This window comes from Microbulbifer sp. MCCC 1A16149 (assembly GCF_050368945.1).
Lineage (GTDB): Bacteria > Pseudomonadota > Gammaproteobacteria > Pseudomonadales > Cellvibrionaceae > Microbulbifer.
Genome location: NZ_CP185959.1, coordinates 1,897,123 through 2,780,000 on the forward strand (window position 1 = coordinate 1,897,123; position 882,878 = coordinate 2,780,000).

An 882,878-nucleotide genomic window follows, 5' to 3' on the forward strand; every position below is an offset into this window, starting at 1 on the left:
AATACCCGGACTGGCCGCACAGATTGTCAATAACCGTCGAGAAGTGGTACGGGGATCACGGGAGCTGGTTTAAATACGCGCAAGACGGGCAAAAAAATGGGCCGCATGATGCGGCCCGAAGTGAGTGAAGCGATTTCTCAGGGACACTCGTTGAAAACGATCAGCCGAACTGGTTCATGGTGTTGTCTTTACCAGCAGCTTTCAGCGCGGCTTCACCGGCGAAGTACTCTTTGTGGTCGTCGCCCATGTCGGAGCCGGCCATGTTCTGGTGCTTCACGCAGGCGATTCCCTGACGGATTTCCTTGCGCTGTACGCCTTCGACGTAACCCAGCATACCTTTCTCGCCGAAGTACTCCTTGGCCAGGTTGTCCGTAGACAGCGCCGCGGTGTGGTAGGTCGGCAGGGTGATGAGGTGGTGGAAGATACCGGCCTCGCGAGCAGCGTCTGCCTGGAAGGTACGGATTTTGTTATCCGCCTCTTTGGACAGTTCGGTCTCGTCGTATTCTGCACTCATCAGGTTGTCGCGATCGTAAGCGGAAACATCCTTGCCTTCTTCTTTCCAGGCGTCGAATACCTGCTGGCGGAAGTTCAAGGTCCAGTTGAAGGACGGGCTGTTGTTGTACACCAGTTTCGCGTCCGGCACCTGCTTGCGAATCTCATCCATCATGCCGCCGATCTGGCGAACGTGGGGCTTCTCGGTCTCGATCCAGATCAGGTCAGCACCGTTTTGCAGGGAGGTCACGCTGTCCAGTATGCAGCGGGCTTCACCGGTACCTTTCTTGAACTGGAACAGGTTGGATGCCAGGCGTTTCGGACGCAGCAGCTTGCCGTTGCGATTGATGATCACATCGCCATTTTTCAGATCGGCTTCGGAAACTTCTTCGCAATCCAGGAAGGCGTTGTACTGGTCACCCAGATCGCCCGGCTCTTTGGTCACCGCGATCTGTTTGGTTAGGCCGGCACCCAGGGAGTCGGTACGTGCGACGATCACACCGTTGTCGACACCCAGCTCGAGGAAGGCGTAACGTACGGCGCGGATCTTGGCCAGGAAGTCCTCGTGGGGAACAGTCACTTTGCCGTCCTGGTGGCCGCACTGTTTCTCGTCGGAAACCTGGTTTTCGATCTGGATACAGCAGGCACCGGCTTCGATCATTTTCTTGGCCAGCAGGTAAGTAGCTTCTGCGTTACCAAAGCCCGCATCGATATCCGCGATGATCGGCACTACGTGGGTGACATGATTGTCGATTTTGTTCTGTATTGCTTTGGCAGCAACTTCGTCGCCAGCTTCGCGGGCCGCATCCAGTTCGCGGAACAGACCACCCAGTTCGCGGGCGTCGGCCTGGCGTAGGAAGGTGTACAGCTCTTCGATCAGCGCAGCAACCGAAGTCTTTTCGTGCATGGACTGGTCGGGCAGGGGGCCAAACTCACTGCGCAGGGCGGCAACCATCCAGCCGGACAGGTACAGGTAGCGGCGGTCGGTCTTGCCTTCGAAGTGTTTCTTGATGGAAATCATTTTCTGCTGGCCGATGAATCCATGCCAGCAACCCAGGGACTGGGTGTACTTGGAGGAGTCCTTGTCGTAGGCCGCCATGTCCTTGCGCATGATATCGGCAGTGTACTTGGCGATGTCCAGGCCGTTTTTGAACTTGTTCTGCAGACGCATACGCGCAACAGATTCCGGGCTGATGGCATCCCAGCTGCTGCCGTTCTTGTCACAGAGCTTTGCTGCCGCTTCGATTTCTTGAGAGTAAGTGGACATGCTGTGTTTCCTCAAATTTCCTCGAATTTCTTCGAAAAGGTGACTGCGGTTAGGTTGTACGTATCGTAGGAGTGCTGGCATAATTTGGCTAATTTATTGTTCTGATTCTCGCTATCCAAATAGTGAATATTTGCCTGAACCCCTTGGTAACGCTGAACTGACAACAACCTGATCCCGGCCAGTAGTGCCGGCCGAGAGCCCCCGCCCATGAATCTGGAAAGAGCTGATCTGAACCTGCTGGTCTACCTCGATGTCCTGCTACGCGAGCGCAACGTCACCCGCGCCGCCAACCAGCTGGGACTGTCCCAGCCCGCTATGAGTAACGGCCTGAAACGCCTGCGCGAACTGTTCGGCGACCCGCTCCTGGTGCGCACCCGGGAGGGCATGATGCCCACCGAGCGCGCCATGGAGCTGCAGCCGATGGTGCGCGAGGCGCTTGCCGCGATTGACCAGGTGATCCAGCCCAATCGGGATTTCGCGCCGGCAGATGCCCGTCGCACCTTCCGAATCATGGCGAGTGACTATGCGGAATCCACACTGATACCGCCGCTACTGAAACAATTACGCGTCAGTGCCCCTGGTATCAGTCTAGACATCATGACGCCCAGTGACGTGAGCTTTGTGGATGTGGAGCAGGGCAAGGTGGATATGGTCATCAACCGCTTTGACTCCATGCCGCAGAGCTTCCACCAGGCGACCATATGGAGCGACACCTTCTCCTGCGTAATGCGTACGGATAACCCGATACTGCAGGACTACAATCTGGAGAGTTATCTGAAGGCACAACACATCTGGGTCAGTAAAACCGGTATGGGCGTGGGCGTGGGCGTGAATCCGGAAGATGTGCAGCGCTTGGGCTGGGTGGATGAAGCCATTGGCCGCCTGGGGCAGAAGCGAGATATTTCGGTATTTACCCGCCACTACCAAGTGGCCATGCTGCTGGCCGAGCAGAGCGACCTTATCGTTACTGTGCCGACCCGCCTGGCCCAGCTTGCCACCAGTAATCCCCGGGTGGCACTCAGGGAGCCACCACTGAAGATTCCCCCGCTGGAGCTGAAAATGGCCTGGAGCCCGTTGTTGCAGCAGAGCGCACCACATCGCTGGATGCGCCGTCTAATTCTCGATGTGGGACGCCAATTATAACCGGGATTGGCGGCTAAAATTCATTTTGAGAATATCGAAGATAGTGCCTATAAATTAGCGATATGTAACTTTCCCTGTTTAGAATGCCGCAACTCACCAGTCCCTAGCACCAGTACCAAGAGGTCAGACATGACGGAAAGAATCCGTATTGGCGGTCTGCAGATCGCCTCAGAGCTTCACGCATTGATTGCACAGGAAGTGATCCCCGGAACCGGGGTCGACGCCGATGTGTTCTGGGCGGAATTCGAAAAAATCGTCAATGACCTCGCACCGGTAAACCGTGCGTTGCTGACCAAGCGCGATGATATCCAGGCCCGTATGGACCAGTGGTACAGCGACAACCCCGAGGGTTACAAGGATCTCGAGGCCTACAAGGCGTTCCTGAAAGAGATCGGATATCTGGTCGATGAACCGGCGGACTTCACCGCAACCACCGAAAATGTGGATGCCGAAATCGCCACCATGGCCGGTCCCCAGCTGGTGGTGCCGGTAATGAATGCCCGCTATGCGCTGAATGCCGCCAATGCTCGCTGGGGTAGCCTGTACGATGCGCTGTACGGTACCGACGTGATCAGCGAGGAGGGTGGCGCGGAAAAAACTGGCGAGTACAACCCGGTGCGCGGTGACAAGGTTATTGCGTATGGTCGCGAGTTTCTCGACCAGGCTGCGCCGCTGAATGGGGCGAGCCACACAGACGTGCGCGAGTACCGGATCAATGGCTCCCTGTTCGAAGTTTCCCTACGCAATGGCAAGGTTGCCGTGTTGCAGAACAGTCGCCAGTTTATCGGTTACCGCGGCCCTCAGGAGGCACCGGAGGCGCTGTTGCTGGCCCACAACGGTCTGCATTTTGAAATCCAGATCGACCGTGAAAGCCCCATCGGCAAAACCGACAAGGCCGGTGTAAAAGACATACTTGTGGAATCCGCACTCACCACCATCATGGATTGCGAAGACTCTGTGGCCGCGGTCGATGCCGAGGACAAGGTTGTGGTTTACCGCAACTGGCTCGGCCTTATGAAGGGCGATCTTCAGGAAAAAGTCAGCAAGGGCGGCAAGGAAATCCTGCGCACGCTCAATCCGGACCGCGAATACGCCGGTGTGGAAGGCGGCACCGTGACCCTGCCGGGTCGCAGTCTGATGTTCGTGCGCAATGTCGGTCATCTGATGACCAACGATGCAGTGCTCGACAAAGACGGCAACGAAGTGCCCGAGGGCATCCTCGACGGCATGATCACCAGTTTGATCGCCATGCACGACCTGCGCGGCAACGGCCCGCTGCGAAACTCCCGCAGTGGCAGCGTGTATATCGTTAAGCCGAAAATGCACGGTCCCGAGGAAGTGGCCTTTGCTAACACGCTGTTCGATCGCATCGAAGACGCGCTGGGGCTAGCCCGCAATACGGTGAAAATGGGCATCATGGATGAGGAGCGCCGCACCACGGTAAACCTCAAAGCCTGTATTGCCGCCGCCAAGGCCCGCGTCGTGTTCATCAACACCGGTTTCCTGGATCGCACCGGTGATGAAATTCATACCTCCATGCTGGCCGGCCCGATGATTCGCAAGGGCGACATGAAGCAGTCCAAATGGATTTCTGCCTACGAGGACTGGAATGTGGACACGGGGCTGGCAACAGGCCTTAAAGGACGCGCTCAGATCGGTAAAGGCATGTGGCCGATCCCGGATCAGATGTCGGCCATGATGCAGGCGAAAATTGCCCATCCCCTGGCCGGTGCCAATACCGCGTGGGTGCCTTCACCGACGGCGGCGACCCTGCATGCGCTGCATTACCACAAGGTGGACGTGGCTGAAGTTCAGCAAGAACTGGCGACGCGTAAACCGGCGAGCCTGGATGACATCCTTACCGTGCCGGTCGCATCGGATCCGCATTGGAGCGGGGATGAAATCCAGCGTGAGCTGGATAACAACGCACAGGGCATTCTCGGCTACGTAGTGCGCTGGATCGATCAGGGGGTTGGTTGCTCCAAGGTTCCGGACATCAACGATGTGGGGTTGATGGAAGACCGCGCCACACTGCGTATTTCGTCCCAGCATATTGCTAACTGGCTGAAGCAGGGCATCTGTACCCGGGCACAGGTTGAGGAAACCATGCAGCGTATGGCGGCCGTGGTGGATCGACAGAATGCCGGTGATGCCGCCTACCGCGATATGGCGCCAAACTTTGACCAGAGTATCGCCTTCAAGGCCGCCTGCGAGCTGGTGTTTGAGGGCTGTGCACAGCCTAACGGGTATACCGAGCCGGTTCTGCATCGCCGTCGCCGCGAATTCAAGGCCAGTCAGCGTTGATCCTTTAGCGGATTCTCTGTGAAAAGCAGACTGACATGAAATAAAATGCCCCGCCGCGCGCGGGGCTTTTTATTTTGTGTAAGCTGGCTGTAGCCGACAATACGATCCAGCAACTACGGAAGGAATCAGCATGCTCAAAACCACCACTCCCACTGTTGAAGGTCGCCAGATCGAGGACTATCTCGGCGTTGTCGTTGGTGAGGCCATCCTCGGCGCCAATATTTTCAAGGATATCTTCGGCTCCATTACCGACATCATTGGCGGGCGCTCCGGTTCCTACGAGCGGGAAATGGCCAAGGCGCGCAAAATAGCCTTTGCGGAAATCGAGGCCCAGACCCGCTCCCTGGGGGGTAATGCCATCGTCGGTATCGATCTGGATTACGAGGTGGTGGGTGAAAAGGGCGGTATGATGATGGTCAGCGTCAGTGGCACCGCGGTACGAATTCGCTAAAAGCCCCGCGTGACGAGTTTTGCTGATCGACTGAGCTGACCGGTGGTATTGATAGGTGGTTATGATTGATAGCAGCAAGCAGAGCGAACAGCAGTACCTGCTGGTGGAGGCCGCCGGGGCACCGGTTGCGGCCCGGCAACCGCTGGCTCAGGAAGTTGCGGTTGCTTTTTGCTACAACGGCATCAGCCACGCAGTGATGATGGCTTCCCCCGGTGCACTGGAAGATTTTGCGGTGGGGTTCAGTCTTACCAGTGGTGTCATCTCGCACCGCAACCAGCTTCTGGATCTCGATATCGGTCTGCAGGAAGATAGTGTCGTCCTGGATATGACACTCAATCAGCGCACCCTGAATCAACTCAAAGCTTCGCGCAGAACCATGGCCGGCACCAGCAGTTGCGGCCTGTGTGGTGTGGACGCGCTTGCCGAGGCGCTTAAGCCTGTCCCCAATTCCTCTCGCAGTAACTTCAACCAGCTACCGCCTGCAGTGCACTTTTCCGATTTGCGTGGGCGTTTTCAGAATGCTCAGAAACATCTGCATTCCAGTGGCGCAATGCACGCAGCGATTTACGTGGACGAGCGTGGCGAAACGCGATTCTGTCGCGAGGATATCGGCCGCCACAACGCACTGGATAAATTGATCGGCGCCTGCGTGCGTGAGGGATGCGACCTGCAAAATGGCTTCGTGGCCATCACCAGTCGCTGCAGTCTGGAGCTGATACAGAAATCGGTGAGTAGTGGCGTGGGCACCCTGGTCAGCCTCGCGTCTCCTTCAGATATGGCAGTACGCTGGGCGCGAAAATACTATCTTAATTTGTTGCACCAACCTGTTCGAGGCCCGGCGCGACTTTACAGTGGCCGCGGAACGGACCGCGGCCCAGAGCCTTATTCACCCGCCGGGGTATCTCAATGAAAACACCTGTTGATCGATTCCGCTTTCGTCCTTACAAGAAGCCCGCGGCGGGTTGGGGTGCATTGCGCAGTGTTGCCCATGCCTGGCTCGACAGCCGTCAGCCGTTCAAAAATCTGCGCGCCATGCTGCAGACCAATCAAAACGGCGGCTTTGACTGTCCCGGCTGTGCCTGGGGAGAGGCGCCAAAGGAAGGGCACATCCGCTTCTGCGAAAACGGCGCCAAAGCAGTGAACTGGGAAGCCTCCGGGCGCGGAGTGGACCATGAATTTTTTGCTCGCCACAGCCTGGAAGACCTGCTCGCCGAAGATGATTACTGGCTCGAGTATCAGGGGCGCCTGACCGAGCCCATGTTTTACGACGGCGAGGGCTCGCATTACCAACCCATATCCTGGGATGAGGCGTTTGCCCTGATCGCCAGTCACCTGAAAGCGCTGGAGACACCCGACCATGCAGCCTTCTATACCTCCGGTCGCGCCAGTAACGAAGCGGCATTCCTGTACCAGCTGTTTGCTCGCGCGTTTGGTACCAACAACCTGCCTGACTGCTCGAACATGTGTCACGAGGCCAGCGGTGTAGCACTCAAGCAGAGTATCGGCACCGGCAAGGGCACGGTGACCTATGAAGATTTTGAAAAGGCGGAGGCGATATTCGTTATCGGCCAGAACCCGGGCACCAATCACCCGCGTATGCTCGAGCCTTTGAGTGAGGCGGTAGAGCGCGGGGCCCAGGTGGTGGTATTGAATCCCCTGCGCGAACGGGGCCTGGAGCGGTTCCAGGCGCCTCAGGATCCGGTACAGATGTTGACCGGTGGCGAAATGGCTCTCAACACCGCGTATTTGCGCCCGTCACTCGGTGGAGATATGGCCGCGATCCGCGGTATTGCCAAGTTTCTGTTTCAGTGGCAGGACGAGGCCGAGCAGGGCGAATCCACCGGTCCGCTCGACCTTGAATTTATTCACGAGCACTGTGTGGGCTTCGAAGACTACCGCGCCCAGGTTGAGGCCACATCATGGGACGAAATCCAGTCATTTAGCGGGCTGGAGAAAGACGAGATTGAACGGGCTGCACATATTTATTGTCGCAGTAACGCGACCATCATCTGCTGGGCCATGGGCGTTACCCAGCACCGTCACTCGGTAGCCACGATTCAGGAAATCACCAACCTGCAATTGTTGCGCGGGCAGGTCGGTCGCCCGGGTGCCGGGCTCTGCCCGGTGCGTGGGCACAGTAATGTGCAGGGCGATCGCACCATGGGCATCGACGAGTGTCCATCGGCAGCGTTTCTCGATGCACTGGAAACCAGGTTTGATTTTTCTGTGCCCCGGTCCCACGGCTACAACGTGGTGAAAACTATCGAGGCGATGCTCGCCGAGAAAGTGAAGGTGTTTATCGGGCTCGGTGGTAACTTCGCCCAGGCGACACCGGATAGCGCTCGCACCCACAGCGCTTTGCGTAATTGTGATCTCACTGTGCAGATCAGTACCAAGCTCAATCGCAGCCATCTGGTCACCGGCAAGAAGGCACTGATCCTGCCGTGCCTGGGCCGCTCCGATATCGATATGCAGCACAGTGGACCGCAAGCGGTGACCGTTGAGGATTCCTTCAGCATGGTCCACGCGTCTTATGGACAGCTCAAGCCGCTGTCCCGGGAAATGCGCTCGGAGCCTGCGATTATTGCGGGGATTGCACAGGCCGCGCTGGGTAGCCGGCCGGTGCCCTGGATTGAACTCGCGGAGGATTATCGCCGCATCCGCGAGTTGATTGCGGACGTCATACCGGGTTTTGCAAACTTTGAAGAAAAACTGCAGGTGCCGGGTGGGTTTTACCTGCAAAACCCCGCTGGCAAACGACAGTGGAATACTGCAAACGAAAAAGCCAATTTTTACAGCCACTCGCTGCCAGCACCGCTGCCGCAAGAGGTCCTGACAAAAATAGGTAAGCGCGGTGCGCGCAATGCTGATCTGGTACTGCAGACATTGCGCTCACACGATCAATACAACACGACCGTATACGGCCTGAACGACCGTTATCGGGGGGTGAAAGGGGAGCGCCATGTGCTGTTTGCGCACTTGGACGATATTCACCGCCTCGGATTTGCCGACCGCCAGAAGGTGGATATCGTATCCCTGTGGAGTGACGATGTGGAGCGCCGGGTATCGGGCTTTACCCTGATCGCGTTCGATATCCCGAAAGGACAGGCGGCCGCGTATTACCCGGAGGCTAACCCGCTGGTTCCCCTCGAGAGCTACGGCGTGGGCAGTTATACGCCCACGTCAAAATATATTGCTATCAGGCTGGAACCGAGTACCGCACCGGAACGGATCATTTGACCGGCAGTTTACTGTCGCTGTTCAGGCGGGCTTTCCCATTGCAGGAAAAATACAAACGAAGCAGGCACCGGTGGTATCTGGTGCCTGCTGCAGTTCTACCGAGGCTCCGTGGGCAAACGCGATTTCTTTCACAATGGCCAGCCCGAGGCCACAGCCTTCGCCGGAAATCTTTGAGCGAAAAAACCGCTCGAAAATCTGTGGCCAGTGCTCGCGCGGAATACCCAAACCATCATCCTTTACCGTGAGTCGAATACTGCCGCTTGCTCGCTTGAGCTCCACCCACACGTTACCGCCTTCCGGTACATAAAGAATTCCATTCTCCATCAGGTTCCATACCAGTTCCCGCAGCAGGAAGTGTTCGCCGGTAACCGTGAAAGTCTCAGGGGATTCGCCACTGAAATTCTGGTGTACTTTTACGTTGCGGCCGCGGGCCAGCTCACGCAGGCTTTCTGCCGCTTCGCGCACCACGTTATCCAGCGCGACCGGTTCATTGCGCAGCCCGCGACCGGATGCGGTTTCCGCACGCGCCAGCTTCAGCAGCTGGTTGTTCAGGTGGGTCATGGCGTCGGTGGTCTGACAAATGCGCTCCAGTGCCTGATGGGCGGCATCGAGATTCTGTTCCCGCAAAGCCAGTTGCGCCTGTAGCTTGATCCCCGCAAGCGGTGTTTTCAGTTGGTGGGAAATGTTGCCGATAAACTGTTCTCGGGCACTGAACGCGTCGTCCAGTCGTTCCAGCAAGTGGTTGGTGTTGTCGATTACGGTACGGACTTCTTTCGGTGCGGGCGGTGTACTGATGGGGGTCAGATCCCGCGGGGAGCGGCTTGCGAGTTCCTGACTGAGCCTCAGCAGTGGGCGAATGCCTCGCCCAAGGGCGAACGCCACAACCAGCAGCGCGACCACGATCATTGCCGCCTTGGAGAGAACCACTTCCAGCATCAGTGTGCGGGATGGTGGGATGCGTTTATGCAGGGTTTCCGCGACGCTAACCACGGCGCTGTCGCCGGGGGATTCAGCATTGGCGAGCAAGGTGACACTGCGCACCCATTCGCCTCCCAATTTCACGTTGGTGAATACAGGTCCACGTTCCAGAGTGGCGATTTTCAGGTTTACCCAGGCTTCATTTTCCCCCCCGAGTACGCGGCCCTCGAGGGTGGAGACTCGGTAGAAAACCTCGTCCAGCTCATCCCATTTGAATACTTCGATGGCGGCCTCGTCCGCATGCAGCACGAGTTCCCCATTTTCCCGTCGGACTTCCTGGGCAAGAGAGTAGGCCGAGTCCAACAGCCAGCGGTCGAATACCTGGTTCGTGACATGCAAACCGATACCGAAGGTAATCAGCATTTCGATCACTAGCAGGACGAACAGTGGCCCACCGACCAGTAGCAGCAGCAGAGAACGGAGGTCGAGTCGCGTGTTCAACCGGCGTTCTCCAGCACATAGCCCGCGCCGCGTTGGGTGCGGATCGCAAGTCCCGATTCTCTGAGGCGACGTCGCAGGCGGTGGACGTACACTTCCACGGCATTATCGCCCACCTCATCGCCTTCACGGCTGAGCCTGTGCGCCAAGCGTGCTTTGGTTACCACCTTGCCAGCGCTCAACGCGAGGACTTCCAGGATTTCAAATTCCCGCGCGGGCAATTCAAGCCGTTCACCGTTCAAGGTCGCGGTGCGCTGGAAAGGGCTTAATTGCAACGCACCCAGGCTCACTTCATCGGTCGAGAGGTTGTGGCTGCGTCGCAGTAGTGCTCTGAGGCGAGCCTCCAGTTCCCGAAGATCGAACGGCTTTTCCATATAGTCATCGGCCCCCTGATCCAGGGCCAGGACCTGTTGTTCCACCCCATCGCGAGCGGTCAGTACCAGCACGGGAACGCGACTCTGGCGCGCGCGGACCCAGCGGAGCAACTCCAGACCATCCATATCCGGCAGTCCGAGATCGAGAATGATCAGGTCAATATCGTTGGCCCTGAGCAGGCCTTGCGCTCGCATGCCATCGGGTGCATGCAGCACCGTATAGGTATTTTGTTGTAGCGCCTGCAACAGCCCCATGGCGATCAGCGGGTCATCTTCTACCAGCAATACGTTCATGTGTTCGGAATTAAGTAAGACTTCAGTTGTGCGAAAGATACACGATTCGGCCGACGTGTTCCTGACTCACGAGACACTCTGTTATCTGTCACCGTGAAAGGTTGCTGAAAGCACCGACCCCTATTCTCCCGCTCCCTGCGCCCATAGGCGAATTCCCGCTCGGGCCCGCAGTTTTCGTCGATCACATTGACTGTTTCGTTGTACAGGAGTTGCTGGTGTGGATTTGCAGAATCTGAAAAAGGACATTCCCGCGAGTGTCGTAGTATTTTTTGTGGCGCTGCCCCTATGCCTCGGCGTGGCGCTGGCTTCCGGCGCGCCACTGTTTTCCGGGCTGATCGCCGGTATTGTCGGCGGCATTGTGGTGGGATCGGTCAGCGGTTCGCGCCTCGGTGTATCCGGTCCGGCGGCTGGGCTCACGGTCATCGTGCTGAGTGCGATTGAGACCCTGGGGTCATTCGAAATATTTTTGCTGGCGGTGGTGCTGGGTGGCCTGATGCAGATTCTGCTGGGGCTGTTGCGAGCCGGAATTTTCGGCTACTTCTTTCCGTCGTCCGTGATCAACGGCATGCTCACGGGTATCGGTCTTATCATCCTGCTGAAGCAAATTCCCTACGCGTTTGGCCTGCCGGAAGGTACTTCCATAAGTGACGGCGTCTTGCCTCTACTGAGTGCGGTGCATCCGGGCGTGCTGGCCATCTTTGCAGTATCCCTGGGATTGCTGGTTGCGTGGGAGACGCCAGTGATAAAGCGGTCGCGCTGGCTGGCGATGGTGCCTGGCCCGGTGGTCGCGGTACTCTCGGCGGTGCTGTTGTCCCTGGCGTTTGCCAGTTCCACTGGCATGAGTCTGGAAAAATCGCATCTGGTAAGCGTACCGGTCGCTTCAAGTTTCAATGAATTCGTCGGTCTGTTTACGCTGCCTGATTTCTCGCAACTGGGGAATCCGCTGGTATGGACCGTGGCGGTGACCATCGCGGTAGTGGCGAGCCTGGAAACGTTGCTCAGCGTTGAAGCTATCGACAAAATGGATCCCCTGAAACGTACCACCCCGACTAACAGGGAGCTGGTGGCGCAGGGCGTGGGTAATTCCTTCTCCGGCCTGATTGGTGGCCTGCCGGTAACCCAGGTGATCGTGCGTAGCTCGGTCAACCTGCAGACCGGTGCGCGCTCCAAGGCTTCCACTATCTGTCACGGCGCTTTGTTGCTGGTATGTGTGGCGACCCTGCCAAGTTGGTTGAATATGATTCCGCTGGGCGTGCTGGCTGCGGTGCTGATCCTCACAGGCTACAAGCTCGCGAAGCCCGCACTTTTCCGCAAGATGTGGGATAACGGTATGGAGCAGTTCCTACCGTTTGTGATCACCGTACTCGGTGTGTTGTTGACCGATCTGCTGACTGGTGTCGGTGTTGGTATGGTCGCGGCGATTTTCGCCCTACTGCGGCGCAACTACCTCAACTCCCATTTCCTACACAAAAAGCAGGATACGGAAGAGGGCGACCGCATTCGCATCAACATGCAGCTGGCCGAAGAGGTCACCTTCCTGAACAAGGGTGCTATTCGTAAGGAGCTGAGTGAAATTCCGGATAACGCCCACGTGATTCTCGACAAGCGAAACTGTGTCTACATCAATCACGATGTGGCAGAAGCCATTGCGGACTTTATCGATACCGCATCTGCCCGCGGGATCGATGTGGACGTGATTGAACGTCAAAACGTCGTGCCGATCTGGGACGAGCGCAGGTTAAAAGAGGTTGCGTAAGGTAAGACGGCAGGGTGCCCGTCGAATCGGCACTGCCGTGGCCATGGAAGGCTATTGTTACAGTAGCAGGCGCTTGATCTCAGGGTCTGGGCGCGCGTGAAGCCAGGCCTGGTCAAAGATATCCTGTAGCTGCCTGACCCTTACCGGGTTTTCCGCGTGGTAGGAGCCAACCCACTTCTCCAGGTCGGTTTTCTGCAGCACCTGGTCGCGATCAGCGAGGGCGAATTCCCAGTCGGTGGGTTCGCTGGTGGGCTGAATTTTCTTCAGTTCGATACGGCTGCTTAATCTCTGTACCAGCGGCAAAACCCTATGAGGGTGAAGTAGGAGCGGGGCGCTGTCGGTAATCAGAATCTGAATTCGTGCATAGCGGCTGCTGCGGGCAAATTCCGACAATCCCTGTACGGTAATCGGGTCGTTGTACAGGGCTCTCGACAGGCTCTGGGAGTAGATGCGCAGGTGGCGACGACCTGTGCCGATGAGCTGCTGGAGCGCTTCGCGGAAACTATCCTCATCCGCCAGTTGAAGCGCCTCAGAATTCGCCGCGTGCCGCTTACCGGTTGCAGTCGTCGGCATTCTCGCAAGGTTCCTTTTCGCTCAGGGTCAGATCCATGCGCACGTGCGGAATATCCGCCTCCATGAACTCCTCCCCCGTTACCGCAAATCCGGCCTTTTCGTAAAAGGGAATCGCCTGTACCTGGGCGTTCAGGTAGACGTTTTTCTGACCGGAAACCCTGGCAAACTTGCAGATTCGCTTGAGCAGTTCCAGTCCGGCGCCCAGGCCGCGTGCGTCCTTCAAAATGGCCATGCGCCCGATCTTGCCACCGCCGGTAAGGCGGCCAGTGCCGATGGCCTTGTTGTGGTGGTAGACGAGGAAATGTTGCGCACTTTCCTCGTGTTCGTCCCACTCCAGATCTTCAGGGACGTTCTGTTCTTCGACGAATACCTTTTGGCGAATACCGCGAATGGCTTCCCGATCCGTCTGCCAGTCGGCGAGGCGTACAAACAGACTCATCAAACATTCTCCTAGTCATCTGCATCCGTGTCGTCGGACTCCAGCGCTTCAGGGTAAATGAGACTGCCCTGAGAAACCAGCTGGTCGAGCAATCCGTTACTGGCAGCCAACTCGGGATAGGCATCTACGTCGCTCTGGTCCAGTGCATGCGTATTGCAGAAACCCTCGGCAAACAGCAGTGGAGCGGGGAAGGTCTCGCCGTCGATGAACAGGCTGGCGGGTTCGCGACAGAATGCGCAGCGGGAGCCAGGGTTGAGTATCAGGCTGCCGCCATCGGCCAGTTGCTCGCGCCAGTCTTCCGCGGAGCCGGCATCCAGGGCGATGGTGTCAGGATATTTCGCTTCGGTCATGATAGCGCCGAACCACTGGGCGATATTCTGTGGCTGCTGCAGCCACTCTGCCAGGTGGCGTTGTACCCGGGCAACGGTCTGCTGATCGATTTCCGATGGGTTGAACGGCAGTTCCAGATCCGGGTCGGTGTAGCGGTAGTGATCTGGCAAGCCCGCACCCAGCTCTGCGGCCAGGTCCTCGAGCATGGTGCGCGCGGAGGGTGCGCGGAAACCGACAGAAATAGTGGTGCAACCGCCTTCGGCAATTCCCCAGTGGCTGAACTGGGGCGGCAGGTACAGCATGTCACCGGGCTCGAGTAACCAGCTGGCCTCGGCATCGAACTCCTTGAGGATGTTCAGGGGCGTCCCCTCGACACGTGGGCTGCTAGCGTCGGCTTTGGGACCCAGGTGCCAACGGCGGTTGCCTTCGGCCTGGAGCAGGAATACATCGTAGAAGTCGTAATGTGGACCGACGCTGCCCTGGTCAGCGGCATAGCTGATCATGATGTCGTCGAGGCGCCAGTCGGGAATAAAGCGGAAGTGATCCTTCAAATCGGCCACTTCCGGAATCCATTGGTCCACAGCCTGGATCAGCAGGGTCCAGTGGGTTTTGGGCAGGCTGAAGAAATCTTGCTCGGTGAAGGGGCCGGTGCGCAATTGCCAGGGGCCCTCAAGACCGTTTTCCTCGATCAGGCGAGACTCGATTTCTTCTTCCAGTGCCATCCCCGCCAGTTCCTCTCCTGAAATGGGAGAAACGAAATCGGGAAAGGCGTTGCGGATCAGCAATGGCTTTTTCTGCCAGTACTCCCGCAGGAATGTTTCCACCGGGATGTCGCCAAGGTGGGTCAGAGGTTCAACGGAATGGCGCTGGCCTGACTCGGTCATGGCGATATCTCCCGGAATGTTGATCTTGGACTGACGCGAGGTCAGATGTTTTTCGCTTGTGCTACCGCGTTGCCGATATAGCTCGCCGGTGTCATCTCACGCAGGGCCTGCTTGGCTTCTTCCGGCATCTCGAGACCATCGATAAACACCGCCAGGGTTTCCTTGGTGATGCCCTGGCCGCGGGTGAGCGCCTTGAGCTTTTCGTAGGGCTCTTCGATGTTGTAGCGGCGCATAACGGTCTGGATCGGCTCGGCGAGCACTTCCCAGGCGTTGTTCAGGTCTTCCTCGAGGCGCGCGCGGTTGATTTCCAGCTTGCCCAGACCTTTCTGGGTGGCGGCGTAGGCGATTACCGAGTAGCCGGCACCGACGCCCATATTGCGCAATACGGTGGAGTCTGTGAGATCGCGCTGCCAGCGGGAAACGGGCAGTTTTGCCGCGAGGTGCTGGAATACCGCGTTGGCGATGCCCAGGTTGCCTTCGGAGTTCTCGAAGTCGATGGGGTTCACCTTGTGCGGCATGGTGGAAGAGCCCACTTCGCCGGCCACCACTTTCTGTTTGAAGTAGCCCAGGGAGATGTAGCCCCAGATGTCGCGGTCAAAGTCGATCAGGATGGTATTGAAGCGCGCAATCGCATCGAACAGTTCGGCGATATAGTCGTGTGGTTCGATCTGGGTGGTGTAGGGGTTCCAGGACAGGCCGAGGGAGGTCACGAACTCTTCCGCATTCGCCTGCCAGTCCACATCCGGGTACGCAGACAGGTGGGCGTTGTAGTTGCCCACGGCACCATTGATTTTGCCCAGCAGCTCGACTTCGTGGATCTGCTTGATCTGACGACGCAGGCGCGCCACAACATTGGCCAGTTCTTTACCGACGGTGGTCGGGCTCGCAGTCTGGCCATGGGTGCGGGACAGCATCGGAACGTCGGCGAATTCCTGTGCCAGTCGGGCGATTTCACTCACGATCTGATTCATTGCTGGCAGCAGCACCTGATCGCGACCTGCGCGCAGCATCAGCGCATGGGACAGGTTATTGATATCTTCGGAAGTACACGCAAAGTGGATGAATTCGCTTACCGCGAGCAGTTGCTCATCGCTCTTCACTTTTTCCTTGAGGAAGTATTCGACCGCTTTCACGTCGTGGTTGGTGGTGCGCTCGATTTCCTTAATACGCTCGGCATCTTCAATACTGAACTGGGCAACGATGTCGTCGAGGATCTGGTTGCTGTTGCCGGTAAAGGGTTGCACTTCGGCAATCTTTTCGTGGCGGGCAAGCTGCTGCAGCCAGCGAACTTCCACTTCTACGCGGGCACGAATCAGGCCGTACTCACTGAAAATGTCTCGCAGTGGGGCAGTCTTGCTTTCGTAGCGTCCATCAATGGGGGAAACCGCGGTAAGTGCGGATAGCTCGACAGTCATTGTGTCTCTCCGGTATTGAAATCCAGCCGCTGAAACGAACATAAGTAGGAAGCGGCGGCAATCTTTGAAAATCAGTCTTTAAGGAATCAGTGTTCCAGTGATTCGTACTTGGACACCAGGGCGTCCATTGCTGCAATCAGTTTTTTACGCTGGAACAGCAGGTGCAATCTGCGCCCGCCTAGCTGTCGCCACAGGGTGGCGGAGCGTACGCCGGCGAACAGCATGGTCCGAATCTGGTTGGCGATGCGCTGCTGTTGCAGGAAATTAAAGTCACCCAGTACCTGAATACGAAAGCGGAAGGTGCTCAGGGTATCGCTATAAATGCTCGCCAGGTTGGCGTAGACATTTTCGTGGCCGATGCCGAAGTGGTCCGACTGCAATTGTGCCTTTTCCAGTCGGTTGCCAATGATCGACAGCAGGTCCGGTTTTTTCGCCAGTTGGCGTTGCAGGTAAAGGATGGAAAGCACGTAGCGCAGGCAGTCGGTGTATTCCGGATGGCTGCGGGTGGCGAGTAGTTGCCGCGCGCCGCGCAGGCCGGGCAGCAATTTCTCCACGCCGCCGAAAACGTCTTCGGTGGTTTCCGGGTTTTGCTGGAACAGGCTGTAAACAGCGGTCTCCATCTGCTCGGCAGGCGCTGTACCGGTTTTGGCCAGCCGCTCTACCAGAATTGCCGCCTGAAATACCCCGGCCAGTGCCAGTGCCTGGTCTCGCCAATTACTCAAGAGTTGCTCCCTGCAGCCTGTTTCTTTCTGGTTTGGTGCGGGTCGACTTCACCCACGCCGGTGGCTTGATCGATAACTGCGCCACCGAGGCAGTAATCGCCGCGATAGATCACCACCGATTGTCCGGGGGTAACTGCGCGTTGCGGCTGGTCAAACGCGATTTTGATACGGCCCCCATCTTCCACAGTAATCAGGCAATCCTGATCTTCCTGGCGATAGCGGGTTTTGGCCGCCGCGCGGAATTCCTGTGCTGGCGCGGTGCCATTGATCCAGTGGGTCTGAGTGGCGGTAAGGCCGGTCGAGTAGAGCAGGGGGTGGTGCTTGCCCTGGGCCACGAGCAGTACGTTACGGTCTAGGTCTTTGCCCACCACATACCAGGGCTGGTCTCCAGCACCTTTCACGCCACCGATCCCGAGCCCCTGGCGCTGGCCGATGGTGTGGTACATCAGGCCACTGTGCTGGCCCATTACTTCGCCTTCCGGGGTCTGCATTTCACCGGGCTGGGCGGGCAGGTACTGTTCCAGGAAGTCTTTGAAGCGGCGCTCGCCGATAAAGCAGATGCCGGTGCTGTCCTTCTTGGTGGAGGTGATAAAACCGTTCTCTTCTGCAATGCGGCGGACTTCCGGTTTTTCCAGCTCGCCGAGCGGGAACAGGGAGCGGGCAAACTCGGCCTCGCCAACGGCGTGCAGGAAGTAGCTCTGGTCTTTGTTGTTGTCCAGGCCTTTTAGCAGATACGTGTGTCCGTTCTCATCCCGGCGGCGCGCGTAGTGGCCGGTGGCGATGGCGTCCGCGCCCAGCATCTGCGCGTATTCGAGGAACACTTTGAACTTGATTTCACGGTTGCACAGGATGTCCGGATTGGGTGTGCGGCCAGCCTTGTATTCCGCGAGGAAGTACTCGAACACGTTGTCCCAGTACTCGGCCGCAAAGTTCGCTGTATGTAGTTTGATACCCAGACGCTTGCAGACCGATTCCGCATCGGCCAGATCCTGGCGTGCGGTACAGTATTCGGTGCCGTCGTCCTCATCCCAGTTCTTCATGAACAGACCTTCCACCGCGTATCCCTGCTGCATCAGCAGCAGCGCGGCCACGGACGAATCCACACCGCCGGACATGCCGACGATCACGCGTTTGCCCGCGCCGCTGGCGTCGGGGCTGGAATCCGTAGAGTTGGGGGACACAGACAAATCCGAAACTGTCATGAAATACCGGTTGTTACAGTGAGGGGTGCCGGAAGGATTTCAACCCTGTGGGCACCGTGGTCATTGCCACTGGGCTGGAAAATGGGGGCGCATTTTACCTGTGAAAGCGTTAACTGACCAATTTGCAGTGATGGTCCCATTGTCCCCTGGTCCGGGAGAGTGCGAAAAACGCCGCCAGACTCCTACTTCAGCCTAGCTGCCCGACCCCAAAATTACCGGAAATGGACCGATTCAAAAGCCGATTTGGTTCTGGCGGGGCGGTCAGTTGGTAACTCCCTGGTCATTAACGCCTGTTGCGCGGCTTTCCCGCCGTTCTGCCCGAGGGGCGGCCGCGTTGCTTCCTTGAGGATTCGTTCGGTCGTGTGCGTGTGCCTTTGCTCGCCGGCCCCTGTTGCGGGAGGTGTACGGTCTCCGCCCGTTGTTCTCCCAGTCCCAGTCCCTGCAAGGTCCAGTTGCCGATGGCCCAGCGCACCAGTCGCAGCGTGGGGTGGCCAACGGCGGCAGTCATCCGCCGAACCTGGCGATTGCGCCCCTCACTGATGGTGAGCTCGATCCACGAGGTCGGGATAGACTTGCGCTCCCGAATGGGCGGAACCCGGGGCCAGAGATCGGGCTCCGGGATCAGGCGCGCCTTGGCTGGTGCCGTACGTCCATCTTTCAGCGTTACACCGCGGCGCAATTGCACCAGGGCCTCTTCCGCCACTTCACCTTCGACCTGGGCCAAGTACACCTTTGGCAGCTTGTTGTCCGGATGTGCAATCTGGTGCTGCAGTTGGCCATCGTCGGTCAGCAGTAGCAGCCCCTCCGAGTCGAAATCGAGACGGCCGGCTGCGTAGACGCCCGTCTTCTTTATGTAGTCCGAGAGGGTAGGCCGCCCGTCGGGGTCGGTGAACTGACACAGGACGCCGAAGGGTTTGTTAAACAGGATCAATTGGCTCATGTCGCAAGTGTTGTCATGCCGGAGTCGTGTTTTCGTTGTAATCAAACTACAAAATTGGGTGGATGCTGATATAATCCCGCCGATTTTTAGCTGGCTCGGCGTATACAACGGCGTAAACAATGAGCAGCAACCAAGACCGGCAGTGGAGATTCGGCGCATTATGCCGGTTTTCCGCCTATAAAGCCGGACGTTTAGTCAAAGAGTTACGGGAGTCAACTTAATGGGTCATATCCAAGTGCCGGCGAACGGCGAAAAAGTTACAGTCAACGCAGATGGTTCTCTGAACGTACCGAACACCCCGATCATTCCGTTCATCGAAGGTGACGGCATCGGCGTGGATATCACCCCGGTAATGCGCAAAGTGATCGACGCTGCCGTCAGCAAGGCGTACAGCGACGAGAAATCCATCGCCTGGATGGAAATCTTCTGTGGCGAGAAAGCAGCAGAAACTTACAGCGGCGACTGGTTCCCGGCGGAAACCCTGGAAGCCATCAAGGAATACGTTGTCAGCATCAAAGGCCCGCTGACCACTCCGGTAGGCGGCGGCTTCCGCTCCCTGAACGTTGCTCTGCGCCAGGAGCTGGACCTGTACGTATGTCAGCGCCCGGTGCGCTGGTTCAGCGGTGTACCTTCTCCGGTTAAAGAGCCGAACAAGGTAGACATGGTGATCTTCCGCGAAAACTCTGAAGACATCTACGCTGGCATCGAGTGGAAAGCCGGTACTGACGAAGCCAACAAGGTCGTCAAGTTCCTGCAGGACGAGATGGGTGTTAAGAAGATCCGCTTCCCGCAAAACGTTGGTATCGGTGTTAAGCCGGTTTCCGAAGAAGGTACCAAGCGACTGGTGCGTAAAGCGCTGCAGTACACCATCGATCAGGATCGCGACTCCCTGACCCTGGTGCACAAAGGCAACATCATGAAGTTCACCGAAGGTGCTTTCGCGGACTGGGGTTACGAGCTGGCCCGCGAAGAGTTCGGCGCGCAGCCGATCGACGGTGGCCCTTGGTGCAGCTTCAAAAACCCGAACACCGGCAAGGAAATCGTGGTTAAGGACGTGATCGCCGACGCCATGCTGCAGCAGATCCTGCTGCGTCCGGCCGAGTACGACGTAATCGCCACTCTGAACCTGAACGGTGACTACCTGTCCGACGCACTGGCCGCTCAGGTCGGTGGTATCGGTATCGCTCCGGGTGCCAACCTGTCTGACGATGTTGCTCTGTTCGAGGCGACTCACGGCACTGCACCCAAGTACGCCGGTCAGGACAAAGTGAACCCGGGTTCCCTGATCCTGTCTGCAGAGATGATGCTGCGTCACCTGGGCTGGAACGAAGCCGCTGAGCTGGTTGTTAAGGGTATGGAAGGCGCTATCGAAGCCAAGACCGTAACCTACGACTTCGAGCGTCTGATGGACGGTGCAGACCTGAAGTCCTGCTCCGAGTTCGGCGAGGAAGTTATCAAGCACATGGCTTGATAATCGACGAATGAAAAAGCCCCGCATCGCATCGATGCGGGGCTTTTTTTTGCCTGAATATCCCGGAAATGGCTATGTCGACGGAATATTAGCGCTGGACCGATAGAGTATCTCGCGATTTTGGGACGGCGGGAGAGGTGGCACGCAGGTGCCAGTGCTCAGGCGAGCAAAATTCGCTGAAGAGAGTAATCAGCTGGTGTTGGCCGCGAGCTTTCTCGGACGTGACAGAGCGTCAGTTCTAAATCACGCTTGCGGCGGATACTCTTGGCTGCGGCGGTCTGCCCGGCATACACCCTGGGGCGTGCCGGCAGAGTCGCTTAATCGAGCGCTTCCTCGGTCTCTTTTTCTCTTACCGATTGCGCTGGAGACGCAGAAACAGGTGTCGGTGAGCGACTGCCCTCAGCGGTAGCAATGCTGATATTGGCTGCGTGGTAGCCTTTGTCGCCTTGGATGATATCGAAATTAACCTGCTGGCCAGCCTTCAGGGTGCGGTACCCCTCCATCTGGATGGCAGAGTAGTGCGCGAAAAGATCTTCTCCACCCTCGTCAGCAAGAATGAATCCATATCCCTTGGCGTTATTGAACCACTTAACAGTACCGGTAGGCATGGCGAAATCCCTCTAATATTGCCGGGGCGACTGCTGGCCGCCTTACATGTATCGTTATTGTTATCGCGCTTCATGCGCTTCTTTGTGTGTACAAAATCATTTGTACGACTATTAGCTAGTGCCTCATCACCGCGTTGGCGCGGTTAATACCTCTTGTAGCCAAGACACCGCCCCTTGTCAAGGAGGGCGGTTGCCCTGGACTGTGCTGATACCTGAATGAGGTTACAATGTGCGCTTGCCAAATTCACCGCGGTGGCCGGCGTGAGCCCTTTCGAGAGGCTTATTCCTCGACGATAGGGGCGGGGGCGTCAGCACTGTGAACCGTTTCCGGAACTCTGATTGACTAGCGCTATGGGAAAATCACAAATCATTAAACTACACTCGAACGAAGATGACGGCGGAGATGATTTCTACCTTCACGGGGCAGACGGGGACACCGCACTTGCGGAGGCCAAACCAAGGCTGAAACGACCGCCCATGTACAAGGTGGTCATGCTCAATGATGACTACACCCCGATGGAATTTGTTGTCGAAGCCCTGGAGCTTTTCTTTTATGTGAATCGCGAGCGCGCCACTCAACTTATGTTGCAGGTACACACTAAGGGAAAAGCGATCTGTGGTGTCTATACTCGAGATATAGCGGAAACAAAGGCCGCGCAGGTTAATCAGTTCGCTCGGGATAACGAACATCCCTTGCTTTGCGAAATTGAGGCAGATGAGGACGACGAAAACGGCGAGGAGGAGGGAAGTTAAGGACTACCGTCGCCTGGAGCAGTCAGGCGTGACTTTTCCGGCCGGGTATCCGGCAAAAAATCAGGAATGCCGGGTGTTTTTCACTACAACCCGGATGACATTGGCCAGTAAGGTTTGAGGTTTAGATGCTCAGCAAGGATTTAGAGGTAACGCTCAATCTAGCGTTCAAAGGTGCACGGGCGAAACGCCACGAGTTTATGACCGTTGAGCACCTGTTGCTGGCGCTGCTGGACAATGAATCCGCGGCAGATGTTCTGCATGCCTGCGGCGCTGACCTCAGTGCGCTGCGCCGAGAGCTGCTCGAGTTCGTCGACTCTACCACGCCATTAATCCCCGAAAATGACAGCGAGCGGGAAACCCAGCCCACGCTGGGGTTCCAGCGCGTACTGCAGCGCGCGGTGTTCCACGTGCAGTCCTCTGGCAAGAAAGAAGTGACTGGTGCCAACGTTCTGGTTGCGATTTTCTGTGAGCAGGAAAGTCAGGCCGTCTACTACCTCAAGCAGCAGAGTGTCGCGCGTATTGATGTGGTGAATTACATTACCCACGGTATTTCCCGCGTCAGTTCCGGCGGCAACAATGCGCACAACAGCAGTCCCGATCCATCGCCCGAGCAGGTGGATGAAGATCTCGGCAGCACTGCCGAGCCAGGCGGCTCCGACCCTCTCGAAAGTTACGCCACAAACCTCAACCAGGAAGCGATACTCGGCCGGATTGACCCTCTGGTTGGCCGCGCCCCGGAGGTAGAGCGGGTAACCCAGGTACTGGCGCGCCGTCGCAAGAATAACCCGCTGTTGGTCGGTGAATCCGGTGTGGGCAAGACCGCGATCGCCGAGGGCCTCGCCCGCCGAATCGTGGACGGAGAGGTTCCGGAACCGCTGAAAGACAGCACCATTTATTCCCTGGATCTCGGCTCCCTGCTGGCCGGCACCAAGTACCGCGGCGATTTTGAGAAGCGCTTCAAGGCACTGCTGGCCGAGCTGAAAAAGCGCGAACACGCGGTGCTGTTTATCGATGAAATTCACACCATTATCGGCGCCGGTGCGGCTTCCGGTGGTGTAATGGATGCGTCCAACCTGCTTAAGCCGCTACTGTCCAGTGGACAGCTGCGCTGCATTGGTTCCACGACGTTTAATGAATACCGCGGTATTTTTGAGAAAGATCGCGCACTTTCACGTCGATTCCAGAAGATTGACGTGCACGAGCCTTCCGTCGAGGAAACTGTGCAGATCCTGCAGGGGCTTAAAACGTGCTTTGAAGATCACCACAAGGTGCGCTTTACCGATTCGGCCCTGGAGGCTGCTGCGCACCTCGCAAACCGGCATATCACCGAGCGTTTTTTGCCGGACAAGGCCATCGATGTGATCGATGAGGCCGGCGCCTACCAGGCGCTACTGCCGGCGGACCAGCGTACCGACACGATCTCCGTGACCGAAATTGAAAACGTCGTGGCGAAAATGGCCCGCATTCCCGCTAAAAGCGTTTCCGCCTCCGATAAGGCGGCGCTGGCCAAGCTGGATGAGAACCTCAAGATGGTGGTGTTCGGCCAGGATCAGGGTATCGAGGCGCTCAGCACCTCGATCAAGCTGGCCCGCGCTGGCCTGGGTGCGGAAGAGAAGCCTATTGGCTCCTTCCTGTTCGCCGGCCCTACGGGTGTCGGTAAAACCGAGCTCTGTCGTCAGTTGGCTCAGGTAATGGGTATCGAGCTGATTCGTTTCGACATGTCCGAGTACATGGAGCGGCATACGGTTTCGCGCCTGATCGGTGCCCCTCCGGGTTATGTCGGGTTTGATCAGGGTGGCCTGCTGACCGATGCCGTGACCAAGCACCCCCACAGCGTGGTGTTGCTCGACGAGATCGAAAAAGCCCATCCGGAAGTCTTCAACCTGCTGCTGCAGGTGATGGATCACGGCACCCTGACCGACAACAATGGCCGCAAGGCGGACTTCCGCAATGTGATTCTGATCATGACCACCAATGCGGGTGCTGAAGTCATGAGCCGCCGCTCTATCGGCTTTGCCAACCAGGATCACAGCAGTGATGGAATGGAGGAGATCAAAAAGATGTTTACTCCCGAATTCCGCAATCGACTGGACAGTATCATTCAGTTCGGTTCGCTGGATATGGAGGTGGTCAAAACCGTGGTGGACAAGTTTATTGTCGAGCTGCAGGCGCAGCTGGATGAGTCCAGGGTGACCCTCGAGGTGGACGATGAGGCCCGCGAGTGGCTCGCGGTTAACGGGTATGATGAGAAAATGGGCGCGCGCCCCATGGCCCGCCTGATTCGCGAGAAGTTGCGCAAACCGCTGGCCGAGGCTGTGCTGTTCGGGGATCTGTCGGAAGAGGGCGGCAAGGTCGAGGTGACCGTGGAGAACGATCAACTCAAGATCTGCACGGCGATGCCGGTGCATTGAGTACCTGCATCCGGTAAAAGCCGGATCCCACGCAAACGAAAAAAGCCACCTTATGGGTGGCTTTTTTATATCTCGCTCAACCTGGGCGGGTTGACCGGGAACCGCTGCCGGCAGACTGCCGGGAGGGATTAGCGCGCGCGATAGGTGATACGGCCTTTGCTCAGGTCGTACGGGGTCAGTTCTACCTTGACCTTGTCACCGGTGAGGATGCGGATGTAGTTTTTGCGCATCTTGCCGGAAATGTGCGCGATTACCACATGTCCATTTTCCAGTTTCACGCGGAATGTGGTGTTGGGCAGGGTGTCGATCACCTCACCTTCCATTTCAATGTAATCGTCTTTTGCCATGCGGCAGCAACCTTTGATAAATGTGTACTAGCTTTTCCGCCACGATTTTATGGCCCTGCGTCGTCAGATTCTGGGGCCCGGCGGTACGACGGGCGTGCATTTTGCACGAAAAGTGCGTGCAGGCCAAGTGGAAGCCTGCGTCTCGCTTAAATCCCGTGGAATTGTGGATTCCGGGCCCTTCAGAGTAATTGCCCAGCCTAGTGCTGAGTCTAGTCGGTACTCAGGGTCCAGCGGTTGTTCTGGAGGGTTTCGAGGGGTTTGAACTGGCTTTTGTAGGCCATTTTCTGGCTCTGGCGGATCCAGTAGCCGAGATAAAGGCTGGGAAGCCCGAGGCGACGGGTCCACTCGATTTGATAGAGGATCGAGTAACTGCCGAGGCTGCGCTTGGTCTGCTCTGGATCGTAAAAGGTGTAGATGGCGGAAACGCCGCCGGCCAGCACGTCGGTAACGGCGGTCGCAACCAACTGGTCCCTGGCCCGGAACTCGATATAACGGGTGGTGCCCCAGGCATTGTTGAGGAAGCTGCGAAATTGCTCCCGGCTGGGTGGGTACATCTCGCCATCGTGATGCCGCTGCTCGATGTAACGAGCGTAGAGCGCGTAATGTTCGTCTGTATCGATGTCGTGACGATGAAACACGTCCAGATCACGATTGCGTCGCCAGCAGCGTCGCTGGTTGCGGTTGGGCGCAAACAGTTCCACCGGCACCCGGGCGGGGATGCAGGCCTGGCAGTGGGTGCACTGAGGACGATACAGGTAATTTCCACTGCGCCGGAAGCCCAGTTCTGAAAGGCGGCTGTAGAGTCTCGGGTCTACCGGGGTCTGTGGATCAACGAATACGGTGGTGGCTTCCCGGTTTTCCAGGTAACCGCAGGGGTGGGGCATGGTGGCCAGCAGGCGGACCGAGTCGAGCTGAGAATACTGACTCATGCAGGCATCTCACGGTGTCGATCAGAATTGCTGGTCATTTTTATCTTTGCCAAATGCGCTCTCAATGGGATTTCGCTGCAATCCCGGTTCGGTTACAGACTCGAGGGTAATTTGCGGTCAGCAAAAACACAAACCAAGCCGCCCAAGTATCGCTTCAAAAGCGCTCAAAAAGAGTGTTCGCGGGTCGCGGTGGCCAGGTGGCAGGGAAGCCGGTGCTCGCAACTTCGCGGGCCAGAAGGTCCTCAAAATCCGCCCTGGATACCTCGGTGGCCCCGAGACTCTGTAGATGTGGATTCGTCACCTGACAATCAATCAATCGGCAGCCCCACTGGTCAAGCTGGCGCACCAGATGCGCAAAAGCGACTTTCGAGGCATCGGTTGCGCGGTGAAACATCGACTCACCGAAAAATACTCGCCCGATGGCGAGGCCGTACAGGCCGCCGACCAGATCGTCATCCAGCCAGGCTTCTACCGAGTGTGCGTGACCGAGCTGGTGCATTTCGAGATATGCATCGCGCATATCCTCGGTGATCCATGTGCCGCTTTCCTGCGCGCGGGGCGCGGCGCAGCCATCCAGAACCTGGGCGAATGCCTGATCGAAAGTGACCGTATAGCGCCCCTGGCGTATTACCTTGCGCAGGCTGCGGCTGAATGTGGTGGATTCGGGGCGAACTATGCAGCGTGGGGAAGGGGACCACCAGAGGATTGGCTGGTCATCTGAAAACCAGGGGAAGATACCTCGGCGATACGCTGCCAGTAGCCACTCCGGACTCAGGTCCCCGCCCACTGCGAGTAACCCGTTGGGGTCGTGCAGCGCCGCGGAGGTATCCGGGAAACCGACCTGCTCAGGATCCAGTAGTGAAAGAATTTCATTTGCGTTGTCGGTCAAGAGTCTCTGTCCCCGGTTGTCTGGACTGCTGCGCATAAAAAAGGCGGCCCGAAGGCCGCCTTTTCGTTGGGCCGGTCAAGCCCGTTATTGTGCATCCAGGAAGCGCTCGGCATCCAGTGCAGCCATACAACCAGTACCTGCAGAGGTTACTGCCTGACGGTAGATATGATCGGACACGTCGCCCGCGGCAAACACGCCGGGTACGGACGTCTGGGTGGCATTGCCGTTCAGTCCGCTCTCAACAATGATATAGCCACCATTCATTTCCAGCTGGCCTTCAAAGATGTCCGTGTTCGGCTTGTGGCCGATGGCGATGAACACGCCGGATACGTCGACTTCCTTGGTGTTGCCGTCCTGTACGTTCTTCAGGCGGACGCCGGTTACGCCGTTATCGTCGCCGAGGACTTCGTCCAGGGTGTGGTGCCAGCACAGATTGATGTTGCCGTTTTCCACTTTGTCCAGCAGGCGATCCTGCAGGATTTTCTCCGCACGCAGCTCGTCGCGGCGGTGTACCAGGGTAACTTCGCTGGCGATGTTGGACAGGTACAGTGCTTCTTCGACCGCGGTGTTACCGCCGCCGACAACAACGACTTTCTGGTCGCGGTAGAAGAAACCATCACAGGTGGCGCAGGCGCTGACGCCGCGGCCCTGGAATGCCTCTTCAGACGGCAGGCCCAGGTACTGGGCGGAGGCACCGGTAGCGATAATCAGCGCATCACAGGTGTAGGTTTCATTGCCCTTGAGGGTGAACGGGCGCTGTTTTACATCAACTTCATGGATGTGATCGAAGATGATGTTGGTGTCAAAACGCTCCGCGTGCTGCTGCATCTGGACCATCAGGTCCGGGCCCTGGAGGTCGTGTACACCGCCCGGCCAGTTCTCCACTTCTGTGGTTGTGGTCAGCTGTCCACCTTGCTGCATGCCGGTAATAACAACCGGGTTCAGGTTGGCGCGAGCGGCGTAAATGGCCGCGGTATAACCGGCAGGGCCGGAGCCGAGGATGATCAGACGGTGATGATTGCTCATGACTGGACTCACAATACTTCGATGTTGGATTGGTGATTCTGTATGTCTTGCAGCACTGGTTAAGGCGCCCGACAAATTTTTGCCTGCGCGGATCATGGCGCCCCCGCGCGCATTGTTCAAGGGCGGGCTGGGGCTGATCGATGTCGCTCGAAGAGCGGGGCGGATGGCCAGTGAAAAAATTGCCGCCATGATAGAAGAAGGGGGATAGTCGACCAAATAGTTTGGTCTTATCTATCTCATTGCGCGTCTTTATAGATAGCTCAAATCGCCATGCCGTCCCAGATACCGAATGGGTGTCGGACAATCATTGTGCAAATAACCCTGTGGACTGGTTTAGGCAATTTCTAGCTTTGTGTCATACATTGCGTGAACAAGTACCTGTAACCATTTGATTTTAAATGTAAAGTTAAGACTTTAAGTGGTTTCTAGGTTAACCCTCCGGTAGCAATTACCCCGAGGCTGTAGTACACAGAAACCCTGACGCCGCCGCTATACCAACAAGAAGGCGAGCAACCCTGAACACTGTGACCGAGGTAAGCCATTGAAGGCTGAAAGTGAAACCGAATCTGCGGCCGCGATTCCTGACTCCCTGATTGCGCGCATCGTCCGTGAGGGCGCCCTGATTGCCCTGTTGGCGGGTGCGTTGCTGGTGGGCATCAGCCTGCTCAGCTACAACCCCGGTGATCCGGGTTGGTCGCATACCGGCAGCGGTGCCGGGATCGAAAATGCCATTGGCCCCACGGGAGCCTGGCTCGCCGACGTGTGCCTGTCTTTACTGGGTTGGATGGCGTATCTGTTCCCCGTGCTGATCGGCTGGCGCGCCTATCGAATCCTGCGTGACAAAAACGCACGCTTCCATGCGCCGCTGTTTGCGCTGCGTGTCGCTGGGCTGTTGGTGCTGCTGGTCTCCGGTGCGGCGATTGCCACGCTGTGTTTTGCGGAGTCGGCCAATCCACTACCATTTTCCAATGGCGGCATCATCGGTGCCGCGGTCTCTACTTTCATGGAGCTGGGGCTTGGCTACGTGGGAGCAACAATCCTGCTGCTCGCCACTTTTGCCATTGGCGTTACGGTGTTTACCGGCATGTCATGGCTGAAACTGTTCGAAGATATCGGTCGCAGCGTGCTCGCAGCGTTCGGCTGGATCGGCAGTCGTTTGGCGCGCGCGCGCCAGGAGCGGGAAGAGCAGCGTGTCGCGCGTGAAGCGGTGGTTGTACGCAAAGCTGCCGTGGAAGAGGAAAAGCAGCGCACCGCGAAACGCCTGCCACCGCAAATTGCGCCCTCTGCGCCCCCGGTAAAGCAAAGCCCGCGGGCGGTGAAAGAGAAGCAGGGAGAGCTGTTCAAAGGCCCGGTCACCGGAACTTTGCCGCCACTATCCCTGCTTGATGTGCCCGATGCCAACAAGAAAGCCGGCTTCAGCCGCGAGGCGCTGGAAGCGCTGTCGCGTCTGCTGGAATTGAAACTCAAGGACTTTGGGGTAGTGGCGGAAGTGGTTTCGGTACTGCCTGGCCCCGTGGTTACGCGGTTTGAGATTCAGCCTGCACCGGGCGTGAAGGTCAGCCGGATCACCAATCTCGCCAAAGACCTGGCCCGCTCCCTGGCGGTCATCAGCGTGCGGGTGGTTGAAGTGATCCCCGGCAAATCCGTCGTCGGGATCGAAATTCCGAACGAGAATCGCCAGATGGTGCGCCTCTCGGAAGTGCTCGGAGCGGAGGTCTACGACAAGGCCAATTCCGCACTCACACTGGCACTGGGGCACGATATCGCCGGCCAGCCGGTCGTTGCTGACCTGGCCAAGATGCCGCACCTGCTGGTGGCGGGTACCACGGGTTCCGGTAAGTCCGTGGGCATCAATGTGATGCTGCTGAGCCTGCTGTACAAATCCACGCCCGATGAAGTGCGATTGATCCTGGTGGATCCGAAGATGCTCGAGCTCTCGGTCTACGAAGGTATCCCGCATTTGCTGACCCCGGTCATCACCGACATGAACGATGCGGCCAATGGCCTGCGCTGGTGTGTCGGCGAGATGGAGCGCCGTTACAAGTTGATGGCCGCCATGGGTGTGCGCAACCTGGCGGGCTTTAACCGCAAGGTGAAAGACGCGGTCGCTGCGGGAGAGCCGCTGATCGATCCGATCTGGCAGCCGGACCCCATGTCGAGCGTCCCGGAGGCAGAACAGACGGCGCCCCACCTGAAACCGCTTCCAGCGATTGTGGTGGTGATCGATGAATTTGCCGACATGATGATGATCGTCGGTAAAAAGGTAGAGCAGCTGATCGCGCGTATCGCGCAGAAAGCCCGTGCCGCCGGCATCCACTTGCTTCTCGCTACCCAGCGCCCGTCGGTGGACGTGATTACCGGCCTGATCAAGGCGAACGTACCGACCCGTATGGCGTTCCAAGTTTCTTCAAAAGTCGACTCGCGCACCATTCTGGATCAAGGGGGTGCTGAACAGCTCCTCGGCCATGGCGATATGCTATACCTTCCGCCGGGTACAGCAGTGCCCATAAGGGTGCACGGGGCCTTCGTGGATGATCATGAAGTGCACCAAGTTGTGGCGGACTGGGCCCGTCGCGGCGAGCCTGAATACATCGACGGCATCATCGACGACTCCAATAACAGCATTCCAGTGCCCGGGATGACCACCGAAGGGGGAGAGGACGATCCGGAGACTGACGCCCTCTACGACGAGGCCGTGGCATTCGTGACCAAGTCGCGCAAAGCGTCCATATCATCGGTGCAGCGCCAGCTGCGTATCGGCTACAATCGCGCCGCGCGCATGATTGAGGCGATGGAGGCGGCCGGGGTGGTTTCAGCCCAGCAGCCCAATGGCAACCGGGAAGTGTTGGCACCGCCACCCGCGTGATGCGGGTAAATCGTGACCCGGTTCAGGCCGGGTTCACTTGGCGCCGTCTAGGCTTTAAGGACACTCTCGGAATAGCAGACTGGAAGGCATTATGAGACGCAAGCTGAGCATTTTCCTCGCCTCACTGGGCATGAGTTTGGGCCTGGGCATGAGCGCTGTCGGCGCACAGGCCGATGCCAGTGAAGATCTGAGCCGGCTGTTGCAGCCGCTGGGCTCCATCTCCGGCAATTTCCGCCAGACCCTCAAGGATCAGAAAGGCAAAACCCTGCAAAAGAGCAGCGGCAATTTCTCCGTGCAGCGCCCGGGTAAACTGCGCTGGCAGACCGGCGAGCCTTTCCCGCAACTGCTGGTGACCAACAACAAGAAGCTGTGGCTGTATGATCCCGACCTGGAGCAGGTCACCGTGCGCCCGGTAGACAATCGTATGAAGGAAACACCGGCATTGCTGCTCGGCGGCAAAGTGGAGGATATCCGCGGTTCCTTCAGTGTCGAGAGCAAGAAGGGTGCCTATTACCTGACCCCGAAGCGCGCTTCTGCGCCGTTCAAGTCCATGGTAATCCGTTTCGACAAGCAGGGCTTGCCAGAGACCATGACCGTGCGCGACGGCATGGGGCAGACCACTGATATCCGATTCAACGGCCTGCAGGCCAACCCCCGGCTGTCTTCGCACATGTTCAATTTCAAGCCGCCCAAAGGGACCGACGTTATTCGCGATGAGTGATCTGTTTCAATCGCCACCCCGGCATCAGCCTCTGGCCGCGCGCATGCGGCCGCAAACTCTGGCCCACTATGTGGGCCAGTCGCATTTATTGGGGCCGGGGAAACCCCTACGCGAAGCGGTAGAGCGGGGCCAGCTCCACTCCATGGTGCTGTGGGGGCCGCCCGGCGTGGGCAAAACCACCTTTGCCCGCCTGCTGGCGGAAGAGTGCGATGTGCGTTTTGCCACGCTGTCTGCGGTTCTGGCCGGAGTAAAGGAAATCCGCCAGGCAGTAGCGGAGGCTGAACAACACGCGGCCCAGTTTGGTCGTGGCACCATCCTGTTTGTGGACGAAGTGCACCGCTTCAACAAAGCGCAGCAGGATGCCTTCCTGCCCTATGTGGAAGAGGGCACCGTGACGTTTGTCGGCGCCACGACCGAGAACCCATCCTTCGAACTCAACAACGCATTGCTTTCCCGATGCCGGGTGTATTTGTTGCGCAGCCTCAGTCAGGACGAGCTTAGCGGCCTGCTGCGGCGCGCCCTGGCCGAGGATGACGAGCTCAAGGCCCGCAATGTGGAAATGGCCCCCGAAGTACTCGACAAGATCACCCTGAGTGCCGACGGTGATGCCCGCAGCGCACTCAATCTGTTGGAAATCGCCTGCGACCTGTCGCGGGAAGAGGGCGGGCGGCAGGTCATTGACGAGGCGGTGCTCGCTGAAGTGCTCACCGCAGATGTACGGCGCTTCGACAAGGGTGGGGACTACTTTTACGACCAGATTTCCGCACTGCACAAATCCGTGCGCGGCTCGGATCCGGACGCCGCGCTCTACTGGTTTGCGCGCATGATCGACGGTGGCTGCGATCCGCTGTATGTGGCGCGGCGGGTGGTGCGCATGGCCAGTGAGGATATCGGCAACGCCGATCCACGCGCCCTTGAAATAGCACTCAATGCCTGGGATGTGCAGGAACGCCTGGGCAGCCCGGAAGGGGAGCTGGCCATTGCCCAGGCAGTGGCCTACCTCGCCGTCGCCGCCAAAAGTAACGCGGTCTACAGTGCCTACAAGCGGGTGCTGGCTGATATCCGGCGCGAGCCCAGTTACGAGGTTCCGGTGCACCTGCGCAATGCGCCCACCAAGCTGGCCAAGGAGATGGCGCACGGTGCGGAGTATCGTTACGCCCACGATGAGCCAGATGGCTTTGCCGCGGGCGAGAATTATTTCCCCGAGGCCATTGCCGACCGTCGCTATTACTATCCGGTAAACCGGGGGCTGGAGCTCAGGATCGAAGAAAAGCTTGAGCGCCTGCGGGCACTCAATCAGGCCAGTGACCAGCAACGCTATTCGCCCGCGCAACACTCGGAAGCAGAAAAGCGCTAAAATCCTCCCGCAATTGGCAGTTCACCACACCTTTCCGGGAGTTTCCCATGCAATGGATAGCAATCGCACTTGGCGGCGCCGTCGGCGCAATCCTTCGTCACCTGGTCGGTGTCTGGGCCTTTCCGGTTTTCGAAAACCGGATTCCGCTCGGCACCTTTATCGTCAATGTGGTTGGCTCCCTGCTGATCGGTATTGCCTATGTTGTGATCGTGGAGCGGGGCATGCTCGGCCATGAGTGGCGCCTGATGATCATGACCGGCCTGTTTGGGGCTCTCACCACCTTTTCTACCTTCTCGCTGGAAACAGTGATGTTGTGGCACAATGGCCAGCCTTTGACGGCGCTGGCCTATGTTGTGGCCAGCCTCCTGGTGTGCTTGGCTGCAACCGCAACGGCCATCTCCCTGGGAATGAAATATCTGTAACGCGGTAATCAATACACCATGCTCGATCCTAAACTGATTCGTAACCAACTCGACGAAGTTGCAGCGGCGCTGACCAAGCGCGGCGTGCAGCTGGACAAAGCCAAGCTGGAGCAGCTCGAAGAGCAGCGTAAAGAGCTGCAGGTACGCACAGAGTCCCTGCAGAATGAGCGCAACAGCAAATCCAAAAACATCGGCCGGGCCAAGGCCAGCGGCGAGGATATCGCCCCGCTGTTGAAAGAGGTTGAGTCCCTGGGTGGTCAGCTGTCGGAAGCCAAGCAGGCGCTCAGCGAACTGCAGCAGCAGCTCGACGATGTACTGCTGGCGATCCCGAATATCCCGGACGAATCTGTGCCCGAGGGTAAAGATGAAGACGATAACGTGGAAGTGCGCCAGTGGGGCGAGCCGCGCAGCTTTGATTTTGAAGTGCGTGACCATGTGGATCTCGGGGGCAGCCTGGGTGGTCTCGATTTCGAAGTGGCGAGCAAAATTACCGGATCCCGCTTTGCGGTAATGACTGGCAAGGTGGCCAAGCTGCACCGTGCATTGGCACAGTTCATGCTAGATCAACATGTAGAAGAGCACGGCTATCAAGAAGCCAATGTGCCGGTAATAGTAAATAGCGATTCCCTGTACGGAACCTCACAGCTGCCCAAGTTTGCTGAGGATCTGTTCAAGCTGGAGGATGAGCGTGGTTTCTACCTCATTCCTACCGCAGAAGTACCGCTCACGAACCTGTACCGCGATGAAATCGTCGAAGACGCCGCTTCACTGCCGCACAAGTTTGTCAGCCACACCAACTGCTTTCGCTCCGAAGCCGGCTCACACGGGCGCGATACCCGCGGCATGATCCGTCAGCATCAGTTCGAAAAAGTCGAGCTGGTATGGTTTGCCCGCCCGGATCAATCCAAAGACGCGCTCGAACAGCTCACCAGTCACGCAGAAAACATTCTGCAGAAACTGAACCTGCCATACCGCACCGTGGTGCTGTGTGGTGGCGATATGGGTTTCGGTGCAACCAAAACCTATGACCTGGAAGTTTGGATTCCATCTCAGGACAAGTACCGTGAGATTTCTTCCTGCTCCCTGATGGGGGATTTCCAGGCCCGGCGTATGAAGGCCCGCTGGCGCAATCCGGAAACCGGCAAGCCAGAATTGCTGCACACCCTGAACGGATCCGGGTTGGCGGTGGGTCGCACGCTGATCGCGGTGCTGGAAAACTACCAACAAGCCGATGGTAGTGTCGAGGTGCCGGAAGTACTGCGCCCCTACATGGGTGGTGCATCAAAGATCGGCTAAGCAGTATGGATTAGAGCCTTGCGTTACCTGCCTCTCGCTTTTGATTTGAAAAACCGTCCTTGTCTTATTGTCGGGGGCGGTGCCATTGCCACGCGCAAAGCGCGTTTACTCAGCAAAGCGGAGGCTCGACTGATTGTCGTTGCTCCCGATATTACCGACGAGCTGCGCCAACTGGTGATGGCGAGCGGCGGTGAATATATCGTCGGAACCTATCGCAAGGAGCTACTCGACCGCGCCGAAATGATCGTCGCCGCCACCGCAGACGGCGACGTCAACGCCCAGGTATCTAAGGATGCCCGGGCCCGTCGTCTGCCTGTCAATGTGGTGGACTCACCGGAACACTGCACCTTTACATTCCCCTCCATTGTCGAACGCGGACCGCTTTCCATCGGCATTTCCAGTGGCGGCTCTGCACCAGTGCTCACGCGCATGCTGCGCGCCCAGATAGAAACCCTGCTTTCTCCCGGCCTGGGCCTGATTGCCGAGCTGGCTGGACGTATGCGCGATAAGGTCAAGGCTGCACTGCCAGAACCCCAGAGAAAAGATTTCTGGCACTGGGTCTTCAATGGTCCCATCGTTGGCCAGATCGAACGCGGCCACAAGGCGGAAGCCGAGCAGGCTTTGCTGGAAGAATTGGGTCGCTGGGAAGAGAAGCCCGCGCCGAGCGGCGAGGTGTATCTGGTCGGTGGAGGCCCCGGTGATCCAGACCTGCTCACCTTCCGCGCCCTGCGTCTGATGCAGCAGGCGGATGTTGTGCTTTACGACCGGCTGGTATCTACCGAGGTACTGGAACTGGTGCGCCGCGACGCCGAGCGTATCTATGTGGGCAAGATGAAGCAGTTCCACTCGGTACCGCAAGACGACATCAATCAGCTACTGGTGGACCTGGCGAAAGAGGGCAAGAAGGTCCTGCGCCTGAAGGGCGGTGATCCGTTTGTATTCGGCCGCGGAGGCGAAGAAATCGACAAGCTCGCCGAAGCTGGCGTGCCGTTTCAGGTAGTCCCCGGTATTACCGCCGCCATCGGCTGCTCTGCCTATTCCGGCATCCCACTGACCCACAGGGATCACGCCCAGTCGGTTCGGTTCATTACCGGGCACCTCAAGCAGGGCGATCTGGTGCTGCCCTGGGAAGAGCTGATCACCAGAAACCAGACCCTTGTTTTCTACATGGGCCTCACCGGACTTCCGACCATCTCTGAAAAGCTGATCGCCAATGGCATGGAGGCAGATACGCCTGCAGCGCTGGTAGAGAAGGGTACCACCCGGGATCAGCGCGTAATTGTAGGCACCATTGCCACGCTGCCGGAATTGGCCGAAGCCCACAAGGTGGAGGCGCCGGCGTTAACCATCATCGGTGGTGTAGTGACATTGCGTGAAAGCCTGGGTTGGTATCAGTAACCCGGTGTCTGCCAGGGAATTTTAACGCCCGGCATCCCTAACCCCATACATTGGCAAACCCCTATCTATACTGAGAGAGGTGTTTGCCAGTGGTGGTTCTATGTTGTGGATGTTGCTTCGTTTTTATTGCACTCTTCTGGTGCGCAGCTTTCTGCCCCAGGAAAACGAGATCGCGTTGCCAGATGAAAACGACAGCCATTTGCGTCGCTATACCCGCGCCTATCGTATCAAGCGCACCTGGGTGAAAAACCTCTGGATCTGCGCATCCCTGCTGATGATCTGTTTTCCCCTGTTGCCGTTTGTCCTGGGGCTGGGGCTTTTCACATCCTTCCTTTCTTTCGCCATCCTCGACGAAACCGCCTGAGCTGCGCCCTTGTGTGGGCGTCAGCTCAATGCAGGGTTAATACGTAAGCCGCGGATTTTTCTGTAAAGCTGGAGGGATTACCTTCCACCCAATCCCGGTGTCCATTGCCAAAGAATGGGGACAGGGGATGAGCGCTTTGCCCAGTTGCCATATGGAAGATGCCGCGCTCCTCGTGTCCCGGTGCCACGACCATACGTTCAGAGGCGCCGTTGGTGGAAGACTGGAAGCGCGGCATATGCGAGTCGCCAGGCAGCGGATCTGCTGGCATCGCAGTAAACCAGTTGACGGCTCCTATGGCGCGTCCCAGCGGATGGCGAATCTTGGCAGAATTTTGTACGCCCCACGTCTGTTCTGCCAGCGGCAGCCCATCTTTCGCCATATCTTCCAGTACCCGATCCAGAGCGGCGAACTTGAGCGCCTGCCAGGATTCAAATTCCGGGTTTAACAGGTGCTCAGGCTCTGCTGACAGCATTTCCCACGCGGGATACTCGACCTGGCGGTTGACGCGTCCAAACTTGAAATCCGGTGCGTAGCGCTGCATGAAGGTCAGTACCGGTGCGGTGGAAAGATCGATAAAGCGCAAGCGGAAATTACGCACGATGCGGTAACCAACAGAGTCGGCGCTGGCGCGACCGCCCCAGTCTTTTACCTGTTCGTACACTTCCTGATACTCGTCGGCACCTTCAAGTAATCCAGCGAGTTGTTTTTGCCACCGCTCAAGGAAGACCGCGCGATCGTCCAGTTGGATGTCGAGCAGATCCTGCTCCGTGAAGCGTTCCCGGGCAAACAGGTCATCGCGAATTTGCTGCTGGCGCGCACCCAGCGCGTAGCCGCCATCGCCCATCACACGAAGGAATTCCCCATCCATGGTGCGCGCGTTGGCAGTCCAGATGCGGTGCGAGGGCGGGTTGTACACCTGCGGCTGCTCTTGCAGAGAGAGATAGCCATCCCAGTACGCAGTACCGTCCGCCCAGCTCACCGAGCGGCTGCCATCCAGCCCAACACGGCGGGGGATTGGGCCTGCCACCGTCCAACCGATATTGCCTTCACTGTCACCCAGCACGAGATTCTGGTGGGGAATGCCAAGCTCGGGGGCGAGATCCATCGCTGCGCGGGTGGTCGCCGCTGTCTCCAGCTTCAGCAGATTCAGGTTCGCACCGCGTACATCGTGGGCTACCCAGCGGTAGGCGAGGGGCCTTTCATTGTGGTCCTTGCCGACAACCGGTCCCCAGATGGTCTTGCGCACCTCCAACATAGCCGGGGGCTTGCCGCTGATAGCAATCTTCTCTTTGGCGATTTCGAAGTCTTTCCAGCCATCGGGCGTACGGTACTGGTCGCCACTTTCCGAGAGTTCAAGGGGAATCAGGTCGCCCCAGTCCGCGGTGGTATTGGTGAATCCCCACGCGACTTTACTGTTGCTGCCGGCCACGATGATCGGACCGCCCGGCAGGGAGGCGCCGCGCATGTCAAATTCTGTACCCGGCACATTCCAGCCCGCGCGGTACCAGATATTGGGCACCGTGATCTTGAGGTGCATATCGTCGGCGACTATCGCGGCACCGTGTTCAGTCAGGGCGCCGCCCACTACCCAGTTGTTGCTGCCGAAGATCATGTCTTCGCTTTCCATTTCCTGGTGCGCCATGGGTGTGCCGTCTTCTACCAGCGCAGCAATATCTGTCTGCGGGAGTGACAGTGGGCCACGGGCATCCCCGATCAGCGGCGCGTCCCAGATTCCGCCCTTGGGCACGAAGAACGCATACAGGTCTCCGGGCAGCAATTCGGCCAAGGCATTGTCGCGACGCTCGAAGTTGCCGGTGTGGCTCTGCAGGGTCATATACATACTGAAAATAGTGAGCAGGCTATCTGCTGGAACCCAATTGCGGGGCTTCTGCCGGAGCAGGGCGTACTCCCAGGGCGCCGCGCCCAGTTGCGACAGACCGAAGTTCACGCCATCGGCATAGTGCTGCAGGATTTTCCGGTCCTCTGCGGGCATGGCGGCGATATTGCGTTCAGCACGAGCGCGGAACTGATGTACCCGCACTTCCTGATCGTGATCGAGAGCCGCTTCGCCTACGAGCTCTGACAGCTCGCCGGAGGAGTTGCGGCGCAGCAGATCCATCTGGAAGAAACGCTCTTGCGCGTGCAGGAAGCCCAATGCAAAGGCGGAGTCGCTGCGGGACTCTGCGGTAATGAAGGGTATGCCCTGGGCATCGCGCTCGATAGTCACTGGGTTTTCCAGTTGGCCCGTGGCGAGGTCGCCATCCAGTAGAGGCAGGCTCTGACGCAACCATAGCCAGGCGGCCAGGCCAACCAGTAATAAGAGGACAGACAGGGCAAGCAGGCCGCGCAGCACGCGTCTTGGCCAGGGAGTGGGAGCCATCATCACAAGGTCTCTCGTGTCAGAATCAAAGTCGTTATTTTGGGACCCGCGCCGCTCATTCGGAATCGCGGGAGGATGTCAGTCTATCAGTCTTATCGGGATCTTAAACGGTTACCAGCAGACTTATTCCAGTCACAAACTAGTGGTTTGTGTTGAGAATAATGCCAAAATGGCGCATTACGTCACATTATCTTGCGCCGAAACTGACCGGTCACGGCAAAAAGGTCATAACAAGCTTTTCTTGGGACAGCTGTACCCTTAAGATGGCCGAACTTGACTATCAATAAAGATAACTTTCCATCACGCTTTTCATATAACTAAAACGCGAGGACGCGATGATGTACGACGCCAATCAGTCCGGTAAAAACCGATCTTTCACCATTTCTTCTCTCTCCGCAGCCATCGCCGTAACCACAGCGCTGAGCGGCACTGCATCTGCTGCCGAGATCGAAGAAGTTGTGGTTACCGCGCAGAAGCGCGCGGAAAACCTGCAAGATGTACCAATTGCCATCTCCGCTTTCACTGGCGACAGCATGAAGGCAATGGGTGTAAAAAATCTGACAGACCTGGGTAAATTCACGCCCGGTGTCGAAATGAACAACGATACGCCGCTGCAGCCTACCTATAGTGTGCGCGGTATCGAAACCGGCGACTTCACCGTGGGCTCCGACCCGGCGGTAGCGGTTTACGTGGACGGCGTATACACCGGCCGCGGCGCTGGTGCAGAGGTTCCGCTCGCCGATATCGAGCGTGTGGAAGTACTGAAAGGCCCGCAGGGCACGCTGTTTGGCCGTAACGCCACCGGCGGTGCGATCCACATTATCAGCAAAAAGCCCCAGGCCGACGACACTACCGAGCTGAACCTGACTGCCGGTAACTATGGTCGCCAGTCATCAGATTTGCTGGTTAACCGCCAGTTGAGCGACAACCTGTACGGCCGCTTTACCGCGTCCACCAACCGTCGCGATTCCTTCGCCGATAACCTGGCGAATGATTTTGAAGTGGGTAATGTCGACACCCAGACCTATCGCGCATCCCTGCTGTGGGAGCCGACCCCGGATACCGAAGTTCTGTGGCGTGCCGAGTACGGCATCATGGACCAGGGTAGTGCACTGCGTACTTCCATCGTTCCATCACTTCAGGCAGAAGCCGGTGGTACCGACGTGTTCGGCGATTACGCACTGGATACACCGACCATCGAAGATCGTGATTCCTGGGGCACTTCTGTGTCTGTGATTCACGACTTTGAAAATGTCACCCTGACATCCATTACCGCATACCGCGGTTTTGAAGCACACCTGCAGCAGGACGAAGACGGCACCGCCAACCCGGATTACATGTTCGGTTCCGCCAACTTCGACGATCAGACCCAGTTCTCCCAGGAGTTCCGTCTGAACGGCATGACTGACAACCTGAAGTGGACCCTGGGTGCTTCCTACTCTCGTGAAGAGCTGGAGCACACCACCGATGCCTACTTCACTGCGGGCTCGCTGGAATCCTTCGCGGTATACGAGGGCGTCAAAGCCGCATACCAAGGTGCTGGCTTCACCACCACCGAACTGGAAGACCTGTCCTATCAGCAGCGCCAGCTGATGATTGCCGGTGGTCTCGAAGGCGCTGCGGTATCTACGTTCATTTACGATCTGATGCTGCAATCCGGACAGGCTGACGCGCTGCTGCAAGCACTGGGTGCACCTGCAGGCATTACTGCCAGCATGTTGAATCGCGACCAGATGATCGGTCAGCTGATGGCTGGTATCACCCCGTGGGTGATGGCGGACACGCCGTGGAACGAATCCGTACTGAACAAAGGTGACTACCGCTCAGCGGCCATCTACGGTGATGCAACCTGGAGCCTCACCGATAAGATGGACCTGACTGTTGGTGCGCGTTATACCGCGGACGAGAAAGACTTCTCCATCATAAGCAGCTACCAGAACACCTTGCCGATCGCATTCGTCGGTGGTGATGTCGCCCTGATGGGTCCAGATGGCAGCGTTCTTGGCTCCATCACACTGCCTCCGGGCCAGGTTGCTGAAATTCCGTTCGGTATGGCGTTCAACAACAACGGCGTCGCGAACCTGAACCAGAAACTGGACGACTCCTGGAGCGACCTGTCTGGCCGTCTGGTTCTGGACTACCGCTGGAACGACGATGTGATGACGTTCATCTCCCTGGCAGATGGCTTTAAAGCGGGTGGTTTCAACAGCTTCAGCGCAGCCCCGGGCATCGACCCGTCGTTCGATCAGGAAAGCGTCACCAACCTGGAAATCGGCCTGAAGAGCAGCCTGTTCGACAACGCTGTGCGCTTCAATGCTTCTGTATTCGCGTACAACTACGACAACCTGCAACAGCTGGACCTGGTTGGCGCGCCGATTCCGAACTACTACCTGCGTAACGCCGATGCTGAAGGTCGCGGTGCAGAATTCGAAGTCCAGTGGGCAGCTAGCGACAACCTGTTTATTGCGGGTAACTACTCCTTCCTGGATACCGAGTACACCCGCTACCAGATCATCGAGTCTATCGGTGAGACCGAAGAGGAAAACTCTCGCGTAGGTCAGCCCCGCGTGGGAACCCCGGAGAACAAGTTCAACCTGATGGCTGAATACTCCTGGGATCTGGCAAGTGGTGCGAATGTTGTGCTGCGCGGTGATTACAACTGGACCGATGAGCGTGTTGGCTCCATCAGCGATCCGGCTCGTGTGATCCCGGACTACCAGCTGATGAACCTGCGTGCAGGCTGGAACAGCGCCTCCGACCGTTACTCTGCAGCCCTTTGGGTGCAGAACGTCACCGACGAAGAGATCGCTGGTGGCTATGGCGGCACCGGTGCTGCGATTGGTGCCAGCCCCGCGTGGCGCTTCATGCCCCGTATGTACGGTGCGGATTTCACCGTTCGCTTCTGATCACATCTGATGTGAAGCAGGAAAAGGGTCGGCCTTGCCGGCCCTTTTTTGTGCCCGAAGATAAATGGGAAAGACGAAATTCCTGGCGCCAATTGCCGCGAGAATCACGGCATCCACATGGGAAAACGCCACAATGGATGTATGATCAATAGCAACCAGTGCAGTTGACGGCTCAAAGAATGATTCTGATTTCAGAAGCGGGTTCGGAGGTAACTGACAATTCGGCACACCTGTATTGGCACGAGCCCGAAAGAGAACTATCTCTGGATGAGCGGGCCGCCTTACTGGGACGGTATCAAAAGGTCCGCAGTGAAACCGAAAGTCTCACCGACCCGCTGACGTCGGAAGACATGCAATTGCAGTCGATGCCGGATGCCAGCCCCAGTAAATGGCACCTGGCCCATACCAGCTGGTTCTTCGAGACATTTATCCTGCGGTCGCTGCTGCCGGGTTATTGCTCCTTCGATTCCGCCTATCACCACCTGTTCAATTCCTATTACAACGCACTCGGCCAACCGTTTTCGCGGCCCCAGCGCGGATTATTGTCACGCCCCTCCATAGAAGAAGTTTTCGCCTACCGTCGCAGTATTGATCGCGCCATTGAGCAGTGGCTGACGGAGGAAGATGTCTCCACGGAACACGCCAATTTACTGGTGCTGGGCCTCAACCACGAACAGCAACACCAGGAATTGCTGCTTACCGATATCAAGCATGCGTTTTCATTAAACCCCATATTGCCCGCCTACCGGGATGATCTCGAGAGCGATCCCAGAGGGCGGGGCAGTCTGCCGAGCGAATGGCTCAAGGTGCCCGAAGATAATTACACCGTGGGTTGTGACGGCGAAGACTTCTGTTTCGATAACGAAGGTCCGGCGCACCTGCGCTATCAGCAGGCATTTCGCTTGCAGTCGCGATTGATCACCAATGGCGAGTATCTGGAATTTCTACAGGACGGGAGTTATCAGGAGCCGCGCTTGTGGCTTTCGGATGGGTGGGCACACGTGCAACAGGGCGGGTTGCAGGCGCCACTGTACTGGCGGGAAATTGATGGCGACTGGTATCAGTTCACCCTTGGTGGGCTGCAACCTCTGGACCTGACGGCGCCCGTGTGCCACGTGAGTTTTTACGAGGCGGATGCGTTTGCGAGCTGGGCTGGACATCGACTGCCGACGGAATTCGAGTGGGAAATTGCAGCCTGGCTACACTGCCGCAAGGATGCTGCTGGCCGCGCCAACATGCTGGAAGCCGGCCGTTTTCAGCCCCACCCGGAGACCCCGGCTTCCCCAGAGCCTCAGCTATTGGGGAACCTCTGGCAATGGACCTCGAGCGCGTATCAACCCTATCCGGGTTTCAGGGCAAGTGCCGACGCCGTGGGCGAATATAACGGGAAGTTCATGTGCAACCAGATGGTTCTGCGCGGTGGTTCCTGTATCACACCGCGCAATCATATCCGGATCAGCTATCGTAATTTCTTCTATCCCCATCAAGCTTGGCAATTTACCGGTATTCGACTGGCAGGAGATTTTTAGTGGACATGGCCGTTCAGAATTCAGTGCTGACAGAGCAGGGGGCTGCAGTGCAATGCGGCTATCTCCAGGAGTTTGAAGCTGATGTTTTGGCGGGCCTCACCAGGCAACAAAAGACACTCCCGTGTAAGTATCTCTACGATGAAGCCGGATCAAAGCTCTTTGAAGAAATCTGCGAGCTGGAGGATTACTATCTCACTCGCACTGAGGCCAATATTTTTTGCGAAAGCCTGCCCGAAATGGCGGACCTCCTTGGCGAGTCAGTGGTGCTGGTAGAGCCCGGTGCGGGCAATTGTGAGAAGGCCGAGCCCCTGCTGGCTTGTATGGAATCCCCCCAGGCCTACTATCCGCTGGATATATCCCCGGAGATTCTCCTCACTGCCCAGCAGCGGATCCAGGCCAGATTACCCGGGCTAGAGGTTGCTCCGGTAATCGGTGATTTCACTGCGCCTGAAGCCTGGGCGGATCTACCGGAAACCACGCACAAAAACGTTATTTTTTTCCCGGGATCGACCATTGGTAATTTCACGCCGGAACAGGCTACTGCGCTATTGCGGCAGTTTTCCCAATTCCTGAAAGCCGGGGATGGCCTGCTGTTAGGGGCGGACCTGGTAAAAGATTCCGTCGTCTTGGAGCGCGCTTATCACGATAGCGAGCACGTGACTGAGCTGTTCAACAAGAACCTGTTGTCGCGCATCAATTGCGAATTGAACGGCAATTTCGACACCAGCGCCTTTGCCCACCGGGCCTTTTACCACGCCCATCGCCAGCGTGTAGAAATGCACCTTGTGAGTCTGAAGGATCAGACGGTGGCGGTTGCAGGGCGGGACTTCGAATTTCGGGAAGGGGAGACCATTCACACTGAAAACAGCCATAAATATACGCTCCCGGGCCTGAAAGCACTGCTTCAGAAAACCGGTTTTAGTCCCAAGCACTACTGGACAGATAATAAGCAACACTATGCAATTTACTATGCCGAAGTACTCTAATCGCAGTACCTTTTTCATTCGCACGATTCGCAACATAGCGTTATTGCTATCGGTCAGTTTTATCAGTGCATGCAGCACCAATCAAAGCGTGGCAGAGCAGGGCGCTAACACCGATATTGTGGTCTACAAGTCCCCGTTCTGCCTGTGTTGTAAAGAGTGGATGAAGCATCTCGAGCAAAATCAATTCAGCGTAAGCAGTGAAAACGGGCTGGACACTGCTGAGTTCAAACGGCAATGGGGTGTGCCCGCAACCATGCAGGGTTGCCATACCGGGGTCTGGAATAATAAATACGTGTTCGAAGGACATGTGCCGGCGCGCCTGATTAGGAAATTTCTCGCCAACCCGCCTAAAGACAGCATCGGTCTGTCGGTGCCGGGAATGCCACAGGGGAGCCCCGGTATGTACCGAGGAGGGGATTTCGAACCTTATGTGGTCTATTCCATTCTGTCGGATGGCGGCTACCGTTTTTACGAAAAAGTCACCGCGCCTGAGGCATCTTGAACTGGCAAAGCATTCGGTCCGGCGGTAGTCTTGCAGCCCTTCCTAATGTACGAAGGGCTAAAGTACTTTGAGCGTCAAGCCATTTGAGCCCGCGGTCGGGCTCGGCAACTGTCATCTGCAGACCATATTCCCACGCTTCCATCGGCCCAAGCCCTGGATTAGAACCCAGTGCCAGTGGCTTACCACCCCAGACAGCGACCGGCTGGCGCTCCATACACCCGCTCAGCTTGAAGATAATCCCAATCGACCCATCGTACTGGTACTTCACGGTCTTGAGGGATCCGTGGAATCGCCGTACGTGCAGGGATTGATGCAGTCGCTGCTGGAAAAACGTTTTCAGGTCGCCGTCATGCATTTTCGAGGATGCGGCGGCGTGCCCAATCTATTGCCGCGTGCTTATCACAGTGGCGATAGCGAAGATCCCCGCTGGCTGGCTAGACACCTCAGGGAAAAGTTTCCCGGTACACCACTGATGGCCGTAGGCTATTCACTGGGTGGCAACGTGCTGTTGAAGTGGTTGGGTGAAGATGGCAACCAGACGCTATTGTCTGCTGCCGTTTCTGTGTCAGCGCCGTTGGACCTGCACGCTTCCAGCCGCCGTATGGGGCAGGGGTTCTCCAAGGTGTACCAGCGCCACTTGTTGCAAAGTCTGAAACAGAGTCTGCGCAACAAGGCGCGAGATCCGGAACTTGCGCAGCAGATGCCTGTATTGAATGAATCGAGGTTCTTTAGTGATTTCAGGAGCTTCGATGATCAATTTACCGCGCCACTGCACGGGTTTAGCGGCGTAGATGACTACTACACGCGCGCGTCGAGCAAACCGTTTATCAAAAATATTCGCACACCAACGCTGATTGTTCATGCGCAGGACGACCCATTTGTCTGTCCCACCGCAATTCCCACCAGCGACGAAATCAGTAGTGAAGTCACCCTGGAAGTCAGCAAGCGCGGCGGACATGTCGGCTTTATCAGTGGCAGCCTATGGCAACCGCGGTATTGGCTGGAATCCCGCATTCCCGACTTTCTCAAGCAGATGAGAGCCGAATACACTGATAATACTGGCACACCTTAATGGTGGACGGCGTACGCCGGTTCCGGAATAGACGCATCTACATAGAACGACATGTACTGACGGAATGCACTCGTCACCGCGGTATTCTGAAGAAGCGGCTGTTCGGGGTCATGTTGCTTAGTAATCAACCGCACCAGACTCAAGTGATAGTCGCCGCTATAATTAGCTTTCAGATGCTCATCGATAATACCGACAAGTTGCTCCGCCAGACTGTACTCCGTGCCCTCATTCAAAAAGGCATCCTTTAACGTCGTTTTGAATTCCTCCCAGCTGGAAAGTGCAACAGAAAGGCGTTCAATGGCGTGAAAAATTTGTTCTCCTGTAGTCATAAAGTCCCCCTCGAAAAAGAGGGCGAATCCTACTGGAGAACCCCGGTTTTCCCCAGCGTTTCAGGCGCCAGAAACGGGGTTTTCGTGACAGTTTTTAGGGCACCTCACGACGTGTATTCACAAGGCGCGTAAACCTTTGATAATCCACATCTCGATCCTAATCTCTGTCCAAATATACAATTTAACATAATCTATATTATGCGAACCACATGCTGTTATGTGGGGGGGTAAAGTTCGGCGTGTGCGTGCCCCGCCTGCTGTGTCTGTGTTCGATATCCGAGGCCGCCGATCGACCGCTGAAGACTGAGCTGAGCCAATCACTCCCCATTCTGGTCGCCTACGTATATACCTACTGGATCTATTCTGATTCTGAAACCTAGGCCAGAACGATTAAATCGGCTCTCGGTGTGTGCAGTTTTACAGGTATGGATAAACAGTACACACCGGGAGCCGCTCTTTTTAGGGGGTGAAGCCGACTTATGCCGGTTTCACGTCTTCGTGAGCAAGGCCTTCGGCACGCTCTGAACCCGCCACCTGACTGTGATCCCTTGCCAATAAGCTGTAAACGGTCGGCAACACGAACAGTGTAAACAGCGTTCCTATCAGCATACCAGTCACCACCACAACACCAATGGAGTAGCGACTAGCTGCGCCGGCGCCGCTGGAAAACATATGAGTCATATAGCTTGAATATTCAGGCCGTCTGGCTCATCAGATAACATCCGATGAGTACCGCGTTTTCGCCCGCCACATCGTCGATAGAGCCCACGAAGATATTCTGCGTAAGCCAGTTGTGCTTACCTGAGGGAGTTTTGAATTTTGGTGAGGTCAGGCAATAGAAATCGTCGGGCAGCAGTTTTTCCCCCGCCTTCATCTTACTTAATCCGCTACTGTTGGGGCGCCAGATACCTGCGTTGTCAATAATGATGCTTGCTCCATCGTCTGTCCGTAGCCGGTAGAGCGCATTGATCATGGTAACGCCATCAGAACGTTCCACTGACATGTCAGCACCGCCGGGAATCACTTTCCCCTTGAGTCCGCGGCCGCTGAAATGGCCCCCAATAATCGGGTAATTGATGCGGTGGCCCTCAGCGGTTTGTCCCATATCCTCGGTTTCGCCGAGAGCCACATGGATTTGCAGCACCAGCTCTGCAGAGAGTTGCCGCTCCTCTGGAATATTGCCCAGTGACTGTGCCCTGCTCGCGGTAGAACCGGCAAGGCCGAAGCCACCTATGCCCGCAGCGCCGATGACACCAGCCATGCCCCGTAAAGTCGCTCTCTTTGTAATGTCAGTGGCCACGCTAATCACTCCTGTATTGATCTAGTTTCGGTTAAATTGTGTGTTAATTTTTCTGTTCAACCTGCGATGCCGCGGAGGTGTACACGTAGTCTCCCGCCAGCATGGTCCGATACACAGCGACCTGATGAATCCGATATGTATCCAGGGAAAAAACGTCGTCCTGCATAATCACCAGGTCTGCGGATTTACCTGCGGTTATCGAGCCCCGGGATGCGGATCTCCTGAGCTGGTAAGCCCCGTTTATGGTGTATCCACGGATAAGCTGTGCCAGAGTCAATCTCTCGGACACCGGTTGCATGATTTTTGCCTGTTCACCCCCCTCGAGATCCTGACGATTAAGACCGATCTGCATACCGAGAAATGGCGTTGCACGATCCATTTCTTCTGGCACTACCACATCACTGGAAAAACTCACGGTCGCACCCGCGTCAAAGAATGACTTCGCACGCATTTTCTGCTCATTGCGCGATCCCAGGCTGGACGCCGCTCCCTGGAAAAGGTCGCCAAACCAATGCGGGGTAAAGTTCGCCACTACGCCAAGTTGTTCAAACCGCGGGATATCCTCCTCACTCACAAGCTCCAGGTGACACAGGGTAAGACGCGGGTAGTTCCATCCACTTTGCTTCGCACGTTCATAGGCATCCAGCGCTACCCGTGTTGCCCTGTCACCTACGACGTGCATATGCAGATCAAGCTTTGCCCGATGCAGTTCGCCGATAAATTCGACCAGTCGATCTTCGTCAAAGAGCGTGCCGCCGTGGTTTCCGGCATCGTCGGTAAAATCCTGTAGCAGCGCGGATGTCCGGATTTCGTGCACACCGTCGAAATGAATCTTTACGGTATTGAATTGCAGGTTGCTGCCGCCGTACGTTTTGTGCAGTCGCTTGATTTCCGCGACAGCGCGATCAACCTGGTCCGGGAGATGCACGTGGTAGCTACCCTCGTAACGAAGTGGCAGGCGCCCTTCCCTGTCCAGCTTCGCCAGCACGCTATAGACCTTGTCGTGCAGTCCGAGGTTACCGCCGTCGTACAGGCTGGTGACTCCCTGGCTGGAAAGATAACGAAGAAAGTGTTCGAGGTTGGCTGTGAGATCGGCCGTGGTTGCCTCGGACAACACCCGCTCCTGGATCGGCGCGGAGCTGAATTCCTTGATCCAGCCGGTGGGCTCGTTGTGTTTACCCCGCTGGTAGTAGGCAAGTCCCGGTGCAGGGTCCGGGGTATCCGGCCCGATTTTCATCACCTCCAGGGCCTTGCTATTCAGCCACATACTGTGGCCAGAATCGTCCATCAGCGCTACCGGACGATCGCTGATTACTGCGTCCAGGCGCGCTTTGTGCGGGCCCTTAATGCCAAAGTCGGCGGTGCGCCAGAAACCGGCAATAATGAATGGTATCTGCGGATTTTCGCTCGCATAGCTATCCAGCCACTCCAGTAACGCCGCCGGTTCCGGGTCTGGCGCTGCCACCATATCTGTAGAGGCAAACAGGGACAGAATTCCCGGGTGAGTGTGGCCGTCAATGAGCCCTGGCAACACCAGCCGGCCGTTTAGCGTCTCTACGACGGTCTCTGGCCCGATCCACGATTTGGCGCCATCGGTGTCTCCCACAAAGACAAACGTTCCATTTCGAATCGCGATTGCGCTCGCTTCTGGCCTGGCCGGATCAACCGTGTAGACCCGGGCATCGAGTAAAACGCGATCCGCATACCTGCTGTCCGCAGCTACCCCCGTGGTAAACAGAATGGATACCAGCACGCTGAGGACGCGGTGGCGCAAGACAGGAATTAGTTTTACAGGCATGGTACCTCCGCGACGACATCTCTCCCTGAAAAAAGCCGGATTGCGTCGCGACAATCCGGCAAAGGGAGTAGCCATTAGGGTCAAGATTTTTTTTCGTTAGAAAGCGATACTCAGACGCAGTCCGTATTCCCGAGGCGCGCCGTAGAATTCAGTGATGCCAAACTGGCCGGAGACGTATTGCTGATCGGTCAGGTTGCTGCCATAGGCGGACACTTTCCACTGGTCGTCCGTGAGGGATATGCTGGCATTGAGCAGGTTGCGGCTGGCCAGGACATCAGACTCTGGTGAGTACGCGAGGTAGGAGTACTGTCGGTCTATATGGGAATAGCTGATCTGAGGCGTAAGGTAGAGACCGCCATCGAGCGTATATTCGTAACTTACCGAGAGGTTGTATGTTAGTTCCGGTGCGTACAGCGCATCACCACCCGCGGTTGTCTCCATAAAGGGCCCGTAATCGAAACACACTGGCGGTATGGATGGCATACCTTCGGGGCACTGAGGACCGAGTGAACTGCCGGGGAGCGCCCGCGCGTTGATAAAGGTCTGGGCTGGCAGGTTCGACTGGGTGTAACCGAGATTACCGATGATTGACCAGTTCCCAAGCTGCGCCTGAACCTGCGCTTCCAGCCCCTTGATGGTCATGTCTGCGATATTCTCCGACCCCTCTACACCGGTAGAAGGCTCCAGTACCGCAAACTGGAAGTCTTGGTAATCGTTGTAGAACGCGGTCAACTGGGTGCGTATGTGATCGTCAAATGCGCTGAACTTCCAGCCAAACTCATAACTGGTTACGGTTTCTGCATCGAACTCTGACGAAATAGAGTTGAATCCGCCCGGCTTGTAGCCCGTGGACACCTGCGCATACACCAAGCCACTATCCAGGTAGCGGTTTAATGCGAGCTTCCCGGTAATCTGGTCGTCCTTGTATTCGCCGCCGAGATCGCCCACCTGCAGGCCTTCTGCTGGGAATCCGGGGATACCGCGGCCCACGAAAATGCCACCGTGCCCTTCGACCGCATATGTGGATCGGCGCAGTCCGGTCTGCAGTTCCCAGGAGGGCAGGAATTCATAATTACCCTGGGCGAATAGCCCGGTGACTTTTCGACGGTTGCCTCCGGGTATATCGGTTGGAAAGCCGGCCTGTGTATCGACAATCATGATGTCAATATCAGTTTCCTGATAGTAGGCACCCAGTACCCAGTCAAACGGGCCGTCGACTGGTGAGATGAGGTTGATCTCCTGGCTCAGCTGTTTTTCGTTGGCGAAATAATCTTCGACGATATCGCCGTTTGCCATGACCGGTGCGGTCGACCCATCCAGGTCTGAGATATTCGAGATGGCCTTGTCCTGATAGCCGGACACCGACCGAAGCTGCAGCCCATTTGCCAATGCGTAGTCCAGCTTCAGGCTATACATGTCCCCGCTGTCTTCGTAGGCCACATCTTCATCAAAGGCGTAGGTGAATGGATCATCAATGCGGAACGCTCCGTAGGTGGTTCCGGAGATCGGCTGCGCAGGATAGCCTCCCGTCTTGCGCTTGTTGGTTTGCGCCTTGAATAGCATTTCGAGGTTTTCCGGGTTCCACAGTATGCCAACTCGGCCACTGTATTCTTCCAGCTTTCCTGCCTCGTTCTCGAGCGGCCCGATATCCTCGTAGTAGCTTTCGCGATTTCGGGACAGGCCCGCGAAGCGCACGGCCAGGTCTTCAGTAATGGGAATATTGACCGCGCCCTCGAATCCGAGGCTGTCGTAGTTACCGAACGATGTTTCTGCGTAACCCCCAAATTCTCCAAGTGCGGGAGACCGGGTGTTGATAAAGATAGCCCCACCGGTAGAGTTGTTACCGACAAAGGTGCCCTGTGGGCCGCGCAGTACTTCTACAGATCCGATATCGTAGAAACTGTTTGACTGCACAATGGGAGGCTGAAAGAGTCCATCGATATAGGTGGCAACACCTGCGGTGACATTCGGCGTATTGGTGGCAATGCCGATACCGCGAATATTTACACTCAGGGTCGGGCCGGTATCCGTAATGGAGAGTGACGGAGAAGCGGACTGGAGATCCTGGACCTTGCTCACGCCGAGGTTTTTCAACATTTCGCCATTGAATGCCGTGGCGGACATCGGGATATCTTCCAGGCTCTCTTCACGCCGTTGCGCGGTCACCACCACTTCTTCGACGGTGGATGCGGCTACTCTTGGTGCCTCGGCCGCGGGATCACTAGTCTGAGCGAGTACATAGCTGCTGGCAGAGCCCAGTAGCGTAGCAAGTAGGATCTTGTTCTGCTTCATGGTCATTTCCTTATTTGGCGATACTTATTCTTTTCAAATGGATGGATCGCATGGTTTCTGGTTCTCGTATTCCATATAGGTTGGAGCGTCCCTGCTCCAGCGCCGCCGGTTAACCCCTGCCCTTTCCCGGCTCCCACTTCGATGCGGCCTCAAAGAAGCTGAACGTCTCACGCATGGCCGCCTCGTCCTTGTCTTCCGGCGGGAAATAGCTGAGCTTGACGATGACCGTATCGGTGGATGGATCGACGAAAATGAATTGCCCCTGCAAGCCGATTGCGGAGTACGCGGGCGTTTTGGATACTGTCCACCACTGGTAGCCGTAATCCATCGGTCCTTCTTCCGGGCCCGCGGGCTTTACCGATTCCCTGACCCAATCACGAGAAACAATTCGACGACCATTAATCTCTCCTTCGTTCAGCATCAGTTCGCCTATCCTCGCGTAATCACGCAGGGTGGCATTGAAGCCAGCGCCACTGAACTCGCGGCCAACACCGGGCTCCCCATCCATAATGAAGAAGCCATCTGACTCCGCGCCCAGAGGCTCCCAGAGCCTGTTTGCCATATATGAGGCCAGCGTGCCGCCGTCGCTCACCCGCTCAACCAGCAGCCCCAGTACAGCGGTATCAATGGTCTTGTACTGAAATACTTTGCCGGGCGGATGCGCGCGTTCGATGTCACGTGCGGCGTCGACAAAGCGCACAACATTCTTCACCAGCGCCTGGATATGGTTGCGCGCAGCGATCCCCGGGCTGTCGAAGTCATAGCTCTCCTCGTAATCAACCCCTGAGCGCATTTGCAAAACCTGACGGATGGTGACCCCCTTGTAGGCGCCACTCTTCAGCTCGGGCAGGTAATCGGTAATATCATCGTCCAGTGAGCGGATACGGCCCTCTTCAACAGCAATACCGACTAACAGCGAAGTCAGGGATTTGGTCATCGACCAGCCCATAAAATGCGTGTCCGCCTTACTGTTGTTGAGATAGTTCTCGTAGACGATCTTTCCGTTTTTCATCACCAGCATGGCATTGGTGTAGGTTCGATCGAGGAACTCCTCCGGCTTGTAAGTCCTGCCCTCGAACTGGTAGTTGAAGTCGAGCGCGCTATCCTCGCGAGGCAGTGTGGACACATTGCCCGAGCGGGCCACGGTCCGGGTGGTAAACAGGGTTTCCATACTGCGGAACGTGAGCACGTTGATATCGGCATCATTCATATGCCAGCGGGCATTCTGGATAGCTACCGGCACATCGGACTCCGGCCCGACCTCGGCAATATGGGGGTCAACAGCAAGCTGTGCGCTCGCCATTACCGGTATTAGACCCGCAGTAGCGATGCAGGCAAGGTTGATTAGAAAGCGTTTTTTATGGGTTTTGGTCATCGTCCATTTACTCCTGGAAAGCCCGGACAGCGTTCTGTCTCAGTCGCTGTAAGATGCTAGGGAGCCGTGGACGGGGTGTCATATCCAATATGAGATATGAGGGTGTAAATATGGGAAGGCGGAGAGGCAGATACGGGGATAGGAATGAACACCGGCCAGATGGCCCGGCCGGAAAATGTTCACCGGGAAGGAGTGAGGTCAGTTAACGCTGTGCAGGGTCTTCGCGGAAATCGAGGCGCCCAGCAGCCGCACCAGTTCGGGCTGACGATGGACACCGAGTTTGGAGAAGATACTTTTCAACTGTATCCGCGCAGTGCCCGAGGAAATTCCCTGCTTCGCTGCGTACTCGTTCACTGCGCACCCTTCGTAGAGCGCAACCGCGAGCCTGGCCTCGGCGGGCGTCAGCCCGAACAAGCGCACGATTTCAAGCGCCGAAAGATCGGTTTTGACTCCACTTTCTGAAATGTAGAGCACAATTCCTGGGGACGTGCCGGCCCGGATCGGCACAGCCAATAATTGTAGCGGAGCATTCCATTCGGGCCCGATCTTTCCCACAAATCGCCCGCAGGGCTCCTTTCTCGCGTGCTCTATCAGTTCATCAAGCAGTTGTTGGTCTTCGCGGGAACTGCAGCGCAACCGGCTTCCGGCCTGGGATACATGTTGGCTCCGCCCAAGCACCTGGCGGGCAAGGGTATTGGCCCAGCGCAACTCTCCAGCGCCATCGAGGACCAGCACGCCGGTATTGAACTGGTCAAGGGAATGACTCAGGAATTGGCTCTGCTCCTGCAGCTGGCCGATTTTATCCTGAAGGGAAACCGTTTGTTTGAGATGGGGGGTCAGTAAATGCAGGAACCTTTCCTGGCCCTCACTGAACTCTCTGGCATCGTCGTAGCGCCGGTGAAGAATCATACACAGGTTGCGATCCTCCCCGTAGCGGACGCCGAGGATCGCGGGTCGGCCCAATCCCAGTAACTGCATACGTTCCCGGAGGGCTTTGAAGCGTGGGCTGTCTGCCGTCTTCTGGCATTCGTCGCGAATGACGGTGCTGTCCGCCACTGGCGGTTGCACGTCACTCAGGTCAAGACGGGGGTTTTCATCGTTGTTGACCAGGCAATCGTGAGATTCGGCGTGCGTCGTGGATATTGAATCACGCGCGACCCACTCCTGGGTCAGGCGATCGCCATCCCGTCGCAGCATCTGTACCACGACACTGCCCAATTGCATCTCATCGCGAATCAGATCCAGCGCGTGACACCAGTTGCCGGGCTGTTCGGCAGATCTGTAAAAACTGGGCAACAGCTGTTGCAGGAATTCACCCCGCATAAACACCTCACAAATCTAGGCTAGCGTCCCTGCAGCTAACATCGCTCCCGCAGGACCAAATGGTCACGCTTGCGGAGGAAATCATGTCGGCGGCGTAGCCAAAAGTAACAGGCTCCGGCCCGACTTGAATTTGATGCAAACTGTGGGCCAGTTCTCAGATGCTCAGATAAAGCGACGGTCCGACGAGCTAGCAAATTCTGGGCAACTGCTCACCGGGTAGACGGTACAGTAGCCGTTCACAGCCTATTGGATTCCGCAGGGTGACATCCGCACTGGTCAGGCTACGGACCTGACCAATGACACAACTGCCTGTGGAGACCGGAATCGCTGCCAGGATCTCAAGCGCTTGCTGTTGCTGTTGCGCCGGCACAAACAGGATGAAGCGTCCTTCGTTGGCGACATACATGGGATCGAGCCCGAGCAGCTCGCAGGCGCCCTGCACTGGTTCACTGACCGGAATACAATCTTCCTCGACCTGTATGCCCATACCTGAAGTCTCCGCCAGTTCCACCAGCGCGGTAGCAAGCCCACCCCGTGTGAGATCCCGTAAACAGTGAACCTCGACTCCGGCCGCCAACAGCGCCGCGACGGGATCGCACAGTGACGCACAGTCGCTGAGCAGCGGGCTTTCAAACTCGAGGCCTTCACGCTGAGCCATGACCGCCATCCCGTGCCGGCCAATATCGCCGGAGAGGATGATCACATCGGAAGCAGCGATCTGCTGCGGAGAGATTTCCCGAGTAGCCTGGAGCACGCCAATGCCAGAGGTGTTGATATAGATCCCGTCACCCTTGCCCCTCTCCACTACTTTTGTATCGCCAGTTACCAGCTGTACCCCGACTTCTGCAGCGGCATTGCCCATGGAATACATGATGCGTACCAGGGTCTTGATCGGTAGCCCCTCTTCCAGAATCAGCCCGCAACTCAGGTACTTGGGACGGGCGCCACTCATGGCCAGATCGTTGACCGTGCCGTAGACGGCGAGCTTTCCAATATCGCCACCGGGGAAGAACAGCGGAGACACTACGAAAGAGTCGGTGGTGAAGACCAGGCTCCCCTTGTCTACCGGCAAGCTTGCGCTGTCATGCCCCTGTTGAATCCAACGATTGTCGATATAGGGAAAAATAAAATCCCGCAGTAAACGCTGGGTAAGTTCCCCGCCGCTGCCATGGCCCAGCCGAATCACTTCTTCGGATTCAGTGGCCAATTGATCCAGCGGAAGCGGACACTCAATGTTCATGGCGGGGTTCCTCGTGATGATGTGGGCGAGTGCCGTATCGATAATAGGCCGCGCAGGGACCTTCGGTAGATACCATCGGCGCGCCCAGAGGGCTTTGCGGACGGCACCTGTTACCGAAGTGCGGACAGTCATCGGGTTTGCTCAGGCCTTGCATGATCCGCCCACTGATACAGCCACTGGTGTCCTCCCGACTCTGGAAATCCATCGGGAATCGTTGGCCGGCATCAAAGGCAGCGAACTTCTGGCGCAACCGCAATCCGCTGCTGTTGATCTCCCCCACCCCGCGCCAGCTCTGGGTAGATATTTCAAATACCCGCTGCAACATCTCCCGCGCGGGGATATTACCTTCGCTGGAAACCGCGCGTGCGTACTGGTTCTGAACTTCATACTTGCCCTGCTCCAGCTGACGCACACACATCAGGACACCTTCGAGAATATCCAGAGGTTCAAACCCGGTAACCACGATGGGACGCCGTATTTTGTTCGCGAGTGGCAGGTAATCTTCAAAGCCCGTAATTGCACAGACATGCCCGGCGGCAAGAAACCCCTGAACCCGCGAGTCCGCATCGGCGCAGATGGTGTCTATGGCCGGGGGGACCAGGAACTGCGATACCAACAGGGAAAAATTGGTTACGCCTTGCCGTTGGGCTTGGTACACCGCCATGGCATTCGCGGGTGCCGTCGTTTCAAAGCCGATTGCAAAAAACACAACCTGGCGATCGGGGTGTGTCCGCGCGAGCTCCAGTGCATTCATTGGTGAATAAACCGTTCGCACATCCCCACCAGCGGCCTTTACCGCCAACAGGTCCCGATCCGTTCCGGGAACCCGCAGCATATCGCCGAAAGAACAGAAGATCACATCAGGTCGCGAGGCAATGGCAATTGCCTGATCGATGATATCCAATGATGTCACACACACCGGACAGCCAGGGCCATGTAACAGCTCTATCTGCGGCGGAAGTAACTGCTGTAATCCATATTTGGCGATCGCATGTGTTTGACCGCCGCAGACTTCCATCAATGTCCAGGCGCGGGTGGTGGTACGATGCAACTCAGCAACAATCTTCTGTATGCTTTCTCGCCCGCGATATTCATTCAGATATTTCATCGGATATTCCCCTGGTGACATCACTCGAGATCTTCCAGATCTCCGATTTCCTCTAGATAGCGAAATACCCGCTTTGCTTCGCTTTCATTAATGACACTAATCGCAAACCCCACATGCACGATTACATAGTCACCAATCGCGGCTGTCGGCACAAAGGCGATATTGATTTCCTTGCTGATACCGCCGAACCGAACCCGCGCACTGCGTTCGAGGGGTTCACTATTCAGTATTTCTTCTACAAGACCGGGAATCCCAAGACACACGGGTGACTACCCTCCTCTGGTACCTTGTTGATTACTGGGTTTCACGCTCGGCTTTTCCATTTGCCATGGATGGGCCGGTGTTATTACCAATACAACGGGTGTAGTAAATCTGTCCAACAGCGATACCACCGTCATTCGGGGGAACCTTGCTATGGCTGTGCACCCGAAACCCGGCGTCGCGCAACAGTTTTGAGGTTGTTTCCAGTAGCCGCTTGTTCTGGAACGCACCTCCGGACAGGAAGACTTTGTTCTCTGCAAAGCGTATGGCTACGGAAAGCGCCATCTGCGCAAGCGTGTTGTGGAATGCGATGGTCATGTAGGGGATCGTTGCTCCGCTTGCCTGGTCCTCGATCAGGGCCGCAAGCATTGGACCCCAGTCAAGCTTCCAGACAGCGCCCTCCTGATGCAACGCAAACGGGTAGCAGGTGCCGTGCTCTGATTGTTGTGCCGCAAACTCCAGGGCCATTGCCGCCTGGCCTTCGAACGTGGTGGCTTCCACGAGGCCAAGCAGTACGGATACGGCATCGAACAGCCGACCGACACTGGAGCAAGTGGGAGTATTGAGTTTTCCAGCCAGAATGCGTGCGAGATTTGACAGTTCTTGCGCACTGAATTTTTGCCGCAGTAGCGCGCCAGATTCGCTCGCAGGATGTAGTGCATTTGGGCCGAGATGCTCCATTAACAGCCCGGCCAGGGTACGGCGAGGATCGTGTATCGCCCGTTCCCCCCCGGGCAGAGGAAATTCCCGCAGGCTCGCCAGCCTTTGCACCTTGTCGGCACCGTTCCAGTAGAGAAACTCGCTGCCGCGCAGTGTCCCGTCCTCGCCGAAACCCGTCCCGTCCCAACAGATACCCAGTGCCGGTCCAGGGTCAGCATGCTCTGCGAGGCATGAAAAGAAATGGGCCACGTGATGCTGTACGTGCATTAACTGGCCAGCACGCCCCTGGCACCATCGGGTAGAGAGGAAGCCCGGGTGCAGATCACAGGTCACACGGGTCGCTTCCAAGTCGGCACGCTTGTCGCCGTACAATTGCGTAAGGTCATCAACGGTAGCTGCGAAGTGTGCCATGGCGATACGATTCTCAAGGTCGCCGATATGCTGGCTGGCAAATACGGTATTGCCGCGCGCAACAGCAACCGTGTTTTTAAGATCGGCACCCGCGGCCAGTATCTCGGCGCCCTGTGCCGGCCTGTCCGGCAGCCCGAGCGGACGAGGTACGTACCCTCGCGCGCGACGCAATATCACAGGTTGGCCATCCATCACACGAACAATGGAATCGTCCAGCGGGCGCAGTATCTGCCGATTGTGCACCAGAAACCCGTCTGCAATCGGGGCCAGTCTCTGCAATGCCTCTTGGTTGTCGATGCAGATTGGCTCTCCGGCGAGGTTGCCACTGGTTGCAACCAACGGTCGCGGCAGATCGTGCATCAGCAGGTAATGCAGCGGTGAGCTGGGCAACATCACGCCGAGATTGGGATTGCCCGGCGCAACCTGCTCGCACAGGTTTTCCCGCGCAACTGACCTGGCCCGCAGTATTAGGATCGGTCGCTCAGGTGCAAGGAGCTGCTGTTCTTCCTGCGCGCTAACGTAGCAGTCTCTGTGTACGCTGTTTATGTGCGGGTACAGCAAGGCAAACGGCTTGTGGGGACGCCGTTTCCTGTGGCGGAGACCTGCAACGACATCGCTCCGGGCGGCATCGGCGATTAACTGGAACCCGCCGACGTTCTTGATGGCAACAATATGGCCGGTTCGGATCGCTTCTGCCGCCTGCCGAAAGGCCGCTTCACCGGTGGCAAGCGGCGTTCCATCCGCGGCGCAGTACGCCAACTGTGGCCCACACACCGCACAGGCATTGGGTTCGGCATGAAAGCGGCGGTTTCCGGGGTCTGCGTACTCCGCGCGACAGTCTCGACAAAGAGGGAAGCGCTCCATTGCGGTATTTGCCCGATCGTATGGCAGGCGCTCGACAATACTGAAACGTGGGCCGCAGTGGGTACAGTTAAGGAAGGGATAGCGGAATCGGCGGTTTTGCTTATCGAACAGTTCCTGCAGACAGGCATCACAGGGCGCCAGATCCGGCAATATGAGTGCTGCGAGAGCGGCGCGAGTATTGCTCTCCCGGATGGTGAATCCCGTATCTTCTTGCAGCGGTATCTGTTCGCTGGTCAGGGAGTGGATTTCTGCATGGGGCGGCAGTTCCCGCGGCAGGCACTGAGTAAACCTGCGCAGACGAAGTTTGCTCCCCTGTACTTCGAGGCTAACGCCCGCGGTATCGTTGGCGACCCATCCGCACAGGCCGTAACGCCCTGCCAGGCGATAGATATACGGCCGGAATCCAACCCCCTGAACAATACCGGTGAGTTGTAAGCGGCGTCGCTCACGGGTTTTGTTGTTCATCGTCCGCTTGAAACTCGAGACTTTCCAGAATGATGTCCTGGGCTTCGGGATGATGGATATCCGACTGCTCGACAATGTCCAACCGCAAGTTTTGCAGGGTTGTTCCGTCGGTTTCCCGCTCAAAGTGTTCACGCAGATGATCAGCCGAGATATGCGCGAGCGCGCCCAGCCGCAGTTTAGCGGCCAACACGCGGGCGTTTTCTTCCGCTGCGAGCCCCTGAATCGTATTCACCAGATTCCTGATGAGTGACTGTTCGTGCATTACAGACCTCCTGTCTGTAGCTGTATTTTTTCAATAATTTCCCGCATCACCTGTTGCGCCGCTGCCTTCACCTGCGCCGACAGACCTGCGCTGAATGAAAAATCCCGTCCACAGATTGCATAGATATCGAGGTGTGCCGGCATGGCCTCCAATGCCTTTGCCAATTCCAGCGCTTCGCCAATATTCAGGCCGTGGCTGGAGGTACGACAGAGGCTCGCTGGAATATCCTGTTTGAGACCATTGAGACGCACCACTTCCCCAGGCGGATAGGCTGCAGTCTGTACTGCGTCGACAAGGCAGACGTGCCGATCTCTCCAGTCCTCAATCAGATTGGTCATGTCGCCATTGTTCTCTATGCAGGGAATGGATGGCGTCAGCTGGCTGCGCAGGCGATGCACAACGTAGGGTCCGACGGAATCATCCCCTCGAAACCGGTTCCCGACGCCGATGATGGCCCAGTCACTCACGATCCTGGCCTCACCGGATCCAGATGCAGCTTGAGGAAGTGGGTGGAACAGGAAATGCAGGGATCATAGTTGCGAATGGCCTGTTCACAGCGGGCCTGGAGGTCAGCCTCTGCGAGATGCATGTACTGGGGTAGCATCAGTCGCAGGTCATCTTCGATGGTTTTCTGGTTCTGGGATGTGGGGGCGACGATTTTTGCATCATTTATTTCGCCGGATGCGTCGATACCATAGCGATGGAAAAGCAGGCCTCGCGGCGCTTCCGTTGCGGCACACCCCGTGGATGGCCTCGGTGCTGTGTCAATATACGGGGCTTGTGGCGCCCGGTAGTTGTCGATGATCCGCACTGCCTCGTCGAACGCATAGAGTACTTCCAGGCTGCGTACCACAATGCTGGCAAAGGGATTTGAACAAAAAGACGGGAAGCCCACCTCACCCGCGATTTGCTTTACCAGCGGTGACAGCCGCTCGTAATTCAGGTTATACCGGGCCATAGGGCCGACGAAGTAAGCTCCCCGCCCCACCCGCTCACTGTGCAGGGCATTACTGTATTCGACATGTGTCTCGTAAAAGTGATCATCGTAGTCGCGCGCGGCAATATCGAGCCCGTGCGTAGATACGATACGTCCGCGATTCATCGGGTATTCTTGCGGGTCTGATAGCGCGACAAACTCATAGGTATTTTCAGGTGCCCGTGCAAAGTCCGGAATAGGCAGTGAAGCCGCCCAGCGTACGGTTTCAATGGCCAGTTCTCTAGCACGCAGCAACTTGCCCCGTAACTCAGCCAGCTCGGGGTTCGTAGGTAGTCGGTAGAATCCGCCCACCCGCACATTGATCGGGTGGACCTCACGCCCTCCTAGCAAACGCACTATCTCGTTACCTGCCTTTTTCATCTTCAAACCGTCCTGCACGGTTTTTGGATGATCTTTGGCCATAGCGACGCCACTGGGATACCCGAGGAAATCTGGCGCATGCAACATATAGATATGCAGCGTATGGCTCTCGATCCACTCCCCGCAATACATCAAGCGTCGCAGGGCGTGCAACTCCGGAGAGAGACTGAGCCCAAGTGCATTCTCGATCGCATGGACTGCGCTCATCTGGTAGGCAACGGGACAGATTCCGCAAATGCGTGCGGTAATATCCGGCGCCTCCCGGTAGTCGCGTCCGCGCATGAAACCTTCAAAAAACCGGGGCGGCTCGAAAATCTTGAGTTTTACCTCGTGCACACCATCTTCGTCGTAGCTGATATACAGCGCCCCCTCCCCTTCGACACGGGCGAGATAATCGACCTTGACGGTCTTACTCCTGGTCATCCTGGCCTTCCCGATTGCGGCTGGCAGCATCGAATACCGGTGCCGCCGCGTTGAAATTGCGCAGGTTCTGGATCACCGTGGCCTTGTCCGCACCCAGCTCCTGTTCCCACCAGTGGCACAGGGATGCGGTATTACTGTTTTCCTTTGGGCCGTAGCAACCGTAGCAACCACGGTGGTAGCTGGGGCAGATAGCGCCACAGCCCGCCTGGGTTACCGGTCCCATACACGGGGTTCCATGGGCTACCCACACGCAGATATTGCCGCGTTGTTTGCACTCGATACATACAGAGTGTGCTGGCACCTGCGGTGGGCGCCGATGCAAAAATGCGCTGATCACTTCCAGCAGCTGATATTTATTGATCGGACACCCATTCAACTCGAAATCGACCGCCACGTGGCTGCTCACAGGGGTTGAGGTTTTGAGAGTAGCGATATATTCCGGATGGGCATACACCGCAGCGATGAATCCATCTACGTCCGCAAAATTCCTGAGTGCCTGTATCCCGCCCGCTGTGGCGCAGGCACCGATTGCGACGAGGGCTCGGGACTGGGCGCGAATGTCGCGGATGCGCTGTTGCTCTTCAGCGGTGGTGATGGAACCCTCAACCAGGGAAAGGTCATAGGGTCCGGGGAGTTGGGTGCTGGACGCTTCCATGAAGTAGGCAATCTCAATATTGTCCGCCAGCGCCAATAATTCGTCTTCGCAGTCCAGCAGGCTCAACTGACAGCCGTCACAGGAAGTGAACTTCCACACGGCAAGCTTCGGCTTGGGTGGCGCGGCGCCTAGAGCGCGCGAATGTTGAACCATTGCTTCACGCTCCCGTAATCGAATACCGGCCCATCCTTACACACGAACTGCGGTCCCCACTGGCAGTGTCCGCAATGCCCGGTGGCACATTTCATATTCCGTTCCATGGACAGATAGATTGCAGAATCCGAAATACCTTTGCCCGTCAGTGTCTGGATACAAAACCGCATCATCACTTCGGGACCACAGAGGAAGACAATGGTGTTATCACAATCAATCTCGGTGCCTGCAAGTGGCCCGGTAATAACGCCAATCGCGCCACTCCAGGCGTCATCCGCATGATCTACAGAGAGAACCTGCTGGATTTGTGCGCCCCAACTGCGGAGTTCATCTGTATACAGCATTTCCTGAGGACGCCGGGCACCGTAAAACAGTCGCAGGCTGCGACAAGTCTGGGCGCCCGAGAGCAGGCTGTATATCACCGGCCGCAGTGGCGCCAGCCCCAACCCGCCGGCCACGATCAACACGTCTTTGCCATCGGCTTTATGCATCGGCCAGCCTTGGCCGAATGGACCTCGCACCCCGAGTAAATCTCCTTCGCGCAAGCGCTCCAGGGATTGGGTGACGAGTCCGTGGGTCCGGATTGTGTGCACGTATCCGCCGCTGTCCTCGGCTTTCCCACTCATGGAAATCGGGACCTCACCACAGCCAAATGCGTACAGCATATTGAATTGACCGGGCTCGAAGCGCGGAAGTGGAGTGCCTTCCTTATGTTGGATATCCAGCGTGAAGGTACCCGCGTACTCTTCACTGCGACGCCGCACCCGGAACAGTGCCGGTGTCATTTTTCGCCTTCTAACGGCGGACGTTGCTGGCCGTAAACATCCATGAGTTGCACGCGGGTAGCCTTTACCCGGTCGCTGATAATGCGGGCGAATCGCTTCATCAGCTGGTAGCCCATTTGCGGGTCACTTTCGCACTTTTCCCGCAGGCACTTGCCGTCAAGGCGAATTGCATGCACCTCATCCATGGCCTTCGCATCGAAGGTCCACAGATAAGGGGGGAATAACCAGGACCAGCCGAAGATATCACCGCTGTGTAAGGTCTGCAGGCAGAGCGCCCCGTGATTTGGCACGTAGCACTCTACCGCAACCTGGCCATCCCTGATCAGGAAGAAGTGATCTGCCGGGGCATTTTCTCGGGCAATATACTCCCCGGCATTGTAAATATGGTTTTCGCCGCAATTAGCAATGAAGTCGAGATGCTCCGCTTCCATTTCACTAAAAAACGGGTGCTCATGTAATAGCTGGGACATGCTCTTCATGATTGTTCCATCTCGCGCATCTTGTGTATTTCTTCCGTGAAATCGATACCGACCGGGCACCAGGTAATACAGCGACCGCAGCCGACACAGCCCGAACTTCCGAATTGATCGTGCCAAGTGGCAAGCTTGTGGGTCATCCACTGACGATACCGGCTTTTCGTATCCGGACGTACGGAACCGCCAGTGATATAGCTGAACTCTCCTGTGAAACAGGAATCCCAGCGCTCCCAGCGCTCTGCAATGTCACCACTCAGGTCCGTGGTGTCCTCTACTGTAGAACAGAAACAGGTGGGACACGCCATGGTGCAATTGGCACAGGAAAGGCAGCGATCCGCAACCTGGTCCCACAGCGGGCTCTCGTAGTTTCGATACAGTAAATCCTTCACGTCTGAGTTATCGAACTGCCGAGGCCCGGTTTCCATTTGTTGAACAGCGTCGTGTAAAGCCCCCTCTTCAGCTTTCCGCTCTCTCTCGGTGGCGGGCATTAGCGGCAGTTCTCCGAGTATTTCACTGCCTTGTTGGGAGCCGCTTTTGATCAGGAAGTAGTGTTCCTCACTGCTGATCACTTCTGTCATCGTGAGATCTGCTGGCGAGGTCACTTCTGGTCCGGTTTTCATCGCCGTACAGAAACAGGTTGCAGCGGGGGTTGTGCAATTGACTGCGATCACGAACGCATTGCCCCGCCGCTCGGTGTAGCTTTCGTTTTGGAATTGCACGCCGGAGAACACCCGGTCCTGAATCTCCATAGCGTGTAGCTCACAGCTACGTACACCCAGAAATGCGACACGTGGAGCTACGTCGACGACTTCTACGAAGTTCAGACCGCCATCGGATTTGCGCGCCTGCCAGACCTGGCGTCTGGGCAGCTGCAGAAACTGTTTCCAGGATCCTGCCCCCACGGCGTAGGCAAAATAGGCTTGAGAATTATTCGACGCTAGTCGGTAGAAGCCTTTTTCCTGCTGATCCGACCAGCCCTGCGGTAAATCCACACTGCTGTGAATTTCTCCGTAGGTGATAGCCCCGTTTTTTACTGTTGGGCCTATTACCTGGTGACCTCGCACCCGGATGGCCTGGATAAGCAGCTCCAGATCCTCAGCGCGTAGTACATAATCCTGTGTCGTCACGAGGTCCCCACCGTAAAACTCTGCGCGTATTTACAGCTGTGTGGTTGGCTGTACTAACGCATACACAACTATTATTTAGACTGAGTGTAGGAACCATCGGTCAGGCTTGAGAGGAGACAGATGACAATTGCCGTAATACACGCAGATAGCAGGAAATAAACGATGAGAATCGGCATCAATGGACTGGGCCGTATCGGCCGACAAGTACTCCGAATTGCGCTTGAATCACATCACGGCGGTTTGGAGGTTGTCCACGTAAATGACCTGGCCAGTGAAAAGGAGCTGGCGTATCTGCTGGAACTTGATACCACCTACCACACCCGGGGCCTGAAGGTGCACGGTGAAGATGGCGTCCTGTCAATTGATGGACAGACGATTTCGGTGACCGGGGAAAGCGATCCGACGAAGCTTCCCTGGGGGGAGAAAGGTGTCGATATTGTTTTTGATGCGACCGGGATGTTCCGCACCAGAGCAGGAGCCGCAAAACACATCACCGCGGGCGCGAAAAAGGTTCTGATTTCGGCGCCCGGTCAAAGCATGATCGACGGTCACTTCGTGGTGGGCGTCAATGACCACCGCTACGACCGCCATCGGCATAACATCATCTCCACTGCGAGTTGTACGACGAACTGTCTGGCGCCGGTGGCCAAGGTCCTGAACGACGAATTCGGGATAGAGCATGGCATGATCAACACTATCCATGCTTATACGTCCTCGCAGAATCTGGTTGATGGTCACAACAGCAAGCTCCGGCGAGGTCGGGCGGCAGCGGCAAACCTGGTGCCCACCACCACGGGGGCCGCGACCACCATCGGTCTGATTCTGCCGACGCTGGCTGGCAAGCTACACGGCTGCGCGGTAAGAGCACCGATCAAATGCGGTTCCCTGTTGGATCTGACCTGTACGCTGCATAAAGGCACTAATGTCGACGAGGTCAACAATACGTTCCGACACTGGGCGGAAGGCCCGCTAAAGGACATCCTGGCGGTGGATGACCGCGAATTGGTATCCAGCGACATTGTCGGTAAACCCTACAGCGCCATTATCACCACCAAAGACACCTATATGGTGGGCGACAAGTTCCTTAAAGTACTCGCCTGGTACGACAACGAATGGGCTTTCTCACAACGTTGCGTCGATATGATCACGCGAATGCTCTAGTCAAAAGGCGCGAGCGGGTCCCCTGCTTCCACGCCGGTCGGGAAAGTCGATGACAATTGTCACCATTACCCTCAACCCCTGTATAGACAGGACTGTCTCCGTCGAACAAATCCTTCCCGATTGCAAACTCTCCTGCTCGAACGTGCGAGATTATCCGGGCGGCGGTGGCATCAATGTGGCGCGGGTGGCGAGCCGACTGGGCTCTAACGTGTGCGCTTACTGGAGCTGCGGTGGGGAAAATGGTCAGCGACTCGCGCGGTTCCTTGATGAAGAAAGTGTCTCCCACAAGCCGATTCCCATTGATGCCCCGACACGGGAAAACCTGATTGTAAGGGAGGAGACCAGCGGTAATCTGTTCCGCTTCGGGATGCCGGGCCCCCTGCTCGCAGACACCGAGCGCCAACGCTGGATACAGCAGATACGAGGAATTCCAAGTTCCGTGCGCTATGTGGTGTTTAGTGGAAGCCTGCCGGAGGGCACAGCCGCGGTTTGGTTCGAGGATTTACTGCGCGCAGTGCCGCACGGAATACGGATTATCGTGGATACCAAAAAGGAAGCGCTGCGCCGTGCGCTCGATGTAGGGGTCTACCTGATCAAACCCAATGTACGTGAGATGGAGGAGCTTGTGGGTGCCGAGCTGTCCGATTATGCCTCTATCGAGCGCGCCACCCGCGAAATCATCGCGCAACACGGGACCGAGGTTGTGATCCTGTCCCTGGGCCGTGGCGGTATTCTACTGGCCACCGCAGACCGACTGGAGAGGATCGCAGCACCCTCGGTGCGCCTGCGCAGTAAAGTGGGTGCCGGCGATGCCGTAGTGGGCGGGCTGATTTCCGGGCTGTGCCAGGACATGACTCTGCCTGAGGCAGCGAGGTTTGGTGTCGCCGCCGGAGCGGCCGCGGTGATGACCGAAGGCACCGAGCTTTGCCAAAAGCCCGACGTCGAGCGGCTGTTTAAAGCCATGTGACACGCTTGATCACCACGTACCGAGTCAGACTTCCTCGGTGTCCGTGACCGCGACTGGGACCACCTCGAACACCCAGCGCACCTTGTGATGCTGTCCGTCATCTTTCAGTGGAATATAAGTCCCACCTACCCGTTCGCCATCCAATGTGAGCTCGGCAATCTCCCGGGGAGACCCGCCGCAGTTCACCACCTCGACATCGTAACGACTGCGCTTGAAGGCAAGTGACATCTTAAAAGTCTGCCAGGATTCCGGCAGACAGGGTTCTATTTCCAGTCGATCGCCATTGAGAATTTTCGCTCCCAGCAATACTTCCATGGCGCCGCGATAGAGCCAGCCGGAAGCGCCGGAATACCAGGTCCAACCGCCCCGCCCCACATGTGGCGGCACACCGTAAACATCGCCCGCGAGCACATAGGGCTCGGTGCGGTAGCGCTGTACACCCTCCGGGGTATCGGTATGAGTAATCGGGTTGATCAGACTGAACAGATGGTGGGCGCGCGCGCTGTGCTCAAGCCCAGCTGCGGCCCACACCGACCAGGTAGCAGCATGGGTGTACTGGCCTCCGTTTTCACGGATTCCAGGGGGGTAGCCTTTGATATATCCCGGATCTTTCTTGGTTTTATCGAACGCCGGCTTCAGCAACAGGACCTGCCGTGCATCTTCCTGTACCAGGTGCTCGTAGGCAGAGGCCATGGCTTGTCGGGCGCGATCGGTGGGGGCTTCCTGCGCGAGGACCGACCACGCCTGTGCAATCAGGTCGATCTTGCACTCATCGCTTTCCTTGGAACCGACGGGCGTGCCGTCATCGTAGTAGGCCCGTCTGTACCAGGCGCCGTCCCAGCCGCTTTCCTCTACCTGGTCGCGGAAATTTTCCCCCAGCGCGCGGTAATATTCTGCCAGGCCGGCATCGCCGATGTACTCGCACAAGGGCGACATGTCGCGACACACACGCAGCAGGAACCAGCCCATCCACACGGACTCCCCGCGACCAGTGGTACTGATGCGGCTGAAGCCGTCATTCCAGTCCCCGTTACCGATGACCGGCAGGCCGTGCGGTCCTACGGCACTCGCTCTCTCGATAGCGCGACAACAGTGTTCGTACAGAGAGCCGGATTCGTCACTGGTATGGAATTCGGCGTATCGCTCGTGCTCGTCCTTTTGCAGTGGCGCACCCCGCAGATAGGACACCGGTTCATGGAGGATGTCGTAGTCTCCGGTGGTACGGATATATTGGGCGGTGACGAACGGCAGCCACAGTAAGTCGTCAGAGCACCGGGTGCGCACGCCGCGCAACGGGTTTTCATGCCACCAGTGCAGAACATCACCATCCTGGAACTGGCGCGAAGCGGCCCGCAGGATATGCTCCCGGGTCCACTCCGGTTGGGTCCACAACAGCGCCTGCACATCCTGCAATTGATCGCGAAATCCGAAGGCTCCACTGGACTGGTAAAAGCCGCTGCGTCCCCACAATCTGCAGGCCAGTGTCTGGTACGGCAACCAGCGATTTACCATCAGTTCCGTGGCTTTGTCCGGGACCTCGACCTGTACACGGCCGAGATACTCCTCCCAGAATGCCTCGAAGTCTGCCCGCGCGGACTCGGCGCGCTCCGGGGTGCGAAATTCTCCGGCCAGCGCAAGCGCCTGCGCCCTGTCTTCCCCCTCACCCATCACGAAATAGACGTGTTGGGTTTCGCCGGCGCCAAGATCAATATGCACCTGATACGCCGCACAAGGGTCGCCTCCGCACTGTACCCGCCCCGACAGACCGATTCGGAACAGTGCCTCCGGCGCTTCAAGGCTCACTGCGTTGCCGAGGAATTCGTGACGATCTGTGGTCAACCCGTGGGGCGGCAAGCTGGCCGTCAGGAACGCGATGCCGGGTTTCGCATCCGGTACGAACGCATTGCGGGCCAGTAGCGCGCTGTGCTCGGAATCAAATTCATTTACCAAATACGGCCAGCTTGCTGCCCGCACCAGGCCCTGGATCCACTCCACGTAATAGGTGGCGGTCAGCCGTCGCGGATTTTCTGAGCAATTGCGCAAGGTAAGACGGGCGAATTTAACCGGTGCTTCACGATCGGTGTAAAACCGCAAGGCCTGTTCAAGACCGTGGCTATTGTGGCGGAATTCACTGTATCCGGCGCCGTGGCGCACCTGGTAGGGAGCGTCTGCCGGCCGGGGCGCGGGCGTTGGCGTCCAGACCTCCGCAGTTTCCTCATCCCGCAGGTAGAGCACTTCTCCGCTGGGGTCCCGTACCGGGTCGTTATTCCACGCGCTCAAGCGGTGCTCGCCACTATTACCACTCCAGGTACAACAGGAACCTCCCTCCGAAACCAGGCAACCGAACGTCGGGTTGGCAATGACATTCACCCACGGCGCCGGGGGTCGCTGGCCCGGCTGCAGATGCAATACATATTCCCGACCATCTGCCGAGAAACCACCCAGCCCATTGTCGAACAACAGATCATCAGGACGTTCCAGTGCGGGTGTCTGGTGCGGAGATCCATCACCATGGGGAACGGGAACAAACGGCGGCAACGTCTGTTGCTGAGTCTGTAGCGTGGCTGCGCCCTGTAATTGTTGCGCTACGGTGCCCGCGGAAGAGCTGAGAATGGCGCGTGCGGCTGACAACAGGCGCATCCGCTCTTCTCCTGGCAGTTCCTGGCCCGGCACCATCACCACAGACCCCGATAATTTGCGCAAAGTGCGACCGCGAATATCGATAATCATTTCCTGCAGGCGGTCTCGGGTCTGTTGTTCATAGCCCGCGGACTCTTCGTCAATGATGACGAGATCGACGGCAATGCCCCGTCCACACCAGTAGGTATGTGCCTGTAAAATTGACTGCGCGAAATCGATTTCCTGTTCGCTGGTGATATGCACCAGCAGGATCGGGTTATCACCGGAAATCCCCCGGCTCCACAAGCCGGGCTGAATATGATGACTTTGCGCCAGCACCCTTGACGGCGCCCGCAGGCCTCCAAGCGGCGCCAGTACTACAGACAACAGTTCCATCATCCAGCGCATCGCGCCGGCGGTGATATGCAGATTGTGCAGCTCCTGCTCCGTCTGCATACGGGCGAGATCAAATACCCAGCGTGCTTTGGGGCGAGAGCGGTAGGCACGCAACGTTGCCAGCAGTTCCTGACGGGACTTGCTGACACCGGTGAGATATACCACCTCAATTTCCGATTGGGGCGGCACCCTCACTTCCTGCGCTGCGGCAATCACCGGATCCAGTACCGGGCCCGTCATACCGGTAAAACCGGACAGGCCTGCGGCGATTGCCTGTGGCCGTACCGGCGATCCGCCACGGCCGAGGAAGCGTGTGCGATCCGTCTCCCAGCCGAGGCGGTGACGTACGTCGGCCTGGACCAACACACTCACTGCCATGTATATGGGTTTCTCGTTACTACCGCGAGGCCGCCGACGGTAAATCATTACCTGCTCTTCTGGCAGGTATTGGCTCTCAACAAACAGCTTGGCGAATGCGGGATGTCGCAGGTCTTCGCGCTCCGGCGCCAGCACGACTTCGGCAAAGTCTGCCAACAGGAGGCGTCGTTCGCGGTTGCTCTCATTCTTGATGACCAGGCGCCGCGCTTCGACATCGTGCTGGGAGCTGACGGCGATATGCAGACGACAGAATAGTTCGGCCTCGCGACGCTGCAATTCGACGCCCTGGGGCGAAAATGACGCGGTACAACGGTTCGCGTCTCCGCCGCAGGGAGCCAGCCCCACAGAAAACAGCACATCGTCGTCGAGATCACGCACGTAACAGTAGCGCCCCCACTGATGGTGGGTTGGATCTGGTTGCCAACGGGTCAGGGCGATATTGTCCCAATAGCTTCCACCGGCGCCATCGGCAGCCACTACCAGTGAATAGTGCCCGTTGGCGAGCAGGTTGTACTGTGGGTAGTTTCGGGCGGGTTCGGTGCTCCACGTATCCAGTACCACTTCAGCATGGAAGGTGCGCACAACGCCCGGGCGTTTCCAGGGTTTCAGCGCCGGTGGCGCAGCGGGCAGACGCTCATGTAATAGCGGCGTCAGGCCGGCAATACGCACATCACTGTGGAAACGCTGCAACATGACGTCATCGTGCAGGAAATTATTGATCGCTAGCAGGATCATGCCCTGGTGGTGGCTCATATAGGAGCGCACCGTGCGCGCGCGGCGCGGTGCCGGTTTGGCGGTACGCCCAAAGTCGATGGCCTCGTGCAAACCGAACTGGCCGTAGCCACCATGGCTGCGAATCTGGCCGAGGTTCTCCATGACCTTGTCGGCACAGAACGGCAGCGCCATCATCGAGGCATACGGGGCGATTACCAGTCGTTCGCCGAGATCCCGGCGGAAACCGATACCCGGCACACCAAATGCCCGGTATTGATAGTGGAGATGGCTGTCCAATTCGTAAAACCCGGATTCCGCAATCCCCCACGGTACCCCAAAGCGATCGGCGAACTCCCTGTGCACCTCAATCGCACTGCGACAGGCTCGGCCCATCAGACTGTGGTCCGGCGTCTCCATCATCAACCGCGGCATCAGGTATTCAAACAGGGTGGCGCTCCAGGACATCAACACCACACGGCCACGGATACGTCGGAAAGGACGTTCCAGGTGCTGCCAGTGCCGTGCCGGTACATCGCCCTTCGCTACAGAGATAAATCCAGTAAGACGGGATTCCGATGCCAGCAGGTCGTAGTAGTTTGCATCGAGACATGCGTCGTTGACGTTATAACCGATATGGAACAAATGCCGCTGCTTGTCATAGAGAAAGGCGAAATCCATTTCATGGACCCATCCCCGCGCGCGTGCCGCCAGCCGGTGCAGATCGTTACGGTAGATCCCCGCATTCTCCTGGGCAATCATCAGTGCAGTGCGCAGCCTGCTACTCCAGGCTTCTGCGCTGCTTCGCTGCTCGTCACTGACGGCGGCAAGGTCCTGATCTAAACCGTGCAGCTGTTGTACGGCACGCGCACATGTCTGCTCGAGGTTTTTCAGAGCGATCGGGCCATCAAGGACCTGCGCCAGCGCACGAAAGCTTTCTGCGGCCTGGCTACCCTGCTCCCGACAAGCCACCGGCGGCGCTTTCATCAGCCGTAGCCAGGGCTCCAGGTTTTCCTGATAGCGCCGCGCGGCCACCGCATGCTGGTGCAGTTCGTCAAGCCAGTGACGCAGTCGACCGAGGGATTCCGCACTGAAACTCTCATCTCGCTCAATCAGCGCGAGTACCCGCTCGTGTAATGCCGGCACCTCGCGCTCGTAAATATCGTCGATGACTTCCCACCATAAATCCTCCTCCACCCTGATCTCGAGTCTTTCGCGCAATAGCGTAATCTGGGCAGTGATTTCGCGGACTTCCGTGGACGTCGCTTCGGGATTTGTCGACTGAAGTGTTTCACCGACCACACCCAGCGTATCGGCGATCCCCCGCACCAGCTGACGGCCGCTGAGGGGAACGGTGTCCAGATTTTCGAGTCCACTCGCCAGCGTCAGCAGACTGCCCGCCAGGTTGCCGCTGTCCACCGTCGACACATAGCGCGGATTCAACGGGTGGAGTTCACGGGTTTCATACCAGTTGAGGAAGTGGCCGCGATAGCGCTCGAGGCCCCGCATTCTATCGAAGGTATTATTCAGCCGAGCGAGAAGCTGGGTCAGGTCGAGATACCCGAAATCATAGGCACTGAGGTTGGACAAAATTCCCAGCCCGATATTGGTCGGCGACGTACGACGGGCAAGAACAGCAACCGGTTCTTCCTGATAGTTGTCCGGTGGTAGCCAGTGGTCATCCGGGCCCATGAAATGCTCGAAGAAGTACCAGGTGCGCCGCGCAAGCAGGCGCAAGTCTCCCTTGTCGCCCTCCCCGAGTTGCTGGTTCTCGAAGGTGCGTAGCTGATCGATGTGGTGAATTAACTTTGGCAATAACAACCAGGCGATAAGAAACGGTGCGGCCGCAAGCAGGCTTCCCGGTTGTGACCAAATTAGCCAGGCGATAAGTCCAATCGCGAGGGCTGGCGCGATCCATAACGCACGCCAGCGTCGACTACCCAGAAGGCCCGTACTGACGGAACGATTAACCTGTGCCGCAGCGGTCCACTGCAGCAGATGGCGACGTGAAATACCCATTCTGAACAGGGTGCGAAGGATTGCATCCAGCGCGTTGAGCGCCTGTACTGGCAAAATGGCCAGAGACATCAGCCAGTGCATAACGCGCTGTCGCAATATTGCGGGGGCGCTGCGTAACCGCAGGGGTGCTCGCCGCAGATTCGCAAGCGTCTGCCACAATATCGAAAGCAGCTCCGACCAGACAGGCACTGCGGAAACCAGCAGCAATCCGACTGTCCATATCAGTGAACTACCGGGCAGCGAGCCGCACCAGGCCAGCACAAAAAGTGCCAGTAATACGGGGGCTTCCAGACTGCGGCGCAAGTTGTCGAGGATTTTCCAGCGTTGGATGACGGGTAAAGGGTTGGCTACCTTTTCGCCACTATCCAATGTGACCCGTTTACGCAGCCAGGGAAGTAGCTGCCAATCCCCACGCATCCAGCGATGGGATCGCTTCAGCAGTGCAACGAGATTGGGGGGATACTGCTCGTAAAATACAGCATCGGAAATCAGCGCCGCACCGCCCACTGCCCCTTCCAGCAAGTCGTGGCTCAGAATGGTGTTTTCCGGAAGGTGCCCAGCGAGTGTTTGTGAAAATACATTCGGATCGTAAATACCCTTGCCGGCAAAGATACCCTCTCCAAACAGATCCTGATACGCATCGGAAACCGCATGGGTATAGAGGTCCACCGTTCGATCACCAGAGAAGATCTCACTGAACACGGTTTCTTCTGCGCCGGCTGGGTCAATCTCGAGCCGGGGCTGTAAAAATCCGTGGCCGGCGATGACCCGCCGACCTTCGCTGTCGATCACCAGCCGATTCAGGGGGTGCGCCATGGTAGCGATCAGCCGCGCCGCCGTTGCTGGCGGCATATGGCTATCCGCATCGAGGGTAATAACAAAGTGAACGCCCTTCAGTTGATCAAAATCACCAACCTGGGTGGTAAAGCTATGATCCTCGTGTCCTTTCAGCAGGCGGTTGAATTCAACCAGTTTTCCGCGCTTGCGCTCCCACCCCATCCAGCACTTTTCCGCGGCATTCCAGTTCCTTTCCCGGTGCAACAACAGAAATGGCCGCCGTCCGCCGTCCCCGCTGTAACGCTGATTCAGTGCGTCGACGCCGTCCTTCAGAAACTGCAATAGCGCCTCATCAGCGGGTATCGTTTGGCTCCCGGCGTCGGCAAAGTCACTGAGTACCACGTAAGCCAATTGCTGGTCATCATTGTTCAGATAGTTCATCTCCAGGCATTGGAGAATACGCTCAACGTCATCGCAATCTGCAAACAGCACCGGCATAACCACCGCGGTTCGGCATGCGTCCGGTATTCCGTGTTGGAAGTCCATTTTGGGCAGTTTGTGTGGATGCAGACTGTGCGTAATCAGCCCGTTGACCAATGACAGTGCAATACCCACGACTGGCACAGCGGCGATGGCAACCGCGAGCAACGTCAGTACGATAGATACATCACTGACGAGCAGGAAGACCGCCAGCGCGATCAGCAGCGGGATAGAAAAAACGGCCAGGGTGGAGAAGTAGACGGTGGAAGCGTTGTGCAATACCTTCTGCTGTACCCGTCTTTGAAAACCCGGTTTGAAATCGACCGCTGCATCGAGCGATGGCCGCCCCTCGCCGATCAGATAATAACCGATATGTCGCCGCCTGCTGTCATCCGTCTCCTGATCACTGAGCTCTATCACACGTTGGGCAATACGGTGTTCGGCGGTATCACTGCCGCGCGCCAGCTGTTCGATCACACCCCGGTACTGGTCACGGGTGGCGAAGTCCATATCGATATAAGCACCCGCCGGATCCGTTTCCAGAATTCGCTCAACGCGGCTCAGGGATTCGACAAAATGGCGCCAGTCATAGGTACGTAACTCACGCAGGCTGATAATGGCACTGGCGATGCCGACGCTTTCCGGTTCCCTCTGCTGGGCGATTGTCTTCAGGGATTCTTCCGCGAAGTCTGCCAACTTCTGCAGCAGGCTCAGGCGCAGTGCTGCCGGCAGCGCCCATAACTCACCGGTGGTCAGGATGGTGTCTTCCTGGTACCGATCTACCAGATGGTGAACAGACTCCAGATCCAGTGGCTGCCTGACATCCCCCACCAGTGCCGTAGCCAGGGACCAGACCCGCAGTTCCGTATTTTCGTTTTCACCAGCGATCTTCGGCAGCTGCTTGAGGTATTTCGGCGGTACAGACTCCCGCACCACCTCCAGTGCCTCCTGGACTACATGACGGTTGTCCAGCAGCCACTCTTCACTGCGGGTCCCCTTTTCTCCCGCTTCTACACGCGCGGCCAGCTGGCGGTATACCGCCTGAAAGTCGGCTTCCAGGTGCCGCAGATAGGATTTCAGCGGGAACTTCTCTCGCTCGCTGATCAGGTGGCGATGGCGCTTCGCAAGGGTCGCAATTTCTTCCGTGCGATCCTCGAGATGCTCATTTGAGTTTTCCGGGACCGGTGTTGGCTTATGCTTCGAAGACTTTTGGGATGGTGCTCGGCGCGAAAAAAACTTGCGCGCACGACCGATTCGATCGGTATTTCCGCGTCGCAGTTTCATTGTTGGGCTGAGCTGTCGTTAGAAAGTGTTGGATGACGAATTTCACAAATATGGGCACCGGTTCGCAATGCCTGTAGCTGGGCTTCCGGGAGATCCTGAAAGACCAGTACCGGCAGATCGCTTTGGCACATCACGGTGTGACAGACCGTGCCAGTGACCTGCTGGGCACCACTTTGCCAGTCGTGGGCACTCATGGCGATCAGGTCCACCTTCTCCCGGGCCGCAGTCGCATAGATATGTTCTGCGATATTCTGCGCAATCTGCAGCTGCGGCGTCACCTTGATGCCATTCCTCAGCTGTCGCGCGATTTCCTCCAGATAAGCTTCAGCGGCGCGCCGGTTACATTCCACGAACTTTTCCCGCGTGGCATGCTCTTCCTTGGTAATGGGCATACGGCGGGGCATCTCCGGTATCGCGATTACCTGTAACAGGATTATCTCCACTTTTTGCCCGCGCATCAGCGTGGCAATCTGACAGGCAACCCACTCTGACCGCGGAGACCCATCCATGGAAATCAGAATCCGCTGATAGTCGGTCTCCCCTTCTCCCAGCGGCGTTCCCACCGGGCGTACCACCATAAACGAGCGTCCGGAGCCACTGAGTACCTTCTGTGCAGTGCTGCCGAAGTCGAAGCGACTGATACCCCCCTTGCCGAACGCAGTGATTACGATCAGGTCGATATCGTGCTCTTCACAGTATTCGACAATCTGCTCCGCCGGGCGGCCTTCAACGATGGAAAGCGTCACCTCTATTTTTTGCTCGGCAATCCGATCGGAGAGCCCCTTGAGATAACTGCGCAATTCCGCCCTGCGCAAACGCCACTCCACCGGGTCGGTACAGTGTTCATCGGAATGGGAGGGCGATTTCTGTACATGTAGCAGGTGAATGTCCGCCCCGCTGCTGCGGGCCAGGGTGATGGCATGTGCGACAGCTTCTTCGGCAAGTGAAGAGCTATCGAGTGGCAATAGGATATGTTTAAACGGCATAGCTGTTCCCCCGACAGGCGCGGCTTACTGACGTTATGGACAAGCGTTTACAGAAAAAGGGGCCGTGACCGGCCGTATTATTTGAATCTGGGTGACTCAATGACTTCGGGGCACTGATAGCGAGAAAAGCGGGAAATCAGCACGCGCATTCAGCTTAGCTCGGCTATGGTCAGAACGAGAGACGATCATCGCAATCCAGGTTGAAAACAGAGACAAGTTCAGAAGGTCGAATTCATATGCAAGCGCATCACTACATTCGCTGGTTCCAGGATATTGGGCTCGATGATATCGCTGATGTGGGCGGCAAAACGGCCTCGCTCGGGGAAATGTATCGGGCGCTAACCCCGCACGGGATTCGCGTACCCAATGGGTTTGCGATCAATGCCAGTGCTTACCGCGCGGTACTCGACAATGCCCACGCCTGGAGGCCGTTGCGCGAGCTACTGACAGGGCTTTCCGATGCCGACAATAACGAACTGGACAGGATCGCCAGCAAAGCTCGCAAAATCGTGTATGCGGCAGGCCTACCCGATCCCCTTATCCGGGAAATCCGCGATGCCTACACAAAGTTGCGTGAGGAATATGGCGATAGCCTGCGTCTCGCCGTGCGTAGTTCCGCCACCGCGGAAGACTTACCGGATGCGAGCTTTGCGGGACAGCACGACAGCTTCCTGAATATCGGTGACTGCGATGGCCTGCTCGAGTCCTGCCGACGTTGCTTCGCATCCCTGTTTACCGCCCGCGCGATCAGCTACCGCGAGCGCAACGGTTACGATCACTTCAAGGTATCGCTCGCGATCGCTGTGATGAAAATGGCACGGGCGGATATGGCGGCCAGTGGCGTTATGTTTTCTCTGGATACCGACAGCGGCTTCCGCGATGTGGTGTTTGTCACGTCTGCCTATGGTCTCGGGGAAAATATCGTACAGGGCACGGTCGATCCGGATGAATTTTATGTACACAAACCCACCTACGAGGCCGGATACCGCTGTGTGCTGCGCAGGCAACTGGGTGCCAAACAGCAGACCATGATCTGTGACCAGGATCTGAATAACCAAGCCGTACACAACATTGAAACACCGGAAGCCGATCGCACGCGCTTCAGTCTTAGCGACGACGAAATTCTCACCCTCGCACACTACGCGATTACCGCGGAGAAACACTACAGCGAAAAGCGTGGCGCTCCCTGCCCCATGGATCTGGAGTGGGCGAAAGACGGCGACGACGGCCAGCTTTACCTGTTGCAGGCACGGCCGGAGACCGTCGCCTCACAAAAGCCACACAACCAGCTAAAGCGCTACCACTTTCCGCAGAAACCTGACAAGAGCACCCTGCTTGCCAGCGGGCGCGCTATCGGCACCGGTATAGGTACGGGTAAGATGCGGCGGGTCAGCGATGCCACCCAATTGGCGTCATTCCAGCAAGGCGAGATACTGTTCGCTGAAAGTACCAGCCCCGACTGGGGGCCGGCGATGCGCCGCGCCGCGGCACTGGTCACCGAGCGCGGTGGACGCACCTGTCATGCTGCCATCGTGGCCCGGGAGTTCGGAATTCCCGCTGTAGTCGGTATTGGTGACGAGCACGCACTATCCGACGGTGAAAAAGTGACCATCAGTTGCGCGGAGGGGGATGTCGGGCGGATTTACCAGGGTGAAATACCCTTTGAGGTGAACACTGTAGAGCTCGATCAGGTACCGCAGACAGCGACAAAAATGATGATCAATCTCGGTAGCCCCGAGCAGGCCTTCCGCCTGAGTGCACTGCCCTGTGACGGGGTCGGACTTGCGCGCATGGAGTTTATCGTCAACGAGCACATCAAGGTTCACCCCATGGCACTGGCCTGCCCGGAGAGGGTCGAAGATGAAGAAGCGCGTAAAGCTATCGAATCGCTCACCGCTAACAACGCAAGTGGCGCGGAGTATTTTATCGAGAAGCTATCTGAAGGCATCGGTACCATCGCCGCAGCCTTCTATCCACGCCCTGTCATCGTACGTACCTCGGATTTCAAGACTAACGAATATGCGCGCCTGATTGGCGGCAGTGCCTTCGAACCTCACGAAGAAAATCCCATGCTGGGTTTCCGTGGCGCGTCCCGCTATGCGCACAAGGCATACGCGGATGGATTCGCGCTGGAATGCGCCGCTCTCAAACGTGCCAGGGAAACCATGGGGTTCACCAATATCAAGGTGATGATCCCATTCTGTCGCCGCATCCCTGAGGGAGAGCAGGTTCTGGAAGCCATGGCACAACACGGCCTTAAACAAGGATCAGATGACCTGCAGGTTTATGTGATGTGCGAAATTCCGAACAACGTCGTGCAGATTGATGCATTTAGTCAGCTGTTTGATGGAATTTCCATTGGCTCCAATGACCTGACCCAGCTGGTTCTCGGTGTCGACCGCGACTCGGACATCGTCGCGTTTGATTTCGATGAGCGGGATCCCGGCGTGTACGAGATGATACGTCAGGCAGTCGAAGGCGCGAAACGTAACGGCATTCCTGCGGGTATCTGTGGTGAAGCGCCTTCCAACTACCCCGAGGTTGCCGAGTATCTGGTGCACCTGGGTATCGACTCCATCAGCCTCAGCCCGGATGCGCTGCTGCGGACTATTGAGAAGGTCGCAGCGATCGAACGGCAAAACAGATAGTCACGGTGACGCTTTCCAACGGTTAAAACGCAGCAAAAGCTCCATTGCTACTACCTGCACAAGGGCAATCGACAGCAATACGCCCCACTGACTTAAACTTACCGGAGATACTCCAAGTACCTCCTGCATTAGCGGTGAATACAGACACAGGATGTGAATACCCTGCGCGACCAGGGTGCCCAGCAGCAAAATCGGGTTGGAAAAAAATGGCTGGCGAAAGATGGATCGGCTCTCTGAGCGGCTATTGAATACCTGTACATTTTCAAACAACACCATCAACAACAGGACACTGTTACGCGCTGTTTCCACTTCCCAGCCTTGCTGCAGTAGCCAGTAAAAACTGATGAACGCGAGCCCGCCCATCACCACGCCCGATACCAGCACGCGGCGCAACATCACCGGGTTGAACAGCGATTCCTGCGGCGGTCGCGGTGGTCTGCGCATCTCATCGCCTTCACCCGGCTCCAGCGCGAGCCCCACACTCTGGATGCTGTTGGTGACCAGGTTCAGCCAAAGTAGCTGCACCGCTGTCAGCGGCAGGGGCATCGCGAAGGTCGTGCTGAGAACAAACAGCACCACTTCGGCAGCACCAGTGGAAATAAGGAAAAAGATCACCTTGCGGATATTCTGGTACGCAATCCGCCCCTCCTCGACACCCGCCACCACCGAAGTGAAATTATCATCGGTCAACAACAGGTCGGCAGATTCTTTTGCGACTTCTGTGCCCTGCTCCCCCATGGCCACGCCCACGTGCGCGCTACTCAGTGCCGGTGCGTCATTCACGCCGTCACCGGTCACGGCAACAAACTGTCCCTGACGCTGCAGCGACTGGACGATGGTGAGCTTCTGTTCAGGTGATACCCGCGCGTAAACCCGGGTATCCGCGGTAAGTGCATCCAGCGTCGATGGCCCCTGCGCTTCCGCACTGGCAAGATCAACTCCGCTCACCGGTTTGTCACCGCTGTCCGTGAGCTTCAGTTCCTGCGCTATAGCAAGCGCCGTGCGCGGATGATCTCCGGTAAGCATGCACACGTGAATTCCCGCCGCCCGACACTCGGCCACCGCGGCCGCGGCTCCCGGGCGCAGTGGATCAAACATCCCAACCAGGCCGAGCAGACAAAGCCCGTGGAGGCTCTCCGGTACAAACTGATCTGACGCGCTGCCCTCACCATCGGCAAAAGCCAGGACGCGCGCGCCCTGCTCGGCAAGACGCGCCATCGCAGACAGCGCCTGCTCCGCGTCCAGCGGCATGTCGCCATCAACAGTGGCCATGCGGTTGCACATTGGCAGCAGTTTTTCCAACGCGCCTTTCACGCAAATCAATGTACCTTGATTCTGCGCGTTTACGTGGAGCGTGGCAGCAAAACCGAGTGCGGGCTCATAGTGTATCTGTGCCTGCTCCGGCCAGTGCGTTTCCAACCCTCGGCGCGTCAATCCGACTTTGTGCGCCATCACCAGCAGGGCCTGATCCACGGCATCGCCACTGCTGTGCCATTCGCCATTCTCCAGAGGGCGCAATTCAGCCTCGTTGCACAGCGCGGCCACTGTGGCGAGACGTGTCACACGGGCATCGCCGTGCTGAGGAAATTCAAGAGCGGATGGCAATTTGCCCCCGTCAATGGTGACACTAACGTCGTCACAGAAAACCACTTTACGAGCGGTCAGATGGTTCTCGGTCAAGGTGCCGGTCTTGTCGGTGGCGATCACGGTGCAGGAACCCAAACTCTCTACCGCTACCAGTTTGCGCACAATAACGTGACGCTTGACCATGCGCCGAGTGCCGACGGAAAGCACCAGGGTCAGCGCCATCGGCAGTCCCTCGGGAATCGCAGACACGGCGAGGGCCACCGCCGTCATAAATATCACCAACGGATCCGTGTGGCGGGCAAGCTCGATCGCCGCCAGTAACGCGACAGCTACCAGCAATGCAATGGTCAGCTTTTTGCTGAAACGCTCGATGCGCTGAAACAGAGGGGGCTTGGCCGAGTGCGCCGCCTCCATGGTCTGGCTCAACTTGCCCATTTCGGTCTGCAACCCCGTGGCCGTCACCAGGGCGCGGCCGCGCCCGGCGGCCACGAGAGTACCCGCAAAGCAAAGATTGCCCCGCTCTGCGATCGGCGAGGCCGGATCGCAAATCAATTCGCTATTTTTGAGCACCGGCAGAGATTCTCCGGTGAGTACCGACTCGTCCACCTCCAGGCCAGCCGCTTCCAGCAGCCGCATATCTGCGGGAACCCGATCGCCGGAACTTAACAATACCTGGTCACCCGGTACCAGATTCTCCGCGGAGACCTCTGACACCTTACCGTCACGCACGACCCGTGCACGAATGATCATTAAGTTACGCAGGGCCTGCGCACTGCGATTGGCATGGTTTTCCTGCAGAGCTCCGATCAGCGCATTCAGCAACAGGATTAAACCGATAAAAGATGCGTCAGCGAGTTTGCCGGCAATAAGGGATACCACCATCGCCGCGAGTAATACATAGATCAGTGGACTGATAAACTGACGAATGAATAGGCGCGCGAATCCAGTGAGCTGCGGTTGCGGCAGGGTATTGGCACCGTATTGGTCAAGGCGGCGGGAAGCTTCGGTATTCTTCAATCCCGCCCGCCCGCTGTCGAGGCGTGTCGAGACTTCCGCTGCAGTCAGGTTATGCCATGGGGCCAAATGGTCGGAATCGGGATTGGTCATTCTGATTTTGCTATACGAGTAAAAGACAGCAGAAGGCATCCAGTACTTGCAAAAATAGCACCACGCCGAACATATACTTCCCCTTATGACTCGAAGTTCTTCTGCCGAACAATACTCTTCGGACCGGCCCAGCTCGCCGGCTACTGACACCGCGTTCATGGAAAACCTGAAGCGCTATTTTCATATGGCACTGGTGTTGGTGATCGCCCTGCTGCTCGCGACCGGTGGCGTGGCCTGGATGCTTGGCGCCGATCCGGCCCTGCCATGGATTGCCGCCGTGGTGCTGATGCTGGCGGTCGCCACGGTGGACACGCTACGTGCCATCGCCCAGCGACAGGCGGGAGTGGACCTGCTGGCGCTGCTGACCATGATCGCCGCCCTGGCACTATCTGAACATCTGGCCGGGGCGGTCATCGCCTTTATGTTTGCCAGCGGCCGGGCCCTGGAGGAGTATTCCGCCGGACGTGCGCGGCGGGAGCTTTCGGCGCTGGTAGAGCGCACCCCGCGTGTTGCGCACCGTCGCATCCAGTCTGAAGCAAAATCAGGTGCCTATCCTGAGGAAGGTTCCACTCTCGAAGAAATTCCAGCAAACGCCGTCCAGGTAGGGGATCTACTGATTGTAAAACCGGGGGAAGTGGTGCCGGTGGATGGACTGTTGATCTCCGATACCGCAGATCTGGACGAGTCCGCGGTCACCGGGGAGTCGAAACCCCGTCGCCGATCCCGTGGCGACCAGCTTTTGAGCGGGGTCATCAACGCCGGTAGTCCACTGGAACTACAGGCATTGAAAACCGCCGAGCACAGTACCTATGCCGGCATCGTCCGTATGGTCGCTGAAGCCCAGGCCAGCAAAGCGCCCTTTACCCGCCTCGCGGATCGCTATGCGCTCTGGTTTATCCCGCCGGTTCTGGTTCTGGCTGGCGCGGCCTGGTGGATTTCGGGCGACCCGGTACGCGCGCTTGCCGTGCTGGTGGTGGCGACACCCTGCCCGCTTATTCTCGCAGCACCGGTGGCCATCATCGCTGCCATATCCCAGGCCGCCAAGCGCGGCATCCTGATCAAGAATGGCACCGCGCTGGAGCAGCTGGCGGATATTCAGAACCTGCTGTTCGACAAAACCGGCACACTTACCACGGGACGCCCCCAGCTGGTCGGTATAGATGCCACTGAGGGCTTTCCTCCCGACGAAGTATTGCGCCTGGCCGCCTCACTGGACCAGGTATCCCAGCACAGCACGGCACAGTCCCTGGTGGCGGAGGCCCGGCGCAGGAATCTCACCCTCAGTATTCCGGACAAGGTCAAGGAAGAGCCTGGCGAAGGTCTTACCGGAGAAGTCGAAGGGCACTCCGTTGCAGTGGGTAGTCTGGCGCTGATTCTGGAGGGAGGCACTAGCGACAGTTGGACCAAGGCTCGTCTGCGACACATGGCCCAGCGCGGTCTATCCGGTGCTTTCGTCCGTATCGACGAGCGCATGGCCGGGCTACTGTTGCTTGCGGATCAGATCCGCCTCGATACCCCGCGGGCATTGCGGGCACTGCATCGCGCGGGTATTCGGCGCACCGTGATGCTAAGCGGTGATCGCCAGGACGTGGCAGAGACCGTGGCACTGTCCCTGGGATTTGATGCTGTGCTCGCCGAGCGATCGCCCGCCGATAAAGTGGCGGCGGTCAAATCCGAGTGCCGGCGCGGCAACACCGGCATGGTGGGCGATGGGGTCAATGATGCGCCCGCTTTGGCGGCCGCCGATGTGGGTATTGCCATGGGGGCCCGCGGTGCTGGCGCATCCGCGGAAGCCGCCGATGTGGTGCTGCTGGTGGACCGACTCGATTGTCTGCCAAGAGGTTTGGGTATTGCCCGTCGTGGCCGTCAAATTGCCGTGCAAAGTGTCGTGGCCGGCATGGCATTATCGGTGTTGGCAATGATCGTGGCCGCATTCGGGTATTTACCACCGGTACTCGGCGCTCTGGTACAGGAAGGGATTGACGTCGCCGTCATCCTCAACGCCTTGCGCGCCCTGCGCCCGCCACCAGACAACGAACCGGAGGCCCGGCTGCCCACGGGGCTCGCCGCGCACCTGCAACGCCAGCACAGTGAACTGCAACCGGTCCTTGATCGCCTTGAAGCCGCGGGCCACTTTTTTAACGGCAGCGCCAGCAACAATAACGACAACCACAAGGCGCTCAATACGGAAATTCAGACCGCGGCCTCGGTAATCCGTGAGCAACTGTTACCCCACGAGCGCGAGGATGAGGAGAAACTGTACCCCGCACTGGCAAAGATGGTCCGCGGATTTGATCCGATGGGGGCAATGAGTCACACCCATCGCGAGATCTTCCGTCTCGCCCACCGCTACGAACAGCTGGCGGCAGACTTCGCTGAAGAACCGCCGGATGAACTACAGGTACAGGAGCTGCGGCGCATTCTACTGAGCCTGATCGCCATCGTACGCCTGCACTTTGCCCAGGAAGAGGAACTCTATTTTACCCTCAGTGACACACAGCAATGACTATGGTTTTTATTTAGCACTGTATGCTCCGACATAAGCAAAAGACTATTGATGAATACCGCAACAATACGATGGCTGTGGATACTGACAATATTTCTGCCGCCTCTGTTCACAGTATCGCTGTCACCGACAGCTGCACTGGCGGATGCGCCCTCAAGCCCCTCAAAGACACTTGAGGTCTTCGTCCGCGACGGCTGTCCCCATTGCGCGGATGCCAAACAATATCTGCCGCGCCTTAAAAAGCGGTATCCAAACCTGCGGATCGTCTACCGCTCCCTGGATACAGACCCGCGAGCGGCAGAGGATCTTGAAAGACACTCCCGCCGTGTCGACGAGTGGCCCCCGGGCGTGCCGACCTTCGTCGTCGAGGGGCGCGTTTTGGTGGGGTTTGTCAGCGCGGGAGACACCGGGCCTAAACTGGAACGACTGATCGAGGGAGGCACCGCACCGCCGGGAAAGACTGAAGAGGTCGAGTTTGGCGGCCTGAGTGCCGACCGGCTCGGCCTCCCACTGTTCACCATTGCGCTCGGACTGGTGGATGGGTTCAATCCCTGCGCCATGTGGGTACTGCTGTTCCTGTTGTCTATTCTGGTGCGGTTACAGGACCGGCGCCGAATGGCACTGATCGCTGGGACGTTTGTATTCGTCAGCGGTGCCATCTACTACGCCTTTATGGCGGCCTGGCTCAATCTGTTTTTGCTGGTGGGGTTTTCCCAGTGGCTGCGGTGGCTGCTGGCAGGCATTGCCATCGCCATCGGACTCGTGAACCTGCGAGACTTTTTCGACGGTCACCGCAGGTACACCCTGGCCATTCCTGAATCCGCCAAACCGGGGGTTTATGCGCGGGTACGCAATGTACTGCGCGCGGACAGGCTTCTCGCTTCGATGATTGGCGTCGCGCTACTCGCCGTGCTGGTTAACTTTATCGAGCTGCTATGTACCGCCGGCCTACCGGCGATCTATACCGCGGTCCTCGCACAACATGATCTGAGTGGCCCCGCCTATTACGGTTACCTGGGGCTATATATCCTTGCCTATATCGCGGATGACGCGCTGATGGTAACCCTTGCGGTAATGGCCCTCGGCAGCCGGAAATTATCCGAGCGTAGCGGACGCTGGCTTAAATGTGTCAGCGGGTTAGTGATGCTCTTACTCGGCATTTCCATGCTGTTCTTTCCGCAACTGCTGCTTTAAAAGGTTTACCGCACTTCATCCGGGCGGGTTACTTGTCATCCGGGATTCCCACAGTTAGTCAGCTTCTCTATCCACCTTCGGTGGCTCGACACTGGTCGCACTGAGCAATATGACTTCGATTTCCTCGATAATCTCTTCCTGCCGCAGCTGGTTGCCCCGGCGTCCGAGAAAATCGAGGTTTTGATCGAGATAGCGCACCGCGCCTTCCAGATGTTGCATGCGCTGCAGGTTCTCCGCCATCAGTGAGACGTAGAGTATCTCGTGTAGCGTGGCAAACAGGTACTGATCGACAAGCGCCAGCAAAAATTGTGTGGGAGAGAGATTCAATTGGGGCGGTCCGTTCAATTTCTTATTGCGGCGCGTCAATTGCTGGAACGGGGGCAGCAGGTCGCGAACGACCACGGATTCCTGTTCCGGGTCGTGATAAAGCACCGTTAAAGTGAGCGCGCTTTCGCCGCGCTGAAGCTCGTTCAGCGTATCCACCAGTCTGTTCAAGGCCCCGGCGACCTCGTCGAGTACTGCAGCACCTTCGACGCCGGTGATCAACTGTGGATGCCCTTCCAGTCTGCCGTGGAGCTTTTGTCCGCAGGCGATCACGCCGATATCTTCGTGTTTCTCACGCTTCTCAATAACAGTGCCATTCAGCGCGTCTACAAGGCTTTCGTTAAAGTTGCCACAAAAGCCGCGCTCGGACCCCAGGACCAGGAACAGGTGCCGGGGTGGCATACCGGATGCGTCGGTACTTTGCAGCGTTTGCGGCAGCGTTTGCGGGTGGAACTGCAGAAAGTCCGCGGCGGCCGATTCCATTGTCTGCACCACCTGCCGCTGTATGCCCAGAAAATTGTCCAGACGGCGGCTTTCCATAAACGCCAGGGATTTCATCGAGGAGACAATCTCCCGCGCCTCCCCCAGTTTTTTGCACTGATGTAATAGTTCCCGGCGCCGGCTCATACACTTTCCTGGCTGCCAGCCTCTGTCCCGAGGCAACGCTGCACCTGGCTGTGCCACTGGCCGCGCTCATCTTCCAGACTCAACCCGGATCTCGCCACAAGCCGCTGTAATTTCTGCATGTGTTTGGCCACCTGCTCCGGGGCCAGTGTGTCCAGTAGGCCATCGTTAAACGCCACCATCCACGCGAGCTGGAACTCGATCGGCAACGGTGATAGCCGTTCCTGCTTCAAAAGCTCACGCAGTATGCGTCCGCGATGAATCGCCTTCTCCATGCTTTCTTCCAGTTTGGCGCCAAAGCGGGTGAACATTTCCAGCTCCAGAAACTGCAGGTAGTCGAGCTTCATTCTTCCCGCCTCCTTTTTGATCGCCGGATGCTGTGCGCGACCGCCAATACGGGAGACGGACTTGCCGATATCGATCGCCGGGCGGAAACCGCCGGCAAAAAGCTCGCGGTCCAGGTACACCTGGCCATCGGTTATGGAGATCAGGTTGGTGGGTATGTAGGCGGCAATTTCGCCCTGCTGGGTCTCGATAATGGGCAGCGCCGTCATGCTACCGCCACCATTGGCCGAATTGAGACAGGTGGCCCGTTCCAGCAGGCTCGCATGCACGGAAAAAATATCGCCGGGATAGGCCTCTCGCCCCGGTGGCCGCCGCAATAGCAGCGAAAGCTGGCGGTAATTCTTCGCATGGGTGGAAAGGTCATCGTACACCACCAGGGTATGTAATCCCTTTCGCATCCAGTATTCGGCAATACTGCACCCGGCAAACGGTGCCAGATGCTGCAGACCGGGCAGCGCGCTCGCCTCCGCCACCACCAGCGTTGTGTAATCCAATGCACCATAGTCCCGAAGCAGTTCAATGGCATTCACCACCGCTGAGCGCTTCTGCCCAATCAGCACATAGACACAATGCACTCTTTGTCCACGCTGGTTGATCACCGTATCCAAAGCGAGCGAACTGCGCCCCAGTCCCTCGTCGCCCACCAGTAACTGCCGCTGACCGCGGCCGATAGGAATCAGGGTGTCCAATACCTTGCTGCCGGTGTAAAGCGGCTGACTGACAAAATCCCGCGCAACAATACCGGGGGAGCCCTGATCCATTGGCCGCCAGCCACTGCACTCAGGCACGCCACCGTCGTCCAGGGGATTGCCGAGGGGATCAACGATCCGCCCGAGCAGTGCGTCGCCGACGGCAATCCCCAGCGGTTTCCCCCGCAGACGCGCGGTGGTTCCGGCGGTGAGATCCGGCGTTTCCTCCAGTAAAATCGCCCCTACAAGATCACCGGTCAGGTCGAACACCAGTCCCCGGCTACCGTCATCAAAGTCCAGCAGATCGTCCATGGCCGCAGTAGGCAAACCCGCAACCCAGGCGATCCCGTCCCCTACGGATACCACACGCCCCTGCTCGTGCATGCGCAGCTGCGGCCGATAGTTTTCAAGCCAGTCTTCCCGGCGGTCCAGCAGACTGTCACTCATTGGAAACCGCCGTTTCCAGGCGGGCAAACGCCTCCAGCTCATCATGCAGGTTGGCGCCCAGTACCCAGGGACCAATGGCAATACGCAACCCCGCCATCAACTCGGAATCTTCCAGAAAGTGACTGGGCACCTCACTTTCAAATAATTCGTTGAGGGTGTCGTTAACCCGCCCACGATCCTCCGCGGACAAGGGAAAGGCGCTTACCACATCCACGGAGCCGTGCTGCTCGGAAATGTATTGCTGCAGTGACGCACGCCGCTCGGGTGGTAACTTGCGCAGTTCATCGAGCAACAGTTCCAGCAAGCGCGATTCGAGCTCCGGCCCCGCGCCCGCCTGAAGCAGACGCGTGGCAAAGCGGCTTCCCTGCTCCAGCGCCTGCTGCTCCTGCTGCCGCTGCTGCTCCCGCAGCTGACGCCGGTCGACCACTTCGGCCTTCTGCCGTTGGTGTTGTAGCAAGTCTGCCAGTTGCTTTTCCTGTTTCTCCCGCTCGTCATTGAGCTCACGCTGTAATTTTTCCCGCGCCTCTTCTCGCCGTTGTTCGATTGCCGCAAGATCCTTTTTATAGGCTTGCTGCAATTGTTGCGCATCCGCCTTCATTGTTTGTGCTTCGTTTAGCTGATGCTGTATCGCTGACTGGCGGCGTGCAATCGCAGCCTGTAGCGGCTTGTAGAAAAAGCGCTTGAGCAGCCACAGCAATACCAGGAAATTGAGAATTTCGAGCAGAAAAGTCGTCCAGTTGAGTTCCATGGGGCGCGTCCCTCCCCTACCCTTTGGCGATGTATTCCAGTAACGGGTTGCGGAACAACACGATGAGAATGATGACCAGTACGTATATGGCCAGAGACTCGATCATCGCCAGGCCGATAAACAGGGTCCGCATAATGGACTTTTCCGCTTCAGGTTGTCGCGCCATGGCCTCCAGAGCGCTGCTGATGGCACGTCCCATGGCAAAGGCCGGACCGAGTACGCCGATGGCAATACCGATGACGGCAGCGACCGTGGAAAGTCCTGAAAACCAGGTCATATCACTCACGCTTCTCTCCTATTTTAATCTTGCCCTTGCGATGCCTGTTTGAGCTGCTGCAATTGCAGGCCGCCGGCCACATAGATCAGCGCAAGCATGCCGAAAATGTACGCCTGCACCAGGGCCTCAATGATGTGCAACATGAGTATCGGGATTGGAGCGAGAAAGCCCGCCACCAGCAGGACGAGCAAAGCCGCCATTTCCAGGCTCATCATGTTGCCGAACAAACGCACCGCCAACGCAACAGTACGGGTAATCTCACTGAGTACATGGAACGGTAGCAGTATAGGATTTGGCGTAACGTAGTGACGCAGATAGCGGCGCAGGCCCTGATCGCGAATACCGAACCAGTGCACCGAGAGAAATACCAGTATTGCCAGCGCCGCAGTGGCGGAAAGGTCCCGCGTGGGAGAATGCAGTCCGGGAATCAGCCCGGTGAGGTTGGCCACCACCAAGAAAATCCATAAGGTGCCAATAAATGGCAGCAGCAGCTTTACGTGATCAGGAGCCACCGCGCGCACTGCATCTTCCATCGCCACATACACGGCTTCTGCAGTCGTTTGCAGCGCACCGGGCTGATCCTGCAAATGCTTGCTGAGCAGCCATGCCAATAGCCCGAGTACTGCGACAATACCCAGTGTGGTCAGCGCCGTAGCGGTGAAATGCAACGGACCGATATGAAAAACGACTGCTGGAGACAGTTCACCGCCATTCACCGGATTTAGCCTCACTCCCTGATCAGCAGATAGACATTGACGCCACCTACCACCACACCGAGAAAAATCAGGCTGAGGGTCCAGCGGGTGGAGTAGCCCTCGGCAAGTTCGTCGATCCAGCGCCCCAGGTAGGCCCCCGCCACCACCGGTAACACGAATACCAGCCCCAGGGTGCCGATATAAATTGTTTGCGCCAGCAGAGTACGGCGGTCGTGCTCGGCCTGCTTCATTCTTTTGGCCTGGCGCGTCACCTGTTCCCGCAGCTCTTCGTCTCGATTCCTTCTATCACCGGCCATAGCATTCCATTGTGTGTGGTTTATTCCCCACCTGGTCGGCCTAGTTCCCAAAGTCGACGCAGTACCGATTCCTCCATGCGACGCAGCCCTTCCTTTATCTTGTGCAACTCGCGCTCCTCGGCGAGCAACTGCTGTTGCAGGGTCATGGAGATTCGTTCGTAGTCGCTATCGATCAGATAGTGCCGGGTACATATTTGCAGGTGGCTATCGACAAAATAGAGTAGCCCTCCGGGGAGCGCCAGATACTGCCACCCGTTGTCTACACGGCGAAAGCGCGCCAGACCAAATAGCAACACCGTCAGTGACCGCTCGTGCCCGGCCATAAGACCGAAGCTGCCGGATGCATCTTCGCCTACGAAGGACACCACGCCATCGATCCGCTGCTGCTCGGTAGCCGCGAGCAATTCCAAAGTGAATGTATTCACCGCGGTTTGTCTCCCATACCGCCCCGCATATAGCAGCCCTCTTCAGAGACGTCGTCGTAGTCGCCGCGAAGAAAGCCCTCGCAATCATCGAGGGTAGTTTCCAGCGGCACAGATACGCCGGACATCCCGGTCTGCGAGGTGATGACCTGAAAAGGTTGGGTAAGGTAACGCTGCAGCTTGCGCGCGCGCTGCACGATCAGGCGATCATGGGAGGAAAGCTCTTCGATTCCCAGCATCGCGATAATGTCTTCCAGCTCACGGTAGCGGGCCAGGTGTTCACGCACGCCCTCCGCCACCGCATAGTGGCGGTCCCCGAGGGTATGACGGTCCATCATCCGGCTGCTGGAAAGTAGCGGTTCCACCGCCGGGTAGATTCCCTTTCCGGCCTGTGCCCGCGACAACACAACCGAGGAATCCAGATGGCTGAAAATGGCACTCACTGCCGGGTCCGTCATGTCGTCCGCAGGTACATATACCGCCTGCACCGCGGTGACAGCGCCCTCGCGGGTGGAGAGAATCCGCTCCTGCAACTCTGCCACTTCACTGATCAGTGTGGGCTGGTAGCCCACGGTGGCGGGCATTCGGCCGAGCAAGCTGGATATCTCACTGCCCGCCTGCACAAAGCGGAAGATATTGTCCATCACGAACAGTACTTCCTTCTGCATGGTGTCGCGCAGGTATTCCGCGTAGGCAAGCGCGGAAAGACCGATGCGAAAGCGCACGCCAGGGGATTCATCCATCTGCCCGAAGCACATCAGCGTCTGTTCCATCACGCCGGCTTCGCGCATTTCGTGCCACAGCTCATGGCCCTCGCGGATGCGCTCCCCAACACCGGCAAACACCGATACGCCTCTGTGCAATGACGCCACCGCGTGCATGAACTCCATTACCAGTACCGTTTTGCCCACTCCGGCGCCACCGAACAGGCCAGTTTTACCGCCGCGTACAAAGGGACATAGCAGGTCGATGACCTTGATCCCGGTCTGCAGGATCTCTCCGGTGCCCACCACATCCCAGAGCGGTACCGGGGCGGTGTGAATATTGCGGAATTCCCGCGCATTCAGGGGCGCACCGCCGTCCAGAGGCTCGCCAAAAATGTTCAGCAGACGCCCCAGGCAGTCCGGCGTCGCCGGAATATGCAGTGGCGCGCCGGTATCGAAAACCGGCAGCCCCCGTCTTAATCCCGCAGTCCGGTGCAGGGTTATGGCGCGTACGTGGTGCTGATCCACGTGCTGATGCACTTCAAACAGGTAGGTTTCGTGATCGACGGCTGCACTCAGCGCCTGACGCAATGCCGGTAGCGTGTCACAGCGAATAACCACCACAGGCCCGTGGACCTCGGAAATTAGGCCGATCGGATCCCCGCTGGCAATGACATCAGCCATATCCAGTGCCCGTACTGTTCAACGCGACAGGTTTCATTGCCGTTTATTTCGTGCTGAGAGTTTCCCTCTAGAATAGAGGCAGAGACGTGTTCCCGAGTGCCTGCAGATGATCTGACGGTCTTTTATCCGCCACGCCACAACGAGCGCAGTACCCCGCTTAGGCAGCGTACCGTCAAACGGTATCGCGAACTGGAATATTCAGAAAATCGGAGCCCCTTGATGAGTGAAGACAAGTATCCCGCGATTCGGGCAGAGGGCCTCACCAAAACCTATGGCAGTGGAGAGTCCACCGTATATGCGCTCCGGGGGGTGAGTCTTTCGGTGCTGCGCGGTGAAATGGTCGTGCTACTCGGCCCCTCCGGCAGTGGCAAGTCCACCCTTCTGAATATACTGGGAGGCCTTGATTCGCCTTCTGCGGGCGAGGTGTTTTTCGATCAGGACGAATTGACCGGATTCGATGACCGTCACCTGACACAGTTCCGTCGCGAATTTGTGGGTTTTGTCTTCCAGTTTTACAACCTCATCCCGAGCCTAACCGCGCGTGAGAATGTGGCACTGGTGACGGAGATCGCCCGGCACCCGATGACGCCTGAACAGGCGCTGGAGCTGGTGGGGCTGGGCAAGCGAATGGATCACTTTCCCGCCCAACTCTCTGGGGGGGAACAACAGCGAGTGGCTATCGCCCGCGCGATCGCCAAACAACCGCGAGTACTGCTGTGCGACGAGCCAACCGGGGCATTGGACAGTAAAACCGGCATCGTTGTACTCGAAGCCATTGCGCGGGTAAATCGTGAACTGGGCACCACCACCATGGTGATCACCCATAACGCCGCCATCGCCAGAATGGCCGACCGTATCCTGACGATGGCAGACGGTCAGATACAACACACCGAAACCAATTCGCATCCATGCGCACCGGCAGAGCTGAGCTGGTAGTCGCCCTGTGATTGAGTTTCTGAGGCCACTGGACCGCAAACTCGCGCGGGATCTCTGGGCCATCAAAGGCCAGGCACTGGCCATCGCCGTTGTAATTGGCTGCGGTATCGGCATGTACCTGATGTCGAAAGGCATGCTGGCATCACTGGCAGATACCCGCGCGGCGTATTACGAACGCTACCGGTTTGCCGATGTCTGGGCACCGGTGAAACGTGCGCCCAACGCACAGCTTGCACATATCACCGAGCTCCCCGGTGTACGCCGTGCGGAAACCCGCATTCGCGCGGGTGTCATTCTCGACGTCGAGCGCGCCGCAGCGCCGATTACCGGCGAAATACAGTCCCTGCCCTTTATTCGCGGGCCACATATCAACGACTTTGTCTTGCGTCGAGGGCGCTATCCGGACCCTGTACGAGAAGAAGAAGTCCTTGCACTGGAGGCCTTTGCGGAAGCCCACGGCCTGCAACCCGGAGATCATCTCTATGCAATTCTCAACGGCACTAAAAAACAGCTGACAATTAGCGGCATAGCGCTATCCCCGGAATATGTGTACGCGATTTCTCCCGGGGAAATTGTGCCCGACAAGAAGCGCTTTGGCGTGCTGTGGATGAACCGCGACGCCCTGGCCAATGCGTTCGATCTGGACGGCGCCTTCAATGAAGTGGTGTTGCTCACCTCCACCGGTGATCGCGAAGAGGCACTGCTCGACCAGCTGGACCTTTTATTGAAACGTTACGGTGCCACCGGCGCGTACGGACGCGACCAGCAAATCTCCGATCAATTCCTGACCAATGAAATCGACCAGCTCGAAACCATGGGGCGCCTGTTACCCCCTATCTTTCTACTGGTGGCTGCCTTTCTTCTGAATGTCGTCATTGGAAGACTGGTGGATACGGAACGGGAGCAGATCGGCTTGCTTAAGGCCTTCGGCTACAGCAACCGTTCGGTAGCCATGCATTACCTGAAAATGGTCGGGGTAATCACGCTCCTGGGCATTGTGATCGGTATCGCCCTCGGCTTGTGGCTCGGGCATGGCCTGGCGCGCATGTACATGGACTATTTCAAATTCCCGTTTCTACTGTTTCGCGCGCCGCCTGACGTCTACCTTGTAGGCATAGGTTTCAGCTTGCTGGTATCCGCCGCAGGTACATTTACCGCGGTGCGCAAAGTGGTGCGACTGGATCCAGCGGTAGCAATGGTTCCGCCACCACCCCCGGATTACAGCCGGTCGGGACGCTGGTTTGGGACACTCACGCGTGGTCTTGAGCATATTACACGCGGTATTGACCAGCCCTCGCGGATGATCCTGCGCCACCTCTACCGCTGGCCAAAACGAGCAGCCATGACCTGTATCGGCATCGCGATGTCGATGGGGCTGTTGATTGGCTCGAGCTTTTCTCTGGACGCGATGATGGTGATGGTAGATATCAGCTTTAACGTGATTGACCGCCAGGATGTGACGGTCAATTTTGTCGAGCCGCGAAATATTCGCGCTTTGCAGGATGTGCTGCACGCACCGGGTGCCCTGAGTGCTGAACCGTTTCGCGCCATTCCGGCGGTTTTACGCAATGGTCCCCGCAATCGCCGCGAAGCCGTTATCGGTCTCATCCCGCGTGCAGATTTAAGCCGCGTGGTGGATACGGACATGAACCCGGTTCCCTTGCCCGACTCGGGCATCGTGCTGTCCGACAAGCTGGCGGAGCTACTGGATATCCAGACCGGGGAAAGCCTGCGACTGGAGGTGCGCACCGGACGCCGCCCTGAAGTCGATGTCATGGTCAGTGGAATCGTGAAAACCTATATGGGCACCGCAGCCTATATGGATCTTGCCGCAATGAATCGGATGTTACGGGATGACATGGTAATCTCGGGAACCTACCTGTTGATCGATCCCGAGCAAACTGATGCGTTTTATCGCGCACTCAAGAACACCCCTGTGGTCGCCGGCGTCAGCTTGCAGGAGCAGGCCCAGGATGCGTTTTACGAGACCATACAGGAGAGTCTCGGCACCTTTGTTTTTTTCAATACCCTGTTTGCCGGATTGATCGCGCTTGGGGTGGTGTACAACAGCGCCCGGATATCCCTTTCGGAGCGCGGGCGCGAGCTCGCCAGTCTGCGGGTGCTCGGGCTTACCCGCGGAGAGGTTTCGTACATCCTACTGGGAGAACTCGCGTTGCTGACGGTATTCGCCTTGCCTTTGGGTGCCCTGCTCGGCTATTTACTCGCCTGGACTCTGGTACAGTCATTCGATACGGAATTGTTCCGCATTCCTCTGATCATCAGTCCCTCCACTTATGGATACGCCGCATTGGTGGTACTGCTTTCGGCGATATTCTCCGGCATGTTGGTAAACCGGCGTATTCACAAGCTTGACTTGATCTCGGTACTGAAAACTCGCGAGTGAGCCAAGGATATGGGACTCAGGAGCGCCATGGGCCGCAAGCTGTTCAAACGTATCACCGGTCTCGGGATAATTCTCGGCCTGGTGGCGTTTTTTATCTACGCATTTTCCCCCAAGCCGGTGCCCGTCGATATGACCGAAGTGACCCGCGGTCCCATGCAGGTAGCGGTCACCGATGAGGGGTATACCCGGGTACACGATGTGTTCGTGGTTTCCGCACCGGTCACGGGCTACCTGCTTCGTATACAAAGTGAAGTGGGCGATAAAGTGAAAACGGGGACCACGCCGCTCGTGGAATTGCTACCTACCCACCCGCAGTTTCTCGATGAACGCGGGCGCAGCCAGGCACAGGCTGCCATCCGCAGCGCGGAAGCCGGGCTCAAGCTTTCCAGTGCAGAACGTCGGGATGCGGAAGCCCGGCTTAATTTCGCCCGGGCCGATGCCAAGCGCGCGCGTAAGCTGGCCGTGAAGGGACATATCTCCAAGGTTGAGGTTGAGCGCATCGAGCTTGCGCTGGATAGCGCCGAGGCCGCACTGGATACCGCCCGCGCTGCGGAACGGGTAAGTGAGGGAGAACTGGAGAATGCCCGCGCGGCATTGATCGAGCCCCAACCGGGCGAGCCGGTATTGGATAAGGAAAAAATCGTGCAGGTCACCGCACCGGTTTCCGGTCGCGTACTCAGGTTGCTACAGGAAAGCGAGCGAGTTGTGCCGGTTGGCACCCCACTTCTGGAAATCGGCAATCCCGGAGAGCTGGAGATTGTAATCGATCTGCTCTCCCGAGATGCCGTCAGGGTACAACCCGGTGCACCGGTCAATATCACCAACTGGGGCGGCGACTCACCACTGAATGGCCGAGTGCGGCTGATAGAGCCCTACGGCTTTACCAAAATCTCCGCCCTGGGGATCGAAGAACAGCGGGTCAATGTGATCGTGGATTTTGTCGATCCCAGGGAAACCTGGTCTCGACTCGGTCATGGCTATCGGGTGGATGCAGCAATCGAAACCTGGCGCGCGCAGAACGTAGTTCAGGTACCCACCGGCACCCTCTTCCGACATCAGAAATCCTGGGCGCTGTTTCGGGTCATTGGAGATCGTGCGGTGCGCACGGAAATTGAAGTCGGCCATAATAACGGGCAGGTGGCCGAGGTACTGTCTGGGGTTGAGCCTGGAGAGATTGTCGTACTTCACCCCAGCGAGCGGATTGCCGACGGAGTGGAAGTTATCCGGCGGGAACAGTAGCTTTCGAGTGTGTCTGATCAGCCTATGTACGAGAGACCAACTGCTTGAAACCTGGCAACTCGGGCTCCGCGCTAACCACCGCGGGTTGGGCCACTTTTCGTGCGAGCTCGAGTTGATATGCCGACGCGGGCGTCACCGGCAGCTGTTGCAGAATCTGGGCACCGCGGTAGGAATCACTGCCGATAAGAAAATAGTGGTCATGGGTGTCACACACTTCGGTCATGACCAGATCCCCGGGTGGGTTCACTTCTCCTTCCGATTCCGGTCCCATCGCGCTACAAATGCACGCATCCCTTGCGGGCGCGCAATTGACAGAAACCGAGAAAAAGTCTCGATTCAAGGGCGCGGAACGCCCCTCACGATGCGGTACCTTTCCCAGCCCGCAATCCGACCCGGTAATCGCGTGTAGCTCGCAGCTGCGTATCCCGAGAATTGCCAGCGGCTGCGAATCCTCAATGATTTTTGTGATTGGAAGACACCCCTCACCAGCATCCGTATGGGCAAGCCTCCGCCAGGGGAATTGCAAGGACTTGTTCCAAGCCTGAAGACCGGCTGCGTGGTCGAAATAAGTGAATCTACCAGAGCGAGGCCGCAAATCCGGCCCAGTATTCAGGTCGGAACTGGTCTCGATTTCACCGCAGGTGACCGAATTGTTTCGTACAACCGGGCCCAGTAACCGATACCCTTCGGCGCGAATTGTTTGGATCAGTATCCCAAGGTCACTAGCTTGTAACACAAAGTCTTGCATGATCTGGGCTCCCCACCCGGTGAATCACCGTGCATTAGTGAGTGTGCTCTGCCATCGTCATCAGCAGCGCTTTTATTGACGGAGATTTTAGGAACTCTTGGAACACCTTGAGTGGAGAACGATGACAATTCCCCTATCCGCGATTATTCGCTGACCTCAAACTGAAATCCCCGTACTTTTTCTTTGATAGCCTCGTGGGCCGCTTCCTGTTCGTGCAGCAGTTTGCGGCGCAGCATGGCCGCCTCAAAGCGCTGTTTTTCTACCAGGGTTTGTGGCTTGAACGGTGGTACCTTTACCGGCTTACCGTCATCATCCAATGCCACCATGGTCAAATAGCAACTGTTGGTATGTCGGACCACGCGGGTGCGAATGTCTTCGGTCACCACTTTAATACCCACCTCTAACGAGGTGTTGCCGGTGTAATTTACCGAAGCAAGAAAAGTCACCAGCTCGCCGACATTGATTGATTGACGAAACATGACCCGGTCTACTGAAAGTGTCACAACATATCGGCCCGCGTAGCGACTGGCGCAAGCGTAGGCCACTTTGTCCAGATATGACAGTAACTCTCCACCGTGAACCTTGCCGGTAAAGTTGGCCATGTCTGGCGTCATCAGGACACTCATGCTGAGCTGATGGTCACGAGGCTTTTCCATAACTGCTTTCCCTTTATTACTGTGGAATGGAATCTTCGAATCGAATCAGGCCTATTCTACGTTGGCCCCCGCAAGGGATTGTTGCAGCTGTACAAATTGCCCCTGAAGAATGGCCTTATCCTGTAATACCTGCCGATTCTCTGCCTCTACCGCAGCAAGCTGTTTCTTTACCGCCAGCATTTCCTGCTCGTACCGGTCGAATACATTGCCGCGTAATTCTATTTCTTTTACATAGGCTTCATTGCGTGCGCGCTCCGAAGCCAGTTCGCCTTGTAGCACTTCTGCTTCGCGGGACCTGTTGCCCAATTGTGACCGCAACTCATCAAGCGCCTGTGCCTGCCTTTGCTGCCCGGCTTCAAATTCTGACTCCCGACGCATCCACTGTGCGCGCTCTGATTCCAGTTCGAGTTTGTGTACCCGCAACGCTTCAGCATTGGCCTGGCTACTCTCCAGCTTGGCAACGCTTGTGTTCAGCTGTTCATTCGCTTCTGCAAGCTGCTGCCTGAGCTGGTCGCTGGTTAATCGGAACTGATCCCGCTCCAATTGTCGGTCATCCGCAATCTGTTGCTGAAAATGCTCAAAATGCTGGCGAACATCGCGATTCTCTTGCTTCAGATCCCCGATAGTGCCCTGAAGCTCTGCAATTCGCGTATCTCCCTGCTCCCTCAGAAACTCACTTTTTGCCAGCGCAGCCTGCGTCTCGGCCAAACTTTCCTCCAGTTGCTGACAGTGACCACTGGACTCCTGCAACTTTTGCTCCAACTTTTCCAGCTCTGTGTTTCGACTGGCCAATTGGGCCCGTACAGCGGCCAGCTCTTCCCCGAGTGCCGTGGTCTCTGCCTTACAGGACTCACTGATCTGCTGGATCTTCGTTTCGGCTTCCTGATGTACCCGCTGGTGTAATGCCTTCACCGCATCCACTAGATCAACAGGCAGCCCGTGATTGTCCGAAATGCCTTTCCCGGTTTCCTGTCGCCAGCGCTTCAACAGAGGGGCAATCGTGCTTTTGCTGCCGGTACCCAGCTCATTTCGCACCCGATCCACCGTCGGTTCATCCCCCCTCTCCCTGAGGGATTCCGCCGCCTTTACCACATCGATATAGCCAACGCCTGCCCGCGCCATATGCCCACCCTTTAATTATTTCGTAGCGAGAATTTAATACCGTATTACGTGGTACGTAATATTACATACTTTTTACCTTTAAGGGCGACCTTGAGAAAAACTTTCTAACTCACGATAATCAAACTTATCGTGAGTTATGAATGTAACAATCGAACAACTGAGCCAGCGGTCCGGTACAGCGCCCGGCTCAAGGGGCCCTCCGCTCCAGCAACCCGCCCTTGGAAAAACAGGCAGTACAAGTGAGAACAACATGGATGACCTGGACGCAGACCTGCCAGAACACCTTGCCCCCTCTCCCACACACCGCGACACAAGAAGCAGTCAGGATCTCGGCAATCCAACCGAATTCTCCCCTTCGGCTTATCGCAGTAGATTGCAGGCGTATCTACAGGCAGCCACGTCGGATCGCACTCGCACGGCCTACCGCTCCGCAATCCGGCAGTTCGAGAAATGGGGTGGGAGACTACCCACAGATAGCCAGGTGCTGGTGCGCTACCTGATAGAGCGCAGCAACTCGGTGAATCCGCGGACCCTGGAGATGCACCTCACTGCAATCGGTCAATGGCACCTGTACCAGGGGATGGCGAACCCGGCGGCAGATCCTGTGGTGCGCAAGACGATGAACGGCATCCGGCGACTTCAAGGACGCCCCAAGCAGAAAGCCAAAGCACTGCGTCCCGAGCACATTGCCGCGATTGCGCAATCCATTCGCGCCCTGCCCGACTCTAAAAAGTCCCGCCGCGACCTGGCACTGGTGCTGATGGGGTACTTCGGCGCATTTCGCCGCAGCGAACTGGTGGCGATTCAGGTCGAAGATCTGCACTGGGAAGATGAGGGAGTGATCGTGCGGATTCCGCGCTCCAAGACCGACCAGCAGGGTCAAGGATTGAGCCGAGCACTGCCCTTCGGGCCTGACAGCGTATGCCCGCCCACCGCGCTTCGAGCCTGGCTTCAGTGTGCTGCTATAGAGGAAGGACCCGTGTTCCGCAGCATCAACCGCTGGGATCAGGTTCAGAACACCCAGCTCGGCGCGGGATCTGTAAACACCCTGCTGAAGAAGCTGGGCACCGACTGCGGTTTCGACTTTGTGGAAACCCTCAGTAGCCACAGCTTCCGCCGCGGGATGTCCACTTCGGCGGCGCGGGAGAAGGTGGAATTTGAACTGATCAAAAAACAGGGCGGCTGGAAGAGTGACGCCACCGTGCGGGAATATATCGATGAAGGACGCCGGTTTACCGATAATGCGGCGCATATTTTGATGGAGAAAATGGCGACACTACTGGACTAGGAAGCCTGCTCAGCCGCGAGCCTTCAACTGATCCGCAAAATGGACGAATCCCGGTTGCGGCAATTTCATCGACTCGGATACACTCCCGCCAAGTTTTGCCCGGGCTTCAGCCCGGCACGCCATACTTTCAAGAGTTCCCGCCACCGCGGGACATCTTCGCCCTTCCCTGCACAGCATTGCCGAGCCCTTGATGAACACTGAAGTCCTGCGCCAATTCCTCGAAAACAAACTGGCCTGGAGCCTGCTGCTGATTGCTGCAGTGCTGCTGTGTCGCTACCTGCTGGTAGTGCTGTTTCGACGGTCTAGCTGGCAGCGCCAGGACATCCGTCGCCGGGTACATATGGTGCATAACTTCGCCAACCTGATAATTGTCATCGGGCTATTTGCCATCTGGGTCTCGGAGCTGCGCGATTTTGCCCTGTCCATCGCCGCTTTTTCTGTGGCGATCGTGATCGCTTTACGCGACGTAGTGGCGTGCCTGGTGGGCGGCATTTACCAGGCGAGCATGCGGTCTTTTACCATCGGCGACTGGGTGCGGATTGGAGACCAGTTCGGGGAAGTCATCGACAACAATTGGCTGAGCACCACGCTGCTGGAGATCGATCCCCACGGGCTCGGTAACGGCTATACCGGCACCACCCTGTATGTACCCAACAACGTGTTCTTCACCCAACCGGTTAGAAACCTTAACTTTATGCGCCGCTATATCGAGCACTCGTTTTCCATCGTGCGCGAGAGCAAGGGCAAGAACCCGTTCGACATCAAGCCGTTCATTACCGAGCGGGTGCTGGAGCACTGTGAATCGTTCAAGGAAGTGGCAGAACGCTACTGCAAGTTGATCGAGAGCCGCATGGGTGTTGATCTGGCGGGCACCGAACCGAAAATCAAGGTCAGCACCAGCGAGCTGGGCCACGACGTGCTCACCATTACCCTGTTCTGTCCGCGGGAAGATGCTTCGGAGATCGAGCAGAAAGTGACCGAGGATTATTACCGTTTCTGGTATGGCGATTCCGACCGCAGTCTGGAATCCGCAGATCTTTCCCATGCCGGGTGAACAGCCGGTTAGCGTTTCCAGTTACTTGGATTCGCTTTCGTCTGACGATGGAGGCTGGCCCTTGGCGTAGCCTCTGGAGATCGCGCGCAGGGAGTCAACCTGCGCTGCGAAGTTCCTGCACCCCTTACACAGCATAAGATGAAACTGCAGGCTGAATTTTTCACGGCGATTCAGGGGACGCTCCTGTCGCAGTGACAGCAACTGGGTGGCCTGTTTACATTGCATCACTGGCGATCTCCTTCTTTCGTTGCTGCCGTGTGGTCAGATTCCCCGCTTGTCGAGGCGTTGAACCAGCTGTTCTCCAGACATTCCCGCAAACGCAGTCTCGCCCGGTACAGCAATACGTGAAGATTGCTGGTGGAAAGGCCCAGTTGATCGCAGATTTCGCGGGATTCCAATTCGATGAACTCGCGCATCATGAATACCCTTGCCTGTTTCTCGGGCAGTCCGTTAAGACACGCATCAAACACTCGCCAGAAATGCTCGCTCTGGACGCCGCCCTGAGGACCGCTCCAGCTCGTGGGTCTCTCCGCGCGATGCCAGTGTCCATTGGCCTTGAACAGGCCATCGATAAATACCTGATCCTGACGCTCTGCATCTCCCAGCTCGCTGGTGGCGATCACCCGCTGTCGGTAGCGCAAGATATCGGCAATCTTGTATTTGAGAATGGAGAACACCCAGGTGCGCAGCGCGGACTGCCGGGCAAATGAATCCGCATTCTTGAGCGCGCCGGCCAATGCTTCCTGCACAGCATCTTCCGCCTGATGCTCGTCGCGCAGCTGCAGCCGGGCAAACCGGATCATCTGGCTGCGCAGCGCCTCGAGAAACCGGGGATCGGAAAGCGATTCTGCTTCCCCGGCAGCCCCCTTGGCGTCCTCGGTTGAGGAACTTGCGGGCTTTTCGGGGGCGGTATTGTTGTTGGACATCTATCGTGGCTCAGGCAATTCGCGCCGCTATGGGCAACGAATGTGGTGGCGGCAGTGGGGATAGGTCGATGTTAACGCGACTTTCTTACACCCGGTTTTTCACGACCTGATCCAAGGGTATCCGGAGCATTAAAACCCAGCCCATTTCCAACTGTAAACCGGCCTTGCGGCGTGTCGCGACCTTGTATACACGGGCCCGAGTCGCGCAGAGCTTGCGGAATCCCGACGTATCGCCAACCATATAGCGAATACTGGGTGGTGCGACACCCGATTGTGGTCAATTGGTACACAGATGCATATGCAATTCCACGGCCTTCGCCGGCACCTGCTTCGGTACAGGCACAGCTTGAGAATCGGAGTTATGGCGCTGCTCACCAGCGCGACAGCGACGCTGACTGCGGCGACGGCCGTTGCAGACGAGGTGACCATTGCGGTCGCCTCTAACTTCACCGCCCCGATGCAGGCAATCGCCGCCCGATACGAGGCGACCAGCAACCACAAGATAAAGATGGCCTTTGGCTCTTCAGGGAAGATCTACGCGCAAATCCGCCATGGCGCCCCATTCGATGCATTTTTCTCCGCCGACCAGGAGAAGACCGCACGCCTGATCAGCGAGGGTCTGGCAGAGACAGACTCTCTGATCACCTACGCGGAGGGGAAGCTGGTGTTGTGGTCCACACATAGCGATCTGGTAGACAACAGCGGCACAATTCTGAAAACCACGCGATTCAACAAGCTCGCCCTCGCGAATCCGAAACTCGCGCCCTATGGTGCGGCGGCACAACAGGTGCTGCACAACATGCACCTGGATGCGGACACCCGGTCCCGCTGGGTACAGGGCGAGAATATCTCCCAGACCTATCAGTTCGCGGCCAGTGGTAATGCCGATCTCGGGTTTGTCGCGCTGTCCCAGGTGATGCGCAATGGTGAAATTGTGGAGGGCTCCGCCTGGATTGTTCCGCAATCCCTGTACACACCGATCAAGCAGGATGCCGTCGTACTTAAACGCGCAGCCGATAACCCGGCGCTCGCGGAATTCTGGGCATTTATCCAGGGCCCGCAGGCGCGAGCGATCATGGCCGCTTACGGTTACTCAGCAGTCCAGGGGGAACACAGCCATGCTGAGTGAATCCGACCTCGGCGCCATCTGGTTAACCTTACGGCTCGCTACCACGGTGACCATTCTGCTGCTGATTCTGGGTACACCTCTGGCACTGTGGCTAGCAAGGACCCGCTCGATAATCAAAGGACCGGTGAGCGCACTGGTGGCACTGCCGCTGGTACTCCCTCCCACGGTACTGGGCTTTTATCTGCTGGTATTTATGGGCCCCAGTGGTCCCATGGGAAAGTTTACCGAAGCCCTGGGACTCGGCACCTTGCCGTTCACTTTCTGGGGGCTCGTTTTCGCGTCGTTGCTCTACTCACTACCGTTTGTGGTACAGCCCATTCAAAACGCCATAGAGGCACAAGGTGCTCGCCACGCTGAAGTGGCGGCCACACTGCGTGCCAGCCCGTGGGACACCTTCTGGCATGTGACACTGCCGCTAGCCAAGCCGGGAATGCTTACCGCGGCAGTACTGGGTTTTGCGCACACCGTCGGGGAATTTGGGGTTGTACTGATGATCGGTGGGAATATTCCCGGTGAGACCCGGGTGGTTTCCGTGCAAATTTACGACCATGTGGAAGCACTGGAATATACCCAGGCGCACTGGCTGTCGGCGGCAATGATCGGCTTTTCGTTTGCCGTGTTACTCCTGCTCTACCTGCTGCAACACCGCAATTCGTCGCGGGGTATGCGCTATGGGATATAAGCCGACATCCGGACAGGGCATTCAGGGCCATTTCTATTTGCCACGAAGTGATGGTCGCGCGCCTTTCGCCCTGGACGTGCAACTGGATCTACCCGGACGCGGGGTAACCGGAATCTTCGGTCCTTCCGGTTGCGGCAAAACCACCCTGCTCCGCTGTATTGCCGGCCTGCAACCCTGCGAGAACGGCAGCCTGGCGGTAAATGGTGACACCTGGCAGTCCTCGGGAAATCAACGAAATTCACGGCCTGTTCACCGTCGGCCGCTGGGGCTTGTTTTTCAGCAGCCGAGTCTGTTCCCACACCTGAGCGCGGGAGAAAACCTGCTGTTTGCACGCAAGCGTGCCTGGCAAAAGGTATCTGACGATGAGTACCGGGAAATCACAGAGTTGATGGGTATTACCCGACTGTTATCCCAGAAACCGGAAGCGCTATCCGGTGGCGAACAGCAAAGGGTGGCCATTGCCCGCGCTCTATTGATCAAACCGCGCCTGCTGTTAATGGATGAGCCGCTGGCCTCCCTCGACCAGATGCGCAAACGGGAGATTCTTCCCTACCTTGAAAAACTGCACCGCTCCCTGGAAATCCCGATCCTGTACGTAAGCCACTCCGTAGAGGAAGTGGCGCGGCTCGCAGATCACCTGCTGTTGATGGACGAAGGAAAGATCATTAATGAGGGGCCGGCAACCGCACTGCTCTCCCGCGCGGACTTTCCGGTACAGCTGGGAGACGACCTGGGCGTACTGCTTGAAGCAGAGATCGCGCAGCGGGACCGCCAGTGGAACCTGCTCAGTGCCAACTTTGACGGTGGCAGCCTGTGGTTGCGGGATACCGGAGAACAAGTCGGGGATTCGATTCGCGTTCGGGTGCTCGCGCGAGACATAAGTCTGACGCGGGAGGAGGACATGCAATCCAGTATCCTGAACCGATTGCCAGTTCAGGTGGAGGAGATCTGTCCGGATCGCGATCCAGCCATGCTGCTGATCCGCCTGAAGCCACATTCAGAATCCGCAACACCCGGCGATGCCAGCGTATCGCGCCTGATCGCACGCATCACCCGTCGCTCCGCGCATCAGTTATCACTCGATACTGGCAGCACCCTGTGGGCACAGATCAAATCCGTGGCCATCGTCCGTTGACCAGACAAAAAAAGGCCGGGCTGCTTGCGCTAGGCCCGGCCAAGGTTTACAGACTGGTCGACTGATTACGCGGGGTCTGTAGTCGTTTCCCGCTTTTCCTGGACCTCTTTTTCAAGAGCCAGCGAATCGGTGAAGCGGCTTTCTGTCTCGATTGCCTTGCGGCCACCGAATAGCTTCTGTACCACCACGAAGAACAGCGGAATAAAGAAAATACCCAGTAGCGTACCTACGATCATGCCACCCAGTACGCCGGTACCAATCGCCTGCTGTGCACCGGAGCCAGCGCCGGTGGCGAGTGCCAGCGGCAGCACACCCAGGCCAAAGGCCAGCGAGGTCATGATGATCGGGCGCAGGCGGTCGCGTACCGCGTGCATGGTGGCCTCTATCAGCTCCATACCCGCTTCCAGATTCTGCTTGGCAAACTCCACAATCAGGATCGCGTTTTTACTGGTCAAGCCCACAGTGGTCAGCATCGCCACCTGGAAGTAGATGTCCCGGTCGAAGCCGCGCAGGTAGCTGGCGAGGACAGCACCGAGAATACCCAGCGGCGCAACCAGCAGTACGGCGGTCGGCACGGTCCAGCTTTCGTACAGCGCAGCCAGACACAGGAACACGATCAGAATCGACAGCGCATACAGCAGCGTGGTCTGCGAACCCGCCTGCTGTTCCTGATAGGAAAGCGCAGTCCACTCCAGACCAAAGCCTTCCGGCAGCTGGCTCACCAGACGTTCCATTTCCGCCATGGCTTCACCGGAGCTCACGCCTGCGGCGCCCTGCCCCTGGATCTGCAGCGCGGGAACACCGTTGTAGCGTTCGAGCCGCGGGGAACCGTACTCCCAGTCAAAACTGGCAAAGGAAGATACAGGCACCATCTCGCCGTTGTTGTTACGCACAGACCACAGGCGGAAGTCTTCGGGATCCATCCGGAACGGTGCATCAGCCTGCATGTAGACACGCTTGATGCGGCCGCGGTCGATAAAGTCATCGATGTACTGACCGCCCCAGGCTACGCCCAGCGTACTGTTGATATCACCAATCGAAACACCCAGCGAAGCCGCTTTGGCATTGTTCACCTTCAGGCGGAACTGCGGCGTATCCTCCTGGCCATTGGGACGCACGCCGGTTAACAGCGGGCTCTGCGCCGCCATACCGAGCAGCTGGTTGCGCGCCGCAATCAAGGCTTCGTGCCCCTGGTTGGCATTGTCCTTCAGGTACATGGCAAAGCCAGCAGAGGTGCCCAGCTCCGGCAGTGCCGGCGGCGAAAACGCGTAGGCGATCGCATCCTTGATCTGGCTGAGGGCTCCCATGCCGCGCATGGCAACCGACTGAGCCTGCTCGGAATCTTCCTCGCGCTCGTCCCAGTCTTTCAGCTTGATAAAGGCCATCGCATTGTTCTGGCCGCTACCCGCAAAGCTGAAGCCCTGCACCGAGAACACGGACTCCACCAGATCGCTCTCGTTGTTTAGGAAGTGATCTTCCACCTTGCTCACGGATTCCATGGTGCGCTCCTGGGTCGCGCCAACCGGAGTCTGGATCAGCGAAAAAAGTACGCCCTGGTCTTCTTCCGGCAGGAAGGAGCTTGGGGAGCGCATAAACAGGAACACCATGACACCAGCGAGGAGCGCGAAGATCAGCATAAAGCGGCCACTGCGCGCGAGAATGCCGCGCACACCGCGCTGGTAAGATTTCGCACCGCGATCAAACTTGCGGTTAAACCAGCCAAAGAACCCTTTGTCAGTTGCGTGAGAGCCCGGCTTAAGCATGGTCGCGCACAATGCCGGGGTCAGCACGATCGCCACCAATACAGAGAACGCCATAGCGGCAACGATGGTCGCCGAGAACTGGCGGTAAATAACCCCGGTGGAACCGTCCATAAACGCCATGGGTACGAATACCGCAGAAAGCACCACACCGATACCAACGAGGGCGCCGGTAATCTGCTTCATGGATTTTTTGGTGGCTTCCTTGGGCGACAGATTCTCTTCGTGCATCACCCGCTCGACGTTCTCCACCACAACGATGGCGTCATCCACCAGCAGGCCGATCGCCAGCACCATGGCAAACATGGTCAGCATATTGACGGAGAAACCCATCAGCGAGAGCACGCCGAAGGTACCGAGCAATACAACCGGGACGGCGATCGTCGGGATGATGGTTGCCCGCAAATTCTGCAGGAACAGCAGCATTACCAGGAATACCAGCACAACGGCTTCGATCAGAGTATGCATCACACCCTCGATCGACACCTTTACAAATGGCGTGGTGTCGAACGGAATCACGGTTTTCAGGCCCGCCGGGAAATTGGGTTTCAGTTCCTCGAGCTTCGCCTTGACCGCCTCCGCAGTGTCCAGCGCATTCGCGCCTGTAGCCAGGGAAACCGCGATGCCCGTTGCCGGCGCACGGTTATAGCGGGTGATGTTGCCGTAGCTTTCCGCACCCAGTTCAACACGCGCCACGTCACCCAGCCTGAGCAGGGAGCCGTCGGTATTCGCGCGGATCACCACATTGCGGAATTCTTCCGGGGTTTGCATACGGCTCTGCGCCGTAATGCTCGCGGTCAGCTGCTGCCCCTGCACCGCCGGAGTACCGCCCAGACTGCCGATGGCAACCTGCTGGTTCTGGTTGCGAACCGCGGCAATGATGTCGGTGGGGGCCAGTTTATAGGCATCCAGCTTGTTCGGATCCAGCCAGATACGCATAGCGTATTTAGAACCAAACACCTGAATGCTACCGACGCCGGGTACACGGCTCAGTGGATCGACCACGTTGGAGACAACAAAGTCAGCGATGTCGGCCTTTTCCATACTGCCGTCAGAAGAGACAAAACCGGCCACCAGCAGGAAACCACTGCGGCCCTTGCCGACGGTAATACCCTGGCGTTGCACCTCTTCCGGCAGTAACGGCATGGCCAGCTGCAGTTTGTTCTGCACCTGAACCTGGGCGATATCCGGATCGGTGCCGTTTTCAAACGTCAGCGTGATACCGACGGTACCAATGGATTCACTGGTGGCCGACATATAGATCAGGCCGTCCAGCCCTTTCATATTCTGCTCGATCACCTGGGTGACCGTATCCTCAATCACTTTCGCCGAAGCACCGGGATATGCCGCCGAGATGGAAACCACGGGCGGTGCGATATCCGGGTAGCGTTCTACAGGCAATTTGGTGATCGCGAGGCTGCCGAACAGCATCACCACGATCGCCATCACCCACGCAAAAATCGGGCGATCAATAAAGAAACCTGCCATCGCTGTTACCCCTTGCGCGCTTCGCCGGCTTTTTCTGGATTCTCGGAAGCATTGGACTGTGAGGTAGTCGCTTCCACAGCACTATTGCCAGGTGCCGGCAAATCTACCGGTGCTGGCGTTACTGCCTCGCCGGGATTCACCACGACGCCCGGGCGAATCTTCTGCAGGCCTTCGACGATCACCCGATCACCGGCGTTCAGGCCACTTTCTACCAGCCAGTTGCTGCCGACGGTCTGGGAAACCTTTACCGGGCGCACCTCAACGGCATTCCCCTCGCCCAGTACCATTGCAGAGGTATTGCCTTTCGGGTCGCGGGCAATTCCCTGTTGCGGCACAAGAATCGCATTCTGGCGCTGGCCACTACCTACCGAGGCGCGTACATACATGCCCGGCAAAAGAAGGTGGTCTGGATTGGGAACAACCACGCGCAGTCGCACGCTTCCGGTAGTCGGGTCCACGCTCACTTCAGAGAATTCGAGTTTTCCAGCGTGGGGATATTGACTGCCGTCTTCGAGCAGAATGGTCACGGGCAAGTTTTGTGCGCTCTGCATATTGCCGGAAGCCACCGCCTGACGCAGGGACAGGAGTTCGCTGACCGACTGGGTCAGATCCACATAAATCGGGTCCAATTGCTGCACTGTCGCGAGTGCAGTCGACTGATTGGCCGTTACCAGCGCACCCTGGGTGACCGAGGAGATCCCGATCCGACCGCTGATCGGCGCACTGATACGGGCAAAATCCAGCATTACCCTGCTGCGCTGCAGTGCCGCCTTGGCCGCTGCCACGTCCGCCCGCGCCTGCTGCAGTGAGGCAATCGCGGTATCGTTGTCCTGCTTGCTCACTGCTCCGGTCTTTACCAGGTCTTTGGTACGGCCTGCGTTCAGGCTGGCGATATTCAATGCAGCCTGTGCGCGTTCCAGAGAAGCCCTGGCACTGTCGTAGTCCGCCTGATACCGCGCGTCATCCAGCTGATACAGGGCCTCACCGGCTTTCACCAGGCCACCCTCATGAAACAGCTGTTCTTTCACAAGACCATCAACCTGTGGACGCACTTCAGCCACCTTGTAGGGGTTGGTGCGGCCCGGCAGTTCGCGGGTGAGCGTTACCGGTTCACTGGAGAGTGTGACGACGGTGACCTGCGGCGTGTGTCCCTGCATTGCCTGCTGCTTTTCCCCGCAAGCAGACAACAATACCGCTGCCAGCAGCAGGCTGCCGGAGATCAACGACTTCTTTTTGTGCAACATGGAAACCTCGTTATTGCATCCATACCGGTATCGAACCGCTGACACCCGGTTGGCTGAACTCAAGTACAAAGGCATCGCAGCCGGCAAATCCCCGGCATCACAATGCGTAATAAACGTGACGGGCTGACTGACCCGGTCATAAAAAAGACAAAAGCCCCAGACTAACGTGACTTATCTGGCCTAATGCATGCAATTTAAATACATGCATGAATGAATATCAACTATTTATTCACGCATGACTATGAATTAAACTAAACCTTATAACGTGCCGTTTGGTACATAGATTTTGATGCCGGTCAATGGCACGCAAGAGAGATACCCAGGAACCGATTCATGGCGAAACGCAGAAAAGAAGACGCTCTGGAGACCCGCGAACGCATACTCGACGCGGCCATCGATGTTTTCGACCGGCGCGGCGTTTCACGCCCGTCCCTTACCGAAGTGGCGGAACTGGCCGGCGTGACCCGCGGTGCGGTTTATGGTCACTTCCAGAACAAGGCCGACCTGTTCAGCGCCCTCGCCGACCGCATCCAGCTACCCGATGAATCGCTCTGTCAGGCGCCGCTCGAAGGCTGCAAAGATCCGCTCGGCGAGCTCACCAACCGCTGGCTGTATATGTACCGGGAAGTGATGCTCAACGAGCAGTGGCGGAGAATCTTTTCCATCATTCTTTTGCGCTGCGAGTGGGTCGCCGAAAATGGCGAGATTCACCAACGCTGCTCCGAAGGTCACGAAGAAGGCACCCGACGCCTGAGAAGCCTGGTCACCGCCGCGGTTGAGGTGGGCCAGCTGCCCGAAGACCTCGATATCGAGATGGCGGTGCCTATTCTTCACGCCGGGGTGCTCGGTTTACTGCAGGACTGGCTGATGAACCCGGATGCATATAACCTGCTAGAGGTCGGTGAAAAGCAGATACCTGCAATGCTGGAGATGCTGCAATCGTCGCTACACCTGCGCAAAACGACAGCCCCGATTGCGGTCAATATCTGAGCTTCACGGATAGCACAGCTAAGATACCGATATGCCCTCGGATAATCGCTCAGCTCATCGCAGATGGGATTCAGTCCGGCGAAATTGCCGGTCCGAGTCGGCAATTGAACGATATTTATACGTGTCGCACTGAGCGCAGGCGAATATTTGTGCAACTTCCTGCCCTGAAACACTTGATGGCGGGGAAAGCTTTCTCCAGGCTGTCTCACTTAAGGCACCTTTCGCCTCGATGAGGAAGCAATTCATGCCTTTCGGAGCTTTCAGCCTTTATACTTGTCCTAAGCTATAAGTCGCCACTGCTCCGGAAGACCGCTTCCGGCCCTACTTTGCAGTGGGGCGCCTTGAAGTAGGACGTATAAAGAGACTCCTTATGCTTAGCAATCGAATAGCCGCACTGATTTCCGGCCTTTCCTTTTCCTTCCTGGTTCTCACCTCGCCGGTGTCACTGGCGGAAGTCGAAGATCTCAAACCGCACGAAGATCAGGGTGGTACCGCCCGCGAGATCGTCAGCAAACTCGAAATGCTGCACTACAACAAGCTGAAAGTGGGTGACGAAATGTCCACCGGGCTGTGGGATGAGTACATCGACAGCCTGGATCCCACCAAAAGCTATTTCCTGTCATCTGACATCAGCGAGTTCCGCCAGTGGCGCAGCAAGCTGGACGACGACCTCAAGGCCGGAAATGTCGATCGCGGATTCGAAATCTACAACCGCTATCGCCTGCGAGTATCCGACCGCCTGAACAATATCGTTTCCCAGCTGGATAACGGCCTGCCGAAGTTCGACTTCACCAAGGACGAGTCCCTGGAGCTGGACCGCGAAAAGAGCGACTGGCCCCAGTCCATCGGTGCTGCCGACGACCTCTGGCGCAAGCGCCTCAAGTCCAGCGTCCTCAACCTGCGTTTGACCGGCAAGACCGACGAAGAAATCGCCGACCTGCTGAAGCGCCGCTATAAAGGGCAGCTCAAGCGTCTCGGTCAGCAGAACTCGGACGATGTATTCGAGCTCTACATGAACTCCCTCACCCGCCTATACGACCCGCACAGCAACTACCTGTCGCCGCGCTCGCTGGAGAACTTCAACATGAGCATGTCCCTCTCGCTGGAGGGAATTGGTGCGGTGTTGCAGATGGAAGATGAATACACCAAGGTCGCGCGCCTGGTTGCCGGTGGTCCGGCAGACCGCACCGGCAAGATCAAGCCGAACGACAAGATCGTGGCAGTCGGCCAGGACAAAGACGGTGAAATGGTGGATGTCGTTGGCTGGCGCCTCGACGACGTGGTGGATCTGATCCGCGGCTCAGCCGGCACCTTTGTGCGTCTTGAAACCATTCCCACCGGCAGTGACGGTACCCATCGCACCATCACCATCAAGCGCAGCAAAGTGAAGCTCGAGGACCAGGCCGCGAAAAAAGCCACCTTCGAGTTCTCCGATGGCGAACAGAACTACAAGGTGGGGGTGATTAACCTGCCTACTTTCTATATCGACTTCGAGGCCTACCGCCGTCGCGACCCGAACTACAAGAGCACTACTCGCGATGTGGCCCGCCTGCTGGATGAACTGCAGAAAGAAGGCGTGGATGGCATCATCCTCGACCTGCGCAACAATGGTGGCGGCTCCCTGCAGGAAGCCACGATGCTCACCGACCTGTTTATCGACCAGGGCCCGGTAGTACAGATCCGCCATGCCAATGAGCAGATTTCCCGTCACAACCGCTCGCGCTCCCGCGCCATGTATCGCGGTCCACTGGTAGTACTGATCAACCGCCTGTCCGCATCCGCATCGGAGATTTTTGCCGGTGCAATTCAGGACTACAACCGCGGTCTGGTTGTCGGTAACCAGTCTTTCGGTAAAGGCACCGTGCAAACCATGGCGCCTCTGAAAGAGGGTCAGCTCAAGATTACCCAGTCGAAGTTCTACCGGGTTTCCGGTGACAGCACTCAGCATGCCGGCGTATCCCCGGATATCAGCATGCCGCAGCTTATCGACAGCGAAAGCGTGGGCGAAAGCGCGTACGATACCGCCCTGCCGTGGGACCGTATTCACGCAGTGCGCCATGCCAAGTACTTCAACCTGAAAGAAATGGTTCCGGACCTGACCCGCAAGCACGACAAGCGCACCCAGGTCGATCCGGACTTCGTATTCCTGCGTGCGCAGTTCGACTACCAGACCGAACGGGCAAACCGCAAAAGCGTTTCCCTGAACGAGGAAGCACGCATCCAGGAGCGGGAGGAAATGAACCAGGAACTGCTCGCCATGGAAAACAAGCGTCGTGAAGCGAAAGGTCTCGAGCCTTACGAGAGCTTCGAAGCCATGGAGAAGAGCGAATCCGAAGACACCGAGCCCGTGGGTGGCCCGGTCGAGATCACCTTGGAAGATGATCCGGTGTTGAATGAAGCGGGCTACATCATGGCGGACTTTATCGGCCTAAAAAAGCACGCTAGCTCGCCGCAAGTTGCCAACTTCGACTGAGACATTGCGCTGAGCGAATAAACAAGCAGGCCGGTTTATTCACCGGCCCTTTATTGATTGCACACCTGGCCCGGTATTCTTGCGAATAGCGGGCTTTGGTTTTTATGAATTCCGGGGGAGGGAAAATGAAAGTCGTATCGTTCAACGTCAACAGCATCCGTGCGCGGCTGCATCAGATGGAAGCACTGGTAGAAAGCCAGTCACCCGACATTATTGGCCTGCAGGAAACCAAGGTTACCGACGAAGACTTTCCCGTCGACGTGATCCGCGACCTCGGCTACGAGGTAATCTATTTTGGCCAGAAGACCCATTACGGCGTCGCCCTGCTCTCCCGTTACCCGTTCATCAAAAAGCAGTATGGCTTTCCCACCGATGCGGACGATGCCCAACGCCGCCTGGTAGCCGGTCAGTTCGATATTGGCGCCGACCAGCCACTAACGGTCATCAATGGTTATTTCCCGCAGGGTGAAAACCGCGAACACCCGATCAAGTTTCCGGCCAAGCAGAAATATTATGCGGACCTCGACAGCTACCTGAACAAGGAGTGCGACAGTAATGCGCCTGTTCTGGTGATTGGCGATATGAATATTTCCCCTACCGATCTGGATATCGGTATCGGCGAACCCAACCGCAAGCGCTGGCTGCGGGACGGCAAGTGCAGCTTCCTGCCGGAGGAGCGGGAGTGGCTGGAGAAGCTACAGGGCTGGGGTCTCGTGGACACCTTCCGCGCCCAGAACCCGGAGACCAACGATCTGTTCAGCTGGTTTGACTATCGCAGTCGCGGATTCGACCGCGAGCCACGCCGCGGTTTGCGGATCGACCTGATCCTCGCCAGCCAGTCCCTCGCCGAAAAATGTGTCGATACCGGTATCGACTACGATATCCGCGGGATGGAACGCCCATCGGATCACGCGCCCGTGTGGGCCGAATTCAAGATCTGAGCCTCCGCCAGATAACCTTGTCGCCGGCGGTGGACACCGTCCATCGCCGGTCTGAGTCGCTCCCCTTCGCCCACCTCGATACCCTGCCCCCTTATCCACAACTGTGCTTATCTGGAACCCGGCATATTCGGTATTCCATATATACATAAAATCACATATGCTTCGCCCACATCGTCTGGAGCACATGCATGAACCCGGTAAATTTTTACAAATGCCTGGCGGATGACGTTCGTTTACGCAGCCTCTTACTCATCACCCGCGAGGGAGAACTCTGCGTATGCGAGCTGATGGCAGCTCTGGATCAGAGCCAGCCCAAGATCTCGCGACATCTCGCACAACTGCGTCAATGCGGACTGCTGAGTGATCGACGCCAGGGACAATGGGTGTTCTACAGCCTGAGCAGTACCCTCCCCGCTTGGGTAAAACAGGTACTGCAAACCACCCTGGAAACGAACCTCGACTTTATCGCGGAAAATGCGAATGCCCTCGCCCGGATGCAATCTCGCCCTGCCCGACAGGGGCAATGCGGCTGACTGCGGCGAAACCCCGACATCACGAAAGGAAGTCCATGAAGCTACTGTATATCTGCACCCACAATCGCTGCCGCAGCATTTTGAGCGAAGCCATTACCAATCAGTTCGGACAGGGTCGCCTCGAAGCGCGCAGTGCGGGCAGCCAGCCGTCCGGCGTCGTTCACCCGCTGTCATTGAAGTATCTGGATGCCCAGGGCATTGCCATCGACGGCCTGCACAGCAAGTCCTGGAACAACCTGGATGGCTGGCAACCGGATGTCGTGGTTACCGTGTGTGACAGCGCCGCGGGGGAAGCCTGCCCGATCTGGCTCGATGACACCATTAAAGTGCACTGGGGCCTTGCCGATCCGTCAAAACTGGAGGGCAGCGACGAAGAAAAAGCCGCGGCCTTCAATCAGACCATCGACATCATCAGGCAACGGGTAAGCACCATGCTCGAGCTGCAGCTCGACCAACTGCGCGGCAGCGCACTGCAGGATGCCCTCACCAAACTCGCTTCAGAGGAGCAGTAAACATGGGCATTTTTGAGCGATACCTCTCGGTCTGGGTTGGCCTGTGTATTCTGGCCGGTCTGTTCTTCGGCAATTTTGCACCCGACCTGTTCCAGGCAATTGCCGCCATGGAAGTAGCCCATGTCAATCTGCCAGTCGCGCTGTTTATCTGGGTGATGATCTACCCCATGATGGTGCAGGTCGATTTCTCTTCCATCCGCCATGTTGGCGACAAGCCCAAAGGTCTCGCCCTGACCCTGGTGGTTAACTGGCTGATCAAGCCGTTTACCATGGCCGCGCTGGGCTGGCTGTTCTTCCGCGTTATCTTCGCCGATCTTGTCGATCCGCAGACCGCATCCGAATATATCGCCGGCATGATTTTGCTCGGCGTTGCGCCCTGCACCGCCATGGTGTTCGTGTGGAGCCAGCTCACCCGCGGCGATGCCAACTACACCCTGGTTCAGGTTTCCGTGAATGACGTCATCATGGTCTTCGCATTTGCCCCGATTGCGGCACTGCTGCTCGGTGTCAGTGATATCACGGTGCCTTGGGAAACCCTGATTCTCTCGGTTGTCATGTACGTCCTGTTACCACTGGTTGCCGGCATCCTTACCCGTCGCAAGCTCGATTCCGCCAATGACCATAGCCGGTTGAATAATTTTCTCGCCCGAGTGAAGCCGATTTCCATAGCCGGCCTGCTGGCCACGGTTGTGCTGCTGTTCGGATTCCAGGCGCAAACCATTATCGAGAACCCGCTGGCCATCGTGCTGATCGCCATTCCACTGCTGATACAGACCTACGGTATTTTTGCCATCAGCTATGCGGCAGCGCGCAGCATGCAGCTGCCGCACAACATCGCCGCCCCCGCGTGCATGATCGGCACTTCCAACTTCTTTGAGCTGGCGGTAGCGGTGGCCATTTCCGTGTTTGGCCTGCACTCCGGCGCCGCACTGGCCACGGTTGTCGGCGTTCTGGTAGAAGTGCCCGTTATGTTATCGCTGGTGGCATTTGCCAACAGAACCCGTCATTGGTTTGGAGCCGAGTCATGAAGTCTCAAGATCTACCGCCGAACACCGAGGACATGCCCAATATGGAAGCGGATTGTTTTCAGGCTACCGACTTCGGACAGTTACAGGCCTCCATTACCAGCGAGCGCCCGAAAATTCTTTTGCTCTATGGATCACTTCGGAAACGTTCGTTCAGCCGACTGGCAGCACAGGAAGCGCAACGTATCCTCGAAGCCCTCGGTGCGGAGACCCGGATTTTCAATCCGTCCGGGCTGCCCCTGCCCGATGACGCTGATGCAACGCATCCGAAAGTCCAGGAACTGCGCGACCTGTCCACGTGGTGTGACGGTATGGTGTGGTCATCTCCCGAGCGTCACGGCGCCATGACCGGGATTATGAAAGCACAGATTGACTGGATTCCCCTCGCACTCGAGGGCGTCCGTCCCACTCAGGGAAAGACTCTGGCGGTGATGCAGGTCTGCGGAGGCTCCCAGTCATTCAATGCGGTAAATCAGATGCGCATACTGGGGCGCTGGATGCGGATGGTCACCATTCCGAACCAGTCCTCGGTGGCCAAGGCCTGGCTGGAATTTGACGACGATGACCGGATGAAACCATCTTCCTACTACGACCGAATCGTCGATGTAATGGAAGAGCTGATGAAGTTCACCTACTTACTGAAAGACAAGCGGGATTACTTCACCGATCGCTACTCCGAACGCAAGGAAACCAGCGCCGAGTTTCGCAAGAGAATCGATCAACGGTCCATGTGATCCGGCGCATTGAGAGCTTGCGCCATCTGGTTTTGAGCCCCCAAAACGAAAAAGGCCTGTCGTCGTGACAGGCCTTTTTTTTTCATTCACCGAGCCAGCGCTCGAGCGTCTCCGCAAGACTATCCTTGCTCAGTGGCTTGGTGAGATAGTCATCCATGCCCGCCGCTAGGCAGCGACCCTCAAACTGCTCCTCAGTGGTACTGGTGAGAGCAACGATTGGCAGACGGTCATCTGGGGAAAATTCATTTTCCCACAGTCGCAACTGCTCAATGATCTCCGCACTGTGCGCAGTATTCTGCTGACAATCCACCAGGACCAAATCGTAGTTGTTGTCCGGCAGACGGGCCAATGCATCTTCCACTGCCGCGACAACCTCGACCTGATAGCCCAGCGCCTGCAGCATCTCTTCAGTAACCCCCAGATGCTGGCGGGACTCTTCTATCAGCAACAGCTTGCGCTTGCGATTGACCTCAGCATTGGCACACACAACCCGGCGGCTGGCTTTTTTGCTGCCGCCGAACAAACGCAGCACCACCGCATCGTGGAACTCCTTGCGTGTCACTGGCCGCGCCAGATACTGGGCTTCCGGCTCCGCCGCCGCCAACGGCGTGAACTCCAGTTTATGGCCATAGCCGCCCATACACAGCAGCGGGAACTTCTTGGGTGCGGCCTGGGATGAGGTAATCACCTGGGTGATACCGCTTAACATTCGCGCATCTCCCATGGCTGGCGCCAGCACCACCAGCTGGCCACGATCCATAGCTTGCATCAACTGATCCATCGGCTCGGTGCTGCCGTCGTCCCAGTTTTTGCTGGTCACATTCATGCCGAATGACTGGAGCATCTGCACGATACCGCTGACGAACAGTCCTTTTTGATGCAGCAGTAGCACATCGGTATCCTGAAGACGACGATCGGCCTGCAGGTAAATTCGCTGGTTGGGTTCGATCGTAAACTTAACCACCGCCATGTATCGGTTACCGTCGTCGGACGAATGCAGTTGCAGGTAGCCGCCCATCGCCTCCGCAAGTCCCTTGGCAATATTGAGGCCGAGGCCTGTGGTGACCTGGGTGGTATCCATACGCGAGAAAGCACCGAACAATTCAGATTCGTCCGGCAGGATCTCTCCGCGGCCATTGTCGACGAGCTTGAGGGTCAACTGTCCCTCATCGGTACTCAGTTGTTCAAAAGAGGCCTCTCCCCAGAGCTCACCGCTCTGGGCAATCACTGTTGCGGCGTCCACCAGGTTGCGAATCAACTGGGCTGTTTTGCGGTTATCTCCGGTGACCATCACCGGCAGATCTTCACTAATCTGGAAGTTGAACTCCAGGCGCTGCCGCTGTGCAGAACGCGCGGCAAATTTGAACGCCTTCTCCATGGTCCGCACGAGGTTAAATGGCGCCTGTCGCAGGTGAATGTCCTTGCGGGCAACACGGGTAAACATCCCCACGTTGTCGACCAGCTTCAGCTGCTGGCTATTGGAGTTTTTCGCCAGCCGTACCCACTCCCGCTGACGGTCCGACAAGCGGTCGCCATCCAGTAACGCCAAGGCGCCGAGAGAGTCGGATAGCTGACTGCGGAACTCCTGACCCACGTTGGCAAGGAACTCGTTGGTAACTTCAACGGCTGCTTCTGAGTGCTTGCGGGCTGCGGCGAGATTGCTCGCTTTTTGCTGCAACGCCTGCATGGCGGCCACCCGATCCCAGTAGTTTTCCGATTCACGTCGGGCCTGATGTGCCATCAACCAGACAAAGGCCAGTGTCAGCGCGCCGTAAATCGCGCCGAGAATGTCCGCCGTCAGGAACCCCTGCAACGCAGCAGGCACCAGTGAACCGGCGAGAAACCAGGTGAGGAAGCGGTGGTATGGAGAAAATACCGAGGCGACACTCGCGCAAAAAACCACGGTATACAGCCAGAGGAATTGGGTAGCGGGCGAGAACCCGAGAAGGAAGACGTGACTGAGGAGAATCACACCCCACCAAACGGCAGCAATGGTGGATGCGAGAAAATAACGATGTCGCCAGCGTTTCGGGCCGGTGGCATAGATATGGCCAAAGCGGAACACATAGTAGCCGCGAATCAGCGTTACCAATACCAGGCCGATGGCCAGCACCAGCACCAGTTTCGGCGCGATAGAGCGAAGCTCACCAATGGCAACAGCGATGGCAAACGCCACCAGCGTGAACAGCATACCCCTGCGAGAGTACTTGGCGATGCGGGTATCCGTGTTACGGCATACCTTGCGATCTTTCTGAACTTTCAGTTCGGGGTGATCAAATAATGGCATAAGACAATTCCGGCGAACGCTCCCTGTGTCCGAAAGGGGGGAAGGAGCTGGCGAGGCGCTACTGCCCCAACCCCATGACTTCGACCAGTACGGTTTTCACCACAAAGCCCAGCAAGCCAAGCCCAAGGGCGGTAAATAGGATGAAAGTACCGAAACGCCCGGCTTTGGACTCCTTGGCGAGGTTCCACACAATAAAGATCATAAACAGGATTAACCCGCCGATCCCGAGGAACAGGGAGTACTCTTCAAACAACTCAAAGCTCATGGCTCACAACTTCCGCTTCAGCTTTCCGGGTTTCCAGCAAACAGTTGCACCAAGAATGAGCAGCTTGCGCCGCTACCCCATCCTGCAATCCAATCTGCCGGAGAAAAATTGGCGCGTATTGTATAGGAGGAAATGGTACGAAACCACGAAATAGCGGCCGAGATTCTCATATCTCTGCGCTTTAAAAATCTGAAGGTATCGAGCTGCTGGTAGATCAGAGCCAACTCAAACGCATTGGATCCCGGGCATGATCACACAGCCACAGGATCGCATTCAGTCAATCACTTCAATCCCAGTCGACATCAGGCGCCCTGATAGTAGTCACTGTCATCGATACGGGTGCCGCACTTGATACGACGGACCTCTCGATCCCGATAGCGGCTGTCGTGCCAGCAACGCGGCAGGGACTCGCCGGAAAGGAACTGCAACTGAGCCTTATCGAACACCTCCGGATCCTGGATTTCTTCTCCCCAGAGGTATCGCCCTACCACAGTCAATTCGTAGGGATTGGCAAGCGTGACGATATCGGCCACGTCAATCAGATGGTTGGTCCCGGAGTCACGAAGCAGCATGGTCTCGCCCCTGTATCTTCTCAATACCCTTGAGTATAGGGAGAAAATAGCGCCATTTGTGGAGGAAATATGCCCTACCGAACGACAACCCAAGCAGGAATATCAGCTCACAACGACCCAAACCAACCGCTATAAGCGAACGAAATCCGCAAAATATTCCCAATTCGACAACAATAAATGGAAAGGTTGCCCAAAAACCACACCGCACTAAAAGGAAAGCTGGCGCACCGAAAGAAATTTCAATGAATCAGGCAGCCCCGAACAATCGAAAGCGTTTTCAGCGCTCCAGCGTCAAGCGGGCTGATACCATACCCTCTTCCGCCAGCGCATCCACACTGACAGAGCGGATCACAAAGCGCTGTTGCAGCAGCGTATTGAGCCACGGCTGCAGATCCTGATAACGGGCCTCATCAATCCACAACCGGATACGCCCACTACCTTCCGGCTCAAATCGCTTGATGGTGACCTTGTGGTTGTTCGCCGCTGCGGTGACGCGCTGCAGCAGGGTTCCCTGGGCCTGCGACTGCCCGCCACTACTGCGCTCAATGCGCTCCAACTGCGGGCGCTGCTTCTCGATCCATGCGAGAAGCTCTCGGGACTGCTCCGCTTCCGTGCGGGCACCGTCGAAAAAGGATTGAGCGGGCTGAAAGAGCCCGAACACAATAAACATGCTGCCCAGAAAAAGCCCCAGCAGACCCAGCGCCCGCTGGTCACTTGCAGGCAACGCGACCCACTTCTGGCGCCACTGTTCGATGGTTTGTTTCATAGTGATGGATAGTCTTGTTCTGATTGTTCCGTCAGCGGTTACCGGAGGCGAATTCGCCCGGACACACCCTCTTCCAGCTCGTTTGCGGCCAGCAGTTCGGCCTTGAACTGGCCGCTACTCAAGGTGCCAACCACCGAGTCCAGCTGCCCCAGGTTGGCCGCGCGCAACTGCAGTACCAGCTCACCACGGTTGCCATCGAAACGCAGGGACTGCAATTTCAGCTCACCAGGCTTGCCAGTTGCCCAGACCTTACTCAATTGCTGCAGCTGACCGGCAAACTCGCCGCCACCGCCGGAGGACTGATTCAGGTAGCCGGTGATTTGGCGACGAAGGTCGGCGCTGGGACTGTCGCCGGGAAAGATCTTCGTAAACAGAGCCTTGGCAGCCTCATCAGCCTTGCCTGCCTGTACCTTGTAATAGATACCCGCACCCACAAAAAATACCAGCTGCAGGACAAAGCAGGCGGCCACGGCAATCGCCGGCTTCTTCCACCAGGGGCCAGCATCGGACTTGAGCGCAATCTGGAACTCGCCGCTCAGCAGGTTGCCGGGCACCACAGCGCCAACTGACGCCAGAAAAGCCGTTTCCGGGGGCTCCGAAACAACATCCACCGCCGCGAGTTGCTGAAAGGTGGCAAGCTCAAGCTCGCTGGCATCGCCCACTACTCGCAGGCCTGATTCATCGCCAGCTTCAGCAGAGGCTGCACCTTCCGCTACGGTTTCCTCTACTGGCGCAAACAGACTCTCTGCAATCACACCCGCCAGCGGACGGGCTACCGACAATCCTTTACCGCAGGACTGCCAGAAATGGGCGCGTTCGGTATCCAGCCATATTGCGGAGCGCTTATCCGTATCGGCGAGGATTCGATATTCCGGGATCGCCGCAATGACCGGCCACCCCAGACGCTCAATCTGCCCTTTCAGCGCTGCCAACTTGTCGCTGGCCACTGCCATCACACTGCAGAGGTCTCCGGATACCGGCTCACATACGAAGTGCAGGTCCTCGACATCTTCCGCAAGCTGCTCTTCCACCATGTACCCAACGGCACTGCTCTGGCGGCGGGCCGCACGCGGTATGGTTTCCAGGCCGTTCCAGACCCAGCTACCCGGAACAAGGATGATCGCCCGCTCGTCTGCCTCGAACGTCAATGCGCCGGACTGGTCCCCGGACTCCATGGCATCGGTCTCAGGCTCACCAATTTGATAACCGGAGTCTGGCGCGCCCACTGCAAAGGCGAGCTGGAATGCGGCATCGGTAGCGACATCCTGCCACTCGCCCTGCTGCCAGTGCTGTAGCAGAACACTGCCCGCTGCGAGCACCTGTTCACCACTGTGCGAACCGGCAACCGGCTCGCGCAGCCTTAGTAATTTCACTTCCTGGCTCAATTAGTCCCCCAGTAACTCCTGCAACAATTGCCCGGAAAATTCGCGTCTTTGGCGTTGTATGACTTTGACTGCACCGGTAGTGGTGTCGACCTTCAAGGTCGACTCCCAGTACTGCCGGTGTTCCGGGCCCAGTTGCACAGCAATATGCGCGACATAATACGCGCTGTTGAAATCCAGTTCGCCCCCGCTGGTAATGCTAAATGGCGTCAGATCCGCCATTTGGGTAAAAAACATTCCACCCTCACGCTGGTTGATCAGCCCGGCAATATTTGCCGAGGGATACATCGCCGACAGCAGCGCTTCCGACGCGGTGTTTACATTGACCTTGGTGGAGGACTCGGGCAGAGCGCATAGTTCCGGCTCGATCGCACGCCATTCTTCAGGCTCAATACCCTGCCCTGCACTCAGCTCGGAAACGTCCGTGATAAAAGTGTCCGGGGTGCGGTATGCCAGTTCCAGGCCGAGGTAGCCGGTGTCTTCGGTACCGGATGCGAGTGGCGTGTCACCGGGATCGATCCAGTCGACGATGGCCAGAGCGGTTTCATTGCGTCCGCCGAGATTGCGTACCAGGCGCTGCAGCACATTGCTGTGCCCGGTGCCAGCAGCGCCGCCCCCACCGCTAGCACCGGCGCTCCCAGCTCGACTCTCTGTTAAATTATTTACGTTAAAACAAGACTGTAAGTCCTTGATTCGTATACGTATCTTGCCGTTTCCAGGATTGAATTCGAGCATCTTCTGAGCCCAGGGCTCCTGAAGATTGTCGCTGGCTGTCGCTGCAGTGAGATCATCGGCGAAATCTTTCTCCAGCGCGATAATGGCCCAGGCCTCGGCACCGTGCACAAACTCCGCCAGTTGAGTGTTGGCAAGGATGGCGCTGGTACGGGAAATCGCCAGGCGATTCCGGGTTACGGCATGGGTGACCGCCGCCACTGCAATGACCATCACCAGTAGCACCGTGATCAACGCCACACCGCGCTGCTGCGTGAATGTACGTACGATCATTGCCCCTCCCCGCGGTCACTGTCGGAATCGCGCTCCCCACCGCCGGAGCCGCCGCTGGAACCGGTGCTTCCACTACTGCCGGTACCGCCGGAACTGCCAGTGCTACCGCCGCCAGAACTGGTACTCCCCCCCGAGCTGGCGGTACCGCCGGACGAGCCGCTACCACCCGCAGAAACGGTGTATTCAGGCAGAGAAAACACCCTCCGCATCTCGCCGCCTGTGCGAGTTTGCAGGGTTACCTCGATTGCCAGCGGAAGACGTAAATCCACCGCACCCGGAGTGGTGGTGGAGGAAGCCGGCGGCCATTGGGCCAGCCAGGCGCGGGTATCGCGGTCGAAGTAGCGCACATTCAGGTCGACGATGCCGTCCAGAATCGGCTCGGCGATGGGCTCCGAATCCGGGCCCCGGTCAAGAATCTGCCAGCGGCTGCGCAACAGTAGCGCGGTGTCGTCATCCGGGTCGCGCTCGAATCGACTCACCGCATCCTCGTCCGGGTAGCCAAGCCCATAGTGCAAACGCTGAACATTGCCGCGCGGCTCGCGCGTGAGATTGGCGGCCCCCAGACGGGTAAATTCAAATTCGTTGGTAACCCCCTGAAAAGCCGGCTCATAGCCGCTATAGGCGTTTTTCACTGGCCTCACCGTGAGTTGCCGCAGATCATCGTCCAGACGATACATGGCCATAGACAAGCGACGCATCTCATCGGCGCGCGCAGTCAAAACACGGTCGGTAGTGAAGAATGTTTCCAGCAGGGAATAGGAGCCAATACCGATGATCGATACGATCACCAGCACCACCATGATCTCGATCAGGGTGAAGCCGCGGGCCGGCGCCTTGTGAAGATGGCTCATGGGGACCGCCCTCCCCCAGTGCCCGGTCCGGAACCAGAAGCCGCCGCACTACCGACAGATTGCGCCACCCAGGAATCGATGGTGAGAATCGGTGGCTGCTCCGGCATCCCGACCTGGACGATAATCTGCCGCATTTTCGGCTCATTGGTGGTTTTGACTTCTGCGGAGACCTCCCAATCCCGATCCGCCAGGGTCACCTTCTCGGTCTTTTTACCCAGCGGCGGCCAGTCTGTACGGAGGCGGATTTCCGCAAGCGCCTGCTGCGCAACCCAGTTGGCAGTGAGCCGCTGTTCGAGTGCCGCTTGCTGACGCACGCTGTCCTGCAGGGTTTTCAGCACACTGGCTGCAATCACCCCGAAGATAACCAGTGCTACCAGCACCTCTACCAGGGTAAATCCCCGCTGGCTGCAGCAGGCCGTTCGCCGTGTCTGCCCTGGGCGGCGCTCAGTATTCATCGCTCTGCCACTCCAGCTGCATCCCGTAGAGGCTGCTGTAAGAAATAACGGCGGCGCGCCCTACATCACCGTCCTTGAGGAGCAGGAAGGCGATTTCCACCGGCAGCACCTCGCCACTGGAAAGCGCGGCGAACTGGGGCAGGATTTCTTCCTCTTTGCCCTTTTTGCCCGACTTGTCATCTTTGCGGGAAGCGCTGCTCGATGCCCGGCTGCCGCCGAAACTGGAATCGGCATCCTTGGCACCGGGCAACTCCGTCTGAGAAAGGATTTCCAGACGCATATTGGGCGTAAGCTGGTGGGCGGTAAAGCGACGCGCGTTGGCGGATGCGCCGGGTTGCCCGGAGAAATCGATCGTCTGCCACTTCATGGTGGCGGTGTCGTAGCGCACCACCTGGTAGCTATCCTCTTCGAACACCACCCCGTAGTGCATCTTGTCGATCAAGGCGCGATCTGAAACCAGCTGCAACAGGTTTGCCAGCCGCTGGACCTCGCCGGTCCAGTTGCGACTGTCACTATTGCTCAGGGAAAGCGTCGCCATACCCGCCAGCGAAGCGATGATGACAATCACCACCAGCAGTTCGATCAGGGTAAAACCCCGTTGGCGGCAGGCTGCGACGCGCATAGCCAAGGCCCTGCCAGGCCTCAGAGCTCGGAAGCGAACAGATCGGCCGCTTCGCCCTCACCACCGGGCTTGCCATCCGCACCCAGTGAAAACAGGTCGTAAGGACCCGAGCTGCCGGGGCTGATGTACTGGTACTGGTTGCCCCAGGGGTCCTTCGGCGCTTTCTTCAGGTAGGGCTCGGTCCAGTTTTTGGCCTCCGGGAAGCCGGACGGCTTGCTGACCAGTGCTTCCAGGCCCTGATCGGAACTGGGGTATACAAAGTTGTCCATACGGTACATATCCAGCGCGGTGGAAATGGCCCGCAGGTCGACCGTGGCAGCCTTCATACGTGCTTCACCGGTACGGCCCATGATATTGGGTACCACCAGGGCGCCCAGCACCCCGAGGATCACGATTACTACCATGATCTCAATGAGGGTAAAGCCCCCGTGTTTGCGCAGATTTTTCATATCTCACCTCGCGAGTACAGATCTCAGGCAACTGACCTCAAGCCGGCGCCACCAGATTTTCGAAATATTCCAAACGTTAAGGGACCGCAAAGCGCGGTCCCGGTTCTTCAAGCCCGATCGCTCAACCCGGGGTCAAACGACTAGCTGGTTCATATTCATAATCGGCATCATGATTGCCATTACGATAAACAGCACGATACCCGCCATCACCAGCAACATGATCGGCTCAAACAGGCTCACAAACGCGGTTACTGCACCCTGCAGGTCCCGCTCCTGATTTTCCGCCGCACGCACCAGCATCTGGTCGAGGGTGCCCGAGGACTCACCGCTGGCGACCATATAAGTCATCATCGGCGGGAAATACTCCACGTCTTCAAGGGCCTTGCGCAGGCTACCGCCCTCGCGCACAAACTTCTGCGCTATCTGCAGCCGCTCCTTCAGGAAATCATTGCTCATTACCCCGCTGGCAATACCCATGGCCTGCACCAGCGGCACACTGCTGCCGGTCAGGATCGCCAGGGTGCCCACATAACGCGAGCTCTGGCCACCGCGCACCAGCCAGCCGATCGCCGGCATATCCAGCAGCCGGTGGTGAAAGCGATAGCGGAATCCCGGACGCCTCAACAACAGTGTCCAGCACACCACCAGGGCAATGATTACCGGGGGAATCAGCCAGCCCCAGGCGGAAATGAAATCGCTGATCGAAACCAGTATTCGGGTCGCCAGCGGGAGTTGCTGGCCGGTGCCGGTGAATACCTCGATCACGTCCGGCACTACATAAACCATGAGGCCGGTAACCACCAGAACACAGATAACCACCAGTACCAGCGGATAGATCAACGCCAGCTGCACCTTCTGCCGGAACTGCTGCTGGCTCTCCGTGTAATCGGCGAGGCGCTCCAGCACGTCGTCCAGATGCCCGGAATGCTCCCCCGCCTCTACCGTTGCCCGGTAAAGCTTGGGGAAAGCGCGCGGAAAGCTCGCCAGCGCCTGTGCAAAGCTGTGACCTTCAAGCACTTTGGCGCGCACTGCAAGCACGATACGCCGAACTTTCTGGTTGCGGGACTGATTGGCAATGGCGCCGAGAGTTTCTTCGAGGGGAATACCGGCGCGCAATAGCGTGGCTATCTGGCGCGTGAGCAACGCCAGTGCTTTTACGCTAAGCCCCGGACTACCAGACAGGATACTGGCGCCTGCGGCACCGGAAGACTCGGAGGCAGCCGTCACCTCCAGGGGGATCAGGCCCTTGGCGCGCAGTTGCTGCCGCGCTGCCTTGGCGCTATCGGCCTCCAGAGTGCCGCGGTTCTTGCGGCCACCACTGTTGAGGGCGGTGTACTCGAATGCACCCATCTCAGGACTCCTGGGTTACCCGAAGTACTTCTTCCAATGAAGTGGTTCCGGCTAGCACCTTGGCCATGCCGTCATCGCGGATACTCGGCCCCAGTGTTCGGGCCTCCTGGACCAGCGCACTCTCGGAGTCGCGGTCGTGAATCATCTGCCGAAGTTTCTCATTCACCGGCACCAGTTCATAGATACCGATGCGACCGAGATACCCAGTGTGGTTGCATTTTTCACAGCCACCTGGGCGGTAGATGGTCGCACCAACACTCTCATCTACACCCAGCACCTTGCATTCGAAGCTGTCCGCCGGGTGGGGCTGGCGACATTCGGGGCACAGCACCCGCACCAGCCGCTGGGCGAGAACGCCGATCACGCTGGAAGACAGCAAAAAGGGTTCAATCCCCATATCGACCAGACGCGTCACCGCGCCCAGTGCGGTATTGGTATGCAGGGTCGAGAGTACCAGGTGTCCGGTCAAACTCGCCTGAATGGCGATCTGCATGGTTTCCAGGTCGCGAATCTCACCCACCATCACCACATCCGGGTCCTGTCGCAGAATCGCGCGCAGGCCGCGGGCGAAGGTCATATCCGCCTTGGTGTTAACCTGGGTCTGCCCTACCCCTTCCAGGTTGTATTCCACCGGGTCTTCCACGGTAAGAATGTTCTTTTCCCGGTGATTGATACTGGCGAGACCCGCGTACAGGGTGGTGGTTTTACCGGAGCCCGTGGGGCCGGTTACCAGCAGGATACCGTGGGGACGGCCGAGCAGGTCCATCATGACCTTGAGGTCCCGCTCCGCCATACCCAGCTGGCGCATGTCCATTTTTCCCGCCTGCTTGTCCAGCAGTCGCATTACCACGCGCTCGCCGGCGGAAGACGGCATGGTGGAAACACGCACATCCACTTCGCGGCCGCCCATCAACAGCGAGATACGACCGTCCTGGGGGACGCGCTTCTCGGCGATATCCAGCTTCGCCATTACCTTGATACGGGAAACCAGCAGTGGTGCCAGCGCGCGCCGCGGCTGCAGCACCTCTCGCAAGACACCGTCAACACGGAAGCGCACTACCAGGCGTTTTTCGAATGTTTCAATATGGATATCCGAGGCGCCCTGCTTGAGCGACTCGGCAAAAATGGCATTGATCAGTTTGACGATCGGCGCGTCGTCTTCCTGTTCGAGCAGGTCTTCGGTTTCCGGCAGCGAATCGGCCACTGCGGCCAAATCCAGATCGTCGCCCAGGCCCTCGACATCCGAGAGGTTGCCCCCTTCCCGATTCTCGTACTGGCGTTGCAAGGCCTCCTGGAACACCTCTGCCTCAACCGCGGCTATCCCGAGCGGGGTCTCGCACAGGCGCTGGACTTCGGCCAGTACACTGGGATTCAGCGGCGCCACATACTGACAGACCGGGGTTCCTTCGACTTCCGCCAGCAACACCTGATGGCGCTTGGCGAAAGCATAAGGCAGTCGTTTTAACGCGAGATCCGTCATCACTTGACGTCCTCAGGCTCCACCGGGAGTACATCTCCCTCTGTCGCATTGGCTGCGCCAGGCGGCAGCAGGTCCGGCAATACTTCGCCGTGGTTCCAGTCCCAGATGCGGCTGGTGTCGCCACGCAACTGCAGCTGCTTCTCCTGCATATCGCGATAGCGCCTGCGGGTCTCTTCGTACCCAGCAATCTGGGTGCTCAGAATTTTCGGCCGCAGGAACACCATCAGGTTGGTTTTAGCAACTTCCTTGTCCGAGTTGCGGAACAGGCGACCGATTCCTGGGATGTCACCCAGCAGCGGCACCTTCTGGTTGATTTCGGTGACCTTGTCTTCAATCAGACCGCCCAGCACCAGAATCGCGCCATCGTCGATCAGCACCTTGGTACGGATTTCACGCTTGCTGGTGACGATATCCGAGGCTGCCGAACTGGCCACCGGCAGAACGTTTTCAACTTTCTGCTCGATTTCCAGGGTGACGGAATTGTTGTTATTCACCCGCGGCGTGACCTTGAGCGTGGTACCCACGTCCTGGCGCTGAATAGTGGTAAACGGGTCGTTGTTGCTACCGGACAGCAGCTGCTCGCCGGTGATAAACGGAACATTCTGGCCCACCAGGATTTCCGCTTCCTCGTTATCCAGCGCCATGATGGTCGGCGTGGACAGGATATTCGCGTTGTTCTCACTGGCCATGGCATTGACCGCCACGCGCACATCGGTACCGCTGAGGAAGCCCAGGTTCAGGCCGGAGCGGGCCAGGTTCGCGGGCGCAAGGGAGAATGGATTGAACTCAGAGAGAACATTGCCATCGGCATCGATAATCGGTGTTTCCGCAAAGTCGTTTTCAAAACCGGCGAACACATCGTCGTCATCGCCCGCAATCCATTTCACACCGAGTTTGTTGCCGGTACCCTCGGTTACCTCGACGATAATCGCCTCAATCAACACCTGAGCCCGGCGCACGTCGAGCTTGGCAATCACCCCTTTCATGGTCTCCAGCAGAGACGGCGGTGCGGTGAGGACCAAGGCGTTCAACTCCTCGTTGACCTGGATGCTCACCTCGACGTCAGCCACCTGCTGGTCTTTCTCGGTCTTCTGGATACTGCCGCTCATCCCCTCGAGGATTGGCTTCAGGTCCGCGGCGCTGGCGTACTGTACGTATACCACCGCGGTATTCCCTTCACCGGCCAGGGGCTGATCGAGACGCTCGATTACTTTCTTGAGCTGCTGGCGGGTGACCGGATCACCGGTCAGTAGAATACTGTTGGAACGCTCATCCACGGCGATGCGCAGGGGCTGGACGTCGTTACCGGCCTGTTTGCCGCCGCCCTGAAGAAGCTCGTTGATGACCTGCTTGACCTCCTTGGCGGAGGCGAATGCGAGGGGGACCAGCTCGATGTCGATGGCGCCAGCCCTATCCAGCTGCTTGATCAGACGCACGATCTGGTCGATGTTTGCCGCCCGATCGGCGACGATCAGTGTGTTGGTATCGGCGTAGGCGGCCAGGTGGCCGGTCTGGGGAATTAGAGGGCGCAGCATGGCGATCAGCTGCGCGGCAGAAATGTTCTCAACCCGCACCGTACGCACCACCAGGGCTTCGCCGGGCGCGCGGGTCTGGTCATCGATCACCGGTATGGCCTGTTGCTTGGCAAGCGCATCGGGCACCACTTTCCAAGCATCGCCCTGCTCTACCAGGCTGAAGCCATTGACCTGCAGTACCGACATAAACACATCAAAGGCCTGCGGATGGGTCATAGGATCACCCGCGACCACCGTCACCTTACCTTTGACATTGGGATGAACAATGATGTTCTTGCCGGTGAAGTCCGCGGCCCAGTTGATCAGGTCGCGAATATCGGCGTTATCCAGTGAAAGAGTAACCCTCTCCGGGGAAGACTGAGCCAGCACCGAAAACGACAACAAAAAACCCAGGGCGGCTGCAATCAGCCGTCGGTGAAACACGCTCATCATTATAAGTCTGACTCTAATTCTTATTTGGTCGGTAAATTTATGGTCTTGTAAAACGCGCCGTACCCCCCGGCGCGTATTCGAATTTAGCGTTGCTGCGCCCCTTGCCGCTGGCGGGCCATTTCCCGGAGCTTCTCCAGGCGATCACGGATGGATTGCTGCTTGTCCGCGCGATTGGAGGAGGCGTTGGCACTGATCACCCGGGATGCCTCGCGGGCGTAGTTCGCATACTGCTTGGGAACAGTAGGTCGGCCATCTGCATCCGGATAGGTCAGTTTTTCCATCTGACCGTTCCTGCGAAGGATAATATGATCGACCTCGACGGAATAGACCTCGGCGCCACCGGGCAGACTCTGCCCCACGTAAAAACGCTCTGCGGGCTTGCCGCGCTCCGCTACCAGCGCGCTGGCGTGGTCGTTGACACTACTACTGAGGACCCCGGAAAGCACCAGGTTCAGCTGGGTAATCGGAATATTGGCCAGGTCCAGCTCGGGTTCCGCCTCGTTCTTGACGGGGGCAACCCCGAAAAAGGGAGTGGTAGGAAGAGAAGCTGCGGCATTCGACTGGGTTGACCGAATACTGCGCTCGGCCAGCAGGCCGCCATCTGCCTCAGAGGGGACCGCCAGATGCCCATACGCCATCACATTGACCGCGAGCCAGCCGCCTACGACGGCCGCCGTAGCCAACAGACTGCGTCGGGCTGTATTTCGACCGGACGCCGCAGGATTCTGCAGTGCGGACGATATAGTGCGCTTTACCAAAGACATGTTCAAAACCCGTCTCGGCTGTATTACAGACAGCATAGTTCTACTTATTGGGGCGCCTATTCTCGGGGCTAGCACCGAGAAAGGCAACGTTACCGGCCAAACAGATTAATAAATAATCAATCAGGGCGCAAAGCCCGATAACTCAACCCAATACCTGCACCACTAAAAAAGGCGGCTTTCGCCGCCCTTTCCGATCGATGTCAGTATATGACCCCGAAGTTACAGCTTTGTTTCAAGCTCGGGGACCGCATCGAACAGGTCGGCCACGAGGCCGTAATCGGCTACCGAGAAGATCGGCGCTTCTTCATCTTTGTTGATGGCCACAATCACCTTGGAGTCCTTCATACCCGCCAGGTGCTGGATAGCGCCAGAGATACCAACCGCTACGTACAGGTCAGGGGCAACAATCTTGCCGGTCTGGCCAACCTGCATGTCGTTCGGTACAAAGCCGGCATCAACGGCGGCGCGAGATGCACCCACGGCAGCGCCCAGCTTGTCAGCTACCTTGTACAGCAGCTCGAAGTTCTCGCCGTTCTGCATGCCGCGGCCACCAGAAATGACCACACGTGCGGCAGTCAGTTCCGGACGGTCGGATTCAGCCAGCTCTTCACCAACAAACTTGGAGACCGCTGCATCTTCAGCGATGTCCAAGCTCTCGACCGCTGCACTGCCACCTTCTGCGGCAACCGGGTCAAACGCAGTGGTACGCACGGAGGCCACTTTGATGGCATCGGAGCTCTGCACGGTAGCAATCACGTTACCGGCATAGATCGGACGCTTGAAGGTATCCGGACCCTCGACCGCGATGATGTCGGAGATCGGCTGGACGTCCAGCAAAGCGGCTGCGCGCGGCAGCATGTTCTTGCCCGTGGTAGTGGCCGGAGCCAGTACGTGGCTGTAGTTCTTGCCCAGGTCCGCCACCAGTTTGGCGACATTTTCAGCCAGCTGGTGCTCGTAAGCGGCGTTGTCCGCCACCAGAACCTTACTTACACCCTCTGCTTTTGCAGCTGCTTCAGCTGCAGCGCCACAACCGCTACCGGCAACCAGCACGTCAATATCGCCGCCGATGGCCTTGGCCGCAGCGATGGTGTTGAGGGTTGCGCCTTTCAGTTCGGCGTTATCGTGCTCCGCAATTACAAGAATGCTCATCAGATTACTTTCGCCTCGCTTTTCAGTTTTTCCACCAGTTCCGCTACATCGGCAACCTTGATGCCCGCTTGGCGCTCAGCCGGCGGCTCGACCTTCAGGGTCTTGGTGCGCGGGGCGATATCGACACCCAGCTCATCCGGGGTGGTGGTATCGAGGGGCTTTTTCTTCGCCTTCATGATATTGGGAAGAGAAGCGTAACGGGGCTCATTCAGGCGCAGGTCGGTGGTAACCACTGCCGGCAGAGTCAGCTCAACGGTCTGCAGACCGCCATCGACTTCACGGGTAACCTTTACAGAGCCTTCTTCTACATTCACTTCGGAAGCGAAGGTGCCCTGCCCCATGCCAGTCAGCGCGGCCAGCATCTGGCCGGTCTGGTTGTTATCACCATCGATGGACTGCTTGCCGAGGATAACCAGTTGCGGCTCTTCTTTTTCCACGATGGCCTTGAGGCACTTGGCAACCGCCAGCGGTTGCAGCTCAGCATCGGTTTCAACCTGGATACCGCGGTCAGCGCCCAGCGCCAGCGCAGTACGAATCTGTTCCTGGCACTGCTTGGGGCCCATGGATACAGCGATGATTTCGCTGACCACACCCTTTTCTTTCAGGCGTACCGCCTCTTCTACCGCAATCTCGCAGAAGGGGTTAATGGACATCTTTACGTTGGCAGTGTCCACATCTGAACCGTCCGCCTTCGGGCGAACTTTCACGTTGTAATCGACAACGCGTTTCACAGCTACAAGAACTTTCATGAAAATCCCGTCTCAGTAGTCTACTTAGAAGTTGCGACCCGGCGGCCAATACAGCGCCAGGGCAACGTGGGTAACTCGGGCAGCCTCCCGGCCGAGTACTGTGGCGGCCCTGCCAGATCCGCGCAAAGCGGGCGATCTATGGCACCTGCGAGCTCACCTCAAGTTCAAACAGTTGTTTGAGCGGCGTGTATGGTGGCCCTTTCACTGGCCAAAATCAATAGTTGAATACTAAGCCTAGCAGTCATTCATAAGATCAATTTCAGGCCATAATTGCCCTATATTTTACTCCCGGGAAATTGGCATTTTGCGCCGCTTTTGCCAGCAGAAATGAAAACTCCTGCAATTGGTAGGGTGGCCCCGGGGCCGATATAATGCGCCAGCTTATAGATCGCCTACCGTAATTCGGCGACTGAATAATGAAACCTGCTGAGGAGTGACCTGTGGAACGCGAGTCAATGGAATACGACGTAGTCATCGTGGGAGCCGGCCCCGCCGGGCTTGCCGCCGCGTGCAAACTGCGTCAGATCAATGAAGACATCTCCGTCTGCGTCGTGGAAAAAGGCTCCGAAGTGGGCGCCCATATCCTTTCCGGTGCGGTTTTCGAACCTACCGCCATCAACGAGCTGTTTCCGGACTGGAAAGAGCGCGGCGCACCGCTGGAAACCGCAGTCAAGGGTGATGACATCTATGTACTGCGCGGCCCGGAAAAGGCACTCAAGGTTCCGAATATGCTGGTACCCAGTACCATGCACAACGATGGCAATTACATCATCAGCCTCGGCAATCTGTGCCGCTGGCTTGCGGAACAGGCCGAAGCCCTGGGCGTGGAAATTTTCCCCGGCTTTGCCGCTTCAGAAGTACTGTATAACGAAGACGGCTCCGTAAAAGGTATCGCCACTGGCGATATGGGCGTTGGCGCCGATGGCGAACACAAAGACAGCTACATGCAGGGCATGGAGCTGCACGCCAAATACACCCTGTTTGCCGAGGGCTGTCGCGGACACCTGGGCAAGCAGCTGATCGCCAAATTCGGCCTGGACGCCGATCGTGACCCGCAGCACTACGGTATCGGCATCAAGGAGATCTGGAAGGTCGACAGTGCCAAGCACCAGCAGGGCCTGGTAGTACACACCGCTGGCTGGCCGCTGGATGAATCCGGTTCTGCGGGTGGTGGCTTCCTCTATCACCTGGAAGACGACCAGGTAGTGGTTGGCCTGATCACCGACCTGTCGTACAGCAACCCGCATGTCAGTCCGTTTGACGAATTCCAGCGCTACAAGCATCACCCCGTGATCAAGCAGTACCTGGAAGGCGGTCAACGCGTTGCATACGGCGCGCGCGCCATTGTAAAAGGTGGCCTGCAGTCCCAGCCCAAGATGACCTTCCCCGGCGGCCTGCTGATCGGCGATGACGCCGGCACCCTGAACTTTGCCAAGATCAAGGGCAATCACACCGCGATGAAGTCCGGCATGCTGGCCGCGGAGTCCGTGGCAGAAGCACTGGCTGCAGAGCGCACCAGCGATGAAGTCACCGACTACAGTGAGCGCTACAAAAACAGCTGGGCGTGGAAAGAACTGCATATGCAGCGCAACTTCGGTCCGGCACAGCACAAGTGGGGCAACATCCTTGGCTCGGCTTATGCGTTCCTCGATATCAATGTGTTCAAGGGCAAGCTGCCCTGGACCCTGAGCGACAGCAAAGCAGATCACGCACAGCTGAAACCCGCAGCGGACTGCAAGAAAATCAACTATCCCAAGCCGGATGGTGTGCTGAGCTTTGACAAGCTCTCCTCGGTGTTTATCTCCAACACCAACCACGAGGAAGATCAGCCATGCCACCTGACCCTGAAGGACAGTGATATCCCGCTGAACCACAACCTCCCCATCTATGACGAACCCGCTCAGCGCTACTGCCCTGCCGGTGTCTATGAAGTCATTGAGGAAGGTGACAGCAAACGCTTCCAGATCAATGCGCAGAACTGCGTGCACTGCAAGACCTGCGATATCAAGGATCCCACCCAGAATATCGTATGGATAACGCCCGAAGGTGGCGGCGGCCCCAACTATCCCAATATGTAATCGGTCAGTCGATTTTTCAAAGGGCACCTCTGGTGCCCTTTTTTCGTTCCGCCTTCAGCGCTCCGTCCCAACCTTTCCTCACATAAAAAAACCGGACACTGTTGCCAGCGTCCGGTTCATCAAGGCATCCCTGTTGCGTTTTAACTTCCAGGTATTTTTTCTACTTACCGCGCAATACCGCTAATCAGAACTGGTATTGGGCACTCAGGGAAAAGGACTGACCCGGCTTCTGCTCGAACACAATCACATCTGCGCGCTCGATCTCAATGGCTTCATCCAGCATATTCTGCATCTTCGCCTTGATTGTGATCTCTTCGGTCGGGTACCAGGAGTAAGTCAGGTCCAGGGAGTGGAACGGCTGCTCGTAGGCATCGGGCGCGCCGTTGCGGCCGGCCAGGTACAGGCGATCACCAAAAACGTTGTAGCCCAGGGTTGCGGAGTGATTGCCATCCGGGGAATCAAAGCCGATCAGCATATTCACAACGTACTCAGAGGCACCGGTCATTTCGCGAATCGGTGTAGTGGGCGCATCCGCTTCCGCACCCGCGACCAGCTCGGTTTCCTGCACGGTCAGGTTGCCCTGCAGGAAGAAGCTGTCCATGAATTCACCCATAAAACCGAGACTCTTGAGACCCTCGATTTCGACTCCGGTAATCTCTCCGGACTCCGCATTGATAATCTCGCGGGCCACATTGGTATCACTGGACGCCAGCTCGAAGAACTCAATCGGGTCGAGAATATCTTTGTAGTACGCCGAAATGGTCAGGTTATCGCCATTGTCGAAGAACCATTCGCCGCGAATATCAAAGTTGGTGATCTCAGACGGACGCGCGTTCGGGTTACCCTTGATCTGCTCATCGGTAATCGGGTCGATATAGATGGCATCGGTAATTTCACGCAGGTCAGGACGGACCGCCGTCTTACTGGCACCAAAGCGTAACTGGAAGGTATCGGCCCACAGATTGCCCATGTAAGTCAGGGACACAGACGGGTATACCGCATCTTCCACATAAGTCGCATCGCGCAGCTCATCCGGGTCATTGGTGATTTGCGGATCCTCGAGGGTGTAGCCGTAGGGGTTCCAGTCGAGCGCTACCTGGTTGTATTCCTCCCAGCGAGCACCGGCGGCAAGACGCCATGTCTCATTCAGAGTCCAGTCGACCTTACCAAACGCCGCGTCTGTCAGGGTCGCCGCAATGTAACTCTGGTTATTGGAACCGGCGCGATCAAATACATAGTTGTTGTCGGTATCCGTGATCTGATCATCGCCAAACACGTCGTTCAGGCTACCACCCAGAGAGCTCGGATCATCCACGCTCAGCACGCCAATACGAAATTCGCTCTGCTTGTAGGTACGGCCTTTTTCGGTACGGGCATAACCACCGCTCAGTTCCAGACTCGAACTGGAGAAGTACAAAGGCAGGGTCGCGCTCCAACCATAGTTAATTACTTCGTCATCCAGCTCGGTAAAGCGGAAACCTGAGCTGTTCACGCCGACACTCACGGAAGAGGAAACCACCTCACCGCTCGCATTGGTAATCGCGTCAGAACTGATGCTGACTTCGTTGGGGATATCGGTGCGCGCGGACGAGTCGGAGTAGAACCAGTCTACAGTTGTCTCTTCAGGCACCCAGTCCAACAGGCCGCCCGGCACCAGAGATTTACTCATCGGTCCAAACTGGTGGCTACCTTTCACCTGGTTTACCAGCATGTCGCGCTCTTCATACTTGATCGTGTATTCGCGGAAACCACGGCCATCAGAGACCTGGCGGTTTTCGTTGAAGTAATCGCGGATGGAGGCATCGTCGTCGGTATTGCGCAGATACAGACTGGTCAGGATAACTTCCTGCTCATCCGCGTAGCGAATACCCAGATTGACGTTCCCGCTGATATCTACCGAGTAGGTCGAGGTGTTTTCGGTATCAGTACGCTCCTCCGGGAAACCGTAACTGCGCTTGAGGGTTTCCTGCTCGCGCCACTTGTTCTTGTAGGAGCCACCCGCCAGGAAACCTACTTCCCAGTCGTCACTCAAGTAGAAACGATTGCCAACGCTGCCTTTCAGGTCCATATCCGGATTGCTGGTTTCTTCCGTCAGCTCTACGTCGCGATTCAGACTCAGTGCAAGATTGCGATTCAAGCGCTGTGCAGCGGCAATGGCTTGCGATGCGGAGGCAAACTCCCGGCCCTCACGCTCGAGCCCCTTACGAATATCCTGGACACCCAAACGGCCCTGGAAACGCTGAAGCGCGGCCTGTAGCTGGTAAGGCAGTGCACGGGTACCATCATCAGCACCAAACTGGTCGTCGTCGCCACCGCTGTAAGACAGCACATCGCCATCGGTTTCGCTGTTCGTACCACTACCGATCTCGATCGAATAAGTCAGATCATCGGGAATACCCTTGGTACGGATATCCACGTTACCGCCACCAAAGGTTGCCGCCTGGTCGGCGGAATAAGATTTCTGTACCGCCAGGGACTCGACCACCGAGGTCGGAAAAATGTCCAGCGGAATCACATTGCGGGTCAAATCCGGCGAAGGCACAGTGGCCCCGTTCAGCGTGGTACTGGAGTAACGCTCACCGAGACCGCGAACGTAAACAAACTTGTCGTTTACCAGGGAGAGACCGGAGACACGGCGCAGCGCTGCAGCAACGGTGGAGTCCCCTACCCGGCCAATCATTTCTGAACCGAGAATATCGGTTACCACTTCCTCGTCCAGACGCTCGCTTACCAGCATTTCTGCGGAATCTTTCAGGCGCCCCTGAACCATAACTTCTTCAATTTGCGGGGCCTGAGGGCCCTCGACAGTATCCAGTTCTGCCTGCGCAAAAGCATTAGGAGCAATGATGGAGGCCGTGGCGATAGCCAATACCAGCGGCGCTCGTTGAAACTTTTCGTTCTTTACCATTTCCCAGGCCTCTTATCGTTCCTGCGTATTGTTCTATTGGTCTATATCGATCGGCGGTAATCGTCCGCCACGACATCTCAGAATCAAATAGGGCGCCGGCTCCAGGTCTTGAAGGCGGCGCCCTTCATGGCCGGGGCATCACACCCCGACCACACTCAGCTTTTATTGCTCGAACCAGAGAGCCTGAGCACGACTGCCTTCGTGCAGACCGTAGGTCCAGCCAGACGTCCAATCAGTATCACCGGCACTCAGTGCACCCAGGTAAGCGCGCTCAACCGGAGTGATAGTTACCGCAGCGTCGTTCACCATCATGCTGCCAGTGTCGATAGAGAAGACAGACAGCGGGCCTTCCAGTACCTGGAAGCCGGTATCGGCCGCGGCGGTCGGGTTCAGAGCGGCGGAGGCCGGAACGTTGGCAAATACGTTGCCGTTGGCAACCGCCCAGGTTTCCAAATCGTCAGCACCGATGGGGCCGCCTTTGGTTTTGTCTGCACAGGCAAAGATGTTGGAAGTGATCGCAGCATCAACCCCGGCTTCCAGTGCAGCGGCGGTTTCGTCACTTTCTACACGCAGGCAGTAGTTGCTACCTTCAACGCCGTTCTCATCCGCAGCGAAGGAGCCGATCACCATGGAGTTGGTAATCATCGGGAAGATGCCTTCGCGGAAACGCCAGCCAGCGCCCGGATCGTGGGTGCCTTCAGACTGGGTGGAGATGATGCAGGTCAGACCATCGATGACAGGACGGCTGTTCAGGCCAGCCGCAACAATGTTGCTGTTGCGCTCGAGGTCGCTGGCATTTTCGGTGGAGTAAGAACCGATACCGTCGGACTCGATACAGTGGTTACCGTCGGTCGCACTCTGAATAACTAGGGCGTTAGTGATGGAGCCGCTCCAGCCTTCATCGATATCGATGGAGTCATCACGAACGTACATGGCCAGATAGTTTTCAAAGCTGACTGCACCACCAAACATTTCGATGCCGTCATCGTAAGTGGAGTAAACCTGCAGGTTTTTAACCATGGTACCGGAACCGACTGCACTGAAGGTGATGCCGTTCAGCTCGTCACCGTTGGCCACTTCCGCACCGGTGTGCTTCACACGCACGTATTCCATCTGGCCGGAGCTATCGCTGTTGTTGTCACCACCATAGTTGGACTGGTCCTTACCGGCAGCGCCTTCAGCCAGTACGTGACATTCGGAAGTTTGCAGGTCAGCGTCATAGGCACATTTGTTGGTGATGCCGAAGCCATTGATCACCATGCCGCCCCACTGCTGTACATCTTCAGGACCTACAGTGCCTTCTACGTCAGACAGAGAAGTAAAAGTGATCGGATCCTGAGCGGTACCCACCGCGAACAGCTGGGAGCCGCGGTTGATGACCATAAATTTGGTGCTGTTCGGGAAAGCTACGGTGGCACCGGCCTGAACAGTCAGTTTGGCGCCATCACCGCCTTCGGCGATACCCGCTGCAGCCATAGTGGTGTCGTCATCGTAGTTGTTGCCGACAAACAGGCTGCCTTCAAAGATGTGCGAACCGCCGTTTTCCAGAGCCGGGATAACCAGATCGACAGTAAGCGGATTGCCTGAGTCAACAAACGCAGCGCTATAAGTACAGTTACCAGTAGCGGAATCAAATTCGCCCTGCTTCACGCTGCCAGCTTTCTCGTAAGAAGCACACGGATTGTTTTCGACACCACCGTTGTCGCCGCCGCCGGTAGAGTTATCTACAGAGTTATCTTCGTTAACCGGAGCAATGTTGATGCCGCCGCTGTCACAGCCAGCCAGCAGACCAGTGATAGCAGCCGCAAGCAGCAGCTTCTTGGTTACAAGTTTCATGTATCCCCCTAACAAGGATGAAGTGAATTAATCCGTGAATATTTTTTTAATGCCAAAGCAATTTGGACGAGGGGGAGTCTAGGAATGGAGTGTTGCGAAAATGTTACGAATGAAAGACGCAGACAAGAAATTTAGCGAATTAATTCAAAAATATTTCATTGTGAATTTTTTATGTCGATTGCGTTTCTATATTGCTTCAACAATATTTCAGGGAGATCCCTAAACCGGGAAAATAACAAAGCGAGAACAGAAATTTAGGGAGGGGAACAAGAACATAATGGACAGGAAAAATCAGTCGCTGGTTAATTATTGAACCGATCTCCGCGGCGGTCAATAATCAACCAGATCAGTACTCGCCGAGTAAAAATTCTTCACCATTACTTTTCAACCAGAGCTGACACAACCTGGCTGGCGGCTCTTGAGGCTCACGTGGCTCAGCCCAATCAATGAGCTGGTAGTAGACATCGCGAGACATCCGGCCTTCAAGCCCTGCGCGCACCTCAATATAGGGGATAGGCAGCGGTGGATCGCCGAATGGCTTGAGTATTAAAGGGTGGGATTTATCGAGGGGAACGACATCGCCGGTATTGGTGGTCAGCAAAACCTGATCCCCTTCCCGCGCCGCCTGGGTCACAAGGAAAGGGACATCTTCTACACGGATACGCCATTTTTCCACCGGTGTTACCAGATAGTAATGACGCCCCTCTCGCTTGAGAATACTGGCAAAGAGTTTCACCAGCGGATGGCGCTTGATTTCTGAGCCCTCGTGAATCCAGTGGCCATCGGCCTGGATCACGAGGTCCATATCGCCGCACAAATCAGGGTTCCATTGCGCCACGGGCGGGTGGCCACGGAACTCCTGCTGCAGCTTTTCAAGTTGCTGGAAAAGCGGTTCAGCCAAAGCTACTACCCGGTGTTGCAGAAGGTGTCTGGGCCTGTGGCTCGGCCTGGGACTGACCAACGCCGCGGCGTCCAGAGATGTCGCCAATGTGCACACCGACATCCATGATGAACTCCATCAGGCCTTCGCGATCCTCGATCACGTCGGCGAAAGACTTGGAGTGGTACAGCTCAACAGCGCCCTGAACCAATGCCCAGTAGGTGGAGTAGTAATAGTAGGCGGGCACTTTTTTCAGTACCCCCTGCTCCATACGGCGCTCGAACACGCGGTTAAGCGCGGAAGCGTTGGAGTTACGCAGGGCGTGTAGCTCGGCGATCATTTCCGGCGCCAGGTTGAGCGCAATAATCTTCTCTTCCAGTCGCTGGAACAGTCGATCCCGGGCGGGGTCCGCCATACGGGACTCAAAGTAGGCTCGAGCCGGCGCCGTAATATCGCCCTGCTCTGCGGTCGCGACGGCGCTTTTCAGGCGCTCAGTCAGAGATTTCTCATAGTCCATCAGCAGGCGCATGTAGATCTCCGTCTTGGAGATGAAATGCTTGTAAATGGTCCCCTTGCCGATGTCTACCCGCTCGGCGATCTGCTCAACGGTGACCTTCTCTTCACCGTGTTCCAAGAGCAGCTCCAGTGCCGCATCCAGGATACGCTGCTCCCGCGCGCGAAATCGCTGAACCTTCTCTTTTGCCTTATCCATACTTCCGACCTTAGCTGTCCGTGAATTTGGAGACTGAAATTGACTATCCATTCATGAATGATAGGCAATTCCCCTAGCTTGGAAAAGTAATTCCACAGCTTGCGGCAGGACTTTGCGTCCAATCACACCCGATGAATGACTAAAACCGTGCGTTTATTCACATTGCATCGAGTCTCCGGGACCGGGCGCTCTCACCCGACACACAATATTACGCACTCCCGCCTCATACATTGACTCTAGTCGGTCACCCCCTGATTGGTCACTTTTCAACCTCGGTTTGCGCCACAGTTCGAGTTTTCCTCTCAAAAGAGCATTTGGGCGACGCCAAATTGTCACAGCGTGACGCACTACCATAAATTTATTGCGTGCAATATTATGTTTTTGCACTCAATAAAACATAGGAGGCAACCCACAACATAACCACAACGGGCAATGTGAGCCATCGGCCCGACATCAGCCGGATGGGTGACCTGCTACGCCCACCATCCTGACCTGAACACATGCAAAGAATAAAGAAGAGACAACAATGATCACGAACCTAAAGAAGGTATCGGTAAACTCGATAGTTACCGGCCTAACCGGTTTACTACTGGTAACCGCATCGCAAGTGCACGCCGCACCGCAACCTGCAACTCCGACACTACAAAGCACAAATAGCGCACAGCAACACAGTACGCCAATAAGCAATTCACCGGTAACCGCGCCGGTGGAACCCCGCTATCAACCCCCTACTTCCACTGCGACACCACAGCAGTTGAGTACCCAAACGCTCTCCATAAGCACCATGGCCGAACCACTCGCCACCTGTGATGTAACCGGCTATGCGCAAAACAGCGGTCAGGGGCTGGTGGATCATATCCTCAACTCAGAAACCAGCTGTATCAACGATCTGTATGACGGTGACAGCAATAGTTTCGCGAGTTTCACTCCGCAAAAAATGATCACCGTGGCCAATGCCGCCTCACAAATGGCCGGAGATTACGTCGCCTCAGCCGGGGACAGCAGTGTCAACAAGCTGTTCTATTTTCTGCGCACCGGCTATTACATCGAGTACTACTACCCGGACAATGTGAGCTTCGACTCCGCCGTGCAGAGCTCGGTTGTGGGCGCACTGGACAGTTTTACCGGAAATCCGGATTTTTACAGTGTATCCAGTAGTCATGGGGAAGCGATCCGCGATGCCATCGTACTGATCGACAGTGCAGGCGAAAATACGCGGTATCTCCCGGTGGTAAAAAACTGGCTACAGAGCTGGAATCAGAATGCCGGTTCCTTCAGCAGTATGCGTGCGGCAGTCAATGGCATTTTCACGGTTCTGTTTCGCGGTCACTACATCCAGGAATTTGTCGATACCGCGGGCAGCGACACCCAGCTGATGCAGTCGCTGGGCGTATTCGCCCGCACTGACTGGATGCTGGATTCCTCGGCCCTGTTCATGCAGGAAAACGCCGGGCGAGAACTGGCGAGATTTCTGCAACATGAAACGGCGCCTGCGTACTCCACGGTTCAAAACCAGGTACAGCAGGTACTGGACCGCTACAGTATGACCGGCACTGGAAAAAGTGTGTGGATTGCGACGGCCGGAAATGCCGAATACTACGGCGACTGTAATGATTTCGGTATCTGCGGATTTGCCGAAGACCTGGAACAACAGGTACTGGCTGACCGACACACGTGCAGCAGTAGCCTGCGTATCCACGCGCAGGATATGAGCAGCACCGAAATGTCGGACTCCTGCTCACAGCTGGCAGATCAGGAAACCTACTTCCACCAACTGCTCGCGACCAACTACAACCCGGTCGCGGATGACCTGAATACCGATCTGGAAGTGGTCGTATTCGACGATTGGGACGAGTACAACACCTACGCGTCATTGTTCTATGGTATCGACACCAATAATGGCGGTATGTACCTGGAAGGTGATCCATCAAGTGCTGATAATCAGGCGCGATTCATTGCCCATGAAGCGGATTGGTTACGTCCGGATTTTGAAGTCTGGAACCTGACCCACGAGTATGTGCACTACCTGGATGGCCGCTTTAACCTGTACGGTGGTTTCGGCGATGCGCGTACCGGCACCCACAAGACCGTGTGGTGGATTGAGGGACTTGCAGAATATGTTTCCAAGCAGGATTTCAACGATACCGCGATAGATCTCGCCCGCACCGGGGAATTCAACCTGAGCGAAATCTTTGCCAACACCTACAGCAGTGGCCAGGATCGCGTATACCGCTGGGGCTACCTGGCGGTGCGCTTCATGTTCGAAAAGCACCACAGCGAAGTCGTCCAGCTGTTGGCATACCTGCGCGCAGGTGACTACGACGCCTACCTCAACTACGTCAACAATATCGGCACCACTTACGACACCGAGTGGCAGAGCTGGCTGCAACAGGTGGAAAGTACCACAGACGGCGGTGGCGACGACGGCGGCGATAACGGCGGTGACGGTACACCTACTGCCCTTTCCAATAATGTGGAAGTGAGCGGAATCTCCATTGCAACCGCCGGAGATGACCTGCACTACTACATTGATGTCCCGGCAAATACAGAGAGCCTGAGTGTAGCCATCAGTGGCGGCATTGGCGATGCGGACCTGTACCTGCGCTACGGTAGTGAAGCCACCGACACCGAGTACGCATGTCGTCCCTATATCGGTGGCAATACGGAAGTTTGTGACATCGAAAACCCGCAACAGGGTCGCTGGTACGTCAGAGTGAAAGCCTACCAGGCATTTAGCGGCGTCAGCCTGCTGCCGAGTTTCATCACTGGCAGTACCCTTTCCTGCAGTGGCACGCCGGTATCCTACGGAAGCCTGGAACTGGGAAGCAGCACTTGCCTGTCCGACAGCAGCAGCCTCAACTATTACTACACCTACATTCCGGAAGGAACCAGCAGCCTCACCGTGAAACTCTTCGGCGGCCAGGGTAATGCTGACCTGTATCTGAACGATGCTACCTGGGCCACCGAGTCCGATTACGATCAGCGCGCTACCAATACTGGTAACGAAGAAACACTGACCGTGAACGCACCGGACTCCGGCTGGTACTACATATCGGTCGTTGCCACTGAGCCATACAGCAACGTCGGCATCCAGCTGATCGCCAATTAACCACTCGCAAACAGGTAGTCAATCCCGGCCAGGTGCCGGGATTGCCGCCTTTAATTCTTCGACAAGAAATTATTAAAAGAGCTTGGAGAATCGCGCTTGATGTATTCCTTAAATTCTCTACCTACAAGGTTCACTTTACTCTCCGCCATCGTGGCGGTAATCATCAGTGCCTGCAGCCTCAAGCAGGGCACGAATGACGAAGTTGCCCAGATACTCTCCCCCGACAGTCAACTGTGGCAAACGGGTAATATCCATACGCCCGAACATTTTCACAGATCCATTGAACAACTCGGCCAATTACTCTCCACATCGAATCCCGACCTCGGCGAGGTGGACCGGCTGTTGTATTTTTTGCGCGCCTATAGCTACTTCGGGCCATACGAACCCATTGACCATATACAGTGGCTGACCCTGGATACGGTAATTACCAGACTCCGTGAACACCGGGCCTTCAGCGCAGACAACGACCAAGCGGCACGCTTGCAGGAGCACTTCGCCGTCACCCTCTTCCGCTTTTACGACAGGGATCCTCTGGCCGCCCGATTACAACCCCATATGGATACGCTTCTCGCGGTTCTTGAGCGATACCAGAGCGGCGATCTATCCGCACCCAAACAATATGCCCTTTGGGAGAGTCTCCGTGCAGTTGGTTTTCTTGGCTACCAAGCACGCAGCAACCAAATGATTGCGGACACCCTTTTAGATCACAAGCGCCTGGAAAGCACGCTGCTCGAGTTTTCTCGCAGTGATAATGGATTCACCGATGAGCGCAGCTGGCCGCTCCATCACACTTTGTGGGCACTGGGTAATCTGCAGCTACTGATGGACGAAGAACAGGGCAAACTTCTGGACGAAACTGTGTGGCGGTTACTTTCCAGAGACCTCACTGGCTTGAGCCAGGCACAGCAACAAGCACTGTATACCCGGCCATTTCTGGTCACATCGTTTCGCGGAAAAAGTGCCTGTGAGGAGGAATTTCCCGGGCGCTGTGCCTTGCCGGATGAATCTATCGCGCTGCCGATTACCCACGATTGCTCGGAATCTTTGGCAATCAGAGCCAACAGCATGGGCGATGCCGCGCTGCTCAGCGCCTGTGAAAAGATGCTCGCACAGGAACAGGACTTCCACTTCAAGCTGGCGAGTGACGGGCAACCCGTAGCCGAGGATCACAATAACAAGCTCGAGGTGGTAGTGTTCGACAATTACAGTCAATACAACCAGTACGCCTCGCTGCTATTCGATATCAACACCAACAATGGCGGTATGTATCTGGAAGGCACGCCGGAGGAGCCGGGTAATCAGGCGCGCTTCATCGCGTTCGAGGCCTTCTGGAAGGACCCGGATTTCACCATCTGGAATCTGGAGCATGAGTACGTGCACTACCTGGATGGCCGATTCAACAAACGGGGCGGCTTCGGGCATTTCCCCAGTCACATGGTCTGGTGGTCGGAGGGACTGGCAAACTATATTGCACAGGGAGAGGACTACGACAGCGCCCAGCGGGACCTGAACAAGAGCCGTCCATCGGAATACCCGAGCCTCGCCGATATCTTTGCCACTACCTATGATGACGGTTCTACCCGGGTTTACTCCTGGAGCTACCTCGCCATCCAGTTCCTGTACCAACAGGACCGAAGCCACTTGTCACGCCTGGCCGACCACCTGCGCGCTGACGATTTCGAAGGCTATACGGCGGAGCTCGAAAAACTCGCAGATACCCTGCAACCGGCCTTTGCCGACTGGCTAACACAAAGAGCGAGTACAGAAACAACGGCCGCTGAGCCGGAGAAGTTACCGCGCCGGCTATACCGCTACCTGTATCGCGACTATCTCCAGCCGCTGGAGCTCTCCGCCGGAGAACAACACCGCCACCTCGGATGAGATCACAGCAAGTTCACGCCGCAGGCAACCGCCTGCGGCAGTCTCCCTCCACCCGTCCACCCGCCAAATTTTCCGCAGCATCTACTCAACGATAAGCCTCGCTCCAGCCCTACTGTCACACTGCCAGCTGCACGCCGCAGATAAAAACCTATTGCACACAAAAGCACATTTAGTTAGTGTTAATGTGCTCTTGCACACAAAATAAAACATAACACTACAAGGGGAACAGCAAATGCAGACCTCCAAGAAACTGCTGGCCATCGCCATTGCGGCGACCGCCAGTCATTCCGCCCTGTCGCAATCCGCCGCGAACGACAATGCCGACAACAATGTCGGGGATGCAGCGCTGGTCGAGGAACTGGTGGTGACTGGATCGAGAATTCAGCGCTCCACTTTTGATACGCCATCGCCTACATCGGTGATCGATAAAGAAGCCATTCAGATGACCGGTGAGCTGAACCTGAACGAGGTGCTCTCGACCATGCCTCAGTTTGGTTCCGGTTACGATGCCACCAGTGGCAGTTATTCCTTTGGTAACTCCGGCCTCAATGCGCTGGATATGCGGGACCTCGGCGTAAAACGAACCCTGTCGCTGGTAAACGGCCATCGTCCGGTGCAGATCACCAGTGACAACAACACCATGGTCACCGAAATTGGCATGATTCCCGCGGAACTGGTGGAGCGAATCGAGGTGCTGACCGGTGGCGCATCCGCTGTTTACGGGGCCGATGCGGTCGCGGGTGTGGTGAACTTCATCCTCAAAGACAACTATGAGGGTGTTTCCGTGCGGACCCAGCTGGGCACCACCGAAGAAGGTGGCGCGGACAACGGATCCCTCACTTTCACCTTCGGCGAAAACTTTGCAGACAACCGCGGTAATTTCGCGTTATCCCTGGACTACTTCGAACAGAAGCCCCTCTACTATCGCGATCGCGAAAGTGCTGCCGGCCGCACACGCTATATTCCCAACCCGGAAAACACGGGCCCGGAAGATGGTATCCCGGATTTCATCATCCACAACAACATCACCTACCCGGACTTCAATATCACCGGAAATGCTTTTGGTGTATGGAATCCGGAATACGGCGAAAGCGACTGGTACCAGCTGAATGGTGATCAGGCGCAACTGAGGACACCAGCGTCTGCCCTTTCCCAGGGATGGATGGCAACCGACGGCAGTGGTTACGATCCCAACGCGTACAACTTTGCCCGCAGCCCGTTCGAGCGCTTGAATGGCTACAGTCGCGTCACCTATGACCTGACCGACACTACGCGCTTCTCAGCGGATCTTATGTACTCGAAGACCGAGTCTTACGATGAAATCGATCCCGATTTTATCTGGGGTACCTGGACCACAGTTGAAGATCTTGAGTCAAACGGCATCGCCATCCCCACCGGTGTGCAGCAGGTATTGTCCGACTACGGCGACAACTGGCTTTTACTGCCTTATACCTTCTCCAATGCCGGCCCCCGCTGGCATACCACCGAGCGGGAATATGTCGCGGTCAGCGCAACCCTCGAAGGCGAGTTTAAAAATGGCTGGAAATGGGACACCTACTTCAATACCGGCATGACGGACTCCCAGCTCACCCAGGGTAATAGCCTGCGTTACGACCGTTTAGACAGCAGTAATTTCACCCTGATCGGGCCCTGTGTAGAGGACGGAACTTGCCCGGACTTCTCACCATTTACGCCTTCGTCTGACGCTGTACATGACTACGTCATGGCCACCCATACCACCAATACGGATGTGGCGCAGCATGCATTCGCTGCAAACCTGACGGGGGATCTGCTCGAATTGCCGGCGGGGTTTGCGAAATTCGGTGCAGGCTTTGAATCTCGCTACGAAAGCCTCGACTACCAGCCTTCCGAGCTGTGGAAATCCGGCGTACTGAGCTCCCAGCAAACCGCCATTGATGACGTGAGCCGCACGGTTCATGAAGCCTACGGGGAACTGCTGGTTCCGCTACTCGCCGATTTGCCACTCATGCAGAGCCTGGAGTTTGAAGCCGCAGTTCGCGGTGCAGAGTACTCCACCGAAGCCGCCAACTTTACCAGCTGGAAAACCGGGCTTAACTGGGCGATCAACGACAGCCTGCGTTTCCGTACTGTGTACTCCAAAGCCGTGCGCGCCCCGCAACTAGGCGAAATGTACCTCGGTACCAGTATCGGCTATACCGACCTGACCGACCCTTGTGATGCCGATGAAATTGATGGCGGCCCCGCCGACGGTCGCCGCGCCGCCAACTGCGCCGCATTGGGTATCGATGCCGGCTGGGACTCCAACCTCAAGGGCCAGCGTGGCCGGGTAATTTCTGAGGGCAACCAGGATCTCAAGGAAGAAGATGCGACGACCTTTACCGCGGGCTTTGTATTCACGCCGTCGTCCATCGACGGCCTCAATATTTCAATCGACTACTACGATATCGATCTGACCGACATGATCGTGCGCTTTGGAGCGAGCAACACCCTGGCGCTGTGCGTGGATTCGGAAAGTGTTAACAACGATTTCTGTACCCAGGTTGTGCGCGCCGCAAGCGGCGATGTCGAGTCCGTACGCGATACCTATATCAATGCGGATGGCTCACGCCGCACCGGTGTGGATATTGAAGCGGATTACCAGTTCAGCCTGGTGGACGCGTTCAATCTGCCCGGCGATATGCGGTTTAACCTCGTCACTACGCGACAGCTGGAGAGTTCCTATTCTGCCACCAACAACCTTACCGGGGAGCTGGAAACCACGGACTATCTCGGCGAGTTTGGCGTGCCCAAATGGAAAGCGGATCTTCGCACCAGCTACTACCTGAATGATCTGTCGGTGAGCCTGACCACCAAGTTTACCCAGGGTGGGCCTATTGACCTGGATGGCCGCGCAGAGCGCTACGAAAGCAGTGAAGTAAAAGACTCCCTCTACTTCAATCTGTGGGCGGGATACCAGATTGTGGAATCGACGCAGCTGTACCTGGGCGTCAACAACCTGAGCGATGAGCGTTGGACCGACCATCCCTACACATCCTATGGTTCAGCCAACTATTCGCTGCTGGGACGCACCTTGTATGCGGGGGCCCAGCTCAAGTTCTGAGGCATTAAACGTATTCACCACGGCCCGTCGTCTTACTAAGTAGTACTCGATCGTACTCACAGGTACTTGCCCCGAGGGGCTTTCTTACAGAGAACGTTGGACCTCTCTGCTTATGCGCCGCTCTGCGGCGCTTTTTTTTGCCCGCTGATTGTCACTCCCTGCTTGGTGACACAAACCGCGGGCATAAAAAATCCCGGCTTGTGGCCGGGATTTTGTGTTTTCTGCGGCCCTACCTTTTGAGTGGGCCAGGTCAATGGCTTAATCAGAAATCATAGCGGGCCACCAGACTGAAGTAGCGCGCGCGGCTTCTCATTTCAGTCAGTCCATAGTCCGGATTGGTTTCCAGCCCATTGGTGCCCTGTACCGAGCGGATCTCGTTGACATCCAACGGTGCATCGTCATTCAGCGCATTGTAGATGGTGCCCTTGAGCAAGAGGTCTCCATCAAACAATGGCATACGATAGGCAAGGGACAGATCCAGTTGCTTGCTCCAGGGCAGGTTACCGGCCGAGCCACGCGGTGCCGGGTTTCCATTTTCGTCATAGAATGAAGCTTCCCCGTAGTACTGACTGATGCAGTCGCTCCAGGGACTGCCCTCAGCACAGCTATCCACGCCTGCTGGATGAATACTGAAATAGTTCTGCGGCCGCCCGGAAACCAGTGAGGTAACAAAGCCAAAGGTCAGGTCATCACTGAGATCGTAGTAGCCATTCAGTTTGAAAGCGTGGCGATGGTCATTGGGAAGATCGCCGTATCCGTGGTCCATCAGGTCCGCGTAATCATAAGATGTGGTCCAACCCGGATCCGCCTGGTTGTTGTCAGTCCGTACCAGTCCTTCCGTATTGCCGTAACTGTGCGACCACGTATAGGAGGCATCCAGGAACAGCTGGTCGGTAACCTGGCCACGCAGGGATGTCTCGAGAGCCAGGTACCGTCGCGACGCCTTGGGCAGTGCCAGCTCTTCGGCAGAAAGGCTCACGCTGTCTGGCTGTCCATCACCGTCAAAGTCATAGCGGATATTGACGTCTTCACCGGGATTGAGCAGTACGTAATAGCTGCTCTGGCCAACATTATCCTCGATACCATTGGCTTCCAGGTAATTGCTCAGTACCGGGCCAATATCCGAGTCTTCCACCGATCGCTTGAGATCCCGGTATACACCGCGAACACCAAGCACCATACCGTCCAGCACCAGTGTTTCCATACCGAGGGTGAACTCGTCAGAGTACATACCTTCGAGATTACCGCTGGCAATCAGTTCCGGCTCCACAATACCCTGCTGACGCACGTAGCTATGCAGCAGCTCACCACGGCTAGGTGAGCCGTCTTCGTTCAACGCGACCCGGCCGCCGGTGTCTGTGGTACCCGGTTCGTAATAATCAAACGTCTCGCGGGAGTATGAACCCTGAGTGATGTTCATGTTGGCGGAAACGGGCTGGTAGTAGCGCCCGTAAGTGGCAAACGCCTTGCTGTTACCGTCCCCGTTAAAGTCCCAGATTGCCTGGATTCGCGGCGAGATACCTTCATTTTTCACGAAGGCCTCACCACCGGTTACGGTATTTTCAAATTGCTCGTAGCGGGCACCGAGGTTCAGGGTGAAATCATCGGTGACCGTCCACGAATCCTGCAGGTAGAGCGCTGTTGCACTTACCGTTGAGTCGGTACCGCGTACGCGAATCCGGCGCTGAACGAGACTCGTGCCCTGCGGCTGTAGAGAGGGATCGTTGTCCGTGGCGAGACGCTGTTGCCACCAGCCGCGGGCGTCGCCCTCGCCGTTCTGGTTTTCCTGATAGAACACATCCACGGTACTGTGATCCACGCCCACCTTGATGGCGTGATCCAGCAGGTCATAACTCAAATCCAGACGTACCTGATCGCGGATATAGTCCTCGTCGTAAATCGTGGAATCACTGTGGTTACTGAAACTGACACAGGTGGCGCGACAATCGTACACGGAAGGCAAGTTGTTCAGGGCAGAGTTGTATACCGTCTCCTGGGTGCGGCCAGCGGTCAGGTCCACGGTAAGTGCATCGGTCAGGCGACCGTTGTAGTGCATCCCGTATACCTGGCCACCCTCTCGACTTTTGGTTTCACCGAGATAATCGCCGACCTGATTTTGGTCCGGAGTATAGGAAAAGCTTTGGTATTCACCATTTTCTTCATTATTGATAGCGGTGAAGTCCACTGCATGGTCTTCGTTGATAAACCAGTCCAGCTTTACCAACCAACGGTCTTCCTCCCGAGTGCGATCGTAAAAGCTGGAGCCGCTCGCCCATTGATCGTCCGTTTTGCGCGGGCTGTACAAGGCATAGAAGAACGCTTTATCGGGAACAATCGGGCCACTTGCCCACACCTGCGCCTCGTGGAAATCCATCTCGCTCTGCTCGGTATTGAGGGTGTACTCCCCGGCCGCATTGCGCACCGAACTGTGCTGGCTGCGCAATCCATCCGGGTCCATACGCAGCTGTGAGCCGAAATTGAATTCGTTGTTACCAGACTTCGAGACCGCATTGATGATCCCTCCCAGGGCACCGCCGAATTCCGGGTCGATCGCCCCGGTCTTGACCTGGGTCTGGCTGATGGCCTCCCACGGCAGGGCAATGGAACCAAGCCCGGTTTTTATATTGGATACATTCAATCCATTCAGGTAATAGCCATTCTCCGCAGAGGACGCACCGCCGAAGCTGGAAGCACCGTTGAAACTGCTACCACCGGCACTCACAACACCCGGTGCAAGCTGCGCCATCGCTTCAAATCCGGTATTGACCGGTAGCAGTTCCAGCTTCTCCTGGGTGATGACGACACCCGCGGTGGAGGAGCCGGTATCGACCGGACGCCGCATGCTGCCGGTCACTTCAACGATTTCCAGCACTTCCCCGGGTTCGGCCAGTGTCCCGTCGTAGACAACGGCCTGCCCCACCCGCACCAGCACCTCTGGCGTGCTCGCTGTGTCGTAACCCTCTTTTTCAAAACGCAGGGTGTACTCGCCCACTGGCAAATTGCGCAGGTTGTATTCACCCTTTGCGTTACTGGTGACCGTGCGTGTAAATCCCTTGCCGATGTGCGTCACAGTAATTTCAGCGCCGGCCAATACCTCACCGCGCGCACTGATTACCTGCCCCTTCAGGGTCCCCCCTGAAGTATCCGCCGCCAATACGGCGGTACTGCCCAAGGTGGCGCTAATGGCGAGCGCCAGTAGTCCTTTTTTGATTTCCATAGTCTCTATAACCCTCGGTTTATTCTCGATATTTATTATTGCGCCCAAAATATTTTTGTACGCAATATCAACTTAAACATATCTTGTGTACAATGACAACAAACGAGAATAACGAGTCAGCGACAGACAGGGGGCACCAGCATGGGCCGATCGACACTGGTACAGTTAGACACCGCAAGACCGACAGCATCAGCAACAGAGGTGTCGGAGACACTCGAGGATAGCCGCAGCCGATGCGCCGGTTTCGGTCGCAGTTTCTACGTGGCGAATGCCATGGAGATTTTTGAGCGGCTCGCCTGGTATGGTTTCTTCACCCTTTCCTCGCTGTATATGAGCTCTGGCGTAGAGTCTGGTGGGCTTGGGTTTTCTGATATCCAGCGGGGCACCATTCAGGGCATCATTCCATTCCTGCTGTATCTGTTACCGGTATTCACCGGGGCGCTGGGGGACCGCTACGGGTACAGGAAGATGTTCTTTATCGCCTTTGCCATCATGACACCGAGCTACTACCTGCTTGGCCAGGTCAGTAGTTACGGCGCCTTCTTTACGGTACTGCTGTTAGTGGCCATCGGTGCGGCAATATTCAAACCTCTGGTGGTGGCGACAGTGAGCCGAACCACCAATGATCAGAACCGGGGAATAGGCTTCGGTATTTTCTATACCATGGTGAATGTGGGGGGCTTTGTGGGCCCTTTAATTGCCGGGGTGATCAAGGCCATCAGCTGGGACTGGGTGTTTACCCTTGCCTCCGCCTGGATCGCGGTCAATTTCCTATTACTTCTTGCCTATAGGGAGCCGGTAGCCACTACCCCCGGATCGAGCGCTAAAAATCCCGTCTCGATCGTGACGGATATCGCCCGGGTAATGAAAAACCGGCCGTTTGTAATTTACCTGTTGATTATGGCCGGCTTCTGGGCCTGCTATAACCAGCTATTTCTGACACTGCCCCTGTATATACGCGACTTTGTCGATACTGCTCCCTTACTCGAAACCGTAGCCAGTTTCAGCCCCAATGTCGCCGGTGCGATTGCATCGGAAGACGGCACACAAGTGAGCCCGGAATTCATTACCGCATTTAACTTTGGCAGCATACTCCTGTTACAGATCGCGGTGAGCACCTGGTGCCAGAGCTTGCCCGCTCTCAGAGTGCTGGTCATGGGAACCATTACCGTAGCCGCCAGCTTTCTGTGGATTGGCTTTGGTCCCATCTGGGGTGGATTGGGTGTAGTCACCGCGGTGGTGGCCTTTTCCGTCGGCGAAATGCTCGCATCACCGAAAAGCCAGGAGTATGTCGCAGAGTCCATGCCCAGCGCCCAGGCCGCGCTGTTTATGGGCTACTACTTTCTATCCATGGCACTGGGCTTTCTGCTCGCCGGATTGATGTCCGGGTGGGGTTACGGGACTCTTGCCAAGACCATGGGAAGACCTGACCTGATGTGGGGATGTTTTGCAGTCCTTGCGTCGATAACCGCAGTCGGCCTGCTCTGCTACCACCGCCAGTTTTCCATTCAACGCCAAAACCAAGACAGACGCGAAGAAACCCCATGACTCGTACAGATATCGCCAGAAAATCCATCCACCAACGCGGCCTGGACGGCCTGCTTGTAGCCAGCATGCCCAATATCCGCTATTTAAGTGGCTTTGCCAGCGACGAACAGAATGTCGCCCTGCTGCTAATCACGCGCGAGCAACAATTCCTGATCACCGATTACCGGTTCGGTGAACAGGCCTCTGAGCAATGCACCCCGGATACCGAAGTCATCGTGCGCGACCGGGCGCGTGAGTCACTTGGCCAAACCATCTGTCGACTCGCCGGTAAAGGGGGCGTCCACAAGCTTGGGTACGAGCAGGATCACTTTACCTGCAGTGCCTGGCAATTGATCGCAGACGCCCTCTCACGAACCCTCCAGTGCACTACTGCCGTTTCCGGACTGGTCGAGCAGCTGCGCCGTATCAAAGAAAACGTAGAAATCGAATCCATGCGCCGCGCCGCGCAAGTAGGTGACCAGGCTCTTGAGCGGCTGCTCACGATACTGCAGCCCGGAATGAGCGAGCGGGAAGCGGCCATCGAACTCGAGTATGCATTGTTAAGGCAGGGATCAGAGGGGCTCGCCTTCCCAACCATTTTTGCCTCGGGGCCCCGCAGTTCGCGTCCTCACGGTATGCCCAGCGAGAGGATTATCGAACGTGGAGACCTGATCACCATCGATTTTGGCGCGGTCATCGATGGTTATCGCTCGGATATGACCCGCAGTATCGTAATGGGTAGTGCCGACCCGGAGCAGCGCAAGGTCTATGCGCTGGTACGCGAAGCCCAGCAGATCGGCCTTGATCACCTCTCGACCGGGCAACCCTGCTCGCACCCCGCGCAAGCGGTAAGTGAATTTCTGTCGCAATCGGAATATGCCCGCTTCGCCGGTGAGGGACTTGGTCACGCACTGGGTCTTGAGACCCATGAAAAACCTTATCTCGCGGCGGGCGAAGATACATTGATGGAAGCGGGATTTGTGGTGACGGTAGAACCTGGCATCTACATTCCAGGCTGGGGCGGTGTGCGCATTGAAGATGACGTACTGATCGGCGATGACGGCATCGAAATTCTCAATAACTTCAGTAAGGAACTTATTGAGGTTTGATCGGAAAGTGTCGGGCTACTTCGAGATCACGATAATCCGGTGGAGGACACCTCTTCCACCGGATTTTCTGTTCAGAAGCGTGTAATGGAAAATGGCGTGAGGTCCAGTTCCGGGCGCTTTCCTTCCAGCTGGTCTGCAAGCAACTCTGCAGTAATCGCGGCTTGCGTCAGCCCCAGGTGCTGATGCCCGAAGGCAAACAGCTGGTTGGGGTTTTTCGGGGACGCACCAATCACCGGCAGTGAATCCGGTAGCGATGGCCGGAATCCCATCCAGCGCTGCGCCCCCTGACTTTGCAGGCCAGGCAAAATTGATTGTGCATGCTGGAACAGGATATCCGCCCGTCGATTGTCGGCCGGGGCCTCTAATCCCGCCAGCTCCACCGTACCAGCCAGACGCACCCCCTCCTCCATCGGCGTCATCACAAACGAGCGCTCGAAGGACACCATCGGCCGGGACAGAGTACAACCTGGCTCTGGCAGCATCAGGTGATAGCCGCGCTCGGTGTCCAGAGGCACAGAAAAGCCCAGCTGCCTGGCCAGGGGACGGGACCAAGCCCCGGCAGCGAGAATGACTTTTTGTGCACGCAGCGCACTGCCATCGGCCAGTACGACCCGTGTCGTACCATCCGACAGAGTGTGCGCATCGGTCACATTCTGTTGCAGGAAAACGCCACCCTGATCGCAGAAGCGGGAAACCAGAGACTGCACCAGCCGGAACGGATTGACGGTATGCGCGGTTTTCGGAAAGAAGAGCCCACCCGCAATATTTTCACCGAGTGCGGGTTCCAGATCCCTTATCTCTGCGCGATCCAGAGACTCGATTTCCACCCCGAATCCCCTGAGTTGCTCGACGGTTGCCCGATTCTTTTTTTCTGATTGCTGGGACTCATAAATGGTGAGCGCGCCCTTTCTGGTCATCAGATCCTGTAGCTCGAGACGCGTCAGCAATCGGTTGTAACTATCAATAGACCGGCTGTTCAGCGCGCGCAGATTGTCGCAGGAGCGACGCACATTACCGGGAAGCGCGGCCAGCGCAAACCGCATTAACCAGGGCAACATCTTCGGCAGATACTGCCACCGAATGGACAGAGGCCCCAGGGGATCTGCAAGCATTTTAGGGAGAGCGAGGATGGTCTGCATGTTAGCCAGGGGGAACACGACATCTGTCGCAAAATGTCCCGCATTGCCATAGGAGCAACCATTTCCGGGCGTGTCGCGATCCACCAGAAACACCCGGTGTCCGCGGCTCTGCAACTGCTCGGCAATGGCCGCACCGACAATGCCGCCTCCGATCACAACAACTTCATGTTCTGCGTTACTGTCTTTCACTCTGGTCACTATTCTTTTATCCAGCCATTTGAGCGCGTCGTTTTACTAGTGATCCAGCTCAATCACATTACTGCATTGCTATCTGCATCAACATGCAGAAGGTCAACCGCCTTCTCCTTCGCCAGCGCCTTGAACGCATCCCGGCTCTGGTTTTCTACGCGGTCCTCGTGGATAAACAGGCAGTCCTCTACCCTGACACCACCATATTTTCGGAATTCGTCGATCTTTGCCCAATTCACTTTACGGCTGTGTTTGTTGTGTGCCAGCTCGCCAAGCAGCATATCCATGAAGTAGATACCCGGTTCGATGGTCAGGGCCTGGCCAGCCTCGATGGTGCGCGCCAAACGCAAATAAGGTGCGCGCGGGTCGCGCAGGCTGGCCCGCATTCTCGGCGCCATCTGGTAGCCGCCGACATCGTGTACCTGCAGCCCGATAAAGTGCCCCAGGCCACAGGGGAAAAATACGTTGGTAATCCCCTCGGCCACCATGTCTTCCGGATCCATGGCGACGAAGTTGAATCGCTGCAGGATTTCGGCAATTTTGAAATGCGCGCGCCAGTGCAGGTCGGCAAAACTTTCACCGAGCTTTACCTCCCCAACCAGTGCCTGCTGTGCCTGGTCCACTGCCTGTAAAAGCACAGCGTACTCGCCATCGCGAAACGCATAGCTACGGGTTATATCACTGGCATAGCCTGCATAATCTGCACCCGCATCAATCACCAGGGAGTGTATGTCGCTTGCCGCCATCTTGTCCCTGTCAGCACCGTGATAATGTAACACCGAGCTGTGTCCATTCATGGCAATAATGTTGGTATAGGGCAACTCGACTTCCAACACCCCGGCGCCTCGCAAATAGGCGTGGTGGATTTCCAGCTCGGTACCACCCGCCATAAACGCATCCCCCGCCGCCATATGCCCGGCTGCGCTGATGCGATTGGCGCGGCGCAGGCACTCCGCTTCATAAGCGGTTTTGTAGGCCCGGTAGTAGTGCAGCTCATCGACAAGTGCACGGGGATTCACCTGGGACTTTGCCAACCCAGACATGCAGGACGCATCTTCGCCGATAAATGCACAGCGACTCATATCTCCCTCAAGCGCCGCCGCCACATCCTCCACGGCCGTCACCAGCTCGATATCAAAGAAGTCCGCCCAGTAGCCCGCCGGGTCAGACGGTGGCTTGTGCCAGTAGTCCTCGGGCTGGAAGTAAATCAGACGCGGCTTGCTACCGATCCGGTAATCGATTGCGCAATGTGGATGCGCCAACAGCGGCAGCCAGTGTTTGAAATGCGGATTGACCTTGAACGGGTAATGGTTGTCGTCGAGAAACGGGACCAGCGAACCTCCCGAATGAATAACCACCCGAGAGTACCCTGCCGCCTCCAATGCCTTTGTGTGACGGTGGATGAGTGTATCTATATGCGCTGGGTACAAAGCGGCCAATGTAGTCATCTGCGATCTCTCCGGTACGAATGCGTATCAATTCTATAAAGAAGGCTGCTACCTGGTGCTCGAGGCCTGCGAAATGTGGCCCGCGAGATATTTATCGGTTGACAGCCATCGAAAACTTTATTTATTGTACACAAAAACACATACGGGCAAAGCGCTTTTTACCACTGCCAGCGCAATCCCACCCCATTCGCACAACAAACATGCAGTAACCATGATGAGGAAGTCCCATGCAGATTAATTGGAGCGGCGTATTCCCGGCAGCCACCACTCAGTTCAACGCCGATGAAACGGTGAATATTCCGGCAACCCTGGCCCACCTGGAAGTGATGCTTGAAGCGGGTATTAATGGATTGGTCATGCTTGGCACCGTGGGAGAAAACTGCTCCCTGAGCCAGGAGGAAAAGGCGGAAGTGCTGTCGGCCACGGTCAAGCATGTCAACGGCCGCGTGCCGGTACTGACCGGGGTATCCGAGTACACCACCACCCAGGCAAAGGAATTCGCTCGCGCCGCACAGCGGGCGGGTGTAGACGGCCTGATGGTTCTGCCACCCATGTCCTACAAGGCGGACGCCACGGAAATCGTGACCCATATCCGCGGCGTCGCTGCGGCCACGGACTTGCCGGTGATGGTGTACAACAACCCCGCCTGTTACGGCGTGGACGTATCGGCGGAAGCGGTAGCCGACCTCGCACAGGTGCCCAATATTGTTGCGGTAAAAGAGGCATCCGATGACCCGCGCCGCCTCACCGATATCGCCAATCTCGTGAGCGATGATTTTGTACTCTTCTGCGGCGTTGACGACCTGGCCCTTGAGAGTATCGCGCTCGGTGCCCACGGATGGATTTCGGGACTGGTCAATGCGTTTCCACAGGAGAATCGCCTGATGTGGGATCTGGCCACCAGCGGCAACTTTGAGGAAGCACGCAAAGTGTATCGCTGGTACACCCCACTGCTGCACCTCGATACCAAACCCAAGCTGGTGCAATACATCAAGCTGGCAGTGCAGGAATGCGGCTACGGTAGCGAACTCTGCCGCAATCCACGCCTGAACCTGGCCGGTGAAGAACGCGAACAAGTGCTGAAGATCATTCGCACCGCAATCGCCACCCGTCCGAACATTCAGTAAGACCAGTGAGTGGAGAATTTGCGATGTACTCAGCCCCCGTTCTGATAGCGGGCGAGTGGCGTCAAGCGGCCGAATCCGGCCGCTTTCAGCCCGCCAACCCGTCTACCCGCGCTCCAATAGAACACCAGTATCCCGTGTCCAGCTGGTCCGATTGCGACGCTGCACTGGACGCTGCGGAGCAAGCCGCACAAGAGTTGAAATCCCTCCCGGCACAGGCAAGGGCCCGATTCCTCGAGCGATTTGCCGAGCTTATTGAAGCTGAAGCAGAGTCCATTTGCGCTCGGGCACACGAGGAAACCGGCCTGCCGGTAAAACCACGCCTGCTTGAGGTAGAGCTGCCGCGCACCACCAACCAACTGCGCCAGGCGGCAAGCGCTGCCGCAGATGGCTCATGGGCACGGGCCACGATCGATACCGCAGCTAATATCCGCAGCCTGCACGGTCCCATAGGACCGGTTATCGTTTTTGGCCCGAACAATTTCCCCCTGGCGTTCAATGGCCTGGCCGGTGGTGATTTTGCCGCAGCAGTAGCCGCTGGCAACCCGGTGATCGCCAAGGCGCACTCGGCACACCCCGGTACCTGCCTGATGCTGGCAAAACTGGCGCTGCAGGCAATCAAAGAAACCGGACTTCCCCTGGCTACCGTACAGATGCTGTACGCGACCAGCCGCGCGGACGGTTTGAAAATGGTCGGCGATAGCCGCACCGGGGCAGCCGCATTTACCGGGTCCCGCGCCGCAGGCCTCGCCCTGAAACAGGCTGCGGATGCGGTGGGCACCCCTATTTATCTCGAACTATCCAGCATCAACCCGGTGGTTGTTCTGCCGGGAGCACTGCGCGAGCGCGGCAATGAGCTCGCCGAAGAATTCACCAGTAGCTGCTTAATGGGAACCGGACAATTCTGCACCAATCCCGGTCTGGTCATCCTGCCGGCGGGGAAGGACGCGGAGCAGTTTGTGAATCTCTGCGTGGAACGATTCAACAGCAGCCCGGTAGGCACCCTGCTGAGCGCCGGTGTCGAAACCAACCTGAGCCGCGCCGTAGAAGAATTGCAAACCGCCGGGGCAACATGCCTCACAGACAACACCACTGCGGATCCAACCCGAGTCTCACGGCCAAATACGCTATTGCGCGTTACCGGTCAGGGGTTTCTCCAGCAGCCAGAGCGCTGCCAGACTGAGGCATTTGGCAATACCGCGCTGATCGTAGAGAGCGATAGTATTGACGAGACCCGCCAGATTCTCGGCGCCCTCGAAGGCAACCTCACCGGCTGTATCTACTCTGCGCGGGATGACAGCGACGATTCCGATTACAATCAGATCGAACCGGTAATGCGGACCAAGGTTGGCCGGCTGCTGAATGACAAGATGCCCACGGGTGTCGCGGTCTCCCCGGCGATGAATCACGGTGGCCCCTTCCCTGCATCCGGGCATCCCGGCTTTACCGCGGTAGGAATCCCGGCCTCGCTGATCCGTTTTAGCAAGCTCGATTGCTATGACAACGTGCGTGCCCATCGACTGCCCCCAGCACTGCAGGATGAGAATCCGACAGGAGCCTGGCGCCTGGTGGACGGTGAATGGACCAAAGCGCCACTTTGACCACTTTGAATCCATTCAGCTAACGGCGACAATAAGAATAATCCGGAGAGTTATCGTGTTCGGCGACAAGAATCAAACCGTAAATCACAGTATCGAAGTCGTGGACTCCCATACCGGCGGGGAGCCCACTCGCGTCATCGTGGAGGGCGGCCCCGACCTGGGTGACGGAAGCATGGCTGAACGACTGGTGCAGTTTCGCGAGCACTTCGATCACCTGCGTGCTGCGCTAATCCGCGAACCTCGCGGATCCGATGTGTTGGTCGGTGCCCTGCTTTGCCAACCTCAGGACCCGGAGTGCGCTGCCGGGGTTATCTTTTTCAACAATGTCGGCTATCTCGGTATGTGCGGCCACGGCACCATCGGCCTGGCTGTCACCCTTGCCCGCAAGGGATTGATCGCACCGGGTGAACACCAGCTGGAAACCCCGGTCGGTAAAGTATCGTTTGTCCTGCACAACAACCACCGGGTGAGCCTGGATAACGTTGCCAGCTACCGTTATCGGAAATCTGTCGCTCTGGATGTTGAAGGTCTGGGAACGGTCACCGGGGATATCGCCTGGGGAGGAAACTGGTTCTTTCTGATCGGCGAACACGGCCTGCGTGTCGATGTAGACAATACAGATCAGCTCTCAGACTACTGCCATCGTGTGCGAATCGCATTGGCGGAAAACCAAATTGCCGGGGAAGACGGTAGCGAGATCGATCACATCGAACTGTTCGCGCCGCCGTCTGATCCCGCGAAAGCGGACAGCAAGAATTTTGTGCTGTGCCCCGGTAACGCGTATGACCGCTCACCCTGCGGCACCGGAACCAGTGCAAAACTGGCTTGTTTGTATGCGGACGGGATCATCCAGGAAGGTGACGTGTGGCGTCAGGAAAGCGTCATTGGTAGTGTTTTTGAAGGCAGGGTTAAAGCACTACCCGCTTCTCGGGATGGCAGGATAGAAGTGATTCCCACCATAACCGGCAGCGCTTATATCAGTGCCGAATGCCGTATTATCCTGGACCCTGAAGATCCGTTCGCCCACGGCATCGGCTGATCTGATCAGGCGGACTGCTTTTCGTTCAGGAACGCGATCATTCTGGATACCGCTTCCCGCTGCTCACGGATATGGGCGCTCAACGCTTTACGAGCGCCCTTCCAGTCTTTCGCCAACAGGCACTCCACGATATCGCAGTGCTCGCGCGCCATTTCCCGCTTCACTTTTTCATCAATAACCGCGTAGTTGAACAGGGCATTGTAGAAAGGGCTGTAGCGCTCAAAGAACTCTTCAATGTAACGATTACCGCAGCGTTTTATCCAGTAGTCGTGCAGATCAAAATCCAGCTCAGACTGCGCGGCGCCAGTGGCCGGGCGGTTTGCCTTGAGTAACTGTTGCAGTTCTTCGTCGGTAAAATGCCCGCGCGCGAGATCCAGCGCCTTCAATTCCAGCATTTCCCGTATATCGAGATAATTGTGCATGTCCTGTTCGCTGAACGGGTGCACCCGCCAGCCGCAGCGCGGCACATGTTCGATCAATCCCGCCCCGGCCAGGCGCGAAAAAATCTGCCGCACCACGGTACGGCCAGCGCCGTATTGCTCTGCGGTGGCCTGCTCGCGCAGGTATTCGGTATCCTGCTTCAAGCTTCTCGCAATGACATCCTCGCGGATTTCATCGTACAGCTTGTGCTCAGTGGCATCGGCTTTAGGGGTCTCCAGTTTCACCCCTTTCAATACTTCGGGCTGCGCTTCCAGACGGCCGTTGTCTTTGCGACGGATTACGCCCTCTTCTACCAATTCATCGACGGCATGACGTACCGGTGTCAAACTGACCTTGTAATGCTCCGACATAGCGCCCAGGGTCAGCTTGTACGGCAACTGGCCTTCCGCCTGGAGAACGGCTTTTACATCAGATTTGATAAATTCAGTAATGGTCATTGAGCCAACACTTGCTATTATTTTCAGCCCTGCCCTCACGGCCTGATTCGCTGGTGGGCCGGGAAAGAGGTAATAAATTTACAGAAGACAGGCAGTATCGCCCATGTTGGAAAAGCTGAGCAAGCTCCTTGACGTAGAAGAACTTGACACGAATCTGTTCCGCAGCCGGGAACACGTGGAAAACTACCGCAAGGTACTCTTTGGTGGCCAGGTATTGGGCCAGGCACTGATGGCCGCCGCGCGCACCGTCGAAGACCGCCTCCCCCACTCCCTCCACGCTTACTTCCTGCGCCCCGGCAGCAGCGAGAAACCGGTGATCTACGATGTAGATCCCATTCGCGATGGTGGAAGTTTCACCACCCGCCGCGTGGTTGCCAAACAGAACGGCAAAGCCATCTTCAATATGTCCGCCTCCTTCCAGATCGAGGAGCCGGGCTTTGATCACCAGTCAGAAATGCCCACTGAAGGGGTAATACCGCCCGAGAAGCTGAAAAACACCCAGCAGCTGGCTGAAGAAGCGGGCATGAATGGCGCGGCTCAGAACCAGCGCCGCTACATGGTGGATTTCCGCCCGATCGACCCGATGAGCTACTTTGACCGCGAGATCCGTGAGCCACGCTGTATGTTCTGGTTCAAGGTGGACAGCGAGCTATCTGACGACCCGGTCGAACACCGCAGCGCCCTGTGCTATGCGTCGGATATGGCCCTACTGGGCACCAGCCTGCAGCCACACCCGATCAGCCTGTTCGATCCCAACCTGATGCCCGCCAGCCTCGACCATGCGATGTGGTTCCACCGCCCGTTCCGCGCGGACGAGTGGCTGCTGTACGTGACCGACAGCCCGTCTGCCAGTGGCGCCAGAGGCTACTGCCGTGGCCAGATCTTTGCCCGCGATGGCCGCCTGGTCGCTTCCACGACCCAGGAAGGTTTAATCCGCCAAATCAAGGGCTGACGCGGCCTCCGGGGCCCTGACCGGCCCCGGCGTTAAATTTAATGAAATCAGTGGTTTACAGAAGCGAAACGCTTGCTATAATGCCGCCCGCTTCACAAGGAAGCCCGAGCAGGTCCCGTTGCGGGATCACAGCTCAAACAAATCGGTGAGTAGCGCAGCCTGGTAGCGCACTTCGTTCGGGACGAAGGGGTCGGAGGTTCGAATCCTCTCTCACCGACCATATTTTAAAAACCCGCTTTCAAGCGGGTTTTTTTATGTCAGTCTTTCGGCCAATTGTCCCTGATACCCACACCTCATATCCCGAGCTGGCCAGCCAGAACCCTTATTCCGCCTCCAACCTCTGACGCCTGACCGCCACATAAAATACTTTCCTGAGCGTAACGCCCCTGTTGCCGCGCTAGAATTCGCAATGCCAGAAACAGGTATATAGCCAGCACAAAATTCAGTACAACTGCGCCCGCAAGGAACCCCTCAAATGCTGATCAACGCAGATTTTTCTCGCCGCGCCACTGTGAGTGGCGACGAGTATCAGTGGATTGCCTCCCCCCAAGCAGGAGTCGAGCGCGTGATGCTGGATCGTATCGGGGAAGAAAAAGCCCGAGCCACCAGCATCGTACGGTATGCGCCCAACTCCCACTTCCCCCAACACCAGCATCCGGGGGGCGAGGAGATTCTGGTGCTATCCGGTACCTTTTCAGACGAGATGGGCGACTATCCGGCAGGCTGGTATCTTCGCAACCCACCAGGTTCCAAGCATCAGCCGTTTAGCGATCCGGGTGCGACTATTTTCGTGAAACTGAGGCAAATGCCAGCGGAAGAAAATCAGACTGTGCGCGTAAACACCAACGATACGAATTGTTGGCAACAGATGACTGATCGCGAAGTCTGCCCTCTTTTTTCCGGAGGCTATGAGCAGGTTAGCCTTCAGCGATTACAGGCCGGCATACCCTTATTCCCGGCATCCATCCAGAGTGCTGAACTGCTCATACTTTCCGGCACCCTGCGCGTCCGTGAACAGCGTTTCTCAAAAGGCAGCTGGATACGCCTCCCAGCTGGGGAATACCCTGAATTTCTCGCCGGTAGCGATGGCATCACCTACTTTGAAAAGAAAAACCATCTTGGTGGCGTGATGGATCATTCACCTTGAAACAACGATGCTTTACGCCGCGCCTCTACCCCGAACTTCAGACTAATTGATTCTACAAGCCGGTATTGTTATTGTGCTCGATATAATATTTCTGGCAGATTCATATGGCACGGGAAAGCGCGTTCGAATTAATCAAAAAAAGTGTCCACCGGTGCGTTCCGCCCATGGCAGGCGCTATGCAGGCGATCGACACTATCGACATGCACACCGGCGGCGAGCCGTTACGAGTGATTCTTGCGGGTTTTCCTGAGCTGGAGGGCGAAGATGTGTTGGCTCGCAGAAAGCACGCTCGCGAACACTTCGATTACCTGCGCACTGCCCTAATGTGGGAGCCGCGCGGACACCGGGATATGTATGGCGCGATACTGGTACCGCCCAATGACGATGGCGCGGACTTCGGAGCCATCTTTATTCACAATGAAGGCTTCAGCACCATGTGTGGTCATGCTGTGATAGCACTGGCCAAGCTGGCAGTGGAAATGGGCTGGGTCGAGGCCCGCCCGCCAGGCAGTGAAACACCCGTGGTTATTGATGCTCCCTGTGGGCGTATTCGTGCATTCGCGAGAACAGACGCCGACGGACATGTGGTTTCCTCGCGATTTATCTGTGTTCCATCCTTCAGTCTCGCCCAGAATCAGCAAGTCACCGTGCCGGACCTCGGCGACATTCGTTACGACATTGCCTACGGCGGTGCGTTTTACGCGTACGTGGATGCCAACCAGCTCCCCTTCCCGCTCCTCCCCGAAAATACGCAGCAATTGATCGCTGCCGGACGCGCCATCAAAAAAGCCGTGATCGCGCAGGGTATCTCAATCCAACATCCTGACCAGCCGGATCTCGGTTTCTTGTACGGCACCATATTTATGGATATGCGAGCGCTTTCCAGGAACCCAGCGTCTAGCTCCGCTGGCGACAGCATCTGCAGTCGCAACGTGTGCATTTTTGCCGATGGTGAGCTGGATAGATCCCCAACCGGATCTGGCGTGGCAGGAAGACTCGCGCTGCACCTGGCCCAGGGAAAATTATCAGCTGGCCAGACGCTGACCGTAGAGAGCATCACCGGTAGTAGTTTTCAGGGAAGTATCGTAGAAACACTCGACTATGCTGGCCACAAGGCGGTTGTTCCCGAAATCAGCGGCACCGCACATATGACCGGTCAACACCGTTTCTATATCGATCCACTGGATCCGCTTAAAAACGGTTTTTTGCTCGATTGAATACCGCCTCTAAAAATCAGAAAGATTCGAATCATGCAGTACATTGATGCCAACACTGTCCACCAGTCGCTAGAGTATCCGGAACTCATCTCGGCGCTGCGAAAGGCATTTCGCGAACAAAGGGTGCAGGTACCACAACGGCACCACCACCACTACCGATACTCCGCAGGCCATGACCGCGAAAATACACTGCTGCTGATGCCCGCATGGCAGGCGGACGGCTATCTGGGAATAAAGACCGTAGTGGTCGCACCGGACAATCAGAATGAACCGACCATACAGGGGCAGTACACCCTTATTGATGCGGCAACTGGGACCCCCAGGGTGGTCATGGATGCGGCCAGTATCACTGCGCGACGAACCGCAGCGGCCTCAGCCCTGGCAGCAGATTATCTGGCACCGGTCGATGCAAACACCCTGTTGATGGTCGGCACGGGAACACTCGCCCCCGAGCTTGTGCGCGCGCATGCCAGTATACGCCCGATAAAAGAAGTGCTGATTTGGGGGCGTTCGGCAGATAAAGCCCGGGCGGTAGCAGCCACTTTGCAGGGCGAATCTTTCGACGTCTCGCTGTGCAATGATATTCAATCCGGCATGCAACGGGCTGACATCGTCAGCTGCGCCACCATGAGCAAAACGCCGCTGATCTACGGTAAGTGGCTGAGAGAGGAGCAGCATATTGACCTGGTAGGCGCCTACCGGCCGGATATGCGGGAAGCGGATGATCTGCTAATCCGGCGCGTGGCCCTTTATGCTGATGTAATGCCCCACGCCCTGAACGAGACCGGCGATCTGGCGATTCCCATTGCTGAAGGTGTAATTACCCCGCAATCGGTCCTCGGCGACCTCCCCTCCCTGTGCAAATCCCCAGCACCCGCGGAGCGCGCTGGGGTTACCTGCTTCAAGTCCGTAGGGCACGCCCTTGAGGACCTGGTCGCTGCCAGCCTGGTTCACGCACGCGTCGAATCAGGCAGCGGTGCGGGTTAATTTTTAACCACCCAAGCTCCGATAAGTCTTTGAAAAGCCTGTCATGGCACTGTTAACCTTGCCTGCGGTCATAAGATGTACCTGCCGCCCATTGGTAACGGAGCCAAACAGAATTCATGTTCCATACGTTGCGCATTATATTTTCCTGCCGTGCCGTCATAGCCACCGCCCTGTTCGTGTTAACCAGTATTTTCGCTGGGGCGGCGGCAGCTGCCGAGAAGCAGTACTACGACATTGTCTACAAGGCGCAACTGGACCCAGACAGCGGCTTGGCGAATGTGGAAATCACACTCTCCGGAAAAGAACTACCTAGCAAACTTACCCTCCACCTTGATCCGGAGCGACACACGGCTCTGGAAGGCGAACATCTGACAGTAGAAGGCGATAAGGCCATCTGGAAACCCAGCGGAGCGCGCGATGGCATCCGCTATCAGTTTGTAATAGATGCCAAAAAGTCTTCCGGTAGATATGACTCCCGAATCACCGACAAGTGGGCCATCCTGCGCAGCGACAAGCTTATTCCACCGATCGCAGCTCGAGCACCGAAGCACCTCCACTCCAAAGCAACCCTTAAAATAGAAGCACCGGACCGATGGAATGTGCTCTTGCCCTATGAAAAGAAAGAGCCCGACACCTTTACGCTGAAGGACCCGGGCCGCCGCTTCATCCGCCCTAAAGGCTGGATGATCGCGGGAAGAATTGGCAGCCGCCAAGACGTCATCGACGGCACTGACACAGTTGTTGCAGGCCCCCTGGGAAAAGGCCTGCGCAGGCAGGACACCCTGGCTTTCCTCAGCTGGACCCTGCCTGAACTGAAAAAGGTGTTCCCACAATTCCCGGACAAACTTCTCATCGTCATGGCCGGAGACCCCATGTGGCGTGGCGGCCTGTCGGGTACTCGCTCGCTGTTCATGCACGCAGACCGGCCGCTGATCTCCGGAAATCGCACCAGCAGCATGTTGCACGAGCTGGTTCATGTCGCGACAGGGATTCGGGGAGACAAGGAGAGCGACTGGATTGTGGAGGGCATCGCGGAATACTACTCCCTCAAAACTCTGCGCCGCACCGGCGGCATCAGCCAGAAGCGTTACCTACAGGCATTGGACGACCTGGCCAAGTGGGGCAAAGAGTCGCCCAATCTTCTGGTCAAGCGCTCATCCGGCCCAACCACCGCCAGGGCTGCGGTCGTGTTGTCCGAGATTGACGAGGCAATTCAGAAATCCAGCAATGGAGAGAAAAGTTTGGACGATGTGGTGCGCACTATCGCCGTGGACCGCGGAGAAATCACCCTGGAGAAGTTTCGCACACTCGCGGAACACGCGGCCGGAACGAAGATTCCACAGCTAGAGCGCACATTTCTTGCGGGCAAAAAAAAGCCCTGACGACGGGGGGGGAGAGCGTCAGGGCCAAGACCATTAGGAGTGAAACTTGGAGGATTTCATCCTTACAACACACTGGATACCCGTATGGAGGAAGGCATCCGGCCGGCACTACTAAACACGACGTGGGGGGAGATGTGTGCAAGCCAGCTACATTCAGTATTGGCTAGACCCCGGGTTTTGCCAGCTGGATACCGGAAAACTTTAGAACATTTGGCAATAGAAAATTTAGAGAAATTGCCATCAGTTATTAGACGCGGGAACCGGCTGAATATTGGTCAAATATCCACCGCCTCATAACTCATCTACACTTCCGCTTGACTAATCCCCGACAACCCATAGAATAGCGCCCTCTTACACGCCCAGCGGCACGTAAGTATCAGAAAATGCTAGGATTTTTGGATTATATCCGCTAGAATCCGCGGCGTTTTCATCGCTGAAATGCGATATTTAGGCTAGGTGGCAGAGTGGTCATGCAGCGGACTGCAACTCCGTGTACGCCGGTTCGATTCCGACCCTAGCCTCCATATTCTCCTGGCGAGCTCTCCCGAGCTGGCCTTTCTCACTGGCACCACAGGGTGCCAGCTGAACACCTCCTGGCCCGGGTGGTGGAATTGGTAGACACAAGGGATTTAAAATCCCTCGGCTTCTGGCCGTGCGGGTTCAAGTCCCGCCCCGGGCACCACCTCCCTTTCTCTCCTAAGCTTTCCCAAGATCAACAGATCTTCACCTATACCTGTTTCCGCAGCTTGCGTGAGCGCCCCCATCGGGATGGACAGCAACACACTGATCAAACTCGTCTCGCTCAGCCTTATAGCCCTGCTACTGGCCTATAGCTACGCGCGCGCAAAAACTTTGCTCTCCCGATGGGAGCCTCTATGTATGCTGGCAAATATGAGCGCAAAGTTTGCCTGCTCAGCGCGCCATATCTCCGGCTTCAGTAATGAAAAAATATACCGGGATCTTCACAATTATTCCCCCCTGTTTTCACTGGTGCGAGTGAGTCATACAGGCAACGTGACCAAGGCGCAGTTGGGAAAACTTGTGTCCGCGCAGGTACGGTTCGATCCAGCTATGGGAACGCAGCTGGGTCCACAATTGGAGCCACGCAATCAGACAATCTCGCACGCTCCCAGCCCCTCGATCGAATTTCAGCATCGCCGCAGTGAACCCCATCACCAGAACGGTGCGCACACCCCCCTTCAGCAGCTACTTGAGCGGCAGCTACAGGAAGACTTCTGTACAGGCCTGGACACTCGTGCGCTAGTGGTAGCCTGCGGGGATCGGGTGATCGCGGAAGCCTACGGGAATGGCATCACAGCGCACACACGGCTTCTCGGCTGGTCGATGACAAAGAGTGTTATTGCAATGCTGTTTGGCAGGATGGAAGCGCTGGGGCTGGCAAGCGCACAAGAACGAGATCTTTTTACGGAGTGGAGCCAGGATGCACGCTCTTGCATCTCCCTGGAAAACCTACTGCAGATGTGTGACGGACTGGCGTTTGACGAACGCTACTACCCCGGAACCGATGCCACCCGCATGTTGTTTGGCGACCAACCGGCGTCGCGCTATGCACTGCAGCGCCCCCTGAAATACTCCCCGGGTTCACGTTTTTCCTACTCCTCAGGATCCACCAATCTGATTGCCCGCTGGATGCACAAACAGCTGGGGGGCACCGAGAAATCAATAAAGTTCCTGCAGAGAGAATTCCTTGAGCCAATGGCGCTACACAGTCTGCTACTTGAGACTGACGCCGACGGTGTATTTGTCGGCAGTTCCTATGGCTTTGCCACCGCAGGGGACTGGGCAAAACTCGGCATTTTATTGCTCAATAATGGGATGACCAGGGGCGCACAAGTGCTGGATAGCAAATGGATACAGCGGGCCGTAACCAGCAACATCAGCACTAATGACTCCTGCTACGGCTACCAGCTGTGGCTGAATCACAGCTGTAGGGACGAATTACCGCTGCATCCGAAGCTGCCGCGCGACAGCTACTTTATGCTCGGAAATCGCGAGCAAAAGCTGATGGTATGCCCGAGCCATAACGCCGTCATCGTGCGCCTTGGCTGGTCAGCCTCGCCCTACCCCGCAGAATCGCGCTTTGGAGAAATCCTGGACGCTCTTCCCCGCTGACGCAGGAAGCCCCTACGCAAGACCATCAACCGTGACGATTTTCTAGGAGAGCGAGAAAAATCCGCCCCTCTTCCTCGCTGGACACCAGCCCGTACTTTTTCACCACCGCCAAAAAGCGCTGGATATAGTGACGGCGCACCGGGCCATATGGCGGCATCCACTGGTCTGGCCCGCGGTGCCCCTTGCTCTGGTTGCGACCATCATCCACCAGCCAGAGGTTGTCCGGGTCTTCCGCGAATGCGCGCTTTCTCTCACGAGACCAGTGCGCGCCACCGCGTTCGTGGGCCCACTTCAGCGGCACGATATGCTCCACATCCAAGTCTGAAGCCAGCTCAAAAAAACTGCCCGTATAAGGGTCCATCCACAGGCCCGTGGCGACTTTACAGTTGCCGACATCGGTGTAGGCAATCGGGGCCAGGGAGTAGCGGATCAGTAGTTCATGGCGGGTATCCTGGCAGTCACCATCGGCATCGGACCATCGGGGCAACCATTCACCGCGACGATACTTTTCATCCGCAACGGCGAGCGATGGGGAAATCGGAGTCCCCAGAAACAGGAAAGCGAATACAAAATAAATACCGAAACGGGAGGAAGCTTGAGAACGCAGCACGACAACTCCATTGGCGCATAATAGCTCGAGTGGAGCTATCGTACCGGAACGCGATTGACGTGCAAATCCTCAATTTTGTGAAATCGCGGAAGGTTCCGCAGCTGTTAACGCAGAAAATACCCCCCTTGTTGATGGCACTATCCAGACAAGATTCCAATTTCTCCGCGCAATTATTCCCCGTAGCGATAAAGCATGTGCCACCCGTGCACAGATTTCGTGGAAATTACCCCTATCGGCAAAAGAGATTGCTTTTGCTGGCGGCCCCTTTACTCCGCCAGGTAGTCGGCGTTTATATTGTCCCCTCGCCAGGGTTGGCGAACACAATAACCAGCAACCGGACGCGCAGCCCTTCGTGGGATTCATTGCGCGGTCGAGTGGCTTTCGCTTCCCAGATTAGCCGTAGGGAAATTGGCATTTAAAACCAAGGGGGCAATTCATGCTTCTACGCTGTATTCGTAACTTCGTCGCGGTCAGTGCCGCAGTATTCTGTTTTTCTGCCGGCGCCATCGCCGAGTCCTGGGTACTGGTGGTACACGGTAATAAAATTCACCAGAAAACATTCGATGATATTGCCGCTGCGGGGGGGGAAATTACCCGCACCGTGCCCGAAATCGGCGTATTGCTGGTCGAGGGCAATAGCGCGTTCGGCAAGACCGTCAACACCCTTTCCGGAGTCAAACACGCAGGCGTTAACGCCTCTTTCCAGTTCTTCGACCCCGTTGTCGCTGAGGGCATAACGCTCGATGCGGCAGCGAACCCACCAGCGAGTGGCGACGACGATTTCTACTTCGACCTCCAGTGGGGGCATGCAGCCGTGAACGCGGTGGAAGCTTGGAATGCGGGGAATACCGGTTCCGGAGTACGGGTAGCCATTATCGATGGTGGCTATGACCTGGATCATCCGGATCTGGCACCCAACATCGACTACAGCGCCAGTAAGGATTTTACCGGTGAAGGGCTGGCATACACCCTGCCGGACACGTTCAGCCACGGCACCCATGTTGCCGGTACAGTTGCGGCGGCCAATAACGGCTTTGGCACAATCGGTGTGGCTCCGGATGCTACCCTGATCTTGCTGAAAGCACTTGGCGACGAAGGCTCAGGCTCATTTGGTGCTGTGGCTGCAGCCATTGTGCACGCGGCCAACCAGGATGCCGATGTCATCAACATGAGCCTTGGCGCAGCCTTCCCCGCGAGCGATCCCGGCGCGGCGGCACTACGCACCATGATGTCCCGGGCGACCAACTACGCCTATCAGGCGGGGGCAACCATCATCACTTCCGCCGGCAACGATTCGGTCGATGGTGATAAAGATGGCAACAACCTGACCCTGCCGGCGGACTCGCCCCATACCATTTCCATTTCAGCGACAGGCCCACAGGGCTGGGCCGCAGGTAACGGTAACCTCGACTACCTCGCGATCTACTCCAACTATGGGCAGTCCCTGATCGACTTTGCGGCACCGGGTGGCGACTACACCTACTACCTGAGCAACAACGATGTGTGCACCGTTGGCCCGATCACCAACCTCTGCGGTGTATTCGACTTTGTGTTCAGCACCGGTAACGGAGGCTGGTACTGGTCTGTCGGTACCAGCATGGCATCGCCACATGCGGCGGGTGTTGCGGCGCTGATCATCGGCGCGAATGGTGGTGACATGCATCCCGCCCAGGTAGAGGCGGCCTTTGCGCAGGGATCTCTGGATCTTGGAAAACCAGGCAACGACGACGTGTATGGAGCGGGTCTGGTTCAGTCTCCCAAATAGGGAGGAAGCGCAAGTTTCCTTGCAGCAAAACGAAAAAAGCCCCCTACTGGGGGCTTTTTTATTGGGCCGGCGACCGGTGAGTTGGATCCGTGCAGGTGACGCTGCTTCTCGATCAGTCACCGGACTCCTCGGCGGGGTCAGCTGTCAGCGCCGGCCAGGCCGCGCGAAGATAGATAACCATGGTCCAGAGTGTCAGTGCCGCCGCCACATATAGCAGGATATAGCCAATCGTCTCCATTAATGGAAACTCCTGAACGTCGAACGCCAGTAATACAATGATGGCCGCCATCTGCGCAGTAGTTTTGATCTTGCCGATATAGCTGACCGCCACGCTGCTGCGCAAGCCCAGCTCCGCCATCCACTCTCGCAGCGCGGATACGGCGATCTCGCGGCCGATAATGATCGCCGCTGCGATCGTAAAAAAGAGGTAATCGTGGAGGTCAACCAGCAGTACAAGCGCCGTTGCCACCATCAGCTTGTCCGCCACAGGGTCCAGAAAGGCGCCGAACGGCGTACTCTGATCCAGCTTGCGGGCAATATAGCCATCCAGCCAGTCGGTGGCGGCGGCAATAGAGAAAATGAGGGCTGAGGCGATATAGCTCCACTTGTAGGGAAGGTAAAATACCAGCACAAACACAGGAATCAGCGCAACGCGCAACAGGGTCAATTGGTTAGCGAGAGTCATGCTGGTCCTTCTTCAGTCGCTGAACACACATCGTCGGCAGTGCGTAACTTAGCAATCTGGAATACAAAAATAAACGCCAGCGGGCGATTCCTTTGCCAACGACTATTCGTTGTGCAAGGTCGAGTATATATCTTGAGCAAGTTTGCGGCTTACTCCCTCGACGCTGGACAGTTCGTTGACCGAGGCTCGCAGGATCTCCTGCAAGCCACCAAAGTGATGTAACAGCGCTCGCCGTCTCGCCGGACCGACGCCCGGAATGCCCTCCAGTGGCGACTCGCGGCGCTTTTTATCGCGCCGCTGGCGATGACCGGTAATGGCAAATCGATGTGCTTCATCCCGCACCTGCTGGATCAGGTGCAGCGCCGCCGAATCAGATTCCAGCACCAGCTCGCGCCCCTCCGCCACAATGTGCAGGGTCTCGAACCCCGCTTTACGGGTGGTGCCTTTGGCAACGCCGATGATCTGTACACCGGTGATACCCAACTCGTTGAGTGTATCCACCGCCTGTGTCACCTGCCCTTTGCCGCCGTCAATCAGCAGAATATTGGGGAAGCGGCCCTCACCATTAGACAAACGGGTGTAACGGCGCTTGAGCGCCTGCCCCATAGCCGCGTAATCATCACCTGCGGTAATCCCTTCGATATTGAAACGACGATAATCCGATTTCACAGGGCCGCCGGTATCAAAAACCACACAGGAGGCAACGGTCGCTTCACCGCTGGAATGACTGATATCAAAACACTCCAGCCTCTCAGGCAAATCTCCCAGGCGAAGCACCTCCTGAAGATTTTCGAAGCGATCCTGCAGTTTCTGCTGGGAAGCGGTACGACTCTGCAGGTTTTGGCGCGCGGCCTGCTGGGCCATCTCGACCCAGGTGGCGCGATTCCCCCGCAGACGATTGACCACCTGGATATCTTTGCCAGCCTGCTCGGTCAGTGCCTGCTGTAACGCCTCAATATCTTCGAGCGGCTCAGACACGAGAATCTGACGCGGCAGCTCGCGATTGTTGCCCAAGTAGAACTGAGGGATAAAAGCGGACAGCAGGGCTGCATCGTCCAAACCCAGCTTTTCACTGGGATAGTAACTACGACTCCCGAGAATGCGCCCCTGCCGGATAAACAGCACGTGCACACAGCAGATGCCGCCAGACGTCGCCACACCGAGGACATCCACGTCAGCACCACCGCTTTCGGCGACCTGATCCGATTGCAGTCGGCGCAGTGCAATAATCTGGTCGCGCAGGCGCGCGGCCTTTTCAAATTCCAGCGTTACCGAAGCGCGCTCCATGTCCTCCGCCAATTCGCGGATGATACTGTCGCTCTTACCCGCGAGGAACATCTGCGCGTGGCGTACATCCGCCTGGTAGTCTTCCGGGCTGATGAAATCGACACAGGGCGCGGTACAGCGCTCAATCTGGTATTGCAGGCATGGCCGTGAACGATTGGCGAAAACACTGTCTTCGCAGGAGCGGATTCGAAATGTCTTCTGCAGGAAATTCAGGCTATCGCGCACCGATGAAGCATTGGGAAATGGACCGAAATAATCGCCCTTCTTTCTCTTGGCACCACGGTGAAATGCTATGCGGGGAAAAGTGTCCTTGCTGGAAAGGAAGATATACGGATAGCCCTTGTCATCTTTCAACATGACATTGTAAGGCGGCCGCTGGGATTTGATCAGGCTCTGCTCCAGTACCAGAGCTTCGGTTTCACTGCGAGTGACAGTCACCTCAATGTCCGCGATCTTTTCCACCAGAGCCATGGTTTTGGCGGTAAGACCGCTGGCCCGAAAATAGCTACCCAAGCGGTTGCGCAGGTTTTTCGCTTTACCTACGTACAGGACCTTACCTTGGGCGTCAAACATCTGGTAAACGCCGGGCTTGCGGGTCACCGTTGTGAGAAAGCGCTTGCTGTCGAACATAGCCGTTTCTTGTGCCAACAACAAAACAGGGGCCTATGGCCCCTGTTTCTTAAATTCTTTGTAGAGGAGATCGGATTTTACACCGATAAGGGCGTGCGCGCCCTAAACCGCCTCCTCCGGATCCAGCACGTTATGCTTCACCGCCAGCAATGTCAGCTCTACATCCGAGTGCAGGCCAAGCTTCTCGAAAATCCGGTAACGATAGGTGTTCACGGTTTTCGGGCTGACGGATAGCGTCTCGGCAATTTCCGACACCTTGTTGCCATTGACGATCATTACCGCTGTCTGAAGCTCCCGCTCGGAGAGGTCCTCGAACGGCGAAGAACCGCCACTTACACTGCGCAGTGCCAACTTGGTCGCCATGGAGCTACTGATGTATGTTTCACCAGCTACTACAGCGCGGATAGCACGCACCATTTCCTCGAGGTCGGCCCCTTTGGTGACATATCCTTTAGCGCCAGCCTGAATCAGGCGGCTCGGAAAAAGGTCGTCGTCCAGCGCGCTGACGGCGATCACCTTTGCCTGCGGAAACCGGGAAATGAGTTTACGGGTGGCCTCCAGACCTCCCATGCCGGGCATTCTCACATCCATGAGAATGACGTCGACCTCAGCTTGCCGAACAAAGGCGATCGCGTCTTCACCACTCTTGGCTTCGCCTACCACCTGGACATCTTCGACGTCACCCAACATGCGCGATATTCCCATGCGCACCAAATCGTGATCGTCTACCACTAAGACTTTTATCAATTTAGCCCCAACCACGGATTTTCAGTTGACCTTGTGCAAGAATTTCCTATTAAACCTCCCCTGCACAAAATCACGTTTTTTGTTATTGCTCAGCGGGTTATACCCGCAAAGATCCATCCACAGAGCCCTGACTCAACATACCAGACAAATGTCATGGTGCAAAGCGAGATAGCACCAAGTAGCGGCAGATAAAAGGCGGCATGTTTACGGTTATTTCAGGTCAATATAACGGAAAGATTGCAGTCGCTGGTGATTCATGCCGCATGCTTTTAAGCACGATTTCCGACATGCCGCATACATGCGGGCACTGCCGCTTTCGAGCTAACGATCGATGTAAAAATCCCCAAAATAAGGAATGTGGCCAGCAATCACTTTTTCCGTTTTAGGGGAAAAATGTTCTATCCGGCTTGTGTTGTGAGGGGTTCTATTATGCCGTTTCAACACAAAGCTGGCAGACTCCGGCTAACTTATGGGTAGAAGCGCGGCTCTGGTTCCAGTGTCACCCCAAATTTCTTTTGAATATCACTGGCTATTTCGCGGGCCAGGTTCACCACCTCGCTGCCGCACCGATGTCCCGGATTCACCAGAACCAACGCCTGTCGGTCATGAACCCCTACGCCATTTTTAACGTAACCACGCCACCCCGCCTGGTCGATAAGCCAACCCGCCGCCAGCTTCCACTGCGTGCCGAATTCAAACGCCACCAGTCCCGGATGGCTGGTTTTTAGCGCGGTATACAGGGGCTCATCCACGACCGGGTTTTTAAAAAAACTACCCGCGTTCGGTATTTCAACGGGGTTCGGCAGCTTGCTGTTGCGGATATCGATGACCGCATTGGCCACCACGGCTGGAGTCAGCTCGTCCAGCGGTTGCCCGTGGTCGGCAAAGTGCTGTTGTAATGCTGGATAAGAGACGTGCGGCTGCCAGATTCGGGGCAGCTTCAGCACCACGTCACAGATCAGGTAGCGGTCCTTGGCGCCCCTTTTGAAGATGCTGTCGCGGTAACCAAACTGACAGTCCTCGGCAGAGAAGGTAACAAGGTCTCCGCTAGCGATTTCCATCGCGGTCAACTGCTCGAAGGTGTCTTTAAGCTCTACACCGTAGGCGCCGATATTCTGGATGGGTGCCGCGCCGATATTTCCAGGGATTAGGGCCAGGTTTTCGAGCCCACCGTACCCGAGCTCGACGCTGCGCATAACCAGCTGATGCCAGTTCTCACCCGCAGCGGCATGTATACGAATACCATCATCCAGCGGATCGAACTCCAATCCATGCATCCCCACATGTACCGCGAGCCCGGGGAAGTCACCGGTAAGTACGATATTACTGCCGCCCCCGAGAGGAAGAATAGGAAGCTGTTTTGTGCGGGCAAATTCGAGCGCTTCGCGCAGCTCATCCAGCGTGGTTGCCGCGCAAAAATACCGTGCCCGCGCGGCAATGGTCATGGTATTGAAAGGCTGTAGATCTACGTCTGACTGAATCATCTGGTACCGCTCTCTGTCCCGGCACATTTGAGTTCCGTACCGAGGCGCCCTTCCCGGGCACGTCACAAATTATGCAAAAAGAGCGCGCATACGCTCGAGGTCCTGCTGGGTATCCACACCGCCGGGCACTTCTTCGCAAGCATCATCCACGTGGATTGCGTGACCGTGATACAGGAAACGCAACTGCTCGAGCGCCTCGAATTTCTCGATCGGCGCCATGGGCCAACTGACAAAATGATTCAACAGCCCTGCCCGGTAAGCATAGATGCCAATATGGCGCCGCGGCTGGAGCCCCTCCGGCAGCGCCTGCTGCTCCAAAGCAAAGGCGTCCCGCGGCCAGGGAATAGGCGCGCGGGAAAAATAACGTGCCAGACCCGACTCCTCAGCCACTACCTTCACGATATTCGGGTTGAGGAAGTCCTCAACTGTCGGGATCGGCTCCGCCAGAGTGGCGACGCCGGCTGTACGGTTCCGCGCCAGGTTCGCAGCCACCTGATTGATCACCGCTGGCGGAATCAGGGGTTCATCTCCCTGCACATTCACCAGGATTCGGTCTTCAGTCAGCTCCAGATTCGCCGCAACCTCCTGCAGGCGATCGGTTCCGGAAGCGTGGTCAGCACTGGTCATACACACCTCGCCGCCAAAGCCCTGCACCACTTGCGCAACACGCATGTCGTCCGTTGCGACAATCACCCGTTGCGCGGCACTCTCACAAGCACGCTCGTACACCCGCTGCACCATGGGCTTGCCAGCAATATCCGCCAGTGGCTTGCCCGGGAGGCGGCTTGAAGCGAAACGTGCAGGGATAATGACATCGAATTCAAAGGAACTGGTATCACTCATGCGGGTTCAAAACTCTGCAGATGCTGGTGAATGCGCTGATAAAAAAGATCCGGCAGCTGGGCCTGAGCTTCCATGGCCCACCAGTGGCTTTGCCAGAAGTCACGGCATTTGACTGCGTCTTTCATGGTCATGATTACCGGAGTCACCCCATCTAGCTGCAACTCCTGCTGGCTGAACTGGTGGTGGTCGGGAAAGGCCATTTCCATCACGGTAAAACCGATATCCCGCAGCGCGTTAAAAAAACGCTGGGGATTGCCGATCGCTGCCACCCCGTGACACGGCCCTACTTCCGGGCCCGATTCGATCTTTAAAGTCGATGTTTGATCCAGATTGAACTGATGCCAGCGCGATGGCTGCAGCTCCATGGTGAAATCGAGTTCTTCACCCACCTGGGATTCCACCAGAGCACTGGGTTGACCGTTGACCACCACCATATCCACGCTTCGCAGTCGATCCGCGGATTCCCGCAGCGGGCCGCGGGGCAACAAGTGTTCGTTGCCGAGACCGCGCTGACCGTCGACGACACAGATTTCCATACTGCGCCACAGACCATAGTGCTGGAGACCATCGTCAGAGAGGATCACATCACAACCGTGTTCGGAAATCAGGGCAGACGCCGCTTCCGCACGTTTTGGGGAAACCATTACCGGCAGGCCCGTCATGAGGTGCAACATGAGCGGTTCATCGCCGGATTCCAGGGGATGGGATTCGGCGGTGACATTGTAGGGATAGTGCTTGGCGCGGCCACCATAACCGCGGCTGATAATACCGGGTTTACGTCCACGCTCTTTCAGCCAACGGCCAAGCTCGGCGACCAGGGGCGTTTTGCCTGCACCGCCGACGGTAATATTGCCAACCACAATCACCGGCACCGACAGCGGCTCTGGTTGATTGCGCTGCTTGCGCCAGCGACTGCCGTGTCGGAACGCCAGCTCCAGCGGCGCCAACAAAGGCAGCTGTGTACCGCTTACTTCACCGCTTTCGGTGGCCGGATACCAGCGTTTGTTCAACCAGTCTTCAAGCGACATTGCGCGATGCGCTCCTATCCCCGTTTCGAATTTTCTATCCGCCGATGGCACCGCCGGACTGCTGCTGAAGTAACAGCGCGTAGCGACCGCCGCGCTCCAGCAACTCACTGTGGGTGCCACTTTCAACGATACGCCCCTGATCCATGACCAGGATGCAATCTGCATTCTCAATGGTACTCAGGCGATGCGCGATCACAAACGTAGTACGATTTTTCATCACCTCCGCAAGCGCCGCCTGAATGTGACGTTCGGAGGCATTATCCAGAGCGGAGGTCGCCTCATCCAGCACCAGTACCGGCGAATCCTTTAACAGCGCCCGCGCGATAGCCAGTCGCTGACGCTGGCCGCCGGAAAGAATCTGCGCGTTATCCCCGAGCACAGTGTTGAGCCCCTCTGGCAACTCTTCGATAAAGTCGCGCGCGTGCGCCAGATCTACCGCCCGCTCGACTTCCGCCTCCGGCTTGCCCTCGAGCTCGCCGTAAGCGATGTTGCGATACACCGTATCGTTGAACAGCACAATGTTCTGGGAGACCAGGCTGATCTGCTCGCGCAACTCCGCCACTGGAACCTCGGTAATATCCACCCCATCCAGCAGAATTCGCCCAGAGGTGGGATCGTAAAATCGGGACAGCAGGCTTACCAGTGTGGTCTTGCCCGAACCGGAAGCCCCTACCAGGGCAACCGTCTGCCCCGCACGCACCGAGAAATCGATGTCACTCAATACATCCGGGCCGTCTTCCGAATAGCGGAAACCCAGATGCTCGAAAGTGACTTCCCCAGTCACCGGGCTTGGCAGATGCAGGTTGCCACCAGTGGGCTCCTTGGGCGCGTCGAATACTTCGAAAATACTTTCCGCCGCCGCGATCCCTTTCTGAATTTCGGCATAGACCTCGGAGAGGTTTCTGATCGGCTTGGCCAGTGAGGCAGCGGCACCGATATAGGAAGCAAACACGCCTGCAGTCATGGATTCCACCATACCGGGCGCCAGTGCAAACCACACGAGCACGGCAGTTGCCAGCCCTACCAGTGTCTGAATGACGGATACACTGGCGTTATCCGCCACAACCAGTTTCATGAACTGCTGTCGGTTGGCATTACTCGCTGCTGCGAAACGGGCATTTTCATAAGTCCGGCCACCGTACATGCGGACGACTTCGTAGCCGTTGATTGCTTCCTGGGTCACGTGGGTCACGTCCCCCATGGTGTTCTGGATCCGATGGCTGAGCTTGCGGAAACGGCGGCCCACAATACTGACAATACCCGCGATAACCGGCACAAACAGGAAGAATGTGAGGGTCAGCTGCCAGTTCACCAGCAACAGATAGGTCAGTAGGCCAATGGCCGTAAACGAGGAACGAATCAGCGTCCGCAAGGCCTTGGTAATGGAGTTGGTCACCTGCTCCACGTTGTAGGCGACCTTTGAAATCAGGAAGGCACCGGTGTAGCGATCAAAATAGCTGCTAGGCAGCTGCCCGATATGTTCGAACAGCTCGGTGCGCAACTGATGAATCACTGCTCGGGCAACGTAAGACAGACCGTAGCTGCCAACGAAATTGCCCACGGCGCGCAGCATGATGATGATCAGCATCGCCGACGGCACCAACCAGCGGGCGGTCTCCTGGGGCATGTTCCCACCAGGGAAAAAACCGGCGACATACTTCGACAGGAACCCTCGTCCCTGCTCGATACCGGCACCGACGGCGTCCAGCAACAGCTCGGTGACGGCAATCAGCACCACTTCCATGCTGGAAAACAGCAGGAATCCGAGCACCGCGACGACAAACAGCGGCCACTGAGGTACAGCGTAGGAAAGTAGGCGGCGATAGGTTCTGGCGCCGTCCCGGGGCTTCAGCACCGGCTGGGGGGATTTATCCATAAATATCTTGGCAGCGTGCTCTCCGCAAGAGACCACCCGCAACAGCAAGGCAACTGCGGGCATATCGTGGATACGGCACGCGCCGTATCCAGCGGTTCAACACTTTATAGATTACTGTTCGTCCGGCTGCCGGGTGGTGATGCTGAGATGAACAAATCCCAGCTGCCCCGCGGCATCCATGGCACGAACCACCGCTTGATGTTGCGCGGTGGCGTCTGCGGTAATGATCAGCGGGCGATTGTACTCGCCACCGGACACTTCCGACAGTGCAGATTTGAGCGTAGCGAGCTTCTTGTTGATCAGCGCTCGGCCATCCACCGAATATGAGCCATCGGCATTGATCAGTACCTCAATGGTTGAGGGGGGACTCTCTGCCTGTGGGCCCGAAGCCTCCGGCAGATTGAGTTCAAGGTGGCTCTCTTTGGTGAAGGTGGTGGAAACCATAAAAAAGATCAGCAGCAGAAACACCACATCGATCAATGGCGTGAGGTTCACCCCATCCTGCTCTGTATTCTGGCGACGGAATTGCATCAAGCGCTCCTGAATCTGTGATTGAGCGCTCAGGCTGCTGCTTCTATACGGCGGTCACTATGCAGGGCATCCACCAGTTTGACGGCCTCCTGCTCCATGGTCACCACAATGGAATCCACGCGGCGCTGGAAGTATCGATGTGCCATCAGCGCCGGGATAGCCACGCTCAGGCCCGCGGCGGTGGTGATCAGAGCCTGGGAGATCCCCCCGGCCAGTACACCCGCATTGCCGGTGCCTTCCAACATAATGGCAGTAAATACCTGAATCATGCCCACCACGGTGCCAAGCAGGCCGATCAACGGCGCCACAGCGGCAATGGTACCTAATACATTCAGGAAGCGTTCCAGCTCGTGCACCACCTGACTGGCAGCCTCTTCGATACTGTCCTTCATCACCTCACGGCCATGCTTGGAATTGGCGAGACCCGCGGCAAAAATGCGTCCCAGCTGGCTGGAGTCGCGCAGGGCCTTGATCTTTTCCGTGGTCAGCTGGTTGTTCTTTAGCGAACTCCAGACTTCACCCAGCAGCGCACGCGGGGCGATTTTGCGCTCGTTGAGCGTCCACAAACGCTCGATGAAAATCGCAATAACAGCTACGGAACAGAGCAGGATAGGCAGCATCAGCCAGCCGCCAGACTTGATAATCTCTAACACTTTTTATACGCCCCAGACTGCGGAAGGGTTTTGTTATGGGTTGAAGCTAAGTCGGAGACTCTACCACAGCTCAACCGGATGGCTAAGTGCTTGAGTGGTATGAATTTTATCTCTGTGAACGGAGTTGCACGCTGCCCTAATCGGGCCAGCTTTCCGGCGCTGAATGCCAGATCCTGCACGAATGGCTAAGCGGTCATTGCACACAGCCCCTCCGGCACTGCAATAAAAAAGCCGCCCGAAGGCGGCTTTTTCTGCAGACCCCTCATAAAAAGAGGCCCATCAGCTTGCGACTGACTGCCGCTTAGCGTCCGGGACGCTCAGGACGCGCCGGCTTTTCCGGGCGCTCAGGCTTCTCGGCCTTTTCCGGGCGAACCGGTCTTTCCGGACGGTCCAGCTTCGCAACACGCTCCGCCTTTTCGACCTTGGCCACCTTGTCTGCACGCGCCAGTTCACGCTCAGCACGCGCCTCGGAGCGCGCTGCCGCACGCTCGTCGCGACGGGCCAGCTTTTCGGTCATATCCGGACGATTGGAGCGAATACCGCTGACTACTTCGCCAAGGTTGACGCCCAGCTCGCGGGCAATTTGCCCCCAACCCATGCCGTCTACCTGGCGCATACGCAGGATTTCGTTCAGGGATTCGTGGGCGGTCATGCCCTCCTCGCCCTCAAGCGCTTCAGCAGCGGACAGTCCAGCCAACTGTTCGGCCAGCGCCATGGTGATCAGCACGTTGCCGTAACCCATGCCGTTGCCGGGCTCGCCGCCATCTTCTACTTCGGGGGCATCGACTTCCGTTCCATCGGTTTCGGTGGTGTCCGTATCCGTATCGGTCGCAACTTCCTCACCTTCCGGCAGCGGCTCGACATACTGGATGCTGCCGTCGCGCAGCCCAGCCACCACACTGGATGATTCCTCACCAAAAAACTCACTGAAATAGCCGGCAATGCGCTCGCCGGGAACTGTTTCCGCTATTTCAACGACTTCGGTGGTATCCGTCTCCGGCATGTCTTCGTCGGCCCATACCAGAGGGACGCTGACCAGGCCAGCCAGAGCTGCAGCCATCGCAGTAGACTTAAATGGAATCTTCATCGCTGTTTTCTCCTGAGTGTTTCTGGTTCCCGCCGTTTCAACAGCCAAGCGGAAATCGCAGAGGGAAAAGTGTTAATCAGTTCGCCGGTCGATAGTTGACCTGTATCCCGACCCCCTGGTCGGGACTGCCGTCTGCCAGTCCGATATAGCCGTAGAGCATGCCGCTCCACTGTGCGCTGAGCTTGTGACTGTAATAGCCGAAAATTTCAGTCTGCGGATCGTTACCCGCAACGGCGGCCTGCTGGTAGTCGAGAGAGGCGCCGATACTGGACACCTCATCCAACCGATAGCCACTGCCGACAGAGGCATACCAGACATTACGCAGTTCAACCTCCGGGAGATCGCCCTTGAATTTCTTGGCCAGGGTGACAAATGGCGTGAAGTTGTCCACCACTGTGAACACTTCTGTCTGCAGGGTGAAATCGGCTTCACCGGTGCCAAGACCCTTGGCCTCGTCGGCCACCGGCACCTTGTACTTGGCAGACAGGTCCACAAAGTAACGCTGGACTACAGGCTCAAGGCTGTAGGTGCCGGTCAACCAGAGATCGCCGATGCCAGATTCGCTGGTAATTACGGTATCTGGCTCGCTGCCGGGGTTGTTGCCATTGCCCTGGCCATTGCCATTTCCGGGCCCCACGACGAATCCACCGTCGCCACCCGGCACAACCCCGCCGGGGCCTTCGATCTGCGTCCACGGCAGGGACGCCTTGAACGTCCAGCTGGTATTGGGTGAATAGCTGACGGTAAACGGGGTCGAAACAATCTCGGTTTCCTGACTGTTGCCGTAGTCACCGCTGCTGATATCGGTACCCAGAGAGTACTTCCACTGCTCTGCCAGGAGCCCGGTAGAAGTGAATAAGCCGGCAGCGAACACAACCGCGCCAGCAATCGGTTTAATCTTCATGCAATTAACCAGTACATCATCTTGCTGAAACTGGCCTGCACGGTAACACCACGCCCCACCCCAAAACTGCGACCAAGCTCTCATCCCGCTACCAATTGGTACGCCGATGGCCGCAATATGGAACCGCGCGCCTCCGCGTTGCCTGATAGTGCTCAGGGGGCATGTGCCTCAACGCACACTGGCTTCACCGCCAGTACACAAAGGGACCTCTGCAAGCCAGAATCGGGGCGCATTTCGCGCGCAAACTACCCGTGGCTCGGCGTCTGCGCCGCTCCAGGACAGTGTGACCGCACCAGTCATTGCGGTATTGAACAGGCTGGCGCCAGCTTTGCCATAGCGTGCAACCACATCCGGATGGGGATGGCCGAAGTGATGCCGATATCCGGCGCTAAACACCACCGCGCCCGGGCGCGCCCACCGAATGAGGGCACTAGAAGAAGAGGAGCGCGACCCGTGGTGGGGTGCGACCAACAGGTCTACCTGCTCGAACTCAGGATAGGCGACCTTCAGCCGGCGCTCGACTTTATCGGATATATCCCCGGTCAGCAGAACCCGTATCCCCCGCCATGCAAGCAACGCCACGCAGCTGTGGTCGTTTTCTTCGCCATCCACACCGTCCGACTCCGGCCACAGCCACTGCACCTTCAGTTCTCCCAAAACATCCTCCCTCCCGGCAAGACAGGGAAAATGGCGTGCAGGCGCCGGCAGTCCGCCGTCCGTGCCGACACCTCCCCTTCCAAGCCGCTCGCCAAGGCGCCCCGGAGCTGCAAGTGCACCGACTTCCATCTGCGCAAGCACGCCGCCCACGCCGCCGGCGTGGTCGCGGTCGCCATGACTCACCGCCAGTAAATCAAGCGGCGTCCCATATTCAGCCATCAGATATGGGGCCACGATACTGCTCCCCGCATCCCAGCCGCTGTCGCTGCCGGCCCCAGTATCAAACAAAATTCGGTGGCCATCGGTGGCAGCAACCACGGAAAGCCCCTGCCCCACATCCAGTACAGTGACCTCGAGAAACGGCTCTCCCGGTCTCTGCCAGGCGCCGGGCAACAAGCTCGCGAATACCACCGGCACAAGACACCATCCCAACCCACGCCCGGGAAACCCGCGCGGTAAAAGCAATATGAAACAAGAGATGGCGGCGAAAGAAAGCACTGCAATCGGGGGAAGCGGTAACGGCTGCCACCCAGGCAAACGACCATCTGCATAGGCCAGAAAGCCCAACAGCCATGACAGCTGCATATCCGCGAGCCACCAAAGAAGCTGGCCTACCGCCCCGGGAAATACCGCCCCCAGAAACACCAGAGGCAAGATAAGAAGACCGACCCACGGAATCGCCACCAGATTCAACAGCAGGCCGCTGGCGCTCACCCCAGAGAAAATCAGTACTGAAGGCAATAACAGGCCGATAAGGATGGCCCACTGACTCTGTATCGCAGTACCGCACGCTATCGTGAGGCTACGCAGGCGGTGGCCCCATCGATTGCCGGGTATCGCGTTACCCACAGGCCCCTCCTCGGACCCACTCTCCACACGCGCAGTCCGCCCGCGAAAACGCAATAACAAAGCTCCCACTGCGACAAATGACAGCCAGAATCCCGCGTCGAGCACGGCTAACGGCTGCAAAAGTAGAACAGACGCCAGAGCCAGCCCGAGTGCCAGGCCACCTCCGAACCTTCTGCGGTGAACCAGGGCGATGATCACCACAAACGTCATCATCAGAGCCCGCTGTGCAGACAACGGAGCACCGCTCAACAGCGTATATGCCAACGCCGCAATCAAGGCGGCTCCGCCTGGCCAAAATAACGGATTGCCCTTTTTGAACAACCCAAAGAGGCGACCCAGTAGCCCGCCCAATAGCAGGAATATCCCCGATACCATCCCCACATGCAGTCCGGAGATAGCCAGCAAATGGGCGGTGCCCGTTCTGCGCAGCAAATCCCGAGTGCGCGCATCTACATCGCCCTTATCCCCCAGCAGCAGTGCGCGAATCAGTGCCTGCTGGTGCAACCCAGAGTTCTCGGGTGTTACGCGAGAGATCCGGTCCCGGACACGCTCCCGCAACGCATCCATGCCGTCACCGGCAGCAATAAACTGAGGCACGTCATCCCTGTCACGCACGTAGCCAGTCGCGTAGATACCGCGCTGTAACAACCAGGTTTCATAGTCAAAAGTGTGGGGATTGAGACTACCGCGGGGTTGTTTAAGGCGGACGACCAATTTCCAACGGCTTCCCGCAGTCAGATTCTGGGCCAATTCGGGGCCAATGCGATACCAGCGCAGGCGAATAACCTGTCCGAGAAATACAGGATTTTCCCCGTCGATCACCCTTGCGGTAAACCGGCCATCTTTATGGCCTGTCGAGAGGTGGAAATTGGATCCGAAACGAGAGACCGCCGGTGACAACTGCGGCAGGGAACTCACCTCCATTGTGATGCGATGATCGGTTCCATGGAGCACATCTGGCAGGCGCTGTTTCAGGACTTCATGGTTACTGTGCAGGGCCCAACAGGCGCCGAACACGAAAGGCAATATCACCGACCAGACAAGCCAGCGCGCATTGCCACTGGCTGGACGGGAAAATACCAGCAGTAGAGCAGTCAGCGCGATGACGCCCATCAATAACAAGCCCGCACTCTCCACGCTACCCGGCAACTCGGGCCACAACGCCACCTGACCAATACCCGCCGCCAGCGACCAGATTCCAGTCACCAGTGACGGCGTCCTCGCCAGGGTAATTTCCCCCCACCCCATAACAGCTTTCCTTAGCCATCCGCATCTGGTTCGCGCCACATATGCCTATCACGCGCCCCAAACACAACTTCGTCCCTTAACCCCGATTAGATAGCACCAGACTACCGAGCTCAAGTCACGAAACCCACCGGCTCAGCCCACCGACCGCATCCCATTACTTCCATTCTTGACACCCTGCCCCACCTGAAACCGACAGGTCATAAAACATTAAGAAAACATTCACGTTTCACACGGTTGTAACAAATGGGTAGCAAAATGCGCAGCATCAAACAACGGCACTCTCTTTTTACATTCAGAGACCAACCATGAAAAAGACTGCAATCACCCTCGCACTGGCGGCAGCACTGCCTACTTTTGCAAACGCTGAAGTACTGACCTTTTACGGCAAGGCGAACACTTCATTCCAATCCAATGACGAAGGCGAAGGCGCCACAACGGATGTAAAAAGTAACGCGTCCCGTGTCGGTGTAAAAGGCGACCTGCCGCTGGATAGCGGTATCAAGGGCATTTACAAAATGGAGTATCAGGTAAATATCGACGGTGAAGGTGACACCTTTACCCAGCGAAATATTTACGCTGGACTTGAGGGCGGGTTTGGTCAGGTGATCGGCGGCAAATTCGATACCCCGCTAAAAGTTGCCCAGAAGAAAGTCGACCTGTTTAATGACCTCGAGGGTGATATCAAAAGCATTCTCACCAAAAGCGACAACCGCGAATCCAACAACCTGCAGTACACCACCCCCTCTTTCGCAGGCTTTAAGGTTGCCGCCGCCTATATCAGCAACAAGGAAGCGGAAATCTTCGATGACGCGGGCAATCAGATCGATACCCGCGATAATGGCACTTCCGTATCACTCGCCTACGATCAAAACGGTGTTTACCTGGCCTACGCTTTCGACCAGAGTGTTGAGGCGAATGACTGGCAAGTGAATCGCCTGGTTGCCCAGTACAACTTTGGCAACCTGCAAGTTGGCGGCCTGTTCGAAGAACAGGAAAAGGCAGACAACACCAAGCAGGACGGCTGGATGACCTCCGTGGCCTACAAGATCAACCAGTGGACCGCAAAGGCGCAATACGGCCAGTCTGACATTGTCAAAACCGATGGTGAAACCTTCAGTCTCGGCCTGGACTACAAACTGTCCAAAACCGCCAAGGTATTTACCTTCTACACCGATGAGACTGCAGCGAACGACTACGAGCGCAGCTACTTCGGCATCGGTACTGAATTCAAGTTCTAAGCCGAGCTCCAACCAAAAATGGGCGCGACCTGGGTTGCGCCCGCTTTGCGCTTCGGCCCTCAGCGACGCACTCCCCTCCCCCTCTGTTTCTACATCTACCCTACCCATCGGGCGGCATCAAACTTTACAAAGAACCGCACCCACTGGAATAATAAGAGATTCTGCGCCACCTCAAAGGAACTGAACTCAATGTCAGAATGGAAGTACGCTTCTCTTTTATCTCTTGTAATTGCCACCCTCAGCGGAAACGCCGCAGCCGGGGATTTTTACTTTCGCCTCGGATATGGCGAAGCCCAGATTCCCGATGCGGGTGAGTTTCAATATGAGCTCTACCGGTACGATCGTCCCCCAAAATCCAATGTTTACAACCTGGATTTAGGCTATGAAATCAATAGACATATATCCGTGGACTTTCGTTATGCCAACCTCTCAGACTTCAAAGGAAAGAAGTCTGCGGATGATAACTACGGTGACGGATATCTATTATGGATTGGCACGATAGACCAAACCTCTGAGCTCGAGCTTAAGTCTGCAGGAATATCAGTATCCGTCACAACAGATTCAACACGCCCTTATTTTGCAGGCCTGAAGCTTGGTTACCAGTACTGGGATGCACAATGGGATCATCAAGTTCACTCTTACGGAACTGATTATGATATCGAGTTTTTCTCTGGAGACATCATAGGCGAAACCGATTATGACGTTACCTGGGAAAATACAGGAAGCGATTCAGGCTTTCAGGAAAATTACGGCGCGATTGTGGGGCTCAATATTGCCAGTTGGCAAATCGGCCTGGAGCATATGCTCTATGCAATCGACGAAGGGGATTCCGGGGTTACCTCGCTGTTTGTCGGTAAACGCTTCTGAAGCGAGCAGGATATAGAGATCGTCCATTCCAGTGCCCGCTCGGGCAGACAATGTTTCTGTCCCGAGCAATCGTCCTGACAGTCCGCCTGCCCGAAAAACAACCACTTTCGGGCAAACACCGAGCTCCCACCCCACCCACTGATGCACGCCGCCAACAGCCCTTGCCCCATCGTAATGCAGAGTTAAAAGCTACCAAGAACGAACCCCAAAGAAATATACCCCGCTAAAACCAAGCGGCCAGCATCTTTCACTGGCTCGCGATGAAATGCTCCAATCGCGGGACAAGCTGGCGCGCATTGGCGTCCAGTGGCGTGCTATAAGACTCGACTTTCTGCGCCCGCGCGCAGAAATCTTTTCCCAAGAACTCGAATGCCAAGTAGCTCTAAGAACAATGGGGTACCCATGACCAAGACCGGAAAATTCGCCCTGGGCGTGCTGTGCAGCAGCATTCTCGCGGCCTGTAGCCTGGAACCTAATCAGCTGCAGTCCACCACCACCGCTCACGCGCTCGCAAAGCCGGCCGTTGCCCGCAGTGATGCGCCCGGGCTGTCCGCGCGATACGCCAAGCTGCGCAAGCAACAGATTGCCCAGGTGGACTACAAACTGTCTGTCACCATCGACAAATCCGGCGATGCCTTTTCCGGTCGCGTGGTTGCCGACACCCAGTTCCGCCGCAACCTGCTGCAACCGCTGACCATCGACTTCGCCGTTGGTGAAGTAGAGGGCGTTCAGGTAGATGGTAAATCTGTACCTTTCGCCTACAACGGCCAGTTCATTACCATCGAACCGGCCCACCTGAAAGGTCGCAAGCACGCGATCGCGGTGGACTACAAACACGCATACTCCAACAACGGATCCGGCCTACACCGCTTCGTCGATCCAGTGGACGGAGAGGTGTACATGTACACCGACTTCGAGCCCTACGATGCCAACCGTCTGTTCCCGCACTTCGACCAGCCGAACCTGAAAGCGCACTACACCCTGGATGTGACCGCGCCGAAAGACTGGAGCGTGATCACCTCGGTACGCGAGAAGAATATCGAGAAGAACGGTGAGGTGAATCACTGGGTATTCCCGCAATCCAAGAAGTTCTCTTCCTACATTTTCTCCCTGCACGCCGGTCCTTTCACCGTTTGGGAAGACGATGCCGATGGTATCCCGCTGCGCCTGTTTGCACGCAAAACCCTGGCGGAATACGTGAAGCCGGATGACTGGTTCACCTTTACCAAGCAATCTTTCGAATTCTTCCAGAAGTATTTCGAAGTGGATTACCCCTTCGTTAAGTACGATCAGGTCATCGTGCCCGACTTCAACGCCGGCGCCATGGAAAACGTGGCCGCTGTTACCTTCAACGAAGCCTACGTTTCCCGCGGTGAAAAAACCCAGGCCCAGCGTATGCGCCTGGCCAATGTAATCGCCCATGAAATGGCGCACATGTGGTTTGGCGACCTGGTCACCATGAACTGGTGGGACGATCTGTGGCTGAACGAAAGCTTTGCCACCTATATGGCCAACCTGTCCCTGGCAGAGAACAGCGAGTTCGACAACGCCTGGGAAAACTTCTACCAGGGCACTAAACAGTGGGCCTACGGTTCCGACCAGCTGCCGACCACCCACGCGATTCAGCTGCCGGTGAAGAATACCGACGAGGCCTTCGCCAATTTCGATGGCATTACCTACGGTAAGGGCGGCTCGATCCTGAAACAGCTGCCCTACTACCTCGGCAAGGAAGAATTCCGCAAGGGTGTGTCCAACTACCTGAAGGACCTCTCTTACAAGAACTCCACCCTGAACGATTTCATGGGACACCTGGGCAAAGCGGCGGGTAAAAACCTGGACGCGTGGCAGCAGCAATGGCTGTACCAGGCCGGCCTCAATACCATCCAGGCCAACTTCCAGTGCGATGGCGACAAGATTGCCAGCCTGACCATTAGCCAGACGGCACCGGCCGAATACCCGACCCTGCGCGAGCAGCGTACCCAGGTGGGCTTGTACAATATGGAAGGCGGCAAGATGGTGCTGAGCAAGGCCATCCCGGTGATCTACAAAGGTGCTTCCACCGAAGTCACCGCAGCCAAAGGCGAAGCCTGTCCGCAGATCGTTTACCCGAACGAAGGCGATTGGGCATTTGCCAAGGTCAACCTGGACAAGGTTTCAGTGGCCAATATGTCCAAGCACATCAATGACATCGAGAGTCCGTTCACCCGCCTGATGATGTGGCAGAGCCTGTTCGACTCCGTTACCGATGCCAAACTGCCGCTGGATCAGTATGTGAGCTTTGCCGTCAGCAATGCTGGCAGTGAGGAGAACATCAACGTGATCCGCCTGGTTTCCAGCCACCTGGGCACCGCTTATGCCTATCTGAACCAGGTAGCCATGGACGACACCAAGCGCACACAGCTGCAACTGGCCATCGAATCCTTCGCCTGGCAGCAACTGCAGAGTGCGCCCGCAGGCAGCGACGCGCAGAAAACCTGGTTCGGCACCTTTACCGGCGTAGCCCATACCGATAAAGCACTGGCGAATGCCCAGAACCTGCTGCGTGGCGAGCTGGGCATCGAAGGGCTGGTACTGGACCCGGATATGCGCTGGAACCTCATCGCCCTGCTGAACCGCCACCTCTATGGCGACTACGCTCAGGCAATCAAATCTGAGCTGGAAAAAGACGGCTCCGACCGCTCCCAGCTGAACGCCATCGCCGCGGAAGCCATTCGTCCACAGCAGGAAGCCAAAACCCTGTGGCTGAACAACCTGCTGGAAAACCGTGATGCGTTCAAACTGGCGCAGCTGAAGTACGCCGCCAGCGCGCTCTTCCCCACCGAACAACGGGGTCTTTACGAGGCAAATGTCGAGCGCATTGTCGGAGCACTGGACGAGGTCAATGCCAGCGATGCTTCCGAGTTTGTCGGCACCTATACCCGCCTGTTCCCGCTGAATTGCAGCGAGCAAGGCGTTAAGCAGGTAAGCGATATTCTGGATAGCGGAAAGCAGCTGAACCCGCTGCTGGAAAAAGCACTTAAAAACCGCCGTTACAAAAACCAGCAGTGCCTGAATATGGCAGCTGCGATCGGTAACTCAGCGGGTTAATCCACTGGACATCAGTCAAACAAAAAGGGCCCTTCGGGGCCCTTTTTCGTAGAGAGCCTCGACGTTAATTTTTCGCGGAGGCCAACTAACAGTGGACGTCCGTTTCATTAACAACTTTCAAAGCTTCCAGATTTCATCATCTCCACAGATGACAGACACCCGAACTGGCAAGAATTCCATTTTCCCCTAAACACACCGTGTGACTGTGATAGCATCGACGAGTCTCTAATAAAAAGGAACTTCAACCACCATGCAACGCACTAAAATCGCTATGATTTTCGCTGCGGCGCTGCTCGCAGCCTGTAGCAAGGGGCCGGAGGAATCGGCCAAGCAACCGACACAGGATAATGTGTCCTCTGAGGCGCAAACTGCCCTCCCCGCCGGTATCACCGAGGTCGAGACCTTCGACGGCGACGGCGCCGAAATTGCTATCCCATATACCAAATACAAACTCGCTAACGGACTCACCGTCGTCCTTCACGAAGACGATTCCGATCCGCTGGTGCACGTGGACGTGACCTATCACGTGGGTTCCAACCGTGAAGACCCGGGTCGCTCCGGTTTTGCCCACTTCTTCGAGCACATGATGTTCCAGGGCTCGGTCAACGTGGGCGATGAGGAGCATTTCCGCATCATCCAGGAAGCCGGTGGCACCCTGAACGGCACCACCAATACCGACCGTACCAATTATTACGAAACCGTCCCGGCCAATCAGCTGGAAACCGTACTGTGGCTCGAAGCCGACCGTATGGGCGTGTTCCTGGATGCGGTGACCGAGGAGAAATTCGAAGTCCAGCGCGAGACGGTGAAAAACGAACGCGGGCAGCGCGTAGACAACCGTCCCTACGGACGCGCCCTCGAGACCATGTACGCGGCCACCTATGCCGACGGCCACCCCTATTCCTGGCCCGTTATCGGCTGGATGGAAGACCTCAATCGCGCGGATCTCACCGACCTGAAGCGGTTCTTCCTGCGCTGGTACGGCCCCAATAACGCGGTGCTGACCATCGGCGGCGACATTGACAAGGCCAAGACCCTCGAATGGGTCGCCAAGTACTTCGGCCCGATTCCCGCTGGCCCCGAGGTGGAGAACCTTCCCAAGCAGCCGGCAACACTGGATAAAGACCGCTATGTCACCCTGGAGGACAATATCCACCTGCCGGCACTGGCGATGATGATTCCTACCGTGTACCGCGGCCACGAAGACGAACCGGCGCTGGATGCCGCAGCTGAAATTCTCGGCCACGGCCAGGACTCCATGCTCTACCAGAGCCTGGTACAGACCGGCCGCGCCGTTCAGGCCAGCGTCTCCCACTCCTGTAAGGAGCTGGCCTGTGAGATGTGGTTTATCGTGATCCAGAATCCTGCATCCGGCGAAAGCCTGGCGGAAATGGAACAGGCCGTGCGCGACACTCTGGTAGAGTTCGCCAAACGCGGTGTTAGCAAAGATGATCTGGTGAAGTTCAAGGCGGGCTACGAGTCCGGCCGTGTATTCGGCCTGCAGTCCGTTTCCGGCAAGGTCTCCACGCTGGCAGCGTTCGAAACCTTCACCGGCAGCCCCAAGGGCATTGATGACGAAATCAACGCCTACCTGTCAGTAGAAACCGGCGACGTCACCCGTGTATTCGACCAGTATATCGCTGCCAAGCCGGCGGTCCTGCTGAGCATTGTCCCCAACGGCAAGCCGGAACTGGCCGCCGCGGAACAGAACTATGAGTGGGAGCGCACCATCCCTGAAAGCTACGGCGATGATGACGAAGCCCTTGCCCTGCGTCCGGTACAGGACAGCTTCGATCGCAGCGTTCAACCGACACCCGGGGTCAACCCACAGGTCGAACTGCCGACGATTCAGGACGGCAAGCTGAAAAATGGCGTGCGTCTGCTGGCCGTACAGAATGAGGAAACCCCCACGGTTACCGTACAAGCGGTATTCGGTGTGGGTCAGCGGGATGAGCCGCGCGGCAAGGCCGGCCTGACCTCGCTGATGACCTCACTCATGAACGAAGCCACCACCGAGCGCAGTGCCGCAGAGTTCGCTGAGGAACTCAAACGACTGGGCGCCTCCATCAGCATCAATGCCGGCGACTACGACACCACGGTGTCCCTGAACGTACTCGCCAAGCACCTGGATAAAGCCGTCCCACTGATGCTGGAACGCATCCTGAAACCGGCCTTTACCGAAGAGGACTTCGCCCGGATCAAGCAACAGACCATCGAAGGCCTGCAGCAGGCACGCAAGACACCGCAAGGCCTTGCCACTCGTGCAGTGGGCGCAGTGATGCGTGGTCCCGAACACCCGCTGAGCTTCCCCAATGGCGGTCTGCCGGGCACCGTGGCTGAAATCACCCTGGATGACGTCACCAGCTACTACAAGGCGCATTTCCCCGAGCACTTCGGCGGCGTAACCGTAAGCACCAGCCTGCCCCACGACACCATCGTGAAGGCACTGAATGACCTGGCACAGCTCAAGGTTACCCAACCAGCGCGTCCCGCGATTGCGCTTCAGAAGCCTGAAATCGAAGGCCGCACCGTGTATCTGGTCAACAAGGAAGGCGCCGCCCAATCAAGCCTGCGGTTAAGCCAGCACGCCCTGCCCTACGACGCGCTGGGCGATTACTACCTCGCGTACCTGGGCAACTTCCCACTGGGCGGCAACTTCAACAGCCGGATCAACCTGAACCTGCGAGAAGACAAAGGCTACACCTACGGCGCCCGCACCTATCTGCTGGGCGAACCCGAGGAAGGCAGCTACATGTTCAGCTCTGAGGTGAAGAAGGACGCAACCGCAGACGCGTTGAACGAGGTCCTCAAGGAACTGGATACCTACGACGGCGAAGGCATGACCGAGACAGAGTTCAACTACCTGCGCTCTGCCATCGGTCAACAGGAAGCCCTCAGCTACGAAACCCCGTCGGCGAAACTGGGTCTGCTGAACCGCATCCTGCGTTACGACCTCCCGCTGGACTACCGCTCACAGCAGGGCACCATCCTGCAGGAGACGGACCGCAAAACCCTGAACAAGGCCATCACCGGGCTGCTCGAGCCTGAAAATATTGCAATTGTTGTGGTGGGCGACGCCGCCAGCATCCGCGCGGACGTGGAGGCGCTGGGTATGCCGATTGTCGAACTGGATGAAGATGGCTATGTGATTAAAGCCGAGGAAGCGGAGACCGCGCCGGACGCCGCAAGCCTCTAATTTCATATTGATGCAAATTGAAAGGCGGCTTCGGCCGCCTTTTTTTATGCGACCCGATAACTCCCCTTCTATTCAGACCACCCACTAAGTGGCACAGGAACTAACACAGACCCAGCACCAACAGTCCTACACTTAATTCGACAGGATGTGATTTCGAAAGGAGCTTCGCAGTATGAAAGTACCTTCGAGACGGTGTGCGCTACTGGTTTGCACACTGTTGGTTTCCAGCTACGGCTTCTGCGATGAAATTGCCCTCAAAAACCAGCCCTGGCTGCTGCCTTTCGATATCAACCACCCAGCCTACCCGGCAGATCCAGACAATTATCAGACCCCACCGGTACGTCAGCAGGACACTTACGATTTTGCCTGGCAATCATTTATTGCCCTGAACTGGCCATGGAAACAAGGCGGTCCAGGCGGGCAACCAGATGCTCGCGGAAAGCTCGCCGGTATCGCAAACAACACCGCTCCCCACCCCATTGTTGTGTGGGAATCCTACATGGATCCGCAAACGGCATTTACGCCCCCAAAATACTGGCCAGTCGAATGGGGAAACCCCGAATTTAGCGCGCTACAACGCTTGTCATCCCCTCCCTGCTATTCCGACAGTTACGTCTACGGACGCCCGTTTGCGCCGGGAATCAATCAGCCGTACACCAATTCGAATGTACCCACTGGTCCGCTGGTGGACCAGAACAAAGAATTTGTGCGCGTGGAGGTGACCCTCAGCCAGCCGTACTTTCGCTACATCAAGCAATTCAAATACTACGATGCCGACAACCAGGTGATTGCGGTCAACAATTTTATCGACCATGCCAACGAGTATGGACAAGCGCCTCCGCCTGCCCTGGGACCGAGCGATGACAGTGATAGTTTTCAGCCGCTACCCACAGGGCTGGAGTACTACTTGCGCGACCTCCCCCTGTATGCCCGTCAGGGTATTACCGAAGTCAAAGCTGCGTGGAAAGTATTGAAAACAGAAGGGCCAAACGCGGATATCCCCGGGCGCTACTTCCGCCGTATGCTGCAGTTCCCGCAGCCAGATGGCAGCCTCAGTGAGCCCACATTAATGGGATTGGTGGGTTTCCATATCCATCGGGTGACCCCCTTTGGACATTTGCCTTCGACCTTTGAACACGTGGACAATGTGCGTGTGGAAAAACGCTTCAATGACCCGCTGCCCAGCCCAATGCACCCCGCATTTAACCCGGGAAAAACCGAAAGCTATGCATTCAACCGCGCGCCGGATTATCCCAATGGATACGAAGTGGGAGGAAAATCGGGTGAAGCCGGTTTGATTCCCGCAACCTTCAAGCTGGGCGATCCGCTCCCTCTCAAGTCGGAAATCAAACAGGTTAATGTATCTCGTGTAACGCCCATTCCACTGGATGTGCAGATTGCCAACAGGAAATACCAGTGGCTGCTGCGCGACTCGGTGTGGTCCTACTACCAGTTAATAGGCACCCAGAACAAAAACCTGGAAGTGCCCAACCGGCACCTTGGCCCGGGTATCCCGGGCGCGCAGCACTCCAGCGTCCAGAATCTTGTCAATACAACGCTGGAAACCTATACGCAAAAAGGATTCAGCTGCGCGCGCTGTCACCTCAACGCCTTCCCACACGGGGTCACTTCGTACCCGCCGTATGAAAAGCGCTTTGAGGCACTACATGTGATGAGCTTCCTGCTCCTGAATGCCAAATCCGGCCAGGAGGAAAACCCGCAGATAGGCTGCTCAATGCCCTGACTGCGGCTTACAGCAAGCCGCTAATCAGTTACCTTGCGCGCACGCGGCACGGGTCGCGTGCAATTTCTTGTAGCTCTCGATCAGGCGCAGGTGTTTGTCCAGCCCTTCAAGCTGCATATTGGTGGGCGTGAGACCGTGGAAACGCACAGAACCCTCCACGGATCCGATTACGGCCTGCAACACTTCCTCACCATACATACGACCGAGATTGAAAGTGAAATCTTCCAACTCGAGCTCATCGTCCAGAGTGACTTCCAGCACCGCCTGTACCGCACGGTAGAAGAGCCCCCGCTCCACGGTGTTGTCGTTGTACTGCAGGAAGGCTTCAACCAGTTCCAGCGCTTCCTCGTGGCGTTGCAGGGCGAGATAAACCAGCAGCTTCAGTTCAAGAACGGTCAACTGGCCCCATACGGTGTTCTCATCGAACTCCACACCGATCAAAGTGATGATGGTTTCATAGTTGTCGATCTGGCTCTCTTCCAGGCGCTCGACAAGATCTTCCAGCTGCGCGTCGTCCAGGCGATGCAGGTTCAGAATATCCTCGCGGTAATCCAGTGCCTTGTTAGTATTGTCCCAGATCAGGTCCTCTACCGGATACACCTCGGAATAACCGGGCACCAGAATCCGACAGGCCGGCGCGCCCAGTTCTTCAAAGGTTGCCACATACACTTCCTTGCCCAGCTCTTCGAGAATCTTGAACAGACGCGCAGCTTCCGTGTCATTGGTGTCTGCGTGATTACCGGAGAAATCCCACTCTACGAATTCATACTCGGATTTCGAACTGAAGAAACGCCAGGAAACCACGCCAGTGGAGTCGATAAAATGCTCCACAAAATTTTGCGGCTCGGTGACTTCGAGGCTATTGAAGGTGGGCGGAGGCACATCGTTCAGGCCTTCAAAACTGCGCCCCTGCATCAGCTCGGTCAGGCTCCGTTCCAGAGCCACGTGGAAACTCGGGTGCGCGCCGAAGGAAGCAAATACCCCGCCGGTGCGAGGGTTCATCAGGGTCACACACATCACCGGGAACTGTCCGCCAAGAGATGCGTCCTTCACCAGGATCGGGAATCCCTGCTGTTCCAACGCCTCAATACCCTCGATAATATCCGGGTACTGCTCGAGTACCTCACGGGGCACATCCGGCAGCGCAATCTCCTGCTCCAGGATCTCCCGCTTCACAGCGCGCTCAAAGATCTCAGACAGGCATTGCACCTCGGCCTCGGCCAGGGTGTTGCCCGCACTCATGCCGTTACTGAGGAACAGGTTCTCGATCAGGTTGGATGGGAAGTACACCACCTCACCATCAGACTGACGCACAAATGGCAGCGAGCAGATGCCGCGATCAACGCGGCCAGAGTTGGTATCGACCAGGTTGGATCCGGCCAGCTCCCCTTCCGGGTTGTAAATGGCCAGAGTGTAATCATCCAGAATGCCTTCTGGCAGCGCGTCGTCTTCCTCCAGTGCAAACCACTTCTCGTTGGGGTAATGCACGAACTCCGCGTTCGCGACTTCTTCACCAAAATACTGGTCGTTGTAGAAGAAGTTGCAGTTCAGGCGCTCGATAAACTCGCCCAGCGCAGAACACAACGCGCTCTCTTTCGTGGCGCCCTTACCGTTGGTGAAGCACATAGGTGAAGCGGCATCGCGAATATGCAGCGACCACACATGCGGCACGATATTTCGCCAGGAGGAAATCTCGATCTTCATCCCCAGGTCCGCCAGGATCCGGGTCATATTCGCGATGGTCTGCTCAAGCGGCAGATCCTTGCCCTCGATCATGGTCTGGTGCGATGCATCAGGCTCCACCATCAACAATGCCTGCGCATCTCCCGCCAGATTCTCCACCGTTTCGATTTGGAAATCCGGTCCCGTCTGGATCACCTTCTTGACCGTGCAGCGATCAATAGAGCGCAGTATCCCCTGCCGATCCTTCTCCGAGATATCCTCCGGCAGCTCTACCTGGATCTTGAAGATCTGGTTGTAGCGGTTCTCCGGGTCGACAATATTGTTCTGCGACAAGCGAATATTGTGGGTCGGAATATCCCGCGCCAGACAGTACACCCGCACAAAGTACGCGGCACACAGCGCCGATGAGGCCAAAAAGTAATCAAACGGGCTCGGCGCCGAACCATCGCCCTTGTAGCGGATCGGCTGGTCGGTGATGACCGTGAAGTCGTCAAACTTGGCTTCAAGGCGCAGGTTTTCGAGGAAGTTGACGTTGATTTCCATGGGGAACTACCGGGATTTGAGAATTTGACAGCCGAAAGAGGCTGAGGCGCGGCATTATCCAGAATTTAGGGTAGCTCGTCTCGTTTAACTGAGCGTGTTTCTGCCGCGGCGCCTGGCCTCAGTCAACCTCAGATCCACGTCATTAGCGCCCTAAGGTTCCAACTACTGTGACCTGGGACAAAGTACAACGAGGACACAGGCTTATACTCTGCGCATTTCGCCCCCCCCAAATATCAAGAGGTACTTATGAAGATTCAATGGATCACTTTAGCCGTCCTGGCCGCCGCACTCAGCATGCCGACACACGCTAAAAGCAATTCCGGTTTCGGAATCGGCTTGGGGTATGACCTGGGCGTTGGTGTCACCGCCCAATTCCGCGGCACCTCGGTATTTGTGAACAGCGATGCGCTGGCGCTGGATGTACGCCTTCACAACTTCAGCAACGACCTGCGCACCGTTCACGCGTATATCGACGCGGGCGGCTTCTATGAAGATGGCGGCCGTTACAAGGACAATGACAAAGCCGGTGTCCGTTTACCGGTGGGCCTGAGCTTCGGTATTGCACCCAGCCTGCAGGCGTATATCCAGGCCGTGCCGAATTTCGCCTTTAGCGACAATGAAAACAAAGAAGGTTTTGGTGTAGACGGTGCGCTCGGTGTTCGCCTGCGCTTCTAATTTGCCAAAAATGCGCTGGAGTCTATCGATTGGCCCAGCGCGACAACTCCGCCGTTGAGCGTTTACGATACCAAATACGCCCCCGTGTGCGGATAGCCTGCGCCTACAAGCCATTGCCAGTGAGGCAAGGATGATCAGGGGCAAACCGCCAAACCGACCCCCAGTTTTCTCAGATCTATCCCGCTCAGCTCACGGCGATTTCCACTCTCGTCAATCGCAGACGCGGAGACCGCGGGAATAACGCTATCAAAGCCTTCGTCTACATGCATAGTTACCACAAGGCTCGGCTGAACCATCCGGAATGGAGGATCAGGACGAAATGTCAGAGTTTCCGTTTTTGACTCCGTATCTCTTATGACTTCGTAATCGGTGCCTTCGGGCTCCACAATGACGTCCAAGGATTTCCCACCAAATATGTTGACACTAAAAGAAGCCACTCCGCCGCTATCATTCGCACTTAGAATAAGGTTGGCGGGTAAATCACGGACTTTCGCACAAGTACCAAGATTATTTCCCGGCGCGAAAAATGTGGGGGAGCCAGGGCTATCCAAAACCTTGAGAGTCAATCGCGGCGCGTCTAAGTCATCCCCATCAGGCACGGGGACAGTCGGACACCCATCCAATAGAGGAATAAGTAAGAGCAGGAAGATTAACTTTCCGTTCTTCATTAAATTCTCCTAATCATTATTATCGCTTCGCGATTACACCGATAAATCCGTATAATCGATTCCCGCTAACTCCTTCAGGTATTGCCAGCACATACTGCTTACCATCGACCCGGTGAAAACGGTGGTCCAGCAACTCAAAAATGGCAGTATATTCCTCCCCATCTCCGCGCAGGTTCTGAAACTCCGCGACCCGTACGCCTCGCGCAAAATCACCGCCGGTTGTACGCAAATGCACACGTTGCACTCGCTCATGTGAACGATTGATAATTTCAACACGTACGTACTTAAAGTCTGCGTCGTATTTATGATTCGTTTTCAAATCGACGATAAGTCCAACGGCGAATGCCACGGGACTCATAGAGAGCAATAGTATAAAACTCGCTAGATATCGCATTACCTCCTCCCTGCCGGTATGTTTTCCCAACACTAGAAAAGGAGAGGCTACCAATTAAATGGGGGGGCGTCGTCAGAATTAGTAGGCGACCTTTAAATTGTCAGCAAACTCATTACTAAAATGAGTAACCATACAGTTTCACCACTCGATTACCCGCCAATTGATTCATCAAACCTTGTAGTTACTCGGCACCTACACCACATCCACGTGGCATCTTCGATACATCAACTTCAATCAATAAGTGGTCATTTTGTGCTCCACCCAGGGGAATCAACTTATATCGATCCCCCCGCATAAAGACGCTGAGGTCACCCCTCACACTCGTGATCTTCATGCTGCTATTTTTCACTAGCTCTTGCTGCGGGACTTCCAGTGCAGGGCCCATCCCATAGGGCTTCCCTTGCATGGAAAACTTTCCTTCATGTGTGAGATACAGGTCCCCGGACATCATATTTTCCAAGGCCTCGCGATGCTCCTCAGCAACATCATAGTCATCAAGCAATAACTGATCCCGCAAAAAAAAGACAGTCCAGCGCAAGCCACTGGTTACGGTGTTAATTTTTCGGGACTTGATGTATGCGAGTTTCCCTCCGGGCAATATGACTTCCCTAAACTCGTCGCTGCCTAACACCTCGCCCAAGTGCACACCTACCACATGGGCACTTATTGAAATCGACTTGATGTAATTGATGTAGTCCTCGGAACCCTTGAGATCTTTGTCCAGGTCCGCCAAACGGCGATACTCGAAGATATCTCCTGCGAAGAGTTCAGAAGACACCATCAGCGTGATCAAAAAAATGGCGAATTTATTGGTAATCGTCTTGATCCAACCCACGGCGCCTGCTCCCTCGCTCAAATTGAATGACCAATCTAGAGCAACAATTCCCACGCCGCAGGCATTTCAACGCCTTGGACACGGGCAATAGTTACCCGGTTGAGAAACAGAAAACCACGCAGCGGGTGGTCACTTTCCATAACCCGTCATTTCAAGATAGCCCTCCCCTTCTTGACTGCCACTGATTGTCACCGGGCCCTCCCAGTAGCGTAAATTTCCTGGATTCCAGTAATCACCAGACCAGGACCGTATTTTGAGATCTATAGCCTCAGACGGCACCTGCAGCTGCCAGACCACCGGCACCTCGCCATAACGCGTGTCGCGAGTTTCGATCGGCAGCAGGTTGAACTCAGCTGCCTCCAGCGTTCGGGCACTGCCATCGGGAGCGACCACAGTACCGAAGTAAAAGTCCTCTACACCCCGCACGCCGAACAGCATCAGGTGTCGATCATCATTAAGGTGCAGCGCCATCCAATCCCACCCCTCTTGATCTGAATTAAGGTACTGACTGCTCCACTCGCGATCGAACCATCCCTGCCCACTGACACTATATTTTTCTGGGCCTATTTGTACCTCACCGCCAACTACTTGCAGCGGGTAGCTGAAATACATCGAGCCACCACCTCCTGCCGATTTGGCGCTGAAGCCGCGGTCACCATTCAGCACAACAGATGCCTGTGGCTTTAGCTGCAGGCGATAGCGAAAGTCGCCACCATCTACACGCAGCTCCCAAGTGTCGCCTTCCAGGCTGACGAGCTGCCATTGATCAATCCAGGCTTTGAAGGGTTGCGCGTCTACGCCGGCCTGGCCACTACCTCCGCGCGCGGCACGATCAGCGAAGTGGTGATCTTCGGGACGGCTCAGAGCTGCGTGGGCAAACCAGACCTCGTTGCGATGCCAACCCGGCTCTTTGTCTTTGTAGGGGCCAGGGCGGATACCGGTGCGAAACAGTGTCCACTGGACGCCGAATGGCTCTCCGCGGGCAGTTTTCAGATTGGCAGTGAGATACCACCACTCCAGGCGGAACGCAGGATGCGGGCCCATATCATGCGGCAGCTCCACGGTCATCCCTGGCGCAGCCTGACGAAACCCCTCAGCCCCGGCTCTCAGGGCGTCGATAGAAGCATCCGACTCGGGATCATTAGTGCAGCTTGCGAGCAGTATTGGAATCAATAGCGAACGACAGAGATTATTCACCTTTTAACGTCTCCAATCGCACAGGGTTACCCACCAGCGTGCCGACGATCGCGCCGATTAACAGACAAAGCAACCACACCTGTAGCCAAAACCCGGGGTAGAAATGTAGCGGAAGCGCCCAGCCGAATGCCGCAGGATTGACCCGGGCGACAAGCACCCACCCAAGAAAGATTCCCAACGGTATCGCAAGCAACCCCAGCAAACCGGTCACCAAGATACTATGAGCAATCAGCCGACGGCGCAGGCTGTTACGCCGCACACCGGCGACGTGAAGCAGCGTAAAACTTCCCTGCCGCATACGGAAAATCACCAGCCCCATCAACGCAAGCGCGGTGCCTGCCAGCGTCAGAGTCAGCGCATTCATCAGCTGTGTCATCTGGAAAGTTCGGGCGAAAGCGGCGTTGGCAGCGCGCTTCAAACCGGCTTGATCACGCAGGCGGCTGCCACTCATCCACCCATACATTTCGGGCCAGTCCTGCCACGGGATTTGATCGATATCACTCACACCCAGCACAAAGGTGGAGTAACGATTGGGCGATGTGTCAGGAACCAGTGAGAGCGGCAGCATCACCTCGCCCTGGGGCCGTCCGTAATCGGCATATATGCCTATCACTTCCCGCGACAGCGCATTGGTACCTAAACGCACCTTTACCCGATCGCCCAGGGCCAGCGACTGCCTGCGCGCCAATTGCTCATTGATCAAGGCACCGCGCGCAGAAAGTTCCGACCACAACTTTGGCTTCGAAGCGAGGAACGGCCACTCCTGTAGCAGTGGCGAGGCGGGCTCGACTGCCAGTATATCGACGGATATTTCAGTCCCCTCAGGCCCCTGCTCCATTAACCCAGAACTACGCACCATTGGCAGTACAGCGGTCACTCCAGACAGGTTTCCAAGCTGTGAACGCCATTCACCAGTGGCTACCGGCTGCCCCGGATCGAGATAGAGATCGCCCTGCAGGCGCTGATCAAGCCAGCGGGCAAAAGTGGATTCGAAGCCGGTAACCATTGCCTGTACGCCGATTGCGGTTGCGATGGCAAACGCCAGCGCGATGAGCGGCAGACTCAAAAGCCGGCACAACGCCCGCATCTCAGAACAGGACCATTCCAGCAGCGGCCGTCGATTTTGCGGTGTTGAATAGTGGCGTTCCGCCCGCAACAGCAGCCAGTTCAACACCTCTGGTAGCACAAGACCAACACCGGCCAGACATCCAGTAGCAGCAGCAAATACCACCCAGAGTGTGTCCGTAGTGAACAAAATCGTCAGCGAAACGGTCGCTAATCCAAGCGAACCCAACCAGCGCGACCTTCTGGCCTGCCCCCTGCCCGCGCCCTGCCCGATTGCTTGTGGTCCACCCCATCTTGCCTGGCGCAGTGACAGCAAGTCCGCACAGGCCCAACCCACCACCAGCGCCAAAATCAAAATCATGCCGAGCCAGGTTGCCGTGGTCGGCTGGCTTTTCTCAAAAGTATCAACACTGAAAAGCCCACTCAGCGTACCCAGGAACCCGTCGGCCATCGCCGATGCCAGTCGCTCTCCCAGCCAGACACCTAGGGTACCGGCAATTATTGAGACGAGTAGCACTTCGATAATTAATGCGAGGCGCAGCCTGCGCGCAGAAACCCCCACCCGCACAAGAATTTCAAGACTGCGCCGCCGCTGTTCCAGTGCGAAGCTGTACACACTGCGTACCAGCAAAGCAGCAACAAGCAACGCCAGCCCCCCCAACGCGTCAAGGCTTAGCAGAAACGCCTCGACCAGAGGCTCCGGTTGTACTCCGTAGTCTTGTAGCTGGCCGCGGTAGCCATCGGGAAGCGGAGTTTTTTCAGTCTCCACGGCCGGCAACAAAATCAGCAGAGTGCTCCGCCCGGCGGACGCCAGCTGCGCAGCGACCGCAATATCCGTCAGCAGCTGTCCACGCGGCACACCGTCAACTTCCTCTAACTGGAAATGTTCTGCGCCCTCCAGGGACAATCCTCGCCAGCGCGCAAGATCCGCAGCACGGCCAAGCAGTACCGATCGATCCAGCTCAGAGAGTAGTTTCCCGCTAATTGGCAATTCATTATCAACAGCGTCCCCGTCATTCGACTGTCTGTACTGGCGCAGGCAGTCCGCAGTGAAAGGATCAATGCCAACTAAAGTCGGTACACCGCTGACAGGCAACCTGACTTCGAGCCGTGGTGAAGCGCAGAGGCCACTGCGGCGCAGACGCACAAAATCCTCTACAGACATGGCGCGGCCATCCTCTCGAACCACACTCAAGAGCGGTTCCAATGCCGCCCTGGACTCGGTTACCGCATGCTCGGCCGAGCCCGTCAACGAACGCACTCCGCTCCACAACATCGCGGCACATACCAGAATAAACAACAAGCCGGCGAGCTGACCCGGATGGCGCCGATAATGGCTCAGGAAGACACTGGTGAGTCCCATGGACGCAAGGCTCCTTCCCGCAGTTCAAGGATCCGGTCGCAGCGCTGGGCCAGGTCGGGGTTATGGGTAACGATCAGCGCGCCCAGTGCGCGCTCGCGAATGGCATCAAAAAACAGTGGTACGACCCGCTGGGCAGTCGCATAGTCGAGACTACCGGTGGGTTCATCCGCGAGGATCAACTCTGGCCGCATCGCGAACGCACAAGCCAGTGCCGCCCGCTGGCGCTGGCCGCCAGAGAGTTGATCGGGGTAACGGTGGGCTGTGTCGGCAATGCCCAGCTGATCCAGCAAGGTATCTCCGTCGTGCGTTTGCAGGCCCGCAAGCCCGGCGCGAAATGCAATATTGCGGGAAACGGTGAGCGTGGGAATCAGGTTGCCATCCTGAAACAGCGTGGCAATACGGGTGCGGCGCAGTTCGGCCCAGTCGCCTTCGGCAAGAGTGGTGTGCGACTTTCCGAACACCTGCAACTGACCACTGTCGGGCGTGAGCAGGCCGTTGAGCAGATTCAATAATGTGCTCTTGCCCGAACCCGACGGCCCGATCACCGCCACCGACTCCCCACGCCACAGTTCCAAAGATACTCCGTGCAGCACATGGATCTGCTCGCGACCGTTGCGATAGGTGCGGCAGAGGCGTTGAGCTTGGAGAAGAGCATCACTCATAGATCGGTCGGTGGTTTGGAGCGTAAACCTGAGTTTAACCTATCGATCGACAAGGTTATTAATCCCCGGAAATATGATGCAGCCCCTCACATTAGCTACAAATAGCTACCAAAAAGAACACTTTAGGGTAATTTTTTCTTATATAAGAAAAAATCAAAGAATTAAATTTGCATTCTCGGCGTAAATAATAATAAAGTCTTTGCGCGACACGCATCACACCTAAAACAAACAATAAGTCACACTTTTCAGAACTGTTCGCGCGCCTGGCCTGGGCGCCCCAGAAAGTTCGAGGGTCTCACCACGTGGATAACGCCGTAATGTTTAAACAAATATTGATCGTTACTTTGATTGCCACGCTTTCCGGCTGTACCTATTTGCGCGAAAAAACAATGCCAGAAGATCGGGATCTGCTTAGTGGACCCGGCAGCCTGTTCGATGAAGATAAACCAGTAGAGGCGTTGCTGAAGAAATACAAGTATCTCGATGCCAGCGGGAACTACACGCCAATTCAAGAAGATACAGTATTAGATAGCGATCAAGAATTACATCGTCGAAACTCCCTGCAAGACGAGTTGATCGCGCTTTCCAACGAACGCTGCAACCACTACAAGCGCGTACTTATGTCTTCAAAGAACCAAGCCAGCGTATTTTGGGGGGGAACCAGCCTGCTGATGTCTGGTGCTGGCGCCATTGTCTCCCATGGAGCGACCGCCAACGCGTTCTCTGGTGTCGCCGCTGCCGCGACGGGTATCAACTCGGAATACGATAAAGCATATTTTAATGAATTGAGCGTCAATATAATCGTGTCAGGTATCGACAAGAAACGCAGTGCAATTTTGGCCAATATCAGAAAAGAACGAGACGAAGGTCTGATTAAATATTCGGCGCAACGCGCTATATCTGAAGTGATTGAGTATCACGGCGCATGTAGCGCGATATCGGGCCTGTCTGCCGCCGACACGTCCCTACAAAAGAGTAACGGCGCCGACCTCCTTTAAAAGCTTTAACAATTATCTCTCATAAAAGCGAAAATCCGGACCAAAAAGCCAGATAACATATACCTAGAAATGAAATTCCTCATCCTAGCAACCGCAGTATTGAGCATCACAGTCTCCGGGCACAGCAATGCTGCGGACTTTGCACATTGCAAGGTTAACTTGGCACACGGGTGCCTCGATACAAGACGCCTTCCAGATTTTTGGCACATTCCACCAGAAGATGAAGCCACCCAGAAATATCTGGATCGAGAACGCGAATTTTCAAAATACTCTTGGAAGTTCGCAATAGCTTCATCCATTGTCTATGCAGCTAAAGACCATGAAGAGCCACTGCCTCAGCTCACGACATTAGGCTGGACTAATATTCGCTGCTCTACAAAAGAAAACACTTGTGTAGAGAACGAAGAATCAGACATCGGTTTCTATGCGAATGCTTGGATAACTGACAATCATGAACTTACGATTTCGTTCAGGGGAACGGATTCCATTTGGAAAGACTTCTTTAAAGGAAACCTAGTCGTTGCACCAAAAATATTTGGAAGAACCCAGTTCGACGCTGCCCTCGACTTTTCCAATTCCATTATCAATCAAGCGGAAACAGACGAACTGAGGTACGACTCAATCGTGTTTACTGGCCACTCCCTTGGCGGCGGTTTGGCGCAATATTCACAGAGGTTTTTCAAAAATTCCCAATCTATCGTTTTTGATCCCTCACCGAATAGAGGCCGACTCTTCACTCTTTTTTCAAAAGGCCCAAGGTATCCATACAATGCAACACGCGTATACGAAAAAGGGGAAATCCTTGAGCTATTAAGGAAAGGGATAGATCCTGACCTCAATTTCGATTGGTCGCCCGGGAAGAGTGGAAAGTCTACAATCTGGCTAGATTTTTATGCTGATGGTCCCCAAAGGGGCCACAGTATTCGCGATCTTGCCATGAGCTTAACAAAGGTATCGGCAATCGCTGGAAGTAATGACGCCTCCAGATACCTGAATAAGATCCAAACTTCACGGCGAGAAGCACAGAGCAATCAATAGCGGATTGAGCAGAATTTGCGCCCTGTGAATTTTCGTCTGGCGATTTTTCCCATAGCTTTCTTCGCCAATCAGGGCGCCAACCACGCCCCGGGAACTTTCTACTTTTTACCACCATTGGAAACGGCCACTGGGGAGCGCGGCCCCACGCACTCACCTGACCGCCCTACAGGAAACCCTTACAAAGAAAAAAGGGACTGAAATGTCAGTCCCTTTTTTGCTCTGCGTGGTAGTAATACCTTCGATCAAACCTACAGATTGGCGATCTCGATCATCATCCCCGTATACATTTCCAGGTTCAGGCGCAGCTGGTCAACGGTAATGAATTCATGCTCTGAGTGACCGGTGTAGGCCTTGCCCGGCATTGACGGGCCGAAGCTGACCGCATTGGGCAACAACTTGGCGTTGGTAGAACCACCGATGGATACCGGGCCCGCGTCCTCGATACCGGTGAAGTGACGAAACACCTCCAGCAGTGGTTGCACATGGGGTGCATCATCCGCGCGGTAGGGCTCCCCCAGGCTCACGCCCACATCGGCCATCTGGATGCCGGTCTCTTTCTGCCAGTTGTCGATGGCCTTGTTGATCTGCTTGTCCAGTAGTTCCGCGGACTTGCCGGTAGGGCGGCGCAGGTTCAGGTAGCTGGTAAGCCCGTTGTCGTCGGCCTTCACCATGGTCAGGGCGCCGGTCATCGGTCCCATAAAATCATCGCTGTAGGCGATATCACCAAACTGCTCGGCGACGATGCCGGTGCCAATCAAGTCGTTGATATAACGCACCGTGGCGCCGGGGGCATTGGCCGGCCAATCGTAGTTGCCCAGCACATCCGCCAGGAAGGCAATGGCGTTGATGCCGTGTTCCGGCTCGGAGCTATGGGTGGCCGCACCGCGCGCGGTGATTTCCAATACACCGTCGTTATTCGCGAATTCGAACTTCACTTTCGGGTGCGTCGCAGCGCGGGCGCGGATCGCTTTCTCCAGTGCGGGGGTTGGGTTGGCGATGCTGGCATGGGCCTCGTCAGGCACCTGACTGCGGAAGTAGCCACCATGGAAATCACTCAGGTAGGGCTTGCCCTGATCCTTTACCGCTGACTGGGCAAAGGTCGCGCGGACTTCGCTCCAGCCTTTCTCAGCAGTCACCACCGGGTAACTTGCGTCGATGGTGATATTGTATGCGGGCATATCGTAATCTTTCAGGAACGCCTTTAGGGGCTCCCAGTCCGATTCTTCTGCCAGGTAAACAATCAGCTCCACGCGCCGCTTCATCGGCACGCCTTGATCCTTGATGGCCTTCATCGCGTAGAGGGCAGTGGCAATGGGGCCCTTGTCGTCCTCACTGCCGCGGGCAATCAACTTGCCCGGCTCGCTGGTACGATCCAGCTCGAACGGGCTTTTTTTCCACTTGGCCGGATTGGCCGGCTGCACATCGCCGTGAGTGACGATACCGATCTTTTCTTCGCCCTGCCCCAGAGCCACGATTACCACATAGCCGTGGTCCTCACACTCCAGGCCAAGTGCCTCGGCGGTATCACACAGGGTGCGCTTGAAGCCGGAGAACTCCGGGTTCTTCTCGAGAGGGATGTCTTCCCGCGCCACGGTTTTGAATTGCACCAGCTCGGCGAGGGTGTCGGTCATTGCCGCTTCGTATTTGTCCACCGCGTAGTCCGCGGTCTTTTGCGCTACCGGTGAGACATCCGCAGCTGCGACTAGCGGGCACAACAGCAGCGGAGCCGCCATCCGTGCAATATGGGATCGGAAATTCACAGGTCACTCCGTAGGTCGAGAAAAGGCGGATTATACCTCTCGGCTGAAACCAATTCTCGCTGCCTACGATGCAACGACTACCAGCTGCGCTCTATTGAAACCCGCACCGCAAATACATCAAACACCAACAATGCGAGCGCGGAACTTGCGACCTTTCAGTTTGCCATTGGCGAGCTTGTTCAGGGCTTTTTTGGCAACCGGGCGCTCTACGGCAACAAAGGTAGAAAAATCGAACAGTTGAATCTTGCCGATCTGATTACCATCGATACCACCATCGCCGGTGAGTGCACCAACCACATCGCCCGCGCGCACTTTCTGCTTTTTGCCGCCGTCGATCTGCAGTGTCGCCATGACCGGCCGAGTTGGGGCAAAGCCGCGGGGCAGCTCCGGTACTTCCTGCAGGGTAATCTTCTGCTGCATTTGCTCTTCCAGCCGCTCCAGCTTGTAGATCTCCTTCTTGCTCACCAGGGAGAGTGCCACCCCCTTCTGCCCTGCCCGGCCGGTACGGCCCACGCGATGCACGTGCACTTCCGGGTCGCGGGAAAGGTGGTAGTTCACCACCACCGGCAACTCTTCAATATCCAGCCCGCGCGCAGCAACATCCGTTGCCACAAGGATGGAAGCGCTGCCGTTGGCAAACAGTGCCAGGGTACGGTCGCGATCCTTCTGCTCCATATCGCCGTGCAGTGCGAGCGCGGCAAAACCGGCTTGCTTCAGGGTCTGTGCCGCTTCGTCGGTTTCTTTCTTGGTATTGCAGAACACCAGCGCGGAAGACGCATCGTAATTTGCCAGCAGCTGATACAAGGCTGCGGGTCGCGCCTCGTTGTTTTCCACCCGGTAGTAATTCTGCTCGATGGTACTCTGGGTATGCGCCGCAGCTACTTCCACCTTCACCGGATTGCGCAGGACCCTGGTCGCCAGGGCATCGATGGTTTTCGGGTAAGTGGCGGAGAACAACAGTGTCTGCCGCTGCTGTGGCAGTTCCGCCAGAATCTGGTCCAGCACTGCCTGAAACCCCATGTCGAGCATGCGGTCCGCTTCGTCCAGCACCAGGGTCTCCACACGGCTCAGGTCCAGGTTGCCCTTGCGCAGGTGGTCTTCAATGCGACCGGGCGTACCTACCACGATATGGGCACCGTGCTTGAGGGAACCGATCTGCGGCCCGAAGGGCATGCCGCCACACAGGGTCAGGATCTTGATGTTGTGAATCGCCCGCGCCAGCTTGCGCAGCTCCCGCGCCACCTGGTCCGCCAGCTCGCGGGTGGGACACAGCACCAGCGACTGCACCCGGAACTGCTCTACCCGCAGCTTGTGCAGCAGCCCCAGACCAAACGCCACGGTCTTGCCCGAGCCGGTCTTGGCCTGGCCGATCACGTCCTTGCCATCCACGATCGCCGGCAGTGCCGCAGCCTGAATTTCCGTCAGACGCTCGTAACCGAGGTCCTCGAGGTTCTTGAGGAGGGACGGTTGCAGCGACAGGGACTGGAATTCGCGGGGGTGATTGGATTCGGAAGTGGTCACAGAATAGGCTCGATTGGGGAAAATAGCGGCGTATTGTAGGCAAGAACCGGGCTATTTCCCATCAGAAACGGCTGGCTATACAAGAAGAGCGGCACGCCCGCCGAAGCTATCCGGATCTGAAGCCTGCGCAGTCATTCCCTGTCTGGAGCAGGCGCTGCACACTCGGTCTGAAGCTCTATCATTCTGGCGAAGGGCCGCAACATTGCCTGGAAATCGCGGTCCGATTCGAGCTGCTGCATCGCCATCACGATGCTCTCTATGGTCGACAGGCTGTTTTCCATCGAGGAATGCCGGATTTGATAACCAGAACGCAAGTTCCCCTCAAAGCTGACCCGGGGTAACTGCTGCAACTTCGGGTGCAGATGAAGGATTTTTTTGGACTTTTTCCAATTCGCATCGATTACCACCAACTGCTCCAGTGACGCCGCGAGTGCTGAGCCCCGTGCCACCTGCTCCACTTCCGGCAGCCAGGCAAGGGACGGGTAGAGCAGCGCCGAATTGGGCCGTAACAACTGCGCCAACGCGTCGTCGGTCAGATGCTCGGCCACAATCAATTCACTATTATCCAGGCACTGCTGCGCCATGCGCCCGGTGTTGAACGGGTGCTTCTGCTCCAGGGGGTGCTGTATGATCAGCACCCTGATTCGATTGGGAATATGGACCAGCGCGCTGCAGTAGCAGACATTGAGTGGGCGTTGGCAGGTAGGACAGACTTGGCGCGGCATAGATAATGGCAAGTGATGCTTTGGGGACAGATTCTCTCTCAATGCAGTGGCTCTCGGATGCGGAGATGCCACTGGCCAACAAATTCTATCGTGCGTACAAGTTTCGCGGTAAGGCGAAGCGACACGATCCCTGCGCAGTGGTCAGGGATGGGCAGCATAGCATCATCGCCTGCGGATGCCTGCGACAGCTGACAGACAGCCAGTTACTGGCGGGCGTTGCCGTGGCGCCGGACTGGCAGGGTCGCGGCGTTGCACGGTTGCTGCTGAAGAGCATGGCCGAAAAGTACGACACACAGACCTATACCTTCCCCTACCGGCATCTGGTGCCATTCTATGCTTCCCTCGGGTTTAGCGAAGTCGCACCCGCGGGCCAGCCTTCCGCCATCGTGGATCGATTCCATACTTACGAGAAACAGGGGCGAGATATTGTGCTAATGCATTATCGACGGAAAAACTAACCGCTTCATGCTCCCACAATAGGACCTTTGACGAATCTATCGCACTGTATATGGTACGTGGTCATCGTATGGCAACGACACTACTCTGATGTAATTTAAAAGCCCTTACCAACCTATGCTACGGAGGCTCCATGGAAGCTTTTCCCCACCACTATCAGGTGACTGCCAGTGCGGGCTATGAGGGCGAAGTGTCCCTTACCGCAGACGGTGTCGAACCGATCGCTTCGGCAGCCCCGGTTCAGTTCGATGGCCCGGGAGACCGCTGGTCCCCTGAGGATTTGCTGGTGGCGGCGGTAGCGGACTGCTTCATCTTGACCTTTCGCGCCATCGCCAAGCACTCCAAGCTGGAGTGGACGACACTGGAATGTAATGCCACGGGAACGCTGGACAAGGACGGGCGCAAGACCTGCTTCACGGCGTTTACCATCAACGCCCGACTGGAAGTGCCCGAAGGCACAGATATGGAAAAGGCGCACAAGCTGCTGGAGAAATCCGAGGAAAGCTGCCTGGTGACCAACTCCCTAAATTCCGAGGTCACACTCAACGCTGAAGTCATAGGCACCTGAAGCCCGCGCAAATCCTGCTCAATAAACAACCAACACCAAAAGCGATTCGAATTTTCGCGCCACATGGTAATCTTGCTGTGCGTATTTAAACGACAAAAATAAGAGCACAGGAGTTCTCTGACATGGAAAACAATCCATATAGCGCGCCGACTTCCGACCTCACAGTGACTACGGAAGATATGATCTCGGGTAACTTCCAGCGTTTCAGTGCCTGGTGGGTATTTTTACTCACTATCATCACGCTGGGCATTTACCCCATCTACTGGACCTTTACCCGCGCCCAGACCGCCAACCGTATCCATGAAAATCAGATCGCGTCCGCCTGGCTTGTTGCAATGGTTTCACTCTACGCGCTCACCTTTTTGGCGGAGTACGCATTCCCGGAGATGGAAGGGATTTTCCTGCTGGCGAACATCGGGTATCTGGTGGCTTACCTTACCTGTCTGTTCAAGGTCAAAAATCGCCTGCAGGACCTAATGAGCAAAAGCACCGGCTCGACTTACACGCTGAGCCCGATCCTGACTTTCTTCTTCAACTCGATCTATCTACAGTACAAGATCAACGAGTTTATCGACCTGAACCAGCCGTCCGCCGATCATCAGACAGCAGCTTAATTGAAGAAGGACGGGAATCTCCGCCCTTTTTTATTGCCGGCGAACCGACGGCCATGCTCGTCGCTCACTCTAAACTGCCCGCATTCCCCCCTTATCCGCCCCACACCGCCCCCGCCGGGTTAGCCAATTAGCCGCCGATAATTTGATCTAGACTTGGACTGGCCACAACTCGGGCCGATCTCACCGTCGGAGGGGTCTTTTATGACGACCAGCACTGCGAGCCGGGCACGATGGGTCTTCGCGGCCATGGTGCTCGCGGGCGTCATCGCGGGTGCGATCTGGTACTACCAGACCGCCGGCCGCTTCACGACCTATCAGATCCTCACCGAAGACTCCGTATCCGGCCTGATTGCCGGTGCCCCGGTGGAGTTCCACGGGGTAGACGTGGGCAGAGTCACCGAGGTGGAACTCACCGGCCCCAGTTCCGTTCGTATCCTGCTGGATGTCGAAAACGACGCGCCTGTTTCAAAGGCAACCGTCGCCACCATTACCGCCCGCGGACTCGCGACCCGCGGATTCACCGGCTATGTCTATGTGCTGCTCGAGAACACGGGTACCGATAAGGGCCCACTTACCACTGCCCCTGGCGCACGCTATCCGCGCATACCCAACACCCCTTCCCGCTCGGTCAACCTGGATACCGCCATCAGCCAGGTCAACCAGAACGTACAATCGCTGACCGAACTGCTGCGCACCCTGTTGGATAAAGACACCATTGCTGCCTTCCAGCAGGCGGTCGGCAACCTGCAGCAAGTCACCCGGATGCTTGCAGAGAACCAGCAAAGGCTCAGTACAATCATCGCGAATACCGAGCACGCCAGTGGCCGGCTCGGCCCGCTGCTGGATTCAAGCAGCGATACCGTTCACGCGCTAAGGCAGGTCAGCCAGATGCTCGCTGGGAACCAGCAGCGGCTCAATACGATTATCACTAATACCGAACACGCAAGCGGCCAACTCGGCCCGCTGCTGGAGGCAAGCAACCAGTCCGTCAATGCACTCCAGCTGCAGGTGCTGCCCGAGGCCTACCGCACCATGGCGACCCTGAATCAGTTGACCAATTCCATGACGCGCCTTACAGACAAGATCAACCGCAATCCGGCCGTTCTCCTGCGCGGCAGCACGCCCCCGCCCCTTGGCCCAGGCGAAACCGAATGAGTGAACGGGGGTATGGGAGCGTGCTACCTCATGCCAGTACTGCCATACGCCTTGTGGTGCTGGCTTCCGCGTTATTGATCTCCGGCTGTACATTGTTCTCGCCGGTGGAAAGTGACATCCGGGTAGCCGTAATTGACAAGCTTCCCCGCGAAGTCCCCCTGCGGCAAAGCCATCCGGTAACGTTGTTGATACTACCCCCCGGCATCAATCCCGTTTACGACACCATCCGCATGGCGTATCGCACAGAGCCACATCAGGTTGGCTATTACCGCCACCACCAATGGGGAGCAACACCGGCACAGATGCTCCTTCCGTTACTGGCCCGGACATTGGAAAACACAAACTACTTTGAAGCGGTAGCAACACCACCCTACTTCGGCCCCCACAATTTCGCGCTGCATACAGAGATCGTAGAATTTGCGCAGGACTACACATCCACACCAGCGGAGTTCCATCTCTCCCTCCGGGTACAGCTTATTGAGGGCGCCTCAAATCGAATCATTGCGAGCAGAAGCATTTCACTACGGGAACCCATACTGCAGGAATCCCCAGATGTGGGCGTAGTGGCAGCCAACGACGCCGCTGCGAATGCGTTGCGACAGATAGCGCTGTTTGCTCTGGAACAAATGCCATAACCCCTGGCATTACCGATTAGGGCCGGGCAGGATTTTCTTCAGAGTGTTATCCCGGGAAATGAAGTGGTGCCGCAATGCAGCACCGGCGTGTAGCAGAATAAAGCCAATCAAGGCATACCCCAGCCATTTGTGCACCTCGATCAATAACTGGAAGCGATACTCGTTGTGCGGAATCAAATCCGGCAATCGGACACCAAAGAAATACACCGGAATACTCGCGGCGGAAGACATTAACCAACCGCTGATCGGTAAGGCAAACATCAAGGCGTAAAAGCACAGGTGCACAAACCGCGCCGTCACCTTCTGCCAATCGGGAAGTTCTTTTACCAGCGCCGGTAAGGCATTGGTCACCCGCCATGCCAGTCGCAACATCGCCAGCCCCAACGCCAATATACCGAACTCCTTGTGATACACGATCAGCGTCAGCTTTGTCTTGTCGAACCCGACATCCGGAAGGCCGCTCATATACACACCAAGGGCGGTGAGCGCGATAAGCAATACCGCCATCAGCCAGTGGAGCAGTATGGCGACGGCGCCATAATCCCGCTCCGTGTTCGTCAGTCTCGCCATGTTTTGCCACAGCCGGTCAGGTGCAACTCTCAACCCAACCGACCAGCCCTATCCATTGTTCCGGTCTACCTCTTTCACGTCAGGCAGGGTATACGAGCCATCAAGCACAGATTTTCCAGGCCGATATATACGAAACAGAAAATTCCAGCCATCGCTGGTATCGACACGATTGGCGACTTTTCCGCAGGCCGCTTCGGAACCGAAATAGGCTGTAAAAGTACCATCGTCATTCAGTTCGGTGTTCGCCGCATTGAAAACGTTGTTATCACTCTTCATGAAGCCGTCGTTGCCGTAGACGGTGATGGACCAAAACCCTTCGTTTTCAGGCACCTGATAGCGTGCGGAATAACACTTGTCGGCACTCGCTGAAGGAGGCAGATAGTTCAGGTATGTGGCTTCATACTCAGGAAGAAGCCCCCAGGCCGCTGCCGCCGCATAGTGGCGGGTTTCCTCGTTTACCTCCCCGCGCTTACCCATCATTCCGGCCCAGCTATCGAACTTTTTGCTGCCCTCTTCGTATTCACTGCGCAATGCATCAAGTGACTTCCGGTCCCATAGAAACCCGGGAAAGTCTCCACCGGTTTTGGAAGTCACCTTGAACTGGTCTTGCAGACTATTCACAAGTGCGACGTCCTGCTCGCTGGCAGGGTCTTTTAACTGAATCCGGACGATCACGTACAGGAAGCGGGTATCGCCCTTTACGGTATGCGTGCCGGGCTCATGGATGATGTCCACTACATAGTGATCATTATCGATAATGTAGACGGAGGCATACCGATCGTCCGGAAGCTGCGGAAAATTGATAGTGATACCATCCTTGGCATCGAATACACCACCAGAATAGAGCACATCGCGGTTCATACGCACCACCGTCTGTTTATCGAGCGGTGTAGGCTCCCGAAAATGAAAAAACGTGTTCGTCCCGCCGGCGTTCTCAATCATTGCCGCATACATGTTGTCCGTTTCCGCGCGGATGAAAGTATCCGGTGTTACCGCTTTGGAACCGACCGACTGCGCCTGTGCCGCAGATAAGGCCAATACCAGTAAGCCTGCAAAGGTCAGTGCTTTCACGTTCATCAGACGCTCCTGCTCAGGGACAAATACGCAGCTAAAAGTCTAGTGATACGTGTATGAGTAAGGTGCCAGTTCCTTATAACTATTCGAGCGTAAAGCCACCGCACATAGAACTACCTTCCCTAGAAAAAAGGCTGGCTCGCTTACATCCTCGGCAACCACATACCCATGGTGGCAGCAAAAATACCAATGGCCATAAACAGGGTGAGCGGCACCAGAGTGGATACAAAAGCAAGCTGCGTGCCCTGCCCAGCTTCGCGCCTCTGGCAATGGAAATACCATTGCAGCATGGCCAGAGGGAGCAGGTACTGCCCAGCGCCGAGCGCGTACACAAACGGCCCGGTGAAGGTCTCCCAGTCAATTCCCCAACCACCGGTCAGCGTCGCCCAACCCATCAAAGCCACACGAAAGAACCACACCGCGCTCGCCGCCATAAACAGGCGCAACGCCCAGCGGCGGTGTTCTGCCAAGCGGCGGGCCATGGCAGTACGCAGCGCCATGAACGCAAATACCAGAATCAGCACACCGTCAATCGAGATGGTGACCTGGGACACCATGTTCCCGAGGGAATGCCGGGTCCAGATCATATACAGCCCGCCCACGCTGCTAATCACGGCCGCCAGCAAGTAGCTGCGCCCCAACCACCGGTGAAACGTCGGGGCATGGTGGCGCACCGCAGGAATCAGCTGCAGTGGACCACCACCGATCACAATTGCCGCCAGTAGCACGTGCGCCACCGCCGCCAGGTTGCCAAGCATATCGCCCTCACGAAAACCCGCCGGAAGGTGCTCGAGGTCCTGTAGACCAGCCAGCCCGGACTGGGCAATCGGTGGAAAAAAGACGGCAAGAATATAGGCGAGGAATATCCCGTGGCCCACCGCCGCAATACCAAACCAGATTGTCGCCGTCAGCTGGACGGCCCGCCGTGTATCGAATGGGCGGCGCATTGTTGTGCTGAGTACAGCGTCATTCATCGTTATTCTCCCTGCGTTGATGGAACGGGGCCCGCGCCTCACTGGCTCACATTGCGCAGCGCGCGGCCCTCACGATCTTTGGCTGAAAGTGTCTGGCGGATATGCTCCGCCTTTTCCCCAGCCCACACATCGGCCACAGGCAGTAATCTGGCCTCCCCCAAAGGAGGGAGATGGCCGTGTTGTGTCCTCCCCCGCAAGACTCATGACAGCTGGTGGGGCCTGGTTTAGCATTCGGGAATGAAATCTCCGTCCCACATTCCGCAGGCTTCGCATGCCGCCGGTGCCAGCCCCGAGATACCGAAGCTGCCGGTGTGGCAGCCATTTCGCGGGCCTTTCGCGCGCTGGCCACAGCTGACCGACCTGCTCATCGCCCTGTGCGCCTTCGTCCTGACACTGCTGATGTGGTCGCACGATGGCGCAAACGAAGTGCTAGCCCTGCGAAACCTGTGGGATGTAGTGGCTTTTCAATGTGCCTTCATTGGCTGTTTCGCCCTGCTGTGGCGCCGCACCCACCCATGGCAGACGCACGCCGTGGTACTCGGAGCCACGCTGGCGCTAGAACTGGGCTTGCCTGCCGAGGGCATCGTGGCCCTGGCCTTTTCGCTCTATAGCCTTGGCCGATACGAAGCCAATGGCCGGGCCAGTGTGATCGGCGTACTGGGCGCGCTCGCTTACGTGGTGCTCGATGAGCGGTTACTGATTGAGCTGACCGCCGAAGGCACCATAGCGCTGGTGCTGGTATGGGCGCTGTGGCACATCGGTCGGCGGCTGCGCTTTCGCGGCGAATACCTGCGTTTATTGGAAGAGCGCGCCGAATACCTGGAGAGGGAACGCAATGCCGACTCTGAGCGCGCGGTAGCGGCCGAACGCACCCGCATCGCGCGCGAAATGCACGACGTGGTGGCGCATCAGGTGAGCCTGATGACCGTGCAGGCCGGCGCCGCCAGGACCATCTGCCGCAACAATCCCGAGGCAGCCAGTGAGGCCATGGCGGCGGTGGAATCCGCTGGCCGCCACGCCCTGTCAGAGATGCGGCATTTACTGGGCGTACTGCGCCCGGCCAGTGACGCGTCGCAACTTGCCCCACAACCCGATCTGAGCGATATCCCTGCCCTGATCGAAAAGGTGCGGCAGGTCGTAGCCAGGGTGGATTATGAAACCCACGGCGAGCTTGCGAACGTGCCTGCCCGTGTCGCCCTCGCGGCTTATCGCATCATTCAGGAATCATTAACCAACGTGATTAAACACGTCGGCGGCAAAGCCAGCGTGCAAGTGCGCGTGCGCGTTGCCCCGGAACAGCTTGCGATTTTTGTGCGCGACGACGGGGACAGCAGCGGCAAGCAACCTGGTGGTGAACAACTAGCTGATGAACAACCAGGCGGTGGACACGGCATTGCGGGTATGCGCGAACGAGCGGAACTGCTCGGCGGCCACCTTCACGCTGCCGCGACCGATGAGGGTGGCTTTGAAGTGTCTGCACAATTGCCGACGAAAGAAGGGAGAGCCCGATGATACGCATTATGGTGGTGGATGATCAGGCACTGGTGCGGCGCGGCTTTGCTCTGGTGCTGGACAACGAGCCCGATATTGAAGTGGTGGCCGAAGCCGGCACCGGCGTTGCCGCCATCGAAGCCGCACGCACGCACCTGCCGGACATCATCCTGATGGACATCCGCATGCCGGAGATGGACGGGCTGGAAGCCACCGCGCGCATCTTACAAACAGAGGAAGGAACGGAACCCGGCAACAAAACCTGCCGGGTGATCATCCTCACCACCTTCGATCCCGACGAATACGTATTCCGCGCCCTGCAGTCAGGTGCCAGTGGCTTTGTGCTCAAGGATATTCCCCCCGAGTCACTGGTCGAAGCGGTGCGCACCGTTGCCGATGGTGGCGCCATGCTCTCACCGGATATCACCCAGCGCCTGATCAGCCAGTTCGCGCAAAAACTGGGAACCGGCCACAACCTGGCGGAGCGTCTGGAGCGCCTGACCACGCGGGAGCGCGAAGTGCTGGCAGCGATTGCCGCAGGTAAGAGCAATGCGGAAATTGCCGCGGCCCTGTTTATTGGCCCGGCCACCGTAAAAACCCACGTTTCCAGTGTGCTGTCCAAGCTGGGGTTGCGCGATCGCGCCCAGGCCGTAGTGTTTGCCTATGAATGCGGTCTGGCCACCGCCGGAGGACACGATGTCGGCTTCTAGTTCTACAGAGGGTGTACAGCGCAACCCCCTGTACAATCTTGCCGCAGTCAGCGCGTTGCTTCTTGGTGCCCTGCTCACCCTCGGTGCCAACGGCCACTTCGTCGCCGTGTGGTCGCAGATAACGAGCGAGGATAATGACTTGATCCGACGCTTGCTGCTGATACTGCCCGGCGCGATGCTCGCCGGCACCGCCGTATTGAATATCCTGCTCAGCAAGCCGCTATGGCAAGCGCGAGGCTACGCGCTCAGCATCACCCTGGCCAGCAACCTGCTCGCCACGCTCTATTTGATCTACCTGCTGATACAAGGCGTACCCGACCACCCCATCGGCGTCTTCCTTGCACTGGAAATGTCGTTTGTCGTTCTACTGGTGGCGATACGCGCGGGCCTGGTGTGGCCCGCCGCTGCTGAAACCCCGACGGCTCCCCATACGAAGTAGCACCAGAAAAACAATTCAGCGCGTTTCGCTGCTGCCCCGCCTCAACGATGCGCCAACACCTGGCCCTATTCCTCCCAGGCCGGCGCCATACGCTCGACCTGTTCTTCGCGAACATCGTCGATGACGGCCATCAGGTCCGCGACGTCGACGCTGCTCGCGTCCTGCTCGAACACTCCGGTAAGAGTAATTTCCGGGTGCAGTTCACCCGCTTCATACCGCGCCCAGATTTCCCGGCCGTAATCGGTCGCCAATAGTTCAGGGGCGAAGCGGCCGAAGTAGGCGCGCATGTTGTCGACATCGCGCTGCAGCATCATGGCGGCGTTGTTGTTGCCGGCCGCATCCACCGCCTGGGGCAAATCGATGATCACCGGGCCATCGCGGTCCAGCAGCACGTTGAACTCGGACAGGTCGCCGTGTACCAGGCCCGCACATAACATCCGCACGACGTCGGCCATCACCTGGCCGTGATACTCGCGGGCCTGCTCCGCAGTCAGCGTGACGTCATCCAGCCGCGGGGCCGCATAGCCCTCGTCATCGGCCACCAGTTCCATCAGTAACACACCGTCGACGAAGCCGTAGGGCTCGGGAACACGCACGCCGGCCGCCGCCAGTCGATACAGCGCATCGACCTCGGCACTCAGCCAGGCCTGTTCCTGCTCTTTCTGGCCGTAGCGGGTCTTCTTCGACATCGCCCGCGCGCGGCGGCTGTTGCGCATCTTGCGGCCTTCCTGGTACTGCACCGCTTGTTTGAAGCTGCGCTGTTTGGCCTCCTTGAAGACCTTGGCGCAGCGCAAGCTATCGCCGCAGCGCACCACATACACCTGTGCTTCCTTACCACTCATCAACTGCGCCATGACCTCGTCGATCATGCCGTCGTCGACCAGCGGTTGTAATCTCTTGGGTACTTTCATAGATCTTCTTTTGATCGTCGGCGGAGGCGACCTGCCAGCCGCCTCGCCGACTTCATATTCCTGTTAGCCGTGCGCCAGCGCGTAATCGATCGCCGCACACACGGCAACCGCCTGAGCGGTATTGCACTGTTCGGGCGTGGCGCGGGGGCTATCGGGATAGACCTCGGTGGTGGTCTTGTAGGTTGCATTCGTGACGCTGGCGCAGAGGCCCAGCTTCTTGAGCGGGTACTCGATAACACCGCGGGCAACCACCGGCGAGCCGATAATTTCGTTGTTGTCATCGGCCGGGGCGATATGGGTAACCTTCTCTACTGCCGCGATGACGGCCTGCTGAAACTCCGGCTGCGGGTTCTCGCTGTCGTCCACTAGATAGAAGCCATCGGGAATGCCACCCGGCGTGAACGGCTTGCCGTCGCGGGCGGCAAGTGCGGGGCGGAACTCGGTTTCGTCGGTATCGGTGGTTTCGTGCAGGTCGATATGCATCACCACGCGATCAACCACCGGCGCTACTAGTCGCATCAGCGCGGCGGACTCTCCCGCCGGGCTGTTTTCGTAGAAAGAGCGGTTCGGATCGATGGCGTTCGGGTTCCAGCGGTGGATGCGCTCGTATCCCCAGGGGCTGATGCAGGGTGCCACCAGCAGGTTGACGCGACCGGCGTAGTCCGCGGCATGCTGATCAACAAACTCAAGCGCGCCGTGTACACCGCTGGTTTCATAGCCGTGTACCCCGCCCGTCACCAGCACCACCGGCAGATCGTCATTCCAGTCGCGGCTGCGGATCGCCAACAACGGAAAGCGCTCATCGCCGTATTCCAGACGGCCGTACTCTGCCACATCGAAGCGATCACGCAGACCCTCAATCTTGCTGACCACCTCAGACTCGTAGCTGCGCTGGCGGGTCTGTCGCGACAGCCATTCGGCCCGCTCCGCATCACCCCAGGGTGTGCCGGGGGTGCCGATTGGATAGAAGTCGAGGGAAGTGGTCATAGCGCGTGTTCTCCGGTGATGAGCGAGGGAGGCATTCTACACCGCGAACAGGCCCTGCTGACCATCCACCAGAGTGTCAAAATTCGGGTCTATGAAGGGCAATTTGGCATCGGCTAGAGTTTCCGGTCGAGTTGGTGCTGGTAGCGGGGTGCCAGCCCCTGCTGGCGGCGTTCATCGGGCATTCGCGCCACAGCTGGGTCGACCGCTCAGCCAGATCAATGCGCCAGCGCAATATACAGAGCGATCGCCCCTACCACGAGCAGCGCGATGGCCCAGATCAAATCGAAGTTAATCCACTGTCGCCGCAGCACCGCGAGCCCCACTTTGCGGTAGACGATCCAGGCCACAGCGCCCATGACCAGCAGCATCGCCAGTGTGTGTAATACGACCGCCAGCACAAGGTTACTGCTGCCGGACACGTCCATGTGATGGCCTGAATGGGCACCGCCGTGAGTGTCGGCCAGGCCCAGCAGCGCGGGCACCAGCATCAGGCCGGCACCGTGCGCGCTGGCCATCAGAAAAGACCAGAAAAACAGGTCGCGATTGCCGACTTTCATGCCCACCCAGCGCGGATGCCGGTAATAATTCCCCAGCTTGTACAGACCGAAGGCGAGCAGCAGCGCAGCGGTCAGCCAGCGCAGTGCGTCAAGCGAGATCCATTGCAGCCCGGCAAACACCAGAATAACCACGGCGGCGATTGCCGCGGCGTGACCCACAGCAATCGGCAGCAACGAAACCCAGATGACCTTTTCGCTATGCTGCTGCAGCCCCCGGGACAGCGCAAACAGCCAGCCCATGCCCGGATTCAGCCCGTGAAAGGCCCCCAGCGCGATAACGGCCAGCCAGGGTGCGACTGCCTCAGGAAGGGTAACAGTAGGAATCTGTAGAAGCGTCGCCACCCTCAAGCCTCACCTGATGCACGCGGGTAGTGCCGAAATCAATAAAAAAGTCCGGGTCCAGACTCATACCGCCATCGGGATCCGTGTTCACTTTCACCATCCAGCCAGTCATCCCCTCCGGATAAAACTGGTCGTCCCAGCTGCTGTAGAGCGAATTGGTGAAATACACCCGCCGACCGTCGCGGCTGATTTCCACCATCTGCGGCGCACCCAGTAGTGGTCCGCTTTTTTTCGGGTGTCCCTTTTTCGCCACGATGCCACCGATCTCTACCTTGCCGGTCAATTTCGGATTAAACGGATCCGATACATCGTACTGGTGCAGTTCGCCGATCCCCCAGCAGGCCACATAGAGAAAGCGATCGTCGAGGGACAGGTCGATATCCGACACCAGTGGCGGCACCGCCTTGAAGGGCTTTAGCGCCGGCGGCAGGTCCGCCTCGTCAGCAGGCACGGGCGGAATGGTGATGACCTTTTTCATCTGCCACTCGTCGTTTTCCCGGTACCAGGTCCACACAGACGCGGACAGGTCCTCGGTACTGACCACGACACCGGCAAAACCATAGTGCTTGGTGGGATCGTGGGCCGGGCGCAACTCCAGCAGCATCTGGTGCTCTGCACCGATATCGACGGACTGTTTCAGTTTTCGTTTTCGCAGGTCCCAGAAGTGAATGCGGTGCCCATACTTGTTTGCTAACAGGTCCTCCGGCACCAGGCCATTTTCAAATTGCGACGGCTTGGCCCACTCGCTGCTGATCAATACATCTTCCGCCAGATGCCACCAGAAATCGTAAGCCAGTTCCTGGTCACCGCGATCGAGTTCCCAGGGACCGACCACGTCAAAGCTGAAGTGATCCAAAAGAAAGATACCGCCGGGGCCGTCGTCACCATTGGCAGACCCCATGGCGGAAATGTAGATGGCGTCGGGGCCACAGTGCACCGTGTGTGGCCGACTGTAACCGGACTTGGCCATCACCGTTTCCGGTTCCAACGTTTTCACGATCTGCGGCTGGCGCGGATCCGGCTTGGTATCGATGATATAGATCCGCGAACTGCGCAGCCCCGGTACAACCAGGTAGCGACGTTCGAGGTGGGGATGGGGCGCATAGGGGCACAGTGCTGAACTGCAGGCATTCCAGCCAAAATGATGCAGTTCATCACCGATATTGGGCAGCTCCAAGGTGTGCACAACCTGGCTGTAGGTATCAGACCCCGGTTCCAGGTCCACAACGCAGATGGAGTCCGGCTTACCACCTCCGGGATTCAATGCGGCGACATAGGCGTGGCGTTCCGGTGGCGCCTGCATGGCCATTTTTGCCGAAGGGTAAAAAGACGGATCCGGTTTCCACAAAGCCATTGCGTCACTCCCGTTTTTAGCTCGCCGCTAACTGTTGAATCGGAGGGAGTATAGTGAGCAATCGTTCGGGGTTAACTTAACTCCGGCATCAGAAAACCAGACATGCGCCGAAATTCACTTGCAGGAAAATTCTGCGACGAACACCTCTCTCTCGCGGCACTCTGTTCAATGGCTTAGATGTCGACCCTTAGTCTATAGCGCCGAATAAGCCCAGCTGGCCATCCACCAGGCTGTCAAAATCCAGGTCGATGAAGGGCAGAATGGCATCGGCCACGGGCTTGAGCTGCTTGTCGATATAGTGCTGGTAATCGATCGGTGACTGACGGTAGTCCACTGGCTCGGGGCCGTTGAGGGTGATCACGTAGTGAATCCAGCCCTTGTTCTGGTAGCGGGGTTCCAGCCCCTGCTGGCGGCGGTGTTCATCGGCCATGCGCGCCGCGCGCACCTGGGGCGGCACGTTTTTTACGTATTGTTCCAGCTTGCGTCGGAGCCGCTTGCGATACACCAGCTGCTCGTCCTTCTTCCCTGCCCGGGTTTTCTCCACCATCTCGCGGATATAGTCGGTCGGATCTTCCCCGTGAAATACCATCTCATAGAGCTGGGTCTGGAACTGCTTGGCCAGGGGCGTCCAGTCGCTACGCACGGTTTCCAGGCCCTTGAATACCAGCTTTTCCTCATCACCGTTAACCACCAATCCCGCATAGCGCTTCTTGGAGCCCGCCTCCGAGCCGCGAATGGTGGGCATCAGAAAACGCTGGTAGTGGGTTTCGAATTCCAGCTCCAGTTCGCACGCCAACGCCAGCTCGTCTTTGAGCTTGTTCTGCCAGCGCGTGTTGATCTCACTCGCCAGGCCCTTGCCGATCGCATCCGCTTCCTCCGGGCTGGGTTGGCCGCTCAGCCAGACAAAGGTGGAATCGGTATCGCCGTAGATGACCTGGTGTTTCCCTCCATCAATCTCCTCAATCCAGCGGGCCGTCTGCTGCATGATCTCGTGACCGCGCAGGGTGATGGAGCTGGCGAGGCGCGTGTCGTAAAAACGACAACCGCCACTTCCGAGTACCCCGTAGAAGGAGTTCATGATGATCTTGATGGCTTGGGAGCGGGCGGCATCCTGCTCCTGCTTGGCGATGTCGCGCTCGGCCCAGAGGTTGGTGATGATGTCCGGCAGGAAGTGCTTGTCACGGGAAAAGCGCGCGCCGCGAAAACCGGGAATGGCATCGCCATCCGCCTGATCCTCGGCCAACCCCTCAATCAACCCCATAGGATCGATCTTGAAGGTGCGGATAATGCTTGGATACAGGCTCTTGAAATCCAGCACCAGCACGTTGTCGTACAGGCCCGGCCGGGAGTCCATTACATAACCGCCCGGGCTGGCGAGGCCGCCGTCGACCGGCAGGTTGGGCGCCACATAGCGGCTGCGGTGTAGTTTGGGCAGGTAGAGGTTGGTAAAGGCCGCCACCGAGCCACCACTGCGGTCAAGCTCGAGGCCGGTGAGCTGGGCCCGCAGGCGCAGGTAATCCAGCAAGCGGGTGTGTTGGAAGATATCCCAGACCAGGCGGCAGTCTTCCAGGTTGTAAGCGGCCAGCCTGGGTTTGTTATGGCGAAAGTCGTGTTCAATCGCGGCCAGGCGGTTGTCCACGTCTTCGGTATCCTTGCCCCTGCCCAGCAGCGTCTGGGCCACGAACTCCAGGCTGAAGCTTTCAAAGCTGTAGGTGGCGTTCTTCAGTCCATCGATGCCATCCAGTACTACCCGGCCCGGCAGTGTCACAAAGCCCTGGTTGCCCTCCCGGCCATCCCGCCAGCGCGCATCGGTGCCGCCGCGCCCCAGCTTAAGGCGCAGTCCGTAGCGCCCTGCCCTTTTCAGCAGCAGCCGAAAATCAAAGTCCACCACGGCCCAACCGATGATGATGTCCGGATCGAGGGATTGGATCCTGGACTCCAGCGCCTGGAGTAGCGCACGCTCGTCGTCCACCCAGTGGATGGTAGTATCGGCGGCCTCCGGCTTGCCCACCATCAACACCTCCTCCACGCCATGGCCGTAGAGACCGATGGAATACAGCTCTCCCTGGCCGGAGCACTCCACATCCAGGGAAAACACCGTGAAATCCGGCTGCACCTCGGCGCCCTTGAGGCGCACGTTGCGATATTCCGTATAGCCGTCTCTGGCCCGGGCCACGCCTTCAAAGTAGAGGCCACCGCGGGCAAAGCGCTCCATCAGGTACCGGTCGTGGAGACGAAAATCCGCCTCAAAAACCTCCAAGCCGCGATCAATCAACAGAGTCTGGGCGCGGCGGTGGGCGTCGATGGTGGGAAAATACAGCATGGCCGCTTCCTCGCGGCCAAAGGTCTGGAAGCCCAGCTGCTGCCAATCGTAAGGCACGCCGGCCAGCGCCTCGGTCACCTGGGGGCGGTCTACCACCCTCACCATAAAGACCGGGCGCTCGCCTTCAATAACCAGCTTGACCGGGCCCTCGGGCGTGGCCAGCCAGTAGTGGATGCAGGTGCTGCCGCGCTGGTCAAAGCCGTGGCGAGTGAGGAGGAATCCTTGAGGCAAGAGACTGTACTGAGTTGAGGCTTGAGTTGGTGATGGGCGCCATTCTACTGGATAAATACACAGATATCAGTAATTGCGAGAGCTGGCTCTGGCGATCAGTCTAAGCCGAAAGGAGACGGGAAAAACGTAGAAAAAGTAGCCATCACCAAGAAAGGCGGGCGGCTACACGCGTCTCATCGGCGTGCAATGAAAACAACCAGCCGTTGCGTTCGCACAGCCGTTGGACGATACCCAGACCCAGACCATACCCGTTGGGTGACGACGCCTCGGTCGGTGTTTGCCGCTCACCCGCTTCATTACTCACCTGGTTGGTAACAAAAAGCACGCGTTCTTTGATGTGAATCGTGACCGGCCCCTGCCCGTCCAGTGTATGCTCAAATGCATTTCGCACCAGATTATTGACCGCGATAGAAAAAGCCTGTGAATGCCCGCAGGCTATCGGGTTTGATAGACCAGCGATTTCAGCATCGTTTAAGTCGATTTCAACATCGACGCACTTGCCGCTTAACAGGTGACGCTGCTGATCTATCGCCTGGCTTACCAGCGGCATCACCAGAAACTGCTCGTTATACTGCCCAGCGTCGGTTTCGCGAGCGAGGCACAAGAACATTTCAATCGTGGCTTTCATTTCGAAAGTCGCGCGCTTCACTCGGTCTACCACCCTCCTATCGGTCGCAGACAGATCACTCTCTTCCAGCAGCTCAAGCGCGCCCATGATTACTGTGATCGGCGTACGCAATTCATGACTGGCGGAACCGGTAAAGTATCTCTCCCTCTCAACAAATGCGCTGATCCGCTCAAGCGTCTTCTCAATGGTCCTGGCGAGGACCCCGACCTCATCATCGCTGAACCGGCTGGATTCGATGAGCTTGAGGTCTTCGGCGGATAGTTTTTCTGGATCAATGTCCGCGACCACATTCGCGAGTTGCACCACAGGCGCGACCGCTCTGCGCATCACAAAAATTCCAAGCCCGAAACCCAGCGCACCGAGGGTACCCACGATCCCGGTAATTGCGAGCAGCCACCACCAATCCTCGGACGACGCAGCCTCAATCCCGGCAACGTCGAAAACCACAAATGCGTGTCCCTGTTCGTTGTCGGCAGGCACTACCGCCACATGTAACTCTTCGGTATCGAATTCGTACAACCCCTCCTCGGGGTTTGTCTGCGCCCATTCCCTGAGTGATTCCGGCAAGCTATCAATCTCATCGTATCCGCGAAGGGGCATCGTCAGAGAGGGATAACTTTCGGCGGCACGCTGTAGCTGAGTCGCCAGTACACGGTCCTCACTCAGCCTGATCGCCGAGAAGAAAGCCAGTCCCCAGACCACGCTGAGTACCGCAACACACAGCGCAAATGCTATTGCGACACGCTTGCGTAAACTGTACCGGTACATTACTGGGCATCCTCTGCAATTCGGTAGCCAATGCGATGCACCGTATGAATCAGCGGGCTACCAAACGGCCGGTCGATAGCCTGCCGCAGCTTGTACATATGCGAGCGAAGCGCATCGCCATCGGGGCGCTCGTCGGCCCACAGCAACGTTTCGAGATCATCGCGGGCCACAACGGAAGGAGCCTCCTCCATCAAACGCTGAAGTAGCCTCATGCTGGCAGGGGTGAGATCGATGCGCCGCCCGGCGCGATGCACTTGCAGCGTAGACCGATTCATCGTCAGATCAGCTACCGTTAACAGATTGGCGGTTTTTCCGTGACTACGCTTGTACAGTGCCTGCAGTCGCGCATGGAGCTCTTGTAATGCGAACGGCTTGATCAAATAGTCATCAGCGCCCGCCTCGAATCCCTTGAGTTTATCGTCGAGCGTGTCTCTCGCGGTTAGCATAAGTACGGGCGTTTCTACCTCGGCATCCGCCCGTAGCTTTTGGCAGAAACGCAGGCCATCCATCCCCGGAAGCATCAGGTCCAGAACAATCACGTCGAACGGGTTCGTCAACGCCAGGTGCATACCGCTGATACCGTCATAGGCAAAATCCAAAACATAGTTATGCTTTGCAAGATACGCGGCAATGTTCTCGCAAATATCGCGATTGTCTTCGACAATCAGCACCCTGATTGGCGCCGCACCTAGCGCATGTACCATCTACTGCCCCCCTTACAAGGCACGATTTAGCAGGCCTGATTTACCAAGCGTAATCCAGCCGCAAACCAATAAGCGGCTCGGCTTCGCTATCGTCCTTCACCTCAATGCCTCGACGGTAGTCAAAATCAGTGTCGTCGCTCGACGACGCTGCCGTTACGTTGATGATATCAAGAAAGGCTGTTGTATCTATGGGGCCAAATGCGCGCCGATAGTCAACGCGCACGTTCAATATGGCAGAACCGCTTTTGCGACCGACATTGCGCTCAGTGATCTCTTTCGAGTAGCGCAAAGGTTGCCCTGCTCCCAACACGTCTGAGTGAATAATAAACGCATCGTCTGGTCTGCCGGAAAGATACTTGTAGCGCCCGGCGACCTTCCAGCGGTCGCTGATTTCCCAGGTCAGGCCGAGCGTCGCGACATGCTCGCGACTGAATTCGGCGGCTACGTCACCGCGACCGTCTTTCCGATCGACTTTAGCATCGTTGTAGGAGTAAGTCGCGGTAGCGTAAATCCCCTCGCGAATCGTACTGTTAGCCACGATATCGACACCATAGGATGTGCCGTCACCAATGTTTGCAAAGGTGCCGCTCGCCCGATCAAGGTCGACCACCAGGTTATCAAGGTTCTGGTAATAGGCTTCCGTCAACACCGACCAGCGGTTGCTCGGGACGTATTCATAACCGATGCTAGCGTGCGTGATTTCTTCAGTCTCAAGGTCGTTCGATGCGTTCGCGGCAATGTCTAAAAACCGTGGTGACTGATGAAAGCGCCCTGCCGTCGCAAAGTATCTAATTGTGTTACCCGGTCGCCAATTGACGCTGAGCCTGGGCGACGCGAAGCTTTGGTCTGCAAAGCCGTCCCTCTCCAGCCGCACACCGGTGCGAACATCCCAATCGCCGCGTTTAAAGGCCTGCTCTACGTACCCTGCGTAATTCGTTTCGTTCTGGCTTAGTGAAGAGTTGATGTTCGCGGGCGTCAGCACAATAAACCGCTGGTCGGGCTCTGGCCTGAAGTCATCGTCGTCATAGACAAACCGGATCCAATCGCCGTCCAGGACGGTGTTATAGTCCAGATCAATTTGCGTTACTCGAACACCGGCACTGAATACGCCCCATTGATTCACCGTCTCGAAGTCGCCTCGCCAGCCGACCTCTGTCTCACCCTCACCGATGGTAATAATGTCTTCCCGCACTGGAAAACTGGACGCAGGTGATCCCTCAGGTACGAGATCGGGAAATGATTCACCCTCTGAACTGATCTTGTCGCTGGTGCGGTAGTAGACCTTGTTGGTCAAGACAGCCTCTTCGCCGATCAGTGATCGCAATGTCAGGCCATACAAATCACTATCTTGTTCAGAATCCTGAAGCGCAGCATCTTCGAAATTGGGCGATGCAAAAACGTGGGTCACGCCGCGGGTGTAATCTTCATGTGTATCGATCAGTAGAACTTCGAGGGTGTGGTTCTGGTTAACTGGTATGACCGACTTTACGATGAAGTCGCGCAGGACAGGATCTCCAATGTCGAGTTCTTCGATCGTTTCAAAAAACGAGCCGAAGTCCAATCGACGAGCGGAAACGAGCAAGGTAGCGCCTTCGGTAATACCGGCAGGACCATCGTAACCAACTTCATAGCCCGCAATATCAAAGCGCAGACTTGCCGAAGGGCTTGGATTGCCATCCGCAACTTCCAGGTTGAGTAACGATGCAGCCCGGCCGCCGTACGCCGCACTCCAGCCACCCGGTGAAAATTCTGCACCACTGATTACGTTTGGTGCGAAAATCGAGAAGCGGCCGCCACCACCGACATCTTCCTCTTCCCCCAGAGTTGCATCAAAGTGCACCGCTTTATCAAAAGGAAAATCATCAACGAATAACAGGTTATCTCGCGGGCCACGGCCACGTACGCTAAAGCTTGCGAATTCACTGGCGGATGCCAGGCCAGGCAAACCGTCCAGTGAGAGGAGCGGATCTGAGCCACCGCCAACGGCACTGCGCAAGGCTTCCCTATCCAGGTAGGTGCTGCTAGCGGATGCAAATGCATCAGGTTGCTGCGCCCTAACCTCCACCTCCTCAAGCGCCTGCTCCAGAAGCTCAAATTCAATTTTTACATTTTTGCGCGTCACCACGCGCACACTTGGCTCATAGGAGGTACTGAACCCGCCTTTGGCCACGTTTACCGAGTAGAGACCGGGGTCGAGCAGTTCAACGACAATGCGACCTTGCGCGTCGGTAACCACAGATCGCGTGGAATCGGTTTCCCGTTCCCTGATCATGATCTGCGCGGATGAGAGTGGCCGGTCCGTATTCTGATCCTTGACGACGATAGTCAGTGCACCGGGCGCCTCTGCTGCGAGGGTATAAAGTGGAGTTCCCATCAACAACGCCGATAGCGTCAACCACGATACCTGTCTCAATTGCCTGCTCATATTGCGATCCCTTTTGTTATCCCTGCAACAATCTGCCGCTTTTATTTGGTGAAACGCTGTGAGGTTAGCAACGTAAATGTGACTGAAATGTCGCTGAGATGTGAAAGCTACGTCAGAGCCCGGGTAGCTACCGCCGGTTCAACTCAGGAAAAACCCCTGAACCTTGCTATTTGGCACGTAAAGTGAGCTGTTTTTCCCTTAAGTCAAAAATCGGTGTATTACACTTTTGATTCCATGGGTATTTAAGGAGTTACCTTGAATGAAACGGATATTGAAATTTTCACCCATCCTGGCACCGCTGGCTTTGGCACTGAGTACTACCGCCTCGGCCAACCCCCTCGGCTTGACCGGACCACAGGACTTTATCGTCCGTGTTGGCGGATACTATATTTCCGCAGGCGATGACGAGGTTAGCTTTGTCGACGATACCTACCGGTATTTCGATGCATTTCGCTCTAACGTCGATCCCGGTTCCGAGTGGGGCTGGTATCTCAACTTCGAGTGGAAACCGGTAGAGCACTGGGGCATCGAACTTGGCTATATGGACGGCGACAAACATACTAGCAGTCACGGTGACGGCTTTTTCTCCCTCGGTTTCGACGATGTCGCTTATCGTGATGTTGTCAGTTTTGATGCCAACATCAGTACCGCAAGCCTGAAATTCTACCCCCTGGATGCGACCTGTATGGTCCAGCCTTATATAGGTGGCGGAATCAGCTATACCGACTTCGGTGACAGCGGCCTTAATCGCGCAGCGCGGAAAGACCTTGCCGAATTTGGCCTGCGCGGCAACTTCGATCTGGGTTCCTCCTGGGGCTATACCTGGCAAATGGGTATGGACTTCAATTTCGGGCGCGACAGCTCCTGGCTGGTCAATGTCGCCGCGATTTACGCGCGATCCACGACCGATATGCGGTTACAGCTGCTGGATGACGTTCCGCCGCCACCGGATGTAGAGCCAATTTTTGAATCCTATTCCGGGGACTACATCTACGACCCTTGGACGCTCAATCTGTCAGTGGGGTATAAGTTCTCCTTCTGACACTCTCAATTCGGCAGATCACATTGGGCGCTTCGGCGCCCTTTTTTATGGATGTGTCAGACTCGCCGCTCGCTCTGTGATCAGCCGCACCATAGGAAGGATTGCAGTGAGAAGCGGCCCTCAAATCGGGGAAAAAGCCCGGAACATAAATAGATCTCCAACCATGCCGGCATTAGCATGGCGGGCAAATTCTCTTACGACAGTATTCCCATGAAACTAAAAATCGCTCTGATCCTCTGCGCAACGGCTTTTCTTAACGGCTGCGCAGTGGTTGGCCCGAGCCTGGAAATGAAACCTGCCAAGATATTAGTCCCTGGCGTCATCGTCGGCGGTAGTCGGGGGCACTGCCCGCCGGGACAGGCCAAAAAAGGCAATTGCTAAAAGGCGCCCGCGGCTCCATCGCCGCGGAGTTCACAAGCCACGCTTGAATGATTGGACAGGCCGAGGGAGAATGCTCGCGCCCGAATAAGGAATATTCGCGCCGCCGAGTCAGCAGACATCGGCGACCTAATAAAAGCCAGGGAGGCAAGACAGTGACTCTCCATCTCCAAGCGACCAAGCAAACCTTCGCCAACAGCATGCGCGATGTCTGGAAAGACTGGCAACGCCCCGGCGGAAGCCGAAGAGTCCGTCGGCGGCAGTCGATCGAGCAGGCGATTCGGGTCGCGACGCCCTTCATGCCCACGCCGGCAATATTCCACAACAATCTGGGTCCGGACCTGTGCGGCTCCTTCAGCTGGGGCACCTGGCGCTTGACGCTGAACGCCACCTACACCAGAAACACCGACCTGATCTACAAGGACTTCGTTGAGCTGTGCGCGACGATCTACCACGAGACCCGTCACAGCGAGCAATTCTTCCGTATCTCACAGGGACTTGCGGGCGGCGAGATCGAGTTCCCCGACCAGAGCTCGAGCTCCAAGATCAACGCCCACACCAAAGACAATGGCATGGGCTCGGTCCAGGATCGGATCCGGATGTTCCAGGATGTCAGCCAGGGCAACGATGTGACTGCGACGCCCCAGATGATCTCCAGATGGCTCAACGTGCCACTGAACGTGTCCAATCAGGCCTCCCAGAACGCGCGCAACAACTTCCGGACTTTCTGTGGCACCGCCCGTCCGACCTGGTTTAGGCGTTCGAACATAAAGCTTGAGGTCGAAGAGTGGATGCGGGAGTGTTACAAGGCCACCCTCTCGGGGGTCGGCAACTTTGCTCAGAGCGATAACTCACCGTGGGACTTCTACACCAACCAGCCCACCGAGCGTGACGCGCACGGCATTGAAGACGATGTGACGGCACTGATCGAAAACGCCATCGGCGTGCGCGTCGCCCAGTACGGCAACCGGAACCGCAGCAGCAGCAAGTTCAACCACCTGTAGGACACCGCTGCTAGGGTTTCCAGGCCGAATAAATCGGGGCAGATCGACTTTATCGCGTTAGTTTTATTGAACGTATGCGATACCAAAATGTTGATCTGACCCCGATTATTAGACAGCATCAATCGATCCGGCGACGTGCTTCATTGGACCGGCGGGTTTGCGGCTCACGCACCCGGCGTATCTGATCACGCTTATCCGTTTTCTTTTTAGACTTCTTTTTTCCTTACCCTTCTTTTAATGCCATAATGCCGTCCTGATCCCATTTATCCGAAACGCCTCATCAGATACAAGAGTGACACTAATTCAAAGAACCACTGGAAACTGTTGAATACGAAAAAGGCTCTCGACGTCCGCAGGTAAGTATCTACGACACTATTGAAAATGAACAGCGACCCACCTGAGCCGACCCGCACACAGGCTACTTACTATCCGACACCAAGCGGATAAAAAGTGAACTACCCGCCAACCAAAATCTCTAGAGAAAAGACCACAATCGTACGAAGATAAATAGTGCGCCAGCTTAAAATCCGTCACCAGCTATCATTTCCATAAAGATACTTCGCTAACCTATTTATTTTACAGACAATTTTATAAGCAGAAAAAGTCACCGAGCACCCCACCCAGCTTATAAATTGTCGCAAAGGATAAAATGAGTTAATTTACTTTTCAGGCAGTCACCGCCCATCCACCGCGGGCGAGTAATGATTCGACTACAACCACGCTGCCCGAAACGATTATCGCAACTTAATAAGTTAGCAGCTCCTCCGCCTACATAGAGCCCGGGCAAAGAATGCGCGCCTTTCGATGTCTCGGCCTTTTCACGGAAATCATGCCATGATCACTATCAAGCAATCATTCGACATCGAAAAGATAGGTGAAGAACAATTTCCCAACGAAGTAATTATTGAGGTCGTGTTTCCTCAATATAGCTTCCGATTGTCCGGCGGAACAGTTGAGAGGTATGTATCGGAACACAAAAAGTACCTGATAGTCCACGACACTGATAACGAAGAATATCTCGTACACCTTCCACTAACTAGAGTCGTCGGCAAAAAAGTCGAAAGTATATATGGATTCTTTCTCTATCACCTTATTGAAATCCTAGGACCTGGCTCGAATATAAACGATTTTTCGATTCCTTTTACTGTATATATCCGAAGTACTACAGGCCAAGAGATAGGATCAAAGTCATTTGAGGGAATAATTTATAAAAAGAAATCCCTGTCGTCGGATTACGACCAGAGAAATTACCGTGAAGAAAAAATACAGTTTGAGTCCACATACGGTCTTGTAGGAAACCTTAACGAAGAGGGCCTAAATACCCTACCCCTAGATTATGACCGCTCTACCTACCTGATCAACAAAGAGACCTTTGAATTAGTAAAGTATGCTCTTAACACTACCACTCACGACCACACGGTTTCCGATCAGAAAGTACTCGAACTTATTGATGCAATGGTTGATTTGAGTGATGGTCATCCAAGACTCTTCCCCCGGGGCGATATTATTAGCTATACACAGCTGTCCGATTTATTCCAGGATCTCGAACTCACGATTACCGCCGAGATCTTCCGGTCGATACAGGAAATTTTCGAAAAGCTTTTTGACTTTCCCTTGTCACTTGAAAGCATTAAAACCATTGACGTTATCGGCCAGCTCGAAATCGTCGCCGATCGCCCACTTTCGCTTTCTGATTTTGATTACTACGAGCTTTCCATTGAATACCCACAGAAAAATGGTGAAATAAAGATTATTCGCTACAATTGGCATGAAAAAAATGTCACCCCTGAGAATAATCGCCTTGGATTCTCGTTCGATACAGACAAAACCATAATAGCGAATAATGTCGCTGGCCATATTTACGTTCGAGTGAAAGATTATCAGGGTATCAGTTTGTTGGCCCAACGTTTTGGGGTCCACGATGAAACCCTTCAGGACCTTGATATCCGAGTCCATATGGATCACCAGGTTATTTCTGCCCCCAGCCCCGCCACAGGGTCCACCAGAACCAAAAGGCTTCGAGGCCGGGTTATCCAGAGTGCTAAAAAGTATTCCTTAAATGATTTAACCATTATTCTGCAGGCTAAGCAGACCGCAACCGATGAAATATTCAGGATTATAGGAGCAACCCAGACAGACAAGTCTGGAAACTTCTCCATGGAATATCCATATGGGCAGTATGTTCAGGCACAGGCACTAGTCTCCATAATGCCGGAAAGCCCTGTCGAAATTGCTGTTGATCCCTACAACGCAAACGAGAGTATAGTTAACAATTTCATCTTTCTGCTGCTGTCCGATGATGCCGTTGTAGAAGAGAGTGAAACAGATGAAGAAACCATTGGAAGTGACGAAGATTGCGACTGCAATGAACCACGCAAAGCACACCGCCTGCCCGACCAAGAGGACCTGATAGCTTCTGGGGAATATACCCAGGATATTGGAGGCTCGTGCATCAATCTCTCCACACCGAACAGGACAATTCGCGAGTATCAATATAATGCCATCGTTCGAACCTCCGACCCAGACGTAGCGAACTATGTACTCGAAAAGCTTACGGACGGCGACAAGGTTATGTATAACCTGGTGGGAGGAACGGAGAAGATAGCGCGAGGCATTGTCGATCTAGACAACCCCATTCGCTGGGAAGATGCCCCTGACTCCAAGGAGAACCTCTCGATTTATCAAGCAGTCACAGTCGCCACAGGTCACATCATTCACTTTAAGTCAGTTTTCAAAGCCGATGGCTACTCTCTGGGTGACCTGGTTTACTCTCTGCCTCTAGCACCGGGACAGAAAAAACAGATTGTTGTCTTCGAGTCCTCACACACCCTACAGGGAGCCGAGTCACAGTCCCTAAGCCAGGGAGAGAGTCTATCTGCCGGTCTGGTCAGTGACCGGATCATCACCGATCAGCTCAGCGGTGGTATCAACGAGTCACTGGCCGGACGAAGTAACGCTCACACTTCTGGAATGTCGGCCGGGTTAGGTGCAAGCGGATCCTATGGTGGCATTGGTGCCTCTCTCGGCGTAGCGGGAGGATTTGCCAACTCTAATTCGTCGGCATCGCAAAACAGCGCTCGCAATATTTCACAATTCTTTGGTGAAAAGCTCCGACAATCCCTGATGCAGAACGCAGAAAGTTACCGGGAACTTAATGCCTCCGTTGTAACAACGGTAACCGAAGGGCAGAAATATGGCGTCACTTCAGAAGTCATTGCCAACCACAATCACTGCCACTCCTTAACGATGATGTACTTTGACGTACTGCGCCACTTTGCGATCTACCAGGAGGTCTCCCACGTTGAGGAATGCCTGTTTGTCCCTCTACTTTTGACGCATTTCTCCACCGAGAATATCCATAAGTGGAAGGATATCCTGGCTGACAATCTCCTGCCCATTCCATCCAGCACCTACCTGAAGTGGAACCGACTGGATTTTTTACGCTTCGGGCGGACGCACCCCCTGATCAAGGGTTTTGACGCCAACACCCGGATCAAAACCAACTATGAACGAGTGGACTTTCCAACCGGCACACATGCTGATGAGCCTATAAGGAATATCACCGGTGAATTTACCTTACGGGTAAAAATCGATCGCCCGAAAACCCGCTACGACAGAATCCTCTCCTTCCCTCGTGTTACCCGTACAATTGAGAATCAGGAGTTTGATCCAGTAGAGACCGCCAAGGCTTGGTTTAATCCCTTTGACTGGAACAAAACGAAGTATCGAACAACCCATGAAACTGTATTCGAAAATGCCCGCATTTTTGATAATTTCATGCAACTAGATGCAGACTTCCAGAATAAGAAGCCAGCTGAAGCCATCCGCGTTATAAATTTCGAACCAGTGGACGTAGCCACAGTCGACGACGAAGGCGCCGCTGAAACCATTACTGTTTCCGGGGTCGATTTTTTTGAAGGGGACATCATTGACAGACAAATTTGGGAAGCATACGCAGACATCCTTGGTCATAGTAACGTTTTTCAGATGCTCAACAACTATTTCCGGGGAGCCTTAATCTCTGAATGGGATCAAATTTTCAAAAATCAGATCCTTCCCGATATATTCGAAAAGATCCTCGATACCATTAGAATTCAACGACTTTCGTGGGATTTGAATAACACGACAGACTACCGTGGCGGTGAGCGCAAAGTAAGAATTCGGATTACCAGCGGTAGCTATTCCGGAACACGCCGCAGCCTGCCAGACAATTTGCGAATGTATGTAACCAGCTCAGCCGTAAGCACCCTTCGGGCCGGGTCTATTCGCCTAGATATCGAAAACGTTCGGATCAATTACACAACGGCTTACCACGACGGAACGATTTTCAAAGGCTATCTTGGTGATGATCTGATCGATGGAACCCGCTTGTATATTCCATTGAATGACGAAGATCTACGCAATCCGAGGAAAGAAGACACCTACATTGTTACTGAGCTTATCGAACATTTAAACTCCAACCTAGAGCACTACAATAAGATACTTTGGGCAAATCTGGATAAAGACCGGCGCCATCTCCTTCTCGATGGATTTAATATCCAGACCTTCACATCAAGTGGCGCTCGCTCAAGCATGCGAAGCCTTGCTTCCGTGGTTAAAAATGAGATCATCACTATTTCTGGAAACTCTCTGGTCTTTCCTGTTGCTGAGGGCTTCAAGGTAAACAGGAATGCCGTCGTTGAATTGACTATCGATGAAGCTCCAGTAACCGACGATACTAATCACGACCTGCTGGAAATGTACAAACCGTTAACTCCCCTCCCCCCCTACCGTATCAGCGTGCCAACCCGTGGCGTGTTTATGGAAGCGATCCAGGGTAACTGTGATGCCTGTGAAATGGTCAAGGAGAACTCTTCACAGGATTGGGATAAGTTCCGGACTGAAGAGCCCACACCCATACAGCCGATTGTAACTCCTACACCCGTTGTCACTGAATACAAACCAGAATATAAGGATTTCGCACAGCCTATTGTCAATATTCAAAATTCGCCAGACCAACCTGCCCCAGCCGCTGGACTTGCCAGTCTTGGAGAACAACTAACCAAAGCCGGTGTCTTTAATGATGTTACCGGGCTTGCAAAAAACCAGGACAATGCCATTCGCACTTACCTGTCGAACCAGGAGAATGCCAAGGCATTTGCTGAAATGTCCAAGAGCCTTGCAACTCAGCAGCATAACACCTCACATTCATCTGACATTGGGCAAGGTATCGAGAGAGCCCGGCGCTCTGGAGTCATCGATGCAGAAGACGCAAGGGACCTCACCCGGCAACATCTTCAGCAGCAAATCGATGGTGGCGAATATTTACGTGAGCAAGAACAGTTTGAACGAGAACAGAGCCGTCCCTCACTCACCTCCGTCGCTTCTGATGCGGTCAGCCGTGGACAGACTGTACAGGCCGAGCGTACCGATTCCGACGGCACCAGCGAATCTATCGATGTCCAGGGAACCTCTTCTGAAGGCTTCATGTCTGTCAGCTGGGACCTAGAGCCCATGCAACAACCAACCTCAAAGGTCTGCTGGGCAACAGCAGCAGCAATGTTGATGAACTGGAAGAATGGTATCTCCTCGCCCATTCAGGACACTCTTACTGACGCCGGCAATGGATTAACGCCGCCCGACGAGAGTTACTATTTAAGCCGCTTTGAGGCAAACGAGAGTTTACCGGCTACCGAAAAACTTCGATTTATCTCAGCCCTGAATATGCACGCGGAGGCGCCTGCCAGTTACCCACTCAGTCAGTATTTTGAGTGGTTGAGCAATTATGGTCCATTATGGGTAACCATCGATGCCGCCGCTGGAGAGGATTTTTCACCCCACGCGAAGATCCTAACGGCTATAGAGGGGGATACAATGACCTTTATAAATCCCGCCAGCGGCCGCCGGGAACACTTACTCTACGATGAGTTCGCAGAAAGCTTTGAAGAGATAATTACCGATTTACCTGAAGGTGAAACCATCTACCTTCAGGTTGTTCGATTTACAGATCTGGTAGAACGCGCCACTTCTTCCGAAGGGCAAGCCCGGGAGCTCTATCGAAATTCCAGTATCGGCGTGCGTTTACGCCCCGGTGACACCATACAGGGACACAGAGTTAATGTCGGCTCAATGAATATCCGCATAGGCGGTATTACCTACACTCTCCGTAAAGGCGGTAGCCACTGGGGGATAAAATACGGTGGCAGGAATATTGCGGCCTTTAGACCAACGCTAGAACAGCTGGCTACCGACTACCGGACCGAAACTGGCCCCGAGCGCGAATTCAAAGCCCTGGCTGCTCTTGGATTTGAAGTTGTCAGCGAACATGAAGGTAAGATTACCGCTATCAACAGTTGGGATAATCAGGATTTCACGTGGGGAGCAGGCTACGCAGCATCACGTCTTAACAGCATGCTGCAATACATTCCCAGTGCCAGTCCGTTGGTGGAACTAATGGACCGAATTCCCTGGCTTAGAGGTCGTCGTTTCAACCAAAGTCTATTTCAGAGTGGTCCTGAGCACCTTGACGTAGATAATTTCCACCTTCTCACCAACACCATCCATAACAACAGTGCGCTCTTTAGGGAATTAACTCGCGCACAGGCGCGACAGTTTGTCGAACACGAAGTAATGAATTTGGCAAATACGCCTGATCGGCAGGCAATGATGTCCACAATAGCCACCAGTACTGTGGCTCCAGTGATTGGAGTTGCAGGTTACCTCAATCATGGTCGTCCAGCATATGCTCCGATCCCTGTTGAAATGCTTAATGCTGCTATTACGGAAGGAGGCGGGGACTATTCCCGCCAGATTTCAGCTCTAATGCGTATATATCTACAAACTGTCAATCGCTACGCACTGCGTATGAACCGAGAGGACAGGCTTGAATTAATTTACCAAACACTTGCTTTTAGGGTACCCAATAAAATAAAGGCATTTAACGAGATAATGCGAAATAGTGTTTCCAGCAGCTTTGAGTTTGACTTCAGGGAGGCTCATACAATTCTTCCCTGTATAGATCCAGACCACACCATGGCGTTATTATCAGGTCCGGATTCCGTAAGGGTATCCCCTCTGAGGATGTGGTTGCATCAGAGCTCAGCTTATGAAGCCCCAAATATATCCATGAATTACGATACCTCTTCCAGGGGGGTTAGAGAATATCGGGGTTACTATAATTTGGGCGCCCCACTCGCTGTGCCGGAGTCATAACCGGCTTCCACAGCTTATTTGACAGAGCCCTCGGCGTGGCCAGCTAGTAGTGCGGGCAGTTACTGCCGCGCTGGTCAAAGCTGCGGCGGGTGAGGAGCGAAGATGGGGGCACCCATTTATTAGATCTACCCCCATTTTCAGAAAGACTCAATCGATCCGGCGGCGTGCTTCATTGGACCGGCGAGTAAGCGGCTCGCGCTCACGGCGTACCTGATCCCGCTTATCCGTTTTCTTTTTAGACTTCTTTTTTTCCTTACCCTTCTTTTTTGGCTGCTCGTTCTTTGGCTGCTCGTTCTTTGGCTGCTTGCGCTCCTGGCGCGGAGCTGGTTTCTCGGCAGCATTGCGCCGATCATTTTGCGCTTTACGCTGGCGCTGTGGCTGGCCGCGCTGGGTTTGTGGCTTGGGCCTGTCGCGTACCGTGCGGCGATCGATTGCCGGACGCTCTACTGCAGGAATAACTCGTGGGCCGCGACTGCTGGTCGGCTTGTCCGCAACTTTGACTACCCGCTCGTCCCGACTCGGAATCCGATGTGGCTTCCCGCGTTCATTACGGCGATCCCCGCCCCGGTTATCCATCCGAGACGCCTGCCGTTTTTGCTCGGCTTTGCCAGCAAACCCATGTTCGCCACCTCGGCCACGATCCTGGCCCTTCTCACGACGGTCCAGAACCAACTCGCGACGATCCCGAAGCTTCTCACGTTGATCCTGGCCCCTCTCACGACGTTCCCAGCCCTTCCCACGACGATCATCTCGATGCGCGTTACCGTCATGCCAATCCCGCCGGTTGTAACCGTCGTTATGTCCGTGCCGGCGCGGCGGTCTGTCGTGGTGTCCTCCGGCATAGCGATGGCCGTGACGGCGCAAGCGCGTATGCCAGCGATCATTGAAGTTTGCCGAGATATAGAAATTGGGGGCCGGATACCAACGGCCACCCCAATGACTGGCACTGATCCAATGGTCCTGATACCAACGGTAGTAACGCCCCTGCCGATAGAAAACGTCGCTCCGGTCGTAGAACACGTAAACGCCGAGGGTATCGTCGTAGTAGCGATAGCCGGGATCGGTGATCACTGAATAGGAGTAAACCGGCGGAGCCTTGCGGACATAGGTGCTCCCGCCGATCACCGGCGGGGCTGCCGGGTAGGTGACACAGCCACCGAGCGTCAAGGTAATGGTGAGAGCGGCGAGTAATCGGTATGGGATCTGGCGCATGGTGCGTTTTCCTTGGATTCACACCTGCTTTTTAACTCGGTGCAACTGAATCGCCCCTGAACTCACCCGAAACTGAACAGAAAACAACCAATATCGAGAAATGAGCACAACCACATGAAATCAGCTACCTTCCAGAAAGCTCAATTTTTACACGCTCATCTTCATTAGTAATAAATGGCAACATACGACTCGCCGTCATCCATGCCACACCAAATGCCATCAATCCTGTCGCCTCGACATAGTAAGTCACCCGCTGGGTAATACCGCTAAAATCTACCCCCAAAATATCGAGCAACTGCACCGCCATAGCGCCAACCATGGCTACAGCACAGATTCTATAAATCCGCCCCCTAACCTTCGCCTCTTTGGAATCTTTTTCTCTCGCTCTCAGGTAAAACAGCCAACAAAAAATTGCGAGGATAAGGAACATTAAAATCGCCGACGTCGTATGGAGAATCCCAGTCAACGTGGCTTCTCTAGCTGCTCCCTCAACACCCCGACCGGTAAAGCAATCGCACGGCAAAAATGCCACGGCTGCGACAGCGACTGCTGCGACTTTACTTAAGACAGCCTGAAACAACGAGTAGCCATTGTACGACCACAGAAAAGTCGATATTACGCAGAGAGAGCCAACGAATACGTTTCGGGCATTATCCGTCAAATGATATGACAGACTAATCGAGCTGATGCTGACCCCAGGCGTCAGCAAGTCGGTAAAAATCGCAAGTGACAAAGCGATAAATCCGACGATCAATTTAGCCGTGTGGTGATCTATTTCTGTGTCTAGTGGTTTCCCATCCATGAACCCAGCCTCATATGCCCGGAGTTACCAGTAGGTGGACGTGGTAGGCAATCAACACCTAGGTATGTGCCTGAATATCAAACTTCCCTTTCCCTTTTTGTTATGACTATAGACTAATTGATGGAAAACTCAGTGGGTGCTAATGAGTGTCATAATGTTCAGCTATCCCCTTACATTTTCTTAAAATCCTCCACGCCGTGTGAGTTAGGCAGGAAGCACAATTCCCACGGCAATCGAAGATTCCCGATAACTACTCTGTGGCTAATTTAGTTTAGAATCCACGTTTTCAACGAAGAAAAAATGGGACGTGGTACACCAGTCTCAAATCAGAGAGGCACAATACGCTCTTCAACGACTTTACGAGGATAAAAGGATATGTCTGTTAACGAACACGCGACCAAGGAACAGGTGAATCGACTGGTTAACACCGCTCTGGCAGCGATTAAAAACAAGGATAAAAATCCGAACTGGAATCAGACTCTGAATCAGTCCATGGATCAACTCGCCTTGATCAGCCGGAACCTGAATACCGCCAAACATGGCGTACAGCACTTTGGTAGAGTGATGGCGACCGACGCCCATGGACACAATGCCTACCGAGCCAATCAATCCGTAAAGTCAAAGCTAGGGACACTCTCATCGCTTGAAGCCTTCCTCGCCAAAGAATGGAAAAAAATTGGTGATGCGATTAAGGCGGATATGAGAAAGCTACCAACGGAAGGCAAGTCCGAATTGGAACTCCTGGATATGCTTGCGGGAGAAGTTGAGTCATTCGATAAATTACTCAAGCAAAACGTCAGCCAGATTTCAAAGCACCAGTCCAACCCACATCAAACGATGATCATTCAAAGAGAAATCACCCAATTAAAAGCAATGCCTGCTCTGACAGCACCAAGTATGCTAATCCTGATTTCTATAGGCATTCGGTTATTTGCAATGTTCGTTGGTGCTAAAAACGTGAACAGCAATAAATAGTCGTGATTTCCCATTTGGCAGCTAGTTAGGTGCCGTACGTTTTTTATCCGACAGGCTCGATGCCTGTCGGGAATAAATGGGTGACCCCATTTATTTTGAGTCCAATCATGCTATTCCTATATGTAGAATTTCATGCCGATCAACGTTTTGTGATGCTTGATTCACAACTGCGCCAGGTGAATGTGGCATAGTTCACCCTCTATCCGCGCCAGAAATAAGGGTTTTTATGGATATTTGGATTGTTTTGACAAAGTCAAAAATTCTTCCGGGCTGCCCGCTACCAAGTGACGGCTCTGAGTATATGTATGGACGCTCTGCGATCCCCGCAGAAAGTAAAGAACAGGCAATTGATGAGCTTACTGCCATCTTTAAAGACCAAGGGAAATTGGCCGTTGAAGAGGTCCAAAAGGCCGTTATATACAACCCTGATGACTGGACTGACGCTTCAGAGCAAAGCACTGCTGTAAATGACGCTTTTAGAGAGTGCGATAAAACAGGAAAAATCGCCTTCGGAATGTTTATTTCTTCTGAAATGGTAGATGGATAAAGGAATATAGGGATATGACGAGTGCGGCAATGACGCTGGCGGAAGGAAATCCTGACTTCCGAACTGATGCTACGTTAGTAATTAGCGGCTCAGCAGAAAGGGATTATATTCTAAGGACAACGTTAGATTCCTTATCCGTATGGAAAACTAAGTACACAGATACCATTTCTCCATTTCAAGGAAAATTAAAAGAAACCACAAAAGACGCTGCTTTTGTAGATGGTGAGATTTGGGTATACGGAGTTAACGCTACTAGTTTTTCCGATGTAATTTCCGCAGTTCAGATTGGGATGCTGTATTACAAGGTCACTGCAGAGGATTTAATTAGCAATGTTTATATCAAAAACCTTAATGCTGAACGTGAAAATGAGATGGAGGCCAAGGCTCTTATCCAGGCCAATAAAAACTTGTACCAGTTGGTCTGCGAAACATTAGATAAGGTAGCTGAACACCTAGGTGTGAAACAAAAAATCCACCTATTTGTGTACAGCTCAAATCTCAACCACAAAATCCCACAGCGTGATTTACATTACGCTCTGAAAAAAGGCGGCGCGTCTAGCGTTCAAACTGACCCTAAAACCTACCCGTTTGTCAGCGGCAGTAATTGTGGAAAATTCAAGGCCACCATTAAGTCAAACTTACATTTAGCGACCCTGAACAGTAACACCTGGTGATGGACAAGAACAGTTTGTTGTGACAGCACAGCTTGGGAAATATCCTCACTGCACAAACGAAGCAACAGAAATGGGGTGAGATCATAATTTTCGTCAAAGGAACTCAATTCTATTGACGCCAAAATTTTGATCTGACCCCATTTATTCTTGCGAGCAACTTGGCAAGCGCTGGGTGCACGGAGTTCGTGAGTGCGAACGGCTCTTGTCACCTCCTCCCGCAATACCTTAAACCCTATTCTTTTCCCCGCTTGAATTACATTGCAGATCAGCTGCGAGCGTACAACTGCGTGTGCGGCCCACCCAATCATACGGAATGCGTGATAAAAACCACACGGGCCTGCCCTTCCAACAATTACTTCTTGCGCGCAAGAAAAAATACTCGTGACGGACGCTTTGTGCTGTTAGGCACTATTTGTGGGTGTCCTTTTTATTCGGAACCAGTTCACCGGACTCATCTACTCCATATGGAATTTTGAAGCGTTCCATTTCTTCTCCTGACTTTATTTCTCACCTTGCAACCAACCAAGCAATCCATATAAGTAACCAGTTGGACTGGCACCTCTGTATTGAAGCTCAATGGAGTGTATGTCAGTCAACCTGAATCGCAGATTAACCACGCCAGAACAAATAATAGCCAAACCGACGTTTTAGCAGCCGTTTATCTCACTAAGATAAATACCGGAAAGCCGATTTCCCCCTTCTCTATCCGGAATTTTATCTATCAGCTCCTCGTATGGTACGTGGGGCAACCTACTGATAAAGTATCGGGCACAGTAGAAGGACACACCGAGAATGAGCGACATTAAGCTATTTTCCCTAAGCGCAGACGCAGCTATTGAATTACCTGGAACTGCTGCAGCACTCGAACGAGACCTGCAAAACCAGATTGAAGCTCACATGCTAGGATTTCTTGGTGTTCACTTTTTAGCCAGCGAGTATGGCACAGGCAAAACTCACAAGGGGCGTATCGATTCTCTGGGGCTTGATGAGAATGGCTGCCCGGTGATCATCGAATACAAGCGCAGTAAGAATGAGAACGTTATTAACCAGGGGCTCTTCTATTTAGACTGGCTTCTGGACCATCAGGCTGAATTTAAATGGCTGGTAATGGAAAAGCTAGGCAAAGACCAGGCCGAAAGTATTGAGTGGAGTGGAACCAGGCTTATCTGCATAGCCTCTGACTTCAATCGATTTGACGAGCATGCGGTGCAACAGATCAACCGCAATATCGAACTCATGCGTTATCGCTACTTCGGTAAAGACCTCTTGCTACTTGAATTAGTCAACGCCCATAGCGCAACTCAATCAGTCTCTACTACCCCACCAGTCCAAGCAGAATTGCCACCCAAAACACGTAGTAACGACAAGAGCCAAGCAGACCGCTTAGCAGAAGCACCACAGAGCCTGAAGAATCTGTACGATGAAATTTGCCAGTTTACAGAGCAATTGGGCGATGAAGTGCAACGAAAAGAGCTTAAGTTATATACCGCATTCAAGCGAATTAAGAACTTTGCATCGATTTTGATCGTCCATGGAAACAATGATCCGCGTCTGGTGATTTACCTCAAGCTACCTGGCGTGGAAGCAGAAAACTACCCGAATGCGCGTAACGTCACCGAAATTGGTCACTGGGGGACAGGGGATTTTGAGCTCGTCATCAGAGATCCATCCGATTTGGACATTGCACAAGAGCTCATTACGAAAAGTTATGAGCGTAGTTAATGCCCTCAAAAACGCCAGGATTTTTGAAATTTAGAGTCAGAGTAAATTTTTCGTCCAATCCAAAAGGTTTGGATAGTCACAAAATATACTCTGACTTCGACTATCTCGAAGCTATCTCTTGAGGAAACTTTACGCAATTAAAGCCTGGTTACATTTTTCCGGTATTAGGGTTCAATTTTGGACTGGCAATGCCGTTATTCGTTACAAACTCTGAATAATCCATCCCAACATACTCAACCGGCTCACCAAAAAGTACACGAAGATTTCCCCCGGTTACGGATCTAACCTTCTCACCCCATACATCATCCGCTTCCAAGTCCACGCCATCAACGATTCCCAGTACACGAAACCCGTGCTCCACTCGACGTTCCTTGTTTACCACATAGACAACGTCGTTAAGTCTTACCTTAAGGTAATCAATCCAGCCATGCTGCTTCGGTGAGAGATCAAAAAATGCACCAGTGGAAATATCGGAAAAGATACCTTGGTGGTCCCTATCGCCAATATTAGAAACTAGAAAATTCATAAAACCCTATTCCAATCTCAATCATCATTCTATTAGATTTATTAGCTGTCAAAATTTTACTCTGACCCCAATTATTATGTCGCGCTATTCGTGAACCAGCAACAGGCGAATGGCTAGGACCTGTTAGAGGTAGTGGCTCGATGGCACCGGCTGTGCAAAGGATCGGCCATATCGCAGCGTTTTTTACCGTGGGGAGGCGCTGGATCCTGCCGAACTGGAACGATTGTTTGAAATAGCCGAAACTTGGAAAACGCGGCTAACCGATATCAGCTGGTTTATGCGCTACTTGAACGAGGTCATTGCACGGGAATCCAATCGCGAAGACCAGTGTAGCGGGCGATTCTGGGAGGGCCGTTTTAAATCCCAAGCTTTACTGGACGAAAAGGCCCTGGCAGCCTTTATGGCTTATGTCGACCTTAATCCAATCCACGCGAAAATGGCCGAAACCCCAGAGACATCGGACCATACTTCAATCAAACAACGTATCCTCTCTGCAAAACAGGCACAGCAGCCCACCACGCTGCTGCCTTTTGTCGGGAATCCCAAAGAACCCATGCCTACAGGCCTACCGTTTCGGCTAGAGGACTATATTGACCTAGTGGACTGGAGCGGACGCTGCCTACGGAACGATAAGCGGGGAGCAATCAACGAAAAACTTCCTCCTATTCTGGATCGCCTGCAAATTGATCCAAAGCAATGGACCTATCTGAATAGAAATTTTGAAAGCCGGTTTAAATCCCTGGTAGGCACTGGCCATTCTGTACGTACCGCTTGCGAGCAGCTTGGTAAGAGCTGGGTGCACGGAGTTCGTGAGTGCGAACGTCTCTTGTCACCTCCTCCTGCAATACCTTAAACCCTATTCTTTTCCCCGCTTGAATTACATCGCAGGTCAGCTGCGAGCGTACACTGCGTCTGCGGCCCACCCAATCATACGGAATGCGTGATAAAAACCACACGGGCCTGCCCTTCCAACAATGACTTCTTGCGCGCAAGAAAAAATACTCGTGACGGGCGCTTTGTACTGTTAGGCACTATTTGTGGGTGTCCTTTTTATTGTCGGTGTCATAATGTTGATCTGACCCGATTTATTTCTCACCGAGACAAATACGCCAGATCTTTTTAATACGTTGCAGCAACTTATCACTTGCCTTACCAGAAACTTTTCGAAACAAAACTTTTAAGTTGACACTAAACCCCATTAGCCCGGGTTTCATTTCAATAAGTTCCTCATCCAAATATTTTGATTCCTTGATGTAAGGCAGTTGAGAGAAATTGTCACATTCAGTATAGTGTAGCGGCCTTATAGACATCCATTCGCACCGCCAATCTTCACCACCCCCTTCTCTCGACAATTTTTTAATCATAGCGCCACGATCAATTTCATCAACATACCGATGCATATAGGTTGCAAATAGCCCATAAAAATTGAAGCTAACCTCTGGGCAAAAGTTACTAACCGAGGCTAGCTTATTATCGGTATGAGTTACGCTTGGATCATGCTCTTCTATCAATGGAAGGAGACCACTTTCTTTCCAATAATCATCGAGCACTACCTGGATGTCACTGGGGATTTGTGTCGTAATACCTAGCTCACCCAATAGATAAATGCTTGAGTAGTATTTATTACACTTACGTGGATGCGCATAGGGGCACCTAGGTGTAACACCTTTCGATCTGCTTTCTTTTGAATACCATTCAAAATTTGGATTCATAACAATTAATCAAATTTTAATGCGGAAACGTAACGCGCACTTGATGGAACTCGGACCTGAAAAGCAGCGGAAAATACGCCCTAGCCCAAGGTGGTGGAAACAGCTGCATGCTTTAAACCTACTTGGACTCAGCACCAACAGCGCTCGCCCCACTCTCCCCTTCTAGCTGATATTTTCTGGGCATATCGCGATACACTGACTTAACTGCATTGACCGAAAGCACAGCTCCTGCAACCAGAACATATAGATTTAGATCAGAGACCAGCTCAGCTAGACTTTCGATGAATGTGCTTGCAACGAGAACTATTCCACAAACAAGCTGAAAAGATTGCAGGATGATATTTACAACTGCATTCTGCTCAAACTCTAGATTGTTTCTGAACACCTGCACGGTATAAACCAAAAATAGAATTCCCGCTATTAATGCTGAGGGTACAAAAAGTGCCTTATCCATTGTTGCCCTCCTTTTGATTATCGACCGCACTACCTAGTAGCCCACCTAAGACACTCCCAATTACTAGACCTATTGGGCCACCAAGAGAGGCACCTAAGATAGCCCCGCCAGTAGCAGCCCCGATAACTCGATCATTGGACCTAAAGCTATTAGCAGTAGCAGAATGGCCACATCTTCTGCATACCCGATCTCCCGTATCCCTCCCCTGAACCTTATCCTTGTAGGTTTCCTCTGATGAACAGTTTGGACACTTATACATTCTCTTGTATTTCCTTATTCGCTTCTCGCTGATAACGTTTCAATCAGTGATTATTGGCAGTCCGCCGCGTTGACCTATCATGAGTAATCTTCCAGTGACTAATGACAAACTGAAGCCTTTCAACTAAGTCATCATATGTAATTATATCAATTACGCTTTTGTATTTTCTCTTAATAACTTCAAAGTCCTGGACTTGCTCCGGAGTTAAACCCTTGGTACGACCCATTATAATGATACCGCTCGGATTTGTTATTTTTATCTTAAATCCCGGAGAGATTTCATCTTTAAAATACTCGCTTAGTTTATCCTCACCCTTCTTCCCCCATTTGTTCAGATAAAAGATATACTTCTCAATCTGCATAACTGTGCCGGACAGCTCTCTTAGCGGAATATAGTTGTCGCGATATGTTCTATTTGTCACAATACACTTATCAAACGGCTTTTTAATTTCGACGATGTCTGTGTTCCCGCTTGAATCAATCAATAAATAATCAATATTTCTATTTGTATTGCTATAGGTATCTCGAACAGGCGCCTCTTTAAAGACGTGAATATACTTTGGGTAAAGTAACAATAAAATTTGCAGAAGCTCTTCCTGCCACTGCCCCTCCGAGTAAGAGTTCTCATCTTCCAACATGTTATTGAGCTTTTCCAGAATACCCTGGTATTTCAACAATTCGATTTCAGAAAAGAGATAGTTTAGGTTGGAACCTTCCCTGGAGACTCGCTTATTTAAATATTTATGATACCTTTCCTCATAGTCATCTTTTGTTTTGACATATGAAGATAGAACACTAGAAATGCGTGCCGATGCGTATCTATTCAACTCATAGGTATTCGGGAAAGCTTTTAGCAACTCCCAAAATGTCGCCTCTGGTATTGCAGAATCCTCAATACCGCCAACATAAATTGGCTGACTAACAAGATCGTTAATTTTCCTAAAAACTGAAATCCCTCGCTCCGCAACAAATAGCTTTCTCTCAAGCTTTATGTCTTCATGTATGTAAAGATTGTGATCAATAGATAATATTTCCTTTGGAAAGCAAAAATACTCTCCTTGCTTCGTGGCAACTTGAAACTCTACTGGATCTTCTTCCTGATTTTGATCAAACTTAGTTAAAAGTTCTTTTTTCGTAAATGAAAATGCTTTTGCAATCCTGACCTTCCCAGACTTACGTATTTCGTGATAGACCCACTCCATGCTAGGCATATCGCTCGAATACGAAAGAGTTACTCCGGTATTCGATTTCTTAAATTCGATCATTATCAGCGCTCATTTTTCATGCATGATGCTCGGATTTGCGTCCGCTTTGGAGTGCAAGGCAAAAACAGTCCTGCGACATGCTTTAGCTAAATGCGATATTGATCGACATCCAGCTTCTCTCCATTTCGCTCTTTTTGTCTTAGTTCTGATGCTTCTAGCTCTGTAGTTTGCATAAAATGGATGAGGAACGAGACCCAGGCATCCTGATACACGTAATCGTTATGAGGCTCATCATAAAGGCAAAACTCGGCTTGTGTATCAAAGGGGTCGTCTGAACCATTAGACGGCCTGATTCCGAATAATTTATACAAAACAGTATGTAAATTCTGCGTAATAGACTTCCCGCTTAGACCTTCATTTACTTTTTTTACAACCTCGGATGGCTTTAACCTACCAACGTTCACAGCTTCTATTTTTACTGTCTTATCTTTGATAATTACATTAAGTTGTTCGTATGCAGCTTTATCTTCATCACTAAGCGAGTCCCACCTCACAAACTCTACCGCTGCATCAGCCCTGTTCGTGTTAGAAATCTTCGGAATTTGTATTAGCTTTATACTGTACTTTTGGGAGTTATAGGTATCATCATCCAGCGTGTTTCTGTATTTTTCTACGAAAGCCACTATTTCAGATAGGTCTTTTGATAGCGCCGACCTATTTGCCTGCTCCTGTTGCTGCGTTCGTATTTGAGAGAATTGAAGGCTATACACCAATGCTTCATTTATAGAATAGGCACTACCAAAAAAATCAATCAACTGACTTTCATAATTGAACAATAGAGATTGGCACTCACCAAAAATAAGAGTATCTACCTCTCTCTTCTCAATATGTCGATGCTCAATTTTATTTCTAAGCTTGATGAAAAAAAGTAGGTTTGACTCTACACTAGGATCGAGATTTCCATATTTTTTGACACATGTAGATAGTTCCCATGCTTTCCTCTCTCCATCCACAGTATCATATCGGCCATTCTTTTTTTTGTAATAGTATTTATCCCCTATTGTTGAATTAAAATACGCATGAAAAAGCCTAGTCCATGCCATTATCATCATCGTGATGAAACCCTCACTACGAAATGTAGTTCTTGGCTTATTATATATTTCAACCGCTAAAAGCGCCGAATCGATAGAAGCATCGAGAATAGATTTAGTCTTTCCTTTACGTAATTTCAATTTACTTCCTTAGTAGAGACAACAGTTCATTCAAAAGACGCGCCTATAGAACTCGACTGCCTTTCATTCAAAGCGTCTGGATAATTCTGAGCAGGCCGGCAGATGATGTTATTTCAACGATCCCTTAAGTCAATGACTTACCCTTACATCAATGAATTCATTGAAGAGCGCTGCTGATCTAGGGGTTTACCGCCTGCCTTTGTATAAATTTCATCTCGTACTTTAAGGCATAAAAAAAACGAGCCTCAATTGAAGCTCGCTTTTTCGACTTCCGAAGTCAGCTTAGACAGTTCTCACCACTAAAAGCAGGTTCTACTGTGAAGCGAATTAGAAGCAATCGCCGGGCACCCGCACCCAACCTTCCATCAAGATCCGCGCACTGCGGCTCATGATGGCCTTGGTCGCAGTCCACTGCCCGTTGGCGACTTCCGCTTCCGCACCAACCCGCAAGGTGCCGGACGGATGCCCGAAGGTCACCGCATTGCGCTCCCCTCCCCCGGCGGCCAGATTGACCAGGGTGCCGGGAATGGCGGCGGCGGTGCCGATGGCCACCGCGGCGGTGCCCATCATGGCGTGGTGCAGTTTGCCCATGGAGAGCGCGCGCACCAGCAGGTCGATATCACCTGCCGCCACTTCCTTGCCACTGGAGGCCGCATAGCCCTGCGGTTCCGCGACGAACGCGACCTTGGGGGTATGCTGGCGAGCGGCTGCCTCTTCCACGGTTGCGATCAGGCCCATTTTCACCGCGCCGTGGGCACGGATGGTCTCGAACATGGCCAGAGCCTTGTCGTCACCGTTGATGGCTTCCTGCAGTTCGGTGCCGGTGTAACCGATATCCGCCGCATTGACGAAGATGGTCGGGATGCCGGCGTTGATCATGGTGGCTTTCAGGGTGCCGACGCCGGGCACCTCTAAATCGTCCACCAGGTTGCCGGTGGGGAACATGGCCCCTTCCCCATCCGCCGGGTCCATGAATTCGACCTGCACTTCGGCCGCCGGGAAGGTGACGCCGTCCAGTTCGAAATCACCGGTCTCCTGCACTTCCCCATTGGTGATGGGGACGTGGGCGATGATGGTTTTCTTGATGTTGGCCTGCCAGATGCGCACGGTGCAGATGCCGTTCGCTGGAACGCGGGCTGCATCCACAAAACCGCTGTTGATGGCGAAGGCACCCACGGCGGCGGTGAGGTTGCCGCAGTTGCCGGACCAGTCCACGAACGGCTTGTCGATGGAGACCTGGCCGAACAGGTAATCCACGTCGTGCTCCGGCTGCTCACTCTTCGACAGGATGACGGTTTTGCTGGTGCTGGAAGTGGCCCCGCCCATGCCGTCGGTCTGCTTGCCGTAGGGATCGGGGCTGCCGATTACGCGGAGTAGCAGGTTGTCTCTTGCTTGGCCCGGGGCCTGGGCTGGCTCCGGGAGGTCCTGCAGGCGGAAGAACACGCCTTTGCTGGTGCCGCCGCGCATGTAGGTGGCGGGGACTTTTATTTGAGGTGCGAAGGTCATTTAAGAGTCTCGCGGAATTGGTTATGGGGTTGTAGGAGCCTGCCTTGCAGGCGAACAGTTTGGTGCTTCGTGGCTGTTCGCTTGCGGGGCAAGCTCCTACGGGGGCTCCGTAGGTGGGGTGTTCGCCTGCTGGGCAGGCTCCTACGGGGTGCCGTTGTTTAGGCGTTGGCTTCGGCTTCCAGGAAGTCGTTGGCAAAGCGTTGTAGGACGCCGCCGGCTTCGTAGATGGAGACTTCTTCCTGGGTGTCCAGGCGGCACTTGACCGGTACTTCTACGGTTTCGCCGTCTTTGCGGTGGACCAGTAGGGTCAGGGTTGCGCCCGGGGTCTGCTCGCCGAGTACGTCGAAGGTTTCGGTACCGTCGATGGCCAGGGTTTCGCGGGTGGTGCCCGGCAGGAACTCCAGCGGCAGTACGCCCATACCGATCAGGTTGGTGCGGTGAATGCGCTCGAAGCCTTCCGCTACAATCGCTTCCACACCGGCGAGGCGCACGCCCTTGGCGGCCCAGTCGCGGGAGGAGCCCTGGCCGTAGTCGGCGCCGGCGATAATGATCAGCGGCTGCTTGCGCTCCATGTAGGTTTCGATGGCTTCCCACATGCGGGTGACCTTGCCTTCCGGCTCGATACGCGCGAGAGAGCCCTGCTTCACTGCACCGTTTTCGTCACGCACCATTTCGTTCAACAGTTTCGGGTTGGCGAAGGTGGCGCGCTGGGCGGTGAGGTGGTCGCCCCTGTGGGTGGCGTACGAGTTGAAGTCCTCTTCCGGCAGGCCCATTTTCGCCAGGTATTCACCGGCGGCACTGCTGGCCAGGATCGCGTTGGAGGGCGACAGGTGGTCGGTGGTGATGTTGTCACCCAGTACCGCCAGCGGGCGCATGCCTTTCAGCGCGCGCTCACCTGCCAGCGCGCCTTCCCAGTACGGCGGGCGGCGGATGTAGGTGCTCTGCGGGCGCCAGTTGTACAGCGGCTCGCCCTTCTCTGCTTCCGCCTTGTTCAGGTCAAACATCGGGATGTAGACCTCGCGGAACTGCTCGGGCTTCACGCTCTGTTTGACGATCGCGTCGATCTCTTCGTCGCTCGGCCAGATATCTTTCAGGGTGACCGGGTTGCCGTCTTTGTCGTGGCCCAGTACATCTTTTTCGATATCGAAGCGGATGGTGCCGGCGATGGCGTAGGCAACGACCAAGGGCGGCGATGCCAGGAACGCCTGCTTGGCGTAGGGGTGGATACGGCCGTCGAAGTTGCGGTTGCCGGACAGTACGGCGGTGGCGTACAGGTCGCGGTCGATCACTTCTTTCTGGATTTTCGGGTCCAGCGCGCCGCTCATGCCGTTACAGGTAGTGCAGGCAAAGGCGACCACGTCGAAGCCCTGTTGCTGCAGTTCCGGCAGCAGGTTGGCTTCTTCCAGGTACATTTTTACGGTTTTGGAACCCGGTGCCAGGGAGGTTTTTACCCAGGGCTTGCGGGTCAGGCCGAGCTTGTTGGCGTTGCGCGCGATCAGGCCCGCGGCAATCATGTTGCGCGGGTTGCTGGTGTTGGTGCAGCTGGTGATCGCGGCGATGATCACGGCACCGTCCGGCATTTCGCCTTCTTTCTCTTCCCATTCCTTGGCAATGCCACGGTTGGCCAGTTCGGACACCGGCAGCAGTGCGTGCGGGTTGGACGGGCCGGCCAGATTGCGGGTAACGGAAGACAGGTCGAACTTGAGTACGCGCTCGTATTCGGCATTCTTCAGGCTATCTGCCCACAGGCCGGTTTCTTTCGCGAACTTCTCTACCAAAGCTACCTGCTCGTCGTCGCGGCCGGTGAGCTTCAGGTAGTCGATGGTCTGCTCGTCGATGGCGAACATGCCGGCGGTGGCACCGTATTCCGGGGTCATGTTGGCAATAGTGGCGCGGTCGCCCAGGCTCAGGCTGGAAGCGCCTTCGCCGAAGAATTCGAGATACGCACCCACCACGCGCTCGCGGCGCAGGAATTCGGTCAGGGCCAGCACCATGTCGGTACCGGTGATGCCGGGCTGCAGCTTGCCGGTCAGCTCGACGCCGACGATGTCGGGCAGGCGCATGTAGGAGGCGCGGCCGAGCATCACGCTTTCAGCCTCTAAACCACCCACGCCTACGGAGATTACGCCGAGCGCATCCACCATCGGGGTGTGGCTGTCGGTGCCGACGCAGGTATCCGGGAAGGCGACGCCGTCTTTTTGCTGCACCACCGGAGACATTTTCTCCAGGTTGATCTGGTGCATGATGCCGTTGCCGGGCGGGATGACGTCGACGTTTTCAAACGCGGTTTTGGTCCAGTTGATGAAGTGGAAGCGGTCTTCGTTGCGGCGCTCTTCCACGGCGCGGTTCTTTTCGAACGCGTCTTTCTCAAAACCGGGGTGTTCGACGGCCAGGGAGTGGTCGACGATCAGCTGGGTGGGCACCACCGGGTTTACTTTGGCGGGGTCACCGCCCTTCTCGGCGATGGCGTCGCGCAGGCCGGCGAGGTCCACCAGTGCGGTCTGGCCGAGAATATCGTGGCAGACGACGCGCGCAGGGAACCAGGGGAAGTCGAGGTCGCGCTTGCGTTCGATGAGCTGTTTGAGGGCGTCGGTGAGCATTTCTGGCTCGCAGCGACGCACGAGGTTATCTGCCAGGATACGGGAGGTATACGGCAGTTTTTCATAGCTGCCCGGCTGGATGTTTTCGACTGCCTCGCGGGTGTCGAAATAATCCAGGTCTGTGCCGGGGAGTTTTTTGCGGAATTCGGTGTTCATAAATTTCCACCAAAAGGAAGCTTTGCAAGGTTTGTAAGAGCCTGCCATGCAGGCGAACAGTTCCGGAGTGCGGTTCGGTTCGCCTGCAAGGCAGGCTCCTACAGGGTGTGTGCGCGATTAGCGGTTGGCGATCGGAGTCACTTTGCGCAGTTCCGGACCGGTGTACTCGGCGCTCGGGCGGATGATGCGGTTGTCGGCGCGCTGTTCGAATACGTGGGCGGCCCAGCCGGTTACGCGGGACATTACGAAGATTGGCGTAAACAGTTTGGTGGGAATGCCCATGAAGTGGTACGCGGAAGCGTGGAAGAAGTCGGCGTTACAGAACAGCTTCTTCTCGCGCCACATAACCTCTTCGCAGCGTACGGATACCGGGTATAGCACGTCGTCGCCAACGTCAGCGGCCAGCTTTTCGGACCACTGCTTGATGATGGCGTTGCGCGGGTCGGATTCGGTGTAGACCGCGTGGCCGAAGCCCATGATCTTTTCCTTGCGCTCCAGCATGCCCATCAGTTCTTTTTCTGCTTCGTCGGCAGAGGAGAAACGCTCGATCAGTTCCATCGCCGCTTCGTTGGCGCCGCCGTGCAGCGGGCCGCGCAGGGAGCCGATGGCGCCGGTGATGCAGCTGAACAGGTCAGACAGGGTGGAGGCACAAACGCGCGCGGTGAAGGTGGAGGCGTTGAACTCGTGCTCTGCGTACAGGATCAGGGATACGTTCATTACCTGTGCGTGCAGGTCGTTGGGCTTTTCGCCGCGCAGCATGTGCAGGAAGTGGCCGCCGATGGAGTCGTCATCGGTTTCAGTTTCGATGCGCACGCCGTCGTGGCTGAAGCGGTACCAGTAACAGATGATGGACGGGAATGCGGCCAGCAGGCGGTTGGCGCGGTCCTGTTGCTGGTCGAAAGACTCTTCGCCTTCCAGGTTGCCCAGCATGGAGCAGCCGGTGCGCATAACGTCCATCGGGTGTGCGTCGGCGGGGATGCGCTCGAGCACTTCGCGCAGGGCCTGCGGCAGGCCGCGCATGGTTTTGAGGATGCCTTTGTAGTCCGCCAGCTGTGCTGCGGTGGGCAGTTCGCCATTGAAGATCAGGTAGGCGACTTCTTCGAACTCGCAGTTTTCTGCCAGGTCTTTTACGTCGTAGCCGCAGTAGGTCAGGCCGGAGCCGGATACGCCTACGGTGGACAGTGCGGTTTTACCAGCTACCTGGCCACGCAGGCCTGCTCCGCCAACTTTTTTCTCTGCCATCGTTAAATCCCCTTTATCTCTTTGTTGATGGTGGATTCGCTTTGCTTGTCCACCCTACGGGTTTGGAATCTGTGGTTTTGTAGGAGCCTGCCCTGCAGGCGAAAGTTTTGTGGTGCGTCCGGTTCGCCAGCAGGGCTGGCTCCTACTTCTTGAGTTCTTACTTTTTAAACAAGGCGTCGAGCTTGTCTTCAAACTCGTGGTAGTTCAGGTAGTCGTACAGTTCCGCGCGGGTCTGCATGGTGTCGACAACGGCTTGCTGGTCGCCCTGCTTCAGGATGCTGCTGTAGACGTTTTCCGCGGCTTTGTTCATGGCGCGGAAGGCGGACAGTGGATACAGGACCATGTCGGCGCCGGACTCGCCCAGCTCGGCTTTGTTGTACAGCTTGGTTTTACCGAACTCGGTGATGTTGGCGAGGATCGGTACATTCAGTGCGTCCTTGAACGCGCGGTAGTGTTCCAGTTCGGTCACGGCTTCGGCGAAGATGCCGTCTGCGCCGGCTTCGATACACGCCTGGGCGCGGTCAATGGCGGCCTCTAACCCTTCTTGTGCGAAGGAGTCGGTACGGGCCATGATGAAGAAGTCGTCATCATCGCGCGCGTCTACCGCGGCCTTGATGCGGTCGACCATTTCCTCTTTGGAAACGATCTCTTTGTTCGGGCGGTGGCCACAGCGCTTCTGGGCTACCTGATCTTCGATATGTACTGCTGCGGCGCCGGCGCGGATCATTTCTTTAACGGTGCGCGCGATATTGAAGGCGCCACCCCAGCCGGTGTCGATATCGACCAGCAGCGGCAGATTGGTGGCAGCGGTGATGCGGCGTACGTCTTCCAGCACGTTGTCCAGGCTGGTCATACCCAGGTCCGGCAGGCCGTAAGAGGCATTGGCTACGCCGGCACCGGACAGGTAGATCGCCTGGTGGCCGATGCGCTCGGCCATGATCGCGGTGTACGCGTTGATGGTGCCGACTACCTGCAGCGGCTGGTTGTCTTTCAGGGCCTGGCGAAAGCGTGCGCCGGCGGATTCTGGTCTGCTCATAGACTGCCTCGTTTCTCTCGTTAATTCTGTTTGGTTCGTTAATTCTGTTTGGATAGCTTGTTTTCGATATTGCTACGCGACGCGCGGATGTGGCGACGCATAAGAATTTCTGCCAGTTCACCGTCGCCCGCTTCGATGGCTTCGATGATGTGGCTGTGTTCGCGGAATGCGCGGTGCGCGCGCGGGCTGGCCATACCGAGCTGGTAGCGGTACATGCGCACGCGGTAGTAGAGCTTGTTGCACAGGGTGTCGATCAGCAGGTCGTTGTGGGAGGCCTGCACGATGCGGAAGTGAAAGTCGAAATCCCCTTCCGGCTGGAAATACGCGGTGCCCTTTTGCAGCTCTTCCTGCTGCTCGTGGCGTTCGAGCATCTGGCGCAGTTCTACGAGGTCGTCTTCGGAGCGATTTTCCGCCGCGAGGCGACAGGCCATGCCTTCCAGCGCTTCGCGCACATCGTAGATTTCCAGCAGGCCGCGCTCGGTGAGATCCACGACCCGTGCGCCCACGTTGACGCGGCGCTCGATCAGGCTGAGGGACTCCAGCCGCATCAGGGCCTCGCGCAGGCTGCCGCGGCTGGCATCGAAGCGGCGCGCCAGTTCCGGCTCGCTGATCTTGCTGCCGGCGGCCAAACGCCCTTCGACGATTTCGCTGCGCAGGGTGAGGAACAGGCGATCGGCCAGGCTTTGCGAGCCGCGCACGGCCTTGCCCGAATCCGCAACGGCGGACGCAGCCTTGGCATCGGCGGCGGTTGTTTTACTGACCTGGCCTTCCATTCTCTCTCGCCTCGCAAGCAATTCAGCGACTGCTGATTTTGGTCTCGACTTCAGATTGTCGACACTTTATAGGGCTAGAGAGCTTAAATAGCCAGTTTTGTCGCGTCAACCGCATTTTCTGTCAACACATTGGCATTTTGCGACTGACCGGAAGGTCACAGATGGCACAGGAAGTGCAACGAAGATGAAAAGGTACCGGACGACTGCATTGAGCGGCGCCGAGTCGCCGGGAAAACCGCGCCACGGCTTGCCTTAAGAGTGAGGTGGTAACAATGGTAGTCTTGAAAAAGTGATATGGGCATAATAGCGCCCGCACTGACTGCTGCGGTCATCACCGATGGCCACACACAGCCCCTGCCACTCTATCCTTAATAGAGTATCCACGGGGCCATTTTGGTCAGATTCCGGAACCCCCAGTCGAGAGTATCGAGCAGATTTGAATCATGCCTAAGAGTATTATCAGGCGCTGGCTGCCAACTCCCGAACAAGTGCGTGCCAATAGCGGCCTGAAGATTCTCGGCACCCTGCTGCACGACCCCAACCTGTTCCACCTGAACCGCCACTCGGTTTCCGTCGCCTTTGCGGTGGGCATTTTCACCAGCTTTCTTCCCCTGCCCGGCCAGATGCTGATCGCCGCGGTGCTCGCACTGTGGTTTCGCTGTAATCTGCCGCTTTCCATGGCGCTGGTGTGGATCAGCAATCCGATCACCATGCCGGCCATTTTCTACAGCACCTACAAGCTGGGTGCGTGGATGCTGGGCACACCGCATATGCCGTTCAAGATCGAACTGTCGTGGGAGTGGTTAACGGAGGAAGTGGGAAGAATCTGGTTGCCGCTGTTTTCCGGCTCTCTGCTGTGCGGCATTTTCTTTGCCGCTGTAGCCTATTTTGCCATGCAGGCAATCTGGCGCTGGCATGTGGTGAAACGCTGGAAGGCCCGGCTGGCACAGCGCAAGGCCCAACTCAGCGAAACGAATTAAAGCCCGTTAGAAATCCTGGCGCAGCGCCGCTGCGGGCTGCACCCGGCTCGCCTGCAACGCGGGATACAGGGTAGCAATGAGACTCAGCAGGAACCCTGCGCCCACCACCAGCGCCACATCTCCCCACTGCAGTTCCGACGGCAGGTAGTCCACCGGATACACGTCTGATTTCAGGAACTGGATGCCGAACAGCGATTCCAGCCCGGATACCGCATCGGTCACCAGCAGCGAGCCGATCACCCCGAGTATTCCGCCCACCAGCACCCCGATAAGACCAACCAGCGCGCCCTGGCTGACGAACGTCAGCAGGATCTCGCGGGTACTGGCGCCCATGGTGCGCAGGATGGCGATATCGCCGTGCTTGTCGATCACCACCATGACCAGTGTGGAAACCACGTTGAAGGCGGCAATGGCGATGATCAGGAATACCAGCAGGCTCACCAGATTGCGCGACATCTGAATCGCCTGGTACAGGTTGCCGTGGGTTCCGGTCCAGTCGCTACCGTAATAGCCCTGCTCTGGCATCTGCCCCATGACCTGCCGGAATACCGCGAAGGATCCGAGCATATCCTGCATACGCATCTGTACCCCCGCACCGCCAGCGCCACCGGCCAGGGATTTGGCCTGCGCCCAATCCACCAGCGCCAGGGAATGGTCCAGCGCGGTACCCGAATGGAAAATATCGACTACGCGGAAACCGGCCAGCTGCGCAGAGGTGCGGCCAGCGGTTTCGCTGGTGCCGTTTTGCGGCACGATCACCGAGAGCTGCTCGCCCACGGCGATTTCCAGTTTGTCGGCAATGCCCTGCCCGAGAATGATACCGGGCTCGGCGGGATCACTGGTGAGCGCGGCAAAACTATCGGGCTGCAAGAACTCACCGATTGTCGACACATTCACGATGGTCTGCGGATTCACGCCCTGTACCAGCAGCGGGGTAACCTCCAGGCCGTTGCGCGCCAGGCCGTTGACCTGCCACACCTCTGCTGCCGCGGTAATGCCCGGAATCGCCGCTACGCGATCCCGCACCTGCGTCCAGTCCATGTCCGGGCTTGCGTTGTAGAGCGTCGCGTGCGGCATGATACCGAGAATGCGTTCGCGCAATTCGCGATCGAAACCGTTCATCACCGACATCACCACAATCATCAGGGCCACACCGAGGATCAGGCCGATCATGGAAAGTCCGGAGATAAACGACACCAGGCCCGCGGAGTTTTCTTCGTTACGCTGGGCGCCCGCGTAGCGCAGGCCGATAAAGGCAGGTAATGGTTTAAACATAATGCGACCTAGACACCATCGCCCTGTTGCCAATCGTCTACCAGCTGACCGTCCACCAGGTGCAGACAGCGATCCAGCGCGCCGGCGAGATCCGGGTCGTGGGTAACGATCACGAAACTGATACCGGTTTCGCGGTTCAGGCGATCCATCAGGTTGTGAATTTCCTTTGCCGTGGTGCGGTCGAGGTTACCGGTGGGTTCGTCCATCAATACACACGCCGGGCGCGCCACCAGAGCGCGAGCGATGGCAACGCGCTGGCGCTCACCACCGGACAGTTGCGCCGGCTTGTGCGTTAACCGCTGGCCCAGCCCGACGGCTTCGAGCATTTCCTGCGCGGCAGCGCGGGATTCAGACACCGAGCGCTTGCCAATCAGCAGCGGCATGGCGACGTTTTCCAGCGCGGTGAATTCATTGAGCAGATGATGGAACTGGTACACGAAACCGAGGCTACTGTTGCGCAGCCAGCCGCGCTCGTTGGCGTTCAGTGCGGCGAGATTTTTTCCTCCCACCCACACTTCACCACTGGTCGGCGTATCCAGCCCGCCGAGCAAATTGAGCAGGGTCGATTTACCGGAGCCGGAAGCGCCGACAATGGCAAGGCGCTCACCTTTCGGCACCTGCAATTCCACGCCGCGCAGCACGTCCAGTTGGTTGGCACCCTGACGATAGGTTTTGGTGAGCGTGTGACACGCCAACACCACGTCCGCTGCGGCTTGCGGGTGAGACTCTTCCGGGTGTATTTCCACTTGGCTATTCATCTTATGATTCATTTACCTTTTGGCTGGCGGGGCTGTGCCCCGCGCCGGTTTTGTCTTGTTTATTCGTAGCGGAGCGCTTCTGCCGGCGCGATCTGTGCGGCGCGCCAAGCGGGGAACAGTGTGGCCAGCAGGCTCATGATGACCGCGGCACTCAACACCATAACCGCATCCCCGATGCGGAATTCCGATGGCAGGAAGCTGACAAAGAAGACACGCGGATCAAAAATCTGCGCGCCCACCACACTCTCGATCCACGACACCAGGTCGGTCAGGTTCAGCGCAATCAACGTGCCGAGCAAACCGCCGATCAGCGCGCCGATAATGCCGATGGCACTGCCCTGCACCACGAACACCGCCATAATCTGCCGGGAGGTGAGACCGAGGGTGCGCAACACCGCAATATCTGAGCGCTTGTCTGCCACCATCAAAACCAGCGCAGACACAATATTGAACGCCGCCACGGCGACGATAATCATCAGCATCAGGGTGACAACGGTTTTCTCCATTTTCACCGCCTGGAACAGGCTGCCCTGGGAATGACTCCAGTCCTCGCCTTCAAAGCCTTCGCCCAGGGAGGCGGCATAGCCTTCTACCCGGCCGAGCGCGTTGTTCATGTCGTCGAATTTAAGCTGCAGGCCCTGCACCTTGCCGGGCATGCGCAACAGGCGCGCGGCATCGTCCAGATGCATCAGCGCCATATTCTGGTCCACCTGGGCACCCACGGAAAACACACCGGCCACGGTAAAACGCTTGGTGCGCGGGAAGATGCCCGCAGGGGTAATGGTGACTTCTGGCAGGGTGAGAATGACGGAATCGCCGGGAATAACCCCCAGCTGGCGGGCGAGAATACGCCCGAGGACGATGTTGTAGCTGCGCGATGCCAGGGCATCCAGGCTGCCCATCAGCATATGTTCGCCGACGGCGGACACCTCGCGCAGGGCGACCGGGTCCACGCCCTGGAACTCAACTCCGTGGGACTGGTTATTGGCGCCGACCAGCGCGAAACCGCGCACAAAGGGACTGGCGGCCACAACATGGGGTTGCTCGCGCACCGCCTGCGCGGCGGTTTGCCAATCGGAAAGTCCCTCGTCATTGATCACGAAACCATGCGGCACCACGGAAAGAATCCGGGTTTTCAGTTCCCGGTCAAAGCCGTTCATCACGGAGGTAACCACAATCAGCGCCAGCACACCCAGTGCCATGCCCAACAGGGAAAATCCGTTAATAAAGGAAATAAACTGCTGCCGACGGCGGGCGGCCACGTAGCGCAGGCCGATATAGAGGGGAACTGGTTTTATCATGGGTTGATTTAAGCGGAAAAACGCCAAGAAATCCAAGGATTTACGCACATCTCGCGCAGCTGCTGACAACTTGGACCGCAGCAATCATTTCGGATTCCATTTGAGCAACTTTTCATTCAGCTGCTTCAGCTTGCGCTCATCCCAACCCTCGACTTCGGTAAGCCGGTGCCAGGCCCGCACATAATCTGCCGGCGCGTAACTGTGCCCGAAGCCCATTGGGGCAATGCCGGCGTGCATATCCATTGCCAGCTGCAACATGGTTACCACCGGGTACCATTGCAGATCCGGCGACACATCCTGCGCCCGCGGTTGCTGCATCCAGGCCGGCCTGCGCCAGACTGCGGCGGGATCAAAGAACACGATGGGATCACTGCCATGTTGCAGGTACGCAAGGCGGAATCTGCCCCAGGAGCGCTGCCCCTTGTCATAGCCGCCAAAGTGGTTGCCAAAGCGCACCACGGCGCCGCCCTGAAACTCGGGCAACCAGGCCGGCGAGCCCTCGTCGCGCTTGGCGGTTACCTCGCGCCAGGTATCGCTGCGAAACGGTGGGCCGGTCCACAAGGCACCGTGAAACGGGTCGTCGATGATGTCGTAGAAATCAAACGAGCGATCGGAATTGAGCGCACCCAGGCTGAGCCCGAACAGGTAGAGGTCGGGCCGCGTATCGCGCGGCATCGCGCTCCAGTGCCCGTAGACAGCCCGGAACAGCGCCTCCGCGGACTCCCGGCCATAGGCATCCTCGGTCATCAGCGCGATCGGGCTAGGCAGATACGAGTACTGCGCTGCCACGCTGGCGATATCCCCGCCGAACAGGTATTCCACCGAGTTGATGGCACCTGGGTCCACCCATCCGGTACCCGTGGGCGTGATCAGGATCAGCACCGAGCGCTCAAAGCCCCCTACCCGCTTGAGCTCTTCCAGCGCGAGCCGCGCGCGCTCCTCGGGTGTATCTGCGGCATTGAGCCCGGCGTATACCCGGATGGGATCTTTGGCGCTCCCGGTAACTTCGGCAATGTCCTTGGCGGTTGGCCCGAGCGCCAGATAGCGCCGCCCCTGGTGCCCCATATCCTTCCAGGAAATCAGCGAAGCAGAGCTGCCGGCCTTAAGCGGATCCGTGGGGGCTTTCATACTGGGCTCGATTCCAGCGTCGAGTCGCTGGTAGATACCGTCCACCCGATGCAGTGCGGCGGTCAGCAGCACGTCGTTGATCGCCGCCCAGAACAGCCAGAAGGCGGCGAAAAGCCCGAGGATTCCGGCGATCCGTCGCGGCACGCGATGCGCCAGCTTGCCGGATACAAACCCGAACAGCCGCTTGAACAGCTTGCCGAGGCCGAGAAACAGCAGGAATACCAGCGCGGTGAACAGGGCAATAGTAATCGGCCGCACCCCGGAGACTTCCTCTAGCCCCATCAGCGCGCGCACCGAATTCTGCCAGTGCGTGGCCTGCCACAGGAAACCCAGCGCGAGAAAGATACACACGCCAGCGGCCAGCCATCGCAAAACACGGGTGGCTTGCGCGCCCACCGACGGCAGCTCAAAGTAACGCCACAGCCACACCAGCAGCACGCCGATACCGTAGCCCGCCGCCATGGAGACACCGGAAATCACACCCTGCACCATGCCCTCGCGGGGGATCAGCGAGGGCGTCAGGGAGAGCGCAAAGAAGAGAGTGCCGACCAGCAGGCCCGCTGTGGAGAAGAAGCGTCGCCATTGCATGTGTGACTGTCCAAAGAGTCAATCTCCTTGCAGCCTAGCACAGCGGTACTGCCCCACCCGGCGCGGCCGGCCCAGGGCCTGACCGGGCCGGGCATTCGCTCAAGGACCCACGCGGCGGGAAAAACGTGAAGAAATCCGCATGTTTGGGCACAATATCTGCTTTAATGACCGACATTCAGAACAACATAATTCGGAGAAGAACCCATGTTCAGCAGACTCCGCAAACAGATTCCCGCACTGGCTGGCGCTGCCTGCCTTGCCCTGTCTGCCACTGCCTCTACCAGCATCCACGCCGAGACCCTGGAAGTCCCGGTGGGATCGCAAAGCAGCGATACCTATGTCGAGAAAGTACGCGGACTCAAGAAAGACGAAGTGACCGCACGTCTGGGCGAACCGCTGGGCATTCAGGGCCCGGTGGGTGAACCGGCGATTACCCGCTGGGAGTACCCGGAGTTTTATGTGTATTTTGAATGGGATGTCGCCCTGCATACGGTGAAGAAACACCGGGGCTGAAGGATATCCGGGCGGGCCGTTACTGGCCCCGCCCTTCCCCGCCTCCCAATCCTGCTCAATACAGGAAAGTAGCGGTACCGGTAGCGATCAACTCTTCGCTCTCGTTGTGTAACTCCATCCGCGTGACCACCAGCTTGTTGCCTACGCGCAAAATCTTGCCGTCACACTCAAAGCGCTGACCGCGCCCCGGCTTCAGGTAATCCACCCGCATATCCACGGTACCCAGGCGAATCAGCCGCTGGATTTTCTCCTCCCACTCGATGGCACCCCCCATACGATGGTACGCCGCCACCATTGCTGTCAGACCGCCCACCGTATCCAGCGCCGTGGCAATCACGCCGCCATGTAGAATATTCTGAAAGTGGTTGCCGATCAGCTGCGGCTTCAACTCGAACGCCGCGGAAAGCGTCTGCTGCTCGAGGTCGAACTCCTGCAATCGCAGGCCAATTTCCCGGACAAAGGGGATATCGGAAAATATCCCCTCCACCATCGTGCGGAATTCCGCGGGTGACGGCTCACTCATAACCGGGTAATCCGATTAAGTCCGTCCAGCGCCGCACTGCGGTAGGCTTCCGCCATGGTCGGATAGTTGAAGGTGGTGTTCACGAAGAAATCGATCGAGTTGTTCGGCGCCGGCTGCTTCATGATTGCCTGGCCGATGTGCACGATCTCCGCCGCTTCTGCACCGAAGCAGTGAATGCCGAGAATCTCGCGGGTTTCGATGTGGAACAGTATCTTCAGCATGCCCACACGCTCGCCGGAAATCTGCGCGCGCGCGGTGTGCTTGAACAGCGCGCGGCCCACTTCGTAAGGCACCTTGGCGTTGGTCAGTTCGGTTTCGGTTTTACCCACGGACGAAATTTCCGGCAGGGTGTAAATACCGGTGGGGGCATCTTCGATCACCCGGTGACCGCGGCCGACGATAGCCGCTGCCACTGCCCTACCCTGGTCGTAAGACGCGCTGGCGAGGCTCGGCCAACCGATCACATCACCCACGGCGAAAACATTTTCCACGGCGGTGCAGTAGTGATCGTCCACCGCGAGCTGGCCGCGGTGGTTGGCTTCCAGGCCGATATTTTCCAGCCCCAGGGAGCCGGTATTACCGGAACGACCGTTACACCACAGCAACGCGTCGGCAGAAATCCGCTTGCCGGATTGCATTTCCATGGTCACGCCGCGATCGGTACCGATTACTTTCGCGTATTCCTCGCGGTGGCGAACCGTAACGCCCATATCCCGCAGGTGATAGCTCAGCGCATCGGAGATTTCGTCGTCGAGGAATTCCAGCAAGTGGTTACGGCTGTTGATCAGGTCCACTTTCATGCCGAGCGCGGCAAAGATGGAAGCATACTCACAGCCAATCACACCCGCACCGTAAATGATGATGGCCTGGGGCGTGTGCTCCATATCCAGAATGGTATCGCTGTCGTAAACGCGCGGATGATCGAAATCCACGTCCGCCGGACGATAAGGACGAGAGCCGGTCGCGACGATGAATTTTTCCGCGGTAATGATTTCCTTGGCGCCGTCAGCGAGCTGGACCTCGACGCTGCTCTCATCCCTGAAGCGGGCATCACCAACGATCAGGTCGACACGATTGCGCGCGTAGAAACTGGTGTGCATTTCCACCTGATAGGAAATGACCTTGTTCACCGTCTGCATGACCTGCGGGAAAGTCAGACGACGCGGTTCACCCAGGGCGCGGAACACGCTCTGGGTGTTGTAACGCATCAACTGCTTTACGGAATGACGCAGCGCCTTGGAGGGAATGGTGCCCTTGTGGGTGCAGTTGCCACCCACCGCCGAACTCCGTTCAATTACCGCTGCACGCAGGCCCTTTTTGGCCGCGCTCATGGCCGCAGCCTCCCCCGCCGGGCCAGAGCCGATTACCACCAGATCGTACTTGGAATCTGCCATTGAATTACTGTCTTTGCTTTTATGGTTGAATCAGGCTTGGTTAACTCAAGACTGTTTGTTCTGCTTGCTGGTCGCGTCGTAGGCAAGGTCTGAGCCGAGATCAGCTTTCGCTGTCGCTTTTGCCAGCGCCGCCTGGCGCTGACGCTCCTGCTCTTTTTCGCATTCGTCGTCGTCACCACCGCAAATATCGCAGTCTTTTTTCATACCGATCTTGTTCAGGCCACCGCAGGAGCCTTTCAGAGGCTTGTTCTGGACGATGGCACCGAGGGCCATACCGGCCACGATCAGAACCATAATAATGAACGCCAAAATGAAAATAGTCACGGTTACCTCCCCTGACTTTCAAGATAAGGCTGGAAAGCGCTACTGGCGCGCTCTTCAAACCCGGAATCGGTTTTTACCAGCAGAAACACCGCCAATTGCTGCTGCTCTGCCAATTTTAACGCTTCTTCGGCACCGATCACATTGAGCGCGGTGGCGTAGCCGTCGGCTTCAGCACAGGTATCGGCAATCACGGTGACCGAGGCCAACCGGTGCTCCACCGGACGCCCGGTGCGCGGATCGATGGTGTGCGCGTATCGCTTGCCGTCGCGCTCGTAGTAGTTGCGGTAATCGCCAGAGGTCGCCACCGCCTTGCCGCTGACCGCAATCGGCTTCTGCACGACCTGACCAGCCGAGGGACGCTCGACACCAATACGCCAGGGCTGCCCCTGGGGATTTACCCCCGCTGTACGCAGCTCGCCGCCAACTTCCACCAGATAATTGGCGATGCCCCGGGAGGCAAGCAGGTCTGCCACTCGATCCACGCCGTGGCCCTTGGCGATGGCAGAGAGATCGATCTGTACCGGACGGGTCCTGGTGAGATTCGGGCCATCGAGAACCAGCGCATCCGAACCGATTACCTCGAGCAACGCCGCAATCTCGGCATCCCCCGGGATGGTTTCCGGCTCTGGCTTGGGACCGAATCCCCACAGATTCACCAGCGGACCGACGGTAACATCAAAGGCGCCATCGCTGTGCTGGTAGATCTCCAAGGCACGCCCAACCACCTCGGCAAGATGCGGCGAAACCGCCACCGCCTCACCGACCGGAGCGCCGTTGAATCGCATCAACTCGGAGTCCGGGATGTAGGTGGACATTTCCTGGTTGACCGCGTCCAACTCGGCATCGATCGCTGCCTGCAATTCTGCCTGCACGACGGCGGTGGGCACATCCACCACGGTGATGTGGTAGGCGGTCCCCATGGTGGGGCCGGTCAGTTTCCAGGTCTGCTTTTCCGGTGCACAGGCAGTCAGACTGCCAGCCAGTAACAGTGCCAGGCTCAACCCAAGCAACCGGGCGCCGGCAGAAAAGCGGTTCTGCACAAACAAAAACAGGGCCGAAAGGAGCGGCCCTGTTTTTGTGGATGTATTGTCACGTCCAATCATGCGTGATCAGCCACCGAAGTCGTCGAGCAGGATGTTTTCATCCTCTACGCCCAGGTCTTTCAGCATGTTGATCACCGCCGCGTTCATCATGGGCGGCCCACACATGTAGTACTCACAGTCTTCCGGAGCCGGGTGGTCCTTCAGATAGTTCTCGTACACCACGTTGTGGATGAAGCCTGTGTAGCCTTCCCAGTTGTCTTCCGGCTGCGGATCCGACAGTGCGATATGCCACTTGAAGTTGTCGAACTCGTCCTGCAGACCGTTGTAGTCGTCCTCGTAGAACATCTCGCGCAGTGAGCGAGCGCCGTACCAGAAGCTGATCTTGCGCGTGGAGTGCAGACGCTTGAGCTGGTCGAAGATGTGCGAACGCATCGGCGCCATACCGGCACCACCACCGATGAAGACCATCTCGTTGTCGGTATCCTTGGCGAAGAACTCACCGAAGGGACCGTATACGCGCATCTTGTCGCCCGGCTTCAGGTTGAAGACGTAGGAGGACATCTGGCCCGGCGGAATACCTTCGGTACGCGGCGGCGGGGTCGCGATACGGATGTTGAACTTAACAACGCCCTTCTCTTCCGGGTAGTTCGCCATGGAGTAGGCGCGAACCACCGGCTCGGTTACCTTGGACTCCAGCTTGAAGAAGCCAAAGTGCTCCCAGTCACCGCGGTACTCTTCTTCGATATCGAAATCGGAGAATTTCACATGGTGGGGCGGCGCTTCCAGCTGAACGTAACCGCCAGCGCGGAAGTCGACGTTCTCACCTTCCGGCAGCTTCAAGGTCAGCTCTTTAATGAAGGTGGCCACGTTCGGGTTGGATTCCACAGTGCATTCCCACTGCTTCACACCAAACACTTCTTCCGGCACATCGATTTTCATGTCCTGCTTTACAGCAACCTGACAGGAAAGACGCTTGCCTTCTTTCGCTTCACGCGGGGTGAAGTGCGCTGCTTCGGTCGGCAGCATGTCGCCGCCACCTTCTTCAACCACACACACACACTGCGCACAGGAGCCACCGCCACCGCAAGCGGAGGCGAGGAACAGGTTATTGGCTGCCAGGGTTTGCAGCAGTTTGCCACCCGCCGGCACGGTGAGGGTTTTCTCACCGTTAACCACGATGTTGACGTCACCGGTGTTCACCAGACGTGAGCGGGCAACCAGAATAATGGCTACCAGCGCGATCACGATCACGGTGAACATGCCTACGCCAAAATAAATATCCGTTAATTCCATTCTATTCGACCTCCCCGCTTAGATATCGATGCCGCCGAAGGACATGAAGCCCAGCGACATGAGACCAACGGTAATGAAGGTGATACCCAGGCCTTTCAGACCATTCGGTACATCGCTGTACTTCATGCGTTCGCGAATGCCCGCCAGAGCGGTAATCGCCAGCGCCCAGCCGAGGCCGGCACCGAAGCCATAAGCAACACTTTCACCAAAATTGTATTCGCGCTCCACCATGAACAGAGACGCACCCATGATGGCGCAGTTCACGGTAATCAGCGGCAGGAATACACCCAGGGCGTTGTAGAGAGCCGGTACATATTTATCCAGGAACATCTCCAGGATCTGTACCAGTGCCGCAATAACGCCGATGTAAGACAGCAGGCCGAGGAAGCTCAGGTCCACGTCCGGGTAACCGGCCCAGGCCAGCGCGCCGTCTTTCAGCAGGTAGGTGTAAATCAGGTTGTTAACCGGAACGGTGATGGTCAGTACTACGACAACCGCAACACCGAGACCAACCGCCGCTTCGACCTTCTTGGATACCGCGAGGAAGGTACACATCCCGAGGAAGAAGGCCAGCGCCATGTTTTCAACGAAAACGGCGCGAATGATCAGAGAAATAAAATGTTCCATCTATCAGGCCTCCTGTTGTGCCAGCGGCATCTTAGAGTTGGACGCGATCTTGAACTCGTCCTCTTCCACTTGCGCAGGCTTCCAGGTACGGATTGCCCAGATGATCAGGCCAATCAGGAAGAAGGCGCTCGGCGGCAGCAGCAGCATACCGTTCGGCACATACCAGCCACCGTTGTTCACGGTAGACAGGATTTCGAAACCAAACAGTTTGCCTGCACCGAACAGTTCACGGATGACTGCCAGACAGATCAGGATGAAGCTGTAACCCAGACCGTTGCCGATACCGTCGAAGAAGCTGTCCTTGGGACCGTGCTTCATGGCAAAGGCTTCCGCGCGGCCCATTACGATACAGTTGGTGATAATCAGACCAACGAATACCGACAGCTGCTTGGAGATGTCGTAGGCATATGCCTTAAGGATCTGATCCACCACGATTACCAGCGACGCAATTACGGTCATCTGCACGATGATCCGAATGCTGTTGGGAATCTGTTTGCGGATCAGGGAGACCGACAAGTTCGAGAACGCCGTTACCGTGGTCAGTGCAATACACATCACCAGGGTAACCGCCAGCGAGCTGGTTACCGCCAGCGCGGAACAGATACCGAGGATCTGCAACGCGATGGGGTTGTTGTTGAAAATCGGCTCCAGCAGAGTGTCTTTCAATTTCATGCTCATGCTTACGCCTCCCCTGCTTTAAGGTTTTTCAGGAAGGGACCGTAACCCTGGCTGCCCAGCCAGAAGTTAACCAGGTTGTTAACGCCCTTGCTGGTGAGCGTGGCACCGGACAGGCCGTCTACCTTGTGCTCAGCATTCGGCGTATTGGCGTCAACGCTGCCCTTGATCACGGCGATGTCTACGTTGCCGTCGGCATCGTAAACCTCTTTACCTTCCCACTGGGCTTTCCAGCGGGGGTTGTCCACTTCACCGCCCAGTCCGGGAGTTTCCTTGTGCTCGTAGAAGCCCAGACCGGCAACGGTCTTCAGGTCGTTCTCAAGCGCCAGGAAGCCGTACAGCTGGCCCCACAGGCCGTAGCCGCGAACCGGCAGGATGATGCGCTGAAGTTCGCCGCCCTTCTCCACCAGATACACCTCTTTGGTGTTTTCACGGCGGATGATTTTGGCGGTGTCCTCTTCCGCTGGCAGCTTTTCACTGGCGCTGGCGATCTTGGCAGCGGCACGACCGCTGCCACCTGCCGGCGCTTCATCGGTGAATTTGCCAGTGTTCAGGTCAACGTACTTGATGGTGACATTGCCGAACGCTTCTTCGATCGCCTTGCGGCTGGTCTGGTCTGGAGAGATCAGGCCACCGGCGAGAAGTACGTTCTTTTTCATGTCCAGTTCGGCATTTGCTTCCTGCTTGGGCTTGAGCATCACTGCCGCGGTGGAAACCACCACGGAACAGACGATACACAGTACCAGAGCAACAATCAGCGTACCTTTTACGGAATCTTTATTAGCCACGTGCCAACCTCCGTTTGATATGGGACTGCACAACGAAGTGGTCAAACAGCGGCGCGAACAGGTTGGCGAACAGGATCGCCAGCATCATGCCTTCCGGGAACGCCGGGTTCACCACGCGGATCAATACACACATCACGCCGATGAGGATGCCGTACCACCAGCGACCTGCGTCGGTCATGGCGGCGGACACCGGGTCGGTAGTCATGAAGATCAGACCGAAGGCGAAGCCGCCCACAACCAGGTGCCAATACCAGGGCACACCGAACATCGCGTTGCTGTCGGAACCGATCATGTTGAACAGGGTCGCAGTCGCCATCATGCCCAGCAGAGTGCCGGCAACAATACGCCAGCTCGCAATCTTCATGCCGATCAGGATCACGCCGGCGATCAGCATGGCCAGGGTGGAAGTCTCACCGATGGAACCGTGCATGTTGCCCAGGAACGCGTCCATCCAGGTCAGCTGACCGGTGGGCACGCCAACGGCACCGTTCTGGATGCCTTCGCTGGCCAGCACGGACAGCGCGGTAGCACCGGTGTAACCGTCAACCGCGGTCCACACAGCGTCGCCAGACATGGCAGCCGGATAGGCGAAGAACAGGAAAGCACGACCGGTCAGTGCCGGGTTGAGGAAGTTTTTACCGGTACCACCGAATACTTCCTTACCGATCACCACACCGAAGCTGATACCCATGGCGACCATCCACAGCGGCAGATCCGGCGGACAGGTCAGCGCGAACAGGATGGAGGTTACGAAGAAACCTTCGTTTACTTCGTGGCCACGTACTGCAGCGAACAGCACTTCCCAGATACCACCGACGATGAAGGTCACCGCGTAAATAGGCAGGAAGTACATGGCGCCGTGCACCAGGTTATCCCACACGCTATTTGCATCGTAGCTGGACAGCGCGCCGATGATGGCGTGGCGCCATCCGGTCAGGTCCACGTTTTCCATGCCAGCGATGATGCTGTTGGCCTGGAAGCCTACGTTCCACATACCGTAGAACATCGGGATCATGGCACACGCCCACACGGTGATCATGATGCGCTTCAGGTCGATACCGTCGCGCACGTGAGCCGTGGTTTTGGTGCGGTCAGCGGGCTGGAAGAGACCAGTATCGATCGCTTCGTACAGCGCGTAGAACTTTTCGTATTTGCCGCCCTTGTGGAAATGCGGCTCCATGGAGTCGAGTAGTTTACGCAACATCCTTAACCCTCCTTCTCAATACGGGTCAGGTTGTCCCGCAAAATGGGGCCGAAATCGTACTTGCCCGGGCACACGAAGGTGCACAGCGCCAAGTCTTCTTCATCCAGCTCCAGGACACCCAACTGCTGGGCCACCTGGGTATCGCCAACAATCAGTGCGCGCAGCAGCTGGGTCGGCAGGATGTTCAGCGGTACCACGCGCTCGTAGGTGCCGATCGGCATCAGCGCACGTTCGGAACCGTTGGTGCTGGTGGTGAAGTTGAACAGCTTGCTCTTCATCAGACGGCTGATGTAGATCGGCAGTACGGAGAAACGGTTAGCACCCGGCGTGAAGTAATGCAGCATCGGACGCTCACGGCCTTCCTGCAGCACACTCACCTGATTGTGGTAACGGCCGAGGTACGCCAGCGGACCGGCAGCGGTACGACCGCCAAACACGGAACCGGACACAACGCGGTTGTCGTCGCCAGTGGTTTCGCCAGCAGTCAGCGCTGTCAGATCCGCACCGAGACGGGTGCGCAGCAGACGCGGCTTGGTGACCTGCGGGCCACCCAGGGCAACAACGCGATCGGTGAACAGCTTGCCGGTTTCGAACAGCTTGCCCACGGCGATCACGTCCTGGTAACCAATGGTCCATACCTGACGGCCCGGCTTGACCGGATGCAGGTAGTGGATATGGGTACCGGAGAGACCAGCGGGGTGCGGGCCGGCAAAGGCTTCGCGCTGTACGGTCGCAACGCTCGGAACCGGGATATCGGCGTCCGGGGCGGTACATACGAAGGTCTGCTCAGCGAGCTTGGACAGGATTTCAACGCCCTGGGAGAACGCTTCACGCTGCTCGGCGATGACCACAACCGGGTCACCCGCCAGCGGATTGGTATCCATGGCATTGATAAACAGTGCAGAGGGCTGGGCGTCGAGCGCCGGCACCTTGCTGTAAGGACGGGTGCGCAGCGCTGTCCACATGCCCGACTCAATCAGGTTCACGCGAACCTGTTCGGCAGTCAGACTGGCCAGTTTGTCAGCACTGTAGCTGGCGAATTGCTCAGCTTCATCACCATCCACCTCGATTACCACAGACTGCAGTACTCGACGGGCACCGCGGTTAACGGCAACCACGCGACCAGCGGCCGGTGCGGTGTAGCGAACCCCTTCGGTTTTCTTATCGGTGAACAGCAGCTGTCCGAGTTTGACGCTATCCCCTTCCGCAACCGCCATGGTGGGCTTCATCCCGTTGTAATCGGGACCAATCACCGCAACAGTCTTGGCTGCAGGGCCATCATGGATGACCTGCTCGGGCGCGCCGGATATGGGTAAATCCAATCCCCGACGGATCTTTCTCATACGCCTATGCCTAGTTCTAATGTTGATAGATTTAGTAGGTTTAAAAGTTTCTAGGTTAAAAACCCTGAAAATGAGGAACCCATACGCGGGGGCTTAGGCCGTAGTGAGCCTGATACATGCTGAGAGCGGGCTCATAAAGAGTAGCCACACAGAAGGCATGCAGAGGTAGTCGTCGTCGCTCAGTGCTCGGGAGGCGCATAGAACCGCCGTTGCCCTGGCAACTCGCATTCTTTGCGCAAATATTTCCCGGCACACAGCAGCCCCGCAAAATCGCGCGCATTATAAGGATGGGGCGGTGGGTTTACCAGAGGAGATGGAGCCAAATCGGCTCAAGATGAGTAAAATTTTGCTGAAAAAACAACGACTTTAGTTGGAGACACCATCCTGTCGTCACCCTCGCCCCGGGCGGGTCGAGGTGGCGCAGGAATGATCTGTCTGACCAAAGCCCTGCGCCGCGGAGCCGATGAGGGCGCACGCGCCCCCACCCGTCACTCGATCAGTCTTTCTTGGGGAAGACTTCGTAATGTACGCCAGCCATATCTTCCAGGCAGCGAACTACCTGACAGCTGTAGCCGAACTCGTTGTCGTACCAGCAGTAGAGCACCGCGTTGTCGCCCTCGACGATGGTGGCGATGGAGTCGAACACACAGGCGCGACGGGAGCCGACAAAGTCGCTGGAAACCACTTCCGGTGAATTGGTAAAGTCAATCTGCTGACGCAGCGGAGAGTGCAGCGCCACTTCGCGCATGTACTCGTTCAATTCGTCCTTGGTGGTCTCTTTGCCCAGGCGCAGGTTCAGGATCGCCATGGACACATTCGGGGTCGGAACACGGATCGCATTGCCGGTCAGCTTGCCCTTCAGCTCCGGCAGCGCCTTGGCTACTGCCTTGGCCGCACCAGTCTCGGTCAATACCATGTTCAGCGCTGCGGAACGGCCGCGACGCTCACCCTTGTGGTAGTTGTCGATCAGGTTCTGGTCGTTGGTGTAGGCGTGTACGGTTTCCACGTGGCCGTGGTTAACGCCGTACTTGTCCATCATCGCTTTCAGTACCGGCACGATGGCGTTGGTGGTACAGGAGGCAGCGGACAGGATCTGGTCTTCCGGCTTGATCTCGCCGTTGTTGATACCGTACACGATGTTCTTCAGGTCGCCCTTGCCCGGTGCCGTCAGCAGCACCTTGGCCGCGCCCTTGCTCTCCAGGTGCTGGGCCAGGCCTTCTTCATCACGCCATACGCCGGTGCTGTCTACGATCAGCGCATTGTTGATGCCGTACTGGGTGTAATCCACCTCCTGCGGGGAGTTGGCGTAGATCACCTTCACTTCATTACCGTTGCAGATCAGGGTGCTGGTCTCTTCATCCACACGGATGGTGCCGTTGAAGGCGCCGTGCACCGAGTCGCGGCGCAGCAGGGAGGCGCGCTTGACCAGGTCGTTGTCCGCCTTGCCCTTGCGCAGCACGATGGCGCGCAGACGCAGAACATCTCCACTGCCGGCCTTTTCGATCAGCAGGCGGGCTACCAGGCGGCCGATCCGGCCGAAACCGTAGATCACCACGTCCTGGGACTGCGGCAGGGGCTTGCCAGCGCCACTGGCGTCAGCCAGCTCTTCGCGCACGAACTCATCGATGGACAGACCGCGCTGGTCGCGCATGTATTTGTTGGTCAGGGTACCCAGATCGATATGGACCGGGCCCAGGTCCAGCTTGCAGATGGCTTCCAGCAGCGGATAGGTCTCGAACTCGGACAGCTCGTTCTCTTCCACCTGACGCACAAAGCGATGCGCCTTCATGATGCTGAGCACGGAGCGGTTAACCAGGTTTTGGCCGTACATGTAAATGCCGACGTTGCTTTCCCGGTTGAGCTTACCAATCATCGGAATCATGGATTCCGCCAACGCTTCACGCGCCTTCCAGTCCTTGAAAAAGTCAGCGGGCTTCGGTCGCTTCTGAGTCACAGTCGGACACCTCTGCAAAGTGAAAAAATAGGTCGAGCCTTACTCCACCCCGAGGCTCTATCCCAAGGATAAGAATGGTCCCAAAAACCACCTCTGGCGCGAAGGCCGGCGCATTATGTGTATTCACCTGAGGCCGCGCAACCGCGCAAAAAATGGCCGAAAAACTGTAGTTAAACTACATTTTTTCGAGTGTTTAAACGCTCCGCGGCAACGCCGGATTCACCGGTCAAAAACACCCCTTTCTGACCATTGCACGACCCAAACCTGCACTGGTCACCGTTCACCGCTACAATAGCTGCCCTCCCGGCCGCCAGTGGTCAGAAAGCACGGAATTATAAGGAAACATGAGTCAGTTCCCCCCTTTATCCCCCCCCGCTTTTCGTTCACAGAATGACCGGCAATTCTGGGGCCAGCTGCACGGCGCCAGCGCCGCGTTGGCCATTCTGCAGGCAGCAAAAGCCAGCAGCGCCCCGACGCTGCTGATAGCTCGGAATAGTCAGGAAGCACAGCAACTTGAGCTGCAGCTGAAATTTTTTAACAAGCCCCGTCGAGATGGCGCTGGAGAAAGTGACTCCAAAGACGCAGGCGGCGAGCTGGAAATTTCGCAGTTCCCCGACTGGGAAATCCTGCCCTACGACACCTTCTCCCCACACCAGGACATCATCTCTGATCGACTGGCCACCCTGTACCGGTTGCCGCAGATGGAACGCGGCATCGTCATTGCCCCGGTCAGCACCCTGCTGCATCGGCTCGCGCCCAAGGATTACGTGGCCGGCAATGCGCTGGTTCTGCAAGAGGGGCAAAAGTTCGACCTGAATGCCCAGCGTCGACTGCTGGAACAGGCGGGCTACCACTGTGTAGACACCGTGTACGAGCACGGGGAATTCGCGGTGCGCGGCGCCCTGATGGACATCTTCCCGATGGGCAGCAACCTGCCCTACCGCATCGACCTGTTCGATGATGAGATCGAATCCCTGCGCACATTCGACCCGGAAGACCAGCGCACCGTGGACAAGGTGGAGCAGATCCACCTGCTGCCCGCGCGGGAATTCCCGATGCACAAGCCGGCACTGGCTAAATTCCTGGAACGCTGGCACGAGCAGTTCGACTGCGATCCCGGCCCGGTGTCCATCTATCAGGACATCAGCGCAGGTATTGCCCCCGCGGGAATCGAGTACTACCTGCCATTGTTTTTCGATCGCTGTGCGACCCTGTTCGACTATTTGCCCGAGGGCAGCCAGGTATTTGTGCAGGGAGACCTGCAACAGCCGGTGGAATCTTTCTGGCGAGAAACCGAAAACCGCTACCAGAGCCGTCGCGGCGACCTTACCCGCCCCATTCTGGAGCCCCGTCAGGTGCTGCAGAATATCGACGAGTTTTTCGGTGCACTGAAGTCCCTGCCCCGCGCCTTCTTTTCTGCAGAGAGCCTCCCGGAAGCGGTGGGCAACTACAATTTCGCGAGCGTGCCACCGCCCAGCCTGCCGGTAGACGGCAAGGCAGAGCAGCCATTGAATACGCTCGAAGCCTACCTGATGGAATACGATGGCCGCGTACTGTTCTGCGCGGAGAGTGGCGGCCGCCGGGAAGCATTACTGGAGTTGTTGAGCGGCATCCGCCTCAAGCCGAACACTTTCGATAGCTGGCAGCAATTCCTCGCCAGCGACGAGCGCTACGGAATTACCGTTGCCCCCATTGATACCGGCCTTCTATTACTGGACCCATCGCTGAACCTGATCGCCGAACCACAACTGTTTGGCGAACGGGTGCTACAGCAGCGCCGCCGTAAAAAAGCTAAAGACGACGCCGACAACGCGGTTAAAAACCTCGCCGAGTTGCGTATCGGCGCGCCCGTGGTGCATATCGATCACGGTGTCGGCCGTTACAAGGGGCTACAGAGCCTGGATATCGACGGCCAGCAAGCGGAATTCCTGACCCTGGAATACGGCGATGGGGCCAAGCTCTACGTGCCGGTGGCCAGCCTGCACCTGATCAGCCGCTATTCCGGCGCCGACGAAGAACTGGCGCCGCTGCACAAACTGGGCAGCGAGACCTGGCAAAAGGCCAAGCGCAAGGCCGCGGAAAAAGTCCGCGATGCCGCCGCCGAACTGCTGGACATCTACGCCCGTCGCGAGGCCCGTGTGGGGCACGCGTTTGGCGATCCCGGCCTCGCCTACCGCGAGTTCACCGCCGGTTTCCCCTTCGAGGAAACACCAGACCAGCAACTGGCCATCGAGTCCGTGGTGGGAGACATGCTGTCAGACAAGCCCATGGATCGTCTGGTATGCGGCGACGTGGGCTTCGGCAAAACCGAAGTCGCCATGCGCGCGGCCTTCGTAGCGGCACACGGTGGTAAACAGGTCGCCATGCTGGTGCCCACCACGCTACTCGCACAGCAGCACTTTCAGTCCCTACAGGATCGCTTTGCAGACTGGCCGATTACCATCGAGGTGATTTCCCGCTTCCGCAGTAATAAAGAAGTGGAAGCCATCAAGGAACGGGTTACTTCCGGCAAAGTAGATATTCTTGTGGGCACCCACAAGCTGCTGCAGAGCGACCTGAAATTCAAAAATCTGGGGCTGCTGATTATCGATGAGGAGCACCGCTTCGGTGTCCGCCAGAAGGAAAAACTGAAGAGCCTGCGCTCCGAAGTGGACATCCTCAACCTCACCGCCACGCCCATTCCGCGCACCCTGAACATGGCCATGGCGGGTATCCGCGACCTCTCGGTGATCGCCACCCCGCCCGCCCGGCGGCTGTCGGTGAAAACCTTTGTGCGCGAACGCGACGATGCCTTGATCAAGGAAGCCATCCTGCGGGAAATCCTGCGCGGTGGTCAGGTATATTTCCTGCACAATGAGGTGAAGAGCATCGAGCGCCTGGCCCGCGAACTGCAGGAGCTGGTTCCGGAGGCCCGTATCGGTATCGGCCACGGCCAGATGCGCGAGCGCGAGCTGGAACAGGTGATGAGCGACTTCTACCACAAGCGCTTCAATGTGCTCGTGTGTACCACCATCATCGAAACCGGTATCGACATCCCCAACGCGAATACCATCCTGATCGAGCGCGCGGACAAATTCGGCCTCGCCCAGCTGCACCAGCTGCGCGGTCGCGTCGGCCGATCTCACCACCAGGCCTATGCCTACCTGCTGACGCCCAACAAGCGCGCCATGACAGGGGATGCGGTGAAGCGACTCGAAGCCATCAGCGAGGCGCAGGATCTGGGCGCCGGCTTTACCCTGGCCACCCACGATCTGGAAATTCGCGGCGCCGGCGAGCTGCTCGGCGAGGAACAGAGCGGCCAGATCCAGAGTGTGGGATTCAACCTGTATATGGAGATGCTGGACCACGCGGTAAAAGCGATCCGCGAGGGACGCACGCCCAACATCGACGAGCCGCTGGAATCCCCGGCGGTGGATGTAAACCTGCGGGTACCGGCACTGATTCCGGAAGACTACCTGCCGGACGTCCACAGTCGCCTGATCATGTACAAACGCATCGCCAACGCAGAAGACAAGGCTGCCCTGAAAGAGCTGCAGGTGGAGATGATCGACCGCTTCGGCCTGCTGCCGGAGCCGCTAAAACACCTGTTCCGCATCACTGAGATCAAGCTGAACGCCAACAAGATGGGCATCCGCAAGCTGGAAGCCTCGGCCACCGGCGGACGCATCGAATTTGCAGAGAACGCCAACGTCGACCCGCTCACCCTGGTCAAGCTGGTGCAGACCCGGCCTACCACTTACCGGTTACAGGGCGCCAACCAGCTGAATTTCGTCCTCGACGAAAGCGGCCCGGAACAGCGCCTGCAACAGGTGAACGACGTTCTGCAACAGCTGTCTCAGTAACGCACACGGGGCCGATCAGTCGGCACAATTGCTGATCAATCGGTGATAAGATGGAGGAATTCGTCGCCAAAGGGGGCGGCGAATCCGGCTAGCTTTCAAGGCGCTTCTGGCAGTGCGATTATGGAAGCACCAAGACAGGCACTGGTCAAAGACCCCAGGGCTGACTCCAATGAAAAGCCCCGGTATAGGCACAACGAATAAAGCGGTATCAAGATGACCCTCACCAACAAACAGGTCACAACTCGCCTGAAGCAGCTGACCGGCGCCGCATTGCTGGCACTCTGCGCTGCGGGCGCCCAGGCGGCCGGCTATGCAGGCACCCAGTTTGAAATTGAGATGGTGGTTTTCGCACGGGATAGCGGTATGGATCGCTCCCGGGAAACCTGGCCCACGGCACTGCGCCTGAACTATGACAACCAGTGGGTCGATTTCGACACCCCGTCACCGGCCGACCCGATGACCCCGGCCCTGCAACCCGCCCCGAACCAGCTGGACAATAAGGTCGCCGCCCTGAACCGCGCGCGCGGCTACAAGGTCCTGTTCCACAAGACCTGGCGGCAAGTTTTGCAGAACGAGCGCAATGCCCCGGCAATACTGATCAGTGGCGGCGCCCAGGAAGGCAACCACCATCAGCTGGAGGGTAGCGTAACCCTGAGCGTTTCCCGCTACCTGCACCTGAGCACCGACCTGTGGCTGAGTGAATGGCTGCCCCAGACCGGCGGCTTCGCCGATCAGACCCAGCTCAGCGGCATCCCCGTCCCTACTCGCCCCCGCGCGGCAAACCAAACCTCTGGCGATGAGCCCATGGATCTGGCAAGCTCCGCCGCCGGCAACAACGGGGACTTCGGCTACAGCACCAGCGCCAACTCCGCCGTTTTTCATGGCGATGGCGAATTCGCAAAAGCCGCCGAGCCAGCCCAGAAAATGGCTGCTCGCGTAGCTGTGCTAAACGAGGAGCGCCGCTTGCGCAGCGGCGAGCTGCACTATATCGACCACCCCAAGCTGGGGGTCCTGATAGAAGTGCGCACCGTCGCAAAAGGACCAGAGCCAGGTGACGAGGAAGAGCCAATGGAGTTCTCTCCCTGACCGCGTAAAATACTTTGCAAAACGGCCCTCCGCGGGCCGTTTTCCTTTTGGGCTAAGCATCCTCGACTTTTTTATCAGGAATTCATAAAAATAAGGCTATTTCCATGATTACCAACGATGCCATCATTCTCGGCATGCTCGCCGCGATTCTCGGCTTTGTGTTTTATACCGCGAGCAGCGAACAGCGTTTCTGGAAGCGCTTTTACCGCTTCGTACCCGCCCTGCTCCTGTGCTATTTCCTTCCATCGCTGCTGACCACCTTCCACATCATCGATGCGCACAATTCGAACCTCTACTTCGTAGCATCGCGCTACCTGCTGCCGGCCAGCCTGGTATTGTTGACATTGAGCATCGATCTGAAAGGCATCGTCAACCTCGGGCCAAAGGCGCTAATCCTGTTTTTAACCGGTACCGCGGGCATCGTTATCGGCGGCCCACTGGCGCTGCTGATCATGTCGGCCATTGATCCAAGCATGCTCAATGGCAACGGCCCAGATGCCATCTGGCGAGGAATGACCACCGTGGCGGGCAGCTGGATTGGTGGCGGTGCCAACCAGGCCGCGATGAAAGAAATCTTCGACGTGGGCGGGGATGTCTTTTCTGCGATGGTGGCCGTCGATGTGATCGTTGCCAACCTGTGGATGGCAGTGCTGCTGATCATGGCGGGCAATGCGAAAAAACTGGACGCAAAACGGGGAGCGGATACTTCTGCTATCGACACCCTGCGAGAGCGCGTAGAAAGTATGCAGCGCAAGCACGCGCGTATTCCTGCGCTGCAGGATCTGATGCTCATCGCGGCTGTCGGCTTTGGTGTGACGGCAATTGCCCACGCTTGCGCCGACTTCCTCGCGCCGTGGTTTCAGAATAATGCGCCGCAATTGGCCCGCTTCAGCTTCACCAGCTCGTTTTTCTGGCTAATCATCATTGCCACCACGCTCGGCATCGCCATGGCTTTTACCCCAGCCAAAAAACTGGAGGGTGCCGGTGCCGCCAAAGTTGGCTCCGTGTTTATCTATTTCCTGGTCGCCACCATCGGCACTCATATGGACATCACCGCCCTGAAGAACAGCCCGGAGCTGTTTGTGCTCGGCATGATCTGGATGGCGATACACGCGGGCCTGATGCTGTTAGTCGCAAAACTCATCAAGGCACCGACGTTCTTTATGGCTGTCGGCAGCCAGGCAAATGTCGGGGGCGCGGCCTCTGCGCCCGTGGTCGCAGCGGCATTCCATCCATCACTCGCCCCTGTAGGCGTATTGCTTGCGGTGATGGGGTACGCACTGGGCACATACGCCGCCTGGTTCTGCGGGCAGTTGTTGCGGGTAGTTGGGGCCGGCTAAGGGCCCCCACAGGGCGGCAAATTTTGCCGCCCCATCGCCCAATAAAAAAGCCCGGGATCCCCCAGTATTTACTGGAAGATCCCGGGCTTTTTTATTGGTGCCATCTGATTCCGCCGCCACTAAACTGACAGCGCGAACAGACACCTGCATTCGCGGCTATAGCGCTTTACGCCCAGCAAGCAGTACAAAACTACTTGCACAGACTACCGTTCGAGCCCTCTATCTTGGGCGAGACGATAGTCCCGGCACTGCAGCGCGGCAGCCTCGGCTGCCGAAGCAATGCTGTATTGAGCGTGCGTCTGGTCGGGTGTTATTCGCAGGGCACTACATCTTCTGCGAGCAGACCCTTATCACCCTGCTGCATTTCAAATTCAACAGCCTGTCCCTCGTTGAGGGTTTTGTACCCGTCACCACGAATGCTGCGGTAGTGTACAAAAATATCCTCGGAACCTTCGGCGCAGGTGATAAAGCCATAACCCCGGGCATTGTTAAACCACTTCACTGTACCCGTAACGCGATCACTCATTAAGCCAACCTCATTTATTGTTATTGCGCCTACCTCGGTTACGGGTAAAGCGCCTACCCCAATTGCCGCGGCCAGCTCTTATACGAAGCTGGTCCACTGTCTCGAAGTGCCTATCCAGTCATCCAGATAAGCCGTTACTGATTCTTAGATAAAACAGCGCCACTGTCTAGGTTTACACGTGAAATTAATGTTACTTCCCATGAACAATGCGCAATTTGTCACCAAATTAACGGCTACAGCACCACAATATCTGACATTTGATGCCATTGAGCCCTATATCGCTTACCGGTCATTCAGGTATCAGATGCATCACGCACCAATGGACTTCTCCCGGTCACGGGCAATCGCGAGCTCCGGTAGATCCGCGATATGCAGAGTCGAAGTCGGGAAGGCACAGGAAGCGCCGCGGTCTTCGATGATCTTTAGAATCTTCAGTAGAACATCCTGTTTGATCTCGTGATAACGCACCCAATTGGTGGTACGGGTAAAGGTGTAAATAAAGAAGTCCAGGGAAGACGGTGCAAAAGAATTGAAATTTACAATCAGGGTCTGATTGGTGTCGATCTCCGGGTGGTTTTGCAGCATGGCGCGCACGTCATTTACGATCGGCTCCATCAGGCTGGCATCGTCGTAACGGATACCGATGGTCTCGTAGATGCGGCGGTTCAGCATACGCGAGGGGTTCTCGACAGAAATCTGGGTAAACACCCCGTTGGGAATATACAGCGGACGCTTGTCGAAAGTGCGGATACGGGTAAGGCGCCAGCCGATATCTTCAACCGTCCCCTCGATTTCCTGATCCGGCGAGCGCACCCAGTCCCCAACTTTGAAAGGACGATCCAGATAGATCATCAGGCCACCGAAAAAGTTGGCCAGCAAATCCTTGGCGGCAAAGCCGATTGCCAGGCCACCGATACCGCCAAATGCCAGTACGCCACTGATGCTATAGCCAAAGTGCTGCATGATCACCATGGCTGAGGTAATCATGATGGATGCGCGAATCAGCTTGCCAATGGCGCGTACGGTGGTGGCATCCATCGGCTTGCCCATAAAGCGCGGATCCGCCAGGTTCTTCTCCACTGCCTTGGCAAATCGCAGTGCAAACCAGGTGATCAGTATGATGAAGCCAATCTCGCGGACGGTAATTGCAAGGGTAAATATCTCGGCGTCGGTAGCCTTCCCCGCCCTGGCAGCGGCGACAGAGAGCCCCACCAGCCACACCAGAATCGACGCCGGCGGATTGATCGCACCGCAAAGCGCGTCATCCCACGGATTCACAGTCCGTTCCGCCCGCGCCTGCAGGCGGCTAACCAGCAGCGCCAGAAGCCACGCCGCCAAGGCAGTAGCCAGTACAATCAGGAAAACTTCGGCAATCCAGAAACGATCTTCCCCCACCAGGGAGCGCAAAAACGCTTTAGCCTGCTCCACAAATCACTCCATTTAATACTTAAGGTTATTCGGCGTTGGCCTTAAAAGGTCGATTGAATACGCACATTTAAAAAGGGCGCTGGCCCCGGCTGGAGTAGCGCCTTGTGAAATTCGCCTATTGTGCCCAATTACATCCAGGATGCCAGCCACTCTCTGGTGGACTGCCAGCGGGAATTGGACTCGAGGGTACTCCAGCTATCAATGGCGGCACGACCGCGCATGCGCGCCAGACGTTCGCTCGAACGCGGGTCGGGCTCAAACCCTTCCAGCGCCTCCAGCACCTCCAATGCACCCTGGCGGTTATTGCACACCACGCCCATATCACAGCCAGCTTGCATAGCCGCCCTGATGCGCTCCGCATAGCCGCCTGCCGCACCTGCCCCTTCCATTGTCAGGTCATCACTGAAAATCACCCCGTCGAACCCCAGCCGCTTGCGCAGGATTTCCTGCAGCCAGAAGCGCGAGAAGCCCACCGGGTTTTCATCAACGTTGGCAAAGCGGATGTGCGCGGGCATTACCGCCTGTAGCTCGCCCGCGGCAATGCACTCGGTAAACGGCACACAGTCCGATGCGAGCACGGCGTCCAGGGTTCGCTGGTCCACCGGAAGCTCTTCATGGCTGTCCTCCAGCACCTGGCCGTGACCGGGGAAATGCTTGCCGGTGGTCGCCATTCCCGCTTCGTGCATCCCCGCCATAAACGGTCGCGCCTTTTGCGCGAGCACCAGGGGATCCTGGGCAAAACTGCGGTCACCCACAATGCGGCAGAAATCATCATCGGCATCCAGCACCGGGGCAAAACTGAAATCCACACCCACTGCCAGCAGTTCCGCGGCGAGCAGCCATCCGACATCTTTTAGCTGCTGGGTGTCGGCGCGGGCACTGAGCGCCTGCATGGAGGGGATACGAGTGAATGACTCGCGAAAGCGCTGTACGCGCCCGCCTTCCTGGTCCACCGCCAGCAGGATCTCTGGGCGCACCGACCGAATGTCTTTGATCAGGGCTTCGAGCTGTGGGCGGTCCCGGTAGTTGCGCGCAAAAAAGATAAGTCCGCCCACCTGAGGGTGCCGCAACAGCTCCCGATCTTCATCGGTGAGCTCGGCGCCCTCTACATCAATCATCACTGGACCAATCTGAACAGACATGGATCGCCGCTCCCACTGCAAGTCAATAAATCGGGCTGGCCGGGCCTCTGTGCCCACCCGGATGCGCGCTGGGCTTCAAGTCTCGCCGGATACCGGCGCAGTCAGCATCGCTGCGGCCGCCGGCGCCAACCGCGCCAGAGTCTCATCGAGATCGCTCTCGGCACCGAAATCTTCCCTCAGGATAGCTTCGATGGCGTCAAAGCTCGACAGGGAAAATATGGTGGCGCCAAGCATAAAATAAAGACGCCAGTAGAAGGTAACCGGATCCACCTGGGGCAGCGCGTTTGCCAACTGCCCCGCAAAACGCCGGTAGCTGGCGCCATAACGGGCGACAATAAAACGGCGCAAGTGGCCCTGGGACTGGGTGTAGGCAAGCCCTAGCAGGCCCATAAACCGCTTGGGATCCCGCCCCTCTTCCGCCAGCCCTGCGAGCGCTACCCGGTACAGGCTCTGCAGCAGGTCATCCAGCTGTAACTCCTCACCACTGGCCTGCGCCTGTTGCCGACGGCTCAGTTCTTCATCCAGGCTTTTCGTAAAAGGTGTAAGAAACCGCTCAAATACCGCCTGAATCAGTTCCTTTTTCGAACCAAAATGATAATTCACCGCGGCCAGATTCACGCCAGCGGTACTGGTGATCGTTCGCAGGGACGTTTCGGTAAAGCCGCGCTCGGCAAAAAGCACCTCCGCAGCGTCGAGGATTCGGTTTACGGTATCCAGCTGACTCATACCATGCTCACAGCAATTCAAACTATCAATTAAAACACTTGTTTAAGCGCTGAGATTAGCACAGTCGCCGTAGGACGGCACAGAATCACACCTTTCGGCAGTGAACACATTTTCACCAATTTGCGAGCCGAGCATGCACTTCATCGCAAAAATCACCCCACACTCACAAAACACCCCAACCGCGGCGAATCTCGCGACCACTCCGTTACCGAGGGCCCCCCGCGCACACTAGATTGAGAACAGAGGCATAGGCAATGCCAGCACTGATAAACATCAGGAGGGCTGCATCATGGCGAGAATCGCACCAGAAATTGGCAGCTGGTTTGAAAATTTCGACAGCGGTGACCTGTTTGAAGTGGTCGCTGTAGACCACCCGTCGCGCACAATTGAAATCCAGTACGTGGATGGCTCGGTGGATGAAATCGACTTTCACAGCTGGCCACGGCTGCCGGTGATTGGCGCCGCCGCGCCGGAAGATGCCAATGCAGGCTATGGCACCCTGGCCGAGGAGATGCAGGACGCGGAGGATTCCGGTTTCACCAGCCCCCTCTTCTCTCCCGCACAGAGCGCCATTGATCGGCTGGAGGGTGAATCTTTCCCGGGAACCGACGAGAGCCTCTGAGCCCCAAGGTAAGTAAATCAGGATGCCGGTTAAGCTAGATAACGGGCACCCTGCTTCCCTTGGGAACGGCTGAACCCGGATACCTGTATTCAAATTGCAAAATCAAATACGGCTAACAAACGGTATTAGCTCACCAATTCACAAGCTCGGAAATGGTTTCGTTTGCCCCCCTCAATCTTCGCGCCGGCGAATATACTCAACAATAATTTCTGCAGCCTCGTCGACGGTGTCCACCAGTTTGAACAATTCGAGATCGCTCTCATCGATGCAATTCCGGGCAAGCTGCGTGTCCACCATCCAATTTACCAGGCCCGACCAGTACTGTTTCCCTACCAGCACAATGGGAAAACGTCGGACTTTCTGTGTCTGCACCAGGGTTAACGCTTCGAATAATTCATCGAGCGTACCGTAACCACCCGGCATAGCGATAAAGCCCACCGCGTGCTTGACGAAAATAAACTTGCGCACGAAGAAATAGCGAAAGTTCAGGCTGATATCCAGATAGGGATTTGGGGTCTGCTCGAACGGCAATTCTATATTGAGGCCGATAGAAGCACCGGACTGGGTGAAAGCGCCGCGATTGCACGCTTCCATAATTCCGGGACCTCCGCCGGTAATCACGGGGATACCCTCACTCGCCAACAGCTCACCAAGACGCATGGCCTGCTGATACTCATGCGTGTCTTCGGGAAACCTTGCGCTGCCAAAAACCGTCACCGCGCCTTTGAGGGTAATCAGGCGTTCGATACCGTCGACGAGTTCCGATTGAATGCGCAGCACGCGCCACGCTTCCGGCATTTTTGCATCCAGCATATGCCTTCTCCATTATCACTATTCGCAGCCCTGTAGGACTTAATCTAAGCATTGAGGCCTGCGGCCTGGAACTGCAGATATAAAACGCCTCAGGGCCATCCAAGTCTAGCAGTAATCAGGCGCCGCCCCGGGAAGATTGCGCACCCGCCAAATCTGTATATAATCACAGCAACTGTATATAAATACAGACACCGGACTCCAGGAACAGATGCCGGGAATAACTCCGGAAACAACAGGAACGCGCCCATGACAAATCTCACCGCCCGCCAGGCACAGGTACTGGAGTTAATCAAAAGTTACCTGGACGATACCGGTTACCCACCAACCCGGGCTGAAATTGCCCAGGAACTGGGCTTCCGCTCCCCCAATGCTGCGGAAGAGCACCTCAAGGCACTCGCGCGCAAAGGGGCCATCGAGATGGTTGCCGGCGCCTCGCGCGGAATTCGTATTCCCGACTACCACAGCGGCCTGCCGATTGTCGGCCGGGTAGCCGCCGGTAATCCGATCCTGGCGGAGGAGAATATCGAGGAGTACTGCGAGATTCCGGCAGAGTTCTTCCACCCTCCCGCGGATTACCTGCTGCGGGTACACGGAATGAGCATGAAAGACGCCGGTATCCTCGACGGTGACCTGCTGGCCGTGCAGCGCACAGAGAACATCCGCAACGGTCAGATCGTGGTTGCGCGTATCGAAGATGAAGTGACGGTGAAACGCTTCAAGCGCCGCGGAAATCAGGCAACCGTACAGCTGCTGCCAGAGAACGAGGACTTCAACGTTATTGAGGTAGACATGCGCGACAGAAACTTCGCGATTGAGGGACTGGCTGTTGGCGTTATTCGCCAGAACCCCCTGTAATGGCAAATGATTCGCCATAAACAGTAAAACGCAGACATAAAAAAACAGGGCGATTGCCCTGTTTTTTTATGTCTGGCCAAAGTGCTGGCATCCACTACCCCGCACCTCCCGGAAACCGACAGACCGCCTCAGTGGATGGTGTGCTCGGTAATATCCACTTCCTCTTCTTCGAAGGGTTCCGGCTCCAGCTCGTTGATATCCTGTACCGCCTCGATGCCGGCCTCGAGCATGGCCCGCGCAATGGCAATCTTATGTTCGCGCAGAAACTCGAGACTCTCCTCAGAGAAATGGATACGCACCAGCGGGTCCTCCTTGTGACCAGCGCGTCGCAGCGCTACATCACCATTGGACAACTCGATGATTTCGTAGGTCTCAGAAGACATTCATTTCTCCAATTACTTCTCAATTACCTCACACCGGCCGCCCACATAACCGAGAGCGCGACCGGGTATCGGGCTCGGCGTGATTTGAAGCCAGTGTAACACAGCGGCAAATGATTAATCAGTGGGCGGGGCCGCCCAGGCTTGAACCTCAACCGGGCCGTTGATGGCGGGAGTTACCACTCCTGACCGTGGGCGCGCTGACGCAGGATCAGCTCATTCAGGGCGCGAAGCCACTTCCCGAGGGAATCCCGATTCAGAGCTTCGGGCGCCCGAGTATCCAGCTGACGCACAGGGATCAGGCTTTGCGCACCGGTAGAATCCGCCGCCGACGGGGCCGCGCCCCCGGCAGGGTGCCACAGGGAGCGCCAGGCTGCTTCCAGCCCCTGGAACCAGCTGTCGGGATTCTCCGCCAGGCTGACCAGCTCGTTGACCTCAGCACTGAACTTGCCACGCGAAGCCACCAGCTGTGCCAGCGCATGCGCAGTTTCCGGCTCGCCACCGGGCGCAAAGCCCAGCTGCAACTGATGCCCCTGCTCTGCCAGAAACGCCTTGTAGGCGCGCCACAATTGCAGCAGCGCGCCCTGGCACAGGGCACTCTCGTAGAGCGCCTCCGGCGACAGCGGGTTGGACTGTTCCGCCTCTGATGCGGGAGACTGAAGGATCAGCTGGCATCGACGCAGGGCCGATGCCACGGTACCCGTATACGGATTACTCACGGGGCAACCTACTTTGTCGGCGCTTTTTTGGCTGCAGCCTTCTTGGCCGGGGCCTTTTTCGCTGCGGCCTTTTTCTTAGCAGGTGCTTTTTTGGCGGCTGCTTTTTTCTTCGCGGGCGCCTTCTTGGCCGGTGCCTCTACCTGCCATTTACCGTCGCGATAGAACGCCTTCCAGCCGGTCGCCTTGCCCTCTTCCTCACTCTGGACGTACTGCTCCTGGGTCTTGCGACTGAAGCGGACCACTGTGTCGCGACCCTCGTTGTCCTCGGTGGGTGCCGAGAACAGGAAGCTGTACTTGGGGTCGATCTCGTCTTTGTGCGGCAGCAGTTCCTTGATCAGCGGTGCGCGAGTCTCCCGGTTTTTGGGGAACTGGCTCGCCGCCAGGAACAAACCCGAGGCGCCATCGCGCAGGATATACGTATCATCCACCTTTTCGCAGGGCAGCTCGGGCATGGGTACCGGATCCATTTTGGGCGGCGCCGGCTGGCCACTCTTGAGCAGCTTGCGGGTGTTCTTGCAGGTTTCGCTGGTACAGCCGAAGTACTTGCCAAAACGACCGGACTTCAACTGCATGTCCGCACCGCACTTGTCACATTCGATCACCGGACCATCGTAGCCCTTGATCTTGAAGGTGCCTTTTTCCACCTCAAAGCCGGGGCAGTCCGGGTTGTTACCGCAGATGTGCAGCTTGCGGTGTTCGTCCACCAGGTAGCTGTCCATGGCGGTGCCGCATTTGCTGCAGCGACGCTTGTCCCGCAACTGGCGGGTTTCCGCCTCTTCGTCCCTGTCCGCATCCACGGCTTCTTCACCGGACACCAGGTTCATGGTGTTGGTGCAGCGCTCCTTCGGCGGCAGCGCGTAACCGGAACAACCCAGGAATACACCGGTAGAGCCGGTGCGGATCTGCATGTGGCGACCGCAGCTACTGCATTCAATGTCGGTGTCGGTAGGCGCGTTGCGACGCATGCCGCCGTCTTTGTCCTGGGCGACTTCGAGACGCTTGCTGAAGTCGGAATAGAATTCATTCAGCAGGTCTTTCCAACCCTTTTTGCCTTCCGCCACCGTATCCAGGGACTCTTCCAGACTGGCAGTGAAGCCGTAATCCATCAGGTCGGTAAAGCTTTCGCTGAGGCGATCGGTAACAATGTCACCCATCTTTTCCGCATAGAAACGGCGGTTCTCCAGACGGACATAGCCGCGATCCTGGATGGTAGAAATAATCGACGCGTAGGTGGATGGACGGCCGATACCGCGCTTCTCAAGCTCTTTTACCAGTGCCGCTTCGCTGAAACGGGCCGGCGGCTTGGTGAAATGCTGTTTCGGGTCCAGCTTCTGCAGGTTGAGTTTTTCACCCACCTTGATATCCGGCAGCACCAGGTCTTCATCTTTCTTGCTCTGCGCCGGTGCGACCTTGAGGAAACCGTCAAAACGGATCACGCGGCCGCGCGTGCGCAATTCAAAATCGCCTGCGGTCACCACCACGGAGGTAGAAGTAAACTGGGCCGGGGTCATCTGACAGGCCACAAACTGTTGCCAGATCAGGGTGTACAGACGCTCGGCATCGCGCTCCATACCGGACAGCATGTTCGGTTTGACGCGAACGTCAGAGGGGCGAATCGCCTCGTGCGCTTCCTGGGCGCCCTCTTTGCTGCTGTAGCGGTTGGGGTTTTCCGGAAGGTACTTATCGCCGTAATTCTCGCCGATAAATTCGCGCACCGATGATACCGCCTCGGCACTGAGGTTGGTGGAGTCGGTTCGCATGTAGGTGATGTAACCCGCTTCATACAATCGCTGGGCCATCATCATGGTTTTCTTCACACTGAAGCCGAGCCGGTTACTGGCGGCCTGCTGCAGGGTTGAAGTGATAAACGGCGCACTGGGCTTGGAGCTGGTGGGCTTGTCGTCGCGAGCGGTAACTTCAAAGTCACTGGACTGAAGCGCTTTGACGGCCGACATGGCCTGCTCTTCATTGGTGGGACGGAAAGCCTCGCCCGCCTGTTTTTTGACTTCCAGACGCAGGGCATCGGACTTGGCGGTTTGCGTATCGGCAAACAGATTCCAGTATTCCTCGGGAATAAACGCGCGGATTTCGCGCTCGCGTTCGACCACAAGCCGCACCGCTACAGACTGCACACGCCCGGCAGACAGACCGCGGGCAACCTTTTCCCACAGCAAGGGCGACACCATATAACCCACGATGCGATCGAGGAATCGACGCGCCTGCTGCGCATTGACCCGATCGATATCCAGCGGCCCAGGATCCTTGAACGCTTCCTGGATCGCAGACTTGGTGATCTCGTTAAACACGACGCGACGGTAGCGGGTTTCGTCGCCGCCAATGGCTTCCCGCAGGTGCCAGGCAATGGCCTCCCCTTCGCGGTCCAAGTCCGTTGCGAGATAGACGTGGTCGGCATTCGCGGCGAGCTTGCGCAGCTCGTCCACGACTTTTTCCTTGCCGGGCAAAATTTCGTAGTGCGCTTCCCAGTTGTGATCGGGATCAATACCCATCCGCTTGATCAACTGCTCGCGGCCTTTCTTACGCTTGTAGATCTCTTTCTGTTCGGGAGACAGCTTGCGGGTTTCCGCTGCGCGACGAGCGCGCTCCTTGGCGTCGACCGGCTGCTTGTTGGAAGCGCCGGTGGGAAGATCCCGGATGTGACCGATACTGGACTTCACCACAAAGTCCTTTCCGAGATACTTGTTGATCGTTTTCGCCTTCGCCGGCGACTCGACGATGACCAGTGATTTACCCATAAGCTTTTGATTTTTAATAGAAAATTTACTGCTTTCGCACTTTAGGCAGCGGCCGTAATCGACTGTGCGCTGCGCGAATATATATGCTTCGCCCCCAGTGCGGTCAAGCGAGCATCTCAAATTGATGACCAAATTGTATGCTTCGTAACCGGTTGTGACCGATCAATCGACCAATGGTTCAGGCCAGCTGACAACCCGGAAAAACCCTCCGGACACCCGCATCAAGTGCCCACTCTGCCTATGCAGCAATACCAGGAGGAACGCTAGAAACAGTAGACCAGATCGCGACGCCGGCCACCCGATCACCAGTCAGCGGGTCTGATCGGCGCCCTCTTCCTGCCGCGGTGTGGACTGACGTATTGCTTCTTCTATTACCGGGCGCATGCTGGTGAGCGCCTCCTGAAGCTTTGACAGGCCACCATCACCGCTGCGCTCCCGCCACTGCACACCCAGGCCGCTGTCGTTTGCATAAACTGCGCTCACGTCTGCCGGCAACATACCGAGCAGCTCTTTCAGTGCCGAGCGAGCGGCCTCCGGGGCCTCGCGGCCGTTGCGCCAATCCCACACACCGTCAAAGTGCATCTCGTGCTCCATACGCTGTAACTCCAGCCCCCAACCCGTCTGCAGACGGCGCGGGTTGCGCCACTGGGAGAAATACACCGCGGCATTGCCCTGCCCCTGGGAGGCGGGCAACGGCTGCATCTGCACCTTCATGCCCGACGAGGCCGCACGCTGGCGCAGCTCTGCGAGCTTGCGGTCGCGGCTACTGGGTTTCAGCCACATGACGGGGCCGATCACCAGGGCGACGGCGAAAAAAATAACGACAATTGGCAACCAGCTGGCCATGATGAGTTTTCCCTGTCAATTGATGAACTTGTGTGCAACTCAGCGCGGTTAGCGCAGAATCCCTTTCGGGGCACGCATTTTTCTCCGCAAGCTGGCGGTTGTGTCAAGTCCGTTTTTTTAAAGTAGACTCAATAAAGTGACCGGGCTTGAGGTATCTGCCCGCACCCATACAGTTAACATACTCAAGAAACTTACCCAAACCGCGGGGGCCCCATGGCAGGCTACAACAACATTCTGGTTGGACTGGACCTCTCTGAAGAATCCTCTCAGGTATTGGATCGCGCAGCGGAGCTCGCCGCATGCAGCGGCGCGCAGATGAGTCTCGCGCACATCATCGAACCCCTGACCTTCGCCTATGGCGGCGATGTTCCCATGGACCTGTCAGAAGTCCAGGAACAGCTGCAAAACCAGGCCAAGGAACAACTGCGCAAAGCCGCAGCAAACCTGAATATCCCGGCAGACCGCCAGCATGTGCTGCTGGGACAGCCGGCAACGGAAATCCACCGGTTGGCAGAGGAGTCCGGCTGCGATCTGATTGTCATTGGTAGTCACGGCCGTCACGGGCTGGCCCTGCTGCTGGGCTCAACCGCGAATGGGGTGTTGCACGGTGCGGGGTGCGACGTACTCGCAGTGCGCGTGCACGCACCAAGCGAATAAAAACGGGGGCCAGCGCCCCCGAAATGATTTTATTACTCAAAGCGCTCATCGCCGCGAGCGGTTACATGCTGTCCAGTTCTGCCCAACGCTCGAACGCCTCTTCCAGCGCCAGCTGCACATCCGCCAGCGCTTGCAGGCGCTGCTGCACCGTGTCGCTGTCCTGCTGGTAAAAATCCGGTGCCGCCATTTCTTCCTCAAACGCCGCAATTTCATTTTCCAGCGACTCGATTTTTGCCGGCAAAGCATCCAGTTCGCGCTGCAGTTTGTAACTGAGCTTTTTACTCTTCTCCGGCTTGGGCTTGCTCTCCGCCTGCGGCTCAGGCTTTTCTGACACGGCTTCCGCCGCGCCCTGCTTGCGAGTCCTGAGCTGCTCTTCCGCACTGAGGAAGCGTCCTTCCTGGCGAACGAAGTCCTGGTAACCACCGACGTACTCGCGCACCACGCCGTCCCCTTCGAATGCCAGGCAGCTCTCCACCACATTGTCGAGGAAGGCACGGTCGTGGCTCACCAGTAACACGGTACCGGAGAAATCCATCAGCAGCTGCTCGAGCAGCTCCAGGGTCTCCACATCCAGGTCGTTGGTCGGTTCGTCCAGCACCAGGATATTTGCCGGCTGGCTAAAGAGCTTGGCCAGCAATGCTCGATTGCGCTCGCCGCCACTCAGGGAGCCCACTTTGGTACGCGCTTTCACGCCGGTGAACAGGAAATCACTGAGGTAAGACATCACGTGGCGACTGCTGCCGCCCACGTCGATGTTTTCACGGCCCTCGGCGATATTATCCACTACCGTGAGGTCCGGATTGAGCGTGTCGCGACGCTGGTCAAAGTACGCCACCTGCTGCTTGGTACCGAGGCGGATATTGCCGCTTTGCGGTTCGATATCCCCCAGCAAAAGGCGAATCAGGGTACTTTTACCAGCGCCATTGGGGCCGATCAGGCCGACCTTGTCGCCCCGCATCAGGGTGAAATCCAGATCGCGGATCAGCGGCGCAGCATCACCTTCGAAGCCGAAAGTAACGCCTTTCAGTTCCGCCACCAGCTTGCCAGAACGCTCGCCCGAGTCCAGCGCCATCTTCGCCACACCCTGGCGCTCGCGCCGCGCCTGACGTTCCCGGCGCAGGGCCTGCAGCGCCCTCACCCGCCCCTCGTTACGGGTGCGGCGCGCCTTGATACCCTGGCGGATCCAGGTTTCTTCCTGCGCCAGTTTTTTATCGAACAGCGCGTCGTTGCGCGCCTCTTCCTCCAGCAGCTTTTCCTTTTCCTGCTGGTAGCGATCAAATGGACAATTGAATACCCGCAGGCGGCCGCGATCCAGGTCCCACACGGAAGTCGCCAGTCTCTGCGCGAGGGCCCGGTCATGGCTCACAAACAACAGTGCGCCGCGATAAGTGGCGAGGAAATTCTCCAGCCACTCAACGGCCGCGATATCCAGATGGTTGGTAGGCTCATCGAGGATCAGCAGGTCAGGCTCGGTTACCAGGGCGCGGGCCAATGCCGCGCGGCGCTGCCATCCGCCCGAAAGGTCCATGACCCGTGCGCTTTCGTCCAGATCAAGCCGGTCAAGCACACTGTCGATCTTTGCCAGCAGCTCCCATCCGTGGGCGCTTTCGATTTTTGCCTGAAGGTCCGGGTCCAGATTCTCGCGGTATTGCGCCAGCCAGGTACCAACATCCCCCAGGCCCTCGGCCACGTAGCGGTATACGGTGTGTGTGCAATCCTCCGGCAACGCCTGTTCCAGAGTCGCCAGCACGGTACCACTCTGGCGGATGATCTCCCCTTCATCGGGATCTCCCCTGCCACCGATCAGGCTTAACAAGCTGGACTTGCCCTCGCCATTGCGCCCTACCAGACAGATCCGATCTCCACGCTCTATTTTCGCATCGACGTGATCCGCCAGCACCTGAACGCCATAGCGTAAACAAACGCCATCCAACTGAAGCAACATAAATAAGCACTACAATATTTCTGGGGCACCAGTATAAATCTACCGCGAGCGCGCTCGAAGGCGTCCGCCGTCACAGTTTTTACCGGTGCCGGGGTGAAAAAGGACATTTTACGCTTTATTCTGCTTCCTTCGAATAAGCGATTTCTCAATCGGGTTTTCAGTATGTCGATTGGCAGCACAGGACTCGCCATTCTTTTCATGGCACTGCTGGTTTCCAACCTCGCAGTTGGCGCCGAAGCACGTACGCAACAAGTAGCCAAAACCAGCCGTACCGCACCCTCGGTGGCGACTCCGCCCAAAGCGGAAAGCAAAGAGGTCAAGGCCGCCCAGGCCGCGGTCGCCAAAAGAGAGAAACTGCAGGAGGCGCGGCTTGCCATTGCCCGCAATGATCAGCGCCGCCTGAAACAGCTCAAGAAAGAGCTGAAAGACTACCCTTTGCTGCCGTATATCGACTACTGGAACATCAGCAAAAGGCTCTCACGCCTCCCTTATGACGACATCGACGCATTCCTCGAGAAATATGAGGGTACCGCCATCGGCGACTGGATGCGGGTGCGGGTGCTGCGTGAACTCGGCAGCCGCGAGCGCTTCCGCGCCTACCTGAAATACTACCGTCCTGACGAGATCCGCCGCACCCAGCTGCGCTGCTATTACGTCGATGCCCTGTCCCGCCACGGCGACAAGAAAGAGGCCTACGCGCTGATTGAAGAGCTGTGGACCGTGGGCGCCTCGCAACCGAAGGAGTGCGACCCCGCCTTCGCCCGCTGGATGAAAGATGGCGGCCTGACCCAGGATCGCGCCTGGCAACGCCACACCCTCTCGGTGCGGGCCGGCAACCTGGATCTGGCCAGTTTCATTGCACGCAGACTGGACAAAGACCGCGCAAAGCGCGCCGAACTGATGCGCTCTGTTTACCGCGATCCGGATCTCCTGCTCAATTACGAGCGCTTCACCGGGAAGGATCCCGATTACCGCGACATCGTTACCATCGGCCTGCGCCGTCTCGCCTCGCGGGATGCGCAAAAGACCAGTCAAGCCTGGCAACACTACAGCGCCAGCTACCTGTTCAATAACGAGGAGCGCGACCGCTTCCTGCGCTACCTCTCACTGCAGTTTGCCCGCCAGGATGACCAGAAGGGCCTGGAACAACTGATCAAATCAAATCCGGGATTTTTCGATCTGCGCACATCCGAGTGGTTGATCCGCCAGTCACTGCGCGAAATGGACTGGGCGCAGGTCGAGTTTTGGATCGATCAGCTGCCGGAAACCGACCAGAATTGGGACCGCTGGCTCTACTGGAAAGCCCGTGCGATCAACGAACAGCTCGGCTCACGCAACAAGAAGAAAGCCGAGCGCTCGGCACTGGCTCAGCAGCTATTGCAGAAAGCAGCGAAAGAGCGCAGCTACTACGGTTTTCTCGCCTCCGACACCCTCGGCAAGGACTACAGCTTTGTGGATCGCCCGGCGCCGATTACCCCCGAGCTGGTGAACAAGGTCGCGGCCCTGCCTGGAATGCAGCGTGCCGAGGAATTACAGGCGATCGGTGAGTTCTACCACGCCCGCCGGGAATGGGATTACGCCACCGACAAGATGACCACGGAAGAATTGATGACTGCGGGCAAGGTGGCGAGCTCCTGGGGCTGGTATCACAAGTCGATCCAATCGATCCTGGCAGCAGACTATTTGGATGACCTGGAGCTGCGATTCCCCCTCGCCTTTTCCGATATCGTCTCCGACGTGGCCGGTCGCATGGGCAAGAAAACCGCACTGGATTCCTATCTGGTGCTCGCGGTTGCCCGCCAGGAAAGCCATTTCAGCCACGATGCCAAATCCCATGCGGGCGCCATGGGCCTGATGCAACTGCTGCCCTCCACCGCCAGGGCCACGGCGCGCAAGGCCGGTGTTCCCTATCGCCGCAGTTGGGACCTGCTGAACCCCAGCACCAATATCAGCCTGGGCGCTTTCTACCTCAACTCGCTACTGAATCGTTTCGACAACAATCGCTTTCTCGCTGCCGCCGCATACAACGCGGGGCCGACGCGGGTTTCCCGCTGGCTCAAGGACACCGACAAGAAGCTGCCATTTGATATTTGGATCGAGACGATTCCCTACAGCGAGACCCGCAAGTACGTGCAGAACGTGCTGTCTTACTCGGTGATTTATGCCTACCGCAGCGGCGATAAGACGCAACTACTCAGGAAAAATGAGGCTGAGGCCAAACTGTAACCGGAACCGGAAGCCAGCAAGGCCCGTTTGAAGGCAGGAAAAGAAAAGAGAAAACGCGAAGAACTAGCTATCAGGCGCGGCCGAGCCGCGCCTGTAGCCACTGTGACAGCTCACTGGCGGTAAAGGGCCAGCAGAGTACATCCTCCACATCCCCCAGCCCCACCACCGGGATACTCCAGCCAAACAGCCTGGTCAGCTGCTCGTCGTCGGCGATATCCACCGACTCCAGACGCAGTTGATTAGCCTCCAGGACCGGCCAGATTTCTTCCTTGGCCTTCTCGCACAGGCTGCAGCCGAGCGTGGTGTACAGGATAAGCGCTCGGTCAGACACCGTTACACCAATCCCTGGCTCTGGGCCCAGAAGTAACCCGCTGCAGCCAGGCCTGCTGCCAGCGCGCAAATCCACAGCCAGCCGCGGCTGGCCGTTGCGGAATCTCCAGCCGAGGCGCTTGCATAGGTGCTGTTAGGGGCATCACCGTACCCTGAAGTATCAGGCTCCGATGTGGAGGCGGCGGCGTTGCGTGCCTGTCCGCGCTGCATCGCCTGATCCAGCGAGGCGCTTTGCCGCACGGACTCCGGCAAGGTGATCGCCTGGCGCACGGTGGTTTTGTCGATATCGTCCGCCGGACCCACCACACTGAAACTGAGGCTGTCGAAACGCAGCTCATCGCCACGGCGCACGCGACATTCCGTGACTCTCTGATTGTTCAGGTAGGTGCCATTGGCTGACCCTAGGTCGACCACAAACAGCAGTCCTTCGCGCACTTCCAGGCGGGCGTGGCGACGGGAAAGGTGGGACATGGCAAACGTGAGATCACACTCGTCAGATCGTCCCACAATGCTGGTTTCACGCACCGGAAACACACGGCCGACGATTGCCGGATGATTGGCGCGCAACGCCCAGGAAACATTGGCTGCGGCCCCGGCTGCCTTAAGGCGAGTCACCTTGGGGTCCACGACGGCGAGACTGCGCTCACCCAGCTGCACCCGGTCGTTGCGCGCCAGCCGACAGCTACCCTCCACCGGCTTGCCATTCACTGCCACCTGGCCGTTGCCGGCCAGGTTGTGCAGCTCAAGCTCTTCGCCATCTACCAGGATCTCCGCATGAAGCTTGGCGATCGAAGCATCGGATAGTGTCAGGTCACATTGACTGGCCCTTCCGATGGTCACCTTGGGAGCCACCAGCCATACGCTCTGGCTGGCATCTTTTACGTCACAAAGTTTCAACATTGTCCGGCTTCCTTAAAAGCACGCGAGGGTGTACAATTTTTAACCACCTCGTGACCACCCCTATCTTGTGTCGAGCCCAGTTGCTTAGAACACGCGATAGCCAGAGCCACAGGTATTGTCAGAGTATTCAGCCCAAACTTCTTTTTTCCGTCATCCAGACCAAATTGGTCCGGGTGAGTGGGATTTATGTCTGGCTAGTTTATCACGGCCAAATTCATTGGCCTGTGATTCCGTTTGCAGCTTACAATGCCCGTAGGCTCTAGTATGGAAGTGTAAAAACCGCATGGAATTGAGCGGTTTGGCGCTTTCGACAATAACGACAGGTAACAGGTAGTTGCATACCAGTGAGTGAAGCCAAAGTACGGGAACGCCCAAGTGGTGTGAGCCACCCCGCCATCAGCACAACGAAGCGCAGCGCGGGCGCCACTCATACCGGATACCGCCGCGAACAGAACGAGGACGCCTTCTGGGGCGACGAGGCCCGTGGCGTATGGGTAGTTGCAGATGGTCTTGGAGGCCACCAGGCCGGAGAGATCGCCAGCCAAACAGTGGTTGAAGAAATTCAACGGTCTTCCGCCACCGACCGCCATTACGAACAAGCCCTGCGGCGGGCCCACGCACTGCTGGTTGGTGACGAAAACACCGCAACCGCAATGGGCACTACCGCCGTGGTCGTGGCGGAAGATGGCGGTTACTTCCATATCTACTGGGTCGGCGACAGCCGCGCCTACCTCTGGACCCCGCCGGGAGAAAACACCGATCCCCACGGAAGCCTCAAACAGCTCACCGTCGATCACTCCTATGTGCAGATGCTGGTGGATTCCGGGGCGATCAACCAGGATGAAGCCGCCAGCCACCCGAACCGCCATGTCATTACCCGCTGCATTGGCGGCACCGCCAACCCCAGCCTTGAAATCGACCGCGCGTCATTTTCCTGGAATGCCGGACAAAAATTGCTGCTGTGTAGTGATGGCCTCAGTAATGATGTCAGCGAGGCCGAAATCTGCGAGGTACTCACCCGCAATCCGGACAACCAACGCGCCAGTGAATTTCTAATTGCCGCGGCACTGGATGCCGGCGGTCGCGACAATATCACCGTACAGGTGATCAGCTCTCCGCACAGCATTGCGCCAGATCGCGAAAATCAGAACTCCCGCACACCAACTGAGCAACCTGAGTCCCGCCAATTCTTTTCTGCCCGAGGCACAATAGTCGCCAGAGTCGCTACAATTGCGATTATTTTATCAATAAGTGCGTACGCGGCCTGGCAGCTGCTAAACGGATAAATTAGGAACGGGCTCGAATGGAAGTTGTCAGCAGCGGCACCGCCTCGCTGGAAATTCCCGGCTACCAGATCCTGAAGAAAATCAATCAGGGTGGCATGTCTACCGTCTATCTCGCCACCCAGCGCAGCATGGGACGGCAGGTAGCGCTTAAAGTCATGTCCCCGGTTTTGAACGCCGACCCCATTTTCAGTGAACGCTTCCAGCGCGAAGCCAATATCGTCGGCCAGCTTTCCCACCCCAATATCGTCGCCATTCACGACATCGGTCGCTACCGCAGCCTCAATTACATTGCCATGGACTACCTGCCAGGTGGTTCGGTTGCCGATGCATTGACCAAAGGCGCCCTCGAGCCCCTGGAAGCTCTGCACATCACCCGCCAGATTGCGATGGCACTGGATCACGCCAGCAACAAAGGCTATGTGCATCGAGACCTGAAACCGGAAAACATCCTGTTTCGCGAAGACGGCTCCGCGGTACTCACAGATTTCGGGGTGGCACGCGCCGTCGCCCGCACTACCCGCATGACCAATACTGGTATGGTGGTTGGCACACCGCACTATATGAGTCCCGAGCAGGCGCGCGGTGCCGCGGTAGATGGCCGCGCAGATCTCTATAGCCTCGGCGTCGTGTTTTACGAAATGCTCACCAGCGCGGTGCCCTTTCAGGCAGAAGAAGCGGTGGCCATTGCCATCAAGCACCTCACCGATCCGATTCCCCGCCTGCCAGCGCGCCACTCCCTGTACCAGGGGCTGATCGACGGCTTCCTGGCGAAAGATCCGGACCAGCGCTTCCAGCGCGGTCTCGACGTGGTGGATGCGATCGACCAGCTGCTGGCAGCGCTGGATGGCAAAACCCCGACGTCGACCACGAAGATGAGCAATACATCCGTGCGCGTCTCCAGCCTGCTGCGCGCGCTGCTGATGACGCTCTACGGAACCCTCAGCGACCGCGTCACCGCTGCCTGGGCACGATGGCGCGACAAGCCGATGCACCAGCAGAACCCGCGCGCGGAACAGCAGACAATCATGCGCATCCAGCAAGTGATGCAGCAGAGTGTGCCGATCAAACAGCGCTCGCGACATTTTGCGGGCCTGATCGTCGTCAGCCTGGTTCTGGTCTGGGTACTGTTCAGTCTGTTCAGCAACAAATTCCAGTGGCAGAGCGAGTCCGGCCTGGTAAACGATGCCGTGGACATCACCTCAGATATCCTGCTGCCGGCTCCTGCGCCAGGTAGTGACAGTGCGCAACCCACTGACAAGTCCATCCCCGGGCCACTGCAATCCGCTGACGCGGATGAGGCCCGCCAGCTGCGCCCGGTGATGCGCAGCGAACAAACGACCGCACCGCCCGCACAAGTGCCGACTGCAACAAGCTCGGGCGCTCAGTCCATTGTCGCGGATTCCCCCAGACAGCCACCCGCTGCAGATGCACTTTCAGCACAGCCCCAAGAGCAAGGCGTGGTGCAGGACGAGCCTCCAGTAGAGGAACAGGTTCCCACCTACTCCCTGAAGGTGTCGGTAAAACCCAAAGATGCACGCATTCGCATCATGAACATCGTGCCGCGCTACACGCCCGGCATTGCGCTGGAGCCGGGACGTTACGATATTGAAGTGAGCAAGGCCGGATACAGCAGCGTGCGCCGCTGGATAGAGATCGACAATGCAGATGTGAATCTGGCCGTACAACTGGAACGCAAGTTTTTCCCGGGCAGGAGCTTCCAGTCACCACTCGCCTCCGGCGGCAAAGGTCCTGAAATGGTGGTGGTCTCCCCCGGTAAATTCACCATGGGCAACAAGCGTCGTCCGTTTACCAGCCCGGAACATAAAATCACCATCGATCGTCCCTACGCCATTGGCGCCCACGAAGTGACGTTCAATGATTACGATCGCTACGCCAAAGCCACCGGCCACTCACTGCCTTCAGATGAAAACTGGGGCCGGGGCAATCGTCCGGTAATCAATGTGAGCTGGCAGGACGCCCGGGACTACGCCGAATGGGTGAGCGAGCAGACCGGGCAGAAATACCGTCTGGCCAGTGAAGCCGAGTGGGAATTTGCTGCCCGCGGCGGAACCGATTCTCCCTTCTGGTGGGGCGACGGCAGCGCCAAGGGCAAAGCCAACTGTCGCCGCGGGTGCGCCAGTGAATTCAATTCCCTGTTCAGTATTTCCAGTGCACCGGTGGGTAATTACAAGGCCAACCCCTACGGCCTGTACGATACCGCAGGCAATGTGGGGGAGTGGGTGCAGGACTGCTTCCTCGGTGACTTCACCAATCACCGCAATGACGCGCGACCGGTTCAGTTGAAAAACTGCGACCTGCGCGTGATCCGCGGCGGCTCCATGCGTGAGCCTCTGCGCAACATCACCTCGGATTACCGCACCGGTCTCAGCGAGCGGGCTGCCTCAAAAGAAGTGGGCTTCCGTTTGGTAATGGAGCTTTGAGCAAAGCTCCATCACCTTCCCTCAACAGTTAACGCGCTTTGATTTCCCACACGTTGTGTATCTTCGGATTGCGCTGAAAATCCTTGTCCAGCAGTCTGGATGACAGGTTCTCCACGGCAAATTCCTGCTGCACGTCACTGTCCATTTTGAAACTGCGCAGATTGTTCGAAAATAGCAGGGTGCCACCCGGGCGCAGCAAAGCCATACACTGGCGAACCAGATCAGCATGATCCCGCTGGATATCCAGCACCCCACGCATTTTCGCGGAGTTGGAAAAGGTGGGGGGATCGAGAAATATCACATCGTAGTGACCACGACGATTCTGCTGGGCCGCTTCCAGCCACTGCAGACAATCCGCCTCGATCAATTGATGCCGATACGGGTCCAGCCCGTTCTGGCGATAATTGCGCTGCGCCCAGGCCTGGTAGGTTTTGGACAGATCCACACTGGTACTTTCACTACTGCCACCCAGCGCGGCCTGCACCGTGGCAGTTGCCGTATAACAGAAGAGGTTAAGCAGTTTTTTGCCCGCCGCGAGCTTCTTCAGGTACTGGCGAACCGGGCGATGATCCAGAAACAGGCCGGTATCCAGGTAATCCCACAGATTGATTTCCAGCTGGGCCCCGTATTCGTCCACCCAGAAAGATTGCGCGGCCTCGCCCCGCTTCTGGTACTGGCTACCACTGTCTTTATGGCTGTGGCGACGACGCTCCTTGATGGAAACATTACGCCCCGGCAACTCCAGCACATGGCGGGTTGCCCGCACCAGTTCGGACAAACGCGCGCGGGCCTTTTGCTCGGGAATATTGGCGGGCGCGCGATATTCCTGAATATGCGCGTAAGTCTGCCCTTCTACAGATTCATAAATATCGATGGCAGCGGCGTACTCCGGCAGATCGGCATCGTAAAGACGATAGCAGGTTATACCGTTCTTCCGAGCCCATTTACCCGTATTGCGCAGGTTCTTCTGCAGCCGATTGGCCACCATTTGCGCCTCTTCGGAAAGTCGCGGCGCTGCCCGCCCGCTGCCGTCTCCGCCGTTGGCCGCGTCCGATTGCTGGTGGATATCAAACAACAGCAGCTGACTCGGGATACTGCCGTTAAACAACTTGTACTGTTTATGGGAGCGCAAGCCTGTGGAATGGCACAGTTCGGGGTTACCGGTAAAGATTCCAGCCTTCCAACCGCCAAATTCCTGCTTCAACTGACGCCCCAACTCCGCATAGGTTTCCCGCAGCTCTTCCTGCTCGCCGAGACGCTCACCGTAAGGCGGATTGGTGATTACCAGGCCCGGTTTTACCTGTCGATGACTGGGCACCTTGAATGCGGCAACGGGACGGCAACTTACACGCACATGTTTTTCAAGCCCGGCACGGGCGATATTCGACTCCGCCGCGAACAACACCTTGGCGTCCGCATCGTATCCGCGAATTTCGGGTAGAGGCTTTGCCAACCCCTCCGCGCGTCTTTGCAAGGCTTCTTCCCGCAAAGGCAGCCACAGATCATTCTGGTGGTTGAGCCAGCGCTCAAACCCAAACCCCTCGCGCATCAACCCGGGCGCGACGTCTGCGATCATCAGAGCCCCTTCCACGAGAAAGGTACCGGACCCGCACATGGGATCGAGCAGCGCACCGCCCTCTTCCGCAATACGCGGCCAACCCGCACGCATCAGCAATGCGGCGGCGAGGTTTTCCTTCAGCGGCGCAGCGCCGATATGGGTGCGATAACCGCGGCGGTGCAGACTGTCGCCACACAGGTCGATGGCGATCTCAAGGTTGTCGCGATGCAGACGCAGCATCACTGACAAATCCGGATCCCGCTTGTCGACATCCGGGCGCGCCCCGGTCGCCTGGCGCAAACGGTCGACAATCGCATCCTTGGCTTTCTGCCCACCAAACTGACTGTTGCGTATCTCGCGGTTGGTACCGGAGAAGTTCACCCACAACACACCGGTCGGACTGATGTGCTCTTCCCAGGGAACCGCCACCACCGCGCGATAGAGGTCTTCGGCGTTTTCAACACGCGCCTGTCCCACATTGAGCAGTACCCGGTTGGCAATCCGGCTCCACAGGCAGATGCGGTAAGCCATTGCCAGATCTGCAGAAAAGCGGACGGCGGCCGGCTGCTCGCGCTCGACGGCTGCGCCAAGGGAGCGCAGTTCGTCAGCCAGCACGTTTTCCAGCCCCTTGGGGCAGGTGGCGGTAAAGGGAAACTTGGCAGTCAAAAGATGAATCTCTATCGGTTAATGGCGATTTTGGCTATCTGGCCCCGGTCAATCTGGCCAAGGGGCTGTTCAGGTGGCGCAAGCATACCGGAAACCGGTACAGCATTCTCCCAATCCCGGCCGGGGCGAGAACAGTTGCCGCCGGCCTAGACGGATTGTTCCTAAAGCCGTGGGTTTTCAGAAAAAACTGTTCGTTCCGGCGCCGCTTGCGATCTGCTTTACTGCAACTCTTCTCGCCGGGCAGCTTCCACCATAAGCTGGAAAGTGCGCAGGGGGAAAAATGTTGATCCCGATCGCAGATACTGATCGTCAATACTGAAGATCGAAGTCAAAAAAAAGCTCGAGGTACCCTATCTATGAAACGCCAAAAACGTAATCCCAACGATAGAGCTTTCCACAAAGGTTACGTTGCCGCCATGGAAGGTAGAAACCACGACAGCTGTCCCCACGAAAACGGATCGCTACACCAGGAGTGGGTTAATGGCTGGCGCCAGGGCCGGCAAGACTATTGGAGCGGTTTCGGACCCGCCGCGCAGGCACAGCGAATGGTCAATATGTAACGCGTATTGGCAACTACAAGCGACCACCGGTTTCCCTTGAATCACGGGCAATACCCAGCTATCACTTAATTAAGTGGTAGGAAAGTTACCGATGGCTCAAAAGCCCTTCATGGTTTTGCTCAAATACCGTTTGTCACGTGCTTGTTGAGCAAAAAAATCCCGGGACAACCCGGGATTTTTTTTGCCGCTCTGACAGTCATATGCTTCCGGATTTCGGAAGGTATCCCTGAAGATCAATCCCGGGATACCACCCTGCCCTTGTGCAATTCGGCAATGGCCGCAGCCGCTTCACGAATGACCGCAGGTCCACGGTAAATAAACCCGGAATAAATCTGTACAGCGGTCGCGCCGGCACGGATCTTCTCCGCAGCGGACTCACCGTCAAAAATCCCGCCGACACCGATAATGGGAATCTCCCCATCCAGGGCCTTTGCCAGAATGCGGATGACTTCGGTGGAGCGCTCAGCCAGTGGACGTCCGCTCAGGCCGCCCTCCTCGGAGCCGAACTTCAGGTTTGCCACCGAGGATTTATCGATGGTGGTGTTGGTGGCAATTACGCCATCGATCTCGTGATCGCGCAGTGTTTTCGCCACCTGCTCAATCGCCTCTGCATTCATATCCGGAGCAATCTTCACGGCCAGCGGTACATAGCGATCGTGTTCAGCCGCCAGCGCCTGCTGCTTTTCTTTCAGCGCCTCGAGCAACTTGCTCAGGCTATCGCCGAACTGCAGGTCACGCAGGCCCTTGGTGTTCGGGGAAGATACGTTGGCTGTGATGTAGTCGGCGTGAGCGTAGACTTTTTCCATGCACAGGCAATAGTCATCGGCCGCGTTTTCTACGGGCGTGTCGAAGTTCTTGCCGACATTGATGCCCAGCACACCGGAGTAGCGTCGGCGCTTGACCCGTTCCAGCAGGTAGTCGACGCCCTCGTTATTGAAGCCCATCCGATTGATGATGGCTTCAGCTTCCGGCAAGCGGAACAGGCGCGGTAGCGGGTTACCCGGTTGCGGGCGCGGAGTCACCGTCCCCACTTCCACAAACCCGAAACCCAATGCACCAAGGCCATTAAATGCCTGCGCATTCTTGTCCAGACCGGCGGCGAGCCCCACGGGATTGGGCAGCGTCAGCCCCATCAGTTCAACCGGGTCGTCCGGAATCTGGCGGGCAAACAACGACATGAGACCGAGGCGCTCCGCTGCGCCGATGGCATCGAGTGAAAGGTGGTGTGACCGCTCCGGGTCAAGCGCAAACAGGGCTTTGCGCATATGCTGATACATGGGCTTCCCTTGGGTTCCAATAGGTTCCGTCCTTCACCCGCCCGGCGCACTTGACGGTGCACCGCGGGGGGAGAAGTCACTGCTGTACTGGTGCTGCACTTTGTCGGCAACTGCACGACAAGGTGACCGGTATCGAGACCGGCGCCCGCACACCTGGGTGCGGGCGCGCCTATTGTACGGCTTTCTCTGGCAGATTGCTGGCGGCAGGCACCGCCAGCTCTACTAGCCCGCTAGCGTCTCCTGGTCGGAGGTTGCGTTCGCCAGGTACATCAGCTCCCGCAATGCGACAGTGAACATGGCAAAGTCACCATGCGGGGAAGCCTTGAGCTCTTTGAGCAGGCTTTCCCAGCGCTGGATCGGCTGCGCCATGACTTCGACCCAGCGCTCCACTGCAGTTTCCACATCCAGGCCGTCATCTCCGGCAATACGCAGCAGGTGGATGGCAAGACGCGAAAGCTGGCTGTCGAGATCATCCATACTGGTTTCCCGTGCCTGGGACTCCCAGTAGCTCTCTGCGGGCAGGTCGATAATCTGGTTGCCAAACCAGTAAAGGCCCAGTCTGTCCGCCAGCGCAAAGTAGATTTTCGCCACCTCTTCCACCGGCCGGTCGCTTACCCGCGCGGATTCGGAAATTCCCAACGCAGAGAACAGGTAGGTGGGCGAGGCTGCCAGCAGTGCCAGTTTTTCCGGCACTTTGGATTCCAGCAGGAATTCATGACGAGCCTTCCACTCGCGCAGGGGTTCACCACTCAATACTTCCGGCAGTGCCCGAATAACCCGCTGTACCGGCTCCTGAAACAGCGCGCACTCCTGCGCTGGATCCAGTTCCCCGCGGCGATTGCGCACAAACCAGCGCGTCGCCCGACGCACCCGGCCGATCATGGAGTTCATCAGCTGCATCTGCAGCTCTGCGGGCACCTGGTAGTCCAGCTGGGAAACGCCTTCCTGGAACTCCGGCATCAGGTAAACATCGCGCGCGCTGATATAGGCCGCGGCGATATTATCGATACCGGCACCGGTGGCGCCGTGAATACGGTGGTAAAAAGTAATCCCCATGCTGTTGACCATTTCATTGGCCACCTGGGTAGACACGATTTCCCGACGCAGCTGGTGGTCGTAGACCAGCCCGCGATAGCGGGCCACGAGGGCCGGCGGGAAGGCAGATTCCACCGCTTCCTGCACCTGCTCGTTATCGATGATATTCGCGTGCAGCAATTCCTCTTTCAATTTCACTTTGACATAGGAAATCAGCACGGACAGCTCCGGACGGGTCAGGTACTGGCCCTTGTTCTGGCGCTCGTTCAGGATCTCGTTATCCGGAATGAACTCCAGCGCACGACGCAGACGTCCCTCGGATTCCAGTGCGTTGATCGTGCGGCGGTACTCGTCAAAGCGGTCGCCCACCTGATACGCCGCCACGCTCAGGGCGCGGGTCTGGTTGTAGTTGTTGTCCAGCACCAGCTCGGCTACGGATTCGGTCATTTCCTCCAATAGCTGGTTGCGCTGCTTGTCGGTGAGATCGCCGTTGGCAACCACCTTATCCAGCAGGATTTTGATATTTACCTCGTGGTCGGAACAGTCCACGCCACCGGCATTGTCGATAAAGTCGGTGTTACAGCGCCCGCCGTTCAGGGAGAACTCGATACGCCCGCGCTGGGTCATGCCCAGGTTGCCGCCTTCACCAAACACTTTACAGCGCAGCTGGTTGCCATTGACCCGCAGGTTGTCATTGGACTTGTCCCCTACCTGAGCGTGGCTCTCACCACTGCCCTTCACATAGGTGCCGATACCGCCGTTCCAGATCAGGTCAACCGGTGCCTTGAGCATCGCGCTGATCAGTTCATTGGGTGTCAACTGATCCTCGGTAATGGCAAATGCTTCCTGCATTTCCGGTGTGATTTTCACGGACTTGGCGCGGCGCTCGATAATGCCACCGCCTTTTGAGATCAGGCTCGGGTTGTAGTCTGCCCAACTGGAACGGGGCATTTCGAACAGTCGCTTGCGCTCGTGGAAGCTGCTGGATGCATCCGGGTTCGGGTCGACAAAAATGTGCAGGTGGTTAAAGGCACCCTTCAGGCAGATATGCTCGGACAACAACATGCCGTTGCCGAATACGTCGCCGCCCATATCACCCACACCGATGACCGAGAAATTCTCGGCCTGCACATTGATACCCATTTCGCGGAAATGGCGCTGCACGGAGACCCAGGCACCGCGCGCGGTGATACCCATTTTCTTGTGGTCATAACCGTTACTGCCGCCAGAGGCGAAGGCATCACCCAGCCAGAATCCGTATTCAGCGGCAATGCCGTTGGCGATATCCGAGAAGGTGGCGGTACCCTTGTCCGCAGCCACGACCAGGTAGGGGTCATCCTCGTCCCGGCGGATCACCCGCTCCGGTGCCACGACCTCTCCATCTACCAGGTTGTCGGTGATATCCAGCAAGCCGCGGATAAACGTCTTGTAACAGCGGATACCGGATTCGATAAACGCCTCACGGCTGTTGTCCGCCGGTGGCTTGCGCACCACGAAACCGCCCTTTGCACCGCTGGGCACGATGACCGCGTTCTTTACATTCTGGGCCTTCACCAGACCGAGCACTTCGGTACGGAAATCTTCCAGTCGGTCGGACCAGCGCAGACCACCGCGGGCGACCTTGCCGCCGCGCAGGTGCACACCCTCGACCTGCGGCGAATACACGAAGATCTCGAATTCGGGGCGCGGCTCCGGAATATTCGGAATATCCCGCGGGCTGAATTTGATGGCGATGTAATCCTTGGGCTGATCCTGATCATCCAGCTGGAAGAAGTTGGTGCGCAGGGTTGCCCGAATCAACTCGAGGTAGCGGCGGATCACCTGGTCTTCGTTGAGGTTGTCTACCCCATCGAGTCCATCGTGAATCTTTTTGATCAGGCGCTCTACCCGGGACTGGTCGTTGCGGTCCGCGGAATTGATACGCGGATCGAACATGGCCCGGAACAGGGCGACCAGGTTGCGGGTGATTTCCACATGGTTGGCCAGGGTCGCGGCGATGTACGACTGGCTGGCACTGAATTTGGTCTGCTTGAGGTAGCGCGCGTAGGCACGCAGCATGGTGACTTCGCGCCAGTTGAGACGCGCTGCCAGCACCAGTCGGTTGAACGAATCGCTCTCCGCCACGCCGTCCCAGATAGCGGCAAACGCATCCTGGAACAGGGAGCGCGAGGCCTGGGCATCAACACGGGTGGGCAGGCCGAATTCCAGGTGGAACTCGTGCATCCAGACATCCTGCTGCCCTTGCGGACGGATGGTATAGGGGAACTCACCCATGACACGCAGGCCCAGGTGCTCCAGCACCGGGATCACATCGGACAGGGTCAGGCCGCTACCGATATTGAATACCTTGAAGCGCAGGCTGCCGGGCTCTGCCCCCACCGGCTGGTAGAAGCTCATGGCGACGCGATTGTTCTCGCTGAGCTCCTGGATGGAAATCACATCCTGCACGGCGATACGCGGCTCAAAGTCCTCGCGGTAACCCGCCGGGAAGGCCTGTCCGAAGGTGCCGATCAGACGGCTGCCCTCTTCCTCGCCATGGGTTTCGATCAGGGATCTATGGAATACATCTTCCCAGCTGCGGGTTATATCCACGATTTGCGCCTCCAGTCGCGCTACGTCAAATTCCACGGGCTCGTTGGGGTCTACACGGAAAACGAGGTGTACCCGGGCAAGAATCGATTCAGAAAAATAGGTCGTAAAATCGGAGTCCAGTGCGTTGATCGCATGCGCGATGCGGTCGCTGATCTTTTCACGCACAGCACTGTTGAACTGGTCCCTGGGCACATACACCATGGCAGAGACGAACTTGCCAAACGGGTCCTTGCGCATAAACAGGCGCAAGCGGGCACGCTCATTCATCGCCAGCACGCCCAGGGTGGTCTCGTACAGCTCGCGGGTGCTGCTCTGGAAGAGCTCATCCCGCGGCAGGGTATCAAGGATCCGCTTCAGCGCCTTGCCATCGTGGCTGTTGGGCGCCAGGCCGCTCTGCTCGATCACCGAAGCCAGCTTGCGGCGGATAATCGGGATCTTTGACGGGCTTTCGGTATACACCGGTGAGGTGTAGAGGCCCATAAAGGCGGATTCGCCGATCACCTCACCGGCGGCATCGTAGCGCTTGATACTCACGTAGTCGGAGTAAGCCGCCCGATGCACCCGGGATTTCACTGAAGATTTTGCGAAAGTGAGAAAGTTCGGCCCTTGATAGAACCGCTGCTTGCCCTCGTTGAAGGCGTATTCCGGCGTCGGCTCCGCATGTTGCTGCAGGTTCTTGAAAATACCCTGGCGGCGGCTCTCCACCTCACACAGTACTTTCTTGTCCCCCTGCTGGCAGAACTCGTATTCCCGGTAGCCGAGGAAGGTAAAGTTTCCGTCGCGCATCCACTGCAGGAACGCGCCCGCCTCCTCCAGGTTGGCGTCGTTATCCGCGAGGCCCGCGTGCAGCTGGTCTTCCATCGCCGCGCAGGTATCCAGCATCGGCACATAGTCATCGACCACCAGCTCTACATCGCTGAGGATCTCTCTGAGGGAGCGGCTGAGTTCTGACGCGTGGGAGGCCGAGGTGTCGAGGTTGATTTCCAGGTATATCAGCGCTTCACTGGTCACCGAGGGATCGTCCTGGCGCGCCTCTTCGCTCTGGCATACCGGGGGAAGCAGCTGCTGCAGGCGTCCGTCATCGCCGCGCTGCATGTGCATCACGGTGCTTTTGATGGAGTGAATGACGGTATTGCGCCGGTTGATTTCCATACGCACCGAGTCGACCAGGAACGGCATATCGCGCTGAAGTACGCAAACTGCGGTGTGGGAACATTCCCAGCCGTGCTCTTCCAGCCGGGGATTGAACACCCGGATCTTCGGCTCTCCGGCAGCGCGCTGCTGGATGAAGTCCCAACAGGTGTAGATACACCCGTAAATATCCGCCAAGCGCCGTCCCGCCAGGTCTTCCAACGGGTACTGGTTCAGGAACTGTGCGGCAAAGGCCGCTACCGGGCCCGCCTTTTCGCCCAGTTTTTCACCTATGATCCCACTGACCTGCGCCAGCAGCTCCTCCCGGCTATCGGTTATGACCGTCGCCATATTCACGTGCTTCCTCCCATCGCCGCGCGACCGCATTCGCGCGTCAGAATGCTACATTTGCTGAATCAAGGTAGAACAAAACGTCAGAATAATTGTCTACTCTGCTGTCTTTTGGGTTGCCCGAACCGGCACAGCGGTTGCCTCACGGCGATTCGCCGCTAAAATCAACCTGCCCGCGAAATCCGGACGAGTAGCTATATATAAAGATGATAGATAGCCCCTCGTCTCGGGCAGCGTATTGAAACAGGAAATTGGCAAAAGAAGTGACGATATGGACACACGCCCACAGATAAAAATTCTGGGTGATTGGCTCGAGCAGCAGATTATTGGCCAGGAGGTTCTGGTCAACCGCATTCTCATAGGTTTGCTGGCCGATGGACACCTTCTGGTGGAGGGGGCGCCGGGCCTGGCAAAGACCAAGGCGATCAAAACCCTCGCCGATGCCATTGAGGGGGATTTCCACCGGGTACAGTTCACTCCCGACCTGTTGCCCGCGGACATTACCGGCACGGATATCTACCGCCCGGAAACCGGCGAATTCCATTTTCAGCCCGGCCCCGTGTTCCACAACCTGATTCTTGCGGATGAGATCAACCGCGCACCGGCCAAGGTGCAATCCGCACTGCTGGAAGCCATGGCCGAGCGCCAGATCAGCGTCGGGCGTAAAACCTACTCGCTGCCGGACCTGTTTCTGGTGATGGCCACCCAAAACCCCATCGAGCAGGAAGGCACCTATCCCCTGCCCGAGGCCCAGCTGGACCGCTTTTTGATGCAGGTGAACCTGCACTATCCGGGTGCCGAGGCAGAGACAAAAATTTTGCAGCTGGCACGTTCCGAAGCCAGCCACGGCGAAAGCCGCCCCGAGTCCATCATCAGCCAGGAAACCATCTTTGCCGCGCGCAAGGAGATTCTGGACATGACCATGGTGGAAGCAGTGGAAGCGTACATCGTGCAACTCGTCATCGCCACCCGCGAACCCCAGCGCTACGATGACGAGCTGGCAGCGTGGCTGGACTTTGGCGCCAGCCCTCGCGCCACCATCGCGCTGGACCGCTGCGCCCGCGCCCATGCCTGGCTCGCCGGGCGGGACTACGTCACACCAGACGACGTCATGGCCATCGCACCGGATGTGCTCCGTCACCGTCTGCTGCTGAGCTTTGAAGCAGAGGCCGCCGGCGCCAGCGCAGACCAGGTCATTCACCGCCTGCTGCAACAGGTCCCGGCCATTTAAGTCAGCGTTACAGATTTTCGAGCAGACGTGCAGAAAGCCATCAATCACAACGACCTGAACATTCGCGGCGCCTATCCTACGGTGGCGCCACTGGTGCGCCTGCGCCACATCGCCCGCCAACTGCGCCTGTTCAAGCCGCGGGTCAATCGCAGCGATCAGGCGGGCAACCTGCTCACCCGCTACCGCGGGCGCGGCATGAACTTCGAAGAAGTCCGCTACTACCAGCCCGGCGACGATGTACGCTCTATCGATTGGCGGGTAACAGCGCGCACCGGCAAGACCCACACCAAGTTGTTCCAGGAGGAGCGGGAACGGCCGGTGGTCATCCTGCTGGATCTGCGCTCGCCCATGTTTTTCGGCAGCCAGAATGCTTTCAAGTCAGTCGCGGCCTGCAGCATCGCCTCCGCACTCTGCTGGTCCGGACTGCAGCACGGAGACCGGATTGGCGCGCTGCTGTTTTCCGATAACGGCGTGGATACGGTGCGACCGCGCCGCAGCCATCACGCGGTACTGGCCGCCATTCACGGCATGGTGGAAACCGCCAACGCACTGCAAAGCCCCATACCGGCCAATGGCAGCCAGCCGTTGAGCGTCCTGCTGGAAGAAGCCCGACGCATTGCCCGCCCGGGGAGCGCACTGTTCCTGGTCAGTGATTGTCACGACCTCGACGAGAGCTGCGAACAGCCGCTGTATCTGCTTACCCGCCATGCGGACCTGCAGGTGCTGCGGATTACCGATCCACTCGAGCAACAGCTGCCGGAGCAGGCGCTGACCATCAGCGATGGCAAGCAGCGCACCTTTCTCGGCAAATCCAGCCGCGGGTTGCGACAACAATTTGCCGACCATCAGCACCAGGTGCGTGAGCAGACCGCGCAGCTCTGTCGTCGCCTGCATCTGCCACTGGTGGATTTTGACAATACCCGTCCGGTGGTACCGGTACTGCTGGGTACATACGGCGAACGGCAGCCGTCTCCAAGCCGGAGGACGGTGTGATGCCGCTGCCCGTGCCACTGGCCCAGGCATCGCCTGCGCCGCAGAACCCGCCACCCGGCAATCCGGTCTCGCCAGAAATGCAGGCGCTACTGAGCCAGCTCAAGGACATCCACGAGCCTGCCGCGATCGGTTGGTGGCCCCTGGCACCGGGCTGGTGGATACTCGCCGGGGTGATCATCGCACTACTCTTTGCTGCCGGTTGGCTGGCACTGCGCCTGCGTGAGAAAAAACGCCGTAATCTCTACCGCGCTGAAGGCGTGCGCTTGCTGCGCTCGGTCGCACTGGATGAACCGCGCGCGGTGGAGGAAATCAATACCCTGCTGAAACGGGTCGCGGTGGTAACCTTTGGCCGAGATAGCTGTGCGCCACTGACGGGGCAGCGCTGGATCGGGTTTCTCGAGTCCGCTGTCGAACAGCAGATGCCAGAGGCCGCACAACGCGCGCTACTGGAAAGCCTTTACAGCGCCTCTGCCGGTTCTCATACGGATCTGCAAGCACTGCGTGACTTCGCCATTCGCTGGGTGCGTGAACACCGACTGCCGCAGGCAGACATTTCCCAGCCCTCTTCCCCCTCTCTCGCGGAGGGCCAGCATGTTTGAGTTTGGCCTGCCCTGGCTATTCATATTGCTGCCGCTTCCGTTGCTGGCGCGAGCAGTTCTCCCCAAGAGTGAGCCACTCAGTAGTGCACTCAAAGTCCCCTACTACCGGGAATTGCGACATAAGGGAGGCAGCGCTGCGGGCAATCGCCTGAACCTATTTATGCTGTGGCTGCTGTGGATGCTGCTGGTAACTGCCGCAGCGCGCCCGCAGTGGTATGGCGAGCCAATTTCGCAAACCAGTAGCGCGCGCGACCTGCTGATCGCGGTGGATATTTCCGGCAGCATGGAAACCCCGGACATGATCCTCAATGGCAACCCCGCCATGCGGATTACCGCGGTGAAAAATGTTGTGGGGGATTTCGTCCTGCGCCGCAAAGGCGATCGCCTGGGGCTGGTACTGTTCGGCACCCGCGCCTACCTGCAGGCCCCACTCACCTTTGACCGGGAGACTGTCGACACACTGCTGGCCGAGGCCCAGATCGGGTTCGCCGGCCAGGGCACCGCGATTGGCGATGCGATCGGCCTGTCCGTAAAACGGCTTACCCAGCGTCCGGCAGATCAGCGTGTGCTGATCCTGCTTACGGATGGTGCCAACACCGCCGGTGAAGTCGCACCACTCAAGGCGGCCGAACTGGCAAAACAAGCGGATGTGAAGGTGTACACCATCGGTGTAGGCGCCGAAGAAATGGTGCAACCGGGACTGCTCGGCTCGCGCTTCGGCGCACGCCGTATCAACCCCTCGCGGGACCTGGACAGCAAAACCCTGAAGGCCATCGCCGATGAAACCGGCGGCCTGTATTTCCGCGCACACAACCCCCAGGAGCTCGCGCGTATCTATGCGGAACTGGATCGACTGGAGCCCGTGGAGCAGGAAGCCGAGACCTATCGCCCGCTCAAGTCGTTATACGTCTGGCCACTGGCTATCTGCCTGCTGCTGTCACTGCTCTGGGCAGCCGTGCCCCTGGTGAGCACGGGGGTAACACAACTGGAACGCCAGCGGCAACGCGGGAAAATGAACGGCACAAACACCAACGGAGGCCAGCAGGTATGAGCTTCCTCGCCGACTTAGACCAGTTTCATTTTCTGCGCCCCGCGCTCTTGTGGCTGATCCTGCCCGCCGCTCTTGCCTGCTGGGCGCTAGCGCGCATGGTTTTCGCCAGCGGCGGCCTGCAAAAACTGATCGACCCGGACTTGCTACCGCACCTGCTGATGCGCGGCGGCGAAAAACGGCCGTGGCTGTTTACCCTGATATTTGCGCTGCTCACCGTCGCCATCGTCGCCCTCGCAGGCCCCACCTGGCGCAAGCTGCCCACCCCAGTGTACAGCAATCAGGATGCCCTGGTGATCCTGCTCGACCTGTCACCCTCGATGATGGCGACAGATCTCTCTCCCAACCGGCTTACCCGTGCACGGCTTAAAATTCTCGATATCCTCCGGCAACGCAAAGACGGCCTCACCGCTCTGGTCGCCTACGCAGGCGAAGCGCATGTGGTCACACCACTGACCGACGACACCGCGACCATCGCCAATCTGGTACCGTCGTTGTCGCCGCGCATCATGCCGGTGCCCGGCAGCAATATCGAAATGGCTGTTCAGCAGGGACTCCGGCTGATCAAGGATGGCGCCAACGGCAAGGGTCGCCTGCTCGCCGTTACCGATGGTATTGCCAAGGCCGCCATCGGCACCATCAAGGAAGAAGTCAACGGCAGCAATACCTCGCTTTCAATCCTCGCCGTTGGCAGCGGGGATGGCAGTCCGATTCCGAAAAATACCGGTAGCGGTTTTATCACCGATGACAGCGGCGCGATCATCATTGCCAATTTCGATCGCCGCGAGCTCTCGCGCCTGGCACAAAGCACCGGCGGCGAATTTTCCCAGATCACCGTGGACGACCGGGATATCGCCCGGGTAGCCCCAAAAGAGACCGCGCCAGACCAGGCAGAACTGACCGAACGCGAGTTCGACCAGTGGTATGAGGAAGGCCCATGGCTGGTGCTGCTACTCCTGCCATTTGCATTACTGCTATTCCGCAGGGGCAGCCTGGCCTGTGCCCTGCCCGTCACATTGACCCTGGCCACTCTGACGTTCAGCAGCCCGAATACTGAGGCTGCAGAACTCAAGGACCTGTGGCAAACCCCGAACCAGCAAGGGCGAGATTTACTGGAGCAGGGAAATCCCAAAAGCGCCGCCGAAGTGTTTGAAAACTCCCAGTGGCGAGGCACCGCCCAGTATCGCGCCGGCGAATACGATTCCGCCGCCAAGAACTTTGCGCAAAGTAACGACCCGCAGGGGTTGTACAATCTCGGTAACAGCCTGACCCAGCAGGGCCGCTTCGATGAGGCCATCAAAGCCTATGATGAAGCCCTGCAGCAAAACCCGGAGCTCGCCGACGCAAAACACAATCGCGACATCGCAAAAAAGCTGAAGGAACTGCAACAAAAGCAGCAACAGAATCAGCAATCCGATCAGCAGCAAAGCCAGAACAGCGACCAACAGCAGCAGGATCAGGACCAGCAGCAAAACCAGCAGAACCAGGACTCTGGCGAACAATCTGAACAACAGCAAAACGCCGATCAGGATTCCGACAGCCAGCAATCGGATCAGCAACAATCCGCCGATCAGCAAAACCAGCAGCAACAGAACAACGAAGATCAGGCCGAGGAAGAACAGCAACAGCAGGCCGAAAGTGAGCAAGGCGAACAGGATGGCGATGAGCAGGAGCAATCCGCTAGCGCCCGCCCGCAGGATCAGGAGAGCCCGCTGGACCCTGAAACCCAGCAGGCTCTGGACCAGTGGCTACGCCAGATTCCAGACGATCCCGCCGGCCTGATGCGTGAAAAATTCAAGTACGAAAGCCTGCAGCGTCGCCGCGCCTACCGCAGCGGCGAATGGCAGCCCCCGGAAAACGGAGCCACCCAGAGATGGTAACCCCAGTGGAAACGTCCTCATTTCCCGCTCGCCAAAACCTACCTGCGGGCGGACCCTTCGCACTCATCATAAAAGCAGTGTGCACCCTAATCCTGCTCGCCCTGTCGGTAACCGCGACAGCCCAGGAGTTAACCGCATCCGTTGACCGCAACGAACTCGCCATCAACGAAACCTTCACCCTTACCCTCCGCTATAGCGGCGGACAGCGCGGTGGGCAGCCAGATTTCAACCTGCTGACACAGGACTTTGAGGTGCTCTCTCGCCAGCAGTCCAACCAGTACCGGGTAATCAACGGGCACGCAGAAAGCTTCGTGGAATGGACCGTAATCCTCGCGCCGCTCAAGGAAGGCAAACTGTTTGTCCCTTCCCTACACCTGCACGGCCAGATATCCGACGCCATCCCCATCACCGTCAACCAGGCCGGCCAGAGCCCCAGCGGCGACAAACGACAGGCTTTCCTGGAAGTAGAACTAGACAAAGACAAAGTCCACGTGCAGGAACAACTACTGGTCAAAGTCCGCCTCTACACCACCGTCGGACTGCACGATATCGCCACCGATCCACTGCAGATCCCCGGCGCGCATGTCGAAAAAGTAGATGAACAGCGCTATGAGCGCCGCATCGACGGCGTTGGACATGCAGTCTACGAACTCACTTACGCGGTATTCCCGGAAAGCTCTGGCGAACTCCAGATCCCCGCACTCAACTACGTCGCTGTCACCGGCCGTCGGGATCCCTTCTCCCTGTTCAACCGCAACGCCCAGCGGATGCGTCTCCGCTCGGAAGCCAAAACCGTACGGGTCGAACCAAAGCCTGACAGCTATAGCGGAAGCCACTGGCTACCTGCCGCGAGTCTGGGCCTGGTACAAAGCTGGAGCAAGGACCCCGAAGAGTTCAAGGTCGGAGAGCCGATAACCCGCATTATTACTCTGCGCGCCGAGGGCCTGCGCGCAGCACAGCTCCCTCCCCTGCCCAGGCTCGATATCGACGGGCTGAAAACCTATCCCGATCAGGCTCAACAGGAAGATCAACCCGGAAGTAACGGCATCAGTGGCAGCAGAATCGAAACCACCGCAATCGTCGCTACAAAACCTGGCAGCTATCAGTTGCCGGCTATTACTATCACGTGGTGGGATACCAAGACCGGGCGACAGCGGGCTACGCAGTTGCCGGCGTTCAGGTTTAATGTGTCTGGAACACCGGTGGTAGATTCAGCAACTCCCGGAACGGCAATCCCCAGTCAATCCACCCCGGTTACCACTAAAGTGGAGCCTGGTTTCTGGCAAAAGGTCGCGATTGCCGCAATTGCCTCACACCTTCTGTGGATACTGTACTTTTTCTATGCAAAAAATTACCAGGGAGCACGCCCCCAACAAAGCGCAAGGAAACAATCCAAGATGCTCGCTGACAACGACAGGCTTCTCGAGATCGTACAAACTGAAAGCCCACAAGCAATTCGATCAGCGCTTCAGCAGTGGATCAGCGATCGCTGGCCCAATGTACAATTGCTCAGCCTCGAAGGAGCCGCTCAGCATTTAGAGATTCATGAACTCAATCAGGCTGTAGAAATTCTGAACGATGCAGTCTTCAAACAACCTCCCAAGCCCCTGAATCGTTCGCAACTGCAGATTTTGGTCGGTAGAATTGCACGGATTGAAGACACTGCAGAACCTCAGCCCGGATCGCTGCCGGGCCTATTTAGCCAATGAATCACAACGAGACAATAGTAGATAATTCTCCACACAGAGTTTTCGTTTCCGTCGTTTCCCACGGCCACGAAAATCACATTATCAACACCCTTGAGCCTCATCGTTGGTTGAACGAAGCTCGCGGTATCATTCCCGCGATACTTTCCAACTTGCCTAGCCCGGAGCTTCGCAAATACTGCGAAAATTATGGAATAACTTATATTGAAAATAGCCAGCCACTGGGCTTCGGCGCCAACAATAATAAGGTCTTCCAAACCCTAAAGCCCAGTTACGGCGTATCTGACAGCGACTTTTTCTTCGTCATCAACCCCGACATACAAACTAGTGGGCGAGATATTGAGACCATTGCGGACCAGATGCATAAGGAGCAGCTTCCAATCGCTGCGCCAAATCTCGTCAGCTCAAATGGCGTACCTGAAGATAACATTCGGACATTTCCGACGCTCCTGGACTGCATTCTACGCTTTACCCTAAAAAGTAAACGTTCATGTATTAAAAAGACAGACACAACCAAAACCCAAAAAGTAGATTGGGCTGCGGGCGCATTTATGGCCTTCCGAGCAAGCTCCTATATGGCTGTAAACGGATTTAATGAAAAATACTTTATGTATTATGAAGATGCGGACATCTGCAGGAGAGCGCTAAAAAATGGGCTTGGGACCTATTACTTGCCGACAATAAGCGCAAAACACCTAGCAGCACGCAACAGTCGGAAAATATTTTCACGACACTTGATATGGCACGTAGAGAGCGCGGTAAGATTTACCTTGGCGCGGTAGTAGGACGACCAAATTAATTACATGAATAAAGAGCTGATCTTACATATTGGCCGTCATAAAACTGGCACCACAGCGATACAACGCTTTCTGGCAGCAAATCGAGGCTGGCTATCTTCACAGGGATACATCTACCCGAAAACCGGAATTCGAGGGTATGGCCACCACGAGATAGCGGAGAACCTTCCAAGGATCAAAGCCGGGATTCTAACAGCCAGAAAACTGAACTTGCTTGTCTCCGAACTAGAGAAGGAAATTGAAACTACCCCGGAGCTAACACCTATTTTGTCTTCTGAGGCATTTCAACAGCGACAACCCTGGATCACGAAGCATTACCTGAAAGACAGAAATGTAAAGGTTACGGTATATCTACGAGACCACCTCTCATACCTGGCGTCCGCATACACTCAGAAGATTCACGCGACGACTTACTCCGGTACGTTAACTGAATTCTTTCTTTACTATTACTCTAGAGTAAACTACGAGAAGTTCATCAGAAGGTGGGAACGAAATTTTCCGAGCCTCCTTGATGTGCGAATTTACGAAAAACAACAACTGGCACAACAAAATATCATTCTGGACTTTCTTGAAAAGTCCTTGGGAATAACCAGCGACATACCGGAAATTTCTAAATCCGAGAGAGATGCAAATCCTTCACTGAATACAAAAATCGTACAGTTCAAAAGGCATATAAACGAAAGTGGAGAAGTTAATCAGTATTCTGGAAAGCAGCTATACAAGGTTTTACCACAACTGAACAAGCACTTCCCGAGTGAAAAAACTCAAGTAACCCCAAGAGTTTTCAACTGGGTACAGCGACTGAATGCCAAACGAGACATGAAGATTGCAAAAAAATACTTCAACAAAAACAGTCTGTTTGATTACAAACCGTATTCGGCTATCGAAGAAAAACCTATAACCAAAAAAGAAATTTCATTAATCAGAGAGAAACTCAACGAACTACTACCTGCATCTTAAGAATTATTGACGTGCACCCTGGCATTAAAACCCATTGGACTGTGGACAACATACGGGATAGTTGACACATAACAATCAAGTTTCAAATCCGTTTTTGAGCTTCTTCGAACACTCTTTACAATTTTGCTCACATGTCGACTATCATCAGCGTCGACGCTTTCAATACCGTAAGAGTAGATCTGCCAGTCATAGTGCTTAACCGCCCCATACCGTGCCAAGTCATCAAGAATCCTTTCTGCCCCGCGCTTTGACACAAGATAACCATCCGCGCCAATTGCACGCACACTTGATGCGATACTGTCATAACGCTCGTTAACATCGATCATCCGAGGTGTATGGCGAGATTCCGACCACCAACCTGGTACAGCTCGATCATTCAGAAAACAGATATCAAACCCTTGCGGCGCAGCCTCCAATAGATCAGAAACACCAAAGCCAAAAGCAGGAAGGCCATCATCTTCAATGATTAACCCGCACTCATGGACAGACTCCACTATTCTCTCCAAGGTGCGCACCTGGGATGACCAACAACCGATCGAATTCGGTGGCAGATCACTTCTAAACAGTGCTGAACGCATCAGTTGTGGTACCGCACTACCGAGCACGCCAGGTTGACGCAGGACGCTACATCCTATTCTCTCGTAAAGGTTTTTGAGGCCTAAAAAGCGATGCTCATCCCGGTCCAGGTTGATACAGTAAATGGGAAAGTCACTGTTTTCTTCGTGGATACCACTATTATTTGCCAGAATGTGAAACTTGTTCGAGATCTCTTCAAAGGTACTCTTCCCTGTATGCTTTTGGATTGTACCAATAATGCCATCCAGATGCCCCCAATCGTGGTATGTCATCAATAAACTGCTTACAACAGAGGCAGACCAACTGCTATTTACCTCGATATCTCTTGCATGGGAAATCGCAGCATCGACATCTCCTCTACGGAACATGACCTGCGATCGATTTAAAGAAACAACTGCCAGGTCGAGCGCGTCATACCGAAACGCTATCGTGTGCGCGGCCTCAATATCCCCTCGGCTGATCAAATAGGCACACACCAAGTTAAACACTTTGCCGAAGGGTTGCCCTCCCTTTTTAAATGCGTGATCACAAACATCCATAAAAAAGCGCAAGCGATCCCGAGGCGCAGTAATCTGACTCGCCACCTCTTCGACAATTGGACGGGGCTGACTAGACAACCAAACTCGGCGACATAGTTCAGTAACCGGATCGTTTTTGAGTAAATCGAAAAACATAGTTTTACCAAGCAAAAAGAGGATGGCGGCACGCATGAAATACTCCGCGTGCCGACTTCGGATACATCACGCAGTCAAGGTTTCCTCATCTGAACGCGCTGCCACAGCATCTTCCCTCTGCTCGTTTGTCCAATAAGAAACACAAGGAATTTTTTCGCGATCACAGCGGGCTTCATACTTCCTGGCAATATCATTAACCTCTGACAATAGCCCACGAGAAAGTAATATTGGCTCTAAGCCCATCTGCAAGAAACAATCATTGGAAACAAACAGATCATTCTCAGGTGCTTCTTTACGGGGATTACTCATATAGTTGACTTCGGCTCCAGAAAGCTCTGCAACCAGGTTGGCGAGATCGCGCACTTTATGAGTTTCGGTCATCTGATTAAAAATCCGTACACGCTCATTGGCGACTGGCTCGTTCTCAACAGCAAGTCGAATACAGCGGACAGTATCTTGAATATGAATAAAGGCCCTGGTCTGACCGCCAGTTCCATGTACAGTAAGCGGGAAACCAATCGCCGCCTGCATGACAAACCTATTCAAGACAGTGCCGTAATCTCCATCGTAATCAAAACGGTTGACTAGCCTCTCATCAAGGTTCGTCTCCGCAGTGTTGGTACCCCAAACAATGCCCTGATGCAGATCAGTAATACGTAGATTGTCGTTTTTGTTGTAATAGGCGAAGAACAACTGATCCTGAGTTTTGGTCATATGATAAATACTGCCAGGATTGACCGGATACAGAATCTCCTGCTCTACCAAGCTCCCGGCGTCGGTCTGAATCCTGACATTCAGGTACCCCTCAGGAATCTTCATACCGGCACTGCCGTACCCATATACACCCATAGTCCCCAAGTGAACGAGATGTATATCTTGGCCGCTTTCCACCATCGCCGCCAAGACATTATGTGTGGCGTTCAGATTATTATTTACTGTGTAAATTTTATGCTTCGCAGACTTCATAGAATACGGCGCAGCACGTTGCTCAGCGAAGTGGATTATTGTGGAAGGTTCAAAATCGAGTATCAGGTCGAGTAATTCCCGGTACTCATGGGCAATATCAATATGCACAAACCGGATAGTTTTACCACTTACTTCGGCCCATGCTGACAACCTAGTCTCGACAGAGGAAATGGGTGTCAGCGACGTGATCCCAAGCTCATTATCAATGTTTCTGCGGGATAAATTATCTACTATTACCACTTCATGGCCATGTTCAGACAGATGAAGTGCCGTCGGCCAGCCGCAAAAACCGTCGCCGCCGAGAACCAATACTTTTTTCATGCCAGACTACCCTGCTTGAAATCGCCCTCACAGAGAACCTCCCTGTGAAACGACCAAAATCAAATTGAAATCAAAACACAGCAATCATATTTACCTTGCGTTACATAAATATGTATAAAGTGTTTCAGTCTGGTGACGGGTCAGGCAGAAGTGAGAACCCCCACTTGGCATGGGGGGGGAAGGAAAATGCTAAATATTCAGTGTAAATATCGACTAAAAACTAAAAGTCACTACGGATAGAAAGTTCAATACTTCCTATTTTCTGAGCGGAGCATCTCGATAGATAGAGTTTTCTTTTTGGAACTTCGACCAGTGCTCACTGGTTCCACGAGTGTTTGGCAAATCCAAATGTATTCCTTGGCGCCTGAAAAACGCGCGCTTGGTAAACACAGAGACTTGATCCGCAAACTGCGGCTTAACTCTGTAATGGCCGTCGATATCCGCCCCCATATCGCAAAGCAGAAAGCGCCACACTGCCGGCCCGGTAGTGTTAAACACGTTATTTGACCTTTTCGGGTCATTCAAATTTGCATAAATCTTATCAACCAACTCGGCGACCAGCGGATGCCTTTGAGGTGCATAAAATATTCCATTCACAATGCGCCTATCGTGCCATTCGCATATATGCAAATTATCCGGCTTACTTTTAATAAACGCGGGAACTGCTTTTACAGCAAACTTGGAGTCAAGATATAACCCACCCAAAACATAAGCCGCGAGAACTCGAAAGATATCTGATTTCATCGCCCAGGGAATACAGTTCTTGTACGCCCTCAGCCAAGAATCGCCAAACTCACGCTTGATAAACTTTTCTGCTCTCTTAGCATCAAATCCAATGAAGTTGAGATCCTTCTTTCCCTTATAAAATTCTCTATATAGATCAACATTTTTTCGAAATAAACCGGTTCGGCAATAGAGATCATGCTGAAAAACAATAACATTCATCTGGGCAAACCATTAAAAAGAGGGCTACAACACCTAGTAGCACTTAGCCGGCAAAGCTAACGCACTTTCCGACTCAGGGCAATCAAGCACAAAACACCGTTTGATCACTTCTTCTTGTACTCGCTCGCCCTGAACAATGGGTCAGGTGTGGGCCAGCTAGAGCCGTACCTGGATATAAGAAACTCTTCAATCTCGGCAGGAGCATCAAACGTATAATCTCCATAAACCCAATTCTGAACCGGGAGAAGCTGCCTTGCCGGAATTCGGGAATATCTTACTTTCGCCATCGGCAAATTTACAGATTCTTCCTGTAAAAAGCCAAAAAACAAATCCACATTGACCGGGTGACAATTCGAGAAAATTTGGAGCAATGGCGTTTTCGAAGAATCATTAGTGCTCGTCTCTTTGACTCTCAAACCTCGCGCACGCAGCGCTTGCTTTAGCCGGCTAATTAACGGCTCTACATTACCCCAGAGATTGGCATCCACGATTGCCAAAAGGTCGATATCATCGTCATGCTCAATAAAATCGCCATCCCGATAAAGCCCGAGCAGAGTCCCGTAGCAAATCATCGAATCAATGATTTCATCATCTTGCTTACATACTTCCAGAACATCAATTATCGTCCCAAACAAGACCGACTTAGGGTAGCTTCTCAAAGAACGGGTGAAGTCATGCGCGCCTACAATTAAAGGAATGCCATCTCGCTTCTGCCCTAAATAGCCAACCAAGTTTTCAAGTTCAGAAACATCATTCGCATCCCATTCGCGAATGGTATGTTTGAAATATCTAAATGCATGCCTGCCTTTATCAGACAGAATTAAAGAAGAAATCAAGCCCCTTCTTAGGGCCGAACTCGGCCTATCTACAATTTGCATCCAAATTGAACAAAGCTTCCAAATCTCTGCAGAGGCACTATGGTAAGAATCAAAATCTGCATGCAAGCTGTTTTCCAAAGCTACAGACGCACGTTCGATCATTTTAGAAATACGTGCTCGTAGAAGATGGTAAGACACCCCAGAATTCAGTGAAAAGCCAATCCAATAAAGGTCCCGCGCTGCCTGTAAACCGAGAATTGACTGTACTACCGACTGATCGACCTCGCCTAATCTCCGATAGAGAAACTTTCGAACCGACGTAAACGATGCGCCATCAAAAACACACCGGCTCGCGGAACGGCTGGACTCTAAAGAAACCTGAATGTTCCTGGACCGTTCCCAGAGTCCATCGCGGCGATTGAGAAGTCGAATCGACTGTACGAAACGCTCATCTTCGAGTACAAACCTGACACTAGGTTGGGATTCTTTTTTAGTAGAAAAAAAGGATGATTTTCCAGACAACCACGCTTCGAGTGAAAAACGGTCCTCATTTCGCATGACTGAGCTAGATGAAAAACTACTGCAAATACCGTCTCTCAACGAAACCCAACTACCATCGATTTGCAAGTCAATTTCTGACAAGTGTAGATGGTTAACATCTTCAAGGGACAACTCTATAGAACCCACAAAGTCATTTACGGGCAACTCAAATGCGAAAATGTCCAATCCGGACACCTCAATCTCCAGCTTCGGAGACATTGAAAAGAAGCTACTCAGCCCCCCCTTCCGTTGTGGTACAGCAAGCTCTCCCAAAATATCGCCTCAACTTTCTTCTATTTCTACTAACTATATGATTCTGAAAAAATTAAAAATTCTACAACCTGGTGGCGAGGGCCATCAGATGATCGCATACGTTTAGCAGCTCCTGCTTCTTGTCCTGCTTTACAGAAGCGACCAGCTCTTTAATTTCTGTTGTCGAGATATCCTGTGTTCTTGGCAAATAAATGACCTCGACAATATCGGAGAGCTCATCGAACTTTCCAACCCAATCATCTCCCATTGCGAATATACTTGCCTCTTCCCGAAGCACGTCTTCACGCTTTTGTTCCCAGTTCGACTCCGGGAAAACACCATCTACATAGCGGCATGATTCGAGAACCTCCTTGCGCTGCTCATAGCTCATGATTGTACGTTTCCCCTTCAGCTCGTTAAACTGATCAGTAGAGCAGCCCACCACTAAACGATCACCAAGCTTGGAAAGCCTCTTTAGAAGCCTTACGTGTCCAACATGAAAGAGATCGAAAGTCCCGTAAGTGATAACGGTCTTGGTCATATCAAATTCTCATTACTAAAACTTAGCGCTTTCCGTGCTCATTTGCGCGGAAGTGTTTGTCAGGAACATTCCATGTGGCACCGTAACGTGCTACCAAAAACGGCTCTATTTGCGCAGGCACGGGATACTCTCGCTCGAAAAACTCCCGCCGCGAAACCGGGAGCATTACATCTTTCGATACACTTGAATATTTAACGTTATTCATAGGCAGAAATATCTCATCCGCCTCCGCATATGCTATGAATATATCAACATGAACCTTGTGCGCCTTTGAGAAAACCTGCACAAAAGGCAAATTTTCCTTGCGATTATTAATGTTAATCTTCGCCCTGAAACCGGCCGAAGTCAGGCGCCCAACAATATCATTAGCCTGATTCATAACTTGAGACCGACCACCATTGGTAATACACAACAGATCGATATCGTCATCATGCGCGATAAAATCGTTATCACGATAGAAGCCAAGTAATGTGCCATAGCACAACATCAGAGAACTGGCTGGACTATTCAGCGCCGAAAAAACCGCATCAATTGTATCTAGCAGAGCGTCTCGCGGGTAGCTCGAAAGAGGACGAGCAAAAGTATGGGCCGCAGGTATCAGCGGATGATTGAACTTTTTCTGCCCAACGACTTCTATATCAGACTCAATTTGAGCTAGCTGCTCTGCAGACAGTGAACGGCTGGCGAGCGTATAGAGCTTGAATCCATCCCGCCGAAAACCGTGACAAACCAACATGTTGATCGAAAATCGAGCCGCATGAAGTCCGAATCCCGAGTCGAAAAAACAAATAATTTGCGCCAAGGAATAAGCCATATCTGAAGCAAAAAATTCAACGGCTTCTTGATCGGCGATGGGAAATTCAAATTGTGCAAAAAACTCATTTAGAGTGGAGCGAATCCCTACAGAGTCTACAGTCCCAGCTTGCACTGACGCCTTGAGCTGACGAATCAAACGGTTCACCGCAGACGGGAAATCTTCATATTCTTGGACGTTTTCTATGATGGCAGCCAACCACTTTATACGTGACTCACCATCGGAGCCGTCGTAAAAGCAGCGCCATTCAGCGCCAGAGCACTCACCAAAAACCCTTAAGCTTCGGGCTCTATGCCACAACCCATCGCGCCTATTGACTACGCGAATAGCCTCAACCCTTACAGGCTTGGGAAAGCGTATAATTACATATGGTTTACTTTCTTTGCGGGTAGAGAAGAAGGCACTTGATCCATTCGCGAGCGAGGTAATCTCAAAAGCTGTATCGTTATTTGCAACGGTACTTTGCTCAAACACTAAACCGTCATATTCCTGTAACGACAACCATTTACCATTAATTCTAAATGAGATGCTTGCCAGATGCAGATAGTTTACGTCGGCCAGATCAAGTTTGAAGGCAGTGAGCAAATTACAAACTGCCACCTCAAAAGGTATTTTGTCGACACCGAATAGCGGAGGGCCGATATAGCCCTCGCCCCACGGGTAGCCACTCGCGGGCTGATGCCGCCTAAATATTGACCGAACTAAATCTAAAACCATAATTCACTTTGCCAAATAGAATAACCCGGCCTTCCGAGCCAGGTTATTGATCGGACTTGATAAGCCCTCAACATGCGATACGAAAGGCATACCGCCGGCTATGTCATGTCAATTGGGTGCGATTTACTAAACACACCTTGAAGCACTAGGCTCTCTTTTTGCTTGCGCTCAACTGATCACAGCGATTGCGAAAGTCTTCCAGATGTACTTCGAACCCTTCGATATCAGAAATTTTCTGAACGAGCCCCTCTTTCGCCATTCGATATAGAGCAAGGTCGAAACTATTGTTTTCAACCAATAGTTCGAACACCTCGTCGCCTAGCTCACGTGCGAGATAATTCATATTTCTCTGTTCTGATCCAACAGACCGGGTGGTATTTTGGCGAACATAGCTCAAATCGATATTCGGAAAATGTTTTCCAAGCTCCTTTTCGAAAACGACTAGTGATCGATCGAAGTCTTCCACCACCCCAACCAAGGAACCATCTCCAAACCTTTCTGCGGCGGCAGAAAAATGCTTCAACCCGACACTTTGAGAATTCCGTAACTTGCACCCATAGGCAAGGTACGCAACTTGATAATCCCGTATGGTTCGCCCGACACTAGGCTCCATACGCCACTTTACATAGTCTTTCAGGTCATACTTTTTTGCAGCCTGAGCACCTGGCGTATCAGATTTCTGCTTTCTCTCGAAGCTATATACCGAAAGAACCCGCAATAAGGGGTGCCGGAGAAAAAAGACAGGTAAAGGCTTAATACCCAGCAACCCCCTGGTATCGCACATATGATGTGAAGAAAGGGCGTTTATTTCGGGGTGATCTGTCAAAAATTCCTGCAGGTAATCACGGCCTCGCTGTCTCATAGGCGCATCGTCACGATGATCACAGAAACCTTCGCCAAAATTGCGCCGCAGCGCCCAATCAAAGGTTGTTCCTGCATTCTTGAAAATATGCCCATGGGTGATCACTAAACGCATAAACCACTATCCACTAATCATTAGTTCGCCAGCCATAATCGCCGGCGTAATATATTCAATAAAACTAGAGCCGCTCCTACACACCCCTCTTACAATAGAGGGCGTGGTGTAACTAGACATCACACGGTAACCGCCTGAAGCTCGCCTCGATCCTCGGCCACCTCTGTCATATTCATGAGCTGCGTGACGACGTCAACGCCTTCGTATAAACGACCACTACGGCAGTGTTTTTCCAGCAGAGTCAGTAACGAGCACATTTGAATGCTAGACATCAGGGTGGATCTATCGAAATCTTCCCGCTCCGAGTCAGCGCAAGGAAGGCTGGCAAGCATGTCTTCCGCAGAGTCAGCTGGCCACATCGAAAACCCTATGGGTTCAATCCTCCATTCACCCAGGCCTAATAGATACTCTTGCTCGCCATCGTTAACGGTAAGCAGCTTCAAGAAGGGATCGGGGGGTAACAGAAGAAGTGGTAAATCCTTAATCCGACTTGAGATCTCCGGTAATCTTTCTTTAAATGAATCGAGAATATCAGTAACTTCATTGTCTGGAATCAGGTAAAGACGTGACAGCAGTGAAGCGGTCATCCGATCTACCAGAATTGGGTGTACTGAGCAGTACTCCTCAATCAGAGCATCATCAAATTGCAATGGCAAAAACTTGCGCCTTATACCCGCAATTACATCTTGATTTTTCGTAAACTCCCAGCTGCTAGACATTTGATGAACCTGAACCTGATATCCATCAACCTCCGTCATTCCGATAAATTTCGGAATAACACCCGCAGCTTCCAACTCCGGATAAACTTCCAGTTCATTCTTTGCAACTCTTGCTTTATTCGGCTCGTATACCTTAAGAACTAAAACCTTATCAGTCGTTGAATCCCCTGCTGGGAAAGCACACTGTACAATGTTCATCCACTGGATAGGTGACACTATCCATTCGCAACTCAGGTCAGACTCGGGCGCGAAACCGACATTTTCCAAAACGCGATTGGCAAATGTCGGCAAAGACGCCTTCGTGACATTGTCGATAAATGCCCGAGAATTCCCGCCTCCCTGTATCAGGGCCGTATGCCCCCGATAAAATAATTTTTGAATTGCCGCTTTCTGTTTATTGAACCACACCAGATTACCGGCCTTTTGGGAAACAGCACCCAGCAAGCGCCTGCTTAGAATTATTGACACAACCCCCTGAAGAAACTCGGGTCGACTTTCCGAGAGGATAAAAGCATAGACGAGGTAACAAAAGCAGGAGATAAATATCAGGTTAGAAATCTTTCCCAGCACATCTGGTGGACGCTTGATAAATGCCGCCCTGAATCCATCAAATATCGAAGCTAGCGAAATAGCTCCGATAATGGCCACGGACAAAGCAAGGAAGAAAAACAGTAAAAAATCTAGATATACAATACCCACAACGATACTTAGTGCCAAAAGCACCAGTGTCCCGGTACGGGTATCTACAATTCCACTATAGACTGACGTCAGGAAACCACTGTCAGCGAACCTACCCTTTTTGTGTAACGCGGAAAACTTATCCGTGTAGTTCCGAGCCGACCGCTTAAGGTACCAATCCAGTATGAGCACACAAATATGAAGGACAACAATAAGGCCAGTGAGAATACCCGCCCACTCTCCGCGAGTAACCCCCGGTATAAAGCGGTCAAACATGACGGGCATCTGCGGAGCTGCCAGGATGAGAACGATCTTAATTGGCAGGATAAAAACAAATAACTCAAGAATACTTTTAGCAAACCCGAACACAACGTCAAAAAAGAACCGTACGGGTGCAACCGCGACAAATTCGCGACAAACCTTTGCTCGATTCTTAAAAAGCGCCACAGTATTGCTGATCATAAAATACCACTTATTTTATTGGTTCCAACAGAACATCAATAAAATCTTAAACCTACCTTTCCTGCCATCTTCGTGGACTACTGCCACTTGAAATAAAGACTAAAAATACCCTTAACGATCTATTCAACAAACAATATGCTTCTCAATTGCTGCACGAACCACGCCAGGGCTGAAATGCGAGTCTACATATGAGGGCCGCTCAACAAGCTGCGCCCTACATTCAACTTCACTGGTATATAATTTGAGCAACTCGGAGGCAAATTCTTCGGCACCATCGGCGATTGCCATCACAGTATCGGCTGCAGGGATACCTTCCGCACCAATCGGCGTAGTAACGAGTGGCACCGCCGACTGAATAGCTTCGAGCACCTTCCCTTTCACACCGGCACCATACCGCAGTGGTACGACGCAAACCCGAATCGAGCGATACAGCGATTCCAGCTCTCCGTCGCTGACAAATCCGTGCACTACGACACTATCTGAAGCAAGCGAGCTGATAGCCTCTGGCACATTGGAACCCACCACATGAAGCCGAACGCCCTCAGCCTGGGAAAGGACTTTAGGCATCACTTCATTAACAAACCAGAGTACTGCATCGACGTTAGGCGCATGAGTAAAACCACCAACGAACAACAGATCCTTTCTCTCTGAGAAGTCAAAATTACCGATATTGGGCGCGTCTAAAACATACAGTGGAAGCTGAGCAACCTTAGTTCCCGGGGAACTCTCCTGAACCGCGCTTACCTCAACGTCAGAGGGATAAAGCACCGTATCCACTTGCTCGAAAATCCGATGCTCGCGCTTTTTCCAATCTTCAGCCGCCTTAAGCAGTTTGCTATTACCGGTAATTTCTGACTCACGCTCGGTCCGTAAATAGTGCAAGTCATGGCCAAAATAGACCAGGCGAGGACAATTTTTAAGCGACTTAATATCAGCAATAAAGTCTTCGGTAATATGCGGACGATGCAGATAGATGACATCGAGATACTCCGCATTTTCCTCGAGCCAAAGCTTCCAGTTTCGCGCAAAACGCTCTCCATAGAGAACTTCAACACCTAGCTGCTGCAACGTTTCTGTGTAGGGTTGATGTGGGAAGAAATTCGCCCCCAAGAACTTAACCCGGTAGCCCATCTCCACCATTGTCTTTACATAGAGAAAGGTAGACCGTGATCCTGCGTCCTTGTCATAGAACGGGACATAGTGGTCAATAAACAGTACTGTTTTCTGACTAGCAGCCCTTTCACGAGCATTAAATACATCTACACCGACGTGATGATTTTCCGAGTCCAGGACCTGCTTCCACTTATCACGGAAGACGCCCTGGTTAATACGCTGCTGCTTTTTAATACCAGAGTTGATGTCACTACCATGGCTAACCCCTTCAAAGTGCACAACTCTAGAAGCAGGCTGGTAGATTGTGCGCAAACCGCGGGCGCGAATCTGGAACGCAAGATCTGTATCTTCGTAATAGGCCGGGCAAAACAGTTCGTCAAAGCCGCCCAGATCGTCCCATAGTGACTTCTCCAACATCACACAGGCGCCGGAAATATAATCAACATCCTTCAGATAGTTATACTCCGGCGCATCCGGACTTTGACCGCGGCCAAAGTTCCAACCGCTACCGTCACGCCAGATAATTCCGCCCGCTTCCTGCAACACGCCATCTTCAAACAGCAGTTTTGGACCAACAAGGCCAACATTCTCTTGTTGTTCAAACACATCCAAGAGCGACTGCAACCATCCCGATTGAGGATTGGTATCGTTGTTGAGCAACAAAACATACTTGCCACGCGCTGATTTGGCAGCGTTATTACAGTTCTTTAGGAAACCGAGGTTTACTTCGTTGCGTACAACAAGCAGATTTTTTACCCGATCACCAATCGTTTCAGTAATATCGCTCGATTGATCGTCCGCGATGATGACTTCATATGAGACATCACTCGTATGTGCGAGAACAGCCTGTAGACAGGAGAGCGTAGTAGCGTACTGGTTATATACTGGGACGATAATACTGACGAACGGGTTTTCATACGCGGGAAAAACTAACTCTTCGGACTCACAGGACTCACTATCCACAGGGAAAATCACCGGATTCTCTGCAACATTCCCGTCGAGAGGAAACCGCTGCTCAATCCACGCAGCGCCATTCAACTGCTCCATACCCAGCAGTACACGGATTAGACGCTTGAAGCGGTGCCAGGTGAAAATACGTAGACTTGCATAGGGATTGGCAAGTGCATAGCGCACGACTTGGAGCAGATACTTTAAACGGCTAAAACCACGACCCTCGATTGCTGCTAGATCTCCAGCATGGTCGCTCTTGAAAGTTCTATTTTCAGACCAAAGACTATGAAGATGCCCGGTTTCACCGGAACCGGAAGTACATTTTTCCATAATCCAGTCCGCGGCCCTCATGAAGCGCCCCACTAACCCACTCAGCCCACTTCCGATTGTGGCTTGCTGCTCGACTAAACGCTGGTATAGAAGGGAGTTTATATCTTCCAGCGCCTGGAGATCCGTCTCATCAAGTTGCTCCACCTCAGAAGACAGACCATCCTCTATGAAACGAGCATATTGCGACGAAAAGTACTCTGACTGATGTATTGAGCAAACCTTCTGCGACATCATATGAGCGAACCTGCTCCGCTCTTCAGCAGGTAAGCGAGCTAACTCAAGAGCTTCGTCGAGATACCGTCGACTCCCAACAAATGGTATCCGACTCATAATACGCTCAAGAGCAAAGGCGGCTCGGCCTAACTTGCTCTGGGCAACCTGATCCATTCCAGTGGAAAAACGTACCACCTCACCGGCTAGATACGAATTTTTTTTAGTTTCAGCGTCATAACTATCGCTTATGTCACGCTGTCGAGCGTCGGATTGCTCACTACACATTTCATTCATTGGGTTTGAATACATCTAATGCTGACATCTCAGGCGTATTTGTCGTGTTCTTTCAACACGGCCTGGAAATCAATTCCACGCTCTTCTTGAAACAGTAGCGCAGCCTCATAAAGTTGCGTCAGCTCACTTTTTGACGATGCACGAAACGTCGCATAGCGAATACATCGTTCTATATGGCCAATGAGCCGTCCGAGTAGCGACCGGCGGAACATATAGACTTTTGCATAGGAAACACACAAACGGTGAAACAGATATTCACCTTTTTCTTTTTCTGATTTGTATTTGTCAAGCAGTAGCTGCTCTACAGAATCACTCATAAAATCACCGAGAATTAAAACTCAATTTTCTTTCGGAACTACAGCGTCAAAGCGCTCGCAAGCGTACTTGTAAAGCTGTATATCAAGCTTGTTGCGATCACACAGGTCACCGTAGAGTGCTTCGCCAAGTTCTTGCCGGACAGTCATCAGTTTTTCTTCCAATTGCACTGCAGCATCCTGAGAAGTGTTTACCTGCCTGTTTACAACTTTTAGCTCAGGGAAGTGGTACTGCAAGTAAAAATGCATACGTTGCAATGACTCGTGGAAACGCTCCACTAAGCCAAAGAAAGCCAGCTCATCGAGAAAACTCTTGGCCCGCTCCAATCGCTCTTCCGGAGCCGATCCGTGTCGCGGCTTTTCGCCTTCATAGGCCTCATTCGACAACTGGAAGACCTGGAAATTACTTATGGGCCCACTATTCTTCGGGTCAAGCTTTTCTCGAACATAGTCTGAAAAGCTCCCTTTAGGCTCAGTGAGTCCAAGTTGCTTTTTCCACTCAAATAGATATGCCGAACGCGCTCTATCGAGAGGGTGACGGAGAAAAACCAAAGGAAAGACTTCGAATTTACCCTGAGGCAGGGGCGGCATCACCTGATGCGAAGATATAGCCCTTGCCCCCGGGTGATCATTGATGAACACCTGCATATCCGCAGGTAAGATCTTCGCCGAGGATTTTTCCTTGTCAAATTTCAGCCAAGTATCATCGAAGCTCTGTTTGAGAATTTCATCAATCGAGGAACCCGCATTTTTAAACAGGTGGTAATGTAAAATCAGTTTTCTCACTCAAAGCCACCAAATGCTAGTCAGGCCGACTGCCCTTCCGTATCAGTCACTTGATAGCCGGTTACAGCAAGGCCCAATTTCCGCTGATCTTCACCCTTACCTAACTCCGCCGGACTCAATGTACGAACCAACTTCACTTCTATGCGTGTGGCCCGGGATCCCTCATTTGCCGGGATAAGACAAACCAACCCTCGAGTTTGGCCGTCAAAATTTAGATCTACCTGCTGAGCCGCCCCATCCACGAGGATTTGAGCTTCCTTCAGAAGTTCATCATCGTCCATCGCGGAAATAAAACCGAGGCGAAAGGTTTTGTCTACATTCCGCAGTACTGGTACGTCGAATACGATCTCCGGCGCTGGGCCTGTCCAGCTATACGCCAAGCCTTCAGGAGTGTATTCAACACCGTACATATTTTGGCTATCGCCAAATACCGCCGCTGAAACATCTAACTGTGCCTGCGGCGCATAGTTGTGCTCCGCGACTGGTTGAGACATCGCTGTACCTGACGTATTCAAGACAGTCTTACCAAGCAAGACCTGCTCTAGCACCTTGACCCGAGCAGATATCTGCGACTGATTTTCAACCAACACATCAGTGACTGCTTTCAAATGGTCGTATGGGTTCGCGCTAGCCTCAATGGCGTCGATGACTTTTGCCTGTAAGATCTGGACATCGTCTTTTACCAACGCTTCGAAATAGCGTAAGTCTTCGGCCAATGCCTCGACTCCATCACGCTCCGAACTGCTCATTTTCTGTACTCCAACTTTAAGTTCAAGCGACCCTGCCTAGCCTAGGCCAGTCAGTCTTGATATAGGAAACGGTTAATTATAGCGGTGAATGGGCAGCGAATCAGCTGGATACTGCAGAATTTCGAAGTGAATCACGCGTATTACACACCAAGCGGCATCACCGATACATTCTCGAAACCATCTCCGAGAATCCATACAGTTTACTAAAAACACGAATATGATTAATGCTAGCTATGACGTAGAGTCCCAAATACGTTCCAGTCGAGTATCAAGTAGCAACTAACAACCACGCCGCGTTGCTAGGCTCGCTGCGCCTGCCAACTATACGCCTTGAACTCATCAATCAGCAGTGAGAGCCTGCTTCAGTATCATGTTCAAGCTGCCCCGAGCCCTGCGGAGTTACAATACGGCATATTGGCCAGCCACCTTATACCGACATATTCACAATAAAGGGACCTTATACGGTAGGACCATAGGCTAAACCATTAAGCGGCACCAGCATTTGCGAAGCAAATCAGAAGCGCGAACATCGATACAGTACCAGCCCCGACTCCGCAAGGTCCTCCGAGTAAAAGGAACGATCTCTAGCGCAAATTAGCCCCGAGATCCCAGATCCGCCACTAGACAACAGTAGGGTAAAGCTTACTCTTCTTCAGTAACGAGCTGATAAGAAGTTTCGAGAGTGACTCATTACGATCTAAAGCATTGTACCGAGAAATAGCCAACATCAATCTATCAAAGTCCCCGAGCTCTACAGCTGAACGCAAAGCTAACGCAGCTATATCCTCATTACACCTAACTTCCGCTGCCTTGTTGAACTCCTCGAGTGCCGCGGAAAAATCACCTAGCAAGAATAGACACTTACCCTTAAGGCGATAATAAGAAAAGGAAGAGCCTGATTTCTCTATCGCACACTCAATAGCATCCAAAGCCGACATTACTTCCCCCTTATCAAACAACTCACGCGCGAGTACGTAGTAATGCTGTGGAGTCTCATTAATTAGAGAGGAAAAGTCTGACTCAAACTCATCTACTGATATTGAATTATCTAAAAATTGAGAAACTAACTGGCCCAGCATGCCGGCCTGCTGCAATGCAATACCAACGGGATGTCCGGCACCGGACAGCTTCATTTTAGTTACATTGGACTGCGCAGGAAATTTCGAGATATGTTTGGAGTCATCATCATTAGGATCATAGGCCAACAATATATTCGCACTATGACTCAACGCACGGCACATATCATCGAATATAAAGTTAATTCGCTCAGCTTCTTTCGCCCAGCGAGCCTCAAACTCCACCTTCTTTCGATCAATTGAAAACTGAGGGGATAGCGCGATTACCTTATTCAACTTAAGAGCCGAGCTAAACAATAGCGCTCCGTACGCTCCCATGCTAGACCCATACCCAACGCGCCAGGAAAATCTAGAAGCTATAATTTCGCCGATTTCCTTACAAATTGGTAAAAATTCTTTGTATTGCCACCAGTCATTTCCGACACAAGAAAAATGCAAATGAGAATAGCCGGCAGCAGAAACAAACTTCTCGGCGAAACGCGCTTTAGCTGGAGGCTTTGCCTCCCAGTTATCGAAAGTGACAAAAACAAGGTTTTCATCTCGTAAAATGAACTCAGCAGAAAATTCACCGGTACTTAAGAGCTCAACCCATCCACTTTTATCGCCTAATTGAATTAGAGCGTTTAAATTTGAAGCTATCACCAGACACTCACCATCTATGTCTCATTATTGGTTTAAATATAGAATTTAATAATTCCACTCTGGTATTTCTTCTCCCAAGAGCTTAAACAAGTCCTCATTTTTTTCTCTATAGTAGTCCGCGAGCAAAGCTTCAGATTTTCTATCAATAGGCTCCCGGTACTTATTAGAATGGACCCTTCTAGGTTTAATATCCAACGGAGTATCAATTACGAACTCCCCTATCTCCCTAAATTCAGCTGTAGGCTCCAGCTCCATTCGCTCTTGAATTTTAATTAAAATATTCTCCCGCGGAAATATTTTAAAATACGGTGCCAGCTGCTTGGAGTAACAACCATTTTCAGTGTAATGATGATTGTTTTTAATGCTATTGACCGCTGTTTCGTAAAAACTACTTTTTATTCTTTCCGGATTATCCGCCAAAATATCCTGATATCTAGAATAGGCCCGAGCTACAGGGTTTCTGAGCGAAACTATAATTTTCATTAGAGGGTTATATTTATAGATTCTACTCGCAGACTCTAAAACAGACATATATGATGGACTTTTCTCGATGACAACACTATGCTCAAATACAGATTTTTTTTCACCCGAGGATTTTTCATAATTTTTCTGCAATTGGTTGTGATACCATTCAACTCCCTTTTCATGGTGAACAGAGAAGAAGTGATGCTCTTTAATCCCCCCCCAGACATTATCCACCTCGGATAGGTGCCTAATGATTGCTGATGTGGCCGACTTCTGAGCCCCAATCACGACGACATTAACTAGATCCCTGCAATTCATTTTCCTCTCCATTTCTTCCAAAATCTATTAGATACGTACAATTCGGCAGGGCTGATATTATCCCTATTGAATTTAATTCAAATTAATACAAAGTAGCCGCCATAAAACTAGACCCAATCTCTTCGAGACTCACCACCAAATAACGATTGAGTTCTGAAATACAACCACAAACATTAAGCTGCGTAGTACGTTTTATACCAATTTACAAAACTTTCAATCCCCAGCTCAATACTAACGGAGGGCGAAAATCCGTAATCTCGATTTAAGCAAGAAATATCAGCATATGTAGAGACAACATCTCCATTTTGCATCGGCAAATACTCCTTTTCCGCTTTTTTCCCGAGCGATTGCTCGACACACGAAATAAAAACCTCCAACTCAACTGGAGTGTTATTTCCAATATTGTAGATTCTATGCTTGTCTTCACCTTGACACTCTAAGCTAGGAGAAGTTGCAACCCTAAAAACTCCCTCTACTATATCTTCAATATATGTGAAATCTCTTTGCATCTTTCCATTATTGAACACCTTAATTGGCCGACCATTAGAGATTGCATCTACAAAAAGGAAAGGTGCCATATCTGGCCTACCCCAGGGTCCATAGACAGTAAAAAAGCGCAAGCCTGTAGCGCGAATTCCATAAAGGTGACTGTACGCACTTACCATAAGTTCATTTGATTTTTTAGTTGCAGCATAAAGCGACGCAGGATCATCAACTCTATCAGACTCTGAAAAGGGTATCTTACTATTCAGCCCATAAACAGAACTTGATGATGCATAAACCAAATGAGAGATGCTAGAAAAACGACATCCCTCAAGAATATTCATAGTTCCAACAATATTAGAATCGATATAAGCATTCGGATTCTCCAATGAGTAGCGAACTCCCGCTTGAGCAGCCAAGTGAATCACCTTATCGAAGCGCATACTTACAAAAAGCTTTTTTACAGCAGCCCTATCCGCAATATCTAATATATGAAACTCAAAATTTTTATGGTGCTGAATTGAAGAAAGTCTATCATTCTTCAATCGCACACTATAATAATCATTAAGATTATCCACTCCTACTACATCATGGCCGAGTCTGCACAAGCGATCGCTCACTGCAGATCCAATAAAACCTGCCGCACCTGTAACTAGAAACTTCATATTTTATCCTAGAGCTAACCTCAACTATCCGAAAAACATTAGAGAAATCAAATAGTCATCAAGCCGAATACCCTTCTCCACGCAAAGTACGGAGCATTAAAATTAAACGTGATCAAAACGGTCAAACAACAAGTTTCTCGCGCTCCTCCAAAATACGGTTAAGGGACTTTCTGGATTTGAGGACCCTCTTTTGTATCGGATTTAAGGAAAAGCTCCTTTCAAGAATCGCATATATGTCCGAAGAGATGCGGTAATTTCGTCGATTAATAAACTCAGTTTCAGCCCCCAGAAATCGAAAGAAAATGTGATTTTCTAATGAGGAGCCATAAAACGACCTGACGACTTGCGATAGGTATGTGGGAAAAGAGGGGTTATCAACATATAAAAAACTGAATATGTTTTCGGCAAATTTTTTCCAACTTGCGTTGCGCACCTTATCCCGACTCGATGAGCACTCATAATCGCGATAAATGAGTTTTTTAATATCTTCAACCTCCGGGGAGACCGGCAACATATTTCCATACAGTGGGCCAGTTAATAGATCTCTGACAAAACCTGTATCGGTAGCAATCGGGATCAGGTCTAGGGCCATGGCCTCCATCAAACCGATCGGCCCCCCCTCAAAATCCGACAGCATCAGATATTTAGAGCTCCTAAGCATCAAGGATGGATACAGCTCATATTCTACTTCATAAAGATTGACATTGGAGTATTGCGATATTTTTTTTGCAAATTCAGATCGCGACCAAACAATCCCCAAGTTATCTACATCCTCAGCCCGTGGACCAATAATGTTAAATTCTATGTCCGGGCAAATCGATGCAAGCTCAAGTAAGAGATCAGGTCGCTTCCGTTCATAGCACGCGGAGACGAACGCAACACTATTTTGTGACCTTTCCCCCTCAAGCCCCAATAAATTTTCATCGTACCCGCCAAGCACAACAGTCACATTTTGATGGCTCAAACCCGCCGCCAACAGTTCATCTCTATTCTTTGAGCATGGACAAATCACCTTTGTACCATATTCATTACAGAGTCTTGTGAAATCTCTCAACTCAATTCCGTGTTTGGTATCAAAGTGTGTATACCAAACAACGCAATACGAGTTAACTCTACTACTCACTTTCTTTACCAAATGGTAGTAGTTCGAATAATGCATAAAAAACGCAACATCACTAGGAGGGAATGTATGATGCAATTTATTCCCGCCATATAAAAAATATTTCGTTGTTAGCAAACCCTTCGATTCCATCTCCGCCGCAATATGCGAAGCGATCTTATCGAGAATCCAACCCTCGTTATAAATCGTCATAACAAAGGTGACATCTATTCCCGAGCTGGTTAATGTCATACTAAAATCCCCGCAAACTCTAATATTTTTTTCTGCCTGTTACCCCAAGATTTATCAGATAAAATTAACTCATAGGCATCTTCATCTACAGAGTTTTTATTACCGAATTCTACTGCTGCCTTAAGTGAACCAACTAGGCTTGTGACGGAACTCGGTTGATATGAGTAAACTCCCTTTATACCTAGATATTGGAGAGTAACGCTTGTCTCCGCCGATACAATCGGTTTATTGTAATTAAAATATTCAAACAACTTTAAGGGCGAGCTATTTTCTGTGCTATAACCACTTGCTCTGCTATAGAGTAGAACATCGCACCGACTTGCAAGAATCCTTCTCATGTCCTGACTTTTCAAGTACCCCAAAAAGTCAATATTATAAATATCTAACTGGACTGCTTGCTCAATAAGTTTATCGATTAAAGCCTGGCGACCACCGATCAAAATAAACTTGTAATACGGAAGGAGCTTAGCCGCCTGAAAAATAGTTTCGATATCGCGCTCTGGCTGTAAGCCACCAGCATATCCGATAGTTGGAGGTCTACCTCTCCCGTCTCGCTTTAGACTTGAAAAAATAGAGTCGTCATTAGCGAAGTTTTGAACTCCACTATCCATACAAATTAATTTACTTTTTTTAACAGGGCCCAAGTAATATGCATCTCGAATTTTTTCCGTAATGCATACAATTGCTTTAAAATGCTCTGAGTGAGACAACTCCATAATTCTCTTACGAGCATTCACCTGAGCATCTTCATCGTGATCTTCAAAAATAACGCCCTTACCGGCCTCTATAGCACGCGCGGCTAGGATTGGATCCCGAGTATGGACATCGGTTAATTGCGGAAGAATAGATGTTTTCAACAAATAGTCATAAATAAACGACTCAGCACCTTTCTTATAGTATTTATTTGGGTTAAAAGTAGGCAGTATATTTGTCGTATCGACGCCATAGAACCGCGCAACTTCCTTTTGTACCCACTCGGGTTTTTTTTGATACGGTATTGGAGTTTCAGAAGCATTAGCAATTAAGAACGACTGGGCTCCCGCGGATACACATGCGCTGCATGTGTTCGCAGCCCAGATTGTCCTTGACCTAGCCTCCTGGATAAATGGGTCTGTAAGGAGAGCACTAACTCCGATCTTTCTATGTTTTAAACTCATTTTTTATTCACATTCAATTAGGCTATTTCCACATAATCTTTCAAATAATTCGAGGTACTTCCTAGCTTGACTAGCTATATCTAAATTTTTCTCAGCCCAATTTCTACAGGTGGAAGAATCAATTTTACCTCCCAACACATCTATAACTGACTCCGAAAGACTTTCAATGTTAAAAGGAATCGCAAGGCTTCCCGTCACCCCGGGAACTATAACATCAGGCATACCACCTATATCGAAGGCGGCAACAGGAGTCCCGCACGCTATACTCTCCAAACATTGGTTTGGTAAATTATCTTCGACATACGGTAATAGAGTAGCATCCGCCGCAGAATATGCTTTTGCCATCTGATTTCGATCGGCCAAGTGGCCCAGGGATATCGCTTCAATGGGCAGATGTGGAAGAACGGATGCATCACCTCCGGTTATTAAAAGTGTTAGCTCATCAGGTGAAAAATATCTTGGGACGAGAGCCTCAATTAATTTAGGGAGAAATTTGGCTCCCTTCCTACTATCGTTTACGGACGCCGCACCATACATGAGAATCTTTTTTCCCTGCGGCAGCCCCATTTCCTCCCGGACTTCCGATTTTATGTATGGCCGGAAAATATCTAACTCTACGCCAGTTTTGATAACTTTAATTTCAGCTTGTTTTGAAACCACGCTCTGCTCACAAATATTGGCGAGCCATTGACTAGGAGAAACGAAAACTATATTTCTCCAAAGGTTTTTTCTTCGCTGAAGCACCATTGCTGGAGAGTAAAAAAAATCGTCGTCAATCAAGGGGCACGGTGAGCAACTGTCCGTATAGTTACTGCACCCCATGGAGTAATGACAACCACCAGTTAACGGGGCCATGTCCGATAGGCACCAAACAATCGGTTTCCCCCTTTGTGACCACCGTCCTATTTGGAAGTCCGAAATCGCTATCGACGCCCACCTCAACAAGACTACGTCCACTTCCTCCCAAATACGATCTAAATATGTATTTGACTTGGAAGACAACCCTGTTGTTATTGGCACATCAGATACACTTGATCGATATTGTCCTAGCTCAAGCGAAATGCCTTGTTCGACTTCCCCATCGGGAATTTCAAAAACATTCTCACAGCTAGAGAACTTTCTATTTACATATAGTCTCGAGTCCAACCCTTCCGCTAAAAATGCCTTGTGTAGCTTTAATGCGGAAAGTCCCGCGCCCCACTTATCCGTTTCAGAAATTGATGCTATCGCAATTTTTTTTCGTTTCATTTCAATCTGAGAGCCACTAAGCATCTATAATTTTGCCGCACTTTCCTATCCAGGTTTTAATTGCGCTCAGCTAATATTCCGACGCCAAACCAAAAATCGTCATACATAATTGAACGCAACTCATAGTCTTCCTTCTTGATAAAGGATTGATGAAGATTTTCGGTGAGAGAAATTGACGCAACCGATGGAGCGACTCTTAACGGCACGCCAAGTCGCTTTAACTCACGCGATATCCAAGAACTACCAATAGTCGTTGAAGGGCATTTAAAATATCCTACAAGCCAAGCTATTCCGGAAGATTTATTCTCATAGTGAGCAGAGTCGTAAAGAAAAATATATTCAGACAGCTCTGATATCTGACACATTAAACTCTCACCAGACAGGAACTCGTCCACCAATACAACTCTCTGGTCATTTTCGGCAATATGCTTAATTTTATCTGCGGTATTATTTAAACTCAGATCACTGTTATTTAGGGTATACTGGATATAGATACGGTCTTCAGTGCTCAATTGCGGCAAAATGCTTTCTAATGCCCGCGGCAGTTCAAGAAAACCTTTCTCGCGCTTTGCATCACCATGATATAATCCTATCTTACGTTCGCCCCCTGAGGAGAATGACATTGAACGCCTGGATATTGATGAGAAGTCAAATAAATAGCAGGGATGTATTTTCAGTTTTCTTTGAAATACATCCTTATACTGAACCGACAGCTCATAATCTGAGACATAGAAAAACACATCCTCTCTTATACTCAGGTATTTTGCAGCTATTCTATATCCGAGAAACTCTTCAACAGAAAACAAATTCCCATCGAAATCAATACCAGGGTTGTACATCAGGCAAATTTTATGCTTTATTTCAATATTTTTCTTATCAAAGCTTTCCAGCTCGGAAATGGCAATTCCAATTGCGGCCAAATGCTCCCACTTTACTGCAGGGTAGAGAAAGGTGACCCTCCTCTCACCAATCGACTCATTCACTACCACTTCGCACAACATGGCTCGATAGTATTCTTCAGCTAGCTGAGAGGTATATCTATGGGCCTCTCCGACTGTCGGTCTTGACTGATAAAACTGATACAACTTAGAGTCGAAATGTTCGGCCACGAAAATATCTTCAAAAAAATCAAACTCACCAGCCGAATTTTTTCGAGCGTAGAATTTTATTTCGACATTGCCAAGATCTGACCCAACTCTTTTTTGCGCAGCCTCATAGAGCGCATAGTGATGCCCACTGCGCCCCTCTAAGCCCGGGTCCAATACGACAATTTTATTATGGGAAGAAACTTCAACCATCAGTTTTGAGCCGTTTCATTCAATTCTGTTGTTTTCTTGCAATTGAAACCAATCTTAGCACCACGGAATCAACTCTTTGACTACTGGCGTTCAAGTTGGCCTTCTTACTCAATTGATTCCCACTTTTGTGCACTTGCGAGCTATTTCTATTTTGGCTTTGAAACAACTCTAAGTATGCAGACTCCAATTCTTTTTGCATTTGGTCCAACTGAAGCAACGCATATTCCTGTTCGCGCCTTAAAAACTCCAATTTATCGACACTCCCTATTAAAGCTTTAGCAAAATTTACAGCCAAATCATTTTTCGCCAAATCAGCATCCTCTACCGATCTAACTTTATCCAAAAGCTCTGCATACTCTTCTGATAAATCGCCCAACTTAGATACGGCAGAAATAGTAGTTTCAATTAGTGAAGAAGTAGTTTCAAAATAATTTTTCATTTCAACTTATACGCTTTCTATCAATACTTAATCAATTTTTACTTTTAGATAATTTAACATGTTTACCATCAGCCAAGTAAAATATTGACACCCTCACTCACTCGGCAGGGTCGCTCATGTTGTCAATTAAATCTACGGTTTTAAAAGCACATGTACCCATTTTTCTCTCACGAACACTTTTTGAATCTCGAAGAAAACTTCCTTGCGGATCATGAACATAGGAAGCGGTAGTCATTTAAACTAAATCAGAATTCAAAACTTCTGCTTAGCAATAAGTATCTATTCCAACTTCACTTCAATCTAAATATATCTAAATTCGATTTTTGAAGTTTCTTTTCCATTGTTTGATCTACGCCATCTGCTCTTTTAGCTATTTTGCCAGTTCAACTTTGAACGACATGTTTCATAAAAATTATGGTCAATCGGATGGATCAGCGTAAGCCGATGTGGTTTCTTATGTATGCGGATCACATCCCCCGGCTCTGTAATCACCTGATCATGCCCATCACAAGTTACATAGGAATGTGTGGCGTTGTGCTCACTCACAATTATTTTGAACTCGCTACTCCCCTCAACCACGATAGGCCGACTACTTAGTGTGTGTGGGTTAAGGGGAACAACCACAATTGCATCTAACTTCGGATGCATGATCGGACCGCCGCCGGACAATGCGTACGCGGTAGAGCCTGTGGGGGTCGAAACGATCAAGCCGTCGGAACGCTGGGTGTAGACAAACTGACCATCAATATAGAGATCAAACTCAATCATCCGGATATATTCACCCGGGTGAATGACCACATCGTTCAGGGCGGATCCCTTGCCAATCGGCTTGTCATTTCGCGTAACTGACATATCGAGCAAAAAGCGGCTCTCGGCCATATACTTGCCAGAAAGCACTTCGCCTACTTTTTGCTCGATTTCGTCGGGGGTGATGTCGGTGAGGAAGCCGAGGCGGCCACGGTTGATACCGAGAAGGGGGACACTGAATTTTGCCAGCGCACGTGCGGCAGCCAGCAGGCTACCGTCACCGCCGACTACGATTACCAGATCACAAAGCTCGCCGAGCTTGTCTTTACTGGATACGCGTGCTTTGTGGTCGGCGACATCATTTGCCGTATTCTTTTCGAGGATTACGGAATAGCCTTCGCGCTCGAGGTACGCCATCAGGCGCCTGAGCGAGAGCACGGCACTATCGCTTTCTGTTCGGCCAATTAGGCCGATGTTCTGGAATTCTGACACCGCTCCCCCAAAGGTGCCCGAATCAAGGGCCCGCGTAGCTTGCTTTCTTTACCTATTGAACGCTTTTCCGCTGGAATCCCTCATGGTCGCATTTTAACCATTGGTACCATGTTGAGGGATTCGGTTCCACGCAATCGCCCGATTATGCCTTAGGAAAACAGGGGAGTCGAACCACGAGGAACGGGCGTACCGGGACGTACGGTCCCTGCACAAAAAGATTGTTTTTGCGCCAATCTCGTAGAGTCGTTCCGCGCATTAGCGGTCGCCGATCACGCCGCCAAAGATCACTTTTCGGCCAATGCTGTCCACCAGCCTTCATTCTCTAGGTACCAGATGACAGTTTTCTGGATACCCGATTCAAAACTCTCCACTGGCTCATAACCGAGCTCACTACGACTCTTCAGTGCATCAATCGCGTAGCGGCGGTCATGACCAGGACGATCGGTCACGTATGTAATGAGTGCTGTACTATTGCCCGCAGCAACCTGCCGAGCGGATGGATATTTTTTAACCAAGGCCGGTTCGCGCGCGAAGGTTTCATCCATCAATTGACACACGAGCCGAACGATGTCGATATTGTGCCATTCGTTGTGGCCACCGATGTTGTAGTTCTCACCAATGCGCCCTTTCCTCAGCACCAGCTCGATACCTCGTGCGTGGTCTTCCACATACAGCCAGTCACGCACTTGCTTTCCATCCCCGTAAACCGGCAGCGGCTTGTCATTGAGAATGTTGGTGATGATCAGGGGGATCAGTTTTTCCGGGAAATGGTAAGGACCGTAGTTGTTGGAGCAATTAGATGTAGTTACTTCTAACCCGTAAGTATGGTGGTAGGCACGCACCAGATGATCAGAGGCGGCTTTACTCGCAGAATACGGAGAGTTGGGGGCGTACGCAGTGGTCTCTGAAAACGGAGGATCGTTAGGCTCCAATGTACCGTACACTTCATCGGTACTAACATGGTGGAATCGGTGCTTTAGCGGCTCGAGTCCATCGGCTTTGGGCATGTCCAACCAGACTTTCTTTGCAGCCTTCAACAGGCTGTGCGTGCCAATAACGTTGGTTTCAATAAAGGCATCCGGCCCGGTTATCGAGCGATCCACATGGGACTCTGCTGCGAAGTGGACGATGGTGTCCAAACCGTGATCAAGCAATAGCTGCTCAACGAGCGGGGTATCGCAAATATCGCCATGGACAAAGGTATATTGCGGATTGTCTTCGACAGATGCCAAATTCGCACGATTACCGGCATAGGTAAGCGCATCCAGAACGACTACCTGATCTTTGGGATACTTATTCAGCCAGTAGTGTACAAAGTTGGCACCAATAAACCCGGCTCCGCCGGTAACCAGTAATTTTGCCGGCGTGTTTTCTAAGCTCATGTGTTACACCAAGTTCTTAATTTTTCGCTGCGGCCATTTGCTGCATCATGGATTCCAGCTGGCGTCGCCAGTGCCGTGTTTTTAGCCCGTAGTTATGCTCGAACACGGATTTGTCGAGCACGCTGAATGAAGGGCGTGTTGCCGGCGTAGGGTATTGGGATTGGGGGATGGGATTGATGGCGATTTCCCGGTCCAGCAGCCCATGGGCCAAACCCAGTTCCTGTATTGCTACCGCGAAGTCATACCAGGAGGCAACGCCTGCGTCAGTCCAGTGGAATACGCGCGCCCCTTCGCCAGGTGTTTGAAGCTCTCGCTCCCCGGCCTGCCAAAGTGCCTTTGCCAGTGAATGCGCCCATGTAGGAGAGCCAATCTGGTCCGCCACAATGCTTAACTGATCCCGATTTTCATCGGCCATCAATCGCAGCATGGTTTTGACAAAGTTGGCCCCGTGGGACGAATAGACCCACGAGGTTCGGACAATGAGGCTGCCAGGCAAATTGCGCTTCAATAATTCAGCTTCACCGGCGGCCTTGCTGGCCCCATATACGCTGAGCGGCCTGATGGCATCATCCACCAAGTACGGCGACGACTTTGTACCGTCAAAGACAAAATCAGTAGACACATGAATAAGGCGGGTGCCTTCGCGCTTGGCAACAGCATCGGCAATATGTGCCACTGCATGCTGGTTGAGCGCAAATGCGCCCTGCTCGTTCGTTTCCGCATTATCTACTGCGGTATAGGCAGCCGCATTAATCACAAGATCTGGCGAATACTCGTCAATCGCCTGCTCGACAGCGGTGCTATCCAACAAATCAATCTCCGCACTACCTAAAGCAAGCACATCGTAATTGCTGGGCGCGCTCTCCTGGAGCTCCCAAGACAATTGGCCGTTCTTGCCGAAAATCAGTGCTTTGCGCTGTTTACTTGCCATAGGAAAACTTGGGTATCTCTTTGAAGGACAATCCATCCCGATCTTTGCCGGATAACTGTGGCGCTGCCCCAGCAACTAGAGGCCACTCAATACCAACTTCAGGATCATCCCAGCGCAAGCTGACTTCACTCTGGGGATGGTAATAATCGGTGCATTTATAGACAAACTCTGCAGCTTCGGAAGTGACATAGAAACCGTGGGCAAATCCAGCAGGAACCCAGAACTGGCGATTATTTTGTGCAGACAGCATAGTGCCAGCCCACTGACCAAACGTTGGCGAGCCTTCCCGCAAATCAACCGCCACATCAAATACTTCACCGCTCACGACACGGACCAGCTTGCCCTGAGTCTGCTCGGTCTGGAAGTGCAGGCCCCGTAATATGCCGCGGGATGACTTGGAATGATTGTCTTGCACGAACGAAACATCCGCAATCTGCTCGCGAAACCAGGAGTCGCGGAAGGTTTCCATAAAGAAACCTCGCTCATCCCCGAACACTTTGGGCTGTAGGATTTTTACGTCCGGAATATTGGTATCGATGACTTCCACAATCAAAACACCCTGTCTTCTATAACCTGTAACAGGTACTCACCGTAGCCACTTTTCAATAGCGGCTGCGCGAGGTTTTGCAGCTGTTCCGCGTTTATGTAGCCCATGCGATAAGCTACCTCTTCGGGACAGGCAATCTTCAGCCCCTGACGCACTTCGATGGTTTGCACAAAGTGGTTCGCCGCGAGCAGGTTGTCGTGGGTACCGGTATCCAGCCACGCGGCTCCGCGGCCCATCACCTCGACGTTCAGTGTACCCGCCTCCAGATAGGCGCGGTTGACGTCCGTGATTTCCAACTCCCCTCTGGGAGAAGGAACTATGGACTTGGCGATATTAATGACCTGGTTGTCATAGAAGTACAAGCCGGTAACCGCATATTTCGATTTCGGATGGTGCGGCTTCTCCTCGATCGACAGAGCCTTGCCGTTCTCGTCGAACTCCACAACCCCATAAGCCCGGGGGTCGTTGACGTGGTATCCAAATACCGTAGCGCCCTGATCCTGTGCGCTAGCACGCTGCAGCAGGTTCATAAAATCGTGGGAGTGGAAGATGTTATCACCAAGCACCAGCGCGCAATCATCCTTGCCGATAAAGGACTCGCCAATGATAAAAGCCTGGGCGAGACCATCCGGGGATGGCTGCTCTGCATAGGACAGGTTAATACCCCACGATTCACCCGAGCCAAGGAGGTTCTGGAATGCGGGAAGGTCTTGCGGGGTTGAGATGATCAGGATGTCCTTGATCCCCGCCAGCATCAGCGTGGTCAGGGGGTAGTAGATCATCGGCTTGTCGTAGATCGGGATCAGCTGCTTACTTACCGCCTTTGTTAGCGGGTACAACCGACTGCCGGTCCCCCCGGCTAGAATGATTCCCTTACGCACAAAACCCCCTTTGTAGTGCGGTAGCACAAATAAATCAGTGCGCCATTATGCCCAACGTAGTTCAACTCGTCGAACCGGAATGGGCGATCAATTTTTAGCCAGGCAAACTCTTAACTAACTGAAATCCCACGATTTCCCTGAAGTCCTCCGGTATGGATCAACAGAGCTTTTACTCTCCCGCGCCCAAGGCTTGGGAAGATTTCGCGCGAAGCTGATTGTTTACTTGCCTCAAGAGCAGCCTTGGCTACGTATACCCAATCCAGTGGAATTTTTGCCTGTGCTTGTATGGCGCTGAAAAATTCGCTGAGCGCCAGATCAATTTTCGCGTAACCGCCGCAATGGCCTCGCGATAGGACCTCAAATGGGGCACTTTTGTTCGATTTTTGCTGTGACCAGGCTTCCGCTGTCCGACATATCCCCTGACCGGCCTTTAATACTGCAACCCCCCGTACGGTAACGCTGGACGGTGAGCTGCTAGCCAGCGCCCCGAGAGTCAACCCGGTACCACACGGTAGCCAGTACTCATCGAACTCAACAGGGGCTCCCTCACGGATGACATCGCCTAAAATTTGCACACCCTTTGCGCCCTGCGCATTCGCTCCGCCTTCTGGTACGTACCAGCTGTTCTCACCAGCTCCGAACTCACCCGAAAACCCCGGCTTATCCCGCTCCCGATAAACCGATCTAGACACAAACCGCAACTCCATCCCAAACCGCTCCGCATCCTGCAACATCGCGCTCAGCACCGGCGGTCGCTCACCGCGGATGATACCGATGGTTTTGAACCCGAAACGCTGGCCGGCTGCCGCGGTGGCGTGTATATGGTTTGACCAAGCACCGCCGCAGGTGACGATGGTATCTTTACCCTGCTCCCGGGCTTCGAGGAGGTTAAAGATTAGCTTGTAAGCTTTATTGCCGGAGATTAGCGGATCGATCAGGTCATCCCGGCGGACCCAGAGGTCGATGCCCGGGAACAGGTCAGAGTCAATCTGCTGGTAAGGCACATTGCGGGCCGCCTTAGTAAATGCTTCGAGGCTGAGCTCGGTGAGGTAACGGGTCATTGCTCTTTGTGGGCTCAGGCGGGCTGCGGTAGTTCTCCGGATTTGAGAAAGGCACCTTTTTCAAAGCTTTTCGACCGGACGCTGTTGCCAGATTTCACCAGAAAAGACACCCCTTCGGCGCTGGATTCTGCGGTCACTTCCGCCTCGATGGTGGGAGGGCGTCGCAGGAGGGCTTGCGGTGTAAACAGGGCAACGTTAATGCCTTCACTGTTTTCTGGTGGCAGCTGCGCAATTCCTGCACATAGTGCGCGGGCGGAAGGCGCCTCTATTCCGTGTATACCGCAGTCGCGCATCTGCGTGCCGAGATGCTGGCAGTACTGGTATGCCGTGGTATGCGTTAGTGCCGGCCAGTGAGGCTGCCATTCTTGCGCCTGTAACCGGACGCCGGGGTCTGCACAGTACTTGGCCGAAAAAACCTGGTGGTAACTGGTCACAGGCGCACTTGGGACGGGATCCATGTCATTCAGGAATAGCAGCCGATAGTAGGCCGCTTCCGCAAACACCGTATCGACAGTCTTGCTGCCGTAAAAAATGCCACTCTCCGCAATACCGCCAAAACGGGATCCCCAGGGCAACGGCGGATAACGAAACGGGGTGGCCAGCAAATAGTGAAGATGCTCACTGCCCGGCAATCTGGCCGGCTTGCTCTGCTCCAGGAGGTTTTCCAGTACTTCCTGCTTTTGCAAGCTGTCGACCAGACTTCTGGTGGCGACCTCTTCCTGGGATTCGATGATGCGATACAGGCGACCAATCAGGCGGGTCGAGGTCTGGCGGATTTTGTCGCGCAGCTCACTCACACCTTGCCTCGCATGGCATCCAGATAGGTGACTATCCGCACCAGCCCATCAATGCGGCAAGCAAGCTCCTTGGGAATACCATTCAGGGCGCGATTCGCGGTAGCGAACCAGGCTCTAGCGCCCTCTTCCCCACCCATCAGTACGAAGGCAGAGCGATAGGCGCGCACCAGTAACAGGGCCAATTGCCCTTCGGCGCTTTGCGGGGCCAAGCCGCTACGGCGGCGCAGGGTGCGGTCATCCAGGTGGATGATTTCGCTGAGCTCTTTCTTTTTCAGCCCCAAGTGGCTGGCGGTATTTAGGGTTGCCTCCAGAAGAACCTGATCTTCTGTTGCTTGTGGGGTATGGGCTGGATTGGCCATTTTGCCTCCGGATTGAGAGTAGAGGACATATGGCCAAAATATATGCCAGTTTTGGACAATTGGCAAGCCAGGTGGCAGCAACCGAAGAGCCAAGTGCCACATCTGAACGGGACTGATTCGCGGCTACGCCGTTCACCCTTCGGGCGCCCCTTGGGCGTCTTAAATTGCTGTGCAATTTGATCGGACAGGAGCTCTCGCACGCCGATCCAACAGATACAAAAAAGGCCCTGTTCTTTCGAACAGGGCCTTTTTTGTATATGGCGGACCGGACGGGACTCGAACCCGCGACCTCCGGCGTGACAGGCCGGCATTCTAACCAACTGAACTACCGGTCCGCGGTAGTGCACTTCCGCAGTGGAAGTGGTGGGTGGTACAGGGGTCGAACCTGTGACCTACGCCTTGTAAGGGCGCCGCTCTACCAACTGAGCTAACCACCCAATTCGGTAACTTCCTGAGAAGATTTCCGTTTTGTTCTGGGGTTCCCCCTGAGAACGAGGCGCATCATACCCGACAGCATTTTTGTGTCAACAAAAAAAGCGCCAAAAATTTCAAAAACTTTTCGCCCGATTTTTGCCGCCAAGTATCATGCGCTTTTGCGGCCGCTTGCCCATTTAGCAGCAGGTCACTCTTCATCCAACTCTGATTCGTCAACCGAAACAGGTGTGGGCTGAACCTCCTGCTCAACCCCATCTTGCTCCTGTGCAATTTCACCAGGCGACTGTCGATAATCAGCACCAACAGAATGCCCCGCAATCATAACCTCACCACCGTGAGGAAAAAGCGGCCCCTTGGGTCGACCAACATCCGGTGCGTTGTAATTGCATACGCCCTGCGGAAAAATTCTCCGCAAATCGTCGATGCGCTCAACGATCCCGGAAGTGGCGCTGCCGTAGATATCTTTTGCCACCGCCCGTTCAACCGGCTGCAGGGCACACTTGAAGACGTCACCGGTGATTGGCGCACCGGACATCTGGCGCGGCGTACTGTGAATGGGGTACTGGCGCATGCAGGCACCGGCAGGCTTGTGATTCCAATTACCGTCCCACACTGACGGGCCGGCGGCAAGCACATTACCGTCCCTGTCGAAACAGCGATCCGTAGCTTCAATTGGCTTGTTACCCGCCACACCACGCTCCGGATGCTCGATAATTCTTTGCATCCAGTGATCGATGACATCCAGCGCTTCATCCACCGGGTTGTATTTTTTGTGGCTCATCCAGATCAGCTGGTTATCCGCATGGCCCCGTGCACGACGAATGCGCTCCCTGCTCGAGAAAGAAGCCAGGCTGTGATGCATATCCAGCTCTCCATCGAGATAATGGCGCACATCCAGAATTGGGATCTCCACGTCGCCAAGAAAAACATGACCAGAGCGATAAATACCTTCAATTGCCTCGACACTGGCTACACTTCTCGGCGCAGGATTATCCAGGCTGCCCAGGTTCATGTTGTGCTCACTCCACACGGAGAGATCCATTGGGAAAACTTCCCCGTTCATAAACCAGAGCTTTTCACCACCCTGCTCGGTCGGATTTTTCCAGCCACCAATAGTCGCATTGAGACGGAGGAATTCGTCGACGCTAATCTTTCCCTGTTTCAACGCATTCAGGCCATATTGCACGCCCTGATTATCCCAAGCGCTATTGGCGTACCCGTCCCGACCAGCACCGTAGAACTCACGCAGGTCTTCCCAGTGGGTCCAATGGGTATTCTCCGCTACGGAATCAGCGAAACTTTTACTGAAATGAATGAAGTTGGGGTTGTTGACCAGAGGAACCAGGCCGCGCCAACCCTGAACGCACTCGGAAGCCCCCTCTGCGGTCGCCCGGTAACGGCCATCGAAAAGCGCCGCGGCATCCTCAAGAATTTTAAAACGGTGTTCAAATTCGGGATTGGTCGCCAGACCGATCACCGCCTCGCGCTCCTGCACATCGCGCCAGCGCGGATTTTCTGCGGCAACCACATCGAAGAAGTACTCCAGCGGCTCACAATCAAATACATAGATCGTCTGGCTCACCATATCCGGATAGGAATACAGCGGGAGCGCTGCATCCAAAACACCGGGGGCATTCTGCGCAAGAAGATATTGCTGAATAGCACCACCGGAGCCGCCGATGCCCACGGTATACATTGGTTCGGCATAAAGTGCAGAAAACTGCTTCTTCAGGCGCCGGGCGGTATCCTCAGCTAACCAGATGTTGTAGTGATTACTGGTCTGGTTTGCAGTGGAGTAGACAATCGCATAACCGCGAGCCAATTGATCCGCGCGACGATCGATAATTTGTCGATGTGAAATATCCCCCTGCTGACGCCCTACTCCAACACCGCCTCGAAATTGATAGATCAACCGCTTATTCCAGTTACTGGTATTTGGCGCTTCTGCGGTTTCCCCTTCGCCACGCAACGCCGCAATGGCATAGAAAAAGCGATTGATGGTTCCGGTTTCCAGTCGCACGATAAATTCCGTGGATTTTCCGTTAACCGTCACCTGATCAATATCACCGTTGGCATTTTCTAACGGGTAAAACTCACCATCCAAGGTGCTGCGATAGTAATAGGCAACGGAAGTCTTGTGACTGCAATCCCGGCTGTAGCCGATAACCTCTTCGGTTTGATTTCCCTCGACATCCAGGGAAAAGACCGGCACCCCTTCGCCGTCATGATTGTCCACCAGCGGCTGGGAGCCGGTAACTTTATTGGCGCCACACAGAAAGGGATAGGTGGACGGCCCCGCGAAAAGGGTTTCCACCGGCCCCGTTCCACCAATAGTAATCGGGAATGGATAGTATTCTGCGGGGCGACCACTTTTGCGCGGATGGTCACCGCGATATGCGGGGATGGGCGCATGATCCAGCGCCCCTTCGGGTACACCCACTACCGGCGCCTTAGGCACCCCGGGCAGGCGTGGCAGCTTCTCGTATACATACCACCCTCCCAGTCCCAGTAGGACAAAAAATGAAGCGATTACTCCAGTTACCACCCGGCGGGTAGTAAACCGCGCAGAGCGATTCCATGCGCTCCAAGCCATATGCGCCTCCGTACGCCATGTGTTCCATGTGCCAGCGAGTTTTTAAATTGAGGCTGGCACAGCAACAGTATATGTGGCGCCGGGAAAAGCGTCGGGGAGTTGGCGGATGAGTAAACTCGAAGAAAATTCAGCAAAAGCAAGCCGCTGATGACGCACGCTGAACGAGGAGAAAGCAAGGGAAATAAGGGAGGGAAATCCGGAGCAAAAAGGGATTTTTTTGCTCCGGTTACGGCGGATCACAGCACATTAAGCCCCGACAACCCATGCCGGCGACGTTTGCGCTGAGGTGGCGCATCAAACGATGATGCCGCGCTCCTGCAGAGACTGGATAACAGCGTCAACTTCCTGCTCCAGGGTCATCTGGTCAGTGCGCAGGTGCAGCTCTGCGTTAACGGGCGCTTCGTAGGGATCGTCGATTCCGGTAAAACCGCGGATTTCGCCTGCGCGTGCCTTTTTATACAGGCCTTTAGGGTCGCGCTCTTCCGCCGCTTCCAGGGAACAGTCGACAAACACTTCCATGAACGGCAGGTCACCTTCTTCGTGTACCTTGCGCACCAGAGCGCGGTCTTCCGCGTAGGGGCTGATAAAGCTGCTCAGCACCACAACTCCGGTATCCGCGAACAGCTTGGAAATCTCTCCCACGCGACGGATATTTTCCTGGCGATCTTCTGCAGAGAAGCCCAGGTTGGAGTTGATACCAAGACGGATATTGTCGCCATCCAGACGGTAGCTGAGCACACCGCGCGCGGTCAGCGCTTTTTCAACAGCAACGGCAACTGTACTCTTGCCGGAACCGGAAAGTCCGGTAAACCATAGAGTCACACCCTTGTGGCCCAGCATGGCCGCGCGGTCACCACGAGTTACTTCGCCGTCGTGCCAGTGAACATTGGTTGCCTTGCGCTCGACTACTTCTTCCGTCACATTCTTCCCCTAAGTACTTAAATGACAAGAGCCCGCCGCTACTGGCGGCCGGGATTAGAAAAACCTGGCGCGCATTATCCTAGATCGCGACCCCAGTGGTAAAGACACCCTATAGAACAATACCGTCCCAAAACCCGAAAAACCGGTATAACACCGGATTATCTAGGTCGTTAGCGTCAATTTCGGGATATTTTAACCAGATTAAGGCGCATATCCGCACTACTCAAAAACAAACTGGCGAGGGGTATATTCAGCAATATCCCCATGCGCAATCATTTTACCCAGGACTTCACAGAACTTGGCAGGGTTGTCGAAACCGATCTCGCAGAGCTGTCTTGGGTCGTACTTCCACCACTCAAGCTGCATCAACTCTCTGCCAACCTCCTCTTCTATTCGGTATTTCAAAATACGAGCGGGATTCCCACCAACAACAGCGTATGGCGGCACATCTTTCGTTACAACGGAGCCAGCAGCAATCACCGCTCCTGTTCCTATTGAAATCCCCATCGACAAGGTAACGTCTCGACCAATCCACACATCATGGAAAATCGCAGGGAACGCCTTCCCGTTGTGCGGACTCCATTTGTAGCGGTTGGTTTGCGCCCTGGACGTAAAGTCTTGCACCAATTCATTGCGCGGCCGAAAAGTAATGATGGAGGTAGTCACCAAATCCAGTGGGTGGTGAGAATCGAGAAAAATCAGCCCGTCAGAGATCGAACAGTAACGTCCGATCGACAACGGCTCAGGCAAAGGGGAGTAACTATATGAGAAGGAACCGATAGTGCAGAGCCCTGAATAGTATCGAACACCACCTTTACTGGGAGTGTAGCGCCCACCATAAAGAGCAGAATTCGACTCAATAGTCACCCGACTCTTCAGGGAAACGTCTGTATCCAGTGGGAGCCAGCCATAACTCTTCTCAGATGGTTCCGCAGAATTCCACTTGAAAAGCACTTTGTTACGCCAAAGCTCTTTTGCAATCTCTCTTGTAATCTTCACAACAATTTCCCGCCCAAGAAACGAAAAAGCCCCGCTCTAGGCGGGGCTTTTAAGGCCTTGAAAAACAAGGCTTATGTATGGGGTGGCCGACGGGGATCGAACCCGCGACCTCAGGAGCCACAATCCTGTGCTCTACCAACTGAGCTACGGCCACCATAGTAGCGCTTTACGTTGTGCCTTGTGGCAACACAACAATTCCCTCCCTGGCACAAAGCCCGGCAGGGTCGAAACACTTGCCTGCAAAACGAAGCTTTGCGAGTGTTTCGACGCCCATCAGCTATGCTGATGGGCCGGAATAGTCCTGCGACTTTAAGCTCTCTCCGGACTGTCACAAGTCCACCGAGCTCTCAGCCACCATAAGAATATGGCACGCCCGGCAGGACTCGAACCTGCGACCATCCGCTTAGAAGGCGGATGCTCTATCCAGCTGAGCTACGGGCGCAAGAAAACCCGGCATCTGGTCGGGGCAGAGGGATTCGAACCCCCGACATCCTGCTCCCAAAGCAGGCGCGCTACCAGACTGCGCTATGCCCCGATGTCCCTTCGCGGGGGTAGCCCCCGTTCGAGAGCGCGCATATTACTGCCGCCCCACGGGGGTGTCAACGCCGCTAAGCCATTCTTTTTTAAAGTAGTTTAGCCTTTCACCAACTTTTGAACTCTGAGAGTGACTGAATAGGGAAAATGTTCGCCGGTTGTGCGAAAATGCCGCCCCTAAATTAAGCTTCTAACTCCAACTCCCACGAGCCCCGGCGAACTCTCGCTGCAGTGCTCCCTGTTCAGGTTGAGAAATCACTATGTCTGCACTGGTTCTGGACGGCAAAGCCCTTGCCCAGAAAACCGAAGAAGAACTGTCTGCCCGTGTTGCCTCACTAAAAGAAAAGACCGGCGGCCAGACCCCTATCCTCGCCACCATTCTGGTCGGGGACGATCCCGCCTCCGCGACCTATGTAAAGATGAAGGGCAATGCCTGTCGTCGTATTGGCATGGACTCCTTGCAGGTCGAGCTGCCCTCCTCTACCACTACCGAGGAACTGCTGGCCAAGATCGAAGAGCTCAACGCCAACCCCAACGTACATGGCATCCTGTTGCAGCACCCGGTACCCGAGCAGATCGATGAGCGCGCCTGCTTCGACGCTATCGCCCTGGAGAAGGACGTGGACGGTGTTACCTGTCTCGGCTTTGGCCGCATGGCCATGGGCGAGGAAGCTTACGGCTGCGCCACGCCCAAAGGCATCATGCGCCTGCTGGAAGCCTACAATATAGAGCTCGCCGGTAAACACGCCGTAGTGGTGGGCCGCAGCCCGATTCTCGGCAAACCCATGGCCGCGATGCTGCTGAATGCCAACGCGACCGTGACCATCTGCCACTCTCGCACCAAAGAACTGGATGAACACATCCGTCGCGCGGACATCGTGGTGGGTGCCGTCGGCCGTCCGGAATTTATCAAGGCAGAGTGGATCAAGGATGGCGCGGTTGTAGTAGATGCCGGTTATCACCCCGGTGGTGTCGGCGATATCGAACTGGAACCGCTTAAAGAGCGCGCTGCTGCTTATACCCCGGTACCAGGCGGCGTTGGCCCCATGACCATCAACACCCTGATCTATCAGTCCGTTGACTCCGGTGAGAAGAAGATTGGCTGACAGTAAACCCATACGCCTGGACAAGGCCATCAGCCAGGTCACCGACCTGTCCCGGGCAGAGGTAAAGCGGGCGGCCAGGCAGGAGCGAATCACCGTTAACGGTGTCGCGGTAACCGACCCATCCAGCAAGATCTTCGAGTCCGATGAACTTTGCCTGGATGGGGAGCTTCTGAACGAAGCCGGCCCCCGCTACTTTATGCTCAACAAGCCACTCGGCTACGTCTGTGCAACCAAAGATGGAGAGCACCCTACGGTGCTCGACCTGCTGGACGAACCGAACAAGCACAAGCTGCATGTCGCCGGCCGCCTGGACATCGACACCACCGGCCTGGTCCTGATCACCGATGATGGACAGTGGTCTCACCGGATCACCTCACCGCGCCACCACTGTGCAAAAACCTACTACGCCCACCTGGCCGATCCCATTGAGGACAACGCCATCGACAAGTTCGAAAAAGGTGTTTGGCTCAACAATGAGAAGACCCGCACGAAGCCCGCGAAGCTGGAAATCCTCTATCGCAACGAAGTGCGCATCACCATCAGCGAAGGCCGCTACCACCAGGTAAAGCGCATGTTCGCCGCACTGGGCAATCGGGTTCTGGAGCTGCATCGCGAACGTATCGGGCAGATACAGTTGGACGAAGAGCTGACAGAAGGCGACTATCGCGCCCTGACCCCTGAAGAAATTGCCAACGTCAGCTCATAAGCCTGTCCGCAAAAAGTACTGAGCCACCAACGCCCTATGCAGACCACCCTGCTTTCCCAATTCCTCCGCGACGGCAATCCAGACACGCTCTGGATTGCCGACGAAAACAGTAAACCGCTGCTGGACACGGGCCTGCAATTTTCCGGTGTGGTATTCAGTAACCGCTGGGATATTGCACAGGCAGCAGAAGCCCGGGGAATCAGGAGCGAGTTCTGCGATTTCGAACTGGCCGCGGGCAAACGCCAGTACTCCCGCATCGTTTATCCAGTTTCCAAAGAAAAGGCGGCGGTCCACCACATCATCAATTGCGCTCCCGGGATATTGCGAGAAGGTGGCGAGCTCCTATTGCTCGGAGGAAAAACCAGCGGCATCAAAACCTATGCCCAGAAAGCCGCCCAACGGTTCGGTTGTGCCAAGCAACTGCAAAAACATGGCAGTGATTACCTGAGCAGAAGCCAGGCCCGCGATACCTCCCTCGGCCCTGAGCTGGATGATTCTGAATACCCCCAACTCCGTCAGCTGGACGCATTGGGCGGCCTCTATTCCAAACCGGGACTGTTTGGCTGGAACAAAATCGATACCGGCAGCGCACTACTCGCGAGCCATTTTGACGAACACCTGCCCGCGGGAGAGATTCGGATTGTTGACCTCGGCTGTGGCTACGGCTACCTCAGCACCCAGCTCGCGCGAGCCGCCGGACAGGATTGCCGGCCGTTTATAGAGGCAACCGACAACAATGCCGCCGCATTGCTCGCTTGCGAAAAAAACTTTCAGGCACGGGAAATAGCCGGACGGGTCATGGCCGGTGACGCGGGATCGGAACTGGAAAGCAAGAGCGCGGACTTACTGGTGTGTAACCCGCCCTTTCACCAGGGATTTCAGGTTGAAGGCGACCTTACCGACCGCTTCCTCGGGCAGGCCGCGCGCATTCTGAAAAAAGGCGGCACCGCGCTATTTGTGGTGAATGAATTTATCCCACTGGAAAAAAAATCACAGGCCTTGTTTCAGCAGGTAGTCCGGCTGAATAAAGAAAAGGGGTTCTGCGTTTATCGCCTGACCAGGTGATCCACACCATCTACAGGTGCTGATGCCCCGCTTGAGCCACCGCTACCGATCAATAATCCCTCAGGTTGAAGAGATTCATCGATAGCGTGTGCTCTTCCAGCTGCTCCAGCTCAAGTAATCGCTCCAGAGCATGCTTGGCAGATGGCGTATCCGCCACCAGCAGTAAGTCCCGGTATTGGTCCGCCAGGTACACCTCTATATCCATCGCCACCTTGCCTATGGCGTCCGGATCGGTGATATCGGTATGCCGCAAACGCTGCAACAGTTCTGGCTCACGGCCTTCCGGCGCAAACTGCACCCAGGTGTGCAGAGCACCGTCACTGATATCATTGCGAAAGTTCTCCAATGTATGGGTCATGGATAACTCCCGCCGCTTGAGCTGATCCAGCAACAGCCGGGCACGCTCATTGATCGACAGCAGCTCGAACTCCTCATACTGCCGACTCAACTTCAGGTGGAACTCCCTCCCCTCCTGTATCACATCTTCCAAGGTCTTGTACCGCATCTATAGGTCCCGGGAAAACAACCGCCTCAACCCAGTATAGACACAGGGATCATTAGTGCGCCAATCGCGTTTTAGGGTTTAAGCACGGCAGCGGAGGTTAACGCAACTGGGACAGGCGGACATTGAGCCTGCGGGCAGGGTTCGCGGGATTGATCGCAGCGGGCGCGCGCTCGTTCAACGAGGCTCGCTGCAAGGGCGCTCTACTGAAAATACCGATACTGTTTTCGTAGTCAGGCAACTCTGCACTCCAGGCGCCTTGCAGATTCGACTTGATGCCAGGGGCGCGCCAGCCACTGGCACGCAGCTCTGCCCGACTGCCGAAATTGCTGACCACCAATCCATTTGGGGACAATAGCGTTAACAGGCTCTGACACCAGGGGCGGTCCGCCTCGATGGCGCGCTCCGCGACTCCGTCACAGTGGCCAAACAGGTCGTCGACGATCAGCTCAAATGGCGCAGTTTCTTTGCCCGCCAACATCTCTTTGCAGCTGTCGGCGACAAACTTGCGCGCATCCGCACACACGAGCTCCACCCCGCGCACGCCGAAAAAACGACGGGCAACAGAAAGGTGATGGCGATCGATGTCCACACCAACGATTTGGTCTGGCCCGACAAACCGCTGTAACAGGCGGATCAGCGCACCGCCGCCAACCCCCAGAACCAGCACACGCTTTATCTGGAACTCGGGCATGAAGAACACAGGCAGGAGCAACAACTCCCACAGCGAGCCTTTCAGGGGATCATTTGGATTCCACTGGGAATGGAACACACCGTTGCTGTACAACCGGACTGTCGCGCCGTGGTTGCGCACCTCGTATCGGTTTCCCGCGACCTGCTTCTGCCAGACTAGCGCCATCCCTATCCCCGCCAATTGCCGAATTCAGTGAGATGGAGACTTTACTTGCCCGGCAAATCTGAGTGCTTCAGCAGGGTTTTTGCGAATGCTTCCACACCGGCCAAATCCTGCTCGGTAAAGCGGGCAACAAGCGGGCTATCGATATCCAATACGCCGATACACTGGTCGCCGCTGTACAGGGGCACCACAACTTCCGACGCGGACACCGCGTCGCAGGCGATATGCCCCGGGAACTGATGTACATCCTCCACCAGCTGGGACTGACCAGTCTTAACTGCGGTACCGCATACACCGGCACCTACAGCGATCCGGGTACAGGCCGGTTTGCCCTGAAACGGGCCGAGTCGCAACTCATCACCGTGCAGGAAATAAAATCCGGCCCAGTTGATATCCTCCAGCTCCAGAAACAGAAGCGCGCTGGCATTTGCCGTGTTGGCGAGCCAATCGCGCTCATCGGTCAGCAGACCCGCAAGCTGGCTACACAGGGATTCGTAAAAAGCCGTTACATTCATGATTGGCCCTGCCTTTTAACAAACTAAAAATCAAAAGCCCGCTGAAGAGCGGGCTTTAGTGCAAATTGACCGTCGGTTCGTGGACCGCAGTTTTACTGGTACGGATCTGCCACCGGAGCCTCTTGTGCGGCTTGCGCCTCGTGGGCTTCCGCATCCACAGAGGGTTTGGCCCACTCCCCGTCCTCGGCCTGCTCACCACGGGCGCGAATGGCCGGTGCTGCAGAGGTCACATCCCCCGCCACCAGGCCCCGCCGCTGCTGGTTTTGCGCCGGTTTGGGGGCCGGCGCTGCGGGCTCATTATGCAACACCCGGCTGGCGATACTGTTAAGGTTAGGGCGTCGACGCTCGGCAATTTTTACCGCTTCGAGTTCTGCATTCAGCCGATTGATCTCAGCCTGCATATCCCCCAATTTCGCCTGAAGGTCGGTAATCTGGGACAAAACCCCTTTTACCTTACGACTTTCCTGCTCATACAGCACCGCAGCGCCACCAAAGGCCACCACAAAGACCAACAAAATCGAAAACTGACGCATCCAAGCCTCCCCTGCTCACGCGCAAAATACTGAAATTACCCGGCGATACTACCGGATGCCGGGATATCTTCCGCGAACTGGCGCGTAAAACGCAAGCTCAAAAAGTGACCATGCTGGTCCTTCCAGTAGAAAAATAACACCGACTGCCGATATTTTAAGCCGTGGACTCTTCCAGCATATCCAGAAACTCCAGACTCGCCTGCTGCCGTATCGTGCGACGATGATTTGCCCAGAGCTTGGCGATCTTCTCCTGATTACAAACCTTGCGGTCTACATAGACGCGGGTATTCAGTTCGCCGACCGGCTTGGGACTGGGGCATTTACTGAACACAAACTGATTGGAGATCAGGTCCATAAACGGCCCGGACTTGCTGCTCGGCATAATGAACAGCAGCTGCAGCCCCAGGGTTTCGGTCAGGTAGCGGATCACTTCGCGAGAGCGGGATTCATCCATCTTCGAGAAGGCTTCATCCACCAGCACCATTTTCAGGTGACTATTGCCATCGTTGAAGCGGAACGCAGAGGTTACCGCCGCCGAGCGGATGATATAGGCCGGTGTTTCCAGCTGGCCGCCAGAACCGGTGCCGTACTGGCTGAGGGCGATCGGCTCCTTGCCCTGGGGTTCCTTGTAAATTTCATAGTTGCGGTAATTGCGGTAGTCGCTGATACGGTCAAGCTCGCGACGCGCCAGCTGCTCGTCGTCACTCAGCAGCATGTCCAGCAATTTGTCACGCACCTGCTGGTGCTTGGGGTCCAGATCTGCATCGAACAGACTCTGCTCTTCACCGAGGTTCGGCAATTCGATGACCGCCTTGAAGAAGTTCCAGTACTCCTTGAACTCCGGCACCCAGCGATAATCAAAACGAAAACGTTCGCGATCAGCACCAAAGCGATGATGCTCCAGCTCCCGGTTCAGATCGTCCAGCACCCGCTTACCATCATTGATCGACTGGTAGATCGCGTGACACAGGTGGGTCACGAAGGTGGTATTGAAAGACTTTTTAAGGCCCTGCAGCTGCTCGTGGCGATCCACCAGCAGATTGTTTTTCAGCCGGTTGCGCAGTGCGGTGACCTGCTCCACCAGCTGGCAAACCAGCTTGAACTGCGCCTCACTGTGACCGCCGGCGAAGTCCGGATCAAATGACAGGGTATCGCCAGTACTGCAATTGCTGTTGTAGTCCATCACCGCCTTCAGCAGCTGGTGGCTGTATTTCTGCAACAGTCCACGCCACTCGGCGACATCCTGGGAAAAATCGAACCCATCATCGGCCTGCGCGGCCTGGTCATCGGCGCGCTGCAGTACCGACTCCACATCGAAGTCCGGTGTAATCTGCCCGATACGCTGCACTGCCGCTTCACAGTCCGTGAGTGCGTCGTCCAGCTGGTCGAGTTGCGCGGAAAGCGCATTCAACTGCTTGCCAATATTATCGAGATTGGTCTCCAGCTTGCCCGCCAGCTTCTGCAAGCCAGCGCCCTGCTGACGCTCTGTTTCGAGCTTGTCGTGCAGCTCGTTGGCCTGCTGCTCCAGCTCCAGGCCGTCATCGAGATCAAGATTCGACAGCGCCTGCTCGGCAGTGCGTCCCTGACGCTGCGCATCCAGCGCGGCATCCACGGCGTCGAGCAGTCTCAAGGGCGACAGACTGCGCACCGCCTGGGCGAGATTGCGCAGCTGCTGCTGTTGCTCGTGCATCTGCCCGGCTTCTTTCAGCAGTTGCTGTAGCGCGCGCTCCTGAGCCGCCAATGCGCGGGCGCGGGCGCCCTGGCCAAACACCAGCTCACTGTCGTCAATGTCGCAACGCCACATACTGTAGTTGCCGCTGGCCAGCCCCTCCGGAGTAAGCCCCCGGCGGGTACCGCGCAGCTCCTGCGCATCACGCACCTGCAGCACCGTGCCGTAAGAAGCCCGCAGGTAATATTCCGCGGTTTTATGGCTGAAGCTCATCAAATCGATGATGGATTTCTGCGGTGATTCCATACGCTCTGCATCGCGCCGGGCCTTGTCCCCCTGGATCACCCGTGCACGATTGCTGCGACCGGGCATGGCACGCACGATGGCGATGGCTTCCGCCTCATGATCGGGATCTACAAGGATCGAAAAACGCGCACCACCGAGATAGCCCTCAACGGCCATCTGCCAGCGCTCGTCCAGCACTTCGACAAAGTCACACAGTACCTGTGGCTCAGCCTGAGGGCACTGCTCGCGAATAGCCGCCAGCGCCTGATCCACATATTGCGGGTAGCGCACCCGGTTTGACTGCAGATGGTGGATGCGGGATTCCTGGGCGTGCAGCTGCTTCTGCAGTTGCTGCACTTTGAGCTCACCGCGGGACACCAGATCGTTCATCTGGTCGCGCAGCGTGACCGCGCCCGGCTCGGATTCGGTCATCTGCCGCACCAGACGGTTTTGCGCGGCCTCCGCAGTCGCCACCTGCTCTCGCAGAGATTCCTGGGCACTGAGGTCGATCCAGTCCTTGCCCAGAAGCCCATCCAGCTGCGGCAATGCCTCTCCGCGCCCCACCGCCTTGAGCGACTTCAACAAACCGCCATCACTGAAGGCGGGTATTTCCAGGGAGACCGAGGTGGTACTCAGCAAAGTGAGCAACTCGCCGGTGGCCGCCTGGTTGGATGCGAAGAGTTGCTGTTGGGCTGCCAGTGGCGCGGCTAGCGAAGACAGTGTGCGATTGGCCTCAGTGATTTTCCGATCCAGCTCATCTTTACTGCGCAGGGCCGCAACGCCCTGCCGCTGGGCCTGAATCGCCACCAGCTGCTCACTCAGATGACGGGTACGACTCTCAGACTGTAGGATCTCCTGGGCTGTACGTTCCAGTTCTGCCTGGGTCTCTTTCTGGCGATTTTTGCCTTCCAAGTAGGTTTTCTGCACGCGCAGCTGCTGGTGCTTGGCCTGCAGGTATTCCTGAACCTGCAGCTGCAACCACTGCTCGGAGTACTGGTTCGCCGACCCGGAAATACGCTGCAGGGCATCGACCCGCTCAACGATCTCCCGCGCCTCCAGTTCCATCCCGTGGATGGTTTTCATCAACTCGGAGACCGAGCGGATAGCATCACCCAGATCGCGCTTCTCCAACACCTCTTGGGCAACGAAGTCGTTAATGCTTTTTACCGGCTTGTACGCCATAAAGTTGGCGAAAGTGCGCGCAGCGTGAGTTGCTTCACGGTCTGGTACCGCGTCTCTGCGGCCGCGCAACGCGCCGTAGAGACGGCGCAGATAGGCTTTCTTTTTATCGTACTGCTCGACGTGGGCAAACTGCTTGCTCACCACACTGTAAAACTTGTCCAGTGCCAGCAGGTGTTTGCCGTCTTTGTACTCCTTGATGAAGTCACACATGGCCAGCTGTTCGCCGGGAATGACGAAAAACTTCAGGGAATCCTGGCGCGCCTGGGCCGGCTTGGTACTGGAATCCAGATGGGCGCGGATGCCCATAATGGCGGTAAACGGCTCACCGTCTTCCCCCTCGGTGGGATAGAAGTTCCCCACGATATAGCAATCGGTGGGTTTCAAGCGGGCATAACTGCCGTCGTCGCAGCCGAGCACATAGGAGGCAAGCGTGCGCACCTGTTTTCCACCGCGGCCGCGCTGGGTGGTTTCATCCTGCCCCGGGTTGAAGGTAAACAGGGTGTCGTGCGCCGCTGTCATCAGGGTCTGAATCGCATCCGCCGCCGTCGTCTTGCCGGAGCCATTGCCGCCGGAAAACAGATTGATCGGCCCGAATTCATATTCCAGCTGGGGAATATTGCCCCAGTTGATCAGAATGAGTTTTTTCAGAAACATACGTTTCGAATGCTCGGTATGAAATTTATTCTTGAGGTTCGGCGAACAGACTGTGCTCTTCGCTGGTCGGGGTAATCCGCTCGATTTCCGTTTCGGTACTGGCAGCCTCCGCGGCCTGCGTTGTGGCCGCAATGTCAGACTCCGGTGCATCCAGCAACTGCTGTAATGCGGATTCGCTGACAAACTGGGCGATGGTCGGACGCACCCGCATCAGCGTATCCGCGGCCGCATCACTGTCATCGCCGTTGAACTGGATTAAACGCAGCTGACGGAGTTTTTTCAGCAGCTGCTTGCGCTCTGCCAGCTTATCCGGCAGAGACATCTTCAGCAGATTGCGCAGCCCCAATTCCAGCGCTTCCAGGGTGAGTGCCACACAGCCGTGGTCGTCCACCTGGCCTTCGCGAAGGGATTTATCGTACTCAACGCGCAGTACCAGGATCGCCGCCACTTCCTGCTGAGACAGACGCGCACGAAAGCCGCCGTGATGCGGTTCTTCCTGGTCCGGCATGCCCGGCACTTCCGAACCGGGCGGATAAACCCGGATAAACTGAAAACGGCTGTCGTGCTGCAGGCGCAGGCCGAGGGGCGAGATCCACTCGCGGATCACCTGTTCGCAACGCTGGAAACGATCGTACAGCACCGTTTCGATATTGCTTTCATCACGGCAGATAACGCCGTAGTCGAGCAAACGCACCAGCAGCTCGGAAAACTCGCTGCGGGTCAGCCGGCACTGCGCCAGCGCTTCGTCCAGGGCCTGTTCAATCACAGTTCTTGATCTCGAGGGTGTATTCGTCGAATTGCTGGAAGTAATCGTTACTGGCGACTTCGCCGGTAAATGTCACTTCCACGAAGGGGCCACTACCGTCTTGGGAGACTGCGGCGGCTTCCAGGGCATGGCTCATGGCCAGAAGATCCCGCGCGCCCGTCAATGGCAGGTCCCGGCTGTTGACCCGCTGTCCGCTGCCGAGCGCGCTGGAGAGATAGCTGCGCAGGTCGCTGCTATTGAAATTGAATGCCTGGTCCAGCAGCTGCTGCAAAAGGATGTCGCGCTGACTGTCGTCGGTCATGGGCGCATCGTCTTCCACCAGTGTGTTCACCGGCTGTCGGCGGCTCCGCTGCCACAACTGGGTCTGCTTCGGGTCGTACAGGCGCAACTGGAATGCGGCCAGCTCATCACCGAGCTGCGACAGCAACACATCGCGGTTCCCCGCCTTGCCCAGATCCTGACACAGATCGGTAAACGCGCCTTCCGTGTTGCTCTGCAGGTAGCTGAGCTGGCGAATGATAATTTCTGCGCGCTTGGTAAACCCTTGCAGGGCCTGGCGCAATGCCGGCAATTTGACGTCGCAAGCGCGGCGCATGCGGTCTTCGATGGTATCCAGCATCAACCAGAGCACGGATTGCCCGTCGGCATGCAGCTCCGGCAATTGCTGGCGCAAGCGGCGCTCCCACTCGGCTTTTTTCTCGTTGTCCTTGCGGCGGATCTGGCCGATTACGCGGCCGATGCTGTCGCGATGCTTTTCCACGCTGTCCGCGGAAAGTCGAATGGCGATATCCGGCTGGAAGCGGCTCTCCATAAAGGAGAAAAACTCGTCGGTGGCCTGTTGCACCAGGATCTGGGCCTCGACCTCACGCACCAGCTCCCGCTTGCGCTCCTCAAGCTCCGCGATCATGTCGGTGAAGTCGGCGACGATACGCTCGGAGTATTCCCAGGCATCGATCAGATCGTAGACCTCACCCCGGCTGGCAAACGCCTCCAGGGAGTTGAGCGTGTTGCGGGTATTGCGATGGCGGGTGCGCACGCGCGTACTGTTCAGCTCCACCATGGGCTGGGTAAACAGGCGACCGCGCCGGCTGAACGGATAGGAAACCGTGAGCGTGGCGCTGTCCACCAGTTTTTCCAGCCAGCCGAACTCGACCAGACTGTTCAGCACCCACACTGACTGCTCGCGCAGATTCCGAAACCGGCCTTCCGGCTCCGAACTGCCGTCGCTGTCCAGTTGCGGGGCACGGGTAAGCGCTTCGGAGAAGGTTTCCAGAATCTGCTCGCGCGTCAGCGACTCTCCGTAATCCGCCTTGGCGGTGTACAGGCGCTCGTATAACAGGCGCAGGCATTCGACCACCTGCTCGCGGTACTTACCCGTGAGCGGACGAAAAAAATGCTGGTGAGAATCTGCAAAGAACAACGCGCAGGTTTCCGTGAAGTCAGGGATTACTGGTCTTCTGGCTTCTGGTTCAGCACGCAGAATTTGGTGTAGTCGCCGGCATCGTTGAAGCTCCACTCACCCTTGGGAGTTTCATCCATTTTTTTACACCAGGCTTCGGAGCCGCGCTTGGGCTCGCAGGCGGTAAGCAGGAAAGCTGCGGAGAAGATGGCTGCGATGGTCAGAGTATTTTTCATGGTCATTTTCTCGTTTTTTGTTCTGTTTCCGTAGGAGCCTGCCCTGCAGGCGAACCGTTCGAAGTACCTGTCTGCTCGAAGCACCGGTCTGTTCGCCTGCAAGGCAGGCTTCTACGAGGAAAAGGTTGGAAATGTTCGGGGATCACTCCCTACGCCACTTGGTACCTTCGCGGCTGTCTTCCAGTACGACGCCCTTGGCCTTGAGTTCCTCACGAATTTCATCAGCACGGGCAAAATTCTTGTCCTTTTTGCTCTGCTGACGTTCAGCGATCAGGGCCTCGATGTCGGCCTCGCTGATCTCGTCGCCACCGCGCGACTGCTTGAACCAGGCCTCCGCATCCAACTGCAGGATGCCCAGCAGTTTGCCGGCCGCCAGCAGCTTGCCTTTGAGTGCGGGTTTATCCGCGTCTTCTGCCTTGTTCAGCTCCCGGGCCAGCTGGTGCAGCTCGCTGATCGCGATCGGCGTGTTCAGGTCGTCGTACAGTGCGGCCATAAACGCGGAATCGCTCAGGTCCGCCGGATCGGCCTCAACATTCTGGGTCTCACGCAGTGCGCCGTAGAGACCATCCAGGGTACGCCACGCCTGGTCCAGCAGGTCGGCACTGAAGTTCAGCTCGGAGCGGTAGTGCGCGGACAACAGCGCAAAGCGCAGTACTTCACCGGGATATTGCTGCAGCAGATCATTGACCATGCGGAAGTTGCCCAGGGACTTGGACATCTTCTCGCCATCAATATTCACGTAGCCGTTGTGCATCCAGTAGCGCACAAAGTCGACGCCGTTGGCGCAGCAGCTCTGGGCGCGTTCGTTTTCGTGGTGCGGGAATGTAAGGTCGCGACCGCCGCCGTGGATGTCGATGGTGTCCCCGAGATGCTTCTTGATCATCGCGGAGCACTCGAGGTGCCAGCCCGGGCGACCGCGCCCCCAGGGGCTGTCCCAACCGGGCTCATCGTCGGCAGAAGGCTTCCACAGGACAAAGTCACCCGCATATTTTTTGTACGGCGCCACTTCGACGCGGGCACCGGCCAGCATATCGTCCAGAGAGCGCTTGGAGAGCTTGCCGTAATCGTCCATGGACTGGACTGCAAACAGGACATGCCCTTCCGCAGCGTAAGCGTGCCCCTTCTCTACCAGGCTTTCGATCATCGCGATCATTTCCGGCAGATGCTCGGTAGCGTACGGGGTGACGTCCGGCTGCAGGGTATTCAGGGCCTGCATATCTTCGAAGTAAGCCTGGGCGTAACGCGCGCTTAATTCGCCGATCTCTTCGCCATTTTCCCGTGCGGTGTTCATGATCTTGTCGTCGATATCGGTGATGTTGCGTGCGTACACAACATCGTCGTACTGGGTTTTGAGAACCCGGTACAAGGTATCGAACACCACTGCCGGGCGCGCATTGCCGATATGCACCCGGTTGTAGACCGTGGGACCACAAACGTACATGCGTACGCGGTTTTCCTGCAGCGGTATGAAAGGTTCTTTCTTTCCGGAGAACGTATTGTGGAGTTGTAAAGACATTACTACTTACTTGTTTTGTTCTTTGGCCCAGGAATCCCGCAGACCTATGGTTCGGTTGAATACCGGCTTGTCGGCGCTGCCATATTTACTGTCGCGGCAGAAGTAGCCGTTGCGCTCGAACTGGTAGCCGGCCTCGGGCTCAGCTTTCGCCAGGCCGATCTCGGCCTTACAGCCGGAGAGCACCTTGAGGTTGTCCGGGTTCACGGATTCCAGGAAGTTCTTGTCGCCAACATCCGGGGATTCGTCGTTGAACAGACGATCGTAGAGGCGCACTTCACAATCGACATTGTTCTCCGCCGATACCCAGTGGATCACCCCTTTCGGCTTGACCCCGTCCGCGGGGTCTTTGCCCAGGGTCTCCAGGTCGACGGAACAGAGCACCTCGATGATTTCACCGGCATCGTTCTTGACCACTTCGTCCGCCTGAATCACATACGCGTTGCGCAGGCGCACTTTCTTGCCCAGAACCAGGCGCTTGTATTTCTTGTTCGCTTCCTCGCGGAAGTCTTCCTGCTCAATGTACACCGTGCGCGTGAATGGCAGTTCGCGGGCCGGCAGATCGTCGCGCACCGGGTGGCCGGGCGCACTCAGCATTTCCTGCTGACCTTCCGGGTAATTGGTAAGGGTCACCTTGAGCGGTTCCATCACACACATGGCTCGCGGCGCTTTCTTGTCCAGATCGTCGCGGATCGCGTATTCGAGCATACCGACATCCACGGTGGAGTCGGAGCGGGTTACGCCGATCATTTCACAGAACTGGCGGATCGCTGCCGGCGTCACACCGCGGCGACGCAGCCCGGAGATGGTGGGCATGCGCGGGTCGTCCCAGCCGTCAACAAAACCTTCGTCGACCAGCTGCTTCAGTTTGCGTTTGGACACCACGGTGTAGTTCAGGTGCAGGCGGGCAAACTCGTACTGGCGCGGGCGCGCCGGAACCGGCAGGTTCTCGATAAACCAGTCGTAAAGCGGTTTGTGGTCTTCAAACTCCAGGGTACAGATGGAGTGGCTGATACCTTCGAGGGCATCGGACTGACCGTGCGCGAAGTCATAGCTCGGGTAGACACACCATTTATCACCGGTCTGGTGGTGTGCCATTTTCTTGATGCGGTAGATGATCGGGTCGCGCAGGTTGATGTTCGGCGCGGACATATCGATCTTGGCGCGCAGGCTGCAGCTGCCCTCCTCGAATTCGCCCGCAGTCATGCGCGCGAACAGGTCCAGGTTTTCCTCAACCGAACGGTCGCGAAACGGGCTGTTGGTGCCCGGCTCTTTCAGCGTACCGCGGTGCGCCCGAGCTTCATCCGGGGACAGGTCACAGACATAAGCCTTGCCCTCTTTGATGAGGTGGATGGCCCACTGATGCAGCTGGTCGAAATAGTCCGAGGTGTACTTCACATCGCCGGCCCACTCGAAGCCCAGCCAGGATACATCGCGCTTGATCGCGTCTACGTATTCCTCTTCCTCTTTCGCCGGGTTGGTATCGTCAAAGCGCAGGTTGCACTGACCACCAAACTCCTTCGCCAGGCCAAAATTCAGGCAGATGGACTTGGCATGGCCGATATGCAGGTATCCGTTGGGCTCCGGCGGGAAACGGGTAGTCAGTTGACTGACCCGGCCTTCGGCCAGATCTTCGCGGATGATATTCTGTAAAAAGTGAGCGGGCTTGCTCTCGGATGTCATAGCTTTCTCTATTTATACAGCTGTACGATCGAAGCGGCGGATTATAACGCAGATAGCTGTCGCCGCATGGGTTTTCCTCGGGGTGAAACGCCCGGCCCCATTCAGTTTGCGTCGGCCTGTGAACAGAGTATCATGCCGCCCCAAACTGACCCTGGACAGGACATTTTATGATCACTCTGCACACCACATATGGCGACATCACCATTGAACTGGACTTTGACAAGGCGCCAAAGACTGCCGCGAACTTCCTGCAATACTGCCGCGAAGACTTCTACACCGGCACCATCTTTCACCGGGTGATCAACAACTTCATGATTCAGGGCGGCGGCATGACCCCGAATATGGATCAGAAAGCCACCCGCGACACCATCGAAAACGAAGCGGACAACGGCCTCAAGAACGACACCGGCACCCTCGCCATGGCGCGAACCATGGACCCGCACTCCGCGACTGCGCAATTTTTCATCAACGTGAATGACAACGACTTCCTCAACTTCCGCTCCAAAGACGCCCAGGGTTGGGGCTATTGCGTCTTCGGCAAAGTGACCGAGGGTATGGACGTAGTCAACAAGATCAAGGAAGTGGCGACCGGTAGCAGCGGCTTCCACCAGGACGTCCCCACCGAAACCATCGAAATCAATGGTGTCACCATCTCCGACGCTTACGCTGACAAGTAAGCGCCGCACAGGACACCAACACAATAGCGTCGGGCGGAGTAACCAGTGGCGACATACCTGATATCAGACCTGCACCTGGACGAATCCCGCCCGGACACCACCCGGGCCTTCTTCGACTTCCTCAAAGGCCCGGCAGCAGGTGCCGAAGCCCTGTACATCCTGGGTGACTTTTTCGAAGTATGGATCGGGGATGACGACGACGCACCGCTGGCCGCCGAGGTAGCGCAGCAGCTGCAGGAATACGCCGCCGCAGGTACAAAGGTATTCCTGATGCACGGCAATCGGGATTTCCTGCTGGGTGAAGCGTTTGCCCGCCGCTGCGGCGCCGCGCTGCTGGCTGACCCCAGCCTGGTGGAATTGGCCGGACAACCGGTACTCCTGATGCACGGGGACAGCCTGTGCACTCTCGACCAAGAATATATGGCATTCCGCGAACAGGCCCGCAACCCGCAGTGGCAACAGGCACTACTTGCCAAGCCTCTGCAGGAGCGTCGCCAGATCGCCGCCCAGATCCGGGCAGTCTCCAAGTCCATGAACAGCCGCAAGGCTGAAGACATCATGGATGTGACCCCCGAAGAAGTCGTGCGCGTGATGCAGGAGCATCAGGTTCACACACTGATCCACGGCCACACCCACCGCCCAGCCCGCCACCGCCTCGAATTAGACGGAGAGCCGGCGGAACGGATAGTCCTCGGTGACTGGGGCGACCTGGCCTGGTGTATCCGCGCTGACAAAGATTCTCTCGAACTGATTCACTGGCCCACTGCGTGACGGGCCAAACGACACACAGGCGTGCTGGCGGCCGCTGGCACGCCTGAATTCTGGGCAAGCATATCCCTTCTGAACCCATACTCCTTGAACGCGCTCCGCTACCCGCCCTTTCTAATTTCATGATCTGATTAAGAAAGCGCCCCACCCTACTGGCCGTCTCTCTCTATTACCTGAAGCCGTAGCACCACACGACACCCACGCTAGCACCATCGTCCCAGCTAACTACACTTCCATAAAATTTTGCGAAGTAAATCCAGCTCAGGGAAAGATAATCAGATGGTTCAGTTAACACCAACCCCGGCTCAACGGCAGTCCACCTGCTCCACAAAGAAAAGCCTTGTGGGATTAATAGCGCTTGTGGCGATGCTGTTTTTCTCATCCTCGCTTTTCGCCAGTGATGCAGCCGACTACGTCTTTAGCGGAGGCAAGGTCTATACCCTCGATGCGAAACAACCATGGGCGGAAGCCGTGGCCGTTCGGGACGGCAAAATCATCTATGTGGGCAATGCCGAAGGAGCGAAACCATTTATTGGCGACAAAACCGAGGTGATCGACACTACCGGCGACGTGGTCATGCCCGGTTTCATCAGTACGCACGACCACCTGATCGGCTCCGGGTGGACCAGCAAGGGGGTGCACCTGTTCGACGGCAAGAGCAAGGCTGACTATATCGCCATGGTTAAAAAATATGCCGAAGAGAATCCCGACCTGGAGCGCATCGTCGGTATAGGCTGGAGCACCGGCACCTATGGTGGCCGCCCCACCGCGAAAGACCTCGACGAGGCAGTGCCAGACCGCCCGGCAATCATCCTCGATTTCACCGCACACGATGCCTGGCTGAACTCCAAAGCGATGGAGATAGCGGGTGTTACCAAGGATTCACCAGACGACCAGCCGGGCGTTATTTACTGGGTACGGGACGAGGATGGCACACCGACCGGCACCGGTGTAGAAGGCCAGTGGATGGAAGCCTATGTCGCCATCGGCGCCTGGGATGCCGACAAAATCCTCAATGAGACAATCGACACACTCCATCCCCTCGCCGCGAAGAATGGCACCACCACCTACCTGAACCCCGGCATTGTCACGCCCAACATGAAAGACACCAACGGCAAGATGCAGGACGACCTGAAGACAGCGATGGCCCTGCTGCAGGAGCGCGAAAAGGCCGGAACACTGAAAATGCGCACCTTCGTACTGCCCTTCGTCAAGAATCCCAAGGCGGACACCGGGCAGTTAATGGAATTTATGGGCGAAATGAAAAAGCAGTACAACGGCGACAAGCTGTTTGTGCGACACGTGAAGATTCATCCCGAAGCCAACTGGAATGTCGAACTCAGCCCAATGCTGGAGCCCTACGAATCCGGTAAAAAGGGTACTTACGGTATTCCGCCCGAGAAGATCAAGGAAATCATGGTGGCGGGTGCCAAGTCAGGCCTAGACACTGTCATTCATACCGACAGCACCGGTACTTCCCATGCCGGCATCGATGCGATTCTGGCGGCGCGCAAGGTGGATCCCGACAATCGCAGCGCGCTGCACCACGCCACCTGGTTGACACCGGAAGATCAGAAGCGAGTCATCGACAACAAGATCCCGGTCAATTCAACGCCGAATTTCACCAATGACTGGAGCGATACAGACAAGGACGCGCTGCGCGTGATGGGCAAGAAACGCACCATGGCCTATTTCGGCCGCTATCCTGAGTTTGCTCGCGCCGGTGTACCGGTCAGCCTCTCCGCCGACGTGCCCAGCACGCCGTCAAGCATGCAGGCACCGCTGTTCGTCATCGAGGGCGCCGTGACGATGAAAGACCCGGCCAACCCGGATGCCAAGCCCTTCCCGCCCAGTGTCAAACCGATGACCATCGAGCAGGCGCTGCGGGCAATGACCATGGACGCCGCCTGGCAACTGCGCATGGAGGACAAGATCGGCAGCCTGGAAGTCGGCAAATACGCCGACATCGTGGTGCTCGACGGCAACCCCCTCGAAGTCGACCCGGACAAGATCGCGGATATCGGCGTCGAAATGACGATGATGGACGGGAAATTTACCTACAAGAAGGGCAGCAACGACTAGCAAGCAGTGGGCTTGCTCGTCATTCAATAGCTAGCAATTGAGAAAATACGCAATGGGTAACTTAGTTTTTTTCCGGAAAACCACTTATCTCGCCCTGTCGGTATTAGCGACCATCATTGCCGTAAACCCAGTAGCCCACGCGGAAGACAAATACGCCACGGCAAAAGAACTGGGACTGATGGAAGGTTTCCCGCCACCGCCCGATAAACGGGTCACCAAAGCCAACGCGCTCCAAACCCCACCGTATAACCGCTGGGCCTATCAGCATATGCGGATGTTCTACCCTACCGCGAATGTGCCCGCCGCCGATGTGCCGGTGCCGCTCCGCAAGGATATCGACCCGAATTTTGCCAAGGACGTAAAGATCAACGAGCCAGGTACCGGCAAGACGAAGAGCCTGGCCGAATTCCTGAAGGAGACCTGGACCGACGCCATTGTCGTGATCCACGACGACAAGATCGTCTACGAGAAATTTCTCAACGGTATGACCCCGAATACGCCGCATCAGATGATGTCCGCGACCAAATCCTTTGGTGGCTTACTGGGCTTGGTAGCAGTTGCCAATGGAAAATTGAAGGAGTCAGATCCGGTTACGAAGTACGTCCCCGAGCTCAACGTGACGGACGGGGCTTTCGCCAACGCCACCTTCGGCCAGGTCCTCGACATGACCAACTCCATGGACTTTAGCGAGGTTTACGACGATCCCAGGTCGGGCATCATGACCTATGCAGCTGTACTGGGGTGGGTGCCGAAATTGGAGGACGTCGAATACCCCGACAGCCTGTACGAATACCTCGTGACCCTCAAGACCGACAAAGAGCACAAGGATGGCGAAATCTTCCACTACCAGACGCCCAAGACCGACGTGGTCAACTGGGTTACCAACCGCGTGAACAACGCATCATTCCAACAGGCGCTCTACGACGAGGTATGGTCGAAGATAGGCACCGAGGGCGAGACGTATGTACTGCTCGACAACAACGCCACACTGGTTGCGGGGGGCGGTCTGAACGCCACGCCGTACAACCTGGCCCGATTCGCGAAGATGATGCTCAACAACGGCGAATTCAACGGCAAGCAGGTCATACCGAAATCGGTTGTCGATACGATCGCCAAGGGCGGCAGCATCGAGGCATTCGATGCGGGCCCCGATTCCGATGACATTGTCCACAAGAAGGGCGAATGGAGCTACCGCGGCCAGTGGTGGGTCAAGCATACGCCGGGCATGGAAGCGTTCATGGCCATCGGGGTTCACGGGCAGTGGATCTACATCGACAGGAATCACGATATCGCCATCGTCAAGGTCAGCTCCATGCCAGTATCCAAGGACACCTATCTGGATGGCTACAACCTGGAAGGCTTTTACGGCATCGTGAAATACCTGGCGAACAAGTAGAGCTTGAAAAACTGCGTGGAAAAATCTGTTCGACATTGAGCCGCATGCCACTCACAAAATGAGAGCTCTGCTATCGGTCGTCTATGGCAAGGTCCGGAACCGAAGCGGTTTCAGGCCTAACTTGAATAATCCGTTAACGGTTTATGAGGTAATCATGTTCCTGCAAAAGACCTTGTTCAGTCTGGCGGCCGTATTGGCCTTTGTTCTGGCCGGCTGTTCCGAAAAACCGGAATCCAAGGCTCCAGAGAAAACGCAGTCCGCCTCCGCCGCCCCGGCCGTAGAAACCGCCGATTTTGTTTTTACCAACGGCAAGGTCTACACCGTCGACAAGGAGAACTCCTGGGCGCAGGCCGTCGCCGTGCGCGGCGATGAGATCGTCTACGTCGGCGACGATAAGGGCGCTGAAGCCTTTACAGGAGAAGGGACTGAAAAAGTTGATCTCGGCGGCAAGCTGATGCTGCCGGGCTTCGTCGAAGGCCATTTCCACACGACCACGCAGGGGATCATCCTGCACGGCCCCGACTTGCAGACCGACTCGATGGATGAGCTGCTCGCCAAGCTGAAGGAGTATGCCGACGCCAACCCCGATCTCAAGTTTATCAACGGCTGGGGTGTGCGCCCCAATATTTATGGCCCCGGCGAGCCGAATGCGGCGATGCTCGACGCCGTTGTCCCCGATCGGCCGGTCTATCTGTGGCAGGTCGACGGCCACTCCGCATGGGTCAATACCAAGGCGATGGAAATGGCGGGACTCAACAAGGACACGCCGGACACCGTGCCCGGGGTGTCCTATTTTGTCCGCGACAACGAGGGCAATCCCACCGGCTATATCATCGAGGTCCCGGCGCAGGTCGAAATCCTGAACAAGTTTGTCACGGTCGATGAGGACTATATCCGCGGGGGTATGGCCAAGTGGTTCCCGGAATACTCGAAGGCCGGTATCACCGCCGTGCACGATTTCGGCTGGGCCGGCGTCGACCAGGACATGGCCATCGGTATCCTCAAGGATTTCGAAAAAGACGGCACGCTGGGGACGCGGATATACGGCAGTTATTACTGGAATGATGCCAGCATCGACCCGGTGCCGATTGCCAAGAAGATGCGCGACGAGAACCAGGAGGGCCTGGTGCAGGTCAGTGCGCTCAAGATCAACATGGACGGTGACGACGACAAGTACAGCGGCCTCTATGTCGACGGCTACGCCGACAAGCCCGACGCCAAGCCCGAGCCGATCATTCCGTTCGACGTGATCAACGATGCGGCCGTGCGCGCCGACAAGGAGCAACTGCACCTCATCTGTCACTGCTTCGGCGATCTTGCCGTGCGCAAGTTCCTCGATGCGGTCGAGCTGGCGAAGAAGTCCAATCCCGAATGGGACCGGCGGCCGGTCGCCTCGCACGCGCAGCTCGTGCATCCGGACGACCGGCCGCGCTTCAAGGAGTTGAACGCGACCTACGATACGACCGGACAGTGGTTCGCGTTCGATCCCTACACAGCCAATGTCAGCCCTGTACGACTGGGCGAGGCGCGGATGAAGCAGCTCTTTCCGATCAAGGCAATGCTCGAAGCCGGCGCCAATGTTTCGCTGGGCTCGGATTTTCCCGCAGCATCTTATATTGCAGACTATAAACCGCTCAACGCCATCACGGTGGCGGTGACCCGCCAGATGCTCGGCAAGCCGGACATGCCGATATTGGGTGGCGAAGACGCGCGTCTGACGGTGGCCGAAGCGATCCGCGCGAATACCTATGGCGCGGCCTACGGCATCGGCGTCGAGGACAAGATCGGGTCAATTGAAGTTGGCAAGAAGGCCGACCTCATTGTGCTCGACCAGAACCTGCTCGAGATCGACCCGCACGACATCTACAAGGCCAATGTAATTTTTACCATGATGGATGGCAAAGTCCGGCACGGCGACGACCTATAAGCCTAATTTGATATTGCAGCTTTAACTCAGGAGAGCAGTTATGGATCTGACTAAGACCTTGGGCTCCATACTGACTGTGCTGGCGTTAGCGCTGGCCGGGTGTTCCGAAAAGCCGGAATCCACCGCCCCAGCGACCAACCAGCCGGCACCTGGCGCTTCCACTTCCGCCGCTGAATCGGCCGATTTCGTCTTCACCAACGGCAAGGTCTACACCGTCGACAAGGAAAATTCCTGGGCCCAAGCCGTTGCCGTGCGCGGTGACGAAATCGTCTACGTCGGCGACGACGCCGGCGCGAAGGCAATGGTTGGAGAGAATACCAAGGAGATCGATCTCGACGGCAAGCTGATGCTGCCCGGTTTTGTCGAGGGCCATTTCCATTCCATCACCCCCGGCGTCATGTTGCGCGGAGTCAACCTGCAATCCGAGAGTATGGAAGAACTGCTGGGCAAGCTGAAAGAATATGCGGAAGCCAATCCGGATTTGGAGCAGATCCACGGTTGGGGAGTGCGTCCCAATCTCTATGGCGGTAAACAGCCCACTGCGGCCATGCTGGACAAGATTGAGTCCGAACGGCCGGTATTTCTGTGGCAGGTCGATGGCCACTCCGCCTGGGCCAACTCCAAGGCCCTGGAGATGGCTGGCATCACCAAGGACACAAAAGATCCCGTGCCCGATGTGGCCTATTTTGTCCGTGACGACGAGGGCAATCCTACCGGCTATATCGTCGAAGTGCCGGCGGTGCTCCAGGTACTCAATGCCCTGCAGGATATTGATTACGATTACGTCAAGGAAGGCGTGGCCCAATGGTATCCCGAATATTCCAAGGCCGGCATCACGGCTTATCATGATTATGGTCTCGGCTTTCTCAGTAATGATGATGCCGTCAGGCTCATGAAAGAGTTAGAAAAGGAAGGCACGCTGACGACACGGTTCTACGGCAGTTACTACTGGAACGATGCCAATATCGATCCCGTGCCGATCGCCAAGAAGTGGCGCGACGAGAACCGGACCGGGCTGGTGCAGTTCAACGCCCTGAAGATCAACATGGATGGTGACGACGACAAGTACAGTGCGCTGCTTGTTGGCGGCTATAGCGACAAGCCCGACGCCGACCCCAAGCCGATCATACCGTTCGATGTCATCAATGATGTGGCCGTACGCGCCGACAAGGAGCAATTGCATCTCATATGTCACTGCTTTGGCGATCTGGCGGTGCGCAAGTTCCTGGATACCGTTGAACTGGCGAAGGAGAAAAACCCCGAATGGGACCGGCGACCGGTCGCCTCGCATGCCATTCTTGTGCATCCCGACGACTATCCTCGCTTCAAGGAGCTGAATGCCACCTACGACACCAGCGGCCAGTGGATGGCACTCGATCCCTACACCGGCAATATCACGCCCGAGCGCATCGGGCCAGAACGGATGAACCGGCTCTTTCCCATCAAGGCGATACTCGAAGCCGAGGGCAATGTCTCCCTGGGTTCAGACTTCCCCGCGGCCGCCTATATCTCAGACTTCAGGCCACTTAATGCGATCACCCAGGCGGTGACGCGCCAGATGCTGGGCAAACCCGACATGCCCATATTGGGCGGCGAGGATATGCGGCTGACAGTGGGCCAGGCGATCCGCGCGAATACCTATGGCGCAGCCTACGGCATTGGAGTGGAAGACAAAATTGGCTCCATTGAAGTGGGCAAGAAAGCGGACCTGATCGTGCTCGACCAGAACCTGTTCGAGATCGACCCCCACGACATCTACAAGGCCAATGTAACTTTTACCATGATGGATGGCGAAGTCCGGTACCGCGGCGACCAGTGAGGCACTCGGAGCACATGAGAACCTGGCAAGAAAACACGGAAATGGACCAACAATGAAACATCCTCACCTCGGCAGCCTGCTCAGTTGTCTCATCACACCAGGGTTATTGATGCTGGCTGCCAGTGCTGCGCAGGCCAATGCGGATGCCGAGGCATTACGGAAAGCCCAGGATCCCCTCGCCGACGTGAAGGCTCTGATGACAGACAACACCATCGCGTATGGCACAGCCAACGACCAGAAATCTTATGGCATTTCGCTACAACCGGTGTACTCGATTGAAACAGAACGCAGTTTTAATTTTGTTCTCCGCGGCATCCTGCCTTACATCGGCGCACCCAAGGGAGCCGGCCTGCCCATTCTTGGCCCCGACCCTGTCGGGGGGACCGGGCGGACCTGGGGCCTGAGCGACTCGGTTGTGCAGGGGTTCTTCGTTCCCAAAACGGAAAGTGAAATCAAGTTTGGTTTTGGACCGCAAATCTCGTTGCGGACCCGCAGCGATGATGTACTGGCCGGTCCCGGCTGGGGCGGAGGCGTTGCCGGCATTGTGTTTGGCTCTGCCGGAAAAATTGCCTATGGCGGTATCCTTGGCCATCACTGGGGGCAGGACGACTTCAACCTGACCACCATTCGGCCGATCCTCATTTACAATGCCGATGCATTTGGTGGCTCTTATATCGGCTATATAAATTCAGTTAACTACGACTGGTCCGCACCGAATAGCAGCAGTGCCTGGCAAACACCACTTGGGCTTACCGTTGGCAAGACGTTCATCCTGAAAAGCGGCCATATGATTGATTTCAATCTCGGCGGATATAAAGTGGTCGACGCCCCCACAGGCGGCGCCGACAAGCAACTCAAAATCGGTTTCAGTTTTTACTGGCCGTAAAACCTGAAAACTAACAACGCCGAAAATAAAAAAAGGGGGAGCATATGCTCCCCCCTTTTCTACTTCCCAATTTCAGCTTAGGTCGATCGCCATATTATCCGGCGGCGCCCGGAATGGCCTGAACGCCAACACTTGGTGCTGCTTCACTCAGGGACTTCTCTGCGGCGCGCAAGGCTTCACTGCGATCTTTGAAGGTACCGGTAGCCGGTATACGGCCGTTCAGGCCCTTCAGCACACCTTCCACCTCTTCATTCATCCCCGCCAGATACAGTTGCTTACCACTGTCTTTGGCATCGCTGGCAATGGTTTCCACCGCCATGGCCGCCGAAAGATCAAGGAATGGCATGGACGAGAAATCCAGAATCAATATCTTGGAACCGGATGCACTCTCTTCACGCACGTGGTGGCCGAGATCCGCCGCGGCACCAAAGCTCAGCGGGCCGCTGAATTCAAACAGGGCGATACTGTCGCGATTGCGCTGCAGAATGGCTTTGTCATCATCGCTGTCGAGGTGCTCAGGCAAATTGCGCAGGCGCTCGATCTGCAGGCTCGCCACCTGCTTAACGTACGCCAGCGCCGCCAGAACAACACCAGCGCCGACAGCAGTGATCAGGTCGACAAATACAGTCATACCCAGAACCAGAACCATCAGAGCCAGATCCCAACGCGGCCCCTGGTGCGCGCGCTTGAGGTATTTCCAGTCGATAATGTCGAGACCGACCTTCACCAGAATACCCGCGAGCACGGCCTGCGGAATATTCTCGGCCAACGGACCCAGGCCGAGCGCAACCGCCAGCAGTACCATTGAGTGAGTCATGCCGGAGATTCGGGTCTGGCCACCGGAGCGCACATTGACCACGGTACGCATGGTGGCGCCGGCACCGGCGATACCGCCGATAAAGCCAGCCGCGGTGTTACCGATACCCTGACCGATCAGCTCTTTGTTGCTATGGTGACGGGTACGGGTCATGTTGTCCGCAACCAGGGAGGTCAGCAGACTATCCAGCGCGCCGAGAATGGCGAGGATAATCGCCGCCTCGATCACCAGGAACATCTTGTCTCCGCCAAATACCGGCATCTGCAGCTCAGGCAGGCCAGTGGGGATAGAGCCAAGGATCGGGACATCGAGTGCGAAGAAGGCGATCAGGGTACCGGCAATCAGCGCGGCCAAAGGTGCAGGCAGGAAGCGTCCCCACTTACCCGGCCACAGGTAAACCATCGCCAGAGTACCAAGGCCGAGAAGCAGGTTGGCCGGATGAATCGCCGATAGCGCTTCCGGCACATTACCCAATGCACCGAGGGTGCCACTGGGGGAATCGTGGCCAAGCAGCGGGTTGAGCTGCAGGATGATGATGATCACCCCGATACCGGTCATGAATCCGGAAATCACCGGATACGGAACCAGACGGATGTAGTGACCAACGCCGAGTATCCCCATTACCACCTGAAGTACACCGGCGAGAATCACTGCCGTAAAGATCAGGCTGGCATCACCGGACAGACTGGCAAACAGGCCTGCGAGCACCACCACCATTGGCCCGGTTGGACCGGAGATTTGCGGGCCGGTACCGCCGAAAAGAGCGGCAAAAAAGCCCACCGCGATCGCACCGTACATACCCGCCATCGGGCCAAGCCCCGAGGCAACACCCAGCGCCAGCGCCAGGGGCAACGCAACGACACCGGCCGTAATGCCGCCGGTGATATCGCCGCGCAAATTGGATAAATCAAACTTCATTCGCACTCTACCTCTTTTACTTCGATATCTTCCCTGGAATTAAAATCAGCTGCAGCAGGCGCCGCTCGCCGCGGTCTCGGGCAGATCACCGAAGATCGCGCGATAGCGCTCGTCCATCGGCTTGAAGTCGCGGGCCTCTTCGTCGAAGCAAAGCACTTCGCCACTGCCGATGTTGTATACCCAGCCATGCAGGGTCACGCGGCCGCTCGCCAGGCCGGTGGCTACAGACGGATGGGTACGCAGGTGCTGCAATTGCTGGACCACATTTTCACAGGTCACTTCATCGAGATTTTGAGTGCTGAGGGTTCCTTTACGGTCGCGCACAACCTCGGTCGCAGAACGGCAGTGGCTCAGCCACTCTTTTACGTGCGGCAGGCTATCCAGTTTCTCCGGCTCGATTGCGCCTTTCATTGCACCACAGTCGGTGTGACCGCAAACAACGATGTGGGAAACACCCAGCGCAGCGACTGCAAATTCAATGGAAGCGGTCATGCCGCCGGTCTGGCTGCTGTGCGGCGGCACCACGTTACCGGCGTTGCGGCAGATGAATAGTTCGCCCGGCTCGGTCTGGGTAACCAGGTTCGGATCGATGCGGGAATCCGCGCAGGTGATGAACAGAACTTCGGGGCTCTGCCCGTCCGCAAGCTCAGAAAAACGGGCCTTTTTGGCAGGGAAGACTTCCTTCTGAAACTTCGCTACACCAGAAATCACATGATCCATAAGAACTCCTTACAAATGAACAAGACTGGGCAAAAACGTTGGAATCCATTATTTTTTGATAGTTCAATAAGTTAAAATACTATTCGTTGATAACATTTAGTTATCACATGCTCCGTGGAGAACCCGTGCCAACCCAACCGCAAGCCCCAACATTCCGCCAGATCGAGTACTTCGTGACCATTGCGTCACGAGCCAGCTATCGCCGCGCAGCGGAAGATTTGGGCGTCAGCCAACCGGCACTGACAACCCAGATACGCGCACTGGAATCGCTCCTCGGCCTTCCCCTTTTCGAGCGCTCCAGATCCGGCACCCTGCTTACACCAGAGGGGCGTGAACTGCTCGAACAAGCACGCAAGATGCTGTTGGTCATGCGCGAATTTCGCGAAAATGCCGACACCATTGCACAGGGATTACAGACCACCTATAAGCTCGGGGTGCCCCCTACCCTGGGCCCTTACCTGCTGCCAAACGTACTCCCTGCCCTGCATGCGCTCCATCACCGGTTAAAGCTGTATGTGCGGGAGGGGCCACCCCGTAACCTGCTGCGTGGGCTCAGTGAGGGCAGCTATGACATTGCGATCGTGCCCCTTCCTGTAGACCGCGATGACCTATCGGTCGAACCCTTGTTTACCGAACCCCTGAAGTTTGTGGTTCCTGCCGATCACCGCCTGGCTGGTAAAAGCACTATCAGCCCCTCCCAATTGCGCGGGGAAAAAGTGCTGACACTTGAGGGACAACACCACTTCCACCATCAGGTGCAAGAAATCTGCGAACGTCTGGGTGCAGACCTCCAAAGAGACTACGAAGGCACCAGTCTCGACACTTTGCGACAAATGGTGGTGATGGGCCTGGGCGTAGCCTTCCTCCCGGGCCTTTACGTGCATTCAGAGATGCACAACCCGGAAGCACTGCATGTCAGTGAGCTGAGGTCGAAGCCGATCCGACGCCAACACGGCCTGGTATGGCGCGCGAGTGCACCGAGTCGCCGCCTGTATCGGGAGCTAGCCGCACAGATCCGGGAGATCGTGCAGGAGCGACTGGGCGATGTGGTGGAAGTTACCCGGGAGATCCGCTAGACGGGCAACGCCCGCTCAACGCCAAAGAATTGCAATCATTACCAGATGGCAAGCAATCACCAGGTAAGTGACTCGGCTGCGAGTGGAGAAATAGCCGGACAGGAACGAAACATTGGGCTTGAGCCGCGCCTCGGCGCGCTCCACAAACAGATACGCTGCAGCGAGCATGGGCAGGGCTAGCGGAGATTGATAAAGCAGCAATGCGACCCAACCGACCAGGGCAATCACATTGCTCAATATCATCAGCGGCAGGCGGTGCACGTGATCCGCACGGTTCAGGGCTCCGCCCCACCACACGCCGCACAGGAAACTGAGAATGACACTGCTATACGCGGTGAACCACAAGCGACCGTCCACACCGGCAACAGAGAATCCCGCCAAGACCATCGCGATACCGATAACAAACGGCACCACACCAAAATAGGCGAGCCAATTGAACAGGCGGGTATTGCCGTGACTCAGGGCCTCGTCGGAAACATTCATGTAGTCTACGCTGGATAGCTGGAAAGAATTCACGCCTCTAAGCTTAGCTCAACCAATAGCGGGACCACCCATGGAGCATGAACAGAAAATTGACGTCAAACAGGCGCTGCGCGTGTTCGACAAGATCACCAAGAACGGGGAAAAAACCGCGGAGGGATGGCGCTACCGAGGGCTCACCGCCGAGACTGACTTCGACGGTTACACAGTCTTCATCCGCTCACAAAATGTCGAACTGACGATCTTTTTTCACAACAAATTTACCGTGAACTACAGCCGCGCTTTAGATCTCGAAAACTTTATCGAGCTGATGAACAAAATCGACCGCAGTACCTAGTTGGCCCGAGGAATCAGGCCAACCCGGGCACGCCGCTGTGAAAGCGGAACTCGCCATCACCACCTTCAACCAGCGCGCGTTCCACTTCCAGAAGCGCCCTCACACGGGGCTGGATATCTTCATCACTGGCATTCTGGGCCAGCGTCAGATAATCACGAAAGTGACGCGCCTCGGACTTCAGCAGCGACAGGTAAAATTTTTGTAGCTCTTCATCCAGATGCGGGGCAATTCGGGCAAACCGCTCACAGGAGCGCGCCTCGATAATCGCGCCACAGATCAAGGTATCAATGAGACGACCAGGTTCCGCGCTGCGCACTTCACTGCGCAGCCCCGCCGCATAGCGCGAAGCTGAGAGATGCGGGTAGGCGATACCGCGCTTTTTCATGATCGCGATCACCTGCTCGAAGTGGCGCAACTCTTCCCGTGCCAAGCGCGACATTTTGTTGAGAAGGTCAAAATTGTCCAGGTAGCGGAACATCAGGTTAAGCGCCGTGCCCGCCGCTTTCTTCTCGCAGTTGGCATGATCCACCAGCATCAGCTCGGGCTCCGCCAGCGCGGCATCAATCCAGGCGTCGGGGGTGCGACAAAGCAGAAATTCGTGGATGGCTGAGAGGTCGGGTACTTCGATTGACATTGGCGCCTGGCAATTTTTACAGAGAAACGGGGTCGGACAACGACCTGTTCCAGGTACGGCTGCCCACGGGCCGCGAATTATACCGCCTCCCCCCTTCTTGGCTAACTTTGCTGTGAATTTACGCCCAAGGTCGCTACGAAGTGGCAGATTTATCGGATGCAAGATATGATAACGACTTATTAAGTGGGTACTTTAAACCCGAGCTAACCGAGGAAAGACAGCTTGCATTCCACAGCCCAATCAACCGCCCACAAGCTGTCAGCGATCTCCCGGCAGATACCCCAAGCCATGGGCGACTTGCACCGCTTTGCCGCAGAATTGAAAGAGGCGCTGGAAGCGCTCGAGAGTGGTGCCCAGCACTGGGAGAGCTATCTGTTACAGCCAGCATTCGCACAGGACGCAGCCGCACTCCTGAATGGCGATTTCGCGGCGCCATACCGACTGTCAGCTGCCCTGTTCGCTCAGCTGGATTACTGCGACGAAACCAGCACTGGCGATGCGCGCCACACCTTGCAAATACCGGGGTTACTGGCCGTGCCACAGCGCACTATCCCCCTCGCCCAACAGTTCAACGCGGCAAAACTCACCATCCAGCAACTCACCAGCGAATACAAAAGCCTGCTCTCTGATCGCCCTGCCCTAGAGCGCAATGAGCGACTGCGCGAGGCACTGGCAGATGCGGGCTATCCGCGCGCACACCTGCGCCAGTGCTACCGGCAAATACTGCTTTGTGCCGAGACCCCGGACGCGATTGCCCTGAGCTGGGTCAAAGCGCGCAAATCGATCCGCAAGGTATCGGTGCAATGGTGCGAAAAAAAGCTGGTGCAACTGGATCCACTGGGCGAAGACAGCGGCATCCAGTATCAGCGACAGATCCTCGCGGACCTGCCCCCCAACCAGCACAGCCTGCTGCGTCAGGTCCAGGTACAGAGTCGCCCGAATTTGCAGGCCGCTGAAATCTTCTACGATGAAGACAACTGGGATGGCGAGAACAGTGGGGAGATGAACGGCGAAAAAGGTGGCGAGCGCTACCGGCAGATCGGTTATTCGGCCATGCCGATACTGGTAAAAAGTGAGGACTCCGGGCGCCTGCCGGAATTTACCCGGGTTGAACACACTCCCCCGGCGAGCCGCAGGCGACAGCGCCGCGACCTGAAAATTGCACCGCAACCGCTATTGCCTGCATTGCGCGTGCACCTTTACGGCTCCTCTTGACGGCTTTCGATGAGGGCGCGGATCGACTCAGGGCTCGCCGAGAAATTCTAACAATCTGCTTATAGCGCCATCGACGGCGCCACGGCATTCCGTCAGTAAAGAGGAAGGCTCCTCTTCCAGCACGCTCAAATCCTCGTTGCGTAAAAACGCCTGCAGTCCCTTCTCGGCCTCGAGGCGATGCCCCATCACGCCCGCCACCTGATCTTCAGCAAATAAGGTTTCCAGGCGCTGCTGTAGCTCCTCAATGGCTTCCTTGTCCCTATCGGGCTCACTTGGAAGCTCACCTTCCGCTCTGATCTCCTGCTCCAGCTGTTCTGCAAGACGCAATCGCTCACTCGCGAGCGTGTTGCAGATTTCACTGGCCGCGGAATCCTGTAAAAACGCTGCAGTGCACTGGTAAAGATCTGCACTTTCCTGCATCGCCAGATGCAGATCACGGAGAGCCACCTGGCGGTCGCTGCGCATCAAGGTCATCGTAATATCACCTTCCCAGTAATGGGGATTCTTTCGGCACCATCATTTCCAGTGCGGCGGATTTTACCGAGAAGCTGGCCGGGGTTTCGGTAACCGGCTCGCCATCCGCGTGAATTTCCATCGCTGCAGGTTGCGTTTCCACATACAGCTCGCGCGCAGATACCGAAAACGTCCGACGCGCGAGATCGTGTCGCCCGCCGCGCAGCAGTGGCGCAAGCGTGAGCAGTTCCCACACCGTTTGCGGACGCAGACTGTAAATATGCAGAAGGTCGTCGTCGATCGTCGCGCGCTGATCAACCACATTGCCGCCACCATAAAAGCGACCATTGCCCACCGCCAGCTGAATAGAGCGCATGGCGTGCTCCTTGCCATCCACACGAATCCGGAGTTTAAACTGGCGATGCCCGGATAGCGCAGAAGCAAACGCCTTCAAATAGCTGAATACACCCCAGCGTTGCTTTACTTCTGGCGTCAACTCTTCAGTGACCTTCACACCCAGACCGAGATTGGCCACATTGAAAAAGTAGTGTGCATTGACCACACCCAGATCCACCTTTGCAGTATCGCCGCTGCAGATGGCGTCAAACGCCTGATCCAGGTTTTCTATTCCCAATGACCGCGCCAGGTCATTCGCAGTACCGAGCGGAAGAATGGCAACGGGGAGTCCACTGTCGAGCAGCGCGGGGATACAGGAGCTCACCGTCCCATCGCCCCCACCAACAATCACCAGGTCAACCGCGTTGCGCCGCTCCCGGATAGCTTCGCAGGATTCCTCGGGCGACCGGGACTCTACCGACTCCAGCGCCAGGCCAGACTCTCTTAGCCGTGCCAGGCCGGTGTCCAGGTCTGCACTACCACCCTGTCGGCTCCCCGGATTCAGAATCAGTAATGCGCGGCGGCGCGCTTCAGCATGCGGTTCGGATGGATGACTGATAAGGCAGCTCCCTGCGCGTAAAGTTCGAAATAAGGCCGCTCAGCAGCGTCAGGCCGTTTGCAGCCCTGGCGCGACAAAGCGCTGGTAATAGGCCAGTGACAGCGCATAGAAGTCTTCGTCTATACGCCGGCGCAGATCCACCAGCGATACACCCCGTGCCTCAGGGGTCGCTCGCAGCCCGTAAAGCGAAAGCTCAGATATCTGGCTGGCCCCGGCACGCAATAGTTCAAATACCCAGCAATAAGGGTTCTGGTCTTCATTGAAGCGGATTTGCTGGTGGCGCATCTGGCTCAGAAGCAGGTTTTGATCCACGATTTCGAGCTGACTTCGCACGGCATTTGCAAGGTAACCGTCACGGCGCTCGGCTATGATCCGGCGCTGTTCTTCAGAATAGGCATTCCAATCGATCACTTCATGGGCAAAGCGCTTGCAGCCGCGACAAACATTGTCGCCAATACCGGTAGAACAGACACCGATGCAGGGCGTGCGTACTTTTTTATAGATCGCCATGAAGCGGATTTACCTCGTCGTCCGGGCGGGCCAATAAAACCTGTGAAATGAGGTCGCAGAGGATAGCATTTTGCGTGACGTATTCGTCCCCCGATTTTGCGGCGAGCACCATTCACGCAATGGATATAGGACGCGACAAATGCGATTGATTCGCACTTGAGAAACGGTCAAAACGCGACCTTTATTTATTTTATGAATGCCGATGATTCGCGTAAGTTATTGATTTTTCAGCGAACTTAACAGGGATCTCTGTTTCATTGTAGAATTCGCCACCCGCTTCCAGCGGCCATCGATGTAAATCGGGGTTCGGTTGGCGAATTATCCGCATCCGGATTCCTGGAAAGCTGTTGGTTTTACCCCACACACAAGAGGGAATTATCCGTGCTTGAAGCCTATCGCAAACACGTCGCCGAGCGCGCCGAACAAGGTATCCCACCCAAGCCCCTGAACGCCGAGCAGGTTGCCGGCCTGGTTGAACTGCTGAAGAACCCGCCCGCCGGTGAAGAGCAGGAACTGCTGGACCTGATCACCAACCGCGTACCGCCGGGTGTGGACGAGGCCGCTTACGTAAAAGCCGGTTTCCTCACCGCCATCGTCAAGGGCGAAGCGGAATCTCCGCTGATCGACAAAGAACACGCCACCAAACTGCTGGGCATGATGCTGGGCGGCTACAACATTGCCACCCTGGTAGACCTGCTGGACGACAAAGACCTGGCCAAGCTGGCAGGCGAGCAGCTGAAAGGCACCCTGCTGATGTTTGACGCCTTCCACGATGTGGAAGAGAAAGCGAAAGCCGGCAACGAAGTCGCCAAGGACGTGATCAAGTCCTGGGCCGAAGGTGAGTGGTTCACCAAGCGCAATAAAGTGCCCGAGAGCATCAAGGTTGCGGTCTTCAAGGTGACTGGCGAAACCAACACCGACGACCTGTCCCCTGCCCCCGATGCCTGGTCCCGTCCGGACATCCCCCTGCACGCGCGCGCCATGTACAAAATGACCCGTGACGGCCTGGAGCCGGAAGAACACGGCGTTACCGGCCCGATGAAGCAGGTCGAAGAAATTCAGAATAAAGGCCTGCCGGTTGCCTTCGTCGGCGACGTGGTCGGTACTGGTTCTTCCCGTAAGTCAGCGACCAACTCTGTGCTGTGGTTCTTCGGCGACGACCTCCCGGGTGTCCCGAACAAGAAGGGCGGCGGCATCTGTATCGGCGGTAAAGTAGCCCCGATCTTCTACAACACCATGGAAGACGCCGGCGCACTGGTATTCGAAGCACCGGTCGACGACCTGAACATGGGCGACATCATCGAGATCCGTCCGTACGAAGGCAAAATCCTGTCCGAAGACGGCAAGGTTCTGTCCGAGTTTGAACTGAAGTCCGACGTACTGCTGGACGAAGTTCAGGCCGGTGGCCGTATCAACCTGATCGTCGGTCGCGGCCTGACCACCAAGGCCCGCGAATCCCTGGGCCTGGAGGCATCCGATCTGTTCCGCAAGCCGGAGCAGCCGAACGACACCGGCAAGGGTTTCACCCTGGCCCAGAAAATGGTCGGCAAAGCGTGTGGCGTTGAAGGCATCCGCCCGGGCACCTACTGCGAGCCGAAGATGACTACCGTCGGTTCCCAGGACACCACTGGCCCGATGACCCGTGACGAACTGAAAGACCTGGCGTGCCTCGGCTTCCAGGCTGACCTCACCATGCAGTCTTTCTGTCACACCGCGGCCTACCCGAAGCCCGTGGACATCGACACCCAGCACACCCTGCCGGACTTCATCATGAACCGCGGCGGCGTTTCCCTGCGCCCGGGTGACGGCATCATCCACAGCTGGCTGAACCGCATGCTGCTGCCGGACACCGTAGGTACCGGTGGTGACTCCCACACCCGTTTCCCGATGGGCATCTCCTTCCCGGCCGGTTCCGGTCTGGTGGCGTTTGCCGCTGCGACCGGCGTCATGCCGCTGGATATGCCGGAATCCGTACTGGTGCGCTTCAAGGGCGAAATGCAGCCGGGCATCACCCTGCGTGACCTGGTACATGCCATCCCTTACTACGCGATCCAGGAAGGCCTGCTGACCGTCGAGAAGAAAGGCAAGAAGAACATCTTCTCCGGCCGTATCCTCGAGATCGAAGGTCTGGACAACCTGACCGTAGAACAGGCATTCGAACTGTCTGACGCCTCTGCAGAGCGTTCCGCTGCCGGCTGTACCATCAAGCTGCCGGAAGACGCCATCTCCGAATACCTGCGCTCCAACATCACCCTGCTGCGCTGGATGATCGCCGAAGGTTATGGCTCCAAGCGCACCCTGGAGCGTCGTGCGCGCGCCATGGAGGAGTGGTTGGAGAAGCCGGAGCTGATGAGCGCCGACGCCGATGCCGAATACGCTGCCGTGATCGAAATCGACCTGGCGGAAGTAAAAGAGCCGATCGTTTGCTGCCCGAACGACCCGGACGACGCCAAACTGCTGTCCGACGTTGCCGGCGACAAGGTAGACGAAGTATTCATCGGTTCCTGTATGACCAACATCGGTCACTTCCGCGCAGCCGGTAAACTGCTCCAGCAGCACAAAGGTGGCATCTCCACCCGTATGTGGATCTCTCCGCCCACCAAGATGGACGAGCACCAGCTGATGGAAGAAGGCTACTACAACATCTACGGCGCATCCGGTGCACGCACCGAAATGCCGGGATGCTCACTGTGCATGGGTAACCAGGCACGAGTAGCCCCGAACAGCACCGTACTGTCCACCTCCACCCGTAACTTCCCGAACCGTCTGGGCGATGGTGCCAACGTGTACCTGACCAGCGCGGAACTGGCGTCTGTGGGTGCGATCCTGGGCAAGCTGCCGACTCCAGCCGAGTATCAGGAATACGCACAGAACCTGAACTCCATGTCTGCGGAAATCTACCGCTACCTGAACTTCGACCAGATTGAAGACTTCCAGAAATCTGCCGAAGAAGGCAAGCGTATCGCCGCTACCGAGATTCAGGATGTTGCTATTTAAGTAACAAACTGAAGCAAAACAAAAAGCCCCGCCCTTCCCGGCGGGGCTTTTTTTATGCCAACCGAAAATCGCCTTGCTACACTGTTGTCCGGTATGGCGAACACCATCGACAAGGAAAGGCTATGAACGACAAGGAACTCTACAAGCAGAAAAAAGAGGCTCAGCTGGATCAATGGAAAGCAGAGTTAGACAAGCTCAAGGCCAAGGCCTCGGAAGAAAGTGCCGACAGAAAACGGGAACTGAATAAAGAGATAGAAAAGCTGGACAGCAAGATTGATGAGGGAAAAGCCAAGCTAGCGGAAATAGAAGACGCCAGTGAAGACGCCTGGGACTCAATCAAACAGGGCATGGATTCCGCCTGGGACTCGCTGAAGCATGCGTTCAGTGATGCGGCATCCAAATTCAAGAAGTAGCAGCCATCTTAGAATCAAATAAAAGCAAAGGCGGGTAAATTCCGCCAGCGGCGCATCGTTCTATCAAATTACCTGACAAGTGACGATGCTGCCGCCAACGATGGCTTCATTGATCGATAACTACAAATCCGGTCTCGCAAACTGCTATACAGTGACTGATTTTCTGAATTCCCGCTGCACTGTGCCAACGCTACTATCCCAAGAATAACCGCGGTGCAGTGACCAATTACTGCTAGAGGTTTCGAAATGGGAAAAACCCTGACTACTGCGCTTGTTGTGGTAGCGATCATCCTCGCCGCACTATTCTTCCTGATACACAAACCTTCGATTGCTGAAGTTGATCCCGTAGCGCCCTCCTCTTTCAGTACTGACCAAATAGCGCACGGTGAGGTAATTGCCGGTATTGGTAACTGCGCCACGTGCCATACCACGGACGAAGATAAACCTTATGCCGGTGGCAGGGACTTCTCTACCGGGTTCGGCACGCTCTATTCCACCAATATCACGCCACATCCCCGGCACGGCATTGGGCGCTGGTCACGGGACGCGTTTGTGCGGGCAATGCGCAAGGGTGTTGCGCGTAATGGCAACTATCTGTATCCCGCGTTTCCCTATACACATTACAAAAACCTGTCGGATGAAGATCTGGATGCGCTATACGCGTACCTGATGTCCCGCGAGCCCGCTGCCTATACCCCACCTGAAAACGCGATGCGGTTTCCATTCAATCTGCGATTTTTGCAGTGGGGATGGCAACTGCTGTTTTTCGATGGCGAGCTGTTGAAGCCCGATCCACAACAGAGTGATACGTGGAACCGTGGCGCCTACCTTGCGGAAGGCGCCGGCCACTGTACTGCCTGTCACTCGCCGCGCAATGCCTTCGGAGCGGAACAAAAAGACCGTGCCTACGCCGGCGCGCTGATCGACAACTGGTATGCGCCAGCACTAAACGCCCAGCAGCCGGTGCCGGTGCACTGGGACACCGATTCACTCTACAGCTATCTGCGCGACGGGCAGGCGGACTACCAGGGTGTCGCTGTGGGGTCGATGGGTGAGGTGGTTCACAAGGGATTGCGAAAGGCGCCGGACGAAGATATCCGTGCACTCGCTGTGTATCTGGCTTCACTCGGCGGGCCGCAAGACGCCAATGCAGCCAGCCAGCAAGCGCGTCAAATGATGGATGCCGCGCAGCAGCGTAGCAACCGTTTGCGCAGCCACGGGGAGCATCTCTACATCACCGCGTGCGCCGGATGTCACTTCAATGCCGTGGGAGCACCGCTTGCGCTGCGTGCAGAGCTGAGCCTGAACAGCGCCGTCACTGCCAGCGATCCCACCAACCTACTGCGTGTGCTGCTGCAGGGTGTACCGGCCAGTGACGGCACTCCTGGCATCGTGATGCCGGATTTCGCGGTACTGAAGGATGAGGATATTGCGAGCCTTGCGGACTTCCTGCGCCAGCGCGCGGATTTGCCACCGTGGCAAGGTGTGGAGAAACGCCTGAAAGCGCTTCGCCAGCAATTGGGAGATAACAACAAGTCACAGCACGGAGGGAGCCAATGAGCATCAAGTTCCAGGTGAATGGCGAGGCGGTGGCCGTGGATGTTCCGGAGGATACGCCGCTACTGTGGGTCATCCGCGACGATATCGGCCATACCGGAACCAAGTTTGGCTGTGGCATCGGCTTGTGTGGCGCCTGTACCGTACACGTTAACGGTCGCGCGGTACGTTCGTGCATTACACCGGTAAGCAGCGTTGCAGGGACCAAGGTCACGACGATCGAGGGCCTTTCACAGGGCGCCGAGCACCCGCTGATCCAGGCCTGGGTAGAAACGCAGACGCCCCAATGTGGTTACTGCCAGCCCGGCCAGATTATGCAGGCAGCGGCCATGCTGAAAGACTTCCCCAATCCCACGGATGAGCAAATCGACCAGGTGATGAGTGGCAATCTGTGCCGCTGTATGGCCTATGTGCGTATTCGCAAGGCCATCAAACTGGCCGCCAGCCGCATGCGTGCCGATACCACTGAAAACATGTCGGGGGCGGATCATGCTTAAGTTTCTCCAACGCGACGCTACGGGAGAGGGAGTGCCCGATCTCGGGCGGCGCGGTTTTATTATCGGCATGGCGGGCGCCGGACTGACCTTTGCCTTCGCTCGCTCTCCACTTAGCCTCGCGGATCCCTCGAGCGCCATTGCCGCAGGCGCCTATGAGCCAACGGTGTGGTACCAGATACAGAAAGACGGCCATATTGTGGTAAATATCGCCAAGGCCGAAATGGGTCAGCACATCGGCACCGCCCTCGCCCGTATTGTTGCCGATGAGCTGGAAGCCGATTGGGCGCAGGTCTCACTCAACTACGTGGACAGCGACCCCAAGTGGGGATACATGGTCACGGGCGGCAGCTGGTCGGTGTGGCAGAGCTACATGCCGTTGAGCCAGGCCGGCGCGGCCGGCCGCACCGCATTGATCGAGGAAGGCGCGCGCCAACTCGGCGTGCCCACGGATCGGTGCCGCGCGCGCAACGGGCAGATAATCGCCGGCAATCGCTCGATCAGTTACGCCGAGCTGGTACAGAGTGGCAAGCTCAGCCGCAGCTTCAGCGAGGAAGAACTGAAGAAAATACCGGTGAAAGCTCCCGCCGAACGTCGATTGATCGGCGGCGCGACAAAGGCACTGGATATACCCGACAAGTCCGACGGCAAGGCAATTTACGGTCTCGATGCCCGCGTTGACGGCATGGTCTATGGGCGCCCACTGATTCCTCCGACCCGCTATGGCACCAGTGTCAAAAGTCTCGACGACAGTGCGGCGCGCGATATTCCCGGCTATCAAAAAACGATCGTGCTCGAAGATCCCTCCGATACGGTCCCCGGCTGGGCGATGGTGATTGCCGATAGCTTTCATGCGGCGAATCGGGCAGCGCAAAAGATCGCAGTGGAATGGGCGCTAGGCAAGACCGCGGATGTGGATGAACAGGCCATTCTCGATCGTGGTCGCGAATTGATTGACGCTGGCGACGCGGGCGTCGTAGTGGTGGACGACGACATTGAAACGGCATTTGCGCAGGCCGCGCAAACCATTGAAGCGGAATACATCACCCACAGTGTACTGCACTTCCAGATGGAACCAGTCAACGCACTGGCCCTGGAAAAAGACGGTATCTGGGAAATCCATACCGGCAATCAGTGGCAATCGCTGATCCTGCCCACACTGGCAAAGGCACTGGGCGTGAAAGAAAGCCAGGTGATAATGAAAACCTACATGCTGGGTGGCGGCTTTGGTCGCCGGCTCAATGGCGACTATGCGGTGCCCGCGGCACTCGCCGCCAAGGCGCTGGGTAAGCCGGTCAAAATGGTGCTGACCCGCGAGGACGACGTCCGCTTCGACTCCTTGCGTTCGCCCTCCGTACAGCGGATGCGAATGGCATTTGATGGCGACGGCAAGATCATCGGCATGGAGCACCACGCCACCGCCGGTTGGCCCACGGAGGTTATGGCACCCTCATTCCTCGCCGATGGCATCTCCGGCGGCAAGTACGATCCCTTCGCGATTCAGGGTGCGCTGCACTGGTATTCCGTGGGCGGCCATCGACTGCGGGCCATTTCCAACGACCTCGCCAAGGACACCTTCCGCCCGGGGTGGCTGCGCTCGGTGGGCTCTGGCTGGGTTAACTGGGCACTGGAAAGCTTTATGGACGAAGGCGCCCATAAAGCAAGACAGGATCCCATCGACTTCCGCCTGGAAAAGCTCAAGGCCGAAGGCAAAAACGCAGGGTCTGCGCCCAATGCAGTGGGTGGGGCGAGTCGGCAGGCGAATGTACTGCGTCGGGTGCGGGAAATTTCAGACTGGGGAACCGACATGCCTACCGACACCGGCCTCGGCGTGGCGACGACCTATGGCCAGGAGCGCAATATGCCCACCTGGACCGCCTGTGTAGCCCGCGTGCGCGTGGATCGCAGCACGGGACGTCCCACAGTGGAAAAACTCACCCTGGTGACCGATGCCGGAACGGTAGTACATCCGGATGGCGCCCGCGCGCAGGTCGAAGGTGCGGCGCTGTGGGGCGTCAGTCTCGCCCTGCACGAAGGCACCCGGTTTGACAAAGGCCAGGTGATCGACACCAATCTCAACAGTTACACACCGCTACGCATGCGCGACGTGCCCGAAATCGAAATGGAGTTTGTCGACAGTACCGAAAACCCGGTCGGTCTCGGTGAGCCGGCAACCACGGTGGTCGGCCCGGCTATTGCCAATGCGATCTTTGCCGCGGTTGGTGTACGCATGCGCACACTGCCGATGCGCGCAGAGGATATTTTACAGGTACTCAAGAGCGAGCTTGATCAATAACCAAATGAGGGTGGGTAATTACACGGTAGACAACATGCATGGGAGCACAGTAAATAGTCCCTGCCTGAAACCAGGTTAAATGGGCTTGGTTCATGATGCGAATCTCCGGATAATTGCGTCTGGCTTAACGGATTGAATATCCCATAAACGCAGTATTCAGGAGAGATCATGGACTTGAATTGGGCTGTAAGTGAAAGCAGTGATTCGCTAAGACCGGTAGCGGGCAATGACAGCAAGTATTTCGTCCACCACGGCAGCTGTGAAGGCAGTTCAGAACATGAGGTACAAAAGGCTGTCGAAGCCTGTATTGATAAGGCCTGCGACCTTCTGGAACAAAATATTCAGGACGATTCCAGATACCTGCTGTTTGAGTGGAATCCCAAGACCTCAACGCTAGCCATCGTGGTAACCGACGATGGGAAAGAGCGGGACTCACGCGATGTTGTGCAATGTCATTTTGTCGCAAATGATATAGCGCTGAACCCTGACGATATTCAGTTCTGGATCAGGGATTACCTGACCACCTGCACGCAATTCCTGCACTACTCACTGATTGCCGCGTTTCACTGCGATTCGCGCGCGGATTGCACGTTGCTGTAAAGTAGCAAACCAGCGCTTGAACCCTAAAACCTTAAACAGCCTCCGGACCTAACTGATGTCCAATCTGGACTACCTCGGCACTAGTACTCCGTCCATGGTGCTTTACCTTCCCCACCGTCCAAATGGCCTCGATCACTTGGTAAAGACGCCGGATGCCCGTCTGTTGATGGATGGCAATTCAAATCATTGGCGCAAGATCGTGACGTTACTGGCCAAGGTCGCATGCCCCGATGAGGACTGGAGGGGTTTCCGGGATGAGGCACTGTCTCAGCATACGGCGCTGTGCTTTGCACCGCGACTCGTAGACGTGACTACGTGGCACTGGATTGGCGGAAAGGAAAATTTACTGCGCTTTGGCCTCGAGGTCTCAAACGCCGAGGCTCTGCCCGACGCGCCGGACGTGGCCATCGATATTGAGAATCGGATACTGCTGACGCCCTACCCTGACTACCGCCAGCTCAGCAATGCAACGGTAAGCCAGATTCGCACGGCGCTGGACGCGGCGGGGTTCTATACAGCCGACTTGGGGGCTACTTTCAGCAGCAGCCCCTGAGGGAAAGATACATTTTTTGTATAGCGCCGGTTTAGCGACGGGAAAGCGTTGATCCACGGGCATCCAGTCCCGCCAGAATAACTTTCACGTCATGGGCCACTCTATAAGCCTTCTTGGCTTCAAATTCAATCCCCACAAAAGGCCCCACACTCTCTGGTGGGACTTTTACCTAATAGAACCTTTAAAGTAGCGAGGACCACCCTGATTCAAGTAGGATTGATATCAGGGACGTAAAATCTGAACTTTCTCAGACCGTAGGTACGTGACAAAAAGGACGTCATCGCCATGCTAAAACTTCCTCAACTGCTAAGTTTTTTTCTCACTATTGTTGTTAGTGTCTCAGCGACCAGCCAACCTCTCATCAGACAGAAAAGCCCCCCACCTGAAATGGGTGGGATTCTGATCCTGGGAAAGTCGCTCCAGAGAATGACCAACATATGTCGCAACGTATTTCCCTCACAAGCAGCCGTTTATGAAGGAATCTATCAGGCATCTTCTATCCCTCGCTATCTGGCGCTTTTCAAATTCGAAGCCAAGATACCACTGGTCACAGGTTCCCGAGATGAGCAGCTGCGTGCACTCGGCATGTCTGAAGAGGAAGCCAACAGCATGTGTAGTACGGAGCTAATGCAACATATCGACGGATTCGATCGAAAGTATGCTCACCGCCACGAAGAAATAGAAGCATCATTTTCTGAGCTAAAAAAGTCAATCTCCAAGGCAAAACAAGAGGCTCCAAAGCCCACTAAAGCCTCTACCAACGATCCTCGCTTCGACAGCCTCGTTTCCAAAATAAAGGAAACTTCTAAGCTAAGCTTCGATTCAGCAAACTGGGCGATATTTGCAGATTTATACGAACCTGGAACGTTTGATTGTTGGAAATCCGTACCCAATGCTTCAGATTTCGGGTTTCTCGCATTACATCCGATCCCAAATGACGCGACTTATAAAGTAGAGAAATTCACAGAGTTCATGTTGTCAAATGGCGTTTTTAGCAATCAAAAACCTACGCATTTGATGAGGATTTCATACCAACATTCTAGCAATGCGGAACGTTGCGGCCAGGGCGAGCGCAAACGATGGCCGTCACATTACTTCTTCTTAGTGAACCGTGATGATAACTATCACCTAACGCACTACTGCCCCCAAAACCCTAGCGAAATAGAATGGGGAGTTCCTGTATCTGCCGCGATGTTTTCTGACACAATCAATCATCTCGACGCAAGTGACTGGAAAATTGTCCCTAAGGAAGTAAAACTCGACCCCTCCAATGAACGTGGCGCCAGAGATTACCTTCGGGAAAAATACGGGTTTAACCCCAAACAGGCCACTGTCGCGATCGAACATATCTGCAACCCTGAAAATATATCCCCGCAGTAGCAGGCATCCTACTATTGGATGAAGCGGTAAATGCACTTGGATTGAATGATGAACCGCCATGGCTGTGAGTCGCGTCTAATAGGTCACGCCAAATACATTATGCGCCATGCCAGTTTTGAGAGTGTAGTAGACAGTGCCTGTGGGGCTACTTTCAGCAACAGCCCCACAGCAAAGATATTGACGCCGGTTTAGCGACGGGAAAGCGTTGATCCACGGGCATCCAGTCCCGCCAGAATGGCCTTCATCTCATCGGCCTCTTCCTGGGCTTTCCTGGCTTTAGCGGCAGCCATGGCCGCTTTTTCGGCTTCGATACCCGCCTTGATCGCCCGCTCTTTGGTGGCACTGCCGGTGCGGCCGGTTGCCAGCTTTTCTTTTACCGGTTTTTTCGGCTTCGTGGTCGTGCTGGCCGCGGGCTTCACGCGGCTCGCCCGCGGCTTAGGCTTGGGTGCCAGTGCAGATTTGGTGGTACCGGGCTTGACCGTCTTGATACCGACAAGGCTCTTGGCGTTGAAGGAGTCCAGCGCTTCCTCCACCAGCTCCTGCAACTCCAGGCGATCCTCTGCCACAGCGAACAGGCTTGGAGTGAAAGCGCTGGCACCGAATTTCTTTAGCTCTTCGTAGAATGGGTGATCGATACCCAATGTAAGCGCGGCCTGGATTTGCTGAAAGCGGGCTTCCGGGGATACCCCTTCGCGCGCTGTGCCCACCCATACTTGATCCGTGTCTTCATTAGTCAGGGTAAATACGATCATAGAGCCTCAGTCAACCTCTTCGAATTCAGTCCCGTGGATCAGCGGTGACTCACCCGTCCACCACATTCTGACCCACCAAAAGGCCGCGCATTCTAATGATTTAAAAGTAAATGTGCAGACTTGACTTGAGGAATACTGTCGTTACATTTGCTCCGGAATATTTATCACTGCAAAACCATGGATCTCCCCTATTTCCTCGGCTGCCCGCAATGGCAGCACCCGGCGTGGAACCCCCGTTTACCGGTGGGCGCAACACCGCTCGAACGCTACAGTCAGGTGCTGAATTGTGTTGAGGGTAATACTACGTTCTACGCCACACCGACTCAGGCGCAATGCGTGCAGTGGCGAGGACAGGTTTCGGGTGACTTTCGTTTCCTGCTCAAATTCCCGCGTAGTGTTTCCCACGATCACCTGCTTGCCCCGCCGGAGAAGGTGGTGCGGGATTTCCTGGAAATCATCTCCCCGCTGAACGACGTGCTGGGCCCCTTTTTGCTGCAATTGCCCGCCGCTTTCGGCCCTCAGCACCTGGACAACCTGTGGCGCTTTCTGGACAAGCTCCCTGCGCCATTGACCGGCGCGGTGGAAGTCCGCCACCCCGCGTTTTTTCAGAAAGGAGAGGCCGAGCGCGCACTGAACCGGGGCCTGCGTGCCCGTAATAGCGCCCGGGTGTGTCTGGATAGCCGCGGTCTGTTCTCGGCAAAAGCAGATAGCCCGTCGATGATTGACGCACAGCGCAAGAAGCCCAATGTGCCGGTGCATGTGCTACCCGTGGATGCGCCCCCGGTGATTCGCTATATCGGCCACCCGGAACTCGAGAGCAACCGCGAGTTCCTGGCCCCCTGGGTCGAGCGGGTCGCCGGCTGGATAGATCAGGGACTGCGCCCATTTGTGTTTATTCATATGCCGGACAACGGCGACGCGCTGAACCTGGTCACGCTCTGGAGTGAACTGCTGCACGCCCGCTTGCAGCAGGCGCCAATTCTGCACTTCAACGAAAAACAGCCCCAAATGGGGCTGTTCTGAGAAGCTTCCGCCGTGCGCTGCCCAGGCATTTGCTCGGGCGGCTTCTTGCCGAGTCAATCCTCGATGGCAATGCTTTCTAGATTGCCCCAGGGTTCCAGCGCAATCGCCTGGGGACCATTCCAGATAATGATTGGGAGCGGCTTGTCGGAAACGTAACCCTCAAATGTGGTATCGCGAATAATGTCCTGCGAAGTGGCTTCGAACACCAGAAGTTCGGCGAACATCACCCTGCTATCGTATTTCAGGATATCGGCTACCTCTCCCCAGTAAACGAAATCATTCGCTTCCATCCAGGTGGTCGTCGGCGCGGTGCGCAACATCTCCGACACAGGCGGTGTATCGATTGACACTTCAACCTCGATGCCCTCTGCCATATCCAGTACATCCAGCTGGATACCACTGGCGAGATCAGCACTGTAGGAGAACAGGTCCGAAGGTGGTTCTATCAGCTGCTGCAGTCCAGCGGGGGTACTCAGGTCCAGGTCCGGGGTATAGCGCTCGAGCGCACCCACCGCGTCGAAGCCACCAATATTGGTTTGCGCCTCAAGTACACTGAAGCGGGGTCTGGGATCCTCTTCCGCCGGGTTGATCACGTAGGTAGACCATTCCGCACGATAGCCACTGATGTTTTGCCCTACTGATTCATAGATATTCAACGAAACCGCATAGACCGGCCGATGTTGTTCGGGGTAAAAGCGCATTCTTGCCAGCTTGAAGTTTTCCGGCAGAAACTCGCCCTCAAACTCCTTGACCTTGTGCGGTGGAATCTCAAAGTTGATAAAAATTGTCTGGGGGTTCTCGCGCAGGCTGAAAAATAATTTCGGGCGCTCCTGGCCCTGAAGGATATTTAATCCCTGATAGAGATCCAGCAGCCCAAAATATAGGGTTGGGATCTCCTGGGGAGGGATGACTCCCGCATTCTGGAATAGCAGGGCAAAAACCAGCTGTGGATCAACGCCGCCGAGGACACACCCTACCAGATTGGAAAACAGCTGAGAGCTGTTGGTCGCTGGCCCATTGCAAGCGCCGGGCCCGCCCTGGGTTACCACCACGGGGGCAGTTACCGGCTGAACCAGAAATTCCGTCTTGGTATCTGTGATCAGCGCGCTGGCCTCGGGCTTTAGGTACTTGCTCCAGCTAAAGGTGTTGCCGATGAGGGACCGCGCGGGGTTCGCCAGCGACAACCCTCCACTGACGGAACTACCGTCATAAAAGTGCCTGGCGACGGCACCGCCTGGCGCGAACTGTAATTCAGTTGCATCCAGAAATGTTTCTGAGAGCCGCAACCTGTGTTGCCCACTGGGCCGATAAGTAGTATTCCACTCCAGGCTGCCCTCCGCCGTATAAAGGCTGCCTCGCCAGCTGCCGGATTCATGCTCAAGCATCAGACTGCTGGGAATGTTGGTCGACAGCTGCAACAACTCGACCCCGGGTTGGGCCTTGTGGCTGGAGAATCGGTACAGACGCGGGGTCGTATCGCCGGGCAGTGTGACAAAGGTCTTGAATTCAAGTTTTGCACCATTTTCTGCACGGGATGTGTTTCCTATATCGGCGATCACATAGAAGTGTTTCGGGTACAGAAGGTCCAACAACTGGCTCGGTGCGCGCTTGGCTATATTTTCCTTCAATATTGCGGCCAAGACTTGGTCGCCTTTCACCGTGAGCGGGTAGACGCTTGCCAGTTTGAAAGGCGGCGTCAGCCCGATTTCCTGGGCAAAACTTTCCGCGTACTTTTCCTGGATTTCCCATACGATCAAACCGCGCTGTTCGACCTCAAGGGGAAATACCGGCGGCTCCGCTCCGGATATTGTGGTTTGCTCAAAGGCCGCGGCGAGACGACTCCCTCCGAAGACATTACTTCTGATTTCGGTCAGTATCTGCTTCTCTTCCGCGGAAATCGCCGCCGCATGCAAGTGCGTAAGCAGTAACGATAAAGCGCCAACAGTAAGCAGCACCGCTTTTAGTGTCAGGTCCCGCATATCTCCTCCATGAAGTCATCAAGCCGACCGCGGCGGTTTAAATAGCCGCCTGGAACCGATCAGCCTTACTAAAAGGTATAGGTGATTGCGGCAAAGCCCTTGAGGACGTAGTCGTCACCGACGATGGGGCTGTCCGAAATATCGTCACCGAGGTATTCCGCATTGATATCCAGCACCAGCCGCCAGTGCTCGGTGATCTCCAGCATGCCGCCGATCCCCCCTTCCAGGGTCACGGTGCTGCCCACATCGTATACGGGGCGGCCGGGCAAAGCGGCCCAGGAAGGCACGCCGAAGTCGTAATTGGCGAGGTCGCTGCTCAACCAGTTCAGCCCGAGCGACGGTCCCCAGCTGACATTGCCGGTCTGGAATCCTTTTGACACCCGCAATTCCGCGGTGCCCCCGCCAAAGCGGTCGAGGACATCGTGCTGGTAGCGAAAATCCACATCGATTCTATTGGGGCCGTCATATACCAGCCCCACCCCGGCCATCAGCGTGCTGTCACGATCTCCCAGGCCCACTAGAACAGGGCTGTCGCTCTCTTCGTAGGCGCCGACCCGATAGGTGGCATTGATCGCGAAGCGAAAGGTGTCGCTCCCCCAGAGGCCATAGCGCAGGCTGGGGCCAACCCACTGCAAGCGCTCGCCAAAGTAGGTAATAGCCGGAATGACCTGGGTTACGTTGGAATCCGAGCCTACATAGGGGCTGCTGCGGCCTATGACACCGAGGCCGACGCCCCACTGCCCCGACTCGCCCAGCACTTCGTAAAGCTCGATGTCGACAGATTTGGTCTCGTTAGCTGCCAGGTAGAAACTGGCGCGCTGGAAGCTGGGTGGTCCCTTGGGACGATAACCGTTTGACAGGCCTATCGGCTCTTTCGGTATTCCGATAAAAGTTCGCCCCAATACGCGATCGTTATCGCGGTCGGCGTAGACCAACAGCGCGACCGTGCCCGAAGGCACGCCTGAAATCCTGTAAATCCCGTCAGCGTTGATCGGCAGCCGTGTTTCGCTGCGCGGACTGCGGAAATCGCCAAAAGCATCCGGATCGTCGTATACCTGAAATACCAAAGCCCCTTCAGCAGGTGCATTCCCTACTCGCACCTCCAAGTCTGCCCCACTGACATTGCCAATAAACAACAACAAGCAAATGCCACACAGCCTGACAGTCAGGTTTTTCATCTAAGCCTCACGCCTTTTTCGGATTTCAAGACAGCAGTACGCGACCAAACCAGGAATAGATCACCCCCAGATACAGAGACAGGCGACCCGAGGGCCGCCTGTCATTCAAACACTGCATTGATGTGCTCTGCGCATCAGAACTCAATCCGGTCGATCCAGATTCATGACCTTTGTCCACGCTTTAACAAAATCATTTACAAACGCCTGATCCGAATCTTCCATCGCGTAGTACTCAGCGACTGCGCGCAGCTCGGAATTTGACCCGAAGATGAGATCTACCGGCGTGGCAGTCCACTTGACCTTGCCGGTCTTGCGGTCCTTGCCCTCGTAGATACCGTCACCCTTGGAGGACTTGGACCATTCAGAATCCATGCTGAGCAGGTTTACGAAGAAGTCATTGGTCAGGGTTCCCGGTTTATCCGTCAGCACACCCAGCTTGGAGCCGCCCGTGTTCGCGCCCAATGCCCGCATGCCGCCCACAAGCACCGTCATTTCTGGCACCGTCAGGGTCAGGAGATCCGCCCGATCTACCAGCATCTCCGTGGGCGAGACAGAATTTCCTTTGCCGTAATAATTCCGGAAACCATCTGCCATCGGCTCCAGCCAGCTGAAAGATTCAACATCGGTCATTTCCACCGTTGCATCCGTGCGCCCCGGCTTGAAAGGTACATGCACATTGTGTCCGGCCTTTTTGGCAGCTTCTTCCACAGCCGCATTGCCCGCCAGTACGATGGTGTCAGCCAGCGAGACCTGTTTGCCACCGGACAGCGACTTGTTGAATCCCTGCTGGATGGATTCCAGCTTGCTCAGCACTTTGTTGAGCTCTTGCGGGTTATTGACTGGCCAATCTTTCTGCGGAGCCAGTCGTATGCGGGCACCATTGGCACCGCCGCGCATATCGGACCCGCGGAAAGTGGAAGCCGAGGCCCAGGCGGTCCGCACCAGCTCCGGCACTGTCAGCCCGGACGACAGAATCTCGCCTTTCAGCTTTAACACATCCCGCTCATCCAATGGCTGGTAATCTGCTGTCGGGAGCGGGTCTTGCCACAACAGGTCTTCTTTCGGTACTTCCGTGCCCAGATAACGGGCCTTCGGTCCCATATCCCGGTGGGTGAGTTTGAACCAGGCTCTGGCAAACGCATCTTCCAGCTCTTTCGGGTTGTCCTTGAAGCGCTCGGAAATTTTGCGGTAGGCAGGGTCTTCCTTCAGTGCCAGGTCCGTCGTCAGCATGATTGGCGCGTGGCGTTTGTCCTTGAGATGCGCGTCCGGCACCATGTTGGCGGCATTGGAATCGGTTGGAATCCACACGGTTCCGCCACCAGGTGACTCCGATTTCTTCCACTCGAACTTGAAAAGATTGTCGAGGAAGTTGTGGCTCCATTGCGCCGGCGTGATCGTCCATGCACCCTCGAGTCCACTGGTAAAGGTATCCTCGGCATTACCTTTGCCACATTTGTTTTTCCAGCCAAACCCCTGCTGCTCAACCGGCGCTGCGGCAGGCTCTTTACCGACACATTCGTGCTTGACCGCACCGTGGGTTTTACCAAACGCATGCCCTCCGGCTATCAGGGCAACTGTCTCCTCGTCGTTCATGGCCATGCGCCCGAATGACAGGCGAATCTTTTCTGCGGCCAGCTTCGGGTCAAGGCTGGCCCCCGGGCCCTCCGGGTTCACATAGATCAGGCCCATAACGGTGGCAGCCAGTTTCCGATCCAGCTGCTTGCCTTTAAAGCGTTTCTCATAGTCGAGCATCTGGGTTTCCGGTCCCCAGTAGACCAGCTCTGGTTCCCAGTCATCCTCGCGGCCGCCGGCAAAACCGAATGTCTTGAACCCCATGGACTCCAGAGACACGTTACCCGTGAGAATCATCAGGTCTGCCCAGGAAATCGACTTGCCGTATTTCTGCTTGATCGGCCACAACAGTCGACGGGCCTTGTCCAGACTGACGTTATCCGGCCAGCTATTGAGCGGATCAAAACGTTGTTGACCACCTCCGGCACCGCCACGGCCGTCACCAACGCGGTAAGTACCTGCGGAATGCCACGCCATACGGATCATCAGCGGCCCGTAGTGACCATAATCCGCCGGCCACCAATCCTGGGAGGTAGTGAGTACCTTCTCGATATCTTTTTTAACCGCATTCAGGTCCAGGCTGTTGAATGCTTTGGCGTAATCGAAATCGTCGGCCATTGGGCTGGAAGATTTCCCGTGATCCCGCAACGGCGAGAGATCCAGTTGATCTGGCCACCAGAAACTGTTGGGCTTGGGTTCTCCCGGCATCGGCTCGTCTTGCGCCTGAATCGATACACTTGCCGAGAGTGTCGCGATCGTCATGGCTATGGCGGTACAGAGTGGGATCGTCTTTTTGAGCATGTCAGTGCCTCCTGCGAGTTGCTCGCTGGTTCGTTCTGAATATTGTTGGCTTTGAATATAGGCACTGACACAGCCACTATCCGGGCAAAAGCAAGCTACACGCGCCAACGAACAGGAAAAGCCCAGGAATTTCGCAAACTGCCGCTCCATCAATAAAGCAAGCAAATCACCCCCATTGGTTTTGTTTATTTGAAGACAATGTCTGCGAGTGATGTCCGCGAGCGTGATTACTACACTAGCCAGATACCGTTAACGATATTGCTCCATGTGGTTCATCAGATTCCTTACATCCATCGTGCTGCTTTTCTATATTCAGCCCCCGGCAAGCGCGGCAGATGATTCCACCACTGCAGCGCCCATTACGGTTGAAGCCGTCATTGCGCGCAGTCAGCCACTGGTTGAGGAAGTACCTGTCACCGGTACCATCAATCCCCTGCGCCAGGCTCTGCTCTCCGCGGAAGTTTCCGGGTTGATTCAGGATATTCACGCTGACATCGGTGACCGCGTTGATAAAGGCGATTTGCTACTGAAGCTGGACCCGGAGCTCAGCAGTATCAGCCGCGACGCCGCCCTGGCAGAAGTGGCCCGGGTACGGGAAACCCTTGCAGACAGCCGCCGGCGTCTCGCGGAGCTGCAGAGCCTGCTGGGCGACAATCACGTAGCGGAGACAGAGGTGGAAAATCTCGGTTCCGAAGTGCGCGAGCGCACGGCATTGCTGCAGGCAGCCCAGGTGGAAACCGAGCGCCTGTCCGCCCTGCTTCGGCGACATCAGGTCAATGCGCCCTTCTCCGGCACCGTCAGCTTGCGCGAGGTGGATGTGGGCGAGTGGGTGGAGCCCGGATCGGCCCTGTTCGAACTGGTGGATACCGAATCCCTGCGTGCGGATTTCCAGGTACCCCAACGCTATTTCCCGCGCATTCAGCCAAACACCCGTATCCGGGTAACCATCGACAGTGGCAATGCGATCAATGCCCGAGTGGAACACAAGGTGCCTGTCAGTCGCAGCGGCAGCCGTACCTTCCTGTTGCGCACCATCATCGAGGGCGAAGATAAAAAGCGCGCAGCGTTGATTCCCGGTATGTCCGCCTCTGCCGTACTGCAATTGAAAGGTGACCGGCAAGGTATCGCCGTACCGCGCGACGCCGTACTGCGCTATCCCGACGGACGCATCACCGTGTGGGTCGCAGCCCCCGGCGCTGACTGGAACCAGGCGGTGGAAGTGAACGAGCAACAGGTAACCACCGGGCTCAGCTTCAATGGCATGATTGAAATCCAGTCCGGACTCACCGCGGGTCAACGTGTGATAGTGCGCGGCAATGAGAGCCTGCAGCCGGCGCAGAAAGTCCTTCTCAAACCCACACCAACGGCCACGCGCGCGGGCGACGGCTGATGTTCGAGCAGATCGTTAGGAACGGCATCCTGGTTACGGTGGCAGTGCTGATCATTGCCATCCTCGGCGTGGTGGCGGCCTTCCGCATCCCGGTGCAGATGATTCCCGATCTGGAAGTGCGCACCATTTCCATCCGCACCAGCTGGCCCGGCGCCACACCGCAGGATATCGAGAAAGAAATCCTGATCGAGCAGGAGGAGTACCTGCGCAATATTCCCTATCTGCAGGAGCTGCAGTCAACCGCCGATCTCGGCTCTGCAGAAATCGAACTGGAATTCCCCTTCGGCGTGGATATCCTCGAAACGCAGATCCGCGTCAACAACGCCCTCACCCAGGTGCCCTCCTACCCGGAAAACGTGGATGAGCCGAGGGTGTATGCCACTTCCTTTTCCTCCAACGCCTTCATGTACTACCGCGTGTCCCCACTAGCCGGCAACCCGCGCAACCTGGATATGGACATGTTGCGGGATTATGTGGAGGACAACGTGCGTCCGCGTATGTCCGGTGTGCCCGGCGTGGCCGAGGTGGGTGTGGGCGGAGGGGCCGAGCGCCAGATCCAGATCCGACTGAAACCGGAACTGCTGACCGAACGCAACCTTACCCTGACGGAAGTACGCGCCGTCATTCGCGCACGCAACCGCGATATTTCCGGCGGTGAGGTGGAGAGCGGCAAGCGCCGGTATCTGCTGCGCACCCTGGGGCGCTTCAAGGACCTGGAGGAGCTGCGCGCACTGATCCTGCGCCGCGACGGCGACAGTATCGTGCGTCTCGGCGATGTGGCCGACATCCAGCTGGACCACTTCAAGATCCGCAGCAGCGCCTACGTGAACGGCATGTCGGTCATCTTCCTGTCCATACGCCGGGAGAGCGGCTCCAATGTGATCGACATCAAGCGGGCGATGGAGAAGGAAGTCGAGCAGATCAATCGAGAACTGCTGATTCCCCAGGGTCTGCAGCTTTCGCTCACCGCCGATGACGTGGGCTACGTGGAGTCGTCGGTGTTCAATGTGTGGAAGAACCTGCTGCTGGGGGCGCTACTGGCCACAGCCATCATGTACTGGTTTCTGCGCTCATTGCGCGCAACCGCCCTGGGTGTAGTGGGCATCCCCATCTGTACCATCGCCGCGTTTATCGGCCTGTTGATTGCGGGGCGCACCATCAATGTGATCTCCCTCGCCGGTGTCGCTTTCTCCATTGGCATGACCCTGGATAACAGCATCGTGGTGCTGGAGAGTATCGAGCTGGAACGCCGCCGCGGCCTGGACCGTTTGCAGGCGGCCATCAGCGGGGTGAAAAAGGTATGGCCCGCGGTGCTGGCTTCTACCCTCACCACCGTGATGGTGTTTCTGCCGGTGGTGTTTATTGCCGAAGAGGCCGGGCAGCTCTATTCGGATATCGCCATCGCTATTTCCGCCTCCATTCTGGTGTCGATGCTGGTGGCGATTACCGTGATCCCCACCGCCAGCGCGCGTCTCAGGTTTGACGGCACCAGTGCGGACAACATTGAACACAGCCGACTGCGCCACACGGTCATCAGCCGGATTCAGTGGCTGCTGGCCTCCCCCGTCAGGCGTATTTACTGTATCGCCATCACTGTTATCACTAGCCTCGCCATCGTCCTGCTGTTGACCCCGCCCGCGGAATACCTTCCCGAGGGCGAGGAAGCGAAGACCTTTGCCAGCATGAATGCGCCACCGGGCTACAACCTGGCCACCATGAAGGAGATTGGCCTCGAGCTGCAGGCGTATTTCCTGCCGTTTGTGGACCATGATCCGGCGGCTTTCGACAGCGGGGAAGCGGAAGTGCCGGCAATGAAGTTCTTCATTCTCAGTGTGTCCCCGCAGCGCCTGCGCATCATTGCCGAAACCAAGGACCCGCGGCACATCGACGCGTTGATGCGCGCGATTGTGCGCAAGTACGAGCGCTATCCCGGCATGCGCGCATTTGCCACCCGCGGCTCCATCATCAGCAGCAATGACGGCGGCACCCGCAGCGTCAATCTGGATATTTCCGGGTCGAATCTCGCCGACCTGTACAAGGTTGCCCGCGCCGCTTACAGCCGCGCCCGGGAAATTTTCGACGACCCGAACATCCAGACCCAGCCCACCAGCCTGTCACTGGCGCAGCCATTGCTGGAGGTAAAGCCAAGATGGGAGCGCGCCGAGGAGGTGGGTATGAGTGCGGAGGATATCGGCTTTGCCGTCGCCGCCCTCACCGACGGCGCTTTCGTCAATGAGTTTTTCCTGGATGACGACAAGATCGATATCTACCTCTACAACCAGCAGGGGCCGGAAGCCACCGTGGAGACACTGGAGCAGATCTTTGTCTACACCCCGACCGGTGCAGTGCTGCCGCTGTCAGAGCTGGCGCGTATCGAAGAAACCGTGGACACGGCCACTGTGCGCCGAATCGACGGGCGTCGCACCGTCTCCCTGAATATCATTCCGCCCCGCTCCGTTGCCCTGGAAACCGGGGTGGAAAGGGTGCGCACGGAACTCGTTCAGCACCTGCGGGACACCGGCAAAGTACCACTTGGAGTCTCCATGGACATCTCAGGTGCCGCCGATCAGCTGGACGCCACCCGCGCATCACTGGGCAGCAACTATCTGGTGGCACTCGCCATCATTTACCTGCTGATGGTGGCAATCTTCTCGCACTGGGGATATCCGCTGCTCATCATGACCACCATACCGCTCGGTATTGCCGGCGGTATCGCGGGACTTGCGCTGTTGAATCTCGTGGGGGGAATGTTGCGCGGGCTCGGGTTTGAGGGTATCCACCAGCCCTTCGACATGATCTCCATGCTGGGTTTTCTCATCCTGATGGGTACCGTGGTCAACAACCCGATCCTGATCGTGCACCGGGCGATATCCAACCTGAAGGAGGACGGCATGCCCGCGGTGGAAGCCGTACAGGAAGCGGTGGATTCCCGCTTGCGGCCGATTGCCATTTCAACCATCACCACCATCTGCGGTCTGGCGCCGCTGGTTTTTTTACCGGGAGCCGGCACCGAGCTCTACCGGGGGGTAGGCGTGATTGTGATGGCCGGGATCATCGGTGCAATGCTGGTTACCCTGACCATGCTTCCGGCACTGACGGTATTCGTGCTGGAATGGCACCAGCGACACACAAAATCATCGGTACAGGCGGATAACCCCCCCGGGTCGGTTTAAGCTGTTATGACGCGACTTGTGGAACGGGGACCACTGAAGCTGAACCGCCATGCCTGAGGATATACAGAACCTGTCACAGCTCCTGCAGCAGCTGGCGCGCCTCAGCGAGGGGCGTGATCGAATCTACCTGCGTGAGATCCTGCAGGCGGTGGGCGACCGCTCCTTTGCGCCAATCCTGCTGCTGGTCGGCCTGATCCTCTTCTCTCCCCTATCCGGTATCCCGGGTATCCCTACCGTGATGGGCATTCTGACGCTGCTGGTCTCGGTGCAGATGCTGATGATGCGGCGCCACCTGTGGCTACCTGAGTGGCTGTTAAAGAAATCCTTTGCCGCGCCGAGTTTCCACCGGGCCCTGTACTGGCTGCAACGCCCGGCTGCACTTATCGATCGCTGGCTGCGTCCCCGTCTGCCGGTATTGGTTCAACGCGGGGGAACCTACCTGACAGCAATTCTTTGCACGGCCATCGCAGCAGCTTTGCCCGCCATGGAGATACTGCCCTTCTCCGCCACCATCGCCGGGCTGGCACTCACCGTGTTTGGACTCGCCCTGGTTGCCCAGGACGGGTTGATCGAACTATTCGCCCTTGCCTTGACGGCATTGATTGCCGGGCTCGCCACGCTGGCGTGGATCTGAGCCCCAAAGTCAGTGAGCCACTAACCTCAGGCACCCACGGTGACTTTCTGTTCCGGCACACTGACCAGACGCACATCCCGCTGCGGGAAGGGAATCTCGATACCGTGTTGCTGAAGTGTCTCGAGGATCATCAACAGCAGGTCGCCACCCACCCGGTTGCGTCCGTCATCGATGCCCTCCATCCAGAACTCAACAAACATGTTCACCCCATTGTCGCCAAAACTGTCGATTTCACAGTCGGGGCGCTCTTCAAAAGGAACCTCTTTCCCGCTCAACACCTGGGGATGCTTGGCAACTGTTTCCTTGATGATTTCCACCAGCTCACGGACATCGGTGTTATATCCAACACCAAAGTCCACCCGGTAGCGCTGCTTTTTATTTTTGTGGGTCCAGTTGATGAAAGAGTTGGAGACGAACTTTTCGTTCGGTACCACTATGTCCTTTCCATCATAGGTTTCTAACGTGGTGGAGCGCATATTGAGCTGGGTTACCAACCCCTTCCGGCCATCCTCCATTTCGATATAGTCGCCGACGGATACCGACCGATCGAGGATTATGATGATCCCCGAAATAAAGTTAGAGGCGATTGTCTGCAAGCCAAAACCAATACCCACACCAACTGCGCCACCGAAAACCGCGAGCGCCGTGAGATTGATACCCATCAACTGCAGGATCAGCACCGCAATAATGACGAACAAGCCAATTTCAAACAGCTTGGCAACGACTTCACGGGTGCGGAAATCCAGGGTTTCCTGCTTGCGAATGATGGTCTGCCCGGTTGAATTGGATATTCGGCCCAACCAGAATAACAGCGAGCCGAAGATGGCCGTGCGCGCAATACCGTAGGCTGTCAGGCGAATATTGCCCACCTGAATCGCCATCGAGTCCAGCACCTGCACCACGTCATCCAGGGCGCCGAGTACGTACAGGAACAGTATCGGCATCCCCACCCAGAGAAACAGTTTCGCGACCGTGCTATTGCTGATCACCGTGCGAACGAAGGAATGGAATAACAGGACAAGAGCCACCGCCAGCGCGAACTGCAACAACCAGTTGCCGCCACTGACGAGCGGCACAAACGCCGCAGAAATTTTCAGCAGTAAAATCGCCAGGAGGGGAAACAGCAACTTGCCGCAACGAAACAGCAACAAGCGCAACGGCTGGTTTTCCGGAGAGACCGGTGGGCTGGCCAGCACCGGTAGAAGTTTCAGAATGCGCTGAGACAGAACCCAGGCCAAAAAGTAGACCAGCAGGATAATGACGGCCTGACTGAAAGCTTCCGGGGAAGTGAGTGCAGCCTGCCACTGCTCCCACGCGTTTGCGAAATCGAATTCAGTGTCCATTGCTTATATCCAGATAACTGTCTTTGGATCAGCGTCAGCAAGATGCTCGCCGGCCAGTGTGATCGCGCCGGCCTCATTGGGGCAGACCGACGCTCCGGGTTACTTTGGATATTTAAACATGGGCAGAGCCGCCCTTATACCGAACAGTTGGCGCAAACGATTAGCCACCTAGCCCTCCTCACTACTCCACCGGCTCAATATCGGCTGCAGAATATGCATCAGCGGGCAGATCCGTGATATCTGGCTGACGTCTGCGGCGGGTCTTCGCGGGAACCATACCGCGCATGGCTTCCAGCTTGCCGAAGCACAGCAATTTATCGTAGGGCTCAAGTACTCTCTCTTGCTTGGGGTTTGGAATAATCTTGGCTCCCCGGTACAGCGTCAGCACATTGATATCGTGTTCGTCCAGCTGGGTTTCGGCAATGGTTTTTCCCACAAACTTGGATCCTTCAGGGATATAGATTTCGCTCACGCCGTATCCGCGACTGACCGTCAGCCGCTGGCGCACATCGATCTCGGGAAAGTCCACCTGGGCGGCAATATATTCGATAACCGCACCCGCCACATCGAGGCCGGTGCAGGTTTCAATGCCCTCGAGCCCCGGCGAAGAGTTCACCTCGAGTATCTGCGGTCCGCGACTTCCCTCCAGCATATCGACCCCGGCCACCTGCAATCCCATGATCTGGGTGGCACGCACGGCGGTATCGATATACTCCTGGGGCAAATCCACGGGCTCTGCGATACCGCCACGGTGGACATTACTGCGGAATTCCTGGCCCTGGGCCACCCTGCGCATTGCCGCCACTACGCGATCACCGACCACAAACGCACGGATATCCTTGCCCTTGCTCTCGGCAACGAATTTCTGGATCAGCACATTTTGTTTCTGGGCCTGAAGCAGCTCAATGATGGCTTCCGCCTGCTTGACCGTATCCGCCAACAGGACACCGATACCCTGGGTGCCTTCGATCAACTTGATCACAACCGGCGCCCCACCGACCCGCTCGATAGCAGGCAGCACGTCTTTCTTGTTGTGAACGAAGGTGGTCCGGGGAATACCGATGTGATGCCGACTGAGAAGTTGCAAGCTGCGCAGCTTGTCTCGGGAGTTGTTGATACCGTGGGCGGTATTTGCGCAAAAGACGTCCATTTCCTGAAACTGGCGGACGACGGCAGTACCGTAATAAGTAATGGAGGCACCAATGCGAGGCAGTACCGCATCGAAATCGGCAATCTGCTTTTGCCGATAGTAAAGATCCGGCGCACCGCGCTCCAGATCGATTGCAAATTTGATGGTATCCAGCACGCTGACATCGTGACCGCGGTTGACCGCGGCTTCCTTCAAACGACGGGTGCTATAGCAGGTTGGTCCTCGGGACAGGATGGCGAGTTTCATAGTGCTTTCCTTGGCCACATAGCGAGTAACGTGCGGTGATTTCTCGACGAGAGCAAGTAGGCCAGATTTTTTTGATTTAAATTTGCCGGGAGGTTCGTGCAGCACCTCGGCGATTGCAGTTATTTATGATTTTTATCTTACGGGACTCGTCCAGCGAGCAGCCACGTCTGACAAGGGTAGACCAATAGGCGCCGAACACCAAAGCGGGCAACGGGTGCATGGATATCCGGCCCGGCCTCTTCGCGCTGGGCATCAGTACCCGATTCCCCTAATCGCACCCACCTCAACTCAACCGACCCGATCCGACCGCGCCGAACAGGCTATCTAAGCGGCCTCCGTGATAGCAAAAACCAATCACAGCCATTTAAATCAATAATTTTTATTAAATATGGCAAGCCAATAGTATTTACCCCGTACCCGATAACCAACGCCCCAAAACACGGGGCAAAATTTCTCTCAGGAGATAAGGAAATACCATGGCTAACTACATCAACAGCGAAATCAAACCGTTCAACGCCAAGGCCTACCAGTCTGGTGATTTCTTCGACGTATCCGATGCGGACCTGAAAGGTAAGTGGTCTGTGGTCTTCTTCTACCCGGCGGACTTCACCTTCGTGTGCCCGACCGAGCTGGGCGACCTGGCCGACAACTACGCCGAGTTCCAGAAGCTGGGTGTTGAGATCTACTCCGTCTCTACCGACACCCACTTCACTCACAAGGCCTGGCACGACACTTCCGAGACCATCGGCAAGATCCAGTTCCCGATGATCGGCGACCCCACCGGCACCATCACCCGCAACTTCGGTGTGATGATTGAGGAAGAAGGCATCGCGGACCGCGGCACCTTCGTGATCGACCCGGAAGGCAAGATCCAGATCGTTGAAATCAACGCTGGCGGTATCGGCCGCGACGCCCAGGACCTGCTGCGCAAGATCAAGGCGGCCCAGTACGTTGCCGCCCACCCGGGTGAAGTGTGCCCGGCTAAGTGGAAGGAAGGTGAAGAAACCCTCGCGCCTTCTCTGGACCTCGTCGGCAAGATCTAAGAGCTAGTACTTCCCGACTAGATCAGAGCACTGAGCTAGCCGGGAAGGTGCTGATGACAGGGGCAGCCTTGCGAAACCTTCCGCGAGAGGGACCTCGCGGAAGAGCCCCCATGGATGGGTTCACGGCGTGTTTTGCAAGGCTGCACCTGTCAGCAGCACCGCCACAGGACTAGACAAAGAACCACAAACTACCGAATACCAGGACACACCGATGTTGGACGCAAACGTAAAGAAACAATTGGACACCTATCTGCAGAATATCGTCACTCCGATCGAGATCAGTGTGTCCGCCGACAGCAGCCCCAAAGCTGTTGAACTAAGCAACCTCGCGAGCGAAATTGCCGGCCTCTCCAGCAAGATCGAAATGAAGCAGGAGAACCGCAAGCGCACCCCGAGCATGGCCATTGCGCCAGCCGGAGAAACCCCGCGTGTAAGCTTCGCCGGCATTCCCATGGGACATGAATTCACCTCCCTGGTCCTTGCCTTACTGCAAGCCGGCGGCCACCCATCCAAGGCGGACCCGGAGCTGCAGGAGCAGATCCGCAATATCCAGGGTGAATTCCACTTTGAAACCTATATCTCGCTGTCCTGCCAGAACTGCCCGGACGTGGTGCAGGCGCTGAACCTGATGGCGAAACTGAACCCGAGCATCACCCACGAGATGATCGACGGTGCCCTGTTCCAGGAAGAAGTCGACGAGCGCCAGATCATGGCGGTACCGGCGGTCTACCTGAACGGCGAGCATTTCGGCCAGGGCCGCATGAGCCTGGAAGAAATCGTGGCCAAGATCGACACCGGCGCCGAAGCGCGCAAGGCGGAAGAATTGAACGAGCGCGAGCCCTACGACGTGCTGGTACTGGGCGGGGGCCCGGCCGGTGCGGCAGCAGCGATCTACGCGGCCCGCAAGGGCATCCGCACCGGTCTGGTGGCGGAACGCTTCGGTGGTCAGGTAATGGATACCGTGGGTATCGAGAACTTTATCTCTGTCCCATATACCGAAGGCCCCAAACTGGCGGCAAGCCTCGAACAGCACGTGAAAGAGTACGGTGTCGACATCATCACCGGGCAACGCGCTGCAGAGCTGAAACGCGACAAAATGATCGAGCTGCAAATGGAGAGCGGCGCCACCCTGGCAAGCAAATCCGTGGTGCTCGCCACCGGCGCACGCTGGCGCGAACTGGGTGTTCCCGGCGAGGCTGAATACCGCACCAAAGGTGTGGCCTACTGCCCGCACTGCGATGGCCCCTTCTTCAAGGGCAAGCACGTGGCCGTGATCGGCGGTGGCAACTCCGGTATCGAAGCCGCCATCGACCTGGCGGGCATCGTAAAGCACGTTACCGTGCTGGAGTTCGCAGATACCCTGCGCGCGGATGAGGTGCTGGTTCGCAAGGCGCGCTCTATGGCCAATATCGACATCATCACCAATGCGCAGACCACCGAGGTGCTCGGCGATGGCAGCAAGGTCAATGGCCTGCAGTACACCGACCGTGTCAGCGGCGCAAGCAAGCAACTCGATCTGGCGGGCGTTTTCGTGCAGATCGGGCTGGTGCCGAATACCGAGTTCCTGAAGGGCAGCGGCCTGGAAATGAACCGTATGGGCGAGATCGTGATCGACAGTCGCGGCGCCACCTCCATCCCTGGAGTGTTCGCCGCCGGTGACGCCACTACCGTGCCCTACAAGCAGATCGTGATCTCCATGGGTGCCGGCGCCACCGCCGCGCTGGGTGCCTTTGATCACCTGATCCGCACTTCGGTCAGCGACGAGCCGGCAGAAACCCTGTCGATGGCCAGTTGATCGCAATACAAGACCCAAACCCGGATGCCGGTTTCCCAGCGGCATCCGGTCCTCCCCGGCGGATACCCCAACCGCCACCACTGGGAAACATCCTCAATGATTGCAGCCGGCGCCAGCCGGCTTTTTTTTGTGTATTTCCCTGCCCGACGCCCCACCCGAGGTGGCGCCTAAATTCGTCTACGCTTTCTATAACTAACTTCTCTACGAACACCTTCGCCGACCGTTTTCGGCTAGAAAGCGAACGAGAAAGGGAATGCTCATGCAGATTCTTAGGCAAAGTGCATCCGCCGGTTTCACTTTCATGCTCCTGGGCGCCGTCCTCAGCGGACTCTGCCTGCCCGGTTGTAGCAATGACAACGGGGACAAAGCGGATTCCCAGCAAAGTCAGGGTGTGACCTCGGCGCCACAAGACGCGGACGCCGCAGGTACCGACGATCAGACCGATTCCGGCCGCGCAGGTGTGGCAATGAGCGATGAATTGCTGGAAGACCTGGTTACCCGGTCATACCAGTATGTGACGATGTACAACGTCAATAACAAGTTCGCCGCCACCATTGGCGGGTGGAATGCCTGCGATGCAGATACCGAACTCAAGGACCATACAACGCGCGAAATTGCTCGGCCCAACAATGACACTTTGTATATCAGTTGCCTGCTGGACCTGCGCACTGAACCCGTCATTCTCAGGATCCCTGCATTTGATACCGACTACGCGTCCCTGATGATCACCGCCTACGATCACTATGTGAACGTTCCGCTGTCCACCCGCATCGGCGACTTCGAGAAACCGCTGACCCTGCTCATCTACAGCGAGCGCACGCAAAACTATGATGGCGAGCCGGTGGAGGGGGTCGATAAGGTGTTTGAAGCCAGCGGCGACTTTGTCTCTGCGGTATTTCGCGTGATGCCCCACAGCCAGGTCAAAGACCGCTTTGCCAAGATCATCGAGCAGATGAAAAGCGTAACGCCGGTAACGCTCAGCACATTTATCGGCAAGCCGGCACTTCCCGCGGAGCCCGTTGACTTTCCGGCTGTCGGTGAAACCGATGTCGCAGTGTTCGGCGACAATCTGTTTGAAGTGATGCAGTTTGTGTTCAATCACACCACTTTCTCTCAGGACAACCCCGAGGACCAGTCCATATTGGCGCTGTACAAACACTTCGGTATTGAACCTGGGAACACCTTCGATGCCGATAAAGTCCCCAATGTCGATAAGCGTCGCATCCGGGATATAGCAGAACGCATCCAAAAAGAAACGCTTGTCTCAAGTGCAGATGAAGAAAAAATGGCCGGATTGCAGCCCAAAATGTTCCAGCCCAAAGGCCAGACTGATCTGGAAACTCTGTTGACGGTGTCGGTATTTGGTCCTATCGGCCTGCCCATGGAAGAAGCGGTCTACCCAAGCGTCAGCACTGCGGATGGCGAACCGATGAATGCCATGCACAATTATGTGCTGCACATGTCTGCAGATGAACTGCCTCCAGCAGGTGCCTTCTGGTCACTGACCCTGTACGACCTGAAGAACGGCTTCTTCATTCCCAACGAGCGAAAGAAGTACAGCGTCGGCGAAAATGCGGGGATGAAGCTGAATGATGACGGCGGCATCTCAATTTATATCGCCAAGGAGAAGCCGGACGGCGTGCCGGAAGAAAACTGGCTGCCGATCGAGCGCAAGGACCTCGACCTGAGCCTCACCATGCGGGTCTACGTACCGGACCTGGAAAAGCTCCCCGGCTGGTCTCCCCCGAAGGTAGAACGGGTTGCCGAGTAAAAAGACTCCAAATCCAGATCCAACGTAAAAGTGCGCACACTTTTACGTTGCTTTTTTACTTTACTGTTTTTACTTATCTTTACTGGTACCGCGGCCTGCCGCCTGATAATGTTTCCTATCTGAAACTGACAAGTCAAATTTGGTCAATAAATATCCGCGACCAGCTTTGACGATCAATCCAAATCCGGTTGAAACAGGAGAATCACCCTATGTCGCTCAAGTCCCTTGCGCTGCTGTCCCTACTGGCGCTGCCAGTTACTGCCCTGGCCGACTGGCAACTGGCCGGAGAAGACTCCAGTGTCAATTTTGTTTCCGTCAAGAAATCGACTATTGCGGAAACCCACCACTTTAAAAGCCTGAGCGGCACCATTGCCGATGACGGCAAAGCCAGCCTGACCATCGACCTGGCGAGCGTGGAAACCAATATCCCGATTCGCAACGAGCGCATGCAAAAATTGCTGTTCAATACCGCGCAATTTGCCAAGGCGACCGTTTCCGCACAGGTAGATACGGAGAAGCTGAGTGCCATGAAAGCCGGCCAAACCCAGACCGTATCCGCGGACGTCACCGTTGATATTCACGGTTCGCAACAGACTGAAAAGGCCCAGCTGCAGGTTACGGCGCTGGACGACAATCGCCTGCTGATCACCTCCACTGCACCGATTATGGTCAATGCCGGCAACTACAAGCTGCTCGAAGGTATCGAAAAACTGCGCGAAGTCGCCGGTCTGGACAGTATCAGCCCGATGGTGCCGGTTTCCGTCAGTCTGGTGTTTACCAAGCAGTAAGCAACCTGATTACTGACCAGAGTCCAGTTACTTCGCAGAAATGCCTTAGAGTCAGAGTCCATGCCCACAGTACATCATGACGGTCGCGACATTTACTACGAGTGCACCGGCAACGGCCCGGTTGTGGTGCTGCTGCACAGCTTTCTCTGCGATGGGGAAATGTGGAACCAGCAGCTTACCGCGCTGGCCGAGAAGTACCGGGTCATCAACGTAGACTTGCGTGGCCATGGGAAATCCGGTGTCGCGGATACGCCACTGGATATTTACGCGATGACAGGTGATGTTATCGCGGTGCTGGATAAAGAGCAGGTCACCAGCGCAACCTGGGCTGGGCTCTCGATTGGCGGCATGATCGCATTGCGTGCGGCCCTCACCCACCCCGACCGGGTGAGTGGCCTGATATTGCTGGACACCCACGCGGGTACCGAAACCCGCTTCAAGATCTTCAAGTACAAGACCATGGTGGCGATCGCCAAACTACTGGGTATCTCACCGCTGTTGCCCACGGTGGCCAAGTTGATGTTTGGCAAAGATACCCTGGAAACCCAACCGGGGTTGGTCGAATACTGGAAGAAAAAGTTCGCCGCCATGTCGCTGGTGTCGATCGAAAACGTGGCCAATGCCCTGTGTGCTCGGGATTCACTGAATCACCGCCTGTCTTCCATCACCCAGCCCGCGCTGGTACTGGTGGGCCATGACGATATCTCGTTGCCACCCGCCTGCTCTGAAGCACTGGCAGCCCGTCTGCCTCATGCCCAGATCAATATCATTCCTCGCGCCGGCCATCTCTCCACGCTGGAGCAGCCGCAAGCCGTTAACCGGGTCATGCTCGACTACCTGGCGGCCTACGCCCCGCGGGAAGACTCGGTAACCGCCTAGCCGGCACAGAGCGGGGCCCATCCCCCCCTAACCTGCCCGGCTCTTTCTCATCCCTTCCTGCAGGACAGAGCACGGCCAGCTGGTCGTGTACACTGCGGCGCGCTATACCTGAGACGCAACAAGGCTTGGCCAAGGACCTACGAGTTCCGTTAAAATGCCGCCAGTTATCCATTATCCGCTGAGACAGGTTCCCCCCATGGCTTCACTTCAGGACCAACTGCTTAAGGCCGGACTGGTCGACAAAAAGACGGCCAAGCAGATTGGCAAGGAAAAACGCAAACAGAGCAAAGTGGCCAAGAAGTCTGGTGAAGTCCAGGTGGATGCGGCCAAACAGGCCGCAGTGGCCGCTCGCGCAGCCAAGGTTACCCGGGACCGGGAACTGAATGCCCAGCGCGAAGCCGCTGCCCGGCAGAAGGCGATTGCCGCCCAGATCAAACAGCTGATCGAGCGCAACAAGCAATCCAAGGGCCCCAAAGGCCAGGACGATATCGCCTATCACTTCACTTTCGAGAAGAAGGTGAAAAAGATCTTTGTCTCCAGCGCGGTACAGGAACACCTCACCGCGGGCCGCCTGTTGATCGTCGGAGAGGGAGACCATTTCGAGCTGGTTCCGCGAGTCGTTGCGGACAAGATCGCCGAGCGCAACCCGGCCATGGTTGTGCAACCGCCGGAGAACAATACCGCGGTGGATGAAGACGATCCCTATGCGGACTACGAAATCCCCGATGACCTGATGTGGTAAGCGCGCAGAAATTCGATGACCGACAGTGATCCGGTAATTGCCCAGGTTGAGCGATGGCTGCAGGATGTGGTGGTCGGGCTCAATCTTTGCCCCTTCGCACGCAAACCCCTGCGCGCGGGACAAATCCGCTTTGTGGTGAGCGACGCTACCAGCGATGAGGTACTGCTAGAGGAACTGCAGGATGAGTTTCAGGTGCTGGATCGAACTTCCATGGAGGAAGTGGAAACCAGCCTGTTGATCCTCCCCACCCACCTGCAGGACTTCCACGATTACAACTACTTTCTCGAAGAGGCGGAATGGGTGCTGAAACGCCAGGGTTATGAAGGTATCTACCAGATTGCCAGCTTCCACCCCCACTACCAGTTCGCGGATACGGCACCCGAGGATACGGAAAACCTCACCAACCGCGCCCCCTACCCCATCCTGCACTTGCTGCGCGAAGAGAGCCTGGAGCGCGGCCTGAGAAACTACCCGGACCCGGACAGTATTCCGCGCAATAACATCCTGCGGGTAGAGTCACTCAGTGACGAGGAAAAGAAAGCACTTTTTCCCTATCTGTTTACCTGACCTGCTTACCTGACCTGTTTACCTGATATTCAAGATATACGTATCGGGTGCGTTTCTAACAGCCATCCAGGTTGTCACGCAAGGTGGTAAACGCCTGGAACTGGGTGAAAAAGATCTTTCCCGAAAGCATGTCCAGAAAGCCGCTCTTCGACAGCGAATCCATGACCGGCCCCTTGACTTCGGACAGATGGAAACAGATCCCGGAAGCGCGCAGCTGCTCGTTGATAGATTCCAGCGTTTCCAGGGCACTCCAGTCAATTTCATTGATGGCGCTACACATCAGGATCACATGCTTGACTTCGGGCGTTGTAGCGATGTCTCCGTAAATCCGCTCCTCGAGAAACGCCGCGTTGGAAAACATCAGGCTTTCATCCACACGTATTGTCAGAATCTGCGGCAGTGTGCGCACCTGGTGACGCTGGATATTGCGGAAATGCTCTGTGCCCTCCACTAGCCCAACTTCCGCAATATGCGGTTTGGACGTCCGGTACAGGAATAGCACGATGGATGCCAGCACCCCGCAGGACACGCCCATTTCGACCCCAAACAGCAGGGTCACAACAATCGTCACCAGTACGGCAAAGAAATCGCTGGGCGAGTAACGCCAGGTTTTTCGCAGAATGGAAAAATCCACCAGCGAAAGTACCGCAACAATGATCGTCGCCGCCAGTGTGGCCTTGGGCAGGTAATACAGAAACGGGGTGAGGAACATTGCTGCAAGGGCAATACCAAGTGCAGTAAACACACTGGCAAGCTGGGTCTCTGCGCCCGCATCAAAGTTTACTACCGAGCGGGAGAAACCGCCGGTTACCGGAAAGCCGCCGGAAAAACCCGAGGCCATATTGGCAGCCCCCAGCCCGATCAGCTCCTGGTTCATATCTATTTTCTGGCGACGTTTGGCCGCCAGGGTCTTGCCGACAGAGATCGATTCCACATAGCCAATAATGGAAATCATGATCGCCGGCACCAGCAATTGCTGCACCAGATCCAGAGAGAAATTCGGCCACATAAGCTGCGGCAGGCCGCTGGGAATTTCACCCACCAGCTTGACGCCCTTCCCCTCCAGGTCAAACCCGCTTGCGAGAAAAATGGTCGCGAGTACACCGACCACAGGCGCGGCCTTCACGATTAAGCCCGCGGTATTTTTTGACAGCGAGAGGCGCTGCAGAACACGCACTGCACTGCCCCGCGACCAGATCAGGAAGAGAACGACACCGGCACCCAGTGCAAGCGAATACAGATTGATCTGCCCGATACCGGCGAACATGGAATGTGCGAGTTCGGGCAGGTTATCCCCGTGCGCGGTGACGCCCATCAGATGTTTCAGCTGACTGAACGCAATCAGAATACCGGACGCAGTAATAAACCCGGAAATAACCGGATGGGAAAGAAAGTTGGCGAGAAACCCGAGGCGTAATATACCCAGCAGAAACAGGAACAGCCCCGATAGCAGCGCCAGCAGCATCGCCGCCAGCAGGTAGTCAGCGGTGTTCTGGGCCGCGACCTGTCCGAGTGCTGCCGCGCTCATCAGCGAGGCGACTGCCACCGGCCCCACCGACAGGGTTCTGCTACTGCCGAACAGCGCATAGGCGATCAGCGGTGTGATACTCGCGTAAAGGCCCACTTCCGCCGGCAATCCGGCCAGCAGTGCATAGGCCAGAGACTGCGGAATCAGCATGATGGTGACGATGACCGCCGCCAGCAGATCCTTTTGCAGGGTACTCAGGGAGTAACCCGGGAGCCAGGCAGCGGCGGGGAGAAAGCGGACCAGGGAGCGGCCCGCATCCCTACTGAGGAGTTCTTTCACACACAGAGCTCCTAATAGCTCACCAGTACGCCACTGATATCAAATCCGGCCTGCTGTGCGGCCTGGTGAAGTTCCTTTCTATCGGCACCACCCAGGCAGCGCGCCCCCGCCCAAAGGTTACAGGAGCGGTTTCCGGTACGGCAGAATGCGTGCACCTTTTTGCCGCTATCGAGTAATTCCGCAAAAGCCAGGCAATGCTGTGGCTGCATCTGACCGCGGGAAAATGGAATTGCCACAAAGGTCATTCCGCCCGCTTGTGCGGCCTTCTCGAGTTCGGCAAACGTCGGCTGCCCTTCCGCTTCCTGTTCCGGGCGGTTGCATACGACGACTTCGATACCTTGTTGGCCCAGGGCAGTAATCTGATCCAGTGTCGGCTCCGCGGATACGGACACCTGGGAATCCAGTTGCTTGCTATCCATCACTTACTCCAACTAATTTTTCCGCTGTGAAATATCTCTCGGTGGCATTGCCCTTGTGTAATACCCCGATCACAGCTTGTTGATCGGTACCTTGAGATACACGGTGCCATTGTCTTCTGCCGGCGGCATCTGGCCAGCGCGGATGTTCACCTGGATAGACGGCAAAATGAGTCGCGGCATGTCCAGGGTGGCATCGCGCTCTGTGCGCATTTTTACAAACTCATCCTCACTCACACCTTCGTGCAAATGGATGTTGCTGCGCTTCTGCTCACCAACGGTGGTTTCACACTGGTGCTCGCGGCTGCCATTTGGCGGGTAGTCGTGACACATGAACATGCGGGTTTCGGCGGGCATGGACAGCAACTTCTGCACGGACTGATACAGCGCGCGGGCATCGCCACCGGGGAAGTCGCAGCGCGCGCTGCCCACATCCGGCAGGAACAGGGTATCGCCCACAAACAGCGCATCACCGATTAGCCACGCCATATCCGCCGGGGTGTGCCCGGGCACATAGATAACCCGCCCTTCCAGGGCGCCGATCTTGAAGGTGTCGCCGTCGTGAAACAGGTGATCAAACTGCGAGCCGTCCACCAGAAACTCTTTTTCCAGGTTGAACACGTCGCGAAAAATGCCCTGAACCTGACGAATGTGGTCGCCAATGGCGATCTTGCCGCCGAGCTGCTCACGCACAAACGGCGCTGCCGACAGGTGATCCGCATGGGCGTGGGTTTCCAGTACCCACTCGACCGTGAGGTCGTTCTCCCGCACGAACTGCACGATCTTTTCCGCGCCTTCTGTGCTGGTGCGGCCCGAGGCCTGGTCAAAGTCGAGAACCGCATCGATCACCGCCGCGGAACCGCCTGCGCGATCGTAAACCACATAGCTCCAGGTCTCCGTGGCGGTGTCCAGAAACGGTTGAACAAGTGGGTGACGATCGGCTTCAGTCATAGTCTGCATCCTGGGTACCCCTTCAACAGGCCGCGTTCGGGCCATATAGAACAAATGGGAATATTTAAATAACCAGAACAAATATACTTGTGAACGATATACATTTCAATATAATGTTTTCAACTTAACTGTTCTGCAGGACTTCCTATGCCAGCCATGCCTGACAACGGCGACATCCAGCTAGACAAGATGCGGGCAGCGGCCGGGGAGGCCTCCCTGCTGCTGCGTTCGCTGGGCAATCAGGATCGCTTGCTACTTCTCTGCCAGCTGTGCGAGGAAGAGCTGTGTGTAGGCGACCTGGAGGAGCGACTGGATATCCGCCAGCCCAGCCTTTCGCAACAACTGGGTGTGTTGCGCCGGGAGGGCCTGGTGACCACCCGCAGGGAAGGCAAACGGGTGTATTACCGTGTCGCTGACCCGAAGGTTCTCACCCTGCTACAAACTTTGTATCAACTGTATTGCGCGGAGTAACTCGCCACCATGAACATCGACTGGAACGCATTTACCCCCCTGACCGCCCTCGCCGGCGGCATACTGATCGGACTTGCCAGCGCATGGCTCATCCTGATGAACGGCCGCATCGCCGGAATCTCCGGCATCCTGGGCGGCCTGCTGAATAACGAACGCGGCCAGCGCGGCTGGCAATTCGCCTTTATCCTGGGGCTGCTGGCCGGGCCCGCCATCTGGGGGATATTCCACGCCCTGCCAGCGATCGAGATCCGCGCCAGCTATCCAGTACTGATCGCTGCCGGCCTGCTGGTGGGTATCGGTACGCGTTACGCTGCCGGCTGCACCAGCGGGCACGGTGTTTGCGGTCTTTCGCGCCTGTCGCCCCGGTCACTGGCCGCCACCATGAGCTTTATGTTTGGTGGCTTCGCCACTGTGTATGTCGTCCGCCACCTGCTGGGAGCCTGAAGCAATGAATAAAGTCACTCTTTCCGCCTTTGTTTCCGGTTTGATTTTCAGCTTCGGCCTGCTGCTGTCCGGCATGGCCAACCCGGAAAAAGTCCTCGGTTTTCTCGACCTGTTCGGCGCCTGGGACCCATCCCTGGCCCTGGTCATGGGCGGCGCCATCGCCGTGGGGCTACCCGCTTTTACGCTGGCGAAAAAACGTCAGACTGCCGTTCTCGGAGGTGAAATCAACCTGCCTACCAAGCGTGAGCTCGACAAACGCCTGTTGCTTGGCAGCCTGGTTTTCGGCATTGGCTGGGGGCTCGCGGGCTTCTGTCCAGGCCCGGGCATTGTGGCAACCGGCGCCGCAGAAGCCGGTGCGCTGGTTTTCACTCTGGCGATGGTGACCGGCATGCTCGTATTCCGCGGGTTTGAAAATCGAAACCGGGCGGCCAGCTAAGCGGAGCGAACATACGGCACGGAATCCGCTGTCACTGGCGGGGCCCGCATTGCACCAGCTATCCTGTTGAGGTCCACCCTCCCCCGACCTCAAACAGCACAAGTAATGCGGGTTAAAAACTTCTTTCCCAACTGGCTGACAAGTTACCAGCGCCAGTGGCTGCCAGCCGACCTCACTGCAGCCCTGGTTTCCGGTATGTTACTGGTGCCTCAGGGGCTGGCCTATGCACTGCTCGCCGGCCTGCCGCCCCACGTGGGCCTTTACGCGAGCCTGCTCCCCCTGATTGCTTACGCTACCTTCGGCAGTAGCAGCGCCATGTCCGTGGGGCCTGCGGCCGTCCTGTCCCTGATGACCGTGTCAGCCCTGTCGTCACTGGCGGCCATCGGCAGCCCTGCCTATATCGCTGCTGCGATCATGCTCACCCTGCTCAGCGGCCTTTTCCTGTTCCTGATGGGGCTATTCAAGCTGGGCGCACTTTCCAATCTGTTGAGCCATCCCGTCATCAGTGGTTTTGTCTCTGGTGCCGCCGCACTGATCATCGTCGGCCAGCTGCCCGCCATCCTCGGCATTGAGGCTGAGGGCGACACCGCTTCGGTGAAACTGTTTCACGTGCTGGAGAACCTGCCGCAGGCGCACCTGCCGACAATGGCATTCGGTGTCGCCACGGCGGTGATATTGATCTTCAGTCGCCTGTGGCTGCCGATGCTGCTGTTTCGAATGGGCACACCGAAGCAGATCGCACGCCTCGCCGCGCGACTGATGCCTATGTTGCTGGTGCTCTGTGCAATTGCCCTGGTGCACTGGCTCAAGCTCGGCGACAAACTCGCCATCGTCGGTGAGATTCCCGCGGGACTGCCGAAGTTGTCGCTACCGGACTTCCGCTGGACCACGATCTACCAGCTGTTGTTGCCGGCACTGATCATTGCGCTGCTCGGGTTTGTAGAGAGCCACTCCATTGCCCAGGCACTGGCGGCCCGGCGCGGTGAACGCCTGAATGCGGATGGCGAATTGCTGGGACTGGGTGCGGCGAACATCACCAGCGCACTTTCCGGCGGCTTGCCCGTGGCCGGCAGTTTTTCCCGCACAGCGGTCAACGCCGAGGCCGGGGCCAAGTCGCCACTGGCCGGGGTGTTGTCCGCCCTGCTGATGATCCCGATCCTGCTGTACCTCACCGGCCTGTTCAGCGAACTGCCATTGACCGTGCTCGCAGCCATCATCATCGTCGCAGCCGCCAGCCTGTTCGACTTTAAGGGCTTCGTACACAACTGGCGTTACGACCGAACCGACGGCATCGCCATGCTGTGCACCTTTGCCGGCGTTCTGCTGTTTGGGGTGGAAGTGGGCATTGCACTGGGGATAGGTCTTTCCTTCGCCACCTTGATCTGGCGCAGCAGCCGCCCGCATATTGCGGTGGTGGGCCGTATGCCAGGCACCGAACACTTTCGCAATGTGGTGCGCTACGATGTGGAAACACAGAAGAACCTGCTGTTCCTGCGTATCGATGAAAGCCTGTTTTTCAGCAATATCAGCGCCGTGGAAGACCGCCTGCTGAGCGAGTTGAAGCGCCATCCGGACACCCGCGAGCTGGTGTTGATCCTCTCTTCCGTGAGTCGTATTGACGGCACCGCTCTGGAGCGTCTGCAACAGATCAACAAGGACCTCAGAAACCGCGATATTCGACTGCATCTGTCGGAAGTCAAAGGCCCGGTGCTGGATCGCCTGAGCCGCTCGAAGTTACTGGAGCACCTCACCGGTCGGGTATTTCTGTCCTCGTACATCGCAGAACTGGCCTTGCAACGGGAGGCCGAAGATCCCCCCGCAGCCACCGATAGCGTATAAAAAGACCTGTACCCGCCCCCTCAATACTGGCAATATATCCAGTATTTTTCAGGCAGTGCAGAGTTTTCATGTCAGGTGACGAGTCCCATCTCACGGATGAGCAAAAGGCCATCGCCAACCATCCCGGTGGTCACGCAAAAATCATTGCGGTAGCCGGGTCCGGCAAAACCACCGCCCTGCTCCACTACATCAAAAACCGCCTGGGAGCGGGCATTGCGCCGCAGGACATGCTGGTACTGATGTACAACCGCAGCGCCAAGGAAGACTTCAGCCAGCGCCTCAAGGCCCTGTGTGGAAACCGGGCCCCCGCGGTGAATACCTTTCACAGCATCGGCTACCGCCTTTATCAGCGCATGATTGCCCGCGGACACCTGTCCCCGGTCAACCTCAGCCCGTTGCCGCAATCACTGGTACAGCTGCAGATCTGGAAGGCGATTGAAGCCTGCGCGCCACCCGAGGAGCTCGAAGATATCCGCGCGCGCAAGCAGTCGGAAACCGAGGCCGCAGAGTTTTTTGTCGATTACACCAAAACCATTCTCACCGGAGACCTGAGCGCATTTCAGCAACTCAAGCTGGGCGACGAATATCTGTATTTTCTGAAGGTATTCCGTCATTTCGAGGACTGGCGGCGGGAACAGAAAGCGGTGACCTACGCGGACCTCATTTACGACCCGGCCATACTGTTTAGCATGCAGCCGGAAATTGCCGAAGAGTACGGCAGCGGTTATCAGGATATCCTGGTGGATGAATACCAGGATATCAATGCGGTGCAGCACTACCTGCTGCGCGTCCTGCACGGAAAATCCGGCAATGTGATCGCCATCGGTGACCCGGATCAGACCATCTACGAGTGGCGCGGGTCGCGCCCGGAATTTCTGTTGCGGCTGTTCGACGGGGACTTCCCGACCTCCAATACCTATCAACTGAGCCGCACTTTTCGCTACGGGCACAGCCTGTCCCTGGCTGCCAACCACTTCATTCACAACAATCGCGAGCGCGCAGATGTGTTCTGTCTGTCCGGCAAACCTGATGCAGAAACCCAGCTGCACCAGGTAAGCACCGGCAATGAGGGCAAGTGGCTGGTGGATCATGTACGGCGCTGCCAGAAGCAGGGGCTTCCCCTCGGCGAAATTGCCATACTGGTCCGCCTCTGGTCACTGGCAGCCCCTCTGGAGCTGGCGCTTCTGGCAAACAACATTCCCTACCGCTCCGGTAACCGCAATACGGTACTCTCCCGCCGCGAATTGCGCCCGCTGTTCTGGAGCCTGAATATTGCCGCGGGTCGATTTGCCGAGCAGACTGCAAAGCGTCGCGCACAGGGCCTCTATGAGTGGCTCACCGCCCCACATATTCGCATTGCCCGCGCGGTACTTGAGCCTGTGTGTGAACGACTCAGTCAGTACAGCAGCGGATGGGGCAAACAGTTGCTGAAACTGATTCCCGAATCCCTCAGCCAGCCGCAAATCAAGCGCCTGCGCCAGCGCGCGGAGCTGTTACAGCAGGTGGAAAAGTGGCGTGGCCATGGCGGTGAACTGGTGCGCCGCCAGCTGGGAGAGCTGGATTACCTGAGCGGTATTGGCGACGACGCATTCAATCGCCAGCAGGCGGAAGAAAAGCAACAGACCATCCTCGCGTTTTGCCAGTATCTGGATCAGCTGCGCCTGCCCCCGCGGGAAACCCTCGAACACCTGCAACAGCTGCAGCAACAACATCGCAGCCGGGATCAATCCTCGGGCCACGACGAGGATACCGAGCCTGCTGAAGCCATCCAGATCACCACCATGCACCAGGCCAAGGGACTGGAATGGGATCAGGTAATCATTCCGGCCCTGACCGTACATAACATGCCCTACCAACCGCAGCGCGACTTTTCCACGCCCGCGTCGACGGAGAGCGAACGCCGCCTGATGTACGTGGCAATGACCCGGGCGAAAAAGCAGCTGTACCTGCTGACCCCGGTACAGGAAGCCGATAAAGAAAAGGTAACGGGCAGCGATTCGGAACAGAAACCGTCGCTGTTTCTGGATGAAATGCACCTCTCACTCAGCAACCTGCTGGGCACGACACTGCGAACCCGCCCGGACAACCTCACCACTCGGGTGCCGATAACCCGACTTGCCCTAAGGTATCTGGCAGCCTGTGATTACAATCCGGATATCAATGCACCGCAGGCAGTGCAGAAAAAACCGCAGCTGGGAGAAAGTATTCGCCACCAGAAACTGGGCTATGGGCGGGTGGTCAAGTGGGAGGATGAGCGAGTGGAGATTCTGTTCAGCGATCGCAAAACTCGCCGCTTTGACTGGGAAAAACTCAGCCAATTCCTGATGTGAGGCGTGAAAGGCTAAAGAATGTAATCGCGCAGCCCTGGGGCTGCGCTAACCATCAGGAAGACTTACTCCCCCCCGGAGCCCCGGGCAAACTGCTGGCTTACATCAAAAAACAGCGGATATTCTTCACCGGACTCGGGATCACGCACCTGCATTTTGTCGTAGATTCCCTGCTTGTCATACACGATGGACTGATCGAGTACCTGCAGGCCTTTCAAGCGCACGAAGCCACGCAATTCAGAGGTGCTGATGGTGAGGAAAGCACTCTCCTGGGATTTTCCGTCACCGCTGTTTTCGATGGAGGTCATCAACCCCTCCACCATATAGCGGTGCTGATCTTCGCGCTCAAACTCGCCCGCCTGCCCGCTGCACACGACCCCAATCATGTGCGCTTCCAGACTCATGTAATTGGTCTTCAGCACTTTGTCGACGTTGTGCAGGCAATCGTCGAAGTCCGCCTGCTCCACTGAGCTGTAGGCTTCCGGTAAACCTTCCAGCTTCATCCCGCCATAGGGGTTATATTCCGGAGATTGCACATAGGCCTTGCGCAGCCGGTCGAAGTCCAGGGTAAAACTCAGCTGATAGGCTTCTCGCAGCAGTTGCCGGTATTCGCTCTGGTTTTGCTGGCGCAGAACCCCATCGCTGTCGGTATTCTGGGTAGTAGTGCCGCTACAGGCAGCGAGCGCCGCGCACAGACCAATCGCCAGCCCGCGCTGGATAGTTCCGCGGAGAGTAAAGTAGGTTTCAGGACGGAGTATTGCCATTGCTTGCTTCCGTTGCCGGTTTGACCCGGATTCCAAATAAACTTTTCTGTTGGGCTTCCACCAGCTGGGTCCGCGGACGGAGAAAATCACGCAATTTCTCCCGTTCCCACATGGCATCCTGATATCCCAACTCCATCAGTTCGCCCAAGTAAGGCTGTTCAAACAGGAGATAGCTAGCCGCAGAAGCACCGCCACCAGAAGTCGTGGCACCGGTGGAGCGGAACAGCCAGCGCAGTGCAGGTGGCAGGTAGCGTACCTTGCGTCCCGCGATTCGATCCAGGCTCTGGCTCGGCTCAATCACTGCAGACTCCACAGCCCGCAATGGCGCAAGCTCCGGCAGGAGTTTTTCGTCCACCGAGTCCAGTAGCAGATTCACCCTATCGAGGTGCTCGAGGTCGCCTTCAAGGCTGTCGATAAATGCTGCATTGAACAGCTGGCCGCCAATTTGCGCCAGCGATGGGGAATGCTTTGCCACCGTGCGCCGCTTCCCCCAGTGTACCGGGGAGCGGTTATCAGAGACACCCACCACAAACACCCGACTTGCGCCCAGGTGCAACGCCGGGCTGATCGGCGCCAGCTGTCGCACGGCACCGTCACCAAAATATTCGTCGCCAATTTTAACCGAAGGGAACAGCGTGGGAATGGCAGCAGATGCCATCAAATGCTCCACGGTAAGCTCGGTTCGCTCGCCGCATCGGCGGAAACGCCGCCACTCTTTCAGATCTTCACTACCCTGGAAGAAGCTGACCGACTCGCCCTGGTTGTATGACATGGCACTGATGCTGACCGCACGCAGGCGCCCCTCATCAATATTGCGCTGGATATTGCCAAACGGCACCACCTCCGTAACCAGCTCCCGTAGCGGAAGATTATCCAGAAGCGCCAGCGGTTTGCGGCGCGCCACACCGTGATTAAAAAAGGATCGCGAGATAGTAAAGATATTGCCGAGCAAGCTGCTCAAGTTGCTGCGATAGATCTGATCGACGGTAAGGCCCAACCACAGGTCGTAAAGGCGCGCTACCGCCTCCTTGAAGGTCCCGGGGTGCGTGGCCAGCACCAGCGCATTCACGGCACCTGCCGATGTGCCGCAAATGATCTTGAACGGATGAGGCTCGGAATCCGGCGTCAGCTCCGCCAGCGCTTTCAGCACACCCACCTGGTAAGCCGCACGGGCGCCACCACCGGAAAGCACGAGTGCGCCGGCGTTGTGAGTTTGGGGAGGGGGCGGGGTATTCACCGACAAAGTTTGCTACCAGATCGACAAAACCAGGGATACATTTTCTGATCTGCCCAAATTTCGAGCGATCTATCCCATGGAAAATTATTTTGGCTAGAGAGCACTGTGGTTCAGCATAGCAGGCAACAGACGCGCCTGACACCGAGGTCATGGCAAGGCTGCGTGCAATTTCACAGTTTTGACCACAATCGCGTTATCGGGTCATATCCACCACGTAACGCCCTATGCCGTGGCCCCGATGCAGTCGCGCGAGAAATTCCGGCGCCTGGTCCAGGGAGATGTCCTCGGCAATTTTCTGCAGTTGCTCGCCGATATACCAGTCTCCCGCGAGCTTCTCCCATACCTCAGTCTTCTTTGCCAAGGGCAGCTCCACGCTGTCCACACCCAAAAGGCTGATACCGCGAAGAATAAAGGGAAATACATTGGCCTGAAACTGCGCGCCCGACGCCATACCGCACGCGGCAACACCGCCGCCGTACTTGAGGCACTTGATGACGTTGAACAGGGTTTCCCCGCCCACCGAATCCACCGCCCATGCCCACAGAGGCTTGGCAATAGCCTTGTCCGCGAACGGTGCCAGAGTCTCCCGATCGAGAACCTTCCAGGCGCCCAGACTGGTGAGAAACTCCGCCGATTCGAGCTTGCCGGTCACCGCTGCCACCTTGAAACCGAGTTTCGCCAGCAGTGCCACGGCGATGGAACCTACGCCGCCAGTAGCGCCAGTGACCAGCACCTCGCCGTCCTCAGGCGCGGCGCCGGCTTCAAGCAGCTTCTCGACACACAGTCCTGCGGTCAGTCCCGCAGTCCCCAGGGTCATTGCCTCGCGCGCGGTGAGCCCTTCCGGCAGGCGCGCCACCCATTCGACTGGAGTGGCAATCCTCTCGGCAAGGCCGCCGGAAGTATTCATGCCAAGGTCGTAACCGGTTACCAGCACCCTGTCGCCGGGCGCAAAGGTACCGCTTTCATCGGAGATCACGGTACCCGCCGCATCGATACCCGGGGTATGCGGATACTCCCGGGTAACTGCGCGATTACCAAACGCCGACAGCGCATCCTTGTAATTCAAAGAGGAATGGGTGACCGAAATAGCAACCGGATAGTCCGGCAGTTGGGAAACAAGGCGATCAACGATTACCTGATCGTATTTCCCCGCAGCCACTTCCTCTACCAGCATCGCGCGAAAAGTATTGTCAGACATAGCAATTCCCTTAACCGGTCCGTACATACCGATACCAGTCTATCCGCGAGCCGCACCCCATAAAAGCCCGGCCCTGCTCCTGAATGAATTCCTGAAAGAGCCCCCCGAAAGATGCCCTATTTTCACTGTGCCTGATGACGCCAGGCGGCGAGACGGGAGAACAAGCGCGCCAGCGCCCCCTCTATTCCGGTCTGCGCAGCAAAACCGATTTTCTTGGCGATATTCTGGCGCTCTTTGTACTCGACCTGGAACAGGTCCGCGTTCTCCGCGCGCGCGGTGAGATACTCATCCGATGTTTTGATCTCGTCTATCAGCGCGAGGTCCAGGGCGCGCTGACCGAACCATACTTCCCCGGTAGCCACTTTGCCGATATCCAGCTGCGGACGATACTCCGACACAAAGTGCTGGAACAGCGTGTGGATTTCCTCCAGATCACTCTGGAACTTCTCTTTTCCTTCCTGGGTGTTTTCCCCAAACATGGTCACTGTGCGTTTATATTCACCGGCAGTAAACAGCTCGAAATCCACGTCATTTCTCTGCAACAAACGGTGGAAGTTGGGCAACTGTGCCACGACACCGATAGATCCCAGCATAGCAAACGGTGCTGCCAGAATACGATCCGCCACACAGGCCATCATATAACCGCCACTGGCAGCCACTTTATCTACGACAATGGTCAGTTTGACACCGGCACTGCGTACCCGCGCCAACTGACTGGCCGCGAGACCGTAATTTGCAACCATCCCCCCGGGGCTCTCCAGACACACAACAACTTCATCGCCTTTATCCGCGATCTGCAAAATTGCAGTGATTTCTTCGCGCAGGTTGGTCAGCGCACTGGCCTTGATATCCCCATCAAAATGCACAACAAACAGGCGCTTGCGCGCATCCGCTTGTGCTGCGGTTTCCACAGCAGGTTCATCTGTAGCTGTATCGCTCACTTCACCACTGACACCGGCCTCTGCATCTGCCTCGGCCTGCTCGGCCGCTTTCACTTCGCGGCTCTCGTCCGCGCCAGTTTTTTTCGCTTCTTCCTTGCGCGCCTTGGCTGCCGCTTTCAGCTCTGCCTTGCGCTTTTTCGCATTCGCCTTGGCTTCCGCTTTCTTGTCTTTTTCCTGCTGCTTTCTGCGCTCGTTGTAATCAGCGTGGTCCATCACCGCCTCGAGCAAGGTTTCTTTCATTTCCTCAAAGCGATCATTCAAACGGGTTACAGCAATATGGCCAGGCTGCCGATCCTTGGTATGTGCCCGATTGGCAACGATGATTCCGATTACCACCAACAGTGCCACCACAACAGTGACCACCTTCGCCAGAAACAGGCCGTACTCACTCAAAAATTCCACTCAACCCCCAATTACTATCGGTTCTTTTAACTGCTATCGGTTCTTGTAACTGCCTGCCTGGCTCTACTGCCACTCGTTCAACGCTGAACGCGCCTGCTGATTTAACGGGCGCGCAAGCAGCCCTGTATGACTGATCCGCACCTCGTATACAGCACCGTCTTCCATAGGCAAGAAAGTGGCACTGCCGTAGACCGCATCCACAATCGGCAGCCGGTTATCCATATTGCGCAAGGTGCTCCATACATCGACCACATGGCCGCTTTCATCCAGGGCGTATACGGAGCGCTCCTTGTTGCGCTCGTCCTGCAGGGTCAGGTAGCGCCCGCTCAGGCGATCCAGTCGATAGGCCGGCTCGATCCCCCAACGCGCAAGTGCACCTTTCCACTTCAACATCCTGGCATCCAGCTGCCACTGGTCTCCGTAGAGTTCAAACTCCTTGGAAATACCGTCGTCATCGGCAAATTTCACCATAAAGTGCTGGTCACCAAGGCGCTCGAATGAAACCGTGCCGACACTGTGCTCATCCGCCAGGTTCCGATAGCTGTAGACATCGAGTGCCACCAGCACGATCAGCAATGCTCCCGCCAATAGCAACAAGCCGACGGTGCCTCGCAGAAAACCCAACAACCAGCTGCCTTTAAGCAGTACCTTGCCGCCCCAAAACACCAATAACAGAGCGACAAAGGCAATCAGAAATGTAATCGCGATATACATTATCTTGTTCCTTGCCTAATAATCATTCAGCCAAGGGCGGTAGCGCCCTTCACCCTTTTTGTTCGATAAATGTTCGTATCAATTGTCCCGAGAGGGTTTCTGCGGGAGGAATGGTTGCCGGGACCTCGCTGCGATGGAACCAGCGCGCCTCGGAAATTTCCTCCTGATCAGGCGCCAGAGTGCCACCCACTGCCTCCGCCAGGAAGCCGATCATCAGCTGCCCGGGAAATGGCCAGGACTGGCTGCCCACATAATGCACCCTTCCCGTTTCAAGTCCGACTTCTTCACGCACTTCCCGCGCCAGTGCCTGTTCCGCGTTTTCGCCTGGTTCGATAAAACCTGCCAGCGCGGTGTGCAACGCCTGGCGATGCCTGGCATGTCGCGCCAGCAGACACTCATCTCCGCGCGTCACCAGCATGATGACACAGGGCGAGATACGGGGGTACACCGCCAGTGTGCAGTGGTCGCATACCCGTGCACGATCCCGCGAGTGGTACATGGTGCGGAGACCACAGCGCCCACAGAACTGATGGTCCAGATCCCAGTTCACAATCTGCATTGCACGGCCGACCAGGAAAAACACCGGCTCCTCTACAACGCCCAACAGGCTGCGCAGGCTGCGCCACTCGCAGCCGGGAATATCCAGGCGAATCGGCAGATAGTGCACGCCACAACTGTCGCCCCGCCACTCTCCCAGGTAGTGGCTGGCAACTTTGTCTTTAACCGCAGGGGGAAATTGTACGGGGAGGGAAGCGTGAATGGGCCCCTGGGCCGAGCAAAGCACTTCGCCATTGGACACAACGATGTGCTGCTGAAATTCCGGGTGCGGCAATACACACCCGGCGGGAGTGAAATCTGTCATAGAAAAATAAAGCTCGCCGGATCACAGGCCCAAGACTGCACCATGGGCCTGTATCAGGCAACCTCCACCGGATACCCAAGCGCCTCGAGGCTCTCGACAGCGAGGTCCAGAGATTGCTTGTCCGCATTCCGATGGAGCTTCACCTCACCAAGATAATATTCGAGGCTGATAATCGCATCGGCGAAAATTTCCAGCGATTGCTCTACGGCGGGCGCGACGTTTTTCTGATCGATCACCGCATCGACAAAATGTACCAGCCGCTCAACTACGGCGGCGGCGCGCGAAAGGCTCAGCACAACCAGCCCGCCGCGCACACTATTGAGAGTGGTGGATACATTGCGAATATGGCCATGATCAAAACCGGAATCCGCATAAGAGGCCAGCGCACGCTTGATCAAAGAGAGACCCGCCTCCGCTTCTTTCAGTACGGCGAGCTCAGCCTCAGCGAGCTGGCTGCGCTCCAGTGCGATATCCGCCTGTCCAGTTTCGTCCAGTTCGATACAGGAGCTCTGACGCAGGGCACGAATGGTGCTGTCGACAGTCAAGATCTGGTTGGTCAGCTGCTGCAACGCATTATCCGCTGCACGCCCACCGGCCAAGGCACAGCTCTGATAAGCGTTAAGGGAACCGGCCAGGTTTTCACCGATTCTGCGGAAATTGAGCATTACCAGGGTATTGGCGATTCGGCGCAGGGTTTCCACCATGCCACCCTCACCATCGAGGCCAGTCACACCGATCATTTCGGCATCATCCAGCATACGCCGGACCCCGGACAGCTCTTCATCAAGGGCATTGGCAACGGCCGCAATTGCGGTTGCACCAGGGCCACCCAGGCTGGCGCGATCGCGCTCCAGCTCGGGCTCCCGGTATGGCAAGGGCTTTACGCCGAACAGCTGGAGCATCTTTTCACCCTGCCCGGCCAGAGCCAGCCAGTACAGGCACTCTTTGACCAGCACCGGTGGCGCGGCCTGATCCAGCGCTGCATCACCTTCGCGCGCAATGTTGCGCAGTCGGCGATCCAGCATGCTGAACACCATAACCCGCTGACGGTTTACCAGCATTTCACTTGCCGCCATGGCCGAAATCGCAGCAGCGGCGACGGTCCAAAGCTTGCCGTTCGGCCGACCGGCGCAGACACTGGCAATTCGCTGCAGCGCACGGGCCATCATGGTGTACGCGGGTCCGCGCGGTTTGCCTTTAAGCAAAGCCAGTAGACCAACCTGATACATATGACGGAAGCGCCGCACAAAGGACTTGAGATCTTCCGACATCACAGCAGATGACACCGCACCCGGCACGTTGGCATCCAGTCGGCAACGCAAGAAATGGCTTTCGGGAACTGGCGCCTGGGCGCGAGCCAGCCGCAGGTTATTAATATAGGGAACCAGCAGTTCCGGACGCGGTGCGGCCCGGTTTTGAACAAAGTCCAGATAGCGGGTCAGCACATAAAATGCGGTGCCCACCCCTTCCAACAATTCCTGGGGGGATTGCTGCCGGTCCTGCAGCAGGTCGCCCATAGCCGTCAGCATTTCCTGAGCAAGGAGCTCTGCTGCGGTCAGCTGGACCATCTGCAGGACGCCAGTCACTTGCCTCAGTCCCTGAATACAATTTTCCAGAGCCGGCTTATCCGTGTAATCAGCTGCGAACTGATCCAGATAGCTAGTCGCTCCCTCGATACTCGTAACCAGCTCATCTTTTACCAGACTGACAGAAGTCAGGTTGATCTCGCGCAATTCACTCATTGCCTACACCACTGCAATCTTTATTGAATTATTCCTGCCCGGGGCCACTACCATTCCTCCATATAGTGACTTTCCTCCCCTGCCCGCGCTGTGCGTCGGGAAACAATCGGGGCAGAAAAGCAATTTATACCAAACCGCACGATAGTCCACCTTTAACGGCCCTATTTCCATCGAACAATCGACAAAACCGGGGCACAGGCTCGACAACCGGTAAAACCAATTGAATTTTTCACAGGAAATGGGTAGGTTTCCGAACGCCTCGTCCTGCCCAAGTACGGGGCCTACGGGGAAATAAGGAAGTAGTAATAACTATGAACGCGCTCAACGACACCATGCCAAGAGCAGATGGCGGCATCGGCCGGGCTTTTACCGATAACTTTCTCGGTGAAGCACCCGATTGGTACAAGCTTACCATTGCCGTATTTTTGATCATCAATCCGATCTTGCTTTACGCCACCTCGCCGTTTATTACTGGCTGGGTATTGATTGGCGAATTCATTTTCACCCTCGCCATGGCGCTCAAGTGCTACCCATTACAACCCGGCGGCCTGCTCGCGATTGAGGCAGTGCTATTGGGTATGACCAGCAGCGACTCGGTTTTCCGGGAAGTCACCGATAATATCCAGGTAATCCTGCTACTGATGTTCATGGTTGCGGGCATCTACTTCATGAAAAGCCTGCTGCTGTACGTGTTCACCAAATTGCTGATCATGGTGCGCTCCAAGACCACGCTATCCCTGCTGTTTTGTGGGGTATCTGCGATTCTTTCCGCATTCCTAGACGCGTTGACTGTAACTGCAGTACTGATCAGTGTCGCCGTTGGGTTTTACGCGGTTTATCACAAAGTGGCGTCCAACCGTCAGCCACATCATGAACATGACCATTCAAAAGATGACGAAGTGGTGGAATATCACCGCTCCGACCTCGATCAGTTCCGCGCATTTCTGCGCAGCCTGATTATGCACGGCGCTGTCGGCACAGCGCTGGGCGGTGTCTGCACCCTGGTGGGCGAGCCCCAGAACCTGCTTATTGCAGAAAAAGCTGGCTGGGACTTCGTTCAATTTTTCGTCAACATGGCGCCGGTCACCATGCCTGCATTTGCCGCAGGCCTGATTACCTGTGTCCTGCTGGAAAAAACCGGCATCTGCGGTTACGGAGCCAAACTCCCCGACGCGGTGCGCGGTGTACTGGCCAACTTCGCTCGCGAACAAGAAGAGAAACGCACCCAGCGGGATATTGTTGAACTGTGGGTTCAAGGTATTGTCGCAGCGCTACTGGTGCTGTCCCTCGCCTTCCACGTGGCGGAAGTCGGCATTATCGGCCTGATGGTTATCGTACTACTGACTTCTTTTAACGGCGTTATTCAAGAAGCGCGCATCGGCCACGCATTCGAAGAGGCGCTGCCGTTTACCGCACTACTGGTGGTATTTTTCGCCATCGTTGCCGTCATTCACGAACAGCATCTGTTTGAGCCGGTCACCCACTTTGTGCTCAGCCTCGAGCTAGAGCAACAACCGGGCATGCTGTTCCTGGCCAATGGCCTGCTGTCCATGATCAGCGACAATGTGTTTGTGGCAACGGTTTATATCAACGAGGTCAAAACGGCGCTGACCGCTGGAGATATTACCCGCGAGCACTTCGATAAGCTGGCCATCGCCATCAACACCGGCACCAACCTGCCGAGCGTCGCCACCCCGAATGGACAGGCTGCTTTTCTGTTCCTGCTCACCTCCGCGCTGGCACCGCTAATCCGATTGTCCTACGGCAAGATGGTTATCATGGCCCTGCCATATACCATCGTCCTCACTGCCGTTGCGCTGTTCTGTGTGGTGACAGCGCTCTGAAGTAGTTGGGCACGGTGATTATTACCAGTAAAAAAGGGGCCAAGTGGCCCCTTTTTTACTACGCGATTTAAGCGCTAAGTAGTGACAGCGCGGGCACTCGGCGCCCGCACTTCGCATTGTTACCAGAAGTGTTTTCCTGCCGATTTTTCCAGCAGCGCGAGGAACTCACCGTGAGATTGCTCCTCTTCTGCACTGGCTCGTACCACGGACAGGGGAGCTCGATCTACACTCAAACGGCGAATGGTACCCGCCTCCATCTGCTGATTTTCCTCAGCACTCCCCTCTTCCGAGCTGCTTCCAGCCCCGGCGAGCATCAGATCTGTCTGGCCGCCGGTCATCAGCAGGTAGACGTCGGCAAGAATCTCCGCATCAAGCAGTGCGCCGTGCAGGTCGCGCTGGGAGTTGTCGACAAAGTACCGCTTACACAAGGCATCCAGGTTGTTTTTTTGCCCCGGGTGCTTTTCCCGCGCCATGGTCAGCGTATCCAGCACACCACAGTGGACTGCAACGCTTTGCCAACGGGGGTTACCGAGTCGCTTTAGCTCAGCATCGATAAAGCCCACATCGAACGGCGCGTTGTGAATTACCAGTTCCGCACCATCACAGAACGTCATGAACTCATCGGCGACCTGGGAAAAAACCGGTTTGTCGGCGAGAAATTCGTTGGTAATCCCGTGCACTTCAATTGCCCCGTCGTCGACTTCGCGCTCGGGGTTGATGTACTGGTGATAGTGCTTGCCGGTAAGCTTGCGATTGATCAGCTCGACACAGCCGATCTCAATAATGCGATGCCCGGACTTGGGGTCGAGGCCGGTAGTTTCTGTATCGAGTACGATCTGGCGCATGGATTTATTCCCCCAGCTCATCAATGCCGCGGTTTGCCAGTGCATCCGCGCGCTCGTTTCCCGGATTTCCCGCGTGCCCTTTCACCCAGTGCCACTGCACTTCATGATTCGTGATCGCCGCATCCAGGGCCTGCCAGAGGTCGGCATTTTTCACCGGCTTTTTATTCGCGGTTTTCCAACCGTTGCGCTTCCAGTTGTGGATCCACCCGGTGATACCTTGCCGCACATATTGTGAATCTGTATGCAGGTCCACTTGGCAGCGCTGGTTGAGGGCATCCAGGGCCTTGATGGCCGCCATCAGCTCCATGCGATTGTTGGTGGTCATGGATTCACCACCACAAAGTTCTTTTTCGGCATCGCCGCTCATCAGCAATGCGCCCCAGCCACCCGGACCGGGGTTTCCCCGGCAGGCGCCATCGGTGTAAATCGTAACTTGTTTCAAGTCTGGCTCTTGTAATTAGAATCAGGTTCAGTGATAGCGCCCCTGGAGAGGGACGTATTGGTCAAATTCGGAGCTTGCGGCAAACACTAGCGTTTGTGGTGGCGCCCCCTGGCAGCAACCCGTGGGCTGCTCGGTACCGCGCTGAGCGCAGGCTTTTTATCGCCATGCCAATTGAGCTTGATGGCGCGCATCCGCGCCACTTCTTTGCGCGCGACTATGATGTAAAAGCCACCCCAGGGCAAGTGCCAGCGGGTGCCCATACGCTCCATCCAGGCCGTTTTGGCCAGCAAATCCGCGTGCTGCAATGGCAAGCGGAAAAATCCGCGCTCAACCGGCCCCGCCTGCATGTCCAACAGGTTCATCCAGTCGGCGACACGGGCAGCGCGCAACTGATTTCCCTTCTGGTAAGGAGAGGAAGAGAGAAAAATCCGAGAAAACCCCAGCAGGGAAAACGGATTGAAACCGATCAGAACCATGTGTCCGCCGGGAATCAGTACCCGTGCCGCTTCCCTTAGGACCTGGTGCGGCTGCGGGGAAAAATCCAGCATATGGTGCAGAACCGCCACATCAATGGATTCTGAGGGCAATGGCAATTGCTCGAACTCTACCAGGGCAGCTCCACCCCGCTCGGCACAAGGGCTTAGCTGGAAGCGGTGATTTATCCGGCTGCATGCCGCGAAATCCACCTGCCGGGCCACACTGGCCTGCATCAGGTGATAGCCAAACAGCCCTTCCACCAACGGCTGAGCCAGTGCCAGCTGCTGGGTAAGAATTTCCTGCCCCAGACTGCTTTCAAACCAATCACCCAACTCTCCACAGGTCTGCGCCAGCGGAAGCATCTGTTCCGTCCTGCGATTAAACAGGGATCTGCGCCCCGGTTCCCTACCCATCTGCAGCTCCTAAGCCCATGAAATACCCCTCGCGTGCCGGAATACCCCGACCCTCACGGCACGGATACCCGCTTTGATCTGACCTGCCGCGATCGGCGGGTCAACCGGCCCGGCGCCCTGTGTTAAGGTTGCCCGATCAATACTCGGTTTGAACACACTAGGTTAGCGGGGAGAGCCAATGATCACAATCCGCCCAATACCGGCATTCAACGACAACTATATCTGGCATCTGCGGAAAGGTGATGAACATTGGGTCGTGGATCCGGGCGACGCCACTCCGGTAAAAAAGGCGCTGAACGGAGCGAGTCTCAGTGGCATCCTGCTCACTCACCATCACCTCGACCACACCGGCGGCGTAGTGTCTCTTGTAGAAGAGTTTGACTGTCCAGTCTTGGGCCCAGGGAGTATCGCCGGTGTCACAACCCCCCTGGCGGATGGAGACCGGTTTACGCTGCTGCAGCGGGACTGGGAGGTTTTCGCCGTCCCGGGCCACACGCTGGACCATATCGCCCTGGTACTCCACGGCTCCGACGGCATTCACCTGTTCTGTGGAGACACCCTGTTTGCGGCAGGCTGCGGGCGATTGTTTGAGGGCACTCCCGCGCAAATGCACGAGTCCCTGACCAAGCTCGCTTCGCTTCCCAAGGACACCAAGGTCTATTGCGCCCACGAGTACACCTTGGCAAACCTGCAGTTTGCCCGTGCCGCGGAGCCTGGCAATGAAGATATCACCGTGCGCGAGGAATTGGACAGTGCCACCCGCGACCGCAACCAGCCCACCCTACCGAGTACCATCGGCCTGGAACTCGCCACCAACCCATTCCTTCGGACTGGATCGCAGGAGATCCGCATGCAGGCCGCGGCGCATGGCGCTACCCCCGACGCATCTGCTGTTGAAATATTCGCCACTTTACGCCACTGGAAGGACACTTTTTGAGCAATCTGCATTGACCGGAACCAATCACCCTCTTTAGAATCAGACAATTACAAATCAAAGCTCAAGCGTATTACTAGATAATTGAGGCGTCAGCGCCGACATGCACAGAGCGGACAAATAACAAGAGACTGCGGACACCAGAATGGTTTATAAGAAATTTGCTGTCGCGATACTGGCTGCGGCAGTAGGGGCCTGTGCACAAATTGACTCGGTGCCACAAACCGCGACTGCGGTACAGACGCCCGATACCGATGTCGACGTCACTGAGGCGAACGCCGTCAGCCAGAACATCCTGGCAGTATCCGAGCCCGCCCTGCCCCCCAAGGACATCTGGCAGCGGCTGCGCCGGGGGTTCACCCTGGATCGGGAACTCGAGCAGCCGAAAGTCAAAGATTACGTCAGCTATTTTTCCTCGAACCAGGGCTATATGGCCCGGGTCACCGAGCGCTCCCGTCGCTACATCTTCCATGTAGCGGAACAGCTGGAGCAGGCCAATGTCCCGATGGAATTCGCCCTTCTGCCCATCGTGGAAAGCGCCTACGATCCATTCGCCTACTCTCACGCCCAGGCCTCCGGCATGTGGCAGTTTATCCCGGCTACCGGCCGCTCCTTCGGGTTAAACCAGAACTGGTGGTACGACGGCCGTCGAGACGTGGTGGAGTCCACCCGCGCGGCCTCTGAATATTTCAACTACCTGTCTGCCAAGTTTGATGGTGACTGGCTGCTGGTGCTCGCCGCATACAATGCCGGAGAAGGCACCGTAAGACGTGCCATCGAGCGCAACCAACGGGCTGGCAAAGGCACCAGCTTCTGGGACCTCAAACTGCCCAGGGAGACACGTCGCTATGTGCCCCAGCTACTAGCGCTGGCAGAAGTAGTCGCGCGCCCCGACCACTACCGCGTTCCCCTGCACGATGTGGGCAACACACCCTATTACACAGCGGTCAATGTGGGCAGCCAGATAGACCTCGCTCAGGCGGCAGAGCTCGCTGGAGTGGAGATTGAAGAACTGTATCTGCTCAACCCGGGCTACAATCGCTGGGCTACCGACCCCAATGGTAGCCACCGCCTGCTGATTCCCAGCAACAAGAGCGCCAGGTTTGTCGAGGAACTGGAGAAACTGCCAGCAGATCAACGGGTGAGCTGGCAACGCTACAAAATCGCCAAGGGGGATTCCCTTTCTGTTATTGCCCGTCGCTATGAAACCACCGTGGCGGCCATCCAGCAGACCAACAAATTGCGCGGCAGCCGTATTCGCGCCGGGCAGACCCTACTGATTCCCAGCGCATCCGGCCCCAGTGCCCAGTACGCCTATTCAATTGACCAGCGGGTGCAGAAGCGCCAGTCATCGGGCAAGGGCAACAAATCCAATTACACCGTGCGCCCCGGAGACACCCTGTGGGGCATTGCACGCTCCCTCGACGTGAAAGTGCGCGAACTGGCAAGCTGGAACAATATGGCTCCAGGTGACACCCTGCGCCCCGGACGTCAGCTGGTGGCCTACTCATCTACGGGCAACAGCGACAGCAGCAACCGTACCACCCGCAAAGTATCCTACCGTGTGCGCAGCGGGGATTCCCTGTACCGCATCGCGCGCAAATTCCGCATCGATATCGGCGATATCGTGCGCTGGAACAAAATCAGCAAAGGCAGCTACTTACAGCCGGGCCAGCGCCTGACCCTGTTTGTAGACAGCGCTTCCAACGGCTAATCGCAAAGCGAACACGAAAGCCAGCTGTTAATCCCGGGCAACACCCGGGCACAAAAAAACCGGCGCATGCGCCGGTTTTTTTGTGCCTGTAGTCGGGCGAATATTTATTCAGCCGCAGACAACTCGATATCCGCCTGACTTGCGAGGAATTGCTGCACCGCAGCCAGCTCGGAAGTACCCTGCATGGAAGCGAGCTGCTGCATCAGTGCTTCGCGCTGCTCCTTGCTCTGACGGGACAGATCACCCTCTCGAACCGCACGCAGTTGCACCAGCACCACATCCCCGGAGGCCAACTTGAAGTCTTCAAGGTTTTTAGCACCCGGGCGCGGTGCGTCCATGCTAAACGCATGCTCAACCACTTCACCGCGCACACCAAAACCGCCACGACGGGTCTTGTCGCTGGTTTCAAGTGTGAGTTCTTCTGCCTTAGCGACATCCTCGAGAGATTCACCAGAACCCACTTGCTGCTCGATAGCGGAAGCTTTGCTCACAAGTTGCTCAGCCGCTTTATCACGCTTCAGGCGCTGGACAATGTCTTCCTGCACCTCTTCCAGCGGCTTCACGCCAGCAGGCTTGTGCTCGGTGACCTTGAGTACCACGGCGTGGTTTTCGGACAGGTTGAGCACATCTGATGAGTTGCCATCTTCCATAACTTCAGGTGCAAATGCCGCAGCAACTACCTTAGCATCAGCAGTGATACCAGCGCCGCCCCGACGGGAAAACAGCGGGGACTTCTGAACAGAAACACCAAGCTCTTCGGCCGGGCCAGCCAGGGTTTCCGCATTGTATGCCAGGTCGCCAAGACGACTGATCGCACCCACAAACTCACGTTCCGCTTCCGCATTGCGCAGGCGTGCGGCGATTGCGGACTTGCGCTCTTCGAAAGCTGGCGGCTCGGCATCGGCCACTTCAAGCAGTTTGATAAAGTGGACGCCCGCATCGGTTTTCACCGGGCCGGAAACCTGACCGACTTCCAGATTGGCCAGCGCATCCTCAAACGCCTCGGGGAACACGTCACCACTGGTAAAGCCAACATCACCACCTTCTTCGCTGGTAATGATGTCATCGGAGTACTCTTTAGCCAGCGCTTCAAACTCCGCGCCCTCATCCAGCTTGGCCTGCACCTCAGCTACTTTTGCCTGCGCAGCCTCATCTTCACCTTCAACAAGGATATGCGCGGCATGGCGGCGAATGTTGGCCTGGAAGTTCTTCACCTCCTGATCGTACTGTGCACGTACATCCTCATCGGACACATCGATATTCGCAGCAAACTGTTCAGGCGTAAGCTCGATGTACTCGATGGCTACCTGCTCGGGACGCTGGAAACTTTGCTGGTTTTCATCGTAAAACGACTGCACTTCGCTATCACTGACCTGGATACCTTCCAGTAGCGGTGTAGCGGAAAGCGTCAAATAGTCAAAGTCGCGCTCTTCCATGGATACGGATACGACTTCTTCCGCTTCTGCGCGGGTCGCAAAGGCGCTGCCGGAAACGCTATTGACGTACTGCTGCATGACCATTTCCTGCTCAAGCAGCTGACGGAAGCCCGCGGGGCTGTACCCCATACGGCGCAAGCCATCGCGGAACATCTGCTGGTCGAACTGGCCGTTGATCTGGAAACCGGGCATTTGCACGATTTCTCTGTCGACAACGGCGGAGCTCATCACCATTCCGCGCTTTTGTGCAGCCTGACGCATCACCGAGCTGTTCACCAATTGCTGCAGTACGGGGCCACGTAACTGCTCATCGGTCAACAGATCTGCCGGTACGTTCTCGCCATACTGGCTTTCGATCATGCTACGGCGATTCTGGATCGCCCGCTGCAGATCGAGGTTGGAGATTTTTTCTCCATTGACTTCGGCTACTCTATCCGCCGAACCGCCACTGGCCCCGGTGAAGAAATCGATCCCACCGATGACCATGATAAATCCGAAAAACGCCGCAACGATAATCGCAGCCGTTCCTTTCAGGTTGTCGCGCATGGACTGAAGCATATTCAGCTCCGAAATTTAACTCTTAACAATACAAATCTGGATCACTGTTTATTGTTATTGCAGTACCGCACTGGTTCTCACCTGACGACTACTGAATACGGCCTAAATCCGCTGATCCAAATAAAAATTCAAACATTCAGAAACAAAAAAGGCGCATCTATCTGATACGCCTCCTTGAAGCATTGTCGGTTACAAGGCTTCTTAATTCACCGCGTCTTTCAAAGCCTTACCAGCTTTGAAATTAGGGATTTTAGCCGCAGCGATTTCGATCGGGTCGCCGGTACGCGGGTTGCGACCAGTGCGCGCAGCGCGCTCTTTGACAGCAAAGGTGCCAAAGCCAACCAGAGCTACCTGATCACCCTGTTTCAGTGCATCGGTAATGCTGTCTACCATCGCGTCCAAAGCACGGCCAGCGGCTGCCTTAGGAATGTCGGCAGATGCGGCAATGGCTTCAATCAGTTCGGACTTATTCACGCTATATCCCTCTGTTCTTTATCTAGGTTTCTAGGTGTGTATGTTTGGTCTGATGCAGCCTCTTTTGAAGAGGTACATTCATGTATTTTTTGCAGTAAAAAAATTTGATCGCGTGCGGCCCCCCGCAGCGCAACAAGCCCCGTTTTATACCAACTGCCTGTTGGTGGGTCAAGGAACCATGCGGCTTTGCGGGGAGTTGAACGTTTTTAAATCACAGTTGATCAGGCAACGTCCGCCGAGATCATTTTTTAACCTGCGGATAAGCAGGCTGCGTACTCTACGCGACTTTAAGCGCTCTGTTCAACGCTTTTTTTGCTTACACAAAGTGCCCCACCAACAGGTAACCGCGTCAACGGCGTAACCGCCGAACAACACGCTCAAAAAGGCACCAGGTGCTCAATGATGAAAATGGGAGCCCGAAAGGAAAAGAGAGGGCTCGAACTAAGCCCTCTCCTCCATACACCCAAGTTGTCCCGATTCGATCAGTGGGTCTGGATTGACCGCTGCGAACGCTCTTCCGCCTGCTTCTGCAATGCCGAATACTCTTCATCACTCAGCGGACTGGGCGTTTTTTCCAGCGCATATTCAAATACCTGATCAATCCATTTGACCGGTTTGATCACCAGATCCTGCTGGATATTGTCGGGAATATCCTTGAGATCGCGCTCGTTATCCGCGGGAATCAGCACAGTTTTGATACCGCCGCGGTGGGCAGCCAACAGCTTCTCTTTGAGGCCGCCGATGCGCAATACTTCACCGCGCAGGGTAATTTCGCCGGTCATCGCCACATCCGAGCGCACCGGGATATTGGTCAACACAGAAGCGAGAACCGTGCACATGGCAATACCCGCTGACGGGCCGTCTTTCGGGGTCGCGCCCTCCGGAACATGGATATGGATATCCCGGGTCTCATGGAAATCCGGTGCGATACCGAGTGCCTGGGCCCGCGCGCGAACCACTGTCAGCGCAGCCTGAATCGACTCCTGCATCACATCGCCGAGAGAACCGGTTTTGATCACACGCCCTTTACCGGAGACTGCAGAGGACTCAATGGTAAGCAATTCGCCGCCCACTTCTGTCCAGGCCAAGCCGGTAACCTGACCGATCTTGTTTTCCTCTTCGGCGCGACCGAAATCAAATTTACGCACGCCCAGTAATTCACCCAGCTGTTCAGGCTCAACGACTACCTTGCTGGTTGTGGACTTGCGTACATGCTCGGTAACGATCTTGCGGCAAATTTTCGCCATTTCACGATCAAGCCCACGCACACCGGCTTCGCGCGTGTAATAACGCACCACATCGCGCACGGTTTGATCGGTAAGCTCCAACTCTTCGGGCTTCAGGCCAGCAGCCTTACGCTGTTTGGGAATCAGATAGCGCTGGGCAATATTTAGCTTCTCATCCTCGGTATAACCGGGGATACGGATGACCTCCATACGGTCCAACAGTGGGCCCGGAATATTCATGGAATTGGAGGTACATACAAACATCACATCGGACAGGTCGTAGTCCACTTCCAGGTAGTGATCGTTGAACGACTTGTTCTGCTCGGGATCGAGCACTTCCAGCAACGCAGATGCCGGATCACCGCGATGATCCATACCCATCTTGTCGACTTCGTCGAGCAGGAACAGTGGATTTTTAACGCCCACCTTGGAAATTTTCTGCACCAGCTTGCCCGGCAGAGAGCCGATATAGGTTCTGCGATGGCCGCGGATTTCCGCTTCATCGCGCACGCCGCCGAGCGCCATACGCACGTATTTGCGGTTGGTAGCGCGAGCGATGGACTCACCCAGGGAGGTTTTACCTACACCGGGAGGTCCTACCAAGCAGAGAATCGGCCCCTTCACTTTTTTAACGCGCTTCTGCACCGCCAGGTATTCGAGGATGCGCTCTTTCACCTCTTCCAGACCGTAGTGGTCTTTGTTGAGAATCTCCTCGGCCTTGATCAGGTCGTGGCGAACACGACTGGCTTTCTTCCAGGGAACACTCAGCATCCAGTCGATGTAGCTGCGCAGAACCGATGCCTCGGCAGACATTGGCGACATCATTTTCAGCTTGCCCAGTTCGGCGCGGGTTTTCTTTTCCGCTTCCGCAGACATGCCGGAGTCGGCAATTTTCTGCTCCAGCTCTTCGATTTCGTTGGGCTCTTCGGTGATTTCGCCCAACTCTTTCTGAATCGCCTTCATCTGTTCGTTGAGGTAGTACTCGCGCTGGCTTTTTTCCATCTGCTTTTTCACGCGGCCGCGAATACGCTTCTCCACCTGAATCAGGTCGATCTCGGAATCCATTAGCCCAAGCAAATGCTCCAGGCGCTCCTTAACACTGACAGTTTCCAGCAGCTCCTGCTTTTGTGGCAGATCCAGCGACATATGGGCGGCGATAGTATCGGCCAGGCGTCCTGGCTCATCGATACCCGACAACGAAGTCATCACTTCGTTGGGCACTTTCTTGCTGACGCTGACGTACTGTTCAAACTGGGACATGGCAGAGCGCACCAGGGCCTCGGATTCTGCCTCTGGTAATTCCTCAGACTCCAGCGGGGAAACCGTGGCACGGTAGTGTCCGTCGCCTTCCTGGATCTCTTCCACCTTTACCCGGTGTCCGCCCTCTACCAGCACCTTTACCGTGCCGTCGGGAAGCTTCAAAAGCTGCAACACACTTGCAACAGTACCTACGCGGTATACATCGTCGGCCCCAGGGTCATCTTCCGAAGCCTGACGCTGGGCTACCAGCAGCACTTGTTTATCGCTGCGCATGGCCTCTTCGAGCGCATCGATGGACTTTTCCCGGCCCACAAACAATGGAATGACCATATGGGGGTATACCACCACGTCTCGCAGTGGCAGCAAGGGGTATTCGTTCAAGGTCTCGGATGGCTGGTCCATATAACTCCTCTCGGCCTTCAGGTGGTCTGAACCACCAGGTTGGCGTCTTATTCGTCACGGAAGATCCGGATTCCGGTTCCCGGTTTGCGCCAGTTCAGAGTCTAAGTTGGGGGCGTGCTACAGAATAACAAGCCCACCTCGACCCGCGCAGCAAAATTAGTTTAATTCAGCTCGCTCGATCATAGTCATGGAACATGCAAATTCCGGTACACCAGCAAGCAGTAGCACCGAAATCTAAAGTGTGTGACGGTGCGGACAGGAAGCAAACCAATGGAGCACGAGTCGATCGCCCAATAAATGAACTATTCAGCGCGCACAAAAAAGCCCCGGAACGGGGCTTTCGGAAAGAACCCAGCAGCCACACTGGCGGCCACTGGATCTACAGTCAGAGCAGGAAGCTCACTCCTCGGGAGCGGCCTTCTGTGGTTGTTCGGCCTGCTCGTATACGAGCAACGGCGCTGATTCACCCTTGATTACCGCTTCATCGATGACCACTTTCGCGACATTATCCATGGAGGGAATGTCGTACATGGTTTCGAGCAGCACAGACTCCATGATGGAACGCAGACCACGAGCACCGGTTTTACGCTCCATGGCTTTGGTTGCGACAGCATCCAGCGCATCAGCGCGGAAATCCAGCTCCACATCTTCCATTTCAAACAGCTTTGCATACTGCTTGGTCAAAGCGTTGCGCGGTTCAGTCAGAATCTGTACCAGCGCGGCGCGATCCAACTCTTCCAGAGTGGCGGTTACCGGCAAGCGCCCCACAAACTCAGGAATCAGGCCGTAACGCACCAGATCTTCTGGCTCGAGATCCAGAAGAACTTCACCAAAATTGCTCTTGGCGTCTTTGGACTTCACTTCCGCCGAGAAACCGATGCCACCCTTCTCTGAGCGATCGCGAATAACCTTGTCTAGGCCGGCAAAGGCACCGCCACAGATAAACAGGATATTGGATGTATCCACCTGCAGGAACTCCTGCTGCGGATGCTTGCGCCCCCCTTGAGGAGGAACAGACGCTACAGTGCCTTCAATCAGTTTCAACAGAGCCTGCTGCACACCTTCCCCGGACACGTCGCGGGTAATGGAGGGGTTGTCAGATTTGCGGGAAATCTTGTCGATTTCGTCAATGTACACAATCCCCTGCTGGGCCTTGTCCACATCGTAATCGCACTTCTGCAGCAGCTTCTGAATGATGTTTTCTACGTCTTCACCCACATAACCGGCTTCGGTCAGAGTGGTCGCATCAGCGATGGTAAAGGGCACATTCAACAGGCGGGCGAGGGTTTCCGCGAGCAGGGTTTTACCACTACCGGTAGGACCTACCAGCAGGATGTTGGATTTACCCAGCTCGACGTCGTCCTTGCCTTTCACACCTTTGCTGGTGCGCAGACGCTTGTAATGGTTGTAGACCGCAACCGCCAGGACCTTTTTGGCGCGAGCCTGGCCGATGACGTACTGGTCAAGAATTTCGGTAATTTCCTGCGGGGTCGGCAGGCGGGAATCGTCACCATCGACGGATTCCTGAACTTCTTCGCGAATAATATCTGTACAGAGCTCAACACACTCGTCACAAATGTAAACAGATGGACCCGCGATCAGTTTGCGTACTTCCTGCTGGCTTTTGCCACAGAAGGAACAGTAAAGGAGTTTGCCGTTATCGTCTCCGCTGTTCTGATCAGTCATCTATGTACTCCGTGGTCTGGCAGCCAGCCGAAATGCGGCGGCAAATAGGGTTCATAAGCAAGATGCGGCCTTTTGGCAGGTTTTTCAAGCTTTTTTATCCGTCCGTTCAGAAGCCGGGAAATGCCCCAAAAGGAGAAGTTGGCGCACATGGCCCCGTCTAAAGAACAGGGCCCCGGCTTCTGCAGGATTTTTAGGCAATTGATGCCCCGTTATGGGTATTCAGGCGTCACTTACCCAGGGCCTGACGACGGGCGAGAACATCGTCAACCAGACCGTACTCTTTGGCTTCATCCGCACTGAGGAAGCGATCGCGATCGGTATCGCGCTCGATATCCGCAACGCTGCGACCGGTGTGATGGGCCATCAGCTCGTTGAGACGCGCGCGAATCTTCAGGATCTCCTGCGCGTGGATATGAATATCCGAAGCCTGCCCCTGAGCACCACCGCTCGGCTGATGGATCATGACCCGGGAATTTGGCGTAGCGTAGCGCTTGCCCTCGGCACCGGCGGTCAGCAGGAAGGCACCCATGCTGCACGCCTGCCCGATGCACATGGTGCTCACGTCCGGCTTGATAAACTGCATGGTGTCGTAGATCGACATCCCCGCAGTGACAGAGCCGCCCGGTGAATTAATGTACAAATGAATATCTTTGTCTGGGTTTTCCGCTTCAAGAAACAGCAACTGAGCGACAACCAGGTTGGCCATATGGTCTTCCACCGGGCCCACCAGAAAGATCACCCGCTCTTTCAATAGACGGGAGTAGATATCGAAAGAACGCTCCCCTCTCGCGGTCTGTTCAACCACCATGGGAACCAGGCCACCAGTGGCGAGAATGTCGTTGGCGTTCGCAGAATTATCAATATATGCCATGGATACGATGCTTCCTTCTTCGGCGTATTAGGCGACTACAGAACAGGCGTGCTCAAAAAAGGCACAATCCTGAAATATACGGTCAATCTGAGCTTAACTGCTCAACAGCGATAAAGCCAGTTGGGCAAAGCGGGATTGCGAGGGAATAGAACGAGAAAAGATTTTCTTGAGGCGGGCAACTCGGCCGGGCTGATTAATTGAGAGATTTTTTACAGCCCAATACTTTCAACTGAATAAAAAACGGCCACCGTGTGGTGGCCGCTTTCTTACAATCAAGCCTGCTTTTGCGGCTTGATTACGTCGTCGTAAGTGCTTTCAACTTCGCTGACCTTGGCCTTGTCCAGCACGAAGTCTACAACCTGGTCTTCCAGCACTACAGACTCGACGCCAGCCAGCAGCTCGCGGTTGTTGAAGTAGTACTCGACCACTTCTTCCGGCTGCTGGTAAGTAGAGGCAAGCTCTTCAACTTTCGCTTTTACACGATCGCCATCGACAGAGAGCTTGTTCTCTTTGACGATTTCACCGACCACGAGACCCAGCACGACGCGACGCTTGGCTTGGTCTTCAAACATGGTGTCGGGCAGCATTCTGGCAGCGTCTTCCGGCTTAATCTGACCACCGAACTGCTGAATCATCTGGCCGCGCAGGGTCTGAACTTCGCCCTGAACCAGTGCCGCAGGAATTTCAACCTCGTGCTTTTCGAACAGCTGGTCCATGACCTGGGTCTTGACCTTGTTCAGCGCCGCGTTCTTCAGCTCGCGCTGCATGTTGCCGCGCACTTCTTCGCGGAACTTCTCTTCGCCGCCCTCTTCTACGCCGTAAGCAGCGAAGAATTCGTCGTTCAGCTCAGGCAGTTCAGGCTTCTCGGAACCGGTCACCTTGATGGTGAATACCGCTTCGGCACCAGCCAGGTTTTCCGCCTGGTAATCTTCCGGGAAAGTTACTTCTACTTCCTTCTCTTCACCGGGCTTCATGCCGATGATGCCGTCTTCAAAACCGGGGATCATGCTGCCAGAACCCAAAACCAGCTGCTGGCCTTCGGCCTTGCCACCTTCGAATTCTTCACCGTCTTTGCGGCCAACGAAATCGATGGTAACGCGGTCACCCTTCTGGGCCTTACGCTTGGTTTCTTTCCAGCCGGACTGCTGCTTGCGCAGAACGTCGATCATGTTTTCAACGTCGGCGTCGGTCACTTCCGCTTTCGGACGCTCAACTTCAACTTCAGCCAGATCAGTCAGGGTCACTTCCGGGTAAACTTCAAAAGTGGCCACGTACTCCAGGTTTTCACCCGGGGTAACATTTTTAGCTTCGATGCTGGGCTGACCAGCGGGCTTAACCTGTTCCTTCTGAACCGCGTCGTAGAAAGAGCGGCTCATCACTTCACCCAGGACTTCCTGGCGCACACCGGCACCAAAACGCTGACGCACAACTTTCATGGGCACCTTGCCCTTACGGAAGCCATTGATGCGCACGGTCTTGGCTGCCTGCTGAAGGCGCTTGTCCACTTCCTTATCTACGACCTCTGCCGGCAAATTGACCGTAAGGCGACGTTCCAGACCGGAAGTTGTTTCGATGGAAACCTGCATGATAATCCTCGTGAGACTCTTCTCTTCACAGATGCCGGGCTACGGGGAAGCCCCGGCACCAGCGACTAGCGTTGCGCCGACAATCATTCGCCGGCCGCCATATACAAACAGCCCGCGCCGCACATTTTCCAATTCAAAAATGCGCTTTTTGGCACGGACTACAAAATTACTTATTGGTGGGGACGGGGAGACTTGAACTCCCACACCTTGCGGCACCAGAACCTAAATCTGGCGTGTCTACCAATTCCACCACGTCCCCGCAACCTCACCACGCTAACCCGTTGATTTTCATGGATTTTTAACAAAAATCCAGATAGGCCCGTAGCGAGGGGAGCAGATTGTGCCACAGTGGACACAGGGCTTCAACAAAAGCGCACTTCGGGAGTGCGCGACAGGCCTAAAAAACAACGGGGCACCGCTGGGGTGCCCCGCATGACCTGTTTTACAGGCTAGATCCGGAGGGGTTATACCCGCTCGAGGATAGTGGTAATCCCCTGCCCCAGACCGATACACATGGTGGATACGCCCAGATCTCCACCCTCGTTTTGCATGACAGACAGCAGGGTGCCAGTAATACGTACGCCGGAGCAACCGAACGGGTGCCCCAGGGCAATGGCACCACCATACAGGTTTACCTTCTCATCCATGGCATCCAGCAGATTGAGGTCCTTGAGCACCGGCAGAGCCTGTGCCGCAAACGCTTCGTTCAGCTCGACCTTATCGATATCCTCGACGGTCAGGCCGGCGTTTTTCAGTGCTTTCTGGGTGGACGGCACCGGGCCGTAACCCATGATGGACGGATCCACACCTGCCAGAGCCATTTCACGCACTTTCGCGATCGGCGTTAGGCCCAAGGCCTGGGCACGCTCGGCGGACATAACCAGCATTACAGAGGCACCATCGGTGATCTGTGAAGAGGTACCAGCAGTTACCTGACCGTGCTTGGGATCGAAAGCGGGTCTCAATTGGGACAGCGCCTCAACAGTGGTCTCCGGACGGATGGTCTGGTCCTTCTCCACCAGCATCGGCACGCCGTCGTCGTCGTGGCCTTCAATGGCGATGATCTCGCGGTTGAACTTGCCCTCTTCGGTAGCCTTTGCCGCACACTGGTGCGAACGCGCCCCGAATTCATCCATCTGCTGACGCTGGATACCGTGCATCATCGCCAGGTATTCCGCGGTCATCCCCATGGAACCGGCTGCCTTGGCCATAAAACGGCCGAGCATCGGGTTGGGGCTGACGTGCTCCATCATGTTCAGGTGGCCCATATGCTCGACACCACCCACTACATAAACGTCACCAACACCCGCTTGGATGTTCGCCGCTGCAGTGTGCAGGGAAGACATGGAGGAACCACACAGGCGGTTGACCGTCTGTGCCGGGATCGTGTGCGGCAGGCCAGCGCGCAGCACAATCATGCGCGCCACGTTGAAGCCCTGCTCATCACGCTGCATGACACAGCCCCAGATCACGTCATCAATTTCTTTCGGATCCAGCTTCTCGTTGCGCTGCAGGAATTTTTTCAGCAGATCTGCGGACATGTCGTCGGCCCGCACATTGCGATATACGCCGTTTTTGGATCGGCCCATGGCAGTACGCGCATAGTCGACGATTACGGCATCTCTAGGATTCAGACTCATGGAAACTCTCCTTACTTGTCGCCGTAGTAGGTTTTGCCGCTGGCGGCCATTTCGCGCATACCTTCGGTAGGCTTGTACAGCTCACCCAGGTCGCTGTACTTCTCGGCCATTTTCACGAAGTTATCCAGGCCAATGCTGTCCAGCCAGGCAAAAATGCCACCGCGGAAGGGCGGGAAGCCAATACCGTAGACCAGAGCCATATCGGCTTCAGCGGGAGAATCGACGATTCCCTCTTCCAGGCAGCGGGCGAGTTCGGTAGCCATGGGCACCATCATACGCTCGATGACGGTATCGCTTTCGAACTCGGTACGCTCAGCCACGTGCGGCTTGAGCAGCTCGTAGGCTTCGTCCGTAGCCACTTTCTTGGGGCGACCTTTTTTGTCTTCTTCGTAGTTGTAGAAGCCTTTGCCATTTTTCTGGCCGTAGCGACCGGCTTCGTACATCACGTCGGATGCCGCTGTGAATGTCTTGCCCATACGCTCCGGGAAGCCTTCGGCCATGACTTTCTCTGCATGCACACCGGTATCGATGCCCACTACGTCCATCAGGTAGGCCGGACCCATCGGCCAACCCCAGCGCTCCATTACCTTGTCCACCTGCTGGAAGTCTGCGCCGTCGCGCACCAGCATGGCGAAACCAGCAAAGTACGGGAACAACACGCGGTTCACCAGGAATCCGGGGCAATCGCGCACGACGATTGCTTTCTTGCCCATTTTGTTGGCGTAAGCCACAACGCGGGCGACGGCATTCTCGGAAGTCTTCTCACCGCGAATTACTTCCACCAGCGGCATTTTGTGCACCGGGTTGAAGAAGTGCATGCCGAGGAAGTTTTCCGGGCGGGACAGGGGCTCCGCCAGGGTGTCGATGGAAATAGTGGAGGTGTTGGAGGCAATTACCGTATCTTCAGAGACCTTGGTCTCCACTTCTTTCAGAACGGCGTGCTTCACTTTCGGGTTTTCTACCACTGCCTCTACCACGATATCCACGTCGCTAAAGCCGTCGTAGCTCAGGGTGGGTTCGATACGGTTGAGGGTCTCAGCCATTTTCGCCGGAGTCATGCGACCGCGATCGACCAGCTTGGTGAGAAGCTTGCCCGCTTCTTTCAGCCCCAGGTCGATACCTTCCTGGTTAATGTCCTTCATCTTGATGGGCGTGCCTTTGTAGGCAGACTGATAGGCGATACCGCCACCCATGATACCCGCGCCCAGCACTGCCGCGCGCTCAATTTCCTTGTCGGACTTTTTCTCCCAACCTTTGGCGACCTTGCTTACCTTCTGGTCGTTCAGGAACAGGCCTACAAGGGAAGTGGCTGTTTCGGTCTGGGCACTGGCAATAAATTGCTGCTGCTCAATTTTCAACGCTTCGTCGCGATCGAGCTTGTAGCCCTGCTCGATGGAAGTCACGGCGTTGACCGGGGAGGGGTAATTGCGACCCGCTTGCTGCCCAACGAATGCCTTGGTGGTAAAAAAGGCCATCAGGGCTTCGGTGTCGTTGAGCGGGATCGGGGATTTCTTAATTTCGCGACGCTGCTGGTAATCCATCTCACCGTCAATGGCGCGAGCGAGCAACTTCAGCGCTGCGTCTTTCAATTGTTCGGTGGGCACTACGGCATCCACTGCATGCGCGGCCAGTGCAGCGTCCGGGCGCTGCTCTTTACCTGCGGCAATCCACTCTGCGGCAACATCAACGCCAACCACACGCGGCAGGCGAACGGTACCGCCCCACCCCGGGATCAAACCCAGCTTCACCTCTGGCAGACCCACCTTGGCCTTGTCGCCCATCAGGCGGTAATCGCACCCGAGGCACACTTCAAAACCGCCACCCAGGGCGTAGCCATTGATGGCAACCGCGGTGGGGAACGGGAGGTCTTCCAGGCGATTGATGTTTTCGTTGTTCTTGTTCATCAGTTCGGCGATACCGTCGGCGCCGGCTGAGAAAGCGCCGCCAAACTCGGTAATGTCCGCACCAACGATAAATACACCTTTGCCACTGGTCAGCAACAGGCCCTTGATATCGCCAGCTTTTTCAATTGCGTCCAGTGCCTCGGAAAATTCCGTCACGGTGAGACGATTGAATTTATTGACGGATTCGCCTTCCAGATCGAACTTCAGTTCCGCGATGCCGTTTTCCAGCATCTGCACGGATAGCGCTTTGCCACTAAATAACATTATTGACCTCATTGATTGGTGACCGGGGTGACTTTCTGTAGAGCTCACCGGTCCGGGGGGTCGGGTTGTGCATGACAGATTTCGGGATTACCTCCCGGCAAGCGTTCGGCGCAACTGCAACCAGCTGATGACGCGTTTCTCGAAACCAGTCAACGCGCCCAAGTATAGCCAGATTAAAACACTTGTTTGAATACCATTTCCGCCATATCCACTGTCCGGTTTGATGCCCGAATTGTGGTCACGCCACCCGGAAGTTCAAAATTTGACCGCATCGTCGAAAGAAACAACAAAACACACAAATCGCAATCCCGCACTACAGATCGGAGATGAGAGGGAACGGCGATTACAAAAGACAACGGTGGCCGACAGTATACGATCAGACGCTGGGAGGATTGTTGGCACTGACCAGAATGCAGTCCTCGTCACCCACATTGCGGAAACGGTGCGGCCTACGGCTATCGAAATAGTAGCCGTCACCGGGCCCGAGCAGAGCCACCTCGCCGCCGACGGTCACTTCCAGTGCACCAGATACCACGATGCCACCCTCCTCGCCCTCATGACTTAGAAGTTCCGGGCCAGTATCCACTCCCGGAGGATAGACCTCGTAAAGAATCGACATGCTGCGCTGGTTGTTGCCAGCCCCGAGCAGCCGGTACTGGATCGGGCCCGGGCCAACATTCGGCATTTCAGAGGAACGGAAAAACACCTGGGGCTGGCTGTCGAAGTGAAAGGTAAAAAAATCGGCTAACGACATGGGAATGCCGTTCAACACTTTTTTGAGGGAGCCCACCGAAGGGCTGACACGTCCCTGCTCGATAAGCGAAATAGTGGCGTTGGTGACGCCGGCGCGCTTTGCCAGTTCGCGCTGCGACCAACCATGCATCAGACGCACAGACTTTAACCGTGCGCCAACATCATCGCCGCCGGCAACATCTGCCGGCGACACCTTGGCATCCTTTTCTGTCATCCAGTACTACCTGTGGCGGGATTTCCACGGGAAGTCTACCCCCTGAAAGCGAGATAGCACAGAGCACCACTCCGCTTCCCGGGAAATCCAGGCGCGTTACACCATATCCGCAAACGGGTTTTCATCCGGCAGGGATACGCTACCGGCGATACCGGGCATGGTCATTTTCGATCCTTCCAGTGCAATACCCGCCTCATCGATAAGGCCTTCACCAAAGCGGTAAATCGCGTCCAAATCGCCGCGACTCGCGCGGGCATCATAGGCCAGCGCGCTCTCGGCAACGGCTTCGTTGCGCTTGCGATATTCGGTCATCGCCCGCTCACCGTGGCGTTTGGCGAGCATTTTCTCGGCAATGTGCGGGGCCAGCACACTGGCTGTGGCATTGTTGCCACCGAAGCCCTTGGAATTCAGGAAGGCGACATCCAGGGACGCGGGATCACGCTCCACATGCGCGGTAGAAAGCGCCAGGTGATCGTGATGCACATCGTCGGCTACCCGCTCAATGGTGGTGATACCCGGCAGGATTCCGCGATTGAAAATACCCAGGCTGGTAATCAACTGATCACCACTCGCGGCGGCCACCGTGTGCCCAACAAAGGCTTTGACCGCACACACCGGCCACTCTTCAATACCAAATGCCGCCGCCAGTCGATCGAAAATCGCAGACTCGGTGACCCGGTTCTGCGGCGTACTGGATCCGTGGGCCTGAACGAAACTGCGCTGACGCAGGCTGTCCTCACCCAGAATCGCGCGCACCTCGGACATTGCACGGGCAACGGTCAGGTAATTTCCCGGCCCCGGTGCGGAAATAGATTTTTTCGGGCCATCCGCATTGACGAAAACATTCGCTACCGCGCCGTGGATGGGGGCGCCCAACTCCAACGCGAGCTCGTCGTCCATCAACACCACCCACTGGCTGCCCTCACCGAGGGTGAAGCCACAGTTTTCCCCGAAGGGACGGCTGGCGCGGCGGAAATCAATGTTGTCACCAAAGATCTTGCGCAATCCATCCAGGTTGGCCAATGCGCCCATGGTGGCATAACCATCCACCACTTCTGGCACCAGTGGCGCCTCTGCAGCACCCACCACCGCAACACGGGCACGACCACAGCGAATATCTTCTACCGCGGCGCGCAAATTGTAGAGATAGGTGGCGCAGGCACCGGCTACGGCACCGGTGGTGCCAACACTGCCCAGCACATAAGCATTCACGAAGTCTGCGGGCATGCTGGTAAGGCCCAGGGCCAGCTGTTTGGAACTTACCCGTCCGCCGCGCAAACGGGACTGCAACAGCCCGCCGTTGCCGTTGGGATCCAGCTGGCTCATGGCCGAACTGGCATACAGGGAGATATTTTCTGGCCCGGCTTTTTCAACCACCCGATCCCAGTCAATCCCCAGGGACTGGACCGCGTCGGATGCGCCGAGAATGGCCAACTGCAGGCCGCGCGGATGAAAGCGGGAGTTGTAATGCTGCGCCGGCTCAAAACCGGTGGGCAACTGGCCCGCAGAACCCACGGCAATTTCCCGGTAACTATCCAGCATGACCGAGAGGCCGCCGGTGTGGACGCGCACGCGCCCCTTCTCCAACGGTTCCACCTTCCAGTCGTCCGGCAGCGGAGATGGCAGCTGGCGTGCGGACATTTCGAAGGTAAAGCCGTTTTCACTTTGCAGATCGGCTGCCTGATGGAAATGGCACTTGCGATAGTCGTAGTAGCGAGATTCCAGCTCGCGCACCAGCGTGCCCTGCACGACCTGCTGTTCCAGCTCGGCACTCAGGGGGCCGGTGGCCGCGTCACCGGTGCGAAGGCCCATCAGGGCTGCCAGGTCAGACAGGACATCGGTGCGCTCATCGGCGCTGAGACTATCCAGCACCAGCCGCTTGTAGCCACGGTGAAACGAGCTGCGACCAGCGGGGTTAAATCCCCCAAAAGCGGTGATTACGGGTAGGCGCTGCATCCTGACCTCCTGCCTGTGATTCGGAAAACGGTTCGAAATTCTGGAGCGAATTCGATGGTGCGCCAGTGTATGGGCTGGCGATTCGGCCGGGTTATGGGCATACTGGCCAGCAAATTTGAGCATCTGGCCAATCCGGCCCCGGAACAACCGGGTGCCACCGGTAAGTCCAGTTAAGCGCCGCAGTCGCGGCACCAGACCGAAGCGCGAAGTAGTAGAGATTCCCCCATGCCCACCGTCACATTCATGCTCATCGACCAAATGCTCTCCACCGGTACCGTTCTACCCCTGGAGATGCTGCGCGGCGCGGAAAGCCGCGCGCGTGCGGAACGAAGCACGACCAAAACGAAAACAGACGCAAACCGGGGCGAAGGTGCCAGCGCCGACAAAAAGAACACGCCGCTCAACCTGGTAACCGCCAGTATCGACGGCCAACCAGTGAAATCCCGCTCCGGTTTTACCCTGGCACCGGATGTAGCCCTGGCCGATGCACCCGACAGCGACATCATTTACCTCCCCGCCCTGTGGCGGAATCCGCGCCCTGCCCTGCGTCGCAGTAAAGCGCTTCTGGACTGGCTGAGCGAGCAGGCGGAAAAAGGCGCGGCGATTAGCGCTGTGGGCACCGGCGTGTGCTTTCTCGCAGAAGCCGGCCTGCTAGACGGCAAACCGGCCACCACCCACTGGCATTACTTTGACCAGTTCGCGGCCAGCTACCCGGAAGTAAAGCTCAAGCGCCAGTACTTCATCACCCAGGCAGACAAATTGTTTTGTGCAGCCAGTGTCAACGCGCTCGCCGATGTCACCGTGCACCTGATCCGCCAGCTCTACGGCCCATCCATCGCCAGCCACGTAGAGCGAAACTTCTCCCATGAAATCCGTCGACCATTTGAGGAAATCGCCTATTCGGAGGGCGCGGTGCACCTGCACCCGGATGAAGAAATCGTACAGGCCCAGACCTGGCTGAAACAGCACTGCAGCGAAGATGTGAAACTCAGTGAAGTGGCAAAATACTTCGACATGAGCGTGCGCTCATTTAACCGGCGTTTCAAACTCGCCACCGGCCAGACGCCACTCCAGTACCTGCAGAATGTACGGGTGGATATGGCGCGGGAACTTCTGCAGTCGAGCAACCTGTCGGTCAATGAAATTGCCGAAAAAGTCGGTTATCAGGATATGGGCCACTTCACTGCCCTGTTCAAGAAATTCCTTTCCACCACTCCGAGTGAATACCGTACCACGGTGCGCGCCAAACTCTTCCGGGTAAATACCTGAACCCTGGGTTCACGCGGGCTTGTTCAGGAAGATTACGTCGCTACCGTGGAAAGCCACCTCGGCGTCCAGGTGCCGCGCCAGCCAGTGAAAGGTTTGCGTACTGAAAAATACGATATGGGTGGGATCGCGGATGTAGTGCCAATTGGCAAAACGCTCCGGCGATGCCACCAGCTTCGTCATCAGTGCCAGCACACCGCCCGGGTTAATCCGCTGCCAGAGCATCTCCAGCACAGATAACGGCTCACTCAGGTGCTCAACCACCTCGGTGCTTACAACAAAATCAAAATTCTGCCCCAGCACCGAATCATCGGGCTGATAATACAGATCGTAAGTCGCCATGGTATGGCCACTCTGCATCAGTATTTGCGCAAGCGCGGGCGCCGGGCCACAGCCAAAATCCAGGCCGCGAGAAGATGCTGGCAATCGCTCCAGCAGGGGCGCCGCACAGCGGCTCAGGAATCGCCGGTACCCCTCATCCACGGCGGAGTTTTCATGCAGGTCGTAATAGGCCTTTTCTTCCTGCGGGGAAAGATGAAATTCGCGAGGAACGAACACCAGCGCACATTCTCTGCACTGGTAATAAGAGCGAAATTTATCGCGATGATAGAACTGTGCCGCCGGATGGCGGCACAGTGGGCAGGGATACGCAGATCCCCGTCCGTTAGTTTCAGATTGCAGCGACGTCACATTCAGGCTGCTTGATCGCGCCCTGCATCCGCTTTCACACCGGATACACCGGCTTCGGATCTATCTTCAGCCTGCTTGGACTGCAGCAGGTTGCCACTGGAGATTTCTATTTTGCGCGGTTTCATTGCTTCGGGAATTTCCCGTACCAGCTCGATATGCAGCAATCCGTTCGCCAGCTGAGCATCGGTCACCCGCACGTGATCAGCGAGCTGGAAACGTCGTTCGAAATTTCGCGCAGCGATTCCGCGATGCAGGAAATTGCGTTTGCCTTCCTCGACAGGCTTTTTGCCGCTGACGGTCAGACGGTTTTGCTCCATCTGGATATCCAGTTCGGACTCGTCAAAACCCGCAACGGCCATTGAAATTCGGTATGCGTCCTCGCCAGTCAACTCGATATTGTAGGGAGGGTACGCGGGCTGGTTCTGCTCGGTAGTGGTCATGTTATCCAGCAGACTGGCCAGACGATCAAAACCGATAGCGGAACGATACAGAGGGGAGAGATCTAAATTACGCATTGTCATATCCTCAATTCAGAGCAATATTGGTAAAGCGCCTGCACACGATGTACCAGGCAATTCATTTCCGGTCAGTCGCCGTAAACATTTCCTCAAATTTAGAGAAAGCTCTTGGCAATTTACCGGCCTGAGGGAGGCACCTCTGTCGAGCCTGCCGCCCTCACAAATAGATATAGGGGCACTGGAATGGGCTTCAAGAGTAAAAACTGAAAAATTATGCAAAAAAATCGTGGCGCGCAGAAAGCTATTGCAAACACAACAATCCCCGAGGGCCCAGTACGCCTGTTTATTGGTATTGCCCCGGACGCCGCAACCCAGCGCTTTCTGGATGCCACAGCACAGCACTGTGACGGATTCGGACTGCCCCGGGATTGCCGCTGGATCAGCCACGCCAACCGCCACCTCACACTGGCGTTTCTCGGCGATACCGATGTTGGGAAAATCGATGTGATAGAGGGGGCCCTGCGAGAAATCGCTGAGCACAGTGATGCCTGTTGCGGGCAGATTGTCAGCACCCATCCCTTCCCCAGGCAGAGGGCAAAAATGCTCGCCAGCGAGCTGCTTCCGAATCCCGAGCTCATGTCACTGCACCGACAGTGCAGCACACTGATGCAAACGATCGGCAAGCAACCGGAGCGCAAAACTTTTCGCCCGCATTTCACACTTGCCAGAAGCCGCTCGGGCTTCGCTCGGATACCGCCAGTTCCCGCCGCCTTCACCTGCAACCTGGACAACTTGACCCTGTATCACAGCCTCCTCGCCCCCGGTGGCAGCCAGTATCGCCCCCTGCTCACGCTATCGCTGGGGTCCTGACCCGCTGCAGATAATCCAATGCACCCGTCTCGCAGACACAAAAAAGCCCGCAAATGCGGGCTTTTCAGGAAAACGCTTTAGCGGCGCTTTGTGGCCAACTTTCAAATGACCGGCTAGTCCAACTGCTTCAGGACATACTCCGGATACATCACCAGGCGCGGACGGGACAGGCGGCGAGCGTCAAAAATAAATACGTAGCGCTCTCCGTCGTCATCGGAGGGAATCGTACGGCGAAACTTCCAGGAGTTGATCTTGTAAGTCTGACGGCCAGCGCTCACCGGAGCGATCAAGCGATATTGGTTTTCCCCCAGAAACTCGAAATCGATGGAATCTTCCCCGGACGGGCGCAGGGACAGATTGCGGAACGTCTGCTTACCGCTATCGCCCTCGCCGAGCTCGCCCAGTAGCTTCTGCAGGCGCTCGCGCTCACCGCGCACATAGTCCACCAGCTCGGGATCCACTTCGCGCTCTACAGCCTGGGAGACTTCCTCCACTTCAGGCTCCGGCGTTTCCGCTGACGGGGCCGGCTCTTGAGGCGCCTGCAGGGCCGGCATGGTCGGCTGCTCCAGTGCCGCGAGGCTCGGTTTTGGAGCCGCTGGCGCAGCCGCTGCCTTGCGGCTCGCCTCTTTTTCTTTCTCCGCCTGCACCAACATGGCCTTGACGAGCTTATCGACTTGCGCCTGCTGTGCTGTCAGGCGGGATTCGCCTGCCGCCACAGAAGCCTGTGAAGCCTTCAAACGAGACTCCAATTCCCCGAAGGTGGACTCGATGATCTCGACGCGGCGATTCCGACTGTCTACGCCGCGCTCCGCCATTGAATACGCGTGCTTCGCCTTGTGCAGGGCGCGCTCGGTATCGGTATTTGCACCCAGCTTATGCTCGCGCTCGGCAGCCTTGAGCTCTTTAAGGGTCTGCTCGTGATTTTCACGGGCTTTGGACAGTGATTCCTGCGCGCGCTTAAGCTTGTACTCATACGCGAGCATTTCATTCTCTACATCCTCGAGCTCAACCAGTCGGTTTTCCTGAGATTGCTCCATTCGCGCAAGTTTGTTCTGTTCAACGGTTAGATTCGATGCCCCCTGCACCAACCCACACCAGCCAAACACCCCCAACGCGCTCGCAAAAAACAGAGCGCGGCCACGCTTTACCGCCATAGTCAAAAGTCCGTTGTTTGAATTTTTACTTCAGAAATCACACAGGTTTGTCGCGGGTAACGTTGACTGTATACCCCTTCCCCGTTCCAATCCGGGCCTCCCCGGCTTACCGCGACACAACCCCAGATACCAGGTAAAACCCGGAAAACCGGGGTGCATAGAGCCCCCTCGAGGCGGCTCAATGTAACCCAGACTTATTTACGCAGCAATGACCATGCCAACGAGATTGATTTACCCCTGGTGACTTGTGCCTCAAAACAAAAAATTGCGACCCTGAAAAAGTTCCCCAGTCACTAGCAATTTTTTATGACAATTTATTGATCGCGGTGCTTGATTTTTTTTTTGAGAATCGCATTATGGATCACAGGGAGATACTCCTGACCCAGTTGGGAAACCGGCCCGGGCGCAAAACACACTCATTGCCGTTTAAGGCAAATATTGAACATGCGACCTCTGGTGATCCGATTTTCCTGCTGAGCAGACTCCCTACAGGGCGCCCTACCTTCTTTTAGCAAACCGCACATTGCGGCCTGCATAGACCCTTTATAACCGGAGGTATGTGCCAATGAAATCTGCGCCTTACGATAACATCGTGTTCCGTGATATCGATAAATCTGCAGCCCTTGCAGACACCGTATCCAGAAAGCTCAATAAGCTCGAACGTTATTGTGGCGACATCATACGAAGCCGTGTAGTCCTCGAAGCCCCTCATCAGCACAAGCACAAAGGCAAGCAATACAAGGCTTCCGTCGAATTGGCCCTGAGCGGCAATCCGGTCACCATCACCAATGAAAGCGACTCTATCCACCGCGCTGTAAACGGGGCATTCAGTTCTGTAGAGCGCTGCCTGAAAGAAAGGGGGGATCGTCGCAAGACCCGCCGCTATCAGGTACCCACAGTACCCACACAGGAAGAGCCCGCAACCGAATAATCTGCCGGTCCTGCCCCTGAGCGCGAACGCTCGGCAAGGCTCCAGCGAATACATTTCAGGTTTAATTAGCGGCATGCCTTCTGGCGCCCCCTCCGGGCCTGCGCCGATGGCGAAAGCCAGGCTCCATCAATAGCCCTCGCGGGCAAGGAGTAAACAAGATACAAAAAAGGCCGTGCCAGATTACCTGTCTGGCACGGCCTTTTTATTTCCTAACCCCAGGCGCTCTACCCCCGGGGTTAACAGACTACCGCCTAACTCTATATTCCCACTATCGAAAGCCTAACCATCGATAACAGCCCCCTCAGTCGGCCACCGGCGTGCGCATGGTGACAAACTCCTCCGCTGCAGTGGGGTGGATACCAATTGTCTGATCGAACACCGTTTTTGTTGCTCCAGCCTTCATCGCCACGGCGATCCCCTGAATGATTTCTCCCGCATCCGGCCCCACCATGTGTGCGCCAACCACCTTGTCGTTGCTGCCATCCACGATCAGCTTCATCAGGGTGCGCTCGTCGCGCCCGCTTACAGAGTGGCGCATGGCGCGAAAATCAGACTTGTAAATTACCACCGGCACTTGCGCCTGGCGCGCTTCTTCTTCCGTAAGACCAACAGTCCCTATATTGGGCTGGCAGAATACCGCTGTGGGGATGTTGTTGTAATCGATCTCTGCGGTTTTTCCCGTCTGCCAGTGCTTGACCAGAGCCATGGCCTCGGCCAGCGCCACCGGCGTAAGTTCCGGGCCACCGGTAACATCACCAAGGGCAAAAATTGAGGTAACGCTACTGCGGAAGTTGTCATCCACGCCAATGGTTCCGTCTTTGTGCAATACCACACCAAGCCGTTCCAGGCCCAGCCCGTGGGTATTGGGCTTGCGGCCGGTAGCGTACAGCACCGTATCCACCTCGAGCTCACCACCAGCGACATCGATCACCTTGAGGCTCCCGTCGGGCTGTTTCTCGATGGATTTCACATCGTGATTGAAATGCAGGTTCACCTGCTTTTTACCCATTTCGTCACGCACGAAGTTTCTGATATCCCGGTCGAAGCCACGCAGGAACAAATCGCGGCGGTATGACAGGTGCGTCTCTACCCCCAGCCCAGCGAAGATCCCGGCGAACTCCACCGCGATATAGCCACCACCGACCACGAGTACGCGTTGCGGCATGACCTCCAGGGAAAATACCTCATTGGAAGTAATTACATGCTCGCTGCCAGGAAAGTCTGGCACGAAAGGCCAGCCACCAGTGGCCACCAGAATACGCTCGGCGGTGTAGGTGTCGTCACCAACTGCGACTTCTTGGCGACCAGTCAACTTGGCGCGACCGTCGATAATCTGAACACCGGCGTTGCCCAGCAACTTGCGGTAGATACCATTAAGTCGGGTAATTTCCATGGCGTTGTTATCGCGCAGCGTGGGCCATACAAACTTGGCCTCGGTCTGCCCCTGCCATCCGTAGGCTTGCGCGTCCTCGAACGCCTCGCGATAACTGCTTGCGTACACAAAGAGCTTCTTGGGTACACAGCCCACATTGACGCAGGTGCCGCCCATATAGCGATCTTCAGCTACCGCCACACGCATGCCGGTGGCAGCGGCCATACGGGCGGCACGCACACCACCGGAGCCCGCGCCAATTACGAAAAGATCGAAATCAAACTCTGACAAAATCCACTCCTAACACAAGTTGCCCCCGGGTACCGCAAAGGTCGAGGCGCTCAAAATTTCTTCATGAAACCGACAAAAAACACACCATATCGGGGTGCTCCTACACCGATTTTGCATTGAAAAACCGGTACTGGTTCAGCAAATAGCACATTACTGACTAATCATACTTAAAAGCCGTTGACATCAGATTGGCGTTTCGTTATTCATGTGACGTTTATCACAATAACAAGCCTGATAGCGAAAACAACAGCAGGGCATGCAAATGAAAACGTTTCACAGATCAAAAGCCGCGCCTTCCCAGAGCCTCGCACAGAAGTGTAAATTCCTGCCGCTAAAAGCGGCGATGATGACGAGCCTGATCGCGCTATGCAGCACTTCAGTGTCTGCCAAAACCCATCCGTCCTACCTCACCGAAAGCTATTGCGACGGCCTGGTAGAGCAGTTTGTAGACTCGGGTATGCGAAGTTTAGGGAAGTACGTCAACGAGAACTTCAAACCGGAGTACAAAGGTGGCATTCGCAACACCATCAACTTCCTCAACCAGCGCGCCGAGTGGCTAGGTGAGTGTGATGAGTACCTGAATGACACCGCGAACAGCCGCGTTTTTTACGATGAAAAAAACACCAAGGCTATTTTCGATGCCATGAAGGAGCTGGCAAAGGAGCTACAACTGGTGCGTGAGGGTGTCGAGTACCCGGACGAGTCCGGTACCAACAATCCGCGCCCTTTCATCAAGAGCCGCTACGAAACCCTGGCCACGCTGGTGGATCAGCACCACACCCGCCTGCTGATGAAAAAGCAGTTCCAGTAATACGCACGCAGGCCCCTCGGGGCCTGCTTCGCATTTACGCAAACAGAAACTGCGCTAAATCAATCTTCCTGGCTTGGCCCACGGGCATCGCTCCGCCGCGCCGACACCTTTTCCCCTGCGGGCTGAGACATTACCTCTTCCGGCCAGCTGTTTTGCTCGCGCCCCAGCAAGCGCTCCTTGAGACTACTGGCAATACGCTTGGTGAGCGCACCGAGTCGCGGCCGCTGTTTTTCAGAAAATGGGATCGGGCGACAGCTGTGCACCGCGGCGAGCCCAATACGCGCCATAAACAGACTGGCTCCCATGCCCTGCCCCAGACGTGCAGACACGGTACTCAGCATGCTATCGCCCACCAATTCCGGCCACAATTCACTGACGGCGTACTCACTGGCACCACTGTAGGCCACCAGGGCAAGGATTTTCTTGAACAGGCGCCAGCGCACCACCATAGAGGGGCGCACACCATAGATCTGCGCCACATCGTCGATCATGCGCATCGACTGGCGCAAGGCCACGAGTACATCGAGGGTGGTGAACGGGCTCAGGCCAACCAGCGCGCCGGTGGTGGTTGCGTGGCGGACAATACGCCGCAGCGCTTCCTGGTCCAGCGCTTCGAAAAAATTGAGCTCGAGATGGCGCAGCAGTTCGCTGTTGTCATAGTAGTCCGGGGTTTCCTCCTGCACCCTCGCCAATAGCGCACCCTGCGGTTTGCCGGCAAATAACTCCTGCAGCTGCTGATTGAGTGGCGCCACCGCATCGGTAGCGCGACTGTCGCGCACCTCCGCCGCGAGCTGCTGGGTTTTCTGCAGTTTTCTCAGCGGCTTGCCCGCGCGAAAGTACTCCCACACCGCACTGGCCATGGTGAGCACCAGGGCGCCGATAACAATGCCAGCCAGTAATCCCAGGCTCCAGTGCATATCCGCAGCCCAGTAAAAAAACTGGCGCAATTCCCAGAACACTGCACCAAACGCCAGCGCCAATCCGGCAAGCAGTGCCGGCTTCCACATCCGCAGTCGGAAAAATGGCAGGCGCAACTCGGAAAACGAGATTTTATCCGGTAGTGATTCGCCGGTGGTAATCGAGCGCGGTAGCTCGCCGGGCTCCTCCGCCAGGGATTCCACCCGGGTGCTGACGCGCTCGTGTACCGCGGGCTCTTCCACGTCCAGGTTTTCGATTCGGGTCTGGCGGCGGGGTTTGGGCGCAGGTTGCGCGGCGGATTCAGAGTCCAGTCGATCGTCAGAGGCGCTCATTACACCTTGTCTCCCAACAGCAGATTAAGCAGGGCATCAATGCGGATATGGGGCATATACCCCTCGCGACCAATGCCCACCGGCGGACGCAATTGGGGTGGCAGCCCGCCAGTGTAATGCCGCCATTCACCGTCCTGTGGCAGATGCGCCATGATCTCGGCATTTTCAAAACCGAGATAGCGGCCGTCCATCGCGTGCCCCACCAGCATACGGCGCCCGTCGCGGACACTTTCATTGGAACAGCGCACCGCGGCAATGGCTTCACAATACAGGGGCAAGCCGCGGTGGCGGGCCCCGGAGAAAACCTGCTGCAACTGCTGCCCCAGCAACTGTCGCAAAGCATCGTGATCTGCCGCCAGCACCTGATCCACCTTGGTCGCGGCAAACACCAGCCTGTCGATCCGCGGACGCCACAGTTTGCGCAGCAAACCATTGCTGCCGTAGCGGAAAGTGTCAGCGATATGCCCGAATGCCTTGCGCATGTCCTCCAGGGATTCCTCACCGGCAAACAGGGTGCCGATCAGGTCCACGAGCACCAGCTGGCGGTCCAGGTGGCGGAAATGGCTATCCACAAAGGGCGCGACCTGCTCCTCGATGTACTTCCGGTAGCGCGCTTCCAGCACCTTGTACACGCTGTCGTCCGGCAGGGACTGCAATTCACCCTGCGACTGATGACTCAGTGCCGGCAGCGGGAAAAAGCCGTATTCCTCGCTATCGAGAAGTGCCCTGCCCGGTTGCAGATAACTCAGTTTGCGCTCACTGCGGCAGTCCCTGAGGAACTGGCGGTAGTTCTGCCAGAGGCTATCCAGCTTGGCCGAATCCACTACGGTTTCTGGCGTCAGTGCGTTCAGTTCCGACAACAACTCCGGGGCAAGCTCCGCACGGGGTGCGCCGTCCAGCAGATCCCGCTGATGACGGCACCAGGTAGCAAAATCCATACGCAACAGCGGCAGGTCCATCAGCCACTCGCCGGGATAATCGCGCAACTCGAGTATCACCTTCTGGCGGTAATCGCGCCCCAGGCGCCGCCCCTGCAGGTGCACGTGAAGTTCGAGGGCAGAGAGGTCGCGGGTGGATTCCGGCCAGCGCGGCGGATTTGCGGTAAGCGCATCCAGACAGCGCTGGTACTCAAACAGTGGCAATCCGGTATCCAGGGCGGGATGCAGTTCAGCGCCCAGCAGGCGGCCGTTCAACGCCGGGGCAAAACCGGGTAACTGGGCCCGGTCCGGGTGGCTAAGCTGGTAGATCAGGCTGCTGATCAGGGTAGATTTTCCGGCACCGCTGAGACCGGTGATACCGATGCAGATTCGCTTGTCGAGCAGGCGCTCCGCGGCCCAGTGGGACTTGTCTCGCGCTTCTTTACGCAAATGTTTGAAGCGCTGCCGGAGGGCGCGCAAGTGGTGTTTGGCGCCCTTGCCGGACTCCCGGCCGTCGCCGTCAGATGCGCTCATGAATACTCCCTGTATCCACCGGCTGCGTCACGGCCGGTAGTTAAGCAGATTTGCACGGGGACCGGCGCGAAATGCCCAGCAATACCCCGTACCAGCAACACCTGAGATAGCGACGCGACGGTCTCCGGTACTGCCACTGCAATCAGTGTGATGAAAGCAAGATGGAGGCCCGGACGACCGTTTCAACCCCTTGAGTCTATACCGCTCAGTTTCGTTGTCCGGGCGCGGTTACTCCACCAGCGCCACATCACCAGAGCCCATCACCGAAAAAGACTCGTTCGCGGGGCGTTTCAGCACGATATCGCCGGAGCCCATTACCGCACCACCAGCGTTGGTAGCACTCAGGCTGCGCCCCATAAAGTCGCCGGAACCCATCACTGTCACGTTCAGGTTGGCCACTTTGCCGCCGATGGCCATATCTCCGGAGCCCTTGATCTGCGCGGAGAAGTCCTCGCCGATAAAGTTGTCCATGCGGATGTCGCCAGAGCCGGTAATACCCGCCGAGCCATGCACGGCCAGTACCGTGCCCAGAATCAGGTCGCCGGAGCCGGTCACCCCGGTGCTCAGGGATTCGGCAGCCACCTTCTCCACCCGAATCAGGCCGGAGCCGGTCACGCGCAGGTCGAGTTTTTCGCTTTCCAGGGTATCGGCCGTGGCATCGCCGGAGCCGGTGACGCGAATGGCATTGATCGCGGGCAGGGTCACGCGGAATTCGATCTCCGGCTCACTGCTGACAGTGACGACGCCGAACAGGCTCTTGCTGTCCTGCTCAACGGAAAGTTCGAGGGTATCGCGCTTCACTTCCGCCTTGGCATAGGCCAGGTCAGATTCCTCACCGTGGGCAGTCACCGAGAAGGTATCCCCCTGAACCACTTTCAGGTTGGAACTCCCTTTCACTGCAATGGCGGTAAACCCGTCCAGCGGGTAGGAGCGGCTGCCCTGCTGGGCCTGAGCGGAGACCGCAGCGAGCGACAGCGCCAGGGCAAGAGAAACGAAAATAGACAATCTGCGAAGCATGATCTGTTTACCTGTTCTTGTTGATTGCCAGTAGGACGTGGCGACAGCTGCGGATGGATGCACCCATCCGCAACTTTTTAACGCGGGTGGGCTTAGTCGGCGTCCTGGCGGTAACCGAGCGCTACTAGCGCCTGGCGCAGCTTTGCCGCCTCCGCGGCGAGATCTTCCGGCTCGGCCTGCTTTTGCAGGGCAAAATCCAGATCCGCGATTTCATTGATCGGCACCAGGTGATAATGGGTGTGGGGCACTTCGATACCGGCGACCATTACCCCGACCCGCTTCGGTGAATACACCTGCTTTTGCGCCTTGGCGACCTTGCTCGCCACATCCATAAGGTGGGCAGAGACGTCGGCCGGCACATCGTCCCAGTGATTGATCTCTTCGACAGGAATGACCAGGCAGTGCCCCGGCTTGATCGGTGCGATGGTCATGATGGCTACCGCGACATCGTCGCGCCAGACAAAATGGCCGGGCAGGTCGCCGTTGATGATCTGGGTAAAAATGCTCGCCATACTCAGTGCCTCTTATTCCTGTTCTGGTCCATGCTTCGGTTACTGCCCCACGCCTTCAATCTGCCGCGAAACTCAACTGGCAAGTCTACCAGCGGCACTTCGCCCCACGCCACTTCCGGGGACATTCATCTCGCATTCAGGGATTTTTTTACTAGACGCCGAAGGTTTCAGCGCCCAAATCCTGCACGAAATTAAACACACCGGCACAACCCGTGGAAGAGTGTGACAATTTCGTGCGGCTTCGTTGGCAGTGGTATATCCATCCCGTAATCTTGCCGCCCATATCGCGACAGGCAGTCCCCAGCCCACACCCGGGCCTCCGGCACAGATCCGGAATCAGCACGGGCGCATACGCAGAATCGAGGCAAACCGGGCGCCATCGCGACAAGATCACAAGAATGATTACCATCTCACAGGGGGAATCTACCTATGCCGAAAGTTGTACCCGTTCTCGTTCACAAGCCCGTCACACCGGCAGTCCAGGGCAGCAGTCCCGGTTTCGACGAGCAGGGCCCGCTCGCCCAACTGGGCGGCCGCGCCTTCGTGCACGAAACCGTGGGCGAATTCTATCGCGCCATCGGCAAATACCTGACCCCGGAAGATACGGCCGATCACGGCAAGCAACACAGCCGTCAGGCGCAATTCCTGAGCCATGCCCTGTCCGGCCAGCCCGAGCCGGTTCACAGCGCCCGCGCCAACTTCCTCGCCCGCGGGCTGAACCCGGCACTGTTCGAGGCCCTGCTGGAGTATTTCGAGGCGCGCCTGCTCGAAAAGGGCGTCTCAGCCAGGGCCAGCAATCGCCTGGTGCGCGCGGCCGGTGACCTCTATGAACGCTGCCAGGAACCGCTGTGTATCGCCTGCTAGCGCCGCAATGGCGGTGTTAAGCCGCCAATGAGCCCCTTTTTGCGGAGCGCGGTCCAGGCCGCTCCGCGGGCCTCCTCCCGCCCCTCGGTTGCGACCGCCGGGGTCGCCCCATACAATGCCCCCTCACACAGCCTTTATCCCCGTTTGCTTTTCCTTCCGTAAGCGGTAAGCGCTACAACTCACTCTCAAGATACAAGAGATTGCCAATGAAAATTGCTAACCACAGTGTGGTGGAGATCAACTACACCCTGAAAGATGCCGAAGGCACCGTGATCGACTCCTCCGAAGGTGGACAGCCGCTGAAGTACCTGCAGGGTGTGGGCAATATTATCCCCGGCCTGGAAAAGGAAATGCTGGACAAGAGCGCTGGCGACAAATTCACCGTCGTCATCGCCCCGGAAGAAGGCTACGGCCCGCAGAACCCCGAACTGATCCAGACCCTGCCGAGCAGCGCTTTCGGCGGTGTGGAAAAGCTGGAAGTGGGCATGGCGTTCCGCGCCCAGAGCACTGAAGGCCACCCCATTGAAGTGGAGATCATCGACATCGACGGCGACCAGGTCACCATCAACGGCAACCACCCTCTGGCAGGTGTGGAACTGCACTTCGAAATCGAAGTTGTAGCCGTGCGTGAAGCCACGCCGGAAGAAATCGACCACGGTCACGTGCACTAAGTGATCGCCGTGTGCAGGGCCTCCCGGCCCTGCACCCTCCCCACTCCAGCAACCCCTTTCCCGGCCTAGACTGATTCAGATTCCCCGCACGAAGTAATCCCGGAATTTTCCCATGCCCCTCAGCGACTCCTACCTGCAACGATTTGGCGGTATCGCCCGACTCTACGGTGAACCGGCCCTGGCGCGCCTACACGACGCGCACGTGGTCGTGATCGGCATTGGCGGCGTTGGCAGCTGGGCCGCGGAAGCGCTGGCGCGCAGCGGTATCGGCAAGATTACCCTGATTGATCTCGACGACATCTGTATCACCAACACCAACCGCCAGATCCACGCACTCGTCGATACCGTGGGGGATATCAAGGTATCCGTAATGGCGGAAAGACTGCGCGCAATCAATCCGGAAATAGCGATCGAGACCCACGAGGACTTCATCGCCAGCGACAATTTCGCCGACCTGCTCGCCCCAGAAAAAGCGCGAATTGATATCGTGATCGATGCCTTTGATAACGCCCGTATCAAGGCTGCGCTGATTGCCTACTGCAAGGCGCGCAAGATCCGCCTGGTGACCGTAGGCTCTGCGGGTGGCAAGAAGGACCCCACCAAAATCACCTGCGCGGACCTGGGGCGCACGGTCAGCGACCCGATGCTGGCCAAGGTGCGGCAACACCTGTATCGCTTTCACAACTTCCAGAAATCCAGCAAGCGCCAGTTCGGCATAGACGCCATCTACTCCGCGGAACCGATGGTGTACCCGCAGCCGGATGGACAGGTATGCCAGCAGAAAAGCAGCATGCAAAACGGAGTAAAACTGGATTGCAGCGGCGGTTTCGGCGCCGCCACCATGGTCACTGGCACCTTCGGTTTTGTTGCGGCCAGTAAAGCCATTGAGCGGATTGTGAAACAGGGCTGAGCCCCGCTTAACCCGCCGGCTCGGACATCAGGGTAAACGCGCGTTCCATCAGCGCGCGGAATCCATTGCTGCGCGATTCACTCAATTGCTGCGCCAATCCCAGCTCCTCGAACAGCGCCTCCAGTTCGGCCCGGTTTACCCTGCCGGTAGGCTGTCCATTCAACAGGGCCAGCAATAGCGCGCCGAGCCCTTTTACGATCCGGCTGTCACTATCCAGCGCAAACAGGTGCCTGCCACCCTCACAGCGATACACCAGCCAGGCACTGGATTCACATCCGCGCACCAGGTTTTGTTCGCGGCGAATCACATCCTTGCGAGAAATGGTTTTCGCCCACCCCATCAGGGTCCGATAACGGTCCTGCCAGGTCTTGCGACTGCGCAGTGCGTCTATATCCAACGCCGAGAGATCATCCGCAACCCACTCGCAAGCAGCATCAACCGGACTTTCCGACAGCGGCTCGCCGGCATCTTCTGCATCCAGCTGGGCAAAGAACTCCTCGACCCCGGCCATAAACCGCTCCGCGTCCTGCCGGCTGTTGTACGCGGCAAAGGACGCGCGCACCGTGGCGGTGTGGCCAGCGGCACGCAGCAGTGGCTGGGCACAGTGATGCCCTACCCGCACCGCAATATCCCTCCCGTCCAGCCACTGGGCCAGGTCGATGGCGGCGCAACGGGGATGGGTGAAAGTGACGATACCGAGATTGCTTTGACTGTGGCTCAACAACACCAGCTCGGGAATCTGTGCCAAGCGGTCGTGCAGGTACTGCTGCAGGCCCTGCTCGTGCCGGGCCATAGCCGGCCGGTCGCAGCGCCCCAGAAATTTGAGACAGGCACCCAGTCCGGCGATGGCAGCCAGGGAGGAGGTTCCCGCCTCAAAGCGGTGGGGCAAGTCCGCAAACTCACTGGCCAGCAGATCGACGCTGGTGATCATCTCCCCACCTCCCTGCCAGGGCGGCAGCTGTGCCAGCAACGCCTCGCGCCCGAACACCAGCCCGATACCGGTGGGACCGTAAAACTTGTGCGCAGAACAGACAAAGAAATCACAACCAATGGCTGCCACATCGACCACATCGTGCGCCGCCAGCTGCGCACCATCCAGTACCCACATCAGATCGCGCCCGGATAGCGCCTCGCGCAACGCCTGTAGATCAGTGCGAAACCCGAGCGCATTGGAACCGGCGGTAACCGATACAATGCGGGTACGCGAGGTAAGCACCTCCCCGATACGCGCAAAGTTGGGCACGCCGGCCTCGTCGGGCACGAAGCGCAGCTGCAGATTGTAACGCTCGGCCATCATCTGCCAGGGAACCAGATTCGCATGATGTTCTGCGGTGGACAGCAGGACTTCATCTCCCGCGCGCAGTGTGGCGCACAGGCTGTTGGCCAGCAGATTCAGTCCCTCGGTCGCCCCGCGGGTGAAGATGATTTCCCGAGCGGATTGCGCACCGAGGAACCCCGCCGCATCGCGCCGCACCTGCTCCACCATTTCCGTCGCGCGCCGCGCCAGTCGATGACTGGAGCGATGAGTGTTCGCGTTCGCATGCAGGTAAAACTCGCTGATGCCCTCAATGACACAAGCCGGTTTTTGTGTGGTGGCCGCATTGTCCAGATATACCAGATCGCGGTTTTCACTTTGCTGGAACAGCGGAAACCGCTGCTTAAAGTCTTCGACAGAAAAAGTCATAGATCGAATAGCGCCTGCGTGTTTTTTCCAGTTTGGGCAACAATGGTTTCCACCGGCACTTTGCGCAGCGCTGCCAGTGTTTCAGCCACAGCCGGCAAATATTCCGGACTATTGCGCTCGCCCTGGCGCCCGGCATGCGGCATGTCCGGAGCATCGGATTCCAACAGGAGATGCTCGAGTGGAACGTCCGTCAGGGTCCTGCGGGTCTTGGCGGCGCGCTCATAGGTGATGGTGCCCCCCACCCCCAGATAAAAACCGAGCTTGATATATTCCTCGGCTATTTCCCGGCTGCCGGTGAATGCGTGAATTACACCGGCCTTTTTTACTGCGGCTTTTTTCAACGCGCGGATTATCTCATTATGGGTGCGCACACTGTGCACGATTACCGGTAGTGAAAGTGTGTTGGCAGCCTCCAGCTGCGCCTCGAACACCGGCAGCTGTTGTTCCAGAGGAAGATCAATATTGCCGTCCAGCCCGCACTCCCCCACTGCCACGCAGCCCCCCGTACCCTGTCGGCGTTCGCGCTCTACGCGCTCGACCACCGCGCGATACAGCTGCTGCGGGGAAAGGGTAAGCTGGGATACCCACCAGGGATGTACCCCCGCTGCACCGTACCAGCCCGCCTGTGCATTCACCATTGCAAACAGCTGTCGCCACTGGGGAATACTCACTCCCGGAATCACCAGCGCTTCGACACCGCGCTGCCGACAGCTGGACCAGACCTGTTCGCGGTCTGCGGCAAACGCATCAAAATCAAAATGACAGTGGCTGTCGATCAGGGGCATAGGCGGCTCGGAAACAGTTTTCTGCGCGAGTAATGAGGAAGGGACAACACCCGGCAATCCAGGACGTGAATTGTAGGTCGCGGGCCATAGAATTGCGACGCCGGGCTCGACTGGCTATTTTCGCGCAGGTTACCGGACTAATGTGAAACGGGAAGGGAGGGGAGCGCGAGGAGGCAAGGGAAAGAGGCAGAAGATTGCAGAAAAGCCACCGCAGGCCAGCATCATACTCATGCTGACCCCGGAGCTTGGCGAGCCAGGTCTACTCGCGCACCAGGTTGCGTCCCTCTTCCAGCTCTACCCGGAAGTTTTTTACCATCTGACGCAGGAACAGACGCGGTGCCAGTTTGTACAGATAGGCACCGAGCAGGGATTTGTCGCGCGGAAACAAACGCTCCTTGCCCGCCATCTGCGCGGCCACAATCCGGTCGGCCATCCAGTCCGCACTGCGCACCTGACCAATGGTGCTCTGCGCGTGGCGGGCTCGCCCGCCATCGCCGGACAGGGCATTGGTATCGATATCCGTGGCCACGAAGCTCGGATAGACCATCAACACGCGGACGCCCTCTTCCCGAACCTCTTCGCGGAACGTTTCAAAATACTGGTGCAAGGCACTCTTCGCTGCACAGTAACCCGCGCGCCCCAGCACCGGCATCCAGCCAGCCATGGAACTGATATTCACTACACAGCCACCCGCAGCACGCAGCGGAGCGAGTAATCCCTGAGCCAATTCCACCGGCGCGTGGTAATCCACCGCCATCACCCGGCGAATGACCGTATTGGTGGTCTGGGTAGAGAGACTGCGATGGGTAATACCCGCATTGTTGATCAGCAAATCCACATGCGGATAGAGCGCCCGCAGCCGCTCGCACAATTCCGCTACGGCGCTTTCACTGGACAGGTCGGCAACAAAAACGTCCGCGTCGATCCCCTGCTGCTCAAGCTCGCGACCGCGCGCCGCCAGCGCTTCGCCGTTGACATCAACCAGGGCAAATCGCAGCGGTGTTTCGCCAGCATGAGCCTTCACCAGGGACTGAACCAGCGCCCAACCAAGACCACCTGCAGCACCAGTGACGACGACAACTTTCGACCTGTTGAAGCGCTTTACATCTGCCGCACTCATGCCGGAACTCCCTGCTCGTCAGCAGAACCAGCACAAGTCACATTGGCTTCACCGGGGTCGACGCTGATTCCCAGCGCCTCGCTAGCAAAATAGGCAAAGGCCTCGGCGGAGGTTTTTCTGGGCTGGTAGCCCAGCTCGCTCTTCAGGCGGGTGTTCAACAACACCGGCCGATACTGCAGAAACATGACTTGCGCAGGCTGCACATTGCCCAGGCGCAGGTTGTAGCTAACCCACAAAAGTGCTTTCAGCAACCACACCGGCGGACGCCGCAGTGGCTTGTCGAGTAACCGCGCGATCTCCGCCGGGGTCAGGGCGCCATCACCAGCGAGATTGAAAATGCCGCTGGCACTGTGGACCACGCCGTACTCAATCGCGCCGATCACATCCTCATCCCAGATGAAGACAAACGCTGAATTGTGGCCGCCGGGATCGAGAATGCCGCTGCCGGCAAACAGGTCGCTGATCTTGCTGTTGGTGGTGGCACCGATAATGGAACAGGGCCTAAAAATCAGCTGTTTGAGCTGAGGGTGGCGCTGCCGGTATTCCGCCAGCATCTCCTCTACCAGGCGCTTGTGATCGGAGTAGGCGAATTCCGGATTGCCACGCAACGCGTGGGTTTCTTCCAGCCAGGCGGGATTATCGGCATGGTATCCGTATGCAGCACCGCTGCTGGTCAGGGTAAGGTGCTCCACACCAGCGGTAATACAGGCTTCAAGTACGTTGCGTGTGCCCTCCACATCGATGCGGTATTCCCGCGCGCGATCGCGCCCCGGTGACACCACCGATGCCAGGTGCACCACATGAGTAATGCGTTCCACACGCATCAATTCCGCGAGTGCAGCATCGCAAATATCCATCACAAACAGCGGGAAAGACGTTTCCCGGTGTTGGATATCCACCCCCACCACAGACATGGTTTTACCCAGGAGATCCCCAAGCTGGCCGCCCACATAGCCGGCGGCGCCGGTAATCAATACCCTTTTTTCACTCATTTCTATACAGCTCTTATTGTTGTGGGTGGTGCACAAACCCTACGGGCAATCGCCCGCAGTTTTCGGGGTCGCGGCGAGCAGGCGGCGCTGGCTGAAGTTCCAGTAGCCCGCGAGGCTCAAGCCCGATACCAGGTGCCAGACACCCCAGAAACCGGCGATGACCAGCATCTCTCCCGCCTCTGGATAAAACGTAAACAGGATCGCCAGCGCCAGCCCGGAATTCTGTATACCCACTTCCATGGTGACCGCTCGGCGGTCTCCCTGCGGCAATCGTGCGGCGCGGCTCGCGAGGTCGCCCACCAGAAAGGCTATGGCGTTGTGCGCAATCACCAGTACCAGCACAGCCCCGGCGATCTGCACCGCGGTCTGCCAGTGCTTGCTGAAGGAAATCACCACAAACAACAGGAACACCATCAGCGATGCAGTGCGGAAATGCCGCTCGCTGCGCTCGGCAAAACCCGGGAACTTCGCACCGACAATCATTCCCAGGGCCATGGGCAGCGCCAGAACCAGCACCACCATCAGCACCATGTTTTCTGCCGGCAGTGCAATGGCTTGCAGTGCGTCGCGGGTATTGGGGTTGAGACTGCCGTACAGGGCAAAATTGAACGGGGTCATGACCACTGCAGCAAGACTGGAAATGGCAGTCATACTGACTGAGGTGGCCACATTCGCACGGCCAATCCAGGTCATGACGTTGGAGAAGCTACCGCCCGGGCAACAGGAGACGAGGATCATCCCCAGCGCCAGCCCGGGACTGATGTCCAGCGCCCAGGTACCCAGGCAGGTGACCGCCGGCAGCAACAGGAACTGCGCCAACAGCCCCGTTACCGGCGCCACCGGACGGCGTAGTACACGGCTGAAGTCCGCGGTGCGCAGCCCCATGGAAACCCCGAACATCATGAACGCGAGCACCGCGTTCAGTGCGATCAGGGCCGCGGGAGACATCTGGAAGCTGTCAATGGACGTTGTGACTACAGTATTCAAATCATTCATGGCTTAGCGACCTCAGCGGGTCACCGCGGCCGAATTGGATGAAAAACGTGCAGTATCCGCAACCGTGGCATCCTGGAGCAAGTCCCGTGTGTGACCAGCCAGTGCTTTGAGGTAGGTGTCCTTGTGCACGTAGTAGGCCATGCGCTCCAGCTGCAGGTAATTCATGCCCCCATCCGCGCGCTCGCCAGCGGCCGCACGCTTGGTCTGCTTCAGCTTGCGCGCGGACTCCGCGCCGGCCGCCAGCTGCTTGATGTACAGCGCGACCATTTCTGCCTGCCGGTTGCGACCTTCCCAGCCGAGACCGGCAGCTTCTACCATGCCCATCAGGAACAGGTTGTCGTATTCCGGGTGGAACACGTTCAGGTACAGACGCGGCGCGAACCCTTCCCAGTTCAGGTGCGCGCGATCGATAAACGGATAGTGCAGCTTGTAGCCGGTGGCCATCATCACCATGTCGTACTCGCCGCTGCTGCCATCGGCAAAAGTCACCTTGTGGCCATTGACCTCGGAGATGTCCTTGCGCGGCTTGATATCGCCGTGGCCAATATGGTGCAGTATCAGCGAGTTGATCACCGGGTGGGATTCGAACATCTTGTAATCCGGCTTCGGCAGGCCGTACTGCTCCGGCGTGCCGAGCATGAATTTGGAGATGGCCGCACTGATACGCTGCTGCACAAATCGCGGCAGTTTGATCTTGCCGCCCACCGCATCGGTAGCCTTGCCGCCAATAAACTTGGGCAGGAAGTAATAGCCGCGGCGCAGGCTGATATCCACGCTGCTCGCCCGGTGGGCCGCATCCACCGCTATATCTGCCCCGCTGTTACCGCAACCCACCAGCAATACGCGCTTGCCGTCAAAAATGGCCGGATCCCGGTAATCGGAAGAGTGCAGCAGTTCCCCGGCAAACTCACCGGGCAGCTGGGGCATATTGGGGTGGTGCAGTGTGCCGTTGGCAATCAGCAGGCCGCCGAATTCCCGGGTCTGCTCCTCGCCACGACAGCGGGTGGTAATACGCCAGTCGCTCCCGACCCGCTCACAGCTCACCACTTCGGTCTCAAACTCGTAGTGACGGTAGAGATCGAAGGTCCGCGCATAGTCGCGGAAGTAATCGCGCATCTCGCGGTGATGGGGGAAAAGCGCAACGTCTTCGCCCATCGGGAATTCCGCGAATTCGGTCATTTTCTTGGAGGAAATCAGGTGCGCAGACTCGTACATGGTGCTGGTCTCGCTGTCGATATCCCACAGCCCACCGACGTCGCTGTGAATCTCGAAGCCCACGCAGGGAATCCCGTGCTTGGCCAGGTTACGTACACTACAAAGCCCCATGGGGCCCGCACCGATGACGGCAAAGGGTTTCATTATTCTTCTCCGGGTTTTCCGCGCAGTTGCCTTCCCACGCAACCCGCTGTCGGGCCTGTGTCAGGCGGGCAAACTGACTTGTCATATCGCCTTGGCCGTCAATATAACGTGACATCCCGATGCACCGTCGTCATAATCGGGCAGTATCTGGTTAATTTCGGACAGACGTTTTGCACAGAACTGACAACAGAAGCGTAACTTTAAGCTATACACGCGCGATTATAAGCGCCCTGGCGCAACTCCAGCTGAAGCTGCCTTCCCGTGTGGAAGCCATCCTGACCTCCATTAACGATGGAGACAGGGTCCCAATGCAGGTCCAGGAAGAGATCTGGCTGGCGGTACAGGCCGCCCATCCCGACCCGCTGCTGGGAATTCGCCTGGGCCAGGCCATGCTGGGCAGCCAGATGGGACTGGTCGGCTACCTGCTGATGACTCAGAAAAACCTGGGTGCAGCCCTGGATCAGCTGCTGATCTACCACCCACTGCTGGGCGAGGGTGGCCTGTTTGAAATGCGCCGCAGCAGTTTCTACGTGGAGCTCTGCTACCGCCCCAACTATCTGCGCTGCGCCCGCCTGCGGGTAGAAACCGTGCTATCCATCTGCCTGGCTCAGGCCCGGGCGATGACAGGCCGTGAATTCCAGCCGCAAAGCATCCAGTTTGCCTACCCTACCCCCTCTCTGGCAATCCAGCAGCAATACCAGCAATTGCTGCAGGCACCGGTACAGTTCAATGCAGAGGCCTCCGGCATTCGCCTGCGCCCCCAGGACCTGGAAATCCCCCTGGTGGCCGCCGACCGCCATGTAATGGCGCGTCTCAAGCCAGAGGCCGATACCCTGCTCAAGGCACTGACCAGCAAAAGCCTGCAGCTACGTGTAGCCCATCTGCTGCAACAGGAGCCCCAGCTCAGCCGGGAACAGGTTGCTGCGCGGTTGTGCATCAGTCCACGCCACCTGGGGCGCAAGTTGCTGGAAGAAAACGCCAGCTTCCGTGCGATCCAGGACGAGGTGCGCAGCCACTATGCCTGTCAGTGGCTGCGCGAGGGCGAAAAGACCAACGTGGATATTGCCGCGGCCCTCGGATATTGCGACGAGAGCGCATTCGGCAAAGCCTTCAGACGCTGGACCGGACTGTCCCCCAAGGCTTTCAAGCTGGACAGCCTGGAAAATCTGGCCGACGCGGAGAATCCCGACAACACCGAGTAAACGATGCCGGGCACCTCTGTGTGCCCGGCCGGGGCCTCACAGGTGCGCGCGGAAAAATGCCTGTAACGGCGCACGCAATGGCGCGAGGGATTTGTAGCGCGACTCCTCCGGCGACATCGCCTCCACCGCAGCCTGCAGTGCCGACAATCCCCCGGGCACTGCCAGCAGATCCGACAGTGGGTTGGTCATCACGCGGATACTAAACACCACCGCGCCGGTCTCCGGCAGGCGTCGCAGCGACTGCCGCTCGATGCGCAGGTAAAGCGCATCCTCATCGAGCGCAAGATCCCTTGAGCCTGTGTCATCGGCTCCGCGCTGCAGAAGCGCGGCAGAGTCCACCACCGACCAGTTACTGCGCCACACCGGGTACTCCGGCAGCAGATGATCGAAAAAGCGGGCCACCTGCGTGCCGAGATCGCGGTGAAAACCCGGCACGGGCTTGTGAATTGCATCCAGGGGGCGGCCGATTTTTTCTTCCAGACGCCAGTAACTGGGTGCAGCCAGTGACGCCGCCACCAGCTCATAGCCGCGCGCGCCGGGCAACAAAATACACAGATCATCTGCCACCCAGAGACTCGCACCCCACAACGGCTCGTCGCTCGCGCGCACGACATCGGCGCCGGGCCAACAGAGTGCACCCGCGCCCCCAAAGCAATCGCGCCAGCGCAACTCACCGCCAGCCGCACAATGGTATGTGTCGTGATCCCGCGACAAATGCTTAGCCATCAGGGTCACCAGCTCCCGCTGGGCAGGAAGTGATGCTGGCAACTGCGCGAATACCCGCTCTCCCAGTCGACGGCGGGCAGCAAGCTTGTTGTGCAGGTAGTACGGGAGATTGGCACAGGGCTGGATCCAGTCTTGCGGCGCAAGCCGGTTCAATCCCATGTGTACGATGGCGGGTTCGCGGATAAAAGGCAGCACCGCGCTTGGAGAGCACAGGTCCTGAGCAAAGCGGCGCGCATTCCGCGCCGCTTGCCGGACACCTCCGGAAGAAATCCCGGGAAGGCTAGACACCGGAATTGCACCGGTGCAGATTAGGCGACAAAGCGGTCACAAGCCGCGCATCAACGGGATGCAGTTGCCTGTTGAGCGGCGCGCGCCTGGGACAGTGCCGCCAGGTCTTCCAGCCATACGATATCCGTCGCGGCAATCTGCTGACCAGTGTATTCACCGAGCGCCGCACGTACCTGCTCCAGGTTTTCAACTTCTCGGTCGCCGGTAACGGCTTCGAGCGGCAGCTCAATCCAGGCCTGGCCATTCTGGTCGATGACCGGCTTACCCTCTTCCATCAGATCCGCGTCCTGGGCGTCCTGATCTACTGCGGTGAGATGGCGGTCAATGGCGGAAGAACCACCGGCCGGCAGGTAGATAGTGCCGTTGGTGAAGTCCACCGCGAAAGCCACGATACCCGGCAGAATACCGAACAACAGGCCTGCGCCATCCAGGATGACCACAACCGGGTCAACTCGGCCGCCCGCTTGCCCCTTGCGCTCAGGGTACAGGAAGTAGCCACATGCCGTGAGATTCAGCATCAGGGTCATAAGGCAGGAAACGGCGATGCCGCGCTTGATGGATTTGTTCATGGATTTTGATTCCTTTATTGGAACAGTTCGCCAGATAGTACAGGCTCGCAAGAATACCGATTTGCCCGCCGCACGGAAAGTGGCGCCAATTGGATCTTTGTGCGCCAGGTCGCAGGCACAACAATACATCGTCGGTATTCTGATCACCGTTGGTGCCATGTATCGACAAATTCCGGCAATGCCACCCCGGGGAGATACCAACAACCATACCCCTAACAATCCACCCACTGGAACCGCGCCTTTCACTGGATTCCGTGGGGCAGCGATGGAGAAACCACCATGCCAGCTTACGTCCGATACGGCAGCCTGTTCATCATGCTCGCCAACCTGCTTGTAATCAGCGGCTGTGCCGCGCCGGGGCAGACCCGCGAAGATCAGCGCCAACATATCCAACAAACCGAGCGCGAAGTCCTGAACGCACTGTACGACCTGAAACCCGACCTGCGCACCGACGTGGCTCGCGCCCCGGGATACGCCGTGTTCAGTAACGTCAATGTCAACCTGCTACTGGCCAGCGCTTCCACCGGCTACGGTGTGGCGGTAAGCAAGTCGGGCGAACGCACCTATATGAAAATGGGCGAAGTGGGCCTGGGGCTGGGCCTCGGTATCAAAGATTTTCGCGCCCTGTTCGTATTTGATTCCCCCGAAGTCATGAACCGCTTCGTGGAGCGCGGCTGGTCATTCGGCGGCCACGCCGACGCCGCCGCCAAGGCCCAGGACAAAGGCGTCGCGGTAGGCGGAGAAGTGGTTGTCGATGGCATGCGGGTTTACCAGCTCACCGAGAGCGGCATTGCCCTGCAGGCTACGCTGAAGGGGACCAAGTACTGGAAAGACAGCGAACTGAATTTCGATTGACGCTTGTATCAACTTACGGGCAAAAATGCTTAATGTTTCGCCAGAAAGGCATAACTGAATCAACTGTCTAAAAGTTAACCGTTTGCACGCCAAGTTTTCACTTGCACAGGGCAGCCCGCAACTGGGCTGCCTAAACTTTAAACAGCACCTACTGAGGTATGTCAGGGAGCAGTACAACGTTTCTGATGGTGCGGTAGTGGTTCGCACCGCGCATTGACCGGGGCAGTGAGAAGTCGTCATTGGTCTGACGCCAGAAATTTCAAGGAGCAGTAGTCTCAGCAGGTGCCGCCATGGATTGGCAGGGGCGCGGTGTTCGCAAGGGCACCGCGCCTTTTTATTTGAGGCGCGGGGGTTATTTGGGATGCGGGGGCGTTTAAATTTTCTATTCCCACCGCCATTTTTCATGCCCTTTATTTGTGTTGGGTGATCCGTTTCTGCGCAGCCAGAAAACATACCACCCCACTCCCTTTTCAATATATTGTTCTCAAAAATAAACAGCTGACAGAGATTTCGTTCAAGCTGCCTTGGGCTATCCTGAATTTTCGGTTCGAATCTGTATCCTGCTAGCTCAAGACGAAAAATGCCGGATCCGCCAATGGCTGCCGGCGCATTCACCCCGTTCGCCCACGAATACTGCGGAGTCCTCGCATGCATATCAGCAGCGCCTTTGACAGCGGCAATATCCAGGTCCTCGACAACAACAGCACCCCTGTCGAACTCGCCATCAAGATCGATAACCAGTCGGACTTTTACCAGTGGTTCCACTTCCGCCTCGAAGGTGAAGTCGGCAAAGAGTACCCGCTGCGTATATCCAATGCCGGCAAGGCCGCCTACCCCGAAGGTTGGGAAAATTATCGTGTATGCGCTTCCTACGATCGTCACAACTGGTTCCGGATCGATGCGCAATACGATGGCAAGGTGCTGGACTTCACCGTTGACCTGGAGCAGCCAAGTATTTACCTGGCGTACTTTGCGCCCTACTCCTGGGAACGCCACCTCGACTTGCTGGCGTGGGCGCAGTCCGACGAGCGCGTACAGGCAGAGACCCTCGGCCTCACCCTGGACGGCCGGGAAATGACCCTGCTCACGGTTGGCAATCCGGATACCGCAAAAAAGAAGGTATGGATGATCGCTCGCCAACACCCCGGCGAGACCATGGCGGAATGGTTTGTGGAGGGCTTCCTGGAAACCCTGCTGGATGAATCCAACTCTGCAGCACTCAGCCTGCTGGAAGACACGGTGTTTTACGTGGTGCCGAATATGAACCCCGACGGCAGCGTACGCGGACACCTGCGCACAAATGCGGCGGGCGCCAACCTCAACCGCGAGTGGCAGTCACCGAGCATGGAGCGCAGCCCCGAGGTCTACCTGGTGCGCGAACGCATGCTCGCGACCGGCGGCGACATGTTCCTCGATATTCACGGCGATGAGGCCCTGCCCTTCAACTTCGTCGCAGCCTGCGAGGGCATCCCCGGCTACGACGACAACCACGCCGAGCTAGAGAATACGTTCAAGCAGGCCTTTGAAAAAATCAGCCCGGACTTCCAGACCGAGCGCGGCTATCCACTGGACAAGCCCGGTGAAGCCAACATGACCGTTGGCACCAACTGGTGTGGCCACCAGTTCCGCACCCTGGCGCTCACCCTGGAAATGCCATTCAAGGACAATGACAACCTGCCGGACCCTATCGAAGGCTGGTCGCCCGCACGCTGCCGCAGTCTGGCAAGGGATATGCTGTTCCCGATCCGCGAGACCCTCGCGTTTATGGATAAAAAATAATTGAAAGACCAGCGGCACACCGTGCCGCACTGTCCCCTACTTCCAATAACCAGAAAAGGACCCCTCATGCAAAAGCCCTCTGACTGGCGGCGTCTGGCGCTGCCCCTGGCCCTTGCGGGACTTACCGCAATCGCCGGCTGCAGCAAAGAAGCTGCCGATAACAGTGCCGAGCAGTCTGCCGCAACAGCCGGCAGCGAACAGGCAGCCACACCACCAAAAGACATGCCCACAGCCGAGGTGGTCAGCGAGCCGACCCTGAGCGACGAAGAGAAAGTCGAAGTCGCGGAAATCGCCAAAGACCTGCACAAGCACATCGCGGTGCTCGCCTCGGATAAATTTGAAGGCCGCGCTCCCGCTACCCAGGGTGAAGAACTGACCGTGAATTACCTCGCGGACGAGTTCAAGAAACTGGGCCTGAAGCCCGGTGCCACCGATGCCGATGGCAACCCCAGCTGGTTCCAGGAAGTGCCAGTGGTGGAAATGCAAATTGAGAGCACACCACTCGAAATCAAGGGCAAGGACTTCGAACAGTCCCTGCAGCCCCTCACCGACATGGTGGCATTTACCCAGCGCCAGACCGCAGAAAGCCAGCTGAAAGACAGCCCACTGGTATACGTCGGTTACGGCATCGTCGCTCCGGAAAATGACTGGAACGATTACGCTGGCCTGGATATGAAAGGAAAAACCGCGGTTATCCTGGTAAACGATCCCGGCTATGCCACCCAGGACAAGAACCTGTTCAACGGCAACGCCATGACCTACTACGGCCGCTGGAGCTACAAGTTCGAAGAGGCCGCGCGCCAGGGCGCTGACGGGGCCATCATCATCCACGAAACCGGCGCTGCCGGGTACCCGTGGGAAGTGGTCAGCGGCAGCTGGTCCGGCGCGCAAATCAGCCTGGAGGCGGAAGACAAAAATGCCGATCGCGTAGCGGTAGAGTCCTGGATCACCGGCGACGCGGCCAAAAAACTGTTTAGTGCTGCAGGACTGGATCTGGCGCAGGAAATGGACGCGGCGAAACAACGCGGTTTTAAACCCAAGCCCCTGAACCTGACGGCCTCCGTCGACCTCAAGAGCAAGGTACGCACTTCCAACTCGCGCAACGTGGTGGCCAAAATCGAGGGCAGCAAGTTCCCGGATGAAGCCATCATTTACACCGCGCACTGGGATCATCTGGGGGTAAACACCCATGCGGATGACGGCGACCAGATCTTTAACGGCGCGGTCGACAACGCAACCGGCACCGCCGGCCTGCTGGCGATGGCACACCAGGTATCCAAGATGCCGCAGGCGCCCGAGCGCTCACTGGTGTTCGTCGCGGTAACTGCCGAAGAGTCCGGCCTGCTCGGCTCCAAATACTACGCCGCCAACCCGGTGGTCCCCCTGGAAAAAACCGTTGCCGGCATTAACTTTGATGCCATGGGCGTACTCGGCCCCATGCGCGACGTGATCGTTGTGGGATACGGCAACAGTGAGCTGGAGCAGATTCTGGAGAAAGCTGCGGCAACCCAGGGACGCTACCTGGCGCCGGAAGATCATCCCGAGCGCGGCTACTTCTACCGCTCCGATCACTTCAGCCTGGCGAAAAAGGGCGTACCCATGCTCTATTTCGATTCCGGTACCGACAGCTTCGAGCACGGCCGCGAATGGGCGCAGAAGAAAGGCGAAGAGTACACCGCAGAGCACTACCACAAGCCGGGTGATGAATATGATCCCCAGTGGAACATGGAAGGCGCTGCACTGGATCTGGCCCTCGGCCTCGACATCGGCCTGGCGCTAGCCAACAGCCGCGACTGGCCGAACTGGTACAAGGGCAACGAGTTTAAAGCCGCCCGCGACAAAACTGCGGACAGCAGAAAATAAGTGGCCCTGCTCGCTCGAGCAGATCAAACTAAAAAGGGGCGCCCTCGGGCGCCCCTTTTTCGTTTTGACCATCGACTCAATCGGCAAGGGACTTACCTTGTCCGTCATCGCGCGCAGCGCCACGGGGCTCGCAGGCCAGCGTCTCCTTCTTGGCAATCAGCCAATAAGTAACGCCCAGCGCGAGCGTCGTCATCGCGATGCCGGCCACGAACTCCGGCCCGGTATCATCCAAATCGAGCACGATTACTTTCCGCGCAATCGCCATCAGCGCCGTGGCAACCACAAGCTGAATCGGAATGACGTTGGAGCCCAGGTAGAGCCGGATATTGATAAAGATTTCGATGGAGATCAGCACCAACATTATTGCCCCAAACACGTCAAACAAATCACCGTGGTCAAGTAGCAGCTTGGGCTCTGTGGACATGCGCTGATACAGCACCCAAACCACATCCGCCACGCTCCACATGATCACCAGTGCCATGAGTACCGCCAGAAACCGGATGGAAGCGCGAATGACGATATGCAACACCCGGATCAGGGGATCTTCGTGCTCGGCGGGCAGCTCTTCGTGAAGAATGATATGCCGCCTGTTTTTCTTTTCCATCGCGCGTCTCTTGGGGCTGAGTCAGTGCAACACTAGTTATAGCGCACCGTGTATTTCCTGCACTTCCCCGTTTTCCAGGCACAAAAAAACCGCTGCAAGCAGCGGTTTTTTTGTGTTGCCCTTTTTGCATCAGGCAAAGGCGGCTACCGGATCAGGCGACCGTCGCTTCCTCGAGCTTTTTCAACTCTTCATCACGCAGCTCGCGACGCAGAATTTTGCCCACATTGGTCTTGGGCAGGTCTTCGCGAAACTCGATATTGCGCGGCACCTTGTACGCGGTCATGTTTTCGCGACAGTAGGCCACAACCTCGTCAGCAGTCAGTGACTCGTCTGTTTTTACTACAAACAGCTTCACCGCCTCCCCGCTGCGCTCATCGGGAATACCCACTGCCGCAGCCTCGGCCACCTTCGGGTGCGCCGCCACGATATCTTCGATCTCGTTTGGATACACGTTGAAGCCGGACACGATGATCATGTCTTTCTTGCGGTCGACAATCTTGATGTAGCCGTCGTCCTGAATCACAGCCATATCGCCGGTCTTCAGCCAACCTTCGGAATCGATGGTATCGGCGGTTGCTTCGGGGCGCTCCCAGTAACCCTTCATCACCTGCGGACCACGGACACACAACTCACCCGGGGTATTATTCGGCAGGTCGTTGCCGTTCTCATCGATCACCTTGACCTCGGTGCCCGGAACAGCCACACCTACGGTACCCAGTTGCACGGCGTCCGCCGGGTTAAAGGAAACCACCGGTGCGGTTTCTGTCATGCCGTAACCTTCGGTTACCACACAGCCGGTCATCTTCTCCCACTTCTCCGCGGTAGCGCGGGTCAGGGCCATACCACCGGAACAGGTAGTATGCAGCTTGCTGAAATCCAGCTCGGCAAACTCCGGGCAGCGCATCAGGCCATTGAACAGGGTGTTGAGACCACAGAACCCGGTAAAGCGCTTGCCTTTCAGGGTTTTCACAAAGCCCGGGATATCCCGCGGATTCGGAATCAGCAGCGAGTGGCTACCCGTGGTAAACAGGCACATACAGTGCAGGGTGAACGCGTAGATGTGATACAGCGGCAGCGGAGCGATGTAAAACTCCTCGCCTTCCCGCATGGAGTCGCCCAGGGCCTCGCGCACCTGTTCCATATTGGCCACCAGGTTGCGGTGGGTCAGCATTGCGCCTTTGGCAACACCTGTAGTGCCGCCGGTATATTGCAGCACAGCGAGATCGTCTGGTGTGCGCTGCACTTCCTCATGGGGCTGAGAGGCGCCAGCAGACATCGCATCACGGAAATTCACGCGATTGCTAAAACTGAACTCCGGCACCATCTTTTTAATGTATTTGGCGACGCTATTGATAAGGACGCGCTTGAGCGGCGGGTGCAGGTCGGCAATTTCGGTAACGATCACCTGCTCCACGGAGGTTTCGGGAATCACCTCGGAAGCGGTATCAGCAATGTTTGCCAGCACCACCAGCGCCTTGGCACCAGAATCATTCAGTTGGTGCTTGAGCTCACGCTTGGTGTACAGGGGATTGGTGTTTACCACGGTCAGGCCGGCGCGCAGCGCACCGAATACCACAACGGGATACTGCAGTACATTAGGCAGCTGCACCGCGATGCGATCGCCTGCTTTCAGACTGGTCTTGTTCTGCAGGTAGGAGGCGAAGTTGGCGCTCAGACGGTCAATATCCCCAACCGTCAGTGTGTGCCCGAGACAGGTAAAGGCCGGTCGATCGGCGTATTTGGCCGTGGCAGACGAAAACACGTCAATAATGCTGCGTTCGATGTCCAACTTATTTCTCCCAAAATGTTGTTCTTGTGGTGCTGTCCGCGCAGTGCGAAACGCCCCTTAACCCGGGATTATCGATCAGGTTGCGGACCGAAGATACCATGACGTGGAAATTAACCAACCGCGAAAATTCGCAGCCGAATGCCCCATTCTGGTACCCATGTCCGTATATAGACGAAATCCTCAAGCAAAGCGCTCTGCGGACAGATGATTATTGTAAGTTTTGATAGTTATTCGGTGAATGTCGCTATGTGAGGCAAATAAGGCGCCTGAATTTTGAGACTCCGTTATTTTTCTCTGTTGTCTGTTTGATAGGCCGCCAGTTTTCCCCTGGATAACCGGATCGGCAATCACTGCTGTGAATATTGGAGCACTGATTGCACAGTACTTCTATTCCGCCCGAGGTAATACCCGGTCAGCCGTGTGCGGAGAACAGATCCGCCAGCGCTGCCGCCAGCTCGCGGTTCCCCGTGTAGCGGATATCTCCCAATAGAAACGCATGGCGGGCACTCAACTGGCCCTCGCTAATATCTTTCAGGGTGTTGAAAGACATCTCCAACTCAAGGTCCGCGTTTTCTGTGAGGCCCGCTATCTGCTTAGCCTCGATAGACCCGTTGGTCGCGCCATTGGGGGATTGTACTTCATCCCGTCGTTGCTGAACCTGCAGGTAAAAATCACTGCCATCGGGCAATCGGAACTGTATCCGAGCGGTTTCGGGCAGACAAGTCAGCTTCTGCAGCCGCTCAATGAGTTGCACGGGTAGATGCATCGAAGCTCCGCGTAAAAAAGATCCCGCGATCACCGCCATTGGCAAAGGCCGGATTCAAAAACACCGCCGCTGTTGCCAGCGGCGGTGTTTTGTCTACATCAAGTTCAGAATACGAAGTGTTCCGCATCCAGGCTCATCAGGTTTTCGGCGCCGCTCTGCATCGCGCTGGCGTGCGTCGCGGTGCGCGGCAGGATGCGGTCGAAGTAGAAGCGCGCGGTCGCCAGTTTGGCACGGTAGAAGTCTTCTTCCGCAGTGCCTGCGGCGATCTGCTCGTTGGCAACCTTGGCTGACAGTGCCCACAGGTACGCCTGTACCGCGTAACCGGAGTACATCAGGTAGTCCACGGAAGCTGCACCCACTTCATCGGGGTTTTCCATGGCCTTGACGCCCACGTTCATGGTCAGTTCGCCCCACTCCTTGTTGATTTCCTGGAGCTTGGCGACGTAAGGCGCGAGCGCTTCGTTGTCGACTTCTGCCTGGCAGAATTTGTGCACGATCTTGGTGAACTTGCGCAGCAGTTCGCCCTGACTCATCAACACCTTACGGCCCAGCAGATCCAGCGCCTGGATGCCGGTGGTACCTTCGTAGATGGTGGAGATACGGGAGTCACGTACGTTCTGCTCCATGCCCCACTCGGCGATGTAACCGTGGCCACCGAAGCACTGCATACCCAGGTTGGCGGACTCGTAGCCGGTCTCGGTCAGGAACGCCTTGGCGATCGGCGTGAGGAACGCCAACAGATCGTCAGCATCCTTGCGCTCTTCGTCGGAACCACTCTGGGAGCGGTCTACCTGCTGAGCACACATCAGGACCAGCATGCGACCGCCTTCGGAGAAGGCCTTCTGGGTCAACAGCATACGGCGCACGTCCGGGTGCACGATGATCGGGTCCGCCGCACCTTCCGGGTTTTTCGGGCCGCTCAGGGAGCGCATCTGCAGACGATCCTTGGCGTACGCCAGGGACTTCTGGAAACCCGCTTCCGCGTGCGCCACGCCCTGCAGGGCAGTACCCAGACGCGCAGTGTTCATGAAGGTGAACATGCAGTTCAGGCCCTTGTTGGGAGGGCCAATCAGGAAGCCCTTGGCGCCGTCGAAGTTCAGCACCGCGGTGGCGTTGCCGTGAATACCCATCTTGTGCTCCAGGGAACCACAGGTCACGCCATTGCGCTCACCCACGGAACCGTCTTCGCTGGGCAGGAACTTCGGAACGATAAACAGGGAAATACCCTTGGTGCCGGCAGGCGCGTCGGGCAGGCGGGCGAGCACGATGTGCACGATGTTTTCCGCCATGTCATGTTCACCGGCAGAGATGAAAATCTTGGTGCCGGTAATGGAGTAAGAACCGTCGTCATTCGGCTCGGCTTTGGAGCGCAGGATACCCAGGTCGGTACCACAGTGCGGCTCGGTCAGGCACATGGTGCCGGTCCAGCTGCCTTCTACCAGTTTGGTCAGGTAGGTGTGCTTCTGCTCGTCGGTACCGTGGGCTTCCAGGGTGTTCATCGCACCGTGGGACAGGCCCGGGTACATGCCCCAGGACCAGTTGGCGGTACCCACCATTTCGCTCAGGATGGTGCCCAGGGACGGCGGCAGGCCCTGCCCGCCGTGATCCACGTGGTGCGCCAGGGACGGCCAGCCGGCCTCTACGAACTGCTGGTAGGCTTCCTTGAAGCCCTCAGGGGTTTTGACTTCACCGTCATTCCAGGTACAGCCCTGCTGGTCGCCAATCTGGTTCAGGGGAGCCAGTACGTTTTCACAGAACTTGGCGCCCTCTTCCAGGATGGCGTCGACCACATCCGGACTCGCGTCTTCATAACCCAGCGTTGCGTAGTGCTGATCCCAGTTGAACAGCTCGCGCATCGCAAAGCGCATGTCACGCAGGGGAATTTTGATCTCGCTCATCCTGTATACCCTCTTTCGATATTGGTCGTCGGTGGACCGGGTCTTGTTATCCCGGGAGTCATTGCCGGGCTGCGGAAGCTCCACGCCTGTCGGTGACTCAACTTTTACTTTTATTCATATTAGTTGCAAATCGGCAATACTCACTATGGCGAAAAGAGTCCAAAGCACTAACAAAATACGGCGCGAAATTGACAAAAAACTGCCTGACGCAGCGGTCAAAAATGCTTTGAGGCAGGAATATTTAGCGGGTAGAAGAAAATCGTGGGTGGAGCCACAGTCAGTGGCTCCGAAGGGAAGAAGCTGCGTCAATCTGGTGCAGGCGCGCTGGCATGGCTGCCCGGAGACGACACCTGAAAGACGCCTACAGTCCGGCGGAGGTGGAGCGAGGACTTTTGCGATATTCGCCAGGCGTCACCCCGGTCCACTTCTTGAACGCACGAAAGAAAGCACTCGCTTCATCGAAACCAAGCATTTCCGCGATCTGGGTGTTGGAGAGATCCGGACAGCTGAGATAGTGAAACGCCGCTTCCATTCGGCACTCGTCTTTCAGTTTCTGGTAAGACGTATTCTCCTGCTGGAGCTTGCGACGCAGGGTAGTAACCGACATATTCAGGCGCTCGGCGACCGCCTCTGCCGCCGGCATGGATTCACTGACATCCCGGTTGAGAATGGTCTTTACCTTGGTCTTGATGCTGTTGGCATTGCCGTCACTGATCACCAGGTGATAAGGCGCGGTGCGGATAAAGTCTTCCACCGTCTGCGGGCTCTGCACAATGGGATAGTCGAGGTAGCGGCTCTCGTACTCGAGTGCGTTACCCGGCTGGTCGAACAGCAACTCTTCCGCTTCACTTTGCGCCAGCGCGAGAAACTCTTCCGGACATGAAAAAGAAAAGTGCAATTTTGCCAGCGGAATTTCCCGGCCGACCAGCCAGCAATAAAAGCGATGCCAAACCGCCAGGGTGGTGCGGATAACCCCGGGCGAAGTCTCCGCAATCAGCTGATCGAACTCCCCAGGCTGCAGGGAGCTGATGCCCTCGATGACAACGCGATCCTTGTCACCCTCCCGGTACAGCACCGGCTTGACCCGAAATCCCCGGCAAATCTCCATAAACTGGGCGCTCAGGGTAATCGCCTGCCGCACCGTTGCACAGTTCACCACGGTCAGGCACAGCAATCGGAAAGAGCCGGAGCGCACCCGCCCACCACTCAACATGCCGAACCACTCATCCTGTGACAGCCACATCACACGCTGGTAAAGGCGACCGTATTTCACCGCGGAAAACGCAGCGGTATCCTCCAGATCCTGCTCGGAAATACCCACCGAACCCAGCAGCTCCGCACGATCACATCCGTGCTGGGAGGCTTCATCCAGCAAGCGCTGCACATAGGTAATCGGGATTCGGATATCTTCGTGGGTGTTTTCCATTCGACAACTGGCGACCTGGTCAGAAGTTAAGGTTAATCCGTTTTTATTACTTGTCGCGGCGATTGCGAATCCAGTTCAACAGCGCCCCGAAGCCGAATGCCACGGAAACAATCACCGCGAGGAACACCAGCATCAACACCAGGTAACTGAGCACATCCGCCACCGGCAGGTCCCAGCTCCAGATCGCCGCTGCAATAAATGCAATACAGGCGAGCACACTGGTGATAAACGAACGGCGACGTTTGTTGGCCATAACAAAAACACTTTGGCTGGGAAATGAATGGTTGGTCGGCGAACTGCGCCAACACTACCCTTAATAATAGTGAGGCAACCAGTACCCACCGATAGCATGTGGCGACGGCACACTTGCGGTGTGGACCGCGGGGTCCGGCGCCACTCTCGGCGCAGAATCGTGCAGCATCGCCCTGCAGCTGTCAACGAACCGGGGAATCATCCGCTTCTCAAGGGAACTGGACAAACCGGAGATCAATGGAGGTGCAGACCATGGGCAAACGACTACTTTATCGCCGTGAAGACAGGAGCGCCCTGCGCAAACTGGCTATCTGGGTCGAATGTATGATGCTGCTGGCAGGCTCAATACTACTGGGGATTCTGCTACTCAGCTGAAGCTCGCGCTGCCCGGACTTTCCCTTCTCAACTCCAGAAATCACCCTAAGGGGAATCATCCGAGGATTCCTCAATCACCATCGATGATGCCCCCCTGACTCAGGCGCGCCGGATCCAGAAGTTTTTCCAGTTCATTTGCGGAGAGATTTGTCATTTCCACTGCAACATCCAGTACCGGCCGACCACTGGCATAGGCTGCCTTGGCGATTTCCGCCGCGCGCGCGTAGCCGATCACCGGATTGAGCGCGGTGACCAGGATCGGATTCCTCGCCAGCGCCTGCTGCATGCGCGCCTCGTTTACCTCAAACCCTGCTATCGCCTTGTCCGCCAGCAAACGGGTGCCGGTGCTGAGAATCCGGATACTTTCCAGCAGGGAAAACGCGATGACCGGCAGCATGACATTGAGCTGAAAATTTCCACTCTGTCCCGCCACTGTAATGGTGGAGTCATTGCCGATTACCTTGGCCGCGACCATGGCCACAGACTCCGCAATTACCGGATTGACCTTACCCGGCATGATACTGCTGCCCGGTTGCAGCGCGGGCAAGGCAATCTCGCCAAACCCGGCGAGGGGACCGCTATTCATCCAGCGCAAGTCATTGGCGATTTTCATCAGCGCCACCGCCAGCGTTTTGAGTTGTCCGGAAACTTCCACTGCCGTGTCCTGACTGGCAATGGCCGCAAACGGGTTCTCTGCCGGACGCAGGTACACACCGCAATCACCACTCAGCTTGCGCGCAAATATCTCGGCAAATTCTGCGTGCGCATTCAATCCCGATCCCACTGCCGTACCGCCCTGGGCCAATTGCTCGAGGCGCGGCAGTGAATTTTCGAGCCGCTCCTTGCACAGGCGCACCTGCGCGGCCCATGCATTCAACTCCTGGGATAGTGAAACCGGTACCGCGTCCATCAAGTGGGTGCGACCAGTTTTGATCACGCCCTCCACCGTTTCTGCTTTTTCCTCGGTCACATCGATCAGATGCACCAGTGCCGGCAGGAGTTTGTTTTGCAGCGCCAGCAAAGCGGAAAGATGGATCGCTGAAGGGATCACATCATTACTGCTCTGACACATATTGACGTGGTCGTTGGCACCTACCGTCAGACCACTGTGCTCCGATGCCATGCGGGCCAGTACCTCATTCACATTCATGTTGGTACTGGTACCGGAACCGGTCTGGAAAATATCGATGGGGAATTGTTGCTGAAAATCGGTTTCCGACAGTCGATCACAGGCGGCGGTGATCGCGTCGGCCACCTCTTTGTCGAGTATACCAAGACAGAAGTTCGCCTCGGCTGCCGCTTTTTTTATCGCCACGACCGCGCGCAGAAACTCTACCGGCAGCGTGTATCCGCTGACCGGGAAATTCTCCACCGCACGCTGGGTCTGGGCGCCGTAACGCGCGCTCTGCGGCACTCGCACTTCGCCGAGACTGTCTTCCTCGATACGATAATTTTCCGGCGCCCCGGATGTGGATTCAGGCATGCACGACCCCCGGTCGGAATTTGACTGGATATCTAGGACTGGTACATCAGGACTAGCGTAGCGTAGAGAATATAGAGTCGCGAGGCCAAAAACACCGGGCTGGCGGGGAACCAGATACAACGAGCCGGCGGTTACAGGTCAGATACTGACGCGCCCTTCCTGGGTCCACTCACAGCGCACCTGCATATCGCCACTACCGGGCTCATGGTAGAGGCCGGCGGCCTCCCAGGTAAACGAATGGGTACCGGAGAGCTCGGTTTCGAGGTGTACGGTGGCCGATACCCAGTACATGCTTTGCAGCAATTCCTCAAACTTCTGGATCCAGTGATTCCACTCGTACTCTACCGCACGGTAGGACGCGCCGAAGTGAATGACATCCGTCTGGTACTGGGACTGTTTGACCTTGATGGTGGGAATCGAAAACATGTCGCGGCACAGAAACGGCCACTCGTCGGCGCTCGGCAAGGCGAGGACAGCCTCGCGATTGACCCGGCGTCGGTCACTGCCGCCGGTCAGACTATTACTGTCTTTGATACAGCCGTAAACAATGGATTCCTGATCGCCCTGAATCACTCTGCGCTAACCCCTACGCTGCCCTCGCAGCGTATTCACGACTGCCTGCAGGCCAATTCATAAAACTTTAGCTGCCAACTGTAACGGCGCAACCCGCAGAATGCCACTGTGGAAATCGGCGAAATCGGCAATCTCGTCGCAATTTCCACATATGAATTGTGCGCTGATACACGGGGAGGATACGCAAGTGCCTATCCTCCAAACAGGTTGTCGATAAACCGATCAGGACGGTTAAATTTCAATACCCTGCTCGCGCAACATAGCCATCAGCCCTTCTTCATCGAGCACCGGCAGATCGAGGTCGCGCGCCTTGTTCAGTTTTGAACCAGCACCCGGCCCCGCCACTACCGTATGGGTGTTGGCTGAGACACTGCCTGCCACCTTGGCGCCGAGCCGCTGCAGGTAATCCTTGGCCTCGCTGCGAGACAGGGTCTCGAGCTTGCCGGTCAGCACCCAGGTCTGCCCTGCCAGTGGCTGCGAGCCCTCTTCCTGCACCTCAGCTTCCCAGTGCACACCGGCTTGCTGCAGCGCGGCAATTTCCTCCAGGTTGTGGGGTTGCTCGAAGAACTCTGCCACATAGTGGGCCACTACCGGGCCCACATCATCGACCTGTTGCAGGGCTTCACTGTCAGCCTGCATCAGGTGTTCGAGATCGCCAAAGTGTCGCGCCAGGTTGCGCGCTGTGGCCTCGCCCACCTCGCGAATCCCCAGTGCGTAGAGAAACTTTGGCAGGGTTGTGCTTTTGCTCTTCTCCAGCGCATCGAGCAGGTTCTGGGCCGACTTTTCGCCCATGCGCTCTAGACCGGTCAGGGGCTCGAGGGACAGGTGGTAAAGGCCAGATACGGATTTTAGCAGCCCCTCGTCCACCAGCTGCTCCACCAGCTTGTCGCCGAGCCCATCAATATCCATGGCCTTGCGCGAGGCAAAATGCTTGATCGCCTGCTTGCGCTGAGCGCTGCAAATAAGTCCGCCACTACAGCGGGCAACGGCTTCGCCGGGGGTTGCCTCGACCGGCGAATCGCACACCGGGCAGTGCGCGGGAAACTCGATATCCCGGGCATCTTGCGGACGGCGACTTTCCACCACGGAAACCACCTGGGGAATCACATCACCCGCACGACGGATTACCACCGTATCGCCGACTTTTACCCCGAGACGGGCAATTTCATCGCGATTGTGCAGTGTGGCATTGGACACGGTTACGCCACCCACAAACACCGGCTCCAGGCGCGCCACCGGCGTCACCGCACCGGTGCGTCCCACCTGGAATTCCACATCCAGCAGGCGGGTCATCTCCTCCTGCGCGGGAAATTTATACGCGGTGGCCCAGCGCGGCGCTCGCGCCACAAATCCCAGGCGGCGCTGTAGCGGGATACTGTTGACCTTGAACACGATGCCGTCGATGTCATACGGCAACTGTGCGCGTTTCTCGCCCAGCTTGCGGTGGTACTCGATACACGCCTGTATATCCTCTGCCACCGCCATTTCACTATTGATGCGGAAGCCCCAGCGATTCAGCTGCTCGAGCACTTCAGAGTGGCGCTCGGGCAAGTCGCCGCCCTCCACGATACCGACGCTGTATACACATAATTCCAGCGGGCGCTGCGCGGTAATCCGGGAGTCCAACTGGCGCAGGCTGCCAGCGGCCGCATTGCGCGGGTTTACAAAACCCTTTTCCCCGGCGGCCCGGGCCTTTTCATTCAGGGCATCAAAACCCGCCTTCGGCATGTAGATTTCACCGCGCACCTCCAGTACCGGTGGCACGTCTCCATCGAGCAGCTTCAACGGAACCGAGTAGATGGTGCGCACATTCTGGGTGATATCTTCGCCCACAGTGCCGTCACCGCGGGTGGCCGCACGCTCGAGAATACCCTGGCGGTACAGCAAGCTCACGGCAATACCATCCAGCTTGGGTTCACAGGCATATTCCACCGGCGCATTGCTGTTCAAGCGATCGCGGATACGGCGATCAAAGTCTTCCATCTCTTCATCGTTGAACGCATTGTCCAGCGACAGCATGGGCATCTCATGGCGGATCTGGGTAAATGCCGCGAGAGGCTCAGCGCCCACGCGCTGGGTGGGTGAATCTGAGGTAATCAGTTGCGGGTATTCGCTCTCAAGCTCCTGCAGTTCGCGCAGACAACGGTCGTACTCCACATCCGGCAATTCCGGTGTATCCAGCACATAGTATTCGTAATTGGCGCGGTTGAGGATGTCGTGCAGCTCGTTGACGCGCTGCTGTTTTTCCTGCGGAATGCTCTTTGTCATTGTGTTTTCGCGAATTGGAAACTGCTTGCCGATGGCAATGGAATTAACAGGGGATTATCGGGCAAGTAATCGGAAGATCAGCGGAAATACCGCACCCGATACAGAAGCCCCTCCGCAATGGGAGGGGCTGACGTTTTATGCCTGGGCCCGGGCCAGCGCCTTACGTCGCTGGAACTCCATGACCCGCTGGCGATAGTGTTCCGCGGTCTGCGCAGTGAAGACACTGCGGTTTTCATCCTTCAGCTCACCACCCAGCTGCTCGGCGATGCCGCGCGCAGTGGACAGCAGGGTATCGAAAGCCTTGAGAGCCTCCACCTCCGCGGGCAGTGCCAGGAACAGGCTGACACCCGGGGTTGTGAAATCTTCCATCTCGGACATATCGAAAGTGCCGGGCACCACAATATTCGCGAGACTGAACAGTGCCGGGCCCTCGCCCGCTTCGCCGCAGTGATAGTGGAAAATATTCATATCGCCGAAGCGCAGGCCGCTGGAAAGCAGTACGCGCAACAGGTCATTGCCTTCAAAATAGTCGCCTGCCGGCGCCATGATATTGAGGATCAGCACTTCTTCCACGGCGCGCTCCTTTGTCGACTCCGCGGCCTTGCCCTTGCTACCGCGCTTGCCTGCGCGGCTGCTGCCCGCGGTTTCACGACTCTCTTTAGCGCTGCGGGATTCCCGAGCCGGAGCCGCCGGCTTCTTGAATTCGGGAAACTTCAGTTCCGGCAGCTTCAGGTCCGCGGCGGCCCAGCCGGACTTGGCCGGGGGCTCAGACGCTGCGTGCGCCGCTTCATCCCCGACAGGCTCAGAAACTTCCTGCAGGGATTCGAGACTTACAGACTCGTCCAGAGAGGGCTCACGACGGTCGCTCGCCACAGACTCCCGGGCCAGGCTGCCCAGCGGGTCGGTTTCTGCATCGTTACCAGCCTGCGGAGAACTTGCGGGCTGTTGCTCTAGCGGCTGCTGATGCGCCAGCTCCGGAGCAACCTGTTCGAGGTCTGCGGTGCGACCGAGCGCAGTGGTCAACTCTGGCTCTGCAGCCGGCTCCTGCTCCGCGTCAGTCACGGAATCCATGAGCATGGGCACCTGCTCCTCCAGGTTAAGGGAAACCTGCTCGGGCACATGGGGGCGCGGTGGCTCAGCCGTTACGGCCGGCTCCGGAGTATCGGCATCGCGCCGGTCGGGCTTGCTACCCGCCAGGGGCTTGCGCGAGGACTGGAAGTTCTGCTGCACCTTGCGATTGACCTGTGAGGCATCCTCCGGCTTGCGGCGCTGTACCACGCGCACCGTGCCGGGCAGCTCCGCGGCGATCTGGCGACGCTTTTCCGCCTCTTCCGGATCGATATATTCGAGATCGGGCTCGGCAAAACGGGGGCTCTGCTGAGCGGCCCGCGCAGTGGATGACGGCTTTTCTTTCACCGGCTCACGGGCGCTCTCACCCGCCTCCGCGGACCGCGGCGGCGAGAGAATGTCATCGCTGTAGTCGTCCATATCCCGGCGCATGGATCGGGACAGGTTGCGGGATACCTTCATGGTGTCGCGGTGCTTGAGATAGGCGCGGCGCGCGCCATCAAGTACTACCCCGAGCAGCACCAGAGCCAGCAAGTTGATCAGCCAGTTGTCCATTTGTGCATCCCTCTCCCTAAGCCGACATCCATCGAGCCGGAAAGCCCGGGCTCCACATGTTGCAATCCACCGGGATCATCCGATTTAAACAACGTTGTACTTCCATTACGCAGACGCCAATTCCGCGGCCTCTTCCACGTCCACGGATACCAGGCGCGATACACCCGGCTCGTGCATGGTCACACCGAGCAACTGATCGGCCATCTCCATGGCGATCTTGTTATGTGTAATGTAGATGAACTGCACGTGTGCGGACATTTCTTTCACCATGCGCGCATAGCGGCCAACGTTGGCATCATCCAGGGGTGCATCCACCTCGTCCAGCATACAGAAAGGTGCGGGATTCAGGCGGAAAATGGAGAACACCAGTGCGATCGCCGTCAGTGCCTTTTCCCCACCGGAAAGCAGGTGGATGGTGCTGTTTCGCTTGCCCGGTGGGCGCGCCATGATCGCGATACCGGTATCCAGCAGATCGTCCCCGGTCAGCTCCAGATAGGCGTGACCGCCACCGAATACTTTCGGGAACAGTTCCTGCAGACCGCTGTTAACCTGGTCAAAGGTCTCCTTGAAGCGGGTCCGGGTCTCTTTATCGATGCGGCGGATCGCGTTTTCCAGGGTCTCCAGCGCATCGGTCAGGTCATCGTACTGGCGATCCAGATAGTGCTTGCGCTCGGATTCCTGTTTGTATTCGTCAATGGCCGCCAGGTTAATCGGGCCGAGACGGGAAATTCGCGCAGCCACCAGCTCGATATCCTGCTGTACTGCTTCGATGGTCAACTCTTCCGGGAGTTCCTCGAGGAGGATATCCAGATCGTGGTCCGCCTCGCGCAACTGCTCGACCAGACCATTGCGCTGGGTTTCCAGCGTCTGGGCCGTCAGGCGCTGCTGTTCCAGCTGTGCGCGGACTCCCTGCAGCGCAGACTCCGCCTTGTGGCGTTCCTGCTCCTGATTGCGCAGGCTGGATTCCACGTCTTCCAGTTTCTTGCGCGCTTCGGAAAGCTCGTTCTCCACCTCGATACGCTGGCCCAGCTTGTCTTCGAGTTCGGCCTGGAAATCCTGGGACGGATCCTGGGCCTCTTCCATCTGCAGGGTCAGCTGCTCGCGGCGCTCCTGCAGGCGCTCCACTTGCTCGCGCAATACCTGCAGCGTGCGCTCCAGCGATACTTTCTGGGTGCGCACGGACTGTTCACGCATGGCCAATTCGTGCGCGCGGTCCTTGTCTTCACGTGCGCGCTGGCGGGCGTTATCCAGGGCTTCGCGCAGCTCTTCACGGCGGGCCAGCATTGTCTCGCGACGATCCGTATCATCGCTCATGGCCTCGACCGCTTCCTGCAGCACGATTCGCGCTTCCGAGATGGCCTCGGACTCCATCTCTTTCTGTTCTTTTACTTCGGCAATTTCCTGCTCGATACGACGGCGGCGCTCGTCCATCTGCTCCTGGCGGGCACGCTGGGCAGACAACTGACTGCGCAGGTCGCCGGTGCGACGGTTCAGCTGCTCGGCGTTGTTGCGCCCCTGCTCGATACCGGATTCCAGTTCTGCGGCGCGTGCGCGTAACTGTTCGCGCTGCTCGGACAGCTCCTCGATGCGCGCTTCACATTCCGCCAGGGACTGCTCGAGATTTTCCAAATCCTGCTTGCGTGCCAGAACGCCGGCTTCCGCATCCGCACCGCGGCTTACACGCAGCCAACTCGGGCCCACCCAGAGGCCATCGCGGGTGACGATGGATTCACCGGCACGTAACTGGGCGCGCTGGGCGAGTGCCGCGGTCAGGTCTTCAGCGGTGTAGATACCGTCGATCAGGCCTGTCAGGGCCGCAGGCCCATCCACGACATCCGCCAGTTTGGGCAGACTGCCACTGGCGACAGAGGAAACGCTGCTGCCATCAACAAATACCGCCTGACCGCTCTCGAGACTGGTGAGCGACTCCTGCAGGGACTCAATCTGATCGATGCACACCGCCTGCAGCTGCGCACCAAGTACGGTTTCGACGGCGGTCTCCCAACCTGACCGGGCACTGATCTGCTCTGCCAGGCGCGGGCGATCCTGCAGGTTTTGCTGTTCCAGCCAGCTGGCCACCGCTTTTCCCTGCCCCATCGCGGCCTGCTGAAGGGCTTCCAGGGACGCCTGGCGTCCGCGGCTGGTTTGCAGTTGCAGGCGCTCTTTATCCAGGTCCGCAGCGATATCGGTTTCCTGGCGGCGCAACTCTGCGAGCTGCTCGACCTGCTCGGAAATAGACTCGCGCAGCTCCGCCAGTTGCATTTCCAGCTCGGCCAGCTCTTCGTTCTGCTGTTCCAGTTCACTGTCATCGCCAGCACCGGAAAGGCTCTCGCGCTCACTCTGGAGCTTGCTGATACGGTCCTGCAGGCGCTGGGTCGAGGTTTCCAGATGCTGAATGCGCGACTGCTGAACCTCGGCGCGCTGACGGGAACCGGAAGCACCCTGGTTGAACTGGTCCCACTCGTTCTGCCAATCGCGCATCTGGTCTTCCGCGGTCAGCAGTGCCTGCGCAGATTCTTCCTCTGCCGCCTGCACCATTTCCAGATCCGGCACGATGACTTCGAGCTCTGCGTCGAACTCGACCGCCTTTTCCTGGTCCGCCGCGAGCAGCGACTGGGATTCGTTGTATTCCTGTTCGGTTCGGGAGAAATCGCTCTGCAGCTGGGCGTTGCGCTCACGCGCATGGGAAATACTCTGCTCCAGACGCGCGATATCCGCGCCCACCGAGTAAAAACGGCCCTGCACCTCGTTAAATGCATCGGACAGGTCGTGGTAGGCCACGCGCTGTTCTTCGATACCGGTGTCACAACTGACCTGTCGGGTGACCAGCTCCTCCACGGTGAGCTCGAGCTCGCCGATCTGCTGCTGCTTGGCCTTGGCCTGATCATCCAGGTCTTTGTACTTGAGTGCCTGCAGGTGCGCTTTGTGTGTGCGCTCCTCTTCCTTGAAGCGGCTGTATTTCTCCGCTGCCGCGGACTGGCGCTCGAGGCGGGCCAGCTGGCGATCCAGCTCGTCGCGGATATCGGTAAGGCGCTCCAGGTTCTCATGGGTGCGGCGCATGCGGTTTTCGGTATCGCGGCGACGCTCCTTGTACTTGGAGATGCCCGCGGCCTCCTCGATAAACACCCGCAGTTCTTCCGGCTTGGCCTCGATCAACTTGGAGATCATGCCCTGCTCGATGATCGCGTAACTACGCGGACCGAGGCCGGTTCCCAGGAACAGGTCGGTCACGTCCCGCCGGCGACATTTCTCACCGTTCAGGTAGTAGTTGTTCTGCCCATCGCGGGTCACTTTGCGCTTGACGGAAATTTCGCTGAAAGCCGCGTATTCACCGGTCAGCTTGCCGGCGGAATTATCGAACACCAGCTCGATGGAGGCCTGGCCCACCGGTTTACGGCCGCTGGAGCCATTGAAAATGACGTCGGTCATGGAGTCGCCACGCAGGTTCTTCGCGGAGGACTCACCCATTACCCAGCGCACGGCGTCGATGGTATTTGACTTGCCACAACCGTTGGGGCCGACCACGGCGCTGAGGTTGGAAGGGAAGTAAACGGTGGTCGGATCGACGAAGGATTTGAACCCGGCCAACTTGATGCACTTCAAACGCATGGTCTTGAAACTCGGTAATACCCGGCGTCCGTACGGTCACATTTACCGCCGCCGAACGCTCTTCGTTGTAATCACAGGAGAGATCCGGCCGCCGGGCAGCCAAATCGCCGATTTGTCGTTGCAAACCGCCGATTGTACATGGCTGCGGGCACGGTTTCAGCGCTATTTTTGACCGCCCCATCCACTTTTGCTGTGGACGGAGCGTGGCGCTGTTTGAATAGCAGGTAGGGTCAGATTTTTTCGTTGATGGAGATATGGATGGACTTGCCCCAGTCGGCGCGGGCCAGGCCTTTTATCTCGCCCTGCCAATCCCCCGGTGCCGGGCGGGCATTGCCATTGATCGCCAACCGCGCAACCAGCTCCACCTCGTCCACCGTCTTGAGACTGCGGCCGGGCATCATTGCGCGGGACTCGTCGAGCACCACTTCTGCCGGCAGGTCTGCTGCGGTCAGCCGCACAATCGCCACCGGCATGGGGCTGTCGGCGGTACGCGCGTAAACAAATACCGGGGTGTCCGGGGAGGACTGCACGTTATCCGGCAGGGTGACCTTGAGGGCGATGCGATTGACCACTCCCGCTGAACCCTTGGCACCCTCGGCACCCTCGGCACCCGCGGCACTCTCTGCGCCCTCTGTGGAGACTGCTTCCGGCGCCTCATTGACCGCCACCTGCCCACCGGCGTCGGCAATCGCCTTTTCCGCCCGCGCAACACCGGCGGCAAGCGCCTGAGCAGCACTGGAACCCGGGGCCATCTGCGCCTGTGCGCGCTGCCAGAAATCCCTGGCACCCACATAATCCTCGCGATCAAACGCCGCGATCCCGGCCAGGCCGAGGGCGGTTGTGTTGCTGGGCTGGATCGCGAGTACCTGATCCACTTCACGCAGGATCTCCGGCGACATCTTTGATCCATTGCCAAAGAACAGCGCCTGTGCCAGCTCCGCACGAATATTCGCCGCCTCGGGCTCATGGGCCACGATATAGCGATACTGCGCAATCGCACCCTGCAGATCGTTGCTCACCAGTAAACGCTGGGCCAGCACATAGCGGGAGGAAATATCCTGCGGGTGCGTCTGAATACGCGCTTTCAACTGCTGGGTAATGCGGGCCTCAACCACCATATCGGTTTCACCGGATTGGCTCGCCACCAGATCCCGGTGCAGGGACAGGTCTTGGTGAGCGCCCCAGTAAAAATACAGCCCCACCGCGGTAAACGGCAGCGCAAACGCGAGCGCAAACAAGAGCCCCCGTCCACCATTGCGCGCCTGGGCAACCCGGTAGGATCCCCCCTCCTCCGCCAGCAGCTTGCGCGCCAGCTCGTTTTTCAAGGATAGGTACTGGGCTTCATCCACCGCACCGCTGGCGCGAGACGCTTCCAGCTCAGCCAGGTGCTCCCGGTACAGTGCCGCCTGGGTGTTTGCATCCGCATCATCAGGCAATGCAGACGCTACCTTGCCCTTTCCACGCAGCAGCGGCCAGGCAATAAAAAACGCGAGCGGCAGCAACAGCAGCGCCAGTATCAGCCAGAGATCAGTCATTGGTTTTGCTTCCGCCCTGTTCGCCAGTGTTGAGCAGCTGCGCGAGACGCTGCTGCTCTTCCACGCTCAATTCATCAGATTCATCATTCTGTCGGCCGCCGCGACCACCGCGCGAGCGCACCACGATCACGATCAGGGTCAGCAGCCCCAGTGCCGCAAAAATACCCGGTGCAAGCCACAGCGCCATGGTGTTGCGCTGCAGCGGGGGACGATACAGGACAAAGTCTCCGTAACGGGCAACCATGTATTCATTGATTTCCTGGTCGCTGAACCCCTCTTCCAGCAGGCGGCGAATCTCGCGACGCAAATCCATGGCCACCATGGAGTCGGAGCCAGCCAGATTCTGGTTCTGGCATTTGGGGCAGCGCATCTCTTCAATCAGCACTTGATAGCGCGCCTGCAGCTCCGGTGTGGAAAGCGGCTCTACCTCCACCGAGGCGCGAACTGCAGAAACGGGCGTGACCAGTGCAACCAGCAGGGTCAGCATGGCAATGAGCGACGTCCTTTGGATCTTGATCAGCACGGATTTTCTCCAGTCAAAAGTGGCCGAATTATAACAGTGAGGCGGCGCCACTACATACCTCTACGGACCGCAAGCCGCCGCCTGCAACTGCCCGCGATCGCGCTTAACTCATTGAATCACAAAAAAATTTCCAAAAAGCGTTGACGGCCAAAAAAATATCATTACTATACGCAGCTCCTGACGCGGGGTGGTTAGCTCAGTTGGTAGAGCGGCGCCCTTACAAGGCGTAGGTCACAGGTTCGACCCCTGTACCACCCACCACTATCCTTTACATCTGCTCGGCAGATTGCTCAAAGGAAAGTCAGGAATGCGGACCGGTAGTTCAGTTGGTTAGAATGCCGGCCTGTCACGCCGGAGGTCGCGGGTTCGAGTCCCGTCCGGTCCGCCACTTACTTTTCGTAAGTCGTTGATTTTCAACGAGTTTCGTGACAAGTCAGAAAAAACTGGTACAGAAAATGGTACAGGTTTTTTCTGGCACAGAAAGCCGCCCTTGAGGCGGTTTTTTTGTATTTGGGAAAAATAAAAGTGAACGAAATTGCCACGAGCCTCGAAAACAGCCCAAATCTCACTTCTTTATTAATAGGCATAGGCAGCAGCATCATTGCTACCGCAATCCTGTATGGCACTGCCGAGCTGTTTCGCCGAGTCATATTGCCTTGGATCGCAGACAGCCTTTACAAAGGGGTTAGGATCGACGGGAACTGGAAGTACATTCCGGTCAACGCCCCAGCAAACTCGATTAACCTTACCCTCAACCAGAGTGGCGAACGCTTAACCGGGACTTTGCATTGCAGCATCAATTCGTTTGAAGCCACTTACAACCTAAGCGGGCTAATCCGGAATGGCTTCTTCACCGCGACCGCCATTCCAGTAAGCAACAAAATGATAGATGCTGCCTCATTACTACTGCACGTTGGGTATGAGCAAACGACCTTGATACTAAATGGGGCTCTTTTGGTAAAAACTGGACCTGCCGGCGTGAAAGTCTTGGAAAACCTCAATTTCATCCAAAATGCTATCAACTACGCCAACGCCCAAGAGGCGCCACAGTAGTAATATCGTCAGATACCAAGCTGGCCGACCTTAGAGCAGCGCAAATCGCATGAATAGGTTGAGCTAACAGGATTGCAAAACTGAAAAAGCCGCCCATCGGGCGGCATTCGTGAATCTAAAGCAAGTTATTCAATTTCCAGCGCTTGCTGAATCTTCGTCGCGTATTCAGCGAGGTTTTCAAACTCATCGCCAAGATGAAGTCCACCCACCCCCCCTACACTCTGAGTTGCTCGCGCTTTGATTACTTCCAAGGCGGCTGCAACTGCATATGCACGACGTGCACCCGGCGCAATAGAACTGGTGGGCTGAGCCTTCATCATTAAATCGTGAAAAACTGAAGTGTTCTCGGTCATGTTGGATTTCCCGCATTGTGTGTTGAATTTCCTACGTGGGGTTCCGCGCGAGAAAAATCAATGCGTGATTTCACATTTTAAGAAATTATTTTCCATTAATTACCCTATTAACGAACAATCATGACTATCTAATCATGATTGTGACCAATCGGTGTGCCCGGAACTACCTCTACTTGCTTAACGGCTTTGACCGCCCGTTGAGGTAATCCATCCTGCCCACGCACCCGGGGATCATCTAAAAGGCCGCGTAGCCATGCAGGGCTGATAGCACAGTACGGGCCGCAAATCGTGCCCTTGTAGTGGCTGTACTTCATCTGGGGCTTGGTGGACAGGAAGCGGCGCCCTTCACGCTGGGTGGGTTGGAACACTGGCCCATCATCCGGTTTGAGCGCACGGCCAAATCCTGAAGCTCTGGCGCGTTCCTCTGTCCAGTCTTCCAGCCCGGTCGGGTACTCACTCATATAGCCACCGCTCTGAAGTCACCGCCGCCACCAGTGACACGAGGTTCCTGTCCGTTGTTGGTTACTGCTACGCGCAGGACAAGCGGATAACCATCGAATCCCCAAAACCATGCACCTTGTGGCACCACCTGCCCGGTGGCGTTATACAAGCCGGTGGCGGGGTCTGCTAGGTGCACGGGTATATCAGCGCTGGCCTGAATGAATCGCACTTCCACGCCTTGCACAAGAATCTTGTCTTCAGGGTCGCTCTGTCCGATACCTACATGCTGGCCCATCAGATTTTCGGTATATACCTGCCGCCACCATCCTGAAGTCAGTTCCTGATCCAAGTTATAACTGCCAGTGTGGACGCCATCGGCGTTGCTGTTACTGCCGCCGGGGTTTAAACCTTCTGTCAGGTCTACCAGTGTCGGATTGGCAAACTCTGACATTCTCGGGGTCAGTCTGGGTTCTGCGGGTAGATTTGAGGGTCTGTTCTTTGCCATCAGTTCAATACCTTTCCGGGGCGGTTGCGCTGTATCCAACGCTCTGTGCCCGCCACAAGCATTTCACAGAATTTTTCATGGGCAATATGGGCTTCACGGGGGCTTAGGGCGCCACTGTAAAAAGTCTGCGCGACGGTGCCGCCAAGGCTATATGCGAATTCTTCCAGCGTGATTGCCTCGGGGAATTCGTCGAAGTGTTCGTTGTATCCCTCTCTGGTCAATTCCAGAATGGTTGCCACGTCTTCCCGGCTAATCTTCATTGCCCGTTCCTCAGTGCGTTAGCAAGCGCCTGTTGTCGGGTCATCATTGGGGATTGCTGTTCACCGAACGCTTGGTTGTAGGTGGCCACTGCGGCAGGTGGGGCTGTGGCGCCTGCATACTGTTGGATCAGACGGGCCACGTTCCCTTTTTGCGCTTCAGTCAGGGCCGATTTATTCACGGCTTGTGCCAAAGCGTTTAAATCCACGTCACCCACTCGCTGCATGGTCAGGCGGGCCAGCTCTTCCCTTGCCTCTGGACTCATATTCGCGCCGAATATTTTTTTGAAGGTATTCACGACAAAACCGGCTGTGGAATCCGGTAGCTCTGATTCCCCTTTGAGCTTCTGGCCTTGCTGCAAGCGTCTGGCGGTGGCTGAGTTCTGCAAAATGGCTGTTGTGGAATAAATGTCCGCTTCCATTTCCACTTTTTTCATAAAGTCATTGAAAGAGTTTTCTGAAGGGAAAGCGCGGCGCATCCTTTCCCGTACCAATCCAGAATTTAAACGCTTGGTGGCGTCACCGGATTGGCTGGCCTGCATCAGCTTGTCCCGAATGGCCCTACCGGCACCAATACGAAACATTTCCTTTTCAGACTGGCCCATCCCCTTCAGAACGTCGTCTATTACGTCTGCATCTTCCCGCAGAATTCGGCGCCCATATTCGGCGGCATCAATCATTGCGGAATGGTTGGCGAACACGTCACGAGCCTGCTTATACGCTGGAACCTGATCATCTAATTCTGAAACCAAATCCTGTTTTAACCGAATCAGGTCACGGGCTTTGCCTTTTTCACCTGAAGTAAGGGCGCGGCCAATCTGGTCATCCAAATCCTGTTTGGCCAAGTCAAACAGGCGCATATGTGAAACCTGATCCCCTGCAATTCTTTGGTTTGCGGCTATGGTCTGGGCGCTACCTAACGCCTGCTTTACTGCGGGGGCGCGCATCAGTGATTCAAGCTTTTCTGTGCGCTTCAGGGGCTGGCGGTAGGCTTGTTGATACAGTGGGCCTGCAATCTTTGAGCGCTGTTGGCCAAGGGCGTTCACGGTCTGCTGAATGCCCATTGTGTCGATTCCCAGATTTTCGGCTAGGTCGCCAATCAATCGGGGCTGTTGGCCAGCGTTGCGGCTTCTGAGAAGGGATTCAGCCTGATTCCAAATTGCGGGGTTGTCTGGTTGGTGCAATATGCCTTCAAGCGTGTTTCTAGCGCCTGTGGACACGTCTGAAAGAATGGCATTGCCTGGCATTTCTCTCAGTGCGCGGGCCAGTTCGGAACCGCCTACGCCTTCCTGTGCCATGGTTTCAGATAGATAGCGCTGTGCGTTCTTTTGTGGCGAGTTAATCAGGTTTCTTCCCACCCAATCTGCAACGGGGCCAACACCTTCAGAAATTAACTTTCCCGCACCGGCTGCGAGCGGCCCAGTCACCGCACCAACTGCACCGCCTTCGACTGCGCCGGGTATGCGCTCGCCTTCTCTCGAAGTGCCTGCACCATACAAACCGCCTTCAGCCGCCCCGATACCGGCTGCGCCTGCTACTTTAGGTAACACGCCTTTACCCGCAAGTTTGGCCATGGTTTTCGCTAAACCCAGACCACCAGAGGTCAGACCGCCACCAATTTCGAGACCAAGAGAAATGCCGGGATTCTTTTCCGCAAAATCCCGTTGCTCTTGGTCAAGTTCCTGTTGGGTTCCGTAATAGGCTTTTGCTGGATCGTCACCCATAGCACCGGCAACGGCAGATTTAAAGCCCGCTGCTAATTCATCGGAAAAGCCAAACGTGGCACCTTGCAGAGCGCTACGGGTTGCCCCTAAAGCAGTTCCGGCTGTGGGGTCTAAGTCACTATTCACTTTTTCCAGTTGCTGTTTTCGGCGCGATTCAAAATCAGGGTGCGCGTACATTTGCTGCTGGAAAAATTTAGCGTCTTCCGTTTCGCCTGCATCTAGTGCAGCTTTCAGTAGACTTTCAATCCGTTGTAAGTCCGCCATGGTCACAGTCCGTATTTTGAGGCCCGCGCTTCAAATTCATCGGGCGTTGAACGATCTACAACGCCTTTATTCGAATCTGTTGATCGAATGCCCAACTTTGCTTCAACCAAGCGGTTCAGGTTCATAATTTTCTGTTGAGCGGCGCCGGGACTATCTTTTCGGGTTGGGATCATACTCATCAATATTTCCTGATCCTTATCCGTAAATGTGCCTTCCCCTGAAGTCCTGAAAAGACTTTTCAAAACTTGCGACATATTATTGATTGCGCCATCTGCAATTTGCTGGTCTTCCGTTGTCGCTGGAAGCATCCCCCACATAGGGCCAGTGAAAACATCACCCAAAGTGGCTTCCAGGGTTTCCATTCCGGTGCGGTAGGCATTGTAGGTTTTGGCCAATTCGAGCTGATCATTTTCCTCTTCAGCAGCTCGCTTTTCCGCCTCAGCCTGCTTTTTCAAATCAGCTTCATAGCGCTTCAATTCTTTCTGACCTTCCAGATTTTCTTCTGGCGTTTGCTTTGGTTCTGCGTCATAAAGCCGTTTAGATTCGCCACTGCCTTGCTCGAAAATAACGCCATCACCACCGGACAGCCATTTATCGCCTTTACCTGCGGCCAACTCTAAACGCAGCTTTGCCATATCCCCTTCGGCTTCCTGCTTGGAAAGCTGTTCAAACCGCTTTTCAAGCTCACTCATTTTCTGGCCGCCCCGATAATTCTGGTAAATTGTGGCAATAGCATTAGCCAGTGTGGGGGCGGTTGCCGATAAACCTTGGCCACGCACGCTACCAAGCCTTGCTGCTGCCATATCGCTTGCTTGGCGGTATTGATTTTGCAGTCCTCGGTATTTGCCACGGCTTTCAATGCCTAGCCTCATAGCTTCAAAAAGCTCTTCCTGACTAGGCTCTGAACCGGGAAGAAACGGCTGTGTTGGCTCATTCATTGTTCAATACCTCGTTATCGTGGTATTCCATGGCGCGGGCTATGGACTGGGTAAGGCTGGGCTGTTCGTTTCCGTCTTTATCGTATTCGACGTGATTCAGATAGTCGGAATTTATTTCTTCCGTTACCGGGATTTCATCGTTCCGTTCCATCCAGTTATCGGCAATTTGCGCTTTACGCTGGTAGTCGTCATGCGCTTCCACTTCTTCAAAATCTGCTTCATTTTTTACCGCTTCTTCCTGTCGCTTTGCCATTCCATAATCAATTGCATAACGGTCGTAATATTCGGCAAGTTCTTTAGAAACGCCTGCGCTGCGCAATGCCTCTTGATACTGGGCGGGGTCGCGCATCCGTTTCTTGTCATGAAGGTCATCCAGCTTGCTTATCTGCTGCTTCAGGTTCTTCTTTCCATTATCGGTGATAATGGCTTCAAAAGATGCTGTAGAAAATTTGCTTTTTTTCGGGTTCTGAATCTTCAGTTTCTCGCCGTTTTTAAGCTGATTGAATTGCTCTGGGGAAAGCCCTTTTTCCCCATACATGCCAGCGGTGAGCTTCTGTGCACCACGCTCTACCGCATTCCGCATAATACGCCCGGTTTCCGCTTCATAACGCTGTTGCGATTGCTGATCAAATTGGGCGGCATAGTGGTTGCTGATCTTCAATGCAGCCTGCAATCCTTCCAGTGGTAATAGCGATTGCGCTTCCGTTTCCAGTGATTGCAGTTTTGAATAAAGCTCTCGCGGCACTGGCTCGCCATAGCGCATGCGATCTGCTATTTCATTGCGAATTTCTGCGTGCGCTCTCGCAGTCGCTACGGCGTATTGTTGCTGCATTTGAAGTTTTTGCTGGGGGTTCATCAGATTCTGCCTCTGTTCCATGGTTTACCACGATACTCGTCCCTGAGATCGTATAACTCTTCCACCGTGCCATTGATTGCATAGCCGTTTTGATGGGGCACCAACTGGCGTTCGATATTCATGCCCATTCTTTTTGCAGGATTGGTGGGGGCCGACAGTTTTGGGAATTGCCGACAAACAATTCCAATTGCGTCCACAACGTCATCGTGACGCCCGCCAGGAAATTTGGCTAACTCATCAAACACCACGCCATTCCATAGCGCCTGCTTAAAATGAATCGCTTCCTGAATCAGAAATGCACGCAAGGGGGCGTTGCGGGTTTCTTTGTCTTTGTTGCCAGTGGGCACGGCAATCAGGGGCAAAGATTTTCCCTTTTCTTTTCCCTGCCGCCAAACCAGTTGGCACCACATTTTCGAGGGCGAATCGTTATCCAGATAGATTCCAGCAGGGGGATATTTTTTGGCGAGTTTATACAGGGCTTCCACGGATTCATCGGGGCTTACCTGTTCCCGATACACGTCCACCACATACAGACCTTTCATGGCATCCATTGCCACAACTGCAATTACCGTGTAGTCGCCTTTTCCCACGGAAAGCGCAATATCTATACCAAAGTAATATTTCACGCCAGCAGGAATGGTGCGCGTGATTTGGAAATGCTGGCTGTCTACCCAACTGCCCTCAAAATCCATTGGGGTTTGCTGGTAAAGCGTTTGCCAAATCAGCGGATCACGCTGCGCATCCTTGACCATTTTTTCGGTAAACCAGTCGGGCCAGAGCCTTTCGCCTAATTCCCTGCCCAGTGGATCACTGGGGGAATCACAGAGCATTGGAACGCGGATATGTTTCCAATCCTCAATTTCCTGATCGTAAAGCTCATACAACCGGCCTATCACGTCCTGTGTGGCCCAACGGGTGCCAAGTACCAACTGCTTTCCGTTCGGCTTCAGACGGCTTCTGAGTTCGGATAAATACCAGTTCCAAATCTTGTCCAACTGCTGAAGGCTCGATGCCTGCTCATGGCCAACAATCAGGTCATCGGCAAATATGTAATCCGCACGAAAACCCGTGACCGTACTACCGGCACCAAGACACCGGATTCCACCGCCTTCCTTGGTGCCCTGATATTCCAGTGATTTTGCATCCGGTAATAATTCCGTGCCGCTGATCCTTTTCCACTGATCGGTTTCCATGGCGGCTCTTCGGCGTCTGGAAAACGACTCTGCAAGGCTCTGGCTGTTGCTCACACAAATAATTTGCAGGGTGGGGTCTTGGGCGAGTAACCAAGTGGGGGCAATTACGCTGCCATAAGTGGACTTTGCAGAACCGGGGGGAAAGGCGAACGTGGCGCGGTCTTCCCCCTTGGTGGTGAATTTTTCGATCACGTCCACCATCAGCCGGTGATGCTGTGCAGGCTGGTGGATGAAGTCAGGCAGATGGGTTTCCCGCATTAAATCCATGTAGGCATAAAGGCTTCTGCGGGCTTCCCTGCGAATCAATAATTCCTGTGCGGCTTCCCGTGCTTTGGCGGAATATTTACTCATGGCGCACCGGGAAGGGTATTACTTCAGCCTGCGGTTCGTTTACGGCTCGGTTGGTCAGAATGGTGGCGGGTTTAGCCTTGGGTGCCTGCGTTTCAATGAAGGCGGTTTTACGCGCCATTGGCTTTGGGTTTTGGGAAATTTTATTTGTTGGGTTTTGCGCCAACTGTTTTGGATTATGGGAAATTTGTTGGGGGGCTAAGTCGCTTGTTACCGAATCAAAGTTCAAAGCACCGGGGGGGGGTGTTTTTCTCAGGGCATCGGCCAGCGCTCGTCCTTCAGCGTTTACACGCAGCGCTTGTGCAATAGCCGCCTGCTTTTGCATCCGTGTCTGTTGCTCTACTGCTTGCGTGAGTCTTCCACGTTCCATGTGGTTGCCCTCTGTTTTGTGTGTTGGTGTACCGTTTACTGCGCCATTTCCGTTGGCACTTTCATCAACCCCTTATGTGTCGGGGCTTTCAACTGCATGTTCGTCGGACACACTGTCCGGCTGATCTGTTTCCAGCTCGCCTTCGATCACTTCAGCCTGATTGATCATTCGCCAAAGAACCTCTTCGCTCTTGGTTTTAATGTCCGTGAGAGCTTCTGATTCGGCTTCTGAGCGCTTGATGGCAGATTTGATGTTGCTGAGTTCGCCAAGCTCACGAATCGCCCCTATGCGCGCCTGAGCGGGGTTGGTGTCGTCTTTGGCAATATCGTCGAGGGTATCTATGTGTTCGGCTACAAGGGTGTAGGCTTTCTTCTGGATGGCCTGTGCAGCGGTCTTGCCCATCTTGCCGTAACAGCCAAGCGGGTTGCCGTTCCATTCCGCACCGGATTTGTACTGGCCGCTGTGCCGCTGACCGGGTTTGGGGCCGGGGCGGCGGCTTTCCTGCTCGGAAAGCAACCCACCCTCAACAACTTCCGCATTTGCCATGGTTTCGCATCCTTGCGTTGCCATTGAATTAGATTCAGTTTGTGAAATGCAGAATGCGCCTCTACCCGTATAGGGTGCAAGTGGTATTGGTGGGGTTGAGCTGTATTAAACGCCAGTTGTTGATATATACAGTTCAGATACGAAAAACCCCCTTGGTTTAGGGGGCTTGGTGGGTTAAATCTCTGAGCATCGGCCAATTTCTATTATCGGGGTGTGGCGGTCGGCGTCGTCACCGTCTACCCAGCCTGCGGTATGTGTTGTCATAAATCGCAGCGTGTCCGCATTGAATTTAAATTCCCCGTGGAACTGGTCACACAGTAATGGGGCACCCTTCGCGTACCTGCAAAGCTGGCGCGGGTCTGCTTTCCCGAAAATAAACACCGCATGGGTGGCGTTTTTCATTACGCCCGGAAGATTCTTTTCTGATTCTTTAGCTGGGCGGATCAGGTAACGGCGAGCTTCAGCATTGAATTTAGTGTAATGCCAACTTCCATCTTCCAACTTGAAGCCTGTAGACTTCTCGGTCAAGCAAAGCCAGCTTGGTAGCTCTTCAGCAATGGCTGTGGTGGTCAGCAAAGACAGTGCGACGGCGGTGATTAAGCGTTTCATCGTGTGAATTCTCTGGGGTTAGTTGATCAGGGCGTCATTGCCGCAACGCTTGAGAATGTCGCCTTTGAACATCATGGCCCCATCAAAAAAGCCCAACCCGCTACGGACTTTAGTGAATATCACCGTGTTGTCTTCCGGGTAGACAGTCCATGTTTCCAATGCGCTCAAACCGCCTTTACTACTTTTACAGATAACACCATTGGGTAAGCCGGGACGGCAATTCATGTCATTTGGGGAAACCTTTGCGGTTTGGCCGTAGATTTCGATGATGAACTGCTGGTTGGAAAGGCCATCATCGCCTAGCTGCCAATTTTCAGCAGCGCGGAAGCCTTTACCTTTGAGATTTCCAACCACGTAGCAATCAGCTAGGGCACTGGAAGTGGTGAGGGTGAGCAAAGCGACAGAAAGGAAACGAATCACAGGAAGCCTACAGTGTGTTGGATATGCTTGTTTTATAGGGCCTATTTTCCCAAAAAAGCGCTGTTTTTTCCATCAAAATCAGTGACTATCTGTGACCTATGGGTGCAACGTGTAAACGCTATTTCTCTGGTTTTTCAGGGGTTGGAAGCAAGGGCCTGTTGTGTAAACCCGGTGGCCTTTCCCTGAGCCTTTCCAGCGTATCTATTGCCAGCCAGTACCCGTGCACTGATTCCAACACTGACCACACTGGGCGGGCCAGATAGGCGGTCTGGATTGCGGTTATGAACTCGCTTTCCTCATAGCCGAATATCCGGCGGAACTCTTGAACACTGATAAACAATTTCACACCAATTCCTCTTTGGTTTTACATGCTTCTTGTGCGCGTGTTGAAACTGTCGCACCGGGCCAACGCCATTGGGCGGCTTCCAGTGCTTCCTTGTGATTACACCAATGACCAACCATCTTCACTTGTTTGCCATCCGGTAACACAACGATCCATGCCTGTTCCAAAGCCTTCGCATCCATGCAAAGCCCCTGTGTACTGTTTACTGTTTACTGTATTACTGCGCTGTGTACGCTATGTGGTAGTAACTTTCTATAACCCCTGTCGTGTAACGGATTCGGGCGTTTTCTTATCGGTGGCTCTTATCGGTCGCTTATCGGTCACGTATCGGTCACGTATCGGTCACTTATCGGTGGCTTATCGGTGAGAAACACAGGCAGTACAGACATTGATAGCGGGTGAAGCAATGTACTTTTCAGCTTTTCTCTACCGATAGGCGCGGGCGCTGTGACAACCAAATTCTTTAATCGACCAAGGTACTGCCACGCATCCCCCATACCGTTGATAGGTTCAATGCCGCACGCTCTTAACAGCTTTGCCAGTGCATGACCGTCGCCAAGCCAGAACTGTTTTTTGTTGCGGTATAAATCGCCCGCCTTGTGCTTCCCCCTTGTTCGCTGTCGCCGGATTTCCACGTTGAATTGACAGTACGCAGATTCGCCCGTGAATAGGTTTACCAACTGCATGTCTACATAACCGCTAATTGGTGCGCCTTCTACCGGGGCTTTCCGTTTCGGTACAACCTGAATAATCCGCCATGCTGGTATTTGGCAAAGCCGGATAATCAGGCTTTCCGTTTCTGGGTCGTGCTGATCATCGCCATTAAAAAGCAATCGCCCCCGGACAAATTCAAGCCCGACCATGGCGCCCCCCTCAACTAAATAAATTGTTGATAAGCGCGCGCGGGTAGTAATACCTACCGGGCCGAATTAAAATCCGCCCGTGTGTTGAAGAAATCCGTTTAAGGCCATGCCCCCGCGTGGCTTTTTTTTCGCCTGTCGGTTAGCGCTGTTGCAGGTATTCCAGAAACTGGTCACTGCGGCGGGCCTTCTTTCGCTTCCCAATTTTTATTGGTGGGGCAATTTCATTTAGTTTTGGATCGGTGGCGGCCCAATGATCAATAGTCCTGCGCGCCACGCCAGCGGCGGCGGCTTGCTCATCGGGGGACAACAGGTGCCATTCAGGCAAAGAAGTAGCGGCACTCATAGCAAATTCCCTTTTGCTGGTTGAATGAAAAATCGCTCAGTTTTTTAGATGAAAGTCCTGTGAGACTTTGGTGGCCAGCGTCTGCCGGCACTGACTGGAAATATAGTCAGCCTTTTCTGTATACGCCAACTCAAAAATGTACGGCAGTGTACGTACAAGCTGTTGGTATCTCACGGTTTTTTTAAAAAGGGATTGTGGACAACCATTAAACGAATCAATTAATGGCTGCACATAAATCATTGATTGGAAAAAAGAAAACGCGCCGGGTGGCGCGTTCTGTGGGTAGTGGATAATTTTGCGGGGGCAGCGTTTAAACGGGCTGAATTTCTGGTTATATCTCGCGCCAGTTATTGCCGCCGGTTAGGTATTCCCCCCATTCTGCCAATAGGTCATACCGAAATTTCAGCATTTTTGCCCGGTCATAAGCGCCCCGGTTGGGGTCTTTAACGACATGGGAAATGGTTTTTTCAGCGAGGTCTTTATACTCGGGGCCTTTCACATCACCTACCCAAGTGCGGAAGGTAGAGCGCATTCCGTGCCCACATACGATTTCGCCGGTTTCTTTATCTACCCACCCCTTCCTATCAATTGCAAATTTGTCCCTGTGCATTCGCTTGCAGAGGTCGTTTAGGGCGTTGGAATTGACCTGCGCGGCGCGCTCGCCGGGGAACATAAAGTCTGTGCCCTGTTGTAGCTTTTCCAGTTCTGCCTGAATGTGGGGCGTCACTGGCAGAAAGTGGTCATTGCGCTTGTCTTTCTTTTCGTGGGGCTTCAGCTTCATGTACTTAGCCGGAACCCGAATGACCGAGCCATCTTCAATCAGCCATTCCCATTGCGAGAAACGGACAGGGGCAGTACGCAGACCGCAGAGCATCATAAAGCGCAAAGGGGTACAGGCGGCGTTATCATCCCCAATACTGGCGAAAAATTCTGGGGCTTCATGCCAGTGTACCGAGGCTGAATGCTTTTCATCGGCCCGCCTGTCACGCTTTTGCAGCAACCGCTTCGCCACGTCAGCCGGGTTTTTCTTTCCCCCCGTGTAATCAAGGGCGTCAGCGTCTTCAAATACGGCATGGATGCGCTGCAAAACTCGGTCGGCTGTCTCTTTTATGTCCATCCATATCGGGTCCATGGCCAGCTTTACCATTGGGCCGTCAATCTCGGAAACGGGAAGGTGGCCGATATGGGGGAACGTGTGATCACGCATATTGTTGATCCATTGGCTGGCGTGCTTGGGGGACCACGCCCCTTTGTGGGTTTCCCAATGTCTGACCGCCAACTCTTCAAAGGTGGGGATCGAAGAAGCGGCGGACCTGCCTGCCTTGGCGGCTGCCTTTTCTACTTTGGGGTCAATGCCTTCAGCGGCCATTCGCTGGATTTCCTGTGCTCTGGTTAGGGCTTGCCGGGGGGTTTTGCCTTTCTTCCTGCCGAATATATCGGCGCTGCCCAGTGCCATGGTCACGGTCTTGCCCTGCCATGTGTAGCGCGCTTTCCAGCTTCCCCGGATTTCGTCCTCAGTCTTCCATGTGTCGGCATTGTTTATGGTCAGGATCAGCCCCGGCCCTACTTGAATAGACTTCTTTCTGGCTCGTACAGCTTTTTCGATTTCGGCCTTGGTCAGCATACTTCCCCCAAAAAAATGGCACAGCAAATGGTACAGACTGAAAAACGCTAGAGGTTGCTAGCGGGGACTGGCAAGAGTCCCGAATGAGGGGAATATAGCGCCGCAACCCCTATAAAACAAGGGCTTACATGGCGTAGAAAATGGTACATTGCTGGCAAGAACTGGCAATAAAAAGCGGGTTCGTCGGACGTCCGGTCCGCCATATACAGAAAAGGCTCACACGAAAGTGTGGGCCTTTTTTGTTTCCGCCATTAACACCCTCCCGCACGCGACCTTAGTATTTCTCCGATATCTCTGCGATATACAGGGAGAAGTCGATGCCCAACATTACCGACGAACCGCACCGCGGTGCCATTGCCGATTTGAGGGCCCTGCAGCAGGAGGGGCTGCAGACCTTCAAGCGTTATATTCGCGGCGACCTCCCGCTGCCTCCTATCTGGCGCCTGACCGGCTTACACCCCACAGAGGCCGGACTGGGCAAGGCGACCTTCTCCATGCCTATCTCACCCTGGCTGGCGGATGGCACCGGCATTTACTGGGGCGGTATCTATGCCCTGTTCGCAGACTCACCGCTGGCCTCTGCGATCTGGACCACACTGCCCGCCTCCAAAATACTGACCACCTCCGAACTCAACATGTCCTTTTTACGCCCGATCACGGAGCAGACCAGAAATATCATCGGTCACGCCACCACCGTGCACTCGGGCAGCCAGGTGGGACTGTCTACGGTACAGATCTCCGATCAGGAGGGACGCACACTGGCCTTTGGCAGCTCACGCTGCCTGATCATGGATTTTCCCGTAGATGCCGACACGGACTTTCCCGCACCCGACCTCGGCCCAACAACCCCGGAAGATCCGTACCTGCGCCTGGGGCCGTCTTCCAATTTCTGCAACCTGCAGGAACTGGCGGGATGGACTCCCATCGACCTGCAGAAAGCCACCATCGAAGAGGGACGCACCCATCCGGTATGGCTATTTACCGGATATCGGGCCACCGCAATCGAAGACGGTTGCTGCGAAGCAACACTGCCATCGTCGGCCTGGTTTTCGAACGGCAGCTTTTCGATTAATGGCGGGTTACTCGCATGGGCGGCGGACTTCACCATGGGAGCGGCGGTCTACTCCACGCTCCCGGCCGGGGACTTGTTCGCCACCCTGGATATGCATATCCGTTTTACCCACGCCGCAAACATCGACTCGGGGCCGCTCAAGCTGATCGCAAGAGTCCACCACCGCGGACGCCAGTTGCGGGTATCTTCATGTGTTATCACCAATGCGGAGGGGAAACGCGTCGCTATGGCGACAGGTTCGGCACTGGTTTTACCGGGTGGAGCGAGAATGCTCGGTGAAGGCAAGAAAGCGGAGGAAATCATCGCCAGCGCAACGACCAAGCCGGCGTGAACGCGTCAGGTCGCCTCAAGCTCTTCAAAGCGGATGCCCTCGGCCTGTAGCTGCGCCCTGAGCGTAGGCCACTGATCCTGCGGAAGCTGAACCGGCACGCTCACCTGGTGGGTGTAAACGGCGTCTTCACAAACACCGCGACACTGGGCAACCAGAAAACGTACACGAGATTCCTCTGCAAAATCGCACACGATCCGCACCGCCAGCAGCGGAATGAAGGTAGTCAACTCCGCAGACTGCAGCGCCGCGCCCACCGCCCCGCGATAGGCGCGCATCAAGCCACCCACGCCGAGCTTGGTACCACCAAAGTAACGCGTAACAATCGCCCCGACATTCCCCACCCCCTGCTTCAATAACAGCTCGAGCATCGGACGCCCGGCGCTGCCGCCGGGCTCACCGTCATCGTCGGACTGCATCGTCTGCGGATTGGAGGGATTGCCGATCACCAGCGCCGTGCAGTGGTGCGAGGCATCGGGATAGCGAGAGCGAATTAGTTCGAGCTCATGCAAAAAAGCCGCTTTATCGGTAACTGGCCCCAGCCAGCAGATAAAACGGCTCTTTTTCTCTTCCGTCTCAGTGACAACGGGCGAGCAGGGAATCTGATAACTCACCAGAGAATTCGTCCCATTCCTGATTCTGTAAACGTTCGTAGAGGGGTTGCAGCTTGGTCTGCCACACCTTGTCGTCGACGACACCAACGTGCTTGCAACGGATGGTTCCACCCGCGTCCACCAGGAAGGTCTCCGGCGCACCGAACACGCCGAGATCCAGCGCCAGGCGCCCTTCTACGTCCGCTACGGAAAACAGGTAGGGGTTGTGAAATTTCTCCAGCCACTTCTGTGCCGCTTCGTTATCGTCCTTCAGGTTGATACCGACAATAGGCACCCCACCCGCGGCGAGGTCATTGAGATACGGATGCTCAACCCGGCAGGAAATGCACCAGGTAGCCCAAACATTCAACAACAGCGGCTTGTTGGGCAGATCCTTCTTTTTCAGCTCGCGGTTGGATTCCACATCGAGCAGGGTGAACTCCGGCACCGGCTTGTTCACCAGCGCCGAGGGCATATCCTGGGGATTCAAGGAGAGCCCGCGCCAGAACAACAGCGCCAGCGCAGCAAAAATAATCAGAGGTAGAAACAGTTTTAACCTGGCCATCGAGCGTCGCAATCCTTTAATTCAGTCTGGCTTTTGGTGAAGCGGGCCGGAATCAGGTTCCGGCCAGGGAGCCATTTGCAGAGCCAGCAGCGGCCACCTTGTTTGTCCGCGCCGCTTTGACCTTGCGATAGCGTTTGTCCGCAACCGCAATGGCACCACCCAACGCCATCAGCGCCGCGCCGAGCCAAATCCAGATCACAAAAGCCTTGTACTGGAGGCGCACCGCCCAGTCGCCGCCCAGGTTACTTTTATCCATGGGGTCCCCCAGCGCCACATACAGGTCGCGGAAAATCCCACTATCAATGGCCGCCTCGGTCATGATGTTGCCCCCGGAGAGGTAGCTGCGCTTCTGCGGCAGCAACTCCGCAATCAGGCGGCCATTCTTGCGCACCATCAGCACACCTTCAGAAGCCCGGTAATTCGGCCCTTGAACCTGGCGCACCCCCTCAAAGGTAAACTCATAACCGGAGAGCGCCGCGCTCTGCCCCGGCGACATGCGCAGGTCTTTCTCGATACTGTACACGGTGGTCAATGCCACACCGAGGATGGAAATGGCGAGACCAATATGCCCCAGATGCATGCCGTAGTAGCTGGCACGCTGACGTTTGAGGCCGGCCCAGAGAGTGTCGGCATTACGGGATTTCACCCGCATATCCGCCACGGTGGAGGCGATCACCCACAGGCCCGCAAACACGCCGAGCATCGCGCCCCAGTGGAAATCACCCGCCAACAGAGTCAACAGCGGCGCCGCGACCGCTGCCACCAGCGCAGGAACACCCCAGGTCTTCGCCAGCTTGCCCATCTGGCTGTCTTTCCAGTTGGCGTGGATGCCGAGCCCAAGCAGAAGGCTCAGTACCAACATCAGGGGAACAAAGAACATGTTGAAGAAGGGTGGCCCCACACTGATCTTGCCCCAGCCCAATGCATCGGCAAGCAGCGGGTACAGGGTGCCGGTAATCACTACCGCCATAATCAGAATCAGTACGATGTTATTGCCGAGCAGGAAGGTCTCCCGGGAGCGCACAGAAAACACACTGCCGGCACTCACTGCCGGTGCGCGCACCGCAAACAGCAACAGAGACGCACCCACCACGACCGCCAGGAACGCCAGAATAAATCCGCCGCGCAGGGGATCGGTGGCGAAGGCATGCACCGAGGTCAATACGCCGGAGCGCACCAGGAAGGTCCCCAACAGACTGAGGCCAAAGGCAAAAATAGAGAGCAGGATGGTCCAGCTGCGGAAAAGCCCGCGCTTCTCGGTCACTGCCAGGGAATGCAGCAACGCCGTTCCCACCAGCCAGGGCATAAAGGATGCGTTCTCCACCGGATCCCAGAACCACCAGCCGCCCCAACCCAGCTCGTAGTAGGCCCACCAGCTCCCGAGGGCAATACCCAGGGTGAGGAAAGACCAGGCTACCGCCGTCCACGGCCGCGCCCAGCGGGCCCAGGCACTGTCCAGGCGCCCTTCCAGCAGTGCCGCAATGGCAAAAGCGAAGGCCACCGAGAAACCCACATACCCCATATATAACAGCGGCGGGTGAATGATCATCCCCGGATCCTGCAGCAGCGGATTCAGGTCGCTGCCGTCATTGGGCGGGAACGGCAGGATCCGATCAAAGGGATTCGAGGTGAGCAGGATAAACAGAAAGAAGCCGATCAACAGCATACCGAGTACCGACAACACCCGGGCTACCAGCACTTCAGGCAGCTGCCGGCTGAACAGGGCAACCGCTGCGGTCCAGCCCGCCAGCATCAACAACCACAGCAGAATTGACCCCTCGTGACCGCCCCATACTGCAGTGATCTTGTAGATCATCGGCAGGATGCTGTTGGAGTTTTGCGCCACATAGGCAACCGTGAAATCGCTGTTAGCGAACGCCACGGTCAGGCAGACAAAGGACAGCGCGGTGAATGCCAGCACCCCCAGAGAAAGCGGGCGCGCGGTATCCATCCACAGCACGCGACCGGTATAGGTACCCAGCAGAGGCACTACTGACAGCGCAACCGAGAGCAATAGACCGACAATCAGGGCAAAGTGACCCAGCTCAGGACTCATATCTTGGCATCTCCGTGGCATTTCGCCTCACCGCGCATGGACTCTGCAACTTCCGGCGGCGTGTAGGATTCATCATGCTTGGCCAGCACCTGGTCTGCGCGTACGTAACCATCCTGCTGCAGCTTGCCGGTCACCACCGCGGCCTCACCCTCTGCAAACAGGTCTGGCAGAATCTTGTCGAACACCACCTCCAGTTCTGCATCGCCATCGGTGAGCGCAAAGCGCACGTCGAGGGAGTCGTTGTCGCGCACAATACTACCCGGCACCACACAGCCACCGGCACGGATACGCTTTTCAAAAGGCACTTCACCGGCAGCAAAAGCGCTGGGCGCATAAAAGTAATCCATATTGGAGCGCATCGCGTAGGCGACAAAACCCACAGCGGCACTGGAAAGTGCCACCAGAAGAACCACCAGAATCAGTCGTTGTTTACGGGCTGGGTGCATGATTGACCTGTTATAAATCGATTTTTAAAAACGGCTGCGGAGCTATTCAGGCTCAGGACGCGGTTGCATGTTCCGGCTGCGGCTGGCGATTCTCCGCCGCGCGACGACGCGCCTCTTCCTGGCGCATTTGCCGGCCGAAGTCCCGGCGCAATTGGCGCTGGCGCAGCAGCGGCAGCACCACCAGCGCCACCAGGACAAGCAGTGCCACGGCATATGAAACCCAGACGTAGGGGCCATGGCCATTCATGGCAATAAAACTGGCAAAACTATCAAATTGAAATTGCATGTCAGCCCCCTCAAGCCCGCGCCGCTGGTGCGAACAGTTCGCGCACCCACTGGGTGCGCCACTCGCGTTGCAGGATCAGGCTGCGGGTGTGAAGTGTCAGCACCCAGGCATAAAAAAGATAAAAACCGGCAATCATGGTGATCAGCGGGTAAAACATGCTGGGATCAATGGTGCTGGCTTCGGTAAGTTTCAGGGTCGCCGGCTGGTGCAATGTGAACCACCAGTCGACGGATTTGTAGATGATCGGAATATTGACCGTTCCCACCAGCGCCAGCAATGCGCTGGCCTTGTCACCGGACTGCTCACGGCTGAAAGCGCCAGACAGCGCCATGACCCCCAGATAAAGGAAGAAAAGAATCAGCATGGATGTGATACGGGCGTCCCACACCCAGTATGTACCCCAGGTGGGCTTGCCCCATACCGCGCCGGTAAACAGCGAAATGAAGGTGAGCGCCGCGCCGATTGGCGCCGCCGCGCGCATCACCACAAATGAAAGCTTCATCTTCCAGATCAGGCCGATGGCACCGCAGAAGGCCATGATGTAGTAGCCGGCGAGCGCGAGGAAGGCCGCAGGCACATGAATAAAGATAATGCGGTAACTGTTGCCCTGCTTGGCATCCTGTGGCGCAAAACCTAGCCCCCAGACGATACCTACAGAAAGCAGCAAGAGACTGGCCGCACCGAGCCACGGTAGCCAGGCGCTGGTTTTCTGATAAAACCAGCGCGGCGATCCCAATCTGTGAAACCATTGCCAGGACAAAATAAGTACTCCTATGCCCTTCTGTTCCCCATTTCCCGTACCGCTATCGTGAAATGTACGCAAAAGGGTTAGTTTTCGAGACTGATGCGAATAGCGCCTGCAGCCGCCAGTGGCGCCAGCGCCGCGGCCGCCGCCAGAATTGCACCAAGAATTGCCATCTGTGGGCCGTAACTGTATCCGTCAAGGGCCGCCTGCACCGTTCCAGTGCCGAAGATTAACACGGGCACATAAAGCGGCATAATAATCAGCGCCAGCAAAAGGCCCGGACGCCGCAGTGCTACAGTCAGGGCCGCACCCACCGCCCCGATCAAACTCAAGCTCGCGGTTCCCAGTGCCAGGGAGACAAACAGTGGCCAGTAGCCCGCCTCCCCCAGATTCAACATCATACCCAGCAGGGGCGACAGCAACGCCAGCGGCAAGCCAGTCACCAACCAGTGCACCAGCACCTTGGCCATCACTGGGAAGTACAGGGGCTGGGGCTGCAGCGCCAGCTGCTCCAGGGAGCCATCTTCATAATCACCGCGAAACAGGGACTCCTGGGAGAGGAGCGTCGCCAGCAATGCCATCACCCAGATCAAGCCGGCCGCCATACGTGCGAGCATTTCAGGTTCCGGTCCAATACCGAGCGGCATCATTGCCAGCACGGTGACAAAGAACAGCAGCGGGTTGACGATATCGGACCGGCGGCGTACAGCGAGGGTCAACTCAGTGCGAAACAGAGTGTAAAAGCCCGCGACACGTACCGGTGCGGCTGTGGCTTCAATGTCCATCCCGCTCTCCCCGGCCCCGCTATATTCCTTCACCGCATCAGCCCGCATACGCCCACTCCGCTGATACTTCGCGACAGGACTGGAAGTCTGCGAGATTGACCTTTGCCAGCGGCGCAATGGCCACGGGCTGGTGTGAGGTAAGCAGAACGCAGCCTCCGCGCTGCATATGCAGATTCATCTGCGCTTCCAGACTGGCAACCCCGGCGACATCGAGGGCTGCGAGCGGCTCATCCAGAATCCACAACGCGGGCGCATTCGGCAGGTACAACCGCGCCAGAGCTACCCGGCGATTCTGTCCGGCGGAAAGCTGCTGACAAAGCACATCTTCAAACCCATAGAGGCCCACCGCGTCCAGCGCCGCCATCGCAGCGGCCCCGGAAGCTCCATACCAGGCCAGGTTTTCCAGGGGGGTAAGTCCGCGCCGCACTCCGGCGTTGTGACCTATATAAAGAAGGGATGCGCGCAGAGCGGGAAGCGCCGCGGGGAACGGTTTACCACGCCAAAGGATATCGCCGGTAAAATCGGATGCAGTTCCGATCAGGGTGCGGATCAAGGTGCTCTTGCCAGCACCGTTGGCCCCTTCTATCTGCAGTGCGCCACCCGGCGCCAGCTCGAATTCCAGCGCCTCGAAAAGAACGCGGCCATCGCGCTCACAGGCGAGCTCCCGCGCGCTCAGGGCGAGGTCAACAGATCGACTGTTTGCTGCTTCCGCTGGTCCAGATGCCATTGTGCACCGCACTTGATGAAAAAGTAGCCGGCATTATACCGGTAGTGGCGTGTTTTGTATGGCATTGCGATGCGCTTCCGCTGTATCGTGATCTTGTTCCGCAGCACCCCAGCGAATCACCGCCTCTACCCGACTACTCCCCGGCAGGTAATTCACCTCATCGCACACCGTATGCAATAGGTTGAGCCCCCGGCCCGCATATACCCCTGTGGGCTCACGAACTTCCGGAAACCCGCTACCGCTATCTTCGACCACCAGTACCAATGTGCCGCCTTGCTTACCCTCACTGCAGCTGAGCGAGATACTTACCCACCCATCCTGCAATCCACTGCGACGCTCTGCCAACAGGTCGTAGTACCGCACAAAACCGTCATCGGTATTCTTGATCGAAGAGTCCAGCCCCAGTACGCCGTGCTCCAGGGCATTGCGAAACAGTTCGCCGAGCGCGATCGCCAGGTCTTCCTGGAAACGCGCGGCACCGGGCATCTGCGCCAGAACGCCGAGCAGGTGTGGCAGCGGATCCGCCTCGCGCAACTCCTCCTGGGCCACCTGCAGACGCATCGACCAGTTGCCGACTCGCCCGCCCCGGCGATCTCCCGCCTGGTCCGCCGCAGGGCACCCGCTCTTTTTAAGGGAATCGTCGGTCAGATCCAGCTCTACAAGGGACAGATCATCGTGCTGCTCTGCGGCATGGGCGTTAACCGCCATCAGGATCTGGTCAAATGCCTGCGCACTGTTGCCATCCGCGCGCAACAGCGCCATCAAACGGCACTCGCCAAAGTGCTCCCCCTTGCTGTTGCGCGCCTCATGGATGCCATCACTCCACAGGTACAGACGGTCCCCGGGGAGTACCCGCACATTGACGATCGACGTATCCACCTGATCGGAAGGCAGCACACCGAATGGCAAATGTCGGGACTCGAGCAGGTGCAGCTCACCAGTGGTACGTTTGAGGCAAGGACTGGGCATTCCCGCGTTGAGGACCCGCAGATGATTGCGCCGCGGATCCAGCTCGAGCATAACCAGACAACAGAACATTTGCCGCGGCAGGATACCGTGCAGTTTGCGGTTCATCTCCCGCAGCACCCGGCTCATCGAGAAGCCGCGGGGCATCATGGAATAGAAGATGGATGTCAGGGGCACTGCGCCAACAGCTGCCGCCAGGCCGTGGCCGGCAAAATCTCCCAGCATCAGCACCAGCTTACCGTCCGGTGTGTAGGTGGCCGCGAGCAGGTCCCCGTTCAGTACGGCCCGCGGTGACAGGTGATAGCGAATGGCCGGGGTAACATCCAGGCAGCTTTCGTTGCCGAGATTGCCAAAAATTTCCCGCGCATTGGCTTGCTCCTGAAGGAAGTCCGCATGGTGTCGCCGCAAGCGGTCGCGCTGGGCCATCAACGAACGGCTGAACTCGCAGAAGCGCCGAATAGAGGCCAGTTTCAACTGCACCAGCGCAGGGCTGTATGGCTTGGTGAGGATATCGTCGCAATCGGTGGGGGGCTTGGCAGGCGCCTGCGAGGATGAGGACAGGTCCTGTACAAACAGGATGGGGACAGGCTCAATGCCGCCGCTCTGACGTAATTGACGGATGTCGCCACTGGCCACCTGCGCTACGGCAAGCGGGCCAAATATTACAAGATTGGGAAGAAACTCTTCGTAGGTCTCCAGGGCAACGGCAATATCCGGCGCCACCTCGACGTGTGTAGGCAGCCTGTCTCCCGTAGCTGCGGTGTACTTCCAGCTATGAATCAGATGCCTGAGCTCTGCGGCCTCGTTGGCATCACTCTCGACAATCAGGACGCGAAAGGCAGCCATCAGTAATCGCGCCCTTCAGCGTATGCTGAAGATCCGGTCGAAGTTGGAGACAGATAAAATGTGGGAGACATGTGCGTTGGCATTCATCAATTCCACCTGCGGATGGTTGCCCTCGCTCGCCACCTCCACACAGTAATCCCTCAACAGCAGCAACATACCCAGCGCTGCGCTATCCAGATGATCGGTTTCGGAGAGATCTACAAGGAAGGTTCGGGGAGGCGGCGACATATTGCGGTAGGCCCGCTGGAATTCCCGGTGCATATTGAAATCGAAATTACCGGCCACGCGGATGATCAACGCATCACCGCTTTCCGAGACTTCCGAAGTCACCCTGCTGTCATACCTGTCGGAAACTACCATCTGAAGGTCCCTTTTCCTTCCATTCCTGACGCCTGCGCCCAATATACACCCCACCGCCGGACGTGAAAACTGGTGCCGGGCCCTGTAGCTTGCCCCACGCTCCCACAAACGAAAAAAGGGTGCGCAAGGCACCCTTTTCCTTTTGGGAGAGGATTGCCCAGTTGTTAGAGGCGCGATGCTCAAAACGGTCGGGCAGCTCACTGTATAGAACCGGACATACACCGGTATGTGCAAATTGGTCTGAAAATTCCTGTCGGCTTAAAAATCGTACTGGAAATCCATCAACTCCCGTCTGAGACGCATCTCCTCCAGCTTGTCTTCGACCATCCGGCGGGCGTCCCTGGGATTGTGAGGGGTATACAGTAGATCCTCTTCCGTCGAGGAATCGTTTTCATCAAAATCCATGTCATTTTCGATAACGTTGCCGCTCATAGAAAACTCCACAATCTCGATCTGCCAAGGCAGAAACACTTTGTCTGTTTTTGTTGTGCAATCGCAGATTAGCCAGCTCTGACTTTTCCGGTCAAGCATCTTTTTCGCTGTGGAAACAAGTTTTTTCGCAAGGTTACACACGCCACAGCAGCACGCCCCGCCGGCGGGAAAAGTCTCTCCGCAGAGGATGGTGTCAGACGCAAAAATAACGGCTATTTGTTACCAAATTGCGGCAGTTTTTCTCAAAATCTACCCCGGGAAAGACCGCCCTCAGCACCGCTCATTAATTGCGCACAGTGGTAACCCGTCACAATCCGACGTTACCCTCGGTGACATTCATGTTCAGTAATGAGAAGTGGGTAGCAATTCTGCCGACGCAGGTGACAAACGGAGAGGTCAGTGGGGAAGAAATAAGGCGAGCCACAAGCGAAAAAAGATACCGGAAGCCTGCCAGAGAACCTCGACTTGAGCCCCAGTCTATTCAGAAAAGGAAGCCCGCTGCCCCTTCCTCATGACAGGCGCGGCGACAGTCGCTAGAATGTGCGCCCTCACCGGCCCCCGTCGGTTAACAGGATAAACCACGGACCTCCTAAGTCCGGACTGGTGGTTCGAGTCCACCCGGGGGCGCCATTCAGACCTGCCCGATCAATCCTTGCCAAAGATCGCGACTTGCGCGGGCTGCCCTGCCACCCGGCTGGCGCGGTACATTCCCTTGGTATTGAAGGTCAGCGCGATATTGCCCTTGGCATCCAGCACGATCACACCGCCGGTCCCCCCCACTGGTAACAACACCTCATTGATGACCTCATCCGCCGCCTGGGCCACGGACTTGGACTGGTAAGCAACGCGGGTACAGATATCCGCGGCCACGTTGTAGCGGATGAAGTATTCCCCGTGTCCCGTCGCAGATACCGCACAAGAGCGGTTATCGGCGAAGGTACCCGCACCGATCACCGGGGAGTCCCCGATCCGGCCGTAGCGTTTCGCGGTCATGCCCCCGGTAGACGTACCCGCCGCCAGGTTGCCCTGCTTGTCCAGTGCCACCGCACCTACAGTGCCCATACGGAATGGCACCGGCAGGCTATCTACCGCCGCCCGGTAATCCTTGTCCTGCTTGTTCTCCTTATCCAGCTTTTCTTTTGCCCGCTCCAGTTGCTGGCGACGCTGTTCGGTATCAAAACGCTTGTTGTCTACCATGGGAACACCGCGACTGCGCGCAAACGCCTCAGCGCCCTCTCCCGCCAGCATCACGAACGGGGAATCCTCCATCACCATCCGCGCCAGGTTGATGGGATTGGCTACCCGTTTTACCCCGGCAACCGCCCCCGCCTGCCGATCGCGGCCATCCATAATCGAGGCATCCAGCTCGTGGGCACCCTCGTAGGTGTATACCGCACCCTTACCCGCGTTGAACAGGGGCGACTCTTCGAGGATATTGATCGCAGCGACAACCGCATCCAGGCTTGCACCGCCTTTCTCCAGTACCGTATACCCCGCGTCAATGGCCTCCTGCAGCTTGGTCCGGTAGGCGCGCTCCTTTTCCGGAGTCATCTTCGACTTTTCGATAGTACCGGCACCACCGTGGATGGCGATGGCAAACTCAGCCGGTTCAGATGCCTGGACGCCCGAAGAGAGGCAAATCAAGCAGGAGAAAATAAAAAGAATCTTGTTCATCGCGTTTTCCACTATTTGTTGATCATCAATCGTTAACCGCTGATATCCACGAAAAATAACGCAAAGCACCCGGACACCGCCAGCCACTTCTCCCAAGCACCCCAAACTGAGAACCTGGATGACAAGGCTCTGGAAGCATTTTCTGGATTCCCCGAAGCAGTGGTTTGGCGCGCTGAAATCGGCTTTGTAGCACGCCGAGGACTCCCGTCCGCCATCAACCCGTTTGACGCGAGTATTCGCCCCAGAAAAATTTTACTCCTCCGGTGCATCCAATCGCGCACCTCGCGTGGTCAATAAAATCGTTACACAGACCATTTACCGCGGATCCAGCTCCTCTCGACTATGGGCCGTGGCAAGACTTCGCAATTCCGTGGTTTTATCACCCACACACACCAACGGGACTGTTGGCGATTAATTCGAACCAGGCAGGATGAGAGCAATGAAGAAACGAATCATGAAGGCTGCCGCGCCAGTGATCGTACTAACACTGGGGTTTGGCGCTGTACAACTTATGTCTGCCTCCAAGCCGGCGCCAGAGAAAAAAGTAGAAGAGCAACGGCCAGTTTCACTGGTCTATACGGAGGCCAGACAGGAGGCCGTGCATCTCGCGGTGACCACACAGGGGGAAGTCCGCGCGCACACAGAAATTGAACTGACGCCGGAAGTTTCCGGACGCATTATTTCTGTAGCCAGCAGCTTTGCGGAAGGCGCGGGGTTCGAATCCGGCGAAACCCTGATCCAGCTGGATGACTCCGATTACCGCCTCGCTTTCGCTCGCGCCGAGGCCGGGGTGGCGCAGGCGGAGGTCCTCCTCCTTCAGGCCCAGGCCGCGGCCCAAATCAAACGCCAGCAATGGCTCGAGCTAAACCCGAACAAACAGCCTTCCCCTCTGCAGGTCAACAAACCGCAGGTACTGGAAGCGGAAGCGAACCTCCGTTCCGCCAAAGCCGAGCTCGCCAACGCCAAACTGAATCTCGCGCGCACCAAAATCCGGTTGCCGTTTCGCGGGCGGGTTGCAAGCCGTGATATCGGTATCGGCCAGTATGTGACACCAAGTACCGTACTCGGCCGGGTATTCGCTACCGACCGCGTTGAGATACGCCTCCCCCTAACCGACTCCCAGCTGCTGGAATTGAACCTTCCCATGGGCTTTGAAGCCGGTGAAAAGAATTCCGGCCCGGCGGTGACGCTATCCGCACAAATTGGCCAGCAGCAACATTCCTGGCAGGGGCGAATCGTCCGCACCCAGGCAACGGTGGATCAGCAGACACGCCTGATCTACGCCGTGGCAGAAGTGGAAGACCCCTACGGCGCGGGCGCCAGTGACGGTGCACCATTAGCAGTAGGCCTGTTTGTCACCGCCGAAGCGGAAAGCGAACAGGAACAGCAGGCTGTGGTCGTTCCCCGATCAGCATTGCGTAGTGCCGACAAGGTCTACGTGGTGGATGAAAAAGATGAACTGAATATCCGCACCGTCGATGTGCTGTCCACCTCCCAGAACCGAGTGGTGCTCGCGGGCGGCATTGCCGACGGCGAGCGCGTGGTGACCTCCACGGTTGCCAACGCGGTCGACGGTATGAAAGTACAGCCGATCACCCATCTGGCCAGAAACTAAGGGAGCCCATCAATGAATAGTTTGATTGCATGGTGGGCGCGCAATCCCGTCGCCGCCAACCTTGCCATGATTGGCATTTTTGTAGCGGGCCTGATCGGGTTTATGAGTATGGAGCGGGAAATGGACCCACAGGTTCGCTTCCCCGGCCTTGAGATCCGCGTCTCCTGGCCCAGCGCAGCGCCACAGGAGGTGGAAGAGCAAATCGTCGCCCGTATCGAAGAAGCCGTCAGCGATATGGACAATATCGAGTGGGTGCGCTCCTCTTCCTCCGAAGGCTCCGGTGAGGTGTATATCCTAGCCGAGAGTAATGTGGACTTCTCTCGGTTTATGAATGACGTGAAAATCCGTGTAGACGGTATCTCGTCGTTCCCGCGGGATATTGAACCGCCGCAGGTCCACCAGTGGGTAAACCGCCAGGAGTTTATCCGGGTCGCCGTGCACGGTGACCTCGGTGAGCGGGAGCTGAAGCGGCTGGCAGAACAACTGCGACGCGAGGCAGCTACCCTGCCTGCCGTTTCCGTGGTGAACCTGTTCGGCACACGCATGGAGGAAGTCTCCATCGAGGTCAGCGAAAAGGCCCTACGCCGCTACGGCATGACCTTTCAGGAAGTGGCCGATGCAATCCGCAAGAGTTCTATCAATCAGTCCGCCGGCACCGTACGTACCGAGGTGGGGACCTATCAGTTAAAGGTGCGCAATCAGGCAGACTCGGAACAGGAGTTCGGCAATATCATCGTGCGCCAGACCGCCGATGGCGGCACCATCCGGGTCGCGGATGTCGCCACCGTGGTGGACGGATTTGAAGACAATGAAATCCTCGCAACCCTGAACGGGGAGCCTGCGGTGCTTTTGCAGGTGATGAGCACCGAGACCATGGACATTCTCACGGCCTCTGAGTCCATCCGCAACTGGATCGCCAAGCGCAATGACACCCTGCCCGCTGGGGCAAAGCTCACTCTGTGGACCGACAACGCCGAGGACTTCAAGGGCCGTCTGGAAACCATCGGCTCCTCGGCTTTCATGGGGCTATTCCTGGTTCTGCTGGTACTGGTATTCAGTCTGCGCCCTAAAGTCGCATTCTGGGTCGCCTTCGGTATCGCCACCGCTTACGCCGGCGCATTTGTGCTGCTGCCCAGCATGGGGGTTTCCCTCAACATGCTGTCCACGTTTGCCTTCCTGCTTGTGCTCGGCATCGTTGTGGATGACGCAATTGTGGTGGGCGAAAGTATTCATACGGAGTCCCATAGCCCGGAACACGGTAATGACGAAAAAGGTCGCTTGGGCGCCGCGGTGCTCGGCACCCAGCTTGTCGCCAAACCGGTGATCTTTGCGGTGGTGACGACCATCTTTGCTTTCCTGCCATGGATTTTTATCAGCGGCTCCACCAGTGAGTTCACCCGCCATATCACCTGGGTGGTGATCCTCGCATTACTGTTCTCACTGATCGAGTCCCTGTTTATCCTGCCGGCACACCTGCGCAACCTAAAGCCGCGCACCAAGCTCGGCCGATTCGGTCGCATCCAGAAAAATATTGCCGATCGCATTATCTATTTTGCCCAGAACCACTACCGTCGCATTGGCCAGTGGGCGGTTGATCGCCGCTACCTGACGCTGAGTATTTTCATCACCGTCATGATGCTTGGCTTTGGCATGTTCGGCAGCGGTTGGGTGAAAAAAGGGTTTATGCCCGAAATCGAGTCCGACGAAGTGATCGTCAATGTGGTCATGCCAGAAGGCGCCCCCTATAGCCGTGCACTGGAAGTACTGGCGCAACTACAGGATGCCGAGAAACGCCTCGAGCAGGAAGTGAACGAGCGCACCGACGGTAAAGGGGTACTGATCGAAAACTGGTACACCCGTTCCCGTCGCGACAGCGTTATGGCAATCGTGAAACTGGCACCGCCGGAACTGCGCGACATGTCCGCCAAAGACGCCGCCCTGCGACTGCGTGAATTACTCGGTGATATCCCGGACGCAAAGGAAGTTTCGGTACAGTACTCGTTCAACAATGGTGGCCCCGGTTTCGAGCTCTCCATTCGTCATCCCGACCTGGATGTGCTACGTACCGCGACCGCTGACCTGGAAGAGCAACTGCGAACCTACGAAAGCCTGTACGACGTGCGCAACAATCTGGAGGGCGCTTCCGAGGAAATCCGCATCGAGTTGAAGCCGGGCGCCACCAAACTGGGGCTGACTCTGGCGGATGTGAACCGTCAGGTACGCCAGGCCTACTTTGGTGAAGAAGTTCAGCGCCTGCCACGGGCTGGTCAGGACGTCAAAGTGATGGTGCGCTATCCGCTGGAGTCCCGTCGCTCCATCGAAAGCCTGAAAGACTTTCGCGTGCGCACATCGGACGGACGCGAAGTGCCCCTGCTCGCCGTCGCCGAACTGCATTATGCGCCGGGTATCAAACGTATCCAGCGCTGGAACGGCAACCGCGCGGCACGCGTGATGGCAGACCTGAAGGACGATGTGCGCGGCGATATCATGAAGGACCTGAATGACAACTTCTTCCCCAACTGGGAAAAGCGCTACCCGGGTATCGTCCGCGGTGCCGTGGGCCAGGCAGAGGGTGAGAAACGGTTTATCCAGGAAGTGCTCGGCCTGTACATCATGGCTTTCTTCGGCATGTACAGCCTGTTGGCCATCGCCTTCCGCAGCTACTCGCAGCCGATCCTGATCCTGATTGCCATCCCGTTCGCGTTCATCGGCGCGATCTTCGGCCACGCTGTTACCGGTATGACCATGGCAATCTTCAGCTACTTCGGTATCGCCGCCGCCGCGGGGGTGGTCGTCAATGACAACCTGGTGCTGATGGACCACTGCAACCGCCTGCGTGAAAAAGGTATGGCACCGCTCAAAGCTGTGGTAGAAGCCGGCGTTGCGCGTTTCCGCCCGATTCTGCTGACCACCATAACCACCATCGTCGGTCTGTTGCCAATGATGCTGGAGCGCAGTATTCAGGCGGCCTTCTTGCAACCCATTGTGGTGGCGCTTGCATTCGGGGTATTTGTCGCCTTCTTTGTGACCCTGTTACTGGTGCCGGCGATGTATGGGATCGGGGTGGATATCAACAGTCTCGCCGCTCGCATCAAAGCCAGTGTGGCGAGCAAGCTGAGTAGCAAGCCCCATTCGGTGCCGCCACTAAACCAGATCAATAACTAGCGATCACCATCGCCAGGATAAATGACTAGGCCCGGGGAAACTTCCCCGGGCTTTTTTGTTGGTCGTCATTTTTCGAAAGTAGACAGACAGCATTCACGACTACTGGCAAATAGCAATCTGGGCGCCAGTTTCCATTTCCACCGCAGTGTAAGACGGGTAAAGAGGGCAGCGGTTTGCACCAGCGCGACTTGCTCGAGGAGAAATCTTCACAGAAGGGAGGAAAAAATGGAGCCCCTATAGAGCTCCCATGCCAATTCAACAAGGAGGAAATCAGAATTGGAAGTACAAGGTGAATGACTCAGGGAAGACAAACCGGAGTTTACTTCGCCTGAATCAGAGTTCGCGGAATGGGCTTGCCACACTAAGCGCAACAATTCCAAAATTGAGCGAACAACAAGAATATATTATTCCTTTTCGAATAATACAACCCCAACCAATTCGTCGCGCTCACATTTACGTGCTGCGGAGCACCTCGACCGCCTGGCGACTACGCTCAAACAATTCATTTGCCTTAGCGTCTTTTTGCGAAATGAGGATAAACAGCAGGTCAGTGATCATAAATTGCGCCGTGCGAGCGAGAATAGATGAACTACGCGCCTCCGATTCGTTCGCAACGCAGTACAAACTGTGGGTGGCCAATTCAGTAAGCGGGTTACGGGTAAAGCGCGTTAGCGACAAAACATCCGCCCCCTGTGCCGCGCCTGCTTGCGCAACGCGAACTACATCCTGGGTAAGACCGGACTCCGAGATCGCAAAAACCAGATCCCCCTTCCCCAGGGTTGCCGCGTTAGCCACTTGTACATGGGTATCGCTCTCGATCAGTACCGACTTGCCCAGCTTCATCAACTTGTAAGCAACGTCCCGTGCCACCAGCGATGACGCCCCTACACCAAATAGCAAAATACGCTTCGCCTTGCGCAGCACATGCGCAGACCGGACAAGAGACTCTTCCGAATTCGCCATCACAGTTTCATTCAGCGCGATGTTTTTTCGACTTATAAGCTTGCGGGCAACCGTAGCCAGATCATCGTCCGACGCAATATCCCCATGGATCGCCTGGGGCAGCATCGCGGAGCGCGCCACGGATTCGCTCAATGACAGCTTGAAGTCGGAATAGCCCCTGTAGCCCAGCTTCTGGCTAAACTTCACCACGCTCGACTGGGATACGCCAACCTGTTCAGCCAGTGATTTGGACGAGTGCGAACGCACGATTTCCACATTATCCAAAAGAAAATCGGCAATGCGACGTTCGTGGTTTGACATGGAGTCGCGCATTGCGCGGATTTTAGCCAGTGATCCCATAACTACGGTCTATTTCGGTGTCGCCGTGTTTGACGCGACAAATGTAACAATGCCCGAAAACCCGGGCCGTTCATCGGGTACCTCAGTTGCCAATCAGGTTACCACTATCGGTACCACCGATGGAAAATGCTTTGCACCTCATAAGAATAAATGATACCAATTGCATAGAATAACAGGAATAAATAATTATCCCGGGTGCCAATACCAAAGGGAAAATGAGAGTTGAATAATGGAACTGCAGTTTACCGGACTGGACTGGGGGATTTTCGCGCTTTACCTGGCAGTACTGGCCGCATCCGGCTGGTACTTCAGCCAAAGCCGGTCGCAGGATAGCCGCGATTACTTCCTTGCCCGCAATAGCATGCCCATGTGGATGGTAGCCATCTCAACTCTGGCCACCACACAGTCCGCCGCCACTTTCCTCGGCGGGCCAGATCTTGGCTACCGCGGAGATCTTACCTACCTGTTCACCAATGTGGGTGCGGTAATCGCCGCAATCGTCGTCGCCCGATATCTGATACCGCGCTTTTATGCCAACCGTGTCACCACGGTTTACGAGTTACTGCAGACCCGCTTCGGGGAGCAGGCAAAACATCGCGCCGGTGGAATCTATCTGCTGGGCCGGGTATTTGCCAGTGGTGCACGGCTGTATATGGCGGCCATCGCAGTATCCATGATCCTGTTTAACGATATTGCCGCGCATCACGTGGTAACTGCAGTCATTCTACTCAGTGCAGCAGGCCTGTTACAGACACTCATCGGGGGCGTGCGCTCGGTTATTCAAAGCGATGTGCTGCAATGCGGTGTTTACGTCAGTGCCGCCATCGCGGTGGTGGCGGTGCTGCTCTGGCAGATTCCCGCTGAACTGGGGCAGATCGCAGCGGCACTGGCCTCCCCGTCCGATGGCAGCGCCTCCAAACTGACGCTGATAGATACAGGCTGGGACCTGAGTGATCCTTTTAACCTCTGGGCCACGCTCACCGGCTTTGTCCTTCTCAATATCGCAGCATTCGGCCTCGACCAGGATGTTACCCAGCGTATCCTCACCTGCAAGACTCCCCGCGATGGTGCCCGTGCGGTACTTTACTCTGTCGTCATGGTGGTCCCTGTCATGGCGGTATTCATGGGTATCGGCTTGCTACTGCATATTTTTTACCAGTCCCCCGAATTGATGGCCGGCGCCAGTGTTTCCGAGCCCAGTGGTGGCGACGTCACCGTGTTTATGCACTACGTCTTGCATGAAATGCCCGCCGGTCTGCGCGGTCTGGTCACCATCGGCGTGATCGCCGCGGCGCTGTCCACACTCAACTCCAGCCTGAATTCCATGGCCAGCGTGCTCACGGAAGACCTGTATCGGCACTGGTTGAGTCAGCGCAATGTGCAAAAACCGGCCGCACACTTTGTACGCGCAGGGCGTTGGGGTATGGCAATTGTGGCCGGCACCCTCGGTGGCATGGCGATACTGTGTTTTTACTGGCAGCAGATGAGCGACCTGCCTCTGATTACCTTTGCCCTCTCGGTGATGGTGTTCGCTTACTCGGGACTCCTGGGTGTGTTTTTCACCGCATTGTTTACCGGCCGCGGCAATGCCAGCAGTGTCGGCTGGGCGTTGGCTGTCGGCTTTGTGGTTACCCTGCTTCAGCAACCCTGGATGATCACCCTGCTTACCGGCACTGATGAGCCATTGGTTATTGCATTCCCCTGGCAACTTTGTCTTGGCACGCTGGCCTCCTTTGCTGTGTGCAACCTGGGAAGGCCAGCGCCCGAGCTGGCAGAAGAAAACGCGGCCATCAACAACCAGACCCCGGCTAACGGATAACGCAAGTACGCACACTATGAGCGCATATTTTCTCGGGATAGATGGTGGTGGGACCAAGACATTGGCCCGCCTCGAGGACTCGCAAGGAGAGCGACTCACGCTCAAGTCGGGCGCGAGCTCACTTACCCAGGATCTCGATGGTGCAATCAACAATATCGCGGGTCTGAGCCGACAGGTGCTGGCGCGGGAACGGGTTCGCCCCAATCAGGTTCACTTGGCCTGTGGCGTCGCCGGCGCCGGTAACCCGGCTTCGGCGGAGAAGCTTCGTCAGCGCCTTTGCAGCCTGGGGTTTGCCAGCGTTCACATTTCCTCGGATGCACAGACCTCACTACTGGGTGCCGGAGCCGGTACCCCGATCGTCATGGTCGCTATCGGCACCGGTTCGGTGGCCATGCGACTTGGGCGCGACGGCAAAATCCATCAATACGGTGGATGGGGACTGGCGGTTGGCGATGAAGGCAGCGGTGCAGCAATTGGCAAAAGCCTGGTGCGCGCGCTGCTGTGGGAATTGGATACTCGAGGAAAAGCCGTAAGCGCCCTTTGCCAGCAGGTAATGGCCGAGGTCGGTAAAGATCGTTCGCAAATTCTGCCATGGCTGCAGCGGGCAGGATCCCGTGAATACGCAGCACTTGCCCCGGCGGCATTCAGCCATCTGCCGGAATGTCCGCTGGCGCGGGACATCATCGGAAAAACCGCCGCAGAGGTGGACCGGTTGATTCAGGCTGCCAGTGGTGATGAGAAGTTGCCACTGGCCATTCTTGGCGGTCTGGCGGACAAGCTCAGCCCGCATCTACATCCGGATCATCAAAATCGGCAAATTCCGCCATTGGGAACCGCACTGGACGGCGCCTGCATGCTGGCGCGGCAGAAAGCGCTACAACCCAGCATCGATCCCCTCTGTTGAATTGTGGTCGCCGTCATCCCCGAAAAGCGCTCCGATTGCATTGCGCGAGCCAACCCTGGAGCATCAAGGAACAAAAAAGAATGAACACGCAACTGATCAATGAACTGGCCACACTCGCCAGCGAGGCCCGCAACGCGGATACACTGGATATAGACCTTTTGCCCAGCGAGCAGATTCTTGAAAAAATCAACGCCGCAGACAGGGAAGTGCCCGCAGCAGTACACCGGGAAATACCGAAGATAGCCCGGGCCGTCGATGCCATCGCCGATGCCTTCAAAAGCGGTGCCCGACTCGTATACATGGGAGCAGGCACCAGTGGACGACTGGGCATTCTGGACGCGGTAGAGTGTCCGCCGACTTACGGCGTCAGTGAAGAAATGGTGGTGGCGCTGATCGCCGGCGGTGACGAAGCGGTATATCGCGCCCAGGAAGGTGCGGAAGACAGCTTTACCCTGGGCGGTGAAGATCTCCGCAATATTCAGCTCACAGAAAAAGACGTGGTCGTCGGCATTGCTGCCAGCGGCCGCACTCCTTATGTTATCGGGGGATTGCGTTACGCGCGCAGCCTGGGCTGTACAACCGTGGCGCTTTCCTGCAATAAATCGGCAGCCATCGCCGCTGAAGCGGACATTGCCATTCTTCCCGAAGTCGGCCCCGAAGTGTTGACCGGCTCCACACGGATGAAAGCGGGTACCGCGCAGAAGCTGGTACTTAATATGCTAACCACTGCGAGCATGATTCGGATCGGCAAAAGTTTCTACAATTTGATGGTGGATGTAAAAGCAACCAATGAAAAACTGGTGAGTCGTACCCGCCGCATCGTGATGGAAGCCACCGGTGTGGAACTGGCGGAGGCAGATCGTGTACTTGAGGATTGTGAACACAATGCCAAGCTGGCCATCATGATGATACTGAGCGGCCTGAACCGTCACGATGCCGAACGCGCCCTGAAAAAATCCGACGGTTTTCTGCGCCGGGCGCTGCGGGAAATCAATGCGGCAGACCAGGAACAAAAGATTGATCACGTGCGGAATACAGAAGAACCCGTGGCCTGAGTTCAATCGGTATGAAAGCCAGCGCTCACTGCGCCGGCTTTCATAGCACTTCGCGCAACTACAGCCTCAGTCTATTCGAATATGTGAATCCACAGGTCATCACCGGTGCCATTGTCGTTGATCGCATACTCAAACGCATCTTTCGGATAGCGCTGCCCCTCCCCGGAGACGCTGGTATCGTAGCTTCCCCATTTCTGCAGGTTCCACTGCCCAAACGGATCATTCACGGTGTAGTACTCACCATCAAAGCCGGTAACCACCATGATGTGGCCAGGCTGGGTAAACCAGCCATGGATAATTGTGGGAACACCCTGCGAAGCGAGCGCACGCAATTCTGCGATGGTGCCATTTTCCTTACCCACATTACGAATCGGGCTGCCCGCTTCCTGCGCCAGGGTATTGAACCCACTTTTCAGCGCCGATACGGTTTGCAGAACACCATTAAAACGCTCGTAGATATAGTCCGGGGAACGACCATTGTCGCTTGGATCGGTAATACCGAAATAATCGGTAATCATCGCCAGTGACGTAACCGAACAGGTGCCGTATGGATCGTAGTAATTGTCCAGCTGACTCCAGTACGGTATAGATGGTTGTTGCGGCGGTGGTGGAGGATTACCGGCGCCATCTAACCGGTCCGTGAGCGTATTGTTGCCCGCACTGCAATTACCGGGTGTGAAGTTTGTCCGCTCCCAGTCGATATTTCCCCAATCATTCCACACAGTCTGCGGCACTGAACCACCGGGAACTCGCCAGATACTGGTATTCGGACCAGCGGCGGACATGAACGTCTCAATCTGCGCTGGCGTGATCTGATCATATTCGGTGGAAACAATATGCCAGATAGGCTTCTGCGCGCCCAGCTGACGATATTCGCAATCCCCGACTTCAATCCAGTACGCCGGGTCCGCCATATAGCTTGCACCCCAGACTTCCACATAGGTTTGCGGCATATGGAAGTCCACGTACTGATCAATTATTCCCACGTCCATACCCTGGTCTGCCGGGTTGCCCCAGGTTGTGGCACCGAGGGCAAAACTACTATCCGCATGCCCCGCGTTCTGAGCATCGGTGCGTGCACTGGTGAAGGCCTGGAACAGGTTGTGCAAAGCCGTGGTGGTATTGTTGAACTCCACTTCCACATCGGAAACAAAACCGACATATCCATACTGTGCCGCGTAGTACAGGGCATCTGCCTGTGTGGTGTAATTGTTCGGATAGTTGTAAGCCCAGGCCCAGGGCTCTATCCCCCTGCTCTTGTATATCCCCGTCGTAACCGAAGAACAGGCGTCCGCAAACAGATTGCAGTTCTGTGTACCGTCGGCGATTTTGATGAAGATACGCTTTACACCCAGCGCAGCCAGTTCGTCTGCCAGTTGCGTATGGGTGCGATTTAAACCCTGTTCATCGATATACCAGAGCCAGGCACCAAACTTATTGGTGAGTACACCCGGGGGCTGCTGATCCATCGCCTCTTTTACAGACAGATAAAAGTTCGCCGACCAGCGATTCGTAAAGCAGGCAGTACCGCCATTCAGGCTCTGGCAGGTACTGACTTCGGTCTGGGAAAAGTTCCCATAGACATTGTTTTCTGCACCAGAGACCTGTTCAAAACAGTGATTTCCGTAGGTTGCGGAGCGAACCGAACCTACCGGGCAGCTACCCGTGCCACGCAAATTCTGCGCAAAGCTTCTGGACCAGCGCAGTACCTGAATATTGTTACCCTGTACCGGGTAGGTATAGGTATTGGTGCAGGCACTGCCACCACCGTAGTTGATACAGCCATCGACCATCTGGTTGGTAAACGGGCCGAAAACATCAACCTCGTTGGCGCAGAAATCGAGTTCTGTATCAAAACTGCTTCCATCGGGACACAACGCCGCCACCTGCATGGACCCCAAGGCCAGTACAGGAAGCAACAGTAATTTTCGCAAGGACATGTGATTACCTGTTAAACATTATTGTTAGACGGGGTAATGCACTCTTAAAAATTTCAGAAGAGAAAAACGCATCACAGACTCATCACACCCTCCACCAGAGAATCCGACCAGTTAGCAGCTATCGGTCAGAGCTATAAAGGTATGAGAAAGTCCGAAGGTTTCGGTTATTCATGGAACAAACGTGACGCAATACTCAGGAAGGGGGCAGCTTGTCCGCCAGAATTTCGAGCCAGTGGCGCACCGGAGTTTTGGTTCCCGCCTGCAAATGGAGCTGGCATCCGATATTGGCGGTAATGATGGTTTCAGGACGACTTGCCTGAAGTGAGTGCAGTTTTTCCCTGCGCAGGCGCTGGGACATTGTTGGCTGCAGGATTGAGTAGGTACCGGCGGAACCACAGCACAAATGGCTATCGGCCACTACCGGTAGTTGCAACCCCAGTTTATGCAGAAGGGCCTCAACCCGGCCGGGCAGCGCCTGTCCGTGCTGCAGAGTACAGGGACAGTGGAACACAAGCTGTTGTCCGCGCAGTGTTTCCAAAAAATCGGGCGTGGACTCATTAAACACCGACTCCAGCAGCTCCACAGGGTCGCGCATTAACCCGGCAAGCATCTGCGCCTTTTGTCGGTATTCTTCGTCGTCCGCGAGCACATGGGGATAATCTTTCAGGTGCACACCGCAGCCAGATGCCGTAGAAACAATCGCACGCAACGGTGCGTTTTCCGAACGCTGCCGTTCGTAAACGGACCACCAGGAATCAATATTTGCCCGCGCCAGTGCTCGCGCCTGCGCTTCACCACTGGTATGAAAGCTGGCCGCACCACAGCAGCTGGCTACTGCACTGATACACGCCGGTACGCCACAGTGGTGCAATATTTTTTCCAACGCGGCGTCGGTTTGCGGTCTCAGCGAAGGCTGCACACATCCGCGCACGATTAGTACCGCGCCAGGATCAAGGGCAGGAACCGCGGTGTTTGCGGTCAGTACCGGGCTGGTGATTACATTTGTTTTTTCTTGCCTAGGAAAATAAACGCGCTTGACAGACGCGGGTAACAGTGCCGAAAACTGTCGCCCCATTCCCATTAACCCGGAAAACAGCCCCGGGGTTACCAGTAAGTTGCGCAGTCCCCAACGCAGCGTCTTCTGCCAGAGACCGCGAGGGGCGAGACGCTCACTGGTATTGCGGCCGATAGCCACCAGCTTGTGATACTCGACGCCGGAGGGACAGGTAGTTTCACAGCTGAGGCAGGTGACACAACGATCGAGATGGGTGCGCGAGGCCTCGCTGGCGGTGCCCTGCTCTAGCATCTCCTTGATCAGGTAAATACGCCCGCGCGGGCTGTCCAGTTCATTGCCATCCTGTAGATAGGTGGGACAGGTTGCGGTACAGAACCCACAGTGCACGCAGGCATTCAATACCTGCTCCGCGCGTTGCTTTTCAGATTCGTCCAGAAGCCCTTCGATCAGATTGACCTGCATTGGTTAATGCCCCGCTCCATTTGCCACTTGCTCAGGCGCCTCGTCGCTACTGCAAAACCGCGCACGGAACAGCACCGGGTTGAACAGCCCCTTGGGGTCGAGGGCGTCGCGCAATGCGCAATGCCACTCCGGTGCATCCGCCTGCGCGGGAACCAAGGGCCCGCGCATTATCTGAACGAAGCCTCCCCGGTCAGCTGCGGCACGGGCCAGTGCATGATGATCACCATCCCGTACCCAGACCCGCGCGCCTTCCCACTCGACCAGCGCCTGGCCGGCATTCACCGGCAAATGGGCGTACCGGGGCAAATGCACACAGGCGAGCCGCTCACTGCAGAAAAACGGCAGCTGAAAATTCGTCAATGCAGCCCAGTCGAAGTCTGTGGCGTCACCACCCAATTGCGTAAGCAGTTCCTGCACCGCGATGGTTCGCCCACTGATGCGCAGGTACAGGCGCCCGTCCTGATAACAGGTACCGGTCAGCAACGGGCGTAGACTGCGTGTGCGCTGCCACCACTGGGCCAAATCACCAGGCGCAACCGCGAAGGAGATCGAAGCCGTATGTTCGGCGCGCGGTTGCAGGCGCAAGGTGACATCGAGAATTGCCCCCAGGGTGCCCAGTGCGCCAACTTGCAGGCGCGCCAGATCATAGCCCGCCACATTCTTCATCACCTGCCCGCCAAAGTTGACGATTTCACCACGTCCGTTGATCAGCCTGCATCCCAACAGGCTGTCGCGCAGCGCCATACCAAATGCGCGGGATGGCCCGTCCCAACCGGAAGCAATGGCGCCACCCAGGGTACTTTGCGGGGAAGGTTGCGGGATTTCCGCGGCGAAGCTCTGGTTATTGTGCGCCAGTAACGCTTCCAGTTCGCTCAGGGGCGTGCCGGCGCGGGCGCGCAGCGTCAGCTCCTCGGGCTGGTAGTCGATGACGCCCCGGTGCATACCAATCGCGAGGGTGGCGTCGCCAGGCAAACCCAATGCGACGCGGCTGCCGTTGCCCCCCACCACCAGATGTGGCCGAGAAGATGCACCAGCCTCAAGCTCCGTGTTTGCGACATAGCATTCGCGCACCTGTGCCGCGAGGCCCTCGGAATAATCCTGATCATTACCTGGGTGTATTACTTCAGCCACGCTCTTGCCTCAACGCGCGATATTCCTGGCACCGGGCCAGGGTGGGAATCTGCTTGTCGGGGTTCAGAAGCTGGAAAGGATCCAATGCGCGTTTGATCGCGCGAAACTGTTCCAGCTCGGCATCACTGAATTGCACCGCCATCTGGTTGATTTTTTCGATACCCACACCGTGTTCACCGGTGATGGTGCCGCCTACGGCAATGCAGTATTCAAGAATGTCCGCGGCCAGCTTTTCCGTGCGCTCGAGGGCGTCGGACTCGCTGCCATCGAACATGATGATCGGGTGCAGATTGCCATCCCCTGCGTGGAATACATTGGCAACCTGAAGGTCGTACTGTTCGGCAAATCGCGCGGTCGCTTCCAGTACCTCGCCGATACGGTGTCGAGGCACCGTGCCGTCAATACAGTAGTAATCCGGACTCAGACGGCCAATAGCCGGGAAGGCACTCTTGCGCCCTTTCCACCACCGGGCTCTCTGCAACGCGTCCGCCGCGCACTGCACCTGCACCGCCCCTGATGCACTCAACACCTGCTCTACCACGGCAAGCTCCGCGTCCACCTCCAGGGGATGACCATCCAGGTCAATCAACAGTATCGCTGCCGCTTTCAGGTTATAGCCGGCGTGACAAAATGCTTCGGTGGCGGAGATGGCGAGCTTGTCCATCATTTCCAGTGCGGCGGGAATCACACCAGCCCGCACGATGGCGGATACCGCATCCGCGGCGGCGCGCACACTGTCAAAATCCGCCATCAGGGTACGTGTTTTTTCCGGTACCGGTGTCAGCTTTACGGTGACCTCGGTGATAACCCCCAGACCGCCTTCACTACCGTGCACCAATGCCAGCAAATCGTATCCCGGCTGGCTGAGGCAATCGCCGCCGAGGGTCATTACCTCACCCACGTTGCCGTCGGCTGCGGATACCACGCGCACGGAAAGAACGTTCTGGACCGTGACACCGTACTTCAGGCAATGCACACCGCCAGCATTTTCTGCAACATTACCGCCAATGGAACAGGCGATCTGGGAAGATGGATCCGGCGCATAGTAAAGTCCGTGAGGCGCCGCCACAGTGGAAATTTGTTGATTAATCACACCGGGCTGCACACGTGCCGTCATCGCCTGAGGGTCCAGGTCCAGAATTCGATTCATAGGTGCGGTGACCAGAAGCAAGCCCTGCGAGATGGGTTTGGCCCCTGCGGACAGGCCGGTGCCGGCACCGCGGGAGACCAGCGGTACAGAAAATTCATGGCACAGACGAACCGCCGCCACCACATCCTGCTCGCTGTGTGCGAGGGCGACCGCCAGTGGCTCCTGACAGTAGACCGGAAGCGCGTCGCATTCAAAGGGCGCAGTATTTTCGCGCCCATACAGCAAGCGTTCGCCGGGAAACCCCCTGCGGAGTGCAGCGAGAAATGCCTGCGTACTGGAATCCATACCCCGGGTCACACGATTCATCCCAACCAAAGAGTCAACCAAAGAGCGAACTACAGCACCGAAACATCGCCGCTCACACTTTCCAGATAATACGGCGACGGTACATCTGCCACATCACCAGATAAAATAGCGCCAGACTGGACACTGCAAATGCCAGCGAACCGCCGTAGCTACCAAATAATGGCTGGAACACAGTATGGAACAGCCAGCCTTTTAGTGTGGTATCCCCCACCGGTAACATGATCAACAACCGCCCCATCACACCCGCGAGCATAAACAGGGCAATGGCATTGACACCGAACACCAGCAGTGGCGCCAGCGCGCGACGGCGTTCGCGGATATCCACCAGATAATAGAGCCCGGACAGCAGTAGTGTGGACACACCGGCAGTTACCAGCACAAAGCTCGGCGACCAGAGTGCCTTGTTGATAGGCACAAGCGGATGCAATAACTGCCCCACTATCAGCATAGCGGCGCCGCCAAGTCCCCAGACTCGACACAGTCGCAGCTGCGATGCGCTGTCCACTCCCGTTTGCTTCCAGGCAAGGCCAGCCAGCACCCCCAGCAGACAGGTGGAAGCTGCGGCAAAGGTGGTCAGCACACCCTCGGGATCAAACGGGAAAGGCTCGGCACTGCGGTAATACACATGCTCAGCTCCGAGAAGCCACTGGTCCAGCCAGGCAGAAAAATGATTGCCGAATGCCAGTTGCCCCTGAAAGGTTTCTCCGGCGGCATTCTGGTAGGGCAAAAACAACAGCATCAGCCACGGAAGCAGGCTGCAGAGAACTGTCGCGACAATCAGGCCTGACGTCGAAAGCCAGCGCACCAGGTAACAGCAAACGATGTAAACCAGTGCGATGCGCTGCAATACCCCCATCCAACGGATACCCTCCAACCGATCCTGTACCCAGCTGTATGAGTCATCGCGGAAATTGTAGAAAAACACCGCCAGGAACAGCCCCAGAGCAAACAGCTTGAGTGCCCTGCTCCACTGCGCCCAACCAACCGCAGGGAATGACCTGCTGCGACCGCAGGAAAGCACCATAGACAATCCGACTACGAACAGGAACAGAGGGAAAATTACATCGGTCGGTGTCCACCCATGCCATTCCGCATGGGCCATAGGCGCATAGACGTAGGACCAGCTGCCCGGGTTATTGACCAGAACCATGGCGGCAATGGCCAGCCCCCGCAGCAGGTCAACGGACATCAGGCGACCGCTGGGTAACTGCTGCAAAATATCGTCAATGTGCCGCTGCACAGTCATTGCTCCGGATAGAGCAGATAGGGCTGCCGCTGCTCGCGAAAGACAGCGAGATCCGCCTGCCAGGAGGCACGAATCTGTTTAGCACTGGTACCGTCCATGACGGCCTTGCGCAGCTGGTCTGTGCCGGCGAGCTTGTCAAAAAAACTGGCGCGAGAGAAAAATGCTTCGGGTGACTCTCCCGTGCGCCGGGACCAGGAGAGCAACGGTTGCAGCGAAAAGCGCACACGGGAATCCGCATTGCGTAAATCATCTCCCGTCAACAGGATCCCCTTATGTTTGGGATTCTCGCTGGCACCGGCAACAGGTATCGGGGTAAATGTAAAGGTGCCCTGATGATCACCCGGATGACCCAGCACCTGGAACGGAAATTCAGTTCCGCGTCCCACACTCACCGTAGTGCCCTCGAAAAGCCCTAGAGAGGGGTACAAGCGGATGGACAAATCATTGGGCAGATTCGGCGATGGACGCACCGGCAGGCTGTAAGTCATGCTCTTGCGGTAGTTCGCCACCGGAATCACCGTCAGCGCACATTGCGCACCGCCATCCAGCCAGCCCTCCCCATTGATCATTTGCGCCAGTTCACCCACGGTCATGCCGTGTATCAGCGGGATGGGGTGCATGCCCACAAAACTCTGAAAAGGTTTTTCCAGCAGGGGACCATCGATGTAGTCCCCATTCGGATTAGGCCGGTCCAGTACCATCAGCGGAACCTGATGATCAGCGCAGGCCTGCATCAGGTAGTGCAATGAGCTGATGTAGGTGTAAAAGCGTACACCCACGTCCTGGATATCAAATACCAGCCAATCCAGCTCCGTCAGGTTCTCCGCGCTGGGTGCGTAATTGCCACCATAGAGGGAGACGATAGGCAATCCACTCGGGCCGTCGATACCATCATCTACCTTGCCACCGTTTTCCACATTGCCGCGCACACCGTGTTCCAGTGCGAAAATTTTCTGCAAGCCGACCTGACGCTGGCGTAGAAAATCAATCAGGTGCGACTCGCCCACCCGAGAAGTCTGGTTTACCACCAGCCCCACTTTCTGATCGCGCAGCAGGGGCAGGTAGAGGTCGGCTTGCTCTGCGCCGGTGCGCAACGCCGAAGCACCGGTATCACCATCCTTCAGCGAGGCGTGAGCCACCGGCACATCAAAATAGGCGTCGGGATAAGGCTCGGGCTTGTAGGTGTAGTGCCACCACTCCTGGGTATAGTTGACAAACCCCGCCGCCCCCATGACCTCGCGCAGGTGCAGCCGATTCGCGCGTGCGGTGGCATCCTTCAACGGATATTCCGTCGCCGAACGTTCATCCATAAAATCGAACCCGGTCCCCATCTCCAGCGCCTCACCGGTATCGATACGGTAGAGGGTCAAATCCACAGTGGCACCGCGGCTATGCCCGGAGCGTTCGGCAATATAGCCCCGCTCGAACATCTCGGATTTTTTCTCCCGTGGATAGAAATCCGCTTTGGTGCTGTGATCTTCCGGCGCGGCGGCCCAGCGTACAAAGTGATTGACGGCCTGCTGCGGGCGGTAGCAGTCGAACAGTTCGAGACCCAGCCCTTCTTCTGCCAGCCGGTGAGCCACTTTTTCCAGCGCGTGGGCGGCTGAGGGTGCCAACAGACACAGATTATCCCGGTACCCATCCAGCGGCTCTCCCACCAGATTATTTGTCGTCGCGTAGCGCATGGCGACCTTGATATTGCCACCGCGTACCGCCACAAACCCCGGATTGGTCGAAGTGGTTACACTGGCCGTCTCCGCCCGGCGACTTTCGCCCTGTGAATAAAACGTGCTGAGCGTGACACCACCAATGACCAGTATGGCGGCCAGGGCGATCCCCCCCCCCTGCTTCCAAACCTTCCTCATACTGCCTCCCGCGATGTCCCTGCAGCTGGCGACCGGGCATCGTTCAATGTGCATAGTTGCTGATATTCCACCGTCGCCAAAGCGGCTTCTCGCGCGGTCAACACACGCAGGGCCGGAGATCCATCGATACGGCGCAGGCCATGCATTTCCAGGTCTGCGCGTTCACTGGTGAAAGCGATGATCGCATCGAGTATTTCTGCGGTAACCTCCTGGCCGGGCACCAGTAGAGGGATACCCGGGGGATATGGAACCACCTCGTCGCAAGCGACACGACCAATCAGCGCAGCGCGGCCACCGCCTTCCCAGGCAAGTTTCTCCCCTCGGGCAAAATACGCGGTGCGCGGCAGGGCAACGATCTCACTGAGCTCGGGCAGGGTCTGTCCGCGAACTGGAGCTTCATCGTTACCCGCGGCAGAAACTCTGCGCCCCCCTGCTTTGCAAGCGTCGTCCGATAACTGGCGCAAGGCTTGCTTCAAACGCAATACCTTACTCTCCGTGGTGCCGATAGTGACCAGAAAAGACAGCGTGTTGTGGGTGTTCTTCTCTACCTGAATGCCGAATTCGGTAAATAAAGCTGCCTGTGCGTCCGGTGCGCTGAGACCCGATTGGCCCACATCAATGGTGACTTTGGTCGGGTCGAGACGAATGCCGTCTTTTGCCAGTCTGGGGCCACAGAGATCTTCCGCGTCGAGGCTGCGGAAAACCGTATTCTGATCGACAAACTGGCGTATTTCTTCGGCAAATCCCAGGGTGCGATCCAGTACCTGGTAGCCCTCAATACTCATCTGCTTGCGGGCCACATCCAGGCTGGCAATCATGCCGTACTGCGGGCTGGTAGAAGTGTGCATATTGATATCTTCGCGGAATCCGGCCGCGTCAAATTCTTCCCGTTCCTCTCCATCCCGCGATAATTGCCACTCGAAATTTCCCACATGAATCATGCTCGCCTGAGAAAATGCCGAGAGCATCTTGTGCGTAGACTGGGTAACAAAATCGGCCCCACACTCCAGCGCCGTCGGGCGCAGGGCCGGGTGAAACCGACCATGGGCATACCAGGCTTCATCAATCAGGACAAACAGGCCCGCCGCGTGGGCGTATTCGATAATCGGGCGCAGATCGTAGCGCAGTCCATCATAGGTACATGATGTAAGGACCAACAGACGAGCACCGGGGTTGGCGTCAATGGCACTGAAAATTTCACGCTGTGGCACCGGGCCGTAAACGCCATATTGCTGATTGACCGCAGACTCCAGGTAGACGGGCAGCGCACCACTCATGATCATCGCGTGATGCACGGATTTGTGGCAATTGCGGTCCACGATGACACGGTCGCCGTGGCGCAGGAGGTGCTGCAGGACGATCTTGTTCGAAGTGGAGGTGCCGTTGGTAACAAAGTAACTCTGGTGCGCACCAAAAGCCTTGGCTGTAAGCTGCTGGGCCTGACGAATCACACTGATGGGATCCATCAAGGAGTCCAGCATTTTCACGCTCACGGACAGATCGGTATTGAAGATATGCTCGCCCATAAAGCGATAGAAATCGGCGATCCAGGGGCTGGTACTGAGGCTATCGCCACTGGAATGCCCGGGGGTGTGCCAGGAATCACGCGCCGCATACACATACTCACGCAATGCATCGGCAAAAGGGGTTGCGATGCGCTCCAGCAAAATTCGGCGCAAGGTACGATACACAACACCGTAATTGGATTCAGCCCGGGAAATCACACATTCAAAGCCAGCGCCTGAGGCTTCGTCGGCGCCGGTCAGTAGTACACGATCAATCTCCGCCCGCTGCGCGTGCACCCGTGCCAGGGTAGCCTTTAAACCGGCTTCACTGAGCCCCTTATCATCCACCACCAGAATTTGCACAGCGCCGCTTGCGAGCGCTGAATCCAGCCCCTCCTCGCTAGTGCGTGTGAATACCAGTGCAATGGGTGCGTCCGAATCGTGCTCGGCGAGCGGTGTCAATTCATCTATCCAGCGCGCGGCAAATTCCCTGTCATCAGTAAACAGCACTATTTCACAAGGGCTCTTCTTCATTTCGTTTTACCCTGTTTGCAACCCTTGTTTCTCACTCAAAATACTTCCTGTTTCGCTTTACAGCATCAGATAACCGAGCGCGATAAACCCGAATGCGCTCACCACACCAGCGCGCAGCGCATAAGGTATCTGCGTGCGTACGTGTTCGATATGCTCAGTACCGGCCGCCAGCGATGACACGATGGTGGTATCGGAAATCGGCGAACTGTGATCGCCAAAGATGCCACCAGACAACACCGCGGCGACGAACAATGCGGGTTCCGCACCCAGCGCACTGGCCACGGGAATGGCGATGGGCAACATAATGGAGAAAGTCCCCCAGCTGGAACCCACGGAGAACGCAATTACCCCGGACACCAGGAAAATGACTACCGGCAGCAACGCCAGGGGAATCGAATCCCCCACTAGCCCCGCGACATACTGCCCGGTGCCGAGGGTCTTCGAGATAGCGCCGAGCGCGAGCGCCAGTACCAGAATGATCGCCAGCGGCAACATGCGCCCGGCGCCCTCCATCCAGGTATGGCTGAGTTCATCCAGCGACATGCTGCGCTGCACAATCACCATTACAGACACCGTGGTGAGTGCGGCAAGCGATGCCCAGAGTACGGATGTGGAACCAGAGCCCTCAAAAATCTTGCCATCACCGGTGATCCACAGGCTAAGCGGCATCGCGAGAATCAATACCATGACCGGCAACAACATATTCATCGCACGGGGTTTGATATGGCTCTTCTCACCAGTGCTCGCGCTGATATCGATGCCGTCCAGTTCACCGCCGCTGGTACGGGCCTGCACCTGAGCCATCGGTCCCGGATTGTAATCACGGGAGATCGTGTAGGCTGTAAGCGCGACGGCGGCAATCGCGTACAGGTTTAAGGGGATACTCGCCAGCAGAACTTTTAACGGGTCCTCCACACCGAGCCCGTCCAAAAGCCCGAGATTAAATGCACCCCAGGCGTTCAGGGGAATCAACATGCACACAGGCGCTGACGTGGAATCGATAATGTACGCGAGCTTCTCACGGGCAACCCGGAAGCGATCAAACAATGGACGCGATACGGTACCCGCCACCAGCACCGTAATATTGGACTCGATAAAGATAACAATCCCGACCAGCCATGCCATCCACTGAGCCCGCTTGCCATTAGTGACCCAGCGGCTGCGCTCCAGGAATCGCACGAAGCCGCTGACCGCCCCACAGCGTTCCAATGTGATGATGAATGCACCGATCACCAGGGTGAACATCACTACCCGCGCGTCACCGGGATTGGCCAGAACCGCTAACACACCATCCAGCGCCTGCGCCAGGGAGGCAAAAAAACCATCGTGATTCAGCAGAAAGAACCCTAGCCAGATACCGGCAAACAGCGCCAGGTAAACCTGCCGGGTTAACAATGCCAGGCCAATGGCGATAAAAGGAGGTAAAAGCGTGAGCCAGGAGAGTTCAGTCATAAGTAGTACTGCTATTGTTATATTTTTGATCGGTCAGCGATTTGTGATCCACAATTTGCCACATGCTACCAGCTGGGCACCGATGAGAAATGGTGGTAGTTATCGCCAAAACCGATAGCTGCCACCTTACAGACATGCGCTTCCTTCGCAACTAGCTGACTACGGCATCCCGCAATACCAGCGTACCAGCGTCACCATCCAGTTCCGCCATCGCGCCTACTGGCACCGTGGTCTGATCTTCCACATGTCCAATCATCAGCCCACGTACTACCGGTATACCGAGCTCTGCCGTACGTTCACGCAACACATGCTCCATACTGAACGTATTGCCGCTGGTTTCCGCATCGGTGAACTTGCCAAAGACTATCCCCGCAACCTGCTGCAATTTTCCAGCGAGCCAGAGCTGGGTGAGCATGCGGTCCACACGATACGGGGCTTCGCCCACGTCCTCCAGAAACAGTATTTTACCGCGATAATCCGGCTCAAAGGGGGTACCCACCAGGCTCGCCATCAGCGACAGGTTGCCGCCGATCAGACGGCCGCGGGCGCGGCCGCCGGTAAACCGGGTTATTCGATTGCGCTTCTCTACCCGGCCCGGGGCGGTCTCGAAGGGCGGTGGAGTGCCCAGTGGTACTGGGCGCTCACCGTGCACTAATACCTTCTGGTACTCGGCCAGGGTGTAATCGGTAAAGTTCTGGGCGGCGATCGGGCCGTGAAAAGTAACCACACCACTTCGGTGGTAGATGGCATTCAGCAATGCAGTAATATCGCTGTAGCCGAGCAAAACTTTCGGATTATTGCGAATCAACTGGTAGTCGAGCATCGGCAGGATACGCGGCGTGCCATAACCACCGCGCAGGCAGAAAACCGCATCCACATCCCGGTCCGCAAACATGCTGTTAAAATCCTCTGCCCGCGCAGAGTCGGGACCCGCCAGGTACTGAGTGCGGCGATACAGGTGACGGCCCTCTTTGACCTCAAAGCCCAGCGAGCGCACTACATCACCGGCAAAGCGGATATCTTCGTCTTCCCAGGCATTACTCGCCGGGGTCACCAGGCCTACCGTCATACCTTTTTTTAATCGCTTCGGGCGCAGCAGGTCAGTATCTCCGCCGCTGTAGCCAGCGGATTCCAGGTCCTCGGCGCCACTGGCAACACTTGCTGCTGCCCCTAACAGGGGAGCTGACATCAGGGATTGAATTAAAGTACGCCGCCGCATGACAGACTCCTGAAACTGGTTAATTTATTGTTTTCGAACACTGTTGTCGCACTAATGGCTGCGGGCAGTCTCTACCTGCACAGCCCCGGCCACTTTTTCAAAGCGCAGATCGTGAAAATCGTAACTGAAATCGGTACCGCGCGACTTCGCTTGCATGGTAAGCAGTAAAACGCCGGCTTCGCTGCGGTCAGCAATCATCCAGGCATCCGCATTCAGACTGCGGTCGTCCCAGTGCAGTGCCCAGACGCCGTCACTGGCGGCCGTCAGTGTCCCGGTCAGCCGGGGCGATTTGAGTGCACGCCAGCGCAGCTTTCCGTTTTCCTGAGTGATACCGACATCCCCAAACCACGGGTCCCGATAGAGTCCGGCCAGCTCTTCCTTTGCGACCGAGGTATACCCAACAGGCGCGACCAGTTCTTCCGGTTCCACTGCCTCTGCGGGGGTGCCGTAAAGGTCCTGAAAATAGGCCAGCCAATCCCGCTCAGGCGCCCCCAGATAGGGCTTCAGCAGGCCATAAATCAACGCCTGGCGCGCAGCGCCCGCGCTGCGGTTCATCAGCACGACTATTGCCAGATCCTCTTCCGGCACCATGGCCGCCCAGGCGTACATGCCGGACAGGGAACCGGTGTGATGGATCACTTTTTTTCCGTGCATGTCCTGCACTCGCCACCCCAGGGCATAAGCATAGAAATGCCCTCCATCACGCTCCGCGCGCTGGCTGGAAAATGGCATCAGGGTTTCCGGGCGCCACAAGCGATCACGGGTTTGCTCCGTGAATAGACGCTCGCCATTTTCCAGTTCACCACCATTCAACAAGACCCGCAGCCAGCTCAGCATATCGCCGGCGCTGCAGTGCATACCGCCAGCCGCCGCCAGCACAATAGGTTCATGGCCGGCCAGGTTGGGGGTATCCACCACCATGCCGATCTCTTCCAGTCGATGGGGATCGGCAAGGTTGTCGCGGGCATCGGCCGGCACCGGTCCGGCATAGCAACTTTCCAGCCCCAAGGGAACAAGCAGACGCTGCTGAATAAAATCCTCATAGGACATGCCGGAAATTTCTGCGATCAGTTCACCGGCCACGATATACAGCAAGTTGTCATAGGCGTAGTCGGCGCGAAAACCGCGGGTAACGGGGAGGTGCGCCAATCCATTCATCACGTCAGCGCGCGTGTAAGCATTGGGTTGCGGCCACAGCATCAGATCGCCGGCCCCGGGGCCCAAACCGGAACGATGGGTCAGCAGATCCACCACACGAAATTCATTGCTGATCCAGGAATCTCCGAGACGAAATTGCGGGAGGTATTCGACCACACGCCCTTCCCACTCCAGCTTGCCCTCTTCCACCAGCAGCCCCAGAGCCGCAGTGGTAAACGCTTTGGTGGTGGACGCCAGCTTGAACAGGGTCTGCCCATCGACCGCTTTCGGGCTATCCACATTAGTAACACCAAACCCACGCAGCAGTACTGGTTCGCCCTTGTGCCAGATCGCCACTGCAGCACCGGGCACCTGCTCCTGCTCGAGTACACGTTCTACATAGGCTTCAGGATCGTACTGATCCCAGGGCTCCGGCTGGCAACCTGCGCCCAGCACCATGCCGAATATGCAGGAAATACGGACGGCAGTTGCGGTGAAGTGGTTCATGTGGCCAGACTCTCCTTAAATGTGCACGGATTGCGGAATGCGCTCTTGACGCGGCAAACGCATCAGAATAATTTATCAATCATGGATTTTTAAGTAAATAATAAATTATTCCGAATCGACGGATGTGCCAAACCGATACCGTGTCGGCTCGCAATCAATGGAGTGCACCTTGACCCGAAAAAATGCCTACCGCACAAACCGACCAAGCCGCCCGTACCTGACTGCAACAACGCTGGCGAGCGCCCTTTTTGCCGCGCAGCTATCCATGGCACAGCAGTCCATGGCGCAGCAGTCCATAGCGCAGCAAAGCAATATCGCCGCAATACAGGCTCAGATTGATCAGGGCCATTACCGGCAGGCCAAACTGGACATCAGCGCAATGCAGCAAAAGGAACCGCAAACTCCAGACAGCACCGCACTCGCCTTTGAAGCTGAGCGCATGCGCCGCATCGAGATGGAATTCACCATCCCGCCAGAGCAATTGCTGGCTTCTGTGCAGCGCTACATTCCCGACGCCACAGAAAACGATATAAAACACTGGAACGACGCCGGATTACTGGAATACAAAACCTTTGACGGCAAGCGACGCTATTTCAATAAAGCAGCCTATAACCTGGTTCACATTTCAGATGAAGCCGCAGCACGCACCGCGGACTACCGACGCTTCACAGACCGGGCTCCGCTATACCAGCTGCACCCGCATCATGCCGCGGTCATCGACGCACACGGTGACGGCGATACGCCCCTGCGCCAGCGCCTTGCCATCACCTACACCCTCACCGTGGACGCAGATAGCGTTCCCGACGGCGAAACCGTGCGGGCCTGGCTCCCCTTTCCGCAAGAACTACCCGGGCGCCAGGAAAATATCGCACTATTGAATAGCACCCCGACAGATTTCACTCTGGCGCCGGTGGACACACCGCAACGCACCATCTATTTCGAACAGACTGCCCGCGCGGGCACACCAACCCGGTTTTCCGTGGAATACGCATTTGATAGCTTGTCACGATATTTCAATATTGACCCAGCAAAAACTGCGCCAGTGGATCGCGCCCAAGAAACTCACGAAAGGCTCGCGCCGTTTCTTGCAGAGCGAACCCCACATATCCAGTTCACTCCCGAGCTTCGCGCACTGTCTAACCGTATTGTCGGCGATGAGACCAACCCCTATCGCATTGCCCAGAAGCTCTTTGCCTACGTCGACGAGATCCCCTGGGCAGGCGCCCGGGAATATTCCACCATTCGCAATATCAGCCAGTACGCCGCCCAAGCGGGCCACGCGGACTGCGGTCAGCAGACGCTTTTGCTGATCACCCTGATGCGCATGAATGGCATTCCCGCCCGCTGGCAGTCCGGCTGGGAGTTTTCTCCCGCGAGCTTCGACACCATGCATGACTGGGGCGAATTTTATCTGGCCCCTTACGGATGGATGCCGATGGACGTCACCCACGGCCTGCTGGACAGCGAAAATGAAGCAGAGCGCTGGTTCTACCTGGGCGGGCTGGACAGTTACCGGCTGATCTTCAATACCGACTACAGCCGCCCCCTGGTGCCGGCAAAACAACACTTCCGCTCGGAAACCGTCGATAGCCAGCGCGGTGAAGTAGAGTGGCGCGGTGGCAACCTGTACTTTGATCAATGGGATTACGAGATGCAGTGGGAGCCGGTGGCAAGCAGCGGAGATAAACCGCAAATTGCCGGGGAATAGCACCACACGAATGGATGCATGCAAAAAACAAAAGGCCACCCGGCATCACCCGGTGGCCTTTTTCTGCCAGACCAACGCCTGAAGCTAATCCCGTTTTTCAGGAAAATATCTTACTGCGGGCTTTCCAGAAGTCCGCTCACCAATGCCTCAATCACATGCAGTTGTGCGGAACGGAACAACAGGCGCTGTAGTGCTTCTTCATCTTCCGAGGGCACTACATACAACCGAATATCCGAATGGATGCTGGCCGCATTGTAGTTATAGCGAGTCAGGCTCAACACCTTGACACCATGCTCCCGCGCGCGATTCGCCACCTCTACCAACGATTCTTCACCACCAAAATCACACAAAATACACAACAGGTCTTCGTCGCGCAGCGAATCGGCAATACGATGCTGCAATTGCCCACCTTCATCGAACACCGCCCAGCAACCGAGCTCAAGCAGTTGGTGGGTCAGGTAACGCGCGACCGATACCGATCCGGGGCAAGCGGAAATCTGTATACAGCGAGCTTGCCGGATTGCGTTGATCGCTGCAGCCAGCTGCTCCGTCTCGTTGATACTGACGGTATTCTCCAGCACCTCGAGCTTCTTTTGCCCAAGGGTACTGAGCGGGCTATCGGACTGCGCAAAATGCCTGGCTTTTTCCTCATCTGCCGCCATACCGGCACCAGCGTAGGATTCGTATACCGCCAGCTTCAGGCTCGGATAGCCTCGATAACCCAGCTTCTGAGAGAACTTGACCACACTGGACTGGCTGACGCCCACGGCATCCGCTAATTGGGAAGATGAGTAGTCACGCAATAACTGCGTATTATCCAGAATAAAGTCCGCGAGCTTGCGCTCATTAACCGACATCTGGTCGCGCATCGCGCGCATTTTCAAAAGACAGGTCATGGGGTGCGTTATCACTCCGCGTCACGCTGGCCATCAGGCCAGCAGCTGCAAGCCCTCGATTTTTTCAATACCGAGTCCCGGGGTTTCATTCAGAATGATATCCGCATCCTTGTAGGACGCGCCACCGACCACGGGGTCAAATTTGCACAGGGACGGCACATCCAGGTCCAATTTGGACACTACCGGCGCCTTGGCGGCCGCCACATGTGCCGCTGCAGAAACACCGATGCTCGTCTCCAGCATGCAACCCACCATACATTCCACGTCGTGCAGATCCGCGATATCGGCGATTTTCAGTGCATTGGAAATGCCGCCGGTCTTCATCAATTTGATATTGATAATGTCTGCTGCCCGCTGGTCAATGACCTTCATCACTTCCTGCGGACCGAAAACGCTTTCATCCGCCATAATCGGCGTCCTGACACGCTCTGCGATATAGCGCATCCCCTCAAGATTGTTCGCCTTGACCGGCTGCTCCACGAGCTCAAGCAGCACCCCCGCCTCTTCCAGGCCACGAATGGCGAGCACCGCCTGCTTCGGGCTCCAGCCCTGGTTCGCATCCAGGCGCAGCAATGCGCGCCCTTTTACCGCCGCGTAGACGGCCCTGATCCGCTCAATATCCAGGCCAATATCTTTACCGACCTTGAGCTTCAGAATCTCGAAGCCTCTCTCCACCGCACTTTCCGCATCAGCGACCATCTTCTCGATATAGTCGACACTGATGGTGATATCGGTGGTCAGGCTGTTTTCACCACCGCCGAGAATTCGGTAGAGGGGTGTTTTATAGCTCTGCGCAAACAGGTCAAACAAGGCAATTTCCACTGCCGCCTTGGCGCTGGTGTTATTGATCATCGCCCCCTGAATCTGGCGAGTAAGGCGGTTCAGGTCTGCCACGTCGCGCTCCAACAGCAACGGGGTAAACACCGTGCGCACGGCCTCGATCACCGAGCCGTGGGTATCACCGGTAATCACCGCGGTAGCCGGGGCATTGCCGTAACCGACATGCCCCGTATCGGTCTCCAGCATCACCACCACATCCTCTACCGCATCTACGGTTCTCAATGCAGTTTTGAACGGGGTTACCAGAGGAACCCGCAGCATGCCCAGCTTTACGTCTACGATTTTCATGGCAGCACCAATTAGATAATGGTTTTTATGGCATAGATGCCATCGATATAGCTTTTTTCTTTGCTGAGCCGCATTGGGCTAAGCGGTGTAATGGAAACGCCAGAAAGCGTGCCCCGATACAGAGATTCGTCACTCTGGTAATAGCTGAGCCCGGTAACGTCATGGATCACATAAGGCTCACCATCGACCTCACCGATATACATCATGACGTGCCCGGGAATGTAAATCAGATCCCCGACCTGAAGCGCAGAAAGCGCCTCCACTCGCGCTGCGTGGTCTTCCGGCGCAAACCGCTTGGTCGGTGCGAAGTCACTTTTGCCCTGCTGCCCCGAATTCCGCGGCATCAGGATACCGAAGGATTTATACACCTCGCCCACGAATCCGGTGCAATCACGCCCGTTATAATCGTGCCCCCAGCCATAACGCTCACCGAGGAACTTGAATGCCTGCTGGAGCACAAGTGACGGGCGATACTCAAGCATCCTGGGAGTAACGTCCTGGCCGCGCCCTATCAAAGTGGGCTCGAACTCCAGCCCCCCCTCGGCATTGCGCACCGGCAATGCCACGATGTAGCTGGCCTGCGGGTTCTGACCATTCACGTTATGCCCCACATCCGCCGCACTCATCAACGGCAGCGATACCCCCATATCCAGAACAACTTCGGAGGTACGGCGATCTACCGGATTGTAATTGGTTCTTACCTGCGACCCGGTGACCGTCAACCTCGGAGAGGATTTGTACCACTGGTCAATTTCGCTGCGCTCGCCTACCGCCACTGCCCGCTTTGGCAGCCAGGCTGCATAGTGATAGTTCACAGCAAACCACCACTCACCGTCAGTGCTTTCATGCAAAATGGCGAGGCGCTGGCCGGGAAACACACCCGTTTCCTGGAAACGGTCCAGATCATAGTCTTGCGGGTGCTTCACGACCCGCGTGTCCGTCGGGTAGCTGCGCATACTTGCGCGCTCAACGACCACTCCCCAGCGGACAGCTATCTCTTCGGCCAGAGCGGACCGCTGCACTTTCGCTTCAAACCCCGCATAGTCGCTGTCGGAAAGCTGACGCCCGTCGGTAAAGTAACGCGGTGAAGAGGCCGGACGGCTCACCTGGTCGATCAACGCAAGAACGTCCGCTTGCGTCATGGTGTCCGGTAAGCGGTCGAGATGATGGAGATACTGATCTGTGGAAAGGTTTTTCTGATTGAATGCCTGAATCTCAGCAGGCTGCATACGGCGAACATCTGATTGGATGCGTCGCGTCCAAAACTCCAACCCTAACATTTCTTCACGTAGGCCCGGGACATCTGTCTGGAAGGTGGATGACTGCGTTGCAATCGCCCGGACGTCATTTTTTTCGGTAGAAGCGACCACCCCTTCATCATGCGCGTTTCCACACGACACGACTGTGATACACAGTATGCTCGCAATCCAGGTACGAGAGCCGCGCTTCAGATCTGGTAAAAAACCCAATGCATAATCCATATCTAGACAAGATCAGTTATTTTATTTGGCACCCGCATATCTTACTGCAAACCCATAGCCAAAAACGAATAAATTATTCAAAAAATAACTATAAAAATAATTTTCTAGTTTCTCCCGGATTTTCTCCACACTTGAGAGTCATTGACAAAAAAGCCCCGGCAAAGCCGGGGCAAGTTTCAGACTATCAGGAGACTATGAGAAAACTTCTACCAATTAAAAGTCCACACCGAAAGACAATTGCAGGCGACGAGAGTTAAAGAAACTTTGCGCCTTACCAAAATCGTCTGCACGCAAACGCTGCTCAACATTAAAGCCGGTCTGACGATCAAACACATTGAACAAATCTGCTCGAACTTTAAGGGTGTAGTCATTAAACACGTCGAAGCTCTGGGTGTAGTTCAAGTCCAGCTGCCAGTGAGCATCAGTGCGTCGTACACCGGCCTTTTCACCATAGGCGCCCGTATCATTACCACGAGTTGGTGAGTACCCGTAAATGGTACCATCCTGAATCTGCCAAGGCTGACCAGACTGATAGATCAGGTAGGCGCCCACATTCGCCTGCCAATCGGTCGTATAGTAACCGAATGCCTTGAAAATATGTGGCCGGTCTCCACTCAGGGTACCTTCGCGATTGTCCCAGATATTGAGAGTTTCCCAGTCCATCAGGTTGGAGGATCCGATAAAGGTTGCCTGATCGTTATTGACCGTGGTGTTGTCCTGATCGAAGTTGCCAGAGTAGCGACTACGCACATAGGAAGCATTCAGATAGGTCCGGTCCCCGTACCACTCAGCCTCCAAACTAGCTTCCCAGTACTTAGTATAGGCGCCATCAATCTGAGCAATCACGTAAGAAGACGTTGAAGGCAACTCTTCCCGAATTCGCGACATTTCCTCGGCACTGTACGCATAGAACTCCTGGTTGGAAACACTATCCGGAATCCGGTCAGGATCATTAAAGTACCAGCCGGAAGGCGTGTAGTAAGGTGTATCCTCCCAGAAATTATCATTCTCACGGTATCGAACGTGTGCACGCACGTTTAGTCCCTGCATAACATTGCGGGTGGTACCGATGGTAATTTCATCCATATACCGCGGATCCATATCCTTCTCGAACACCTTACCACTGGAACCCGCTGCCGGCTGGTAAGCTAAAGCATTACCACTCTCATCAAAGTAGACATTCAAGTCGCGACGAGTGTTACGAGCCCAAGAGGCAGCTCGCGCCAATGAACTGGTAGAAGGGTTATAACGCGCGTAATTTGCAAAGACCGTATCTTCGACATCGTTGTAACGCCAGGTCACACCCAAACGCGGCTGGATCATATCTTTCCAGTCCACGCGGTACATTTCGTACTTGTTACCGGAATCTTCAACGAAACCCGAGAAGTTATTAGCTTCGCGCAGGCCCTCTCCGTAAAGGATGTCCTCACTAATCAGGAAGCCGACATTAAAGGTAAAGTCGTTCCAATCAATTTTGTCATTTACCTCGAAATTGTAAGACTCGGTAAATGAGTTGATGGGAGATACCGGGTTGCCATCGAGGCCCAGGCTCATTTGCTGAATTCGGGCAGAGTAATAGACCTGCTGAGAAAGATCTGCGCTACTTACAAAGTTATCCGGATCGAGAGAAAGGCTATCAAGTGTATCCAGACCTCCGTTGACACTGACTGTACCCCAGCCATTGGACAGGCGGGAAAGCTCTTCCTCCCCCTCTTCCCACATAAAGCCGGCATGCAACTCATGGGAAGTGTCTCCCCACACCAGAGTGTGGTCCAGCGACATTTCAAAAGCCTTGCGGTAGTAACCCGCCGCTTCTACCTGGTAGTAGGCGCCAACTCCACCGCCGCCGGTAATCTCACCCTGATCATTCAGGTAACCGTATTGATCGATAATCGGCTGAACAAATGCATTGTACTCATCTTCCCCTTCTACTACCCCTGGAACGACGACGTAACCCATATCGCCGAGATTAGCTACATCAAGCCCTCCGGCCAAACTGGGCTGGACCCCGAGCATACGGTCGGCCTGCTCACCACCTTCGGTAGCAAAGCTGGTGTACTGTGCGGTGAAAACGGTACTGTCATTAATCACCCATGAACCGTCCAAGGTGAAAACTTCCAACTCTTTGAATTCGCCTCGCGACACATCATCGGACTCGTTCCATTCAATGGAAACACCCTCACCGATACGCTCGGAAGTACGATAGCTACTATTCAGCATGATATCGTCGGTAACGGCCCATGTCAGCTTACCGAAGTATTCATCGCGCTCACTCAGGTAGTCCTTAACGTCACCATAAGTAGTTTCTTTATTCTCTCGCTCTGAGCGTGGACCAAAGTACGAACCATAGAAAAACAACTGGTCTTCTATAAGTGGACCACTTGCATAAATGGTCGTCCAGCTATTATCCGTTGTTGCTTTTACACCTTTATCAGTTTTACCGACAAAGTTTTTCGGCATTATTTTATGTTCGAAGCCGGCCTGAAACTCATTGGTACCCGATTTAGACTTGGAGTCTACGGAAAAACCACCGGAGCGGTTGAATCCGACCGCGTTGGCTCCACCACGCTCAACCGATACCATTTCAATATCGTGGTTCGACGGTTCAGCATCCAGGGTACCGAACATTGGCAGCGTAATATTTACACCATCAAATGCGTAAACGTTGTCCTGGCCACTACCACCTGCACTCGCACCACGCACGCTATTCTGGTGAAACTGCACTCCAGGAATTAGCTTCATCATATCCCGGTAGTTGTTCCCTGTTGGTACGCCCTTAACAACATCTGCTCCCAAAGCATTAGAAAGAGTCGCTTCGCCGCCAACCTGAATCAATTGTCCGGTAACCTCTACTTCTTCCAAGTTAGCGTCTTGGACGTCAGGCGCCATCACCACGGAGACATTCGAGCGCTGATCCAACAGAACCCGGGTTTTAACTGTCCGTGTAATACCATCTTCCGTGGTCAATGTCAGAGTGTAAGTACCGGGAATCAATGCCGGCATTCTGAAATCACCACCTTCGCCTGTTTGCACGGTTCTGCTCTTCGGCATTACCGGGCTGGTCGCCGTAATGGTTACACCGGCCGCTTCGACATTTTCATCGAGATAGACCGTACCCTCGATACTTCCGGATTGCTGAGCAGCAACAGACATGGAAAACAACACGCCTGCTACAGCGGCCGCAGAACGTGTAAGTGTTGTTGAGGTTGCTGTCTGGAGCGAGGAGCTCAATTTCGTTTTCTGGAACATGGATGGCCTCCCAGGCATTTATTGTGTTTGTCCCCATAGGGAAAGAGTTGATCACTATTCTCAACTTCCCATCAGCGCCGGCGGTAGTGCGTAGTTATTGGTTCTCAGTCAGTAGCATCTATCGGTCAAACCGATAAAATATATCTTTAGCACCCAACGCAAGGAATAAGATATTCCAAGGCCATTCTGCGAAAAAAATTCCCTCTGTGCGAGAGCAAAATCATAAAAAATTCAACGAAATTTCTTCAAATAGACCAAAAGACAGCTTAGGCAGTTAGCGTGGGCATGTTAATCAACAGCCGGGGAACTGGGCCTGGAGCCCAGCATGGTTAAAGATTACTCAAAAGGAATAATTTAGTAGACGCTACCGCAGCTCACGGTAATGAATTAGGCGCCACTCAGTGGGAGCGGTCAGGCAAGACGGGGAATTTTCAGTTCGCGGCAAGACGCTCCAGATAGCGACGATGTGATTCAAAACGGGCCACATTGCCGCCGCAGAATGACTGGACATCGCGGAGCAATTGTTGGGACTCAAGGCCACCACCGACGGCACCGCCCTTCGGAAACCGTCCCATTCCCGCGAGCAGGCAATACCAGCTCGCATGCGAGTAGATCTTATCGGCACCTGCCTTCTTTAGATACTCAACAAAGTCGTCTCCGCGATCCCAGCAGTCCACCAGCCTCTGTAACCGTTCGGGCACGGCAATGTCGTGGCGCGCGGCACGCCAGTACTCCGTATCATTCCGTGTATTCAGGAAATAGTGCGCAACAACATAGTCCAGCACACCGTCGAACATTGTATTGATGTTGTGATTGAACGCACTGCGCTGATTCTCGCCCGATGCGTGCGGATTAACAGGATCGAACGCCAGAGAAAATCGCTCGATGGTGAACTGAACGAGCATCAGGGCTGTCGCCTCGAGCGGCTCGATAAATCCCTGTGACAGTCCGACACCCAGGCAGTTTGAGGACCAGTGCTGCTCTATGCGGCCTACCTGCATTTTCAGGTGTCGACACGAAATACCATCAGGTGCGCCGGTTCGCTTACGCAACTCCTGTTCGGCCGCTTCCGGACTTATAAAGGCATCGCCGTAGACATAACCAAAGCCGGTGCGGCTTTGCAGAGGAATGTTCCACATCCAGCCGTGAGTTAATGCCTCAGATACGGTTTCTGATTTCAGGGGTACCTGACTGTCTCCCGGCATCTGCAGGGCGACGGCAGCGTTGTTGAGTAGCGTCTTTTCATACGAAGAGAACTGATACTCAGGCAGTTCTGACAACAAACTGCTGCGAAAGCCTGTGCAGTCGATAAAGAAGTCAGCGGCGATAGCTTCGCCGCTCGCTGTCGTCAAACTGTCAATCACTACATCACCCTGCCCTCGCTCGCGCAGCCTGACCCGATCGATGGTGGCCTGACGATACCTAACACCGGCCTGCATCGCCTTGGACTTCAAAAACCTGCCGAGAAGTCCCGCATCAAAGTGATAAGCGTAATCCAGCTCAAAGGGTAGTGGGCGCTTGGGAATTGGCGCCATGCCGGCAGTCGACAGATAAGGCGCATGGAAAAAATGATCTGGCTGTGCGTCCACCAATATGCCTCGACGACGCATATCAGCCTGTGAAAAAAACTCCGCACCGGTTTCACGATCGAGGGGGGAATAGAACGGGTGATAGTAAGCAGCATACCCCGGGGTCGTAGACCAACCCGGAAACCGGATTCCACACTTGTAGGTTGCGTCACAGGCCGGCATCCACTCGCTTTCAGGAATATCGAGCGCGCGGAACAAGGACTTGAGATAGGGAGTACTTCCCTCCCCGACCCCGATGGTGCCAATCTCAGTGGATTCCACCAGAGAAATGTTGACCGGAAAGTCTCGCCACCGATGCGCCAGCAGATTCGCTGCCATCCACCCGGCGGTTCCACCGCCGACAATCAGTACGGAAAAATTTTTCCCCACAAGATCCCCCTGACACTTCACGTATATTGCTAGCTGGCGCAGTTCCACCACAGATTTTTCAGTGGCAGAATAGAGGCAGTACTACTGCTGAAATAATTCTTATAAATTCATTACACCACCGAATTAGTTTCGCGACAATCCGGTGTAGGGGGCTAAAATGAAACCAATAAAAAAAGTGGTGGTGGTTGGAGGTGGTACTGCCGGTTGGCTGGCCGCGGCCAGCCTGGCCCGTCATCTGTCCCCGCTGAAAAATCAGGAGTACTCTGTAACCCTGGTGGAATCACCGGACACCCCCGCAATTGGTGTGGGTGAAGGAACCTGGCCGACGATACGTAATACACTGAAAAACCTCGGCATCGATGAATTTGAATTTATCCGCTCCTGCGATGCATCATTCAAACAGGGGACACAGTTTGTCAATTGGCATACCGCCAACGTAAATGGCGAAGATTCCAGCTACTATCATTCATTCGAGTTGCCACGCGGAATGTGGCCAACTCCCCCGGGACCTTACTGGCACCACCTGCAGTATCAGCTAGGTCTACCCTATGCGGAGGCTATTTCGCCACAGCCCGCAGCATGTCAAAAGCATCTCGCCCCAAAATCACTGAAAACCCCGCAGTACGAAGCGATTCTTAATTACGCCTACCACCTTGACGCCGGAAAATTTGCGACTTTCCTGAGGAATCACGCCGGTGAAAAATTGGGAGTAACGCACCTGCTGGCACATGTGCAGTCCGCACAGTTATCTGAGTCGGGATTCATTGACTCCATCATAACCAGGGAAGGCGACAGTATTTGCGGGGACTTGTTTATCGACTGCAGCGGATTTACCAGTCTGCTTCTTGACCAGACCTATCAGATCCCCTTTCACGGCGTAAGCGATACCCTGCTTGTCAACAAAGCAGTCGCGATGCAGGTCCCCTATGCCGACGCCGAGGGACCGATCAACAGCCCTACCCTCTCGACCGCACAATCGGCAGGCTGGATCTGGGATATCGGCCTGCAAAGTAGACGTGGTACCGGCTATGTTTACAGCGCCAATCACACGACCGCGGATGAAGCGGAGAATACGCTGCGCAATTATGCCCGCGCGACATTCAATCAGTCACAAGCCACACCTGCTCAACCTGACATTGTCGATCATCTTGAGGCACGCCATATTGATCTGCGCCTGGGCTTTCGGGAAAAAGTGTTCCACAAAAACTGTGTAGGCATGGGGCTCTCCGCAGCATTTCTAGAGCCGCTCGAGGCAAGTGCCATATTCCTTATCGAGGCATCGTGCAACATGCTTACGGAGCTGTTTCCACAGCATTTGGGACAGCTGTCAGCATTGGAAAAAAAATATAATGCTGTTTTCAACGAACGCTGGCATCGCGTTGTCGACTTTATCAAGCTGCATTACTACCTATCCCGCAGGAAAGACAGCGATTTCTGGCTGGACAATACTGAGGTGTCCTCCCTCCCCGATACGCTAAAAGCCCAGCTGGCATTCTGGAAACACTACCCCCCAAGCAGGTTCGATATGCCGAGTTCGCTGGAGCCGTTTGTCCGGGAAAGCTATGAGTTCATCCTGTACGGGATGGAGTATCACTCGGACTATCAATGGAACGCAGGCCAGCTACCTCACCTGGAAGAGGCACGGCGTAACTTTCAGCGCATCCATCAGCTGAGCAGCGAGATATCCGATGTGCTGCCCACCAACAGGGTACTCCTCCAGCGAATACAGAATTATCGCTAGAAAAAATAAAAAGAAACCGGCCTCTGGCCGGTTTCTTTTTAGCTAGCCGTAAAGTGCGATTGGCGCTTAGAATTTAACCGCCGCATTCACGAACCAGCGGGTACCGCCATCATTGATCAGCTGGAACAGACCATCCCAGGAATCCTGAGCGTTTTTGGTGCGGTACAGCTCACCCGTCAGATTGACACCCTGCAAGCTCAGGGTCACGTTTTCAGTTACCTCAGCAGAGAAGGCAACGTCCACGGAAGTGTAGGCCTCAGTTTCAGAAGCAGTGCCAATACGGAATCCGTTAAAGAACTCACCGCGATGGTTTGCCATCAGACGTGCGCTGTAACGGTCATTTTCCCAGTAGGTGGTCACGTTCCACATGTCTTCTGAGTTACCCGGCAGATTCAGACCATCCTGACCATTGTTGTCTACAACTTCTGCGTCAGTGAAGGTGTAGTTGGTGGTCACGCCGAAGCCGTAGCCCAGTTCCGCCTGAAGCTGAAGCTCGATACCCTGCAGGTTTGCCTCGCCACCATTACGGGTACGAGAGATATCCAGGTCAGCGGTAAAGAAGTCACCAGTGTCTTCATCGATAATTTGATGCGTCTCGATCTCGGAAATCGAGAACAGGAAAGAGTCGATATCTTTACGGAAGTAGGTAGCACTGGCGAGCGCACCTTCCGCAAAATACCACTCGATACCGAGATCAAACTGGGTTGCCAGCCAAGGCTCCAGGTAGGGGTTACCCGCAGAACCGGTGCGCGTGGTGCTGTTATAGCTGAAAGTGTTGCGCAGATCCTGATAGTTGGGGAGAGACATCACACGCGCCGCGGCACCGCGCACCAACACGTCTTCATTGATTTCATAGGTGACGTTCAGGCTGGGCAGGAACTCACTGTAATCATTATTGGTAGGCACACGCAGCGCGTCTGCCTGGTTCGCCACAGACTCGAGGTCGTAATCGACATAGCGTACGCCGAAGTTACCGGCAAACTTGTCATACTCAAACTCGGCCATACCATAAATCGCGAGTTTCTGCTCGTTGATCTGATAGAAGTCCGCCAGGCTTTCACGCTGCAGGGTGTTAGACGGGGTCAGATCCGCTGAGAGGCTGCGAATGCCATCCAGATCCAGAGTTGGCAGACAGGTCAGGGTGTTGCTCTTCGCGGTTTCCTGATACTGGCCACATCCGGTGTTTACCGGTAGATCCGCGTAGGTGGCGGTACCGGTAGCGAGGCTGGCCGGGATATCCACGGTGAAATTATGCAGGGAACGCTCGTTGGTGCGATCCTGATACTTCAGGCCAGTCTTCACGGAGGTGACAATACCACCATTTTGCATTGGTACCGTCAGATCGAATTGCGCGTAAGTTTCCTCGTCCGCATCCTGAATGTGCGGGTTATTCTCGCGGATGCTCAACGGATAGCTGGCGGGGTTACTCGGGTCAAACCCGTCGAATTCCACTCCGAGCTTGTTCCCGGTCAGGTCCAGCGTGAGTACCTCATCTCCGGTGAGGCCGGCAGCACCCATGGTCTGGGTATTGATCATGCCGGAGTAACCGATCACGATGATATCGCCCTCAGCTTCGGTGTGGCCCACCTGTACGTGTGCGTCGAACAGCTCGTGGCTGTAGTTCACATCGATATCAAGTGCCTGGGCTTCCGGGTTGGTATTGCGGAAAAATGTATCCGGACCGAACCAGTAGTCGTTGCCGGACTCGCCGGTTACATCACTCAGGTAAGAGTCATGCCTCAGAACGCCCTGACCAGCGGGAAAATCTTCCACAGCGGTTACATTGCGGATATCAGCCGTACGCCCGGGTACTACCAGATAGTTTGAGTTCACGTTGTCCGCAGACAGCGAGAAGTTGAGGTAGTTGGCAGTGATGTCCAGCTGTTCGTTTGGTTGGTACTGGGCGGTAAGATTATATGCCGTACGTTCACGCTGCTGCTGGAAAATAGCGTGTCCTGCCCCCCAGGTGACCTGGTCGAAGTCACCGGAACCGTCGGTATCTTTCGCCGCGGCGGCGCTGCCATAGTAGTTTTCCATGGCGTCATAGGTAGTAAAGCGTTCCTGATGACTAGCACTGATCAATACGCCGAATTTTTCATCATCGGTTTTCCAGCTGTAAAGCCCGGAAAACGCCGGATCCCAACGCTCCGCATTCTCAGAGTACTGATACTCCATGGAGCCGTGCATGGTATTGGCGTCCATCTCTAGCGGACGGCGAGTCTTGATATTCACCACACCACCGATGGAGCCGTCGGGGAGATCCGCGCGCGGCGACTTGTATACTTCCAGAGAAGAAACCAGCTCTGCGGCCAGCATATCGGAACGGAAGCCGCGGGTTGGGCGGTATCCTTCAAACCATTGCGCGGTCGAAATCGACTGGCCGTTAAGGTAGGTCAAGCTCAATGCCGGATCGAGGCCGCGGATACTCACACCGTCTGCTTCACCAAAGCGGCGTTCAATACCAACGCCGGGAATACGCATCAGCGCATCACCGATGTTTTTATCGGGGAACTTGCCAATATCTTCGGCATTGATGCTGTCCATCACGACAGTGGCATAGCGCTTTACATTGACGCTCTTTTCCAATGCGGCACGAAAGCCGACGACCTGAATCTCTTCGAGAGACGCTACTTCATCTTTCTTCTCTTCCTGCTTTTCGGCTTCTTGCGCAAATGCCAGCGGCGCTGTAACGCCTACCAGTGCCAATGCAACACCGTGTGCGAGCAGGTTCTTACGGAAGTTATTGGATTTCATAGTATTTTCCGTTTTATCGTTTGTTGGATTTTGCTTATCAGCTTCCCTTCGCCCAACCTGACCAAACTGACATCGCTGTCATTTTTATCCAAGAAAGGCCTAGATACCTCACATCCAATGGCCTTCCATTCCGGAAAGCGCGCAACAAGACTACTTAGAAAATTCCAAAAAAACCACACAATTGGAATTTTTTATTTGTAGAATACCCAAAGCAAGCAGCAACATGACGCACGATTCAACCTAGAGGAGCATTAATGCGCCACGCTGAATAACTTATGCTGGACTGAAGAATAATCAGGGACGCCTCATAGCTGCTGATTCACCTATCGCTCAAACCGATCGAGGGTGATTCGCCAAACGCTTCAAAATACATAACATTGCGGATCAGACAGCATCTACTCGTCCGAAAGCCAATAACCAATAAATATCCGGTATGAATTCCATAAATCCGCTCCGCAGTCATCTGCCCTATATGGCAAGCTTGCTATTTGTCGCCATGATGGGCGCATCCATCCTGACGCTACTGCCTCTGTGGGTAGGTGCACTGACCGATCAGGAAATATTTAGCGGGCAACAAATTGGCTGGCTGGCCTCCGCAGATGTCATCGGCATATTCCTGAGTTCCGCATCCGCAATATTCTGGGTACGTAAATTGCCCTGGAAACCCGTGGTACTACTCGGCCTCGTCCTTTTTTGTCTCGCCAACCTCGCCAGCCTCGGAACGCAACAATTTATCCCGCTGATGGCAATTCGTATCTTTGCCGGGCTCGGCTGTGGCTCGGCTTACGCTATTGCCCTTGCGGGGCTCGGTGACCAGCGAAATCCGCAACTCGCCTTTGGTCTGATGGTTACCGCTCAGGTTGTTTTCGGCACCATCGGTTTCTTCGCGGTACCGCGTATCATGGGGGAGACAGATTTCAGTGGATTTTTCCACTATCTGAATGGGTGGCTAGTCATTACGATCGCACTATGCTTGATTGCTTTCCCGCGCTCTGAAAAATCCCGAGATACGGGTAGTAGCATAGTTTCGACATTGCTGACGGCTCGCGCCCTGCTTGTGTTCGCCACGACGGTAATTTACTACTGCGGTGTATCTGCGGTCTGGGCTTATCTGGAGCGGATTGGTGTAAACCTCGCGCTGGGGAGCGCAGAGGTTGGAGATCTCCTGGGTATTGGCTTTGCGATCAGTGGACTCGGTTCGCTAGCCACTCCGTGGCTAAGCCAGTATCTCAGCCGTGTGATCACACTGATCATCGCCATGACAGCGCAGATGATCACCATGGCGGTACTGATTGGCGAATACAGCCTGAATGCCTACTGGCTGTATGCCATTACTTCCATCGTATTCCAGTTTTTCTGGAGCTTCTCGCTGCCGCTGCTGATGGATCAGTTCAATCGTGTGGACGACACCGGTCGTTTCATCGTGCTGTGCGCCAGTGCTTTCAAAGTTGGTGAAATTGTCGGCCCTCCTCTGGCCGCAGCGCTTATCACTGTTGGCGGTTTTTCCTCAGTGCTGTACTTGGGCATTGGCTGCATGGCCGTAACGCTGGTAATCGCGCTCACTACCGAGCGGCGCAACCCGACCGATACCGCATCAGTAATGGCGGCGCCGGTATGAAGCACCGGGCCATAGTCAACTGTTCCCTGAAAAGGTGGCTAGGTACTTGCTTTCTGCTAGTGCTTGCTTCGCATGTGGAATATGCACACGCAGGATCAGCGCTGGATCCATTCAGCCGATTGACGCAAGAAGACCTCAACCTCGGGCAGTACCGAACTGCCAACGGGCTCCCTGCAGAGAATTACTGGCAGCAGAAGGTGGATTACACGATTTGGGCGGAGCTTGATCCCGCACTCAAGCGGATCAATGGCCGTGCCGAAGTGATTTATCACAACAACTCACCAGATCGACTCCAGTTTCTGTTCTTTGCACTGGATCACAATGCGCTCAAGCCGGGGTCAGCCGCTTCCTACAACCTGCAAGCCATTGCAAGTGAAGCAAGCCGTTCACGTGCCCAGGCCCGCTCTGAAGCGGCAGGTTTTATAATCCGCTCAGTGAGCGATGGAGCGGGCAAGGCGCTGCAGTGGGAGATTCGCGATACGAATTTACAGGTCCAGCTACCAAAAACGCTCGCATCCGGCGCACGTCAGTCGATTCAAATCCAATGGACATTGCCCCTCACGGATAAGGTCGCTACAGGAGCACGCAGTGGATTTGAGGTGCTCGACGATGGCGTCCCCATATTCGTGGCTGCGCAGTGGTTTCCCCGGGCGATCGCCTACACAGATTATGCAGGTTGGCAACTCAAACCCTTTCTTCAACAAGGGGAATTTTCCACTGAGTTTGGAGACTATCGGATATCACTGACAGTTCCCGCCAACTATGTCGTGGCGGCGAGTGGTGCTCTGCAGAACGCCGCAGAAGTCTTGAGCCCCGACCAGCTTGCCCACTGGCAGGCACCATCAACGACACCCGCTCATATGGTCGACGAAATACAGGCACGAGATCAGCGCGCGACCTCTACGGGGGAAAGCATCGCCTGGAAATTTGCTGGTGAAGATCTCCGTGACTTTGCGTTCAGCGCGTCTCCGGCATTTATGTGGCAAATACAGATGGATAATCGTGGGCGCAAACTGCAACAGTTTTACCCCCGCGAAGCAGCACCACTTTGGGAGAGGTTTGGCTTGGCGGCCATCCAACATACCTTAACCGTATTCGATACCGCACTCTTCCCTTTGGAAGCAGATAGCATCAGCATTGTTAACGCTGCGGGTTTTGGTATGGAGTACCCGGGGCTCGCCACCATTGCCACTCGCCCTGAACGCCCGTTACCTACTGCGGAGCAGCCAGCCTGGAACCGCTCCACCAAATACGACTTTATTGGTACGGTCATTCACGAAGTGGGGCACAACTATCTGCCCATGCGCGTCAATACCGACGAGCGGGAATGGGCATGGCTGGATGAGGGCCTGGTGAGTTTTATTGAGTACCGCGCAGAACATAGCTGGGAAGCCAATTTCGATGTGATTTATGGCGAGCCTCGCACTATTGCCGGCTACACCGATAGCGCATCCAGCCAACCCATCATGAGCAGTGCGGACTCATTGCATCGGAAAATTGACAACGCGTATAACAAGACCGCCAGCATGCTCAATACACTGCGACATCTTGTGTTGGGTGAACACGTGTTTGACCTGGCCCTGGCAAATTTTGCGCGTAACTGGCAGGGAAAGCGACCCATGCCAGGAGACTTCTTCCGCGCAATGGAAACGACTGCGGGTACAGACTTGAGCTGGTTCTGGCACAGCTGGTTTTACCAGAGCCATTCTATTGATCTGGCTGTAGCAGGTATCCGAATTGATGACCAAAACCTGCCAATAACGCCAGCGGAATCCATTGAGCCCAGTGCATTGGCGCATACAGTTGGCAAAATTCGCCAATTTGTCGTGGATAAATCCCCTCACCTTGCCGATGCCTACACCGAAGGCCTGGCTGATCCACTCCCAGAAATAACTCCGGTTTCAGCGGCTAATGAGCACAATGAAAGCGGGACGAAACACTGGTATACCCTCGAGATCACCAACCACGGGGAAGGTCTGCTACCGGTCCCCTTGCAGTTGATCTTCAGCGACGGTAGCCAGCACACAATCACCGTGCCAGCGCAGGCCTGGATGCGTGCACGGGAACAACTGGCCCTTCAGCTTCAACTGGTTAAAACACTTACCGGCGTGTGTTCCGATCCGCTGTGGCTGACACCCGATACCAACAGAAACAATAATTGTGTGGAGGTTCAATCGCCATGAAAAGTAAGTCTCTTTCACTTTTCATCTCGACTTTTTTATCCCTCGCAGGCTGTAGTGAATCTTCGCAACCCGAGGGGCACTACTATTCAGTAGAAACCTCTCCGACGGCCGTCATCGAAACACCAGCCGCCTCCCCGGTCGCCATGGGCGAAAGGCTCGTTGCTGAGGCCCTGCCCTGGGAAAACCGGGAATATCGGGTTGGCACGGCGGAACAATGCATGAACTGGACACGGGAAATACTCGTCGCAGCCTGCGGCCCGCACTTTGCCACACTGGAAACACGCAACCCATGGGACAAGCATCTACTTGGTGCCGACGACGAGCTGCTGCCGGAACACGTAGATTCATTGGCTGCCGACGAGTTCGGCCAGAAAATTGCGACAATCGATGCACTGCAACCTGGTGACCTCGTTTTCCTTAAAAATACCTATGGTGATTGGGCCGAGGGTGTGCTGACCCATGTGGGTATCGCCCTGGGAGATGGGCGCTATATCCACCGCATGACCTCCAACGACGGACTCGTAAAGATCAACACCATCCCTTCTGAGGATTTTGACTCAGGTATTCGACTGAAGGATTCACTATGTCAAGCACAATAATACATACACTGGGGCGCGCCGCCCTGCTCACCTCAGCAGTAACCATGGCGGTGCTGAATCTAGGCTGTAGCAGCACAAGTGCCGGCCTCAATCACGAGAGCGATGCCTACAAAATTGAAGTCGTTGAGTCGAAAAATGCGAGTGAGCGCGTTCGATTTCTGGTAATGCATTTCACCGCAATCGACTTCGATACCTCGTTGCGGGTACTCACTCAACCCAGTTCCTCACCGGTAAGTTCGCACTACCTGGTGCCGGAAAGCGACGATCCCAGCTACCCGCATGAGGACCTGAGGGTTTACCAGCTAGTGGATGAGACGCGCCGGGCCTGGCATGCGGGCCCGAGTATCTGGGAAGACCGCAGCCAGTTGAACGACCACTCCATTGGAATTGAGATAGTCAACAAAAGTCACTGTCACCCACCCGCGGAATCGACGCCGGGAGCTGAGACAGAGGCCGTATGTTTCTTCCCGGACTTCGATCCCAAACAGATGGAGCTGGTGATTGCGCTCTCGAAGGATATTCTGGCACGCTACCCGGATATTTCTCCTACCCGAGTGATCGGCCACGGAGACATTATCCCGCAGTGGAAAATTGATCCTGGTCCCAAATTTCCCTGGCAACAGCTGGCCGAAGCGGGTATTGGTGCATGGTTTGATGATGAAACAGTAACGCGTCACCTGGACTATCTGAATGGCAACACCACCAGTGATCGGGAAAGTGTTCGCTTGCGATTTGCCCAGTGGCTCAGCGACTATGGTTACGGTATCGACCCGGAAACAGCGACTGATGAGGAAATCACGCTGTATACCCGCGCCTTCCAGTACCACTTCCGTCCCTGGAAAGTGGATGGCGAGGTAGACAATCACAGTCGGGCAATCTTGCTCGCCCTTTTGGAAAAATATTTTCCACAAAAACTCAGTGGTTACCCCGATATCAATCAGGCGGTGCTGGCTGCCAAGGATTCCTGAGGGCTCGCAGGTACTACCGAACCTCCTCCCTGCGCAATCACGGAGGAGGTCAACGCCAGCACACCCTCAAAGAGTGACTGGCTGCGGAACAGGGGTAGTCCGTCTTCCGTCGCAATCGCGCAACCAGTCACTCCATCCACCATACCCACATCGACCAGTGCCTCAAGACACTCGGATAATACAAAGCCGTCAAGAAGCGGACGTCGAATACAGGCTGATGCGAGTGCAAGTAAACCGTACGCACCCCAGTTAGAAACATCTGCAATTACAAGCTCATCTGTGGTAGCGGTGGCGCACGACACAGGAAGGTCCTGCAATTGCTTGCGCACCTGCCCCATTCCCAGCTCATTACCGCCATCTGCGATCGCCAGTGTCGGGCAATCTGCCTTTGAAAGCATTAGCTCCCAGGGAAGCACACCATCATCGATGAGTTCAAAACGCATATTCCGGTAGTGACCGTCAACTGCTGCGCCAGGTACCTCAATAAATACGATCAATGTAGGGGAAAACCAGTTCAGAAATTGGTCTACCCTTTCTTCAAAGCTTTCTCGGTCAACTGGAAACACGGACTTCGCGATCTCTTTTCCTTCCGGAACCGCATTTGGTAGTGCCTCTGTCAGTAACTCTGCATATTCCCGCATACCCAGTAATGATACTTCAGAGCCCAATGCGCGGAGACCTCGTGCTAGCGCGATAGCACCAGCCGGGCCGTCTGTCTCGTAGTGCCCGCTGACGGGAAAACCGCTAACGATCGCCACACGCTGTCGATGCTGCAACAGTGTTTGAACCGCGGGTAGCAAGTAATCGCGATAACCGCTATTGCGCACAGTTTCCATACCCCGGAGATTTCCGGCCACCAACAAACCCTCGATTTGAGCTGCCAAGTGCACGGTATCGGGACGTCGAAAGATATTCAGGGAATAACTTGCCATTTATGCGCACTCCTGTGCTGAAAAAAACTGAGTTTGAAACAACCATTCCCGCTGCGCCTCGGCGCGGTCTCCCAGGGAAAACTGCACGCTTGTTCCGGGGCGTGCCTGAGCTAGCCGATCCAGATCCGCACGGTACACATGACCGAGTTTCGGATAGCCCCCGATGGTCTGGCAATCGGGCATCAGGACAATTGGCAGGCCATTCGCGGGAACCTGGATGGCACCAGCACCAACCGCCTCGGAAATCATGCTTCCCGGCGCATCTGGCAATGAAGTACCCTTGAGCCGCACGCCCATTCGATCGGATTCGGCAGCCACTTCAAATGAGGAATCAAAAAACTGGTGGCGGCTTTGTGCAGAGAATTGTGCAAACTGGTTAGAGGGAACGACACGTAGCTCGATAGGGCCTTTATAGGTACGTCGAAACTTGGGCGGTACCCAACGGTCCGGAACCCAGTCGGCATCCACTGTTGATACCTGGAGCCGATCACCGGCCTGAAGCCGCAAACCATCACCGTGCAGGCCTCCAAGTCCGTCGCCGATACTGGTTGCACAGCTACCACATATCATGGGCGCTACAATACCACCGCGCATTGCCAGATATCCGCGCAGTCCACTGGTCGCATATGCTGCCGATAGCACATCCCCGGCTGAAGCGCGGTAAGTGCACCAGCTGTTTAAAGGCCGATCATTCAACTTCCAATGCATGTCTGCCCCGGTCACCGCAAAGTGGCAAACATCGGCAAAACGCAATCGAAACTTCCCAAGACAGATTTCAACCAGTGGCGCGCTGTCGGGATTACTCAAAAGGCGGTTAGCCCAGCCTGCCGCATGTCTGTCAGCGACACCGCTGACACTGATACCCAGGTGCTGGGCACCAAAGCGCCCTTTATCCTGAAGCAAGGCAAGCGGCCCTGCCTCCAGGATTTGTGCAGCATATCTACTCATCCAGACACCCCCCCTCATCCAGAAACGCGTGCCGCGATACTGGCTGGAACCGGACAAGATCACCGACATTAAGCAACACATCGGGTTTGCCATGCCTGCAAGAAAATAATGCTTTGGGACAACGGCCAATAAGGTTCCACCCCCCAGGGCTGGCAGAGGGGTAGACGGCGGCTTGCATGCCGGCGATAGCTACTGAACCTGCTGGCACTCTGGTACGCGGGGTCTCCATACGGGGGACGCGCAGGGCCTCTGGTGTCTCTGCCAAAAACGCAAACCCGGGACGAAAACCCAGCGCGTGCACCCGATAGGTTTGGGTACTGTGCGCGGCAACGACCTGCTCTTCTGTCAGCCCGGTTTGCCGAGCGACCCGTGGAAGATCCGGCGCCACTTCTTCTCCGTAGTACACCGGTAACACAACTAAATCACTTTGTTGCGCTGATGATTGTGACAATAAAGACAATTCATCATCGAGTTTGTCGACAATACGCCGGATGTTGCTGCACACGGTGTAAAAATCACTGCGCAGTAAATCGTAATACAATGTAACGCTACAATAGGAGGGAACCAGATCTTGCAGTAGGTGACCAATTTCTCGCCGCGCTTGTGTACTAAACCTGAGTACTCGTGCGAGTGCGAGTTCTCCGGGCTGCTCCGCCAGATACACAGTAATAGCGTTGTCACCGGCATCCTCTAACCGAACCATGATGCCTCCGCTAACTACCAGCCCAACACACCGATATCAGTCACCGCCTCCAGCGAAGCATTCAGCCGGTCGGTAATCAGCATGTGGCCTGGAGCATGGGTAATACAGAAGTCCAGCCGGGCATTACGCAACGCTTCAATGGCGGTTACTCCACAGGCCCAGAATGCAGGAACTTCCTCGGAGTGGATGGTCACGGCGTCACCAAATTCGGGCGCGTTAATATCTGCAATTCCCAACGCCTGGGGGTCACCTGCATAAACCGGTGCGCCGTGAACCAGTGGGTATCGCCCGGAAATTTCACAGGCGCGCTCTACCCCTTCACCGGGAAATGGCCGCATGCTCACGACCAGATTTCCGTGAAAGGGGCCTGCCGGCTCGCAGGGAATATCTGTGCGATACATTGGCACGTTGGCACCTTCGCTAATATTGCGCACTTCAAGGCCACCGCCAATCAGCGCCTCTTCAAAAGAAAACGAACAGCCCAGTGCAAAGGTGACCAGGTCCTCTCGCCAGATATCCCGAATATCGGTGGCTTCCTGAGGCTCCTGATCAGCGCGATGTACCAGATAGCGGGGAACATCAGTACGAATATCGATATCTTCCCCCAGGGTAGGCAATAAATATTGTCCCGGCTCGGCGCGATGCAGCAGAGCGCAAGCACGAGTGTTGCGCTTGCAAAAATCTGCAAACGCATCTGCATATTGCAGCGGTACCATGGCGATGTTTGCCTGCACATAGCCCGCTGCCAAACCGGAAGTGGGCCCACAAAATCGGCCTGCGCGGATTTCCGCCCGAATCACACTCGCGCACTGTTTGATCATGAATTTAATACCTGTAAGTTCATCGGCCGGTTGTCCGCATGAATAAACGGGCCGGTAACAGCTTCAATACCAAGAGCAAACTGCAACAAGCGGCCATCGGCATAGGGATGCCCGACCAGCTGTACCCCGGTGGGAACCCCGTTATCGGCGAAACCACTGGGAAGCGAGAGGACCGGGCAACGACTTAGGGTGTTGAATGGGTAGGTCATAAACCACCCTTTCACCGGGTCCACCTCTACACCACCCACTTCCATCGAATCCCTACTGTAATCAAAATCTGCAGGGACACGGGTACTACAGACCGTGGGACACAACAGAAAATCGTAGTCTCGAAAGACCTGCTCAAGCGACTGCCACATATGCTGAGCATATTCATTGGCTTCCAGTATTCGCTGCGGTGATGCGGCGGCGGAAAGTGAGAAATAATGTTTTACGTAACTGGTCAGCTGTGCGCGACACTCGGCGTGATCGTATTTCTTGCGCAGCATATGCCCCATCTGCGCGCCCTGATGAATCTGCGCAGTACGGATACATCGGGCATCCCAGTCGAGTGAGACCATCTCTACTTCCGCCCCTGATGCACGAAGTGTTTCCGCGTAGGACAGCGTATTCCGGCGCACATCGTCATCCAGCGGAAAGAATCCGAGATCCAGTGACAACCCCACCTTCACTCCGCGTAGATCCAGCGGCTGCGATGCCACCGGTTCCTTTGCCATCTGCGACATCAGGTCAACCGGGTGCGGGCCGGAAATCAGGTTATACAACAGCACCATATCCCGCACACTGCGGGTCAACATGCCGTGATGCACATAGGGGTCGACATTGTAGGGAGGAATCTCAGGGATACGCCCATGGGAGGCTTTCAAACCGACCAAGCCACACTGGGAAGCCGGGATGCGTACCGAACCGCCCATATCGGTGCCGTTGGCGATGGTGCTCAAACCTGCGGCCATGGCCGCGGCAGCGCCGCCGGAAGATCCGCCAGGGGTAATGTCGGTATTCCAGGGATTGCGGGTAACCCCCCACAGGTCTGACCAGGTGTAGGAGGCAACGGAAAATTCCGGAGTGGCGGTACGCGCGTGAAAAATGGAGCCGGCTGCCATCAGTCTTTCAGGCACCGGGTCCGTTACATCCGCCACATTATTTTGCAGCAAACGCGAACCATTGGTGGTCACCTCACCGCGGACATAGGTTTCGTCCTTGATCGCGGTGATGACACCTTCCAGTGGCCGCGCCTCATTGCGCATATACGCCTGTTCGGCAAGGCGCGCCTGTTGCTGAGCACGCTCAAACCGGCACTGGGTAAACGGGTTGATCTCGCCACCGATTTGTTCAAAACGCTCGATTTGTGCCTGCAGTACGTCAACCGGGGAAACTTCCCGTTTTTTATAGCGCTGCAGTACCTCACAGGCATCTAGGTAACACAAATCCATTTCCATGGCGCACCTGTTTTTTCTAACTTCGATACCCGTAAGTGTGAAGATCTATAGCGATACAACTAAATGACTAACCAAAGGTAGAACCGATAGGAGTGGGCGTTGCCTCACCACCGTCAACTCTCGTCACTCGCGGAAGCATTGCTCGCGTGGAGTGCGTCGGATACGGAAACCGTCACTGGCATTTGGCCCGAAGCCGGTTCCGAGCTGACCAGCGCGTTGGCCAGGGCGCGATAAATCGGCCCCTCCAGAGTCCGATCGGGCCCGATAAATGCCTTGTAGTCAAAACTTGCCAGGTGTACATCTGCAAGTGCCTTGAAGCGTGCTGCTTCATAAGGGGAGCGCATGCTGATAAATACGGTCTTCGCCCCGCGCGCACTGGCGGCGCTCAGTGATTGACGATAGATTTCGTAGAGCGCTTCCTGGTCCACAATACGCTCCTGTAGCGTTGGCAGGTCCTCCATTCCTCCGAGCTCCACGGCGCTTTCCCCCGGCACAATGCTCGCCACGATCAATATGTCCGCATCGGACTGAGAAACCTCATCTGCCGCCCGCAGAGGCGACAGTACCGATACTTTCGCATCACTTACCTGCGCCAGCGCGATACTGAACGCTTCGCCAATAGCACGATTGGGGGCAAGCACTTGTACCTGCTGAGTCTTCCCGTCAATCACGGGTAGTGCAGACGCTCGCGGCGTAAAAATATGGGTCAGCGCTGCGCTCGCGAGATTATCGGCCAATACGCGATGCTCATCCGTGGCCAATACCGCTGCCGCACTATCGACGGCCTCACCCTCTTCAAGCCGGACCCATTGGTTATCGATATAGGTCTGCTTCAAGCGTTGCACCCGAGCCAAAGAAACATCCAGCTCATCCAGTGACAGCTCGCCGGCCTCCACGGCAGAAACTACCCGACCAATCAGCCGATCCAGCTGCACCAGGTCCTCCGGGTAGCGAATTTTGATGGGCATCAGTGCGATATCCGCCCCGGCAGCGAAGGTATTTACCACCGCCTCTTCCGGCGTAAAGTAGTCGCTGATCCCGGCCATATTGAGGGAGTCGGTCACAATCACTCCCTGGTAACCCATCTCTTCACGCAGGATGCCGGAAAGGATCTTGCGAGACAGTGTCGCGGGGGCAAGCATTTGCTCACCAGAGCGGGAGGTCAGCGTCGTGGTGTCCAGCGCCGGATATTGAATATGCGCTGTCATTGTCAGCGCCGGCTGCGCGTTCAGAATGACCTGCTGAAACGGCAAGAGGTCGACTGCGCGAGCCTGCTCCAGGGAGCGCTCAACCCTCGGCAGCCCCGTATGGCTGTCGACACTGGTATCCCCGTGACCCGGAAAGTGCTTTACGGTTGCGGCCACACCCCGCCGCTGAAATGCGGCAACGCTCGCCGACCCGAGATCCGCCACTACTTGTGGCTTCTCACTGTAGGAGCGCACATTGATGACCGGGTTGTCCGGGTTGCTGTTTACATCCAGCGTGGGGGCAAAATTTACATTGAAACCCAGCGCGCGGAGCTGATCTGCCATCACGACTGCCGTGGCGCTGGCAAACCGGTCGCCTTCGCGGGCATAGGTCGCACCAATGGCCATATTGCCGGCAAAAGCCGCGGCCTCATCGCGCGGCAAGCGGTTTACTCGCCCACCTTCCTGATCAATACCGATCAACAGGGGCAGGCCACTGCGTGACTCCGCGGCAGCCTGCTGTAGGGCCCTATTCAGCCTTACGATTTGCGCGCTGTTTTCGAGGTTATCGGCGAACAGGATAATGCCACCGAGGTCGGTATCCCGAATCATGCTGGCCAGCTCCAGCGGAAGTTCTGTAACCGGATTGTTGCACTGGCGATTACCGGCCTTACCCGCCGCGGGCCGCTGCCTATCTGGGCAGAAGTACCGGATATCCAGCATCAGCTTTTGCGCGACCTTCTGCGGCAGGTCCAACGCTTTGCCCGTATCAGCTGACGCCCCCGGATGTGACTCGCCGCACCCGCCAATACCCGCCGCGATAACCATCACCGAGCAGAATTTCACAGCCTTGGACAGAACGCTTTCAACCCGCATAATAAATAACCAATTTCAAAATTGAGTGATGCATGGAATATTTTATTCTTCACATTTAGCGCCGCTGTGCAACAGGAAGTTTGCAAAAAGAAAAAAGGGGGCGAAAACGCCCCCAATAGTTCACAAGATGACGACCAAGTTAGAGTTCGTAAGATAGGCTCATGCCAATCGTGCGCGGTGTCGCGTTGAAGATACGACGGCCGAGCACACCCGCTCTTTGGCTGGATACAATCGGGTCATCGTTAAACAAGTTGTCTACCCACAGCCCAGCTGAAAGGTTGTTAAACCGCATTCCGGCATTCATATGGAACAGGGTGTAGGATGGACGCTGCCACGGCACCACTACATAAGTCACGGTGCCGGTATCCTGGGTTTCGTAAACAGTATCTTCACGGTCGGTGTTGGTTGCGCCGACATAGCGTCCGCGCAAAGAGGCCCACACCGGATAACCGCCCAGATCACCATTGAAACTTACCCCGAAATTGTGCTTCCACTTCGGCGCACCACCGAGAAGATCACCGTTGGTCCATGTACGACAGCCACTATCGCTGGGCTCACTTCCGCCCTCATACAGGCAGTGTGTCAGGGTATCGGTAAACCGACCTTCTGTAGTTGCTGTGGAGTAAGTGAGTGCCCAGTTATCATTTATATTGAAACGTGAGGATAGCTCCCAGCCTTGCGTCTCAGCGTCTGGTCCGTTCTCGGTTCCGTTGATCGGGAATCCATATTCAACCGCCTGCGAGCGGAATGTCTGCGGATCGTTCCATTGGATTTGGTAGATATTGGTTTGCAGGTACAGTTTCTGATCAAAGAAATAGCCTTTTAAACCAACTTCGTAGTTGTCGATAGAATCGGGTTCATAGGATAGCGAATCACCGGTAACGATATTCCCATTGAAATCACGAAAATTGTTACGCCCACCGCGACGGAAACCTTGAGAAAAGGTGGCATACGCCAGCAACTCGTCGGAGACATCATAAGATGCATTCAGCTTAAAGAAGGTCTTGCCATCCTCGCCACCTTTCGAATTCAAGCGCTGATCGGGCAAGGCAAGCGTATAGTCGGTGAGATTTGCATCCCGTTCGTCTTCATAATTGAAGTACCGCACGCCCGCAGTAAGCATTAATTTATCGGTAACGTTGTAACCAAATTCACCGAACAACGCTTCTTCAGTGTAAGTATTTCTGTAATCTTCCTCATACCCCATGTCCGGATTGCGGCCGACAGCCTTCCAACCCAGCGCATCGTCTATAGTAGGAATGTACTCTACAAACGATACTTTCGATTTCTGCTCGGTTGCGTAAATGCCCACGATCCATTCATAACTGTCGTTCGGTGCGGATACCAACCTGGTCTCATGGCTAAGTCCCGAGTAAGTATTATCAAAGGTAATATGCGCAGTTATACCTGTGTCTTCCGGACCAAAGCCCGCCCAGCCATAATAGGCATACCCCTGGCTGGTATAGTCCGCCTCACCAACACTGGAATCGCGAAATTTGGAAGTACTTGAATCCAGCGTTGCGAATCCGAGATCCACGCTAAAATCCAGTACATCAAGGTAAAACTCCTTGTCCGCAAATTCTTCATGTGGAGAAATCAGGGTGCGATCATTGTAGGCATAAGGGGTTTCAAAGCTGCCATAAGGTCGATCAGAAAAACAGTCTCCGGGTCCGCAGCCTGAGTCAGCATCGGCTATATCTTCAGGTAATCGGTTAGCACCACGGGTACCGTGAGCAAGCTGATCTTGCTGCATATGGGTAAACTTGACCTCAAAGCGGTCGTTCGGCGCCCACAGTGCCGCGACTTTACCCGTGGACACTTCCTGCCAATTGTCATCTTTATACAGATTCTGGTTCGGATTAGGGTCCGCTGTGTATGCGAGATCTCCGGTACGCCAATACGGATTGGCAATACGGTCAATAAAGCCCGCTTCATCCAGATAAGCAGCAGACGCACGTAGTGCAAATGTTTCACCGACCGGAATATTCACCATTACGTCAGTATCAGAGCTGATACCTCCACCGTTAGTTTGGTAAGCCGCGGTATTTACTCGAAAATCGGTCTCTTCGAGCTGGGGTGCATTAGTGATATACCGCACGGTACCACCCAGACTACCAGCGCCATATAGGGTTCCCTGTGGACCTAACAGCGTTTCTACCCGTGCAATATCTTTAATTCGAAAACCGAGCTTCGGCAGTGGTGTGTCATCGATATAGTAAGCGAGTGTTGTTTTGACAAAACTCTCAAGGTTATTGGCACTGGATGAGGAAACATTCAGTCCCCGCACGGTTACGGAATCGGCAAAGCGTGCACCGCTATCAGGGGCGCTGATCTCCACACTTTCCTGAATCAAGCGCTTAATGTCAGTGATGTTCTGCTGGCGAAGCGCCTCCCCGGAGACGGCGGTGATATTAATCGGAATGTCCTTGGCCGAGGACTCTCGCTTTGTGGCAGTAACAATAACCTCTTCAAAACGCTCGCCATATTCCGCACAGGCTGCGGTTAAATTTCCCTTCAGCGCCTCCCCTTCACACTTCTCGCTTTCGCCATCCGCCGCGAAAGCGACGGACATTGGAAATGCAGTGGCTGCTATAACCAGGCTTAGATGTGACTTATTGAATGGCAACATACCCTATATCCTTATTCTTTCATTGAGACTCTGTTCGTGGGCGCGCGAACTCATCCACCCTGCTATCAGGATCTCTTTGGCAAGCAGGAATTGGAAAATATCAACCATCGGCAATGACGATAGTTCGCCGGAGCTAAAATAGAATTGGCGCCAAATCCATCAAGAGAGCGCATTTTGCCCAATATGCGCTCACATCTGGCCATCCGTTGCACATCGCGCACCACAGTGGCGCATGGATTGCGCCGAAAAAATCTGTGTCACTCACAAAGCAATAGCGTCAGTACCGCACAAACGCTGCCTGTATATCGTTATTCGGATTAGGCCTAATGCGAATAACGCGAAGATCTCCGGTTAAATTCGGCCAGGAAATTGGTTAGCAAGAGACCAATAAGAAAACTATTCAGCCCCTGCTTTACACATCGATGCGCTCTGATAAAGTGAATTCCATAGGCCAAACCGATACAAGGTATTGCCTGAACAAGGCCCGGAACGCGGTAATGTCTGCAAATGAAAAATGAGGAACAACTGGAGGCCATCTAATGGCTTCTGGGACGGATGCTGGTGACAGACTGTTACAAACACCGTCACTCACAGGGTTCAATATCGGCTATACCACGACATAACAATAACCAGTAGAAACTATCAGGTCATATATGGAATCGCGCTTTTTTATTGCCCCGGAACAACTGGAAGCATTTGAGGCAGCGGCACGCAGCGGCTCTTTTTCTGCTGCGGCGCGATCTTTGGGTAAGGCGCAGTCCACCATTTCCGGATTGATCAGCAACCTGGAGATCGACACCGGTCTCAATCTGTTTGACCGCTCGGGTCGCGAGCCGAAACTGACCCCGCAGGGTCGCTCGTTACTGCACGATGTGCGCTCACTGCTCAACTCCTATTCCCGCTTCGAAGCCAAGAGTCGCAGCCTCAATGCAGGGCTGGAGGAGTCACTCACCATCGCGGTCGATGAATCCGCAATCGAGCTGAAACTACTGACGCAGAGTCTGGAATCCTTCTACGAGGAGTTCGGTACCGTCACCGTAACGCTGCTACATGCCTCTGGTGACAGTGCGGCGGCACAGGTGCGAGAGGGCAAGGCAGATATCGGCATCGTATTGAGTCAAAGCGATTATCCGGAAGACTTTGATTTCCGCGGTGTCGGCAACTGCGCGTTTGTCATGGTTGCCGGTAAGACCCACCCTCTGAGCGCGCTGGACGCCGTAAGTATCCAGGACCTGCACAATCACCTGCATCTCCGCATCAGCGCAAGCAGTGATTCAGCGTCGATGCCGGAAAATGACCTCAGTGATCGCATCTGGTATCTGGAGAGTTATTCGCTGTTTATGACCATGCTGACTGCCGGCCTGGGCTGGGCGTTTACTCCTTTGCACATCGCTCGGCCATATATCGATAGCGGCGCAATCAGGGTGCTCGACACAGATTTCCAGCTGACCCCCTACCCTTACTGCACCGACCTGATCTGGTCACGGCGTAAAACATTGGGGCCGGCGGGTCAGCGGCTGATCGATGAAATCTCACGTGTATTGTCAGCCGAGACCGTTGAGCCTGCTTGAGAAGTCTGATGCCTACGCGGTCATCTGACGCGCGCCAGATAGCAACCCGGCCTTGCGAAGGTCATGATGGGCCTGCTCAATCGCAGCGCCCAATTGCTCTACGATAAAGTCCACTTCGTCACGTCCCATCGTTAGTGGCGGTGACATAACATTGAGGTGCACAATCGGCCGGACAATCAGCCCATTCTGCTCTGCCCGGTCCGATATCCACTTGCCAATATTCAGTTCATCCGGCAATAACCGTTTACTACCTTTGTCCGCCACGCTCTCCACGCACATCATAAAGCGCTTGCCGCGTACATCGCCCACCAGTGGCAGGTCACGCAGCGAATGCAAGCGCTGCTCAAAATAGGCACCGACCTCGACCACGCGTTGTAACAGGTTTTCCCGCTCAATGATCTCTATGTTTTTCAGCGCCGCCGCACAGGCTACCGGGTGGCCTGAATATGTATATCCACTGGCGAAGTAACGATCCGGATCGCCGGTTGAGATCACGTCATAGATACGATCGCTGAACAACGTCGCACCCAGGGGTTGGTAACCGGAGGTGAGGCCCTTGGCACAGGTGATGATGTCTGGCTGGATACCGAAAAGGTCTTTGGAGGCAAACCAGTGTCCCACCCGACCGAAGGCGGTAACCACTTCGTCTGCCACGAACAAGATGTCGTTTTCCCGGCACAATTCCCAGATACGACGGTTATATCCCTCCGGAGGAACGATCACACCGCCGGAACCGAGGATCGGCTCGGCAAAAAATGCGGCAATGTTGTCTGCGCCCAGCTCGCGGATTTTCTGCTCGAACTCCTCCACGAGAAAGTCACAGAACTGCTGTTCATCCATTCCTTGCGGTGCGCGATAGGGGTTGGGGCAACTCAGGTGATGAATTGAGTCCTGGATGTAATCGAACTCCGGGATCTTGTCTCCCGACTTTCCGGTAATCGACATGGCTGCATAGGTACTGCCATGGTAGCCGCCTTTGCGGGCAAGGATATGCTTCTTGTGCCGCTTTCCCCGGCAGTTCTGATAGAAATGCACCAGACGGAATGCGGTGTCGATCGCGGTGGAACCGCCGCAACTGTAAAACACCCGATTGATATCCCCGGGTGCGAGTTCCGCCAGTTTTTTCGCCAGCTGGGCTGCGGGCGCATTGGAAATATCCACGAATGGATTGGCGTAGGCCATTTCCCGAACCTGCTCGGCGATGGCCTCGGCCATTTCCTCCCGGCCGAGACCGATATTGGTACACCAGAGGCCGCCCACCGCATCAAAGTACGACTTGCCCTGCTCGTCCCACAGCCGTGCACCTTTGGCCCGCGCCATCATCAAGGCCCCCTCTTCCTCAAAGGAGTCAAAGTGGGTCCAGGGGTGCATCCAGTGGCGCTTGTCCGCCTGCCAGTTCTCGCTGCTCATCGCTTTGCTCAATCTCAACCTTTGTGGATGGCCGCCGCAAACGCGCGGACATTGAGCTCAGTGTAAACGGGGCACCCACAAGGAACAGTTTGTACCTATCGACAGCACCGATGGTTTGAGACTGTGTGTACGACCTACAGCTTTGGCAGGGCCCATCGCGCGCGCAGAGCATGATATTGGGCCGCCGGCAAGGCGACGTACACCGGCTGCTTCCCGGCTTGCAGCCATTCGAGTACCGCATCCATCTGCGCTTCTGCCATGGCTGTGCATCCGGCGGTGGGGCTGCCAGCTGCCTTCCAGAGATGAACAAAAATACAACTGCCCGCCCCCGGCTCATTATCGGGATTGTGCGCAACGAAAATCCCCTTCTTGTACTGCTGATCCCCATAGTGAATATCACGGCGCATGCCTTCGGAGGAGCCCTTCACCGCCGCCTCACCGACCGTCAATGCGTCGACGGTCTGGTTATACAGTGGCGACGTCGGCACATCGATGCAGTAGTGGGATGCACGCATAGGCTGGTAATCGAGCCCCGTGTTCAGCATGTCCGGATATCCAAACGCATCACCCAGGCTGAAAATTCCCGCGGGCGCCTTACCATCACCCTCGCGCTTTTTCGGGTCTCCCTCACCCATGACCGATTGCTGGTGCAATCCGATACCCCAGGCAAGGCCGGTGCGTCCCAAGTTCACGGGTATCGGCTTGAGCACCGGTTGCCAGCCGTCTTTCGTACGACGAAATGCATGCAGTTCTCCCGTGGTGGCCGCCCAATTGTCGGTGATAGTCACCAGTAGCTGCTGACTGTTCTCTGGCACCTGCGCATTCACACGCGTCGTGCAGGTCAGGATGAGCAGCAACAAAACCAGTTTTTTACACATGTCTGTTCCCCAGAAATAAACGCTGGACTTCCCAGCAAGCCCCAAGTGTGTGGTAGTCGCACTTGCCACCGGCAATACTTTTTTCATCGGAGTATTTGTGGTTTCGTCGGTTGAGCAGGCGATACCAGGCTCCGTGTTTATGATCGACAAAATGCGCCCAGCAGTAGGCCCAGATTTTGTCATACCACTGCCAGTAAAGATTCTCACCTGTGGCCTCGGCGAGCAGCGCCGCGGCGGCAAAGGACTCGGCCTGTACCCAGAAATATTTATCGTCGTCACAAATAGACCCGTCTGGCGCATGGCCATACAGGATGCCGCCATGCTCATTGTCCCAGCAGATCTCCAGTGCGCGATCGAACAAACTACGCGCACGCTCTATCATCCAGCTCTCCGGACGTACCCGGTGCAGTAATAACAGGAGTTTGCTCCATTCCGTCTGGTGACCGGGTTGAAATCCCCACGGGCGATACAGGTTCTTGGGGTCGTGCCGATTGTAGTCCCAGTCGATCTCCAGCTCCTTGGTATAGTGCTCCCAGATCAGCCCATCCGCTTTGTCCGCCAGGGTTATCGAGACGGTTTTTGCCAGGGCGTAGGCGCGATCGAGGAATACCGGATCATCCGTTGCCGCATATGCCGCCAGCAGCGCTTCACAGCAGTGCATGTTGGCGTTCTGCCCACGGTAGTCGGAAACGCGGCTCCAGTCGGCAGAGGCTTCATCGGCGTAAAGCGCCACATGGGGCTGCCAGAACTTGTCATTGAGCAAGTCCCAGGTTTTGTACAACTGCGCACGCACATTACCAATACCTGTTTGCACGCAGGTAGCCAGAGCCAGAATCACAAAGGCGAGACCGTAGCAGTGATTGGTCTGATCCACCGGCAGATTGTCCAGTAAAACCCAGTTGTAACCACCCCGCGCTGCATCCCAGTGGTACTTTATCAGGTAGTCCAATCCGGCTTCCGCCAGTGCCCGATACTCCACCTTGTCTGCTGCGTTCGCGGTGTTCTGGTAAGCGCTGCAGTAGTTGAAAATCATCCGGGTCGTACTGACCAGATGCTTGCTGCCCGGATTAAACACACGGCCATCATCCAGGAAGTTCTGGTGGAACCCTCCCCGTTCGATATCCCGCACATGCGGGCGGTAGAAGGCGAGGATACTGTCTATGTGTTGCTGCAAGAATTCAGGACTACGGAAATCCGACATAGGTGATGCTCCGGAACTAATCATTGGGAAGCTGGTTTCCCGGGGCCACGGCACCGGCATTGAGGAAGTCTTGCAGACTCTTCTGGGTAGGCAGCGCGACAAATGCGCCGCGGCGTGACACCGCGTGGGCACCACAGGCGCAGGCGAACGCCAACGCCTTTTCATGTGCACCGGATTCGAGCCATTGCATCAGGGAGCCTGCGCTGACATTGTCAGCCGCCAGCTGATAGATAAACCCACCAATAAACCCATCCCCTCCGGCGGTAGTGTCCACGGCGTTTACCGCCGGCGGTCGTACGCCTCCCCAGTCGCTGCGGGTCGCCCACTGCACCGGATGGCCACCGTCGGTCACCAGGATCAGTTGCGGACGCTGCTGCAGCTGACGGGAAATATAGCCTCCGGTTTCCGGGTTTTCTTCCGCGGCGAGGTATTCGAGTTCTTCCAGGCTGAGTTTGACAATATCGGACTTGGCAACCAGTTCATTGATGCGTTGGCGGTCCGCGTATCCGGTGGGCCAGAGATTGTGCCGGAGATTCACATCAAAGCTCACCAGCCAGCCGGCCTCTCGCGCCAGTGCAACGGCGGTGGCCGTTGTATTGGCAATCCCCTCTTCCGTCAGGCTGTTTGAGCAGATATGCAGAATTCCATTGCCGGCAAAGGTATCCGGGTCGAAGTGGCCTGCACGAAACAAAAGGTCCGCGGCCGGTGGTCGATAAAACTCGAAACTGCGCTCGCCATTTTCATCCAGAGAGACAAAGGCCAAAGCGGTTTTGGATTCCGGGGTGAACCGCACGTAATCCGTTTTTACCCCTTCTGCGTCGAGTGCGCCCTGCAGAAAGCGACCAAACGCATCGTCTCCGAGCATACCAGCGAAATAGGCGTTACCCCCCAGTTTCGCCACGGCGACGGCAGCGTTTGCCGGTGCACCGCCAGCGAACTTGGTAAACTGTTCGTGTTCAGTGGCGACACTGGCTCCGGATACCCGATTGGACAACATGTCCACCAGTGCTTCACCAAAACAGACGACTTTCACTGTGCTCCCCTTGATTCGTTGTACGCGATCACTTCGTGGTTCTGTTACAGTCTCTCGGCTACAGGGCTTCGGGAAACCGCACGGGCTGTGACGCATAGGAGGATCGAATGATTTCCCGGTAGTGTTCCAGTCCTTCATAAAAGAAAAACACTTCGCCCAAAAGACCAGCCTCCCTATTAGCCGCCAGCATGCCGCGCATCAACTCCTGGGACGGCATGGTACTTCCTACCTTGATCAAAACCCCCGGCGCAAAGCTGGCGCGTTGCGCCTCAGGCACATAGCCAAGCGTTTCACGGAGCGTATTTCGATAGCTGTCCAGTTGGTGTCGATAAACCTGGGGAATTAACAGGTCTACGGAACCCTGCGCCAGCCAACTCGGCCAGTCCTGCAGGTACTGTTCACGCGACCAGGGAAAGACGGAGGGTGAAAAGGATACGATGGTATGAGGATCTTCCGCCTTGACCGCGCGATACAGGGCGGCGGCATATTGATTCAACCGGTTCGCCCGCCACTGAACCCACTGCGGATTTTTACTGTCCGCTGGCGGCAGCGCGCCGGTCTCATCGCGGTAAGCGGCGGCAATCCCAGGATTGTAGCCACCTTCGGAGGGCATCGCCGGCAGGCGGTCATCCCCCTGGATGCCATCAACGTCGTAGTTGCGCACCACCTCCAATACCAGTGAAGTCATGAAGGCCTGGACCTCGGGATCCAGTGCGTTCATCCATTCAAAGCCGTTTTTCGTTACCAGCTCACCATGGACATCCAGGGACGCCCAGTGTGGTTTACGCCTGATCAGCTCGCCCCCCTGCGCACCGTGTGATGCGGCGAACCCGAACTCGAACCAGGCAAACACCTTGATATTGTGCCGGTGGGCTGCATCGATCAGTTCCTGCAGCGGGTCGCGGCCCCTTTGTTTAGGGTCAAGCTCCGGGTCCATGGCAACCCCGGTGAAGTCCTGCATGACCTGCGACGGATACAGGGTTTGGCCCTTGTTCCAGGTCACCACGAATATACTGTTGAGCCCAAGCTCAACGCATAATTCAACAGCCTGCTCAATCCCCTCCCGGGTGTACAGCACGTCACTGGCGACGTTGGTCAGCCAGACGCCGCGCACGGCTTCTGGCAACGACTCCGTACCGCTGTTTACCGGCAACTGGTGCGACACTACCTGTGCGGCACACAGGTGTGCCCAAAGAAGCAGCAGGGTGAACACCCACAAACGGATCATATTAGGCAGCCTCGCCAGTTTTTTCGGCTTTTCGTGGAGACACGGAGAGACCTTTCGCGTCGAACAGATAGGCATCTGCCCCATCGAAACCAATCCCGACCTTATCGCCAACGCGAGGCAAGGGCAGTGCCTGTGTCTGCACACACACATCCCGCCCTTCAACCAGACAGTAGACGAAACTGATGGAGCCCAGCTGCTCCACCGCGCGCACTTGGCCCTGCAGTGGGCCTGTACTGTTCATCACCAGATGCTCCGGGCGCAGACCCAGGGTCAGCGACGCCGCACCCGCTGAGAAATGCCCGCTCACCGGCAGATCAAACTGTGTGCCCCCCAGTTGCAAAGTCACTGTCCCGCCGGATTGCGACACCGCATGTGCGGACAGAAAGTTCATTTTCGGGGAACCGATAAAACCGGCCACGAATTGATTGGCCGGGTTGGTGTACAGCGACATGGGTGCGCCCACCTGCTCAATGCGGCCATCGCGCAACACTACGATCCGGTCCGCCAGAGTCATCGCTTCGGTCTGGTCGTGGGTGACGTAAATCATGGTGGCATCGAGGCGCCGGTGCAGATCCGCAATCTCAGTGCGCATTTTTACCCGCAACTCCGCGTCGAGATTTGACAGCGGTTCGTCGAACAGAAAAACATCTGGATCCTGTACCAGCGCGCGGCCAATTGCGACACGCTGGCACTGGCCACCGGACAGCTCGCCAGGCTTGCGTTTCAGGTAGGGCTCCAGTTGTAATACCCCGCTGGCACGCGCGACCTGTTGCTGTACCTCGGCCTTGGGCACACCGCGCATGCGCATACCGAAGCTCAGGTTCTGCTCCGCAGTCATGTGTGGGTAAAGTGCATAGGACTGGAACACCATGGCCACATGACGCTGGCTGGGTGGTAGCCCTGTAACGTCCCGCCCACCGATATGTACCTGCCCTTCACTGACGGCTTCCAGACCCGCGATCATGCGCAGCAATGTGGACTTGCCACAGCCGGAAGGGCCGACAAAAACCACAAACTCTCCTCGCTGGATTTGCAGGTCCACACCATGAATAGTCTGGGTGTTGCCAAATCGTTTTTTGACTGCAGTCAGTTTTAAGTCTGCCATGGGCAACCTCTGAAATACGTTGCGTAAATTTTTATTGGATCAGGTGTTATTCGCAGCCAGCGGATCTCCCGGCCAGTGCACGGGCACCCCCTGCTCCTGTACAAAACTTTGAAACTGAGTTGTCAGTGCAGCACTTTCGTAAATGCCTGCGGGCGCAGCGCCGGTGTCCAGACTGTGCGCAGCCAATAACCCCGCCACCTCACCGATCAGCCACTCGATGGGGTGCACGCGTGTGGCTGCATTGACCAGATGGGTGACACCAATGTTCTTGCAGGCCGGCAGCAGATTGTCGACATCCGCTGGAATAAATATCCCCAGCGGCAGTTCGAATGGCCGCACCACCGCATTGCTGCCCATGCCCGAAACACAAGTTGGGTGAATATCCATGTTGTATAGCCCGATACCCACGCTGTTGCAGCAGGTTGCCGGATGCCAGTCGTCAGTGTCATTTTCGTACAGCAGGATGTCGCGTTGGCTCAGTGTCTGCAGGCCGACAATCCGGCGCGACTCGCGTACATAGACCTGCTGTGCAAAGCCATCGCTGGTACCGAGGAGCCCCTCCACCAGTGCCAGCTCCGGAAAGCCATAGCCTTGCTCGCCTATGCACTCGCGGGGTGCTTCTGTCTGCAACCAGTGCACAAAACAACGGGTTAGCGCCTTGGCCGCCTCGGCCACTTCCCGCTCGCTTCGTACTTCGCCATCCAGCAGCGGATGAAACGCGTAATCATTCTGCGCCCAGTTGATCAGGCTGACATCGGTAACCGTTTCACCCTGCCAGTTGTGGGCGGCAATAATGCGGCGGTACCGCCATAAATCCAGTGTCGGATCCCGGGGTTCTCCGGCCATTGCGGCCGCAGAGAAAAATGGCAGGCGCACCGTACTGAAACCTTCATGCCCGGGAATATGATCGGAAAACAGCGGGTAGTTATAGTTCGGCAAAATATGCGCGCGCCAGAAATCGTATTCCGGCGGCCTGGGCACCGGTGTCACCGGCGTTGTCTGCCAGCGCAGGGCACACACAAAAGTGACCGGCTGCTGATCACAGGAGTCCGCGTGCTCCGGTGCCTGCGGCTCATCGAATTCGCTACGGGACTCTTTTCCCAACCGGTAAGGGAGATCCGCCAGAGCCAGCAGGGAGCCAGTATCGGTAGCATCGAGAAAGTAGTCCGCACGTACTTCGGTGCAACCAATCCGATCGCGCACACCCTGCAGGGTGACAGACACAATTGTTCGGTCATTGCGCAACGCGGCCGCTGGCCGCACCGCTTCTAGCAAGATAAGCGCGCCGCTATCCACATAGGGTTGCAGCAGATCGCGGAAGTACCGTTCGGCAACCGCGGGCTCAAAACAGAGTCGGCTTACCCAGCCGTCGCCCGGATTGCAGCCCTCGGTCATCGCCGTGTTATCGACAAACCTATCCTGCGCCTTATAGTGAGCACGCACGGCTTTGCGGAAAGCCATATAGCTGGCGGATGCGCCAAACGACTCAATGTAACGATGCTCGTCAGGAGGTACCGCCTGACTCGTCATCTGCCCACCAATCCAGGGAAATTCGCTCGTCAGAACGGTTTTCACTCCCGCGCGGCACAACTGCCAAGCCGCCATCACACCGCCAAGACTGGCGCCGACGACGGCTGCCTGGGCGTCGACCCGGGCAGTAGAAGTTACTGCTGTGTGTGCGCGACTCATACCGCGCACTCCACGGCACCTGCGGTAACCAGTGAAGTGCGCAGGCCGATCTCGAAGCTGCGGCTCCAGGGAAAATAGACGCTCTCCAGCGATACAGAAGCAAACCCCTGCTGTTGCAGCCATTGCCGTGCGGTAGCGACATAAACCTGCTCCAGCGCCAGTCTATCGCCATCGGCGAGGCCGCGTTCCTGTTGCACGGCTCGCAGGGCCTGGCGCAGGCGGGACTGATATAGATAATCGTCCAGCAGTCGAGTCGCCAGCAGGTGTTGGTTATAGGCTTTCTGCTCGGCGTATTCCTGCTCACCCATACCGGCGCACAACTGGGCGACAAGACTACCGATACTGTTACTGGCGGTATTCCACCCACTGTACGCCTGCAGGTCAGAGAGCCCCGCTCCCCGTGTCTCCTCCAACGCGGCGACCAAATCCGGATCTCCGCCGTTGGCATAGGCGAGATCCAGTAGCGCGACCGGCCGACGCTTTTCTTTCAAGTCCTGTTTCAATTGCGCAACCCAGTGGGCATCCAGGCCAAGATCTTCCCCCAGGGGGTACTGCATTGCCCAGTCGCCCTGCGTGGCGCCGCGACAGTGCACGGCAATCACCACATCCGCCGCGGCTTCGTCTGCGACCAGCTCAGCACCCGCCGCGTGAATCTGGCAGTGAATGGACTCCATGACCGGGCGATCTTCGTAGCGCGCCACCATGGAAGCCAGCGCCCCGGGGTGATGTGGCCGCAGCGCCACCCGCAGGGCAGAAACCCTGCCGGATTTCCGCTGCTCGAGCGTTTGCAGCTGGTGCACCAACAAGGTGTAAATTACTTCGTCCGCGCCCGGATATATCAGTATGGAATATTGCAGATTCCTTTCCGCGACCCACTGCTGCAGTTGCCGACGCTCTGCGATATTGAAACCGTATTCTGCGGTGTCATCCTGCGGCAGAATCAAGCGGTCAATAATGCCGCGCTCCACCAGCGCCAAGACTTCCCGGGTAACGCCAAAGTTGCGCGCGCGGGTATCCAGGTAATCCCGCTGAATTTCTTTCGGGATACGGTTTTTGGCAGTTTCAGCCCGCTCCTGGTCCTGTGTATTCCCGGTGCAGGCGTAGCGATCACTGTGAAACGACCAGGCCCAGATATCGGTGCCATACTGGGCCCAATAGCGTTTTTCCTCTTCGTTTTCATTGTTATTGGACATGCGCATGGTGGCGCAAAAGCCGTAGAGGGGTTTATCCGGATAGCTTGCCTTTAACCCGGTCAGAAGTCCTAGGCGCGCAGTCAATGCTTGCTGACTGTCCGCGATAAAACGGCTGGGCACCAACCCGCCATAAATCAGCATATCCAGGGAGAAAATAAATCCGTCAACGGCATCTGCATGCTGTGCTACCCAACTTGCCAGCAGATCCCGGTCTGCGGCGTCTCGAAAATGGCCGAGGGAATGCACCGGCGGGCACAGCACTTCGCAGTTGGCAATGCACGCGACCATCTGTACCTGCTCGCGGGTCACGGGCCGGCCATCAACCGGAAGTGCCAGAATTTTATATTTGGCCATGCTGCGCCTCCGAGCTCGGGTCAGTTGTCACCAGCCTGTCATAGGGGAATACGAAGGTGGCTATCTGATGGGGGGCGACAAGTGCAGCAGCGTCAACGGTCTTATCCACCTGTCCGGAGAGATCCACCCGCGTGAAAACATCGCAATTGAATGTTGCGCTCACGGCGTTTGGCATCGGGTTCCAAACCCGTAATTCCAGTACGGGTACCCCTTCCCTCACGGCGTAGCGCAGGCTGCTGACCTGCAACTCGGGCGCAGTGAGCTGCAAATTGGGCAGCGGGCCGGGCCCGCTTCCCCGCAGCAGTGACACAGGCTTGCGCCAGCAGTCCGCGCGCTGCAGCAGCGACGGTGGCTCTGGCTGCTGGAGAGTAAACGCGAAGTGGAACTGGTGGGAGCGCAGACACTGGGCTTCCGGCGTCGGCAGGTCGGGCCCGGCGCCCAGCCCCCGGGTTTTCAGATCGCGACGGGACAGCCAGCCAACACTGCGGATTAATGTGATGGCGAGACAGTCTTCATGTTCTGCAGCGACGATTTCCGCCTCCTGCAGGCCGCGATGCACGAAGCCAATGGGGCCGGCACTTACCGCTGAGTAGCTGGGGATTACTGCCACTGGCGATTCCTGCTGGCCCCTGACCTGTGTCCTATCGCTATAGATTTTCTCACGCTCGACCCAGTGGAACGCACTGTCGGCCCAGGAGTGCGCCACGGTTTGGCCGGTGGACAATTGCAAACGCAGTCGCTGATCACGCGCGCGGTTGTCCCAGTCCAGCTGTGCGTCGATATAGTCATCGCCCGGCATCAGGCGCAATTGCAGTTCACCCTCGCTTTCGATCCACTCGGGAGAAACACTCCGGTCGCGTTCGAGCCCCGCGGGCTGACGTAAACGCAGGCGCAAAACCAGGGTGTGCACCGCGTGCGCGGCATCCGCTGCCGTATGCGTTTGCGCTTCACAGGACAGAATGTCTGCGCGGTATCGATGCGTATCCACCGGAGAGAAGTTATAGGTATCCCCCCCATCCAGCTCGCTGACCAGCGATAGCGCGTCGTCATAGCGGCGACCACTGCGCCTGTCCTCTATGATCAGCTGGTTGTCGTTGACCGAGAGGCGATAGAAGGCATTCTCGATTACACGCACCTCTCGCACACGGCCGTTTCCAAAACTGGCTTCACGGGCAACGTCGTGTACTTCGCAGGACAGCATCTGCATGCCCTCAAGCACCACATTGACCGCAACGGTATAGCGGTGACCGGCGATCAGATCCGGGAAATCATCAAGCGGGGACTGGAATTCCCTGCTGGACTCCCGCGCGACCAAAATCGATGTCAGCCTGTCGCCGGCGGCAGTTTTTACTACCAGATCTTCTCGCACTTCGCCACGCAGGAAGACCGAGAACAACTGCCAGCCGGCACGCGGCTTGGGCGACGGATTAAACAGGGTGAAACGACGATCGTCGGCAAACGGATCAGGGGCACTGTGATCACGGTGGAAGCTCACCCGGTCATTGCACATACCCAGCGCCAATTGGGCCTGCTGCATCAGTGCATCCAGTCGCTGGTGCAACTGGGAAAAGCGCATTTCCATTTCACGATGCACCTCGTCAACGCTGCAACCGCAGATGGAATCGTGGGCATGCTGTTCTATCAGAAGCTGCCAGCTCTGCTCCAGATAGCACTGCGGGTAACCCTGGGTCTGCTCCAGGACCGGTGCAGCCAGCGCCAGCAGCGGTTCCACGAGGCCGATAAATTGGTCTTCCAGTGACTGGTTTTGAGCCTTGAGATATTGCCGTGTGGAGAGCACATCCGGGAGGACGAACGCCGACTGATTATCCCGCAATTCACCGGTAACCGTGGGCAGATCGGTACCCGCATGCGCAGCCTGCACACCCCGGATGTACGCTTCCAGGCTGCGCTGGGTAAGACGGAAATCTCCCTGCTCGGCATTGTAGGCTTCGACCTTCTGTTGCAGGTTTTCAATAGTCAGCAGGTGATCCCCTCCCTGAGTCAGCAACAACTCACCACCGCCGCTGCGATTGACGATTTTCTCCAGGTAGCGGTTCAGGGCATCGCGCCAGTCCGCTGTATTGAAAGGGTGCTGGTAGTATCCCTCGGTCAAAAATATGGTAAAAACACGACTGCCATCCGGCGCCAACCATTCAATTTCCGACTGTGGCGCCTCGATACCGCGCCAGGCCACTGCGTTGTCGATACCAAAGCCGCGCAGGATTTGCGGCATTTGCGCGATATGTCCAAAGGTATCCGGCAGGTAACCTACCGCCTGGCAGCGGCCGTGAGTGGCCGCCCGCACCATCCCCATTTCCAGGTTGCGCACCAGTGACTCGCCAGCACACAGGAACTCATCGGCCATGATGTACCAGGGCCCGATCACTATGCGTCCCGACTGCACATGCGAGCGTACCCGCTCCGCTAGCGCTGGTTCGGCGTGTGCATAGAAATCTTCAATCGCCGAAACCTGACCGTCGAAAAGAAAGCTTTTCAGTGCTCCGCTGTCCAGCTGCTCCACAACCTGCTGCATGACCCGCAGCAGGCGCGCGAGAAAGGTCTGATGAGGGTAATACCACTCCCGATCCCAGTGGGTCTGCACCACTACCGCGACATCTTTGGTCATGTGATGACTCCCACGCTTATCCTTTCACCGCACCACGCATGGCGCCTTCAATAAAATATTTCTGGCTGAACAGAAATACCGCCAGTATCGGCAATATGGAAAATACGGCCCCAGCCGCCACCAGGCGCCAGTCCATGGAAAATGTGTTGGCCAAGCGATTTACACCCAGCGGGAGGGTGTAGTAAGCCGGGTCATCCAGAATAATCAGCGGCCACAGGAAATCGCCCCACACCGCAATAAAGCTGAACACGGCCAGAGTGGCCAGGGAGGGCTTGACCAGGGGTACCAATACATACCACCAGATCTGAATGCGGTTCAGCCCTTCCAGCAGTGCGGATTCCTCCAACGCCTTGGGGATACCCTGAAATGCCTGGCGCATAAGGAACACACCAAACGCCGTACAGGCGTGTGGCAACACTAGCCCCAGATAAGAGTTTTGCAGTCCAAGCGAGATGGCGATGTTGTATACCGGAATCATTAGCAGCTGGAATGGAATCATCATCGAGCTGAGCAAAACCAAAAAGATCAGATTTTTTCCGCGAAATTCCATACGCGCCAGCGGATAAGCCGCGAGTGATGCAAAAACCAGGTTGGCGGTAACCGACAACAACGCCACCAGGACACTATTTTTCAGGTACACAACGAACGGCTGGGTCTCCAGCACACGGCTAAAGTTTTCCAGCGTCGGCTGCTCCGGAAACAGCGATGGCGGATAGGCAAAAATATTTTCACTACCGGACTTGAGCGCAGTGGACAGCAGCCACAAAAATGGCCCCACGGTGAGCAATGCTACACACAGCAGGCCCGCATAACGCAACGCAGTCGCGACAGGAGATGTTCTCATCAATCCTTCCTCAGCAGAAACAGATTGGCCAGGGACAGGACCAGCGTGAGCAGGAAGAGCACCACGCCGGCCGCGGCGGCATAGCCCATTTCAAATTCCTCAAACGCACTCTGGTAAATGAAATACACCAGTGTCTTGGTGCTATCCAGTGGACCGCCCTGGGTCATTACATACACTTCCTCGAAGACTTTCATCGCGGCAATGGAAGACATCACCGCCACTACCGCTATCGACGGCTTTAACAACGGAATGGTGATGAACAGGGTCTGGCGCCACTTGGAGACGCCCTCCACTTCCGCCGCCTCGTACAAGTGGCGCGGGATAGACTGGAGGCCGGCCAGGTAGATCACCATGTAATAACCTAGCCCCGTCCACACGGTTACCGCCATCACAGAGAAGAGCGCATTGGCAGGATCGGTGAGAAACGCAACCGGGTCATCGGTGATGCCGGTGCTCAGCAGGAAATAATTAAGGATGCCCTGCTCTTCATACACCCACTTCCAGATCAGGCCGGTAACCACAAGTGATGTAATCACCGGTAGATAAAACACCGCACGGAACAACTTGATGCCCGGCAGCGATCGGTTCACCAGCAATGCGAGAAAAATGGGGGCTATCACCAGTACCGGTACAACCACGAGCAGATACAACAAAGTGTTTTTCAGGCTGTTCCAGAAGAAGGGGTCTTGCAGCAACATCCGGTAGTTGTCGGCCCCCACAAACCGCGACTCGGTAATCATGTTGTAGTCAGTGAGGCTCGCCATGATGGCGTGCAGCATGGGATAGAGAACAAAGGCTCCGATAATCGCGCAGGCCGGCAACAGGAACAGGTAAGGTACCAACGGGGAAAGTCCCCCGGCGGCTTTTGGTAGGCGTAGTTTTCGCAAGCGGTCCCAGGGAGCGCCCGCCCCGCGCAGTTTTTCGGTGATCTCGCCGCGACTGACCTCATTTGTCCGCATTGGTATCCACTCCAGAAATCGCCACCGCTTTAATCAAGGCACCAGCACCGTAAATGCCGGCATCATTATTCAGCTGCGCAGGCCGCACGTCTGTGGGCAGGCCTGTGTGCCCGCACTTTTCCTGCAGGCGCGGCCACCATTGCTCGCGCGCCTCTACCAAACCACCACCGATGAGCACTACCTCGGGGTCCAGCGCCCAATACACTTGCTCCAGCGCCATCGCGAGATAGCCGCAAAAGCGATCGAGCCCCAACAGTGCCTGAGTATCCCCGGCGGCCGCCTGCTCCAATACCTCACGGCCATTGGCGTACACGCGGGCACCGGTACGGCTCGCCACATTGGCCAACCCGGTTCCGGACACCAGCGCTTCCAGCGGGCAAAATGCCCCCGGCTGCCAGGGGTCGGGTACGGGCATACGCCCGAAATGTCCAGCCACCGAGTGGGCACCGCCGACGATAGCACCCGCCTCAGCGATGGCCCCGCCGAGGCCGGTACCCAGTGTCAACATAACGACGCGACCGGTGGCCAACTCGGGACTCGCATTGAGTTCACCCAGCAGTGCGCACTTCACGTCATTTTCCACGGCCACCGGTACGCGAAAGCGCGCCTGCAACCAGGCCGCCAGCTCAGTGCCACGCCACCCCGGGATCGCCTCGGTCGAATCCAGAACGACACCGCGGCGCGCGTCTACGACCCCGGCAGTGGATATACCAATGCCGGTGACCGCTGCATCCGCAGCGTGCTGCGCCAGCCATTCGAGGGCACGCTCGACTGCGAAAGCCAGGGCCTTGAGCGCACTCTCTCTCCCGGCACCGGCCTCACTGGCCAGTTCCGTTTTGAACAGTGGCCGCAGTGTGGGGCCAAACGCCGCTACGCGGATCTTGGTACCACCAAGGTCAGCGGCGATGTACACGGGCACAGACTTATTCATTGCCGCGCCCTGCGGTGTGACCTGTTCTATCGCGCGCCTGAAGAAATAGCCTCCATGTATCACTGGTTCGCTCAAGAGCCTCTTCAGCACTCAGCCTGCCCACCATGGCGGACTGCAAATTGAACACGAAACTGTTTTTCAGCTTGCTGTACTTGGGCAGCGGCGGCACCAGCACGGCACCAGTCAATACCTGGCGCGCGGAGATCGCTCGCGCCCGCTCTACGAGACTCGGGTTTTCCGGCAACTGGAAAAAAGGATCCTGATAGCTTTCTACCGTGGACGGCAGCAAGGGAATACGCCGCGCCAGGGCCATCTGGTTATGGTGGCTGGTGACGAAGGTGGCAAACTCGAACGCCAACTCTTTATGAGCGGATATTTTTGGCACCGCCAGATTCATGACCGCCACATTGCTTTTACTGGCAGGGTTCTTTATCTGGGGAGCTACATCTACGCTAGCATAGAGCGCCGGAGCATTGGTTTTAATGGACTGCAGAAACTGCATACCGGTGGTAATGAGGGCCACCTGGCCGGACTGAAACAAATCCACCGCCTTGCGGTGCCCTTCCGTCAGCACATTCTTCGGAATCAAGCCCTGCTGGTACAAATCACGGTTAAACCGGAAAAAGGCCAGGCCCTGCGCGTTGTCAAATCCAGCGGACATACCCTCCTCGGACAGTAAAGGCACCCCCATCGCCGCCAGGTTCTCAAGTGGACGACTACCGTCCAGCGCTGGGAAATACGCATATTTACCCAACCGTTGCTGTAACTGTCTCGCAGCGGACAACAACTCCGTATAGTTCGTGGGCACACGAACGTCCGCCTGCTCCAGCAATGTGCGGTTGTAGATAGTGATGGTGGTAGAGAGATACCAGGGAATCGCGAAGGACTCCCCTTCAAAACGGTTGGCATTCCAAATATTTGGGAGGTACTCCGCAATGGCCTGCGCACTCAGGTAGCGCTCTGGGTTGGCCAACGCACCGAACTCTGCCAGCTTGGCGGCGAACTGAGGGTTGAGGTTAACCACATCGGGCGCAGTACCCGCCGCTACCGAGGCCAACACCTTTTTTTCCATTTCCTTCCAGGGCACATCGACCCATTTCACTTGCACACCCGGGTTCTCGCGCTCGAATTCGTCGATCAGGCCAATAACGTACTCGTCGTGAAATGGCGACAGCTGCATGGTCCAGAACTGGATCTGCGTTTTGCTGGCAGCGGCGGCACTGCTCCCCAGCAGGGCGAGCGGCAGGGCAATGAGCAGCTTCCAGAGGATGATTTTCATTATTAGACCCCCTTTACATTGGTACGACCTTATCGGAGAAAATTTCCAAAATCAAACCATTTGGTATAATATCGAGCGAATATGACCATCTATCCGCACAAAAAAATACCAGTTGGACGATTAGCATTCGGAGGGGTTTGCTTATGGCGATGACTCGCAAGCAGCAGCGGTTGCACCAGCAGCTACTGGATCTTATCGACCAACAAACTCCGGGCGCGCGCCTCCCCGGCGAGCGCGAGCTGGCGGAACTCACTCAGGTTTCCCGTGACACCCTGCGCCGAGCCCTCAAATACCTGGAGGAGCTGAAGCACATTGAAATTCGCCAAGGCGCCGGTATTTTTGTGCTCGCCAAACCGCTGGCCAACCAGCTCAAACTGATGTCATTCAGTGAAGAGATGCAGCAGCTTGGCCTGAAGCCCTCCAACAAACTGCTGTTCAATGATGTAATCCAGGCCGATGTGAAAATGGCCAGCAAGATGAACCTGGCCCCAGGCGCAGAGCTATTCCTGATCCGCCGCCTGCGACTCGCTGATGGCTGCCCAGTAGCCATCGAACGGGTTTACCTGCCAAAAGCGATTTTCCCGGACCTGGCCATTCAGGAATTGCATACCAGCTCACTGTATGACCTGTTACACCGGCAATATGAAATCGTCGTGGACCAGGCCAAGCAACAGATCAGCGCCACCGTGGTAGACGAAGAGGAGGCAGAGCAATTGCAGATTCCAACCTTCAGCCCCGCACTACTTGCCGAACGGACGGTGTATGACGAACAGGGTCGGATTATCGAGCTGGCCAAAAGTCTCTACCGTGCCGATCGCTACCGCTTCAATGTTCTGGTACAGCGCAATGGCACACGCCTGGCCACGGTATATGAATAATGACAAGCACCACTCTGCACCCGCTAGAGGCCATTGACCGCAAACTCACCAGCGGACTGATTGTTTCCTGCCAGCCCGTAGACCGCGGCCCGATGGACAATGACGATACGGTGGTGCGTCTGGCAAAAGCCGCCCTCGCCGGCGGTGCCGAAGGGTTGCGCATCGAGGGCGCCGCGCGCCTGGCCAGGGTTCGACATGCACTTCCCGATGTACCGATTGTCGGTATCGTAAAACGGGATCTACCAGACAGCCCGGTGCGAATCACCCCACTAGTGGAAGATGTCCACGCCCTGGCCGATGCCGGCGCCGATATCATTGCAGTCGATGGCACGAACCGCGCTCGCCCCACTCCAGTAATTACCCTGATCGCCGAGATCAGACGGCTCGGAAAAATCGCCATGGGGGATTGCAGTTGTTTGCGCGATGCGGAGGAAGTGTATGCGGCAGGCGCGGCGATCGTCGGCACTACGCTGTCCGGCTATACGGGCGGTCCGGTACCAGCGGATCCGGACTTTGCATTTCTGCACGCTCTGTGCACGCGCTTTCCCCGCGTCATGGCGGAAGGGCGTTTCAACACCCCCTCACACTGCGCAGAAGCGCGAAAAATAGGCGCCTGGGCGGTTACCGTGGGCACTGCGATTACTCGCACGGAAGTGGTGACCGAGTGGTTTGCCTCGGCCATGTGGCCCCACGAACAAAGTCCGGTGCCAGAATACCCTCCGGGTAGCTCGGAACCATTCGACGTAAGCACATGATGATTCTCTGCACAAAGTGAACTCTCCCGCTGTTACCGAGGTTGCTCACTTACTTACTGCGGTGCCCGGACCGCAAATACCACCGGCACAGCCCTCTGCTGATCCAGGATTGCCCGCCCCTCCACATACATGGCAGATGAGCCGCCACCATCCAGGTTCATCGCTTCAACACAGCCCAACCCGAGTAATTTTTGCGGCATTGCGTCCAGACGCATCCCTTCATTGACATACAAAACAAGAGTGTCCTCACGCGTGATACAAATGGCCGTGCGCGGCCGTATATCGTCGAGCACCACCCCCGAGCCCCAGAAAATTTCTTCGTCGTAACTTATTGCTGCCAGGCCATTCTTTAGTAAACGCGGGCCGCCGCCGATAGCCCAATCGGGATTGATCGTGGTGCCCAGGATATCCTCCGGTGGCTTCAGTGGCTCCGCCTGATTTTCCTGGTAAGGCATCGGCTGGGAAAACTCTCGCAAAGAGCCAGCATCATCCAGCCCCACCCAGCCGATTTTCACCTCACCTTCAGCGCTTGCCCACACAGCACTGCGCAAAACCGGGAAAGACTGATTGTTGCGAGTGACGGCAGCCACGTTGTCCGCCAAGCGCTCGCCATTCACCACAACCAGTGACAGTGGCGTGTTGCTATAAAAATACCCACCATTTACGACGGCAGTGATACCCGCCTGATTTGCCCACTCCACCATGGGTAGAGAAGTAGAATTAAGACAGGGAGTAAGAAACTTCCGCACATCCGCCATGGACAGAGTAACCGCGTGCCCACCATCTTCCATACTGGCAAACCTAACCCCCCCAGAAAGTTGCCGGGCCGCACCACCAAGTTCGAATCCTGGGCTGTTACCAGTGCCACACTCCGCAAGAATAAACCCCGGCAGCATTGCCATCAGCAATGCCCATAGGCGGAAACCAACTGCCAGCACGATGCGCCCCCAAATTCTGATATTCGCGACTTATCATGACGCCCCTGCAATTAGAAATAAACGCGGGTCCCATCGGATTGCCCGATAGGGTGAAAAATGGATTTACAGGGCAATACGAAATTTGGACCGCGCCCTCACAGGACTGGGGACGCGATACATTAAAGAAAGGGCCAACGGGGCAGGACACCTGGACACGGCGACAGGGAACGGCGGCTGCCGCCGCCAGCTAATTTTGCCAGTTACCAGTGCAACTGAACTTTCAACGGCGAAGTCTCATCTTCTAGCCCGCACATTTCTTCGTACGGGGTCAGCTGCTCCAACCAAACTTCCTCGAGTTTGTGGCTGTGAAAATGATCGCGAATCTCTTCCAGGCAATGGAACCGGTGAGGTCTATCCTTCCTGTCGGTCAAGAGCTGCCTGCCATTCTCATCTACGGCCTCAACGAGATAAAACTGTCCCTCCAGGGAAAGAATATGTAGATTCATGTTACCTCCTTCGGCACGCACTGCCAGCATGACCTCTTACCAGCTTAAGATGGCGGCAGTAGAACGGGAAATAACCGTTTTCTACCAATTTCACCTTATTGCACGCGAGGCTTCCCAGGCCCCGTCCCCATTGCCCTTTGCCCCCGTTATTGCGCATTCGACCATTCAGTCTCGCGGCGTACCCGATAGTGGTTTGCAAGCCGCTTTGGTATCCTTGCGCGCTTGTGCCATTCGCCCACTACGGGACGCTCCTGTCCCGTCCCCGGCCCCGGAGGCCGGCACAGAAAAACAAATAACCCACTGTTTTATAAAGATTTTTTATTCATGCCCGCAACCGCAGCTAAAACCGCCAAGCCCGAACACACGCCGATGATGCAGCAATATTTGCGTATCAAGGCGGAACACCCCCAGGAGCTGGTGTTCTATCGCATGGGAGACTTCTACGAGTTGTTCTATGACGATGCGAAGCGCGCGGCGGAGCTGCTGGATGTGACCCTGACCGCCCGCGGCAAATCCGGTGGGCAACCGATTCCCATGGCCGGCATTCCTTACCATGCGGCCGAGGGCTATCTGGCCCGGTTGATCAAGGCCGGCGTCTCCGTGGCCATTGCCGAACAGATTGGCGATCCCGCCACCAGCAAGGGGCCGGTGGAGCGCAAGGTGGTGCGCATCGTCACTCCCGGTACCGTCACAGACGAGGCCCTGCTCAACGAACGCCGGGACAACCTGCTGGCGGCCAGCGTGCTGGTGGGCGACCACTTCGGCCTCGCCCTGCTGGATGTGGGCACCGGGTATTTCGCGGTGCAGGAAGTGGAAACCCTGGAAGCACTGACAGAGCAGATCCAGCGCTTCAGCCCTACCGAGCTGCTGGTCTCGGAAGATCTCAGCCTGCCCGCTGAAATCGAGCGCCGCGCAGGCCTGCGTCGCCGCGCGCCCTGGGAGTTCGACCTTGAAAGCGCCCTGCGCCTGTTAAATCGCCAGTTTGGCACCCTGGACCTGGAGGCATTCGGTTGCAACCACATGCACGCGGCCCTGTCTGCGGCCGGTTGCCTGCTGCAGTATGCCCGCGACACCCAGCGCACAGACCTGCCCCATATCCGCACCCTGCGCACGGAACGCAGTGAAGATACCGTGGCCCTGGACCCCGCCAGCCGCCGCAACCTGGAGATCGATACCAACCTGAATGGTGGCGACGACAACACGCTGCTGTCAGTTTTCGATGCCTGTAAAACCGCTATGGGCAGCCGACTGCTGCGCCGCTGGCTGAACAATCCCCTGCGCAACCTGAATACCCTGCAGCAACGCCAGCAGGCGATTGCCGCGCTGATTGGCGACTACCGCTTTGAACCCTTGCGTGAAGCGCTCAAGCCGATCGGCGATATGGAGCGGATTCTCGGCCGCCTGGCCCTGCGCTCCGCGCGCCCGCGAGACCTTTCGCGGCTGGGGATGTCCCTGGCCCAGTTCCCGGAACTGCAGCGCCAGCTCAGCGAAACCAATGCAGCCCTGCTCGGCCAATTGAGCAATGAGATGGGCCAATGGCCCGAAACCGTAGAGCTGCTCCAACGCGCACTGGTCGAAAACCCGCCGGTAGTGATCCGCGAGGGCGGCGTGATTGCCGAGGGCTTTGACGAAGAGCTGGATGAACTGCGCGGGATCAGCGAGAACGCCGGGGATTATCTGGTACAACTGGAAGTACGCGAGAAAGAGCGCACCGGTATCCCCACCCTGAAGGTTGGCTACAACCGGGTGCACGGCTACTTTATCGAAATCAGCCGCGGACAGAGCGACAAGGCACCGGCAGACTATATCCGTCGCCAGACACTGAAAAACGCCGAGCGCTTTATTACCCCGGAACTGAAAGAGTTTGAAGACAAGGCGCTCTCTGCCAAGAGCCGCGCCCTGGCCCGGGAAAAGTTTCTCTACGAAGAGCTGATCACCACCCTCAACGAACACCTGGCGGCACTGCAGACAGCCGCCGCCGCGGTATCCCAGCTGGACGTACTGGCGAACATGGCAGAGCGTGCAGACCAGCTGCGCCTGAGCCAGCCTGAACTGTCCGAGCAACCCGGTATTCATGTGGAAGGCGGCCGCCACCCGGTGGTGGAGCAGGTTCTGGACGACCCGTTTGTGGCCAATGACATCGACCTGCACGAATCCCGCCGCATGCTGGTCATTACCGGCCCGAATATGGGTGGTAAATCGACCTATATGCGCCAGACCGCGCTCATTGCCCTGCTCGCCCATTGCGGTAGCTTTGTGCCCGCGGACAGTGCCCGTATCGGTCTGCTGGACCGCATCTTTACCCGTATCGGCAGTGCCGACGACCTGGCCGGCGGCCGCTCCACCTTTATGGTGGAGATGACCGAAACTGCGAATATCCTGCGCAACGCCAGTGAGCACAGCCTGATCCTGATGGATGAGATTGGCCGCGGCACCAGTACCTATGATGGCCTATCTCTGGCCTGGGCCTGCGCCCACTTCCTGGCCGACAAGGTCCGCGCTTTCACCCTCTTCGCCACCCACTATTTCGAGCTGACAGAACTGCCTGAGCAGTGCCCAGACGCCGCTAACATTCACCTGAACGCCACCGAGCACGGCGACTCTATCGTGTTCCTGCACCGTATCCAGGAGGGACCGGCGTCCAAGAGTTACGGCCTGCAGGTGGCCAAGCTGGCGGGTATTCCCCAGGAAGTGCTCGAGGAAGCCAAGGCGCGCCTGGCGGCACTGGAGGCCGGCAACACCACTCGCGATTCCGGCCCTGGACCAAAATCTGTGGCTCAGCCGGAAAACTCCCTAGAATCAGCCAGTGTGCAGGCAGTCGCACCGGTGGAGACTACCAGGCCTGTCGCCAAAGCGAAGCCCGCAGCGCCGGCCCAGGTTGACCTATTCGGCAGCGCCCCGCACCCGGCTGTGGAGGCTCTGGAAACACTGGATCCGGACGACATGACACCGCGCCAGGCGCTGGAACAGCTCTACGCCCTGCGCAAATTGTTATAAGTACCCAACCAATTCGACTCAAAAGCCACTACAAATCGCGCCAGACCTTGCTAAAATCCGCTGCTTTCAGAATAGGGCGCGGTCGGCATGCAGAGCTGGCCGGGCAGCGGCAACGCCATAGCATTATCGAGGGACAAGCATGACATTCGTAATTGGGGAAAACTGCATCAAGTGCAAATACACCGACTGTGTGGAAGTTTGCCCGGTAGACTGTTTCTATGAAGGTCCCAACTTCCTGGTGATTCACCCGGACGAGTGCATTGACTGCGCACTGTGCGAGCCAGAGTGCCCCGCCAATGCCATCTTCTCTGAAGATGAGGTACCTGACGATCAGCAGGAATATATCGAGCTGAACGCCGAGCTGTCGGAAGTGTGGCCGAACATTACCGAAAAGAAAGATCCCCTGCCGGATGCCGAGGAGTGGGATGGCAAGACCGGGAAACTGGAGCTGCTGGAGCGCTAACCTCCCAGCAACAAAAAAAGGCCACCAATCGGTGGCCTTTTTTTGTGTACTAAAATGCCGCTTACTTGGAAATTACCACGGCTTCACCTGTTTCAAAATCCAGTTGAATCATCTGATTGAACACCGTGCCCAGCAACTGTCCTTTGGACGTAACCTTCACGTCCAGGACGCTGTGGGTACGGCCGATTTCTGTCTGGCACGTGGGCGACTGCAGATTGTACTTCCCTACCCTGTCTCCCGAAATCCAAAGATACTGCCCACCGGGGTCCATCGTCACGTTTTGAACCGAGCCAATATTCGGGTCCAGAATGTCATTGACTGAAGACTCGAGGCACGCATCCAGCAGAGCAACCAGTTGTCCGGTTTCCAGGTCATATTGATGCAGGCCATCAATCGCCTGCGATACGATATAGGCACTATTACTCGCGGTATCGACAACCAGATCAACAGGAACATCGAGCTCCTCGTCGGACTCGATCAGAACACTATATGTACCTGTAGCAAGATCGACTGCCGCCACACCATTAAGTGCGGTATCTGTCAGCAGTAACCTGCCATTAACTATATCGAGGTCCCCGCCGGTAAACGCGAATCCGGCTGCACCGCACTCATCACCTGTTAATACCGCAAAACTGCCATCGGCCAAGTTGACGGTGTAAACGACGCCTTCAAATACTGCATAGGCCTGATTGGCCTCTGGATGCAATACAACCTCCTGAGCTATCTGATGGCAGACATCACCAAAGTCCGCCAGGATAGAGCGATTGCCCGTCGTCAGGTCCACTTCTATCAAGTAGGAAGTCGCGTTGCCCCCATCATCGAGAATATAGGCTTTTGCATTGACTTCATCCAAGGCCAGGGACCTGAGCGCCAACATGCGCTTGCCCGTACCTACACCGTTACCAGCAAACTCAGAGCGCTCACCCGTTTCGGTATCGACCGCCAATACATAATCGAAGCCATCGTCGCCTATAAGCAGTCGGTTGTTGGCCTCGTCCAGGCGCACGGAACGAATCTGATCTACCTGAAAAAAGCTTTGGTCACTTTCCAGGGAAATCACTTCCGAGCTCTGCTCTGCAACATCGGTTTTGGCAATGCCGTCGAAACCGGCGGTAAATAACAAGCTACCATCGGCATTCACATCGAGGTTAGCCAGAATCAAGTCTGGTAGTAGAGATACGGGCGTTAGGGATTCACCGGCATAGTCGATCAAGTAAGCAGCATCTACACCGCCAAACTCATCATTGAAAACAACGATCCCGTCATCCGCCAGAGTAAACGTATCCGTAGTAACTTTGTCGCCGTTCTTTACTTCCCCATCAACCAAAGTGACCAATTCACCGGCAGAAAAGTCGTAGCGGAAAAATACTGGTTTATTGAGCGCGTAATCCACGCTTGAGAAAAACTTGGTCAGTATATAGGCCGATGCACCATCTTCGGATACCTCGAGTTTGAGCACATTTGCAAACAACCATTCTTCCGGGTCCAGCGCTAACTGCTCGGTGAAAAGGACTTGATCTTCTCCACTTTCCAGATCGATCTGGGTCAGGCGAAACCAATCTTCAACCAGAGTCGCACAGACTGCCTTTTCCTGATCCGGGCGATACCCCAATCCCGAGCAAAACTTTGGCTCCGCCAATTCGACACTGGAGTAACTCTCGTCGTCCAGACCGTAAGTGAGCAAAGACTTGTTGTTTGCCTGCCCGATAAGTCGCCGATGAACCTCATCGACGACAAAAGACGTCGGCACCTTTTTCTGAATAATCTGAGCAGTTTCCGCTTCAGAATCCAGGTTGCCCTGATCATCTTCGGTCTCAACAACCAGTTCTGTAGACTCCCCATCCTGCGCGGGAACTGAAACTTCCCAGGTCACATCGGTGCCTGAGCCGTCGCTTTCGCTACCGGTTCCAGAGAATGCCGGCAGCGGTGCCATATTCGGGCTCTTTGGCGAAGGAGCGACCGACGAGACCACGGTTAGCTCAGCGTCAATGCCATTGACCCGTACCGCCCTAATGCCATTCTCATCTGAAGCTACCCCCTTCACCAGAAGGGTCTTCTGGTCACTGCGAGAAATTTTCCAGGGAAAAATGATTTCAGCCTGTGGAGGTGCCGAATCGGTACCGCCGGACGAGCCGCTGCTGGAAGAACTGCTACCCGATGAACTGCTTCCAGAAGAGCTGCTGGAGCCTCCTGAGGAACTACTGCTTGAGGAGCTACTGGAGCTTCCCGAAGAACTACTGCTGGAAGAGCTACTGGAGGCTCCACCGTCGGACCCCGAAGACCCACCCCCGCCGCCACAAGCAGCCAAAACAAATCCTGACAACAGAATGACACTGAGCTTTGTCAGATCCATATATCCCCCAAGAAATCGAATCTAGTTTTATTAGATCGGAAGATTATGGATACGCTTTATCCCCTTGACAACGAGAAAAAAGTACAGTTTGTCGATTATGGGAAATAGTTCCCGGACGGCATCCCGTAGCAAAAATCCAGTCTATGTGACTCTGGATTCCACCATAAACGGTCAATAAACAGCCACCCAGAGAGGCTGCTTTAAAAGGTCAGGTTACGGCGACAGTTATGGCAAAGTGCCTAACTCAATCTGAAGGAACCGAGAGAAATGCGGCCGTACGACTTACCTCCGAGGCCAATCCGGCCACCGCCAGCGCCTCGATGATTTCCGCATCGCTGGCCCCCGTTTTTCTCGCCGTATCGATCACCTCACCCGCATGATCAAAGGGGCGATTGTTCGCGTGTCGAGCCACCTCAAGCAGTGCATGATCTTTGTAGTCATAGTGCGCGTGATCCGGGTCCGTGCGTATTTTCAAAACTTCTCGTGGATCAACGCCGAGCTTTTCCAGTGCAACACTGTGCAGGGCAATGCCGTAGTCACTGTGTTCATCTGCCGCGACCATCAGTGCGATCCCCTCTTTCAACTTCGGCGACAAGGCACCGGTCAGCATCACATGCTGATATCTCTCCCAAAACAGGGCAAGTATCGTCGGGTTGTTGGCACATGCCCGGAATATCCCCGGCACCATCCCTAGTGTGATCCGGATATCATCCAGCACTGCATGAACCCGTTCCTCCACGGGCGTTTCCACTAACGGCATATGGCTCATGGTGTACCTCCACTGATAGCACGACCTTTGCAAGTTCATCTACGAGTTCATCGAATAGAGCGTGGCCTAAGGCCGAATACTGGATATAATCACAGCATGCGGAAAATCATCCATTGCGACTGCGACTGCTTCTACGCCTCGGTAGAAATGCGGGACGACCCCAATCTACGGGGGCGTCCGGTTGCCGTGGGCGGCGCCAGCGACCGCAGAGGGGTGATATCCACCTGTAACTACGAGGCTCGCAGCTTTGGTGTGCGCTCGGCGATGCCGACTTCGCAAGCCAAAAAGCTCTGTCCTGACCTGATTGTAGTGCCGGGTAACATGAAAAAATATCGGGAAGTCAGCGCGCAAATTCGGGAAATATTTCTCTCCTATACCGACCTGATAGAACCGCTTTCCCTGGATGAGGCCTATCTGGATGTCAGCAATAGTGCTCACTGCAACGGCAGTGCAACCCTGATCGCCCAAGAGATCCGCGCCCGCGTCCATCGGGAACTGGGAATTACCATCTCCGCGGGTGTCGCCCCCAATAAATTTCTCGCAAAAATTGCCAGTGACTGGCAAAAACCCGATGGACTGACGGTCATTCACCCCGATGCGGTGGAAGATTTTGTCCTGCGCCTACCAGTAAAAAAGATTCACGGCGTCGGCCGCGTCACCGCAGAAAAGATGCACCGCCAGGGGATCCACAACTGCAGCGATCTGCGGCGCTATAGCCTGGTGGAACTGGTGCAGAAATACGGCAAGTTTGGCAATCGTTTGTATCAGCTCTGCCGGGGTATGGACGATAGGGCTGTGAGCGGCGATGGTTCGCGCAAGAGTGTCAGTGTGGAACACACTTTTACCGAAGACCTGAAAAGTCTCGACGACTGGCAAGAGCAGATGACGCATCTTTTCGGGAGACTTCAGGAGCGCATGGAGAAACTGGGCGACCGCTATGAAATCAGCGCCGCCATCATCAAGGTCAAGTACACCGACTTTGCCCAGTCTACCCAAGAGCGCAGCAGTAGATCCGCGCGCATCAGCGAATTCAAACAACTGTTGCAACAAAGTTGGGACAAGCGCAATGACCCCATTCGTCTGCTAGGAGTGGGAGTGAAACTCAAAGATTTACGCGCCGAATTAGGCCCCGAGCAATTGCCGCTGCCATTCCGCGAGCAACGCCCACCGACCACCTGATACTGCTCACTTGTGAGACTAGTGTTGCGCCCACGCAGGTTAATCGGTGAGCAATTCAGAAGTATCTCGCGCCAGAATATGCGCAATATTGCACCCGGAACCTTTGGGCGTTCTGCTGGTCAGGCGGCCCCGGGCTATACTCCCATCACGGTCTCAAAAGCAGTTCCAGTCACTATCTATATGAAACGTGTAGTCCCGAGCTCCCTGGTAGTCTGGTTTCTGAACTATGCCCGCAGGCTCAAGCACCCTCAATTGTTCAAGTGGATCTGTGCGCTGTTCCTGATTGACCTGATCATTCCCGACCTGATCCCGTTTGTTGACGAAATCCTGTTGGGCCTGGCCACACTGTTCCTGGCCTCATGGAAAAAACGCGGTAACGCTCAAGGAGCTGCAGCGGATAGAGCAGGGGAAACACAAAGTAGCGAAATTAGAAGGGAAAAAGTCGTAACCGGTCACGCAGAAAAAATGAATGACCCAGAGAAAAAATCGACCCCCGAAGACGGACACGGTAAACACTGAGCAAAATAGGAAGTTCGCACCTTGCAGTTAAAAGGCGAGGCGAAATAACGTTAACAGATAATTTACTCGTTTAACGAAGTACTCCTGGCAAGGAAGCGCCCAGGAGATGTACAACCGGGTAAGTGACTATGGGAAATAAAGCCAAGGAGGCCAATCCCATGTTTGCGGAAAAGTTGTGCATTCTCAGTGACGAAGAACTGGTTAGCCGCTATTGCGATACTCGCGATCACAGAGCATTCCAGGAAATCTATCTTCGCTACAAAGATGAGCTGTTTCGCTACTGCGCACAAATGCTACCCCACCGCTGCACGCAGCTGATGGAAGCATTCTGGAGCGCATTCCTGGAGACCCCTCCCCAACTGCAGCGGACGCGCCTGAAAAACTGGCTTTATATACGTCTGAATCGCTTGCTTTGCGCTCCGGGCACATATCCCCCAGATACAGGCAACCCGGCAGATACCTCCGCCTGCGCTCAGAGTGATGCACTGCATAGCGCACTGATAGGCTCCGATGTACTCCGGGCTATCCAGCAGCTTCCCATGGCGCAACGCAATATTTTCCTGCTTTTCACCGAATGCGGCCTCTCACTGGCCACAGTGGCAGATATCGAGAGAATCCCCCTCGCCCGCTGCCGGGCGACACTGGAAGAAAGCCGCAACAGCATTGAACACGCTCTCTTTGGCAGTACGCGTAAGCCGTGGAAATCTACAGCCACCCTGGCGAAAGAAGCGGAGGCGCGCGCAGCCGAAGAGAATGCCAACAACAAGGCCGCAGAAGAGCAGGCCGACGGGACGCAAACCGGGCCTCACAAACCCCGCGTCACACTCCCCTGGGGGAAAACACCGAAAGTTGCAGCAGCCTCCCCCGCTACTGCTGATCGTTCTGTAGAGGTAGCTTGAACATGTATAGTAATCAGTGGGAATCGTCCTATCGGCGGGCCGCGGACAAACTCCTCTCGCCACACAGCATGGACGAAAAATTGCTCGCCAATGCCCGTGCCATCAAACCGGTGAGAAAGATTAACTCACGCAATAGCCGGCTGCTCTCTAAAGCCGCATCAGGTTTCAGCGCGATTGCAATTGTCATCGCCCTTTTACACCCGGCCCAGTATCTTGGCGCTACACCCGGGCAGATCGCCCCCCAGGGCAACAACCGGGAACAAGGGCTGGAACGCTATCGCCCCAAGCCCGGCAGTTTACGAGCCACAGCCGATGGCTGGCATAAACTGCGTGCCGAAGTAGAAGCCGGCAGTTATATCCAGCTGTGCGCCCAATGGCGGCGACAACAGCGATCGCCAGCAGAGGAGAAGCTACCGGCCGACCTGCAGGCGAAAGCGAGACAGCATTGCCGGCTCCTTCCCTGAGTATCCAATATAAACCAACGCAATATAAAAAAGGGAGTAGCGCTTACCGCGTTACTCCCTTTTCAGTTGCAGCTGCAGTTGCTTAGGCCCGACTTAATTCGGAACCTGAACGCGACGCTAGCTTTTGTTCATGGTCAAAACAACCTTCCCCCGGGCCCTGCGTTCGCCAATCGCCGCAAATGCCTCAGAAAAGTCATCCAGATCATATACCTCTGTGGTCAAAGGCTGCAGGCGTCCTTCCTGAACAAACCCCAGCAACTCGCTAAAATTCTGCATGTTGCCCTTAGGATCACGCGCTGCCCAACCCCCCCAGTAAATACCGAGAATATCACCGGCTTTCAGGAGAGGAAGGTTCAGGGGTAGGTTTGGAATATCTCCCGCAGCAAAACCAATCACCAGATAGCGGCCACCCCAGGCAATGGAGCGGTAGGCTTGCTCGGTAAATTCGCCCCCCACCGGATCGTAAATAACATCTGCGCCCTTGCCATCGGTCAGTTCGCGGATTCGATCCTTGAGGTTTTCCCGGCTGTAGTTGATGGTCTCATCCGCTCCCAGGTCGCGACAAAAAGCGAGCTTTTCATCCGTGGATGCACAGGCGATCACCCGCGCGCCCATCAGTTTGCCGAGCTGGATTGCTGTAACCCCTACGCCCCCCGCAGCGCCCAGCACTACCAGGGTTTCCCCGGGCTGCAAGCGTGCACGCTGCTTGAACGCGTAGTAAGAAGTGGCATAGGTGATACAGAAACCTGCCGCCTGTGGAAAATCCAGCTCCGCAGGCATCGGCATCAGCAGCTTGTGATCCACATTGACCGATTCTGCAAAGGCGGCGAGCCCCGGCATGGCGATGACTCTATCACCCACCTTGAACCCTTTCACGGCATCACCAACCTCGCGAATGATACCGGCGCACTCTCCCCCGGCAACAAAGGGCAACTCAGGCTTAACCTGATACTTACCCTGAACCATCAGGCCGTCCGGAAAGTTCACCCCGGCAGCGTGTACCTCAAGCTGAACCTCGTGGGGTTGCGGGGAATCCAAAGGCCATTCGCGGACTTTGAGATTATCTATCGGGCCAAAGGCCTCGCATACCAGTGCTCGCATGGTTGCTCCTTTCACTGAGCGCTAGATTTCAGATGCTAGTTTGAAGTGCGGATGTCAAACCACTTCGAACAGCCCCGCAGCACCCATACCACCACCGACGCACATAGTAACAACCACATACTTGACGCCTCGGCGCTTGCCTTCCAGCAGTGCATGGCCAACCATACGCGCACCACTCATACCGTACGGGTGGCCAATGGAAATTGCCCCGCCGTTAACGTTCAGCTTCTCATTGTCGATCCCGAGCTTGTCACGACAATAAAGTACCTGTACCGCGAAGGCTTCATTCAGTTCCCACAGACCGATGTCATCAACCGACAAGCCGGTACGTTGTAACAGCTTGGGAATCGCGAAAACCGGACCAATACCCATTTCGTCAGGCTCACAGCCCGCTACCGCCATACCGCGGTAAATACCCAACGGATTCAGGTTGCGCTGCTCGGCGAGCTTGCTGTCCATCAGCACCATGGCCGCCGCGCCATCGGAAAGCTGTGATGCATTGCCCGCAGTGATTACACCATTTTCGCGGACCGGGTTCAGGCTGCGCAGGCCATCGATGGTCGTGGACGGCCGATTACCTTCATCCATGCTCAGGGTCACTTCCTGTTCGGACTGCTCACCCGTTTCCTTGTTCACCACAATCTTGTTGCAGGTGACCGGGACGATTTCATCGGCGAACAGGCCCGCCTGCTGCGCGGCCGCAGTGCGCATCTGGGACTGCAGGGAATACTCATCCTGCAGATCGCGGCTGATACCGTAGCGCTTGGCGACCACTTCCGCGGTATCGATCATCGGCAGGTAGATATCGGGATGCATGGAGAGCAGCGCAGGATCCGCTACCCGGAAGCTGTTCATCTGCTGATTCTGAACCAGGGAAATGGATTCCATACCGCCGGCAAGGGTTACCGGTACGCCATCCTGGGTGATCTGCTTGGCCGCGGTTGCGATGGCCATCAGGCCGGAGGAACACTGACGATCAATGGTCATACCGGCCACGGTCGTCGGCAGACCCGCGCGCAGTGCAATCTGGCGCGCGACATTAGTGCCGGTAGTCCCCTGCTGCAGGGCTACACCAAACACACAATCGTCAATCTCAGCGGCATCGACACCGGCCCGCTCAACCGCGGCACTCACCGCATGCGCAGCCAGGCTCGGCCCTTCAATGTTATTGAATGCACCGCGGTAGGCTTTACCGATGGGTGTACGGGCGGTGGAAACTATCACTGCTTCTTTCATGAGAATTCTCCTGAGTGTTGGTCGCGATCAGCCGTCGAGCTTGACGCCCGTGCCCTGTGCCGCTTTCTGGATAAACTTGACGGTCTGATTGAGGCCGCCAACAAGTTCCTGCTGGCCGCGTTCATCGGCGATTGCGTCCAGGTTTGCGAGCACATTCTCCGCAGTCTGCTGCTCCGGAGGCAGGTATATCCCTTCGGTTTCGAGAATACGCGCCTTGGCGTAGGCGCCGGCACCCGCACAGAGGATGAATCGATTCGGGGCATCGTCCGCTACCAGCGCAATCAGGCCGGCGGTGACGGATTCCGGAGTGAGCAGTTCCAGCGCTTTTGGATCGGGAATAATGTCTTCGGTCATGCGGGTAGCCGCGGTCGGGGACAGGCAGTTGACCTTGATACCGTACTTTTCCCCCTCGAGACACAGGGTATTCATCAAGCCGACCACGCCGGTTTTCGCCGCGCCGTAGTTGGACTGGCCGAAGTTACCGTAGAGCCCAGAAGAGGAGGTGGTCATCACGATACGCCCGTACTGCTGCTCGCGCATGATTTCCCAGACCGCCTTGGTGCAATTGACCGATCCCATCAGGTGGACATTGACTACCAAATTGAAGTCATCGATCGGCGCCTTGGCAAAGGACTTGTCCCGCAGGATGCCCGCATTGTTCACCAGAATATCTACACGGCCCCAGCGCTCCGCCGCTTCCTTGACCATGTCCTGAACCTGCTGGTAATCGGTCACATTGGCACCATTGGCGATAGCCTCACCGCCTGCGGCCTCAATCTCCGCTACCACAGATTCCGCCGCGGTCAGCGAGCCACCGGAGCCATCGCGTGCGCCACCAAGGTCATTGACCACTACTTTTGCCCCGCGTCGCGCCAGCTCGAGCGCATGGGATCTGCCGAGGCCATTGCCAGCTCCGGTGACAATGGCCACCTTACCTTCGAATGAAATAGACATGGTTCTCTCCGTTAACACTATTATCGAATACTTTTTTTCAGATTGCTGTTTCTCAGACAAATTGCATCACCAGCCACTCGGCGATCAATGCGGGCTTGTCCTCGCCCTCGATTTCCACAGTTACTTCCATTTTGATCTGAAATTGACCCGGTTTCTTTTCAATGATATCGAGCACTTTCGCACGCGCCCTTACCCGCTGATTCACTTTCACCGGATTGATAAACCGGACTTTATCCAGGCCGTAGTTCACCCCCATTTTTACGCCTTCAAGCGCCACATTGAGCTGCTCCGCAAAGTAGGAAAGCAGGGATAGTGACAGGAAGCCGTGGGCGATGGTGGTACCAAATGGCGATTTCGCGGCTGCTTCCGGGTCCACGTGAATAAACTGATGGTCCAGCGTGCAATCGGCGAATTTATTGATCCGATCCTGATCAACCTGGAACCACTCGGTGGCATCAGTTTCCATGCCTATGGCGCTGGCAAAGTCTTGTGGTTTTATGCTTATCGACATTGATCTCTCTCTATCAATTTTTATTTAGAATGCGGAAACACCGCCGTCCACTGCCAGGGACTGGCCAGTTACATAGCTGAGTGCCGGCGAACAGAGCATTACCATCGCACTGACCACTTCCTCCGGTTTGCCCAGACGTTTCATCGGGCTGCCCGCTGCAAAAATGGAGTGCACCTGTTCCACCGTGGCACCATCCGGTGCCTGCATGTCGGTAACCATCGGGGTCAGGGTGTAAAAAGGACACACGGCATTTACACGCACATTGTGACGCGCGTATTCCACTGCGGCGGTGCGGGTCAGGCCGATCACGGAATGTTTGGCACCGGCGTAGGAAGAAGCCTTGGGCGCGCCGCCGAGCCCGGCCATGGAACTTACATTGAGAATGATGCCGCCGCCCTGGCTGCGCATCAGCTTGAGCTGATGCTTCATACCAAAGAACACCCCCTTCACATTGACGCGGTGCTGCAGGTCAAGGGTCTCTTCTTCCACGTCTTCAAAGTATTGCATGGGCGGCGCGATGCCCGCGTTGTTTACCGCAATATCCAGACGCCCGAAATTTTCCCGGGCCAGTGCCACCATCGAGGCGCAATCGGTCTCCGAGGACACATCACAGGCCACCGCCTGTACGGCCACTCCCTGGGTCGACAGCTTTTCCACCACGGAGTCGAGTCCCGCTTCATTGATATCGCCCAGTACCAGGCTCGCACCGCGGCGTCCCAGCTCTTCTGCGAGCAGCGCGCCGAATCCACTGGCCGCACCGGTAATTAGTGCAACCTTGCCGGTGAAGTCGAGCAATGGGTCTAGATTGAATTGCGCCATGCTTAGAGTCCCCCACAAGCGGTGAGTCCGCCGTCCACGACCACGCACTCGCCATTGGTATAACTGCCCGCATCGGAAACCAGATACAACACGGTTCCGGCCATCTCTTCCGGTTCTGCATGGCGGTGCATGGGAATATGACTTACAGCGGTGTTGTAGATTTCTTCGTGGCTGAACAGCGCACCGGCAAATTTGGTTTTGGTCAGCCCCGGCAATAGCGCATTAACGCGGATATTGAACTGCGCGCACTCCTTGGCAAACGCTTTGGTCATGTTGACAACGGCCGCCTTGGTAATGGAGTAAATACCCTGCCCGACACCCGGTTGCAGTGCATTGATGGAAGCGGTATTGACGATGCAGCCACCGCCGTTTTCGCGCATCAGCTTGCCCGCCTCAACCGACATGAAGAAGTACCCGCGGATGTTGACCGCAACAGTTTTCTCAAAGGCACCGAGATCAGTATCGAGGATATGACCGAAGTACGGATTAGTCGCGGCGTTGTTCACCAGAATATCCAGTTTGCCGTACTGATCGCGGATGTGGGAAAACACTTGCGCGATATCATCCATATTGCCGATATGACACGGCAGCGCTTCCGCCTTGCCACCTGCTTCGTTAATCGCGTCCGCTACCGCCTGACAGCCCTCGATCTTGCGGCTGGAAACCAGTACGTGGGCCCCCTGCTCTGCCAGCAGCTTGGCAATCGCCTCCCCAATACCGCGGCTGGCGCCGGTCACCAGGGCAATTTTTCCATTCAGGTCAAACAGATTGGTCGCCATAATTTTCTCCCAACAATCGATGTCATTATTTGAGTAATTGTCAACTTTCGTTTTTGATGACATCCAGCGCCATCATTGCCAGCGGCTCAACCAGTGCGCCAAGCCCCGCCGCATTTTTGCTCGATGCATTACCGTCGTGGGCGCGCTTGGCAACCCCCTGGATAATTGCCGCGAGGCGGAAGAAGCTGAACGCGAGATAGAACGCCCAGTTATCAATCCGCTCGATCCCCATACGCTCACAGTAGCGCGAGACATACTCCTGCTCAGACGGAATTCCCAGGCTTTTGCGATCCACATGCATCAGCCCGGAAATATTTCCGCTGTTGGCGGGCATACGCAGCTGCATACACTGGTAAGCGAGGTCTGCGAACGGGTGGCCAAGTGTCGACAGCTCCCAGTCGAGTACCGCGATAGCGCGTGACTCGGTTGGGTGGAACATAATGTTGTCCAGCCGGTAATCCCCGTGTACCAGGGACACACGGCCGTCATCTTCCGGCAAATGCTCCCCGAGCCAGTGGATCAGCTGATCCATTGCAGGAATCGGCTCCAGTTCCGATGCGCGGTACTGTCCCTGCCAGCGGCCAAACTGACGCTCAAAATAGTTTCCAGGACGGCCGTAATCGACAAGTCCGGCTACTTCGAGATCCACCGAATGCAGCGCCGCCAGCACCCGGTTCATTTCCTCGTAAAACGCACCGCGCTGCGCATTGTCCAGTTCCGGCAGTGCGGCGTCCCAGAAAATGCGCCCCTCGCAATACTCCATCAGGTAAAACATGGAGCCGATCACGTCGCGGTCTTCACACAGGTGAACAACCTTGGGAACCGGCACATCGGAATCAGCCAGCGCCAGCATTACCCGAAATTCCCGGTCCACCGCGTGAGCGGATTTGAGCAGTTTGCCGGGCGGCTGGCGGCGCAGCACATAGCTACCCGCGTCCGTCTCCAGCTTGAATGTGGGATTGGATTGACCACCGGAAAATTTTTCAGCTTTTTTTATCGGACCGGAGAACCCCGGCACCTGCTGAATCAAATATTCCTGCAAACGTTCGATGTCCAACTGGTCTACCGCGGTCTGCTGCGGAGTGGACTTCTGCTCTACTTCCGACATTCAATCCTCCTGCGCGGCATAGGCTGCGGCAAGGTTGCGTCCCAGCTGCATCATATGCACCTGGTCGGGGCCATCCGCCAGGCGGACGCTGCGCGCGTAGGCATACGCCCGCGCCAGATGGAAGTCCTGGCCCACCCCGGCGGCACCGTGAATCTGGATCGCACGATCGATCACGTTACAGGCCATCTGCGGTGCTACGATCTTGATCATGGCAATCAGGTCTCGCGCTGCCTTGTTGCCATAACGATCCATCTGGTCCGCAGCTTTCAGGGTGAGCAGTCGCGCCTGTTCGATTTCACACGCGGAACGGGCGATATCCTCCCGTACTGAGCCCTGCTTGATCATCGGGCGGCCGAATACAACCCGCTCCTCTGCGCGCTTGGACATGGTCTCGAGCGCGCGCTGAGCCTGTCCGATCAAACGCATGCAGTGGTGAATACGGCCCGGGCCGAGACGTCCCTGGGCAATTTCAAAACCGCGCCCCTCACCGAGGATCAGGTTTTCTTTCGGCACCCGCACATTGTCGAAAATGATCTCCGCATGTCCTTCCGGTGCATCGTCATAGCCGAACACCATCATCGGACGAACCACTTTCACCCCGGGTGTATTCATTGGCACCAGGATCTGTGATTGCTGACGATAGCGGTCTTCACTATCCGGTGCGGTTTTGCCCATTACAATCATGATTTCACAGCGGTGGTTCATCGCTCCGCTGATATAGAACTTGCGCCCGTTAATAACGTAATCATCACCATCGCGGATAATCTCGGTCTCGATATTGGTCGCATCACTGGAGGCCACCTTGGGCTCCGTCATCGCGAAGGCGGAGCGGATACTCCCTTCGAGCAACGGCTTCAGCCAGCGCTCCTGTTGCTCTGGCGACGCGTATTGGGCAAGCACTTCCATATTGCCGGTGTCCGGCGCGCTGCAGTTAAACACCTCAGAAGAAAACAGCACTTTGCCCATTTCCTCTGCCAGAGGCGCATATTCAAGATTCGTCAGGCCCGCGCCAAATTTGGCATCCGGTAAAAACAGGTTCCACAATCCGGCATCTTTCGCCTTGCGCTTGAGGGTCTCCATCACCGGGGGTTCGCCCCAGCGGTCCTGTTCGAGCTGCTCGTAATAGATCTGTTCTGCGGGAGCAACCTCTTCCGCGATAAAGGTTTTGAGGCGCTGCAGGAGACCCTGCACTTTTTCGGAGTATTCAAAGTTCATGGCTAACTCTTTTCTCTCTGCGTTCGTATCAAGGCTGTTTTCGTTCGCGATCGCTTGGTGATCCACTCAGCTATAGGTAATAAACTGACGACGCTCACGGTTATCCAGGTGCGGTACATGGTTGAAGCTGTGCAGGTTCAAGCCGCTGCGCCCGGCAAAAAAGTGACTGATCGCCGTATTTTTTATCTGCATATTGAGCTGGGTCACACTGTGCGATGGTGCGCCCAACACCTGCCGAACCATCATCGCAATGGCACCGCCGGAGCTGACCACCAGTGTCCTGCCACCGCGGGCACCGGCTGCGAGAACACCGAGCACCTCTTCAATACGCTGCTCGAACTGTTGCCAGCTCTCCGCGCCGTCAATTTCCCCTGAGGACCAGGCGTGCATGGCCTGCTTCAAAAACCGGTAATAATCTGCGCGCTCGGCATTTGCGCCAGGTGCCGATGCGGGATCTTTTTCTCCGTACGCGTGCATAACTTTCTTGAAGTCGAACTCATTCAGTTGCGGCAACTCCTCGACACGGTGCTTGTCCAGGCCGAGCCCCTCACAGATTCCCTGCGCGGTTTCCCGATGCCGTTGCAGATCGCCGCTGACTATATGATCGAACTGGTGTCCGTCCTGTCCCCAGTGTTCGCCGAGCCAGCGCGCCTGCTGCCAGCCGAGCTCGGAAAGCTGGTCGTAGTTGTCACTACCAAATGACGCCTGGCCGTGGCGTACAACGAAGATTTCTGGCACTGCCTCTCTCCCGTGGTTGGCACACTAAACGATGGAAACGGTGTTTCGAATTACGTCCCGGGTTATTCACTCCTCGGGACGACTGGGAGATAAAGCTAGCGATTCCTTTTGGATCATCCAAGTTTATTATGTAAATATTCAATCATTCACCATGGTGATGACTGTATGGCGCGGGCCGGTTGCTTGCGCGCGGGAAACACATTGGCGGGAGAAAGGCGGGAAAATGGCCATACAACTGCAGCAAATCGATATGAACCTGTTCCCGGTGCTGGATGCGATCTATGCCACGCGCAACCTCACCCGCGCGGCGGAGCGTCTGCATATCACCCAGCCTGCGGTCAGCAATGCACTGGCGCGGCTGCGCCGGGCGCTGGATGACCAGCTGTTCATTCGCACCCCCAGCGGCATGAGCCCCACGCCGCTGACGGAGAACATCATGCCCCGGGTTCAGCAGGCCCTGGCACTGCTGAGCAGTAGCGTGACGGAACACCATCAGTTCGAGCCATCCACAGCACAGAAAACGCTGCGCCTGTCGATGAACGATATGGCGGAAACCCTGGTACTGCCGCAATTGCTCGAACACCTGCAACAGGTGGCACCCGGGATCACCGTCGAATCCTTCTACGTACCGCGAGACCAGCTAGTCAAGGAGCTCGCAGCCAACAGCCTGGACTTTGCCCTGGACATACCCATGGTCTCCGCTACACAGTTGAACCAGCAGCGACTGGTGGCGGATCGCTACCAGTGCATGCTGCGCCCGGATCATCCTCTGGCCAGCGAGTCCAGCCTGACCCTGGAGCAGTATCTTTCCCTGGAGCACATCCACGTCTCCAGCCGTCGCAGTGGCCCAGGGTTGGCGGATATCGCACTCAACAAGCTCGGCCGCCGGCGCAAGATCCGCCTGCGGGTGCAGCACTACCGGGTGGCGCCACTGATTGTTCTCAAGACTGATCTGGCACTCACCGTGCCGGCCAGCCTCGTCCGACAGTACCCCGCCAGCTGTTTCGAACTTCCCTTTCAGATTCCGAAAATGGACTGGCACCTGCTGTGGCACCGCAGCCAGGGCGAAGATGGGGCGAACAAGTGGCTGCGTGAGCAGATCATTTCCCTGTTTGGCTAGACGTCGCACCGGGCGTCGCCTCCCGGGAGGTGTAAGGCGATGCGCCAAGGCCAGAGGATTCGGTCGGATTGGTCACTGTCAACGAATTACCCGGCTTGCTATCCTTGAGCCACGATATGCAACTTTTTGCATATAAGATTCATTATCAGGCCCGTCGTAGACAGAAAGAGAACACGCACCATGACTCACGCCTATCCCAATCTGCTGGCCCCTCTGGACCTGGGTTTCACCACCCTCAAGAACCGCGTCCTGATGGGCTCCATGCACACCAACCTGGAAGAGCACCCGGGTGGTTTTGAGCGCCTTGCTGCGTTTTATGGCGAACGCGCCCGCGGCGGTGTCGGCCTGATCGTGACCGGTGGCATTGCCCCTAACGAAGAAGGCGGTGTCTTCCAGGGATCTTCCAAGATGACCACCGCGGAAGAAGCCGCAGAGCACCGCGCCATTACCGATGCGGTACACAGTGAAGGCGGCAAGATCTGTATGCAGATCCTCCACGCCGGACGCTATGCCTATAACCCGGCTCTGGTCGCCCCCTCCGCCATCCAGGCCCCCATCAACCCTTTCACACCGAAGGCGTTGACCGATGAGGAAGTGGAACAGCAGATCGACGACTACGTTCGCTGTGCCACCCTTGCCCGCGAGGCCGGCTACGACGGCGTGGAAGTGATGGGCTCCGAGGGCTATTTCATCAACCAGTTTATCGTTGCGCGCACCAACCACCGCGACGACCGCTGGGGCGGTAGCTTCGAAAACCGCACCCGCCTGCCCCTTGAGATTGTGCGTCGTATCCGCGAGGCCGTAGGTGAAGACTTCATCATCATCTACCGCCTATCCATGCTGGACCTGGTTGAGGGCGGCAGTGACTTCGACGAAGTGGTAGCCCTGGGACAGGCCATCGAGAAAGCCGGTGCGAATATCATCAACACCGGTATCGGCTGGCACGAGGCGCGGGTGCCCACCATCGCCACCAGCGTACCGCGCGCAGCGTTCAGCGAGATTACCGCCAAGGTCAAACAGCACCTGAGCGTGCCGGTCATCACCAGTAACCGCATCAATATGCCGCAAGTGGGTGAAGAGGTACTCGCCAGCGGTCACGCAGACATGGTGTCCATGGCGCGTCCGTTCCTCGCGGATGCGGAGTTTGTAAACAAGGCTGCGGAAAACCGCGCGGACGAGATCAACACCTGTATCGGCTGTAACCAGGCCTGTCTGGATCACACCTTTGAGCTGAAGCTCACTTCGTGTCTGGTAAACCCTCGCGCCTGTCACGAAACAGAACTCAATTACCTGCCCACCGAACAGGTTAAGAAAATTGCCGTGGTCGGTGCTGGCCCGGCGGGCCTCGCCGCGGCTACCGTAGCGGCGGAACGCGGCCATCAGGTCACGCTTTTTGAGGCTGACGACAAAGTCGGTGGGCAGTTCAATATCGCCAAGCAGATCCCGGGCAAGGCTGAATTCGAAGAGACCCTGCGTTACTTCAAGCGCAAACTGGAATTGACCGGTGTCGAGGTACGCCTCAATACCCGCGCAACTAAAGAGAATCTCGAGGGCTTCGATGAAGTGCTGATCGCCACCGGTATTGCCCCGCGCACCCCGCCAATCGACGGTATCGAGCATCCGAAGGTACTCAGCTATCTTGACGTACTGAAAGCGAAAAAACCGGTGGGCAAGCGCGTGGCGATTATCGGTGCCGGTGGTATCGGCTTCGACGTGGCGGAATACCTCACCCACAGCGAAGACCACGCCAATGAACTGATTGCCAGTAACAAGGAAGAGTTCTTTGACGAATGGGGCGTGGATATCCACCTCGAACACCGCGCCGGACTCAAACCCCAGTCGCCGGTCACCAGCCCCCGTCAGATTTTCCTGCTGCAGCGCAAAACCTCCAAGGTTGGCGCCGGACTCGGCAAGACCACCGGCTGGATACACCGCACCAGCCTGAAGCACCGCCAGGTACAGAATCTTGCGGGCGTCAGCTACGAGAAGATCGACGATCAGGGATTGCATATCCTTGTCGGCGAAGAAGCCAAGCTGCTGGAAGTGGACAACATCGTGGTGTGCGCCGGACAGGAGCCCCTGCGCGAACTGCATGAGCAACTGCAGGCACGGGGCCAGTCCAGCCACCTGATCGGTGGCGCCCATGAAGCCGCTGAACTCGATGCCAAGCGGGCAATCGACCAGGGCTCTCGTCTCGCCGCCGAGCTGTAATCCTCACGCGCCAGTGCGGGTGGTCCCGGTGACCACCCGCGCACCACTGGTTCACGGTTCTTCCCGCTCCAGTCAACTATCGCTCCCCACCTCCCAAAGCCTTCCTTCCATCGGAATCAGCGACCTTACCGCACCGAATTGCCTCCGTTTCTGTCGTCGGTTTCCCGGCGAGAGCAAGTCGCAGAACTATACTCTGGGATACGGATTGCGTTGCCAGGGAAGCGCTCACAGTCCACCTGTCACCCGGTGCCGGCAATATCCGGCACGACCACTAGACGGCGCTCTTCCCTGCCTCGAACAATAAAGAGTTACAGGAAAGAATCTGCGTCATGGCCAAGTCCAATACCCTGTCCGATCTACTGCTCCGCGCCCGCCCCAGTGTCGAGCAACAACTCGTCGAACTAACGCCCCCCTACACCCTGTTTTTTTCCGTCAGTGATGGCAAGCAACGTGCCAGGGTGTGCCATGGACGCTCGGACAATCTGGACGCACTGTGGCTGAAGCTGGCATCACAGGCCCGCAAGCTGCTTAAAAGTGCAAAGATGGAAGGTCGCTGGCTGCGCATCGATTGGGTGACCGACAGTGAAGCCATGGACTGGCAAGCCATGCAGAAACGTTTCCGTATAACCAAGCGGGGCTACTTTCGCTACGGCCTTGCACTGGACCCGGACTGGAAAACGGCCTTCCTGGAGCAGGAGCTGAACGGCAACGCCATGCTCTACGGTGGCAACAAGATTGCCCACGTGGTAATTAACCGAGATCGGTTTCGCGCTTATACCGATCAGCGTTTTGGAAAAAACACGCCGCTTAACTTTGAAGAGCAGGCACCGGTCACCCTGCTCAGCACCGCGGGTATTTTTCTCGACAGCAAAACCGCGCCCCAGCTCCTGTACGGGCCAGGCCGCAATGCTGGCCGCCGCATTATTGAGGAGCTGGATGAGGCCACCAGCCATCGGCTAATTGACACCAGCACCCATTATCTCGCCAGCCAGGTGCTAACCAACGGACGTTTCGAATACGGGTGGCACTGCTGCTTTGATCGCGCCATCGGCACTTACAACACCCTGCGCCACGCCAGCTCCACCTACGCCATGATTGAAGGGTGGGAAGTCACCGGCGGGGACCGCGCAAAAAGGTCCATCGACCGGGCTCTGCATCATCTAACCACCAAATTGATCAAAAAGACCAGATTGCCCGGCGGTGACGAAGCGGCATTTCTGGTAGAGGCAAACGGGGAAATCAAACTGGGTGGCAATGCGGTATGCCTGCTGGCAATGGTGAAGTACACCGAACTGACCGGCAGCCAGCAGTATCGTGAGCTAATGGAACAGCTCGCCCTCGGCATACAGTTCATGCAGGATGATACGAGCGGGAAGTTTGTCCATGTACTGAAATATCCGGAGCTCTCCGTGAAGGATGCGTTTCGGATCATCTACTACGATGGCGAAGCGGCCTTCGGCCTGATGCGCTTGTACGGTCTCACCAAGGATTCCCGTTGGTTGGGCATCGTTGAAAAAGCGTTTGAATATTTCATTGCCAACAACCACTGGGAAGCCCACGATCACTGGCTCAGTTACTGTGTCAACGAACTGACGCTGTACCGCCCGGAAGCCCGCTATTACCAGTTCGGCATACAGAATGTATCCGGGTATCTGGACTTTGTGCTGGAGCGTATCACCACCTTCCCCACCCTGCTGGAACTGATGATGGCCGCGGAGCGCATGGTCACGCGCTTGCGCAATGAGAAGGAATTTTCCTACCTGCTACAACAATTGGATTTACGGAAATTCTACCGCGCCCTGCACACCCGCGCCATGTACTTGTTGAATGGGTATTTCTGGCCGGAATACGCCATGTATTTCAAAAACCCCGGCAAGATTACCGGCAGCTTTTATATTCGCCACCACGCCTTCCGGGTGCGGATCGACGATGTAGAACACTACCTCTCCGGATTTGTAGCCTTCCGGAAGTATCTGCTGCAGGGCGGTTGCCCGCCCGAGTTCTCCCCAGCGACTACAGGCAACCCGCTGCCGGCACCGGTAAAAAGCGAACACCCCATACTTGCCTGGGGCGGCGATGTCAATCTCGCGCGACGTCAGCACTATCGACTGGAGGAGCTGGGAGAGGAAACTGTTCTAGGAAAAATTCCTGCACTGAGTGAAGCAGAACTGAGTGTAATCAACCTCGAGTGCGTGGTAGCCACCAGCGGTGAGCAAGGCGTTGATAAAGGCGAGGGATCTCCCTACTACTATCGCGCGCGCCCGGAAATGTTGCGACTTCTTTGCCACGCCGGCATCGACATGGTGACCACCGCCAATAACCACAGCGGTGACTACGGAAACCAGGCGTTACTCGAACAGGGTTTCTGGCTGGATGAGCTGGGAATCGCGCACACTGGATCCGGCAGTAATCTGGAAGCCGCACTGACGCCCGCCATTCGTCCAGCCGGCGACCTCAATGTGGCAGTTTTTTCCATCGATGCCACCCAGAAACACTTTGCCGCAAATACCCGGAGTCCGGGATGTGCCTACCTGCCCCTACGTGATCCAGAAGCCTGGACAGCGATGCTCAGGCCGCGCATCGCTGCCGTGCGCGCCCGGGCACAGGTAGTGCTGGTGGCAGTGCACTGGGGTGCAAACCTCGAAGAGTCTCCTACCGCGATCGAAATCTCAATTGGTCACAGCATCATTGATGCAGGGGCAGATGGGGTACTGGGCACCAGCGCACATGTACTGCAAGGAATAGAAATCTACCACAACCGGCCGATTATTCACGATGCCGGCGATCTGCTGTTTGATTCCGTGCGTCGCAAGCTGAAGGACAGCGGGATATTCCAACTCGCACTCAGTCAACGGGGCGTGGAAAACATAAGGTTCTTCCCGGTTGGCTGCGGCTTCGGTTTCAGCCAGCAGCTGGGCGGACGCCAAGGCCTGGCGGTAAGCCAGCGTTACGCGGAAAAGTGCAGCGCGCTGGGCACAGAGTTGTCTCTATTACAGGACGGCAGTGCGGAGTGCCCACTGACCCCACCGAACCGGGTATCGACAAATTCGCCACCCGCCCAGAAAACCCGCTATAGCCTCGCGTTACTGGACCAGGTCAGGCGCCCTCCCAACAAGAACTGGACTGTTGGGGAGGTGCCCTCCGATGCAGCGATTACCGCGCGCGAATTTGGTCCCTTGCGTCTGATAGGGATGCGCAGCCGCCCGCAAATCATCGACAGGCGGCAATTAATCTTTGTGGAAACCTTCTGGACCCTCATAGAGCCAACCACAGAAAACCTTCGCCTGGATATCCGCGCAGTTCCGGTTGCCCCAACTTCCATGCCCTACTGGGGAAAGTCGATGGATCACGACCCCTGTGACTGGCAAATGCCCACCAGCAGCTGGCAAACCGGGGTCATCTATCGAGACTACTACGGGCTGCGGCCACCGGCCTCCCGGCAATTACGCAACGGCGAACTGCAGATCCAGATCGGCATAAAAGGTTCGGAAACGGTTATCGATCCGGTGCCCATCAACGATGAGCTTATAACCCTGAGAATCCTGACGCCGGAAAAAGCATCGAAAAGCCCCGGCGTCGCTGGCAGGAACCAAAAAGCGTTCAACACCATCGACGGACGCGAGCCGCCAACTTATCGTAGCGAGTTTCCTCTCAGCATCTTTCGCCAGGTTCCGGGACAAACCTGGAACGCGCAACAGATCGCTGATGTGACCGGGGGAGACTGGCTGGTGCCTCCGCCCCAGGGCTGGTTTACCCGCAGTGTGGTTTCCGGGCAGAGCTTTATCGAACAATCTCTCACACCCGCCATGTTCGTGGCTCATAAAAGTAGTGACCGCGCCTACCATGAACGCAGCTCCCCGGAAAAATATACATCCTGGGACCTGCACGAAAAGCTAGCGGAAATCGCCTTGCGTGCCGGCCACAACCTCTCCGGAGTGATCGTACAGCGACCGGTTGCGGGATTACCGGAAGGGTTACCGGTGTTGCAGGTAGCGGATCCCATCAAGGCAATCATTGAACTCGGGTTGGCCGCCCGCTACCGGTACAGTGGGGATGTAATTGCCATTACCGGCACTGCGGGTAAGTCCTCCACGGTGAAAATGCTGAGGGACATGCTGGGCGGCAGGCAGAAGGCGCTGAGCAGTCTCGGCAATTACAATTCCCGGGTCGGAGCGCCGTCGATGCTGGCCAGTCTCAGCGCAGAGCACCAAGCTGCGGTTATTGAAGTCGCACAAAGCGCACTGTGGATGAAACAGGGCCCCATCACCCGGCGCATACACCCAACAATTGCAATGGTTACCGAGATCGGGGTCTCTCAAACGAGTAGCAGGGTAAAAAGCACAAAAGATACCGCGCTGTGGAAATCCCGTATTTTCGACGGACTGATCGGCCGCTCGGTGGCGATTGTCGGCGAGCACCTGCAGCACTTCGAATACATACTGGAGAAAGCGCGACAACACGCCAAACGCGTGATCATCTTCGGAACCAGTGATACTGCCGAAGTCCGCATTCTCGATATCCAGGGAGACAGCCAGGGCAGTCGCGTACTGATCGAAGTAGCGGAAGAAACACACACACTGACAATACCTGCACCCAGTCTCGGTATGGTAAACAACGCGGTCGCCGCCCTGTGCGCTGTTTACGCCATGGGCCGCTCGATCCCGGAGGCCGCCGCGGCACTGGAACAATTACAGCTGGATGAAGGACACCTGGACCAAACCCAGTTAGGATTTCCGCGAGGCAGCGTCAAGATCATTGATGACAGCTGGAATGCCACTGTGAGTTCCATGCTGAATGCATTTTCTGTACTGGGACAAATCGCCGTGGGCGATAACCAGCGAAAAATTGCCGTATTGGGACGTATGGTGGCGTTGGGAGACGAAGCCGAGGCCTTGCATGGCAGTCTCGCCAAGCCGCTTGTGGAATCCGGTGTGGACCTGGTCGTCACTCATGGGGAAGAGATGCGCTACCTGCGCGCGCAATTGCCGGAAGCGCTACTTGGACCGCACTTCGGATCCATTGACGTAATGGCGAATTATCTGCTGGAAACTGCCAGTGAGGGAGACCTTATTCTGATCAAAGGATCCCGGCGGGATTCCGACTTTGGCAGTTTGCCAACAGTACTGAAAAAGTTGATCAATGAGGGAGTCACCGTCTGAGGTAGACTCCCAGTCACCGCCGGTAAAGCTTGCCGGCGGTGGTCAACTCAGTCAGTGCTGCCGGGCAGGCTAGCGCTCTCGGGCTGCACTGAGGATACCGACGGGACCGGTTCTTCCGGGATAGGATACGGCACCCCTTGCGGTGATCCCGTGGACATTTCCTCGTTCGACTGCCGAAACATGGGTAACATTGTGCCCGCACGGCGACGCACAGTTTTTGTATCCAGCTTCACATTAAACGCGATACAGATACGCAGAGAGTCATCCTCCACCGGGTTGACGTAGTGCAGCAGCCAGTTGGGGAAAATAACCAGTCGGCCGGGCCGCGGTACTACACGAACCCGGCTACCAAAGCTGCTATTGGGCAGCTCCGCGGAAATACATAACATCCGCGGGTCAAGGAATTCAATGTTGCCACTGCTGACACTTTTGTTTTTGACCAGGTCCGACTTTACGTAGTAAACACCAGACCAGGTACAGGTTTCATGGTTGTGGATCTTCCGGTAACTATCTGCGCGGGATACATTTGCCCACGCATGGGCCAGCATGTCCTGGGTATGGGGGTTGAACTTATTCTTGGTGGCCTTCAGGGTCACCTCCTTCACTCCAGAGGCAATCCACTTTTTGAGAGTTCGAATCTCTTCAAAGGGCCATTCGAACAGGTCTTTCTTCGAATCCCAGCTACCTATATTCGACCGTTTCATTCCGGGTGTACTGGCTTCCATATCTAGAATGATACGCGTCAGGCGATCATTGACGCCCTCAGAGTCTTCGATATCCCGAATGAAAATCGGGGTACTAAATGCCGTTCGAATGGTGTGCATTACTCCACCTCAATATCCTTTTGGTTTACTCACATCCATCTCAGCCTGAAGCTGTGTGCACACACTCAGTTTCAACCGCCGGGTTCAGGCAATCGCGGTGAAAGCCAGTCTTCCGGTACAGCGGATTTCTTCACTACTGACAGCGTCAACTTTCGCTTCTGCAGGGCCCTTGTGGCACATTTTTTCCAGCGCTGCGATACCCGTCGGGCTACCTTCAAGCAGCACCTCTACAGATCCATCGCGCAAATTTTTGACCCAGCCACTGACACTGTGGCGGATCGCCATCAACTTCAGCCAACGCCGGAAGCCTACGCCCTGAACACGACCGCTAATCAGCAGTCGTACGCCTTTTAGCGGGGGCTCCTCGGTGAGGACTTCCGGGAACAGACTTTGTACCAGGGCGCCGGCAATATCCCTGTTCATCCCGCGATCAGGGAAGTGGTGCCAGCCCAACTGGGGATTACAGACAGCATCCTGAACGAACCACTGCTGACCGTTCATCTCCGCCGAAATATCATCCACAAAAAGATCAATACCCGCGATATGCGGATCATAGATCGCTGCCAGAGTAGATTCGACAATAGGCAGTACGCTGGGATTAACCAGATCACTGACATCCTCGCGCAAAGAGTCCTGGCCGCCATTGGTTGTCCTTATATGTAATACGGAAACCAGCTTGCGCCCAACTACCAGCAGACGGAAACGTTTCAGGCGCGCGCTACCTTCCTCACTGAATCCATTGCTGCGAGGAAGTATCTCGTCCATCCAGCTGCGATTACGGGTAATCTTTCTGGTGACCATCAGCACATTCTGCGGCATGCCTCCATGAAACATACATCGCGACTGTTGGGACTCCAGGGAAAATACCGTATCCGACAATGATTGCAGTTGGAGGTTGTGTGCGTAGGCCGCCTGGGCGATCAGATCAACCGAGCGCAGTGCACCACGTCGGAATGCGCGGTCAAACTCTCCGTACCGATAAGGCCTGGCCAGCGCAATCTGTAGCGGCGGCTGACCTTCCTGATTCAGCGCCCCCGAGGAAAACACGTTCGAGATCAGTTTTCCCGGAACATCGATGGGGCGACCGTAGGAGGGAAATACTGCATCGCAGATACCCGGATTGGAATTGACCTCGATCACATAGGCTGGCGGCAGTGACGCAGCCTGCTCTGAACTATCAGCATGGCTACCACCCGTATAAATAAGATCGACCCCCACCTGAATCAGCCCGGGAAAGCATTGTGCGGCCTGTTCTGCGACCGCCAGAACCTCACGATCCAGTCGGTCGAATATCTGTACCGTCTCCCCACCGGCCGATGCATTGGCCACAGTGGTAAGCTGAACCTTCTCACCGCTGGCAGGTATGTGATCAAAGGAAGTATTCTGCCGTTCGAGTAGATCAAACCGCTTCATCAGGTCCAGGCGCAGACTGGGATTTCTTTTACGGAGCGTATTTTTCCGCTCCACCAGCTGCCGAATACTGCTTTCGCCATCCCCCACAACATGCGCAGGGATCCTTACATAAGCAGCTTGCGCCACACCGGCAATCACAATTACCCGTATATCCTCTCCAAATACGTTCTGCTCAACGATGATCTGCCGACCGTGCTTCCGCGCATAGGCCCAGGCAACCTTGAAATCGGCTTCGTTGGCTACATTGCTGCTTACCCCAGCACCGGAGGAGCCATCGTTTGGTTTTACCGTTACCGCAGTCTTCGCCTGTTGGAAATATCGCAGCGCCGCCACGTAGCTTTCGAATATCCCGCCGGACGGCACCGGTACACCATTTTCTGCCAGGATGTCTTTGGCAATCTGCTTCTGGCGGGCGCAATAGGTAAATACTGCAGAGTTTCCCGGCGAGTTTTGCCGAAATACGACTCTCTGCTGCTGATTGAAAACTTCAAAAATCAGACGACGGTGATAGTGAACTTCCAACCCCTGACGGGCTGCCGCATTACATAACAACTGGATACCCACGTCGTCCCAGTTATTCAGCAGTGGAGAATCTGAATAGTCATTTTCCCCAGTCTCCTGCATGACACTATCTACAGGCAATTTTCCGGACATGCTCAATCCCTCCGCATATCGTAGATTTTCCACTGCATACCTACATCGACACTGCCGGGTCGTTTACTGGTGCCACGGGGCCAAAGATTGGACCAGACCCAGACCGAGTTTCTATTCAGTACAATTTTGCTGTGGGCACCAGAACCAAAGCCGTATCCAAATTTTGGATCCAGTGCCAGATTTGCATCCACGGGTACCCAGTGACCGTTGAAGTAAACCTCGGCAGCGTGATGGTTGGGCTGGGAGAAAGTATGGTGCTCGGTAAACAGGAATTCCGAGGTCATTCTCGCGGGAAACCCCATGGCTCGGGCCAGCGCCACAAACAACGCCGCATATTCCGTGCAGTCGCCCTGACGGGCAGACACCGCATAGAGTGCCCCTCGGGTAGACTGGCGCCGGTACTGGATCATTTGCTGGGGCGTCAGGAAAGCAGCTCGCAGCTGTGCCTCCGGATCGCTGTAAGTCCGCTGGATATGATGGGCGAGTTTCAGGATTTGATCGTTGTCTGACTCAATATACTCCGCGGGTTGAAGGTAGATACTGTCAGGTTCTTCGCGCTGAAAATCTCTGCCAGGAGACATCGTCTGCCCAGACATCTGCCCATCAGAAATCTCATAGGATTTAACCAGTAAGTCGAAATAAACCTTTCTCGTTGACTTGCTGTTGGCGGGAATATCCCACTCCAGCTCCACGTAGTCACCGGCCTCATGCTTGAACGATTTGCGTTCAAATTCACTGACATCATCGTGTCGAATACCCAGCAGTTTCTGCTGCATGTGATCTCCGACCGGGGCCGCTATACGATGGACATAGCCATTGAGAGGACTATTGGTGTCGTTAGTGACGGTGATCTCCGCCTCCAGTGTCACCTTGACACCAGGCCTTCGGGATTCGCTGGACGCGTTCTCCAACAGAGCTATCATCAGCAGAAAAGCTGCAAAAATTTGTCGATACATGGCATTTCCCTATACCTTTACCTGTCCTCCGCTACGTGCCTCGCAGGTCTTGAAGACCGGGAAGCTGCGATTCAACGCTCCCTTAGCGCCTCGCCAGCCTGGTTAAAAGGTTTCACCAGATAGTCAAACACGGTTTTGGAGCCGGTTTTGACATCCACACTGGCAACCATACCCGGCACAATCGGGAATTCCTTTCCCGCACGGTTAATAAGAGCGTGGGAGTCCGTCAGGATCAGCACGCGATAAAAGTATTCTCCAGGTCGAGTTTCATCCTGGATGGTGTCCGGCGAGATGGTGGTTACTTTCCCATCCAAGCCGCCGTAGATGGAGTAGTCATAGGCCGTGATTTTGACCTTGGCGTCCTGTCCCGGATGAATAAACGCGATATCCCTTGGGGAGATTTGCGCTTCGATCAGGAGCCTGTCATCCAGAGGAACAATCTCCATAAGACGGCCATTGGGTGGGATAACACCACCGATGGTGGTGACTTCGATATCCTTGACGATCCCGCGCACGGGTGACTTCAGGGTGAGCCTGGTCAACGAATCTGCCCGCCCTTCGATCACCGAAGTCAGGGCATCCACTTCAGCACTCACACCAGCCAGTTCCTCACGGGCGCGCACCATATACTCCGAGCGCACATCCTTGATCTTAAGGTCCAGCTCGGATTTCTGCCGACTGAGGCGTAACACCTCCACGTTGCTGGCTGCGCCGGAACTCACCAGATCCCGGGTAATCGAGAGTTCACGCTCTATCAGGTCCCTGGCCTCTTTCAGGCTACTGAGGGAATCCTGCAAGCTGCCTTGTCGTGTCTGATAGAGCCTGCGTTCTTTGGCGATGAGATCCTCGAAGCCGCTCAGTTCTTCCGGGAATCGCAGGGCGGTGCCATTTACTTCTGCACTCAACCGTGCAGCACTCGCCAAAGCCGCTCGATAACGTGCCTCTCCCTCTTCTACATTGGAGCGTACTTTGGTCGGGTCCAGCTGGGCGAGTACTTCACCGGGCTTTACTATGTCGCCCTCCTTGACATTCAGATCGGCCAAGATGCCCCCTTCAAGGGACTGGATAATCTGTGCCCGGGAAGTAGGGATTACTTTGCCCTGCCCTTTGGACACTTCATCCACCTTGGCGAAATAAGACCAGGTAACGAAACACACGAGAAACAGGAAAAAAACCCAGATAACCCGGCTCGATCGGGTAAGCTGCGCATCGTCAGAGTCTTTTTCGTAATGGGCACCGGCATTGTGAAAGTCCGCTTCCAGTATGGCGACATTGGCAGCCTGGGAAGATTTCTCCTGCCGCCTACTGATCGCCGACGATTCGGGGTCGGTAATAGCTACTTCTCTTGCCATCAGCTCACCTGTTCACTGTCCGACAGTTTTTCTCCGGACACTTCCTGTCCCTGCCGTGCTCCATTCTGCGTCGCATTCTGGGAAAGCTTCTGCAACGCGACCTCTTTGCTTTCATCCATCAGCAGCTGCCCGTTATCAACCACCAGGATTCTGTCCGCCAGCTTCAGGGTGCTGGTACGGTGCGTGGCAAATATCAAAGTGCGGCCTTCCGCCCACTGCTGCAGTTTGCTAATAAACCTTTTTTCCGTTACGTCATCCAGTGATGCGGTGGGCTCATCCAGTAAAACCACACTGGGGTTGCGGATAAACAGTCGCGCCAGCAGCAGGGACTGCCGCTGGCCGCCAGACAACCCCAGTCCCCCTTCCAAAATCACATGATCCATACCCTTCGGAAGCTTGCGGATAAATTCGAGCGCGCCCGACATATCCAGCGCAGCAATGATTTCCTTATCCGTGGCTCCCGGCGCGCCCAGGGTGACATTTTCTCGCAGGGTTCCGTGGAAAAGATTGGCATTCTGAGTCAACAGGCCGATATCACGACGAGTATCGGCGGGATCGATGTGCCCCATGCTGACTCCCTCGAGAATCACCTCGCCAGCGCTCGGCTCCAGCATGCCCGACAGTGCCTGCAGTAAAGTGGATTTGCCTGCACCGTTCCGCCCCAGCACCGCGATTTTTTCGCCGGCGCGAATTTTCAGCACATTCACAGACAGCGCCGGACTCTCACACTCGGCGCCGTACTTAAAAGACGCCTGACGCAACTGATAATTTCCGGTGATGCAGGACAAATGCACGCGCTTACTGCCTTCAGCGTGATCCACCGGCAGCTGCATGATGTGGTCCAGTCCCTTTAACGCATACTTTGCCTGCTGCCACCGGCTCAGTACCTGGGTAATCTGCGACATGGGGGCCATCATCCTCGAACCGAGGATAGAAGCTGCTACCAGCGAACCCGTGGTCATGTCACCGGCCATCACCATCGGCGCGCCGAACAGCACGATGATGGCAAATACACTGGACTGAACATTGTGTGTCCATGTCACCAGTCGGCCTATAAGGCCACGCAGGCGCAGGTTGGATTCTGCGGTAACGGCGTTGTAGTGGTTCCACTGTTGCTGGAAACGCTGCTCGGCCTGCATCGCCTTGATATCCTCCATCCCCTGCACCGTCTCTACGAGCATTGCATTGCGCAGAGAGGATTCGCGGATGGATTCACCGGCGAGGCGCGCCAGTTTTTTCTGGGCCAAAAGGCCGGGAACAATCAGCAACACCAACGCGCCCAACGGAATCAACGCCAGGGGCCCCGCCACATACCAGAGGAATCCGAGAAACAGAAAGAAGAATGGCATATCTGCCATTGCCAGAATGGTGGTCGAAGTCACCATTTCGCGCACCCGCTCCAGCTCCCGGATCTGGGAGGTAAACGCACCAGTGGATTTTGGTTTGGCGCTGTTGCGGAGCCGCACCGCATGGCCATATACCAGGTCGGACACACGGATATCCGCACGTTTCCCCAGCAAATCTGTGACGCGGATACGGTTGATACGCATGATAAAATCAAACAGTACTGCGACCAGGACACCGCTGAACAGCACATATAAAGTCGGCGTGGACTCTGCAGGTATGACTCTGTCGTAAACCTGTTTGGAGAAAAGAATACCCGCGAGTGCCAGCACGTTCGCCACCGTTGTGGCGATCATCACATGCCCGTATGGCTTCAGGTCCCTTAGGATAATTGAACGAAACCAGTGTTTCTGCTGGGGTTTCACATAGTCATCAACACGGGCGTCAGCGACATTGTGTGCCGGGCGCAACACCACCACTGAAATGATATGGGGAACGAGGGACTCGACATTGATCCGCGTAGCAGCACCGCGGTCGCCACTGAAGGAAACGGCGAGGTGTCCCTTACCATCGGTAGTTTCGATAACGCCAATTTGTCCGCCACGCAACTGGACCACCAGAGGCAAGCGCCAGGGGCTCAACATGGATTTATCGAACTCAGTAAATCTGGCTACCAGGCCCGCTTGCCGCGCCATGCTGCGCACAACACCTTCCACCGTTTCCTGCTGCCCCCATCGGGAAGCGATGCGGATATTTTCTTCAGAAAACTCGAGCCGGTAATGCCTGGCGATCGCCAGTATCGCATGCACCCAGGGTGTGTATTCCTTCTGCTCACTTTCGGAGTCTTGCATATACGGCTCCTGCCACCTCCTGCAAACTGCTGCCGTCCATAGTGCTTACGGCAGTACCTCTACTCCCTGAATGGGACGCGCCTGAAGATCAAATGCATTCCTGATTTCGCCTACGGTGTACAGGCAATCCACCTGTAGTTTGTGCAGGTCGTATTCGGTATTGTTTTTTTCTATCCGCGCCTGATGCAGCTCCTCTTCCGAATTGAGTAATTCAATCAGGGTTCGGCTACCAAGGGAGGAGTACTGTTGACGGTAGAGATCGCGCGTCTCGGATATTGCGCGCAAGCGCGCTTCGAGAATGGATATACTCCGCTGCAACCCCTGACTCTGGCTTTGCGCGATGCGCAGATCCCGGGCCACGGTCAGCCGGGCATTGTCTTTTGCCGCCTCTGCAGAGCGCATGGCAAAACTCGCCGCTTCCTTGCTCGCAGAAATCCTCCCCCCCTGGTAGATCGGCATGGAGAGGTTGAGAAATACCGCGCTTTCATGGTCATTAAGCGCATTGGCGTCCACGTATTCCTGATCTAGATAGCTGTTTACACTGCCGTCCAGAGACAGCGTGGGCCACGCCTGAGCACGAGCTTCTTTCAATTGTGCTACGGCTTCAGCCCGCTGCGCTTCCGCAAGCAGTACCGCAGGCGCGTAATTGGCTTGCATGGGATCAACCAAACAGCCATTCAATACCGGTTCCGGCAATCCTATGGATAGCGCAACGCTCTGCTGCACGCCCATCAGATTCTGCAATACACTGCGCCAACGGTTCAGCTGCGCCTGCAACTGCTGACGATTGGCTCTGGCGGACTCCATCCGCGATTGCGCCTGCAGGACGTCTGAACGCGTGCTCGCGCCACGATCACTGCGAATTTTGACCAGGCGGGAAATAGCAGACACCCCCTGAATCTGCGCATCGGCGGATTCAAGCAATGCCTGATAACGCTGAACCTCGATGGCTGCCTCCGCTGTATCCCGTGCTATAGCATCAATTTGCTGCAATACCTGGGCTTGAGCTGCACGCGCGCCGGCCGTAGCAGAATCAACGCTGCCGGAGATTTTCCCGAAGTCATAAAGAACCTGGGAAAGATATAACTGGACCGCATGCCCGTCACCATCGCCATTGGTTTCGCTGTCGTAGCCACCAATCACACCCACGTTGACCTGCGGATAATAGCCGGATCGCGCCCTGCGAATATTTTCCTGTTGCTGGTGTAACACGCCTACGGACTCGCCAATTGCCGGGTGCCATTCAACGGCCTTTTGCACGGCCTCGGTGATACCCAGCTGCCAGGTATTTGAGCTGGCAGTGACTGAGGGGTTGAGCGGCTGTGCATTGAGGAAAGGACTGGCGTCAGATCCACTCTGCAAGTCACTGGGGCTAATGGTCTGAAAGGAATTCTCAGACTCATCCGCCAATGAAAATGGCAGTGCCAGCAGAGCTGAAACACCGACTATGTGGCAGGCGATACGACGCGCAGCCTTCCCTGACAAAAACATCGCGTACTGTTGGCTCACATTTATTCACTTTTATTCCGCAACTGAATGCCGAAGGCGCAAACCTGTGCGGGTAGTTATACCTAATGCCGCACTAAGTTTAGTTCAAAAAAAAAGCACCGGGCTTTTGGCCCGGTGCTTATGGCGCCCAAAAAGTGGGCTGTTTATGGTGAATTTACCTACAGATCATGGTGTCCATTTTGAGACCAGAGATCTCTCATCGGGTCATCCATATCCGGAGGCAAGTTGTCGGGTGATTCTCCCGGATCAAACACTTCCGTCAGACTCTGCCCGAGGAAGCTGCTGGAACCCAGCCCCGGTAGAGAATCATCATTAAAGAGATCCTCGACCAAGTCCTCGAGAGTCAACGGTTGCCCGTCACCATCCTGGTGATGGGAATCCGAGTCTCCGCCATCCGACGTACTGCTTTCGGAAAGTTCAGCCAGGCTGATCACATCTTCCAGAGCATCCTCCAGCTGATCCTGGATCGACTGTTTCAGTGCCTGGACCTGGTCTTGATCAAGTCCATGCGCTTCACCCATCTGATCCAGCTCTGAAGCGAGCTCTGCAGACATAAACCCGGATGCATCACTTTCCGTCTGCATCATCATCTCATCATCGTCACAGAGATCTTCAAGCGCGACAGTTTCGACACCCGGACCACCCACATTTCCGGCCATATTCACTGGCCATCCATCGACTTCAGGGTCTCTCGGGTTTCCGTCTCCATCGTAATGCTCGTTACCTGCTTTGATGATGTACTCGCCGACGACGTCCTGACCGTACTCTTCTTCGATACAATCTATGAGCGTGGCCGGATGTGTCGGATCCTTGATGTCGTCATCATCTCCATACTCGACTTTGACGACTGTTCCATCTTGCAGCTCAAATGCAGCGTACGAAATACCATTGGGTAGATCCTCTGGCTCTTCGTCACTGTCACCGTCCGCATCTGCATCGGCATCACCGTCTGCATCTGCATCGGCATCACCGTCTGCATCCGCATCGGCATCACCGTCTGCATCCGCATCGGCATCACCGTCCGCATCCGCATCGGCATCACCGTCCGCATCCGCATCGGCATCACCGTCCGCATCCGCATCGGCATCACCGTCCGCATCCGCATCGGCATCACCGTCCGCATCCGCATCGGCATCACCGTCCGCATCCGCATCGGCATCACCGTCCGCATCCGCATCGGCATCACCGTCTGCATCCGCATCGGCATCACCGTCCGCATCCGCGTCGGCATCCGCATCGGCGTCTGTATCCGCATCGGCATCGGCATCGGCATCACCGTCAGCATCCGCATCGGCATCACCATCTGCATCCGCGTCGGCATCCGCATCTGCGTCTGTATCCGCATCGGCATCCGCATCGGCATCACCATCTGCATCCGCGTCGGCATCCGCATCGGCGTCTGTATCCGCATCGGCATCCGCATCGGCATCACCGTCTGCATCCGCGTCGGCATCACCATCGGCATCTGCATCCGCATCCGCATCCGCATCCGCATCCGCATCCGCATCCGCATCCGCATCCGCATCCGCATCCGCATCCGCATCCGCATCCGCATCCGCATCCGCATCCGCATCCGCATCCGCATCCGCATCCGCATCCGCATCCGCATCCGAGTCGGCATCAGCGTCACATTCGATGTCAATGTCAATGTCTACGTCTATATCGATCTCGCAATCACCATCTTTGTGACTGCCCGTTTTATCGATGTCTACGTCAATATCAATATCGATGTCATAGCCATGCAGATTGAGCTCGTAACTGTAGCTCCAGTCGGCGTCGCCATCGGCATCTGCGTCTGCATCTGCGTCTGCGTCTGCGTCTGCGTCTGCGTCTGCGTCTGCGTCTGCGTCTGCGTCTGAATCAGCGTCCGCATCACACTCGCAGTCAATATCAATATCGATGTCGATATCGATATTTATGTCGCAGTCAGCGTCTGCATCAGCGTCGGCATCAGCGTCGGCATCAGCGTCTGCATCCGCGTCTGCATCCGCGTCGGCGTCGGCGTCGGCGTCGGCGTCGGCGTCAGCATCGGCGTCAGCATCGGCATCCGCATCGGCATCGGCATCGGCATCGGCATCGGCGTCAGCATCGGCGTCGGCGTCGGCGTCGGCGTCGGCGTCGGCGTCGGCGTCAGCATCGGCATCCGCATCGGCATCCGCGTCAGCATCCGCGTCAGCATCCGCATCGGCGTCGGCGTCGGCGTCCGCGTCCGCATCCGCATCCGCATCGGCGTCAGCATCCGCGTCGGCATCCGCATCGGCGTCGGCGTCCGCGTCGGCATCCGCATCGGCGTCCGCATCGGCATCCGCATCGGCATCTGCATCCGCATCCGCATCCGCGTCGGCGTCAGCATCCGCATCGGCGTCGGCGTCGGCGTCAGCATCCGCATCGGCGTCGGCGTCGGCGTCGGCGTCGGCATCAGCATCGGCGTCGGCATCCGCATCGGCGTCGGCGTCGGCGTCAGCATCGGCATCGGCATCGGCATCGGCATCGGCATCGGCGTCAGCATCGGCGTCGGCGTCGGCATCGGCGTCGGCGTCGGCGTCAGCATCGGCGTCGGCGTCGGCGTCGGCGTCGGCGTCGGCGTCAGCGTCTGTATCCGCATCGGCATCCGCATCGGCGTCTGTGTCCGCATCGGCATCGGCATCCGCGTCTGTATCCGCATCAGCATCCGCGTCAGAGTCCGCGTCTGCGTCGCCATCCGGCGGCGGCGGCGGCGGTGGCGGCGGCGGTGGCGGCGGCGGTGGCGGCGGTGGCGGTGCCGGTGGCGTTGGCGGTGGCGGCGCCGGTGGCGTTGGCGGCGGCGGTGCCGGTGGCGTTGGCGGTGGCGGCGCCGGTGGCGTTGGCGGCGGCGGTGCCGGTGGCGTTGGCGGCGGCGGCGCAGGGGGGGACGGAGGCGGCGGTGGAGGTGGAGGTGGCGGGTTATATGCCTCGAACGTAGAACGATTATCATCGTTATCGTAAGAAGCCGCTATCGCCCCTATTCCCAGCGCCGCGAGACCGGCCCATACCCATGGGCAAACAACTTCACCAGTGGGGGGGATCACTCCGGCGACATCCGCCCCACTACTGACCTGCGCCATTGAAAATATGGAACCATCGACACCCTGCTGAGCGAGTAATACCTCACCCGACTCTGGATCTTCGATAAAAAGATCACTCTGGGTACTCGACGCATCCGCGAGGTAAAAATTTTCAATCGTTATGACTTCACCTGATGCGAGCTGAACAATCAGATCGTCACCAGACCTAGAAAAGGAAAGTATGTCTTCCTGCGCCATCGCCAGCTTGACGAATCCTGGAGAGTCTAAAACCACTGTCGTGGAATCAAACGAACTCAGGACGCCGCTCGACTTGTCGACTACTTGGGTTTGCATCCTGCCTACCTGCTGTTTTCCCTACATCCTCAGATGAGGCCCTGACCAAATTCAGTGATCCAGTATTCCCAACTCACAAACCGCGGGTATACTTTTCACCCATAGCGATCAATTTTTAATCAATCACAATTCGGTATGGATCACTTATTCGGCTTTTTCAAGTCAGAGGCGTGTGACCAGACAATTGAATATATGTATGGACAATTTTTGCAGCGCCAATATAGAGATTTCAGCGATACAAATTCGACACCCGTCACAGTTTATGCGGAACTTTTAACGGATGCCGGAGGGCGCCCCAACGGAAGGAAGACATTTGCGTCTTTACAGAAAATTCGCCGTCAAAATTTCATGCAAGCGGAAACTTTGCGGAGATTGAAAGAAAAAAGGCCCCGGGTTGCGGGGCCATTTCAACGGTCGATTGGCTTTAGGGTCGGCAGGGTCAGGCGGCGGGCTTTGAAAGCGCCGCTCCTTCCCGATCAGCAATATCACCCATCTCCAACCTGGCTTCATGCATCTCTGCGTGTACTTCTGCAAGCTGGTCCGGCTGCGAAGGATTAACCGGCAGGGTCCGATTTAACTGGCGGCTGTAACGATAGAGGATTAACACGAAACCACACAGAACAAACATGCCCCAGTAAAGCGCGCTACCACCGGCCCACTCGATGATGAATCCCCCCGCCAAAGGCGCACTCGACCATCCGAGGGAATAAAAGGAAGATGCACCGAAATAACTCCCTCGCAAATGACTGGGAGCCATTCTGTCTACCTGAACGCTCATATTGGGAAACAGAATTGCCTCTGCAACACTCACTATAAAAGTTGCGCCCAACCATCCATAGAGCCAATCGATCGGGTTCAGCGCGAGCCAGACCTGCCCTGCCGCCAGAATGATAATCCCGACCATCATGCGATTGTTGACACACAGTGCCCGCATCAATCGCAGCAGGGGAAACTGCAACAGCACGATCGTTAACGCATTCACCAGAATCATGCTGGATATCAACCCGACCAGTGCAGGCGCCTGCATCTGGGTCAGGTATTGCACCAGACTCGTGTCCATGTGTGCGTATATGAACAGCGCGAGGATATTGGCAAAAACAACCACAAGAAAAACCCGATCCTGGCGCAGCACCTGAACCGTACTGGCGAAACTGGTCTCTGTATGCTTCTGCGCCGAAGCGTGTTTTCCAGCAACCGAATAGCTAAATGCCCAGATAAACGCCAAGCACAACAGCAGATAACTCACTCCGGTGAGTCCAAAGGTGGACTGCTGTGCACTGATGCCTGCCCAGACGCCAACAATCGGTCCGAGCGCCGCGCCCACGTTGATCAGGAAATAGCGAAACTGTAACGCCAGTTCGCGGCATTTTTTATCGGGGACCAGATCGCCGAATAACGCGCCGGCAGGTGGTTCCCAGATCGCACGGCCGATCGAACACAGGGTGATCGAAAGAACAAACGTGGACAGGCTTTCCGCCACGGCCAGTATAAAAAACGCCACTGCATTGATCGCTGTCCCCAGGATCAGGATATTGCGTCGTCCATAGCGATCCGACATGGCACCAACGTAAAACCCCAGTAGAGCGGACGCCATGGCGGATACACTGAGAATGATCCCGATATTTCCCGGGCCCAGGGCAAACTTTTCATGGAGGAGGATTGCCAGAAACGGCCACACCATAAAATAGGTGCCGCGCCCAAAGAAACTGCCTATCAATACTATCCATATCAAGGGCGGTAAGCGGTAAAGAGATTGCCACCATTGCCTGTCCATCGCCGATTTCTCCTAAATTCACGGCATAAAAAAACCCGGAGGGCAGAACCCTCCGGGTTTTTCCTGGGGGGTTTGACCAAACCCTCCAGCACACTAAATCAGTTCACTGTCAGGTAATCATATCGCGCACTCGGATCGCCACAGCAGAGCACACAGCAGTAGTTGCCGGGTGTTTACGCAGGTGCTTGGCTAGCATTTTTACGGACATCAGACGCGGAGATGCAATCATTACGGTCGGGGCTTTACTGGCACCACCTGCAAGATCCGAAACTGCGGAAACACTTCCCTGGCAATTGGAACGCGACCAACACATACACGCAGAGACAGAGCTGAGTGCGCTCTGCCAGCGACATTCGGTCGTTAGTTTCAAGCCAAAAGAAAGGTTCACAAGGTTCTCACAGAGGGTTATCAAAAAGGATGTCCGTCAGGTGCCGGAAAGCTGGAATGGCAACATCTTGACAGGATTTTTTTATCATATCTGAGTTTGTATTCATTGCAACCGGGTTGCTCGGCTATTTCGTATTTTTTTACCGGGAAATAGTTTGGTCACAATCAGGCAGAAACCCTTACCAATATGACAACTTCTATACTGAGTCTAATGTACGCAGCCTGCGTTTCAGGCTGCCAGTATAGTGTTTTAGCTGAATGGAAATGGATACTTCCCGCTATGCCCAACTCTGGTCTCCCCACTTCTGGCTCCAATATCAACGTCGCCAAGACCGCGCGCTCTTCCACGCAGCACCCCGTCGTCAATGCCCCCTGCGGCGCCCTGCAAGGCAAGTTGGACCCGTCGGGCCAGGTGCAGCAGTTTCTCGGTATTCCCTATGCGCAATCTCCACTGGGGGAAAGGCGCTGGCAACCCCCTCAAAAAACTGGCCGATGGGAAGGCGTACTTGATGCCACTCGGTACGGGATGCCCGCACCACAAAACCCCTCTCCCCTGTTCGAGATCAAGGGCCCCAATGGCGAGGAGCCCGACAGCGAGGATTGCCTTTACCTCAACATTTACACGCCGGCAGCACCGCAGCAGGAAATCCTGCCCGTCATGGTTTGGATACATGGAGGCGCCTTCTATCTCGGCTCAGGTTGCCAGTCCCTATACAACGGGAAGTATCTGGCTGCCAGCGGTCGTGCGATTGTCGTCACGCTGAACTACCGACTGGGGGCGCTGGGTTTCCTGCGACTGAGAGACTGCTGTGACATCCCCGCCACAGGTAACGAAGGACTACTGGATCAGATCGCCGCGCTGCACTGGGTTCGCGAAAATATAGCGGCATTTGGCGGCAACCCGGACAACGTTACCCTGTTCGGAGAATCCGCAGGCGCCATGAGTATCGCTTCCCTGTTCGCGGCCCGGGGAAGTGATAAGGAGCCATTGACAGGCCAACTGTTCCATAAGGCGATCGTGCAAAGTGGAAATCCCGGTGTCTTCCACACCCCGGAAAGAGCCGCACAGCTGGCCGACAGATTCTGCGCAGAGTTGATGGCGCAACGGAACGGGAAGCCCTTACAACAGCCCCCGACCACCCGCGAGATACTCCAGGTGCAGGAAACCCTGTTAAACGCCCCCGATACCGGTCCTCAGTGGGGGCACCTTCCTTTCAAACCCGTACTGGATGGAGACTTGATCATACAGTCTCCCGTGGACGCCCTGCGCCAGGGCGCTGGCGCCGAAGTTTCCATAATGGTGGGCAGTAATCGCGACGAATGGAACCTGTTCAGCGCAGCGCGTCCGGAAACCCTGACGTTGGATGACCAGCAGATTCGCAGGCACCTCCAGTCTATTCTTCCCGACCACCTGCTGCCCCCGCTACTGGATCACTATCGCCGGCGTGCAGAATCCCAGACGGAAAACCCCTGGCCACTGTGGAGCTGCACCTGGAATTTAATGCTGACCGATATGGTATTTACTGTTCCCGGGTTGCGCCTGCTTAAAGCCCACCGCGGAAAGCGCTATCACTATCACTTTGCCCAGCCACTCAATGCGCAGCCCTTACTGGGCGCCTGCCATGCCGCAGAACTCGGCTACGTTTTCGGTACCCACGACGATGCCTCGTTACAGCACTTGTATGGTGGCCAGAATGAGCCACATATCCTTAGTGAAACCATGCGCAATGCATGGCTGAACTTTGCCGAATCCGGTAATCCTGGCAGCGACTGGCCCGGATTCGAACAGGGCCATTGCCGTAATTTTGGCGAGGTAGATTCTCCCCTGGATGTGGATACACTGCACGAACTGTGGGAGGCCCTCGAGGATACAAAACTACACGGCCTGCTGTAACGGCAGTGCGTTAACACTTTCCGGATGCAGCACACAGTCCCCTGCTCGATCGGTTATGATGGAACCAGTGCCTGTAGACCTTTTCGTATACGGGCAGCCTGATTAAAGAGTGCACCAGGGAGACCCGAGTTTTGCATAAGATCATTCTTGTTCGTCACGGAGAAGCCGCAAAATCCGCTACCGATGCGGATCCAGGGTTGACGGAGCGCGGCCAGCTGCAGGCCCAGCAGCTGGCTGCCAACCTGGACAAACACTTTCCCGAAGGACAGGGCGTGCGTCTTGTAAGCAGCCCCAAAACCCGAGCCATTCAGACGGCCCTACCGATCGCTGCACGCTGGAAACAGGAAATAGAAGAAGAGCCCCGGGTAATCGAGATTCCCTCACCGCAGGGTATGCCCCTGGCGCAGCGAGGACACTGGATTAAAACATTACTGAATGATGGCTGGGATAGCCTCACACCGGCTCAGGTTCAGTGGCGGAACACGGTAAAGGATTACCTGTTGGGACTGGGGGAGCAGAGGGGGAACACCGGTAATGCACATACCACGCTGGTGTTCTGTCACTTTATGGTGATCAACTCGGTCATTGCGGATATTCGCAATGACCTCAAGGTGGCTCAGTTCCACCCGGATTACACATCCCGCACGGAGTTGAGCCTGGCTGATGGGACGCTGAAAGTTATTGAGCTGGGAGATGAGCGGGATATCGATAACCTGGTTCAGTAGTAAGACACTGCCGACAATCCGTTATCTACATCCCGCCCTATTTTCAATACCCTCGTAAAAGCCTCAGGAGAGGCTTTTACTGACCACTTCATATAGATCCCGGGAAAGCTCACCGCTTTCATTGATACGCCGCAAGGCCGCGTGAATCTGCTTGGATTCCTGTGCCCGGTATCTTTTCCAGCGAGTCAGCGGGGTCACCAGCCGTGAGGCGATCTGTGGATTCAGCTTGTCCAGCGCAATAACCTGTTCGGCAAGGAAATCGTAGCCACTACCGTCTTCCCGGTGAAACTGGGAGAAATTTCGCATGGCAAAACCGCCGATGACCGAGCGGACCTTATTCGGGTTTTTCAGTTCAAATGCCGGATGTTCCATCAAGGCATGCACACGTTCCAGGGTACCGAAACTCGCGCTGCTGCTTTGCAGTCCAAACCAGGTTTCCACCACCTGGGTATCCTGCTGCCACTGTTGATAAAAAGACTCCAGATTCTCTACAGCCTCGTCTCGTGGTGCGTATTCCACCAGGGCGCCCAACGCCGCGGCGACATCGGTCATGTTCTCGTCCCGCTCAAACTGCGCCTTCGCTATTGCCAACCCGTCCTGATCCCCATCGACACAGAGATACGCAAGACAGGTGTTTTTCAGGCTGCGCTGTGCGATGTCATCGGCACTGGGCTGGTAGGGCTTGCGCTGATCCAGCTGCTGGTAGCGGTTGAGGAAGCGCGATTTCAGCGCGCTGGCAATGGACGCTTTGGCGAAATCCCGCGCGGCGATGATCGCATTCGCATCGATAGACTCGCCGTGCTCCGCCAGTTCCTGGGCACTGGGTAACGCCAGCATTTTGGCGACCAGCGCTGGATCCAGCGAGGTGTTATCGAGTACTGCGGCGTACCCCTTTATCAACGCCTCGGGTACCTGCATTGCACCGTTTTCACGGTACTGGCGCTGGAGAAATTGTAGCGTATTCAGAGCCAATCTCTGGCAAGCATCCCAGCGGTTGAAGGGATCCGTATCGTGCTGCATCAGAAACTGGAGTTGTTCTACGCTGTAGCCAAAATGCAGTTTTACCGGTGCAGAGAAACCACGCAGAAGAGAAGGCAGCGGCTGTTCTGCTATACCGTCAAAGTGGAATTCCTGGGCGGACTCGGTGAGGTGCAATACCGTCTCCAGCGCGCCCGACTCATCCAGTGCGAGTGGGTTACCGCTCTCGCCGAGCAAGCCAACAGTCACGGGAATGTGCAGGGGTTGCTTGCCTTTCTGCCCCGGGGTGTCTGGTGTGTGTTGCCGGATCGTCAGCGTGTAGCGAGCCGCCTCAGCATCATAAGCGTCCGTCACTTCCAGTACCGGTGTTCCCGCCTGACTGTACCAACGGCGGAACTGCTTGAGATCGGCACTGTTGGCATCTTCCATTGCGGCAATGAAATCTTCACAGGTCACCGCACACCCATCGTGCCGCTCGAAGTACAGATCACTGCCACGTCGGAAGGCGTCGGCACCGAGTATGGTGTGTATCATCCGCACCACTTCCGCGCCCTTCTCATAGACCGTGAGGGTATAGAAGTTGGAAATTTCCATATACGAATCAGGTCGCACCGGATGGGACATGGGCCCCGCGTCCTCGGCAAACTGTGCGGTACGCAACAGGGTCACGTCCTCAATACGCTTGACCGCGCGCGAATTCATATCTGCGGAAAACTCCGCGTCACGGAACACCGTAAACCCCTCTTTCAGGCTCAACTGGAACCAGTCTCTGCAGGTCACCCGGTTGCCGGACCAATTGTGGAAGTACTCGTGGGCAACGATGGATTCAATACGCTGGAAGGCGGCATCGGTGGCTGTTTCCGGGCTGGCCAGCACGCAGGCGGAGTTAAATATGTTGAGCCCCTTATTTTCCATGGCCCCCATATTGAAGTGGTCCACAGCCACGATCATAAAGATATCGAGATCGTATTCGCGCCCGTAAACTTCTTCATCCCAGCGCATGGAGTGCTTGAGAGAGGTCATTGCATGGGCGCACTTGCCAATATTGCGGGGTTCGGTGAACAGCTGCAGTTTTACCGCGCGACCACTGCTTGTGGTAAAGGTGTCTTCCACGTATTGCAGATCCCCCGCGACCAGGGCAAACAGGTAGGAAGGTTTGGCAAACGGGTCTTCCCAGGTAATGCGCAGGCGACCGTCGTCGGTCGTACCGCTATCGACATTGTTACCGTTGGAAAGCAATACCGGGAATGTGGCGGGCGCGACAATTGTGGTGGTGAATACGGACATAACATCCGGGCGATCCGGGTAAAAGGTGATCTTGCGAAACCCTTCCGCCTCACACTGGGTACAGTACATGCCATTGGAGAGATAAAGCCCCTCCAGCGATGTGTTGGATTCCGGCGCAATGCGGGTCTGTACTTCCAGTTCAAATTCAGGCTGCTCAACTGCCAGTGAAAGGCCGCCGTCCCTTTCCTGATAGCGCTGCGCCGGCAGCAGTTCGCCATTTTCGGCAATGGATAGTAATTCCAGGTCCACCCCATCCAGCCACAGTGGCGGCAGGGATTCACCGACTGTCGCCACCGCTGGGTTGCGGCGTATTTTCAAGCGGGATTTAACCAGTGTCGCGTGCGGGTCCAGGTCAAACGTCAGCTCGGTCTTGTCCACCAGGTAGTCCGGTGCCCGATAGTCAGACAGATAAATCGTGCTGGGCTGGGAATCTCTCATTCTTTACAGTCTCTTGTGTACCTCCGGGTGGCGCTGGGCCACCCGACTTCCATTAATTGTATTGCGAGTCCGAATTCTTTACCGGCAACGGTTCAGTAGCCAGCGGCCTGGCCGTCCTTGCGACTTTCGGAAGCCCCCTGATACACGCCGTTGTCGGCTTTCAGAATGGCCTGGTAGCCGCCATAGGGACCGCTCTCAAAACGCACCTGATGGCCCATCTGGACAAGTTTGCGTCGGGTCTCCATGGGGAAACCATCTTCGAGGCTCAGGTATCCACCATCTTCCATCATCTCATCGGTGGGCTGGCTGGAGCCGCTGTGCAGAATGCGCGGTGCATCACCCGCCTCCTGCACGTTCAATCCGAAGTCCACCATATTGATAACAATCTGCGCATGCATCTGCGGCTGGGTGGCACCGCCCATCACCCCGAAGCTGAGCCAGGGTTTTCCCTCTTTGGTGACAAACGCAGGGATAATGGTATGGAAGGGGCGCTTACCCGGCTGATACTGGTTGAAGTGCCCCTCTTTCAGGCTGAACATTTCTCCACGATCCTGCAGGATAAATCCGAGATCGCCAGGCGTCATACCCGAACCCATGCCGCGGTAATTACTCTGGATCAGGGAAACCATGTTGCCGTCTTTATCGGCGGTGGTCAGGTAAATGGTGTCGCCGTGGCGCAGGGCCACATTGCCCGCGTCGTAACGTTTTGCCGCTTTTTCAGTATTAATGAGCTTGCGGCGTTTATCGGCATAGGGCTTGGAAATCAGCTCTTTAACCGGCAGCTTGTTAAAATCCGGATCCGCGTAATACTTGGCGCGATCCTCAAACGCCAGTTTCTTGGCTTCCGCGAACAGGTGTACATATTCCGGGCTCTGTCGACCGAGCTTTTTCAGGTCATACCCTTCGAGGATGTTCAGGATCTGCAGTGCGGCAATGCCCTGCCCATTGGGCGGCAGCTCCCATACATCATAGCCCCGGTAATTGGTTGATACCGGTTCAATCCAGTCGGACTTGTGGCTGGCGAGGTCGTCGTAGGAGAGAAAGCCGTCATTCGCCTTCATATAGCGATCTATTTCCCGGGCTATATCTCCTTTGTAAAAGGCATCGCGTCCGCCATCGGCAATCTTCTGCAATGTCTTTCCGAGGCGCGGATTACGAAACAGTTCGCCTTCTTTAGGTGCGCGGCCATCCGGCATATAGGTCTCGCGAAAGCCGGGAAACTTTTCCAGAATAGGTACGGATCGGTTCCAGTAGTAGGCTACCAGCTGAGTGACCGGAAACCCTTCGTTGGCGTAGGCAATCGCGGGGGCGAGAAGCTCCGCCATAGGTAATTTGCCGAACTTATCATGCAACTCGAACCAGCCGTCTACGGCGCCCGGCACCGAAACGGGTAATGGTCCGTGCGAGGGAATTTTGTCCAGATTATTGTCGGCAAAATAACTGAACGGCAGCGATTTCGGCGATCGGCCACTGGCGTTCAGCCCGTGTAACTTCTTGTCGTCGGCGCTCCAGACAATGGCGAACAGATCACCGCCAATGCCATTGCCGGTTGGCTCCATCAGCCCCTGTACCGCATTGGCAGCAATCGCCGCGTCTACCGCACTGCCGCCCTTTTTCAGGATATCCAGCGCCACCTGGGTGGCGAGGGGCTGGCTGGTGGCGGCCATACCGCGTGTCGCCAAAACCGGGGAACGGCTGGCGAACCCTTCGCCATTCACGCGGTCATACGCATTGACACTGCTGACCAGAGACAAGGTGCCCGCAAGCGCCACAATGGCTGTTGTCAGGCTAAACCCGCTTTTTCTGTACCCTGTACGTAAAACTGTCATCATGGATTTCACAATTACTGCCCCTGTCGTTATTCTCAGAACAAGTCTCTACGTTTAGTCGATGATTCTCAAGCCAGTCAACCGAGGTTTTCGTGCGATCTGTCTCCCGCCTGTTTACTGTTGTGGCAGGACTGCTGCTATTGCTCCTGCTGGCAGGTATTTCCGGCTGGCTGACCCGGCATCACTGGGCACCCATCGTACTCAATCGGGTACTGCCAGGTATTGAAGTTACCGAATTGCGCGGGCTTACCGTGTCCCGCGCTACCGGCAGTCTCAGTGCAGAAATTGAGCACTTGCACCTGCTCACCGATTCCCGGCTTGGCGTTACCATTGAAGGGGCCCGCCTCACCGACCTGCCAGCACTACTGCGCAGGGCACTCAGTGGCAAGCCGCGCACCACAGTCACGAGTCAATTGCACATAAAAAGTGTATCGCTGCAAAGCCCTGCCACCGCAGAGACTGGCGCACCATCCCCGACTTCATCTAGCTCGCCGACAGCACGCGCACCAGAACACACGGTTCCCACTGTCACAAACGGCCCGCAACCCTCTCAAATCTTGATTAGCGACACACTGCACCGCCTGCGCAATATTCCGATCAGCAAGGTAACTGTGGATGCCTTTTATTGGCCGCAAAGAATCGACGGACACCTGTCTCTAACGGCTCTAAATGCGCCGGGGCATCATATATCTGCGCAAATCCTGAGCTCGCAATGCACAGGCTGTGTCCTGGATCTGGAAATTCTGACACCTGACGAGGGCTCCACCTCTATTCAGATACGGCTATCCCATCACGACAAGCGCGTAGCCGAATTCCAGGGAACACTGGAAAGCAAGGATACTTTGACCGGGGGACGGGGAGCTGCTGACTGGCGACTAGACAGCCAGCTGAACATATTGGCACAGCGCCTGGCGCCATTGATGGAGCAGCTTGAAGTATCACCCGCCTCTTCTCAGGCGGACGCCACAGATTGGATCGCCATAGCCCGATCTCTAAAAGGTGACATACAGCTGACACTCCTCGGCGAAGTGCCCGACAAGCTGCACAGTATGGCTGATGTCAGTAACTTCTCCGCTACGCTCCATGCTCCGGCTCTGTCCCTTAACATTCCAGAGGAGTTGGCAGGGCTTCCGCTCACGGTAACTTATGCTTCGGAAGCGCCGCTGGCACTCGATGTACCGTCGATATCTCCACTGATAGTGAACTCGGTGCAGGGAGAGTTTCGAGTAACGGTGATTCCCGCAAGCGATTCAAACGCATCAACCAACGGTGTATCTGCGCCCTCTTTACTGGATGCGAAAGTCGCACTGACCACAGAGCAATCTGCGCCGGAAGCACTATTTGATGGTTTCGTTAACCTTGCCCAGCTTGCGCCAATGACTTCGAGCGAGAAATGGCAATCAATCCTTGGCGATTACAGGCTGGCGGAACTCAACGGGCGGAGTAGCTTTACTGGTCGCGCCGGTCTCCCCACATTCGACACTTCCACATCCAGCAGCACGCCGCCCGGGCTTCGCGACCTGTCTGTGCAGGTAAAAACAAAGGAACCCGTAGGGTTTCTGCTCTCCCTGCCTGAGAAAACCAATCCACTGGCGGCCACCGGCTGGCAAAAACTATTGGTAACGGCCACTCTGGAACAGCCTCTAACGATCACCGCAGAGAAAATTCCCGGTAGCGTGGCGCTGCAAATTCCGCGCCTTGAATTTGACTCGGCGATGCTGCAGAAAAGCCAGCATGGGCCTTCATCAAATACGCCAAAATTGACCGGCAAACTACTCGATCTGCAGTGCAATGCCCTTCCCGATATCGCGTGTGCCCTAAGCCTCGATACCCTATTGACTGCGCTGGATCTGGCGGATTCAAAAACCGCCCTGAAAGCCGTCAAACTGGAAACCAAGGCGACGATCAATAGACCCTCGGACAGTCAGGATTTAGATGCATCCTTCACCAATCTAAATCTGGTGGCGGACAAGCTGGCTTCGGGTCCGTTGACCATTTTGACACCGGAATTTTTTACCCAGCAGGCCTCGTGTCAGTTTCAAGGGCCCGGATTTTCCTGTAACGCGCCTCAGCTGGCCATCAGCATCGCGCCATTGTCACTGGAGGAAAACCGCATTGAAGGGGCGGTATTCCTGAAGGACCTGACGATTCAGGGAGATCCAAACGCGCAACATGGGCTTAGCGCCCGAGCCCAGTTCCATGCAGAAGGTCTCAATGCAGAGGCTCTCAAGCAGTTCAAGACCTCCTTCGCCACCGACGGGCAGCTGGAGATGAAAGACGGTCTTATCTCCGGCACCAGTGCATTATCCAGCGGTCCCATCAAGGTAACTTCCAACTGGCAGCACAATATGAATACCGGGAAAGGACAGCTCGATCTGAAATTACCCGAGACTAACTTTTCACCCGGCAATGCACTTTCCAATGCGGTACAGGGCCTGCCAGCCGATATTGTCGACGGCCATCTGAGCGCCTCGGCGCGCCTGCACTGGCCTGAAAAAGAACAGGATCGGCTTTCCCTGACCATGCGGAATACAGGTCTCCAATACAATGAGAGCTTTGCCGTCGGGGTAAATACCGCATTGCAACTACAACAAAGCGGCGGCCACTGGATCAGCCAAAAACCGGCACGGGTGTCTATCGACAAAGTGGATACCGGCGTCGCAATCAACAACCTCCACTTTACACTGGCACTGCAAGCGGACGGAGACATCACCCTGAAAGACTTCGCCGCCGAGCTACTGGAAGGTGTCCTGACGTCGCAGCAGCTTACTTGGAACCAGGATGGAAAAGAGCGTCGCTCTCTCGTCAAATTCACCGGAATATCCATCGGTGCCCTCGCCAGAGAGATGGAATCCACCAACTTTGCCGCCAGCGGTTTGCTCGATGCGACACTACCGCTGACTACCGATCGACAGGGTGTCACCATTGCGGAAGGCAATCTCCAATCCCGTCCACCGGGTGGGCGTTTACGCTACTACGGGGCATTCTCCCAGGCCATGCTGGGCAATAATCCGCAGCTAAAGCTGATCGCCTCCGCGCTTGAGGACTACAACTACCGGGACATACAGGGCACCGTGAACTACCCGTTGAATGGGGACTTGCTGCTCAATATGAAGTTGACCGGGCGCAGCGCTGCCATCGACGCCAATCGTGACCTGATCATCAACCTGAACCTCGAAAACAACGTACCCACCATGCTGCGCTCCCTGCGGGCAAGCCGGGATCTGACCGATGTACTGGAACAGCAGGTACAGTAAGGCAATGAGGCGAAGTAGCGATTGCGCAGAAACACACTAAATTCTGTACACTGTTCAGTTACGGTTAATCCGACAGAATCTATAGTAATCATCAACAGCTCCCAGGCGCCTCCGTCGGGCCCGGTCCTTTACAGAGCCCTGGCAACCTGTACGACACCCTGACGCAAAATCCTGGAAGAAACCGGAGTATTCAGTGAAACAGACAGGAACCCTAAAGCGCTCGGCAATCTGCCTGCTGCTCGTGCTCGGCGGCGCCGTTACCACCGCGTGTACGCCCACAGTGGCAGTACAGGCACCGAGCGAGCCCATTACCGTCAACCTCAACGTGAAGATCGAGCACGAGATTCGTGTCAGGGTCGACAAGGAACTGGACGACCTGTTCGAAGATAAGGAAGGGATTTTCTGACGTCCCCTACGCCGTGCGGTACTAGAGTCCGCACCCTGGGAACGAGGAAATCAGCCGGTATTACCGATCGAGATAAGGAATCAAATACAGCCATGAAACCGACTATCAAGAAACTGCTTGCAGGATTTTTTTCACTCACTCTGCTGATTGCCCTGCCGGCCGCTGCAATCACCCTGAAAGAGGCGCAGAGCAAAGGTATAGTGGGCGAAGCCAACAGTGGGTATATCGCCGTTGTGCAGGGCAGCTCGCCAGAAGTGGATGCCCTGATAGCTGAGGTCAATGCCAAGCGGAAGCGTGAATACGCAGCGATTGCCAAGCGCAACAATATCGATATCAGCCAGGTTGCCGCACGTGCCGCAGAAAAGCTGGAAGCGCGCTTGTCCCGCGGAGAGTATTACCAGGACAATCTCGGTCGCTGGAAACAGAAGTAAAACTGCTATCAACAATCGGGTTGATGACAGAAAGCAGATCGGTAAAACGAAAAAACCCGCAACACAGGTTGCGGGTTTTGATCAAGGAAATGGAATCGGGTTAACTCAACACAATCTCACGCGGGCCTATCAGGCGCGATTCAGAGATTGGCGAACAGAGACATCCCATCCAGGCCCTGGTTCTCCATCACTTCGCGCAGACGCTTGAGCGCATCCACCTGTATCTGACGTACGCGTTCGCGGGTCAGACCTATTTCACGCCCTACTTCTTCCAGTGTACTGGCCTCATATCCACGCAGGCCAAATCGACGGGAAACCACTTCGCACTGCTTATCCGGCAGCTCACCCAACCAACGGTTGATGCTGTCAAACAGATCCTTGTCCTGCAGTAATTCCGCGGGATCCGATTCCTGTTGATCGGGAATGGTGTCGACCAGGGTTTTCTCAGAAGACGGACCAATGGGCGTATCTACAGAAGTTACACGCTCATTGAGTCCCAACATCCGCTCGACGTCTTCCACCGGTTTTTCCAGCAGGTTGGCAATTTCTTCTGCAGATGGCTCATGATCAAGCTTCTGCGCCAGTTCGCGGGATGCCCGGAGGTACACATTCAGCTCTTTCACTACATGAATAGGCAGACGGATGGTGCGTGTCTGATTCATGATGGCGCGTTCAATAGTTTGGCGGATCCACCAGGTAGCGTAAGTGGAGAAGCGGAATCCCCGCTCCGGGTCAAATTTTTCTACCGCGCGGATCAAGCCGAGGTTGCCCTCTTCAATGAGATCCAGCAGCGCTAAACCGCGGCTGACATAACGGCGGGCGATCTTCACAACCAGTCGCAGGTTACTTTCGATCATGCGCTTACGCGCGGCCGCGTCACCCCGCAAGGCTTTACGTGCGTAGTAGACCTCTTCTTCTGCAGTCAGCAGAGGAGAGAAACCGATTTCGTTGAGATACAGCTGGGTTGCGTCCAGGTTCTTCTGACCGTACGTATCATCCAGTTTACGCACGCCAGCTTTCTGGGCAGGTTCTTTTTTTGTTGCTTTGGTGGGGGTTGCTTTATGAGAGATTGTTTCGGAGTTTTTTTTTGCCGATTTACTCCGGGCCCGGCTTGTTTTAGTGGACGCTGCGGTAGCTTCTTGCTCCACAGGTTCGGGTGAAAGATCTGCTCTGGAACTGAACTCCAGGTGATCGTGTCGTTGTGCTTCCATTTCCCCAACTCCTTGTACTTTGCCTGTATCAGCCGCTTTGATAGCTCGCGATCGCTGAATCGGTCGCTGTCTAGGCGACAGCCTCCGTTCCCGGCACCTCACCCTCGTTGGTGAGTAGTGTCACTGCAGGGCAGTTACTGCCGATCCCGGTGACTACCTCAAGTGGTTATAAATAAAAGTCCATTTTTATTGCACAACAGCGTAAAGACAGGCCGATCTTTCACCGATTAAGGCAAGTACGCCATGGGGTCTACAGGCTGGCCATTCTTGCGAATTTCAAAGTGGAGCATATCGCGGTCGGTACCACTCGAACCCAGTTCCGCTATCCGTTGCCCTGCTTTGACTTTCGCCCCCTCTCCAACAAGTAACTTGTCGTTGTGGGCGTAAGCACTGAGGAACTCCTCGCTGTGCTTGAGAATCAGAAGCTTGCCGTAACCTCTCAGTGCGCTTCCGGCGTAAATCACTGTGCCATCCGCTGCTGCCTGAACAGATTCCCCCTTTTTCCCGGCGATATCAACACCCTTTCGCAGGGGGTTGTTGGGCTGGAAACTGGAAATCACTCTCCCCTTCACGGGCCAACGCCACTTTGTGTCAAAACTGTGACGGTCCGGAATTGACGTTTTCTTGACTTTCTTTGGTGAAGATTTCACCACAGCAACACGCGGTGGAGGTGTAACTGCACGCGGCTGCCGACGGGGCGGTGCTGGTTTTTTGGCCACCTGAACTGGCGCGCGACCGGCAAGTTTCAGACGTTGCCCCGGGAAAATCCTGTAGGGCGAGGGAATGCCATTGATAGCAGCTAAGTCTTTGAAATCTTTACCATATCTCCACGCAATCGAATACAGAGTCTCGCCTTTACTGACCAAGTGGTGCTGTATTTTCTGACTGGGAGGCTGACTTAAAGAGGAGGTAGGGGCCAGGTTACTGGCACACGCTGTCGCGAAAAGCGACAACAGAAAAATGGTTAAGATTTTAAACACTCGAAATCCGGCCTGGCGCAATACGCTTTTCAGAAACTCGGAAAACGCGGTGTTTTTATGTCGATAGATGCGCCGTTTCATTATTCTCTTTTTACATCAAAGGGGTGCATTTATGGAAAAAGTGTCTAAAGAAAACTGCCGTTTTACCCCTTGCAGGCGGTAAAAAATACCGGAGCCCGGCACCCGCTCAATACGGTGCCGGTATCCGCCTGAAACCCCGGCCTAACCCCGTCATATTTGACGGTAAGTTTTGGGCGAGGTCGTGTAAGCCGCGACTTATTGTTGCTGTGCGACATTACCTACATGACGCCAGTGCAACCATTCGATACTCAATACCAGTAACACGGCCGCTACCGCAGCGCTGAGCGCCCCCAGCATAAAAGAGGGTTGGCCGGTGACCGCGGCAAACTCGGCAGGCAAGACATTGGACATCATCGGCGCGAGTTTCTCACCAGAGATATCGACACCGTTTTCCGCCAACTTCCAGGGCCATACAATTTTCAGGCTCCCCAGCAAAATTCCCACAAGGAAGGACAAGGTCACCGAGGGAAAGCGGTGCATCAGCCACGACAGCAGGCGACTGAATAACAGGAGGCCACATACGGCGCCGGCGCCAAACCAGGCCAGCGCACTCACCTGCATCTGGTGTACCGCGGAAATGACCTGGGGGTAGATACCGATCATCAGCAATATGAAGGAACCGGAAATCCCCGGCAGGATCATGGCGCAGATCGCCAGGGCACCGGAAAAAAACAGGGTATAAGGCGTCGCAACGATTTCTGTGGGCCGCATCTCGCTGACCAGTATCGCAAGGGCGCCGCCGAGCACCAGAGCCAGCCAGCATTGCCAGGTCCAGTTCGGAACCCGACGGGCAATGGGCACCACCGATGCCAGAATCAGGCCGAAGAAAAAGCCCCACACCACAATCGGGTAGTTGGCCAACAGATACGTGATCACTTTGGCGAGGCTGAAAATACTGATAAGGACACCGGAAAACAGTGTCAACAGAAAGGTACCGTTGATATAGCGCCACGCGGCCGCAATCCCCTGCTTGAACAGGATGGTGAGCGTATGCGGCCCTATACGGCTAAGGGAATCGAGCAATTCCTGATAGATACCGGTAATAAAGGCGATGGTGCCTCCGGACACACCGGGTACGACATCTGCCGCGCCCATGGCGAGCCCGCGAAGAGCGACGCCGAAATAGCGATTGCGAGACAGGTTGGACATCAGCGCACTACCCCACTGAGCAGGGGTACAAAACGGACAGGTTCGGCTTTTTCCACATCGAATCGGGTGCCGTCTTCACTGCGACTCACAATAGTCAGGTACTGGGAGTCACTGCCCACGGGAATGACCAGCACGCCGCCCGGTGCCAACTGCTCTCGCAACTCATCCGGCACGCTGGCGGGCGCGGCTGCGCAGAGGATCGCATCGTACGGGCCGTTCTCCGGCCAGCCGAAGCCCCCGCTGCTGAGACGCATCTCTACGTTAAAAATACCCAGCTCGCGCATTCGCTGGCGCGCTTTGACCAGCAGTGGCTCCACTCGTTCCACCGAATAAAGCTTGTCCACCAGGCGCGCGAGAATCGCGGTTTGGTAACCGGAGCCGGCGCCCACTTCCAGTACTCGCGCACGGGAACGAGCGCGACTGACCAGCAGCTCGGTCATGCGGGCGACAATATAGGGTTGGGAAATGGTCTGGCCATAACCAATCGGTAGTGCAGTGTCCTCGTAGGCGCGTATCGCCAGAGCCTCGTCCAGAAATAAATGGCGAGGTGTGGATGCCATTACATCCAGCACCTCCTCACTGCTTATGCCCTCTTCCCGCAGTCGCTGAATCAGGCGATTGCGGGTGCGCTGGGACGTCATGCCCAGGCCTTCGTGTCTCAATCGATCCATAAGGACGCCATATCTCCCTGCAAGCGGTGCACCGGATTGAATCCCCAACGAAGATCCGGTGACTGACCGACATCGCATTTGCGGCGCCGATCACATTTTGTTGTCGTTTATTTTATTGCGCCAGTGGACTGGTTGACCAGTTCTGCTACTTCCCTGAGCACTGCGGTGGCAAAAGTTCCTGGCGGGAGGGCAAATGAGAGGACAAGATCCTCTTCCTCCCAGTCGGCCTGGAATCCCTGGGGCTGCAGCACCAGCGGACGCCTCTCCTGACTGAGACCACAATGCTCCAACCAGTCACGCCATTGTTTCCAGGGGGCCATTGCCGCCTGCTCGAGGTCCAGCTGTTCCCCTGAGGCCGGATTGCGCCCTCGCCCCCACAACGGGCCAGAGGCCGCCGATTCGGGCTCCCCTTCCATCAAATCCCGCCAGTTATCCGCTGCCACGCGCTCGGCAAGCACCTGGTTGAACAGCCAGCTGCGTCCCGCAGACATGGCGAAGGCTTTCTGATTGCGCGGGATCCGCCGCCGCTTCCCGGCTTCCTGCTCACCACTGAAACGGTTTACAAGGTCCAGGTTACCGCCGTCATGTCCAAAGCGCTGCTCGCCAAAATAATTGGGAACGCCAGCGGGCACCCGCTCAAGTACCGTTGCCGCAGCGGCCTGGTCGCCGCGGACATTGCGCAGGCGGATCTTGAAGCGATTGCCGAGGTGCTCGCCGCGACGCAGTTTGCGTGGACCGCGAAAATGCGTCAGCAGGGTGATGTCATCACCCTCTATCTGCCGCCAGTCCGGCTCTGGCTTTTGCGCAAGCCACACGCTGAACCACTGGGTTGTTACTGCGTGGCGATCCTTGAGCCCATAGAAGCCCACATCGTTACTCTGCACGCCCGCCAGTCTGGCGAGCTGCTGCGCCACGAAACCGGTGTTGGCACCGCGCTTGCGAATCTGTAGCAGTACATGCTCACCCTCGCCGGGCTGCGGTGCGGCCAGCTCCTCCACGACAAAGTCTTCCGGCTCGCTGCGGAAATCGGCGCTGATGGCTGCGCCGCCCAGCGCCCTCGGCCAATCGAGATTCCAAGGGGTATCCTGTTGATCACTCACTGGCGCTACTTCCATTCGCTTCCAGCAACACTACCGCCTGGGCGGCGATACCTTCCTTGCGGCCGGTAAATCCGAGCTTTTCGCTGGTGGTCGCTTTGACGCTGATACAGTCAGCACCAACACCACAATCCGAGGCAATATGTTCCCGCATGGCATCGATATGGGGAGCCATTTTAGGTGCTTGGGCTACGAGGGTGGCATCGGCATTAACCAGGCGATACCCCCTTTCAGTGATCAGCCCAATCACATGGCGCAGCAGCACGCGACTGTCGGCCCCCGAGTAGGCGTCATCGGTATCGGGAAAATGTTTGCCAATATCACCCAGTGCCAGCGCACCAAGGAGTGCATCCGCGAGCGCGTGTAGCAGGACATCACCATCGGAGTGGGCAACCAGGCCCTGGTCGTGGGGAATGGTGACTCCACCGAGGACGACATGGTCCCCGGGGCCGAAGGCATGCACGTCGATGCCCTGGCCAATTCTGAAACTCATGTATCTGTTCCTGACTGAAGTTTTTCGAGGGTTTGACGATGTTGCAGCAGCGCTTCCGCCAGAATCAGGTCGGCGGGATGGGTAATCTTGAAGTTGCTGCGGCAGGCGGGGACCAGTTGCGGGTGGTATCCGGCCAGCTCCAGTGCACTGGCTTCGTCAGTTATGGTTTCCGGGGCCTGCGCGAGGCCGGTCTTGAGCGCGTTGAGCAATACTGCCAGCGGTGCTTTCTGCGGCGTCTGCGCGAGCCAGATCCGATCCCTGGGCAAGGTTTGCTCTACAGTAGGCTCGCCGCTCTTATCCCGCGATTGCTTGATGGTGTCGCTGGCGGGCTGGGCAAGCAGGGCTGTGGCGCCGGCGGCCAGCAGGCTTTCTATATCCTTGCGGCTCACCATGGGGCGCGCTGCGTCGTGGACCAGGACCGATGTCTCGGGGGCTGCGCGCTCGCTGAGAAAATCCAGGGCGGCGAGGACGGAGTCTGCCCGTTCGGCGCCCCCGGTGACGGTATGTACTCTGGAGTCCTGCGCGGCGGCAAGGTGTTCAAATTCGGAGTCATCGGCAGCGATGGCAACGATGACACCGGCGAGACCGGGCCACTGAAGGATATTTTCGAGGGTGTGGGCAATCAGGGGTTTGCCGGCGAGGGGCAGGTACTGTTTGGGTTTGCCTGCGCCCATGCGTTTGCCGGAACCGGCCGCGGGGACGATCGCCCAGTAGCTGGTTGCAACCGGGGTCGGTTCAGGCGAATTCGCTGGAGTGTTCATTGTTTTTCTCGCTGAGACTCAGGCGCTTTGTTTTTGTCCTGGTCGAGAAAAATAAACAGGGTTTCGCCTTCTTTAATCAGGCCGAGGTCATAGCGGGCTTTGGCTTCTACGCCGTCGGTGCCCTCTTTGAGGCTGCGAACTTCGCGCAGTAACTGACGGTTTTCCCGCTCGAGGGCAGCATTTTTCTGCTGCTGGTCATTGAGCTGCCGCTCCAGGCGGGTCACTTCTGCAAAACTGCCGTCACCCACCCACAACCGGTATTGGGTCATCAGCAAAAGGACGGTGAGAATTGCCAGCAGCCATTTCATTTCGTTTGTTCTCTCTGGCTTTATCGTAGTGCTACGCACGGAATCAAATCCGTGGCGGCCCTGCTACCGATGGTCCATTCCAGGACACGCCGTGAACCCATCCATGGGGGCTTGTCGAAAAGGTCCCTCTTTTCGACAGTCCTGGAATGGACCATCGGTATCAGAGCCTTCGCTTCAAAGCGCGAGCCAGGAAGCGAGACTCAAGCCAGTTTACCGGGCTTTCCGAATTACTTGAACTCGGCAATGCCGCGGTAAGGCGCCTTGCCTTCCAGCTCGGCTTCGATGCGCAGCAAGCGGTTGTACTTGGCTACACGGTCGGAGCGGCACAGGGAGCCGGTTTTGATCTGGCCAGCAGCGGTAGCAACGGCCAGATCGGCGATGGTGGTGTCTTCGGTCTCACCGGAGCGGTGGGAGATGACAGCGGTGTAACCAGCGTCCTTGGCCATCTTGATCGCGTCCAGGGTTTCGGACAGGGAGCCGATCTGGTTGAACTTGATCAGGATGGAGTTACCCACGCCCTTTTCGATACCTTCTTTCAGGATCTTGGTGTTGGTCACGAACAGGTCGTCACCTACCAGCTGTACTTTCTCGCCGATCTTGTCGGTCAGAATCTTCCAGCCATCCCAGTCGCTCTCGTCCATACCGTCTTCGATGGAGATGATCGGGTAGTTTTCAGACAGTTCCGCCAGGTAAGACGCGAAGCCTTCGCTGTCGAATTCCTTGCCTTCGCCAGACAGGTTGTACTTGCCGTCTTTGTAGAACTCGGAAGAAGCACAGTCGAGGGCCAGGGTGATGTCGTCGCCCAGTTTGTAACCGGCAGCTTCAACCGCTTCAGCGATGACTTTCAGCGCGCCTTCATTGGAAGGCAGGTTCGGGGCAAAACCACCTTCGTCGCCCACGGCAGTGTTCAGGCCTTGGGCGGACAGGACTTTCTTCAGGGCGTGGAAAATTTCAGCACCCTGGCGCAGCGCTTCGGCGAAGGTCTTTGCTTTCACCGGCTGAACCATGAATTCCTGGATGTCGACGTTGTTGTCAGCGTGCTCACCACCGTTGAGGATGTTCATCATCGGTACCGGCAGGGTGTATTCACCGGCGGTGCCGTTTACTTCGGCGATGTGCTGATACAGTGGGATGCCCTTGGAGATGGCTGCGGCTTTGGCAGCGGCAAGGGAAACGGCCAGGATGGCGTTGGCGCCCAGCTTGGATTTGTTCTCGGTGCCGTCGGCATCGATCATCGCTTTATCCAGGGCGCGCTGGTCAGTTGCGTCCATACCTACCAGCAGCTTGGCGATTTCGCCGTTGATGTTTTCAACAGCTTTCAGGACGCCCTTGCCCAGGTAACGGCTTTTGTCGCCGTCGCGCAGCTCGAGAGCTTCGCGAGAGCCGGTGGAAGCGCCAGACGGTGCACAGGCTGAACCTACCGCGCCGCATTCGAGAATTACATCGGCGTTAACGGTGGGGTTACCGCGCGAATCCAGTACTTCAAAAGCTTTAACAGCAACAATCTTGCTCATTTTTTTAACGGGCTCCTTGTTTCGAAAAAAGTTAGACCTAATAAATCACTTCTGTGAGGTTTGGATAATGGTGGCCACTTTTTCGAGGCCACTCGTTTTAGTTATTTGGTTCTTCGTTTACTTGGTGTCGAGCGGCTCGAACCCTTTCACCAGATCGTCCACCGCTTTCATTTGCGCGAGGAATGGCTCCAGTTTTTCCAGCGGCAATGCGCTGGGGCCATCACACAGGGCTTTCTCGGGATTCGGGTGCGCCTCCAGGAACAGACCGGCAATACCGATCGCGAGGCCTGCGCGGCCGAGCTCGGTAACCTGGCTGCGACGTCCACCAGAAGCAGCGCCGCCCGGATCGCGCATCTGCAGCGAGTGGGTGACGTCAAAAATCAGCGGGGCGCCACCGGAAGCATCGATCATGGTACGAAAGCCAAGCATGTCCACTACCAGGTTGTCATAACCAAAGCAGGCGCCGCGCTCGCACAGGATGATTTTTTCATTGCCGCCCTCGGCAAACTTCTCCACCACATTTTTGACCTGCGGCGGGCTCATAAACTGAGGCTTTTTGACGTTGATCACTGCTCCGGTTGCCGCCATGGCAGCGACCAGATCGGTCTGACGGGCGAGGAATGCGGGTAGCTGAATAACATCCACAACTTCGGCCACCGGCGCCGCCTGATACGGCTCGTGCACGTCGGTGATCAGCGGTACGCTAAAGGTCTTTTTGACTTCTTCAAAGATCCTGAGACCTTCTTCCAGCCCGGGACCACGATAGGAATGAATAGAAGAGCGATTGGCCTTGTCGAAAGAGGCCTTGAAAACGTAAGGGATTCCCAGCTTGTCGGTCACATTGACGTAATGCTCGGCAACCCGCATGGCCATATCGCGGGATTCCAGAACATTCATCCCACCGAACAGGGTGAACGGGCGATCATTGGCAACCTGCAGGTTACCGACTTCAACGGTTTTCATGTTTTCTCATCCTGAGCCAGAGCGCCTCTGGTCATCGCTTTAATTCTTAGACAGGACAGCAGGCGATGGGAGAACGCATTTGCGCTCCCCCACCTTCTTCTTTTTAAGCCTGCTTGTGCTTCAGTGCCGCCGCCACAAAGCTTTCGAACAGCGGGTGGCCGTCGCGCGGTGTCGAAGTGAATTCCGGGTGGAACTGACAGGCCACAAACCAGGGATGCTCGGGCAGTTCAACCATTTCTACCAGGGTGTCATCCGCAGACCAGCCACCGATTTTGAGGCCGGCTTTCTGCAGGCGGTCAACATAGTTGTTGTTGACTTCATAGCGGTGGCGATGGCGTTCAACGATGACATCTTTGCCATAAATATCGCGGGCTTTGGAATCTTTCGCCAGGCGACATTCCTGACCGCCGAGGCGCATGGTTCCGCCGAGATCGGACTTTTCATCGCGCTTCTCGACCTTGCCTTCGCTGTCGATCCACTCTGTGATCAGGCCGATTACCGGGTGCGGTGTTTTGGTATCAAATTCGGTGCTGTTGGCATTCTCGAGGCCCAGTACATTGCGCGCGTACTCGATGACCACAGACTGCAGACCGAGGCAGATGCCGAGGAACGGGATGTTGTTCTCGCGGGCATAGCGCACGGATTCGAGCTTGCCTTCCAAACCGCGCTCACCGAAACCACCGGGCACCAGAACAGCGTCTGCGCCCTTGATCAGGTCGAGGCCGTTTTCCCCTTCCACGTCTTCCGCATTGATGTAATCAATGGTGATCTTGGTGCGGTTCTTGATACCTGCGTGCACCAGGGATTCGATCAGGGACTTGTACGCGTCCAGCAGCTCCATGTACTTGCCGACCATGGCGATCTTGATCTCGTGCTGCGGGTTCAGCTTGCCGTCGACCACCGCGTCCCACTCGGACAGGTCCGGGGCTTCGCATTCGAGCTGCAGCTTTTCCACCACGATCTCATCGAGGCCGTATTCGTGCAGCATACGCGGCACGCCGTAAATGGTCTTGGCGTCCGGCAGCGGCACAACTGCGCGCTCTTCAACGTTGGTGAACAGGGCGATCTTGCGACGGGAGTCGTCGTCGATGGCGCGCTCGGAACGGCACAGCAGGATATCCGGCTGCAGGCCAATGGAACGCAGCTCTTTTACGGAGTGCTGCGTCGGCTTGGTTTTGGTTTCACCGGCGGTGCCGAGGTAAGGCACATAGCTCAGGTGAATCAGCAGCGCACGGTTGGTACCCATTTCCACACGCAGCTGGCGCACAGATTCCAGGAACGGTTGGGATTCAATATCACCCACAGTGCCGCCGATTTCGACGATGGCAACATCTACGTCGCGACCACCTTCAATCACACGGCGCTTGATCTCGTCGGTGATGTGCGGAATCACCTGCACGGTACCGCCCAGGTAATCCCCGCGGCGCTCTTTGCGCAGCACGGTTTCGTACACCCGGCCGGTGGTGAAATTGTTGCGCTTTGACATGCGCGTGCGGATAAAGCGCTCGTAGTGGCCCAGGTCCAGATCCGTCTCGGCGCCATCTTCGGTCACATAGACCTCGCCGTGCTGGAAGGGGCTCATGGTGCCCGGGTCCACATTGATGTACGGATCCAGCTTGAGAATCGTAACCTTGAGGCCACGGGCTTCAAGAATTGCAGCCAGAGAGGCGGAAGCGATACCTTTCCCCAATGAGGAAACCACGCCGCCAGTGACAAAAATATAGCGCGTCATGCAAAACCTTGGTCAGTTGAATGCCCGACGAGTTCGGGCGTGCGGGACTGGCTCTGGGGACGCGTTCTTGCGCAACCCGGGGCCTTTGAGATGGGACGCCAGACTACCAGAAAGCGGGATTCTGCTCAATCTAAAAACCGCCAAATTGGGGGTTGAGTTGGGCCTCCGGCAGCGACGAACAGGTCCCCTACCGCCACTAACTCGTCGCCGGCATAAATCAGCGGAACCAGACCGCGCAGCCAGGGCTCCAGGGCATACTCCTGAAGCAGCTTCTTCAGTATCTGGGAGTGGCCGCGACTCGAAGGCCGCGCCCGTTCGCCACCGCGCCGGTAGCGGACTATGTATTCCCCCGCCGGCCATCCGGGGCCCGGCTGCAGGATCCAGCCATTGGTCAATTCCAGATTGCGTACACCATCCCATTGCCACAGGCTCTCCCCAGCTGCCGAGTCAGTCAGAGGCTGTAATTGTGGTGTGAGATAGAGGCGATCACGATAGCGCCGCAGTACCCGCTCCCCCAGTGTCACCGCGGGCTGGGCATCGACCTCCGCATCTACCTGCTCCAGGGCCTGGTGCAGCTGCGCGGACTCGGGCATGCCTCCCCCCACCTGCCGGATCCATGTCCGCAGCAGGTTTTTCTGCCTGGGAACCGACAGCGCCCGGAAGACCTGAAGGTCGATACTTTCTCCAAATCTGGCCTCGCGGCGCGCGCAGCTTTGCAGGTCATCCATCGCGACCTCTTGCAGCAGGCCCGCGGACTCCCGCAGGTTTTCCACCGCGCGGGACACGCGATCAACCACCGGCCAGCGCGCCGTCAGCGCCGGAAGTACCTGGCTGCGCATGTAATTCCGGTCGAACGCCGGGTCGGTATTACTTTCGTCTTCAATCCACTTGAGTTCATGAGCACCGGCATACGCCTCAAGCTCGGCTCGCGACGCACTTAATAAAGGACGCAATACGGTGCAGTGCGGCCCCAGTGCCCGACACTCATCCATTGCCGCAAGCCCCCGGGTACCGGCGCCGCGCATCAGTCGCAGCAAAAGTGTTTCCGCCTGGTCGTCCCCGTGATGGGCCAACAGTATCTGATCCCCCGGGGCCATTACCGACTCGAACACACGGTAGCGCGCGTTGCGTGCCCCTCGTTCCAGGCCACCATCCTCGCGACAGACCTGCACCTTGCGCCCTGTAAAAGGCACCCCCAACTCCCTCGCCACGGCTTCGCAATGGGCCTGCCATTTATCGGCCTGTGGACTAAGGCCATGATTCACATGGACTGCGGTGAAAGGTACTTCCGCGCTGACCAATAAATGTAGAAGGACGGTGGAATCCAGGCCGCCGGAGTACCCCACCCACAAGCGTCCCGACGCCGGATGGCGTGTCAGGGCATCGCTGATCAGGTTGGAGAGAGTTTCGCTAACGGCTGTCACTTATCGGGTCCGGCGGTCATTTGCGGGGAGTATACCCGCCCCGATGGGGACACGCTCAGGGTCCGGCACATGCATTCACTGCAAACAAGATGGTCCTAACGACCATAAGGTAGACCTGACGCACAAAACAAGACGGCGCCCATGTCAGCCGATCAACGCAATACGTCCCAACCATGTGCCCGCCAGTGTAGGGAGCACAAGAGTTCACCCAATGGAGAAATAAGAGAACAGAATAGCGATGAAAACCTTCAATATTCCCAAAATGCTTCAGCGGCCCAGGCCGCTGCTCCGCCGGTTGAGCGGAGCACTCGCCCTGACAATACTCGGCAGCTGTGCCGGAAATGCCGTCGCCAGCTGTGAATACAGTATCAGTAACGACTGGGGCTCCGGCTTTGTCGCCAGTGTGCGCGTTAGCAACGATACCGCACAAACGGTCAACAACTGGCAGGTGCAGTGGCAGTACAGTGGCGACAACCGCATCGTCCATCACTGGAGCTCTGAACTGAGTGGCAATAATCCGTACATCGCCAGCAACGCGGCCTGGAACGGCACCCTGCAACCGGGGCAGATCGCAGAATTTGGCTTTCAGGGCACAGCCGGCGGCACTGTCGAGATCCCCCAACTCACCGGCAGCCTGTGTGACGGGGGCGGTTCGTCTTCCGGCGGCTCCAGTAGCAGTAGCTCGTCCGGCTCAAGCAGCAGCTCGTCCTCCAGCAGCTCTTCGTCGAGCAGTTCATCCGGCGGCACATCAAGTTCGAGCAGTTCCTCTTCTGGCAGCTCATCAAGTGGCAGCTCGTCCGGAGCCTCTGCGGAAAACCTGTACAGCCTAGCCCCCTTCCCGATTGGCGTAGCGGTTTCCGCCGGCAATGAAAACCGCAGTTTCCTCAGTCTTCCGGAAAAGCAGATGTCCATTGCCCAGCATTTCAGCCAGCTTACTGCAGGTAACATCATGAAGATGAGCTACCTGCATCCACAGGAAAACACCTACGATTTCGCCAACGCGGATCAAATGGTGGATTGGGCAGAGAGCAACGGCATCGGGATTCACGGGCACACCTTTATCTGGCATTCGGATTACCAGGTACCCAACTGGATGAAGAATTACAACGGCGACTTCCAGGCCATGCTGAACTCCCATGTCTCCACCATCGCCGAACACTTTGCCGGTCGCGTGGACAGCTGGGATGTGGTCAATGAGGCGATCGATGAGAACCAGTCCAGCTGTTATCGCAACTCCCTGTTTTATCAGCGGGTCGGTAGCGACTACCTCTCGGAAGCCTTTTTCGCTGCCGATGCCGCGGACCCTGATGCCGACCTGTATTACAACGACTACGACACCGAGGGCGGCAACGGCAATAAGCTGAATTGCCTGCTGCAGCTCGTGGACGGACTGCTCGCGGATGGCGCGCCCATTGACGGCGTGGGATTCCAGATGCACGTACAGATTGACTGGCCTTCCACCTCCCAGATGCGCACTGCCTTCCAGGCCATCGTGGATCGCGGACTGAAGGTGAAAATCACCGAACTGGATGTACCGGTGAACAATCCCTATGCCTCTACGCCCTTCCCCCAGCACACCAGCTACACCCCGGAAGTCGCCGCGATGCAGAAAGCCCGCTACAAATCCATCGTCGAAACCTATATGGATGTGGTACCGCCCCAGCAGCGCGGAGGCATTACCGTGTGGGGACTCTGGGATGGAGACAGCTGGCTACTGGATTTCGACAGCCGCCAGGGCGTAGACGACTGGCCGCTGTTATTCAAAGGCCCGGCAGATGGTCCCTATGAAGAGAAAGCCGCACTGGACGGCGTCGCCGAGGCGCTGCTCGGCCAATAAACCCCGGGGTAATTTGACGGATAAAAAACACGCTTATGCAGATTCTGGAATTGCGTCGGCCCGGCAATTACTAGGTGTGGATAGCACCCGATGCCCAGTCAGGGCTTGAGGGCAAGTTCACCCTGAATTGACCAGTCGTTTGGATGTTTTCGACGTCCTACTTTGCGATCCAGCGCAAAGTAGGACGCTTTTCTGGGCGTCAAACGTCACACTGGAAAGCGGAATAACGCCCTAGTGGCGAAAAAAAAGATAAAAACCAGGAAGTATCCCCATGCAAGCGATTGAGACATCACTGGAGGGCGCAGCGGCCCGCCAGGAATCCCCTTCTCTGTTATTCGTCATTCTGATCTGCAGTGTTGCCACCATCGGCGGTTTTCTGTTCGGCTTCGATAGCGGCGTGATCAACGGTACCGTGACCGGCCTGCAGCAGGCATTCAACTCGAATACCGCCGGTACCGGTTTCAACGTGGCATCCATGCTATTGGGTTGTGCAGTGGGCGCCTTCTTTGCAGGGCGACTGGCGGACATGTGGGGGCGCAAGACCCTGCTGCTGATCTCAGCCGTGCTATTCGTAATCAGCGCCTGGGGATCCGGTGTGGCCACCAGCTCACCGGAGTTTGTGTTCTACCGCATTCTGGGTGGTCTGGCAGTCGGCGCAGCCAGTGTGATGTCGCCCGCTTATATCAGCGAGATCGCCCCGGCTGCCATTCGCGGGCGCCTGATCACCATCAACCAGATCGCCATTATCTCAGGTCTGTTCGCCGCTTTTGTCAGCAACTACTGGCTCGCGAATGTGGCCGGGTCTGCGGTCAACGAATGGTGGATGGGCTACAACGCCTGGCGCTGGATGTTCTGGATCGAAATTGGCCCGGCGACCCTGTTTTTCCTCGCCCTCTTGCTGATTCCCGAGAGCCCGCGCTATCTGGTGCTGTCGAAACAAACCGCCAAAGCCACTGCGGTGCTGCGCAAGCTTTACGGGGAGGCAGCGGTTGCCGAAAAGCTGGACAGCATCCGCGATTCGGTGGCCGGCGATCATCGCCCGCGTTTGCGTGACTTGCTGGAAAGTACCGGACGCCGTGTGGGCAAGATGCGCAAGATCGTCTGGGCGGGTATCGGCCTCGCCACCTTCCAGCAACTGGTCGGCATCAATGTGGTTTTCTACTACGGTGCCGTGCTTTGGCAGGCCGTAGGCTTTTCCGAAGCAGACGCCTTGATGATCAACATCATCTCCGGTGGGGTGAGTATCGGCGCCTGCCTGATCACCATGGCCCTGATCGACCGGATCGGCCGTAAACCCCTGCTGTTGGGCGGTTCCATCGGCATGGCCGTCACCCTCGGCCTGGTTGCCTTCGCCTTTACCCGCGCCACGCTGGACAGCAGTGGTCAACTGCAACTGTCCCAGGGAATGGGATTACTGGCACTGGTCGCCGCCAATGCCTACGTATTTTTCTTCAACGGCTCCTGGGGCCCGGCCATGTGGACCATGCTCGGGGAAATGTTTCCCAACCAGATCCGCGGGTCCGGCCTGGCGGTATCGGGGCTTGCACAGTGGGTAGCCAACTTCGGCATCACCATGACCTTCCCGATTATGCTGACGGGTATCGGTCTTGCGGGTGCCTACGCGATCTACACCCTGTTTGCCCTGCTCTCCATTGCCTTCGTGATTTATATGGTCCACGAAACCAAGGGGCTGGAACTGGAGCAGATGCGCGGCTGAGTCCACACCAAAGCGCTGACGGTCCGAAATTTTGCTCTCCCGAGTACACCTTGCCTGCCAGTGGATGGCGCCCGTTATGCAAGGACGCACTTTTTTCTGAATCTTCCACAACCGCCGGGGCCTTTTCCGGCGGTTTGTGCGTCATAACAGCGGGGACGTGAAATTGCTCAAGCCACGCGCCAGCTGCACTTCACCAACCGTCTCCTGAGGGGGCTTAGCCCCAGCTCTTCAGGGCGCTCCTGTTCTCACCCTTTCTCAGGAGCGCCCTGTTTTTTTTACCGAAGATCAACAAAAACACCCGCCCGGAGTGACCATGAATTACCCAACCGGTAGCCTTGCCAAAACCAAACCTCTGCGCCTTGCGGGCGCCATCGCCCTGGCCATAGGTCTCACTGCATGCAGCGATCAGGGTAATCCGTCTTCCGGCAGTAAAACCCAGACGGAACAGACCGCGCAGAGCAGCCGTAAAGCTCCGGAACACTCTGAACAACACTCAGCCAGCACTGAACAGCGGTCGCTGGAAAACTGGCCCAAGCTCAAGCCCGCCCTACCCAGCGACAGTGCACTCGAAACCCGCATCAGTGAACTTCTCTCACAAATGAGTCTCGAGGAAAAAGTCGGGCAGATGATGCAGGCGGAAATCAAATACATCACCCCGGAAGAGGTGAAGCAATACCACATCGGGTCCATCCTGAACGGCGGCGGCACCTTCCCCAACAACGACAAGTTCGCCACACCGGACGACTGGCGCCAGCTGGCGGATGACTACTTTGCCGCATCAATGGATACCTCCGATGGCGGCGTGGCCATCCCGATCATCTGGGGCTCCGACGCCGTGCACGGCCACAACAATGTGATCGGCGCGACCCTGTTCCCACACAATATCGGCCTCGGTGCCGCCCGCGACCCGGAACTGATCCGCCGTATCGGCGAAGCCACGGCCCGTGAAGTTGCAGTGACCGGCGTGGACTGGACCTTCGCCCCCACCATCGCCGTAGTGCGCGACGATCGCTGGGGCCGCACCTTTGAAAGTTATTCCGAAGCCCCGGAAATCGTCGCCGCCTACGCCCGCGAAATGATCAAGGGCATTCAGGGCGAAAAGAACAGCGACGCATTCCTCGATGGCCGCCATCTGGTTTCCGCCGCCAAGCATTTTGTCGGTGACGGCGGCACCACGCGCGGTATCGACCGCGGCGACACCCGGGTGAGTGAAAAAGAGCTCGCAGAAATCCACGCTGCAGGCTACTTCACCGCGCTGGAATCCGGGGTCCAGTCGGTGATGGCCTCATTCAACAGTTGGAACGGTAAACGCCTGCACGGCCATAAATATCTGCTCACCGATGTCCTCAAGGAACGTCTCGGTTTTGACGGCTTTGTGGTTGGCGACTGGAACGGTCACCGGTTTGTAGAAGGCTGTACCGTCGACAGATGTGCCCAAGCCGTCAATGCCGGCCTCGACATGTTTATGATCACTGCCGAATGGAAGGCACTGCTAAAGAACACCATCGCCCAGGTAAAAAGTGGCGAGATTCCCATGAGCCGGATCGACGATGCGGTAAGCCGTATTCTGCGGGTAAAGATCCGCGCTGGTCTTTTTGAACGCGACCGCCCGCTGGCGGGCAAGACCGGTGTCCTCGGCAGCCCGGAACATCGCGCCATCGCCCGCGAAGCCGTGCGCAAGTCTCTCGTACTGTTAAAAAACAACGGCGAACTTCTGCCGGTAGATGCGCGCAAAAACATCCTCGTTGCCGGTGACGGCGCCGACAATATCTCCAAACAGAGTGGTGGCTGGACCATCTCCTGGCAGGGAACCGGCAATACCGCCGAAGATTTCCCCGGTGCCACTTCCATTTACACCGGCATCAAACAGGCGGTGGACGCGGCTGGCGGTAACGTGGTGCTGAGTGAGAACGGCGATATTCCCGCCGGGGCCTTTGGCGATGCAGCTAAACCCGATGTGGCGATTGTCGTGTATGGAGAAGAGCCTTATGCCGAGTGGCACGGCGACCTGGCCAGCATTGAATTCCAGCTCGGCAGCAAGCAAGACCAGGAACTGCTGCAAAAACTGAAGGCACAGGATATCCCTGTGGTCAGCATCTTCCTTTCCGGACGCCCGCTGTGGGTAAACAAGGAAATGAACCTTTCAGACGCCTTTGTGGCCGCGTGGCTACCGGGCTCCGAGGGTGCCGGAGTCGCAGACGTTATCCTCACCGATGGCGAAGGGAGTAAGCGCTACGACTTTACCGGACGCCTGTCCTTCAGCTGGCCGGAGCAGGTACACCAGACCGTTATCAACCGGGACGATGAAAACTATGCGCCGCTGTTCGCCTACGGATACGGACTCGATTACTCCAGCGAAAACCTGGGCAGCGATCGCCTGGTCGCCAATAAACTGGGGGAAGACGGGGAATCCTATGTCGATGGTAAGCTCGAAGATGCCTGGCTGATGGTGTCCCGCCCCCGCGCCCCGTGGAAACTGTTTATTGCCGACAGTGAACAGGATCCGCTCTGGGTGAGCGGCAACCTTGCCAGCAGCGCCGACGACAACATCACCGTTGCCTCCATCGACATGCTGTCTCAGGAAGATGCCCGCGCGCTCACCTGGAAGGGCCTGCGCGCCGGCAGTGTGTTACTGCAAACACAAAAGCCCCAGGACCTGACCCGCTATCTCGAGGAGGGCTCCGCCCTCACCATGGATATCCGTGTAGATCAGGCGCCCGAAGCACCGGTATTTGCAGGCATTGCCTGCGACGGCGATAACTGCAACGGCTCGCTTCCGCTACAACAGGCGCTGGCTGACCTGCCACAGGGAGACTGGTCAAAAATCTCCATCGACCTGCAGTGTTTTGCCAAAGCCGGTGCGGACTTTTCCCGGGTATCCCAGGGGCTGTCATTCCACAGTGCGGGCAAGCTCGCCATGGCGGTGGCAAATATCAAGTTCGTGCCCGGCGCGGGTGACCAGGCACAGATTCGCTGCGGGGGCTGAAGCATGATGTTTGCACAGGTACTAAAAAACACCTCGACAGTCCTCGGTCTGTCTGCGCTGCTGGCGGCTTCCGTCAGCGCCGCGGAAGACACCTCCATCCGGCTGAGTAAGGACTCCCTGAAGCTGGCACTGGACCCTGAATACGGCGGGCGTATCACCGAGCTCTGGTACGGGGATCGCGACCTGCTGGCTGTTCCGCAACCGGGAGCGAACAGCTTTGGCTCCACCTTCTGGCTGAGTCCCCAGACCCTGTGGGACTGGCCACCGATTCCCGAGCACGACACCGCGCCCTATGTGGTGTCTGCCAAATCAGCCGAGTCCGCCACGCTCTCCAGCGCCTATGGAGGCGGCGCACGGGTGAGCAAGACCGTCACCCTGAACAGCGGGCAAAGCGCCACCGTGGACTATCGCATCGATGCCAGTCGGGATTTCCCGGAAATCGCCGCCTGGGAAATCACCCGAGTGCCCAACCGCGGTTTGGCGTTTGCCCCGGTGACCACCGACAGCGTGAAGACCGTGCGCGGACGGGTGGCCTATGAACTGGAAGACGATACCCTGTGGCTCCCCATGGCAGCGGGCGCGCCACTGGTCGAAGGTAAAGTGGTTGCAAACGGAACCGAGGGCTGGCTGGCGTACGCGGTGGATCGGCTGCTGTATTTGAAGGTGTACCCCAAGGTCTCCATACGTGAAATGGCGAGCGGCGAAGGGGATATCGAATTGTACCTGAGCGGCGAACTGCCATTCCTGGAACTGGAAGTACAGAGTGCCGCCCATAGCCTCAAGGGCGGTGAAGGACTGGACTGGTCCGTGGAATGGCTGGTCACAGAACTGCCGGAAGGCCTCGAGGTCCGCAGCGGGTCCCCCGCCCTGCTGGATTTTGTACGCAAACAGGTCAAACAGCTTTCAAAGCACCGCTAAGACGCAAGATTTCCGGGAGCAACAGCCGACCAAACAGTCACACCTTCAAGCCGACAGCTCCCGATAGGAGCTGTCGCAAATTGTGACAAAGTGCTAAATTTGACCGCAGTGTTCTGACATTGAGCCACAGAATAAGAGGTATCCCATGGTTCAGTTAGTTGTCGATTCCGGCTGTGATCTTCCCGACGAATTACTGCGAAAATACCGGGTGCCGGTATTACCCCACAGCATCAGCGTGGGCAAAGATGTATTTGGGGACCAGCGCAACCCCGCGCAAATGAACCACTTTTACTCCCGCTCCCTGGTAGACCGCTCTCGGGTGGTTAATTCCGGCCCCGCCGAGGAACCTGAAATCGAGCAGGTACTTGCCGAGCTGGTCCAGCAGGGGCAAAAGGACATCGTGGTCCAGACCATCAATGCCGCCAACAGTCCCACCTATACCAATGCACTAAACGTCGCTCGCAAGCTGGGCAACGACTCGGTGAATATTCACACTGTGGACTCCCACACCCTGTTTTCAGGTCAGGGCCTGCTGGCTCTGTATACCCTGTCGCTGATTCAAAAGGGATTGACGGGGGCTCAGATCAAGTCCCGCGCGGAAGAGTTCGGTCGCAAAATCGTCGGCTATGCCGCGATCCAGGATGTGTATTACCTGCGCGAACGCGGTCGCCAGAAAAATGAAAAAAGCGTGAGCTGGCTTAAGGCGTTTATGGCCAAGTCACTCAGCTTGCACCCCATCATTTCCATGACTTACGAGGGGTCTACCGTTGCCGATACCGTCAAGACCTACGACGGTTGCACCCGACGCCTGTTTGAACTGGCCGCAGAAAAAATACAGGCCGGCGGACTGTTGATGCCGGCCATTGTGGTCAGCATTGCAGGTCCACTGAAAGATTTAGAGCTGACCCCGGGTTTCAAGGAACTCGAAAAAGTCGCTGAAGCACACAAGGTAAGACTCTACCGTTCGGTAATGAGTCTCTCTGGCGGTATCAACCTCGGTCCCGGAACTGTCGCTCTCGCGATGGCAGCCAAGTAACCTACTGGCAACCGGTGCCGCAGCGGGTGCGTTTTTGCGCCCGCTGCGGGGCTCCCTGAAATTTTCTCGTCAAACGAACGCGACCTCGCCCAACTTTCATTCCCCCGAAACTATTCCCCCGAAACTATTCCCCCGAAACTATTCCCCCGAGCTATTCCCTCGCTGTCATTTGATCCTTCCCATTTTTCAGTGCATGTCGACAACCACGACACCAAAGAACATTCAAGTCACGGTACATCTAGACTGGAGAAAGATGTTCCGTAGTACCTCTGTCAAAGGTGGAAAGCATGTACCGAAATTTCGCCGCCATTCTGCTATTGGCACTATTCAGCTCTGCGTCCAGCGCCGATGAAGATCTTGCCAAAAAGCTCAGTAATCCAGTGGCTGACCTGATCAGTGTGCCGTTTCAATACAACTGGGACAATCGTGTCGGCCCAACCGAAGGTGGACGCCGATTCACCCTGAACGTCCAGCCGGTAATTCCCATCTCTATTAACGAAAAATGGAACCTGATCAGCCGCACCATTTTGCCGGTCATGAACCAGGAGAATATTTTTCCTGGCAGTGGCGATCAAACGGGACTGGGGGATACGGTGCAGAGTGCATTTTTCTCGCCCGCTGAACCCAGCGCTGGCGGTATTACCTGGGGTGTCGGCCCTGTATTCCTCGTACCAACCGGCACCGAACCCTTGCTGGGTACGGAGAAATGGGGTGCAGGGCCGACAGGGGTAGTGCTCAAGCAGACAGGTCCCTGGACCATCGGTAGCCTGGTGAATCATATCTGGTCTTTCGCCGGGGATGACAACCGCGCCGATGTGAACAGTACCTTCGTACAGCCCTTCCTGGCATACAACACACCCAAATCCTGGACATTTACGCTACAGACGGAATCCACATACGACTGGGAGACCGAACAGTGGAACGTACCGGTGCATTTTCTCGTGGCCAAAGTTTTCAAGGTCGGCAAACAGACGTATCAGGTTCAGGCAGGTCCGCGTTACTATGCGGAAAGCCCGGCCACTGGTTCCCAGGACTGGGGATTCCGCCTGAACTGGATCATGCTTTTCCCCAAATAAACCCAGAAAATTAGCAAAGTTTTGGCGTTGGCCAAAAGCATCATATGCTGTCGTCACGGCTTTTATTTGTCGAAACGGTTTGCTTTCAAATGTAAAGAAAGGGCGTGAAGAGAGGAACGGGTTTACCCATGGCGCTTCTGAAATTTTTGCTTCTCTGTTTTACGTTCGCCAACCCGGTTCTTTGGGCATCATCGGTTGCTGCGCAAGACTCACAGCAAAAGTCCACTAGCAAAGATCCAGCTGAGGAAGCCACCAAAATTGTTCGCAGCCTGGAAAAACATCTATCTGGAAAGTCACGCCTGGTCTACGAAACCGAACTCACTTCCGATGTAATACTCGACAACGGACAAAAAATCCAGATTGCCGGCACAACCCATGTTTACTTCAAACGCCCCAACCAGCTGCTGGTGAAACTCGAGACAGAAAGTATTAGCCGGCTGATCTATCACGATGGCAAGCAGCTGACGATCATTGCCCCGAATGAAAAATACTACGGCATCATCGAAGCCAGGTCTTCCTCCGTTGAAGCACTTATGCGTGCCGCCCAAGATTACGGCCTGGAAATTCCCCTGGTGGATTTGATCGGCTGGGGAGCAAAAGACGGGCAAACGCTGGAAGTAGAGAGCGCGATCTATATCGGCGAGTCAGAAATACAGGGAAAAACTGTTGATCACTGGGCATTTCGCGGTCCCAAACTGGACTGGGAGGCGTGGGTAACCCAGGGGGATGATCCGCTACCGCTGAAAATATCCACGGTCAGCTATCACGCGTATGGGCAGCCCCGCTTTACCGCAACGATCAACTGGAACGATCGGACCTCTCTCAACGACAACCTGTTCACACCCAAGATGGACAAGGATTTTCGCAAAATCCCGTTTAAAAAACTGAAGCCAGCGCAAGACAGGGATGCGGAGGATAGGGAGAAGGGTAGTAATGAATAACCACCTGCGCTCCAGGCATACAGTCCTGGTCAAAACACTGTGTATCGGATTGGCGACTGGAACCCTGCTGTGGACTGCCACCCAATCACTGGCGCGCCCGGGTTTCGGCGGCGGTCACTTTGGTGGTCCGCGCGTGAATATTCACCCGGGATTTTCCGGTGGTATGGGACTTCGCCCCAACGGTCCAGCGCGTCCGATAGGTCCCATTCATCCCGATCGACCAATGGGAGGTGACATTCACCGAGTACCGCCCTATCACGGCCCGCGCCCGGAACATCACCCTCCGCACGATGGCGGTGATCACCACGGGGATGGTCGCGGAGATGGTCGCGGGGATAATCATCATGACCATCACCCACACGGACATTACTGGCCCTACCCTGCCCCCGGTTACTGGGCGGGTGTCGCTACCGGCGCGGCGGTCGGCGCAATGGTGTACAACCTGCCCGGTGAGTGTGCGGAGCGCGTGGTGAACGGAGTGGCCTATGAGGACTGCAATGGCACCTGGTACCGTCCCAGCTATGCTGGCACCCAGGTAGTCTATGAGGTTGTGCCTGCGCCCTGAATTGCGACGCAATAACACAGCAAACCGTCACGCAAGAAAGTGACGGGAACAAACTCAGATCTGAGATTCGACGGGTAACCAGGACAACAGCCACGAAAGGCTCCTCTGCCAAAGCGTGGTTTCCGGATCCTTGTGCTCCACGATGGGGTTGCCGTCTTCATCCTCGGCATGCCATTCAAGCTTGTCCGAGTCAGATAATTTCACCGCCCAGGCCGAATCTGGGGCAACCCAATCTGTGAACAGTTCGTGCAGTTGCTGATTGACCTGCGTATTTTCCATCAACAAGCCGATTTCGGTATTCCAAAGCAGCGAGCGACCATCGAGGTTTATCGAACCGACAAACCCGAGTTGATGATCCATCACAAAGGTTTTCGCGTGTAATGTGGCCTTGGATTCTCCGCGGAACCACTTTTTGCGTCGTTCCTCACCGGCCACGGTACGCAACTCCCAGAGATCCACCCCCGCCTGTAACAGCTTTTTGCGGTAGCGTGCATAGGCACCGTGCACGATAGCCACGTCATTGCTGCTCAGCGAGTTGGTTAGAATGCCGACGCTGACCCCACGTTTTTCCAGCCCGGTAAACAGGTCGGTGCCGATCACGCCGGGTATAAAGTATGCGGCGCTGATATTCAGCCGTTCCTTCGAGTCCCGAATGATTTCTTCAAGCTGAAATCCAGGATACTCCTCGCGGGGAATATCGTCCTTGCCCAGCGCCTTTTCCGGAGGGTCGGCCAGTAGCCTGGCTTTTCCCCACCGGAAAGGTATATCGCCATTGGCAAGCTCCGCAGCCATTTTGGATTGTTCGAGGGCGCGGGTGAATTCGCTGCCCGCTTCATCATCGAGCAGCTTTCGGGTGCGTTTGCGCAGCTCTTCGAGGTTGTGTGTTTCATCATCGGCGATGAGTAATTCAGAGACAGATACCGAAACCACGCTGTTCCAGTAGTCATCAAAAACCTGTCCGGACTGGGGCAAGACCTCACCGATCGCCAGCACATCCACATCGAGAAATTCCACCGACGATTTAGAGAAATAACCGTCGGCAATATTGCGCCCGCCCGTGATCATTGCCAGGCCATCAGCGACAAGTAACTTGTTGTGCATCCGATGATTGATGCGCCCCAGATTAATCGCCTGTTCCAGCGCACGTTTGACGCCACTGCGTCCCTCGACAGGATTGAACACCCGGATCTGCATATTCGGGTGGCGATCCAGTGCCAGAATCCAGGGATTGACCACACGGGTACCCAGGTCATCCACCAGAAGACGCACCCGCACGCCCCGATCCGCGGCTTTCAGCAACAGGCTGGTCAGCAGGCGGCCCACACTATCGTCTTCGTAAATGTAGTATTTGAGGTCAAGCGAGACTGTCGCCTCTTCGATCAACACTGCCCGGGCAACAAAGGCCGACAGTCCATCATCCAGCAAGTAAAAGCCCGACAACTTATCTGACTTGCCTATTGCAGCATCGCGAATCCCTTCCGCAAGTCGCGAATCGGTGGCGGGTTTCAGGCTGGTTGTCACGGGTCGAGTTTGTGCGGCCATTCCGATGTCGCTGGAGTCCCCACACCCGGATAGCAGTGCCAATAACGAAAGCAGGCTTAGCAAAAGGGGGATGGGTGCTGGAGTCATGATTTACAAACAGTTGCTGATGGCGACCCGACGCTGAATTCCCCAGTCTCATTGATCCGGGAACACGCAAGTCGGTCTACTGCCTACAGTCTAGCCGCTCGCTGGTTTAGTACGACGGTAGACAGGGGGGAATCGAACGTGCGGAAAAGTGAAGGGCAAAAAAAAACGCAGCCACAGGCTGCGTTTTCGTAGGTCGGTCTGGCTTCAAGCCGGCTCGGTACGGAGCTCCCGGCGCAGGATCTTACCCACCGTAGACTTCGGCAGCTCGCTCTGAATGACGATCTGCTTGGGCACCTTGTAGGCGGTCAGCTGTGTGCGGCAGAATTCGATCAGTGCTTGCTGGTCGATCTCCCCGTCTACCACCAGGTGGGCACATACGGCTTCGCCGGTCTGCTCACTGGGTACACCGATCACTGCGGCCTCAATCACCTGCGGGTGACGGCAGAGCACATCTTCCACCTCATTAGGGTACACATTGAATCCGGATACGATGATCATGTCCTTGAGACGATCGACAATGCGGATATTGCCGTTGTCCTGGATCAGGCCCACATCGCCGGTGCGGAAGAAGCCATTGTGCATGACCTTGGCGGTTTCTTCCGGCCGGTTCCAGTAGCCCTGCATCACCTGCGGGCCACGCACCACCAGTTCGCCGCTCTCGCCCTGGGGCAGCGCGTTGCCCTGCTCGTCCCACACCTGTACTTCGGTATTCTCGAGTACCGGACCCACGGTACCGATTTCTTCGCGGCCGAATTCATTCAGGCAGATAACCGGTGAGGTCTCGGAAAGGCCCCAGCCCTCGGTGACCGGGCAGCCAGTCACCTGGTGCCAGAGCTCGGCCGCGCTGCTGGTCAGGGCGGTACCTCCGGAGAAGGTCATTTTCAGGCTGCTGAAATCCAGCTGCTTGAATTCCGGGTGACGGCAAAGCCCCACGAACAGCGTGTTGAGGCCGGCAATACCGGTAAAGCGGAACGGCGCAATCATTTTCACGAAACCGTCGATGTCTCGCGGGTTGGGAATCAACACATTCATGCTGCCCATACCGAAGAACGTCAGCATATTCACGGTAAACGCGTAGATATGGTACAGCGGCAGCGGACAGACGAAGATCTCCTCGCCTTCGTTTCCGCGCTGCATAATGCGCTGGAGCATCTGGTCGGTATTGGCCAGCAGATTGGCGTGCGTCAGGCTCGCGCCCTTGGCTACACCGGTGGTGCCACCGGTATATTGCAATACCGCGATATCCTCGCGGGTCGCGGTGCTCTCCACCAGCTCGGCACAATCAGCGCCAAGGGTCACCGCATCGACAAAACCATGGTACCCGTCTGGCGCGCTAACGGCCTTGCCCAGCAGGTCTGCCGGTCCGGTTACCACAACGTGCTCGATCTGGGTGGCTGATTTGATCTCATCGAACTTGTCGATAAAGTCAGCAAGAATCACCAGTGCCTTGGCACCGGAATCGGAAAACTGGTGCTGCATTTCCCGCGGCGTGTACAGCGGGTTCGTGTTCACTACCACCAGCCCGGCACGCAGTGCGGCGTAAGCGGCGATGGGGTACTGGGTGATATTTGGCAGCTGGATGGCAATACGGTCGCCGGCTTCGAGGCCGCATTCGTGCTGTAGCCACTGGGCGAGATACCGGGACTGTTGGTCAATCTCGGCGAAGGTCAGCGTCTGCCCGAGGCAGTGGTAAGCGGGTTTATCGTGGAATTTTTCCAGGCACTGGCCGATAAACTCCGCCAGGTTGGCTGCATCCCGACTCATTTCCCGTACTTGCATGTTTTGATCTCCCATAATCGCTCCGACATTTATTGTTTTGGTATCCGGTCAAGCAACTGCGACACTAAAAACCGGTTTTAGTGCCGCAGTAAATCATCATATCCCGGTGGCAGTTTGTAATTTAAATGACAATCTGGCCAGCAAGTATCCAATTATTTCGCCGTTGCCTTGTCGCCAAACCGCACCAGCGCTTTCGCCACCTTGCTGTCCACAATCCAGCGGAACAGCCCGGTATGACTGCGGGCCAGGTAACGGGTGAGCTTCGCCCGGAATCCCGGGGTAATCATGAATTCGCGCCTGCGCAATCCGTCAAGAATGCCATCTACCGCAACCTCAACCGGTAAGACGCCAGCGAATTCATTCAATGCTTCGGTCACCGGACTTCCCACCCGGCGCTCTTCCTCGAGCATCGGGGTAGAGATTTCGCCAGGGCATACCACGGATACGTCGATGCCTTCGGGTTTCAGCTCGGTACGCAGTACTTCCGCCAGGCCGACAACACCAAATTTCGAGGTTGCGTAGGCACCGTGGGTGTAGCTGCCACACATGCCCGCCAGCGACGCGATCAGTGCAAGATGACCGCCGGTACGCATATGTTTCAGTGCACCGGCAGCGAAGTTCCGGCTGCCGTACAGATTAACGCGCATGCTCTGGTCGAACATTTCATACGACATTTCGGTAAATACCGCGGTGCGCAGAATACCGGCGCAATTGATGGCAAAGTCCGGATGCCCAAGCGTTGCGGCGGCTTCGTCCATCGCGCGTTCGACCGCTACGGGATCGGTAATATCCACCACAAAACGTTCGACATTGGCGCTGCTCGCTTTGCAAAGCCCACGCAACTCTTCCAGTAGAGCGTCTTCTACCTTCAGGTCAAAAATTGCCACAGAAGCGCCGTCGGCCAGCAGTGCCCGGGTCAGGTTCAGGCCAATACCACTGCCACCACCGGATACAAACGCCACTCTGGGCGCACCATATTTCCAGCTACTCATATTGTTCACCCTCAGACTTTCGCCGCGGATTTGAAATGGTTCTCCAGCTCGCCCATGGCCTGATCAAACGTGACCAGGGGGCGGAAGTCCAGCTCGCGACGCGCTTTTTCATTGGAGAATTCGTTAGGGCCGCCCATCAGTCGGTATGACTGCCGGGTAATCATGGGGCGCTGTTTCTGCCTGAACAGGTGGCCAAAGAACTCAAGCACCGGGGCCAGAGTGCGGGCCAGACTATTGGGGACAGACTTGGGATCCGGTGCACCAGCAATTGCGGCAAGGCGACGCAAATACTGCTGCCAGGTAACGCCATAACCATCTGCTGCGATAAAAATATCACCGTTGTGACATTCTGAACGCGCTGCGGCAATCAGCATCGCCACCAGGTTTTCCACGTGCACCAAGCCCGCATCCCAGTCGCCACGGCCTAACAGGCAGGGCTGACCAGAGCGCAACAACTCGAGCATCGTATTGACCCAGGGTCCGCTGCCAACGCCGAAGACATTGCCCGGACGCACGATGGTGGCTTTCAGCCCACCATGCTTTACCGCCTCCAGGGTCACCCTCTCCTGTTCCTGTTTACAGAATTCGTAGGGGGAACAGGGCTTGCCCAGAGGCGTCTGCTCATCCAGCTTGCCCTTGGCAAGTGCACTGGCGTAGGCGCAGACACTGGTGGTGACCACAAAGTGGGATCCCCAGCGCAAGGCGAGGTCAATGGCCTGCTCGGTGCCATGTACGGTGATATCCACATGGGACTGGAGTGCACCCCAGTCACCGACCACCGCGGCCAGATGGAAAATCGCATCCACAGGCCCGATTTCATCCGCGAGGCTGGTCAGCGTTCGCACATCACCAATGACCGTACGCAGCTGATCGCCCCAAAGCGCCCACTCTTCGGGTACGCGCTCTCCGGGCATCATCAGCGCCACAACGTTCACTTTTTCAGTGAGTAGCTGGCGCACCAGGTGGCGGCCGATAAAGCCGCCAGCCCCGGTCACGAAAGCCGAGTTCATCTGACTCATAGTCACCTCGCGCTCTGCCAACTGCTTATTCGCCAACGACGATCATGTTCTCGCAGGTTTTACCTTCCGCTTCACACAGCGCGCGGTAAATAGTCATCACGGTTTTGGCGTCCAGCACGCTGGTCACGTTGCCGTCGTCGTCGATATTGACGTTGCTGCCAAAGATCGCGAACCAGACTTCCGCGTCTTCCGTGGCATCGTCTGCAACGGTCAGGGTATGTACGGAGTGCGCAGGCTCGAACAGGTAGGAGCCAGCCTTGTTGATCTTCTCGGGGTATTCTTTGTAGAACCACTCACCCGCCGTGGTCACCGCAAACACAGGACCGGTGTGATAGTGGGTTTCAACACCGAAACCGGGCTTGAACTTGTTGCGGATAATCCAGAGGTTCTGGTTGAGATCTACATGCAGAACCTGCAGCAGTGAGCCGTCGGGCAGGCTGACCCAGGGCAGGTCATTTTCTTGAATCAGGATCGCCTCTTTGGCGTCATCGCGAGAGACAACGCCGCCGCTTTGCATTGCGGCCAACAGGTCCAAAACCGGGGTTTTTGCTTCACTCATCGCCGTTCTCCAGTAGTTGAGTCAATAGTTTTTATTGTGTTTCCCCCTGCCCTCAGCGACCAATTCACAGGAGTGAGGGAACAGCGCCAGTCTAGGAAGGAGAGCAAGCACTAACTTGACTTTTTGCGAACACAACTTGACTATTTGCGAACTATATTGAGCCCGTAGAGAACGACGATCCGAAGAGGAGCCCAACATGTTCCTAATCCGCAGCGGTGCCATCGAAGGCTACGAACAGCTGGTGAGCCAGTACGGGCAGAACCCGACCACCCTGCTGCAGCAATTCGGATTCAGCAGCGCTCAGCTGCGCGACCCGAATACCTATGTCTCGTACACCCGTCTCGCCGACCTGCTGGACGCGACCGCCCTCGCCTGCGGCGATCCGGTGTTCTGCCTTAGCCTGTGTGCGCACCAGGGTCCTTTGGCACTGGGAGAAATCGGGTTATCCATCCGCCAGCAACCCACATTGGCTGACGCGCTGGTCTATTCCAGGCAGCACATCAGCCTGCATGCATACGGCGTTCACGTACAGCAGGCCACCCGTGGAGACACCCTGGAACTACAGCTGAGCTTCGATTTTTCCAACGCCTCCGGGCTCGTCCAGTTAATGCAGCTGAGTGCCGGGCAGGCTTTCAACCTGCTTTCACAAATGGTCGGCAGCGCCGCGAGCAGCCTGAAGCTGCACTTGCCACAGGCAGCCCCCGCCCAAGCTCTGAAGATGCCCGCACGGTACGAGGGACATATCCTGTACCAGAGCGAATTCGGCGGTATCAGCTTCCCCCTCATCTGGCTCTCACGAAAGCCGCAATTGGATGAGGAGCTGTTAAGGGAGCACTTTCAACAACGGATCCAGCTACTGGAAACCATCTACCCGGGTAACCTGCAGGCCCAGGTCTGCCACATCATCGGCAACCTGCTTCCCAGTGGCGAGTGCAATATCGAGCGCGTCGGCGCCGCCCTCAACCTCCACCCCCGGGTGCTGCAAAAAAAATTGCAGGCAGAAAAAACGACCTTTCGCGAGCTATTACAGAAAACCCGTCTGGAAGTCGCCCAGCGCAACCTGCAGCACGGACAGCTCAGTATCACCGACCTGGCACTCAATCTGGGGTATGCCGATGTCGCCATTTTCAGCCGTAATTTCAAAAGCTGGACCGGACAATCTCCCCGCGACTGGAAAGCCCGGTATCAGAACGCGCCGCTGAACAAGTAAACACAAAATCACACAATCGATGAACCGCCATGCGTTGGCACGGGATTGGCCGTAACACCACAAACACTCAACTATGCTTGCTGGGACACTTTATTGTGGTATCAGGAGTTCCCTTGAAAGCTTTACAGTTGTTTGCCTCGGCCGCGTCCCTGCTGGCCGGGCTCACCGCATCAATCAGCGCACAAGCCGCCGAAAAACCCAACATTCTGGCCATCATGGTGGATGACGTGGCGCAGGTCTCGTTGAGTGCCTATTCCCACGGTATGACCTACCCGACGCCCAACATTGATCGGATCGCCAACGAGGGCGTACTGTTCACCGACCACTACGCACAACCCAGCTGTACCGCTGGCCGTGCAGCCTTCCTGATGGGCCAGCTTCCGGTGCGCACGGGCCTGACCACGGTTGGGCAGCCCGGTAACCCGCTGGGGATCAAGGAAGCCGACCCTACCCTGGCAGAGTTTCTCAAAGATCAGGGCTACATGACCGCGCAATACGGAAAAAACCATCTGGGTGACCTGGATGAACATCTGCCGACCAAACACGGGTTCGACGAGTTCTACGGCAACCTTTACCACCTGAACGTATCGGAGGAACCGGAGCAGGAGGACTACCCGAAGGATCCGGAGTTCAAGAAAAACTTTGGCCCCCGAGGCGTCATCGAGTCTTACGCGGATGGCAAGATCACAGACACCGGTCCGCTTACCCGCGAGCGTATGGAAACCTTTGACGAGGAAATCCTGGAGCGCAGCCTGAACTTTATGGAGCGCGCAAAAAAAGCGGGCAAGCCGTTCTTTATCTGGCACGCTACCAGCCGTATGCATGTGTACATTCATTTGAAAGACGAGAGCCGTAACCTGGCTACCCAGCTTAGCTCAGAGGATGATCTGTTTGGCAGTGGCCTGATTGAACACGACGGCCATGTGGGCAAGCTGCTGGACAAGCTGGATGAGCTGGGTGTTGCCGACAACACCATTGTCATCTACACCACGGATAACGGTCCCGAGCAAAGCAGCTGGCCGGATGCGGGCACCACGAAGTTCCGCGGTGAAAAAATGACAACCTGGGAGGGTGGCGTACGCGTGCCATTCCTGGTGCGCTGGCCCGGCAAGATTCCCTCGGGCCTGAAGCGCAACGGAATTTCTTCACATGAAGACGTATTCCCAACCATTGCTGCGGCACTGGGCGAGCCCAACCTGCGGGAAAAGCTGAAGAAGTCCGACAAGGTATATATCGACGGGGAAAACAACCTCGATTACTGGATGGGTAAAAGTGAAGAGTCAGCGCGCAACAAGATTTTCTACTACTACGAATCCCAGTTAACCGCGCTGCGTGTCGGCCCGTGGAAAATGCACTTCGCCACCAAGCCCGGTGGCCGCTACTACGAAGATATGGTCACCCACACCATGCCCAAGCTATTCAACCTGCGCAAGGACCCGTTGGAACACTACGATGGCGTTACCGGATTCCACCAGATCATGCGCAAAAGCTGGGTGTTCCAACCTGCGATCCAGATCCTGAACGAGCATCTGGAAACCTTCAAGGAATTTCCACCGCGTCAGAAGTCCGCCTCGCTGAATATCAACAAGGCCATTGAAGCGGCCATGCAGGTGAACGAAAGCCGGTAGAACTCCCTCCTATTCAGCTTTTCCAGACATAAAAGAGCGCGGTACAACTACCGCGCTCTTTTATTTCCACCCTCGAAACTATTGCAATTGCTGCTGATATTTTTGCGCCAATGCCGCATTCCCTTGCTCACGGTGAATCGATACCAGGGCTGAAAGAATCTGGCGATCACCGGGAAATTGTGTCAACCCTCGCTCCAGTTCATCGATCGCCCGATCCGGTTTTCCCTGTGAATTGAGCGCAATTGCGTACACATAGATGTAGCGTGGTGTCGCAGAATTACTGTGCGCAGAGGCCTGCAACATCTCAAGCGCCTCCGTCATTCGCTTCTGTCGTACCAGGCCTAGCCCCAACGTATGCTGGATCGGTGCCTTGTCGAATGTATTGCTCAAGGCGTCGCGCAGCAATGCCTCGCTATCCGCCTCACGAGCGCTTGCCCGATACAGGTCCGCCAGGTTAATCACGCCGGGGGTGAAATAAGGAGCACGTTCCACCGCCTGCTGCAACAACCGCTCAGCCTCAGGGAGATTTCCCTCACGGCCCCGTAGTGACGCCAGATTGACGAGACTTTCCGGACGATCACTGTTGAATTCCGCAGTAGCCACGTAGTCTGACAGCGCCTTTGCATAACGCTTGCGCACTTCTTCCGGGTACTGGCCGAGCGGCGCCCCCGCCATGGCACTGGCCGCGAGGGATGCGATTACCCGCTCATCTTCGTATAACAACGGAATCGCCAGCGCCGGGCGTACCTGCTGCGGCACCTGATCAAGGGACTGCGCCAGGCCGAGATGCTGGAGCGCATCGTCACCCTGGGCAATGACCTGCAGAACCTGCGCACTGGTCTGGGACAGATAACGCGGCAACAGGGATATCGCAGTGGCCCGCACAATATCCGGCTGATTGTCGTCCATGACCAGCTTCAGCAACTGCCCCTCGGCATCCGCTGCACCCGTGCGCCCGGCGTAAAGGGCCTCTCCATAATGGGGGTCGGGTTGACCAAATTTTTTCTCCAGAATCGCTGCTGCCCAGGTATTCGACTGATCGGTATGGCAGCCGGTACAAGCATTGGGCGAACCGATGGTTTCGCTCAGGTCCGGGCGTGGCACGCGGAAACTGTGGTCGCGGCGCGCATCCACCTGCATGTACACCTTATCGGGCATATGGCAGCTCACACACTGGGCGCCTTCGCTGCCCGCCGGGTGGAAGTGATGCTCTGCGGTATCGAACTTTGTCGGGAGATGGCACTGGGCACATACATCGTTACCCTGCGCGCGTAATTCCAGGCTGTGGGGGTTGTGACAATTACTGCAGGTAACGCCTGCAGCGTGCATCTTGCTCTGCAGAAACGAGCCCCACACATAGACTTCATCGTTGATCTGACCATCGGCGTGATACAGGCCATCGCTCAGTAAAGCGGGATGGAAGAAATCCAGATAATCATCAGCGGGCCTGACACCGGGATGCTGGGTGCCGCGGCGAGAGTGACACTGGGCACACACCGGGATCTCCTGCTGGGTCTGCACCTCGTTCTGGATGTGCGCTATTCCCGTCTTCCCATCCATAGCCCAGCGCGCCTGGCGGCGGCCATCAAAACGGATCGCAAAGCCCTGGTTGGCATCGGATGCCCGTTGATCTTCCGGTTGAGCCGCCCAGTCCAGGTGCTTCTGCCCTGGCCCGTGGCAAGACTCGCAGCCCACATTGATCTCGGACCACTCGGTAGAAAAGCTTTGCGATGCCGGGTCGTAATTCTTGTGCAGGTTGGTGGAATGACAATCCGCACACTGGAAGTTCCAGTTCTGATTGATTCCGGTCCAGTGCAGGGGATCACCAGGTTTGATTTCCTCATCCGGGTACAGGTGGAACCAGCGCTGCCCGCCCTCCTCTTTCGAGCGGGAATCCCAGGAAAGGCTCAGTGCCTGCAAGCGACCGCCTGGGAGTTCTACAAGGTACTGCTGCAGCGGGTAAACACCGAAGGTGTAGGCAACCGGATAGTCTTGCAGCTTTCCGTCAGGTCCGTCGGTGCGGACAATGTACTTGCCATCCCGCTGGTAAAACGTGGACTCGGTACCGAAGTAGTCGAATGCTGCCTCGTTGAAATCTCCCACCACCGTTTCCGTATCCGGGGCTTTCATGGCGAGATCGTGATGGGACTTCTGCCAGTCATCATATGCCTGCTGGTGGCAACTGGCACACTGTTCCGCTCCCACATACTCGGCGCTGCGGTCAGACTGTGGCGGCCTACCGGTATTCAGGCGAGCGGGCAACTTTGGTTGTACCGAAGTACCCGGCTCTGGTTTCGTAACAGGTTCAGAAATCGGCGCACTGCTACTCACGGTATCTTGCCTATCCGCACCCTTGTCACAGGCAGTGATCAATAGTGTCACGAGCAGAAGGATGATCGACGGGCGCATCGAGGCTCCAAATATTATTTTTAATTGGCACTGAGTATAGCTTCTTGCATCATCGTCCTCAGAAGCCGGTTTGTGCGCGTTAATACGAATAAGGAGAACTGTTAAAGGGAAATTGAGCGCCAAGCAGGCGACTAGAACTTGCCGCCAATCGTCGCACAAAGAGGCATCGCACGCCCCGCCGCCAATGCCCCACCTGAGTCCGTCCGGACAAGATGAATGACTGCTAAACCAAATTAACGAATCTTCCTCAAAAAGCGCGCGTTATGCAAAAAAATATCTCGCGCCAATCAAGGCGTTGAAAAAAACGTACTAAGGTATAAGAAGCACCAAATTGGATAGGCACTTCACTGCGTTATTTTGGGAAGTTCTATGGGTATTCTGAATAAACTCCGTATGCTGGCCACAGCACCGCTATTGCTGCTGTTCATCCCGGCCTTGAGCCTCGCCGATCCCCTGCCCTCCTGGAATGACGGAACAACCAAGACGGCCATTGTCGACTTCGTAGAGAAAGTCACCCGCAAAGGCTCCCCGGACTTTGTCGAAGAAAGTCAGCGTATCGCCACTTTCGACAACGACGGTAATCTTTGGGCTGAGCAACCGGTCTATTTTCAACTGATCTATGCCATTGACCAGGTCAAGAAGATGGCCCCGCAGCACCCCGAGTGGAAAACTGAGGAGCCGTTCGCCTCTATCCTCAAAGGCGACAGAAGGAAAGTGATGGCCAGCGGTAAAGAGGGCCTGATGAAAATCCTGGCCGCCACCCACGCCAATATGACCGCGGAAGAATTCCAGTCCAATGTCCGCGACTGGCTGAATACCGCAAAACATCCGAAAACCGGCCAGCCATACAACAAGATGGTTTACCAGCCGATGCTGGAACTGCTCGATTACCTGCGAGCCAATGGATTCAAGACCTTCATCGTCTCCGGCGGGGGTGTGGATTTTATGCGGGTGTTTGCGGAGCAGACCTACGGTATCCCCCCGGATCAGGTTGTAGGTTCCAGCATAAAAGCCAAATACGAAGTACGCGACGGCAAACCGGTGATTATCAAGCTTCCTGAAATCAACCTGGTGGACGACAAGGAAGGTAAACCGGTCGGTATTCACCAGTACATTGGTCAGCGGCCGATTTTTGCCGCGGGAAATTCCGACGGGGACTACCAGATGATGGAGTGGACCACCGCAGGCGACGGCCCACGTTTCGGCCTGCTGCTGCACCATACCGATGGCGAGCGGGAATGGGCCTACGACCGGAAGTCCCATATTGGCCAGCTCAATAAAGGGCTCGACGATGCCGGCGAGAAAGGCTGGACCGTGATCGATATGAAAAATGACTGGAAGGTAATTTTTCCCTTCGACAAAAAATGAATCCAGTTACACATCACTTCTGTGGCTTCACCGCCAATTAACCCGACGCTTAGCAACACTCAGGCTACCGGAGTAAACCATGAAGACATCGAACTTGCGGCGATTGCTCAAAGCGCCGCTGTCCATCGCCGCAGCGGCCCTGTTGTCGGTGTGCACCACGGCCGTTCAGGCTCAGGACAAACCCAATATCCTTGTCATCTGGGGCGACGATATCGGGATTTGGAATATCAGCGCCAACAGCAAGGGCATGATGGGCTATATGACGCCCAACATTGACCGCATTGCCAAAGAAGGCGTCTCCTTCACCGATTACTACGGCCAACAATCCTGTACAGCCGGGCGCGCCGCTTTTATGGGTGGCAATGTGCCGGTGCGCACAGGTATGACCAAAGTGGGTCTGCCCGGCGCTAAAGAGGGCTGGCAGAAAAGTGACGTCACCATTGCCGCAGTTATGAAAGGCCAGGGATACGCCACCGGCCAGTTTGGCAAGAACCACTTTGGCGACCGCGACGAGCACTTACCCGTGAACCACGGCTTCGATGTATTCTTCGGCAACCTCTACCACCTGAATGCGGAAGAGGAACCGGAGAACCGCGACTATCCGAAAAACCCGGAGTTTCGCAAGAAGTTCGGCCCGCGCGGTGTGGTCAAGGCTACCGCCGACGGCAAGATCGAAGACACTGGCCCACTGACCAAGAAGCGCATGGAAACCATCGATGAAGAAACCCTGGCTGCGGCCATGGACTTTATCAAGCAGCAGGCAAATGCCGGCAAGCCTTTCTTTGTCTGGTGGAATGCGACCCGTATGCACTTCCGTACCCATGTAAAGGAGGAGCACAAGGGGCTCTCCGGTCCCACCGGTAACGAATACCAGGACGGCATGGTGGAGCATGACCAGCATGTGGGCAAACTCCTCGACCTTCTCGACGAGTTGAATATTGCCGATAACACCATCGTGTTCTATTCCACCGACAACGGCCCGCACTTCAACACCTGGCCAGATGCCGGTACGACCATCTTCCGCAGCGAGAAAAACTCCAACTGGGAAGGCGCCTATCGCGTACCCGCTTTTGTGCGCTGGCCAGGCAAGTTCCCGGCGGGCAAAACCCTTAACGGTATTGTCTCCCACGAAGACTGGTTGCCTACTTTTGCTGCAGCGGGTGGTAACCCGGACATCAAGCAACAGTTGCTGAAAGGCACCAAGCTGATCGGTCGCACCTACAAGAACTACATCGATGGCTACAACATGCTGGACTACCTGTCTGGCAATGCAGAAGAGTCCCCGCGTAAAGAGTTCATCTACGTGAATGACGACGGTCAGATTGTGGCCATGCGCTACGATGCCTGGAAGGCGGTATTCCTGGAAAACCGCGGTAAGGCCTTCGGCGTTTGGATGGAACCCTTCACCGAGTTGCGCGTGCCGCTAATCTTCAACCTGCGCCGCGATCCGTTCGAACGCGCCCAGCACAATGCCAACAGTTACTACGACTGGTTAATGGAGCGCGCCTTCGTGCTGGTGCCACTCCAGCAAATGGCAGCGAAGTTCCTCAAGACTATGGAGGAATATCCGCCCAGTCAGTCACCCGGCTCCTTCAACCTCAAGAAAATTGAAGAGCAGCTGAGATCCGGTGCGGCGCACAGTAACTAGTAACGAGCGCACACCCCAAAATAAAAAGCCCGCACGTTGTGCGGGCTTTTTTATCATTAGGTCGCATCAAGCATCGGCAGCAGCGGTAACCGACTGGGGTTCGAAGCCCCGGCAAAGCACCTCGACTACCTGATCGTAACTTTTTTTGTATCCCTCCGCCGTGGCCTGCTCGTCCGGCAGCGCCAGCCACCGTTGTACGACGTCGACCCGCAGCCAGTCATACATGTCGCAAACCAACTCCGCAGAAATATCCGGCCGCATAATCCCCAGTGACTGGGCTTTCTGCACCCGCTCCATCCTCGGCTTGCGATATGACGCGGGGAACAACAGGTTCTTGCCTTCCGGGGCGGATCCGGAAAAATAGACCGAAGAGAACAGGTCCGTGTGATACATGATCATCTGCAGTACACGGCGGTGCCTGACGATCCAGTCCTGAATCTCATCGATGTTCGGCGGCACTATGGCCGATTTCAGGTTGAGCTCCAGTTCGCTTTCGTGGCTCCAGACGTTGACTTCCCGCAACCAGTTCAACAGCAGCTCTTCGAGCAGGTAGGCCTTGCTCGGAAAGTAATTGAAGAAGGTTTTCTGACTGATATCGGCTCTGGCAACGATCTCGTCAATCATCACCTCTTCATACGGCAGTTCCGAAAACAGCTGTTCGGCTATCTCCAGCAACCGCATCCGGACCTGCTGTTTCTTACGCTCGCGTAGATTCATTACCCCAACCTAAAAAATAAATGACCTGAAGCCTGTGCGGATTCACTCTTATTACATTTCTGACCGCAGCCGCACCTCCAGTCACCATTATTGATGAAACCATACACAATGCGCGAGCGCGTCAGCCAAAAATCAATAATACGGCGCCGCGTACAAGGGTTAAAAGCCGCGTCAGCAATTTTTAGCCTGACGCAGTCACGGACCTCTGACACAAGGGACAGAATTTCTGTTGACACATTTTTACAGTAGCTGTAATTTTTGCTCGTGTACTAGCCTTGCGCAACTGAGCCAGCACTGGAGTTTGCCTCTGGCCTCCCCCTTAGGGCGGAATATCGAGCCCCAGGGGCGCAACGCTTTTGAACGACCAAACAACGGGACCAGTAACGTCCCCCCAAACCCATGCACTTAACCCATGTTCTGGGCAGTGCTGCGAGACGGCTAGAAAGCAATGGAGGGCTGACAGACCGCGAAGTGAGGTTAACAGCAATGAAGATCCAACTTCAGCGCGTACAAATACGATAAGAAGAGGTCGATGATGAACGAACAAGCCTACCTGAAACAGGTCCGCGAACTGCACCAGGCCAACTGGCCGCAGGGCGCCCCCCAGACTCCGCTGTATCCGCACGGCGAAAAGCCGGTTACCGAATACCTGGCGCAATGGGCGAGAATCAACCCGAACAAGCCCGCCATCCATTTCTACGGCTACGATCTCAGCTACGCCGAACTGGATGAGCTCAGCACCCGCTTCGCCAACCTGCTGCGCAGCTACGGCATTCAGCCCGGCGACGGCGTCACCGTATTCATGCCCAATTGCCCGCAATACCATATCGCCTTCTTTGGCATCCTCAAATGCGGCGCCGTGCATATCCCGGTCAGCCCGCTGTCGAAGGAAATGGAGTTGCTGCACCAACTGGGTGACAGCCAGCCAAAAGTCGCGCTGTGTCTCGATGCGCTGCTGCCGATCATGCAACCAGTGTGCGAAAAGCTGGGTATCGAACATCTGCTCGCCACCAGTTACGCCGAGTTGACCCCGGCAAACCCGACCGCCACCCTGCCCGACCTGTTCCTGGCCCCGAAAGTGCAGCTCGAGAGCCCGATCGTGGATTTCCTGCCGGCCGTAAACGCCGCTCCGGCCGAACCGCTCGATTACACCCCGGATCTGGATGACCTGGCCGCGCTGAACTACACCAGCGGCACCACCGGCCTGCCGAAAGGCGTCATGCACACCCAACGCAACATGCTTGGCTCCATGGCCGCCTACTACCCGGTAGTATTCGGCGAGGTCGGCCCCGAGGGTACCGATCAGGTAATGCTCAATTTCCTGCCGGAGTTCTGGATTGCCGGCGAGAATACCGGGCTGCTGATGCCAATCTACAGTGGCGCCACCCTGGTGCTGATGGCTCGCTGGGATGCAGAGGCATATATGGAGCTGGTACAGCACTACAAGGTCAACCTCTCCATCGTGCTCATCGACAGTGTCGACGAGATCCTGAACCACCCGGATCACGACAAGTACGACCTCAGCTCACTGAACACCACACCTTGTATCTCGTTCATCAAGAAGCTGAACCACGACTACCGGCAGCGCTGGCGCGCACTGACGGGGGCAACCCTGTTCGAAGTCGCGTACGGCATGACCGAGACCCACACCTGCGACACATTCACCGCCGGCTTCCAGGACGACGACTTCGATCTGTCGATCGAGCCCGCGTTCCTCGGCCTGCCGGTCCCGGGCAACGAAATCAAGATCTGCGATTTCGACACCGGCGAGCTACTGCCGCTGGGTAGCGAGGGTGAGATTCTGGTGCGCACGCCGACGATGATGAAGGGTTACTGGAACAAGCCCGACGTCAATGAAACCCTGTTCCTCGACGGCGGCTGGTACCGCACCGGCGACCTCGGCATGCTCACCGAGCAGGGCTATTTCCGTTACCTCGGCCGCCGCAAGGAGATGCTCAAGGTGAACGGTATGAGCGTGTTTCCAACCGAGGTCGAGGCTATGCTGGGGCAACACCCCGCGGTAGGCGCCTGCGGCGTTGTCGGCCGCCCAGACGAGAAAAAGGGCCAGGTGCCGGTTGCCTTCCTCACCCTCAAACACGGCTTCGAGGAAACCGAAGAGTCACTGTACGACTGGTGCAAGGGTGCCATGGCGGTGTTCAAGGTGCCGGAAATCCGCATCAAGGACCAACTGCCGATGACCCCGACCGGCAAAATCCGCAAGGTGGAGTTAGAGCAAGAACTATGAGCAAAGTTTTCGAAAGGATCCTGATCGCCAATCGCGGCGAAATCGCGATCCGCATCGCTCAGACCTGTGCCGATATGGGGATCGCCAGCCTGGCGGTCTTCGCCGAAGACGACAGTCAGTCGCTGCACACCAAGAAGACCGATCAGGCGGTGCAGCTGAGCGGTCGTGGCGTCAAGGCCTATCTGGATATCGAGCAACTGATTGCCGTCGCCAAACAGCACGGCTGTGATGCGGTTCATCCCGGTTACGGGTTCCTTTCCGAAAACAGCGCATTTTCGCGGCGCTGCGCCGATGAGGGTATCACCTTCATTGGCGCGTCCGCCGAATTGCTGGACCAGCTCGGCAACAAGGCAATTGCGCGCGAAATGGCGATTCGCTCCGACACCCCACTGACCAGTGGCATCAACAAGAGCTGTACCCTCGCAGAGGTACAAGCATTCTTTAAATCGCTCGGCGATGGCGCAGCGGTAATGATCAAGGCGCTCGCCGGTGGCGGCGGTCGCGGCATGCGCCCGGTCACGAACTACGAGCAACTGGAAAGCGCCTACAACCAGTGCCGCGATGAGGCGACCATCGCGTTTGGCAGCGGCGAGTTGTACGTCGAACAACTGGTCCAGCACGCACGCCATATCGAGGTGCAGATTCTCGGCGACGGCACCGGCGAGGTGATCCACGCCTGGGAGCGAGAATGCACCCTGCAGCGACGTAACCAGAAACTGCTGGAAATCGCCCCCAGTCCGAGCCTTGGTGACGACACACGCATGCCGATCATCGAGGCGGCGCTGCGTCTGGCCAGCGACGTGAAGTACCAGGGGCTGGGAACCTTCGAGTTCCTGCTCGATGCCGGCGACCACAGCAAGTTTTATTTCATGGAGGTCAATCCGCGGATTCAGGTGGAGCACACCATCACCGAGGAGATCACCGGGCTCAACCTGGTCAAGTACCAGATACTGCTGGCGGCCGGCCGGACACTTTCAGAACTGGGACTTACCCAGGTGCCGCCGAAGCTCGGCTGTGCCATCCAGGCGCGTATCAACCTGGAACAGATGCTGCCCGACGGCAGCGCCAAGCCCGCTTCCGGCGTGATCCGGTCCTATCAGGTACCCAACGGCCACAATATCCGCGTCGACGACTACCTCTACGCCGGCTACAAGGTCAGCCCAAGCTACGACTCGCTCGGCGCCAAGATAATTGCCAAGGGCGAAGATTACGGCGCGGCGCTGAACAAGGTCTATCGCAGCCTGCAGGCGCTCAATATTGACGGCGTCAGCAGCAACAAGACGCTGCTGATGAACCTGCTGCTGCGCGACGAAGTGCAGGGCAACCGGGTCAACACCAAATTCGTCGAGGGGCATATCGCCGAGCTGCTGAACGAGGGTGCCCACGACGAGCATTTCTTCGAAGCCGCCGGCGGCGCCGACGAAGAAGTGCAGACCGTATCGATTCCTGCCGGCTGTGAAGCGCTCAAGTCGCCGATGGCCGGTACCCTGGTGTGCGTCAACGTCAGTGCCGGCGACGAGGTGCTGGCGGGCCAGGAAATCGCCGTCATCGAGGCGATGAAAATGGAGATTCCGGTCAAGTCCGGGCACGACGGTGTCATCACCGAAGTGCTGGTGCACGAAGCCGGCGATATCATCGACGAACATCAGCTGCTGGCGATCATCCAGCCGGGCGATGTGTCCCTCGAGCGCGTCCAGTCCGAGATGGAGATCGACCTCGACCATATTCGCGACGATCTGGCCGCGTTCTTCAAACGCCGCGACAAGACCCTCGATGCCAGCCGCCCGGATGCGGTGGCCAAGCGCCACGACGTCGGCAAGCGCACTGCGCGCGAGAACGTCAACGATCTGATCGATGAGGACAGCTTCAATGAATACGGCCAACTGGCCGTGGCGGCACAGCGGAAAAAGCACGGCGACGACCTCGACAAGCTGACCGAACTCAGTCCCGCCGATGGCAAGATCACCGGCATCGGCACCGTCAATGCCGAACAGTTCGGCAGCGAGGCCGCCCGCTGTGCGGTGATGGCCTACGACTACTCTGTGATGGCCGGCTCGCAGGGCTTCGTCAACCACAAGAAAACCGACCGCCTGTTGGAAGTGGCAAAGAAGTGGCGTTTGCCGCTGGTGTTGTTCGCCGAAGGTGCCGGTGGCCGTCCGTCCGATACCGACTACCCCGGTGTTGGCTACCTGAACATCCACACATTTACCGCCCTGGGGGAACTCAGCGGCCTGGTGCCGACGATCAGCATCGTGGCCGGCAACTGCTTCGCCGGAAATGCCGCGCTGTTCGGTGTCTGCGACCTGACCATCGCCACCAAACAAGCCAGCATCGGAATGGCCGGCCCGGCCATGATCGAAGGCGGTGGCCTGGGCAAATGCACCCCGGAAGAAGTAGGCCCGGTGTCGGTGCAGAGCCCCAACGGCGTGATCGACGTGCTGGTGGAAGACGAAGCCGAAGCTGTGGCGGTGGCCAAGCAGTACCTGTCCTACTTCCAGGGGGATCTGGACAGCTGGGAAAGCCACGACCAGCGCAAGCTGCGTCACCTGGTCCCGGAAAACCGCATGGCGGTCTACGACATCCGCGAGGTAATCGAAACCCTGTGTGACGTGGACTCAGTGCTGGAATTGCGCAAGGATTTCGCCAGGAACATGATCACCGCCCTGGTACGCATCGAAGGCAAGCCCTACGGTCTGTTCTGCAACGATTCGCGTATTATCGGCGGCGCCATCGATGCGCCGGCCGGCGACAAGCTGGCGCGCTTTATTCAGCTGTGCGACGCCCACGATATCCCGATGATTTCACTGGTGGACACGCCCGGATTCATGGTCGGGCCGGAGTCAGAGAAAAACGCCACCGTGCGCCATATTTCGCGGATCTTCGTCAACGCAGCCAACATGACCGTGCCGCTGTTTACCGTGGTACTGCGCAAGTGTTACGGCCTCGGTGCCCAGGCGATGGCCGGTGGCGGTTATTCCGCACCGGTATTCTCCGCCTCCTGGCCAAACGGCGAGTACGGTGCCATGGGTATCGAGGGTGCGGTGCGCATCAGCGCCAGGAAGATGCTGGATGCTATCGAGGATCCGGAAGAGCGCGAAGCCACCTTCCGCACGATGGTGGACAAGATGTACCAGGACGGCAACGCGATGAACGCAGCCAGCTACCTGGAGATCGACGCCGTGATCGATCCGCTGGAGACCCGCGACTGGATCGCGCGCGGCCGCGCCTGCACGCCTACGCCGAACCGCCGGGACGGCAAGAAGCGCCCCTGTATCGATACCTGGTAAGCCGAAACCTTACCGGGATCCAGACGCGACTTCTGCTGCCCGAGCGGCGGCGGAAGTTGCAATCTCCGATGCCACGGATGGCATCACTGGCGGCGAATCCCAGCGGGTTTAGCGCCGAAACCCTTTTGCTACTTCATCTCAACCACGACCTTTTGAGTCCCGCCGGTAAACTTGTTCGGCGGTTTGTACTCATGAGTAACAGGCTGTCCGGTGTCTTCGCCAATACCAAAGGTATCAATGCCGAAGCGGCCGGCATTGCTTTCGGCACGTCTTTGGGATGTTCCACGCCTGCTTTCTTCGCGTCATACAAACTCCAGCGGCACACTGGATTCTCCAGTAAGCGTGCATAGTAAAATGCGTGTTCGGCCGGGTCGAAATCCGATTCAGTTCAGGTCGCCGCTAGTTGGGCGTCGTAGCCCGCTGTCTGCGGGCTACTTACAACCTCTGAGGAGCCTTCCGCAGCGTTACCATCGATCAACTCAGGTGATTCCGCTGCGATCAGTTTGTCTGCTGTCAGTTGCTCTGAATCCGATTCTCCGAACAAGCTATCAGTACTGCTACAGAACCTTTCAAGGCTAGAAATTTCATCAAAAATCTTCACTTTCACTGACAGCTCGATCGCTGATCGAGTATCTACGGCGTATACCAGATCGGGGATGACCAGGCGCGTTCGCGGATTGTTTTCGGCAAGTCTTTGGGATGTTCGACACCCGCCTTTTTCGCATCGTACATACTCCAGCGGCATACCGGGTTTTCCAGTACGCGGGCGTAATAAAAGGCGTGTTCGGCCGGGTCAAAATCCGGATCGGTCCAGGTTGCCGCCAGTTGCGCTGCACCCTTGTCGCGGCTGATGGAGCAGTCGTCGAGATTGACGGTGGCGCCGTTGTCCGGGCACTGGTGGGATTTGGGGTCCGGTGTGGCGCCATCGGAACAGGCCACGTCGTAAGTCATTTCTTCCAGCTTGTCATCGGCAGTACGCCAGCCCTTGATGATCTGCAGGCGTGCCAGGGGTGCGCTGTTCGGGTCGCGCTGTGCCCACACCATCAATGTCGGCGCTTTGCCGTCCGCTGCCTTGCTGAGATCACCGCCCTGGGGCACGCCGGACTCGTAGCCCATCGCTACCCAGTTGTCCTTGCTGTGCATATCGGCCGGGAAATCGAATCCGGCAAACAGACGGATCTTGGTACGGGTACCGCTGGTGCCGAAGGTTTCTTTGCGGTGCAGCGCATCCCAGATACCCTCGCGAGTGTTGCTCTCAGCCCAGACACCAGCGATACCGCCGGGGTTGTAGCGCTTGGTGGGGTCGTCCTCGGCGCTGAGCCCCATGGCCTGGGCAGTAGGGTTCAGTTCCATACCGAGGCGCACCTTAGGTGTCGCATCGTTATTTGCGTAGTGCCCCTCAAAGTCACTCTCGGTGGTATCGCTCGGAGTACCGTTGTGGTTGTCGGTGGATCCTATGATTCCCTGCTTGAAAGGATTCACGCCCAGATTTTCTTTGTGGCGGAGACCAAGTTTCAGGCCATTACGTACGAGTCCATATTCATTGGTACAGCTGACGGAGTTATCACCAGAGCACTTCTGGAACACCATTTCAAAATTACAGGCCTCATCTGAGGTCATAATTCCTGCCTGACACTCGGAGTTACCCTTAACCTGCATTACCTCTACAAGCCGATCCATGCGCTCGCGCAGTTCAACCATGTCTTGGGTCCACTCAGAGCCATCACTGTTCTTGCCCCAGTAGAGCCTGCCCCAGTAAAAGTTTGGGTTGTGCGGGATGGTCAGCACCTGACAATCGTCGGTGCAATTGGTCTCGAGCCAGCGCAACAGGTCTTCCGGCTTGCCTTCAAAGGCGGAGAACACCGTCTCCGGCACTTTGTCAGTACGAAATATCACGTTGCGATGCATCATGCCGCCGGCGCCTTCCGGTGCCCCGGCCGAGTATTCAAATGCGACAAATGAAGTAAACTTTCCCGGCTCGTAGTTCTCCGCCGCCGCCTGCTGGATACGTGACCAAGGATTGGAAACTGCTTCTACACAGGTTTTTCCATCCTCCCCGCAGATTTCCACCAGACGCTTTGCTGGAACTTTCGAAACACCCGCAAAAACCTCTTGGAAGATTTTCATTTCATTGGCGCGTATACCTTTACAGACATCGGTTTCGTAACCCTTCATCTTCGGATTGGTGCAGATTTCGTATTCACCCAATGCTTCCGCGTGATCCGTAACGGCAACAAAATCCAGCGGCGCCACGATTTTCTTCTCTACCCCTGTAGGTAGCTTCACCGTCTCACCTTTGGCAAACCGATACGCAGAAAACGGGTCGTTCAGTGCGTTGCCAAAGATATATGCATCCAGTGAATAGGCAGTATGAATGTGCAGCTCGCCGAAGTAAGCATCGCGCAGTGGATATTGGGAAACATCTTTAGCGGTATCGGCAGAGGCGCTTCGACCATCACCGGCCTTCACATTGTTCACTGGGCCTGAGGCTGCAGGTTCGTCAATCTCGGCCGTAGCATCCAACCCTAGATCTTTATCGGCGTCTACTTTTTCAGGTTCCGATTTTTCACTGCAAGCGCTTACATAGAGCGCCATTAGCAAACAGACAAGGTAACGCATGAGTTTTTACCTTACTGGAGATGGCTAATTAAGGCCGCTGTTATGGCGTGTACCAGATAGGACTTGAGAAGGCGCGTTCCTGCTGCACCATCGGTACCTTCTTGTCCATTTCGATCTTGTTTCTGACCTTGTCGTACAGGGTCCAGCGCGGTGTGGGAATTTGCAGAACCCTTACGTAATACACGGCCTTGTGTGATGGATTGAATTCCTTGTCCTCGAAGTAAGCCACCAGTTGCGCGTCACCGATATCATTCGCGTACTCCGCGGTTTCAAAGTCAACGGTATTACCTACATGTTGGATATGGCCCTGGCCATCCATTTTTCGATTGCCGGACCACTTGACGTTGTAGACCTTCTCGTGGGTATCGCCGTTGCCATCGACCCAGCCTTTAACAATCTGGATACGATCCAGATTGGCGCCCTCCGGGTCTTTCATTGCCGCAACCAGGAATTTGATCCGCTTGCCGCCCTTATCAGTCTTGAGCTTTCCGCCCATGGGAACGCCTTTTTCATAGCCCGCTGCGGCGATATCACCTTCCGCGTCACCCTTGGAGAAATCAAACCCGCCAAAAAAACGCACTGTCATACGGGGCCCGGTGGTGGCAAATGTTTCCTTGCGCATCATGGCATCCCAGATTGCCTCGCGCGTATTTTCCGTTGCCCAGACACCGGTAATACCCGAAGCGGCCATTTCCCAGCCCATGTAGGTATCGGTGGGACCGCTCAGCAGCGGGAAATCCCAGCGTGTCTTGTTACTCGGTTCGAGGGTCTTGAACTTGCCAAAGAAGTTATCGTCGTCCGCGGTGGAAAGCCCGGTGTGGGTATCCGTACCGGCATTGGCACCGTACTGGAAGGGGTTGGTGCCAAGCTCATCTTCAAGGCGCATACCCGCCTTGAGTGCCGGGCGCCAATATTCATATTTGAACGAGCCGGGGGGCTTGGGTTTGAGAATCAGGTTGCCGCGATCCCACAGGTCCCAATCGGCAAACTCATCCTCCGGCGAAAGGCTGGGATGGGATTCGCTCTGCCCTTTGATCTGCGTAACTTCATAAAGCGGTTCGTAACGGGCGCGCATTTCCGCCCACTCTTTGGTCATCGGCGAACCATCAAAGCGCTTTTCCTCAAACATACGGCCGTTGGACATATTGCCGTTGTGGGGAATGGCCAATACACGGCCGCCAGTTTTATCTTCGTAGGCCTTCATCCAGGCCCAAAGCTTTTCCGGGTCCTGGGTTTCAAAGGTTGTCAGCGGTAATAAACTGCGGGTCTTGCTCGCATCGTCCCGGAAGATCACATTGCGGTGCAGGTTGTCGCCGCCATCCGCGTTGACCGTCCACTCATAGGCAATAAATGTGGTGAATTCGCCAGGCTTGTAGAATTTTTCCGCCGCATCGACGGTTTTTTCCCAGGCAGACTTCATCCACTTGGGATCCATTACCGCCTTCGGCAGTTTCCCTTCCGATTGCAGCACGATCAGTTCGCTCTTGGCGTCGGCGGCTTGTTTCTCGTCACCGGAGTTGAGCGCTTCATTCCAGCGTTTCAGCGTCGGGTCCGACATCATTTCGGGATTGCCGGCAACCAGCTCATTGATGACTCCCATACCATCGGAGTGGTCCGTGATCATAAACCAGTCGTACGGGCGTGAGAGTTTTGCTTCGAGACCAGTGTTTGACTTCACCTGCTCGCCAGTGGCAAACCTGTAGGCGTCCTCCGGGGAAAGGATCGCGCCATCCATCCCGGCATCCGCCGACCAGCCGGTATGCACATGGGTATCACCAAAGTATGCCTGGGTGGAACGGCCGCCCGAGGTCGCTGAAGCCCTATCCGAAGAAGTATCCGATCCAAGCTCCTCACCGATAATGACTTCTCGCCCCGTCCCGGCGTCTCCACCGTCATGAGCGGATGAGGACTGATTGCTGGTTGAGCCAACCGTTTCGCGATCATTCCTTGCTTCTTTATCGCCACCACAGGCGGACAGCGCAATGGCGGCGGCGAGGACCGTAAGTAGCAACCCATGATTATTCATAATTCATTCCTTGAAATTTGACGCGATACCTACACCCCGAAGGAGCCCTTGAAACTGGGACTACCTGCTCACTGCCTGGGAGTTGATGAATTTACTCACCTGCTCGACACTCAACGACATACTTTTCTGGTTCGGGGGAAACTCTTCAAACGTTTTGACGAACTCGGCGATCTGATTACCTGCCGGCCCCAGAATCCAGCTTCTGTTCTCGGCCCATTCATCATAGCCGCGCGCGTCAATAAAACGTTCAAACGGGTCGAGCTTGAGATTGATGATGTATGGGGATGTCATCGGAAGCTGCGTTGCGCGGAACCACTCTTCCTGATCAATGAATAACAACTTCCAATCACCGTGGCGCATACCGTGGAAGGTTGTTTCGGTGAAGTAGTAAAACTCTTTGCGTTTGGTCTTACCCTGGTTCAGTAAAAGGTCGCTCTGGTCGTAACCATCCAGATGCACTTTATAGCGGGTTCCACCGATCTTGGCGCCGCTCAAAAGATCTTCTTTCAGGTCCTTTTGGCCGACAAATGACATGATGGTAGGCAACCAGTCTTCCATCGTCATAAATTCACCGGTGGAGACACCGGCCGGAATATGGCCTTTCCATTTGACGACCAGCGGTACGCGGAATCCGCCTTCCCAACCACCGACACCTTTTTCGCCATGGAATGGCTGGTTGCCGCCGTCGGGCCAGGAATTGGACGCAGCACCGTTATCGGTGGAGAACATCACCAGCGTGTTATCCGCCACACCGAGCTCTTCAATCAGATCAAGCAGCTCGCCGACATCGTCATCCAGTTCCATCATGCCATCGGCATAAATGCCATAGCCGCTTTTTCCCTTATATTCCTTGGACAGGTTGGTGCGGTAGTGCATTCTTGTGGTGTTATGCCAGACAAAAAACGGCTTGTCGGCTTTTACCGCATCCCTGATGAATCGCATGGACTCCTGCAGGACTTTTTCATCCAGGGTCCGCTGTACCTCTGTACCAAATGGCCCCAGATCCTGAATATCCTGCTTGCCACCGGGAAGCGCCTTGGAGTGCACAATACCGCGCAGCTTCAGGCCGAGCCTTTCCTGCACCGCTTCATCCTTGGGGTAATCGTACTGTTCCGCATATTCGCCCGCATTCAGGTGGTAAACGATGCCGTAGAACTCATCGAAACCATGGGCCGTCGGCAAGTGTTCGTCCCGGTCTCCCAGGTGGTTTTTACCGAACTGGCCGGTGGCATATCCCAGAGGCTTCAGCATTTCAGCCAGCGTCGGCGTGTCTTTCTGCAAACCCTGTTTAGCACCCGGCAGGCCCACTGTGCTCAAGCCGGTACGCATCGGGTACTGCCCGGTAATGAAGGCCGCACGGCCAGCGGTACAGGATGCCTGGGCATAGTGATCCATAAAGATCATGCCCTCGTCGGCAATACGGTCGATGTTGGGCGTCGAACCACCCATCATTCCGCGGTGGTAAGCACTGATATTCCACATGCCGACATCATCGCCCCAGATGACAAGAATATTGGGCTTTTCTGCAGCAAAAGAAGTGACGGCAACAAGGCATAGATAGAGAGCGCTAGCGAAGTGCGACAGTTTTTTCACGGATACCTCTGACAAAATCTGAATTGCTTGCTTGGAATGACAGGAATCGGGCTTTGGCAAGTATAGGCACCGCATATTTCTGTACCGGGTAAATGGCAGGTGAGACCTCCTCTCTGTCAATAGGAGAAAGTTTCAACGGTTCTATAATCAGCTGTCGCCAGGAACCCTGTAGATACAGTATCTTGGGGAAAATTTATTAATTCATGGAAAGCAAGCAAAAAGCTTTAAGGGGAAAACATGGCTCAGGGCTCCAAGAAAGCCGTTCTCTATGCCATTTGTGTAAACGCCATTATTACCGTACTAAAAGGCGTCGCCGCACTGGTCACCCATTCTGCCGCGATGATGAATGAGGCGGTGCACAGTCTGATGGATACGTTGAATCAGGTGTTCCTGCTCATCGGACTGAAGCGCGGTGGCCAACCAGCGGATAATCAGTACGCGTTTGGCCACGGTCAGAAAAAATATCTGTGGAACCTGTGGAGCGCCATCGGGCTGTTTTCCATCGGTTGCGGCCTCGGTCTGGCCCACGCCTGGCATGCGTGGAAAAACCTCGGGCATATCGAGCGCCCCGAGTCGATCGCGTTTCTCGGCTTTGAAATAGCGCCCATCTGGATTTCTGGCGCGGTGCTGACTATCGCATTTGTACTGGAAGGCTATGTGTTGCTGGTGGCAGGTAAAGAGTTCTTATCCCGTATGCGGGCCGATGGTCGGCGTAATCCTTTCCGCTACCTTGCGGCTGCGGATGATCCCACGCTGATTGCAGTACTGCTGGAGGATTCCATCGCGGTCACAGGTGTGATCCTAGCCGCCACGGGTATCGGTATGACCCAGAGCACCGGGAATCCCATGTGGGATATCGGGTTCTCCGTGGTAATTGCCGTCATGCTGGGCTTTACCGCGGTTTTTCTGGGCATGATCAACATGCGCTACCTGACCAATATCCGGGACCTTGAAGCCGAACGCGCCTTTGAAGACATCGTCAAAGGCCACCGGGCAATCGAGCGGTACCACGACCTGCGCTCGGTGATCGTGGATGACACCCATACAGTGGTCGTTGCGGAGGTCGAAGTGAGGGAAGAAGTACTGATGCGCGCTATGCCCGAACGTATTGCCGAGCATGAGCGCAAGTTACTGGATCGTGTGCCGGAACACCGGCGTACGGAAGCGGTACTGGAATACGCGGAGACCCGGGCGACAATCCAGGCCACTCTGGAGGCCACGGAAGAGCTGATTGACGAACTGGAGGCGGAGCTGAAACGGCGATGCGCCCAGGTATTCCACCTTACTATTGAAATCGACGGTATCGCAGCGCCGTCGAAACTGGATGATCCGGAACAACTGGATCAGTGAGCAAGCGGCCGGGAGACCCTTGCGATCTCCCGGCTTCCCGCTGCCCTCTATACTGGGCTTACTTCGGAGGCAGGCTACCGGCAAACTCCACGCCGCGCGTTACCCAGCCATCGAGGTCTTCTGCAATGGCGTCCTCTTCCACATACACCATGCCTTTCAGGGGCCGGCCAGTGAAATCCATCGGCCGAGTATAGCGCTCGCCCAGCGCCTCCTGGTAATTCTCCGGCCCGACTCTCACCATCAGCTCTTCGCCCACGACGCCACAGGCCATATTGCCGTTCAACATAAACGCCAGGCCACCAAACATCTGCTTTTCAGTCAGGCCATCATTTGGTTCCAGCAAACCCCGGACTTTTCGTGCCAACTCTTCGCTGTAAGACATGACTTTCTCCCTGCTGTTTATCGATTCAACTTGATAAATCGCCAAACCATAATCCGCACTCAACCTGTTGCTTTACACGCCAAACTCAGGCCAGTAAAAAGCCCGTTCATATCAGAACGTTTTGTATCGGGGCTGAGTGAGTTAAGAGGATAATCCGCAACAATTAACCGGTGGAGCGATGGTCTGCGCTCACAGCGATCGGGGGGAAGCTGGCTGAAGTACTCAGCCAGTAGTTGCGGTATGGCTGCCATACGTAAAAAATTATTGCGATTATTGTATTAAGTGTAGCAAAGAAACTGAAAAGCACTCGGAAAATAGAGCAATAGCCCCCGGCCCACGAGACCGGACCAAATTCTTCAACCAATCAACTCTATCACCACCGCGGAGAAATAAGCGCCAAACATTCTCTGGCACTGGATTCAAAGAACCTGCTCAAGAAACGAATCAACCCTGATTAATGTCTTTTGACTGTGCACCGGACAGACCACTTCCACAAATCTAATGTTTGCGAAAAATCTTCAACGGATGAACCAGCTGCCCAAGGAAACTGCGCGGCAAACGTACAGTGGTTCCATATTCCGCCGGCCAGTGCTTATCTGGCATATGGTAGGTATTGAAGAGACGATCAAACAGCACAGTGTGTGCTGAATAATTAGTATCAATTGCAGGCTTTTCGGAACTGTGGTGCCAATGATGAAACTGGGGTGTTACCAGCAGGTACTTCAGTGGCCCGAACGGTATTTCCACATTGCAGTGAATGAGTACCGCCTGCAGTGCTGCGAACGCCACGTAGATGTCCAATGCGGACTGATCGGCCCCCAGTAAATACAGCGGCACCATCACCATCGCCCGCTCGGAAAACACCTGGACAAAATGTCCACGGGATCCCGCCAGCCAATCCATCTGTTCAACCGAGTGGTGCACCGCATGAATCGGCCAGAGCACACGGACTTCGTGATACAGGCGGTGCTCCCAATACAGCACAAAATCAGCGCAGATGATGATCAGACCGACCTGCAGCAATAGAGGCACAGACTGTACCGCCTGTTGCACGCTCTCACTAACCGCCCAATGGAAATGACTCGCATGGTAATTGCCATAAATCAGGATGGCCGAGATCATCAGATGATTGAAGCAGAAGTAGAATAGGTCCAGCCCCCACTCGTCCCGCAAAATCACCTGGTTGCGATACTTGGGGAACAGCTTTTCCAGGGTCATAAACACGGCAACCGAGCCCAGGAACGCGAGAATCAGCCAATCGATTCCCAGCGACAGACGCACGGGCTCAACCGGCCCCACGGGGATATCATATCCACCGAGCAGAAAACCCATGCCGGTGAGCCCTATCCCGGTCATGCCCAATCGTTTGTGCCGGTTGAAGCAGAACGTCAGCAATCCCAAAAGCAGGGAAAAATACATACCGTATTTGAGGATCAGCTGCAGAAATTCCGCATCGTAAACCTGACGCAGTTCGATGGTGGTCAGATAGGCCGGGTAGCGATAAGCCATTACAGCCAGCAGGCTGAGCAATCCCAGTGCGACACTGGCGTAGCCGCTAATTTTTCCTTCTCCAAAACGGAGTTCCCGCTGCCGATCCAGCGGTACTCTGCGCTTCTTGTACTGAAACTCCGTATCCATGCCCTTCCCTGCCTGAGTAAATCCTTTATTTCAGCGCGCAATACTACCCATGTTGGCGCTGGATTTTCCAGCGCCATGGTATGCGCACAAAAAAGCCCGCTCAGTTGAGCGGGCTTTTAACGTCGTCGAGTGTGTGCGATTAATCCACAAACACACGCGCATTGCGGAACAGGCGCATCCAGCCGGAGTCCTCTTCCCAGTCATCCGGGTGCCAGCTGTTGCTGACCGCGCGGGCAACTCGCTCCGGGTGCGGCATCATGATGGTCACGCGACCGTCTTCGGAACACAGCGAGGTAATACCATTCACCGAGCCATTGGGGTTGGCCGGGTAAGTTTCGGTAATCTGCTGCTTGTTGTTCAGGTAGCGCATGGCGATGGTGCCGGACTGCTCGCAATCTTCCAGCTGCTGCTGGCTGGCAAACTCCACACGGCCTTCACCGTGAGCGACCGCTACCGGCATGTAGGAACCGGCCATGCCCTTGAACAGAACCGACGGGGAATCTTCCACGCCCACCAGCGCGAAGCGGGCTTCGTACTGCTCGGATAGGTTGCGTACAAAGCGCGGCCAGTGGTCGGCACCCGGGATCAGTTCCTTGATCACGGAGAACATCTGACAGCCGTTACACACGCCGAGGCCGAAGGTGTCCTTGCGGTTGAAGAAGCCTTCAAACTGGTCGCGGGCGCGATCGTTGAACAGGATGGTCTTGGCCCAACCTTCACCGGCGCCGAGTACGTCGCCGTAGGAGAAACCACCACAGCCCACCAGGCCCTTGAACTGGTCCAGCTCAGTGCGACCGGAAAGAATATCGCTCATGTGCACGTCAACGGCGTTAAAGCCGGCGCGGTGGAACGAGTGCGCCATTTCCACCTGGCTGTTGACACCCTGCTCGCGCAGGATGGCAATCTTCGGACGCACACCTTTTTTGATGTAGGGCGCGGCGATGTCTTCGTTGATGTCGTAAGACAGCTTCACCGACAGGCCCGGATCTTCCTTGGCGATCGCATCAAATTCCTGCTTGGCGCAATCGGCGTTGTCGCGCAGGGACTGGATGCGGTAGCTGGTTTCGGACCAGATCTGCTGCAGCTCGGCACGGCTGCGGCTGAAGATCTCTTTATCTTCGCGGGTAATGCGCAGCTTTTCGTCTTCGTTCAGCTCACCGATTCGGTGCGCCGGTACGCCCACGGAGGCAAAGCGCATTGCCAACATGTCCGCATCGGCAGCCGGTACCTGCAGCACCGCTCCCAGTTCTTCGTTGAACAGCGCGGCAATCGGGTCATCACCGAGGTCATAGATCTCTACATCGACGCCCACGCGGCCAGCGAAGCTCATTTCCGCCAGGGTGGCGAAGAGGCCGCCGTCGGCACGGTCGTGGTAGGCGATGACTTTTTCTTCTTCCAGCAGCTCCTGCATGACTTCGAAGAAGCCTTTCAGGCGCTTGGCGTCATCCAGGTCTGCCGGGGTATCGCCGAGCTGGCTGTAAACCTGTGCCAGGCAGGAACCACCCATGCGGTTTTTGCCCGCACCCAGGTCCACCAGCAGCAGCTCGCTCTCGCCCTTCTTCATCTTGCGCAGCTGTGGGGTAACCACTTTGCGCACATCGGAGACCGGGCTGAACGCGGAAATCACCAGGGACAGCGGTGCGGTGACCGCCTTGTCGACACCGCCATCGTTCCAGGCCGTGCGCATGGACATGGAGTCCTTGCCCACCGGGATGGTGATGCCCAGGTCCGGGCACAGCTCCATACCCACTGCTTCCACAGTGCGGTAAAGCTTTTCCTCTTCGCCCGGGTGGCCGGCGGCACACATCCAGTTGGCGGAGAGTTTGATATCGGACAGCTTCTTGATGGGTGCCGAGGCGATGTTAGTGATCGCTTCACCCACCGCCAGGCGGCCGGAAGCCGGGGCATCCAGCAGCGCCACCGGGGTGCGCTCGCCCATGGACATAGCTTCACCGGCGGTGCTGTCGTAGGCCACGGTGGTTACGGCACAGTCTGCCACCGGCACCTGCCAGGGGCCGACCATCTGATCGCGGGAAACCTGGCCGGTTACGGTGCGGTCGCCGATGGTGATCAGGAAGCTTTTGCTCGCCACAGTGGGCAGGCGCAGTACGCGCTCTGCCGCTTCGGCGAGATCAATCTTGCTGGTGTCGAACGCGGTGGTCTTGGCCTGGCGCGTCTCCGTCTCCCGGTGCATCTTCGGCGGCTTGCCGAACAGCACGGACATGGGCAGGTCCACCGGCTTGGCGTCGAACTGCTGGTCGTTCAGGGTCAGGTGTTTTTCATTGGTGGCTTCACCCACCACCGCAAACGGCGCGCGCTCGCGCTCGCAGATCTTCTCGAAGCGCTCCAGATCCTCCGGCATCACCGCCAGTACGTAGCGTTCCTGGGATTCGTTACACCAGATTTCCAGCGGGCTCATGCCCGGCTCGTCGGAAGGCACATTGCGCAGCTCGAACTTACCGCCGGTGCCGCCGTCTTTGACCAGCTCCGGGAAGGCATTGGAGAGGCCGCCGGCGCCTACATCGTGGATAAACGCAATCGGGTTCTTGTCGCCCTGCTGCCAGCACTGGTCGATGACCTCCTGACAGCGGCGCTCGATTTCCGGGTTCTGGCGCTGTACGGAAGCGAAGTCCAGGTCTTCGGAGCTGGAGCCACTGGCCATACTGGAAGCAGCGCCGCCACCGAGGCCGATCAGCATCGCCGGGCCACCCAGCACGATCAGCTTGGCGCCGGCTTTGAATTCGGGCTTGTCTACATGCTCTTCGCGGATATTGCCGTAGCCGCCGGCCAGCATGATCGGCTTGTGGTAGCCGCGACGCTCGCCGTCGAAATCTTCTTCGAAGGTACGGAAGTAACCACAGATGTTCGGACGACCGAATTCGTTATTGAACGCGGCACCGCCGATGGGGCCTTCGATCATGATGTCCAGCGCGGTGACGATACGCTCGGGCTTGCCGTAATTCACTTCCCACGGCTGCAGGGCGCCGGGGATCTGCAGGTTGGACACGGTAAAGCCGGTCAGGCCCACCTTGGGCTTGGAGCCGCGGCCTACAGCACCCTCGTCGCGGATCTCACCACCCGCACCGGTACCCGCACCAGAAAAGGGTGCAATGGCAGTCGGGTGGTTGTGGGTTTCCACCTTCATTAATAGATGGATGGCCTCCTGGCTGAAGCCGTATTCCTTGGTGACCGGATCCGGGTAGAAACGACCCGCTTCGTGGCCAACCACTACCGCGGCGTTGTCCGCGTAGGCAGACAGGACGTCTTCGCCGCCCTTCTGGTAGGTGTTCTTGATCATGCCGAACAGGGAGTGCGGCATGTCTTCGCCATCAATGGTCCAGCTGGCATTGAAGATCTTGTGGCGGCAGTGCTCAGAGTTCGCCTGGGCGAACATCATCAGCTCAACATCCGTGGGATTGCGCTCCAGCTCTTCAAAGCTGGTGAGCAGGTAATCGATTTCGTCATCCGCCAGCGCCAGGCCAAGACTCACGTTGGCGGCTTCCAGCGCCCCACGGCCACCGTCGAGCACGTCCACTCGGCCCATCTGACGGGCTTCTTCCACCACAAACAGCTGTTCGGCCTGCTCCATCTGGAAGTAGACGCTCTCAACCATGCGGTCGTGCAGCAGAGCAACCAGATCGCTCCGTTCAGCCTCGGTTAATTTGACCCCGGTAAGGTAGTAGGCAACACCCCGCTCAAGGCGGTGCACCTGGGTCAGGCCCGCATTGTGCGCAATGTCGGTTGCCTTGGACGACCAGGGAGAGATAGTGCCAGGGCGCGGAACCACGAGGATCAGCTCGCCTTCCGGCTGGTGCTTCTCCTCAGTGGGGCCGTACTGCAGCAGACGCTCCAGCAGCGCCTGGTCCTTTTTGCCCAGCTTGTCGCTGTCGGCAAAGTGCACAAACTCGGCGTACACGTCTGCAATCGCAGGCTGCAGGGCGCGGAGTTGGGTGAGGAGTTTTTGATGGCGAAATTTCGACAGTGCGGGAGCACCACGCAGAACTAGCATCGCGGGATTTGGCCTCTTGTCTGGATTTGAGCGCCTGCGGGCGGAAGTATCAGGGTTACGAAGACGCTGCCACACAGGTACACCGGGAATCGGAGCGCGCGCATTGTACCCGATGCTCCGCCGCTCCAACACTGCCGGAAACTATCTTGTGCAGTAAAGATGACGTTAGTCGGGAATGTCGGCCTTCCCGGGGTAAATAGGCGGCCGAAAGCGAAAAAGGCGATTTAGACACCGAACTCAACCCCAACCGCGTTTCCGGCTGGCGCACAGGCCACCGCATCAGGCGCGATCTACTACACTTACTGGGTCAGAACAAGCCGATCGGTCACAAAGTTTCAGACGACATTAAAAGACGATTGGTCAGCGCGCAGGGGTTTGGGGTAAAATTGCCGCGCTTTTGACTCAAGCCTGCGCAAATAATAGACAGCAGGCTTTACGCGCGGGTGGCAACGGAGCCGCCGCTCGCAGGAAATGGTGTTCTGGATGGGCTTGATGCCCCCGGGTTTACTTAACCCAGAGCACCCCAAAATAAAGCAGAGAAAGGATTCGAGGGGAAAACCTATGATCATGAAAAGCCGACTGTTGCGATACAGCCGCCGCCTTCTCAAGGGGGCGGCACTGGCCTGTTGTGCTTCTTTATTGGTCGCCAGCAAGGCACCTAGCCTGCTGGAGCAGGTAAAGACTTCCGGCAAACTGGTGGTGCTGTCTCAGAATGGCCCCACCACCTACTACGAAGATGCCAACGGTAACTACACCGGTTTCGAATACGGCATGCTGCGTGCATTCGCACGGGAACTCGGGGTGAAGCTCGAAATCCGCGACGTGCACGACCTGAGCCACCTGTTCAACGAGCTGGAAAACCCGGAATCCGTCGCCCACCTGGCCGCAGCCGGCCTTACCGTCACCCCCGAGCGCCGCCAGCAGGTGCGTTTCGCCCCCTCCTATTTTGAAATTCGCCAGCAGGTCATTTACCGCCTGGGCGAATCGCGCCCCCGCAGTGTGGCCGACCTGGCAGGCAAAAATATTGCCGTCATCGCCGGCAGCGCCCACGCGGAACAGCTGCGCAAGCTCTCTCGCCGCTATGAAGACATCTCCTGGGAAGAAATTTCCGATGTCGACGCCATGGAGCTGGTAGAGATGGTCAACGAGGGCAAATACCACTACGCCATCGTCGATTCCAACGCCTATGCAGTGCACCGCGGCCTGTACCCGAATACGCATATCGCGTTCAACCTGACCCAGTTTCAGCCAGTTTCCTGGGCCTTCCCCAAGGGGGACGACGACACCCTGTACCGCGCCGCTCGGAACTTCATGCTGCGGGCGAACACCAGCGGGATGGTGGCGGAGCTGCGCGAGCTCTACTTCGGCCATGTGAGCCAAATGAATGTGGGCGGTGCCCAGACCTTCGCACAGCTCACCCGTGATCGCCTGCCCAAGTGGCGCGACGAACTCGAGAAGGCCGCGGACAAATACGAAGTGAACTGGGAATTGCTGGCGGCCCTCAGCTACCAGGAATCCCACTGGAATCCCCGCGCCAAGTCCCCCACCGGGGTACGCGGCCTGATGATGTTGACCCGCGCTACCGCCCGTGAAATGGGCGTAAACCGCCTCGATCCGATCGAAAGCATCGACGGAGGTACCCGCTACTTCCTGCAGGTGCGCGACAAGATCCCGGAGCGTATCCGTGAACCGGACCGCACCTGGATGGCCCTGGCAGCCTACAACATCGGCTACGGCCACCTCGAAGACGCCCGCGTTCTCACCCAGCAACTGGGCGGTAACCCGGACCGCTGGCAGGACGTGCGCGATCACCTGCCGCTGCTGGCCAAGCGGCAGTACTACAAGCACCTGAAACACGGTTATGCGCGAGGCTGGGAGCCGGTCACCTACGTACAAAACATTCGTCACTACCAGGCGCTCCTGACCTGGACCAGCAGAATCGAAGAGCAGCGCCTGGCTGCAGCGGCGGTCAACGACGACGGCGAAGCCCTGGCTGACGCGCCGGTTGTCGAGACCGGTTCGGTCCCGGCACTGTAACTCCCCCCCCCATAAGAAAACAGGCGGCCATGGCCGCCTGTTTTCGTTTAGCAGGTCGCATTCAGATCAATTGGACTTGATACCCCACACTGCCGTACCGTCGTCGGACAGTGCACTGAAAGTCACTTCATAACGGCTGCGCACCTGATTCCACTGTTTGGAAACCACACCCTGATAACTGGTGCCGTTCAAGGTTACCGTCGCCGCACGGGTAACTTCGTTGTATACCCAGGTACCGGACTGGGCACCACTGATACCACCGCCGGCATTCAGCTGGATATTGCTTGACCCCTTGATGTTGGCGGTGATGTCCTTGCCATGATTGACCAGCTGGTAAGTACCGGGGATCTCACCGGCATAAACCGCCTCCAGTTGCTCGCGGGTACGGCCCGAGTTGCTGCTGTCCACCTTCCCCGCATAGCGCAACGGCGCGATCACTGGCCAGCCAGCCTGGTTGATAAAGAACTCGTGTACTCGCACCTCGTGCTCTTCACCGCGATTGGGGAAGCGGGTATGGAAGAACACAAAGTACTGCCCGGTATCGTCCTTGCGGTAGGCAGAGTTGTGCCCCGGGGATACATAGCCCAGCTGGTTATTACTGTTGGCAAACAGGTAATTTCCCATCAGCTTGACGCCGTGGGGCGCGATGCTCGCATCGTCAAAGATGGTACCCGGTGCGCCTTTTACATTCGCCATATTGGTGCCATTGGCATCGTAGTAGGGACCGTCCGGGCTGGTCGCGCGGGAAACGCGAATGTTGTAGCCGCCGTCAGAAGCCAGGCCACCGTAACTGACAAACATGTAGTAGTAGCCGGTTTCCGGTGCGTAAATGGTATACGCAGCCTCGATGCGGGAGTGATTGCCACCCAGAAGGTGTTTACCGTAGCCCTGCCCCGGGTAGGGGAAGCCGGTGTTGGGATCCAGCTCCATGATGAAGATACCGCCGGAATAAGAGCCGTAGGTCATCCACAGCCGGTTGTCGGCACCGCGAAACACCACCGGATCAACCACATTGGGGTGCACGGTCGCATCGTAGATGGCGCCATCCTCGCTGGGTTCACCCCACATCCCGGATTTCAGGAAGATCCCCTGGTCGCTGTATGGACCTTCGATATTCGAGGCCGTCGCAATCCCCATGGCAGAACGGGGAGCATCACCGCGGCAGGCGTTATAAAACATCAGGTACTGCCCGTTTAGCTGAATCACGTCGGGCGCCCACAGGGTACTCGTCTGCGCCCAGCTCAGTGCCTCGGACAGCTCGCTGGTCACGTCATTGAACAGCGGGTTACTCGGGTATACCCCATCGGCGACCCGCTCCCAGCTGGTGAGGTATCCGGAACGCGCCGCACTCAGGTGTGATCCGAATACGTAGTACTGATTATCGGCGCGGATAACCGAGGGATCGTGCACCGCAATATTGTCAAAGCGCGGGCTGGCGAAACTGATGGACTGCGGCACGCTGCGCGCGAGCTGATTCAGCGACCACAGCTGGGCATCGCCGCCCCACCAGGACCACTGGCCGATATTGGCGCCGTCGCTGGTATCCCAACCGAGCAGATCCAGTGCCTTGCCGGAATGCTTGTTGATGAACGAATAGTAACCACTACCTTGATCGGTAATGGTCCAGATCTGGCTGGCGCCCCCCCAGTAGGTCCACTGGGCAATATTGGCGCCGTCCGCGGTATCAAACCCGTACACTTCCATGGCGCGGCCACTGTGGGCATTGATTACGGAGTAGTCATCACCGCTGATATGGGTGATGACCCAGTGCTGGGTAGGGTGACCGTTACCGGGCCACTGATTGATATTGGCGCCATCACTGGTATCGCCGTTGCCGACCTCCACCAGCTTGCCGCTGTATTTGGAAACAATGGTATAGGTGCCGTTTTCGATTGCCGCGTTGACCGCGGTACTCAGGCAAAAGACGGCCACGAGCGAGCACACTCGCCAGAGGATTCTAATTGACATAACTGCCTCATCATCTGTTTTTATTATTCAGGCCAGACAGCTCGCCGCACTAGCGGCACTTGACCACGTGGATGCCAGGTGGGTACTGCGGAAAATTCATCCCAGAGATGGCGTTTTTATTGTTTTAGCCGCCGCAGAGTCCGGATTCTCAGGCCGGGAGCAATGCGAACGCGCGCTTTTATAATACAATACCAATTAAAGCGCAAACGCCTCCCAGAACCCACCACACCCATGCATAAGTGCGACACATCGCACAGATACCCCCTCCTCCTGAGACTCTGTCGCAGCGTTCTGATATCACGTTCCCTCCACTCACCGTGCAAGTCGCGAAATCCGCCCTATGCTTATTCCCAGTGGCCCAATCAATTTCGCGCCATTACCAATACTTCAAAAGGAGCATTTATGTTTCGCCCTTTTTTGATCGCAGCTCTACTGACCTCTTTTGTCTTTGCCGGCTGTAGCCGCCAGTCCGACACCAATGACCCGGACAAGGCACCAGAAACAGAAACCGAGGTAATTGAAGAGATCACCGTGGATGAACCCACAGATGACAGTACTTCGACCTCCGATTCCGACAGCAGCACAACCGACGACACCTCCATGGACAGCGCCAGTGATAGTGACAGTGGCGAAAGCAGTCCCGGGGAAAGCCCCAACAGTGAAGGCCAGCTGATCTGTAATGCCGAGTGGTTCGAGTGGGTCAACGGGCAATTGGTGGAAAAGTACGGCGAGGCCATCGCCGAGCAGTATCCGGACGGCATGCCTTCCGTTGGCAGTCAGGAATGGTTTATGGCCGCAGATAAGCTGACCGGTGGTGATGGCGCCCACGGTCCCGACGGCGGCAGTGACGAGTGGTGCTTCATGATGCAACAGCGCCTCGGCACCGGCGACTGATCGGCTTTGCAATACGGAGTAAACCCTGGATGAAGAACATCAAGAATTCGCTCCTTGCCGTAACCCTGGGCAGCATTGCCACTGTCGCTGCGACCCAGGCTAGTGAGAGCGATGAAATGCCACCCCCGGGCGCCATGGCGCTTTCCGCCATCGTCACCAAGCTGGAACAACAGGGCTATGTGCCGGTGGTGGACGTGTCTCTGGATAACGGACGCTGGGAAGTGGAAGCGTACAAAGAAGGCAAGAAATGGGATCTGGAAGTAGATCCCAACAGCGGTGAGATCCTCGAAGTAAAACAGGACGAGAGCTGACCCCACGGGCTGCTACTGAACAATCTGTAGTAACTGCTCGGCCCTGGCCCGGTCCTCAGCAACCCGGAGCACAGTGAACACCACCGCAGAGGCTTCCTCTCCGAAAAGGGACAAGCCTTTGCGATGGTGTTTCCGCGACACCTTCGCGGTTAAAGACGGATCTCCACCGCACTGGCACCCGGCTTCAGCGTAAAACTCTCGGTCTTGCCATCGCGGGTAAGGTTCAGGGTATTTACCTGATCGCCCTCAATCTCCATCAGCATGGACTGGCGTACCACAAACGACTTGCCCTGCACTTCTTTGAGCGGAATCTCCTGGTAAACCCAGACATCGTGCACATCGGCCTCCATCCCCACCCACGTGGGCTTCACCAGCACCCCCGCCTCGGACTTCAGCTGAAAATGCTGATTCACATAAGACGCCATCTGCTTCTGTGCATCCTTCATTTCCTTGTCGGCACTCAGTGACAGCGCGCGCTCCACATCCGCGACAAAAAAGCGGTGGGAAATTTCCAGGGACTGGGTGCGTTCGTTAACGGAAAGCTCGGTGATACCGAAGTGGTAGCGGTGCGCGTGGGCCTGTGAGGCCAACGTCACGAGCAAAACCATAAAACAATATACGAATGAATTAGGCATGTTGAATCGCATAGGGATTCCAGAGTGAAGATAAAGAGAGAAGTGTAAGAAAACTCGGCAGGCAACCACAGAAGTCCGCGCGAAGACGGCGATACCGCCACCCCAGCAACTTGAAGGGTGGCGGTCGCACGAAAACTATTTCGGAAACAGGACGATCAATCTTCCTTGAGTTTTTCGTCCCAATCCTTCATCAGGTTGCGGGACTTCTCGTCCTTGAACAGTTCCAGACGCGATTTGATGATACGACGCGGGTAGTAGTTGTTCTCTACATCGGTGTCCGCCGTTTCCCAGTGCGGATCCAGGGTCACAGACTTCAGGACCTTGTCTTTGCCGCGCACCAGCATCTTGGAAGTCTTCAGTGCGTTGCGCGTCCAGATCTCCGCCGGAATACGCAGCTCCTCACTGGAACCGTCCTCGTAATCCAGCTGCAGGAACAGCGGCATCACCAGACCACCGATATTGCTGAAATCGAGCACATACACATTGCTCTCCACTTTCAGCAAATCCTTCTCCCAGTCTTCCAGGCCATCCAGCATGCCCTGGTAACTGTTGCGGTCCGCATTGGACACATCGAACTCATCGTGCTCGTTGTAAAAGTCAGACAGCTCCGGCTTGCCATCCACAATGCGGGTCATGCGCTGCGCGCGGTTTTTCTGCACAGTGACCGTCTCCGGCTCCTGCTCAAACTGCTTGCGCTTCCAAGGACCCTCGATATCCGGGTTCTTGGTGCCCACCGTGTAGTGCTTCACCGCATCCAGGCTGATATCCACGTGGTCGGTGGTGTAGAACCAACCGCGCCAGAACCAGTCCAGATCCATACCGGAAGCATCTTCCATGGTGCGGAAAAAGTCCGCCGGCATCGGGCGCTTGAACTTCCAGCGCTCGGCGTACTCGCGGAACGCAAAGTCAAACAGCTCGCGGCCCATAACGGATTCGCGCAGGATATTCAGCGCGGTGGCCGGCTTGCCATAGGCGTTGTTGCCGAACTGCAGAATGGATTCCGAGTTGGTCATGATCGGAACCTGGTTCTCGCTCTTCATGTACTCGACAATCTTGCGCGCATCGCCGCGACGGGACGGGTACTTTTCTTCCCACTCCTGCTCGGCCAGGAACTGCACGTAAGTGTTCAGACCTTCATCCATCCAGGTCCACTGACGCTCATCGGAGTTGATGATCATCGGGTAATAGTTGTGACCGACCTCGTGAATGATCACCGAGATCAGACCGTACTTGGTGCGGCGGGAATAAGTGCGCTTGCTGCGGTCCTCTTCATCGATTTCCGGACGCGGACCATTGAAGGTGATCATCGGGTATTCCATACCGCCCACCGGTCCGTTCACTGAAATGGAAGTGGGGTACGGGTAATCGAAGCTGTAGCGGTTGTAGACATCCATGGTGTGGATGATCGCCTCGGTCGAGTACTTGTCCCACAGGGGGGTGCCCTCTTCCGGATAGAAAGACATGGCCAGGGTGTCGGTGCCGCCTTTCTTGTAGCCCTGCGCATCCCACAGGAACTTGCGCGAGGAGGCCCAGGCGAAATCACGTACGTTTTCCGCTTCGAACACCCAGGTCTTGCGGCCGCTCGCACGATCTTTCTCGTTCTCCAGTGCCTCTTCCTTGGTCACGATCATCACCGGCTTTTTCGCGGTGCGCGCCTTGTCCAGGCGCTTGCGCTGCTCGCGGGTCAGTACGTCGGCGGGGTTCTGCAGCACACCGGTGGAAGCCACGATATGGTCCGCCGGCACTTCGATGGCTACCCGGTAGTCACCGAATTCCAGTGCGAACTCACCGCGGCCGAGAAACTGCTTGTTCTGCCAGCCGCTCACATCGTTATAGGCCGCCATACGCGGGAACCACTGGGCGATCTCGTACAGGTAGTTGCCATCGCGCTCGAAGTACTCGTAACCGGAACGGCCACCCAGCGCCTTCTGCTCGATGATGTTGTATTCCCAGTCCACGCGGAAACTCACACTCTCGCCAGACTTTAGCGGCTGCGGCAGGTCGATGCGCATGCCGGTGTCAACGATGGTATGACGCAGGTCGCGGCCTCGGGCATCAGCCACCTTGGTGATCTGGTAGCCACCGTCAAACTCCGCAGAAACCACTTCGCGACGGAAGCTGCCGAACGGAATGGTGTCCGGGGCGATGGACTGCACATCTACCGGCGCCGCCAGGTTGCCAGAAGAGTTGGGCTTGAAGCGGTTCTGGTCCAGCTGCAGCCACAGGTAGCGCAGGGTATCCGGGGAGTTGTTCTTGTAGGTAATGGTTTCAGACGCAGTGATACGCTGCTTGTCGTCGTCCAGGGAGACCTTGATGTCGTAGTCCGCCTGCTGCTGCCAGTAGGCGTGGCCCGGCGCACCGGAAGCGGCACGATAGATATTCGGGGTGGGCAGGAGTTCTTCCAACTGGCGGAACTTGTCGCCGGTAACGTTGAGCGGGTCAGCGGCGAGGGCTCCGGTGCTGCCGGCAAAGCCGAGCAGGACCGCGCCGAAGCGACGAAAAAGGGAATGCAGAGTCATGATTGGCGCCATTTCTCACTTATAATGATAAATAGCGCGCCATTTTAGCAGTTCCCCGGTGACCGGCGATTCCGTACCGTCAGGACCACCGCAGCCAAGACTCCATTCACCGCATCTGCCAAGGCAGCTCTCAACGTCTCCGCCGGCAGCACAAAAATCCCTTGGATCCGGTCCTCCCCCACCCTATCAATCCTCTGATAAAGGCAATTTGGGGAAAGCCATGCAGTTTGCCGCATCCACACACCGGGTAAAACTGACTGTGGCAGCGACATTGTTCCTGCTACTTGCAACGGGCGCACACGCCCAGCAGCCGGGGCCATTCAGCGCCAACGACTTCCGATTCTCGGGTCCATCACCCGGTCAGATACCACCCCATCTGTACGGTCCTGACCTGGATGGCGGCACGCCTTCGGAGATCGCCCTCAGTGCCGGCGCAGTGCGACTGCGTTTACAGAGGCTTGGATTCCACTCCTTCTCGAATATGTATTTCCGTAACGGTTACTGGAATGTGGTGGCATACCACGGGCAGAAGAAACGCCAGCTCACCGTCCACCCGGAGTCAGGCAAATTGCGTTCAGACCGTCCCTACTGCAACAACCGCTGTAATCGCTATCAGGTCTCCGACGAGTTCTGAGACGCGGCTCAGATCTCGCTGGCGAGGGCAACCAGCAGCTCGCTGAACGCACTGTTCGCAGCCAGCGAGGCAGATTCTTCCATGGTGTGGTAGCCAGTGGTGGGAATCTGCAAGGTGGTGCCCTGCACAAAACCCGACGAGGCCGCGACAATCCGCCCCAACTCGGTACTGCCCAGCGACTGGGGCTCAAGACCTTCTGCCTGCGCTTTCCGGTTCTGCGCCTCGATATACGTATCTTTGAAGCTGTAGGAAATTCCCTTCGATTCGCACAAGGCGGCAAGCCCCTCGGTGGTCCCCCGATGAAACTCCGCGTTGGCGTCCCGCCGCCGCAGTACCACCTGTTGGGTATCGGCGCTGGTGCGGTCTGGATAGGGGCTGGTGTCCACCACAATCAGTTTCTCGGTACCGCCATTGAAACGGCGGAACCACTCCAGCAAATAGCGCCAGCTACTGCCCGACTCCTCCTGCGCGGTAAAAAACGCGGTGCCCTGAAAGCCAAGGCTGTACAGGTGCACCAGGTGTGCTGCGGTGAGCACGTTATCCAGCTGTGCACTCAAAATGCCGTCACTGATTTTCAGGCGATCGGTAAACGCCACCGGGGTGCCGGCGACGACGTGCTCCAGCCCGGCCACTTCAAAAATCAGGTTGTTGCGATAACCGCACACGTAGGCCCGCCGGATTTCACCGGAGCCAAAATAGGAACCCGACCAGGGCTCGTAGGCGGTGACGGGAACGCCCTGAAACCGATCGACAATTTTCGTCATCAGCTTTTCAGATACGGAGTTACCCAGCAGATCTGAACGGCGGCCGGAGACAAAGGCGGCGTACTGGAACTCGTTGGGACCGGTACAGATCAGACCGTGACGATCGATATGTGCGGAAAACTTGGCACTGTGCGGGCGCCGCCCCTGGGCAACCAGTAACCCTTCGTACCAGGTCACCTGGGCGCCGCGCTCTTCCAGTTCCCGTTGCAGCACCCGGAAAAAGGAATGTTCCGCCCCTACAACGCTGGGGCTGCGCACCAGTAGTTTGAGGAGATCGATAAACTGTTCGGACTGTTGCATTGGCCACGGACTCCACGCGGTCAGGAGAGAGTACATTCGCTGCCTGACCTCGCGAGGCCAGCGGCAATTCGCGCGAGTATATCCAGCAAAATCGACCGGTTGCGACCGTTATTTACGGTTATTTCAACGTCTGTTGCAGAAAATCCGTCACCTTCTCCGCAGAGGGGGTAAACCAGGGCTCAAACAGCCAGTAGGGGTGTGGAGAGTCGTCGTGGGTCATCACCTCGGTGGGGATATCCGCGGCAGCGAGTTTCTTGATATAGGCGTCGCGCCCGGCATGAAAGCGCGGCCGACTGCTGTTAATAAACAACGTGGGCGGGGAACCCGCACCGGCATATTCCAGTGGCGAGGCCTGTCGCCACAGCGCAGGCACTTCCTGATAACGCCCGCCAAACCAGGCGCCCGCCGCTGACGGGTTCTTGTGTGGCGCATTTTCATGCTTCAGTGCCATTGGCGTAGTGAAGCTCACGATGCCATCCAGGTTAACGATCGCCTGGGCTGCATCCAGCCCGCTGGATCCGGCAGTTTCAAATACCTCCATTCCCGGGGTCACCCCCACCAGGGTCGCCATCTGCGCACCGGAAGACGCGCCCAAAATTGCAATACGGTGCGGGTCTATACCGTATTCCTCGGCGTGATTGCGCAGCCATCCCAGCGCCGCTTTGACGTCCTGCACTCCCGCCGGGTAGCGCGCCTCCAGTGACAGGCGGTACTCCACTGTAGCTGCCACGAAACCGTGGTTCGCGAGGTAGGTCGCCATTGGCTCCTGTAGCGTTCGATTGCCCGAGCGCCAGCCGCCACCATGTACCAGCAATACCGCCGGGTGCCGCTCGTCAGCCGCGGCGGACTCGGGACGAAAAATATCCAGGTGGAGGGCGCGCTTTCCCAGCTGGCGATAAACCACGCCCCTCTGCACCACGGTAGATGTATCAGGCGCCACATTAGCAATGCTGATCTGGGGGTAGTCCTTGCGGGCCTTGTTAAAGGCGGCCTGTATATTGAAGGAATCGTCCACCGGATAACTGGCCGCGGACTGTACCGTGGATGGCAGCAATAGCAGTATTCCGACCAGGGTGATTACCGGCAGCGCCAACCAGCGCAGCGCCTGTTTCCAGCTCAGGGGGCTGTCGGTGTGATGATGATGGAGCTTGTGCGACATAGGTATTCCCACCTGTTTCATCTCTTTATTACTTTCTAAACAGGACATCTGGCCCTATCGGCCTGCCAACGGGGTAAACGGCCCGAAAACCTCCGAGATTTTGGACTTACCACTTTTCGTAAAAACCGATACTAACACAGTAAAAAACCCCATATATGGGGTTTTCATTCCCCAAAACTGGTAATACCATAGATCCAAATGACCTTTATTTCGACCATTCAATAACCAATAAAAATCAAGAAATGAAGAGGTTCCCATGGAGTACCGTCCCCAGAATATCGCGCTAATCGTGCTCAGCAACTTCGGCTTGCTGCTGCTCGTATGCAGCCTGTTACCCGCGTAAATTCCACCTTATTGACGATCGCTTTGCCTGGCATCCGGTTGCCTGAAGGCCCGGTTCCCACGGCGATAAAAAGCAAGTCACGTCAGTTTTCGGCTTTCCCCGCCAAAAGGCATCCCTCACCCGCCACACTCGGGTACCGCTGCTAATATTGGGCCGCGCGGCGCCTTTTTTGTGGCAAACCAGACGGGAACACCATGACGCTTTCCGACCGTCGCCTGTTGATCGAACTCGGCGCGGTTCTGATCATCAAGCTCATTCTGATCACCCTGATCAAAATCTATTTCTTCTCCCCGCCCCCGGAGCGCGCAGCGCCTGACCCGGCTCGCTTTTTTCCTGAAGTCCGGTCGGACGTTGAACCCGACGAAGAAACACCCGTGCCAGCCTCGCACTCCGCCGAATCGGGTCACCAAGACAAGGAGCGTTAAGTGATCGATGAAACCGTAGTGGATCTGTCCCGCCTGCAGTTCGCACTGACAGCCCTGTACCACTTTCTGTTTGTGCCGCTGACGCTTGGCCTGTCGTTTATTCTCGCGATCATGGAATCCTGCTATGTACTGACGGGCAAGGCCATCTACAAGGACATGACCAAGTTCTGGGGCAAGCTGTTCGGAATCAACTTCGCCCTCGGGGTCACCACCGGCCTGACAATGGAGTTCCAGTTCGGCACCAACTGGAGCTATTACTCCCACTATGTGGGCGATATTTTTGGCGTGCCCCTGGCCATCGAGGGCTTGATGGCATTTTTCCTCGAGTCGACGTTTATCGGCCTGTTCTTTTTCGGTTGGGACAGATTGAGCAAGGTGCAGCACCTGACCTGTACCTGGCTGGTAGCTATTGGCTCCAACTTGTCGGCATTGTGGATTCTGATTGCCAATGGCTGGATGCAGTATCCGATCGGCGCGGAGTTCAATTTCGAAACCATGCGTATGGAGCTGGCCAGCTTCAGCGATGTGCTGTTCAACCCGGTGGCACAGGTCAAGTTCGTACATACGGTAGCAGCCGGTTATGTAACCGGTGCCATGTTTGTGCTCAGCGTGTCTTCCTACTATTTGCTCAGGAAAAGGGATATTCCCTTCGCACGGCGCTCCTTTGCGATCGCCTCCAGTTTCGGCCTGGCGTCAATTCTCTCGGTGATCGTACTTGGGGATGAAAGCGGCTATACCGTCGGCGGCATACAGAAGGTCAAGTTGGCAGCCATCGAGGCCGAATGGGAAACCCAGGAGCCCCCGGCCTCGTTTACCCTGATTGCCTTCCCCAACCAGGAGGAAAAGAAAAACAACTTCCAGATCCAGGTTCCCTGGGCGCTGGGACTGATAGCCACCCGCTCTCTCGATGAAGAAGTGACGGGTTTTGATCGGATCATCCCGGAAAACGAACAGCGTATTCGCCGGGGTATTGAGGCCTACGACCTGCTACAAAAACTGCGCGCCGGAGACACCAGCCAGGAAACCCGCAACGCCTTTGCCGACATGCAGTACGACCTCGGGTACGGCCTGTTGCTGAAGCGCTATACAGAAAACATTACCGACGCCACCGAAGAACAGATCAAGCAGGCAGCGGAGCACTCCATTCCCCGTGTCGCCCCCCTGTTCTGGACCTTCCGGATTATGGTTGGGGCCGGTTTCATTATGCTGTTCGTGTTTATCGCCGCCTTCATCCAGTCAGCACGCCACCGCAGTGCTGGTAACCGCGCAGTGCTCTACGCCTGCCTGTGGTCCCTGCCGCTGCCGTGGATCGCAGCGGAGTGCGGCTGGATTGTGGCCGAGTATGGCCGTCAGCCCTGGTCCATCGCCGAAGTGCTTCCCACCTATATGTCCGCATCCTCCATTACCCGCGGGGAGGTACTCGGCAGCCTGACTGCCATTATCGCTTTCTACACCGCGCTGGCCGTGGCCGAGGTATACCTGATGCTGCGCTTCACCCGACTCGGGCCGTCCAGCCTCGGGACCGGCAAATACCACTTTGAGCTGCCGGGAAATAAACCCGGCGCCCAGGCCTGAACAAGAGAGGAGACGCGCTATGGATTACGAAACGCTGAAACTGATCTGGTGGGCCCTGATCGGCGTGCTGCTGATCGGCTTTGCGCTGACTGACGGCTTCGATATGGGGGTTGGCATGTTGCTCAGGGTTATCGGTAAAACCGACATGGACCGGCGCATCATGATCAATACCGTCGGCCCACACTGGGAGGGAAATCAGGTGTGGTTCGTTACCGCAGGCGGCGCCATCTTTGCCGCCTGGCCGATGGTCTACGCCGCCGCCTTTTCCGGACTGTACGCTGCGCTGATGATCACCCTGTGCGCGCTGTTCTTCAGGCCCGTAGGCTTCGATTATCGCTCCAAAATCGACGACCCGCGCTGGCGCAACCTGTGGGACTGGGGACTGACTATTGGCGGTGTCGTACCACCACTGATCTTCGGTGTGGCCTTTGGCAACCTGATGCTGGGGCTGCCGTTTGAACTCGACGACCTGCTGCGCCCCAGCTATCACGGCTCCTTCTGGATGCTGCTCCACCCCTTTGCCCTGATCTGCGGGTTGCTGTCGGTCGCCATGCTCGCCATGCACGGTGGCGCCTGGCTGCAACTGAAAACCCGCGGCCTGCTGCATACCCGCGCACAGCAGGCCACCCAGCTCTCAGCCCTCGCGGTTATCGGATTGTTTGTGCTGGCGGGGATCTGGCTATTGGTGGGGATCGATGGCATGCATATCGTGGACATCAAACCCCTCGGCGACAAACTCAATCCACTGATGAAAACCGTGGCATACGGCAATGATGGCTGGCAGGCGAACTACAGCGCACACCCGCTGCTGTGGACAATTCCGCTGCTGGGTATATTGATGGCCGCCGCCACCTGGCTGTTCGCGCGTGCGGAAAGCGCGCTCGTGTTCCTGTCGAGCTCCCTGGCAGTAACTAGCGTGATTCTCACCGCGGGTATCGCCCTGTTTCCCTTCGTGCTGCCCTCATCCCGCGACCCAAACATGAGCCTTACCCTGTGGGACGCGGCCTCCAGCGAACTGACCCTCGGGCTGATGTTTGCCGCCGCGGTCATTTTCGTGCCGATCATTCTGCTCTACACCCTGTGGTGCTATCGCAAAATGTTCGGGCGGGTGACCAAGGAATATATCGAAGAAAACTCCCACAGTAGCTACTGACTCAGGAGATACAGGTATGTGGTACTTCACATGGATTCTCGGCGTGTTGCTGGCCTGCCTGTTTGGTGTGGTCAATGCGCTGTGGCTGGAAGTCACCGAGAACATGGACAGGAACGAGACCGAATTTGAAGAGTAACTGCGCGCCGGAGCCCCGGCCAATACGACGAGACGGCGCTAAAGACAATTCGATGAAAGCACTCAGGATCACCACCTTTGTCGCCACCCTGCTGACCAGCCTACTGCTCACATTCTGGCCGGTGTTGCTGTACAAAAACGGCCAGGCACCGAGTACCGGGCAAACCAGCCTGCTGTTGGTGGGATTGTGCGTGGGCGTGGTTTACGGTTCAGGGATATTGAAAAACACCCCGCGCAGCTGGCAGCTGGCCTGCGCGGTGGTCGCATGGGCGTCACTACTGGCAATTGCCTGGCTCGCCCTACCGGCCTGATCACCGCAGTATCCAGGCCGGCGCTCTCGTAGGAGCTCTGGGTAGCTTGCACTCTTCCCCTTTAAGCCTGGTCTTTTCCTTCGCTGTCACCGGGCTTGATATCCGTTGTGGGAGAATCCAGGTGTCCGGCTTCATCGCTCTGGGTCGATTCCACGATCGGCGCTCGCCGCAGAATCAGGAACCCGGCCACCCCGGCAATCACCGAGGCCAGCAATACGCCGGCCTTGGCCTGGATCAACATCTCGTTTTCCCCGGCAAACGCGAGCTCGGCGATGAAGATCGACATGGTGAAACCAATCCCCCCCAGCAATGCCACACCCACAATGTGATGGAACGTGGCGGATTTGGGCAGCTCGCCGAATCCCAGCTTCCAGCCGATCCAGGTGGCACCGGCAATCCCGATCAACTTGCCGAAAACGAGACCGCAGATAACACCCAGCGTAAGTGGGTTCAGCACCGCAGACGCACTGGTAAAGCTATCGATCGGAATCCCCGCATTGGCGAGGGCAAAAATGGGCACCACGATAAACGCCACGGGCGTATGCAGACGGGTCTCCATACGCTGCAGTGGGGATTGCACCAGGTGGATACCGTTATCCAGCGCCGTCACCCGGGCACGCAAGGCATCGTTGGCAATGATCTTGTCACCGGGACGGAAGCAGCGGTCAAAGCTGCGGATGATATCTTTCACAAAGGTACTGAACGCCACCGGGTCATACTTGGGGCGTGCGGGAATGGCCATGGCAGTAATCACCCCGGCGAGGGTCGCGTGTACCCCCGTTACGTAGAGGGCATACCAGAGCAGAATTCCCACGAAGATGTACCCCGCCGAACGGCGCACACCTGCGAACTTCAGCAGCCACATCACCGCAACCAGCGCGCAGGCAGCCATCAGTGCATTGGTGTTCACGCTCTCGGTATACCAGACAGCGATCACCAGAATCGCCCCCAGGTCATCCACAATCGCCAGGGCAACCAGGAAGGTCACCACGGCGCGCGGTACCCGATTGCCGAGGATGGCGATACAGCCCACCGCAAATGCGATATCCGTGGCCATTGGAATACCCCAGCCACGTTCTGACGGCGTACCGCCGTTCATCAGGTAAAAAATCAGCGCCGGCACGACCATACCACCGATGGCCGCCATGACGGGCAAGACCGCATGCTTCAGCTCCGAAAGCTCCCCGACAAGGAACTCCCGCTTCAATTCCAGCCCCACCAATAGAAAGAAGATGGACATCAGGCCATCGTTGATCCAGTGGTGGAAGCTCATCGACAGCGACCACTCGCCGAAGTTGTAACTGACCGGCAAGTGAAGGATATGCTTGTACCACTCCTGCCAGGGAGAGTTCGCAATCACCAGAGCGATCACCGCACAAGCCATCAGCAGCAGGCCACTGCTGCTCTGGCGATGGATGAACTCTTCGAATGGCGTGACGAGGCGGCCGAATGCGTTCTCCAACGGGGCCTCAAAGACCTTGCCCTTGCGCACCCTGAATTTACTCAGCACATTTTTTGCCATCTAACGCCAACTCCTGTTATTCGGTTCCGGAATGAATAGGGATTCTATCTGAGACTTTTCCGTTTGAGGGGCAGAGGTTAGCATGGCAGCCGAATCTTCCTCCAATCCCGGTGCTCCCCATAATATAGTGAGTACAGCGCATGATCCGTCTCGACCTCCTTCTCGTCCAGCAGCAGCTTGCCAGCTCACGCACCCACGCCCGCAAACTGATCGATGCCGGCCGGGTCTCCCTGTCAGACGGTCACAGCTGGCGCCCGGCCACCAAGGCAAGCCAGTCACTGAGCGAGGACACCCAGATCCAGGTCGAACCCCTGCCCGAGGACCAGTACGTATCCCGTGCCGGGCTCAAGCTGGCGGGCATTCTCGACCACACCGGCCTCAACCCGGCCGGATGGCGCGCCCTGGACGTCGGCTGCTCCACCGGCGGTTTCAGCGACTGCCTGCTGCAGCGGGGCGCCGAACTTGTGGTCGGCGTGGATGTAGGACACGACCAGCTGGCAGAACCCCTGCGTGAAAACCCGCGCATGCACCTGTTCGAGGGCCTCAATGCACGCCACCTCACCGCCGAGAAGATTGCGCCCTATGCAGATCAGGGCTTCGATGCCGTGGTAATGGATGTTTCTTTTATCTCCCAGACCCTGATACTGCCGCAGTTGCCACCACTGCTGAAGGCCGGCGGCCACTTGCTAAGTCTGGTGAAACCCCAGTTTGAAGTCGGCCCCGAGGGCCTCGGTAAAGGCGGGTTGGTACGCGACCCGGCCCTCTACCAGGGGGTTCAGGAAAGAATTTACGCGCTGTGCGAGGAGCTGGATCTCCAGGTGCGCAGCTATATGGAAAGCCCAATCACCGGCGGCGACGGCAACAGGGAATTTTTGCTGTGGGCGCAGAAGACCGCCTGACGCTCGCAAGGACCACGTACGCCACGCCCGAGGAAGTAATTGGGGAAGAGTGAGACTACGGAAGAATGGTTTCCAGCTTCGCCTTGAAACCGGACTTGGCAACCTCTGTCGGAGAGGTGCGGCGAACCGGGCGCAGAACCAGGTTCCCCTGGCAGTTGGGACACTCGTGCTTCAACTCTTCCGTACACTCAGGACAGAAAGTGCATTCATAGGAACAGATAAAGGCCTGGGCAGAAAGGCCGAGCTTCGCACTGCACCGCTCGCAGGTGGCTTTCATCTTCAGCATTGTGATCCTTCTTAACTTACTCTTTATACATCTTGCGGATCTGGCGGCGCGTTCGGCCCGCAGCGACAAATGCCGCCGGGGCCAGACAAGCTGCAAAGCAATGTTGAGCGAAGATGGGCCCTAACTACTGCGACACTTATTCTGCGTCGAGTTGCTTGTCAGTACGCGCAGCCATAATGAAATCATTCTTGTGCAGGCCACCGGCCTCATGGCTCCACCAGGTCACGGTTACCTTTCCCCACTCCGTCAGCAGCGCGGGGTGATGGCCCACTTCTTCGGCAATTTCGCCGACGCGGTTTGTGAACGCCAGCGCCTGCTTGAAGTTGCGGAACTTGAACACACGTTCAAGTTGCATCACACCGTCCCGGGCTACCGGGGTCCAATCGGGGATTTCCCGCATCAGCTCGGCCAGTTCCTCATCGGAAACCAATGGCGCATCAGCCCTGCAGGCTTCACATGCCTGTGCTGCAAGTTCTGTCATACCAGACTCCTAAGACAAAAATACAAAATTGTTTGAATCGATTCGCGGCACTCGGCCACAAATTCTTGTTTTGCCACTTTAGCCGCCGCCCCAATGTGAAACAAGGCGACCTGGTTCACACAAAATAAATGTCGCACCAAGCGATAACTATAAGTTGACTGTGCTAGTTTTTGAGCAGATTCCGTGAAAAATTCGAGACCGCTTATGAAACGCCTGATGACAGCCATACTTGTGACCGCCAGCCTGGCCGGATGCGGGGAGAAAAGCGCACAGCCCGCGCCCCCCGCAACAGACAACGGCGACGCCAACGAGCTGCCAACAAGTGATGTGACTGCCAGCAGCAAACAAGTCCAAAGCAAGCCCCAGAACAAGGACCCCCGAAAGCTCTCCACCGACGAGCTCGAATTCCAGCATCTGAGCAACCAGATGATCGAGCGCATGTGGCATCTGTTCCCCTCCTGGGCCATCAACAACGGCTACTACGCGGTAGCCGAGCGACTGGAGGCCCCGGACAAAAACTATCGTCAGAAAGTACTCAGCTTCGCACGCAACTATCGCAACCAGTTCTCGCGATTCAATGACAAGGATTTGAGCGAAAACGCACGCACCGACCTGGCACTGATCAATAACTTCCTGGATAAGACCATCTGGGACCTGACCGTATTCAAGTCTCACGAATGGAACCCAGCAAACTACAACGTCTCTCACGGATTTGCCCTGATACTCAATACTGACTACGCACCACTGGATGACCGCCTACGCACCTTCAGCAACCGAATGCAGCTGGTGCCGGCATACTATGCCGCAGCAGAGAAATCACTCCATAACCCCGCGTCGCCACAACTGATACTCGCAATAGAACAGAACGAAGGCGCCGTGTCGGTGTTCGGTGATGAGCTTGAAGAAAAAGTAGCGGAAAGTGGCCTCTCCGCACAGGAAAAAGCGATGTTCGAGACCCGGCTTGAGGCTACCCGTAAGGCAATTACCGAATATGTCACCATGCTGCAGACGCTCTATGCATCAATGGAGAAAGCGGACAGCTTTCACAATTTCCGCATCGGAAAAAAACTGTATGAAGAAAAATTCAGCTACGACATCCAGATAGGCATGACAGGGGAAGAGCTATACCAGCGCGCCCTGCGAGAAAAAGACCGCCTACACCTGAAAATGGACGACCTCGCAGACAAACTGTGGCCAAAGTATTTCGCCGGCGAGAAGCGCCCCGACGATATCCTGGAAAAAATTGCCCTGGTGTTGGAGAAGCTCTCCCAACACCATGCCACCAAAGAAACGTTCAAAACCGCGGTAGAAGAACAGATTCCCGAGCTGGTAGCGTTTGTCAATGAAAAAGACCTGCTGACGCTGGACCCGGAAAAACCACTGGTCGTACGCACCACCCCACCCTACATGCGCGGCTTTGCAGTCGCCTCGATCAACGCCCCGGGGCCCTACGACAAAGACGCAAATACTTACTACAACGTGATGCCGGTAAAAGAGCTGCCGGACGACCGCGCAGAGAGCTTTCTGCGCGAGTACAACACCTACCTGATGCAGATACTGAATATCCACGAGGCCATTCCGGGACACTACACCCAGCTGATTTACGCCAACCAGTCTCCCAGTTTGATCAAGAATATTCTCGGTAATGGCGCCATGATCGAAGGGTGGGCCGTCTATGCAGAGCGTATGATGCTGGAGGCCGGGTACGGCGATTTCTCACCGGAACTGTGGATGATGTACTACAAGTGGAATTTGCGGACGGTGGTTAATACCCTCCTCGACTACTCGGTTCAGGTAAAAGGCATTTCCGAAAAACGAGCCATGGACCTGTTAATGAAACAGGCCTTTCAGCAGAAAACCGAAGCCCAGGGGAAATGGCGACGGGCCACCCTCAGCCAGGTCCAGCTTACAAGCTACTTCGCGGGATACATGGACATCATGGCATTGCGGGATGAAATCAAAGAAAAGCTCGGCGATCAATTTGACCTTAAGCAGTTTCACGAAAAGTTCCTGAGTTACGGTAATGCTCCGGTTCCGGTAATTCGCGAACTAATGCTGACGGAGATAGAAAAAATTGACGGAGCAATCGAATAAACACGAACCATCTTCATATCGATAGCGGGATTCCGTTTATGTGCAATGGTCACCTGAAACTTCGGGAGTCGAAACCGCAGTCAACAATATAGTATGCAGGCCTGCGCCCAAGGGCGCCCTACTCTCCTTCGATTCCATAATCAACTGAACGAATAGCCGGTTCATTGAGTTCACAACCCCTACCGTCTATACCTAATGCTAAACCTGCGCGGAATTTAAGTCAGGAGGCAGAAATGTACGCCACCCCACCGGGCCAATCATGCCTGAGACGACTGCTAACTTTGGCAGCGCTGCTGTTCGTTATCGTGCGGCCGTCATATCTAGCAGCCGCAGATTATTTGCCAGGAAAGGTCATACGCGCCGACCTCTTAACAACCAATCTCAATACTGCCGCCAATTTTTATAGCGCGGTGTTCGGCTGGCAGCTCCGGCGTAACGATCAAGAGGGTTATATCGATGCCTATATTCGTGGTGAGCCAGTCGCAACGCTAGCGACATACACCGGTGCGCGGGCACCCCAAGACGGCTCAATTTGGTTACCCTCTATCTCCGTCGTCGATGTCGACGCCGCCGTCAAGGCAGCGAAGCTCAACGGTGGCAAGGTTGTAGAGCCGTCACAGCGATTACCTGGCATAGGACGTGCGGCGGTGATCGAGGACCCGAACGGCGCCGTGGTGATGCTGTTACGCAATGACAACGGCGACCCTGCTGATAGCCGTGCTCGCTACAACGAGTGGCTGTGGCCGGAATTGTGGACGGAGCGCCCCGATAGTACCGCAAAGTTTTACAACAAAGTGGTCGGTTACAACGCAGTCTCTCGTAGAGGACAACAGGGGCAGGATTACAGAATCCTCGGCCGGGATGGTACTGCACGGGCCAGCATACTGCGCACGCCACTCGCCGACGTCGAATCGAATTGGCTACTGTACATGAAAGTCAAAAGTGTTCGCGCGACAGCCCGTGCCGTGGTGAAAAATGGTGGCAGAATCCTCGTTCCTCCGATGAAAGGAGACTTAAATGCCGATATCGCCATCGTGGCCGACCCCACAGGCGGCGTATTTGCGATTCAAGCGGGAGGCGAGTAACCATGATTGCATTCAAGAGAATACTGGCCTTTACTGCGACCGCTGCCATCTTCGCCCCGCTCACACTCAGCAGCGGCTGCGCCGGCAGCAGCGGCAATCAAAGCAGCAGCACTAATGTAAGAAACACACAGGCCGCGCGTGGCGGAACAGGCTACAGGAGCCATTACTACGGCCACGCATGGCGCCCGTGGATCGGCTTTCGTCGCCCGGTCATTGTAGTGCCACCCGGTGGCGGCAGCGGTGGCGGTGGTATTGGCCGCGAAGTTGATCCGGACTGGGGAGTAGAGGCACCAAGAATGCCGGAAGCCGTAACCCTGCCCTCAACGCCCGACATGGGTATGCCCGATCTCGGTGGAGATATGGGTATGGGCATGGATCTGGGAGGCTTTGACCTTTAAAAATCTTAACTTAATTTCCGTGGCGCATTGCATTGTTATGCATTTTACGGGAATTGTGCCTGGACGAACGCCCCCAATTCTAGAAGCCCACTGTATCCCCTGGATTCAGTGTCGTACTCTGGCGTACTTATTCGAACTTTTAGCCATTGATACCTCGAAGTTTCCAACTCCCAAGTGATGCCGTCTTCCACCCGGACATCATCTTTAATACTAAAAGTAAGCGCATCATCTAGAAGTTTAAGTAGCTTTTTATAAGTGTCGTCAGTTAGCTCAATGTGAGATTCACTTTTCACATTGCTCCATTTTTGGAAGCTGCCTTCAAAAACCCTTTTAGCGAGAATTTTTTTGCCTTCATAGGTTACCAACGTATAAACCGCCGAATCGGCGAAAGAGGGAGAAATAGTTAATTCGAGCTCCCTGCCAAATTCATACCGCGCCTCGAAACTCGGAGATGATGCTACCGAAAATGAAAGTACGGAAAAAATTATGAAAACAACTAGTTTATTCATAGCTCTGATGCATAACGCCGCCGGCAGGGGCAGCTTACCTTGTGCGCTTTTTGCGCAAAAATGGGAGCGTAGCGACCTGCGCGAAACGTGCACAAGGTAAGCTGTCCCGCGGAGGGCCGCAGGCCCGGAGCATATTGCCCGGCTTTGTTAAATGCCGGATGCCCCCACGATAACCATACCAGTAAAGAAAATAATTATTCCGAGTAACCTGAGCCACCAAAATGCAAAGCGCTTGAAGCCGAGATTAACCAAGAATAGTAATGATCCCAGCAGAGCCGCGAGCAAAAATAATCCAACAACAAATGCCCCAGGCCCTCCTCCACGAAAAATTTCGTGAACATACTCTGGAAGATCGCTCCAATAAGCCAACTCTAAGAGTGTAATCGCCACTCCTAGCAAGCCGAGCAAAACTGCACTTATCTCTATCTTTATCCACATGCTCAACGGCATTTAACGCCCACGGCAGGGGCGGATTACCTTATGCGCTTTTTGCGCGAAAATGGGAGCGGAGCGACCCCCGCAAAACGTGCATAAGGTACGACGTCCCGCGGAGGCCCAGAGGGCCGTAGCTTCACTGCCCGTGATTGTATGGTGTACATGCTCTCTCAAACGGGCAAAATTGAGGCCCACCTCTGGCTGCAACCAGAGGCCTTATATGCGGTAGTTCGATGCCCGTCAGGCTCCTCTGTTGAGAGACCGTTAACAAGTGGGAACGCCGCATAAACTCAAAGTAACAACTCGAATAGTCATCAGGGCCTCGAGCTCGTATTGCAAGCAAGAGTTAACTTACCAATGAACCACTCACAAGACAATGAAGTCAATGTCGGTATAGATACCGGCAAGACCCAACTCGATATCTATATCCGCCCCTTCGGCGAATACTTTACCGTCAGCAATGATGCGAAAGGCGTACGCGAAGCCATCAAGCGTATCAAGGTACATAAGCCAACACGTATCGTTATTGAAGCCACAGGCCGCCTGGAGCACACCTTCGTGTTCGCCGCTGCAAAACATAAGCTACCTGTAGTCGTCGCCAACCCTCTTCATGTGCGACGGTTTGCCGGAGCCATTGGGCAGCTAGCAAAAACAGACAAAATCGACGCTCAACTAATCGCCCACTTTGGAGACAGTATCAAGCCCGAACAAACAGCAGTGGCACCCGAAAACGATCGTAAAATCAGTGACTTACTGGTTCGACGTCGTCAGCTGATGGAGATGCAGACTATGGAGAAGAACCGCTTATCCATCATACCCAAAGAGCTTCGTACTAGCATTAATACCATGCTGAAAACCATCAAAGCCCAGATCGATAAAATTGATGCTGCCCTTGATGACATGATCGCCCAAGCCGATGACTGGAAAGAGAAAAATGAAATCCTCCAAAGTGTACCTGGTGTGGGTAAAGTCATGGCTTACACGTTACTTAGCGACCTTCCAGAACTCGGCACCTTGAATAACAAAGAGATCGCTGCGTTAGTCGGGGTGGCACCGATCAACCGAGATAGCGGCCGCTACCAGGGGCTTCGCCGAATACGTGGTGGACGCCACCAAATACGCACCGTTATGTTTATGGCGATGATGTCGACCATCCAATGCAACAAGAAATTCAAAGACTACTATGAGCGACTTAGAGTAGCCGGAAAACGTCCGAAGGTTGCTCTTGTGGCATGCATGCGCAAGATGATTGTTATCCTCAACAGCATGGTACGAAATGGTACTTTCTGGCAGGAGAATATGGCCTAAACGGTTGACTCAAAGCCATAGTCACTTGTTATGCAGGATGCCCTACGAATACCAATTTACTTATTTTCACCCAGGCGTACCACTGATGGATGCCTTTCAGTTGCCCACTCATGACAAAGATCTGCCAGATACTGAGTTAACTCAACTTCCGTGATTTCTGGTGGAACAAATATTCCAGCATTTCGGCGCTTACCTTCTGAACCCTGGTAGAAAGTTGCCCAGTGGTTTTGGCTTCTTTCTATTAGGACTTCCCTACCGAAAATATTGTATTTATATCTCTCCATGACTTTGGCCACTTGCTGGTCTTACCCACAAAAAGTAGACACTATAATCATGCGCTTTTACGCTCATACTCTGCTGGACTTTTGCATAAGTCATATAACCTCCTTGTTTATGATTTAAAAATTCACATCATGTTGCCTAAAATTAGATAGCAGTGATTTATTTAAAATTTCACCCGATTTCAAGACCAACGTATGACGCCCCAGGAACAGCTATCAAGTGATAGCGACAACGCCCATGTAAGAAAATTTCGGTGATCAACGTGGAGATACCTTTATACCTCACCAGCCAAATCATCCACTAGAAACTCCGTCATAAGATAGATCATCGTGTAATTTTTTTCACATTCCAATAAGTAAATTGGTCTCTTCCATCAAAATTTTTTTGGAACCCTCCGCTATACGCAACGGAAGAAATGTATTTGACGGGATTCCTTAAAAACTCACCCCACCCAAACCCTACCACGAACAGGCGCGACGAGAGGAGTTAATATCGAGGGTCTCAACTTTACCATTTCAGCCAGTGTCACCTTCCAAACTCTTCGACAGACATCAAACCTCGCAAACATCCATGACTTAAGCGAAAAATGGTCATAACTCCAAACCTGAAAGTTGAACTGCCTCTCATTCACAACCAACATATCAATATTCGTAGATATTTCAGTTTGAATCACACGAGATAAACGATATATTTTTAACCGCCATCAACAATAAGGAATAACTATGAGTGTCAAATTAAAACGAACTTTGTCCATTTCGTTACTCGCAATTTTTTCCAGCTTGGTCGGATATTCTTGGGCCTACCCAGTCAAATGGCAGGAAATTCATTATTACGCGACGGCTGAGAAAAAAGAGGTGGTAGGCGAGAAGTCGATTACCTGTCAGAGTGTATATGTTAGCGGGCAGGTTACAGCCTACTCCTCAGTTATTGCTTCTGGGTATTGCGGCCTAGAGCCATTTAACTAAGAAGAAGTCGGCGTGTGATACCTGAAAAAAATAATCATTTAGATTTTGGAATATACGCCATCAATTAATTCCGATGTCCGGGGCAGTGAAGCAGTACGTACACTGCCCCGTGATTACCCTAAAATCCAGTCTCGCACCATTTATGCACACGCTGCTCGCATCTCCCACCTCCTATCTGCACTTTTCAATGAACTTTCCAGCCCCTGCTCTAGAGGATTCCCGTTCGCCCACACTAGAACAGAACAACTACGCTCACAAAGACGCTCAGCACAACCAATCCAGCTTACACTCAAATTAACAAGAAAGTTATAGCGGTCTATAGTCGGACTGCAGCATAGTCACTCAGAATTTATTTCATCCTGCTCGTTTGGAATCTCACCATCAGTGCCAGGTTATAGACTACCGCCTCGCCTGTGCGTGCCGAAATGGCGTACAAATCAACACTAAAGATTCAAATGAAAAGGACGCACACCGTTACGTCTTTCACCTTCTTGCCCCCTAACTCACGTTTATCACAATGTTTTTTCACAAAAAAAAGCCGGCCCCACAAATGGGATCGGCTTTTCTAAGATCATTTAAAAGAATCAGGCTTACACCGCGCCCTCTTCAACCTTGTGCTTCCAGATCACCGGGTACGACTTGCTAAAATCGGTGAGCGCTTCGCCCGCAAGCTGGTAGCCCACCCATTCACTTTTGGGCTTGGCTCCAATCGATTCATAGAACTTGATCGCGGGCTCGTTCCAGTCCAGCACACTCCACTCGAAACGCCCGCAGTTCTTGGAAACCGCAATCTTGGCAAGGTATTTCAGTAACGCCTTACCCGCACCACTGCCCCGATGTTCTGGAGAAACATATAGATCCTCCAGATAGAGCCCATTTTTGCCCTGCCAGGTTGAGTAATTGAAGAAATACACGGCAAAACCAATAGGCGCGGATTCCCCTTCACAAATCAGTGCATGAACCGTTGATTCTTTTCCAAATATTGATTTTTCTATATCAGCCTGCGTGGCAATCACCTCGTGCTCGGCCTTTTCATAGCGAGCCAACTCCCGCACAAAGTGAAGGATCAATGCGGAATCCTCGATAACGGCTTCCCTGATATTTATATTTTTCACTTTGGTACCCTCAGAATACTGTTTTTAAAGCTATTCAGTTCCCTGTAAACAACCGGTTTCATGGTGCTTTGAGCGTCAAAGCAGGCCGGGGCATTGCACCGGCCTGCTCCACGTTCTGGGTGATTACCTGTCGACAGACAATCCGGACATGTCCATTACGTAACGGTGGGCAATATCGCCCTGGCCCATTGCCGCAAAGGCCTCGTTGATCTGGTCCGGGCGGATTATTTCACAGGTAGGCTGGATGTTGTGCTCCGCACAGAAATCCAGCACCTCCTGAGTTTCCTTGATACCACCAATCAGGGAACCGGCAACACGGCGGCGTCCCATTATCATGGGTACGGTCATAAACCCTTTCATCGGGCCAACTTGACCGACGATCACCAGAGTGCCATCCACATCCAACAGTGAGGTATACGGGGTAACGTCGTGTTCCACCGGCACGGTATCGATAATCAGATCCAGAGAACCCGCCGCCTTAACCATGGCATCTTCGTCGGTGGATGCCAGGATACCGCGTGCCCCCATGGCTTTGGCCTCGTCCTCTTTCTTGGTAGAGCGGCTCAGCACCGTTACCTCGGCACCCATCGCCACCGCCAGTTTCACCGCCATGTGCCCCAGACCACCCAAACCAATCACCCCTACCCGGCTGCCTTTGCCCACATTCCAGGTACGCAGAGGCGAAAAGGTGGTGATACCAGCACACAGGATCGGGGCTGCGCGGGAGAGGTCCAGTGCTTCGGGGATACGCAGTACAAATTCTTCGCGCACAACAATGTGCTTGGAATAACCGCCCTGGGTCATCTCACCGGTAGTGCGATCCGGCGCACCGTAAGTGGGGGTCATGCCATTGCGGCAGAACTGCTCTTCATGATCGTGGCACTGGTCGCATTCCTGGCAGCTGTCGACCATACAGCCAACACCGACCTGATCGCCGACCTGGTACTTTGTGACCACAGGGCCCACTTCAATCACGCGGCCAATGATTTCATGGCCGGGTACCAGCGGGTATGGCTGCGGCCCCCAGTCGCCATTGACCGTGTGCAGGTCAGAGTGACAGACGCCGCTGTACAGGATTTCAATTGCCACGTCATTTGCCCGCAGCGCGCGACGCTCAAAGTGGAATGGCGTCATTTCCGCATCGGAAGAATACGCCGCATAACCAATCGTTTTCATCGGGACTCCTCACATCTTGTCTCAGACCCGTTGCAACACAAGCACGGGTACAGGAACACTTCAGTAGTGGAGCCATACTAAAGACACAATGCGAAAACTCGCCTGTCCGATCCTTTTCATTGATTGCCTGATCCTATGGAAACCCCCGGGTTAAGGCGATTGCGACAGTCGTAAAATTCGAGCTGAGTAGTCACCAAGCCGGTAGCGGGGCCTGTGTCAGCCCACACCCGGCGCCAACTTGCTCAGAAGAGATCACCCCTTATCCGAGAATGCCGCCTGTATATATTGCAGGTATCGAGTACGGGAACGATAGCTTCGGGCAAGACAGGCTGACAAGCTTGTATTATCAGGCGCGGCGCCGCAGTCTTTCGCCCTGCGCTTGATCCAGCTTATTTGGCTGGCCTTCAGATCGCCCGCCATACCATCAATGCCGATTACGCCTGCGTATGCCTTGCTGAGTTCCCGGTCGTAGATCGACAGCGTCCGGCTATCACAGATTGCGCGCTCCAGGCGATTGAGGTTTGCCGTACACGAGAAACTGGGTTGTACCGGTGCCTTCTTCGAATGGCTTTGCATCAGGCCATCGAACCCGAGTGCGATTTCCTCGTCCGAGAATCTGGGGTTGCGCGCAATATAGTAATCCAAGCCATTGCCCTTGCTGTCTTCGATGGTGGTATCGAAGCCCGCATCCACCAGCAGCTGGATCAACTCGATGGAAGCATTCTCTGCCGCGTAGGTTAGCGCCGACCGATTGAGGCGCTCCATGGCCGGACCGCAGTTGTAGGCCGGCTTGTAGCTGGTAACGGCATCAATGGGCCAACCGGCTTCTAGCAGGTACTTTGTGGCATCGTAGTTATTCATATGCGCGGCATACATCAGCAAGTCTTTGCCATATTTGGATTTGATTACCTTGCCATCGAACTGCGGCGGAAGATTCGCGTATTGGGCCGGATTGTCGATCATCAGCGACAGTGCAACCAATGGAATACTGTTTCGCTTTAACTTCAAATCTTCCTCCAGCCGGCTGAAATCTGGATAGTGTCCTTCCATCAACCTGTCGAAGAAGGAGAAGTCCTTATCGTAATCCGGGTAGTAACCCAGCGAGTAATACCTGCCCGGTAACGCCGCAATAACCCCGGAAGCCAGTTCTTCTGCGCTCTGATCCGAATAGTGGAAATTTTGCACGTAGTGCTGCTTGAGCTCCCGAATTGCATCAAACTTGAGATTCTCGTAGGTCTGGTGCTCCCGAAAACTCCAGATATCCTGGTATTTCCAGTCGTCGAAGTGTTTCTTCTGCCCCTCGATTCCCCCGGCCCCACTGTAGTTGCCCTTGTACCAGGTTGGCGTAATCGCCCAGGGCCGCACAATGGCCGTCGAGGCAAAGAGCTGACCACTCGTTTGTGCGTGCGCCTCAGGCCGGGAAGAGCCGCAACTGCCGGGAGACAGCATGATAGATTCCACCGCTTTTTGGTATGCGGCAAACACGGGGTGCTTGGCGAAGTCTTCCTTGGAATCGAAGTTGTCGAAAATTTTGACCGAGCACACCTGTGTGGATGTTCCATCACGGTGTAGTTGGTACACATTGCGCACCGCATCGTGCCGGGTAAAATCCTTGAAATCCGCCAACACGTACCACTTGCCCTGGAACTTAAACGGGAAGTTTTCCCACCAGGAGAAGTCCGACCCGTATATCAAGGAGCCCATCGGGTAGAACATATCGGCGCTCTCGAGGTTTTCCTCCAAAGACCTGGATTCATCCGGGGAAAACATATAGCCGGTGTATATTTCACCGCGCCAGCTATGGGAGCGTTCGTGGTAAGCGATAACCTTCTCCTCACCCTCGATAGATATGGAGGCGGTCTTGTATCTTCCGCGCTGCCCTTCTATTTCCTGGGTGGCAAATAAGGGAACCTCGATCTCCCGAGACTTGGTTACCCCAGTGGTTTCCGTGGCACCGCCATCAAACTGATCGACATAGTGCTTTAAGGCAAAACCACATACCGGGTCAGCGCTTGGCTCCGTCAGATGGGGAGAGAACATCTCCTCGGCGGAAACTGCCGCAGAGAACGCAGTGAGAAGTGAAGCGAGTACTAAATTCCATCTCATATGAACGCCAGATCATCCTTAACAGGTTGGTTGTCTGGCCGTAGGGTACTATATTCGTAACATATTTCATCCTTGGAATACATTACACGCGATTGCACATGCTTTGCGTCATCCCTGACGACAGGCGCCCGAAGTGCTGTAGCTTTACCGCCGGTGATCGTTAAACCGTGCCTGCCTCGCACGCCAGAAATTTATCAATATCCGTTTTAAGCGACTTTAGGGTCCAACTCAACAATGCTGGATCATGTTTGTAGGAATCTGCTCTACTTTTTGCTTTCTCGAATGCCGAGCTATTTTTAGCGTTTTCAGCATCATTTTTTCCGGTCAGAGGTTTCACCCCCTTGTACTGTCTACCACCCATATATGCGCCTTGTTTTTAGCGCTGTAGAAAACTAGGCCATCAACACGCGTCAGTTAAAAGCCTTTGGCAAGCTCTGCTTCCTCCAGTTTCATTAATGCGAACTCCAGCCCTTTCAGATACAGGACGAGATTTGTCTGTTGCAAAGCAGTTAACGCCGCCAGCAGGGGCAGCTTACCTTGTGCGCGATTTGCGCAATAATGGGAGCGTAGCGACCTGCGCAAAACGTGCACAAGGTAAGCTGTCCCGTGGAGGGCCGCCGGCCCGGAGCTTTACTGCCTGGCTTTGTTAACACCTACAATCCTGCGGGCGTCTGCAACTCTTGATTGCTCTACGGGCTTAATGTACTCACAACTAAAGACTTGCAGTGCACCTTTATACGTATTGGCTACAACTAAGTACGTAATTCCAGTCTTAAATTGATACTTGCACGCGCAACTATCATTACTTGCCGTAACTACATCCCTAGATACATTACCCTTTATCGTCTCGTGAACTTCGAATTGTGCTTCCACTCTGAGAACAACAGGTTCTGCACCCTCTTGCTCATAGATCGTTGTCTGAACGCTCTCTGTTTTACCTACGAAAATAACTTGCGCTCTTTCAACGGCTAACTCAAACGCATCTCTACCAGTGCTGCTAGCTATCGTCTCATTTTTAGATTGCGTCCAGCACGTTGTAGCGAGAGCCGGAGTGCTAAAAACAATAAACCACAAAGTTACGATGTGTTTCATGTGTTAACGCCGCCAGCAGGGGCAGCTTACCTTGTGCGCGATTTGCGCAATAATGGGAGCGTAGCGACCTGCGCAAAACGTGCACAAGGTAAGCTGTCCCGTGGAGGGCCGCCGGCCCGGAGCTTTACTGCCTGGCTTTGTTAACACCTACAATCCTGCGGGCGTCTGCAACTCTTGATTGCTCTACGGGCTTAATGTACTCACAACTAAAGACTTGCAGTGCACCTTTATACGTATTGGCTACAACTAAGTACGTAATTCCAGTCTTAAATTGATACTTGCACGCGCAACTATCATTACTTGCCGTAACTACATCCCTAGATACATTACCCTTTATCGTCTCGTGAACTTCGAATTGTGCTTCCACTCTGAGAACAACAGGTTCTGCACCCTCTTGCTCATAGATCGTTGTCTGAACGCTCTCTGTTTTACCTACGAAAATAACTTGCGCTCTTTCAACGGCTAACTCAAACGCATCTCTACCAGTGCTGCTAGCTATCGTCTCATTTTTAGATTGCGTCCAGCACGTTGTAGCGAGAGCCGGAGTGCTAAAAACAATAAACCACAAAGTTACGATGTGTTTCATGTGTTAACGCCGTGCTCAGCGGCGGCTTACTTTGTGTGCTTTTTACACGAAAATAGGAGCGCAGCGACCGTGCACAAAGTAAGACGTCAGCTGCAGCACTTTGTTAGCCCCAGGGCTTCCACCAAGGCTTTTTGGAGGGCTGAAACTCCACCCTTTCGACTTCAGTTCCATTTGGTAAATTTTTGACCTGTTCCTGAATCTGCCCCAAAACCGAAAAATGAACTTCTATATCGGACGGTTCCAGATTGTCAGCTGTGATATCTCCGCCTAGAGCAGGCGCCAGCTTAAAGCTATAAACCTGACCATGTGCAAGCAACTTGCCCGCTTGCCTTAAATCTCCGACAGCTTGGACAGCTAAAAACTCCGACACAAATTCTTTGTCAGATAGCTTTGCCCTCAATGCCTCTGGAGAGTCTGCAATATGAGAAACAACTCCATCCGCAACACTTAGAAAATATACACTGTTGTCGTTTACATCTTGTAAGAAGGCTTCGCCAAACGCCGTAATCAATATTGGAAGCTTTTCATCTCCGATTAACCACCGCCAGTCAGAAAGGATTTTTTCTCTTTCAAGGTGGGAAAAATTCACAGTTAAATCATTAAGTGTCATGTTCTACTCATAGGGCTAACGCCCACGGCAGGGGCGGCTTACCTTATGCGCGTTTTGCGCGAAAATGGGAGCGAAGCGACCCGCGTAAAACGTGCATAAGGTAAGCCGTCCCGCGGAGGCCCGGAGGGCCGGAGCTTCACTGCCCGTGATTGTTAAGTTCCTACAGACTTCCAGATTAACCACAGCGCCAAGAAACCTGAAAATACTACTACCAGAATTGGGATACTTTTAATCTTCTCTATCAAAACCTTGTCCAAGCGAAGATAAACTTTTATCAAAATTTTCTCAAAATCATTGCGAGAAGCATGAAACTTGCCTTTTTCTACATAATCTAGCCAGTAGTCGCCAGGATAATTTGGTTCATAGAATACACACAGAATATCTAGAGCGAATTTCCTCACAATAAGTGGAGCGATCACAAAAGCGAGAAAGCCGACAGTGGCTATATTTTTTAGATCTTCGGAACTCATAGAACTTAACGCCCAGCGCAGGCGCAGCCAGCGCGGAGCGCATTTTGTGTTAATGTTTGAGCGCCAGCGAGTAACACAAAAGGTGCGTAGCGTTGGCTGTCGCCCTGCCGCTGATTGTTAGAGCGGTTCTTGCCCGTGAAACCCAACGTAGAGCTCTTTAAGGTTATCAGGCATAACATCCCAATACGGCTGAGCGTCATCGCATTGCACTTGCCAAAACAGATTCTCGACAAACGCGACATCAATTGCCTTCATTACACCACTTTCACCACGATCGTACTCTTTACTTATAGTTTTAAGAAGTGTCTGATAGTTATCAGCTACTACTTTCTTTTTCATTTCACTGTTCAGGGTATTCGCCAGTGATTCAAACCAAGCATATGAAGAGAATTCCATTTGGACCAGCCTGTTCCAATAGTCATCATATATCTTGTCTGTCTTAGCTGATATTTCAGGATAGGTTTCTTTGATTTTTCTACAAAAAGTGTCTAAGTCCATCTCACTTCTCGGTCTGGAGCTCTAACGCTCGGTTTAGGGGCGGCTGGAGCGTAGCGTAAGCCGTCCCAGCCGCGTATTCTGCGGCGATTACAACCGCTTGTTATCTGCGGGCCAGTCCCGGGACAATACTTTCTTACCTGAACTTCCGAAATACAGAGAACTCATAATGAGTTACAGAGTCACTCGACTTCTCTATCACATTTTTCCAGACGCCTATATCGACAGCCCCGTACTCACCAGTAAAGCCCATTTCTTCTACACGAATGTATATATCTGAGACAACAGAAAATGCTTCGTAGTCAGGCACAATCAACCCGCTATCTATTACTTGCGCTAGAAAGCTTGCAGCATCTTCCCTTGGGGTCAACACCATGTCTTCGTCCCACACTAGCGGCTTTATCTCAAAACTCTCGTGGAGCTTGATCATTTCAACTGTTGATAACAAATCATCCATAAGCTTCAAAGCAGATAACAGTTTTATTCATAAGCCATAGGCTTTTGTTCATCTGACTTGTGTGCGCTCGCGCCAAAAGCATCATAAGCAAACAATTTGCTTATAAGTCAGATAGTTAAGCGCGTATATATTTTTTGCGCTCAAAACAAAAGAAGCCTATGGCTTTTGTTCTTATTTCTCGATTGGCTTGTTTGTTTTTATCTGACCCTTTGGAAATCAGTAAGTTAGCGTATCCGGTTAGATGCACACAAGCCGTAGGCTTCTGATCAAGGCATTGACTGCACAAAAAGCAGTCAAAACAGTGGCGGAGACAACCATCCAACATCTCTCCAGACACAAAAAAAGCCAGCCCCAAAACTGGGACTGGCTTTTCTAAGGTCTTTGAAAAGAAGCGGACTTACACCGCGCCCTCTTCAATCTTGTGCTTCCAGATCACCGGACCGGTGTTGTGTACCGACTCACCATTGCTGTCCACAGCGACGGTTACCGGCATGTCTTCTACCTCGAACTCGTAGATGGCTTCCATTCCCAGTTCCGGGAAGGCGATGACTTTGGCATCTTTGATCGCCTGGGCCACGAGATAAGCTGCACCGCCCACGGCCATCAGGTATACCGCTTTGTTATCGCGGATGGCTTCGATCGCGGTGGGGCCGCGCTCGGCTTTACCGATCATGCCCAGCAAGCCGGTTTCTTCCAGCATGGTACGGGTGAACTTGTCCATGCGGGTAGCAGTGGTGGGGCCGGCAGGGCCAACCACTTCTTCGCGTACCGGATCCACCGGGCCCACGTAGTAGATAAAGCGGCCGGTCAGGTCCACGGGCAGTTTTTCGCCCTTGGCCAGGATATCCACCATCTTCTTGTGTGCGGCGTCGCGACCGGTCAGCATTTTGCCGTTCAACAGCAGGGTATCGCCCGGCTGCCAGCTCAGCACGTCTTCCGCGGTCACTTCGTCAAGATTCACGCGACGGGTGTTACCGCCCGCTTCGCGGGTGATTTCCGGCCAGTCTTCCAGCTTCGGCGGGGTCTGGCGCGCAGCGCCGGAACCGTCGAGGGTGAAGTGGGTGTGACGGGTAGCGGCACAGTTGGGGATGATGGCCACGGCCTTGTTGGCAGCGTGGGTCGGGAAGTCTTTGACCTTAACGTCCAGTACAGTGGTGAGGCCGCCCAGGCCCTGGGCGCCGATGCCCAGCTTGTTCACTTTGTCGAACAGTTCCAGGCGCAGCTCTTCGGCGCGGTTGGATGCACCACGCTCCTGCAGATCCTGGATATCGATCGGGTCCAGCAGAGATTCTTTTGCCAGCAGCATCGCCTTCTCGGCGGTGCCGCCGACACCGATACCCAGCATGCCAGGCGGACACCAGCCAGCGCCCATCTTCGGCACCATATCCAGCACCCAGTCCACGACAGAGTCGGACGGGTTCAGCATGGCAAACTTGCTCTTGGCCTCGCTGCCGCCCCCTTTGGCCGCCACGTATACATCCACGGTATCACCGGGCACGATTTCGTAGTGGATGACCGCCGGCGTGTTGTCGCCTGTGTTTTTGCGGGCACCATCCGGATCTTCCAGGATGGAGGCACGCAGCACGTTATCCGGGTTGTTGTAAGCGCGGCGGACGCCTTCGTTGACCATGTCGGTCACGCTCATCTCCGCGTCCCACTGAACGTTCATGCCCACTTTCAGTTTCACGGTCACAATACCGGTGTCCTGACAGATGGGGCGATGGCCCTGGGCACACATGCGGGAGTTGATCAGGATCTGGGCCATGGCGTCTTTCGCCGCCGGGTTGGCTTCCTTCTCATAGGCCTGGTTCAGGGCCTGGATAAAATCCTGCGGATGGTAATAAGAAATGAACTGCAGCGCGTCGGCCACGCTGTCGATCAGGTCGTCCTGGCGGATAATCGTCATTGCCGGCTCCGGTTGTCGTCTCGTCTCGAAGGCGGCGATTTTACACGAATTATCTGCAGGTGTTTGATTAGGCGAAGCAAGGAAAGGGAGAAAATATCGGCACAGGCAGTGCAGATGAAAATGAGAATGGTTAGCAGCGAATGATATCGCCGCTAACCATTATTCAGACTGCGCTCGGCCCCAGATCAGGGCGCAGAGGCGGTACTGGAGCTGGACTGCAGGCTGCGAATGGCATCGCGCAGTTGCACCAGGTCTTTGTTCACGGTGCGACGGTAGCTGTCGATGGACTGCACAGCTTCTTCGTTGGCACCGACGCGGGCGGTCAGGTCTGCGCGTACAGAAGACAGCTGACGTTCCAGGCTGGTGACTTTGTCTTTAGTGTCGCGGGAAGCGCTGACCGTAGACTCTTTCAGCTTGGCCAGCTCACTCTCCAGCGCCGCCACCTTCTTCAGGCTGCTCTCAAATCCGCTGACTTTCTTGGACAGTGCGGCAACTTGCTGCTTGGCAGAAGCCGCGGCAGCCTTGTTGGCAGCGATGTCCTTGCGGTTGGTATCGTAGGAAACCCCCCACAGCTTGCGGATCTCAGAAGAGTTCTCTTTTACCTTGGCGTTCAGAACCTCTACGGAAGCCGCGGATTCTTCGCCAGACATCTCAAATCGCTTCTCCAGCTGCACGATACGCGCTTCCGCGTCCACCAGCTGAACCCGGGTGTCTTGCCACTGGGTGTACAGGAAGCCCGCACCGCCCAGGCCAGCCATCGCCAGCAATAGCGCCACGATTGCCAGGAAAGAAGAGCCACCACCGGAACCGCGCTCTTCGGCCGCAGCCGGTACAGAGGGCTGAGGCGCTACGTGGCGGGGACGTCCGCCAGCGGGGCCGTTGGGGATCTGAGGGTCCATAGAAGATGAGCTGCTGCCATCGAATGTGGGCTCTCTACGTTGCATGCTGTTGTCCTGCTTTGGCTTGCGGCCTCAGGGGCCGGAAAACGGTAGAAATAAGCGGCAGTTATACCAAAAACTGACGAAAAAGTAATCGGGTCCAGTTATCAGAATAGGACAGTAAACACGGCCGACCGTGCCGTCATTGATAATCATTCTCGAAATTAACTACAAATGACAGCACGTTTTGCCTCTATTGGGGCGTTCCCGCTCATTCCAACGGCTTAATAATGACATCAAGCGGGTGTAGAATGCCTGCCACCAATAACTGACCTGCTACTGTACTTGGGTCGGTACAGGTCCCAGACAAAGGAAGGAATATCACATGGCACATGTTCTCCCCGAACTCCCCTATGCTATGGATGCGCTGCAGCCGCACATCTCTCAAGAGACTCTGGAATACCACTACGGCAAACACCACAAGACTTACGTCGACAAGCTGAACGGCCTGCTGGACGGCACTCCGGACGCGGACAAGTCCCTGGAAGAAGTGATCAAGTCCTCCTCCGGCGGTGTATTCAATAACGCAGCCCAGATCTGGAACCACACTTTCTACTGGAACTGCCTGAGCCCGAACGGCGGTGGCGCAGCGACCGGTGCCGTAGCCGACGCGATCAACGCTGCGTTCGGTTCTTTCGACAAGTTCAAAGAAGAGTTCACCAACAGCGCGGTGAACAACTTCGGTTCCGGCTGGACCTGGCTGGTGAAAAAAGCCGACGGCTCCGTAGCTATCGTCAACACCTCCAACGCCGAAACCCCGCTGACCGACGACAGCGTCACTCCGCTGCTGACCTGCGACGTCTGGGAACACGCCTACTACATCGACTACCGCAACGCGCGTCCGAAGTACATGGAAGCGTTTTGGGCGCTGCTGAACTGGGAGTTCGTGAACCAGAACTTCGCCTGATCACCAATCGGGCAAGCGTTCACTGACGCGAAAGGCGGGCCTCTGGCCCGCTTTTTTTATGCCCAATTCAACCTCAGCTGCTTTCGTGCGCCAGACTGCACCAGTGCACGGAATTTGCATCCTGTCGGGGTTATGGTTACAACACCATGCGCTCATACAGAGCAATCATCCCTCAAAAACAGAAGCTGAGAGCACAAAATGAAGCTGAAGATGACGTTGCTGGCCGCCGCCATAAGCACCCTGGCCATCACTGGATGCGACCGGGAAGAAAAAGTCGCAGAAGACACTGCGGAGGTCACCGCCGCGGAGAGTGCACAATCCACAGAAGCACAATCCGGTACTGCCGCAGAATCCGCGCAGGCCAGCGAAGGCAACCCGGAAGTCATCGCCCAGACCAACGAACTGTTTGAAGAGCAGTTCCAGACCCACGTTAACCGCAGCCCCGAGTTCAAGACCTTCCTGGGTATCAAGGAAGACTATGGCAAGTGGGACGATAACTCCCCGGAGTTCGCCAAGGAAACCCACGAGATCAACAAGCGTCAGCTGGAAGCGCTGAAAAAGATTGATCCGGCGCAACTGGATGCCCCCACCCGCCTCTCCCTGGAGCTGGCTATCCGCAATCTGGAGCAGGATATCGAGGGCTGGAAGTGGCGCCTTCACACCTACCCGGTCAATCAGATGTACGCTGGGCACACCAGCGTTGCCTCCCTGCTGATCAACCAGCACCGGGTAGATGACCTGTCCGACGCGGAAGCCTATATCTCCCGCCTGAACGGCCTGCCCGCGCATTTCGATCAATTGATCGAAAACCTGAAGGAGCGTGCAGACAAGGGCGTGATCGTGCCCAAATTTGTTTTCCCCTACGTGATCAGCGACGGCAAAAACCTGATTACCGGCGCGCCCTATGATGACGGCAAAGACAGCACCCTGTTCGCCGACTTCAAGGGCAAGGTCGACAAGCTCAGCATCAGTGACGAACAGAAATCCGAACTGATAGAGCAGGCCAAAACCGCCATGGTGGAGAGCGTCAAACCTGCCTACGAAAAACTGATCGGTTACCTAGGCGAGCTGGAGAAAAAGGCCACCACCGACGACGGTGCCTGGAAGCTCCCGGACGGAGACGAGTTCTACCAGCACCGCCTGAACGTTTACACCACCACCGACATGACCGCCGAGCAGATCCACCAGACCGGCCTGGACGAAGTCAAACGCATCCACGAAGAAATGCGCGCGATCATGAAGCAGGTGAAGTTCGAGGGCAGCCTGCAGGAATTCTTCGAATTCATGCGCACCGACGAACAGTTCTACTACCCGGAAACCGAAGAAGGTAAACAGCGCTACCTGAAGGAAGCCACCGCCATCATCGACACCATGAAAGGCCGCCTGGACGAGCTGTTTATCACCAAGCCGAAAGCAGACCTGGTGGTAAAAGCCGTTGAGCCCTTCCGCGAGAAATCCGCCGGTAAGGCCTTCTACCAGCGCCCTGCCCCAGACGGCTCTCGCCCGGGCATCTACTACGCCAACCTGTACAAGATGAGCAGCATGCCCACCTACCAGATGGAAGCGCTCGCTTACCACGAAGGCATTCCGGGCCACCACATGCAGCTGTCCATCATGCAGGAACTGGAAAACGTCCCCAGCTTCCGTAAGTTCGGTGGCTACACTGCCTACACCGAAGGTTGGGGCCTGTATTCAGAGCTGGTGCCGAAAGAGATCGGCTTCTACAAAGACCCCTACTCCGACTTCGGCCGCCTGGCCATGGAACTGTGGCGCGCCTGCCGTCTCGTAGTGGACACCGGCATGCACAGCAAAAAATGGACCCGCGAAGAAACCATCGACTGGCTGGCAGAAAACAGCCCCAACCCCCAGGGGGACGTGGTCAAAGCCATTGAGCGTTACATCGTAATGCCAGGCCAGGCCACCGCGTACAAGATCGGCATGATGAAGATCGTCGAACTGCGCGAAAACGCCAAACAGGAACTGGGAGACAAGTTCGATATCCGCGAATTCCACGATGTGGTGCTGGCGAATGGGGCGGTACCACTGGATGTGTTGGAAGAACTGGTTAGCAAGTGGGTAGAGGAGAAACAACAAGGCTGATCCTGCAATATCTCACCAAATCGACCGCAAGTAATTGCCGCAGCTTCCCCCGAAGCTGCGGCATTTTTTTGCCTGTAGCCCCGCGACCATTTTAGTGTCAGCAGACTGATACTACGCCTCGAGACTTGTTCAAAATACAGGTTACTGCTTGACTAATATTTGACCTGCGGCGCAATCAGGACGCGCCTCTCTACGAGTTCCAGCAGTAAAGGAAGACTCAGATGTCGATTCCCCGCGTTGTCTCACCCGCGTCATCCAGAAGCTTTCCCCGCAAAACTCTCTCCAGAGTAATTTGTCCCAGCGCATTTGGTGTCGCCTTCTGCCTGATGTTTTCCACCTCAACATCCGCTCAATTTGTGTGTGAGCAGGCAGGCATAGGTAACAATACCGGCGATGGGGCAACTGCCACTGGTCCGAATTCCGTAGCCTGTGGCACCAACGCAAGCGCAAGTGGCATCTCTTCTACGGCTGTCGGCAATGGCGCTTCGGCGAATCAACCAGAGACAACGGCAATTGGCGAAACTGCGACCGCCAGTGGCGAGGGAGCCACCGCTGTGGGTGTCGATGCAACAGCGCAAGGAGCGGCTTCCGTTGCGACCGGTATTCGAGCAAATGCGACAGGAACAGCGGCCACTTCTATCGGCAGTGACTCGACAGCATCAGGATCCATGAGCACTGCAGTTGGCAATGCCGCCGTCGCATCGGACGGCGATTCATCCGCTTTCGGCAATGGCGCTGGTGCGACCGGACTTAATTCAACGGCCCTGGGTAGCGGATCGGCAGCCAGTTCTGCAGGGGATACGGCAACCGGGCACACGGCAATCGCAAGTGGTGGTGCGAGCTCTGCGTATGGTGTCAACGCACAGGCGACAGGAGCCAATTCCACGGCAATTGGCGGTTCGTCGACAGCCACCCAAGCAGAATCCGCGGCTTTTGGCGCGGAAAGTCAGGCCACGGGAACATCGTCCACTGCCCTCGGTGTAGGGTCAGCGGCGTCCGGCAGCAATAGTACAGCGGTAGGACAACTGGCTCAGTCTGCAGGCGCAGACAGCGTAGCCGTAGGCCAGGGCGCATCCAGTGCCGGCGCCAATAGCGCGGCATTCGGTCAGGGAGCATCAACCTCCGGGCAAGACAGTGTCGCAGTTGGTCATACGAGTAACAGCAGTGGGCCAAATTCGGCGGCATTTGGTGCTGGTGCCACAGCTTCCGCAGGTTCTTCTACCGCACTTGGGCAAAGCTCCACCGCCTCAGGCCCCGGAGCCACCGCTTTGGGTCAGGGGGCAGCGGCATCAGGAACATCCGCAACGGCTCTGGGGCAAAATGCTCAAGCGACTGAAACCAACTCCGTAGCACTAGGTAATGCCTCGGTCGCCGATGAACCGAATACCGTTTCAGTGGGCAGTGCCGGCGCCGAACGCCGAATCACTAATGTTGCCGAGGGCCAAAATGGAACTGACTCAGTCAACGTCAATCAGTTGGAAAATGGGCTTACAAACACGCTGAATCAGGCCAATCAATACACGGATACTGAAATCAACAACCTGAATCAAAACCTGTTACAGCAAATTGCCGATGGCGACCAGCAGACGCTGACCAACGCCAACAACTACACCGACACTGAGGTCAACAACCTGAACCAGAACCTGTCACAGCAGATAGCGGATGGGGATCAGCAGACACTAACCAACGCCAATACCTATACCGACACCGAGATCAACAACCTGGATCAGAATCTGTCTCAGCAAATCACTGATGGCGACCAGCAAACGCTGACCAATGCTAATAACTACACAGACACTGAGATCAACTCCCTGAACCAGAATCTGTCTCAGCAAATCACTGATGGCGACCAGCAGACGCTCACCAACGCTAATAACTATACCGATGCAGAAGTCAGCAATCTCAACACCAATTTGATGCAGAAAATCGATGACGGTAATCAGCAGACATTGCAGCAGGCAAATACCTATACCGACAACTCGGTAAGCAACCTGAATAGCAATCTGATGCAGAAGATTACAGATGGTGATACAGATACTTTGCAGAAAGCCAACACTTACACCGATAACTCTGTCGACAGCGCGATAAATCAGGTTGAACAACGCGCGGCACGCAGGTCAGACCAGACTTTGATTAATGCGAACAGCTACACCGATCAACAAACGAGCAACACTCTGCAGCAAGCGGACCGCAATGCTGCTCAGCGCGCATCTCAGGCTCTGCAGAGCGCCCAGCAATACACCAATCAGGTAAGCCAGCAAACGCTGTCAAATGCGAACAGTTATACCGACCGGCAAGTTGCCAGCGGTACACGCAGTGCGGTCAATCAAGCCAACACCTATACCGACAATAAAATCAACGAGCTGGCCGGTTTCAATTTCGAAAACCTGCAGCAGCTGAACAGGCGCATGGACGGATTCGACAAACGCCTGAACGTTGTGAATGACCGGGTCGATCGTATCGGAGCCATGGGTATTGCCATGCAGCAGTCCGCCATCAATGCGGGCGGTGCAGACTGCAAGAACTGGCGCGACTGGCGCGAGTGCAAAGGCCGCATTGCCGTCGGTGCCGGCTGGCTTAATGGCGAGAGTGCGGTATCCATCGGCTACGGACGTCCGATCGGGGAAAACGGTCGTTTCAGCTTCGGCGGCGCCTTCAGTGGCAACGAAGCGGGCGGTGGCTTCGGTTTTGGCTTCGATCTCTGATCCGCGCACCAACTGACATTACACGAAGTAATTTTATTACGCCGGGCCAGACATGTTGGCCCGGCTTTTTTTTGAGTACCGCGTCACGCTACAATAGCCAACTCTTGAAGACCAATATAACGGCTGCGACTACACGGCTGAGGTTCGCTGACAGGACGTCGCAACTACAACTGCATAACAACAAACACAAAAGTCATCTAAATGGATTTTTCCCTCAAGCACCGTCGCCCCCTTCGCGAAGGCCGGGCAACCTCCCCAATTTCCCGCAGCTTTCCGCGCAGTGCCCTACGCATACTGGCCACCGCGGTAATCACAGGGAGCACCCTCGTCGGCTGCTCATTCGCGCACCAGTTTTTCACCCCCAATATCACCAACGAGGAGATCACCGAGGTTCGCTATCTGGACCAGGGGTGGAGTGAGGAAGATCGCCAGCTGTTCTACTCCACCCCGCAGGGAACGGAGTTACAGGGGTTGCACTACAAATGGCTGGAAGCCCTGGAACTGCCCTTTTCAGAGGAAAAGCTGGCCAGCGCCGAAAACATGCGCGGCTGGGGGTTTATCGTCGAACCCGAAAAGGCCAGCGAGCCGGACCTGGGAGTGCACCCGGTGGGTATGGGACATCACGTCAATCCGGAAGATGACTCGGTACGCCTGGACCTGGGCTGTGCGCTCTGCCACACCGGAGAGCTGCACTACAAGGGCACAGCGCTGCGCGTGGACGGGGGCCAGGCGATACACGGGATGTCTACCGGTGCCCCCGGCGAGTTTACCCACTCCCTGGGCGTCACTGCCGTGGAGATGATGTTCAATCCGGCCAAATGGAACCGCTTCGCGGATAGTGTGGCCGGCGACGATCCTGAACAGCGCCGGCAGCTGAAAAAAGACTTCGCGGCTTTCCGCAAACGCTTTTTCGAGTTCGCCAAGGGGCCAGGGAACCCGGACAATTTCCCCACCACCGAAGGCCGCGGGCGCACCGATGCGGTGGGCCGGATTGCCAATGTCGTATTCGGCTACAACCTGGGTATTGAAGACAACTATACCAAGGCCGATGCACCGGTCAGCTACCCGTTCCTGTGGGACATCTGGCGCTTCGACTGGGTGCAATATACCGGTTTCACCAACCAGGCCATGGCGCGCAACGTGGGCGAAAGCCTGGGCGTGATGGCGCCGGTAAAACTGGTGGACGAAACCGGCGCGCTACTGCCCGAGGGGGAATTCGGCCAGTCCACCATCAATGTGGAAGGCATGCAGTGTATCGAGACCACGCTGCGCAAACTGCGGCCGCCGAAATGGCCGGAGGATGTGCTGGGTAAAATCGATATCCAACAGGCGCGTCGCGGCAAGAACCTGTTCGCCGACCAGTGTGCCCACTGCCATGGCCCCCACGAGTCCAAGCCATACGCATGGTCACTGGCCGCTGGCCCCGAAGACAACCCCGCAGGCCAGCGCAGCGTCAACTGGCAGTGGGATATGTCCGGGCAAGTTTCCTATGACGAGCAAAACCGTCCGGTGCGCGAGGACTGGCGCGAGTCGATGTGGGCAATCCCCTGGATTGACGTCAGCGTGATCGGCACCGACGCCACCGCAGCGAAAAATTACGTCAATCACACCTTCGATCCGGGCCCCCTGGTACCGCGAGACCCGACAGATCCTAATGATGCAGAAAATCGCCGGGTCAATGCGGGCGACGGGTTGCAGCTGTTGCTGAATACGCTGGTGCCGGTTCTGTATGCTAACAATGATATTTCCGCGGACAACAACGGGGTGGCGGATTACGATGGGCTTAACGTGCCCTTCCGCATCGTCAACAAGACCGCCTACAAGGCGCGTCCATTGCACGGCGTCTGGGCCACCCCACCGTTCCTGCACAACGGTTCCGTACCCACCATTTACGATCTCTTGTCTCCGCTTGAGGCGCGCCCGGTGCGTTTCGGTGTTGGCCACCGGGAATACAATCCAAACAAGCTCGGCTATATCACCGACCTGCGCCCGGGCAGCTTTGAATTCGACACCACGCAAACCGGCAACAACAACAGCGGCCACCTGTTTACGGATGCCGACGTGGACGGGCGAATAGGCAAACGCCTCGACGAAGGCGAGCGTATGGCGCTGCTCGAGTATCTCAAGGTGATGGGCAACCCGGACTTTTCCGAGGCGCTCGGTGGAGATCCGCAAAACTGGGACCAGTACCCGGCAGCGCCCGACAGTGCCATCGGTGAGCTGGCCTGCGATCAGTTCCGCCACTCTTCCAGTGCACAGTTGGCGGCACGGGGGGAATCCCGATGAACTGGATATCTACCAGCGGACGCGCCGTCGCGCTCGCGTGCGTCTTCGGTGCGCTCACTACCAAGCAAGCCTGGTCTGTACAAAGCCCCTACTCCGGTGAGCCAGAAATTGCTAAAGCGCTGGATGAAAGTATCGAAAAGCTGGGAATGGATGTATCCGCAGACGAGCGGGAAGCCATCGCCTCGGCGATCGTTTCGGCTCGGGAGATTTCCCGCATCGCCCACCAGCACAACGGTCCGGAATATGGCGATCACTACCGCCGTGATGCCCATGCCAAGGCGACCGGGTGTCTGCGTGCGGAGTTCGAAGTCAACGGGGATATTCCGGCGCAGTTCCAGCACAGTGTCTTTGCCCAACCGGGACAGACCTACAAGGCCTGGATCCGCTTTTCCAACGGCGACATGCTGGTTCAACCGGACAGCAAGGGCGATGCCAGGGGGATGGCGGTAAAAGTGATGGGGGCCGAAGGATCGGTGATCGCACCGGAACTGGGCGACGGTAACCAGGACTTCATCATGACCAATACGCCGGCCTTCTTTAACCGCAATATTTTTGACTACGCGGAAAATATGCAGCACCTGGCCAAGCTGGACCGTCGGGGCTGGTTTATCAATCTGTGGCCGCCGCGGCTGCATCTGCAGGAAATGCTGCGCGCCTACCAAACGGTGTCTTCGCAAATCGACAATCCGCTGGCGGAGCAATATTTTTCCATGCTGCCCTATCAGCTCGGCGAAACCACGGTGAAATTTTCGAGTCGCCCCTGTGCCGGCGTCCACTACTCTGCGGATGCGGACAAAACCGCGGATGATTTCCTCACTCGGCAAATGGCCACTACGCTGGAATCCGGCTCAGCCTGCTTTGAGTTTATGGTACAACCGCGAGCCACCGGCGACGCGGTGGCAGACATGCCACTAGATGATGCCACGGTGATCTGGGAGGAATCGGCCGCGCCGTTTGTCCCCATCGCGCGTATTCACATTCCGCCGCAAACCTTCACCGGGGAAGCCCAGCAGCAATTCTGTGAAAACCTGTCCATGAACCCCTGGCGCGCAGTCGGAAAATGGGAGCCGCTCGGCAGCCTCAACCGGGCCCGACGGCTGGTCTATCACGCGGTGTCCGAGTTCCGCCACCAGCGCAATGAGGCGCCGCAACAGGAACCCGTCGACTGGTGCATAGCGGGCTCAGATCAGCCATGCACGCCACGGCAGGGATTGAATATCACCAAGCCCACCTGGCCGCTTGCGCGCTGCTTTGACCACCTGTACCAGCCGTCGGACGGCAGCGCGGCGAGCAGCCAGTGCGGTACTGGCGGCTATGGCGAAGTTGCGCAGGAAGCGGCAACGACTTACTGAATCACCCCGCAGGCGAAGCGAGCACCGCCTCCGCCGAGCGGCTTGGGATTATCCGAATAGTTGTCGCCGCCGGCATGGATCACCAGTGCGCGCCCCTTGAGATCGGACTTTTTCAGGCGCGGCGCCAGCACTGGCTCGGATGCATTGCCGTCGTTGTCCACATACAGCGCCGGCAGGTCTCCCAAGTGGCCATCGCCCCAGGGCATACCGTGCTGGCCGGTTTTTTTCGGATCGTAGTGGCTGCCCGCAGCCAGCCCCGGCACTTTCTTGCCATCTTTCATCGCCGGCTCACAACTGCCGTTTTCGTGCAGATGGAAGCCATGCAGACCACTGGGCAACCCTTTCAGGCTCGGAGTGAATACCAGTCCGTGCGGGGACTCGGTAATCGTGACGGTGCCCAGCATTGAACCTACACCCGAGCTATCGAGTTTCAGCACACTGACCACGGTTTCCGCATGGGCGGTCAGCGCCAGGCCACCGGCCAGGGCCCCCGCAACAATCGTTCTGGCGAGATGATTCATGACATTCCTCCACTGCAAGCCGGCAACCGCAAAAGTCTCCGGCGGATAAATTCACGCAATTGCTAACAGTGTAGAAGTAAATGCCAAAAGCGGGAGCGGCCGCCAATCGGCGACCGTCCGGGATACAGGCTCAGATATTGAGGACCTGTTTTACGAAGGGAATGGTGATCTTGCGCTGGGCCTGTAACGAGGCGCGATCCAGCTGCTCCAGGCAGGCAAATAATGCACGGGTATCCCGCGGCGCCCGGTGCAGGATGTACAGGGCCACATCCTCCGGCAGGTCAAAACCGCGCAGACGGCTGCGCTGGCGCAAAGCCGCCAGCTTGTCCGCATCACTCAGCGGGTGCAGCTGGAAGGTCAGCCCCCACTGCAGGCGCGATTTCAAGTCCGCCAGCTCCAGATCAAGCCCGCGCGGAGACTTGCGCGCCCCCAACAGCAACTGGCGGCCGCTATCGCGCAGACGGTTGTACAAGTGAAACAGCGCGGTTTGCCAGTTCTCCCGCCCCTCTATCAGGTGCAGGTCGTCGATACACACGAGATCCAGATATTCGAGCCCTTCCACGATGACCTCGGGATTGGCCTCGATCAGATCCATCAGCGGCAGATACTGGAAACGGCGCCCTGCACTCTCCGCCACCTGGCACACCGACTGCAGAAGATGCGTGATCCCGCTGCCGGATTCCCCCCACAGGAAAATCGCCTGCTCGGTATTGTCGCCGCTGGCAAAGGCCCGCAGCAGGTCCACTACCTGGCGGTTGCCGTCATCGGGAGAGCGAAAAAAATTGGCGAAGGTGGCGTCGTCCCGCAGGGATACCCCCAGCGAGAGCTGTTGTGGAACGCCACCGGATTTACTGCTATCAGACACGGGTTACTGCCAGTTGTAACGCAGGGGGTTCTGGGCACTGCCGAGTGGAGCACGGTAGCCGGACAGATCCACCAGCCCGTCGTCTCTGGACAGCTGCAGATTGCGATTCAACGCCAGCACATCCCGCAGGGACTCAAGCTGGGTACTGGTCGTGAGTGCCAGGGTCAGGCGATCGCCATTCACCGCCAGCACATCCGCACTGCTCACCTGGGCCAGGCCCTGCAGATACTTGGTTGCACTGGAGTAATCCGCAAAGCTGCGGATGCCAGAAATCTCCACCAGTACCGCACTGGCGACACCGGTATCGTCGGTGCGCACTGCGTAACGCTCTGCGAGCTGGTTGGCCGCTTCGTTCACCCCGCGCAGGGCAACTTCCTCGAGGGAGGAGCCGCTGGCATCAAACGCGTAGCTGCGGCCGCCATGAATCAGCAGCCAGTTGGCCTGCCAGCGCTGCCCGGAAGTCTGCAGCAGGCGTCCCATCAGCGTGGCGTCGGGGCGGTAACGCACTCCGGCGCGTTGCGCGGCGCTCTCGTCCTGGGCCCAGAGCGCTCCAAGCGGCATATTGCTCTGGTCGTTCAGGTCCATGACCGGGAAGTCCAGTGGCAGGCCGCGCTCCAGCGCCAGGCCATCGAGCAGACCGAACAGTTCGGGATAATCTTCCTGGCGCAGGGTATCGCGGCCACTCTGGAGGGTATCCACCGCCATCCACACCAGGGTGCCCGGGCGGTTGTTGGGCCACAGGGGCAGCTGCAACTGGTGCACCAGGTCGTTCACCGCCTGCGGGTCGAACGTCAATTGCAGAAACAGCTGGTTGTCGTCGGTATCGTAGCGATAGCTCTGGACGTACTTCTGTGCCTGCTTGAGCACTGGTGCCAGTTTGGGGTTGTTCCCCACGTTCTGGTCGCCGGTTACCCGAATGAAGACCCGCTCCAGGCCGCGGCTGGTGGCCCCAGCGCGGTCGGTGGTGCCGCGGCTCGAGACCGCCTCACTCACCTCGTACAGATCCGGCATCACCCGTGCGGATGCCGGCAGAGCAGACATGAATACTGCCAGCAGCAGCGAAAAACAGAGCAGCACCCGGGGGTTTATGATCGATGGCATTGGCTCGCGGTCCCCTTACCTCTTTATATTACAGATGCACATCCCTGCGCAGATTCGCACCAGATCAGGCCCCTCAGGGGCGCCGATACCCGAAAACAGGTGGTGCGCTCACACGCCGAAGACGAGCCTCGGCAGTCAATTACCGGCTATTGTATCAGTGTCGGCTGTTTCTCCCAGCCTTCAGTTCGCACATTCGGGCAATTTTCCACTAGAATACGCGCCCTTCCAAACAGGCCCTTAACAGGTTGAACCATGAGCGACTCCAAGCCGAACTCTTCCTCCACTAGCCCTTCCCTCAGCTACAAGGACGCCGGTGTCGATATCGACGCGGGAAATGCCCTGGTTGAGCGCATCAAGCATGTTGCCAAGCGCACCGCGCGCCCGGAAGTGATGGGCGGCCTCGGCGGCTTCGGCGCCCTGTGCGAGCTGCCCAGCGGCTACAAGCAGCCAGTGCTGGTCTCCGGCACCGACGGCGTCGGCACCAAGCTGCGCCTGGCGATGGATCTCGGCATCCACGACACCATCGGCATCGACCTGGTCGCCATGTGTGTCAATGATCTGGTAGTCGCCGGTGCAGAACCCCTGTTCTTCCTCGATTACTACGCCACCGGCAAGCTCAATGTCGACATTGCCGCCGACGTCGTCGCGGGTATCGGCAAGGGCTGTGAGCTGGCCGGCGCTGCACTGGTCGGCGGTGAAACCGCGGAAATGCCCGGCATGTACGAGGGCGACGACTACGACCTGGCCGGTTTCTGTGTCGGCGTGGTAGAAAAGTCGGAGATCATCGACGGCTCCAAAGTACAGGCCGGCGACAAGCTGATCGGCCTCGGCGCTTCCGGCCCCCACTCCAACGGCTACTCCCTGATCCGCAAGGTACTGGAAATCAGCGGTGCCGACCTGCACAAAGATCTCGAGGGCAAAACCCTCGCGGAATCCCTGATGGCGCCGACCCGCATCTATGTGAAGAGCCTGCTGACCCTGATGAAAGAAGTTCAGGTTAATGCGCTCAGCCACATCACCGGCGGCGGCCTGCTGGAAAACCTGCCGCGGGTACTCCCGGAGAACGCGCGCGCGGTAATCGACACCAAGAGCTGGGACCTGCCTCCGGTATTCCGCTGGCTGCAGGAAGCCGGCAATATCGAAGGTCGCGAAATGTACCGCACCTTCAACTGCGGCGTGGGCATGGTGATCTGCGTGCCGGCAGCAGAAGCAGACAAGGCCGTAGCCAAGCTGAAGGAACTGGGTGAGGACGCCTTTATTGTCGGCAGTATCGAGACCGCCGCCGAAGGCGACACCGGTGAAGCTGTCGAGCTGGCGGGACTGTAATCCTACGATGTCGAATCCATCTTCCAGCAAGTGCCGCGCGGTAGTCCTGATCTCGGGAAGCGGCACCAACCTGCAGGCATTCCTGGATGCAGTAACGGCAGCCGAGTGCGATTACAGCATCGAAGCCGTAATCAGTAACAAAGCGGACGCCTACGGCCTGACCCGGGCAAAGAGTGCCGGGGTCGCCACCGAGGTGCTCAGCCACCGGGACTTCTCCGATCGCGAAAGCTTCGATCAGGCGATGATTGAGGTAATTGACGCCTACGAGCCGGATCTGGTGATACTGGCCGGCTTTATGCGCATCCTCACTCCCGGGTTTGTGCGCCATTACAGCGGCCGCATGTTGAACATTCACCCCTCTCTGCTGCCCAAGTACCAGGGCCTGCACACACACCAGCGCGCACTGGACGCCGGTGACAGCGAACACGGCGCGACGGTACACTTTGTCACTGAAGAGCTGGATGGTGGCCCGCCTGTACTACAGGCCGCCGTGCCCATCGAGGCGGGTGATGACGCGGGCACACTTTCACAGCGTGTTCAGGTACAGGAACATATCATCTATCCGATGGCCGCTACCTGGTTCGCCCAGGGGCGGTTGAAGATGGCCGGCGATCGCGCCGAGCTGGATGGCGAGCTGCTGCCACGCAGCGGCAAACGCCTCGACTGACAGGCCGACTACACTTTCGGCCTGAATCACGGAATCAGACATTCAGGCCGGAGGTGGAACCTTGACTCCCAACGTACTGCGCAAAAAAATCATCAGCAGCTCGCTGTTTTCCTTTCTATCCCTGTTGGCCCTCGCGCCGTTGACCCCTCTCAGCCAGGCTGAAACAGCGACAACCGCCAAATCCCAGGTACTCCAGCCATTTACCGCCACCTACAAAGCCGAATTCAGCGGCTTTGGGGTAACCGCAGAGCGCAAACTCAGTGGCTCTCCTACCAGCTGGCGGCTGGATTTTTCCGCCCACTCCATGTTTGCCAAAATCGAGGAGTACTCCCGCTTCGCCCAACAGGGGCAGCGTCTGGTACCACAACACTACGATTACCAGAAATCCGGCCTCGGCAAGGATCGCCACACAGCGCTGAGTTTTGAAGATGGCGCCAGCCGCGTGGTCAATGTTTACGACAAATCTCACAGCATCGAAAAGGCGCCCGCCAATATCCAGGACAAAATCAGTTATCAGTTGCAGCTGGCAATGGATGTCGCCAACGGCAAAACACCACTGAAGTACCAGGTAGCCGACGGCAAGAGGGTTCGTGAATACGAGTTTCGTGTGGCGGGCAAAGAGACAGTGAAAACGCCCATGGGCGCGGTGGAAACCATCAAGGTGCAGCGTGTCCGTGAAGAGGACGCGGAGCGCGTCACCAATATCTGGTTCGCCCCGCAATGGAATTACGCGCTGGTAAAACTCAAGCAATACGAAGATGGCAAGAGCTACCAGATCACCCTGACGAAACTATCCATTGACGGTCGAGAAGTTAACGTCGATCAATAATTCTTCTGTCAGCCAGCTCACAATTTTTCACGCTCTTCACATCAACCGGTCGCGCTATCCATCAAGGATCGCGACCGCCCGCCACTCGAAAAGCACCGACTAAAAGAAGGTCAAAAAATACCAATCTTCTTTGCAAAAACCTCCCCGAAACAAATCGACAAAAAATTTCATAAATTTTTTTCACACTCTCCAAAAAAAATACGTCAAGCGGTAGATTTTTCCGCTACTCGTCACTATAAAGACGCTCGTTTTAGCAAGTAGGTGAATTTGGCACTGCTAGACTTCGTCTACTAGGAATTTGTTTGCTTTAAACAATTTTTTCCGGAAAAGCTTCTCTGTGAAAAATTGGGCAGTTTTCCCGTTGGCACACAATTCAGCAAATAGAGTGGAAACCCATGACTATCAAAACTCTGCGCAAAGCCGCATTGGCCGCCGCAATCTGTTCCGTATCCGCTGGTACTTTTTCTAGTGGTGCTATGGCAGCGGGCTTTGCCCTTCAGGAATCCAGCACTTCTGGACTGGGCCGCGCCTTTGCCGCGGAAAATGCCATCGGCGATAACGCGGCTATTCTCGCTCGCAACCCGGCGGGTTCCGCGTTGTTTAACGAGATGGCCTTTTCTATTGGTGCTACCTACGTAAATCCTGAAATCGATGCGGCCGGCACCACCGATTACTACCTGCTCACCGCTACAGGCCCGAGCCTCGCGGGTTCCATTTTTGATACCGCAGATGACTACGCAAGTAGCGCCGTGGTACCCAACGCCTATCTTGCAGTGCCCTTTGACGATTGCTGGTCTTTCGGGTTGGCGATGAATACCGACTATGGTCTGGAAACCGACTTCAACAGCAGCTGGCCGGTCACCCACATCGCTGACAAAACCGAACTACTGTCCGTTAATATTGCTCCTTCTGTTGCCTTCGACTGGAACGACCAGTTCAGCATCGGTGTATCCGCGAATATCCTGTATGCGGACGCTACGCTGAAGAGCAAAGTACCTAATAACTTCCTGCTGGACCCACTGGCTGAACAGGTACTGGGTGGCCCTGTTTCAAATGCGCGTATCCTTGATGCCGATGGCGATGACTGGGAATATGGCTGGAGCGTAGGCATGCTGTGGCGCAGCGTAGACGGCCGCACCCATATCGGTGTTTCGTACCAGTCAGAACTGGACCCTGAAATCGAGGCCGACGTAAATTCGGATCTGTTAACCAGTGTCAACACCGGGCTCCCGTTTGACAATGAGCGTGCAAATCTGACGCTCGATCTGCCAGACACGCTCGAACTGGGACTTTACCATCGCTTCCACGATGAATGGGGCGTAGCTCTCGGAGCCATGTGGACAGATTGGGACGATTTCCAACGCCTGGAAGCCTTCTTCCCCCGCCAGCGCGTCAACGGTCAACCCTTCCCGGAATACAACCCGCTAAAAATTAAGGAAGAAAACTTCAAAAGTGGCTGGCGCTACAGCCTCGGGGTTGAATACTACCCCTGTGATGAAGTGACTTGGCGTGTTGGTTACGCCTACGACAACGGCGCCGCTAGAGATGGCTTCAACAACGACGCCATCGCAGAGTCCGCCGCATTCGGCCTGGGCGCTGGCCAGGGTCTGCCGGTAACCTGGCGCACCCTCTCCATCCCCGATGCAGATCGCCAGTGGGTAACTTTCGGTGGTACCTACAAAGTCAACAATCAGCTGAGCATCGACGGTGGTCTGGCTTATCTGTGGGGTGACGATGAACGCATCCAGGAATTCCAGGCACTGCCTCTGACTCCGGATGTTGGGCTTGGCACTTACTTTGACGGCGGTACCACCAACCTGGAAGCCTGGTTGGTAGGCGCCTCTCTAAATTACAGTTTCTGAAACAGGTAACGTCAGAACTTGCTTTCAAACCGGGCCTCAGTGCCCGGTTTTTTTTGCCCACTTGCGCCCGCTTTTAATGCGCATGCACCAAATCACCCCGCCAGTTCGCACCGAAAGCGCCCAGCCCGATTTTCGCCATGCACCAAGATTATTCCGTCGGCACCACATTGGAACCACATTGACGCCGAATCAACACCGCAACGAAGCGATCAAAATCGCACCTCGACACACCTCTGGCGCGCCTTCCCACCTCACTTACTTATCCTGCCGCAGCAGCTAGATCAATGTCAGCCAGGAATACCCCCTTGCCAGGATCTACTCAAAATCTATTGCAAATACAATAAGTTACACCATCGCACCTAACTAGATCTCAACCTTCGTACCGAGTAGATCTCTGCCCATACACGGCCCACGCGTTTATCTCCGGTGAAAAAAGTTGGCATAGAGCCTGCAAAGGCCTCGGTAAGTGCGGAACGAAATTTCCGTAGTGAAATGATTCGCCAATCCCGGCACCTCATTTCCGTTGAACAAGCGGGCAACCTGTCGCCCGAATAACAATCAGACCGGCATCGTACTGCGATGCCCTTGAGCAGAGGCGCTCACCGATCCTGTCCCTGGAGGCAGGTCATCGGTGGGCGTTTTTTTTGGCCAGATTTTTCGAACTAACAAAACTGAAATCTTAAAAAGACCAGGAGCACAATAACCATGCAATGGAAAAAGCCCTTCAAGAAACTTGCCGCTTCGCTGGCACTGGCCGTGGGATTCTCCTCGGGATCAGTTTCAGTCAACGCAGAGGACCTCGGCTACCCGGAAAAAGAAGAGCTGACGTTCGGCTTTATCAAACTCACTGATATGGCTCCCATTGCCGTCGCTTATGAGAAAGGCTTCTTCGAAGACGAGGGCCTGTACGTCACCATCGAAGCCCAGGCCAACTGGAAAGTCCTGCTGGATGGCGTTATCGATGGACGCCTCGATGGCGCGCATATGCTCGCGGGCCAGCCGATCGCTGCCACCATGGGTTTCGGCACCAAGGCCGACATCATCACGCCTTTCTCCATGGACCTGAACGGCAACGGCATCACGGTTTCCAACACCATCTGGGAACAGATGAAGCCGAATATTCCGAAGATGGAAGACGGACGCCCGGTGCACCCGATCAAGGCCGATGCACTCAAGCCTGTGGTGGAAAAATACAAGGCAGATGGCAAGCCGTTCAATATGGGTATGGTGTTCCCGGTATCCACGCACAACTACGAACTGCGCTACTGGCTGGCTGCCGGAGGCATTCACCCCGGCTACTACGCGCCGCACAAGGGAGACATCTCCGGCCAGATCGATGCAGACGCACTGTTGTCTGTCACCCCGCCCCCGCAGATGCCCGCCACTCTCGAGGCCGGCACCATTTACGGCTACTGCGTTGGTGAACCCTGGAACCAGCAGGCGGTGTTCAAGGATATCGGCGTACCGGTAGTTACCGATTACGAAATCTGGAAAGACAACCCGGAAAAAGTATTCGGAATAACCAAAGAGTTCGCCGAGAAGTATCCAAATACCACTGTGCGTATTACCCGCGCCCTGATCCGCGCCGCCATGTGGCTGGACGAAAACAACAACGCAAACCGTCCGGAGGCAGTGAAAATCCTGTCGCAATCCAATTATGTAGGTGCCGACTACGATGTCATCGCCAACAGTATGACCGGCACCTTCGAGTACGAAAAAGGTGACAAGCGCGAAGTACCGGATTTCAATGTTTTCTTCCGCTACAACGCCACTTACCCCTACTACTCCGATGCCATCTGGTATCTCACCCAGATGCGTCGCTGGGGCCAGATTTCCGAAGACAAGCCGGATACCTGGTACAAGGAACTCGCCTCCAAGGTCTATCGCCCGGATATCTACGAGGCCGCCGCCAAGTCTTTGATCGCTGAGAAGCTGGCCAAGCCGGAACAGTTCCCCGACTTTGCCACCGAAGACGGCTTCCGCGATCCGCAGACTCACTTTATTGACGGCATCGTCTACAACGGCCAGAAACCCAACGAGTATATCGACAAGTTTTCTATCGGTCTGAAGTCTGGCCAGAAGCTCTGATCAACCTAGAGCGAACCGGGCTCGCCAGCCGGGTCCCGGTTCGCATCGAAAGATAACAATCAAAAGTCATTTGAAAACTCAACGAATACACTCATTCAGAGTGCCGAGGTAACAGAAGATGAACACCACTACTGTGAACACCGGAAAGTTTTATGGTTTCAGGTTGCCGCAACTGAACAGTGTTTGGCTGAGTAATGCCATTCGCCTGGTGGCGTTGCCGCTGGCTGGCATCCTTGCCTTTCTGCTTCTGTGGTCTGTCACCGCACAAAAGATCGATACCTCTCTGGGCAAGTTCCCCGGCCCCTCTGCAGTGATGGAACAGTTCGATGCGCTCTACAGTGAACACCAGCGCTCGCGAGAAAAGGAGCACGCCTTCTACGAACGCCAGGAAGTCCGCAATGCAAAGCGTGTTGCCGAAGACCCCTCTTATGTTCCCAAAATCCGCGACTATACCGGCAAGGAAACCTTTATTGACCAGATCTTTACCAGCCTGATCACGGTCATGAGCGGGTTCCTGTTAGCCGTTGCCATTGCCATTCCATTGGGGATTGCGGTCGGCCTGAGTAAAACCCTGAACAGTGCTGTGAACCCAATCGTTCAGATCTTCAAGCCGGTGTCGCCGCTAGCCTGGTTGCCATTAGTGACCATGGTGGTTTCCGCCGTGTACACCACCCCGGAGCCAATGGTGGCCAAATCATTCCTCAACTCAATGATTACTGTGACCCTGTGTTGCCTGTGGCCCATGGTGATCAATACAGCCGTAGGCGTTGCTGGCATTGATAACGACCTGGTGAATGTGAGCAAGGTACTGCGTCTGCCGGCACTGCGACATGTCCAGAAAATTGTACTGCCTGCCTCGGTACCGATGATTTTCACCGGTATGCGCCTTTCTCTGGGCGTGGCCTGGATGGTACTGATCGCGGCGGAAATGCTTGCACAAAACCCGGGGCTCGGAAAATTTGTCTGGGATGAATTTCAGAACGGTAGCTCCGATTCACTCGCGCGCATTATGGCCGCGGTACTGGTGATCGGATTTATTGGCTTTCTGCTGGACCGCGGCATGTTGGCACTACAGAAACTGGTTTCCTGGGACAACTCCGCCGCGCAATAACGGAGCGAACAGAAAGCGTAGGCATAGAGAAACCAGCACAGTTACCGAATTAAATTTGTGGAGATCGAGACAATGAGTGTACTTCTGGATATCAGTCATATCGATATGGAATTCCCTACTCCCAAGGGACCTTTCACTGCCCTTCGGGATGTGGACCTGAAAATTCAGCAGGGTGAATTCGTATCCCTGATCGGTCATTCCGGCTGCGGTAAATCCACCGTGCTGAATGTGGTTGCGGGGCTCTATCAGGCAACCCGTGGTGGCGTCATTCTTAATGGCAAGGAAGTGACCGAACCCGGCCCGGAGCGTGCTGTGGTTTTCCAGAACCACTCTTTACTGCCCTGGCTCACGGCGTACGAAAATGTCGAACTGGCGGTAAAGCAGGTATTCGGCCGTAGTAAATCCAAAGCAGAGACGCGCCAGTGGATCGAACACAACCTGGAACTGGTACATATGAGTCACGCCATGCACAAGCGTCCCGGGGAAATCAGCGGTGGTATGAAGCAGCGCGTCGGCATCGCCCGCGCACTCGCGATGCAGCCCAAGGTGCTGCTGATGGATGAACCATTCGGCGCGCTGGATGCACTGACCCGTGCACATATGCAGGATTCCCTGATGGAGATCCAGGCCGAGCTGAATAACACCGTGATCATGATTACCCACGACGTGGACGAAGCAGTCTTGCTCTCTGACCGCATCGTGATGATGACCAATGGCCCCGCCGCTACTATCGGCGAAATCCTTGACGTAAACCTCGAGCGACCACGGCATCGACTGGAGCTGGCCGATGACCAGCTTTACAACCAGTACCGGGCCAAAGTTCTGAAGTTCCTGCACGAACGTCACAGTAAACCCGATGTGCCGACAACAAAGTCCAAACCCCAGAAAACCGAAACTTCTTCCTCCGCGACGTCAAAAAACAAAACGAGCGTACCGGAAACTGTTGATAACGCAGCCTGAATTACCGCATAAAATAGCAAACCGAATTACCTGAGCGACAGTGGGTCAACGCTGTCGACAGGGGCCCCTGCGCCCAAAAAACTGAGCAGGGGGCGAAAGGAACTACACGATTCTCTGAAAAAGGAAAACAACATGAAAAGCCAGAACCTTCTGACAAACGCTCTCCAATCCGCAGTTCAACGCCGAACACTCGCACTCGCTGTTAGCACCCTGAGTGTCGCAACGGTAACCGCACCCGCCTTTGCGCAGGAAATGACGGAAACCGAAGCGCCCGCAGTAACCAGCTTCGGCGAAGCCCTCGCCCAGGGTGAAGCCACTCTCGGCTTCCGTGCGCGTACCGAGATGGTCGACGTAGATGGTAACGATGTGGACTTAACCAGCCTTCAGACGCGGCTCACTTATTCTTCTGCCACTTATCAGGGCTTCAGCACTCTGATCGAAATGGACGACGTTACGCATATCACCGATTTTGAAGGTGGCATCGGCGACCCCGAAGGAACCGAAGTCAACCAGGCTTATCTGGCCTACACCACTGGTGCCACCACGTTTAAATACGGACGTCAGCGAATTCTGTTGGACAACCAACGTTTTGTTGGCGGTGTCGGTTTCCGCCAGAACGAACAGACGTACGACGGATTTAGTGCAAGTAATACCAGCATTGCCGACACCACCCTGTTCCTGGCACACGTACACAACGTCAATCGTATCTTCGGTGAAGACAGTCCCATTGGTGACCACACCAATGACACCTATCTACTGAATGCAAAATACGCAGGCCTGTCCGCCGGTGCCCTGAGTGGCTACGCCTACCTGATTGACAATGAGGATGCCGCGGCTTTCTCCACCGATACCTACGGTGTCCGCTTCGCCGGTAGTCAGGAAGCCCTGAGCTATGCGCTGGAATATGCTACCCAGTCTTCTGCGGCCAACAACCCGGCAGATTACGACGCCGATTACCTGCTGGCTGAAGGCGCTTACAAACTTGGTGCAGTGACACTCGCAGCGGGCTACGAGCTGCTGGGCGCGGATGGTGCAGATGGACAATTCATTACTCCCCTGGCGACGCTGCATAAGTTCCAGGGTTGGAGCGATAAATTTCTCGGCGGCGGCACCGGCAATATTGTCGGCGGTATTGAAGATGTTTACCTGACGGTCGGCACCAGTCTGGGCGGCGTCAAGTTTGCACTCAACTATCACCAGCTCAGTTCTGATGACAGCGGCGTATCCGGCATGGACAAGCTCGGCAGCGAAGCCGGGTTTCTGGTTGCAGGCAAACTCGCCGGGGTCAATCTCAGCATGAAGTACAGCAACTACACCGCAGATGACTTCAGCGTTGACACCAACAAGCTCTGGCTCACTGCGGCAGCGCAATTCTGATCCTGCTCACAGGATACACAGAAGTACCCCAACCCACTCGTTGAGTCTTACCCGGCCGCAAGGCCGGGGATTTTTCCCTCCCATTTTCAATTTCAGGAATGTAAAGATGAAACACACCTTTGCCCTGATACTGCTGTTTCTACTGCTTCCGTTGAACATGGCTGTTGCCGCTGAAGACACCCCATCGGTAACCCCCGGGTTCAATATGGGCGATGCCATCAATATCGCCGGTCGCCAACGGATGCTCTCCCAGCGAATCACCCAATCCTATATCCTCAGAGGCATACAGCCAGAAGCCGAAAAGCACCAGCAGGTGTTCGAGCGCTCGATGGCGGAATTTGAACGCAATCTGAATCAGCTTGCGGCGTTCGAAGCCGCTGCACCGGTGCGCAGTACGCTCAAACTGGTACAGCAGGAGTGGCAGGATTTTTCAGCGATCGCGCGGCAACCGGTGAGTAAATTTACCGCCGCGGAGCTGTTCCAACGCAGCAATACCCTGCTCCCCGCAGCGCATGCGTATGTAATGCGTCTGCAAGCGCTGGCCCACCACAGCAGTGCCGAGCTGGTAAATGTCTCCGGGCGGCAACGCATGCTTTCCCAGCGCATTGCCAAAAACTACGTGGCGCAATTCTGGGGAGTAGCGGGCAGCGATGGCAGCAAGCTGTTATACGAGGATCTTGCTGAATTCGAGCAGATGCTGGCGTTTTTAATGGACAGCCCGCTGAATACCCCGGAAATTACCCGCAACCTGCTCAAAACCCGGGGACACCTGAGTTATGCCAGCCGCGGGTTTGACGGAGAGATGCATATGTCAGAGGCGCGCCAGATTCATGTGATAACCGGCACCACCGATATCATGCTGCGCAATATGAATGTGATTACCGGACAGTACGCGGAACTATTGAATGCCGTGGAGCTGGCGGCGCGCTGATAACTGATCTGCGCCGAATAACGTGCCGCCGCAATAAGGGGCTCCCACCTGAGCCCCTAAAAAGTTACTTCTGACCACAAACCGGGCAAGCGCTGTTTACCGGTAGAGCCAGTGCCCGCCACTCGAGACTCTCAGCCTCGAATAGCTGCAACCGATTCAGGCTGGACAACGGCAGGCCGACCAGCAGCTTGATCGCTTCCAGTGCCTGAGCACTGCCCATCATCCCCAGCGCTGGCCCGATCACACCCACGGTGGAACAGTTCTCCACTTCCGGCAGATCGCTATCGCGCAGCTGTGGCGGGAACAGGCAGGCGTAGCAGGGGCCGCCCTCCGCGCGGAAATCAAAGCTTACCAGCTGTCCGGAAAAGCCGCGCACCGAGGCCATTACCACCGGCACCCGCAGTTCCCGGCAGACGCGGTTGATGACGTGACGGATATCCAGGTTATCGGTGCAATCCAGCACCAGGTCGATTCCCAGCTCGGGTAATTGCGCCGTCAACCACGCCGTATCCGCCATCTGGCAGTGGGCATGAACCCGGATTTCGGGGTTGGCCGCCATCAATTGCTGGGCGGCGACCTGTGCCTTTTCCTTGCCCCGGTGATTGGTTTTGTAGAGTACCTGGCGCTGCAGGTTGGAGATTTCCACCCGATCGCCATCCACCAGGTGCAGCTCACCGACGCCCGCCGCAGCGAGGTATAACGCCGCGGGACTGCCCAGGCCGCCGAGCCCCACAATCATCACTTTTGCCCCGGCCAGTTTTTGCTGACCGGATTCTCCAATCTGGGACAACATAATCTGGCGGCTGTAGCGCTGCAGCTGTTTACGGCTCAACATGACGGCACTCCGGTCAGTGGGACTCTAATACTGTCGCCAATTGTGCCACAGCTTCGCAGTAATCCGGTGCTTTGGTAATTGCCGTGACCACGGCAATACTCCCCACCCCGCTCGCCGCAACCAGCGGAGCACGCTGGAGATTGATCCCTCCAATGGCGACCAGTGGATGGTCAGGCAACAGCGCCGCCATACGGGCGAGCTTCTCGGGCCCCTGCAACTGGTCACTCATATCCTTGGTATTGGTAGCGTAGATGGCGCCGATGGCGAGGTAGCTGGGACGAAACTGGTATGCGTACAGCAGCTCGAAGAAACCGTGGGTGCTGATGCCCAGTTTCAGCCCGGCGGCCTGAATCGCATTCAGGTCCGCGCTCTGTAGATCCTCCTGACCGAGATGCACACCGTAGGCACCGCACTCAATCGCCAGTTGCCAGTAATCATTGATAAACAGACGCAGGCTGTAATCGCGGCCGATGGCAACCGCTCGCTCGATCTGTCGGCGGAGGTCATCTCCGGGATTCTTGATGCGCAGCTGCAGCGTGCGCACACCGGCTTTTGCCAGCCGCTCAATCCATTCAACCGAGTCCACCACCGGATAGACTCCCAACCGATTGCTGTCGGGCTGGGCAAACTCCGCCGCATGTCGCTCCGCCAGCTGTTGGGAGTGGCAGCCGTAGCGCTTAGCCCGCTCACTCCCTTTTACCAGCACCTGTGGGAAATCCTGCAATTCCTGCGGCCACCCGCAGTGCCCTACCGGACCGGGGCCAGCGCCAATGTGTTCGCTAGTGCCCAGCCGCAGTCCGTGTCGCACGTAGGCATTAGCCACCACACAGGCGTCCTGCAGCGGGTAACCCTGAGCAAGCAGTGCTGCGATGGCTGACGACAGGGTGCAACCGGTACCGTGGGTGTTGCGAGTATCAATTTTCTGCCCGATTAACCAGTCTTCCGTCACAGTGTCGTCGCAACCGCGACAAAGCAGGTCAGCGGTGGTACCCGGTTCTATTTCAAAATGGCCACCGGTAACCAGCAGTGCACTCTCGCAATCACCGCGCACTCTTCGTGCAGCAGCCACAATAGACTCAGCGCTTCCCAGTACTGTCCCCGCACTGACGTCTGTTAGCCACGCCAGCTCCTCAGTGTTGGGGGTTATCAGATCGCACAGGGGTAAAAGCTCGTTCAAAACCGCGGCGCCGGTACGGTCTTCGGTAAGTCGGGCGCCGCTGGTGGCCACCGCTACCGGATCATAGACCACCGGTATTTGCACACCCCGCGCCTTCAGTGCACGCAGAAACTTGGCCACCAGTTTGACCTGCCCCGCATTGGCCAGCAGGCCAATTTTGATCGCCGCGGGTTTCAGATCTTCACACAATGCATCGAGCTGCGACTGTAAAACCTCATCGGAAACGGCATTGATTGCGGGCACTCCGAGTGTGTTCTGCGCGGTATTGGCGGTAATCGCGCTACAGCCATGGACACCGAGATCGTGCATGGTAAGAAGATCGGCCTGGATGCCGGCACCGCCACCGGAGTCGCTGCCGGCAATCGTCCAGACAATCGGTTTACGCACAACCGGACGCGCCGGTTTGACTGCGCTCATGCCTTTTCTCCATCGCTGACAGTCTGCTGCCAGAAGGGCATATCCAGCGTGGGGGTACTGGGGCTTGCAGTCTGGCGTTTCAGCATCAGGCCCGCCTTGCGCGCCGCGTGGCCGGACTCGATGGCGAGCCTGAAGGCCTCGGCCATCAGTACCGGGTTCTGCGCCTTGGCGATAGCGGTGTTCAACAGCACTGCATCAAAGCCCATTTCCATCGCCTCCGCCGCCTGGGAAGGTGCACCGATTCCCGCGTCGATGATCAGTGGTGTATCCGGCAATCGCTCGCGCAGGGTCTGCAGGTTGTACTTGTTCATCAATCCGCGACCGGTGCCGATGGGCGATCCCCAGGGCATCAGTACCTCGCAGCCTACATCCAGCAATTTGCGGCATACCACCAGATCGTCGGTGCAGTAAGGCAAAACCTTGAAGCCCCGCTTGACCAGCTCCCGCGCGGCTTCCACCAGACCGTAGGGGTCCGGCTGCAGGTTGTAGTCATCGCCGATCACCTCCAACTTCAGCCAGTCGGTTGCGAAGATTTCACGGCTCATTTCCGCCAGTGCGATGACCTCCTTCGGAGTTTTGCAGCCCGCGGTATTGGGCAACAACTGACAGCCGGACGCCCGGATATAGTCCCAGAGCATTTTTCCCTGCTGCTGTTCCGGGCTCTGGCGCCGCAGGGACAGGGTAATAATTTCTGCACCGGAGGCAGCCACGGCTTCGCGCATGATCGCCGGTGACGGGTATAGCGCAGTGCCCACCAGCAGACGGCTGTCGAATTCTTTACCGTAGAGTTTCAGTTTTTCCATCATTCAGCCTCCGACAACCGGGGCAACGATATCGAGGCGGTCGCCGGGTTTGAGTCGGGCTTCATCGTAGGTACCTCGCGGCACAAAGTCGCCGTTACAGGCGACGGCGAAGGTCTCGCCGCTATAGCCCAGTTGTTCCAGTATTGCGGCGACAGTATCGCCTTGCTTTGCGGTGACGGTCTCACCGTTGACCAGTAATTGCATCAGGTCACCTGTGCTGTGGCTAAAGTTTGAGTCTGCTTTCCGATTTCGCTTTCCGCTTTTTGCACCAGTGCCGGCGCCAGCAAATAGCCGTGGCGGAACAGTCCGTTGACGCGGATAAGGCCTGGCTCGCTTTCCACTACGGGCAAGTTATCCATGGTGGCAGGACGACAGTTGACGCGGGTCTCGATAACCCGCGCTTCGGCGAACGCAGGATGGATCGAGTAGAGGGCGCTGGAGAGCTCCATGGTGGAACGCAGGGAGATCGGCGAGAGGTCATCGCTTTCGATTTCGGTGGCGCCGATGACGGTGCGGTTGTTTGCTCTGGGCACGACATAGAGCTGGTATCTTGGATGCAGCAGTCGTACCGGTCGCTGGAGTTGCACCTCCGGTGTTTCCACGACCATGACTTCACCGCGCACGCCGCGCAGTCCCTGGACCTGGTTGCGGGCGCCGAGTCCGCGGGTATCGATGACCAGGTCAAATGATTCTGTGCCGCCGGCGCTCTCTATTTTTCCGGGGCAGCACTCTGCGGGAGTATTTTCACGAAGTTGAACGTGATCTTGCTTGAGCGCTTGCAACAGTGCGGGGAGCAGTTCTCTGTTGTCTATGTCGGCTTCGCTGGCGAGAAACAGCCCCTGATCGAAGCGTTCCAGTTCTGGCTCCAGATTTCGTAGGCCGGAGTTATCCAGCCATTGCAGCTGCCCGCCGTTTTCTCTCCCGAGTTTCGCACTCAGTTCCTGCTGGAATTGCAGAAGTTCGTTGCGGTCCTGAGGGTGGGCGATGAGGATGCTGCCGGATTGGCGGTAGTCGACTTGGCTTCCGGTTTGGTGTTCCAGTTGTTTTACCCAATGCGGCCAGTGTTGCAGGCTTTGCATGCCCAGCTCGTAGATGGGCAGCGGGCAATTGAACAGTTCCGAAAGCGGGGAGATCATGCCGGCAGCAGCGTGGCAAGCGCCCCCAGGAGTTTCCAGGCTGCCGGATTCGAACAATGTAATCCGATGGCCTTTTTCGGAAAGTCGCCAGGCTAGGAGGCGGCCCATCAGGCCGGCGCCTGCTATTGCGATGTTTAGTTCGGCTTGTGCCACAGCATAGTTCCGGGGTTCGTTGTCGGCTAAATTAGGGCGGCAGCGCTACGGGTAAGCCTTTGCCAGACACACCGTGAACCCATCCATGGGGGCTCTTCTGCGAGGTCCCTCTCGCAGAAGGTCTGGCAAAGGCTTACCCGCATCGCTGCCTTCGCTTTTGACGCTGCGTTTTCTATCGGTTCGGGGTTACCCCTTGTGATAAATCTCTGCGCCTAGTTCTTTGAACTTGATGGACATTTCTTCCATGCCCTGCTCCGCTTCCTGCTTCGATGCCTCTAGTTTTCGGGAATAGTCACGCACATCCTGAGTAATTTTCATCGAGCAGAATTTCGGCCCGCACATGGAACAGAAGTGGGCGACCTTGCCGGATTCTTTCGGCAGGGTTTCATCGTGATACATGCGCGCGCGTTCGGGATCGAGGCCGAGGTTGAACTGATCTTCCCAGCGGAATTCGAAGCGGGCTTTGGACAGAGCGTCATCGCGCTTGTAGGCACGTGGGTGCCCTTTGGCCAGGTCGGCGGCGTGGGCGGCAATTTTGTAGGCCATGAGGCCTTCCTTGACGTCTTCCTTGTTCGGCAGCCCGAGGTGTTCTTTGGGCGTGACGTAACACAGCATGGCGCAGCCCATACTGCCGATCATGGCGGCGCCGATGCCGGAGGTGATGTGGTCGTAGCCGGGAGCGATGTCGGTGGTCAACGGGCCGAGGGTATAGAACGGGGCGCCGTGGCAGTGTTCCAGCTGCTCGTCCATGTTTTCCTTGATCTTGTGCATGGGCACGTGGCCGGGGCCTTCGATCATGGTCTGTACGTCGTGCTTCCAGGCGATTTCAGTGAGTTCACCGAGGGTGTGCAGTTCGCCAAACTGGGCTTCGTCGTTGGCATCGGCGATACAGCCGGGGCGCAGGCCGTCGCCCAGGGAGAAGCTGACATCGTAGGCTTTGAGAATTTCACAAATGTCCTCGAAGTGCGTGTAGAGGAAGTTCTCCTTGTGATGTGCGAGGCACCATTTGGCCATGATGGAGCCACCGCGGGAGACGATACCGGTGACGCGATTGGCGGTGAGCGGTACATAGCGCAGAAGTACGCCAGCGTGGATGGTGAAATAGTCCACACCCTGCTCTGCCTGTTCAATCAGGGTATCGCGGAAGACTTCCCAGTTGAGGTCTTCAGCAATGCCGTCAACTTTTTCCAGTGCCTGGTAAATCGGCACGGTGCCAATAGGTACCGGGGAGTTGCGCAGAATCCACTCGCGGGTCTCGTGGATATTCTGGCCGGTGGACAGATCCATGACGGTGTCGCCGCCCCATTTGATAGACCACACCAGTTTTTCGACTTCCTCTTCAATCGAGGAAGTTACCGCGGAGTTGCCGATATTCGAGTTCACTTTACACAGGAAATTGCGGCCGATAATCATCGGCTCCAGTTCTGTGTGGTTGATATTCGCGGGAATAATCGCGCGGCCTTCGGCCACTTCGCGGCGCACGAATTCCGGAGTGATTTGCGGCGGAATATAGATGCCTTCACGGGCCTTTTTATAATCCGCATCGCTCAGTTGTTCGGCAAGTGCGGCGCGACCCATGTTTTCGCGGATGGCGATAAATTCCATTTCCGGGGTGATGATACCCTGACGGGCGTAGTGCATCTGGGTGACGTTTTTGCCCGCTTTCGCTTTGCGTGGTGCGGGCAGGTTGTCGAAACGGATATGGTCGAGTCCCTGATCCGCCATACGTTTCTGGCTGTATGCGGCCTGACGGGTTTCAAGGATTTCACTGTCGCCGCGGGCTTCGATCCACTGTTGACGCAGTTTGGGCAGACCATCGCGGACGTTGGGTTTGTAGTCCGGATCAGAATATGGGCCAGCGGTATCGTAAACCTGGAGCGGTTCGTTGGGTTCAAATACGGGGTTGTTTTCATCGCCACCGACAAGGCTCTGGCCGAGGCAGATTTCACGCACGCCCACGTTTACGCCCGGATGTTCACCTTGTAGATAAACTTTGCGGGAGTTGGGGAATTGCTGGGCGGTGAGGTTATCCAGAAAATCTTTGGCGCTGTCGCGCTGGGCACTGCGGCTGCTTTTGCTGGCTTTGTTCTGCGGTTCTGCGACTTGAGACATACTGACCCCTTGCGTCGTTTCCTGACGCATTTTCCATAAATGGTTCCGTGAATGGATTGCCGGGGATGCGGTAGAGGTGAGCAGTTTTTGAGCGCAGCGTGATAAAAGTGGCGCTCAAAATGTAGCGAATTCAGATCTTGTTTCCTACGCGGGGGTTACCCCGATCAGGTTCAACGGATCTCGCAACAGCGATCTCAGCCCGAAGGCACTCCGACAAGTTGGGGCCGAGTATAGGGGATGAATTTTGATTTGAACAGGAACGAGGGAGGGGATTTGTGAATTGTGGCGTGCTGCGGGTCTTATCGGGCAGTACAGATATTCAGTTCTGGTGGCGGCGCTGCCACCGGGGGCTGGTTCGCAAGACACGCCGTGAACCCATCGCTGGGGGCTCTTCTAAAACATCCCTGTTTTAGAAGGTCTTGCGAACCAGCCCCCGGCGTCAGCGCCTTCTCATCTGAGGTACAGCTCCGAATCGAGTTAGATAACCAGCGTTTTCTGGTAGCTCATTTCACGAACCGCATAACTTACCCCTTCCCTACCGACACCACTCTCTTTTACACCGCCAAACGGGAAGTGTTCAGCGCGGAACCCGGGGCCATCGTTGACCGCAAGTAGCCCCACATCCAGCTGGTTGTAGAGACGCTTGGCCAGTGCGAGGTTCTGGGTAAATACGCCCGCCTGCAGGCCGAAAGGGGAGCTGTTGATCAGGGATACCAGCTCTGCTTCGTCGTCAAATTTACGCAACGGCACCACAGGGCCAAAGGTTTCTTCGGCGACCAGTTCGGCATCGTCAGCAATATTGTCGAGAATCGTCGGCCACAGGATATTGCCTTCGCGCTTGTGTCCGAACAGGACACGGGCGCCAGTATCTACAGCCGCCTGGATACGCCCCTCGACTTCGTCTGCCGCCGCGGTGTGGATCAGGGGGCCGACGAAAGTTTCGTCTTCAGCCGGATTGCCGACTTTGAGCTTCGCGGTGGCGGCTACCAGCTTATCCGCGAAGGCATCAAACACTTCACTGTGGACAAACAGGCGTTTGGCCGCCGTGCAGCGCTGGCCGGCGGTGGCGAAACGCTGGTTGATAGTGGCGCCGACGGCGGCGTCGAGGTCGGCGTCTGGCATGACAATCAGGGGATCGTTGCCACCCAGTTCAAACAGCATTTTTTTGTAGCCGGCATTGGCAGCAATGGCGTTGGCCGCGGCAGTGCCGCCGGTGAAATTGATCGCGTGGATTTCCGGGTGGGATACCGCGTAGCTGGTGGCATCGATATCCGGAATCAGCATTTGCAGGACAGATTTGTCCATGCCCGCGGCATAACAGAGTTCTACCAGCAGTTCTGCGGAGCGCTTGTTCTGTGGGCCGGGCTTGAACAGGATGGTATTTCCCGCGGCAAAAGCAGGGCCGATTTTGTGCACCGCGATATTGATAGGGAAGTTGAACGGGGTAATACACAATACGGTGCCCAGGGGCTTCCACAGCACTACGCCAATTTTCTCACGCATGGGCGGATAGGCATCGGAGTCCAGCGCTTCGCCGTTGATACTGCGCGCTTCCATGGCGCTGGCGAGTGCAGTGTTGTAAGCGCGGTCAATTTCCACACGGCTATCGCTGATGGTTTTGCCGGTCTCTTCGGTAATCAACGCTGCCAGGTCTTCCTTACGCTCCTGAATCAACCGGGCGAGCTTGAGCAGAATATTCGAACGCTCAAATGCCGGAGTCGCCTGCTGGGTCCCGCGCCCCTGTTTCAGAAGTTCAATCGCAGCCTTCACTTGCTCACGAGTATGGAAGTCGTAGGCCTCAATCTGCTCGCCATTGAAAGGATTGATGATCTGGTAATCGGCCATTGTGTGTACCTGTAGTGTGAGCACCTGATTTTTATTGTGCTATTAACTGGTAAATAATGCGGGCGCCGGCGATCACGAGTGCCGCGCGCATCAAATTGAAAAACAGTTCGCTGTCGATTCGATTCAGCAGGGCAATGCCAATACGCGTACCGATCACTGCGGCGACAGTGAGCAGCAGAATCAGCCCCAGGTGGTCGGAAAACGCAAAGCCCAGATAGATGAAGGCGGGCACTTTGAGCGCATGACACCAGGCCTGCATAACGGACTTGTTCGCAACAATTTCCTTCGGGCTCATATCCTTGCGCACAAAGAAAGCCGCCAGTAGTGGATCTACCGCGCCGGCGATAATACCGAGGGTGCCGGTGGCGATACCCACCCAGAAAAAATTACGCGCTTTAAGGCGTATTTCCGGTAGTTTCTTGGGCTTGAATACGGTGTAAAAGATCAAGCCGGCGAGGAGAATCAGCGGTAGTTGCTGCCAGTCGAGATTGGCGAGCCCCAGGGTCATGGCGGCGGAGCCGAGAGTGCAGCCCACAAAGAACGGAATACACTGGTCCCAGCGGATATGCTCACGCACGTAGACGATACGGGCCAGATTGTTGAGCAGCTGTACGGCACCGTGAATAGGTACCAGCATACGCAGGGGGATGGCCACATTGAGGGCGGCAAACATCAGGATACCGCCTGCCCCCCCGGTTACCGCGGATATAAACGCGCTGACCACGCACACCAGCAGCAGCGCGCCCAGCATCAGACCGGAATTCTGGCCGGGTAACAGATTGAACAACTCTCCCAGCTCTGCCAAAGCCGACCTCGCCCGTCTTGTATGAATTGGTTGGTTTACGCCGCAGCGACCCCTTTACTGGTCGGTTTTTCAGCGATGCCCAGTCTACGCTCAGGACAGGGGCAAACCCAGTAGTCACGGGCCCCAAACTGGTTAATTAGGGACTCCACCCGATTCCTGAAGGGGGACTTTACACTGATTTCATGAAGCCCGACACCAGTACCGCCATGCGCGAAATCATCACCGAAGCACACACCGAGAGGTTCATCTACCACCTATAATTTACATCCACCAGGCGTTATTGCCACACGGCAGAATTAGGGAAATCAGGGACCACGCTATGGGCCGGGCACTGCCGCTGAAAGCCTACAGAATGGGCATTGATACCCACGAAGAGCCCATCGTATTTATGCGCAAGGACTGCGCCATTTGCCGCGCAGAAGGGTATACCGCCAATACGCGCTTACAAATAAAGGCCGGTAAACAGACGCTTATTGCCACGCTCAATACCGTGGCCGAGAAGATTCTGCCGCAGGGGTATATTGGTTTTTCTGACAGTGCCTGGGAATTCCTCGATCTGCAGGACGACGTAGTGGTACATGTGCACCACTCTCCCCTCGTGCCATCCCTCAGTGCCCTGCGCAAGAAAATCTATGGTCACCGTCTGAATTCACTGGAGGTGACCAGCATCATCCGCGATATCGGCAAACGCCTGTATTCGGATATCGAAATCGCCAGCTTTCTAACGGCCTGTGCCGGAGGGCGTCTTGACAGTACAGAGACCACGGCGCTGACGACCGCCATGATCGACAACGGCAACCGTCTGTACTGGCCGGACTACAAGCGTGTCTTCGACAAGCACTGTATCGGGGGCCTGCCCGGCAATCGCACCACGCCCATAGTGGTGGCTATCGCCAGCGCTGCCGGTCTGGTGATTCCCAAAACCTCCTCCCGCGCGATCACTTCCCCCGCAGGAACCGCAGATACCATGGAGGTATTGACGAATGTCGATCTGCCCCTGGAACAGATCCGCAACGTTATTACCCGCACCGGGGCCTGCCTGGCGGCTGGCGGGGAGGTCGGGTTGAGCCCCACCGATGATCTGCTGATCCGTATCGAACGCGCCCTTGACCTGGACAGTGAGGGACAACTGGTGGCCTCGGTACTTTCAAAAAAAATGGCCGCGGGCTCCACCCATATCCTGATTGATATGCCGGTGGGCCCCACCGCGAAAGTGCGCGACCAAAAGCAGGCGGAGAGGCTTAAATCGCTGTTTCAGGCGGTGGCGAGCGGACTCGGCGTGGAGGTCCGCTGTGTGCAAACCGATGGCACTCAAGCAGTAGGCTGGGGCATAGGCCCCGCGGAAGAGGCTCGAGATGTACTGAGCGTTTTGCGCAATGAGGAACACGCCCCCGCCGATCTTACCCAACGGGCACTGTTCCTCTCCGCGCAACTCTTGTGCATGGCCAGTAATATCAGCGCGGAGCAGGCGCACCAGAATGCCCGCGAGATACTCGAATCAGGTAAGGCTTTACAGCAGTTCCTTAATATCTGCGAAGCCCAGGGCGGCCTTCACGAAGTTCCCAGCGCCAGCCACCACATTGAACTGCGCAGCAAATGGGGCGGGCATTTGCGCAGTATGGACAACCGCCGCCTGGCACACCTGGCCAAAGTAGCCGGCGCCCCTTCTTCCCCGGAAGCCGGCCTGCGCCTGCAGGTCAAAGTGGGTGACAACATCCAGGCGGGCCAATCACTGGCCACGCTCCTGGCTCAGACGCCGGGGGAACTGGCCTATGCAAGGGAGTACTTCCACCAGAACCGGGATCTGTTTGACGTGGCTCCAGTGGATACCCCCGCCCGGGCTTGAAAGGACTTACCAGGAATACTGCAGATGTCACAACCAATTCTGTTTACCCTGGAAAAGGCGCTTCCACTGCTGGCGCCTTTAAGTGCGGGCCTGAGTGCGGAAAGCGGAAAGCTGGTGACACGACGCTTCCCGGATGGAGAAACTTATCTGCGGGTACTATCGCCAGTCGGCGGTCGCCACTGCGTAGTGCTCGCCAATCTCCTGCAGCCAGACACCAAAATTCTCCCACTCCAGTTTCTCGCCCATACTCTGCGGGCACAGGGCGCCGCCAGTGTGGGACTGGTGGCGCCCTACCTCAGCTATATGCGTCAGGACACGGTGTTCAATCCGGGCGAAGCGGTGACTTCACGTATTTTTGCCGAAGTAATTTCCTCGGCCGTCGACTGGCTGGTGACCGTCGACCCGCACCTGCATCGCTATCAAAACCTCAACGAAATTTATTCAATCCCGGCGCTGGCCGTTTCCGGAATGCCGGCATTGCAATCCTGGATCGCCACACAGCCCGATGCTCTATTGATCGGACCGGATGCCGAAAGCCGGCAATGGGTGGAAACGCTGGCGAAAGCGACCGGCCAACATTTCGTCGTCGGCAAGAAGCAACGGCGTGGCGACCGCGATGTGCAGGTATCACTGACGGCTGCGAACAATATTTCCCATGCGACGTCCGCGATCGTCGTCGACGATGTTATTTCCAGCGGCCATACCGTGCTGGAAACGATTTCCGCGCTGCAACGGACTGGCGTAAAGAAAATTTCCTGTGCGGCGGTACACGGCGTATTCGCAGAAAACGCCGATCGAAAAATACTGGAGGCCAGCACAGGTCCGCTGGCAGTGAGCAATAGTATTCCCGGCGATTACTGCACCTTTGACCTGTCGCCACAACTGGTTCCGGTGATCAACAACCTGCTTGCGGACATCGAAAATGGCGACTTGAGAGACGCGTACCCATGAATATTACTTTCCTCGGCGGAACGGGCACGGTTACCGGTTCCAAATTCCTGGTCAGCGTGGATGATGGTAAAACAGAGTTTCTGGTGGACTGCGGCATGTTCCAGGGCTACAAATGGCTGCGGGAGCGCAACTGGGAAGCTCCCCTGTTCGATTACCGCCACCTCAAGGGGATAGTCCTCACCCACGCTCACCTCGATCATTCCGGTTATATTCCGCGGCTATACCAGTTGGGATATCGCGGTCCCGTCTACTGCCACCACGCAACCCGTGACCTCTGCTCGATTCTGCTGCCCGATGCGGGACACATTCAGGAAGAAGACGCCCGCTATTACCAGCGCCACAAAATCGGTAAGCACGCCCACCCACAACCCCTGTACAACGGCGATACCGCGGAACAGTGCCTGGCGCTTTTCCAGCCGGTGGGGTTTGATGAGAAGTTCACAATTGGCAGTGCAACGCTGCAAATCCAGCCCGCGGGCCACATTCTCGGAGCCGGCAGTGTCATCCTCGACGCCGATGGCAAGCGGGTGGGGTTTTCCGGCGACGTGGGGCGACCGGATGACCTCATCATGCATCCGCCGCGACCACTACCGGCGCTCGATCTGCTGCTACTGGAATCCACTTACGGCGACCGCCGTCACCCGCAGATTGATCACGCGCAACAACTGGCAGAAATCGTCAATAACACCCTCGGCCGCGGGGGCGTGGTGCTGATTCCGAGTTTCGCCGTGGGACGGGCACAGACCCTGCAATATCTGCTGCTGACATTGATGCGGCAAAAGAAAATTCCCAAGGTACCCGTATTCCTCGACAGCCCCATGGCCATCGATGCATCGGAGATCTATGCCCGCTACCCGGACCAGCACCGGCTGAGCGCCGCAAACTGCACCTTCATGTGCAGTGGCATCCAGTACACCCGCAGCGTGGACCAGTCCAAGGCTCTGGAAAACATCCAGTACCCACACATCATCATCGCCGGCAGCGGTATGGCAAGTGGCGGCCGCATACTGCACCATATGAAGCGATTACTGCCCGACCACCGCGCGACCGTGTTGTTTGCCGGTTACCAGGCCGGCGGCACCCGTGGGGCCCGCCTGCTGGCCGGCTCCCAGAGCGTGAAAATTCACGGCGAGTACATCCCCTGCAAGGCACAGATAGAACTTCTGGAAGGGCTGTCAGCCCACGCGGATTACGTGGAACTGGGGGAATGGCTTTTACAGTCGGAACTGGAAGCGGGAACGCAGATTCAACTGGTGCACGGTGAACCCGACTCCGCCGACTGCCTGCGCCTCTACTTGCAGGACAATACCCCCTTCCGCGCACGGGTTGCCGGTTATCGGGAAATTCTGCGCCTGTAAGTGCGGATAGCGGGGAAGGAACCTGGCGAACAAAAAAAGCGGCGCAACCGAAGTTGACGCCGCTTTTTTACAGCTGCAGATCGCTGTTGGATCAGCCGGTGACGTTACCGTAGCTCATCAGGCGCTGGTAGCGTTTTTCCAGCAGCTCATCCAGCGGCACCGCAGTCAGCTTGTCCAGCTGTTCGGACAGACGATCGCGCAGACGGGCGGCCATCAGGTCCGGATCGCGGTGAGCGCCGCCCAGCGGTTCCGGCAGGGTCTCGTCCACAATGCCCAGCTCTTCCAGCACACTGGAGGTCACCCCCATGGCCTCGGCCGCCAGCGGCGCCTTCTCCACGGTTTTCCAGATGATATTGGCGCAACCTTCCGGGGAAATCACAAAGTAGGTGGAGTACTGCAGCATGTTCAGCTGGTCGCCCACACCGATCGCCAGTGCACCGCCGGACGAGCCCTCGCCAATCACGGTGCAGATGATCGGGGTGCGCAGGCGTGACATAACCGCCAGGTTCTTGGCGATTGCCTCGGAAATACCGCGCTCCTCACTGTCGATGCCCGGGTATGCCCCGGGAGTGTCGATCAGGGTCAGCACCGGCATTTTGAAGCGCTCGGCCATTTCCATGATGCGCTGGGCCTTGCGGTAGCCTTCCGGCTTCGGCATGCCGAAATTACGCTTCACCTTCTCGTTGACCGAGCGCCCTTTTTCCTCACCAATCACCGCCACCGGGCGGCCTTCGAGGCGGCCGATACCAGCGATGATTGCCTGGTCGTCACCAAAGTGACGATCGCCGTGCAGCTCGTCCCAGTCAGTGAAAATACGCTCGATATAGTCCTTCGCGTAGGGACGCTGCGGATGACGCGCCACCTGCACGATCTGCCACGGAGACAGGTCGGAATACAGGGACTCGGTGAGCTTCTCGCTCTTTTCCCGCAGACGGGTGATCTCTTCAGCGATGTTGAGGTCGTTGTCGTCCCCTACGTGCTGAAGCTCCTTGATCTTGCTTTCCAGTTCCGCAATCGGCTGTTCAAACTCGAGAAAACTGAAGTTCATTTATTTCGCGCCTTGATAATTCTGTGGGCCTGCCAATTGTTGGAAAATGCGACCAAAATACCCCAAATGGTCGCAAACAGGCCCCGTCTACTGAAAATGGCGGCTAGCTTACCGGCATAGGACCACCCAGTCGAGTGCACAGCGCACCTACCCATAACTCCGGTGTCCAAATTGCCCCAATTGCTGGCGAGGGTGCTGGCGAGAGCCAATACCCGGCCAATTCGAACCCGTTGGCTTCTGATTACTGCCGTTGAGTGTAGTTGAGCTGTACCCGCTCACGACCAACCACCTCCCGCAGGGACTGGATCAGCTGGTCGTTTGGTTCCACTTTCCACTCGTCCGCGAGCCGGAAGGTGCCGCGCGCGTCGCTGCGCTCAACTTCCACAAGGATCGGACAGCCGCCCCCGACGTACGGGCGCAGGCAGGCACTCAGTCGCTGCCCCATCTTGGGCAATGCCTGGGCGCTGTCGAGCTTCAGGGTCACGCCGATCACGCTGCCGCTGCGCAGGTCATCCAGTGTGGACACCCCGTTCACGCTCATCTTCAGGCCGCCACTGTAGTCGTCGTGCGAAATCGAGCCTTCCAGTACCAGCAGGGAATCTTTCACCAGCTTTTCCCGATGCTCGCCAAATGCCTCGCTGAACACCGCCGCCTCGATACGCGCACTGCGGTCATCCAGGGTGACAATGGCCATGGAATCTCCGCGTTTGGTCTTCATGACCCGCATGCCTACTACCAGGCCCGCGACCTTCTGGTTTTCGCGCCCGGGTTTCAGGTCCGCGATACGGGCCTTCACCAGATGCTTGAGTTCTTCTTCATATTCATCGATCGGGTGGCCGGTCAGGTACAGACCGAGGGTGTTTTTCTCTCCCTCGAGACGCTCGCGGATCCCCCAGGGGCGCGCGTTGCGGAAGTCTTCGTACACATCGCCGTCCGAGGCGGAGCGCACCACCTCCCCAAACAGGTCCATCATACCGGCACTGTCGTTCTTGCTCTGCTGCTCGGCGGACTTCACCGCTTCGTCCAGCGCGTTGAACAACACCGCGCGGGAGTAATCGAGACCGTCCACGCCGTTGGTATCCGGGCCAATGCTATCCAGCGCACCGGAACGTACCAGGGCCTCTAGCGCGCGTTTGTTCACCTTGCGCGGATCGATACGGGAGCAGAAATCGAACAGGTCGGTAAAGGGCCCGCCCTGCTCGCGCTCGGCGATAATATTGTCGATGGGGCCCTCACCGAGCCCCTTGATCGCGCCCAGGCCGTAAATGATGCGGTTATCCACATCCACCGAGAACTGGTAGGTACCCAGGTTTACATCCGGCGGCACCAGGTCGAGCTTCATCGCCCGACACTCTTCGATAAAGGTTACGACCTTGTCGGTCTTGTCCATGTCCGAAGACATGGTCGCGGCCATAAACTGCGCCGGGTAGTGCGCCTTCAGCCACGCGGTCTGGTATGACACCAGGGCGTATGCCGCGGAGTGAGATTTGTTGAAGCCGTAACCGGCGAACTTCTCCACCAGGTCGAAGATCTTGATCGCCAGCTCCGGGTCTACGCCCTGCTCCTTCGCGCCTTCCTCAAAGGTCGCCCGCTGCTTGGCCATTTCCTCGGGCTTTTTCTTACCCATGGCCCGGCGCAGCATGTCCGCGCCGCCGAGGGTATAGCCCGCGAGTTCCTGGGCAATCTGCATCACCTGTTCCTGGTAAACAATTACCCCGTAAGTGGGCTCCAGGATCGGTTTCAGTTTCTCGTGTTGATACTTGGCATCCGGGTAGGCCACCTGGGCGCGGCCGTGCTTCCGGTTGATGAAGTCGTCCACCATGCCCGACTGCAGCGGGCCGGGACGGAACAGGGCCACCAGGGCGATCATGTCCTCGAGGTTATCCGGCTGCAGGCGCTTGATCAGGTCCTTCATACCGCGGGATTCCAGCTGGAATACCGCGGTAGTCTCGGCGCGCTTGATCATCTTGTAGGTTTCGGCATCGTCCAGCGGCAGCGCCTCGATCACCAGCGGCTCTTCACCCTCGCGCGCGCGCTTCTCGTCCACCATCGCCTTGGCCCAGTCGATGATGGTCAGGGTCCTCAGACCAAGGAAGTCGAACTTCACCAGGCCCGCGTCTTCCACGTCGTTCTTGTCGAACTGGGTAACCAGGCCGGCACCGGTCTCGTCACAATAGAGCGGCGCAAAGTCTGTCAGCTTGGTGGGGGCGATTACCACACCACCGGCGTGCTTGCCCACGTTCCGCGCCACACCTTCCAGCTGCAGGGCCATCTCCCAGATTTCCTGGCCTTCCTCGTCGTTCTCGAGGAATTCGCGCAGTACCTCTTCCTGTTCGAATGCCTTTTCCAGGGTCATGCCCGGATCCGGCGGAATCATTTTCGAGAGTTTGTCCGCAAGGCCATAGGATTTACCCTGCACCCGCGCCACGTCCCGCACCACCGCCTTCGCGGCCATGGTACCGAAGGTAATGATCTGGCTCACCGCGTTACGGCCGTAATTGTCGGCCACGTAACTGATCACCCGGTCGCGCTTTTCCATACAGAAGTCGACGTCGAAGTCGGGCATGGATACACGTTCCGGGTTAAGGAAACGTTCGAACAGCAGGTCGTATTGCAGCGGGTCGAGGTCGGTAATTTTCTGCGAGTAAGCAATCAACGAGCCCGCACCGGAACCCCGCCCCGGGCCCACCGGAATATTGTGATCCTTCGCCCACTGGATAAAGTCCATTACGATCAGGAAGTAACCGGGGAATCCCATCTGGATAACGATATCCAGCTCGAAGCGCAGGCGGTCTTCATAGACTTTCTTGCGCGCTTCGTAATCCGGCGCGGACTTATCCAGGATAAATTCGAGTCGCTCGTAGAGGCCGTCGAAAGAGATCTTTTCGAAGAATTCGTTTTCCGTCATCCCTTCCGGAATCGGAAACTGGGGCAGGAAGTATTTACCCAGCTGAATCGGCGAGGAACAGCGACGGGCAATTTCCACGGTATTCTGCAGTGCTTCGGGAATATCCTTGAACAGCTCCTGCATCTCCTCCGGGGTACGCAGATACTGCTCGGAAGAATAGCGGCGCTCACGGCGCGGATCGTCCAGGGCGCGGCCCTCACGGATACACACCCGCACCTCGTGTGCCTCGAACTCACTGTCTTCGAGGAAGCGCACATCGTTAGTGGCAACCACCGGCAGGTTCAGCTTTCCCGCCAACGCAGCCGCAGCGTGCAGGTATTCTTCATCTCCCGGGCGCCCGGTACGCTGCAGCTCGAGATAGTAACGCCCAGGGAAAATCCGCTCCCACTCCTGTGCCAGCGCCTCGGCCTGTGCATTGCGCCCCGCAATCAGCGCGCGCCCCACATCGCCGTATTTGGCACCGGACAGCATCAACACCCCTTCCGATGCCTGCTCGATCCACTCCCGCTCCACAAACGCATGTCCGTGGTACTGGCCTTCCATCCACGCACGGGAAATCAGCTCGGTGATATTGCGATAGCCGGTGGTGTTCATGGCATAAAGCGTCAACAGTGTCGGCTGTTCCTCACCACCTTCCTTCAGCCAGAAATCCGCACCGGTAATCGGCTTGATACCGGCGCCCATACAACCTTTGTAGAACTTTACCTGGCCGTAGAAATTCGTCTGATCCGTGATCGCCACTGCCGGCATTTCCAGCTCGGCGACACGATTGACCAGCGGCTTGATGCGCACCAGGCCATCAATCAGAGAGTATTCAGTGTGAATTCTTAAATGTACGAAGGGTTGGGTCATAGTTTTTCTATTTGGTTTGGCCCCGGCGGCCCTTGGATTGGCGCTCTGATCCGGGGCGCGCCGAGCGGTAAGACCTTCCCGGGACACGCTGTAAATACGTCCCTGTACGCTCTGCACCGGCATCCCTGCCGGTGAAGGTCCCGGGAAGGTCTTCCCGCTCGACGCTTAGTGCAATTCTGGTAAATTTTTTCTTCGTAAGCCCAAGCTGCTAACTGGCTTGGTGCCCAATAATTTCTGACGAAGTGATATGGTCAAATGCGAAGGCGGAGCAGCGGGTGCGAGTTTTCAGGAGCGTCGCAAACAGGATGTTTGCGCCGCAGCGCCCAGGGATGGATTCACAGGGGGGCGCCTAGCCCGGTCCTGAAAACTCGTACCCGCTGATCCGCCGCCACAAGGTCGGACAAAACGAACCACAAAAGGTCAGTCAGACCACCAAACCCGCTTCATCGCCACAGCCCGCTCATGGCACGTCCCCAATACCTGCTTCTTCTCGGCATTAGACATCCGGCCCCACTGACTGATCTCAGCCCCGGAACGAAAACACCCCTCACAGATATCGTCACGATTCAACGCACAAACGGAAACACAAGGCGACTTCACCGGAAACTCGAATTCAGCTTCGGGGTCTTTGTCTTTCACCCGACTCCAGTCACTCTCGGCCATCACTCAGACCTCAACCAACTCTTCCGCAAACCGCTTGCCATTCGCCACGTAAATATCGCTACTAGCCTTCAACAACTCAAACGTCGACTCATCCAGCGACTTCACCACCTTACCCGGGCTGCCCAGCACCAGAGAGTAATCCGGAATCTCCGCATTCTCCGTCACCAGCGCATTCGCCCCAATGATGCAGCACTTGCCGATTTTGGCCCCATTCAGCACCACCGCATTCATGCCCACCAGCGAATACTCACCAATCTGACAACCATGCAGTGTCACCTTGTGGCCCACCGTCACCCCGGTGCCGACAACCAGCGGCATGCCAGGGTCCGTATGCAGCACAGAGCCATCCTGAATATTTGCCCGCTCACCAATGGTGATCAGGTCATTGTCACCGCGAATCACCGCGTTAAACCACACCGAACTGTGGGGCAGCATCAGCACATTGCCGACCACCCGGGCGCCAGGCGCCACATAGTGGCCCTCGCCTTCCAGCTGCGGCTGTTTATCGCCCAATCTGTACAGCATCTGGCCTCCCTCTCACGGTTCTGCTCGCGGACTCTGGTTGGTAGAAATCAGCCGGCCATTATCCAGCCCAAAGCACGGGAATACCACCCCGCAACGCCGTGACCAACCGGGCATTTTCAGCCGATCAACACCCCCTCGAGGGTCAGCAGCCGCGCCTTCATCTCCAGCCCCCCGGCATAGCCCGTCAGGGTGCCATCTGCGCCGATCACACGATGGCAGGGCACCACGATCGACAACGGATTGGCACCGTTGGCCCGGGCCACCGCGCGCACTGCTTTCGGGTTACCGATCGCCTCGGCAAGCTCCCGGTAACTGCGGGTCTCCCCATAGGGGATGGTACACAAGGCCCGCCATACGGACTGCTGGAACGGTGTTCCGGCCGCATCAAATGGCAGATCGAAGGAGCGCCGTTCACCGGCAAAGTAGGCCTCCAGCTGTTCTGATGCCGCATCCGTCAGCAGAGTAGCTCCGCGCTGCCAGTTTTCATTGACCGGTAGTGGCCGCTTACCCGCCTGCAGGTCAATGCCCACCAGCCCCGCCTCGCTCGCGGCGATACCCAGCTCCCCAAACGGGCTGGGATAGATTTCGTAACAGATCATGTTGACGCTCCCTTATCGGACTTCAGTTTGAGCGACTGCCAAAGTAATAGTGCCCCGTAGGCCCGCCACGGGCGCCAGGACTCGGCGCGCAAAAGGGCCTGCTTTGCGGTCGCCTTTCGCTCGCCATCACCGAGCGCGATCAGAATCCCGAGATCGGATGCGGGAAAGGCATCGGGCATGGAGAGGCCGCGCATGGCGGTGTAATGCGCGGTCCAGTCGCCTATCCCTGGCAGCGCGGTCATCTGTGCACAGAAAGATTCGAGATCCGGCTCGTCAAAGTCGATTTCGCCATTCAGGGTGGCCGCGACGAAGGTCCGCAGCGTTTGCGCACGCGTCCGGGTAACCCCGATTTCGGAGAAGTCCGCATTGCGAAGCTGCTCAGCCGCGGGGAACAGCAACAGCTCTCCTTCCGGCCCGGCAAACGTCTCGCCGTAGCGGCTCGCCACACGCCCGGCTATGGTGGTGGCGGCAGCGACCGAGATCTGCTGGCCGAGGATGGCGCGCAGCGTGTATTCGAAGGGATCCCAGGCTCCCGGCAGGCGCACACCGGGGCTTACCTTGAGCACTGCGCTCAGTAGTGGGTCCGCCTGCAGGTGTCCGCGGATTTCATCGCTATCGGCATCCAGGTCAAACAGTCGCCGCAGCTTTTCCCGCAGCGGATACAGTATTGCGCCACAACCCTCGCCGAAAACGCTCACCCGCAGGCGCCCCCTCTCCGGTTCATGGGCCACCCGCAACACGCCACGCTGGCCGAGCAACTGGAAACTGCGCAGGTATTCCCCCTGCTCCGGATCTTCCCCGGCAATTACCTGCTCCACCCCCGGCAAGGTACGCGCGGCAAAAAATGCCAGCAACGCGGGCCAGTCGAATGGCGGACGGTAGCTCAGGTAAATCTGGATCGGTTTAGCGCGCACATCTTCGAGCTTGGTTTTGGCAGACTCCCGCCGCCCCTCTGGTTCACGGCGCACCTTTGATTCACGGCGCACCGCTGTCGGTGTGCGCTGGTAAACATCTTTGAACACCGCATTGAAACGCCGCAGGCTGCTGAAGCCCGCCGCGAAAGCAATATCCCCCACGGGCAGACGGGTGTCCCGCAACAGGCTGAACGCAAACAACGCACGCTCCGTCTGCCAGACCTGCAACGGGCTCAGCCCGACATGCTCCGCGAACAGTTTACGCAGGTAACGGCTGGTGATGCCGAGGCGCTCTGCCAGCCTCTCAATAGACAGGGCTTCGCGCTCTGCCCGCATCAGATTGAGCGCGCGTTGCACCGTGGTGGAAACCAGTCCCCAGGCTGCACTTCCAGGCGCAGCATCCGGGCGACAGCGCAAACACGGGCGATACCCTGCGACCGCGGCCTCCGCGGCAGTCGCAAAATACTCGACATTTTTCTCCAGTGGCGGGCGCGCCGGGCAGATGGGCCGACAGAAGATACCCGTGGTTTTCACCGCGGTATAAAAGCGGCCATCGAACCGCCGGTCACGGGCGAGCCTGGCACTGTGACAGATTTCGGAATCAGGGCGCACGGTAAGGTCACTGGTTGATACTGTGATAGCCAGTGTATGGCTGACAGAGGAACAGGGCTAGTCAGATTCGGAACTGACAGATTGGCCCGCTCCATCCACAGCATGGAACGGAGGAAAGACCGCTCAGAGGGCTATTCAACGGATTCGGCTGGCGGCAAATTCTACCTCGCCCCCGGCCACGCCCAATCGCGATTGTTGACAGCCCATACAAACTAGCGCAATCTGAGCCTACCTTTCGGTAGGTAGACAACATGGCCAACACAACAACCAGCAAAATTGATACACGGGAACAGCTGCTCGATACGGCGCAATCCCTGATTCAGAAGGCATCGTACGACGGCTTCAGCTTTCGCGACCTTGCGGAACAGGTCGGCATTCGCAAGGCGAGCATCTACCACCACTTTCCATCCAAGGAAGCACTGGCAGTGGCGATGCTCGAGCGCGCCCGGGAGGGAGTCGTACGGTGGTCCAGCTCCAACGCGGGGCTGGCACCCACCAAGCAGTTGGAGGCCTATTGTTTCGACCTCTATCTCAAATGGCTGGGGGCGGGCACCAGGCTTTGCCCAGCCGGTGCCTTCTCCTCCGGCTGGAGCACTCTGCCAGCGGATCTGCAGCATGCCGTGAAGGCCGTTTTTCGCGAGCAGCGCACATTTCTTGAGACTGCACTTGCTGCCGGTATTGCCGATGGCAGTATCGATGAGACACAAGGATCGGCGTCAGATCTGGCCGAGTGGTTGATGGCCGCCGTGCAGGGCGCCCTGGTCACCGCCCGTATCAATTTCGATACGAGATCCGCCAGTAAAAAATCGTGCGAGGCCACGTTTACCCGACTCTGTCAGCAAACGCTGAATTATATCTGCCACAAACAGGCCTGACGGCGAGCAGCTGAAGCGCAGTTTTACCTGCGCTTTTTATTAACTCCAAAAACTAACGATCGGTAGGTAGGGAATGAATACTAAAGAGCACACGGAGACAGACACCACCGCAATCCATTTTTTCCACAGGCTACTCCGCTGGCGATGGCTGGTGATCATCGGCTGTTTTTTGGCAATCGGCCTTGTGGGGCGTTATCTGCCGACGATGACCAAAGACACAACGCCAGAGGCCTTCGTCCCCAAAGGAAGCCCCGCTCTGGCCTATCGCGATCATGTGGAAAGCGTATTCGGCCTCAAGGATCCCATGGTGATTGCCATCACTTCCGACGGCGAACGCGGAATTTACACCCCGGGCGCCCTGCAGCTTGTGCACCGCCTCACGCAAGAACTCACCACCGTCGAGGGTGTGGATCCCGACGCGATTACCAGCCTTGCCACAGAAAAGGATATTCGCGGTACCAGCGACGGCATGCTGGTAGAACCCTTCTGGGAATCCCCTCCGCAAACCACTGCCGAAACGCAGGCCGTCAGGGTCCGGGTCGAACAGTTTCCTCTGATGCTCGGCACGCTGGTCTCGCGCGACGGCAGCGCAACACTGCTTATCGCTGAAACGCTCCCGGACGCGGATGATGAGCAGGTCTATCACGCATTACTCGCGCTAACCGAGCAGGTAAAAGCGCAAGGTCTGCAGGAGGGATGGCTGGCAGAGGATATCGGGCTCTATGTGGCCGGACAGGGTGCGGTTTCCGGCTATCTATCTGCGTATATTGCCGCAGACGCCAGCCGCCTGAACCCCATCGCCGCGCTGATTATCACCGTCGTATTGTTACTGGCGTTTCGCACACTTGCCGGGACGCTGCTGCCCAATCTGATCGTGCTGGGTACCGTTGCTGTCGGATTGGGCAGTATGGCAGCAGCGGGCGTCCCCATGTATGTCATCACCAATTCCCTGCCGGTGATTCTTATCGGTATAGCCGTTTGCGACTCCATCCATATTTTCACCCAGTACTACGAGGAACTGGCCAACAACCCGGGACTTTCCGGGCGTGAAGCGGTTGCACGGGCGATGAGCGCCATGTGGCGGCCCGTGACCCTGACGACCCTCACCACGGTGGCCGGTTTTATTGGATTGTCCCTCGCGGCCTCGTTACCGCCCATGCAGTCCTACGGAATTTTCGCTGCTATCGGAATTCTTGCGGCATGGGCCTGGACCCTGCTGTTGTTACCGGCACTGCTGTCGCTGTTCAGACCGCGTGTAAAACCGGCACCTGAAACACATAAGGCAAAGCATGGAATTGCCACAAAAATCATGACGGCATCCGGTGGTATTGTCGCGCGCTACCCGTCGCAGATCTTGATGGCCACCACATTGCTGTTGGTAATCGCGGTGGGCGGTGCAACCCGGGTTGAATTCAACGATCAGCGTATCCACAGTTTTCAGGAACAGGAACCCCTGCGGGTTGCCGATGGGATAATCAACCAGCGATTCGATGGCACTTACTATCTCGATGTCGCGATCGAAACCCCACAGCCGGAAGACCTGTTTCTGCCAGAAAACCTGCGCAGGATCGAAGCGCTGCAAAACTGGATGGAACAGCGCGAGGGCATTTACAACACCACCTCGATCGTGGATTACATCAAACAGATGCACCAGGCATTGCACGAAGGTGACCCGGCTTACTATGCAATACCTGATGATCCGGCACTGATCGCCCAGTACTTCCTCCTGTACAGCGCCTCGGGCGATCCCGATGATTTCGAAGAGGAAATTGATTACGACTACCGGCAGGCGCACGTGCGCGGCCAGCTTCGGGAGGACAACTTCCAGGACGTAGAGCCCATCGTATTGAGTCTCAAGCAATACCTTGACGAGGAGTTCAACTCTCCCGCCATTCGCGGTAACAGCACCGGCGCCATTGATCTCAGTTACTCGTGGCTGAACCCCCTTGCCGGCAACACGGCGGCGGGAATGGCACTGGCGCTAATACTGGTTCTGGTTTCCTCTACCCTCTTTTTCCGCTCCCTGGTATTGGGGCTGATTGCCACACTGCCCGTCGCCTTCTCGGTACTGATGGTGTTTGCAATCATGGGTTATACCGGTATCTGGATCGGCATCGGCACATCGATGTTTGCGGCCATTGCGATCGGCCTGGGGGTCGACTTTGCGATTCATACCATCGACCGGCTACGCGCGTTGATCCGCGATCAGCACCTTGAATACGGGGAGGCTGTCGCCATCCTGTTTCCGAGTACGGGCCGTGCGCTGCTGTTCAACCTGTTGGCTTTGGCACTGGGTTTCGGGGTACTGATGACTTCCAAAGTGCCACCACTGCAAGACTTCGGACTGCTCGTCGCCATCGCCGTGCTGACCAGTTTTGTGATCAGCATGACCAGTATGACGGCACTGATTGGTGTACTGCGCCCCCGTGCACTTTTTGCAGAGCGAGAAAAATCTACCACCAAGCTTTCAACACCGCTGGCCCAGCAGGGATTCGCGCACATCGGATTGCTGAAACTGCTGGCCACGCTCTCTCTGTTCGCCATTGCGATTCCCAGCGTGGCGGACGACAGCGATGCGGGCCTGCAGATCATGCAAGCAGTGTATGAACGGCCGGAAGGCATTACCCAGCGTGCCAACCTCACCCTGGAACTTACCGATCGCCGCGGCAGAAAGCGGGTTCAACAGACCATCGTTCTGCGCAAATATTTCGGTAAAGACAAGCGGCAGGTGCTGTATTACCTGGAACCAACCAATGTGCGCGACACTGCGTTTCTTACCTACGATTACGCCGACCCCGCTACCGAAGACGAGCAGTGGCTGTACTTGCCCGCACTGCGCAAAACACGGCGTATCTCTGCATCAGACCGCGGTGACTACTTTCTCGGAACCGACCTGACTTACGAAGAGATGAAACGTCAGAACAAGATTTCCCTGGAAGACTGGCGCTTCACTCACGTCGGTGAATCTGAAGTCGACGGTATCAAAACCGTCACCGTCGAGGGCACCCCCATCACAGAACAGGTCGCCGACGAACTGGGATACGGGCGCGCCAGGTGGTATATCGATCCGGCCACAAACACCATCCGCCGCTCCGAGAACTTCGACAGACAGGGCAACCCATTAAAAACAGCGTTATTCAACAATATTCGCCAAGTCGACGGCATATGGACGGTGCACGAAATCACCGTCGACAACCATAAAACCGGCCATCAGACCCATTTGCAGATCACGGACGTGGCCTACGAAATACCTCTGGATGACGACAGCTTTGAAGAGCGCACACTCCGTCGGGGAGTACGCCAGTGAGTGGCGTAGCCAGGAAAATTACTGCGGGCTGTATCTTCGTTTTGATGAGTCCGATCAGCGAAGCATCCGTGCGGGTCGGTGGCATCGTGAGTGCAACCCACGCGGTACAGACCACCGATGCGGATGCCCAGAAAAGCGAGGTCATCATCCTGCCCCAGCTGGAATGGCGCAGCCCGTTCGGGATAGACCTCACCGCCATCGCTCGTATTCGGGCCGACGGCCAGAACCGGCTGGAACCTGGCGAGCCGGATCAGGCAGCAATATCCTCCTGGTCACGCCGAGCTTTTTTAGGCTCGCACGCGGAAGCAGAATTGCGTGAATTTTATCTTGAGGCGTACCCCTTCGGCACTTATCTCAAGCTGGGCAAGCAACAGATTGTGTGGGGACAGACCGATGGCCTGAAGGTACTCGACCGCGTCAATCCCCAGCGCTATCGCGAGTTTATTCTGGAAGACTTTGAAAGCTCCCGTATCCCGCTCTGGGCGGCCAAATGGGAATTTTCAATGAATAAAGACTGGGACGGGCAGCTGATCCTGCTACCCGACCAAACCTATCACGAAGTGCCCGCTGCGGGCGCGGCCTATGCCCCCACGTCTCCGGAACTTGCCGTAACACGGCCGGATCGCCCCGTCACTGGCTACACCCTGGAGAAACCAGATCGCGTATTGGCGGATGCCGACTGGGGATTACAGCTGTCTACCCGTGTGCGCGGCTGGGATGTCAGCCTGAACTACCTCTACCACTATGCCGATACGCCGGTAATTCGCCTGTTCGAGCAGGAGAGCGGTGTGCATGTCCACGGGTCCTACGAGCGCACCCACACCTTTGGCGGCTCCGCTTCCAATGCCTTTGGTGATTTCACCCTGCGAACGGAAATGGGGTACACCACGAATCGCTATATCCAGGCGCCGGCGGCTGTGGAGCAAGACGGTGTGATCCGCGGAGGCGAATTTACCTACGCCCTCGGAGTGGACTGGATGGGACTCAGCGACACTCTGGTATCGGTGCAGCTGATTCAGAGCTGGTTTGATCGGGACGGCATACCAGCCGTTCGCGACACCATGGAAACCGACGCAACGCTATTGGTCGAACGCACTTTCCTCAACGAGGTGCTGACGCTCCGCAATCAGTTGATCCAGGACATCGACACGGGCGATGGCCTGCTCTCCGTGGAACTCGCCTACGACTACCTCGCAAATCTCGAACTGCGTATCGAAGCCAACCTGTTTTACGGCAGCCAGTACGGACGTTTCGGCCAGTTTGATGCCCGCGACCATTTACTTGTCGGCTTCGACTACGGCTTTTAAGGAGTCACAGCATGATAAACAGACTTGTGCCCGCGCTGATTGGCGGTGCCAGCCATATCGCTCCTCGCACCATCGGCAACTGGGCCGCAACTCAGGTACAGATACCTCGCCGCACCCGCAAGGGCCGCGCGATGCTGGCCGAACCCGATAGTCTCTGGCATCGGCAACAGGGCTGCTTTCGCCGCTGGGGCTCCAGCACGCAACCCGTGGCCTTAATGATCCACGGCTGGGAAGGTCACCACAGCCAGTTACATATCATTGGCAGCGCACTGCGGAGGAAAGGATTTGCCGTGGTTACGGTGGACCCGCCGGCCCACGGGGACGCAGACGGAGATAAAGCATCGCCGCAACACTTTGCCGACGCCCTCAAGGCCGCAGCAGCTATTGTGGGGCCAATCAAACTCTTGGTCGGTCACTCCATGGGAGGCCTCGCGGCAACGCTGGCCGTACGTCAGGGACTGGATGCCTCGCACCTGGTAACCATCTCCGCCCCTGCGGATGTGGCTTCGACCATCACTGGTATAGCGGACTGGCTACGCCTGTCACCGGCGGCACGGCGATATATGCGGGAAAATATTGAAAGGTTTGCGGGCGTGGCAATCACCCAGGTAGATGTGGAAAACACGCTTTCTAACTTCAGCGGCCAATTACTGGTTACTCACGACCGCAAGGACCGCAAAATCTCCGTCGAACACGCGGAGCGAATCAGGAACAACCGGCCAAACGCACAGTTGTTCCTGACCTCAGGATTGGGACACACACGTTTACTCGAGGATAACGCGCTGTGTGAAAAAATTCTGAATTTCGCGGATAGCGCTACGGCTTACTGAATACCCAGTACTTCCTTACCCTGGATAAAGGTGACGTCCACCGGAATACTGGCCTCTTTGAGACGGTCCAGATCTGCCTGCAGCTCGGTACCAACGACGCCCATATTGTCCAGCAGGTCTTTGGCCTTGCTGTAGTTACCGTCGCCCTGGATGGTCAGGATCAGGTTGGACAACTTGGTCATGGCCGCCTGCATTTTTTCGAAATCGACACTGTACTGACCGGTTTCTTCATCGCGAGCAAATGCGCCTTCCTGCTTGAAGAAGTTGAAACGCATCATGTTCGCCTTACCGTGGGCACTGGCCGCACCAAAGCGCACGCTGCGGAAAATGCCAGCGAGGAAGGTGACGTAGTTGTCCATCAACTCGCCCTCTTCCAGCTCACCTTTCTCGTGCAGTTTGGTGATCATGTACAGGCCGAGGATGTCCGCCTTGCCCTCTTCCAGCGCGGAGGAAGTTTCCTTCAGCACCTGACGTACATTGCTGCCATCGGTGACGGTTTTCTTGATACCCAGGCCATGGGCCACTTCGTGGAACATGGTATTGGCAAAGAAGGCATCAAAGGTGATGTGCTTGCGCTGGTCTTCGGCAATCAACACGCCGCTGATCGGCAGCAGGATCTGGTCGAACTTCGCACGCATGGCGTTTTTCAACTGCAGGCGACGGGTACCCTTCTTGAGCTGTACCTCTTCGTCGTTGGGCAGGTTGATGGCAATGGTCTTGGAGCCGGCGTTGCTGTGCCCCGCGTAATAGAGCACATCGTAGGCGTTGAGGTCGGAATCGGTTCCCGGAGTTTCCGCCTTGTACTTGTCATCCACCGGCAGACCGCGCTGCAGTTCCGGCAGGAAGGCGGCGAACTTGGACAGTTTTTCGCTCCACGCCATGTCCTTCAGCAACACATAGGATTCATAGGCGGTACGGTAGGCGAACAACTGATCTTCGTAGTTCTCGATCGGGCCGATTACCACATCGATACGGTTGTCCTTCATATCCATCCACGCCATATCGCTGTCGCGGAACTGGTCGTTCAGCAGCGCGTCGGCGCGCAGCTTGAGGTAACCGGCAAACGCCGGGTCTTCGGCAAGTGCAGAAGCGTCGCGCAACAGGGCCGCGGCTTTTTCCAGCTCGGATTTATACGCTTCGTGGTAAGGCACCAGCTTCAGCTTGCCTTCGCCATCGCGACGCACCAGAGAGTAGAGCCCATCCTTGCCAGGCTGCTGCCAGGATTCAAACTCACTCTTGGTCATGTCTTCGGGGTAGAACTCTGCACCCAGCGGCTTGTCTTCATAGCCCTCGATAAACGGCTTGTTATCGTTCAGACGATCCCACGGACCGTAGTTGATATCGGCAAACTTGCGTGCCGCACTATCGTCGATGCCGCTCAGCAGCTCCTGCGCGGGGCCATAGGATTGCAACCAGAACAGCTGATCCATGATCTGGCTGGCTTCGATCAGCAGGCCGATCATTTTGCGCTGATTATCCGAGAGTGCGGACAGATCCGCGTTCAACTCGACCGGCGCGTAGATATCAAACCGCGCGGGGTCAACCCCTTTGGCGATACCACCCGCCTGCGGACCGGTAGCGGGCTGGACGGTGTTCTGGGACGACTCGGCAACCTGTTGTTCAGTGCCTTCACCCGCCGCAGAAACATCCGCTGCAGTGGTAGATTTATCGTCGGAAGAGCAGCCGGCAATAACGGCGAGCGCCAGTGCAGACGCGGCGAAGAGTGCAGATTTCATTCAGATTCCTGCCTGTTAATGGTTTGATCTGTTGTTATTGAAGTCGGCCAAGGCCTTGCAGACCACATTAAATGTGGCCTCTGGCGTTGTCCAGCAATGGGACGCTGTACACAGGGTGCCAGATATTCGACTGCAAGTATGGGCAACGGGAGGAATTTAGATGGCGCGAATGGGACAAGAGCAAACAATTCACGCCAACTGGTGCACAGAATGATAAGTCAGGGCGATAGGGGCTCGGCGTCCAGCGCCTTTTCCCGCTGCTGCATCTGCCACAGGGCCGCGTAGTGCCCCTGCGCGGCGATCAGGGTTGCGTGATCACCCTGCTCCACCACACGTCCCTGGTCCATCACCAGAATCGTATCGGCATCCACAATGGTGGACAGACGGTGGGCGATCACCAGGGTGGTCTGCTCGCGGGAGATCTCCTGCAATGCGCGCAGGATGCCCTGCTCAGAGTGACTGTCGAGGCTTGAGGTTGCCTCATCGAACACCATGATCGGCGGGTGCTTGAGCAGCGCGCGGGCAATGGCCACACGCTGCTTCTCACCGCCGGACAGCTTCAGCCCACGCTCGCCAACGGTGGTATCAACGCCCTCGGGCAGCTGTGCAATAAAGCTGTCCAGCTGGGCGTGACGAATGGCCTCCAGCACCTCCTCGTCAGAGGCATCCACACGGCCGTAGCGCACGTTTTCCAGGATCGACTGATTGAACAGCACCGTGTCCTGGGGCACCACGCCAATGGCGCGGCGCAGGGAATCCTGGCTGACCTCGCGAATATCCTGGCCATCCACCAGCACGCTGCCGCTATCCACATCGTAGAAACGGAACAGCAGTTTGAACAGTGTCGACTTGCCGGCGCCACTGGCTCCGACGATGGCCACTTTCTGCCACGGTAATACACTAAAACTCACCCCCTTGAGAATCTCCCGCTCGGGGGTGTAACCGAAATGCACATCGCGGAATTCGATGGCGCCCTGCTCCATGGCGAGCTGCCCGGCTTCCCGCTGATCTTCGATCGCCGGTTTGACGTCGAGGATGGAAAACATTTTTTCGATATTAGCCAGGGCTCCCTTCATTTCCCGGTAGACAAAGCCCAGAAAATTCAGCGGAATAAAGATCTGCATCATCACCGCATTGATCAGCACAAAGTCACCGATGGTCATGCTGCCACGGGTGACATTGACCGCGGCCATCACCATGGCGCCACACATAGCGGCGGCAATAATTAACGCCTGTCCGGCGTTCAAGCCAAACAGCGACAGTCGGTTTTGCCGGCGCGCGCGCTCCCACTCCGCCAGCTCCCGGTCATAGTGATCCGCCTCGTGCTTTTCATTGCCAAAATATTTGACGGTTTCATAGTTCAACAGGCTGTCCACTGCGCGACTACTGCTCTGGGACTCGGCCTGGTTCAGGGCGCGAACAAAATGGGTGCGCCACTCGGTAGCGACGACGGAAAAGCCGATATATACAACCACCGCACCCATCACCAGCAGCGCAAAGCTGATGCTGTAATTCCACCACAGCAGGCCTACCACCATCAGGATTTCCACCAGGGTAGGCACAATATTGAACACCATAAAGCGCATCAGAAACCCGATGCCCGAGTTGCCGCGCTCGATATCCCGGGAGAGTCCGCCGGTGCGGCGATTAAGGTGATAGTCCAGGTCGAGTCGGTGCAGGTGGCGAAACACTTCCAGTCCCACACGGCGCTGGGCGCGCTCGGTCACGCGACCAAAGATGGTATCCCGCAGCTCGCCAAACAGAACCGATGAGAAACGCACGAAGCCATAGGCCAGCAGCAGCCCAAGCGGCAGTGCAATGGCCGCTGCAGCGCCGCCGGCGCTGTCCAGGTCATCAACAATATGCTTGAGAATAAATGGCAGGCCCACGCTGGCGGCCTTGGCGCCCACCAGGCACAGCAGTGCCAGCAGCACCGGGCGCTTGAATTCCAGAAGGTAGGGAAACAGGGTTTTGAGGGCGCTCCAGTGGACGTCTTCCAGAGCAACGGCGGACTTCGGTCTCGGCATGGTCAATCTCGCTAATACAGGTGCGCAGTATACCTGACCGGTACCCGAACCTCGTCCGGGCTAGCGTTGACCCGATTTCAGCTCAGCGCCCTGACCGGCACGTCATCACGCCGCCCGATCGGCGCATCCAGCACCCGCACCAGAAACTCGGTCAGCACGCCGGCGGTAAAGCCCCAGATTTCGTACCCCTCGTATTCGTAAGCAGGCAGATAGATCCGGCGCTGGTCGATGGTGATACGGTCGGTACGGACGCGCGGATCATCAAAAAAGTACGACAACGGCACCCGGAAGATGGCATCCAGCTCCCCGGGATTGGGAGTCAGCTCCGCATCTGCCGGTACCACCCCCAACCAGGGAGTGACCTGTACCTGCCAGCGCGTGGCCCGGGTCCACAGGGGGCCGAGAATTCGCACCTCTGACGCGGGCAGGCCGATTTCCTCGTGGGTTTCCCGCAGGGCGGTGAATTTCAGGGAGGGGTCGGTTTCATCCCAGCGGCCACCGGGGAGCGAGACTTCGCCCGAGTGGCTGGATAGCTGCTGGGAGCGCAGGGTAAGGATGACCTGCGGGTCGGGCTCATCTGTCAGCGCCAGCAATACCGCCGCGTGGCCGTGCAGATCCGGGCCCCGGGGCACGCGTGCCTGCAGGTCATCCTTCACTGCAGCAAATTTCTGTTCAATGATATTCAGCATTATCGATCTACTCTGTCGCCACTCCGACACCTGTGAAAGGCCATCCGGCGATAAAACTACTATACGCTCTTCGGCGGCAAATGGCCCATAGCCCAAATGGCCGAAGTAAGCGGTGGGCAATCAGGCTGCGGCAGAAAAACAGCTCAAGTTGGCTTGTTAGAGACCGCCGCAGTGTTGCTATCGTTCCCCTTATCCATCGGCTTGTATCCGCCCCGCACCTTTTCGCGAAAGGACTGGATCAACGCGAAATAAATGGGAACCAGGAAAGTCGAGAGAATGCTTGCAGCAAGCATGCCACCGAAGACTGCCAGCCCCAGGGATACGCGACTGGCGGCACCTGCGCCCGTAGCTACCACCAGCGGAAAGATCCCCAGAACAAACGCCAGCGACGTCATCAGTACCGCGCGGAAGCGCAGGCGGGTCGCCTGCAGCGCAGATTCTTCTATGGAGAGGCCGCTGTCCCGCTGCAGCATCGCGAACTCCACCATCAGAATTGCCGTCTTCGCCGCCATCGCAATCAACAGCACCAGCCCGATCTGGGTGTACAGGTTGCTGTCGTGCCCCATCACAAAACTGGCGAACAAACCGCCAAAGATGGCGACGGGAATCGCCAACAGAACGGCGATGGGAATACTCCAGCTTTCGTACTGCGCCACCAGAAACAGGTAGGCAAACAGGATTGCCAGGCTGAACAGGATCGGAGCCAGGTTGCCTGCGCTGATTTCTTCCAGGCTGGCGCCCGTCCACTCAAAGCCGTAGCCCCCGGGTAACTGGTTACCCAGCTCTTCCATAGCCCGCATGGCCTCACCACTGGAGTGTCCCGGCGCCGCGGCACCATTGATCGTAATGCTGTTGTACAGGTTGTAGCGCTGTACTGTTTGCGGCGCGACGATGGGCTCTACCTCGGCCACCGAGCTGACCGGCACCAGGCCACCACTGTTCGCGCGCACAAAAAAGCCCGCAAGATCTTCCTCGCTATCGCGGTACTGCGCGTCGGCCTGGGCCATCACCTTGAACACCTTGCCAAAGCGATTGAAGTCGTTGATGTAATAGCTGCCCAGATACGTCTGCAACGTCAGGTACACATCGGATAGCGGCAACCCCAGGATATGCGCCTTGTCCTTGTCCACCTTCAGTTCCAGTTGCGGTGATGCCGCCTGATAGGTGGTGAACGCCTGCGCAATCTCTGCTCGCTGATTGGCTGCCCCCAACAGGGCATACAACACGCCCGCCAGCTCCTGAATATCCCGCCCCTCCAGGTCCTCCAGCACATACTCAAAACCGCCGATGGTCCCGAGCCCGGGCAATGCGGGAACGGGGAACGCCTGTACCTGCGCTTCCGGCACCATCGCCCCCAGTTCCTGCACCTTCTGCAGGATCACAAACTGGTTGAGTTCCGGTGTCGTGCGCTCCTCCCAGGGATCCAGTATCACGATCATAAAAGCGGTGTTGGAAGCGAGGCTGTTGGAGAGCAGGCTGAAGCCGGGCACCGAAGTGACATGAGCGACCCCGTCCATTTTGCGGATTTCTGCACTCAACTTGCTGACCACGGGAGACGTGCGCTTTAACGAGGCGCCATCCGGCAATTGCACGTTCATCATGAAATATCCCTGATCTTCATTCGGGATAAATCCTGAGGGCACCACCGCAAACAGCCAGAAACACAGAGCGCCGGCACCCACAATCGAGGCCAACCCGAGTAGCGGGCGACGCACGCAGAATTGCACAATCGCGGTGTACAGATTGGTAGCGCGGTGCAGGAAGCGATTGAAAAAACCGAAGATGCCATGGCGCTTTTCGCCGTCGCCCCCCTCCGGGGCGCGCAACAGGATCGCGCTCAACGCGGGGCTCAGGGTCAATGCATTGATACTGGAAATAAATACCGAGATGGCAATGGTCATCGCGAATTGCTGGTACATCTTGCCGGTGAGGCCCGGCATCAGCATCACCGGCACAAACACCGAAAACAGCACCGCGGTAGTGGCGATCACCGGGCCCGTCACTTCGCGCATGGATTCCATGGCTGCTTCTTTGGGTGGCAGGCCGTCTCCCAACAGTCGCTGGGTGTTCTCCACCACGATGATGGCATCGTCCACAACAATCCCGATGGCGAGAATCAACGCAAACAGGGTGACCGTATTGATGGTCATGCCCAGGGCGTACATCACCGCAAATGTGCCCACCAGCGAGACCGGTATGGCGATAGACGGAATCAGGGTTGCACGCCAGTCCTGCAGAAAGACAAACACCACCAGGATGACCAGCAGCAACGCGATGACCAGGGTTTCCACGACTTCCGCAATTGATGCGCGTACGAACAGGGTGGTGTCGTAAGTGATTTCCGATTCCAGGCCTTCGGGAAAGCGCTTGGAGAGCTCTTCCACCCGCGCGCGGATTTTATCTGCCACATCCAGTGCATTGGCATCCGGCAGCTGGTACACCGCAATAACCGCTGACGGCTTTCCGTCCAGCTCGCCATAGGCACTGTAACTGGCGCTTCCGAGTTCTACCCGCGCCACATCCCGCATGCGCACGATGCCGCCATCGGGACGCGAACGGATGCTGATATTTTCAAACTCCTCGACGCTCTCCAGTCGCCCCTTGGCAATCACGGTGTACTGGAATTGCTGATCCTGTTTGATCGGCGGCGCACCGATTTTGCCTGCGGCCACCTGCAGGTTCTGCTGCCGGACCACGGAGATGACATCATTGGCAGTGACGTCCAGCGCAGCCATTTTGTCCGGGTTCAGCCACAGGCGCATGGCATATTGCTGTGCCCCCAGAATTTCGACATTACTGACGCCGTCCACCCTGGCCAGCTCATCCTTGATAAAGATGTCGCCGTAGTTCGCCAGAAACAGCGTATCGAATTTATCTTCTTTCGAGATCAGGTTGATCACCATCAGGATGGTGTTCGATTGCTTCTGTACGGTAACGCCGCTGCGTGTGACTTCATCCGGCAGGCTCGGGGTTGCCTGCTGTACGCGATTCTGCACGTTGACCTGGGCGATATCGCCGTCGTATCCACTATCGAAGGTCACCGTGAGGCTATAGGTGCCGTCGTTACTGCTGGTGGAGGACATATACTGCATCCCCTCCACACCGTTCACCTGCGCTTCGATGGGCTCGGCCACGCTATCCCGCATCACCTCCGCACTCGCCCCCGGATAACTGGCAGACACCACCACCGTCGGCGGCGCGATATCCGGGTACTGGGCGATCGGAAGTAACGGCAGGCAAAGCACCCCGGCCAGTGAGATAAGAATGGAGATCACCAACGCAAAGCGCGGGCGGCGGATAAACGTTGCGCTTATCACCGGCGCCTCCCCTGGCAACCGGCACTGCGAAATCTACTTGCTGTCAAAATACGCATCCGGGACCTGGTCTTTTTCGGAAGGCTCTGAATCATCGAGGTCTTTGCCCCCGCGCACTTCCGACTCAAATCGCTCCATTTCCGTGCGCCCGTCCGTACCGGCGGCACCCGCTTCGCGGCGCTCTTGCGGAGACACTTCGCCTTCCCGGAACTGGGAGACGGGGCTGGTTTGCTGTGGCGCGGATTGTTTCTGGATGTCCTTGTAGGGATCGAGGGCCGTATTCTGGGGGGTGACCGGATTGTCTGCAGAAACCCGCTGCAGCCCGTTCACCACAATCCGCTCGCCCGCTTTCAGGCCTTTTTGCACGGCCCATAGCATGTTTTCTCGCTGCCCCAGTTCCAGATAGCGCTTGCGGGCAATATTCTCGTCATCAACCACGTAAACAAAGCGTCCCTGCATGTCTTCGAGGACCGCAGATTGCGGCACCAGCGGCTTTACCGCATCGGCACCGGCGAAAACACTGATCGCCACCCGCGCAAACTGCCCCTGCACCAGCAAACGCTCGGGATTCGGGAAGCGCGCCCGCACCAGCGCAGAGCCCGTAGCCTGATCAATCTGGTTGTTCACAAAGACGATGATGCCGGGATAGGGATAGAAATTACCGTCCGGCTGCTTGATCCGCACCTCGCGCTTTACCGCTGCCTGCCCCTGCTGGCGTCGGCGCTCCGCCTCCTCCTGCACCGCGAACAAGCGGTTTTCCGGCACCTGAAAAGTTACGTAGATGGGGTCCATGCGGACAATGGAAGTAAGGGGGTCGGTGCTGGGGCCAACCAGAGAGCCCTCGGTAAATTCGGAACGGCCGATCAGGCCGGTGAGCGGTGCGCGGATTTCCGTGTAGGAGAGATTGAGTTGTGCGGATTCCAGGTCCGCCTGCATCGCCGCCACCCTGGACTCGGCTTCCTCGAAATTGCCGGTAAGCTCATCCATCTGCACCTTGCTGATGGCGCCGGTCTTCACCAGCTCAAGGCCGCGCCGGTAGTTGCGTTGCGCCACCTGCAACGCGGAGCGAGCTTGCGCCAGGTTTGCCCGCTGGTTGTCCAGCGCAGCAATATACGGCCTGGGGTCGATCTGGTAGAGCAGCTCGCCCTTCTGCACCAGCTGGCCTTCAACAAAGTTACGAGATTCGATATAGCCCTCAACCCGCGGGCGCACCATGTACTCATCCGTGGCTTCCACCCGCCCCACATACTCGTAGCGGGGAACCACCTGGTGTTCGCGCACCGCAAGTACCTCTACGGGAGGCGCCTTGGCGGCAGGCTGCTCTTCTTTCTTGGAGCAGCCAGTAATCGCGCACAGCAACAGGATCGGGATCAAAAATCGCGCCATGGAAAACCAACCATCGCCTACTACAAAAATGTCTTAACAAACACTATAGAAGGCAGACTGGCGCCCACTCCCTACGCGGGTATACTTGCGCCATGAAATTTTGCAGCCACTGCGGCCATACGGTCGTCTTTGAAATCCCGGCCGGTGACGATCGTCCCCGCCACCTGTGTCACGACTGTGGCGCCATCCATTACGTCAACCCGCGGGTTATCGTTGGCGTGCTGCCCTATCTGGGCGAGCAGGTTCTCCTGTGCAAACGCGCCATCGAACCCCGCTACGGGCTGTGGACACTACCCGCCGGTTTCATGGAGAACGGCGAGAGCAGCGAGCAGGGCGCGCTGCGGGAGTCCTGGGAAGAAGCGCGGGCGAATATCCGCGTCGATGAGCTTTTCTCGGTGTACGATATTCCCCACATCAATCAGGTTTACCTGATCTACCGCGGCGAACTGAAAGACACCAATTTCGGCCCGGGGCCGGAGTCGCTGGAAGTGGAACTGTTTGACGAAAAGGACATCCCCTGGGATGAGATGGCCTTTCCAGTGATGACACAGACACTGAACCATTACTTCAGTGACCGCGAGAAAGGAAGTTACGGCTTACACCGCGGGGTAATCGAGCGAAAGCTCTGACCGGCCCGGGTCAGGAGACCCGGCAAAAATGCTAGCCACTAGCCGCAGCGTTCGTCCAGTTTCCACAGGTCGAACGCTGGCTCTTCGTAGGGGTGGGCCTCGCGCATAGCCGCGAGTACATTGTCCACAAGCGCATCCGCGCAGACAGTCTCCACCCGGTATTCCGCCACCTGTTCCACCTCGCCCTGCTGGCCGATAAACGGCTGGCTACCATCGAGCGGCCGGAACTGGCCACTGCCGAGTACCTGCCAGCAGCAGCTGTCGTAATCCCCGATACGCCCGGCGCCCGCGGCAAACAGCGCCTGCTTCACCGGTTCCAGGTGTGACTCGGGGATATAAACACAGAGTTTGAACATGACGATCGCTCGACCCGGTCGCTCAGAACAGCAGCGTCATCAGCTTGCGCTGGTAAGCGGTCGCTACCGGATCCCCGGCGCCGAGCGCCTTGACGATATCCAGATAGGCCTGCTTGGCCGCGCCATCCGCAAACCCCATATCTTTGCGCAACAGGCCGAGCAGGGTCTCGAGCGCCTCTTCGTGGCGATCGGCCTGGCTGAGTTGTACCGCCAGCTTGTACGCCGCTTCCTGGTCGTCCGGGTTTTCCGCCAGCGCCTGCTGTAGCGCCTTGATCTCGGGAGAGTCAGCCGCCTGCTGCTTCAACTCCAGCTGTGCCATCAGCTGCTGGTAGTCGGAGTCCTGGTCTGCCAGGAGGATCTTGCCCAGCACCTGCTCGGCGTCTTTGACCCGGTTTTTTTCCAGCAGAATCGCCGCGTACTGCTTGGCGATATCGGCGCGCTCGCCGGAATCCGTATACGCCTGGCGCAACAGCGGCAGCGCCTCGTCCAGTTGATTCTCACCAACCAGCTTCTGCGCCTGCTGCAATTGCAGGTCCCAGGATTTCGGCAGGTACTTATCCAGCATCTCGCGAATTTCTTTTTCCGGCTGGGCACCGGCAAAGCCATCCACAGGCTGGCCGTCTTTCAGTACCATCACGGTCGGCAGGCTGCGCACGCCCAACTGACCCGCCAGCGCCTGCTCGGTATCCGCGTTGAGTTTCGCGAGCAGGAACTGCCCGGCGTATTCATTGGCCAGTTTTTCCAGTACCGGCATCAACTGTTTACAGGGTTCACACCACTCGGCCCATACATCCACCACCACCGGGCGTTTCATGGACTCTTCGATCAACACCTGCTGGGCGTTCTGGGCTGTGACATCGACGATAAAGTCTTCCACTGTTACTCCTGAAAATTCTGTGTTTTACCCGTCATGGGCGCGCGACCGCAAACTGGCCGCATCATAAACGATTGCGCAGTTGCCTGCCCTGCGCTCAGCCCTTGCTGCCACCCAGACACTGGGGGCTGGCGGGCGCCTGTCCGGCCCACTCCTCGGGGGTGTAGAGATGCAGCGCCAGGGCATGAATCGGCCCGGCCATTTCATCCGCCAGCACACCGTAGACTTTCTGGTGCCGCTGCACCTTGCGGGTGCCATTAAAAGCCTCGCTGACAAGGACTACGCGGAAATGCATCTCCGAGCCGGCGGGCACATTGTGCATATGACTTTCACAGTCCACTTCCACATGAGAGGGCGTGAACGCGCTAGTGAGCTTCTGCTGAATCTGTTCTGCAAGGGACATGTTCGAATACTCCTTTCAACCGAGCCTCTGTCAGGGCCTCTATCAGGCCCGCTCGACGGCCGCCTGGCGTTTGCGCGCGGCAACAATCGTGTCGTATGCCACAGTGACGCTTTTCATCTGGTCTTCTGCGTGGCGCATAAACTCTTCCGGCAGGCCTTTGGAGGCCATCTTGTCCGGATGGAACTCTGCCGCCTTGCGGCGATAGGCGAGCTTCAACTCGCGGTCGCTCACATCGGGGCTGCATTCCAGAATATCGTAGTGCGCCTGCAGGCCACCGGTACCGCTCGCACCCGCAGCGCCGCGCCCGAACTCGTTAAACATCGCGGTAAAAATCGACTCATGCAGCCCCAGTGCTTCGGGGATTCGGCGCAGAATCTGTTCTTCAGCCGGGTGCAGCTCGCCGTCGGCAAAGGCCACCGCAAATAGCAGGCGATACACCATTTCGCGCATGGCCTGATTGCGAATCAGCTGCCGGTACTGGTTCGCATAATCGTAGATGCTGAAGTTGTCGTCTTTGGCGTTCTGGAAAATCTTGATCGCCTGCTTGCGGTCTTCCGCATTCAGGCGCAGGTTGTTGCTGATGAAATCCTCGATCAGCTGAATTTCCGCCTTGGAGACCTGACCATCCGCCTTGGCCATTTTCGCCAACATGGAAAACAGTGCGACGATAAACACCGTCTGCGCGCCATCGCGGTTCAGGGTAACGCCGGCCTCGCTGAGCTTTTTCAGCCCCGAGCCAAAAGATCCACCGACCCAGGCGCCCAACGCAGCGCCGATAGGGCCGCCAAACATCATGCCGATGCCAGCGCCAATACCTGCTCCCAACCAGGACATAACCTCTCCTTCCACAGCGCTGAAAACCGCGCTGCTGTGTTGCTAAAACGGCGGCCATCTTAGCACGGAGCGCTACAGCGGGCCCCTCCCCCCAGAGCAAAACCAGACCAACAGGTCGGCGCATGGGTCGAGATACAAAAAACCCCGCCGGAGCGGGGTTTCTGCGGGTGCGAAAGCAGCCATCGAAAACCGGTCAACCGGTCATCGCACGCACCATGGTGATCATGACGCCCGCCGCGACCGCCGAGCCGATCACACCGGCCACGTTGGGCCCCATGGCATGCATCAGCAGGAAGTTGTGCGGATTGGCCTCGAGCCCCAGCTTGTTGGAAACCCGCGCCGCCATCGGCACCGCGGACACACCCGCGGACCCGATCAACGGGTTGATCTTGTTCTTGCTGAGCGCATTCAACAGCTTGGCCATCAGCACACCGGCCGCCGTGCCGATGGCGAAGGCCACGATACCCAGCGCCAGAATTCCAAGGGTTTTCGGATCCAGGAACTTGTCCGCCGCCAGCTTCGAGCCCACAGACAGGCCGAGGAAGATGGTGGTGATATTGATCAGCGCGTTCTGCGCGGTGTCGGACAGGCGCGATACCACACCGCACTCCCGCATCAGGTTACCGAAACAGAACATACCCAGCAGCGGCGCTGCATCCGGCAGGAACAGGGCAACCAGGATCAACAGCACCAGCGGGAATACGATCTTCTCGCGCTTGCTGACCGGGCGCAGCTGAACCATCTCGATACGACGCTCCTGCTCGGTGGTCAGCGCACGCATGATTGGCGGCTGGATCAGTGGCACCAGCGCCATGTAGGAGTACGCCGCTACCGCAATCGCACCCAGCAGGTCCGGGGCCAGCAGGCTGGACACGTAGATCGCCGTGGGGCCGTCAGCGCCGCCGATGATACCGATGGCGGCGGCGTCTGCGATGGAGAAGTCCATGATACCCAGGGCGGACATGCCCACCGCGCCAAGCACCGTGGCAAAGATGCCGAACTGGGCCGCAGCACCGAGGAACAGAGTGCGCGGGTTGGCCAGCAGCGGTCCGAAGTCCGTCATGGCACCAACGCCCATAAAGATCACCAACGGCGCCACACCGGATGCAATCGCCACGCTGTAGAAGTTGTACAGCATGCCGTTGTTGTAACCGGCATCTGCAGCCACCTGTGCCGCACGCTCATGGGCCGCAGCGGGAGCGCTTTCCAGCGCAGCCTTTAGGCCCTCGACGGATTCAAATGCTCCCAAGCCCAGCGCCTGCGCAAGCTGGGACAGCACGCCCGCATCGCCTGCGTAGATCGCCGCTTCCACCGCCGGCACCGCCAGGTTGGCACCGGGAATGTTGGCCAGGATGCCGCCGAAACCGATCGGCACCAGCAACAGGGGCTCAAAGTTTTTGCGGATGGCGAGGAACAGCAGCCCCAAGCACACCAGCATCATGGCGAATTGCCCGAATGCCATCTGGTTGGCGCCGGACGAGAGCCAGAGATTTGTTATGTTTTCCACAAGCGCCCCCGTTAAGCGATGGTCAGCAGGGCATCGCCCACCGCCACTGCATCGCCTTCCTTGATGGTCACCCCGGTTACGCTACCGGCGCGCGGTGCACTGACCGCGGTTTCCATCTTCATGGCTTCCAGAATCACAATGTTCTGACCCTCGGTCACCTGGTCGCCGGGCTTGACCAGCACCTTGAAGATATTGCCCGCCAGCGGCGCCTTCACCGCCTCACCGGTGCCAGCCGCAGCCGGCGCTGCTGCCGGGGCGCCCGTCGCAGCGGCTTCACCACCCACCTTGACCATGCCCGTGACATCGCCGCCATCGGCGACGGTAACGGTGTAGCTCTGCCCTTCCACGGAGACGGTGTAAACACCTTCACCCGCGTCGTTTTTCACTTCCGAGGATTCCTTGCCGGTGGGCACCGGTTCGAAGGCGTCCGGGTTATCGCGGTTCTTCAGGAACTTGAGGCCGATCTGCGGGAACAATGCGTAGGTCAGCACGTCGTCGATCTGGCCCTCGCCTTCGGTCAGCAAGATATCGTCCGCCGCCGCTTTTTCCTGCAGCTCTGCGGCGAGCTTGTCCAGCTCGGGCGCCAGCTGATCCGCGGGGCGGCCGGTGACCGGTTCAGCGCCGTCCAGTACCTTGTCCTGCAGCTCCTTGTTCACCTCGGCCGGGGTCGCGCCGTACTCGCCCTTGAGTACCGCCGCGGTTTCCTTGGAGATGGACTTGTAACGTTCACCGGTCAGCACATTCAGTACCGACTGGGTGCCCACAATCTGGGAGGTCGGTGTCACCAGTGGGATAAAGCCCAGGTCCTTGCGCACGCGCGGAATCTCTTCCAGCACCTCGTCGAGACGGTCGCCCGCACCCTGTTCGCGCAGCTGGTTCTCCATATTGGTGAGCATGCCGCCCGGCACCTGTGCCACCAGAATGCGCGAGTCAACGCCGCGCAGGGAGCCTTCGAACTTCGCATATTTTTTGCGGACTTCACGGAAATACGCGGCGATCTCTTCCAGCAAGTTGATATCCAGGCCGGTGTCGCGTTCGGTGCCTTCCAGAATCGCTACCACCGCTTCGGTGGGGCTGTGTCCGTAGGTCATGGACATGGAAGAGATGGCGGTGTCGATATTATCGATGCCCGCTTCCACACACTTGAGCGCGGTAGCAGTGGACAGGCCGGTGGTGGCATGACACTGCATGTGAATGGGGATATCCACCGCATCCTTGAGGCGTTTTACCAGCTCGTAGCCCTCGTAGGGACGCAGCAGGCCGGCCATATCCTTGATCGCGATGGAGTCGGCACCCATGTCTTCGATCTGGCGCCCCAGATCTACCCACAGGTCCATATTGTGAACCGGGCTCACCGTATAAGAAATGGTGCCCTGTGCATGCTTGCCCTGCTTTTTCACGGCCGCGAGCGCGGTTTGCAGGTTGCGCATATCGTTCATGGCATCAAACACGCGGAATACATCCACACCGTTGGTGGCTGCGCGCTCGACAAATTTTTCCACCACGTCATCGGCGTAGTGGCGATAACCGAGAATATTCTGGCCGCGGAACAGCATCTGTTGCGGCGTGTTCGGCATGGCTTTTTTCAACTCGCGAATCCGCTCCCACGGATCTTCGCCCAGATAGCGGATACACGCGTCAAAAGTCGCGCCGCCCCAGGACTCCAGAGACCAGAAACCCACTTTGTCCAACTTCTCTGCGATGGGCAGCATGTCATCCAGCCGCAGGCGGGTGGCGAATAGCGACTGGTGGGCGTCGCGCAGGACTACGTCCGTAATCCCCAATGGCTTTTTAACCTCAGTCATGGGTCGTCTCTCTTGGAAAGTTGATCTTGAAAAGTTCGATAACGCGCTGCTCTGGCGCCGGGGGTTCTTTCGATTACCACCCGGCCAAGTCAGATCGTTCGTTGAGCGCTTTAATTTTGCCTCGCGTGTCAGCGACGCTTATTGCGGTGCTGCTCGATGGCAGCCTCAATAATTTTCTTCAGGCGCGCATCCCCGGGCTCGGCAGCAGGCGATGGGGCCGGAGCGATAACAGGCTCGGCCTCGGGGAAAAAACGTGTGATAAAGCGGGACATGATGGTCGTGCAGATAACCAGAACCAGCAGGAACGTGAAAACAATCCCCATGCCGAACAGCGTGATATCCAGACCTTGCTGCATCAGTGACTCTTGCACCTGTATCCCCTCGCAAAATGCTTTTTATGTATGTGTTCCGATTTTTCGGGCGATATTATCAATACAAGATCCTTTCAAAATCAAACACTTATTAGTTACAGAAGCAACCAAGAACCCGCCAATTACCGATCATTTCTACCATTTTCGCTACCAAATTCGATCAGGGCGCCCCTCTCACGCCAGTGTCGAATAATTGCACAGCGGACAGTGGAATTTCGTACAATAGCCGGCCATCGAAGCCCTATAACCGCTAGCAGTACTGGCTACCAGAGACCCATGCAAAACACGCAGTCCCCGACCCCAAACGCGACACCGGATACGCCGATGATCTACCAGGCTCCAATGGAGGGTGTTATCGATCACCATGTGCGGGCGCTTCTGTCCAGAATTGGCGGTGTGGATATCTGTGTGACCGAGTTTGTGCGTGTCACCCACACAAGATTGCCGCGCAGGGTCTTCACCCGCCTGTGCCCCGAACTGGAACAGGGCGCGCATACCCCCAGCGGCACGCCGGTCAAACTGCAGTTACTAGGCGGTAACCCGCAAGCCATGGCGTACAACGCGGCCAAAGCAGTGGACGCCGGTGCCATATCCATCGACCTCAACTTTGGCTGCCCGGCGAAGTCGGTCAACAACAGCGACGGCGGTGCCTGCCTGCTCCAGTCCCCTTCCCGGGTTGAAGGCATCGTGGCCGCGGTTCGCAATGCGGTGCCCGCAGAGATTCCGGTATCCGCCAAAATCCGGCTGGGCTACAGCGACCGCAGCAGCTACCTCGACAATGCCCGAGCAGCCGAGGCCGGCGGCGCATCCGAGCTGGCGGTACACGCCCGCTCCAAGGTGGATGGCTACCGTCCCCCTGCGTACTGGGAATACATTGGCGAGATTCGCGAGCAACTGGGTATCAGGGTGATTGCCAATGGCGACTTGTGGACCCTGGACGATTTCAAGCGCTGCCGCGAGGTCACCGGCTGTGACGCGTACATGTTCGGCCGCAGCCTGCTGGCGCGACCAGATATAGGACTCCAGATTCAGGCCCTGTGCGAGGGGCGCGACTACCAGCCGCTGCAATGGCACCAGGTAGCCACCCTGCTGTATGACTACTATTCCACAACAAAGGATATTTACCCGGCCAAGTATCTCGGCAACCGCATCAAGCAGTGGCTCGCGTATCTCAAACTCAGCTACCCGGAAGCCATCCGCTTTTTTGAACAGATCAAGCGCCACCGTGACCCGGAGCTGCTGGAACAGGCTTTTGCAGAGCACATGAGGCCCGCGGAAGGGGACGGCCACCTACGCCATGACCACGCTGAAAGCAGCGCCGCATAGGCTGAATCCGCGCCTCGAACAGTGCACATTACCCGCCCGCAAAAAAAGCTGAAAAAAGTGCTTGCAAAGACCCGGGGCCCGCGGCAGAATGCGCGCCCTATCGAGCTGAACCGGCGATCTCCGGAAAGCCAAGAAGTTCGGTAACCTGCGGATTTTTAAAGAGTTTTTTAAAAATTTCTTTAAAAAAGAGTTGACGAAGCCAAGGCAAGTCACTATAGTTCGCAACCACAACGACGCGCTCGTAGCTCAGCTGGATAGAGTACCTGGCTACGAACCAGGCGGTCGGAGGTTCGAATCCTCCCGAGCGCGCCATACAAGAAAGGCCCGAACTTGAGAAAGTTCGGGCCTTTTTCTTTTCTGTCCTCACAACCACAATTAATTCGCTTAGTGATGGATCAGTTACCAGTTCAAGTTACCTCTGGAGTCGAGTTGAGCTCACCGGGAGCCTGAAATACCTTCCTGAATGTAAAAGCCGCCGCCGTTGGGCCGCTTTCTCGCAGAATGTTTAGCCTTTCTGCCGCCTCCTCGATTGATGGGATGTGACCAACAGGAACCCACCAAAGCACCATGTGGACCTCCCCCATCTTTTCAAACCACTCTTGCTTACGCCGCATGATCTCAACATGGGCAGAGCGATAAACGTAGCTGTGTAGAGCCTCGACCGACTCCCAAACGGATAGATTCACGATCTTATCGGAACCAAAATAATCAATCCCGGTAGCATCCCCTTCTTCTGTTTGGAGACGCCAAACAAAGCCTTGAGACGCCTCCGCCAGAGCATTAACCCTATCGAGGTTCGCCACAAAATCTGCGAGCTGCGGCGAATCGATAGGCGCACTTAGCGCAGCGATATTGAGTTGTGCAATTTGATAAAGACTCATTGTTTCCTCCTTGAAAACACGTCAAGTGACTAAGGGAAGCAGCTTGATCTGTAAACTTTTTGCATAAAAGTGGCAGCTCAGTGATCCTAGCATCTCAAGCGCAAGCTACAGCGTACCACGGAGGGCCGATGGCCCGGAGTATCTTCCCCCGGCCTTGTTAGCCATTTCATGGCTCAGGACTGAAAAGAGCTGCACCGACGCTTAAACCAACCGGTACGCTTTTTATAATTCACGGGGCAATTTTCTTTACACTCGGCCCCCAACTCCTTCAGCGATTCAGCTTCCTTGAAGTGTGCAACAGTTTCCCCAGCAACTACATGCTTGTAACCTGGCTCACTAGATGTAACTAGAAAATAGTTATTACTATCCCCGATCAATATTTTTTCACTAGCCAGTGCATACACATCGAATCTCCACATACCCCAGGAACTCCAATTATGCATTATCAAGCAATCTGACATTGTTCTTAAGGGCTCTCGATCTTCCTCCGAATGAGAAAGTGGAGATAGACCAATGGTGGCAATCATCAGTATTTTTATTATTTTCATGCTCGACTTTCCTTATGACGGCTAACGCCCCGCTTACCGGCAGCTGGAACGGAGCGGAGCGCAGTGTAAGCTGTCCGGCGCCGAAGGCGCTTAGTTAATTGACTTGTTACATGCATTACTCGGGCACACCAAAAACAAACATAGCGCCGAAGAAGAATACAACGGATACGAACGCTGAAAAGTAGCTCAAAACAAAGGGCAACCTCCACTTTTCAGCGAAAGCTTTAGCTGACTCACAGGAAACTGACTCATAATCCTTATACATCAGATATTTGTTTAATGGCCAAGCGCTAATGAGATCGCCATTCCTAAGTAAGGTTGGCTCACCAGAGTGCTTCCATAAAACCGGGTGCTTCTTTCGACTGCCTCGGATAAATATCCAGGACGTAATGCTCTCTAGAATAAGACAGACACCAAATACAGCGAATGTTGCCCAAAAAATCATTCTTTATCCTTTTGCATATAACGCCCACGGCAGGGGCGGCTTATCTTATGCGCGATTTGCGCAAAAATGGGAGCGAAGCGACCGCGCAAAACGTGCATAAGATAAGCCGTCCCGCGGAGGCCCGAAGGGCCGGAGCTTCACTGCCCGTGATTGTTAGGCAGAATTATGTATATGTACCTGTTAATAGCACGGGATACCAAACAATGGCTGCATAAAATACCGGTGTTCCTGTTGCAATTACCACGAGAGAAAGCCCCGCATGAGAAAGAAAATGCCTTTCTCTGAAGGCTGTATGCCTACTCAACATAGACGCCATACTTTCAATTGATAGTTGAATTTGAGCAATCTTTTCTCTCGCAAACATGATGCTCTGCTTCAGGTACAACAACAGAAAACCAATGGCAAACTCTGCACCAGCCAACTCAGCAAGCATGACTGTCTCTATTGCGAACGGTGCAATAAGAATAAGGATTGACCAGAATAAAATCAGCTTCCACTGATCTTTACTTATTTTTATTCTCATGATCCCTCGATGTATACCCTTGCCTAACGCCGCCAGCAGGGGCAGCTTACCTTGTGCGCGTTTTGCGCAAAAATGGGAGCGCAGCGACCTGCGCAAAATGTGCACAAGGTAAGCTGTTCCGCGGAGGGCCGAAGGCCCGGAGCATAGTGCCTGGCTTTGTTACACATTTGCTACGCAGCACCCAAATAATTGGAAAACCCTATGTAAACCAACCAGACCCCTCCAGAGAGGCCAGCCACTAGCTCAACCTTAAAATTAGACGGATACCTTTCTCTCGGAGTGAAATTAAAAGCTCTATGGAAAAAAATTCCTGTAGCGACCATTTTTTGACATAAAAAGAGCAAAGATGCACCCAAAATGATTGGCCAGACTACGCCGAAGTTGCTTTTTCCAGACATGAAAAAGTATAAAAAATAAGCGAAGAATAGACTGACACACGCAACTGCGTATGGTCGAAACTCTTCGACTCTCTGCCTGATCTCTTCATCTTCTCTTTTCCATTCATCTCGCTGCGCTATAGCCTCTTCTTTTATGATCTCAATTTTAGAATAAGCAATACCACACTCAGGGCACTGCCAGTCTGGCACCCTTTCATATCCGTTCCTTTCATACTCACACTTCGGACAAATCATCATGATGTGTAACGCCCACAGCAGGGGCGGCTTACCTTGTGCGCATTTTGCGCGAAAATGGGAGCGTAGCGACCTGCGCAAAAGGTGCACAAGGTAAGCCGTCCCGCGGAGGCCCGAAGGGCCGTAGCAAACTGCCTGTGTTTGTTAAGGCCTCCACTAATCGCAGCCCGAGTCACCGAAGCCAAAATCTATGCCACCACCGAAACCATCAGTCGACGATGGCACTCCTGTTTGCGCCGCTTTCTTTTGCCGCAACTCTTTCTCTACAGATTTTCGCTTAGCTTCGATTGAAGATTTCTCCGACTCTGTAAATTTCTGATTCTCTAAAAGCTCAGCACCACAATACATACATTTATCAAATCCAGTGTTCTGAATCCGACGATCACATATATGGCACAAGCCTTTGTTCATGTTTACTTGCCTTAACGCCGTGCTCAGGGACGGCTTACTTTGTGCGCATTTTGCGCGAAAATAGGAGCGCAGCGACTGCGCAAAAGGTGCACAAAGTAAGACGTCCCCTGCAGCACCTTGTTAGGGCCTTTATACCCGCCACCTTTCCCTGATTTCATTGAGCTCATTTAAAACTTCCTCTAGCGCGTGGAGCTCTTTTTCTAAGCCTTTAACGCTATAACGCGTCTCTTTAAGCGGCTCCGGCCCAATCATACCGGGAGCGACATTAACAATTTCTTCATTGATGTGAGCATAAGCCCACCGACCATGAATAAATGAATTGCGTTTTGTACGCAATTTATCCATCTTCTTATGCCAAGATCTAAAATCCGAGACACATTCTTGGTTGGATGGAAATTTAATTGCGACAATCTCGACTAGTGCATCAATTTTACTTTTGAAAGATAGCCTCTCCACTAAAGGATTTACGGCATGAAAATCCTTTGCATTTACTGCCCATTGAAGGCAAAGGTTTACATTTAACTCCAGACTGGAGAAAGCAAGGATTAACTTTCCAATGCTTTCAGCCACCATGATTTCGAGATTACTTTTGTAACTAGGCATACTTTCTTCTATTGCCCTAACGCCCAGCGCAGGCGCAGCCAACGCGGAGTACCTTTTGTGTTAATGTTTGAGCGACAGCGAGCAACACAAAAGGTGCGTAGTGTTGACCGTCGCTCTGCCGCTGTTTGTTATGTGAGGGCGACCTCTAATGCATCGTAAGCCCAGAAATAGAGGTAAGCTATCAGTACAACAAACATCATCACGAATGATGTAAAGAACAAGAACCACATATAACTTTGAGACTCACAAACCTCAACGACTTTTCGTAATTCTTTAATGCCTTTAGATTGCTTATAAAACCTACTGAGAGTTTTCTCATTGAGAATGGACCAAGAAGCCACCATCAAAGATATATGCCACGCGATCACAACGTAGGAAAAATTTACGGGTGATACTAATTCCGGAACATTGAATATACATAAAACGATGATTGGAAATGCGGCCAAAACCAGTTCGATCTGAAATGAAATATCGACTAGTTCGACACTTCGTCCTCGCCCTAGGTGGGTATATCTGATAACTGGGCCATAAACTATCCAGGCAAATATGTAGCCCGCTCTGGCCCGCTCAGTCAATGGTTCTTCTATTTTTGCTTTACTGCTCAATGCATTTTCTCTGTTCTAATATTCACATAACGCCCACAGCAGGGGCGGCTTACCCTTTGCGTGTTTTGCGCAATAATGGGAGCGAAGCGACCGCGCAAAACGTGCATAAGGTAAGACGTCCCGCGGAGGCCCGAAGGGCCGGAGCCTTGCTGCCTGTGATTGTTATATTTCGATGGTACTTTCAAGGTGCCGAGCCATATTAATTACGAGATTTTCAGCGCGCTTACTCTTAGCAACAACAATGAACCCGGACCATACATCCCACTCAATACCTATCCGCTTCAATCCATGCATATAGCTTTGAAAAACTTCATCCAATCCGTAGATTGTGACACCGAACGGCCACAACCCAAATTTCTTAACCAGCGCAGTTTTGGTCGCTTTGTATTTTTCGAGAGGAAAATCATTTATCTCGTAGCAAAGACGTCCAGAAAAGTCTCTACATAAGACCCCAACCTTCAGTCTCTCTACAACCTCTGTCTGATCGACTTTACTCATGCTCAAGAAATATAACGCCCACAGCAGGGGCGGCTTACCTTATGCGTTTTTTGCGCGAAAATAGGAGCGAAGCGACTGCGCAAAACGTGCATAAGGTAAGACGTCCCGCGGAAGGCCGAAGGCCTGGAGCCTCACTGCCTGTGATTGTTAAGGTGTCGGACTCGAAATAGATACCAAGAGCCCAAGATTCCTGCACCCGCCCCCAAACCAACGACTAAAAACAGTAAAGTTCCAGGACTAACTTGGCCCGCCAGCACAACGGCACTTGCTCCAGTTGCCGTGAAATATATGGAACATGCACTCATACAATTTATAGCCCATTGTCCGTACTTCTTATTTTCTCTAAAGATCTGAATTGTAATTACGACAAATACAGCGATCATGCCCCCTAAAAATAGGTATGGTAGAACCTCCCACGTAATTGGAGGGTTAGCCGTACTCGCCGCCCGAAGAGAATCTTCACCAGTAACAACTCCGAAAATTCCCACCGCTATTAACAATATTAACTTGCTACTCATTTGACCTTAACGCCCAGCGCAGGCGCAGCCAGCGCGGAGCACTTTTTGTGTTAATGTTTGAGCGCCAGTGAGTAACACAAAAGGTGCGTAGCGTTGGCTGTCGCTCTGCCGCTGTTTGTTATGTGGAGTTACTGGCACTTCACCTTCCCTTCGTGTTTCCGCAATGAAACAACCACGGATGCCACTAAGAACATAGCCGCGATACTAGTTTTAACTACTCCCTTAGCTATAAAACCCGTTGAGCATTCTCCAGATGGGTCAGATGGAATGCCAATACGATAGAATGGAAAAAGACCAAACTCTTCCTTGTGGCCACAGAGACCATCCCACTCCTCATAAGCAACACCGAATAGAACTGACAGCGCAACTAGCACTACAATTGAAACTGTGATCGGTACGGCTCTATTTTCCATTTTTCTGTAGGACACATAACGCCGCCGGCAGGGGCAGCTTACCTTGTGCGCGTTTTGCGCAAAAATGGGAGCAAAGCGACCTGCGCAAACCGTGCACAAGGTAAGCTGTCCCGCGGAGGGCCGAAGGCCCAGAGCAAATTGCCCGGCCTTGTTAGTGATGCCGACCACTGCGGATTCTATTGATTACCATGTGCGCAATAACAAAAAATATATAGGCCCATACTACAAACCCGCCAAGAGCAAATATTATGATGCCGCCGGCCATGCCTGAGTCTACCACTAACCCCAAGGCCTCAGCGATCCACAATAGCAAAGCCCCAATTGGCGCGCCAACTACGCCAGCTCCAATATAAAGTTTATCCAGCCACGTGCCTTTTAGGACCACTGTAAAAATTGCTAGATAGCCGTAGCAGCTTGATCCAATGGCCCCGATAATTGGTGCGGCTAGATTTTTTAATAATTGCACTATTATCACTAACGCCGCGCTCAGCCGCGGCTAACTTTGCGCATGTTTTGCGCGATAATAGGAGCGAAGCGACCGCGCAAAAAGTGCGCAAAGTTAGCCGTCGGTCTGCAGCGCTTTGTTACGTTTTTTGGATCTGCTCAAACACCCGGTCTCCCAGGTCAGAATCATGCCCCATGACCTCAACCATGAACCAACCGTACCCAAATACAAAAGCAAGATACAGTACTGCAAGTATGGGAATAGCGATAGCAGAAAGCCTACTGAAAGGTTCAATCTCAATAAATGCTACTTTTGGCGATCGAGGTAAAACCTTGACATTAACGCGATCACCCACTTTGTATTTTTGAAGAAGTTCGTGCTCAAAGTTATGATCTTTGAACAATTGTGGAGACCGAAGAAGCGGAGTATCTGAACAGTACTTTTGGCCTTCAAAATCATACTCAAATTTTATATTTGCCTCGTAAACTCGCTGCCCTTCTGTATTTGTAAAATTTGCGAGTTTAGATTCTATGATTTCTCCCCGCACTACAGGGAAGGACTTCCATTTACCTTGAATGCGCCGATAGACGTAGGTTTGCCCTACACCAATAAAGGCCAAGATCAAAAATCCAACGTATTTTAGAATACCCAACATAATTATTTACTACCGAAACGTAACGCCCGCAACAGGGGCGACCAATGCTATGCACGTTTTGTGCGAAACTGGGAGCGCAGCGACCTGCACAAAACGTGCATAGTGTTGGGCGTCCCGCGGAGGCCCGAAGGGCCGCAGCATCCTGCTTGCGTTTGTTAAGGCTTACTTGCCCCATATACTTTGTTCCAGGCACTAGCCATTAGTGAAAAACACACCAAAAACGCAATGAATAATCCGATAAAGTAGTAACCCAAATACGGGACAAAGCCACCATTCGTCTTTAAAAATATGATTAACGAGGAAAAGCACCAGATAAATGTCGGGTAGAGCAAGATGCATGTGAGGTATCTGGCAACACCAAACTCCTCACCCTCAATTGGCCGCATAAATGGAAATGGCCACCAGCCGATTGAAGGTTTTGAGATGGCGACCAAAAATTCTGTAATATCTTTATTCATACTCAGACGTTCGAATTAATGCCTTAACGCCGTGCGCAGCGGCGGCTTACTTTGTGTATTTTTTGCGCGAAGATAGGAGCGCAGCGACTGCGCAAAAAATGCGCAAAATAAGACGTCGGTCTGCCGCACCTTGTTAGGTGCTTACTCAACGTACCTGTACTCCAACCACGTTGGTCGCTCCCAACACTTGATACTTTCCCTAACTGCGCTAAAAGCAATCGATTTTTCAATACACTCGTCATGTGGTGCTGGATTTTCTTCACCGTGCGAAATCGCAGCCCTTACCTCTTGAGAAAACTGAACTGAGCTATTCTTTGAAAGGACTCTATATTCACTCCAGTTTTCATCATGGAAATAGAGGCATGCTCCATTGCCGCACCATTCTAGACTGAGTAGAGGTTCAACACGCTGAGGTTGGAGGCCAAGAAATGTTTTCCACCACGGGTTTGCCTTGCCGCCTTTACCTAGCCAAAGCTCTCCTTTATCCATGATTTCCACTTGATCGAGCCAAGCTGGCAATTCCTCTAAAGAGATTGCTTCTTCATTCTCATTGAGCTCAACGTGGAATTTCATGTCGATGATTACTCCTGCACCTAACAGTTTTATTCATAAGCCAAAGGCTTCTTTCCACCAAGATTGTGTTCACTGGCGGACAAATCAACGAAAAACGGAAAAGTTTAGTAAAATCATGAAGTTAAAACTCTTTACTAAACGTAACAGCCTGAATAAAGAAGCCTATGGCTTTTGTTTTTCTTTTTCGTTTGGCTCACTTATCTGTAATGGAGCCCTTTAAAATCAGTAACTTAGACTATCGCATTCCCTGCACACAAGCCACAGGCTTCTGAATCCGACATTGACGGATAGCTATCGGGCGCATACTGTATATAAAAACAGTTAACTTGAGTTCGTTATGGATAACATCAGGCAAAGGGTTCCTGCACGCCCCGTTCGCTTTCTAGATGCCCTCAGATTACATATGAGAAATCAGGGCCTGGCGTATACAACAGAGCGAACATACATCCAGTGGATTAAGCGATTCATTGTCTTTCATAAAAAGCGGCATCCCGATGAGATGGGCGTGCCAGAGGTCGAACACTACCTGACGCACCTGTCAGAGGAGCGTGACTGCTCTGTGGGAACACAACGGATTGTGCTCAATGCTTTGGTTTATCTATATTCCCGTTTTTTGGACAAGCCGCTAGAAGGACTTTCATTCTCCCAGGCGAAACGGCCGCGAAGATTACCAGTGGTTTACAGTCGAGCAGAAATCGGGGCCATTCTTTCGCATTTGTCTGGGCCCTCGCGCTTACGTGTGGAGTTGCTCTATGGTGCGGGGCTTCGCTCGGCAGAGTTGCTGTCACTACGTGTGAAGGATATTGATTTCGGCAGTAATAATATTTATGTGCGTTCAGGCAAGGGAAACAAAGATCGAACCACGATCTTGCCGCAGGGACTTATCCCCGACCTACGCCGGCAAATCGAACGCGTGCGAATTCTTCATGAGCAAGATATTGTAGATGGAATGGGGGAGGTCTTTCTGCCTGATGCACTTGCACGCAAGTATCCAAACGCAGCGAAGGAACTGGGCTGGCAGTACATATTTCCGGCTTCACGTGTCGGCCCCTGCCCTCGCACAGGTGTGGTTCGACGTCACCACCTGCACCCTACCGCGCTGACCAAGCAGATCAGGCAAGCGGTAAAAGCCGCGGGTATCCATAAGCCGGCACGCGCACATGCTTTTCGTCATAGCTTTGCGACGCACCTGTTGGAATCGGGCTACGATTTACGCACTATCCAAGAGCTGCTAGGGCATTCGGATATTAGCATCACAGAAATCTATACCCATGTGGTGAACAGGGGCAGCAAGGGGGTATTGAGCCCCATGGATAGCCTTAATCCAGGTAACGATGTGAGAGAGCCTTCGCCCCTGTACCTGATAGCCAGCTAACCATCCACTTTCAACATCGCCGATTGTTACCGGAGAATCTGCAGCCATAAAAAAACCCCGCCGAAGCGGGGTTTTTTGAGGATTGGCTGGAAGGCCGGCTTACATCATGCCGCCCATGCCACCCATTCCGCCCATACCACCCATGTCAGGTGCAGCCGGCTTGTCTTCCGGGATGTCTGCAACCATGGCTTCGGTGGTGATCATCAGGCCAGCGATAGAGGCAGCCGCCTGCAGAGCGGAGCGAGTCACCTTGGCCGGGTCCAGGATACCCATTTCCAGCATATCGCCGTATTCACCGGTACCGGCGTTGTAGCCGAAGTTACCTTCGCCCTGCTTCACCTTGTCTACGACTACAGAAGCTTCGTCACCAGCGTTGGTAACGATCTGGCGCAGCGGCATTTCCATGGCGCGCAGTGCAGCGGCAATACCGTGGTTCTGGTCTTCGTTGTCTCCGATTACGGAGATCGCCTGGGTAGCGCGCACCAGAGCGGTACCACCGCCAGGTACAACGCCCTCTTCCACTGCAGCGCGGGTAGCGTGCAGGGCGTCTTCAACGCGAGCTTTCTTCTCTTTCATTTCGACTTCGGTGGCAGCGCCAACCTTGATCACGGCAACACCGCCAGCCAGTTTGGCTACGCGCTCTTGCAGCTTCTCTTTGTCGTAGTCGGAAGAAGATTCTTCGATCTGTGCACGGATTTGCTTAACGCGTGCTTCGATGTCAGCAGCGTCGCCAGCGCCGTCTACGATGACGGTGTTTTCTTTGGACAGGGTTACGCGCTTGGCGGTACCCAGGTGCTCCAGAGTGGTGGCTTCCAGCTCCAGACCAACTTCTTCAGAAATCACGGTGCCGCCGGTCAGGATCGCGATGTCCTGCAGCATGGCTTTACGACGGTCGCCGAAGCCCGGTGCTTTAACCGCAGCTACTTTTACGATACCGCGCATGCTGTTGACTACCAGAGTCGCCAGCGCTTCGCCTTCTACGTCTTCAGCGATAATCAGCAGCGGCTTGGAGGCCTTGGCTACCTGCTCCAGCAGGGGCAGCAGATCGCGGATGTTGGAGATTTTCTTGTCAACCAGCAGGATGAACGGGCTGTCCAGTTCGGCAGTCATGTTTTCCTGGTTGGTGATGAAGTAAGGAGACAGGTAGCCGCGGTCGAACTGCATACCTTCAACCACGTCCAGCTCGTTTTCCAGAGACTGGCCTTCCTCAACGGTGATTACGCCTTCTTTACCCACCTTGTCCATCGCTTCAGCGATGATGGTGCCGACGTTCTCGTCGCTGTTGGCGGAGATGGTACCTACCTGAGCAATGGACTTGCTGTCGGTGCACGGGGTAGCCAGGCCGGCGATGTGGTCAACGGCTGCGGCAACGGCTTTATCGATACCGCGCTTCAGGTCCATCGGGTTGAAGCCAGCAGCGACAGATTTCAGGCCTTCGGTTACGATCGCCTGAGCCAGTACGGTGGCGGTAGTGGTGCCGTCACCTGCGGTGTCAGAAGCTTTGGAAGCAACTTCCTTCACCATCTGGGCGCCCATGTTTTCGAACTTGTCTTTCAGCTCGATTTCTTTGGCTACCGATACACCGTCTTTGGTCACGGTCGGAGCGCCGAAAGCCTTGTCCAGTACCACGTTGCGGCCCTTCGGACCCAGGGTGGTTTTTACGGCGTCAGCCAGAATGTTTACGCCGTTCAGCATTTTCTGGCGAGCGTCGTCACCAAATTTTACGTCTTTTGCTGCCATGATCTTATTTCCTCAATTCTGCTCGTGGTTGCGTCTTGTCGGGAAAAAGTACCGGGGGTCTTAGCCTTCCAGTACGCCGTAGATGTCGCCTTCGCTCATGATGATCAGCTCTTCGCCGTCCACCTTGAGGGTGTTGCTGTCGGCATAACGGCCGAACACCACGGTGTCACCTACTTTTACGGACAGTGCACGCACGTCACCGTTATCCAGCAGTTTGCCTTCGCCAACGGCAACCACTTCGCCCTGATTCGGCTTTTCTTTCGCTGCACCCGGCAGCACGATGCCACCAGCAGTTTTCTCTTCTTCTTCCTTACGGCGTACTACAACGCGATCGTGTAAAGGACGAATTTTCATGGATTGGCTCTCCAATGAGTCGTTTAGGGTTGCAATTACAAGTGGCTCGGGCCCGCCCTGCGGGTCCTCCGCCAGCCCTGCCCCGGGGTAACCGGGCCAGGAAAAACTTGGGGTGCAGCCTATCTGGGGGGGATACCGTGGAATTTCAACAGCGGCGGGAGAAAAAACTGGAGGAAATTTTGAGAATTGAAGGACTCGGCAGGGTTACCCGGCAAAACTGATTAAATTTCAACCGCCCTTGCCGGGTCCGTCCTTATCTTCGCGCTCGTAATCGCCTTCGATCACGTCGGGAGAATGCCCTTGTTGGGAGTTGTCCTGGTGCGGATGCCCCTGATGTGAATTCCCCGCGCCGGGTTTGTGATAGGGGCCCTCTGAATAACTGGCTCCCCGCACCACGACAACATGACCAAGGAGTTTCCCGATAATAAGCTGACGCACCCCGGGAACAAGGCAGGCGAAGCCAAAGGCATCGGTGATAAAGCCCGGGGTCAGCAGCAGAGCACCGCCAACCGCGAGGAAAATCCCTTCCGCCATTTCTCTGGCCGGCATCTCTCCGGCCTGCATCTTTTGTTGGGCACGCATCACGGTGGAAATACCCTGCCTTTTCAGCAGCGCCAGGCCAATCACTGCGGTCAGCAGTACCAACCCGATGGTGGCTAAGGCACCAATCTGTTCGCCCACGCTGATAAGGACCCACATTTCGAGAATCGGCAGAACGATGAAAAGCAGCAATAGAGGACGCATAGGCGCGACTCCTGTGGCCCGGCCAATACCGGGCGTGAAACAAGATCAGCGGGCCAACAAAGTGCCCTTTGGCCGGACTTCAGACGGTAGTTTTCAGTGCCCGGCAGGCTTACATGCGGGCGCCACCATCGATTTCCAGTACGCGACCGGTGAGATAGTCGTTTTCAATAATAAAGGACACCGTACTGGCGATTTCGTCCGGCTCGCCGATCCGACGCAGCGGAACCTGCTTCACCAGGCCCTCGAGAATTTCCGGTCGCATCTGCGCCACCATTTCGGTACCGATGAATCCTGGTGCAATTGCGGCAACCCGCACACCGTAGCGTGCCAGCTCCCGCGCCCAGGTCACAGTCATGGTGGCCACACCGGCTTTAGAGGCGGAGTAGTTGGTCTGCCCCATGTTGCCAGCGCGAGACACGCTGGAGATATTGACGATCACGCCGCCTTCTCCACGTTCCGCCATGATCCCCGCCGCCGCACGGGTACACAGAAACACACCGGTCAGGTTAACGTCGATGACCGACTGCCACTGGGCCAGGGACATGCGCTCTGCGACTTTGCCGTCTTTGACTTTCAACAGCATGCCATCGCGCATGATGCCCGCGTTATTCACCAGGACATCGAGGCCACCAAAATCCTTGGCAATCTCGGCAAAGCCCTGGTCTACGGCATCTTCGTCAGCGACATTGATTACGTAGCTGCGCGCCTCGGCGCCTTGCGCACTACAGGCCGCAACGCTCTCGTCGAGCCTCTCCTGATTGACATCGATCAGTGCAAGGCGAGCACCGCGCCCGGCAAGATACTCGGCCATTGCACGTCCGAGCCCCTGGCCGGCGCCGGTAATGGCGATAATGCTGTTAGTAACCTGCATGTGAACCTCAAAAAATTCTTCAAATGTCTTCGGCCGGTACTTTCCTTTACCAGGAATAGCCCACGCCGACCGTCATTTTGGTGTCTTCTTTTTCGCTATCCAGAGACGGCGTATTGTCGTACTGCCAGGCATACTTCACTTCCATCAGGATGCCCTTTACCAAGGGGGTACGCACACCGATTTCCGCGTTGCTCTGGTAATCCTCACTGCGGTCCAGAGACTGCAGCAATTCCTGGTTGTAATACACTTCCGGGCCCATATCGAACTTGTAGCGGAAGTCCCATGCAGCTCGTCCCGCCCCATAGCGCTTGCTGGGATCCGGATTCAGGCTGGGATCAATATAATCTTCTTTCAGGCTACTCACACCGCCCTGGATCGACAGTGCGGATTTGTCCGTGTCAAAAAACAGGTAACCGAGACCGAGACCGACCGTGGTACTCAGATCCAGGTTACGCGCCTCTTCATGCAGAAACGAGCTGTTGCCCGCGGCGAACCACTTTTCGGCAAAGATCCAGCGGAGGTCGTAATTGAATCGGTACTTTTCCAGGTCGTCGACTTCTGTACTGTTCTGGTTCTGGTACTGAGTGCCGACCAGATGGTGGAAGTCGCCGTTGCGGATATCAAAATTGGCATTGATATCCCAGTCTTCACGCTCTCGGTTGCCCTCCTCGAACACACCGGAAGCTGCCACGTTTCCGCGGAAGATGATGGGGTTACCGACAAAGTTGATGTACGGCTCGGCGCGATCAATCGCCGGGAAGTCCATTACCCAGCCAGATCCCTCATCACAGTAAAGCTCCCACTGTTCACGGCGATGCCCCGCAAGTACACAAGGCTCGTCGCGACCGGCAATTTTCAGGTCTTTATCGGTCTCGAGGGACAGGATTTTCTCCTTCGCTACGGTAATATCACCGAAGGTTTCAGACTTCCACACCACATGGTCGCGCTCCACAACCACCAGCTCGCCGTAAATGCGATCACCATTGGCGAGGCTGAGAACACCGGCACTGGCGTGAGATGCAAACCCCACCAGCGCCGCACAAACCAGGCCGCTGAGCAGCCTGGGTAAAGCGCCTAAACGGGGTAGAATCCGGGAAGAAGTTCTGGGTACAGCAGAAAGCACGAAACAACCTTTTCGATAGCCTGGGGTTATGACAGAGAATTGACTAAGAAATCAATCAACACGATTAGTTCCGATCCAGGATCGAACAAATCAGGGAATAAGGATACAGGGAGTCATGATGCCACAAGTCGGATCTGCCTTGTACTCGCACGGGTCCCTGCAGGACGGGTAGTCACCTACGGCACCCTGGCGGAACTCGCAGGCTTTCCGCGCGCCGCGCGGCTCGTGGGGCAGACTCTGCGCAAGCTGCCGCGGGATACGCAGCTTCCCTGGCACCGGGTGATCAATGCACAGGGACGGATCTCCCTGCCCGGCCCCTCGGCACAGCGTCAGCTGGAGCGGTTACGCGATGAGGGTATTACGCCAGTGAAAGGGAAAATTGACCTGGGACATTACGCCTGGCCGAAACCAGACGAGCTATAGCCAACTGGGGGAGCCGACTTACGAGGCCGAAGAACAAGGCGCGCATTCGCCCGACCAGCGAACGCCGAAACTGCCCCGGTCACCCGGGCGCAGCTTCCTTGGCCTCCGCCGCTTCCTGGTCCCGGTTCCGGTACCAGATATAGATGGCCAGCAACACTGCCGGGATGCCGAGTATGGCTACCAGAATAAAGAAGGATTCATAGCCTTCCGCATCCACCACAATACCGGAGAACCCGCTGATGAATTTCCCCGGCAGGGTCATCAGGGAGCTGAACAGCGCGTACTGGGTAGCGGTGTAGGACTGATTCACCAGGCTGGAAAGAAAGGCGATAAACACCGAGTTGGATATGCCGGCACTGATATTGTCGGCACTGATGACAATCGCCAGCCAGGTTTTGTCCGGCCCCAGGGTTGCCAGGTGCGCGAACAGCAGATTGGTCGCCGCGACCATCACGGCCCCCAGGATCAACGGGCGCAGAATACCAAAACGCACCACCATCGCCCCGCCAAGGAAGGCCCCGATCATCGTACACACAAACCCGAACAGCTTGCCGATCTGCGCGATATCATCCTTGCTGAAACCGAGATCCAGATAGAAAGGATTGGCCATGACACCCATGGCGATATCACTGACCCGATAAATCCCGATAAACAGCAGCAGCACCAGGGCAAATCGGCCATTTCGCTCAAAGAAATCGATAAATGGACAGGCGACCGCGCGCACAAACCACTCACTGATTTTGCCGTGCTTGCCGCTGCCCAGCACCCGGTCGACCCAAGCGTGCTGGAACTCCTTGCCCTGCGCGCGGGCCTTTTGATGGTCGGGCTCCGACACCATCAACGTGGTGAGAATACCCACCGCCATCAACGCCGCCATAGATATATAGGCAATGCTCCAGCTGGCATATTCAGCGATAAACAGGGCGCCAGCGCCCGCGATCAGTAACGCTACCCGGTAGCCAAAGACATACATGGCGGCCATGGCGCCCTGGTATTCCTTGTCCACGGCTTCGATCCGATAAGCGTCGATAACCACGTCCTGAGATGCAGAACAGAAAGCCACCAGTATGCCAAAGCCGAATACCGCGGGCAGCGCCAGCTGGGGATTGATCTGGCTCATGGCAAACAGGCCAACAGCAACACCAATCTGCGACACAAGGATCCAGCTGCGCCTTTTCCCCATCAACCCAGTCAGTACCGGGATACGCAGGGAGTCGATGATAGGGGCCCAGATAAACTTGATCGAAAACGTGATACCAATCCAGGCGGTAAACCCGATGGTGGTGCGACTGATACCGTAATCCCGCAGCCAGGCGGTTAGAGTGGAAAATACCAGCAGCAGTGGTAGCCCCGCAGATATCCCAAAGAAAAACATCGCCACCACTTTGGGCCGCGAGTAAACCTTGAGCGCTTCTCCCCAAGTCATTTTTTGCTTTTGCATGGGCAGGCTGTGCTTCCTTTTATTGCTTGCCTTAAAGCCGCGCCCTGACACATCAGGCGTCAACGGCCAAATTTCACTTCCAACTGGGCTTCTGCCAGCTTGTTGGCATTGATGTGATAAGCCACCATCGCCGCAGGGGAATCCTCATCAAGCGGCAGCTGATCCACCTTGAGAGCATACAGGCGGAACTGGTATCGGTGGTCACCATGCCCCTCCGGCGGGCAGGCACCTCCATAACCCGGACTGCCAAAATCGGTACGACTTTGTATCGCTTCGGGTATCAGGCCGGCCTTGGGATCACCGGCGCCCTCGGGTATCGCTTTCAGGGTGGCAGGGATATTGAACACCACCCAGTGCCACCAGCCGCTGCCAGTAGGTGCGTCGGGGTCGTACATGACCAGGGCATAGCTGCGAGTGCCCTCTGGAGCCCCCTGCCAGTGCAGTTCCGGAGAGATATTCTCGCCACTGCAACCAAAACCGTAATACAACTGCGCCGATGGCATACGGCCGCCGTCGGTCAGGGTCGACGACGCCAACTGCAGTGAATCTGCACGGGCCACCTGCACTGTGGACAGGGAAAACACGGCGACAGAGAGACGGATCAAGAGCGGTACGGATATTCCCTTCAGCCGAGTTGCCAACAGTGTAGCAGTCACATTAAGCCCACTGCCGAACCGGGCCAACAGCCCCTCTTTTTGATCGCTGATCCGCTTCATCGTCAATCCTCCTGTCTTCCTCCCTTCGAGCACCGGATTCCACCAGCACCCTACCTCTATATCCGGGTTATTGAGCGCTATCCGAGATCATTCCGGCCACCGCAGAGATATCCATGTTGCCACCGGTGAGCACGATCACCGCTCGCTTGTTGCGAAAACGCGCTGGATTTTCCAGAACCGTCGCCAGCCCCACCGCCGCCGAGGGCTCTACAAATTGCTTGGTGCGATTCCACAACAAATCAAGCGCCTCGCGAATGGCGGGCTCGGAAGCGGTAACCACATCACTTACGTGACGGCGAATCAGCGCAAAATTCCGCAGGCCCAGAGTGGTGCGCAGGCCATCCGCTATAGTGTCAGGCACCTGCTCGGTGACCCGCACACCGCTGCGGAAAGAGCGCTGTGCATCATCCGCGCCACAGGGTTCCGCCCCCAACACCTTGATTTCAGGGACCAGTGCCGAAGCCGCAAGCGCGGCGCCGGCGAGCAAGCCGCCGCCACCCACCGGGCAGACAATCATGTCGGGAGTGAAACCTTGTTCGCGACACTGCCCTACGATTTCCTGCGCCACCGTGCCCTGCCCGGCAATAATCCGCGCATCGTCAAATGGCGGGACCACATGCGCCCCGGTCTGCTCCACAACCGCCGCCAGCGTGGACTCCCGCGCGGCCAGTGTCGCTTCACACAAAACGATTTCTGCACCATAAGCGGCGACCGCCGCTTTTTTTGCCGCCGGGGCATTTTCAGGCATCACGACCCGGCAGGCGATTCCGCGCAACGCCGCCGCCCAGGCCAGCGCTGCACCGTGGTTGCCCGATGAATGGGTCGCCACCATCGCCGTGTCCGCAGGCAGTTGCAGCACGGCATTGGCCGCGCCGCGCGCCTTGAAGGCGCCGACTTTCTGCAGATGTTCGCACTTGAAAAACAGCTCGGCACCGAGCTGCGCGTTGAGCCCGGACGAGCTCAGCAGCGGTGTTCGATGGATGTGGCCGGCAATGCGTTCGGCCGCGGTAAATACATCGGCTGCGCTCGGCAGATCGATATTGTCGGTGATGACGTCTGACACGCACTCTCTCGCGCAAGTATTTGATTCGAAAGGAACAGTGGAAAGCTTAGTTACTGAAAAGCCCGTACAGGGCCATCAGGGTAATCCACATCAGCAGGGCGCGAGACAACAGGGCCTGCATGCCCTCGATTTCCGCGCCGCACAGCCGCTGCCCTTCACTCACGGCCACACCGGCACTGCATTCACTACTGTCGATTCCCCCGAGGGCACCCTCGAGATAGTACTCGAGCACATCCTCGGTAGCAGTCTGTTTACAGGTCAGGTGATCGCGCCATGCGCGGTAGCAGCCGGCAAAGTTACCCACGATTGCGAGCGTAAAACCCATCGCCCGCACCGGCAGCCACTCTATCAGCCACAGCCAGCGTGCAGCCAGGAACTTGTCCGCATCGGCCGCCGCGGAAAGTGATTCTTCCTGCGCCTGACCTTGCTTCGCCAATCTCTCGCGCGCCAAATGACTGAGCCGGTAGAGCATGGCTCCCGGAATGCCCAGCAGCAGGAACCAGAACAGAACCGCAAACAGGCGCTCAAAGGCGCGATAGGCTGCAGCCCTGAACACCAGCGGGTGGAGTTCCTGCGCATCTTTAATACTCTGTGCACGCTCCATGTCCGCCACATCGAGCAGCGGTTCTGCCGCCACTCTGGCCCCCTCCAGATCACCCTGGTACCAGGCCCGCAAATACGCCGACAGCGCCTCGTTAAAATTCCCGCGGCCAAAGCTGTACAGGAGTACAGGCACACTGACCAGCAACACCCCCAGCCAGCCAAATATGGAATCCGCCAGCGCCAGAAGCACAGCAGCCCCCAGTACTGGAATCAACACCACCAGCCCGAAACCAATGCCCTGTCTTTCGCGCATCAGTCCACTGCGGTAAACAAAATCCTGCCACTGATAAAACCAGCCATCCCGGTGCAGCGGTCCACCGGAGCCCCACACCTGCACCAGGCCCAATGCCAGCAGCACAATCAACAGCGCCATAGCGTCCCCACCTGTTCAATTTGTTATGTAATGGCATTGTCGCATAACGCGTCGAACAACACCGTGGTAACTGAACTCAAGCCTCGCGGGAACTACCGCCCTGCTGGTCCAGCTTGTCGAAATACCGCTGCCAGTCGAACCCGGGCCCCGGATCCAGCTTCCTGCCCGGAGCAATATCCGAGTGCCCGGTGATCCGAGACTTATCAATCGCGGGATACGCGTCCATGATTGCCACGGAGACCTCTGCCAGGGATTCATACTGCGCAGCGGTGTAGGTATCGGTATCGAGCCCTTCGAGTTCGATGCCGATAGAGAAATCGTTACAGTTATCCCGTCCGCAAAATTCAGACTGCCCGGCATGCCAGGCTCGCTCGTTGAGCGGCACATACTGGGTGACGCGGCCATTGCGATCGATTAAAAAATGTGCAGAAACCTGCAGTGTGGCGATTTCGGAAAAGTAGGGATGGGCGTCCATGTCCAGATGCCCGAGGAAGAACTCATCAATGTAGGCGCCGCCGTACTCGCCTGGCGGCAAGCTGATGCTGTGAATAACCAGAAGATCCACTTCCGCATTGTCGGGACGACTATTGCAATGCGGACTGGGCACCCGGCGTACTCCGGACAGCCACCCTGACTGGACCTGATATTTCACAAACGCGACTCCGCTGGAATTGGGCAGAGAGTTATTTTATGGAAGCAACGAAGTAACTGCCAATAGATGTGGCCAATTCTGAGGATTCGGGCGCTAATACAGCAAAACGTGCAATATTTACGCAAAAACCCGGGGCAAACCCGGGTTTTTCACTCCAGTTTCCACAACAGCATACCCACTGTGGAAAAGTCACGTCATATGCTGATAGCGATTTTGCTCTCACCGCAGTTACCAACCACATACTGTAGAGCCCGCTCGAACAGCGGCCCCTGCTCCAGGGGTAATAACTCTTCATTGCGCAGTGCATGGGCCAGCTCCAGTCGCGAGTAAACACCCACCTTGGCGCCGCGGCGATTCACAAACATGAACTGGTCCAGATCGCTGATGATGGCCGCCAGGCGACAACGCACCGGAAGCTTGTTCACATCCCGCAGCAAAAACCAGCTGTCCTTCAGGTGGTAAGTCTGCTGCCAGTGGTCGTCGTCCTGGGCAATAGGCTGCAACGGGACCGGTTTTGCCGCGCTCGCCCGGGTAACCACCTGCTGGATTTCCTCCACTTCCGGAAGTGCCGGCTGGGTGGGTGGGAGATCGCGGGGTTCATCAACCATAGACTCAGGCGCAGTATCACTGGCTTCATGCTCTGCCTGCGCAGCCGTCATATCTTCCGCAACCGGGATGGACAGTACACTGTCGGCCTCGCGCCGCAATTCCTGAACCAGACGCTCGCGGGTACGGCGTTCGCGTTCCGACTCAACCCGCTCAGCCAGCTTCTGTCGCTCGCCGTACAGAACCTCCAGACCACCAATCAGACGCTGGCGATCACCAGTACTCAGGGAGAGAGACTGGGCCCCTTCTTCCAGGCGCTTTTTCAGGTCCGGCAACAAGCGGCGCATCTTGACGCTGCTTTCCGGCATTGGGGCGACGACACTCCAGATAAGATCCCGTGCAGTGAGTACATGCTGACGCCACAAGCCACTGTCGGTACCCTCTTTGAGGCAAGTTCGGAACAACACGCTGCTCCAGACCCGATTCAGCCACTGATACACGATTTTGGGCAGATTGCGCTCCGCGGTCAGCGTATCGAACACTGCGGCCACCCGCGCCTTGGCCGCTTCCACACGCGCGGCGCCCTGGGCCTCGTCGATGGTGCGACGCTCCATTACCGCCGCACGCTTGCGCTCGCGCGCAGAGTACTCTCGAAAAGATTCCAGCAGGCGCACAAACACCTGCTCGTCCCGGTCGTACTCCGCCAATACGTCTTCAACGATGGTGGAAATCTCACGATACAGCGGATCTTCCTCGTAGTGCTCCGGGGGTTGCCAGCCAATCGCCGCATCCGCCATTTCGTTCAACAGGCGTCTCGCTGGATGGCCGCCCTTGCTGAAGAAAGCCTTGTCGGCAACCGCGAGCTTGAGCATTGGCAGTTGCAGCCGAATCAACAGGGCTTTGACGGGCTCCGCCAGGTTGCGGTCTTCCAGCATGAAGGAGAACAGCATATCCACCAGGCGGATGACTTCGCTATCCAGTTCATGCAGGGAGGCGCTCTGCTTCGCTGATACCAGTTGCTGTTCAAGCAACTGCGTCACGTTAATCAATTGCCCCGGACCGGCCGCGTGCTCTGGCAGTGCCATCTGAAACTGCCCCAGGTGCTGCAACAGCGTAGGCGTCGCCATCGGCGCGGCGCCGGAACCCACGGGCGCCAGCCCGGGCCCAGATACGCTGCCGCTACCCGATGCACCGCCAGTCCACTGTCCGCCGCCGGGCGGGGCAACCTGACCAAAGCCGGCAGCAGAGGAAGCGCCCGGCATACCGCCGCCATTGAAATGCATACTACCCGCCTGCCCCGCAGGTGCAGCGGGGATGCCGTCGGCAGAGGAAGGGTTATGCGTCGGCGCGGCACTTTGCGAGGAAGAGCCTGAGGCAGGAGACGGGCTCGACACCTGATTGCTCGCGCGCCCCTGTTGGCGGCGCAGCGGATCCTCGATTGTGGGCAGCACACCCTGCTCTACCAGCAGGCGGTTGCAGACGTCGTACAGCTCGCCCAGGTGATTGACCAGGTTCAGTTCAAACTTTTTGAGCACCGTCATGCGCGCGCGCAGGGACAGCTCGACATCATCAAGTGCATCGGCGAAGGCGACACACACAGCGGCGGGCCCGATGGGCAGACTCTCGTCGTAGATTTTACCGGGAAGCAGGGTATCCATGCGCAGGGATAGGGCTGCTATGGATTCGGCGTGGTCGCGCTTGACGTTGGATACCATGGTGCGGATCGCGACCTGCTTTTCAAGCTCGTCGTCGTTGACCAGTGAAAGATTCTTCAGCGAGGCGCCGGATTCCAATCCTGCCTCTTCTTCCAGACGATCATTGCGCGGGGCGTGAAACCGCTCTTCGATACCATCGCAAAAGCCATCGATCAGGTCGCCCAGCCCAACCCGCAGGTTGCGAATCGCCTGGAACAGGGTGTCCTGCTCATCCTGCAGATGTGCCTTTTCCGCCATGGCAAACAGTGAGTCGTCGACATGGGCGAAGACATCGTCAGATTTGGCCTGCAGCCACTCAATGCCTTTCTGTTTTACAGATGTCACGGTTTTAGAGAGTTTCTGGCGGGAATCGGTACGTGCACTGCTGCGCGGCTTGCCCACACGCTGACCGTTACCCTGCCCACCGCCGGTTATGACAAACAATTCGTTATTATTTCGATCCATATCGTCCATGCTCACCTCTGCTGCCCTCCTGGCATCGGCTCAGAGAATAGAGATTGCAAAGGCCACTCAATACATCGCGAACCCAGCATCAAATCACTTCGGTGAATATCCAGCTGTTTCGAAAGCGGCATTCCCGAAAGCAATAAATCTAGTGGTTACATCAGTCAGAATGAGGGGTGCGTGCCAGTAACTCGGGCACCGCCCGGATAGACCGCTCAGAAAAAGTGGAACTAGTACTCAATATCCTGCAAAGAGAAGTGACACGCAAGTGCCCAAAAGGACCAATTTTCGCGATTTTCTTTATATAAAGCGGGGATTTAATGGTAAGTCAGGAGAACAGCGGGGAAGGGTTGACGCGCGGAGGCTGGCAGGCCGACTTTGCCATCGGCCCCCGCTACAAAACACAGCCAAATTACATTTCAATTACATGATTTAAGCGACTTGCGAACGGTCAGATACCATGACGCGCAGCCACTGGCCAAGTAGAGCCAGTGGCACTCAGCTCATCTCTCCACGGGACTTGCGCACGGTGCCGATAACTGACTGCAGGGCCCGCTCGAACAGCATTCCATCATCCAGCGGCATCAGCTGTGCATTGCGCAAGGCGTGTGCCAATTCGATGCGGGTAAACTCCGCGACTTTGGCGCCATTGCGATTCACGAAAATAAACTGGTCGATGTCTTTAATCACCGCAGCGAGACGACAGCGGAACTGTTCCTCACCCCCACGCTTCAGCTCAAACCAGCTGCCCTGGGCCAGGCGGAACGTCTGCTGCCAGTGAGAGTCACTTTCCGGCAGGGAATCCACGTCGTCACTCGGCTCGGATACCAGCTCGACTTCCGCAACTGCCTGCTCCAGCTCTTCCATTTGTGGCAGCTCGGCGACCGTCGCTTCTTGTTCATTTATGGTCGGCGTATCCGCAACCTCTTCCGTGACAGGTTGCTCAACCATCGCGGAGGTCGCTTCTGTCTCCTGCGCGCGAAGCGTCTCTTCCCGCACCTCATCGCGCGCTTTGCGGCTGCGCTCTTCGGTAATGGATTGGGCCAGCGCAAAACGCTCCCGGTAGACCTGCTTGAGGTCGGTGAACATGCGTCGCGCATCGAATGAATTCAGGGATACCACTTCCACCCCTGCTTTCAAACGCTCCTGCAGGGCAGGCAACAAACCCAGCAACTGTTTGCGACTGTCGGGCATGGGGGCATGCACACTCCAAACCAGGTCCCTCGCGGTGCGCACATCGCGGCTCCAGCTTTCGCTATCGGTGCCTTCTTTGATACACGTCAGGAACAGCATGTTGGCCCAGACCTTTTCCAGCCACTCCACCACTACCGGTGGCAGATCGCGTTCGGCCATCAATGCGTCCATGACCGCAGCAACACGCGCCCTGGCCGCCTGGGATTTCGCCTTGCCGTCGGCTTCGTCGACTATCCGCCGTTCCAGCTTCTCGGCCCGCTTGCGCTCGCGCAGGATGAACTGCTGGAAGGAATCCAGCAGCTCGGAAAATATATTGATGTCCTGGTCAAACTCGGCGAGGACACGCGCCACCACTTCGCCGACTTGCTTGTACAGCGGATCGGATTCGTAATTATCCTTCGCCTGCCAACCGGTTGTGGCGTCAGCGAGTTCGTTCAGCAGTTTGCGCGCGGGGTGTCCCCCCTTGCTGAAAAAGGATCGGTCGGCAATCGCTACTTTCAGCAGTGGCAATTGCAGGCGCCCCAACTGGGTCTTGATCGGCTCGGCGAGGTTGCGGTCCTCAAGAATAAAAGTGAACAGCATTTCCACCAACTTGATGATGTCGCTGTCCATTTTTGCCAGTGACGCAGACTGGCGCGCATCCATAAGTCGCTGCTGCAACAGGCTGTTGACGTTCAGCAGCTGAATACCGCCCTCGTCGTAACTTTCTGGCAGGTGGCCCTGCAAGGCACCCAGGTGCGAAAGCAGGTCCTGGGCCCCCATCGGGGCGACGCCGGAGTTAAGCGGCAGCAAGCCGTGGCTTCCCGCGGAGGCTGCCGATGGCGAATAGTTGCCTGTGTCGGTGTAGCCGGTGTCCCGCCCGTTTGTCTGTCCCGCTACGGGTTGCGCGGCCGGCTGGCGCTGGGCCGTGCGCTGCTGGCGCGCCGCGCGCCGCTGCTGTTTGAGCGATGGCAGTACACCGTGTTCGACAAATACTTCATTGCACTGCTCGTAGAGCTGGCCGAGCTGCTCCATTACCAGGTGCTCGAACTTTTTCAGCAGTGTCAGTCGCGCCCGAACATGCAATTCCAGCGGACGACAGGCCTCGACAAATGCATCACAGATTGCATCGGGACCGATGGGATTGTTTTTGTCGTAGACCTTGACGGAAAGAAGGGTATTCAGGCGCAGGGAAATTTCGGTCAGCGGCTCTGCAAAATCCCGCTTGGCACTGGCGACCATGGTATCCACTGCCACCAGTTGCTCCAGGTCATCATTGTGCACCAGCGACAGGTTGTCTGCGGAATACGGATCATCCGCATCGTCTGCAGAAACTTCGCGAACCTGGAATGACTCCGCTATATTTTCGGAAAAGCGCTCCACCACCTTGCGGCGCTCCACGCGCAGCATACGAAGCGCCTGGAACAGGCCATCCTGCTCGTCCTGCCCGTGGGCTTTTTCCGCCATGGCAAACAGCGAGTCATCTACCTTGGCAAATACGCGCTTGGCCTGCTCTTTCAGCAGCGCCTGTGCTTTGTCCTTCACTGCGGCGACCGGTGCCGGTAGCTTGGGAGTACGCTTCATTCCCCGCTCCCGATAAACACCCTGCATGGATACCACATTGTTGGAGTCTTTCATTGCCATATAGCCTCGGCCGGCGGGCCTGGTCACAGGAGTGCCGGGTGATGCAACCGCAGGGGCTCTGGGATGCGCCCTGCGGACCTGTTTTATTCTTGCTTCTGGTTCCCCGTCACATGGGGCTCACTACTGTCGCGGGACAGCGGATACGCAGTGACCGATTTCGGTCGACGGTAGATTCTACGGACACGCAAACCAATAGCACAACCGTATCGTCGTTGGCGCAGATCGTTTTGCGACGATCATCACAGGCCCGCTTCCAATCCCGGCAATGCTACGCCCCCGAACTGATCCTGGGCCGGGCACGTCAGTGCCCCGAAAGACGTTGCCGGCCGGAAATAACCACATCCATACTGACAGCGAGCTACATTTTGCTAGTATTCGCAACCCAGCAATATCGCCCCCTAACAAGACGCCACCCGATCACCGAGGTTCAGCCATGACACCAGCGACTGTCGCCATCCCCAACCTGCAACAGGATATCGAGCGCTCCGTCCGCGACGCGCTGGCAGAGGATGTTGGCGATGGCGATATCACCGCCCAGCTTATTCCGGCGGAACGTCAGGCCAGGGCCAGGGTGATTACCCGCGAGGACTGTGTGTTCTGTGGGAAAGCCTGGGTGGATGAGGTATTCCGCCAGCTCGACCCTGCGCTCAAGGTGAAGTGGCACGTGCAGGACGGCGATCGCGTTGCCGCTGACAGTACCCTGTTTGAGCTGGACGGCAACGCCCGCACCATTCTGACCGGCGAGCGCTGTGCGCTGAATTTCGTACAGACCCTGTCAGGCACCGCTACGACCGCAGCCGCTTATGCGGCCTTGGCGGAGGGTTCCGATATCAAGATCCTGGATACCCGCAAAACCATTCCCGGCCTGCGCAGTGCGCAGAAATATGCGGTGCTCTGCGGAGGCTGTGAAAATCACCGCATCGGCCTCTACGACGCGTTCCTGATCAAGGAAAACCATATTGCCGCCGCCGGCGGTATTGCCAACGCAGTGGCCCAGGCGCGCCAGATCAAACCAGGCGCGCTGGTGGAAGTCGAGGTGGAAAGTATTGACGAACTCAAGCAGGCCCTGGATGCCGGCGCCGACGTGATCATGCTGGACGAATTTACCGACGCCATGACGACAGAAGCGCTGAACCTGGCGCAGGGGCGTGCCAAGATCGAAATCTCCGGCAGTGTTAATGAGGAGCGCCTCAAGCAACTTTCCGGACTGGCGGTGGATTATATTTCCAGCGGCAGCCTGACCAAGCACCTGCGCGCTGTGGACCTGTCATTGCGCCTGCTTTCCGAGTAGAGCAACCGACTGATCAGCCCTCGGGGTGTTCACCCACTGCCGACCTGTTTGCACACTGCTCTTCCTTCACATACTGCGCTGCCGCACTGGCAGCGCTCTCCGCATGCATGACGCGGCCCACATCCGCTTGCGGCAAAACGCTCTCCCCTCCAACAACTTCACGCAGGTGGAATCGGGGACGACGCTTGACCTCCTCGTATATCTTGCCGAGGTATTCGCCAATCACGCCGAGGCAGAGTAACTGGACACTGCCAATAAACAGCACCGGGACCATAATTGACGCCCAGCCCGGCACCACGCTGTTGGATACCAGCTTCACGATCAGCACCCAGACAATCAGGCCCAGGGAAATACCACCGGAAATCAGCCCAAGCAGGGTAATCGCCCGCAACGGGGCAATGGAAAAAGCGGTGACGCCCTTCCAGGCCAGGGACAACATGCGACGCAGGGGGTATTTGCTTTCCCCGGCCAGGCGCGGGCGACGCGCATAGGAAATTGTCGACGAACGGAAGCCCAGCTCGCGCACCATACCGCGCAGGAACAGGTTGGTTTCCGGGTACTGCAGCAGCGTGTCCACGGCCCGCCGCGACATCAGGCGGAAGTCCGCGTGGTTGAATACCAGATCCACCCCCAGGGCCTGCATTACGCGGTAATAGCCTTCTGCGGTCATCCGTTTGAACCAGGTATCCGTTGCCCGCTCCTTGCGTACGCCGAACACCACCTCACTGCCCGCCAGGAAAGCATCGATCATGGACGCGATGTTTTCCGGGCCGTCCTGCAGATCCGCATCGATACTGACGACCATGTCTTCACTGGTCTGCGAAAGCCCCGCATACAGCGCATTCTGGTGACCGCGATTGCGCGACAGCGCCACCGCTACGATACGAGCATCTTCCCCGGCCAGCTGTTGCAGAATTGGCCAGGTACCATCGCGACTGCCGTCATCCACATAATAGATTTTTGAACCGGCAGCGATACGACCGCTGCTTTCAAGTTGCGCAAGTGTGTCGAGCAGCTCGGCGGTGGTATCTGAAATCACCTCTTCTTCGTTGTAGCAGGGGACAACGATCGCCAGTGTCGGCAAAGCCTGTTCGGTCATGGGTTCCATTCGGGCTCCCGGTATATCCAGAAATGATGCAGGACAAAATTAACCACCAGCGTGACCAGGGTGGCGACAACCTGGGCCAAAAGATACGGAGCCACGGCCAATGCCAGGGAAAAGCACAGGGTATTAATGGTGAGTCCGAGCGCTGCCACTAGCACAAACCTGGGCAGTGCGCGGCGATGTTGCACTCCGCCTTGAAACGTCAGGTAGTAATTGAGCAGGTAGTTGGCGAGCGCCGAACAGCAAAACGACAGCGCCGAGGCCAGCACTGCGAACACGTCCAGCACTTCAACCATGGCCACCAGCAAGCCGTACTGCAAAGCGGTGGCAAAGCCTCCCACCAGAGCAAATCGTCCCGCCCGTGAAATCAGCCTGGCGGCAGCGAGCGGCCAGGCTGGCTTTTGCGCACCTGAAACAGGCGCGTGCGGTGAGTCTTCAGACGGGCGCATCATCGGCTTCCCGCTGTGGCTGTTGCACTGGTTTGCCTTCGATTCCGGATTTGGTGGAATCCGCATGCCCGGCGGCAACGACAAATCCGGGGCTGGCCTCGCGCTCTTCAGTCAGCTCTTCCGTCTCTGTATTTTTGCGAGACACGCGCCGCCGCAGGGCACCGGCTACCAGAAGCGCCTGCACCAGCAGCATGCCCTCCGCCGGTTTGCGATAACGCCCTTCATTGACGGCGATCGGCAACAGTCCCTGCACCAGGATCCAGGTTCCCAGCAGTACCGCAAACAGCCGTGCACCTCGCAGGCGACCCCAGCACAGTATCGTACCGATCAATAACAACAGGGTCAGTGGCGCCCACAGCCAGCGACTGTGGTGATTGATTTTCTCAAGGGTTCGTTCGCGATTGTTATCCGGCCAGGACGAACCGAAAAACAGGTAGACCAGGTTTTCCCTGGTCAGGGACAGGTAGCGCTCCAGCGTCATCGGATAGCGCGCCAGCGCCGTCGCCCAATCGTCAGCACCGTTTTCGATATGGATCCTTGCGTGCACCTGACCATCGCGGCTGGTGGTCCAGTCGCTGAGTGGCGCCAATGGTTTTTCCCCAGTGGAAGGAGAGCCGAACCAGTAATTCCACTGCGCGCCTTCGCGGCTGTAATGCACGTGGATCTCGCGCTTGCCGGAGCGCAGATACAACGCCACCAGCTGGCCGATACCGTGGGGAGAAATCATATGCATGGCCGCGTAGCTGCGGTAAGCGAGCGGCCCCATCAACAGCGCCAGTAACGCGAGACTGTAACCCGCCTTGGCCAGCTTGCGCGGCTGTACCAGCCACAGCCAGGTAGTTACGACTGCAGCGAGGGGAATGGCGATGCCGCGGGTCAGCCCGGCACAGGTCCACAGCGTCACCATCAACAGGAAACTTCCCAAGGTCTGCTTCCGTCGACAGCGCCAGCTGGTATACAGCGCTGCTCCCAGTAGTGGCAGCAGTAATGTCTCCTGCATGAAATAGCCGTAGATGGCGATCCACGATGGCAACAGGGACAGCAGTGCCCACACCGCCGTGGCCTGCAGGCGTCCCGGCAACAGCTCCCGCGCAAACCGGTACCAGAGCCACGGTGTCAGGCAGGCTAGCAATGCGGTGTAGAGAGCGACAAGAAAGGGCTCGCCCAGGGTCAGCTTGCCGAGGATACCCACGTAGACCTGGTACATCACCGGATCGGTTAACGTCATCGGGTCGCGCCGCAGGGTCTGGGTGCCCTGCTCCCAGTGACGCTGGGGGTCGCTCCAGATATGGTCCATGGGGTTGTGGGTGAACACGTGATCCACCCGTAGCCAGATACCCACGGCAATCAACAGGTAGAGCCCCGCGTAAATCCACCAGCGGCCATCGATACGCTTGGCACCCGCGGGAATCCGCTCTATCAGCGATCCGCGGAAACCGCTCGGCCCGCGCAGATCGGCGAGGGTGAACTGCCACCATTGTCGCAGCCTGGCCACCGCTGAATTCGAACTCGCTACACCCCACCCCATCGCACTGCTCCTACACGAGATCTACAGTTCTTCAGGCACCGGCGGTGCCGGTCGCATTCGCTTGTGATGCCGAGATCCCGGAAACGAGAGGCTCGGCCGGCGGGGAATCTGCGCCGCGGTTGAACAGGCGGCCGTGGCCGAATCGCAGCACCGGGAACCAGCGTCCCAGGAATGCGAAGGTACCGCGCTGCTCAATATAGCGGGCGTAAGCGACGTAGGTAGGATCCCAGGACAGGTGTCGCTCCTCAGTGCGCGCGCGCATGAAGTAAATAAAATTCACCAGTAACAACAACAGCGAGTGCCGCAGGGCCTCAGGCGCGCTGACACTGACCATGAATGGCATTGAGATCATCCACCAGGAGATGTTCTTGCTGATATAGGCCGGGTGCTTGGTAAAGCGGTAGGGACCATTGGTAAGAATCCCGCGGTGGGTAAGGTTGGAAAAGCGGATACCGAACGGGATGCTCGCCCATACATAAATGGCAATCAGCAACAGGATAGCGCTACCCCAGATGCCGTAGGCCACCGGCGTATCCCAGAACCAGTAACCCCAGGCTGGGGCATCGTCGTATTTCAGGTAGGTACCCGAGAACAGGCTCCAGAACGGCTGGTACCCGATGAGTGCCACACCCCAGCCGAGGAAACTGGGCTCGGCGGTACGGATATGGGAGTCGAACAGCCGCAGGGTGCAAACATACCCGACAGTGACGAACAGCAGGTCGATGTAAAACAGGAAATTGAAGGTGAAATCAAACACTGCCTTGAAACTGCCAAACAGCCGCGCGAAATCAAAATTGAGCAGGGTGTTCAGGTTGTTGCCCATATAGACAAACATCAGCGGCAGGAAGAACAGCTTTACCAGCCACCCCAGATACAGCTGGCCAATCGCCTTGCCGGAAACACCTTTGCGACGTCCCAGCACCCAGCTGCCCAGCTGCCAGTAACTGTCCTTGGGCTCGCCCATGGCGCCGTCCAGCAGGTAAAAATAAGGCACCGCCAGCAGCATCCACCAGGGCAGTACCGCCCGCACCACGGAAAAATAGTTGTCGTAGAAGGAACCGTGGTACTCCGGGAAGAGCCAGTAAATGAATGCCACCGAGCCCACGGCCAGATAAAAGCCCAGCAGTTTTACCGCAGTGCGGCTCAGGCTGTGGTTCTTGCGGTTGAAATCAAGCCCGGCGGACGGGTTGCGATAGGGTTTGAGAAACAGCCACTCGAGCACGATGATCGGCAATGCAAGGGCGACGGCAACCACAACCAGGGATTGGGTTTTCACCGCGAGGTGCTGGCCGTACTCCCGCAGCCAGACCACGGCCGCCAGGGAAATCGCCAGCGCACAAAGATTGATCCAGACACTGGTAGGCGCGCTCGGGCAGTTGAGCGTCTCTGCAGGCGCAACGGATGATCGCTGCGCACGTTTGTCAGAGCCGGACGACCGTCTGGCACCGGCGGGTTTATTTTTTATTTTTTTCATACTGAGTCCAACTGGTACATCGCGACTTGCCGGCCGCCACTCGATCACAACCAAAGTGGTCAGACCAGAGGTCAGAGTTGCGCCAGTTTACCCCTATCCTCGCGCCGCTTCCACGGTGCGTTGGCGCACATTGCCCACCAGCGGGAGTCAGTCCTCAGTTGCGGCGCCAGTTTCGTTTTCCACTTTCTGGTCCGCCTCAGGATGGTCGTGAACCGACCCGCCACTCGAGTCAGCACGGTGCTGGTGATGATCGTGATGAGCGCCTCCATGCGCAGCGCCGGAGTGACCCTCCTCCTGCGCGGCGGAATCCCCTGCCTGCTCCTGAGACGGCTCATCATCGGCATTCGGCCCCGGGTGATCCCCGTGGGTCGAGTGATCGACCGGCATGTGCTGGGCTTGCTCCGCAGCCGGGCCACTATCCACATCCCCCGCCATCTGGTGCCTCCCGGCGCTGTGGGAGGAACCATGGGAGCTGTGTTCATTGTGAGTATTGTGAGTATTGTGAGTACCGTGAGCCCCGTGCGAACCGTGTCCGCCCGCGCCCCATATGGTCCACAGGCCGAATACCAGCACCAGCAGCGCCATCCCCAGTCGCACGCCCGGTTTCTGTACCAGTATGCGCAGGCGAGCCGCGGCAGCACCGGTCGCCAGCACCGCCGGCACCGTGCCGAGGCCGAAGGCCAGCATGGCCAGGGCCGCCTGTTCGCCACTGCCCTGTGCCAGGGCGAAAGCCAGCGCACTGTACACCAGGCCACAGGGCAGCCACCCCCAGAGTGCACCCAGTGCAATTGCCTGCGGCGTGGAATTGACCGGCAACAAACGGCGCGAAAGTGGCTGTACCGTCCGCCAGAGGACAGCCCCACCCCGCTCGAGCCAAACCAGACCTCGCCACCAGTCCGCCAGATACAGCGCCATGGCGATCAGCATCAGTCCGGCCACTACCCGCAGCGGCGCCAGGCTGCTAGCGATATCCGTCGCCAGGTAGGCCCCCAGAACCCCCACCAGCAACCCCATCAGGGTGTAGCTGGCCACACGCCCGGTGGAATAACCGATCAGCCGGGGCCAGGCGGGCTTTTGTCCGGGCACCGCCAGTCCCAGCGCGCCGGAAATCCCGCCGCACATACCAACGCAGTGACTACTGCCGAAAAAACCGATCGCCAGCGCCGCGGCGAGCGTACCCCAGTCCAGCATTATCGATTTCCATCCACGTTATCCACACCGGAATCCGCGCGAGCCTCGGATTCCCGACGCTCGCTGCTCTTCCCCTGTGGCGGGGCGTGACGCGGCACATCGTCATCAAACAGTATGCGACGTCCCTCAGTCTCCAGGTCGTCGTACTGCCCGTTGTTAACCGCCCAGAAGAACAGCTTCACCGCTCCGGCGACAAACAAAATGACAATGGGTACCAGCAGGAAAATACTGTCCACGTGTTACCTCGAAAAACACTTCGGAAAAATTTGGCGAACGGCGCCCGCCCCGGTTGGCAGGCGCACCGACAGCCCTATCTAGCAGGCACTAGCTGGTCGGTTGCCAGCGCGACAGACGCAACGCATTGACCACCACCAGCAGCGAGCTCAGCGACATACCGATGGCTGCGGCCCACGGCGGCACCAGACCAAGAAACGCGAGCGGCAACGCCAGAGCGTTGTAGAGAATCGCCCAGGTCAGGTTCTGGCGAATAATTGTGCGACACTTGCGCGCCAATGCAAAGGCGCGAGGCAATGCGCGCAGATCGCCCTGCAGCAGGATTGCATCGGCACGGGACTGCGCCAGATCCGCTGCCGACATCATGGCAACTGAAACATCTGCCCCGGATAACACGGGCACGTCGTTGATGCCATCCCCCACCATCAGCAGCCGCTGTCCCTCGGACTGCAGCTTGCGCAGGTGCGCGAGCTTCTGTTCTGGCGAGGCCCCACCGCGGAAATCGGCGATTCCGGTGGCTTCCGCCAGGCGCGGCACTTCCTCCGACTGATCGCCACTCAACAGCTCTGCTTCCAGACCCTGGTCGCGCAGCGCGGCCACGGACTCGGCCGCGCTCGGCCGCACCGCATCGCCGAGGCACAGCCAGGCTACCGGCCCCTCTGGGTCCCCCAGTAATAACCACTGTCCCGGCGCCGCGGGCACTTGCAGCGACAGGGTGGAATCTTTCGCCAGCTCACACACAAAATCCTGTCGCCCGAGTCGGTAGGGAGTTTCTGCACAGATACCCGATACCCCGCGACCGGTAACCGACCGCAGTTCCCGCACCGGGCGATTGCCAAACCAGGAGCGGAAAGCCCGCGCCAGGGGATGGCTGTTGTGGCTTTCCAACGCTGCCGCGATATCCCGGATCTCGCTCTCGGCCACACCCTCGCGTAGTGGTATCACCGCACGCAGTCGCGGCTCGCCTTCGGTCAGGGTGCCGGTCTTGTCGAAAATCACCCGCGTGAGCCGCGGCAGGGTTTCCAGTACATGCCCCTTGGCCACCAGCAGGCCGAGTTGCTGCAGGCGCAGGGTGGCAGCGGCCAGTGCCGCGGGCGTTGCCAGGGAAAGTGCGCAGGGACAGGTCACTACCAGCACCGATAGCGCCACCCAGAAGGCGCGCTCCGGTGCCTGCTGCCACCAGAAGACAAATGCGGCCACCGCGATACACAGTACCGCGGCAATAAACCGGCCCGCGAGCCGGTCTGCCAACGCCACCTGGGTGGGCTTGTCCAGCTGTGCCTGTTCCACCAGCTTTTCGATGGCGGACAAGCGGGTGCTGCTGCCGGCGGCGCTGACCCGCACGGTGAGTGAGGAATCGCCATTCACGCTGCCGGCAAACACCGGGCTGTCGATCTGTTTCTGTTGCAGGGCCGATTCGCCGGTGAGCACCGACTCGTCCACCCCGCTTTCGCCGTCGAGCACGATACCGTCCGCCGGAATGGTGTCCCCCGGGCGCAGCAGTACCCGGTCCCCGGCCACCAGCGCCGTCACCGGCACCGATTCGGCGTTGCCGGAATCGTCCAGGCGCATGGCCGCGAGCGGTAGCAATTGTGCCAGACCGCCACTGGCCAGCCCGGCCCGATGCCGCGCGCGCATTTCCACCGCGCGTCCCAGCAACAGGAAGAAGGTAAACATGGAAACCGATTCAAAGTAGACCTCGCCGGTCTCGAACACGGTTGCGTAGACGCTGGCACCATAGGCCAGTCCGATGGCGAGGGATACGGGAACATCCATCACCAGCTGACCACTGCGCAATGCCCGCCAGGCGGCGGCAAAGAACGGTTGCGCCGCGTAACACACCACCGGGGTGGCCACCACCAGGGAGACCCAGCGGAAAAACTGCTCGAACTGGCTGTCGATGCCCTTGCTGCCGCCAAAATACAGGGCGATGGCAAACATCATTACCTGCATGGTTCCCAGCCCCGCGACACCGAGCCGACGCATGGCGGCGCGACGCTCCTGCTGGATCAGGCGCTCGCTGTTGGCCGCTGTAGCGGGCGCCGGGCGATAGCCGATAACCGCGAGCGAGGAAAACAAGTGGCTGACCGGGGTCTGCTGTGGATCGAATACCACCTGGGCGCGATGGGTGCTGGCATTGACCGAGACCCGCTCCACCCCTGGCAGTCGCAGCAGGTGCTTTTCGATCAGCCACACACAAGCGGCACAGGTAATTCCACTGACCAGCAGGCTTGCCACCCGCAGTGTTTCCGGTGAAGTAGTGGCAGATTTAGGGTCGTCAAACGCGCGGACAAATTCACCCTGCACTTCCGGCAGGTCGTAGGCGCTCCAGCGCGCTTCTTGCGGGGCGCCTTCCGGGCGCTCGCTACTCTGTTCGCGGAAACGATAGAAATTGTCGAGCCCACCAGCCACGATGGCGCCTGCCACCGCTTCGCACCCGGGGCAACACATGGGCTGGCGCACACCGTCGATCAGCACCGCATAGTGGCTGCCTTCAGCCACCGGCAGGCCACAGTGGTAACAATCCACCGGATGTACTGGAGAATCGCAGGAAGATGCGGGGGATGCAGAAGCGAGCGGATCGGTCATGGGCTCACGGCTCGACGGGCTTCAGGGGCACTCCATTGCCGACGTCAAAGTTGATTTCCCCTTTCAGGCGCCACTGGGCATCGCGGAACTGCTCCGGATCCAGCTCCGGCATCACCTGCAGATACCAGCGGTGCTGCAGGGGGGCCTCGACCTTGCCCCGATAGCGGCCGATGGATATCTGCTCCAGCACCACATGGGCATCCAGATCTGCCTCTACCGGGTGACTCAGGGTCAGCAGCAGCTTTTCCGGGAAATCGACCTGACCGCGAAGATCCAGGGATACGGTCTTGTCTTCCGGGGAGAACAACAGCATTCCCGCCAGGTTCAATTCCCGGGCACGCTGATCCTGTTCCGCACTGTAGTGATACATGCGGCTGTCTTTGTAATAGGTATCGCTCACCACGTCATCGCCGTGGCGCACGGCGATGGACACCATGGTAAACGACACCACGACTACCAGAATCAGTGGCGCCATCACCATCCAGAACCAAGGCTCGCGGTACCAGGGAGCCGGCGTTTGTTTATCCGCTTTGTGTGACACTAATTGCTCAACCATTGATAGATAAAAGCCCATGTAACACGGGCTGCGGGCGCGGGATACCCCGGGATGCTAACCGGGATCTGGGTCCCGCTATTTGGGGCCGATAAATACCGTTTTGTGGCGATCCTCCAGCTCCGGAGCATCCTTCGCCTGGATGACAATGACGATATCGTGTTTTGTTTCCTCGAGCTGCGCCTTCGGCACACTCACCCGGATGGGCACGGAGTATATCTCGCCGGGCTGGATCTGCATGCCCCGCTGCATCCGCAGCGAGTAGTCATACCCCGGTTTGCCCTCGATACTGATCGAGAACTGGTGCGGCTTCTGGTCCATATTGTTGATCTTGACCGTATAGACGTTCTGCACCATGCCCTGGGAGATCCGGTACATCCGCGCACCGCGGTCTCGCAGTACCTCCGCCGACACCGGCGAGCGGGTCATCACCTGCTGCGCGAACAGCCCCAGCATCAGTGCCAGCACCAGCCCGTAACCAAACAGGCGTGGCCGCGCGAACTGGGTTTTGCCAGTTTCAAGTTCGTCCTCGGAGGTAAAGCGGATCAGCCCCCGCGGATACTCCATCTTGTCCATGACGCTGTTACAGGCATCCACGCACAGTCCGCAGTTGATGCACTCGTACTGCATGCCGTCACGGATATCGATATCCACAGGGCACACCTGCACACACCAGTAGCAGTCGATACAATCGCCCATGCCCTGGGCCTTGTAATCGATATTCTTCTTGCGCGGTCCGCGCGCCTCTCCCCTCTGCGCATCGTAGTAGACCGCGAGGGTATCCTTGTCGTACATGACCGACTGAAAACGCGCATAGGGGCACATGTACTTGCACACCTGCTCGCGCAGGAATCCTGCGTTCATGTAGGTGGCAAAAGTGAAAAACGCCACCCAGAAGGCGCCCTGGGGATGGGCTTTCAACGTGGCCAGATCCACCACCAGGTCGCGGATGCCGTAAAAGTACCCGACAAAAGCCAGTGCGGTGGCGAGCGAGATGAGCAGCCAGATGGCATGGGTTCCGCCCTTGCGCAGTACCTTTTCTGCACTCCAGGGGGCCGCATCGAGCTTCATACGCTTGCTGCGGTCACCCTCACATACCCGCTCCGCCCAGATAAACATCAGGGTCCACACCGTCTGTGGGCAGGTAAATCCGCACCACACCCGGCCGAGCCAGGTAGTCACCGCAAATAGCGCAAAGGCCGCGATGATCAGTAACCAGCCAAGCAGGAATCCGTCCTGAGGACCGAATGTCATCCACAGAATATGGAACTGGCGTGCGGGGAGATCGAAATGAACCGCCTGGTGCCCATCGATATTGAGCCAGGGGATAAAGAAGAAGGCCAGCAACAGGGGCAGACCGGTGTATTTACGGATACGGGTGTAAACGCCACGGATGTGACGAATATAAACCTTGTCGTCGGATTCGTAGAGCATGCGGTAGCGGACTTCGCCATCGCCTTCCTGCTCTTCGCGGGTGGGTATTCTATCGCTCACAAAACCTCTCTTCCCGAAAAAGACCGGATCGGGTCACGACTGCAATGACTTACGACATGCAATGAGGCTTGTTTTTCTTCCCTGCGTGCCCTTCCAGCGATCTGGGCGGCGGCGCGAGGCCACCGCCCATTCCTTGACTCAGCGTTTAAATGTCCGCCGATTACTGCTGAACGTCTTCCTGACGCGACAGACTGTAGACATAGGCTGCGACCAGACGAATCTTGTCTTCGCGCAGCTTGTCTTTCTGGGCCGGCATATGGTTGCTACGGCCACCGCGAATGGTGTGCTGGATCTCTTCGCGGGTACCGCCGTAGAGCCAGATGTCATCGGTCAGGTTCGGCGCACCCAGTGCAATATTGCCTTTACCGTCCGCGCCGTGACAGGCCATACACACGGTACCGAATACCTGTTTGCCCTGCTCCGCCATCGCCGCGTCGTGCTCGAGACCATTCATCGCCAGCACATATTCAGCGGTATTCTTCACGCCGTCTTCACCGATGATCGGACCCTGGGCAGGCATCATGCCCTGACGACCGTTGTGCAGGGTCTCCAGGATTTTCTCCGGGGTGCCACCGTACAGCCAGTCGCTGTCGGTCAGGTTCGGGAAGCCGTAGTTACCACCACCGTCCGCACCGTGACAAACGGAGCAGTTGTTGGCGAAGATCCGCGCACCCATTTTGAGCGCTTCGCGGCTTTCGGCAATTTTCTCGATCGGCATATCCACGTACTGGCCGAAGGTTTCCTTGAACTCCGCCTGCGCCTTGGCCTGATCAGCCTTGAGCGCACCCACCGAAGTCCAGCCGCCAATACCCTTGAAGTTACCCATGCCCGGGTAAATCACCAGGTAAATGGCGGAGAACACCAGGGTCAGTACGAACAACAGGAACCACCATTTCGGCAGCGGGTTGTCGTACTCCTCGATGCCATCGTAAATATGGCCAGTGGTGCGGTTTTCCGGATCGTCCTGATCGTCCACCGCCACTTTGCGGTTAGCGAAAAGAACCCAAGTTACCAATCCTAGATTGGCGAGGGTGAGCACAATTACCCAAACACTCCAAAATGTACTCATTTGTCCTGCCCCTGTTCCTGTTTCTCGCCGGCTTCTTCGCCGGTACTGGTTTCGCTCTTGCGAGCGGCCTTGTCAGAAGTTTCTTGCTCGTCAGCAAACGGAAGTTTGGCGTCCTCTTCAAAGCGCTTTTTGCGCTTCGGGGAAAAGGCCCACCAGCAGATACTCAGAAATGCCAGTGAACCCAGTACAACGCCGATCTGCCGCAGAATATCGATATCCACCGATGACCTCGCTTAGCGCTTCTGCTGCACCAGGGTACCCAGCTGCTGCAGGTAGGCTACCAGTGCGTCGATTTCGGTAACCCGGCCACCAACAAACGGCTTGCTGGCATTCGCGATATCTTCATCGGTGTAAGGCACACCCGCGAAACGCAGGGCGCGCATCTTGGCTGCGGTATCTTCGCCGGTGATGACGTTGTCGAACAGCCAGGGATAGGACGGCATGATCGACTCGGGCACCACGTTGCGCGGATCGTACAGGTGTGCGCGGTGCCACTCGTCAGAGTAACGGCCGCCCACACGCGCCAGGTCTGGCCCGGTACGCTTTGAGCCCCACAGGAACGGATGCTCGTACACATGCTCCTGAGCCATGGAGTAATGGCCGTAACGCTCTACTTCAGCGCGCAGCGGGCGCACCATCTGGGTGTGGCAAACGTGGCAGCCTTCGCGGATATAAATATCGCGGCCTTCCAGTTCCACCGGACCCAGCGGTTTGAGACCCGCAATGGGCTCATGGTTATTAGTGGTAAAGAACTGGGGAACGATTTCCACCAGGGCGCCGAAGCTGATCGCCACAACGATCAGCACCATCATCAAACCGATGTTCTTTTCTACGATGTCATGATTCTTCACGATCGATTCCCCTTAAACGTTCTTCGCAACCGGCAGGTTTTCGTCGTGACGCACTTCGCCTTCCCGCGGCGCATCGGTGATGGTGCGGAATACGTTGTAAGCCATCAGGAACATACCTGTCAGGAAGAAGGCACCGCCCAACCAGCGAACGATGTAGCCCGGGTGGCTGGCGATCACACTTTCCACAAAGCTGTAGGTCAGGGTGCCGTCGGCGTTAAAGGCGCGCCACATCAGGCCCTGGGTAATACCGTTCACCCACATGGCGGCGATGTACAGTACGGTACCTACGGTAGCCAGCCAGAAGTGTGCGTTGATCAGCTTCACGCTGAACATTTCCTTGCGGTTCCACAGTACCGGTACAAGGTGGTACAGCGCACCGATGGAGATCATTGCCACCCAGCCAAGGGCACCGGAGTGCACGTGGCCCACAGTCCAGTCGGTGTTATGCGACAGTGCGTTCACGGTCTTGATGGACATCATCGGGCCTTCGAAGGTGGACATGCCATAGAAAGACAGGGATACCACCAGGAAGCGCAGGGTCGGGTCGGTACGCAGTTTGTGCCAGGCACCGGACAGGGTCATGATGCCGTTGATCATGCCACCCCAGGAGGGTGCCAGCAGGATCACGGACATGATCATCGCCAGGCTCTGGGTCCAGTCCGGCAGTGCGGAGTAATGCAGGTGGTGACCACCGGCCCACACATAGATGGAGATCAGCGCCCAGAAGTGCACGATGGACAGCTGGTAGGAATATACCGGGCGGCCAGCCTGCTTGGGCACGAAGTAATACATGATGCCGAGGAAGGCCGCAGTCAGGAAGAAGCCTACCGCGTTGTGGCCGTACCACCACTGGATCATCGCATCGGTGGTACCGGCAAACATGGAGTAGGACTTCCACGCACTCACCGGCACTTCCAGGTTGTTGACGATATGCAGCGCGGCAATGGTGATGATGTATGCACCGAAGAACCAGTTAGCTACATAAATGTGGGAGGTGCGACGCTTGACGATGGTGCCAAAGAACACAATGGCATAGGCGACCCACACCAGCGCAATCAGGATATCCAGCGGCCATTCCAGCTCCGCATATTCCTTCGCTGAGGTAAGACCCAGCGGCAGGGTAATCGCGGCACCAATAATGACGATCTGCCAACCCCAGAAAGTGAACGGGATCAACCAGCCGCCCCAGAGGCGGGTCTGGCAGGTGCGCTGGACCACATAGTAGGAAGTCGCAAACAGCACGCTGCCGCCAAACGCGAAAATCACCGCGTTGGTGTGCAGGGGTCGCAGGCGACCAAAGTGCGTGAAAGGCTGCCAAAGGTCATTCAGCGCCGGCCATGCCAGCTGTGCGGCGATGAGAACGCCGACGCCCATACCAACGATACCCCAGACCACCGACATGATGGTGAACTGGCGCACGATGTTGTAGTCATAGTCCGGCATCTTGCCGGCCTCTGCCACCGTTGTGCTCATGGTGTAACTTCCGTTGCTTTTTAAGATTCGTTTCCGTCAAGCGCGAAGGGTCCGCCAGCGAAATAGCGGCTATACCCTTCACGGTAGACCGGGCGGGTACAGAGACGACGATTTAAACGCTTCAATCGCCGTTTCCGACTGATTTAGATCAAGTCTCTACCTTTACCCGCGGCAATTCGCAGGCGCAGGGCGTTCAATTTGATGAAGCCTTCGGCATCTTTCTGGTCGTAGGCGCCGGCATCGTCTTCAAAGGTGGCGATGCGCTCATCAAACAGGCTGTCTTCAGAGCGGCGACCGACGGCGGTGACACTGCCCTTGTACAGCTTCAGGCGAACTTCGCCATTTACCACAGACTGGGACTGGTCAATCGCCGCCTGCAGCATTTCGCGCTCGGGGGACCACCAGTAGCCGTTGTAAATCAGTTTCGCGTAGCGCGGCATCAGTTCATCTTTCAGGTGCGCGACTTCACGATCCAGGGTGATGGATTCGATGGCGCGGTGCGCTTTCAGCAGGATGGTACCGCCGGGCGTTTCGTAACAGCCGCGGGACTTCATGCCCACGTAGCGGTTCTCGACGATATCCAGGCGGCCAATACCATTGGCGCCGCCCAGCTTGTTCAGTTTCTCGAGCAGTGTGGCGGGGCTCAAGCGCTCGCCGTCGATCGCTACCGGATCGCCTTTTTCATACTGCAGGGTGATGTAGGTGGCCTGATCCGGCGCCGCTTCCGGGCTGACACTCCAGCGCCACATATCTTCCTCGGCCTCGGCCCAGGGCTCTTCCAGCACACCACCTTCGTAGGAGATGTGCAGCAGGTTGGCATCCATGGAGTAAGGGGACTTTTTCTTCTTGTTGGAAAAGTCCACGGGGATCTTGTGCTGCTCGCAATACTCCATCAGCTTTTCGCGGGAGTTCAGGTCCCACTCACGCCAGGGGGCAATTACCTGGATACCTGGCTTCAGCGCATAGGCGCCCAGCTCAAAGCGCACCTGGTCATTTCCTTTGCCGGTGGCACCGTGGGAAATGGCATCGGCGCCGGTCTCGTTGGCGATCTCGATAAGGCGCTTGGCAATCAGCGGGCGGGCAATAGAGGTGCCGAGCAGGTATTCACCTTCATAGATGGTGTTGGCGCGGAACATGGGGAAGACAAAATCCCGCACGAACTCTTCGCGCAGATCGTCAATGTAGATTTCCTTGACGCCCAGGGCTTCGGCCTTGGCGCGTGCCGGTTCCACCTCCTCACCCTGACCGATGTCGGCGGTAAAGGTAACGACCTCGCAGCCGTAGGTATCCTGGAGCCAGCGCACGATCACTGAAGTATCGAGTCCGCCGGAATACGCCAATACCACCTTATCGATCTTGCTCATTACTATCCTCTGTATAGTGGGCCCGTACACACGGGCTATACCGTCACAACAGGTACACGACTGCCACACCGGACGCCGAGCACCTGTGAAAAGTCTTGGTCTGGGGAAATTTATTGTTGGATGTGTGCCCAGGAACTGCGGATAGGCCGCTTTTTTCGGGGCGCGATTGTAGCGCCTTGAAACGTCCACGACCAGCACCAGACGGCCAGTCCGGTATTTGCCTGGTAAGCAAACAGCAGCCCCTGATTACTTTATATTCAATCTGGTGGTGAATGAGGCATTCACCGCAGTTTTCGCAATTTTTTGGCGCTTCGGGTAGCATCGGCGCCGCGATCAATCCGGGAGGAGATATTCGGTGGACTCCAAGCAGCAAATTACCCTGCGCGCACCTGACGACTGGCACATTCATTTACGCGACGATGCGGCCCTTACACGCACCGTTGGCGATGCCGCGAAGCAGTTTCGACGCGCCATCATCATGCCCAATCTGGTACCGCCGGTAACCGACGCCGAAGGCGCCCTCGCCTACCGGAGCCGTATCGAGGCAGCGATCCCAGAAGGCGGCAATTTTACCCCGCTGATGGTGATCTACCTGACAGACAACACGACCCCGGAAGTCGTGCAGCAAGCCCACGAAGCGGGCGTTGTTGCTGCCAAGCTGTATCCGGCTGGCGCCACCACCAACTCCGATTCCGGGGTTACCGATATCGCCAATATCTATCCGGCGCTTGAAGCCATGCAGTCCTGCGGTATGAAACTGCTGCTGCACGGAGAAGTTACAACCGCGGATATCGATATCTTTGACCGGGAACAGGTGTTTATCGACACCATCCTCGGCCCGGTAGTGGATGACTTCCCGACTCTCAAGATTGTGCTTGAGCACATCACTACCGCCAATGCGGCAGAGTTTGTGGCCCAGGCGCGCGACGGCGTGGCAGCCACCATTACCGCCCACCATCTGCTGTACAATCGCAACCATATGCTGGTGGGAGGCATCCGCCCTCATTACTACTGCCTGCCGATCCTGAAGCGCGGCTACCATCAGAATGCACTGATCGAAGCGGCCACCAGTGGCAGCCCGAAGTTTTTCCTCGGCACCGATTCCGCACCCCACGCGCAGGGCAAGAAGGAAACCGCCTGTGGCTGCGCCGGTTGCTACACCGCATTCAGCGCCATCGAACTCTACGCCGAGGCCTTCGAGCAGGCCGGCAAGCTGGACCGCCTGGAAGCGTTTGCCAGCGAGTTTGGCCCGAACTTCTACGGCCTGCCGCGCAACACGGACACCATCACCCTGGTGCGGGAACCCTGGACTCTGCCGTCGGGCTTACAGATGGGTACCGAGTCGCTGATCCCTCTGGCCGCGGGCGAGACCCTGAACTGGCGCCTCGTCTGACGGCGCCACGGTAACCACCCGGTTACCGCTGACGAAGCAAACACCGACAACCAACAGATACCCACACACCAGGATTTTCCGTGACCCCAGCAGAAGCCCCCACCGGCCCCAAAAGTCCTCTGGCTCAGCGATTCCGCGGCTTTCTCCCCGTGGTATTGGATCTCGAGACAGCGGGATTCAATGCCCGCACGGATGCCCTTCTGGAGGTGTCGGCCGTCATCCTCAATATGGACGATGAGGGGACCCTGTTTGCCGAGGAAACCCACAGCTTCCATATCGAGCCATTTGAAGGCGCGAATATCGAGCAATCCGCACTGGATTTCATCGGTGTCGATCTGGAATCTCCGGATCGCGATGCCTGGCCTGAAGAGATTGCACTGCCCGAGCTGTTCCGCAAGATCCGGAGCGCAATAAAAGCCCACAGCTGCACCCGCGCGATCATGGTGGCGCACAACGCACACTTTGACCTCGGTTTTATCAATGCCGCGGTGGAGCGCTGCGGGCTGAAGCGCAACCCCTTCCATCCCTTCTCCTGTATGGACACTGCAACCCTGGCGGGCCTCGCTTATGGCCAGACTGTGCTGGCCAAAGCCTGCCAGACTGCCGGTATCGAGTTCGACAACAACAGTGCGCATTCGGCGGAATACGACGCGCAGAAGACCGCGGAGCTGTTCTGCGGCATCGTCAACCGCTGGCGTGACATGGGCGGCTGGCCCCTTAGCTTCCCGCCCACCGAGGACGGGGACGTCTCCGCAGACAGTGAACCCTCCGCGAGCTGAACGCGTTGCCCGGCGCTTGCGTCGGGCTTCCCTCCCCCCTGCGTCGATAGATTCCCCTTCCCACAAGTCGCCACGCCCCCTAATACCTAGGTCGCATACCCACCGTATTCCCACCCCGCTAGGCTGGGGCCAGTTCCGACAAGAATAATGGTGAGAGCGATGAACAAGATGAAACTGCGCAAGCTGCTGGGCACGGGCCTCGGCGTGATGGGCGCAGCCTGCCTGTCTCTGAGCACCAGCATGTCCCACGCAGGCAGCTGGCAGCAGAATGTAACCATCGGCGGATTCGACAAGGTACATATCTATACTCCGGACAGTGTCTCGCCGATCGGCAGCGGCAAATCCCTGCTGGTGGTGCTGCATGGCTGCACCCAGTCCATCGATACTTACCTGACTGCCAATCTGGAAAGCGCTGCGGATGAATACGGCATGGTCGTCGCAGTGCCCGACGCCATGAACAAGGCCGGTTACGGCTGCTGGGCCTACTGGGAGAGCGACAAGTCCCGCTCTACTGGCGACTACAAAAACCTGGTTGATCTGGCGAATGCCATGAGCGGAGATAGTAAACGCAATATCGACCCCGCCCAGGTTTACATCGCCGGACTCTCATCGGGAGCAGTATTTGCCAATACCACGGCGTGTATCGCTCCCGACGTATTCTCCGGCATGGGAATCAGCGCTGGCCCAAGTATCGGCACCAGTGCCAGTGGCGCTATCCGCAACTGCGAAGCCGCAGATGTTGCAGCCCGCTGCAACGCCTATGCGGGCGAGTATTCCGACCACTTAGACACCCAGATCGCCTCCATTGCCCACGGCACCGACGACACCATCGTCGACGACTGCTACAACACCCAGAATGCAGAGGGCATGGCCGCGGTTTATGGTGCAGCGGAAGTGTCCGCGAGCAGCACCTATTCAGAAGGCTCCAGCATCGCCAAGGAGACCCTTTGGCAAGACGGAAGGGTCTCCATGGTATGGCTAAACGGCGTGGATCACTCCTGGTCCGGGGGCGAGGGTGCCAGTGGTAGCTATATCAGCAGTACGGGGATCAACTATGCCAAGTACCTGGGCCAGTTCTTCATCAAGCACAACAAACGGGTCGAACACAGCAGTGGGGAGACGCTCAGCGGCGGCACATCCAACCGCTAACAAACCTCGGTAAGCGATTGAATTTTCAGGACTTTTCGAGCTAGCACCCGCGACCCGACTACTTTCTGCCGGGTCCGCCTGAGGCGCCCCCGGGTTAATGGGTGATTTTTTGCACAAATTGCGGTAATATCTACCGTTCATACATAAAAGTGGACAGAACTGTGGCTAAAAAAGCATCCAGCGCAAGCAAGCGCGGCAAGGAAACGGTTTCAACCGAGTCACGCGAAGCTATCGAATCCCAGGTTCAGGCCTTCCTCGCCAGTGGCGGCAAGATCGAGCAGGTGCCCAAAGGCGTCAGCGGCCAGACCAACACCTCCGGCCCCAAGCACATCACCCTGGGTAAAAAACCCCGCGCCTGAGTGTCTTCTTCGCCCACCGAAACGCCAGCCACCCGGTGAAACCCGTGGCAGCACTAGCACTGGCGCAACATGCCGGCGCCATCAACTGAATCGGCAATCGGCGGGCATAAAAAAGGCGGGTAAAACCCGCCTTTTTTATGCCTGAAGAAGTCTCGCCTCAGGGCATTTCGTCCAGCTCGGCCCCTTCTTTCACCGGCGGCATCAGGTCTTCCTTGGTGGTATTCATGGCCATCAGAATATTGGCTGCCACGTATACGGAAGAGAAGGTACCGATGATCACACCCACAATCAGTGCCAGCGAGAAGTTGTGAATCAGCTCTCCGCCGAAGAACTGTAGTGCCCACAGCACCAGCAAGGTAGTGAACGAGGTCATGAACGTCCGGCTCAGCGTCTGGCTCATGGAGATATTAATCACCTCCGCAGGCTCTGCCTGACGCACCTTGCGGAAATTCTCCCGCACGCGGTCGTACACCACGATAGTGTCGTTAATCGAGTAACCGATCACCGCCAGCACCGCCGCCAGAACCGTGAGGTCGAAGTCCAGGCGCAGAATCGCGAAAAAGCCTAGCACGATGATCACATCGTGAATCAGGGCCACTACCGCACCAACGGCGAATTTGTACTGGAAGCGCAATGCCACGTAGGCCATCACCACCGCGAGCGCGAACAGCATACCGAGGCCGCCATCATCACGCAGTTCTTCACCGATCTGCGGGCCAACCATTTCCACACGGCGCAGATCAATTTTGCCATCTGAGTGCTGGCGCAAGGCGCCGACAACCTTGTCACCGATGGAATTAGTCGCTTCCGCATCCCGTGCATTTTGCTGTGTCTGCCGCTCGGCGACTTCCGGCGGCAGCTTGATCAGCAGCTCGCTATCCGAGCCGAACCGCACCACCGCAGCACCCTCAAATCCGGCATCAGTTAACTGATTTCGAACATCTTCGATCTTGGGCGCCTTTTCATAACCCACCTCAATTTGGGTACCGCCGGTGAAGTCCAGCCCCAGCTTCAGGCCATTGGTGGCCAGGGCCACAATGGAGGCAACCACCAGCAGCAGGGAAATGGCCGCGGCCAGTTTGCGCCAGCGCATGAAGTCGTACACGCGCTTGCCCATATATTCGGTGATCTTGCCGTTCTCTTCTTTGGTATTGCTCATCACCGTCCCCTTAAATCCAAAGTTTCTGCACACGGCGGCCGCCGTAGAACAAATTGATCAACGCCCGAGTACCCATGATGGCACTGAACATGGAGGTGAGAATGCCGATCGACAGTGTCACCGCGAAGCCCTGAACCGGGCCTGAGCCGATGGCGTACAGAATCACCGCGACAATCAATGTAGTGATGTTTGCATCCACAATCGCACTGTACGCATTGTCGAAACCGGCGTTGATCGCCGACTGGGGTGGCAACCCGTTGCGCAACTCCTCCCGGATACGGGAGAAGATCAACACGTTCGCATCCACCGCCATACCGATCGTCAACACCATACCCGCAATACCTGGCAGGGTCAGCGTCGCGCCCAGAATGGACATCACCGCCACCAGCAGAACCAGGTTGGTAGCCAGTGCGATGTTGGCGGCGAGACCAAACACTCGGTAAAACAGCAGCATACAAATGACAACGGCCAGCAGGCCGATCTGTACCGAAGTCACACCGACGTCGATGTTGTCCGCCCCCAGAGACGGACCAATAACCCGCTCTTCGACAAAGTACATCGGCGCGGCCAATGCACCGGAGCGCAGCAGCAGCGCCAGCTCCTGGGCTTCTGCCGGGCTGCCCAGGCCGGTGGTGCGGAACTGACGTCCCAGCGGGCTCTGCACGGTCGCCAGGCTGATGATCTTCTTATCGTCCGTACGCTTCTGGACAATAATCTCATTGCCTTCGGCATCGACCTGCTTTTCCGGGGTGAAGCGGCTTTCTACGAACAGGGTGCCCATACGGCGACCAACATTCTTCCAGGTCGCGCGGTGCATCATTTCACCACCGCGGGAATCCAGGGTGATATTTACCTGCGGGAAACCACTCTCGTCATAACCAACGCGCGCATCGGTCACCCGCTCACCGGAGATGATGATCTTGCGCTCGAGCCAGGCACCGCCGTATGCCGCACGCTCCTGTTCGTCGCGATATTCGAAGTACTCTTTGCTGGTTACCAGCGCATCGGACTTGGCTTCCATACGGTATTCGAGGTTGGCGGTCTTACCGATGATCCGCTTCGCTTCCGCGGTGTCCTGTACTCCGGGCAGCTCTACCACGATACGGTTGCGCCCCTGACGCTGAACAATGGGCTCGGCCACGCCCAGCTCATTCACCCGGTTTCTCAGGGTGGTGAGGTTCTGGGTCACCGCATAGTCTTCCAGCTGCTTGATCTCCTGCTCGGCAAGAGTCGCACGAATCTCCAGGTTGCTGCCGCCCCCGGCTTCGGTCAGTTGCAGGGTTGGGAACTCTTTACGCAGCGTGCGCATGCCCAGGTCGCGCAGATCTTCCGAGCGGAATTTGGCAATGATTTCCCGGTCGTTTTCCAGATCTACACTGCGATAGCGCGCTTTGGCCCCACGCAGCTTGGATTTGACGTCGGAGACATAGCCTTCCATGTTGGTTTTGACGATGGAGTTGGTATCCACTTCCATCAGGAAGTGCACACCACCGGCGAGGTCGAGACCGAGCTTCATCGGGCTCGCCCCCATACTCTGCAACCACTCCGGAGTGGTCGGTGCCAGGTTGAGTGCCACTACGTACTCGCTGTGACCGAGGGACTCCTGAATCGCGCGCTTGGCCGGCAACTGCTCCTCAATGGACTTCAGGCGAATTAGAACCGACTTGTCCTGCACCTCACCGCCAAAATAGGCGATGCCCGCTTCGTCCAGCGCTTCCTGCACGTCGTCGAGCACATTTTGATCAATTTGCAGCGCGCTAGATTGGCCAGATATCTGTACAGCAGGGTCGGGGGGATACAGATTCGGCGCTGCGTACAACAGCCCCAACCCGGTAATGATCAGGATCAGTAGATATTTCCAGAGGGGGAAGCGATTCATGCTGGTCTCATTGTTGGAGTGGCCCGTTCCACGGGCACATTTTTTTCGATAACTCACGATATGCGGACGCGCGCCAGTGATTACAACCACTGGGGGCCCCAAATCTGAACAGGGGGCTGATTATACGGGGATAGGCAGGTGGCACAAATCAGCACCCCCGCCACTCACCCCAGTGGCGGCACCTCTCGCCCCAACCCCGCGTAAAACGCGCTCACATACTCTTCCAGCGCGCCGGCCGCGATGGCATCCCGCAGGCGCTGCATCAGGCGCTGGTAATGGCGAAGGTTGTGGATGGTATTGAGCTGGGAACCGAGAATTTCTCCACACTTATCCAGATGATGGAGATAGCTGCGGGAGAAGTTTTCACAGGTGTAGCAATCGCACCCTTCCTCCAGCGGCCCGGTATCGTGGCGATGCTTGGCATTGCGGATCTTCACTACACCGGCAAAGGTGAACAGGTGGCCGTTGCGCGCGTTCCTGGTGGGCATAACGCAGTCGAACATATCCACACCACGGCGGACACCTTCAACCAGATCCTCAGGCTTGCCGACCCCCATCAGGTAGCGCGGCTTATCCTCGGGCATTTTGTAGGCGAGATGATCCAGGACCTTGATCATTTCTTCCTTGGGCTCGCCCACGGACAGTCCGCCAATGGCGTAGCCGTCAAACCCGATTTCGGTCAGCCCCGCCAGGGACACGTCCCGCAATTCCGGATACATGCCCCCCTGCACGATACCGAAGAGGGCGGAGGGATTCTCACCGTGGGCATCTTTGGAGCGTTTTGCCCAGCGCAGGGACAACTCCATGGACTTGCGCGCCTCGTCCGGTGTTGCCGGATAAGGCGTGCACTCGTCGAAGATCATTACCACATCCGAGCCCAGGTCTTTCTGCACCTGCATGGACTCTTCCGGCCCCACAAATACCGGGCTGCCATCCACCGGCGACTTGAAGGAAACCCCCTCTTCGCTGATCTTGCGCATCTTGCCCAGGCTGAACACCTGGAAACCACCAGAGTCCGTAAGAATCGGCCCCTGCCACTGCATGAAATCGTGCAGGTCTCCGTGCTCCTTGATGACCTCGGTGCCGGGACGCAACATCAGGTGGAAGGTATTGCCAAGGATGATATGCGCACCGATTTCTTTCACATCCCGCGGCAGCATGCCTTTCACGGTGCCATAGGTACCTACCGGCATAAACGCCGGTGTCTCGACCACACCGCGAGGGAAATGCAGCCGCCCACGGCGGGCCTTGCCGTCCGTGGTATCTAATTCAAATTTCATAAAACACTCGCGGCTCAAGACGATCTCCTCGCAAACTGTCGCTAAATCAATGTCGTAGTATCGATATTGTTAAATATACGATTCAGGCCGAAATATTACCTTCGACCCACTTCAGCGGGATCTACCGCATCGTTGCGCTCTATCAGCATCGCGTCGCCATAGCTGAAAAAACGGTATTCATTTTCCACCGCTGCCGCGTAGGCGTTCATTGTGTTTCGATATCCAGCGAAGGCACTCACCAACATCAGTAGTGTCGACTCCGGCAAATGGAAATTGGTGATCAGGCGATCCACCACCCTGAACTGGTACCCCGGGTAGATGAAGATGTCGGTCTCCCCCTGAGTCGGCTTCAGTTCGCCGGAAGCCGCGGCGCTCTCCAGGGCGCGAACACTGGTTGTGCCCACGGCGATTACCCGCCCACCACGGGCTTTGCACGCTGCAACTGCCGCACACACCTCTTCCGACACATCCAGAATCTCGGTATGCATCTTGTGGGTGTGGATATCATCCACGCGCACCGGTTGGAAGGTACCAGCACCCACATGCAGGGTGACAAAAGCGGTATCTGCCCCCTTGTGCCGCAGAGATTCGATCATTTCATCGTCGAAATGCAATCCAGCGGTGGGCGCAGCTACCGCTCCGGCGTTGCGGCTGTACACCGTCTGATAGCGCTCTTTGTCGGAATCGGTATCCGCACGATCTATATAAGGAGGCAGTGGCATGTGCCCCAGGCGCTCCAGCACCTGCAATGCCCCTTCCTGCGGAAACTCCAGCTCAAACAGGGCATCGTGACGGCCCACCATCTTCAAGACGGTGTCATCTTCCAGCAGAATTTCACTACCGGGCTTGGGCGACTTGCTCGAACGGATATGGGCCAGGGCGCGATGCTCGTCCAGCACCCGCTCTATGAGAATTTCCAGCCTGCCTCCGCTGGCCTTGCGCGCAAACAGCCGCGCAGGGATCACCCGGGTATCATTGAATACCAGCAAATCACCGGGCTCTACCAGTTCAAGAAGGTCGCTAAAGCGGCGGTGAGCAAGCTCACCGGTCCCACCATCGAGGCACAAAAGACGACTACCCCGGCGCTCCTCGGTTGGCGCCTTGGCGATCAGAGATTCCGGCAGATCAAAGTAGAAATCCTGGCGTTGCATGAATTCAGTCTAGGTGGTTATTGATTGGTCGCGAATCCTAACGGAAAGCTCTCCCGCAGCCAAATCCTGTTGACCGCAACTGGCCCATCGCTATAATCATCGTCCTTTCCGAGCCAAGTTCGATCTTCGCTCGCGAAGCTGCCAGAGTGGTGAAATTGGTAGACACAGGGGATTCAAAATCCCCCGCCTTAACGGGTGTGCCGGTTCGAGTCCGGCCTCTGGTACCAAACAAAAAAGCCCTGATTGCGAAAGCAATCAGGGCTTTTTTGTTTGGTACTGGAAGTCGGCGAGCCCCGGCACTCGGTTCGACCAACCGCGCCAGCGGTTGGGACGCCGCCAGGCGCCCGCAGGGGCACATTGGCTGCGCCAATGTGATCAGTCCGGCCTCGGGCAGGTGGCACTCGCTTCTTAAACGCCTCCTTTACGTAAACCTGATCAGGAAGCTAATTCAGTAGCGCCGTGTAGATATAAAAAAGGTCCTGTTCGTTGGTTCGAGCAGGGCCTTTTTTGTGTTCGATTTTTGTGTCCGATCTGGTAGCGGGGCGAGCTGCAAGTCCGCAGACCTACACTGGGTGGCCCTTTCTTTTATTTGAACCGGGCTGGCGTTCCAGCCTGACAAACGGCAACGCCGTTTGGACTGCCGCAGGCAGTCGGGGTGCCGCATCACCGCAGGGTGAGAGCCGTAGGCTCGAATCACCATGACCGTACCGCGGAGCGGTACAGTAGGTCATCGGCAGGTTGAAATGAAAAAAGCCCTGACCGCGTTAGCGATCAGGGCTTTTGAATAGAAACCTGACGATGACCTACTCTCACATGGCGAAACACCACACTACCATCGGCGATACTGCGTTTCACTTCTGAGTTCGGCAAGGGATCAGGTGGTTCCACAGTTCTATGGTCGTCAGGCAAACTGGCTTGGGTTGGCTTGGTCTTATGAGCTCTGTGCTCGGCGCTGCCGCTTGATTGTTCGTTTGCCACTGCTTTCGCAGCTAACAATCAACCCAAATAAGTCGGTAAAACATTCTGTAGTAATACACCGCAAGATCTGTATGTCTCGTCTCGCGCACAATCCACTGATCGATCATCTGATCAGTAATCGTTAGTAACCATCTCTGTTGTATGGTCAAGCCGCACGGGCAATTAGTACTGGTTAGCTCAACGCCTCACAACGCTTCCACACCCAGCCTATCAACGTGGTAGTCTTCCACGGCCCTTTAGGACTCTCAAGGAGTCAGGGAAATCTAATCTTGAAGGAGGCTTCCCGCTTAGATGCTTTCAGCGGTTATCCCGTCCGAACATAGCTACCGGGCAATGCCACTGGCGTGACAACCCGAACACCAGAGGTTCGTTCACTCCGGTCCTCTCGTACTAGGAGCAACTCTTCTCAAATTTCCAACGCCCACGGCAGATAGGGACCGAACTGTCTCACGACGTTCTAAACCCAGCTCGCGTACCACTTTAAATGGCGAACAGCCATACCCTTGGGACCGGCTTCAGCCCCAGGATGTGATGAGCCGACATCGAGGTGCCAAACACCGCCGTCGATGTGAACTCTTGGGCGGTATCAGCCTGTTATCCCCGGAGTACCTTTTATCCGTTGAGCGATGGCCCTTCCATACAGAACCACCGGATCACTATGACCTACTTTCGTACCTGCTCGTCATGTCTGACTCGCAGTCAAGCGCACTTATACCATTATGCTCATTGCATGATTTCCGACCATGCTGAGTGCACCTTCGTACTCCTCCGTTACTCTTTGGGAGGAGACCGCCCCAGTCAAACTACCCACCATACACTGTCCTCGATCCGGATAACGGACCAGAGTTAGAACCTCAAACATACCAGGGTGGTATTTCAAGGATGGCTCCACAATGACTAGCGTCACTGCTTCAAAGCCTCCCACCTATCCTACACAAGTAGGCTCAAAGTTCAGTGCAAAGCTGTAGTAAAGGTTCACGGGGTCTTTCCGTCTAGCCGCGGGTACACTGCATCTTAACAGCGATTTCAATTTCACTGAGTCTCTGGTGGAGACAGCGTGGCCATCGTTACGCCATTCGTGCAGGTCGGAACTTACCCGACAAGGAATTTCGCTACCTTAGGACCGTTATAGTTACGGCCGCCGTTTACCGGGGCTTCGATCAAGAGCTTCGCCGAAGCTAACCCCATCAATTAACCTTCCGGCACCGGGCAGGCGTCACACCCTATACGTCCACTTACGTGTTTGCAGAGTGCTATGTTTTTAATAAACAGTCGCAGCCACCTGGTCACTTCGACCGGCCTCAGCTTAGGGAGCAAGTCCCATCACCAAAACCGGCGTACCTTCTCCCGAAGTTACGGTACCATTTTGCCTAGTTCCTTCACCAGAGTTCTCTCAAGCGCCTTGGTATTCTCTACCTGACCACCTGTGTCGGTTTAGAGTACGGTTCGCAATTGCCTGAAGCTTAGAAGTTTTTCCTGGAAGCATGGCATCAACCACTTCACTTACCGAAGTAAGCTTCGTCATCAGCTCTCGGCCTTAGGGACCCGGATTTGCCTAAGTCCCCAGCCTACTACCTTAAACACGGACAACCAATCGCCGTGCTGGCCTAGCCTTCTCCGTCACTCCATCGCAGCAATTGCAAGTACAGGAATATTAACCTGTTTCCCATCGACTACGGCTTTCGCCCTCGCCTTAGGGGCCGACTAACCCTGTCCCGATTAGCGTTGGACAGGAACCCTTGGTCTTCCGGCGGGGAGGTTTTTCACCCCCCTTGTCGTTACTCATGTCAGCATTCGCACTTGTGATACCTCCAGCAAACCTCACAGTTCACCTTCAGCGGCTTACACAACGCTCCTCTACCATGCTCATAAGAGCATCCGCAGCTTCGGTTATCAGTTTGAGCCCCGGTATATCTTCCGCGCGGGCCGACTCGACTAGTGAGCTATTACGCTTTCTTTAAAAGATGGCTGCTTCTAAGCCAACTTCCTAGCTGTCTGGGCCTTCCCACATCGTTTCCCACTTAACTGATATTTGGGACCTTAGCTGGCGGTCTGGGTTGTTTCCCTTTTCACGACGGACGTTAGCACCCGCCGTGTGTCTCCCGCGATTGCACTCCACGGTATTCGGAGTTTGCATGGGGTTGGTAAGTCGGGATGACCCCCTAGCCCAAACAGTGCTCTACCCCCGTGGGTGAGACGCGAGGCGCTACCTAAATAGCTTTCGAGGAGAACCAGCTATCTCCCGGCTTGATTAGCCTTTCACTCCGATCCACAGGTCATCCCCTAATTTTTCAACATTAGTGGGTTCGGTCCTCCAATTGATGTTACTCAATCTTCAACCTGCCCATGGATAGATCGCCGGGTTTCGGGTCTATTGCCTGCAACTAAACGCCCTATTAAGACTCGATTTCTCTACGGCTCCCCTATGCGGTTAACCTTGCTACAGACAATAAGTCGCTGACCCATTATACAAAAGGTACGCAGTCACCCCGAAGGGCTCCTACTGCTTGTACGTATACGGTTTCAGGTTCTATTTCACTCCCCTCTCCGGGGTTCTTTTCGCCTTTCCCTCACGGTACTGGTTCACTATCGGTCAGCTGGGAGTATTTAGCCTTGGAGGATGGTCCCCCCATGTTCAGTCAAGATAACACGTGTCCCGACCTACTCGATTTCACTAAATATGCCTTTTCGTGTACGGGGCTATCACCCTGTATCGCGGAACTTTCCAGATCCTTCCACTAAGACATAAATAGCTTAAGGGCTAATCCCCTTTCGCTCGCCGCTACTCAGGGAATCTCGGTTGATTTCTTTTCCTCCGGGTACTTAGATGTTTCAGTTCCCCGGGTTCGCCTCCCTAACCTATGTATTCAGTTAGGGATACCTGTAAAACAGGTGGGTTTCCCCATTCGGACATTCCAGGATCAAAGCTTGTGTGCCAGCTCCCCTAGACTTT

The 882,878-nt window shown here is 56.4% G+C and carries 708 protein-coding genes, 14 tRNA genes, 2 rRNA genes, 5 pseudogenes and 1 riboswitch (1 of these 730 running past the window's edge); of the genes and pseudogenes, 252 read left to right on the forward strand and 477 right to left on the reverse strand.

Translation table 11 applies throughout. The features are described from left to right. Nucleotides 1-160 precede the first annotated feature (160 nt). Complete coding sequence (locus ACONT6_RS08110) at nt 161-1,759, reverse strand: isocitrate lyase (RefSeq protein WP_428821213.1); 1,599 nt, start codon at nt 1,757-1,759, stop codon at nt 161-163. A gap of 207 nt (nt 1,760-1,966) precedes the next feature. On the opposite strand from ACONT6_RS08110, the gene ACONT6_RS08115 reads away from it, so the two are divergent. The 5 genes from ACONT6_RS08115 (at nt 1,967) to ACONT6_RS08135 (ending at nt 8,897) form a co-directional block, all read left to right on the forward strand. Beyond that, on the forward strand, nt 1,967-2,902 hold the full coding sequence (locus ACONT6_RS08115; protein WP_428821214.1) for a LysR family transcriptional regulator: 936 nt from the start codon (nt 1,967-1,969) through the stop codon (nt 2,900-2,902). Nucleotides 2,903-3,031: 129 nt separating this feature from the next. Further along, nucleotides 3,032-5,206, forward strand: coding sequence for a malate synthase G (locus ACONT6_RS08120; protein ID WP_428821215.1), 2,175 nt, complete (start codon nt 3,032-3,034; stop codon nt 5,204-5,206). 130 nt (nt 5,207-5,336) lie between these two features. Further along, nucleotides 5,337-5,657: a heavy metal-binding domain-containing protein gene (locus ACONT6_RS08125; protein WP_181253205.1), complete on the forward strand. Its 321-nt coding sequence runs from the start codon at nt 5,337-5,339 to the stop codon at nt 5,655-5,657. Between the two features lie 61 nt (nt 5,658-5,718). Next, nucleotides 5,719-6,567 (forward strand): formate dehydrogenase accessory sulfurtransferase FdhD, encoded by an 849-nt coding sequence (gene fdhD / locus ACONT6_RS08130; RefSeq protein WP_428821216.1) that lies wholly within the window; start codon nt 5,719-5,721, stop codon nt 6,565-6,567. Beyond that, the gene (locus ACONT6_RS08135) at nt 6,564-8,897 is read left to right on the forward strand and encodes an FdhF/YdeP family oxidoreductase (protein ID WP_428821217.1); all 2,334 of its coding nucleotides are present in this window, start codon (nt 6,564-6,566) and stop codon (nt 8,895-8,897) included. The genes fdhD and ACONT6_RS08135 overlap by 4 nt, the downstream gene beginning before the upstream one ends. Before the next feature lie 21 nt (nt 8,898-8,918). Here ACONT6_RS08135 and ACONT6_RS08140 read toward each other — a convergent pair whose 3' ends face one another. Both ACONT6_RS08140 and ACONT6_RS08145 read right to left on the reverse strand, forming a co-directional pair. After that, nucleotides 8,919-10,316 (reverse strand): sensor histidine kinase, encoded by a 1,398-nt coding sequence (locus ACONT6_RS08140; RefSeq protein ID WP_428821218.1) that lies wholly within the window; start codon nt 10,314-10,316, stop codon nt 8,919-8,921. Continuing rightward, a complete protein-coding gene (locus tag ACONT6_RS08145; RefSeq protein ID WP_428821219.1) occupies nt 10,313-10,981 on the reverse strand; it encodes a response regulator transcription factor in 669 nt (222 codons plus the stop codon). The genes ACONT6_RS08140 and ACONT6_RS08145 overlap by 4 nt, the downstream gene beginning before the upstream one ends. A 217-nt stretch (nt 10,982-11,198) precedes the next feature. Between ACONT6_RS08145 and ACONT6_RS08150 the strand changes: the two genes are divergently transcribed. After that, complete coding sequence (locus tag ACONT6_RS08150; RefSeq protein ID WP_428821220.1) at nt 11,199-12,737, forward strand: SulP family inorganic anion transporter; 1,539 nt, start codon at nt 11,199-11,201, stop codon at nt 12,735-12,737. Between the two features lie 57 nt (nt 12,738-12,794). Here ACONT6_RS08150 and ACONT6_RS08155 read toward each other — a convergent pair whose 3' ends face one another. The 7 genes from ACONT6_RS08155 to ACONT6_RS08185 form a co-directional block, all read right to left on the reverse strand. Beyond that, nucleotides 12,795-13,310, reverse strand: a complete 516-nt coding sequence (locus tag ACONT6_RS08155; protein WP_428821221.1) for a hypothetical protein — start codon at nt 13,308-13,310, stop codon at nt 12,795-12,797. Beyond that, the gene (locus tag ACONT6_RS08160; protein WP_428821222.1) at nt 13,288-13,749 is read right to left on the reverse strand and encodes a GNAT family N-acetyltransferase; all 462 of its coding nucleotides are present in this window, start codon (nt 13,747-13,749) and stop codon (nt 13,288-13,290) included. Before ACONT6_RS08160 ends, ACONT6_RS08155 begins: the two co-directional genes overlap by 23 nt. A gap of 11 nt (nt 13,750-13,760) precedes the next feature. Next, entirely contained in the window at nt 13,761-14,963 is a 1,203-nt protein-coding gene (locus ACONT6_RS08165) for a JmjC domain-containing protein (RefSeq protein ID WP_428821223.1), read from the reverse strand. 41 nt (nt 14,964-15,004) lie between these two features. Beyond that, the gene (purB, locus tag ACONT6_RS08170; protein WP_428821224.1) at nt 15,005-16,378 is read right to left on the reverse strand and encodes an adenylosuccinate lyase; all 1,374 of its coding nucleotides are present in this window, start codon (nt 16,376-16,378) and stop codon (nt 15,005-15,007) included. An 86-nt stretch (nt 16,379-16,464) separates the two neighbouring features. Continuing rightward, complete coding sequence (gene hflD, locus ACONT6_RS08175) at nt 16,465-17,100, reverse strand: high frequency lysogenization protein HflD (protein WP_181253196.1); 636 nt, start codon at nt 17,098-17,100, stop codon at nt 16,465-16,467. Beyond that, nucleotides 17,097-18,215 (reverse strand): tRNA 2-thiouridine(34) synthase MnmA, encoded by a 1,119-nt coding sequence (gene mnmA / locus ACONT6_RS08180; protein ID WP_428821495.1) that lies wholly within the window; start codon nt 18,213-18,215, stop codon nt 17,097-17,099. Before mnmA ends, hflD begins: the two co-directional genes overlap by 4 nt. Nucleotides 18,216-18,585: 370 nt before the next feature. Next, on the reverse strand, nt 18,586-19,242 hold the full coding sequence (locus ACONT6_RS08185; protein WP_428821225.1) for a pseudouridine synthase: 657 nt from the start codon (nt 19,240-19,242) through the stop codon (nt 18,586-18,588). Between the two features lie 220 nt (nt 19,243-19,462). Here ACONT6_RS08185 and icd point away from each other — a divergent pair, with 220 nt between their 5' ends. Then, nucleotides 19,463-20,713, forward strand: a complete 1,251-nt coding sequence (gene icd, locus ACONT6_RS08190) for an NADP-dependent isocitrate dehydrogenase (RefSeq protein ID WP_181253193.1) — start codon at nt 19,463-19,465, stop codon at nt 20,711-20,713. 317 nt (nt 20,714-21,030) lie between these two features. Here the strand turns inward: icd and cspD are convergent, their stop codons facing one another. After that, nucleotides 21,031-21,321: a cold shock domain-containing protein CspD gene (gene cspD / locus ACONT6_RS08195; RefSeq protein ID WP_428821226.1), complete on the reverse strand. Its 291-nt coding sequence runs from the start codon at nt 21,319-21,321 to the stop codon at nt 21,031-21,033. 351 nt (nt 21,322-21,672) lie between these two features. Between cspD and clpS the strand changes: the two genes are divergently transcribed. Together clpS and clpA are read left to right on the forward strand one after the other, a co-directional pair. Next, nucleotides 21,673-22,074, forward strand: coding sequence for an ATP-dependent Clp protease adapter ClpS (gene clpS / locus ACONT6_RS08200; RefSeq protein ID WP_428821227.1), 402 nt, complete (start codon nt 21,673-21,675; stop codon nt 22,072-22,074). A 125-nt stretch (nt 22,075-22,199) separates the two neighbouring features. Then, the gene (clpA, locus tag ACONT6_RS08205; RefSeq protein WP_428821228.1) at nt 22,200-24,485 is read left to right on the forward strand and encodes an ATP-dependent Clp protease ATP-binding subunit ClpA; all 2,286 of its coding nucleotides are present in this window, start codon (nt 22,200-22,202) and stop codon (nt 24,483-24,485) included. A gap of 128 nt (nt 24,486-24,613) precedes the next feature. Here clpA and infA read toward each other — a convergent pair whose 3' ends face one another. The 4 genes from infA to trxB form a co-directional block, all read right to left on the reverse strand. After that, the gene (gene infA, locus ACONT6_RS08210; protein WP_010130378.1) at nt 24,614-24,832 is read right to left on the reverse strand and encodes a translation initiation factor IF-1; all 219 of its coding nucleotides are present in this window, start codon (nt 24,830-24,832) and stop codon (nt 24,614-24,616) included. A gap of 209 nt (nt 24,833-25,041) precedes the next feature. Then, nucleotides 25,042-25,761: an arginyltransferase gene (locus ACONT6_RS08215; protein WP_181253189.1), complete on the reverse strand. Its 720-nt coding sequence runs from the start codon at nt 25,759-25,761 to the stop codon at nt 25,042-25,044. 154 nt (nt 25,762-25,915) lie between these two features. Then, nucleotides 25,916-26,650 carry a leucyl/phenylalanyl-tRNA--protein transferase gene (aat, locus tag ACONT6_RS08220; protein WP_428821229.1) on the reverse strand — a complete coding sequence of 245 codons (735 nt, stop codon included), beginning with the start codon at nt 26,648-26,650 and terminating at the stop codon, nt 25,916-25,918. 84 nt (nt 26,651-26,734) lie between these two features. Beyond that, on the reverse strand, nt 26,735-27,676 hold the full coding sequence (trxB, locus tag ACONT6_RS08225; protein WP_428821230.1) for a thioredoxin-disulfide reductase: 942 nt from the start codon (nt 27,674-27,676) through the stop codon (nt 26,735-26,737). A gap of 541 nt (nt 27,677-28,217) precedes the next feature. Here trxB and ACONT6_RS08230 point away from each other — a divergent pair. The 7 genes from ACONT6_RS08230 to ACONT6_RS08260 all read left to right on the forward strand — a co-directional run bounded on the left by ACONT6_RS08230 (nt 28,218) and on the right by ACONT6_RS08260 (nt 36,100). After that, on the forward strand, nt 28,218-30,542 hold the full coding sequence (locus ACONT6_RS08230) for a DNA translocase FtsK (protein ID WP_428821231.1): 2,325 nt from the start codon (nt 28,218-28,220) through the stop codon (nt 30,540-30,542). A gap of 91 nt (nt 30,543-30,633) precedes the next feature. After that, a complete protein-coding gene (gene lolA / locus ACONT6_RS08235) occupies nt 30,634-31,263 on the forward strand; it encodes an outer membrane lipoprotein chaperone LolA (protein ID WP_428821232.1) in 630 nt (209 codons plus the stop codon). Continuing rightward, nucleotides 31,256-32,620, forward strand: coding sequence for a replication-associated recombination protein A (locus tag ACONT6_RS08240; RefSeq protein WP_428821233.1), 1,365 nt, complete (start codon nt 31,256-31,258; stop codon nt 32,618-32,620). The genes lolA and ACONT6_RS08240 overlap by 8 nt, the downstream gene beginning before the upstream one ends. Nucleotides 32,621-32,667: 47 nt before the next feature. Continuing rightward, nucleotides 32,668-33,042, forward strand: a complete 375-nt coding sequence (gene crcB / locus ACONT6_RS08245; protein ID WP_428821234.1) for a fluoride efflux transporter CrcB — start codon at nt 32,668-32,670, stop codon at nt 33,040-33,042. Nucleotides 33,043-33,060: 18 nt separating this feature from the next. Beyond that, nucleotides 33,061-34,338 (forward strand): serine--tRNA ligase, encoded by a 1,278-nt coding sequence (gene serS, locus ACONT6_RS08250; RefSeq protein WP_428821235.1) that lies wholly within the window; start codon nt 33,061-33,063, stop codon nt 34,336-34,338. Nucleotides 34,339-34,356: 18 nt separating this feature from the next. Continuing rightward, nucleotides 34,357-35,736 (forward strand): siroheme synthase CysG, encoded by a 1,380-nt coding sequence (gene cysG / locus ACONT6_RS08255; protein ID WP_428821236.1) that lies wholly within the window; start codon nt 34,357-34,359, stop codon nt 35,734-35,736. Nucleotides 35,737-35,836: 100 nt separating this feature from the next. Continuing rightward, complete coding sequence (locus ACONT6_RS08260) at nt 35,837-36,100, forward strand: hypothetical protein (protein WP_428821237.1); 264 nt, start codon at nt 35,837-35,839, stop codon at nt 36,098-36,100. Between the two features lie 25 nt (nt 36,101-36,125). Here ACONT6_RS08260 and ACONT6_RS08265 read toward each other — a convergent pair whose 3' ends face one another. Continuing rightward, nucleotides 36,126-38,483, reverse strand: coding sequence for a penicillin acylase family protein (locus ACONT6_RS08265; RefSeq protein WP_428821238.1), 2,358 nt, complete (start codon nt 38,481-38,483; stop codon nt 36,126-36,128). Nucleotides 38,484-38,815: 332 nt separating this feature from the next. On the opposite strand from ACONT6_RS08265, the gene ACONT6_RS08270 reads away from it, so the two are divergent. From ACONT6_RS08270 to ACONT6_RS08290, 5 genes are all read left to right on the forward strand, one after another. Next, nucleotides 38,816-41,386 (forward strand): TonB-dependent receptor, encoded by a 2,571-nt coding sequence (locus tag ACONT6_RS08270; RefSeq protein ID WP_428821239.1) that lies wholly within the window; start codon nt 38,816-38,818, stop codon nt 41,384-41,386. A gap of 179 nt (nt 41,387-41,565) precedes the next feature. Next, on the forward strand, nt 41,566-42,915 hold the full coding sequence (egtB, locus tag ACONT6_RS08275; protein ID WP_428821240.1) for an ergothioneine biosynthesis protein EgtB: 1,350 nt from the start codon (nt 41,566-41,568) through the stop codon (nt 42,913-42,915). Nucleotides 42,916-42,920: 5 nt separating this feature from the next. After that, a complete protein-coding gene (egtD, locus tag ACONT6_RS08280; protein WP_428821241.1) occupies nt 42,921-43,901 on the forward strand; it encodes an L-histidine N(alpha)-methyltransferase in 981 nt (326 codons plus the stop codon). Continuing rightward, nucleotides 43,885-44,403 (forward strand): DUF411 domain-containing protein, encoded by a 519-nt coding sequence (locus ACONT6_RS08285; protein ID WP_428821242.1) that lies wholly within the window; start codon nt 43,885-43,887, stop codon nt 44,401-44,403. Before egtD ends, ACONT6_RS08285 begins: the two co-directional genes overlap by 17 nt. Nucleotides 44,404-44,470: 67 nt before the next feature. Then, nucleotides 44,471-45,475 carry a hydrolase gene (locus tag ACONT6_RS08290; RefSeq protein WP_428821243.1) on the forward strand — a complete coding sequence of 335 codons (1,005 nt, stop codon included), beginning with the start codon at nt 44,471-44,473 and terminating at the stop codon, nt 45,473-45,475. Here ACONT6_RS08290 and ACONT6_RS08295 read toward each other — a convergent pair. The 18 genes from ACONT6_RS08295 to ACONT6_RS08380 form a co-directional block, all read right to left on the reverse strand. Beyond that, nucleotides 45,472-45,804 (reverse strand): hypothetical protein, encoded by a 333-nt coding sequence (locus ACONT6_RS08295; RefSeq protein ID WP_428821244.1) that lies wholly within the window; start codon nt 45,802-45,804, stop codon nt 45,472-45,474. The genes ACONT6_RS08290 and ACONT6_RS08295 overlap by 4 nt on opposite strands. Before the next feature lie 477 nt (nt 45,805-46,281). Next, entirely contained in the window at nt 46,282-46,485 is a 204-nt protein-coding gene (locus tag ACONT6_RS08300) for an efflux RND transporter permease subunit (protein WP_428821245.1), read from the reverse strand. 13 nt (nt 46,486-46,498) lie between these two features. Beyond that, complete coding sequence (locus ACONT6_RS08305; RefSeq protein WP_428821246.1) at nt 46,499-47,104, reverse strand: DUF3237 domain-containing protein; 606 nt, start codon at nt 47,102-47,104, stop codon at nt 46,499-46,501. A gap of 43 nt (nt 47,105-47,147) precedes the next feature. Beyond that, on the reverse strand, nt 47,148-48,902 hold the full coding sequence (locus ACONT6_RS08310; RefSeq protein WP_428821247.1) for an amidohydrolase: 1,755 nt from the start codon (nt 48,900-48,902) through the stop codon (nt 47,148-47,150). Nucleotides 48,903-48,998: 96 nt separating this feature from the next. Then, on the reverse strand, nt 48,999-51,194 hold the full coding sequence (locus tag ACONT6_RS08315; protein WP_428821248.1) for a TonB-dependent receptor: 2,196 nt from the start codon (nt 51,192-51,194) through the stop codon (nt 48,999-49,001). A 109-nt stretch (nt 51,195-51,303) separates the two neighbouring features. Further along, nucleotides 51,304-52,569 (reverse strand): serine hydrolase domain-containing protein, encoded by a 1,266-nt coding sequence (locus tag ACONT6_RS08320; protein ID WP_428821249.1) that lies wholly within the window; start codon nt 52,567-52,569, stop codon nt 51,304-51,306. Between the two features lie 198 nt (nt 52,570-52,767). Beyond that, the gene (locus ACONT6_RS08325) at nt 52,768-53,892 is read right to left on the reverse strand and encodes a helix-turn-helix transcriptional regulator (RefSeq protein WP_428821250.1); all 1,125 of its coding nucleotides are present in this window, start codon (nt 53,890-53,892) and stop codon (nt 52,768-52,770) included. Nucleotides 53,893-54,079: 187 nt separating this feature from the next. Further along, on the reverse strand, nt 54,080-55,132 hold the full coding sequence (gene hypE, locus ACONT6_RS08330; protein ID WP_428821251.1) for a hydrogenase expression/formation protein HypE: 1,053 nt from the start codon (nt 55,130-55,132) through the stop codon (nt 54,080-54,082). Then, on the reverse strand, nt 55,122-56,240 hold the full coding sequence (hypD, locus tag ACONT6_RS08335; RefSeq protein ID WP_428821252.1) for a hydrogenase formation protein HypD: 1,119 nt from the start codon (nt 56,238-56,240) through the stop codon (nt 55,122-55,124). Before hypD ends, hypE begins: the two co-directional genes overlap by 11 nt. 20 nt (nt 56,241-56,260) lie before the next feature. Further along, nucleotides 56,261-56,503 (reverse strand): HypC/HybG/HupF family hydrogenase formation chaperone, encoded by a 243-nt coding sequence (locus ACONT6_RS08340; RefSeq protein ID WP_428821253.1) that lies wholly within the window; start codon nt 56,501-56,503, stop codon nt 56,261-56,263. 31 nt (nt 56,504-56,534) lie between these two features. Continuing rightward, complete coding sequence (gene hypF / locus ACONT6_RS08345) at nt 56,535-58,901, reverse strand: carbamoyltransferase HypF (protein WP_428821254.1); 2,367 nt, start codon at nt 58,899-58,901, stop codon at nt 56,535-56,537. After that, nucleotides 58,882-59,163 (reverse strand): hydrogenase/urease maturation nickel metallochaperone HypA, encoded by a 282-nt coding sequence (locus ACONT6_RS08350; protein WP_428821255.1) that lies wholly within the window; start codon nt 59,161-59,163, stop codon nt 58,882-58,884. The genes hypF and ACONT6_RS08350 overlap by 20 nt, the downstream gene beginning before the upstream one ends. Next, a complete protein-coding gene (locus ACONT6_RS08355; RefSeq protein ID WP_428821256.1) occupies nt 59,163-59,630 on the reverse strand; it encodes a hydrogenase maturation protease in 468 nt (155 codons plus the stop codon). The genes ACONT6_RS08350 and ACONT6_RS08355 overlap by 1 nt, the downstream gene beginning before the upstream one ends. Next, nucleotides 59,627-60,943 (reverse strand): Ni/Fe hydrogenase subunit alpha, encoded by a 1,317-nt coding sequence (locus ACONT6_RS08360; RefSeq protein WP_428821257.1) that lies wholly within the window; start codon nt 60,941-60,943, stop codon nt 59,627-59,629. The genes ACONT6_RS08355 and ACONT6_RS08360 overlap by 4 nt, the downstream gene beginning before the upstream one ends. Further along, a complete protein-coding gene (locus tag ACONT6_RS08365) occupies nt 60,930-61,751 on the reverse strand; it encodes an oxidoreductase (protein WP_428821258.1) in 822 nt (273 codons plus the stop codon). The genes ACONT6_RS08360 and ACONT6_RS08365 overlap by 14 nt, the downstream gene beginning before the upstream one ends. Then, nucleotides 61,727-62,536 carry an FAD/NAD(P)-binding protein gene (locus ACONT6_RS08370; RefSeq protein ID WP_428821259.1) on the reverse strand — a complete coding sequence of 270 codons (810 nt, stop codon included), beginning with the start codon at nt 62,534-62,536 and terminating at the stop codon, nt 61,727-61,729. The genes ACONT6_RS08365 and ACONT6_RS08370 overlap by 25 nt, the downstream gene beginning before the upstream one ends. Then, complete coding sequence (locus tag ACONT6_RS08375) at nt 62,533-63,015, reverse strand: cyclic nucleotide-binding domain-containing protein (protein WP_428821260.1); 483 nt, start codon at nt 63,013-63,015, stop codon at nt 62,533-62,535. The genes ACONT6_RS08370 and ACONT6_RS08375 overlap by 4 nt, the downstream gene beginning before the upstream one ends. Further along, on the reverse strand, nt 63,012-64,139 hold the full coding sequence (locus tag ACONT6_RS08380; RefSeq protein ID WP_428821261.1) for a 4Fe-4S dicluster domain-containing protein: 1,128 nt from the start codon (nt 64,137-64,139) through the stop codon (nt 63,012-63,014). The genes ACONT6_RS08375 and ACONT6_RS08380 overlap by 4 nt, the downstream gene beginning before the upstream one ends. A 162-nt stretch (nt 64,140-64,301) precedes the next feature. On the opposite strand from ACONT6_RS08380, the gene gap reads away from it, so the two are divergent. Both gap and ACONT6_RS08390 read left to right on the forward strand, forming a co-directional pair. Beyond that, nucleotides 64,302-65,300: a type I glyceraldehyde-3-phosphate dehydrogenase gene (gap, locus tag ACONT6_RS08385; protein ID WP_428821262.1), complete on the forward strand. Its 999-nt coding sequence runs from the start codon at nt 64,302-64,304 to the stop codon at nt 65,298-65,300. Nucleotides 65,301-65,349: 49 nt separating this feature from the next. Then, entirely contained in the window at nt 65,350-66,267 is a 918-nt protein-coding gene (locus ACONT6_RS08390) for a 1-phosphofructokinase family hexose kinase (protein ID WP_428821263.1), read from the forward strand. Nucleotides 66,268-66,291: 24 nt separating this feature from the next. On the opposite strand, the gene ACONT6_RS08395 is transcribed toward ACONT6_RS08390, so the two are convergent. Then, on the reverse strand, nt 66,292-74,931 hold the full coding sequence (locus ACONT6_RS08395; RefSeq protein WP_428821264.1) for a GH36-type glycosyl hydrolase domain-containing protein: 8,640 nt from the start codon (nt 74,929-74,931) through the stop codon (nt 66,292-66,294). Further along, nucleotides 74,928-75,917, reverse strand: a complete 990-nt coding sequence (locus tag ACONT6_RS08400; RefSeq protein WP_428821265.1) for a universal stress protein — start codon at nt 75,915-75,917, stop codon at nt 74,928-74,930. The genes ACONT6_RS08395 and ACONT6_RS08400 overlap by 4 nt, the downstream gene beginning before the upstream one ends. A gap of 236 nt (nt 75,918-76,153) precedes the next feature. Between ACONT6_RS08400 and ppsA the strand changes: the two genes are divergently transcribed. Further along, nucleotides 76,154-78,565, forward strand: coding sequence for a phosphoenolpyruvate synthase (ppsA, locus tag ACONT6_RS08405; protein ID WP_428821266.1), 2,412 nt, complete (start codon nt 76,154-76,156; stop codon nt 78,563-78,565). On the opposite strand, the gene ACONT6_RS08410 is transcribed toward ppsA, so the two are convergent. Continuing rightward, nucleotides 78,566-81,259, reverse strand: coding sequence for a cation-translocating P-type ATPase (locus tag ACONT6_RS08410; RefSeq protein ID WP_428821267.1), 2,694 nt, complete (start codon nt 81,257-81,259; stop codon nt 78,566-78,568). It abuts the gene before it with no gap. A 157-nt stretch (nt 81,260-81,416) separates the two neighbouring features. On the opposite strand from ACONT6_RS08410, the gene ACONT6_RS08415 reads away from it, so the two are divergent. Both ACONT6_RS08415 and ACONT6_RS08420 read left to right on the forward strand, forming a co-directional pair. After that, a complete protein-coding gene (locus ACONT6_RS08415; RefSeq protein ID WP_428821268.1) occupies nt 81,417-83,765 on the forward strand; it encodes a heavy metal translocating P-type ATPase in 2,349 nt (782 codons plus the stop codon). Nucleotides 83,766-83,816: 51 nt separating this feature from the next. Next, a complete protein-coding gene (locus tag ACONT6_RS08420) occupies nt 83,817-84,959 on the forward strand; it encodes a glutaredoxin domain-containing protein (RefSeq protein WP_428821269.1) in 1,143 nt (380 codons plus the stop codon). Nucleotides 84,960-85,013: 54 nt separating this feature from the next. Here ACONT6_RS08420 and ACONT6_RS08425 read toward each other — a convergent pair whose 3' ends face one another. The 8 genes from ACONT6_RS08425 to atpD are packed head-to-tail and all read right to left on the reverse strand — an operon-like array spanning nt 85,014 to nt 91,235. Then, on the reverse strand, nt 85,014-85,910 hold the full coding sequence (locus ACONT6_RS08425) for a F0F1 ATP synthase subunit gamma (protein ID WP_428821270.1): 897 nt from the start codon (nt 85,908-85,910) through the stop codon (nt 85,014-85,016). Further along, complete coding sequence (locus tag ACONT6_RS08430) at nt 85,907-87,388, reverse strand: F0F1 ATP synthase subunit alpha (RefSeq protein WP_428821271.1); 1,482 nt, start codon at nt 87,386-87,388, stop codon at nt 85,907-85,909. Before ACONT6_RS08430 ends, ACONT6_RS08425 begins: the two co-directional genes overlap by 4 nt. Continuing rightward, complete coding sequence (locus ACONT6_RS08435) at nt 87,381-88,136, reverse strand: F0F1 ATP synthase subunit delta (RefSeq protein ID WP_428821272.1); 756 nt, start codon at nt 88,134-88,136, stop codon at nt 87,381-87,383. Before ACONT6_RS08435 ends, ACONT6_RS08430 begins: the two co-directional genes overlap by 8 nt. A 16-nt stretch (nt 88,137-88,152) precedes the next feature. Continuing rightward, on the reverse strand, nt 88,153-88,413 hold the full coding sequence (gene atpE, locus ACONT6_RS08440) for an ATP synthase F0 subunit C (protein ID WP_239692627.1): 261 nt from the start codon (nt 88,411-88,413) through the stop codon (nt 88,153-88,155). Between the two features lie 23 nt (nt 88,414-88,436). Next, nucleotides 88,437-89,144, reverse strand: coding sequence for a F0F1 ATP synthase subunit A (locus ACONT6_RS08445; protein ID WP_428821273.1), 708 nt, complete (start codon nt 89,142-89,144; stop codon nt 88,437-88,439). Next, complete coding sequence (locus ACONT6_RS08450) at nt 89,141-89,425, reverse strand: AtpZ/AtpI family protein (protein WP_428821274.1); 285 nt, start codon at nt 89,423-89,425, stop codon at nt 89,141-89,143. Before ACONT6_RS08450 ends, ACONT6_RS08445 begins: the two co-directional genes overlap by 4 nt. 20 nt (nt 89,426-89,445) lie before the next feature. After that, complete coding sequence (locus tag ACONT6_RS08455) at nt 89,446-89,850, reverse strand: F0F1 ATP synthase subunit epsilon (protein ID WP_428821275.1); 405 nt, start codon at nt 89,848-89,850, stop codon at nt 89,446-89,448. After that, nucleotides 89,847-91,235: a F0F1 ATP synthase subunit beta gene (gene atpD / locus ACONT6_RS08460; protein WP_428821276.1), complete on the reverse strand. Its 1,389-nt coding sequence runs from the start codon at nt 91,233-91,235 to the stop codon at nt 89,847-89,849. Before atpD ends, ACONT6_RS08455 begins: the two co-directional genes overlap by 4 nt. Before the next feature lie 219 nt (nt 91,236-91,454). Here atpD and ACONT6_RS08465 point away from each other — a divergent pair, with 219 nt between their 5' ends. Genes ACONT6_RS08465 through ACONT6_RS08475 form a run of 3 tightly spaced genes read left to right on the forward strand, consistent with a single transcriptional unit; the run spans nt 91,455 to nt 95,814 of the window. Next, on the forward strand, nt 91,455-92,171 hold the full coding sequence (locus ACONT6_RS08465; protein ID WP_428821277.1) for an ABC transporter ATP-binding protein: 717 nt from the start codon (nt 91,455-91,457) through the stop codon (nt 92,169-92,171). A gap of 7 nt (nt 92,172-92,178) precedes the next feature. Beyond that, nucleotides 92,179-94,575, forward strand: coding sequence for an ABC transporter permease (locus ACONT6_RS08470; RefSeq protein ID WP_428821278.1), 2,397 nt, complete (start codon nt 92,179-92,181; stop codon nt 94,573-94,575). 9 nt (nt 94,576-94,584) lie between these two features. Then, nucleotides 94,585-95,814: an efflux RND transporter periplasmic adaptor subunit gene (locus ACONT6_RS08475; RefSeq protein WP_428821279.1), complete on the forward strand. Its 1,230-nt coding sequence runs from the start codon at nt 94,585-94,587 to the stop codon at nt 95,812-95,814. Between the two features lie 22 nt (nt 95,815-95,836). Here the strand turns inward: ACONT6_RS08475 and ACONT6_RS08480 are convergent, their stop codons facing one another. The 3 genes from ACONT6_RS08480 to ACONT6_RS08490 all read right to left on the reverse strand — a co-directional run bounded on the left by ACONT6_RS08480 (nt 95,837) and on the right by ACONT6_RS08490 (nt 98,340). After that, the gene (locus ACONT6_RS08480; RefSeq protein ID WP_428821280.1) at nt 95,837-96,061 is read right to left on the reverse strand and encodes a hypothetical protein; all 225 of its coding nucleotides are present in this window, start codon (nt 96,059-96,061) and stop codon (nt 95,837-95,839) included. A gap of 644 nt (nt 96,062-96,705) precedes the next feature. Next, a complete protein-coding gene (locus ACONT6_RS08485) occupies nt 96,706-97,218 on the reverse strand; it encodes an acyl-CoA thioesterase (protein WP_181253149.1) in 513 nt (170 codons plus the stop codon). A gap of 51 nt (nt 97,219-97,269) precedes the next feature. After that, a complete protein-coding gene (locus ACONT6_RS08490; RefSeq protein WP_428821281.1) occupies nt 97,270-98,340 on the reverse strand; it encodes a DNA-binding protein in 1,071 nt (356 codons plus the stop codon). Nucleotides 98,341-98,590: 250 nt separating this feature from the next. On the opposite strand from ACONT6_RS08490, the gene ACONT6_RS08495 reads away from it, so the two are divergent. Continuing rightward, nucleotides 98,591-99,628, forward strand: coding sequence for a site-specific integrase (locus ACONT6_RS08495; protein ID WP_428821282.1), 1,038 nt, complete (start codon nt 98,591-98,593; stop codon nt 99,626-99,628). Nucleotides 99,629-99,818: 190 nt separating this feature from the next. Next, nucleotides 99,819-100,682 (forward strand): mechanosensitive ion channel family protein, encoded by an 864-nt coding sequence (locus ACONT6_RS08500; protein WP_428821283.1) that lies wholly within the window; start codon nt 99,819-99,821, stop codon nt 100,680-100,682. A gap of 21 nt (nt 100,683-100,703) precedes the next feature. Here the strand turns inward: ACONT6_RS08500 and ACONT6_RS08505 are convergent, their stop codons facing one another. Together ACONT6_RS08505 and ACONT6_RS08510 are read right to left on the reverse strand one after the other, a co-directional pair. Next, nucleotides 100,704-100,907 carry a zf-HC2 domain-containing protein gene (locus ACONT6_RS08505; protein WP_428821284.1) on the reverse strand — a complete coding sequence of 68 codons (204 nt, stop codon included), beginning with the start codon at nt 100,905-100,907 and terminating at the stop codon, nt 100,704-100,706. Then, nucleotides 100,907-101,608 carry an RNA polymerase factor sigma-70 gene (locus ACONT6_RS08510; protein ID WP_428821285.1) on the reverse strand — a complete coding sequence of 234 codons (702 nt, stop codon included), beginning with the start codon at nt 101,606-101,608 and terminating at the stop codon, nt 100,907-100,909. Before ACONT6_RS08510 ends, ACONT6_RS08505 begins: the two co-directional genes overlap by 1 nt. Before the next feature lie 361 nt (nt 101,609-101,969). Here ACONT6_RS08510 and modA point away from each other — a divergent pair, with 361 nt between their 5' ends. Genes modA through modC form a run of 3 tightly spaced genes read left to right on the forward strand, consistent with a single transcriptional unit; the run spans nt 101,970 to nt 104,554 of the window. Then, nucleotides 101,970-102,737 (forward strand): molybdate ABC transporter substrate-binding protein, encoded by a 768-nt coding sequence (gene modA, locus ACONT6_RS08515; protein WP_428821286.1) that lies wholly within the window; start codon nt 101,970-101,972, stop codon nt 102,735-102,737. Continuing rightward, the gene (gene modB / locus ACONT6_RS08520) at nt 102,727-103,419 is read left to right on the forward strand and encodes a molybdate ABC transporter permease subunit (RefSeq protein WP_428821287.1); all 693 of its coding nucleotides are present in this window, start codon (nt 102,727-102,729) and stop codon (nt 103,417-103,419) included. The genes modA and modB overlap by 11 nt, the downstream gene beginning before the upstream one ends. Next, a complete protein-coding gene (modC, locus tag ACONT6_RS08525; protein ID WP_428821288.1) occupies nt 103,409-104,554 on the forward strand; it encodes a molybdenum ABC transporter ATP-binding protein in 1,146 nt (381 codons plus the stop codon). Before modB ends, modC begins: the two co-directional genes overlap by 11 nt. A gap of 65 nt (nt 104,555-104,619) precedes the next feature. Here modC and ACONT6_RS08530 read toward each other — a convergent pair whose 3' ends face one another. Both ACONT6_RS08530 and ACONT6_RS08535 read right to left on the reverse strand, forming a co-directional pair. Further along, nucleotides 104,620-107,802 (reverse strand): efflux RND transporter permease subunit, encoded by a 3,183-nt coding sequence (locus ACONT6_RS08530; RefSeq protein ID WP_428821289.1) that lies wholly within the window; start codon nt 107,800-107,802, stop codon nt 104,620-104,622. Nucleotides 107,803-107,807: 5 nt separating this feature from the next. Next, on the reverse strand, nt 107,808-109,046 hold the full coding sequence (locus tag ACONT6_RS08535) for an efflux RND transporter periplasmic adaptor subunit (RefSeq protein WP_428821290.1): 1,239 nt from the start codon (nt 109,044-109,046) through the stop codon (nt 107,808-107,810). Between the two features lie 333 nt (nt 109,047-109,379). On the opposite strand from ACONT6_RS08535, the gene ACONT6_RS08540 reads away from it, so the two are divergent. The 7 genes from ACONT6_RS08540 to arsH all read left to right on the forward strand — a co-directional run bounded on the left by ACONT6_RS08540 (nt 109,380) and on the right by arsH (nt 116,254). After that, nucleotides 109,380-110,036, forward strand: a complete 657-nt coding sequence (locus ACONT6_RS08540; RefSeq protein ID WP_428821291.1) for a TetR family transcriptional regulator — start codon at nt 109,380-109,382, stop codon at nt 110,034-110,036. 370 nt (nt 110,037-110,406) lie between these two features. Then, nucleotides 110,407-112,509, forward strand: a complete 2,103-nt coding sequence (locus tag ACONT6_RS08545; RefSeq protein ID WP_428821292.1) for a carboxy terminal-processing peptidase — start codon at nt 110,407-110,409, stop codon at nt 112,507-112,509. A gap of 125 nt (nt 112,510-112,634) precedes the next feature. Next, complete coding sequence (gene xthA, locus ACONT6_RS08550) at nt 112,635-113,450, forward strand: exodeoxyribonuclease III (RefSeq protein ID WP_428821293.1); 816 nt, start codon at nt 112,635-112,637, stop codon at nt 113,448-113,450. A gap of 188 nt (nt 113,451-113,638) precedes the next feature. Beyond that, on the forward strand, nt 113,639-113,983 hold the full coding sequence (locus tag ACONT6_RS08555) for a metalloregulator ArsR/SmtB family transcription factor (protein ID WP_428821294.1): 345 nt from the start codon (nt 113,639-113,641) through the stop codon (nt 113,981-113,983). A gap of 35 nt (nt 113,984-114,018) precedes the next feature. Continuing rightward, complete coding sequence (locus tag ACONT6_RS08560) at nt 114,019-114,495, forward strand: arsenate reductase ArsC (RefSeq protein ID WP_428821295.1); 477 nt, start codon at nt 114,019-114,021, stop codon at nt 114,493-114,495. A gap of 2 nt (nt 114,496-114,497) precedes the next feature. Further along, nucleotides 114,498-115,523: an ACR3 family arsenite efflux transporter gene (gene arsB, locus ACONT6_RS08565; RefSeq protein ID WP_428821296.1), complete on the forward strand. Its 1,026-nt coding sequence runs from the start codon at nt 114,498-114,500 to the stop codon at nt 115,521-115,523. Beyond that, a complete protein-coding gene (gene arsH, locus ACONT6_RS08570) occupies nt 115,520-116,254 on the forward strand; it encodes an arsenical resistance protein ArsH (protein ID WP_428821297.1) in 735 nt (244 codons plus the stop codon). The genes arsB and arsH overlap by 4 nt, the downstream gene beginning before the upstream one ends. A gap of 82 nt (nt 116,255-116,336) precedes the next feature. Here the strand turns inward: arsH and ACONT6_RS08575 are convergent, their stop codons facing one another. From ACONT6_RS08575 to ACONT6_RS08650, 16 genes are all read right to left on the reverse strand, one after another. Further along, nucleotides 116,337-118,541, reverse strand: coding sequence for a hybrid sensor histidine kinase/response regulator (locus ACONT6_RS08575; RefSeq protein ID WP_428821298.1), 2,205 nt, complete (start codon nt 118,539-118,541; stop codon nt 116,337-116,339). Nucleotides 118,542-118,599: 58 nt separating this feature from the next. Beyond that, complete coding sequence (locus tag ACONT6_RS08580) at nt 118,600-118,806, reverse strand: DUF2788 domain-containing protein (protein ID WP_078085092.1); 207 nt, start codon at nt 118,804-118,806, stop codon at nt 118,600-118,602. A gap of 302 nt (nt 118,807-119,108) precedes the next feature. Beyond that, entirely contained in the window at nt 119,109-119,378 is a 270-nt protein-coding gene (locus ACONT6_RS08585; RefSeq protein ID WP_078085091.1) for an acetyltransferase, read from the reverse strand. 277 nt (nt 119,379-119,655) lie between these two features. Continuing rightward, nucleotides 119,656-120,144, reverse strand: coding sequence for a type II secretion system protein GspM (gene gspM / locus ACONT6_RS08590; protein ID WP_428821299.1), 489 nt, complete (start codon nt 120,142-120,144; stop codon nt 119,656-119,658). A gap of 38 nt (nt 120,145-120,182) precedes the next feature. Continuing rightward, nucleotides 120,183-121,517 (reverse strand): type II secretion system protein GspL, encoded by a 1,335-nt coding sequence (gene gspL, locus ACONT6_RS08595; protein WP_428821300.1) that lies wholly within the window; start codon nt 121,515-121,517, stop codon nt 120,183-120,185. Nucleotides 121,518-121,529: 12 nt separating this feature from the next. Further along, nucleotides 121,530-122,531, reverse strand: coding sequence for a type II secretion system minor pseudopilin GspK (gspK, locus tag ACONT6_RS08600; RefSeq protein WP_428821301.1), 1,002 nt, complete (start codon nt 122,529-122,531; stop codon nt 121,530-121,532). Further along, complete coding sequence (gene gspJ, locus ACONT6_RS08605; protein ID WP_428821302.1) at nt 122,528-123,382, reverse strand: type II secretion system minor pseudopilin GspJ; 855 nt, start codon at nt 123,380-123,382, stop codon at nt 122,528-122,530. The genes gspK and gspJ overlap by 4 nt, the downstream gene beginning before the upstream one ends. Further along, nucleotides 123,379-123,837 (reverse strand): type II secretion system minor pseudopilin GspI, encoded by a 459-nt coding sequence (gspI, locus tag ACONT6_RS08610; protein ID WP_428821303.1) that lies wholly within the window; start codon nt 123,835-123,837, stop codon nt 123,379-123,381. The genes gspJ and gspI overlap by 4 nt, the downstream gene beginning before the upstream one ends. Next, entirely contained in the window at nt 123,827-124,459 is a 633-nt protein-coding gene (locus tag ACONT6_RS08615; protein WP_428821304.1) for a type II secretion system protein, read from the reverse strand. Before ACONT6_RS08615 ends, gspI begins: the two co-directional genes overlap by 11 nt. Before the next feature lie 20 nt (nt 124,460-124,479). Next, entirely contained in the window at nt 124,480-124,908 is a 429-nt protein-coding gene (gene gspG / locus ACONT6_RS08620) for a type II secretion system major pseudopilin GspG (protein WP_428821305.1), read from the reverse strand. 132 nt (nt 124,909-125,040) lie between these two features. Beyond that, the gene (gspF, locus tag ACONT6_RS08625) at nt 125,041-126,258 is read right to left on the reverse strand and encodes a type II secretion system inner membrane protein GspF (protein ID WP_428821306.1); all 1,218 of its coding nucleotides are present in this window, start codon (nt 126,256-126,258) and stop codon (nt 125,041-125,043) included. 1 nt (nt 126,259) lies between these two features. Beyond that, nucleotides 126,260-127,738 (reverse strand): type II secretion system ATPase GspE, encoded by a 1,479-nt coding sequence (gene gspE, locus ACONT6_RS08630; RefSeq protein WP_428821496.1) that lies wholly within the window; start codon nt 127,736-127,738, stop codon nt 126,260-126,262. After that, entirely contained in the window at nt 127,738-129,705 is a 1,968-nt protein-coding gene (gene gspD, locus ACONT6_RS08635) for a type II secretion system secretin GspD (RefSeq protein ID WP_428821307.1), read from the reverse strand. The genes gspE and gspD overlap by 1 nt, the downstream gene beginning before the upstream one ends. Before the next feature lie 83 nt (nt 129,706-129,788). Further along, complete coding sequence (locus ACONT6_RS08640; RefSeq protein WP_428821308.1) at nt 129,789-130,469, reverse strand: type II secretion system protein N; 681 nt, start codon at nt 130,467-130,469, stop codon at nt 129,789-129,791. Nucleotides 130,470-130,688: 219 nt separating this feature from the next. Then, entirely contained in the window at nt 130,689-131,618 is a 930-nt protein-coding gene (locus ACONT6_RS08645; protein ID WP_428821309.1) for an electron transfer flavoprotein subunit alpha/FixB family protein, read from the reverse strand. Continuing rightward, on the reverse strand, nt 131,618-132,367 hold the full coding sequence (locus ACONT6_RS08650) for an electron transfer flavoprotein subunit beta/FixA family protein (protein WP_428821310.1): 750 nt from the start codon (nt 132,365-132,367) through the stop codon (nt 131,618-131,620). Before ACONT6_RS08650 ends, ACONT6_RS08645 begins: the two co-directional genes overlap by 1 nt. A gap of 455 nt (nt 132,368-132,822) precedes the next feature. On the opposite strand from ACONT6_RS08650, the gene ACONT6_RS08655 reads away from it, so the two are divergent. Then, entirely contained in the window at nt 132,823-134,445 is a 1,623-nt protein-coding gene (locus tag ACONT6_RS08655) for an electron transfer flavoprotein-ubiquinone oxidoreductase (protein WP_428821497.1), read from the forward strand. 184 nt (nt 134,446-134,629) lie between these two features. Here ACONT6_RS08655 and ACONT6_RS08660 read toward each other — a convergent pair whose 3' ends face one another. The 4 genes from ACONT6_RS08660 to ACONT6_RS08675 all read right to left on the reverse strand — a co-directional run bounded on the left by ACONT6_RS08660 (nt 134,630) and on the right by ACONT6_RS08675 (nt 140,781). Next, nucleotides 134,630-137,353 carry a TonB-dependent receptor domain-containing protein gene (locus ACONT6_RS08660; RefSeq protein WP_428821311.1) on the reverse strand — a complete coding sequence of 908 codons (2,724 nt, stop codon included), beginning with the start codon at nt 137,351-137,353 and terminating at the stop codon, nt 134,630-134,632. Between the two features lie 162 nt (nt 137,354-137,515). Continuing rightward, nucleotides 137,516-139,189 carry a serine/threonine protein kinase gene (locus tag ACONT6_RS08665; protein ID WP_428821312.1) on the reverse strand — a complete coding sequence of 558 codons (1,674 nt, stop codon included), beginning with the start codon at nt 139,187-139,189 and terminating at the stop codon, nt 137,516-137,518. 346 nt (nt 139,190-139,535) lie between these two features. Continuing rightward, on the reverse strand, nt 139,536-140,090 hold the full coding sequence (locus ACONT6_RS08670; RefSeq protein WP_428821313.1) for a DUF1285 domain-containing protein: 555 nt from the start codon (nt 140,088-140,090) through the stop codon (nt 139,536-139,538). Then, complete coding sequence (locus ACONT6_RS08675) at nt 140,083-140,781, reverse strand: TetR/AcrR family transcriptional regulator (protein WP_428821314.1); 699 nt, start codon at nt 140,779-140,781, stop codon at nt 140,083-140,085. Before ACONT6_RS08675 ends, ACONT6_RS08670 begins: the two co-directional genes overlap by 8 nt. Before the next feature lie 526 nt (nt 140,782-141,307). Between ACONT6_RS08675 and ACONT6_RS08680 the strand changes: the two genes are divergently transcribed. From ACONT6_RS08680 to ACONT6_RS08690, 3 genes are all read left to right on the forward strand, one after another. Beyond that, a complete protein-coding gene (locus ACONT6_RS08680) occupies nt 141,308-143,890 on the forward strand; it encodes a collagenase (RefSeq protein WP_428821315.1) in 2,583 nt (860 codons plus the stop codon). 99 nt (nt 143,891-143,989) lie between these two features. Beyond that, complete coding sequence (locus ACONT6_RS08685) at nt 143,990-145,771, forward strand: collagenase (protein WP_428821316.1); 1,782 nt, start codon at nt 143,990-143,992, stop codon at nt 145,769-145,771. A 232-nt stretch (nt 145,772-146,003) separates the two neighbouring features. Then, nucleotides 146,004-148,853, forward strand: a complete 2,850-nt coding sequence (locus tag ACONT6_RS08690) for a TonB-dependent receptor plug domain-containing protein (RefSeq protein ID WP_428821317.1) — start codon at nt 146,004-146,006, stop codon at nt 148,851-148,853. Between the two features lie 262 nt (nt 148,854-149,115). Here the strand turns inward: ACONT6_RS08690 and ACONT6_RS08695 are convergent, their stop codons facing one another. Further along, complete coding sequence (locus tag ACONT6_RS08695; RefSeq protein ID WP_428821318.1) at nt 149,116-152,070, reverse strand: TonB-dependent receptor; 2,955 nt, start codon at nt 152,068-152,070, stop codon at nt 149,116-149,118. 201 nt (nt 152,071-152,271) lie between these two features. Here ACONT6_RS08695 and ACONT6_RS08700 point away from each other — a divergent pair, with 201 nt between their 5' ends. Continuing rightward, complete coding sequence (locus tag ACONT6_RS08700) at nt 152,272-153,618, forward strand: MFS transporter (RefSeq protein WP_428821319.1); 1,347 nt, start codon at nt 152,272-152,274, stop codon at nt 153,616-153,618. Then, nucleotides 153,615-154,706: a M24 family metallopeptidase gene (locus ACONT6_RS08705; protein ID WP_428821320.1), complete on the forward strand. Its 1,092-nt coding sequence runs from the start codon at nt 153,615-153,617 to the stop codon at nt 154,704-154,706. The genes ACONT6_RS08700 and ACONT6_RS08705 overlap by 4 nt, the downstream gene beginning before the upstream one ends. Before the next feature lie 71 nt (nt 154,707-154,777). Here the strand turns inward: ACONT6_RS08705 and ACONT6_RS08710 are convergent, their stop codons facing one another. Together ACONT6_RS08710 and pepQ are read right to left on the reverse strand one after the other, a co-directional pair. Further along, the gene (locus ACONT6_RS08710; protein WP_428821321.1) at nt 154,778-156,043 is read right to left on the reverse strand and encodes an NAD(P)/FAD-dependent oxidoreductase; all 1,266 of its coding nucleotides are present in this window, start codon (nt 156,041-156,043) and stop codon (nt 154,778-154,780) included. A gap of 53 nt (nt 156,044-156,096) precedes the next feature. Beyond that, on the reverse strand, nt 156,097-157,482 hold the full coding sequence (gene pepQ / locus ACONT6_RS08715) for a Xaa-Pro dipeptidase (protein ID WP_428821322.1): 1,386 nt from the start codon (nt 157,480-157,482) through the stop codon (nt 156,097-156,099). Nucleotides 157,483-157,709: 227 nt separating this feature from the next. On the opposite strand from pepQ, the gene ACONT6_RS08720 reads away from it, so the two are divergent. Genes ACONT6_RS08720 through ACONT6_RS08730 form a run of 3 tightly spaced genes read left to right on the forward strand, consistent with a single transcriptional unit; the run spans nt 157,710 to nt 161,246 of the window. Next, on the forward strand, nt 157,710-158,609 hold the full coding sequence (locus ACONT6_RS08720; RefSeq protein ID WP_428821323.1) for a dihydrodipicolinate synthase family protein: 900 nt from the start codon (nt 157,710-157,712) through the stop codon (nt 158,607-158,609). A gap of 23 nt (nt 158,610-158,632) precedes the next feature. Continuing rightward, nucleotides 158,633-160,207 (forward strand): aldehyde dehydrogenase (NADP(+)), encoded by a 1,575-nt coding sequence (locus ACONT6_RS08725; protein ID WP_428821324.1) that lies wholly within the window; start codon nt 158,633-158,635, stop codon nt 160,205-160,207. A gap of 55 nt (nt 160,208-160,262) precedes the next feature. Further along, nucleotides 160,263-161,246: a proline racemase family protein gene (locus ACONT6_RS08730; protein WP_428821325.1), complete on the forward strand. Its 984-nt coding sequence runs from the start codon at nt 160,263-160,265 to the stop codon at nt 161,244-161,246. A 5-nt stretch (nt 161,247-161,251) separates the two neighbouring features. Here ACONT6_RS08730 and ACONT6_RS08735 read toward each other — a convergent pair whose 3' ends face one another. Further along, on the reverse strand, nt 161,252-162,124 hold the full coding sequence (locus ACONT6_RS08735; protein WP_181253102.1) for a GntR family transcriptional regulator: 873 nt from the start codon (nt 162,122-162,124) through the stop codon (nt 161,252-161,254). 103 nt (nt 162,125-162,227) lie between these two features. On the opposite strand from ACONT6_RS08735, the gene ACONT6_RS08740 reads away from it, so the two are divergent. From ACONT6_RS08740 to ACONT6_RS08780, 9 genes are all read left to right on the forward strand, one after another. Then, nucleotides 162,228-163,076 carry an acyl-CoA thioesterase gene (locus ACONT6_RS08740; protein WP_181253101.1) on the forward strand — a complete coding sequence of 283 codons (849 nt, stop codon included), beginning with the start codon at nt 162,228-162,230 and terminating at the stop codon, nt 163,074-163,076. Between the two features lie 143 nt (nt 163,077-163,219). Beyond that, nucleotides 163,220-163,296: transfer RNA gene (locus ACONT6_RS08745), tRNA-Pro, on the forward strand. A 255-nt stretch (nt 163,297-163,551) separates the two neighbouring features. Further along, nucleotides 163,552-164,223 (forward strand): cupin domain-containing protein, encoded by a 672-nt coding sequence (locus tag ACONT6_RS08750; RefSeq protein WP_428821326.1) that lies wholly within the window; start codon nt 163,552-163,554, stop codon nt 164,221-164,223. Between the two features lie 164 nt (nt 164,224-164,387). Then, entirely contained in the window at nt 164,388-165,440 is a 1,053-nt protein-coding gene (locus ACONT6_RS08755; protein ID WP_428821327.1) for a proline racemase family protein, read from the forward strand. Between the two features lie 33 nt (nt 165,441-165,473). Then, entirely contained in the window at nt 165,474-166,427 is a 954-nt protein-coding gene (locus ACONT6_RS08760; RefSeq protein WP_428821328.1) for an ornithine cyclodeaminase family protein, read from the forward strand. Nucleotides 166,428-166,543: 116 nt separating this feature from the next. Beyond that, nucleotides 166,544-167,809, forward strand: coding sequence for a hypothetical protein (locus tag ACONT6_RS08765; protein ID WP_428821329.1), 1,266 nt, complete (start codon nt 166,544-166,546; stop codon nt 167,807-167,809). A gap of 450 nt (nt 167,810-168,259) precedes the next feature. Then, nucleotides 168,260-168,333: transfer RNA gene (locus ACONT6_RS08770), tRNA-Cys, on the forward strand. A 72-nt stretch (nt 168,334-168,405) separates the two neighbouring features. Beyond that, nucleotides 168,406-168,491 (forward strand) — tRNA-Leu (locus ACONT6_RS08775). A gap of 197 nt (nt 168,492-168,688) precedes the next feature. Beyond that, nucleotides 168,689-169,942, forward strand: a complete 1,254-nt coding sequence (locus ACONT6_RS08780) for a serine hydrolase domain-containing protein (protein ID WP_428821330.1) — start codon at nt 168,689-168,691, stop codon at nt 169,940-169,942. A gap of 25 nt (nt 169,943-169,967) precedes the next feature. Here the strand turns inward: ACONT6_RS08780 and ACONT6_RS08785 are convergent, their stop codons facing one another. Next, on the reverse strand, nt 169,968-170,552 hold the full coding sequence (locus ACONT6_RS08785; protein WP_428821331.1) for a GmrSD restriction endonuclease domain-containing protein: 585 nt from the start codon (nt 170,550-170,552) through the stop codon (nt 169,968-169,970). Nucleotides 170,553-170,988: 436 nt separating this feature from the next. On the opposite strand from ACONT6_RS08785, the gene ACONT6_RS08790 reads away from it, so the two are divergent. Then, entirely contained in the window at nt 170,989-172,317 is a 1,329-nt protein-coding gene (locus ACONT6_RS08790; protein ID WP_428821332.1) for a S8 family peptidase, read from the forward strand. A gap of 112 nt (nt 172,318-172,429) precedes the next feature. Here ACONT6_RS08790 and pgsA read toward each other — a convergent pair whose 3' ends face one another. From pgsA to ACONT6_RS08850, 12 genes are all read right to left on the reverse strand, one after another. Then, the gene (gene pgsA / locus ACONT6_RS08795) at nt 172,430-173,002 is read right to left on the reverse strand and encodes a CDP-diacylglycerol--glycerol-3-phosphate 3-phosphatidyltransferase (protein WP_428821333.1); all 573 of its coding nucleotides are present in this window, start codon (nt 173,000-173,002) and stop codon (nt 172,430-172,432) included. Between the two features lie 102 nt (nt 173,003-173,104). Then, nucleotides 173,105-174,919 (reverse strand): excinuclease ABC subunit UvrC, encoded by a 1,815-nt coding sequence (uvrC, locus tag ACONT6_RS08800; protein WP_428821334.1) that lies wholly within the window; start codon nt 174,917-174,919, stop codon nt 173,105-173,107. A 102-nt stretch (nt 174,920-175,021) separates the two neighbouring features. Beyond that, on the reverse strand, nt 175,022-175,681 hold the full coding sequence (locus tag ACONT6_RS08805) for a response regulator (RefSeq protein WP_428821335.1): 660 nt from the start codon (nt 175,679-175,681) through the stop codon (nt 175,022-175,024). Between the two features lie 452 nt (nt 175,682-176,133). Then, nucleotides 176,134-177,150: a UDP-N-acetylmuramate dehydrogenase gene (gene murB, locus ACONT6_RS08810; RefSeq protein WP_428821336.1), complete on the reverse strand. Its 1,017-nt coding sequence runs from the start codon at nt 177,148-177,150 to the stop codon at nt 176,134-176,136. Nucleotides 177,151-177,219: 69 nt separating this feature from the next. Beyond that, entirely contained in the window at nt 177,220-177,993 is a 774-nt protein-coding gene (gene kdsB, locus ACONT6_RS08815; protein ID WP_428821337.1) for a 3-deoxy-manno-octulosonate cytidylyltransferase, read from the reverse strand. Next, nucleotides 177,990-179,021, reverse strand: a complete 1,032-nt coding sequence (lpxK, locus tag ACONT6_RS08820) for a tetraacyldisaccharide 4'-kinase (protein WP_428821338.1) — start codon at nt 179,019-179,021, stop codon at nt 177,990-177,992. Before lpxK ends, kdsB begins: the two co-directional genes overlap by 4 nt. Nucleotides 179,022-179,055: 34 nt before the next feature. After that, entirely contained in the window at nt 179,056-180,897 is a 1,842-nt protein-coding gene (gene msbA / locus ACONT6_RS08825) for a lipid A export permease/ATP-binding protein MsbA (RefSeq protein WP_428821339.1), read from the reverse strand. Nucleotides 180,898-181,008: 111 nt separating this feature from the next. Then, entirely contained in the window at nt 181,009-181,428 is a 420-nt protein-coding gene (locus ACONT6_RS08830; RefSeq protein WP_181253089.1) for an ExbD/TolR family protein, read from the reverse strand. A gap of 29 nt (nt 181,429-181,457) precedes the next feature. Further along, on the reverse strand, nt 181,458-182,081 hold the full coding sequence (locus ACONT6_RS08835) for a MotA/TolQ/ExbB proton channel family protein (protein WP_078085586.1): 624 nt from the start codon (nt 182,079-182,081) through the stop codon (nt 181,458-181,460). Between the two features lie 301 nt (nt 182,082-182,382). Further along, on the reverse strand, nt 182,383-183,168 hold the full coding sequence (locus ACONT6_RS08840) for a hypothetical protein (RefSeq protein WP_428821340.1): 786 nt from the start codon (nt 183,166-183,168) through the stop codon (nt 182,383-182,385). A 76-nt stretch (nt 183,169-183,244) separates the two neighbouring features. Continuing rightward, nucleotides 183,245-184,072, reverse strand: coding sequence for a hypothetical protein (locus ACONT6_RS08845; RefSeq protein ID WP_428821341.1), 828 nt, complete (start codon nt 184,070-184,072; stop codon nt 183,245-183,247). Nucleotides 184,073-184,240: 168 nt separating this feature from the next. Beyond that, complete coding sequence (locus ACONT6_RS08850) at nt 184,241-186,826, reverse strand: DNA internalization-related competence protein ComEC/Rec2 (RefSeq protein ID WP_428821342.1); 2,586 nt, start codon at nt 186,824-186,826, stop codon at nt 184,241-184,243. 305 nt (nt 186,827-187,131) lie between these two features. Between ACONT6_RS08850 and ACONT6_RS08855 the strand changes: the two genes are divergently transcribed. The 5 genes from ACONT6_RS08855 to ACONT6_RS08875 all read left to right on the forward strand — a co-directional run bounded on the left by ACONT6_RS08855 (nt 187,132) and on the right by ACONT6_RS08875 (nt 196,958). Next, nucleotides 187,132-188,064 (forward strand): porin, encoded by a 933-nt coding sequence (locus tag ACONT6_RS08855; RefSeq protein WP_428821343.1) that lies wholly within the window; start codon nt 187,132-187,134, stop codon nt 188,062-188,064. Nucleotides 188,065-188,253: 189 nt separating this feature from the next. Continuing rightward, complete coding sequence (locus tag ACONT6_RS08860) at nt 188,254-188,931, forward strand: hypothetical protein (RefSeq protein WP_428821344.1); 678 nt, start codon at nt 188,254-188,256, stop codon at nt 188,929-188,931. A 369-nt stretch (nt 188,932-189,300) separates the two neighbouring features. Next, on the forward strand, nt 189,301-192,018 hold the full coding sequence (gene pepN / locus ACONT6_RS08865; RefSeq protein WP_428821345.1) for an aminopeptidase N: 2,718 nt from the start codon (nt 189,301-189,303) through the stop codon (nt 192,016-192,018). A gap of 250 nt (nt 192,019-192,268) precedes the next feature. Continuing rightward, nucleotides 192,269-195,214: a M16 family metallopeptidase gene (locus ACONT6_RS08870; RefSeq protein WP_428821346.1), complete on the forward strand. Its 2,946-nt coding sequence runs from the start codon at nt 192,269-192,271 to the stop codon at nt 195,212-195,214. 172 nt (nt 195,215-195,386) lie between these two features. Further along, nucleotides 195,387-196,958: a hypothetical protein gene (locus ACONT6_RS08875; RefSeq protein ID WP_428821347.1), complete on the forward strand. Its 1,572-nt coding sequence runs from the start codon at nt 195,387-195,389 to the stop codon at nt 196,956-196,958. Nucleotides 196,959-196,982: 24 nt separating this feature from the next. On the opposite strand, the gene ACONT6_RS08880 is transcribed toward ACONT6_RS08875, so the two are convergent. Further along, complete coding sequence (locus tag ACONT6_RS08880) at nt 196,983-199,184, reverse strand: OsmC domain/YcaO domain-containing protein (RefSeq protein WP_428821348.1); 2,202 nt, start codon at nt 199,182-199,184, stop codon at nt 196,983-196,985. Between the two features lie 246 nt (nt 199,185-199,430). On the opposite strand from ACONT6_RS08880, the gene ACONT6_RS08885 reads away from it, so the two are divergent. Beyond that, nucleotides 199,431-199,859, forward strand: coding sequence for a hypothetical protein (locus ACONT6_RS08885; RefSeq protein WP_181253081.1), 429 nt, complete (start codon nt 199,431-199,433; stop codon nt 199,857-199,859). Nucleotides 199,860-199,993: 134 nt separating this feature from the next. On the opposite strand, the gene ACONT6_RS08890 is transcribed toward ACONT6_RS08885, so the two are convergent. The 6 genes from ACONT6_RS08890 to ACONT6_RS08915 all read right to left on the reverse strand — a co-directional run bounded on the left by ACONT6_RS08890 (nt 199,994) and on the right by ACONT6_RS08915 (nt 206,043). Beyond that, nucleotides 199,994-200,527, reverse strand: coding sequence for a hypothetical protein (locus tag ACONT6_RS08890; RefSeq protein WP_428821349.1), 534 nt, complete (start codon nt 200,525-200,527; stop codon nt 199,994-199,996). 19 nt (nt 200,528-200,546) lie between these two features. Continuing rightward, a complete protein-coding gene (locus tag ACONT6_RS08895) occupies nt 200,547-200,876 on the reverse strand; it encodes a hypothetical protein (RefSeq protein WP_428821350.1) in 330 nt (109 codons plus the stop codon). Nucleotides 200,877-201,102: 226 nt separating this feature from the next. Then, entirely contained in the window at nt 201,103-201,756 is a 654-nt protein-coding gene (locus ACONT6_RS08900; protein ID WP_428821351.1) for a hypothetical protein, read from the reverse strand. A gap of 129 nt (nt 201,757-201,885) precedes the next feature. After that, entirely contained in the window at nt 201,886-202,953 is a 1,068-nt protein-coding gene (locus ACONT6_RS08905) for a lipocalin-like domain-containing protein (protein ID WP_428821352.1), read from the reverse strand. Further along, nucleotides 202,946-205,183 (reverse strand): FtsX-like permease family protein, encoded by a 2,238-nt coding sequence (locus ACONT6_RS08910; protein ID WP_428821353.1) that lies wholly within the window; start codon nt 205,181-205,183, stop codon nt 202,946-202,948. The genes ACONT6_RS08905 and ACONT6_RS08910 overlap by 8 nt, the downstream gene beginning before the upstream one ends. A 173-nt stretch (nt 205,184-205,356) precedes the next feature. Next, nucleotides 205,357-206,043 (reverse strand): ABC transporter ATP-binding protein, encoded by a 687-nt coding sequence (locus tag ACONT6_RS08915; RefSeq protein ID WP_181253075.1) that lies wholly within the window; start codon nt 206,041-206,043, stop codon nt 205,357-205,359. Between the two features lie 302 nt (nt 206,044-206,345). Here ACONT6_RS08915 and ACONT6_RS08920 point away from each other — a divergent pair, with 302 nt between their 5' ends. Further along, on the forward strand, nt 206,346-207,041 hold the full coding sequence (locus tag ACONT6_RS08920) for a hypothetical protein (RefSeq protein ID WP_428821354.1): 696 nt from the start codon (nt 206,346-206,348) through the stop codon (nt 207,039-207,041). Nucleotides 207,042-207,110: 69 nt separating this feature from the next. Continuing rightward, nucleotides 207,111-208,079 (forward strand): Mbeg1-like protein, encoded by a 969-nt coding sequence (locus tag ACONT6_RS08925; protein ID WP_428821355.1) that lies wholly within the window; start codon nt 207,111-207,113, stop codon nt 208,077-208,079. A gap of 248 nt (nt 208,080-208,327) precedes the next feature. Here ACONT6_RS08925 and ACONT6_RS08930 read toward each other — a convergent pair whose 3' ends face one another. From ACONT6_RS08930 to ACONT6_RS08940, 3 genes are all read right to left on the reverse strand, one after another. After that, nucleotides 208,328-209,839, reverse strand: a complete 1,512-nt coding sequence (locus ACONT6_RS08930) for a dipeptidase (protein ID WP_428821356.1) — start codon at nt 209,837-209,839, stop codon at nt 208,328-208,330. Nucleotides 209,840-209,956: 117 nt separating this feature from the next. Beyond that, a complete protein-coding gene (gene dbpA / locus ACONT6_RS08935; protein WP_428821357.1) occupies nt 209,957-211,360 on the reverse strand; it encodes an ATP-dependent RNA helicase DbpA in 1,404 nt (467 codons plus the stop codon). A gap of 131 nt (nt 211,361-211,491) precedes the next feature. After that, the gene (locus ACONT6_RS08940) at nt 211,492-212,085 is read right to left on the reverse strand and encodes a tRNA-uridine aminocarboxypropyltransferase (RefSeq protein WP_428821498.1); all 594 of its coding nucleotides are present in this window, start codon (nt 212,083-212,085) and stop codon (nt 211,492-211,494) included. A 41-nt stretch (nt 212,086-212,126) separates the two neighbouring features. Here ACONT6_RS08940 and ACONT6_RS08945 point away from each other — a divergent pair, with 41 nt between their 5' ends. The 5 genes from ACONT6_RS08945 (at nt 212,127) to ACONT6_RS08965 (ending at nt 215,513) form a co-directional block, all read left to right on the forward strand. Continuing rightward, complete coding sequence (locus ACONT6_RS08945) at nt 212,127-212,543, forward strand: GNAT family N-acetyltransferase (protein ID WP_428821358.1); 417 nt, start codon at nt 212,127-212,129, stop codon at nt 212,541-212,543. Nucleotides 212,544-212,674: 131 nt separating this feature from the next. Further along, on the forward strand, nt 212,675-213,109 hold the full coding sequence (locus ACONT6_RS08950) for an OsmC family protein (protein WP_428821359.1): 435 nt from the start codon (nt 212,675-212,677) through the stop codon (nt 213,107-213,109). A gap of 122 nt (nt 213,110-213,231) precedes the next feature. Beyond that, complete coding sequence (locus tag ACONT6_RS08955; RefSeq protein WP_428821360.1) at nt 213,232-213,723, forward strand: DUF4234 domain-containing protein; 492 nt, start codon at nt 213,232-213,234, stop codon at nt 213,721-213,723. A 201-nt stretch (nt 213,724-213,924) separates the two neighbouring features. Next, entirely contained in the window at nt 213,925-214,878 is a 954-nt protein-coding gene (locus ACONT6_RS08960; RefSeq protein ID WP_428821361.1) for an MlaD family protein, read from the forward strand. Between the two features lie 20 nt (nt 214,879-214,898). Continuing rightward, a complete protein-coding gene (locus tag ACONT6_RS08965; RefSeq protein WP_428821362.1) occupies nt 214,899-215,513 on the forward strand; it encodes an ABC-type transport auxiliary lipoprotein family protein in 615 nt (204 codons plus the stop codon). Nucleotides 215,514-215,522: 9 nt separating this feature from the next. Here ACONT6_RS08965 and ACONT6_RS08970 read toward each other — a convergent pair whose 3' ends face one another. From ACONT6_RS08970 to ACONT6_RS08980, 3 genes are all read right to left on the reverse strand, one after another. Further along, a complete protein-coding gene (locus ACONT6_RS08970; RefSeq protein WP_428821363.1) occupies nt 215,523-216,083 on the reverse strand; it encodes a cytochrome b in 561 nt (186 codons plus the stop codon). A 48-nt stretch (nt 216,084-216,131) separates the two neighbouring features. Continuing rightward, entirely contained in the window at nt 216,132-217,160 is a 1,029-nt protein-coding gene (locus tag ACONT6_RS08975) for a DUF1254 domain-containing protein (RefSeq protein WP_428821364.1), read from the reverse strand. Between the two features lie 140 nt (nt 217,161-217,300). Further along, nucleotides 217,301-218,131, reverse strand: coding sequence for a DUF2306 domain-containing protein (locus ACONT6_RS08980; protein ID WP_428821365.1), 831 nt, complete (start codon nt 218,129-218,131; stop codon nt 217,301-217,303). Nucleotides 218,132-218,368: 237 nt separating this feature from the next. Between ACONT6_RS08980 and ACONT6_RS08985 the strand changes: the two genes are divergently transcribed. From ACONT6_RS08985 to ACONT6_RS08995, 3 genes are read left to right on the forward strand one after another with little or no spacing between them, the layout of a single operon-like run. Continuing rightward, nucleotides 218,369-219,643, forward strand: coding sequence for a sensor histidine kinase (locus ACONT6_RS08985; RefSeq protein ID WP_428821366.1), 1,275 nt, complete (start codon nt 218,369-218,371; stop codon nt 219,641-219,643). Then, complete coding sequence (locus tag ACONT6_RS08990; RefSeq protein ID WP_428821367.1) at nt 219,640-220,332, forward strand: response regulator; 693 nt, start codon at nt 219,640-219,642, stop codon at nt 220,330-220,332. Before ACONT6_RS08985 ends, ACONT6_RS08990 begins: the two co-directional genes overlap by 4 nt. Next, nucleotides 220,319-220,771 (forward strand): hypothetical protein, encoded by a 453-nt coding sequence (locus ACONT6_RS08995; RefSeq protein ID WP_428821368.1) that lies wholly within the window; start codon nt 220,319-220,321, stop codon nt 220,769-220,771. The genes ACONT6_RS08990 and ACONT6_RS08995 overlap by 14 nt, the downstream gene beginning before the upstream one ends. A gap of 65 nt (nt 220,772-220,836) precedes the next feature. Here the strand turns inward: ACONT6_RS08995 and ACONT6_RS09000 are convergent, their stop codons facing one another. From ACONT6_RS09000 to ACONT6_RS09035, 8 genes are all read right to left on the reverse strand, one after another. Next, entirely contained in the window at nt 220,837-221,682 is an 846-nt protein-coding gene (locus ACONT6_RS09000) for a PA4780 family RIO1-like protein kinase (protein WP_428821369.1), read from the reverse strand. 63 nt (nt 221,683-221,745) lie between these two features. Continuing rightward, on the reverse strand, nt 221,746-222,669 hold the full coding sequence (locus ACONT6_RS09005) for a M14 family metallopeptidase (RefSeq protein WP_428821370.1): 924 nt from the start codon (nt 222,667-222,669) through the stop codon (nt 221,746-221,748). A 215-nt stretch (nt 222,670-222,884) separates the two neighbouring features. Further along, nucleotides 222,885-223,568 (reverse strand): hypothetical protein, encoded by a 684-nt coding sequence (locus tag ACONT6_RS09010; RefSeq protein ID WP_428821371.1) that lies wholly within the window; start codon nt 223,566-223,568, stop codon nt 222,885-222,887. Beyond that, the gene (locus ACONT6_RS09015) at nt 223,528-224,922 is read right to left on the reverse strand and encodes a selenium-binding family protein (RefSeq protein ID WP_428821372.1); all 1,395 of its coding nucleotides are present in this window, start codon (nt 224,920-224,922) and stop codon (nt 223,528-223,530) included. Before ACONT6_RS09015 ends, ACONT6_RS09010 begins: the two co-directional genes overlap by 41 nt. A gap of 187 nt (nt 224,923-225,109) precedes the next feature. Continuing rightward, nucleotides 225,110-227,476, reverse strand: coding sequence for a DNA polymerase II (locus tag ACONT6_RS09020; RefSeq protein ID WP_428821373.1), 2,367 nt, complete (start codon nt 227,474-227,476; stop codon nt 225,110-225,112). A gap of 142 nt (nt 227,477-227,618) precedes the next feature. Then, the gene (locus tag ACONT6_RS09025) at nt 227,619-228,872 is read right to left on the reverse strand and encodes a sensor histidine kinase (protein ID WP_428821374.1); all 1,254 of its coding nucleotides are present in this window, start codon (nt 228,870-228,872) and stop codon (nt 227,619-227,621) included. Then, nucleotides 228,872-229,576, reverse strand: coding sequence for a response regulator transcription factor (locus tag ACONT6_RS09030; RefSeq protein ID WP_428821375.1), 705 nt, complete (start codon nt 229,574-229,576; stop codon nt 228,872-228,874). The genes ACONT6_RS09025 and ACONT6_RS09030 overlap by 1 nt, the downstream gene beginning before the upstream one ends. A 40-nt stretch (nt 229,577-229,616) precedes the next feature. Further along, the gene (locus ACONT6_RS09035) at nt 229,617-232,001 is read right to left on the reverse strand and encodes a TonB-dependent receptor (RefSeq protein WP_428821376.1); all 2,385 of its coding nucleotides are present in this window, start codon (nt 231,999-232,001) and stop codon (nt 229,617-229,619) included. Nucleotides 232,002-232,260: 259 nt separating this feature from the next. On the opposite strand from ACONT6_RS09035, the gene ACONT6_RS09040 reads away from it, so the two are divergent. From ACONT6_RS09040 to ACONT6_RS09050, 3 genes are all read left to right on the forward strand, one after another. After that, on the forward strand, nt 232,261-233,043 hold the full coding sequence (locus ACONT6_RS09040) for an OmpW/AlkL family protein (RefSeq protein WP_428821377.1): 783 nt from the start codon (nt 232,261-232,263) through the stop codon (nt 233,041-233,043). A 677-nt stretch (nt 233,044-233,720) separates the two neighbouring features. After that, nucleotides 233,721-234,425, forward strand: coding sequence for a hypothetical protein (locus ACONT6_RS09045; protein WP_428821378.1), 705 nt, complete (start codon nt 233,721-233,723; stop codon nt 234,423-234,425). An 834-nt stretch (nt 234,426-235,259) separates the two neighbouring features. Beyond that, nucleotides 235,260-241,616, forward strand: coding sequence for a papain-like cysteine protease family protein (locus ACONT6_RS09050; protein WP_428821379.1), 6,357 nt, complete (start codon nt 235,260-235,262; stop codon nt 241,614-241,616). A 147-nt stretch (nt 241,617-241,763) separates the two neighbouring features. Here the strand turns inward: ACONT6_RS09050 and ACONT6_RS09055 are convergent, their stop codons facing one another. Beyond that, entirely contained in the window at nt 241,764-242,828 is a 1,065-nt protein-coding gene (locus ACONT6_RS09055; RefSeq protein WP_428821380.1) for a hypothetical protein, read from the reverse strand. A 124-nt stretch (nt 242,829-242,952) separates the two neighbouring features. Beyond that, a complete protein-coding gene (locus tag ACONT6_RS09060) occupies nt 242,953-243,630 on the reverse strand; it encodes a DUF998 domain-containing protein (RefSeq protein WP_428821381.1) in 678 nt (225 codons plus the stop codon). Nucleotides 243,631-244,005: 375 nt separating this feature from the next. Between ACONT6_RS09060 and ACONT6_RS09065 the strand changes: the two genes are divergently transcribed. From ACONT6_RS09065 to ACONT6_RS09080, 4 genes are all read left to right on the forward strand, one after another. Then, nucleotides 244,006-244,605, forward strand: coding sequence for a hypothetical protein (locus ACONT6_RS09065; protein ID WP_428821382.1), 600 nt, complete (start codon nt 244,006-244,008; stop codon nt 244,603-244,605). Between the two features lie 226 nt (nt 244,606-244,831). After that, the gene (locus ACONT6_RS09070) at nt 244,832-245,152 is read left to right on the forward strand and encodes a hypothetical protein (RefSeq protein ID WP_428821383.1); all 321 of its coding nucleotides are present in this window, start codon (nt 244,832-244,834) and stop codon (nt 245,150-245,152) included. Nucleotides 245,153-245,166: 14 nt separating this feature from the next. Further along, nucleotides 245,167-245,826, forward strand: coding sequence for a hypothetical protein (locus ACONT6_RS09075; protein WP_428821384.1), 660 nt, complete (start codon nt 245,167-245,169; stop codon nt 245,824-245,826). A gap of 792 nt (nt 245,827-246,618) precedes the next feature. Beyond that, a complete protein-coding gene (locus ACONT6_RS09080) occupies nt 246,619-247,548 on the forward strand; it encodes a DUF5655 domain-containing protein (protein WP_428821385.1) in 930 nt (309 codons plus the stop codon). Between the two features lie 148 nt (nt 247,549-247,696). Here ACONT6_RS09080 and ACONT6_RS09085 read toward each other — a convergent pair whose 3' ends face one another. Further along, nucleotides 247,697-248,074, reverse strand: a complete 378-nt coding sequence (locus ACONT6_RS09085; RefSeq protein ID WP_428821386.1) for a hypothetical protein — start codon at nt 248,072-248,074, stop codon at nt 247,697-247,699. A 223-nt stretch (nt 248,075-248,297) separates the two neighbouring features. Here ACONT6_RS09085 and ACONT6_RS09090 point away from each other — a divergent pair, with 223 nt between their 5' ends. After that, a complete protein-coding gene (locus ACONT6_RS09090; protein WP_428821387.1) occupies nt 248,298-248,927 on the forward strand; it encodes a hypothetical protein in 630 nt (209 codons plus the stop codon). Nucleotides 248,928-249,159: 232 nt separating this feature from the next. Here the strand turns inward: ACONT6_RS09090 and ACONT6_RS09095 are convergent, their stop codons facing one another. From ACONT6_RS09095 to ACONT6_RS09135, 9 genes are all read right to left on the reverse strand, one after another. Then, nucleotides 249,160-249,786: a hypothetical protein gene (locus tag ACONT6_RS09095; protein ID WP_428821388.1), complete on the reverse strand. Its 627-nt coding sequence runs from the start codon at nt 249,784-249,786 to the stop codon at nt 249,160-249,162. A 118-nt stretch (nt 249,787-249,904) separates the two neighbouring features. After that, on the reverse strand, nt 249,905-250,240 hold the full coding sequence (locus tag ACONT6_RS09100) for a hypothetical protein (protein ID WP_428821389.1): 336 nt from the start codon (nt 250,238-250,240) through the stop codon (nt 249,905-249,907). Between the two features lie 302 nt (nt 250,241-250,542). Then, a complete protein-coding gene (locus tag ACONT6_RS09105) occupies nt 250,543-251,763 on the reverse strand; it encodes a Shedu immune nuclease family protein (protein ID WP_428821390.1) in 1,221 nt (406 codons plus the stop codon). Between the two features lie 86 nt (nt 251,764-251,849). Then, nucleotides 251,850-252,935 (reverse strand): DUF3644 domain-containing protein, encoded by a 1,086-nt coding sequence (locus ACONT6_RS09110; RefSeq protein WP_428821391.1) that lies wholly within the window; start codon nt 252,933-252,935, stop codon nt 251,850-251,852. Between the two features lie 327 nt (nt 252,936-253,262). Next, the gene (gene prpF / locus ACONT6_RS09115; RefSeq protein ID WP_428821392.1) at nt 253,263-254,441 is read right to left on the reverse strand and encodes a 2-methylaconitate cis-trans isomerase PrpF; all 1,179 of its coding nucleotides are present in this window, start codon (nt 254,439-254,441) and stop codon (nt 253,263-253,265) included. A 158-nt stretch (nt 254,442-254,599) separates the two neighbouring features. After that, the gene (gene acnD, locus ACONT6_RS09120) at nt 254,600-257,197 is read right to left on the reverse strand and encodes a Fe/S-dependent 2-methylisocitrate dehydratase AcnD (protein WP_428821393.1); all 2,598 of its coding nucleotides are present in this window, start codon (nt 257,195-257,197) and stop codon (nt 254,600-254,602) included. Between the two features lie 117 nt (nt 257,198-257,314). Next, nucleotides 257,315-258,439, reverse strand: a complete 1,125-nt coding sequence (gene prpC / locus ACONT6_RS09125) for a bifunctional 2-methylcitrate synthase/citrate synthase (RefSeq protein ID WP_428821394.1) — start codon at nt 258,437-258,439, stop codon at nt 257,315-257,317. Nucleotides 258,440-258,596: 157 nt separating this feature from the next. Further along, nucleotides 258,597-259,475: a methylisocitrate lyase gene (gene prpB / locus ACONT6_RS09130; RefSeq protein WP_428821395.1), complete on the reverse strand. Its 879-nt coding sequence runs from the start codon at nt 259,473-259,475 to the stop codon at nt 258,597-258,599. Between the two features lie 38 nt (nt 259,476-259,513). Then, the gene (locus ACONT6_RS09135; RefSeq protein ID WP_428821396.1) at nt 259,514-260,248 is read right to left on the reverse strand and encodes a GntR family transcriptional regulator; all 735 of its coding nucleotides are present in this window, start codon (nt 260,246-260,248) and stop codon (nt 259,514-259,516) included. Nucleotides 260,249-260,691: 443 nt separating this feature from the next. Here ACONT6_RS09135 and ACONT6_RS09140 point away from each other — a divergent pair, with 443 nt between their 5' ends. Continuing rightward, the gene (locus ACONT6_RS09140; RefSeq protein WP_428821397.1) at nt 260,692-261,228 is read left to right on the forward strand and encodes a DUF2062 domain-containing protein; all 537 of its coding nucleotides are present in this window, start codon (nt 260,692-260,694) and stop codon (nt 261,226-261,228) included. Between the two features lie 6 nt (nt 261,229-261,234). Here the strand turns inward: ACONT6_RS09140 and ACONT6_RS09145 are convergent, their stop codons facing one another. The 4 genes from ACONT6_RS09145 to ACONT6_RS09160 all read right to left on the reverse strand — a co-directional run bounded on the left by ACONT6_RS09145 (nt 261,235) and on the right by ACONT6_RS09160 (nt 266,278). Next, nucleotides 261,235-262,503 carry a lipoprotein-releasing ABC transporter permease subunit gene (locus tag ACONT6_RS09145; protein ID WP_428821398.1) on the reverse strand — a complete coding sequence of 423 codons (1,269 nt, stop codon included), beginning with the start codon at nt 262,501-262,503 and terminating at the stop codon, nt 261,235-261,237. Between the two features lie 8 nt (nt 262,504-262,511). Next, nucleotides 262,512-263,261, reverse strand: a complete 750-nt coding sequence (lolD, locus tag ACONT6_RS09150) for a lipoprotein-releasing ABC transporter ATP-binding protein LolD (protein WP_428821399.1) — start codon at nt 263,259-263,261, stop codon at nt 262,512-262,514. A gap of 59 nt (nt 263,262-263,320) precedes the next feature. Beyond that, nucleotides 263,321-264,562, reverse strand: coding sequence for a lipoprotein-releasing ABC transporter permease subunit (locus tag ACONT6_RS09155; RefSeq protein ID WP_428821400.1), 1,242 nt, complete (start codon nt 264,560-264,562; stop codon nt 263,321-263,323). A gap of 84 nt (nt 264,563-264,646) precedes the next feature. Then, entirely contained in the window at nt 264,647-266,278 is a 1,632-nt protein-coding gene (locus tag ACONT6_RS09160; RefSeq protein WP_428821401.1) for an alpha/beta hydrolase, read from the reverse strand. Between the two features lie 204 nt (nt 266,279-266,482). On the opposite strand from ACONT6_RS09160, the gene ACONT6_RS09165 reads away from it, so the two are divergent. Next, nucleotides 266,483-266,791, forward strand: a complete 309-nt coding sequence (locus ACONT6_RS09165; protein WP_181253027.1) for a hypothetical protein — start codon at nt 266,483-266,485, stop codon at nt 266,789-266,791. A gap of 55 nt (nt 266,792-266,846) precedes the next feature. On the opposite strand, the gene ACONT6_RS09170 is transcribed toward ACONT6_RS09165, so the two are convergent. The 11 genes from ACONT6_RS09170 to ACONT6_RS09220 form a co-directional block, all read right to left on the reverse strand. Then, nucleotides 266,847-267,314, reverse strand: a complete 468-nt coding sequence (locus ACONT6_RS09170; protein ID WP_428821402.1) for a thioesterase family protein — start codon at nt 267,312-267,314, stop codon at nt 266,847-266,849. After that, nucleotides 267,311-268,708 carry a Si-specific NAD(P)(+) transhydrogenase gene (gene sthA, locus ACONT6_RS09175; protein WP_428821403.1) on the reverse strand — a complete coding sequence of 466 codons (1,398 nt, stop codon included), beginning with the start codon at nt 268,706-268,708 and terminating at the stop codon, nt 267,311-267,313. Before sthA ends, ACONT6_RS09170 begins: the two co-directional genes overlap by 4 nt. A 45-nt stretch (nt 268,709-268,753) precedes the next feature. Continuing rightward, the gene (nqrM, locus tag ACONT6_RS09180; protein WP_428821404.1) at nt 268,754-269,032 is read right to left on the reverse strand and encodes a (Na+)-NQR maturation NqrM; all 279 of its coding nucleotides are present in this window, start codon (nt 269,030-269,032) and stop codon (nt 268,754-268,756) included. Nucleotides 269,033-269,034: 2 nt separating this feature from the next. Then, a complete protein-coding gene (locus ACONT6_RS09185; RefSeq protein ID WP_428821405.1) occupies nt 269,035-270,072 on the reverse strand; it encodes an FAD:protein FMN transferase in 1,038 nt (345 codons plus the stop codon). Nucleotides 270,073-270,141: 69 nt separating this feature from the next. Next, nucleotides 270,142-271,368: an NADH:ubiquinone reductase (Na(+)-transporting) subunit F gene (gene nqrF / locus ACONT6_RS09190; RefSeq protein ID WP_078084302.1), complete on the reverse strand. Its 1,227-nt coding sequence runs from the start codon at nt 271,366-271,368 to the stop codon at nt 270,142-270,144. An 18-nt stretch (nt 271,369-271,386) separates the two neighbouring features. After that, nucleotides 271,387-271,995, reverse strand: coding sequence for an NADH:ubiquinone reductase (Na(+)-transporting) subunit E (gene nqrE, locus ACONT6_RS09195; protein WP_078084301.1), 609 nt, complete (start codon nt 271,993-271,995; stop codon nt 271,387-271,389). Between the two features lie 3 nt (nt 271,996-271,998). Next, entirely contained in the window at nt 271,999-272,667 is a 669-nt protein-coding gene (locus ACONT6_RS09200) for an NADH:ubiquinone reductase (Na(+)-transporting) subunit D (RefSeq protein WP_078084315.1), read from the reverse strand. A gap of 8 nt (nt 272,668-272,675) precedes the next feature. Continuing rightward, nucleotides 272,676-273,458: a Na(+)-translocating NADH-quinone reductase subunit C gene (locus ACONT6_RS09205; protein WP_428821406.1), complete on the reverse strand. Its 783-nt coding sequence runs from the start codon at nt 273,456-273,458 to the stop codon at nt 272,676-272,678. Continuing rightward, nucleotides 273,451-274,662 (reverse strand): NADH:ubiquinone reductase (Na(+)-transporting) subunit B, encoded by a 1,212-nt coding sequence (locus ACONT6_RS09210; protein WP_428821407.1) that lies wholly within the window; start codon nt 274,660-274,662, stop codon nt 273,451-273,453. The genes ACONT6_RS09205 and ACONT6_RS09210 overlap by 8 nt, the downstream gene beginning before the upstream one ends. 2 nt (nt 274,663-274,664) lie before the next feature. Then, nucleotides 274,665-276,005: a Na(+)-translocating NADH-quinone reductase subunit A gene (locus ACONT6_RS09215; RefSeq protein ID WP_428821408.1), complete on the reverse strand. Its 1,341-nt coding sequence runs from the start codon at nt 276,003-276,005 to the stop codon at nt 274,665-274,667. Between the two features lie 496 nt (nt 276,006-276,501). Continuing rightward, a complete protein-coding gene (locus tag ACONT6_RS09220; protein ID WP_428821409.1) occupies nt 276,502-277,959 on the reverse strand; it encodes a glyceraldehyde-3-phosphate dehydrogenase in 1,458 nt (485 codons plus the stop codon). A gap of 344 nt (nt 277,960-278,303) precedes the next feature. Here ACONT6_RS09220 and mfd point away from each other — a divergent pair, with 344 nt between their 5' ends. From mfd to ACONT6_RS09235, 3 genes are all read left to right on the forward strand, one after another. Further along, nucleotides 278,304-281,801: a transcription-repair coupling factor gene (gene mfd / locus ACONT6_RS09225; RefSeq protein WP_428821410.1), complete on the forward strand. Its 3,498-nt coding sequence runs from the start codon at nt 278,304-278,306 to the stop codon at nt 281,799-281,801. Nucleotides 281,802-282,014: 213 nt separating this feature from the next. Beyond that, nucleotides 282,015-282,887, forward strand: a complete 873-nt coding sequence (locus ACONT6_RS09230; RefSeq protein ID WP_428821411.1) for a CsiV family protein — start codon at nt 282,015-282,017, stop codon at nt 282,885-282,887. A gap of 104 nt (nt 282,888-282,991) precedes the next feature. After that, nucleotides 282,992-284,227, forward strand: a complete 1,236-nt coding sequence (locus ACONT6_RS09235) for a DUF819 domain-containing protein (RefSeq protein ID WP_428821412.1) — start codon at nt 282,992-282,994, stop codon at nt 284,225-284,227. 310 nt (nt 284,228-284,537) lie between these two features. On the opposite strand, the gene ACONT6_RS09240 is transcribed toward ACONT6_RS09235, so the two are convergent. From ACONT6_RS09240 to ACONT6_RS09255, 4 genes are all read right to left on the reverse strand, one after another. Continuing rightward, on the reverse strand, nt 284,538-284,753 hold the full coding sequence (locus tag ACONT6_RS09240; RefSeq protein WP_066964075.1) for a cold-shock protein: 216 nt from the start codon (nt 284,751-284,753) through the stop codon (nt 284,538-284,540). A 309-nt stretch (nt 284,754-285,062) separates the two neighbouring features. Next, nucleotides 285,063-286,181 carry a mechanosensitive ion channel family protein gene (locus tag ACONT6_RS09245; RefSeq protein ID WP_428821413.1) on the reverse strand — a complete coding sequence of 373 codons (1,119 nt, stop codon included), beginning with the start codon at nt 286,179-286,181 and terminating at the stop codon, nt 285,063-285,065. Nucleotides 286,182-286,309: 128 nt separating this feature from the next. Then, on the reverse strand, nt 286,310-287,323 hold the full coding sequence (gene nagZ, locus ACONT6_RS09250; protein WP_428821414.1) for a beta-N-acetylhexosaminidase: 1,014 nt from the start codon (nt 287,321-287,323) through the stop codon (nt 286,310-286,312). 75 nt (nt 287,324-287,398) lie between these two features. Continuing rightward, nucleotides 287,399-288,049 carry a TetR/AcrR family transcriptional regulator gene (locus ACONT6_RS09255; RefSeq protein ID WP_428821415.1) on the reverse strand — a complete coding sequence of 217 codons (651 nt, stop codon included), beginning with the start codon at nt 288,047-288,049 and terminating at the stop codon, nt 287,399-287,401. Between the two features lie 289 nt (nt 288,050-288,338). Between ACONT6_RS09255 and ACONT6_RS09260 the strand changes: the two genes are divergently transcribed. Continuing rightward, nucleotides 288,339-288,671 (forward strand): DUF6763 family protein, encoded by a 333-nt coding sequence (locus tag ACONT6_RS09260; protein ID WP_428821416.1) that lies wholly within the window; start codon nt 288,339-288,341, stop codon nt 288,669-288,671. 171 nt (nt 288,672-288,842) lie between these two features. On the opposite strand, the gene ACONT6_RS09265 is transcribed toward ACONT6_RS09260, so the two are convergent. Continuing rightward, on the reverse strand, nt 288,843-289,484 hold the full coding sequence (locus ACONT6_RS09265; protein ID WP_428821417.1) for a TIGR00730 family Rossman fold protein: 642 nt from the start codon (nt 289,482-289,484) through the stop codon (nt 288,843-288,845). A 246-nt stretch (nt 289,485-289,730) separates the two neighbouring features. On the opposite strand from ACONT6_RS09265, the gene lexA reads away from it, so the two are divergent. Then, nucleotides 289,731-290,339 (forward strand): transcriptional repressor LexA, encoded by a 609-nt coding sequence (gene lexA / locus ACONT6_RS09270; RefSeq protein WP_078084290.1) that lies wholly within the window; start codon nt 289,731-289,733, stop codon nt 290,337-290,339. Nucleotides 290,340-290,467: 128 nt separating this feature from the next. Here the strand turns inward: lexA and ACONT6_RS09275 are convergent, their stop codons facing one another. The 4 genes from ACONT6_RS09275 to ACONT6_RS09290 form a co-directional block, all read right to left on the reverse strand. Next, the gene (locus tag ACONT6_RS09275) at nt 290,468-290,722 is read right to left on the reverse strand and encodes a hypothetical protein (RefSeq protein WP_181253008.1); all 255 of its coding nucleotides are present in this window, start codon (nt 290,720-290,722) and stop codon (nt 290,468-290,470) included. A gap of 173 nt (nt 290,723-290,895) precedes the next feature. Then, complete coding sequence (locus ACONT6_RS09280; protein WP_428821418.1) at nt 290,896-291,438, reverse strand: DUF6586 family protein; 543 nt, start codon at nt 291,436-291,438, stop codon at nt 290,896-290,898. Between the two features lie 8 nt (nt 291,439-291,446). Beyond that, nucleotides 291,447-294,191, reverse strand: coding sequence for a type I DNA topoisomerase (gene topA / locus ACONT6_RS09285; RefSeq protein WP_428821419.1), 2,745 nt, complete (start codon nt 294,189-294,191; stop codon nt 291,447-291,449). Nucleotides 294,192-294,500: 309 nt separating this feature from the next. Then, nucleotides 294,501-295,037, reverse strand: a complete 537-nt coding sequence (locus ACONT6_RS09290; RefSeq protein WP_428821420.1) for a hypothetical protein — start codon at nt 295,035-295,037, stop codon at nt 294,501-294,503. A 213-nt stretch (nt 295,038-295,250) separates the two neighbouring features. On the opposite strand from ACONT6_RS09290, the gene ACONT6_RS09295 reads away from it, so the two are divergent. Continuing rightward, entirely contained in the window at nt 295,251-295,694 is a 444-nt protein-coding gene (locus tag ACONT6_RS09295) for a universal stress protein (RefSeq protein ID WP_428821421.1), read from the forward strand. 61 nt (nt 295,695-295,755) lie between these two features. Here ACONT6_RS09295 and ACONT6_RS09300 read toward each other — a convergent pair whose 3' ends face one another. Then, a complete protein-coding gene (locus tag ACONT6_RS09300; RefSeq protein ID WP_428821422.1) occupies nt 295,756-297,639 on the reverse strand; it encodes an ATP-binding cassette domain-containing protein in 1,884 nt (627 codons plus the stop codon). Between the two features lie 162 nt (nt 297,640-297,801). On the opposite strand from ACONT6_RS09300, the gene ACONT6_RS09305 reads away from it, so the two are divergent. Continuing rightward, complete coding sequence (locus tag ACONT6_RS09305) at nt 297,802-299,865, forward strand: transglycosylase SLT domain-containing protein (protein ID WP_428821423.1); 2,064 nt, start codon at nt 297,802-297,804, stop codon at nt 299,863-299,865. 70 nt (nt 299,866-299,935) lie between these two features. Here ACONT6_RS09305 and ACONT6_RS09310 read toward each other — a convergent pair whose 3' ends face one another. Together ACONT6_RS09310 and ACONT6_RS09315 are read right to left on the reverse strand one after the other, a co-directional pair. Then, nucleotides 299,936-300,196, reverse strand: a complete 261-nt coding sequence (locus tag ACONT6_RS09310; RefSeq protein WP_428821424.1) for a glutaredoxin family protein — start codon at nt 300,194-300,196, stop codon at nt 299,936-299,938. Nucleotides 300,197-300,198: 2 nt separating this feature from the next. Further along, nucleotides 300,199-301,095, reverse strand: a complete 897-nt coding sequence (locus tag ACONT6_RS09315; RefSeq protein WP_428821425.1) for an FHA domain-containing protein — start codon at nt 301,093-301,095, stop codon at nt 300,199-300,201. Between the two features lie 344 nt (nt 301,096-301,439). On the opposite strand from ACONT6_RS09315, the gene ACONT6_RS09320 reads away from it, so the two are divergent. Beyond that, nucleotides 301,440-302,381 carry a PP2C family protein-serine/threonine phosphatase gene (locus ACONT6_RS09320; protein WP_428821426.1) on the forward strand — a complete coding sequence of 314 codons (942 nt, stop codon included), beginning with the start codon at nt 301,440-301,442 and terminating at the stop codon, nt 302,379-302,381. Nucleotides 302,382-302,398: 17 nt separating this feature from the next. Continuing rightward, nucleotides 302,399-304,822, forward strand: coding sequence for a protein kinase domain-containing protein (locus ACONT6_RS09325; RefSeq protein ID WP_428821427.1), 2,424 nt, complete (start codon nt 302,399-302,401; stop codon nt 304,820-304,822). A gap of 28 nt (nt 304,823-304,850) precedes the next feature. Here ACONT6_RS09325 and rlmKL read toward each other — a convergent pair whose 3' ends face one another. Beyond that, the gene (rlmKL, locus tag ACONT6_RS09330) at nt 304,851-307,046 is read right to left on the reverse strand and encodes a bifunctional 23S rRNA (guanine(2069)-N(7))-methyltransferase RlmK/23S rRNA (guanine(2445)-N(2))-methyltransferase RlmL (RefSeq protein WP_428821428.1); all 2,196 of its coding nucleotides are present in this window, start codon (nt 307,044-307,046) and stop codon (nt 304,851-304,853) included. Between the two features lie 356 nt (nt 307,047-307,402). On the opposite strand from rlmKL, the gene rmf reads away from it, so the two are divergent. Further along, nucleotides 307,403-307,606, forward strand: a complete 204-nt coding sequence (gene rmf, locus ACONT6_RS09335; protein ID WP_078085561.1) for a ribosome modulation factor — start codon at nt 307,403-307,405, stop codon at nt 307,604-307,606. 233 nt (nt 307,607-307,839) lie between these two features. Here rmf and ACONT6_RS09340 read toward each other — a convergent pair whose 3' ends face one another. Both ACONT6_RS09340 and ACONT6_RS09345 read right to left on the reverse strand, forming a co-directional pair. Beyond that, on the reverse strand, nt 307,840-308,883 hold the full coding sequence (locus ACONT6_RS09340; protein WP_428821429.1) for a quinone-dependent dihydroorotate dehydrogenase: 1,044 nt from the start codon (nt 308,881-308,883) through the stop codon (nt 307,840-307,842). Nucleotides 308,884-309,105: 222 nt separating this feature from the next. Next, on the reverse strand, nt 309,106-313,992 hold the full coding sequence (locus tag ACONT6_RS09345; RefSeq protein ID WP_428821430.1) for an NAD-glutamate dehydrogenase: 4,887 nt from the start codon (nt 313,990-313,992) through the stop codon (nt 309,106-309,108). Nucleotides 313,993-314,263: 271 nt separating this feature from the next. Here ACONT6_RS09345 and ACONT6_RS09350 point away from each other — a divergent pair, with 271 nt between their 5' ends. Genes ACONT6_RS09350 through ACONT6_RS09385 form a run of 8 tightly spaced genes read left to right on the forward strand, consistent with a single transcriptional unit; the run spans nt 314,264 to nt 323,206 of the window. Continuing rightward, on the forward strand, nt 314,264-315,223 hold the full coding sequence (locus tag ACONT6_RS09350) for an AAA family ATPase (RefSeq protein WP_428821431.1): 960 nt from the start codon (nt 314,264-314,266) through the stop codon (nt 315,221-315,223). 27 nt (nt 315,224-315,250) lie between these two features. Beyond that, nucleotides 315,251-316,216: a DUF58 domain-containing protein gene (locus ACONT6_RS09355; RefSeq protein ID WP_428821432.1), complete on the forward strand. Its 966-nt coding sequence runs from the start codon at nt 315,251-315,253 to the stop codon at nt 316,214-316,216. Continuing rightward, nucleotides 316,216-316,815 carry a DUF4381 domain-containing protein gene (locus ACONT6_RS09360; protein ID WP_428821499.1) on the forward strand — a complete coding sequence of 200 codons (600 nt, stop codon included), beginning with the start codon at nt 316,216-316,218 and terminating at the stop codon, nt 316,813-316,815. The genes ACONT6_RS09355 and ACONT6_RS09360 overlap by 1 nt, the downstream gene beginning before the upstream one ends. Continuing rightward, nucleotides 316,808-317,866: a vWA domain-containing protein gene (locus ACONT6_RS09365; RefSeq protein ID WP_181252990.1), complete on the forward strand. Its 1,059-nt coding sequence runs from the start codon at nt 316,808-316,810 to the stop codon at nt 317,864-317,866. The genes ACONT6_RS09360 and ACONT6_RS09365 overlap by 8 nt, the downstream gene beginning before the upstream one ends. Then, complete coding sequence (locus ACONT6_RS09370; protein ID WP_428821433.1) at nt 317,863-319,743, forward strand: VWA domain-containing protein; 1,881 nt, start codon at nt 317,863-317,865, stop codon at nt 319,741-319,743. The genes ACONT6_RS09365 and ACONT6_RS09370 overlap by 4 nt, the downstream gene beginning before the upstream one ends. A 5-nt stretch (nt 319,744-319,748) precedes the next feature. Next, nucleotides 319,749-321,452 carry a BatD family protein gene (locus ACONT6_RS09375; protein WP_428821434.1) on the forward strand — a complete coding sequence of 568 codons (1,704 nt, stop codon included), beginning with the start codon at nt 319,749-319,751 and terminating at the stop codon, nt 321,450-321,452. Further along, entirely contained in the window at nt 321,449-322,231 is a 783-nt protein-coding gene (locus ACONT6_RS09380) for a galactosyltransferase-related protein (protein ID WP_428821435.1), read from the forward strand. Before ACONT6_RS09375 ends, ACONT6_RS09380 begins: the two co-directional genes overlap by 4 nt. Nucleotides 322,232-322,252: 21 nt before the next feature. Beyond that, nucleotides 322,253-323,206, forward strand: a complete 954-nt coding sequence (locus tag ACONT6_RS09385; protein ID WP_428821436.1) for a hypothetical protein — start codon at nt 322,253-322,255, stop codon at nt 323,204-323,206. Here ACONT6_RS09385 and ACONT6_RS09390 read toward each other — a convergent pair. The 36 genes from ACONT6_RS09390 to ACONT6_RS09565 form a co-directional block, all read right to left on the reverse strand. After that, nucleotides 323,203-324,492, reverse strand: coding sequence for a hypothetical protein (locus ACONT6_RS09390; protein WP_428821437.1), 1,290 nt, complete (start codon nt 324,490-324,492; stop codon nt 323,203-323,205). The genes ACONT6_RS09385 and ACONT6_RS09390 overlap by 4 nt on opposite strands. Before the next feature lie 30 nt (nt 324,493-324,522). Then, on the reverse strand, nt 324,523-325,743 hold the full coding sequence (locus ACONT6_RS09395) for an NAD-dependent epimerase/dehydratase family protein (protein ID WP_428821438.1): 1,221 nt from the start codon (nt 325,741-325,743) through the stop codon (nt 324,523-324,525). 255 nt (nt 325,744-325,998) lie between these two features. Then, nucleotides 325,999-326,688, reverse strand: a complete 690-nt coding sequence (locus ACONT6_RS09400; RefSeq protein WP_428821439.1) for a hypothetical protein — start codon at nt 326,686-326,688, stop codon at nt 325,999-326,001. Between the two features lie 104 nt (nt 326,689-326,792). Then, complete coding sequence (locus ACONT6_RS09405) at nt 326,793-328,319, reverse strand: LicD family protein (RefSeq protein WP_428821440.1); 1,527 nt, start codon at nt 328,317-328,319, stop codon at nt 326,793-326,795. A 61-nt stretch (nt 328,320-328,380) separates the two neighbouring features. Beyond that, a complete protein-coding gene (locus ACONT6_RS09410) occupies nt 328,381-328,839 on the reverse strand; it encodes an adenylyltransferase/cytidyltransferase family protein (RefSeq protein WP_428821441.1) in 459 nt (152 codons plus the stop codon). 22 nt (nt 328,840-328,861) lie between these two features. Further along, complete coding sequence (locus ACONT6_RS09415; RefSeq protein WP_428821442.1) at nt 328,862-330,370, reverse strand: LicD family protein; 1,509 nt, start codon at nt 330,368-330,370, stop codon at nt 328,862-328,864. 145 nt (nt 330,371-330,515) lie between these two features. Then, nucleotides 330,516-331,346: a hypothetical protein gene (locus ACONT6_RS09420; protein WP_428821443.1), complete on the reverse strand. Its 831-nt coding sequence runs from the start codon at nt 331,344-331,346 to the stop codon at nt 330,516-330,518. A gap of 119 nt (nt 331,347-331,465) precedes the next feature. Further along, on the reverse strand, nt 331,466-333,205 hold the full coding sequence (locus ACONT6_RS09425; RefSeq protein WP_428821444.1) for a hypothetical protein: 1,740 nt from the start codon (nt 333,203-333,205) through the stop codon (nt 331,466-331,468). 123 nt (nt 333,206-333,328) lie between these two features. Continuing rightward, nucleotides 333,329-336,106, reverse strand: a complete 2,778-nt coding sequence (locus ACONT6_RS09430; RefSeq protein WP_428821445.1) for a glycosyltransferase — start codon at nt 336,104-336,106, stop codon at nt 333,329-333,331. A 29-nt stretch (nt 336,107-336,135) separates the two neighbouring features. After that, complete coding sequence (locus tag ACONT6_RS09435; protein ID WP_428821446.1) at nt 336,136-336,423, reverse strand: hypothetical protein; 288 nt, start codon at nt 336,421-336,423, stop codon at nt 336,136-336,138. 21 nt (nt 336,424-336,444) lie between these two features. Then, the gene (locus tag ACONT6_RS09440) at nt 336,445-337,206 is read right to left on the reverse strand and encodes a hypothetical protein (protein WP_428821447.1); all 762 of its coding nucleotides are present in this window, start codon (nt 337,204-337,206) and stop codon (nt 336,445-336,447) included. 20 nt (nt 337,207-337,226) lie between these two features. Beyond that, entirely contained in the window at nt 337,227-337,955 is a 729-nt protein-coding gene (locus tag ACONT6_RS09445) for a hypothetical protein (protein ID WP_428821448.1), read from the reverse strand. Nucleotides 337,956-338,575: 620 nt separating this feature from the next. Continuing rightward, complete coding sequence (locus tag ACONT6_RS09450; RefSeq protein WP_428821449.1) at nt 338,576-339,673, reverse strand: tetratricopeptide repeat protein; 1,098 nt, start codon at nt 339,671-339,673, stop codon at nt 338,576-338,578. A gap of 45 nt (nt 339,674-339,718) precedes the next feature. Then, nucleotides 339,719-340,468 (reverse strand): sulfotransferase domain-containing protein, encoded by a 750-nt coding sequence (locus ACONT6_RS09455; RefSeq protein WP_428821500.1) that lies wholly within the window; start codon nt 340,466-340,468, stop codon nt 339,719-339,721. A gap of 161 nt (nt 340,469-340,629) precedes the next feature. After that, nucleotides 340,630-341,604, reverse strand: coding sequence for an NAD-dependent epimerase (locus ACONT6_RS09460; protein WP_428821450.1), 975 nt, complete (start codon nt 341,602-341,604; stop codon nt 340,630-340,632). Between the two features lie 121 nt (nt 341,605-341,725). After that, the gene (locus tag ACONT6_RS09465) at nt 341,726-342,955 is read right to left on the reverse strand and encodes a glycosyltransferase (protein WP_428821451.1); all 1,230 of its coding nucleotides are present in this window, start codon (nt 342,953-342,955) and stop codon (nt 341,726-341,728) included. Next, nucleotides 342,952-344,112, reverse strand: a complete 1,161-nt coding sequence (locus tag ACONT6_RS09470) for a glycosyltransferase (protein WP_428821452.1) — start codon at nt 344,110-344,112, stop codon at nt 342,952-342,954. Before ACONT6_RS09470 ends, ACONT6_RS09465 begins: the two co-directional genes overlap by 4 nt. A gap of 3 nt (nt 344,113-344,115) precedes the next feature. Further along, nucleotides 344,116-345,360 carry a glycosyltransferase gene (locus tag ACONT6_RS09475; protein WP_428821453.1) on the reverse strand — a complete coding sequence of 415 codons (1,245 nt, stop codon included), beginning with the start codon at nt 345,358-345,360 and terminating at the stop codon, nt 344,116-344,118. 56 nt (nt 345,361-345,416) lie between these two features. Then, nucleotides 345,417-346,658 carry a hypothetical protein gene (locus ACONT6_RS09480; RefSeq protein WP_428821454.1) on the reverse strand — a complete coding sequence of 414 codons (1,242 nt, stop codon included), beginning with the start codon at nt 346,656-346,658 and terminating at the stop codon, nt 345,417-345,419. Nucleotides 346,659-346,677: 19 nt separating this feature from the next. Further along, nucleotides 346,678-347,097, reverse strand: coding sequence for a hypothetical protein (locus tag ACONT6_RS09485; RefSeq protein WP_428821455.1), 420 nt, complete (start codon nt 347,095-347,097; stop codon nt 346,678-346,680). 366 nt (nt 347,098-347,463) lie between these two features. Further along, on the reverse strand, nt 347,464-348,336 hold the full coding sequence (locus ACONT6_RS09490) for an NAD(+) kinase (RefSeq protein ID WP_428821456.1): 873 nt from the start codon (nt 348,334-348,336) through the stop codon (nt 347,464-347,466). Between the two features lie 284 nt (nt 348,337-348,620). Beyond that, on the reverse strand, nt 348,621-349,718 hold the full coding sequence (gene rfbB, locus ACONT6_RS09495; RefSeq protein ID WP_428821457.1) for a dTDP-glucose 4,6-dehydratase: 1,098 nt from the start codon (nt 349,716-349,718) through the stop codon (nt 348,621-348,623). A gap of 16 nt (nt 349,719-349,734) precedes the next feature. Continuing rightward, nucleotides 349,735-350,649, reverse strand: a complete 915-nt coding sequence (gene rfbD / locus ACONT6_RS09500; protein WP_428821458.1) for a dTDP-4-dehydrorhamnose reductase — start codon at nt 350,647-350,649, stop codon at nt 349,735-349,737. Continuing rightward, entirely contained in the window at nt 350,639-351,196 is a 558-nt protein-coding gene (rfbC, locus tag ACONT6_RS09505; RefSeq protein ID WP_428821459.1) for a dTDP-4-dehydrorhamnose 3,5-epimerase, read from the reverse strand. Before rfbC ends, rfbD begins: the two co-directional genes overlap by 11 nt. Nucleotides 351,197-351,198: 2 nt before the next feature. Beyond that, on the reverse strand, nt 351,199-352,077 hold the full coding sequence (gene rfbA, locus ACONT6_RS09510) for a glucose-1-phosphate thymidylyltransferase RfbA (protein ID WP_428821460.1): 879 nt from the start codon (nt 352,075-352,077) through the stop codon (nt 351,199-351,201). 110 nt (nt 352,078-352,187) lie between these two features. Then, on the reverse strand, nt 352,188-353,138 hold the full coding sequence (locus ACONT6_RS09515; RefSeq protein ID WP_428821461.1) for a 1-aminocyclopropane-1-carboxylate deaminase/D-cysteine desulfhydrase: 951 nt from the start codon (nt 353,136-353,138) through the stop codon (nt 352,188-352,190). A gap of 14 nt (nt 353,139-353,152) precedes the next feature. Next, the gene (locus ACONT6_RS09520) at nt 353,153-353,935 is read right to left on the reverse strand and encodes an RES family NAD+ phosphorylase (RefSeq protein ID WP_428821462.1); all 783 of its coding nucleotides are present in this window, start codon (nt 353,933-353,935) and stop codon (nt 353,153-353,155) included. After that, nucleotides 353,932-354,294, reverse strand: coding sequence for an MbcA/ParS/Xre antitoxin family protein (locus ACONT6_RS09525; RefSeq protein ID WP_428821463.1), 363 nt, complete (start codon nt 354,292-354,294; stop codon nt 353,932-353,934). Before ACONT6_RS09525 ends, ACONT6_RS09520 begins: the two co-directional genes overlap by 4 nt. 258 nt (nt 354,295-354,552) lie before the next feature. Continuing rightward, nucleotides 354,553-354,629: transfer RNA gene (locus ACONT6_RS09530), tRNA-Asp, on the reverse strand. A gap of 26 nt (nt 354,630-354,655) precedes the next feature. Then, nucleotides 354,656-354,731, reverse strand: a tRNA-Val gene (locus ACONT6_RS09535). 185 nt (nt 354,732-354,916) lie between these two features. After that, nucleotides 354,917-357,322 (reverse strand): DUF6351 family protein, encoded by a 2,406-nt coding sequence (locus ACONT6_RS09540; RefSeq protein ID WP_428821464.1) that lies wholly within the window; start codon nt 357,320-357,322, stop codon nt 354,917-354,919. 294 nt (nt 357,323-357,616) lie between these two features. After that, complete coding sequence (gene cysC / locus ACONT6_RS09545; RefSeq protein WP_428821465.1) at nt 357,617-358,243, reverse strand: adenylyl-sulfate kinase; 627 nt, start codon at nt 358,241-358,243, stop codon at nt 357,617-357,619. A 219-nt stretch (nt 358,244-358,462) separates the two neighbouring features. After that, on the reverse strand, nt 358,463-359,242 hold the full coding sequence (locus ACONT6_RS09550) for a CatB-related O-acetyltransferase (protein WP_428821466.1): 780 nt from the start codon (nt 359,240-359,242) through the stop codon (nt 358,463-358,465). Nucleotides 359,243-359,320: 78 nt separating this feature from the next. Beyond that, nucleotides 359,321-359,396: transfer RNA gene (locus ACONT6_RS09555), tRNA-His, on the reverse strand. Nucleotides 359,397-359,607: 211 nt separating this feature from the next. Next, nucleotides 359,608-359,684, reverse strand: a tRNA-Arg gene (locus ACONT6_RS09560). A gap of 16 nt (nt 359,685-359,700) precedes the next feature. Continuing rightward, nucleotides 359,701-359,777, reverse strand: a tRNA-Pro gene (locus tag ACONT6_RS09565). Nucleotides 359,778-360,036: 259 nt separating this feature from the next. On the opposite strand from ACONT6_RS09565, the gene folD reads away from it, so the two are divergent. The 3 genes from folD to ACONT6_RS09580 are packed head-to-tail and all read left to right on the forward strand — an operon-like array spanning nt 360,037 to nt 362,653. Then, nucleotides 360,037-360,882 carry a bifunctional methylenetetrahydrofolate dehydrogenase/methenyltetrahydrofolate cyclohydrolase FolD gene (gene folD, locus ACONT6_RS09570; RefSeq protein ID WP_078083725.1) on the forward strand — a complete coding sequence of 282 codons (846 nt, stop codon included), beginning with the start codon at nt 360,037-360,039 and terminating at the stop codon, nt 360,880-360,882. Next, complete coding sequence (gene rsuA, locus ACONT6_RS09575; RefSeq protein WP_428821467.1) at nt 360,875-361,588, forward strand: 16S rRNA pseudouridine(516) synthase RsuA; 714 nt, start codon at nt 360,875-360,877, stop codon at nt 361,586-361,588. Before folD ends, rsuA begins: the two co-directional genes overlap by 8 nt. A gap of 36 nt (nt 361,589-361,624) precedes the next feature. Continuing rightward, a complete protein-coding gene (locus tag ACONT6_RS09580; RefSeq protein ID WP_428821468.1) occupies nt 361,625-362,653 on the forward strand; it encodes a class I SAM-dependent methyltransferase in 1,029 nt (342 codons plus the stop codon). A gap of 49 nt (nt 362,654-362,702) precedes the next feature. On the opposite strand, the gene ACONT6_RS09585 is transcribed toward ACONT6_RS09580, so the two are convergent. From ACONT6_RS09585 to ACONT6_RS09630, 10 genes are all read right to left on the reverse strand, one after another. Further along, a complete protein-coding gene (locus ACONT6_RS09585) occupies nt 362,703-363,158 on the reverse strand; it encodes a hypothetical protein (protein WP_428818326.1) in 456 nt (151 codons plus the stop codon). Nucleotides 363,159-363,255: 97 nt separating this feature from the next. Continuing rightward, nucleotides 363,256-364,014, reverse strand: a complete 759-nt coding sequence (locus ACONT6_RS09590) for a spermidine synthase (RefSeq protein ID WP_428818327.1) — start codon at nt 364,012-364,014, stop codon at nt 363,256-363,258. Nucleotides 364,015-364,055: 41 nt separating this feature from the next. Further along, nucleotides 364,056-364,526: a GAF domain-containing protein gene (locus ACONT6_RS09595; RefSeq protein ID WP_181252960.1), complete on the reverse strand. Its 471-nt coding sequence runs from the start codon at nt 364,524-364,526 to the stop codon at nt 364,056-364,058. A 92-nt stretch (nt 364,527-364,618) separates the two neighbouring features. Then, complete coding sequence (locus ACONT6_RS09600) at nt 364,619-365,059, reverse strand: hypothetical protein (protein ID WP_428818328.1); 441 nt, start codon at nt 365,057-365,059, stop codon at nt 364,619-364,621. Nucleotides 365,060-365,213: 154 nt separating this feature from the next. Next, entirely contained in the window at nt 365,214-368,849 is a 3,636-nt protein-coding gene (locus tag ACONT6_RS09605; protein WP_428818329.1) for an ATP-binding protein, read from the reverse strand. A gap of 25 nt (nt 368,850-368,874) precedes the next feature. After that, a complete protein-coding gene (locus ACONT6_RS09610; protein ID WP_428818330.1) occupies nt 368,875-369,615 on the reverse strand; it encodes a DUF4194 domain-containing protein in 741 nt (246 codons plus the stop codon). After that, nucleotides 369,608-371,035 (reverse strand): Wadjet anti-phage system protein JetA family protein, encoded by a 1,428-nt coding sequence (locus ACONT6_RS09615; protein WP_428818331.1) that lies wholly within the window; start codon nt 371,033-371,035, stop codon nt 369,608-369,610. The genes ACONT6_RS09610 and ACONT6_RS09615 overlap by 8 nt, the downstream gene beginning before the upstream one ends. A gap of 26 nt (nt 371,036-371,061) precedes the next feature. Then, nucleotides 371,062-371,250, reverse strand: a complete 189-nt coding sequence (locus ACONT6_RS09620; RefSeq protein ID WP_078083734.1) for a DUF3012 domain-containing protein — start codon at nt 371,248-371,250, stop codon at nt 371,062-371,064. A 142-nt stretch (nt 371,251-371,392) separates the two neighbouring features. Then, on the reverse strand, nt 371,393-372,766 hold the full coding sequence (gene cysS, locus ACONT6_RS09625; RefSeq protein ID WP_181252955.1) for a cysteine--tRNA ligase: 1,374 nt from the start codon (nt 372,764-372,766) through the stop codon (nt 371,393-371,395). A gap of 6 nt (nt 372,767-372,772) precedes the next feature. Next, nucleotides 372,773-374,446 carry a glutamine--tRNA ligase/YqeY domain fusion protein gene (locus ACONT6_RS09630; protein ID WP_428818332.1) on the reverse strand — a complete coding sequence of 558 codons (1,674 nt, stop codon included), beginning with the start codon at nt 374,444-374,446 and terminating at the stop codon, nt 372,773-372,775. Nucleotides 374,447-374,613: 167 nt separating this feature from the next. Between ACONT6_RS09630 and ACONT6_RS09635 the strand changes: the two genes are divergently transcribed. The 7 genes from ACONT6_RS09635 to ACONT6_RS09665 all read left to right on the forward strand — a co-directional run bounded on the left by ACONT6_RS09635 (nt 374,614) and on the right by ACONT6_RS09665 (nt 384,001). Then, nucleotides 374,614-375,123 (forward strand): peptidylprolyl isomerase, encoded by a 510-nt coding sequence (locus ACONT6_RS09635; protein ID WP_181252953.1) that lies wholly within the window; start codon nt 374,614-374,616, stop codon nt 375,121-375,123. Between the two features lie 45 nt (nt 375,124-375,168). After that, nucleotides 375,169-375,894, forward strand: a complete 726-nt coding sequence (locus ACONT6_RS09640) for a UDP-2,3-diacylglucosamine diphosphatase (RefSeq protein ID WP_428818333.1) — start codon at nt 375,169-375,171, stop codon at nt 375,892-375,894. A 339-nt stretch (nt 375,895-376,233) separates the two neighbouring features. Beyond that, nucleotides 376,234-377,973, forward strand: a complete 1,740-nt coding sequence (locus tag ACONT6_RS09645; RefSeq protein WP_428818334.1) for an amidohydrolase — start codon at nt 376,234-376,236, stop codon at nt 377,971-377,973. 274 nt (nt 377,974-378,247) lie between these two features. Further along, a complete protein-coding gene (locus tag ACONT6_RS09650) occupies nt 378,248-379,369 on the forward strand; it encodes a serine hydrolase domain-containing protein (protein WP_428818335.1) in 1,122 nt (373 codons plus the stop codon). A 154-nt stretch (nt 379,370-379,523) separates the two neighbouring features. Continuing rightward, nucleotides 379,524-381,296 carry an amidohydrolase gene (locus ACONT6_RS09655; protein ID WP_428818336.1) on the forward strand — a complete coding sequence of 591 codons (1,773 nt, stop codon included), beginning with the start codon at nt 379,524-379,526 and terminating at the stop codon, nt 381,294-381,296. A gap of 40 nt (nt 381,297-381,336) precedes the next feature. Beyond that, nucleotides 381,337-383,115: an amidohydrolase gene (locus ACONT6_RS09660; RefSeq protein WP_428818337.1), complete on the forward strand. Its 1,779-nt coding sequence runs from the start codon at nt 381,337-381,339 to the stop codon at nt 383,113-383,115. Continuing rightward, nucleotides 383,084-384,001 (forward strand): hypothetical protein, encoded by a 918-nt coding sequence (locus tag ACONT6_RS09665; RefSeq protein ID WP_428818338.1) that lies wholly within the window; start codon nt 383,084-383,086, stop codon nt 383,999-384,001. The genes ACONT6_RS09660 and ACONT6_RS09665 overlap by 32 nt, the downstream gene beginning before the upstream one ends. 94 nt (nt 384,002-384,095) lie before the next feature. On the opposite strand, the gene ACONT6_RS09670 is transcribed toward ACONT6_RS09665, so the two are convergent. Continuing rightward, entirely contained in the window at nt 384,096-385,736 is a 1,641-nt protein-coding gene (locus tag ACONT6_RS09670; RefSeq protein ID WP_428818339.1) for a SulP family inorganic anion transporter, read from the reverse strand. Between the two features lie 45 nt (nt 385,737-385,781). Then, nucleotides 385,782-386,456 (reverse strand): carbonic anhydrase, encoded by a 675-nt coding sequence (locus ACONT6_RS09675; protein ID WP_181252945.1) that lies wholly within the window; start codon nt 386,454-386,456, stop codon nt 385,782-385,784. Between the two features lie 125 nt (nt 386,457-386,581). On the opposite strand from ACONT6_RS09675, the gene ACONT6_RS09680 reads away from it, so the two are divergent. Continuing rightward, on the forward strand, nt 386,582-387,532 hold the full coding sequence (locus ACONT6_RS09680; RefSeq protein ID WP_255463323.1) for a hydrogen peroxide-inducible genes activator: 951 nt from the start codon (nt 386,582-386,584) through the stop codon (nt 387,530-387,532). Nucleotides 387,533-387,547: 15 nt separating this feature from the next. Here the strand turns inward: ACONT6_RS09680 and ACONT6_RS09685 are convergent, their stop codons facing one another. Next, nucleotides 387,548-388,048, reverse strand: coding sequence for a DUF3429 domain-containing protein (locus ACONT6_RS09685; protein ID WP_428818340.1), 501 nt, complete (start codon nt 388,046-388,048; stop codon nt 387,548-387,550). Nucleotides 388,049-388,085: 37 nt separating this feature from the next. Here ACONT6_RS09685 and ACONT6_RS09690 point away from each other — a divergent pair, with 37 nt between their 5' ends. Next, a complete protein-coding gene (locus ACONT6_RS09690) occupies nt 388,086-388,349 on the forward strand; it encodes a DUF3081 family protein (protein ID WP_428818341.1) in 264 nt (87 codons plus the stop codon). A gap of 13 nt (nt 388,350-388,362) precedes the next feature. Here the strand turns inward: ACONT6_RS09690 and ACONT6_RS09695 are convergent, their stop codons facing one another. Beyond that, the gene (locus tag ACONT6_RS09695; RefSeq protein ID WP_428818342.1) at nt 388,363-388,983 is read right to left on the reverse strand and encodes a tRNA-(ms[2]io[6]A)-hydroxylase; all 621 of its coding nucleotides are present in this window, start codon (nt 388,981-388,983) and stop codon (nt 388,363-388,365) included. A 222-nt stretch (nt 388,984-389,205) separates the two neighbouring features. Here ACONT6_RS09695 and ACONT6_RS09700 point away from each other — a divergent pair, with 222 nt between their 5' ends. Beyond that, complete coding sequence (locus ACONT6_RS09700) at nt 389,206-390,198, forward strand: hypothetical protein (RefSeq protein ID WP_428818343.1); 993 nt, start codon at nt 389,206-389,208, stop codon at nt 390,196-390,198. A 27-nt stretch (nt 390,199-390,225) separates the two neighbouring features. On the opposite strand, the gene ACONT6_RS09705 is transcribed toward ACONT6_RS09700, so the two are convergent. From ACONT6_RS09705 to ACONT6_RS09715, 3 genes are read right to left on the reverse strand one after another with little or no spacing between them, the layout of a single operon-like run. Next, on the reverse strand, nt 390,226-390,672 hold the full coding sequence (locus tag ACONT6_RS09705; RefSeq protein ID WP_428818344.1) for a hypothetical protein: 447 nt from the start codon (nt 390,670-390,672) through the stop codon (nt 390,226-390,228). A gap of 7 nt (nt 390,673-390,679) precedes the next feature. Continuing rightward, the gene (locus ACONT6_RS09710) at nt 390,680-391,606 is read right to left on the reverse strand and encodes a lipid kinase (protein ID WP_428821501.1); all 927 of its coding nucleotides are present in this window, start codon (nt 391,604-391,606) and stop codon (nt 390,680-390,682) included. Nucleotides 391,607-391,654: 48 nt separating this feature from the next. Beyond that, a complete protein-coding gene (locus ACONT6_RS09715; protein ID WP_428818345.1) occupies nt 391,655-392,116 on the reverse strand; it encodes a DUF1289 domain-containing protein in 462 nt (153 codons plus the stop codon). A 381-nt stretch (nt 392,117-392,497) separates the two neighbouring features. Between ACONT6_RS09715 and acnB the strand changes: the two genes are divergently transcribed. From acnB to ACONT6_RS09755, 8 genes are all read left to right on the forward strand, one after another. Next, complete coding sequence (acnB, locus tag ACONT6_RS09720; protein WP_428818346.1) at nt 392,498-395,113, forward strand: bifunctional aconitate hydratase 2/2-methylisocitrate dehydratase; 2,616 nt, start codon at nt 392,498-392,500, stop codon at nt 395,111-395,113. Between the two features lie 122 nt (nt 395,114-395,235). Then, the gene (locus tag ACONT6_RS09725) at nt 395,236-395,526 is read left to right on the forward strand and encodes a coiled coil domain-containing protein (RefSeq protein WP_428818347.1); all 291 of its coding nucleotides are present in this window, start codon (nt 395,236-395,238) and stop codon (nt 395,524-395,526) included. A 246-nt stretch (nt 395,527-395,772) separates the two neighbouring features. Next, the gene (locus ACONT6_RS09730; protein ID WP_428818348.1) at nt 395,773-397,086 is read left to right on the forward strand and encodes a cytochrome c; all 1,314 of its coding nucleotides are present in this window, start codon (nt 395,773-395,775) and stop codon (nt 397,084-397,086) included. After that, nucleotides 397,083-397,580, forward strand: coding sequence for a (2Fe-2S)-binding protein (locus tag ACONT6_RS09735; RefSeq protein WP_428818349.1), 498 nt, complete (start codon nt 397,083-397,085; stop codon nt 397,578-397,580). Before ACONT6_RS09730 ends, ACONT6_RS09735 begins: the two co-directional genes overlap by 4 nt. Beyond that, on the forward strand, nt 397,573-399,873 hold the full coding sequence (locus tag ACONT6_RS09740; protein ID WP_428818350.1) for a molybdopterin cofactor-binding domain-containing protein: 2,301 nt from the start codon (nt 397,573-397,575) through the stop codon (nt 399,871-399,873). The genes ACONT6_RS09735 and ACONT6_RS09740 overlap by 8 nt, the downstream gene beginning before the upstream one ends. 168 nt (nt 399,874-400,041) lie before the next feature. After that, nucleotides 400,042-400,473, forward strand: coding sequence for a hypothetical protein (locus ACONT6_RS09745; RefSeq protein ID WP_428818351.1), 432 nt, complete (start codon nt 400,042-400,044; stop codon nt 400,471-400,473). A 55-nt stretch (nt 400,474-400,528) separates the two neighbouring features. After that, on the forward strand, nt 400,529-401,026 hold the full coding sequence (locus ACONT6_RS09750) for a DUF6942 family protein (protein WP_428818352.1): 498 nt from the start codon (nt 400,529-400,531) through the stop codon (nt 401,024-401,026). Nucleotides 401,027-401,311: 285 nt separating this feature from the next. Then, nucleotides 401,312-402,406: a hypothetical protein gene (locus ACONT6_RS09755; RefSeq protein ID WP_428818353.1), complete on the forward strand. Its 1,095-nt coding sequence runs from the start codon at nt 401,312-401,314 to the stop codon at nt 402,404-402,406. A 188-nt stretch (nt 402,407-402,594) separates the two neighbouring features. Here the strand turns inward: ACONT6_RS09755 and ACONT6_RS09760 are convergent, their stop codons facing one another. Then, a complete protein-coding gene (locus tag ACONT6_RS09760; protein ID WP_428818354.1) occupies nt 402,595-403,158 on the reverse strand; it encodes a hypothetical protein in 564 nt (187 codons plus the stop codon). 177 nt (nt 403,159-403,335) lie between these two features. Here ACONT6_RS09760 and ACONT6_RS09765 point away from each other — a divergent pair, with 177 nt between their 5' ends. Continuing rightward, nucleotides 403,336-404,181, forward strand: coding sequence for a DUF72 domain-containing protein (locus ACONT6_RS09765; protein ID WP_428818355.1), 846 nt, complete (start codon nt 403,336-403,338; stop codon nt 404,179-404,181). Nucleotides 404,182-404,234: 53 nt separating this feature from the next. Here the strand turns inward: ACONT6_RS09765 and ACONT6_RS09770 are convergent, their stop codons facing one another. The 3 genes from ACONT6_RS09770 to katG all read right to left on the reverse strand — a co-directional run bounded on the left by ACONT6_RS09770 (nt 404,235) and on the right by katG (nt 409,711). Continuing rightward, nucleotides 404,235-406,160 (reverse strand): hypothetical protein, encoded by a 1,926-nt coding sequence (locus tag ACONT6_RS09770; protein ID WP_428818356.1) that lies wholly within the window; start codon nt 406,158-406,160, stop codon nt 404,235-404,237. 68 nt (nt 406,161-406,228) lie between these two features. After that, nucleotides 406,229-407,338 carry a MipA/OmpV family protein gene (locus ACONT6_RS09775; RefSeq protein WP_428818357.1) on the reverse strand — a complete coding sequence of 370 codons (1,110 nt, stop codon included), beginning with the start codon at nt 407,336-407,338 and terminating at the stop codon, nt 406,229-406,231. Nucleotides 407,339-407,479: 141 nt separating this feature from the next. Further along, a complete protein-coding gene (katG, locus tag ACONT6_RS09780) occupies nt 407,480-409,711 on the reverse strand; it encodes a catalase/peroxidase HPI (protein ID WP_428818358.1) in 2,232 nt (743 codons plus the stop codon). Nucleotides 409,712-409,976: 265 nt separating this feature from the next. Here katG and ACONT6_RS09785 point away from each other — a divergent pair, with 265 nt between their 5' ends. The 3 genes from ACONT6_RS09785 to ACONT6_RS09795 are packed head-to-tail and all read left to right on the forward strand — an operon-like array spanning nt 409,977 to nt 414,908. Then, entirely contained in the window at nt 409,977-411,101 is a 1,125-nt protein-coding gene (locus tag ACONT6_RS09785; protein ID WP_428818359.1) for an efflux RND transporter periplasmic adaptor subunit, read from the forward strand. After that, nucleotides 411,101-414,274, forward strand: coding sequence for an efflux RND transporter permease subunit (locus tag ACONT6_RS09790; protein ID WP_428818360.1), 3,174 nt, complete (start codon nt 411,101-411,103; stop codon nt 414,272-414,274). The genes ACONT6_RS09785 and ACONT6_RS09790 overlap by 1 nt, the downstream gene beginning before the upstream one ends. A gap of 49 nt (nt 414,275-414,323) precedes the next feature. Continuing rightward, nucleotides 414,324-414,908 carry an exopolysaccharide biosynthesis protein gene (locus ACONT6_RS09795; RefSeq protein WP_428818361.1) on the forward strand — a complete coding sequence of 195 codons (585 nt, stop codon included), beginning with the start codon at nt 414,324-414,326 and terminating at the stop codon, nt 414,906-414,908. A 26-nt stretch (nt 414,909-414,934) separates the two neighbouring features. On the opposite strand, the gene ACONT6_RS09800 is transcribed toward ACONT6_RS09795, so the two are convergent. The 3 genes and pseudogenes from ACONT6_RS09800 to rimK all read right to left on the reverse strand — a co-directional run. Next, a complete protein-coding gene (locus ACONT6_RS09800; RefSeq protein ID WP_428818362.1) occupies nt 414,935-416,251 on the reverse strand; it encodes a mechanosensitive ion channel family protein in 1,317 nt (438 codons plus the stop codon). A 181-nt stretch (nt 416,252-416,432) separates the two neighbouring features. Then, nucleotides 416,433-416,723, reverse strand: coding sequence for a cation:proton antiporter regulatory subunit (locus ACONT6_RS09805; protein WP_428821502.1), 291 nt, complete (start codon nt 416,721-416,723; stop codon nt 416,433-416,435). After that, nucleotides 416,724-417,647, reverse strand: a pseudogene (rimK, locus tag ACONT6_RS09810) (30S ribosomal protein S6--L-glutamate ligase); the annotation flags it as partial. 476 nt (nt 417,648-418,123) lie between these two features. On the opposite strand from rimK, the gene ahpC reads away from it, so the two are divergent. The 7 genes from ahpC (at nt 418,124) to ACONT6_RS09845 (ending at nt 425,232) form a co-directional block, all read left to right on the forward strand. After that, on the forward strand, nt 418,124-418,690 hold the full coding sequence (gene ahpC, locus ACONT6_RS09815; protein WP_428818363.1) for an alkyl hydroperoxide reductase subunit C: 567 nt from the start codon (nt 418,124-418,126) through the stop codon (nt 418,688-418,690). Nucleotides 418,691-418,901: 211 nt separating this feature from the next. Then, a complete protein-coding gene (gene ahpF / locus ACONT6_RS09820) occupies nt 418,902-420,485 on the forward strand; it encodes an alkyl hydroperoxide reductase subunit F (protein ID WP_428818364.1) in 1,584 nt (527 codons plus the stop codon). A gap of 259 nt (nt 420,486-420,744) precedes the next feature. Further along, nucleotides 420,745-422,256, forward strand: coding sequence for a DUF1214 domain-containing protein (locus ACONT6_RS09825; RefSeq protein ID WP_428818365.1), 1,512 nt, complete (start codon nt 420,745-420,747; stop codon nt 422,254-422,256). Between the two features lie 209 nt (nt 422,257-422,465). After that, entirely contained in the window at nt 422,466-423,044 is a 579-nt protein-coding gene (locus ACONT6_RS09830; protein ID WP_428818366.1) for a YceI family protein, read from the forward strand. Between the two features lie 60 nt (nt 423,045-423,104). Beyond that, nucleotides 423,105-423,923 carry an alpha/beta fold hydrolase gene (locus tag ACONT6_RS09835; RefSeq protein WP_428818367.1) on the forward strand — a complete coding sequence of 273 codons (819 nt, stop codon included), beginning with the start codon at nt 423,105-423,107 and terminating at the stop codon, nt 423,921-423,923. A 196-nt stretch (nt 423,924-424,119) separates the two neighbouring features. After that, nucleotides 424,120-424,665 (forward strand): DUF2058 domain-containing protein, encoded by a 546-nt coding sequence (locus ACONT6_RS09840; RefSeq protein ID WP_428818368.1) that lies wholly within the window; start codon nt 424,120-424,122, stop codon nt 424,663-424,665. 15 nt (nt 424,666-424,680) lie between these two features. Next, entirely contained in the window at nt 424,681-425,232 is a 552-nt protein-coding gene (locus ACONT6_RS09845; RefSeq protein ID WP_428818369.1) for a DUF1415 domain-containing protein, read from the forward strand. Nucleotides 425,233-425,287: 55 nt separating this feature from the next. On the opposite strand, the gene ACONT6_RS09850 is transcribed toward ACONT6_RS09845, so the two are convergent. The 3 genes from ACONT6_RS09850 to ACONT6_RS09860 all read right to left on the reverse strand — a co-directional run bounded on the left by ACONT6_RS09850 (nt 425,288) and on the right by ACONT6_RS09860 (nt 428,406). Then, nucleotides 425,288-427,039 (reverse strand): SulP family inorganic anion transporter, encoded by a 1,752-nt coding sequence (locus ACONT6_RS09850; RefSeq protein WP_428818370.1) that lies wholly within the window; start codon nt 427,037-427,039, stop codon nt 425,288-425,290. 11 nt (nt 427,040-427,050) lie between these two features. Beyond that, complete coding sequence (locus ACONT6_RS09855; RefSeq protein WP_428818371.1) at nt 427,051-427,458, reverse strand: TIGR01244 family sulfur transferase; 408 nt, start codon at nt 427,456-427,458, stop codon at nt 427,051-427,053. A 69-nt stretch (nt 427,459-427,527) separates the two neighbouring features. Next, nucleotides 427,528-428,406, reverse strand: a complete 879-nt coding sequence (locus tag ACONT6_RS09860) for an MBL fold metallo-hydrolase (RefSeq protein WP_428818372.1) — start codon at nt 428,404-428,406, stop codon at nt 427,528-427,530. Nucleotides 428,407-428,553: 147 nt separating this feature from the next. On the opposite strand from ACONT6_RS09860, the gene ACONT6_RS09865 reads away from it, so the two are divergent. The 5 genes from ACONT6_RS09865 to ACONT6_RS09885 all read left to right on the forward strand — a co-directional run bounded on the left by ACONT6_RS09865 (nt 428,554) and on the right by ACONT6_RS09885 (nt 433,926). Continuing rightward, the gene (locus tag ACONT6_RS09865) at nt 428,554-428,877 is read left to right on the forward strand and encodes an ArsR/SmtB family transcription factor (protein ID WP_255463319.1); all 324 of its coding nucleotides are present in this window, start codon (nt 428,554-428,556) and stop codon (nt 428,875-428,877) included. 9 nt (nt 428,878-428,886) lie between these two features. Then, complete coding sequence (locus ACONT6_RS09870; protein WP_428818373.1) at nt 428,887-429,321, forward strand: YeeE/YedE family protein; 435 nt, start codon at nt 428,887-428,889, stop codon at nt 429,319-429,321. Nucleotides 429,322-429,325: 4 nt separating this feature from the next. Then, complete coding sequence (locus ACONT6_RS09875; RefSeq protein ID WP_181252911.1) at nt 429,326-429,757, forward strand: DUF6691 family protein; 432 nt, start codon at nt 429,326-429,328, stop codon at nt 429,755-429,757. 105 nt (nt 429,758-429,862) lie between these two features. Further along, nucleotides 429,863-431,596, forward strand: coding sequence for a SulP family inorganic anion transporter (locus ACONT6_RS09880; RefSeq protein WP_428818374.1), 1,734 nt, complete (start codon nt 429,863-429,865; stop codon nt 431,594-431,596). A gap of 68 nt (nt 431,597-431,664) precedes the next feature. Then, a complete protein-coding gene (locus ACONT6_RS09885; protein ID WP_428818375.1) occupies nt 431,665-433,926 on the forward strand; it encodes an ATP-dependent helicase in 2,262 nt (753 codons plus the stop codon). Between the two features lie 62 nt (nt 433,927-433,988). Here the strand turns inward: ACONT6_RS09885 and ACONT6_RS09890 are convergent, their stop codons facing one another. From ACONT6_RS09890 to ACONT6_RS09920, 7 genes are all read right to left on the reverse strand, one after another. Beyond that, nucleotides 433,989-434,687, reverse strand: a complete 699-nt coding sequence (locus ACONT6_RS09890; protein ID WP_428818376.1) for a DUF4919 domain-containing protein — start codon at nt 434,685-434,687, stop codon at nt 433,989-433,991. Further along, on the reverse strand, nt 434,668-435,924 hold the full coding sequence (locus ACONT6_RS09895; RefSeq protein ID WP_428818377.1) for a patatin-like phospholipase family protein: 1,257 nt from the start codon (nt 435,922-435,924) through the stop codon (nt 434,668-434,670). Before ACONT6_RS09895 ends, ACONT6_RS09890 begins: the two co-directional genes overlap by 20 nt. Before the next feature lie 193 nt (nt 435,925-436,117). Next, the gene (locus ACONT6_RS09900) at nt 436,118-437,122 is read right to left on the reverse strand and encodes a YhdH/YhfP family quinone oxidoreductase (protein ID WP_428818378.1); all 1,005 of its coding nucleotides are present in this window, start codon (nt 437,120-437,122) and stop codon (nt 436,118-436,120) included. 122 nt (nt 437,123-437,244) lie between these two features. Beyond that, complete coding sequence (sohB, locus tag ACONT6_RS09905; RefSeq protein WP_428818379.1) at nt 437,245-438,465, reverse strand: protease SohB; 1,221 nt, start codon at nt 438,463-438,465, stop codon at nt 437,245-437,247. 63 nt (nt 438,466-438,528) lie between these two features. Then, nucleotides 438,529-439,179 (reverse strand): cation/multidrug efflux pump, encoded by a 651-nt coding sequence (locus tag ACONT6_RS09910; protein WP_428818380.1) that lies wholly within the window; start codon nt 439,177-439,179, stop codon nt 438,529-438,531. Between the two features lie 49 nt (nt 439,180-439,228). Beyond that, the gene (gene nudC / locus ACONT6_RS09915) at nt 439,229-440,041 is read right to left on the reverse strand and encodes an NAD(+) diphosphatase (protein ID WP_428818381.1); all 813 of its coding nucleotides are present in this window, start codon (nt 440,039-440,041) and stop codon (nt 439,229-439,231) included. Between the two features lie 53 nt (nt 440,042-440,094). Beyond that, a complete protein-coding gene (locus ACONT6_RS09920; RefSeq protein WP_428818382.1) occupies nt 440,095-441,783 on the reverse strand; it encodes a hypothetical protein in 1,689 nt (562 codons plus the stop codon). 311 nt (nt 441,784-442,094) lie between these two features. On the opposite strand from ACONT6_RS09920, the gene nhaB reads away from it, so the two are divergent. Further along, nucleotides 442,095-443,627 carry a sodium/proton antiporter NhaB gene (nhaB, locus tag ACONT6_RS09925; protein ID WP_428818383.1) on the forward strand — a complete coding sequence of 511 codons (1,533 nt, stop codon included), beginning with the start codon at nt 442,095-442,097 and terminating at the stop codon, nt 443,625-443,627. Nucleotides 443,628-443,746: 119 nt separating this feature from the next. Here nhaB and dnaQ read toward each other — a convergent pair whose 3' ends face one another. The 3 genes from dnaQ to ACONT6_RS09940 all read right to left on the reverse strand — a co-directional run bounded on the left by dnaQ (nt 443,747) and on the right by ACONT6_RS09940 (nt 445,804). Continuing rightward, nucleotides 443,747-444,472, reverse strand: coding sequence for a DNA polymerase III subunit epsilon (gene dnaQ / locus ACONT6_RS09930; RefSeq protein WP_428821503.1), 726 nt, complete (start codon nt 444,470-444,472; stop codon nt 443,747-443,749). Nucleotides 444,473-444,476: 4 nt separating this feature from the next. Then, entirely contained in the window at nt 444,477-444,914 is a 438-nt protein-coding gene (gene rnhA / locus ACONT6_RS09935; RefSeq protein WP_181252901.1) for a ribonuclease HI, read from the reverse strand. Between the two features lie 86 nt (nt 444,915-445,000). Further along, a complete protein-coding gene (locus tag ACONT6_RS09940) occupies nt 445,001-445,804 on the reverse strand; it encodes a class I SAM-dependent methyltransferase (protein WP_428818384.1) in 804 nt (267 codons plus the stop codon). 178 nt (nt 445,805-445,982) lie between these two features. Between ACONT6_RS09940 and gloB the strand changes: the two genes are divergently transcribed. Both gloB and ACONT6_RS09950 read left to right on the forward strand, forming a co-directional pair. Then, complete coding sequence (gene gloB / locus ACONT6_RS09945) at nt 445,983-446,741, forward strand: hydroxyacylglutathione hydrolase (protein WP_428818385.1); 759 nt, start codon at nt 445,983-445,985, stop codon at nt 446,739-446,741. 142 nt (nt 446,742-446,883) lie between these two features. After that, entirely contained in the window at nt 446,884-448,452 is a 1,569-nt protein-coding gene (locus ACONT6_RS09950) for a LysM peptidoglycan-binding domain-containing protein (RefSeq protein WP_428818386.1), read from the forward strand. Nucleotides 448,453-448,556: 104 nt separating this feature from the next. Here ACONT6_RS09950 and ACONT6_RS09955 read toward each other — a convergent pair whose 3' ends face one another. From ACONT6_RS09955 to ACONT6_RS10005, 11 genes are all read right to left on the reverse strand, one after another. Beyond that, nucleotides 448,557-450,446, reverse strand: a complete 1,890-nt coding sequence (locus ACONT6_RS09955; protein WP_428818387.1) for a SurA N-terminal domain-containing protein — start codon at nt 450,444-450,446, stop codon at nt 448,557-448,559. 201 nt (nt 450,447-450,647) lie between these two features. Then, nucleotides 450,648-450,920: an HU family DNA-binding protein gene (locus ACONT6_RS09960; RefSeq protein WP_078083765.1), complete on the reverse strand. Its 273-nt coding sequence runs from the start codon at nt 450,918-450,920 to the stop codon at nt 450,648-450,650. A 482-nt stretch (nt 450,921-451,402) separates the two neighbouring features. Next, nucleotides 451,403-453,808 carry an endopeptidase La gene (lon, locus tag ACONT6_RS09965; protein WP_181252896.1) on the reverse strand — a complete coding sequence of 802 codons (2,406 nt, stop codon included), beginning with the start codon at nt 453,806-453,808 and terminating at the stop codon, nt 451,403-451,405. Nucleotides 453,809-454,207: 399 nt separating this feature from the next. Beyond that, nucleotides 454,208-455,494, reverse strand: coding sequence for an ATP-dependent Clp protease ATP-binding subunit ClpX (gene clpX / locus ACONT6_RS09970; protein ID WP_428818388.1), 1,287 nt, complete (start codon nt 455,492-455,494; stop codon nt 454,208-454,210). A 226-nt stretch (nt 455,495-455,720) separates the two neighbouring features. Continuing rightward, on the reverse strand, nt 455,721-456,365 hold the full coding sequence (clpP, locus tag ACONT6_RS09975) for an ATP-dependent Clp endopeptidase proteolytic subunit ClpP (protein WP_078083768.1): 645 nt from the start codon (nt 456,363-456,365) through the stop codon (nt 455,721-455,723). Nucleotides 456,366-456,637: 272 nt separating this feature from the next. Further along, a complete protein-coding gene (tig, locus tag ACONT6_RS09980; RefSeq protein WP_428818389.1) occupies nt 456,638-457,951 on the reverse strand; it encodes a trigger factor in 1,314 nt (437 codons plus the stop codon). Between the two features lie 174 nt (nt 457,952-458,125). Continuing rightward, a tRNA-Leu gene (locus ACONT6_RS09985) sits at nt 458,126-458,210 on the reverse strand. Nucleotides 458,211-458,415: 205 nt separating this feature from the next. Continuing rightward, nucleotides 458,416-459,591, reverse strand: a complete 1,176-nt coding sequence (gene fadA, locus ACONT6_RS09990) for an acetyl-CoA C-acyltransferase FadA (RefSeq protein ID WP_428818390.1) — start codon at nt 459,589-459,591, stop codon at nt 458,416-458,418. 11 nt (nt 459,592-459,602) lie between these two features. After that, nucleotides 459,603-461,759, reverse strand: coding sequence for a fatty acid oxidation complex subunit alpha FadB (fadB, locus tag ACONT6_RS09995; RefSeq protein ID WP_428818391.1), 2,157 nt, complete (start codon nt 461,757-461,759; stop codon nt 459,603-459,605). A gap of 376 nt (nt 461,760-462,135) precedes the next feature. Further along, nucleotides 462,136-462,726: a cupin domain-containing protein gene (locus ACONT6_RS10000; RefSeq protein WP_428818392.1), complete on the reverse strand. Its 591-nt coding sequence runs from the start codon at nt 462,724-462,726 to the stop codon at nt 462,136-462,138. Between the two features lie 96 nt (nt 462,727-462,822). After that, entirely contained in the window at nt 462,823-464,682 is a 1,860-nt protein-coding gene (locus ACONT6_RS10005) for a beta-ketoacyl synthase (protein ID WP_428818393.1), read from the reverse strand. A gap of 225 nt (nt 464,683-464,907) precedes the next feature. Between ACONT6_RS10005 and ACONT6_RS10010 the strand changes: the two genes are divergently transcribed. Beyond that, nucleotides 464,908-465,951 carry a GlxA family transcriptional regulator gene (locus ACONT6_RS10010; protein ID WP_428818394.1) on the forward strand — a complete coding sequence of 348 codons (1,044 nt, stop codon included), beginning with the start codon at nt 464,908-464,910 and terminating at the stop codon, nt 465,949-465,951. 9 nt (nt 465,952-465,960) lie between these two features. Here ACONT6_RS10010 and ACONT6_RS10015 read toward each other — a convergent pair whose 3' ends face one another. Both ACONT6_RS10015 and ACONT6_RS10020 read right to left on the reverse strand, forming a co-directional pair. Continuing rightward, nucleotides 465,961-466,506, reverse strand: coding sequence for a class I SAM-dependent methyltransferase (locus tag ACONT6_RS10015; RefSeq protein WP_428818395.1), 546 nt, complete (start codon nt 466,504-466,506; stop codon nt 465,961-465,963). Nucleotides 466,507-466,640: 134 nt separating this feature from the next. Continuing rightward, nucleotides 466,641-467,153, reverse strand: a complete 513-nt coding sequence (locus tag ACONT6_RS10020; RefSeq protein WP_428818396.1) for an Hsp20 family protein — start codon at nt 467,151-467,153, stop codon at nt 466,641-466,643. A gap of 216 nt (nt 467,154-467,369) precedes the next feature. On the opposite strand from ACONT6_RS10020, the gene thpR reads away from it, so the two are divergent. Continuing rightward, nucleotides 467,370-467,966, forward strand: coding sequence for an RNA 2',3'-cyclic phosphodiesterase (gene thpR, locus ACONT6_RS10025; RefSeq protein ID WP_428818397.1), 597 nt, complete (start codon nt 467,370-467,372; stop codon nt 467,964-467,966). 113 nt (nt 467,967-468,079) lie between these two features. Here thpR and ACONT6_RS10030 read toward each other — a convergent pair whose 3' ends face one another. Next, on the reverse strand, nt 468,080-469,003 hold the full coding sequence (locus ACONT6_RS10030) for a hypothetical protein (protein WP_428818398.1): 924 nt from the start codon (nt 469,001-469,003) through the stop codon (nt 468,080-468,082). A gap of 682 nt (nt 469,004-469,685) precedes the next feature. Between ACONT6_RS10030 and hpf the strand changes: the two genes are divergently transcribed. After that, on the forward strand, nt 469,686-470,051 hold the full coding sequence (gene hpf / locus ACONT6_RS10035; protein WP_428818399.1) for a ribosome hibernation-promoting factor, HPF/YfiA family: 366 nt from the start codon (nt 469,686-469,688) through the stop codon (nt 470,049-470,051). A gap of 301 nt (nt 470,052-470,352) precedes the next feature. Here hpf and gorA read toward each other — a convergent pair whose 3' ends face one another. Then, entirely contained in the window at nt 470,353-471,714 is a 1,362-nt protein-coding gene (gorA, locus tag ACONT6_RS10040) for a glutathione-disulfide reductase (protein WP_428818400.1), read from the reverse strand. Between the two features lie 262 nt (nt 471,715-471,976). Between gorA and ACONT6_RS10045 the strand changes: the two genes are divergently transcribed. Then, the gene (locus ACONT6_RS10045) at nt 471,977-472,525 is read left to right on the forward strand and encodes a hypothetical protein (protein WP_428818401.1); all 549 of its coding nucleotides are present in this window, start codon (nt 471,977-471,979) and stop codon (nt 472,523-472,525) included. A gap of 59 nt (nt 472,526-472,584) precedes the next feature. Here ACONT6_RS10045 and ACONT6_RS10050 read toward each other — a convergent pair whose 3' ends face one another. The 4 genes from ACONT6_RS10050 to ACONT6_RS10065 all read right to left on the reverse strand — a co-directional run bounded on the left by ACONT6_RS10050 (nt 472,585) and on the right by ACONT6_RS10065 (nt 476,755). Then, nucleotides 472,585-473,775 (reverse strand): TIGR01620 family protein, encoded by a 1,191-nt coding sequence (locus tag ACONT6_RS10050; RefSeq protein ID WP_428818402.1) that lies wholly within the window; start codon nt 473,773-473,775, stop codon nt 472,585-472,587. Further along, nucleotides 473,775-475,226 (reverse strand): YcjX family protein, encoded by a 1,452-nt coding sequence (locus ACONT6_RS10055; protein WP_428818403.1) that lies wholly within the window; start codon nt 475,224-475,226, stop codon nt 473,775-473,777. Before ACONT6_RS10055 ends, ACONT6_RS10050 begins: the two co-directional genes overlap by 1 nt. Before the next feature lie 228 nt (nt 475,227-475,454). Beyond that, the gene (locus ACONT6_RS10060; protein WP_428818404.1) at nt 475,455-476,243 is read right to left on the reverse strand and encodes a GIN domain-containing protein; all 789 of its coding nucleotides are present in this window, start codon (nt 476,241-476,243) and stop codon (nt 475,455-475,457) included. 92 nt (nt 476,244-476,335) lie between these two features. Further along, entirely contained in the window at nt 476,336-476,755 is a 420-nt protein-coding gene (locus ACONT6_RS10065) for an HIT family protein (RefSeq protein ID WP_428818405.1), read from the reverse strand. A 429-nt stretch (nt 476,756-477,184) separates the two neighbouring features. Between ACONT6_RS10065 and ACONT6_RS10070 the strand changes: the two genes are divergently transcribed. The 3 genes from ACONT6_RS10070 (at nt 477,185) to tcdA (ending at nt 479,200) form a co-directional block, all read left to right on the forward strand. After that, on the forward strand, nt 477,185-477,619 hold the full coding sequence (locus ACONT6_RS10070; protein WP_428818406.1) for a hypothetical protein: 435 nt from the start codon (nt 477,185-477,187) through the stop codon (nt 477,617-477,619). Nucleotides 477,620-477,825: 206 nt separating this feature from the next. Further along, nucleotides 477,826-478,290 (forward strand): FKBP-type peptidyl-prolyl cis-trans isomerase, encoded by a 465-nt coding sequence (locus tag ACONT6_RS10075; protein WP_181252878.1) that lies wholly within the window; start codon nt 477,826-477,828, stop codon nt 478,288-478,290. 112 nt (nt 478,291-478,402) lie between these two features. Beyond that, on the forward strand, nt 478,403-479,200 hold the full coding sequence (gene tcdA, locus ACONT6_RS10080) for a tRNA cyclic N6-threonylcarbamoyladenosine(37) synthase TcdA (RefSeq protein ID WP_428818407.1): 798 nt from the start codon (nt 478,403-478,405) through the stop codon (nt 479,198-479,200). A gap of 7 nt (nt 479,201-479,207) precedes the next feature. Here tcdA and ACONT6_RS10085 read toward each other — a convergent pair whose 3' ends face one another. The 6 genes from ACONT6_RS10085 to ACONT6_RS10110 all read right to left on the reverse strand — a co-directional run bounded on the left by ACONT6_RS10085 (nt 479,208) and on the right by ACONT6_RS10110 (nt 486,136). Continuing rightward, nucleotides 479,208-480,884: an aminotransferase class V-fold PLP-dependent enzyme gene (locus ACONT6_RS10085; protein ID WP_428818408.1), complete on the reverse strand. Its 1,677-nt coding sequence runs from the start codon at nt 480,882-480,884 to the stop codon at nt 479,208-479,210. Then, the gene (locus ACONT6_RS10090; protein WP_428818409.1) at nt 480,881-481,669 is read right to left on the reverse strand and encodes a TatD family hydrolase; all 789 of its coding nucleotides are present in this window, start codon (nt 481,667-481,669) and stop codon (nt 480,881-480,883) included. The genes ACONT6_RS10085 and ACONT6_RS10090 overlap by 4 nt, the downstream gene beginning before the upstream one ends. Before the next feature lie 259 nt (nt 481,670-481,928). After that, entirely contained in the window at nt 481,929-482,789 is an 861-nt protein-coding gene (locus ACONT6_RS10095; RefSeq protein ID WP_428818410.1) for an SDR family NAD(P)-dependent oxidoreductase, read from the reverse strand. Further along, nucleotides 482,786-483,781 carry an SDR family oxidoreductase gene (locus ACONT6_RS10100; protein WP_428818411.1) on the reverse strand — a complete coding sequence of 332 codons (996 nt, stop codon included), beginning with the start codon at nt 483,779-483,781 and terminating at the stop codon, nt 482,786-482,788. Before ACONT6_RS10100 ends, ACONT6_RS10095 begins: the two co-directional genes overlap by 4 nt. A 39-nt stretch (nt 483,782-483,820) precedes the next feature. Further along, the gene (locus ACONT6_RS10105; protein ID WP_428818412.1) at nt 483,821-484,777 is read right to left on the reverse strand and encodes a bile acid:sodium symporter family protein; all 957 of its coding nucleotides are present in this window, start codon (nt 484,775-484,777) and stop codon (nt 483,821-483,823) included. 12 nt (nt 484,778-484,789) lie between these two features. Then, a complete protein-coding gene (locus tag ACONT6_RS10110) occupies nt 484,790-486,136 on the reverse strand; it encodes a flavin-containing monooxygenase (RefSeq protein ID WP_428818413.1) in 1,347 nt (448 codons plus the stop codon). A 170-nt stretch (nt 486,137-486,306) separates the two neighbouring features. Between ACONT6_RS10110 and ACONT6_RS10115 the strand changes: the two genes are divergently transcribed. Continuing rightward, nucleotides 486,307-487,338, forward strand: coding sequence for a helix-turn-helix domain-containing protein (locus ACONT6_RS10115; RefSeq protein ID WP_428818414.1), 1,032 nt, complete (start codon nt 486,307-486,309; stop codon nt 487,336-487,338). Nucleotides 487,339-487,374: 36 nt separating this feature from the next. Here the strand turns inward: ACONT6_RS10115 and ACONT6_RS10120 are convergent, their stop codons facing one another. Continuing rightward, the gene (locus tag ACONT6_RS10120; protein WP_428818415.1) at nt 487,375-488,352 is read right to left on the reverse strand and encodes a heme-dependent oxidative N-demethylase family protein; all 978 of its coding nucleotides are present in this window, start codon (nt 488,350-488,352) and stop codon (nt 487,375-487,377) included. A gap of 50 nt (nt 488,353-488,402) precedes the next feature. After that, entirely contained in the window at nt 488,403-488,921 is a 519-nt protein-coding gene (locus ACONT6_RS10125; protein ID WP_428818416.1) for a hypothetical protein, read from the reverse strand. A 279-nt stretch (nt 488,922-489,200) separates the two neighbouring features. Here ACONT6_RS10125 and ACONT6_RS10130 point away from each other — a divergent pair, with 279 nt between their 5' ends. From ACONT6_RS10130 to ACONT6_RS10140, 3 genes are all read left to right on the forward strand, one after another. Then, the gene (locus ACONT6_RS10130) at nt 489,201-489,776 is read left to right on the forward strand and encodes a hypothetical protein (RefSeq protein WP_428818417.1); all 576 of its coding nucleotides are present in this window, start codon (nt 489,201-489,203) and stop codon (nt 489,774-489,776) included. A 648-nt stretch (nt 489,777-490,424) separates the two neighbouring features. After that, the gene (locus tag ACONT6_RS10135) at nt 490,425-491,555 is read left to right on the forward strand and encodes a M14 family metallopeptidase (protein WP_428818418.1); all 1,131 of its coding nucleotides are present in this window, start codon (nt 490,425-490,427) and stop codon (nt 491,553-491,555) included. Between the two features lie 66 nt (nt 491,556-491,621). Continuing rightward, complete coding sequence (locus ACONT6_RS10140; protein ID WP_428818419.1) at nt 491,622-493,418, forward strand: M28 family metallopeptidase; 1,797 nt, start codon at nt 491,622-491,624, stop codon at nt 493,416-493,418. A gap of 76 nt (nt 493,419-493,494) precedes the next feature. Here the strand turns inward: ACONT6_RS10140 and ACONT6_RS10145 are convergent, their stop codons facing one another. The 6 genes from ACONT6_RS10145 to ACONT6_RS10170 form a co-directional block, all read right to left on the reverse strand. Then, nucleotides 493,495-494,022 (reverse strand): phosphate-starvation-inducible PsiE family protein, encoded by a 528-nt coding sequence (locus tag ACONT6_RS10145; RefSeq protein WP_428818420.1) that lies wholly within the window; start codon nt 494,020-494,022, stop codon nt 493,495-493,497. Nucleotides 494,023-494,173: 151 nt separating this feature from the next. Continuing rightward, nucleotides 494,174-495,811 (reverse strand): AMP-binding protein, encoded by a 1,638-nt coding sequence (locus ACONT6_RS10150; protein WP_428818421.1) that lies wholly within the window; start codon nt 495,809-495,811, stop codon nt 494,174-494,176. A gap of 412 nt (nt 495,812-496,223) precedes the next feature. Beyond that, nucleotides 496,224-496,577, reverse strand: coding sequence for an SCP2 sterol-binding domain-containing protein (locus ACONT6_RS10155; protein WP_428818422.1), 354 nt, complete (start codon nt 496,575-496,577; stop codon nt 496,224-496,226). Nucleotides 496,578-496,681: 104 nt separating this feature from the next. Next, entirely contained in the window at nt 496,682-498,475 is a 1,794-nt protein-coding gene (locus ACONT6_RS10160; RefSeq protein WP_428818423.1) for an acyl-CoA dehydrogenase C-terminal domain-containing protein, read from the reverse strand. A 361-nt stretch (nt 498,476-498,836) separates the two neighbouring features. Further along, nucleotides 498,837-499,901, reverse strand: a complete 1,065-nt coding sequence (locus ACONT6_RS10165) for an AraC family transcriptional regulator (protein WP_181252861.1) — start codon at nt 499,899-499,901, stop codon at nt 498,837-498,839. A 46-nt stretch (nt 499,902-499,947) separates the two neighbouring features. After that, complete coding sequence (locus ACONT6_RS10170; protein ID WP_181252860.1) at nt 499,948-500,154, reverse strand: hypothetical protein; 207 nt, start codon at nt 500,152-500,154, stop codon at nt 499,948-499,950. Nucleotides 500,155-500,405: 251 nt separating this feature from the next. Between ACONT6_RS10170 and ACONT6_RS10175 the strand changes: the two genes are divergently transcribed. Further along, nucleotides 500,406-500,528: a hypothetical protein gene (locus ACONT6_RS10175; RefSeq protein WP_428818424.1), complete on the forward strand. Its 123-nt coding sequence runs from the start codon at nt 500,406-500,408 to the stop codon at nt 500,526-500,528. 70 nt (nt 500,529-500,598) lie between these two features. On the opposite strand, the gene ACONT6_RS10180 is transcribed toward ACONT6_RS10175, so the two are convergent. From ACONT6_RS10180 to ACONT6_RS10210, 7 genes are all read right to left on the reverse strand, one after another. After that, nucleotides 500,599-502,011 carry a class II fumarate hydratase gene (locus ACONT6_RS10180; RefSeq protein ID WP_428818425.1) on the reverse strand — a complete coding sequence of 471 codons (1,413 nt, stop codon included), beginning with the start codon at nt 502,009-502,011 and terminating at the stop codon, nt 500,599-500,601. 138 nt (nt 502,012-502,149) lie between these two features. Beyond that, nucleotides 502,150-502,584 carry a hypothetical protein gene (locus ACONT6_RS10185; protein ID WP_428818426.1) on the reverse strand — a complete coding sequence of 145 codons (435 nt, stop codon included), beginning with the start codon at nt 502,582-502,584 and terminating at the stop codon, nt 502,150-502,152. A 231-nt stretch (nt 502,585-502,815) separates the two neighbouring features. Beyond that, nucleotides 502,816-504,852 (reverse strand): NAD-dependent DNA ligase LigA, encoded by a 2,037-nt coding sequence (ligA, locus tag ACONT6_RS10190; RefSeq protein WP_428818427.1) that lies wholly within the window; start codon nt 504,850-504,852, stop codon nt 502,816-502,818. A gap of 135 nt (nt 504,853-504,987) precedes the next feature. Then, nucleotides 504,988-506,475 (reverse strand): cell division protein ZipA, encoded by a 1,488-nt coding sequence (zipA, locus tag ACONT6_RS10195; RefSeq protein ID WP_428818428.1) that lies wholly within the window; start codon nt 506,473-506,475, stop codon nt 504,988-504,990. 105 nt (nt 506,476-506,580) lie between these two features. Beyond that, nucleotides 506,581-510,084 carry a chromosome segregation protein SMC gene (smc, locus tag ACONT6_RS10200; protein ID WP_428818429.1) on the reverse strand — a complete coding sequence of 1,168 codons (3,504 nt, stop codon included), beginning with the start codon at nt 510,082-510,084 and terminating at the stop codon, nt 506,581-506,583. Nucleotides 510,085-510,314: 230 nt separating this feature from the next. Further along, the gene (ccmI, locus tag ACONT6_RS10205) at nt 510,315-511,619 is read right to left on the reverse strand and encodes a c-type cytochrome biogenesis protein CcmI (RefSeq protein ID WP_428818430.1); all 1,305 of its coding nucleotides are present in this window, start codon (nt 511,617-511,619) and stop codon (nt 510,315-510,317) included. Then, nucleotides 511,612-512,142, reverse strand: a complete 531-nt coding sequence (locus ACONT6_RS10210; RefSeq protein WP_428818431.1) for a cytochrome c-type biogenesis protein — start codon at nt 512,140-512,142, stop codon at nt 511,612-511,614. Before ACONT6_RS10210 ends, ccmI begins: the two co-directional genes overlap by 8 nt. A 185-nt stretch (nt 512,143-512,327) precedes the next feature. On the opposite strand from ACONT6_RS10210, the gene ACONT6_RS10215 reads away from it, so the two are divergent. The 3 genes from ACONT6_RS10215 to ACONT6_RS10225 all read left to right on the forward strand — a co-directional run bounded on the left by ACONT6_RS10215 (nt 512,328) and on the right by ACONT6_RS10225 (nt 513,195). Then, nucleotides 512,328-512,403 (forward strand) — tRNA-Val (locus ACONT6_RS10215). Between the two features lie 50 nt (nt 512,404-512,453). Next, nucleotides 512,454-512,530 (forward strand) — tRNA-Asp (locus ACONT6_RS10220). Nucleotides 512,531-512,667: 137 nt separating this feature from the next. After that, on the forward strand, nt 512,668-513,195 hold the full coding sequence (locus ACONT6_RS10225; protein ID WP_428818432.1) for a hypothetical protein: 528 nt from the start codon (nt 512,668-512,670) through the stop codon (nt 513,193-513,195). 125 nt (nt 513,196-513,320) lie between these two features. On the opposite strand, the gene ACONT6_RS10230 is transcribed toward ACONT6_RS10225, so the two are convergent. The 16 genes from ACONT6_RS10230 to ACONT6_RS10305 all read right to left on the reverse strand — a co-directional run bounded on the left by ACONT6_RS10230 (nt 513,321) and on the right by ACONT6_RS10305 (nt 525,192). Then, nucleotides 513,321-513,548, reverse strand: coding sequence for a hypothetical protein (locus tag ACONT6_RS10230; RefSeq protein WP_428818433.1), 228 nt, complete (start codon nt 513,546-513,548; stop codon nt 513,321-513,323). Nucleotides 513,549-513,676: 128 nt separating this feature from the next. Beyond that, nucleotides 513,677-514,009: a hypothetical protein gene (locus ACONT6_RS10235; RefSeq protein ID WP_428818434.1), complete on the reverse strand. Its 333-nt coding sequence runs from the start codon at nt 514,007-514,009 to the stop codon at nt 513,677-513,679. Next, nucleotides 514,006-514,440 (reverse strand): hypothetical protein, encoded by a 435-nt coding sequence (locus tag ACONT6_RS10240; RefSeq protein ID WP_428818435.1) that lies wholly within the window; start codon nt 514,438-514,440, stop codon nt 514,006-514,008. The genes ACONT6_RS10235 and ACONT6_RS10240 overlap by 4 nt, the downstream gene beginning before the upstream one ends. 53 nt (nt 514,441-514,493) lie before the next feature. Next, nucleotides 514,494-514,754 (reverse strand): hypothetical protein, encoded by a 261-nt coding sequence (locus ACONT6_RS10245; protein ID WP_428818436.1) that lies wholly within the window; start codon nt 514,752-514,754, stop codon nt 514,494-514,496. Continuing rightward, on the reverse strand, nt 514,751-516,739 hold the full coding sequence (locus ACONT6_RS10250; RefSeq protein ID WP_428818437.1) for a hypothetical protein: 1,989 nt from the start codon (nt 516,737-516,739) through the stop codon (nt 514,751-514,753). Before ACONT6_RS10250 ends, ACONT6_RS10245 begins: the two co-directional genes overlap by 4 nt. Before the next feature lie 2 nt (nt 516,740-516,741). After that, a complete protein-coding gene (locus ACONT6_RS10255; protein ID WP_428818438.1) occupies nt 516,742-517,677 on the reverse strand; it encodes a hypothetical protein in 936 nt (311 codons plus the stop codon). Continuing rightward, the gene (locus ACONT6_RS10260) at nt 517,670-518,533 is read right to left on the reverse strand and encodes a hypothetical protein (RefSeq protein WP_428818439.1); all 864 of its coding nucleotides are present in this window, start codon (nt 518,531-518,533) and stop codon (nt 517,670-517,672) included. The genes ACONT6_RS10255 and ACONT6_RS10260 overlap by 8 nt, the downstream gene beginning before the upstream one ends. Beyond that, a complete protein-coding gene (gene terL, locus ACONT6_RS10265) occupies nt 518,533-520,077 on the reverse strand; it encodes a phage terminase large subunit (protein ID WP_428818440.1) in 1,545 nt (514 codons plus the stop codon). The genes ACONT6_RS10260 and terL overlap by 1 nt, the downstream gene beginning before the upstream one ends. Next, nucleotides 520,070-520,444, reverse strand: coding sequence for a hypothetical protein (locus ACONT6_RS10270; RefSeq protein WP_428818441.1), 375 nt, complete (start codon nt 520,442-520,444; stop codon nt 520,070-520,072). The genes terL and ACONT6_RS10270 overlap by 8 nt, the downstream gene beginning before the upstream one ends. Nucleotides 520,445-520,516: 72 nt before the next feature. Beyond that, on the reverse strand, nt 520,517-520,990 hold the full coding sequence (locus ACONT6_RS10275) for a hypothetical protein (protein WP_428818442.1): 474 nt from the start codon (nt 520,988-520,990) through the stop codon (nt 520,517-520,519). A gap of 174 nt (nt 520,991-521,164) precedes the next feature. Further along, nucleotides 521,165-521,599, reverse strand: coding sequence for a hypothetical protein (locus tag ACONT6_RS10280; RefSeq protein ID WP_428818443.1), 435 nt, complete (start codon nt 521,597-521,599; stop codon nt 521,165-521,167). 18 nt (nt 521,600-521,617) lie between these two features. Next, on the reverse strand, nt 521,618-522,019 hold the full coding sequence (locus tag ACONT6_RS10285) for a hypothetical protein (RefSeq protein WP_428818444.1): 402 nt from the start codon (nt 522,017-522,019) through the stop codon (nt 521,618-521,620). Nucleotides 522,020-522,361: 342 nt separating this feature from the next. After that, nucleotides 522,362-522,544: a hypothetical protein gene (locus ACONT6_RS10290; protein ID WP_428818445.1), complete on the reverse strand. Its 183-nt coding sequence runs from the start codon at nt 522,542-522,544 to the stop codon at nt 522,362-522,364. A gap of 138 nt (nt 522,545-522,682) precedes the next feature. Continuing rightward, nucleotides 522,683-523,225 (reverse strand): hypothetical protein, encoded by a 543-nt coding sequence (locus ACONT6_RS10295; protein WP_428818446.1) that lies wholly within the window; start codon nt 523,223-523,225, stop codon nt 522,683-522,685. A 139-nt stretch (nt 523,226-523,364) separates the two neighbouring features. Then, nucleotides 523,365-523,568 (reverse strand): hypothetical protein, encoded by a 204-nt coding sequence (locus ACONT6_RS10300; protein ID WP_428818447.1) that lies wholly within the window; start codon nt 523,566-523,568, stop codon nt 523,365-523,367. Between the two features lie 331 nt (nt 523,569-523,899). Further along, nucleotides 523,900-525,192: a tyrosine-type recombinase/integrase gene (locus ACONT6_RS10305; RefSeq protein ID WP_428818448.1), complete on the reverse strand. Its 1,293-nt coding sequence runs from the start codon at nt 525,190-525,192 to the stop codon at nt 523,900-523,902. A gap of 317 nt (nt 525,193-525,509) precedes the next feature. Between ACONT6_RS10305 and ACONT6_RS10310 the strand changes: the two genes are divergently transcribed. After that, on the forward strand, nt 525,510-526,595 hold the full coding sequence (locus tag ACONT6_RS10310) for a PaaI family thioesterase (RefSeq protein ID WP_428818449.1): 1,086 nt from the start codon (nt 525,510-525,512) through the stop codon (nt 526,593-526,595). 5 nt (nt 526,596-526,600) lie between these two features. Here ACONT6_RS10310 and ACONT6_RS10315 read toward each other — a convergent pair whose 3' ends face one another. The 11 genes from ACONT6_RS10315 to ACONT6_RS10365 all read right to left on the reverse strand — a co-directional run bounded on the left by ACONT6_RS10315 (nt 526,601) and on the right by ACONT6_RS10365 (nt 535,399). Continuing rightward, a complete protein-coding gene (locus tag ACONT6_RS10315; RefSeq protein WP_428818450.1) occupies nt 526,601-527,206 on the reverse strand; it encodes an IMPACT family protein in 606 nt (201 codons plus the stop codon). Further along, a complete protein-coding gene (locus ACONT6_RS10320; protein ID WP_428818451.1) occupies nt 527,169-527,750 on the reverse strand; it encodes a DsbE family thiol:disulfide interchange protein in 582 nt (193 codons plus the stop codon). The genes ACONT6_RS10315 and ACONT6_RS10320 overlap by 38 nt, the downstream gene beginning before the upstream one ends. 52 nt (nt 527,751-527,802) lie before the next feature. Further along, entirely contained in the window at nt 527,803-529,806 is a 2,004-nt protein-coding gene (locus ACONT6_RS10325) for a heme lyase CcmF/NrfE family subunit (protein ID WP_428818452.1), read from the reverse strand. Next, nucleotides 529,803-530,252 carry a cytochrome c maturation protein CcmE gene (gene ccmE / locus ACONT6_RS10330; protein WP_428818453.1) on the reverse strand — a complete coding sequence of 150 codons (450 nt, stop codon included), beginning with the start codon at nt 530,250-530,252 and terminating at the stop codon, nt 529,803-529,805. Before ccmE ends, ACONT6_RS10325 begins: the two co-directional genes overlap by 4 nt. A gap of 52 nt (nt 530,253-530,304) precedes the next feature. Beyond that, a complete protein-coding gene (gene ccmD, locus ACONT6_RS10335) occupies nt 530,305-530,538 on the reverse strand; it encodes a heme exporter protein CcmD (RefSeq protein WP_428818454.1) in 234 nt (77 codons plus the stop codon). Between the two features lie 10 nt (nt 530,539-530,548). Continuing rightward, nucleotides 530,549-531,298: a heme ABC transporter permease gene (locus ACONT6_RS10340; RefSeq protein WP_428818455.1), complete on the reverse strand. Its 750-nt coding sequence runs from the start codon at nt 531,296-531,298 to the stop codon at nt 530,549-530,551. A gap of 68 nt (nt 531,299-531,366) precedes the next feature. Next, nucleotides 531,367-532,068, reverse strand: a complete 702-nt coding sequence (ccmB, locus tag ACONT6_RS10345) for a heme exporter protein CcmB (protein WP_428818456.1) — start codon at nt 532,066-532,068, stop codon at nt 531,367-531,369. Nucleotides 532,069-532,105: 37 nt separating this feature from the next. Further along, entirely contained in the window at nt 532,106-532,795 is a 690-nt protein-coding gene (gene ccmA, locus ACONT6_RS10350) for a cytochrome c biogenesis heme-transporting ATPase CcmA (RefSeq protein WP_428818457.1), read from the reverse strand. A gap of 33 nt (nt 532,796-532,828) precedes the next feature. Beyond that, on the reverse strand, nt 532,829-534,607 hold the full coding sequence (locus ACONT6_RS10355) for an ATP-binding SpoIIE family protein phosphatase (protein ID WP_428818458.1): 1,779 nt from the start codon (nt 534,605-534,607) through the stop codon (nt 532,829-532,831). Between the two features lie 15 nt (nt 534,608-534,622). Next, the gene (locus tag ACONT6_RS10360; protein ID WP_428818459.1) at nt 534,623-534,967 is read right to left on the reverse strand and encodes an STAS domain-containing protein; all 345 of its coding nucleotides are present in this window, start codon (nt 534,965-534,967) and stop codon (nt 534,623-534,625) included. Between the two features lie 258 nt (nt 534,968-535,225). After that, nucleotides 535,226-535,399: a PA3496 family putative envelope integrity protein gene (locus ACONT6_RS10365; RefSeq protein ID WP_181252846.1), complete on the reverse strand. Its 174-nt coding sequence runs from the start codon at nt 535,397-535,399 to the stop codon at nt 535,226-535,228. A 554-nt stretch (nt 535,400-535,953) separates the two neighbouring features. On the opposite strand from ACONT6_RS10365, the gene ACONT6_RS10370 reads away from it, so the two are divergent. Then, nucleotides 535,954-536,029: transfer RNA gene (locus ACONT6_RS10370), tRNA-Arg, on the forward strand. A gap of 15 nt (nt 536,030-536,044) precedes the next feature. Here ACONT6_RS10370 and ACONT6_RS10375 read toward each other — a convergent pair. Next, nucleotides 536,045-537,073 (reverse strand): isoaspartyl peptidase/L-asparaginase family protein, encoded by a 1,029-nt coding sequence (locus tag ACONT6_RS10375; RefSeq protein ID WP_428818460.1) that lies wholly within the window; start codon nt 537,071-537,073, stop codon nt 536,045-536,047. Between the two features lie 439 nt (nt 537,074-537,512). Between ACONT6_RS10375 and ACONT6_RS10380 the strand changes: the two genes are divergently transcribed. Both ACONT6_RS10380 and ACONT6_RS10385 read left to right on the forward strand, forming a co-directional pair. After that, nucleotides 537,513-538,688, forward strand: coding sequence for an efflux RND transporter periplasmic adaptor subunit (locus ACONT6_RS10380; RefSeq protein ID WP_428818461.1), 1,176 nt, complete (start codon nt 537,513-537,515; stop codon nt 538,686-538,688). Nucleotides 538,689-538,700: 12 nt separating this feature from the next. Then, nucleotides 538,701-541,853, forward strand: coding sequence for an efflux RND transporter permease subunit (locus ACONT6_RS10385; RefSeq protein ID WP_181252843.1), 3,153 nt, complete (start codon nt 538,701-538,703; stop codon nt 541,851-541,853). Nucleotides 541,854-542,306: 453 nt separating this feature from the next. Here the strand turns inward: ACONT6_RS10385 and ACONT6_RS10390 are convergent, their stop codons facing one another. Further along, nucleotides 542,307-543,155: an SIS domain-containing protein gene (locus ACONT6_RS10390; protein WP_428818462.1), complete on the reverse strand. Its 849-nt coding sequence runs from the start codon at nt 543,153-543,155 to the stop codon at nt 542,307-542,309. 229 nt (nt 543,156-543,384) lie between these two features. Between ACONT6_RS10390 and ACONT6_RS10395 the strand changes: the two genes are divergently transcribed. The 3 genes from ACONT6_RS10395 to murQ all read left to right on the forward strand — a co-directional run bounded on the left by ACONT6_RS10395 (nt 543,385) and on the right by murQ (nt 546,933). After that, nucleotides 543,385-544,974, forward strand: a complete 1,590-nt coding sequence (locus ACONT6_RS10395) for a sodium:solute symporter (RefSeq protein WP_428818463.1) — start codon at nt 543,385-543,387, stop codon at nt 544,972-544,974. A 16-nt stretch (nt 544,975-544,990) separates the two neighbouring features. Beyond that, complete coding sequence (locus tag ACONT6_RS10400; protein WP_428818464.1) at nt 544,991-545,878, forward strand: BadF/BadG/BcrA/BcrD ATPase family protein; 888 nt, start codon at nt 544,991-544,993, stop codon at nt 545,876-545,878. An 80-nt stretch (nt 545,879-545,958) separates the two neighbouring features. Beyond that, nucleotides 545,959-546,933: an N-acetylmuramic acid 6-phosphate etherase gene (gene murQ, locus ACONT6_RS10405; RefSeq protein WP_428818465.1), complete on the forward strand. Its 975-nt coding sequence runs from the start codon at nt 545,959-545,961 to the stop codon at nt 546,931-546,933. A gap of 71 nt (nt 546,934-547,004) precedes the next feature. Here the strand turns inward: murQ and ACONT6_RS10410 are convergent, their stop codons facing one another. The 11 genes and pseudogenes from ACONT6_RS10410 to ACONT6_RS10460 all read right to left on the reverse strand — a co-directional run bounded on the left by ACONT6_RS10410 (nt 547,005) and on the right by ACONT6_RS10460 (nt 562,402). Continuing rightward, a complete protein-coding gene (locus ACONT6_RS10410) occupies nt 547,005-548,873 on the reverse strand; it encodes a C39 family peptidase (protein ID WP_428818466.1) in 1,869 nt (622 codons plus the stop codon). Between the two features lie 193 nt (nt 548,874-549,066). Further along, nucleotides 549,067-550,350: a glycolate oxidase subunit GlcF gene (gene glcF, locus ACONT6_RS10415; RefSeq protein ID WP_428818467.1), complete on the reverse strand. Its 1,284-nt coding sequence runs from the start codon at nt 550,348-550,350 to the stop codon at nt 549,067-549,069. Nucleotides 550,351-550,353: 3 nt separating this feature from the next. Continuing rightward, a complete protein-coding gene (locus ACONT6_RS10420) occupies nt 550,354-551,481 on the reverse strand; it encodes an FAD-binding protein (protein ID WP_428818468.1) in 1,128 nt (375 codons plus the stop codon). After that, nucleotides 551,474-552,916, reverse strand: coding sequence for an FAD-linked oxidase C-terminal domain-containing protein (locus ACONT6_RS10425; protein ID WP_428818469.1), 1,443 nt, complete (start codon nt 552,914-552,916; stop codon nt 551,474-551,476). Before ACONT6_RS10425 ends, ACONT6_RS10420 begins: the two co-directional genes overlap by 8 nt. Nucleotides 552,917-552,989: 73 nt before the next feature. Next, a complete protein-coding gene (locus ACONT6_RS10430; RefSeq protein ID WP_428818470.1) occupies nt 552,990-554,177 on the reverse strand; it encodes an acyltransferase family protein in 1,188 nt (395 codons plus the stop codon). A gap of 2 nt (nt 554,178-554,179) precedes the next feature. Further along, nucleotides 554,180-555,328: an exo-beta-N-acetylmuramidase NamZ family protein gene (locus ACONT6_RS10435; protein WP_428821504.1), complete on the reverse strand. Its 1,149-nt coding sequence runs from the start codon at nt 555,326-555,328 to the stop codon at nt 554,180-554,182. Then, nucleotides 555,317-555,901, reverse strand: a pseudogene (locus ACONT6_RS10440) (M15 family metallopeptidase); the annotation flags it as partial. The gene ACONT6_RS10435 and the pseudogene ACONT6_RS10440, both read right to left, overlap by 12 nt. A 143-nt stretch (nt 555,902-556,044) precedes the next feature. Beyond that, nucleotides 556,045-558,087, reverse strand: coding sequence for an aminotransferase class I/II-fold pyridoxal phosphate-dependent enzyme (locus tag ACONT6_RS10445; protein WP_428818471.1), 2,043 nt, complete (start codon nt 558,085-558,087; stop codon nt 556,045-556,047). A 57-nt stretch (nt 558,088-558,144) separates the two neighbouring features. Next, on the reverse strand, nt 558,145-559,539 hold the full coding sequence (locus tag ACONT6_RS10450) for a Na+/H+ antiporter NhaC family protein (RefSeq protein WP_428818472.1): 1,395 nt from the start codon (nt 559,537-559,539) through the stop codon (nt 558,145-558,147). A 151-nt stretch (nt 559,540-559,690) separates the two neighbouring features. Next, on the reverse strand, nt 559,691-560,758 hold the full coding sequence (locus ACONT6_RS10455) for a S66 peptidase family protein (RefSeq protein WP_428818473.1): 1,068 nt from the start codon (nt 560,756-560,758) through the stop codon (nt 559,691-559,693). Nucleotides 560,759-560,809: 51 nt separating this feature from the next. Next, the gene (locus ACONT6_RS10460) at nt 560,810-562,402 is read right to left on the reverse strand and encodes a serine hydrolase (protein ID WP_428818474.1); all 1,593 of its coding nucleotides are present in this window, start codon (nt 562,400-562,402) and stop codon (nt 560,810-560,812) included. Between the two features lie 169 nt (nt 562,403-562,571). Here ACONT6_RS10460 and ACONT6_RS10465 point away from each other — a divergent pair, with 169 nt between their 5' ends. Beyond that, nucleotides 562,572-564,110, forward strand: coding sequence for a transglutaminase-like domain-containing protein (locus ACONT6_RS10465; protein WP_428818475.1), 1,539 nt, complete (start codon nt 562,572-562,574; stop codon nt 564,108-564,110). Between the two features lie 110 nt (nt 564,111-564,220). On the opposite strand, the gene ACONT6_RS10470 is transcribed toward ACONT6_RS10465, so the two are convergent. The 6 genes and pseudogenes from ACONT6_RS10470 to ACONT6_RS10495 form a co-directional block, all read right to left on the reverse strand. Then, nucleotides 564,221-565,006 carry a MurR/RpiR family transcriptional regulator gene (locus ACONT6_RS10470; RefSeq protein ID WP_181252829.1) on the reverse strand — a complete coding sequence of 262 codons (786 nt, stop codon included), beginning with the start codon at nt 565,004-565,006 and terminating at the stop codon, nt 564,221-564,223. Between the two features lie 33 nt (nt 565,007-565,039). Continuing rightward, entirely contained in the window at nt 565,040-566,134 is a 1,095-nt protein-coding gene (locus ACONT6_RS10475; protein ID WP_428818476.1) for a dipeptide epimerase, read from the reverse strand. An 11-nt stretch (nt 566,135-566,145) separates the two neighbouring features. Next, nucleotides 566,146-566,616, reverse strand: a complete 471-nt coding sequence (locus ACONT6_RS10480; protein ID WP_428821505.1) for a C40 family peptidase — start codon at nt 566,614-566,616, stop codon at nt 566,146-566,148. Nucleotides 566,617-566,931: 315 nt separating this feature from the next. Continuing rightward, nucleotides 566,932-567,615: pseudogene (locus ACONT6_RS10485) on the reverse strand (SH3 domain-containing protein); the annotation flags it as partial. A 213-nt stretch (nt 567,616-567,828) separates the two neighbouring features. After that, the gene (locus ACONT6_RS10490; RefSeq protein ID WP_428818477.1) at nt 567,829-570,864 is read right to left on the reverse strand and encodes a carboxypeptidase regulatory-like domain-containing protein; all 3,036 of its coding nucleotides are present in this window, start codon (nt 570,862-570,864) and stop codon (nt 567,829-567,831) included. Nucleotides 570,865-571,295: 431 nt separating this feature from the next. Continuing rightward, a complete protein-coding gene (locus ACONT6_RS10495) occupies nt 571,296-572,870 on the reverse strand; it encodes a tryptophan halogenase family protein (RefSeq protein ID WP_428818478.1) in 1,575 nt (524 codons plus the stop codon). Nucleotides 572,871-572,979: 109 nt separating this feature from the next. Between ACONT6_RS10495 and ACONT6_RS10500 the strand changes: the two genes are divergently transcribed. Next, nucleotides 572,980-574,563, forward strand: coding sequence for a tryptophan halogenase family protein (locus ACONT6_RS10500; protein ID WP_428818479.1), 1,584 nt, complete (start codon nt 572,980-572,982; stop codon nt 574,561-574,563). A 66-nt stretch (nt 574,564-574,629) separates the two neighbouring features. Here the strand turns inward: ACONT6_RS10500 and ACONT6_RS10505 are convergent, their stop codons facing one another. Further along, a complete protein-coding gene (locus ACONT6_RS10505; RefSeq protein ID WP_428818480.1) occupies nt 574,630-577,317 on the reverse strand; it encodes a TonB-dependent receptor in 2,688 nt (895 codons plus the stop codon). A 433-nt stretch (nt 577,318-577,750) separates the two neighbouring features. Here ACONT6_RS10505 and ACONT6_RS10510 point away from each other — a divergent pair, with 433 nt between their 5' ends. The 4 genes from ACONT6_RS10510 to ACONT6_RS10525 all read left to right on the forward strand — a co-directional run bounded on the left by ACONT6_RS10510 (nt 577,751) and on the right by ACONT6_RS10525 (nt 582,685). Further along, nucleotides 577,751-578,935, forward strand: a complete 1,185-nt coding sequence (locus tag ACONT6_RS10510; RefSeq protein WP_428818481.1) for an MFS transporter — start codon at nt 577,751-577,753, stop codon at nt 578,933-578,935. A gap of 119 nt (nt 578,936-579,054) precedes the next feature. Then, entirely contained in the window at nt 579,055-581,118 is a 2,064-nt protein-coding gene (locus ACONT6_RS10515) for a M1 family metallopeptidase (protein ID WP_428818482.1), read from the forward strand. After that, nucleotides 581,115-581,717 carry an NlpC/P60 family protein gene (locus tag ACONT6_RS10520; RefSeq protein WP_428818483.1) on the forward strand — a complete coding sequence of 201 codons (603 nt, stop codon included), beginning with the start codon at nt 581,115-581,117 and terminating at the stop codon, nt 581,715-581,717. The genes ACONT6_RS10515 and ACONT6_RS10520 overlap by 4 nt, the downstream gene beginning before the upstream one ends. Next, complete coding sequence (locus ACONT6_RS10525) at nt 581,702-582,685, forward strand: N-acetylmuramoyl-L-alanine amidase (protein WP_428818484.1); 984 nt, start codon at nt 581,702-581,704, stop codon at nt 582,683-582,685. Before ACONT6_RS10520 ends, ACONT6_RS10525 begins: the two co-directional genes overlap by 16 nt. Here ACONT6_RS10525 and ACONT6_RS10530 read toward each other — a convergent pair. The 7 genes from ACONT6_RS10530 to ACONT6_RS10560 all read right to left on the reverse strand — a co-directional run bounded on the left by ACONT6_RS10530 (nt 582,655) and on the right by ACONT6_RS10560 (nt 592,220). Continuing rightward, nucleotides 582,655-583,617, reverse strand: a complete 963-nt coding sequence (locus tag ACONT6_RS10530; RefSeq protein WP_428818485.1) for a glutamate cyclase domain-containing protein — start codon at nt 583,615-583,617, stop codon at nt 582,655-582,657. The genes ACONT6_RS10525 and ACONT6_RS10530 overlap by 31 nt on opposite strands. Continuing rightward, nucleotides 583,618-584,634 (reverse strand): biotin-dependent carboxyltransferase family protein, encoded by a 1,017-nt coding sequence (locus tag ACONT6_RS10535; protein ID WP_428818486.1) that lies wholly within the window; start codon nt 584,632-584,634, stop codon nt 583,618-583,620. It lies immediately after the preceding gene. Continuing rightward, nucleotides 584,558-585,268 carry a 5-oxoprolinase subunit PxpB gene (gene pxpB, locus ACONT6_RS10540; protein WP_428818487.1) on the reverse strand — a complete coding sequence of 237 codons (711 nt, stop codon included), beginning with the start codon at nt 585,266-585,268 and terminating at the stop codon, nt 584,558-584,560. The genes ACONT6_RS10535 and pxpB overlap by 77 nt, the downstream gene beginning before the upstream one ends. Before the next feature lie 14 nt (nt 585,269-585,282). After that, nucleotides 585,283-586,089: a putative hydro-lyase gene (locus ACONT6_RS10545; RefSeq protein WP_428818488.1), complete on the reverse strand. Its 807-nt coding sequence runs from the start codon at nt 586,087-586,089 to the stop codon at nt 585,283-585,285. Further along, nucleotides 586,086-587,522 (reverse strand): amidase, encoded by a 1,437-nt coding sequence (locus ACONT6_RS10550; protein WP_428818489.1) that lies wholly within the window; start codon nt 587,520-587,522, stop codon nt 586,086-586,088. The genes ACONT6_RS10545 and ACONT6_RS10550 overlap by 4 nt, the downstream gene beginning before the upstream one ends. Before the next feature lie 119 nt (nt 587,523-587,641). Next, nucleotides 587,642-589,591 (reverse strand): glycoside hydrolase family 3 N-terminal domain-containing protein, encoded by a 1,950-nt coding sequence (locus tag ACONT6_RS10555; RefSeq protein WP_428818490.1) that lies wholly within the window; start codon nt 589,589-589,591, stop codon nt 587,642-587,644. Nucleotides 589,592-589,730: 139 nt separating this feature from the next. Next, nucleotides 589,731-592,220, reverse strand: a complete 2,490-nt coding sequence (locus ACONT6_RS10560) for a TonB-dependent receptor (protein ID WP_428818491.1) — start codon at nt 592,218-592,220, stop codon at nt 589,731-589,733. A gap of 653 nt (nt 592,221-592,873) precedes the next feature. On the opposite strand from ACONT6_RS10560, the gene ACONT6_RS10565 reads away from it, so the two are divergent. Beyond that, nucleotides 592,874-593,791 (forward strand): LysR family transcriptional regulator, encoded by a 918-nt coding sequence (locus ACONT6_RS10565; RefSeq protein WP_181252815.1) that lies wholly within the window; start codon nt 592,874-592,876, stop codon nt 593,789-593,791. 12 nt (nt 593,792-593,803) lie between these two features. Here the strand turns inward: ACONT6_RS10565 and ACONT6_RS10570 are convergent, their stop codons facing one another. The 13 genes from ACONT6_RS10570 to ACONT6_RS10630 all read right to left on the reverse strand — a co-directional run bounded on the left by ACONT6_RS10570 (nt 593,804) and on the right by ACONT6_RS10630 (nt 610,521). Then, nucleotides 593,804-595,201, reverse strand: coding sequence for an aminotransferase (locus ACONT6_RS10570; RefSeq protein ID WP_428818492.1), 1,398 nt, complete (start codon nt 595,199-595,201; stop codon nt 593,804-593,806). Nucleotides 595,202-595,335: 134 nt separating this feature from the next. Then, complete coding sequence (locus tag ACONT6_RS10575) at nt 595,336-596,079, reverse strand: L,D-transpeptidase family protein (RefSeq protein ID WP_428818493.1); 744 nt, start codon at nt 596,077-596,079, stop codon at nt 595,336-595,338. After that, nucleotides 596,072-597,280: an AGE family epimerase/isomerase gene (locus ACONT6_RS10580; protein WP_428818494.1), complete on the reverse strand. Its 1,209-nt coding sequence runs from the start codon at nt 597,278-597,280 to the stop codon at nt 596,072-596,074. Before ACONT6_RS10580 ends, ACONT6_RS10575 begins: the two co-directional genes overlap by 8 nt. Before the next feature lie 16 nt (nt 597,281-597,296). Next, entirely contained in the window at nt 597,297-598,313 is a 1,017-nt protein-coding gene (locus ACONT6_RS10585; RefSeq protein WP_428818495.1) for a carbohydrate kinase family protein, read from the reverse strand. A 58-nt stretch (nt 598,314-598,371) separates the two neighbouring features. Then, on the reverse strand, nt 598,372-599,541 hold the full coding sequence (locus ACONT6_RS10590) for a glycoside hydrolase family 10 protein (protein ID WP_428818496.1): 1,170 nt from the start codon (nt 599,539-599,541) through the stop codon (nt 598,372-598,374). Nucleotide 599,542: 1 nt separating this feature from the next. Further along, nucleotides 599,543-600,646 (reverse strand): ABC transporter ATP-binding protein, encoded by a 1,104-nt coding sequence (locus ACONT6_RS10595; RefSeq protein ID WP_428818497.1) that lies wholly within the window; start codon nt 600,644-600,646, stop codon nt 599,543-599,545. Between the two features lie 39 nt (nt 600,647-600,685). Then, nucleotides 600,686-602,335, reverse strand: coding sequence for an FAD-dependent oxidoreductase (locus tag ACONT6_RS10600; protein WP_428818498.1), 1,650 nt, complete (start codon nt 602,333-602,335; stop codon nt 600,686-600,688). Further along, nucleotides 602,332-603,882, reverse strand: coding sequence for a DUF4127 family protein (locus ACONT6_RS10605; protein ID WP_428818499.1), 1,551 nt, complete (start codon nt 603,880-603,882; stop codon nt 602,332-602,334). Before ACONT6_RS10605 ends, ACONT6_RS10600 begins: the two co-directional genes overlap by 4 nt. Beyond that, entirely contained in the window at nt 603,869-606,508 is a 2,640-nt protein-coding gene (locus ACONT6_RS10610; protein ID WP_428818500.1) for a hypothetical protein, read from the reverse strand. Before ACONT6_RS10610 ends, ACONT6_RS10605 begins: the two co-directional genes overlap by 14 nt. Nucleotides 606,509-606,524: 16 nt before the next feature. Further along, nucleotides 606,525-607,352: a carbohydrate ABC transporter permease gene (locus tag ACONT6_RS10615; RefSeq protein ID WP_428818501.1), complete on the reverse strand. Its 828-nt coding sequence runs from the start codon at nt 607,350-607,352 to the stop codon at nt 606,525-606,527. Next, complete coding sequence (locus ACONT6_RS10620; protein ID WP_255463299.1) at nt 607,352-608,311, reverse strand: carbohydrate ABC transporter permease; 960 nt, start codon at nt 608,309-608,311, stop codon at nt 607,352-607,354. The genes ACONT6_RS10615 and ACONT6_RS10620 overlap by 1 nt, the downstream gene beginning before the upstream one ends. Further along, the gene (locus ACONT6_RS10625; RefSeq protein ID WP_428818502.1) at nt 608,298-609,242 is read right to left on the reverse strand and encodes an ROK family protein; all 945 of its coding nucleotides are present in this window, start codon (nt 609,240-609,242) and stop codon (nt 608,298-608,300) included. Before ACONT6_RS10625 ends, ACONT6_RS10620 begins: the two co-directional genes overlap by 14 nt. Then, the gene (locus ACONT6_RS10630; protein WP_428818503.1) at nt 609,235-610,521 is read right to left on the reverse strand and encodes an ABC transporter substrate-binding protein; all 1,287 of its coding nucleotides are present in this window, start codon (nt 610,519-610,521) and stop codon (nt 609,235-609,237) included. The genes ACONT6_RS10625 and ACONT6_RS10630 overlap by 8 nt, the downstream gene beginning before the upstream one ends. Nucleotides 610,522-610,664: 143 nt before the next feature. Here ACONT6_RS10630 and ACONT6_RS10635 point away from each other — a divergent pair, with 143 nt between their 5' ends. Beyond that, nucleotides 610,665-611,399, forward strand: coding sequence for a GntR family transcriptional regulator (locus ACONT6_RS10635; RefSeq protein ID WP_181252803.1), 735 nt, complete (start codon nt 610,665-610,667; stop codon nt 611,397-611,399). After that, nucleotides 611,399-612,154, forward strand: coding sequence for an N-acetylmannosamine-6-phosphate 2-epimerase (locus ACONT6_RS10640; RefSeq protein ID WP_428818504.1), 756 nt, complete (start codon nt 611,399-611,401; stop codon nt 612,152-612,154). Before ACONT6_RS10635 ends, ACONT6_RS10640 begins: the two co-directional genes overlap by 1 nt. A 53-nt stretch (nt 612,155-612,207) precedes the next feature. On the opposite strand, the gene ACONT6_RS10645 is transcribed toward ACONT6_RS10640, so the two are convergent. Continuing rightward, a complete protein-coding gene (locus tag ACONT6_RS10645) occupies nt 612,208-612,945 on the reverse strand; it encodes a phosphodiester glycosidase family protein (RefSeq protein WP_428818505.1) in 738 nt (245 codons plus the stop codon). A gap of 386 nt (nt 612,946-613,331) precedes the next feature. Then, entirely contained in the window at nt 613,332-613,577 is a 246-nt protein-coding gene (locus ACONT6_RS10650; RefSeq protein ID WP_181252800.1) for a DUF6482 family protein, read from the reverse strand. Nucleotides 613,578-613,901: 324 nt separating this feature from the next. On the opposite strand from ACONT6_RS10650, the gene mutS reads away from it, so the two are divergent. Next, nucleotides 613,902-616,574, forward strand: a complete 2,673-nt coding sequence (gene mutS / locus ACONT6_RS10655; RefSeq protein WP_428818506.1) for a DNA mismatch repair protein MutS — start codon at nt 613,902-613,904, stop codon at nt 616,572-616,574. A 139-nt stretch (nt 616,575-616,713) separates the two neighbouring features. Then, on the forward strand, nt 616,714-617,037 hold the full coding sequence (fdxA, locus tag ACONT6_RS10660; RefSeq protein ID WP_161858105.1) for a ferredoxin FdxA: 324 nt from the start codon (nt 616,714-616,716) through the stop codon (nt 617,035-617,037). A gap of 61 nt (nt 617,038-617,098) precedes the next feature. Here the strand turns inward: fdxA and ACONT6_RS10665 are convergent, their stop codons facing one another. Further along, nucleotides 617,099-618,970 (reverse strand): hypothetical protein, encoded by a 1,872-nt coding sequence (locus tag ACONT6_RS10665; RefSeq protein ID WP_428818507.1) that lies wholly within the window; start codon nt 618,968-618,970, stop codon nt 617,099-617,101. Nucleotides 618,971-619,025: 55 nt separating this feature from the next. On the opposite strand from ACONT6_RS10665, the gene ACONT6_RS10670 reads away from it, so the two are divergent. Further along, a complete protein-coding gene (locus ACONT6_RS10670) occupies nt 619,026-619,415 on the forward strand; it encodes a hypothetical protein (RefSeq protein ID WP_428818508.1) in 390 nt (129 codons plus the stop codon). A 219-nt stretch (nt 619,416-619,634) separates the two neighbouring features. Here the strand turns inward: ACONT6_RS10670 and ACONT6_RS10675 are convergent, their stop codons facing one another. Then, the gene (locus ACONT6_RS10675) at nt 619,635-620,159 is read right to left on the reverse strand and encodes a carboxymuconolactone decarboxylase family protein (RefSeq protein ID WP_428818509.1); all 525 of its coding nucleotides are present in this window, start codon (nt 620,157-620,159) and stop codon (nt 619,635-619,637) included. A gap of 96 nt (nt 620,160-620,255) precedes the next feature. On the opposite strand from ACONT6_RS10675, the gene dinB reads away from it, so the two are divergent. From dinB to ACONT6_RS10695, 4 genes are all read left to right on the forward strand, one after another. After that, the gene (gene dinB, locus ACONT6_RS10680) at nt 620,256-621,338 is read left to right on the forward strand and encodes a DNA polymerase IV (protein WP_428818510.1); all 1,083 of its coding nucleotides are present in this window, start codon (nt 620,256-620,258) and stop codon (nt 621,336-621,338) included. 78 nt (nt 621,339-621,416) lie between these two features. Next, nucleotides 621,417-621,857, forward strand: coding sequence for a DUF6116 family protein (locus ACONT6_RS10685; protein ID WP_428818511.1), 441 nt, complete (start codon nt 621,417-621,419; stop codon nt 621,855-621,857). A gap of 128 nt (nt 621,858-621,985) precedes the next feature. Beyond that, complete coding sequence (locus ACONT6_RS10690) at nt 621,986-622,756, forward strand: RNA polymerase sigma factor (RefSeq protein ID WP_428818512.1); 771 nt, start codon at nt 621,986-621,988, stop codon at nt 622,754-622,756. A 2-nt stretch (nt 622,757-622,758) separates the two neighbouring features. Further along, nucleotides 622,759-623,220: a hypothetical protein gene (locus tag ACONT6_RS10695; protein ID WP_428818513.1), complete on the forward strand. Its 462-nt coding sequence runs from the start codon at nt 622,759-622,761 to the stop codon at nt 623,218-623,220. Nucleotides 623,221-623,337: 117 nt separating this feature from the next. Here the strand turns inward: ACONT6_RS10695 and ACONT6_RS10700 are convergent, their stop codons facing one another. From ACONT6_RS10700 to ACONT6_RS10740, 9 genes are all read right to left on the reverse strand, one after another. Further along, nucleotides 623,338-624,321: an NADPH:quinone oxidoreductase family protein gene (locus ACONT6_RS10700; RefSeq protein WP_428818514.1), complete on the reverse strand. Its 984-nt coding sequence runs from the start codon at nt 624,319-624,321 to the stop codon at nt 623,338-623,340. 54 nt (nt 624,322-624,375) lie between these two features. Next, the gene (locus ACONT6_RS10705) at nt 624,376-625,557 is read right to left on the reverse strand and encodes an acetyl-CoA C-acyltransferase (RefSeq protein WP_428818515.1); all 1,182 of its coding nucleotides are present in this window, start codon (nt 625,555-625,557) and stop codon (nt 624,376-624,378) included. A 27-nt stretch (nt 625,558-625,584) separates the two neighbouring features. Further along, nucleotides 625,585-626,511 (reverse strand): SDR family NAD(P)-dependent oxidoreductase, encoded by a 927-nt coding sequence (locus ACONT6_RS10710; protein ID WP_428818516.1) that lies wholly within the window; start codon nt 626,509-626,511, stop codon nt 625,585-625,587. A 52-nt stretch (nt 626,512-626,563) separates the two neighbouring features. Further along, on the reverse strand, nt 626,564-627,022 hold the full coding sequence (locus tag ACONT6_RS10715) for a MaoC family dehydratase (protein ID WP_428818517.1): 459 nt from the start codon (nt 627,020-627,022) through the stop codon (nt 626,564-626,566). A 24-nt stretch (nt 627,023-627,046) separates the two neighbouring features. Further along, entirely contained in the window at nt 627,047-627,841 is a 795-nt protein-coding gene (locus ACONT6_RS10720) for an SDR family NAD(P)-dependent oxidoreductase (protein ID WP_428818518.1), read from the reverse strand. A gap of 2 nt (nt 627,842-627,843) precedes the next feature. Further along, nucleotides 627,844-628,620 (reverse strand): SDR family oxidoreductase, encoded by a 777-nt coding sequence (locus tag ACONT6_RS10725; protein ID WP_428818519.1) that lies wholly within the window; start codon nt 628,618-628,620, stop codon nt 627,844-627,846. Nucleotides 628,621-628,660: 40 nt separating this feature from the next. Beyond that, nucleotides 628,661-629,728, reverse strand: a complete 1,068-nt coding sequence (locus ACONT6_RS10730) for a phosphotransferase (protein WP_428818520.1) — start codon at nt 629,726-629,728, stop codon at nt 628,661-628,663. Next, nucleotides 629,729-630,943, reverse strand: coding sequence for an acyl-CoA dehydrogenase family protein (locus ACONT6_RS10735; RefSeq protein ID WP_428818521.1), 1,215 nt, complete (start codon nt 630,941-630,943; stop codon nt 629,729-629,731). It abuts the gene before it with no gap. 66 nt (nt 630,944-631,009) lie between these two features. Then, the gene (locus ACONT6_RS10740; protein WP_428818522.1) at nt 631,010-631,681 is read right to left on the reverse strand and encodes a histidine phosphatase family protein; all 672 of its coding nucleotides are present in this window, start codon (nt 631,679-631,681) and stop codon (nt 631,010-631,012) included. A 223-nt stretch (nt 631,682-631,904) separates the two neighbouring features. On the opposite strand from ACONT6_RS10740, the gene ACONT6_RS10745 reads away from it, so the two are divergent. The 3 genes from ACONT6_RS10745 to ACONT6_RS10755 all read left to right on the forward strand — a co-directional run bounded on the left by ACONT6_RS10745 (nt 631,905) and on the right by ACONT6_RS10755 (nt 640,171). Further along, nucleotides 631,905-632,801 carry a LysR family transcriptional regulator gene (locus tag ACONT6_RS10745; RefSeq protein ID WP_428818523.1) on the forward strand — a complete coding sequence of 299 codons (897 nt, stop codon included), beginning with the start codon at nt 631,905-631,907 and terminating at the stop codon, nt 632,799-632,801. 180 nt (nt 632,802-632,981) lie between these two features. Further along, on the forward strand, nt 632,982-635,012 hold the full coding sequence (locus ACONT6_RS10750) for an NADPH-dependent 2,4-dienoyl-CoA reductase (RefSeq protein ID WP_428818524.1): 2,031 nt from the start codon (nt 632,982-632,984) through the stop codon (nt 635,010-635,012). A 329-nt stretch (nt 635,013-635,341) separates the two neighbouring features. Continuing rightward, nucleotides 635,342-640,171, forward strand: a complete 4,830-nt coding sequence (locus tag ACONT6_RS10755) for a CapA family protein (RefSeq protein WP_428818525.1) — start codon at nt 635,342-635,344, stop codon at nt 640,169-640,171. A 47-nt stretch (nt 640,172-640,218) separates the two neighbouring features. Here ACONT6_RS10755 and ACONT6_RS10760 read toward each other — a convergent pair whose 3' ends face one another. The 8 genes from ACONT6_RS10760 to ACONT6_RS10795 all read right to left on the reverse strand — a co-directional run bounded on the left by ACONT6_RS10760 (nt 640,219) and on the right by ACONT6_RS10795 (nt 654,225). Continuing rightward, nucleotides 640,219-640,995 carry a TIGR02466 family protein gene (locus tag ACONT6_RS10760; RefSeq protein WP_428818526.1) on the reverse strand — a complete coding sequence of 259 codons (777 nt, stop codon included), beginning with the start codon at nt 640,993-640,995 and terminating at the stop codon, nt 640,219-640,221. A gap of 84 nt (nt 640,996-641,079) precedes the next feature. Further along, complete coding sequence (locus tag ACONT6_RS10765; RefSeq protein WP_428818527.1) at nt 641,080-643,062, reverse strand: acylphosphatase; 1,983 nt, start codon at nt 643,060-643,062, stop codon at nt 641,080-641,082. A 2-nt stretch (nt 643,063-643,064) separates the two neighbouring features. Continuing rightward, complete coding sequence (locus ACONT6_RS10770) at nt 643,065-644,018, reverse strand: transglutaminase-like domain-containing protein (protein ID WP_428818528.1); 954 nt, start codon at nt 644,016-644,018, stop codon at nt 643,065-643,067. Nucleotides 644,019-644,089: 71 nt separating this feature from the next. After that, on the reverse strand, nt 644,090-645,370 hold the full coding sequence (locus ACONT6_RS10775; protein WP_181252774.1) for an HlyD family type I secretion periplasmic adaptor subunit: 1,281 nt from the start codon (nt 645,368-645,370) through the stop codon (nt 644,090-644,092). After that, the gene (locus ACONT6_RS10780) at nt 645,370-647,565 is read right to left on the reverse strand and encodes a type I secretion system permease/ATPase (protein ID WP_428818529.1); all 2,196 of its coding nucleotides are present in this window, start codon (nt 647,563-647,565) and stop codon (nt 645,370-645,372) included. The genes ACONT6_RS10775 and ACONT6_RS10780 overlap by 1 nt, the downstream gene beginning before the upstream one ends. A gap of 45 nt (nt 647,566-647,610) precedes the next feature. Then, nucleotides 647,611-649,074: a TolC family outer membrane protein gene (locus tag ACONT6_RS10785; RefSeq protein ID WP_428818530.1), complete on the reverse strand. Its 1,464-nt coding sequence runs from the start codon at nt 649,072-649,074 to the stop codon at nt 647,611-647,613. 158 nt (nt 649,075-649,232) lie between these two features. Continuing rightward, on the reverse strand, nt 649,233-652,451 hold the full coding sequence (locus ACONT6_RS10790; protein WP_428818531.1) for a BapA/Bap/LapF family prefix-like domain-containing protein: 3,219 nt from the start codon (nt 652,449-652,451) through the stop codon (nt 649,233-649,235). A 439-nt stretch (nt 652,452-652,890) separates the two neighbouring features. After that, on the reverse strand, nt 652,891-654,225 hold the full coding sequence (locus ACONT6_RS10795) for an MDR family MFS transporter (RefSeq protein WP_428818532.1): 1,335 nt from the start codon (nt 654,223-654,225) through the stop codon (nt 652,891-652,893). A gap of 667 nt (nt 654,226-654,892) precedes the next feature. Between ACONT6_RS10795 and ACONT6_RS10800 the strand changes: the two genes are divergently transcribed. Together ACONT6_RS10800 and ACONT6_RS10805 are read left to right on the forward strand one after the other, a co-directional pair. Further along, a complete protein-coding gene (locus ACONT6_RS10800) occupies nt 654,893-656,506 on the forward strand; it encodes a carboxylesterase/lipase family protein (RefSeq protein ID WP_428818533.1) in 1,614 nt (537 codons plus the stop codon). 131 nt (nt 656,507-656,637) lie between these two features. Then, a complete protein-coding gene (locus tag ACONT6_RS10805) occupies nt 656,638-657,231 on the forward strand; it encodes a histidine phosphatase family protein (RefSeq protein WP_428818534.1) in 594 nt (197 codons plus the stop codon). 63 nt (nt 657,232-657,294) lie between these two features. Here the strand turns inward: ACONT6_RS10805 and pepN (ACONT6_RS10810) are convergent, their stop codons facing one another. Both pepN (ACONT6_RS10810) and ggt read right to left on the reverse strand, forming a co-directional pair. Next, the gene (gene pepN, locus ACONT6_RS10810) at nt 657,295-659,934 is read right to left on the reverse strand and encodes an aminopeptidase N (protein WP_428818535.1); all 2,640 of its coding nucleotides are present in this window, start codon (nt 659,932-659,934) and stop codon (nt 657,295-657,297) included. 92 nt (nt 659,935-660,026) lie between these two features. Beyond that, a complete protein-coding gene (gene ggt / locus ACONT6_RS10815; RefSeq protein WP_428818536.1) occupies nt 660,027-661,766 on the reverse strand; it encodes a gamma-glutamyltransferase in 1,740 nt (579 codons plus the stop codon). A gap of 89 nt (nt 661,767-661,855) precedes the next feature. On the opposite strand from ggt, the gene ACONT6_RS10820 reads away from it, so the two are divergent. From ACONT6_RS10820 to ACONT6_RS10830, 3 genes are all read left to right on the forward strand, one after another. After that, nucleotides 661,856-665,020, forward strand: coding sequence for an intermembrane phospholipid transport protein YdbH family protein (locus tag ACONT6_RS10820; protein ID WP_428818537.1), 3,165 nt, complete (start codon nt 661,856-661,858; stop codon nt 665,018-665,020). Between the two features lie 193 nt (nt 665,021-665,213). Next, the gene (locus ACONT6_RS10825; protein WP_428818538.1) at nt 665,214-665,426 is read left to right on the forward strand and encodes a YnbE family lipoprotein; all 213 of its coding nucleotides are present in this window, start codon (nt 665,214-665,216) and stop codon (nt 665,424-665,426) included. A gap of 92 nt (nt 665,427-665,518) precedes the next feature. Further along, a complete protein-coding gene (locus ACONT6_RS10830) occupies nt 665,519-665,857 on the forward strand; it encodes a YdbL family protein (RefSeq protein ID WP_428818539.1) in 339 nt (112 codons plus the stop codon). 140 nt (nt 665,858-665,997) lie between these two features. Here ACONT6_RS10830 and rpoS read toward each other — a convergent pair whose 3' ends face one another. From rpoS to tilS, 12 genes are all read right to left on the reverse strand, one after another. After that, nucleotides 665,998-667,068, reverse strand: a complete 1,071-nt coding sequence (gene rpoS, locus ACONT6_RS10835) for an RNA polymerase sigma factor RpoS (protein WP_428818540.1) — start codon at nt 667,066-667,068, stop codon at nt 665,998-666,000. Nucleotides 667,069-667,295: 227 nt separating this feature from the next. After that, a complete protein-coding gene (locus tag ACONT6_RS10840) occupies nt 667,296-668,048 on the reverse strand; it encodes a peptidoglycan DD-metalloendopeptidase family protein (protein WP_428821506.1) in 753 nt (250 codons plus the stop codon). Nucleotides 668,049-668,324: 276 nt separating this feature from the next. Then, nucleotides 668,325-669,278 (reverse strand): DUF368 domain-containing protein, encoded by a 954-nt coding sequence (locus tag ACONT6_RS10845; protein ID WP_428818541.1) that lies wholly within the window; start codon nt 669,276-669,278, stop codon nt 668,325-668,327. Then, on the reverse strand, nt 669,278-669,949 hold the full coding sequence (locus ACONT6_RS10850; protein WP_428818542.1) for a protein-L-isoaspartate(D-aspartate) O-methyltransferase: 672 nt from the start codon (nt 669,947-669,949) through the stop codon (nt 669,278-669,280). The genes ACONT6_RS10845 and ACONT6_RS10850 overlap by 1 nt, the downstream gene beginning before the upstream one ends. 107 nt (nt 669,950-670,056) lie before the next feature. Further along, complete coding sequence (gene truD, locus ACONT6_RS10855; protein ID WP_428818543.1) at nt 670,057-671,049, reverse strand: tRNA pseudouridine(13) synthase TruD; 993 nt, start codon at nt 671,047-671,049, stop codon at nt 670,057-670,059. Then, a complete protein-coding gene (gene ispF / locus ACONT6_RS10860; RefSeq protein WP_428818544.1) occupies nt 671,042-671,539 on the reverse strand; it encodes a 2-C-methyl-D-erythritol 2,4-cyclodiphosphate synthase in 498 nt (165 codons plus the stop codon). Before ispF ends, truD begins: the two co-directional genes overlap by 8 nt. Continuing rightward, the gene (gene ispD, locus ACONT6_RS10865) at nt 671,536-672,300 is read right to left on the reverse strand and encodes a 2-C-methyl-D-erythritol 4-phosphate cytidylyltransferase (protein WP_428818545.1); all 765 of its coding nucleotides are present in this window, start codon (nt 672,298-672,300) and stop codon (nt 671,536-671,538) included. The genes ispF and ispD overlap by 4 nt, the downstream gene beginning before the upstream one ends. Beyond that, complete coding sequence (locus ACONT6_RS10870) at nt 672,297-672,608, reverse strand: FtsB family cell division protein (RefSeq protein WP_428818546.1); 312 nt, start codon at nt 672,606-672,608, stop codon at nt 672,297-672,299. The genes ispD and ACONT6_RS10870 overlap by 4 nt, the downstream gene beginning before the upstream one ends. Nucleotides 672,609-672,835: 227 nt before the next feature. Beyond that, nucleotides 672,836-674,122, reverse strand: a complete 1,287-nt coding sequence (gene eno / locus ACONT6_RS10875; protein ID WP_428818547.1) for a phosphopyruvate hydratase — start codon at nt 674,120-674,122, stop codon at nt 672,836-672,838. A gap of 117 nt (nt 674,123-674,239) precedes the next feature. Next, nucleotides 674,240-675,085, reverse strand: coding sequence for a 3-deoxy-8-phosphooctulonate synthase (kdsA, locus tag ACONT6_RS10880; protein ID WP_428818548.1), 846 nt, complete (start codon nt 675,083-675,085; stop codon nt 674,240-674,242). A gap of 103 nt (nt 675,086-675,188) precedes the next feature. After that, nucleotides 675,189-676,817, reverse strand: coding sequence for a CTP synthase (locus ACONT6_RS10885; RefSeq protein ID WP_428818549.1), 1,629 nt, complete (start codon nt 676,815-676,817; stop codon nt 675,189-675,191). Between the two features lie 125 nt (nt 676,818-676,942). Continuing rightward, nucleotides 676,943-678,241, reverse strand: coding sequence for a tRNA lysidine(34) synthetase TilS (tilS, locus tag ACONT6_RS10890; protein ID WP_428818550.1), 1,299 nt, complete (start codon nt 678,239-678,241; stop codon nt 676,943-676,945). Nucleotides 678,242-678,479: 238 nt separating this feature from the next. Here tilS and ACONT6_RS10895 point away from each other — a divergent pair, with 238 nt between their 5' ends. The 8 genes from ACONT6_RS10895 to ACONT6_RS10930 all read left to right on the forward strand — a co-directional run bounded on the left by ACONT6_RS10895 (nt 678,480) and on the right by ACONT6_RS10930 (nt 689,317). Further along, nucleotides 678,480-680,078 (forward strand): endo-1,4-beta-xylanase, encoded by a 1,599-nt coding sequence (locus ACONT6_RS10895; protein ID WP_428818551.1) that lies wholly within the window; start codon nt 678,480-678,482, stop codon nt 680,076-680,078. Between the two features lie 271 nt (nt 680,079-680,349). Beyond that, nucleotides 680,350-681,795, forward strand: a complete 1,446-nt coding sequence (locus ACONT6_RS10900) for a sugar porter family MFS transporter (RefSeq protein WP_428818552.1) — start codon at nt 680,350-680,352, stop codon at nt 681,793-681,795. Between the two features lie 313 nt (nt 681,796-682,108). Next, nucleotides 682,109-684,781: a glycoside hydrolase family 3 protein gene (locus ACONT6_RS10905; RefSeq protein ID WP_428818553.1), complete on the forward strand. Its 2,673-nt coding sequence runs from the start codon at nt 682,109-682,111 to the stop codon at nt 684,779-684,781. A gap of 3 nt (nt 684,782-684,784) precedes the next feature. Next, nucleotides 684,785-685,699 carry a DUF4380 domain-containing protein gene (locus ACONT6_RS10910; protein ID WP_428818554.1) on the forward strand — a complete coding sequence of 305 codons (915 nt, stop codon included), beginning with the start codon at nt 684,785-684,787 and terminating at the stop codon, nt 685,697-685,699. Nucleotides 685,700-685,844: 145 nt separating this feature from the next. Continuing rightward, on the forward strand, nt 685,845-686,735 hold the full coding sequence (locus ACONT6_RS10915) for a DegV family protein (RefSeq protein WP_428818555.1): 891 nt from the start codon (nt 685,845-685,847) through the stop codon (nt 686,733-686,735). A 287-nt stretch (nt 686,736-687,022) separates the two neighbouring features. Continuing rightward, nucleotides 687,023-687,811: a transporter gene (locus ACONT6_RS10920; RefSeq protein ID WP_428818556.1), complete on the forward strand. Its 789-nt coding sequence runs from the start codon at nt 687,023-687,025 to the stop codon at nt 687,809-687,811. Nucleotides 687,812-687,939: 128 nt separating this feature from the next. Next, the gene (locus tag ACONT6_RS10925; RefSeq protein WP_428818557.1) at nt 687,940-688,752 is read left to right on the forward strand and encodes a DUF2092 domain-containing protein; all 813 of its coding nucleotides are present in this window, start codon (nt 687,940-687,942) and stop codon (nt 688,750-688,752) included. Next, nucleotides 688,745-689,317, forward strand: a complete 573-nt coding sequence (locus ACONT6_RS10930; protein WP_428818558.1) for a hypothetical protein — start codon at nt 688,745-688,747, stop codon at nt 689,315-689,317. The genes ACONT6_RS10925 and ACONT6_RS10930 overlap by 8 nt, the downstream gene beginning before the upstream one ends. Nucleotides 689,318-689,371: 54 nt before the next feature. Here the strand turns inward: ACONT6_RS10930 and ACONT6_RS10935 are convergent, their stop codons facing one another. The 5 genes from ACONT6_RS10935 to ACONT6_RS10955 form a co-directional block, all read right to left on the reverse strand. Further along, on the reverse strand, nt 689,372-690,838 hold the full coding sequence (locus tag ACONT6_RS10935) for a phospholipase D family protein (RefSeq protein WP_428818559.1): 1,467 nt from the start codon (nt 690,836-690,838) through the stop codon (nt 689,372-689,374). Between the two features lie 312 nt (nt 690,839-691,150). After that, complete coding sequence (locus tag ACONT6_RS10940) at nt 691,151-692,740, reverse strand: AMP-binding protein (RefSeq protein WP_428818560.1); 1,590 nt, start codon at nt 692,738-692,740, stop codon at nt 691,151-691,153. Between the two features lie 137 nt (nt 692,741-692,877). Further along, on the reverse strand, nt 692,878-693,717 hold the full coding sequence (locus tag ACONT6_RS10945; RefSeq protein WP_428818561.1) for an SDR family NAD(P)-dependent oxidoreductase: 840 nt from the start codon (nt 693,715-693,717) through the stop codon (nt 692,878-692,880). Between the two features lie 11 nt (nt 693,718-693,728). Further along, a complete protein-coding gene (locus ACONT6_RS10950) occupies nt 693,729-694,736 on the reverse strand; it encodes an NAD-dependent epimerase/dehydratase family protein (RefSeq protein WP_428818562.1) in 1,008 nt (335 codons plus the stop codon). A 25-nt stretch (nt 694,737-694,761) separates the two neighbouring features. Then, the gene (locus tag ACONT6_RS10955; protein ID WP_428818563.1) at nt 694,762-695,295 is read right to left on the reverse strand and encodes a 2,4'-dihydroxyacetophenone dioxygenase family protein; all 534 of its coding nucleotides are present in this window, start codon (nt 695,293-695,295) and stop codon (nt 694,762-694,764) included. A 196-nt stretch (nt 695,296-695,491) separates the two neighbouring features. Here ACONT6_RS10955 and ACONT6_RS10960 point away from each other — a divergent pair, with 196 nt between their 5' ends. Together ACONT6_RS10960 and ACONT6_RS10965 are read left to right on the forward strand one after the other, a co-directional pair. Beyond that, entirely contained in the window at nt 695,492-696,505 is a 1,014-nt protein-coding gene (locus tag ACONT6_RS10960) for an AraC family transcriptional regulator ligand-binding domain-containing protein (protein WP_428818564.1), read from the forward strand. Nucleotides 696,506-696,618: 113 nt separating this feature from the next. Continuing rightward, a complete protein-coding gene (locus tag ACONT6_RS10965) occupies nt 696,619-698,133 on the forward strand; it encodes an arylsulfatase (protein WP_428818565.1) in 1,515 nt (504 codons plus the stop codon). A gap of 78 nt (nt 698,134-698,211) precedes the next feature. Here ACONT6_RS10965 and ACONT6_RS10970 read toward each other — a convergent pair whose 3' ends face one another. After that, nucleotides 698,212-700,338: a multiheme c-type cytochrome gene (locus ACONT6_RS10970; protein WP_428818566.1), complete on the reverse strand. Its 2,127-nt coding sequence runs from the start codon at nt 700,336-700,338 to the stop codon at nt 698,212-698,214. A 573-nt stretch (nt 700,339-700,911) separates the two neighbouring features. Here ACONT6_RS10970 and ACONT6_RS10975 point away from each other — a divergent pair. Both ACONT6_RS10975 and ACONT6_RS10980 read left to right on the forward strand, forming a co-directional pair. Further along, a complete protein-coding gene (locus ACONT6_RS10975; RefSeq protein ID WP_428818567.1) occupies nt 700,912-701,910 on the forward strand; it encodes an HAD family hydrolase in 999 nt (332 codons plus the stop codon). 79 nt (nt 701,911-701,989) lie between these two features. After that, on the forward strand, nt 701,990-703,558 hold the full coding sequence (locus ACONT6_RS10980; protein WP_428818568.1) for an arylsulfatase: 1,569 nt from the start codon (nt 701,990-701,992) through the stop codon (nt 703,556-703,558). A 66-nt stretch (nt 703,559-703,624) separates the two neighbouring features. On the opposite strand, the gene ACONT6_RS10985 is transcribed toward ACONT6_RS10980, so the two are convergent. Next, nucleotides 703,625-704,275 carry a TetR/AcrR family transcriptional regulator gene (locus tag ACONT6_RS10985; RefSeq protein ID WP_428818569.1) on the reverse strand — a complete coding sequence of 217 codons (651 nt, stop codon included), beginning with the start codon at nt 704,273-704,275 and terminating at the stop codon, nt 703,625-703,627. A 532-nt stretch (nt 704,276-704,807) separates the two neighbouring features. Here ACONT6_RS10985 and ACONT6_RS10990 point away from each other — a divergent pair. After that, nucleotides 704,808-706,520, forward strand: a complete 1,713-nt coding sequence (locus ACONT6_RS10990) for an AMP-binding protein (RefSeq protein WP_428818570.1) — start codon at nt 704,808-704,810, stop codon at nt 706,518-706,520. Next, on the forward strand, nt 706,517-709,807 hold the full coding sequence (locus ACONT6_RS10995) for a carboxyl transferase domain-containing protein (protein ID WP_428818571.1): 3,291 nt from the start codon (nt 706,517-706,519) through the stop codon (nt 709,805-709,807). Before ACONT6_RS10990 ends, ACONT6_RS10995 begins: the two co-directional genes overlap by 4 nt. 133 nt (nt 709,808-709,940) lie before the next feature. Here ACONT6_RS10995 and ACONT6_RS11000 read toward each other — a convergent pair. The 5 genes and pseudogenes from ACONT6_RS11000 to ACONT6_RS11020 all read right to left on the reverse strand — a co-directional run. Further along, nucleotides 709,941-710,177 (reverse strand): annotated as a pseudogene (locus ACONT6_RS11000) (DUF3604 domain-containing protein); the annotation flags it as partial. An 18-nt stretch (nt 710,178-710,195) separates the two neighbouring features. Beyond that, nucleotides 710,196-710,414, reverse strand: coding sequence for a hypothetical protein (locus ACONT6_RS11005; protein WP_428818572.1), 219 nt, complete (start codon nt 710,412-710,414; stop codon nt 710,196-710,198). A gap of 26 nt (nt 710,415-710,440) precedes the next feature. Continuing rightward, nucleotides 710,441-712,426: a DUF3604 domain-containing protein gene (locus ACONT6_RS11010; protein WP_428818573.1), complete on the reverse strand. Its 1,986-nt coding sequence runs from the start codon at nt 712,424-712,426 to the stop codon at nt 710,441-710,443. 40 nt (nt 712,427-712,466) lie between these two features. Then, nucleotides 712,467-714,452 carry a DUF3604 domain-containing protein gene (locus ACONT6_RS11015; protein ID WP_428818574.1) on the reverse strand — a complete coding sequence of 662 codons (1,986 nt, stop codon included), beginning with the start codon at nt 714,450-714,452 and terminating at the stop codon, nt 712,467-712,469. Nucleotides 714,453-714,512: 60 nt separating this feature from the next. Beyond that, nucleotides 714,513-716,045: an arylsulfatase gene (locus ACONT6_RS11020; protein ID WP_428818575.1), complete on the reverse strand. Its 1,533-nt coding sequence runs from the start codon at nt 716,043-716,045 to the stop codon at nt 714,513-714,515. 237 nt (nt 716,046-716,282) lie between these two features. On the opposite strand from ACONT6_RS11020, the gene ACONT6_RS11025 reads away from it, so the two are divergent. After that, a complete protein-coding gene (locus tag ACONT6_RS11025) occupies nt 716,283-717,395 on the forward strand; it encodes a cation diffusion facilitator family transporter (RefSeq protein ID WP_428818576.1) in 1,113 nt (370 codons plus the stop codon). Between the two features lie 58 nt (nt 717,396-717,453). On the opposite strand, the gene ACONT6_RS11030 is transcribed toward ACONT6_RS11025, so the two are convergent. From ACONT6_RS11030 to purL, 3 genes are all read right to left on the reverse strand, one after another. Next, nucleotides 717,454-717,777: a TfoX/Sxy family protein gene (locus ACONT6_RS11030; protein ID WP_428818577.1), complete on the reverse strand. Its 324-nt coding sequence runs from the start codon at nt 717,775-717,777 to the stop codon at nt 717,454-717,456. 498 nt (nt 717,778-718,275) lie between these two features. Further along, complete coding sequence (locus tag ACONT6_RS11035; protein ID WP_428818578.1) at nt 718,276-719,415, reverse strand: sterol desaturase family protein; 1,140 nt, start codon at nt 719,413-719,415, stop codon at nt 718,276-718,278. A gap of 139 nt (nt 719,416-719,554) precedes the next feature. After that, a complete protein-coding gene (gene purL / locus ACONT6_RS11040) occupies nt 719,555-723,424 on the reverse strand; it encodes a phosphoribosylformylglycinamidine synthase (protein ID WP_428818579.1) in 3,870 nt (1,289 codons plus the stop codon). Between the two features lie 567 nt (nt 723,425-723,991). Here purL and mltF point away from each other — a divergent pair. Continuing rightward, complete coding sequence (gene mltF / locus ACONT6_RS11045) at nt 723,992-725,461, forward strand: membrane-bound lytic murein transglycosylase MltF (RefSeq protein WP_428818580.1); 1,470 nt, start codon at nt 723,992-723,994, stop codon at nt 725,459-725,461. Between the two features lie 66 nt (nt 725,462-725,527). On the opposite strand, the gene ACONT6_RS11050 is transcribed toward mltF, so the two are convergent. Beyond that, the gene (locus tag ACONT6_RS11050) at nt 725,528-727,429 is read right to left on the reverse strand and encodes an RICIN domain-containing protein (RefSeq protein WP_428818581.1); all 1,902 of its coding nucleotides are present in this window, start codon (nt 727,427-727,429) and stop codon (nt 725,528-725,530) included. A gap of 402 nt (nt 727,430-727,831) precedes the next feature. Between ACONT6_RS11050 and ACONT6_RS11055 the strand changes: the two genes are divergently transcribed. Next, entirely contained in the window at nt 727,832-728,323 is a 492-nt protein-coding gene (locus ACONT6_RS11055) for a hypothetical protein (protein ID WP_428818582.1), read from the forward strand. Between the two features lie 29 nt (nt 728,324-728,352). Next, nucleotides 728,353-728,634, forward strand: a complete 282-nt coding sequence (locus tag ACONT6_RS11060; protein WP_428818583.1) for a PepSY domain-containing protein — start codon at nt 728,353-728,355, stop codon at nt 728,632-728,634. A 149-nt stretch (nt 728,635-728,783) separates the two neighbouring features. On the opposite strand, the gene ACONT6_RS11065 is transcribed toward ACONT6_RS11060, so the two are convergent. Together ACONT6_RS11065 and ACONT6_RS11070 are read right to left on the reverse strand one after the other, a co-directional pair. Then, nucleotides 728,784-729,230: a DUF6702 family protein gene (locus ACONT6_RS11065; protein WP_428818584.1), complete on the reverse strand. Its 447-nt coding sequence runs from the start codon at nt 729,228-729,230 to the stop codon at nt 728,784-728,786. Between the two features lie 194 nt (nt 729,231-729,424). Then, nucleotides 729,425-731,788: a M1 family metallopeptidase gene (locus ACONT6_RS11070; protein WP_428818585.1), complete on the reverse strand. Its 2,364-nt coding sequence runs from the start codon at nt 731,786-731,788 to the stop codon at nt 729,425-729,427. A gap of 220 nt (nt 731,789-732,008) precedes the next feature. On the opposite strand from ACONT6_RS11070, the gene ACONT6_RS11075 reads away from it, so the two are divergent. Continuing rightward, nucleotides 732,009-732,422, forward strand: coding sequence for a hypothetical protein (locus ACONT6_RS11075; protein ID WP_428818586.1), 414 nt, complete (start codon nt 732,009-732,011; stop codon nt 732,420-732,422). Between the two features lie 8 nt (nt 732,423-732,430). Here the strand turns inward: ACONT6_RS11075 and ACONT6_RS11080 are convergent, their stop codons facing one another. Continuing rightward, a complete protein-coding gene (locus ACONT6_RS11080; RefSeq protein WP_428818587.1) occupies nt 732,431-733,486 on the reverse strand; it encodes a peptidase M42 in 1,056 nt (351 codons plus the stop codon). A gap of 118 nt (nt 733,487-733,604) precedes the next feature. Continuing rightward, nucleotides 733,605-734,645: an alpha/beta hydrolase fold domain-containing protein gene (locus ACONT6_RS11085; protein WP_428818588.1), complete on the reverse strand. Its 1,041-nt coding sequence runs from the start codon at nt 734,643-734,645 to the stop codon at nt 733,605-733,607. Nucleotides 734,646-735,182: 537 nt separating this feature from the next. On the opposite strand from ACONT6_RS11085, the gene cydP reads away from it, so the two are divergent. From cydP to ACONT6_RS11110, 5 genes are read left to right on the forward strand one after another with little or no spacing between them, the layout of a single operon-like run. Continuing rightward, the gene (gene cydP, locus ACONT6_RS11090; protein WP_428818589.1) at nt 735,183-735,413 is read left to right on the forward strand and encodes a cytochrome oxidase putative small subunit CydP; all 231 of its coding nucleotides are present in this window, start codon (nt 735,183-735,185) and stop codon (nt 735,411-735,413) included. After that, nucleotides 735,414-736,988, forward strand: coding sequence for a cytochrome ubiquinol oxidase subunit I (locus ACONT6_RS11095; protein ID WP_428818590.1), 1,575 nt, complete (start codon nt 735,414-735,416; stop codon nt 736,986-736,988). A gap of 19 nt (nt 736,989-737,007) precedes the next feature. Further along, nucleotides 737,008-738,141 (forward strand): cytochrome d ubiquinol oxidase subunit II, encoded by a 1,134-nt coding sequence (gene cydB, locus ACONT6_RS11100; RefSeq protein WP_428818591.1) that lies wholly within the window; start codon nt 737,008-737,010, stop codon nt 738,139-738,141. Nucleotides 738,142-738,157: 16 nt separating this feature from the next. Continuing rightward, nucleotides 738,158-738,277 (forward strand): cytochrome bd-I oxidase subunit CydX, encoded by a 120-nt coding sequence (gene cydX / locus ACONT6_RS11105; protein WP_078084080.1) that lies wholly within the window; start codon nt 738,158-738,160, stop codon nt 738,275-738,277. A gap of 52 nt (nt 738,278-738,329) precedes the next feature. Further along, nucleotides 738,330-738,587, forward strand: a complete 258-nt coding sequence (locus ACONT6_RS11110) for a hypothetical protein (RefSeq protein ID WP_428818592.1) — start codon at nt 738,330-738,332, stop codon at nt 738,585-738,587. Nucleotides 738,588-738,648: 61 nt separating this feature from the next. Here the strand turns inward: ACONT6_RS11110 and nhaA are convergent, their stop codons facing one another. After that, nucleotides 738,649-740,109 (reverse strand): Na+/H+ antiporter NhaA, encoded by a 1,461-nt coding sequence (gene nhaA, locus ACONT6_RS11115; protein ID WP_428818593.1) that lies wholly within the window; start codon nt 740,107-740,109, stop codon nt 738,649-738,651. Between the two features lie 140 nt (nt 740,110-740,249). On the opposite strand from nhaA, the gene ACONT6_RS11120 reads away from it, so the two are divergent. Next, nucleotides 740,250-741,008: a TlyA family RNA methyltransferase gene (locus tag ACONT6_RS11120; RefSeq protein ID WP_428818594.1), complete on the forward strand. Its 759-nt coding sequence runs from the start codon at nt 740,250-740,252 to the stop codon at nt 741,006-741,008. 55 nt (nt 741,009-741,063) lie between these two features. Here ACONT6_RS11120 and ACONT6_RS11125 read toward each other — a convergent pair whose 3' ends face one another. Together ACONT6_RS11125 and ACONT6_RS11130 are read right to left on the reverse strand one after the other, a co-directional pair. Continuing rightward, the gene (locus ACONT6_RS11125) at nt 741,064-741,294 is read right to left on the reverse strand and encodes a DUF1272 domain-containing protein (RefSeq protein ID WP_428818595.1); all 231 of its coding nucleotides are present in this window, start codon (nt 741,292-741,294) and stop codon (nt 741,064-741,066) included. A 136-nt stretch (nt 741,295-741,430) separates the two neighbouring features. Beyond that, nucleotides 741,431-741,775, reverse strand: coding sequence for a 4a-hydroxytetrahydrobiopterin dehydratase (locus ACONT6_RS11130; RefSeq protein ID WP_181252704.1), 345 nt, complete (start codon nt 741,773-741,775; stop codon nt 741,431-741,433). Between the two features lie 216 nt (nt 741,776-741,991). Here ACONT6_RS11130 and ACONT6_RS11135 point away from each other — a divergent pair, with 216 nt between their 5' ends. From ACONT6_RS11135 to ACONT6_RS11145, 3 genes are all read left to right on the forward strand, one after another. Continuing rightward, entirely contained in the window at nt 741,992-743,869 is a 1,878-nt protein-coding gene (locus ACONT6_RS11135; protein WP_428818596.1) for a DUF885 domain-containing protein, read from the forward strand. Between the two features lie 233 nt (nt 743,870-744,102). Next, nucleotides 744,103-744,954: a VOC family protein gene (locus ACONT6_RS11140; protein ID WP_428818597.1), complete on the forward strand. Its 852-nt coding sequence runs from the start codon at nt 744,103-744,105 to the stop codon at nt 744,952-744,954. A 2-nt stretch (nt 744,955-744,956) separates the two neighbouring features. Next, entirely contained in the window at nt 744,957-745,352 is a 396-nt protein-coding gene (locus ACONT6_RS11145) for a hypothetical protein (protein ID WP_428818598.1), read from the forward strand. Nucleotides 745,353-745,396: 44 nt separating this feature from the next. Here ACONT6_RS11145 and ACONT6_RS11150 read toward each other — a convergent pair whose 3' ends face one another. Continuing rightward, on the reverse strand, nt 745,397-745,861 hold the full coding sequence (locus tag ACONT6_RS11150) for a hypothetical protein (RefSeq protein ID WP_428818599.1): 465 nt from the start codon (nt 745,859-745,861) through the stop codon (nt 745,397-745,399). A gap of 147 nt (nt 745,862-746,008) precedes the next feature. Beyond that, nucleotides 746,009-746,311: a hypothetical protein gene (locus tag ACONT6_RS11155; protein ID WP_428818600.1), complete on the reverse strand. Its 303-nt coding sequence runs from the start codon at nt 746,309-746,311 to the stop codon at nt 746,009-746,011. Nucleotides 746,312-746,653: 342 nt separating this feature from the next. Here ACONT6_RS11155 and ACONT6_RS11160 point away from each other — a divergent pair, with 342 nt between their 5' ends. After that, nucleotides 746,654-747,604, forward strand: coding sequence for an IS110 family transposase (locus ACONT6_RS11160; RefSeq protein WP_428818601.1), 951 nt, complete (start codon nt 746,654-746,656; stop codon nt 747,602-747,604). 56 nt (nt 747,605-747,660) lie between these two features. Here the strand turns inward: ACONT6_RS11160 and ACONT6_RS11165 are convergent, their stop codons facing one another. From ACONT6_RS11165 to ACONT6_RS11225, 13 genes are all read right to left on the reverse strand, one after another. Next, nucleotides 747,661-747,900 carry a DUF7661 family protein gene (locus ACONT6_RS11165; protein ID WP_428818602.1) on the reverse strand — a complete coding sequence of 80 codons (240 nt, stop codon included), beginning with the start codon at nt 747,898-747,900 and terminating at the stop codon, nt 747,661-747,663. A gap of 1,541 nt (nt 747,901-749,441) precedes the next feature. Continuing rightward, entirely contained in the window at nt 749,442-749,966 is a 525-nt protein-coding gene (locus ACONT6_RS11170) for an N-acetyltransferase family protein (RefSeq protein WP_428818603.1), read from the reverse strand. A 123-nt stretch (nt 749,967-750,089) separates the two neighbouring features. After that, entirely contained in the window at nt 750,090-751,142 is a 1,053-nt protein-coding gene (locus ACONT6_RS11175) for an NAD(P)-dependent alcohol dehydrogenase (RefSeq protein WP_428818604.1), read from the reverse strand. A 252-nt stretch (nt 751,143-751,394) separates the two neighbouring features. After that, nucleotides 751,395-753,248 carry an ankyrin repeat domain-containing protein gene (locus ACONT6_RS11180; protein ID WP_428818605.1) on the reverse strand — a complete coding sequence of 618 codons (1,854 nt, stop codon included), beginning with the start codon at nt 753,246-753,248 and terminating at the stop codon, nt 751,395-751,397. A 160-nt stretch (nt 753,249-753,408) separates the two neighbouring features. Continuing rightward, entirely contained in the window at nt 753,409-753,609 is a 201-nt protein-coding gene (locus ACONT6_RS11185) for a hypothetical protein (RefSeq protein ID WP_428818606.1), read from the reverse strand. A 269-nt stretch (nt 753,610-753,878) separates the two neighbouring features. Next, nucleotides 753,879-754,340, reverse strand: a complete 462-nt coding sequence (locus ACONT6_RS11190; RefSeq protein ID WP_428818607.1) for a hypothetical protein — start codon at nt 754,338-754,340, stop codon at nt 753,879-753,881. 124 nt (nt 754,341-754,464) lie between these two features. Then, entirely contained in the window at nt 754,465-754,926 is a 462-nt protein-coding gene (locus ACONT6_RS11195; protein ID WP_428818607.1) for a hypothetical protein, read from the reverse strand. Nucleotides 754,927-755,029: 103 nt separating this feature from the next. After that, entirely contained in the window at nt 755,030-755,536 is a 507-nt protein-coding gene (locus tag ACONT6_RS11200; protein ID WP_428818608.1) for a T6SS immunity protein Tdi1 domain-containing protein, read from the reverse strand. Nucleotides 755,537-755,688: 152 nt separating this feature from the next. Beyond that, nucleotides 755,689-756,006 (reverse strand): hypothetical protein, encoded by a 318-nt coding sequence (locus tag ACONT6_RS11205; protein ID WP_428818609.1) that lies wholly within the window; start codon nt 756,004-756,006, stop codon nt 755,689-755,691. Between the two features lie 117 nt (nt 756,007-756,123). Next, entirely contained in the window at nt 756,124-756,504 is a 381-nt protein-coding gene (locus ACONT6_RS11210; RefSeq protein ID WP_428818610.1) for a DUF7674 family protein, read from the reverse strand. Between the two features lie 133 nt (nt 756,505-756,637). Then, nucleotides 756,638-756,958, reverse strand: coding sequence for a hypothetical protein (locus ACONT6_RS11215; protein WP_428818611.1), 321 nt, complete (start codon nt 756,956-756,958; stop codon nt 756,638-756,640). Nucleotides 756,959-757,355: 397 nt separating this feature from the next. Beyond that, nucleotides 757,356-758,864 (reverse strand): fumarate hydratase, encoded by a 1,509-nt coding sequence (locus ACONT6_RS11220; protein ID WP_181252698.1) that lies wholly within the window; start codon nt 758,862-758,864, stop codon nt 757,356-757,358. Between the two features lie 185 nt (nt 758,865-759,049). Continuing rightward, on the reverse strand, nt 759,050-759,808 hold the full coding sequence (locus tag ACONT6_RS11225) for a hypothetical protein (protein WP_428818612.1): 759 nt from the start codon (nt 759,806-759,808) through the stop codon (nt 759,050-759,052). A gap of 319 nt (nt 759,809-760,127) precedes the next feature. On the opposite strand from ACONT6_RS11225, the gene ACONT6_RS11230 reads away from it, so the two are divergent. The 6 genes and pseudogenes from ACONT6_RS11230 (at nt 760,128) to ACONT6_RS11255 (ending at nt 769,152) form a co-directional block, all read left to right on the forward strand. Then, nucleotides 760,128-760,709, forward strand: a complete 582-nt coding sequence (locus tag ACONT6_RS11230; protein WP_078084125.1) for a superoxide dismutase — start codon at nt 760,128-760,130, stop codon at nt 760,707-760,709. Between the two features lie 198 nt (nt 760,710-760,907). After that, nucleotides 760,908-762,809, forward strand: a complete 1,902-nt coding sequence (locus tag ACONT6_RS11235) for a DUF885 domain-containing protein (RefSeq protein ID WP_428818613.1) — start codon at nt 760,908-760,910, stop codon at nt 762,807-762,809. Between the two features lie 326 nt (nt 762,810-763,135). Then, nucleotides 763,136-763,402: pseudogene (locus ACONT6_RS11240) on the forward strand (hypothetical protein); the annotation flags it as partial. Nucleotides 763,403-763,477: 75 nt separating this feature from the next. Further along, the gene (locus ACONT6_RS11245; RefSeq protein WP_428821507.1) at nt 763,478-765,514 is read left to right on the forward strand and encodes a YadA-like family protein; all 2,037 of its coding nucleotides are present in this window, start codon (nt 763,478-763,480) and stop codon (nt 765,512-765,514) included. Nucleotides 765,515-765,715: 201 nt separating this feature from the next. After that, a complete protein-coding gene (locus tag ACONT6_RS11250; protein ID WP_428818614.1) occupies nt 765,716-767,800 on the forward strand; it encodes a di-heme-cytochrome C peroxidase in 2,085 nt (694 codons plus the stop codon). Beyond that, entirely contained in the window at nt 767,797-769,152 is a 1,356-nt protein-coding gene (locus tag ACONT6_RS11255) for a catalase family protein (protein WP_428818615.1), read from the forward strand. Before ACONT6_RS11250 ends, ACONT6_RS11255 begins: the two co-directional genes overlap by 4 nt. On the opposite strand, the gene sodC is transcribed toward ACONT6_RS11255, so the two are convergent. From sodC to ACONT6_RS11270, 3 genes are all read right to left on the reverse strand, one after another. Further along, entirely contained in the window at nt 769,146-769,673 is a 528-nt protein-coding gene (gene sodC, locus ACONT6_RS11260) for a superoxide dismutase [Cu-Zn] SodC (protein ID WP_428818616.1), read from the reverse strand. The two genes, ACONT6_RS11255 and sodC, sit on opposite strands and share 7 nt — an antisense overlap. 130 nt (nt 769,674-769,803) lie before the next feature. Continuing rightward, nucleotides 769,804-770,538 carry a DnaA regulatory inactivator Hda gene (gene hda, locus ACONT6_RS11265; protein ID WP_181252693.1) on the reverse strand — a complete coding sequence of 245 codons (735 nt, stop codon included), beginning with the start codon at nt 770,536-770,538 and terminating at the stop codon, nt 769,804-769,806. Nucleotides 770,539-770,541: 3 nt separating this feature from the next. Beyond that, nucleotides 770,542-771,639: a DUF2066 domain-containing protein gene (locus ACONT6_RS11270; RefSeq protein ID WP_428818617.1), complete on the reverse strand. Its 1,098-nt coding sequence runs from the start codon at nt 771,637-771,639 to the stop codon at nt 770,542-770,544. A 252-nt stretch (nt 771,640-771,891) separates the two neighbouring features. Between ACONT6_RS11270 and purM the strand changes: the two genes are divergently transcribed. From purM to ACONT6_RS11315, 9 genes are all read left to right on the forward strand, one after another. Then, on the forward strand, nt 771,892-772,965 hold the full coding sequence (gene purM, locus ACONT6_RS11275) for a phosphoribosylformylglycinamidine cyclo-ligase (RefSeq protein ID WP_428818618.1): 1,074 nt from the start codon (nt 771,892-771,894) through the stop codon (nt 772,963-772,965). A 7-nt stretch (nt 772,966-772,972) separates the two neighbouring features. Beyond that, nucleotides 772,973-773,632 (forward strand): phosphoribosylglycinamide formyltransferase, encoded by a 660-nt coding sequence (gene purN, locus ACONT6_RS11280; RefSeq protein ID WP_428818619.1) that lies wholly within the window; start codon nt 772,973-772,975, stop codon nt 773,630-773,632. A 61-nt stretch (nt 773,633-773,693) separates the two neighbouring features. Further along, complete coding sequence (locus tag ACONT6_RS11285) at nt 773,694-774,461, forward strand: DUF3108 domain-containing protein (protein ID WP_428818620.1); 768 nt, start codon at nt 773,694-773,696, stop codon at nt 774,459-774,461. 395 nt (nt 774,462-774,856) lie between these two features. Further along, nucleotides 774,857-776,323, forward strand: coding sequence for an OmpP1/FadL family transporter (locus tag ACONT6_RS11290; RefSeq protein WP_428818621.1), 1,467 nt, complete (start codon nt 774,857-774,859; stop codon nt 776,321-776,323). A gap of 705 nt (nt 776,324-777,028) precedes the next feature. Further along, nucleotides 777,029-778,411: a CmpA/NrtA family ABC transporter substrate-binding protein gene (locus ACONT6_RS11295; RefSeq protein ID WP_428818622.1), complete on the forward strand. Its 1,383-nt coding sequence runs from the start codon at nt 777,029-777,031 to the stop codon at nt 778,409-778,411. Between the two features lie 118 nt (nt 778,412-778,529). After that, nucleotides 778,530-779,522, forward strand: a complete 993-nt coding sequence (locus ACONT6_RS11300; protein WP_428818623.1) for an ABC transporter permease — start codon at nt 778,530-778,532, stop codon at nt 779,520-779,522. 72 nt (nt 779,523-779,594) lie between these two features. Beyond that, nucleotides 779,595-780,482, forward strand: coding sequence for an ABC transporter ATP-binding protein (locus ACONT6_RS11305; RefSeq protein WP_428818624.1), 888 nt, complete (start codon nt 779,595-779,597; stop codon nt 780,480-780,482). A gap of 132 nt (nt 780,483-780,614) precedes the next feature. Then, nucleotides 780,615-781,859, forward strand: a complete 1,245-nt coding sequence (locus tag ACONT6_RS11310) for an alginate export family protein (protein ID WP_428818625.1) — start codon at nt 780,615-780,617, stop codon at nt 781,857-781,859. Nucleotides 781,860-781,965: 106 nt separating this feature from the next. After that, on the forward strand, nt 781,966-782,790 hold the full coding sequence (locus ACONT6_RS11315; protein ID WP_428818626.1) for a type IV pili methyl-accepting chemotaxis transducer N-terminal domain-containing protein: 825 nt from the start codon (nt 781,966-781,968) through the stop codon (nt 782,788-782,790). A gap of 64 nt (nt 782,791-782,854) precedes the next feature. On the opposite strand, the gene ACONT6_RS11320 is transcribed toward ACONT6_RS11315, so the two are convergent. The 8 genes from ACONT6_RS11320 to ACONT6_RS11355 all read right to left on the reverse strand — a co-directional run bounded on the left by ACONT6_RS11320 (nt 782,855) and on the right by ACONT6_RS11355 (nt 792,073). Beyond that, nucleotides 782,855-783,625, reverse strand: a complete 771-nt coding sequence (locus tag ACONT6_RS11320) for a HesA/MoeB/ThiF family protein (RefSeq protein WP_428818627.1) — start codon at nt 783,623-783,625, stop codon at nt 782,855-782,857. Between the two features lie 13 nt (nt 783,626-783,638). After that, nucleotides 783,639-785,219, reverse strand: coding sequence for a thiamine phosphate synthase (gene thiE, locus ACONT6_RS11325; protein ID WP_428818628.1), 1,581 nt, complete (start codon nt 785,217-785,219; stop codon nt 783,639-783,641). Then, complete coding sequence (locus ACONT6_RS11330; RefSeq protein WP_428818629.1) at nt 785,216-786,025, reverse strand: thiazole synthase; 810 nt, start codon at nt 786,023-786,025, stop codon at nt 785,216-785,218. The genes thiE and ACONT6_RS11330 overlap by 4 nt, the downstream gene beginning before the upstream one ends. Beyond that, on the reverse strand, nt 786,026-786,226 hold the full coding sequence (gene thiS, locus ACONT6_RS11335) for a sulfur carrier protein ThiS (RefSeq protein WP_428818630.1): 201 nt from the start codon (nt 786,224-786,226) through the stop codon (nt 786,026-786,028). It lies immediately after the preceding gene. Then, on the reverse strand, nt 786,226-787,311 hold the full coding sequence (gene thiO / locus ACONT6_RS11340; protein WP_428818631.1) for a glycine oxidase ThiO: 1,086 nt from the start codon (nt 787,309-787,311) through the stop codon (nt 786,226-786,228). Before thiO ends, thiS begins: the two co-directional genes overlap by 1 nt. Before the next feature lie 186 nt (nt 787,312-787,497). Beyond that, nucleotides 787,498-789,423: a phosphomethylpyrimidine synthase ThiC gene (thiC, locus tag ACONT6_RS11345; RefSeq protein WP_428818632.1), complete on the reverse strand. Its 1,926-nt coding sequence runs from the start codon at nt 789,421-789,423 to the stop codon at nt 787,498-787,500. Nucleotides 789,424-789,547: 124 nt separating this feature from the next. Beyond that, a riboswitch (TPP riboswitch) is annotated at nt 789,548-789,646 on the reverse strand. Nucleotides 789,647-789,900: 254 nt separating this feature from the next. Beyond that, nucleotides 789,901-791,268, reverse strand: coding sequence for a sulfoacetaldehyde dehydrogenase SafD (safD, locus tag ACONT6_RS11350; protein ID WP_428818633.1), 1,368 nt, complete (start codon nt 791,266-791,268; stop codon nt 789,901-789,903). A 31-nt stretch (nt 791,269-791,299) separates the two neighbouring features. Further along, a complete protein-coding gene (locus tag ACONT6_RS11355) occupies nt 791,300-792,073 on the reverse strand; it encodes a sulfite exporter TauE/SafE family protein (RefSeq protein ID WP_428818634.1) in 774 nt (257 codons plus the stop codon). Between the two features lie 319 nt (nt 792,074-792,392). On the opposite strand from ACONT6_RS11355, the gene ACONT6_RS11360 reads away from it, so the two are divergent. From ACONT6_RS11360 to ACONT6_RS11370, 3 genes are read left to right on the forward strand one after another with little or no spacing between them, the layout of a single operon-like run. Next, entirely contained in the window at nt 792,393-793,919 is a 1,527-nt protein-coding gene (locus tag ACONT6_RS11360; RefSeq protein ID WP_428818635.1) for a thymidine phosphorylase family protein, read from the forward strand. A gap of 24 nt (nt 793,920-793,943) precedes the next feature. Continuing rightward, a complete protein-coding gene (gene prs, locus ACONT6_RS11365; protein WP_428818636.1) occupies nt 793,944-794,870 on the forward strand; it encodes a ribose-phosphate diphosphokinase in 927 nt (308 codons plus the stop codon). Next, on the forward strand, nt 794,867-796,228 hold the full coding sequence (locus ACONT6_RS11370; protein WP_428818637.1) for an MBL fold metallo-hydrolase: 1,362 nt from the start codon (nt 794,867-794,869) through the stop codon (nt 796,226-796,228). Before prs ends, ACONT6_RS11370 begins: the two co-directional genes overlap by 4 nt. 91 nt (nt 796,229-796,319) lie before the next feature. Here the strand turns inward: ACONT6_RS11370 and ACONT6_RS11375 are convergent, their stop codons facing one another. From ACONT6_RS11375 to ACONT6_RS11400, 6 genes are all read right to left on the reverse strand, one after another. Then, a complete protein-coding gene (locus tag ACONT6_RS11375; RefSeq protein WP_181252675.1) occupies nt 796,320-797,276 on the reverse strand; it encodes an acetyl-CoA carboxylase carboxyltransferase subunit alpha in 957 nt (318 codons plus the stop codon). Nucleotides 797,277-797,517: 241 nt separating this feature from the next. Continuing rightward, nucleotides 797,518-801,036, reverse strand: a complete 3,519-nt coding sequence (dnaE, locus tag ACONT6_RS11380) for a DNA polymerase III subunit alpha (protein WP_428818638.1) — start codon at nt 801,034-801,036, stop codon at nt 797,518-797,520. 420 nt (nt 801,037-801,456) lie between these two features. Continuing rightward, the gene (locus ACONT6_RS11385; RefSeq protein WP_428818639.1) at nt 801,457-801,699 is read right to left on the reverse strand and encodes a DUF1289 domain-containing protein; all 243 of its coding nucleotides are present in this window, start codon (nt 801,697-801,699) and stop codon (nt 801,457-801,459) included. A gap of 3 nt (nt 801,700-801,702) precedes the next feature. Then, on the reverse strand, nt 801,703-802,224 hold the full coding sequence (locus ACONT6_RS11390) for a gamma carbonic anhydrase family protein (RefSeq protein ID WP_428818640.1): 522 nt from the start codon (nt 802,222-802,224) through the stop codon (nt 801,703-801,705). A 116-nt stretch (nt 802,225-802,340) separates the two neighbouring features. Beyond that, nucleotides 802,341-802,823, reverse strand: a complete 483-nt coding sequence (locus tag ACONT6_RS11395; protein ID WP_428818641.1) for a methylated-DNA--[protein]-cysteine S-methyltransferase — start codon at nt 802,821-802,823, stop codon at nt 802,341-802,343. Beyond that, nucleotides 802,820-804,349 carry an AlkA N-terminal domain-containing protein gene (locus tag ACONT6_RS11400; RefSeq protein WP_428818642.1) on the reverse strand — a complete coding sequence of 510 codons (1,530 nt, stop codon included), beginning with the start codon at nt 804,347-804,349 and terminating at the stop codon, nt 802,820-802,822. Before ACONT6_RS11400 ends, ACONT6_RS11395 begins: the two co-directional genes overlap by 4 nt. A 251-nt stretch (nt 804,350-804,600) precedes the next feature. Here ACONT6_RS11400 and ACONT6_RS11405 point away from each other — a divergent pair, with 251 nt between their 5' ends. The 4 genes from ACONT6_RS11405 (at nt 804,601) to ACONT6_RS11420 (ending at nt 810,668) form a co-directional block, all read left to right on the forward strand. Further along, nucleotides 804,601-805,224, forward strand: coding sequence for a TetR/AcrR family transcriptional regulator (locus tag ACONT6_RS11405; RefSeq protein ID WP_428818643.1), 624 nt, complete (start codon nt 804,601-804,603; stop codon nt 805,222-805,224). 73 nt (nt 805,225-805,297) lie between these two features. Then, nucleotides 805,298-808,531, forward strand: a complete 3,234-nt coding sequence (locus ACONT6_RS11410; protein ID WP_428818644.1) for an outer membrane lipoprotein-sorting protein — start codon at nt 805,298-805,300, stop codon at nt 808,529-808,531. Then, nucleotides 808,528-809,838, forward strand: coding sequence for a DUF1302 family protein (locus tag ACONT6_RS11415; RefSeq protein ID WP_428818645.1), 1,311 nt, complete (start codon nt 808,528-808,530; stop codon nt 809,836-809,838). The genes ACONT6_RS11410 and ACONT6_RS11415 overlap by 4 nt, the downstream gene beginning before the upstream one ends. A gap of 11 nt (nt 809,839-809,849) precedes the next feature. Further along, complete coding sequence (locus tag ACONT6_RS11420) at nt 809,850-810,668, forward strand: alpha/beta hydrolase (RefSeq protein ID WP_428818646.1); 819 nt, start codon at nt 809,850-809,852, stop codon at nt 810,666-810,668. Here the strand turns inward: ACONT6_RS11420 and ACONT6_RS11425 are convergent. From ACONT6_RS11425 to ACONT6_RS11445, 5 genes are all read right to left on the reverse strand, one after another. Next, entirely contained in the window at nt 810,662-812,404 is a 1,743-nt protein-coding gene (locus ACONT6_RS11425; protein ID WP_428818647.1) for a dipeptidyl-peptidase 3 family protein, read from the reverse strand. The two genes, ACONT6_RS11420 and ACONT6_RS11425, sit on opposite strands and share 7 nt — an antisense overlap. 218 nt (nt 812,405-812,622) lie before the next feature. Continuing rightward, nucleotides 812,623-814,431, reverse strand: coding sequence for an ABCB family ABC transporter ATP-binding protein/permease (locus tag ACONT6_RS11430; protein WP_428818648.1), 1,809 nt, complete (start codon nt 814,429-814,431; stop codon nt 812,623-812,625). Between the two features lie 77 nt (nt 814,432-814,508). Beyond that, entirely contained in the window at nt 814,509-815,120 is a 612-nt protein-coding gene (locus tag ACONT6_RS11435; protein ID WP_428818649.1) for an NUDIX hydrolase, read from the reverse strand. Between the two features lie 143 nt (nt 815,121-815,263). Continuing rightward, nucleotides 815,264-818,437 carry an efflux RND transporter permease subunit gene (locus ACONT6_RS11440; RefSeq protein ID WP_428818650.1) on the reverse strand — a complete coding sequence of 1,058 codons (3,174 nt, stop codon included), beginning with the start codon at nt 818,435-818,437 and terminating at the stop codon, nt 815,264-815,266. 33 nt (nt 818,438-818,470) lie between these two features. Further along, a complete protein-coding gene (locus ACONT6_RS11445) occupies nt 818,471-819,820 on the reverse strand; it encodes an efflux RND transporter periplasmic adaptor subunit (RefSeq protein WP_428818651.1) in 1,350 nt (449 codons plus the stop codon). A 92-nt stretch (nt 819,821-819,912) separates the two neighbouring features. Here ACONT6_RS11445 and ACONT6_RS11450 point away from each other — a divergent pair, with 92 nt between their 5' ends. Then, entirely contained in the window at nt 819,913-820,449 is a 537-nt protein-coding gene (locus ACONT6_RS11450) for an NUDIX hydrolase (protein ID WP_428818652.1), read from the forward strand. A gap of 38 nt (nt 820,450-820,487) precedes the next feature. Here the strand turns inward: ACONT6_RS11450 and ACONT6_RS11455 are convergent, their stop codons facing one another. From ACONT6_RS11455 to ACONT6_RS11485, 7 genes are all read right to left on the reverse strand, one after another. Further along, complete coding sequence (locus ACONT6_RS11455; RefSeq protein ID WP_181252659.1) at nt 820,488-820,805, reverse strand: YqfO family protein; 318 nt, start codon at nt 820,803-820,805, stop codon at nt 820,488-820,490. 22 nt (nt 820,806-820,827) lie between these two features. Continuing rightward, entirely contained in the window at nt 820,828-821,682 is an 855-nt protein-coding gene (gene trxA / locus ACONT6_RS11460; protein WP_181252658.1) for a thioredoxin, read from the reverse strand. 94 nt (nt 821,683-821,776) lie between these two features. Further along, on the reverse strand, nt 821,777-822,082 hold the full coding sequence (locus tag ACONT6_RS11465) for a BolA family protein (protein ID WP_428818653.1): 306 nt from the start codon (nt 822,080-822,082) through the stop codon (nt 821,777-821,779). A 42-nt stretch (nt 822,083-822,124) separates the two neighbouring features. Continuing rightward, entirely contained in the window at nt 822,125-822,916 is a 792-nt protein-coding gene (gene djlA, locus ACONT6_RS11470) for a co-chaperone DjlA (protein WP_181252656.1), read from the reverse strand. 193 nt (nt 822,917-823,109) lie between these two features. Next, nucleotides 823,110-824,378, reverse strand: coding sequence for a sodium ion-translocating decarboxylase subunit beta (locus ACONT6_RS11475; RefSeq protein WP_370464620.1), 1,269 nt, complete (start codon nt 824,376-824,378; stop codon nt 823,110-823,112). Nucleotides 824,379-824,434: 56 nt separating this feature from the next. Next, nucleotides 824,435-826,228, reverse strand: a complete 1,794-nt coding sequence (gene oadA, locus ACONT6_RS11480; protein WP_428818654.1) for a sodium-extruding oxaloacetate decarboxylase subunit alpha — start codon at nt 826,226-826,228, stop codon at nt 824,435-824,437. 128 nt (nt 826,229-826,356) lie between these two features. Beyond that, nucleotides 826,357-826,584 (reverse strand): OadG family protein, encoded by a 228-nt coding sequence (locus tag ACONT6_RS11485; protein WP_428818655.1) that lies wholly within the window; start codon nt 826,582-826,584, stop codon nt 826,357-826,359. Nucleotides 826,585-826,875: 291 nt separating this feature from the next. Between ACONT6_RS11485 and ACONT6_RS11490 the strand changes: the two genes are divergently transcribed. Continuing rightward, entirely contained in the window at nt 826,876-827,925 is a 1,050-nt protein-coding gene (locus tag ACONT6_RS11490; protein WP_428818656.1) for a tRNA dihydrouridine synthase, read from the forward strand. Between the two features lie 235 nt (nt 827,926-828,160). Continuing rightward, nucleotides 828,161-828,237 (forward strand) — tRNA-Arg (locus ACONT6_RS11495). Nucleotides 828,238-828,332: 95 nt separating this feature from the next. On the opposite strand, the gene ACONT6_RS11500 is transcribed toward ACONT6_RS11495, so the two are convergent. The 11 genes from ACONT6_RS11500 to ACONT6_RS11550 form a co-directional block, all read right to left on the reverse strand. Then, a complete protein-coding gene (locus ACONT6_RS11500; protein WP_428818657.1) occupies nt 828,333-828,806 on the reverse strand; it encodes a DUF3291 domain-containing protein in 474 nt (157 codons plus the stop codon). A 173-nt stretch (nt 828,807-828,979) separates the two neighbouring features. Next, nucleotides 828,980-829,354 carry a hypothetical protein gene (locus ACONT6_RS11505; RefSeq protein WP_428818658.1) on the reverse strand — a complete coding sequence of 125 codons (375 nt, stop codon included), beginning with the start codon at nt 829,352-829,354 and terminating at the stop codon, nt 828,980-828,982. Nucleotides 829,355-829,962: 608 nt separating this feature from the next. Beyond that, nucleotides 829,963-830,427 (reverse strand): hypothetical protein, encoded by a 465-nt coding sequence (locus ACONT6_RS11510; protein ID WP_428818659.1) that lies wholly within the window; start codon nt 830,425-830,427, stop codon nt 829,963-829,965. A gap of 65 nt (nt 830,428-830,492) precedes the next feature. Continuing rightward, on the reverse strand, nt 830,493-830,909 hold the full coding sequence (locus ACONT6_RS11515) for a hypothetical protein (RefSeq protein WP_428818660.1): 417 nt from the start codon (nt 830,907-830,909) through the stop codon (nt 830,493-830,495). Between the two features lie 201 nt (nt 830,910-831,110). Then, on the reverse strand, nt 831,111-831,365 hold the full coding sequence (locus tag ACONT6_RS11520; RefSeq protein WP_428818661.1) for a hypothetical protein: 255 nt from the start codon (nt 831,363-831,365) through the stop codon (nt 831,111-831,113). 129 nt (nt 831,366-831,494) lie between these two features. After that, on the reverse strand, nt 831,495-832,010 hold the full coding sequence (locus tag ACONT6_RS11525) for a hypothetical protein (RefSeq protein WP_428818662.1): 516 nt from the start codon (nt 832,008-832,010) through the stop codon (nt 831,495-831,497). Between the two features lie 86 nt (nt 832,011-832,096). Further along, nucleotides 832,097-832,573 carry a hypothetical protein gene (locus ACONT6_RS11530; protein WP_428818663.1) on the reverse strand — a complete coding sequence of 159 codons (477 nt, stop codon included), beginning with the start codon at nt 832,571-832,573 and terminating at the stop codon, nt 832,097-832,099. Between the two features lie 1,580 nt (nt 832,574-834,153). Next, nucleotides 834,154-834,468, reverse strand: a complete 315-nt coding sequence (locus tag ACONT6_RS11535) for a hypothetical protein (protein WP_428818664.1) — start codon at nt 834,466-834,468, stop codon at nt 834,154-834,156. Nucleotides 834,469-834,586: 118 nt separating this feature from the next. Beyond that, entirely contained in the window at nt 834,587-835,102 is a 516-nt protein-coding gene (locus ACONT6_RS11540; protein WP_428818665.1) for a DUF3592 domain-containing protein, read from the reverse strand. A gap of 155 nt (nt 835,103-835,257) precedes the next feature. Next, complete coding sequence (locus ACONT6_RS11545) at nt 835,258-835,560, reverse strand: hypothetical protein (RefSeq protein ID WP_428818666.1); 303 nt, start codon at nt 835,558-835,560, stop codon at nt 835,258-835,260. A gap of 141 nt (nt 835,561-835,701) precedes the next feature. Then, the gene (locus ACONT6_RS11550) at nt 835,702-836,133 is read right to left on the reverse strand and encodes a hypothetical protein (RefSeq protein ID WP_428818667.1); all 432 of its coding nucleotides are present in this window, start codon (nt 836,131-836,133) and stop codon (nt 835,702-835,704) included. 337 nt (nt 836,134-836,470) lie between these two features. Between ACONT6_RS11550 and ACONT6_RS11555 the strand changes: the two genes are divergently transcribed. Continuing rightward, on the forward strand, nt 836,471-837,508 hold the full coding sequence (locus ACONT6_RS11555; RefSeq protein WP_428818668.1) for an integron integrase: 1,038 nt from the start codon (nt 836,471-836,473) through the stop codon (nt 837,506-837,508). 99 nt (nt 837,509-837,607) lie between these two features. Here ACONT6_RS11555 and groL read toward each other — a convergent pair whose 3' ends face one another. The 5 genes from groL to ACONT6_RS11580 form a co-directional block, all read right to left on the reverse strand. Beyond that, complete coding sequence (groL, locus tag ACONT6_RS11560; RefSeq protein WP_428818669.1) at nt 837,608-839,248, reverse strand: chaperonin GroEL; 1,641 nt, start codon at nt 839,246-839,248, stop codon at nt 837,608-837,610. 60 nt (nt 839,249-839,308) lie between these two features. Next, complete coding sequence (locus tag ACONT6_RS11565; protein ID WP_078085279.1) at nt 839,309-839,602, reverse strand: co-chaperone GroES; 294 nt, start codon at nt 839,600-839,602, stop codon at nt 839,309-839,311. A gap of 228 nt (nt 839,603-839,830) precedes the next feature. Further along, nucleotides 839,831-840,346 (reverse strand): FxsA family protein, encoded by a 516-nt coding sequence (locus tag ACONT6_RS11570; RefSeq protein WP_428818670.1) that lies wholly within the window; start codon nt 840,344-840,346, stop codon nt 839,831-839,833. A gap of 109 nt (nt 840,347-840,455) precedes the next feature. Next, nucleotides 840,456-841,217: an SDR family oxidoreductase gene (locus ACONT6_RS11575; RefSeq protein ID WP_181252630.1), complete on the reverse strand. Its 762-nt coding sequence runs from the start codon at nt 841,215-841,217 to the stop codon at nt 840,456-840,458. Between the two features lie 46 nt (nt 841,218-841,263). Further along, complete coding sequence (locus ACONT6_RS11580) at nt 841,264-842,247, reverse strand: DUF481 domain-containing protein (RefSeq protein ID WP_255463273.1); 984 nt, start codon at nt 842,245-842,247, stop codon at nt 841,264-841,266. Nucleotides 842,248-842,379: 132 nt separating this feature from the next. Between ACONT6_RS11580 and ACONT6_RS11585 the strand changes: the two genes are divergently transcribed. Beyond that, nucleotides 842,380-842,763: an MGMT family protein gene (locus tag ACONT6_RS11585; RefSeq protein WP_428818671.1), complete on the forward strand. Its 384-nt coding sequence runs from the start codon at nt 842,380-842,382 to the stop codon at nt 842,761-842,763. Between the two features lie 79 nt (nt 842,764-842,842). Here ACONT6_RS11585 and ACONT6_RS11590 read toward each other — a convergent pair whose 3' ends face one another. From ACONT6_RS11590 to ACONT6_RS11620, 7 genes are all read right to left on the reverse strand, one after another. After that, a complete protein-coding gene (locus ACONT6_RS11590) occupies nt 842,843-844,204 on the reverse strand; it encodes an AmpG family muropeptide MFS transporter (RefSeq protein WP_428818672.1) in 1,362 nt (453 codons plus the stop codon). A 59-nt stretch (nt 844,205-844,263) separates the two neighbouring features. Beyond that, nucleotides 844,264-844,920, reverse strand: a complete 657-nt coding sequence (locus ACONT6_RS11595; protein ID WP_428818673.1) for a YbhB/YbcL family Raf kinase inhibitor-like protein — start codon at nt 844,918-844,920, stop codon at nt 844,264-844,266. Between the two features lie 67 nt (nt 844,921-844,987). Then, nucleotides 844,988-845,983: a threonine ammonia-lyase gene (locus ACONT6_RS11600; RefSeq protein WP_428818674.1), complete on the reverse strand. Its 996-nt coding sequence runs from the start codon at nt 845,981-845,983 to the stop codon at nt 844,988-844,990. A 46-nt stretch (nt 845,984-846,029) separates the two neighbouring features. Next, the gene (gene ampE / locus ACONT6_RS11605) at nt 846,030-846,959 is read right to left on the reverse strand and encodes a regulatory signaling modulator protein AmpE (RefSeq protein ID WP_428818675.1); all 930 of its coding nucleotides are present in this window, start codon (nt 846,957-846,959) and stop codon (nt 846,030-846,032) included. Between the two features lie 76 nt (nt 846,960-847,035). Continuing rightward, nucleotides 847,036-847,611, reverse strand: coding sequence for a 1,6-anhydro-N-acetylmuramyl-L-alanine amidase AmpD (ampD, locus tag ACONT6_RS11610; RefSeq protein WP_428818676.1), 576 nt, complete (start codon nt 847,609-847,611; stop codon nt 847,036-847,038). Between the two features lie 194 nt (nt 847,612-847,805). Next, a complete protein-coding gene (locus tag ACONT6_RS11615) occupies nt 847,806-850,316 on the reverse strand; it encodes a DUF1631 domain-containing protein (RefSeq protein ID WP_428818677.1) in 2,511 nt (836 codons plus the stop codon). A 498-nt stretch (nt 850,317-850,814) separates the two neighbouring features. Continuing rightward, nucleotides 850,815-853,127: a DUF1631 domain-containing protein gene (locus ACONT6_RS11620; protein ID WP_428818678.1), complete on the reverse strand. Its 2,313-nt coding sequence runs from the start codon at nt 853,125-853,127 to the stop codon at nt 850,815-850,817. 439 nt (nt 853,128-853,566) lie between these two features. Here ACONT6_RS11620 and nadC point away from each other — a divergent pair, with 439 nt between their 5' ends. Then, nucleotides 853,567-854,424, forward strand: coding sequence for a carboxylating nicotinate-nucleotide diphosphorylase (gene nadC / locus ACONT6_RS11625; RefSeq protein WP_428818679.1), 858 nt, complete (start codon nt 853,567-853,569; stop codon nt 854,422-854,424). Between the two features lie 13 nt (nt 854,425-854,437). Here the strand turns inward: nadC and ACONT6_RS11630 are convergent, their stop codons facing one another. From ACONT6_RS11630 to ACONT6_RS11695, 14 genes are all read right to left on the reverse strand, one after another. Continuing rightward, on the reverse strand, nt 854,438-855,532 hold the full coding sequence (locus tag ACONT6_RS11630; protein WP_428818680.1) for a glycosyltransferase family 2 protein: 1,095 nt from the start codon (nt 855,530-855,532) through the stop codon (nt 854,438-854,440). Beyond that, a complete protein-coding gene (locus tag ACONT6_RS11635; protein ID WP_428818681.1) occupies nt 855,520-855,981 on the reverse strand; it encodes a GtrA family protein in 462 nt (153 codons plus the stop codon). Before ACONT6_RS11635 ends, ACONT6_RS11630 begins: the two co-directional genes overlap by 13 nt. After that, on the reverse strand, nt 855,965-857,506 hold the full coding sequence (locus ACONT6_RS11640) for a hypothetical protein (protein ID WP_428818682.1): 1,542 nt from the start codon (nt 857,504-857,506) through the stop codon (nt 855,965-855,967). Before ACONT6_RS11640 ends, ACONT6_RS11635 begins: the two co-directional genes overlap by 17 nt. A gap of 31 nt (nt 857,507-857,537) precedes the next feature. Further along, complete coding sequence (locus ACONT6_RS11645) at nt 857,538-858,980, reverse strand: isoprenylcysteine carboxylmethyltransferase family protein (protein WP_428818683.1); 1,443 nt, start codon at nt 858,978-858,980, stop codon at nt 857,538-857,540. 147 nt (nt 858,981-859,127) lie between these two features. Then, entirely contained in the window at nt 859,128-860,171 is a 1,044-nt protein-coding gene (locus tag ACONT6_RS11650) for a sulfite exporter TauE/SafE family protein (RefSeq protein WP_428818684.1), read from the reverse strand. Then, nucleotides 860,171-860,407, reverse strand: a complete 237-nt coding sequence (gene ccoS / locus ACONT6_RS11655; protein WP_428818685.1) for a cbb3-type cytochrome oxidase assembly protein CcoS — start codon at nt 860,405-860,407, stop codon at nt 860,171-860,173. The genes ACONT6_RS11650 and ccoS overlap by 1 nt, the downstream gene beginning before the upstream one ends. Before the next feature lie 88 nt (nt 860,408-860,495). Then, nucleotides 860,496-862,994, reverse strand: coding sequence for a heavy metal translocating P-type ATPase (locus ACONT6_RS11660; protein WP_428818686.1), 2,499 nt, complete (start codon nt 862,992-862,994; stop codon nt 860,496-860,498). A gap of 4 nt (nt 862,995-862,998) precedes the next feature. After that, complete coding sequence (locus tag ACONT6_RS11665) at nt 862,999-863,550, reverse strand: FixH family protein (protein ID WP_428818687.1); 552 nt, start codon at nt 863,548-863,550, stop codon at nt 862,999-863,001. Nucleotides 863,551-863,625: 75 nt separating this feature from the next. Beyond that, nucleotides 863,626-865,041 (reverse strand): cytochrome c oxidase accessory protein CcoG, encoded by a 1,416-nt coding sequence (gene ccoG / locus ACONT6_RS11670; protein WP_428818688.1) that lies wholly within the window; start codon nt 865,039-865,041, stop codon nt 863,626-863,628. Between the two features lie 160 nt (nt 865,042-865,201). Then, nucleotides 865,202-866,110 carry a cytochrome-c oxidase, cbb3-type subunit III gene (ccoP, locus tag ACONT6_RS11675; RefSeq protein WP_428818689.1) on the reverse strand — a complete coding sequence of 303 codons (909 nt, stop codon included), beginning with the start codon at nt 866,108-866,110 and terminating at the stop codon, nt 865,202-865,204. After that, complete coding sequence (locus ACONT6_RS11680; protein ID WP_428818690.1) at nt 866,107-866,331, reverse strand: cbb3-type cytochrome oxidase subunit 3; 225 nt, start codon at nt 866,329-866,331, stop codon at nt 866,107-866,109. Before ACONT6_RS11680 ends, ccoP begins: the two co-directional genes overlap by 4 nt. Nucleotides 866,332-866,343: 12 nt before the next feature. Beyond that, a complete protein-coding gene (gene ccoO, locus ACONT6_RS11685; protein ID WP_428818691.1) occupies nt 866,344-866,961 on the reverse strand; it encodes a cytochrome-c oxidase, cbb3-type subunit II in 618 nt (205 codons plus the stop codon). Between the two features lie 12 nt (nt 866,962-866,973). Continuing rightward, a complete protein-coding gene (ccoN, locus tag ACONT6_RS11690) occupies nt 866,974-868,434 on the reverse strand; it encodes a cytochrome-c oxidase, cbb3-type subunit I (protein ID WP_428818692.1) in 1,461 nt (486 codons plus the stop codon). Nucleotides 868,435-868,577: 143 nt separating this feature from the next. Continuing rightward, nucleotides 868,578-869,798, reverse strand: coding sequence for an argininosuccinate synthase (locus tag ACONT6_RS11695; protein ID WP_428818693.1), 1,221 nt, complete (start codon nt 869,796-869,798; stop codon nt 868,578-868,580). Nucleotides 869,799-870,153: 355 nt separating this feature from the next. Between ACONT6_RS11695 and pyrC the strand changes: the two genes are divergently transcribed. The 4 genes from pyrC (at nt 870,154) to ACONT6_RS11715 (ending at nt 873,478) form a co-directional block, all read left to right on the forward strand. Continuing rightward, on the forward strand, nt 870,154-871,191 hold the full coding sequence (pyrC, locus tag ACONT6_RS11700) for a dihydroorotase (RefSeq protein WP_428818694.1): 1,038 nt from the start codon (nt 870,154-870,156) through the stop codon (nt 871,189-871,191). 80 nt (nt 871,192-871,271) lie between these two features. Beyond that, nucleotides 871,272-871,970, forward strand: a complete 699-nt coding sequence (gene rnt, locus ACONT6_RS11705; protein WP_428818695.1) for a ribonuclease T — start codon at nt 871,272-871,274, stop codon at nt 871,968-871,970. A 159-nt stretch (nt 871,971-872,129) separates the two neighbouring features. Then, a complete protein-coding gene (locus tag ACONT6_RS11710) occupies nt 872,130-873,119 on the forward strand; it encodes an extracellular catalytic domain type 1 short-chain-length polyhydroxyalkanoate depolymerase (protein ID WP_428818696.1) in 990 nt (329 codons plus the stop codon). Between the two features lie 161 nt (nt 873,120-873,280). Next, nucleotides 873,281-873,478, forward strand: coding sequence for a hypothetical protein (locus tag ACONT6_RS11715; RefSeq protein ID WP_078085300.1), 198 nt, complete (start codon nt 873,281-873,283; stop codon nt 873,476-873,478). 157 nt (nt 873,479-873,635) lie between these two features. Here the strand turns inward: ACONT6_RS11715 and secF are convergent, their stop codons facing one another. The 4 genes from secF to queA all read right to left on the reverse strand — a co-directional run bounded on the left by secF (nt 873,636) and on the right by queA (nt 878,947). Then, nucleotides 873,636-874,637, reverse strand: a complete 1,002-nt coding sequence (gene secF, locus ACONT6_RS11720; RefSeq protein ID WP_428818697.1) for a protein translocase subunit SecF — start codon at nt 874,635-874,637, stop codon at nt 873,636-873,638. Between the two features lie 10 nt (nt 874,638-874,647). Then, entirely contained in the window at nt 874,648-876,516 is a 1,869-nt protein-coding gene (secD, locus tag ACONT6_RS11725) for a protein translocase subunit SecD (protein WP_428818698.1), read from the reverse strand. A 164-nt stretch (nt 876,517-876,680) separates the two neighbouring features. Then, on the reverse strand, nt 876,681-877,796 hold the full coding sequence (gene tgt / locus ACONT6_RS11730) for a tRNA guanosine(34) transglycosylase Tgt (protein ID WP_428818699.1): 1,116 nt from the start codon (nt 877,794-877,796) through the stop codon (nt 876,681-876,683). Between the two features lie 95 nt (nt 877,797-877,891). After that, a complete protein-coding gene (gene queA, locus ACONT6_RS11735) occupies nt 877,892-878,947 on the reverse strand; it encodes a tRNA preQ1(34) S-adenosylmethionine ribosyltransferase-isomerase QueA (RefSeq protein ID WP_428818700.1) in 1,056 nt (351 codons plus the stop codon). Nucleotides 878,948-879,087: 140 nt separating this feature from the next. On the opposite strand from queA, the gene ACONT6_RS11740 reads away from it, so the two are divergent. Then, nucleotides 879,088-879,174 (forward strand) — tRNA-Leu (locus tag ACONT6_RS11740). Nucleotides 879,175-879,737: 563 nt separating this feature from the next. Here ACONT6_RS11740 and rrf read toward each other — a convergent pair. Both rrf and ACONT6_RS11750 read right to left on the reverse strand, forming a co-directional pair. Beyond that, nucleotides 879,738-879,853, reverse strand: a 5S ribosomal RNA gene (gene rrf, locus ACONT6_RS11745). Nucleotides 879,854-880,066: 213 nt separating this feature from the next. Then, nucleotides 880,067-882,878, reverse strand: a 23S ribosomal RNA gene (locus ACONT6_RS11750); it runs 71 nt beyond the window's last position.

Bases quoted from the DNA above. Each gene is read 5' to 3' on its own strand.
- ACONT6_RS09085 (WP_428821386.1), bottom strand. From the start codon at position 248,074: ATGAATTTTCTAGTTTCTAATATTGGCGATAGGGACCACCAAGGTATC.
- ACONT6_RS09000 (WP_428821369.1), bottom strand. From the start codon at position 221,682: ATGAAAGTACCCAAGAGATTACAACCGCTGGTCGACGACGGCATGATC.
- ACONT6_RS08875 (WP_428821347.1), top strand. From the start codon at position 195,387: ATGAAAGTACCTTCGAGACGGTGTGCGCTACTGGTTTGCACACTGTTG.
- ACONT6_RS08325 (WP_428821250.1), bottom strand. From the start codon at position 53,892: ATGCGGGGTGAATTCCTGCAACAGCTGTTGCCCAGTTTTTACAGATCT.
- ACONT6_RS08980 (WP_428821365.1), bottom strand. From the start codon at position 218,131: ATGAATGACGCTGTACTCAGCACAACAATGCGCCGCCCATTCGATACA.
- fdhD (WP_428821216.1), top strand. From the start codon at position 5,719: ATGATTGATAGCAGCAAGCAGAGCGAACAGCAGTACCTGCTGGTGGAG.
- ACONT6_RS10270 (WP_428818441.1), bottom strand. From the start codon at position 520,444: ATGGAACGTGGAAGACTCACGCAAGCAGTAGAGCAACAGACACGGATG.
- ACONT6_RS09695 (WP_428818342.1), bottom strand. From the start codon at position 388,983: ATGTCAATCGAAGTACCCGACCTCTCAGCCATCCACGAATTTCTGCTT.
- pxpB (WP_428818487.1), bottom strand. From the start codon at position 585,268: ATGGTTCGGTTAGAGGATGCCGGTGACAACGCTATTACTGTGTATCTG.
- ACONT6_RS11060 (WP_428818583.1), top strand. From the start codon at position 728,353: ATGAAGAACATCAAGAATTCGCTCCTTGCCGTAACCCTGGGCAGCATT.
- ACONT6_RS09875 (WP_181252911.1), top strand. From the start codon at position 429,326: ATGAATAAAGTCACTCTTTCCGCCTTTGTTTCCGGTTTGATTTTCAGC.
- ACONT6_RS10985 (WP_428818569.1), bottom strand. From the start codon at position 704,275: ATGAATCTACGCGAGCGTAAGAAACAGCAGGTCCGGATGCGGTTGCTG.
- zipA (WP_428818428.1), bottom strand. From the start codon at position 506,475: ATGGACAACTGGCTGATCAACTTGCTGGCTCTGGTGCTGCTCGGGGTA.
- ACONT6_RS08975 (WP_428821364.1), bottom strand. From the start codon at position 217,160: ATGAACGTGAAAGCACTGACCTTTGCAGGCTTACTGGTATTGGCCTTA.
- ACONT6_RS10455 (WP_428818473.1), bottom strand. From the start codon at position 560,758: ATGCGGCGGCGTACTTTAATTCAATCCCTGATGTCAGCTCCCCTGTTA.
- ACONT6_RS10145 (WP_428818420.1), bottom strand. From the start codon at position 494,022: ATGGAAAAGAAAAACAGGCGGCATATCATTCTTCACGAAGAGCTGCCC.
- ACONT6_RS10565 (WP_181252815.1), top strand. From the start codon at position 592,874: ATGGAATCGCGCTTTTTTATTGCCCCGGAACAACTGGAAGCATTTGAG.
- ACONT6_RS08115 (WP_428821214.1), top strand. From the start codon at position 1,967: ATGAATCTGGAAAGAGCTGATCTGAACCTGCTGGTCTACCTCGATGTC.
- ACONT6_RS10475 (WP_428818476.1), bottom strand. From the start codon at position 566,134: ATGAAAATCGTAGACGTAAAGCTGGGCATGCTGCGGGTTCCTCTGGTA.
- ACONT6_RS10775 (WP_181252774.1), bottom strand. From the start codon at position 645,370: ATGGCAAGAGAAGTAGCTATTACCGACCCCGAATCGTCGGCGATCAGT.
- ACONT6_RS10975 (WP_428818567.1), top strand. From the start codon at position 700,912: ATGGGTATTCTGAATAAACTCCGTATGCTGGCCACAGCACCGCTATTG.
- mnmA (WP_428821495.1), bottom strand. From the start codon at position 18,215: ATGTCCGGCGGTGTGGATTCGTCCGTGGCCGCGCTGCTGCTGATGCAG.
- ACONT6_RS11080 (WP_428818587.1), bottom strand. From the start codon at position 733,486: ATGCAACAGTCCGAACAGTTTATCGATCTCCTCAAACTACTGGTGCGC.
- ccmA (WP_428818457.1), bottom strand. From the start codon at position 532,795: ATGGCATCTGGACCAGCGGAAGCAGCAAACAGTCGATCTGTTGACCTC.
- ACONT6_RS10010 (WP_428818394.1), top strand. From the start codon at position 464,908: ATGCCCACCGTCACATTCATGCTCATCGACCAAATGCTCTCCACCGGT.
- ACONT6_RS10320 (WP_428818451.1), bottom strand. From the start codon at position 527,750: ATGGCCAGGTTAAAACTGTTTCTACCTCTGATTATTTTTGCTGCGCTG.
- djlA (WP_181252656.1), bottom strand. From the start codon at position 822,916: ATGTCCTGGTTGGGAGCAGGTATTGGCGCTGGCATCGGCATGATGTTT.
- ACONT6_RS10845 (WP_428818541.1), bottom strand. From the start codon at position 669,278: ATGTCCAACCTGTCTCGCAATCGCTATTTCGGCGTCGCTCTTCGCGGG.
- ACONT6_RS08585 (WP_078085091.1), bottom strand. From the start codon at position 119,378: ATGCTGCTTCGTGACTCCGGGACCAACCATCTGATTGACGTGGCCGAT.
- ACONT6_RS08540 (WP_428821291.1), top strand. From the start codon at position 109,380: ATGGCGAAACGCAGAAAAGAAGACGCTCTGGAGACCCGCGAACGCATA.
- ACONT6_RS08395 (WP_428821264.1), bottom strand. From the start codon at position 74,931: ATGAAACTGCGACGCGGAAATACCGATCGAATCGGTCGTGCGCGCAAG.
- ACONT6_RS08185 (WP_428821225.1), bottom strand. From the start codon at position 19,242: ATGAGCCAATTGATCCTGTTTAACAAACCCTTCGGCGTCCTGTGTCAG.
- ACONT6_RS09210 (WP_428821407.1), bottom strand. From the start codon at position 274,662: ATGTTGCGTAAACTACTCGACTCCATGGAGCCGCATTTCCACAAGGGC.
- murB (WP_428821336.1), bottom strand. From the start codon at position 177,150: ATGATTCAGTCAGACGTAGATCTACAGCCTTTCAATACCATGACCATT.
- nudC (WP_428818381.1), bottom strand. From the start codon at position 440,041: ATGACAGATTTCACTCCCGCCGGGTGTGTATTGCCGCACCCGGAATTT.
- ACONT6_RS09165 (WP_181253027.1), top strand. From the start codon at position 266,483: ATGTTCAGCAGACTCCGCAAACAGATTCCCGCACTGGCTGGCGCTGCC.
- ccmE (WP_428818453.1), bottom strand. From the start codon at position 530,252: ATGCACCCAGCCCGTAAACAACGACTGATTCTGGTGGTTCTTCTGGTG.
- fadA (WP_428818390.1), bottom strand. From the start codon at position 459,591: ATGAGTCTGAATCCTAGAGATGCCGTAATCGTCGACTATGCGCGTACT.
- ACONT6_RS08545 (WP_428821292.1), top strand. From the start codon at position 110,407: ATGCTTAGCAATCGAATAGCCGCACTGATTTCCGGCCTTTCCTTTTCC.
- ACONT6_RS11375 (WP_181252675.1), bottom strand. From the start codon at position 797,276: ATGAACTTCAGTTTTCTCGAGTTTGAACAGCCGATTGCGGAACTGGAA.
- ACONT6_RS10230 (WP_428818433.1), bottom strand. From the start codon at position 513,548: ATGACCGAGAACACTTCAGTTTTTCACGATTTAATGATGAAGGCTCAG.
- ACONT6_RS11370 (WP_428818637.1), top strand. From the start codon at position 794,867: ATGAATATTACTTTCCTCGGCGGAACGGGCACGGTTACCGGTTCCAAA.
- modB (WP_428821287.1), top strand. From the start codon at position 102,727: ATGCTGAGTGAATCCGACCTCGGCGCCATCTGGTTAACCTTACGGCTC.
- fadB (WP_428818391.1), bottom strand. From the start codon at position 461,759: ATGTTATTTAGTGGCAAAGCGCTATCCGTGCAGATGCTGGAAAACGGC.
- ACONT6_RS10480 (WP_428821505.1), bottom strand. From the start codon at position 566,616: ATGCTTGAGTATCGCCCGTCACTTGTGCTCCAGCAGGCATTCAAGTTC.
- ACONT6_RS08360 (WP_428821257.1), bottom strand. From the start codon at position 60,943: ATGACCAGGAGTAAGACCGTCAAGGTCGATTATCTCGCCCGTGTCGAA.
- clpS (WP_428821227.1), top strand. From the start codon at position 21,673: ATGGGAAAATCACAAATCATTAAACTACACTCGAACGAAGATGACGGC.
- ACONT6_RS09145 (WP_428821398.1), bottom strand. From the start codon at position 262,503: ATGTTTAAACCATTACCTGCCTTTATCGGCCTGCGCTACGCGGGCGCC.
- ACONT6_RS09400 (WP_428821439.1), bottom strand. From the start codon at position 326,688: ATGAATGTTATTGTTTTTCAGCATGATCTCTATTGCCGAACCGGTTTA.
- ACONT6_RS08270 (WP_428821239.1), top strand. From the start codon at position 38,816: ATGATGTACGACGCCAATCAGTCCGGTAAAAACCGATCTTTCACCATT.
- ACONT6_RS08415 (WP_428821268.1), top strand. From the start codon at position 81,417: ATGGAAAACCTGAAGCGCTATTTTCATATGGCACTGGTGTTGGTGATC.
- nhaA (WP_428818593.1), bottom strand. From the start codon at position 740,109: ATGGCAAAAAATGTGCTGAGTAAATTCAGGGTGCGCAAGGGCAAGGTC.
- ACONT6_RS09075 (WP_428821384.1), top strand. From the start codon at position 245,167: ATGACGAGTGCGGCAATGACGCTGGCGGAAGGAAATCCTGACTTCCGA.
- ACONT6_RS11485 (WP_428818655.1), bottom strand. From the start codon at position 826,584: ATGCAGCAAGGTCTGGATATCACGCTGTTCGGCATGGGGATTGTTTTC.
- infA (WP_010130378.1), bottom strand. From the start codon at position 24,832: ATGGCAAAAGACGATTACATTGAAATGGAAGGTGAGGTGATCGACACC.
- ispD (WP_428818545.1), bottom strand. From the start codon at position 672,300: ATGAACACTCCAGCGAATTCGCCTGAACCGACCCCGGTTGCAACCAGC.
- ACONT6_RS11130 (WP_181252704.1), bottom strand. From the start codon at position 741,775: ATGACAGAACTTGCAGCACAGGCATGTGAAGCCTGCAGGGCTGATGCG.
- sthA (WP_428821403.1), bottom strand. From the start codon at position 268,708: ATGGCAGATTCCAAGTACGATCTGGTGGTAATCGGCTCTGGCCCGGCG.
- ACONT6_RS11010 (WP_428818573.1), bottom strand. From the start codon at position 712,426: ATGCGTTACCTTGTCTGTTTGCTAATGGCGCTCTATGTAAGCGCTTGC.
- ACONT6_RS09240 (WP_066964075.1), bottom strand. From the start codon at position 284,753: ATGAGTGATCGCGTTACGGGTACAGTGAAGTGGTTTAACAATGCCCGG.
- arsB (WP_428821296.1), top strand. From the start codon at position 114,498: ATGGGCATTTTTGAGCGATACCTCTCGGTCTGGGTTGGCCTGTGTATT.
- ACONT6_RS10490 (WP_428818477.1), bottom strand. From the start codon at position 570,864: ATGTTCCAGAAAACGAAATTGAGCTCCTCGCTCCAGACAGCAACCTCA.
- ACONT6_RS09845 (WP_428818369.1), top strand. From the start codon at position 424,681: ATGACCGACAGTGATCCGGTAATTGCCCAGGTTGAGCGATGGCTGCAG.
- ACONT6_RS11210 (WP_428818610.1), bottom strand. From the start codon at position 756,504: ATGGACTTAGACACTTTTTGTAGAAAAATCAAAGAAACCTATCCTGAA.
- ACONT6_RS08555 (WP_428821294.1), top strand. From the start codon at position 113,639: ATGAACCCGGTAAATTTTTACAAATGCCTGGCGGATGACGTTCGTTTA.
- ACONT6_RS08665 (WP_428821312.1), bottom strand. From the start codon at position 139,189: ATGAAACTTGTAACCAAGAAGCTGCTGCTTGCGGCTGCTATCACTGGT.
- ACONT6_RS09155 (WP_428821400.1), bottom strand. From the start codon at position 264,562: ATGATAAAACCAGTTCCCCTCTATATCGGCCTGCGCTACGTGGCCGCC.
- ACONT6_RS11385 (WP_428818639.1), bottom strand. From the start codon at position 801,699: ATGGCCGAGAGTGACTGGAGTCGGGTGAAAGACAAAGACCCCGAAGCT.
- ACONT6_RS09030 (WP_428821375.1), bottom strand. From the start codon at position 229,576: ATGGTACATGCGCTAGGTGCGGCGCCAATCAGGGTGCTGATTGTCGAA.
- ACONT6_RS09345 (WP_428821430.1), bottom strand. From the start codon at position 313,992: ATGGCGACGGTCATAACCGATAGCCGGGAGGAGCTGCTGGCGCAGGTC.
- ACONT6_RS10165 (WP_181252861.1), bottom strand. From the start codon at position 499,901: ATGGAAAACACCCACGAAGATATCCGAATCCCGATTACCTATGTGCAG.
- secD (WP_428818698.1), bottom strand. From the start codon at position 876,516: ATGAATCGCTTCCCCCTCTGGAAATATCTACTGATCCTGATCATTACC.
- ACONT6_RS08960 (WP_428821361.1), top strand. From the start codon at position 213,925: ATGACGACCAGCACTGCGAGCCGGGCACGATGGGTCTTCGCGGCCATG.
- ACONT6_RS09770 (WP_428818356.1), bottom strand. From the start codon at position 406,160: ATGCGGGACCTGACACTAAAAGCGGTGCTGCTTACTGTTGGCGCTTTA.
- ACONT6_RS09740 (WP_428818350.1), top strand. From the start codon at position 397,573: ATGCTTAAGTTTCTCCAACGCGACGCTACGGGAGAGGGAGTGCCCGAT.
- ACONT6_RS11150 (WP_428818599.1), bottom strand. From the start codon at position 745,861: ATGAATAAACTAGTTGTTTTCATAATTTTTTCCGTACTTTCATTTTCG.
- ACONT6_RS08160 (WP_428821222.1), bottom strand. From the start codon at position 13,749: ATGAGTCTGTTTGTACGCCTCGCCGACTGGCAGACGGATCGGGAAGCC.
- ACONT6_RS09040 (WP_428821377.1), top strand. From the start codon at position 232,261: ATGAAACGGATATTGAAATTTTCACCCATCCTGGCACCGCTGGCTTTG.
- ACONT6_RS10830 (WP_428818539.1), top strand. From the start codon at position 665,519: ATGAAACCGACTATCAAGAAACTGCTTGCAGGATTTTTTTCACTCACT.
- acnD (WP_428821393.1), bottom strand. From the start codon at position 257,197: ATGAACACCGAATTCCGCAAAAAACTCCCCGGCACAGACCTGGATTAT.
- ACONT6_RS11445 (WP_428818651.1), bottom strand. From the start codon at position 819,820: ATGGCGCGATTTTTGATCCCGATCCTGTTGCTGTGCGCGATTACTGGC.
- ACONT6_RS10640 (WP_428818504.1), top strand. From the start codon at position 611,399: ATGACAAGCACCACTCTGCACCCGCTAGAGGCCATTGACCGCAAACTC.
- ACONT6_RS08500 (WP_428821283.1), top strand. From the start codon at position 99,819: ATGAACACTGAAGTCCTGCGCCAATTCCTCGAAAACAAACTGGCCTGG.
- ACONT6_RS09910 (WP_428818380.1), bottom strand. From the start codon at position 439,179: ATGTATATCGCGATTACATTTCTGATTGCCTTTGTCGCTCTGTTATTG.
- ACONT6_RS09395 (WP_428821438.1), bottom strand. From the start codon at position 325,743: ATGAAAAAAGTATTGGTTCTCGGCGGCGACGGTTTTTGCGGCTGGCCG.
- ACONT6_RS11145 (WP_428818598.1), top strand. From the start codon at position 744,957: ATGATTGCATTCAAGAGAATACTGGCCTTTACTGCGACCGCTGCCATC.
- ACONT6_RS09385 (WP_428821436.1), top strand. From the start codon at position 322,253: ATGAATAAAGAGCTGATCTTACATATTGGCCGTCATAAAACTGGCACC.
- modC (WP_428821288.1), top strand. From the start codon at position 103,409: ATGGGATATAAGCCGACATCCGGACAGGGCATTCAGGGCCATTTCTAT.
- ACONT6_RS08855 (WP_428821343.1), top strand. From the start codon at position 187,132: ATGAAAAAGACTGCAATCACCCTCGCACTGGCGGCAGCACTGCCTACT.
- hpf (WP_428818399.1), top strand. From the start codon at position 469,686: ATGAAATCTGCGCCTTACGATAACATCGTGTTCCGTGATATCGATAAA.
- ACONT6_RS08485 (WP_181253149.1), bottom strand. From the start codon at position 97,218: ATGGAAAAGCCTCGTGACCATCAGCTCAGCATGAGTGTCCTGATGACG.
- ACONT6_RS10355 (WP_428818458.1), bottom strand. From the start codon at position 534,607: ATGGCTGCCTTTCGCGTCCTGATTGTCGAGAGTGATGCCAACGAGGCC.
- groL (WP_428818669.1), bottom strand. From the start codon at position 839,248: ATGGCAGCAAAAGACGTAAAATTTGGTGACGACGCTCGCCAGAAAATG.
- ACONT6_RS08885 (WP_181253081.1), top strand. From the start codon at position 199,431: ATGAAGATTCAATGGATCACTTTAGCCGTCCTGGCCGCCGCACTCAGC.
- lexA (WP_078084290.1), top strand. From the start codon at position 289,731: ATGACAAATCTCACCGCCCGCCAGGCACAGGTACTGGAGTTAATCAAA.
- ACONT6_RS09830 (WP_428818366.1), top strand. From the start codon at position 422,466: ATGTCGCTCAAGTCCCTTGCGCTGCTGTCCCTACTGGCGCTGCCAGTT.
- ACONT6_RS11315 (WP_428818626.1), top strand. From the start codon at position 781,966: ATGAAACACACCTTTGCCCTGATACTGCTGTTTCTACTGCTTCCGTTG.
- gspI (WP_428821303.1), bottom strand. From the start codon at position 123,837: ATGAATACTGAGCGCCGCCCAGGGCAGACACGGCGAACGGCCTGCTGC.
- ACONT6_RS10020 (WP_428818396.1), bottom strand. From the start codon at position 467,153: ATGCGTAATTTAGATCTCTCCCCTCTGTATCGTTCCGCTATCGGTTTT.
- thiC (WP_428818632.1), bottom strand. From the start codon at position 789,423: ATGTCTCAAGTCGCAGAACCGCAGAACAAAGCCAGCAAAAGCAGCCGC.
- modA (WP_428821286.1), top strand. From the start codon at position 101,970: ATGGCGCTGCTCACCAGCGCGACAGCGACGCTGACTGCGGCGACGGCC.
- ACONT6_RS08490 (WP_428821281.1), bottom strand. From the start codon at position 98,340: ATGGCGCGGGCAGGCGTTGGCTATATCGATGTGGTAAAGGCGGCGGAA.
- ACONT6_RS09840 (WP_428818368.1), top strand. From the start codon at position 424,120: ATGGCTTCACTTCAGGACCAACTGCTTAAGGCCGGACTGGTCGACAAA.
- ACONT6_RS10905 (WP_428818553.1), top strand. From the start codon at position 682,109: ATGAATTACCCAACCGGTAGCCTTGCCAAAACCAAACCTCTGCGCCTT.
- ACONT6_RS10520 (WP_428818483.1), top strand. From the start codon at position 581,115: ATGAAAAGTAAGTCTCTTTCACTTTTCATCTCGACTTTTTTATCCCTC.
- ACONT6_RS10525 (WP_428818484.1), top strand. From the start codon at position 581,702: ATGTCAAGCACAATAATACATACACTGGGGCGCGCCGCCCTGCTCACC.
- ACONT6_RS10705 (WP_428818515.1), bottom strand. From the start codon at position 625,557: ATGAAAGAAGCAGTGATAGTTTCCACCGCCCGTACACCCATCGGTAAA.
- ACONT6_RS09300 (WP_428821422.1), bottom strand. From the start codon at position 297,639: ATGTTGCTTCAGTTGGATGGCGTTTGTTTACGCTATGGCGTTCAGGTG.
- ACONT6_RS08995 (WP_428821368.1), top strand. From the start codon at position 220,319: ATGTCGGCTTCTAGTTCTACAGAGGGTGTACAGCGCAACCCCCTGTAC.
- rmf (WP_078085561.1), top strand. From the start codon at position 307,403: ATGAAACGCCAAAAACGTAATCCCAACGATAGAGCTTTCCACAAAGGT.
- ACONT6_RS10550 (WP_428818489.1), bottom strand. From the start codon at position 587,522: ATGGATTTGTGTTACCTAGATGCCTGTGAGGTACTGCAGCGCTATAAA.
- ACONT6_RS10065 (WP_428818405.1), bottom strand. From the start codon at position 476,755: ATGGCGAGCATTTTTACCCAGATCATCAACGGCGACCTGCCCGGCCAT.
- ACONT6_RS08655 (WP_428821497.1), top strand. From the start codon at position 132,823: ATGGAATACGACGTAGTCATCGTGGGAGCCGGCCCCGCCGGGCTTGCC.
- ACONT6_RS09460 (WP_428821450.1), bottom strand. From the start codon at position 341,604: ATGAAGTTTCTAGTTACAGGTGCGGCAGGTTTTATTGGATCTGCAGTG.
- ACONT6_RS10590 (WP_428818496.1), bottom strand. From the start codon at position 599,541: ATGATCCGTTTGTGGGTGTTCACCCTGCTGCTTCTTTGGGCACACCTG.
- ACONT6_RS10500 (WP_428818479.1), top strand. From the start codon at position 572,980: ATGAAACCAATAAAAAAAGTGGTGGTGGTTGGAGGTGGTACTGCCGGT.
- gspM (WP_428821299.1), bottom strand. From the start codon at position 120,144: ATGAAACAAACCATCGAACAGTGGCGCCAGAAGTGGGTCGCGTTGCCT.
- ACONT6_RS11155 (WP_428818600.1), bottom strand. From the start codon at position 746,311: ATGCCGTTGAGCATGTGGATAAAGATAGAGATAAGTGCAGTTTTGCTC.
- ACONT6_RS11710 (WP_428818696.1), top strand. From the start codon at position 872,130: ATGAACAAGATGAAACTGCGCAAGCTGCTGGGCACGGGCCTCGGCGTG.
- ACONT6_RS11435 (WP_428818649.1), bottom strand. From the start codon at position 815,120: ATGCTGAATATCATTGAACAGAAATTTGCTGCAGTGAAGGATGACCTG.
- ACONT6_RS09455 (WP_428821500.1), bottom strand. From the start codon at position 340,468: ATGGAGAGGAAAATGAATTGCAGGGATCTAGTTAATGTCGTCGTGATT.
- nqrE (WP_078084301.1), bottom strand. From the start codon at position 271,995: ATGGAACATTTTATTTCTCTGATCATTCGCGCCGTTTTCGTTGAAAAC.
- ACONT6_RS08580 (WP_078085092.1), bottom strand. From the start codon at position 118,806: ATGAGCTTTGAGTTGTTTGAAGAGTACTCCCTGTTCCTCGGGATCGGC.
- ACONT6_RS10750 (WP_428818524.1), top strand. From the start codon at position 632,982: ATGACTCACGCCTATCCCAATCTGCTGGCCCCTCTGGACCTGGGTTTC.
- ACONT6_RS11055 (WP_428818582.1), top strand. From the start codon at position 727,832: ATGTTTCGCCCTTTTTTGATCGCAGCTCTACTGACCTCTTTTGTCTTT.
- ACONT6_RS08465 (WP_428821277.1), top strand. From the start codon at position 91,455: ATGAGTGAAGACAAGTATCCCGCGATTCGGGCAGAGGGCCTCACCAAA.
- ACONT6_RS09255 (WP_428821415.1), bottom strand. From the start codon at position 288,049: ATGAGTCAGCTGGATACCGTAAACCGAATCCTCGACGCTGCGGAGGTG.
- ACONT6_RS10140 (WP_428818419.1), top strand. From the start codon at position 491,622: ATGCAAAAGCCCTCTGACTGGCGGCGTCTGGCGCTGCCCCTGGCCCTT.
- ACONT6_RS11665 (WP_428818687.1), bottom strand. From the start codon at position 863,550: ATGGTTGAGCAATTAGTGTCACACAAAGCGGATAAACAAACGCCGGCT.
- ACONT6_RS08645 (WP_428821309.1), bottom strand. From the start codon at position 131,618: ATGAGCATTCTTGTAATTGCGGAGCACGATAACGCCGAACTGAAAGGC.
- ACONT6_RS09200 (WP_078084315.1), bottom strand. From the start codon at position 272,667: ATGAAATTGAAAGACACTCTGCTGGAGCCGATTTTCAACAACAACCCC.
- ACONT6_RS09705 (WP_428818344.1), bottom strand. From the start codon at position 390,672: ATGACCTTGATGCGCAGCGACCGCCAGGTGGCTCTCCGTGATCTGCAT.
- ACONT6_RS10615 (WP_428818501.1), bottom strand. From the start codon at position 607,352: ATGAGAACATCTCCTGTCGCGACTGCGTTGCGTTATGCGGGCCTGCTG.
- ACONT6_RS08535 (WP_428821290.1), bottom strand. From the start codon at position 109,046: ATGTTGCACAAAAAGAAGTCGTTGATCTCCGGCAGCCTGCTGCTGGCA.
- ACONT6_RS09425 (WP_428821444.1), bottom strand. From the start codon at position 333,205: ATGATCAGCAATACTGTGGCGCTTTTTAAGAATCGAGCAAAGGTTTGT.
- ACONT6_RS11550 (WP_428818667.1), bottom strand. From the start codon at position 836,133: ATGAAATTCCACGTTGAGCTCAATGAGAATGAAGAAGCAATCTCTTTA.
- ACONT6_RS11545 (WP_428818666.1), bottom strand. From the start codon at position 835,560: ATGAATAAAGATATTACAGAATTTTTGGTCGCCATCTCAAAACCTTCA.
- mfd (WP_428821410.1), top strand. From the start codon at position 278,304: ATGAGTCAGTTCCCCCCTTTATCCCCCCCCGCTTTTCGTTCACAGAAT.
- ACONT6_RS08765 (WP_428821329.1), top strand. From the start codon at position 166,544: ATGTTCCATACGTTGCGCATTATATTTTCCTGCCGTGCCGTCATAGCC.
- ACONT6_RS10800 (WP_428818533.1), top strand. From the start codon at position 654,893: ATGCCCAACTCTGGTCTCCCCACTTCTGGCTCCAATATCAACGTCGCC.
- ACONT6_RS08725 (WP_428821324.1), top strand. From the start codon at position 158,633: ATGTACTCAGCCCCCGTTCTGATAGCGGGCGAGTGGCGTCAAGCGGCC.
- ACONT6_RS09590 (WP_428818327.1), bottom strand. From the start codon at position 364,014: ATGGCGCTAGTCTGGCAGAAGCAGGTCGCGGGAAACCGATACGAGGTG.
- ACONT6_RS08425 (WP_428821270.1), bottom strand. From the start codon at position 85,910: ATGAGCCGGCGCCGGGAACTATTACATCAGTGCAAAAAACTGGGGGAG.
- ACONT6_RS08915 (WP_181253075.1), bottom strand. From the start codon at position 206,043: ATGAGTGATGCTCTTCTCCAAGCTCAACGCCTCTGCCGCACCTATCGC.
- ACONT6_RS09235 (WP_428821412.1), top strand. From the start codon at position 282,992: ATGATTACCAACGATGCCATCATTCTCGGCATGCTCGCCGCGATTCTC.
- ACONT6_RS09015 (WP_428821372.1), bottom strand. From the start codon at position 224,922: ATGGCTTTGTGGAAACCGGATCCGTCTTTTTACCCTTCGGCAAAAATG.
- ACONT6_RS08990 (WP_428821367.1), top strand. From the start codon at position 219,640: ATGATACGCATTATGGTGGTGGATGATCAGGCACTGGTGCGGCGCGGC.
- ACONT6_RS11590 (WP_428818672.1), bottom strand. From the start codon at position 844,204: ATGCAAAAGCAAAAAATGACTTGGGGAGAAGCGCTCAAGGTTTACTCG.
- ACONT6_RS09825 (WP_428818365.1), top strand. From the start codon at position 420,745: ATGCAGATTCTTAGGCAAAGTGCATCCGCCGGTTTCACTTTCATGCTC.
- ACONT6_RS09050 (WP_428821379.1), top strand. From the start codon at position 235,260: ATGATCACTATCAAGCAATCATTCGACATCGAAAAGATAGGTGAAGAA.
- ACONT6_RS10570 (WP_428818492.1), bottom strand. From the start codon at position 595,201: ATGAGCAGCGAGAACTGGCAGGCGGACAAGCGCCACTGGATGCACCCC.
- ACONT6_RS10535 (WP_428818486.1), bottom strand. From the start codon at position 584,634: ATGTCGGTGATCTTGTCCGGTTCCAGCCAGTATCGCGGCACGCGTTTC.
- hypE (WP_428821251.1), bottom strand. From the start codon at position 55,132: ATGAACATTGAGTGTCCGCTTCCGCTGGATCAATTGGCCACTGAATCC.
- ACONT6_RS09800 (WP_428818362.1), bottom strand. From the start codon at position 416,251: ATGGACACTGAATTCGATTTCGCAAACGCGTGGGAGCAGTGGCAGGCT.
- ACONT6_RS08265 (WP_428821238.1), bottom strand. From the start codon at position 38,483: ATGATGGCTCCCACTCCCTGGCCAAGACGCGTGCTGCGCGGCCTGCTT.
- ACONT6_RS10760 (WP_428818526.1), bottom strand. From the start codon at position 640,995: ATGCACACCATTCGAACGGCATTTAGTACCCCGATTTTCATTCGGGAT.
- ACONT6_RS08510 (WP_428821285.1), bottom strand. From the start codon at position 101,608: ATGTCCAACAACAATACCGCCCCCGAAAAGCCCGCAAGTTCCTCAACC.
- ACONT6_RS10425 (WP_428818469.1), bottom strand. From the start codon at position 552,916: ATGGATTCCAGTACGCAGGCATTTCTCGCTGCACTCCGCAGGGGGTTT.
- ACONT6_RS10275 (WP_428818442.1), bottom strand. From the start codon at position 520,990: ATGGCAAATGCGGAAGTTGTTGAGGGTGGGTTGCTTTCCGAGCAGGAA.
- ACONT6_RS09660 (WP_428818337.1), top strand. From the start codon at position 381,337: ATGGATCTGACTAAGACCTTGGGCTCCATACTGACTGTGCTGGCGTTA.
- ACONT6_RS08650 (WP_428821310.1), bottom strand. From the start codon at position 132,367: ATGAAAGTTCTTGTAGCTGTGAAACGCGTTGTCGATTACAACGTGAAA.
- ACONT6_RS11520 (WP_428818661.1), bottom strand. From the start codon at position 831,365: ATGAACAAAGGCTTGTGCCATATATGTGATCGTCGGATTCAGAACACT.
- ACONT6_RS11425 (WP_428818647.1), bottom strand. From the start codon at position 812,404: ATGAAATCTGCACTCTTCGCCGCGTCTGCACTGGCGCTCGCCGTTATT.
- nagZ (WP_428821414.1), bottom strand. From the start codon at position 287,323: ATGTCTGTTCAGATTGGTCCAGTGATGATTGATGTAGAGGGCGCCGAG.
- ACONT6_RS09870 (WP_428818373.1), top strand. From the start codon at position 428,887: ATGAACATCGACTGGAACGCATTTACCCCCCTGACCGCCCTCGCCGGC.
- ACONT6_RS11035 (WP_428818578.1), bottom strand. From the start codon at position 719,415: ATGGATACGGAGTTTCAGTACAAGAAGCGCAGAGTACCGCTGGATCGG.
- ACONT6_RS09585 (WP_428818326.1), bottom strand. From the start codon at position 363,158: ATGCGGTACAAGACCTTGGAAGATGTGATACAGGAGGGGAGGGAGTTC.
- ACONT6_RS10095 (WP_428818410.1), bottom strand. From the start codon at position 482,789: ATGAGTGCGGCAGATGTAAAGCGCTTCAACAGGTCGAAAGTTGTCGTC.
- ACONT6_RS10460 (WP_428818474.1), bottom strand. From the start codon at position 562,402: ATGAACCACTTCACCGCAACTGCCGTCCGTATTTCCTGCATATTCGGC.
- ACONT6_RS10395 (WP_428818463.1), top strand. From the start codon at position 543,385: ATGGAACTGCAGTTTACCGGACTGGACTGGGGGATTTTCGCGCTTTAC.
- ACONT6_RS09350 (WP_428821431.1), top strand. From the start codon at position 314,264: ATGGACACACGCCCACAGATAAAAATTCTGGGTGATTGGCTCGAGCAG.
- dinB (WP_428818510.1), top strand. From the start codon at position 620,256: ATGCGGAAAATCATCCATTGCGACTGCGACTGCTTCTACGCCTCGGTA.
- ACONT6_RS10620 (WP_255463299.1), bottom strand. From the start codon at position 608,311: ATGCGGACAAATGAGGTCAGTCGCGGCGAGATCACCGAAAAACTGCGC.
- ACONT6_RS10470 (WP_181252829.1), bottom strand. From the start codon at position 565,006: ATGACCTGTCTTTTGAAAATGCGCGCGATGCGCGACCAGATGTCGGTT.
- ACONT6_RS09100 (WP_428821389.1), bottom strand. From the start codon at position 250,240: ATGGATAAGGCACTTTTTGTACCCTCAGCATTAATAGCGGGAATTCTA.
- cysS (WP_181252955.1), bottom strand. From the start codon at position 372,766: ATGTCTTTACAACTCCACAATACGTTCTCCGGAAAGAAAGAACCTTTC.
- ACONT6_RS11025 (WP_428818576.1), top strand. From the start codon at position 716,283: ATGGCTCAGGGCTCCAAGAAAGCCGTTCTCTATGCCATTTGTGTAAAC.
- ACONT6_RS10245 (WP_428818436.1), bottom strand. From the start codon at position 514,754: ATGAAGATTAGCCGGGAAGACGTGGCAACCATTCTGGAATTGACCAGA.
- nhaB (WP_428818383.1), top strand. From the start codon at position 442,095: ATGAACGCGCTCAACGACACCATGCCAAGAGCAGATGGCGGCATCGGC.
- ACONT6_RS09635 (WP_181252953.1), top strand. From the start codon at position 374,614: ATGATCACTCTGCACACCACATATGGCGACATCACCATTGAACTGGAC.
- ACONT6_RS08475 (WP_428821279.1), top strand. From the start codon at position 94,585: ATGGGACTCAGGAGCGCCATGGGCCGCAAGCTGTTCAAACGTATCACC.
- ACONT6_RS11320 (WP_428818627.1), bottom strand. From the start codon at position 783,625: ATGTTGAGCCGTAAACAGCTGCAGCGCTACAGCCGCCAGATTATGTTG.
- ACONT6_RS08435 (WP_428821272.1), bottom strand. From the start codon at position 88,136: ATGGAACTCAACTGGACGACTTTTCTGCTCGAAATTCTCAATTTCCTG.
- pepQ (WP_428821322.1), bottom strand. From the start codon at position 157,482: ATGACTACATTGGCCGCTTTGTACCCAGCGCATATAGATACACTCATC.
- ACONT6_RS10250 (WP_428818437.1), bottom strand. From the start codon at position 516,739: ATGGCGGACTTACAACGGATTGAAAGTCTACTGAAAGCTGCACTAGAT.
- ACONT6_RS08945 (WP_428821358.1), top strand. From the start codon at position 212,127: ATGCAGTGGCTCTCGGATGCGGAGATGCCACTGGCCAACAAATTCTAT.
- ACONT6_RS10005 (WP_428818393.1), bottom strand. From the start codon at position 464,682: ATGCAGCGCCTACCCGTAATCACCGCTTTTGGGGGATTTAACCCCGCT.
- ACONT6_RS09170 (WP_428821402.1), bottom strand. From the start codon at position 267,314: ATGAGTGAGCCGTCACCCGCGGAATTCCGCACGATGGTGGAGGGGATA.
- ACONT6_RS10605 (WP_428818499.1), bottom strand. From the start codon at position 603,882: ATGGCCAAATATAAAATTCTGGCACTTCCGGTTGATGGCCGGCCCGTG.
- eno (WP_428818547.1), bottom strand. From the start codon at position 674,122: ATGAGCAAGATTGTTGCTGTTAAAGCTTTTGAAGTACTGGATTCGCGC.
- ACONT6_RS11475 (WP_370464620.1), bottom strand. From the start codon at position 824,378: ATGGCATTCGGGCAATTCGCCATGATGCTGGTGTGCTTGGGGCTGCTG.
- ACONT6_RS11185 (WP_428818606.1), bottom strand. From the start codon at position 753,609: ATGGGTGGTAGACAGTACAAGGGGGTGAAACCTCTGACCGGAAAAAAT.
- ACONT6_RS11235 (WP_428818613.1), top strand. From the start codon at position 760,908: ATGAAGCTGAAGATGACGTTGCTGGCCGCCGCCATAAGCACCCTGGCC.
- ACONT6_RS10580 (WP_428818494.1), bottom strand. From the start codon at position 597,280: ATGTCGGATTTCCGTAGTCCTGAATTCTTGCAGCAACACATAGACAGT.
- ACONT6_RS11175 (WP_428818604.1), bottom strand. From the start codon at position 751,142: ATGAAAACGATTGGTTATGCGGCGTATTCTTCCGATGCGGAAATGACG.
- rpoS (WP_428818540.1), bottom strand. From the start codon at position 667,068: ATGGAAGCACAACGACACGATCACCTGGAGTTCAGTTCCAGAGCAGAT.
- ACONT6_RS09265 (WP_428821417.1), bottom strand. From the start codon at position 289,484: ATGCTGGATGCAAAAATGCCGGAAGCGTGGCGCGTGCTGCGCATTCAA.
- ACONT6_RS10685 (WP_428818511.1), top strand. From the start codon at position 621,417: ATGCGCAATATTGCACCCGGAACCTTTGGGCGTTCTGCTGGTCAGGCG.
- ACONT6_RS10720 (WP_428818518.1), bottom strand. From the start codon at position 627,841: ATGGCGCAATTCAATCTAGACCCATTGCTCGACTTCACCGGCAAGGTT.
- ACONT6_RS09955 (WP_428818387.1), bottom strand. From the start codon at position 450,446: ATGCTTCAGTCCATGCGCGACAACCTGAAAGGAACGGCTGCGATTATC.
- ACONT6_RS09160 (WP_428821401.1), bottom strand. From the start codon at position 266,278: ATGCAATGGCGACGCTTCTTCTCCACAGCGGGCCTGCTGGTCGGCACT.
- cspD (WP_428821226.1), bottom strand. From the start codon at position 21,321: ATGCCTACCGGTACTGTTAAGTGGTTCAATAACGCCAAGGGATATGGA.
- ACONT6_RS10955 (WP_428818563.1), bottom strand. From the start codon at position 695,295: ATGAGTGAAGCAAAAACCCCGGTTTTGGACCTGTTGGCCGCAATGCAA.
- ACONT6_RS08720 (WP_428821323.1), top strand. From the start codon at position 157,710: ATGCAGATTAATTGGAGCGGCGTATTCCCGGCAGCCACCACTCAGTTC.
- smc (WP_428818429.1), bottom strand. From the start codon at position 510,084: ATGCGTTTGAAGTGCATCAAGTTGGCCGGGTTCAAATCCTTCGTCGAT.
- ACONT6_RS10630 (WP_428818503.1), bottom strand. From the start codon at position 610,521: ATGAAAATCATCCTCTGGAAGCTGCTCATTGCCCTGCCGCTCGCCCTG.
- ACONT6_RS10730 (WP_428818520.1), bottom strand. From the start codon at position 629,728: ATGTCGGAAGTAGAGCAGAAGTCCACTCCGCAGCAGACCGCGGTAGAC.
- ACONT6_RS08760 (WP_428821328.1), top strand. From the start codon at position 165,474: ATGCAGTACATTGATGCCAACACTGTCCACCAGTCGCTAGAGTATCCG.
- trxB (WP_428821230.1), bottom strand. From the start codon at position 27,676: ATGAGCAATCATCACCGTCTGATCATCCTCGGCTCCGGCCCTGCCGGT.
- ACONT6_RS09470 (WP_428821452.1), bottom strand. From the start codon at position 344,112: ATGAGTTTAAAACATAGAAAGATCGGAGTTAGTGCTCTCCTTACAGAC.
- ACONT6_RS09755 (WP_428818353.1), top strand. From the start codon at position 401,312: ATGCTAAAACTTCCTCAACTGCTAAGTTTTTTTCTCACTATTGTTGTT.
- ACONT6_RS08370 (WP_428821259.1), bottom strand. From the start codon at position 62,536: ATGACACCGGCACTGTTCCGGGTGCGGCGTCGCAGTGAAGAGTACGCG.
- ACONT6_RS08390 (WP_428821263.1), top strand. From the start codon at position 65,350: ATGACAATTGTCACCATTACCCTCAACCCCTGTATAGACAGGACTGTC.
- ACONT6_RS11465 (WP_428818653.1), bottom strand. From the start codon at position 822,082: ATGTCCCTTGCAGAACAGATTCAGCAGAAGCTCACTAGCGCGTTCACG.
- ACONT6_RS09435 (WP_428821446.1), bottom strand. From the start codon at position 336,423: ATGAGTGATTCTGTAGAGCAGCTACTGCTTGACAAATACAAATCAGAA.
- ACONT6_RS08780 (WP_428821330.1), top strand. From the start codon at position 168,689: ATGCTGGCAAATATGAGCGCAAAGTTTGCCTGCTCAGCGCGCCATATC.
- ACONT6_RS11190 (WP_428818607.1), bottom strand. From the start codon at position 754,340: ATGAAACACATCGTAACTTTGTGGTTTATTGTTTTTAGCACTCCGGCT.
- ACONT6_RS08120 (WP_428821215.1), top strand. From the start codon at position 3,032: ATGACGGAAAGAATCCGTATTGGCGGTCTGCAGATCGCCTCAGAGCTT.
- ACONT6_RS08925 (WP_428821355.1), top strand. From the start codon at position 207,111: ATGAAATTCCTCATCCTAGCAACCGCAGTATTGAGCATCACAGTCTCC.
- ACONT6_RS11225 (WP_428818612.1), bottom strand. From the start codon at position 759,808: ATGCAACGTAGAGAGCCCACATTCGATGGCAGCAGCTCATCTTCTATG.
- ACONT6_RS10100 (WP_428818411.1), bottom strand. From the start codon at position 483,781: ATGAGTGAAAAAAGGGTATTGATTACCGGCGCCGCCGGCTATGTGGGC.
- ACONT6_RS08165 (WP_428821223.1), bottom strand. From the start codon at position 14,963: ATGACCGAGTCAGGCCAGCGCCATTCCGTTGAACCTCTGACCCACCTT.
- ACONT6_RS11305 (WP_428818624.1), top strand. From the start codon at position 779,595: ATGAGTGTACTTCTGGATATCAGTCATATCGATATGGAATTCCCTACT.
- ACONT6_RS09275 (WP_181253008.1), bottom strand. From the start codon at position 290,722: ATGTCTTCTGAGACCTACGAAATCATCGAGTTGTCCAATGGTGATGTA.
- ACONT6_RS08985 (WP_428821366.1), top strand. From the start codon at position 218,369: ATGAAATCTCCGTCCCACATTCCGCAGGCTTCGCATGCCGCCGGTGCC.
- ACONT6_RS08685 (WP_428821316.1), top strand. From the start codon at position 143,990: ATGTATTCCTTAAATTCTCTACCTACAAGGTTCACTTTACTCTCCGCC.
- gspE (WP_428821496.1), bottom strand. From the start codon at position 127,738: ATGACGGATCTCGCGTTAAAACGACTGCCTTATGCTTTCGCCAAGCGC.
- ACONT6_RS08365 (WP_428821258.1), bottom strand. From the start codon at position 61,751: ATGGTTCAACATTCGCGCGCTCTAGGCGCCGCGCCACCCAAGCCGAAG.
- ACONT6_RS08880 (WP_428821348.1), bottom strand. From the start codon at position 199,184: ATGGAAATCAACGTCAACTTCCTCGAAAACCTGCGCCTTGAAGCCAAG.
- ACONT6_RS10755 (WP_428818525.1), top strand. From the start codon at position 635,342: ATGGCCAAGTCCAATACCCTGTCCGATCTACTGCTCCGCGCCCGCCCC.
- ACONT6_RS08660 (WP_428821311.1), bottom strand. From the start codon at position 137,353: ATGGTAAAGAACGAAAAGTTTCAACGAGCGCCGCTGGTATTGGCTATC.
- prs (WP_428818636.1), top strand. From the start codon at position 793,944: ATGTCACAACCAATTCTGTTTACCCTGGAAAAGGCGCTTCCACTGCTG.
- ACONT6_RS11420 (WP_428818646.1), top strand. From the start codon at position 809,850: ATGATAAACAGACTTGTGCCCGCGCTGATTGGCGGTGCCAGCCATATC.
- ACONT6_RS08315 (WP_428821248.1), bottom strand. From the start codon at position 51,194: ATGAAGCAGAACAAGATCCTACTTGCTACGCTACTGGGCTCTGCCAGC.
- ACONT6_RS09215 (WP_428821408.1), bottom strand. From the start codon at position 276,005: ATGAGAAAGATCCGTCGGGGATTGGATTTACCCATATCCGGCGCGCCC.
- ACONT6_RS09595 (WP_181252960.1), bottom strand. From the start codon at position 364,526: ATGAATGTAACGGCTTTTTACGAATCCCTGTGTAGCCAGCTTGCGGGT.
- purM (WP_428818618.1), top strand. From the start codon at position 771,892: ATGAGCGACTCCAAGCCGAACTCTTCCTCCACTAGCCCTTCCCTCAGC.
- ACONT6_RS11410 (WP_428818644.1), top strand. From the start codon at position 805,298: ATGAATACTAAAGAGCACACGGAGACAGACACCACCGCAATCCATTTT.
- tgt (WP_428818699.1), bottom strand. From the start codon at position 877,796: ATGAAATTTGAATTAGATACCACGGACGGCAAGGCCCGCCGTGGGCGG.
- ACONT6_RS10725 (WP_428818519.1), bottom strand. From the start codon at position 628,620: ATGGCGACCAATCTGTTTGACCTGAATGGAAAAATTGCCCTGGTGACC.
- ACONT6_RS11635 (WP_428818681.1), bottom strand. From the start codon at position 855,981: ATGATGCGCCCGTCTGAAGACTCACCGCACGCGCCTGTTTCAGGTGCG.
- ACONT6_RS11615 (WP_428818677.1), bottom strand. From the start codon at position 850,316: ATGGATCGAAATAATAACGAATTGTTTGTCATAACCGGCGGTGGGCAG.
- ACONT6_RS09750 (WP_428818352.1), top strand. From the start codon at position 400,529: ATGTCCAATCTGGACTACCTCGGCACTAGTACTCCGTCCATGGTGCTT.
- ACONT6_RS10665 (WP_428818507.1), bottom strand. From the start codon at position 618,970: ATGGCACCGCTGCCGGCATTCTCTGGAACCGGTAGCGAAAGCGACGGC.
- ACONT6_RS10625 (WP_428818502.1), bottom strand. From the start codon at position 609,242: ATGAATAAGTCTGTGCCCGTGTACATCGCCGCTGACCTTGGTGGTACC.
- ACONT6_RS09580 (WP_428821468.1), top strand. From the start codon at position 361,625: ATGCAGACCACCCTGCTTTCCCAATTCCTCCGCGACGGCAATCCAGAC.
- ACONT6_RS11300 (WP_428818623.1), top strand. From the start codon at position 778,530: ATGAACACCACTACTGTGAACACCGGAAAGTTTTATGGTTTCAGGTTG.
- pepN (WP_428818535.1), bottom strand. From the start codon at position 659,934: ATGAGAGATTCCCAGCCCAGCACGATTTATCTGTCTGACTATCGGGCA.
- ACONT6_RS09775 (WP_428818357.1), bottom strand. From the start codon at position 407,338: ATGAAAAACCTGACTGTCAGGCTGTGTGGCATTTGCTTGTTGTTGTTT.
- ACONT6_RS10125 (WP_428818416.1), bottom strand. From the start codon at position 488,921: ATGAACAAATCCATCAAGCGCGGCATCGCCGTTTCCTGCCTTATGACC.
- ACONT6_RS10175 (WP_428818424.1), top strand. From the start codon at position 500,406: ATGGGCAAACGACTACTTTATCGCCGTGAAGACAGGAGCGCCCTGCGC.
- ACONT6_RS10310 (WP_428818449.1), top strand. From the start codon at position 525,510: ATGCCCAACATTACCGACGAACCGCACCGCGGTGCCATTGCCGATTTG.
- ACONT6_RS09725 (WP_428818347.1), top strand. From the start codon at position 395,236: ATGAACGACAAGGAACTCTACAAGCAGAAAAAAGAGGCTCAGCTGGAT.
- gap (WP_428821262.1), top strand. From the start codon at position 64,302: ATGAGAATCGGCATCAATGGACTGGGCCGTATCGGCCGACAAGTACTC.
- clpP (WP_078083768.1), bottom strand. From the start codon at position 456,365: ATGGCATATATTGATAATTCTGCGAACGCCAACGACATTCTCGCCACT.
- ACONT6_RS10000 (WP_428818392.1), bottom strand. From the start codon at position 462,726: ATGACAGAAAAGGATGCCAAGGTGTCGCCGGCAGATGTTGCCGGCGGC.
- ACONT6_RS09025 (WP_428821374.1), bottom strand. From the start codon at position 228,872: ATGTACCGGTACAGTTTACGCAAGCGTGTCGCAATAGCATTTGCGCTG.
- ACONT6_RS09315 (WP_428821425.1), bottom strand. From the start codon at position 301,095: ATGTTGAAACTTTGTGACGTAAAAGATGCCAGCCAGAGCGTATGGCTG.
- ACONT6_RS08830 (WP_181253089.1), bottom strand. From the start codon at position 181,428: ATGCAATTCCGTCGCCAGAATACAGAGCAGGATGGGGTGAACCTCACG.
- ACONT6_RS09835 (WP_428818367.1), top strand. From the start codon at position 423,105: ATGCCCACAGTACATCATGACGGTCGCGACATTTACTACGAGTGCACC.
- nadC (WP_428818679.1), top strand. From the start codon at position 853,567: ATGACACCAGCGACTGTCGCCATCCCCAACCTGCAACAGGATATCGAG.
- ACONT6_RS10530 (WP_428818485.1), bottom strand. From the start codon at position 583,617: ATGGCAAGTTATTCCCTGAATATCTTTCGACGTCCCGATACCGTGCAC.
- tig (WP_428818389.1), bottom strand. From the start codon at position 457,951: ATGCAGGTTTCCATCGAAACAACTTCCGGTCTGGAACGTCGCCTTACG.
- ACONT6_RS10995 (WP_428818571.1), top strand. From the start codon at position 706,517: ATGAGCAAAGTTTTCGAAAGGATCCTGATCGCCAATCGCGGCGAAATC.
- ACONT6_RS10090 (WP_428818409.1), bottom strand. From the start codon at position 481,669: ATGCCCCTGATCGACAGCCACTGTCATTTTGATTTTGATGCGTTTGCC.
- ACONT6_RS10910 (WP_428818554.1), top strand. From the start codon at position 684,785: ATGATGTTTGCACAGGTACTAAAAAACACCTCGACAGTCCTCGGTCTG.
- ACONT6_RS09475 (WP_428821453.1), bottom strand. From the start codon at position 345,360: ATGAAACGAAAAAAAATTGCGATAGCATCAATTTCTGAAACGGATAAG.
- ACONT6_RS08300 (WP_428821245.1), bottom strand. From the start codon at position 46,485: ATGACTCATATGTTTTCCAGCGGCGCCGGCGCAGCTAGTCGCTACTCC.
- lolA (WP_428821232.1), top strand. From the start codon at position 30,634: ATGAGACGCAAGCTGAGCATTTTCCTCGCCTCACTGGGCATGAGTTTG.
- gspK (WP_428821301.1), bottom strand. From the start codon at position 122,531: ATGATCGTACGTACATTCACGCAGCAGCGCGGTGTGGCGTTGATCACG.
- ACONT6_RS08940 (WP_428821498.1), bottom strand. From the start codon at position 212,085: ATGCCGCGCCAAGTCTGTCCTACCTGCCAACGCCCACTCAATGTCTGC.
- kdsA (WP_428818548.1), bottom strand. From the start codon at position 675,085: ATGAAAACCGTTGAAGTCGGTAACCTGCAGGTTGCCAATGATCGCCCG.
- ACONT6_RS10950 (WP_428818562.1), bottom strand. From the start codon at position 694,736: ATGAGTCAGATGAACTCGGCTTTCGTGACCGGGGCTGGCGGCTTTATC.
- ACONT6_RS09900 (WP_428818378.1), bottom strand. From the start codon at position 437,122: ATGTCTGACAATACTTTTCGCGCGATGCTGGTAGAGGAAGTGGCTGCG.
- cydP (WP_428818589.1), top strand. From the start codon at position 735,183: ATGACGCTTTCCGACCGTCGCCTGTTGATCGAACTCGGCGCGGTTCTG.
- ACONT6_RS10110 (WP_428818413.1), bottom strand. From the start codon at position 486,136: ATGAAACCCTTTGCCGTCATCGGTGCGGGCCCCATGGGGCTTTGTAGT.
- ACONT6_RS08310 (WP_428821247.1), bottom strand. From the start codon at position 48,902: ATGCCTGTAAAACTAATTCCTGTCTTGCGCCACCGCGTCCTCAGCGTG.
- ACONT6_RS09655 (WP_428818336.1), top strand. From the start codon at position 379,524: ATGTTCCTGCAAAAGACCTTGTTCAGTCTGGCGGCCGTATTGGCCTTT.
- ACONT6_RS09880 (WP_428818374.1), top strand. From the start codon at position 429,863: ATGCGGGTTAAAAACTTCTTTCCCAACTGGCTGACAAGTTACCAGCGC.
- ACONT6_RS08850 (WP_428821342.1), bottom strand. From the start codon at position 186,826: ATGGGGTGGGGGGAAATTACCCTGGCGAGGACGCCGTCACTGGTGACT.
- ACONT6_RS08750 (WP_428821326.1), top strand. From the start codon at position 163,552: ATGCTGATCAACGCAGATTTTTCTCGCCGCGCCACTGTGAGTGGCGAC.
- ACONT6_RS10360 (WP_428818459.1), bottom strand. From the start codon at position 534,967: ATGGTAGTTTCCGACAGGTATGACAGCAGGGTGACTTCGGAAGTCTCG.
- ACONT6_RS08135 (WP_428821217.1), top strand. From the start codon at position 6,564: ATGAAAACACCTGTTGATCGATTCCGCTTTCGTCCTTACAAGAAGCCC.
- ACONT6_RS10385 (WP_181252843.1), top strand. From the start codon at position 538,701: ATGAATAGTTTGATTGCATGGTGGGCGCGCAATCCCGTCGCCGCCAAC.
- ACONT6_RS08110 (WP_428821213.1), bottom strand. From the start codon at position 1,759: ATGTCCACTTACTCTCAAGAAATCGAAGCGGCAGCAAAGCTCTGTGAC.
- ACONT6_RS08420 (WP_428821269.1), top strand. From the start codon at position 83,817: ATGAATACCGCAACAATACGATGGCTGTGGATACTGACAATATTTCTG.
- tcdA (WP_428818407.1), top strand. From the start codon at position 478,403: ATGCCCCTCAGCGACTCCTACCTGCAACGATTTGGCGGTATCGCCCGA.
- ACONT6_RS09690 (WP_428818341.1), top strand. From the start codon at position 388,086: ATGGAGCATGAACAGAAAATTGACGTCAAACAGGCGCTGCGCGTGTTC.
- ACONT6_RS10895 (WP_428818551.1), top strand. From the start codon at position 678,480: ATGAAAACCTTCAATATTCCCAAAATGCTTCAGCGGCCCAGGCCGCTG.
- ACONT6_RS10135 (WP_428818418.1), top strand. From the start codon at position 490,425: ATGCATATCAGCAGCGCCTTTGACAGCGGCAATATCCAGGTCCTCGAC.
- ACONT6_RS10300 (WP_428818447.1), bottom strand. From the start codon at position 523,568: ATGAGTGCCGCTACTTCTTTGCCTGAATGGCACCTGTTGTCCCCCGAT.
- ACONT6_RS11455 (WP_181252659.1), bottom strand. From the start codon at position 820,805: ATGTTCAAACTCTGTGTTTATATCCCCGAGTCACACCTGGAACCGGTG.
- ACONT6_RS09760 (WP_428818354.1), bottom strand. From the start codon at position 403,158: ATGATCGTATTTACCCTGACTAATGAAGACACGGATCAAGTATGGGTG.
- ACONT6_RS08430 (WP_428821271.1), bottom strand. From the start codon at position 87,388: ATGAGTGACAGTCTGCTGGACCGCCGGGAAGACTGGCTTGAAAACTAT.
- folD (WP_078083725.1), top strand. From the start codon at position 360,037: ATGTCTGCACTGGTTCTGGACGGCAAAGCCCTTGCCCAGAAAACCGAA.
- ACONT6_RS10635 (WP_181252803.1), top strand. From the start codon at position 610,665: ATGGCGATGACTCGCAAGCAGCAGCGGTTGCACCAGCAGCTACTGGAT.
- ACONT6_RS11135 (WP_428818596.1), top strand. From the start codon at position 741,992: ATGACAGCCATACTTGTGACCGCCAGCCTGGCCGGATGCGGGGAGAAA.
- ACONT6_RS09860 (WP_428818372.1), bottom strand. From the start codon at position 428,406: ATGACTGAAGCCGATCGTCACCCACTTGTTCAACCGTTTCTGGACACC.
- ACONT6_RS10745 (WP_428818523.1), top strand. From the start codon at position 631,905: ATGGCCATACAACTGCAGCAAATCGATATGAACCTGTTCCCGGTGCTG.
- lon (WP_181252896.1), bottom strand. From the start codon at position 453,808: ATGGACCAGCCATCCGAGACCTTGAACGAATACCCCTTGCTGCCACTG.
- ACONT6_RS10075 (WP_181252878.1), top strand. From the start codon at position 477,826: ATGAAAATTGCTAACCACAGTGTGGTGGAGATCAACTACACCCTGAAA.
- ACONT6_RS10240 (WP_428818435.1), bottom strand. From the start codon at position 514,440: ATGTCAGAGTTTGCCAATCCGACACTGGTAGACCTGACAGAAGGTTTA.
- ACONT6_RS09525 (WP_428821463.1), bottom strand. From the start codon at position 354,294: ATGGCCAATCCAGCCCATACCCCACAAGCAACAGAAGATCAGGTTCTT.
- ACONT6_RS08450 (WP_428821274.1), bottom strand. From the start codon at position 89,425: ATGGCCGGTGATAGAAGGAATCGAGACGAAGAGCTGCGGGAACAGGTG.
- glcF (WP_428818467.1), bottom strand. From the start codon at position 550,350: ATGCAGGTCAATCTGATCGAAGGGCTTCTGGACGAATCTGAAAAGCAA.
- ACONT6_RS09630 (WP_428818332.1), bottom strand. From the start codon at position 374,446: ATGACATCCGAGAGCAAGCCCGCTCACTTTTTACAGAATATCATCCGC.
- ACONT6_RS09940 (WP_428818384.1), bottom strand. From the start codon at position 445,804: ATGGGTAGGGAACCGGGGCGCAGATCCCTGTTTAATCGCAGGACGGAA.
- ccoN (WP_428818692.1), bottom strand. From the start codon at position 868,434: ATGAGCACAACGGTGGCAGAGGCCGGCAAGATGCCGGACTATGACTAC.
- ccoP (WP_428818689.1), bottom strand. From the start codon at position 866,110: ATGAGTACATTTTGGAGTGTTTGGGTAATTGTGCTCACCCTCGCCAAT.
- ACONT6_RS10700 (WP_428818514.1), bottom strand. From the start codon at position 624,321: ATGCGAGCACTGGTATGCGAGGCCTTTGGCCCGATAGATAATCTCAAA.
- ACONT6_RS08860 (WP_428821344.1), top strand. From the start codon at position 188,254: ATGTCAGAATGGAAGTACGCTTCTCTTTTATCTCTTGTAATTGCCACC.
- ACONT6_RS10670 (WP_428818508.1), top strand. From the start codon at position 619,026: ATGCCATTGACCCGTACCGCCCTAATGCCATTCTCATCTGAAGCTACC.
- ACONT6_RS09065 (WP_428821382.1), top strand. From the start codon at position 244,006: ATGTCTGTTAACGAACACGCGACCAAGGAACAGGTGAATCGACTGGTT.
- ACONT6_RS08260 (WP_428821237.1), top strand. From the start codon at position 35,837: ATGTTGTGGATGTTGCTTCGTTTTTATTGCACTCTTCTGGTGCGCAGC.
- ACONT6_RS10560 (WP_428818491.1), bottom strand. From the start codon at position 592,220: ATGTTGCCATTCAATAAGTCACATCTAAGCCTGGTTATAGCAGCCACT.
- ACONT6_RS11245 (WP_428821507.1), top strand. From the start codon at position 763,478: ATGAGCACTGCAGTTGGCAATGCCGCCGTCGCATCGGACGGCGATTCA.
- ACONT6_RS11595 (WP_428818673.1), bottom strand. From the start codon at position 844,920: ATGAAGCGGATCAGCGATCAAAAAGAGGGGCTGTTGGCCCGGTTCGGC.
- ACONT6_RS08890 (WP_428821349.1), bottom strand. From the start codon at position 200,527: ATGAAGAACGGAAAGTTAATCTTCCTGCTCTTACTTATTCCTCTATTG.
- ahpC (WP_428818363.1), top strand. From the start codon at position 418,124: ATGGCTAACTACATCAACAGCGAAATCAAACCGTTCAACGCCAAGGCC.
- ACONT6_RS10050 (WP_428818402.1), bottom strand. From the start codon at position 473,775: ATGAGCGCCTCTGACGATCGACTGGACTCTGAATCCGCCGCGCAACCT.
- ACONT6_RS10695 (WP_428818513.1), top strand. From the start codon at position 622,759: ATGTATAGTAATCAGTGGGAATCGTCCTATCGGCGGGCCGCGGACAAA.
- ACONT6_RS10290 (WP_428818445.1), bottom strand. From the start codon at position 522,544: ATGGATGCGAAGGCTTTGGAACAGGCATGGATCGTTGTGTTACCGGAT.
- ACONT6_RS11205 (WP_428818609.1), bottom strand. From the start codon at position 756,006: ATGAGTTCCGAAGATCTAAAAAATATAGCCACTGTCGGCTTTCTCGCT.
- ACONT6_RS10380 (WP_428818461.1), top strand. From the start codon at position 537,513: ATGAAGAAACGAATCATGAAGGCTGCCGCGCCAGTGATCGTACTAACA.
- ACONT6_RS09675 (WP_181252945.1), bottom strand. From the start codon at position 386,456: ATGGATCATGTGATTTCTGGTGTAGCGAAGTTTCAGAAGGAAGTCTTC.
- ACONT6_RS10945 (WP_428818561.1), bottom strand. From the start codon at position 693,717: ATGAGTAGCTGGAAATATGGTGCGCCCAGAGTGGCGTTTGTATCCGGT.
- ACONT6_RS11255 (WP_428818615.1), top strand. From the start codon at position 767,797: ATGAACTGGATATCTACCAGCGGACGCGCCGTCGCGCTCGCGTGCGTC.
- ACONT6_RS08680 (WP_428821315.1), top strand. From the start codon at position 141,308: ATGATCACGAACCTAAAGAAGGTATCGGTAAACTCGATAGTTACCGGC.
- ACONT6_RS10990 (WP_428818570.1), top strand. From the start codon at position 704,808: ATGATGAACGAACAAGCCTACCTGAAACAGGTCCGCGAACTGCACCAG.
- ACONT6_RS09890 (WP_428818376.1), bottom strand. From the start codon at position 434,687: ATGGCAATACTCCGTCCTGAAACCTACTTTACTCTCCGCGGAACTATC.
- ACONT6_RS09415 (WP_428821442.1), bottom strand. From the start codon at position 330,370: ATGGTTTTAGATTTAGTTCGGTCAATATTTAGGCGGCATCAGCCCGCG.
- ACONT6_RS11180 (WP_428818605.1), bottom strand. From the start codon at position 753,248: ATGAGATGGAATTTAGTACTCGCTTCACTTCTCACTGCGTTCTCTGCG.
- ACONT6_RS08530 (WP_428821289.1), bottom strand. From the start codon at position 107,802: ATGGCAGGTTTCTTTATTGATCGCCCGATTTTTGCGTGGGTGATGGCG.
- ACONT6_RS10445 (WP_428818471.1), bottom strand. From the start codon at position 558,087: ATGAAGAAGAGCCCTTGTGAAATAGTGCTGTTTACTGATGACAGGGAA.
- ACONT6_RS09465 (WP_428821451.1), bottom strand. From the start codon at position 342,955: ATGACATTAACCAGCTCGGGAATAGATGTCACCTTTGTTATGACGATT.
- ACONT6_RS10610 (WP_428818500.1), bottom strand. From the start codon at position 606,508: ATGACCAAAGATGTCGCGGTAGTGGTGCAGACCCACTGGGATCGGGAG.
- ACONT6_RS10260 (WP_428818439.1), bottom strand. From the start codon at position 518,533: ATGAACCCCCAGCAAAAACTTCAAATGCAGCAACAATACGCCGTAGCG.
- ACONT6_RS09795 (WP_428818361.1), top strand. From the start codon at position 414,324: ATGCCTGAGGATATACAGAACCTGTCACAGCTCCTGCAGCAGCTGGCG.
- ACONT6_RS10180 (WP_428818425.1), bottom strand. From the start codon at position 502,011: ATGCCTGAATCCACATCCGGGGCGCCGGAAAATTATCGTATCGAGGAA.
- ACONT6_RS08350 (WP_428821255.1), bottom strand. From the start codon at position 59,163: ATGCACGAACAGTCACTCATCAGGAATCTGGTGAATACGATTCAGGGG.
- ACONT6_RS10710 (WP_428818516.1), bottom strand. From the start codon at position 626,511: ATGTCTATTTCATTCGAAGGTAAGGTGGCCATTGTCACCGGAGCTGGC.
- thiS (WP_428818630.1), bottom strand. From the start codon at position 786,226: ATGCAATTACTGGTCAACGGTGAGACCGTCACCGCAAAGCAAGGCGAT.
- ACONT6_RS10645 (WP_428818505.1), bottom strand. From the start codon at position 612,945: ATGGAAGATGGTGGGCACGCGGTTACTCTGTCCATGGCGGATGTGCGG.
- ACONT6_RS10085 (WP_428818408.1), bottom strand. From the start codon at position 480,884: ATGACTTTTTCTGTCGAAGACTTTAAGCAGCGGTTTCCGCTGTTCCAG.
- ACONT6_RS10255 (WP_428818438.1), bottom strand. From the start codon at position 517,677: ATGAATGAGCCAACACAGCCGTTTCTTCCCGGTTCAGAGCCTAGTCAG.
- ACONT6_RS10170 (WP_181252860.1), bottom strand. From the start codon at position 500,154: ATGGCCAACAAACGTCGCCGTTCGTTTATCACCAGTGTGCTCGCCTGT.
- ACONT6_RS09620 (WP_078083734.1), bottom strand. From the start codon at position 371,250: ATGAAAAATACTCTGACCATCGCAGCCATCTTCTCCGCAGCTTTCCTG.
- ACONT6_RS09715 (WP_428818345.1), bottom strand. From the start codon at position 392,116: ATGGCGATCTATAAAAAAGTACGCACGCCCTGCATCGGTGTCTGTTCT.
- ACONT6_RS09670 (WP_428818339.1), bottom strand. From the start codon at position 385,736: ATGAAGTTTGATTTATCCAATTTGCGCGGCGATATCACCGGCGGCATT.
- ACONT6_RS09445 (WP_428821448.1), bottom strand. From the start codon at position 337,955: ATGAGCAGTTCGGAGCGTGATGGAGTCGAGGCATTGGCCGAAGACTTA.
- ACONT6_RS10280 (WP_428818443.1), bottom strand. From the start codon at position 521,599: ATGAAACGCTTAATCACCGCCGTCGCACTGTCTTTGCTGACCACCACA.
- ACONT6_RS10375 (WP_428818460.1), bottom strand. From the start codon at position 537,073: ATGAACAAGATTCTTTTTATTTTCTCCTGCTTGATTTGCCTCTCTTCG.
- lpxK (WP_428821338.1), bottom strand. From the start codon at position 179,021: ATGTCGCTTGAAGACTGGTTGAACAAACGCTGGTATCCGGCCACCGAA.
- ACONT6_RS08560 (WP_428821295.1), top strand. From the start codon at position 114,019: ATGAAGCTACTGTATATCTGCACCCACAATCGCTGCCGCAGCATTTTG.
- safD (WP_428818633.1), bottom strand. From the start codon at position 791,268: ATGGCCGATTACCAGATCATCAATCCTTTCAATGGCGAGCAGATTGAG.
- icd (WP_181253193.1), top strand. From the start codon at position 19,463: ATGGGTCATATCCAAGTGCCGGCGAACGGCGAAAAAGTTACAGTCAAC.
- ACONT6_RS08505 (WP_428821284.1), bottom strand. From the start codon at position 100,907: ATGCAATGTAAACAGGCCACCCAGTTGCTGTCACTGCGACAGGAGCGT.
- clpA (WP_428821228.1), top strand. From the start codon at position 22,200: ATGCTCAGCAAGGATTTAGAGGTAACGCTCAATCTAGCGTTCAAAGGT.
- ACONT6_RS09370 (WP_428821433.1), top strand. From the start codon at position 317,863: ATGAGCTTCCTCGCCGACTTAGACCAGTTTCATTTTCTGCGCCCCGCG.
- ACONT6_RS11570 (WP_428818670.1), bottom strand. From the start codon at position 840,346: ATGCGTCCTCTATTGCTGCTTTTCATCGTTCTGCCGATTCTCGAAATG.
- secF (WP_428818697.1), bottom strand. From the start codon at position 874,637: ATGAGCAATACCAAAGAAGAGAACGGCAAGATCACCGAATATATGGGC.
- ACONT6_RS09855 (WP_428818371.1), bottom strand. From the start codon at position 427,458: ATGGATAGCAAGCAACTGGATTCCCAGGTGTCCGTATCCGCGGAGCCG.
- ACONT6_RS10690 (WP_428818512.1), top strand. From the start codon at position 621,986: ATGGGAAATAAAGCCAAGGAGGCCAATCCCATGTTTGCGGAAAAGTTG.
- pgsA (WP_428821333.1), bottom strand. From the start codon at position 173,002: ATGACTCTCGCTAACCAATTGACCCTGTTGCGCGTTGCGCTGATTCCT.
- serS (WP_428821235.1), top strand. From the start codon at position 33,061: ATGCTCGATCCTAAACTGATTCGTAACCAACTCGACGAAGTTGCAGCG.
- ACONT6_RS11555 (WP_428818668.1), top strand. From the start codon at position 836,471: ATGGATAACATCAGGCAAAGGGTTCCTGCACGCCCCGTTCGCTTTCTA.
- ACONT6_RS09095 (WP_428821388.1), bottom strand. From the start codon at position 249,786: ATGAATCCAAATTTTGAATGGTATTCAAAAGAAAGCAGATCGAAAGGT.
- rfbD (WP_428821458.1), bottom strand. From the start codon at position 350,649: ATGGCAAGTAAACAGCGCAAAGCACTGATTTTCGGCAAGAACGGCCAA.
- sodC (WP_428818616.1), bottom strand. From the start codon at position 769,673: ATGAATCATCTCGCCAGAACGATTGTTGCGGGGGCCCTGGCCGGTGGC.
- ACONT6_RS11230 (WP_078084125.1), top strand. From the start codon at position 760,128: ATGGCACATGTTCTCCCCGAACTCCCCTATGCTATGGATGCGCTGCAG.
- ACONT6_RS08215 (WP_181253189.1), bottom strand. From the start codon at position 25,761: ATGAGTCAGTATTCTCAGCTCGACTCGGTCCGCCTGCTGGCCACCATG.
- ACONT6_RS09135 (WP_428821396.1), bottom strand. From the start codon at position 260,248: ATGGAAGGCCAGGTCAGTAAAACAACCGCCGCCGATGCCAAGGCTGCG.
- ACONT6_RS09950 (WP_428818386.1), top strand. From the start codon at position 446,884: ATGGTTTATAAGAAATTTGCTGTCGCGATACTGGCTGCGGCAGTAGGG.
- gloB (WP_428818385.1), top strand. From the start codon at position 445,983: ATGATCACAATCCGCCCAATACCGGCATTCAACGACAACTATATCTGG.
- fdxA (WP_161858105.1), top strand. From the start codon at position 616,714: ATGACATTCGTAATTGGGGAAAACTGCATCAAGTGCAAATACACCGAC.
- mutS (WP_428818506.1), top strand. From the start codon at position 613,902: ATGCCCGCAACCGCAGCTAAAACCGCCAAGCCCGAACACACGCCGATG.
- xthA (WP_428821293.1), top strand. From the start codon at position 112,635: ATGAAAGTCGTATCGTTCAACGTCAACAGCATCCGTGCGCGGCTGCAT.
- atpE (WP_239692627.1), bottom strand. From the start codon at position 88,413: ATGACCTGGTTTTCAGGACTTTCCACGGTCGCTGCCGTCATCGGTATT.
- dnaQ (WP_428821503.1), bottom strand. From the start codon at position 444,472: ATGCGCCAGATCGTACTCGATACAGAAACTACCGGCCTCGACCCCAAG.
- ACONT6_RS09325 (WP_428821427.1), top strand. From the start codon at position 302,399: ATGGAAGTTGTCAGCAGCGGCACCGCCTCGCTGGAAATTCCCGGCTAC.
- gspG (WP_428821305.1), bottom strand. From the start codon at position 124,908: ATGAAAAATCTGCGCAAACACGGGGGCTTTACCCTCATTGAGATCATG.
- ACONT6_RS09730 (WP_428818348.1), top strand. From the start codon at position 395,773: ATGGGAAAAACCCTGACTACTGCGCTTGTTGTGGTAGCGATCATCCTC.
- ACONT6_RS11500 (WP_428818657.1), bottom strand. From the start codon at position 828,806: ATGAGTCTTTATCAAATTGCACAACTCAATATCGCTGCGCTAAGTGCG.
- ACONT6_RS10595 (WP_428818497.1), bottom strand. From the start codon at position 600,646: ATGGCAGACTTAAAACTGACTGCAGTCAAAAAACGATTTGGCAACACC.
- ACONT6_RS08410 (WP_428821267.1), bottom strand. From the start codon at position 81,259: ATGACCAATCCCGATTCCGACCATTTGGCCCCATGGCATAACCTGACT.
- gspF (WP_428821306.1), bottom strand. From the start codon at position 126,258: ATGGGTGCATTCGAGTACACCGCCCTCAACAGTGGTGGCCGCAAGAAC.
- ACONT6_RS08145 (WP_428821219.1), bottom strand. From the start codon at position 10,981: ATGAACGTATTGCTGGTAGAAGATGACCCGCTGATCGCCATGGGGCTG.
- ACONT6_RS08755 (WP_428821327.1), top strand. From the start codon at position 164,388: ATGGCAGGCGCTATGCAGGCGATCGACACTATCGACATGCACACCGGC.
- ACONT6_RS10305 (WP_428818448.1), bottom strand. From the start codon at position 525,192: ATGCTGACCAAGGCCGAAATCGAAAAAGCTGTACGAGCCAGAAAGAAG.
- oadA (WP_428818654.1), bottom strand. From the start codon at position 826,228: ATGACTGAGGTTAAAAAGCCATTGGGGATTACGGACGTAGTCCTGCGC.
- ACONT6_RS10400 (WP_428818464.1), top strand. From the start codon at position 544,991: ATGAGCGCATATTTTCTCGGGATAGATGGTGGTGGGACCAAGACATTG.
- ACONT6_RS10765 (WP_428818527.1), bottom strand. From the start codon at position 643,062: ATGTCCGGAAAATTGCCTGTAGATAGTGTCATGCAGGAGACTGGGGAA.
- gspJ (WP_428821302.1), bottom strand. From the start codon at position 123,382: ATGAGCCATCTTCACAAGGCGCCGGCCCGCGGCTTCACCCTGATCGAG.
- ACONT6_RS11575 (WP_181252630.1), bottom strand. From the start codon at position 841,217: ATGCAGGTTACTAACAGCATTATCGCCATTACCGGCGCCGGCCAGGGG.
- egtD (WP_428821241.1), top strand. From the start codon at position 42,921: ATGGCCGTTCAGAATTCAGTGCTGACAGAGCAGGGGGCTGCAGTGCAA.
- ACONT6_RS11565 (WP_078085279.1), bottom strand. From the start codon at position 839,602: ATGAAAATTCGTCCTTTACACGATCGCGTTGTAGTACGCCGTAAGGAA.
- ACONT6_RS10940 (WP_428818560.1), bottom strand. From the start codon at position 692,740: ATGGGAGATCAAAACATGCAAGTACGGGAAATGAGTCGGGATGCAGCC.
- ACONT6_RS10325 (WP_428818452.1), bottom strand. From the start codon at position 529,806: ATGAGTCCTGAGCTGGGTCACTTTGCCCTGATTGTCGGTCTATTGCTC.
- ACONT6_RS08690 (WP_428821317.1), top strand. From the start codon at position 146,004: ATGCAGACCTCCAAGAAACTGCTGGCCATCGCCATTGCGGCGACCGCC.
- ACONT6_RS11250 (WP_428818614.1), top strand. From the start codon at position 765,716: ATGGATTTTTCCCTCAAGCACCGTCGCCCCCTTCGCGAAGGCCGGGCA.
- ispF (WP_428818544.1), bottom strand. From the start codon at position 671,539: ATGAGTTTCAGAATTGGCCAGGGCATCGACGTGCATGCCTTCGGCCCC.
- ACONT6_RS09515 (WP_428821461.1), bottom strand. From the start codon at position 353,138: ATGACCCGTTACCTCACCGAGCTCAGCCTCGAAGCATTTACTAAGGCG.
- ACONT6_RS10715 (WP_428818517.1), bottom strand. From the start codon at position 627,022: ATGTCGATAAGCATAAAACCACAAGACTTTGCCAGCGCCATAGGCATG.
- ACONT6_RS09045 (WP_428821378.1), top strand. From the start codon at position 233,721: ATGCCCACGCCGGCAATATTCCACAACAATCTGGGTCCGGACCTGTGC.
- ACONT6_RS08870 (WP_428821346.1), top strand. From the start codon at position 192,269: ATGCAACGCACTAAAATCGCTATGATTTTCGCTGCGGCGCTGCTCGCA.
- ACONT6_RS10870 (WP_428818546.1), bottom strand. From the start codon at position 672,608: ATGAAATGGCTGCTGGCAATTCTCACCGTCCTTTTGCTGATGACCCAA.
- ACONT6_RS09665 (WP_428818338.1), top strand. From the start codon at position 383,084: ATGGCGAAGTCCGGTACCGCGGCGACCAGTGAGGCACTCGGAGCACAT.
- ACONT6_RS11160 (WP_428818601.1), top strand. From the start codon at position 746,654: ATGAACCACTCACAAGACAATGAAGTCAATGTCGGTATAGATACCGGC.
- ACONT6_RS10235 (WP_428818434.1), bottom strand. From the start codon at position 514,009: ATGAGTGAGTACCCGACCGGGCTGGAAGACTGGACAGAGGAACGCGCC.
- ACONT6_RS09480 (WP_428821454.1), bottom strand. From the start codon at position 346,658: ATGGTTGAAGTTTCTTCCCATAATAAAATTGTCGTATTGGACCCGGGC.
- ACONT6_RS11405 (WP_428818643.1), top strand. From the start codon at position 804,601: ATGGCCAACACAACAACCAGCAAAATTGATACACGGGAACAGCTGCTC.
- ACONT6_RS10735 (WP_428818521.1), bottom strand. From the start codon at position 630,943: ATGAACTTTGAATACTCCGAAAAAGTGCAGGGTCTCCTGCAGCGCCTC.
- ahpF (WP_428818364.1), top strand. From the start codon at position 418,902: ATGTTGGACGCAAACGTAAAGAAACAATTGGACACCTATCTGCAGAAT.
- ACONT6_RS09305 (WP_428821423.1), top strand. From the start codon at position 297,802: ATGTCGATTGGCAGCACAGGACTCGCCATTCTTTTCATGGCACTGCTG.
- katG (WP_428818358.1), bottom strand. From the start codon at position 409,711: ATGCTCAAAAAGACGATCCCACTCTGTACCGCCATAGCCATGACGATC.
- ACONT6_RS10770 (WP_428818528.1), bottom strand. From the start codon at position 644,018: ATGTATCGACAAATTTTTGCAGCTTTTCTGCTGATGATAGCTCTGTTG.
- ACONT6_RS08400 (WP_428821265.1), bottom strand. From the start codon at position 75,917: ATGCCGTTTAAACATATCCTATTGCCACTCGATAGCTCTTCACTTGCC.
- ACONT6_RS10365 (WP_181252846.1), bottom strand. From the start codon at position 535,399: ATGAGCGGCAACGTTATCGAAAATGACATGGATTTTGATGAAAACGAT.
- cydB (WP_428818591.1), top strand. From the start codon at position 737,008: ATGGATTACGAAACGCTGAAACTGATCTGGTGGGCCCTGATCGGCGTG.
- pepN (WP_428821345.1), top strand. From the start codon at position 189,301: ATGCCAAGTAGCTCTAAGAACAATGGGGTACCCATGACCAAGACCGGA.
- terL (WP_428818440.1), bottom strand. From the start codon at position 520,077: ATGAGTAAATATTCCGCCAAAGCACGGGAAGCCGCACAGGAATTATTG.
- ACONT6_RS10650 (WP_181252800.1), bottom strand. From the start codon at position 613,577: ATGAATCTACATATTCTTTCCCTGGAGGGACAGTTTTATCTCGTTGAG.
- ACONT6_RS11660 (WP_428818686.1), bottom strand. From the start codon at position 862,994: ATGACCGATCCGCTCGCTTCTGCATCCCCCGCATCTTCCTGCGATTCT.
- ACONT6_RS10925 (WP_428818557.1), top strand. From the start codon at position 687,940: ATGGCGCTTCTGAAATTTTTGCTTCTCTGTTTTACGTTCGCCAACCCG.
- ACONT6_RS11110 (WP_428818592.1), top strand. From the start codon at position 738,330: ATGAAAGCACTCAGGATCACCACCTTTGTCGCCACCCTGCTGACCAGC.
- ACONT6_RS10130 (WP_428818417.1), top strand. From the start codon at position 489,201: ATGCCAGCTTACGTCCGATACGGCAGCCTGTTCATCATGCTCGCCAAC.
- ACONT6_RS11620 (WP_428818678.1), bottom strand. From the start codon at position 853,127: ATGAAAGACTCCAACAATGTGGTATCCATGCAGGGTGTTTATCGGGAG.
- ggt (WP_428818536.1), bottom strand. From the start codon at position 661,766: ATGATGACAGTTTTACGTACAGGGTACAGAAAAAGCGGGTTTAGCCTG.
- ACONT6_RS08615 (WP_428821304.1), bottom strand. From the start codon at position 124,459: ATGCGCGTCGCAGCCTGCCGCCAACGGGGTTTTACCCTGATCGAACTG.
- clpX (WP_428818388.1), bottom strand. From the start codon at position 455,494: ATGACTGATCAGAACAGCGGAGACGATAACGGCAAACTCCTTTACTGT.
- ACONT6_RS09340 (WP_428821429.1), bottom strand. From the start codon at position 308,883: ATGTATCAGCATATGCGCAAAGCCCTGTTTGCGCTTGACCCGGAGCGG.
- lolD (WP_428821399.1), bottom strand. From the start codon at position 263,261: ATGAATAGCCAAGTGGAAATACACCCGGAAGAGTCTCACCCGCAAGCC.
- ACONT6_RS10390 (WP_428818462.1), bottom strand. From the start codon at position 543,155: ATGGGATCACTGGCTAAAATCCGCGCAATGCGCGACTCCATGTCAAAC.
- ACONT6_RS10555 (WP_428818490.1), bottom strand. From the start codon at position 589,591: ATGCGGGTTGAAAGCGTTCTGTCCAAGGCTGTGAAATTCTGCTCGGTG.
- ACONT6_RS08155 (WP_428821221.1), bottom strand. From the start codon at position 13,310: ATGCCGACGACTGCAACCGGTAAGCGGCACGCGGCGAATTCTGAGGCG.
- ACONT6_RS10575 (WP_428818493.1), bottom strand. From the start codon at position 596,079: ATGTGTAAAAAACTGGTTTTGTTGCTGCTCATCCTGACCTGCACGACG.
- ACONT6_RS09765 (WP_428818355.1), top strand. From the start codon at position 403,336: ATGGATCTCCCCTATTTCCTCGGCTGCCCGCAATGGCAGCACCCGGCG.
- ACONT6_RS10410 (WP_428818466.1), bottom strand. From the start codon at position 548,873: ATGTCCTTGCGAAAATTACTGTTGCTTCCTGTACTGGCCTTGGGGTCC.
- ACONT6_RS11015 (WP_428818574.1), bottom strand. From the start codon at position 714,452: ATGAATAATCATGGGTTGCTACTTACGGTCCTCGCCGCCGCCATTGCG.
- ACONT6_RS08285 (WP_428821242.1), top strand. From the start codon at position 43,885: ATGCCGAAGTACTCTAATCGCAGTACCTTTTTCATTCGCACGATTCGC.
- ACONT6_RS11215 (WP_428818611.1), bottom strand. From the start codon at position 756,958: ATGGATGATTTGTTATCAACAGTTGAAATGATCAAGCTCCACGAGAGT.
- hypF (WP_428821254.1), bottom strand. From the start codon at position 58,901: ATGAACAACAAAACCCGTGAGCGACGCCGCTTACAACTCACCGGTATT.
- ACONT6_RS10055 (WP_428818403.1), bottom strand. From the start codon at position 475,226: ATGAGCGCATCTGACGGCGACGGCCGGGAGTCCGGCAAGGGCGCCAAA.
- ACONT6_RS08950 (WP_428821359.1), top strand. From the start codon at position 212,675: ATGGAAGCTTTTCCCCACCACTATCAGGTGACTGCCAGTGCGGGCTAT.
- prpC (WP_428821394.1), bottom strand. From the start codon at position 258,439: ATGGCAGAGAAAAAAGTTGGCGGAGCAGGCCTGCGTGGCCAGGTAGCT.
- ACONT6_RS11070 (WP_428818585.1), bottom strand. From the start codon at position 731,788: ATGACTCTGCATTCCCTTTTTCGTCGCTTCGGCGCGGTCCTGCTCGGC.
- ACONT6_RS11395 (WP_428818641.1), bottom strand. From the start codon at position 802,823: ATGATCTGTTACGAAATCTATCCCAGCCCGTTTGGGGAGCTGGGTATC.
- ACONT6_RS10850 (WP_428818542.1), bottom strand. From the start codon at position 669,949: ATGGATCGATTGAGACACGAAGGCCTGGGCATGACGTCCCAGCGCACC.
- ACONT6_RS09485 (WP_428821455.1), bottom strand. From the start codon at position 347,097: ATGAAAAATTATTTTGAAACTACTTCTTCACTAATTGAAACTACTATT.
- ACONT6_RS10505 (WP_428818480.1), bottom strand. From the start codon at position 577,317: ATGAAATCCAATAACTTCCGTAAGAACCTGCTCGCACACGGTGTTGCA.
- ACONT6_RS10790 (WP_428818531.1), bottom strand. From the start codon at position 652,451: ATGCAAACCCAAGTAGTCGACAAGTCGAGCGGCGTCCTGAGTTCGTTT.
- atpD (WP_428821276.1), bottom strand. From the start codon at position 91,235: ATGGCTGATGTCATTGCCAGCGGGGATCCGATCGGCCTAATTTCCGAG.
- ACONT6_RS08495 (WP_428821282.1), top strand. From the start codon at position 98,591: ATGGATGACCTGGACGCAGACCTGCCAGAACACCTTGCCCCCTCTCCC.
- ACONT6_RS11290 (WP_428818621.1), top strand. From the start codon at position 774,857: ATGACTATCAAAACTCTGCGCAAAGCCGCATTGGCCGCCGCAATCTGT.
- ACONT6_RS10675 (WP_428818509.1), bottom strand. From the start codon at position 620,159: ATGAGCCATATGCCGTTAGTGGAAACGCCCGTGGAGGAACGGGTTCAT.
- ACONT6_RS11295 (WP_428818622.1), top strand. From the start codon at position 777,029: ATGCAATGGAAAAAGCCCTTCAAGAAACTTGCCGCTTCGCTGGCACTG.
- ACONT6_RS09055 (WP_428821380.1), bottom strand. From the start codon at position 242,828: ATGCGCCAGATCCCATACCGATTACTCGCCGCTCTCACCATTACCTTG.
- ACONT6_RS10920 (WP_428818556.1), top strand. From the start codon at position 687,023: ATGTACCGAAATTTCGCCGCCATTCTGCTATTGGCACTATTCAGCTCT.
- ACONT6_RS11540 (WP_428818665.1), bottom strand. From the start codon at position 835,102: ATGTTGGGTATTCTAAAATACGTTGGATTTTTGATCTTGGCCTTTATT.
- ACONT6_RS09785 (WP_428818359.1), top strand. From the start codon at position 409,977: ATGTGGTTCATCAGATTCCTTACATCCATCGTGCTGCTTTTCTATATT.
- ACONT6_RS11075 (WP_428818586.1), top strand. From the start codon at position 732,009: ATGCAGTTTGCCGCATCCACACACCGGGTAAAACTGACTGTGGCAGCG.
- thpR (WP_428818397.1), top strand. From the start codon at position 467,370: ATGCAAAAAAATCGTGGCGCGCAGAAAGCTATTGCAAACACAACAATC.
- ACONT6_RS09295 (WP_428821421.1), top strand. From the start codon at position 295,251: ATGGCAGGCTACAACAACATTCTGGTTGGACTGGACCTCTCTGAAGAA.
- nqrF (WP_078084302.1), bottom strand. From the start codon at position 271,368: ATGGAATTAACGGATATTTATTTTGGCGTAGGCATGTTCACCGTGATC.
- ACONT6_RS11450 (WP_428818652.1), top strand. From the start codon at position 819,913: ATGAAATTTTGCAGCCACTGCGGCCATACGGTCGTCTTTGAAATCCCG.
- ACONT6_RS10795 (WP_428818532.1), bottom strand. From the start codon at position 654,225: ATGGACAGGCAATGGTGGCAATCTCTTTACCGCTTACCGCCCTTGATA.
- ACONT6_RS08705 (WP_428821320.1), top strand. From the start codon at position 153,615: ATGACTCGTACAGATATCGCCAGAAAATCCATCCACCAACGCGGCCTG.
- prpB (WP_428821395.1), bottom strand. From the start codon at position 259,475: ATGAGCAGACCAGAATCCGCCGGCGCACGCTTTCGCCAGGCCCTGAAA.
- ACONT6_RS09410 (WP_428821441.1), bottom strand. From the start codon at position 328,839: ATGACCAAGACCGTTATCACTTACGGGACTTTCGATCTCTTTCATGTT.
- ACONT6_RS10295 (WP_428818446.1), bottom strand. From the start codon at position 523,225: ATGGTCGGGCTTGAATTTGTCCGGGGGCGATTGCTTTTTAATGGCGAT.
- ACONT6_RS10885 (WP_428818549.1), bottom strand. From the start codon at position 676,817: ATGACGCGCTATATTTTTGTCACTGGCGGCGTGGTTTCCTCATTGGGG.
- ACONT6_RS10160 (WP_428818423.1), bottom strand. From the start codon at position 498,475: ATGAGCGAGATCAAAATTCCCCTGCGTGACATGCGCTTTGCGATGCGC.
- ACONT6_RS08640 (WP_428821308.1), bottom strand. From the start codon at position 130,469: ATGTCTTTGGTAAAGCGCACTATATCGTCCGCACTGCAGAATCCTGCG.
- ACONT6_RS08320 (WP_428821249.1), bottom strand. From the start codon at position 52,569: ATGACCAAAACCCATAAAAAACGCTTTCTAATCAACCTTGCCTGCATC.
- ACONT6_RS11310 (WP_428818625.1), top strand. From the start codon at position 780,615: ATGAAAAGCCAGAACCTTCTGACAAACGCTCTCCAATCCGCAGTTCAA.
- ACONT6_RS10070 (WP_428818406.1), top strand. From the start codon at position 477,185: ATGCCGAAAGTTGTACCCGTTCTCGTTCACAAGCCCGTCACACCGGCA.
- ACONT6_RS09005 (WP_428821370.1), bottom strand. From the start codon at position 222,669: ATGACCACTTCCCTCGACTTCTATCCAATCGGCACCCCCGGCACACCC.
- ACONT6_RS08910 (WP_428821353.1), bottom strand. From the start codon at position 205,183: ATGTCTGTAGAGGATTTTGTGCGTCTGCGCCGCAGTGGCCTCTGCGCT.
- ACONT6_RS09735 (WP_428818349.1), top strand. From the start codon at position 397,083: ATGAGCATCAAGTTCCAGGTGAATGGCGAGGCGGTGGCCGTGGATGTT.
- ACONT6_RS09745 (WP_428818351.1), top strand. From the start codon at position 400,042: ATGGACTTGAATTGGGCTGTAAGTGAAAGCAGTGATTCGCTAAGACCG.
- ACONT6_RS11200 (WP_428818608.1), bottom strand. From the start codon at position 755,536: ATGACACTTAATGATTTAACTGTGAATTTTTCCCACCTTGAAAGAGAA.
- ppsA (WP_428821266.1), top strand. From the start codon at position 76,154: ATGCAAGCGCATCACTACATTCGCTGGTTCCAGGATATTGGGCTCGAT.
- ACONT6_RS11085 (WP_428818588.1), bottom strand. From the start codon at position 734,645: ATGTCGCACAAGCTCCATCATCATCACACCGACAGCCCCCTGAGCTGG.
- ACONT6_RS10900 (WP_428818552.1), top strand. From the start codon at position 680,350: ATGCAAGCGATTGAGACATCACTGGAGGGCGCAGCGGCCCGCCAGGAA.
- ACONT6_RS08675 (WP_428821314.1), bottom strand. From the start codon at position 140,781: ATGGATAAGGCAAAAGAGAAGGTTCAGCGATTTCGCGCGCGGGAGCAG.
- ACONT6_RS11030 (WP_428818577.1), bottom strand. From the start codon at position 717,777: ATGTCTTACAGCGAAGAGTTGGCACGAAAAGTCCGGGGTTTGCTGGAA.
- ACONT6_RS11390 (WP_428818640.1), bottom strand. From the start codon at position 802,224: ATGCTGTACAGATTGGGCGATAAACAGCCGCAGCTGGAAGGCGAGGGC.
- ACONT6_RS09885 (WP_428818375.1), top strand. From the start codon at position 431,665: ATGTCAGGTGACGAGTCCCATCTCACGGATGAGCAAAAGGCCATCGCC.
- ACONT6_RS10155 (WP_428818422.1), bottom strand. From the start codon at position 496,577: ATGCATCTACCCGTGCAACTCATTGAGCGGCTGCAGAAGCTGACTTGT.
- msbA (WP_428821339.1), bottom strand. From the start codon at position 180,897: ATGGATAAATCCCCCCAGCCGGTGCTGAAGCCCCGGGACGGCGCCAGA.
- ACONT6_RS09390 (WP_428821437.1), bottom strand. From the start codon at position 324,492: ATGCGTGCCGCCATCCTCTTTTTGCTTGGTAAAACTATGTTTTTCGAT.
- ACONT6_RS11140 (WP_428818597.1), top strand. From the start codon at position 744,103: ATGTACGCCACCCCACCGGGCCAATCATGCCTGAGACGACTGCTAACT.
- ACONT6_RS08575 (WP_428821298.1), bottom strand. From the start codon at position 118,541: ATGCCATTATTTGATCACCCCGAACTGAAAGTTCAGAAAGATCGCAAG.
- cydX (WP_078084080.1), top strand. From the start codon at position 738,158: ATGTGGTACTTCACATGGATTCTCGGCGTGTTGCTGGCCTGCCTGTTT.
- ACONT6_RS08955 (WP_428821360.1), top strand. From the start codon at position 213,232: ATGGAAAACAATCCATATAGCGCGCCGACTTCCGACCTCACAGTGACT.
- ACONT6_RS11650 (WP_428818684.1), bottom strand. From the start codon at position 860,171: ATGCTGGACTGGGGTACGCTCGCCGCGGCGCTGGCGATCGGTTTTTTC.
- ACONT6_RS09360 (WP_428821499.1), top strand. From the start codon at position 316,216: ATGCCGCTGCCCGTGCCACTGGCCCAGGCATCGCCTGCGCCGCAGAAC.
- ACONT6_RS09260 (WP_428821416.1), top strand. From the start codon at position 288,339: ATGGCGAGAATCGCACCAGAAATTGGCAGCTGGTTTGAAAATTTCGAC.
- ACONT6_RS09790 (WP_428818360.1), top strand. From the start codon at position 411,101: ATGTTCGAGCAGATCGTTAGGAACGGCATCCTGGTTACGGTGGCAGTG.
- ACONT6_RS09230 (WP_428821411.1), top strand. From the start codon at position 282,015: ATGACCCTCACCAACAAACAGGTCACAACTCGCCTGAAGCAGCTGACC.
- ACONT6_RS08295 (WP_428821244.1), bottom strand. From the start codon at position 45,804: ATGACTACAGGAGAACAAATTTTTCACGCCATTGAACGCCTTTCTGTT.
- thiE (WP_428818628.1), bottom strand. From the start codon at position 785,219: ATGAGCGCAGTCAAACCGGCGCGTCCGGTTGTGCGTAAACCGATTGTC.
- ACONT6_RS09650 (WP_428818335.1), top strand. From the start codon at position 378,248: ATGTTCTACCCTACCGCGAATGTGCCCGCCGCCGATGTGCCGGTGCCG.
- ACONT6_RS10915 (WP_428818555.1), top strand. From the start codon at position 685,845: ATGGTTCAGTTAGTTGTCGATTCCGGCTGTGATCTTCCCGACGAATTA.
- ACONT6_RS08845 (WP_428821341.1), bottom strand. From the start codon at position 184,072: ATGAAGATTAAACCGATTGCTGGCGCGGTTGTGTTCGCTGCCGGCTTA.
- ACONT6_RS09430 (WP_428821445.1), bottom strand. From the start codon at position 336,106: ATGAATGAAATGTGTAGTGAGCAATCCGACGCTCGACAGCGTGACATA.
- ACONT6_RS10060 (WP_428818404.1), bottom strand. From the start codon at position 476,243: ATGCTTCGCAGATTGTCTATTTTCGTTTCTCTTGCCCTGGCGCTGTCG.
- ACONT6_RS09290 (WP_428821420.1), bottom strand. From the start codon at position 295,037: ATGGCCAGCTGGTTGCCAATTGTCGTTATTTTTTTCGCCGTCGCCCTG.
- ACONT6_RS09865 (WP_255463319.1), top strand. From the start codon at position 428,554: ATGCCAGCCATGCCTGACAACGGCGACATCCAGCTAGACAAGATGCGG.
- ACONT6_RS11645 (WP_428818683.1), bottom strand. From the start codon at position 858,980: ATGAAAAAAATAAAAAATAAACCCGCCGGTGCCAGACGGTCGTCCGGC.
- ACONT6_RS09070 (WP_428821383.1), top strand. From the start codon at position 244,832: ATGGATATTTGGATTGTTTTGACAAAGTCAAAAATTCTTCCGGGCTGC.
- ACONT6_RS10930 (WP_428818558.1), top strand. From the start codon at position 688,745: ATGAATAACCACCTGCGCTCCAGGCATACAGTCCTGGTCAAAACACTG.
- arsH (WP_428821297.1), top strand. From the start codon at position 115,520: ATGAAGTCTCAAGATCTACCGCCGAACACCGAGGACATGCCCAATATG.
- ccmB (WP_428818456.1), bottom strand. From the start codon at position 532,068: ATGGACATTGAAGCCACAGCCGCACCGGTACGTGTCGCGGGCTTTTAC.
- ACONT6_RS10450 (WP_428818472.1), bottom strand. From the start codon at position 559,539: ATGACTGAACTCTCCTGGCTCACGCTTTTACCTCCTTTTATCGCCATT.
- ACONT6_RS09920 (WP_428818382.1), bottom strand. From the start codon at position 441,783: ATGAGTGAATTGCGCGAGATCAACCTGACTTCTGTCAGTCTGGTAAAA.
- ACONT6_RS10545 (WP_428818488.1), bottom strand. From the start codon at position 586,089: ATGATCAAACAGTGCGCGAGTGTGATTCGGGCGGAAATCCGCGCAGGC.
- ACONT6_RS10510 (WP_428818481.1), top strand. From the start codon at position 577,751: ATGAATTCCATAAATCCGCTCCGCAGTCATCTGCCCTATATGGCAAGC.
- kdsB (WP_428821337.1), bottom strand. From the start codon at position 177,993: ATGAGTGATACCAGTTCCTTTGAATTCGATGTCATTATCCCTGCACGT.
- ACONT6_RS08695 (WP_428821318.1), bottom strand. From the start codon at position 152,070: ATGGAAATCAAAAAAGGACTACTGGCGCTCGCCATTAGCGCCACCTTG.
- ACONT6_RS09540 (WP_428821464.1), bottom strand. From the start codon at position 357,322: ATGGCTTGGAGCGCATGGAATCGCTCTGCGCGGTTTACTACCCGCCGG.
- uvrC (WP_428821334.1), bottom strand. From the start codon at position 174,919: ATGTTCGACAGCAAGCGCTTTCTCACAACGGTGACCCGCAAGCCCGGC.
- purL (WP_428818579.1), bottom strand. From the start codon at position 723,424: ATGCTAGTTCTGCGTGGTGCTCCCGCACTGTCGAAATTTCGCCATCAA.
- ampE (WP_428818675.1), bottom strand. From the start codon at position 846,959: ATGGCGCTGTTGATTGTGCTGCTGGCATTGGGCCTGGTGCAGGTGTGG.
- ACONT6_RS11430 (WP_428818648.1), bottom strand. From the start codon at position 814,431: ATGCCGAGACCGAAGTCCGCCGTTGCTCTGGAAGACGTCCACTGGAGC.
- ACONT6_RS09080 (WP_428821385.1), top strand. From the start codon at position 246,619: ATGAGCGACATTAAGCTATTTTCCCTAAGCGCAGACGCAGCTATTGAA.
- ccmD (WP_428818454.1), bottom strand. From the start codon at position 530,538: ATGCAATTTCAATTTGATAGTTTTGCCAGTTTTATTGCCATGAATGGC.
- ACONT6_RS11195 (WP_428818607.1), bottom strand. From the start codon at position 754,926: ATGAAACACATCGTAACTTTGTGGTTTATTGTTTTTAGCACTCCGGCT.
- crcB (WP_428821234.1), top strand. From the start codon at position 32,668: ATGCAATGGATAGCAATCGCACTTGGCGGCGCCGTCGGCGCAATCCTT.
- ccmI (WP_428818430.1), bottom strand. From the start codon at position 511,619: ATGACTGATCTCTGGCTGATACTGGCGCTGCTGTTGCTGCCGCTCGCG.
- ACONT6_RS08240 (WP_428821233.1), top strand. From the start codon at position 31,256: ATGAGTGATCTGTTTCAATCGCCACCCCGGCATCAGCCTCTGGCCGCG.
- dnaE (WP_428818638.1), bottom strand. From the start codon at position 801,036: ATGACCCAACCCTTCGTACATTTAAGAATTCACACTGAATACTCTCTG.
- ACONT6_RS11125 (WP_428818595.1), bottom strand. From the start codon at position 741,294: ATGCTGAAGATGAAAGCCACCTGCGAGCGGTGCAGTGCGAAGCTCGGC.
- ACONT6_RS10960 (WP_428818564.1), top strand. From the start codon at position 695,492: ATGTTCCTAATCCGCAGCGGTGCCATCGAAGGCTACGAACAGCTGGTG.
- ACONT6_RS09365 (WP_181252990.1), top strand. From the start codon at position 316,808: ATGTTTGAGTTTGGCCTGCCCTGGCTATTCATATTGCTGCCGCTTCCG.
- egtB (WP_428821240.1), top strand. From the start codon at position 41,566: ATGATTCTGATTTCAGAAGCGGGTTCGGAGGTAACTGACAATTCGGCA.
- ACONT6_RS09420 (WP_428821443.1), bottom strand. From the start codon at position 331,346: ATGCGTTTAGTGATCACCCATGGGCATATTTTCAAGAATGCAGGAACA.
- ACONT6_RS11050 (WP_428818581.1), bottom strand. From the start codon at position 727,429: ATGTCAATTAGAATCCTCTGGCGAGTGTGCTCGCTCGTGGCCGTCTTT.
- purB (WP_428821224.1), bottom strand. From the start codon at position 16,378: ATGACTGTCGAGCTATCCGCACTTACCGCGGTTTCCCCCATTGATGGA.
- murQ (WP_428818465.1), top strand. From the start codon at position 545,959: ATGAACACGCAACTGATCAATGAACTGGCCACACTCGCCAGCGAGGCC.
- ACONT6_RS08740 (WP_181253101.1), top strand. From the start codon at position 162,228: ATGTTGGAAAAGCTGAGCAAGCTCCTTGACGTAGAAGAACTTGACACG.
- ACONT6_RS11120 (WP_428818594.1), top strand. From the start codon at position 740,250: ATGATCCGTCTCGACCTCCTTCTCGTCCAGCAGCAGCTTGCCAGCTCA.
- ACONT6_RS10780 (WP_428818529.1), bottom strand. From the start codon at position 647,565: ATGCAAGACTCCGAAAGTGAGCAGAAGGAATACACACCCTGGGTGCAT.
- ACONT6_RS09060 (WP_428821381.1), bottom strand. From the start codon at position 243,630: ATGGATGGGAAACCACTAGACACAGAAATAGATCACCACACGGCTAAA.
- ACONT6_RS09600 (WP_428818328.1), bottom strand. From the start codon at position 365,059: ATGCGTCAGTTTTCGATTTTGTTGGTCTTTGTGGTGGCCTTTGGTGGC.
- ACONT6_RS08125 (WP_181253205.1), top strand. From the start codon at position 5,337: ATGCTCAAAACCACCACTCCCACTGTTGAAGGTCGCCAGATCGAGGAC.
- mltF (WP_428818580.1), top strand. From the start codon at position 723,992: ATGAAAAGCCGACTGTTGCGATACAGCCGCCGCCTTCTCAAGGGGGCG.
- ACONT6_RS10030 (WP_428818398.1), bottom strand. From the start codon at position 469,003: ATGGAGCAATCTCAGGAAAACCGACTGGTTGAGCTCGAGGATGTAGAG.
- ACONT6_RS09035 (WP_428821376.1), bottom strand. From the start codon at position 232,001: ATGAGCAGGCAATTGAGACAGGTATCGTGGTTGACGCTATCGGCGTTG.
- purN (WP_428818619.1), top strand. From the start codon at position 772,973: ATGTCGAATCCATCTTCCAGCAAGTGCCGCGCGGTAGTCCTGATCTCG.
- ACONT6_RS09380 (WP_428821435.1), top strand. From the start codon at position 321,449: ATGAATCACAACGAGACAATAGTAGATAATTCTCCACACAGAGTTTTC.
- ACONT6_RS11220 (WP_181252698.1), bottom strand. From the start codon at position 758,864: ATGACGATTATCCGCCAGGACGACCTGATCGACAGCGTGGCCGACGCG.
- ACONT6_RS08790 (WP_428821332.1), top strand. From the start codon at position 170,989: ATGCTTCTACGCTGTATTCGTAACTTCGTCGCGGTCAGTGCCGCAGTA.
- ACONT6_RS10600 (WP_428818498.1), bottom strand. From the start codon at position 602,335: ATGAGTCGCGCACACACAGCAGTAACTTCTACTGCCCGGGTCGACGCC.
- rfbB (WP_428821457.1), bottom strand. From the start codon at position 349,718: ATGAGCTTAGAAAACACGCCGGCAAAATTACTGGTTACCGGCGGAGCC.
- ACONT6_RS09140 (WP_428821397.1), top strand. From the start codon at position 260,692: ATGCCTAAGAGTATTATCAGGCGCTGGCTGCCAACTCCCGAACAAGTG.
- ACONT6_RS11270 (WP_428818617.1), bottom strand. From the start codon at position 771,639: ATGCCATCGATCATAAACCCCCGGGTGCTGCTCTGTTTTTCGCTGCTG.
- hypD (WP_428821252.1), bottom strand. From the start codon at position 56,240: ATGAAATATCTGAATGAATATCGCGGGCGAGAAAGCATACAGAAGATT.
- ACONT6_RS08735 (WP_181253102.1), bottom strand. From the start codon at position 162,124: ATGACCATTACTGAATTTATCAAATCTGATGTAAAAGCCGTTCTCCAG.
- ACONT6_RS11490 (WP_428818656.1), top strand. From the start codon at position 826,876: ATGCAAAACACGCAGTCCCCGACCCCAAACGCGACACCGGATACGCCG.
- ACONT6_RS11505 (WP_428818658.1), bottom strand. From the start codon at position 829,354: ATGAAAATAATAAAAATACTGATGATTGCCACCATTGGTCTATCTCCA.
- ACONT6_RS10980 (WP_428818568.1), top strand. From the start codon at position 701,990: ATGAAGACATCGAACTTGCGGCGATTGCTCAAAGCGCCGCTGTCCATC.
- prpF (WP_428821392.1), bottom strand. From the start codon at position 254,441: ATGACCTTCGCACCTCAAATAAAAGTCCCCGCCACCTACATGCGCGGC.
- ACONT6_RS10045 (WP_428818401.1), top strand. From the start codon at position 471,977: ATGAAAACGTTTCACAGATCAAAAGCCGCGCCTTCCCAGAGCCTCGCA.
- ACONT6_RS08375 (WP_428821260.1), bottom strand. From the start codon at position 63,015: ATGAAGAGCATGTCCCAGCTATTACATGAGCACCCGTTTTTTAGTGAA.
- queA (WP_428818700.1), bottom strand. From the start codon at position 878,947: ATGCAACGCCAGGATTTCTACTTTGATCTGCCGGAATCTCTGATCGCC.
- ACONT6_RS08840 (WP_428821340.1), bottom strand. From the start codon at position 183,168: ATGAAGATTCCATTTAAGTCTACTGCGATGGCTGCAGCTCTGGCTGGC.
- ACONT6_RS09605 (WP_428818329.1), bottom strand. From the start codon at position 368,849: ATGTTTCTGAAAAAACTCATTCTGATCAACTGGGGCAATATTCCCCAG.
- gspD (WP_428821307.1), bottom strand. From the start codon at position 129,705: ATGATGAGCGTGTTTCACCGACGGCTGATTGCAGCCGCCCTGGGTTTT.
- ACONT6_RS09105 (WP_428821390.1), bottom strand. From the start codon at position 251,763: ATGATCGAATTTAAGAAATCGAATACCGGAGTAACTCTTTCGTATTCG.
- topA (WP_428821419.1), bottom strand. From the start codon at position 294,191: ATGGGTAAATCACTGGTCATCGTCGAGTCGCCGGCGAAGGCGAAAACG.
- ACONT6_RS11330 (WP_428818629.1), bottom strand. From the start codon at position 786,025: ATGATGGAAAAACTGAAACTCTACGGTAAAGAATTCGACAGCCGTCTG.
- ACONT6_RS10105 (WP_428818412.1), bottom strand. From the start codon at position 484,777: ATGAATGATTTGAATACTGTAGTCACAACGTCCATTGACAGCTTCCAG.
- ACONT6_RS11630 (WP_428818680.1), bottom strand. From the start codon at position 855,532: ATGGAACCCATGACCGAACAGGCTTTGCCGACACTGGCGATCGTTGTC.
- ACONT6_RS08970 (WP_428821363.1), bottom strand. From the start codon at position 216,083: ATGGCGAGACTGACGAACACGGAGCGGGATTATGGCGCCGTCGCCATA.
- ACONT6_RS11640 (WP_428818682.1), bottom strand. From the start codon at position 857,506: ATGGGGTGGGGTGTAGCGAGTTCGAATTCAGCGGTGGCCAGGCTGCGA.
- ACONT6_RS11360 (WP_428818635.1), top strand. From the start codon at position 792,393: ATGGGCCGGGCACTGCCGCTGAAAGCCTACAGAATGGGCATTGATACC.
- ACONT6_RS11695 (WP_428818693.1), bottom strand. From the start codon at position 869,798: ATGAGCAAGATCGATAAGGTGGTATTGGCGTATTCCGGCGGACTCGAT.
- ligA (WP_428818427.1), bottom strand. From the start codon at position 504,852: ATGACAAAGAGCATTCCGCAGGAAAAACAGCAGCGCGTCAACGAGCTG.